The organism is Mesorhizobium sp. KR2-14, assembly GCF_040049255.1.
Classification (GTDB): Bacteria; Pseudomonadota; Alphaproteobacteria; order Rhizobiales; family Rhizobiaceae; genus Pseudaminobacter.
This window is the reverse complement of the sequence record NZ_JBDZDR010000002.1, coordinates 1-912,413: the sequence shown is the minus strand read 5'-3', so window position 1 is coordinate 912,413 and position 912,413 is coordinate 1. Positions and strand designations below refer to the sequence as shown.

The window sequence follows — 912,413 nt, the reverse complement described above, 5'->3', positions numbered from 1 at the left end:
CCCGCGCCGCCACCGCCGATGACCAGCGTGCGCTTGGCTGCAGGCTCGAAGCCGTTTCGTCGCGCGGCCTCGACGAAGCCGAGCCCGTCGACCATATCGCCCGTCAGCCTGCCATCGGCCTCGCGCCGGACAACATTGGCGGCGCCGAGCAGGGCTACCCGCGGCGTGATCTCGTCAATGCCGGCCGCGACTGCCTGCTTGTGCGGTATCGTCACCACGAACCCGTCCAGGTTCTTCCATTGCCGTGCCAGCGACAGGAAGTCCGCAACGCCTTCCGGCGCCATGTCCATCGCGATCATCGCCACATCGCTGCCGGACTGTTCGAACGCCGCATTGAAATTTTCCGGCGACTTAACCTGCGCCACCGGCGAACCGATAATCGCGACGATGCGCGTGCTGCCCTTGATCATGCCTGCATCCCACGCGGCCGAAGGCATCACATGGCCTTGCCGCGGTTCAGAACATGACGGCCTTCCCTCTCGCGGGCCAATAGATTATGAGATGCGACCTATAATGCGAAGTTATAGAGTTTCGCGCATTTCGGGACTGAAGTAATGGCCAGGCCGCTATTGAAGCAGAGGCAGATCGAGGTTTTCCGCGTCGTGATGGCGACGGGCTCGCTCACCTCGGCCTCGCAGCAGCTCGGCGTCTCGCAACCCAGTCTCAGCATGACGGTCCGCCGCTTCGAGGACGAGATCGGCGCCAGGCTGTTCGAGCGCATCGGCGGCCGATTGGTTCCCACCGAGGAAGCGAAGCTCATTCTGGTGGAGGTGGAGCGGGTCTACGGCCAGTTCGACCGGCTTTCGGAAGCCATCCACTCGATCGCAACGGGCGACTCCTCCGTCTTCCGCTTCGGCACCACGCCCAGCATCGGCATGCGGCTGGTGCCGAAGGCCCTGAAGATTCTCAGGGAGCGCTACAGCTCGCGCACCTTCCATTGCGATTTCCTTTCACAGAAGGATATCCGCGACTACCTGCTCTTCGGCCAGGGATCCTGCGTGACCACGATCGCCGAAGCGAACGATCCGACGCTCGAGACGGCAGTGATTGGGAGAGGCAAGCTCGTCTGCCTGATGCCGCGCACCCATCCGCTGGCTCACCACAGCGCGATTTCGCCGCGCATGCTCGGCGACGAGGTGCTGATCTCCTTCGGCTCTGACACGCCCCATGGCCGCTATATCGACGCCACCTATGCGCGGGCAGGCGTCAGCCGCAAGACCGACGTGTTCGTCCATTTCGTCGAGGCGGCGATCTCCTTCGTCTACGAGAATATCGGCGTTTCGATCATAGACGAGTTTTCCGCCATGGATTGCGAGCGGATGGAACTGGTGGCCGTTCCGGTCGAGAATAGCGTGGAGATTCCCGCCTATGTGCATTGGTGTCGGTTTCGTCCTCGCCCCAAGGCGACCGACGAACTGGTCCAGGCGCTGACAGGCGTCGCACGCTCGCGCGGGATAGGCACCGCCTGACCCGCTTGCCTCTATGGTCCTGGATGGCCCTGTTTCAGATGCCGCCCATGCAGAGGTATTTCATTTCAAGGTAGTCCTCGAGGCCGTGGCGGGAGCCCTCCCGCCCGATGCCGGACTGCTAGGCGGGATACGACGTAAGGTCCGTTGACCTGGAGGACCTGTCGCAGGTCAGGAAACAGGCCGGCGTGCCCTCCGCAATGGAAGGCTGCCATGTCGCCGCGGTCGACGGGTATTTCCTGGGAGGCCACGTGCCGCTTGAGGCTGTTGACAAGCTTCTTAGCGAACGGCCGGACGTCGCGGGCATCGCGGTCCCGGGCATGCCGGAAGGATCGCTTGGAATGGGCGATGATCCCAAGGCCACGTACAACGTCTACGCCGTACCGCGCGACAAGACAGTTCGCCCGTCTCTCTTCTACCGCGCGGGCGGATAGGACTGGGTGCGAGGGCGACAGCAAAGAATACGCCGCAGAGAAGAAGACCGCACTTGATCACACGTGCTCAGTAACTTCTTGCAAAACGGCCGCAGTCACAGGAGGCGTCGGTATCGTCCTTGCTCCTTCGAGTCTGGACAACCCTATTCCTTCACCGCGCCGGTCATGGACGAGACATAGTAGTCGACGAAGAAGGAATAGAGGATGACGACCGGCAGCGAGCCGAAGAGCGCGCCCGCCATGAGCGATCCCCATTCGAAGACGTCGCCGCGCACGAGTTCCGTCAGCACGCCCACGGGCACCGTCTTGTTCTCCGACGACTGGATGAAGGTGAGCGCGTAGATGAACTCGTTCCACGACAGCGTGAAGGCGAAGATGCCCGCGGAAATAAGGCCGGGAACTGCAAGCGGGAGGATGATCTTGACGAGGATCTGCCAGCGCGAGGCGCCGTCCACCAAGGCGCTTTCCTCCAGTTCGAACGGGATCGAGCGGAAGTAGCCCATCAGCAGCCAGGTGCAGAAGGGGATGAGGAAGGTCGGATAGGTGAAGATCAGCGCCAGCCGCGAATCGTACATGCCGAGCTTGAAGACGATGAAGGCGAGCGGGATGAAGAGGATCGACGGCGGTACGAGATAGGCAAGGAAGACGAGCAGGCCGACGGAGCGCGACCCGGTGAAGCGCACACGCTCGATTGCATAGGCGCCGAAGACCGAGGCCGCGAGCGACAGGACGGTCGAGCAGACGGCGACCAGCATGGTGTTCCACAGCCAGCCTGGATAAGAGGTTTCGAAGAGCAGGTACCTGATGTGATCCAGCGTCGCCCCGACGACCCAGAACGGGCTGTAGTTGTTGTAGTCGGTGAGCTGCGCATTCGGTTTCACCGCCGTGATGGCCATCCAGTAGAACGGAAAGAGCAGCACCACGACGAAGACGGCGATCGGCAGGTAGAGAACGACCATGCGGCGCGGCAGGCGGTTCAGGTAGCTCATCCCCTCCTTGTCGTCAGTGAGGACATCATCCGCCGAGATCCTGGTTGTGGTGCTCATGGTCTTCCTCCCGATCTCAATCCTGGCCGCCCTGCTGCCATTTGCGGCGTTGCAGGCCGAAGAAACTGAACATGATGGCGCCGAGCAGGAAGGGCACCATCGCCACCGCGATCGCCGCGCCCTCGCCGAGCTGCCCGCCCGGAATGCCCCGCTGGAAGGAAAGCGTCGCCATGAGGTGTGTCGCGTTCACCGGCCCGCCCTTCGTCAGCACGTAGATGAGCTGGAAGTCGGTGAAGGTGAAGAGGACGGAGAAGGTCATGACCACGGCGATGATCGGCGTCAGCATGGGCAGCGTCACATAGCGAAAGCGCTGCCAACTCGTGGCGCCATCGAGCGACGCCGCCTCCTGCAGCGAGGCGGGAATGGTCTGGAGACCGGCGAGCAGCGAGATCGCGACAAAGGGAATGCCGCGCCAGACATTCGCTGCGATGACCGAGGCACGAGCATTCTTCGGGTCGCCGAGGAAGTTGATCGGGCCGTCTATGAGGCCGAGCTTCATCAGCGACCAGGAGAGGATCGAAAACTGGCTGTCGTAGATCCACCAGAAGGCGAGCGCCGACAGCACCGTCGGCACCACCCAGGGGAGAAGAACGATGGCACGGAAGAAGGACTTGAACGGCAGATTTTCGTTGAGAAGCAGCGCCAGCCACAGGCCGAGCGCAAATTTCAGCACGGAGGCCACTGAGGTGTAGAGCAGCGTATTGAAGACCGAAAGCCAGAAAACCTTGTCGTTTGCCAGGAACTCGTAGTTCTCCAGTCCGATGAAGATGCCGTCCCGGCCGATTCGCGTATCGGTGAAGCCAAGCCACACGCCAAGGCCAAGCGGATAGGTGAGGAAGCAAACGAGGAACACCGCCGCCGGCAACATGAAGAGGAAGCCGAGCACATTGTTGTTCTGCATCAGCGCCACAAGGGCGGATGGCGGCTTACCGGACGGCACGATGGACATCGACTTCTCCTGCTGGCCTGATCTGGAAGTCCCGGCGGCGCAACGCCGCCGGGCTCTGAAGCGACGCGCCCAGTCAGACGCGATAGTAGCGATTGGCGCGGCGCTCGGCTTCCGCCGCCGCCTCCTCGGGCGTCATCTGGCCAGTCACGGCTGCCGCGAACATGTCGACGAGCACGTAGTCGGCCATAACGCCCGCGGAGGCATAGCCCAGCGGACCGGCATGGCCGTTCGGGCGCAGCGTCTCCGAAGCACGCGCATAGGGCGCGTGGATCGGGTCGGCCGTCCATACCGGGTTGCCGGCGAAGGCCTTGAGCGGTTGGCAGCAATAGGCGCTGGCCCCCGTGATCCAGGCGTTCATCTGGTCGGCTTCCATCATGAACTTGATGTAGGCCTTGGCCGCTTCCGGATACTTTGTGTGGCTGAAGAGCAGGAGCGAACTCGTCTGATGCAGTTCGACGCTCTCGCCGACCGGGCCGATCGGGAAGTTGGTCGTACGCATGTCCGCCGCGATCTCGGCGAGCGCAGGATCCTTCTTCGCCGCGTAATAGACCGAAACGCCGTTGGCGATCAGCGACACCTGGCCGGCCAGGAAGGCGCGGTTGTTGTTGATGTCCTGCCAGCTCTCGGTGCCGGGAATGAACGTCTCGTAGAGCGCCTTGGCATAATTGATCGCCTTGATCGTCTCCGGGCTGTTGATGGTAACGGCACCGCCCTCGTCGACCATCTTGCCGCCATGGCTCCACAGCAGCCAATGGGCGTAGTTGTTGCCGTCGCCGACGGCCTTGCCGTGCGGGAAGCCGGCGGGAGTGCCCTTGGCCTTCAGCGCCTTGCAGAGTTCAAGGAAGCCGTCCGTATCCTTCGGGAATTCCTTGAATCCCGCAGCCTCCATGTGGCTCTGGCGGTAGACGACAGCATTGCCGATGGCCGTCAGCGGCATGGCGATGAACTTGTCGCCGCGTGCGGCATAACCCTTCATGCCATCGTACCAGCCGCCGTACTTGCCGCCGAGATAGTTGGCGAGTTCCGTCAGGTCGACGAGCTTGTCAGGATACTGGTGGGCATCATCGAACCAGCACATGACCATGTCCGGGCCGGAACCGACATTGGCGGCGACTGCGGCCTTGGGTCGGATATCTTCCCAGCTTTCCTTGTCGACCCGGACCTCGACCCCGGTCGCCTCGGTGAACTTCTTGGTGTTGGCGAGCCAGGCATCCTCGTCGCCCTGTACGAACGGTGTCCAGCGCAGGAGACGAAGACTGGCGCCCTCCTCCGGCTTGTAGGTCGGCTCGGCCGCCTGGGCGAAGCTCGGACGGATGCCAAGGCCGGCAAGACCGGCCACGGCGGCGGATGCTGCAAGAAAATCGCGTCTTTTGAACGTCATCTGCACTCCTCCTTGGATGCGGGCTTTGCTCGTTCAAACATTTGCCGTCCCGCTTCGGCGAATGTCTTGCACCGGTGCCCGGCCTGACCGGGACCCATTCACCGCCGGCGCCTTCGGACCCTTCCTCCCGACGGCGCAGGCGATGTTCAGTCGACGAGCCTCTCGCCCGTCTCCGCATCGAACAGATGCACGTGGTTCGCATTGATGGCGATGCGGATCGTCTCGCCGACGCGGACATTCACCCGCTCGCGGAAGACGCAGGTGACCTCCGCGCCGCCAAGCCTGACGACCAGCTGCGTCTCGTAGCCGGTGGGTTCGATCACCACGACCTCGGCCGGCAGGCCGGCCGCGTCGAGGGCGATGTATTCGGGCCTGAGGCCATAGACGAGGCCCCGGCCTCTGGCGGCGTCGGCCGGACGGGCGACCGGCAGGCGCGTGCCGTCCGCGGTGACGAACGCTTGGGCATCGTCGGGGTCGAGCCGGCCGTTGATCATGTTCATCGCAGGTGAACCGATGAAGCCCGCGACGAAGAGATTCGCCGGATTGTCATAGAGGTCGAGCGGCGCGCCGATCTGCTCCACGATGCCGTCATGCATGACGACGATCTTGTCGGCCATTGTCATGGCCTCGATCTGGTCGTGAGTGACGTAGACCGTTGTCGTCTTGAGGCGCTGGTGGAGTCCCTTGATCTCAGAGCGCATGGCAACACGCAGCTTCGCGTCGAGGTTGGAGAGCGGCTCATCAAACAGGAAAACCTGCGGATCGCGCACGATGGCGCGTCCCATCGCCACGCGCTGGCGCTGGCCACCCGAAAGCTGGCGTGGATAGCGCCCCAGAAGCTTGGAAAGGCCGAGGATATCGGCTGCCTTCGCGACACGACTGTCGATTTCGGATTTCGGGCTGTTGGCGAGCATCAGCGAAAAGGCCATGTTGGCGGCGACGGTCATGTGCGGATAGAGCGCGTAGTTCTGGAACACCATCGCGATGTCGCGCTCTTTCGGCGGCAGCGAATTGACGACCCGATCGCCGATGCGGATCTCGCCGGCGGTGATGTTCTCCAGCCCGGCCAGCATGCGCAGCAGCGTGGACTTGCCGCAGCCGGACGGGCCGACCAGGATCACGAACTCACCGTCCTCGATCTCGATATCGACGCCCTTGATAACCGGAACGGCTCCGAAGGATTTCCTCACATCGACGAAGTCAACGCCTGCCATATACGTTCCTCCCAGAACCGGTTTGTCGGGCTGGACCACGGCGAGCCCTCCTCAAGGCCCTTGCACCATGGTCGACAGCCACGAACTACCCCCGCCCGACGAGCGGCATTTTCGTCGCCATCACCGTCATGGTCAGCACCCGCCCGTCAGCCATGTCCGATGCGCCCCTGCAGTTCGTCCTCGATATGGATGCGGATGATCTCGTCGAATGTGCTCTCGGCCTTGAACCCGAGTTCGCTCGCGCGCTGCGCGTCGAAGTCGGTCGCCCAACCCGCAACGATGCGGCGGATCACCGGATCCGGCTCACGCCGGATCAACGCAACCGTCTTCGGCCCGGCGATACGGGCGAGCGCTTCGATTTCCTCGCCCACGAGGGCTGAAAGGCCGGGCATCGTGAGATTGCGGCGCGGGCCGATGCGCACGGTATCCAAGCGCGCGGCATGGACGAAAAAGCCAACCGCCGAGCGAGGACTTGCGAACCAGTGACGCACGCTCTCGTCCACCGGAAGCACGGCCTCCTTTCCCGCAAGCGGTTCGCGCAGGATATTGGAGAAGAAGCCGGAAGCCGCCTTGTTCGGCTTTCCCGGACGAATGCATATGGTCGGCAACCGGATGCCGACGCCGTCGAAAAATCCCCTGCGCGTATAGTCGGAAAGAAGCAGTTCGCAGATCGCCTTCTGCGTGCCGTAGCTCGTAAGCGGGGTCGTAAGGAATGTATCGCCGATCTTTTCCGGGAAGGGCTCGCCGAACACTGCAATCGACGAAGCGAAGATGACCCTCGGCTTGTAGTGCGCCTGCATGCCCTCCTGCCGGATCGCCTCGAAGAGGAAACGCGTGCCGTCGAGGTTCACCCTGTAGCCAAGGTCGAAATCGGCCTCGGCCTCGCCCGACACGATGGCCGCGAGATGGAAGATGACATCGGGCCGCTTTGCAACAAGGGTCGCGGCAACACCGGGCTCCGAAAGATCGAGCGCCAACGCGGAGGCGACAGTCGAAAGCTCGGCTGGAACCGGCGGCTCGACGACATCCACCAGCGTCATTGCCTCGACCTCATAGCCGAGCGCGCCGGGGGCGGCTGCGATCTTCTCTACCAGCTTGCGGCCGATCATGCCGGCCGCTCCGATCACCATTACATGCATATGCGGCGGACCTCCTCCGTCGTGCCTGTCCGGTAGACCGGACCTTCAGTCCTGCTCTCCTCTCGAAACCTTCATGCGGCTGCTGGCGTGCGCGACCAGTTCCTTGGTGGTCGCGTAGATGCGCAGCAGATGTCTGTGGAACGCTTGCGTGACCGCCTCACGGTCACGCCGGCGCAAACCCTCCAGTATCTCCAGATGGTCGTGATAACTGGCGGCGATCGCGCCCGGCTGTGACATGGCCGAGCGGCGGAAATCCATCATGTAAGTGTAGAGATCGGTGACGAAATCGGCGAGCAGCGGGTTGCCACACGACCGGTAGATCGCGATATGAAACTCCCGATCGCAGATGAGGAAACGCATGGCGTCGTCGCCGCCGACGCGGTGAGCCTCCAGAAGGCCCTCGAGCTTGGCGATGGTTTGATCGTCGATCGCCTCGGCCGCGTCGCCCACCACCTTCAATTCGACGTGCAGGCGCGCCGCATGCACGGATTCCAGATCGTAGCTGTCGATGGCGTTCGACGAAACGATCGTCACCGGCAGGTGGCTGAGGTCAATGTTGCTGACGCGCGTGCGGCTGCCCTGGGCCACCTCGAGGATATTGCGGGCGGCAAGCTGCTGGATGGCGCCGCGCACGGTTTCCCGGCTCACATGCATGACATTGGCAAGCTCGCGCTCGCCCGGCAGATCATCCCCCGGCCGCAGCAGGTTGGTCGCGATCAGGACCATGATCTTCTCGGCGATGAGGTCGCGGGCGGTGCGTCGGTCGAGCGACTTTCCCACCTTCGGCATTTCGACCAGCACGGGGCGTTCGCCCATCGCCATTCCGGTCCCCTCCCGCTGATCTACTGGTTGGTCCAGTAGATCAGTTGCTAGCAAAGCCGGAAACGCAAAGTCCGTCAAGGCAGGTTCTTGTATGGTTACTGTGGCGTGAGGTGAACCATGCGCCGGTAGGATCAAACTTCTATGTCCCTGATACGAGCGGCGGCCGCTCGAAGATGCTTTACCAGCGCTTCGCGATTGTCCTGCATGCGGTAGATCGGGCCTGCGACGGCAAGCCCGTAGCGACGCCCGCCCGCCACGACGGGGACGCCCAACCCCATCACGTCCGGTGTGGTTTCCGCCGAATCCTCGCACCAGCCACGAATCATCGATGCTTCGAGATCGGCCGCCAGTTCCCGGGCATCTCTCTTTGTGGCGTTCTGGTAGGGGAAATACCGCAGCGCCTGCAGGATGCCTGCCCGTTCCGCCGGGTCATAGGTGGTGAGAATGGCCTTGCCGCTCGACGTCGTGTAGATGGGGCGCCGCTCGCCGATCTTGGCAAAGTAGCGGATGGGAGCGGTGGATTCCACGACATCGACATAGACGACGTCGTCCTGTTCGCGGGCAGCTAGCACCGCTGTTTCGCCCGTTGCTGCAGCGAGCGCTTCCAGTTGGCCATGGATACGCGCCGTCAACGGATCTCCGTCCATCATTGAACGCGCCAGTTCGAGCAACCTCTGGGTTGGATAATAGCCGCCTCGCGGCTTCGTCTCGTACAGGAAGCCACGGGTCACCAGCGTCTCGATGACGTTGAATGTGCTCGACTTGGGTATGCCCAACGCCTCGGATAACGCCGTCAGCGTCAGCGGTGATCGCTCCCGCGCATAGATTTCGAACAAGTCGAGGACGTTGTCGATCTGCCTGACGCGCATTGAGCCTCCACTGGCGCTCGGTGATACTGTCGAAACACTAGCGCAATATTTCATGACTGTGAACTTCTTTGCTCAGTATTGAATTGACACCGGAAGAAAGGCCAAATAGCGTCAGTCCAAATGGGCGCAAGACCCAGCGGGAACATACCGGGAGGACTGATGGCCGATGACATAATCCTGTCTGCCAATGGCCTGACGAAGGAGTTCAAGGGCTTCGTCGCTGTCGATGGCGTGGACCTTAAGGTGCGTCGCGGCACCATCCATGCGCTTATCGGCCCGAATGGCGCAGGAAAGACCACCTGCTTCAATCTGCTGACCAAGTTCCTGAGCCCGACACGCGGGTCGATCGTCTACAAAGGGCAGGACATCACCAACCGCAAGCCGGCCGATATCGCCCGCCTTGGCCTGATACGCTCCTTCCAGATTTCAGCCGTCTTTCCGCACATGAGCGTGCTGGAGAACGTCCGCATCGCCCTGCAGCGGCAAAGGCGGGATTCGTTCAATTTCTGGAAATCGGAACGTGCGCTCGACGAGCTCAACGGCCGCGCCCGGGAGCTTGTCGAAGCCGTCGGGCTTTCGGAGTTTGTGGATTCGGTCGCCGGCGAGCTGTCCTACGGCCGCAAACGCGCGCTCGAAATCGCCACCACGCTCGCGCTGGACCCGGAAATGATGCTGATGGATGAGCCGATGGCAGGCATGGCCGCCGACGATGTGGACCGCATCACCCAACTGATCCGCCGCGTCTCGAGAGACCGGACGGTGCTGATGGTCGAGCACAATCTGTCGGTCGTCTCGACCCTGTCCGACTTCATCACGGTGCTTGCTCGCGGCAAGGTCCTGGCCGAGGGCGACTATGGGACGGTCTCGAAGGACCCGCGCGTTCTTGACGCCTATATCGGTGCCGGCCATGCATGACGCTGCTGCAAGCCAATCTGCTTCACCCTCCGCAGCGACGGAACCGCTGCTTGCCGTGCGCGACCTCAACGCCTGGTATGGCGAGTCACATGTGCTTCACGGGATGGCATTCGATGTCTATCCGGGCGAAGTGGTCACGTTGCTCGGCCGCAACGGTGCGGGCAAGACCACAACGCTCAAGTCGATCATGGGCGTGATCGAGAAGCGCCGGGGTTCCATCCGTTTCCACGGCAGCGAACTGGTTGGCCTCGCCTCCCGCCAGATTGCCAGGAAGGGCATCGCCTGGTGCCCGGAGGAGCGGGGGATCTTCTCGAGCCTCGATGTGAAGGAGAATCTCCTGCTGCCGCCGGTCGTTGCGCCAGGCGGCTTTACCCTGGAGCAGGTCTTCGAGCTCTTTCCCAATCTCAAGGAGCGTCTGCACAGCCAGGGCACCAAGCTTTCCGGCGGCGAACAGCAGATGCTGGCAATCGGCCGCATCCTGCGCACGGGCGCGCGCCTGCTGCTCCTCGACGAGCCGACCGAGGGGCTTGCGCCTGTGATTGTCCAGCAGATCGGCCACATGATCCGAAAGCTGAAGGCGATGGGTTTCACCATCGTTCTGGTCGAGCAGAATTTCCACGCCGCCGCGACCGTTGCCGACCGTCACTACATCGTCGAGCAGGGGCGCATCGTGGACGAGATTGCCGATGACCGGCTGGAGGCCAGCATGGGCAAGCTTCATCGCTATCTTGGCATCTGAGGGTTAACACAAGGGAGAGAGGAAAATGAAGGTCGCGAAACTAATCCTGGCCGCCGCCACGGCGGCTCTGATGACGGGCAGCGCGCTGGCCCAGGAAAAGATCGATGTGAAGCTTGGCGTGCTGAACGATCGGTCCGGCACCTATGCCGACCTCTCGGGCGAAGGCTCGGTCGTCGCCGCGAGGATGGCGGCAGAGGATTTCAAGGCGGCAGACAAAGGCATCAATGTCGAAGTGATCTCTGCCGATCACCAGAACAAGCCGGACATCGGCTCGAGCATCGCCCGCCAGTGGTATGATCAGGACGGCGTCGATGTCATCCTTGACGTGCCGACCTCTTCGGTGGCGCTCGCGGTCAGCGAGATCACCAAGGAAAAGAACAAGATCTTCATCAATTCCGGCGCCGGCGCGTCCGACCTCACCGGCAAGGCATGCTCCCCCAACACCGTCCACTGGACCTACGACACCTGGGCGCTGGCCAACGGCACCGGCAGCGCCATGGTGAAGGCGGGCGGCGACAGCTGGTTCTTCCTGACGGCCGACTATGCATTCGGCCATGCGCTTGAGCGCGACACCGCCGCCGTGGTCGAGAAAGCCGGGGGCAAGGTGCTCGGCAGCGTGCGCCATCCCTTCCCGGGCCAGGACTTCTCGTCCTTCCTGCTGCAGGCCCAGAGCTCGGGCGCCAAGGTCATCGGCCTGGCAAATGCCGGCGCCGACACCACAAATGCCATCAAGCAGGCCGCCGAGTTCGGCATCGTTCAGGGCGGCCAGAAGCTCGCTGGCCTGCTGACCTTCGTCACCGACGTCAAGGCACTCGGCCTCAGCACCGCCCAGGGCCTCGTGCTGACGGAAGCCTTTTACTGGGACCAGAACGATGGCACGCGGGAGTTTTCCAAGCGCTTTGCCGAGAAACACGGCGGCGCCATGCCGACAATGGTTCAGGCCGGCGTCTACGCCTCCGTGCTGCACTACCTGAAGGCGGTCGAGGCGACCAAGAGCAAGGATGCCGCCACCGTGATGGCCAAGATGAAGGAAATCCCTTCCGACGACCCGCTGTTCGGCAAGGGTGAGGTTCGCGCTGACGGCCGCCACATCCACGACATGTATCTGTTCGAGGTCAAGAAGCCGGAAGAATCCAACGGCGATTGGGACCTCTACAAGACAGTCGCCACCATCCCGGCCGCTGAAGCCTTCCGCCCGTTGGCAGATGGCGGCTGCAGTCTGGCCCAGTAACATCGTAACGGCTTGCCCGGGAGCGCGTCAGCTCCCGGGTCACACCCTTACCGGAACAAGGTCCGATGGCTGAAATTCTTGGCATTCCCGCCGCCGCACTCTACGGTCAGCTGCTGCTCGGCTTCATCAATGGCGCTTTCTACGCAACGCTGAGTCTCGGCCTTGCGGTGATCTTCGGGCTTCTCAACATCATCAACTTCACCCACGGCGCCCAATACATGATGGGAGCGTTCGTCGGCTGGATGCTGCTCACCTATCTGGGCATCGGTTATTGGCCCGCACTTGTCCTGGCGCCGCTGATCGTGGGGGTTGTCGGCATGGTCATCGAACGAACGATGATTTCGCGGCTCTACAAGCTCGACCATCTCTACGGCCTGCTTCTGACCTTCGGCCTCGCGCTGATCATCGAGGGCCTGTTCCGCAATGCCTATGGCGTGTCAGGCCTCGCCTATGCCATCCCACCCCAGTTGTCAGGCGGCATCAATCTCGGTTTCATGTTCCTGCCGCTCTATCGGGGCTGGGTGGTGGTGGCTTCGCTTATCGTCTGTCTCGCCACCTGGTTCGTGATCGAAAAGACCAGGCTGGGGGCCTATCTTCGTGCTGCCACGGAAAATCCGACACTGGTGCAGGCATTCGGCATCAACGTGCCCCTGCTCGTCACGCTCACCTACGGATTTGGCGTTGCCCTTGCCGGCTTCGCGGGCGTGCTGGCCGCGCCGATCTATGCCGTCAATCCGATGATGGGCTCGAACCTCATCATCGTGGTTTTCGCGGTCGTCGTCATCGGCGGCATGGGCTCCATCCTTGGCGCCATCGTCACCGGTTTCGCGCTCGGCCTTGTCGAGGGCCTGACCAAGGTCTTCTATCCGGAAGCCGCCGCAACCGTCATTTTCATCATCATGGCGATCGTGCTCCTGGTGAAGCCGGCCGGCCTGTTCGGAAGGGAGGCCTGACATGAGCGTTGAAGCAGAACCGGTAGCCGGCGCCGCTCTTGCCGAGCGGGCTGGCCGCGGCAAACGCCTGCACGTGATGATTTTCCTCGGCCTCGCCGCCTTTCTTCTGGTCGCGCCGGGCCTGCTTTATCCGTTCTTCCTGATGAAGCTCCTGTGCTTCGCTTTGTTTGCCTCTGCCTTCAACCTCCTGCTGGGGTATGGCGGGCTGCTGTCGTTCGGCCACGCCGCCTATTTCGGCATGGCAAGCTATGTCTCGGCGCATGCCGCCAAGGTCTGGGGATTTTCGCCCGAGCTCGCCATACTCGCCGGCGTGCTCACCGCGGCCGTCCTCGGCCTCGTCTTCGGCGCCCTCGCCATCCGTCGCCAGGGCATCTACTTTGCGATGGTCACCCTCGCCTTTGCCCAGATGATCTATTTCTTCGCATTGCAGGCGCCCTTTACCGGAGGCGAGGATGGCATTCAGGCGGTTCCGCGAGGCTATCTGTTCGGCCTGCTCGACCTCTCCAACACCATGACGCTCTACTACGTCGTGGCGGCCATCTTCCTGCTCGGGGTGCTCCTCATTCATCGCATCGTCCACTCCCCCTTCGGACAGGTGTTGAAGGCGATCCGAGACAATGAAGCGAGGGCTGTGTCGCTAGGCTACCGCACCGACCACTACAAGCTGGCGGTGTTCGTGCTGTCGGCCACTTTGTCGGGCCTTGCCGGCGCCACCAAGGCGATCGTGGTCCAGCTGGCGTCGCTCACCGATGTCTACTGGGGGATGTCCGGCGAGGTCGTACTGATGACGTTGCTCGGTGGCATGGGAACGATATTCGGCCCAATGGTCGGTGCTGCCATCATCATCACAATGCAGAATTATCTGGCCAGCCTCGGCGCCTGGGTCACCGTGGTGCAGGGCGTCGTTTTCGTCATCGCCGTACTGATGTTCCGCGAAGGCATCATCGGCGTGCTCTCAAAGTGGCTCAAGCGGCCGCTGTGACAGCGATCGCCGGCGCCCTGAAGGCGCGCACGCAGGGGTCCTTGTGCTGCCACACTGCCTCCGAGGGTGGGCAAATTGATCTCGGCTACATTCGATCCGGTGATCCCCGGAAAGCCTTGGAGGACGCATGGCAAAGCACCGCATCTATTCTGTCAGCGTGGCCAGCGTTTACCCCCATTATGTCGCGAAAGCGCAGAAAAAGGGTCGCACGAAAGCAGAGGTCGATGAAATCATCCGTTGGCTGACGGGATATAGCCAAGAGACGCTAAAGGACCAGTTGGCGAAGAACACAAGCTTCGAGGACTTCTTTGCGCAAGCGCCTCAGTTGAATCCCTCGCGTTCGCTGATTTTGGGAGTGATCTGCGGGGTTCGTGTAGAAGACATCCAGGAACCCCTGATGCGGGAAATTCGCTACCTGGACAAACTGATCGACGAACTCGCCAAGGGAAGGACGATGGAGAAAATCCTGCGGAAATAGCCTGGTAAATGGCTATTTCCGCCGGGGCTTCAACGCTCGGTTCCGCAAGCGGCGCTCTACGACGACAACGCCTCTCGAATGGCCCTGACCGCCGCGAGCGCGGTGCGGGTGCGCGTGGTGCTGACGAATTCCGGCCAACTGGAGAGGATGACGGCGGCGAAGTCCGCCTCCGGGTCGAGGTAGATCAGCTGCCCGAAGACGCCACGCGCCATATAGGCGCGGCGCTTGCTGTCCTCGATCCAGAACTGGTTGTGATAGGCCCCTTCCGGCAGCACTTCGTGATAGACGCCGCCGAAAAGTTCCGGCCGGGCGCCCGAGCGCGTTTCCTCGATCCAGGCAGCCGGAACGATGCGCCGGCCGTTGATCTCGCCGCCGCCCAGATGCAGCAGGGCAAAGCGCGCATAGTCGCGCAGGGTCGCGTTGAAGCCGCCGTCGCCGAGCGCGTAGCCAGCCGGGTCGACGGTGAAATAGGCGTCTTCCTCCGCCCCCATCGGCCCCCACAATTCGCGGCTCACCAGTTCGGCGAGCGGCATTCCGGCGGCGCGCTGCAGGACAAAGGACAGGACGTCCGTCTCGATCGAGCGATAGCGGAAGGAGGCGCCGTGCACGCACTCGGCTTCCTTCAGCGACAGGATCAGATCCCAGACATTCGACGGCCAGTTCGGGTCCCGGCGCTCCTTCCAGCCGCAGGCGGCGTCCATCTGCGCCATATGCGAGTCGAGCGCGGTGTAGGTCTCGTCGAAGACGACCCCGCTGGTCATGTCCAGCACATGCTGCACCGTCGCGCCGCGATAGGCGGTTGCCTCGAGCTCCGGCAGGTACTGGGTGACGGGCGCAGCCGGGTCGACCAGACCGCGGCCGATCAGAATGCCGGCGACCGTGCCGACCACCGATTTCGCCACCGACTGCGACAGATGCGGCGTGTGCGGCGTCATGCCGTTCAGGTAGCGCTCCGCGATCACCTTGCCGCGATGCAGCACCAGCATGCCGTCGTTATAGCTGGACTGCAGGAAGCCGCCGATCGTGTCGCTTCGCCCGTCCAGCTCGAAGCCGACCGCGTCGATGTCCTGCAGGTTCTCGGGCAGCGGGCTCGCTGGCCCCTGGCCGCGCCAGACCTGGGTCGTCGGCACCAGGTCGCGCACATGCTGAAACGTCCAGCGGTTCCACGGCGCACGGTCCCAGTCCTGCCGCGGGATGAGCGCTGCTCCCGGCTTTGTCGGGTCGCGGAACGGAGGAATGCTGGTCATCGCTTGATTTCTTTCGCTTCGTTTCATTCTGAGGCCGCCGGCGGCTCAATCCTTCCGGCGCAGATAGCTGCCGCCCACGAACTCGCCCAACAGGTTGCCCATGTCGCTCATCATTTCGAAGTTGCGCTTGGCCTTCGGTCCGAGCTTGGTCGCCACCGCATCGATCATCAGGTTGAGGACGGTGCTCAGGCTGGCCGTCGAATCCCAGAACGTCTTCACATGCGTGTGCGCCTCGAACACGAGACGCGTATAGGCGAAGGCCCAGTGGCTGAACTTGTCGGTGACGATGATGAGCGGCATTTCCATCGACTTCAGCTTTTCGGCGAGCTTGATGCCGCGAGCTGCGTAAGCGGCGGTGTCCACCATCACCACCAGGCTCTGCTTTGGATCGGCGGTTATGATCTCGCCGAAGGTGCCCGTCGCATTGTCGACGAAAATGACGTTCGGTCGGGCCCAGAGCAGGCGGCTGGCAAAATCCATCGCAAGGCCCTTGGACGCCTGGAAGCCGACGACGTAGACGGTGCGCGCCTCGGCGAGTGCGCTCGCGGCTTCGTCCCAGATGTCGGTCGTGGTCAGTGCATAGGCCTTGACGATGGCATCCAGCTCGAGGCGCAGGCTTTCCTGCAGCGCCTGCTGCTGGCCTTCGTGCATCTGGAACCGCGCCATGTAATCGTCGATGTCACTGTCCTTCTCGACAACCGAGACGCGCAGCCGGTTCTTGAGGTCACGCAGGTTCTCGAAGCCGAGGCCGCGAACGAACCGCGACACGGTCATCTCGCTGACACGAACCGCCTGCGCGATGCTCGAGCCGGTCTCGAAGGGCAGCGTCTGGATATTGTCGAGCATGTAGGCGGCAAGGTTCTGCTCGGACGGGGAAAAGTCGGGCATGCGCGCGCGAAGGATCGCCTCGAGGTCGATCTTTTCCTCGCTGCCGTTCGGCACCCCGGCACCCTTCCTGTTCCGCGCTTTTGCCACGATATCCCGCTCCTAGAAGTTGCCGACCTGTACCGCAGGCAGGCCCTGCCCCCAAATGCCCGCGCCGCACTCCATCTTTAGCAACTGGGCAAGGCCGGTGCCGTCATGGGTGACATATTCATCGAGACGCATTGTTCCAAACCGGTATTGAGACGGAAGCTGAGTTCACGGGCGCCAGTTGGGCCAGCGATCCGACGAGTTCCTGCGTGTAGGGATCTTGCGGGGCGGAAAGCACCTGTCGGGCCGGGCCGTTTTCGACGATCCGCCCGCCCTTGAACACATAGACGCGCTGGCAGATGCCGCTGACAACGGAGAGATCGTGGGAAATATAGAGCAGCGTCAGGGCGCGCTCCCGTTGCAGCCGAAGCAGCAGTTCGAGAATCTGTGCCTGGGTCGTAACGTCAAGTGCGGAGGTGATCTCGTCGGCGATCAGCAATTGCGGCTTGAGCGCCAGCGCCCGCGCAAGCCCGACGCGCTGGCACTGCCCGCCGGAAAGCTGGCGCGGTTTGCGGTCGCGAAGGGCACGCGGCAGCTCGACCATCTCCAGCAGTTCGTCGGCCTGCATCTGCGCCGTCCTGCGGTCGGCAAGGCCATGCCGCCAGATCGGCTCGGCCACGGCCTCGGCAATCGTCATGCGCGGGTTGAGCGAGTCGTAGGGATTCTGGAACACCATCTGCACGCGCCGGCGAAAAGCCGTGAGCGCATCGCCGCCGAGGTCATGGACGTCCTGTCCGTCGAGGCGGATCGCCCCGCTGCTAGGCTTGTTCTGGCGAATGATCGCGCGTGCCAGCGTGCTCTTGCCCGAGCCGCTTTCGCCGACGATGCCGACCGTCTCGCCGGCAGCGATCTGCAGGTCGATGCCATCGAGGGCAAGGAATGAGCTGCCCTTGCCCGCAAGGCCGCCGATCAGGTCGCGGCGGACGGGGAAGGATACCGACAGCTTTTCGACGCTGAGCAGCGGTGCGGCTTTTTCCGGATCCGCCGTCGCGCCGGGATAGGTCTTGCGGCTCGGCTGGGAATCGACCAGCAGCCTCGTATAGGGGTGCTGCGGGCGGCTGATGACATCGTCGATCGGTCCCTGTTCCACCACCTCGCCACTGCGCATCACCACCACGCGCGAACAGATGTCGGCGACGACGCCGAGATCGTGCGAGATGAGGATGATCGCCAGCCCGCGCTCGCGGTTCAGATCCTTGAGTAGCTTGAGGATGCGGGCCTGCACGGTGACGTCGAGCGCCGTGGTCGGCTCGTCGGCGATCAGCAGCTTCGGCCCGCAGCCGATGGCGGCGGCGATCATGGCGCGCTGCTTCATGCCGCCGGAAAATTCGTGCGGATAGGAGCGGGCGCGCTTTTCCGGTTCGCGGATACCGACATCGTCGAGCAACCGGATCGCCCGGCGCATTCCCTCGCGCTGGCCGATGCCGAGATGCCGGACCATGGGAGCTGCGATCTGCTTGCCGATGCGGCGCAGCGGATCGAGATGTGAGGCAGGGTTCTGGAAGATCATGCCGATATCGCGGCCGCGAATGGCGCACCAGTCGGCCTCGCCGAGGGTCAACAGGCCGCGGCCTTCCAGCCTCACCCGGCCGCTGGCCCGCGCCGCGCCGGGCAGCAGCCCCATGGCGGCGCGGCAGGTGACGGATTTGCCCGAGCCGCTCTCGCCGACGATGCCAAGGATCTCTCCCGGATGCAGGTGGAACGACACGCCTTTGACGGCGTCGAACTCGCCGAAGCCGACGGTGAGGTTCTCGACCTCGAGCAATGGCCGCATCATGTCTTCTGTCCTGCTCATGCCGTGGCCTGCCTGCGCTGCATCTGTCCAAGCCCGTCGCCCAGGAAGGCGAAGCCAAGGCCGAGCGAAATCGCCGCCAGACCCGGAAACAGGCAGATCCACCAGGCCTGCTGCACGAAGGCCTGCCCGTCGGCGATCATGACGCCCCATTCGGCGAGCGGCGGCTGCGCGCCCATGCCGAGGAAGCCGAAGCTCGCGCCGGCCAGCATCACCAGCACGGCATCGCTCACCGCATAGGCGATGATGGGGCCGATGGCATTGGGCAGCACGTGGCGGGTAAGGATCGCGACGGGCGAATAGCCGAGGCACTTGGCCGCCTGGATATATTCGCTTTCGCGGATCGTCAGCACTTCCGCCCGCACCAGCCGCGCATAGCTGACCCAGCCGACGAGGGTAAGCGCGATGACGAAATTGACCAGCCCGGGGCCCAGCACGCCCACGATTGCCAGCACCAGCACGAAGAAGGGAAAGGCGACGGTCAGGTCGTAGACGCGCATGAACAGGCTGTCGACCACGCCGCCGAAATAGCCGCTGAGCAGGCCGATCGTGGTTCCGATCAGAAGCGGCGGCAAGACGCCGATCACGCACAGGAACAGGTCGACCCGGCTGGCGAACAGAACGCGCGAGAAGATGTCGCGGCCGACCTGGTCGGTGCCGAACCAGTGCTCGGCGCTCGGCGGCGAAAGCATGTTCATGATGTCGATGGCGTCCGGATCGTAGGGCGCGATCATCGGACCCGCCAGCGCAAGGAACAGCCATCCGCCGAGGATGGCGATCGCCACCGTCATAGAGAGCGTCATCCGTCTGGCGCGCGGCGCGGTATCGGGCAGTGTCGAGGCATCGGCCATTTGCGGTCTCCTCAAAGCCGGACGCGCGGGTCGATGAAGGCGGTGAGCAGGTCGACGGCGAGCGTGACCAGAACGGTCGACATCGCAAAGACCAGCGTGAGGCCCTGCACGACATAGTAGTCGCGCCCCAGCAGCGCGCCGATCATCAGCGTGCCCAGGCCGGGAACGGCATAGACGGTCTCGACGATGATGGCGCCACCGATCATGAAGGCAACCATGACGCCGAGCAGGTTGAGCGTCGGCAGCACGGCGTTGGGCAGAACCGTGCGCCAGAAAATCTCCCGCTCGCTCGCCCCTTGAGCGCGGGCAGCCGTGACGAAGTCGGCCGTGGCCTTTTCGATCAGCGCCGCGCGCAGGCTCTGCGTCAGCACCGGCACCACCCAGATGGCCGTGGAAAGCGCCGGCAGGAAGAGGTGATGGAGATGCTCGGAAAACCCGACACCATAGCCCGACACCGGGAACCAGCCCAGGCTGACGCCGAAGAAGCGCGACATCATGATGCCCAGCCAGAAGACCGGGATGGTCAGGCCGGCGGTGCCGATGAGACGGGTGACCTGGTCGGCGGTCCCGCCGGGCTTGCGCGCGCTAAGGATCGCGAGCGCGACCGTCGGCGGCACGGCGAGGCACACCACATAGACGGTCAGGAACAGGGTCGGCCACATGAATTGATGGATGAGCTGGCTGACCGGCCGCTGGAAGCGCAGCGACTGGCCGATGTCGCCGCCAAGCAGGTTCATGAGATAGGTGAGGAACTGGCGCCAGAGCGGCAGGTCCAGCCCGTATTGGGAGCGGATGACCGCGATGGTCTCGGCACTTGCCCGATCGCCGGCGAGAAGCCTTGCCGGGTCGCCGGGCGCCATGTGCAGCAGCAGGAACGTCACGACGCTGATCCCGAGCAGCACGCCGGCGAGTTGTATCAGGCGCCGCGCGATGAGTTGCAGAAGGGCCAATCCGGTTCTCCGATTACAGCAGAGGCGACGCACTCTCGGGTGAAAGCGCGTCGCCTGTCTTGGCTCACTTCACGATGGAAGTGTCTTCCAGCGTCCACTGGAGGGTCGGGGTGAGCTTGATGCCCTCGATGCGCTTCGAATAGGCCACCGCATTCGGCGCGTAGTAGAGCGGAATCTGCGCGACTTCCTCGGTGGTGATCTTCTGGATCTCCTTGTAGATCTCCGCGCGCTTGGCCGTGTCGGTCTCGGTCGTACCCTTTTCGACCAGCTCGTCCACCTTCGGGTTCTCATAGAAGGTGTTGTAGGAGTTCGAGCCGCAGGAGCCGCACACCGCCCAGCGAACGGCGAGGTCGGGATCGGGAGTCTCGTTGTACCACCAGTTGGCCGCTGCGTCGTAGTCGCCCTTGCCAGTGGAATCCCACCAGGCGCCGCCGTCGACATTGACGATGACCGGCTTCAGCCCGATCGCCTGCCACTGCGCCTGGAGCAGCAATGCCATCTGCTGCTCGGTCGCCCCGGCGGTCGCGAGGATCTTCACCTCATGGCCGGCCATGCCGGACTCGGCCAGCAGTTCCTTCGCCTTGGCGGGGTCGTAGGGAATGCCCGGATATACGTCGTCGTGGAAATCGATGCTGCCCGGCAAGGTCGTGTTGGCGGGTTCGGCGTAGCCGCGCGTGATGGCCTTGGCCAGCGCCTTGTTGTCGATGGCGTAGGCGGCGGCCTGGCGCGCCTTCATGTTGGAGAAGGGCTCGCGCTTGTGGTTGAGCAGCGTCATGTAGATGGTGGTGGAGGGCTCGAGCCGCATGTCGATGTTATCGACGGTCTTCAGATCGTCGATCTGCGCCCACGGCACCGCACGCATCACGTCGACCTCGCCGGCCTTGAGCATGGCGACGCGGGTTTCGGGCGAAGCGATCTCGATCAACTCGACGCTGGCGTCCGACTTCGGATAGCCCTGGCGCCAGTAATGCGGATTGGGCTCCAGAACGAGCTTTTCGTTCGGCTTCCATTCCTTGACCGCATAGGGGCCAGAGGTCACGGGCGCCGTGGAGAACGCCTTTTCCTCGCCCTGCTTTTCGACATCGGCCTTGGACACGATGCCCATGTTCCAGATCTCGAGATTGCCGAGGAAGGGCGCGAAAGCCGATTTCAGCTTGACCACGACGGTCTTCGGATCGGCCGCGGTCACCGACTTCACTGCGCCCAGCGGTGCCGGATAGGCCGACTTCTTGTCGCTGCGGATGCGGTCGAGGCTGAAGGCCACGTCATCGGCGGTAATGGCCGAGCCGTCGGAGAACTGCGCGTCGCGCAGGTGGAAGGTGTAGGTGAGGCCATCGGCCGAAATGTCCCAGCTTTCGGCAAGTGCGGGCTCCAGCGCGCCGGTCTCGGGATCACGCCGCAGGAGGCGCGAGTAGAGCTGGCCATAGGTCTCGATGTTGCCGGCGGCTGCCGAGCGCATCGGGTCGAGCGTGGTGGTCTGGTAGGGCGAAACGATGCGGATGGTATCGGCGGCGAGCGCCGGAACCGCCGAGCCCAGCCCTATCGCCAGGAGGGCTGCGCCGCGCAACAACGCGCCCGACGCCTGCGCGCGGGAACTGCTCCAAAAACTCATCTTGTCCTCCTCCGGAACTGTTCATTGGGGTCCGCCAGGACCTTGGCGAAAGGTATGTGATATTAATCACATTGGTCAAGTGGCGTGTGAAGTTTTTAACATGACTGCATGAGCTAGCATGCGTTTGCGAGATCGGCCTTAGGGAACTGCCGACCGCCTCCAATCGACGAAGGGAACTGCTCCAGCACTCGCTGTCCCCCACCCGCTTGCATAGCAATTTTTTAGGAAACGGAAGGCTCGCTTAGCAAGCTTTTAGGAAGAGATGTCCGCGCCGGGGCCATAGAAGCTGCCGGCATAACTAGCAATCACGGAGCTTTTCATGAACCACGCACATCATCCCACCGAGGCCGTCGATCTCAATGGCCGCTACGACCTTTACGGCCCCATTCACAAAGGTCTTCGCAAGGCGCAGTGCGATCTTCTCGTCCGGCTGGGCAACACCGATTTTGCTGAATCCGGCGCGACGGCGCAGCTGCTGTCGGATCTGCGCGGCCTTCTGACCCTCGCAGCTGCTCATCTCGAGCATGAGGACGCCCATATACACAGCGCGCTGCGCGCCCGCGGGGTCGTCTCCACCGACCGCCTCGACCATCAGCATGATGACCATCGCGGCACTTTCGCCGAACTCGAGGCGCTCGTGGCGGCTATCGAGGCTGCAAAGCCGCACGAGCGCTCCGTCCTGGGCCGCCGGCTCTATTTGGCCTTTGCCACCTATATCGCGCACGACATCGAGCACATGCACGAGGAGGAGACCGTCGCAGCGCCGCAGCTGTGGTCGCTGTTTTCCGATGCGGAGCTGATGGCGATAGAAAACCGCATTGTCGGCTCGCTCTCTCCGGAAAAGGCAATGGCCTTCATGCGGCTGATGATCCCGGCCATCCAGCCGGCAGAGCGGGCCGCCATGCTCGGCGGCATGAAGCAGCAGGCGCCGCGCGAGGCCTTCGATGCAGTGATCGAATTCGCCGCCAGGCCGAACCTGTCGGCCGAGGAATTTGCCGATCTTGCGCGCCGTCTCGACCTTGTGGCCTGACCCCGCCCGGCATATCGATCCGCAACGGAACCCGCGATGCCGACGCTGGCTGCCGCCCGGCATCGTGGGGCCTGTGCGCGCGGCCAGAAGCGCGCGCCACCACCTGACGAGAACGGGAATTCTGCTATCGTTCGATTGCCGGTGAATGGCTCGTCGTCGAGGCCCGGCCATGGAGGGACGCTTGCAGAGTGAAATCGTCGTCTATCACATTCCCGTCTGCCCTTTTTCACAGCGGCTGGAGATTTTGCTTGAACTGAAGGGAAAGCGCGACGCGGTTCGCTTCTCGGTGGTCGATATCACGCGGCCGCGCGATCCGGCGCTTCTGGAGCTGTCGCGCAGGTCCACGGCGCTGCCGATCATGCAGACGCCGCACGGTGTGCTCAAGGAAAGCCTCGTCATTCTGCGCTTTCTCGACGAACTCTTCCCGGAAAAGCCGGTGGCGCGCTCCGATCCCTATGAGCGGGCGGTCGAATCGATGCTGATCGCCATGGAGGGCGATTTCACCACGGCTGGATACCGCTTCGTCATGAACCAGGATCGTGACCGACGCGCGGCCTGCCGAGATGCGATGGTCGCGCAATATCGCAGGCTGAACGATTTCCTGGAATGGCAGAACCCCGCCGGCACCTATCTGTTCGACCGCTTCGGTCTGGCGGAAGCGGTCTTCGCACCGCTTTTCATGCGCTTCTGGTTCTTGGATTACTACGAGAATTTCGACGTCGCCGATCTCGGCCTGGAACGGGTACGCCGCTGGCGCGAGGCCTGCCTCAGCCTTCCCGCCGCGCAGCAGGTCTGCAAGGAAGAGATCGTCAAGCTTTATTATGATTATGCGATGGGCGCACGCAACGGAGCGCTGCTTCCGGACCGCAGGGTTTCCAGCTTCGCCTTCGAGCCGCACTGGCAGGATCGGCCCTGGCCGCCGCGCGCGAAGTACGGCCGGCCTGCCACGGATTCCGAGCTCGGCCTCGCTTAGCACCAGTCCGCATCCGAGCGATTACCGGCGCATGTCGACAGCGCGAAACATGCACGGCCGATGTGAAATCCCCGGCCGGCCACTTGCCTGCCTTGCCGACATCCAGCTAACAGACATGCGCCGGCCGTGACTCGGCAGAAAGTCGGACGATCGCATGCTCCTTCCATCAAAATGTCCACCGCGGGGGCCTGAAGCATGACCAGGCGCTATTCGGCGTTCTCGCTGTTTAAGGAGGGCCTGGCCGGCCAGACCGGCTGGGAAAAGGCGTGGCGCTCGCCCGAGCCCAAGAGCTCCTACGACGTCATCATCATCGGCGGCGGCGGCCACGGCCTCGCCACCGCCTACTACCTGGCGAAGAACCACGGCATCACCAATGTCGCGGTTCTGGAGAAGGGGTGGATCGGCGGCGGCAACACCGGCCGCAACACCACGGTGGTGCGCTCCAACTATTACTACCCCGAAAGTGCGGCGATCTACGGGCTGGCGCACAGCCTCTACAAGACCCTTTCGACCGAGCTGAACTACAACATCATGTTCTCCGCCCGCGGCATCCTGACGCTCGCCCACAGCGAGGCGGCCATGGAAACCGCGGCGCGCACGGTAAATGCCATCCAGGTCAACGGCATCGACGCGGAACTGCTCTCGGCCGAGGAAGTGCGGCGCCTGGTTCCGATCTACAATTTCGCGCCGGACGCCCGTTATCCCGTCCATGGCGGCAGCTGGCAGGGCAGCGCCGGCACGGCGCGCCACGATGCCGTGGCCTGGGGCTATGCCCGGGCCGCGAGCGGCCTAGGCGTGGACATCATCCAGAACTGCGAGATCACCGACTTCATCATCGAGGGCGGGCGCTGCCGCGGCGTGGTGACCTCGCAAGGCACGATCCGCGCCGAGCGCACCGGCATGGCCGTGGCCGGCCATTCCTCCGTGCTGGCGGCCAAGGCCGGCTTCGAACTGCCGATCAATTCCTATGCCTTGCAGGCATGCGTTTCCGAGCCGGTGAAGCCCATCCTCGACACCGTGGTGATCTCGCCCGACAGCGGCGTTTATGTCAGCCAGTCGGACAAGGGCGAGATGGTGATCGGCGGCGCGCTCGACCGCATTCCCTCCTATGGCCAGCGCGGCAACCTGCCGGTGCTGGAAGGGGTGATTGCGGGCATGCTCGAGATGTTTCCCATCTTCGGCCAGTTGAAGCTGATGCGGCAATGGGCCGGCATCGTCGATGTCGTGCCGGACTCTTCGCCGATCATCGGCGAGTCGCCGTTGCCGGGCCTGTTCCTCAATTGCGGCTGGGGCACCGGCGGCTTCAAGGCGATTCCCGCCGGCGGCACGCTGCTGGCGCACCTGCTCGCAACCGGCAAGCATCACGATATCAGCCGCCCCTTCGATCTCGATCGCTTCGCACGCGGCCGGCTGATCGACGAGGCCGCCGGCTCCGGCATCGCGCACTAGAGGAACACCATGCAGCTTTTCCCCTGCCCTTTCTGCGGCCCGCGCGACGAAAGCGAATTCCACTATGGCGGCGAGGCCGGCAACACGCGTCCCGACGGCAAGGATGTGACGGCCGACAAATGGGCCGGCTACCTTTACATGCGAGCCAACCCGAAGGGGCCGACGCGCGAAATCTGGGTGCATCTGACATGCGGCGAATTCTTCGCCATGGACCGTGACAGCGTGACCCACACGGTGGGCGGATCGCAGGCTCTCGATGCGACGGAGCACGCAGCATGAGCGCCTCGCGTCTTGACCGGGGCGGCAGCGAGATCGACCGCAGCCGACCACTGAGCTTCAACTTCGACGGCCGCCGCATCGAGGGCTTTGCCGGCGACACCATCGCCTCGGCGCTGTTGGCCAGTGGCCAGCGCATCGTGGGCCGCAGCTTCAAATACCATCGCCCTCGCGGCATCTGGGGCGCCGGCGTGGAGGAACCCAACGCGCTGGTGGACATCGAGGGCGCCAACGGCCGCATCCCCAACGCGCGCGCCACGACCGAGCCGGCGCTGGATGGCCTGACGGTAAGAAGCGTCAACGCCAATCCGAACGCCCAGGCGGATCGCAACGCGTTTCTGGACCGCTTCGCGCGCTTCATTCCGGCGGCCTTCTACTACAAGACGTTCATGTGGCCCGACTGGCTGCTGTTCGAGCCGCGTATTCGCGCAATGGCGGGCCTCGGCGTCGTCGATCCGGAGTGGAAGCCGCTTCCTGCAGCCGATCAGATCAACCACCATTGCGACGTGCTCGTGGTGGGTGCCGGCCCGGCCGGACTGGCAGCCGCGGCAGCAGCCGCTGATGCCGGTCATTCGGTCGTGCTCGTCGACGACCAGGTGCATCCGGGCGGATCGCTGCGCCACCGCGCTGGCGAGATCGATGGCCAGCCCGCCCTGCAATGGGCGCAGAACGTCGTTTCCAGGCTGGAGCGCGACGGCCACAAGGTGCTGCCGCTGACCACCGCCTTCGGCATCTACGACCACAATCTGGTGGCCCTGAACCAGCGCCATGCCGGCGGACGACCGGACACGCTTTGGCGCGTCAGGCCGCGCCGCATCGTGCTGGCAACAGGCGCGATCGAACGCCCGGTCCCGTTCGGCAACAACGACCTGCCCGGCATTCTCTCGGCTGACGCTGCACTTGCCTATCTGCGCCGCCAGGGCGTGCTGGTCGGGCGTCAGGTCGTGGTCGCCACGAACAATGACAGCGCCTACGAGGTCGCCGAGGCCATGGCCGCAAGCGGCGCATCGGTGACAGTGATCGACTGCCGCAGCAATGCGGGCAAGAGCGTTGCCGGCGTGAAGGTCATGGCCGGACGCACGATTTCCGCCGCGCGCGGACGAGGCGCGGTCGAGGCCGTCGTGCTGGACGACGGCACAGTTCTGCCGGCCGACTGCGTGCTGGTGTCAGGCGGCTGGACGCCGACGGTGCATCTCTTTTCGCAGGCGAAGGGCAAGCTGGCCTGGAATGAGAACCTGGCGGCCTTCGTGCCGGGCGGCCAGATTGCGGGCATCGGCGTTGCCGGCGCGGCGGCCGGAACCGCATCGCTTTCGGAAGCGCTGGCAAGCGGCGGGGCCGCACTCGGCGAATTCGGCAATCCCGACTCGGAGGCGCCCCGCAGCACCGGCCCGGAAATGACGCTGGGCGTGGTCGGCCTGTGGCCGAAGCCGAAGACAAAGGGCCGCGTCTGGATCGACTACCAGAACGACGTGACGGCCAAGGATGTGGAGCTTGCGGCACGCGAAAACTTCGTCTCGGTCGAGCACCTGAAGCGCTACACGACGCTGGGCATGGCGACCGACCAGGGCAAGACATCGAACCTGAACGGGCTGGCCCTGCTGGCGGACATTACCGGCCGCGCAATCCCCGAGGTCGGCACCACCACCTATCGCCCGCCCTTCACACCCGTTCCCTTCGCAAGCCTTGCCGGAAGCCGCCGCGGCAGCATGATGGCGCCGGTTCGGCGCCTGCCGCTGGAGAACGCGCATCGCGCCGACGGCGCCGTCTTCCAGGAATATGGCGGCTGGCTGCGCCCGGCCTGCTACGGCGCCGGCGACACTTCGGCCGTCATTCAAGAGGAGGCGCGGCGCGCCCGCCAGTCGGTGGCGCTGTTCGATGGCTCCACGCTCGGCAAGATCGAGGTGGTAGGGCCTCAGGCGGCCGAGTTCATGGACTTCATCTACTACAACACCATGTCGACGCTGAAGCCCGGCCGCTGCCGCTACGGCTTCATGCTCTCGGAGAACGGCGTCGTGTTCGACGATGGCATCCTGATGCGGCTGGACGAGCACCGCTTCGTGGTTTCCTGCTCCAGCTCGCATGTCGCGGCCGTGCATGCGCGGCTGGAGGAATGGCGGCAGGACCGTTTCGGACGCAAGGCGGTCTATATCCACAACGCCACGTCGAACCTCGCCACCCTCACCGTCTCCGGCCCGAACGCCCGCGGGCTTCTCGAGGCGCTCGAGCTGGACGTCGCGCTGGACGACGAAAGCCTGCCGCACATGGCGGTGGCGCACGGCATCTTCGCCGACGAAGCCGTGCGGATTGCGCGCGTGAGCTTTACCGGCGACCGCAGCTACGAAGTCTCGATCCGGGCCGATCGCGCCGAGCTGCTCTGGAGCCGGATGAAAGAGGCCGGCGCCGCCCTCGATGCCGTGACCATCGGCGTTGAGGCGCTGATGATCCTGCGCGCGGAGAAGGGCTATATCGTCATCGGCAAGGATACCGACGGCACGACGCTGCCGCACGATCTCGGCGTCTCCGGCCCGCGTGTGAAGCGCGACACGGAGTTTGTCGGTCGCCGCTCGCTGTTCACAGAGGAGGCAAGCCGGCCGGACCGAAACCAGCTTGTCGGGCTCGTCGTCGCCGAGGGCGAGAAGCCCCTGCCCATCGGCGCGCATGGCATAGAGCGCCACGGTGACGGAAAGCGGAGCATCGGCTTCGTGACCTCGTCCTATTTCAGCCCCACGCTTGGCCGACCCATCGCGTTGGCGCTGATCGAGCGGGGAGCCTCGCGGCACGGCGAGACGATCGAGCTTCAGCACCTTGGCATGATGCGGCGCGCCACCATCGCGCCGGCTTGCGCCTTCGATCCAGCGGGAGAGCGTCTCAATGCGTGACCTTGCCGAGAAATGGCCGATCGTTCCGGATTGGAGCACGGCAGGCATCGACACCGGCGGCCTCTCGGTCCGCACGATCATGGGCCTGAACCAGATTCTGGTGAGCGGCGACCTAGAGACGTGGGGCCGCGTATCCGGCATGCTGGACGGAAGCGTCGGTGCATTGTCGGTCGCACAGGGCAGCCGCTATGCAGTGCGCATTGCGCGCGACCGCATACTTGCCGTTTCTGAAACGCCGCTGGGCTTTGCGCCGGGCTGGCACGGCAGGGGATTCGCCGTCAGCGTGATCGACGCCGGAATGCAGGTGATCGAACTGAGCGGCGCTGACGTGCCAGAAGTGTTCGCCCGCGGCACGACGCTGTATCCCCAAGGCTCGACGCCTACTGCGTCTCTGCTGTTCGCCGGCGCCAACGCTCTGGTCTATCGCTACGGCAGCGCCGACCGGATGCGCATCCATCTAGACCGCGGACTGGCGCCCTATCTGTGGCAGTGGCTCGAACAGACGGTTTCGCACCTTTAGCGCCGCAATGGATCGGCTGATGGCCGATCCGTTTTTGGAGCACCCTCAACTTTGCTCTGATTGAACGACCTGGCGAGATTGCACCTCGCCCGGTCAGTTCAGTTGCTTGAGCATGGCCTCCGCCGTCCTCAGGCTGAGCGCGGCGATGGTCAGCGTCGGATTTGCCGTGGCCGCGGTCGGGAACACGGCCGAGCCGACGATGAACAGGTTCCTGTGGTCATGGCTGCGCAGCTCGGCATCGACGACCGAGGTCTTCGCATCCGTGCCCATGCGGGCGGTGCCGATGATGTGGCCGGCGCCGGCCGCTTCCGGCAGATGCTGCATGCCGGTGGTGCCGAGAGCGGCGAAAATCTCCTCATGCGCCTTTGACGCAGCGACAAGCCCGGCCTTGACGTACTCGTCCAGCCTGTAGGTGATCTTCGGCAGCGGGACGCCGTAGCGGTCGCGCTCGGTCGGGTGCAAGGCAATGCGGTTTTCGGGGTCAGGCAGTTGCTCGACAAGCGAAGCGAGACGGATATGGCGGGACGTCACGTCGCGCAGGGCAGCATTGAGGGCGGCACCGCGCAGCCCCTGCTTCACAAGCTCGGCAGCCGAGGTTACCGGCGCGCCGGTTGGCCAGGAATGGCCGTCATTGCCGATCTCGATCCGGAACGCGCCGCGCTCCTTGCGGAAGGGCCCATCGCTGAGGTTCTCGATGCCGGAAGTGGAAAGCGGGCCGCGATAGGGCCAGACCGGCTGGTTCGAGAAAGCCCAGCTCAATTGCGTCGGGTGGTCCATCAGATTGCGGCCGACCTGGTCCGAGCCATTGGCGACGCCCCGTGGCGTCCGCTCGGACGTCGAGTTCAGGAGCAGACGCGGGGTTTCCATCGCATGCGCGGCAACGACGAACAGCCTGCCGACCGCCCTGCCCGTGCTGCCGTCACGGCGGATGAAGCGGACCGCCTCGATCGCGCCGTCCGGGCCGGTTTCGATGAAGGTCGCGACCGTGGCGGCATGAAGCTGCGCGCCATGGGATTTTGCACGCTCGACATGCACCGTCGCGTCGTATTTGGCCTGCACCGGGCAGACAGGTATGCAGCTTGCGCTGCCGCAGCAGCCTGGCCTGTCGTCGCGCTCGACCGAGTTGCGCGCCTGCGGCGTGGAGCTCACGCGGTATTGCGTGCCTTCCAGCGCCTTCGCGAACGTCTTGTCGAGATAGGTCTGCGGGATCGGCGGCATGGGATAGGCGGCCGAGCGATGGGCGGTCGGCGGCGATCCCGGCTCGCCGGAGACGCCAAGCTCGTTCTCGGCCTTCACATAGAAGGGCTCGAGCTCGTCATAGCCGACTGGCCAATCGACGCCGCGGCCGTGGTCGCGGGCAAGGGTGAAGTCGCCCGGCGACATGCGGATCGCGGTGCCCAGCCAATGCCAGGTGGTGCCGCCGACTACCTTGACATAGGTGCTGCGGAACTTGTCGGGACCGTCCTGACGATACCAGTAGTCCGGATCGTAGGCGACGGGATGGTCCACGTCGGGCCCGAGGGGATAAGCGGATTCCGGCGTCTTGATGAGCGCACCGTGGAACCTGTCGACGGCATCGGCGCGATCGACCTCCTCGCCCGCCTCGAGGATTGCCACTTTCAGCCCCTCCCGCGCGAGCCTGTCGGCGATCAGCGCGCCGGCGACGCCCGACCCGACGATGACGACGTCGGCTTCGATCTCTGCCATTTCTCTATCCTCACGCGCTCGGGGGTTCGGACCAGTAGCCGGTATCGCCGCCGCACCAGCCCTGCGGCTTGGTGTAGTCGAGCGCATCCCAGATGCGGGCGTCCGTATAGGTTGCGACCTCCTCGCCCTCGGCCGTGCGGTGCACGCCCGAATACCAGTTGGTGATGATTTCCTCCTCCAGCGCCTTGTCGCCCGCGCCGCCGGCGAGCAGCGAGAGCGCCTGCACCCTGCCGGTCTGTTCGAAACCGGCGAGGAATCTTGCGGCGATGTCGGCATCGAGGGAGGACGCATCGGCCTGAAGCAGCCGCGCCGAAAGCTTGACGAAATCGCCTTCGGAGACGCCTTCCGCCGCCATCGAAGGCAGCCCCGTCATCAATGAAAGCGCGCTTGCGCCGCTGAGCGCCAGCAACCGGCGCCGCGTCAGGCCAGGCGCGGCGGGATGCCTCATCCTGTCGGTCATGTGGTTCCTCCGTTGCATGTCCGACCGGGGCGACGGCCGGCAATTGGGCACACAAATCGCAGAGAAAATGTTTATCCCGACTTAACGGCAGCCCCTCGGCTGACCGGGTCACTTGCCTGCGCGCATGATTTCGGCTGGAATGGGCCGCTAGAACAATAAACAGCTTCCATGCGACCGGCGAACTGGGGCGTCGCGCATGGCAGCAAGGCACCCGGAGCCAGCAGCCGCGACAATGGCGGGAGCCCCGGGAATTTGGAAGCCGCACCGAAAATGCGCGGCTCCGCTGGGGAGGTGATAGGGGGATGGTGGATATCCTGATTGCCGAGGACGAGCCGGCTATTCTGGAATCTCTCAATTTCATCCTGGGGCGATGCGGATGGTCGGTCGATTCCGTTCACGACGGAGATGCCGCGATCGAAGCCGTGCGGCGCCTGCGGCCTGGCATGCTGCTGCTGGACATCATGCTGCCCAAGAGGAGCGGCCTGGACGTTCTCAAGGCGATAAGGTCCGACGCATTCCTCAAGCACGTACCGGTGCTGATCCTGACCGCGCGCGGGCAGCAATATGACCGCCAGATAGCCGCGGAACTGAAGGCGGACGGCTTTGTCACCAAGCCCTATGCCAACAATGACGTGATCCAGGAAGTGCGACGGCTGCTGGGCAGCCCGGCGCAGGGCTGACATGGCGAGCCAGCGCCCGCCGAGGGCGGATGACGACCGCAAGCGCGAGGACACGGCCCTCGCCATACCGCTCTTCGGCGCGGTGCTGCTGCTTCCTCCGTTCCTCAATCTCTTCGCCACGCGAACGCTGCTGTTCGGCGTGCCGATGGAGGTGCTTTACCTCTTTCTCGTCTGGATACTTCTGATCGTCGGCGCAGTGATGACCTCGCGCCTTCTCCCCGCGCGCACCGGCAAGACTCATCCGGGCGACGCCGGAGACGAGATCAGGCCGGCGATGCCGCCGGAGGACGAGTGATGCTGTCTCCGGATTTCGTCATCCTGACAGCCGTGGCCTATGTCGGCCTGCTGTTCGTGCTCGCCTATGTTTCGGACGCACGGGCAAAGCGGGGCAACGCCGGCTTCCTGCGCTCGCCGTTCGTCTACACGCTTTCCATATCCGTCTACTGCACCAGCTGGACGTTCTATGGCGCGGTGGGCACCGCGGCCCGCAGCGGTCTGGAATTCCTGGCCATCTATATGGGGCCGACCCTCGTTTTCGTCGGCTGGTGGTTCATCCTGCGCAAGCTCATCCGCATCAGCCATTTGCAACGCATCACCTCGGTGGCTGACCTTCTGTCCTCCCGCTTCGGCAAGTCGAGCCGCCTTGCGGTGCTGGTGACGCTGATCGCGGTGGTCAGCATCACGCCCTATATCGCGCTGCAGCTCAAGGCGATCACCACCTCGATCCAGGCGGTGTCCGTGGCCAAGGGCGGCGGAGACCATCTGGCCGGGCTGGACGATGTCACCCTCGCTCTCGGCGTGGCGGTCGGCATGGCGCTGTTCACCATCCTGTTCGGCACACGAAACGTCGATGCGCGCGAGCAGCACCACGGCGTGGTCGCCGCCATCGCCTTCGAGGCGGCCGTGAAACTGGTTGCCCTGATCGCAGTCGGCGTCTTCGTGGTGTTCGGCCTGGGCGGCGGCCTGACCGAAGTCTACGCGCGAGCGGTCGAAGCGGGCCTGGACATTCACGAGCGCAGCGAGTTCGGCAGCCGCTGGGTTGTGGTGCTCCTGCTTTCGGCAAGTGCCGCGATCTGCCTGCCGCGCCAGTTCCAGATCACCGTGGTGGAGAATTCAAACGAGGAGCATCTGCGCACGGCGGGGTGGGCGTTTCCGGCCTATCTGTTCCTGATGAGCCTGTTCACCATGCCGATCGCGCTCTATGGCCTGGCCACCATGCCCATCGGCTCCAATCCGGACATGTTCGTGCTCACGCTGCCCATGTCCACGGGGCACGATGGCCTGGCGCTCTTCGCCTTCATCGGGGGCTTTTCGAGCGCCACCTCCATGATCATCGTGGCCTCCATCGCGCTGTCGATCATGGTTTCCAACCATGTGGTGCTGCCGATCGCCCTGCGCCGCTCCGGCAATCTGGCCGATTCGGGTGAGCGCGGCATTGCGCGCCTGCTGCTGCGCAGCCGCCGCATTTCCATCGGGGTGATGCTCTTCCTGGGCTTCCTCTATTTCTGGCTGACTGGCGATTCCGACGCGCTCGCGCCGATCGGGCTCATTTCCTTCGCCGGCGTCGCGCAGTTCCTGCCGGCAATGATTGCCGCGCTCTACTGGCGCTCGGCTACCGTGCAAGGCGCACTGGCCGCAACGCTGATCGGCTTCGCCATCTGGGCGTGGACCGTGTTCCTGCCCAGCTTCGAATCTACCAGCGACACGGTCGCGATGCTTATGGCGGAAGGCCCGTGGGCAATAGGCTTCCTGCGGCCGGAGGCGATGTTCGGCATGAGCGGCCTCGACCCGCTCGTCCACTCGGTGTTCTGGAGCCTGTTCCTCAACGTTGCCACGCTGGTCTGCGTGTCGCTGGCAACGAACCAGACCGCGCTGGAACGCATCCAGGCGGCACTGTTCGTGGACGTGTTCAAGCGCAGCCCCGGCGCCCAGCCGCACATCATCAGGGGCTCGGTGACCACTACCGAGCTGTTCTTCGTCGCCGAGCGCGTGCTGGGGTGGAAGCGGGCCAGAGAGCTGTTCGACACTTCCGACGTTCCGCGCGGCGAGGCAGCGGCGCGGCTAGACGTTTCATCCGAATTCATCGCCAAGCTGGAACGGGAGCTGGCCAGTTCCATCGGCTCGGCCTCGGCGCATATCCTGCTCAGCAAAGTGGTCGCCGGCGACATGATCACGCTGGAAGAGGTGATGCAGATCGCCGACGAAACCCAGCAGGTCATCGAATATTCCCACAAGCTGGAACAGACCTCGCAGGAACTGCGCTCGACCGCGCAGCAATTGCAGGAGGCCAACGCGCTTCTGCACGAGCTTCACCGGCAGAAGGACGACTTCCTTTCGCAGGTGAGCCACGAGGTTCGCACGCCGATGACTTCCATCCGGTCGTTCTCGGAAATTCTGCTCACCGATACCGACCTCACTCAGGGGCAGAGGACACGCTTCGTGACCACGATCCACAACGAAAGCGTGCGCCTGACCAAGCTGCTGGACGAGATTCTCGATCTCAGCGCGCTGGAACATGGCGAGCGCGACTGGGAAGACGTGCCCATCGACGCCGAGCAGGTGCTGGATCGGGCTGTGGCGGTGTGCGAGGCGCTTGCCCGCCAGCGGGCATTGTCGGTGGAATATGGACGAAGGGCGGAGCGCGGGCCGGTTTCCACTGATGCCGATCGGCTGAGCCAGGTGTTCATCAACATCATCGCCAATGCGATTTCGCACAACGACTCGCCCGCACCGCGGGTGCGAATCGAGAGCCGGATCAAGGCTGGCCGCTATGTGGTCGATATCTCCGACAACGGCTCCGGAATACCCGAAGAGTTTCGCAGGAGCATCTTCGACAAGTTCGTGCGTGCCGGACGGGTGGAGCCCTCCTCCGTCGCCACACGCGGGCTGGGGCTGGGACTGAACATCAGCCACAAGATCGTGGAAAAGATGAATGGCTCGCTGGAACTTGTCCAAGGGCCGCTTCCCGGTGCGTGCTTCCGCATCACGCTTCCGCTGCGCCGCGAGGCTGTCGCGGTCGCCGAATAGGTCCTCAGGTCGCGGCCATCGCGGCCGTTTCCTGACGATGCGCGCAATCCTGCCGGGTGCAAAGGCGACAGGAAGGCCCCACCAGCTTCGGCTCGTATGACAGGTCGAGCCCATGGCCGTAGACGGTGCGATCGGCATGCAGGATGTCGCACGCCAGCATCACGGAGAAGACCAGCGGCTGTTCCTGATAGGCCGAAACGCGCTTGGTTACCGCCTTGGCCAGAAGCAGGTAGCGCCCGCCATTGGTGAATTCGCAGACCTCCCTGACCACGCCCGAGGCGCCGAAAGCGTCGTAGATCGGCCAAAGCAGGCAGCCATGCCCTGACCCCGGCAGCGTCAGCCCCGGCAGTGGGAAGCGCTTTGTGAGGCGCCCTGCCCGATCCGCGCGCAGAAAGCCGAAGGGAACGCCCTCGGCACCCTTGCGCCGAAGCGTCACCAACCGGTGCGCCGCCTGCTCGAAACTCGCCGTGTAGAGATGACCTAGCAGTTCGATGTCGTAATGCCTCTCCTCAGCATCACGCAGGAATTCCGCATAGGGCATGACAATGGCGCCGGCCATGTAGGAGGAAAGCGCGCTGCGCATGAGCTGCCGCGCTTCGTCGGAGGTTGGCTCCATCGCGACGGATTGGCGCTCCAGCACATCGCCCGCGGCATGCAGCGCGTAGATGCGGCTCATCTGGAACTGGCGGGTGGCGGCGGTCGTCGAAGCGCGGAACCACAGCACCGCCGCCTCCGGATCGAACCTGTAGGGCTCGGACATCCGCTCCCGCTCCGGCCATTTGCGGCACGAAATGCCGAAGCGGCGCTGCAAGGCTTCGGCAAGGGCCGCCTCGCCGAAGGCACCATGCGCTTCCACTTCCCGCCGCAGGTTTTCGGCGGCATCTTCCAGCGCAGGAAAGTGATTGTTGGCCGTGATGATCGCCTCTTCGACCTCCCGCAGGGGCGATCCGGCTTTTTGTCCAGAGGCGGACTGATCGAAATAGGAGGCGAGATTGCGCACGATTTCGGTCAGGTCGTGCGCCTCGTGACTGATCATGCCGGTAAAACGGATACGGTCTGCCTCGGCAAGGTCCGGCACGCCATCAAGTATCTCCGCACTGGAGCGCATGGCGGCGATGCGGTTGAGAACCTGATGCAGCATCTGCGATAGCAGCGGGTCGGACCGGAGGCGGTTGGCGTAGGCCTCAATGCCGGCGCTGGTTTCCGAATAGGCGCGGTAGAGCCGGGTAAGAGCGGTTCCCGCCTCGGGAAAGCGCGCCACCAGCTCGCGGACTTCGCTCCGCTCAATTTCGATGTCGCGCATGACCGGGTCGGCCAGCAGCTCTTCCAGCCCCTGGATCATGCGTTGCTCGCTGAGGCCGGACAGCTCGTCCATTTCCAGGCTCAGCCGTTCGGCAATCCGCATCAGCAGCTTGCCCCCGATCACACGCTTGTTGTTCTCGATCAGGTTGAGATAGCTCGGCGATATTCCGGCAGCGCGCGCGAGGGTCGCCTGCGACAGGCCGAGTTGCAATCGTTTGCGCCGTATTCTGATGCCAATGGGTGCCCGCATGCGCCCTCCCCCTGAACGCTGTGTAAGACATTTACAAAACTGACTTTACACAAACATCATTGTTTACAAAAAAATCCATAAATATCAATTTGCTATTGCTCTATTTTCCACTTCGTTGACTCTTCCGGCCGAGGAGAACGGCGGCGCACGCCGCATTCAAGGAGGAGTGAAGCATGACGTCGCGTTTCAACAGGAGAAGCGTGCTCAAGGGCGCAGGCGCAGGCCTTGTGACCGCTCTGGGCGCACCTTATGTGTTCAGCAAGGGCGCCTGGGCGCAGGACTTCTGCAACAACCCGGCCAGCGGCAGCGCCATTTTCGGCTTCAACGTGCCGCAGACCGGATCCTATGCCGAGGAAGGCCTGGAGCAGCTCAAGGGCTATGAACTGGCCGTCAAGCACATCAATGGCGAGGGCGACGGCGGCATGCTCAAGACGCTCAAGCCTATCGCGCTGAAAGGCAACGGCGTGCTCGGCCGCAAGGTCGAATATGTGACCGGCGACACCCAGACCAACACCGACGCCGCCCGCGACGGTGCACGCCGCATGATCGAGCGCGACAAGGCCATCATGGTCACCGGCTCCGTCACCTCCGGCGAGGCGATCGCACAGCAGAGTCTGTGTCAGGAAATGGGCGTGATCTACATGTCCGGCCTGACGCATTCCAACGACACCACCGGCAAGGACAAGCGTCGCTTCGGCTTCCGGCACTTCTTCAACGCCTTCCAGTCGGGCGTCGCCATCGCGCCGTTCCTGGCCAAGGAATACGGCACCGACCGCCGCGCCTATCACCTGACGGCCGACTACACCTGGGGCTGGACGCAGGAAGAATCGATCAAGAACGCCACCGAAGCGCTCGGCTGGGAGACGGTCGCCACTGTGCGCACGCCGCTCGGGCTCGGCGATTATTCGCAATACCTGACGCCGGTGATGAACTCCGGCGCTGACGTGCTGATCCTCAACCACTATGGCCACGACATGGTCAACTCGCTGCCGCAGGCAGTGCAGTTCGGCCTGCGTGACCGCCAGGCCAACGGCAAGAACTTCGAGATCGTCGTGCCGATGTTCTCCGAACTGATGGCCGTCGGCGCGGGCGAGGCGGTGAAGGGCATCATCGGCACTTCCAACTGGCAGTGGTCGCTGGACGACGAAGGCACCAAGGCCTTTACCAAGTCCTATGGCGAGGCCTATGGCGCTCCGCCGTCGCAGTCGGCCCATACCGGCTACGTGCAGGCGATCCTCTATGCCGACGCGGTCGAGCGGGCAGGAACCTTCTATCCGCCGGAAGTCATCAAGGCGCTGGAAGGCTTCGAGTTCGACGGCATGGGCAACGGCCCGACCCTCTACCGCGACACCGACCACCAGTGCTTCAAGGAAGTGCTGGTCGTGCGCGGCAACGAGAACCCGTCGAGCCGCTTCGACGTGCTGAACGTGATCGGCAAGGCCACACGCGAGGACGTCACCTACGATCCGTCGATCTTCGGCGGCGAGCTGGGCCCCTACGAACCCAACCAGTGCTGACATCCTTGCCGGCCCGGCGCTGCCAATGGCGCCGGGCCGGCTGCTTTTCCAGTCATAACGATCGGGGGTCAAACCCCGTGCGGGGAAAAATATGAACGCGTTCTTCGCGCAACTGCTCAATGGTCTGGACAAGGGTGGCGCCTATGCGCTGATCGCCCTGGGGCTCACCCTCGTTTTCGGCACGCTTGGCGTCGTCAATTTCGCGCATGGCGCGCTTTTCATGCTCGGCTGCTTCTGCGCCGTCACGTTCCGCTTCCTGATCACGATGGAAACCGTGACGCTCGACCCCGAGAAGCTCTCGCCCTGGGGGACGCCGGTGGAAGTGCGCACGCCGCTGGTGCAGAACTGGTTCGGCGACTTCGGGGCGCTGCTGGTCGACTATTCGGTGCCGATCTCGATCCTGCTGGCCGTCCCCGTGATGCTGGTGATCGGCATCGCCATGGAGCGCGGGCTTATCCAGCACTTCTACAAGCGCACCCATGCCGAGCAGATCCTCGTCACCTTCGGCCTGGCCATCGTGCTTCAGGAAATCGTGAAGAGCTTTTTCGGCGCCAACCCCATTCCCCAGCCAATTCCCTCGGATCTGCGCGGCGCGGCCGACATCGGCGCATGGTTCGGCGCCGATGCGCATGTGCTGACCTATCCGTGGTGGCGGCTCATCTATCTCTTCTTCTCGCTGGGGGTAATCGGCAGCGTCTTCGCCTTCCTGCAGTTCACCACTTTCGGCATGGTGGTGCGCGCCGGAATGGCTGACCGCGAAACGGTGGGCCTGATGGGCATCGACATCGACCGGCGCTTCACCATCGTGTTCGGCCTCGCCGCCGTGGTCGCGGGCGTCGCCGGCGTGATGTACACGCCGCTGCTGCCGCCCAACTATCATCTCGGCATGGACTTCCTGGTGCTCAGCTTCGTGGTCGTGGTTGTGGGCGGCATGGGCTCCCTGCCCGGCGCGGTCGCAGCCGGCTTCCTGCTCGGCATCCTGCAATCCTTTGCATCCATGACCGAGGTCAAGTCGCTCATTCCGGGCATTGACCAGGTGATCATCTATCTCGTGGCCGTAGTCATCCTGCTGGTCCGCCCGCGTGGCCTCATTGGCCGGCGCGGTATCATGGAGACCTGACCCCCATGTTCTCGCTTTCCCGCAAGGACTCTGCCTCTCTGGCCATATTCAGCCTCATCGTCCTCACGATGCCGTTGTGGCTTTCGCCGCTCGGCGCCGCCTATCCGGGACTGATGCAGAAATTCGCGATCTACGCGATCTTCGCCATCGGCTTCAACATACTGTTCGGGCTGACCGGCTATCTCAGCTTCGGGCATGCCGCATTCCTGGGCGTCGGCTCCTACACCACCGTCTGGTCGTTCAAGCTCCTGACCATGGACATGCTGCCGGCAATGGTTCTGGCGGTGACGGTGGCGGGCCTGTTCGCCCTGCTGATCGGCTATTTCAGCCTGCGCCGCTCGGGCATCTACTTCTCGATCCTGACCCTGGCTTTTGCGCAGATGTGCTACAGCCTGGCCTATTCGGTCCTCACGCCGATCACCAATGGCGAGACCGGCCTGCTGCTAGCGCGCGACGACCCACGCTTCCTCGATGCCCTGTTCGGCGCGCAGGCCGCGGCTTCCGGCTTGCCGACGCCGACCCTGCTCGGAACCACGATCTCCGGCTATCTCGGCTTCTATATCTGCGCGGTGCTGCTGATCGTCTCCTTCTACGTCTCGCAGAAGATCTTCGCCTCGCCCTTCGGCATGGCGCTGCGGGCGATCAAGTCCAACCAGACCCGCATGAACTACACCGGCTTCAACACCAAGCCCTACACGCTTGCCGCCTTCGTCATCTCCGGCATGTTCGCCGGGCTTGCCGGCGCGCTGCTTTCGGTGACCGACCCGCTGGCCGGCGCGGAACGCATGAAGTGGACCGAATCGGGCAACGTGGTGCTGATGACCATATTGGGCGGCGTGGGAACGCTCTACGGGCCCGTCGTGGGCGCCTGGCTGATCAAATATTTCGAGAACATCTTCTCGGCCATCAACGTCAACATGCTGAAGAACGCGTTCTCCTTCCTGCCGGACGGGCTTTCGGACGCGGTCGTGACCATCCTGTCCAAATTCGTGGGCGAAGGCTGGCACCTGACGCTGGGCCTGATGTTCGTGCTGATCGTGGTGTTCCTGCCCGGCGGCCTCGTGGAGGGAAGCCAGCGCCTTCGGCGACGGTTTCAGCGCGGCAAGACAGCACCCGACGACGCGCTTCGCACCCAGCCAGCGGAATAGGACGGCGCAGCCATGACCCAGACACCTGCAAACATCGTCCTGCATGCGGCGGACGTCCACAAGCACTTCGGCGGCCTCAAGGCGCTTTCGGATATCGACCTCCAGATCGAGGAGGGCAAGACCCACGCCATCATCGGCCCCAATGGCGCCGGGAAATCGACGCTGCTCAACGTCATCATCGGGCGCATCCCGCCATCCAGCGGCGCCGTTGTCTTCGACGGGACCGTTCTGACCGGGAAGGCCCCGCATGAGATCAACCAGCTCGGCATTTCACGCGTCTTTCAGACGCCGGAAATCTTTGCCGACCTGTCGGTGCTGCACAATGTGATGGCCCCGGCCTTTGCCCGCCGCGACGGCGCCTTCAAGATCAACATGTTCCGCTCGGTGGAAAGCGAGGCTGAAATCCGCGAGCAGGCTGGGGCGCTGCTGCACGACCTCGGCCTCTACGAACGGCGCGACGGACATGCCGGGGCCCTGTCGCGCGGCGACAAGCGGCGGCTGGAACTGGCAATGTGCCTGATCCAGAAGCCGCGCCTGCTGCTGCTCGACGAGCCGACGGCCGGCATGAGCCGCCACGACACCAACACGACGATCGAGCTTCTGCGCAAGATCAAGATGAGCGGCATGACCAAGGTCATCATCGAGCACGACATGCATGTCGTCTTCTCACTGGCCGACAAGATTTCGGTGCTTGCGCAAGGGCGCATCATCGCCTCCGGCCTGCCCGGTGAAATCAAGGACGATCCGCGCGTCCAGGAAGCCTATCTGGGAGGAGCCCTCGAATGAACGTCCTGGCGACAAAGCGGGAAGCCATTTCGGCCGCGACGGAGTCCGACCCGAAGAATGCCTTCTTCGCGATCCGCGACATCCACGCCTATTACGGCGAAAGCTACATCGTCCAAGGCGTCACGCTGGACGTGCACAAGGGCGAGATCCTGGCCCTTCTCGGCAGAAACGGCGCCGGAAAGACCTCGACGCTGCGCGCCATCGCCCGGCTCGATCAGCCCGAATTGCGCAGCGGTGAGATCTGGCTGGAAGGCCAGCCGATCCATTCGATGAAGTCCTACCAGGCATCCCGGGCCGGCATCCAGCTGGTTCCCGAAGACAGGCGCATCATTCCGGGCATGAGCGTGGAGGAAAACCTGAAGCTGGCGCAGATCGCGCCCGGCCACGGCATGTCCCTCGACGAGATCTACGCGCATTTCCCCCGTCTGGCGGAGCGGCGCACGCAGGAGGGCATCACCCTTTCCGGCGGCGAGCAGCAGATGCTGGCGGTGGCGCGCGCGCTGGCCCGCGACGTGAAGCTGCTGCTTCTGGACGAGCCTTATGAGGGGCTGGCCCCCGTGATCGTCAAGGAAATCGAGAACATCGTCTACGACATCAAGAAGCGCGGCATCACCACGATCATCGTGGAGCAGAACGCGGTCGCCGCCTTGCGGCTCGCGGACCGCGCGGTCATCCTCGACACCGGCGAGCTTGTGTTCTCAGGAAGTGCGAAGGAGTTGCTCGACAGCCCCGAACTGCGCAACGAGTATCTCGCCATCTAAGCGCTCGCCTACCCGCCCCCTTCAGGGGATACGCAGGGGACGTCTGAGGGCGCCAATCCCTGCCACGACCGAAAGATCGCCCGCAACGAACTCTCTCCGGGCGCGCTTCACCTGAAAGCGCGCTCTCCCCGGGCCATCGCGGATCTGCCGAAGCACTCGGCTTGTCCGCGACTGAATTTTACGCATCCACTTTCGACAGATCGGACCAGGGTCAAGGCCCTGCGCTGTCGCTCCCCTGCGCGGGCCCTGCTTGGCGCCGATGCCTCACAACGCAGCACCGGTCGCACTGCCCGAACGACCGATATGCCTCATCCAAATGAACTAGGCGATTAAAATAATAACGCCCGACTTTACGCGAAATATACTACGATCCACGGATGCTCTAAGTCCGAATTTCAGCGGGCAGCCAGGAACCAATCACCGCTTTGTGAATTATATTATCCACAACCGCGTATATACTTGGACGCGCAATCCGCGCGCGATGGTAACGCATATTATTACAAACATCTAATATGAACGCGGATGTATGTCCCACTGATCTGGAAGTATTCACTGATTTTTAAATCCATTCGCTTTCAATGGAATGTCAGGGGCGAGAATTCCATGAAACCGACCTCACTTCAGATCGATGCGCTGTCGAAGAAAATCGCAGCGTTCATGCCGCTGAAGCCGGAAGACTCAGTAATACTCGAAAGGCTGCAAGGGCAGCGCATCCTGATAGGTGCCGGCCGCGATATTGTCTATGAAGGGCAGCACCATCACGCCGCCTATGTCGTTCGCGAAGGATGGGCCTGTTCCTACAAGCGCCTTCACGACGGCGGGCGGCAGATCATCGACATTCAGATTCCGGGCGATTTCCTCGGCCTGCGCAGCTTGTTGCTGAGGACCTCGGACCAGAGCTACGTGGCGCTGACCGATATCGAGATCAGGAAGGTGAACACCGATCGCATTTGGGAGGCCTTCCGCGAGTCGCCGCGTCTGGCGGTCGCCCTGCTGTGGGCGGCATCGCGCGACAACGCCATGGTGGTGGAGCACCTTGTCAATGTCGGCAGGCGGGACGCGCTATCCCGCACCGCCCATTTCCTGCTCGAACTGGCAATGCGGATGAGACTTATCGGCCACGGAAACTCCGACAGCTTCCCTTGCCCGCTCTCGCAGACCGTACTTGCCGATTCACTCGGCCTGACCGCAATCCACCTCAACCGCGTTCTGCGGCAATTGCGCGAAGCGAACCTGCTCGTGTTCCGCGATGGCGTGGTGACCTTCCTCAACCGGGAGTCACTGGCCGAACTGACCGGATTCGACCTGACCTATCTGGACCAGGACATCACTCCGACCAGATAGCCATGCGGCCGGCTGGTGAACGCACGTGAGGGCAGCGCGCTCGCGCGTTCCACCCTCAACGCCCTTGCGAAATCGCGCCCGGCGCAGCTTCTATTGCTGCGCCTGCTTCAGCACGAAACGCTGGATCTTGCCTGTAGCCGTCTTCGGCAGAGCCTCGATGAACTTGATCGAACGCGGATATTTGTAGGGCGCGATCACCTGCTTGACGTGATCCTGCAGCGTCTTGATCGTCATGGCGTCCGCAGTCACGCCGGCCGCCAGCACCACATGTGCCTGCACGATCTGGCCACGCTCTTCGTCGGCTGCACCGATCACAGCGCATTCGGAGACGAAAGCGTGGCTGAGCAACGCCGCTTCCACTTCCGGCCCGGCGATGTTGTAGCCGGCGGAGATGATCATGTCGTCGGAGCGGGCGGCAAAATGGAAATAGCCGTCCTCGTCCTGGTAGAAGGCATCGCCGGTGAGGTTCCAGCCGCCGCGCACATAGGTTCGTTGCCGCTTGTCGGCCAGATAGCGGCAGCCCGTGGGTCCTCGCACCGCGAGCCGTCCCACCTCGCCGCGCGGCTTTTCGTTCATATCCTCGTCGACAATCTTCGCCTCATAGCCGCCGACCGGCTTGCCGGTGGAGCCAGGAGCGGAATCGCCCAGGCGGTTGGTGATGAAGATGTGCAGCATCTCGGTGGAGCCGATGCCGTCCAGCATCGGCTTGCCGGTCTTCTCCATCCAGGCATTGTAGATCGGCGCGGGCAGCGTCTCGCCGGCGGAGACTGCGACGCGCAGCGAGCTGAGATCCGCGCCCTTGTCCATCGCCGCCAGCATGACGCGGTAGGCCGTAGGCGCGGTGAAGCTGATGGTCGCCTTGTAGTTCTCGATGATCTCGATCATCTTCGGCGGCGTTGCCTGCTCCAGAAGCGTCGCGGCCGCGCCAAAGCGCAGCGGGAAGATGGCAAGGCCGCCGAGGCCGAAGGTGAAAGCGAGCGGCGGCGAGCCCACAAAAATATCGTCCGGCCGCACGCCCAGCACTTCCTTGCCATAGGCATCGGCGATGATGAGGAGGTCGCGATGGAAATGCATCGTCGCCTTGGGCTCGCCCGTGGTGCCGGAGGTGAAGCCCAGAAGCGCGACATCTTCGCGGCTGGTCGGCACGGCGTCGAACTTCACCGGCTTGTCGAGCGCGATGCGGTCGAGCTCGGCATCGTGGTTGGCGGTGCCGTCGAAGCCGATCACCTTCTTGAGGAAATTCGAGGTCTTGGCGCAGGCGACGAGCTCATCGAGGATGCGCGAGTCGCAAAGCGCGAATTCGATCTCCGCCTTGTCCACGATCTTCGCGAGCTCGCCCGCGCGCAGCATCGGCATGGTGTTGACCACCACGGCACCGGCCTTGGTGGCTGCGAGCCAGCAGGCGACCATGGCGGGGTTGTTGGCCGAGCGGATCAGCACCCGGTTGCCCGGCTTGACGCCATAGTTGTCGACCAGCGCATGCGCGATGCGGTTCGACCAGTCGGTCAGTTCCTTGTAGGTCCGGCGGCGGCCATTGCCGATCAGCGCGATGTTGTCGCCAAAACCCTTGGCGACCATGGCGTCGGTGAACTCGACTGCGGCGTTGAGCGTCTCGGGATAGTCGAAGCCGTCGAGCAGCAGGTCGGGCCACTCCTCCACCGGCGGCAGGTTGTCACGAGCAAATGTGTCGATGTGCGCCGATGGCCCCAGCATTCATTATCCTCCCGCCAGCGTCTGCCTGGCTATTATGACTTTCTGTACGTCGGACGCGCCCTCGTAGATGCGCAGCGCCCGGATCTCCCGATAGAGGCTTTCGACGACGCTGCCCTTGCGCACGCCGTCGCCGCCATGGATCTGGACCGCCTTATCGATCACGCTCTGGGCGCGATCTGTGGCGTAAAGCTTGGCCATCGCCGCTTCACGGCTGACGCGCGGCGCGCCCGAATCCTTCAGCCAGGCGGCGCGATAGACGAGGAGCGCCGCGGCATCGATGTCGAGCGCCATGTCGGCGATGTGGCCCTGCACCATCTGCAGGTCCGACATGGGCGCGCCGAACAGTTCTCGCGACGTCGAACGCGCAACAGCCTCGTCCAGCGCGCGGCGGGCAAAGCCGAGCGCGGCGGCGGCAACCGTCGAGCGGAACACGTCGAGCACTGACATGGCGATCTTGAAGCCCTCGCCCGGCTTTCCGAGCATGGCCGATTTCGGCACACGGCAGTTCTCGAAAGACAGCCGCGCCAGCGGGTGCGGCGCGATCACCTCCAGCCGCTCGGCGATCGACAGGCCCGGCGTGTCGGCCGGCACGATGAAGGCCGAGATGCCCTTGGCGCCCGGCGCTTCGCCGGTGCGTGCAAAGACCGTGTACATGTCGGCGATGCCGCCGTTTGAAATCCAGGTCTTCTCGCCTTCAAGAACGTAGAAGTCGCCGTCCTCGCGCGCGGCAAGGTCGAGATTGGCGACGTCGGAGCCGGATTTCGGCTCGCTCAGCGCGAAAGCGGAAAGCGCGGTGCCCGCCCGCGTACGGCTCAGCCATTCGCGTTTCTGGTCGACCGTGCCGAACAGCGAGATCGCGCCGGTGCCCAGGCCCTGCATGGCAAAGGAGAAGTCGGCAAGGCCGTCATGGCGCGCCAGTGTCTCGCGGATTATGCAAAGGCTGCGCACGTCGAGCGTGCTGACCGCCACATCGGGATCGACGGCCGAATATTCCAGCCAGCCGCCCTCGCCCAGCTTGGCCACCAGCTCGCGGCAGGCGGCGTCGACGTCGCTGTGGTCGATGTTCGCCAGATTGGCGGCGGCCCAGCGGTCGAGCGCGTCGGCGAGGATGCGGTGGCGCTCTTCGAAGAAGGGCCAGGTGAGAAAGCTGCGGTCCGCCATGTCAGTCGCCCTTGAAGACAGGTTTTTCGCGCGCGACGAAGGCGTCGTAGGCGCGCTTGAAATCCTGCGTCTGCATGCAGATGGCCTGCGCCTGCGCTTCGGCCTCGATGGCCTGCTCGATGGACATCGACCATTCCTGGTTCAGCATGGTCTTGGTCATCATATGGCCGAAGTTCGGGCCGTCGGCGAGGCGGCGGGCCACGGCGATCGCCTCGGCGTCGAGCGAGGCGGCATCGACGATGCGGTTGTAGAAACCCCAGCGCTCGCCCTCGTCGGCGCTCATGGTGCGGCCGGTGTAGAGCAGCTCGGAGGCCCTGCCCTGGCCGATGATGCGCGGCAGGATCGCGCAGGCGCCCATGTCGCAACCGGCAAGGCCGACGCGGGTGAACAGGAATGCGGTCTTGGCTTCCGGGGTTGCGAGACGGATGTCGGAGGCCATGGCGACGATGGCGCCGGCACCGACGCACACGCCGTCGACGGCCGCAATCACCGGCTTGCCGCAGTTGATCATGGCCTTGACCAGATCGCCGGTCATCCGAGTGAAGCGCAGCAGGCCCTTCATGTCGAGGTCGAGCAGCGGGCCGATGATGTCGTGCACATCGCCACCGGAGCAGAAATTGCCGCCGTTGGAGCCGAACACCACCGCCTTGATGTCGTCGGCATAGACCAGCGCGCGGAACACGTCGCGCAGTTCGGCATAGCTGTCGAAGGTCAGCGGGTTCTTGCGCTCGGGCCGGTCGAGCGTGACGACGGCGATGCCGTCCTCCACGCGCCAGAGGAAATGCTTTGCGACGTAACCCGCCATATCAGTCATTATCATCAACCTTCGCTGTCTGTTTCGGCGCCCTGCCGATGGTGTCCAGGATACCGATAACCTGCTCGCACGCCGCCGGCGGCAGGTCCTCGAGCACGGCGTTGACCCAGCGCGCATGCGCCGCCGCCATCTTGGCGAACTCCTCCTGCCCCTTCTGGGTCAGGCGCACCAGGGTGGCGCGCTTGTCGCCCGCTACCGGCACGCGCAGCACCAGACCGTCGATGACGAGGCGTTCGATGATGCCCGTGACATTGCCGTTGGAGACGCGAAGCGCTGCCGACAGCTCGCTCATCTTGAGGCCATCGTCGAAACGGTCCAACGCGGCGAGCACGTCGAAGCGCGGCAAGGTGGTGTCGAATTCGGCGCGAAGGTTTTCGCGAACGACCTGCTCGACATTCTTGGTGACCTTCAACAGCTTCAGCCAGACACGCACCCGCGGCCTGACCGGACTGGAAGCACTCAACTCGTCGGGCAGCTGCACGCTCATATCTCGCCTCCCGATACCGACAGGGCCTGGCCGGTCATGGAGCCGGAATTCGGCCCACAGAGGTAGAGCACGCTCTGCGCCACCTCCTCAGGCAGCACGAAGCGGCGCTGCGGATTGCCCTCCGTCAGCGCGGCGGCGGCTTCCTCCCGGCTCTTGCCGGTCTTCTGCATGATGTTTTCGATCGATCGTTCGAGCATGGGCGTCAACGTGAATCCGGGACAGACGGCGTTCACCGTAATACCGGTCTCGGCGAGTTCAAGCGCCAGTGAGCGCGTCAGCCCGATAACCCCATGCTTGGCGGCCGCATAGGCGGACACATAAGGATAGCCCTTGAGCCCGGCGGTCGAGGCGACGGCGACCAGCCTGCCCTCGCCGCGCTTGGCCATGCCGCTGGCCAGCGCCTGCTGGAAGGTCATGAAGACGCTGGTGAGGTTGACGTCCATCATCCGGCGCCAGAGGTCGAGGCCGGTGCGCCGGAACGGCGCGCTTTCGGCAGCGCCCGCATTGGCAACGACGATGTCGAGATCGCCGACTTCGCTGGCGATCTGGTCGAACAGAGCCTTGAGCGACGCCTCGTCGGTGACGTCGGCCGTCATGGCGACGATGTCTTTCGAACTAGCCGCCACCTCCAGCAGCGCATCCATTCGCCGGCCAGATACGACGACGGTCGCGCCGGCATCGGCCAGCGCGCGGGCAATTGCCGCGCCCATGCCCGAGCCGCCGCCGGTGACCAGTGCGCACTTGCCGGTCAGATCTCTCATACCGCGCGATCCTGTGCCGCCATCTCGGCGGCGCGCTCGGCGAGGCGCCGAAGCTGGTCGCGGCCCGGCAGATATGGGTCGGGCCATGCCTCGGCGGTGTCGCCCAAGGTCGCCGCTGCCCGGAGCGTCCAGTAGGGGTCGGTCAGGTGCGGACGGGCGAGACAGACAAGGTCGGCGCGGCCAGCGAGCAGGATCGAGTTGACGTGGTCCGGCTCGTAGATGTTGCCCACGGCCATGGTCGCCATGCCGGTCTCATTGCGGATGCGGTCGGAGAACGGCGTCTGGAACATGCGGCCATAGACCGGGCGCGCGGCCCTGGTGGTCTGACCGGCAGAAACGTCGCAGATGTCGACGCCGGCTTCGCGGAAGATACGCGCGATCTCCACCGCTTCCTGGGGCGTCACGCCCTCGGGGCCGACCCAGTCGTTGGCCGAGATACGCACCGAAATCGGCTTTTCCTCAGGCCAGACCGCGCGGATCGCATGGAAGATCTCCAGCGGATAGCGCATGCGGTTTTCCAGCGAGCCGCCATATTCGTCGGTGCGGTTGTTGGTGACCGGCGTGATGAAGGACGACAGCAGATAGCCGTGCGCGGCGTGGATTTCGAGCATGTCGAAGCCGCAGCGATCCGCCATCTGTGCCGCCGATACGAACTGGTCGCGCACCAGGTCCATGTCGGCGCGGGTCATCGCTTTCGGCGTCTGGTTCTCTTCCGACCACGGCAGATCGGAGACCGACAACACCGGCCAGTTGCCTTCCTTCAGCGGCTTGTCGGTGCCTTCCCAGCCGACGCGGGTCGAAGCCTTGCGGCCGGCATGGCCGATCTGCGCGCAGATCTTGGCTTCCGTTTCGGCGTGGACGAAATCCACGATGCGCTTCCAGGCCACTTCATGTTCAGGCGCATAGAAGCCGGGGCAACCGGGCGTGATGCGGCCTTCGGCGCTGACGCAGGTCATCTCGATATAGAGCAGCCCTGCACCGCCCTTGGCGCGCTCGCCATAGTGGACGAGGTGCCAATCTGTCGGCGTGCCGTCGACGGCCTTGTACTGCGCCATGGGCGAAACCACGACGCGGTTCTTCAACTCCATGCCCCGTAGCTTGAACGGCGCGAACATCGGCGCGCGGTGCGTGCCCTGCGGCGCGCCGGCAGCCTCCTGGAACCAGCCTTCGGCGCTCTCCAGCCAGTCCTTGTCGCGCAGGCGCAGGTTTTCGTGGCTGATGCGCTGCGAGCGGGTCAGCAGCGAATAGTTGAACTGCACCGGGTCGAGATGGAAATAGCGTTCCACCTCCTCGAACCATTCCAGCGAGTTGCGCGCCGCCGACTGCAGGCGCAACACCTGCACGCGGCGCTCGTCTTCGTAACGGGCGAAGGCGGTTTCGAGCGACTTTTCGGTGTGGACATATTCGGCGAGCGCGACAGCGCTCTCCAGCGCCAGCTTGGTTCCCGATCCGATGGAGAAATGCGCGGTAGCCGCCGCGTCGCCCAGCAGCGCGATGTTCTTGTAGGACCAGCGCTTGCACAGCACGCGCGGAAAATTCAGCCAGGCCGAGCCACGGATGTGGTTGGCATTGGTCATCAGCGCATGGCCGCCGAGATGCTTTGCAAAGATGCGCTCGCAGACCGCGATGCTCTCCTGCTGGCTCATCTCGCCGAAGCCGAACTTTTCCCAGGTCTCGGTACTGCACTCGACGATGAAGGTCGCGGTGTCGTTGTCGAACTGGTAGGCGTGCGCCCAGACCCAGCCGTGCTCGGTCTCCTCGAAGATGAAGGTGAAGGCGTCGTCGAACTTCTGGTGCGTGCCGAGCCAGACAAACTTGCAAACACGGACGTCGATATCGGGCTCGAACTGGGCGGCGAATTCGGTACGGGTCCGCGAGTTCAGGCCGTCGGAGGCGACGACAAGATCATACTGTTCGGCATAGTCGGCAACGCTCTCGACATTGGTCTCGAAGCGAATTTCGATGCCAAGCTCTTTCGCCCGCGCCTGCAGCAGGAGGAGAAGCTGCTTGCGGCCGATGCCGCAGAAGCCATGGCCGCTCGACACCGTCTTGGTGTCCTTGAAGTGGACGGCGATGTCGTCCCAGTAGGCGAAATGCGCGCGGATGGCTTCGGCGCTCACGGGATCGTTGGCGGCAAGTTTGGTCAGCGTCTCGTCGGAGAGCACAACGCCCCAGCCGAACGTGTCGTCCGGCTTGTTGCGCTCGATCACGGCGATCTCCGCCGACGGGTCGCGCAGCTTCATGCTGATGGCGAAGTACAGGCCGGCCGGCCCACCTCCGAGACAGGCGATCTTCATCGGCAACTCCTTCTGATGGGAAAAGGATGGCACCGCCCCACGATAATTTCAAGCATGAAGTTTCAAGCTTGAAATTTTTTAGACAGTCGTGAAATCTGCCCCGACTTGCGCATGCACGAGCGCCAGCCAGGCACTTGCGCAACGGCCGCACGGTGATCGATAAAGCGCGGACCGGCCAGCGACGGCGACCAAAGGGAGGCATGAATTGTCGGGAAACAAGATCACGGACTGGGACGACGCCTATTCGAATTCGGCGCATATTCCGGGCGGGGACGCCTACCCGGCCAAGTGGCACGCCGCGGCAACAGCGTTCCGTGACGAGATGCGTGGTGCCGGGCGCCTGCGCGAAGACATCGCCTATGGCCCCCACACGCGCAACTGCTACGACCTGTTCCTGCCGCAGGCGGATGCCAGGGGGCTCGTGGTCTTCGTGCATGGCGGCTATTGGATGGCCTTCAACAAGTCGGCATGGTCGCATCTGGCGGCGGGCCCGCTCGCACACGGCTATGCGGTGGCGATGCCTTCCTACGTGCTGGCGCCTGAGGCGCGCATCTCCGACATCACAAGGCAGATCGGCGCAGCGATCAATGCGGCCGCGCGCGAGATCGAGGGGCCGCTGCGCATCACAGGCCATTCGGCCGGCGGCCATCTGGTCAGCCGCATGAACACCGTAACCTCGCCGCTCGACCGCGACGTGGCCGCAAGGCTGCGCAAGACCGTCTCGGTCTCGGGCCTGCACGACCTTCGGCCCCTGCTCAACACAAGCATGAACGAGACGCTGCGGCTCGACCTCGCCGAGGCGCGTGCGGAAAGTGCTGCGCTGCTCGAGCCGCTCGACGGCATGGACATCACCTGCTGGGTGGGCGCCAACGAACGGCCCGAATTCGTGCGCCAGAACGGCCTGCTGGAAAATCTGTGGAGCAGCTTCAACGTTGAGGTCTCGAGCGTCGAGGAAGCCGACCGGCACCATTTCGACGTGATCGAAGGTCTTGCCGACCCTGATCACAGGCTGGTGCGGACCCTGCTCGGCGTGTAAGACACGAGCTGGACCGGCCGCTTCCGAGCCCCGCGCAAGAACGGGCTTTGCAGCGAATGCCGGATTGTCGAATCAACGCATGATGTTGGACCGGACGGCTAATGCGCCGGTCGAATCCTGTGCAGGAGAGCAGAATGAAAACCGTATTCGTCCAACTGCAATGCGTGCCGGGCCAGACCTATGCGGTCGCCGACCAGCTCTATGAGCGGGAGGTTGCCTCCGAGCTCTATTCGACCAGCGGCGACTACGACCTGTTGATGAAGATCTACATCGACGACGATGTCGACATCGGCAAGTTCATCAACGAGAACGTGGCCAATGTGCCGGGCATCGTGCGCTCGCTGACGACGCTGACCTTCAAGGCGTTCTGAGAGACAGCGAAACATTGCGGCCTTGATTCAAGGCCGCAATCCAATGCCTTGTTTTCAGTCGGCTTTCCGGTCGGCGCGGCGCGCTGCGATATAGCGCATGGCCATCACGCGGCGGCGCAGGATCTCGGTGCGCATCGCCATCAGATGCAAGGTGAAGAACAAGACTGTGAAGCCGGCGGCCATCACCATCAGCGGCCACAGCATGCTGGAATCGATCGTCGGGCCGCCCATCCGGAACACTGATGCCGGTTGGTGAAGCGTGTTCCACCACTCGACCGAGAACTTGATGATCGGGATGTTGATGAAGCCGACCAGCGTGATAACGGCGGCCGCACGTGCAGAGCGCGCGGGATCGTCCAGCGCCCGCGTCAGCGCGATGATGCCCAGATACATCAGGAAAAGCACGAAGACCGAGGTCAACCGTGCGTCCCACACCCACCAGGTACCCCACATCGGCTTGCCCCAGATGGAGCCGGTTACCAGCGCGAGCGCGGTGAAAGTGGCACCGATCGGTGCCGCGGCCTTGAGCGAGACGTCGGCCAGCGGGTGACGCCAGACCAGCGTGCCGAGCGACGACGCCGCCATCAGCGAATAGCACATCATGGCGATCCACGCGAAAGGCACATGGATATACATGATGCGGACCGTGATGCCCTGCTGGTAATCCTCGGGCGCGGCGAAGCCCAAATAGAGCCCGGTGGCCAGCAAAGCCACCGAGAGGCCGCCAAGCCACGGCACCACCCTGTCGGCCAGCGCCAGGAAGCGTGTGGGATTGGCTAGATCGATCCAGCGGCCGGGCCGCGCGCTTGTTTCAGTCATGCCGGCCTATCTACCGCGAGCAGCCGGCCCCTGCAATGCGGGAGGTCGCCGCAGGCGCCTCCCCTTTTGGTGGGTCACGCCGCCTCCGGCTGCACCGAGACGTGGCTGAGCGCGCGCACGTCCTCGTCGGTCAGCAGGCCACCGGCACGCAGGAGTGCTGCGAAGCGTCCATTGGTTGCCGAAAGCTCGGCAAAACCGCCCATTTCCACGATGCGGCCGTGGTCCATGAAGACGACCAGATCGGCATCGCGAACGGTGGTCAGGCGATGGGCGATGATGAAGGTCGTTCGGCCCTGTCGCACGCGGTCGATCGCATCCTTGACCCGGCTTTCGGTTTCCACGTCGAGCGCGCTGGTGGCTTCGTCCAGAACCAGGATGGGCGCGTCCTTGAGGATGGCGCGGGCAATGGCGACGCGTTGGCGCTCGCCGCCCGAAAGCTGGCCGCCGCGTTCGCCGACATTGGTGTCATAGCCCTCGCTCTTGGCCAGAATGAAGTCCTGCGCGGCTGCCGCCTGGGCCGCAGCGTGCACATCGGCGTAGCTGGCGTTTTCGCGGCCGATGCGAATGTTGTCTTCGATCGAGCGATTGAAGAGGCCGGCATCCTGGAACACGGTGGCCATGGCTTGGCGCAGCGACTTGCGGGTCACCGAGCGCGTATCCACGCCGTCGACCAGGATGCGCCCGCTCTGCGGCGTGTGCACGCCCTGGAGGAGGTTGATGAGGGTAGTCTTGCCAGCCCCCGTCGGGCCGACGATAGCCACGGTCTGCCCGGCGCGGATCTCGAAGGAGATGTCCTGCACGCCATGGCCGGAATTCGGAAACTCGAAGCTGACATTCTCGAAGCAGACATCGCCCTTGACGTTTTCCAGCTCGCCCAGGCCGGCCGGCTCCTCGCGCTCCGCCACCGAATCTTCAAGCTGGTAGAAGGCCTCGAGCTTGGCACGGGCGTCGAAGATCTGATTGACGAAGTTCGAAACCTGATCGAGCCGGCTGATGAGCAGCGACGCAAAGCCGGTGAAGGCCACGATGTCGCCCACGCGTAATTCGCCGCGCGATACCAGCAGGGCGCCGATCATCAGCACGATCATCATCGAGATCGTCGAAGACAGGCGGTGCAGCGCGCTGGCAAGCGCCCACCAGTCCAGAACCGGATACTGGGCCTGGAGCAGGTCGCGGATATGACCGCGCAGCTTCTGGGTTTCCACTCCGATGCGGTTGTAGCTCTGCAGCACCGCGACGTTGTTGACCGAATCCGTCACGTGCGAAAAAACTTCGTGATAGTGCGTCTCCACCTTGGCCTGGCCGTCCTTGGTCTTGTGCATCACCACCCGGCCGATGGCCACGTAGAAGACGCCAAGCCCCAGCAGCACCAGCGACATGCGCACATCGAGCGAAAGCGCCGTCGGCACCAGCAGCACCAGGGCCACGGCGGTGGTCAGGTGCTGGCGCATGAACTCCAGCCAGAGGCTGAACAGGCTTTCCACGGCGCGCAGCAGGGTGTGCAGCGCCTGTGACGTTCCGCGCTCATGATGCCACGACAGGGGCATGGCGACGACCTGCTCGAACGATTCGCACAGCAGCGCGGCGCGCCGGGCGTGGGCCATGCGGTCGGCGCCCCGGGCTACGAGCACATAGGCAAGGATGTTGAAGGCGCCCAGGCTGGCCCAGATCGCCAATGTCGGGACGACTTCCAGCTTCTGCGAGATGGCATCGATAACCCTGCCGAACAGTATCGGCTCAGCAATGGTTACCAGAGCAAGCACAATATTTGCTGAACAAATGAAAAAAACGCGCCGCTTTTCGGCAGCCAGATAACGAAGCGCTCGAAAATAGACTTCCAGCAATGACACGAAACTCACCTCGTGAAAGCTAAAGCCGTGCCGCACACCATCGCTGCACCCAGCATTGCCTGCCGCACCGCAAGACAATGCTCACATACAGACTTGGTTCCGCCTTTTCGAAACAACATCGAGCAACGTGCCGTAACTTGGCGTGATCGCATAACAGCTTGAGATTAAAGAAAAAATGTCAGCCATACGGCAAAATGATGGCGACCGGCCCCGGCAAGGGCCGGCCGCGAAAATATTCTTCGCGGCTAAAAAGGAACCCGCACCAACACCTGGCTTTCACCCCCGGGTTTCAGCTCGATGGAGTTCCCGTCAACCCGCTTTCCGTCATGCTCCATCGCAGCTTTGCGGATGCCTTTCTGGCGCTCCACGCGGATGTCATACACCGCGCCGCCCAGCTTCAACCTGGCCGAATAACCCTGCCAGTGCGTCGGCAGAACCGGGTCGATGACAAGGCTTTCGCCCTGCCAACGGATGCCCAGGATGCTCTCTGCTGCCGCACGGTAAAGCCAGCCTGCCGACCCCGTGTACCAGGTCCAGCCTCCGCGCCCTCCCTGATCGCCCACCGAGTAGATATCGGCGGCGACCACATAGGGTTCGACCCGGTACCTGTTGGCGGCGGCTTCGTCCAGCGAATGGTTCACCGGATTGAGCAAGCTGAAGCAGCGGTAAGCATCGTCGGCACGCCCCATTTCGGCCAAAGCTATGACAAGCCAGGTGGCGGCGTGGGTGTATTGGCCGCCGTTTTCACGCACACCGGGCGGATAACTTTTGATGTAGCCGGGGTCTTTTTCCGTGTTCACGAACGGAGGCGTGAACAGTTTGACGATCTGGTTCTCGTCATCGACCAGCATCTTCATGGCCGAATCGATAGCGATCTTCGAACGCTCGGGGTCGCCCTGGCGGGACAAGACGCTCCAGGACTGCGCGATCGAATCGATTTTGCATTCCTGCGATTTGGAAGAGCCGAGCGGCGTTCCGTCGTCATAGGAGCCCCTGCGGTACCACTCGCCGTCCCAGGCCGATTTCTCCAGAGCCTGCTTCAAGCGCCGCGCATGCTTCTCCCACCGGTCGGCACGCCTCGAATCGCCCTGCTCGCGCGCGATGGGCGCAAAGTCGCCGAGCGTCTTGAGCAGGAACCAGCCCAGCCACACACTCTCCCCCTTGCCCTCCTCGCCGACGCGGTTCATGCCGTCGTTCCAGTCGCCGCCGAGGATGAGGGGGAGACCATTGGGGCCTGACCGGCGAATGGCGAGTTCAAGCGCCCGTGCGCAGTGCTCGAAAAGCGGCGCGGTCTTCTTGGAAACCTCAGGAGTGAAGAAGCGGTCGTGCTCGCCTTCCTCGAGCTTCTCTCCCATCAGGAAGGGTATGTCCTCCCGCAGGATCGACACGTCGCCTGTCACGTTCACGTAATGCGCGGTGCCATAGGCCAGCCAGACCACATCGTCCGAGATGATGGTGCGTACGCCGGCGCCTGTCCGCGGCAGCCACCAATGCTGAACGTCGCCCTCCTCGAACTGCCGGTGGGCGGCATTGATGATCTGGTTGCGGGCAAGCTGCGGGTCGTGCATCAGCAGCGAAAGCGTGTCCTGCAACTGGTCGCGGAAGCCGAATGCGCCGCTGGCCTGGTAGAAGGCAGAGCGGGCGCGGATGCGGCATGCCAGGCTTTGATAGGGCAGCCAGTGATTGACCAGCGCATTGAAGGGCTTGTCCGGTGTCTCCACCTGCAGCGTCTCGAGGAAGCCGCGCCAGTTGCGATCGTTCTCGGCGAGGCGATCGTCAAAATCCCGCTGCCGATGACGCGTGACGAGTTCGCTCGCCTCTTCCGGCGAAGCGGCATCGCCAAGAAGGAAGAGCATGGACACCTCGCCGCCTGCCGGCACTTCGACGTCGCGTGCCAGAGCCGCACACGGGTCCAGCCCAGCCTCGACACGGCCGGACAGCTCCAGCCCCCGCACCACCACATGCGGCCTTTCAGCGGTTCCAAGATGGCCGATGAACTCGCTGCGATCAGCGGTGACGGTATGCGGAGCACCATCGCCGGCCAGGAATGCTACCCTGTCGCCGAATTCGAGGCTGAAGGCGTTGTTCGCCAGCAGCGCCCCGGTCCGGCGGTCCTGCGTCGGCACGATGGTAGGAGCCGACTTGGCGCGATTGTTGCCCAATACCCATTCGGCATAGGCATAGACGCGCAGGCGCACCGATGCGCCGCCCGAGTTGCGGATACGCAGGCGCGAGACCTTCACCGGGTCCGTGGGATCGACGAGCTGGGTCACCTCGGCGGTCAGAGGGCCCCTGAAAGCGGTGAAAGTGCTGACACCCTGTCCGTGGCGCGCCTCGTAGACGATGGATTCGTCCCGGACCACTGCCGCGAACGGCGAAAACGCCTGCCCGTCGGCATGGTCATAGATGTAGATCGCCTCGCCGGGACGGTTGCTGACCGGATCGTTCGACCACGGGGTCAGCTGGAAATCGCGGCTGTTGCGGCTCCAGGTAAAGGAAGCGCCTTCGGCTGAGGTGTGGAAGCCGAACGACGCGTTGGAGATGACGTTGATCCACGGCTGGGGCGTGGTGCGCCTCCGGTCGAGGCGCACGACATAGTCGCGGCCATCCCGGTCGAACCCGCCAAAGCCGTTCCAGCCTTCCAGGCCCGAACCATCCGCGACCGCGGCGGATCTAGCCGGAAGGCTCGGTTCGAGTTCCGTCGCCAATGTACCTGCCATGGCTGCCTCATCGGCAGCCGCGAGATCGCGAGCCTTCAAGGCTGTCGCTTCCGCGCGCTCGATCTGATCGAATATGGTGCCGTTGCGCGTGTGCAGGATGACACGCGCGACCGCCAGCAGCGTCTTGTAGGAGGTATCGTCCATGAGGTCGCGGCGCACAGCGAAGATGTGCTGGCGCGGGCCGAGCTCCTTGCCGCGCAGACGGCTGTTTTCGGCCAGCGTCTCGATGGCCTGCTGCAGGTCCTGCACGTAGGATGATGCCTGCTCATTTATGATGACCAGGTCTGCGAACAAGCCGCGAGCACGCATATACTCCTGGAAGCGCAGCGCCTGAGCGACGATCTCGAGATCGGCAACGTCGCCGATGCGGAGCGCGAAGATCGGGAAATCGCCCGAAATTCCCATCGGCCACAGGGCCGACTGTGGCCCAAGGCCGGCCACCACGGTTTCCGCCGGGGCCCGCAAGTAGGGATCGGGATAGATCAGATAGCGAGCCAGCTTCTGAACATTGGCCGCATCCGAGAGGCTGAGGCCCAAGTGGCGCGTCTGGACCTGCGAGCGTGTCCAGGCAAGCATGGCCTGGCGCGGAAAGCTCTCGGGATGGTCGAGCCGTGTCACGGCGGATTCGACTTCCTCGCGGTCGCTTCCGACAACTGTCCAGAAGGTCAGCGACACCTTCTTGTTGGCAGGCACCCTGACCCGGCAGCGCAGCGACATGATCGGGTCCAGCACGAAGCCGGAACTGCCGCTGAGCCGGGCGCCTTCGTCGAAGGCCGCCGCATCAGCGATGGTCCGCCCGCGCCCAAGGAAGGCACGGCGGTCCGTCTCGGCCTCGGTATCGCGGGTTACGCCGGATGCGTCGGTCACGAAATGCGCCAGGAAGATATCGGGGTCGCTGTCCGAACGCTTGCGACGCGTGGCGAAGATCGCGCTGCTGTTGCCGGCTATTTCCGTTTCCACGAACATCTTGGAGAAGGCAGGGTGAGCGCTGTCCGCGGCTTCCGGCGCCAGCACAAGCTCGGCATAGGAAGTCACCTCGATATGCCGGTCGGCAATGCCGTCATTGGCGATGGTGATGCGCCGGCCCTCGCCATTGCCTTCAGAAACCACGATGCACTCGACCTCGGAGCGCAGCGTGCCCACTGTCTTGATGAAGCTTGCCTTGTCGTCGCAGAACAGCGTCTGCGAGTGCTCGGAGGCGGCGCGCTTCGGCTCCTTGGTGGACGACCACCAATCGCCGGTTTCGATATCGCGCAGGAACAGATAGCTGCCGAGCCGGTCTTCGACCGGGTCCGGCTGCCACCTGGTGACGGACAGCTCATTCCAGCGGCTGTAGCCCGAGCCTGTCGCGGTGACCATCACGGAATAGCGTCCGTTCGACATCAGGTTGGTGGAGCGCAACGCCCGCTCCGGCTCCACGACCAGGCGCGTGTCGGCGCTCTGTTCGAGCGTCTCGACCTTGCCGCGTTCGTCTGCCTCGGTGCGCACCGCCGAAACGGTAACATCGCGCGGGGCCTTTTCCTGCAGCAGCAGTTCGGCCGCCTCGATGACGGGGTCGCTGTGGAACCGATCACGCAGCCGGCCCTCGAAGATGGCGTTGGCCACGGCGGCAATCGACATGCCCTGGTGATGGGCCATGTAGTTGTAGACCACCGCGTGGTTCGAGCCATCGGGCACGCGCTGCGGCGTGAAGTCGACCGCGTCGTAGTATCCGTAGCGACCGAGCGCGCCGATGCGTCTCAGGCGCTCGAGATTCTGAACCGCTTCGTGCGGCATAAACTGGGCGGCAAGCACGGTGGCGTAAGGCGCAATGACCGTGTTGCGGCCGAGGCCGCGCTTCAGCCCCAGCCCCGGCACGCCGAAATTCGTGTACTGGTAGGTCATCTCGCGGTCGCGCGCATTGTAGGCCGACTCCGAAATGCCCCACGGCACGTGCTTGGAGCGGCCGTATTGCATCTGGCGGTAGATCACCAGCTTGTTGGTCTGGTTGAGCAGCCCGCCTGCCGGCTCCTTCATGACCAGTGGCGGCATGAGGTACTCGAACATCGAGCCCGACCACGACATCAGCGCGCCCCTGAAGCCGATCTCCACGATCGGCCGGCCAAGCCTGAACCAGTGCTCGGTGGGGATGTCGCCCTTGGCGATGGCGAACAGGCTGGTCAGCCGCGCTTCCGACGCCAGCAGGTCGTAGCAGCTTTCGTCCAGCTGATGCTCCTCGACGCGATAGCCGATCGACAGCAGCTTGCGCTCGCGCCGCAGAAGGAAGGAGAAATCCATTTCAAACGCGAAGCGCCGCGCGCGCTCCTGCAGGTTCTTCAACTTGGCGCGGAGCTGCTCAATGGACTTCTCGTCACTGTGCGCGTCGTGGACATGCGCCTCGCATGCCGCTTCCAGCTTGGCCGCCCAGTCGATCAGCACTTCCGAGCGGGCCGAAGCGACTTCGGTGTGGATGGCGCTGGCCAGCTTGCGGATCTCGCCCGACAACACCGCCAGGTTGATGGTGCGAATCGACGCCATTTCAGGCTGCAGCTTGATGGTTGCCACGGCCCGGCTCATGCCGTCGATGCGATCACGCAAGCGCTGGCGCAGCGGCCGAAGCTGGCGGCGGTCGTCCGGGAGGGCGTCGAGGTTCTCGGCGAGGATCGCAACCGCGTCGAGGAGGCCGTCGAAATCGCCCTGCAGGTGCACCGAAGGCGCTTCCGCCCATTCGGCGCAGGCCGCCGCGACCGTGACCAGGTGACCGGCGAGATTGCCGCTGTCGACGCTCGATACATACAGCGGCTGCAGCGGACGCAAGGTGATCGTGTCGTACCAGTTGTACAGATGGCCGCGGTAACGGGTCATCCGCTCGATGGTGCTGAGCGTGTGATCGATCCGGTTTGCGGCATCGGCCAGGCTGATCCAGCCGAAGTCTCGCGCCGAGATGACCGAAAGCAGATAGACGCCGATATTGGTGGGCGAGGTGCGGTGGGCGACGACCGGCTGCGGCGTCTCCTGGAAATTGTCCGGCGGCAGGTAGTTGTTGTCGGGCGTCACATGGGTTTCGAAATAGGCCCAGGTGCGCCTCGCCACGATGCGCAGCCGCTGGACATCGCGCTCCGAGATGCGCAGCCTGTCCTCGGTTTCGGCCGAACGGCTGATAAGCCAGGCGAAGGCGGGCGAACCGGCCCAGAAGATTGCGAAGAAGAACGCGACGAAGCTGCCGGTCGAGTCGGCCGCAACGGGAATGGCGAGGCCGGCGATCGCGATGATCACCGCGCCGCGCATCAACCGATAATAGGAGACAAGATCGTTGCCGTCGCTCTTGTAGGCCTGGGAAGCGGTGCGCCACTCCAGCAGGTTCTGGCGGCTCACGAACAGGCGGTACAGCGTGCGGATGATGGAATCGCCCATCATCCAGGCATTGTGCGCCATGAGCACGACGCGCAAAGCCACCATCGCAGTGCCGAATGCCACATCGCGAAACAGCGCGCTGAAATGGCCGCGCGCCGTGGCGTCCCGCGTCTTGGGCAGCAGCGAATCGACGATGTCGAAAGTGGGCGCCATGAATAGGCTGAGGATAAGCAGCGCCTGCCACTGCGCAGCCTGCGTGAAGGGCAGCAGCGTCCAGCCCGCAACCGCCGCCGCCACCCAGAATATGGGCGTGAGGGTGCGGCGCAGATTGTCGAGCATCTTCCACCGCGACAGCGCCGGCACCCCCGACTTCGGGTCCAGCATGAAGCCGAGCAACTGCCAGTCGCCCCGCGCCCAGCGGTGATGGCGCGACGCGTCGACCGAATAGCGCGTGGGATAGTCTTCCACCACTTCGACATCGGTGACCAGTGCCGAGCGGGCCAGCGCGCCTTCCAGAAGGTCGTGGCTGAGAATGGTGTTCTCGGAGATGCGGCCTTTCAGGGCCGCCTCCATCGCGTCGATGTGATAGAGCCCCTTGCCGGTGAAGGAGCCATCACCGAACACGTCCTGGTAGAGATCGGACACGGCAAACACATAGGGGTCGAGCCCCCTGTTGGCCGAAAACACGCGCTGGAAGAACGAAGCCTCGTCGCCGGTCGTCAGCGAATGGGTAACGCGCGGCTGAAGAATGGCGTAGCCGGCCGTAACGCACCTATGCGTGGCATCGAATTCGGGGCGGTTGAGCGGGTGGCGCATCTTGCCCACCAGCCTCTTCACAGCGTCGCGCGTCATCCTGGTGTCGGCATCGAGCGTCATCACATGGACGATGTTCTCAGGCAGCGGCGCATCGGGCGGCAGGAAGGTGGTGTCGGCATCGCCGCGAAGAAGCAGGTTCAGCTCATGCAGCTTGCCGCGCTTGCGCTCCCAACCCATCCAGCACTTCTGCGAGGGATTGTAGAGGCGGCGGCGGTGCAGCAGGTGGAACAGCGGCGCGCCCTCGCCCGGATAGCGCGCGTTCAGCCTGGCGATCTCCTCGCGCGCGTGGTTGAGGATCTCCAAGTCCTCGGCGGTCTGCTCGGACGCGCTGTCGGGCCAGTCGGAAAGCAGCGCGTAGTAGATCTCGCCATGCATGTTGGCCAGGTGATGGACCTCGAGCTGGCGAACGTTCTCCTCCACATCGTCGCGTGAGCCGATCAGCGACGGCACCACGACCAGGGTGCGCGCCTCGGCCGGGACGCCGTCCTTGTACTCGTAGCCGACCAGTCTTGTCGGCCGCAGGAACAGCAGCACGATCGTGTTGAAGAACGCCATCGCGCCTTCGCTGGCCGGCACGGAGAAAAGGATCAGCATCAGCGCAATGGACGGCGACGACAGGCCGATGCGCGAGAGCGCCAGCCCCGTCAGCGTGAGCAACAGCGCCGTCAGGGCGAATACGGGAACGACGATACCCAGCCAGCCGGTGCGCCGGAACACCCTCGCGAACCGGAGCCGGAGTCCGGGCCGATAGCCGATGGCCCGTTCGAACTCGGCGCGCTTGGGGCCGACCAGAAAGAAGCCGATGTCATTGCACTTCGCCGCAGCCGGAACAGGCTGGCCCTCGCCCTGCATAGGCTGGCCTTCGTCGGGCGCGGGCAGGACTTCATCGGCGGCCTGGGCTTCATCGGCCGCGAGCTGGATTTCATCGGCCGCGACCGCGATACGCCCGCCCTCTTCCACCATTTCGGTCGCGCGCTCGGCGACGTCATATTCGGTGAGCTTCGAGCGCCGCGCCAGATCTTCGATGGCGGTGCGGTACTGGTCGCGCGACTGGAAATCGAGCTCGCCGAAATTGCTGCGTTCGCGCAGAAGCGCATCGACGGGGCTGACGGATTCGAACCACAGCGTCCAGTCGACGTCGTTCAGAAGGCGCAGGCCGCGGATGATATTGCCAGTGGTCACGTTGCCGCTGGAAAGCATCTGGTGCTCGCTCAGGATGGTCTCTTCGGCATCCGAACCCGCGGTTTCGAGCTGCTCCTCCAGCCACACCAGCGCTTTTCCGGCATTCTTGGAGCCATCCCGCAGGCGGTAGAGCATCTGGGTGGCGAAGGTGGTGTCACGCGCATGGGCGGTGTAGCGCGACAGGATTGTGCGCCAGGCCTCGCCGTCGCTCGCAGCCATGATCTGGTCGGCCACGTTGTTGGCGATCTGGCGCATCTCGTGGGTCCTGTAGACCCGCACCGCCAACCGGCGCAGATTCTCGATCAGCACGAAGCGCAACAGTGAGGGAAGCGCCCACAACTCACCGATGCGCATCGGCTCGACACGCTGGTAGCCATCGACCAGCGCCTTGAACATCTCCGCCGAGACGGTGCTGTCGGAATGCGCCACATAGACCCACGCAAGTGCAAGCGCGCGCGGCGCCACCACGCCGTTGGTCAGCTCGATGGTGGGAAGTTCGCGATAGAACCGGCGCGGCAGGTCGCGCTTGATCTGAAAGATGGTCTCTTCGACCAGATAGTTGTTGTCGAGCAGCCACTGCGCGGCCGGCGTTATGGTCTCGCCGCGGGCCTGCGCCGCATTGGTGGCGCGATAGACCTCGAGGATCTTTTCCGCGTTTTCCTTGTTACGGGCGTGGAAATCGAAGGTCTCGAGGCCGTAATATTCCGTGACCTCACGGCGCGCCAGGCTCTCACCCAAAATCCTCAGCCGGTCCTCCGGCAGGAAGTTCGATCGGATAGGCTGCTCTGCGCTTGCGAGTAGGTCAGAAACTGCCTTTTCCAGCAGGGCGGGGGTGGTCTGGAGATTCATCAATGGCGATTCCGCTCAACAGCAAACTGGCCGCGCCTTCGACGCAGCCATTTTAGGGCCAGAACAGTTCTGGTGGCGATTGGTTGCATCCAAGCAACGGCCAAACGGTCTTTTCTCAAAAATTATGAGTCAGCTGGAAATGCGTCGGACATTTCCCAATCAAAATCTCATTGGAATCAATGGGAAGACAAAGGATGTGAATTCGGGCATTTTCGTGTTTGAAAGCCCGTTTTCCACCGCCGGCGTGCGGCTCGCCTGGAAAACACATCGGCAGACGATCGAAAACGCACGACCCGATCGCGCCGGCAGAGCATAGGCGGAGCTATGCCGCCGCACGGGGCGGCGACATAGTTCAAAATCGAATTTTCGAAGGACGAGCCTTAGACGGCGGCCGTGATGATGATCTCGACCTTGTAATCCGGGGTGGCCAGCTTGGCTTCGCCGGTGGCGCGCGCCGGGGTGTGACCCTGCGGCACCCAGGCATCCCAGACGGCGTTCATTTCGCCAAAGGTGTTCATGTCGGCCAGCCAGATGATCGCCTGGAGGATCTTGGTCTTGTCCGACCCGGCCTTGGCCAGCAGCTCATCAATGGAGGCCAGGATGGCCTTGGTCTGCTCGGTGACGCTGGCGCCCGGCGCACCAACCTGGCCGGCCAGATAGATCGTGTTGTTGTGGATGACGATGTCGCTCATGCGGGGACCGACATCGATGCGGCGGATGGTCATGGCTGGCTTCCTTCTTGTTGCTCCGTGCCCGGTTCTCTTTAGATTTCAGTGCTCTGCCGGGCAAGGCCGCCCCGATGGGAAACCCCTGTTTCTCCCCATCCATATCAGGACTTTGCCCCGGCCCTTGCCATTCCGGCACGTTGACTAATGTAATAACATCACATATCCAGACAGCAACTCTCCTCCCTGGGTCGCGGACCGACGATGACTGACGCCTGCCTCACCTTTCGCGACCTGACGCTCGGCTACAGCAGCCACCCGGCCGTTCACCATCTCAACGGCTCCTTCAGGGTCGGATCCCTGACCGCTGTCGTCGGCGCCAATGGTTCCGGCAAATCCACGCTCATGAAGGGCATTGTGGGCGTGTTGAAGCCGATGTCCGGCCTGTGTGTGAACGCGCGCAATGCCCGCATCGCCTACCTGCCGCAGCAATCCGAGCTTGACCGTTCCTTTCCGGCTCGCGTCGTGGATCTTGTCTCGATGGGACTATGGCCGCGGCGCGGCCTTCTGGGGCGTTTCACTCGGGATGACCGCGCAGAGGTTTCCAAGGCGCTGAAGGCGGTCGGCCTCGAGGGCTTCGAGAAGCGGCCGATCGACACGCTGTCAGGCGGCCAATTGCAGCGCGCACTGTTTGCCCGCGTGCTGGTGCAGGATGCGGAACTGATCCTGCTCGACGAGCCCTTCAACGCCGTCGACGCCAAGACGGTCAACGACCTCATTGGGCTGATCAAGCGCTGGCATGGAGAGAAGCGGACCGTGATCGTGGTGGTGCACGACCTCGACCTCGTCCGCGAGCACTTCCCGGAGACGCTGCTGCTGGCGCGCCGCCCCGTGGCCTGGGGCGCCACCAGGGAGACGCTGCGGCCGGAAAACCTGCTGCGCGCCCGGCGCTTCGACGAGGCCTGGCACGAGGACGCGCCCTGGTGCGAACCCGATCACGGGCACGAGCATGCCGATGGACACGCGCACTCTCACGACGGCCATCACCATCAAGAGCATGGCGAAGTGCACGACCGCCCCGACCACGAAACCGGCCCAAGGGCAGCCTGAGCAGCGCCATGTATGATTTCCTGATCGCCCCCTTCGTCGAATTCGGCTTCATGCAGCGCGCGTTGGCCGGCTCGCTGATGCTGTCGCTGGGCGCCTGCCCGGTCGGCGTGTTCCTGATGCTGCGCCGCATGAGCCTGACGGGCGACGCCATGGCACATGCCATCCTGCCCGGCGCGGCCGCCGGCTTCCTTCTCTTCGGCCTGCAGATCGTGCCGATGACCATTGGCGGGCTGGTCGCCGGCGTCATCGTCGCCCTAGGCGCGGGCGCTGTATCGCGCTTCACCGTGCAGAAGGAAGACGCCTCCATGGCGGCCTTCTACCTGATCTCGCTGGCGCTTGGCGTGCTGATGGTTTCGCTGCGGGGATCGAGCGTGGACCTGATGCATGTGCTGTTCGGCACCGTGCTCGCCCTCAATGACGACGCGCTGACGCTGATCGCGGCGATTTCGGCCGTCACGCTGGTGACGCTCGCCATCTTCTGGCGCGCCATCGTCGCCGAATGCCTCGATCCGCTGTTCCTGCGCTCGGTGAGCCGGCTCGGAACACCGGTGCATTTCATCTTTCTCGGGCTGGTCGTGCTCAATCTAGTCGGCGGTTTCCAGGCGCTCGGCACCCTGCTTTCGGTTGGCCTGATGATGCTGCCGGCGGCAGCGGCCCGCTTCTGGACGGCGCGCGTGGAGCCGATGTGCGCGCTCGCCATCGTCATCGGCTTCGGCTCCTGCATCGCCGGGCTGCTCTTGTCCTACCACGCCGCCCTGCCCTCAGGCCCGGCCATCATTCTTTCGGCGGGGGTCGTCTATCTCGTCTCGACCGTCTTCGGCACGCGTGGCGTCTTCAATACGCGCCTGCGCCGCCACCGCCACAGAACCGCCTGACCGCCCACACGGAGACCTTTTCGCAATGCTCAAGTCCCTTCGGCTCGCCACCCTTGTGAGCGTTATAACATTAACCCCATTCGGTCTGGCTTCAGCACACACTGAGCCGCTGAAGGTGGTGGCCAGCTTCTCGATCATCGGCGATTTCGCCAAGAACGTAGGCGGCGACCGCATTGACCTTACCACGCTGGTCGGGCCGAACGGCGACGCCCATGTGTATGAGCCCAAGCCCGCCGATGCCATGGCCATGAGCAAGGCGGACGTGGTGCTGGTCAACGGCCTGCATTTCGAGGGCTTCTTGCAGCGCCTGGTCGAAGCCAGCGCCACAAATGCATCGATCGCGGAACTGACCAAAGGCGTCGAGCCGATCAACATGAGCGACGAGCACCACGATGAAGGCGAGGAAGACGAAAGCCACGCCCACTCCCAAGGCGACCTCGACCCGCATGCCTTCCAGTCCATCGCCAACGCGAAGATCTATGTGAAGAACATCGCCGATGCATTCTGCGCGGCCGACGCCGAGGGCTGCGAGAGCTACAAGGCCAATGCCGAAGCCTACACACAGAAGCTGGCGGAAACCGATGATTATGTGAAGGCGACCGTCGCTTCGATCCCGGAAGACAAACGCACCATAATCACCTCGCACGACGCCTTCGGCTATTTCGAGCACGCCTATGGCCTGACCTTCCTGGCACCGGAAGGCATCTCGACGGAAGCAGAAGCTTCGGCCGCGGACGTGGCGGCGCTGATCAGGCAGATCAGGGAAGACAAGGCCTCGGCGATATTCGTGGAAAACATCACCAACGCCCGGTTGATCGAGCAGATCGCCGCCGAGACCGGCGTGAAGCTCGGTGGCACGCTCTATTCGGACGCGTTGTCGAGCGCCGACGGCCCCGCCGCCACCTATATCGACATGATGCGCAGCAACATCGCCACGATCAAAGGCGCAATCACGGGAAGCTGAGCGGACAAAGCGATTCAGCTCGTCCCGCCAACCCGCTGATGGAGCGACGCTTTTCGCGATTGCGCTTCGGCCCTCATTTGAGTGATGCGCAAATCAGTTGCGCTCGCCTGGGCAGTTGACCCGACCTCCCCTCTTCACATACTCAGGCGCATGTCCTGAAGGGAGGTCGGGCACTTTCACGCCGTCCTCTCTCCGACCAGCCAGCTATCGGCGCCAGATGCGCCGCAAGGGGAGTTTTTCGCATGACCGAGGCAGTGACCATCGCACGCGACGGCGAGATCGCCATCGTGACCATCGACAATCCGCCGGTGAACGCGATGAGCTTTCACGTACGCGAGCCGTTGCTGGCCGCGCTTACCGCCCTGCGCGACGATGCCTCCGTTGCCGGCATCGTGCTGGCCTGCGCGGGCCGCACCTTCGTGGCCGGTGCCGACATCACAGAGTTCGGCAAGCCGATGCAGGCGCCGGAACTGCGCGACCTGATCGCCGCGCTCGAAACGCTCGGCAAGCCGGCGGTGGCCGCGATCCACGGCACTGCACTCGGCGGCGGCCTGGAACTCGCGCTTGGCTGCCATTTCCGCGTGGCCGAGGCTAGCGCGAAGGTCGGCCTGCCCGAAGTGAAGCTCGGCATCCTGCCCGGCGCCGGCGGCACCGTGCGCCTGCCGCGCCTCGTCGGCGCGCTCAAAGCGCTGGACATGATCGTCTCCGGCACGCCGATCAGCGCCAAGGAAGCCCATGCGAACGGTCTCGTCGATGGGGTCGTCGAGGGCGATCTCGTCGCCAGCGCCGTCGCTTTCGCACGCGAGCAGGCCAAGTCCGGCAAGCCGGCCGTCGCCGTGCGCGACCGCAACGAACTGATCGAAAATGCCGATCTCGGCGCCTTCGACGCGCGCGCGGCCGAACATGCCAAGAAGGCGCGCGGGCTGGAAGCGCCGGTCGCCTGCGCCGAATCCGTGCGCAATGCGCTCACCCTCCCCTTCGACGAGGCGCTGGCCAAGGAGCGCGAAATCTTCGCCAAGCTGGTCGCAGGCGACCAGTCGAGGGCGCAGCGCCACCTGTTCTTTGCCGAACGCGAGGCCGCAAAGGTGCCGGGCGTGGGCAAGGACGTGAAGCCGCGCGAGATTGCCCGCGTCGGCATCATCGGCGCCGGCACCATGGGCGGCGGCATCGCCATGGCCTTCGTCAATGGCGGCATCCCAGTCACGCTGCTGGAAATGAACCCCGAAGCCCTCGAACGCGGCCTCGGCACGATCGAGAAGAACTACGCGATCTCCGTCACGCGAGGCTCGCTGACCGAAGAGGCCAAGGCCAAGCGCATGGCCGCCTTCACCCCCTCAACCGATTATGCCGATCTCGCCGATTGCGACCTCATCATCGAGGCCGTGTTCGAGGAAATGTCGGTAAAGAAGGAAGTGTTCGGCAAGATCGAGGCGGTCGCAAAGCCGGGCGCGATCCTCGCCACCAACACCTCCTATCTCGACGTCAACGAGATCGCCGCGTCGACCAGCCGGCCGCAGGATTTCCTCGGCCTGCACTTCTTCTCGCCGGCCAATGTCATGAAGCTGCTGGAAATCGTGCGCGGCGCGAAAACCGCGCCTGACGTGCTGGCAACGGCGCTGGCCGTGGGCAAGAAGATCGGCAAGGTGCCGGTTGTGGTGGGCGTCTGCCACGGCTTCGTCGGCAACCGCATGCTGGGCGCGCGCGGCGCGGAAACCGAGCCGCTGCTGCTCGAAGGCGCGACGCCCCAGCAGGTCGACAAGGTGTTCACGGATTTCGGCTGGCCGATGGGCCCGTTCCAGATGTGGGATCTTGCCGGCCTCGACATCGGCTGGCGCAACCGCAAGGCGCAGGGCAAGACGGCGATCATCGCCGACACGCTCTGCGAACAGGGCCATTTCGGCCAGAAGACCGGACGCGGCATGTATCTCTACGAAAGCGGTTCGCGCACGCCGACACCTGATCCGGAGGTCGCTGCCCTGATCGAGGAGAAGGCCAAAGAACTCGGCATCCAGCGGCGCGAGATTTCGACGGAGGAAATCATCGAGCGCACCTTCTATCCGTTGATCAACGAAGGCACGAAGATCCTCGAGGAAGGCATCGCCGCCCGCGCTTCCGACATCGATATCGTCTGGGTCAACGGCTATGGCTTCCCCATCGGCAAGGGCGGCCCGATGTTCTGGGCCGGCCTCGAAGGCTTTGGCAAGATCGTCGAGCGGCTCGACTACTGGCACGCCCGCACCGGCAAGGAGATCTTCAAGCCGGCCGAAATGCTGCGCAAGGCCGCCGAAACCGGCAAGCTGGACGCGGCCTGAACGGAAAATCCTTTTCGCGAGGCAGGACATGCCTCGCGAAACCTTGCGGCCCGCACTATGTTCGCCAGATTCGACAAAGCGCCTGTGAGGAGCACCATGGAATACCGCCAGATTTCCGACGACTATTCGGTGTCGGGGCAGATCACCGCCGACGACGTCGCCACCATCAAGGCGGCTGGCTTCAAGGGCGTCATCTGCAATCGTCCTGACGGCGAGCAGCCCGGCCAGCCTTCCGCCGACGAAATCCGGGAGGCGGTCGAGGCCGCCGGCCTCGGCTTCCGGCATGTACCGATGATCAGCGGCCAGCCGGTGACGATGGAAGATGCCGAAGCCATGGCCAAGGCGCTGAATGAACTCGACGGCCCGGTCCTCGCCTATTGCCGGTCCGGCGCGCGCTCGACCAATCTTTTCCTGGCCGCGCAGCAGGTCAGGGGCTGAGCCCTCTTCGCCCTGGCGCCTATAGCGGCAGGGCCGACGTTTCCTTCAGCGTCTGCAGCACAATCGCCGTCTTCACATGCTGCACGGATTCGTGCGGCAGGAGCACGCCGTTGACAAAGTCGGCCAGCGACCTCAAGTCCGGCGTCACCACTTTCAAGATGTAGTCCATCTCGCCGGTCAGGGCGTGCGCCTCCTGTACTTCGGGCAGGCGCGCAAGCAGATCGGCGAAGCGCTGCGCATTGTCCCGGTTGTGTGTGGCCAGCGTCACCGAGATGACGTTGACCAGCGGAAACCCTAGCCGCTCGCGGTCGAGCACCGCGCGATAGCCTCGGATATATCCGTCATCTTCCAGCCTCTGGCGCCGCCGCGAACATTGCGACGGCGACAGGTTCACGCGCTCCGACAGGTCGTTGTTGGTGAGCCGGCCATCAGCCTGCAGCAATGACAGTATCTTGCGATCAAATTGATCAAGGCGCGCATCATTCATACCAAAACGCCCTTTCCTACACGGTCCATGCGCATTTCGAGCACTTGCGGCATTCGAATGCAAGCACCGTGCGCTTCCGCAGGCGTATCATGCGGCAAGGTGAAAATTCGCGGCTTTCGAGCCGCAGGAGGAGACTATGGGACCCTTCCCTCACGACGCGCCGCCCGCAACCATCAGCGCGGCCAACCCTGCCGGCACCGACGGCTTCGAGTTCGTCGAGTTCGCCCATCCCGGGCCGGAAAAGCTCTCCGAGCTCTTCACCCGCATGGGTTATGTGCCGGTTGCCAAGCACCGGACCAAAAACGTCACCATTTGGCGCCAGGGCGACATCAACTATGTGCTGAACGCAGAGCCCGGCTCGCACGGCATGAAGTTCGTGGAAAAGCATGGACCCTGCGCGCCTTCGATGGCCTGGCGCGTGGTCGATGCCAAGCACGCCTTCGACCATGCCGTCTCCAAGGGCGCCACGCCCTATGACGGCGACGACAAGACGCTGGACGTGCCGGCCATCGTGGGCATCGGCGGCTCGCTGATCTATTTCGTCGACAAGTACGACTCGAAGGGCTCGGCCTATGACGCCGAGTTCGAATGGCTGGGCGAGCGCGACCCGAAGCCGGAGGGCGTCGGCTTCTATTATCTCGACCACCTCACCCACAATGTCTATCGCGGCAACATGGACAAGTGGTGGGACTTTTACCGCGACCTGTTCGGCTTCACGCAGATCCACTATTTCGATATCGACGGCCGCATCACCGGGCTGGTCAGCCGCGCCATCACCTCGCCCTGCGGCAAGATCCGCATCCCGCTGAACGAGTCCAAGGACGACACCAGCCAGATCGCCGAATATCTGCGCAAGTACAACGGCGAAGGCATCCAGCACATCGCCGTCGGCACGGACGCGATCTACGACGCCACCGACAGGCTGGCCGGCAACGGGCTGAAGTTCATGCCCGGCCCGCCGGACACCTATTACGAGATGTCGCACAAGCGCGTGCACGGCCATGACGAGCCGATCGAGCGCATGAAGAAGCACGGCATCCTGATCGACGGCGAAGGCGTGGTGAACGGCGGGACGACAAAAATCCTGCTGCAGATCTTCTCCAAGACCGTGATCGGCCCGATCTTCTTCGAGTTCATCCAGCGCAAGGGCGACGAAGGGTTTGGCGAAGGCAACTTCCGCGCGCTCTTCGAATCCATCGAGGAAGACCAGATCCGCCGCGGCGTGATCAAGTTCCAGGCGGCGGAGTAGTAGCGACAATCGAGGCCAGTTGCGCTATGAGTTATGAGAAAGTCATAGAGGCTGGCCATGGATATTTCCGCAGCGGAAGCCAAGGAAAAGTTCTCGGAACTCCTCGCCCGCGCTGAAGCCGGCGAGGAGATCGTTGTTACGCGACATGGCAAAGCGGTGGCGGTCATTGCGCCACCTCCTGCAGTTGCCAGCAAGGGAAAGAGCCTTGTCGGCGCGATGAAGGGGAAAATCTGGATTGCAGATGACTTTGATGAACTCGGCCCTGAATGGGATGAGTACATCAAGTGACGCCTCCGCGATTTTACTCGATACACACATTCTGCTTTGGGCCCTCGTCGACGATCCTCGACTGCCGCAACAGCACCGCCAATTTCTCATCGCAGGCGAAGGCTTGATCGTAAGCGTGGTGTCGATCTGGGAAATCGCAATCAAGCGACCTTTGGGCAAGCTGAAGGTCGACGGCGACATCATCAAGGCGGTCAGATCAAGAGGAATTCCGTTCCTGGGCGTAAATGAGCATCATGCTGCCCGAGTCGAGCATCTGGGCCAGCACCATAGCGATCCCTTTGACCGGATGCTGATAGCTCAGGCACAAGTTGAAAACCTGGCGGTGCTGACTGCCGACTCCCACTTCGCCCGCTATGACGTGACGCTTGCCTGACTGGCCTGTCCCTGGACCTACCAATTGCCGATCGTTGTGCGTGAGCAGTCCATCGTCGCCGCTCAGCGCTCGTATTTCTGCACGGTCTGCTCAATCGCGCCAAAGATTGAGTGATGACCGGTCTGGTCCTTCATCTCGATGCGCACCGTGTCGCCGAAACGCAGGAACGGCGTCTTCGGCGCGCCGGTTTCGATGGCCTCGATGGTGCGCAGTTCTGCAATGCAGGAGTAGCCGACGCCACCCTCGTCCACCGGCTTGCCGGGGCCGCCGTCGAGCTTGTTGGAAACCGTGCCGGAACCGATGATGGTGCCGGCCACCAGCGGGCGCGTCCTGGCGGCGTGAGCGATCAGCTGCGGGAAATCGAAGGTCATGTCCACGCCGGCATTGGCGCGGCCGAAGGCCTTGCCGTTCAGGTCGACATTGAGCGGCAGGGTAACCTTGCCACCATCCCAGGCGTCGCCCAGTTCATCCGGAGTCACCGCCACCGGAGAAAAGGCCGACGAGGGCTTGGACTGGAAGAAGCCGAACCCTTTTGCGAGCTCGCCGGGGATCAGGCTGCGCAGCGACACGTCATTGACCAGCATGACCAGCCGGATCGCGTCGCGTGCCACGTCCACACTCGCGCCCATCGGCACGTCGCCAACGATGACCGCGACTTCGGCCTCCATGTCGGCGCCATGAGCTTCATCGGCAAGCGGGATCGGATCGCGGGGCCCGAGAAAGGAATCCGAGCCGCCCTGATACATCAGCGGATCGGTCCAGAAACTCTCCGGCATGGCCGCGCCGCGTGCCTTGCGCACCAATTCGACGTGGTTCACGTAGGCCGAGCCGTCCGCCCACTGATAGGCGCGCGGCAGCGGCGAGTGGGCGTGGTGCTCGTGAAAGCGTTCGGACGGAACTGCTCCGGTTTCAAGCGATTCTGCCATCGCCGACAGATGCGGGGAGATGCGCCGCCAGTCATCGAGCGCCGCCTGCAGCGTCGGCACCAGGAAGGATGCATCGGTGTAGCGGGTCAGGTCGCGCGAAACCACCACCAGTTTTCCGTCGCGCGTTCCGTTCTTGAGCGTGGCCAGTTTCATGGGCGGTCCGTCCCTCCAGTTGATTTTGCGACGCGTTTGGCGCCGCAATCGCTGTCCAGCTTAGACTGCGCCGGCCTTAACTCCAATCGCCTTCGAGCGTGCCGTTGAAGCGCTTTTTCAGGTCCTTCCAGCAGTCGATATAGTTGTCCTGGCGCGTCTCGAGTTCGGCGCTGTAGCGCGTCAACATCTGGGGGAAGCGCGTCTCGAACATGAAGGCCAAGGTGTTGTCGAGCTTCATCGGCTTGAGCTCGGCGCGCGTGGCCTTCTCGAAGCCCGAGGCATCCGGTCCATGCGCCAGCATCATGTTGTGCAGGCTGATCCCGCCGGGCACAAAGCCCACGGCCTTGGCGTCGTACTGTCCGTGGATCAGCCCCATGAATTCGCTCATGACGTTGCGGTGGTACCAGGGTGGACGGAAAGTGTTTTCCGCCACCAGCCAGCGCGGCGGGAAGATGACGAAATCGACATTGGCCGTGCCCTCCTCGCCCGACGGCGCTGTCAGCACCGTGAAGATCGAAGGGTCGGGATGGTCGAACAGGATCGCACCGACCGGAGAAAAGGTCGCCAGATCATATTTGTAGGGCGCATAGTTGCCATGCCAGGCGACCACATCCAACGGCGAATGGTCGAGTTCGGTGATGTAGAACTTCCCGCACCACTTCACGGTCAGGCAGCACGGTGTTTCCTTTTCCTCGAACCAGGCCACGGGCGTCTTGAAGTCGCGCGGATTGGCCAGGCAGTTCGCGCCAATCGGCCCGCGGTGCGGCAAGGTGAATTTTGCGCCGTAGTTCTCGCAGACATAGCCGCGCACCGGTCCGTCGATCAACTCGACCTTGAACACAAGGCCGCGGGGCAGGATGCATATCTCGCCCGGCCAAATTTCAATCACGCCCATTTCGGTGACGAAGCGAACGCCACCGACCTGCGGCACGACGATGAGTTCGCCGTCCGCGTTGAAGAAGTGGTTATCCTTCATGTCGGCATTGGCGACATAGACATGTGCCGCCATGCCAGACTGGGCGAGCGCATCGCCAGCGGTCGTGATGGTGCGGATGCCGGCCAGAAAGTCGGTGGGCTGCTCAGGCAGCGGCACAGGGTTCCAGCGATATTGACCGATCGGCAACTCATGGTCGCCGAGATTGGGGGCGCTCTTCCAGAGCGGATATTCTGTCGCCGCAAATCGCCCCGTGTGCTTGACGCTTGGCCGGATGCGGTAGAGCCAAGAGCGCTCATTAGCCCCGCGCGGCGCGGTGAAAGGGGAACCGGACAGTTGCTCGGCATAAAGGCCGTAGGCGGGTCTTTGCGGCGAATTGCGCCCCTGAGGCAGGGCGCCGGGCAGGCTTTCGGTCTCAAAATCGTTGCCGAAGCCGGGCATGTAGGAAAAGGGCATGGCATCCTCCCGTGACCAAGTTCGAGGCTGCGTTGGTCCCGGAAATTACCACAACGCGGCCTGAAATCCTCCGCCCATAACAGGTGGGGTGGTTCTCACCAGTCCATCACCACCTTGCCGGAGCTTCCAGTCCGCATGGCATCGAAGCCTCGCTGGAAATCGTCGATGCCGATGCGGTGGGTGATCAGGCCCGACACATCGAGCGGGCCCTGCACCAGCGCGATCATCTTGTACCAGGTCTCGAACATCTCGCGGCCGTAGATGCCTTTCAGGTGCAGCATCTTGAAGATGACCTTGTTCCAGTCGATCTCGAAGCCGGCAGGAGCGATGCCGAGAATGGCGATCTTGCCGCCATTGTTCATGGTGTCGATCATGTCGCGGAAGGCGACCGCCGAGCCCGACATTTCGAGACCGATATCAAAACCTTCGGTCATGCGTTCCTCGCGCATCACGTCGCGCAGGCTTTCCTTCGATGCATCCACCACGTGATGCACGCCGAGCTTGCGCGCCAGTTCCAGGCGCGCCGGATTGATGTCGGTGATGACGACCTTGCGCGCGCCAACGCATTGCGCCACCAGCGCGCCCATGATGCCGATCGGCCCCGCGCCCGTCACCAGCACGTCCTCGCCGACCAGATCGAAGGAGAGCGCAGTGTGCACGGCATTGCCGAGCGGGTCGAAAATGGCCGCTATCTCGTCGGGCACATCATCGGGAATGGGCACGACGTTTTGCTGCGGCAACACGAGGTATTCCGCGAAGGCGCCCGGCCGGTTGACACCGACGCCCAACGTATTGCGGCACAGGTGCCCTCGCCCTGCGCGGCAATTGCGGCAATGGCCGCACACGATGTGCCCCTCGCCCGACACACGCTGGCCAACACTGTAGTCGGTCACCGCCGCGCCGAAATCCGCGACCTCGCCGCCGAATTCATGACCGGTCACCATCGGCACCGGAACCGTGTTCTGCGCCCACTGGTCCCAGTTGTAGATGTGCACGTCAGTGCCGCAGATCGCGGTCTTGCGAACCTTGATCAGCACGTCGTTGGGGCCAATCTCGGGCACCGGCACCTGTTCCATCCAGATGCCGGGCTCGGGCCGGGACTTCACCAGGGCGCGCATCATGTTGGACATGATCTTGTTCCTCGAAACCGTTGATCAGGAATCCTTCTTTCGGCAAGCCTCATGTAGTGTCGGACCGCCGCTCAGGAAATGACGCCAAGTTCGCGCCCGACCGTGCCAAAAGCGTCAATCGCCCGGTCGATATCCTCGGCCGAATGCGCTGCCGACATCTGCGTGCGGATGCGAGCCTGGCCTTTCGGCACCACCGGGAACGAAAAGCCGATCACATAGATGCCATGGTCGAGCAGTTTCTGCGCCATCTCTTGCGCCAACGCGGCATCTCCGATCATGACCGGGATGATCGGGTGGTCGGCACCGGCGAGCGTGAATCCCAGCTTCGACATTCCAGCTCGGAAACGCGCGGCATTGGCATATAGCGTTTCGCGCAGGCCATCGCCGCCCGCAATCAGCTCCAGAACCTTGAGCGAGGCGCCGGCGATCACTGGCGCCAGCGTATTGGAAAAGAGATAGGGACGCGAGCGCTGCCGCAGCCATTCCACCACCTGGCGTTTGCCGGAGGTGTAGCCGCCCGATGCGCCGCCCAGCGCCTTGCCGAGCGTGCCGGTGAGAATGTCCACTCGGCCCTCGACCCCGGAATATTCGGGTGTTCCGCGCCCATGCTTGCCGACGAAGCCCACGGCGTGGCTGTCGTCGACCATCACCATGGCATCGTACTTCTCCGCCAGGTCGCAGATGCCCGAAAGGTTGGCGATGATGCCGTCCATGGAAAAGACCCCGTCGGTGGCGATGAGCCGGAAGCGGCAATCCTGCGCCTCCTTCAGCCGCGCCTCCAGATCGGCCATGTCGTTGTTGGCGTAGCGGAATCGCCTTGCCTTCGACAGTCGCACGCCGTCGATGATCGAGGCATGGTTGAGGGCATCGGAGATCACCGCGTCCTCCTCCGAAAGCAGCGTTTCGAAGAGGCCGGCATTGGCATCGAAGCATGAGGAATAGAGGATCGTGTCTTCCATGCCGAGGAAGGAGGAGAGCTGCGCCTCCAGTTCCTTGTGCTCCTGCTGGGTGCCGCAAATGAAGCGCACCGAGGCCATGCCGTAGCCGTAGAGGTCCAGCGCGGTCTTGGCAGCCTCGCAGAGCTTCGGGCTGTCGGCCAGGCCGAGATAGTTGTTGGCGCAGAAATTCAGGAGCTTCCTGCCGCCGACCTCGATTTCGGCCGACTGCGGCGAGGTGATGATGCGCTCCGACTTGTAGAGCCCCGCCGACTTGAGACCGGAAACCTCCGCTTCGAGGTGGGAAAGGAACGCTTCGCTCATTGCCTTTTCGCCCTGTTGGAGCCTTGCCTGACTGTGGCGGCAAGCGCGACGAAAAGCTATCGGAAATTGATCCCCGCGCTCACGATCATCCAACGGTTTCCGCCGCCGGCGTCTGGATCGCGCATTGCCGCGTGGATAGGATCGCCGCGCATTTTCAATGGAGTGGAGTTTGCAAATGGCCGACGGGCAGTTTCCGGTTTTCGACCTCGGGCAATTCGAAGGGGCCGACGCGGCCGAACGCCAAAGGCTTGGGGCCGAGGTGGACGCGATCTGCCGCTCGACCGGCTTTCTGGCCATCGCCAATCATGGCGTGCCGCAGGCGGTGATCGACGCGGTTTGGAGCAAGGCGCGCGAGTTCTTCGATCTGGCACCGGAGGAAAAGCAGAAGGCACGCGCGCCCTACAAGGGCTATCCTTATGGCTATCTCGGGCCGGAACTGGAGGCGCTGGCCAAATCCCGCGATGTGGACAGCCCGCCGGATCTCAAGGAAAGCTTCAACGGCGGCCCCCTGCACACGCCGTTGGGCATGACCGACAAGGACGCGCTTGCCTTCTGCTATGCGCCGACGATCTGGCCGCAGGCGCCGGACGGCTTTGTCAACGCGTGGAAGAGCTACTACGCGGCGATGGAAGACCTGGCGGCGCGCATCATGCGGCTGTTCGCGGTCGCGCTGAACCTGCCGGAAGACTATTTCGAGCGCTTCATCGACGCCCCGATCAGCGCGTTGCGCGCGCTCAACTATCCGGAGCAGACGGTTCCCCCCAAGCCCGGCCAGCTACGCGCCGGTGCGCACACCGACTATGGCAGCCTGACCATCTTGCTGCCCCAGGAAGGTTCGAGGGGGCTGGAACTGATCACGCCCGACGGCAACTGGACGCCGGTTCCGCCGGTGCCGGGCGCCTTCATCATCAATATCGGCGACCTGATGGCGCTGTGGACGAACGACCGCTGGGTCTCGACCATGCACCGGGTGGTCAATCCCTCGCCGGAAGACGGCGGCATGGACCGGCGCCAGTCGCTGGCCTTCTTCCACCAACCCAACTGGGATGCGGAGATCGTCTGCCTGGAGCAGTGCCTGGCGCCCGGCGAGGAGCCGAAGTACCAGCCGGTGCGCTCGGGCCCCTATCTGATGAGCAAGTTCCAGTCGACGACGAAGTAGCTCACTCAAAATTCGGGCCGCGCTAGGCGGCCCGAATTCCTGTCCTACAAGGCTCCTCAGAAGAACGCCTGGATTCCGGTCTGGGCGCGGCCCAGGATCAGGGCATGCACGTCGTGCGTGCCTTCATAGGTGTTGACCGTCTCCAGGTTCTGCGCGTGGCGCATGATGTGGTAGCCGATCTGGATGCCATTGCCGCCATGCATGTCGCGGGCCTGGCGGGCGATGTCGAGCGCCTTGCCGCAGTTGTTGCGCTTCACAAGGCTGATCATTTCCGGCGCGAACTTGTGCTCGTCCATCAGGCGGCCGACGCGCAGGGAACCCTGCAGGCCGAGCGCGATCTCGGTCTGCATGTCGGCGAGCTTCTTCTGGAACAGCTGCGTGGCCGCCAGCGGCTTGCCGAACTGCTTGCGATCCAGGCCATACTGGCGGGCGCGATGCCAGCAGTCTTCGGCCGCGCCCATGACGCCCCATGAAATGCCGTAGCGCGCGCGGTTGAGGCAGCCGAACGGGCCCTTCAGGCCCGAAACATTCGGCAGCAGCGCGTCTTCGCCCACTTCCACGCCATCCATGACGATCTCGCCGGTGATGGATGCACGCAGGCTGAGCTTGCCGTCGATCTTCGGCGCCGAAAGGCCCTTCATGCCCTTTTCCAGCACGAAGCCGCGGATGGCGTCCTTGCCGTCCTCGCCCTTTACCTTGGCCCAGACGACGAAAACGTCCGCGATCGGCGCGTTCGAGATCCACATCTTGGAGCCGGAGATCTTGTAGCCGCTCGCCGTCTTTTCGGCGCGCGTCTTCATGCCGGCCGGGTCAGAGCCGGCATCCGGCTCGGTCAGGCCGAAGCAGCCGATCCACTCGCCCGAGGCCAGCTTGGGCAGGTACTTCTTGCGCTGCTCTTCCGAGCCGTAGGCGTAGATCGGGTACATGACCAGCGACGACTGCACGCTCATCATCGAGCGGTAGCCCGAATCGACCCGCTCCACCTCGCGCGCGATCAGGCCATAGGTGACGTAGTTGGCGCCAAGGCCGCCATATTCCTCCGGAACGGTAACGCCAAGCAGGCCCGCCTCGCCCATCTCGCGGAAAATCGCCGGATCGGTCTTCTCGTCCAGATAGGCCTCTTCGATGCGCGGCGCGAGCTTGTCGGCGGCGAAGGCAGCGGCCGCATCGCGGATCATGCGTTCGTCCTCGGTCAGCTGGCCCTCGAGCAGGAAGGGATCATCCCAGACGAAGCTGGCGACGGCGCTCGCCTTGTTTTCCATGTTCATGACGTTTTCCAGATTTACTTGAAGCTTGAAATATTACTCTAGCGCGGTTCACCCGTCAGGGCAAAAGGCTTTTAGCACTGGCGGGCGAGGAAAGGAACAAACTGGTCCGCCCTGTAACAGGCGGGAAACCATCCCTTCAGAAGGCGGGAACGCCCCGCTTGCCCCTTCCCGCCGTTGTGCCGGAATGAGCTCGTTTAGCGCGACGGTAGCATTCCGTGAAGACCCAAGGCGTGTCGCGGGCATTGAGGCGCTGGCACGCGTGGCGCCATCGGGAGCGCGGCCCGGGCGCCTGCGCTCAGGCGGCAAAACGCCTGGCGCCCGCCACGCACATCACCACAGCTGCTGTGACCGCGACCATCGACCAGCCCACCGCTTCCTGCAGCAGCGTTGCCGCAAGCAGGAGCCCGAAGAAGGGTTGCAGCAGTTGCAACTGCCCGACCGCAGCGATGCCGCCCTGCGCCAGGCCCCGATACCAGAAGACGAAGCCTATCAGCATGCTGAACAGCGAGACATAGCCAAGACCGATCCAGGCCGGGCTGCCGATGCCCGCCCACGACACCGGCATGGTGTAGAGCATCAGCGCCCCCATCACCGGCAGCGACATCACCAAGGCCCAAGAGATGACCTGCCAACCGCCAAGCCTGCGCGACAATTTTGCGCCTTCCGCATAGCCGAGCCCGCAAACGACGATTGCCGCCAGCATCAGCAGGTCGCCTTTCGGCGATGCTGAAAAGCCTTGCGTCAGAGCAAAGCCGGCCACCAGCACGCTGCCGACGCATGAAAACAGCCAGAAGGCCGGGCGCGGCCGCTCGCCGCCGCGCAATACGCCAAAAATGGCGGTCGCCAGCGGCAACAGCCCGATGAAGACGATCGAGTGGGCGGAAGTCACCTGCTGCAGTGCCAGCGCCGTCAGCAGCGGGAAGCCGACGACGACGCCCAAGGCCACCACGGCAAGGGAAAAGAGATCGCCGCGCGCCGGCAGCTTCTCACGGAATGCCAGCAGCAATACCGAGGCCGCGAGGGCGGCGATACTGGCGCGAGCGACGGTGAGGAAAACCGGATCGAAATCCGCCACCGCCACGCGCGTCGCCGGCAGTGATCCGCTGAAGATCAGCACCCCAAGAAACCCGTTGATCCAGCCGCTCGCCGACTTGTCCATGGCACGCTCCCGTTTGAGAGGCGGTATCGATCTTCACGGCTGGTGCAGCCAGAGACAGTAAGGTACAGTTTTCCCGAACTGTATTGCTTACGGGAGCAGCACAGATGACCTTGCAGCAACGCTTCGGCGATGAACCCGGCACGCTGGTGGAGCAGGTGATGCAGGCGGTTCGCAAGCGCATCGCCGCGCGCACGCTGGCGCCGGGAGCAAAGCTGCCTTCCATCCGCGGCTTCGCCGAGGCGATGCAGGTTTCCAAATCGACCGTGGTGGAAGCCTATGACCGCCTCGCGGCCGAAGGCGTTATCCGCTCTCGACGTGGCGCCGGCTTCTATGTCGCCGGCCATTTGGTGCCGCTTTCGCTTGCCGAGATCGGGCCGCGTCTCGACCGCGAAGTCGATCCGCTCTGGGTCTCGCGGCAATCGCTGGAGGCGGGCGATGCTATGCTCAAGCCCGGTTGCGGCTGGCTGCCAAGGGAATGGATGCCAGAGGAAGCCATCCGGCGGGCGCTGCGAAACCTGGCGCGGGGGGACCAGATCAACCTCAGCGACTACGGGCCATCCTTGGGATTGGGGTCACTGCGCCAGCTTCTGTCGCGCCGCCTTGCCGAACGCGGCATCGAAGCCGAGCCCCGCCAGATCATGCTGACGGAATCCAGCACACAAGCCATCGACCTGCTCTGCCGCTTCCTGCTGGAGTCTGGCGACACGGTGCTGGTCGACGACCCCTGATTTCAACTTTCACGCCATGCTGCGGGCGCATCGCGCCAAGGTGCTCGGTGTGCCCTACACGCCAACAGGGCCGGACCTCGATGTCTTTGCGCAGACGCTGACCGAGCACCGGCCGCGGCTCTACATCACCAACTCCGGCCTCCACAATCCTACCGGAGCGACGCTGTCGCCGGTCACTGCCCACCGCCTGCTGAAGCTGGCCGAGCAGCACAACCTCACCATCATCGAGGACGACATCTTCGCCGATTTCGAGCCGGAGCCGGCACCGCGCCTCGCCGCCTTCGACGGGCTCGACCGCGTCATCCACATCGGCAGCTTCTCCAAGACGCTGTCGGCGGCGGTGCGCTGCGGCTTCATTGCCGCTCGCCCGGAATGGATCGAGGGGCTGATCGACCTGAAGCTGGCGACCTCCTTCGGTGGCGGAGCTTTTTCGGCCGAGCTTGTGCATGCCCTGCTGAAGGACGGCAGCTACCGCAAGCATGTCGACGGGCTTCGCGAGCGGCTGGCACGCGCCATGGGCGAGACCGGCCCCCGACTGAAGAAGCTGGGGCTGAAGCCCTGGATCGAGCCGCGCGCCGGCATGTTCCTGTGGTGCCGCTTGCCGGAGGGGCTGGACGCGGCAGACATCGCGCGCCGCGCGCTGGCCGAAAATGTCGTGCTGGCGCCAGGCAACGCCTTCAGCCTGTCGCAATCGGCCAACGGCTTCCTTCGCTTCAACGTCGCGCAGTCGCTCGACCCGCGCGTGCTTTCGGTGCTGGAGCGGGCGATGGGGGTTCAGTCCATTTGACACCGCGCACGATCTGTATCATGGTGTGATACATAATGCGGAAACCCTATGATCGTTTCGTTCTACGACAAGATGACCGAAGGGATCGCCACCGGCGGCAAGCCGCCAAAGGGATTTCCGGCCGACCTGGTTCGTTCCGCGCAGCGAAAGCTCGCCATGCTGGATGCCGCCCACGAACTCAACGATTTGCGCTCGCCGCCTGGCAACCGGCTTGAGGCCCTGAAGAATGACCGCGCTGGACAGCATTCGATCCGCATCAATGATCAGTGGCGCATATGCTTCATTTGGACCGACGCCGGGCCGGACCGGGTGGAGATCACCGATTACCATTGAAGGGCGGCTTTGCACGAAGACGCCAAGCCTGATGGATAAGGAACCATTCAAATGACGACGGAGCTTCAGCCGGTACACCCCGGTGAAATCCTGAGGGAAGAATATTTGCGTGAACTGCACATGAGCGCGGGTGCACTCGCCAAGAAGCTCGGCGTCCCGCGCACTCGCATTGAAAGGCTGGTCAAGGAGACGACGCCTGTTACCGTCGACACGGCCTTGCGCCTTGCAAAATTCTTCCACACCACGCCGCAGTTCTGGATCAATCTCCAGACCTCCTACGACATCAAAACCGAAGTCAGATCCTTGGAAAAGGAACTGGAGAAGATCGAACCGCTCGCCGATTTCGAATACGCAGCCTGATGTCGACACCATCAGAGGCATCTCTGCCGTGAGACCCAATCTTCTGACTTGATCCTAACTGAATAGCTTTTCCGCAGCCCTCGAATCCGGGTATTATGCGCGCATGCAGATCCGACACCTCCCTGAAACGATGATCAACCAGATCGCGGCCGGCGAGGTCATCGAGCGCCCGGCAAGCGTGGTCAAGGAACTGGTCGAGAATGCGCTCGACGCAGGCGCGACGCGCGTCGAGGTGGCGACAGCCGGCGGCGGGCTCAACCTGATCCGCGTTGGCGACGACGGCTCCGGCATCCCGCCGGACGAACTGGAAATGGCCGTCTCGCGCCACTGCACTTCCAAGCTGTCGAACGACATCCACGACATCCGCTCGCTCGGTTTCCGCGGCGAGGCGCTGCCGTCGATCGGGTCCGTCTCGCGGCTCACCATCCGTTCGCGCACCGAAAAGGCCGACGCGGCGGCGGAAATTTCCATCGAAGGCGGCAATGTCTCTTCGGTGCGACCCGCAGCGGCCAATCGCGGCACCTCGGTGGAGGTGCGCGACCTATTCTTCGCCACGCCGGCGCGGCTGAAGTTCATGAAGGGCGAACGCGCCGAGGCAACCGCCATCGGCGACGTCGTCAAGCGCATCGCCATCGCCTTCCCCGCCGTGCGCTTCACGCTCTCGGGTCCAGACCGCACCACGCTGGAGCTTCCCGCAAGCGACGACACGCCGGATGGCCGCCTTGCCCGCATCGCGCAGGTGATGGGCAAGGAATTTCCGCAGAACTCCATCGCCATCGACGCCATGCGCGAAGGCGTACAGCTGACCGGCCATGTCTCGATCCCGTCCTATTCGCGGGCCAACGCGCTGCAGCAATATGCCTATGTCAACGGCCGGCCAGTGCGCGACAAGCTGATCGCCTCGGCCATTCGCGGCGCCTATGCCGACGTGCTGCCGCGTGACCGCCACGCTGTGACCGTGCTGTTCCTGGCGCTGGATCCCGCCACGGTGGACGTGAACGTGCATCCGGCCAAGGCCGATGTGCGCTTCCGCGACCCCGGGCTGGTGCGCGGCCTGATCGTCGGCGCCATCCGCGAGGCGCTCGCCAATGCCGGCCTGCGCTCGGCGACCTCCGGCGCATCGGCGATGATGAGCGCCTTCCGGCCCGGCGCTGCCACCTACGGCCACCCGGGTCCCGCCAACGGGCATCGCAGCTTCAACCCTGGCTTCCGGGCTGCCGCAACGGCGGGCTTCGATGCTGTCCGCTCACCGTATCGTCCGCTGGAAACGGGCGGATTCGCCGAGATGGCGCAGGCAAGCTTTGACGCGGGCTCCTCCGGGGCGAGCGTGGATGCCCGCGCCGGCCAGGCGGAGATCCCCCAGGCTCTGCTGCAAAAGCAGCTTGGCGCGGCACGCGCGCAGGTGCACGAGAACTATATCGTCGCACAGACGGAAGATTCGCTCATCATCGTCGACCAGCACGCGGCGCATGAGCGGCTGGTCTACGAGGCGCTGAAGAACGCGATCCATTCGCGCGCCCTGCCCTCGCAGATGCTGCTCCTGCCCGAAATCGTCGACCTGCCCGAAGATGACGCGACGCGACTTGCCGCTCATGCCGAGACGCTGCGCCAGTTCGGGCTCGGCATAGAGCGCTTCGGCCCCGGCGCGATAGCGGTGCGCGAGACGCCGGCAATGCTCGGCGAGACGGAGGTGGCACAGTTGGTGCGCGACCTTGCCGACGAAATCGCCGACAACGACACCACTGAGACGCTGAAGGCCCGGCTCGACGCCATCGCCGCCACCATGGCCTGCCACGGCTCGGTGCGTTCCGGGCGGCGGCTGCTGCCGGAAGAGATGAACGCCCTGCTGCGGCAGATGGAGGCCACGCCCGGTTCCGGCACCTGCAACCACGGCCGTCCGACCTATATCGAGTTGAAGCTCGCCGACATCGAGCGGCTGTTCGGTCGGCGCTGACCTCCGAAGCGGAGGAAACAACTTCGCCCGTACCGCGTCCGGGGCTGTCATGCAGCTGTCATGGGCGCGTGATGAAAGCCGGTTCATGCAGAGCGGCACGGTCGATCAATTGGCCAGTCTTCCCCAACATTGCCCTGCGCCTTCCGAGGCGCGCGGAGAGCGCTTTCTGATCGTGACCGACGCGTGGCACCCGCAAATCAACGGCGTGGTGCGCACGCTGGAACGGCTGGCCGAAGAGCTGGAGGCGAAAGGCTGCGTCCTCGAGTTTCTGACACCGCAAGACTTCGGGAACCTTCCCCTCCCCTTCTATGCCGAAATCCGGCTGGCGCTGGCAACGCCGGCACGCGTCGCGAAGCATATTCGCCGGGCGCGACCCGATCATGTGCACATCGCCACCGAAGGCCCGCTCGGCATGCTGGCTCGCCGCTTCTGCCTTCGGCACGGCCTCGCCTTCACCACCAGCTACCACACGCGGTTCCCGGAATATCTCAGCGCGCGTGCACCGGTCCCCGAACGCTGGAGCTATGCCTGGCTGAGCCGCTTCCACAATGCAGGCAACGGCACGCTGGTCGCCACGCCATCGCTTGCGGCCGAGCTCACGGCGCGCGGTTTCCGCAATGTCAGGCCATGGACGCGAGGCGTCGATACCGGCCTCTATCGCCCGGACCGGCCGCAGGTGCTGGGAGACCTGCCTCGGCCGATTTTCCTCTCCGTCGGCCGCGTCGCGGTGGAAAAGAACCTGCCTGCGTTTCTGGATCTCGATCTGCCTGGCAGCAAGGTCGTCGTCGGTGATGGTCCCGACCTGAAACGCCTGCGCACGGCCTATCCCGACGCCGTCTTCCTCGGCGCGAAAACCGGCGAAGAGCTGGCCGACATCTATGCCAGCGCCGACGTGTTCGTCTTTCCCAGCCGCACCGATACGTTCGGCATCGTGCTGCTGGAAGCGCTGGCGAGCGGGTTGCCGGTTGCGGCCTTTCCCGTGACCGGCCCGATCGACGTGCTGGGCGACGGGCTTGGCGGCGCACTGTCGCCGGACTTGCGGCAGGCAGCCCTGGAGGCTCTGGCCATCTCCCGCAACGAGGCGCGCGCCAAGGCGCTCACCTACAGTTGGGCAAGCTGCGCAGACATTTTCCTGGAACATGCTGGCGCCGCGCACATTGACGCGCCGGATACGGCCCGGAAGCCTTCCGCTTGACCTCGCGGCCGATTTGTGGCGGAACATTCCGGTAACATAGGCTTGAGCACGACCATGATGAACCGTTTCGAGGGTCCCGGCGCCCGGGAAGCCCGCATTCGCTATCTCGACGGAGATTTCCAGGTAACCAGCCCCGGCTCCTTCGTGCGCTGCGTCGTGACCGGCGAATCGATCCCGCTCGACGAACTCAAATACTGGAGCGTGGAGCGCCAGGAGCCCTATCTTAACCCCAGTGTCTCGCTGCAGCGGGAGCTCGAGGCGCATCCGGAACTGCGGGTCCGGCGCGGCTGACGCGTTTCCCAGAAGGTGCAAGGGTAGGCCTGCAACGATAGCAGCCACCCTACCAACCGGATCTAGCCTCTACCGCGCCGCTGCCGCCAGGCTTCCAGCGTGTCGCCGATGATGCGCGCAGGAGCGTGCTTCAGATCGAAGGCAGCGTCGATTTCCAGCACGTTTAGGCGGTCCACGAAGTCTTTCGGCGCGTTGTGGCGCAGGCGCGCCGCGTCCTTCGCCGTCGTCACAAGTTCCAGCCCTTGCGCGTCGGCCACGGCCATCAGGTCCTCGAGTTCGTCCTTGCCATAGACGTGATGGTCGCCGAAGGAGCGCTTGAGTGCGACCGTGCCGCCGGCGCGGGCCACGGTGTCGTAAAACTTCTCGGGGTGCCCGATACCGGCAAAGGCGAGGAAACGCCGCCCTGCAAAACTCTGCGCGTCGCGCGGGCGCGCCACGGCCTCGAACACAGCCGCACCGGCGCGCGAGGCCTTGCGCACGATGTGATCGGCGGCAGTACCCTCGCCCATCTTCAGCACCGCGTCGGCAAAGCGCAGCTGATGCACCAGCGGAGCACGCAACGGCCCACCGGGAATGACGTGGCCGTTGCCGATGCCATAGCGGGCATCGACCACCAGCAGCGCGTAGTCGATGTGGATGTGCGCGCTCTGGAAGCCGTCGTCCATGATCAGGAAATCGCAGCCCTGCTCCAACAGCAGCTTGGCGCCAGCTGCGCGACTGGCCGTTACCGCCACGGGCGCATGCTCGGCCAGCAGCAGCGGCTCGTCGCCCACATGCCTGGCGCTGTCGTGGGCGGCGTTGACGATATGGGGCTGGCTGAAATTGCCGCCATGGCCACGCGACAGGAAGCCGGGCCGGAGCCCCATGCGCCGCGCTTCCCCGGCGAGCGTGATCGCCACCGGCGTCTTGCCTGAACCTCCGACTGTGAAATTGCCGACGCAAAGCACCGGCAGGTCGAACCGCTCGCGCTTGGCGGTCAGCATGCGCCGGCTCGCCACCAATCCGTAGAGCGTCGAAGCTGGCCACAGCGCATAGGCGCGCCAGTCTGGCCGCTCCCACCAGAACGGAGGCGCCTCGCTCGCCACCTCTATTGCGTCCCTTTCAGCCGCGACTTCACGATCAGCGGCTGGATGAACGGATCGAGCGCCTTCAGCGTCTTGGCCAGGGCGCCGCGCATCTCGTCGACGGCGGTCATGCCGGCGGCGATCATGTTGCGCCGCACCTTTTCATTGAGCAGGAGGAAATTCACCGCGCCGGCAAGCATGTCGGGGTCGCGCACCAGCTTGGCGCCGCCGCGCTCGATGAGGCGTTGATAGCTCTCGCGGAAATTCTGGACATTGCGGCCGGCGAGAACTGCCGTCCTGAGCATGGCCGGCTCGAGCGGATTCTGCCCGCCTTCGGAGGTGAGCGAGCGGCCGACGAAGGCGATCTCCGTCAGGCGCAGGAAAAGCCCCATCTCACCGATCGTGTCGCCAAACAGGATGTCGGTGTCGGAGTCGATACTGTCGCCCGTGCTGCGCCGCGCCACCTTCAGCCCCTTGGCGGCGAACTCTTCCACGAGCGAGGCAGCGCGATCCGGATGCCGTGGCACGATGATGGTGAGCAGGCCCGGATGGCGCGAGCGCAGCCGCATGTGCACATCCGCCGCCACCATCTCCTCGCCGTCATGCGTGGAGACCGCGGCCCAGGTCGGCCGCCGTCCGATCTGCCGCTGGAGTAGAAAAAGTTCCCGCTCGTCGGCAGGCGGCGGCGCTGTGTCCACCTTCAGGTTTCCCGAAACGGTGACGGGCCGCGCGCCAAGTGCGGCGAAGCGCTGGCCGTCGAGATCGGACTGCGCCACGACATGGGCAAGGTTTTCGAACAGCGCCTCGGCCAGATAGGCCCGCTTGTGCCAGGACGCGAAGGACCGGTCCGACAAGCGGCCGTTGACGAGCACCTGCGGCACGCGACGCTTGCCAAGCTCCAGGATGGTCATGGGCCAGATCTCGGATTCGGCGATGATCGCCAGATCCGGCTGCCAATGGTCAAGGAAGCGGCTGACCGCCGGCTTCAGGTCTAGCGGCACATATTGATGGATGATGCGGTCGCCGAGCCGCTCTTCAGCCACCCGTGCCGAAGTGACGGTGCCGGTCGTCAGCACCACGTTGATGCCGTAGCTGAGGATGGTTTCGATCAGCGGCACGACGGCCAGCGTCTCGCCTACGCTGGCAGCATGCATCCAGATCAGCGGGCCTTCCGGCCTTGGCCTTCCAGGGCGGCCGTAGCGTTCGCGCCGCCGTGCATGATCTTCCTTGCCCTTGGTGGAACGCCAGGTGACATAGGTGCCGATCACCGGATAGGCGAGCGATCCGGCCAGCCGATAGGTCGACAAAAGGGCGCGGGCCCAGCGCTCGCTCATGTCCGGCCACCGTCGACGATGCTGTAGGCCTCTTCCGTGGCGCGGGTGAGCGAGGCGGTCAGTTCCTGGCGCTTGCGCTCCATCTCGGCCGCGTCGGCATCGGCCGGAACATGCAACGGCTCGCCCACGATCGCCGCCGAACGACCGAACGGCAGATTGATCGTGGTCTTGTCCCAGGTCCTTTCCAGAACCTTGCGCCGGCTGGTGGCGACCGCCAGCGGAACGACCGGCCTGCCGGACAGGCGGGCAAGCGTAACGATGCCCAGTCCCGCCTCGCGCGGGGTGCCATGTGGAATGTCTGCAATCATGGCCACGTTGGTGCCGGCATCAAGCGCCTTTTTCAGGGCAATCAGCGCCCTGGCGCCACCTTTGTCGAGGTGACGGACATCCTCACGGCCGCCGGACCCGCGCACCGCCTCGAAGCCCAGCTTTTCCAGCGCCAGCGCATTCAGTTCCGCGTCGGCGCTGCGCGAAACCATTGCCAGCATCTTCTGGCCCCTCGGCAGCAGGCATGGAGCCAGCAGGTGCTGGCCGTGCCACAGCGCGATGATTGCCGGGCTGAGCTCGGCCTGCGCCTCTCTGAGGTTGGACGACCCCTTCGCGAGCGGATTGGTCAGGCGCACAAAGCGCAATGCATAGGCAAGGAAGCTCCCGATCGCGCCCTTGACGAAGCGCGACTGCGCAAGAGGCTTGCGGACCTTACGCCAAAAGCTCTGCACAACGCCCGCCTTGCGTTTCTTGCCGGCCGCCACCCTGGCCACCGGCGCTACTGCTTGGTCCTCCATCAGCGCTGACCGGAGGCCCCATTTTCGTCCGGATTCAACAGGCGATGCAGATGGACCACGAAATAACGCATATGCGCATTGTCGACGCTGGCTTGCGCCTTCGACTTCCAGGCGCTTTCGGCCGACTTGTAGTCGGGGAAAATGCCGACGATGTCCAGCTTGTCCAAATCGCGGAACTCGGTGGAGTCGAGCGTCTTCAGCTCGCCACCGAAAACCAGGTGCAAAAGCTGTTTTTTTCCGTCTGCATCGGCCATGGCTATTCCTGAATCGTAAATGCAAATTTGCCACTACCTAAAGCAAATCCGCGCATTTTGAAACCGCCTCGCCCGTCAGCGTTGGGCGATCACCTCCGCAATGACGGCAAGCAGGTCGCCGCTGCCGGCAACGAGCGCGTCATGCGACGTAATTGAACCGCCATAGGAGGGCGCGTTCCCCAACGTATTCAGAAGGCAACCACCCGCCTCGCGCAGGATCAGATCGGCTGCGGCGATGTCCCAGTCGTGGGCGTTTGGCTTGACGAAGGTGGCGTCGAGAGCGCCTTCCGCGATCATGGCCAGTCGGTAGGCCAGCGAGGGGACGTGGGACATGCGGCGCACCCGCTCGCGCCACGTCTCGGGCAAGGCCTCGAAGAATGGCTTCGGGCCGCCGATTACGGCTTCCGGCCCTGGATCACGCACCCGAATGGGCGCGCCGTTCTTCCAGGCGCCCGCGCCCGGCGTTGCAAAATAGACCTCTTCACGCGCCGGGCAATCGAGCACGCCGACGACTGGCTGCCCCGCCTCCACGACTGCAACGCTGATGCACCAGCTGCTTGCCCCGTCGATGAAGCCGCGCGTGCCGTCGATCGGATCGACCACGAAGGTGCGGCGCATCGACAGCCGCTCGGCGCTGTCGGCGGTTTCCTCCGACAGCCAGCCGTAGCCGGGGCGGGCCGCAGTCAATGTCTCGCGCAAGAAGGCGTCGACCGCGAAATCGGCCTCGGTGACGGGCGATTGGCCCGTCTTCATCCACACTTCCGGATTGCGCTTGAAATATCGCATCGCGATATCGCCGGCCTCGCGTGCCGCATCTATCAGCAGCGAGAGGTCGTCCTTGCGACTCGTCATTGCGATGGCTTCAGTTGCCCGCAAGCGTCATCCCTTCAATGAGCAATGTCGGCGCGGCGGTCCCGAAATTGCGGTCAAGATCGTCGGCGGGAATCATGTTGAGGAACATGTCCTTGAGGTTGGAGGCGATGGTAACTTCCGCCACCGGATAGGCAAGCTCGCCATTCTCGATCCAGAATCCGGAAGCGCCGCGGCTGTACTCGCCGGTGACCATGTTGACGCCCTGGCCAAAGACCTCCGTGACATAGAAGCCGCTCTTGAGCGAGCGGATCAGGTCCTCGGGCGAGCGCTCGCCCGGCTCGATGGAAAAGTTGGTCGAACCCGGCGACACGGAGGAGCCACCGCGCACGCCGCGACCATTGGTCTTCAACCCCAGTTCCTTGGCCGCCGAGACCGACAGGAACCAGTGGTTCAGCACGCCCTTGTCGACCATCACCAGCTTCTCGCCTTCCACGCCCTCGCCGTCGAACGGGCGGGAGGATGGACCGCGCATGCGCAGCGGCTCATCGATGACGGTGATGGAGGCCGACGCCACCTGCTTGCCCATCATGTCGCGCAGAAAGCTGGTCTTGCGCGCGACCGAGGCGCCGTTGATGGCTCCCCCAAGATGGCCGGCAATTCCGCGCGCCACGCGCGGATCGAACACCACGTCGACCGGGCCGGTCTTGGCCTGGCGCGGGTTGAGCCGCCGCACCGCCCGCTCGCCGGCCGTGCGGCCGATCTTCTCGGGCGTTTCCAGGTCGGCGAAGTGAAGGCGCGAGGAGAAGTCGTAGTCACGCTCCATGCCGGTGCCCTCGCCCGCGATCACGCTCGTGGAGCGCGAGAAACGGGTGGCGGCATACTGGCCGAGGAAGCCGTGCGACGTGGCAAGCACCAGCCCGCCCATGCCGGCACTGGCGCCGCTGCCGCCGGAATTGGTGACGCCTGGGATGGCAAGTGCCGCTTCCTCGGCTGCCAGCGCATCGGCCTTGAGCTGCTCGGCGGAAACGACGGTACCGTCGATGAGGTCAAGGTCGCGGATGGTCTTTGCCAGGAGCTCCGCATCCGCCAAACCCTGGAACGGGTCTTCAGGTGAAACCCTCGCCATGGCGACCGCCCGCTCCGCGAGGGCTGCGGGATCGGAAGCGGCCGTGGCCGAGACGCTGGCGACACGCTGGCCAACGAATACTCGCAGCGACACATCCTCGCTTTCCGAGGCCTCCGTGCCCTCGACCTTGCCCAGGCGCACGGAAACACTGGTCGAGCGGCCGCGAACAGCGACAGCGTCGGCTGCGTCGGCGCCGGCCTTCTTGGCCGCCTCCACAAGCGCGGCGACCCGATCGGTCAGCCGTGCGGCATCCTGTGCAGTGTCGGAAATGTCGTTCATGCGAATCTTCCCAAACTTGCGCTCTTGGGTTCGCGCGCCAAGCGCGGCCGCCTGCTGCACCATCTATTGTTCCGCACCCTGTTGTGCAATGGGTTAGGCTGAAGACTCTAGGTGCAATCGCCCGACGACGTAGCCCCTTCGCCAATCACAATGCGCGAAGCCAACAAGGAAAGCCGAAAGCATGACGCCTTTTCACCTCGCCTTCCCCGTCCGCGACCTGGGTGAAACCCGCGCGTTCTATCGCGACGTTCTTGGCTGCGCGATCGGGCGCTCGTCCGAGACCTGGGTGGATTTCGACCTCTATGGCCATCAGATGTCGGCGCATCTGCGCCCCGCAACGGCGGCCGCGGCCAGTGACGGGCAGGTCGACGGCAAGCTGGTGCCTATTCCGCATTTCGGCGTCGTTCTGCTTATGGACGACTGGCAGGCCCTGGCCGACCGGCTGCTGGCGCGCAACGATATCGACTGGCTGGAAAAGCCGATGCTGCGCTTTGCTGGAGAGCCAGGCGAACAGGCAACGCTGTTCATTCGCGACCCGTCGGGCAATGCGCTCGAGTTCAAGGGCTTTCGATCCCTCGAACAGGTTTTCGCGGGTTAAGACCTTGAGCAGCGTGAACACAGGCCGAGTGAAAATGAGGGGCTAAGCGCGCCGGCGGTTTTCGCGTCTGTCCAGAACGACCTCGACCGCTCGCTTGAGTTCGTCCTTGATGGCGACTGTCTCGCCCATCACCGCGTCGATCTTGAGGAAGTCCAGCACGCGGAAGCGCGACACCGGCGGACGCAGAAGAATGTCGGGCTGAGTATGTTCGAGCTTGCCGGCGATGATCGACTGCATCATCAGTTGCGTGGCGCCGAACATCAGGTCGATGGAGTTCGGCTTCCTGTATCCGTTGTCGGTGGGCGCGCCGATGACATCGATGGCGATCACGATGTCTGCATCCTTCTCAACCAGGTCGAACGGCACCGGGTTGTAGATGCCGCCATCTATCAGAAGGCGGCCGCCGCGCTTGACCGGGCCGAACACCGCCGGGATGGCGGCGGAGGCCGCAAGCGCTGAATTGAGATCGCCCGAACTGAAAACCCTGAGCTGGTGCCCGAAATAGTCGGTCGCCGTCACTCTCAGGGGGATTTTCAGCTCTTCGAATGTGGCCGGAATTTCCGGCGGCAGGAACGACCTGAGGATGCGTTCGATGTTGAACTGGCTGACGCGCAGGCCGCCTTCCATCATTTCCGCGAAAGTCATGGGCCGGGCCCGCCACATGCGGCTTGCCACTTCTGCCCGGCGCCCGAGGATGGAACGGGCATAATCGTGTACTTGCCGGCCCGTCATGCCGGCAGCCATGCCGGCCCCCATGATCGCGCCGATCGAGGAGCCGGCAATTGCAACGGGGCGGATGCCCAATTCGTCCAGCGCCTCGATGACGTGGATGTGGGCGAGGCCGCGAGCTCCGCCGCCACCGAAGGCGACGGCGAAGGTTGGGCTCATCCATTGCCTCCCGCGGCTGCGGCAGTGGCAGCATCGGACGGGCCGACGATCAGCTCGGCCGGGGCGACGTCCAAAAGCTTGCGCGCCACCGCCTTCGTATCCTCAAGCGTCACCGCATTGATGAGGTCCGCGCGACGCTGCATGTAGTCGATGCCGAGGCCCTCGACCTGAAGCTCCACCAGCGTGCTGGCAACAGCGCTCGAGGAGTCGAGATTGTTGATGGGGTAGGCGCCGATCAGGTACTTCTTGGCCGCGTTCAACTCGGCCTCAGTCGGTCCTTCATTGACCATCTTGCTCACCACGTCGCGGATGACGCTCAGCGTCTCGTTCGCCTTATCAGCGCGAGTTGAGGTGCCGATTATCAGCGCCGAAGAGTGGTCGCTGTTCACCAGCGACGAACTCACGCCATAGGTCAGCCCGCGCTTTTCCCGCACCTCGTCGAAAAGCCGCGAGGAGAAGGTGCCGCCGCCCAGGATGTGGTTCATCAGAACGGCCGCGAAGAACTCGGGCTTGTCGCGCTCCATACCGGGATAGGTAAGCTGGATGCTGGTCTGCGGCAATGGGTATTCGACGCGAACCTGCTGCCCCAGCTTGGGCGCGATGTCGGGCACCGGGGTGAGCGAGGGCTTCTCCGGCAGGCTGCCGAACAGCTTGTCCAGCTCTACCTTCAGGGCATCCGCATCGATGGCGCCGACGACCGCGACCTTCAGCTTCTGGCGGGCGAAGATGGCCTTGTGCAGATCGCGCAGGTCGTCCTGGGTGATCGTGGTCAGGGTCTTCTCGGTGCCCTCCGCACGCCTCGCATACGGATGATCGCCATAGAGCGCCGTCGCCCACTTGAACTGGGCCTCCGTGTTGGGATCGCGAGCGCCGGCAAGGATGCCGGAAACCATCTGCGCGCGAATGCGATCCAGCGGTTCCTTGTCGAAGCGCGGTGCATTGATGGCCATGCGCAGCAGGTCGAAGGAGCTGTCCTTCTGCTCGGCCAGCATGCGCATGGAGCCATAGATCGCGTCGCGATTGGCGCTGAAACCCATGTCGGCACCCAGGTCGTCGAGGCGCGCCTGGAAGGCCTCCCTGTCGAGATCGCCCGCACCTTCGTCGAACATCCCGGTCATGAGGGTGGTCAGGCCCTCCTTGCCCTTGGGGTCTTGCGTGGTGCCGCCCTCGAAAGCGAAACGGATCGAGACGATCGGCACCGAGTAATCCTCGACCAGCCAGGCGCTGACGCCGCTATCGGACTTCACTTCCTGGATGTTCATGTCGGCGCGCGCCGGCGTCAGGCCGTGCAGCAGCAACATCAGCGAGGTCGCAACGGTGGCCACGAAGCCAACCGCCGGCGAACGCAGGTCCATCTTCAGTGTCATTCAACTATTCCAGTTCAATTTGCGGGGGCGGCGGTGTTTACCGTCGGAGCATCGGCCGGAGTTCTGCCTTCTGGCTGTGCGCCGACCGGTTCAGGCCCGGCAGCAGGCGCGTCCGCGCCGACAGGAGGCGCATCCGCCGTGGCGGGCTCGGCCTCTTCGCCGGAAGGCAGAAGATAGCTCGTCACCCCGATTTCGGGCCTCAGATACCTGGCCGCGACGGCCTGCACCTGCTCGGCCGTGACTGCACGGACCCTCTCGGGCCACTCCTGCACGTCCTTGACCGTCTTTCCCGTGGCAAGTGCTGCGCCGTAGATATTGGCCATGTTGGACTGCTTGTCGCGCGCAAAGATCATGCCACGCACATAGCGGTCCTTGGCCTTCTGCAGCTCCTGCTCGCTCACACCTTCCTTGATGATGCGGGCAAGCTCGGCGTCGACCGCGCCTTCCACGGCCTGCAGGCCGCTCTCGTCGCGCGGCGAGCCGTAGAGCGTGAAGGACGTGTCGTCGAGCGAAGAGCCGTCGTAGAATGCGCCAGCGTCAGAAGCGATGCCGCTCTTGACGATCAGCTGCTGGTAGAGACGGCTGCGCTGGCCGCCGCCCAGAATCTCTGACAGCAGGTCGAGCGCTTCTGCTTCACCGGGCTGGGCACGGGTATAGGACGGAACCACCCAGGCCCTGGAAAAGCTCGGGACGGCGACACGCGGGTCGCTCAGCGTCACGGTGCGCTTGGTGTGCGGGGTCGGCTCGGTCGGTCGGATGCGCGGCGGCAGGTCCGGCCCACGCGCCACCTTGCCGTAGGTCTTCTCGGCAAGCTCGCGCACCTTCTGCGGCTCGACGTCGCCAGCCACCACCAGCACCGCATTGTTCGGCGCGTAGTAGCGGTTGTAGAACTCGATCGCCTCGGGGCGGTTCAGCTGTTCCATCTCGTGCATCCAGCCGATGACCGGGATGCGGTAGGGATGGTTCTGGAACAGCGTAGCCTGAACCTCCTCGCCGAGCAGAGCCTCGGGGCTGCCCTCGATGCGCGAGCGGCGCTCCTCGAGGATGACGTCGCGCTCGGGCCCGATCACATCGTCGGTGAGGATCAGGTTGCGCATGCGGTCGGCCTCGAAACTCATCATGGTTTCGAGCGCGTCCGGCGACACGGTCTGGTGATAGGCCGTGTAGTCGTACGAGGTGAAGGCGTTTTCGCTGCCGCCGATCTCCGCGATCTTGGCACCGAATTCGCCCGCCTTGTGGTTGGTCGTGCCCTTGAACATCAGGTGTTCGAAGAAATGTGCGATCCCGGACTTGCCGGCCGGTTCGTCGGCGCTACCTATTTTGTACCAGACCATGTGAGTCACCACGGGTGCGCGGTGGTCTGGAATGACGACGACCTCCATGCCGTTGTCGAGCGTAAAGTTGGCGACGTCGGCGGAGGGTTCGGCGACGGCCGGAAGTGCAACTGCGGTGGCGACCAGCAGCGCAAGCGACGCGGCCCATGCCCGGCTGCGCGGCATCAGCCGCCCGGTTTCAAAAAACATCAACTGGGGCTCCTTGGCTTCTCGTTATTTTCGGCTTCTCGTTATTTTCACGAGCTTGCCGAGATATAGGTGCAAACACCCTATCCCGAAAAGTTAACAGATTGTCATCTGTCGTGAGAAAGAGGCCGATTCTAGACCAGAATCGGAAAAAACAGAGGCTGGTGAAAAAAGTTGAGCTTTTTGAGCCAGAAATTTCACATTTCTGTCCCTGAACAGGTTTCAGGCCCGCTCAATCAGGCGAATGATCGTTTCGCCGTAGCTGCGTTCGTCGACGATCGAGAAGCCGGGGCCGGGATCGAAGGCGGCCGCTGCGCTTTCCTCCACGACGCATAGTGCATTCGCCGCAAGCCAGTCGCCCGCAAGGGCGGAATGCAGCGCAGCCTCGCCGAGGCCCTTGCCATAAGGCGGATCGGCGAAGACCAGGTCGAATGGCTGGACGGTGCCTGCCGCTCCCAGCTTGGCGGCATCTCGCCGGAAGATCTTGGTGCGGCCGGTGAGGCCGAACGCCTCCACATTGGCGCGGATCAGCCCGCGCCCTTCCGCCGACTCCTCCACGAACATGCAGAATGAGGCCCCGCGCGACAAAGCCTCCAGCCCGAGCGCGCCGGTGCCGGCGAACAGGTCGAGCACGCGCGCGCCCTGCAGCCGGTCGGCGTAGCGATGCGCCAGCACGTTGAACAGCGCCTCGCGGGTGCGGTCCGTGGTCGGCCGAATTGAGTTGGTTCGCGGCGTGGCCAAAGGCCGGCCGCGAAACTCACCGCCGACGACCCGCATCGCCCTTGCCCCCGCGCGGCCCCGATGGACGATCGTCGCCGCCGCGTGGTCCCCTGCCCTCGTCGCCTTCGCGGCGGGGCTTGCCGAAGCCCGACTTGCCGCCGCCGGCCTTGTCGAAGAAGGGCTTGCCGTGGTGCGGCTTGCCCGGTTTGCGGGCCGGCCCTTCCGACGTTTCGGCCGTCGACTTGCCCTTGCCGATGGGGCGCGCGCCCGGCGCCATCCACACATTGGCCTTGCGCTGGCCCGGTGCCTCGAACGGCCGGCTTGCACGCTCGCCACCCGGCTTTTCGCCGTGCTTGGACTTGAAACGCGGCTTGTCGCCATGGTCTGGCTTGAATCCGCGTTCCGGCTTCGTTTGCAGCCGATCGCGCATGTCTTCGCGGTGACGCAGTTCGTCGCGTCTGCGGTTGCGCTTGATCAGGCCGCCTTCGCCCACCTCAAGCGACCGCGGCTCACGCGGCGCCCGGGCCGGCGCGCCTGCATCGGCATCCCTGCCGAAATCACGGCTCACCGGCTTGTTGGAGAAGGGCTTGAGGATATCGGCGTCGAAATTCGCGCCTGCTTCCTCGATCAGCCTTTCGCCGAGCTGCTCGCGCAGCAGGCGCCCCTTTAGCTCCTGGATATGGCCCTCCGGCAGCTCTCCGAGCTGGAACGGCCCGAAGGAGATGCGGATCAGCCGCGTGACCTCAAGGCCGAGCGCGCCGAGGATGTTCTTGACCTCGCGGTTCTTGCCCTCGCGCAGTCCGACGGTGAGCCAGGCATTGGTGCCCTGCGTGCGCTCGAGCGAAGCCTCGACCGCGCCGTAGAAGACGCCGTCCACGGCAATGCCTTCCTTCAGCGCCTCAAGCTGCTTTTCGTCGACCTTGCCGTGCACGCGCACGCGGTAGCGCCGGAGCCAGCCTGTGGTCGGCAGTTCCAGCACGCGCGCCAGGCCGCCATCATTGGTCAGCAGCAGCAGGCCCTCGGTGTTGATGTCGAGGCGGCCGACCGTCATCAGGCGCGGCAGGTCGGCGGGCAGAATGTCGAAAACCGTCTTGCGGCCCTCAGGGTCGCGGTTGGTGGTCACCACCCCGGCGGGCTTGTGAAACAGGAACAGCCGCGTCCGCTCGGCCGGCGGGATGACCTCGCCGTCCAACTCGATCCGGTCCTGCGGCATGACGTTGAAGGCAGGCGAGGTCAGCACCTGGCCGTTTACCCGCACGCGCCCTGCCGCGATCAGTTCCTCGGCATCGCGGCGCGAGGCGATGCCCACGCGCGCCAGTCGCTTGGCGATGCGCTCGCCCGGCGCTTCTTCCGCCGCGCCGCGGGCGCGATCGAACGGCCTGTGGCCGGCACCTGCCGGCTTGGGCCTCGGTTTTCCGCCTTCGGGTCTCGGACGTCCCTCGAAGCCGCCTTCGCGCGGGGCGCGCGGACGGTCGAACTGCCGCGCCGGCCGTTCGCCACGCTCAGCCTCATTGCGATTCTCACGCGAAAAACCTTCGCCCCTCTCAGTCGCCCGCTCGAAGCGACCGGGCCGCGGGCCCTCGCGCTTCTCGAAGGGCCGCCCTTCGGGACGCGGCCGCTTCTGAAAGCCGGAACCACCTTCCTCGCGCGGCCTGTCGTCACGCCGAAACTCACGCCTCGGCCGCTCTGCATCGCCTTCGCGCGGCCGGTCGTCACGGCGAAAATCGCGCTTGGGCCGCTCGCCACCGGCAAAGGCATCGTCACGCCGCTTGGCGAAGGGCCGGTCGCCGCCATCGCGCTCACGCTTTACGAAAGGCTTGGCCCCTTCCTCGCGCGGCCTGTCGTCGCGCCGGAACTCGCGCCTCGGCCGCTCGGCATCGCCTTCGCGCGGCCTGTCGTCGCGGCGAAAATCGCGCTTGGGGCGATCGCCACCGGCAAAGGCATCGTCACGCCGCTTGGCAAAGGGACGGTCCGCGCCATCGCGCTCGCGCTTTACGAAAGGCTTCGAACCTTCCGCGCGCGGCTTGCCGCCGAAGCCCTGCTTGCCAGCGAATCCGGGTTTTCCGTCCTTGCGCGGCGCGCCATCGCGGCCTCGCGGACCACCCGGCTTGGGCCCGCCCTTGCGCGGGAATTTCTTTCGATCGTCGTCCATGTGGAATATGCCTTTCAGGGGCGGTAGATAACAGGAACACTTCACAGTTGCGAGGGGAATAAGGTTTGAAACGCCCTGATTTCATGGCGCTGGCACTTGCCGAGGCAAGGGCAGCAGCAGCACGCGGCGAAGTACCGGTGGGTGCGGTTCTGGCCGACGGCAACACAGTCGTCGCCAGCGCCGGCAACCGCACCCGCGAGTTCAACGACCCGACTGCGCATGCCGAGATGCTGGCGATCCGCGAAGCCTCGCAAAAATTATCAGCGGAGCGCCTCACCGAACTTGATCTCTATGTGACTCTCGAGCCCTGCACCATGTGCGCCGGCGCCATATCCTTCGCGCGCATCCGGCGCCTTTATTTCGGCGCGGCGGACGAAAAGGGCGGCGCCGTGGTCAGTGGCGTACGCTTTTTTTCCTCTCCGACGTGTCACCATGTGCCGGAAGTCTATTCCGGCATCGCCGAATGCGACGCCGCATCGCTGCTCAAGAATTTCTTCCAGTCGCGCCGCGAGATTTGAACGCTAAACGCGCTCGGACTTACCAGGGCAGAATATTGCGCCAGCTACCCTTGTTCGCCGCGGCCTTCAGGCGCCGCTCTTTCTTGTACTCGTCCTCGCCGACGTCGTCGGTCGGCGCGGTTTCGGCCGGCTTCCGGTAGTCCAGCGGCGGCTCGCTGAGATATTTGCGCGACGTGGGGCTGCCTTGACGGTTTTCGGCCAAGCGCTTGTTGAACGCCTCGCGCTTGCTCTTTTCATCTTCGGCTTTGCCGATGCCCGACTCGAAGCTGCGCTGCGAGGCGCCGAGCGGCAAGGAGGGCGCCGAAGAAGGCGCGTTGACGTCCCCCTGGATCTCTGGACGCCAGCCGGGATTGTCACGGTTCTGCGTCGCTTCCGCGCGCAGCCGGGCCCGCTGCTGTTCCGGCGACTCCGGCCAGACGCTGTTTTCGGCCGTCACGATGCTGTTCTGCGGCGCCGGCAGGCTCAGCTTTTCGCCCGCCTTCGGTCGCACCAGTTCCGGGCGCGGCTTATAATCTATGACAGCGCGCTTCTTCGGCGCCACCGAGAGAATGCCAGTGACATCGCCGACAAGCTGCTCGCCGGCCGTCTTGTCCGTGCCGTAGGTGGGAGAGCCGACGCAGCCGGAAACTGCCAGTCCGGAAACCAGCAACGCCAAAACAGACAGGCGCGCGTGCGTCTTTTCAGTCATGCCGGAGAATTTCACTGCAGTCCGCCTCTCGCTCTCGCCGGTTTCCGGGCGGGCGCCCGGACGTTCCCCATCGACCCTCTTCCGACGGGAATCCGGCGACAATTTGTCGACCGGTGTCCCGCGCTTTTAGCGCAAGCGGAAAGGAAGGGCAACGACCGTGCCGCCGCCCTTCCCGCACCTTCAAATGCGTCCGAGCGCTTCCAGTTCGCGCAGCGCCGCCGCATCCCGCGCGGAAACATCGGGAAAGCGCGAGTCGGCGCCGATGTCTGCGGTGTAGCGCCACGAGCGCGCGCATTTGCGCAGGCCCCTGCCCTCCGCCTTCTCCACCACCACGGCCACGCCCGGCACCTCACGCAGCGTGAAGGCGTCCGCCGGCGCTTCACCGCGCGTGACGACGAGGTCGCTGGTGATGCTGATCTCGGCCATGTCGACGTCGGCGAGAGCCGCCTCCAGAGCGGCATCGGCGAAGTAGACGACCGGGACCGCCTCCAGCGAGGAGCCGATGGTCTTCCTTGCCCTTTCCAGCTCGAGAGCGCCGGTGACGACACTGCGCACATGGCGGATCTTGCGCCATTTTTCAGCCAGCGCATCGTTCTTCCATTCGGAAGGAACGGCTCGGAACTGCTCCAGATGCACCGACTCGGACGAGGGATAGCGATCGTTCCAGGCTTCCTCGGTGGTGAAGGGCAGCATCGGCGCCAGCCACGTCACCAGATGGTCGAACAGGTGGCGCACGACCTGCACGGCCGCCTTGCGCTTCACGCTGGAAGGCGCCTCGCAGTAGAGCGCATCCTTGCGGATGTCGAAATAGAAGGCCGACAGCTCCACGACCATGAAGTCGAGCAGCGCACGGGTGATGCGCTTGAACTCGAACGCATCGTAGCCGGCGCGCACCACCTCGTCCAGTTCGGCAAGGCGGTGCAGCATCAGCCGCTCCAGTTCCGGCATTTCGGCCAGCGGCACCACTTCGCCGTCGTCGTGGGCGAGCGTGCCCAGCATCCAGCGGATGGTGTTCCTGAGCTTGCGGTAGGCGTCGATATTGGTCTGCAACACGTTCTTGCCGAGGCGCTGGTCTTCCCAATAGTCGGTCGTCACCACCCACAGGCGCAGGATGTCGGCGCCCGACTGCTTGATGACATCCTGCGGCACCACCGTGTTGCCGAGCGACTTCGACATCTTGCGGCCTTCCTCATCCATGGTGAAGCCATGGGTGACGACGGCGTTATAGGGCGCGCGGCCGCGCGTACCGCAGCTTTCCAGCAGCGAGGAATGGAACCAGCCGCGATGCTGGTCGGAGCCTTCCAGATAGACGTCCGCCGGCCATTTCAGGTCCGGGCGATCCTCCAGCGTGAAGCTGTGCGTGGAACCGGAATCGAACCAGACGTCCAGGATGTCCATCACCTGCGTCCACGGCTCGTTGGCGCGGCTGCCCAGGAAGCGCTCGCGTGCGCCCTCGGCGAACCAGGCATCGGCCCCTTCCTTTTCGAAGGCTTCGAGGATGCGGGCGTTGACTTCGTCGTCCAGCAGCACATTGCCGTCGGCATCGACGAACACGGTGATCGGCACGCCCCAGGCGCGCTGGCGCGAAAGCACCCAGTCCGGGCGCTCCTCGATCATCGAGCGCAGGCGCGTCTGGCCGGCCGGCGGCACGAAGCGCGTGTCGTCGATGGCCTTCAGTGCGCGCGAGCGCAGCGTGGTGCCGTCGCCCAGTTCCTTGTCCATGTGGACGAACCACTGCGGCGTGTTGCGGAAGATAACCGGCTTCTTGGAACGCCAGCTATGCGGGTAGCTGTGCTTCAGCCGGCCCCGCGCGAACAGCATGTTGCGCTTGATCAGCTCGTCGATGACGGCCTTGTTGGCGTCGCCCTTCTTGCCGTTATCGTCGATGACGCGCGCCGGCCCGCCCTCGCGATCCGGGCCGAAGCCCGGCGCATCCTTGGTGAAGAAGCCTGCGTCATCGACGGTGAACGGCAGGCGCGTGTCGATGCCGCGCTTTTCGAGCGCAGCCGCCGCGTCCATCCAGGCATCGAAGTCCTCGCGGCCATGGCCAGGCGCGGTGTGCACGAAGCCGGTGCCGGCGTCGTCGGTGACATGGTCGCCGGCAAGCATGGGAACCGGAAACTCGTAGCCGCCGCCAAGCCCTTCCAGAGGATGGGAAAGAGTAAGGCCTTCAAGTTCTTCGGCTGAAATGTTGCGAAGCCGATTCATGGTGATCTTGGCCTTGGCCGAAGCCTCTTCCGCCAGCGCGTCGGCAAAGATCAGCTTTTCGCCAGGCTGCGGACCGAAATCGTTCTCGGCAGCCGTCACCTCGTAGAGGCCATAGCTGATGCGCGACGAATAGTTGACGGCACGGTTGCCGGGGATGGTCCAGGGCGTGGTCGTCCAGATGACGACATGCGTGCCCTCCAGCGCGGGGACGCCCTTCTCGACCGGGAACTTCACCCAGATCGTGTCGCTCTCATAGTCCTGGTACTCGACCTCGGCCTCGGCCAGCGCCGTGCGCTCGACCACCGACCACATTACCGGCTTGGAGCCGCGATAGAGCTGACCGGACCTGGCGAATTTCAGCAGTTCGCCGGCGATCCGGGCCTCGGCGTGGAAGGCCATGGTGGTGTAGGGGTTCTTGAAGTCGCCGACCACGCCGAGCCGCAGGAACTCCTCCGTCTGCACGCCGATCCAGTGCGCGGCGAAATCGCGGCATTCCTGGCGGAATTCGTTGACCGGTACCTCGTCCTTGTTCTTGCCGGCGGCGCGGTACTTTTCCTCGATCTTCCACTCGATCGGCAGACCGTGACAGTCCCAGCCCGGCACATAGTTGCTATCGAAGCCGCGCATCTGGAACGAGCGGGTGATGACGTCCTTCAGCACCTTGTTCAGCGCGTGCCCGATATGGATGTTGCCGTTGGCATAGGGCGGGCCGTCGTGCAGCACGAATTTTTCGCGGCCGGCAGCACTTTCACGCAGGCGCTTGTAGAGGTCCATCTTCTGCCAGCGCGCCACGGTGTGCGGCTCCTTCTCCGGCAGCCCCGCGCGCATCGGAAAATCGGTCTGCGGCAGATAGAGGGTCTTGGAGTAATCGAGCTTTTCGGACGTATCGGTCATTGTCTTGCCATCGGATTGCCCGGCGAAAGCTGCCTCGGGCGTTCAATTGTCAAAGTATCGGGGAACGGCCAGTCAGGCGCGTAGACAAAACTCCCGGACTTTCGGGCGGCATCAAGCCGTCCGGAAGGCCGGGCCCATAATTCGTATAGCAATCGCCAAGACGGGCACGAGGCATCTCATGGCCGCGCTTTTAAAGGACGCAAGCCGTGGAATAAAGCCCATAATGGAAAAGTGACCGCCTACATGCTGAAATCGAAGCGGTAGGTTGCCGAAATGCCGATCTGGAGCTGGTTGGGCGAGCCACGCTCCCGCACAAGGCTGGAGTCGCGCGCCGAGCCCATGAGCCGCGCGTATTCGCTAAAAAGGCTCGTGGTGATCTTGTCGGTCGTCCTCCAGGTCACGGCACCGCCGAAGCCCAGCGCACGCATGCCACTTTCCGACTTGAACGGGCTCAGGCCCGATGCAGCGGCCTCCCTCGGGCTGACACCGTAATAGGCATCGAGAAACCTGGCGGAGGCAACCGACACCCTCGGACCACCGGAAACACGCACGGTCGGCGTCACATCCTCGAATGCGTCGACATGAACGTCGGCAACCACGCCGGTATGCGACCGCAGTCCGTGCCGCACCTCGCCGCGCACGCGCAGCCAGTCGGTCGGGTACACCTCGGCAAACACGCCGGCCTCGGCACCCCAACGAACCGGATCGAGGCCCTTAAGTTCATCGGCGTCGTCGCCATCGCGACCCCAGACGATCTTGCCCACCGGGCCGGCGCGCACCGCACCGGCATCGAAAAGCGCAATCGATATGTTGTCGTTGCGGGAGGTGAAGCGCGCCTGAGTGCCTGCCCTGCCGAACGAAACCAGCGGCGAGGCGCCCATGAGCATGTATTTGGCACCTTCGTAGTTGGGGGCCACGAAGCCGCTGGCTCCCACCGTCAGATACCAGTCGCCGCTGAACCATCCCTCGGCCGCCGCGTCGGCCGTGCCGGCCAGCAAGATTGCAGCCGCGCAGGCCACAGAAACCCGATCAAAAGACACTGTCATTTCCGCGTACTCTTTACACAAAGGCTTATGACAGCCGCTTTCGCCGGTGGTCGGTAAAATTTGAATTAACTGCGCCTGACCGGAGCGCTCTTTCGCATACCGAACAAGCTGTTACTTCACTGGACGGGCCGCCCCAGCGCACTAGCTTCCTGCATGTAAGATCGGGCAGCGCCAACAGCCAATGGAGGCGGCGATGACTTTGCACTCTGAAATGCCTGATGCACTGAGGGAAGCGGTCAGCGAGACCAGGACCAAATGGGGCTGGTTCGTCGCCCTTGGTATACTTCTGCTGATCTTCGGCGGAATTGCGCTTGGAAACCTGTTTATCGCCACCGTCGCCTCAGTGTATTTGGTCGGCACGCTGATGCTCGTCGGCGGCATCGTCGAGATCATCCATTCCTTCGGGGTAAAGACCTGGGGCGGCTTCTTCTGGTGGCTGCTGAGCGGCCTGCTCTACGCCATCGCCGGGTTCCTGGCCTTCTACAACCCGCTGCTGGCTTCGGCGGTCCTGACCTTCCTGCTGGCGGTGAGCCTGATCGCCTCGGGCCTGTTGCGGCTGTGGATCGGCATCAGGAACCGCAGGGAGCGCGGCTGGGGCTGGATCGTTGCCGGCGGCGTTGTGTCGATCATCGCTGGCCTGATCATTGCCAGCGGCTGGCCGGTCAACAGTCTTTGGGTGTTGGGCCTGTTCCTGTCCATCGACCTGATCTTCCAGGGCTGGACCTTCATCGCTTTCGGCCTTGCACTTCGCAGCGCCATGCCCAGCCACATGCCCCCGGCAAGGGCCTGACGCGCGGGCAGCATCGCCTTTGCGGCGAGGTGAGAAGGCGAGCGTAGCTGCTTCTACGCCGGCTCGTTCGCGAAGGTCAGCCGCCGGTCGAGTTCGGAAAGCGGCCTGACCCCGGCAAGCAATGCACGGGCCTCCTGTTCGTCGCGCTTCATCTGCGCGACGAGCGCCTCAAGCCCGTCGAACTTCTCCTCGCCGCGCAGATAGCCGAACAGCGAGACCCGGCAGGTCTGGCCGTAGAGATCGCCGGAGAAGTCGAAGAGGAAAGTTTCCAGCAGGGGCGCTCCATTGTCGTCCACCGTCGGACGACGGCCGAAGCTGGCAACACCGTCATGCAGCGTGCCGTCGCTTCGGCGGAAGCGCACGGCGTAGATGCCGTGCTTCAGCGCGGTGCTTTCCGGCAGCGCCATGTTGGCAGTGGGAAACCCGAGTGTGCGGCCAAGCTGCTTGCCGCCCGTCACCTCGGCCTCGACGGTGAAGCGATAGCCCAGCAGGCCGGCCGCTTCCGCCACTTCGCCCTCACATAGGAGTTCGCGTATGCGGCTTGAGGACACGATCTCCGCCCCCTCGTCGCGAAATGCGTCAACCAATGTGACGCCAAAGCCGAGGCGCTCGCCGGCATCCATCAGGTAGGCCGGGCCGCCCTGGCGGTTATTGCCGAAGTGGAAGTCGAAGCCGGTCACCGCGTGGCAGATGCCGAGCTTCTCGTGAAGTATCTCGGATACGAAGCGCTCGGCATCGAGGCTCGCGAATTCGCGTGTGAAGGGCTGCTCGACCACGGCGGCGAAGCCGAGTTCGGCCAGAATCTGAGCCTTCAACGGCGGCGGGGTCAAAAGAAACAGCGGCGTCTCGGGGCGGAACACCATGCGCGGATGCGGATCGAAAGTCAGCACCAGTGCCGGCACTCCGCGCCGCTGCGCCTCCTCCAGCGCCCGGTCCAGAACGGCCTGATGGCCGCGATGCACACCGTCGAAATTGCCAATGGCCACCACGCCGCCGCGCAGCGGCTCTGGCAATCTCTGGGTATCGCGAATGCGCTGGAAGGACTGGCTCATATGCTCTTCTACCGAAGCCTGGGAATGACCGCCAGCGGACGATGGCCGTGCTTTTCGAGGAAATCCGAAAGCCGCTCCAGATCGGGGTTGAGCGCATCGCCGTAGTCACCGGCGTGGATGCCGCCCGAGACGTAGAGCACGTCCAGGCCATTGTCGGCCGCGCCCTTCACGTCAGTCATCATGCCGTCGCCGATGCCGAGCGCCTCTTCGGGGGCAACCTGGCGCCCCAGAACTTCACCGGCTGCGTCAAGCGCGGCGGCATAGATCGGGCGGTGCGGCTTGCCCGAAACAAGAGTTCGCCCGCCAAGCAGCGTATAATCGCGCGCCAAGGCGCCGGCGCACCAGATCAGCCTGTCGCCGCGCTCGACCACGATGTCGGGATTGGCGCAGATGAACGGCAGGTTGCGCGAACGCAGCCGCTGCAGCATCTCGGTATAGTCCTCGGGCGTCTCGACTTCGTCGTCGAACAAGCCGGTGCAAACCACGGCATCCGCCTCGAACTCCTCGACCAGCTCGCAATCGATACCGTCGTAGATGGACTGATCACGCTCGGGGCCGAGATGGAAGATCTTGCGCGGCGCCGTGCGGATCAGGTCACGGGTGACATCGCCGGAGGTGACGATGCGATCCCATGCGTCCTCCGGCACGCCGATCGACGCCAGTTGCTCCACCACCCCGTCGCGCGGGCGCGGTGAATTGGTGATCAGCACAACGGCCAGCCCGTTCTCCCGAGCACGGCGCAAGGCCTCTCCAGCTTCGGGGAAAGGATCGATCCCGTTGTGCAGCACGCCCCAGACATCGCACAGCAGGGCGGCGTAGCGGTCGGTCAGGGCGTCCAGCGTTCCGATCGTTTCGGGCGACCCCGTCATGGCATTTCCTTCACTGTCGTCTTTCGTGGGATTGCTTGGGGCGAATGGCCCGGCGGCCCGGGATTAGCCCAAGCGCCGCAGCGTGTCACCACCTTTCGGTCGGGCCAGGCCCGGCCTGAGCCCCCCGGCGAAAGGGAACACGGAACCGGCCGCCGCTGTTCAGGCGGCCGGTCGCGGCATCAATCCATATGGGCAGCGGGCGCGGCTGCCCCGACCGGCGCCACCCTCGGCTTGCGCAGAAGCAGGGCCAGAGGAATGGCGCAGAGCGAGACGATCATCATCAACTTGAAGTCGTTGACGTAGGAAATCATCATCGCCTGCTGCGTGACCAGCCGGTCGATCTGGGCCAGAGCAGCCAGGTTTCCAGACGCCGCGTCCGGCGACAGCGCCTGCAGGCTTTGGTTGTAGGGCGTGATGTTGGCGATCAGCTCGGAATGGTTGATCTGCGTGTTCTGGGTCAGCATCACCGTCACCACCGAGATGCCGATGGAAGACCCGATATTGCGCACAAGGCTGAACAGGCTGGTGGCATCGGTGCGGTAGCGCGGGTCGAGCGTTGCGAAGGCAACCGTCGACAGCGGCACGAAAACCAGGCCCAGCCCCAGCCCCTGCACGATGCCGGTAACGATGATCAGATGGGAGTCCATCTGCGGCGAGAATCCGGACATCGTGTAGAGCGACTGCGCCGTCAGCAACAGGCCGGTGACGACCAGAAGCCGAGCGTCGATGATGCGCACCAGCCGCCCGACCATGAGCATCGAGATCATCGTGCCGACACCGCGCGGCGCCATGATGAGGCCGGTGGTGATGGTCGGATAGTTGAACAGCGTCGACAGCATCGGCGGCAGCAGCGCCAGGCTCGCCAGCAGGATCACGCCGATGACGAAGATGAACACCAGGCCGGTCGCAAAATTGCGATCCTTGAAGATCTTTGGGTCGATGAAGGTGTTCTGCCCCGTCAGCAGATGCACGATGAAGACCCAGAAGCCGATGATCGCGAGGCCCAGTTCGATCCAGATCTCGACCGAGGAGAACCAGTCCACCTCGGCGCCGCGGTCGAGCATGAGCTGCAGCGCGCCAACGCCAAGGCTGAGCATGGCGAAGCCGAAGAAGTCGAATCCGCGCAGACGCTTGGCCACGGCCGGCAGATAGGCGGCGCATCCGAGGAAGGCGATGATGCCGACCGGCAGGTTGATGAAGAAAACCCAGCGCCAGTTGAAGCTTTCAGTCAACCAGCCGCCCAGCGTCGGGCCGATGATGGGGCCGACCATGATGCCGGCGCCCCACAGCGCCATCGCCTGGCCGTGACGTTCCTTCGGGTTGATGTCGAGCAGGAAGGTCTGCGACAGCGGCACGATCGCGGCGCCGAACACACCCTGGAGCAGGCGGAAGGTCACCATGCTCTCCAGGCTCCACGCAACGCCACAAGCCATGGACGTGATGGTGAAGCCCACGACAGAGGTGAGGAAAAGTTCCTTGCGCCCGAAACGGTCGGACAGCCAACCGGTCACCGGCGTCATGATGGCCGCGGCAACGATGTAGGAGGTCAGCACCCAGTTGATGGTGTCGGCCGACGCACCGAGGTCGCCCACCATCGAAGGCAGCGCGACGTTCGCGATCGTGGTGTCGAGCACCTGCATGACCGTCGCAAGCATGATCGACACCGTTATCAGTCCCCGATGCGGGACCTCGGCGTGGGTTGTCGGGCTCATGGATTAGGACCTGAAATGCCGACGCCATCTTGGAAGGCGCCCGCTGGATTTTCCTGTTACTTCACGTTGTCGGCTGCGACCGCACTGGACAGCAGCCCGGGCAAGCCGCGGGCCACGCCCGTATCCACCGTCACGGTGGCGCTCATGCCGGTGCGCAGGGCGACATCCAGATGATCGGTGTCGACCTTCAGCCGCACCGGGATGCGCTGGGTAACCTTCACCCAGTTGCCGGTCGCGTTCTGCGCCGGAAGCAGCGAAAACTCCGCGCCCGTGCCTGCGCCAATCGCCTCGACCGTGGCCTTCAGCGGATGGTTGGGATAGGTGTCGAGCGTGACTTCAGCCTTCTGCCCCGGCTTCACATTGGTGAGCTGGGTCTCCTTGAAATTGGCATCCACCCACAGTTCGTCGGTCTCGACCAGGCTGAACAGCGGCGTGCCCACGCCGACGAACTGGCCCACCTTGAACGAAGAAGCCTGGGCAATCATGCCGTCGGCCGGGGCTCGCACGGTCGTCTGCTCCAGCGCGTAGGCCGCGTTGTCACGCGTCGCCTGCGCGGCGAGCACGGTCGGGTGCTTGTCGGTTTCTATGTCGGGATTGCCACCGAGGGCGGCACGCGCGCTGGCGATACCCTGAACCGCGGCGGCATGCTGCTCTTGCGCCTTGGCCAGGTCGCGGCGCGCCTGATCCAGGTTCGATTTCGAGCTGAAGCCGCGGCTTTCGAGCTCCATGCTGCGATTGAACTGCGACTGGAGATAGGTCACGTCACCGGCGGTCACGCGCTCCTGCGCCACCGCCTGGCTGTAGGCGGCCCGCAGTTGCTCGACATTCAGCTTTGCTGCTGCCAACGCGGCGTCCGCCTGCGCCAGAGCGATGCGATACGGCTCCGGGTCGACGACGAAGAGAACGTCCCCCGCCTTGACCATCTGGTTGTCGGCCACATTCACGCCGATCACGCGGCCAGCCTCCTGCGAGGCAATCGAAACCTTGGCCTGGCGCAGGTTGGCGTTGTCCGTCTCCTGGTAGCGTCCGCCGGTCACCCAGACATAGCCGCCGCCAACGATCAGCGCCAAGGGCAGCGCGAGCATGAGGAACATGCGGCCTGCGCGGCGCTTTCGCACCGGCTTTGCAGCCTGTTGATCAGGTTGGGCAACGGTCACCTTCGGCGAGAGCTTTTCCGCTTCGACCTCGGTGACATGGTCGTTGAGTTTCGAAACGGCATTCATCCTGTTGCACCCTTTGACAATGTCTGCTTGTGGTCCGGCGCTTCGGCGTCGGAAAGATTTTCAATGATCTTCGCAAGCCCACGGAGAACCCCCTGGCGCTCGCTGGGCGAAAGGCCGGTCAGTGCCTGCTCGAACACGTCCCCGGCCACTGCCCTGATCGCTCCAAATGCTTCGCGGCTTTTTTCGCTCGGAAAGATCATCCGCACGCGCCGATCGGCAGCATCCTGCCGCCGCTCAATCCAGCCGCCTTCCTCCATTCGGTCGAGCAGCCGCGACACACTGATCGGCTCGACTTCGAGCAATTCAGCCAGGCGAGCCTGCGCGACCCCTTCATCCTTCACCACGCGCACCAGCAGCCGCCATTGCGCCGAGGAAAGTCCATATTCGCGACCCAGCTTCTCAAAGCGCCTGCGCATCAAACGCCCCGCGTCATGAATGAGAAAGCCGAGCCTTTCCGTACCTTCGAATTCCATGAGCGCGATATATTATAAGCATGCTTAGCATTCAACAGCCGTCTTGCGCGGATCGCAAAGATTTGACTCGCCGGCTCAAAGGGCAACGCCTCGATCCGCCGCCCTCCTTCCAGAGGCCGAACAGCAGCGCACATCAGCAGGCAACAGTTGCTCCGGCAGCACACGAGGCGCTGGCCCGGCGCTCCTTTCGAATCCTTGGTTTGCAAGTGTGGAACAGGTCCCGCCCTGGCAACTCAGCCTTCAGCCGGACGGAGCAGACTGATGCGCTCCCTCAAAGCACGCGACCGGACGGCACGCACCGGCAACTTGAAACGACGCGCTATTTCGGACGGCCGCAGTTGCTCGGCCGCCAGCCGCCGCAGCTTGTTGATGTCCCTTTTGGTCCAGTACTTGTACTTGCCCCACCGCTTCATCTTGTTGGTGGGCACGCCGGCGCGCTCAGGGCAACGTCGCGACGACCCACTTTCCACAGCGAGAGAGATCGCAGCCTGCGCGGCAGGCAATTCGGTTTCGGTGTCCAGCGACATCGTTTAATCCAGCCCGAGGAGGCGCGCGCGAGGACCGCACGACGCGAACTCAGGCCGGATGAACTGCCAACCGACCGATGCGGTCATAAAGGCCCACGTACATCTGAGTGGGAATATTTATGCTGCAATTCACAGGTGTTAGCAATCGCCGCGTTTGGCCTTCGCCCGACCTGCGGCTTCTTGACTCCGAAACGGCCCCGGCTTATTTGATCCTCGCGTTAGCACTCCATCCCAACGAGTGCTAACGCTGGTCCGGGAAGCCCGGACGGAGGAATCGTTCAACATCCGCACCAAGGATAACCAAAATGGCAAAGTCGAATTTCCGCCCGCTTCATGACCGCGTGGTCGTTCGCCGGGTCGAGTCTGAAGAGAAGACTGCTGGCGGCATCATCATTCCGGACACCGCGAAGGAAAAGCCGCAGGAAGGCGAAATCGTTGCCGTCGGCTCGGGTGCTCGCGACGACTCCGGCAAGGTGGTTCCGCTGGAAGTCAAGGCCGGCGACCGCGTTCTGTTCGGCAAGTGGTCGGGCACCGAAGTCAAGCTCAATGGCGAAGACCTTCTGATCATGAAGGAATCCGACATCATGGGCATCATCGGCTGAATTCAGCAACCGCACCCATAGAATTTTGAATTTCGGGTCCGGACACGGCCCGCTCCAGGAGCTTAGAAATGGCTGCTAAAGAAGTAAAGTTTTCCCGCGATGCCCGTGAGCGCATGCTGCGCGGCGTCAACATCCTTGCCGACGCGGTGAAGGTGACGCTTGGCCCGAAGGGCCGTAACGTCGTCATCGACAAGTCGTTCGGTGCCCCGCGCATCACCAAGGACGGCGTGTCGGTCGCCAAGGAAATCGAGCTTGAGGACAAGTTCGAGAACATGGGCGCCCAGATGGTGCGCGAAGTCGCTTCGAAGACCAACGACATCGCCGGCGACGGCACCACGACCGCGACCGTTCTGGCCCAGTCCATCGTCCAGGAAGGCCACAAGGCGGTTGCCGCCGGCATGAACCCGATGGATCTGAAGCGCGGTATCGATCTGGCCGTTTCGGAAGTCGTGGCTCACCTCGTCAAGAGCTCGACGAAGATCAAGACCTCGGAAGAAGTCGCCCAGGTCGGCACCATCTCGGCCAACGGCGAGAAGGAAATCGGCGAGATGATCGCCGAGGCCATGCAGAAGGTCGGCAACGAGGGCGTCATCACGGTTGAGGAAGCCAAGACCGCCGAGACCGAGCTCGAGGTCGTCGAAGGCATGCAGTTCGACCGCGGCTACCTGTCGCCTTACTTCGTGACCAATCCGGAAAAGATGGTCGCCGATCTGGAAGACGCCTACATCCTGCTGCACGAGAAGAAGCTCTCCAACCTGCAGGCTATGCTGCCGGTTCTGGAAGCTGTCGTGCAGACCTCCAAGCCGCTGCTCATCATCTCGGAAGACGTCGAAGGCGAGGCTCTGGCCACGCTGGTCGTCAACAAGCTGCGTGGCGGCCTGAAGATCGCCGCCGTCAAGGCTCCGGGCTTCGGCGACCGCCGCAAGGCCATGCTGGAAGACATCGCCATCCTCACCGGTGGCCAGGTCATCTCCGAAGACCTCGGCATCAAGCTCGAGAACGTCACGCTCAACATGCTGGGCCGTGCAAAGAAGGTGTCGATCTCCAAGGAGAACACCACCATCGTCGACGGCGCCGGCCAGAAGGCCGAGATCCAGGGCCGCGTCGCCCAGATCAAGCAGCAGATCGAAGAGACCACTTCGGACTACGACAAGGAGAAGCTGCAGGAACGCCTCGCCAAGCTGGCCGGCGGCGTTGCCGTGATCCGCGTTGGCGGTGCGACCGAGGTCGAGGTCAAGGAGCGTAAGGACCGCGTCGACGACGCCCTCAACGCGACCCGCGCGGCCGTCGAGGAAGGCATCGTTCCGGGTGGTGGCGTTGCGCTGCTGCGCTCCTCGCTCGCCATCAAGGCGGAAGGCGAGAATGCCGACCAGGCCGCTGGCATCAACATCGTGCGTCGCGCTCTGCAGGCTCCGGCCCGCCAGATCGCCTCGAACGCTGGTGACGAAGCCTCGATCGTGGCTGGCAAGATCCTCGAGAACAAGTCGGCTACCTTCGGCTACAACGCCCAGACCGGCGAATATGGCGACATGATCGCGTTCGGCATCGTCGATCCGGTCAAGGTTGTCCGCACCGCTCTGCAGGACGCCGCTTCGGTCGCTGGCCTGCTGGTCACCACCGAGGCCATGATCGCCGAAGCCCCGAAGAAGGACTCCGGCGCTGGCATGCCCGGCATGCCCGGCGGCGGCATGGGCGGCATGGGCGGCATGGATTTCTAAGGAAATCCATAAAGCATCAGGCTTACGGAAAGGGCGCCCTTGCGGCGCCCTTTTTGTTTGCGCAGCGCCGATTCACCCCTGCCCCACGCGAAGCAATCTCGCAACTTTTTGCGTTGAAGGCCGTTAGCCGACGCCAACGAAAAAACTCGGGAGATACGGACATGGTGAACAAGGACCAGATCAAAGGCGTCGCAAAGCAAGCCAAGGGCGCTGTCGAGGAAGCCGCCGGGAAGCTCACCGGCAACAAGCGCACCGAGGCTGAGGGCAAGGTCGACAAGGTGGCCGGCAAGATCCAGAAGGGCTATGGCGACGCCAAGGAAAAGGTCAAGCGCACGCATTGAGCGTCTTGTTCTGGTAGCGGCGGGAGAAAGGCGGGCTTCAAGGCGCGCCTTTCTTCCTTTCGTGGCCTAGTCCTCACACGCTATGGTCGGGCCAGGCTGGCGAGGCGCACTTCGGTGCTGATGCCGGCGGGGCAAGCTCCTGACAACACCGGATTGACAGAACCGGGCAACGGTTCCGTTATGAAACAGGAAAGCTGCCGAGAGGGTCATGACCGAGAAACTTGTGATACGGAGACCCCCGGAGCGATCCAGGTCGTTCTCGCCCGTGGTCGAGCTAAGGCGATACACGCTCCACAACGGGCGCCGCGAGGACCTTATCCGCATCTTCGACGGCTATTTCATCGAAAGCCAGGAAGAGGCCGGGATGGATGTGATCGGCCAGTTCCGCGACCTCGACTGGCCGGACTGCTTCGTCTGGCTGCGCGGGTTCGATGACATGGTCTCGCGCAAGGCGGCGCTGGAGGCTTTCTACGGCGGTCCGGTTTGGGCGGCGCACAAGGATGCCGCCAACGCTACCATGATCGACTACAGCGACGTGCTGCTGCTGAAGCCGGCATGGGCGGGCTCCGCATTCGATCTTGCCGGAAGCGTGCGCGACGAATTGGGCAAACTTGCTTCCTTCGCGGTCTTGTCGGCCGTGATCTTCCACATCGCGCAGGAAACCGAGGCAGAGTTCGTGGCACTCATGGCGGAAGAGGCCGCACCGCTTCTTGCCCAGCATGGCGGCCCGCCGATAGCTGCCTTCGTGACCGAACACGCTGAAAACACCTTCCCTCGCCTGCCGGTGCGGGACGAAGAGAACGTATTCGTCTTCTTTCAGCGCTTTGCCGACGCCCTGGCCCATGCCCGCCACGAAGCCGCCCTCGAAGCCGACCCCGTCTGGACACAAGACCTCCTTCCGCGGCTGAAAAGGCATTTCACCCGGCCTTCGGAACGGCTTCGGCTGGCGCCCACGGCGCGTTCCCTGCTTTGAACCGATTAGGTTCGGCGTGCTTCCCACTCTGCACTTGAAGCCTATTGTGCAAAGCGGTAGGCCGTTGCCAGCGTTATAAAAATTTCCTGGAGGCGGCCTCATGAGCGCTCAAACAACCAGAACTGAAACCGATACTTTCGGGCCCATCGAAGTCGCGACCGACCGCTATTGGGGCGCGCAGGCGCAGCGTTCGCTTGGCAACTTCAAGATCGGCTGGGAGAAGCAGCCGCTGTCGATCGTGCGGGCGCTGGGCATCGTCAAGCGGGCAGCCGCCGAAGCCAACATGGCGCTCGGCAAGCTTGACCCCGCCATCGGCGACGCCGTCGTCAAGGCTGCGCAGGAAGTCATCGACGGCAAGCTCAACGATCACTTCCCGCTGGTTGTCTGGCAGACCGGCTCCGGCACCCAGTCCAACATGAATACCAACGAGGTGATCTCGAACCGCGCCATCGAGATGCTGGGCGGTGTCATGGGCTCGAAGAAGCCGGTCCACCCCAACGACCACGTCAATATGAGCCAGTCGTCGAACGACACCTACCCGACGGCCATGCACATCGCCTGCGCCGAGCGGATCATCCATGACCTGCTGCCGGCGCTGAAGCACCTGCACGCGTCGCTGGACGCCAAGGCCAAAGCCTTCGACCACATCGTCAAGATCGGCCGCACCCATACGCAGGACGCCACCCCGCTGACGCTTGGCCAGGAATTCTCCGGCTATGCCGCGCAGGTCGCGTCTTCCATCAAGCGCATCGAGATGACGCTGCCCGGCCTGTGCGAACTGGCGCAGGGCGGCACCGCAGTGGGCACCGGCCTCAACGCGCCGGTCGGCTTCGCCGAGAAGGTCGCCGAGCGCATCGCCGACATCACCGGCATCGACTTTGTGACGGCGCCGAACAAGTTCGAGGCGCTGGCGGCCCATGATTCCATGGTGTTCAGCCACGGCGCCATCAACGCCGCCGCCGCGGCGCTGTTCAAGATCGCCAACGACATCCGCTTCCTCGGCTCGGGCCCGCGCTCGGGGCTGGGCGAACTGTCGCTGCCGGAAAACGAGCCCGGCTCTTCGATCATGCCCGGCAAGGTCAACCCGACCCAGTGCGAGGCGCTGACGCAGGTCTGCGTGCAGGTGTTCGGCAACCATGCCTCGATCACCTTCGCCGGCAGCCAGGGCCATTTCGAGCTCAACGTCTACAACCCGTTGATGGCCTACAATTTCCTGCAGTCGGTCCAGCTGCTGGCCGATGCGGCGATTTCCTTCACCGACAACTGCGTGGTCGGCATCGAGGCGCGCGAGGACAACATCAAGGCCGCGCTCGAGCGTTCGCTGATGCTGGTCACGGCTCTTGCGCCGACGATCGGCTACGACAACGCGGCCAAGATCGCCAAGACCGCGCACAAGAACGGTACGACGCTGCGCGAGGAAGCGGTGGGTGGCGGCTATATCAGCGAAGCGGACTTCGACCGCCTGGTGCGCCCGGAGGACATGACCCGTCCGGGCTGACCGCTCGCCTGATCCCTCGGGACGACCCAATCCGCGCTCCGTCGGGCAGCTGTGCACGCCGGGGTGCGGATTGGGTGTGAATCGGTGTACAATGCGTTCGGAAGTTTCGATCTCGTCTTGAAACCAGTTCCGCGTTACTCCGCGTCATCGAACATCGTCTCAGGGGAAGAAACATGCCCAACAGTGCCATCGTACTCCTCGGCCGCATTCTGCTGTCGATCATCTTTATCCTCGCCGGCTTCGGCAAGCTGACCGGCATCGCCGGAACCGCACAGTATTTCGCCAGCTACGGCCTGCCCGTGCCGACCGCCACGGCCGTGATCGTCGGCCTGATCGAACTCCTCGGCGGCCTTGCCGTTCTCATTGGCCTTCAGACCCGCATCGCTGCCTATGTGCTGGCGCTGTTCTGCATTGCCTCGGCCTTGGTCGCGCACATGAACTGGGCCGACGCGGGCCAGCTCATCAATTTCCAGAAGAACCTGGCCATGGCCGGCGGTCTCCTGGTCCTTGCCGCCTTCGGCGCTGGTGCCTATTCGGTCGACGGCCGGCGCGGCTAACCGAAAGCAGACACACGCTTCAGCAAAAAAAGGCCCGGTTCGACCGGGCCTTTTTCGTTGGACGACCTGTCGCTACTTGCCGGCCACGAAGGCCGGTTCGCCCTCCACGGCCATGACGAGCTTGCGCCCGATCAGCTTGCCGAGCTGTCCAAGCCGGCCTGCCGGGCGCTCTCCGAGCAAGTCGCCGAATTCCGACGGGATCACCAGTGCCAGAACCCCATCGTCGCGTTCTTCCCAACGCAGTTTGGGGATAACCCCCGGCATCGAGGCCGAAAGGAGATAGACGACCCGGAACAGCGCGCCCAACAACCGGGCCCGCTCCAGATAACGAGGCGTGGCCAGCGACCTGAGCTCGGCAGCGCCGGCATCGTTGGAAATGCCTTCATGGCGGTAGAGGCTGGCCAGCGCCAGATAGGCGCGGCCGGGATGGTCGACGCCGATGAACGAGGCATGCGCGATGATGTTGAGCGACTGCGTGCCCCGATATTCCGGGTGCGCGCGCCAGCCGATGTCTGCCAGCAGACATGCCGCCTGGCGATAGCGGGCCTCGTCCTCGGTCTCGTCGACGCCGAAAGCCGCGAAGGACTGGCCGGTCCAGCGCGCCAGCTCATGCGCATGGGTGACCGAACGGGCGCGCAGCACCGCCAGTTCCTCCGACGCGGAAATGAGGGGGTCGAGCTTCTGTTCGCGCGGCGACAGCAGCGAGTAGAGGAAGCCCTCGCGCACGCCATGGGCCGAAACCACGACCTTGGACGGCTTCATCTTGGCGATGATCTCGAGCAGAACGGCCGCGCCATATGGCAGGAGCGCGCGACGGTTCTTGGACACGCCTTCGATGCCCTTCATCTTGTCGACATCGCCCTTGGCGACCTGGCGCAGGAAGGGCAGGCAGCTGTCGATGCTCATCTCATAATGATGCATGACGCTGAGCGGATAGTTCGTCATGTTCATATGCAGCCGGGCAAGGTTTCGCCACGTGCCCCCCACCGCATAAAACACCCTGCCCTGCCCCCGCCTCAAGAGCCTGGCCCGGGCCATCTCCTCGCGGGCAATGCGTGCCGCCGCGGCAAGCGAGTTCCTGGCCATGTCCTGCAGGCGGAGGCCGCCCAGTGGCAGCGTTATGCCGTCGCCGATATTCTCGCCTTCGACCTCGACCAATTCGAGACTGCCACCGCCAAGGTCGCCCACGATGCCGTCGGCCGGGTGGAAGCTCGACAATACGCCGAGGGCCGAATAGTGGGCTTCCTCGCGGCCGCTCAGAACGCGGACTTCGGTGCGCAGGATCTTCTCGGCGCGGTGGATGAAATCAAGGCCGTTTTCCGCCTCGCGCGCCGCGGCAGTGGCGATCACGTAAAGGTCGCCGGCGCCAGCCTGGTCCGAGAGTGCGCGAAATCGCCCGAATTCCTCTATGGCGCGGGTAACCGCCTCGGGGTCGAGCTTTCCTGTCGCAACAATGCCGCGCCCCAGCCCGGCAAGCATCTTCTCGTTGAACAGGATGGTGGGCGAGCGGGCGATGCCTTCATAGACCACCAGGCGAATCGAGTTCGACCCGATATCTATGACGGAAATCGGTCGGCGATCCTGCAATCGCCCCTGGGATCGTGCGATCATCAGGAGGGTTAGCCCTGGATAGCTAGGGTTTTCTTGCGGCGCTTGAACTGCGCGATGCGCTTGGGCGCATGCGACTTCAAGGCGTCGCCCCGTCCTGACAGGCTAGGATTGGTCATGAAGTATTCCTGCGCGTTGAACGGTTCTTCGCCCTCGTCCGGCACGATGCGCCGCGAGGTACCGTCTGCCAATACTTCGAAACTTTGCTGGTTGTCCATGATATTTCCCAGCATGATCTGGCCCAGCACCTGCTCATGCACGGTCGGATTCAGGATGGGAACGATCGTTTCGACGCGGCGGTCGAGGTTGCGCGGCATCAGGTCGGCCGAGCCGATGTAGACGATGGCATCGTCCGATGGCAGGCCATGGCCATTGCCGAAGCAATAGATGCGGCTGTGCTCGAGGAAGCGGCCGACGATCGATTTCACCCGGATGTTCTCCGACAGGCCGGGCACCTGCGGTCTCAGGCAGCAGATGCCGCGCACCACGAGGTCGATTTCCACGCCGGCAAGGCTGGCGTCGTAGAGCGCGTCGATGATGATGGGGTCGACCAGCGAGTTCATCTTCATCCAGATCTGCGCCGGCCGGCCAGCCTTGGCATGCGCGACCTCGTCGGTAATGTGCTTGAGAATGCGGCTCCTGAGCGTCAGCGGCGACATCGCCAGCAGCATCTCTTCGGTCGGCTGCGCGTAGCCGGTGATGAAGTTGAACAGCTGCGCCACATCCCGCGCAATATGCGGGTCGGTGGTGAAGAAGGAAAGGTCGGTGTAGATGCGCGCCGTGACCGGGTGGTAATTGCCGGTACCCAGATGCACGTAGTTGCGCAGCCGCCCCTCTTCCCGGCGCACCACCAGCGACATTTTCGCATGCGTCTTCAGTTCGATGAAGCCGAACACCACCTGCACGCCGGCGCGCTCCAGGTCGCGCGACCAGCGGATGTTCGCCTCCTCGTCGAAACGCGCCTTCAGTTCCACCAGCGCCGTGACCGACTTGCCCGCTTCGGCGGCGTCGATCAGCGCGCGAACGATGGGGCTGTCGTTTGAGGTCCTGTACAGCGTCTGCTTGATTGCCACCACGTCGGGATCGGCTGCTGCCTGCCGCAGGAACTGCACCACCACATCGAACGATTCGTAGGGATGGTGGACAATGAAGTCCTTCTCGCGGATCGCCGCGAAGCAGTCGCCGCCATGGTCGCGCACGCGCTCGGGGAAACGCGGGTTGAAGGGCGGGAACTTCAAGTCGTCGCGCGGAAGCGCCACGATTTCGGAAATCTGGCTGAGTGCCAGCGGCCCGGTCAGCACGCTGATGCGAGAAGGCGACACACCAAGCTCGGTGGCCACGAACTCGCGCAGTTCGTCAGGCATCTGGTTGTCGAATTCGATGCGGATCACCTGGCCGCGCCGCCGCCGCTTCAGGGCCGTCTCGAAGAGCTGGACCAGGTCCTCCGCTTCCTCCTCCACCTCGATATCGCTATCGCGAATGATGCGGAACGTGCCCGCGCCCTTGACCTCATAGCCGGGGAACAGCTTTCCGATGAACAGGTTGACGGTGGCTTCCAGAGGAATGAAGCGCACGCAGCTCTTGCGTGACGGCAGCCGGATATAGCGCTTCAGCGCCGGAGGAAGCCGCAGCAATGCCGTCATTTCCTCGCCGCTGTCGCGCTGGCGCAGTTGCAAGGCGATGGAGAAGCCAAGGTTGGGGATAAAGGGGAACGGATGCGCCGGATCGATCGACAGGGGCGTCAGAACCGGGAAAATCTGCTCCAGGAAGTGTTCTTCCAGCCAGGCCTTCTCGTCCTTGTTCAACGCGTTGCCCGCGACGCTTTCGATACCCTCCTTTTTCAGGAGCTCCGCCAGGCTGGACAAGCTCTTCTGCTGGTCCTCCTGCAGGCGCTCCACCTCCACCAATATCTGTTCGAGCTGCTGCTCGGGCGTGCGGCCGTCCGGGCTGCGGACAGCTATCCCCTGCCGGACCTGACCGGCGAGGCCCGCCACACGCACCATGAAGAACTCGTCGAGATTGGCGGCGGAAATCGAGAGGAAGCGTACTCGCTCCAGCAGCGGATGCCGCTGGTTCTGCGATTCTTCCAGCACTCGGCGATTGAACTGAAGCCAGGAGAACTCACGATTGACAAATCGGTCCGGGTTGCCGGAGGAAACGTCGCCGTCGGCAGTGCTTACGGTGGTGAATTCGGTCTGGACCGGCCTGAGTTCGTTCATTTCCCTCTTTGTCCTTTTACGGCGCTTTGCCGCTCGTTGCGCCTAGCTTACCTCCTGACAGGGATTTGCGACAGTTTGATTTCGCACGGCTTGCAAAGCGATTGGCGAAGCACCAAACCCCTGCTATGAGCAGGCTGCAAGTGACAGGAGAAAGCCATGGCCGGCGGTTCCATTCCCCATTTCCAGAATGACGCGGGTCACGCCGTGATCGAGATCGGCGTGAAGGAATTCATGTGCGTGGGTGCCACCCCGCCCTTCGACCATCCGCACGTGTTCCTCGACATGGGTGCCGATTCGGAGAAGGTCTGCCCCTATTGCTCGACGCTCTATCGTTTTAACGCCAGCCTGAAGGCCAACGAGACGCGCCCGGAAAACTGCCTCTATAAGATCCAGGCCGCCTGACAGGCGTTTTCGCGCGGCGGCCGGTCCAATGGACATCTCGCGCTCCCGTCAGATTATCGTCGCAGGAGCCGGCATAGCCGGCCTCGCAGCGGCCCTCGCATTTGCCCGGCGCGGCTTTTCGGTCGAGATCTTCGAGCGCTCCGAAAGCCTCGTAGAGGTCGGCGCGGGCCTGCAGCTATCCCCTAACGCCACCCGTATTCTGGATCGATTGGGCGTTCTGGAGTTGCTCCTGCCGAAAGCGGTGCACCCTCAGAGCGTGATTCTGCGCGACGCAAGGACGCTTACCGAACTCGCCCGCGTGCCTTTGGGCGCCAGCGCCGAACAGCGTTGGCGTGCGCCCTATCTGGTCGTCCACCGGGCGGATCTGCAGGCCGCGCTGCTGGAGGCCGTATCGCGTCTGCCTGCGATCAGGCTGACCAAGGGCGCTGAGCTGCGCGAGTTTAGCGGCGATGGCTCTGGTGTCGCAGCCAGCTTCCAAGCGCCCGGCGGCACTACCGCAGACACTATCGGCCTGCTTCTTGTCGGCGCGGACGGCGTCTGGTCCTCGGTGCGAGGCCTGGTCGGTGGAGGCGGCAGCCAGTTTCACGGCGAACTGGCCTGGCGGACGGTGATCCAAAGCGACAGCGAGGCGGGGCGCGCATTCGCCTCGTTCGCTTCTGACAATGCGGTCAATGCCTTCCTGCATTCGGGCTCCCACCTCATTGCCTATCCGGTGCGCGGCGGCGCAGCGTTCAATCTCGTCGCCTTCACGCCCGGCAAGGCGCTTGCCGAAGGCTGGGCGGACAAAGCCGACATCGCCATGCTGAAGCGGGCGATGCGCCACACCGCCCCTGCCCTGGCGCGACTGGCCGAAGATGCGGGACCGTGGACCGCATGGCCGATCCATACCGTGCCGGCGAAATCCCGCTGGGTTGCCTCGGGCGTCGCGCTCATCGGCGACGCCGCGCATGCAATGACGCCCTTTGCGGCACAAGGCGCGGCCATGGCCATCGAGGACGCCGACACGCTAGCCGCCTTTGTGGCCGACAGGTCGGGTGAGCTCAATGCCGCCCTCGCCGCATGGGAAGCTTCGCGGCGGCCGCGCGTGGCGGCTGTCGCCCGGCGCGGCGCCTTCAATCACTTTGCCTGGCAGGCCTGGGGGCCGGTCGCGCTGGCCCGCAACCTCGTGCTCAGGACCCGTCCGCCGGAAAAGCTCGCCGCCGACCTCGACTGGCTCTACGGCTGGGAACCCACATTGGGCTGAACCTTCCGGGTTTCCACCAGCCCGCACTGCTTCCATGCCTCGTTGGAGGTCAGTCGCCCTGACAAAAAAGCCCGGCTGGATTCCAGCCGGGCTCTATTCGTACGCTATTGCAGCAGCGCCGGTCAGGTGCCGGCGCTGGCTGATCAATGCAGAATCTGCGACAGGAACAGTTTCGTCCGCTCATGCTGCGGATGGTCGAAGAACTCGCTCGGCGTGTTCTGCTCCACGATCTGGCCCTGGTCCATGAAGATCACCCGGTTGGCGACCTTGCGCGCAAAGCCCATCTCGTGGGTCACGCACAGCATGGTCATGCCTTCTTCGGCCAGACCGACCATGGTTTCCAGCACTTCCTTGATCATTTCCGGGTCGAGCGCCGAGGTCGGCTCGTCGAACAGCATGATGCGCGGGTTCATGCATAGCGAACGCGCAATCGCCACGCGCTGCTGCTGGCCGCCCGAAAGCTGGCCGGGATATTTGTGAGCCTGTTCGGGAATCTTCACCCGCTTGAGGAAATGCATGGCGACTTCCTCGGCCTGCTTCTTCGGCATCTTGCGCACCCAGATCGGCGCGAGCGTGCAGTTCTCCAGGATCGTCAGGTGCGGGAACAGGTTGAAGTGCTGGAACACCATGCCGACTTCGCGGCGCACCTCGTCGATCTTCTTGAGATCGTTGGTCAGTTCCTTGCCGTCGACGATGATCTTGCCCTTCTGGTGCTCCTCCAGCCGGTTGATGCAGCGGATCATGGTCGACTTGCCCGAGCCAGACGGGCCGCAGACAACGATACGCTCGCCGCGCATCACGCGCAGGTTGATGTCCTTCAGCACATGGAATTCGCCATACCACTTGTGCATGCCCACGATGTCGATGGCCACATCCGTTTCCGAGATGTGCATCTTGGCGGCGTCGACCCGGATCTCTTCGGCTCTGACTGCGTTTTCTGTGGCCATAGGCCGAACCCCTTTATCGTTTGTGACCGGTAGCAAGCCGGTGTTCCATATAGATCGAATAGCGTGACATGCCAAAACAGAACAGCCAGAAAATGAACCCCGCGAAAACCAACCCACTGATCGGCGTTTGAGGCGAGGCCCAGTTGGCGTCCGAGAAGTTCTGGCGCACGATGCCAAGCAGATCGAACATGCCGATGATAGTCACCAGGCTCGTATCCTTGAAGAGCCCGATGAAGGTGTTGACGATACCGGGGATTACCAGCCGCAGCGACTGCGGCAGTATCACCAGGTTCATCGTCTGCCAGTAACTGAGGCCTATCGACGCCGCTCCCTCATACTGCCCCCTGGGGATCGCCTGCAGACCACCCCTGACCACTTCGGCCATATAGGCGGAGGCAAACAGCACCACGCCGATCAAGGCGCGCAGGAACTTGTCGAAGGTCATGCCGGCCGGCAGGAAAAGCGGGAACATGACGCTGGCCATGAACAGCACCGTCACCAGCGGCACGCCGCGGATCGTCTCGATGAAGATCACACTCGCAAGCTTGATGACCGGCAGCTTGGAGCGCCGCCCCAGCGCCAGCAGGATGCCGACGGGCAGCGATACCGCTATGCCTACGATCGAAAGTACCAGCGTGATCGTCAGGCCACCCCAGCGCGCGGTTTCGACGAAAGGCAGGCCGAACACACCGCCCACGAGCAGGAAGAAGGCAATGAAGGGAAAGGCTGCGAAAAGAAGGATGGCGTTGAGCCGCTTGTAGGGCGCGCCCGGCACCAGCAAGGGCCCCAGCAGCCCGACGAAGATCGCGCCGGTGAGCAGCACGCGCCAGCGCTGGTCGATCGGATATTGCCCGAACATGAATTGCAGGAACTTCGCGCGCACGAAAGCCCAGCACGCACCGGACCAGCCATCGGGCTGGATGCCGCCCTGCGAGACCGTGGCGCAGAAGGTGCGGTCCGTTCCGAACCATTGCGCCTCCAGAAACGCCCACCGGAACAAGGGCGGCAGTATGAGCGCCAGAAGGGCGAGGCCCAGGATGGTGAGAATCGTATCGGGCACCGAAGCGAAGAGATTTTTGCGCAGCCAGGCCACGGCGCCCTGCTCGTTGACCGGCGGGCGCTCGTCTGCGTCCAATTGCTGGCGCACATAGACGAGATCGGATTTGTACATGGCTATCTCTCCACCAGCGCCACCCTGGCGTTGAACCAGTTCATGAAACCGGACATCAGCAGGCTGAGGCCAAGATAGACGACCATCCAGATCGCGACGATTTCGATGGAATGGCCGCTCTGGTTGAGGATCGTGCCGCCGATATGCACCAGGTCGGGGTAGCCGATGGCGATTGCCAGCGACGAGTTCTTGGTCAGGTTCAGATACTGGCTGGTGAGCGGCGGAATGATGATGCGCAGCGCCTGCGGCACCACCACAAGGCGCAAGGTCTGCCCCCGGCGCAGCCCGAGCGCATACGCCGCCTCGGTCTGCCCCCTGTTGACGCCCAATATGCCGGCCCGCACGATCTCGGCGATGAAGGCCGCGGTATAGAACGACAGCGCGAGATAGAGCGACAGGAATTCCGGCCTGATCTGCGAGCCGCCCAGCAGATTGAAGGTGGATTTCTGCGGAAACTCGAAGCTTACCGGAAAGCCCGCGGCAACGAATGCCAGAGCCGGCAGCCCGACAAGCAGGACGGCCGAGGTCCAGAACACCGGAAACCGCTCTCCCGTTTCGGCCTGCCGCTGCCGCGCACGGCGGGCCACGAACCAGCAAAGCCCCACCGCCACCAGCAAGGCGACCGGAATGAGCCAGGCCCCTTCGCCCCAGATGGCCCCCGGAAAGAAAAAGCCGCGATTGTTGAGATAGGCGCCGAAGGGCAGCGCGATGCTCTCGCGCGGCTGCGGCAGCGCCGAAAGCACGCCCAGATACCAGAAGAAGATGACCAGCAAGGGCGGGATGTTGCGGAAGATCTCGACGTAAACCGTGGAGATCTTTCGGATCAGCCAGTTGTCGGAAAGGCGCCCGACACCGATCAGGAAGCCGATAGCCGAGGCGGTGATGACGCCCATGACCGCCACCACGCCCGTATTGACCAGCCCCACGAGCAAGGCCCGCCAGTAGGTGTCGTTGGACGAATAGCGGATCAGCGTTTCGCTGATGTCGAAGCCGGCGCGGCCATTGAGGAAGTCGAAGCCCGAGGAGATATTGGCGCGCCTCAGGTTTTCGATTGTATTGCCGACGATCCAATAGGCGAAGCCTACCAGAGCCACAAACAGTAAGAGCTGGTAAATCAGCCCACGGATTTTCGGGTCGTTCAGGTAGGAAGCGCCCGAATTTCCGCTTTCGCGAATCGTGCCCTGCAAAGCCATGTAGTCTCCCTTTGCACGGAGACGGGAGGCGCCCGGCGCCCCCCGGAACCGAAGATCACTCAGCGGATGGGCATAGAGTACTGCAATCCACCCTTGGTCCACAGCGCGTTAAGACCGCGCGCGATCTTCAGCGGGCTCCCGGCACCGATGTTACGGTCGAAAATCTCGCCGTAGTTGCCGACACCCTTGATGATGTTCACGACCCAGTCGTTCTCGAGGCCGAGATCGGCGCCCAGCTTGCTGCCCTCTTCGGTGCCCAGCACGCGCTGGATGTCCGGATTGGTCGAGTTCTTCATCTCGTCGACATTGGCCTGGGTGATCCCGAGCTCTTCCGAAAGCACCAATGCGTTCAGCGTCCACTTGACGACATCGAACCACTTGTCGTCGCCCTGGCGCACGGCCGGGGCCAGCGGCTCCTTGGAGATGATCTCCGGCAGCACGATGTGATCGTCCGGCGACGCCAGCGTCAGGCGGATGGCATAGAGGCCGGACTGATCGGTCGTATAGGCGTCACAACGCCCCGAATCATAGGCCGCATTGGTCTCTTCCAGCTTTTCGAACACAACCGGATTGTATTCGAGGTTGTTGGCCTTGAAGAAGTCGGCAAGGTTGAGCTCGGTGGTGGTGCCGCTTTGCACGCAGACGGAAGCGCCGGAAAGCTGAAGCGCCGAATTGACGCCCGGAAGCTTCTTGGCGTTGATCATGAAGCCCTGGCCGTCATAGTAGTTCACGCCCACGAAGTTGAGGCCGAGCGCGGTGTCGCGGCTGAGCGTCCAGGTGGTGTTGCGGGCCAGAAGGTCGATTTCGCCCGACTGCAGGGCGGTAAAGCGCTCCTTGGCGTTGGTGGGGGTAAACTTCACCTTGGTGGGATCGCCGAAAACAGCTGCGGCCACGGCGCGACAGAAATCGACGTCGAAACCTTTCCATTCGCCCTTATCGTCAGGCGCGGAGAAACCGGCGAGAGCGGTGTTGACGCCGCACTGCACGAAGCCCTTGGCCTTCACGTCACTCAGCGTGTCTGCGGATGCGGCTGAAGCTGCGAGAGCGGCAACCCCGAATGCGGCAGCGCTCAGAATGAATTTCACGGTGTTTTTCATTACCCACTGACCCCTTGTCTGTTGTTGTTCGGGAATAACCCCCGTTGTCCCGCAAAAGCGGCAGCACCGTTCCGGCCCGTTTCCGGAACGCAGATCGCAGCGATGGTTGCGTTGCTGTCCTCCCATTAGCGAAAATCATCGAAAGCGATTATCACCATCACGTCAAGGCGAAATGGTCTCCCTGCACGCAAATCGGGGGATATGCGCAGTTCGGCAAATGTTCCGCGCCGACACACAGCAGCTTTCGGGAATTCACAGCAAGCCGCGCTGTCGCCGCAGCCTCGCTGGAGCACAAGAAGCCCGGGCCTGTGCAGTTGCGCCGGCAGAAATGCCGTCTTATGCCAAGGCGTCTGATCAGAGCAGGATGCCATGGCAAAGCGAGATTTCACCAATACGGGTATCCATACCCAACTGGCTCATACCGGAAACGACCCGCGCGACTTCTACGGCTTCGTCAATCCGCCGGTGGTGCATGCCTCCACCGTGCTGTTCCCCGACGCCGCGACGATGGCCACGCGCGCCCAGAAATACACCTACGGCACGCGCGGCACGCCGACGACGGACGCGCTGGCAGCCGCGATCGACAGCCTGGAAGGGTCGGCCGGCACTATCATCGTGCCCTCGGGACTGGCGGCGGTGACCGTTCCGCTCCTCGCCTTCCTTTCCGCCGGCGACCATGCGCTGATCGTCGATTCCGTCTACATGCCCACGCGCCACTTCGCCAACACCATGCTGACGCGGCTGGGCGTCGAGATCGAATACTACGACCCGCATGTGGGTGCCGGCATCGCCGCCTTGATGAAGCCGAACACGAAGGTCGTGTTCACGGAATCCCCCGCCTCCAACACTTTCGAAATCCAGGACATCCCGGCCATCGTCAAGGCCGCCCATGCCGGAGGCGCGGTGGTGATGATGGATAACACCTGGGCGACCCCGCTTTACTTCAAGCCGCTGGACCATGGCGTGGACGTGTCGATCCACGCGGCGACCAAATATCCGGCCGGCCACTCAGACATCTTGCTCGGCACCGTTTCCGCCAGCGAAGCGTGCTGGGAGCGGCTGCATGAAGGCTTCCTGGCGCTTGGCTGCTGCCCGGCGCCCGACGACGTCTACCAGGTGCTGCGCGGCCTGCGCACCATGGGCGTGCGGCTCGAGCGGCACGAACAGAGCGCGCTGGAAATCGCGCGCTGGCTGGAGACGCAGCCCGGAGTGGCGCGGGTTCTGCATCCCGGCCTGGAGAGCCACCCCGGCCACGAGATCTGGAAACGCGACTTCTCGGGCTCGAGCGGCATTTTCTCCGTCGTGCTGGCCGGCGGCGGCCAGAAGCAGGCGCACGCCTTCCTCGACGCGCTGGAGATCTTCGGCCTCGGCTATTCGTGGGGCGGCTATGAAAGCCTTGCCGTACACGTCTTCCTTGGCGACCGCACCATCGCTAAGGGGCCTTACGAGGGCCCGCTCCTTCGGCTGCAGATCGGGCTGGAAAATGTCGAGGACCTCAAGGCCGACATCCAGCGCGGGCTGGCGGCCGCAAACGCGGCCTAGCCGGCGCGCATACCTTCCCGCCGCGGGCCCTGCTCCAAGCAGCCCGCGGCGGTGCCGCGGCATGGTGTTTTCCGGTCAAGACAATCGTAAGATTTGTCTGCAACGGTCGCCTCACACGGATAATTATCGGCGACTTCGGCATGTGGACTCTGGCACCTCGCTCTCGATCGATGGCCGGCTTGGTCATTTTTTTGGCTTTGGCCATGCTCCTCTTCACGGGAGGGACGCGCGCCGAGGAAAACCAGGTTCAGCCTCGGACCGTAACTGTCGGGGTCTATCTCAGCCCGCCATTCGTGTTCCGCCAAGGCGAAAGCTATTCCGGCATGGCGATAGAGCTTTGGGAAAGGGTCGCCGGCAAGCTCAAGGTCGCCTCCGTATATCGACCGTTTCAGAACTACGGCGAGTTGGTTGAGGCCGTTTCGAGCGGTGCCGTCGATGTCGCGGTCACCAATCTGAGCATCACGGAAAACCGCGCCAATCTTGTCGATTTCAGCCACCCCTGGTTCGATGCCGGGCTTCGCCTGATGGTGCCATCCAACGATGGGACAAGCTTTGGGGAGGTGCTGGGCAAGCTGGGAGACGCAGGCCATCTCCGGACCTATGCCTGGATCGTGATCTGCATTGTGCTGGCCACGCTGCTCATGACCCTGTTCGACAGGCGATTCGACGCGAATTTTCCAAGGCGGTGGCGCGAAGGCCTGGCCGAGAGCTTCTACCATGTGATGTCGATCGCCACATCGGGAAAGACCACGCGCAAGAACCTGTTCGGCTGGATTGGCCGGACATGGCAGGCCGTATGGATGGTGTGTGGCATAGCGGTCATCGCCTATTTCACGTCATCTGTCGCCAGCGTGATGACGGCCGTTCAACTCACCAACGAGATCAACGGACTGACGGATCTGCGCGGCAAGATCGTCGGGGTTCGGGCCGGCAGCGTATCCGAGGCCTACATGAAGTCGTTGTTCATCGCCACGGCGGCGTACGATCACATTGAGGACGCAGCGACGGCCCTGGTCAACGCCGAGGTGGACGCAGTCGTCGCCGACAGCCCGGTGCTGGAATATTTCACCTTCACAAACCCCGAGATGAACCTCAAGGTGATCGGCAACATCTTCCAGCCAGACAAGTACGGCTTTGCATTCACCGCGGGAAGCCCGCTGAGGCGGCCTGCGTCGATCGCCGTGCTTGCCGCACAGGAAAGCGGCGATCTGGAAGCGCTTCGGGCGCGTTACTTCGGCTTCGCGCCCTGATTGCGGATGTTTTTGCCGCGCGTGGCGACGTTGCACCGCTTTTTCCCACAATGGGGGCTTGCTTCGTAAGGCCTTGAACTCTATAGCCCCCAAGGGTCCGGAGTGTAGCGCAGCCTGGTAGCGCACCTGATTTGGGATCAGGGGGTCGCAGGTTCGAATCCTGCCACTCCGACCATCGCAAGCATGGATGAGGAAAGAATGTCCGCGCGCATTTTCAGCCCCGCCAAGACGGCGATGCAGTCGGGTAAGGCCAAGACCGGTCATTGGGTGCTCGAATTCGACCCCGCACTGCCGCGCAGGATCGATCCGCTCATGGGCTACACCAGTTCGCGCGACATGAAGAGCCAGATTCGCCTGACCTTCGGCACCAAGGAAGAGGCGATCGCCTACGCCGAGAAGCACGGAATCGACTACCGCGTGCAGGAACCCAAGGAAACCGCGCGCCGCCAGATTTCCTATGCGGACAATTTCCGCTATGACCGCAGGACGCCCTGGACGCACTGAGCCAAACCTCAGGCGCCCTGGCCGCCAGAGTGTGGTCCCGTAGCTCAGCTGGATAGAGCACCGGCCTTCTAAGCCGATGGTCGCAGGTTCGAATCCTGCCGGGATCGCCAACTCGATTTGGCAGACTGATTCATTACCGATACTAAGGCCGGTTTGCCCCCCACGCCCCCCATGTGCGGAAGAGCGGACATCAGGGATCGTTTGGTAGGCCCCGCCTGCGTCGGGTGCCGCGTACGCGGCCCGGATTCGCTTCGGGGCTTTGCGTGTATATTCCTCAGCCGGGATTGCGGTACCCGGAGGAAAGCCTGCAATTGTCCTTCGAGAGCTTGCGGCGTGAAGCGCGTTCTCAATTCTCAGAGGTCCGCACTCAGTCAACCAGATCGGCCGTCCAGACTGGATCGTTTACAAGGATCGCTTCGCCGTTGCGCAGGATCTCGAAATCGACAGAGGGCTCGCCTGCGGCATGGGGCACGGATATCATCATGCGCTGGCCGGGGCCGAGCGTTGAGACGAACCGGATCGGCTGCTCCTCGTCCCCGGAAGCCAGTGTCGCGACGACCCGATAGCCGTCTTGCTCGACCGTGTAATGGACAGCACCCTTGAAACGGCCGACATGAATGCTGTGCCCGCTTTCCGGCATCAGTTCCGACGCGGCAGTGGTGCCTGTTGCTGCGAGCAGGGTGATTGCAATTGCAGGAAAACGTCCGGTCATCGCCATTTCTCCTTAGGATCAGAGCGTGCGACTATAATTACGGTACAACGTCTCGCAGCCATGGGTACGACCACCCATTTTTTGGCAGCCAGCTTCCTAGTTTTGGCTGTTGGCTTTCCTGGAGCGGCTCGACAGCAGCCACGGCTCGCCACGCAGGCGCAGCAGGACTTCCATCCGGTTGGCGGCGTTGAATTTGCCGAGCACAGCTGAAACCTGGTGTTCGATCGTGCGCGGCGAGCGCGACAGGCGCCGCGCGACCTCCTTGTTGCTCTTGCCCTCGGCGATAAGGGCGAGCACCTGTTGTTCTTGCTGGGTCAAGCCGAGCGGGTGGTGGCGGGCAGCCTTGTATGGACCCCGGCGCGCCTTCGGCAACTGATTTGCGACGCCCAGGCGCTGCGCCAGCTTTCGCGCCAGCACCGCGGCAGGACGCGCCTCGATCGTCTCGAGCGTTGTCACGGCGCGAGCCAATGCTGGCCCGGCGTCACCTCCTCGAACCTGCATCAGTGCGAGTGCCGCTTCATAAGGAAGACCGAGGCTTGTCCATTCCGCCGCGGCTGCAGACGGATCGCCGCGAAGCTCGGCGGATCGCGGCGAGGGAACTCCCGTTCCGGGCGCGGGAAGCGGCTCCGCCATACCGCATCGCCGCCACCAGGTCGCCAGTTCGCCGATATCCGGGGGACGGAAGTTGCCGAGGTCCATGGCGGCGAGGGCCGCCAATTGCTCATGGCTGGCGCTGAGGTCTTCGGCAAGCCAGGCCGCTTCGGCCAGGGCCAAGCGGACCGGTATGATGCGCTGTGGCTCGCCGGTCGGCAACGCCTCCTGGAGCGCCTGCTGCAGGAGAGTTGAACCGCTTGGTTCGCCCAGCCGCGCACGTACTCTGCCAAGCACGGTCAGCGCCGGCAGGTGCATTACAACGGGCAAGCGCTCCAGGCTCATGACGCCCTGAGCGATCGTCTCGGCCTCACGAAAACGGCCTTGCTCCATACGAAGCTCGGCTTGTCGGCCGAGCAGATATTGCGCCGCCGAATCGAGGTCGTACCTGGCACAGAAGGCGATGCCTTCGGCCAGCAGGCGTTCGGCGAGGGCGAAGTCCTTCAACACCACAGCGTGCTCGGCGAAGTTGGTGTAGGCTCGCGATGCGTGGTCATGAAACCCGTGCTCGAGCGACAGCGAGAGGCTTTCTTCCAGCAGTTCGCGACCGCCCTCGCGGTTGGCGAACAGGAGCGCAGTGCCGACATTGTTCAGGGCGTGGACACGCGTTTCGACTTCGCCCAGTTGGTCGGCCAACGCGATAGCGCGCAAACCCCAGTCGATCGCTTCGTCGAATCGATAGTGCAGCATGTTGAGCTGCGAGCGCGTGCTGTAGGCCATCGCCAATTCCGGCCCGGGGGGCAGGCTTTCCACTTCGCGCACGGCTTCGTCAGCAAAATGTTCCGCTTGTTCGCCCTCGCCGCGACGCCAGTGCAGCCTAGAAAGCCAGCGCAGATTGCGCCCGACCTTGTCAATGCATCCGAGTTCCCGCCAGATCGCTATGGCGCGATGCCGTGCCTCGATGATCGAGTCGTAGACGAGCAGCGCCAGTCCGGCCTCGTAGGCCCAGTCTTCATAGAGCTGCGCGGCAAGTGCCGGCGGAGCGTGGGCAACATATCCGAGCGCCGTCTCCAGATGTGAGGCGGCTTCGCGATGCGCTCCCAGACGCGAAGCTCGTGCCGCGGCTTGCGGTGCAAGTTTGAGAACACGCGCTCCGTCACCGGCGCCAGCGGCGTGGTGAACCCTGCTTGAAAGCTGCGCGTTCGCCTGCGCCGCCGGAAGCTCGGATATCGCCGCCTCCACCTTTGCGTGAAGCGAACGCTGAAGGCTCGGCGACAGCCTATCAAGTGTCGCCTGTCTGGCAAGTTCATGGCGGAACGTCAGGGCGCCCTGGCTGTCTCGCCGCAGCAATCGGCGGGCCACGCACTGGTCCACCAGGATTTCGGCCTCGCTACCCAGAAGGGCGCGGATCAGCCACGGCTCGACACTTCCGGGCGCAATGCTCATCATTTCCAGAACCTCGCGCTCGCCGGCGGTCAGGCGTGATAGCCGCGACCAGACAGCGTCGCGGATGGAATCCGGAATTTGCCCCGGCTCAACCTCGCTGCTTGCCAGAAGCTCGGAGACAAAAAAGGGATTGCCCTCTGTGACGCGGTAGAGATCGGCGCTTGCGCGGCCCGCCTGCTGCGCCAGCACGGCAACTGCTTCAGGAGAAAGCGGTTCGAGCCTTATGCGGGTTAATGATGCCGATGGCAGATCACCGAGCACGTGCGTCAGGGGATGATCGGGGCCGATTTCGTCGCTTCGCGCGGTGAGTACCAGCATTGTGCGAAGTACAGAAACACGACGACCGAGGTATTTTACGAGGTCGTGCGTCGCGTTGTCGGCCCAATGCACATCCTCGAAGACGAGCACCGTCGTACGTTCAGCACGCTGAAGCGCGTTTAACAGCGCAGGAAAAAGCCGCTCAGGCGCGGCCGTCTGATCTAGCAGTGCCACTATTTGCACGTCGAGTGATCGCGCCATGTCCTGCAGGGGACCGAGCGGTCGGGGTGTGTGAAGCGCCTCGCACCAGCCCCATAACACCTGGCAGCCTTCACCGGCACGTTCCGCGAATTCTTGCAAGAGCGAGGTCTTGCCTATGCCAGCTTCCCCTTCGAGCAGCACAGTGCCGCCGCGGCCCGCCGCAGAACTCCGCGCGGATGCCAGCAAAGCTTCAAGTGGATCCTCTCGCTCCAGCAGCATTGTCAGCATACTCCCCGAGCTCATCGAGAGTATCACAACAAATCCACCCTTGCAGTTCGCCTTTCAGGGAGTTGAGGAACATTTGGCATTATTGGCCCGGTCTTGATGTTTTCCGCCAAATGGCGCCGCGCGTCTTTTTGCTGCTCCCGCTTCAGGCTTCGAACCGCCGGCACCCGCCCCCTCGGCCGGCTTTCCGGTGCGGCCGAGCCGACGTGCTTCGCGCCTCGAAACCTGCAACGAACGTCGGATGACAGCCTCTCGAGCCACGGCGGGCGTTTTCCGACCGGCGCGGGGCTACCACGCCGGCGCGAGCCTTCACACAGTGTTGACTCCGGTGGCAGCGCGCGGCCGTTGTAATTCGGGCTCGGCGAGCGTTCTCTCTGAGGGGTACCCCATGCTCGTGGTGGTCAACGCCGCGCGCCGCCGGAAAGCATTCCGATGCAAACTGCCTACATAAATCGCGTCGCCACGGCAGTGCCACCCTACGACATTCACGAACCCTTCCGCCGCTTCGCGCAGTCAATGCTTCATGATGACCGGCGCAACTCGCTGCTGTTCCAGCGCATGGCCGACAAGTGTGGGATCGAGCATAGATACTCCCACCTTGCGCCGAGCAATCTGCCGGAGGGCGACTGCGTCGATGCCGAAGGCTTCTATCTGCGTGGTGATTTTCCCGACACCACAGCGCGAATGCTGAAGTTCGAGAAAGACGCGCCGGTCCTGGCCCAAAAGGCCGTCGACACCTTGCAGCTCGGACCGGAACGAGACCGCATCACGCATCTCGTGGTGACATGTTGTACCGGTTTTTCTGCGCCCGGCCTCGATTTCGAACTCATCGAGCGCTGCGGACTTCCAAGCACGGTCGAACGCACCATGGTCGGATTTATGGGCTGCCATGCGGCCATAAACGCGCTCAAGCTGGCCCGTCACATCGTTCGCTCGGAAGCCTCCGCCCGAGTGCTTGTCGTCAACCTTGAGCTGTGCACCCTGCATCTGAAGGACACGACCGACCTTGAGCAGATGCTCCTGTTTCTTCTGTTCGGCGACGGCTGCGCAGCATGTGTCGTGAGCTCGGAACCGGCGGGCGTGGCACTCGACAGCTTCCACGCGCTGCTGGTGCCCGGCACCCGCGAGCTGATTACCTGGAGCATCCGGGATTCCGGTTTCGACATGACACTGTCGGGACGTGTTCCAGGCGCGATCCATGATGGCTTGCAGGAGCACGGGCGCGAGGTACTTGCTGGAGCGGCCGCCACATCGATCGATCTGTGGGCCGTGCACCCCGGAGGCCGCACCGTGCTCGACGCGGTCGAGCGCGCTTTCGAACTTGGGCCAGCGGCGCTGGCGGCGTCGCGCGAGATTTTGAGACGCTACGGCAACATGTCGTCCGCGACCGTCATGTTTGTAATCGAGAGGCTGTTGGGCTCGGGGATGCGCGGTCGTACCGGTTGCGCGATGTCGTTCGGACCGGGACTGATCGCGGAAACCCTGCTGTTCCACACTGCGCCATGATCGCACCCGCAACCACGCAAGCGGCTGGGCGCGATCTGTCTCAGCGCAGCGCCGAAACCGAATGGCTCGATCGCGCCGATACGAGCCCCGAGGAGCTGGCGCTGGTGATACGCGATATCGCCAGCTTCAACAGGGCGATGCTCGGACATTGGCCGGTGATCGCCTGGTTGCGTCGCGCTACCAAAAACGCGACGACGGAAACCCCGCTGAACCTCCTGGATGTCGGCTGCGGCGACGGCGATCTGCTGCGAACCATCCGGCGCTGGACGCGCAAGCGCGGTTTGACGATCAGGCTGATCGGGATCGATCGCAGCCGCGAAATCGTCCGCATTGCACGAGCCGCAACCGATGAGGCCGACGAGATCGATTATCGCGTGACGGACATTTTTGACTACGTACCGACCGCACCCATCGACTTCGTCGTCAGCAGCCTGCTCACCCATCATATGTCGGACGACCTGATCGTTAGATTTCTGCGATGGATGGAGGCGACGGCACGCAAAGGCTGGCTGACCTATGATCTCCAACGTCACCCCGTGCCGTTCCACTTCATCGGCCTCATGGGCAAGCTGACGCGGCTGCATCCGATAGCGATTGATGACGGCCTCATTTCGGTGACGCGTTCGCTGACGCGAGCCGAATGGCTGGCGCGATTGGACGAAGCCAACATTGCGCGCGATGCGGTGCAGTTGCGGTGGTTCATGTTCCGTTTTGTCATCGGACGGCTGCGATGACCTGAGACTGCCGTCATCTGCGGCGGGCCGGCCGATAGCGCAATGGCTTGCGGATGGCATCACGACGTGTCCCGAGAATTCCTCAACGTCTTCACGCCGATAGGAACGGTCGGCGTTCCCGAAAGGGAGCAGAAGGCCATCGCGATGATGCGTACCGAATCGTCTCTCACAGACGCCAGGACATGGATCGGCTTCTGCCTGATGTGCCTTGGCATGTTCATGGCAATTCTCGACATCCAGGTCGTGGCGACGTCCTTGCCAGCGATTCAGAAGGCTCTCGCAATTGATCCCGAGTTGATGAGCTGGATCCAGACCGCATATCTGATCGCCGAGATCATCGCCATTCCACTGACCGGCTGGCTTACGCGCACGCTGACGATGCGCTGGCTATTCACCGCCGCCATTGCGCTTTTCACACTTGCGTCCATCGGCTGCGCTGCAAGCAACAGTTTCTGGACGCTTGTTTCGTTTCGCATAGTGCAGGGGTTCGCCGGCGGAACGCTGATCCCGGCGGTGTTCGCCGCGGTATTCATCCTGTTCCCATCGCGAGATCAAGGGGTTGCGACGACGTTGGCCGGCATCATGGCCGTGCTCGCACCGACGGTCGGGCCCGTCGTTGGCGGCTGGATCACGCAAACCTACTCCTGGCACTGGCTGTTTCTCATCAACGTCGTTCCGGGGCTGATTGCCAGTTCGGCCACGCCCTCTCTGTTGCCTCGACACAAGACGAAGTTCGGCGAGAGCAAGGCATTGGATGGCTTGTCGTTGGTTTTGATGGCGGTTGCGCTCGCAAGCCTCATGATCGGACTGAAACAATCGCCACACGAAGGGTGGCTTTCTCCGATCTGCATTGGCCTGTTTTCCCTTTGCGTTCTCAGCGGCGGCCTCTTTGTCTGGAGAACCTTGCGGGCCAGCCATCCGATTGTGCAGCTATCGTTTTTCAGGGACCGCTCGTTTGCAATCGGGTGCATGTTGAGTTTTTTCCTGGGTGTCGGCCTGTTCGGCTCCGTGTATCTCATGCCGGTCTTCCTTGCTTTCGTCCGCGGGCACGATGCCCTGCAAATCGGCTTGACCATGTTGGTGACCGGTGCTGCGCAACTCGCCACGGCACCCCTCGCCGTCGCGCTGGAGCGACGTCTCGATCCACGATTGCTGACCGCTTTTGGCTTCGGACTGTTTGCACTTGGACTGGGGCTAAGCATGTTCGAGACGCGCAACACAGACTTCAGTGAAATGTTCTGGCCGCAGATCCTGCGCGGCGTCGCAATCATGTTTTGCCTGCTGCCGCCGACCCGCCTGGCGTTGGGGCGGCTGCCCGAGCCGGACGTGCCGGATGCAAGCGGTCTCTTCAATCTGATGCGAAACCTGGGCGGCGCGATTGGCATCGCCTTGACCGACACGGTTCTCTACGGACGAACCAGCGGTCACGCGGACGCCCTTCTGTCCCGGCTCCTGGCTGGGGATAGCAGCGCCGCCGAGGCAATCGGACTAGACCCCGCATTGTTGGCCGCAGCACTATCCGGTCCGATAACGCCCGACGCCGAAGCCTTCGTGCGGCCATTGATCGAAAAGGCGGCGTTCGTCTGGAGCGTCAACGATGCATGGACGATGCTGGCAGCGTTCGCATCGCTGGGCGTCTTGCTGGTGCCATTCGCCTGGAGCCAGCAATCAGCAGCGACGATGAAGCCTAACTGATGGGGCGACGCAATCTCGGGGACAACTCGTGGACCACCCTCGCCGCCGCCTCGTCATGCGTGCTCGGCGATCACCGCGAGGAAGGCGGGGCCGTAGCGGTCGAGCTTGGCTTCGCCGACACCGGGCACGTTCGCCATCTCGGCGCGCGACGCGGGGCGCGCCGCCGCCAGCTCGATCAGGGTCTTGTCATGGAAAATCACATAAGGTGGCACGTTCTGCGTGCGCGCCATTTCCGTGCGCTTGCGCCGCAGCGCCTGGAACAGGTCATGGTCTGCGTCGGGAACGGCAGACTGCGCCGTGCTGCGCGCGACCTTGCCGCGTTTGGCGCGCGTTGGCGCCGGCACGCGCAGCATCAGCGTCGGCTTGTCGCGCAGGAAGTCGCGGCCGGCGGGCGCGATCGACAGGCCGCCATGGCCGGCGAGGTCGACGTCGATGAGCCGTAGGGCGATCAGCTGCCGCAGGATCGCCCGCCATGTGCGATTGTCGTGCTCGGTGCCGATGCCGAAGGTGGAGATGCGGTCATGGCCGAACTGGGCGATGCGCTCGTTTTCCACGCCCAGCAGCACGTCGACAATATAGGCTTGCCCGAAACGCTCGCCGGTGCGGTAGATGCACGACAGTGCCTTTTGCGCCGCGATGGTGCCGTCGAACAGTCTTGGCGGCTCCGCGCAGGTGTCGCAATTGCCGCACGGTTCGCAATGGTCGCCGAAATAGGACAGCAGAACCTGTCGGCGGCAGCCAGCCGTCTCGGCCAGTCCCAGCAGCGCGTCGAGTTTGTGCCGCTCCATGCGCTTGCGCTGGTCGGGCGCCTCCGACTCCTCGATGAAGCGGCTGCGTAGCGCGATGTCCTCGTAGCCGTAGAGCATCAGCGTATCGGACGGCAGGCCGTCGCGCCCAGCGCGACCGGTCTCCTGATAATAGGCCTCGATGCTGCCCGGCAGGTCGATATGGGCGACGAAGCGCACGTCCGGCTTGTCGATGCCCATGCCGAAGGCGACGGTAGCGACCATGATGACCGCCTCGCCATGCTGGAAGCGCATCTGGTTGGCCTCGCGCGCCGCCTTGTCCATGCCGGCGTGATAGGCGAGCGCATCGTAGCCGAGGCTCTGAAGCCAGGCGGCGGTTTCCTCGGTCCGGCGTTTCGACAGGCAATAGACGATACCGCTCTCGCCCTCGTAGCGCTTGAGAAACTCCTTGAGCTGCGCGCGCGGATTGTCCTTTTCCTCGATGGCGTAGCGAATGTTGGGCCGGTCGAACCCGGCGATGAAGGCGTCTGTCTCGGCAATAGTGAGATGCGACAGGATTTCCGCGCGCGTCGGCTCGTCCGCCGTGGCCGTGAGCGCCATGCGCGGGGTGCCCGCAAAGCGCGCCACGACCGCGTCGAGCTGACGATAGGATGGACGGAAATCGTGCCCCCACTGCGACAGGCAGTGCGCCTCGTCGATGGCGATCAGCGACAGTTTTACTCCATCGAGCAGTTCCAGCACGTCTGGCCGCAACAAGGTTTCGGGGGCGACATAAAGCAGGGCAAGCGCACCGGCGCGGATGTCGCGCCACAGATCGCGGCGGTCGTCGAACGACAGATCTGAGTTGAGCGCCGCAGCCCGCACCCCTGCCTGCCGCAGAGCCGTCACCTGATCGGCCATCAGCGCCAGCAGCGGCGAAACGACGAGACCCATGCCGGGACGGACGATCGCGGGAACCTGGTAGCAAAGCGACTTGCCGCCGCCCGTCGGCATCAGCACGAAGGCGTTATTGCCGGCAATCACATGCTCGACAATGCGCGCCTGCGGTCCCCTGAACGCATCATAGCCAAAGACTGTCTTGAGGATTTCGAGGGCGGTGGGGGTCATCGGCAGCAGCACGGAGAATCATGGAAAGCCCTTCATAGCAGCCCACTCGCTGTCACCGGAGATTTATCTCCCCATGGGCATCGCGGACCGCGATCGGAGCGCTGCCGCCGCTCCTTGGGTGCGGCTGCGCGTCGAACAGAATCGTTCTTCCCAACATGCCTGTCCACGCGGCGTACTGCCCTCTTGCGCTTGGTGCTTCCGGAGCTTAGCGGAGGCGACGGATATGCAGGAGTGCATCATGACTCCCAATTGTGGGATTGGACTGACCTTTTGGAAAACGACCGATCTTGCCGCCCGGTCCGAGGCGCGCGAACTGTTGTCGCTCGTCATCGACGCGCACGCAGAGGATCTGGTGGATCTCTTCTACAGCGCCTTCCTGGAAGATAGCGAGGCGTCCGCTTTCCTCAGCCATTCCGTGGTTCAGGAGCGCCTGAGCAATTCGTTGAGGAACTGGCTGCTGGATCTGCTGAACGTCGATCCCGAAGACGGGCTGGAAGCGTTCGACGAGCGCCAGAAGCAGATCGGCGAGATTCACGCCAGGATCAAGATCCCCATCCATCTGGTCATGGCCGGGGCGAGCATGCTCAAGAGCGGCGTCAGCGAACGTCTGCTGAAGCTGAACGCGGAGCAGAGGACCGTGACCACGGCGCTGATGCTGCTCAGCGAAATCGTGGACTATGCCATCCGCCGCATGAGCCAGGCCTATGTGAGCGGCACCACCAGGCGCGCCCAGGTGGATGAGGCGTATCGACTGGCGTCGCTGGGCCAGGATGTGAGCATCGAGCGCGAAAGCCAGCGCGCCGCACTCATGGAGTGGAGCCAATCAGTTCTTTTCAGCCTGTTCGGCGCTGCCAAGGGAGCACCGTTGGAGCGGATCTCGCAGTCTGCTTTCGGGCTGTGGCTCCGGCACCGGGCTGGCATGATGTTCCAGGGCTCGCCTTCGCTGGAGAGCATAGAGGACGCTGTCCAGCAGATCGACAGCGTGCTCCTGCCCAAGATCGATGAGGCAAGGTCCAGCAACGACGAACGGCTGCAGCAGGCGGTCGGCCGGCTGCAGAAGACCATAGACGAGATCAAATATCTTCTGGGCGACATGTTCCAGAGCGTCGCGGGCATGGAGAACGCGCGCGATCCGCTGACCAAGGCGCTTAACCGGCGCTTCATGCCTTCGATCCTCAGCCGCGAAATCTCGCTCGCCAATTCATCGGCCACGCCATTGACGCTGCTGATGATCGATGTCGATCACTTCAAGCAGATCAACGACAAATGGGGGCATCCCGCCGGAGACGTCGTCCTGCGCCAGATCGCGGAAGTGATCATGGACAATGTGAGGCTCAGCGACTTCGTGTTCCGCTATGGCGGCGAGGAGTTTCTGGTGGCGCTTGTCGAGACGCCCGAGAGCAGAGGCGTGGAGATTGCCGAACGTATCCGCACCCAGTTCCTGGCACATCAGCTTCAGCTGCCCGACGGAAACGTGCTGACCTCGACCGTATCCATTGGCGTGGCGACGCATCGCGGGCACCCGGACTACGCCTATCTGGTCGACATCGCCGACAAGGCGCTTTATCGGGCCAAGGCCGGCGGTCGCAACCGTGTCGAGGTCGGAGGCGAATAGCCGGTCGAAAGCCGTTCCGCCTCCTGCGCGTCAGCTGGGCAGCGTGAAGCTGACGGATTCGAATTCGATGCGTGTCGGCCCCGCATAGGGGTGGGCATGCACCGCAAGTATCCAAAGGCTCACCACCGCCGCAATGGCAAAGATGCTCAACGCATTGCGGCCCGCCCTGGGGCGATCGGCGTGAACCGACGCTATCGTGACCATGGACAGAAAGGTCAGGAACAGCACCAGGTACCATTTGTAGTCGCTGACCGAACTGCTGCCGATGGCCAGGCGCTTGTTTCGGGCATCCTGCAGTTCGTCGAAATCCTGTGTCATCTTGGCAATCAGCGAGCCCGGCGCGCCGTTTTTGGCAATTTGTATGATGGCAACTCGAATTTTCTGCAGCGCATCGTCCACCTCGGGCGAAGGCGAGCGGTTGGAAGACATCCGCCACTCATATTGCTCCACCGCAGACTTGTAGGCCTTCAGCGCCTGCATCATCGCCGGCGCGTCGAGAGCGTCGGCGCTTGCCATGCCCCCCAGCCGCCTGACGCAGGAGCGCTCCTCGCTCGCGGCCTGCTCGGCCTGTGCCTTGAACGACCAGATGTCGGCCGCTGCAAAGCCAAGCGCCAGCGCCCAGGCCGTGGCAACGGTGCTGACAAAAGTCGCGACGGGGATGGTTTCGGGGACCTTTGCCGCCCGCCTTCGGAAATATTCCAGCAGTCCGAGCGAAATGATGAAGCACAACAACCCGAAGGCGGAAAACGCACCCAGCAAAGCCGCGGCGGACCAGGAAAAAAAGTCGTGCAATAAAGTCCCTCCCGAAGATCTACGGTCCTGTTTCCTGCCCGATTCAGGGTGTGTCGTCCAGCCTGAGTTCCTTGGTGCAATCGACCGGTCGGCGGCCGCCTTGACCGGTCACATCGCCCTAGACTTCGAGTTCGGCCTGCCCTTCGTCGGCGGCGTTGATCACTTCGGCCGCCAGAGCCCTGGTTATGCGGGTCTTCTGTTCGAGCGCGGCGCGGTCGAGGCGATCGACGACCTGGATTGCGGTCGAAAGCGAGCGCTCGATGCGGCGGACGAGATATTGCACCACGGCCGGATCGACCTCGATCTGGCGGTCGGCGAAAAGCTTGGTGATGACGCCGGCCAGCAGCAGGTCATCAGGTTCATAAATCTCGACGGTCGCGGCCGCCTTCAGCCGGGAGGCGAGGTCGGGCAAGGTCACGCCCCATCCGCCGGCAAAACGCCGTGCCGTCAGAAGAAGGGTGGTGCCCGTGGCGCGTATCTGGTTGATGAGATGGAACAGGCCCGTCTCATCGAGCGGCCCCTGGTCGGCATCGTCGATCAGCACAGGCCGCGAGCCATCCACTGCAGCCACATGGGGCTCGATGTCAGTCGCATCAAGTGAAATCGCGCCCGACATTTCGCGCCACACGGTGGCCAGGTGCGACTTGCCCGAGCCCGCCGGCCCTGCCAGCACCACCACAGGTGACGGCCAGTCGGGCCATCGGTCGACAAGCGCCACCGCCTGCGCATTGGCCTGCGACACGACGAGGTCGTCGCGCGAATAGCCCGTGGCATGGCCGAGGTCGAGGGGAAGCTGGCGCGGTTTTTCCGGTTCGCTCATGGTCTTGGCAATTTATCGATCGGTCGTGCTGTCGCCGTCCTGGGCGGGGTCGGTCGCCTTGGCTTGCGTCACCTCGGCGTGGCCCCTGTAGAGCGGCGACTCCAGATAGCGGCTAATCCCGAAGCGTACCAGTACCGCGATCGCCGCAGCCGCTGGCACGGCGATCAACAGCCCGACAAAACCGAACAGCGCGCCGAAGGCGAACAGCGCAAACATAAGCCAGACCGGGTGCAGGCCCACGCTCTTGCCGACAAGACGCGGCTGCAGAATGTTGCCCTCGATGAACTGGCCGACGAAAAACACACACGCCACTGCCACCACCATGAGCCAGTCCGGCCAGAACTGAACGAAGGCAAGCCCCACCGACAGGACGAGCCCGACCAGCGATCCCACATAGGGAATGAAGCTGATGAGCCCGGCAAACAGACCGATCAGCACGCCAAACTTCAGCCCGGTCAACGTCAGCCCGACCGCATACATGATGCCAAGCACCAGACAGAGCGTGCCCTGCCCACGCACGAAGCCGGCTGTGGCGGTGTTGATGTCGCTGGCGAGTTGCCGCACCGTGTCGACGTGATCGCGCGGGATCCAGCTGTCCACGGTTGCGATCATCCTGTCCCAGTCGAGCAGCATGTAGAACGCCACCACCGGGGTAACCACGAACAGGCTGGCGATGGAGAACAGCGCCACGCCGGAGCTCCAGATCGACTGGAAAACCGTGGTGATAAACCCGAATCCCGTGGTGAGCAGCGAATTGAGCCCCTCGCGCAGACTGTTGGGATTTACGCCGAATCGCTGCTCTATCCATTGCGGGTCGAAACTGGTGATCAGCCCTTGCAGTTGGGAAAGATACTCCGGCAGCTTGGCGATGAAGTCGGCGAGCTGAGTGGCGAGGATCGGAATGAGAATGACCAGGGCCAGCGTCAGAACGATGACGAAGGCGACGAGAATAAGGATGGTCGCCATGACCCGCGAGAGGCCGAGCCGCTGGAGCCTGTCGGCCACCGGATCGAGAAAATAGGCCAGCACCATGCCCGCCACGAAGGGCAGCAGGATGCCGCTGAACAGGTAGATGAACAGCGCCAGCACGACGGCGGCGACGATCCAGAAGCGGACCTGCCGACGGAACACTGCGGCCGCCGCTTCCTCCTGCGTCACTTCAACCGTTTGGAGTCTCGCTTTTGCCATAGCCGTTCATGTGCCTGAGCCAGCCCACGAGATAGGCTGCCGCCGAAGTGACGGTCAAGAGCCCAGAGAGCAATATGAGCACGAGCCGGATGGGGCCGTATTGGGTCTGGAACGCCAGCTCGGCAAGCGCCACTGCGGCCAGCACGATCTGCACGGCGGTGTTGGCCTTCGAGACCAGGAGCGGCTTCATCGCCACCGGGTTGCCCATTACCGTCGACAGCACGACCGCGCACACGATGAGCCCATCGCGCGAGACCACCGCAATGACCAGCCAGAGCGGCAGTTCCCCCATGAGACCCAGCATGACGAAAACGCTGACCAGCAGGAGCTTGTCGGCCATCGGGTCGAGATAGGAGCCCAGGGCCGAGCGCTGGTTGAAGTGTCGGGCCACGAAACCGTCGATAGCGTCCGATGCGCCAGCGACGATAAAGCCGGCGAATGCCCAATCCGTACGGCGCAAGAGCAGGGCATAGATCACGCCCGGCACCAGCAAGAGCCGCAGAATCGTGATCACGTTCGGAACCGTCACGACGCCATAGTCTCCCTCACTTCGATCCCGATACATGGTCGAGAGCATCGCCGGCTGCAAGATGCCACACGCGGACAGGATTCCCGCCACGTTTTTCCGCCGCAAATGTGTGGCTGTGTGGCCGCTGTCCTTGCGAGGCCGGATCGTTCATGCGAAGAGCCCGGCCATGTCATGTTATGCTAGTCGCGGCACGCGGCCCTATCAGCATTGTCCAGAGGAACGGCCATGAGCGAGCAGAAGAACGGGCTCACATATGCACAGGCGGGCGTCGACATCGATGCCGGAAACCTGATGGTCGAGAAGATAAAGCCGTTGGTGCGTTCCACCCGCAGGCCGGGCGCCGACGGCGAGATCGGCGGCTTCGGCGGACTCTTCGACCTGAAGGCAGCCGGCTTCACCGATCCCGTGCTGGTCGCCGCCAATGACGGCGTCGGCACCAAGCTGAAGATCGCAATCGAGGCCGGCAAGCACGACACGATCGGCATCGACCTGGTGGCGATGTGCGTGAACGACCTCGTCGTTCAAGGCGCCGAACCCCTGTTCTTCCTGGACTATTTCGCCACCGGCAAGCTCGACCCCGAGCAGGGCACGGCAATCGTCAGCGGCATTGCCGAGGGCTGCCGCCAGGCCGGCTGCGCGCTGATCGGTGGCGAAACGGCCGAAATGCCCGGCATGTACCAGGACAAGGACTATGACCTTGCCGGATTTGCCGTGGGTGCGGCCGAGCGCGGCCAGCTTCTGCCCACCGACGACATCGTGGAAGGCGATGTGCTGCTCGGCCTTTCCTCGTCCGGCGTCCACTCCAACGGCTTCTCGCTGGTGCGCCGCATCGTAGCGGCAAGCGGGCTGGCCTGGACCGACCCCTCGCCCTTCTCCGAAGAAGGCGAGACACTCGCCGAGGCGCTGCTGGAGCCGACGCGCATCTATGTGAAGTCGGTGCTGCGCGCCATCCGCAACACCCACGGGATCAAGGCGCTGGCGCACATCACCGGCGGCGGCTTCCCCGACAACATTCCGCGCGTGCTGCCGGCCGATTTCTCTGCCGAACTCGACCTCGACGCCATCGACGTGCCGCCGGTGTTCTCCTGGCTTGCCAGGACGGGCGGCGTTGCGCCGGACGAGATGATGCGCACCTTCAACTGCGGCATCGGCATGATCATGGTCGTGGCCTCCGGGCAGGCCGCCCAGGTGGCGGCGGTGCTGCAGGAAGCCGGCGAGAAGGTCGAGCCCGTCGGTCGCATCGTGCCGCGCCGCGACACCGGCGTCATCTACCGCGGGAACATTTCCCTATGACCCAGCACCGGAAGCGCACCGTCATCCTGATCTCCGGGCGCGGCTCCAACATGGCCGCGCTGATAGAGGCAGCCGAAGACAGTGCCTTTCCGGCGGAAATCGTCGGCGTGATCTCGGACAAGGCCGATGCCGGCGGTCTGCAGCTAGCGGCCGCCAAGGGCATCGCCACGCGCATCGTCTCTCGCGGCGACTTTGCGAGCCGGCAGGCGCATGACGACGCCATAGACGCGGAACTGGCAGGTTTCGGCGCCGAAATCGTCTGCCTTGCCGGCTATATGCGGATTTTGACGCCCGCCTTTGTCGAAAGGTGGCAGGGAAGGATGATCAACATCCACCCTGCGCTGCTGCCCTCTTTCAAGGGTCTCGACACCCATGCACGCGCGCTTGCCGCCGGCCAGCGCATCCATGGCTGCACGGTGCATTTCGTGACGCCCGAGATGGACGACGGCCCGATCATAGCCCAATCTGCGGTGCCGGTGCTGATCGGCGACGACGAGCAAGCGCTCTCGGCCCGTGTACTGAAGGCCGAACACGAGCTGTATCCCATGGCCCTTCGGCTGGTGGCCGAGGAGAAGGCGCGCATGGAAGGGGGCAGAACCGTATTCTCCAACTTCGAGGCACCGGACCAGGGCGGAACGCTGACCTCCCCCGGCCCGGCAGACAAGCCGATCGACCTTGAGGCGCTGGCCCGCATCACACCATAGGACAGCCGGCGCCCACCGACGCGGAGCCATCGCATGACGAAGGAACTGCTTCTTCTGCGCCACACCAAGTCCAGTTGGGACGAACCCGGCCTTTCCGACTTCGATCGCCCCCTTGCGCCGCGAGGCCGCAAGGATGCGCCGCGCATCGGCCGCGCCCTTGCAGAACTCAAATGGCGTCCGCAGATGGCGCTGGTTTCGCCCTCGGCCCGCACGCGAGAAACCTGGAAGCTCGTGAAGGCCGAGACCAAGCATCTTCCCAAGCCGACATTTTCCGAAGCGCTCTATGAAACGCCTGCAGAGCAACTTTTGGCCAAGCTGCGCCACGTGCCGGAAAAGGTCGATTCCCTCATGCTGCTCGGACACAACCCGGGACTGCAGGATCTGGCGCTGCGCCTCGCAGGCCAGGGGTCCGACGAGGCAATCCTGCAGAAGCTGCGCAAGAAGCTCCCGACAGGCGGGCTGGCCAGGCTGGAATTCGATGGTTCGTGGAACGATCTCGGACAGGGCGAGGCGCGCCTCACCCATCTGCTGCGGCCAAAGGATTTCGCCAACGGCCATTGATGAATGGGCCGATTCGCTATCAGCCGTGCCGCTGCGTCTGCACTCGCGCAGTGCTCGGGGACACGCTTGCTCCCAAAATGGGAACAACCTATACTCGACCAGATGCAGATCATCGCCCGGCGAACACTGAAACAGTTTTGGGCTCGTCATCCGAAGGCAGAGATGCCGCTGCGTAGTTGGTACAGCCTCGCCGAAAGTGCGACTTGGTCGTCTCCCGCCGACGTGAAGGCAATGTTCGGAACCTCCGTGGATTTCGTGCACGACAACCGATTGATATTCGACATCGGCGGCAACAACTATCGTCTGGTCGTGCATGTCGCCTATCCATATCGGCGCGTTCTGATCAAATTCGTCGGCACCCACGCGGAGTACGACCGCATAGATCCGGAGACCGTTTGATGAATATCCGCCCGATCCGCACAGAAGAGGATTACGACTGGGCACTTGCCGAGATCGAGCAATATTTCTCCGATGTGCCCGAACAAGGCACGCCGGAGGCCGACCGCTTCGATGTTTTGGCAGAACTGATCGAAGCATATGAGAACAGGTATTGGGTGATTGAGCCCGCAGATCCTGTAGAAACCATCCGCTACCGGATGGAGACTCTGGGGCTCGAGCAGAGTGATCTCGCGCAGCTTATCGGATCACGGTCGCGGGCGTCTGAAATCCTCAACAGGAAGCGGCCGCTGACGCTTGCGATGATCCAGCGACTGCATAACCAGTGGGGCATTCCGGCCGATGCCCTGATCGTTCCGTATCATCTGGACACTGCAAGCTGATCCCGACGGCAGCATCAGGCCATCGCCCGCACCCAGACCTTGTTGTCGTGCACCGCTGCGCCACCATAGGGCGCCGGGGCATCCGAGCCGGTCAGCACGTTGATGCCCTCGCCGCGCTCGTGCGCGTGGTTCGGCCACACGCCCTCGGCGATCACCACGCCGCGCTTGATGCCGTCGAACAGCCGCGCGTGCAGCACCACCTCGCCGCGATGGTTGCCCACCTCGACGCGATCTCCGGTCGCAACGCCAAGCGCCGCAGCGTCTTCGGGGTGGATCAGCAATTCCGGTCGCCCTTCCTTCTCGCGTGACACCGGCGTTTCGGCGAAGGTCGAGTTGAGGAAGTTGCGCGCCGGTGAAGTGGCCAGCCGGAACGGGTGCTCGGCATCAGCCACCTCGATCAGGTCGACGTGATCCGGGAACTCCGGCAACTGGTTCACCGGGCCGAATATCCCCATGCTCTTGGGCGGCTTGTTGGGCGCAATGCCGCCATTCCATTGCGGCTTGAAGCGGAATTTGCCGTCGGAGTGCCCGAAGCCATTCAGGAAATGCGCATCCTCGAACTCGGGTTGCATGTCCACCCAGCGGCTTTCCCTCAGGCTGTCGAAATCGCCCAGCCCGCGCTTGGAGAGCATATGGTCGATATGCTGGCGCTCGGTAAGGCCGAAGCCCGGCAGATGCGCCACGCCCAGCCGCTTCGCCAGTTCCTCGATGACATAGTGGTTGGTGCGCGGCCCCACCGGCGGGTCAATGAGCTTGGGGCCGAGCGTGATGTGCTGGTTGCCGCCGCCCTTGTAGATGTCGTCATGCTCGAGGAACATGGTGGCCGGCAGCACGACATCGGCGAGCCTGGCCGTATCGGTCATGAACTGCTCGTGCACGCAGGTGAAAAGGTCGTCGCGCATAAACCCCTGCAAGACCAAGCGCTGCTCGGGCGCGACGTTCGCCGGGTTGGTGTTCTGGATCAGCAGCGCCGTGACCGGCGGCCCGCCATAGAGCGCATCCTCGGCTCCGGTCAGCACAGGCCCGATGCGGGAATGGTCGAGATAGCGAACGCCCGGGTCCCGCAGCTTCGTGCCCTCCAGAAGCTCGGCATTGAGCTTGTAGATGCCCGAATTGGAGTGAAACGCGCCCCCGCCCTCATGCTGCCAGGCGCCGGTGACCGCCGGGATCGACAGCGCCGCGTGCATGTTGACCGAGCCGTTGCGCTGGCGTGAAAAGCCGTAGCCGAGACGGAAGAAGGTTTTCTTCGTCGTGCCGACCAGTCGTGCGAAGGCCTCGATTTCCCCCACCGACAGCCCGGTGATCGCCGCTGCCCACTCTGGCGTGCGCGTCTGAAGATGCGTCTCGAGCCCCTTCGGGTCGTCGGTGTATTTTTCGAGATAGTCGCGGTCCGCAAGCCCGTCGCGGAACAGCACATGCATCACCGCGCAGGCCAGCGCGCCATCGGTGCCTGGCTTCAGCACCAGGCCCATGTCGGCCTGCTTCATGGTGGCGTTTTCGTAGATGTCTATGACGACGATCTTGGCGCCGCGCTCCTTGCGGGCCTTCACCGCGTGGCTCATGACATTGACCTGGGTGACGACCGCATTGGTGCCCCAGATCACCACGCAGTCCGACTTGGCGATCTCGCGCGGGTCCGAGCCGCGCAGCGCGCCGGTGCCCATGACCCAGCCGGTCCAGGCCAGATTGGTGCAGATTGAACCGAAGAAGCCGGAATACTTTTTCGCATGACGCAGACGCTCGATGCCGTCGCGCTGCACCAGCCCCATCGTGCCGGCGTAGAAATAGGGCCAGACCGTCTCGCTACCGAGCCTTTCTTCCGCCTGAATGAATTTCTCGGCGACGAGGTCGAGCGCCGCTTCCCAGCTTGCTTCCTTCCAGTTGCCCTCGCCCTTGGCGCCGGCGCGAACCAGCGGTTTCAACAGCCTGTCGGGATGATGGATGCGGTCTGCATAGCGCGCCACCTTGGCGCAGATCACGCCGGCGGTATAGCTGTTGTCCTTGGCGCCGTGGATGCGCCCGATGCGATCCGGCGCCAGAAGCTCGACGTTCAGCGCGCAGGTGGACGGGCAGTCATGCGGGCAGGCCGAGTGGCCAATTCGGATCGGGGCGTGCTGGTTCATGGCGCCTGTTTATGCCTATTTGCCGGCGCGGAATAGAGCCACCAATCTGGTTCGGCTGCAACCAATTAGTGTTGACTAATCAATAAGCGTACACTAATTTATTTCACATGATCGAGACCGCACCCATCACGACCGTCATGCGCGCACTGGCCGACCCCACGCGCCGGGCCGTGTTCGAACGCATCGTGTCCACCGACGAGATCACCGTTGCCGAGCTCACCCGCGGCAGCGGCGTTACCCAGGGCGCGATCTCGCAGCATCTGAAGTCGCTCAAACAGGCCGGGCTGGTGGCCGAACGCCCCGAAGGCCGCAATGTCTACTATCGCGCCGAACCCGAAGGATTGGCGCCGCTGTTCGACTGGATGAGCCATTACGGCATGTTCTGGCGCGATCGCTTCGCCAACCTGAGAACCCTGCTCAAGGAAATCGACCCATGACCGATACCATGCACAAATCCGACACGCGGGACATCGTGGTGCAGGAGGTGTTTCCGCACGCGCCGGAGACGATCTGGAACGCCTTGACCAGCGGCGCGCTTATCGCCCGTTGGTTGATGGAGCCGGTCGGCTTCGAGCCCGTGGTGGGCAGCCGCTTCACCTTCCACACCACGCCGGCCGGCCAATGGGACGGCACCATCCATTGCGAGGTGCTGGAGGCAGCACCGAACCGGCGTTTCGCCTATTCCTGGAAGGGCGGGCACGACAGCAATGATGGCTACGGATCGTTGCTCGACACAGTCGTGACCTGGGCTCTCGAACCCACAGAAGCCGGAACGCGCGTAACGCTCACCCATGCTGGCTTCGAGATGCCGCGCAACGAGACCGCCTTCCGCAACATGAGTGGCGGCTGGAACAAGGTGGTGCCGCGGCTGCGCGCCATCACCGACGATCTGAACTGATCAACAACGCGGGCGGAGTATTTGTCCAGCGACCGGGCGGGAACCGCTCGGCGAGGGATGTCTTACGCCCCGCCCTGACCGGAGGAGAACAGACATGACGAAATCATATACCGGCGGCTGCGCCTGCGGCGCGATCCGCTACGAGGTGGCGGCCGAGCCCATCATGACCAATGACTGCCACTGCCGGCAGTGCCAGAGGGACAGCGGCACTGGGCACGGCTCCTACCTTGCCTTCCCACGTAAAGCCGCCACACTGCATGGCGAAGCTCGGAGCTTCGACTTTACCGGGGACCAAGGCGTGGTGAAGAGCCGCGCCTTCTGCCAGACCTGTGGCACGCCGGTCTATATGCTGTTTCCCGGCATGCCGGACATCTTCGTGGTCAGGGCCGGCACGCTGGACGAGCCGAAGCGCTACAGGCCGCAGATGGTGTTCTGGACGGAGACGGCACAGGACTGGGACCGGATCGACCCGGCGCTACCGGCTTTCGCCCGCATGCCTCCGGCGGCGGGGTAAGCCTCCTACTCCGCCATTCCTTCCTCATAATCAGCCGACAGCTCCAGCCACTTGTCCTCGTGCATCGACAGTGACGAGGTGAGTTGCGCGCGCTCCTTGGCGAGCTGGGTGGCCGCGGTCGGGTCCTTTTCGTAGAGGGTCGGGTTGGCCAGTTGATCTTCGATAGCGTCGATGCGCTTGCGGATGCGATCCATCAGCGCCTCGGTGGCTCGGATTTCCTTGGCCACCGGCTCCATTGCCGCGCGGCGGGCAGCCGCCTCGCGGCGGCGATCGGCCTTGGAGGTCTCTTTCGCCTCGCGCTTTTCCCGGCGGTCCACGGACACTCCAGTAACCATCGTGCGATAGTCCTCGAGGTCGCCGTCATACGGCTTCACCGTGCCGTCCTTGACCAGCCACAGCCGGTCGGCGGTCGCCTCCAGCAGGTGCCGGTCGTGGCTGATGATGATCACCGCGCCGGGAAAATCATTCAGCGCCATGATCAGCGCCTCGCGGCTGTCGATGTCGAGGTGGTTGGTCGGCTCGTCTAGGATGAACAGGTTCGGCCCGTCGAAGGCTGCAAGCCCCATCAGCAGGCGCGCCTTCTCGCCGCCGGATAGGTCCTTGGCCGGCGTGTTCATCTTTTCGGTCGAAAGGCCGAACTGGGCGACACGCGCCCTCACCTTTGCCTCCGGCGCGTCCGGCATCAGCCGGCGCACATGCTCGTAGGCGTTTTCCTCCGGCCGCAGGTCGTCGAGCTGGTGCTGCGCGAAGATCGCAACCTTGAGGCCGGGCGCAATCGTCACCGTGCCCGTCTCGGCCTTCAGGCGGCCGGCCAGCAGCTTGGCGAAGGTCGACTTGCCGTTGCCGTTGGCGCCCAGCAGGGCGATGCGGTCGTCACTGTCGATGCGTAGCGTCATCTTGCGCAGGATCGGGCTGCCCGGCTGGTAGCCGACATCGATGCCGTCCAGCGCCACGATGGGCGAGGCCACGGTCTTCACCGGCTCGGGGAAGCTGAACGGCCGCACGTGATCCTCAACCAGAGCCGCGATCGGCTTCATGCGCTCCAGCGCCTTGATGCGCGACTGTGCCTGCCGGGCCTTGGAGGCCTTGGCGCGGAAGCGGTCGACGAAGGACTGCAGATGCTTGCGCGCCGCCTCCTGCTTGGCGCGGCCCTTTTCCTGCAGCTCGCGCTGCTCGGCCAGCTGCCGCTCGAACTGGTCGTAGCCGCCGCGCCAGAAGGTCATCTTCTTCTGGTCGAGGTGGACGATGGAATTGACAGCGCGGTTGAGCAGGTCGCGGTCGTGGCTGATCAGGAGAACCGTGTGCGGATATTTCGACACGTAGTTCTCGAGCCACAGCGTGCCTTCGAGGTCGAGATAGTTGGTCGGTTCGTCGAGCAGCAGCAGGTCGGGCTGCGAGAACAGCACCGCCGCCAGCGCCACCCGCATGCGCCAGCCGCCGGAGAAGGACGACGCCGGGCGCTTCTGCGCCTCGTCATCGAAGCCGAGACCGGCGAGAATGGTGGCCGCACGCGCTTCGGCCGAATGTGCATCGATATCGGCGAGCCGCACATGGATCTCGGCGATGCGGTGCGGGTCGGTCGCGGTCTTTTCCTCTTCCAGAAGCGCTGCGCGCTCCAGATCGGCCTTCATCACGATGTCGATCAGCGGCTCCTCGGTGCCCGGCGCCTCCTGCGCCACCTGGCCGATGCGCAGGTTCTTCGGCAGGCTGATCGAGCCCGTCTCGGTCGGCTGGTCGCCGGTGATCGCCCGGAACAGAGTCGTCTTGCCCGTTCCGTTGCGGCCAACGAGCCCCGCCTTCGTTCCCGCCGGCAGCGTGAGCGAAGCGTGGTCGAGAAGCAGGCGTCCGGCGATACGGATGGAAAGATCGTTGATGATAAGCATTGCGGGCTTTTGCACCGGAGTTTTGCGGATCGCAAGGCCCAGCGCACTGACGAGGCCGCGCCAGACTTAAAACTGCCCAAACTCAGGCGAAGGCGCGGCCTTCTTCGGTCCGCTGGAAGGCGATCAGATCCAGTTGCACGGAGGGTTCGCCGAGCGCTGTCAGCGCCATGTGAACCTGGCCGCGGTGATGCGTCTGATGATTGAAGAAATGCGCGAGCGCCGGCGCGAGGCGCTGCGAGATCGTGCGCATGTCCGTTACGGTCATGTAGCTGAAACGGCCGGCCAGCGCCTGGTCGCTCAGGCTGCTGATCCAGGCCACGATCCGTGCGTCCTCGGCCTGGCGGGCGGCGCGAAGCTTGTCAAAATCGTCGAAGAGGATGGCGTCGAGCTGCGAGGGGGCATCGCCCTCGCCGGTAAAGCGTTTGAGCCAGATCCGGTCGGCGACCAGCAGATGGTTCAGCGTGCCCAGCACCGACTTGAAAAAGGCGCCCACATCGCGGCGCAGCTCATCCTCGGTCAGGTTGCCGGCCGCTTCATAGATGCGCTGGTTGGCCCAGGAGTTGTAGGCCGCAAACATCATGAAATGCTGCTTCATGGATTTTCCTTCAGCGTGCAGACGACGAAATAGCAACCATACCTAACCCTAGAGACGTGAAGCTCCGATTACCATTATTCACACCCGGAAGTGAGGCGTCGGGGAAACGCATCGCCGGAAAAGCACGCATTGGGGCTTGCTTGCGGTCGCAAAGGGCCTCCTGACCCTTGGCAATATGGCAGACGCCCTGTATAGGGTCCGCCACCATCTCCACCCCATCTTCAGAAGGAAATACCATGGCGATCGAACGCACGTTTTCGATGATCAAGCCGGATGCCACCCGCCGCAACCTCACCGGCGCCATCACCAAGATGCTCGAAGATGCCGGCCTGCGCGTCGTCGCTTCCCGCCGCGTCTGGATGAGCCGCCGCGAGGCCGAAGGCTTTTACGCCGTGCACAAGGAACGCCCCTTCTTCGGCGAACTGGTCGAGTCCATGTCCTCGGGCCCGACGGTCGTGCAGGTCCTCGAAGGCGAGAACGCCATCGCCAAGAACCGCGAAGTAATGGGCGCCACCAACCCGGCCAACGCCGAGGAAGGCACCATCCGCAAGGTCCACGCGCTGTCGATCGGCGAAAACTCGGTGCACGGCTCGGACGCCCCCGAGACCGCTGCCCAGGAGATCAAGTACTGGTTCTCCGACACCGAGATCGTCGGCTAAGATCCTGAATCCGAATTCGGGTGCAAGCACCTGATTTCATTGAAAAGCCGGAGCGAACGCTCCGGCTTTTTTTCTTGAGCGCGCGTTATTCGGGGCAGCACGCTCAAGGGCCTTTCGAACTATCCCCGGCACCTGGCTTTTTCAGCATCTCGAGCACCAGGGTCTGTGGCCCGGCGGTGAGCGGGTCGACCTCGTATCGGCTGTCGTTCTCGAACCATAGCGTGTGATCGACGCTGATGGTTGCCTCCAGCAGGTAGGTGGCCGTCGGCCGAACGGCCAGCGGGTTGAAATGCACCTCGAACTTGATCGGCACCTGCCCCGGCTTCGGGATCACCTGCTGGCCGATGATTGCTGAAGGTTCGCCGGCGGGGGACGTTTCAATCAGCTGCACGGTGAGAACAGCGTCTGGCGGCAGCGCATTCCGCTCGCGGTAGAGCACCTCGCCGGTAATGGTCTTGTCCTCGGCCAGGGATTGCGCGGGCAAGATGAGCGCGCCCGCCACCAGCGGAGCGAGGCCGAAGATCAGGATTTTCGCAAGCCTGCTCAACATGACATCGCCTCCGTATCAAAGGAATGCTGTTGACCCGTGTCGCGCGGCGATTTGACTTTGGCTTCCTGCGGCCAGGATCAGCGGCGCCAGCGCGCCGCCGCCTCGTCATCTGCTTCCTTGGCGTCGACCCAGCCGCCTTCCGAACCGTCGGCGTGGTGCTCCTTCTTCCAGAACGGCGCGCGCGACTTCAGATAGTCCATCAGGAAATTCGCCGCCTCGAACGCCGCCTGCCGGTGCGCCGAAGCCGCCACCACCAGAACGATATTCTCGCCTGGCGCGATCTTGCCATAGCGGTGGATGGCGGTGAGCCCCTGTAGCGGCCAGCGTGAAACCGCCTCGGCGGCGATGCGCAAGATCTCCGCTTCGGCCATGCCTGGGTAGTGCTCGAGTTCCAGAGCAGCCAACCGCCCTGCCTCGTCACGGCAGAGCCCGGTGAAGGTCACTACGGCACCAATATCTGCACGCCCGCCAGTCAGCCGCGAAATCTCGGACTGGATGTCGAAATCCTCGCGCTGGATGCGCACATCGGGCGTCACGACGGCCGGCATGGGTTCAGCCCCCGGTCATGGGCGGGAACAGTGCGATCTCGCGCGCGCCCGCGATCTTTTCCCCGTGGTCGACATGCTCCTGGTCGATGGCGACGCGGATCACGTCCGGATACTGTAGCGCGTTTTCATATTCCTCGCCGCGGCCCTTCAGCCAATGAAGCAGGTCGCTCACCGTCTCAACCTCGGAAGGCAAGGCGACCTCCTCTTCCGGCAGGCCGATGCGCTCGCGGACCCAGGCGAAATAGACAAGTTTTGTCGGGTTCTGTGTCATTCTTCGATGATATGCTTCACGCCAGCGCGAAAATAGTCATAGCCCGTATAGAGCGTGACGATCGCGGAAATCCAGAGCAGCGTTATGCCTACTTGCGTCCAGTAGGGCACGATCTTGTCGCCCGCCGGCCCCAGCAAAAGGAAGGCGATGGCGATCATCTGGATCGTCGTCTTCCATTTGGCAAGCTGCGTCACCGGCACGCTGACCTTCAGCGCGGCGAGATATTCGCGCAGGCCAGAAACCAGAATCTCGCGGCAAAGGATGATGATGGCCGCCCAGAGCGTCCAGCCAGCGATGGTGCGGTCGGTGTCGGCCGCCAGAAGCAGCAGGCAGGTCGAGACAAGGAGCTTGTCGGCGATGGGGTCCAGCATGCGGCCGATATTGGAAGTCTGCTGCCAGGCGCGCGCCAGATAGCCGTCGAAATAGTCAGTGATGCTCGCCGCCAGAAACAGCGCCAATGCGGAATAACGAGCAAAGTCGCTTGAGCGCAGTCGGCCTTCCAAAAAGAAGCACAGCACGATCAGCGGCACCGCCAGGATGCGGCCATATGTCAGAATGTTGGGAAGGTTGAACGCATGCTTCCCCCTCTTATTCCCGCTTCTTTCAACCTTCGTAGTCACATCAGATACCTGCATAGGGGGTCAACCAAGTAGACGCGCCGGCCAAGCGCCGCTTCTAATAGCGCATTAATAGCGCAAACGTTCAACTGTCGTGGAAGTGATTGTAAACAATCCGCGCGATCGACTCCGAAATGCCGTCCACCGCCACCAGATCCTCAACCGCCGCCCGGCTGACCGCCTTGGCGGTGCCGAAGTGCAAAAGCAGCGCACGCTTGCGCGTCGGCCCGATGCCGCTGATTTCGTCCAGCGGGTTGCGCGTCATCTCCTTCTTGCGGCGCGCGCGGTGCGAGCCGATGGCGAAGCGGTGCGCCTCGTCGCGCAGGCGCTGCACGAAGTAGAGCACGGGATCGCGCACCGGAAGCGTGAAGGATTCGCGCCCCTTGGCGAAAAACCGCTCGCGGCCGGCATCACGATCGACGCCCTTTGCCACGCCGATTGCCACCACGCGGTCCTCGATGCCGAGGTCGGAGAGGATCTGCCGCACCGCAGTCATCTGGCCCTGCCCACCGTCGATCAGGATCACGTCCGGCCACGCCGGGAAAGCGCCGTTCGAGATCTCATCCGCATCGGCTTCGCTCGCCCCGTCCACGGCGTCGCCGTGTTCCTTGAGCAGGCGTGAGAAGCGCCGGGTCATGACCTCGCGCATCATGCCGAAGTCGTCGCCGGGGGTGATATCGGTGGAGCGGATATTGAACTTGCGGTACTGGTTCTTCACGAACCCTTCCGGCCCGGCCACGATCATGGCTCCCACGGCATTGGTGCCCATGATGTGCGAGTTGTCGTAGACCTCGATGCGCACCGGCGCCTTCTCCAACCCGAAGGTCTCGGCCATGCCGGCCATCAGCCGGGCCTGAGTTGAGGTCTCGGCCAGCCGGCGCCCCAGCGCCTCGCGCGCGTTCTGGGCTGCGTGGTCCACAAGGTCCTTCTTCTCGCCGCGCTGCGGCACGGCAATCGTCACCTTATGGCCGGCGCGGGTTGCCAGTGCCTGCGTCAGCAGCTCCTGCTCTTCGACAACGTGCGAAAGCAGCACCAGGCGCGGGCACGGCTTGTCGTCGTAGAACTGGGCCAGGAACGAGCCCAGCACCTCCTGTGCCTCCATCGCAGGGTCGGCCTTCGGGAAATAGGCGCGGTTGCCCCAGTTCTGGCCGGTGCGGAAGAAAAACACCTGGATGCAGACCTGCCCGCCTTCCTGGTGGATTGCGAAGACGTCGGCCTCTTCGGTCGATTGCGGATTGATGCCCTGGTGGCTCTGCACGTGGCTCAGCGCGGCCAGACGGTCGCGGTAGATCGCGGCGCGCTCGAAGTCGAGCTCCTCGGCTGCTTCCTGCATCGCATCCGAGATTTCGGTCTTCACCTTCTGGCTGCGGCCGGAAAGAAAATCCTTCGCCTCCGACACCAGTTCGGCATAGTCCTCGGCCGAAATCTCGCCCGTGCAGGGGCCTGAGCACCGCTTGATCTGGTAAAGCAGGCACGGCCGGGTGCGGCTCTCGAACACGGAGTCGGTGCAGGTGCGCAGCAGGAAGGCGCGCTGCAGCGAATTGATGGTGCGGTCGACCGCGCCGGCAGACGCGAAGGGCCCGAAATAATCGCCCTTGCGCGAGCGCGCGCCGCGATGCTTGAAGATGCCGGGCGACGGATGATCGCCGGTCAGCATGATATAGGGGAACGACTTGTCGTCGCGCAGCAGCACGTTGAAGCGCGGCCGCAAGCGCTTGATAAGGTTCGCCTCGAGTAGCAGCGCCTCGATCTCGGTGCGGGTGACGACGAACTCCATCGTCGCGGTCTCGCGCACCATACGGCCGATGCGCTGGGTGTGGAAGCGGCCCTGCGCGTACTGGGTCACGCGCTTCTTCAGGTTACGTGCCTTGCCGACATAGAGCACGTCACCGGCCGCATTCATCATGCGATAGACGCCCGGCGCATTCGGCAGTCGCTTCACCAGTTCCTGGATGACCTCGGCCCCCACCTTGCCCTCGGTGTCGCCGGCGTTGGAGGTCCAGTCGAGCGCGGTGAAGGAAGACTCGGGCGCCGCCGATGTGGCATCGGCTTCCGAGACGTCCTCCTCCTCGATCTCATGGCCGGGCATATAGCCGGCGACGTCGTCGCTGGCCCTGCCCGCCCGGGGACGGTGAAGCGATTTCAGGTTGGGATTCGCGGGATTCATTCCACCATGCCTGTCACATCGGGCGTCTGCCATGCAAGATGCTGGCCGCCGTCCAGCGCGATCAACTGTCCGGTGACGGAGCGCGCTTCCCATAGATAGCGGATCGTTGCGCCGAATTCCAAAAGCGACGGCCCGCGCTTCAGAATCAGCCCCTCGACCTGCGCGGCGAAATCCTCTTGCTGCTGGCGGCTGCTGGGCAGCGTCGGCCCCGGCCCGATGGCATTGACGCGAATGCGCGGGGCGAGCGCCTGCGCCATGGTGCGGGTCGCATCCCAGAGCGCCGATTTCGACAGCGCATAGGAAAAATAGCGGGGGGTTGGCTTGCGCACGCGCTGGTCGACGATGTTGACGACCAGCCCTTCCCCGTCCGGCGGCAGCGCCTCGGCAAAGCGCCGCGCAAGAAGCACCGGCGCTTTCACATGGACGGCAAAGTGCCGGTCCCACACCGCCCAATCAAAATCCGTAACCTCGTCGGCCTCGAATATGGAGGCGTTGTTGACCAGCAGCGAAACCGGGCCCAACGCCGCGGACGCCTGGCGGATCAGCCCATCGACGGCGCGCATATCGGTCAGGTCGGCCACCACCACCGCAGCTTCGCCGCCACTTGCAGCAACTGACGCGGCCAGTTCGTCGGCCTCGACACGCGAGCGATTGCAGTGGATGGCCACGGCGAAACCATGCGCGGCGAGATCCTCGACAATCGCCCTGCCGACGCGCTTGCCCCCGCCCGTGATCAGAGCCGTCCTGGCGATTTTTGTCATTTGTCCACCCCCTGATTGCATGCGCCGAGTTCGCTTGCCGGGCAATTTGGGCGCCTGAGAAGTAAAATGCTGTTGGGTCGTTTGACGGCAATGTGGCGACAGGCCCGTCAAATCGCCTCCAACGGCGGAGGAAACTCATTCATCGATTCAATATAGGCAGCGCAAGCGTTTGATAAAAGGTCATTTTTCCGGAAGTACCTTGAGCGACGATGCAGTGGTGTTGCCCGACCGCAACGTCACGTTTCCGCCTCATTGGCGCCAGCCAAAGACCCCATTTGAGGTACGCTGCGGCCGCAATTGACCCCGACATTCTGCCCTGTCAGACGCCACCCGGGTTCTCCCAAACCTGCGTAAGCGTCCCCCACAGAAGCAATTTTCGTGCTGTGGCTAAGGAGAGTAGAAAAATGGAAGCCAAGTTGAAATTCGCGCGGCCCCTGGCGGCTGCTATCGGGCTCATCGCCCTTGCTGGCGTGATCCCCGCCAACGCGGCCGACGTGGTCATGGAAGTGCCACCGGCACCGGCTGCGCCGATGGTGGAGCCTCCGCTCAACACCTGGTCCGGCCCCTATGCCGGTGTCACGCTCGGCTACGGGTTCTCCGGCCGCGTCAAGGACAACGAAGCCAACAACACCATCAACACGGAAGGTTTCATGGGCGGCGGTTTCGCCGGCTATAACTTCCAGATGGACAACTTCGTGGCAGGCGTTGAAGGTGACGTCGGCTATGGTGGCCTGAAGGGCGACAACACCGACACCGAAGTGAAGGGTGGCGTGAACGGCTCGCTCCGCGCTCGCCTCGGCTATGCGATCACCCCGGATGTCCTGCCCTACATCACCGCCGGTGGCGCAGCGCAGAGCGTGAAGCTGACCGATGACATCGGCTCCGACAAGAGGACCATGGTTGGCTGGACGGCCGGCGTGGGCACCGACGTCAAGCTCACCGATCAGGTTTTCGGCCGCCTCGAATACCGCTACACCGACTACGGCAGCAAGGCCTTTGATACCGGCGCTGGCGCACGCGACATCAGCGCTCGCGATCACCGCGTCCAGTTCGGCATCGGTATGAAGTTCTAATACATCTAGCCTTAACGGGCGGGACGGGAGGCCGGGCGCTGATCAGCGCCCGGCTTTTTTGTTGCCCGAAACAGCACTCCTGCCATCGATGCAGCGACGGGACGCAGAGTTGCGGCTCAGCCGCCGCGCACCGGTGGCATCACCGCCTTGGGCAGGCGGCAGGCCGCACGACGGTCGGCCTCGTCACAGCTTCTGAAACTCAGGTCCTTGTTCATGCAGATGCGCACCTCCCGCAGGTAGCGCCGGTCGCAGGTCACCGCGATGCCGTCGCCCGGCAGCCCCTGGTTGGCGCGCAGGAAGGCGCGCTCGACATCCGTCGGATCGAGCATGAGATAGTTCTGAAGCCGCGTGAACTCTGCGGGAATGTTCACCCTCTCGCGCGCGGCCCGCAGCACTTCGAAATATTCCTCCTGGCCAAGGCCGCTGCAGCTTCCATGCTTGCGCCACTGGTAGCCGATGAGGCCTACGGCGGGCATGATGTCCAGCAGCCCGCGCGCCATATTCCCGGGCACCCGCGGTCGGTCCGTCGGGCAATCTTCGGGATATCCGCGCTCGAACTGCGGCCACAAGCCGTGCACCACAAAGGAATAGGGTCTTGCGGCCGAGCATTGCCGGTTGTTGGGCCTGTCGCCCTCGGCCGCGCAATAGCTCGGTGACCACGACAGCGACAGGACGTAAAAGTCGAACCCGCTGCCGATTGGAACGGCCGCCGGTGCGGCCGCGTGCGGAGCCTGCCCATGGACTTGATCGCCGGCTGCCGGCGCAGCAAATGCGGCCAGCGCAAGCAGCGCCAGCCCCAGTCTCGCGCCAGCGGCCGGAATTCGGAGCAACTTCATCGTCTTCGCCGGCAAACTCAGCGCAAGACGCGGCACTTGCCATCATAGACGAACCAGCGATCGAAGCCGGAAACGCAGAACTCCACATTTTCGCCGATGCTGGCCAAGCCCATGCGACCCTCGATCAGGTACCAGATGTCGCTTTGGCTGCCGTCCGAAAGGATGACCTTGGCGCCGCAATAAAGCCGCATGATCGGATGGCGGTATCCCACCGGCACGTAGCGGGTTTCGCGGATGTTGTAAAAGTTGGTGATCGCCACGTTGGGCAGATACGGCACGTGGGTAACCTGATAGCGGAAGCGGTTGGTGATTTTTCTGAGATAGCTCGGGTGGGCGCACAAGCTTATGGCCCCAGGCTCCCGACTCACCAGGAAGTCCGCGGCTCGCGTCTCAGGCACTGCAAGGAATGACCCGGCCGCGAGAACGGCAGCCATGGCGAATCGGGCGATACGTGACATTGCTGACCTCGTGAATCATCACTGAATGCGATGTCTGTTCGAGGATAGTGCGCAACGGCCGCAAAACGGTCAAGCGGCGGCAGTTTCTCCCGCAAGCCACTCGAGCGACCAGGCAGCGCCCTTTTCTTCGGCCAGCAGCGAATGCAGTACGGGAAGCAATATCCGCAGTTCCTGCTCGAGCGTATAGGGCGGATTGACCACGATCATGCCGGTGCCATCCAGCCGCGGCTCGCGCGAAGGCCGCCGGATCTCGAAGCCGATGTCCATGATCTTCGGTATGCCCGCCTCCGCAAGCGCGGCGCGGAAGTCGGCCACCGCAGCCCTGTCCTTGATCGGATACCACAATGCATAGATGCCGCCCGGCCAGCGCCGGTGCGCGCGATACAGGCCATCGACCAGGCGCTGGAACTCGCCTTCCTTCTCGAAGGGCGGATCGACCAGCACCAGGCCACGCTTTTCCTTCGGCGGCAGATGCGCGCCAAGCGCCAGCCAGCCATCCAGTTCCGTCACCCGGACCTGGAAGTCTTCGGCAAACAGCGCCTTGAGTTGCTGCACGTCCTGCGGGTGAAGTTCGATGGCGGAGAGCCGGTCCTGCTTGCGCAGCAGGCGGCGCACGATCAGCGGAGAGCCGGGATATGCTTCAACCCCGCCCTCCAGATCGCTCGCCTGCACCGTTTCGAGATAAGGCCGAAGCAGTTGCGCGGCCTCGGGCGGCAGCTTCGCGCCGAGCAGGCGTCCGATGCCCCCGTGCCACTCGCCTGTCTTGCGGGCCTCCTCAGACGAAAGGTCATAGAGGCCGATGCCGGCGTGGGTGTCGATGACACGGAAGGCCTTGTCCTTCTGCTTCAGATATTCAACGAGACGCACCAGCACCACATGCTTGATGACGTCGGCGAAATTTCCGGCGTGATAGATGTGGCGATAATTCATGCTGGGTTCTCGTCGTCCTGCCCCTGGCGCACGGTCCGGGGGCCTGCCTCTCCGGCCAGGCGCCGCCGGTGGATGGCGGCCACAAGCCCGACCTGTCCAACCGCCATCATAAGCAGGCCGAGCACGCGCAAGCCCTGGCTGACCTGCCAGATATCGGCGCGCAGTACCAAATCAATCGACCTTATGTAAATGCTCTCATCGTCGCGCGGCTGAAGGGTGAAGATGTATTTCCCGTCTGCCACCTCCGAAATCACGCCGGCATTGTCACGATAGATCCGTTCGTTGATGGCCGCGGACCTCGCAGTCAGCCTTGCGTCGTTGAGCCTCAGCGGCCTTGAAAATGCCGTGCGTTCCCCGGAAGCCGCGGTAAGGATCAGGCCGCCGTGCGGGCCATAGCCGGTCAATTGGCCCACCACCCGCAAGTCGAGCAGCACGCGTAGCGGTGCCTCTTCGGCAGCGAGCCGGACTTCCACCGTGCGATAGCCGGCGGCATGGTCGAATATCCTCCATGCGCCGACATGATGACCGGAGAAAGTTTCCGCCCACCAGGGATAGACAACGCCAAGCCCCACTCCCGCAATCAGCGTCAGTAAAAACAAGAGACGCATGGCAAGCCTGCCGCCGTTTTGTCGGCCACGCGGTCGTTGGTCGTCTCGACCCGGCGTTGCGCATCGGTCGGCTTGCGAACGTGCCGGCGGGAAGGCATCGAACCTGCTGCCGTATCAACGGCTTAAACGCGGGCGGTCGCTGCCGGTTCCGACCGCCGAGGAGACCTCAGGCTTTTCGTTCCCAGCGCCTCTCGGGCGTCTGCTGCCAGTAAGTCACGGAGTGACCATGCGTTTTCATCAACTTCCAGTGCCCGCGCGCGGCCTCGAGTTGCATGGCGTCATGACCGTCGAATATGAACACAGCGCGCGCATAGACGCTTAGATCCGGCGGCTCGGCCCCATCGACCAGAAATCGGATCTGCGCCCCGTTCATATTGTCGTGGCTGGTGGTCAGCAGCACCGCCTGCTCATCAGGAAAGGGCTCGCGGTCGGTCGCATGCGCGATGAAGGCATCGTCCCGGAAGGTCCACAAATGGACGTCCAGTGCGTCACGGCGCTCTTCCGTTCCGGTCTGCACCACCGCCCGCCAGCCGCGCTCCACGCTCTTTTCGAGAAGGCCCGGCAAGGCCTCCTCAAGGGTGGATTCGGTGAGATGGTAAAAAAGAACCTCGGCCATGGCCTACGCTTATGCGATATGGCGAGCGTTGGAAACAAGCCGCCGCGCCGCACCTTCTGCCGGCGCGGCAGCCTGATCATCCTTCGTAATTGTCGCGCACCAGCTGGTCGAGCAGCCGCACGCCGAAGCCCGAGCCCCAGGACTGGTTGATCTCGTTGGTGGGCGAACCCATGGCGGTGCCGGCGATATCCAGATGCGCCCAGGGCGTATCCTTGACGAAACGCTGCAGGAACTGGGCGGCCGTGATCGACCCGCCATGACGGCCGCCAATATTCTTCATGTCGGCGTTCTTGGAATCGATGAGCTTGTCGTAATCCTTGCCCAGGGGCAGCCGCCACAGCTTCTCCTGGGTCGTCGCACCGGCCGCTGCCAGCCTCTCGGCCAATTCGTCATTGTTGGAGAACAGGCCGGCGTGGCCGTGCCCTAGTGCAACGATGACGGCGCCCGTCAGCGTGGCCAGGTCGACCATGAATTTCGGCTGGAAGCGGTCGTTGCAGTACCAGAGCGCGTCGGCAAGCACGAGGCGCCCCTCGGCGTCGGTGTTCAAAACCTCGATGGTCTGGCCGGACATGGAGGTGACGATGTCGCCCGGCCGCTGGGCGTTGCCGTCGACCATGTTTTCCACGCAGCCGATGATGCCCACCGCATTGACCTTGGCCTTGCGCGCCGCCAGCGCATGCATGAGGCCGGTAACCGCGGCCGCACCGCCCATGTCGCCCTTCATGTCCTCCATGCCGGAGGCCGGCTTGATCGACACGCCGCCGGAATCGAACACCACCCCCTTGCCCACGAAGGCCACGGGCTTGTCCTTGGACTTGCCGCCGTTCCACTGCATGACGACCAGCCGCGGCGGGCGCGCGGAGCCCTGAGCCACGCCCAGGAGCGCGCCCATGCCCAGCTTTTTCATTTCCTTTTCGGTGAGCACCTCGACCTTGACGCCGAGCTTCTCCAGTTCCTTGGCGTGGCCAGCGAATTCGACTGGCCCCAGCACATTGGCCGGTTCGTTGACCAGATCGCGCGCCAGCACCACGCCTTCAGCCACCGCCTGAGCGTCGGCGAAAGCCTTCTTGGCAGCGGCGGGGTCAGCGCACTGAATGGTGACCTTGACCGGCTTGGCGGGCGTTTCCTTGCCGTTGCCGTCATCCTTCCGGGTCTTGTATTTCTCGAAGCTGTAGCTGCGCAGCAGCATGCCGGCAGCCAGGCTTGCCGCCTGGGCAGCGCTCACCTCGGAACCCGGCAGATCGGCCACGACCGTCACTTCCGATGCCTTGCGAAACTGCGCAGCAATCGTGCCGCCCAGCTTCAGCCAGGCATAGTCATCGAGTTCCGCGACCTTGCCGGCGCCGACCGCAACCAGACGCTCGAGCGAAGAGCCTTCGGGCGCCAGAACTTCCACCGTGGAGCCCGACTTTCCAGAAAACTCGGCTACGGGAAAGGCGCGAACGAAGGCCTTGCCCGGGTCGCAGGCTGCCGCGGCCTCGCCCAGTGACGCACCTTCGCCGGCGAAAACGATCGCCGTACCCTTCTTCGGCGAGGCGAATTTGGCAAAGCTGATGTTGGGCATCGACGTCATGGCAGCGCTTTCATCGAGAAGTGTTTATGGACGGGTTTGGACCGACATTTCGCGGTTTTGCGTCATTTGGCAAGGCAAGAGCGGGCTTCGCCAGCTTTTTGCTGCATTGTGGCTGTTGATCTAGCCCATCGTACATCGCGGCCATAGCTGCTAAAGCAGCCGCGAATCGACATCAACACTTGATTAACCAGCTTTTTTGCCGGTTTCTTAGCCAATCCTGACGAGACTCCCTGTATGCGCCGAAGTGCAGACCAGAAACTGAGGCCGAGCCGCGACCGCTCCCGAGTGTCAGCGCGAACGCCCGGTCCGACCAGCCAGTGGGACAGGTCAGTAGTCACAGCGACCACAACAACGGAACTTCGCGGCATATGAAGGTCGTTGAACGCTACATATTCCGCCGAACTTTCATGATGTTCATGGGTGCGCTGCTCTGGACGATGGCAATCGTCTGGACAACACAGGTCCTTGCCCGCATCAATCTGGTCACCGACAGCGGCCAATCAGCCCTCACGTTCTTCGAGCTCGCCACGCTGATCCTGCCGTCGATCATCCCCATCGTCGTGCCTTTCGCGCTGATCATCGCGGTAGCGCAGACGCTTAGCGTCATGAACAGCGATTCCGAGCTGGTGGTCGTCAGCGCAGCCGGCGGCTCGCGCCATATCATTGCGCGTCCGGTCGTCATCCTGGCGCTTCTGGCCAGCGTGTTTTCCTTTGCCGTCGACAACGGCATCGATCCCTATGCGCGGGAACGGGGTCGCCAGCTCGTCGCCACCGCCCATGCCGACCTTTTGTCGCTGGTGATCCAGGAAGGAACCTTTCGCAAGGTGGACGACGGGCTGTTCGTGCAAGTCGCCGAACGGCGGCCCGACGGCAGGCTCGGCGGAATCTTCGTTGCCGACTCGCGCCAGGAAGGCATGGACCTCGTCTATTACGCCAAGAACGGCGCCGTCGTGCAGGATGATGATAAGAGCATGCTCGTCATGACGGACGGCGTGGTGCACAGGAAGTCTCCGGACGGGAACCTGTCGGTGATCCGCTTCAGTTCCTATGCCTTCGACCTTTCGGCGTTTTCGGCTGCTGCGGGCGCCATCACGATGTACCCGAAAGACCGCACCCTCGCCTACCTGTACAACCCCGATCCGAACGACAAGCTGTTCCAGAACAAGCCCCAAACCTACCGCGCCGAATTGCATCGGCGCCTGACGGAGTGGATCTATCCCCTGGTGTTCGCCCTGATTGCGCTGGCCGTGGCCGGCGATGCGCGATCGCACCGCGAAGGACGCATCAACCCGCTGATCACCGCCATAGCGATAGCGCTGTTCGTCCGGTGGCTGGGCTTTTTCGTGAGCAACCAGGCGCAGACGAGCCCTTTGTTCAGTCCGCTCGTCTACTTCGTGCCTTTCGCCGCCTCCATGGTGGCGATCGCCTTCATCCGAAGCAACAGGACCATGGAATTGCCGGTCGCCTGGGCCGACGCGCTCTCGGAGATCGCCGGGCAAACAGCTGAACGGGTTTCGGCCCTGTGGCTCCGGCTGAAGCGCGGTGCGGGAATGAAGGGAGGGCAGGCATAATGGGCTGGACCCTCGGGCTCTATTTCTTCCGCCGCTACGCCGCCATCACGGCGTGGTTCTTCGTCGGCATCTACGCGCTGATCTTCCTGATCGATTTCACGGAGTTTTCCAGCCGGACTTCCGGGCTGCCCAACTTCACCTTTCAAACGGCACTTGCCGTGTCGATGCTGCGCGTTCCGATGATCGTGCAGCAGACCGTGCCGTTCATTGCGCTGTTCGCCGCGATGGCAACCCTGGTCTCGCTCAATCGCAAATATGAGCTGGTTATCGCGCGCGCCGCGGGCATATCCGCCTGGCAATTCCTGCTGCCGTCCTGCGCAGGCGCGCTGCTGTTCGGCATCCTGACGGTCGGAGCTCTCAACCCGCTGGCCGCGCATGGGCTTGCCCGCGCCGAGTACCTGGAGACGACAATCCGCTCCGGCGCCTCCAATGAAGTTTCCGCTTTCAAAGCGCCCTGGATTCACCAGAAGTCGGGCGACATCGACACGATCATCGGCGCGCGCGCCATCCTCAACCAGGGCCTGGAATTGTCGGACGCGGTCTTCTTCGAAATCGACCGCGACGGCGATATCGTCGAGCGCAAGGACGCCAAGCGGGCTTATCTTCGCGACGGCTATTGGGAACTCAAGGACGTCAAGCGCTTTCGCGACGGCGCGAGAGGAGAATCGATCCCGACCGACCGCGTGGCAACGAACCTGAAGCCCGAGTTCGTGCAGGAGCGCCTCGCGCAGCCCGAAACCATTCCGATTTACCAGCTCCCGAGCAAGATCGAGGCTGCGCGTTCGTTCGGCCTGCGGGCAAATGCGTTCGCCATGCATCTCCATTCCCTCATCGCGCTTCCGCTACTTCTTGTCGCCATGACGCTCATTGCTGCAACAGTCTCCATGCGATTTGCGAGGATGGGGCAGTCCACCACGATGATTCTGGGTGGCGTCGTCGCAGGGTTTCTGCTTTATGTGGTTTCGGTATTGGTCAAGGCGTTCGGAAACGCGGGATTCGTTCCGCCATTCGTGGCAGCTTGGTTTCCGGTCGTTGTCGCGACCTTTTTTGGGGTGACTTTCCTGTTGTACAGGGAGGATGGTTAAGTTTGTGGGGGGCGCGGTGACACCAGCGCGAAAGACAACACGCTTGGCACGCCTTTACGGCGCGACGGCGCTTGCCTGCCTTTTTGCCTGCGCGTTGCCCCTCGCCCCGGTTCACGCCCAGGAGATCGGCGCCCTTGCGCCCAAGGTCCCGGCCGGCTCGCAGATGCTGCTGGAGGCGGACACGCTGGTCTACGACCACGACGCAAACACCGTCACCGCGGTCGGCGGAGTGCGAATCGACTACGGCGGCAACCGCCTCGTCGCGCAGCGCGTGGCCTATGACCGCAAGACCTCGCGCCTGATCGCCAGCGGAAACGTCGAGATTGTCGACAGCAACGGCACCAAGATCTTTTCCGACGAAATCGACGTCACCGACGATTTTGCCAACGGCTTCGTGAACGCCCTGCGCGTCGAGACCGCAGACAAGACTTATTTTGCGGCGGAAAGCGCCGACCGCAGGGGCGGCGTTCTGACGACGTTCAACAACGGTGTCTACACCGCCTGCGCGCCTTGCGAGGAACAGCCGGACAAGGCGCCCATCTGGCGCATCAAGGCGCAGAAGATCATCTGGAACGGCAAGGCCAAGACGGTCCGCTTCGAGCAGTCGCGCTTCGAGTTCTTCGGCTTCCCCATCGCCTATCTGCCAAGCTTCGAGATCGCCGACCCGACGGTCAAGCGCAAGAGCGGGTTTCTTCTGCCCAGCCTGAAGACCAAGTCCGAGCTCGGCTTCGGCGTTGCGGTGCCCTACTACTTCGCCCTGTCGCCTACCTATGACCTGACGGTTACCGGCACTGGTCTCACCAAGCAGGGCTTTCTCGGCGAGGCCGAATGGCGCCAGCGCTTCAACTCGGGCGAATACAGCCTCAAGATCGCGGGCATCCGCCAGAACGACCCGGGAGCATTTATTCAGCCGAACGACCGTCACGGCATCAATTCCGGCCCCAAAGACGACCCCAACCACTTCCGCGGCATGGTCGGCAGCAAGGGCAGGTTCGACCTCAATCCGCGCTGGGTGCTCGGCTGGGACATCCTGGCGCAGACCGACCAGAACTTCGCCTACACCTACCAGATCGACGGCTACAGCAACTACATCTACCAGTCGCAGATTTATCTGACCGGCCTGCACGACCGGAATTTCTTCGACCTGCGCGCGATGCGCTTCCAGGTTCAGGATGACAATCTGAGCGACGAACGCCGCGACAAGGAACCCTGGGTTCTTCCGCTGCTGGACTACGCCTTCATTCCCGACGAGCCCGTTTTCGGGGGCGAACTGGATCTCGGCGTGAACCTGCGCTCGGTAAGCCGTTCGCATCTCGACTACAGGCCGGAAGTGCCGGCTGTCCGCGGCATCGACGGCATCTCGACCCGGCTGACTACGGAAGCGGAGTGGAAGCGCTCCTTCATCACCGAAGGCGGCCTGATGGTCACGCCGCTGCTGGCGTTCCAGGCCGACACGACCTCCGTCAGCCAGACGCGCGCCTCGATCGAGGCGATCAACGAAATGGCGGCGCATTTGCCGACCCCGGTCGCGACCGATGTGCGCTCGGCCTACTATCGCGCGATGGCAACCGCCGGGCTGGAACTGCGCTGGCCCGTTCTGTTCTCCTTCACCAGCGGCTCGCATGTTCTCGAGCCGATGGCGCAAGTGTTTGCCCGCCCGAACGAACCCTATGCCGCGCGGCTGGGCATTCCCAACGAAGATGCGCAAAGCTTCGTCTTCGATGCCACCACGCTGTTCGACCGCGACAAGTTCTCCGGCTACGACCGCATCGAGGGCGGCACGCGCGCCAATGTCGGCCTGCGCTATTCCGGTTCCTTCGAGAACGGGTGGACGTCGAACGCGCTGTTCGGACAGTCTTACCACCTGGCGGGAAGAAATTCCTTCGCCTCGCCCGATCTGGTCAATGCCGGCGCATTTTCCGGCCTGGAAACCGATACATCGGATTTTGTCGGCCTCGTCGGCTTTGGTACCCCGCTGGGCTTCTCGGCTTCCGCCAGCGCGCGGCTGGATGAGCACACGCTGGAGGTCAGGCGCGCTGAGCTGAAGGCCGGCTTCAACTCCAGTCCGCTCTCGGTCACGGCGCAATATTCCTTCATCCAGGCCCAGCCGCTCTACGGCTTCCGATTTGATCGCAAGGAGATAACGCTGGGCGCGTCTTCCCGCTTCCACGAGAACTGGCGCGCCTTCGGTTCGGGCACCTATGATTTCCAGTCCGGCGTGGTTACGCGGGATTCTGTAGGCTTCGCCTATGACGATGAGTGCTTCTCCTACACCGTGACGATGACGACCAAGCGCGACACGCTCAAGGAGGAGCGGAACGAGAGGACCTTCGGATTCAACGTCTCGTTCCGCACGCTCGGGGATTTCGGCACGAACTCGACCCAGCTCTTCTCACAGTGACGGGCGCCGTGGCAGAATTCGGTCATCCTTTCGCCGTATAGGGTCTGCAACCAAAACCATGTCTGTTCAGCAGGAAAATCGACGTCAGGAATCGAACGGTATGGCTTTGATCAGAAAATACCTCCTTTCGACGAGTTTTGCGGTGCTGGTGGCCGTGGCGTCGGCATCCGTGATGACGACCGGGCAGCCAGCCGCAGCCAGCGAGATCAAATATCTCGTCAACAACGCGCCGATCACCAGCTACGACATTCAGCGCCGCGCCGCCTTCCTCAGGCTGCAGAATCGCAACGGCAACCTGAACAAGCTCGCAGCCGACGAGATGATCGAACAGTCGCTGCGCATGGCCGAAACCCGGCGACTGGGCATCAAAATTTCGGACCAGCAGATCGAAGACGCCTTCAAGCGTTTCGCCGGTTCCAACAAGATGACGCCGAAGCAGCTCGGCGAGATCATGCAGCAGTCCGGTGTCACGCCTGAGCATTTCAAGCAGTTCATCGGCGCGCAGATGGCCTGGAACCAGGCGCTCCAGGCTCGCTACCGCGCGCAGGGCGGCAGCATGAGCGAACAGGACGTTGTTCGGCGCATGCTCGAGCAGGGCGGCAGCAAGCCGACAGCCACCGAATACATGCTGCAGCAGGTGATCTTTGTCGTTCCCCAGAAGGAACGCGGCAAGATGGGTGCCCGCAAGCGCGAAGCCGAGTCGATGCGCGCGCGCTTCAACGGCTGCAACACCACCCGTGAATTCGCCAAGGGCCTGCTCGACGTCACCGTGCGCGACCTCGGCCGCCTGCTGGCGCCCGAACTGCCGCCGGAATGGGCCGACCAGATCAAGAAGACCAAGGCCGGCGGCGCCACCACGGTTCGCGAGACCGAGCGAGGCGTCGAGTTCATCGGTGTGTGCAGTTCCCGCGAAGTGTCGGACGACCAGGTCGCCAAGATGGTTTTCCAGGCGGAAGGAACCAAGGACGACCAGGCCGAACAGCTCAACAAGAAGTACATCGCCGAATTGCGGGAGAGAGCCCGCATCGTCGAACGCTGAGCTGTTGTGCGCCCTCATGTCCACTCCGCGCTGGCGCTGACGGGAGGCGATCCTTCCGGCATCGGCCCCGAGATCGCCATCGCCGCCTGGCTCGCACGTTCGACGGCAAACGTGCCGCCATTCTATCTGCTGACCGACCCGTCGCTGCTGGCTGCCAGAGCGCGCCAGCTCGGCATCGATGTCCCGATCAGCGAGACCACGCCCGACAAAGCGACTGAGGTTTTCCACCATAGACTGCCTGTGGTGCCGCTCGCGGCACGCTTTGTGGACAGCATCGGAAAGCCGGACCCGGCCAATGCGGCCGGCACCGTGGAAGCGATTGACCGCGCGGTGGCGGATGTCTTTTCGGGCGCCGCAGCTGCTGTCGTCACCTGCCCCATTGCCAAGAAGCCGCTCTACGACGCCGGCTTCCGCTTCCCTGGCCACACGGAATATCTCGCCCATCTGGCGAGCTTGAAGACAGGCCGCGAAGTAACGCCCGTGATGATGCTTGCCGGGCCCGACCTGCGCGCGGTGCCAGTGACCATCCACATTCCGCTTTCCGACGTTCCGGAAGCGCTCACCGTCGGCGGCATCGTCAACGTCGCGACCATAACCGCGCGCGAGTTGCACACGCGCTTCGGCATCCAGAAGCCGCGCCTGTGTATTGCAGGACTCAACCCGCATGCAGGCGAAGGCGGCGCCATGGGCAGCGAGGATGAGGCAATCGTGAGGCCTGCGGTCGAGGTGTTGCGCCATGCGGGCATCGAGGCAGTGGGCCCCCACCCCGCCGACACCATGTTCCATCCGCGCGCCCGCGCCACCTACGACGCCGCCATCTGCATGTATCACGACCAGGCGCTCATCCCGGCCAAGGCGCTCGCCTTCGACGAGACGGTAAACGTCACGCTAGGGCTTCCCTTCATCCGCACCTCGCCCGACCACGGCACCGCCTTCAACATCGCCGGCAAGGGCATCGCGCGGCCCGACAGCCTGATCGCAGCGCTCAAGCTGGCGCGCCACCTCGCCGACACGGAAAGCCACGCCAAATGAGCCTCGACGGCCTTCCGCCACTACGCGAAGTTATCGAGCGCCACGGACTTCAGGCGAAGAAGTCGCTGGGCCAGAATTTCCTGCTCGACCTCAATCTCACTGGCAAGATTGCCCGCGCCGCCGGCGACCTCAGCGCATGCACAGTCATCGAGGTGGGCCCCGGCCCCGGCGGGCTTACCCGCGCGCTGCTGATGAATGGTGCCACCCGCGTGGTTGCCATCGAGCGCGACGAGCGCTGCCTGGAAGCGCTGGCGGAGGTTTCCGCTCACTATCCCGGTCGACTCGAGGTCATTCCGGGTGACGCCCTCAAAACCGACTTCGCCGCACTGGTGCCTTCCGGACCGGTCAAGATCGTGGCCAATCTGCCTTACAACATCGGCACGGAATTGCTCGTCCGGTGGCTGACGGTGGCAGAATGGCCGCCTTTCTACGAATCGATGACGCTGATGTTCCAGCGCGAAGTGGCGCAGCGCATCGTCGCCAAGCCCGGCACCGAGGCCTATGGCCGACTCGGCGTGCTAGCGGGCTGGCGCACGCTGGCGAAGATCGTCTTCGACGTGCCGCCCCAGGCCTTTACGCCGCCGCCCAAGGTTACATCTTCGGTGGTTCAGCTGATCCCGCGTGAAAACCCGCTGCCGGCGGATGTGCGCAAGCTGGGGCGCATCACCGAGGCCGCCTTCGGCCAGCGCCGCAAGATGCTGCGCCAGAGCCTGAAGGGCATCGAAGGCGCACGCCTGCTGGAAGCCACCGGAATAGACGGAACCCGGCGCGCCGAGACGCTGGATATTGCTGAATTCGTGGCGCTCGCGAACGCACTATAGGTTCTCCCTCCTGGTGGAGGGAGAGGTCCCCTACTCGGCTTTTTCCTCAAGCAGGCCCGACACGAAGTCGAACAGACCGGGCCGCCGGTTGCGGCGCAGCCGTTCTGCAGTGACGATCGCCTTCACGGCGCTGAAGGCGCGGTCGAGGTCGTCGTTGACGACCACGTAGTCATAGTCCCGCCAGTGCTCGATCTCAACACGGGCGTTTTCCAGCCGCTTCTCGATCACTTCGTCGCTGTCTTCGGCGCGGCGCTTCAACCGCGTCTTCAACTCCTTCATCGACGGCGGCAGGATGAAGATCGACACGATGTCGGCCGGCATCTTCTCTTTGAGCTGCTCGGCGCCCTGCCAGTCGATGTCGAAAAGCATGTCGCGGCCGGCGGCCATGGCAGCTTCCGCCGGCTCGCGCGGCGTGGCGTAGTAGTTGCCGTGCACTTCCGCCCATTCCAGCAGCGCGTCGGTGTCACGCAGGCGCTCAAAGTCGCGATGCGAGACGAAATGGTAGTGAACGCGGTCGATCTCGCTGCCGCGCCGCGCACGCGTGGTGACGCTGACCGAGAGTTCGAGGCTCGGATCGCTTTCGAGCAGCGAGCGCGCAATGGTCGATTTGCCCGCCCCGGACGGCGAGGACAACACGAGCATGAGGCCGCGGCGGCGGATGGAGCTCGAAGGTAGGTCCGCGCTCATATGTTACTCCAGATTCTGTACCTGTTCGCGAAACTGGTCGACGACGGCCTTCAGCTGCAGCCCGATGGCAGTGACCGTGGCGGCGTTCGACTTCGAGCACAACGTATTTGATTCGCGGTTAAATTCTTGCGCCAGGAAATCGAGCTTGCGCCCGACGGCGCCACTTGCGGCAAGCAGGCTGCGCGCGGAAGCGACATGCGTCTTCAGACGATCGATCTCCTCGCGAATGTCTGCCTTGGTCGCCAGGAAAGCGGCCTCTTGATGCAGGCGTGCCTCGTCGAGCGGGGCGCCGGTATCCATCAGAAGAGCAACCTGCTCGGCCAGGCGCGCGCGGATGGCCGCTGGCTGGCGTGAAGGATCTGCCTCTGCCTCTAACGTCAATGCCTCGACGGCGTCGATCTGCGCACCAAGCACGGCCGCGAGCGCGGCGCCCTCGCTCTGGCGCGCCTGCTCCAGGCCGGAGAGCGCCGCCTCAAGAACGGAAATGGCGGCAGCGTCGAAGCTTGCCCGTTGCTCCTCCGTCTCCACCGCTTCGGGCATTTCCAGCACGCCGCGCAGCGCAAGCAGCCCGTCGGCAGTGGGCGGCGCGATGCCGAACTGATCCTGCAGCCGCTTGGCCAGACCGGCCAGGTCCTTCAAAAAGGCCTCGTTGACCACCGGCTGGACCAGCGTCGCGGTCCCTCGCGTCACGTTCAGCGAGGCCTGGATGTTGCCGCGGCTGAAACGCTTTTGAACTGCCAGACGCGCCAGCGGCTCGAGCCGCTCGCAACCGGGCGGCAGCCGGAAGCGCACCTCGCAGCTCTTGCCGTTCACCGACTTCAGCTCCCAGGCGATCGTGGCGCCGCCATGCTCGCCCGCGGCCCGCGAAAAGCCGGTCATACTCTGCAAGCTCATCTCGCGGTCCTCTTACTCACCGGTTACCGGGTACAACGATTGCGGCCGGCTGTCCTAAACGTATATTCCTGCGCCGTCCTGCCGCGCATCTTTCCTGCCCTGCCCTACTGGACAGGGCTCGCCGGCTGCTCACCGTTTTGCTGTTCGGCAGCTGCCTTGGCGGCTTCCTCGGCTTGCTTCTTCTGCACCGCGCGCCAGCGCGCCACATTCGTATTGTGCTCGTCCAGCGTCTTGGCAAAGACGTGGCCGCCGGTGCCGTCGGCGACGAAATAGAGGTCGTCTGTCTGCGAGGGGTTGGCCACCGCTTCCAGCGCTGCGCGGCCCGGATTGGCAATTGGCGTGGGAGGAAGGCCGTTGATCTGGTAGGTATTGTAGGGCGTCGGCTTGTCGATATCCGACTGGTAGATCGGCCTGTCGGCCGGCCGCCCCTTGCCGCCGAACAGACCGTAAAGGATGGTCGGATCGGACTGGAGACGCATCTTCTTCTTCAGCCGGTTGATAAACACGGAAGCCACGCGCGGACGCTCGTCCGCACGGCCGGTTTCCTTCTCGACAATTGAAGCCAGGGTCACGAATTCGTTGATGTCGGCCACCGGCAGGCCCGGCACGCGCCTTTCCCAGACCTCTTCCACCAGTCGCTTCTGGTGGGCAAGCATCTTGTCGATGATCTGCTGGCGGGTGGCGCCGCGGGTGAAGCGCTGCGTATCGGCCGCAAGGCTGCCCTCCGGAGGCAGTTCCGTCGGCATGTCGCCGACCAGCACATCGTGCTCGGCAATGCGCTGAAACGCCTGCTCTACCGTCAGCCCCTCGGGGATGGTCAGCGAATACATCACCGACTTGCCGCTCTTCAGCAGTTCCATCACGTCGCGCATCGAAGCGCCGGCCTTGATTTCATATTCGCCGGCCTTCAGTGCGGCATCGTTGCCATAGGCGCGCACGCCCAGGCGGAAGATGCGCGCGTCGCGGATGAGGCCGCGCCGTTCAAGCTGGTCGGCGATCTCCTGCACGCCCGTGTTCGGCTTCACCAGAATAGTCTGGGCGACGGTCGTAGGGCCGGGTCCGTCAAACTCGAGCTTGCCGAAATACACCGCCGCGCTGGCGGCAAGAACCACCAGCACCACGCTGGAGACCACGAAATTCAGGAATACGATGAACTGGTTGCGCGATGCGCGGGAGCGCCTGCGCGGCGGTGGCGGCGTGCCGGCTTCGGGCCGCAGCGCCTCGCTGGCGCTCTTGGGGATGATTGGTTTCGACGGCTCGGAGGGGCGGCCAAATTCGGCATCGGGAGGTGTCGTACTCATGGCGCCTCTATATCTGCTCTTTGCGTAAAAATCCCCACGAAAACACCGGGGTCAGGGGAAACCTGACCCTAAGGGCGAATATGGCAAAATTCGCTGCGAAGCGAGCCTTTCGGCGTCGCTCAGCCGTTATAACGCTGGAAAACCAACGAGGCGTTGGTGCCGCCAAAGCCGAAGGAATTCGACAGGGCGACGTCGATCTGGCGCTCGCGAGGCTTGTTGGGCACGAGGTCGATCGCCGTTTCCCGCTCGGGGTTGTCCAGGTTGATCGTCGCCGGCGCAATGTTGTCGCGAATGGCCAGAATCGAGAAGATAGCCTCGGCCGCTCCGGCAGCACCCAGCAGGTGGCCGATGGACGACTTGGTCGATGACATCGACACCTTGGAGGCCGCGTTGCCCACAAGCCGTTCGACCGCGCCAAGCTCGATCGTGTCGGCCATGGTCGAGGTGCCATGCGCGTTGATGTAGTCGATGTCGGCGGGCTGCAGGTTGGCGCGCTTCAACGCGGCCGTCATGCAGCGGAAGGCGCCCTCGCCGTCCTCGGACGGCGCGGTGATGTGATAGGCATCGCCGGTGAGGCCATAGCCGACGACTTCGGCATAGATCCTGGCGCCGCGCGCCTTGGCGTGCTCCAGCTCTTCCAGAACCACAACGCCAGCGCCCTCGCCCATGACGAAGCCGTCACGGTCGCGATCATACGGGCGGGAAGCCGTTTCCGGTGCGTCGTTGCGGTCGGTGGAAAGCGCCTTGCAGGCGGCAAAGCCGGCCAGCGAAAGACGTGTGACCGGAGCTTCCGCACCGCCGGCGAGCATCACGTCGGCATCGCCGAACATGATCAACCGGGCAGCGTCGCCGATGGCGTGCGCGCCGGTCGAACAGGCGGTGACCACGGCATGGTTCGGACCCTTGAGCCCGTGCCGTATCGAAACCTGCCCCGAAACCAGATTGATGATGTTGCCCGGGATGAAGAACGGGCTGATGCGGCGCGGGCCACGGTCGTGCAGGGTGAGCGCGTTTTCCGCGATCCCCTCGATACCGCCAATGCCCGAGCCGATCATCACGCCGGTGGCATACTGCTCTTCCGGCGTCTTGGGCTGCCAGCCCGAATCCTTCAGCGCCTCGTCGGCGGCCGCGATCCCGTACAGGATGAAGTCGCCGATCTTGCGCAGTTCCTTCGGCTCGAGAACGGCCTCGGGATTGAAGGTATTGCCGCTGCCATCGCCCCGCGGGATCACGTTCGCGATCTTGCAGGCAAGATCCTCGACTTCAAAATGGGTGATCCGGCGGGCGGCACTCCGACCGCTCAGAAGCTCTCTCCAGCCATGCTCCACGCCAACGCCAAATGGCGAAAGCAGACCCATGCCGGTGACGACAACACGCCTCATAGCGGTATTCTCGGAATGCTGGGCTATTATGGCTTCAGGCCGAGGCCTTGTCGATGTACTTGACGGCGTCGCCGACGGTCAGGATCGTCTCGGCCGCGTCGTCCGGAATCTCAACGCCGAACTCTTCTTCGAAAGCCATGACGAGTTCGACCGTGTCCAGGCTGTCGGCGCCCAGATCATCGATGAAGCTGGCGCCTTCGGTTACCTTGTCGGCTTCGACGCCGAGATGTTCGACAACGATCTTCTTGACGCGCTCTGCGGTGTCACTCATTTGGGCATCCTCGTCTTAAATTTGTCTGTCTTCGTTAACGGCACGCATGCCGGTAATCAAGTTGAAAGATATTCCCCCTAGGGAACGTGGCTACGGCGGCAGGGCGCGAGCCCTTGCCGCCGTACGTTCCTGGCGGCATTACACGAAAACTGGGCAACGTCCAATGCGAAAACGCCCTTTTCGTGCGGTTCGCGGGGCCTGTGTACAGAAATTGCGCCTTGCGTTGCTTTTTCCAAGACCCCGTCGCCACTCCCTTAGATCATCGCCATACCGCCATTGACGTGAATGGTCTGGCCGGTCACGTAGGCCGCCTCATCGGAAGCCAGATAGACGACAGCCGAAGCAACTTCCGCGCCGGTGCCCATGCGTTTGGCGGGGATGGCACCCATGATGGCCTCCCTCTGCTTGTCGTTCAGCTTGTCGGTCATTGCTGATTCGATGAAGCCGGGGGCGACGCAGTTGACGGTGACGTTGCGGGTGGCGATCTCCTGGGCCAGCGACTTGGAAAAGCCGATCAGGCCGGCCTTGGAGGCGCAGTAGTTGGCCTGACCGGGGTTTCCGGTGACGCCCACAACCGAGCTGATGTTGATGATGCGGCCATTGCGGCGGCGCATCATCGGGTGGGTCAGCTCGCGCGTCAGGCGGAATACGGCCGTCAGGTTGACCTCCAGGACAGCATCCCAATCGGCGTCGGACATGCGCACGAACAGGCCGTCCTTGGTGATGCCCGCATTGTTGACCAGGATGTCGACGCCTTCGAGTTCGGCTTCGACCTTCTGGCCCAGCGCCTTCACCTCGTCGCGGTCAGACAGATTGGCCGGAAACACCTTCACGCGCTCGCCAAGCTCGGCGGCCAGCGCCTCCAGCTTCTCGGCGCGGGTGCCGTGCAGGCCCACGGTGGCGCCCTGCGCGTGCAGCGCGCGGGCAATCGCCTCGCCAATGCCGCCGGTGGCTCCGGTAACGAGTGCCTTGCGGCCGGTCAGATCGAACATTTTTGACTCCATCTCAAGAGCGCACCCTTCACACGGGTGGGGTCATTGGTTCTCGATTGTTCAGGCCAGCGCCGCAACCGCCGCTTCGACGTCGGCTGGCGTATTGATCGCGCTGGTGGCGATTTCCTTGTCGATGCGCCGGGCAAGACCCGAGAGCACCTTGCCCGAGCCCACTTCATATAGCGTCTTCACGCCATTGGCGCCGAACCATTCAACCGTCTCGCGCCAGCGCACGCGGCCGGTGACCTGCTCGACCAGGCGGGCGACGATCTCGTCCGGGTCGCTCAGCGGCTGGGCGACGACATTGGCCACCACCGGCACCACCGGCGCCGGCTTGGCTACGCCCGCCAGCGCCTCGCGCATGGCATCGGCCGCCGGGCCCATCAGGGCGGAGTGGAAGGGTGCCGACACCGACAGCATCAGCGCGCGCTTGGCGCCCTTTTCGGTGCAGAGCTTTGCGGCGAGCTCGACGGCCGCCTTGGCACCGGAAATCACCAACTGACCACCGCCATTGTCATTTGCGATCTGGCAGACCGAGCCCTTGGCCGCCTCGGCGCAGGCAGCTTCCACATCGGCCTGCTCCAGCCCGATGATGGCAGCCATGGCGCCCTCGCCCACCGGAACCGCAGCCTGCATGGCATTGCCGCGAATGCGCAGCAGCCGCGCCGTATCTGCGATGGAGAACATGCCGGCTGCCGCGAGCGCCGAATATTCGCCCAGCGAATGGCCGGCGACATAGGCGACCTTGTCCTTCAGCGAGAAACCGCGCGCTTCCATGGCGCGCAGCGCCGCAAGCGACACCGCCATCAGCGCCGGCTGGGCGTTGGCGGTCAAGGTCAGGGTTTCCTCGGGGCCTTCCCACATGATCTGCGAGAGCTTCTGGCCCAGCGCCTCGTCGACTTCCTCGAACACCGCGCGGGCCTCGGGGAAGGCATCCGCAAGGTCTTTGCCCATGCCCACGGCCTGGCTGCCCTGCCCCGGAAAGGTGAATGCGACGGCCATGACAGGCTCCCGGAATTAGTTTCACTCGATGGCCGTGTGGCGCAAGGAAGGCCGGAAAGTCAAGGCCGCGCGCAGTATCTGCCCGAGCAAAAGCGCCTCGCGAGAGGACGAAAACCGCTGCACGTCGCGGCCATCGCCTACCCGGCACGAGCAGAGCGGACGCCTCGCACACGCTTGGGTCACTACGCTGTAATGGAGATTTGAACTCGCCAGATCCCAACGGCTGTCTAGCTTTTGTGACAATTAGATGACAGTGAGATGACACATTCTTGCATCGGGTGAGGTTTTGGAGTTGGCAAACCAGTTTGCAGCGGCACGGTCTGCCTCGGAATATGACGAGAAGCGCATGCTGCGCGGGCACAAGGCCGGCGCGATTCGCTTTGCCGGCACGCTGCTGCTGACGCTTGTGATCTCGGCCTTGCTGGTGTTCTGTGTCGAGCTGATAGTGCGGGGTTCGTTCTCGCAGACGCTCGACTTCTTCCGCCAGCCGTTCCGACCTAGCTGGACGACGGTCGGCCTCTTTGCGCTGCTGCTTATCTTGCTCGACGCCCTGCTCGGCCGCGCGCATCACGCCTTGCTGCTCGTTGCGCCGCTGGCCCTGCTCCTCGCCTTCCTCGCGCACCAAAAGTCCTTCTATCTCGGCGACCCGCTTTATCCGACCGACTTTCTCTATGCCCGTCAGATCATGGAACTGATGCCTTTGCTGGCGCGGGACCGGCCGCTGATGGCGGTTGGCTTGGCGGCTGGCGGCCTCGCGGCCTTCTTGCTGCTGGTGGCCTGCTGGAAGTACTGGCACCGCCGGGCGCCGGTGCTTTCATTCCATGGCCGCGCCGCGCGACTGGGGGTGGCACTGCCGGCGCTGGTCTTCTTCGGCTCGATAATGGACTACGCGACCTTTTCCTGGGCGCGTGACCGGCTGCAGATCATCCCCATGATGTGGGACCAGAAGGAGAACTACAACAGCAACGGCTTTGCGATCGCCTTCGCCCTCAACTTGCCGATGGCAAAGGTTTCGGCACCGGCGGGCTATTCGGCGCAGGCCGTCGAGGCAATCGCCAGCCCGGCAGCCGCGGCGACTGTCCTGCCGAACGAACCGGCGGACATCATCATCGTCATGAACGAGTCGTTCTGGGATCCGACGCGGCTGCCCGGCATCGTCATCAGCCCCGACCCGATTGCCACCACGCGGGCCCTGCAATCCGGCCATGTCTTCTCGCCCGAATTCGGCGGCATGACCGCCAATGTCGAATTCGAGGCGCTGACCGGCTTTTCGAACGCCTTCCTGCCCTATGGCAGCATCCCCTACCAGCAATATGTGCGCCGTCCCATTCCCTCGCTGGCCAGCTTCCTGCGCTCCGAGGGCTACGACACCCGTGCCTTCCATCCTTTCGCCGGCTGGTTCTGGAACCGCACCCCGGTCTACCAGGCCTTCGGCTTCGAGCATTTCATGTCGCAGGAAAACCTGCCGACGCTCGAGAGCCGCGGACCTCTCGCTTCCGACGCGGCGCTGATCGAGGAAATGATCCGCCAGGCGGATGCCGCCGAAAAGCCGTTCTTCTTCTTCTCCGTGACGTTGCAGAACCACGGCCCCTATGCGGCCGGTCGCTACTCGGACCCAAGCCATACGGTCTCTGGCGACGTGAGCAAGAAAAGCCTGGACAGCATTCTGAGCTTTAGCGAAGGCGCCGCCGACGGCGATCGGGCTCTGGCCCGGCTGCTCGAATGGGCAGGGAAGCGCGACCGCCACACCATCATTGCCATGTTCGGCGACCATCTGCCGCCGCTCGGGCCGGTCTATGTCGAGACCGGCTTCATGCAAGGCAATGTCGCCAAGCGCCTGGCGCCTTTGGAAGAAATGAGCGTCCAGCACGAGACGCCGCTGGTGGTGTGGTCGAACCGCACCGGCCCAGCGAAAGACCTCGGCTCGATCAGCCCGGCCTTCCTGCCGCTGCACGTGCTGGAGACAGCCGGTATCGGCCACCCCTTCTACACCGGCTTTCTGGGCGAGATACGAAAGCAGTTCGGCGTGATCGACCGCAACATGCTGGTAAGCGTCGATGGCGATGCGACGCCCGAATGGTTGCGCGCCAAGTCCATCGCGCCGGAAATCCGGGATTTCCAGCTGCTGCAGTACGACATCATCTTCGGCAGCCGCTACGCCGCCAAGAACCTGTTCCCGGAAGTGGCCTCGGAGGCACCGGGCTCAACCTAACTATCGGCTCCCCCTCCGGCGTCTCGATGAGCCTTGAAACGCGCGACCCGAAAGGGCGCGCGTTTCAACGCAGTGGTAAGGTCAGTTCGTCACGTAAAGCTGCGAAATCGCAAACGCAATGTTGCGGAACGCAGCCTTCAGCTGCGCCTGGTCCTTGGTCGGATAATAGTCCGTGGGTGCCGAGGCACAATTGCTGTAGAGTTCGCGGTTGGCGGCGGTGTCGGCACCGAGAACGACGGTAAACACCCTGACGCCTTTCGCCTTCAACGTCGTGCACACTGTCTGCGTCATTGTGTTGACGTTCTTCAGCGCCTGGTTTCGGTCGGTCGACCCCATGCGGCCCTGGTCGAGATAGTTGTAGGAGCCGTAGTCGGACTTGTTGATCAGTGCAGTTTTCTGGCCGAACACGTTGTTTTCGCCGTCGGTAAAAACAACGACCGCCTTCGAGGTACCATCGGAGTTGAAGTCATCGCCCTGCGCGTAGGGCTCGCCGGGAGAAAGAACACGATATCCCCAGACCAGCCCCTCCGACACATTGGTGCCGGAGCCGTTCCAATAAGTCATCTTGCTGACCTCGGCCTTCAGCTTGTCCAGGTCAGATGTCAGCGGCATGATAGGAGTCGGGCACGCATAGTTCGGACCACTGGTGAGCGGAGCGACCTCGTTGATGATGGCGGTGCTCTTGTTGGTCAGCGTGTATTTCGACAGATTCATTTGGATGGACCTGTGCTTTTCAGCGTCCGTCTTGCCCGTGCCTGAAGCAAGATCCTTCAAATATGAGTTGTTATAATTGGAAAGGTCCTCATTTCGCGCCTTGTAAGGATCGCCGTGCTCGTCGGGCGCGAAATATGGGACAAACAGTGTTTCCGGCCTCAGTTGGTCCGGAGCGGTGTCGTCCAAACCCGGCGACGCCGAGAGATCGATCGTGTTGTTGGATTTGAACTTGACTGCTCTCGCCTCGACACAACCCTTCCACTTCACACCAAGATCATCGAACAGTTTGGCGTGACCGACGCGGACGTTGTTGCTCGTGATGACGTCGAAATTTCGGCCATTGAGGCCCGGATCGCTAGTGGGAAATGTCTTCCTTAAGTCGACCCAGGAAGTCTTGAAGCCTTCACCGTTAATGTTCACCGCCGTCACGAAAGGCACCAGCGCGGCCCGGATTTCGCGTGCAGGTTGCTCCTTCTTGGCATCCTGAAGCGTGGTGATGAGACTTGTCGCTCCCTCGCGCAGGGCCTTCATGTTGCTGTCGCCCATCGAGCCGGTGTTGTCGAGCACAAGCGCGACCTCCAGCTTCGCCGTCGACTGATATGCGCTCGAAGCGACCGCAACCTGGGCGCTTTGGCCGAAGACGAAACCCAGGTTCAGCGCGACGGTGGCATGCGCGGTGGCTGAGGTCTTTATGTAGTTTGTTCCCTGCTCGACAGTGAGATACGCGACGGGGCTAAGTAGGTCTCGACCGTTGGCAATATTGGCCTTGAAAAAACCCTGAAATGCGTCGTCTCGCGAAATCGATGCATCGGCCAGCCGCGACGCCGCCAGAACCGCCGAGTCGAGCGCATTCTGGAGCTTCGACCTGGCCGTCATGAGACTCGAAATGTCCAGCGCCAGTCCGACACCGGCCAGCACGGCAGGCAAAGCTATCGCGAACATCATCGCGAAGTTGCCACTCCTCGATTTCCAGAAGCGACTGACGAGCATCGTTACCCCCTGAATGCGTAGCAGACGGGCCTTTCCTGCGCGGACAAGGTGAAGACGAGGTTGATCCGACGTGATTCGGCCGACCAGATCGCAAGCGTGGTTAAAAATGCATTCGCGGCACCTGATGGCTGCGGCAACCTTGCTTTCTCGCAGGGATGCTGTATAGACGCGCGCAATCTGCCGGTCCCAGCTGGGGGCTGAACGGAGGGCCGGAGGCTCTTTTCGAGGAGCTTTCCGTGTGAAGCAAGAAGTGCTTCCGCCTCCCGTGTCTCCTCTCTCGACCGTCTCGTCATGCTCCTTTCTTCTCCTGAAGCGGCTGCGCCGTGGAGGGATCAAGAGAAGTTGCAGAGGCTTAGCCGCCGGAACCGGGCAGGGAAACGAAGAAAGGCAAAGAACAATGGCTCTGTACGAACATGTGTTTCTTGCCCGCCAGGACCTTTCGCAGCAGCAGGTCGACGCGCTCGTGGAGCACTACAAGGGCGTCATCACCTCGCACGGCGGATCGGTCGGTCGGGTCGAGAACTGGGGACTGAAGTCCCTCACCTACCGCGTCAAGAAGAACCGCAAGGCCTACTACACCCTGATGGACCTCACCTGCCCGCCGGCGGCTCTGGCCGAGATGGAGCGCCAGATGGGTCTGTCCGAGGACATCCTGCGCTTCATGACCGTCAAGGTCGAGGCGCACGAGGAAGGCGTTTCGGCAATGATGCAGAAGCGCGAAGAGCGTTCGGAGCGTGGCGACCGTGGCTTCGGCGACCGTCCGGGCCGCTCGGGCGACCGTGACCGTGACCGTGGCCCGCGCCGTCCGCGCGAAGCTGCTGAAGGAGGTGCAGAATAATGGTCGACATCAACCAGATCCCGACCCGGCGTCCGTTCCATCGCCGCCGCAAGACCTGCCCGTTCTCCGGCGCCAACGCCCCGAAGATCGACTACAAGGACGTGCGCCTGCTGCAGCGCTACATTTCCGAGCGCGGCAAGATCGTGCCGTCGCGCATCACCGCCGTCAGCCAGAAGAAGCAGCGCGAGCTCGCCAAGGCGATCAAGCGCGCCCGCTTCCTCGGCCTGCTGCCCTACGTGGTGAAGTAAGACCGGGCGTGGCCCCGAAAAGTTGCAGACTTTTCGGATAAGGACCACGCCGAAAGAACACCGGAAAGGGCGGCCCGCCGCCCTTTCCCTCTTTCCGCGACGGGCGCGGCGAGAGACAATGAGATCCCGAGTTGAGGCCGGACTTCGCGAAGGCTTCTAACTGCCGGACAGGCAGGACAGCGACCCCAGGCGCCAATCGCCGGCCTGCTTCCTGACCTGTCTCGAACAAATCACGCCGCTCGCGGCACAGACAAAGGACAGGAACGATGGAAGTCATCCTTCTCGAACGTATTTCCCGCCTCGGCCAGATGGGCGACACCGTCAAGGTCAAGGACGGCTTTGCCCGCAACTTCCTGCTGCCGCAGGGCAAGGCGCTGCGCGCCAATGAAGCCAACAAGAAGAAGTTCGAAGGCCAGCGCGCCCAGCTCGAGGCCCGCAACCTGGAGCGCAAGTCGGAAGCCCAGCAGATCGCCGACAAGCTCGACGGCATGAGCTTCGTGGTCGTGCGCTCGGCCGGCGAAACCGGCCAGCTCTACGGCTCGGTCTCGACCCGCGACATCGCCGACATCGTGTCCGCCGAGGGCTTCTCGGTCAGCCGCACGCAGATCGAGCTCAACCACCCGATCAAGACCATCGGCCTCACCAATGTGGCGATCGCGCTGCATCCGGAAGTCGAAGTCACCATCACGCTGAACATCGCTCGCACGGCCGATGAGGCCGAGCGCCAGGCTGCCGGCGAGAAGCTGGATTCGGCCGAAGCCATCTATGGCGAGGACATCAACGAGAACGCGCGTCCGGACAACTTCTTCGACCCGAATGAGGAAGAAGAAGAGCAGGAATAATCTCGACGGTTCAGAACTAATCTGGACCAAAGCCCGGGCCGCAGGCCCGGGCTTTTTTTGTACAAACTGGAACTATTGCACCTGCGGCGCTTTGAAGCACAATAGGCGCCGACCTTTTTCGTGAATGCGGGTGCTGTGCCATGAATATTTTGCTGCAGCGCATCATCGAACGCTTGGTGCGCATCGGGAATCTGACTGTCACAGGGGCGAACGGCGCGTCCCGAAGATTTGGCGACGGCAGCGGGCAACATGTCCACATCGTGCTGCGCACGCGCAAGGCAGAACTCGCGATCGGTCTCGACCCGATGCTGGCCCTGCCCGAGGCCTTCATGGACGGCGATCTCGACGTCATCGAAGGCGACATTCTAGGCTTTTTGCACATTGCCTATCAGAACATGGGACCGAGCGGCGTCGAGGCGGCCTGGACCAGGGCCGTGGAAGGGCTTCGCCATGCCTTCCGGCGCATGCAGCAACTGAACACCACCGGCCGGTCGCGGCGCAACGTGCAGCGCCACTACGATCTCTCCGGCGAGATGTACAAGCTCTTCCTCGATACGGACATGCAGTACTCCTGCGCCTATTTCGAGCGGCCAGACATGACGCTCGAGGAAGCGCAGCTTGCCAAGAAGCGGCACCTGGCCGCCAAGCTGTGCATGAAGCCGGGCCTCAGCGTGCTCGACATCGGCTGTGGCTGGGGCGGCCTCGGGCTTTATATGGCCCGCAACTTCGAGGCCGACGTGCTGGGCGTGACGCTGTCCACCGAACAGCACGCCGTCGCCACAGAGCGTGCGCACGCCGAGGGGCTGCAGAATCACGTCCATTTCGAGCTGCGCGACTATCGCCACCTCACCGAGCGCTTCGACCGCATCGTCTCGGTGGGCATGTTCGAGCATGTCGGCGTCAACCATTACCGCACCTTCTTCGAGAAGTGCGCCACGCTGCTGAAGCCCGACGGGGTGATGGTGCTGCATTCGATCGGCCGCAGCGGCCCGCCCTGCGCCACAAATGCCTTCATCCGCAAATACATCTTCCCCGGCGGCTACATTCCGGCACTTTCGGAAATTCTGCCGATCATCGAGAAGTCGGGCCTGATGGTCTCCGACGTCGAAATCCTGCGGCTGCACTATGCCGAGACGCTGAAGAATTGGCGCGAGCGCTTCATGGCAAATCGCGAGCGCGCCAAGGAAATCTATGACGAGCGCTTCTGCCGGATGTGGGAGTTTTATCTTGCAGGCTCCGAGGCCTCGTTCCGCTGGCAGGACATGATGGTATTCCAGATCCAGCTCACGCGCCGCAACGACATCGTGCCGCTGACGCGCGACTATATCGGCAAGTGCGAGAAGGCTTTGGCCATGCGAGACGGCCCGGCCGCGCCCCAGCCCGAAAAGGCTGGCAAGCGGCCGAAGCGACGCATTTCCGAGGCGGGCGAATAGCTCCCTCCTTGCCATCCGGCAATTTCACCTCGAAGAATGCAGCAACAGCCGGAGGGCAATAATTGAGCATTCCCATCTTCGTCGCGGCCGCCCTTTGCGAGATTGGCGGCTGCTTTTCCTTCTGGGCGTGGTTGCGCCTGGGGAAGTCTGCCCTGTGGCTCCTGCCGGGCGTTGCGCTGCTGGTGGCGTTTGCCTGGCTGCTGACTCTGGTTGATTCTTCTGCCGCGGGCCGCGCCTACGCCACCTATGGCGGCATCTACATCGCCGCCTCGCTCGGCTGGCTTTGGGTTGCGGAAGGTGTGCGGCCGGACCGCTGGGACCTGCTGGGCGCCGCGGTCTGCGTTGCCGGGGCATGCATCATCCTTCTGGCCCCGCGAGCGGCCTAGGCCCTCACCCCTTCAGCGGAATCCAGATTTCGAGCCCGCCATTGCCGGTCCGGCCATCGAATTCCGGGCCGTAGCGCTCGAAATTCGGTGCATCGGCTGCCTCATGTTTCGAGTTCGGCAGCCAGTCACGCCAAATGGCATGAACCGTGCTGCGGATGGTGGATATATGCTCGCGGTGGACAAAGACCGCATATTTCTGCGGCGACAGCCGGACGCAGCTGAACTCCTTCGGCATTTCCGAAAAATCCGCGACCTCGACACCGCTGACATATTCGAAACTGGTGTCGTCGAAGTTGCGGCAGATCCCATACCAGGCATGGGGCACTGCGCCCGGAATGCTGCCCTGATAGGCATCGAAGCGCTGCCACAGCGCAGGAATCGTGTTGTTGGGGGAATCATAAGCGTAGCGTTCGCCCAGTCCGGCGATGAGCATTGCCTTGCCGTCGACGAAGCGCGGCGTTTCCAGTTTTACGGTCGGTGTGTCGTCCATGACGATCGGCTCCACGAGTACGAGATTGTCGAGATGGCGCTGCGCGCGCACCGCTTCGGGCGTCAGCCCGAACTGCTCGCGAAACGCCCGCGTGAAAGCCTCATGAGAGCCGTATCCGGCATCCAGCGCCACTGCCAGGATGTCGGGGGCGCCGTTTGCGAGGCAGCGCGCCGCCACGCTGAGCCGGCGTTCGCGCACATAACGCGTTATCGATCGGCCGGTGGCAGCCGCAAACGCCCTCGACATATGGAAACGGGAAACGCCACCGATCCTGGCGATATCGTCCAGGCTGATCTCGTCGGCGAAATAGCTTTCGACGAACCACAGGGCTTTAGATACCGGATCCATGTTGCTCCCAATCAGGCAATGACCTGATATGCCAGCCTTTCGGGTCGCCGGTTTGATCGTGTTTGCTGTGCTGTGCAACATTGTGGAAGAACATGGGAAAGCGCCAGGGCACTATTCAGGTTTCCTGTTTTGTTCTCACAACATCGGTTAATCTCTGCAAACGATTCGCGTCAACCAGGATTCGCTTAGCCGGCCAAGCTGCCTGTGGATGGCTCGGGGTGGCTGTGAATAATGGGCACCAAGAGGCGATTGTTCACAAGTGGGCGCCTGTGTCTGGTACCGCAGGATACAGGGCAAGGTCGGGGACAAGATGGCAGAAGCGGCACGCAAATTCGAGGTGGCGGAAACACCGCTCTATCGCGAGGCACCCAACAATATCGAGGCGGAGCAGGCGCTTCTGGGCGCCATCCTCGTCAACAACGACGCCTTCTACCGCGTCTCGGACTTCCTCAAACCCGCTCATTTCTACGAGCCGCTGCACCGCAAGATCTTCGAGGTCGCAAGCGAACTCATCCGCATGGGCAAGATGGCCAATCCGGTCACGCTCAAGACCTTCCTGCCTTCGGACGAGAAGGTCGGCGACATGACCGTCGCCCACTACCTTGCCCGCCTCGCGGCAGAGGCCGTCACGGTCATCAACGCCGCCGACTACGGCCGCGCCATCTACGACCTTGCCACGCGCCGCGCGCTCATCACCGTGGGCGAGGACATGGTCAACATCGCCTTCGACGCGCCGGTGGACGTGTCGCCGCAACAGCAGATCGAGGATGCCGAGCGCCGCCTGTTCGAGCTGGCCGAAACCGGACGCTATGACGGCGGCTTCGAAAGCTTCAACGATGCGGTCAAGACCGCGGTGGACATGGCCAATGCCGCCTATATGCGCGACGGCCACCTCTCCGGCATTTCCACCGGCTTGCGCGACGTCGACCGCAAGCTCGGCGGCCTGCAGCCCTCCGACCTGATCATCCTTGCCGGCCGCCCGGCCATGGGCAAGACCTCGCTGGTCACCAACATCGCGTTCAACATCGCCCACGCCTATGAGCCGGCGCAGCAGGCCGACGGGTCCTTCAAGGCCGCCAATGGCGGCGTGGTCGGCTTCTTCTCGCTCGAAATGTCGGCCGAGCAACTGGCCACTCGTATCATCTCCGAGCAGACCGAGATCTCGTCATCGAAGATCCGCCGCGGCGAAATCACCGAGACCGATTTCGAAAAGCTGGTAGCGTGCTCACAGACCCTGCAGAAGATCCCGCTCTTCATCGATGCGACCGGCGGCATCTCGATCGCCCAGCTCGCTGCACGCGCGCGCCGCCTGAAGCGTCAGCGCGGGCTTGAAGTCATCGTCATCGACTACGTGCAGCTGATGCAGGGCTCCGCCAAGAATTCGCAGAACCGCGTGCAGGAAATCACCGAGATCACCACCGGCCTCAAGGCGCTGGCCAAGGAACTCAACGTTCCGATCATCGCGCTGTCACAGCTCTCCCGTCAGGTCGAAAACCGCGACGACAAGCGGCCGCAGCTTTCCGACCTGCGCGAATCGGGCTCGATCGAGCAGGACGCGGACGTGGTCCTCTTCGTCTATCGCGACGAATACTACCTGCAGAACAAGCAGCCCGAGGAAGGCACGGCGGAATACGAGGAGTGGCGGCTGAAGTTCGAGAAGGTGAAGGGCAAGGCCGAACTCATCATCGCCAAGCAGCGTCACGGCCCCACCGGCACGGTCGACCTCGCATTCGAGGGCCAGTTCACGCGATTCTCGGATCTTGCCGAAGAGCATCAGCTGCCGGAACGGTACGAGTAGAATTGACGACAAGGGGTGCCTCCCAGGGCACCCTTTGAAAAATCCATATTTTATGCAATATATGTAAAATCCGCATTGTATGGATGGTCGACTACGATGATCAAGGTTAGTGCCGCCGAGTTCCAGCGCAACATAGGACGGTATCAGGATTTGGCGCTCACCCAGCCGGTTGCAGTCACACGGAACGGGCGCGAGCGCACGGTCATGATCTCGACTGAAGAATATAAGCGCCTGAAGCGTCGCGACCGCGAGGTGCTCAGTCTTGAAGATTTTACGGAGGCTGACCTTGCGGCGATCGAAGCTTCGGAGCCGCCCGCAGAGGCAGAGTCCTACAATCACGAAACTGATCGCTGAGCGTGGCGAGCCTGCCGAAGCCCGTTCCAGGTCTGGTGATCAGATATAGCTATTTATGGGTGGCCGAGCATCGCGCCGGACAGGAAGAAGGGCGCAAGGATCGACCTTGCGCGATTGTATTGACCGCAACCGATGAGGCTGAAGGCACCACTGTGACTGTCCTTCCCATCACACATAGTCCGCCTTCCAGCGCCTCCTTGGCGATCGAAATCCCTGCCCCAACCAAGAACCGCCTGGGCTTGGATGGCGCACGGTCGTGGATCCTGCTTACGGAAGCCAACAGGTTCATTTGGCCGGGTCCGGATTTGCGCCCGTCAAGAGCTGGCGATGCAACAAGCGTCGCTTATGGGCTGCTGCCAGCCGCATTTTTTCGCGACGTTCGAAGTGCTTTCGCCCGGGCGGCAAGAGATCGGCGCGCCTTGTTGGTTTCGAGAACACAGTAATGGCTAAGACCCGCGTTCAGTTCATCTGCCAGAACTGCGGCACCGCGCATACGCGCTGGGCTGGCAAATGCGATGCCTGCGGCGAGTGGAACACGCTGGTCGAGGAAGGCACCAACAGCGGCATCGGCGGCGGCCCGGCTTCCACGCGCAGCGCGCGAAAAGGCCGGCCGGTCACCCTCACCTCGCTCTCGGGCGACATCGAGGATGCGCCGCGCATCGCCTCCGGCATCAGCGAACTCGACCGCGCCACGGGCGGCGGCTTCGTGCGCGGCTCGGCACTTCTCGTGGGCGGCGACCCCGGCATCGGCAAGTCCACCCTGCTCACCCAAGCGGCCGCGGCGCTTGCCAGTCGCGGCCACCGCATCGTCTATGTCTCGGGCGAAGAGGCCGTCGCGCAGATTCGCCTGCGCGCCCAGCGTCTTGGCGTTGCCGGCTCTGCGGTCGAACTCGCCGCCGAAACCAATGTCGAGGACATTCTGGCCACCATCGGGGAAGGCAAGCGCCCCGACCTCGTCATCATCGATTCGATCCAGACGCTGTGGACCGATCTCGCCGACTCCGCACCCGGCACCGTCACCCAGGTGCGCTCTTCGGCGCAGGCGATGATCCGCTACGCCAAGTCCACCGGAGCGGCTGTGGTGCTGGTCGGCCACGTCACCAAGGAGGGCCAGATCGCCGGCCCGCGCGTGGTCGAGCACATGGTGGACGCGGTGCTCTATTTCGAGGGTGAAGGCGGCCACCACTACCGCATCCTGCGCACGGTGAAGAACCGTTTTGGTCCCACGGACGAGATCGGCGTATTCGAGATGTCGGACAAGGGGTTGCGCGAGGTCGCCAACCCCTCCGAACTGTTTCTGGGCGAGCGCCACGCCAAGTCGCCAGGCGCGGCCGTCTTTGCTGGCATGGAAGGCACGCGCCCGGTTCTGGTCGAAATCCAGGCGTTGGTCGCGCCCTCCACCCTCGGCACGCCACGCCGCGCGGTGGTTGGCTGGGACAGCCCGCGCCTTGCGATGGTGCTGGCGGTGCTCGAGGCGCATTGCGGCGTACGTTTCGGCCAGCACGACGTCTACCTCAACGTCGCCGGCGGCTACCGGATTTCCGAGCCGGCGGCGGACCTTGCGGTGGCGGCGGCGCTGGTTTCGTCCCTCACCGGACTTGCCCTGCCCGCCGATTGCGTCTATTTCGGCGAAATCAGTCTTTCGGGCGCGATAAGGCCGGTTGCGCATGCGCAGCAGCGCCTCAAAGAAGCCGAAAAGCTGGGTTTTGGACAGGCCGTCCTGCCGAAGGGCAGCGAGGAAATGTCCGGGGGGATCGGGTCCGGTACTTTCCAACCCGCCACGCTCACGGACCTCGTTGTGCGGATCGCGGGATCCCTGCGCCGAAACACGGATGACTGACCGGGCCAGGCGGCGCGGTACGGCACAAGCTGTCATGATGGAGTGAGAACGACATGCCGATTACGCTGCTGGACGGGATTCTCGTCGGTTTCACTCTTGTCTCGGCCATGCTGGCAATGGTCCGCGGCTTCTCCCGGGAAATCCTGTCGATTGCTTCCTGGATCGCGGCGGCGGCAGCGGCATATTTCTTCTATCCGATGATGCTGCCTTATTTGCAGTCGCACATCGACAACGAGAAGCTGGCCATGGGTGCCGCGGCCGGCGTGGTCTTCGTCATCGCACTGATCGTGGTGACGGTGATCACCATGAAGATTGCCGATTTCATTATCGACTCCCGCGTCGGCGCGCTCGACCGAACGCTGGGCTTTCTCTACGGCGCCGCACGCGGCATCCTCGTCATGGCCGTTGCGCTGATGTTCTTCAACTGGCTGGTCGGGACCAACCCGCCAGCCTGGATCGCCGACGCCAAGTCCAAGCCGCTGCTGGAAAGCATCGGCACCAAGATCGAGGGTCTGATGCCCGAGGATCCGGAAAAGTCCATCCTCAAGCGCCTGAAGCCCGGCGCCGCGCCCGACGCGGAACCCGGCACTCCGCCCTCGGACAACTCGGCCGAAACGCCGCAGGACGAAACCCCGCCGGCCGATAATTGATGGTGGCGCGTAAGGCGCCGGCGCCCTATATGAGGCCTTTCTGACGAGAGACTGCCCTATGGCACATGACACCTTGCTCGGCGAGGCCGATGACCATTTCCACGACGAATGCGGAGTGTTCGGCATTTTCGGCCGGCAGGATGCTGCCGCGATCGTCACCCTGGGCCTGCACGCCTTGCAACATCGCGGCCAGGAGGCGGCCGGCATTGTCTCCTATGACGGCTCGCAGTTCCATGTCGAACGCCACGTCGGCCTGATCGGCGACACCTTCACCAGACCGCAGGTTATCGATAGCCTCAAGGGTAACCGCGCAATTGGCCACACCCGCTACGCCACCACCGGCGGTTCCGGGCTGCGCAACGTGCAGCCGCTATTCGCCGAACTCGCGGACGGCGGGTTCGCCATCGCCCACAATGGCAACATCACCAACGCCATGACCGTGCAGCGCGCGCTGCAGAAGCAAGGCGCGATCTTCTCCTCCACCTCCGATACCGAGACGCTTCTGCACCTGGTGGCGACCAGCCGCGAGAAGGACTTCAACTCCCGCTTCATCGAGGCCGTGCGCGCGCTGGAAGGCGCGTTTTCGCTGGTTGCGCTGACGTCGAAGAAGATGATCGGCTGCCGCGACCCCTTGGGAATCCGCCCGCTGGTGCTGGGCGATCTCGACGGGGCCTATATTCTCGCTTCCGAAACCTGCGCGCTGGACATCATCGGCGCCCGCTTCGTTCGCGACGTGAAGCCGGGCGAGATGATCATCGTCACGCCCAAGGGCATCGAAAGCGTGTTCCCCTTCGAGCCGGTCAAGCCGCGCTTCTGCATTTTCGAATATGTCTATTTCGCCCGCCCGGATTCGACGGTTGAGGGCCGCAACGTTTATGAAGTGCGCAAGCGCATCGGTATGGAACTGGCCATCGAGAGCCCGGTGGATGCTGATCTGGTCGTGCCGGTGCCGGATTCGGGCACGCCCGCGGCCATCGGCTTTGCGCAGCAGGCGGGGCTGCCGTTCGAGCTCGGCATCATCCGCAACCACTATGTCGGCCGCACCTTCATCCAGCCAACCGATTCCATCCGCCACATGGGCGTGAAGCTGAAGCACAACGCCAACCGCCGCATGATCGAGGGCAAGCGCGTGGTGCTGGTGGACGATTCCATCGTCCGTGGCACCACCAGCCAGAAGATCGTTCAGATGGTGCGTGATGCCGGCGCCCGCGAGGTGCATATGCGTATCGCCTCGCCGCCCACCCGCTCCTCCTGCTTCTATGGCGTCGACACGCCGGAGACGGCCAAGCTGCTCGCCTCGCGCATGTCGATCGAAGAGATGGCCGAGTTCATCCGCGTCGATTCGCTGGGTTTCCTGTCGATCGACGGGCTATACCGCGCCGTCGGCGAGGCGCGCCGCGACAACGACCAGCCGCAGTTCTGCGACGCTTGCTTCAGCGCCGAGTATCCCACGCGCCTCCTCGACTTCGAGGACGTGGAGAATGTGCGCAGCCTCTCGCTGCTGGCCAGCAACGGCCAGTAGTATCGCCCAACCCTTTTGATCTTTAAGCTCGCTGCCCTGCATGGTTCATGCCGCGCAGGGCAACGCCTGGAGGACTGGCATGACCGAAACCCCGAACCTTTCCGGCCGTATCGCCCTCGTCACCGGCGCTTCGCGCGGCATCGGCTACCAGATTGCCAAGCAGATGGCGGCCGCCGGCGCGCATGTCATTGCGGTTGCGCGCACGGTGGGCGGGCTGGAAGACCTCGACGACGAAATCAAGGCCGCGGGCGGCCAGGCAACGCTGGTGCCGCTGGACCTCACCGACATGGGCGGCATAGACCGGCTCGGCGGCGCCATCAATGAGCGCTGGGGCAAGCTCGACATCCTGGTGGCCAATGCGGGCGTTCTGGGCGTGATTGCTCCGATTGGCCATGTCGAAGCGAAGGTGTTCGAGAAGGTCATGGCGGTCAACGTGACCAGCACCTGGCGCATGATCCGCTCGGTCGACCCGCTCTTGCGCAAGTCGGATGCCGGCCGCGCCATTCTGCTTTCCTCCGGCGTGGCGCATTCGGCCCGCGCCTTCTGGGCGCCCTATGCGGCGTCCAAGGCGGCCGTCGAGGTGCTGGGACGTTCCTGGGCCGACGAAACCCGCAACATGCCGCTGCGCGTCAACTGTGTTAATCCGGGCGCGACCCGCACCGCCATGCGCGCTCAGGCCATGCCGGGCGAGAACCCCGACACGCTGCCCACCCCGGCCGAAATCGCCGCCAAGATCCTGCCGCTTGCCAGCCCCACGCTGCGCGAAACCGGTATGCTCTTCGAGGCCCGCGAGGAGCGCTTCGTCACCTACCGCGACCCGGAATAAGCGCGCGTCTTCAACCTGCCGCCGCGGGGCGGCGTGTCGCCGTGGCCGACAGTTCCGGGCGCGCGTTGAGCGTCTGGAACACCACGCAATAGCGTTCCGTCAGCTTCAGCAGCGTGTCGATGCGCTCCTGCGGCTCGTCGGTATCGAGGTCGAATTTCAGCCTGATGGCGCCGAATCCCACCGGCGCATCCTTTGCCACGCCCAGCGTACCGCGAAAGTCGAGGTCGCCCTCGGCCTCCACCGATGCGTCAGCGAGGCGAAACTCCAGCGCCGTCGCCACCGCTCTCAGCGTCACGCCGGCGCAAGCCACCAGCGCTTCCAACAGCATGTCGCCGGAACAAAGCTGAAGTCCGCTGCCGCCGGTGGCGGGGTGCAGGCCGGCAACCGCCAGCGCCCTGCCCGTCTCCACTTTGCAGGCGATCGACTGCTCGTCCACCGTGCCCTTCGCGCGTAGCGTTACCAGAGCGCGTGAAGGGTCCTCGCGGTAGCTCTCCTTCAAGGGCGTCTGCAATGTCTTCAGTTCGGCCGCGTCCATCGCAACTCCTCGCCGTCGGCGCTGTTCGATGCCGCACCCTATCACGTCGAGCCTCGCGTCCCAATCGGCAGGCCAATGGCGAACTGCCTGCCCCAACGCTCGCGTCTGCCTGGCTTAGCCCGTCCCGCGTCTGCAATCGTATAGCTCTGCTGGGTGCCGTGGCCTTGCTGCTTCGGCGCCCTTGCCTTGAGGAGCCATCACATGACCGATGCCGCGATTGCCGACAGCCGCGAACGTATCTACGCCGGCATGCTGATCACGGCATTGTCCTACCTGCTTTTTTCGATGCAGGACGCTTCGATCAAGCTTCTGGTGACCGGACTCAGCGTCTGGCAGATCCTGTTCTTCCGCAGCGCGGCCATTCTTGCCGGCTGCGCGGCTATAGGCGGCCGGTCAGTATTCGCAGAGGCATACCGCTCCAAGGCCTTCTATCCGATGCTGCTGCGCAGCTTCATCATCCTGGGCGCGTGGCTTTGCTTCTACAACGCCGCCAAGCATCTGCAGCTTGCCGAACTGACGACGATCTACTTTGCCGCGCCGGTCATCGTCACCATCCTCTCCATTTTCGTGCTTGGCGAACAGGTGCCGCTCGTGCGCTGGGTAGCGGTTCTGACCGGCTTTGTTGGCGTTTTCGTTGCCTGCGATCCCACTTCGCTCGGCCTCAGCATGCCTGTTATCATGGTGCTCGCCGCCGCCTGCTTGTGGGCGTTCGCCATCGTGCTCATCCGCAAGATCGCGCTGTATGAGCGCACCATGGTGCAGATGGTGCTCAACAACGCCCTCTTCCTGGTCGTCGCCGGGCTGCCGCTCTTCTATTTGTGGAAGACGCCAAGCTGGGACGAATGGCTGCTGTTGACGGTTCTCGCCATTGTCGGCGGTCTCGGCCAATACGCGCTGTTCGAGGGCATGAAGCGCGCCCCTGCCTCGGTCGTCGCGCCCTTCGAATACACCGCGCTGGTCTGGGCCTTCGTGTTCGGTTTTGCGATCTGGGGCGACATTCCGCGCCGCGAGGTCTTCATCGGCGCGGCGCTTATCTTCCTTGCCGGCCTGGTGATCATCGCCGGCGAGCACTTTCGGCGGCGCGCCTGATGCCGTATCCATGCTCCTGACGGAACGCCGTCAGCACGCCTGCCGTAAAGCGCGCGCGGCGCCTACGCCCCGAACGAGGAAATCCAGCTTCATGACACCTGCAGATCACACCGGCGAACGCCTGCTGGGCATACTGCTCGTCACTGGCGCGGCCGCCATCTTCGGGCTTGCCGGCGTGCTCACCAGGTCGGTCGATGCCGAGCCGCTTGTCATTTCCTGCTGGCGCGGCCTTGTCGGCGCGCTGCTGATCACGGCCTACGTGTTCTGGCAGCGAGGCCGGGCCGGCTCGCCAAAGAGCATGCGGCTGGGTTGGCGAGGATGGTTGATGGCGCTGATCGGGGCGGCCAACAGCCTCGCCTTCATCGCCGCCTTCAAATACACCTATGTCGCCAATGTCGCGATCATCTTTGCCACGGCTCCCTTCCTGGCGGCGCTGTTCGCATGGCTCTTGATGCGAGAAGGCGTGCGCAGCCAGACCATGCTCGCGGCTGCGCTATCGCTCACCGGCGTCGGGCTGATGGTGTTTTCGGGTGTCGGCAACGGCAACCTCCTGGGGGACGGCCTGGCGCTTCTGATGACCGCCGGCAGCGCGCTCTACACCGTCCTGATCCGCGCCTTCCGCGACACACCCGCAGTCTGGGCGGGTGCGGTGTCGGCCTTCCTCGTTTTCGCGCTTGCCTGGCTCTTCACCGATCCGCTCGCCATATCGGTGCACGACGCTCTCATTCTGGTGGGCTTCGGCGTTTCCTTTGCGATGGCCTCGGTCATGTGGACGGAGGGCGCGCGGCTGATTCCCTCCGCCGAAGCCGGTCTGCTCGGCTCGGCCGAAGTGCCCTTCGCGGTAGTGTTCGGCTGGATCTTCCTTACGGAAATTCCGCCGGTCGCAAGCATGGTCGGCGGCTCCCTCGTGCTCCTTGCCGTATTTGCCCATGCAGGGCGCGACTGGCTGCAAGCACGCGCCCGCACGGTCTGAGAGCCTGCGCAAAATTCAGCCATACGGGGAACCATACCAGCTCGTCAGGCGTTGCAGGGGTTGGACGGGCTCGTCCCCATGCCCAACCCCTCGCCCGTCCTCTTCTCAAGCCGGCCATCAGGCCGGCTTTTCTTTGAGCTCGGCCAAGCCGTTTGCGCGCCACACACTCGTGCATTGACGTGGATACAGCATAGTCTACCCTTCTGGCCGAAGCGGCCAGCAAGAGCCACGGCAAGGACACGCGCTGGGAGAGCGGCATGATCCTGAGCGGCACAATCGCCCTTTGCATCGTCGCGGCCTATCTGGCTGGCGCGCTGTGGCAGAAATTTCGCCTCGGAATCACTCTGCAGCAGGCGTTGCTCTATCTGCCGCTCAAGCTTCTCTACCGGATCCGCGACAGCAAGATTCGCCCAGCGCGCGAAGCGAAGGCGCCGGTGGTCTATGTCGTCGCCCACCAGTCGCGACTTGAACCGGCGCTGATGCTTGCGCTGTTGCCGGAGGATACGCTTCACATTTTGGACGAAGCCTCCGCCCGCTCGGCATGGCTCGAGCCTTGGCGGGCGCTTGCCCGCACCATCGTCTTCAATGCCGAACACGTGTTTGTCAGCCGGCGGCTGGTGCGCGTGCTGAAGGGCAAGGGGCGGCTGGCCGTCTATTTGCCCGACAATGTCGAGCCGGACGTAAAGACCTATCGGCTGTTCCGGGCCGTGGCGCGGATCGCACTGCGGGCCGACGCCCAGGTAGTGCCGATCTTCGTCGGCGGGGCGCGTCACCTGCCCTTCTCGCTCACCCCGGCCGAAAGGGCGCCGCGGCGATGGTTTCCGCGGCTCGTCATCAGCGCCCTTCAGCCGGTGAAGATCGCCGACCTCATGGCCAGCAGCGTCAAGCAGCCGGCACGCGCCTCGAACGCCCTCTTCGATCGCGTCGCGGAAACGCGGCTGGCCGCCACCGATCCCGACCTGTCACTGTTCCTGGCGGTTCGCGACGCTGCCCTGCGCTTCGGACCCGGCCGTCCCATCGTGGAGGACAGCAGCGGAACTCTCAGCTACCGGCGATTGTTGGCGGGCGCGCGGATGCTCGGCCAGAAACTGGCCGCCACGAGCGCCCCCGACGAAGCAGTCGGCATAATGCTGCCCAACAGCAACGCCATGGTGCTGTCGCTTCTGGCGCTGGCATCCGGCAGGCGCGTGGCCACCATGATCAACTTCACGGCTGGTCCGGCAAATGTGACAATGGCCGTTCGCACGACGCTCACCCGCGTCGTCATCTCGTCGCGAGCCTTTGTCGAAAAAGCCAGGCTCCATGAAGTCGTCGAGGCCGTGGAAGCCGGCGGCGCGAAAGTCGTCTGGTTGGAAGACCTTCGCAAGACCTTCTCGATGGCCGATCGGCTCGCGGCCGCTTGCCTGTGGCGCAGGCCGATTCATGCCCAGGACGCCGCGAAGCCCGCCGTCATCCTGTTCACGTCGGGTTCCGAAGGCAGCCCGAAGGCGGTGGTTCTGTCCAGCCGCAATCTCGTCGCCAACGCCATGCAGGCGGAGGCCCGCATCTCGATCGGTGCCGACGACAAACTGCTCAACGTGCTGCCCGCCTTCCATGCGTTCGGTCTGACCGGGGGCACTATCCTGCCGCTTGTTGCCGGGGTGCGCCTGGTGCTCTATCCGTCGCCGCTGCACTTCAAGGCCATTCCCGAGCTGGCGGCCAAGGTTCGCCCGACGGTCATGTTCGGAACGGACAGTTTTCTCGCCGCATACGCCCGTGCGGCCGGCGACAACGACTTTTCCGGCCTGCGCTTCGTCGTGGCCGGCGCGGAGCCGCTTCGCCCCGCCACCCGGGCCCAATGGCGCGAGCGCTTCGGCACGCCAATCATCGAGGGTTTCGGCCTTACCGAGGCCTCCCCGGTCGTTTCTGTGAACACGGCAACCCATGGCCGCGATGGCACGGTGGGCCGCCTGCTGCCCGCCATCCGCATGCGGCTGGAGCCGGTGGAAGGCCTCTCCGACGGCGGCCGGCTGCAGCTCAAGGGCCCGAACATGATGCTCGGCTACATGATGGCTGAGGCGCCGGGCGTTCTGCAGCTGCGGGCAGATGACTGGCTGGACACGGGCGACATCGTATCCGTCGACCGCGAAGGCTTCCTGACCATACGCGGCCGTGCCCGGCGCTTTGCCAAGATCTCGGGCGAGATGGTTTCGCTGGTGGCGGTCGAAAGGCTGGCCTACGAACTATGGCCGGACGCCAGCCACGCTGCGGTGGCGGTTCCCGACGCCCAGAAGGGCGAGCGCATCGTCGTGCTCACCACCGCGTCGGAGGCCGATCTGGCCCTGCTGCGTCAGTTCGGGCAGCAATCGGGCGTCGGCAACGTCATGCTGCCGGACGCCGTAGTCAAGGTATCGGAACTTCCGCTTCTGGCTTCCGGCAAGACCGACTACGTGGCCGCAAAGCGCCAGGCGCTCGAAATGCTTGGGCGGGAGGCGGCGGCCTGAGCCGCCTACCCATCGGCTGGCTTCAGTCGGCCACCGGCTGGTCGGTGCCCGCGGCTTTCGCGGCCTCAAGCTTCGCGCGGCGGGCATAGGCGCGTGCGCTGAGTGGCAGGAAAACGAGATAGGCAATCACGGAAACCGACAGCGTCTGCCAGGGATAGGTGATCAGAAGCAGCACGAAGAGTGCCACCCCGAGTATCACCGGCAGGACCTTGTCGCCCGGAACCTTGACCGTCTTGCCGGAATAGACGGGCAGCCGGCTGACGAGCAGGAATGCGACCAGCACGGTGAAGCCGCAGCATATAAAGCCGACCACACGGTCGGGCACCACAGCGCCCAGGAAAACCAGATAGATCGGCAGCATCACCACCACCGCCCCGGCAGGCGCGGGCACGCCGACGAAATACTCCGCCTGCCAGGCCGCGCGCTCCTGGTCCTCGTCCAGCACGTTGAAGCGCGCCAGCCTCAGGCCGCAGGCGATCGCGAACAGCAGGGCGGCGATCCATCCCGGCGAGCCAGCACGGTCGAGCAGGAAGGCGTAGAGCACGAGCGCGGGCGCGACGCCGAAATTCACGATATCGGCGAGCGAATCCATCTGGGCGCCGAACTTCGACGTCGCCTTCAGGATACGGGCGACGCGGCCGTCGATGCCGTCGAGGAAAGCCGCGATCAGCACCATCACCACAGCCGTCTCGAACCGCATCTCGAAGGCCAGGCGCACGCCCGAAAGGCCGGCGCAGATTGCCAGGACCGTAATGAGGTTGGGCAGGATCATGCGCAGCGGGATTTCGCGGATGCGAGGGCCGCCGCGGCCGTGCGGTTCGAAGGGTTGGAAGGGCGTAGGCACGGGTTAGGAGATCCGCACCAGAGGGGTGGCGGCAGTGCCGCCGAACTCGGCCAGCACAGTCTCGCCGGCAACCGCAGTCTGCCCCACAGCCACGCGCGGAGTGCTGTTTAGCGGCAGGAACACATCGACGCGCGATCCGAAGCGAATCAGGCCAAAGCGCTCGCCCACGCCGATATTGGACTCGGTGTCCGCCCAGCAGACGATGCGCCGCGCCACCAGCCCGGCGATCTGCACGACCGCAATCGTGCCGTTAGGGCTGTCGACAACGAGCCCATTGCGCTCGTTCTCGTTGCTGGCCTTGTCGAGCTCGGCGTTGAGGAATTTTCCGGGACGGTGCTCGATACGGGTTATCCGCCCGCGCACCGGAGAGCGGTTCACGTGGCAGGAAAACACGTTCATGAACACCGAGATGCGGGTCATTTCGGCCGCGCCCAGCCCCAGCTCGCGAGGCGGAACCGCGGGGCCGACTGCCGACACCACGCCATCTGCCGGGCTGATGACCAGCCGGTCGTCGACCGGGGTAACCCGCTGGGGATCGCGGAAGAAATAGGCGCACCACGCTGTCAGGATCAGACCGATCCAGAACAGGTTGATCGAGAAGAAGCCCAGGATCAGCGTCGCCGCCGCGAACGCACCGATGAAGGGGTAGCCTTCCCGATGCACGGGCACAAATACGTTCTTGACGGTGTCGACGAGACTCATAGGAAGGTGGAGTATCCCATTGGAAATGCCGGCCTGCTTACCGGAAAGCTCCGCCGGCCGCAACGCAACATTGCGAAAACCGGCAATGGGGCTCAGACTTCCTCGGGTTTGCGCCTGACGACAACCCCCAGTTCGTCGGTTTCGCGAGCAATCCGCAGCCGCTCCTCCGCCTCCGTCGCTTCGCGCTGGCGTGCCCACATGGAAGCATAGAGCCCATCCTTGCGCAACAGGGTGGCATGGGTGCCGCGCTCGGCTATCTGCCCATCCTTCAGCACGATGATCTCGTCGGCCGAAATCACGGTGGAAAGCCGGTGCGCGATGACGATGGTCGTGCGGCCGCGGCTCACCAGATCGAGGGCGGCCTGAATCTCCTGCTCGGTATGGGTGTCGAGCGCCGAGGTGGCCTCGTCGAGCATGAGAATGGGCGGCGCCTTGAGTATGGTGCGCGCGATCGCCACCCGCTGCTTTTCGCCGCCCGAAAGCTTGAGCCCGCGCTCTCCCACCATCGCCTTGTAGCCGCCAGGCAGATGCTCGATGAAGCCGCCGATCTGGGCCAGGTCGGCCGCGCGCTTCACCTCTTCGTCGGAGGCGCCGGGGCGACCGTAGCGGATGTTGTAGGCGATGGTGTCGTTGAACAGCACCGTGTCCTGCGGAACCATGCCGATCACGGCTCGCAGGCTTTCCTGGCTTACGTCGCGAATGTCCTGCCCGTCGATCAGGATCGAGCCGCTCTGAATGTCGTAGAAGCGGAACAGCAGGCGCGAGATGGTCGACTTGCCGGCGCCCGAGGGGCCGACGATGGCGACGGTGCGGCCGGCCGGCACCTCGAAGCTGACGCCCTTGAGGATCGGCCGGTTGGGATCATAGGCGAAGTGCACGTCGCGGAATTCGACCTTGCCATCGCGGACGGCCAGGGGCCGCGCGTTGGGCCGGTCCACCACTTCCTGCTCGACGTCGAGAAGATCGAACATGTGCTCGATGTCGGTCAGCCCCTGGCGTATCTCGCGATAGATGAAGCCGATGAAGTTGAGCGGCACCGAAAGCTGCATCAGCATGGCATTGATGAAGACGAAATCACCGATATTTTGTGTGCCGGCCATAACTTCGCGCGCCGACATCCACATGGCGACCGCCATTCCGGCGCCGAAGATCACGCCCTGGCCGAAGTTCAGCCAGCCCAGCGAGGTCCAGATGCGCGTGGCCGCGGTCTCGTAGCGCGCCATCGAGCGGTCGAAGCGCTCCGCCTCCATCCGCTCGTTGTTGAAGTACTTCACCGTTTCGAAGTTCAGGAGCGAGTCGATCGCCTTCGTGTTGGCGTCGGTGTCGGACGCGTTCATTTCGCGCCGGATGCCGATGCGCCAGTCGCTGGCCCACACGGTGAACCAAGTGTAGATCGCGACCGTTACGGCCACGACCACCACATAGAGCCATCCATAGGCGATCGCAAAGATCGCCGCCGTCAACGCGAATTCAATCAGCGTCGGCACGCTGTTGAGAATGGTGAAGCGAACGATGGTCTCGATGCCCTTGGTTCCGCGCTCGATGATGCGCGACAAACCGCCAGTGCGCCGCTCCAGATGAAAGCGGAGGGACAGGTCGTGCAGATGCACGAATGTCTTGTAGGCAAGCTGGCGCACCGCATATTGGCCAACGCGCGCGAACAGCGCATCGCGCAACTGGTTGAAGCCAAGCTGGACCACCCGCACGAGGTTGTAGGCCAGCACAAGCATGACCGGCGCCAACAAGAAATCGGGCAGCGGCGGCAACGGAGCATGGTCGCCGGCCAGCACATTCGTCGCCCACTTGAAGAAATAGGGCACGGCAACGAGTACGAGCTTCGCCACCACCAGGAAGACCGTTGCCCAGACCACCCTCGCCTTCAGGTCGGCCCGGTCGGCCGGCCACATATAAGGCCAGAGATTGAGCAGTGTCTTCAGCGTTGAACCGGAATCGGCGGAGACTGTCTTGTCGGCCACTAAGCTATGCCTTTGAATCTTGTTTTTCTTTGCCCGAGCAACAGGCTTGTATGAGGTCTGCGACCTGATTGGAAAATGCGGTCAGCGCCTCGCGATCAATCTCGTAGAGCGATCGCTGCCTTTCCGACGAAAAGCGCACCAGCCCGGCCTCGACCAAAACCTTCAGGTGCTGCGAGACCGTGGATTGCGCCAGATCGAGTTGCTCTACGACATCCTTGCAGCAGCAGGACTGGCTGCCGGCAAGATAGCGCAATATCTCGATGCGCGCCGGGTGCGACAGGGCAGCAAACCGCATAGCCGCCCGTTTCGTGGCAGCGTTGGCGCAATTGCCGAAATCAACCTGAACCATCATCGTATATCGGCGATATACGATGATGCCCCATTTCTCAACTGCTTAAATCGAGGACGCGGCAAAAACAGGACGTTTCGCCCTCTTTTTCGCCTGCCGGCGTTTCTTCCCGTATTATTGTGGCAGCGTGGTGGCCTGCTCGCCAACTGCCTTCATATCGGCTGCCTCGCCCTGGTGCGTCTTCTCAGGCACCCTGAAAACCTGGCCCGGCCAGATGCGGTCGGGATCGCGAATCTGATCCTGATTGGCGAGATAGATGGTGGAATAGCGCACGCCCAAACCGTAGACCCGGCGCGAAATGCGCCACAGGCTGTCGCCGCGCCGGATGATGACCGCGCCGTCAACATTCTGAAGCTTCGGCGCCAGTTCCTGCGGGTTTGCCGCAGCGACTTCAGCCGCACCGGACTCGGCGGCTGCCGTCGGAGCTTGCGCAGGCTTTGCGTCGGCGTCGGGCGCAACCGCCGAGACGGCGTCGCCCGGCTCGCGCTCGAACGGCACAGCGGCGCGAGCCGCGACCTTGACGCCATCTGCCTCGAGCGCGTCGACGCGAATGATGTAGTCGCCCACCGGCAGGTCCCGCTCGGTCTCGATCAGGAAACGCCCCCCGGCGGAAGCGGCAACCTCGCCCAGCAGGATATCGTTGGCGTAAGCGCGAAGCTTTCTGCCCGCATCGGCGACGCCGGCAACGAACACCTTCCGCCCTTCGATCTCGACCGCCTCCACCTTCACTTTCGGCTGGCCTGAGGCCACGGGTTCCTGGGCGACCGACGCCGGCGCCGGCTGTGCAGTTGCGACCTTCTGAGCAGATTGCTGCCCGGCGGATGCCGCAAGCTCACCCGCGGACGGCGTCGTCTCAGATGAAGCACCCGCAGCGGGCTCTGCACCGGACGCCTGCTGCTCGGGCACCTTGGGCGCCGGCTCGGGTTCTGGAACCGAGATCAGCTTGCTGGGCGCGCCGGGCTGCTCGACAAGCGCCAGCACCTGACCGTCCTTCGTCTCCGGGATGGAAACGATCGCCGTTTCGGGCGAGGTCGACACCACATTGTCGGGGTTGGTCGAACGCAGCACGATCTGATGATCGCCCGGCTTCAATGGCTCCTCGATAACGACCGCGAAGTCGCCTTCGGCCCCTGCCGTAGTGTTGCCGATCACCTTCGCGCCGAGAACGATCTCGACCTTGGCCGAAGGAGCAGCCTTGCCGGCGATGACAAGCGAGCCATTTGCTTCGGCGCGCACAATATCAAAGGACGGGGCGAGAACCTCGGCCGCTACGTCCGCCGTCTTTGCAGGCGCAGCAGGCGCTTCTGAAGCTGCGGGGCTTTCGGCGGCGGTCTGGCCGGCGGTGGCCGGCGTCGCCTGCGGCGGTGCCGGAAGCCTGCCCTCCTTCGTCTCGGCAGTTGGCGCGGCTGCCTCGGGCGCTGTCACAACAGCTTCGGGCTTTCGGCCAAGATAGGGATCGAGCGCGCCGGACACATAGGCCGTCACCGCCGCGGCGGCCACGCCTCCGGCTAGAAACAACAACGCCCTGTTGATCGTGCTCGCCATAACCCCAGCCCCTTAGCCATCTAAAGCCCGTCTACCCTGTTTTCGCGATACCGACAAGAAAAAGCCCCGCAATTTGTCTTGACCGGGATCGGCTTGGTATTCACCAATCAAATTCATGAACCCGATTCGATCCATCTGCGTTTATTGCGGCTCCTCGCCCGGTCGTGGCGACGTCTACCTGAAGGCTGGCCACACATTGGGCCGATCGCTGGCGGAAGCCGGATTGCGGCTGGTGTACGGCGGAGGCACCAAGGGCATCATGGGTGCCGTTTCCGACAGCGCCATGCGTGCCGGCGGCAAGGTCACGGGCATCATCCCGCGTTTCCTGATTAGCAAGGAAGCAACCGAAACCGCGCTGGGCCGTCTGGACGAACTGGTCGTCACCGAGAACATGCATGAGCGCAAGCACTTGATGTTCGAGAAGTCGGACGCGTTCATTGCGCTGCCCGGCGGCATCGGGACGGTCGAAGAGATCGTCGAGATCATGACCTGGGCCCAGCTTGGACACCACCGCAAGCCGATCGTGTTCGCCAATGTCGACGGCTTCTGGGACCCCATGCTGGCGCTTCTTGAGCATATGAAGGCCGAAGGCTTCGTCCACACGAGCCACCTGGTCAACCCGATAGTGGTCGACCGGGTCGAGTCGGTGGTCGCCGCCGTGCTTGCCGAAGGCGCTGCCGTGGACACGCCCGCCACCGGCGTTCAGACTCTCATCGACAAGCTCTGACAATCACCGCCGCGGACGTGCCGAGTGTCCGCGCCTATTGGGCAGGCGGCTCAACGCGTTGGAAGAACATCGACCAGGTGTAGATCGCCAGCGCCGTCCAGATTATGGCAAAGGCAACGAGGCGCATCTGGCTGAACGGCTCGTCGAAGATGAATATCGCGATCAGGAAGATGATCGACGGCGCGATGTACTGCATGATGCCGATGGTCGAATAACGCAGCAGCTTTGCGCCGAATGCATAGAGCATCAGCGGCACTGCCGTGACCGGCCCGCAGACGACAAGCAGGGCGATATCATAGGGATCGGAGGCCACGAAGTGCCCTTCGCCGCGCATCTGCAGCCACACGATATAGGCCAGCGCCGGCACGCACAGGATCATCACTTCGAGGAAGAAGCCCTGGCTCGGACCGATCGGCAGCGTCTTGCGCAGGAAGCCGTAGACGGCAAAGGTCATCGCCAGGGCGAGCGACACCCACGGCACGCCGCCGGCATCGAAGGCGAGCACGAGCACGGCCACCGCCGCCAGGCCAATCGCCGCGACCTGGAAGCGGTTGAGCTTTTCGCCGAGAAGCACCGCGCCCATGACCACGCTGACCAGCGGATTGATGTAGTAGCCGAGCGCTGTTTCCACCGCCCGGTCGGACGCGATCGCCCAGACATAGATCCCCCAATTGCAGGAGATGAAAGCAGCGGTGACCGCCGCCATCAGCATTGTGCGCGGCGAGCGCAATGCCGCCTTCACGTCGGCCGTGCGGCCGAGGAACAGCAGCGCGGCGCCGGCGATCGGTACGGACCAGACCACCCGATGAGCGACCACTTCGGCAGCCGGTATATGCGCCACCGCCTTCATGACCAGCGGCAGCAAGCCCCACAGCAGGTAGGCTGAAAGCGCAAACAGAAAGCCGCGCGAGGCGGCGTTGTCGGAGGCCCGAGTATCGATTGTCATGCCACACCTATGCGCCCGCCAGGTGGCGAGCACCATTTCAAACTTCTGATGGATGCTTGCGTTCAGCTGATAGTTGAACCGGCTGCGCTATTCGGCTGCGACCAGCCCGGCCATTTCGCGGTTTTTCATCAGTTTGTAAATGATCGAATCCATCAGCGCCTGGAACGAGGCGTCGATGATGTTGTCGGACACGCCCACGGTGGACCAACGCGCGCCGGTGGAATCGAGCGACTCGATCAGCACGCGCGTGACGGCCTCGGTACCGCCGTTGAGGATGCGCACCTTATAGTCGGCCAGCTCCAGATCGCTGATTTCGCTCTGGAATTTGCCGAGGTCCTTGCGCAGGGCGATATCGAGCGCGTTGACCGGGCCATGGCCTTCGGCCACCGACATCTTCTCTTCGCCGTCGATGCTCACCTTCACGATTGCCTCGGAAACGGTCTTCAGCGCGCCGTTGGCATCGTAGCGGCGCTCGACCATGCAGCGGAAGCTGGTGACCCGGAAGAAATCCGGCACGGTGTGAAGGAAACGGCGGGCAAGCAGCTCGAAGCTGGCATCGGCGCCCTCATAGGCGTAGCCCTGCGCCTCGCGTTCCTTGACCGCCGAGATCAGCGCATCGAGGCGGTGGTCGTCCTTCGGCACATCGATGCCGCGCCGCTTCAGTTCGGCGATGAAATTGGCCTTGCCGCCCTGATCCGACACCATGACCCTGCGGCGATTGCCGACCGTTTCCGGCGGCACGTGCTCATAGGTCTGCGGCTCCTTGATGAGCGCCGAGGCGTGGATGCCCGCCTTGGTAGCAAAAGCGGATGCACCGACATAGGGCGCCTGCGGCTGCGGCGCACGGTTCAGCAATTCGTCGAAGCTGCGCGACAGCCGGGAGATGTCCTCCAACTTCTCCGGCGAAATGCCCGTTTCAAAGCGTTCGGCGAAGGCCGGCTTGAGCACCAGCGTCGGGATGAGCGTGACGAGATTGGCGTTGCCGCAGCGTTCGCCGATGCCGTTCAGCGTGCCCTGGATCTGGCGCACGCCCGCCTCCACGGCAGCGAGCGAATTGGCGACGGCCTGCCCGGTGTCGTCATGCGCATGGATGCCCAGGTTCGCGCCGGGGATGCCGGCCGCGATGACCTTGCCGACGATTTCCCGCACCTCCGACGGCTGCGTGCCGCCGTTGGTGTCGCACAGAACCACCCAGCGCGCGCCGGCCCCGAGCGCGGAGCGCGCACAAGCCAGCGCATATTCCGGATTGGCCTTGAAGCCATCGAAAAAGTGCTCGCAATCGACCATCGCCTCACGGCCGGCAGCGCGCGCGGCCTCTACGGATGCGGTGATCGAGGCGAGGTTTTCCTCGTTGGTGCAGCCCAGCGCCACGCGCACATGATAGTCCCAGCTCTTGGCGACGAAGCAGACCGTATCCGCCTTGGCCTGCAGCAATGCCGCCAGGCCCGGATCGTTGGAGGCCGAGACGCCAGCGCGCTTGGTCATGCCGAAGGCGGAGAATTTTGAACGCGAAGTGCGCTTTTCGGTGAAGAAGGCGGTGTCCGTGGGGTTTGCGCCCGGATAGCCCCCTTCGACATAATCGAGACCAAAGGCATCGAGCATGGAGGCAATCGCAATCTTGTCCTCGACGTTGAAGTCGATGCCCGGCGTCTGCTGGCCGTCACGCAGGGTCGTGTCGTAGAGGTAGATGCGTTCTTTGGTCATGAATTCCATGCTTTCGTCGTTCCGCCTGAGTGCCTGGCGGTCATGATTCAGGGTCAGCGCTTTCCCGCGTAGGTATCGGTGGCCCGGATCAGCCGGTCGAGGATGCCCGGTTCGGAATAGGCGTGGCCGGCGCCCTCGATGAGGTAATACTCAGCTTCCGGCCACGCCTTGTGCAGCTCCCATGCGGTGGCCGGCGGGCAGGCCATGTCGTAGCGGCCCTGCACGATGACGCCCGGAATTCCCTTCAGCTTGCCGGCGTCGCGCAGGAGCTGCCCGTCGTCCATCCAGCCGCCGTGGACGAAATAGTGATTTTCGATGCGGGCGAAGGCGAGCGCGAATTCGTCCTCGCCGAACTTGTCGCTGGTCTCGGGCTCCGGAAGCAGGGTGATGGTCTCGCCCTCCCACACGCTCCATGCCTTGGCGGCGGCGATGCGGGTTGCCTTGTCGTCGCTGGTCAGGCGGGCGCGATAGGCTTGCACGAAATTGTCCCGCTCCTGCTCGGGAATCTGGGCAATGAAGCGTTCCCATTTTTCCGGGAACATCAGCGAGGCGCCATGCTGGTAATACCATTCGACCTCGCTGCTTCGCAGCGTGAAGATGCCGCGCAGGACCAGCTCGCTGACCCGCTCGGGATGGGTCTCGGCATAGGCCAGCGCCAGCGTCGAGCCCCAGGAGCCGCCGAAAACCAGCCACTTGTCGAAGCCGGCCATCTCGCGCAGGCGCTCGATATCGGCCACCAGGTGCCAGGTGGTGTTGGCTTCCAGCTCTGCGTGCGGCGTGGAGCGGCCGCAGCCGCGCTGGTCGAACAGGATGACGTCATACAGCTTCGGATCGAACAGGCGCCGGTGTTTTGGCGAAATGCCGCCCCCGGGGCCGCCATGGAGGAACACGGCCGGCTTGGCGCCCCTGGTTCCCGAGCGCTCCCAGTAGATCTTGTGGCCGTCGCCCACATCGAGCATGCCGCTGTCGAACGGCTCGAGTTCGGGATAGAGCGTGCGCAGGTTCTCGGTCATTCCGTTTGCCCTCTTTCCGGTGGCCAAATCTCGGTGTCGTAGTCGGGATGCTGGTAGGAAACCAGCGTCGAAAGAAATTCGGCGGCCGCTTCGTCGGCCATGGTCTCAACGCCAGGCAGATGCGGCACCTGGTCGACATAGGGCAGCTTGGCCTCGATGCCCCACTGAATGACCGGTGCAATATCCTCCGGGTCGTCGAAGGCGCCAATCATCAGGGCGACGCCGTCGGGCGCCTCATAGGTGAGCGGCGTGCCGCATTTGCTGCAAAAGCCGCGCGATACATAGTTCGACGACTGAAAATGGCTCGGCTCGCCGCGCGTCCATTCGAGGTTTGCACCACGCGCCGAAACGAGTGGCGCGTAGAAGCCTCCGCTTGCCTTCTGGCACATGCGGCAATGGCAGACGGAAGCTTCACCCAACGCCCCCTCGACCCTGAACCGCACCGCGCCACACTGGCAGCCGCCGGTAAAGATGGGTTTGTTGTCGAGGCTCATCGCGTTCCTCCAGAACCCTACTCGGGCGTATGGCAGACGGCTTCGACATTGTTGCCGTCAGGATCGAAGACGAAGGCGCCGTAGTAATCCGGATGGTAGTGCGGACGCAGGCCCGGAGCGCCATTGTCCTTGCCCCCGGCGGCAATCGCGGCCTTGTAGAAGGCGTCCACCTCAGCGCGCGAACGCGCCGAGAAGGCGATATGCTGGTGGTGGCCAGGCTTTTCGCCCTCGTGCAGCCAGAAGGTTGGGCGGTCGCGGCCATAGCCGCCAACCTTGACCCCTCCGGTATATTCGGTCGGCACCAGCATCAGCAGCGACGCGCCGAGCGGTGCCATTGCCTTGTCGTAAAATGCCTTCGAGGCATCGAAATTGCTTACGGTTATGCCAAGGTGGTCGATCATCGTCTTACCTCCCATGTGGTCACACGTTCGCCGGTCGCGGGGTCCTTGCCGTCCTTGAGTTGCACTCCCTGCTCGAGAAGCTCGGCTCGGATGCGGTCGGCCGAAGCCCAGTCCTTTGCGGAAATGAACGCAAGGCGCTCTGCAATTGCCTTTGCGATCGCCTCCTCGTCGACCTCTGCCGCCTGAAGCTCGAAGCCGAGGAACAGCATAGCCGATTTGAGCGCTGCCGCAGCTTCTTCATTCTCGTCGCCGGCTGCCTGGCTGGCCAGATGCGACATGAGCTGGAAGGCCGAACTGGTCGCAAGATCGTCGCACAGGGCGTCGACGATGCCCGCCGGAACAGGTGTTGCCCCATCCGGGGCCATGTCGGCCGCGCGCTTCCACTTGCGCAGGGTGTTTTCGGCTTCCTCGAGCTTGCGCACGGAAAAATCGATGGGCTCGCGGTAGTGCGTCATCAGCATGGCAAGACGTAGCACATCGCCCGGCCAGTTGCGGCCGCCGAACTTTTCCGTCTCCAGCAATTCGTTGATGGTGACGAAATTGCCCTCGCTCTTCGACATCTTCCGGCCTTCGACCTGTAGGAAGCCGTTGTGCAGCCAGTAATTCGCCATCACATCGGTGCCGTGGGCGCAGCGCGACTGGGCGATTTCGTTTTCGTGGTGTGGGAAGATGAGGTCGAGCCCGCCGCCATGTATGTCGAACACCTCGCCGAGATAGGCGGCGCTCATGGCCGAGCACTCGATGTGCCAGCCGGGGCGGCCCCTGCCCCACGGGCTGTCCCAGCCCGGCTCTTCGGGCGAGGAAAGCTTCCACAGCACGAAATCGCCAGGATTCTTCTTGTGCGCATCTACCGCGATACGGACGCCGGCCTGCTGCTCGTCCAGATTGCGCTTGGAGAGCTGGCCGTAGTCGGGCATCGAGCCGGTGTCGAACAGGACTTCGCCCGCCGCTTCATAGGCATGACCGCGTTCGATCAGGCTCTGAATGAGAGTGATCATGTCGGCCTTGCCGTCGGCGCGCGGTTGCACGAATTCGGTGGCGCGGGGCTCGAAGGTCGGCGGCAGGGTGCCGAGGGCCGCGACGTCCTTGTGGAACTGGTCGGCGGTCTTCCTGGTCACGTTGGCGATCGCCTCGTTCAGCGGCAATTCGGGGAAATCGCGCAGGGCGCGCGCGTTGATCTTGTCGTCCACGTCGGTGATGTTGCGGACATAGGTGACGTGATCGGCGCCATAGAGTTGGCGCAGCAGCCGGTAGAGCACGTCGAAGACGATGACGGGCCGCGCATTGCCGATGTGCGCGAAGTCGTAGACCGTCGGCCCGCAGACATACATCCGCACATTTCGGGGATCGATCGGCACGAAATCTTCCTTCGTGCGCGTCAGCGTGTTGTGGAGCCGCAAGCCCTTAAATCCGTTCGACATTCAAAATCCCAGTCCGTTCGGCAATCCGCCGCAAGCCGGCAGACGCGATGAAGCTCCAGCCTGCTGGCCGGGGCGTTTGTCCTGTCGAGAGAAAAGGCGAAAACGTCCGGACCAGCGCGTGCGCTAGCCAATAATGCAAATGCCGCAAATGGCGAAAGGCGTTTTCATGGGCAGCTTTATCGCCTTCCGCGATATTGCCGTCAAGTCGCAACTTCGCAGCAGACATGTCGCCTTCCGGCCGCCCAATGGATCCGTAATGGTTTATTAAACATACAGTTACTGGAGTTGCCAAGCCAACCGGAAGCCCGGCGGACGTCACGATTTCGTCCCAAAGAAAGCGCATGCAGTAGCAGGTGAATGGCACTAGACCTTGGGGAACAGGAAGATGTCAGCCATGAAGAGCGAAGCAGAACGTATCCGCGCTCAATATGCGGCGCTGACAAGCCACTATCGCGCCATCGGTCCGGCCGCGATCCTGGCGGCTGTGCTTGCCGCCAAGCGCAAGGGAGCCTCAGCCGGCAACAAGCCGCGTTGACAGGCTGATACCTATCGCGGCCATGACCAGGCCGATCAGCACGTCGAGCACGCGCCAAGCCGATTGCCGAGCGAAAACGGGCTGAAGCAGGCGCGCGCCATAGCCGAGCCCGAAGAACCACACAAAAGACGCCAGCGCCGCGCCGAGCCCGTAGGCCACGCGGTCGTGGCCTTCATATCGCGCTGATAGCGAGCCCAAAAGCACCACCGTGTCGAGATAGACGTGCGGGTTGAGGAAGGTGAAGGCCAGACAGGCCGCCACCGCAGCCTTCAGGCTGCCTTCGCCCGTCTTGGCCGCCTGCAGCACATCCGGCTTCGCGGCGCGCCGGAAGGCGACGACCGCATACCAGAACAGGAAAACCGCCCCGCCGATGGTGACGATGTTGATCAGCGTCGGCGATTGCGAGATCAGCGTACCAAGGCCGGCAACGCCGGCGGCAATCAGCACCGCATCCGACAGCGCGCAGATCATGCACAGCACGAAGACGTGCTGGCGGAGCAGGCCCTGGCGCAGGATGAAGGCATTCTGCGCGCCGATCGCGATGATGAGCGAGGCGCCGAGAAGGAAGCCGGAAAGTGCTGCCGGAACAAGGGCTGAGATCATGAACGGGATTGCCTGATAAAGGAACTAGAAAAGGGTCATTTGGCTGGACGGGTCGGCAATTGGCTTCTTTCGCGCTGGCCTGGGCGGCTCGGACGGCTCAACGCGCGCCTGGATCTGGGGGCCGGTGTTGGCGACCTTGTTCACAAGGTCCGAGACCGGGATGGGCTCGAAGAAGCCGGGCTCGGTGGGCCGCAGCAGGTCGGCCAGGTGGCGCGGCTCCTGGAAACGGCAGTCGAGCCAGCGCGAGAAATCCTGCTGGTGGATCACCACCGGCATGCGGTCGTGGATATGGGCGATGTCGCTGCTGGCGCTGGTGGTCAGGATCGCGCCGGTATCCATCTCGGAACCGCCCGGCTCGGCATAGGTCTCCAGCAGGGCGGCGAAGGCAATCACCCCGCCATGCTTCGGGCGAACCCAATAGGCCTGCACCCGCTTGCCGCCGATCTGCCGCCATTCGTAGAAACCCGAGGCCGGGACCAGCGCCCGGCGGTGGCGCATGGCCGTGCGGAATGAATTCTTCTCAGCGGCGGTTTCGGAGCGCGCGTTGAACAGCAGCGGAAAGTCTCGCGTGTCCTTCACCCAGGCGGGAATCAGACCCCAGCGCACGAGAAGCGAGCGACGGTCCGGAAAGTTGGAGCCCGGCTCGCGCAACTCGCCGGCCGACACCATGAGTATCGGCTGCGTCGGCGCGATGTTGTAGCGCGGCGGAAATGGCTCGAGATCGGCCAGCGAAAATGCCTCGCCAACCTCCACGGGGCTGGCAGTCAGCGCAAAACGTCCGCACATTCCTTGATGATACCGTTTGATTTCGCGGCCAATGTGGCGATGGAAATCCCGAACGGCAACCTGTATCGGTTGGGCCACCCGGCCCATCCCCAGCCAATCGGGCCGAAGCGAAAGAGGAGACCCATGTCCGCACGGCAGACCATCCCCGCGGTTTCGGTGGCCCTGATGCGGGGCGACCGCATACTGCTGGTCAAGCGCGGGCAGCAGCCGTCGCGCGGGCACTATGCTTTTCCCGGCGGGCGGGTCGAGCCCGGCGAAACAGATGAAGAGGCCGCACTGCGCGAGCTTTTCGAGGAAACCGGGCTGGTTGCAGCCGACATCAAGCCGCTGGGAACCTATTTCATCGATGCGGAGCGGGACGGACTGGAAATCACCTATCGGCTTCAGGTTTTCGCGGGCCAGGACTGCGGCGGCGAGCCGCGCGCCGACAGCGACGCCGAGGAGGCCGCCTTCTTCACGCTTGCGGAATTGGACGCGCTGCCGGTTACCGACTCCGTTGCCGAAGTGTGCCGAGAGCTTTTGCGGCACGGCTCGTTCAATGCTGCCGTTGGCCACAAGGAAGTCTTCTGAAGCAGCTTCCTCTTCAAGAAGTGAAGTGAAGCCGCGATGTGACGGCCAGCCAAGAAGAACAATTCGGGGGGATAGTGGCCTTACCGCCTTGCGGCTGACAAATTGTTTCGCCACAAGGCGTCATGGGCCGGACCATGCCGTTCTTCATCGCATTGCTTGTCGCCATCTCGACGGCCGCAAGCCCCGTGCGCGCGGAGGAAGCCCCCTTCGAGGGAAACCTGATGCGGCTGGCGGAAATTCTCGGCTCCCTGCATTTCCTGCGAAACCTTTGCGGCGAGCACGGCGACCAGTGGCGCCAGCAAATGGAAAAGCTTCTTGATGCCGAGAAGCCGGATGCAGCGCGTCGCGCAAAGTTCATCGCCAGCTTCAATCGCGGCTACCGCTCGTTCGAGGGAACTTACGCCAAGTGCACCAGTTCGGCGGCCGAAGCCATCGCGCGCTACATGAAAGAAGGCGAGACGCTGACGCGCGAGGTGACGGGGCGCTATGGAAATTAAGCACGTCTCCACATTTCGTTTTCGCGCCGCGCCGCGAATCGGACGGCTGTGCTAGGTTGTTAACGATGGGTGTACGGGGAAGCTCAAGTTGATCCGAATCGGGGGATCAAGGCTTGAAAGGTGAAAGATGACGATCGAACACGGTGTCAGCGACCTCGATGCGCTGGTCAGAGAAGAAAAGCGGCTGACCGCCGTGGAATGCCACAACGAGGCATGGGCCGAGGGTTTCTCCGTCGGCATCGAGGCCGATATCCTTGCCGAAGCCGCGCTTGCCACCGCCTTTGGCGAGATCCTGCGCACGAATGGCGAAGACGCCGCACTGGCACTGCTTGATCGCATGCGCGAAAAAGTGATCGCCGGAGAGTTCGAGCCGCTCCGGCTGCGACATTGAATCATCCCTAAGACCGATTTTTCGCTATAAGTAGTCGATGGGCGCCGAATTGATCGTGGCCCTGGAGAGGATGGGACATGCAGACACCGACGCGCAGCGGAGTTCGGAATCGCAAGAGTAGCGGCTTTGCTGCCGCGCTTTGGCTGGCTGCGGCCGGAACAGCCTTGCTGCCAGCGATTGCGACCACGACGCCTGCCTTCGCGCTGAGCGAGATCAAGCGGGAGGAACTGCCCACGCCTCCGGCTCAAACGCTCGACAACGAGGCAACTGGCGAGACCACAGCGCCGCAAGGCGAGGAAGCGCCCGGCGCGACCGCGCCCAGCAGCGCGGCCCACGCCAACGAAGACCCGAACACTCCCCTGCCCGAGATCATCTACGACATCTCGAAATTGCCGGAGCCGGTGCAGCGCATGCGCCAGTTGATCCTGGACGTTGCGATTGGCGGCGACATCGAGAAGCTGCGCACGCTCGTCGGCACGGGCGACGATGCCACCCAGCTCTCGGTCACGGGTCTCGAGGGCGACCCGATAGAGTTTCTGAAGGAACTGTCCGGCGACAAGGACGGCGAGGAAATACTCGCCATCATCGAAAACGTCCTGAATGCCGGCTATGTCCACCTCGATCCCGGAACGCCTGAAGAACTATATGCCTGGCCATATTTCTTCGCGATGCCGCTGGAGCGCCTCACGCCGCGCCAGCGCGTGGAGCTGTTCAAGATCGTGACCGCCGGCGATTACGAGGACATGAAGAGCGACGGCGCCTACAATTTTTATCGCCTCGGGATCACTCCCGAAGGCAAATGGGCATTCTTCGTCGCCGGCGACTAGGCCGGCGACACATTACTCCACGGGAAGCGCTTCCGAGAACGCCACTGGCCGGCCCTGTCCGCCCGTGACGATTTCACCTTCCCACATCACGCGGTTGCCGCGAATGATCGTGCCCACTGGCCAGCCCTTGACCTCCTTGCCATCGTAAGGCGTCCAACCGGCTCTCGATCCTGCCTGGGCATTGGTGATGACTTCGGTGCGCTTCATGTCCACCACGGTCAAGTCGGCCTCGTAGCCAGCCGCGATGCGCCCCTTGCGCGCCATGCCGAACAGGCGTTGCGGGCCGTGGCTTGTCAGGTCCACAAACCTCTCCAGTGTAAGCCGCCCGGCGTTCACATGGTCGAGCATTATCGGAACCAGCGTCTGCACGCCTGGCATGCCCGATGGCGAGGCAGGATAGGGCTTGGCCTTCTCGGCCAGGGTGTGAGGCGCGTGGTCGGACCCGAGGACGTCCACGATGCCCTGGCTTATGCCGCGCCAGACCCCGTCGCGATGGCGCGCAGAGCGCACGGGCGGGTTCATCTGGATCAGGGTTCCCAGCGTGGCGTAGTCGTCGGCCGTAAGCGTCAGATGGTGCGGTGTGGCCTCGGCGCTCGCCACATCCTTGTGGTGTTCAAGGAACTCGATCTCTTCCGCCGTGGAAACATGCAGTACGTGGATGCGCGCTCTTGCCGCCCGGGCTATCCGCACCAGCCGCTCCGTGCAGCGCAGGGCAGCAATCTCGTCGCGCCAGACCGGATGCGAGGACGGATCCCCCTCGATGCGTTCGCCGAGGCGCTCGCGCAGGCGGAACTCGTCTTCCGAGTGGAAGGCTGCGCGGCGGCGCGTATTCTTCAGGATGGAGAGCACCCCTTCGTCGTCCTCGACCAGCAGATCGCCGGTGGACGAGCCCATGAAGACCTTGATGCCGGCGGCACCCGGAAGGCGCTCCAGCTCACCGACATCTCTTGCATTGTCGCGCGTGCCGCCCACCCAGAAGGCAAAGTCGCAATGCATGCGATCGGTGGCGCGCGAAACCTTGTCGGCCAGAGCCTCCGCGCTGGTGGTCAACGGATTGGTGTTGGGCATTTCGAAGACGGCCGTAACGCCGCCAAGCACGGCGGCAAGAGAGCCGGTTTCCAGGTCTTCCTTGTGCTCAAGCCCGGGCTCGCGAAAATGCACCTGGCTGTCGACCACGCCAGGCAGGACATGCAGGCCCCTGCACTCGATGATCTCTCCGGCCGAGGCCTGACGCAAATCGCCGATCGCCGCGATGCGGCCGGCACGCACGCCAACATCCCGCACGCCACTGCCATCGTGGTTGACGACCGTGCCGCCCTTGAGAATGAGGTCGAACGTCGCTGTCATTTGCCACCTTCCCGGCTCTTGCTCCTGCGATGCGGGGGGCTTACGTAATGGCCAACCGATTTGCAAGTCAGGTTCCGCCCATGGTTTTAGCACTGCTTTCCGACCGTTGCCTCATTTCTGTGACCGGCGCGGAGGCGGAACATTTCCTGCAGAACATACTTACCACAGACCTCGACGCTTTGGCTCCAGGCGAGGCAAAGCCCGGTGCGCTGCTTTCGCCGCAAGGCAAGATCCTCTTTGATTTCCTGATCTCGCGCGATGAAACAGGCGGCTTCCTTCTCGATTGCCGCGCCGACGTGGCTGACGACTTCATCCGCCGGCTGACGCTCTACAAGCTGCGCGCGAAGGTGGAGATTTCCAAGCAATCTCAAAAGGTTGTCGGCGTTAAGTGGGACACCGATTCATCTGCTTCAGAAGCAGAATCCAACACCGTGCGCAGTGGCGCTACGGCGCTGCGCGACGCCCGCTTCAAGGCACCTTTTCCGGTGTTCAGGCTCTACGGCCAGTCCTTGCAGCCAGCGGCCGACGCGAACGAATGGCACGCGCTGCGCATAGCTCATGGCGTCGCCGAAAGCGGCAAGGACTTCGAACTGGGGGACGCCTTTCCGCATGACGTTCTGCTCGACGAGACGGGCGGCGTCGGCTTCGGCAAGGGCTGCTATGTCGGCCAGGAAGTGGTTTCGCGCATGCATCATCGCGGCACGGCGCGGCGGCGCGTGCTGCTCGTTTCGGCCGAAGCCCCGCTGCCGGAGCCTGGCACTGCAATTATGGCCGACGGCCGCACGATCGGCACGCTCGGCTCCGCTGCCGGACAACGCGGCCTCGCCGTTGCGCGCATCGACCGCGTGAAGGACGCACAGGACAATGGCGTCGCGATTACAGCCGCGGACGTCCCCCTCACGCTCTCAATCCCCGCATGGGCGAAATTCACCTTTCCGCAAGACGCCACCAATGCGGGGGAAGCATGACAGCCGACAAGGTCGGCGCCCCCCCGCGCGCCTGGCAACGCATGCTTTCGGGTCGTCGCCTCGACCTGCTTGATCCCTCGCCGCTGGACATCGAGATCTCCGACATAGCGCATGGGCTGGCGCGCGTAGCGCGCTGGAACGGCCAGACCGGCGGCGATCATGCCTTCTCTGTCGCGCAGCACTCACTGCTGGTGGAAGAGATCTTTTCCAGGCAGGCAAAGACGCCGACGCCCGTCGAACAACTCACGGCCCTGCTGCACGACGCGCCTGAATATGTGATCGGAGACATGATCTCGCCCTTCAAGTCTGTGGTTGGCGGCGGCTACAAGCTGGTCGAGCAGCGTCTGCAGCACGCCATCCACGTTCGCTTTTCGCTTGCCCCGGAGATAAGCGAGAGGCTCAGGAAGCAGATCAAGCGGGCCGACCAGATTGCCGCCTATTTCGAAGCGACGGCGCTTGCCGGCTTTTCGGTTCAGGAAGCGACGAAATTCTTCGGCCGCCCGCGCAGCATTTCAGCGGACGGCTTTGACCTTGCCTGCCACCCGGCAAAGTCGGTGGAGCGCGCCTTCCTGAAGCGTTTCGCCGAAATCGAGCGCATGCGCGGAGCGGCATAGTTCAACGGCGCGTCAGGCCGCGCTGCCGCCGGAAACGCTGGACGTCATGGCACTGTGCTTGCGCAACGCGTTGAGGAGGCCCGCCCGCGCCTCGGGAGATGAAAGTCCGCGGGGCTCGTAGACATGGCGGGCGAAGAAGAACTCAGTCAGCCGGAACGCCTGCTCGATCGTGGCCATGTCCGTGCATCGTCCTACCCCGCCGATCAGGAAGGCTGGCAGCGGCAGCATCTTGTCGTGCCAGGGCAAGCCGGCCTCGCGGGAAACCGCGCGGCCTGATTTCGGCGAGACGTAGACCAGCTCTTCGCGCCCGCCCGTGGCGGCGCACTCGGTCAGGTCGAGGCCAAATCCAAGTTCTTCCAGCATCATCAGTTCGAAGCGCACGACAAGCTCGCCGGCGGCGGAGGCATCGTCCAGATGCGAGATCAGCAACTCCAGCATCTCGTAGAGGCCCAAATGCAGTTCGCGTTCCGGCAGAAGGCGCAGATGCGCGGCCAGCGTCTGCAGGCCATAGACTGCACAGGCGCTTTCGAACAGGCGGGCTGCGTTGAGTTCCAGCGGCTCGACCTGGAAAAAGCCCATATGCTCGTCCAGGCGCGCTCGCCAGATCAGATCGACCCGGTTCCCGACCTGCAGCACCGGCTGCGCCTTGCGCGAGCGCCCGCCACGGACCATGCCAAGGTGGCGCCCATGCGCGCGCGTCATCACCTCAAGTATGACGCTGGTTTCGCCATGCTTGCGGCTGCCAAGGATTATGCCCTCGTCGCGCCATTCCATAACGGGAGTGTTGGCCGCTCAGTGCGGGAATTCAAGGCCCATTTCGCGATAGCGCTCGGGGTCGTCGCCCCAATTCTCGCGCACCTTCACGAACAGGAACAGATGCACCTTCTGCTCCAGGATTTCACCGATCTCCTTGCGCGCCGCCTGGCCGATGGCGCGGATCGTCTCGCCCTTGTGGCCCAGCACGATCTTCTTTTGGCTGTCGCGCTCGACATAGATCACCTGCTCGATGCGCACGGAACCGTCGGCTTTCTCCTCCCAGCTTTCGGTTTCCACGTGGGACGAATAGGGCAGTTCCTGATGCAGCCGCAGATAAAGCTTCTCGCGGGTGATCTCGGCGGCGAGCTGCCGCATCGGCAGGTCTGAAATCTGGTCTTCCGGATAGTACCAGGGGCCGACAGGCAAAGCCTTGGCGAGATGGTCGAGAATGGCCTTGCAGCCCGCGCCGGTCAGCGCCGAGACCATGAAGGTGCTGTCGAAGGGAACGCGCTTGTTGGCCTCTTCCGCCAGCACCAGCAAGGTTTCCGGCTTGACCCGGTCGATCTTGTTGAGCACCAGCACCTTGGGCTGGCGCACTTCGGCCAGATTGGCGAGGATCGTGTCGGCGTCACCCCTGATGCCGCGCTCGGCGTCGATCAGCACCATGATCACGTCGGCGTCCTTGGCCCCACCCCAGGCGGTGGTGACCATTGCCTGGTCGAGCCGGCGGCGCGGCTTGAAGATGCCGGGCGTATCGACGAACACGATCTGTGCGTCGTTGTGCGTGGCGATGCCGCGAACGATGGCACGCGTGGTCTGCACCTTGTGGGTGACGATCGACACCTTGGCGCCGACAAGCTGGTTGACCAGCGTCGACTTGCCGGCGTTCGGCGCGCCGATCAGGGCGACGAAGCCGGAATGGGTGACGGGTTCAGTTTCGCTCACGCTTCATTTCCTTCCTGGCCCCAGACGCCCTCGCGCTGGAGCATGCTTGCCGCGGCGGCCTGCTCGGCCTCGCGCTTCGATCGGCCGGTTCCATAGGCCGGCGTGAATTGTCCCACCCGAACGCTGACCTTGAAGACCGGATCATGGTCGGGCCCTTCGCGGCTTTCGATCTGATAGCTGGGCGTGGCGGCGGCCGCCTGATGCGCCCATTCCTGCAGTTCCGTCTTCGGGTCGCGGCGGGCTGCACCTGTAACCGTGGAACGCGGTTCCCAATAGCGCAGAACGAACCGGCGGGCGACATCCAGCCCCCCATCGAGATAGAGCGCGGCGATCAGCGATTCCAGCGCATCGGCGCGAATGTTGACGCGCTTGCGCCCGGCGAGCGTCTTTACCTCGCTGCCGGCCCGGATCAGCTCGGTCAGTCCGATCTCGTCCGCGATCTCGGCCAGCGTCTCGGCATTGACCAGCGCATTCAGGCGAACCGAAAGCTCGCCCTCGGCCGCAGCCGGAAACGCGTTGAACAGCATGTCGGCCACCACCAGCCCCAGCACGCGATCGCCAAGGAACTCAAAGCGCTCATAGTCGCCGCCGACCTTGACGCCGCGGGCGCTGGCATGGGTGAGCGCACGCTGTAAGCGCTGGATATCAGTGAAGGCATGTCCGGTACGCTCGCGCAATGCATCGGCGAGCGCCTGTCCGGTCGGTCGTTTGTTGGCCATGTCCTAGTGGACGAACGTAAAGAGGCGCGAGGCGCGCAGTTGCGTCGGCCACTTCCAGATTTCCAGCGGGCTCGCACCCTCGGCGATGGAGAAGAAAATGATATTGGCGCGGCCAACAAGATTCTCCGAGGGAACGTAGCCAACCGAGAAGCGGCTGTCGGTGGAATTGTCCCGGTTGTCGCCCATCATGAAATAGTGGCCTTCCGGAACCACGAACTCACGCGTGTTGTCGCCAATCGAATTTGGCGTCAGGTCGAGCGTGTCGTAGGAAACGCCGTTGGGCAGCGTCTCGCGATAGACGTCGACCGGGCGGCTGACTTCGGTGATATCCGGATTGTCGATCTGGCCGATTTTCACACGCGGGACGCCCTCCCCGTTGATGAACAACTGGCCATCCTTCATCTGGATGCGATCGCCCGGCAGGCCGACCACCCGCTTGATGTAATCAAGAGCCGGGTTCGGCGGGAACTTGAAGACCGCGACATCGCCACGCTCCGGCTCGCTCCCCCAGATGCGGCCAGAGAACAGATCAGGCGAGAACGGCAGCGAATACCGCGAGTATCCATAGGCCCACTTGGTCACGAAGAGATAATCGCCCTCCAGCAACGTGGGGCGCATGGAACCCGAAGGAATGGAAAACGGCTGGAACAAGAATGTGCGGATAACCAGCGCAAGCAGCAACGCCTGGATGATGACGCTGACCGTTTCACCAAGCCCGCCGGATTTCTTCTGAGGTTTGTCGGCCACGCTCATCTCTTCCTCGTTTCTGCGTCTCGGTATAAGGGCTCGGCGCGTTCGGAGCAATGTCTAGCGCTTGCCACGAGCGCCATGAAAGCGGCGGTTATTCGGCGGGCAGCGCTTCAATGATCACAAAGGCTTGGGCCAGCGGGAAATCATCCGTGATCGTGAGATGAATGACCGCGCGGCGACCCGCCGGCAGCATGTGCTGCAGCCTTTCGGCCGCACCGCCCGTCAACTGCATGGTCGGCTTGCCGCCGGGAAGGTTCACAACGCCCATGTCCCGCCAGAACACCCCGTGCGCCATGCCGGTTCCGAGCGCCTTGGCGCAGGCCTCCTTGGCGGCGAAGCGCTTGGCGTAGGAGGCCGCACGCTCTTTGCGGCGCTCCGACTTGGCCTGCTCGATCTCAGTGAAGATGCGGGCCTTGAAGCGCTCGCCATAGCGCTCGAGCGACTTCTCGATTCGCCTGATGTCGATGAGATCGCTGCCGATGCCGATGATCATACAGCCTGGGCCCTCAGATGTTCCGGCTTCCCGGCTTGACTGCCGGAATGGCCGCGAGTTCCGGCGGAAGCTGGTCCGCCGGATAGGCCGGCACCTCATATTCGGCAAGCGCGATCAGCGGCACGCCGACATCGCTCTTGCCGGCAGAACGGTCGATGATGCAGGCGGCCGCGACGACTTCCGCTCCAAGATCGCGCAGGCATTCGATGGTTTCGCGGATAGACAGCCCGGTCGTGACGATGTCCTCGACGATGACGACACGCGCGCCTTTTTCGATCTCGAATCGACGCAGACGAAACACGCCGCCCTCACGCTCGACCCAGACCGCCGGCACGCCGAGGTGGCGCGAGGTCTCGTAGGCGGGGATCAGACCGCCGATGGCCGGACCGACGACGTAATCGATAACACCCGGCACTTCCGCGCGGATCTTCTCGGCCAGCGCCCGGCACAGCCGCTCGGTCTTGTCGGCATGCATGAACACCCGGGCCTTCTGCAAAAACACAGGGCTGCGCAGGCCCGAGGTCAGGATGAAATGACCTTCGAGAACTGCACCCGCCTCGCGAAAAATGTCCAGCACCTGGTCGGTATTCATGCTGCTCCCGTCATAGAAATGGTCAGCCGTTGACGCGCTTGGCATCGCTGACGCTTGAATTTTCCTTAAGCTGCGAAAGCAGCCGGTTCAGATGCTTCAGGTCCCAGACCTCGAGGTCGACCAGCATTTCCGTGAAGTCAGGCGCCGTGCGCACCATCGACAGTGTGTGGATATTGGCGTCGTTCTCCGCAATCACCTGGGCGATTTCTGCAAGCGAGCCCGGGGCGTTGATGGCCACCACGGAAATGCGGGCGGGAAAGCGCTCCTTGGTTTCCTCGTCGATGTCCCAACGCACGTCGATCCAGCGCTCCGGCTGGTCGTCGAAGGCGGTCAGCGACGGCGACTGGATGGGATAAATGGTTATGCCGGAACCGGGTTGCATGATGCCGACGATGCGGTCGCCGGGAACTGCGCCCTCCGGCGCGAAGCGCACGGGCAGGTCGCTGCGCACGCCGCGTATGGGGACTGCTCCTCCCGCCTTGCTCGGGCGGCCATCCTTGCGGGTCCCTGCTCGCCCGGGGATCTGGAACAGCATGCCGGCGGCATTGCGGATCTTCGACCAGCCTTCTTCGCGCGGCTTTGGCGCCTGCGTCACCCGCTCGTCCTTGTAATCAGGGAACACCGCCTTCATCACGTCGGTCGAAGACAGCTCACCCCGGCCCACGGAAGCGACGACATCCTCGACGTCCTTGCGCGCAAGCCGATGCAGCACCGGCTTCAGGCTGTCCTTCGTGAAGGTTTTTCCCGCCCGCTCGAAGGCTCGTTCCAGAATGCGCACGCCAAGGCCGGAATACTGCTTCCGGATCGCGTTCTTGGTGGCGCGACGAATGGCGGAGCGGGCCTTGCCCGTCACCACCACCGATTCCCAGGCCGCGGGTGGCACCTGCGCCTTGGAACGGATGATCTCGACCTCGTCGCCATTCTTCAGCTCGGTCATCAGCGGCATGATACGGCCGTTGATCTTGGCGCCGACGCAGGTGTCGCCGACATCGGTGTGGACGGCATAGGCAAAGTCGATGGGCGTGGCCTTGCGCGGCAGAGCGATCAGCATGCCCTTTGGCGTGAAGCAGAACACCTGGTCCTGGAACAGCTCCAGCTTGGTGTTTTCCAGGAACTCCTCGGGATTGTCGCCCTCGGCAAGCTGCTCGATGGTGCGACGCAGCCAGGCATAGGCGTTGGTTTCCTTGGAGATCGTGTTGCTGGCGTTGGTCTTGCCGCCAGTGTCCTTGTAGAGCGCATGAGCTGCGACGCCGTATTCGGCAACCTCGTTCATTTCACGGGTGCGAATCTGCAGTTCGATGCGCTGGCGCGAAGGGCCCACGATGGTGGTGTGAATGGAGCGGTAGTCGTTCTGCTTCGGCGTGGAGATGTAGTCCTTGAACCGGCCCGGCACCATCGACCAGGTGGTATGAATGGCGCCGAGCGCGCGATAGCAATCCTCGACGCTGTCGACGATGACCCGGAACCCGAAGATGTCGGAAAGCTGCTCGAAAGAAAGCGCCTTGGCTTCCATCTTCCGAAAAACGGACCAGGGCTTCTTCTGCCGGCTCGTAACCGTCGCCGTGATCGCATACTTCTCGAACAGAGCCGACAACGACCTTTCGATCTCGGCGATAACGCCCTTGTTGCGGCTCGAAACATCGTCCACCCGCGCCGTCACCGTGCGGTAGGCTTCCGGATTGATGTAGCGAAAGGCCAGGTCTTCCAGCTCCTCGCGCATGCCTTGCATGCCCATGCGCCCGGCCAGCGGCGCATAGATGTCCATCGTCTCCTCGGCGATGCGGAGCCGCTTGTTCTCCGGCATGTGGTCGAGCGTGCGCATGTTGTGGAGGCGATCGGCGAGCTTGACGAGCAGGACACGCACGTCTTCCGAAATCGCCAGCAACAGCTTGCGCAGGTTTTCCGCCTGTTCGGCCTTCTTCGAGACGAGGTCGAGCTTCTTGAGCTTGGTCAGGCCCTCCACCAGCTTGCCCAGGTCAGCTCCGAAGAATTCGTCGATCTCCTGCCGGGTAGCGCTGGTGTCCTCGATCGTGTCATGCAGCAGCGCCACCGCGATGGTGGCCTCGTCCATGCGCATGTCCGTAAGGATAGCCGCAACTTCGAGCGGGTGTGAGAAATACGGGTCGCCGGAGGCGCGCTTCTGATGGCCATGTTTCTGCATCGCATAAACATAGGCCTTGTTCAGCAGTGCCTCGTTCACGTCAGGCTTGTAGCGCTGGACGCGCTCGACAAGCTCATACTGACGCATCATGGGCACGATCTCACATACGGATAAGAATCATGCGCCAGATCGTCCGACCTGGCGCATGCCATAAATAACCACGAAACTGCCGGCAGGAAAGTACCGGCACACCTTCGAAAGGTTAGAAATCGTCGCTCTTCTCGGGCGCCACCAGGCCTTCGATGCCGGCCAGCAGGTCTTCCTCGCTCATGCGATCGAAGGCGATGTTCTCTTCCTCGCGCTCCTCTTCGGTCGAAACGGCGGCCATCTCGCTCTGGTCCACCAGCGCGTGACCCTCGGCTTCCGGCTCGTCGACCTCGACATGCTTCTGCAGCGAGTGGATCAGATCTTCCTTCAGGTCGCCCGGCGACAGAGTCTCATCGGCAATCTCGCGCAACGCCACGACCGGATTCTTGTCGTTGTCGCGCGGGACGGTGATCGCAGCGCCCTGGGAAATCAGCCGGGCGCGGTGACCAGCCAGAAGAACCAGTTCGAAGCGGTTCTCGACCTTGTCGATACAATCTTCAACGGTTACACGGGCCATGGATTGCCCCTTTCATACGCGAATTCAATGGAAAACAGGCGCGGTCCATAACCCGAACAGCCGCAAAAAACAAGCTTAAAGCTTGATTTCCACGGCAGACGGTCTCCGGGCTACTTGCCCCGCCTACAGCGGAAAAGGAAGTTCACTTTTTCTTGCATATCGTCACAAACCCCTTGGAATGCGCCGAGGCGAGCGATATTTTCGGACATGATGAAATTATAAAAATTTTTTTACAAGGCAACTCGCCGACGGAGTGTGCGTTTTAACGAAATTTCCTATTGCTCCAAAGGATACTTCACATGTTTGACCCGCGCGAAAAAATTGCTCTTTTTATAGACGGCGCCAATCTCTACGCGACGTCGCGCGCGCTTGGTTTTGACATAGATTATCGCAAGCTACTGTCGAGCTTTCAAAAGCGCGGATATCTTCTGCGCGCCTACTATTACACCGCTCTTGTTGAAGACCAGGAATACTCCTCAATACGTCCACTTATCGACTGGCTCGATTATAATGGCTTCAAAGTCGTAACCAAGCCTGCCAAAGAATTCACGGACTCCAGCGGGCGCCGAAAGATCAAAGGCAACATGGATATTGAGCTTACCGTCGACGCGCTTGAGCTCTCCGATGTGCTGGATCATTACGTGATCTTCTCGGGAGACGGCGACTTCCGCACGCTGGTGGAGGCGTTGCAGCGGCGCGGCAAGAAGGTTAGCGTGGTTTCCACCATGGCCTCCCAGCCCCCGATGATCTCCGACGACCTGCGCCGCCAGGCCGACCATTTTATTGACCTCATGACCCTGAAGGGCGAGGTTGGCCGCGACCCGTCCGAGCGGCCGGCGCGCAAGGCCGAATCTGCGGATGCCGATGCGGACAGCGAAGACTATTGATGCCAGAAAACGTTGAGCCTTCGCGCGACTGCGCGCTCTGCCCTCGCCTGCACGATTTTCTCACCCTCTGGCGCCAGCGCGAACCCGAATGGTTCAACGCGCCTGTACCGACATTCCTGCCGCTAGAAGGCGAAGACGGGGTGCGCTTGCTGATTGTCGGCCTGGCGCCGGGACTGCGCGGCGCCAACAGGACCGGCCGCCCCTTCACCGGCGACTATGCGGGCGACCTGCTCTACGACACGCTGATCCGCTTCGGCCTGGCCCGAGGCAGGTTCGAAGCGCGGCCCGACGACAGCCTGGAATTGATTTCGACGGCCATTACGAACGCCGTGAAATGCGTGCCGCCGGAAAACAAGCCGATCGGCGTCGAGATCAATACTTGCCGGAAATTCCTGAGCCTGAATCTTGGTCGCTTCCGAAACCTGGAAGCCATTCTGACGCTGGGAACCATTGCCCACCAGTCCACCGTTCGGGCTTTGGGCGGACGCGTGGCGGAACACCCGTTCAGCCATGGCGGGCGCCAGCAGATCGGCGACGTGACCGTCTTTTCCAGCTATCACTGCTCGCGCTACAACACCAATACCGGCCGACTGACCGAAGAGATGTTCGTCAGCGTTTTCCGTGAGATAGCAGCCTTTCTGGACAAATAGAAGCCAGCCGGCTGCAGATCGGCAGGTCCAATCCGACGCCCCGAAGACAAGGGACGGGCCTACCCCCGCTCCTTGAGAAGACGCCCCTTCTCGCGGTTCCAGTCGCGCTGCTTTTCGGTCTCGCGCTTGTCGTGAAGCTTCTTTCCGCGGGCTATGGCCAGAAGCAGCTTCGCACGTCCCTTGTCGTTGAAGTAGATCTTCAACGGCACCATGGTCATGCCTTCACGCTCGACAGCCTGGGACAGACGCGCCATCTCGCGCTTGCTGACCAGAAGCTTGCGGCGGCGCCGCGGCTCATGGTTGAAGCGGTTGCCCTGCAGATATTCGGGCACGTAGGAATTGATCAGCCAGATCTCGCCATCCTCGGCCGAAGCATAGGACTCCTGGATGTTCGCCTGGCCTTGCCGCAGCGACTTCACTTCCGTTCCCGTCAGCACGAGGCCGGTCTCGATCGTGTCGACGACCTCGTAGGAAAACCGGGCCTTGCGATTTTCGGCGACAACCTTGCTGTTTGGATCGGCTCTCTTAGCGTTCATGGCTTCGCAGTGCGGGAACCCGCATCAATTGATCAGGCCGGCGTGCTTCATCGCCGCGTCGATGCGCTCGGCCGTGGAGCCCTCGATGGTCATGAGCGGCGAGCGGAGAACATTTGCAACCTTGCCGAGGCGCGAAAGCGCATATTTGGCGCCGGAAACGCCGGGCTCGAGGAAGATAGCCTTGTGCAGCGGCATCAAACGGTCCTGAAGCTCCAGCGCGCGCTCCTTGTCGCCGTTGAGGGTCGCTTCCTGGAATTCGGCGCACAGCCGGGGAGCGACGTTCGAGGTGACCGAGATGCAGCCGACACCGCCATGCGCGTTGAATCCGAGCGCCGAGGCGTCTTCGCCCGAGAGCTGGATGAAGTCCTTGCCGCAGGCAAGCCGCTGCTCGGAAACGCGCTCGACCTTGCCGGTGGCATCCTTCACGCCGACAATGTTGGGGAAGTCGTGCGCCAGGCGGCCCATCGTCTCCGGGGTCATGTCGATCACCGAGCGCGGCGGAATGTTATAGATGATGATCGGCAGCTTCGTGGACCGGGCGACCGTGGCAAAGTGCTCGTAAAGGCCGCGCTGCGTCGGCTTGTTGTAGTACGGCGTCACGACCAGAACCGCATCGGCCCCGACCTTTTCGGCGTGCTCGACCAGACCGACCGCCTCGGCAGTGTTGTTGGATCCGGCCCCGGCGATGACGGGAACGCGCCCGTTGGCGACCTCGACGCAGGTCCGGACGACGTCCCGATGCTCTTCATGCGACAGCGTCGGCGATTCTCCGGTCGTGCCGACCGGAACGAGGCCCTTGGTGCCCTCTTCTATCTGCCACTCGACAAAAGCTCGGAAGGCTTTTTCGTCGAAACCGCCATTCGCTTGGAATGGTGTCACGAGCGCGGTCATCGAGCCTCTGAGCATGTGGTCAACTCTCTCTGCAACCTTGCGGTTGGGCAGTCCCTTCTTGATGTCGCGGCTTTCTATCCGAAAACTAAGCCGCGCACCATAGTCTTGACACGGTGACGCGGCAAAGAACCAACTGGTCCAGATAGGGCAGTGCCCGGCGTCAGACTTTTTCGGAGAGGGGAAAACAGGCTTTTGGAAAGCCACGCTGCACAGGATTTTTTGGCAAGAGATGCTTGGCATAGGGCATTTTCGGTTCGCACTACTCGGAGCACTAGTCGCGTTCGCGCCCCCCACCGCGATGGGCGAGAGCGTGGACGCGCAGACGACATCCGCCATCGTGAACAGGCCGGGCGAGATGCTCCTCCCCCGGCCGGCAAAGCTGGACGACATCTCCCCGCTGAAGACGGGCCTCGATGCTCTTTCGGCACGGGATATTGCGCGTGCGCGCTCGCTGCGGGACGCCCTTCCGCAAGACTCGCTCGATCGCCACATCTTGTCCTGGGCGATAGCGCTGCGCGGCGGCGCCCTTGTGCCCAGCGCGGAAATCTCGGCCACGGCCAGGGCCTTGAGCGACTGGCCGGCAACCGACGCCTTGCGGCGCAACGCCGAACGGGCGCTGCTGCGTGAGAATCCGGCCCCCGCCGAGGTCGTCGCCACCTTCCACGGGAAGGCTCCGCAAACGATGGAAGGCATCATCATCCTGGCGCGCGCGCAGGTTGCTCTGGGAAACCCCGAGACCGCGCGAGCGGTGCTGCTGCCGTTCTGGCGGACCGCGAAATTGTCTCCGCAGGAGGAGGCCGCGATCCTGAAAGAGTTCGGGGCGCTGATCCCCGCCACGGATCATCGCTTTCGCATGGAACGCATGCTTTACGCCGACCGAGTGGCTTCCGCCCTCAGCGTTGCGAAGCTCGCAGGCGCCGAAGCCCTGGCTGCCGCCTGGAGTGCGGTGATCAAGAACGACGGCAATGCCGGCAAATTGCTCGACGCCGTGCCGGCGGAGCAGCGCTCCGCCGGCTATTTCTTTGCGCGCGCGAAATACCTGCGCAAAGGCAACAAGATCGAAGAGGCAGCAGCCGTGATGCTGCAGGCACCGACCAACCGCGGGGCGTTGGCCGATGCGGATGCGTGGTGGATCGAGCGGCGCGCACTCTCGCGCGAACTGATGAACAGAGGCGATGTGCAGACGGCGTACAGGATTGTGGCCGCGTATTCCGCGGAAACTCCTTCCAACGCCGTCGACGCGGAATTCCACGCCGGCTGGTATGCGCTGCGGGGACTTGAAGACGCCGGGAAGGCGGCAGAGCACTTCTCGCGCATCGCCATTCTTGCCGAAGGCGCGATTTCGCGGGCACGCGCTTACTACTGGCTCGGGCGTGCGGCCGAGGCAGGAGGCCCTGGCGATGCAAGGGCCTATTTCGAGCGCGCGGCGAAATTCGGCACAACCTTCTATGGACAGCTCGCCGCCGAGCGGATCGGGCGCAGCACCGTCGAAGTCGGCACTCCGATGCCGACGGAAGCGGACCGACGCGACTTCGATCAGCGCGAGGCCGTGCAGGCCATCAAGCGCCTGGAAGAAGCCGGATATGGAAGCCTGGCCGACACACTCTCCCAGGACCTCGCCGCGCAACTGACAAGCCCGGGCGAACTCGCACTGCTTGCGCTCACGGCGGAGCAACGCAACAACCACTTCCTGGCGCTGAAGGTCGGCAAGATCGCCGCATCTCGCGGCATCGAGATCGGCGCGCTTTCGCACCCCATCGGCGCAATTCCGGCCACCGCCAATGTTTCCGGCGCAGGCGAGGCGCTGGCCTATGCCATCGCAAGGCAGGAAAGCGAATTCAAGGTTTCGGCCGTATCCGGCGTCGGCGCGCGCGGCTTACTGCAACTGTTGCCGGCAACCGCCAAGGAAGCGGCGAAAAAGGCAGGGCTTCCGTTCTCGGCGGCTCGGCTGACAACAGACGCGGGGTACAATGCCTCGCTTGGCGCGACCTTCCTGGGCGAGCAACTGAGCCGCTTCGACGGCTCATACGTGCTGACTATCGCTGGCTACAACGCCGGGCCGCGCCGCGCCCAGGAGTGGATCAACCGCTTTGGCGACCCACGCGGCAAGGACGTGGACACGGTGGTGGACTGGATCGAGCGGATTCCGTTTTCGGAAACGCGCAGCTATGTCCAGCGCGTGATGGAGAATTTCCAGGTCTACAAGATGCGCTTTTCGGGGCAGTTCGACATCGTCGGCGATCTGACGGCCGGTCGCTAGTCTAGCCGCCAAGGCAAATGGTCTATCAAGGCCGCTGCCTCCTCCCCAGCATCGGCGCTGCGCTCACCGTTGGCCAGGCCACCGGCCCTTGTACGGCCGCACGCTCTGAGAATCGGCTTCGCTTTCCTCCCGTCGATGATCTAGGGTTCTTGCAAGTGCAGGGCGTAGCCGCCCGCCGCAATGTCAAATAACAAGCGTTCTTGCCACCTGACCACAGGAGCCTGAATGGCCGACAATGCAGAGTTTTCGGATTTCTTCTATTCTGCTCCGGATGGTCTTCGCCTTCACGCCCGCGTCTATGGCGCAGCGAATACTGGCAAAACGCCGGTCATCTGCCTGCCCGGCCTCACCCGCAACGCAAGGGATTTTCACGAACTTTCGCTTCATCTATCCCGCGCCAACGCGCGCAAGGTAGCGGCATTCGACTACCGCGGTCGCGGCCGATCCGCCTATGACAAGAACTGGCGGAACTACAATCTGAACGTCGAGGCCGACGACATTCTCGCGGGCCTCACTGCGCTCGAAGTTGAGCACGGTGCATTCATCGGCACCTCGCGCGGCGGGCTGATCATTCATCTTCTGGCGGCAATGCGACCGGCCGTGCTGCGGGCCGTGGTGTTGAACGACATCGGGCCGGTCGTGGAAGCGGCCGGGTTTGCGCGCATCCGCGCCTATCTGGAAACCGCACCCAAGCCGAGAAGCTTCGACGAAGCGCTCGCCATGCAACGGTCTCTTCATGGCAAGGCGTTTCCGGCCCTGAGCGGCAGGGATTGGAGACGATTCGTGGCTGCGCTTTACCGCGACCGGGGCGGCGTTCCGGTGCCCGACTTCGACCCGGCACTTCTGAAAACGCTGTCCCAACTGGACCTCAGCGTCCCCTTGCCTACCATGTGGCCGCAGTTTCAGGGGCTTTATCCGGTACCCGTACTGGCCATTCGCGGCGAACACTCGACGTTGCTTTCGGCGCAAACCTTGCAGGAGATGGAGCAGCGCCATCCGAGGCTCGAAGCGCTAACCGTTTCCGGCCAGGGCCACGCCCCGCTGCTGGAAACCGGCGAGTTGCCCAACCGGATCGCGGAGTTTCTGGATCGCGCAGACGGCACGGCGGGCTGACTCGCGCCGGATGCTTCTCGCCGCACAAGCGGCAAATAAAAAAGACCCGGCGGTTGCCCGCCGGGTCTCTCAAATCAGCTGATAAGCCGATTAGAACGAACGCTGGAAGCGCAGGAAGCCGCCCCACTGGGATTCGCGATCGCCGTTGACTGCGCGCTCCTGGGTCCAGGCCACTTCCGGGGTGATGACGAAGCCCGGAACGAGCTCGTAGGCGACGTTGGCGACCACAGCGGCCTGGCGCGGCGATTCAAACTTGCCCTTGCCCTGAGCCCACGAACCCTGCAGGTTGACCGAGGCCTTCTCGTTGAACCTGTAGGTGCCGCCGCCCCAGACGGCCCACTTGCCGCTCCACTGCTTGTAGAAGCTGACGGGAGCGTTCTTCTCGCTGCCGTAGCCGGCCATCGCGAAGAGCGAGAGCTGCTCGGTGGCGTTGACGTCGAGGCGGAGCTTGCCAGCCCACTCGTTCCAGACCGAGTCGTAACCGACAACGCCCGAGACGCCGCCCCAGCCCTGGGTCCAGCCAGCGCCAGCCACCACGTGCGGAGCGTAGGAGTCGATGGTGAAGTCGACGCCGTTGCCCTCTTCAACACCAACCGTGGCCGAGAAGCCGTTGCCGCCGGTGTAGGTATAGGCGATCTGGTGCGTGCCGAACGGGCCGTACGAAACCAGGTCGTCCTGGATCACACCGCCGGCGTAGCCGGTGATGGTCGAGAACAGCGAGTCGGTCTTGCCGACGCGGAAGCCGCCGAGCTCGATGAAGGCGTGATTGATGGCGAAGCGGTCGGCCGTGTCGGTCAGGCGGCCAACCACTCGGTCGTTGGCTTCGTCCACGGCATTAACAACAACCGTGTCGTAGTTGTAGTTGATGTGCATGTAGCCGCGCAGGGTGCCGAGTTCGGTTTCCGAACGGGCGTCGAGCTGCATGGCAGCGCGGGCGCGCTTGTAGTAGGTGTTGTTGGTCTTGAGCCCGCGCAGCGCCGGCAACGGGTTCGCATCGGCAAAGTCTGCACGGTTGGCAGCGGTGTCTTCGAGGCCGCCGTCTTCGAGATAGTCCGCGTAGGCGGCATCGTAATCGGCCCGGCGCTCAGCCAGAGCTTCAGCGAGATCGCGCTTGTCGAGGACGTTGGTCAGGCCCGAAACCTTGCCAACGCCGATGTCGTAGCGGACGTAGCCGCCGACGCGCAGGCAGGTCTCGGTGCCCGGGATGTAGTAGAAGCCGGCGCCGTAGACGTCGCAAATGCGGACGTATTCCATCGGCTCGGGCTCAGCGACGACGACAGCGTCGGCCGCGCGAGCACCGGAAACTGCGACGAGGGCCGCAGCGGAGCCGAGAAGAAGGCTCTTGATGTTCATTTTCTGACCTCCAGTCAAAAGTTAATAAACGGGTATGGGTATTTTTTGCTGAAGGACAGCGTTTCCCTGCCCCATCCCCAATATTGAAAAAGACACGATCGCTCGCCCCTTCCTCGATCCTGAGATTACTCACGGCGCGGCGCCGTTCAACCAGGATCGTACGTTCGGTGTGGCTGTCGGCGCGCTATCCAATAGTCATGTGGCACAAATGACACGCTTTGCCGAAGCACCATAATAAGTCGTTAACCTTTGCACTACCGCCGCGCCCGCCACCCTCTTGTCGAGCCCAGGAATCGCGGCGCGGCGGGGGAAACGATTCGACTTTTCTCCGTCCGGCGGTGCTTGCCGGGGTGCGCCCGCGCCTTTCTAAAGGCACGAGGGCAAGTTTTTCGGGATTTCGTGCGCTTTTTTCGCCATTCGGCTTTTATGCTTATTGCTTGTGGGCGCCCTTTTCATTATCCAGCGAAGCGCCGGAGAGGTGGCCGAGTGGTCGAAGGCGCTCCCCTGCTAAGGGAGTAGAGGTCAAAAGCTTCTCGTGGGTTCGAATCCCATCCTCTCCGCCAGCGCTCATTACCAGCGATCGCGGTTCCCCGGCTTTCCTTCCGACCCACTGAGCGACTCGCCCGAAGTCGCGCTTTGCGTGCGCCATGCCTGCCCAAGCCAGCAGGAAGATTGCTGCACCCTCGCCGAATCGGACTGATGTCGCCTCAGCCGCTGCATTTCCTTTCCTGGCTCCGCGGCACGTCATCGACCAAGAATCACGGACGACAAGGCCATGCGCCCTGGAACTGCGTGCGCCTCGGCGCAGGTAGATCGCATTTGAGTCAAATGCCCCTGTGCATATTGAGACTTGGATAAAGGAATCGCTGCCCAATGGCGGCATGGACACGACAGACCGCTACGACCTTATTCTCGATCCCTCGGACACCTGGACCGTATGGGACCTCATCAACGACGAACCGGCGATGTTCGGCGATCATCTCCTGGCGGGGATGACCGAGACCGAGGCAAAAGCCGCGCGCGATGTGATGAACGACGCCTGGCGACGGCTTAACGAGAACGCCAAGCTGCAGAAGCGGACAAGCGCGGCATAGCCAGGCGCGCCGGATAGCCCGGGCGAAGCGACTCGCGACTCAAGCTGCCCGGCCCATCCGTCGCCCTGCCTAAGGCCGGGCCATCAGGCCGTCGCTTCCACCATAGCGGCGAGCGAGCTGAGAACCGATTCCCGTTCTTCCGGCGTAAGGACGTCCACCTCGAAAAGCCGCAGGCTCCGCATGCCTTCGAGCGCGAGATAGACGATAAGCGCCTTGGCTTCGTTGCTGGAGTTCGCTTCGAGGCGGTCGAGAAGCTTTCGGTTGAAGCGCCTGACGGGGGCCAGGAACTCGGGGCTCTCCGCCATCGCCGCCAAAACACCCGAAGCGGGCGGCTGGGACTGCTCGAGTTCGGTGACAAACATTTTTAGGTAGGACGAGATCAGGCTGTTGGGACAACCCTGTTGCTGCTCCTCCTTCCTGTTCAGGGCCGCGTCGAACTCGCTCAGATGCTGCTCCACCAGTGCCTCCAGCAGCTTGGCCTTGCTGGGGAAGTGATAGAGAAGACCGCCTTTCGAGACCGCGGCACGCTGCGCGACGGCATCAAGAGAGAGGTGGGCCGGCCCGACGTCCCGCGCCACTTGTGCGGCCGCCGCTAGGATTCTCTGCCGGGATGTCACCTTCTCAGCCGCCATTGGAATCTCCGAAACACATTGACATTACCGTCCAGACGGTACAGTAAATGCCACCAAGTTTTCAACCACTGCTTTTTCCGGAAGGCAGCGTGGGGATGAAGACGTGTGCCTGAGCCAGCTCAACCCAGTTTTTCGATGTCGGTGACGCTATGATAAAGCGCTTCCTTATTGCCTTTGTTCTCCTTGTGCTCGTTTGCGGCGGGATCGTCGGTTTCAACCTGTTCCGCGACAACGCCATCAAGCAGTTTTTCGCCAACATGCCGGTGGCGACGCTCACCGTGTCGTCGCAAGAGGTCGAACCGGTTACCTGGACGCCCGGTATCGAGGCCATCGGCACGGTCAGCGCATCAAGGGGTGTCGACCTGACCGTCGAGACCGCCGGGCTGGTCAAGGAAATCCGTTTCACCGCCAACGAGCAGGTGAAGGCCGGCGCCGTGCTTATCCAGCTCGATGACGCCGTTCAGCAGGCGGATCTTGCCGCGGCCAAGACGCAGGCCGCGCTCGACAAGACGACCCTGGAACGCGCCGCTGTGCTGCAGAAGCGCGGCGTGGGTTCGGATGTGACGGTCGATTCCGCTCGCGCGGCCGCCGATGCCTCTGCCTCGCAGGTGGCGAAGCTTCAGGCCCTGGTGGACCAGAAACAGCTTCGGGCCCCCTTCAACGGCACCGTCGGCATTCCCAGGGTCGATCTGGGCCAGTATCTCGCCCCCGGCACCATCGTGGCCACCCTTCAGGACCTGGAGACGATGTATGTCGATTTCTCGATTCCCGAACAGCAGATTGGATTGCTGAAGATCGGCGGCCATGTCCGCTTCGGCGTCTCGTCCGAGGATATGCCGTTCGAAGGAACCATCATCGGCGTCGAGCCGAAGGTGGACCCGGTTTCGCGCCTCGTGGCGGTTCGGGCCGAAGTGGCCAATTCCGGCGGAAAGCTCAGCCCGGGCCAGTTCGTCCAGGCGCGCGTGATCCTGCCTGAGGAGAAGAACGTGGTCGCGCTGGCGCAGACCTCCGTGGTGACAAGCCTTTACGGAGACTATGTCTTCGTGATCCGCCCGGAAGAGCCGCAGGCAGCGGCGAATTCTGGCGGCGCGGGCGTCGTGGACGAGGCCAAGGCCTCCGAGCAGCCCGAGCCGAAGCTCGTCGCACGACAGGTTTTCGTGAAGACGGGACGCCGCTCCGACGGGCTTGTTGAAATCCTGCAAGGAGTTGCCGCCGGCGATCAGGTGGTGACGGCAGGCCAGAACCGGCTTTCCAACGGCGCGCCGGTGGCCATCGACAACACCGTCAACCCTGCCCTTCCGACCCAGCCGGAGCAGGCAAAGAAATGAGCTTTTCCGACATCTTCATCCGTCGGCCGGTCCTGTCGACGGTCGTTGCCCTGCTGATCCTGCTTCTCGGCTTCCAGGGCATCTTCAATCTTTCGGTGCGGCAGTATCCGAAGGTCGATGAAACGGTGATCACCATCACCACGGCCTATCCGGGCGCGAGCCCGGACCTGATCCAGGGCTTCATCACCGCGCCGATTTCCTCTGCGGTCTCCACGACCGAGAACATCGACTATGTCACGTCGCAGAGCCGGCCTTCGGCCAGCATCGTGACTGTGCAGATGAAGCTCGGCTCCGATCCCGACGTGGCGCTGACCGAGGTCATGTCCAAGGTGCAGCAGGTCAAGGGCAAGCTGCCGAGCGACGCCAAGGACCCGACCATCGTCAAGGGCACTGGCCAGCAGTTCGCAATCATGTATCTGGCGATGCAGAATCCGAACATGACGTCGGAGGAGCTGACCGAGTATATCGAGCGCGTCATCCGCCCGCGCGTTTCCACCATCCAGGGCGTGGCCGAAGTGCAGGTGCTGGGCGCAGCGAACTATTCGATGCGCGTCTGGATCGACCCGATCCGGCTCGCCGCCCGGGGCCTGACCGCGGCGGAAGTGCTGAACGCGATCAATTCGTCCAACTTCCTTGCCGCCCCCGGCAAGACCAAGAACGAATATGTCGCCCATTCCATCACGCTGCGCTCCACGCTGCAGAACCCCGAGGCGTTCGGCGCGCTGCCGCTGCGGTCCGACAAGGGGAATGTCGTGCGGCTGCGCGATGTCGCCAAGGTCGAACTCGCCGCCCAAAGCACCGACACGGTGGTGAATTTCAACGGCAATCCGGGCACCTTCATCGGCGTGTTCCCCACCCCGTCGGCCAATCCGCTCGACACTGCCTCGGCCGTCATCAAGGAACTGCCTGCCATCCAGAGCAGCCTGCCGGACGGCATGACGATCAATCTCGTCTACGATTCCACCGAGACGATCAGCGCTTCGATCTCCGAAGTCTTCAAGACCATTGCCGAGGCGGTAGCCATCGTGATCGTGGTCATCCTGCTGTTCCTCGGCTCGTTCCGCTCGGTGGTGATGCCGGTGGTCACCATTCCGCTGTCGCTGATCGGTGTCTGCTTCATCCTTCTGACGATGGGCTATTCGATCAACCTGCTTTCGCTGCTGGCGATGGTTCTAGCCATCGGCCTGGTGGTCGATGACGCTATTGTGGTGGTGGAGAACATCCACCGGCATATGGAAGAAGGCATGTCGCCGATGCAGGCGGCGTTCAAGGGCATGCGCGAAATCTTCGCGCCGGTGGTGGCCATGACGATCACGCTTGCCGCCGTGTTCGCACCGCTCGCCTTTACCGGCGGCCTGACCGGTTCGCTGTTCAGGGAATTCGCCGTTACGCTGGCAGGCGCGGTCATCATTTCGGGCTTCGTCGCCGTCACCATTACCCCCATGATGTCTGCCCGGCTGCTGAAGCCCGGCCATGGCCGTTTCCAGAGCCTGGTGGACCGGACCTTCGACAGCATTGCCAATCGCTATGAGCGGCTGGTCTCCGGTTCGCTGAAATACCGCCCGGTGACGATGCTGGTCGTCGTGGCGCTGGTGGCGGTGACCGGCTTCATGTTCGTCAAGACCTCGAGCGAGCTGGCGCCCGAGGAGGATTCCGGCGCTCTGTTCTCGCTCATCCAGGCGCCGCGCTACGCCACGACCAAATACACCAGCCTCTATGCCGACCAGATTCGCGACCTGACGGCGGATCTGCCCGAACTGCGCGCCAACTTCTCCATCGTCGGCCTCGGCGGCGAGACGAACAGCGGCTTCTCGGTCTGGGCATTCAATGACTGGGCCGATCGCACGCGCTCGCAGAAGGAAATCCAGCAGGACATCCAGAACCGGCTGAAGAAGGTGGCCGGTGCCCAGGCGCTGGTTTTCGCGCCGCCATCTCTGCCCGGCGCGGGCGGCGGCCTGCCGATCTCGCTGGTCATCCAGTCGACCGGCGACCCGAGCCAGGTGTTCGAAGTGGCCGAGGCGATCAAGCAGAAGGCGACGGCTTCAGGGCGATTCATCATCGTGCAGAACTCGCTCTCCTTCGACGCCCCGCAGGTGACGATTACCATCGACCGCGATCGCGCGGCGGCGCTCAATATTCCCATCCGGGATATCGGAACGACGCTCGGTCTGCTGGTCGGCGGCGGCGCCATCGCGCAATTCGATCGCGACGCCAACAGCTACGACATCATCACCCAGGTGCCGGATACCTTCCGCGGCAATCCGGAAAAGCTCGGTCAGTTCTTCGTCCGCAGCATGACAGGCGAAATGGTGCCGCTGTCGGCAGTGGTGAACATCAGCACCAATGCCTCGCCGGCCTCGATCGAGCAGTTCAACCAGCTGAACTCGGCCACGATCTCGGCCCTGCCCCTGCCGGGCGTGACCACCGGCGACGGCCTGGCTACGATCGAAGAAATAGCCAAGCCGCTGCTGCCTTCAGGCTTCTTCGTCGACTATTCCGGCCAGTCGCGGCTGGAGAAGGAACAGGGCAATACGATCCTGATCGCCTTCGCCCTCGCCATCGTGGTGATCTATCTGGTGCTTGCGGCGCAGTTCGAGAGCTTCCGCGATCCGCTGATCATCATGATGTCGGTGCCGCTTTCGATCTTCGGCGCCCTCGTGCCCCTCAACCTTGGGCTCGGTACGCTGAACATCTACACGCAGGTGGGCCTGATCACGCTGATCGGCCTCATCACCAAGCATGGCATCCTGCTGGTCGAATTCGCCAACCAGCAGCGCGAGGAGCATGGCCTTTCTCGTATGGAGGCGATCGTGGCGTCGGCCAAGGTCCGCCTGCGGCCGATCCTGATGACCACCGCCGCCATGGCGCTTGGCGTGGTGCCGCTGATCAAGGCGGCAGGCGCTGGCGCCGCTGCGCGCCATTCGATGGGTCTGGTGATCTTTTCGGGCGTACTGGTGGGAACGCTGTTCACCCTGTTCGTGGTGCCGATGTTCTACACGCTGATTTCCCGCAAGGATTTCGCGCGCAAGGACGCCGGCGAAGCCGGGCCCGCGGCGGAAGTTGCTGCGCAGTGACGCTTACCCGGCGCGCCCGGCCGATCTGTTCGGGCGCGCCGCTTTCTGCCGGTGGAATTGACGGCTTCCAAACCGCCTGGCACGCAAGAATCCTGAGGCCTGCCCGGCCGAACTCTGCTATCTGCCGGCAGACGCGATGGCCCATGAGGTTGTCGCCCCCTGAAATTTGAGAGCCATGAACCCATGAAGCAGCGCCCGCCCCTGACCCCGATCATCGCCGCCCTTCCGGCAATGGTGCCTTTCGTCGGCCCGGAGGCGCAGGTGAGAATGAGCGGGCGGCCGTTCCGCGCCCGCATTGGTGCGAATGAGAGCAGCTTCGGCCCCTCCCCGCGCGTGATCGCAGCGATGCAGGACGTCGCCAAGGATATGTGGATGTACTGCGATCCCGACAATCATGATTTGCGCACCGCGCTCGCAGCTTACCTTGGGCTCGGCTCCGACAATGTGGTCGTCGGCGAAGGCATCGACGGTGTGCTGAGCCTCGCGGTTCGCATGCTGGTTTCGCCGGGCGACGCAGTGGTCACTTCGCTTGGCGCCTATCCGACGTTCAACTTCCATGTCGCCGGCGTCGGCGGCAGGCTGGTGACGGTGCCTTATGAGAACGACCGTGAAAGCCTGGACGGGCTGCTCGCCGCGGTAAAGCGGGAAAATGCGCCGCTGGTCTATCTCTCCAATCCCGACAACCCGATGGGCACCTGGTGGGAGACGGACGAGCTGATCCGTTTCATGGACGCATTGCCCGAAACCACCATGCTGATCCTGGACGAGGCCTATGGCGAGACGGCGCCGGCCTCCGCGCTGCCGCCGATCGAGGTCGATCGCCTCAACGTGCTGCGCATGCGCACCTTCTCCAAGGCCTATGGTCTCGCCGGCATCCGCTGCGGCTACGCCTTCGGTGACGCCCAGCTGATCTCCGAGTTCGAAAAGATCCGCAATCACTATGGCGTCAGTCGCATGGCCCAGATCGCTGGCGAAGTTGCACTTGCCGACCAGGACTACCTGGCCACGGTAGTGGCCAAGGTTGCTGCCGGGCGCGACCGCATCTCGGCGATTGCTCGCGAGAACGGCCTCGCTCCCATCCCGTCCGCCACCAATTTCGTGACCATCGATTGCGGCGGCGACGCCGATTTCGCCATGAAGGTGATGCAGCACATGCTGGCTCGCGGCGTCTTCATCCGCAAGCCGATGGCGCCGGTGCTGAACCGCTGCATTCGCGTCAGCGTGGGCCTCGACCACGAACTGGAGATTTTCGGCGAGGAACTGCCCGGTGCACTGGCAGCAGCCCGCGGCTGATTTCCCCACGGCGCGGCGGGCGAACTGCATCTCCGCGCCTCTCGATCTCGCCACCCAAATACCGGTCTCCGACCTCTGATCTGAGCGGAGACCGGCTGCTCCTCGCCTCCGGAATTTTGCACGCAACAGGGCTGCCGCCCCTGCGAAGCCTGACGCCAAGTCCGGGCTACATAGGCCGTTCCAGAAGGCGATCCTTCTCCCACTTGAGGCGGAAGCCCAGCTCTCCATTTGCCCTCTGCTGCCCCCGGTAAGACGCCATCTCATGCTGCCAGTCGCACCTTGAATTAATTGAACGTTCGTTTTATTATTTTCCAGCAAGGGAGCAGTGGATGGCGCGAACGACAGGCTCCGACGGTGGAAGGACGGAAGCCGCCATTCGGGACGCGGCGATCAACCTGATGGCGCGGTTCGGCTATGAGGCCGTCTCCATGCGCCAGCTTGCCGCCGAGGTCGGCGTTCAGGCCGCCGCCCTCTATCGCTACTTCCCCACCAAGGAAGAGCTGCTGTTCACGCTGATGCGCGAGCACATGGAAGGCCTGCTTGCGGCCTGGGAAGCGGTGCGCCCGGCCACCGACGATCCGCGCGCGGAGCTTGCCGCCTATGTGCGCAACCACATCCGCTTCCATGTCGAACGCCGGCATTCGACCCATGTGTCCAACATGGAGCTTCGCAGCCTTTCGCGCGATAATTTGACCGCGATCCTTCGGCTGCGCACTGCCTATGAAAAGGAACTGCGCCAGATACTGCGTGACGGGACGGAAGCCGGCGTTTTCGACGTCGACGACATAGGGCTGACGGCAATTGCCATCATTCAGATGATCACCGGCGTGATTGTCTGGTTTCGCCCCGACGAGCGGCTCTCGGTGGAAGAAGTGGTCGAGACCTATCTTGCCATGACCATGCGCCTGACCGGCGCCGAAAAGCCTGGGGAGCGCGCCCATGTACACGCAAATGCTTGATTTCGGTTTGGGCGAGGAAATCGATGCTCTTCGCGACATGGTGCGGCGCTTCGCCCAGGACAGGATCGCGCCGCTGGCGGCGGAGATAGACCGCTCCAACCAGTTTCCGTCGCATCTGTGGGCCGAGATGGGCGCGCTCGGCCTGCTTGGCATCACCGCTTCGGCCGATATTGGCGGAAGCGGCATGGGCTATCTCGCCCATGTCGTGGCAATGGAGGAGATTTCGCGCGCTTCCGCCTCGGTCGGCCTGTCCTATGGCGCGCATTCAAACCTCTGCGTCAATCAGATCAACCGTTGGGCCACGCCCGCGCAGAAGGAGAATTTCCTGCCGCCGCTGTGCTCCGGCGAAAAGGTCGGCGCGCTCGCCATGTCGGAAGCAGGCTCGGGATCGGATGTGGTTTCGCTGAGGCTGCGCGCCGAAAAGCGCAATGACCGCTATGTGCTCAACGGCACCAAGATGTGGATCACCAACGGCCCAGACGCCGACACGCTGGTGGTCTATGCCAAGACCGACCCGGAGCAGGGGTCGCGCGGCATAACCGCCTTAGTTGTCGAAAAGACCATGCCCGGAGTTTCCGTGGCGCAGAAGCTGGACAAGCTCGGCATGCGTGGCTCCAATACCGGCGAACTCGTGTTCGAGGATGTCGAGGTGCCGTTCGAAAACGTGCTGCACGAGGAAGGCGCGGGCGTGGAGGTTCTGATGTCGGGCCTCGACTATGAGCGCACCGTGCTGGCCGGCGGGCCGCTGGGCATCATGGCCGCCTGCCTGGACGTGGCGGTTCCCTATGTGCGAGAGCGCAAGCAATTCGGTCAGCCGATCGGCGAGTTCCAGCTCGTGCAGGGCAAGCTTGCCGACATGTACACGACGATGAACGCCGCGCGCGCCTATGTCTATGGCGTGGCCGGCGCCTGCGACCGTGGCCACTCCACCCGCAAGGACGCGGCCGGCTGCATCCTCTTCGCCGCCGAGAAAGCAACGCAGATGGCACTGGATGCGATCCAGCTTCTGGGCGGCAACGGATATATCAACGACTATCCCACCGGCCGCCTGCTGCGAGACGCCAAGCTTTACGAGATCGGCGCCGGCACCAGCGAAATAAGGCGCTGGCTGATCGGCCGCGAGATGATGGCGGAGAGCCTCTGACATGCCTGTCATCCAGTCCCAGCTTTCCCCCTCCTCCGACACCTTCAAGGCCAATGCCGAGCACATGCGCACGCTGGTGGCCGATATTGCCGAGAAGGCTGCCATCGTCGAGGGCGGCGGTTCGGAGGAAGCGCGCAAGCGCCACACCGCGCGCGGCAAGCTCCTGCCGCGCCAGCGGCTTGCACAGCTGCTGGATGCCGGTTCGCCCTTTCTCGAAATCGGCCAGTTCTCGGCCTGGAACATGTATGGCGGCGATATTTCGTCGGCCGGCATGATCGCCGGGGTCGGCCGGGTCGAGGGGCGCGAGGTGATGGTCGTCGCCAACGACGCCACCGTGAAGGGCGGCACCTACTATCCGGTCACGGTGAAGAAGCATCTGCGGGCGCAGGAAATCGCCATGCAGAACAACCTGCCCTGCGTCTATCTGGTCGATTCCGGCGGGGCGAACCTGCCCAACCAGGACGAGGTATTTCCGGACCGCGAGCATTTCGGCCGCATTTTCTACAATCAGGCCAACATGTCGGCGGCGGGCATTCCGCAGATCGCCTGCGTCATGGGCTCCTGCACGGCTGGCGGGGCCTACGTGCCGGCTATGTCCGACGAAACTATCATGGTGCGCAACCAGGCCACCATCTTCCTGGGCGGCCCGCCGCTGGTGAAGGCAGCAACCGGCGAGGAGGTGACGGCCGAGGAACTGGGTGGCGCGGACGTCCATACCCGGCTTTCCGGGGTGGCCGACCACTACGCGATGGACGACGCGCATGCGCTGGCGATCACAAGGCAGATCGTCAGAAACCTCAATCGGAAAAAGACGATTGGGCTCGATCTAAAGAAGCCGATCCCGCCGCTCTACGCGCCGGAAGACATTTATGGCGTCGTGCCGACCGACACCCGCCACCCATACGACGTCCGCGAGATTATCGCCCGCATCGTCGACGGCTCCGAGTTCGACGAGTTCAAGCAGAACTACGGCACCACGCTGGTGACCGGCTTTGCCCATATCCACGGAATGCCGGTGGGCATTCTCGGCAACAATGGCGTGCTGTTTTCCGAAAGCGCGCTGAAGGGCGCGCATTTCATCGAACTGTGTTGCCAACGCAAGATCCCGCTGATTTTCCTGCAGAACATCACCGGCTTCATGGTGGGGGCGAAATACGAGGCCGGCGGCATTGCCAAGGACGGCGCCAAGCTGGTGACCGCAGTGGCCACCGCACAGGTGCCGAAACTCACCGTCATCGTGGGCGGTTCCTTCGGGGCCGGCAACTACGGCATGTGCGGTCGCGCATTTTCGCCTCGCTTCCTGTGGATGTGGCCCAACGCGCGCATCTCGGTCATGGGCGGCGAGCAGGCCGCAACCGTGCTTGCGATGGTCAAGCGCGAGGGCATCGAGCGCAGGGGCGGCACGTGGACCGAGGAGGAAGAAGCTGCATTCCGCGCGCCGATCCTCGAAAAATATGAACACGAGGGCCACCCGCTTTATTCCTCGGCGCGGCTCTGGGACGATGGCATAATCGACCCGGCAAGAACCCGCGACGTGCTGGCGCTAAGCCTTTCGGCCACGCTCAATGCACCGGTGCCGGACACGAAATTCGGCCTATTTAGGATGTAGCGTCACTCCGGCGCGGGCTCGAAAGAGCAACCTGACGACGAAGGAGCCTGACATGACTGCCAATCCGAGCAAATTTGTCTGGTATGAGCTGATTACCAGCGACGTCGATGCTGCAGAGAACTTCTACAAGACCGTGGTGGGCTGGGAGTCCGAGCCCTGGGAAAGCGGCGGCGAGATGCGCTACGTCATCATGAAGGCGGGCGATACCGGGGTGGCCGGCGTCATGGCCACTCCCGCGGAAGCGGCCGGCATGAAGCCAGCCTGGATCGGCTATCTCTACTCCGCCGACGTGGACGCGGCCACCGAAAGCGTGCGCAAGGCCGGCGGCAAGGTCATACGCGAACCTGAGGATATTCCAGAAATCGGCCGTTTTTCCGTGGTGACCGACCCGCAAGGGGCGTTGTTCATGATGATCACGCCCAAGGGCGAAGGCGGTACGCCGGCCCCGCAGATGACTCCCGGCCATGTCGGCTGGCACGAGCTTCTCGCGGCGGACTGGAAAAGCGCTTTCGACTTTTATGCCAGCCAGTTTCACTGGACCAAGGGCGACGCGGTCGACATGGGAGAGATGGGCACCTACCAGTTGTTTGCAGCCGGTGGCGACGCGATCGGCGGCATGATGACGAAGCCGCCGCAAATCCCCTCACCTCCCTACTGGCTGTATTACTTCAACGTTGGTGACATCGACGCGGCCGCAAAGCGGGTCGCCGAAAACAATGGCAAGGTTCTGATGGGGCCGATACAGGTGCCGGGCGGTGCCTGGATCGTACAATGCACCGATCCGCAGGGCGCACTCTTCGCGCTTGTCGGCAGTCGGGCCTGACCGGCGAGGCCGGACGTTTCGGGAGGGTTGATGTTCAGCAAGATTCTGATCGCCAATCGCGGCGAGATCGCGGTTCGCGTCGTCCGTACCGCACGGCGCATGGGCATTCGCACCGTCGCGGTCTATTCCGACGCGGATGCCGGCTCTCTGCATGTGGCCATGGCCGACGAGGCGGTGCATATCGGCGCCTCGCCTGTCGGCGAGAGCTATCTGCGCGGCGACAGGATCATAGCGGCAGCCAAGGCCACCGGCGCCGAAGCAATCCATCCTGGCTACGGCTTCCTTTCCGAAAATCCGGACTTTGTTGAAATGGTGGAGGCGGCCGGACTGGTGTTCATCGGCCCCTCGGCTGCCTCCATCCGCGCCATGGGCCTGAAAGATGCTGCCAAGCGCCTGATGGAAGAGGCAGGTGTGCCCGTTGTGCCTGGCTACCATGGCGAAGCGCAGGACATCGTTCTGCTGTCCTCCAAGGCTCGCGAGATCGGTTATCCGGTTCTGATCAAGGCGCGTGCCGGCGGCGGCGGAAAGGGCATGCGCCGGGTCGACCATCCCGACGATTTCGCCGATGCGCTATCGGGTGCGCGGCGTGAAGCGCAGGCTGCGTTTGGCGACGACCGCGTGCTGATCGAGAAATACGTCGAAAAGCCTCGCCACATCGAGGTTCAGGTCTTCGGCGACAATTTCGGCAACGCCGTCCATCTGTTCGAGCGCGACTGCTCCGCGCAGCGCCGGCACCAGAAGGTGATCGAGGAAGCCCCCGCCCCCGGGATGACCGCCGAGATGCGCCAGGCCATGACAGAAGCGGCCGTGACCGCGGCCAAGACGATTTCCTATTCAGGCGCAGGCACCATCGAATTCATCGTCGACGCTTCCGGGGGGCTTAAGCCCGACCGCTTCTGGTTCATGGAAATGAACACCCGCCTGCAGGTCGAGCACCCGGTAACGGAGATGATTACCGGCATCGATCTGGTGGAATGGCAGCTTCGCGTCGCGGCTGGTGAGAAGCTGCCGAAATGCCAGGAAGAGATCGCGTTCTCCGGCCACGCCTTCGAAGCGCGCATCTATGCCGAAGATCCCGAGCGTGATTTCCTGCCAGCCATCGGCACGCTGCACCATCTGGAGTTCCCGCAGAAGGCTCCGGCAGGCTCACCCGTTCGCATCGAGACGGGAGTGCACCAGGGCGATACCATCTCGCCCTATTACGACCCGATGATCGCAAAGCTCGTCGTCCACGCTGATGACAGGCGTTCCGCCCTTGACGCATTGGCGGATGCGCTGAAGGAGACCCGAATTGCGGGCTCTGTTACCAATGTCGGCTTCCTGGCCGCGCTTGCGCAGGACGCGGATTTCACCGCGGGCGACGTCGACACCGGCCTGATCGGACGCAAACAGGCGGCGCTGACTGCCAAGCGCAGGCCCGATGCCGGCAGCATCGCCCGTGCCGCTCTGGCGGCCTCCGGCATAACGCCAACGGAGACATCGCCTGACGATCCATGGGCGGCACTTGCGGGTTACAGCCATTTCCATCCGATCGAACGGCAAGTGTCCCTGCATTTCGACGCGCAGGAACACGCGGTCGCCCTTGTCACCCTCGCGGACAATCGCTTCGCGGTTCGTGTCGACACCGCCGCCCCCATCACCCTGTCGCGGGACGACCTCGCCGCAACCGCGCTGTGGCCGGGCCATGTGACGGTTTTCGGAAACGGCGCTTCCTTTACGTTCACGGTGCCCGATCCCTTCGCGAATGCAGCCGATGCAGAAGCGGGCGTCGGCAGCATGCGCGCGCCGATGCCCGGTCTCGTCAAGCTCGTGCGGGCTGACAAGGGCGACACCGTGAAGAAAGGCCAGCCGCTGCTGATTTTGGAAGCGATGAAGATGGAGCACACCATCGCGGCCCTGCATGACGGGACCATTGCGGAAATCGCGGCTGAAGGCGCGCAGGTGACGGACGGAACCGTGCTGGTACGTTTCGTCGAGCAGGCAGGCGCCTGAGGCACAACAAGTCCGAACTGTCGAAACGAAAATGGCCGGGACTAGCCCGGCCATCTCGTCAAATCGCCAACATGGCGCCCGGCATTACTGCTCGATCGGAGCGTACTTGCCGTCGTGCCACTGGTTGATGTCGTAGGCGGCGTTCTTGAGGTCGCCCTTCTCGTCGAACACGACCGGGCCGACGACGGTATCGATCGCCTCGCCGTTCTTCAGCGCCTCGGCGACCTTCATCGGATCGTCGGTGCCGGCGCGCTCGATGCCCTGCGCGAAGGCCTGGATCACGGCATAGGAGAACAGCGTGAAGCCCTCCGGCACGAAGCCGCCAGCCTTGATCTTCTCCGCCGCTTCCTTGGCTTCGGGCTTGGCCTGCGGGTCAGACGGGAACACGAACATCGTGCCTTCGCCAGCCGGGCCGGCGATCTGCCAGAATTCCGGCGAGGCGATGGAGTCCGGCATGATCAGCTGGAACTTGAAGTCCTGCTCCGACGACTGGCGCAGAATGAGACCGGCTTCGGGGTGGTAGCCGCCGTAGTAGACGACGTCGGCCTTCATGCCCTTCAGCTTGGTGACGAGCGCGGAATAGTCCTTCTCGCCGGCGTTCAGGCCCTCGTAGAGGATTTCGGTCAGGCCGCCTTCGTTCATCGTCTTGCGAACGGCGTCGGCCACGCCCTGACCGTAGGCGCTCTTGTCGTGCAGGATAACGACGTTCTTGCCGGCATACTTCTTGGCGATCCACGGGCCGATGAAGGCGCCCTGGGCGTCGTCGCGCGTGTAGAGACGCATGATGGTCGACCAGCCCTTGGCGGCCGCATCGTCCGTCATGATCGGGTTCGACGAAGCCGGGCTCATCATCAGCACGCCGCTCTCGGCATAGACGGCCGAAGCCGGGATGCTCGAGCCCGAGCATGCGTGACCGTCGATGAACTTGATGCCGTTGGCGACGATGCGGTTGGCCACCGACACCGCCTGCTTCGGATCGCAGACGTCGTCTTCGATCGCGATCTTGACCTGGCGGCCCATCACGCCGCCCTTTTCGTTGATGGCCTTTGCCGCGGCTTCAGCACCCTGCTTGAATTGGTCGCCGATGTTGGCGAGCTGGCCGGTCATCGGTCCCACCACAGCAAATGTAATGTCGTCGGCGCGCGCAGCCTGCGCCGCCAACACGAAGCCGACCAGGGCGGCTCCGAGCAATGATTTCTTTATCACCTTAATGTCCTCCGATATCGGCATGGCGCCGAAAGCCACCTTGTTTATCCCAGGCTACGCGGAAATATCATTTGCGGCGGTGGCGATGCAACACGCCCACACCGACAATCAAACGCAGAAAGCCGCGCGGCATATTCTTGCTGCGCGGCTTTCTGGTTGCGCGCATCGAACGCGTGTCCCCCGCCAGATGCGATCAGTTGCTCATTCGGTGCACGGCTCGCCCGCCTCCAAGCTGCCGCGTTCTCTGGTGGGGCGTTGCCGTCTTCGCGGCTTTGGCCCATGTCATGTTCACTTGCCGAGCCGCCGGCTCAGTGCATCGTCATCCATTCGCGCGCTTCACGCAGCGCCCGGGCAATCTCGGGCTTCGACATCGAACCCGAAAGCTCGGCGCGAAGTTCGGCTGCACGGGCCGAGCCCTTGATCGCAGCGATGTTGAACCACTTGTGGGCGGCGACGACATCGATCTCGCAGTCGCGGCCGGTGGCATACATGATGCCAAGCTCAAGAAGAACATCGGCCTGTGCAGCGGTTCCGATCGCGCCGACGCCGGCCTCCATCATTTCAAAGCGTGCCATTTTGAAGGTCCCTGTCCGTTGCTGGAGAGCGGCCTCTTTTTGTGGTCGCGGGCTGCTCTTCCGATGCTTCGAAGGATGAACCCGAGGCTTGAATTCGCCGTTAAATCGCGTGCTTAATTTGGCGCAAACAAAGTTCAAACAACTGGTAAATGACTGAATTCATTAAGGATGCAAACCCGCGAAACCGCTGGGGTTTCCGGAAAATTAGATGAAAATTCACGCCTCAAGCGGAAACTCTTTCCTAACCACGAATGCGGTGAACTTGCGCTGGATACTCCAACATTCCTCCCGAAAAAACGTCCGGAGCCCCCTGCAAAAACCCTTCTCTCCTGCCGTTGCGGCAGCGCTTTCGTTTTCCGAGGCGTTGGATTAGCTTACGTTTGCGTAAGCGGCCGATGCCGGCGAGCTCGGCCCGCCACGCCTAAGGGAGGACATGGATGTTTCGCAAACTGAGCATGGCTATTGCCGCTTTGACGCTGATGGCAGGCGCCGCATATGCCGACCCGATCGAGGGCAACTGGAAGACGCAGAGCGGCGAGACCGCAGCGATAGGAAACTGCGGAGGTGCTTTCTGCATCACGCTGAAGACCGGCAAGCACGCCGGAAAGCAGATCGGCAAGATGAGCGCCAGCGGCGAAGGCAGCTATGCCGGCTCCATCACCGACCCGGCCGACGACAAGACCTACAAGGGCAAGGCCAAGCTCAACGGAGGTTCGATGAAGATGAGCGGCTGCGTGTTTGGCGGCCTGATCTGCAAGAGCCAGAACTGGACCAAGCTCTGACGAGAGCCCGGATACCGATCAGGAGCCGGCCCGCGAGCAGCCGCTGCGCGGGCCGGGTCATTTAAAGGTCCATCAGGCGCGGGCGCGCTGGCCGAACAGGATCTTTTGCGCTTCCTTGTCGGTCGCAAGGTTCTGGCGCTCGCGTTCTTCCTTGCCGACATCGATGCCGCGCCGCACCGCAGGCCGTGCCTTCATCGCCTCGAACCAGCGCTTGAGGTTCGGGAACTCGTTTAGGTCCTGACCCTGGCGCTCGTAGCCCATCACCCAGCCGATGCTGGCAATGTCGGCAATCGAATAGTCGCCGGCGAGGAATTCCCGATCGGCCAGGCGCTTGTTCATGACGCCGTAGAGGCGGTTGACCTCGTTTGTGTAGCGCTCGATCGCGTAGGGAACCTTTTCGGGCGCGTAGACGCGGAAATGGTTTGCCTGGCCGGCCATGGGGCCCAGCCCGCCCATCTGCCAGAAAAGCCACTGGTCGACCTCGACGCGCTGGCGTTCATCGGCGGGATAGAGCTTGCCGAACTTGCGGCCGAGATACTGAAGAATGGCTCCGGATTCGAACACCGAGATCGGTGCGCCGCCCGGCCCCTCGGGATCGATGATGGCCGGCATGCGGTTGTTGGGCGAGATCTTCAGGAAGGACGGCTCGAACTGCTCGCCGCGGCCGATGTTCACATATTTCACCGTGTAGGGAACGCCCAGTTCCTCGAGCATGATGGAGATTTTCCAGCCGTTCGGCGTCGGCCAGTAGTAGAGCTCGATCGGCTTGGTCTGCGTCGTCATGAAGTGGCCTCCAATGTCTCACTCGGGGTCTCCTGCACATAAGCAGGCCCCGCGCAAACACAAGAAGCCGTTTCGTAAACGGCGATTAATAAAATTGAACCCAAGATGAATGGACCTATCAGAGGCCATTCAGCCGCGCTCAGGCATTGTCATCCGCATTGAAGGAGGCGCGGACAATGCTTGCTCGTCGGTTCACGATCGTCTGTCTGCTGATGGCGCTGTTCGGCATGTTCTTTTCGATGCTCGTAGCGCAAAGCCACTCGCCTCATTCATGGGAGCACGGCGCGGTTCGCCCCTGCTTCTTCGAAACCGGGCTCGTTTGCGCCGTTGGCCGCCATTGAGATGCCGCATTCCTCTGCGTAAAGAAGCCCGCTCATGAAAAAAGCCTTCGAACTTTTCCCGACATTCTTCACGCTGCTTCCTCGCGCAGCCCTGCTCGTCGGCCTGGTTGCAGGCCCGGCGCTGGCCGTTCCGGCCGCGCGCTCCGGCGCCGGCGCAACCATCGAAGCACCTGCGGCCAAGAAAACCGGTGCCGGTCTTTTCCTGCTGATGAGCCTGCAGCGCTCCAGCTGACAAAATACTGCAGGGTTTCGCGCGTACCCTCTCCCAAGAGCAACGGCGAAACTCTATATTGGGTCATGGAAAAGAGAATCTATCCGGAACCCATTGAAACGATTTCCTGTCCAGAGCCTTTTGGACAGCAGTTTTTCTCGGACGCTGCCGAAGCGGTGAGCGCTCTGAAGATGCTCTACAAGCGCAACACCACGTTCTTGCGCAGTTCTTTCGCTTCGCTGGCAGAGACTGGCGACACCAACAAGCGTTATCGCGCGTTCTACCCTGAAATCAGGGTGACGACTTCTTCCTACACGCAGATCGACTCCAGGCAGGCCTATGGCCACATGCCCCTGCCCGGGCGCTATTCGACGACGATCACGCGCCCCGACCTCTTCGAAAGCTACCTGATCGAGCAGCTTCGGCTGATCATGCGCAATCACGGTGTGCAGGTCACCATTGCCGAGAGCTCGACGCCGATCCCGCTGCATTTCGCGTTCTTCCAGGACGCGAACGTCGACGGCTCGATTGCCGAGCGCCTGAAGCGTCCGATCCGCGATCTGTTTGACGTGCCGGACCTCGACGGCACCGACGACCACATCGCCAACGGCACATTGGAGACCTTGCCGGGAGAACCGCGCCCGCTGGCGCCATTCACCGCCCAGCGTATCGACTATTCGCTGCACCGGCTGGCGCACTACACGGCGACGGTGCCCGAGCATTTCCAGAATTTCGTGCTGTTCACGAACTACCAGTTCTACATCGACGAATTCTGCGCCTATGCCCGCGGGCTGATGGCCAATGGCGGCGGAGGCTACGAATGCTTCGTCGAGCCGGGCAACATCGTTACCATGGCCGGGCAGGCCGCGCCGGCTGAAGGCGCTACGCTGGCGCGCATCCCGCAGATGCCCGCCTACCATCTCAAGAAGCCCGGCCACGGTGGCATTACCATGATCAACATCGGCGTGGGGCCCTCCAACGCCAAGACGATCACCGACCATGTCGCCGTGCTGCGCCCCCATGCCTGGCTCATGCTCGGCCACTGCGCGGGCCTGCGCAACACCCAGGCTTTGGGCGATTACGTGCTGGCGCATGCCTATGTGCGGGAAGACCATGTGCTCGACGACGACCTGCCGGTGTGGATTCCCATTCCTGCGTTGGCCGAAATCCAGGTCGCGCTGCAGGAGGCGGTGGCCGAGGTTACCGGCCTTTCCGGCTACGAACTGAAGCGCATCATGCGAACCGGCACGGTCGCCACGATCGACAACCGGAACTGGGAACTGCGCGACCAGCGCGGCCCGGTGCAGCGTCTCTCGCAGTCCCGGGCGATTGCACTGGACATGGAATCCGCCACCATCGCAGCCAATGGCTTCCGCTTCCGGGTGCCTTATGGAACCCTGCTCTGTGTTTCGGACAAACCGCTGCATGGTGAACTGAAGCTGCCGGGAATGGCGACGGAATTTTACAAGCGGCAGGTTGCCCAGCACCTGAACATCGGCATCAGGGCCGTGGAAAAGCTTGCGGAAATGCCTATGGAACGGTTGCATTCGCGCAAGCTGCGCAGCTTTTCGGAGACGGCGTTCCAGTAACGCCGCCTCAGCCCGGCGCGCGTATTCGTGCTGGCGGCAGCAATCTAACGACGCGGCGCGTGCGCCGCCGAGTTACGCCCAACGGGCATCTTGAACGACGCGTATTCTTGCCGATAAGGACGGGCATGGACACGACGCTCTTTCGCACCAGGATCGGCCTGGCAGCACTTGCCGCCGCTCTCGCGCTCTCCGTTCCGCTGGTCGCGGGCTTCTTTAACGCGCTGCATCCGGCCTTTGATTCATTCGCGCACTTCCGCGTCCATCTGGCCGTGATGATGGCGCTCGCCGCCTTGCCTCTGCTTGCCGGGCGCTTCTGGAAAGTGGGCGTCATGACGCTCGCCTTCGCCCTGGCCGCCACGGCAACGGTCTCGAGTTCGATGCGTCTTGCGGGGCTTGGATTCGTGCATGCCGGGCCTGCAGCGAAGGATGGCGAGCATCCCGTCTACAGGCTGCTCCAGATCAATCTGCGCTATGACAACCCAGAGCCGAACAAGGTCCTGTCGCTAATAGGCCGTCTCCGCCCGGACGTCGTTACATTCGACGAAGTGTCGGACATGTGGAAGGAAAAGCTGGCGCTTTTGTCGTCCGCTTATCCGCACCAGATCTTTTGCCCTTATCCCAACTCCGTTTTCGGCGTTGCGATCCTGTCGGCCAGACCGTTCGCCGAAGGGGCGGAGGCAGAGTGCTATGAGCGTGGCTCTCTCGCCATAGCCCCACTCGACTTCGGCGGGCGCGCGGTCGATGTTGCAGCCATTCACCTCGGCTGGCCATGGCCGTTCGAACAGCCGCGGCAGATACCGGCGCTGTCGGGCCCGCTGTCCATGCTCGGCCAGACGGCCTTGCTGGCCGGGGACTTCAACGCAACCCCGTGGAGCAGAACCGTGCAGCGGGTAAGCGCAATGGGTAAGCTGACGCTGGTGCCGTCCGTCGGCCCGACCTGGCAATGGTACCGGCTGCCGGATTTTCTGCGTTTCGCCGGCTTGCCGATAGACCAGGTGCTCTACAAGGGAGACGTGACGAATCTCTCGATCCGGACCTTGCAGGAGGTCGGATCGGATCATCTGCCGGTATTGGTGGAATTTTCGCTCAAGACCGCCCCTCCGCTCGGGGAAGGTGCGGAGACAGCAACGGCTGCTGCCGAGGCAGCACGCCTGCTGTAGCTCGCACTGCGTGCGAGGTGTCGCAAATACCGGAAATCGCCCCCGCTTTCCGGTCGCCGCCTCAATCCCCCAAGACCTGAAGCAGCGGAAAGCCGGCAGGGCTTGATGTAGCCCTGCCGGCTTCGGCGGTATATTAGTTCTGTGCCATCAGGCCGGAGACCAGCTTCTCGACGTTGCCGCCGAAGTGATGCTCGCGGGCGTCGAACTGCCGCTGGCGGCCTTCATAATTGGCATAAACCTGCTGAACGCGCTGACGCACCTGAGCCTGGGTTCTTGCGCAACCCGGATCGTTGGCGTTCGCAGCGCTTGCAACTGCTGCCTGTGCCGCGTTGACCATGTCCTTGGCGATGCGGCCATGCTGCTCCTCATGGACGCGAACGCCCGCGAAGAACTTCTTCCAGCGCTGCTGGAGATCAGGCGACACCTTCCCGGCGAGGCGCGGAAAACGATAGGTGATGTAAAGGGTCGCGTCGGCGCTCTTCAGCCGGCAGCTGCCGCCCGACTTCGACCAGTCCATGTTCCACTTCACGTCGTAACGCGTCGCGGCCATGGCCCGGGCCTGCAAGCCCTGCCGTGGACCGTTCTGATTCATGGACTTCATGATTTCCGCACCGTTTCTACCGGTGACGGCATAAGTTTCAGTCTTGACGACTACCTTGGTTCCGGCATGGGCGAAATTCGCCCAGCCGCAGGCAAGGGCAAGCACTGACATTCCAATGATACGCATGGCTACACACACTCCAACTAGGGGGGTGGCCAAAAAAGCACATCGGAACGTTTATTTCAACAGTTTGTTAACCATAAAAATCTACATATTGGGGTAGACAGGCCCTTCTCCGCCCTGCGGGGGCTGCCAGTTGATGTTCTGGTTCGGGTCCTTGATGTCGCAAGTCTTGCAGTGGACACAGTTTTGGGCGTTGATGACGAACTTCGCATCGCCGCCTTCCTCGACCCATTCATAGACGCCAGCCGGGCAATAGCGGCTCGAAGGCCCCGCAAAAACGTCGTGCTCGGAGCGCTTCTGCAAGGCCATGTCCTGGACCTGCAGATGGATCGGCTGGTTCTCCTCGTGGTTGGTGTTCGACAAAAACACCGAGGACAGCCTGTCGAAGGTCAGCACGCCATCCGGCTTGGGATACTCGATCTTGTGGTGCTTTGCGGCCGGCTCGAGCGAGGCAGCGTCGGTCTTGCCGTGCTTGAGCGTTCCAAAGGGCGAGATGCCGAACAGCGTGTTCAGCCACATGTCCAGCCCGCCCAGACCGACGCCCACCAGCGTGCCGAAGCGCGACCAAAGCGGCTTGACGTTGCGGACCTTCTTCAGGTCCTTGCCGATCTCGCTTCCGCGCCACTCGTTCTCGTAGCCCGCGATCTCGTCATGGCTGCGGCCATCGGCGATCGCCTTGGCCACATGCTCGGCAGCCTGCATGCCCGACAGCACCGCGTTGTGCGAACCCTTGATGCGCGGCACGTTTACGAAGCCTGCCGAGCAGCCCATCAGCGCGCCGCCCGGGAAGGTCAGCTTCGGCACCGACTGCCAGCCACCCTCGGTGATGGCGCGTGCGCCATAGGAGATGCGCTTGCCGCCCTCGAAAGTGCCGCGGATCGCCGGATGCGTCTTGAAGCGCTGGAACTCCTCGAACGGCGCAAGATAGGGGTTCTTGTAATTGAGGTGGACCACAAAGCCCACGGCAACCAGATTGTCCTCAAGGTGGTAGAGGAACGAGCCGCCGCCTGTCTTCATGTCGAGCGGCCAGCCGAAGGAGTGCTGCACCAGGCCCGGCTTGTGCTTTTCCGGCGCGACCTGCCAGAGTTCCTTCAAGCCGATGCCGAACTTGCCGGGCTCGCGGCCTTCGTCCAGCTTGTATTTGGCGATCAGCTTCTTGGAGAGCGAGCCGCGCGCGCCCTCTCCGATCAGCACATACTTGCCGAGCAGCGCCATGCCGGGCGCGTAGTTCGGCCCATGCGAGCCGTCGCGCTCCACGCCCATGTCGCCGGTAACCACACCGATGACTGCGCCTTCATCGTTGTAGAGCACGTCGGCAGCGGCGAAACCCGGATAGATCTCGACGCCCAGCGCTTCCGCATGGCCGGCCAGCCAGCGGCAGACATTGCCCAGCGACACGATGTAGTTGCCGTGATTGTTCATCAGCGGCGGCATCAGCATGTTCGGCAGACGCACCGATCCGGCAGGGCCAAGCACGAGGAAATGGTCGTCGGTCACCGGCGTCTTGAACGGATGATCGGCCTCCTCGCGCCAGTCGGGCAGAAGCTTGTCGATGCCGACCGGATCAACCACTGCACCGGAAAGGATGTGAGCGCCCACTTCGGCGCCCTTTTCGAGCACGACAACGGAAAGCTCGGGATTGACCTGCTTCAGCCGTATGGCGGCTGAAAGGCCCGCCGGCCCCGCGCCGACGATGACCACGTCGAATTCCATGCTTTCGCGTTCAATCTCACTCATCAAGTCCTCCGCACCACTGCTTGGCCCTCAATCAGGCATCCTGCTGGCTTTCGGGCTCCCATAGCGCATCCGAAAGCGACGCGAAACCGCGCAACTGACATATTGCGGAGTTTGCACCAGCATATATTTTTCCGTCGGGGAACCTAGTCACCATTGACGTTTACGTCAAACACTTGCGCACTGGCCGCCCCCTAATTCACGAGTTTGTGCAGGGGCCCGTTCTCCGTCATACTCCGTCCATGCGTCACATCGAGCCTGCCCGGTCCGTATCGATGCGTTTTGGCGCGGCGCGACACGCCGCAGCGCCCTGGTTGCTCTTCATTCTGCTTTTTGCCGCAACTCTTCTCTTTTCCCGCCCCGCCCAACCGGAGGATGCGCCTGCAAGCAGCCCTTGGGTTGCCGGCGGCTATTCCTTTTCCGACGAACTGGGCGGCTTCCGGATCCTGTCGGCGAAAGGCAGCGGCACGAAATCGGACCCGTTCGTCATCTTTGAGGAATTTTACTCCGCCAGCCCGGTGACCATGACGATCCGCGCAATAAAGCCGACCCGCGCTTTCGATTTCTCTGGGGACTATGCCAATGGCTTTCTCAACCTGAAGCTGGAAGTCTTGAACGGCAGCGGGCAGCCTTGGGTCGAGTTTGAATTCGAGCTCCAGGAAATCCTTGACCAACCAAGCACGTATGGCGACGGCCTCTCCTTCGACCAGCGAGGCAGCGATGCCGATGCGATCACGTCGGAGAACTTCTCCGCCTCCAGCCGCCATTTCGAGCCTTACGATCGACTGCTGTTCCGCGATGGCAAGATCGACCCGCGACAGACCGGCTCATTTGGCTTCCTGATCACCGATTACACGCCGACGAGCGTATTTTATCTGGTGCAGGACCCTCGCATCCCTTCGACCTGACTTGCATTCGCGGCCCGCGCGGAAGATTGTAGGACATGACTTCCAGCCCCATACATGAGCAGCCCGGCCTGCGCGAGTTGCTCGCCTTCTATTCGGAAGCCGGCGTCTATGAGGCGCTGGTGGAAGAGCCGGTCGACCGCTTTTCGGAAATTGCTCAAGCCGCCCCAGGCCAGGAGCCGCGCATGTCGGCTGCGCCGGAGAATCGAAGGCCGGCCGCAGCCGATCGTCCGCGCGCGGCTGCCCAGCGCCCGGCCCCTCCGCCCGCGCCAGCCGCCAGCGCTGCGGTGCCCGATGAGGCTCAGGTAGCGCTTGCACGCGAACTTGCGGCCCGCGCCAGCACGCTGGACGAACTGCGCGAGCAGATGGCGGCTTTCGACGGCTGCAATCTCAAGTTTACCGCCAAGAACCTGGTTTTCGCCGACGGCAACCCCAACAGCGCGGTGATGCTGGTGGGCGAAGCGCCGGGCCGCGACGAGGACATTGAGGGCCTGCCCTTCGTCGGCCGCTCGGGGCGTTTGCTGGATCGCATGCTGGCGGCCATCGGCCTCGACCGGAACTCGGCCTACATTGCCAACGTCATCCCGTGGCGCCCGCCCGGCAACCGGACGCCGACGCCGCACGAAACCGAAATCTGCCGCCCCTTCATCGAGCGGCAGATCGAGCTGGTGAATCCGAAGGTGCTGGTGACGCTTGGCGGGCCGTCGGCCAAGCTGCTGCTGAACACGACCGAAGGCATCTTGCGCCTGCGCGGCAATTGGCGAACGCACCAGACAAGATCGGGCACATCCATCCCGACGATGCCGACGCTGCACCCGGCCTATCTGCTGCGAAACCCCGCCCACAAAAAGCTTGCCTGGCGGGATTTCCTCGAGGTCAAAGCCAAGCTCAAGGAGCTGAGCTAGCCGGCAGCGCAGTGTGTTTTGCGGTGCGGAGAAGGCCCCCTATTTGCAGCGCCGCAAACACGGACACCGCTGCCGCCTGTGCGCCGACGAAGGCTACGCCCAACGCCGTCGGCGCCAAATGCCCTGAGACCAGCAGACCGATGCTGGCGGCAACCCAGAGCACATTGATGCCGATGATATCGATCAACGTCATCCGCGCTACAGCCGGGCGTTTCGAAACCACTACGAGAAGGGCTACAAACGGCACAAGCAAAACGCCTGCCCAAAACAGGAGTTGCTGCGGAAGCCCCAGGAGAGGCGCAAGGAACGATGCGCCTGCGATGACCAGCAGCGCGATCGCCCCGGTGGCGACGGCATCCAGCAGCAAGGCGTTGCGGATGAAAGGTGAGACGGTAACGGTCATGGCTCTGCTCCAGTTGAGGATCGCATCGGGCGGCTGTGCCCGCGCGGCCCTCAACCTGACAGGAGGATGAAACGTCGGCGATTACGCGGCAGGTAATAGAATTGGCCACGGCGTTCGAGTAGGTTCCAGGCATGGGTACGCACCAGCTTTCCGTCGGAGATCTCATTCGCGAATGGCGCATGCGCCGCCGCCTGAGCCAGCTCGACCTTGCGGCCGACGCAGAAATCTCTCAGCGCCATCTGAGCTTCGTGGAGAGCGGCCGCGCCATGCCCTCGCGCGAGATGGTTCTGCATCTGGCCGAGCAACTCGAAGTCCCACTGCGCCAACGAAACCAGCTTCTGCTGGCCGCCGGCTATGCGCCGACCTTCAGCGAAAGCACGCTCGACGACCCCTTGCTGGCACCTGCGATGGCGGCGGTGGAAATGGTGCTGAAGGGGCATGAGCCCTTTCCAGCCATTGCGGTCGACCGTCACTGGAATCTGGTTGCCGCCAATGCTGCCCTCGCCCCACTTTTGGAAGACATTGCCGACGCCTCGTTGCTGGCTCCGCCAGCCAATGTGTTGCGTCTCAGCCTTCACCCGGCGGGTCTGGCGCCGCGCATCACCAATCTGCACGACTGGCGCAGGCATCTGCTTGCAAGGCTCAGGCGGCAGATCGATGCTTCCGGCGATCCGACGCTGACGGAACTCGAACGCGAATTGCTCTCCTATCCGGGCGCTGCCCCCACCAGCCGGCCGACGCATCCGGCCACAGCCGCGATCGCGCATCCCCTGCGGCTTATGATGGGAAGACAAGTTCTGTCGTTCATCAGCACCATCACCGTCTTCGGCACTCCGATCGACGTGACGCTGTCAGAGCTTGCGATCGAATCCTTCTTTCCGGCCGATCCCGACACGGCCGGCCTTCTGCAGAAGCTGGCGGCGGAACGCGATGCAGCGGCGAAGCTTCTCACGAACTGAATCGGCCTGACGGGGCTCAAGGCTGCGATGGAGCTGCCTTGCGGGCAGCCTTGCGTTCCAGTCCCAGGCGCTGCTCGCGCCAGATGATGAAGATGCCCGCGCCGACCACGATAAGGCCGCCGACCAGCACATGGATCGTCGGCACGTCGCCGAAGACGAAGAAGCCCACGGCAATGCCAAGGATCATCGACGTATATTCGAACGGCGCCACGGTGGAAGCTTCGGCGTAACGATAAGCTTCGGTCATCAGGATCTGGCCGAGACCTCCGCAGCACCCCGCCATGATGAGCAGGGCGGCTTGCGTCATGGTCAGGGAAGCCCAGCCGAACGGATAGGTGAACAGCGACAGGACGGTCGCCGTCAGCGAGAACCACAGCACGATCGTCGCCGTGCGCTCAGTGTGCACGAGGCTGCGCACCACGATCATGGCGCAGGCCGACACCGCCGCCCCTATGAGTGCGGCGGCGACGCCCAGCATTTCCTCGTTGGCCATCCCGCCCCCGCTCTCAAACAAGGTGAGCTTGGGCCAGGAAATGATGCAGACGCCGATCAGACCGACGACGACGGCGCTCCAGCGGAAGACGCGGATAGTCTCGCCCAGGAAGATCGAGCTGAAGACCACCACCAGCAGAGGCTGGGCATAGTTGAGCGTGATTGCCTCGGGCAAAGGCAACCTGGTGAGCGCGAAGAAGCTGAGCCCCATCGCCGTCACGCCAACGGTGCCGCGCAGGATGTGATTGAGCGGACGCCTGGTGTGAAAGGCGGTGAATAACTCTTTGTTGAACCCCAGGAAAACCAGGATCAGCGGCATCGCGAACAAGGAACGGAAGAACACGATCTGCCCCGAGGGCAACGGCCCCGCCGCCTTGATCAGCGACGACATGGCCACGAAGACGGCTACGGACACGACCTTGAAGGCGATGCCGGTGAGCGGCTTGTTGACCCGCGAACTCTCGGAATTCTTCACTTTGTTGCCACAGCGTCCCGGATCGTTTCCCATATGCGCGACGGTGTCGCCGGCATGTCGATATGACGAATACCATAGGCGCGGTAAAGAGCGTCGATGACGGCGTTCATCACGGCCGGCGCCGCGCCAATCGTGCCGGCCTCGCCCGCCCCCTTGATGCCGAGGGCATTTGTGGTGGATGGCACGTTGTGCGTTTCGAAGTGAAACGAAGGCAGGCTGTCGGCACGCGGCACGGCATAGTCCATGAAGCTCGCGGTCAGCATCTGGCCGTCCTCGCCATAGACGGTGGTTTCGCTCAGCGCCTGGCCTATGCCCTGGGCCACACCGCCATGAATCTGCCCGGCAAGCAGCATCGGGTTCACGGTAATCCCGAAATCGTCGACGATGGTGTAGCCGATGATCTCGACATGGCCGGTATCGGGGTCGATCTCGAGTTCGCAAATATGCGTGCCGTTCGGATAGGTAGCCTCATGCTGGACGAAGTCGCCGGCCGCCTTCAGGTCTTCCGGCTTCTTGGCTGCCTTGGCGATCTCCGCGAAACCGATCGACCGGTCGGTGCCGACGATGCGCGCAGTGCCGTCGACCAGCTCTATATCGCCCGGCGCCGCCTCCAACTCGTCCGCCGCGATCCGGCGCAGCTTCTCGGCCAGCGCCTCGCCAGCGCGGGCGGCGGAAGCCCCGCCCAGCGGGATGGAGCGGGAACCTCCCGTGCCGCCACCCGTCTCCAGACGGTCGGTATCGCCCTGCAGCACCTTCACGCGCGCGACGTCGACATTGAGCTTTTCGGCCACGAATTGCGCGTAAGCCGTGGCATGGCCCTGGCCGTTGGACTGGGTGCCGATCGCCAATGTCAGCGTACCATCCGTTTGGAGTTCCAGATAGGCGGGCTCGGAACCGGGAAATGCGCTTGCTTCGACATAGGTCGCCATGCCGATGCCGCGGATCTTTCCGACTGCCTTCGACTGCGCGAGGCGGGTTTCGAAGCCATGCCAGCCGGCACGCTCCATCGCCAGCCGCAAATGTCCCTCGAAGTCGCCGACGTCGTAATTCCGCCCGGACTGGGTGCGATATGGAAACTGCTTGATGAAATTGCGGCGGCGGATTTCGTCGGGCTCGATGCCCAGGTCTCGAGCGCAGGTATCGACCAGCCTTTCGATCATGAAGGCCGCTTCGGGACGCCCGGCGCCGCGATAGGCATCCACCGGCGTGGTGTTGGTATAGACACCATCGATGGTCACCGCCAACGCGCCGATGTCATACACGCCCGTCGACATGGACGCGCCAATATAGGGAATGAACGGACCGTATTGCGAGCAATAGGCGCCGAGATTGGCAAGCGTGCGCACACGCAGCCCCAGGAACCTGCCGTTATCGTCCATGGCCATCTCGGCGGCGACGACATTGTCGCGCCCTTGCGCATCGGCGAGAAAATGTTCGGTGCGGTCGGCAACCCACTTCACGGGTCGTCCAAGGCGGCGCGCTGCCTCGAGCACCAGGGCATGCTCGCGATAGACGAATGCCTTGGTGCCGAACCCGCCGCCGACGTCCGGTGTCACCACGCGCAGCTTCTCGGGCGCGATGTTGAACACTTGCTCGGCCAGAATGGAGCGCATGGAATGCGCGCCCTGCGAACCGGTGGTGAGCTGGTAGCGGTCCTCTCCGGCATGCCACTCGCCGATCGCCGCGCGCGGCTCCAAGAAATTGCTGACGAGGCGGTTGTTGACGAACTCGACGCGCGAAACCTTCGCCGCGGTGGCGAATGCCTTGTCGGTCCTAGCGATATCGCCAATCTCGTAGAGGAAGGCGCGGTTGGAACCCAGCTCCGGCCACACCAGCGGCGTGCCCGGATCGAGTGCCGTGGCGGTGCTGCTGGCGGCTGGCGCGGCATCGTATTCGACCTCGATCAGTTCGGCCGCGTCCTGCGCCTGCGCACGGCTATTAGCGACCACGAAGGCGATGGCGTCGCCCACATGATGCACCCGGTCGCGACACAGGATCGGCACATCGCGGGTGGGCGCCCGCGAACCGTCCGGTTGCTTCTGCATGACACCGGACTTGAGATCGCCGAGGCCGACAAGATCGGCCCCGGTGAGGACAAGGTGAACACCGGGGGCCGTTCGCGCCGCTTCAACAGACACCACCTTCAGGGCCGCATTGGCCACCGGCGAGCGCAGCACGTAGCCATGCAGCATGGCAGGCAGCGAAATGTCGTCGGTGTAGCGACCCTGCCCGGTAATAAAAGCTGCATCTTCGACGCGGAGGACGGATGCGCCCACTCCGAATCTGGGCGTGACGTCGGTCATGGCAGCCCCGCAAGCTTCGGTGGAGAGTGTGGGCCTGAAATAGGTCCGAGGTCAGTTTTGTCGAGGGTGGGATTGGTGTAAATGGCAGTGCAGCCAACTTCTTGTGGGCCAGTCGCGAGCGGCCCGGCGAGAAGACTCGCTCCGCCCTGCGGGGCCACAAGGAGAAAGTCGTGACGATGCGTACAGATACCGGTCAGGTGTTCCGGCTCGAAGACTACCGGCCCAGTGATTACCTGATCCCCTCGACCGAGCTGACTTTCAAACTCTCGCAGGAAAAGACCGTCGTCGTCGCTGAACTCACGATCGAGCGGCGCGAAGGCGTCGCCGGCAATCCGCCGCTGGTGCTGGATGGTGATGGGCTGACGCTGCGGCGCATCGCGATCGACGGCAACCCCCTCGATGCCTCGGCATATAGCGTGACGCCGGATGAGCTTGCGATCGCCGCCCCGCCGGCAGCCGGTCGTTTTCAGCTGACCGTCGAAACCGAAATCGACCCGTCGCGCAACCAGGCCCTGATGGGCCTCTACCGTTCCAACGGCGTCTATTGCACCCAGTGCGAGGCGGAAGGCTTTCGCCGCATCACCTATTTCCTCGACCGGCCGGACATCCTTTCCGTCTACACAGTGCGCATCGAGGCGCGTCGGGACGAGGCCCCGCTGCTGCTCTCAAATGGCAATCTGGGCGAGCGCGGCGACCTCGCGGACGGCTGGCACTATGCGGTCTGGCACGACCCGTTCCCCAAGCCGTCCTACCTGTTTGCGTTGGTGGCAGGCGATCTCGGCCGCGTCGGCGACAGCTTCGTCACGGAATCCGGCCGCACGGTGGAGCTCGGCATCTATGTCGAGCACGGCAAGGAGCCCCTCGCCGCCTATGCCATGGACGCACTCAAGCGCTCCATGCGCTGGGACGAGGAAGCGTTCGGCTGCGAATACGATCTGGACGTGTTCAACATCGTCGCCGTGTCCGACTTCAACATGGGCGCGATGGAGAACAAGGGCCTCAATATCTTTAACGACAAATATGTCCTGGCCGACGAGGAAACCGCGACCGATACCGACTTCGCCAATATCGAGGCGATCATCGCGCATGAATATTTCCACAATTGGACTGGAAACAGAATCACTTGCCGCGACTGGTTCCAGCTCTGCCTCAAGGAGGGCCTGACCGTCTTCCGCGACCATGAATTCTCCGCCGACCAGCGCTCGCGCGCGGTCAAGCGTATCGCGGAAGTGCGCACTCTGCGGGCGCATCAGTTCCCCGAGGACCAGGGTCCCCTCGCCCATCCGGTGCGGCCGCGGCGCTATCGGGAGATCAACAACTTCTACACGGCCACCGTCTACGAAAAGGGCTCGGAGGTGGTGCGAATGATCCGCACTATCGTGGGCGCCGATGCCTTCCAACGCGGCATGGACCTGTATTTCGAGCGCCATGACGGCGAGGCCGCGACCGTCGAGGATTTTCTGAAGGTGTTCGAGGATGTTTCCGGCCGTGACCTGTCGCAGTTCGCGCTCTGGTACCATCAGGCCGGCACGCCCAATGTGACGGTTGCCTGCTCCCATGACGCCCGCGCCGGCGAATTCACGCTGGAGTTCGAGCAGTCTGTTCCGCCCACGCCTTCGGAAAGCCGCAAGCAGCCGATGCACATTCCGCTTGCTTTCGGACTGGTGGGACCGGATGGCCAGGACATCGCCTGGTCGCAAGTAGAGGGAGCGAGCGTCGAGGACGGCGTCATCCATCTGCGCAAGCGCCGGCACGTCGTGCGGTTTTCAGGTGTCACGGAGCGACCCGCCGTTTCCCTCAACAGGGGCTTTTCCGCGCCGATAACACTCGCCATCGAGCAGAGCGCGGAGGACCGGGCCTTCCTGGCGCGGCACGACAGCGACACCTTCTCGCGCTGGCAAGCATTCAACACCCTGCTCACCGAAACGCTGGTCGCTGCTTTCCGCAGCCTGCTCGGCGGCAAGAAGCCGGCATTCGCGCCGGACCTTCTGCAGCTTGCCGGCGCCATCGCTGCCGACGAAACGCTGGAGCCGGCCTACCGCGCACTGGCGCTGTCGCTGCCAGGCGAAGCCGACATCGCACGCGAGATCGGATCGAATATCGACCCGGACGCCGTGCACGCAGGCCGCGAGGCGCTGATAGCGGCAATCGCCGAGGAAAACCGCCAACTCTTCAAGGAGTTGTACGATGGCCTTCACCACGCCGGCCCCTTCAGCCCTGATGCCGCGAGCGCCGGCAGGCGCGCATTGCGCAACGTGCTGCTCGACTATCTCTCCGCCCTGCCGGGCGGCGCCGCGGTGGCGGCCAGCCATTACTCGGCCGCGACCAACATGACGGACCGCATCGCAGCGCTCGCCGGGTTGGCGCATCGTCACAGGAACTCGCCGGAAGCGGTTGAGGCGCTGGCGGCATTTGAAGCCCGGCATCGCAGCGACGCACTGGTCATGGACAAGTGGTTCCAGATACAGGCCTCCACCCCGGGGCCGGAGGCAGTCGAAGTCGTACGCGCGCTGATGGAGCACCCTTCTTTCTCGATCTCCAACCCGAACCGCGTTCGTTCGCTGGTTGGCACCTTCGCAAGCGCCAACCAGACCGGGTTTCACCGCGCCGACGGCGCAGGCTACCGGCTGTTCGTCGAGGCAGTGCTGGAGGTCGAGAAGCGCAATCCGCAGGTTGCCGCACGCCTGGCCACTGCGTTGCGCTCGTGGCGCTCGCTCGAGCCGGTCAGGCAGGCAAAGGCCCGCGAGGCCCTGCTGGAGATCCGCGCAGCCGAAAGCCTCTCCCCGGACCTTCGTGACATCGTGGAGCGGACACTCGCCTGACGCAGGGGCATTAGCAAGTTTTTAAAGGTTTTTTCCACGCGCCTATGGACAACGCGAATCACCTTTGATTCCTTATGGATGATTCGGATGTGCGGTGTTGCCGGATCGTTTTTTAAGAAAAAGGTTTCGGGGGCCTGGATATGGCGAAGGCGGACGCGTTGGGCGCGCCCGGTGAGAGTGCTTTTGTCGAGCGCAGAAGCAGCACTCTAGCAGGAAATGCACGGATCATCGCCGCGCCGGCCTACCGCCGGCTGCTGGCGGCCGAGCCTATCCTGCGCCGCTCCATTCCCGCCCTGATCGTCCTGTTCCTGCTGGTCATCGCCGCAGCGCGCATCCTGTCGCTCTCGGCATGGAACGACGAGGTGGAGCGCAATGCCAAGGCGGTCCTCGGCTTGGCCGCCGCCGAGCTTGCGAATTCGGTCACCATCGCTGCAACCACCGGCACCGCCCTTGCGGAGACCAGCCACGAGTTGCTGGAGCGCACCCTGCAGCAGGGCGCCATGGGCAGCCGGCATGTGCTTGCAATCACCGACGGCGCCTTCAAGGTGCTTGCCGTGTCGCCTGAATCGACCCAGTGGGCGGGCAAGCCGCTCGATGGGATTTTGGCCGGCGCACAGCCACTGTTCCTGTTCGGCGAGCGCGCCGGCGTGATGGAAGTCCGGGTCGACGGCCAGGACTGGTATGCCGCGCTGAGCATTGCCAAGGATCGCAAGGCTGCCGCCGCCGCCCTGATTTCGCGGGATGCCGTCTTTGCGGAGTGGCGCAAGACCGTGTCGCTCAACGTCACCCTGTTTGTGGTGACGGCCGGCGTGCTCATCATCGTGCTCTACGCCTATTTCAGCCAGGCGGCGCGCGCAAAGGCGGCGGACCGCCTCTACCTCGAAGCGCATCAGCGCATCGACATGGCGCTGGTTCGCGGCCGTTGCGGCCTGTGGGACTGGGACATGGTGCGTGGCAAGATGTACTGGTCGCGCTCCATGTACGAGATGCTGGGCTACGAGCCCTGCGACGCGATGCTCTCCTTCGGCGAGGTGGACGACATAATCCACGAGGAAGACGGCGACCTGTTCCAGCTCGCCAACCGCATCGTCTCGCGCGAGATTGACCATATCGACCAGGTCTTTCGCATGCGCCACGCCGACGGCCACTGGGTGTGGATGCGCGCACGCGCGCAGGTGATCGATCCCGATGCCTCGGAAATCCAGATGATCGGCATCGCCGTCGACGTCACCGAACAGCGGCACCTGCTGCTGCGCTCCGAGGCCGCCGACATGCGCCTGCGCACGGCGATCGAGAACATCACCGAATCCTTCGTGCTGTGGGATGCCCAGCAGCGCCTGGTGATGTGCAACACGAAATACCAGCAGGACAACGGCCTCTCGGATCGCGACGTGGTGCCCGGCACGCCGCGCCCGCTGATCGAGCAACGCATGACCGCCTTCGCCGCCGAGCGACGCCTGCCGAGCGCAAACGCGCATCGGGGCGGCGCGACCTACGAGCGCCAGCTCGCGGATGGTCGCTGGCTGCAGGTCAACGAATTGAAGACCCGCGACGGCGGCACGGTTTCGGTCGGCTCGGACATTACCCAGATCAAGCAGCACCAGGAAAAGCTGGTGGACAGCGAGCGGCGCCTGATGGCCACGATCCACGACCTCAGCCTGGCGCGCCGCGCCGAGCAGGAACGCTCGCGCGAACTGGTGGAGCTGAACAAGAAATACATGAAGGAAACCGAGCGCGCCGAGGCCGCCAACCGCGCCAAGTCGGAGTTCCTGGCGAACATGTCGCACGAGCTGCGCACGCCGCTCAACGCCATCATCGGCTTCTCGGAAGTGATGGAGACCGGCCTGTTCGGTCCGCTTGGCTGCACGCGCTACGAGGAATATGCCGGCGACATTCTCAGCAGCGGCAAATATCTGCTGGGCGTGATCAACGACATTCTCGACATGTCGAAGATCGAGGCCGGCCAGTTCTCCATGGAAAGGGAGGAGATCGATCTCGGTCCGCTGATCAGCGAGACGGTGCGGGTGATCTCGCTGCAGGCCGCCCAGAAATCGATCGAGCTGGAGACCAATATCGCAGACTCGATCAGGTTCTACGCCGACCGCCGCGCGGTGAAGCAGATCGTCATCAACCTGCTGTCCAATGCGGTAAAATTCACCGGCCAGGGCGGACGCATCTCGCTGCGCGCGCGCAATGCCGCCGGGGCGCTGATGATCTCCATCGAGGATACCGGCTGCGGCATTCCGAAGGCAGCCTTGAGCAAGCTCGGGCGCCCCTTCGAGCAGGTGCAGAACCAGTTCTCCAAGAACCACACCGGCTCGGGGCTGGGACTGGCAATCTCCCGGTCACTGGCCGAACTGCACGGCGGGGCGCTCAAGATCCGCTCCACCGAAGGCGTGGGAACCATCGTCTCGGTGCGTATCCCCGTGCGCAAGGCGCCCGAAGCAATCAAGCAGGCGGCATAGGCGGGGCCAGGATCAACGGCCTATTGTGAGCTTCGCTTGCCGCGCAGCAACCGGTCGAAAATTCCCCTCATCTTTCGCTCGGTGTCCTTGAGGTACGCTTCCAGCACCCCGAAATCGGGAAGATCCGTCGTATCGAGCAGGAGGTTGGCAAGGCCGGGGGGCATGTCATCGCGCTCGAAAGGCCCGGTCAGGCAGAGCCGCGTCATCTGGGTCAGCCCCAGGTAGAGCCCATAGGCATCGACCAGTTCTTGCCTGACTTGCGCATCGGCGAACTCGGAAGTGAGGTGGGAAAGGATCCCTGCCGTGCCGGTGATGCGTCGATCGGCTTCGACCCGGTGCGTAAGGACCGCCACCTGGGCAATGAATTCCAGATCGATCAAACCGCCGGGAATGAGCTTGAGGTCCCACATATCCCGGGCGGGCTTCTCAGCCTCGATCATCTTGCGCATGCTTGCCGCTTCCTTCGCCACCTTGGCGAAGTTGCGCTCCATGGCGATGACTGTCGCAACCTCGGCCTCGACGGCCTGGCACAACACGGGATCGCCGGCGACAGCCCGCGCACGCGTGAGCGCCATGTGTTCCCAGGTCCAGGCGTCCTCGCGCTGGTATTTGCGGAAGGCGTCGATGTGGGTGGCAACCGGCCCCTTGTTGCCCGACGGCCGCAGCCGCAGGTCTAGCTCGTAAAGAACGCCTTCGGCCGTGGGCGCCGATACGGCTGCGATCAGTCTTTGCGTGAGCCGGGCGTAATAATGGGACGGCGCGAGCGGCTTTTCCCCGTCGCTCTCGTCGACGTCGGCGTCATGGTCGTAGAGCAGGATGAGATCGACATCCGAGCCCGCGGTGAGTTCGCGGCTGCCCAGCTTGCCCATGCCGAGTATGGCTGCCCTGCCGCCCTTCACGCGGCCGTGCCGCACCGCAAACTCTTCGATGACGGCGTCCAGCGCGGAGCCGATGGTCAGATCTGCCAGGTCGGAAAACGCTTTCCCGGCCCTGGCGGCGTCTATGGAGCCGGTCAGCAGGCGCACGCCTATCAGGAATTTCTGCTCGGCAGCGAAGATGCGCAGGCGGTCGAGTATGTCCTCATAGGTCTTGGCGGCCTCCAGGAAGACCTTCAACCGCGTGGCCAGATATTCCCTGTCCGGCAGTTCCGAAAGCAGTCCCGGATCGAGCAGCCCGTCGAAGACGTGCGGCCGGCGGGTGACGATGGCCGCAAGCCTCGGCGCCGCGCCCATGATGGTTGCCAGAAGCCGCAGCAGCGCGGGGTTCGACTGCAGCAAGGAGAAGAGTTGGATACCGGCAGGCAGCCCGGCCAGAAGCTCGTCGAAGCGCATCAGCGCCTCGTCAGCCCGGTGCGTCTTGCCGAAAGCTTCCAGAAGCGCAGGCGTCAACTCGGTCAATCTCTCCCGCGCCTCAGCCGACTGGGTGGCGCGATAGCGTCCGAAATGCCAGCTGCGCATGACCCGGCATATGTCGCTCGGCCGCTGGAAGCCGAGCGTGTGCAGCGTCTGCAACGTGTCGGGGTCGTCCACGTCGCCGGTGAAGACCAGGTTGCCCACGCCCGAAGAAAGCTCCGGCGCGGTTTCGAACAGCGCCGCGTAGTGGCGCTCCACCTGCTGCAGGGATGCGCGAAACTCGGTTGAGAACGCCTCGCGATCGGCGAAACCGAGCATATGCGCGATGCGCTCCAGCCCCTCGTCGTCCTCGGGAAGCGTATGGAGCTGCTCGTCGGCAACCATCTGGATTGCGTGTTCAACCCGGCGCAGGAACCAGTATTGCTGCGTCAGCGCGTCCCTCGCATCGGCCGTTATCCAGCCGCGTGCCGCAAGCTGCGCCAGCATGGGCACGGTTTCGCTGCCTCGCAGTTCCGGAAAGCGCCCGCCGGCAATGAGTTGCTGGGTTTGCACGAAGAACTCGATTTCACGGATCCCGCCGCGACCCAGCTTGACGTTGTGCCCCTTGACCGCGATCTGGCCGTGGCCCTTGTGGGCATGTATCTGACGCTTGATGGAATGAACGTCGGCAATTGCCGCAAAGTCCATGTATTTGCGCCAGACATAGGGCTGGAGTTCCTTCAGGAAGGCCGCGCCCGCCTTCAGGTCGCCGGCCAAGGGCCGCGCCTTGATCATCGCGGCTCGCTCCCAGTTCTGGCCCCGTGCCTCATAGTAGATCAGCGCCGCCTGGACGGGGATGGCCAAGGGAGTGGAGCCAGGATCGGGCCTGAGGCGAAGATCGGTGCGGAAGACATAGCCGTGTTCCGTCCTGTCCTGAAGGATGCGCACCAGCCGTCTTGTCAGCCGAGCGAACAAATCCGCCGCTTCGTAAGGTTCCGGAACCGCTGGCGCTTCGGGATCGAAGAACACCACAAGATCGATGTCGGAGGAGAAATTCAGCTCGTGCGCGCCCAGCTTACCCATGCCGAGCAAGATCCAGCCGGAGCCTTCGGAAGGTTTTTCGGGCTGAGGCAGCTTGAGCTTGCCTTGCCCATGTGCCTCGCGCAGCAGGAAATCCACTGCTGCGCATGTGCATGCATCGGCAAGGTCGCTCAGCCGCCGCACGGTCGTGGCGGTATCGGCATCCGCGGCAAGCTCCGCCAGCGCGATCAGAAAATGCGCTTCGCGCTTCAGCCTGCGAAGTTCGGTCATCAGGCTCTTCTCCGACACGTCTTCCGCAAAGGCGGTCGACCGAATTGCAGCCTGGATGGATATCAGCCGGTCATCGACCGTGTCGTCGAACAGCGCATCGAGCATTTCGGGCCGCTGCCGGGCGCAATCGCGCATGAATATGGAGAGGTCGAAGACCGCTTGCAGGAACACGGCCAGCCGGCTTTCGCCATCCAACAGAGTGGCCAGCCGCTCGAGCCCGTCGTTGCGGGCTGCATCGGCGATCTCCGCCATTTCTCGGCAGGCCCTGTCCCGGTCAAGTGGCATCAGTTCGGGAATGGGCCCTGCGAACCAGTTCTGGTTGCTTGCCGTCGCCGCCGTGCCAGCCGTCATTTTCCGGGCTCCCTTTGTGGGAATATCATGGTGACAGATAGGCCGGGATCGGCCGGGGCGAGTTCGAGCCGGCCATGGTGAAACTTCATAACCGCCTTGGTCAGGCTGAGCCCCAGCCCGGAACCAGGTTGCGAGCGGCTCTTTTCCAGCCGCACGAACCGTTCGGTGGCCCTTTCCCGGTCGGCCTGATCGGGAATGCCCGGACCGTTGTCAACGACCCTCAGGCGCACCTCCTTGTCAGCCTTCTCGAGGCTCACGCGCACCTCTGGCTTGTCGGTGGAACCGAGCGAATATTTGATCGCGTTGTCGACAATGTTCGACAGTGCCTGCCCGATCAGCTCGCGGTTGCCATGGACCACGAAGCCCTCGCCGACGGATGCCACCAGGCTGGCCCCGTCTTCCTCCGCCAGCGGCTCATAGAGCTCGACCACATCGCGCACGATTGCGGCGAGATCGACCTTGCCGACGGCTTCGGCGGAATAGCCGGCCTCCAGCCGCGAAATCATCAGGATGGCGTTGAAGGTTCTGATCAGCTGGTCGGATTCGGCGATCGTGCTTTCCAGTGCGGCGCGATGCTCGGCCGGGCTGGACTGGCTGGCCAGGGCGGCCTCGGCACGATTCCTCAGGCGGGTCAGGGGCGTCTTCAGATCATGGGCGATGTTGTCCGAGACCTGTTTCAGACCCTCATTCAGTTCCGCGATGCGCTCGAGCATGGAATTGAGATTTTCCGAGAGCCGGTCGAACTCATCTCCCGTTCCGATGACAGGCAGCCGGCCCGACAGATCGCCTCCCATGATGCGCCGGCTGGCCTCCGAAACGCTGTCGATATGCTTGAGGGCCCGGCGGCCGACGAAATACCAGATGAGCAGCGCGCCCAGACCCATCATGCCCAGCGCCACCATCAGGGCGCGGCGAACGACGACGCGAAATCTCTCCGGTTCGCTCAGGTCCCGGCCCACCAGGATAATCATTTGGTTGGGCAGCCGAAGAACCACGGCGATCGCCTTGTGCCGCAGCTCTACATGCTCCTGCACGGATTCGGACCCGGAAGAATCCGTGCTTCGTCGCTCGGAACTGCTTTCGCCATAGCGCTGATAGGCGAAGGGGCGCTCGGTCCAGCCATCCACGGACAGAACGCCCGGCTCAAGGCTCTCGACGTTTCCGGAAAGAATGCGCCCGTTGGAATCGGCGATCAGGTAGAGATTTGCGCCAGGCTGACGCGCCCTCCGCTCGATGGTGCGCACCAGGAACGGCAAGCCGCCCCTCTGATAGGACTGGCCGAGCCCCTGCACCTCTTCGTTGATCGTATCCATCGTCTGCGCAGTAAGCATGCGCGACGAGAGCGACGTCATGTAGAAGACCAGCACCACGGCGCACAGCGTGAAGAGAATGAGGTAGAGCGCCGACAGCCGCGCTGCCGTCGTCCGCATGATCGCAGGAAGGCGCAAGGCCATCGGCTAGCCGGCCTTGAGCATATAGCCAGCGCCGCGCACCGTGTGCAGGATCGGGCTATCGAAGCCTTTCTCGATCTTGCTGCGCAACCGGGAGACATGCACGTCAATGACATTGGTCTGCGGATCGAAATGATAGTCCCAGACATTTTCCAGGAGCATCGTGCGCGTCACCACCTGTCCCGCGTGACGCATCAAATATTCCAGCAAGCGGAACTCGCGCGGCTGAAGCGTAATGTCACGCGAAGCGCGGCGCACGGAGTGCGAGAGGCGATCAAGCTCCAGGTCGCCGACCCGATAAACGGTTTCGGCATCGCGCGCGCCTACGCGGCGATTCAGCACCTCGATGCGCGCCAGCAGTTCGGAGAAGGCATAGGGCTTGGTCAGATAATCGTCTCCCCCGGCGCGCAGGCCGGTCACGCGGTCGTCCACCTCTCCCAGTGCCGAAAGGATCAGAACCGGCGTGGTGTTCCCGCGCGAACGAAGGCCGGCAATGACCGAAAGTCCATCGCGGCGCGGCAGCATTCGGTCGACGATCATCACGTCGTATTCGCCGGAATCCGCAAGCGCAAATCCGGTTTCGCCATCGCCCGCCACATGCACGGTGTGTCCTGCCTCGGACAACGCCTTCTGCAAGTAGTCTGCCGCTTCGCGATCATCTTCGATAACGAGAATCTTCATCGCTGTACTATACGCGATTTCAGTCGGCTCAAGGATACTTACCTGCATCGCCGTGTTCCCAAAGAACGCGGCAGCAGGCCGCTCTCGCAACCTGCTGCCGCCTGGCTTTCTGCGAAGCCGCGAAACCTGGGCAGCGATCGGCGCACTGCCGACCGCGACCGTTGCCTAGCCTTGGCTAAGCGGCAAGGTGACGAAGCGGCTCGAGTTTTCGCGCGTCACCTGCACCAGCACGGCCTTTCGGCCTGCCTTGGCCGCTTCGGCCATGGCGCTGGTCATGTCGCTCACGCGGTTGATCTCGATGGAGTTGACGGAGGTAATCACATCACCGGCCTGGATGCCCCGGTCTGCTGCATCGCTGTCGGGATCGACATCGGTAACCACGAGCCCCTTGCCGTCGTCCGCGCCAGTAACGGTCAGGCCGAGGCTTGCCAGGGCGCTCTCCTGCTCAGCCGGCGACGAAGGCCGCGACGATGACGCCTGCTTTTCCGAGGTCGGCAGCTTGCCCAGGTCGATCTTCACCGTCTCCGACTTGCCGTTGCGCCAGAGAGTGACGTCGACGGATTTGCCGGGCGGGTTGGCACCGATGATCCGCGCAAGTTCGCGCGAAGAGGAGACCTGCTTGCCCTCCACCTGGGTGATCACATCGCCGGCGACGATACCAGCCTTCTTGGCGGGACCGTCGTCCTGAGCGCTGGCAACCAGAGCGCCCTTGGCATCCTTGAGGCCCAGCGACTCGGCAATGTCGGGCGTCACAGGCTGCACCTGCACGCCGATCCAGCCACGTTGCACGGTGCCGTCGCTCATCAGGTCCTGCACCACCTGCTTGGCGGTCGAAGCGGGGATCGCAAAGGCAATGCCGACGCTGCCGCCGGATGGCGAAAAAATGGCCGTGTTGACGCCGACGACCTGCCCGCTGAGGTTGAAGGTCGGACCACCGGAATTGCCCCGGTTCACTGCAGCGTCGATCTGGATAAAGTCGTCATAGGGACCCGCACCGATGTCACGGCCACGCGCCGAGACGATGCCGGCGGTGACGGTGCCTCCCAGCCCGAACGGATTGCCGACCGCGACAACCCAGTCGCCAACGCGTACCTTGCCGTCGTCGGCGAATTCGACATAGGTGAACTTGTTGTTTCCGTCGACCTTCAGCACGGCAAGGTCGGTGCGCGGATCGGCGCCGATCAACTTGGCATCCAGTTCCTTGCCGTCATTGGTCACGATCGTGAAGGATGTGCCGCCATCGACGACATGGTTGTTGGTGACGAGATATCCGTCTTCGGAAATAAAGAAGCCCGACCCTTGCGCGACGGGGCGCGGCTGGCGGTCACGATAGCGGTATCCGCGCGGACCGTCCTGGTCGCCGAAGCCGCGGAATTGGCGGAAGAACCGCTTCATCGGATGATCGTCGGGGAGATTTTCAAAGCCGCGCTGTCCCGAGAAGAACCCTTCCTCGTTGCTGGCCGTCTGGTTGGCCTTGGCCTTGACGCGGACACTGACGACGGCGGGCGAAACGCGTTCGACCACGTCGGCAAATCCCGGCACCTGCGGCGCCTCGACACGTACCGCATCGGCAAGAACCGGGATGGTTCCCGAGGTAACCGCGCCGAGGCCGATGGCGCCCGCAACGGCGATGGAGGCGGCAGCGGCGAGAAGCCGGCCGCGGCTCTTCGAAACGGAGTTGGGAGAACTGGTCATGGGCTATCCTCTCGAACAGGGATGCTTGCGAAGCGCACCCTCTGCCAAAAGAGATATTCGCGCCGACCTTACGGCGTTCTTTCCGGCGAATGAAAGTTTCGTAATGTTCGAGGCGGCGGCGAGTTCGCCGTCTATTTGTCCCGGCGCAAAATCGCCTCGAGCACCTGCTTTTCCTGCTCGCTGAGCGCCGAAACATCGTTGGTGCGCCTGGTCCGGGCTGCATAGTACATGGCCGCCCCGCCGCACAGCAGCAGCACCAGCGGCGTGCCCCACAAGAGCGCGTTGCGCAGGCTGAATCTGGGTTTCAGCAGAACGAATTCGCCATAGCGCGAGACGACGTAGTCGAGCACCTGTTCGTCGGTGTCGCCGGCCTTCAGGCGCTCGCGCACGAGAATGCGCAAATCCCGCGCCAGGTCGGCGTCCGACTGGTCGATCGACTGGTTCTGGCAAACCATGCAGCGCAGTTCTTCCGACAACGCGCGCGCCCGGCCCTCGAGGGCCGGGTTTTGCAGCACCTCGTCCGGCTGAACGGCAAGGGCCGCACCGCCTGTCATCAATGCGCAGGCGATCGCTGCCATGGTTATGCGAAGGGACCGCTTCATGGCGCGACCGGCTTCAGTTTCTGAATTGCTCTTGCGCGCGTCGGCGCGCCCACGCGCAGCCGCCGGTCGGTGAGCGATACGGTTCCGCCGATCATCATCACCAGGCCGCCGAGCCAGATCAAGGTCACCATCGGCTTCCACCACATGCGCACAACCACGCTTCCATCGGCGGACTCATCGCCGAGCGCGACATAGAGCTGGCTGAAACCCATCGTTCTGATGCCGGCTTCCGTGGTCGGCATGCGGCGCGCAGGATAGAAGCGCTTGGAGGAAACCACTTCGGCGCGGTCCTTGCCATCGGCTCCCAGCAGCACGAACCTGCCGCGGTCTTCGGTGAAATTCGGCCCTTGTGCAGGGTGAATGCCATCAAAGCGCACGGTGCGGCCAGCGATCTCCACGGTCTGGCCCGGGTGCATCGTCAATATCTGCTCGGTTTCGAACGAAACGACGCTGACGATGCCAAGCATCGTCACGCCCAGCCCAAGATGCGCCAGCGCCGTGCCGAACACCGAACGCGGCAAGCCGATGAAACGGCGGAAGGCGACATTCATCGAGACGTTACCCAGCCCGGACTTCAACGCCAGATCCGTCAAGGCGCCGAGAACGAGCCAGACTGCAATGCCGATGCCAAGCGCGGCGAACACAGTGGCGCCATCGATGAAAAGCATGGCCACCAGCACCGCAAGCAGCGAGCCGCCGAATGCCGTCATCAGGCGCTGGGCCGCCCCGAACATGTCGCCCCGCTTCCAGGCCAGCAGCGGTCCGAAGGGCACGAGCAGCAACACGGGGATCATGAGCGACCCGAAGGTGAGATTGAAGAACGGCGCGCCGACGGAGATCTTGTCGCCTGTCACGGCCTCCAGAAGCAGGGGGTAGAGCGTCCCGATGAGGACCGTCGCGGTCGCGGTCGTCAGGAACAGATTGTTGAGCACCAGCGAGCCTTCGCGGGAGATCGGCTGGAACATGCCGCCCGCCGTCAGGGTTCCCGCACGCAGCGCAAACAGCGCCAGCGATCCGCCGATGAACACGGTGAGAATGCACAGAATGAAGACGCCGCGGCTTGGGTCGGTCGCGAAAGCGTGCACCGAGGTCAAAACGCCAGAGCGCACCAGGAATGTGCCGAGGAGTGACAGCGAGAATGTGAGGATCGCCAGAAGCAGCGTCCAGATCTTCAGCGCCGAACGCTTTTCCATCACGATCGCCGAGTGCAGCAGCGCCGTTCCTGCAAGCCACGGCATGAAGGAGGCATTCTCCACCGGATCCCAGAACCAGAAGCCGCCCCACCCAAGCTCATAGTAAGCCCAATAGGAGCCCATCGCGATGCCTCCGGTCAGGAACACCCAGGCGGCAAGCGTCCACGGCCGCACCCAGCGCGCCCAAGCGGCATCTATCCGGCCTTCGATAAGGGCGGCGACGGCAAAGGAGAAGCAGACCGAAAACCCGACATAGCCGAGATAGAGAAGCGGCGGATGAACGGCGAGGCCGATGTCCTGCAGGATCGGGTTCAGATCGCGCCCTTCGATAGGAGCTGGGATCAAGCGAGCGAAGGGGTTCGAAGTCGTCAGGATGAACAGGAGGAAAGCCGCGCCGATCCAACCCTGCACAGCCAGGACATTGGCCCGCAAGGTAGCGGGCAGGTTGGCGCCGAAGGCCGCCACCAGCGCTCCGAAAAAGCTCAGGATCAAGACCCACAGCAACATGGAGCCTTCGTGGTTCCCCCAGGTGCCGGTGAGCTTGTAGATAAGCGGCTGGAGCGAGTGGGAATTCTCCCAGACATTGGCCACCGAAAAATCAGACTGCAAATAGGCGACCGCAAGCGCGACAAACGACAGCGCCGTCAGTGCAAATCCGCTCACTGTAACCGGGCCGCCCACTGCCATCAGCCGATCATTGCCGGTGCGCGCGCCAACCATCGGCACCACCGATTGGACCAGCGCCAGCGCGAACGCCAGAACCAGCGCGAAATGTCCGATTTCAACCATGGCGGCGCGGATCCTTCACTCAGTTCTCCTGCCACACACCCTTGGCCTTCAGGCCATCGGCGACTTCCTTGGGCATATAGTTCTCGTCATGCTTGGCCAGCACGCTGTCGGCCACGAAGACGCCATCGGAACCGAAACTGCCTTCGGTGATCACGCCCTGCTCTTCCCGGAAAAGGTCCGGCAAGATTCCGGAATAAGTGACCTTGACCGACTTTTCGTGGTCGGTCACGCCGAAGCTGACCTGCGTTCCCTGCCCGCGCACGATCGTGCCCTTTTCGACCAGTCCTCCGAGGCGGATGCGCTGGCCGGGCTCCAGCGTCGCCGCCTGCAGGTCGGCAGGCATGTAGAAATAAGAAGCCTTCTGCCCAAGCGCGTAGAATGTCAGTGCGGTCGCCGCCACCAGGAAGGCCGCACCGCCTGCAATGATCGACAATCTCTTCTGCTTGCGCGTCATGCGTTCACTCCGTCGCCGACAAGCCTAGCGTGGCCGCGAATTCGGCGAATTTCCGACCGTCTTCGGTGCTGGCTCCCAGCGCTGCAAGCCCTCTGGCAAGCGCGTCCTGGGCCTGGTCCTTCTTGCCTAGCACCATGTAGGAACGCAGAAGCCGCTGCCAGCCTTCCGAGTCATGCGGGTTCTGCCGCAGCTTCTCATCCAGCCCGGCGACCATCGTTTCGATCATCGCCTTGCGATCCTGCTGCGACATGGCCGCGGCCGCATCCATGTCCTGCTGCGTCAGGCCGGCGTCCGGCTTGGCGGGCCCCTCGGCCACCCTGCGCGTGGTTTCCGCCAAGGCCTGTTCGGTAGGAGAACGCCATGGCGAGTCCGCCGGCAGGCTGGCAAGCATGGCTTCCCACGCCTTGACTGCCTCGGCCATCTTCCCGTCCTGCACCAGCGCCATGGCAAGATAGAAGCGCGCCTTCGGCTGGTCCATCTCCAGTTTCAGCGCACGCTCGAACGCCTGCTGCGCCTCGGCTGAAACCAGCCCGTCGCCCGCATTGGTGAGCGCCTCGCCGAGGCCGGATTCGCGAGCGGCAGTGGAACCTTGCAGTCGTATGGCGTTGCGGTAGGCGGCCGCCGCATCGTCAAAACGCCCCAAGCGGGCATATACCGGCGCCAGCACATCCCAGCCGCGACCGTCCTGCGGATTGGCGGCAAGATGGCCTTCCGCACGTGCAATCAACTCGTCCACGGAACTTTCCGCGGGATTTTGCGCGAGGCGTTCGCGAAGCGGCTGTGCCGGTATGTCCGGGGACCCGAGAACGCCGTAAAGACCCCAACTCACCAGCGGCACCGCGAGAACGGCGGCGGCGCCCACGATCCTGCCGGCATAAGTGAAACGCGACGATAGCCGCTCGGCGGCTCCATCACCGCCCAGCCGAATGATCCGCCGTGCGATTTCCGCCCGCGCCTGTTCGGCGTCCGCGGGCTGGATCAACCCGCGCGCGACGTCGCGCTCGAGTTCGCCGAGTTGATCGCGATAAACCTCAAGGTCATGGGCGCTGCCCGCGGCGACGCCTCGAGCGCGCCCGGCCAGTGGCAGCAATACCGACAAGCTGGCCCCAAGCGTAAGCAGGGCGGCGATCAACCAGAAAACCATGCCCTCTTAATATCCTTCGACGGATGCAGTGCCAACCTGCATCGCCTGCGGCGGATTGACGGTGGGCGGCTATTCCAAGGCGTTTAAAGCCTGGTTCAGGTCAGCGGCGTCCAACTCCCATCCGCATTGCGGCAGGCCGTTCCACGTGCAGTGCGCGACTGCCCGGAAATATAGACCGTTTGCGAATATTGGCGACAATCCTGGGAGCCGACTCGATAGGGCTGCGCGGCAACCACCTGACCCGACCGTCCGGACCGACTGCCCTGCCAGCTTACCGGCTGGCCGCTCTGCGTATATTCCAGCGCCCGGTATTCTGCCTCCAGCGCGTTGCGGCGCTCACGTTCGTCCAAGCCTGTGCCTATCGACCCGCCGATGAGGCCGCCTGCCATCGCGCTGATGATCGTCGCAGCAACCCTGCCCTTGCCGGCGCCTGCCTCGCCTGATGCAAAACCGCCGGCTGCCGCGCCGGCGGCTGATCCCCTGGTGCCGTTCAGGCCGACTGTGCTGCAGCCCGAAATTGCAAGCAATCCGCCCGCGAGTGCGATGCCAATTCTCACGCCTGCCACCAATTCGAAATTCCCCTAACCGATCAAAGGCTTGCAAGGTCTGCGATAGGACCGATATTTGGCCGAAATTTGGCCAACCGGGAACTTCCGCCACAATACTTCTCTATTGTACTCGGCGTAGCTGGACAATCGCTTTCAGGCCCCCGAGCGACGAGCGCTCCAACATCAGTCGGCCGCCATATTCGTTGACAAGTTCGGCCACGATCGCCAGGCCCAGCCCTGTTCCGGGTTTCGTCTCGTCAAGCCGCTTGCCGCGTCTAAGAGCTTCGCGGGCCTTTTCCTCGGGAATACCCGGCCCATCATCCTCGATCACCAGCGAGAATTCGGCAGAAGCCGAGGCTTGCTGGCCGATCTGCGCCACAGAAACGCGGACGTTCCCGTCAGCCCACTTCATTGCGTTTTCGAGCAGGTTGCCGACGATCTCCTCGAGATCCTCACGTTCGCCACCGAAAACGATTTCGGCTGGCGGCGCTACGAGGGAAAGGTTGATACCTGGGTTCAGCTTCGCCATCACCCTCACCATCCGCTGAAGCACGGGAGTGACGGGCGTCCTGAACACGACGCTGTCCCGCTGCGCGGCCACTCTGGCGCGGCGCAGGTAGTGCTCCACCTGGCTTTGCATCGCAGCAGCCTGATCGGCGATCAGTTTTCCCTTTTCTCCGCCGATTGCGCGTCCTTCGTTCAGGAGCACGGCAAGCGGCGTCTTCAGTGAGTGAGCCAGGTTCCCGACCTGGGTGCGCGAGCGCTCGATGATGCGCCGGTTGTTGTCGATCAATGCGTTGGTTTCATTGGCCAGCGGTTCGATTTCGACCGGGAATTTGCCATCGAGCCTCTGGGCGCGTCCCTCGCGCACCATGGCCAAGGCCTCGCGCACGCGCCCGAGCGGCCGCAGACCGAGCAGAATCGCAATCGCGTTGATCGCGATCATGCCAACGCCAAACATCGACAGATAGGTGAACAGGCGCTTGTCGAACGCCCCGATTTCCTTCTCCAGTTCGCTGCGGTTGCCCATCACGCGAAAGCGGGCAATCCTGTTCTTGGCATCGAGAACGAATTCGTTCTCCAGCACCTCTATCTCCTCGCCGGAGATGCCCTGCATTCTGTAGTTGCGTTGAAACGATGCATTGAACGGCACTTCCGAGACCTGGGGAGACGGTATGGTCTCGGTCGTCGACAGCGAGCGCAGCGTCCCGCTCAGTCCGGGCGACACCGGCTCCACCGCCCAGTACCAGCCGGATTCGGGTTCCGAAAACCGCAGATCACCCAGATCGGGTCCGCCGGTCAGGACCCCCGGTTCCGACACGCCCACAGAACCGATCAGGTTGAATAGATGCGCCGAAAGCAGGCTCTCGAAGCCTCTCTCGCTCGCCTGCCGGTAGAGTGTCGCAATCACCGTATAGATGACGATGAGCGCCACCACCGCCCACACCGTGGAAAAGGCGATGACGCGGAAGGCCACCGATCGTGGGCCGAAATTCATCTCGCAATCCTGCGGTCTAGGTGGCCGGCGAGCATCTGCCGCACCTTCACTGAGCAGGCTCGCGTATGCGGTATCCCATGCCTCGGACCGTCTCGATCATGTCCACGCCCATCTTCTTGCGAAGCCGGCCTACAAACACCTCGATCGTGTTGGAATCCCTGTCGAAATCCTGGTCGTAGAGATGCTCGACCAATTCGGAACGCGACACCACATCGCCCATGTGATGCATCAGATAGGCAAGCAGGCGAAACTCATGTGAGGTGAGCTTCAGCGGCACGCCGTCCACATCGGCCTTGGAGGCCCTGGTGTCCAGCCGCAGCGGACCGCACGAAAGTTCCGACGAAGCATGGCCGGCAGCACGGCGAATGAGAGCGCGAACACGCGCCAACACTTCTTCGATATGGTACGGCTTGGTCACGTAGTCGTCAGCGCCGGCATCGATACCGGCCACCTTGTCGCTCCACCGGTCGCGTGCAGTCAGGATCAGAACCGGCATCTTCCGGCCGTCGCGCCGCCAGCGCTCGACCACGCTTATCCCATCCATCTGCGGCAAACCGATGTCGAGCACCACAGCGTCGTAGGGCTCCGTGTCGCCAAGGAAATGCCCTTCTTCGCCGTCGAAAGCTCGATCCACCACATAACCGGCATCGCTCAAAGCCTCGGAAAGCTGCCGGTTCAGTTCCTTGTCATCTTCAACGACCAGTATCCGCATTCAATTATTTTTCCGTCACCCCAAAAACAGGCAAAGCATCCGATCAATTCTTGTCTCATGCGAATCGCCGCATGCCTGTGTCAATTCTGTGGCACCACGAATTCAGACCGGCGGGGGCGTTGCCCATCCTTTCCGGGCACGAGCACGACAATCACGCACACCGACTGTCCTCCTTGCGTGGCGGCGCTCGCCTTGGCAAGCGTACCGCCATTCTGGGCAGCGACCTGCTGGCCGATGGCATAGCAATCGGCTGCAGCGATAACGAAGCTTTCATCGCCCTGTCCCGCAGCCGGCGCCGCAACAGATTGCGACGCGACGAGGCCTGACAGGCAAAACGCCAGGGCGGCAGACCGGAATCGGGAGCGGGTCATAATCATGGTCGTCGTTTTAGGAGATGGCTGCTGAACGCGAAATGAACATAGATCAGCAGCTAATCCGCTAGCCTGCAAGCCCCATCGGCTCCCTCGGGGAAAGCGAAGGGGAGCAGGGACATTTGCGCAACCATATCGCGTTCTAGATCAGTGACATCCGGTGGATCAGAGGAAGCCCCCAGCCAGCCGCGACACTCAACTGCCTGACCTTGATACTGACCTCGGCCGCGCCGCCTCCCAGGTCAGCCTGCATCATTGCCGCCGGATAGACCCATCGGGGCTCAGATACCGAGAGAGTGCGGACCGTCCCGCCATCTGCATCCGCAATATCGATTCGATATTCCTCACGCTCCTCACCCAGGGGAATTTCGCTGGCATCCCAGTCATCCGCACGGCTCCTTCCCCGTCGAATCCATGAAATTGCGAGGTCACCGTTTCTCTTCCGCTGCGCTCTCAAATGCACCGGCGCCAGAGGCAGGCGTGCACGCATACCTCCCGCTGCCTGGACGGTGGCAAATCTGGCGTCCGAAAATTCGGCACCGGCCGGCCCCACGCGCCAGTTCAGCAAAAGGCCGATCTCCGAGGCCCGCAGCCCCGCGGGCCGTACCGCCTCGTCGAGGAGAACAAAGCTCGAGCCCGCTGGGGCACCTGCCTCCATCGCGTCGCCGGTTCCAAGCTGGCCGCGCAGCAGCGTTTGCAAGCGCCAGATGTCCGGCCCGATTTCCTCCGCCTCCCGGAACTGGATCACCTCCCAGGCGCCATTCGCCGATTTGATAGCGGCGGCATTCGCCCCGTTGAGAAGTTGCAGGCGGCTCACGCTCGAGAGTTCGGCGTCGAACATTTCCACGATGATGGGATGGCGTCGGTCGAGCCGGCCCTCGCGCCCCTGCGGCAGTGCTTCCATCAGGCGGCCCATGCTTGCAGGCTGGGCTATCGCGCCGCGTTGGGCAAAGCCGGTGTCCTCCGGCGAAGCAAAAAGCAGCTGGCTTTTCCAGGTCTTCTGCCAAACGGCAGCCCTGAACTGATCTTGCGGCTCGCCCTCGCCCGGCCCTGAGGGAAGGTCCAGAAACTCCACATGCGGCTGACCGACGATGCTGGGAGCAGCGGGCTTCGGCTCGATTTGCGCAGGGTGCCAGCCGCTCGGTGACGAACGCACGATCTGCCTGGCGGCTACCTTGCGAACGAGCCCGTCCTCGATTTCCGTCACCATGAATTCGTAGTTCGCGCCAGTTCCGGCCAGACGGATCACCTTGCCCGGCACAATTTCCGCGTTGGGCGAGGTAACAGCGAAGCTGACGCTTTCGCGCTCGGCCCATATTCGCCGCATCCAGTCGTCCAGAAGCGCTTTTGCCTCCGCGCTTTCCAGCACGCCCGGAAAGGAAATGACCTGCTGCCGACTTCCAGGGACGCCTTGGCGAACGGAGCGGACAGTTCCCGCCTGATATTCCATGAGCGGATCGCGGAATGCGAGAATGCCTTCAACCGGCAGATGGTGGTCCGGCATCCGAACCGTCTCGACCACCGTGTTGCGGCCGTCATAGACGAACTCGGTGATTTCGAGCGGCCCGCCGTTGCGCCTTGCACGGCTTCGAAAGACCAGTCGGTCAGCCTCCTCATGCACTGCGATGTCAAACAACTCGATGAGCGGCTCCAGTGCCGCCCGCGCCGAAGTCGGGTCCGCTATCACATAACCCTGCACGGTTCCGTCGACTTCGAGTGTATCGGCTGGCGGCAGGCCGTGGTCCGCGAGGATACCTTCGATCAGCGCCGCCACCGAAGGGTTGCCCAGCCTGCCATTCAGCCAGTGGCCACGGCTCCAATTGTCGCCGTCGGACCAGACATCCTTGCGCAAGGGAAAGGCCGGATAGGGCCTTGCGTCCCAAGCCCAAAGGTAGATTCGCTCCGGGTCCACCATCCTGCCGCCGTAAAGCGGCGAGAGGGGATTGTTTTCTTCCTGGAAACCCGCGCCCTCCGGACACCAATGACGCGCATGCGCGTCCAGGAACCGCTGCTGTGCAAGGTCGCAGCGACCGCCATTCGAAAAATACGGGATCGCATTTTCTACCGACTTCGGGTCCGGAAAGACGTTGGGCTGGTTCGGCCCCTTGTCCACCGCGGGGCAGCCAAGTTCGGTGAACCAGATCGGCTTTGAGCAAGGCACCCATGCCGTCGGATTATAAACCTCCTGTCCGCCGACACGGTTGTAGTGCCTGTTGCTCCACCAGCCGACCAGGTCCTTGTAGCGATAGATCCAGGGCTTGCCATGGCTGCCATCGGTTATCGGCGCGCGTTCGCGGTGCAGGCGCGCATCCGGCGAAGGATAGTACCAGTCAAAGCCCTCGCCGCTCGCGATGGCATGGGCGAGGCCCGCCGCATCATAGGTTCCATGGAAACCGTCCGGGTTCGCGCCGGAATAGTCCTCATCGCGCCAGTCCGACAGCGGCATGTAGTTGTCCATGCCAACGGCGTCGATCGCTGGATGGGCCCACAGTTCATCGAGATGGAAATAGACGTCCCCGCTGCCGTCTGCGGGCTGATGGCCGAAATACTCGCTCCAGTCCGCGGCGTAGGTGATCGCCATCCCGGTCCCGGATATCGCCCGCACATCGGCTGCCAGCGCACACAGGGCCTCGACGAAAGGAAAGGCATCGTTCTGGTCGCGCAGCGTCGTCAGCCCACGCAGTTCGGTTCCGATGACGAACGCGTCCACGCCGCCAGCGGCTGCCGCGAGATGCGCGAAATGCATAAGGAAGCGCCGGTACCCCCAGTCGCCCGCCGGGCCCGTGAACCTCACGCCGTCGGAGGTTGGCGCAAATTGGGTGCGCAGCGCACCGCCACAGATGGCCGCCACCTGCGCGCGCGCGGCCGTCGTCCGGTCGGTGCTGCCAGGGCGCATCGGTGCGGGGAAGCAGGTGATCCGCCCCCGCCAGGGATAGGCCGCCTGCGCCGCCTCGCCATAGGGGTCTGGCAGCGTGTTGTCTGCCGCAATATCCATCATGACGAAGGGGTAGAGCGTCACCTTCAGCCCGCGCGCCTTGATCTCGCGGATTGCCGCGATGATGCTCCGGTCCGATGGCGTACCGCCATAGGCCGGCCCGTCGCCAGACCAGGACACGACCTCGGCCGCGCCCCTGCCGATGCCTGAAGAGCTCCAGGCATCCGAGAAACCGGAGGCCGTTCGACTCGTTACCATCGGGCGTATCCGGCACTCTCCCGCCCGCAGATCGTCGCCGAACCAGGTGGCGACGACGGCCACATGCTCGAGGTTGGGGCAAAGCATCTGCAACTCGTCGAGCGATGCCGATAGATTGCTGCCGGCGTGCAGAACATGGCGGTTTGCGGCGCTGCTGTCGCCGGGCCGCTTCTGCTGGGTAACGAGGCGCGGCGACAGGCCATACTCAGTCGCTCCGGGGATGAGACAAACCGCCCGCACCTGCCGGGCTGTTTCGCCTACCGGCCTCAGCACCTCGAACTGGAACTGCGGAATGCGATTACCAAAGTCGCCAAGCGCGAAGCGCTCGAACACCACATAGGCCAAGCCGCGATAGGCCGGCGCGTTGCCGGTCCCCTGCTTCGCCTCGATCAGCGGGTCGACCGGCTGATCCTCGCTTCCACGATAGATCCTCACCTCGAAGTCGTTGCGGTCGATCTCCCTGCCATCAGCCCAGATGCGGCGAACCCCGGCGATCTCCCCTTCGCACAAGGCGAAACCGACATTGGCGAAATAGGAATATTCGGTCACGCGTGGGCCACCGCCCTTGGAGCCCTGCCGCCTGGTGGTGCTCGCCTCCTCGAAGCGGGTGGCCCAGATCAGCGTGCCGCCTATGCGCGCACTGCCATAGACGCGCGGAATCGAGGCGCCCTCCTCGGCCGTGAAGGGCCTCGCGCCAGTCAGGCGCGGTCCCTCGACATGTCGAGTGCTGTCGATCAAGGCGCGGTCTATGGCGTAGCCGGCCATCGCTCCGACCGCCGAGCCGATCGCGCTTCCCACGGGGCCGAGCACGCCGCCAAGCGCGGCACCGGCAGCCTGCAGCAAAATGGTAGCCATCGGAGCCTCCGGATTTCAGCGGGATTGCGGTCTTTCGGGAAAGGCGAAGACGCCAGCAATGCGGCTTCGCCATTGCGGCACCAGCGCCGAAGCGACCACCGCATGCCCCTGATAGGCATGGATGAATCGCTCCGGCGCGATCATTATCGCAGCGTGCTTGGCAGGCAGATGCGGCCGCCAGCGAAACAGAACCAGATCGCCGGCGGACGGTTGCTTGGACGGCTTTTCGGTGCAGTGCCTCCGCGCAGCTTCAAGCATCAGGTCCTGCCCGCCTGCCTCGGCCCAGTCGGGCGCATAATGCCCCGGCTGCTCGGGCTCGCGTCCATAGACCGCACGCCAGACTCCCAGCACGAGGCCAAGGCAGTCGCAGCCGACGCCCTTGCGCCTGCCCTGATGCCGGTAGGGTGTGCCGAGCCACGACATGGCTTCCGCCACGATCAGCGACGCCACGGAGGTAGTTTCTGGCTGCTGCTCGCTCATGGCACGATCGGTTTCCCGTCGAACTGGCCACCCTCGACGATATAGCCGTAGGCGGCGTCATTGCCCGGCAGATGCGGGAAGCCCTGAAAATTCAAGGCATTCGAGAACTTTGCCTTGCAAGTCGCAAAGCTCTTGTCACAGCCCGCCGTGATCGAATACGTGTTGCCAGCACGTATTTCCGGCCCCACCGCCGGCCTCAGAGTCAGAGCTACGCCTCGCATATCCCTGCGATGAGCGACGATGCGCTCACTGCGTCCGGCGCGCGCACCGCTCGTCCAGACCATGACCCCGTGGGAAAACCAGCCCGGCGCGAACGCCTCGAGGCCGGTAACGATGATGGTGCCATCCTCCTCGTGGGAAGACACCTCGCCTGTTGCCGAATAACCCTCGCGGTCCAGCGCGAAACGGCACCGCCGGTCGCCCAGCTCCGCGTCGCAGGCACGGCCGATATAGCGTCCGTTGGGTTGTTCCAGCGCCCGGGTCAAGCTTTCCAACTCCGCAACGAACCGCTGGTCGCTGCGCGTGATCTTGCCGATGGTTGCCGTGCGCAGCAGCACGAACTGCTCCGGCCGGCGCCAATTGACCAGGAATGTCTCGAGCTTGGCGTTGTCATACAGGCCGGCGGCGATGTCCTCGTCACTTATGTTCGCCGACGACAGCGCTCCCTCAACATCCGCCGTGTCGACCGCCAGCCCCAGCGTCTCGCGCGCCTCGCTGGCGCTGAAGCCGGTCTCGGGCTCGAAGGTCAGACCGTCCACTGTCAACGCACGGTCGTGGTCGGTGTAGCCGCTGGCCGCACCGTCAGTCCTGGTCAGGCGCCAGCAATGGCAGACGGTGGTGACGTCGCGCGAGAGGTGCTCGGCTAAAGCCTGCGGATAAGCGCTCAAAGCAGCACCTCCACCAGCGGGATCGACGGGATCTGCCCCGCCTTGAATGCAGTCAGGCTCATCGACATGCGTTCGCTGTCGAAGCGCACCGGCACATCGAATTCATAGCCGGCGGTAACCTCCGCATTCTGGGCAGGAACGGCATCTGGCGCGAACACGATCTCGCCACTGGCATCGAGCGAGAAATCGGCCGAGGCCACCTCGACCCCGTCGACGGCGACCTTCAGCGTCGAGGCCACCGGCTTCGAGATCAGCCGCTCATAGGCGTCCTCGCCGGTCCCATAGCGTTTCACCAGTTTGAACCGGCTTGTGGTCCCGTCGCCCCGCCCCAGGACTTGGTCTTGCGGCGAAGGCGTCTCCTCGGGCCGGCACGACTTCATGTCAAAAGGGTCGCGAAAGCGGAACGCGTGGAGCGAGCCGCGCCGCGCCTCGAAGAAGACCAGCACGTCATGCAGGTCTTCCAGGGTCCTCACACCGGTGCCGGCGTCGTAATGGCGGCGCGATTGCGAAAACCGCGCATTGCGTTTCTCCCGGCCCGACGTCAGGGAAACTATCTCGTTGCGCCGCTCCGGCCCGCCGGTAGCACCAAAGGAAACCGCGAGCGGAAACCGCACCTCGTGAAAACTGGCAAGTTCGGACATGCGCCCCCTCAAAAGGTTCTGGTGCCGCGCGAAACCGCCCGCGCCAGCATGCCGGTGATCTGCGCTTCGGATTTGCGGAACGAAGCCGCGTCAGGCGTCGAGACGTTGAACACGACGTTGACCGGCGCACCGCCGCCGGATGCGGCGACCCCCAGCCGTCCGTCGGAAGACCGCTGCAAGGGCAGGATCGCTTCCGGTCCAGCCTCGCCCATCAGGCCGAGGCTGCGTCCCATCGGAAAGTAGCTCGGTGCGGAAACCACCCCACCGCTGGCAAACGGAACGACATGTCCGGGGACCCCGCCCTTGGCGAAAGGCAATATGCCGGTAAGCCCGCCGAGCAGGCCCGAAAACAGAGAGCCGCTCAGCGACTGCAGCGGCTTCAAACCCTCCTGCAGCGCCATGCCGGCCAGATTGAGCCCGATACGCCGCAGCACGTCGTCGAGTTCCCTGCCGCTCACCGCGGCGCCCTTCAGCGCGCCCGTCAGCTGCGCGCCGAAGCGGTCAGACAGCTTTTCCAGATTGTCCAGCGCCGCCTGAAATGGCGCAATATCCGCATTGATCGAGACCGTCACGTCCTCAACCATGCTCCCTCCTCTCTATTGTTCGTCCGGAAAGGCCTGCATCAAGGCAAGCAGATCGTCGCGGCGCGGCGCACCGTCCGCCGCCCTGGCCAGCATGCTCGCCGCCCGTTCGAATTCGCGCGGCGTCATCGCCCAGAACGCCTGGGGTGAAAGCCGCAGCAGGCCGAAGCCCATGGCCATCACCTGGTCCCACGGGAATTCGCGCGACGTGCCTGCCGCGGCTTTCAAGGGTTTGGCGCGTTCCCCTGCGCAGAGGCGCCGAAGGTAGCGGTGAGCAGGTCGGAAACGATCGCGGCGAAACCTGTCGCGCCGTCGGTCGCCTGCATGCAGCGCACGTCCTCGTCGGGAATATCCTGGCCGGCGCCGCGCAGCCCTGCCCCGATGATGCGGACCATGTCGAGCGCCGAGAGGCGCCCGCGCGAGAAGCGCTCCACCAGCGCCCCGAGGTCGTCGGCGGCATAGGCCGCCTCCAGTTCCGCCAGCGCGCCGAGCGTCAGGCAGAGCCGATGGGGCTTCCCGTCAAGTTCGGCGGCGATTTCTCCACGTCGTCTGTTTGCCGTCACGGCGTCACCGTGAAGCTGACGGCGCCGGCGGATTCGAGCGCCATGTCGAAAGTCACCTCGCCATCGTGGGTGCCGGTATATTCGAGCGAGGTGATCTGGAACGGCCCCTGCACCAGCCCGAAACTCGGGATCGAAAGCTGCCAGTCGGCAATCTCGCCGGCAAAGAACCGCGAGCGGATCGCCGCGTCCGACTGGGCATCCTTGAAAATCCCCGATCCGCTGATCGAGGCGCGCTGGACGCCGCTGCCGGCAAGCAATTCTCGCCAGCGCCCGGCGGAGTCGGAATTGGTAACGTCGACGGTTTCGCTGTTGAAGGCGATACGCTTCGACCGCAAACCGGCAACCGTGATGAAGCCTCCCGCTCCCGTGGAGTCGAGCTTGAGTAGAAGGTCCTTGCCCTTCTGTGCGACCATGTCTGGCCTCCTGGAATGTGTTGGATGAAGAGCCGGGCCGCAGCCCGGACGATCACGCCGCTTCTTCGATCACCGCCCGGTAGCGGAGCAGGCCGTGATGGACCGAAAGGTCGTCGTCATACCTGGCCTCGGCAAACTCCAGCCGCATGTTCACCAGGTGGTGCGCGTCGAGCGCGAGAGAGCTGTTGTCGAGGCACGCCTTGGCCGCCTCCATGATGTCCAGGGTTTCCTTTTTGCCCTTGGCCTTGGACCAGATGTGAAGGGTAAAAAGGTGCTCGCTGCCCTTCTCGGCTCCCGTGCTCCAGTCGTAGACGCTGGTGCGACCGAAAGTGAGATATGGAAAGGGCAGGTTCGCCGGTGCGCCGTCGTAGATCTTGGCGCCTCCAAGCAAGCCGGTCAGAACGGGGTCGGCCCCAAGCGCTGCGAAAATCGCTTGCTGCAATTCAGCTGCTGGCGCCGTCATCGCTTCCCCCCATCCGTCGGGTTGCCATGCCACGCTGGTCCTGCGCAACGCGCCGGACCCGCATTTCCGCACGGTAACCTCGTTCTGCTTCTTCCGCCAGATCATGCGCCTGCCAGCGCAGCGCCCGTACAAGATCGTCGATCGTCAGCTTCATGGCCAGTTTCATGGGCGAACCTCCTTCGCCCGGCAGACAAGATACCGGCCGCTTTCATCAGGATCGTGCACGGTGAGAATGTCGAAACTCCGGCTAGGCTTCGTCAGCCGCATTCCGCTCGCCACGCCCTCGCGCCACCTGATGGTAATGCGGTGGGTCACGGTTTCCAGCATCTGTCCCGCACCGAATACCACCTGCGCCGAGACCGGCTCGATCATTGCAAAAACGGATGCGACCTCGGACCAGACCTGCTCGTGCCCGCCCAGCCCGTCGGGTGTCGGCGTGCACGCCTCGAGCGCCAGCTCCGTGCTCAGCCGCCCGGGGTCGATGAACTGGGTCCGCATCACAGCCTCCGCTCACGATAGCTCGAAAGCATCCGGTCATATCCGGCTGGATAGGAGACCGGCTGGTCGCCCGGGCCGAAGGCGGTCCGGAACTCGTACCAATGCGCAGCCAGCAGCGTGACGGCCCGCTTCAGCAGGTCCGGAACGTCCGTCCCTGCCTCGCCGAAGCCGGCGGAAAAGTCGATTTCGATGCCGTTAGCGATGCGCAGCGGTTCGGGACACTGCGCGAAATGCAGCCGCGCCGGCCGCGACAGTGTATCGGCCAGATAGATGTCCGGATCGAGCACCGCGGCTTCACCCTCGCTGCCATAGACCGTCACCGACAGGATTTCCCGCACCGGATGCCGCGCCAGAAGCACGCAGCCGCTGTTCGGCCAGCGGTCGAGCACCAGCCGCCAAGCCTGGTCGATCATGGCCACGCCTGTCGTGCGCTCGACATCCTCGCGCGCCGCCCGGATCAGGCCGGAAAGCAGTTCGTCTTCGCTGTCGTGTGAGAGGCGCAGATGGCGCTTCATCTCGACCAGCGTCACCGGCTCGACTGCAGGGTCGACCGTTCGCAAGAGCGTCATGCGGTTACCTTCGTTTCAGTGGGAATTGAAAGCGGCGGCTCCGGGGAGGACGCCGGAGCCGCCGTCAACGACGCGGCAAACCGGAAGGGGTGCCCGGCTGTCTTTGCGTCGTCGAAGCGAAAGCCGCCCGGTCAGGCGGTCGCGAACTTCAGCAGCTTGGGCGGCACGCCGAAGGCCAGCGCGATGTCCCGGCTTGCCGAATGCTTGGCCTCGATGAAATCCATGTCCTTGGGCGTCAGGCCCATCGCCTTCCAGTCGAGACCCCCTTCCAGCAACAGCGGCCGTCCGGCGCGCGTGGCACCCGAATAGCCTGCCTCGAGTTCCGCCTTCAGGCGTTCGAATTGCTCGTCTGTCAGGTTACCGCCTTCCTTGGGCGCATAGACCAGCGCGCCGGAAGGTCGCGCCGAATTGTCCAGCAGCGCCTTGTTCCAGCGGCCGGCGGCGTTGTGGGTGTCGAGCGCCATCAGCGCCGCCTCGAGCGGCGGAAAGCCGTAATGGTCGTCGAGCGGGTGAAACAGAGTCAGATGCAGCGCTCCGCCGCCGGGAGACGCGCCTATCGGCGTCTTGCGCTTCGCCGCACCCTCCCGGTACTCGAGCGCCGACGGCCAGCCGCTGGCGTCCGTCAGCACCGCCACCCGGTCCGGCCGTAGCAGGTGCAATTCGCGTGCATCCTCCCCAGCCTCGATCATCTCGACATAGGCGTTGCCGGCGAGCAGTAGGTGCCCGTACAGCGCCTCCAGAAACGTCGCGCCGGCCTGCCGCTGGTTCGGCCGTTCGAGCAACCGCAGCAGCGGATGGTCGTCCAGTTCCGCCGCGCCCTCGTAGAGAAGCCAGGGGATCGCGGATGCCGTCTCGGCAATCAGCCGCACCGCGCGGTGCACCACGGGGTTGCGCATGAACCCCTCTCTGGCAAGCGCAGCGTAGTCGCGATGCGTCCAGCGTGCCTCGCCTTGAGCGTGTAGCGCGACGAAGCCTGCCGGCCCGACGCCCTTGCGCTCGGGCCGCGCACCGTCGCTCCCCGCCATGCGAGGCCAAGGCCATTTCCAAGCCATGTGTCTATCCTGATTAGAGAAAATCGCGGATGCGCGGACGCCCCGAGCCGTCCGGCAGCAATTCGTTCACCGCCCAGACCATTGCATCGAGGCGGTCCGGCGAGCGGTTGTTCGACAGGCCGTTCGGCCCGAAGTCGCACATTTCGTCTTCCAGCTCGGGAAACCGGCCCGCATGGCGCACCCTGCCCTGCTGGTAGAGCATCGCCACGGGCTCGGCCCGCAGCCATTTTCCGCGCCGCGCACGCACAGCCTTCACCGGGATCACCGGATCGACCGTGCGGATCACGGCCGTCACCATGTCACCGCCCTGGTTGACTTCGGCCACCAGGCAGTCCGCCTGCAGATGGTGGAACAGAGCGACCGCGGCTCCGGCCCAGTCCTGCGGGCGCGCTGCCTTCACCGTCGCGTCGGCCAGGACGATCACTGTTCCTGCCGCGTCCAGTCCCGCTGCAACGATGCCGCAGGCGTCGGAGGTTTTGTGCGAACTCGCCGGCGGATCGACCGCGACCACGACGCGGCGAAGCTCCGGCAGTTGGTCCAACCGGGCACGCTCCACCGCCTCGCGCGACCACAGCGCATCCTCGCGATCTTCGATCAGTTCGCCTTCCAGTTCCTGGCGCCCGAGCCGCGTCCCGCCATAGAGCCTCTCGACGCTATGCAAAAAACCCTCCGCGAGATTGCCGGCATTGTCGGCCGTGCGCATCCGCGTCACCAGCACCGTGGGGTCGGCAAGCAGCCGCTTCAGCAGCCTGGTCGGCCGGGGGGTGGTGGTGATGAGCTGTTTTGGCTGCTCGCCCAGCCGCAAGCCGAACTGCAGCATGTCGAAACAGGCGTCGGCATTCTTCCACTTGCCAAGCTCGTCGCACCAGGCCGCCTCGAATTGCGGCCCGCGCAGGCTTTCGGGATCTTCAGATGAAAATATCTGCGCAACCGCGCCGTTGCTCCACACCAGCCGCCGCCGGCTTGCCTCAAAGCGCGGCTTGTCATGCCGCGAGATCGTGACGATGCCGGAAGGCCCGTCGATCATCACCTCGCGAACATCTCCGAGAGTCTCGCCGATCAGGGCGATATGCCGGTGCCCGTTCCTGGCGAAAGGCGAAAACCCGCGAACCAGGCTGTTCACCCACTCCGCACCGAGGCGGGTCTTTCCCGCCCCGCGCCCGCCCACCACCAGCCAGGTCGCCGGCCATGAGTTCAGGGGATACTGTTCTATGCGGGCCTTCTGCACCCATTCCTGGGCAATTAGGCCCAGCCCTTCATCCCTTAGGTTTTCGGCAGACCAGTTGCCTTGCGTATCCCTCAGCCAGTTCGATAATTCGCTCGTCGATGCGCTTGAGAAGTCCGGCCATGTCTGCATCGCGTTTTACGTCGTTCTCCTTCGCCCCCTCGTCGCTGCGCACGATTTCCCAGATCTTCTCGAGCGTGCGCGTTAGGGTCGAGATCGCGTCAATGCGGGCCTTGTCCAGCCCGGCCGCGCCCTGCCCCTTCCCGATCCCCAGCTCTTCAATCTCGTGGATCAGCCCGTCCACCAGTTGCGCCAGCCTCCCGTTCTGCGTCGCGCGATCGGTCAGGCTCCCATCCCGCCAGCCCTCGCGGGCGGCGCGTGTCGCGATCGTCGCCTGCAGCCAGCCGGTGGCAGAGCCAAGCTGTTCGAAACTGGGCGTCGCACCTTCATAGAGGGCGCGCGTCGCCGCCCAGCGGTCCCTGGCCGGTGTCGTCATGCTGAACTCTCTGATTGAATGAAAATGCCCGCGCGGGCGTCGAGCCTGCCCCCTTCTCGGGAGCCGCTACCCACACTTTTCGGACGATAGCGAAACACTACCAAAGCACCGTCACGGTGTCAAGAATAAATTCCTAACGCACTTCAATTTTCTTCGCACCCGTCGTGAAGCTTGGATTTCCCGTGTGGCATCCGGTAAGAATGGAACGTCGAAGCCGTCGTCGGCATTTACCGACTATAAATTGCGACATGGTTCTTCATTAATACCGAGTGCAACAGCCGGGGCGGCGGAAAAAGATGGACGATCCCTCCGCAAAGCGAAAGCCGAAAGCCCCGCGAGCCGGCATTTTCCTGGCCATTGATGCATGGATCGATTCCTCGCTTTACGAGGCTGGCTTCCGGGCGCGCGAGTTCTGGGAATCGATGACCATTTTTTCCCGGCGCTTCCGCGTCAGCGGTTGGCGTCGTGCCGTCATCGAGGTCTTGAGCGAAGGCTTCACCATGGGCGCGGCGGGCTCTGTCATCCTGTTGGCGCTCGCGCTACCCGCCTTCGAGGAAACCGCAGGCAACTGGCGGCAGCGGGACGACTTCGCCGTCACCTTCCTCGATCGCTACGGCAATGAGATCGGGCAGCGCGGCATCATCCAGCGCGATTCCATCCCGGTCGACGAGATGCCCGACTATCTGATCAAGTCTGTGCTCGCGACCGAAGACCGCCGCTTCTTCGACCATTACGGCATCGACTTCATGGGCCTTTTCCGCGCCATGTCGGAGAATGTGCGCGCAAATTCCGTTGTCCAGGGCGGCTCCAGCATAACCCAGCAGCTTGCCAAGAACCTGTTCCTCAACAACGAGCGCACCTTCGAGCGCAAGATCAAGGAAGCCTTCCTGGCAATCTGGCTCGAACAGAACCTGTCGAAGAAGGAAATCCTGCAGCTTTACCTCGACCGCGCCTATATGGGCGGCGGCACCTTCGGCATCGCCGCCGCGGCCGATTTCTATTTCGGCAAGTCGGTGAAGGACCTCACACTTCCCGAATCCGCAATGCTCGCGGGCCTGTTCAAGGCGCCCGCGAAATACGCGCCCCACGTCAACCTGCCGGCCGCGCGCGCCCGCGCCAACATCGTCCTGTCCAATCTGGTGCAGGGCGGCTTCATGACGCCGGGCCAGGTTCTCTCCGCCCGTCTTCACCCGGCAAGCGTCGTCGACCGGGGTGATCGCAAGAGCCCCGACTATTTCCTCGACTGGGCGTTCGAAGAGGTCAAGCGCATCGCCGAAAAGTCGGGCGTTCACTCCGTCGTGGCGCGGACCACGGTCGACATGAACATCCAGAAGGCCGCGGAAGAAGCGGTCGAGTTCAATCTGCGCCAATATGGCAAGGAATATCGCGTCACCGAAGGCGCAGTGGTCGTCATCGAGAACAATGGCGCGGTCCGCGCCATTGTCGGCGGCCGCGACTACGGCGCCAGCCAGTTCAACCGCGCTACCAAGGCCCTGCGCCAGGCCGGCTCCTCCTTCAAGCCCTACGTCTACGCCACGGCAATGGAACATGGCTTCACGCCGAACTCGGTCATTTCCGACGGCCCCATCAGTTGGGGCAACTGGTCGCCGAAAAACTATGGGCGCAGCTTTTCCGGCCGCGTCACACTCGCAACGGCGTTGATCAGGTCCATCAACACCGTTCCGGTTCGCCTGGCCAAGGAGCACCTTACCACTGCGCCGATCAAAGCCTTGGCCGAGGCCATGGGCGTGGAATCGCCGCTCAGCTCGCACAAGACGATGGTGTTGGGCACGTCCGGCATGACCGTGATGGACCAGGCCACCGGCTACAGCGTCTTCGCCACCGGCGGTTTCGCCGGCATGCGCCATGGCGTAACGCAACTCCTCACCCATTCCGGACAGGTCATCTACGACTACGATCGCGACGGGCCCAAACCGAAGCGCGTGCTTTCCGAGAAGGCGCTGTCGGCCATGAACTCCATCCTCGTGCAGATTCCCGAAGTCGGCACAGCACGCAGGGCAGCACTTCCGTCCATCCGCTCCGCGGGCAAGACGGGAACCACGCAATCCTATCGGGACGCCTGGTATGTCGGATTTACAGGCAACTACACGGCGGCGGTGTGGCTCGGCAATGACGACTATTCGCCCACCCGAAACATGACAGGCGGTTCGCTGCCCGCCATGGTTTGGCAGCGTCTCATGACCTACGCGCACCAGAACATCGACATAAAGCCCATCCCGGGTATCGACCATCCATATGTCGACCCGAAGGTCGCGGAAAAGGCTGCCGAAATGGAGCAGAAAAACGCCGACGCGGTTGACGCCGACCTGGGTCGCCCCCCCATCCTTTCCAGCGTCACCACCCGGACGCTGCGCGAAATGGGCAAGGCATTCCAAGACGCGCCCCCTCTCGAGGCTCCGACCGGACCGGAAGAGCTTTCCAAACTATGATGTTCACCGCCGGCAGCCGACCTCTGGAGGCCTTCCCGACGCGCCTGTCCGCCCTGCCTTGACCGTCCCATGCACCTTATGCCCAAGTGGCGTTTTTACGTTTCGGCGTGCCATGTTCAAAACCACCCTTCTTACGGCGCTAGCCCTCGCCATCGCCATCTGCGGCGGTGCGTCGAGCGTTTGGTACGCCCTCAATCTGCAGGACGGTGTCGGCGCCGTGTCTGTCGGTTCCTGGAACGCGTTCCCGGACATCGGAACGCCGGCAGCCGACCCCTACACTAAGGCCCGCGTGGCGCGAGACGGCGTGCTGGTACTTGGTAGAGCCGAAGGGGTCACATTCATCGCCGAACATGACGCCGACGGCGAGCCTCTGCGCAGGGAGTGCAACTACTCCGTCGAGGGCACCGTGCCGCCATCGAGATTCTGGACCCTCTACGCTGCCGACGAAACGATGACCGTCATCGAGGGCCGGGAGAATCGTGCCCCGGCGCTCCACTCTCTTGAAATGCTGCGCCAGCCGGACAATTCGGTCGCGATTGCCATCGCGCGGCACCCCGCCCCGGGCAATTGGCTGGCCGTCGCGGGCAGCGGCAAGATGTTCTTCGTGCTGACGCTCTACGACACGACGAGCGCCAGCAGCACCGGCATCGCTGACGTCGAGCTGCCGCGCATTCAAAAGGCCGACTGCAATGCTTAGGCTTCTTTACGCCGTGATCCTCGGGCTCATCGGTGCCGGCATCGTTCATGTCGCCGTGCTGCTGCTCATTCCGGATATCTCCGACCGTGACGTCTGGTCGAAGTTGCAGTCGGCATCCGAACTCTACAAGACCACTCGACTGGATTCAGCACCGGGGTCGCCGCCCATCGTCAAGTCCATCGACCCGCTGTTCAGCGCTGCCGCCTGCCGCTTCGATCTCAACGATGGTGTGCTGCGGGTCACAGGCCAGGGCCACACGCCCTTCTGGTCGGTGTCGGTCTATAATCGGGCGGGCGAAAACATCTACAGCTTCAACGACCACACGCTTGCCCGCGGCGGGGTGGATTTCTCGGTCGCAACCCCCACCCAGATGATCGAGGTGCGCAAGGAGTTTCCAGACGGGACTGGAAATTCGATCTACGTCGAGACTGCCTCTGAAGAGGGGATCGTGGTGGTGCGAAGCTTCGTTCCGGACCCAAGCTGGAAAAAGTCGGTATCGGATTTTCTCGACGGCATCTCCTGCATGCCGGAATAATTCTCAGGTCCAGCCGTCAGTGGCGGGGCACCGGTTTGTCCGGCGTCGCGCGTTCATCTCCCCCGCTGGCCTCGTCCAGGTCGGTGTGTCGCTCGTAACGAACGCCTGGGAAAATGATTATTGTCGCCAGCAGTTCTGACGGCTTTCCGGCAGGTCTGTTTGCCGCCCTCCGCGGCACAAAAGACAAGATGCTGCCCATGACACGCGCTTCCCTCTCGGATAACCAGAGTAACAACGCAACGCCTCCGTTTCCGATGAGGCCATTCCGAGGTTAACGATTGGTTACCGCGGGCGTTCCACAGTCCAGAGAATTAAAAAATTTCCGCTGCGAGATCATTCGGCAGCTGCAGGCAGATCAACTGCTGCCGGAACCCGTTGCATCTCGCGGTCCACTGCCCCCGGGAGAGCGGCCCTATAAAGAGATCGTAGGTTAGCAAGCTGTGAACCGAGAACCGACAGTTAACGCAACGCTAACGGATCGCAGCTAATTTTATCCTTATCTCGGAGCACCGCCCCAAGCTGTCCAAACAGCCCGGGCATCCGGGGCATGGCGTTTCGTGTCGGCGTGGTTTTTGTGTCATCTTCAGACTTCAGGCAGCTAGCCTTGAAAGGCGAAGCGGGAAAGAGCGAGCGGCTGTTTCGGGCGGCCATCTCCGCTTTTTGTTCGCTCCCCCGCCCCACCCGCCGGGAGATCGTCCAGCTTGAAGATCTTGCCCTGCCGCTCTTCGGCAAGGTGTCGGTCGAGGGAAAGCGCTTTGCCGCCGCTGCCCTTTCGGAATGCGAGAATGCGCCGCGCGCGCTCCTGCAGCGCCTCTGCAACGAAACGGTCGACATCGCAGCTCCGCTGCTCATCCGTTCCCGGCTGCTGAAGGACATCGATCTGATCGCCTTGATCGGTCGCCACGGGCTGCCCCACGCCCGCGCCATTGCCCGTCGGCCAAACCTCAACCCCGTCATTCGCGATCTCGTCGCAGCGCTCGAAAACGCCAGGCTTGCGCAGGCTCCGGCTGCGGAGGGTGCGGCAGCTCAAAAACAGCCTTCGGCTTCCGGCAGTCTCACGGCCGATCACACCCGCGAGCGCCTGCGGGCGATGATGCTGCCTTCCGCGAGCGGCTCCACGCCCGGGCTCCGCGAAGAGGACATGCGTTCGCCATACGAGCGGCTGCGCGATACCGCGCTGATCGGCAACTCGGCTCCGTTCCACATCGCACTGGGCGATGCCACTGCAATCGGGTTTTCAGCAGCCAGGTCAATCGTAAATGCGGCCGACCATTCCAGGTTGCTTGCTGCCCTCCACTCACTCGGCCTCAGTGAGGAACGCGCCTTTCTTATCTTCAGCGCCTTGTTTCCCGGCAATTTTGCAGACCGGGACAGCATTCGGAGCTTTCTCGCGCGCTATCGCAAGCTGAGGCAGTCCGATACGGCGAACGAGCGCGGCAGACAGGAAGCGTCGGCCGCGTCGCCAGAGCCGGCGAACGCGCTCGAAAGCGTGCGACTCAAGGCTTCGTAACCGATATCAGCTCCTCGACGGGCATCGCCCCGGCTTCGATTTCCACCACCCATATGTCGGGGTCGAAGCGCTTCTCCTTCTCCAGCCGTCTATCCAGCGCTTCGGCATCCTCGCCCGCGTGGATTGAAGTGAAATGCCGCTCGTCCGGTCGCCGCGTGTCATAGCTCGTTTGCGGCGCGGGCGCGTAGAGCTCGACCTGGCCAAGGCGATCGCGCGCAAGCACGAAAACCGCGCCGGCCTCGGTCGCGCCGCGCTTCACGATCGCCGCAAAGCCACCAGCCGCAAAAACCCTGCGCAGCAGGGCGGAAACCCACATATCGGTTGTAAGGCGCATGATGGCGGTGCTCTGTTGAGGACGGCCGGTTCATACCAGCAGCGGCCGTCAGCCGCCAGTGCATCGCCGTGTTCCACTGGCCGCAGGGCGAGCCGGTAGCGGCAACTCAGCTTGTCAGACCGACTTCCTTCATCTTCAGGTAGACGGCCTCTTCCGGCTCGCCGGTTTCCGGCAATCCGAACAGCGACTGGAACTCCCGGATCGCAGCCTTCGTGCGCGCGCCGGCTATTCCATCCACATCGATGTCTTCGTTGCCGAACGCCCTCAAGCCGCGCTGAATATTCTCCGTGAGGCGGGTCAGCGCGGAAGGATCGGCGGCCGGTGCTTCCTGGACGGGCTTGGCCTGCGGTGTAGGCTGCGTCTCCCGCGCGGCAGCGGCGGGAGGAATGGCAATTTCGCTTGGCAGCGCTCCCAGTTGGCCGAGCAGCTCTTCATCGACCTGACCGGTAACGGCCAGCCCCATCTTGCGCTGATAGCTCTCAACAGCCCGGGTCGTCGCCGGTCCGCTCAGACCGTCCACCGTCCCCTCATAGAAGTTCAGGCTTTTGAGAATGCGCTGTACCTGCTCGATGACCGGATCGCCCGCAGGCCGCGCGGGCATCTCATATGCGCGCTCTATATGTATGGTCGTTTCAGGCTGTTCGCTCGAACTGGCGTCCGTGCTTGCCGGCCCGCTCAGTTCTCGCGTGGCAAAGAAGGCGCCCTTGTGCGCGTGCGGCTGATACCAGAGGGCATTGGCCGACACATAGAACAGTGAAACGAGAAAGGCCGTCGAGCCGCCAACCAGCACCGGGTTGCGCGTGATCATGCCTCCGACCAGCGCCAAGCCGCCCTGCACGGGGCTGGCCTCCGGCGCCGTCCGTTTAACCCGCTTTGCGGAGCGAGCCATACTCATCCTCCGACTGACTGCCGCCGGTCCGCAGCTTCACCAGCGCGCCCTTCGCGGTCTCCGCCGTCTGTGAAGAAGGGCCGGCCACAGGCAGGCTTATGTTCACGGTAGTGCCTTCGCCCACCGCGCTCTCGATCGACATGGTCCCCTCATGAAGGGTCACAAGCCCCTTCACCAGCGAAAGCCCGAGGCCGGTTCCCTCGAATTGCCGCGTATAGTCGTTCTGGACCTGCGTGAAGGGCCTGCCGAGGCGGCACAGGTCGTTCTCGGCGATGCCTATGCCGTCATCGCGCACCCAGAAGTGCAGCCGCGAACCGAGCCTGCGCGCGCCCATCGTCACGTTGCCGCCGCTTGGCGTGAACTTGATCGCGTTGGAAACCAGATTGATCAGGATCTGCTGGACGGCGCGCCGGTCGGCGTGAATTTCGCCCGCTTCCGGCGCCACCTGCGCCGTCAGCGAGATTGTCTTGGATTCGGCCTGCAGGGTCATCATAGATTGGCACATCTCCACCGCATCCGCGAAACGGAAGGTTTCCGGATTGGTGGCGTAGGTACCGGCCTCGATGCGCGAAACGTCGAGAATGGAATTCACGACCGCCAGCAGGTGATGCCCGGAATCGCGAACCAGGCTGACATATTCCTTCTGCCGCTGGTTCTGGAATCCGCCGAAGGTTTCGTGCAGCAGCATATCCGAAAAGCCGATGATGGCATTCAGCGGCGTGCGCAGTTCGTGGCTGACCGCAGCCAGGAAGCGACCCTTGGCGATTTCAAGCGCTTCGGCGGCTTCATTGGCCGTGTCGAGTTCCGCACGAAGGCGGGCCATCTCTTCATTTACACGGACGAGCGCCGTGAAGGCCCTCCTGCCATCGCCGCCGCCGATCAACTCGACGGAAAACGGCTGGTAATTGTCGTTCGATCCGTTCGCATCGACCCGCGGCAGCCGGATTCGCACGTCAACTGTCCGGTGCGCTGCGCCGCCGCGCAGGTCGGCCAGCGCGCACAGATATGCCACACGGTCTGAAACATGGATGCGTTCGAACAGCCCCGTCCCCAGCAGCAATTCCGGCTGAACGCGGAAGATGTCCCGAGCCTGTTCGGAAACGTCGACGATATCGCCGTTGGGCGACATGCGGATGACGACCGCCTGGACGATCTCTTCCAGCCGCGGCTGTTCCGCGTCAGGCGCCTCGCTCGCCGTCGGCTGGAAAACGCCCGGCAGCCTTACTGCCACGGTGACGACATAGGCAAGCGGCACCAGCCAGTGCCAGCCGGCCACGGCCGTCGTTTCGACTAGGAGGTTAGATCCGACCAGCGCCTGCAAGGGCACCACGGCCAGGGCCGCTCCCACGGCCCACAGCAGGGAGCGGGGGCTGCGGCTCTGCCACCATGCTTCCAATGGCAGCGCCAGAATCAATGCGGACATCGGCGATGCCAGGCCCCCGGCCGCCGCGACGCAGCCTGACAACACCACGGTGCCGAGCGCCAGAGCTGCGCCGGCGGCAAATCGGCTGCTGCCGGTGGCCGCGACCAGCAACAGGATGAACCAGGCCGCTCCGAAAGTCGCGCAGACGAGCGCCAGCGTGGTCGCCGTACCAGACAAGGCCGGCAGGAAAAGCCCTATGGAGGCGGCCGCCAGGAAAGGTGCCGTGAGCATGATGCCGATCAAGCGCCGCTGGGCCGCGCGGGCGGCCCCATCGCGCACCGACGGGTGCACCAGACGGTCGCAGCCCGCGTCAACGGCGCCGAACACCTCGCTGGCTCTGGTGGTAAAAAAACTCACGCAACGTACTCGCAACTACTCCGCTTCGCGGATGACTTTTGATCGTCTGTGAACCTCGCACCCAGCCTTTAAAGAATGGATAAGGCGGCCACGATCCGTGCGCTGCCGGGGACGAATATCGGAAGGCGTGGGTCCAAAACGCCAGCCGGTTTCTTTCATGGTAAATGGAAGGTTAGCCGGCGCCGGCCAATGGAGGTTGTGCAGCCGCCGCTGCGGGCGGCGACCCGTCAGCGGGGATCGAATGCGAAATCAAGAGCTTGCATGGTTAGCAGAACCTTACGGACTTGGCTGAAATAACGGCAGCCACGATTCCGGTCCCGTTTCGTTAAAATTTGAATCGAATTCGTCGATAATGCCACCGTCTTGCGCAAGCGCTCCTTTGCGTAGCGAATGCAATTGTGCTCAACAGACGATGCGGCGCCGTTCGACATGCGCGGCCCGCATGCAACGAGGCAAGGACATGGGCTTTCTCCTCCGAACCGCTTTCTGGCTGTCGCTGGTGCTTCTGCTGCTGCCGATCGGCTTCAGCGACAAGAATGGCGATGAGCCCAGTGTCGGCGCTTTCCAGGCTTTCCTGGCTGCGCGCGAAGCCATCAGCGACCTTGGCGGCATTTGCGAACGCAAGCCGGAAGTATGCGAAACCGGAAAGTCCGCCCTGCACACGGTCGGCATCAGGGCGCGCGAGGCTGCCCGCATCGCTTTCGAAATGCTCGACAGCCAGTTCGGCGAGCCCGACAAGGCCACCAAGACAGGAAGCATTCCCGAAGAAAACTGATTCCCGGCGGAACGCCGCAGGCCTCAGGACGATCTGCCCTCTCTCAGGACCTTCGGTGTCTGCTTTTTCCGTGACGCGGCGCATCCACGCCACTATATCGAGCCTATGACGACTACGATCCAAACTATCCGCGACGACTTTGCTTTCCTCGATGATTGGGAGGATCGCTATCGCTATGTCATCGAACTCGGTGAAGCGCTTCCGCCTTTTCCGGACCACGCGCGCGACGACGCGCACAAGGTGCAGGGCTGTGTAAGCCAGGTCTGGCTGCTTACGGAGCGCGGCGAAGGCGCAGATCCCATCGTCCGGTTTCAGGGCGATTCGGATGCCCACATCGTTCGTGGCCTGGTGGCCATCTTGCTTGCCCTCTATTCCGGCCAGCGCGCCAGCGAGATCCTTGCCGTCGATGCGGAGGCGGTTCTTCGCTCGCTCGGCCTCGATGAGCATCTGACACCCCAGCGTGCCAACGGCCTGCGCTCGATGGTCAAACGCATCAAGCGCGAGGCCGAAGACACGCTGCGGCAGGACGCCTGACCGCCGCACAGGCAATCATCCGATGTTCGGGCGGTAGTCTTCACTTCCCCAGTGGACTATCGAGCCTCCCGTCCTGCGTCTGGGCGCCTGTGGCTCATAATGACGGCTCAGCACCCCGAGCGCGGTCTTGAGCACGATCTTGGCTGACCGCACAGGCCAGCCCCGCTCGGCCTCCACCAGTTCCAGCCCCTTCAGAAAGCAACAGATGTCGATGAGGACCCCCGACAGTTCGGGGCCCACGGCATTGACGGCGCGCTCCACGCGCTGGCGGGCCGCCAGCGCGGCCTCGGTCAGTTCCGCCACTCCGTTTGCATCGGTTCTTCGCCGCGAGGCCACGCTTGCCTCCCAGTTTGCGCCGAGCCGGGGCATGATCTGCCCGCGCGTGAAGTCTGCGCGCAGTCGCTCACCCGCCGTGAATTCCGCCTGCGAGAGAAACGGCCTGCCGCTTTTCGTCTTTCGTCGCATGAGCTGACCAAGCGGCGATTCCGAAAGGTTCACCAGCGCGTAGTCCGGCATTCCATCCGCACCGGCGACCCTCACCACATCGAGGTCGATGGCCTCGCCTCCACGCCGCATGGCCACCTTCGGTGTTGCGCCATGCACTTCCGGCGCCAGCACGACCGTGCGGTCGTGGCGGACGACGATGCCTGCGCGCTGCAGCCTGTCCAGGGCTTCCTCCGACACGCAGATCGTACCGCGTGTCTTCTCCTCAAGCAGGACCGTGCCCTTGACGGCCGCGTCCCTCACTACGGCCTTGCCGCCCGACAGAAAACGGACGATCCGCCGCTCGGCGTGTTCACTGTGCGACTTCTGCATGGTTCTTAGCGCTCCAGCCTGTCCCGAAACGCTGCGATAATCACGCGCTCCATCATTGCCACGACCCTGTCGAACTCCTCCACGTCGCGCATATCCTCGATCAGATGGCAGGCGTACACGACCGTCGTGCGGTCTCTGCCGAAACTCCGCCCCACATCGCTCATGTTCAGGCCCAGGATCACATGGGCGACGTACATGGAAATCTGCCTGACTCGAGAAACTCCCAGCGACGTGCGCCCCGGGCGCCGAAGTTCCTTGCCCGAAACGTTGAACAGCGCGGCAGCAATGTCCATCAGGCATTCACATGCCTCCAAGGCCTCCTCTTCGCCCCACTGAAACCCACGCCCTACCGTTCGATGCGCCTTCGCCCCCACTCTTGCTTTGGTCTGGGCCTTTTCTGTCGTGGCAGCAGTGAACACAAACCTATCCCTCCGTTAATAGGAATTGTTTCCTAATTATATACGTGACGTACCAATGATCGATTCACACCCAGAAAGTTCAGGTTGGTCAGTTCGTTCGGAGGAAGAGCGCCGAGCACTTCTCGATGAAGCGCTTGCCGGTGTCCGCAATCTCAAGAAGCGTATCCACGACCGGCTTACCTTCGAGGGGCTGTCCCTCTGCGAAGACTATGTCAAAGGTCGGCTGGAACTCACCGTCCAGCTGGAACTCATCCGTCATGTCGGCGGGGCAATCGACAGTGGCGACGAAGTTGGACCTGTCTTTGTTAGGCTTAAAATCTGTCATCCCGAGAGAATATCTTACCTGGCCAAGCGAAGCGTCGAGCTTGGCGACCCGGAGCCGTACAATGGCTGGGATAATCAGTTTGTGTTTGTCCAGGACGTCGAGATCGTGCAGGGACCGCAAGGAGTATTGCCCGCCATCGTAGGGTTCCAACTCCTCGACCAAGCGGAGCGCGTGGGAACTGGCCCCCTCCATCTTACCGCGCACCCGCTTTCCCTTGGCCGTGGTAAAACCATCGCGGGCCCGTATGAATTCCTGCCTATCTATTCCAGTCGGGAAATAAGCATCAGCCGCCTTCCCCCGGCCCAAGGGGGGTGCGGTGAGCGCGACCGCTACGTAGTCGAAAGCCGATCGGATGTTGTGAACCGCATCGCCGATGACGCCGGCGAATTCGAGGGGCATCCGGCTATCGGTGGTATATATGATCTCGATCTGCCCGTCCTCTGGCTTGGGGCGAATCGCGAAATTGTAGTTGCGTCTGAGGGGCAGGTGGCGGGCGGCATCTGCAAGCTCGTGCAAATGTCTCTCGGCCCGTTTCAGCTTTAGAGCGGCACCAGCAAACGGGCTGGAATTGTGATAGGTAAGATTCCCGTAGAAATCTGATCTCGGAACGGTCATGCCTCCCCTCCCTGACGAAGACACAGATCATGAGAAAGGCGACGAGGTATTGCGCCGCCTTCTGAAGACCCCGCCTGATCCGGGGCACAAGTCTCGCGCAAGCGAGCCAGATCAGAAACGGAAACCGGGCGGCAATCCTGCGAAGAACGACCGCCCGGAAGAGCCTGAGCCTTAACGGCGGCGGCGCTTTTTTACAGTCTCGACAACATGGGTCTTCGGGTGGCGCACGGCGGTCGAAACCGATGTGTACTTCCCGGAGATCGCGCTGCGGCCGATCTTGTAGGTCTTTGCCATTTCCATCACCTCCGTTCTCGGGCTGCTGCCCGTGCCGGAAGGCCGCGCCAGAGAGGTGTGGTGAATCGAATCGCCCAAGACCAATACAAATAATGATGAAGCGCCTACTCTGAGTCGAGTCTGCGTTTCTTGCGCAACTTAATAAGTTTTCGTGCTTTTTGCTTAGGCGAAACTGGCTTCACCAATCCGCCGATAGGTCAAACGCTTGTCGCGAGCCATACGAAGCAGGTCTTCGGCGCGCTCTGCATCGCTAACCTTGAGCGCGGCGCGACGATTGTAACGAAAATCGAACTCGGCAAGGTAGCGATGCAAGTGCGCTTCGCCGCAATGCTGATAGACGCCGATCATGCCGCGCTTGAACACTGAGAACACGTTCTCAATCGTGTTGGTGTGGACGTCGCCGCGAGCATATTCCTTGCGGGAGTGATTGACCGTCTCATGGTTGGCGTATTCGGCGCCGGTCGTGGTGTAGAGGCGGCTTTCGTCGGTGTAGAGCGTCGAGGAGCGGTCGGCGTTGCGAACCAGAATGTCGCGCACGATGTCCTTGGTGGCATGCTGGACATGGAAGGAACGGACCTTGCCGCCGCGCTCGACCAGCGAGACAATGGTGCGCTTCTGAGCGCCGCCGCCTTTGCCCCTCTTGGTGAAGGGGCGGCCATTGCGTTGCGGTGAGACATAGGGAACGTCGCGCTTGCCGATGTAGGTTTCGTCGGCTTCCACGGTCTTGCCTGCGCCACCAAGCGGACCAGATGACTTCACGTCCTCCTTCATGGCTTCACGGATGCGGTGCGCCATGAACCAAGCGGTCTTGTAGGTAACGCCGAGCATACGGTGGAGCTGGTGCGCACTCATGCCCTTCTTGGAAGCGGCCATGAGGTGAGACGCCAGCACCCACTTATTGAGCGGGATTTTGGAGCGTTCGAACACGGTGCCAACGGTGACGGTAAACGGGTCGCGACACTCGTTGCACTTGTAGACGCCAGGACGGGTGGACTTGCCCTCAAGCTTGGTAATGCGGTCGGGGTTTGCATTGCCGCAATGCGGGCAGATCGGGCCATGCGGCCAGTGAATGGCCTCAAGATGTTCGCGGGCCTTTTCAGCGTCTGTGTAGATCACGTTGGTGAGGTCGAACATCGGTGCGTCTCCTTGGATTTACTGTCGCAAATCCGGCTTGGTACGTCAAGTATATAATTAGGAATTGTTTCTTATATACACCAGCCGCCCGCGACGTGAACAAAGAGGAAACAAATACTTCGTGGTAAAAACTCAAGTAGCTGAAAACATGGCCTTTATTCCACTTCCGGTGTCCGCCAGCCGAGATATTCATCCCCGGTCTCCGAACCTCGCGGATAGTTGCTGCATGACGCAACAGGAGTTTCCCCGATGGACGATATCCGCTCTGAGTTCTCGAGGTTCCAGGCCCGAAAATCATCGGAAACCGCATTTGCCGGACAGCTTGCCGCGTTGCAGCTTGTCTGCGGCATAGATCTCTCGTCAGCGCTCGCCGCGGGCCCCGAAGAGAAGGCCAGGCTGCAACATCGTCTCAGGCGCGCGATTGAACGGGAGCGGCTGCGCGGAATGCGGCGCCACTGGAGCTACGACCTGAACCGTCACATCGCTCTCAAGCAGGCGCTCGACCGCCTATCCGAGGCGGAATCGGTTTCTCCCTCCGCCCCTGAACCCAGCCGGTCACCTTCTGCATTCGGAAAGGCAAGGGCGTCGCCCAGAAGTTGCGGCGGCAAAGCCGGTATGGTCCACGCCAGCCACAATCTCGAAGACCTCCGACGAGTATAGAAAGGTAATCGAAATAAAAACGGCGCCCGGAGGCGCCGTATTCTTTGCAAGAAATATTTTGGTCTTCTTTACGCGCCTTTGCGCTTGCGCCCCAGACCCATCTTCTTTGCGAGCTGCGAACGGGCCGCAGCATAGCTCGGCGCAACCATCGGATAGTTCGGATCCAGGCCCCACTTTTCGCGGTACTGATCCGGCGTCATCCCGTAGTGCGTCATCAGGTGGCGCTTCAGCGACTTGAACTTCTTTCCGTCTTCCAGGCAGATAATGTAGTCGTCCTGGACAGAACGCTTCGGATTCACTGCCGGCTTTTGCTTGTCGGCAGGCGGTTGCTCAACCGCCCCCCCAACGCGGCCCAGAGCGGCGTGCACATCGGCGATCAGGTTGGGCAGTTCACCGACCGGCACGGGGTTGTTGCTGACATAGGCGGCCACAACATCGGCCGTCAATTCAATCAGCATCTCGTAGTTTCTGCTCGGCGTTTCGACAGTATCCATACTCTTCAGGCCCCAAGGTAAGTTTGAAAGGTGCCCCTTTGTTAATTGGCGGGGCTTGGCGCGATTTAACGAAGGCGAACTCCACCACGATTCGCGTCGCAACACCTTAATGAACTTCACAAGCAATCAAGTCAATTAAATATTTCGTCATCAACGGAAATGATTAGCGTTCAGGGCCAATATTTAGATGGCTAGACTTGGCCAAATCCAAGTTCCTGCCCGCCTTTTCAGAATTTGTGGCAATGATCAGGCCGTAAAATGGCGGCAATACATCTTCCAATGCCGGCATTTCAACTTTGAGTAGTCTTCACGACAGATTGAACGCCGCGCTCTATGTCGTCTCTCAGCGATTTGCTCCACAGGCGGCACCCCGCAGCGTGCGCCGCTTTCGCCAGGAGATGCGAGGAGATCGGCACCGTCATCAGGAAGAACACGACCCCGGCCAGGGCACGCATGGCGATGGCAAGGTCTTGCGATTGGACCGCCAGCGCAATCAGCATCACGCAAGACCCGAGGGTTCCCGCCTTCGAGGCTGCATGCATGCGCGTGTAGAGGTCCGGCAGCCGCAGCAGCCCAATCGAGGCAACGAGCGCAAACAGTGCACCGATGACGATCAGGATACCGGAGACATATTCGAGCAGGGCAGTCATCATCGCTTCGAACCCCGTCTCGCCCTGGCTTTCTTGGAAGTGGTCTTCGTCTTTTCCTGCGGACGGCTCGCGACAAAACGTGCGAATGCAACCGTGGCCAGGAAGCCAACCAGGCCGAGCGCAATGGCAATATCCACGTGGATGGAATAGCCGGTCTTGATGCCGAGCACGGCAATGAAGCCAATGGCAATCGCCACGAGCATGTCCAGTGCCAGTATACGGTCGGGAAGAGACGGTCCGCGCAGGACGCGCAGCACCGTCAGCAGCAGCGACAGGCACAGTAGTCCCAGCGCCAACATCACGCAGAAGGCCAGAAAGCTGTCGGCAGCAATCACCGGAACGCCTCCATGATCTTGCGCTCGAAACCGTCGGCGATATCACGCCGCGCCGCGTCCGGGTCCGAACAGTCGATTGCATGCACGTAGAGCGTGCGCCGGTCGGCCGATACGTCGACGGACAGCGTTCCGGGCGTCAGGGTGATCAGGTTCGCCAGCAAGGTTATTTCAAAGTCACGGTCTACGGTGAGCGGATAGGCGAATATGCCGGGCTTGAGATCCATGCGCGGCGATACCACCAGCTTCGCCACCCGCCACGCCGAAAGGATCAATTCCTTCACGAACAGCACGACGAGCGACGCCACCTTCCCCACTCGCAGGAAGCTGCGCAACGAGCCGATATGCTCGCGCACCAAGTAAAGGGTGACGCATCCCAGAACCACACCGAACAGGATATTCGGCAGCGAAAGCGAACCTGTTATCGCCGCCCAGGCAAACGCCAGCAGTATTATGCTGAGATAGATCGTCATCAGCCGCCTCCAGCCGGAAACACCGCGCCGATATAGCCGGAACTATTCAGCAGCCCGGCGGCGGCCAGGTTCGCCACCCGGATCACCGGCTCGGGAAACAGCCCCAGCAGGACAATGGGCAGGCTCAAGGCGATTAATGCGCCATGTCCAAGAAACAATCCAGCAGGTTCGGCCCGCGCCGCTGGGCTGCGCCCCCCGGCCGGTTCACGCCAATATGCCAGCAGGAACATGCGGCCCACCGCGATCATCGTCAGGAACCCGGAAAGCAGGATGGCGCCGGTCAGCCACCAGGCATCGGCGTCCAGCGCCGCCTTCACCAGCATCACCTTGGGCCACAGGCCGGATGCCGGCGGCAACCCTGCCACCGCCGCGGCCAGAACCAGCGCGATGCCCGACAGTAGCGGCGAGGCGCGGTAGAGGCCCGAAAGCTCGTGCAGCGAGAAGCTGCCCCCCAGTTCCCTCATCATGCCGGCGAGAAGGTAGAGCGCGGTCATGATGAGCATCGAGTGCAAGGCGTAGAAGATCGCCCCCGCCACGCCCGTCTCTGAGCCCAGGGCAAGACCAGCCAGCATCACGCCCACCCCGGAAATCACCAGAAAGCCGAACATGCGCCTCGTATCCGACTGGGCGAGCGCCCCGAGCGCGCCGAGGAGCATGGTGGCGATGGCCACGAGACCGATCAGTTCCGACATTGCGGCGCGTTCGACCGGAAACAGCATCACCAGGGTCCGCAGCAGCGAATAGATGCCGATCTTGGTCAGCAGGCCGCCAAACAGCGCCCCCACGACGATGCGCGGCGTGTGATACGAGGCCGGCAGCCAGAAGTTGACCGGGAAAGCCGCCGCCTTCATGCCGAAGGCCAGCAGGTAGAGCGCCGCAAGCGTCATCAGCGGTGCGGTCTCCCGCAGGCCACTCGCCTTGCGGGCAATATCGGCCATATTGAGCGTGCCGAAGATGCCGTAGAGATAGGCGGTCGCGACCAGGAACAGCGTGGTCGCCACAAGATTGAGGATGGCATATTTGGTTGCGCCGTCGAGCTGCGCCTTTTCCGACCCGAGGATCAGCAGGCCGAAGGACGAGATCACGAACACTTCGAACCAGACGTAAAGGTTGAAGATGTCTCCCGTCAGGAACGCGCCGCTCACGCCCGTCATCATCAGCATCAGGAACGGGTAGAAGCCGTAGCGTCGCCCCGACGCGCCGATGTCGCGCAAGGCGAAAATCGCGCAGATGAAGGCAACGCCACCCGAACCAAGGGCAAAGAGCGCGCCCAAAGCATCCACCGTGAAGGATATGCCGAAGGGAGGCAGCCAGCTTCCCATGGTCATTGCCAGCGGCCCGTTCTCCAGAACCCGCGCCAGCAATGCCGCCTCGGCGCCCACCAGCGCGCCCAGCCCGACCAGCGCGACGACGCCTTGCCAGCGCGTCTCATGGCGGAACATCAGCAGCACCGCGCCGAAGATCAGCGGGATGATGATGGGTGCTACCACCAGCCAGTCCGCCGCCGTCACCGGCGTGGTCATCATCCCGGCAGCCATTTCGACTGCCCTTTCGGTCTCGCCAGTCATCGTCAGTATCCCAGCGGCGGAAGCGGCTCGCCTTCCGGTTCGGCCACGCGCATGCCGTCAGTATCGTCGGTTCCGATCTCCTGGTAGGCGCGGTAGGCCAGAACCATCAGAAAGGCGAAGAACGAGAACGAAATAACGATTGCGGTCAGGATCAGCGCCTGCGGCAGCGGGTTGGCCACCTGCCCCACCGTCGTTTCGAGCCCTTCCGGAATGATAGGCGGCCCGCCGCGCTGGATCCGTCCCGCGGTGAAGATCAGCAGGTTCACGGCATTGCCGAAGATCGCAACGCCCAGAAGAATGCGGATCACGTGCTTGGACAGCATCAGATAGATGCCGACTGCAAAGAACAGGCCGACGAGGATTGAAAGCGCCGCCTCCATCAGCCGTCCTCCCTTTCCTCGAGGGCGAGCGCGGTGGAAGTGATCGAGCCAACCACGACAAGATAAACGCCGATGTCGAAGAACATCACCGTCGACAGATCGACGGTGACGCCGAGGAAGCTGATGCTCGTCCAAAGCCCGGTCAGGAACGGCACGCGGAACACATAGGACAGCAGGCCGGCAAGTCCCGCGAGCAGCAGCCCGAAGCCGGAGACGGCCATCGGATGGAAGTACATCGCTCGGCGCACCGCCGGCACGCCATGCGCAATGCCGAGGATCGCGAAGGCCGATGCGGCGATAAGCCCGCCAATGAAGCCGCCGCCGGGCTCGTTATGGCCGCGCAGCAGCACGAAGACCGAGAACAGCAGCATCAGGCTGGTCAGGTAGGGGGCGGCGGTGCGAAAGATCAGCGTCTGCATTTCAGGCGTTCTCCCTCTTTCGCACGTGGCGCCTTTCGTTCTTCGCCCGGATGCGTATCAGCGCCAGGATCGACAGGCCGGCGATCATAACCACCGAAATCTCGCCCAGCGTATCCAGCCCGCGGAAGTCGACGATGATGACGTTTACGACGTTGCGGCCATGGGCAACCACCAGCGAGTGGTTCTTGAAGAATTCCGTCAGCGTCTCATCGAACGGCAACTGCGTCACCTTGAGCAGGAACAGCCCCAGGGCGCCGCCGCACGCCGCCGCAACCGTCGTGTCCAGCAGCTTTCGCCCAAGGGGCCGATGCTCGGACACGGCCAGCCGCAGTCGCGTCATCACGAGCGCGAGGATCACCACCGACAGCGTCTCCACCATGAACTGGGTGAAAGAGAGATCCGGCGCGCCCATCAGCATGAACAGCAGCGCGATCGCAAAGCCCTGAACGCCCAGCGACACGATCGCGGTCAGCCGGTCCTTGGCGTAAACCACCGCACCAAGTCCGATGACGGCAATGATCATGATCGTAACTTCGTAGAACCATGGCCTGGGCAGTTCCGGCATCGCCGGCAGTTCGTCGAACATCACCATCGGCACAAGAAGCGCCAGCGCGACGGCCATGAAGGTGACAACCATGTAGAAGTCCATCCGGCCGTTCTGGACAGTGCCGGTCACGGCCGAAGAGAAGCGGACAAGCCCGCGCATGGCCTGGTCGAAGCCGCGATCAGGCCCCCAGCCGATCGCCTTCAGCAGTAAGACCATCGCGGCGCGCAGCCTGGCCTGTTGCAGATAGGCGGCGACACCCAGCGCGACCGTAAGAGCCGAAAGCAGCAGGGGCATGCCAATATGCGACACCGTCGAGATGTCCACCTGAAGCGGCTGCCCGGCGACGGCGCTTGCCATCGGCGAGGAAAACAGACGGTGAGCCAAGGTCGAAAGCAACCCAGCGGCAAGGCCGCAAACGGCCAGCACGAGCGGGCCGAGCCACAGCAGCACCGGCCCTTCATGCGCCTGCTTGGGTGCATTTCCCGTCGGCCCGACAAACGGCCTTAACCCCACCGCGAAAGCCACTGCAAACATCAGCGCGTTGCCGACAATGGCCGCCAGCGCCGCCAGGCTTGTCCACCCGCCAACAGTCAGCGCCGCATAGATCTCCTCCTTGGCGAGGAAGCCGAAGAACAGCGGCAATCCGCCCATGGAAAGCGCTGCCAGCAGCCCGGCCGCAAACGTGATCGGCATGGCGCGGCGCAGCCCGCTCAATGAGCCTATGTCGCGAGTGCCGGTCTCATGGTCGATCAGGCCGGCAACCATGAACAGTGCACCCTTGAACAGGGAATGCGCGATCAGATAGAGCGCCGCCGCCTCGATCGCCTTGTCGGAGCCGAAGCCCGTCAGCATCACCAGCATGCCCAGCGATGCAACGGTGGTATAGGCCAGCATCAGCTTGAGGTCGGTTTGGCGGATCGCCAGCAAGCTTCCGACCAGCAGCGTAGTGCCGCCGAACAACACCAGGGTGGTCTCCCAGACCAGCGTATCGCCCATCACCGGGTTGAGGCGCATCAAAAGGTAGACGCCCGCCTTCACCATGGTTGCGGAATGGAGATAGGCCGACACGGGCGTCGGCGCCTCCATCGCGTTGGGCAGCCAGAAATGAAACGGGAACTGCGCCGACTTGGTGAAGGCGCCTCCCAGAACGAGCACCAACGCGGCCAGATATAGCGGGCTGCCGCGCAGCGCGCCGCCCGCCGCCAGCAGGGAGGACAGCTCGGTCTGGCCGGTAGCGCCCCAGATCACGACCAGCCCGGCCAGCAGCGAGAGGCCGCCCAGCCCCGTCACCACCAGCGCCTGCAGTGCGGCACGCCGCGATGCCTCGCGGCGATGGTCGAAACCGATCAGCAGGAACGAGGTCAGCGAGGTCAGTTCCCAGAACACGAACAGCATCAGGAAGGAGTCGGAGACGACCAGCCCCTGCATCGCGCCCATGAACATCAGGATAAACGAGAAGAACCGCCCTTGATGTTCATGCCCCTTCAGGTAGCCGCCGGCATAGAGCACCACCAGCGCGCCGATCCCGGCGATCAGCAGCGCGAAGGTCAGCGACAGTCCGTCCAGGTACCAGGAAAAGCGAACGCCGAGGCTGGGGATCCACTCATAACCACCGCGCACCGCCTCGCCGCCGGCGACGACATTCACCATGCCGGCGAAGTGGAAGACGATCCACAATGGCGCCAAGGCCAGCACCCAGGCCGCATTATGCTTCAGGACTCGGGCGAGTGAAGGCGCCAGCAATGCGGCCACGAACGGCAGTATCAGCGCGAAAAAAGTCAGAAGCTATTCCCCCGTTGCCTTTTTCCGCAGCCGCGTGCGGGCCTTCGTGCGGCGAGTTGCAAAACTTGTTGCGGTTGAAATAAACGGGGGGCTTACGCTGGGCAAGTCCTTCTGGCGCTATCCTCAACTTTCACAGTGTCGCACCTGGCTTGCCGGCAACGCCTACATCCGACTACGCGTGAGAAGCGCATCGGATCTTGTCTGGCGCCACCACTCTCGTCCGCTAAATATACCTGACAAGGGAGCGGCACTTGAACACGCCAGCGCGAGCGTGTTCACTCTTCTTTCGGAATTCAACGATGCGAGACACGATGACTCTTTCAGGTAGCTTCCCTCAGATAATGGCCCCGACAACGGCAGAGCGGCCGGTTCAGGACACAAACCACGGCATCTCTCGCGTCGACGAATTCTCCTGGCTGCGGGCGGAAAACTGGCAGGAGGTTTTCCGTGATCCCACGAAGCTCGACCCGGCCATCCGCGACCACCTGAACGCGGAAAACGTCTACCAGACTGCCCTGATGGCCGACACGGAGGAGCTGCAGAAGCAACTGTTTGCCGAGATGAAGGGGCGCATCAAGGAGGACGATGCCTCCGTGCCGATGAAGGACGGGCCCTTTGCCTATGGCTCTTCTTTCAAGAAGGGCGGCCAGCAGCCGCGCTTTTTCCGCATCCCGCGGGATGGCGGCGAGGAAAAGATCATTCTGGACGGCGATGCCGAGGCCGAGGGCAAGGCCTATTTCCACATCGGCGGTATCGAGCATTCCTCGGACCACGACCGCCTTCTCTGGTCGTTCGACGACATGGGCTCGGAATTCTTCAAGCTTCATGTCCGCGATCTGTCGACCGGTACCGACCTGGCGGACCAGATCGCCGATACCGGCGGCTCGGGCGTCTGGAACGCCGGCAACGACGGCTTCTTTTACACGCGGCTCGACGAAAACCATCGCCCGTCCAAGATCTTCTACCATGCGCTCGGCACCGATCCCGCTGAAGATCGCCTGATCCATGAGGAAACCGACCCCGGCTTCTTCATGGATGTTGGCGGCTCGCGGCGGAAGGACTGGATATTCATCAGCATCAATGACCACGAGACGTCGGAACAGTGGCTCATCCGCATGGACGACCCGAACGCCGAGCCGAAGCTCGTGGCCGCGCGCGAGACCGGGATGCAGTATGAACTGGAGGAAGGAGGCTATGTCTTCTTCATCCTGACCAACGCCGACGGCGCCAAGGACTTCAAGATCATGACCGCGCCAGTCTCCGACCCTGGCCGTGAAAACTGGAAGGAACTGGTGCCGCACGAGCCCGGCCGCCTTATCCTGTCCGTACTGGGCTTCAAGGACTTCATGGTTCGGCTGGAGCGCAAGGAAGGCCTGCCGCGCATCGTCATTCACGATCGAAACACCGGCGAGGAGCATCTCATCTCCTTCGAGGAAGAAGCGTTTTCGCTCGGCCTTGGCGGTTCCTACGAATACGACACCGACGTCATCCGCTTTTCCTATTCGTCGATGACGACGCCCAGCCAGCTCTTCGACTACAACATGCGAACGCGCGAGCGCGTCTTGCTGAAGACGCAGGAAGTGCCTTCGGGCCACGATCCGGAGAATTATGTCACGCGCCGCCTGATGGCCGCCTCGCATGATGGCGAACTGGTGCCGATCTCGCTGATCTACCATCGCGACACGCCGCTCGACGGCTCGGCGCCGTGCCTGCTCTACGGCTACGGCTCCTACGGCATTACCATTCCCGCCTCCTTCAACACCAACTGCCTGTCATTGGTCGATCGTGGCCTCGTCTACGCCGTCGCGCATGTTCGCGGCGGCAAGGACAAGGGCTATGCCTGGTACGAGGACGGCAAGCGCGCCAAGAAGACCAACACCTTCCTCGACTTCATCGCCGCGGCGCGTCATCTGGTTGCGCAAGGCTACACCTCGCACGACCGCATCGTCGCCGAGGGCGGTTCGGCCGGCGGCATGCTCATGGGTGCCATCGCCAACATGGCGCCCGAAGTGTTCGGCGGCGGCATCATCGCCGAAGTGCCCTTCGTCGACGTGCTCACGACCATGCTGGACGACACGCTGCCCCTCACCCCGCCGGAGTGGCCCGAATGGGGCAACCCGATCGCCTCGGAGGCAGATTACAAGACCATCGCGGCCTACTCGCCCTACGACAATGTCGAGGCGAAGGACTATCCGCCGATCCTGGCGGTCGCCGGCCTCACCGATCCCCGCGTCACCTACTGGGAGCCGGCAAAATGGGTGGCCCGGTTGCGCAAGGTGAAGACGGACCAGAACCCGGTCCTGTTCAAGATCAACATGGATGCAGGCCATGCCGGCGCGTCCGGCCGCTTCTCGCGGCTGGAAGAGATTGCCTACACCTACGCCTTCGCGTTGAAGGTCACGGGCAAGGCCACGGTCGAACCGGCCTGATTGGCGGAATAGTGCGGCGCGTTTCCGGCCCGGCGCGCGCCGCTTTCGCTATTCAGCCGCCGTCTTTCGCGGCGGATAGCCGTTCGGGTGCGGCGACACCGCCTTCAGATAGGCCGCGATTGCTGCGCGGTCTTCCGGCGTCAGTTTCGCCATGTTCCTCTGGACCTCGACCATCGAGCCGCCGACCGAATCGTAATCTGGCGTGAAGCCTGTCTCCAGATAGTTGACGATGTCGTCCTCGGACCAATCGCCGATCCCGCCCTCGCCCGAAGTGATGTTGGGCACGATGCCGTCACCCTCGGCGGCCGTAGCGCCGGCCAGCCACTGGCTCGTCCTAGCAGCGCCAGTCATTTCGCGCGGCGTGTGGCATTCGCCGCAATGTCCCGGCCCCTCCACCAGATAGCGGCCGAGCACTGCCGGCTCGGAAGCCGTTCCGTCCAGCGCCACCACGGGCTCGGTCGTCAGATAAAGCCGCTTCCACAGGCCGATCCCGCGCCGGATGTTGAACGGGAATGCGAGCGAATGGTCCGGCGCCTTGCCCGAAACCGCCGGCAGCGTTTTCATGAATGCATAGAGGTCGGCCACATCTTCCGGCTTCATGCGCGCGTAGGAAGTGTAGGGGAAGGCCGGGTAAAGATGCTCTCCCGAGGGCGAGACACCGCGCATCACCGCATTGGCGAAGTCTTCTTCGGACCAGGCGCCGATGCCGTCCCTCTCGTCCTGGGAAATGTTCGGCCCCACAAACGTGCCGAACGGGGTCTTGAACTCCATGCCTCCGGCGAGTTCCAGCTTCGCGTCGCCCTCTGCCTTGGGCCGGGCATGGCAGGAGGCACAGCCTCCCGCCCAGAAGATGCGCTCGCCCCTAGTGGCATCGCCTGTCCGCAACGCGGCGATCTCGCTCGTGTCGAGTCGAACCGGCGCCGTCAGGAACCAGAATGCGCCGCCGCCGATCGCGCAGAGCGCAATCGCTCCGGCGGCCAGTCTTGCAATGCCCCTCATCGGCCGCTGCTAGCCCTTCTTGATGCGGAAGGTCTCGTGGCAGGAGCCGCAATTCTGCGCAACCTTGCCGAACTCTGCCTTGAAGGCGTCAAGGTCTGCCGGCGCGGCCGCCACGGCAGCTTCTGTGTCGGCCTTGAACTTGTCCACCGCCTTCTGGAAGCCCGCCATGTCTTCCCAGATCTTAGGCGAGGCCGTCGTATCGCCGCCCGTTTCGCTGCCCTGCGGGAAAAGTGCCGCGACATCGAACTTCTGCGCGTCCTCGTTCAGCGTCTTCAGCGCGGCCAGCACGAGCTCGGCGTCGAAGGGCTGCTCGCCCTTGGCGATTGCGGCGATGCTCTTCAGCGCCTTGCCGTTCGCCTTCATGATCTCCTGCCGTTGGGCAATCGGATCGGCCATGGCCGCCGTGCCGGCAAATGCGAGCATGGAAACGGCGAGCACGAGTTTTCTCATAGATGACCTCCAGGTGATTTGGCTGTTCGGGAATCTCAGCGGCAAACTGGACGAAAACGTGCTGACATGCTCTTCACGCTTTCGTTATCAGGCTGTTACAACCCTTTGCCGGAAAAGAAAAACCCCGGCCGAGCCGGGGTTTTCCGAAGCGAAACGGCTCAGGCCTTTTCGTAAAGTTCGAGCACGTAGTCCCAGTTGATCAGGCTGTCTACGAACGCCTCGAGGTACTTCGGGCGCAGGTTGCGGTAATCGATGTAGTAGGAGTGCTCCCATACGTCGACGCCGAGGATCGGGGTCGCGCCGTGCACCAGCGGGTTCTCGCCGTTCGGGGTCTTGGAGATTTCGAGCTTGCCGTCCTTGACGGAAACCCAGGCCCAGCCCGAACCGAACTGCGTCACGCCGGCGTTGATGAAGTCGGCCTTGAACTTGTCATAGCCGCCCAGGTCGCTGTCGAATGCCTTCTGCAGCGCCGCCGGCAGCTTGTTGCCGCCGCCGCCCTTCTTCATCCACTTCCAGAAATGGACGTGGTTGTAGTGCTGGGCTGCGTTGTTGAAGAGGCCTGCGTTCTTGCCGAAAGACTGCTTGACCACTTCCTCCAGCGACAGGTTTTCCATGCCGGCTTCAGCGGCAAGCTTGTTGCCGTTGTCGACATAGGCCTTGTGGTGCTTGTCGTGGTGATACTCAAGCGTCTCCTTGGACATGAAGGGCTGCAGGGCCTCGTAGTCGTAGGGCAAAGCGGGCAGTTCAAAAGCCATTGGTCATACTCCCTCGTTGGCAATTATGAGCGATGTCTATCGGCGTCCGGTTACGCACAGACATATGGTGAAGACGAATCCGAACAACCCCGTGTTCGATAATACGGCTCCTTCTAGATCATCATTGTGAAAAGTGGCAGCTTGTTTCCTGCAAAAAGCCGCGCCTGTCGAAAACAGCCGTTCTCAACCGACGGGTGTCGAGTGCGCCCAGTCCCAATAAAGCTCACGCGCCTTCTTGGCCACCGGTCCCGGCTGCATGGTCCGGTCCTCGATCTTCGTCACCGGCACGACCTTGGAGTGATTACCGGTGGAGAATATCTCGTCGGCCTGCATGAAATCGCGCACGGTCAAGGTCTTCTCGGTTGTCTGGAAGCCGTAGTCGGCAAGCAGCGACATGGTGCGCGAACGGGTGATGCCGGCAAGGAAGGTCCCGTTTGCCGCCGGCGTGAAGATATGGCCGTCCTTGACCATGAAGATGTTGGAGGATCCCGTCTCGGCCACGTTGCCGAGCATGTCCAGGACCAGCGCGTTGTCGAAGCCGCGCATCTTGGCATCGAGGATGGCGCGACCGTTGTTGGGATAGAGGCAGCCGGCCTTGGCGTTCGTGGGCATGGTTTCGATGGTCGGCCGGCGGAACGGCGAAACCGTCAGCGAAAAGCCGGTGGGCGGCAGCATGGGTGATTCGTAAAGGCAGAGGCAGAAGCGCGTCGAAGCCGGGTCGGCCGGCACGCCCATATAGCCGCCATGCTCGGCCCAATACATCGGACGGACATAGACCGCCGTGTTGCTGTCGAACTTCTTCAGACCATCCCAGGTCAGGCCAATGATCTCATCGGCGGTCATCGTGGGCTTCAGACCCAGTGAAATCGCCGATGCGTTGACACGCCGGGAATGCAGGTCGATGTCGGGTGCGACGCCCTCGAACCAGCGCCCGCCGTCAAACACGCTGGTTCCCAGCCACATGGCATGGCTGCGCGGGCCAAGGATGGCGACGTTACCTTCGTACCAGTCGCCGTCCACATAGGTCCAGGTCCTGGTCTGAGCTGGCGTTGAAAGTGACATGAGCTGACGTCTCCCTTCAGGTTCCGACATGGAAGACGCTTTGGCCGCCTCCGTCAACCGCGACACCACGGAAACGTTTGATGCCAGCGGCCGGGCGCAATAGGGTGAGTGTCGATTGCCTGCATGGCTGAAGGGGAGGACCGATGCGCCATCCAGCCTATGTCTTCGACGCCTATGGCACGCTGTTCGACGTGCATGCGGCAGTACGCCGCCATGCCGGCGCCATCGGCCCCGACGGCCAGTTGCTGTCCGAGATCTGGCGGGCAAAACAGCTCGAATATTCCTGGGTGCGGACCTTGATGGGGTCCTATCTCGATTTCTGGCAATTGACCGAGCAGGCGCTGGACTTCGCTTTCCGCAAGGTTCCCTCCGCCGACCCCGCCTTGCGGCAGGAATTGCTCGATGCCTATTGGCAGCTCGATTGCTATCCGGAAGTTCCGGCGGTGCTCAAGGCGCTCAAGGCCGAAGGCGCGCGCATTGCCATATTGTCGAACGGTTCCCCAGCCATGCTCGAAGCGGCGGTCAGGTCGGCTGCCCTCGACCAGGTGCTCGACGACGTTTTCTCGGTTGATGAAGTGCGCCGGTTCAAGACCGACCCGGCCGTCTACGACATGGTCAGCACCGGCTGGCGCCTCTATCCGGATGCCATTTCATTCCAGTCGTCCAACCGCTGGGACGTGGCCGGCGCCACCCGCTTCGGCTTTCGCACCGTCTGGATCAACCGGACGGGCCAACCCGACGAATACCAGGACCTGAAACCCGGCCTCATTCTGCCTTCGCTGGAAGGCCTGCTGTCCGACAATCGCCCGTGACGCACCTGTGGCCCTAAAGCCACAGCAACCCCGCCGTCACATCGTCGCCTTTCTTTCTTCACCCTGAAGCCAGATTCAAAGTCACCTATCCACCCATCCAATGAGGGGAGAAAACCGCGCTGCTGGTGCAGCGTTCACCCATTCTTGCGATGTCGTTGGATATCCCTTTCGACATCTGGAATTTGAAGGGCATCCATGACTGATTCGCTTACCTCCACCCGCCTGAGCCGTCGCGGCTTTCTTGGCGCCGCGGCCGTCAGCGCCGCCTCTTTCGCAGTGTCGGCCTGCAGCACCGTCTCACGCTCAAGCTATACCGAAGGCCCCCCTCCGATAGCTCCGCAGGTAAGCGTCGACCCCGTATTTGGCGATTACACCACCATCTACGGCCCCGTGACTGACGAGGGCTACGAGATCCCCGCGATCCCGCTGAAGAAGATGGACAAGCGCTTCCTGCGCCAGATCGTTCAGGATCCGACTGGCGAACGGCCGGGCACAATCGTCATCGACACGTCCAATCACTATCTCTATCTCGTCCGCGAAGGCGGCGAAGCGGTGCGCTATGGCGTCGGCCTCGGCCGCGCCGGCTTCGAATGGTCGGGCCGTGCCGTCGTCCAGTGGAAGCGCAAGTGGCCGACCTGGACGCCGCCGGATGAAATGATCGGCCGCCAACCGGAGCTGGCCAAATACAGCGCCCGCAACGGCGGCATGCAGCCGGGCCTGAACAATCCGCTCGGCGCCCGCGCGCTTTACATCTTCAAGGACGGCGTGGACACGCTCTACCGCCTGCACGGCTCGCCGGAATGGTTCTCCATCGGCAAGTCGGTTTCGTCTGGCTGCGTGCGCCTGATGAACCAGGACATCATCGACCTTTACGATCGCGTCCCCAACAAGACGCCGATCCTGGTAACGGGCAGCGTCGGCGTGGCCTGAGCCCGCCTTCTCTGTTTCTCATCGGTCTGCCGGGTCGCGTTTCGATTGCGACTCGGCAATTAATTCCGAGCGCCCCTGTTTTCTCAGCACGCCGAGAATGCCGCGCACCAGTTCGCGGCCAAGGGTTGAGCCGACAGAGCGCACCACCGACTTTATCGCCGCTTCCGTCACGGTCTGACGGTTGGATGGTCGCGGCTGGCTTTGGCGCCCGCCTGTCGGCGCAGGGCCGTTTCCAAAGTCGGGCAGCGTCCAGCCGCCGTTCTTCTGCGTATCACCCTGCACGCCGCCCTGCCCGGCCCGCTTCTGCAGCATCTCGAACGCCGATTCGCGATCGATCATCTGGTCGTACTGGCCCGCCACAGGGCTTGCGTTCATTACGCGCTGCCGCTCCTCTGGCGTCAGCGGCCCGATCCGCGAGGAAGGCGGCCGGATCAGCGTCCGCTGCACCATCGACGGGATGCCCTTTTCCTCCAGCGTGGAAACCAGCGCCTCGCCGGTGCCCAGGCTGGTGATCGCCTGGAAGGTGTTGAAATCGGGATTTGGCCGGAACGTATCGGCGGCGGTCTTCACCGCATTGGTCTCGCGCGGCGTATAGGCACGCAGTGCGTGCTGGATGCGATTGCCCAGTTGCGCCAGTACCGTCTCGGGCACGTCGAGTGGGTTCTGCGTCACAAAGTATACGCCCACACCCTTCGAGCGGATCAGCCGGACCACCTGCTCGACACGTTCGAGCAGCGCCTTCGGCGCCTCGTTGAACAAGAGATGCGCCTCGTCGAAGAAAAACACGAGCCGCGGCTTCTCCGGGTCGCCGACCTCGGGCAACTCCTCGAACAGTTCCGACAACAGCCACAGCAGCAAGGTCGAATAGAGCCGCGGATTGGTCATCAGCCTGTCGGCGGCCAGCACATTCACTGCACCGCGGCCATCGCGCGAGGTGCGCATGAGATCGGCGATTCGCAGCGCCGGCTCGCCGAAGAAACTGGCGCCGCCCTGCTGCTCCAGCACCAGCAGCGAGCGCTGGATCGCCCCGACGGACGCCTTATTGACATTCCCGTAGCGCGCCGAAAGCTCCACCGAGCGGGTGGCCATGTGGGCCAGCATCGACTGCAGGTCCTTCAGGTCAAGAAGCAGCAGTCCCTCCTCGTCGGCAATGCGGAATGCGATGTTAAGGACGCCTTCCTGCGCGTCCGTGAGGTTCATCAGGCGCGACAGCAGCAGCGGCCCCATCTCGCTGATCGTCGCCCGAATGGGATGGCCCTGTTCGCCGAACAGGTCCCAGAAGATCGTCGGCGTTTCATGGAACTCATAGGGTTCCAGTTTCACTGCCTCGGCGCGCTTGAGCAGAAAATCCTTCGCTTCCCCGGGCGCGGCTATGCCCGAGAGGTCGCCCTTGATGTCGGCACAGAACACCGGCACGCCTGCATTCGAAAAGCCCTCGGCCAGAACCTGCAGCGTTACCGTCTTGCCGGTTCCCGTCGCGCCCGTGATCAGGCCGTGACGGTTTCCGTATTTAAGCAGCAGTTTCTCCGCCCGCTGGTAGCTGTCGTCCGGCTTGCGGCTGGCGCCGATGAAAATGCTGTCTTCCTGGGCCATGTTTTCCTCTCGTCTGCGGCAATGCGCCGATCGGCTCGCCGGGGCAGCAGGGCCTGAGGGCTGCTCAAAGGTATAATTGCAGGGGTGCAGCGCCACAACGACAATCGAAACGCTGGCCGTCGCGCCTCCGCAACTCCGCGCCAACATGCGAGAAGACCGATCGTCGGTTGCGCACTGTTGTTCGGCTGCATAACCTGTGCTGCATTGCAGCGCCGACGCTATGGCCGTAGATTCAACCAGCCCGGACAGCCGGGTTGAGAGGGACGAGCATGGACACGCGAACCGTCTTCAGCGATGTCGAGTTTGCCGTGGGCGACCGCGACCAGTGGATTGCCCTTGCGCAAAAGGCACTGGCGGGCGCCTCCTTCGAGGAAACGCTGGTATCGCACACCGATGACGGCATTCGCATCGAGCCGCTCTACGAGCGCGCGGCAACGCCCGAATTCCTCGCCCGGCAAAACCTCGATTCGCCATGGATCATGGCCCAGCGCATCGACGACACCGATCCGCTGCGCGCCAGGATGCAGATCAAGGAGGAGATCGACCAGGGCGCAACCGGCCTTGCCCTGGTCTTCGAAGGCGCACCCAACGCCTTCGGCTACGGGCTGCCGGCCAGCGCCGAAGTGCTTGAAACGATTCTGGAGGACGTCGCGCTCAACCGCACCTATCTGCGCATCGACGTGCACCCGTCCAGCCGCGCCATGGCCGACTGGCTGGTGGCGATCCTCACCAAGCGCCGCGTCGACCCTTCCAAGCTCAACCTTTCCTTCGGCATCGACCCGGCCGCAATCTTCGCCGGCACCGGGCGGCTGCGCATGTCCATCGAGGCCCTGCAGGCATCGATGCCGCAGTCGCTGGCGCATTTCTTCGCGCTCGGCGTTCCGGGCATGCTCCTGGAGGCCGATGGCCGAGTGCTCCACAATGCAGGCGCCACTGAGGCGCAGGAACTCGGCGTGATGCTCGCATCCGCCGTCGCGCATCTGCGGCTGTTCGAGGAAGCCCGGCAGGCGCTCGTCTATGCAGCCCCGCATATCGGCTTCTCGCTCAGCGTCGACCAGGACCAGTTTCTGTCCATGGCCAAGATCAGGGCGTTGCGTAAGCTCTGGGCCCGGGTCCAGCAGAGCTGTTCCATAGCCCCCTCACCTGCCACGATCCACGCCGAGACCTCCTATCGGATGATGACGCTGAAGGACCCCGAGACGAACATCCTGCGCACCACGCTTGCGGGCTTCGCCGCCGCCACCGGCGGTGCGGATTCGATCTCCATCCTGCCGCACACCATCGCCCACGGCCTGCCCGATGCCTTCGCGCGGCGCGTCGCCCGCAACACCCAGCTCATCATGGCCAGGGAAAGCCACCTCGGCTTCGTCGCCGATCCGGCTTCCGGCTCGGGTGCCGTCGAGGCGCTGACGGCCGAGCTTTGCGAGGCCGCATGGCGCGAATTCCAGAAAATCGAGACGGAAGGCGGCGTGCTGCGCAGCCTTGCCGAAGGCCACATCCAGCGGCGCGTGCAAGAGGCGCGCGACCGTCGCGCGGCGGAATACAAGGCCGGCAAGCACACGTTGATCGGCACCACCATCTACCCGCTGGCTGTCGAGCCCGAGGTGGCAACCCTCGCTGCCGATCGCCACCCGGCGCCGACGGACGGCACCGTTTTCTGCGAGCCCCTGCCGCCATCCCGGCTCGACGAGCTGATCGGAGCTGACGCATGATTCCCGACTTTTCACGGCTCGACTGGTCCGATCCCTGTTCCGAACAGGCGAGCGCCAAGGCCGAGATCTGGCACACGCCGGAAGGCATTGCCGTAAAGCACCGCTACGGCGCGCACGATCTCGCCGACCTGCCCTATCTCGACACCTATCCGGGCATCGCGCCCTATATCCGCGGCCCCTACCCGACCATGTACGTCCAGCAGCCCTGGACGATCCGGCAATATGCCGGCTTCTCGACGGCCGAGGAGTCCAACGCTTTCTACCGGCGCAATCTCGCTGCCGGCCAGAAGGGGCTTTCGGTTGCCTTCGACCTTCCCACTCACCGCGGCTATGATAGCGACCATCCGCGTGTGGCGGGGGACGTCGGCATGGCCGGCGTGGCGATCGATTCCATACTCGACATGCGCCAGCTTTTCGACGGCATCCCGCTCGACAAGATGACCGTGTCGATGACCATGAACGGCGCGGTGCTGCCGATCATGGCGCTCTACATCGTGGCAGCGGAAGAACAGGGCGTTGCGCAGAAGGATCTCGCAGGAACCATTCAGAACGACATTCTGAAAGAGTTCATGGTACGCAACACCTACATCTACCCGCCCAAACCGTCGATGCGGATCATTTCCGACATCTTCTCCTACACTTCGCACCATATGCCGAAGTTCAACTCGATCTCGATCTCCGGCTATCACATGCAGGAAGCCGGAGCGACGGCGGACCTGGAGCTCGCCTACACCATCGCCGACGGCATCGAATATGCCCGCGCTGGCGTGGCCGCCGGCCTCGACATCGACAAGTTCGCGCCGCGCCTTTCCTTCTTCTGGGCCATCGGCATGAACTTCTTCATGGAAGTCGCCAAGCTGCGCGCCGCCCGGCTGCTCTGGGCAAGCCTGATGCAGAAGAATTTTGTGCCTAAGGACCCGCGCTCGCTGTCGCTGCGCACCCACAGCCAGACCTCCGGCTGGTCGCTTACCGCGCAGGATCCCTACAACAACATCATGCGCACGATGATCGAGGCGATGGCGGCGACGCAGGGTCACACCCAGTCGCTGCACACCAATTCCTTCGACGAGGCGCTGGCGCTGCCCACCGACCATTCGGCCCGCATCGCCCGCAACACGCAGCTGGTGCTCCAGGAAGAGTCAGGAACGACCCGCATCATCGACCCGTGGGGCGGCTCCACCTATGTCGAGCGGCTGACGCACGACCTTGCAGCGCGCGCCCTCTCCCATATCGAGGAAGTCGAGAATCTGGGCGGTATGGCGGCCGCGACCGAAAGGGGCATACCCAAGCTGCGCATCGAGGAAGCCGCCGCCCGCACGCAAGCGCGGATCGATTCCGGCGAGCAGGCGGTGGTCGGCGTCAACGTCTTCCGGCCCGAAAAAGACATCGAGGTCGACGTCCTGAAGGTCGACAATGCCGAGGTGCGCGCCCGCCAGCTCGCCAAGCTCCAGCAGCTCAAGGGCACGCGCGACGTTGCCGCTGTCGAAAGCGCGCTCGACGCGCTGACCAAGGCTGCGCAGAGCAATGAAAACCTGCTCGAATTTGCGATCCGCGCCGCGCGCGCCAAGGCTACTGTCGGCGAAATCTCGTTTGCGCTGGAAAAAACCTTCGGCCGCCACGTTGCGACCGTCCAGACGATCTCCGGCGTCTACCGCGCCGAGATGAGCGAAAACGCCACCGCCGACCGCGTCCAGCAACTGGTTGAAGCCTTCGAGAAGGAACACGGCTCCAAGCCGCGCATCCTCGTCGCCAAGATGGGTCAGGACGGCCACGATCGCGGCCAGAAGGTGATCGCCAGCGCCTTCGCCGATCTCGGCTTCGACGTAACCGTCGGCGCCATGTTCCAGACGCCGGAGGAGATCGCCAAGCTCGCGGCCGAAAATGATGTCCACATTGTCGGCGCCTCTTCGCTGGCAGCCGGGCATCTGACACTCATTCCCGAGTTGCGAGACGCGCTCAAGCGGCTCGGCCGCGAGGACATTGTGATCGTGGCCGGCGGCGTGATCCCGCCGCAGGATTACGATGCCGTTCTCAAGGCAGGCGCATCGGAAATCTTCCCGCCCGGCACAGTCATTCCCGAGGCGGCGGAACGGCTTCTGGAAAGGCTGCTCCAGCCGAGCTAGGCCGATTGCTTGTAGGATTGCCCCGCGCGTGTTATATCTTCCGTTATAACAATAACGGAGGCGACGATGAACGTCGTTGTGCGCAAGATCGGAAACTCCGAAGGCGTCATCCTGCCCAAGGAGGTGCTTGACCGGCACAATCTTCGTGCCGGCGACACGCTCGTGCTGATCGAAGAGGGAAATGACCTCAAGCTTCGTCCTGCTTCGGACGCCCCCGAGGAGTTCGAGCGCAAGATGAAGATCGCACGGGAGCGAATGAAGAAATACGAGGTTGCCTACCGGGCACTCGCCAAATGACCGAATTCCACTCGCGGGAATTCGTCGAGGCAATGCACGCGGAGCAACTTCGTCTTCACGGCGGCGCTGCGGGAATCCGCGATGATGGGATGCTGGAATCGGCGCTCGCGAGGCCCTTGCAAAAGGAGGCCTATGGCGAGCCCGATCTTTGCGATCTAGCGGCCGCCTATCTGTTCGGGATCGTCAAGAACCATCCGTTTGTGGATGGCAACAAGCGGACCGGCTTTGCCGCGGCCGACCTTTTTCTATATTTCAATGGCCTCAGCATCGAGGCCGAGCAGGAAGACGTCATCCAATTTGTGCTTATGGTGGCCGCCAGCGAAATTGACGAAGCCGGTGCGGCCGCGTTCTTCCGCGACCATACCGAGCCGGTATCAGGCTGATCGATACCCCTTCAGCCCACCTTCAGCTCGACAATTTCCCATTCCTTGCCATTGACCGTGGCGGTGGCGCCTGTCCCCTTGCCGAAAAGCGCCATCGCCATCGGCGACACGTGCGAAATCATGCCGTGCGTAGGGTCTGCCTCGTCTTCCCCGACTATCTTCCAGCTCTTCCTCTGGCCGTCGTCGTTCTCGATCGTCACGGTCATGCCGAAGCGCACCACATCGCTGTCAGCCTCGGGGATGGAGAGTTCCGCCGTCTCGCGCCGCGATGCCCAATAACGCAGGTCGCGTGAAACGAGCGCGATGCGCTCCCGGTTGCCCTCACGCTCGGCCGCTGCCAGATTTTCGCGCAGCGCCACCAGGTTGGCTTCGATCAGGGCGAGACCCTTTTCGGTCACAAGATTGCGGTGCTCGCTGACCGGCCGTTCGCCTATGTCGGCAATCGCATTTTCGCTATCTTCTTCGCGCGTAAAGGCTCTGCTCATGCAGGAAGCTTAAGCGTTGGCCGAATTTACCACAAGCCTCCTCCACATGCTCCTTTGGTTGGCCGCAATGCATTTGAGGGTTAGGCCAACACGTCTGTTGGTCGCAGACCGCCCACTGTGATGCCGTTCCAATTCGTCAGCACCGGCCGGGCAAACTCGCGCAGCTTTCGTGCCAGCGTATCGTCATGCGCGACCAGCTTAGCCATCACCGCCGCGACCATGACTTCTGCCGCGCGACCCGCGCCGTCGTCACATTTCAAGGCGATGCCAAGTCCGAGTTCCGGCACTGCAGCACAGAACACGCCTTCCGCGCCGATCTTGACGAACAGCCGGCCCGGCGCGCTTCGCATCAGCCTGGTGTCGAACCTGTCGGTGCCGGCCACATAGAATGGCTCGGCCATGCAGGCGGCAAACAGCCGCTTGGCAGCCTTCGCGCGCCTGTCCGCAAGACCAATGCCGGTCGCCATGCGGGCAAAGCCGTGCGCCAGATTTCCGAGAGGCACGGCATAGGTGGGGATGGAACAGCCGTCCGTGCCGCGGTTGTCGGCGTTGTGGGCAGCCCCCGTCACGTTCTCTAGCGCCTCGCGCAGCATTTCCTGATAGGCGTGGCCCGCCTTCACATAGCCGCGATGCTCGATGCCTGCATGGCAGCATGCGCACAGGAAACCGGCGTGCTTGCCGGAGCAATTGTTGTGCAGGCCGTTCGGCACGCCGCCGCTGCGGGCAAGTTCCGTGGTGGCCCTCTGATAGGACGGCCAATGCGCGCCGCATTCCAGCGCGTGTTCGTCCAGCCCTGCCTTCGCCAGCATGGCGCGGGCAAGCTCGACATGCTCGACTTCGCCATTATGCGAGGCGCAGGCCAGCGCCAGTTCCTTGTTGCCGAAGCCGTAGGCGTCCGCCGCGCCCGTTTCCACCAGCGGCAGCGCCTGGATCGCCTTCACCGCCGAGCGCGGAAAGATCGCGCGCTGCGTGTCGCCGATTTCCAGCACCGACTTGCCGTCGGCATCGAAGACCGCCACCGCGCCCGGATGCGCACTTTCAACGATGTCCCCGCGCAGGACCTCGACCAGAACCGGATTCGACATGAACTGATGACCTCGTTGCAAGCAGGAATGCAGACGAGTTGATAGCCGCCCGTCAGGCCGATGCAAGGGAAATCCAGTGCTGGAACAACGGCCGTGCCCGGAACCCGCTGCTAGGGCTCGTCCGTGACACCCGCGGCCAGAAAACCGCCATCAACGGCAAGGGTGTGGCCGTTGACGAAGCTTGCTTCAGGTGAAAGCAGAAAAGCCACCGCCGCCGCGATCTCCTCCGGCTCTCCATAGCGCGCCTGCGGCACGCGGCCGACCCAAAGCCGTCGCGCCGCCGCCGAATATCCATCCGGCTCCGCAGCCCCCTCTGTCGGGCCCGGAGCGACGCAATTGACCCGCACGCCTCGATTACCCAGTTCCAGCGCCAGCACCTCCGACATCAGCTTCACGCCCGCCTTGGACGCGCCATAGGCGAGATGGCCGCGATTGGCGCGCAACCCCGAGACCGAGCCGATGTTGACGATGGACAGCCCTTCTCCCATGCGCTCCAACGCCGCCTTGGCGGCGATGAAGGTGCCGACAAGATTGACGTCCAGCAGTTCGCGCAACAGTTCTGCGCTGGTGTCCTCGGCCGCAGCTTCGCGCGAAATTCCCGCCGCGTTGACAAGGCCGCCGATCAGCCCGAGCCGATCCACCACCTCGTCCAAAGCGGCGTCGACCTCGTGCTCGTCGGTCACATCGGCCTGCAGGAATATGGCGTTGTCGTCAGCGAACTCGTCCTCGGCCCCCGCAAGCGCCAGTTCGTCCACATCGATGATCGCCACCGGCCAGCCGTCGTCCAGAAGCCGGCGTGCAATCGCCATGCCGATACCCGATGCGCCTCCGGTAACGACGGCCGAGTGCTTCATCTGATGCGATCCAGGATCGAGACGTAGTTGGCGACGGCAGCACCACCCATGTTGAAGATGCCGCCCAGCTTGGCGCCCGGCACCTGTATGCCCCCAGCCTCACCCGTCAGTTGCATGGAGGTCAGCACGTGCATGGAAACGCCGGTCGCGCCGATCGGATGGCCCTTGGCTTTCAGCCCGCCGGAAGGATTGACCGGCAGCTTGCCATCCTTGGCTGTATAGCCCTCCAGAGCGAGCTCTGCGCCCTCGCCCGGCTTCGCCAGACCCATCGCCTCGTATTCGATGAGTTCCGCGATGGTGAAGCAATCATGCGTCTCGACGAAGGACAAGTCGTCCAGCGCCACCCCCGCTTTCTTCAGAGCGCGCGTCCAGGCCTGCTCGCAGCCCTCGAAGGCGAGGATGTCGCGCTTGGACATCGGCAGAAAGTCCTGCACATGCTCGTTGGCGCGGAAGGCCACCGCACGCCGCATCGACAGCGCATCCGTGCTGTCCATCAGCACCAGTGCTGCCGCGCCGTCCGAAACCAGCGAGCAGTCGGTCCGCTTCAGCGGGCCGGCGACAAAGGGGTTCTTCTCGCTCTCGGTGCGGCAGAATTCGAAGCCGAGGTCCTTGCGCATCTGCGCATAGGGATTTTCTACGCCGTTCTTGTGGTTTTTGGCGGCGATCATCGCCAACGCGTCCGACTGGTCGCCATAGCGCTGGAAATAGGCCTGCGCGATCTTGCCGAAGACGCCGGCAAAGCCCGCCGGCGTATCGCCATCTTCCGGGAGATATGAGGCCTTCAGGAGATTGGTGCCGATTTCGGCCGCGGGCGTCGTCGTCATCTGCTCGGCGCCCACCACCAGCACGACCCGCGCGGCCCTCGCGTCGATGGCGCGGATGCCAGCCCGCACGGCCGCCGAGCCGGTCGCGCAGGCGTTCTCCACGCGCGTTGCCGGCTTGAAGCGCAGCCGGTCGTCCGTCTGCAACACAAGGCTTGCAGTAAAATCCTGGGGCGAGAAGCCGGCGTTGAAATGGCCGAGCACAATCTCATCCACGTCGTCCGGTCCGATACCAGCGTGTTCAAGCGCCTCCCCCGCGACTTTCGTGATCAGGCTTTCCAGCGTTTCGCCTTCCAGCTTGCCGAAGCGCGAATGCGCCCATCCGACGATGCAAGCAGTCATGAGACTCTCCCAAATTGGCTTGTCACTTCTAGCACACTATGCGCGCAGGCGTAACTGTTCAACTATGAACATACAGGCCAAGACTTCTGCCGGGCGCGACGCGGCGTGCTCGATGTCGGTTGACGCCTGTCGCAAGCGCCAAACCCGATGGCGGGATTTTTGTTGATTGATCCGTCAATAAACAATAACCTTGTGTCTGGAGGAATTGAAGTGCCCAAGGTCGGAATGGAACCGCTGCGCCGCAAGGCGCTGATCGACGCGACGATCTCGGCGATTGGCGAACGCGGCTCTCTCGACGTCACCATGTCGGAAATCGCCGGGCGCGCCGGCGTCTCGTCAGCGCTCGCGCACCATTATTTCGGCGCCAAGGACGAGCTTCTGCAGGCGACGATGCGGCATCTCTTGTCCGAACTCGGCGCGGATTCGCGCGTCTCGCTTCGCGAAGCCACGAACCCACGTGAACGCGTGCTCGCCGTCATCGCGGCCAACTTCTCCGACAAGCAGTTCCAGGCAGGCACCATTGCCGCCTGGCTCGCCTTCTATGTCGAGGCACAGAAGTCGCCCGCCATGCGGCGCCTGCTGCGCGTCTATGCGCGCCGGCTGCATTCGAACCTGATGAGCGGGCTCTGCGCGCTGATGCCCCGCAGCGAGGCCGATCGGGTCGCTGAAGGCATCGCCGCCCTGATCGACGGCTTCTACATCCGCCGCGCCCTCAAGGACGGCACGCCCAACGCCGCAAGCGCGATTGCGGTGATCGAAGACTATCTCGAGACCAAGCTTCACCAGCAGAAGGCGGACAAATGAGCCGGCGCCCGAACATCTTGATCATCATGGTCGACCAGTTGAGCGGGACGCTGTTCCCCGACGGCCCGGCTGATTTCCTGCATGCGCCCAACCTCAAGGCGCTCGCCGCCCGTTCCGCGCGCTTTCGCAACAACTACACCGCCTCGCCGCTCTGCGCCCCGGGCCGCGCCTCCTTCATGAGCGGGCAGCTGCCCTCGCGCACCGAAGTCTACGACAACGCCGCCGAGTTCGTTTCCTCGATCCCGACCTTCGCGCATCACCTGCGCGCCGCCGGCTATCACACTGCCCTTTCAGGCAAGATGCATTTCGTAGGCCCGGACCAGCTGCACGGCTTCGAAGAACGCCTGACCACCGACATCTATCCGGCCGACTTCGGCTGGACGCCGGACTACCGCAAGCCTGGTGAGCGCATCGACTGGTGGTATCACAACCTCGGCTCCGTCACCGGCGCCGGCGTGGCCGAAATCAGCAACCAGATGGAATATGACGACGAGGTCGCCTTCCTTGCCGGGCAGAAGCTCTACGAGCACGCCCGCGCCTCGGAAGACCCGCAGCGCCGCCCCTGGTGCCTGACCGTCTCGTTCACCCATCCGCACGACCCCTATGTCGCGCGCCGCCAATACTGGGACCTCTACGAAGACTGCCCCGCGCTGGAGCCTGAAGTCGGCTTCATCCCCAAGGAGAAACAGGACCCGCATTCACAGCGGCTCTACCTCGCCAGCGACTACGACAGCTTCGACATCACGCCCGAGCAGGTGCGCCGTTCGCGCCGCGGCTATTTCGCCAACATCTCTTATCTGGATGACAAGGTGGGCGAGTTGATCTCGGTGCTCGAGCGCACCCGCATGCTCGACGACACCATCATCCTGTTCTGCTCCGACCACGGCGACATGCTTGGCGAGCGCGGCCTATGGTTCAAGATGAACTTCTTCGAGGGCTCGGCGCGCGTGCCGCTGATGGTCGCCGGCAAGGGCATCGCCCCCGGCCTGATCGAGGCGCCGACCTCAAACCTCGACATCTGCCCCACGCTCTGCGACCTCGCCGGCATCGACATCGCCGCCATCATGCCCTGGACGGATGGCCAATCGCTCCTGCCATTGATGCAAGGCCAGCCGCGCAGCGAGCCGGTGCTCATGGAATATGCCGCCGAGGGCTCCTATGCGCCGCTCGTGGCGATCCGGGAGGGCCGATACAAGTTCGTCCACTGCGAGATGGATCCGCCGCAACTCTTTGATCTGGAATCGGATCCGCTGGAGCGCGTCAACCTCGCCGCCGACCCGGCCAATGCCGCGCTGGTCGACGAGTTCATGCAGAAGGTCCGAGCGCGCTGGGACCTGGCCGCCTTCGACGCCGCCGTGCGACAGAGCCAGGCCCGACGCTGGGTTGTCTACCCAGCGCTGCGCAACGGCTCCTACTACCCGTGGGATTTCCAGCCGCTTCGGCAGGCTTCCGAGCGCTACATGCGCAACCACATGGACCTGAATGTTCTGGAGGAACAGAAACGCTTTCCGCGAGGTGAATGATGACTACGCCGATCGTTCCCACCCTCGACCATCTGAAGCGCGCCTATGCGGTCACCTCGCAGGTAACCCAGCTGACGCCGCTTCTGGAATCCCGCCCGCTGGCGGCCATGACAGGTGCTGCCCGCGTCTTCATAAAACCCGAGTCGCTGCAGTGGGCCGGCTCCTTCAAGGTGCGTGGTGCATACTGGCGGCTGAAGCAACTTTCGCCGGAAGAGGCCAAGCGCGGCGTGGTCGCCTATTCCTCTGGCAATTTCGCGCAAGGGTTGGCGGCTGCCGGCCAGGCGCTCGGCGTGCCCGTTACCATCGTGATGCCGATCGATGCGCCCGCCGCCAAGCGTGACGCGACCGCCGGTTACGGCGCGCGCGTGGTGGTGACCGATCATGGAACGCGTGCGCGCGAGGAGGTCGCCTCCGAGCGCGCCCGCGAAATCGCCAAGGATGAAGGGCTGGCGCTTCTGCATCCATTCGACGATCCGGAGATCGTCGCGGGCCAGGCTGGCACCGGACTTGAAGCAATCGACCAGCTGGCCGCCAAGGGCGCCAGGGCCGATATCGTGCTCTGCGCGGTGGGCGGCGGCGGGCTGATCGGCGGCGTGGCGCTCGCCTTCCACTACCTTTCGCCCGAGACGCAGGTCATCGCCGTCGAGCCCGAAGGTTTTGACGGCATGGGCGCTTCGCTCGCCAAGGGCGCAATCGAAACTGTGCCGCTCGGCCCGCCCTCCATCTGCGACGGGCTGATGGCGCGCAAGCCCGGCGAAGCGCCCTTCGCGGCCGTCAATGCCGCCGGCGTGCGCGGGCTGGCCGTCAGCGACGCTTCCGTGCGCCGCGCCATGAAGGCCGCCTTCGAGCGGCTGAAGCTCGTGCTCGAACCTTCGGGCGCATCCACTCTCGCCGCCCTCCTCGAGGGCGGCCTCGACCTCGCCGGCAAGACCGTTCTGGTCATCGCTACCGGCGGAAACGTTTCACTGAATGATTACATGAGGCACATTGCCGATGCTTGAAGCAGATTTCGTCATCGTTGGTTCAGGCTCGGCCGGCGCGGCCATGGCCTACCGCCTGTCGGAAGACGGCAAGCACTCGGTCATCGTCATCGAATACGGCGGGACCGACGTCGGCCCGCTGATCCAGATGCCGTCGGCGCTTTCCATCCCGCTCAACATGCCGCTCTACGACTGGGGCTTTTCTACCGAGCCCGAGCCGCATCTGGGCGGGCGCGTTCTGGCCACTCCGCGCGGCAAGGTCCTGGGCGGCTCCTCCTCCATCAACGGCATGGTCTATGTGCGCGGCCATGCGCGCGATTTCGACCACTGGTCCGAACAGGGCGCCACCGGCTGGGCCTATGCCGACGTCCTTCCCTACTTCAAGCGCATGGAAGACAGCCAGGGCGGCGAGAATGGCTGGCGCGGCAGAGGCGGCCCGCTGCACGTTCAGCGCGGCAAACGCAAGAACCCGCTCTATGCCGCCTTCATCGAGGCCGGCAAGCAGGCCGGCTTCGAACTGACCGACGATTATAACGGCTCAAAGCAGGAAGGTTTTGGGCCGATGGAGCAGACCATTCGCGGCGGGCGCCGCTGGTCAACCGCCAACGCCTATCTTCGGCCTGCCCTGAAGCGGCCAAACGTCCGCGTTGTCAAAGGCTTCGCCCGAAAGGTCGTCATCGAGAATCAACGCGCCGTCGGCGTCGAGATCGAAGCTCGCAAGAAGATTCAGGTCGTCAAGGCGCGGCGCGAGGTGATCCTGGCCGCATCCTCGATCAACTCGCCAAAAATCCTGATGCTGTCGGGCATCGGCCCAGCGCAGCACCTGAAGGACCACGGCATCGCCGTCGTCGCCGACCGCCCCGGCGTCGGCGCCAACCTGCAGGACCACCTCGAACTCTACATCCAGCAGGAATCGACCCAGCCGATCACGCTGAACTCCGTTCTCAATCCCTTCTCGAAGGCGTTGATCGGCGCGCAATGGATGCTCTTCAAGAGCGGCCTCGGCGCCACCAACCATTTCGAGGCGGCCGCCTTCCTGCGTTCGGCCGCCGGCATCGACTATCCCGACATCCAGTACCATTTCATCCCGGCCGCCGTGCGCTATGACGGCAAGTCGGCGTCGAAATCCCACGGCTTCCAGGCCCATGTCGGGCCGATGCGCTCGAAGTCGCGCGGAGCGGTGACGCTGCGCTCGCCCGACCCGGCGGACCGGCCGCGGATCCTGTTCAACTACATGTCTCATCCCGACGACTGGGCGGACTTCCGCCGCTGCATCCGCCTCACCCGCGAGATCTTCGGCCAGCAGGCCTTCTCTCCCTATCGCGGCAAGGAGATTTCGCCAGGCGGCCATGTGCAGAGCGACGCCGAACTCGACGAATTCATCCGCGACCATGCCGAAAGCGCACTGCACCCCTGCGGCACCTGCCGCATGGGCCGCGCCGACGACCCGATGGCTGTCGTGGACCCGCACTGCCGGGTCATCGGCGTGGAGGGACTGCGCGTGGCGGATTCCTCGATCTTCCCGCGCATCACCAACGGCAATCTCAATGCGCCGTCCATCATGACCGGCGAGAAGGCCGCCGACCACATTCTCGGCCGCGCACCGCTTGCCCCCTCCAACCAGGAACCCTGGATCAATCCGCGCTGGCAGGTCTCCGACCGCTAGGCTAGTGCAGGCATCACCTTGAAAGAAATTCCGGAGTCGACAATGCGCGCTCAACCCAAAGCCTCGCACTACATCAACGGCCGCTTCGTGGAAGACGACAGCGGCGCGCCTCTCCCGGTCGTCTATCCCGCCACCGGCGAAACCATCGCCAAGCTGCATTCGGCGACGTCCAGCATCGTCGAGCAGGCGATCGAGGCCGCACGCGAGGCCCAGCCCGCCTGGGCGCGGCTGAAGCCGGTCGAGCGCGGCCGCATCCTGCGCCGTGCCGCCGACATTTTGCGCGCCCGCAATGAGGAGATCGCCCGCATCGAGACGCTGGACACCGGCAAGGCGATCCAGGAAACGCTGGTGGCCGACCCGGCCTCGGCCGCCGATGCGCTCGAATTCTTTGGCGGCGCGGTCGGCAGCTACAATGGCGAATATGTCGACCTCGGCGGCGCCTTCGCCTACACGCGGCGCGAGGCTCTCGGCATCTGCGTTGGCATCGGTGCCTGGAACTATCCGATCCAGGGTGCTGGCTGGAAGTCCGCGCCTGCGCTCGCCATGGGCAACGCCATGGTGTTCAAGCCATCCGAAAACACCCCGCTTTCCGCACTCGCGTTGGCCGAGGTCTACACCGAGGCCGGCCTGCCCGACGGCCTGTTCAACGTCGTGCAGGGCTATGGCGACGTCGGCGGCGCCCTCGCCTCGCACGAGGCCGTGGCCAAGGTATCGCTCACCGGCTCGGTGCCCACCGGCAAGAAGGTTCTTTCGCTCGCCGGCTCGCTGATGAAGCACGCCACGATGGAGCTCGGCGGCAAGTCGCCGCTGATCATCTTCGACGACGCCGACGTCGAGAACGCCGTCGGCGGCGCAATGCTCGGCAATTTCTATTCCACCGGCCAGGTCTGCTCCAACGGCACCCGCGTCTTCGTGCAGAAGGGTATCTACGAGCGCTTCCTCGACCGCCTCACCCAGCGCACCAAGGCCATCCGCATCGGCGATCCGCTCGATCCCGAAACCCAGATGGGCCCGCTCATCAACAAGGCCCAGCACGAAAAGGTCACCGGCTATGTCGGCATCGGCAAGGCCGAAGGCGCGACCCTGCATCAGGGCGGCGGCGTACCTTCGCTGCAGGGTTTTGAAGGCGGCTTCTTTGTCGAGCCCACGATCTTCACCGGCGTGAAGGATGACATGCGCATCGCCCGCGAAGAGATCTTCGGCCCGGTGATGAGCGTGCTGACCTTCGAGGAGGAAGACGAGATCGTGGCCCGCGCCAATGCCACCGAGTTCGGCCTCTCGGCCGGCGTCTTCACACGCGACCTGCCGCGCGCCCACCGCGTCATTTCCGAACTGCAGGCCGGCAGCTGCTGGATCAACACCTACAATCTGGCGCCGGTGGAAATTCCCTTCGGCGGCTACAAGCAGTCCGGCATCGGCCGCGAGAACGCACTGGCCGCACTCGGCCATTATTCGCAGGTCAAGTCGGTCTATGTGGAGACCGGCGACGTCGCCAGCCCCTATTGAGGGCTGGCACAGGCCTTCGCTGCGCCGCTAGAACGTCTGGTTGTAGGCACCTACTTCCGGGCTGCGGCGCAGCACCGCGTCCAGCGCATCGAACATTTCCCGCCGGCGCTCGGCTGAAACCGGGCTTTCCACGACAACGACTATTTCGGGCTTGTTGGAAGAGGCGCGCACGAGGCCCCAGGTGCCGTCCTTGGCCACCACGCGCACACCGTTCACGGTGATCAGGTCGGCGATCTTCTGCCCCGCAAAAATTGCGCCACCTTCCTTCATGGCCTGGAAATCCGCCACGACGCGGTCGACCACGCCGTACTTCACCTCATCGGGACAGTGCGGCGACATCGTTGGCGTGCCATAGGTCAGGGGCAGGTCACGATAGAGGTCGGCCATGCTTCGTCCCGGATTGCGGTCCAGCATCTCGCAGACGGCGATCGCCGTGACGATGCCATCGTCATAGCCGCGCCCGATGGGCGCATTGAAGAAGAAGTGACCGGATTTCTCGAATCCGGCGATGGCGCCCAGTTCGGTCACGCGCCGCTTCATGTAGGAATGGCCGGTCTTCCAGTAGTCCGCGCGGGCCCCGTTCGCGCGCAGCACCGGATCGGTGGTGAACAGCCCGGTCGACTTCACGTCGGTCACGAATACAGAATTGGGGTGAATAGCCGAGATGTCGCGCGCCAGCATCACGCCCACCTTGTCGGCGAAGATCTCGTTGCCCTCGTTGTCCACCACGCCGCAACGGTCGCCGTCGCCGTCGAAGCCGAGCCCGACATCGGCGCCCGTCTCCAGCACCTTGTCGCGGATGGCATGCAGCATCGCCATGTCTTCGGGGTTGGGATTGTAGCGCGGGAAGCTGTGGTCGAGTTCCACGTCGAGCGGAATCACCTCGCAGCCGATTCGCTCCAGCGCCTCGGGCGCGAATGCCCCGGCCGTCCCGTTGCCGCAGGCCGCGACCACCTTCAGCTTGCGCGAAATCCTGTGCCCGGCCGTGAGGTCGTCCAGGTAGACCCCACGAAAACCCTCCACGAACTCGAAGGCCCCTCCCCCGACCAGGTCGAAGTCGCCCTCCAGCACGATCTTCTTCAGCGCGCTCATCTCGTCCGGGCCGAAGGTCAGCGGCCGCGCCGCGCCCATCTTCACGCCTGTCCAGCCATTCTCGTTGTGCGAGGCGGTCACCATGGCGACAGAGGGCATATCCAGCGCGAACTGCGCGAAATAGGCCATGGGCGACAGCGCCAGCCCTATGTCTTTCACCCGCGCGCCGGCTGCCATCAATCCCGCGGTCAGCGCCTGCTTGATCGAAAGCGAATAGCCGCGGAAGTCGTGTCCCACCACGATGTCAGGGCCGACGCCCAGCCGGCGGATCAGCGTACCAAGCCCCATGCCCAGCGCCTGCACGCCAACGAGGTTCAGTTCCGGCGTCTTTTCCGAACCGGGGTGGCCGAACCACCAGCGCGCATCATATTCGCGAAAGCCGGTCGGCTTCACCAGCGCGCTGGTTTCGAACGCAAATGTGTTGGGCTTGGCCAGGCTGACGATCTTGAAGGTCACGCAGTTCCGCTCCGGTCGCGATTGGTCGAATTGCACTGTAGCGGCAACGGTTTACTGCCGCATTATGCCTCCTTACCCGCCTTTCGGCTGGCTCAAAACCGAAAGCTGTGGGTTGGTACAAAGAAAAGCGAAGTTTCTGCACGCCATGGCCCGTTTGCCGCTTGCGGAGTTTTTTTTCGACGGCTATAAGCCCGCCGTCTGGTCGCGGAGTGTAGCGCAGCCTGGTAGCGCACCTGCTTCGGGAGCAGGGGGTCGCAGGTTCGAATCCTGCCACTCCGACCAGAACAACCCGGTTCCCGGCCGGAATTTCATCCGCAAACAAAATGTCAGCTTGTCGGCGTCGCTTGGCCGTGGTGCAGCGCGCTCCAGAAGGCTATGTAACGGCCATGAGCAACAAATCTCGCCTTCTTTCCCTTGTCGCGTTTGCACTGGCGGCCGCCGCTTCGTCCGCCGCATTCGCTGAAGAGGCCCAGCCGCTGCCGGGCGTCAAGCAGCCGCAACCCATCGTCCAGGCGCCACAGCCCGAGCCGATCGCGGAGCCCGATTCGCAGCAATCCTTCAAGGTCGGCGATTTCGATGTGAAGGTGTCGGGCAGCGTCACCGTCGACATAGGCGTCGGCAAGATCAAGCCGCCGAGATAGAATCAGCGGCTCTTCGCTCCGTTGCCGGTGCGAGCCTATGCCACGCTGGCCTCAGGCTGCGCCCGGAATCTCTTTGCGTCTATCGCCGCGCTCATCAGCGCCTGCGTGTAGGCCTCGCGCGGATGGTCGAAGATCTCGTCCGTCGGCCCCTCCTCCACGATCTGTCCCTGCTTCATCACGATGATGTAATCGGCCATGGCGCGCACCACGGCAAGATCGTGGCTGATGAACAGATAGGAAAGATCATTCTCGGCCTGCAGATCGCGCAGCAGTTCCACGATCTGCTTCTGCACCGAACGGTCGAGCGCCGATGTCGGCTCGTCCAGCACCACCACCTTCGGCTTGAGGATCATCGCGCGCGCAATCGCGATGCGCTGCCTCTGCCCGCCCGAAAATTCATGCGCATACCGGTTGCGCATGTTCGGATCGAGCCCCACCTCGCGCAGTGCCTCCACGGCGCGCATGTCGCGTGCCCTGGAAGACAGCGACGGCTCATGCACCAGCAGCCCCTCGGTAATTACCTGGCCGATCGTCATGCGCGGCGAAAGCGAACCGAACGGGTCCTGGAAGACGAGCTGCAGTTCGCGTCGCAGCGGGCGCATCTTGTCGGGCCCGACCGCGGAGATGTCGCGGTGATCGAACCGGATCGCGCCCTCGCTCGGCAGCAGGCGCAGCAGCGCGCGGCCCAGCGTGGACTTTCCCGAGCCCGATTCACCCACGATGCCGATGGTCTGGCCCCGCTTCAGCGACAGCGAGATGCGATCCACGGCCCGCAGTATCAAGGGTGGGCCGGCGAGGAAGCCACCGCCGATCCTGAACGTCACCTCGACATTTCGCCCTTCGAGCAGCACCGGCGCGCCGCTGGGCGGCGGCGCCTTGCGGCCGCTCGGCTCGGCCGCCAGCAGCATCTTGGTGTAGTCGTGCCTGGGCGCTGCAAACAGCGCGTCAGTCTGCCCCTCCTCCACGATCTCGCCGGAGCGCATCACATAGACACGGTCGGCGAAGCGCCGCACGATGCCGAGATCGTGGGTGATGAACACGATCGCCATGCCGAGCCGGCGCTGCAGGTCGGCCAGCAGCGTCAGGATCTGGGCCTGCACGGTCACGTCGAGCGCCGTGGTCGGCTCGTCGGCGATCAAGATGTCCGGGTCGTTGGCCAGCGCCATGGCGATCATGACACGCTGGCGCTGGCCGCCGGACATCTCATAGGGGTAGGACTTCATCCGCCGCTCGGGGTCGGGGATCTTCACCAGTTCCAGGAGGCGCAACGCTTCCTTGCGCGCCTCGGCCGCGCTCAGCTTGCGGTGTCGCCTGATCGGCTCCATGAGCTGGTTGCCGATCGTGTAGAGCGGGTCCAGAGAGGTCATCGGCTCCTGGAAGATCATGGTGATCTTGCGGCCGCGCACATCGTTCAGTTCGGACCTGCCAAGCTCCAGCAGGTTCTTGCCGCGATAGTCGACCGTGCCGCTCGCCTCGCCATTGGAGGCTAAAAGGCGCATCGCCGCCATCATGGTCTGGCTCTTGCCCGAGCCGGATTCGCCCACGATGGCGACCGTTTCGCCGGCGTTTACATGCAGGTTGATACCCTTGACGGCATCGACCTGCCCGTCGAGCGTGCGGAAGCGGACGCGCAGGTCCTTCACGGCGAGGATGGGTTGGTTGTTGGTCATGGCTTCAACGGTCCTTCGGATCGAGCGCGTCGCGCAGGCCATCGCCGACGAAATTCAACGCAAACAGCGTGGAAACCAGGAACACGGCAGGGAACAGAAGCAGCCAGTTGGCGGTGCCGATGTTCTTGGCGCCCGTCGAGATCAGCACGCCCCAACTCGTCATCGGCTCCTGCACGCCGAGGCCAAGGAACGACAGGAAGCTTTCCAGGATGATAACCTGCGGCACCAGGAGCGTCATGTAGATGACCACGACGCCAAGCAGGTTGGGCACGATGTGCCGCTGCAGGATGCCTCGCCGCGTTACCCCCAGCGCCTCGGCGGCCTGCACATATTCCTGCCGGCGAATGGACAGCGCCTGCCCGCGCACGATGCGGGCCATGTCCAGCCACAGCACCGCCCCCACCGCCAGGAACATCAGCACGAAGTTGCGCCCGAAGAACACCACCAGCATGATGACGAAAAAGATGAAGGGCAGCGAATAGAGCACGTCGACGATGCGCATCATCACCTCGTCGGTCTTGCCGCCGGTGAAACCTGCAACCGAGCCATAGACCACGCCGATCGCCACCGCCACGATGCCGGCGAGCAGCCCGATCGCCAGCGACACGCGCCCGGCCATCAGGGTACGCGCCAGGAGATCCCGCCCGGTATTGTCCGTGCCGAACAGGAAATACTGCCGCTTGACCGACGCGCTCATCGTCATCTTCAGCCCGTCGTCGGACTTGCTTTCGATGCGGGTGTTGTCGAACGTGTCGGAGCGGTCGAGATAGCGCGTGCTGCGCTCGTCCACCGGCTTCGACGAACTCACCGTAACGAAGACCCGGTCGCCGTCCTGGTGCCATTCATCGACATCGACACGCATGCGCTTGACCGCGTCGCGCAGCGCGCTCTCGATCATGTCGGCCTTCGGATAGGCCGACAGGCTGGGCGGCGTGCGGACATAATCGGCATAGATCGTGGTGTATTCGTGCGGCACCAGGGAGGGGCCGGCGACACAGACGATCGCCATGAAAGCCAGATAGAACAGGCTGACCATGGCCGCCTTGTTGGATTTCAGGCGCGCCCAGGCATCGCCCCAGAACGAACGCCCGGCAACGGGCGCAGCGATCGCCATATCAGTCATAACGCACCCTCGGGTCGACGACCGCGTAGAGGAGGTCCACGATCAGGTTGAACAGGATGGTGAAGATCGCGATCACGATGACGGTGCCCATCACCAGCGTGTAGTCGCGGTTGAGCGCCGCATCGACGAAGTAGCGGCCGACGCCGGGAATGGCGAAGATCGTCTCGACGATGATCGAGCCGGTCAGCAGCGCCGCCGCAGCAGGCCCTGCATAGGAGATGATCGGCAGCAATGCGCCGCGCAGCGCATGCTTGACCACCACCGACCAGTCCGAAAGGCCGAGCGCCCGGGCGGTGCGGATGTGGTGCGAGCGAAGGGATTCGATCATCGAGCCACGCATCAGGCGCGCAACGATGGCGATCTGGGGCAGCGCCAGGGTCAGCACCGGACCGATCTTGTTGATCAGCGCCCCGTCGCCCCAGCCGCCGATGGGCAGCAGCTTCCAACTCAGGCCAAACACAAGCTGGATGATCGGCGCGATGACGAAGGTGGGGATGGTGCTGCCGGCAGTGGCAAGCGCGATGACGCCGTAGTCGGCCGTCTTGTTCTGGTTGAGAGCGGCGATCACGCCCAGGATGCTTCCCACCAGCAGCGCCAGGGTCAGCGCGGAAGCGCCGAGCTGGATCGAGATCGGCAGGCCCTTGGCGAACAGTTCGCCCACTGTGAAGTCGGGCAGGTTGTAGCTCGGCCCGAAATTGCCGTGCAGCAGGTTGTTCAGATAGTTGAGATATTGCTGCCAGAGGGGGTCGTTGAGGCCGAACTGGGCTTCGAGATTGGCCTTGATCTCAGGGCTTAGCCCGCGCTCCTGGTTGAAGGGGCCGCCGGGAGCTACGCGGATCAGGAAGAACGCCAGCGTCACGATGACGAAAAGCGTCGGTATGGCGGTCAGCAACCGCCGAAAGACATAGAGCAGCATGGATTTTCCCCGCTGTCGCTGAAGGGCCGAGGCCGCCGCCTCCCTCGCGGGAAGCGGCGGACATTGGCTCGGGAACTATTCCTTGCTGATGAAGCGCGACGGATGGATATCCATCACATTGTCCTCGAAGCCGTGAAGCTTCGACGAAACGATGTTGTGATAGCTGTAGTAGAGCACCGGAATGTTGCCGACCTCATCGATCATGATGCGTTCAGCCTCCGCAAGCTCCTTCATCCGCTCTTCCGGCTTGCCGCCGGCAGCGGCCGCCTTGTCCATCGCTTCCTCGAACTTCGGGCTGTTGTAGCTCGAGTAGTTGTTGCCGCTCGCCTTGCGCGAGATGCCCAGGAAGGTTTCGGGGTCCTTGTAGTCCGCGATCCAGCCGGCACGCGCCAGGTCGTAGTCGCCCTTTTGCTCAAGGAAACCGTAGTGCGTCTTGGTGTCGGTATTGAGCAGGCTCACCTCGATGCCGAGCGGCTTGAGCTGCTCCTGGATAGCGACGGCCGTATTCTTGTGGTTCTCCGACGTGTTGTAGCGGATTTCCATCTTCAGCGGCTTGTCAGGCCCGTAGCCGAGCTTGGTCAGGATCTCCTTGGCCTTGTCCTCGCGGTCGATCTGCGTCTCATTCGCGAAGGAGGCTTCTGCCGACGTGTAGCCCTCGATTCCCGGGGGCACCATGGAATAGCCGGGCAGCATGGAATTCTGCCAGACCTTCTCGGCAATGAAATCGCGATCGATCGCCATGGAGATCGCGTTACGCAGTTCCGGGTTGGTCCAGGGCTCCTTATCGGTCTTGATTGCGAAGTAATAGGTGCCGAGATACGGCCCGACGTGGATCTGGTCGCCGAACTTGGCCCTGAGATCGGACAATTGCTCAGTCGGCAGATCGTCGTAGCTGTCCATTTCGCCAGCCTCGAAACGCTTCATCGCCGAAGAGCGATCCTCGGTGGTGATATAGTTGACGACGTCGAGCTTGACGGTGTCTGCATCCCAGAATTTGGGATTCTTGACCAGCTTGATGTGATCGTTGGGAACCCACTCGGCCAGCGTGTAGGCGCCGTTCGACACCAGCTTGCCCGGCTTCACCCAGTCCGCGCCAAGCTTGTCCATAGAAGCCTTGTTGACGGGATAGGCAGCCTGGTGCGTCAGCATTTCCAGGAAGTAGGGCGTCGGCGCCTTCAGCGTGACCTCGAACGTCCTTGCGTCGATTGCCTTGACGCCCATCTCCTCTGGCTTCGCCTTGCCGGTGTTGACCTCCTCGGCATTGACCACCGGGTAAAGCATCGAGGCGTATTCGGCGGCGGTTGCCGGATCTTCGAGGCGGTGGAAGGCATAGACGAAGTCTTCGGCAGTCACCGGCGAGCCATCGGACCAGAGGCCATTCTCGCGAAGCTTGAAGGTGTAGACGGTGCCGTCATCCGAGACGGTCCAGCTTTCCGCGGCGCCCGGAATGAGGTTCGACTTCTCGTCCTGCATGACCAGCCCCTGGAACAGGTCGCGCAACACGTGGGCTTCGTACACGGTCGAAGTCTTGTGGGGATCCAGCGATTCAGGTTCCGCAGCGCTGCCGCGGTTGTAGATCACGTCGGCGAGGGATGGCGTCAGCAGCATACCGCTCGCCATCGATACACCCACCGTAAAGACCGTCGCCTTCAGGATGTTCTTGAGCATCATGTCTCTCTCTCCCAGCTTGTCGTCACCCCTCAGTGAACGACCAGGCCACTTGGCGCCCCTAGGCCGAAGTCTCCTCCCTCGGCTTCGTTGAGCGAGCCGGCGGCCAGCCGGCCACCGTTCTGTGCGAACACTAGCGAGCGGAAAATTCGAATTCAACCGCCTCTGAATCCCCCGAGCGAAACTTCTTCTCGCGTCGACATACACTTTTTACGTGCATATAAACGCATTTTACACAATCAAGGGTTACTATTGCTGTGGGGCTCGAGGCTTCTGCGTTTGCTTCGAGAAAAACGGTCGGGGTTCCTGGAATGAACGTTGCACGGCATCAGTCGGCATTTTCCGCGCTGGATTTCCTGCTGCTCACGACATTGTTCATGCTGTTTACCGTGGGGATGATCGCCTGCGGCACCTACTTCGGCGCCAGCATTTCGGTTCAGCAGATCGCATCGGAGGCAGCTCGCTCGGCAATCGACGGGAACAACCACGCCAGCTTGATGCGGACATACGGCCTCACCCACCCGTTCATAGACCCCGCGCGGCTTTCCATCGAGACGCGCGAGGTCCCGGGAGAAGGCTCCCGGATCATGGTCAAGGTGCGCTATGACACTGGCGCGTTGCCGGTCTGGAAGCTGCTCGGCAGCTTGAATTTGCCGAGCGTGGTAATCACTCGGGAAGCCATCGTCCGGACAGGCGGCATCTGAGAGCGGCCGTACTATCGAACCGAGGCGACGCGGTGCCTCGCGTCGCCTTGGCCTTTCCGTGTCGGTCAGGTGATGACGCTCGGTCTATCGCGGCCGGTGTGCGCACGAATTCCGGCGATGTCATCGGCGGCAGCGATCAGGTCGGCCAGCGCGGCCTGCGTCTCCAGGTCATGGCGCCCCGTGGCGACCTCATAGCGCTCGACATAGAGCCGCACGGTTGCACCGGAAGTCCCGGTGCCGGAAAGGCGAAGCACCAGCCGTGCGCCGCCCTCGAAGAATATGCGGATGCCCTGATGCTCGCTCACCGAGCCATCGACGGGATCGTGATAGGAGAAATCGTCTGCCCTCTCGATCTTCATCCCGCGCACCGTCGTGCCGGCAAGGCTCGGCAGCTTGGCGCGCAGTTCCTCGATCATGCGGTTGGCGCGTGTGGCGTCGACTTCCTCATAGTCGTGGCGGGTATAGTAGTTCCGGCCATAGATCTCCCAGTGCTTTCTGGCGATTTCCTTCACGCTCTCGCCACGCACCGCGAGAATGTTGAGCCAAAGCAGCACTGCCCACAGCCCGTCCTTCTCGCGCACATGGTTTGAGCCGGTGCCAGCGCTTTCCTCGCCGCAGATCGTCACCATGCCGGCGTCCAGCAGATTGCCGAAGAACTTCCAGCCGGTTGGCGTCTCGTACATTCCGATGCCCAACTTCTCTGCAACGCGGTCGGCCGCGCCGCTGGTGGGCATGGAGCGGGCAATGCCCTTCAGCCCGTCGCTGTAGCCCGGTGCCAGATGGGCGTTGGCCGCCAGCATCGCCAGCGAGTCGGAAGGGGTGATGAAGATGCCTCGCCCGATGATCAGGTTGCGGTCGCCGTCGCCATCGGAAGCGGCGCCGAAATCGGGCGCATCCGGCCCCATCATCTCGTCATAGAGAGGCTTTGCATTGACCAGGTTCGGGTCGGGATGATGCCCGCCGAAGTCCGGCAGCGGATGGTAGTTGCGCGCGGTGTGGTCCGGCGCGCCGAGCCGGTGCTCGAAGATTTCCTTGGCGTAGGGTCCGGTCACGGCATGCATGGCGTCGAAGCGCATGCGGAAGCCCGACTTGAACAGCTTCCTGATCGCGTCGAAGTCGAACAGGCCTTCCATCATCTGCGCATAGTCGGCGACAGGGTCGATGACATCGACAGTCATGCCGGCCACGTCAAGCGTCGCTACCGTGTCTATGTCGACCGCCGCGATATCGGCAATCTTGTAGCGGGTGATCGCCTTGGAGCGCTGGTAGATCGCATCGGTGACCTTCTCCGGTGCAGGTCCGCCATTGCCGACGTTGTACTTGATGCCGAAATCGCCCTGAGGGCCACCGGGATTGTGGCTGGCCGAGAGGATGATGCCGCCGAAGGCCTTGTATTTGCGAATGATGTGCGACGCGGCGGGCGTCGACAGGATACCCTCCTGCCCCACGATCAACCGGCCGAAGCCATTGGCTGCCGCCATGGCAATGACCTTCTGGATCACCTCGCGATTGTAATAACGGCCGTCGCCGCCAAGCACCAGCGTCTCGCCCTCGAAGCCCTCGAGCGCGTCGAAGATCGACTGGACGAAGTTCTCGACATAGTGCGGCTGCTGGAACACCGGCACCTTCTTGCGCAGGCCCGACGTACCAGGCTTCTGGTCGTCGAAAGGTTGCGTCGCGATCGTCTTAGTCATCTGTCAGTCAGCCTTCTTCGCAAATTCATGAACAACGGCGTTGAACGCCGTGGCGTGCTTATCGATCCATGCGAAAGTGCGTTTGATCCCTTTCGCAACGGACGGTGCCGCCGAACACAATGGTCTCCCAAATCAGCGGCTCCTGCATGCTGATCATCAAGGAGAAAACAAGGCAACCGCATTGTGTCTCGCGCAATGCCGTTTCGGCCTTGCAGGCTGGCTGGCCGGGCCTTAAGCGGTATTGGCGATGCTGACCGACGGAGAGCCAGAAGCATGATCCTGTGTTGCGGCGAAGCCCTGATCGACATGCTGCCGCGCCAGAGCGCGACGGGCGAACCGGCCTTCGCCCCCTATGCCGGAGGCGCCGTGTTCAACTCCGCCATCGCGCTCGGCCGACTCGGCGTGCCGGTGGAATTCTTCTCCGGCCTGTCCTCCGATCTCTTCGGCCAGCAGATCCGCGAGGTGCTGGCCTCCAGCAACGTCGGCTCCCGCTACGCCAGCGTCTCGGCGCGACCGACCACGCTCGCCTTCGTGCGCCTCAACGACGGCCACGCCACCTACACCTTCTATGACGAGAACACCGCCGGCCGCATGCTGAGCGAGGCCGACCTGCCAGCGATCGACGAGGACATCGGCGCCATGCTGTTCGGCGCCATCAGCCTTATCCCGGAGCCCTCGGGCTCGGCCTACGAGGCGCTGATGCGGCGCGAACACGTACGCCGCGTGACCATGCTCGACCCCAACATCCGGCCCGGCTTCATTTCCGACCATGAAAAGCACCGCGCCCGCATCCTGCGCATGGTGGCCATGGCCGATATCGTCAAGCTGTCGGACGAGGATCTTTCCTGGTTCGGCCACGAGGGCGACCAGGAAGATTTCCTGCAAGGCTGGCTGGCAAACGGACCCCAGCTGATCGTCGTGACGAAGGGCGCGGCGGGCGCGACGGCCTACACCAGAAGCCACACAGTGCACGTCTCCTCGCAGCCGGTAACTGTGGTCGACACGGTGGGTGCGGGCGACACATTCAACGCCGGCCTGCTCGCTTCGCTGCACGAACAGGGCGCGCTGGCCAAGACCCGGCTCGAGGCGCTTTCGGCTGCCGAAATCCATGCGGCGCTGACGCTGGGGGCAAAGGCTGCGGCGGTCACCGTCTCTCGCGCGGGCGCAAATCCGCCCTGGCGGCACGAGATCGCCTGACGCGGCTCGAAAGGGCATCCGTCGCCAGCTCCCGATCACTTTATATTTCGGTGCGCAACGGCTTGCGTGCGCGGCCCACTTGATTCCGCTTGAATCGCGCTTTTCAGGCTGCTTCGCGGGAAAATCTCCCGGGCAGCGGTAACGCGACACCTGGCCGCGCCTGCCCGCAAACCTTCCGGGCGCGGTTCAACTCTGCTATCAGCCCTGCTGATATCCGCGAAAACACTGGCTTTGGAGCAGAGATGCAGTTCATCGATCTGGGCGCGCAGCGCGAAAGAATTCGTGACAAGCTGACCGCGGCGATCGACCGCGTGGTCAACGAAGGCAAGTACATCCTCGGGCCCGAGGTAGCCGAATTCGAAAAGCAATTGGCCGGCTATGTCGGCGTCAAGCATGTCGTCGCGTGTGCCAACGGCACCGATGCGCTGCTGCTGCCGCTTCTGGCTTCCGGCATCGGGCCGGGCGACGCCGTCTTCGTGCCGAGCTTCACCTTCGCCGCGACGGCCGAAGTGGTCGCCCTGGCCAAGGCCGAGCCGGTCTTCGTCGACATCGATCCCGAGACCTACAACATTGATATCGACAGCCTCGAAGCGGCGATCGCCATGATCAAGGCCGAGGGCCGGCTGAAGCCCCGGGCCATCATCCCGGTCGACCTGTTCGGCCTCGCCGCCGACTACGATGCCATTGCCGAGATTGCCGCCCGCGAAAACCTGATGGTCATCGAGGATGCCGCCCAGTCGATCGGCGGCAAGGCCGATGGCAAGTTGTGCGGCGCCTTCGGCACAGTGGGTTCCACCAGCTTCTACCCGGCCAAGCCGCTCGGCTGCTACGGCGACGGCGGCGCCATGTTCACCAATGACGACGAACTGGCCGCACGCCTGCGCTCATTCGCCTTCCACGGCAAGGGCGAGACCCAGTACGACAACGTCCATGTCGGCCTGAACTCGCGCCTCGACACACTGCAGGCGGCGATCCTGATCGAGAAGCTGGCGATCCTCGAAGACGAGATGGTTGCCCGCCAGAAGGTGGCGCAGCGCTACCGCGATGGCCTGCACAACGTCGTCAAGGTTGCGCATGTGCCGGAAGGCCGCCGCTCGGCCTGGGCCCAGTACGCCATCGAGACGCCCCATCGCGACGTGCTCAAGGCTCACCTGCAGTCGCTCGGCATCCCGTCGGTCATCTACTACGTGAAGCCGCTGCACCAGCAGGTCGCCTACAACCACTACCCGCGCACGCCGAAGGGCCTTCCGGTTTCGGAAACCCTGCCCGAGCGCATCCTGTGCCTGCCGATGCACCCCTATCTGAGCAATCAGGACCAGGACCGCATCATCGACGCGATCAGCGACTTTATAGCTGCCCGGACGGCTCAGGCCGCCGAGTGAGTCGGCGCCGGCTTAGGCCCTGCTCTTACGAACCGCGCGCCGGACAACGACGCGCGGTTTTTTGTTCTGGTTTGATGCGCTTCATCCGCACCGAACTGCCGGATGAGAGGTCGAGGCATGGGTCCCCGGAACCCCTCGTCGCTCGCTGCGCTCGCCCTCGGGGCCCGAGGACGACGAGATGTAAGTGTCCGCCAAAACAAACGGCAACGATGGAGGGCTCGCTAGCCCTTTCTCCGTCGTCCTCGGGCCGGAGCACGAGCGAAGCGACGTGTGGAGGTTCCGGGGACCCAGGCCTCGGACTCTCAGCCGGCAGTCCGGTGCAGGCTAGCGTCTGCCCTAGCGTCTAAAACTCCGGCGCGCCGGAAACATTCCCCATCGCCACGAAGGACGGGTTGGCAAAATCCGCCTCACCCGCCCGGTTGCGCTTGCCATAGACCAGCGGCTTGCCGCCCGCCGTCGTCGTGCTGCCGCCTGCCGCTCTCAGGATCGCGTCGCCCGCCGCCGTGTCCCATTCCATCGTGCGGCCGAAGCGCGGATAAACATCCGCCTCGCCTGCGGCGATCAGGCAGAATTTCAGCGACGATCCAATGGAGACGATCTCGGCCCCTTCGATGCGCCGGATATAATTGTCGGTTTCCGGCGTGCGGTGCGACCGGCTGGCAACTACGGTCAAGGGCGGTCGCCCTTCCCTCACCGAGATCGGATATCGGCCGGATATGGTCTGATCCGGCCGGAGGGTCAGCGCTTCCGCCTTGCCCGGATGGCCAGCGAAGAACCGGCCGCTGCCCGGCGCATAGACCACGCCGATTTCCGGCGCGCCATCGCGTATCAGCGCGATATTGACGGTAAATTCGGCGCGGCCGCTGACGAATTCGCGAGTACCGTCGAGCGGATCGACCAGGAAGAAGCAGCGCCCAAGCTCCGGCGTTCCTACCCCGGCCGAAATCTCTTCCTCGGCCACGCAGGGAATGTTCGGAAAGGCCGCGCGCAGCCCCGCCAGAATGAGCTTTTCGCTCGCCCGGTCGGCCTCCGTCACCGGCGAAGAGTCCGCCTTCTGCTCTACGGACACCTTCGAATGGAAGATGTCCATGATGACCTGCCCGGCCTCGAGCGCCAGCCTCTCGAAAACCGAGAGTATCGCCTCGTCGTCAGATGCCGCCGCCGTCGTCGTAGTGTTGATCTGCAATGTCGCGCTCACGTAACCAGCCTTCGAGAACATCTACCATCTCTTCGGGCGTCCTGCCGAGCGTCTGAAGGTGGATTTCCGGATTTTCCGGCGTCTCATAGGGCGAGTCGAGGCCGGTGAAATTCTTAATCTCTCCCGACAACGCCCGCCCATAGAGCCCCTTGGGGTCGCGGCTGGCGCATTCCTCGAATGGCGTGTCGACGAACACCTCGATGAACTCGCCTTCGCCCATAAGCTTGCGGGCCATGCGCCGCTCGGCGCGGAAGGGCGAGATGAACGACACCAGCACGATCAGGCCGGCATCGGCCATCAGCCGCGCCACTTGCGCCACGCGGCGGATGTTCTCCACCCGGTCGGCCTCGGAGAAGCCGAGGTCGCGGTTCAATCCGTGGCGCACATTGTCGCCATCGAGGACATAGGTGTGGCGCCCGCTCGCATGCAGCTTCTTTTCGAGCAGATTGGCGATGGTCGACTTGCCCGACCCGGAAAGGCCGGTGAACCACAGCACCGCCGGCTTCTGCTGCTTGGCGGCAGCGCGTGCGTCCTTGGTCACATCCAGCGACTGCCAATGGATATTGTCGGCGCGGCGCAGCGCGTGCTTGATCATTCCAGCGCCGACCGTGGCATTGGTCAGGCGGTCGATCAGGATGAAGGCGCCGGTGGCGCGGTTCTCGGCAAAGGCGTCGAAGGCCACCGGCTGCTGCGTGGAGATGGTGCAAACGCCGACCTCGTTCATCTCCAGCGACTTCGCCGCCACGTGGCCGAAATCATTGACGTCTAGGCGGTATTTCAGCTCGGTTACGGTCGCGCTGGCCTGGTCCGTCTCGGTGCGCAGGATGTAGGAGCGACCCGGCAGCAGGGCCTGCTCGTCGAACCAGACGATATTGGCCGCGAACTGGTCGGCGACATGCGGCCGCGCCGTGGTCGCAACGAGCAGGTTGCCGCGCGACACCTCGACCTCGTCCTCCAGCACCAGCGTTACCGCCTGCCCCTCGACAGCCTGCGCCAGGTCACCGCCCGAGACGACAATGCGCTTGACGCGCGAAACCTTGCCGGACTTGGCGACCACGATCTCGTCGCCCTGCGCGATCGAGCCCGAGGCGATCGTCCCGGCAAAGCCGCGAAAATCGAGATTGGGCCGGTTTACATACTGGACCGGGAAGCGAAACGGCTTTTGACACGCATCCTGCTCGACGTCGATCGTCTCCAGATGCTCGATCAGCGTCGGGCCGGCATACCAGCCGGTCTCCCCGGAGCGGCGGCTGACATTGTCGCCGAACCGTGCCGACATCGGGATCGCGACGACCGAGGCAAAGCCGAGGTCTTTCGAAAAGGCCATGTATTCGGCAACGATCTGCTCGAACACCGCGCGGTCGAAGCCGACGAGGTCTATCTTGTTGACCGCCAGCACTATGTGGCGAATGCCCAGCAGCGAGGCGATGATGGAGTGGCGGCGCGTCTGCCGCAGCACGCCCTGGCGCGCATCGACGAGCACGATCGCAAGGTCGGCGGTGGAGGCGCCCGTCGCCATGTTGCGCGTGTACTGTTCGTGGCCCGGCGTGTCGGCCACGATGAACTTGCGCTTCGGCGTGGAGAAGAAGCGATAGGCGACGTCGATGGTGATGCCCTGTTCGCGCTCCGCCTCGAGCCCGTCGACCAGCAGCGCGAAGTCGATGTCGTCACCCGTCGTGCCGTGCCGGCGCGAATCCCGCTCCAGCGTCGCCAGTTGGTCCTCGAATATCTGCTTGGTGTCCGACAGCAGGCGTCCGATCAGCGTCGACTTGCCGTCGTCGACCGAGCCGCAGGTGAGGAAACGCAAGAGCGACTTCTGCTCCTGCGCGGCTAGGTAGTCGTCCACCGCCTCGGCGGCAACGAGGTTTTCCGCAAGCATGTGACGCATGATCAGAAATATCCCTCGCGCTTCTTCTTTTCCATGGAGCCCGCCTCGTCGCGATCGATCAGGCGGCCCTGGCGTTCGGAGGTGCGTGCGATCAGCATCTCGCTGACGATGCCCTGCAGGTCGACGGCATCGGATTCGATGGCGCCCGTCAGCGGGTAGCAGCCCAGCGTGCGGAACCTGACAAGCCGGTTCTCGACCACCTCGCCGGGCCTGAGCTTCATGCGGTCGTCATCGCGCAGGATGAGCATGCCATCACGCTCGATGACGGGGCGCTCCTTGGCGAAGTAGAGCGGGACGATGCGGATGTCTTCGCGCAGGATGTATTGCCAGATGTCGAGCTCGGTCCAGTTCGACAGCGGAAAGACGCGGATCGATTCCCCCGGCGCCACGCGCGTGTTGAAGATCTTCCACATCTCCGGCCGCTGGTTCTTCGGGTCCCAGGCATGGCTGGCGTTGCGGAACGAGAAGATGCGCTCCTTGGCGCGCGATTTTTCCTCGTCGCGCCGCGCGCCGCCGAAGGCAGCGTCGAAGCCGTGTTTGTCGAGCGCCTGGCGCAGGCCCACCGTCTTCATCACATGGGTGTGCGTGTTGGAGCCATGGTCGAACGGGTTGATGCCGTCGCGCACGCCATCCTCGTTGACATGCACGTGCAGGTCGAAGCCCAGGCGCTCAGCCATCGCATCACGAAACTCGATCATCTCGCGAAACTTCCAGGTCGTGTCGACGTGCAGGAAGGGAAAGGGCGGCTTCGCGGGATAAAAGGCCTTCATGGCCAGATGAAGCAGCACCGACGAATCCTTGCCCACCGAATAGAGCATCACCGGCTTGGCGAATGTCGCCGCCACCTCGCGAAAAATATGAATGGCTTCGGCTTCGAGCCGGTCGAGATGGGACAGCCTGGCAAGCATGGGGTGCCTATGGAAAACGGGTGCTTGGACGCCGCGACTGCAACGCCCTGAAAGTTCCCGGATTTTCCCCGCAATGGCGCGCCCTCTCAAGGAGAACGCTACCAAATTCGCGACGCTCACCGATCGGAACATGCGCGGCACGGCGCTTCGATGGAATCCTGTTCCCCACCTTGTTGGACGCTAGGCCGACGAAATCGATTGCTCCGGTGACGAGCCCATGGCACTTGGTTCCAAGTCCGTGCGCTGGGGGCGGCTGCAGGTAGCTTCTCCAACCATATTCGTATTCCGGTATCGGAGCAGTTCTTCCGTGAAAGACCTTCGCAGCTATCCGTCGCTCAACAGGGCCTTCGCCTTCTTCTGTTTTTCGGCGGTGCCGGCGCTGGGCTCGGCCGTCAGCGTGGTCTGGCACGGCGGCGCGCTTGTCTGCCTGTACGAGATATTGTCGGGGCGCAGGAAGCTGAGCCGCGATCACGCCATGCTGGTGATGACGCTGCTCTTGTTCGTCTACTGCCTGGCCAATGTGGTCTCCACGCTGTGGAACAGCCCCACCTATGGCGGTATCGACAAGATGCTGCGCCTGTTCACGCTGCTCCTGTTCCCGTTTTCTTATTCCATCGCTTCTATTTCCGACCGGACGACGATCGCCCGTTCCGTCGTGCTGGCCAGCATGGTGGCGTGCTACACCGCGCTTGCGGTGTCCTTCGTGCAGTTCCACTTCCTTGGCCTGCGCGCCGCAGGCGGCGCGGGCAACGCGATTGTTTTTGCCTTTGCAATCAGCCTGGCCTGCTCGACTTCCCTGGCCGGGCTGCTTTCGCAGCAGGACAGCAAGCTCACTTTGCCCCTCGCCGGCGCGGTGCTGGCAGGATGGCTTGCCCTGTTCTATTCGGGCACGCGCTTTCTCTGGCTCACCACGCTTCCGGTGAACCTGCTCGTCCTGTTCATCTTCCGCCACCAGCTTCGCCGGTTCCTCACTCCGCGAATATTGCTCTTGGTATTGGTCGGGATGATCATTGCCGTCGCAGCCGCCTCCCAGATGATCGGCGGGCGGTTGCACCAACTCGCCGTGGATTGGAACAAGCTTGCGCAGAACCAGAACTACGGCACGTCGCTCGGCGCGCGCCTCTTCATGCTGGAAATGGCCGTAGAGCTCATTCGCCAGAACCCGATCCTCGGCTACGGTCTTGGCGCGACCAATCAGCTGATCGAAGCTGGCTTCAGGGAAAAGCACGGGCTCGACATCAGCTATTCGCACTTCCACAATGGTTATCTCACCACCATGGTCGAGGCTGGAATTGTCGGGCTTCTTTCGCTTCTGGGCATCTTCTTTGCCGCGACACTCAATGCCGTGCGTACGCTTCGCAGCACTGCCGATCCGGTCAACCGGCTAGGTGCGGCGATGCTGATAGTGCTCGTCGCCACCTACGGCATCGGGTCTCTGGCCAACAAGGTGCTCGGCCACGACATTCAGGACACGCTGTTCATCATGTTCCTCATCATGGGAACCTATCTGGCCTCCGGCACCTCGATGCCTTCAACTGCCGCCGGAGCCGCACAGCAACCGGTCTGAGAGGAGAAAGGCCCATTCGGGATCGAGAGCGACCGAACCGGGTACTGATGGTCACGACCGATCATTTGATGATCGATCGCAGGATCCTGCAGGAGGCGCTTTCGCTAAGGGAAGCTGGCTATCAGGTCGAGCTGCTCGCCGGATTCGAGTGCCCGCAGGAAGAAGCGTTCAACTGGCAAGGCATCGGCATAAGCCGGCATGCCTATGACTGGAGCGATACCCGCGCGCGGCGCGTGCTGGGGCCGATCTCGCGAATCCGGGGTCAGCTACCCGGATTCATGAGCAGGGCGGTGGGCAAGGCCATTGGCCTCGCCACAGGCATTTCCAGCTTCGAGCACTTCGTGCTGGAAAAGATCCTGTCGAAGTCCTTCGACGTGCTCCATGTGCACGATTTTCCGCTGCTTGCGGTGGCCGTCGAGGTCAAGCGGCGCCTGGGCTGCCCGCTGGTCTACGATGCCCACGAGCTCTATCACGCCCAGTCGCAGCTGCCGCCGGCCGTGCAAACCAGCTACAAGCGGCGGGAAGCAGCACTGATCCACAAGGTCGATGCGGCAATCACCGTCAATGAGTTCATCGCCGGCATCATGGCGCGGGACTATGGCTGCGCCGCACCTCACGTCATTCCCAATGCAGCGCCCCGGCTCGAAGCGGCGCCCGAAGACATCCGCCCCCTCGCCGGGCTCGCCCCCGGCACGCGGATCGTGCTCTATCAGGGCTGGCTCTCGCCCGAGCGCGGCGTGGACGTGCTCGTTCGAGCTGCAACCCACTTCCCGCGGGGGACATCGCTTGTCGTGGTCGGCTATGGCGCACACGAGGCCGATCTTCGCCGCATCAGCGCCGGCCAAGGCACCGACGACGGACGCGTCGTTTTTCTCGGCCGTATCGAGCCGCAGCAACTGCAAAGTCTGACCGGCTCCGCCGATCTCGGCGTCATCCCCTATTGGGGGATCGATCTCAACAACACCTATTGCAGCCCGAACAAGCTCTTCGAATTCGCCGCCGCCGGTCTGCCCTTCATTTCCAACGACCTGCCTTTCCTGCGCTCGATCACGGAGAGACACGCTTTCGGCGTTCTGGTCGATCTGCTGTCCCCGCAGACGGCGGCAAGCGCCATCCTCGCCATCCTTGACGATCCGCAGCGCCTGGCAGCCTTGCGCGAGACGGCGAAAGAAGCATCGAACCACCTGCTCTGGTCGAACGAGGCCGAAAAGCTGCTTTCGATCTATGCCACGCTTCGGTGAAGCCCCGGCGGCGATCCGGAAATTTGCCCCCTCCGCAAAGTCCGCGACGCGTTGGCTGACATATAGGTCAAGCCTTTGCGACCAAACGTCGCCTTCGTTCCGCAACCACGCGCTCGACAATCGCCACGAACTTCGCGCCCTCGACGTCCCAGTTCACCTCGGCGCTCGCGGCTGCCGCATTGCCCCGCCACCGCGCAAGGCGCGCAGTATCGGAAAACACCGCTTCCATTGCCTCGGCTGCCAGCTCCTCCCGGCTGAGGTCCGCTAGAAGACCGATCTGCCGCCCATCGACGATGCGCCGGATTTCCGGCAGGTCGCTCGACAGGACGGCGACCCCGGCCGCGATGAACTCGAACAGCTTGTTGGGCGTGCAGTAATAGTTGTTCAGGCAAGTCGCCTGATAGGGGATCACCCCGGCATCTGCTGCGGCTGTGGGCAAGCAGCTCTTCCTGCCTGCCCCCTTCGTGCAGATGCACCCGCTCGGCCGAGCGGCTGCGCGCCGCCATGGCGTCAAGCCGGCCACGCAAGGGTCCCTCTCCCATGATGACCAGATGTATGTCGGGATTTCCGACGAGTTCCATGGCACCGACGAGCGTTTCGATATTGCGGCCGTTCGCAAGACCGCCCTGCATCAGCAGCACTCGCGCGCTTTCCGGCAAGCCGTACTTCTCGTGAAAATACCGGCTTCGCCCGGAAGCAAGCCGCCTTCTCTCGGCATTGTAGATGACCTCGATGCGCTCCAGCGCGTGGCGTCTGGCCAGTTCCGACGCGATCGAGGGATTGACCGTCACGACTGCATCGCAATCCCCTATGTACCGCCGCTCGATAGCGCTCCAGCTGCGCTTTTCGAATTCCGAAAGCTCCTGCTCCACATAGAGTTCGTGGCTGTCGTAGATCAGCCTGGCCCCCGCCTCACGAGCTGCCTTGTGCGCAGCGGGCAGTGTCGGCAGATCGTGCGCAATGAACACGTCTGGCCTGAGACCATCGAGCGAGCGCGCAAATAGATCGCGGTAAAACTTCTCCTGATCGAACAGGAAGCGCCAGCCAATCTCCCGCAGCTTTCTCATGCCACGCTCGCCGATCGGCAGCGTGTCGCGCAACAGGCGATAGACGCTGCGGACAAGCCGCTGCGGCGCGGGGGGCACACCACGCACCTTGAAAGGGTGCTGTCTTTCCGGATATCCGAATCGCTCAAGCCGCGCATAGGGGGCAACAATCGTCACCTCCCAGCCCGCACTGGCGAGGCTTTCCGCCTCCAGAAGAATGCGACGATCTATCTGGCGGTCGATCGTCAACATCGCCGCATGTGAGCGCCGGCCTGACTGGTTTACCGTACTGACATGCGTCACCTCTTCCCCTCGCACGAAAGAGCCGGCAGCGAACGGGGGATCATCCCTTGCCGGCGGAACGCAAGTCAAGGCGGCCACTGAAGGCCCTCCGCGAGGAAAGAAGACTCGCGACAGGGCAAAGAAAAAGCCGCGGTCTCCACCGCGGCTTCCTCAGGGAGAGACGGTCGCCGAGAGGGCGACGCCCCTCGGTTCTCGGCCGATTACTCGTAGATCGGGAAGCGCTTGCAGAGATCGCGCACTTCCGCCAGCACCGCCTGCTCCACGGCCGCATCGCCTTCCGGCCCGGCCTTCGCCAAGGCGTCGATCACCTTCAGGATCAGCTCGCCGATGCGGCGGAACTCGGCCTCGCCGAAGCCGCGCGTCGTGCCCGCCGAGGTACCCAGCCGCACGCCCGACGTGACCGCCGGCTTCTCGGGATCGAAGGGGATGGAGTTCTTGTTGCAGGTCAGGCCGGCCCGCTCCAGCGCATGCTCGGCGTCGCGGCCCTTCACGCCCTTCGGCCGCAGGTCCACCAGCACCATGTGGCAGTCGGTGCCGCCGGAGACGATGTCGAGCCCGCCCTTCACCAGCGTGTCGCACAGCACCTTGGCGTTGCCCACGACCGAAGCCGCATAGTCACGGAACTCGGGGCGCAGCGCCTCGCCGAAGGCCACGGCCTTGGCCGCGATCACATGCATCAGCGGGCCGCCCTGGTTGCCCGGGAACACCGCCGAGTTCAGCTTCTTGGCCAGCGCCTCGTCATTGGTCAGGATCATGCCGCCGCGCGGGCCACGCAGGGTCTTGTGCGTGGTGGTGGTCACGACATGGGCATGCGGCAGCGGATCGGGATAGAGCCCGGCCGCGACCAGGCCCGCATAGTGGGCCATGTCGACCATCAGATACGCCCCCACCTCGTCGGCGATGCGGCGGAAGGCGGCGAAGTCGATCGCGCGCGGATAGGCCGATGCGCCGGCGACGATCAGCTTGGGCCGGGTCTCGAGGGCCTTGGCGCGCAGTTCGTCATAGTCGATCTGCTGGTCGGACTGCCGCACCTCGTAGCTGACGATGTCGAACCACTTGCCCGACATGGTGACGGGCGAGCCGTGGGTCAGGTGGCCGCCATGCGCCAGCGACATGCCCATGACGCGGTCGCCGGGATTGAGCAGCGCCAGGAACACCGCCTGGTTGGCCTGCGCGCCCGAATGCGGCTGGACGTTGACGAAACCCGCGCCGAACAGCTGCTTGGCCCGCTCGATCGCCAGGGTCTCGATCTGGTCGACGAATTCGCAGCCGCCATAGTAGCGGCGGCCGGGATATCCCTCGGCGTATTTGTTGGTCAGCACCGAGCCCTGCGCCACCAGGACATCGTTCGAGACGATGTTTTCGGAAGCGATCAGCTCGATTTGATTCTGCTGGCGGTCCAGCTCGCGGGCGATTGCCCCGGCAACTTCGGCGTCTCCGAGCGAAGCGCTCATCTTGAAATTAAGCATGGTCGGTTCTCCTCCGATCCGTATCCTAAAGGCCGAGTTCGACTTCGTGGCTGGCGGCTTCCAGCAGGCCCCACACATGCGACGCAAAGGAGCGCCACACCTCTATCCGGAAGCTCTCCGCGCTTCTCCTGATCAGGACGACCTGCGCCTTGTCGAGGATCGTGCGCGTGCCGGTTCCATCGGCCATCTCGGTCAAGTCCAGCGCGCAAGCCGAGCTCAGCGCCGTGATAGCCGCCACCCCTTGGACCTCGATGCCGGTCTCGCGATGGCCGATATCGACCAGGCTGTGGGGCGTTGCATCATACAGCGCCGCGAAGCGCGCGACGATGCCCTCGCCTTCCCCAGCCGGCGCCAGCAGCAGCCACTCGTCCGGGGAAAGGCACAGCGCCAGCTTGGCGCCCGACACCGCCATGTCTCCGATCTTCGACGGCAGCTCGCAGCCGAAGGCCTTCGCCGCCGCGCTGGCGTGCTCCGGCGAGATGCGCAGGCTGAAGCGTGCGCAGTCCTCGGCCCGGCGGACGCTAAGGCGCGCCCCGCCCCCGACCGTGATCGGCGTTCCAGAAAATCCGTGATGTTCCATCAGCATGATCGCGATCCTATGCGTTGAGGCGCTTGCCTTCGGGGTCGAAGAAGACCGTGCCCACGACCTCGGCGGTGTGCGTGGTGCCCGGCATCGGCACATGGATGACCTTGCCGGTCCTGGCGCGGCCGCCCTCGACGAGCGCGAGCGCCACGGAACGGCCGAGGGCCTCGCTCCAGTAAGACGAGGTGACGTGACCGATCATCTTCATCGGCAAGGGCTGGTTCGGATCGTCGACGATCTGCGCCCCCTCCTCCAGCACGACCTTGGGGTCACTGGTCAGCAGCCCCACGAGTTGCTTGCGGTCGGCCTTCAGCATGTCCGAGCGCGACAGCGAACGCTTGCCGACGAAGTCGGGCTTGGCCTTACCGATGGCCCAGCCGATGCCGGCGTCCTCCGGCGTGACCGTGCCGTCGGTGTCCTGGCCGACAATGATGTAGCCCTTCTCGGCGCGAAGCACGTGCATCGTCTCGGTACCGTAAGGCGTGATGTCATACTTCTGGCCGGCCTCGTAGAGCGCCTTCCAGACCGCAAGACCGTGGCGGGCGGGCACGTTGACCTCATAGCCGAGCTCGCCGGTGAAGCTGACCCGGAACAGCCGCGTGGGCACGCCGCAGATCTTGCCTTCGGCCACCGACATGTGCGGGAAGGCTTCGTCCGACAGGTCGATGCCCTCGACCAGCGGCTCGATCAGCTTGCGGGCGTTGGGCCCGTTGAGCGCGATGACCGCCCACTGCTCGGTGGTGGAGGTGAGCCACACCTTGAGTTCCGGCCACTCGGTCTGGAGATAGTCCTCCATCATGTTGAGAACACGCGCCGCGCCGCCGGTGGTGGTGGTGACGTGGAAGCGGTCCGTGGTCAGCCGGCCGATCACGCCGTCGTCGCGGATGAAGCCGTCCTCGCCCAGCAGCAGGCCGTAGCGGCAGCGGCCGGGCGCAAGCTTGGTCCAGGCGTTGGTATACATGCGGTTCATGAACTCCGCCGCATCCGGCCCGACGATCTCGATCTTCCCCAGTGTGGAAGCGTCGAACATGCCGAGCGACTGGCGCACGGCCCTGCATTCACGCGCCACTGCCTGGTGCATGCTCTCGCCGGCCCGCGGGAAGTACCAGGCGCGCCGCCACAGCGACACCGGCTCGAACACGGCGCCGTTGGCCTCGGCCCAGCTGTCGATCGGCGTCTTGCGCGTGACCTCGAACAGCTCGCCGCGATTGTAGCCGGCAAACGCGCCGAAGGTGGTCGGCGTGTAGGGCGGCCGGAAGGTGGTGAGGCCCACCGAAGGCGGCGCCTTGCCCACGGCATTGGAGGCGATAGCCAGGCCGTTCATGTTGGACGTCTTGCCCTGGTCAGTCGCCATGCCGTTGGTGGTGTAGCGCTTGATGTGCTCGATCGACAGGAAGCCTTCGCGAACGGCAAGGCGGATGTCCTTGGCGGTCACGTCGTTCTGGAAGTCGACGAAGGCCTTTGCGCGGCCGGCATCGCGGTCGCTGGGCAGCTCGCGATTGCTGACACCCGTGCAGGGGAAGTCGCCGTCGACCGTATAGCTGGACTCACGTGCGGCAAAGCCCGCATCGCGCGCCGCGGCGGCGCCTGCTCCCGCTCCTTCCCTCAGAGCCTCGGCGAGTCCGAAGCGGCCGTTGCCTGCGCCCGCGCAGCGGCTTTCCTCGGTCCGCTCGCCGGGCAGGAACATCTGCTGTTCCTCATTCCAGTCGAGCTTGCCCTTGGTGTGCGAGAAGAGGTGGACAGTGGGCGTCCAGCCGCCGCTCATCAGCACCGCCTCGCAGTTGATGGTGCGGGCCGGGCCAACCTGGCCGCCTCGGCTGACCGGATTGACGCGCACGGAGGACACACGATGGCGCCCAGCAGTGCCCGAAACGGTCCAGCCGGCAAGCACCTCGATGTTGAGGGAGCGGGCACGCCTGACGAGCTCGTCGGACACCGTATGGCGAATGTCCACGATGGCAGGCACGCGAACGCCCGCCTGGGCCAGGTCGAATGCGGCAAGCCAGGCGGAGTCGTGCGAGGTGACGACAACCGCGCTGTTCCCGACCTTCACGCCATAGCGGTTGAGATAGGTCCGGGCAGCGCCTGCCAGCATCACGCCCGGCCGGTCGTTGCCGTCAAAGACGAGCGGCTTTTCGATGGAGCCCTGCGCAAGCACGACCTGCTTGGCGCGCAGCCGCCACATGCGCTCGCGCGGCGCGTTCGCCGGCGGATTGGCCAGATGGTCGGTAAGGCGCTGGCACAGGCCGAGGAAGTTCTGGTGGTAGTAGCCGATGGCCGTCGTGCGCGGCAGCAGCGTGACGTTGGCCATTCCTCCCAGTTCGGCCCGCGTGCGAGCCACCCAGTCGGAGGCGCAGAGGCCGTCGATGGTGGCCTCGCCTTCCGAAAGCAGCGAGCCGCCAAGTTCCGCCTGCTCGTCGGCGAGGATGACCTTGGCGCCGCTCCTGCCGGCTTCCAGCGCAGCCGCAAGGCCGGCGGGGCCGGAGCCAACCACCAGCACGTCGCAATGGGCGTGGCGGCTGGCGTAGGTGTCCGGATCGGGCACCGATGGCGACTTGCCGAGACCGGCCGCGCCGCGGATAAAGGGCTCGTAGACCTTGTTCCAGAAGGACTTCGGCCACATGAATGTCTTGTAGTAGAAGCCGGCCGAGAACAGCATGTACATGGCGTCGTTGATCGCGCCCACGTCGCGCTTCAGCGAAGGCCAGTGGTTCTGGCTGGTGGTGTTGAGCCCCTCGAAGACCTCCAACACCGTGGCGCGCGTGTTCGGCTCGAAGCGGCCGTTGCCGCGGTCGGTGCCGACGAGCGCGTTCGGCTCCTCGGACCCGGCCGAGAGGATGCCGCGCGGGCGGTGGTATTTGAACGAGCGCCCCACCAGGTGGACGCCGTTGGCCAGCAGCGCGGAGGCGAGCGTGTCGCCCTCGTAGCCGGTATAGGTCGCGCCGTTGAAGCTGAAGCGCACGGGCTTGCGCTGGTCGACCCTGCCCTTCCCCTTGATGCGATAGGCGGTCATTTGCGCATTCCCTCGAGCTCGGCTTCGGTCGGGCGCGGCAGGCCCGCCTTGTATGTGGTCACGAACTTGTCGCTCACGGTGTCGCGGACGGCGTTGAAGAACCGGCCGCAACCGTGCACATGGCGCCAGCGCTCGAAATGCGTGCCGCGCGGATTGGTACGGATGAACAGATGGTCCTTCCACTGCTCATCGGTCAGCGTGGACGGGTCGGCGGGCCTCGCGATATGGGCCTCGCCGCCATAGGCGAACTCGACCTCGGGCCGCTCGGCCTCGCAGTAGGGGCAACGGATCAGAAGCATTGCGGAACCTCCCTCAGTGCGCCACGGCCGCAGCCGCGGCCTCGTCGATCAGCCGACCGGTCGTGAAGCGCTCGAGCGTGAACGGCGCATTGATCCAGTGCGGCTCGTCGCGCGCGATGGTGTGGGCGAACACGTGGGCCGAGCCCGGCGTAGCCTTGAAGCCGCCGGTTCCCCAGCCGCAATTGACGTACAGGCCCGGCACCGGCGTCTTGCCGAGGATCGGCGAGCGGTCGGGCGTGACGTCGACGATGCCGCCCCATTTGCGCAGCATGCGCATGCGGGTGAAGATCGGGAACACCTCGCAGATTGCCGAAACCGTGTGCTCGATCAGCGGCAGGCCGCCACGCTGGCTGTAGGACACATACTGGTCGGTGCCCGAGCCGATCACCAGCTCGCCCTTGTCCGACTGGCTGATATAGGCGTGCACCGTGTTGGACATGACCACGCAAGGGAATACCGGCTTGACCGGCTCCGAGACCAGCGCCTGCAGCGGAAAACTCTCCAGCGGCAGCCGGACGCCTGCCGTATCCATCACCACCGAGGTGCTGCCGGCGGCCGACACGGCCACCTTCTTAGCGCGGATGAAGCCCTTTGCGGTCTCGACGCCGGTGACCTTGCCCGAGGCATCGCGGCGGATCGCGGTCACCGGGCAGTTCTGGATGATGTCGACGCCGCGCGCCGCCGCGCCGCGGGCATAGCCCCAGGCGACCGCGTCATGGCGGGCCACGCCGCCGCGCCGCTGCAGTGCAGCGCCCATGACGGGGTAGCGCGCATTGGGAGAGAGGTTGAGCGGCGGGCAATATTCCTTCGCCTGCTCCGGCGTCAGCCACTCATTGTCGATGCCGTTCAGCCGGTTGGAATGGATGTGGCGCTTGAAACTCTGGATGTCGTGCACGTTGTGCGCCAGCATCATCACGCCGCGCTGCGAGAACATGACGTTGTAGTTCAGTTCCTGGCTCAGCCCTTCCCACAGCTTCATCGCATGCTCGTAGAGCATGGCGCTTTCGTCATAGAGGTAGTTCGAGCGGATGATGGTAGTGTTGCGGCCGGTGTTGCCGCCGCCGAGCCAGCCTTTTTCGATCACCGCGACATTGGTGATGCCATGCTCTTTGGCCAGATAGTAGGCCGCGCCGAGGCCATGACCGCCGGCGCCGACGATGATGACGTCATACTCCGGCTTGGGCTCGGCATTCGGCCATTGCGGCTGCCAATTCTTGTTGCCGGTCAAGGCGTTACGCAAAAGCGACGCCCAGGAAAACTGGGTCACAGGAACCTCCTCCCGATGGAAAGTGCTCCAAGTATCGACGCGACCGTTGATCTTGCACAGGATGTATGCGTCAATTGAAAGAGAGATTTGCGACAGCCCTTCAAGGCGGGAAAGAATGGTCGACAGGTTGCAGAAATCACCGGACGCGAAGGAGCCGAAGGCGCGGCTGTCGGTGGGGTTCATCCTGGCGCGCCGCTTCACGCTGTGCGCCTTCGCCAACTTCGTCGACGTGCTGCGGCTCGCCGCCGACGAGGGCGACCGAAGCCGGCCGATCCTGTGCAAGTGGACGGTGCTGTCGGACGACGGCCACCCGGTCCAATCGAGCTGTGGCGTTTCAGTGCAACCGCAGGAGCGCTTCGGCGACCCGAAGAAGTTCGACTACATAGTCGTGGTCGGCGGGCTGATGGACGAGATTCCCAGCGCCAATGCGCAGCACAACAGCTTCCTGCGCAAGGCCGCGGCTGCGAATGTGCCGCTGGTCGGCGTGTGCACCGGCGCCTTCATCCTGCACCAGGCCGGGCTGATGAACGGCTACCGCTGTTGTGTCAGCTGGTTCCATCATGCCGACTTCCTCGAGCAGTTCGACGGTTTGAAACCTGTCTCGGACCAGATCTTCGTGGTCGATCGCGACCGGCTGACCTGTTCCGGCGGCGCCAGTTCGGCGCATCTGGCCGCCTTCCTGGTGGAGCGGCACGTCGGCAAGGCGCAGGCGACCAAGAGCCTGCACATCATGATGTTCGACGAGGCCGAGATCGCGGAAACGCCGCAGCCAGGCATTCCGCTCGACCTCCACACCAACGACCCGATGGTGAAGAAGGCGCTGCTCCTGATGCAGCAGAACATGGATACGCCCTACACGGTCGCGGAACTCGCCCAGCGCATGGGCATCAACAAGCGCCAGCTGGAGCGCCGGTTCCAGGCCGCACTGCAGACCTCGCCGATGGCGGCCTGCACCATGATCCGGCTGGAGCACGCCCGCTTCCTTGTGCAGCAGTCGGACCGCTCGATTGCCTCAATCGCGGCGGAGTCGGGCTTCTGCGATGCCTCGCATCTCAGCCGTGCGTTTCGCAAGCGCTTCGGCGAGACGCCACTTGCGCTCAGGCTGAAAGACCTCGCCGAGGGCCAAGGGAAAGCCTCCCTCGCAGGCAAAATGGCGTCAGGTTCCTTGCACTCCGAAAGAGCGTGACGGCGCTCCGCTCTGCTGGCCCAACTCACCCGATGCGAGAGCGCCTGAAGCTCAAGGGGCTCTCGCCCATGTTGTCGGCAAAGAGCCTGCTGAAATTCGACGGCTCTTCGAAGCCGAGCGAATAGGCGATCTCGGCAATCGTGTTGTGCGAATAGAGAAGCTGCCTTTGTGCTTCGAGGACAATGCGCTGGTGGATCAGCTTCAGCGGCGATTCGCCCGCAACGCTGGTACAGGCGCGATGCAACGTGCGCTCGGTGACGTTCAGCGCGCTCGCATAGTCGGCAACGCACTTGGCGTTGCGAAAGCTGATTTCCAGCAGGTCGCGAAAGCGATCGTAGAGCCGGTGCTGCGGAATGTTGGCGACTGTAGTCGGCACCCGGCCCGCCTGCTCGCCCAGAATGCTGACCACGGCCAGCAGGTTGGCGGTCAGCACCGCGGTTCGGGCGCGGCTGTTCTTCTGGTCCTGGTAGGCGCGCAGATTCTGGAAAGAAGACTGGATGCTGCGCCATGCCTCCGCGTCGCCGGCCAGTTCGAGAACGTGGGGCCCGCGCACGATTTCAAACAGGCCGCGTGCGGCGTGGCCGGCCACCGCCTCGTCGAGATAGCTTTCGGCCGCTGTCAGCATGAAGACGCGCGCATCCGGCGCCAGGCGGAAGCTGTGCACCATGCGCGGCGGCACCACGACGACTGAACGGGCGGCGAACGCGCGCTTTTCGAGGTCGAGTTGCACCTCCCCCTCGCCTGCCTCCACCAGCGCGATCTGCAGGAGGTCGGCGTGGCGATGGGGGAAAAGCTCCCAGTTGTATTTGCGGATGCGCGTGGAGACGCGTTCGACCTGCAAATACTGGAACGAACTCCGGGAATGCTGCTCCCCGAAGCGAACGATAGGCGGCTCGGGCGGCTTCGAGATCATGCCGCCCGCCGCCCGGCCACGCACCGTTTCCGGGCGTGATCAAGTTTGCAGAAACTGGGTGCTAAGGTCGCCTCCATCCCCGACCTGAACATCCGACCGGCAGACTAGAAAGTCCGCCAGTCGCCATCCGCTTCAAAGGCGGCGGCGGCACCGTAGATCATGGCCTCATTCCAGTGCTTGCCGGTCAGCATCACGCCGATCGGCCTGCCGTCCTCCATTCCGCAGGGCAGGGTCATGGCCGGATGCCCGGTCACGTTGAAGGCGCAGGTATTGCCGATCATCTCCCAGGAGCGCGCCGTCACCTCCTCCGGGCCTGCTCCCTGCGGCGGCAGCGGGGTAGCCTTCACAGGCAGCGTCGGCATCAAGAGCAGGTCGAAACGCGAGAGCGCCTCGTCATAGGCGGCCTGCAGGCGTGCCCGCATGCGCTGGGCCTTGGCGTAGTAGGAGCCGTGATAGCGGCCGATGGAATAGCGGCCGAACAGCGCCATGATCTTGATCGTGTCGGCCATGTCGTCGCCGGCCTCGCGCCAGCGCGCGCCAAAATATGGCTGGCTGCCTGCGCTCGGTCCCAGGCCGCCAATGCCGAGGCCGTGGGTTTCCAGCATCGTCCAGAGCCCGCCGTCATGCGCTATCGGGGCCCAGATCGCAAAGCCCAGGCTGTGCATGGGTATGCTGATCTCCTCCACCACCGCGCCCATGCGGGCAAAGCGCGCGGCCGCTTCGCGCACCTTGGCGTCGACCCCGGCTTCCGAGTTCGCGCGCCCGAACCCTTCCCGCACCACACCGATGCGCAGGCCCTGAACGCCACGGTCGAGCTCGGCCGCATAGTCGTTCACCTGCACGTCGCGCTGGCGCGGGTCGATGCCGTCGGCACCGGCGATTGCCTGCAGCAGGCGCGCATTGTCGCGCACATTGGCAGAAATCGGCCCGGCATGATCCATCGACGGCTCCAGCGGCGTGATCCCCGTGTAAGGCACGAGGCCATAGGTCGGCTTCATACCATAGACGCCGCAATAGCTGGATGGAATGCGCACCGAGCCGGCCTGATCGGTTCCGATCGAAAGCGGAACGTCCCCTGCCGCCACCACTGCCGCACTGCCGGACGAAGAACCTCCGGCCGAATAGCCCGGCCGCACCGGATTGTGCACCGGACCCGACGAGCTTGTGTGGCTGCCGCCCGAAACGCAGTAATTCTCGCAAACCGCCTTTCCGGCGATCTCTCCACCCGCGTCGAGAATGCGGGTAACGATCGTGGCGTCGATGTCCGGCACGAAGCCTTCGAACAGGCTCGAGCCGTTCATCATCGGCACGCCGGCAACACACACATTGTCCTTCAGCCCCACGCGCGCGCCGGCAAGCGGACCGTCCTCCCGGCCGCGGATGTCGGTCTTGACGTACCACGCGCCGAAGGGGTTCTCAGCGGGTGCGGGAAAGCGCCCCGGCGTGCGCGCATAGGAAATTTCCGGGCGCTCGTCGTTCATGAGGTCAAGCTCCGCATAGGCGTCGCTCAGCGGCTGCACGATGCGCTCTACCGCGGCAAGGTAGCTGTCGTGCGGCTCCATTCCCAGCGCATCAGCGGCGCGGCGCAGGTCGCGAACATTCGGGTTCCTGAACATGGATTGCCTCTACACCTTTTCTTCCAGACCGATGAATTCGTCGATGATTTTGGGATCGCGCAGCATCTGCGGTTCAAGCTCGCGAATGATCATGCCCTTCTGCACCAGCAAGACGCGGTCGGCGGTGCTGCTGATGAAATCGAGGTCCTGCTCCACCACCACCACGCACAAGGAACGTTGTGTGGCCAGTTTTAGAAGGTGGGCCTCGATCTCCTCCACGATTGCCGGGGCCACGCCCTCGGTCGGTTCATCGAGAAGCAGCAGCTTGGGCTGCCCGCTCAGGGCGCGCGCCAGCGCAAGTATCTGCTGTTCTCCGCCGCTCAGCGCGCCGCCCTTCCGGTTCAGCAACGGGGCCAGCACCGGAAAATCCTCGACCGCCCTGTCGATGGCCTCGTTGGTCTTCAGCCGCGCCGCCGCCGCGCCGAAGGCCAGGTTCTCGCGCACCGTCAGGCCGGAGAAGATGTCGCGCCCTTGCGGCACATAGCCGAACCCGCGCCGCGCCCGCAGGTGCGGCGGCTCGCGGGTCACGTCCACGCCCTCGAAGCTGATCTCTCCGCCCCATGTCGGCAGAATGCCGGCCAGCAGCTTCATCAAGGTCGTCTTGCCCATGCCATTGTGGCCCAGCAGACCGACGATCTCGCCGACACGAGCCTCGAAAGACATGCCGTTCAGCACCGGCACGCGGCCGTAGCCGGTGCTAACATCGCGCACTTCCAGCAAGCGGGGCTCAGACATTCAGGCCTCCCGCCTTCTGCCCCAGATAGGCGCCCCGCACTTCGGCATTGCGCAACACTTCCTCCATCGTGTTCTCCACGATGATGCGCCCTCGATGAAACACTGTGACCTTCTCGGCTATTGCCCGGATGAAATGCATGTCGTGCTCGACGATCACCAGCGCACGGTCGCCGCGCAGCTTGCTGATGAGCTGAATCGTGTGCTCGACCTCGCCCCGGGTCATACCGGCGGCGGGCTCGTCCAGCAGCACGAGCTTGGGGTCGCAGACCAGCACCATGCCCAGTTCCACCCACTGGCGCTGGCCGTGCGAAAGGCGGCCAACCTCTTCCGCGGCGATGCTTTCGAGCAAAACTTCGGCAAGCATGGCCTCGGCGGCACGTTCGGCCTCGCGGCTGCCAAGACGGCGCATCGCCGCGATCCTCAGGTTCTCGCGGACGGACAAGCCGTTGAACAGGTTCGGAACCTGCGTCTTGATACCGACACCCAGCCGCGCGATCTCGAAGGGCGAGTAGCGCGACGTGTCTTTCCCCATGATCCGGATGGTGCCGGCGCTGGGCTTCAACTGGCCCGACAGCAGCTTGAAGAAGGTGCTCTTGCCCGCCCCGTTGGCGCCGATCAGGCAGCGCAACTCACCGGGCTGGAGGGAGAAATTGACGCCCGCCACGGCGGCCACGCCGCCGAAAGTGCGCCACAGGTTTTGAACTTCGACGATCACGACCGAGCGTCCTTGCCAGTCTTGAGGAGGCGCGCGCCATATTTGCGCGCGGCCGGCACGATGCCCATGGGCAGCACCAGAACGGAAATCACGAACACCAGGCCAAGCACGATATTGGGCTCCAGCATCCGCACCGAGCCGAGCCAGGTGGTCAGGCCGGTGATGAGCATGGCCCCGACCACCGGCCCGATCAGCGTGCCGAGCCCGCCGAACAGCACCCAGATGATCGTCTGGGCAGCGAAGCCTACAGCGAAATTGTCGGGCCCGATGAATGCGCCCCAGGCTGCGAAGAGTGCCCCGGCAATGCCGGAAAGAGCGGCGCCGAGGATGAAGAGCAGCAGCTTGTGGCGGCGCACGTCATAGCCGAGCAGTTCGGCCCTCAGTTCGTTCTCGCGTATGGAGATCACCACCCTGCCGAATGGCGTTTTCACGAACAGCCTTGTCCCGAGATAGACAAGCAGCATGGCACCGCCGGCGAGATAGTACATGCCGGCGAAGTCCAGCGGCTCCGATGCGCCAGGCAAGCTGATCGGCGGCACCGAGGGAATGCCGTTATAGCCGCCGATCTGGACCGAACCGATGCGGTAGAAGTCGCCGGACGTGCTGTTCACCAGGTTGTACATGATCAGCGACAGAGTCAGCGAAACCACGCCGAAATAGACGTCGCTGATCCTGCCGTAGAAGGTGAAGTAGCCCATAAGCAGCGCAAAAACGGCCGGCACGGCAATCGCGGCCACGAGCCCCCAGGAACTGCTGTCCAGGTTCATGGCCGTGATGGCATAGGCATAGCCGCCCAGGCCGAAAAACACCGCCTGCCCCAGGCTCAATATGCCGCCGATGCCCCAGACGAGATTCAGGCTCATGGCCATGAGCGCCATGACGGCGAAGACCGTCAGGTTGAACAACGTGTATTCTTCCGACAGGAGCGGGATGCCGAGCAGGACGACCAGCCCGATCGCCGATGCCGCCAGAAAAGCTGGGCTGACGATTTCCCGTATCACATTCCACCTTTGAAGAAACGACCGGTGATGCCGGCGGGAAGAAGCCGCAGCAGCAGGACAGCCGCTGCCAGAAGCGCAACCTCGCCCAGAACCGGGTTTGACAGGATAGTCACTACCGAGTTCACACCGCCGAGCAGGCCCGAAGAAGTTGCAGTGCCGGTCAGCGGAAGCGCGCCGCCCACGATCACCGTGATGAACGCCTTGCCGATATAGGTCAGGCCTGAGATGGGCATGACGCCCGCGATCGGCGCGAAGGCCGCCCCGGCCAGCCCCGAAATGGCAGCTCCCAGCCCGAAGGTCACAGAATAGACGTTGCCGACATGGGTGCCGAGAGCGGCCGCCATGTTGGCGTTCTGCATCGTGCCGCGCGCGATCAGGCCGAACGGTGTCCAGCGCAGCACGACATACATTCCCGCCAGCACGGCCACGGCCAGGCCGATGATGAAGAAGGTATAGCCGCCTTCGCGATACTGGCCGATCTCGACGCTGCCGAAAGGCGCGCTGACGCCCTGCTGCTGGTAGCCCAGCGTAACCGAGGCTATGCCGATGAACAGCAGGCTGATGCCCCAGGTTGCCAGGATCGTCTCGACCGTCCGGCCATAGAGGTGGCGCACCACGAGCCGTTCGACGGCCATGCCGATGGCCATCACCACGAGGGGTGCGACCACGAACATCGCGATCCAGAAGTTCACGCCTGCGCGCACCGCCAGCACGAAGGCGAATCCCCCTATCATGAGGAATTCGCCATGGGCGAAGTTGATCACGCCCATCATGCCGAAGATGATCGCCAGCCCGGCCGCGATCAGGAACAGGCTGGCGACAGCGTACAGGATATGGATGCCGGTTATGGCGACCAGTTCCATGACGATTGTCCGGTTTTCTAATTGACTGCTGACTTAGAGTTCGACGGGGAACTGCTGGTTGGTGTCCGGATTGGCGATCAGGTCGCAACGCGCGTCATCGCTTACCGGAACCTGGTTTTCCCACCGTTCCTTGATCTCGAACTTGGAGCCCCGCACTTCTGCGAGATACATGTTCAGGACCGCATGGTGCGTCTTCGGATCGACCGTCACCGTGCCGCTCGGCCCCTCGATGGAGATGCCGCTCTCCAGCACTTCGATGACCTTGTCGCGGTCGAGCGTGTCTGCCTTGCGCACGGCCTCGGCCCACAGCATCATGCCCTGATAGTCGCTCGGTCCGAGCGTCCCGACCACTTTCTCGCCGGGGAACTTCGCCTTGTACTTGGCGAGGAACTCGGCATTCTGAGGCGTGTCGATCTCGTCGAGGTAGTTCTTCACCACCGTCACGCCTTCGATGACGTCGCCCGGCATGCGCAGGGTTTCGCCCGAATCCCCGAACGCGTGGCCGGCCATCCCGATGGTCTTGTTCAGGCCGGCAGCGGCCCACTGGCCATAGAAGGCTTCCTGCGGCGGGCTGACGAAGACGTTGAACACGCTGTTTGCGCCGGCCTGCTGGATGCGGCTGATGGTGGCCGAGAAGTTGTTGGCGTCGAGCGGGAAGAACTCCTCGCCCACGATCTCGCCGCCATTGTCCTTGGCGATCTTGGCGGCCCACTTCGCGGAATCATGACCGAAATTGTAGTCCGCCGCGATCGTGTAGATCTTCGGGCCATAGGTCTTGATCATGTGCGGAATGAGGTTGCGCAGCAGCTGCTGCGGCGTCGGGCCGGTCACGAAGGTGTTGCGGTCGCACAAGCCGCCTTCGTAGATCATGTTGTAGAAATAGAGCGTCTTGGCACGGTCGAGGATGGGGCGGGCCACCTCGCGCGCGGCGCTGGTGATTGCCCCGTGCACCACGGCGACGCGGTCCTTGAGGGCCAGCTGCTGCGCATATTGAGCATAGAGACGGTTGTCGGACTGGGTGTCGTAGATGACGGGCTCCACCTGGCGGTCCAGCAACCCGCCGGCGGCATTGAGATCGTCAACGGCAAGCTGCAGACAGTTCAGCTTCGGCTTTCCCAGCACCTCGAAAGGTCCGGAAAGATCGAGCAGAACGCCAACCTTGATGGGATCTGCACCGAGTGCTGCGGTGCGCATCACCAATGGCGCGGCCAGGGTCGCGATGCCTGCGCCGATTCCCCCCTTCAAGACACTCCTGCGATTCAGATGCATTTTCTCCCCCTTGTCTTGCTTTTCGCGAGCGTAGGGAAGCATTTTGCACCGCCGGGCGACATGGCAGTTACGGGCAGTCACTTATCAATATCGGACAATTGCCGCGCCATGGAGGAGGCTTCGGTTTACGGCTATAAGACCGCATGGGCGGCGGAGGCTTGGGCCGGGGTGGCCTTCAGGCCGCGCCCGCGAAAGACGCGACATGAAGGTGTTGGTCATTTCGAACATGTACCCCACCGAGGAAAATCCGGTGGGAGGCATTTTTGTCCACGAACAGGTCAAGGCGCTGAGGCGCTTTGGCATCGACGTGCGCGTGGCCACGGGCAAGCCTCTGTGGCTGTCGCGCCACCCTCACCGGGCGGCAATGCGCGTTCTGCGCGATCTCGCGGACCGGCGCCGTAGCTTCCAATGGACCGGATATGACGGCGTGCCGGTCGCAACCTTCAGCTATTTCGCAGGCGGGTTCGCGCGCCCCTTCCTCCGGCCGTGGTTCTACGCAAACTCGCTTCGCCGCTGGCTGCCGTCGATCGCCGCCGGCTTCGACTACGATCTCGTCCATGCGCACACCGCGTTCCTTGACGGGCGCGCAGCGGCAGGCGCGGCGCGGCTGCGCAATGTTCCGCTGGCGCTGACGGAACACACCGGGCCGTTTTCGCTCGTCACCGACGATCCGCGGATGCGCAGGCATACTGTGTTTGTGATGAACGCGGCGGACCAGATCATCGCCGTCAGCAGTGCTCTCCGCGGAGAGATCGAAGGGCGCCTTCCCGAAATCGATCCGCGCAAGATCATCGTCTTGCCCAACGGGGTGGATTGCGAATTCTTCGACCCGTGCCTCTGTCCAAACCGGGCCGGCCTGGCAACCGCTGGCACCAACTCAAAGTCCTCCGAAGCGATACCGACAGCCCACGACACGGAGACCATCACCGCACTCTGGGTCGGCCACCTGGTCGAGGTCAAGCGCGTCGATCGCTTGCTGGACGCCTTTGCGATGGTCGCGCCGCACGTGCCGCGCCTGCGTTTGCGCCTGGTCGGAAGCGGCGTCTTGGAGGCAGCCCTGAAACGAATGGCCGGCGAACTGCAGGTTGCCGATGAAGTGACATTTGTCCCGACCCGCGACCGCGCCGGCGTTCGCGCCGAAATGGCCAGCGCGGACTTTCTGGTGATCTCGAGCGAGGTCGAGACCTTCGGCGTTGTCGGCATCGAGGCGATGGCAATGGGCTTGCCGGTGGTTGCAACGAACTGCGGCGGCCCGCGGGATTACGTCACCGGGTCTGACATCGGGGAACTCGTGGACAGCTCCACAGAAGGCCTTGCTGCCGGGCTTCGCAACATGGCCGCGCGCCTTCCTGGTATTGACCGCGCAAAAATCCGGCGCCAAGCTGTTACCAATTTCGATTTCGGCCTTCTCGCGCGGCGTCTTGGCGAACTCTATTCCGATCTGGTCGGGCGCCACGCGACCGGCCACCGATGACAAGTCTTCCAACCACGGTCATGTGATTTCCTGCAAAGCCCCTTCCTCAGTGAGGCGATAGCGTCGGCTCTCGTCTGGGCAGATCAGATCCTCGCCCAGCCGCCGCCCGGCATGGCTGACCCAGCCGATGCGCACCGCCGGCACGCCAGCAACCAGGGCATGGGCCGGAACGTCCCTGGTCACCACGGCACCGGCCGCGACCATGGCATACTCGCCGATACGGTTGCCGCAGATGATGGTCGCATTCGCCCCAATCGTCGCTCCACGTCCCACCGGCGTCTCGCGGAACTCGTGCTTGCGTTCATACTCCGCGCGAGGCGTGAGCACATTGGTGAAGACGCAAGAAGGGCCGCAAAACACTCCATCGGCAAGCGTCACGCCCTTGTAGAGGGAAACATTGTTCTGGATCTTGCAACGGTCGCCCACCGTCACATCGGGCCCGATCACGCAATTCTGGCCGACGACGCAGTTTTCGCCGAGGGTGCTTCCCTGAAGCACGTGGCTGAAATGCCAGATCTTCGTTCCCTTGCCGATCGAAGCTCCATCGTCGACGACAGCGGTAGGGTGCACGCCCGGATGCGCCGCCTGCCGCTTCGGTGCGCTTGCCTTTTCCAGCACCGCCAGCACGCCCAGGCCTTCCGCGCCATCGGTTCGCGGCTGCCGTCTGCTACGGATGCACTCGACGAAATGCCGGCATTCGTCCTTCAGCGGCTCGTTCGGCTCCAGAACGGCATATTCCGGCACCACTGTCTTTGCCACTGGCACGCCATTCTTCCACGACACGCCGCCGCGAAACACCGCAAGCTTGCGGTCCCATGGCAGGCAATCGTCAAACACCGCCATCGCATCGGTGCCCACGACGACAAGCCGTTGCTCCTTGACCGGGTTGAGCCAGGAGACATGAATATGCGCCTTCAGCCCGGTTTCGAATTCCAGGTGCACGATCGAGGTGTCGCTGATCTGCGGGTGGAGAACGGGTAGCGCGTGGCAGTCGACCCGGGACGGCGCCTCCCCTGCGAGGGCAAGGATCATCGAAAGATCGTGCGGCGCAAGGCTCCAGAGTGCGTCTTCCTCGCGGCGAACCTTGCCCATGTTGAGACGGCGGGAATAGATGTTCAGCAGACGTCCGAATTCGCCTGCGGCGGCAAGCTCGCGCAGCCTGATGAAGGCGTTGTGATACTGCAGCAGGTGCCCCGCCATCAGGAGCCGGCCTTGGGCCTCGGCCAGTTCCTCCAGCCTGCGCCCGTCGGCGGTGTTCAGCGCCAGCGGCTTCTCGACATAGACATCCTTGCCGGCTTCCAACGCCTCGCTGGCAATCTCAAAATGCAGATGGGCCGGCGCGGCAACGATCACGCCCGGAATTGAAGGATCACTCAGCACGTCCTCCAGCGAGGCGGCCCGGCAGCCATATTGGGCAGCCAGCTCCGAGGCTCGGACCATATCGGGATCGACTACCGCCGCTAGCAGGCCGAGCTCGGCAACGCTGCGCACAACATTGCCGCCCCACCCGCCGGCACCGACAACCGCGATGCCAAAGCCCTCACCTGCCATGGTTTGATCCGCCCGCGCATGATGAAACAAATATAAAAACTAATATTGAACAGAATGAAAGTTATACGAATTTGCAATTCGCCAGATCAATAAATACTCATGTTTAAATATGCATCGCAACGCCGCAGCTGCACCCACCAAGAGGCGAACATTTCATGCGGTCAACCATCATTTCCATCGTCGGCGCGCGACCTCAATTCATCAAGGCCGCCGCTGTCACCCGCGCCATGAACCGGTCGACCGATCTTACGGAAAAAATCCTCCACACCGGGCAGCACTTCGATGACAACATGTCGGAAGCTTTCTTCCGCGATCTCGACATTCCCGAGCCCGCCTTCCGCCTGCATGTTTCCGGAGGCAGCCGCCAAACAAGTCAAGGTGGTGCTCGGCGGCCAGGGCGGCGACGAGATTTTTGGCGGCTATGCCCGCTATCTCATCGCCTATCTGGAACAGGCATTGAAGGCGGCCATAGACGGCTCGCACCGCAACGGAAATTTCGTCGTTACGCCGGAATCCATCATCTCCAATCTGGTCGTCCTGCAGGAATACAAGCCTCTGCTCAGGCACTTCTTCGCCGAGGATCTCTTCGGCGCGATGGACGAGCGCTATTTCCGGCTCATCGACAGGGCCGGCGACATGACTGAAGAGATCGACTGGCCCGTCCTCGACCTCTCTGGCGTGATGGAGCGCTACCGCAACATCTTCAATTCCACGCGCAATGTGCGCAAGGAGGCCTACTTCGATTCCATGACGCATTTCGACTTCAAGTGCCTGCTGCCGGCATTGCTCCAGGTTGAAGATCGCATGTCGATGGCGCATGGGCTCGAGGCGCGTGCGCCTTTGCTGGACAGGCCGGTCGTTGAACTGCTGGCCACGATCCCGGCAAATATCAAGTTTCCCGATGGCCGCATGAAGCATTTGCTGAAAGAGTTCGCGCGCCCCCACCTGCCGGAGATGGTCGTTGATCGCCGCGACAAGATGGGCTTTCCGGTGCCGCTCAAGGAGTGGCTTTCAGGCCCGCTGCACGACTTTGTCCATGACATCTTCTCCAGCCAGGCAGCCAAGAGCCGGCCCTATTTCAACAATGCCGCCATCCTCAAGAATTTCGCCCGCGGCGGGCAGTTCTCGCGCAAGATCTGGGGCCTCCTGTCCCTGGAAATCTGGCACCAGCTTTTTCACGATCGCGCCTCGAATTATCGCGCCATGATCTCGTCGAACGAAATCTCCGCACCTGCAGCGTAGGAAAGGACGACCGAACATGAAGGTACTTGTGACAGGTGGCTTTGGTCAGATCGGGTCAACGGTGTCCGACATACTTCTGGCGCGCGGCGACACTGTTCTTTCCATAGACAACTTCGCCACCGGCAGGCGCGACAACCTCGCAGCCCATCCGAACCTGATTTGTGTGGAAGGCTCCATCACCGACAGCCACCTCGTTGCCCGGCAATTCGAGGCATTCAGGCCGGAGGTCGTCATCCACACCGCCGCCTCCTACAAGGATCCCGACGACTGGCATATAGGGGTCGAAATAGTCCACCGTCGCCCCGTAGCGCTCCAGCAGTTCGATCAGCTTCAGCCCGGGGCTCTCGCGCATGTCGTCCACGTTCTTCTTGTAGGCCAGTCCGACCAGCAGCACCCTGGCGCCGTTCAGCCCTTTGGAAAAGCGCATGTTCAACGTTTCCGCGCACACCGCAACGACATGCTGAGGCATGCTTGTGTTGATCTGGCCGGCAAGTTCGATGAAGCGCGTAGGCATGTCATACTCGCGCGCCTTCCAACTCAGATAGAACGGATCTATGGGAATGCAGTGGCCGCCGAGGCCGGGCCCCGGATAGAATGGCATGTAGCCGAAGGGCTTCGTCTTGGCCGCCTCCACCACCTCCCAGATGTCGATACCCATGGCGCCGAAGATGAGCTTCAGCTCATTGACCAGCGCGATGTTGACGGAGCGGAAGATGTTCTCCGTGATCTTGACCGCTTCGGCCGTTGCTGCCGAAGAGACCGAAACCACTTCCGACACCACCCTGCCGTAAAAAGCCACGGCAAGCTCTCTGGCCATGTCATCCATTCCTCCGACCACCTTCGGAATGGAATAGGTGTCGAATTCCGGATTTCCGGGGTCCTCCCGTTCGGGACTGAAGGCGACGAAAAAGTCCGATCCGCACTTCAGTCCGCTCTTCTCAAGCGCCGGCACAAGCATCTCCGCGGTCGTGCCCGGATAGGTCGTCGACTCCAGAATGACCAGTTGACCCCGCCTCATATGCGGGACGATCGACGCTGCCGTCTTCGCCACAAAGGAGAGGTCCGGCTCGCGGTATTTCGTCAGCGGCGTCGGCACGCAGATGACAATGGCGTGCGCCTGTGACAGAGCTGCGAAGTTCACAGTACAAAAGAAGGACTTCGATCGGATTTTCTTGACGAAATAGCGCCCGTCGATGTGCCTGATGTAAGTCTGTCCCGCCCGCAGCGCTCGAATTTTCTCGCGATCGACATCCACGCCGATCACCTTGAAGCCTGCCTCCATGATGGCTCGCGCCAAGGGCAGGCCGACATAGCCGAGGCCGACAACGCCAATGGTCCCGCGCTTGTTTTCAAATGTGGCGAAAAGTTCTTCGCCGCAATTAACAATTGCGTCCACAGAAACATCCCCCAACTCGGTGGCATCCCCGAATTTAACGCCCAGACACCCACAATAAACAGGAGTTATATACTTAAAATATTATTCCTGTACATGGAAAACGAGATGTACAACTGTATTGATGGGGCATCTCTCGCGCGGCGCCGCTCTCGGGCAAGGCGAACGGGCGGGCCGTGATTGAATTTGCCCTCGTCGTCCCCATTTCTGTCGAGGTTGGCCGATCTGGCCGGCCGGGTTTGCCTACATCGGCCGGCGTGCTAAGCGGCAAACGGATTTGGCGGTTTGCATGCGGAAGGCGAGGCAGGTTTCGACGATGTCCCTGGAATTCGACACCAAGTTCGAGCCGGCCTATGGCGAGGCCGTGCCGATCGCCAAGGGCGTGGCGCGCCTGACCGTGAACAATCCCAGCGCATTCACCTTCCACGGCACCAACAGCTACATCGTCGGGCACGACACGCTGGCCGTCATCGATCCCGGCCCGGAAGACGACGCCCATTTCGATGCGTTACTGCGGGCCATCGCAGGACGCCCAGTCAGCCATATCTTCGTCAGCCATACGCATCGGGACCATTCCCCGCTTGCCGCGCGGCTCGCACGGCACACCGGCGCGGTCGTCGCGGCCGAGGGGCCGCATCGCCCGGCGCGCCCGCTGCGGATCGGCGAGATCAATCCGCTCGACGCCAGCGCCGACGCGGATTTCGTACCCGAACTGACGCTCAAGGACGGCGATGTCATCGAGGGCGACGGCTGGCGCATCGGCACGGTGCTTACGCCGGGCCACGCCGCCAACCATGCGGCGTTCTCGCTGGAAGGCACCGGCATCCTGTTCTCCGCCGACCATGTCATGGCCTGGGCCACCTCCATCGTGGCACCTCCGGACGGCGCAATGGCCGACTACATGGCCTCGCTCGACCGGCTGCTGGAGCGCGACGACCGGGTGTTCTTCCCCGGCCATGGCGGCCCGGTCACCAAGCCGCGGTCATTCCTGCGCGGCCTCAAGGCACACCGGAAGATGCGCGAGCGGGCCATTGTGGAGAGGCTGAGGTCGGGTGACCGTACCGTTGGCGAGATGGTCGCCGCGATCTACCGCGACACCGACCCGCGCCTGCATGGCGCCGCCGCGCTCTCGGTTCTGGCGCATCTGGAAGATCTGGTCGGGCGCGGTGCAGCCATCACCGATGGCACCGTGTCCATCGACGCGCATTTTTCGCCGGCCTGATCCCTACTAATTGCTGTCGGGCGGGGCTTCGCCGCTCTGCGTCGCCACCTCCGCATCCAGGTCCTGCAGGAATTGGTTGATACGCGCCGCATTGTTTCCGAAATCGTGCCGCCCGTATCGCGAGGCCGAGCGCATGTCGACATAGGTCGTCTCGCCCTCGTCCACCAACCGGATGGAGACGTCGACCGGGAAAGCCAGCACCCAGGTATATGCCAGCGCCTCTATCGTTATCTCGCTCTCGTCGTCCGGGGCGGCGGTGGGTCCGAACAGTTTCCAGTTGGTGCGCGACAGCACCGACTCCACGGCGTCCAGCGTGCGATCGAGCGGCAGGTCGTAGCGCCGGCCCGTCACTTGCGGGTATTTTTCCGATTGCAGCTTGCGCTGCTCGGCCGTGGGCGGCGTTACCGGGTTCATGCCGGGCGAACGGGTCTTGGCCGCAAGCGTCAGCGCAGGCGGGTCCTCCGGGTCCGTCGAGATGTCGTTGAGCTCCGGGTAGGCAAAGGCGCAATAGCCGTAGAACAGGAAGGGCGCCAGCACGGCAAGCCCTACTACCGCGCCGAAGGTCAGATCCCCTCCGCCGCGGTCGCCATCGTTCCACACATGCGGAAAGGCGAAGAACGCCAGCAGCAGCGCGAAAGTGGCCAGCACCGCCACAAGGGCGAGCACGCACAGGAAGGCCACCGTTTCCAGCAGGGCATAGCGGTGGACAAGCCCGGCGATAATCAACAGCACCGCAGAGAACACTGCCAGGCGCCGCGACCATCCGGCCATCCGCGATATCTTCTCTTCCAGATAGGCCACCATGTCGCCGCGCCGCAGGAGCTCCGTTTTCACTGCGGAATCCTTAGAAGCTTTTGGCCTCCGGCAGAAGCCCGCTCAATCGGAGGGCAACCGGTATTCGCCGAATTGCCTGCGCAGGACAGTCTTCTGGATCTTGCCTGTCGCCGTATGCGGGATTTCCTCCACGAAGGCTATGTCGTCCGGCAACCACCACTTGGCGACCTTGCCTTCCATGAAGCCGAGAATGTCGGCCTTGGCCGGCTCCTTGCCCGGCTTGCGTACCACCACCAGCAACGGCCGCTCGTCCCATTTCTCATGTCGGACGCCGATCACCGCCGCCTCCGCCACATCGGGGTGGCCGACGGCCAGGTTCTCCAGTTCGATGGTCGAGATCCATTCGCCGCCCGACTTGATCACGTCCTTGGCCCGGTCGGTGATCTGCATGTAGCCGTTGGCATCTATGTGGGCGACATCGCCGGTATCGAACCAGCCCTCCTCGTCGAACTGCTCGGCACCCGCGCCGCCGTAATAGGCCCGCGCCACCGCCGGCCCACGCACCTTGAGGCGGCCGAAGGTCTTGCCGTCCCAGGGCAGGTCCCGGTTGTTGTCGTCGGTCACCTTCATCTCCACGCCAAAGGGCGCATGCCCCTGCTTGGCCTTCAGGTCCAGCAGTTCCTCGCCCTCCAGCCCTGCGCATTCCGGCTTCAGCGTGGCCAGGCTGCCCAGCGGCGACATTTCGGTCATGCCCCAGGCATGGATGACTTCCACGCCAAAGGTCTGCTCGAACTTCCGCGTCATGGCGCGCGGGCAGGCCGCACCGCCTATCACCACCTTCTTCAGATAAGGCAGCTTCTTTCCGGTCTCCTCCAGGTGCTGGAGCAGCATCAGCCACACCGTGGGCACGGCGGCGGTAAAGGTCACCTTCTCTGTGTCGAGCAGTTCGTAGATCGAGGCGCCGTCCATGCGCGGGCCCGGCATCACCAGCTTCGCGCCGATCATCGGCCCGGTCTGGGCAAGGCCCCAGGCATTGGCGTGGAACATCGGCACCACCGGCAGGATCACATCGCGCGAGGAAATGCCCATCGCATCGGGCATGGCGGCCATCATCGCGTGAATGACGTTCGAGCGGTGGCTGTAGAGCACCCCCTTCGGTTCGCCGGTCGTGCCCGAGGTATAGCACATGCCGGCGGCCGTGTTCTCGTCGAACTCCCGCCAGCGGAAGTCCCCATCCGCCTCGGCCAGCCATTCCTCGTAAGCCACCGCGTTTGGCAGCGAGGTCGGCGGCATGTGGGCGGCATCGGTCAGCACGATGACCCGCCGCAGGCTCGGCACCGATGCGGCGATCTTCTCCACCAGCGGCAGGAAGGTGAGGTCGACGAACAGCGCCTTGTCCTCGGCGTGGTTCATGATCCAGGCGATCTGCTCGGGAAAAAGGCGCGGGTTGAGCGTGTGATAGACCGCGCCCATGCCCATGATGCCGTACCACGCCTCGATGTGGCGCGCCGTGTTCCAGGCAAGGGTAGCGATGCGGTCGCCCGGCCTAAAGCCGTCGCGCTCGAGGCGCTGGGCCAGCTTCAGCGCGCGCAGGCGGACCTCCGCATAGGTGGTGCGGACAATCGGTCCTTCGACCGAACGCGAGACGACTTCACGATGCGGATGCTGGATTCCGGCATGATCGAGAATCTTGTGGCAGAGCAGCGGCCACTCCTGCATCAGTCCAAGCATTGCTATCCTCCTCCCGATGTCGTTTTCCCGGCATTGTGGAACGAAAAGCAGTATTGTCCAATACCTCCTTCCGTTACGGCAATTGATCTTGCGCCAGTGCTTCTGATCCGTCAGTCTTGGTACTTGTCGGGTCGGTGGCCGGAAACAGTCAATCGTCACAATCCGGCCATTCTCGTTCCCGATTTTCCCGCTAGCGGAAGTGCCATCTTTGAAGGAACAGGGGCTCCGCATGAAAGAGCAATCTGGCGCTGAGAGCGGGTCGGAAATTGATTCCGACGCTTCCGGGAACGCGATCGAACTTGCCACCAAGGCCGGCGACGTTTCCGATCAGGATTTCGAGACTGTCGTTCGCGGCGCGCTCGACGCGGTCGGCGGCGTACTCATGTTCAAGCTGCGCATCGAAGAACCGGACGCGCCGCATTATGCGGCAGCCGCTTACGTCGGCGAAGGCGAGAGCCGCCAGTTCCTGATCCTCATCCTTCCAGTGGCGGGCGGCCATCTTCGTGTCGAGACGGTGGCCAGGAGCAAGAGCCCTATCGCCGGTACGTGGCTGCCTATGCCGGGCTGGCGGAAGCACTCACCCACGCCGCCTGAACGGCACCTGAGAGAGCCTGTGGGCATTGGCGTGGCGCGGAACGGAAATTCGGCATGCGCGTTTGTTTGTCCGGACCGCAGGAGGCTCGCCATGGTAACAGTCGCTCCACCCGCACCCGGATTTCGGCGCAACCCGAACTACCACATCACCGTGAGGCGCTTCTCGGGAACCGTCGTCGTCAGCTTTGCCGGCGCGGTCATCGCTTCCACTACGGCCGCGAAGGTGCTGCGTGAGGAAAGGCATCAGCCGGTCTATTACATCCCCTTCCGCGACATCTATTTCGAGTTTCTGACCCGCAGCGACATGCGCACCCATAACGCCTACAAGGGCGAGGCCGTGCACTGGAACGTCGCTGCATCGGGCGAAGCGGAAGACGACGTGATGTGGTCCTACGATGCGCCCTACGACGAATTGAAGGCGATAATGAACCACGGCGCCTTCGACCCGAACAAGGTCCGGGTAGACGTCCTGGCAGCCGCGAAAGGCTGGCATCCGCAAGCGTGAGGTGACGGCTGGCCGCCAAGGCCGTCAATCGGTGGTGTCGTTCGTGCCCACGCCGTCCGCGTCATCCAGGCGCACAAAGGTCACGCCCCTCGCCTTGAGTTCCAGAAGTCCTTTCACCAGCCCCTCGCCGGCAGCGTGGGTGGGCTGATTGATGTGGGCGATGATGACGTCGCCATCCTTGGCGGCCGCCACGCGCCGCGCCGTTTCCCTTGCGCTCAGCAGCGATCCGCCGTCGCCGTTGATGGAATAGCCGGCTATCTTGAAGCCGGCCTTGCGTATCAGCGCGATCGCGGACGGGCTGTATTGGGCGGTGGCGCCGCGAAACCATTTCGCCGCCGGGCCGCCGGCCTCCGCAAGTGCTGCCGCACCTCCCTCCACCTCCGCCAGCACGGCTTCGGCGCTCCCCGCGCTGCTGATGCCATAGATCTTGCGCGGCGTATCCACCGCCGGAATGTGGTGTCCGCCGTGGTTTTCCAGCTCAAACAGCTCGGGGTGCGAACGCATTATCTCCAGCGCGGCGGCATTGCGCCTGAGCCAGGTGCCGGTGACGAAGATGGTCGCCGGAATCCGGTTCTCGACCAGCGCCGAGAGTATTCGTCCGTCAGTCCTGCCGCCGCAGGCGTCAAGCGTCAGCGCCACTCGCGGGGCGTCGGCATCCTCATGCGGTTTGAGGTGCAGCGTCGGCTCCAGAAGAGGTACGGCGTGGCCGACGGAAGCCGCCGAGACGAGGAGCCCGGCGGCGAAGAAGGATTTCAGCAACAGACGCATGGCAGTCAATTTCAGGCTTTCGACGGCCTATCCCCAACGCCCGCATCTGGGCGAAAATCGGGACGGCCGCCGCAGCATGCTTGCCTCACGCGCCCTTTCGCGAGTTTTTGACTGCCGCCTGCGCCGCCGCCAGCCGTGCGATCGGCACACGGAACGGCGAGCAGGAAACATAGTCGAGGCCCACTTCCTCGCAGAAATGGATCGAGCGCGGGTCGCCGCCGTGCTCGCCGCAGATACCGAGCTTGATCTGCGGCCGTGCCGACCTGCCGCGTTCGGCGCCGATGCGCACCAGTTCGCCCACGCCCTCGATGTCGAGTGAAACGAACGGGTCCTGCTCGATGATGCCCTTCTGGCGATAGGTCTCGAGGAAGGACGCCGCATCGTCGCGCGAGATGCCGAAGGTGGTCTGCGTCAGGTCGTTGGTGCCGAAGGAGAAGAACTCGGCGGTCTCGGCGATCAGATGGGCGCGGATCGCCGCACGCGGCAGCTCGATCATCGTGCCGGTCAGATATTCCACCTCCACGCCGGTCTCTTCCATGACGCTCTTGGCCACCGCGTCGATGCGGGCCTTCACGAAGTCGAACTCCTTGGCCAGGCCCACCAGCGGCACCATGATTTCAGGCACCACCGGATTGCCTGTCGCCTTGCCGGCCTCGACCGCCGCCTCGAAGATGGCGCGCGCCTGCATTTCGGCGATTTCCGGATAGGAAACCGCCAGGCGGCAGCCGCGATGGCCGAGCATCGGGTTGAACTCGTGCAGAAGTTCGGTGCGGTGGCGCAGCTTTTCGGGCGAGACATCCATCGCGGCCGCGACCTCGGCGATCTCCTCGTCCGTCTTGGGCAGGAACTCGTGCAGCGGCGGGTCGAGCAGGCGGATGGTGACCGGCAGGCCGGCCATGATCTCGAACAGCTCGGTAAAGTCCGAACGCTGCATCGGCAGAAGCTTGCCAAGCGCAGTGCGGCGGCCCTTCTCCGTGTCGGAGAGGATCATCTCGCGCATGGCGAGGATGCGCTCACCCTCGAAGAACATGTGCTCGGTGCGGCACAGGCCGATGCCTTCGGCGCCGAATGAGCGCGCCATGCGGGCGTCTGCCGGGGTTTCGGCATTGGTGCGCACCTTCATGCGCCTGATGCTGTCGGCCCACTCCATGATCGCGGCGAAGTCGCCGGAGAGCTCGGGCTGCAGCATCGGCACCGCGCCCTTCAGCACCTGGCCGGTGCCGCCGTCGATGGTGACGATGTCGCCCTTGTGGAAGGTGGTGCCCATCGCCGTCATGGTGCCGGCTTTGTAGTCCACGCGCAGCGAGCCCGCACCCGAAACGCAGGGCTTGCCCATGCCGCGCGCCACCACGGCGGCGTGGCTGGTCATGCCGCCGCGCGTCGTCAGGATGCCTTCGGCCGCATGCATGCCATGAATGTCTTCCGGGCTGGTCTCGATGCGCACCAGAATGACCTTCTTGCCGATCGCCCGCATTTCCTCCGCCTCGTTGGAGGAGAAAACGATCTCGCCGGTCGCCGCCCCCGGCGAGGCCGGCAGGCCGATGGCGATGACGTTGCGCTCGGCCTTGGGGTCGATGGTCGGGTGCAGAAGCTGGTCGAGCGAGGCAGGGTCGATACGCGTCACCGCCTCGTCCTTGCTGATCAGCCCTTCCGCCGCCATGTCCACCGCGATCTTCAGCGCCGCCTTTGCGGTGCGCTTGCCCGAGCGGGTCTGCAGCATCCACAGCTTGCCGCGCTCGATGGTGAATTCCAGGTCCTGCATGTCGCGGTAGTGCTTTTCCAGCCGCTCCGAGATCTCCATGAAGGACGCGAAGGCTGCAGGCATCAGCTTCTGCAGCGACGGCTTGTCGGAGCCCGCCCCGATGCGCGCGGCCTCGGTGATGTTCTGCGGCGTGCGGATGCCGGCCACGACGTCCTCGCCCTGCGCATTCACCAGGAATTCGCCATAGAGCACGTTCTCGCCGGTGGACGGATTGCGCGTGAAGGCAACGCCCGTGGCCGAGCTGTCGCCCATATTGCCGAACACCATGGCCTGCACATTGACTGCGGTGCCCCAGCTTTCGGGAATGTCATGCAGGCGGCGATAGGTGATGGCGCGGTGGTTCATCCAGCTGGAGAACACGGCGCCAATGGCGCCCCACAGCTGTTCCTTCGGGTCCTGAGGGAACGGCGTGCCCAGCTCTTCCTCGACCTTGGCCTTGTAGAGCACGATCACGTCCTGCCATTCCTCGGCCGACAGCTCCGTGTCGAGTTCGTGGCCCAGGCGCGCCTTCTCTTCCTGCAGGATTTCCTCGAACACCTCGTGGTCAAGGCCCATGACTACGTCCGAATACATCTGGATGAAGCGCCGGTAGCTGTCATAGGCAAAGCGCGCATCGCCCGAATCGGCGGCCAGCGCCTCGACCGTCCCGTCGTTCAGGCCGAGGTTGAGCACGGTATCCATCATGCCCGGCATCGAGGCGCGCGCGCCCGAGCGGACGGAGACCAGCAACAGCTTTTCGGGGTCGCCAAAGTTGCGTCCGGTGATCCGGCCGATATGGTCGAGCGCGGCGCCCACCTGCGCTTCCAGCCCCGCCGGATAGGTGCGGCCATTGGCGTAGAAGGCGTTGCAGACTTCCGTGGTGATGGTGAATCCGGGCGGCACCGGCAGGCCAAGGCTGCACATCTCCGCCAGGTTGGCGCCCTTGCCGCCCAGCAGATTCTTGTCGCCGGCTCGCCCTTCGGCAGCGCCATCTCCAAAGGTGTACACCCACTTGGTCATGCTCGTTCCTCGCCATTCGACCGCGGCGGCCTGCGTATGTCCGCGGCTCCTATGTTCGCGAAGCGTTAAATTGCTGCGCTGCGAAAGGCAACATGTGCTTCGCCCCGATCAACTCCTACAATCGATTAAGGAAAGCTCTTGTCCAAAGGCTTGTGCGCCCCGCACAAATTGCCTAGAACATAACGAGAACACGAGGACACCATGAAACACACCGGAAAGTTGGACTATCTGGAACTGCCGGCCTCCGGAGGCACGCTGGACAGCGTCAAGGCGTTTTACGCCGCCGCCTTCTCCTGGACCTTCACCGATTACGGCCCGACCTATTCGGCCTTCGACGAGGGTCTCGAAGGCGGCTTCGATGCCGACGCGGCAGGCGCCGTCGCGAAACCGCTGCCGGTTCTATATTCGGAAAATCTGGAGGAAACGCTTGCCGCGGTGCAGGACGCCGGCGGCAACATCGTGCGGCCGATCTTTTCCTTCCCCGGCGGCCGCCGCTTCCACTTCACCGACCCGGCCGGCAACGAACTGGCGGTGTGGGGGCCATGAACCGATGGCCTCAGTTCCGGCAGGCTCACCACGCCTGCTGCGCCAAAATTTGCGGCCGCGAGATTGTGCTTTTCGATCGCACTGAATATAAGCCGCACTGACTCGACTCGAACGCGTCGACTATTGGGGCGTAGCCAAGCGGTAAGGCAGCGGTTTTTGGTACCGCCATTCCCTGGTTCGAATCCAGGCGCCCCAGCCACCTTCCTTCAAGTAAAAATCCGGGTTCCAGGCGCTGTATTCTGTGCGTCGGAGGCTTCATCCCCGCCCGCGATAGGCCGGGACGCCCTGCTCGGGGATCCAGACGTCGGCCGGCGCCGTGCCGGTCTGATAGAAGACGTCGATGGGGATCCCGCCGCGCGGATACCAGTAGCCGCCGATCCTCAGCCATTCGGGCTCCAGGCATTCGACGAGCCGCCTGCCGATCGACACGGTGCAATCCTCATGGAAGGCTCCATGGTTGCGGAAGGAAGTGAGAAACAGTTTCAGGGACTTGCTTTCAACCAGCCACTCGCGGGGAACGTAATCGATCACCAGATGCGCGAAATCGGGCTGGCCCGTCATCGGGCAGAGCGAGGTGAATTCGGGCGCGGTGAAGCGGACGCAGTAACGGGTGCCTGCCTGCGGATTGCGCACCCGCTCCAGCACGGCTTCTTCAGGGCTGGCGGGGATCGGCGTGTCTTTGCCGAGCTGCGTGAGTTCTGAGTAGACGTTGGATTGCGACAAGGGTGAGCGCCTTTCCGATAAGGCCCCCAACGCAGTCACACCGCAAGGGTTGCGATGTGCGATCTCGGTGTCCTTGTTTTGACCGGGTAGGCTGCGACCGGGGGCAGTTATGCCAAGGGCTGTCAGTTACCAGTTGGCTGCGCCGAGGTAAAGAATTTGGGACACCGAACCTCGCGCAAGGCGCGGCGCTCAGCTCGCCTCTCGCATGCGCTCGGCAGCCTGCAGGTCCACCGAAACCAGCTGGCTCACGCCCTGCTCGGCCATGGTCACGCCAAACAGGCGGTTCATGCGCGCCATGGTGATGGGGTTGTGGGTGATGATGACGAAGCGCGTCTCGGTGGTGCGCGCCATCTCGTCCATCAGGTTGCAGAAGCGCTCGACATTGTGGTCGTCGAGCGGCGCGTCCACCTCGTCCAGCACGCAGATCGGCGCCGGGTTGGTAAGAAACACCGCAAAGATCAGCGCCATGGCCGTCAATGCCTGCTCGCCGCCCGAGAGCAGCGTCATGGTCTGCGGCTTCTTGCCGGGCGGGCGGGCGAGGATTTCCAGCCCGGCCTCCAGCGGATCGTCCGATTCGATCAGTTGCAACTCCGCGGTGCCGCCGCCGAAAAGGTGGGTGAACAGCCGCTGGAACTGCACGTTCACTTTGTCAAACGCGGCCAGCAGCCGCTCGCGGCCCTCGCGGTTAAGGCTCTGGATCGCCTGGCGCAGCTTGCGGATCGCCTCGATCACGTCGTCGCGCTCCGAAACGATGGCTTCATGCCGCTCGGAAAGCTCGCGCTGCTCCTCCTCCGCGCGCAGATTGACTGCGCCCAGGCGCTCGCGTTCGATCTTGAGCCGCTCCAACCGGCGCTCCACCTCGCCCGTATCCGGCAGCGGGTCGTCGGGCTCCAGGCCGGTATGGCGAATGACCAGATGCGGCGCGGTGTTCAGCGCCTCGTGGATGCGCGCCTCGATTTCCTTGCGGCGGTCGTCGGCGGCAGTCAGCCGCTCCTCGGCGCGGCCGCGCGCCTCGCGCGCCTCCGAAAGGCCCTGGATGGCTTCGGTCGCGGCCCTGTCCAGAACCGATTGCCGGTTTTCAGCCTCCTGCAGCCGGTCGGCTGCTTCCTTGCGCTCGGCCTCGGCCTTCGAAAGCTGGGACATCAGGCTGCGCCGGCGCTCGTCGATCTCGTCGGGCGCGTCGATCAGCCTCTCGCGCTCCTCCGCCGCCTCGGCCTGCCGTTCGTGCAGCGAAGCGATGTGCACGGCCGCGTTCTCGGCGCGCAGCGTCCAGTTGCGCCGCTCGAGCGCAATCGATTCCAGCCGACGCGTGCGTGCCTCCGCCTCGCGCCTCAGTCCGTCATGCACTGCGCGGGCATCGGCGACCGCCGCGCGGTCGCGCGCAACCTGGGCCGCGGCCTGGTCGAGCCGCGACTGCAGATCGCCGAGGTCCGGCGCATCGGCCAGCATTTCCTCCGCCTCGACATAGGCGGCGGCAGCTTCCTCGTGATCAGCCTCGATGCGGGCGCGCGCATCTTCCAGCGCGGCGCGGCGGCTGGAAAGCTCGCCGGAGGCCTTCTCAGCCTTGGCCAGCGCATCGCGTGCCTGGTCGACCGCGTGCTGGGCATCGCGCCAGGCCTGGCGCGACTGGCGCTCCTCGTCGATGCGCTGGCGCACGGCGGCTTCTGCCTCGGCGAGCACCTTTTCGGCCACGCGCACTTTATCCGCAGATTCCACCGCATCGTCCTCAAGCTCTGCCAGCCGGTTTTTCTGGGCGAGCCGCAGCGCGGCGGCGGTCGGCGCATCGGCGCTTGCGGTAAAGCCGTCCCAGCGCCACAGCGCGCCGTCGCGGCTCACCAGCCGCTGTCCGGGCGCCAGCAGCGCCTGCAGGCGCGGTCCCTCGCCCGGCTCCACGATGCCGATCTGCGCCAGGCGCCGCGCAAGCTGTTTTGGCGCACGGACAACGGAGGCAAGGCTCTGCACGCCTTGCGGCAGGGCCGGGTCGCCTGCGGCCGGCTCGCTGTCGCCCCAATGCACCGGCGCTGTCGGATCGAGCGGCACGTCGAGGTCTTCGCCAAGGGCTGCACCCAGAGCGGTTTCGTAGCCGCGCTCGACGCTGATCTGCTCCAGCACGGCCGGAAAACCGTCGCTGCTTGTCGCGCTGAGGATCTTGGCGAGCGTCCGCGCCTCGGTCTCGACCTGCGCCAGTGCCGCCCGGGCCTCCTGCAGCGGCGGGCGTGCAGCGGCCTCGGAAGCGCGCGCCTCGCCGACCATGCGCTCGGCCTCGCCCGCACCCAGCTCCGCCTCTTCAAGGGCGGCCTGGGCCTCGTCGGCCAAAAGCTTCTTCTCGGCCGGGTCGGCAAGCCCGGCGATGCGCGCGGCGATCTCCGAAACCTCGCGGTCCACCTCGGCCAGCTGCCGCGCGAAGCGGTCGCGGCGTTCGGCCGTCTCGCGCAGCGCGCGCTCGAACTGGGTGCGCGAGGCGGCCGCCTCGGCGCGCTCGGCGGTCAGCTTGGAAAGCGCTGCTTCGCTCTGCTGAAGCGTCGCGGTCGCCTCCTCGAGTGCGGCGCTTGTCGCGGCCTCGCGCTCGTCGGCGCCATCGTTCTCGTCCCTCAGCGTCTCTTCTTCCTCGGCCAGCCGGCCAAGAATATCGGCATTGTCGCGGACGAGTTGCTCCTCGCGCGCAATGTCGGCGTCGAGCTGCTGCAGGCGGCGTTCGAGCTCGGCCTGGCGCGCCTTCACGCGGCCGGCCTCTTCCTCGATCTGCGTGCGTGCGATGGTCAGCCGCTGGAAGATTGCCCCGGCCGCAGCTTCCGCCTCGCGCAGTTCCGGCAGGCGATGGGCACCGATGGCCTGTTCCTTGGCCGCCGCCATCTGGGCGGCAGCGCGCTCGCCCACCAGCGAAGTGGCTGTGGCGAGTGCGGAGCGCGCCTCGCCTTCCTGCGCCTTGGCCTGCGTCCAGCGCAGGTGCAGCAGCGTTGCTTCAGCCTTTCGGATGTCGGCCGACAGGTTCTTGAAGCGCGAGGCCTGCCGCGCCTGCCGCTTCAGGCTCTCGATCTGGCTTTCGAGTTCGCCAACCACGTCGTCGAGGCGTTCGAGGTTCTGTTCCGCCGCGCGCAGGCGCAGCTCCGCCTCGTGCCGACGCGTATGCAGGCCCGAAATGCCGGCTGCCTCTTCGAGAAGCGCACGGCGCGCCTGCGGCTTGGCCTGGATCAGTTCGCCGATGCGCCCCTGCCCCACCATCGAGGGCGAGCGCGCGCCGGTCGACTGGTCGGCGAACAGGAGCTGCACGTCCTTGGCGCGGGCTTCCTTGCCGTTGATGCGGTAGATCGAACCCGCCTCGCGCTCGATGCGGCGCGACACCTGCAATTCGTCGGCGTCGTTGAAGGCGGGCGGCGCGGTGCGGTCGCTATTGTCGAGGAAAAGCGTGACTTCGGCGGTGTTGCGCGCGGGTCGGTTGCCGGAGCCGGAAAAGATCACGTCGTCCATGCCCGAGGCGCGCATGTTCTTGTATGAGCTTTCGCCCATCACCCAGCGCAGCGCCTCGACCAGATTGGATTTGCCGCAGCCGTTCGGCCCCACGATGCCGGTGAGGCCGCGTTCGATCACGAACTCACCTGGCTCGACGAATGACTTGAAACCGAGAAGCCGCAGGCGGGAAAACTTCATGGGCGCGGACCCGCGACCGCAGGCGTGCCGGAGCGCACGCGCCCCGGCATAGCCGAGCCGTCAGAGCATGCCGTCGATAATCGCCGACATTTCCTCAATAGACATCGCCCCTTTGTACATCTTGCCGTTGATGAAGAAGGACGGGGTGGAGTCGACCCCAAATTCTTCCGCCCCGCGTCGCTGTACTGCCCTGACATCGTCCAGAAGCTTCTGGTCCGTCAAGCAGGCCTCGAACGACTCCTGTGAAAAACCGGCCAGTTTGGCGATTTGAAGGAGCGCGGACTTGGCGTCCTGCACGCCGGCCCAGTTCTCCTGCTGCTTGAACAGCACCTCGACCATCGGGAAATAATTGTCCTTCGAGCAGCGGGCAAGCATGAAAGCCGCTTCCGCGCGCGGGTCGAAGGGGAATTCGCGGAAGACGAACCGCACCTTGCCGGTGTCGATATACTTCGCCTTCAGCTCCGGGAAGGTCGTGTTGGCGAAGTGCGCGCAGTGGCCACAGGTCATCGAGGCATATTCCACGATGGTCACCGGCGCGTCGGCCTTGCCTAGCACCTCGTCGGGCAGCGCGCCGGGCTGAAGCAGCTTGGCCATGTCGGCTGAGCCCTGCGGCTTCGGTGCCTCCACTGCCGGTGTGGCCGGCGCAGCGGGCGTTGCAGCTTCCTGCACGCCGGCGGCTTCGCTCGATTCGTCGCTGCAGCCGGCAAGCACCAGCACGGCTGGAACGGCAGCCAACGAGGAAATAACAGTTCTGCGCGAAATGGAACGGGTCATGCGAATCACCTGCCTGCCGTTTGAGTGTGCGATGCCGAAGCAACAAAAAGCGAGAGTTGGCACGAATTAAGGCATCCAAATCCCCAATCCAATTACCAAATTTTTTGGATTCAATCACGAATCCGAGAGAAGAATGTCAGGATTTTCTTTGTCTCGAGCCAATGATGGAGGCGCCCAGCCGTTCCAACGAGGCGCGCAGACCTTCATCCTCGATCAGGCCCACCGTTCCGGAGAGCTTTTTGCGCTCGGAATCGGTCAGTTGACGCGGGCGCGGCCTCGGCGCCGCAGAGGCGCTGGCGACAGGCTTTTGCACGATGCGCAGGCGCCCGATGGCATTGAAGCCGAGGAAGGCGTTCACGCGGCCGATGACCTCGCCCGTCTCGTGCTGCAGGTGCAGCGCGGCCAGCCCTTCGCAGGCCACAACCAGCGTCGCCGGCTCGAAAGGGTCGTCCTCGTGCATGCGGCGCGGCCACTGTATCTTTTCAGGCCGCGACTTCAGGGCGAGCCGCGGGCCCACGATCTCTTCCCAGGACTGGACCAGCCCGACTGAAATGCCGGCGCGCTTGCGCAGCACCGGATCGAGAATCTCGCTGGCGAGATCGCTGACCGGAACGGGATTGCCGAACGGCTTTTTCCCTGCCATGTGCGTTCTCCAGATAAGTTTCGCCCGGCAAGGGCAAGTAGCAATCCGGCGATCAATGGCATCACCAGTCACGTCCCGCAAGAGCATCGAGGCGGCCCGACCCACGGTCGCCTCGCGTCTCCTCGCCTGGTACGACGATAATCATCGCGAGCTGCCGTGGCGGATATCTCCGCGCGAATTCGCCGCCGGTGTGCGTCCCGATCCCTATCGCGTCTGGCTGTCGGAAATCATGCTGCAGCAGACCACCGTCGAGGCGGTAAAGCCCTATTTCCGCGCATTCCTGGAAAAATGGCCGGATGTGCACGCACTCGCCGCCGCTGAAAGCGACGAGGTGATGAAGGCCTGGGCCGGACTGGGCTACTATTCCCGTGCCCGCAACCTCAAGGCCTGCGCCGAGGCCGTCGCCCGCGACGGCGGCGCGTTTCCGGAGACCGAAGCTGGCCTGCGCGCCTTGCCCGGCATCGGCCCCTATACGGCGGCAGCGGTCGCTTCCATCGCCTTCGACCGGCCGGCGGCGGTCATGGACGGCAATGTCGAGCGCGTCATGTCGCGCCTTTACGAGATCGACACGCCCCTGCCCGACGCCAAGCCGGAGATCCGCAGCCTTCTGGAAACTCTGGTGCCGAAGGACAGGCCCGGCGATTTCGCCCAGGCGATGATGGACCTCGGCGCCACCATCTGCACCCCGCGCCGGCCGCGCTGCATGCTCTGCCCGCTGCGGGAACAATGCCGGGTTCTGGGCAATGCCGATCCTGAGCTTTATCCCGTTCGCGCGCCCAAGGCCGAAAAGCCGTCGCGGCAAGGCGCGGCCTTCGTCGCGGTACGTCCCGACGGGGCGGTCCTGCTGCGCAAGCGCCCCGAAAAAGGGCTGCTCGGCGGCATGACCGAGGTGCCGACTACGGGCTGGACCGCCCGTGTCGACGGCGAAACGTCGGCCAACGCCGCGCCCTTCCCCGCCGATTGGCGGCGGGCCGGCAGCATCAGCCACGTCTTCACCCATTTCGCGCTGGAACTTTACGTCTACCGGGCCGAGGTTTCCGGCGCGGCCGCGCCGCACGGCCATTTCTGGGCGGCGGCAGAAGGGCTGCATGGCGAGGCTCTTCCCACTGTCATGAAAAAGGCAATCGAGGCTGCCATACCCGGCGCGACCAGAAAGCCTGATTCCCACGCAACAAAGAGGCCCAAATGAGCGAGATCCGCCACATCGTCTTCGACATCGGCAAGGTGCTGCTCCACTACGATCCTGCCCTGCCGTTCAGCCGGCTGATCCCGGACGAGGCGGAGCGCCAGTGGTTCTTCGAGACGGTCTGCACCCAAGACTGGAATATCGAGCAGGATCGCGGCCGGACCTGGGAAGAAGCCGAGGCGCTGCTGATCGCACAGCACCCCGACCATGAGGAAAACATCCGCAACTTCCGTCGCCATTGGCACGAGATGGTGCCGCACGCCTATGACGACAGCGTCGCCATTATGGAAGACCTCATCAATGGCGGCCACGATGTGACCATGCTGACGAACTTCGCTGCGGACACATTCCACGAGGCCAGGCAGCGGTTCCCGTTCCTCAACCGGCCACGCGGCGTCACTGTCTCTGGCGAGATCGGCATGATCAAGCCCGACCGCAGCATCTATGACCACCACGCCGCGACATTCGGGTTGCAGCCCTCGGCCACCATCTTCATCGACGACAGCCTGCCGAATGTGGAAGGCGCAAAGGCCGCCGGCTGGCACGCGGTGCTGTTCCGGAATGCCAAAACGCTCGAGGAAGACCTCGAGCGTTTCGGGATCAGCCGGTGACTGGAGCCCGGCTCATCGGTAACTGGTGATGCGCCGGGGCGCGGCCGGTCATGCGCCGGCCCGCTCCATGCCCAGGCGCGCGATGCGCCGCAGCTCGTCGATCTGGGTCAGGCCGCCATTGCGCTCATAGTGCCAGAACGTCCAGCCGTTGCAGGCGTCCAGTCCCTGCACGGCCGCGCCGAGGCGGTGGATGGAGCCAGCCTGGTCGCCCACCGCCAGCGTGCCGTCGGCGCGCACGGTCGCGGCCCAGCGCTTTTTCGAGTCGTAAAGCACGGTTCCCGGCTTCATCATGCCGGAATCGATGAGCGACACGAAAGCCACGCGCGGCTCGGCGCGCTTGCCCGAGAGTACCGTCAGCGTGGCGCTCTCCAGCGGCTTCACCGCATCGATGCGCGCCTTCGCGGCGTCGATATATTCCTGCTCCCGCTCGATGCCGACGAAATGGCGGCCTAGGCGCTTGGCCACGGCCCCCGTAGTACCTGAGCCGAAGAAAGGATCGAGCACCACGTCGCCCGGCTTGGTCGAGGCCATCATGATGCGCGCCAGCAGCGCCTCCGGCTTCTGCGTCGGGTGCAGCTTGTCGCCATCGTCGTTCTTCAGCCGCTCCGAGCCGGTACAAATCGGGAACAGCCAGTCAGAGCGCATCTGGACGTCGTCATTGGCGGCCTTCAGCGAGTCGTAGTTGAAGGTATAGTTCTTGGAATTGGCGTCGCGCGAGGCCCAGATCAGCGTCTCATGCGCATTCTGGAAGCGGCGGCCGCGGAAGTTCGGCATCGGATTGGTCTTGCGCCACACGATGTCGTTGAGGATCCAGTAGCCCAGGTCCTGCATCGAGGCGCCGACGCGGAAAATGTTGTGATAGGAGCCGATGACCCAGATGGTGCCATTCGGCTTCAGCACGCGCCGCGCCGCCAGGAGCCAGGCGCGGGTGAAGGCGTCGTAGGCCGCGAAGCTGTCGAACTGGTCCCAGGCGTCGTCGACCGCATCCACTTTCGACTGATCCGGACGCAGCAGCTCTCCGTTCAGCTGAAGATTGTAGGGCGGATCGGCAAAAATGACGTCGACCGACTTCTCGGGCAGCTTGTTAAGCGCAGCGACGCAATCTCCCTTCAGGATCGTATCCAGCCAATCGGCTTTTTGCGGCGTGGAGGAAAGGTCGGCGGAAAGACGCACGGCGGACATTCAGACACCCGGATTACGCGTTACTGTTTACAGGTTGTTATGGTTACCGATTAGCGTAAACAATTGGTGAAGCAGGCCGCCGATTTGTCGATCGGGTGCGGCGCGAATTTGCGGATCGGGTGCTGATGGTGTATGCAGCGGCCTGAACCCGCACATGCCGTTTTGCGGCCTGCCCTCCCCGTTTTCCCCGGATAGCCATGACCCAGCCCGATCTCGTCATTTTCGATTGCGACGGCGTGCTCGTCGATTCAGAAATCATCGCCGCCCGTGTCGAGGCCGAACTTCTGACCGAGGCCGGCTTCCCGATCTCGCCTGAGGAACTGGCGGAAGTCTACGCCGGTCTTACCTTCAAGGACATCATGCTGCGCATCGAGGAGCAGTCGCAGATTCCACTGAAGGCCTCGTTGATCGACCAAGCGGAACAACTTGTCGATCGCCGCCTCGAGGCGGAAGTCCGCGCGCTGGAGGGCGCCCACCAGGCCGTCGCGGCAGTTGGCGTCCCCTATTGCATCTGCTCAAACTCGGCGATGGTGCGTCTGGAGATCACGCTGTCGAGGACCAGGCTGCTGCCGCTGTTCTCCGGTCGCATCTTCTCGGCGCTGGAAACCCCATCGAAAAAGCCGAAGCCCGCGCCGGACGTTTTCCTCCACGCAGCCAAGACGCTGAATGCCAACCCGGAGCGCACCTTCGTGATCGAGGATTCGGTCCACGGCATCGCCGGCGCGCGCGCCGCGGGCATGCGTGCCATCGGCTTCACGGGCGCCTCGCACAGCTATCCCGGCCACGCCGATGCGCTGACGGAAGCCGGTGCCGAGACCGTCATCCGCCGCTGGCAGGATTTCCACGGCGTCATCGCCGCCTTGTCGGAGTGGTCGGAAAACGCGTGACCCGGCCATTACTTCTTCTTGGCCGGCGGGCCTTCGTCGTAGCCCACAAAGACCTGCACACTCGCTTCCGTGGGGATCGGGAAGGTTACGTTAGGATCGTTGAAGACGAACTGCGCGGCCGAGCTATCCGGCATCGCAACCTGGACCGTGTGCAGCTTGGAATAGAGCAACTCATCGCCGCGCACCACGGCGACGCGGATCGGCATGTTGACGCTGCCCGGCACCCCGGCCGGTCCGGGGACCACCCTGCCGGCTGCGGCGACGTTGAGGGTGAGCATGCCGTCGGCGCGGCTGCAGCTGCGCGTCACATCGGAAATGGAAGCCTGGTAGACCAGCTTGGCCGGATCGTCCTGGCCGCCCTTGGCATAAGTGTTGAAATAGGCTGTGCCTTCACGCAGCGTCACTCGCGGGCAATAGGCCTGAAGCTCGCTGGCGAGAACCTTCGGCTGCGCCGCCGTGCTGCCGCCTTGACCGGACTGGCACCCCGCGACCGCAATCATCAGGCCCGAAACCGCAAGCCCGGCCAGAGAACGACCCTTAACCAATCGAAACTTCAGAAACGTCATATGCCGTACTTCCCTCTCGCAAAGTTGCGCGTGGTATAGCAATCGATCGGCAAAAATGCGACTGACGGCACACAGTTTTTCACCACCCAGCTTGAGTTCGGCGGCTGGACCGGAATAGACGGATGACGATGCAGTATGTCAGCACTCGCGGGGAAGCCCCTGCTCTTGGATTTTCGGACGCGGTCCTGACCGGGCTGGCGCGCGATGGCGGTCTGTACATCCCCAGCGAATGGCCCCAGTTCAGCGTGGCCGATATCCGCGCAATGCGTGGCCTTTCCTACCCCGACCTCGCCATCCGCCTGCTGACGCCCTTCCTCGGCGGCGAGATTTCGGCCCCGGCGTTCGAGCGCATCGTGCGCGAAGCCTATGCAACCTTCCGCCACGAGGCCGTCTGCCCGCTGGTGCAGACCGGCGCCAACACCTTCGTGCTGGAGCTTTTCCACGGGCCTACGCTGGCCTTCAAGGACGTGGCCATGCAGATGCTGGCCCGGCTGATGGACCATGTTCTGGCCGAGCGCGGCCAGCGTGCAACCATCACCGCCGCCACCTCGGGCGATACCGGTGGTGCTGCCATCGACGCCTTTGCCGGGCGCGACCGCACCGACATGTTCGTGCTGTTCCCGCATGGCCGCGTCTCGCCGGTGCAGCAGCGCCAGATGACGACCCACACCGCGGGCAACGTCCACGCCTTGGCCATCGAAGGCAATTTCGACGATTGCCAGGGCCTGGTGAAGGACATGTTCAACGACCACGCCTTCCGCGACCGCGTCGCGCTGTCGGGCGTGAACTCCATCAACTGGGCCCGCATCATGGCCCAGATCGTCTACTACTTCTCCTCGGCGATTTCGCTCGGGGCGCCGGACAGGCCGGTCTCCTTCACCGTGCCGACGGGCAATTTCGGCGACATCTTCGCCGGCTATGCCGCCAAGCGCATGGGCCTGCCGATCGAGCGGCTCGTCATCGCCACCAATGACAACGACATCCTCGCCCGCACGCTTGCGACGGGCGAATACCGCACCGCCGGCGTGACCGTGACCACCTCGCCCTCCATGGACATTCAGGTCTCGTCGAATTTCGAGCGTCTGCTGTTCGAGGCTTCCGGCCGTGACGCCGGGGAGGTGCGGCGCTACATGGCGGGCCTGAAGCAGTCCGGCGCATTCTCGATCGATGCGCCGACGCTTGCAGCCATCCGCGGAGAGTTCGATGCCGGCCGCTCGGACATGGCCGAAACCGCCGCCACCATTCGCGAGACGCTGGACACGAGTTCCTATCTGCTCGACCCTCACACCGCCACCGCCATGCATGTCGCCCGCCGGCATGCCGGCGACACGCCGATGGTCGTGCTCGCCACCGCCCATCCGGCCAAGTTCCCCGACGCCGTGCGGGAAGCCAGCGGCATCACGCCGGCGCTACCCGCCTGGCTTGGGGGGTTGATGGAAAAGGAGGAAAAGTACACGATACTATCCTCCGACCTGAAAATGGTGGAAGATTACATTGGTCGCCACGCGCGGGCGGCGCTCTAGGGAGTATCTTTATGGGTGTTGAGGTAAGCCGTCTGTCGAACGGCCTGACGGTAGCCACCGAGACCCTTCCAAGTATCGAATCCGTCGCAATGGGTGTTTGGGTCAAGTCCGGAGCCCGAAACGAGCGCGACGACGAGCATGGGATGGCCCACCTTCTTGAACACATGGCGTTCAAGGGGACCAACAAGCGAAGCGCCTTCCAGATCGCTTCGGAGATCGAGAATGTCGGCGGCGAAATCAATGCCGCCACCAGCGTTGAAACGACGTCCTTCTACGCCCGCGTGCTCGCCGACGACGTGCCGCTCGGCCTCGATCTCCTTGCCGACATCCTGACGGAATCGAAGTTCGATCCCGACGAACTGGAGCGCGAGCAGCACGTCATCCTGCAGGAGATCGGCGCCGCCCACGACACGCCGGACGATGTCGTGTTCGATCATTTCACCGAGACGGCCTTCCGCCACCAGACCATCGGCCGCTCCATCCTCGGGACGCCCGAGACGGTAAAGTCCTTCACCTCGAAGCAGCTTCACGCCTTCATGGAGCGCCAATACGGCGCCGAGCAGATGGTGGTCGTTGCCGCCGGCGACGTGAAGCACGACGTCTTCGTGCGCGATGTCGAAAGGCGGCTCGGCAGCTTCCGTTCCAAGGCCGATGGCATCGTGCCGCAATTCGCCAATTACGTCGGCGGCGATTACCGCGAACATCGCGACCTGATGGACGCCCAGATCGTGCTCGGCTTCGAAGGCCGCGCCTATCATGTTCGCGACTTCTACGCCTCGCAGGTACTATCCATGATCCTCGGCGGAGGCATGTCGTCCCGCCTGTTCCAGGAAGTTCGCGAAAAGCGCGGCCTTTGCTATTCGGTCTATGCCTTCCACTGGGGCTTTTCGGACACCGGCATCTTCGGCGTCCATGCCGCCACCGGGCAGACAGACATCGCCCGCCTGGTTCCGGTCATCATCCAGGAACTCGAACGCGCCAGCGAAAGCATTTCCCAGGAAGAGCTCGACAGGGCGCGCGCGCAATATCGCGCCGGCCTCATCATGTCGGCCGAAAGCGCTTCCAGCCGGGCTTCGCAGATCGCGCGGCAGATTTTGCTGTTCGGCCGCCCCATCGCCAAGGAAGAGCTGATGGAACGACTGGGCGCGCTCACCGTCGACCGGTTGACCGACCTGTCGGGGCGTCTCTTCTCGACCAAGCCAACGGTTACCGCCGTCGGCCCCATCGGCACGCTTCCGCACTACGAGGCGATTAGCGACGCACTTCCCAAATCCGCCGGCAGCATTCAGAAGCTGGCCGGGTAACGCCGGAAGCCATGTTCGCGCTCCCCTTTCTCCGCCGAGACATGCCGGCGCTGAAGGGCGAGCGCGTGCACCTTCGCATGCCGCAGCCCGGCGATTACCGCGAATGGGCGGCTCTGCGGGCGGAAAGCCGCGCCTTCCTGGAGCCTTGGGAGCCGCTATGGTCGCCTGACGAGCTCGGGCGCTCGGCCTGGCGCCAGCGGCTCAGCCGCTACCGCGAGGACTATGCCAACGGCAGCGCCAGCGCCTTTTTCATCTTCGACAATGCCTCGGGCAAGCTGATCGGCGGCATCACGCTTGGAAACGTCCGTCGCGGCGTCTCGCAAAGCGGCCAGATTGGCTACTGGATCGGCGAACGCTTCGCCGGCAGGGGGCTCATGCTGGACGCGTTGCTGCTGGTCGTCGACTTCGGCTTCGAAACGCTGAGGTTGCACAGGATCGAAGCCGCCTGTATTCCCGGCAACAAGCGCTCGATCCGCGTGCTTGAAAAAGCCGGATTTCAGCGTGAAGGACTGTTGCGCTCCTTTCTCAGAATCAACGGAAAGTGGCAGGATCACTACCTCTACGCCTTGATCGCGGGCGATCGGCGTGGTGTCACGACAAAGGGCTGATTTTGACAAACTCTCTGCGGATCGGACGCCTGTTGGCCATATTTCTCGCGGCATTCGCGGTCTTCTGGACGGCATCCTCCGCCTTCGCCATAGAGCCGATCAAGATCGCCCGTGACGACATTGCGCTGGACCTTTCGGGCGCTGTGGAAATCTATCGGAATCAGGGCGAGAATTTTCAGGTCTCCACCGCGCCGGGCCCCGACGGCATCGTCCGCCGCATCGAGGTGGAAGCCAACGACACCCGCTCCGGCGGCGACTGGGCGGTCTTTGCTCTCGCCAACACCACCGAACAGCAGCTCGACAGGCTGATCGTGGCGCCGCACTTTCGCCTTGTGAACTCCGGCCTGTTCTGGCCCGATCTCGGCTCCAGCCGCATCGTGGCCATCACCCCCAGTGAAGGCTTCTCGCTGGATCGCCAGCCAAGCCCAGACGCCGATGTGTTCCTGGTCACCCTGAACCCCGGCGCGGTCGTCACCTTCATCGCCGAGCTGTCCTCGCCCAAGCTGCCGCAGGTCTACCTGTGGGACCCGGTATCCTACAAGGACTCGGTCAACTCCTACACGCTGTTTCGCGGCATCATCATCGGCATCGCCGGGCTGCTGGCGCTGTTCCTCACCATTCTCTTCGTGGTCAAGGGCACGTCGATGTTCCCGGCCACTGCCGCACTGTCATGGGCGGTTCTTGCCTATATCTGCGTCGACTTCGGCTTCCTCAACAAGATCATGTCCATATCTCCCGGCAGCGAGCAGATATGGCGCGCCGGTACCGAAGTCAGCCTGGCCGCGACGCTGGTTGTGTTCCTCTTCGCCTATCTCAACCTCAACCGCTGGCACGGGCATTTCAGCTACGGCGCCCTGGCGTGGATCCTCGGGCTCGTGCTGATCGCCGGCGTGGCCGTCGTGGACCCGGCCGTGGCATCGGGCGTCGCGCGCCTGTCTTTTGCCGCCACCGCGATAAGCGGCATCGGCCTCATCGTGCTTCTGGGCATTCGCGGCTACGACCGCGCCATCATGCTGATCCCCAGCTGGGTCATGGTGCTGATCTGGCTTTGCGGCTCATGGATGGCGGTCACCGGGCTTCTGGACAACGACGTGGTGCAACCGGCGCTGGGCGGTGGCCTGATCCTCATCATCCTGCTCATAGGCTTCACCGTCATGCAGCACGCTTTTGCCGGCGGCGCGCTGCACCAGGGCCTGTTCAGCGACCTGGAGCGCCAGGCACTGGCCGTGGCGGGCTCCGGCGATATCGTGTGGGATTGGGACGTGCTGCGCGACCGCGTGGTGACGCGGCCCGACGTCAGCCTGCAGCTCGGCCTGCCCTCCAACACGCTCGGCGGCCCGGCCCGCAACTGGCTGCCTGTGCTCCACAGCGACGACCGCGACACCTTCCGCACCACGCTCGACGTAGTGCTGGAGCATCGGCGCGGGCGCGTGGCTCAGAATTTCCGCCTGCGCGGCGCCGACGGCCATTATCACTGGTTTGCGCTGCGGGCCCGGCCCGTGGTCGGCTCGGATGGCGAGGTCATTCGCTGCGTCGGTACCCTGCTCGACATCACCGAGCAGAAGAAGGCCGAGGAAAGGCTGCTGCACGACGCCGTGCACGACAATCTCACCGGCCTGCCCAATCGCGAGCTGTTCATGAACCGGCTCGAAGCGGTTCTGTCGATCGCCAAGACCGAGGACAACATCCGCCCGACGGTCTTCGTCATCGACATCGACCGCTTCAAGCACGTCAACGACGGTCTCGGCATCTCCGCCGGCGACACCATCCTGCTCACGATTGCACGGCGGCTGCACCGTCTGCTCAAGCCCAAGGATTCGCTGTCGCGCTTCGCCGGCGATCAGTTCGCGCTGATGCTGTTGTCGGAACAGGACCCGGCGCGGATCGCCGCCGTGGCCGATGCCATCAAGCAGGCGATCGGCTCGCCGATCACCTTCGCCAAGCGCGAGATCGTCCTCACCGCTTCCGTCGGCCTGATCACCTGGACGCCGGCGCAGGCATCCGCCGACGACATGGTCAAGGACGCCGAGCTTGCCATGCTCCAGGCCAAGCGTTTCGGCGGCGACCGCATCGAACCCTTCCGCCCCGCCTTCCGCTCGGTCGGCACCGACAGGCTGCAGCTCGAATCGGACCTGCGCCGCGCTGTCGAGCGCAAGGAATTCACCCTCGCCTATCAGCCGATCGTCCGGCTGGAAGACCGCAGCGTCGCCGGGTTCGAGGCATTGCTGCGCTGGGAGCATCCGCGCCGCGGCATGATCCCGCCTGCCGATTTCATTCCGGTGGCCGAAAGTTGCGGGCTCATCGTCCAGCTCGGTCTGTTCGCCATGGAGCGTGCCGCCGAGGACCTCGCCTACTGGCAGAAGCAGATAGGCGACGCGCCGCTGTCGGTCTCGGTCAACCTGTCCAGCCGCCAGCTCATCCGCCGCGATCTTGTCAGCGACGTGCGCTCCGTCATCGCCCGCGCCAATCTGAAAGCGCGCTGCTTCCGGCTGGAATTGACCGAATCACTGGTCATGGACAATCCGGAGCAGAGCGCGCATGTGCTCAACAAATTGAAGCAGCTCGGCATCGGCCTGTCGCTCGATGATTTCGGCACCGGCTACTCGTCGCTGTCCTATCTGACGCGCTTCCCCTTCGACACCATCAAGATCGACAAGAGCTTCCTCGACGATTCGTCGCCCAAGCGCGACGTGCTCCTGAGATCGATGGTCAACATGGCCCACGAGCTGGGCATGTCGGTGGTGGCCGAGGGCATATCGGACGAAAGCGACGCCCTGCAGCTCAGGCAGATGGGCTGCGAATATGTGCAGAGCTTCATGTTCGGCACGCCGATCAACGGCGACGCCGTGCTCAAGCTTCTGAAGGAGCAATACCCGCTGGCTCAGACCTGACCGGGCGCGTAGCGCCGGCCTGGTTCATTCGTGCGGCCGGCGGTCACACAGCCTTGCCCGGGGTTGGCTTCAGGCGTGGCCGGCGTCGCTGCTCAGATGGGCGAGGTCCACCCCGAGCGAAGCCAGCAGCCGGTCGTATTTGCGGTCGATGTCGGCGTCGAACAGGAACTCCGGCTTGGCCGGGCAGGTCAGCCAGCCGTTCTGTGCGATCTCGTTTTCCAGTTGCCCGGCCCCCCAGCCGGCATAGCCCAGGGCCATCAGCGCCTGGCGCGGTCCGCGCCCGATCGAGATCGCACGCAAAATGTCCACGGTCGCCGTGAGGCAGACGCTGTCCGAGATCGGCAGCGAGGATTCGACCCGGTAGTCGTCGCTGTGAAGCACGAAGCCGCGGCTGCGGTCGACGGGGCCGCCATTGCGCACCACAATATCACGCGCCGGCGAAGGCAGGCGGATCGCCTCCTGCTCGTCCAATATGCCAAGCTGCACGAGCAGGTCGGGGAACAGCAGCTCCTGGCTTTGGTTGATAATGAGCCCCATGGCCCCCTCTTCCGAGTGGGCGCAGATATAGATCACGGAGCGCGCAAACCGCTCGTCCTTCATGCCCGGCATGGCAATCAGGAACTGGTCGTCGAGAAAGCCTCGGCTGGTCTTTTTCTGGTTCGGAATGTCCATTGGAAAAACCTAGTCCGTTTTCGCCACACTTGAAAGATACGAGTTGCGCGAACCGAGGCACGGGGATTCGCATGGCTTCACGCAAAAATGATATCGGCTACACCAGCCCTTGTGTTGCGAAACCCTCCCGGCCGGGGCAAACCGTAACCATGAAGCACGTCACAGCCGCAGCACTCGCTCTCGTTGCCGCCGCAGCGTGGAGCGGCCCCGCTTACTCGTCGTCCACCGAGTGGTTCGAGGCGCAGGGGGGCCGCATAAGGCTGGTCACCACCGGCATGCCGGATGCGCAAGGTCGCCTCAAGGGGGTACTCGACATCCATTTGAATCCCGGTTGGAAGACCTATTGGCGCGATCCCGGCGATGCCGGCGTGCCGCCATCGCTGAACATCAGCGGCAGCACCAATGTTTCCGGCGCTGAGGTCAGCTTTCCGGCGCCGCAGCGCCATGACGACGGCTATTCGCTCTGGGCCGGCTACGATCGCTCCATAGCCCTGCCGATCACGTTCCACATCGCCTCGCCGGACAAACCGGCAGTGATTTCCGCCGATGTGTTCCTCGGCATATGCGAGGCGATCTGCATCCCCGTTCACGCCAACTTCACGCTCGACCCGTCCAGCGCGCCCGACGATCTGGCCGACGCCACCAGCGTGGCAAGGGCCATCCAGGCCCTGCCGATGGCTGCGCGGTCCGACTTCGGAGCAACCATCGTCGGGCAAGACGACAAGACCCTGCTCGTGGCCGCTGACCTGCCTTTCGGAGCCTCCTCTGCCGAGCTCTTCCTGGCGGGCGACGACGGCTACGTCTTTGCAGCCCCCAAGCGCAACGAGAAGAACGGCAAGACCGTCTTCTCCGTGGAAGTGCTCGACCGTCCCGCCCTCAACCCCGCCGCCGGCGGCCTGCACTACACGCTGGTCACCGACCGGGGCGCGGTCAGCGGCATTCTCCCCTATCCTTGAGAGTTACCCACACGGCTCTGCCGATGCTGCCGGCTCCGTGATTGTCTCTCGAGCAATATGCCGTTACCCACAGATGGCGATCAATCACGATCAGGGAGTGCAAGCATGATCACCGTTGGCGACAAACTACCGGAAGCCACCTTCAAGACCGTCACCGCCGACGGCGCCAAGAGCCTCACCACCGCCGACATTTTCGGCGGCAAGAAGGTCGTGCTGTTCGGCGTGCCGGGCGCCTTTACCCCCACCTGCAGCAACAACCACCTGCCCGGCTATCTGGAAAACCACGACGCAATCATCGCGCGCGGCGTCGATACCATCGCTGTCGTGGCGGTGAACGATCACTTCGTTATGGACGCCTGGGCACGCGCCACCGAAAGCAATGGCAAGATCCTTTTCCTGGCCGATGGCAACGCCGATTTTGTGCGGGCGGCCGGCCTGGACCTGGATCTCAGCGCAGGCGGCCTCGGCACCCGCTCGAAGCGCTTTTCCATGATCGTGGAGGACGGCAAAGTGACCGCGCTCAATGTCGAGGATGCGCCGGGTCAAGCCGTCGAGTCGGGCGCTGCCAAGCTGCTCGAGCAGCTCTGACGGTTTCGGGCGCGCGTCGGTCCTTGCCGGTGCGCGCCTAGCCACCGTGCACCGCGGGGCACGTGGCTACTTCTTGAACGGCGCCATGCCCATGCGTGCCAGTTCGTCGGCGCGTTCGTTTTCCGGGTGGCCGGCATGGCCCTTCACCCAGTTCCAGGTCACCTTGTGGCGCCTGTTGGCCTCGTCCAGCGCCTGCCACAGCTCGCCATTCTTCACCGGCTTCTTGTCCGCCGTCTTCCAGCCGTTCTTCTTCCAGCCATGGATCCACTTGGAGATCCCGTCCATGACGTATTTGCTGTCTGTGTGAAGCTCCACCGTGCAGGGCTCCTTCAGCGCGTTCAGCGCCGAGATCGCCGCCAGCAATTCCATGCGATTGTTGGTGGTCTGGGCTTCGCCGCCGGAAAGCTCCTTGGTCACGCCGTTGAAGCGCAGGATCGCACCCCAGCCGCCGGGCCCCGGATTGCCCGAACAGGCGCCGTCCGTGAATATCTCGACCGTCTTCATTTCAGGCCGTACTCCGAAGCCGAGGTGATCTGCCGATGGAAGCGCACGCGGCGGATGAACTCCATAGGGTCGCGCTTCTGCACCAGTGCCCCGTCGGGTATCGTCAGCCAGTCGTAGAGCCTGGTCAGCATGAAGCGCAACGCAGAGCCGCGCGCCAGGATCGGCATCGCCGACTTTTCGGCTTCGCTCAGCGGCCGCGCGGACTGGTAGCCGGCCAGCAACGCCGTGCTCTTGGTCAGGTTGTAGGAATTGTCTTTCTCGAAGCACCAGGCGTTCAGGCAGGTCGCCAAGTCATAGGCATAGATATCGTTGCAGGCGAAATAGAAGTCGATCAGGCCCGACAGCCGGTCGCCCAGGAAAAACACATTGTCCGGGAACAGGTCGGCATGGATGATGCCCGATGGCAGGTCCTTCGGCCAGTTGCGTTCGAATTCGGCGAAGTCGCCATCGACCTCTTCCGCCAGGCCCGGCTCCACCTCGTCGGCGCGGTCGTGCGAGCCCGCCCACAGCTTGCGCCAGCCGGCAATGTCGAGCGCGTTGGGGCGCGACATGGGAAAGTCCATGCCGGCAACATGCAGGCTCGCCAGCGCCTTGCCCACCTCGCGGCAATGCGCCACCGTGGGCCGGCGCATCCACATCCCTTCCAGGAAAGTGATCACAGCGGCCGTGCGCCCGGCCAGCATGCCAGTCACGCTGCCGTCGCGGCGATGAACCGGCAGCGGGCAGGATATGCCCTTGCGCGCCAGGTGCTCCATCAGGCCAAGGAAGAACGGCAGGTCGGATTCGTCGACACGCTTCTCGTAAAGGGTCAGGATGTAGGACCCGCTGGTGGTGTGAAGCAGGAAGTTGGAATTCTCCGAGCCTTCCGCGATTCCCTTGTAGGAAAGCAGATCGCCTATCGAATAGTTTTGGAGAAAGGCCCCGAGTTCGCTCTCGGAAACGTCAGTATAGACCGCCATCACGCGTTCCCGTTCAGGAACGCCATGTCCGACGGCGCCAGTTCGACATCGCGCAATGCGCTCATGACCGGGAAATGCTCCGTTTCCGTTGCCGTCACCGCCAGCTCGACCGACACGTCGAACCGTTCGCGGAAGGCATTTATGATCTCGTCGACGACAATCTCCGGCGCGGAGGCCCCCGCCGACAGGCCCAGCGTCGAAATATGGGGAATGTCATCCCATGGAATCTCGGACGCACGCTGGACCAGAAGCGACATCTTGGCGCCGGCACGTTCGGCCACTTCCACGAGGCGCTTGGAATTGGACGAGTTGGGGGCTCCTACCACCAGGAACAGGTCGGCATCCGGTGCCGCCTGCTTCACCGCCTCCTGGCGGTTGGTGGTGGCGTAGCAGATCGATTCGGCTGCCGGCGCCTTGATGGACGGGAACTTCGTCTCCAGCGCGCGGATCAGGCCGGCAGTGTCTTCCACCGAAAGTGTCGTCTGGGTCACGAAGCCCAGCGCCTCTGGATCGGATGGCTCGAAGGCTGCCACATCGGCTTCAGTCTCGATCAGCGTCACCGAGCCTTCCGGCAACTGGCCCATCGTGCCGATGACCTCCGGATGTCCGGAATGGCCGATCAGCAGCACATGGCGGCCGAGGCGCTGGTGGCGCATGGCCTGCTTGTGCACCTTCGAAACCAGCGGGCAGGTGGCGTCGAGATAGAAAAGCTGACGCGCCTGCGCGTCCGCAGGCACCGACTTCGGCACGCCGTGCGCGGAAAACACCACCGGCGCGTCGCGATGCTCCGCCGGAATCTCATGCAGTTCCTCGATGAAGACCGCGCCGAGATTCTGCAGCCCCTCCACGACGAAGCGGTTGTGCACGATCTCATGGCGCACATAGACCGGCGCGCCATATTTCTTAAGAGCAAGCACCACGATGTGGATGGCGCGCTCAACGCCGGCACAGAAGCCCCGCGGCTGGCAAAGCAGGAGCGTCAGGGGCGGCTTGCTGGAGGAAATGTCAGGCATGATGTCCGGTCTGGTTCAACGATGTCGAAATGAGGTCTGCACCCTGCTTCTGTCAAGGGTGGCTGGCCGTCACGCCTGCCCGTCCCGGCGCGAGCGCCACAGCCACGCGCCCAGCACCCCGGCCAGCGCCGCCGCCAGGCCATACCAGGTCACGGCATATTGCAGGTGGTTGTTGGGCAGGTCGATGATCGTCACGCCGCCGATCGGCATTCCGCCCGGGTTGGGCGCCTTGTCGGCGTCGATGAAGAAGGGAAGCACCTTCGCCTGCGGCGGCAGCGCCGCCGTCGCCGTCATGGCGCCGAGGTCCTTCCAGTAGAAGATGTTCTTGGCGGTGTCGTTGTCCGGGATCAGCGCTGAAGGCTTCTCCGCCAGCGGGTTGCGGGCCAGGCCGTTCACTGTCACGGTGCCTGTCACCTGGCCCTCCGGCCTCGTAGCCGCATCCTTCATCTCATAGGGGACAAAACCCCGGTTGACGAACACGTAGCGCCCGTCTGCCAGCAGAAGGGGCGTGTAGACGAAGAAGCCCGAGCGGCCATCATGAGTGGCGAAGAAGTGCCTTTCGCCGTGATGCTGGAACTCGCCGCTCACCGTCACCGGCCAGTAGTCGATGTCGCCGGTCGACGCGAACTTCGCCTCGGCTTCGGCAAGCGGCAGCGGCGGCAAATGCACCCGCTCGGCGATGGTGGCGATCAAGCCTTCCTTCCACTGCAGCCGCTGAACCTGCCAGGTTCCGAGCCCGAGCAGCACCACGAGGCCGATAGCCCCCAGCACCAAAGCGGGCCAGCGTGCCGGCGCCTTGCGCCCGGATGAAAGATCGGCTTGCTTGCTCATCGCGGATGCTCCAGGCGCCCTTCGGCTGCCTTGTTGCGGTATTGCAGCGTGATCAGAATTCCCTTGATCAGCCGCAGCGCAGTCAGGCCGAGCGCCAGCGTCAGCGGTACCCATAGCAGGAAATGCACCCACAGCGGCGGATTGAGCGCAACCTCCATCCACAGCGCCAGCGCCACCACAATGAAGCCGATGATGAGGATGACGAACACGGCTGGACCGTCGCCGGCGTCAGCAAAGGAATAGTCCAACCGGCAACTGCCGCAGCGCGGCGCGACTGTCAGGAAGCCGGAGAAGAGCCTGCCTTCGCCGCAGCGCGGGCAGCACCCACGCAGGCCGGCGGAGAACGGCTCCACCGGCGGCCAGAGCGCCTGATCGTCGTGCTGGGGCTGCGTCATGTAGGATCTCCGTTTCGGCCACCGCGACGCGGGGGCCCGTCAAATGGAAAAGGCGGCCGTGTGGCCACGACCGCCTTTTCTTTTATCAAATCATTGCGCCTTAGTGGGCAATCGTCGCGCCAACCGACGCCCAGACGTAGATGCTGGCGAACAGGAACAGCCACACCACGTCAACGAAGTGCCAGTACCAGGCGGCAGCCTCAAGGCCGAAATGCTGCTTCGGCGTGAAGTCGCCGCGCATCGCACGCAGCAGGCACACCAGCAGGAAGATCGTGCCGATGATCACGTGGAAGCCATGGAAGCCCGTGGCCATGAAGAAGGTCGCGCCGTAGATCGAGTCGTGGAAGTTGAACGGCGCGTGCATGTATTCGTATGCCTGCACGAAGGTGAAGAGCACGCCAAGTCCAACCGTGATTGCCAGGCCGTTCACCAAACCCTTGCGGTCGTTGTGCAGCAGGGCGTGATGAGCCCAGGTAACGGCCGTGCCCGACAGCAGCAGGATGATGGTGTTGTAGAGCGGCAGGTGGAAAGGATCGAGAACCTCGATGCCCTTCGGCGGCCAGATGCCGCCGGTGTAGGCGGCGCGAGCGTATTGCTCGGTCTCGGCCGGGAACAGGCTGGCGTCGAAGAACGCCCAGAACCAGGCAACGAAGAACATCACCTCAGAGGCGATGAACATGATCATGCCATAGCGCAGGTGCAGCGAGACCACGCGGGTGTGGTGTCCCTCATGCGCTTCCTTCACCGTGTCCGACCACCACGCATACATGGTGTAGAGAACGATGAGCACGCCCACCGCAAAGACCCAGTACCTGGCATGTGCCAGGTCGAGGCCCAGGAACGGGAAGCTGCCCTGCTTCATGGCCTGCATCCAGGCGACGCCGCCAATGGCCATGACAAGAGCGCCGATGGAACCCAGCAGGGGCCACGGGCTAGGATCTATGATGTGATAGTCGTGTTGTGGTTTGGAATGCGCGTCAGCCATCTCAGCCCCCGAGGTTTCCGTCGGTGTTTTCGTTTGTCTTGAGGTATCCGGCCTGCGGCGCGTTGGCCATCGGCTTTGCCCCCTCAATCGGGAAGAAAGTGTAAGAAAGGGTGATCGTCTTCACGTCCTTCAGTTCCGGCACGTTGACGATGTCGGGATCGACGTAGAAGACCACCGGCATGTCCAGCGATTCGCCGGGCTTCAAGGTTGTGTCGGTGAAGCAGAAGCACTCCACCTTGTTGAAATATGCGCCTGCCAGTTCGGGCGTGACGTTGAAGGTCGCGCGGCCGGCGGTGGGCACATCGAAGCTGTTGGTTGCCGTGTAGTGCGCCTGCGCGGTCTCGCCGATCTTGATCGAGATCTCGCGCGCCACCGGCTTGAACGACCACGGCAGCCCGCCCGCCGTGTTGGCGTCGAAGCGGATGGTCACCTTCTGGTCCAGCACCCGGTCGGAATACTGTTCAACGCGCTGCGTCGTGCCGCCATAACCGGTCACGCGGCAGAACATCGAGTAAAGCGGCACGGCCGCATAGGACATGCCCACCATGCCGGCGATGAATGCCAGGCAGATGCCAGCGACCCGCTTGTTGGAGCTTTGCGTCTTCTGATCGGTTGTCGTCACGTTGTCACGGTTCATGGCGACCCTCAAAACGTACGGTCCAGAATCGCCGGACCAAACTTGATGATCGTTGCGACGTAGAAGATGACCACCAGAAGGGCAAGCCCGAGCCCGATCGCGATCGAACGGCTGCGGCGCGCCTTGCGCTGGCTTTCGGTGAGGGTGACCATTTCAGGTTCTGTCATGGCTATACTCCTGGCATCGCGAGCAAGCGCTCGACGATACTGTCCGCGAGATAGGCGGCGAAGATGCCGAACAAGTAGAGCAGCGAATAGCCGAACATCGCCTTGGCGGGCTTCATGGTCCGGTCGCTGTCAGGCATGAGCAGCACTTTCCAGGCATACCAGATGAAGCCGAGGCCGAGTGCTATCGACACCACACCGTAGGCCACGGACGTATAGCCGAGCAGCCAGGGCAGGACGCCCACGGGCGCGGTCAGAAGCGTATAGGCGAAGATCTGCCGGCGCGTGGAGGCAGCACCTGCCACGTTCGGCATCATCGGCACGCCGGCGCGGCTGTAGTCTTCCGACTTGAACAACGCCAGCGCCCAGAAGTGCGGCGGGGTCCACAGGAAGATGATCAGGAAAAGAATAACGCTTTCGAGGCTGATCGAGCCGGTTGCGGCCGCCCAGCCGACAATCGGCGGGAAGGCGCCGGCGGCGCCGCCGATGACGATGTTTTGCGGTGTCCAGCGCTTCAGCCAGATCGTGTAGACCACCGCATAGAAGAAGATGGTGAAGGCGAGCAGCGCGGCCGAAACCCAGTTGACCAGCACGCCCAGCGTCAACACCGACAAAACCGAGAGAATGACACCGAAGCCCAGCGCTTCGCCGGGGAGCACGCGGCCAGACGGCACCGGCCGCTTGGCAGTGCGCGTCATGACTGCGTCGATATCGGCGTCGTACCACATGTTCAGCGCGCCCGAGGCCCCTGCCCCGATCGCGATGGCCAGAATGGCGACGACGGCGATGAACGGATTTATGGACACCGGGGCGGCCATCAGGCCGACAAAGGCGGTGAACACGACGAGCGACATCACGCGCGGCTTCAGCAGCGCGATGAAATCGCCGGCCGTGGCTTCCGACATGCGGAAACCACCATCGTGCAACGTGCTCTTTTCAACCAGGGCCATACCAACCGGGTCCATTTCTGTTTGTCGAAACCGCCGGCGACCGGCGGCTTCGCGTTTGTCATGCGCTTCTTACTTGATGCGCGGCAGTTCTTCCCACTGGTGGAACGGCGGCGGCGAAGAAAGCTGCCATTCCAGCGTGGTCGCACCTTCGCCCCACGGATTGGCCCCGGCGACGCGCTTCTTGGCGAAAGCCTCGAAGACGCCGAACAGGAAGACCAGGAAGGCGAAGGCCGAGATATAGGAGCCGTAGGACGACACCTGGTTCCAGCCCGCGAACGCATCCGGATAGTCGATGTAGCGGCGCGGCATGCCGGCCAGACCGAGGAAGTGCTGCGGGAAGAAGATCAGGTTCACGCCGATGAACGTGATCCAGAAGTGGGTGTTGGCGATCACCGGCGAGTACATGTAGCCGGTCATCTTCGGGAACCAGTAGTACCAGGCCGCGAAGATGGCGAACACGGCACCCAGCGACAGCACGTAGTGGAAGTGCGCCACGACGTAGTAGGTGTCATGCAGCGAGCGGTCGAGGCCGGCATTGGCCAACTGCACGCCGGTCATGCCGCCGACGGTGAACATGAAGATGAAGCCGATCGACCACAGCATGGGCGCCTTGAAGGAGATCGAGCCGCCCCACATCGTGGCGATCCACGAGAAGATCTTCACGCCGGTCGGCACCGCAATCACCATCGTGGCGAACACGAAGTAGCGCTGCGTGTCGAGCGACAGGCCGGTGGTGTACATGTGGTGAGCCCACACGATGAAGCCGACCGCGCCGATCGCGACCATGGCGTAGGCCATGCCCAGGTAGCCGAAGATCGGCTTGCGCGAGAAGGTCGCGATGATGTGGCTGACGATGCCGAAGCCCGGCAGGATCAGAATGTAGACTTCCGGGTGACCGAAGAACCAGAACAGATGCTGGTACAGGATCGGGTCGCCGCCGCCTTCCGGAGAGAAGAACGCGGTGCCGAAGTTGCGGTCGGTCAGCAGCATGGTGATGCCACCAGCCAGAACCGGCAGCGACAGCAGCAGCAGGAACGCGGTGATCAGCACGGCCCAGGCAAACAGCGGCATCTTGTGCAGCGTCATGCCGGGAGCGCGCATGTTGAAGATGGTGGTGATGAAGTTGATCGCACCAAGGATCGACGAAGCGCCGGCGATGTGAACCGAAAGGATCGCCAGGTCCATCGCGGGGCCGGGCTGGCCGGAGGTCGCGAAGGGCGGATACATCGTCCAGCCGCCGCCGACGCCCCATCCGCCGGCCGGGCCGGGGACGAAGAACGACATCAAGAGCAGGATGAAGGCAGGAACCAGCAGCCAGAACGAGATGTTGTTCATGCGCGGGAACGCCATGTCCGGCGCACCGATCATGATCGGAACCATCCAGTTGGCGAAGCCACCGATCAGCGCGGGCATCACCATGAAGAAGATCATGATGAGGCCGTGCATGGTGGTGAACACATTGAACATGTGCTTGCCGGAGTCGATCGCGGCATCTCCCTCGACGCCATAGACCATCGACGCGAGGCCGTGGAAAATCTGGATACCCGGCTCGGCCAGCTCCCAGCGGATCATCACCGACATGAAGCCGCCGATGATGCCGGCGAAGATCGCGAAGATCAGGTAGAGGGTGCCGATGTCTTTATGGTTGGTCGAATACAACCAGCGAACCAAGCCACGCGGCTTGTGATCGTGGATGTCGTGAACTGCAGCGCCTGCCATGTTCCGCTCCATTCCTAATTTCTATTCGGACGCAGCATCAATTGCCGGCGGCCGCCACCTTTGCAGTGGATTCAATCTCAGCCATCAGCGCCTTGTTGGCACCGCTCAAATCGGTCTTGGCCTGCGCAGCCCAGGCCTCGTATTGCTTGTCCGAAACGACGCGCACGGCGATCGGCATAAAGGCGTGGTCCTTGCCGCAAAGCTCGGAGCACTGGCCGTAATACAGGCCTTCCTTCTTCGCCTTGAACCAGATCTCGTTGATACGACCCGGCACGGCGTCCGTCTTCACGCCGAAGGCCGGCATGGCGAAGGCATGGATGACGTCGCTGGCGGTCACGAGAACGCGAACCATCGTGTCGACAGGCACGACGATCTCGTTGTCGACCGCGAGAAGACGCGGATAGACGGCCAGATCCTCCTTGCCTTCCGCTGCGCGGTCGGCGTCTGCCAGCATTGCGGAGTTGAAGGAGAAGGGTTCTTCAGTCTGATACTCGTAGTCCCAGTTCCACTGGTTGCCGGTCGCCTTGACCGTGACCTTGGCTTCCTCAGCCGGCGAATACTGCGCGGTCAGAAGCTGGAACGAGGGAACAGCGATGAACAGCAGAGCGACAACCGGCCCGACGGTCCAGATGACCTCGATCAGCGTATTGTGGCTCGTGCGCGACGGAACCGGGTTCGCCGCGGCACGGAAACGCAGGATGCAGTACAACAGCAGCACCAGCACCAAGAGCGTGATCGGCACAATGAACCACAGGGTGTACTGCTCAAACCACGCGATCTGCTCCATGATACCCGTGGCGGCAGGCTGGAACCCGGTCTGCCAAGGCGTCGGCTGCGCCGCGTAAGCCGCGGCGGTGGCGAAAAAAGCTGCCGCGGCGCCAGCACTTGCAAGAATTTTTTTCATCGCCCTCTTTGTCTCCCAATTTCGTGCTTACGTCCGCACGAATGATAAAGCGCATCGGGACGGGGAATCCCGATGGTCCTAAAGTGGGTTCAAACCATACTCTCTTTCCGATCGCAAGAAAGGAGCACAAGAACCCGTGCGGCATTTTTGCGCGCAAGGGCGTGGAAGTCCCCGCTTCCAAGACTTGTTCACAGCCTTTATGCTGGCCCTTCGGAAAGTACCGCCCTTTCCCCCTCCCTCAGCCAACTGGCTGCAAAGACGCCCGAAACGGCGCAATTGGTTGGTTCGGCCATCCTGTTGCCGTATAGTTTTAGTTGTCACGCTCGGTGTCGTGCGATTCGCAATGGAGCCATCATGATCCCTCGCCTTTCGGGAAACTTGGCGAAGTTCTTTCTGTTTGCCACGCTCGCTGGCTTCGCCTTGCCTGCAAGTGCCCAGGAACAGCCGGCCGAGCAGCCTCAGGCAAAGCCTTCCCAGCCGCAGGGCGGTTCGGTGCGTTCCACCCATGGCGCATGGTCGATCATCTGCGACACGCCGGCCGGCGCCACCGCCGAGCAATGCGTGATGATGCAGAACGTCATCGCCGAGGACCGGCCGGAAATCGGCCTTTCCGTGGTGGTGCTGCGCACGGCCGACAACAAGGCCGAAATCCTGCGCGTCCTGGCGCCGCTCGGTGTCCTGCTGCCCAACGGCCTCGGCCTCAATATCGATGGCAAGGACATTGGCCGCGCCTATTTCGTGCGCTGCTTCGGCGACGGCTGCTATGCCGAGGTCATCCTTGAAAAGCCGCTCCTCGACACGCTGAAGACCGGCACCTCGGCCACCTTCATCGTCTTCCAGACGCCTGAAGAAGGCGTCGGCATCCCGGTCGACCTCAAGGGCTTTGGCGAAGGATTTGCCGCGCTGCCGTGATTGCGGCGACAGGTCCGGCAGCATGAGGGGCGCAAATCGCGCCCCTTTTTCATTGAACCGGCAATTCGCATTGCCGAAAGCCATCGGCGCGCCTACATCGTGGGTCGACTGCCATCTCGCAAGCGAGGCGAACGCGCCATGAACAGCCTTCTCGGCCACTTCGACATCTCCGAAGATCAGATCCGCCGCATTGTTGGCGAAACCATTGGCGGCACGGACGACGGCGAGCTGTTTCTCGAATACCGCGAGAGCGAGTCGCTGATGTTCGACAATGGCCGCCTGAAGACCGCCAATTTCAACACCGACCAGGGTTTCGGCCTTCGCGCGGTTGCCGGCGAGGCCACCGGCTACGCCCATTCCAGCGAATTGTCCGAAGCATCGCTGCGCCGCGCGGCCGACGCCGTTTCGGCGGTCAAGGGTGGCTATTCCGGCACGCTTGCCGCGGCGCCCGCCCGCACCAACCGGCATCTCTATGGTGAGGAGAACCCGATCCCCTCGCCCAGCTTCGAGGCCAAGGCCAAGCTTCTGCAGGAGATCGACGCCTGGCTGCGCGCCAAGGACCCGCGTGTGCGTCAGGTCACCGCCGCCCTCACCTCTTCCTGGCAGCATGTCGAGATCATGCGCGCCGACGGCCAGATGGTGCGCGATGTGCGCCCGCTGGTGCGCATGAACGTCTCCGTCGTGGTTGGCGAAGGCGACCGCCAGGAAACCGGCTCCTACGGCATGGGCGGCCGCAAGGGCTTTGGCGAATTCCTGGCCGAGGACAGCTGGCAGTTCGCCGCCGACGAGGCGCTGCGCCAGGCGCTGGTCAACCTTCGCGCCGTCCCTGCCCCCGCCGGCACGTTCGACATCGTGCTGTCCAGCGGCTGGCCGGGCGTGATGCTGCATGAAGCAGTCGGCCACGGGCTGGAAGGCGACTTCAACCGCAAGAAGACCTCCGCCTTCGCCGGCCTGATGGGCCAGCAGGTGGCGGCCAAGGGCGTCACCGTGGTCGATGACGGCACCATCGCCGAGCGCCGCGGCTCCATCACCGTCGACGACGAAGGCACGCCCAGCGCCCGCAACGTCCTGATCGAGGACGGCAAGCTGGTCGGCTACATGCAGGACCGCCAGAACGCGCGCCTGATGGGAGTAGCCGCCACCGGCAACGGCCGGCGCGAATCCTACGCCCACCAGCCCATGCCGCGCATGACCAACACCTACATGACCGGCGGCGACATGCCCCCCGAAGAGATCATCGCCTCGGTGAAGAACGGCATCTACGCCGTGTCCTTCGGCGGCGGCCAGGTCGACATCACCTCTGGAAAATTCGTGTTCGGCTGCACCGAGGCCTACATGATCGAGGACGGCAAGGTCACCCAGCCGATCAAGGGCGCCATGCTTATCGGCAACGGTCCGGACGCCATGCACCGCATCGCCATGGTCGGCAACGACATGAAGCTCGACCCCGGCATCGGCATGTGCGGCAAGAACGGCCAGGGCGTTCCGGTCGGCGTCGGCCAGCCGCATTTGCGCATGAACCAGATGACCGTCGGCGGAACGCGGGCCTGATCTTGTCGTTCGAGCGGATCGTCATCCTCACCGGAGCCGGCGTCTCCGCCGAATCCGGTATTGACACCTTCCGCGACAGCGGCGGCATCTGGTCCAAGGTCGATTATCGCGACGTGGCGACGCCCGAAGGATTTGCCCGCAACCCGGCCAAGGTCCACGACTTCTACAACCAGCGCCGGCGTGGCCTGCTGCGCGTTCAGCCGAACGCAGCGCACAGGGCGCTGGCGCGCCTCGAAGCCGTTTTCGGCGGCTCGTTCCTCCTGGTCACGCAGAACATCGACGACCTGCACGAGAGCGCCGGCTCGCGCAAGCTTGCGCATATGCATGGCGAGATCAACACCGCGCTGTGCGAGGCCTGCGGCGCCCGCAGCCGCTGGTCCGGCGACATGACGATCAATTCGCAATGTCCGCACTGCAGCACCGTCGGCCGCATGCGCGTCGACGTCGTCTGGTTCGGCGAGATGCCCTACCACATGGACAGGATCGAAGCCGCGCTCGCCAGATGCGACCTGTTCGTCTCCATCGGCACCAGCGGCAATGTCTACCCGGCAGCCGGCTTCGTCGAGCAGGCGAACGCAGCCGGCGCACATACGGTCGAGCTCAATCTCGAACCTTCAGAGGGCCATTCGAGCTTCAGCGACGCGATCTATGGCCGAGCGACCGAAATCGTGCCCGAATTCGTTCGCCGATTGCTCGCGGCCGAAGTGGACGCCGCCTTCGAACGGATCGTCCCGCTGCCTTAGCTCACCGCCGCTTGCGCGGCTTCTCCAGCAATGCCACCGCCTCGACATGCGGCGACCACAGGAACTGGTCCACCGGCGTCACGCTCGTCAGCTTATAGCCGCCGTCGACCAGGATGCGCAGGTCGCGCCCCAGCGTCGCGGGGTTGCAGGACACGGCCGCCACCAGCGGAACGTCCGATTTCGCGATCTGCTTGCACTGGTCCTCCGCGCCGGCGCGCGGCGGGTCGAATGCCAGGCCATCATAGGCGCCAAGCTCCTTGAAGGTCAGCGGGCGGCGAAACAGGTCGCGCTTTTCAATCACTACCCGCTTCAGCCCGCTGCCGAAGCGGAACCCGCGATCGAGCGCGGCAAGTGCTGCCGCATCGCCCTCCACCGCATGCACCTCCGATTTTGCAGCCAGCCGCAAGGCGAAGGCCCCTGCCCCGGCAAACAGGTCGACCACCTTCTTCGCCTTCTTCAGGTGCCCGCACACCAGCTCCGCCATCACCGCCTCTGCCGAGGCCACTGCCTGCAGGAAGCCGCCGGGCGGCGGCGCTACCGAAACATCACCAAACGACACCGCCGGCTTCTTCGGCTCCACTATGATTTCGCCATCAACCGAAACCCGGGCCAGCCCCTCGCGAATGGCAAAGGCGGAGATTGCCCTGCGGGCCTTGTCCTCCAGCTTGCCGGCATCCTGCGCCGCCACGTCGAGGCCGGAGTCGGTATGCGTGACGGTCAGGTGGAAGGCCTGCTGCGTGTGGCAGATCAGGGTAGCCAGCTGCCGAAGCATCTGAAGCGCCGCTTCTATCTGCGGCTCGACGATCGGGCATTCTTCGATGTCGATGATGTGATGCGAATAGGCACGGTTGTAGCCCAGGAGCATGCCGGCCTCGGTGCGGCGCACCGAAAAGGTGGCGCGCCGTCGCGAATGCGGCGCGCAGGGCACGGTCGCCGCCACCTCGACGTCCAGGCCGCGGCTCTTCAGCGCCTGCACGATCTTGCCGCGCTTCCAGTCCAGATAGGCCTGTTGCTCCAGATGCTGCAACGCGCAGCCGCCGCATTCGGTGAAGTGACGGCAAGGCGGTTCGACGCGCAGCGGAGACTCCTCCAGCACAGCCATCAGCGTGCCGCGGTCCTTCTCGCGGGCGGCCGTCACCGTCTCGCCGGGCAGCGCGAAGGGAATGAAGAGCGGGCCCTCAGGCGTGTCGGCGACGCCGTCGCCCTGCGCGCCGAGGCGTGCGATCTGGAATCGTGTGCTCATGCCTTCACTCCGGCCAGCAGGAATTCGCGGTTGCCGTCACCGCCTTCGATCGGCGATGGGCACAGGCCCAGCGCCTTCCATCCGGCTTGGCTGCCCAGCCAATCGGCAAGCGCCTCGGCCACGACCGGCCCATCCGCCGGATTCTTCAAGATACCGCCCTTGCCGATCGCCTCGCGGCCGGCCTCGAACTGCGGCTTCACCAGGAAAATACCATGTGCGCCGGGCCGCGCCAGCGCCAGCGCCGGCGGCAAGGCAAGCTTCAGCGAAATGAAGCTGACATCGGAAACGATCAGGTCGAGCGGGCGGCCTTCCATCGCGTCGGCGGTGAGGTCGCGCGCGTTCAGCCCCTCCACGCAGCTTACGCGCGGATCGGCCTTCAGGCTCTCATGCATCTGGCCGTGGCCGACATCGATTGCGGTCACATGCGCCGCCCCCCGCTCCAGCAGCACCTGCGTGAAACCGCCGGTCGAGGCGCCGATGTCGAGCGCGTTGCAGCCGCGCGGATCGATGCCGAAATGCTCGAGGCCGGCAATCAGCTTCAGCGCCGCGCGCGAGACATAGGCCTGCGCCGGGTCCGCCACCGTGATGGCGGCCGCGTCGGAGACGGCCTGCCCTGCCTTGGTCGCGACCACCCCGTCCACGCTCACCGTGCCGCGCTCCACCGCATCGCGCGCCCGCGAGCGGCTGGCGAAGAACCCGCGGCTCACCAGCGCCTCGTCGAGGCGCCGGCGTGTGTCCTGTTGTTGTCCGGCTTTCATCGGCTTTCATTGGCGAAAGCCGTGGCGGAAGGCAAGCGCGGTGAACTGTCGATCCTCAGAAGGCGATGATGACGCGCGAGACCTTGCGCTCGGTTATCGGCAGCCTGCCATCGGCAAAGCGGCGCCTGAGTTCGGCTCGCGTGGTTTCCAGAAAACTGTGGTTGCCGGCGGAATCATCCGGAAGCACGACGAATTCCGGCTTGCGGCGGAAGGCAAACTGCCCCGGAGGTCGCCCATCCTGCCGGCGACGATCTCCATCACCGCCCGTTCCAGCATCACGTCGTAGCGCGTTTCGGCGGCCGCCGGTGTCATCAATGCGGCAAGCAGCGCCGCGCCCGCCAGAAGAATTTTCATGAAGCTCCCCCTGCCTGGCGGGACAATCGCATATGGCACGACTTACCCCCACTCCGCCTCGCTTCGCTCGGCACCTCTCCCCCTCAAAAGGGGAGAGGAAGGGTGCCAGTTCGCGGACGGCGTTTCCTCTCCCCCGTCGAGCGGGGGAGAGGTGGTTTGCGAAGCAAACCGGAGTGGGGGTCGAATGCTATGGGCGATAGCCCTGCCCTCCTTGGGGAGAGCTCTAGCGACAGGCCGCTAAGAATCGGCCAAGAGAAAGGTAAGCAAATGGCCAAACACCAGCGTAAACAGCTGGTTAGGCCGATACAGAGCGCACCGAGCGGCCAAGTGCTGCAAAGACCGTGCGCACGATGCCGGCTGTATCAAGCCCGGCGTCGGCATACATCTTCTCGGGCTTGGCGTGGTCGGTGAATTCGTCCGGCAGAACCAGCGGGCGCACCTTCAGGCCGGCATCGAGCAGGCCTTCCTTGGCGAGGAAATGCAGCACATGGCTGGCGAAGCCGCCGATCGAGCCTTCCTCCACCGTTAGCAGCACCTCGTGCGAGGTGGCGAGCCGGCGAACAAGATCCTCGTCCAGCGGCTTGGCGAAGCGGGCGTCGGCCACGGTGGTCGAAAGCCCTGCCGCGGTCAGTTCCTCGGCCGCCAGCAGGCAGTCCTGCAGGCGCGTGCCGAAGGACAGCAGCGCCACCTTGGTGCCCTCGCGAAGAATACGGCCCTTGCCGATTTCCAGCACCTGGCCGCGCTCCGGCATCTCCACGCCCACGCCGTTGCCACGCGGATAGCGGAACGCGATCGGGCCTTCGTCATAAGCGGCGGCAGTGCGCACCATGTGGCGCAGTTCCGCCTCGTCGGCGGCGGCCATCACCACGAAGTCCGGCAGCGAGGCAAGATAGGCGGTGTCGAAGGCGCCGCAATGGGTCGGTCCATCGGCTCCGACGAAGCCCGCACGGTCGATGGGGAAGCGCACCGGCAGCTTCTGGATCGCCACGTCGTGCACCACCTGGTCATAGGCGCGCTGCAGGAAGGTCGAATAGATCGCCGCGAATGGCTTCAGCCCCTCGGTGGCGAGGCCGGCCGCGAAGGTCACGGCGTGCTGTTCGGCAATGCCGACATCGAAGGTGCGGGCCGGGAAAACTTCGCCGAACAGGTCGAGGCCGGTGCCGGAAGGCATGGCAGCGGTGATGGCGACGATCTTCTCGTCCTCGCGTGCTTCCTGAATCAGGCTCTGCGCAAAAACCTTGGTGTAGCTCGGCGCATTGGCCGGCGCCTTGGCCTGCGCGCCGGTGATGACGTCGAACTTGTTGACGCCGTGATACTTGTCGGCGGCGGCCTCGGCCGGACCGTAGCCCTTGCCCTTCTGCGTCACGACATGGATGAGCACCGGCCCGTCGCCATTGTCGCGCACGTTTTTCAGCACCGGGATCAGGTGCTCCAGATTGTGCCCGTCGATGGGGCCGATGTGGAAGAAGCCCAGTTCCTCGAACAGGGTGCCGCCGGTCACATAGCCGCGTGCGTGCTCCACTGCGCGGGTGATGGCGCGGTCGACGCGGGCGCCGAGATAGGAGGTCAGCTTCTTGCCAAGATCGCGGATGCCCTGATAGGCGCGCCCCGAGCCGAGACGCGCCAGATAGGCACTCATTGCGCCGGTCGGCGGCGCAATCGACATGTCGTTGTCGTTTAGGATGACGATCATGCGCGAGTTCAGCGCGCCGGCATTGTTCATCGCCTCATAGGCCATGCCCGCCGACATGGCGCCGTCGCCGATCACGGCAATCACGTTGTTCTTGCGCCCCTCCAGGTCGCGTGCCACGGCCATGCCGAGGCCGGCCGAGATCGAGGTCGACGAGTGGCCCGTGCCGAAGGTGTCGTATTCGCTCTCGGCGCGCTTGGTGAAGCCCGACAGCCCGTCCTCCTGGCGCAGCGTGCGGATGCGGTCGCGGCGCCCGGTCAGGATCTTGTGCGGATAGGCCTGGTGGCCAACGTCCCAGATGATGCGGTCGTCCGGCGTATCGAACACATAGTGCAGCGCCACCGTGAGCTCGACCACGCCAAGGCCGGCGCCGAGATGCCCGCCGGTGTGCGACACGGCGTCGATCAGCTCGGCGCGCAGTTCGGAAGCCAGTTGCGGCAGATCGCTTTCGGGCAACCGCTTGAGGTCCGCAGGAATGCGCACCGTATCCAGCAGCGGCGTTTTGGGCGGCAAGGTCACGGGATTCAGCCTGTCTAATCGATCAATATCGGCTTCGGAGATAGAGTGTCGGTGCCGGAATGTAAATGAGCGCGGGCAAGATGTGGCCTTATGCCCGCAAAACTCAGCGCTCGGGCAAGGGTATGAACTCGTTCTCGTCGCCCGGCACGATGTCGAAGCGGCCGGTCTTCCATTCTTCCTTGGCCTGCTCGATGCGCTCCTTTGACGAGGAAACGAAGTTCCACCAGATGTAGCGCTGCGACCCCAGCGAGGCGCCGCCGAACAGCATGAAATGCGCGCCCTCCTCGGCCGAAACCACGATCTCGTCGCCGGGCCGGAACACCAGCAGCCGATCGGGCGGGAAACGGTCGCGCAGGATCGTGACATTGCCCTCCAGCACGTAGATCGCGCGCTCTTCCGCATCGGCCGGAATGCGGATCTTCGCGCCCGGCTCCAGGCGCACATCCACATAGAGCGTGTCGTGGTAGACGGTCACAGGCGAGCGATGGCCCTCGAAGTCGCCCATCACCACGCGCACTTTTGCGCCATCCGCATCGAACTCGGGCAGCGCGGTATTCGCCGTGTTCTCGAAGCCCGGGGCCATTTCCTCCTTGTTGTCGGGCAGCGCAATCCAGGTCTGCAGGCCCGAGATCGAGGTCGGCGCGCTGCGGATCTCCTCCGGCGTGCGCTCGGAATGGACGATGCCGCGCCCGGCCGTCATCAGGTTCACGTCGCCGGGCGAGATCACCATCTCGGTGCCGAGCGAATCGCGGTGCCGGATCTTCCCGTCGAACAGATAGGTCACGGTCGAGAGACCGATATGCGGGTGCGGGCGCACGTCCAACGCCTGCCCGGCCCGCAGAATCGCCGGGCCCATGCGATCGAAGAAGATGAAAGGGCCGACCAGTCGCCGCCGCGCGGTGGGCAGCGCGCGGCGCACCTCGAAGCCGCCAATGTCCTTGGCGTTGGCGACCACCATCAGTTCGAGAGCGTCGCAGGAATACGCGTTGCCCAGTTCGGGATCGGGTGCGGGAAAGAAGCTCATGGTAACCTCCAATCGGCGGCAGTCGCAAAAAACTTGCCCGCAGAGGCTACGCCGCGACGACCACGGGAGAAATACCGCGCCGCCGAGACGGATTGTTCAACGATGCCCTACTCTCCGTCGAGCGGCTCGGCTCCCACCGGCTTGCCGTCGCGCGACAGGCGGATCTTCTCCACCTTGTCCTCGGCCGCCTTTAGCAGCCGGTCGCAATGCGCCTTCAGCGCCTCGCCGCGCTCGTAGATGCGGATCGACTGGTCGAGCGGCACGTCGCCGCGCTCCAGATGGTCGACGATGCTCTCCAGCGCTTCCAGCGCCTGTTCGAAGCTCATCGCCTTGATGTCGTCATTCGGTTCGGCGTCCATCATTCATCCTTTCATCAGGCGCTTTACATGCGCCGCGACCGAAAAAGACAGGCCCTGCAGGTCGTAGCCGCCCTCGAGCAGACTCACGATGCGGTTGTTCGCATGGCGCGCCGCGCGGTCCATGAGCTGGCCTGTCGCCCAGTCGAAGTCTTCTTCCGTCAAGTTGATCTGCGCCAGCGGGTCGCGATGGTGCGCGTCGAAGCCGGCGGAGATGATGATCAGGTCCGGCGCGAAATTGTCGAGCGCCGGCAGCACGCGCGCCCGGAACGCTTCGCGGAACAGGTCGCTGCCGCTCTCCGGCGACAGCGGCGCGTTGACGATGTTGCCCGCGCCGGTCTCGTCCTTGGCGCCGGTGCCCGGATAGAGCGGCATCTGGTGGGTGGAGCAGAACAGCACGCTCGGGTCGTCCCAGAAGATGTCCTGCGTGCCGTTGCCGTGGTGCACGTCCCAGTCGACGATGGCCACGCGCTCGGCGCCATATTTGCGCTGCGCGTAGCGGGCCGCGATCGCTGCGTTGTTGAACAGGCAGAACCCCATCGCGGTCGTCTTCTCGGCATGGTGACCCGGCGGGCGCGCCGCCACGAACACGTTGTCAGCCTTGCCGGTGAACACGTCGTCCACCGCCGCATTGGCCGCGCCGATCGCCGTCAGCGCCGCCTGCCAGCTCTTGGGGCTCACGGTGGTGTCGGCATCGATGCCCACGAGCCCCTCCTCGGGGATCGCCGCGCGAATCCGGTCCACGAAGCTCTCGGGATGGGCGAACAGGATCGTCGCCTCGTCTCCCTCCGGCGCCTCGACGCGCACGAGGTCCGCAAACGCATCATCCTCCAGCACGCGCGCAATCGCGCGCAGCCGGTCCGGGCGCTCCGGGTGCCCCGGCGGCGTCAGGTGCTCAAGATAGATCGGGTGCGAATAAAGGCGCGTTGTCATGCCAGGCAGTTTATCAGCAAAGGCGCCCGTCGCCACGCACTACCTGCCGAAGCCTGGGGAAAATCGTCTTTTCTCGCAAACCCCGTGTCGCCGATTGAGGATGCATCGCGCCCCGTTCCGCGATAGTGTCGCGCTGCTGCAAGGTGCCCGCCTTAGAGCATGATCCCGAAAAGTTGCAGACTTTTCGGACAAGGTCATGCTCCAGAAACCTGGAGAAAGATGGCGTCTCAAGGAGAAGCCATCGCGCTCTAGGGCGGGAGAATCGGGAACGCGGTGCAAATCCGCGGCGTGCCCAACGCTGTAAGGGGGATCGCATTGGCAAGTGCCACTGTTCTGCGGAACGGGAAGGCGCCGATGGCGGGACGAACCCGAGCCAGAAGACCGGCCAGGCAGAAATAGTCGTCCGCTTGGTCAGGCGGAACGATGCCGAGCCTGTTCGCAAGGGGAAACGCGATGCCGGCAAGCAGCCATCCTATGCCCGAAAACGCCTTCGGAGACGCGGCGCGCGAGGCAGTCTACCGCGCAATCTTCACGCGCCGCGACGTGCGCAGTCATTTTGCGCCCGAGCCGCTCGATGACGCCGTTCTGGCGCGCCTCTTGCTGGCCGCCCATCACGCGCCGTCGGTCGGCTTCATGCAGCCGTGGAATTTTATCGTCATCCGCGACATGGAGCGACGCGAGCGCGTGCGCGACCTGTTCCTGGCCGCCCGCGCGCAGGAACTGCCTGCCATCGCCGCCGAGCGGCAAGCGCTCTACCGCAAGCTGAAGCTCGAAGGCATCTGCGAAAGCGCGCTGAACCTCTGCATCACCTGCGACCGGCGGCGTTCGGAAACCTCGCCCCTCGGCCGCTGGCACAACCCGCAGATGGACCTCTACAGCACCGTCTGTGCTGTCCAAAATCTCTGGCTCGCCGCGCGGGCGGAAGGGGTGGGCATCGGCTGGGTCAGCATCCTCAACGAGCACGCATTGAAGGGCCTGCTCGACATTCCCGACCACGTCGCGCCGGTCGCCTATCTGTGCGTAGGTCGCGTCTCGCAGTTCGCGCCGAAACCAGACCTTGAGGCAAATGGCTGGGGCAGCCGCCTGCCCCTGCACGAGTTGATCATGAGCGAGGCCTTCGGCGGCGCCGGAGAAACCGCGCTCAAGGAGACGGTGACCCGAGAAGCCCGGTCCTGTCGTGCCTAACCCGGCTGTCCGGCCGGCTGCCACGCCGACCCGCCGGGCGCGCCCAGCGCCTTGTCCTTCAGCTCGCGGAACTTGCCCGATGCCTCGGCCAGCCGGCGATCCCAGTCGGCGTTGGGCGTCTGCCCCTCAATGGCCTTGAAATAGACCTGCATCAGCGAAGCGATGGCGAAGGGCTCGATCAGCGCGCCCTTCACCGCCCAGGCAAACACGATCGCCAGAACGAAGGCCCAGCCCGCCAGTTGCCCGGGCATCACGTAGAGGATGGCGGCCGCGGGCGTCAGCATCATCAGGAAGATGACGAAGGTCAGGCCCCACATGATGATCGCCAGCCACACCGCGTTCTTGACCAGTGTCCTGGCGTTCTGTGCGTAGAGGACAACGCCCTGGCGGGCGGTCTCGTAAGGGCTGTGGCTGTCGATGCGGATATTGTAGGCGAGAATGATCTCATCGACATAGGTCAGCGACAGGCGAATGACCGTGTTGATGAACTTCACCAGCCCGTCGAGCCCCGGGATGGGAAGGAAGGACGCTATGCCGCCGATCAGGCCGGTGATGGCGGCGATGGCGCCCTTCACCAGTTGGTCGAGAACAAAGAGAATGTTCGCCTCGGCAAATCGCGCCGTCACCACTTCCCGCGCATAAGAGATCTGGCCCTGGCCGCCCGGCACGTCGTGGCCGTCAAGCAGCCGGACCATGACCGCGATGTGGCCGGCCTTGACGATGTAGAGGATGTATTCGCGGATCCAGTAGACGATCAGCGACACCGCGCCGAAACCCAGGATCCCGCCCCACAGCGAAAGGGTGACCGGCCCGTCCTCGCCGCCGAAGATGTGGCCTGCGCCATAGCCGACGCCCGCTCCGGCGCCGGTCGCAAGCACATACGCTGCGGTGATTGCAAAAAACACGATCATGCGAAAGACGATGAAGGGCCATGTCTTCACCATCATCGACAGCGTCTTGCCGATATCGAAGTCCCACATGTAACATCCCCCCAGAACAGGCGAATTGAGCATGTCCTGAGGGGAGATATTGTCAAGCGTCTGCCGCACAACAGCGGCGATTCTCGCTAAAGAATTTCTGTCTTGGCGATCTTGATGCCGAAACCTTCGAGGCCGACATAGTGGCGCTCGCGCGAGGCGATCAGGTTGATCGAGGAAATGCCGAGGTCGCGCAGGATCTGCGCACCCAGGCCGATCTCGCGCCACTCGCTCTCGCGCTTGCGGGCTTCGGCATGCGCCTCCGCCTCGTTGTGCACCGGGCGGTTGCGGTCCTGGTGGGCGACGCCCACCGATCCCTCGCGCAAATAGACGATGACGCCGCGCTTGCATTCGCCCATCGACTTCATGATCGACTGCAGGTCATGTCCGGTGCCGAACACGTCGTCCACCACGTTTTCCGAATGAAGCCTGACCGGCACTTCCTCGCCGTCGCGAATGTCGCCGAACACGATCGCCAGGTGGTGCATCACGTCCCAGGGCAGCGTGTAGGTATAGGCCTTGGCCTTGCCGCCGGGCGTTTCGATATCCGAGCACTCGACACGCTCCACCAGCTTTTCTTGGCGCTGGCGATAGGCGATGAGGTCGGCCACCGACACCTGCTTCAAGCCGTTGGCCTCGGCGAAGGCCGCCACCTGCGGCCCGCGCATCACCGTGCCATCGTCGTTGACCAGTTCCGAGATGACTCCCACCGGCGGCAGGCCGGCCAGCTTGCACAGGTCCACGGCCGCCTCGGTATGGCCCGAGCGCATCAGCACACCGCCCTCGCGCGCCACCAGCGGGAAGATGTGGCCAGGACGCACGAAATCGGCGGGACCGGCATTGTCGTTGGCCAGGTTGCGCACTGTCAGCGTGCGGTCGTCGGCCGAGATGCCGGTGGTGGTGCCATGCTTGAAGTCGACGCTGACGGTGAAGGCGGTGGTGTGGGCCGAATCGTTTTCGGCCACCATCGGCGCAAGGTTCAGCCGGCGGGCGTCCTCGCGCGTCATCGGCGTGCAGACGATGCCGGAGGTGTGGCGCACGATGAAAGCCATCTTCTCGGCGGTACAATGCACGGCTGCGACGATCAGGTCGCCCTCGTTCTCGCGTCCGTCGTCATCCATCACGACGACGATTTCGCCACGTTCGAAGGCCCGAAGCGCCTCGACGACTTTTTTCTGATCGTAGGACATGGTGCTCACTTTGTTCGCAAGGGAGTAAGGGAGTAGGGCAGTATGTTATTCCCCTACTCCCTTACTCCCCTAAATTCTTCCCGTCTGGCCGCGATGCCGCAGGTAGTGATCGGCGATGGCGCAGGCAACCATGGCCTCGCCGATCGGTACGGCGCGTATGCCCACGCAAGGGTCGTGGCGGCCCTTGGTCATCACGTCGACGTCCTTGCCGTCGACATCGATGGACTTGCGCGGCGTCAGGATCGACGACGTCGGCTTGACGGCAAAGCGCGCCACGATTTCCTGCCCCGTCGAGATACCGCCAAGTATACCCCCGGCGTGGTTTGACAGGAACACCGGCTTGCCATCGTTGCCTATGCGGATCTCGTCGGCATTCTCTTCGCCGGTGATGCGCGCGGCCTCGAAGCCATTGCCGATCTCCACCCCCTTCACCGCATTAATGGACATGAGATTCGAGGCGATGTCCTGGTCAAGCTTGGCATAGACCGGCGCGCCGAGACCGGCGGGCACGCCCTCGGCCACGATCTCGATGACGGCGCCCACCGAGGAGCCGGCCTTGCGGATGCCGTCGAGATATTCGGCGAATACCGGCACCGAATCCGGATCCGGCGTGAAGAACGGGTTTTCCGCATCCTCAACGAAATTCCAGTTCCAGCGGCTGCGGTCGATGTCCTTCACGCCGATAGAGACCAGCGCACCGCGCACAACCATGCCCGGCACCACCTTGCGTGCCAGCGCGCCGGCAGCCACGCGCGCAGCGGTTTCGCGAGCGGAAGAACGCCCGCCGCCGCGATGGTCGCGCAGGCCGTATTTGACGTGATAGGTGTAGTCGGCATGGCCGGGCCGGTACTGCCGCGCAATCTCGCCATAGTCCTTCGAGCGCTGGTCGACGTTTTCAATCATCATCGACACCGGCGTGCCGGTGGTGATCATCGTCTCGCCGTCCTCGTCCAGCACAAAGCCCGACAGCACCTGCACCTCGTCGGGCTCGCGGCGCTGGGTCACGAACCGCGATTTGCCTGGGCGGCGCCGGTCGAGTTCGGCCTGGATTTCGGCGCGCGTGAAGCGAATGCCAGGCGGGCAGCCATCGACCACGCAGCCCAAGGCCGCGCCGTGGCTTTCGCCCCAGGTGGTGACACGGAACAGATGTCCGAAAGTGTTGTGCGACATGATACTCAGCCCTGCCCGGTCTCGCCGGCTCTGGGCTGCGTTCTATTGGCGTTTTCGGCAGGGGTCAAACCATGATCCGACCTGTTGCCCAGTTGTCTCGCGCGAGCCGAACGGCGGCAGGTGCCCGGTTTTCCTGTGATTTCGGCAACATCTTGAAAACATAAAGTGAAACTGCCGCGTTCTAGTTTTGACACATTCCCCGTGTTACTGGTTTCTACCCGCGCGCAATCGCGAGCCGTCGCCCGTCGACGCCAAGGATAAACAAAAACGAGGATGGACCATGCGTAGCCTGATCGGCGCTCTTGCCGCTGTCATGATGATTTCCAGCGCCGCCTTCGCTGCCGAGGCGGAAGGCAAGATCAAGGTGATCGACCGCGAAAAGCTGACCATCACGCTCGACAACGGCAAGTCCTACAAGCTGCCCGGCGAATTCGACGTCGATGCGCTTCAGGAGGGCATGGACGTCCTGCTCGCCTACGATCAGGTCAACGGCGTCAACATGATCACCGACATGGAGCTGCCGGAATAGCTTTCCGGCGCAGTGACGGCCGCCACGAGTTTCGCGGCCTGCGTACAAGCGCCCAGACCTCAGAGCCAGTCCAGCCTGCCGTTTTCAAACCGCAGCACACGGTCCTGCGGAATTTCCAGCGCCGCCGCCAGGTTGGCGGGTATCGACTGCGCCAGCCGGAAGATGACGCGCAGCACGCCGCCATGGGTCACGCAGACCGTGGGGTGCTTCAGCTCCTCGAACCAGGGCCTTATGCGGCCGAGCAGCATCTCATAGCTCTCGGCGTCCTCGCCCGGCGGCACGAAGCTCCATTTGTCGCGCGAACGCTCCTCCTTGCAGCCGGGGTAGCGTTCTTCGAGCTCCGGGAAGGTAAAGCCCTGCCAGTCGCCAAAATTCACCTCCACCAGCCGCGGATCGGTGCGATAGCCGTGTGAGGCAAGCCCCATGGCCGTGCGTGCACGCTCCATGGTTTCGCGCGTGCGCCGCATCGGGCTGGCGACGAAGTCGAATTGGTGCGGCTCGGCAATCAGTTCGGCCAGGCGCTGGCCATTGCGGTCGGCCTGGGCGCGGCCGACCTCGGTGATGTCGGTGTCGGCCTGCCCCTGCAAGCGCTCTTCGGCATTCCAGGCTGTCTGGCCGTGGCGCACGAAATAGACAAGCGGAAACATGACGCCCCGCACGCCTCCCGAAAGCTGCGGACGTCAGTCCTTGATGGTGGAAATGTCCGGGGCGTCCACGGCCTTCATGCCGACGACGTGGTAGCCCGAATCGACGTGGTGCACCTCGCCGGTCACGCCGCGCGACAGGTCGGACAGGAAGTAGAGGCCGGAATCGCCCACTTCCTCCGGGGTCACGGTGCGCTTCAGCGGCGCGTTGTACTCGTTCCACTTCAGGATGTAGCGGAAGTCGCCGATGCCGGAAGCCGCCAGCGTCTTGATCGGGCCGGCCGAAATCGCGTTGACCCGGATGCCCTTGCCGCCGAGGTCGACGGCCAGATAGCGCACGCTGGCCTCGAGTGCGGCCTTGGCCACGCCCATGACGTTGTAGTGCGGCATCACCTTCTCGGCGCCGTAATAGGTCAGCGTCAGCAGCGAACCGCCATCGGTCATCAGCGCCTCGGCGCGCTTGGCAATGGTGGTGAAGGAATAGACCGAGATATCCATCGTGCGCAGGAAGTTGTCGCGCGAGGTCTCGACATAGCGCCCGTCCAGTTCCTCCTTGTCGGAGAAGGCGATGGCATGAACTACGAAGTCCAGCTTGCCCCACTTCTTGGCAACGCCCTCGAAGACGGCGTCCAGGCTCTCCGGATCGGTCACGTCGCAGTGGCCAGCCAAATGGGCGCGCTCGCCCAGTTCGGCAACCAGCGGCTCGACGCGCTTCCGGAAGGCCTCGCCCTGATAGGTCAGCGCCAGTTCGGCGCCCTGATCGGCGCAGGCCTTGGCAATCCCCCAGGCAATCGACCGGTTGTTGGCCACGCCAAGGATAAGGCCGCGCTTTCCGGCCATCAGGCCCTGTCCAACCGCCATGTGATCCACTCTCCGCATTCTCTACAACCAGGAACAGCCCCTATCGCACAGCCACAAGGCGCCTTCAAGCGCCCTGCGCATGTAAGTCATCGACCTAACGGAGCGAAAACCGCAAGCTAAAGCGCTTTAAATGCTCTGGCGCTTCTTCATAAGGGCTTCCAGTTCGGCATCGCCGCCTTCCGGCAGCATGACGCGGACATGGACATAGAGATCGGCGTGGCCGCCGGTCTTCTGGGTAAGGCCGCGCCCCCTGAGGCGCAGCATCTTGTCGGAACTGGACCATGCCGGCACGGTCACCGCCAGCCGTCCGGTCGGCGTCTCGACCGCAAGCTTGGCGCCCAGCACCGCGTCGCGCAGCGGCACGGGAAGGTCGACATGCAGGTCGCGCCCCTCCACGCGGTAGCGCGGGTGCTTCTTGAAGCGTATCTTCACCAGCGCATCGCCCGGGCCGCCGATGCCAGGCTCGCCCTGGCCCTTCAGGCGGATGGTCTGGCCGTCCTCGACATAATGCGGCAGCTTGACCGCAAGCTTGCGGCCGTCGGGAAACAGCGCCGCGACCTTCTCAGCCCCCGCCACCTCCTCGATGCTGACGTCGAGCGTGGCATTGAGATCGGCGCCGGGAGGGGCCCGGTGCGCGGTGCCGCCCGCCCCGCGCTGCGAGAATGCCTGGCCGAACAGTTCGCTGAAAATGTCGCTGTCGCTGTCGAACGGGCTGCCGCCATGGCCGCCGCTGCGAAACTCGAAACGCGAGCCGCCCGGCCCCTGGCTCTGGCGCCGAAAGCCCGCAAAGGGGTCGCCGCCCGGTTGGCCCTCAAAACCGTGGAATTTCGGCTTGCCCTCGGCATCGATCTCGCCGCGGTCGTAGGCCCCGCGGCTCTTTTCGTCGCCGAGAATTTCATATGCCTGGTTGGCGGCGGCAAAACGGTCCTTCGCCTTGGGATCATTCGGATTCTGGTCCGGATGATGCTTCTTGGCGAGTTTCCGGTACGCCGACTTTATCTCCTTGGCTGACGCGTTCTTGGAAACGCCCAGCACTTCATAGGGATCACGCATGCCTTCTGCCTGCCGGAATAAAAATGAATTAGAACTTGCTCACTATATGCTCCTCGCTAGGAACAAATTCCAGAGGTGGTGAAGCGCAGTCTTCGCTCTGCGAGCGCTTGCGCGCTCAGGAAGCCGGCTGGAAGTTCATCATGCGCCAGGTGCCTGAGCCGGCCATGCAGGCCTCGCCATGATAGAGCCCGACGCCGTCATAGCTCTCGCGCGATGTGGTGAATTTCCGGCATAGTGCGCCATTGTCGCGGCTTTCCACCAGGCGGGTGATGGCCCCGCGTGAGCCCGTGTCGGCATTGGCCCAGGCCAGGGCGCCGCTCAGCCCTTCCATGTCGGCCGCGGAAACGGCGTTGCGGATGGTGGTTTCGTCCGAAATCTGTTCGGCATCGGCCGCCTGCGCGGCCGGAGAGACCGTGCCGGTCACCAGCGTGCGGTCCACCTCCGCCTTCTCCAGGCTGAAGCCGCCAGCCGCACAGGCGCAAAGCGGGAGAACGGCCGCCAGCGTCATCGCTTTCAGGCAACCAGACCAGGCACGTACCGACACACCACCTCTCAATTCTTGCACACCGCGCGACAGTGGCTCTTCGCGACCGTCGCATCGATCGGAAAATATGCCGGGACCGCATTAACAAGCGGTTTACCTGATTTGCAACGAAAGCAACACTTTGGAAAAACGGGCGTTTACCAGCCAGCGGCCGCCGACAAGAGGCCAATGAGAAGGCCCGCCCCGAAGGCCGGGGCGGGCTCTGGCGCAGCGATTGCCTGGGGTCGCTGTGCCAGCAGGAAGGAATGGCTCAAAAAGCCTCAGTCGTCATTGCCCCCTTGACCGTGACCATGCCCATGCTTGTGCTTGCGGTGATGGTCCTTGTCGCCATGGTGGTGTTTGCCGTGGTCCTTATCCCCGTGATGGTGGTTGCCCGACGACCCATTGTGATTGCCGTTGTTGTTCCTGTTGTTCGAACCGGTGTTGTGGTTGCCGTTGTTGTTGCCATTGTTCGAACCGGCATTGTGATTGCCGTTGTTGTTGCCATTGCCCGAACCGGTGTTGTTGTTCCCGTTCCCGTTGCCGTTGTTCGACCCCTTATTGTTGTTACCGTTATTATTGCCGTTATTAGAGCCGGTATTGTTGTTGCCGTTGTTATTGCCGTTGTTCGAGCCGGTGTTGTCGTTACCGTTGTTGTTACCGTTGTTCGAGCCAGCGTTGTTATTGCCATTGTTGTTGCCATTGTCCGACCCGCCTGTGGAGGGGCCGGCCGCCGCAAAAGCCGTCATGGCGAGCACTGCCGTTGCGGCGATAAGCAGCTTTTTCATTTTGAATTCCTTTCGTGGACATGACCATTGGCACGGATGCCTCAAACGTCAGGCAATCAACTCGGCTTCACGAGGGCTTGACGCGGCGTAGCATCTTGAAAGCAGCCGCGTTGCAGGACAAATCAGGTTAAATACTCATCCGCGACAGGAAGATTTCATTGCTCGGCTACGGTGTTAACGCCGTCAATTCGGGACAATTTTAATAAAACCGTTCCGATTACTCGTGCTAAGCTTCGTCCTTTGCTGACGTGGCGCCGGGCAAATCAGCACGAGAGCAGGGTCATTTTCCCCGCCCCCCGGCGGGAAAATCCTGACACACATAGGGCGCAGCCGCTCCCGGTGGCGGGTATCGTCAGCCGCACTTGCGGTAGAGGCCCCGGAAAAGGTAACCAAGACATAGCGACGCGGCTGAAGCCCTCGGCTTTCGGCCCCGGTCTTGGAAACGCAATGGAACCCCAACCCGGTGAATTGATCGAAAAATGATGGAAGCAAGCGGCGACTTTACCGAGAGTTCAGAACCGTTCCGGCTGTTTGCGACGTGGCTTGACGATGCAACGAACAGCGAGCCGAACGACCCCAACGGCGTTGCGCTGGCAACCGTCGACCCCGAAGGCATGCCGGACGTGCGGATGGTGCTGCTTAAGGGCTTCGACGAGAAAGGCTTCGTCTTCTACACCAATTTCGAAAGCGCCAAGGGCCGCGAGCTCCTTTCCACCATGAAGGCGGCCATGTGCTTCCACTGGAAGTCGCTGCGCCGTCAGGTTCGGGTGCGCGGGCCGGTGGAAATCGTCAGCAACGAGGAAGCCGACGCCTATTTCGCCTCGCGCCCGCGCGGCAGCCGCATCGGCGCCTGGGCCTCAAAACAGTCGCGTCAGCTGGAGAGCCGCTTCGCGCTCGAAAAGGCGGTGGCGGAATACACCGCCCGCTATGCCATTGGCGAGATACCGCGCCCGGCCCACTGGTCCGGCTTCCGCCTCGTGCCGCAGACGATCGAGTTCTGGCACGACCGGCCATTCCGCCTGCACGACCGCATCGTCTTCACGCGCACTGCGGACGGCTGGGAAAAGACCCGCCTTTATCCCTGATTCGTTCATTACCAAGATTTAATGATTTCATTCAGTTACGGTTCATAGTCGAGCGGCCAAACTTACGGGCGGGGTTTGGAAAGACTGAATGAGGAACCGATGAAGAAGATTTTATCGACCGTTTGCGCGGCAGCCATGGGGCTGACCGCGATCGTTTCCACCATGACGCCCGCAAGTGCTGCGCCGGTGCTGTTTCCCAAGCTCGAAGCCGGCACTTCCGACGTCCAGCAGGTGCGTGACGGCCCCGGCCGCTTCTATCGCCGCGGGAACAACTATTACTACAACGGCCATCGCGGCTACCGGCACCATCGGCCCGGCTGGCGTCAGTACGACGGCTGGTGGTTCCCGCCTGCAGCCTTCGTAGCCGGCGCGATCATCGGCGGCGCCATCGCCAGCCAGCCGGCACCCGTCTATCGCGAGCCGGTGCCTGTCTATCGTCAGCCGCGCTATGGCGATGCACATGTCGAGTGGTGCTTTGATCGCTATCGCTCGTATCGGGCCTATGACAACACGTTCCAGCCCAACAACGGGCCGCGTAAGCAGTGCGTGTCGCCCTACTATCGCTGACGCGATCCTGACTTCTCAGGCTACCCTAATGGCCCCGCTTCGGCGGGGTCATTTCTTTCGGCTCATGAAAGCCACGAAGGCCTGCCTGGCCTCGTCCGATTTCAACCGCTCGCGAAAGTGCTCGCCCTCTTCGCGAATACGGGCGATCACCGCCTCGCGCGGCGCGCGCATCAGGTCGCGCGCGATCTTCAGCGCCTGCGGCGGCTTGGCCGCAACCGCCTCGGCAGCCGTCAGCACGGCCGCCTCCAACGCATCCTCCGGCACAACGTCGTAGATCAACCCTGCCGCCTTGGCGCGCTCGGCCGAAAGCCCCTCGCCGAGCCCCAGCATGGCGAAGGCCTGCTGGCGTCCGAGGATTGCCGGCACTAGAAGGCTCGAACCCGCCTCCGGCACCAGCCCCAGATCCACGAAGGGGGTCTTGAACACGGTGCGGGGCGTGGCAAAGGTCAGGTCGCAGTGCAGGTTCAGCGTCGTGCCGATGCCCACGGCGATGCCGTCCACGCCCGAAAGCAGCGGCTTTTCCGACTGCGCCAGCGCCAGCAGGAATTCCCACACTTCTCCGCCACCTTCGCCGCCCGTGGCAATCGCCATGAAGTCGGCCAGGTCGTTGCCGGCCGAAAAGGCACCCGGCACGCCGAAGAACACATGTGCGCGGATTTCCGGATCGGCATCGCCTGACCGCAGCGCGTCCGCCATCGCCGCATACATGGCGCGCGTGATTGCGTTCTTCTTGTCCGGACGGTTCATGCGGATCGTCTGCACCGCGCCGCGCCGCTCGATGATGATGTGGCCATCAGCCAGGCTCGCCATGGCTATCCTCCCCTTGCTTCACTCAAGCCGAGATCAGGCTCTTGCCTGCAGCGGCAAGGCTTTCCGCACCCTCCAGCACACGCTGCTTCAGCGCGCGCGTCTCGCCGACAAGGTTTTCTGCAAAGAAGCGGCAAAGCGACTGGCGCTCTCGGTCTTCGCCCGCAAGAGCCGCCTGCGCCAGATAGGCGCCGCCGGCCGCAAGCCCGAACAACCTGAGATAGGGCGTGGCGCCGGCCAGCGCCTCTTCCATGCGCCCCTCGCCCAGCGCCTTCTGCAGGTGTTGCGTCGCCTCGGAAAGGTTTTCCAGCGCGGCGTCCAGTTCCTCGGCGGCGCGGCCGAAGCCCGGCAGGTTGGATGAACGCACTCGGCCGACAACCTCGCCTAGTTCGGCGATATAGCCGTGCACATGCTCGCCGCCGCTTTGCGGCAGCTTGCGCGTCACCAGGTCGATCGCCTGGATGCCGTTGGTGCCCTCATAGATCGGGGCGATGCGCGCATCGCGCAGCAGTGCGGCCGCTCCCGTCTCCTCGATGAAGCCCATGCCGCCATGCACCTGCACGCCCAGCGAGGCGACATCGACGCCGACATCGGTTGAAAAGGCCTTGGCAATCGGCGTGAGCAGGTTGGCCCGCTCCTGCCAGTGCTGGGCGCCCTCGCCGCCGGCGCGGGCGCGGTCGGTTGCATGCGCGCAGGAATAGCAGATGGCGCGGGCGGCCTGCGTCAGCGCCTTCATGGTCAAGAGATTGCGCTGCACGTCGGGGTGGTGGACGATGGGCGCCATGCCCTCGCCTTCATAGTCGGCCGCCTTGCCCTGCCGACGCTCATTGGCATAAGCCAGCGCCTTCTGGAACGCGGCTTCCGCCACCGCCACGCCCTGGATACCAACGGCGAGGCGGGCATTGTTCATCATGGTGAACATGCAAGCCAGCCCCCGGTTCTCCTCGCCGATCAGCCAGCCGACAGCGCCCGGTTCGCGGTCCTTGGCAAAGCCGTCGCCGAAGATCATGGTGCAGGTGGGCGAGGCGTGGATGCCCAGCTTGTGCTCGAGCCCGGAGCAGAACACGTCGTTGCGCGCCCCCAGCGAGCCATCCTCGCTGACCAGGAATTTGGGCACCAGGAACAGCGAAATGCCGCGCGTGCCGGCCGGCGCATCGGGCAGCCGCCCCAGCACCAAGTGTACTATGTTGTCAGTGAAATCGTGCTCGCCATAGGTGATGAAAATCTTCTGGCCGAAGATGCGGTAGGTGCCGTCGCCGGCCCTTTCCGCGCGTGTGCGCAGAGCGGCGAGGTCCGAGCCCGCTTGCGGCTCGGTCAGGTTCATCGTGCCCATCCACTCGCCCGAGACGAGCTTTTCCAGATAGGTGCGCTTGAGTTCCTCGGAGGCGTGCTTGTCCAGCGCTTCCACCGCGCCCATGGTCAGCGTCGGGCCGATGCCAAAGGCCATGGAGGCGGAGTTCCACATCTCCTGAGTGGCCACGCCCAGCATCGCCGGCAGCCCTTGCCCGCCGAACTCCTCCGGCGCCTGCAGCGCGTTCCAGCCGCCCTCGGTCCAGCGCTTGTAAAGCTCCTTCCAGCCGGGCGGCGTGGTGACGGCTGCATCCTTCAGCACCGCACCGTGCCGGTCGCCGGTCTCGCGCAGCGGCGCCACCTCCTCGGATGCGAAGCGCCCGGCCTCTTGCAGGATCGCATCGGCCAGGTCCTCGCTCAGATCGCCCAGAACCCCCGCCTCGATCGCCTCCTTCAGTCCGGCCACGTTCTTCAGCGTGAAAGAGATTTCCTCGACAGGTGCGCGATACATTTGGCCGATCCTTCTGATCAGATATGTCCAGCCCGCAGATTATGCGGAAACCCGCCAGCAGCGCTACTACTTTTGACGTAAACGTCAACTTTTGATGCGCAAGTTGCGCCCAATCGCGGGCTCCCGTAATTTAGCCCTAAAGGGATAGTTGGAAATGCTCGCCAGACCCGAAACCCGTCATTGCGTGGAATGCGGCCTGCGGGCGCATCGTTAGCCGGCCTGGATTGCAGTATTCGTTAACCATGAGCGTCGCACAGGATTGGCGCTTCACCCGGGAACTCCTGCCTTGAACTCGACCGCCCTACGCCATCTTCGCTGCGCGCTTCTGGCGGTGCTCGTCGCGCTCCCCTGTGCGCCGGCGGCCGCCTCCGATTTTTCCGAACCTTGGAAGAAGCCCGATCGCGCGCTGGTGGTCGATGCTTATGAATACAACGCCATCGACTGGGAAGAACTCGTCACCGACAAGCGCGTGGTCGGCTTCATCGGCAAGGCGTCCGATGGGCTGTCGCCGCCCTATTCCTGCACCGGCAACGAAACCGAGGTGAGACTGTGCAAGGCGCTGTGGAAGCGCCACGCGGTCGCGCGCGAACTCTACCAGACCCGCCGCTCGATCGCCCGCGCGCTCGGGCTGAAATGGGGCGCCTATCACCTCGCCCGTCCCGGAAATCCGATCGACCAGGCCAATAATTTCATCGATTTCGCCGAGCCCGGCCCGGACGACCTGCTGGCGATCGACATCGAGGACAACGACCCGGAGAAGTGGATGTCGCTGGAAGATGCCGAGGAATTCGCGCGCCATGTCCAGCGCCGCGTCGGCCGCTTCCCGGTGCTTTACACCAATGGCAGCACCGCCCGGCATATCGCCGAGAATCGCGACAAATATCCGCTGCTGTCGCGGCTTCCGCTCTGGTACGCGCGCTACAAGCCGGAAATCGGCATCCATTTCCCGAAAGGCAACTGGCAGACCTACACGCTCTGGCAGTTCGCCGCGCAGGCCAATTGCAACGCGAAAAGCTGCCCCTATCGCGTGCCCGGAACGCCGATCGACATCGACGTCAACGTCGCCTCAATGAGCACCGACGAGTTGCGCAAGGCCTGGCCATTCGGCGCCCTTGTCGACGTGCCGGTGGAACTGATCGCCAGCGTGCCGGTTCCGATCAGCCGCGAGAGCGCGCTCGCCGGCGAAGTCACGCTTGCCTATGCCTCCGTCGAACTGGCGGCGCCGCTCGCGGCGCTGGAAAACGCGCTCCACGCTAAAGGCCAGCCTGAGCCCGAACAGCCGGAAGAACCGCCCGCCCAAGTCGCGGCAGCTGAACCGGTCACGGCCGAGCTGATCACGATCTCCGAGAAAAGCTTTTTCCGCCGCATCGGCGCCTATTTTGCTGCGCTGAGGCAGACGGTGGTCGCCTGGGCTTTGGGCCAGCAAGAGCTTCCGGCTGTTATCGACCCGACGATGACGGGAGCCATCCCTTCGAAGGTGGACCGGCCCTAGCCCGCGCTCGCGGCCTCAGTCCCTGCGCACCACTTCGCCGTCTTCTTTTGTGAAGGTGCCTATGTCCGGATTGGGCAGCACATCCAGCACCCTTTCCGAAGGCCGCGCCAGAACCGCGCCCTTTTCCGATACGACAATGGGCCGCTCGATCAGGATCGGATGCGCGAGCATGAAGTCGATCAGCTCGTCGTCGCTCCATTTCGGGTCGTCGAGCCCGAGCTCCTCATAGGGCGTGCCCTTGCGGCGCAGCAGGTCGCGCGGCTTCCTCTTCATCAGGCCGAGCAGTTCCACCAGCCGCTCCCGCGAAGGCGGGGTGTTCAGATATTCGATGATCTCCGGCTCCTCGCCGGAAGCGCGGATCATCGCCAGCGTGTTGCGCGAGGTGCCGCATTTCGGATTGTGGTAGATCGTGACCGTCATTTCCCCTGCTCCCGTTCAACGGCGCGCCAGCCGATGTCGCGCCGGCAGAAACCTTCCGGCCAGTCGATGACATCCACTGCCTCATAGGCCTTGCGCTGCGCCTCGGTCACGGTTCCGCCCGTTGCCGTGATGCTCAACACGCGTCCGCCCGCGGCGACGATCTCGCCATCTTCTTCGGCCGTGCCGGCATGGAAGATTTCCACGCCTTCAGGGGCCTTTTCGAGGCCGCGAATGATGGTTCCCTTCATCGGCGTGCCGGGATAACCCTTGGCCGCCATCACCACCGTCAGCGCCGCCTCGTCGTACCAGCGCGCAGACATGTGCGAGAGCTGCCCGTCGGCCACAGCGCTGAGCAAGACCAGCAGGTCGTCCTTCAGGCGCATCATCAGCACCTGGCATTCGGGATCGCCGAAGCGGACATTGTATTCGATGAGCTGGGGGCCCTTGTCGTTGATCATCAGGCCAGCAAACAGCACGCCCGAGAAAGGCATGCCCATCTCGGCCATGCCGCGCATGGTCGGCTCGATGATCTCGCGCATGGTGCGCTCGATCAGTTCCGGGGTCATTACGGGCGCCGGCGAATAGGCGCCCATGCCGCCGGTGTTGGGGCCGGTGTCGCCCTCGCCCACGCGCTTGTGGTCCTGCGCGGTGCCGAAGGGCAGCGCCGTCTTGCCGTCGCACAGGCAGAAGAAGCTCGCCTCCTCGCCGGTCAGAAACTCCTCGACCACCACTTCCGCGCCGGCGCTTCCGAAACCGCCGTCGAAGCAGGCGTCGATGGCCTCGAAAGCCTCGTCGTTTGTCATCGCCACCGTCACGCCCTTGCCGGCGGCAAGCCCGTCGGCCTTGACCACGATCGGCGCGCCCATCTTCTCGACATAGGCCTTGGCGTCGGCGGCGTTGCCGAAGCGCTCATAGGCGGCTGTGGGGATGTTGTATTTGCGGCAGAGGTCCTTGGTGAAACCCTTCGAACCTTCCAGCTGCGCCGCCTTGGCCGAAGGGCCGAACACGCGGATGCCGGCAGCCCTCAGGTCGTCGCCGAGGCCAGCAACGAGCGGCGCTTCCGGCCCGACCACCACGAGGTCTATGGCCTTCTCCTTGCAGAAGGCGGCCACGGCCGCATGGTCGTTCACGTCCAGCGCCACGATCTCGGCTTCGTTGGCGACGCCCGGGTTGCCCGGCGCTGCATACAGCTTCGTCAGCATGGGCGAGGCCGCGATCTTCCAGGCCAGCGCGTGCTCGCGGCCGCCCGAACCAATCAGAAGGACATTCATGCCGTCGTGCTCCGTGCCTGTTTTCGTCCGTTGCGGTTTCCGGTATGGCGCGCGGGCGGCGTGGTCAACCGTCAACGCCCTTTATCAAGGATAAATCATCTTCTTGACGCCCGCTCCCGCGCCTGCCACGTGAAGCGCATGGAAAATATTCAGTCGAGAGGGGCGCAAGGCCGCGTTGCCGATGCGCCGAGCGGTCATTGGGTCTACCGGGTTTTGCCGCGCTGGGCATGGCCCTATGCGCAGCTTGCGCGCTGGGACCGGCCCATCGGCTGGATCCTGCTTCTGTGGCCGTGCTGGTGGTCCACGGCCATGGCGGCAGTTGCCTATGGGCGGCCGGAAGACCCGCTGCTGACGCTCCTGCCCAGCCCCTGGTATCTGGTGCTGTTTCTGGTCGGGGCAATTGCCATGCGCGGCGCCGGCTGCACCTACAACGACCTCGTCGACGAGAAGATCGACGCCGAGGTCGAGCGCACGCGCTCGCGGCCGCTTCCCTCTGGCCAGGTCAGCCGCGGCAAAGCCTGGCGCTTCCTGCTCCTGCAGGCACTGGTCGGCCTCCTGGTTCTGCTGCAGTTCAACGGCTTCGCGATCCTGCTCGGCTTTTGCTCGCTCGGCGTCGTGGCGATCTATCCGTTCATGAAGAGAATCACCGACTGGCCGCAATTCGTCCTCGGCCTCGCTTTTTCCTGGGGCGCGCTGATGGGCTGGGCGGCCGAGTTCTCCGACCTCGATGGCCCGGCGGTTCTTCTCTACATCGGCTCCATCATGTGGGTGATCGGCTACGACACCATCTACGCCCACCAGGACAAGGAAGACGACGCTCTTGTGGGCGTGCGCTCCACCGCGCGCCTGTTCGGCGAGAACACCAAGCTGTGGCTGACCGGCCTCTACGGCGGCGCGCTGATCTGCTTTGCGCTGGCGTTTGCGGCGGCGGAAGCGCCGATGCCGGCGCTGGCCGGCCTGCTGGCTGCCGGCGCGCACATGGCGCGCCAGATCCGCGTGCTCGACATCGACGACCCCGACCAGTGCCTGAAGCTGTTCAAGTCGAACACGATGGTCGGCTGGCTGATCTTCCTCGGCCTGATCGGCGGCGGCCTGTGGATTTCGCTGAAGCCGCTGGTCTGATCTCGGAATCGCGGATCAACTCGCCCCGCCGACGCAAAATCGCGCCAGATGGCGGCAGGGTGGAGCTGGCTACTGCCGGGCGATGATTTCCTCGCCATTGACCACCAGCCGCAGGCCGAGATTGCCGGTCTTGCGGCGGGCCTGGAAGCGCGAGCGGCGCGCCATGGTCGGGCGGCCCTTGCGACGCTCTTGCGGCGGCATGGTCTTGATCGCCGCGCCCAGCGACTCTTCCAGCGTGCGGGCCACCCCGTCGGCCTCGATCAGCAGCATCGGCAGCCGGTAGGCTTCCGCCCAGGCGCGCCAGTCAGCGGCCACGTCTTCGAGATTGTCGGCCACCAGGAGCGGCACCGACAGTTGCGGGTCGTTGTGAAGCAGTTCGAGCGTCACCGTGACATTGAGCAGGTCGTCCTCGATCGCCCTCGCCGCCACGCCGCGGAAGGCCCTGGCCGGCAGCACCACGGTGGCCGGCAGGCCGCTCCGCCGCAGGATGCGCCGCACCGTCGCGCCACGCTGGTCGATGGTGAAGCTCACGTCGCCGAATTCGTCGGACGTGGCGAAGCTGGTCATCTGGGGCAAGCGGAAAGGGTCGAGACGCATGGTGCGTCCCGCCCAGACTGGCTTCAGTCCGGTGCTCATTATTTGTGCCTTCTTCCTGTTACTCCTGAGAGCCGGTGTTCCGGTCTCTCCGAACCGGTTTTCCCGGTCTCGTTATGGGAAGGACACTAGCGCGGGGTTGTTACCGCCCCGCTTAAGAAAGTCGGTTAAATTTTGCTGATCTACCAGATGGTTATCGGAATCCGACCGGCTACAAGATGTTGTAAACCTGTCTGAAGAAGGGGTGAATTTGCCCCCCTCACCCGGTCTCCGGTTCGCTCATCCCTTCTTGAACCCTTTGCCTGGCTGAGATGTGGAGGCATGGATTCCCGACACTCTCCGCTCGTTGCACTCGCTCACGAGGTCGGGAATGACGGTTCGGCCTCTCAGTCCGTCGTCCTCGGGCCGCAGCACGAGCGTAGCGAAGTGCGAAGGTTCCGGGGATCCATGCCTCAACGTCTCAACCGCCGCACCGCGGCCGATGAGATAGAGCTCGTAACCCCTCAGATCACCTTGCCCGGATTCATGATCCCCGCCGGATCGAACGCCTTCTTCACGCGGCGCATGAGGTCGATGGCGATCGGCTGGGTGGTGGCGATCAGCTCCTCGCGTTTCATCTGGCCGATGCCGTGCTCGGCCGAGATCGAGCCGTTCATCCCGCGCACGATGTCGTGCACCGCCTTGTTCATGACCGGGTAGAGATCGAGAAATGCTTGGGTATCACCCCCCGCAGGCTGCGAGATGTTGTAGTGCAGATTGCCGTCGCCCATGTGGCCGAAGCAGGCGATGCGCGCCTCGGCGCAGATCGCCGCCACTGCCTTGCCCGCCTGCTCGATGAAGGCCGGGACGGACGCCACCGGCACCGAAATGTCGTGCTTTATCGAGCCGCCTTCCGGGCGCTGCGCTTCAGAAAGGCCCTCACGCAGCCGCCAGAAGGCGGCCGCCTGTGCAAGGCTGGCGGCGATCACAGCATCGCCCACCACGCCCGCCTCGAAGCCGGCGGTCAGCACCTCTTCAATCGTCTCGCGGGCATCCTCGGCCGACCGACCCGACGAGATCTCCATCAGCACGTGCCACGGCCACTCGCTTACCAGCGGCCGCTGCGCGTCGGGAATGTGGCGCAGGCCGAAGCCCAGCACCATGTCGGAGATCAGCTCGAATGCGGTCAGGCCGCTGCCTGCCTGCTCGCTGGCGCGGCCGAACAGCTCCAGCGCCGCCTCCGGCGACGACAGCCCCACCCAGGCCACCTCCCTGCCCTTCGGCTTGGGAAACAGTTTCAGCACCGCCGCCGTGATGACGCCGAGCGTGCCCTCGGCCCCGACGAACAGGTTCTTCAGGTCGTAGCCGGTGTTGTCCTTCTTCAGCTTGCGCAGGTCGTCGAACACCTCGCCGGTGGGCAGCACCACCTCGAGGCCCAGGCAAAGCTCGCGCGTATTGCCATAGGCCAGCACGCCGGTGCCGCCGGCATTGGACGAAAGGTTGCCGCCGATCTCGCACGAGCCCTGCGAGCCGAGCGAAAGCGGAAACAGTCGGCCCGCCGCATCGGCAGCCTCCTGCAGCTTTTCCAGGATCACGCCGGCCTCGGCGATAACCGTGTTGGATTGGGTGTCGATCTCGCGGATCCTGTTCAGCCGCGACAGCGAAAGCACCACCTGCGTGCCCGAGCGATCCGGCATCTGCGCGCCCACCAGCCCGGTATTGCCGCCCTGCGGCACGATTGGCGTGCGCGTTTCGGTGGCAAGCTGCATGATGCGGCTCACTTCCTCCACGCTGCCCGGCCGCAGCACCAGCGGCGAGACGCCCCCGAAGCGGCCGCGCGGCTCAGTTATGTAAGGCGCGATGTCGTCGGCCTCGCGCAGCGCGTGGCGCTCGCCGACAATCGCCGCGAAGCGGTCGAGCGAGGCGGGATCGAGACGCGACGGATTGTTTGTCATGGCAGCTACTTGGGTTCGAAATCTAGACTGTCGCGCGGGGCGGCGGCGCGCGAAAGCCGGTCGTTGATCGCCTCGCCCAGCCCCTCATGCGGCACCGGCTCCACCGCGATGATCTTGGCGCCCGAACGGTCCAGCGCCTGCATGTATGTAAACAGATTGGCGGCCGCCTCGCGCAGGCTGCCAGCCTCGGAAAGGTTCAAAAAAGCCACCGCCCCCTCCGCTCCGTCCGCGCGCTTGGGCCCGAAACCCAGCAGCGCCTCGCCCGGCTCGACGGCGGAAGCATTCAGCCGCATCGCCGCCCCCGGCGCATAGTGCGACAGCATCATGCCCGGCGCCTCGATGCCCGCATCGTTGTTGCGCAGCAGTTTTGTCCCTGCCACCGCCTCGATCTCCTCGGCCGGGACGCCACCGGGCCGCAGCAGGCGCAAGGCCCCATTCTCGACCTTGACGATGGTCGATTCCACCCCCACCTGGGTCGGCCCGCCATCCACCACCAGCTTGATGCGCCTGCCCAGATCGGCGTCGACCGCCTCGGCCGTGGTGCCGCTGATCTTGCCGGAGGAATTGGCGCTGGGTGCGGCCAGCGGCCGGCCGAACGCCGCGATGAGCTCGGAGCCAAAACCCTTCGGCATGCGCAGCGCAATCGTGCCCAGCCCGGCCGTCACCAGCGGATGCAGGCCGCTGCCGGCGCGGTGCGGCAGCACCAGCGTCAGCGGCCCCGGCCAGAAGGCTTCGGCCAGCCGGCGCGACATCGGGTCGAATTCGGCGATCGTCTCGGCCATGGCCATGGAGGCGACATGCGCGATCAGCGGGTTGAAGCGCGGCCGGCCCTTGGCCTCGAAGATGCGCGCCACGGCTTCGCCATTGGTGGCGTCGCCGGCCAGCCCGTAGACGGTCTCGGTGGGTATGGCCACGAGTTCGCCGGCCGCCAGAAGCGCCAGCGCCCGCTCCATTGCCTTGCTGCCCTCGAGGATTTCGGCCACGTGCGACGATCTCTATGTTGAACTCCGCCTGCCTATAGCGGGCGGCCGGCCGCGACAAGTGCCGCGGTGCGTTTTCGACTGAGACGTGCCCGTTTCGCACGAGCGCTGCTGTGACGGTTAAGGGCCACCCGCCCCAACCCGTCGTCCTCGGGCCGGAGCATGAGCGAAGCGAAGTGCGGAGGTTCCGGGGACCCAGGCCTCGGACTCGCCACCGGCAGTCCGAGGCAGGATTGGGCTCGAGCACGATAGCGGCTGTCAGCCGGCGATCTTCGAAAAATCCGCAACCTCGTCGGTGGCGGCGCGGATGCGTTAACTTTGGACAGGCTTGCCCATGGGACCGTCGAGGCATGGATCCCCGCAACCCCTCGCTCCGCTATCGCTCGCGCTCGGGGTGCGAGGATGACGGTGGGAGGGAGGCCCGCGCAAACTCACCGACGTTGAAGGAAACTCCATCCCGTCTTCCTCGGACTGCGGAACGAGCGCAGCGAAATGCGAAGCTCCGGGGCGTCGGACTCGCCACCGGCAGTCCGAGGCAGGTCCGGCTTCAGGCCGCCGCACCCGGAAACGCGTCAGCCCGCGATCTTCGAAAAATCCGCAACCTCGCCGGTGGCGGCGCGGATGCGCGACAAGAGGGCGAGGCGGTTGGCGCGCACGTCGAGGTTCTCGTCGTTGACCAGCACGTCGTCGAAGAAGGAATCGACCGGCGCACGCAGCGCGCTCAGCGCCCGCATGGCGGCCGAAAAATCCTCGTTCTGGATCGCCTGCGCCGCGTCCTTCTCGGCCTGATTGATCGCCGCGAACAGAGCCTGCTCCTCGTCCTCGCGGAACAGCGAAGCATCGACGGCTTCCGCGATGCGCGTGCCCTTCTTCTCTTCCGCCGCAAGAATGTTGGCCGCGCGCTTGGTTCCCGCCAGCAGGTTCTTGCCGTCCTCGGTGTCGAGGAAGGTGCCGAGCGCCTCGACGCGGCGCACGACCATCAAGAGGTCGTCGTTGGAAGCCGTTCCCTCACCCGCCGCCAGCACGGCGTCGATGAGATCGTAGCGGGCGCCCTGATCGCGCAGATAGACTTTCAGGCGGTCGTGGAAGAACGAGAGGAGATCTACGTCCCGAGCAGGCCGCATGTCCGTCAAGGAAACAGGTACAGCGCTATCCGAGTTTTCGGGACTAAGCGTCGAATGCCAGAACTCCATGATGTCCGAGAGTTCCATCCGCACCCCATTCTCCAGCACCAACCGGATCACACCCAGCGCCGCTCTGCGCAGCGCATAGGGGTCCTTGGAGCCCGTGGGTTTTTCGTCGATGGCCCAAAAACCCACCAGCGTGTCGAGCTTGTCGGCCAATGCCACGGCCACCGAAACCGGGTCGGCGGGCACGCGGTCTGACGGACCCTGCGGCTTGTAGTGCTCCTCGACGGCTGCGGCCACCGAAGCATGCTCGCCCTGCAGTAGCGCATATTTGTGGCCCATGGCGCCCTGCAGTTCGGGGAACTCGCCCACCACCTCGGTCTGCAGGTCGGCCTTGGCCAGAACCGCCGCGCGCTCGGCCAGGTCGGGGTCGGCGCCGACGATCGGGGCGATCTCCCGCGCCAGCTTGCGGATCCGGTCCACGCGCTCGCCTTGCGTGCCCAGCTTGGCATGGAAGGTCACGTTGAGGTGGTCGAGCCGCGCCATGCGCTGGTCGAGCGGCTTCTTCATGTCGAGGCCGAACTTCTCGGCCGAAGTGTTGAGCTCGCCAAGGTCCGGCAGGTCGTGCTGGTCGGTCTTCCAGAAATAGAACGCATCCGAAAGGCGCGCGCGCACCACCTTGCCGTTGCCGTGGGCGATCTCCTTGCCGCCGTCCGTCGCCTCGATATTGGAAATGAGGACGAAGCGGTTGGAGAGGCCTTCGGCCTCGCCATGCGGGCGCGTGACGAAGCACTTCTGGTTTGCGCGGATGGTCAGCCGGATGACCTCGGCCGGGATTGCCAAAAAGTCCTGCTCGAACTCGCCCATCAGCACAACCGGCCATTCAACGAGGCCCGAAACCTCTTCCAGCAGGGCCTCGTCCTCGACCAGGTCGAGGCCGCTGGCGAAGGCCAGGTTCTTGGCGTCCGAAAGGATGATCTGCTTGCGGCGGTCGGCGTCGAGCACCACCTTGGCGCCCTCGAGCTTTGCCACATAGTCGTCGAAGCGGCGCACCGTGATGGCGCCCGGCGCATGGAAGCGATGGCCGTAGGTGACATTGCCGGCGCGAATGCCGTCAATCTCGAAATCCACCACCTTGGGCTCCTCGGTCTCAGGCCCGAAGGTGCACACGATGGATTGCAGCGGGCGCACCCAGCGCAGCGTGTCGCCGCCGCGGCCTTCCGTGCCGTTATACCTCCGCCCCTTCGGCCCGGAGGCCGCGCCCCAGCGCATCGACTTCGGCCAGGGGAAGGCACGGATCACGGCCGGCATCAGCTCGGCGATGATCTCTTCCGCCGCGCGGCCGGGCTTCGAGATATGCGCGACGTAGAAATCGCCCTTCTTGGGGTCGGTATGCACATGCGCCTGGGAAATATCGGTCAGGCCCGCCGAGCGCAGGAAGCCGTCTATGGCCTGCTGCGGCGCCTTGGTGCTGGGGCCCTTCTTTTCCTCGTGCACGTCCTTCGAGCGCGGCGTCAGGCCGCGAATGTCGAGCGTCAGCCGGCGCGGCGTCCAATATTCGCGCGCCGCCTCATAGGTCAGGCCCGCTTCCACGAGGCCGTCGGTGACCATCTTCCTCAGGTCGCCGGCAGCCTTGCGCTGCATGCGGGCGGGGATTTCCTCGGAGCGCAGTTCAAGCAGAAGATCGGGCATTTATGCAGCCTCGCCGGTCATCGCGAAGCCGCCGGCCTCGGTTTGAAGGAACGCTTCCCCGCACTGGCGCGAAAGGTTGCGCACGCGCAGGATGTAGCTCTGCCGCTCGGTGACCGAGATCACGCCGCGCGCGTCGAGCAGGTTGAAGACATGGCTGGCCTTGATGCACTGGTCATAGGCCGGGAACACCAGCTTGTGCAGCTGGACATTCGCATCAGGAGCCGGCGCACCGGCTTTCAGCAGTGCCTCGCATTCGGCCTCGGCTTCCTCGAAGTGCCTCAGCAGAACCGCCGTGTTGGCGTGCTCGAAATTGTAGCGGGAATATTCCTGCTCGGCCTGCAGGAAGACCTCGCCATAAGTGACCTTTTCGTCGCCCTCGCGGCCGTTGAAGTTGAGGTCGTAGACATTGTCCACGCCCTGCACATACATGGCCAGCCGCTCCAGCCCGTAGGTCAGCTCGCCGGCCACAGGCGAGCATTCGATGCCGCACACCTGCTGGAAATAGGTGAACTGCGACACTTCCATGCCGTCGCACCAGCATTCCCAGCCCAGGCCCCAGGCGCCCAGCGTCGGGCTTTCCCAGTCGTCCTCGACGAAACGGATGTCGTGCACCAGCGGGTCGATGCCGATCGCCCTCAGCGAGCCGAGATAGAGCTCCTGCAGGTCGGGCGGGCTCGGCTTCAGGATAACCTGGTACTGGTAGTAGTGCTGCAGCCGGTTCGGGTTCTCGCCATAGCGGCCGTCCTTGGGGCGGCGCGAAGGCTGCACATAGGCTGCGTTCCAGGCCTTGGGGCCCAGCGCGCGCAGTGTGGTGGCCGGGTGGAACGTACCGGCGCCGACCTCCATGTCGTAGGGCTGCAGGATGACGCAACCGTATTTCGCCCAGTAGTCGTGCAGGGTCAGGATCAGCCCCTGGAACGAGCGGCTGGGGTGCATATGGGCAGGTAAGTTGGCGGTCACGGGAAAGCCTCAAAAAGACGGGCCGAAAGACGGCCCGTCCTATTCCGGCCTGCCGGAAGCGTCAAGTTTTCAACGCAGGATCAGTCGCCCGAACCGGGCATGATCAGTTGCTGGCCCGGCATGATGCGGCCGGGGTTGCCGCGCAGCTGCGGGTTCAGGTTGAGGATTTCCTGGTAGCGGTGGCCGTCGCCGAGCACGTCGGTGGCGATGGACCACAGCGACTGCCCGGCCTGCACCCTGTAGGCGGCAGGCGTGGCCGAAATCTTCTCCACCGGCGCACCCAGCGGCTGCTCGCCCTTCTTGTCGTGCTGCGGCGCGACCGGCTCGGGTTCCGCCTCGGGCGCGGCGGGCGTGGGCGCAGGCGCCTGCGCGGCCGCCTTGCCCTCGAGCGGCGGCAGGCCCTCGGCGAGCTTCTTCTGCACCGAGGCCAGCAGGTCCGGCTCCGGCTTCATGTCGCGCGAATGGCTCCACTGGAAGCTGGCTTCCAGCTTGCGGCCCACGCGCCAGTAGGCATCGCCGAGATGGTCGTTCAGCACCGGGTCCTCGGGCTTGAGCGAGACGGCGCGCTCGAGTTCGACCACCGCTTCGTCGAAGCGGCCGAGGCGATAATAGGCCCAGCCCAGCGAATCGATGATGTAGCCGTCGCTCGGGCGCAGGTCGGCCGCCTTGCGGATCATCGCCAGGCCTTCGTCCAGGTTCGTGTTCATGTCGACCCAGGAGTAGCCGAGATAGTTCAGCACCTGCGGCTGGTCGGGCATCAGCTTCAGCGCCTCGCGGAAATTCGGCTCGGCCTTCGGCCATTCCTTCAGTCGCTCATAGGCGATGCCGCGCTGGTAGAAGATGTTCCAGTCGCTCTTTTCGGGCTTCTTCAGCCGCTCGACAGCCCTGTCATAGACATCGGCTGCGGCACGGAAATTCTCGGTAGAGGCATAGACACTGCCCAGCGCCAGATAGGCGCGCGTGTCGTCGGGCGCCTGTTCCAGCAGCGCTTTGAGATGGGAAATGGCCTCGTCGTGCTCCTTGAGGTCGGCCAGGTTCAGTCCAAGCTGCAATTCGGCCGCGCGCTTCAGCGGCGAAGTGGCAGGCACGCGCTTATAGAGCTCGATCGCCTCCTGCGGGTTTTCCTGCTGCTCGGCAACCGAGGCCAGCTGCAGCAGGGCCGCGTCGCTGTCGTGCCTCAGCGCCAGCGCATATTGCAGATAGAGCCGCACGAAAGGCTCTCCGCCGCCGCGGTTGAGCGCCGAGGCCAGGTCGAGCAGGATTTCGCTGGCGCCGTCGGCCGGGGTCGAGATCAACGGCTCAACCTGTTCGCCCTTCTCGATCTTCTCGCGCAGCACCATCAGCGGCACGCGGCCACTGGCGAAAGCATCGGCCTTGTCCAGCACGGCCAGAGCCCTCTTCTTCTCGCCGCGATGGGCAAGCGAGCTGGCATGGGCCTCGGCCGCCCGCAGCCAGGTTTCGGGCGCCGCGCCGCCCGCTGCCACGTTATCCAGCGTGGTGGCGAAGAGCTTGTCGGCTTCCTGCGACTTGCCGGCCACATCGGCAATCAGCGCCCGGTGGTAGGCGGTGAACAGCGTGTACCACTCCGGTCCCTTGAGCTTGTCGAGATAGGCCAGCGCGTCCTTCGTGTCGCCGGCACCCGCCTTCGACCAGGCGGTGATGATGCTCGTGATCAGCCGGTCGAGATCGGATTCGACCACGAGTTTCAAAAAGTTCTCGGATGCGCGGTAGTCCTGCTTGCGAATGGCGTCGATCGCCAGCGCCAGCCGCGAGAAGCGCTCCACATCCGGCACCGTCTTCAGCTTCTCGGCATAGGGCAGCGATTCGTCGAAGCGCCCCTGTGCGATCAGGGCCAGCATCAGGTTCTGCTGCAGTTCCTGGTTCTCGGTATCGAAGGCCAGGGCGCGCTTGTAATAGGCGATGGCGCTGTCGAGGTCGTTGTCCACCTCTGCCACCCGCGCAGCGAGATAGGCGCCGGAAAGCGAGCTGATCCTGACCGTTTCCTCGGTCTGCTTGGCCAGAACCGGCTGCCCTATCACCATCAGGCCCGCCAGCGCCGAAACACTCGCCAGCCAGCCCATGCTCATTCGCCGCATATTTGTCCTTCCCGCCCTGCCGCGCCACGGCGGCGTGACTCATTCGCGCGATACTTCGCAAAAGCATGGCCTTTTTGCGATTGCGGTTCAATCGGCCGCGCTTCACAATCCGGTCAGTTGCATTGCAGCAACAGGCTTATACCACGCGGCTGATGCAGAAATCGATGACATCGATCAATGCCGCCTTCTGCGGCGTGGCATCGAGCGGCGCCAGCGCGTCGCGGGCGATCTCGCCGAAATGCCGCGCGCGGCCAATGGTGTCGGCAATGGCGCCGTGGCGGGTCATCAGGCCGATCGCCTTTTCCAGCGCGGCATCGTCGGTCGCGTTGGCCTCGATGGCGCCCTTCCAGAATTCGCGCTCGGCCGCCGTGCCGCGCCGATAGGCGAGAATGACAGGAAGTGTCACCTTGCCCTCGCGAAAATCGTCGCCGACATTCTTGCCCAGGTTGCTGCTGTCGCCGCTGTAGTCCAGCGCATCGTCGATGAGCTGGAAGGCAAGGCCGAGATTCATGCCGTAGGAGCGCAACGCCGCCCGCGCCGGCTTTGCGGCGCCGGCAATCACCGGCCCGACTTCGGCCGCGGCCGAGAACAGCGCCGCCGTCTTTGCCTTGATGACTGCGAAATGCTCGTCTTCGGTGGTTTCAAGGTTCTTGGCGGCCGCAAGCTGCATCACCTCGCCTTCGGCGATGACGGTGGCGGCGGTGGACAGGATTTCCAGGGCTTCGAGCGAGCCGACATCCACCATCATGCGGAACGCCTGGCCGAGCAGGAAATCGCCCACCAGCACGCTGGCCTGGTTGCCCCAGATGGTGCGCGCCGTCTGCTTGCCGCGGCGCATGCCGCTCTCGTCGACCACGTCGTCGTGCAGCAGCGTGGCGGTGTGCATGAACTCCACGCTGGTGGCGAGCTGGATATGGCCTTCGCCCGAATAGCCGAACATCTGGGCGGCGGCCAAGGTCAGCATCGGCCGCAGCCGCTTGCCGCCGGAAGAGATGAGGTGGTTGGCAACCTCGGGGATCATCTCGACATCCGAGCCCGCCTTGGAAAGGATCAGCTTGTTGACGCGCGCCATGTCGGCCGCAGTCAGGTCGAGCAGCTCCTTGATGGACGCCGCCTCGCGCTTCCCCTCGCCGATGTTGAGAACGACACCCACCATAAACTCTCCAAGCAACGGGCAGAGCCCTTCGAACTGTGTCATGATTTAGGTCGGCAAGCCCCAAATGGGCAAGAGGCGAATTGGCGCGGCGCAAAACATCTGCCGCCCGATGGCCAGAGCCGACGCCGGGGCGATTGCCTGCCGGCAGCCCGTTTACATCGGCCGTGCAACCTGCGAATCTCCCGCGCATGATCGAGCTTGTCCGCACCAACGACGCCGTCGTCATTTCCTTCATCGAATCGCTGTTGCGCGATGCGGGAATCCACTGTCTGGTCGCCGACCAGAACATGAGCGTGCTGGATGGATCGATCGGCGTGCTGCCGCGCCGCATCATGGTGGCGGAAGACGATGCGGCCGAGGCACGGCGGCTGCTGATCGACGCCGGCTTCGCCAAGGAAATCCGCCAGGACCGCCCATGACGACAACCGCGCCGGAGCGCGCCGCCGTTACAGCCGACGCATTCCACCGCGGCAATTTCTGGCTGGTGCAGCCGCGCGATGCCGGCCACCGTGCCGGCATGGACGCGCTGATGCTGGCTGCCGCCGTGCCCTCCGACTTCCGCGGCCATCTGGCCGATTTCGGCGCCGGTGCCGGCGCGGCCGGACTGGCAGTTGCCTCGCGCTGCCCGCATGCGACGGTGACGCTTGTCGAGCAATCGCCGGAAATGGCCGATTTCGCCCGCTTGACCCTCGCACATGAAGGCAACGCACATCTCAAGGCCCGCGTCTCGCTGCTGGAAGCCGACGTGATGCTTGCCGGCAAGGCGCGCGCCGCTGCCGGGCTGAGCGATAATTCCTGCGACTTCGTCATCATGAACCCGCCCTTCAACCTGTCGCGCGACCGTGCCACGCCCGACGAATTGCGCCGCCAGGCGCATGTGATGGAGGACGGTCTGTTCGAGCGGTGGCTGCGTAGCGCGGCCGCCGTGGTGCGCCCGCGCGGCGGTCTGGCGCTGATTGCCCGGCCGCAGTCGCTGCCGCAGATCCTGGCAGCACTTTGCGGCCGCTTCGGCTCGGCCGAGATCATGCCCATCCATCCGCGCGCTGATGACGCCGCCATCCGCATCGTGCTACGCGCCCGCCGCGCCGCGCGCGGGGCGCTTGCGCTTTGCCCGCCGCTGGTCCTTCATGAGCACGGCCACAAGCTCTCGCCCCGCGCCGACGCGGTCAGCAACGGGCGCGCATCGCTTTTCGGCGACTGACTTTTTCCGGCGCCTTGCGGTCCGGAGCGAAATGCCTACATGCGAAGCAACCGCGACCGGAGACCCATTCTGTGAGACGACTGCTCAACCGCCTTCTGCCAAAATCAATGCGCTCGGAGACGGTGACGATCCCTGTCGTCAGGCTCCATGGCGCGATCATGTCGGGCAGCGGCCAGTTCCGCCAAACCCTGTCGCTGGCCAGCACCGCAAGCGTGATCGAGAAGGCCTTCGCCTTCGACGACGCGCCTGCCATCGCAATTTCGATCAACTCTCCCGGCGGCTCGCCGGTGCAGTCGCGCCTGATCTACAAGCGCATTCGCGACCTCGCCGCAGAGAAGAAGAAGCAGGTGCTGGTGTTTGTCGAGGATGTGGCGGCCTCCGGCGGCTACATGATCGCGGTGGCTGGCGACGAAATCATCGCCGACCCCTCCTCCATCGTCGGCTCGATCGGCGTCGTCTCGGCCTCCTTCGGTTTCCCCGAGCTGATGAAGAAGATCGGCGTCGAGCGCCGCGTCTACACCGCCGGCGAGAACAAGGCCGTGCTCGACCCGTTCAAGCCGGAGAAGCAGGAAGACATCGAGCGGCTGAAGGCGCTGCAGCTCGAGGTCCACGGCACCTTCATCGACCTGGTCAGGGAGCGGCGCGGCGCGAAGCTGAACGACGACCCCGACCTGTTCAGCGGCCTGTTCTGGAGCGGCAAGCGCGGCCTCGAACTTGGCCTGGTAGACGGCCTCGGCGACATGCGCTCGGTGCTGAAGCAGCGCTTCGGCGAAAAGGCGCGGCTCTACCTGGTCACGCCGCCGCGCGGACTGTTCGGGCGCCGGCTCGGAATCTTCGGCTCGCGACTGGGCTTTTCCGCCGGCGACATTGCCGCGGCAGCCGCCGGAGGCCTGCTCGAGGCTGCCGAGGAACGCTCGCTCTGGGCGCGCTTTGGACTTTGAAAAGCGCCGGCAAGTTGCCTATGATGTGGGGGCAACCCGCCCTTGAGGCGGCAGCCCCAACATGGGGAGAACAGGAACAATGCCACAGCTGATCTTCTTTGCGCTCGTCGGCCTGGTCGCCTATTGGGGCTACCGCCACTTCGTCCGGGAAGCCGAACGCGTGACGGCGAAGATCCGCCGCGCCGAGCGGCAGGCCGCCAACGGCACCATGGGCACGCTGGTCAAGGATCCCAAGACCGGCGAATACCGGCTCGCCAAGGACTGATCGAAACGCCGTGCATGCTCCCGCTCCCGCCGAACATGCGCCGGCGAAGATCAATCTCGCGCTACATGTCACCGGCCAGCGGGCCGACGGCTATCATCTGCTCGAAAGCCTTGCCGTCTTCACCGAATTCGGCGACCACCTGACCGTGAGCCCGGCCACGGAGGACGCCTTCTCCGTCACCGGCCCCTTCGCCGCGCAAGTCCCGCTGGACGCCGGCAACCTCGTCATCCGCGCCCGCGATGCACTGCGCGCGCTGGCCCCGGCCTCGGCCGCGCCGGTGGCGATTTCCCTCGAAAAGAACCTTCCCGTCGCCTCCGGCATCGGCGGCGGCTCCAGCGATGCTGCGGCCGCCCTGCGCGCGCTGGCGCGCCACTGGGGTATCGCAGCCGACCTTGCCGCGCTCGGCTTGAAGCTCGGCGCCGACGTGCCCATGTGCCTTGCCGCCCGGCCGCTGGTGGCGCACGGCATAGGCGAGCATCTGCAACCGGTGGCTGGCCTTCCGCCTCTGCCGCTGGTGCTGGTCAATCCCGGCGTCGGCGTCTCCACGCCCGATGTCTTCCGTGCGCTGGCGAGCCGCGAAAACCCGCCGCTGCCGCCCCTGCCCGGCCGCCTCGACACCGGCTCGGTGCTGGAATGGCTGCGCGCCACGCGCAACGATCTGGAAAACCCCGCCAAGACCCTTGCGCCGGCAATCGCCGACGCGCTTGATGCGCTTAAGGGCACGGGCGCGCCCTTTGCCCGCATGTCTGGCTCGGGCGCGACCTGCTTCGGCCTGTTCGAGACTGACCCCGCCGCCGCCGACGCGGCAGAGGCGATCCGCGCCCGCCGTCCCGGCTGGTTCGTCGCGGCGACCAAGAGCATGAGGTGACAAAGAATGGCCGACGAGACGCGCTCCTTCATCCCGGTCCGCATCGCCGTACTCACGGTTTCCGACAGCCGCACGCCGGCCGACGACAAGTCGGGGCAGGCGTTGGCCGACCGCATCACCGAGGCCGGCCACGTGCTGGCCGCGCGCGACATCGTCCATGACGACAAGGAAGAGATCCGCGAGCGGGTCCTAAACTGGTCGCGGGACAAGAACGTCGACGTGGTCATCACCACCGGCGGCACAGGCTTCACCGGCCGCGACGTGACGCCGGAGGCGCTGGAGCCGATCTTCGAAAAGCGCATGGACGGCTTTTCGGAAGTGTTCCACCGCATCTCCTACGACAAGATCGGCACCTCCACCGTGCAGTCGCGCGCCACCGGCGGCGTGGTCAACGCCACCTTCGTCTTCGTGCTGCCGGGTTCGCCCGGCGCCTGCAAGGACGCCTGGGACGGCATCCTCAGGCCGCAGCTCGACTACCGCCACATGCCCTGCAATTTCGTGGAGATCATGCCGCGCCTGGACGAGCACCTGAAGCGCGGCGGCAAGTCGGCCTGAGCCGGCCGTCCTTCAAACCGGCATCGCCACGCGGATCTCTGCCCGAAGGCGCTTCGTGGCCAGGCCGCGCGCCAGCGCCTCGGATGTCGTGGCCCGGCGTGAGAGCGGATGCGCCTGCGCCTTGCGGATCAGCAGTCCCTCCGTCAGCGCTCGCTCGCGCGCAAACAGTTTTCTGAACAGGGGCAACCTGTCGGCAGGCGAACGCGCGAACCGTGCCGGCATCGCCATCATTTCCATGTGATGCTCGACCGCCTCGGTCCAGCCGTCCACCAGCCGCGCGCCGGGCTCCAGCAGCAGCAGCCAATCGCTTTTTGCCTGCACGATGCCAGCGGCGATGCCGCCTTCGGCAAGAAAATGGCAGCCGGTCTGCTCCGCCACCTGCCGCGTCTGGTCGGTTGACCCGAGGTCGCAGACAATCACCTCGCGCACCATGCCCACCACGGCCGCGCCGACCAGCGACGACAGCGTGCGCGCAAGCGCTTCCTCATTGTTCCTGGTTTCGATCAGGACGCTCAGCATCGCCCTCGCCTATCCCAAACCGCGCCCAATTGCCATTGCCTTATACCGTCGCCCTCGACGCTAGCGATTGGCGCCGCCCGCCCCACCTCGTCATCCTCGGGCCGAAGCACGAACGATAGCGAAGTGCGCAGGTCCCGGGGACCCATGCCGGTCGGCCAAAGCTGCCGCTGCGGCGCAGGAAGCTATCGCTCAAAAAGTTCTTGCTTTGTTCTCTTTCCGGTAATAGGAATAGTTTCATGAACGGCAAGAGTCGCCGGCCACCTCTGGAGACGAGCGGAATGGAACCGATCGCGCGCGCTGATGCTGCGGCTTTCAGGGACGGAGGTTCCGCGATGGCCAATGCGGTGATCGAGGATAGCGGCATCCGCATCAACGCCGAGCGTCGACGCGGCCGCGCCGCCGGCATCAATCCAACCGGCCGCTTCGAACCGGTGACCCGCCACGTCTTCGACGACGGCTGGGACACCATCGAAGAATTGCCCCCGTTCAAGACCGAGGTGCAGACCGAACGGCCGCGCACCATCATCACCCGCAACAGCTCGCCCGACATTTCCTTCGACCGCTCGATAAATCCCTATCGCGGCTGCGAGCATGGCTGCGTCTACTGTTTCGCGCGGCCCACCCACAGCTATATGGGCATGTCGCCGGGGCTTGATTTCGAGTCGAAGCTGTTCGCCAAGCCCGATGCGGCGAAGCTTCTCGACAAGGAACTGTCGAAGCCTGGCTATCAGCCGCGCACCATCGCCATCGGCACCAATACCGATCCCTACCAGCCGATCGAGAAGCAATGGCGCATCATGCGCGAGATCCTCGAGGTTCTCGAGGCGCGCAAGCATCCGGTCGGCATCGTTACCAAGTCGGCGCTGGTCGTGCGCGACATTGATATCCTGTCGCGCATGGCCGAGCAGGGTCTCGCCAAGGTGGCGCTTTCGGTGACGACGCTCGACCGCGTGATCGCCCGTACCATGGAGCCGCGCGCAGCCACCCCTACCCGCAGGCTGGAAGCGATCCGCCAGCTCAGCGATGCCGGCATTCCGGTCGGCGTCATGGTGGCGCCGATCGTTCCGGGCCTCACCGACCCGGAGATCGAACGCATTCTGGATTCGGCGTATGCGGCCGGGGCGCGCGAGGCGGGCTATGTCATCCTGCGCCTTCCGCTGGAAGTCAGCCCGATCTTCAAGGACTGGCTGCTGCGCCACTATCCCGACCGCTACCGCCACGTCATGTCGCTGATCCGCTCGATGCGCGACGGCAAGGATTACGACGCCGAATGGGGCAAGCGCATGAAGGGCACTGGCCCCTATGCCTGGCAGATCGGGCGGCGCTTCGAGATAACCGCGCGCAGGCTCGGCCTGAACCTTCGGAAGACCCAGCTTCGGACAGACCTCTTCGTGGCCGGTGAAAAGCAGTACGAGCAGCTCATGCTGTTCTGACCAGGCCGGCGGGCCGCTGCAGCGGCCCTTCCGGCAGTGCATCCCGTTCGGCCTGACCCAACTGCCGACGGTGTCCTTCCCGGCTTCCGCCCCGAACCCGGAAGGACTTGCGGAGAATCGGGCCGGATGCGAGCATCGCCGCACCATGGCTCGCCAGCGTCCCGATTCTCCGCCCCTCTTCGAAATCGTCGATCGTCCCGATTTCTCCGTCGAAAGTCGCGCCATCGCGCGCGGCCAATGGCCTGTGGCGGGTTTGGACGAGGCAGGACGCGGACCGCTTGCCGGTCCGGTCGTGGCAGCCGCCGTGGTGCTCGATCCGGCGCGCATTCCAGACGGCCTCGACGATTCCAAGCGCCTTACCCTCGCCCAGCGCGAGGAGCTGTTTTCGACAATTCTTGCCACGTCGCTCGGGGTTTCCATGGCCTCGGTCTGTGCTGAAAGCATCGACAGCAGCAACATTCTCAAGGCGAGCCTGGAGGCGATGCGCCGCGCCCTATGCGGCCTGCCGCTGGCGCCAAAGCTCGCGCTAGCCGACGGTCGCGACGTGCCGCCCGGCCTCCCCTGCCCCGGCGAAGCACTGGTCAAGGGCGATCGCCGCTCCCAGTCCATCGCCGCCGCCTCAATAGTCGCCAAGGTGATGCGCGACCGCATGATGACCGGCTGCGGCTTGATGGATGCTCGCTATGGCTTCGAGGTCCACATGGGCTACGCCACGGTGCGCCACCGCACCGCGATCACCGCCCATGGCGCGGTCGCCCGCTGGCATCGCATCTCCTTCGCGCCGTTCCGCGTGCAAGGCGATGAAGCGATGGTCGCCGACCTCGAAGACGCCTCGGTTTTCTGACACTCGCGACATTTTTCAAGGTGCGGCGTGGCTTCACGCCGCGCGAAATCGGCTCCAATAAAAAAGCCGCCGGTGGTGCCGGCGGCTTCAGAAAGCTTGTTCAAGCCTGACTCAGTTGAGCTTCGACTTGACCTCGTTCAAGGAAGCCTTGAACAGATCGGCTCCGGCCTTGGCATCGACCTTGCCGGCGAGAACCACACGCGCCGCCTCGACGGCCAGGTCCACGGCGCTCGCCCGAACCTCGTTGACCGCATCGCGCTCGGCCTGGCCGATCTTCTGCTCAGCCATTGCGGCCCGGCGCGAAACATATTCCTCGGTCTTCTTGCGAGCCTCGGAGACCAGCAATTCGGCTTCGTGCTTGGCCGCTTCGACGATGTCGGCAGCGTCCTTCTCGGCTTCCTTGCGCTTGCGCTGGAATTCGGCGAGCAGCTGCTGAGCTTCCTCGCGCAGCCGGCGCGCGTCCTCCAGCTCGTTGCGAATGCGGTCCGCACGCGCGTCGAGCGACTTGGAGATCATCGCCGGAACCTTCACGTAGAGGATAACGGCCAAAAATATGAACAGGGCGACGGTGGCCCAGAATGTAGCATCCATGGCCTATTACTCCTGCGCCGCCTTGACGGCCGCCGCCACGTCGGCCTTGTCGACCTTGGCGCCAACCAGTTCCTGAACGATCGCGGCGGTGGTCTCTTCCGCGATGCCGCCCACTTCCTTCATCGCTGCGGACTTGATGCCGGCGATGCGGGCTTCGGCTTCGCCCAGCTTGCGCTCGAGATCGGCTTCGATCTTCTTGCGTTCGCTTTCGGCATCGGCCTTGGCGTTGTCGCGCGCTTCCTGGCCAATCGCGTTGGCCTTGGCCTTGGCTTCGGCAAGCTCCTGCTCGTAAGCAGCGACGGCTGCATCCGCCTCGCTTTTCATGAGGGCGGCCTGGTCAAGGTCCTGCGCAATACGATCGCGCCGAACTTCCAGGATGCCACCGACGCGCGGCAGCACCACCTTCTGCAGAAAGAGGTAGAAGAGGCCGAACGTAATCGCGAGCCACAGGATCTGCGACGGAAAATGCGTGGGATCAAACGGCGGGAAATTTCCGCCGGTCTCCGCATGCTCCAACAATGTTTCATTCGCCGCCGGAGCGGTTTCCTGCGCGAATGCCGGTGTCACGAACATCTGCTACCCCTGTTCACCCAACCGGCCACGAAAGCGTGGCCGGCGATATCGCTCTTGCTCGACGCTCTTAGGCGAAGAGCAGAAGAAGGGCGATGAGAAGCGAGAAGATGCCCAGAGCTTCCGTAACGGCGAAGCCGAACACCAGGCGGCCGAACTGGCCATCGGCAGCCGACGGGTTGCGCAGGGCGCCCGACAGGTAGTTGCCGAAGATGTTGCCGAGACCGAGGGCGGTTCCGGCCATACCGAAACAAGCCAGACCGGCGCCGATGTACTTTGCTGCTTCTGCTTCCATTTTCAAACTCCTTGGTGGAACTGTGGTGATCTTGTTTTCCGCGACGCCGTTTCTGGCGCCTGGTTGACTGTCAGTGGCCCGGATGTACCGCGTCGTTGAGGTACATGCAGGTCAGCACGGCGAAGACGTAGGCCTGGAGGAACGCCACCAGGAATTCCAGCGCGGTGATCGCGACCGTCATCATCAGCGGCAGGATGGAACCGGCGATCCCGACGGCGCCCAGCGCGCTGAGAGAGGTCACGAAGCCGGCGAAGACCTTCAGCGTGATGTGGCCTGCAAGCATGTTGGCGAAGAGACGGACCGAGAGGCTGACCGGACGGGAAAGGAACGAAATGATCTCGATCACCACCACGAGCGGTACGAGAATCGCGGGAATGCCGCTCGGGACGAAAAGCTTCAGGAACCCGAAACCATGCTTGGCAAAGCCGTAGACAACGACCGTGCCTATCACGAGTAGCGCCAGCGCGAAGGTGACGATGATGTGGCTGGTGACGGTGAAGAAGTAGGGGAACAGCCCCAGCAGGTTCGCAACCAGAACGAACATGAACAGCGAAAAGACAAGGGGGAAAAACCTCATCCCTTGCGACCCGGCCGCATCCCTCAGCATCGAGGCCACGAACTCGTAGGAAAGTTCCGAAATCGACTGCATCCGGCTCGGGATCAGGCCACGGCTGGTGGTCGTCAGAAACAGGAACGCGCCAGCGGCGACGACAGTCGCCACCATGAATGCGGAGGAGTTGGTGAAGGAGAAGTCATATCCGCCGACCTCGATCGGAATCAACTTCGAGATATGAAACTGATGGATCGGATCGTTGGACACGCGGCCCCCTTACGAAAGAATGCGCCCGTGGGCACAGTTGATCAGTCTTCCAGATCCTTGGTGCCCTTACCGGACCCCTTGAGACCTGCTTCGGCAATGACCCCCGAAGAGCGCAACACGTTCAGGACACCGGCGCCGAAACCGAGGAGCAAGAAGACAATCAAGCCCCACGGCGAAACTCCCGCCAGACGGTCGACCAGCCACCCGATGATCGCCCCGACCGCCACACCTGCGACAAACTCGCTGGACAGCTTCAGAGCTTCACCGTAGCCGGCATTACCGCCCGACTTTGCCGCCTGTTCCCTTTCGCTTTCGCCTTTCCGTCTTGCCGCAAGCGTTTCGGCAAGCTGGCGCCGGCGGCGCTCAAGGTCATCGTCACGGATCTGCGGCTTACCCTCATCACCAGGCCCGGTTCTTCCGGTTTCGTCTGGCCCGCTATTGTTGGCCATCGCAACCTCCTAGCCCGGATGAAGCTTCGCTGCTCATCCGCTTCAAAGTCGCCGGCAACATAGTTAGGCAGCCCATCTGCGTCAAGCCAGGGAGTGGAGGCACCTCCCATGTATTTTGGGCCGTAAAATCAAAGAGTTGGCCAACTGCGACAACCTGCCCGCGGGCAGCGCCCCGCCGTTACACCCGAATCCTTGTCAAATTCGGTCCAATAGCCCGCGGTTGGAAAAGCACGGCAGGGCTATGGCGGGGTTCAGATCCAGCCGCCGCCATAGGTGCGGTAGAAGATGTGAAGACCGATTCTCTTCATCTTCTGCATGGTGCGCGCCCAGCCGGGGCTCACATAGGCGGCGTAGTAGTGGGTGGAGGACGCTACCTCAGGAATGAAGATCTTCCCGGCGGTGACCGCCATCGCGATCTCCTCGGCAGTCTTGTAGTGCCTGGGGCTTGTCACGACCTTCTTGCGACCGTCGCACGCAAAGGAAAATTGGCAGCGGTTGAGCCAATTGTCGTTCTGGTAGACGACACCGCAGATCGTACTCGGATAGGCGGGGTTGCGCACCCGGTTGAGGATGACCTGCGCCACCGCAGCCTGGCCTTTCGCGCTCTCGCCCTGGGCCTCGAAATAGATGGCGGTTGCAAGGCACTTCTGCTCGGCCTTGCTGAACACGCTCGCCGGCAGCGGATTGCGCATCCAGTCGTGATCGCCTTCGGCGAGCGGCGGAATGAAGCGCCCGGCCTTCGGGTCTGGATCCTTGAGAAGGCTCGCGAATGGCGAGGTCTTGGCGTAGTCCGGTTCCGCCGGCGCATAGGCGGTGGCCAGAATGTCGGGCGTATCGTTGTTGACCAGGCTGGCGAGCATGGTCGGCACGCCGACCGGCTTCTTCTTTTCTTCCTTGGCGTGGAATGCCATGGCAATCGCCACTTCCTTGCCTTTGATCGGCGGCCTGACGAACGCCATTTTCGGACCGCCTTCGAGCACCGGCCGCGTGATGGCGCTGGTGCGGCGAAGCACCGAGCCCGCATTGAAGGCCTTGGGCGGCGCTGCGGGCGTCACGTCAACGATACGACCCTTCTTGTCGCGGCGGTTGATGCGCTCTTCGTCGGGAACCTCGTTTGCCGCCGCAGCCTTGCCGCGGAACGCAACCTTACCCAGGCCGGGCGCCGTCATGCCCGCGCCGGAGATGGCACCAGTCACGATATCGCCATCGGCAAAGGGCATCTCGACCGAGTGCGTCGAGCCGGCCACCGAATTCTGGATAAAGGAGTTCCAGCGCGCCCCCGGCGCCTCGGTTCCCGAGACCAGGCTGGCCATGTCCTGATAGGCCGTCGTGGTCGGAAAGCCGATCCAGATGCCCAGTCCGATCATCAGCGTGGGAAGAAACGAACGCTCTCTCCGGCCGGCGATGGCCGGTTGCAGCGTCGATAGACGTCGATGCACAGAAACTCTCCAGAACGCAACAGGTACCCTCTGGAGAGAAAAAATGATGCATTAACCTTGATGGATTGTTAACGCGGGAGCCACGGCGCGCGCCGGCCAGGATTGCCCAACCCAGCCGCGCGCGATGCCGCGACAAGTCGCAACAGTAAAATATCTGAAAATGGGGAACGGGCCGGATGCCGGCCCGCTGTAAGTCGGCCTAGCTGCGCTTGCTGGCGCGGCCGGCGAACGGATTTTCGGGGGCGCGCAGGACCATGCGGATCGGCACGCCCGGCATGTCGAAGGAATCGCGCAGATTGTTGACCAGGTACCGCACATAGGATTGCGGCATCGCCTCGGGCCGGGTGCATGACAGCACGAAGCCCGGCGGCCGGGCCTTGACCTGGGTAATGTACTTGATCTTGAGGCGGCGTCCCGCAACGGCCGGAGGCGGATGGTGGGCAAGAATGCCTTCTAGCCACCGGTTGAGCCGCCCGGTCGAAACGCGGCGGTTCCAGACCTGGTGCGTCTTCAGCACCGCGTCCATCAGCTTGTCGAGGCCGCGCCCCGTTTCCGCGGAAACAGGAACGGCCAGAAGCCCGCGGACCTGGGGAAGCAGTCGCGCGGTCTTCTCGCGCAGCTCGGCCAGGGTCTCCTGCGGGTTCTCGATGAGGTCCCACTTGTTGAAGGCCAGCACCAGCCCCCTGCCCTCGCGGATGATGAGATCCGCGATCTGCAGATCCTGCTTCTCGAAGGGGATCGTCGCGTCGAAGACGACGACCACGATCTCGGCGAAGCGAATCGCGCGCAGGCCGTCGGCAACCGACAGCTTCTCGAGCTTTTCCTGCACCTTGGCCTTGCGCCGCATGCCGGCGGTGTCGAAAAGCCGGATCTGGCGACCGCGCCACTCCCAGTCCACCGAGATCGAATCGCGCGTGATGCCGGCCTCGGGCCCGGTGAGCAGGCGCTCCTCGTCGATCAGCGCGTTGATCATCGTCGACTTGCCGGCATTGGGTCGTCCGACAACGGCGATACGCATCGGCTTGGTATCGTCATAGGCCGGTTCGGCATCGGGATCGGCGATGTCCTCACCGACCAGCACTTCGGCCAAGGGAAGCTCGCCGTCTTCTTCCTCGTCCTCGCCGAAGGCGCGGGCCTCGCCCAGCGCCTCGATGACGGCGTCGCGAAGGTCCGGCAGGCCCTGGCCATGCTCGGCCGAAATCGGGATGGGTTCGCCAAGACCCACTTCCCACGCCTCCAGCATGCCACCCTGGGCACCGCGCGCCTCGGCCTTGTTGGCCACGAGCACCACGGGCTTGCCAGAGCGGCGCACGATGTCGGCGAAGGCCTTGTCGTCGGGCATCAGGCCCGACTTCGCATCGACCACGAAGAAGACGAGATCGGCCTCTTCGATCGCGATTTCGGTCTGCGCCCGCATGCGGCCCTGCAGCGTGGCTGCCGGGGCGGTCTCGAAGCCGGCCGTGTCGATGACCTCGAAATTGAGGTCGTAGAGCTTGGCAGCGTGGGTGCGGCGGTCACGGGTCACGCCCGGCGTGTCGTCGACCAGCGCCAGCTTCTTTCCGACCAGGCGATTGAAAAGCGTGGACTTGCCGACGTTAGGCCGGCCGATGATGGCAACTTTGTAGCTCATCGGCCGCCATCAAGAAGCAGTGCCCGAACCGCGGATCAGTTCGGACATGATGGTGGCGCGCTCGCGCGCATTGCGAGGAGCGCCGTCGTCGGAGGCGATCTGCTCGAACAGCTTCAAGGCGTCGTCCGCCTTGCCTTCCTTCCAGGCGGCCAGACCGAGCACTTCGCGAGCGGAGCTGCGCAGCGGGTTGGTGTCGGCGGTCAGGTCCTCGGCGCGCTTGGCAACGTCAGCATAGGAGCCGTGGTCGACCAGCACATAGGCCGCGCGCAGACGCGCAATGTCGCGCAGCACGGCGGGGATGGCAGTATCTGCAGCCACCGCATCGAATTCCTTCACCGCGCTGTCGAAGTCGCCCTTGTCGACCAGAACGGTCGCGGCGCGCATGTGGGCCAGCACCGGATAAGCCCCGTAGCTGTCGGCTTCCATCGCCTTCAGCGCCGCCAGCGCCTCGTCGTTCTGGCCCGAATTCGCCAGCGTCAGCGCCTGGAGGAACTCGTCGCCGGACCGGCTGGCCTGGCGCTCGGTCCAGTATTCGTAGACAACGAAGGCGGCGGTCCCCAAAACAACCAGAATCGCTGCCACGATCAGCACGGGGCCGAAGCGTTTCCACAGCGCCCGCGCCCGGTCCTGGCGCATTTCCTCGTTGACTTCGCGGATGAAACTGTCGTCCGACATTCTATCAAACCATGTTTGCCCAGCGGGCGTTTCGAGCCAGCGTTGTAGCGATATTTCGCCGGCATGGAAGGGGGCGAGGCGGAAAATCCCGGATCGGCGCTCCGGACGCTGGCCCCGTTATCCATTTTGATACCACGTTCGCCCCCAACCGCGCCACATTTGGCGCATAGCCGGGGCGGCCCTGATTTCAGTTCCAGATTGTGTTCATGTCCGTAGCTGCCCGTGTTTTTGCGCTTACCTGCGCGTCCCTTTCTTCCGTATTGCCCGCCTATGCCAGCGAAGCCGCGCCGCAGCGCGCGCAATATGTGATCATTTCCTTCGACGGCGCACATGAATTGGCGCAGTGGCAGCGCAGCCGCACTCTCGCCGCGCGCACCGGCGCACGCTTCACCTATTTCCTGTCCTGCGTATTCGTGCTCAGTCGCGAAACCCGCAGCCAGTACCAGGCGCCCGGCAAATCGCCCGGCAGTTCCAATGTGGGCTTCGCGCAGTCCAGGGACGAGGTGCGGCAGCGGCTCGAGCAAATCCAGCTTGCGCGCGCCGAAGGCCACGAGATAGCCAGCCATGCTTGCGGCCATTTCGACGGCAAGGACTGGAGCAAGGCCGATTGGCTGCGCGAGTTCGGCTCCTTCACGCGGATCCTGCGCGACGCTTACAAGATCAACGGCATCGAGGGAGAGCCCGAGGGCTGGCGGCAGTTTGCCGAAACCGGCATATCGGGTTTTCGCGTGCCCTATCTTTCGCACAGCAAGGCGCTCTACTCGGCGCTTGCCGAAGCCAAGTTCGCCTATGATGCCAGCGGCGTTTCGCGCGGGCCGGCAGAACCCGAAACTGTGGACGGCATTACGCGCTTCGCATTGCCGCAGATACCGGAAGGGCCGAAGGGACGTCCCGTCATCGCGATGGACTACAATCTGTTCGTGCGCCATTCCGGCGGCATCGAGCGCAAGGATGCGGACGGCTCATTCGAAAACCGCGCCTACGAGGCGTTCCGCACCGCCTTCGACCGTGAATACAAAGGCGATCGCGTGCCGCTCGAAATGGGTTTCCACTTCACGCTGATGAATGGCGGCGCCTATTGGCGGGCGCTGGAGCGCTTTGCCGGCGAGGTCTGCGTGAAGGCCGACGTCAAATGCGTGAGCTATGCCGACTACCTGGCCGACCATCGCAAGACGGACGGAACAGGCACGGGAAGTGTCGGCGGCTGAGCCGCCGACACAGGTGCTTTCTCAATAGTGGTCCGTGGCGGCAACGCGGCCTTCCACATAGCGCTGGTCGATGCCCGGCAGCGGCTCGCCTTCCAGCGCCGCCTCGAAGGCTCTCAGACGCTTGTAGATGGAAAGCAGCTCGATGATCGTCGGCCAGGAGTTGACCAGGTACTGGAACGACGACGTCACCTGCGAAAACGCATTGCTGATCTGGTTCAACAGGCCCAGCGTGATCGTGCGGGCAACAAGCGACGGCACTATCAGGATAAGCGAGAACACGTTGTTGACCTGCAGGTACAGGTAGCGGAAGACGTTGAAATACACGTAGTGGAAGTACATGCGGAAATAGTTTCTCCGCACGTTGTCGAACAGCTCGGCCAGGGCGATCGGCTGCGCGCGTTCTATGTGGTCTTCGCCATAGACCAGTTCCTTGCGGTAGGCGGCTTCGACGCGCTGGTTGCGGAATTGAAGCCCCGGAAGCTTGACGCCGACTGCGGCGAGCAGAACCGTTCCGAAGATCGCCCAGGCGATGGCCGCCAGAACCAGCGGATGCGGCACGGCCCCGACGATCGGCAGCTCAGTGATGTGCGTCGAGAGACGGATCAGGAGCGGCGTGAAGGCGATGAGGGTCATGACCGAGTCGATCAGATTGCCGCCGAGGCTCTCCATGATCGTCGAAAACCGCATCGAATCTTCCTGAACACGCTGCGCGGCGCCTTCGATGTGGCGCAGCTTCTGCCAGTTCGCGACATAGAAATTGTTCATCGCCGTCCGCCAGCGGAAGACGTAGTGACTGACGAGGAACACCGTGAGCGCGCTGACGATGACAGCCACGCCCGCAATCCCCATGAAGGTCGCGACCTCCCAGTAGACCTCACTGGCCTGGGCCTCCACCTTACCGGAGATGATATTCTGGATCAGGTCCCAGAACGGCCCGTACCAATTGTTGATCGCGACGCTGACCTGCACCTGGAAGTAGGTGATGAACAGGATCAGCGCCGTGCCGAGGATCGACCAGCGCTGCCAGGGATGTGGCGAGAACCAGCTCCAGAAACCATAGAACAGCGCCACCGTGACGGCGAAGTAGACATAGAACCACAGGAACGGAGCCGACCAGAACGCGGAGACACCGATGATTGGCGGCGCATCCGGCGCCGCAGGAGGCAGGCCGAAAATGCCGCCCATGTTTTCTCCGCCAAAATACCACAGCAGCATGGCGAATGCTGCCCAGACGACTGCCGAAATGAAGAACAGCTTCGGCTTCGGAAAGAAGGATACGAACACGCGGGGGATTTCCTTGTGGCGCACATGGCGCGGTTGCGTTTGAGCGGCATGAAGTCACAGTTCTTCCAGAAAGAAAATGCCCTTCTGCCGATCATCGCCGCCGTCGAAAAGGATAAATGTGGCATTTTTGACGTTAGGGCAGGTGCGGCGACAAGCGCGTTTACCTTTCCGGCCGGCATGCCTACACATCCTAGCAGATAGTCGGAGCCAGATCGATGAATCAGACCGCAGTCGCAGTCGTGGGCCTCTATGCCGTGCTCAACGTGGCCATCCTGTTCTGGCTGGTGCTGGCAACGAGCCAGCTGCGGCGGCGCTACAAGGTCTGGATCGGCCATGGCGGCGTGGCCCATCTGGAGCGCGTGATGCGCGGCCACGCCAATGCCATCGAAAACATGCCGATGACGATGCTGCTGCTTCTCATCGCCGCGCTTCTGGGGACGGCCCCGCTCGCCCTGCATCTGCTGGGCGCCGGCTTCACCATCGGCCGCCTGCTGCATGCCTGGCACTTCATCGAGGAGAAGGGTGCGCGCTGGCAGCGCGAGATCGGCTTCGGCCTGAGCGGGCTTGCGACGATAGTGGCCATGGCCGCCTTGCTGGGCCACGCCTTCCGGCTCCTCCTCTGACGCTGGCCTAGCAGCAGGTCTCCCGCACGGCATTGCGCTCATCAAGGCACGCCTGACAGCCGCGATCGAAAGGCAGATCGCCGAGTTCGCGCTGCGACATTCCGCCCAGCGCCGGATGTGCCAGCGGATCGCGCGTCCACGCGACGATCTCGTGTGGCGGCGGCACGCGTGCATTCGCACCCGAATGCAGCTGAACGAATGAGAGAAACTTCATCTGTACTTCTCCATCGATCTGCAGTCGGCCCCTATTTTTATGCGTTTCCCTGCTTTGACAATCGACATTTCGACGAAGCGCATTTAGAAAATCTGTATGGCAAACCTCAACAGCGTCCATCTCAACGGGCTGCGCGCGGTGGAAGCCGTGGCGCGGTGCGGCTCGCTTCTCAAGGCGGCGGAAGAGCTCGGCGTTTCGCCCAGCGCTGTCAGCCAGCAGATCAACCGCACCGAACGGCAGGTCGGCCGCGCGCTGTTCGAACGTCGGTCCAGCGGCCTGGTGCCAACCGAGTTCGGCGCCCTGTTCACCGCGCGCCTCACGGCGGGGTTTCGCGAACTCGCCCAGGCGGTGGCGCTGGCCGACGATCGCAGCTCCAATACGCTGATCGTCTCGGTCGCACCTACCTTTGCCTCGCGCTGGCTGGTGCCGCGCCTCAGCCGCTTCTTCGCGCTTCATCCCGAAGTCCTGATCCGCATCGACGCCTCGACGCAGCTTGTCGACCTCGCGCATTCCGATGTGGATGTCGCCATCCGGCTCGGCACCGGAAAATGGCCGGGCGCCCGCGCGGAACTGCTGCTGCCGATGGAGATCTTTCCCGTCTGCTCGCCGCACACTGCCCGAAGGCTGAAATCCATCGACGACCTGGCAAAGGCGTGGATGATTTCCGACGAAAACACCATGATCTCTTGGGAGAGCTGGTTCGACGCCGCGGGTGTCGCGCCCGCCCTGCCCAAGCAGGGCGCCAGCTACTCAGATCCGCTGCTGTGCCTGGAATCGGTGATTGCCGGCCATGGCGTCATGCTGGCCTGGCAGTTCCTTGCCGCCGACGCACTGGCCGACGGCCGGCTCGTGGCCCCCTTCGGCATTTCGGCGCCAACCGGGCTCGGGCACTACCTTGTTACCGCCGATGGTCAGCGCGGCAGCCGCAAGGTCGATTGCTTCCGCAATTGGCTGAGCGCAGAAGTGAAGAGCTCGGTGGCAAATATGCGGCTGGCAAGCGCCAGGGACTTACCCGACGATAGTGTCAATCCGGCCCGTTCAGGAGTATGAGTCGCGGCCAGATGATCAAAGGAGCAGTTTCGCCATGACTTCCCACACGAGCGCAATCGCTGCAATCGATCCCGTCAAGCTCGACCGTCTGGCCGAGGTGGCGGTGAAGGTCGGCCTGGACCTGCAGCCGGGCCAGGATCTTGTGCTGACCGCGCCGATTTCGGCGCTGTCGCTGGTGCGCCGCATCGCCGAGCACGCCTACAAGGCAGGCGCTGGCATCGTGACCCCGATCTTTTCCGACGACGAGCTGACGCTGGCCCGCTACCGCCACGCGCAGGACGCCAGCTTCGACCGTGCCGAGGGCTGGCTCTACGAGGGCATGGCCAAGGCCTTTGCCGGCAATGCGGCACGGCTGGCCGTGCGCGGCGACAACCCGATGCTGCTGGCGGAAGAAGACCCGGCGAAGGTGTCGCGCTCCAACAAGGCGACCTCCACCGCCTACCGCCCAGCGCTGGAGAAGATCACCGGTTTCGACATCAACTGGAACATTGTTGCTTTCCCCACGCCTGCCTGGGCCAAGCTGGTGTTTCCGGGCGAGGCTGAGGATGTAGCCGTGGCCAAGCTGGCGGAGGCGATCTTCGCCGCCTCGCGCGTGGACAGGGAAGACCCCGTCGCCGCCTGGCAGGAGCACAACGCAGCACTTGCCCGCCGCACCTCCTGGCTCAACGACAAGGCCTTCCACGCCCTGCGCTTCCGCGGCCCCGGCACCGACCTGACGGTGGGCCTGGCGGACGGCCATAAATGGAACGGCGGCGCGGAGACGGCCAAGAACGGCATCACTTGCAACCCCAACATCCCGACCGAGGAAGTCTTCACCACGCCGCACGCCCATCGCGTCGAGGGCCATGTGACGAGCACCAAGCCGCTTTCCTATCAGGGCACGCTGATCGACCAGATCTCGGTGCGCTTCGAAGGCGGCCGCATCGTCGAGGCGAGTGCCGCACGTGGCGCTGATGTGCTGAACAAGGTTCTCGACACCGACGAAGGCGCACGGCGCCTGGGCGAAGTGGCGCTGGTGCCGCACTCCTCGCCGATCGCGCAGAGCGGGCTCCTGTTCTACAACACGCTGTTCGACGAGAACGCCGCCAGCCACATCGCGCTCGGCCAGTGCTATTCCACCTGCTTCACCGACAGCAATCTGACGCCGGCGGAAGTCGCGGCGCGCGGCGGCAACTCCAGCCTGATCCACATCGACTGGATGATCGGCTCCGGCGAGATCGACATCGACGGCCTCGACAAGGACGGCAATGCCGAACCGGTGATGCGCAAGGGCGAATGGGCCTGAGCCCGGCCTGTCCAACCAATAACTAAGGGCGGCGCGAGCCGCCCTTTTCATTGATCGACGGAACCCGTCGCCTCAACTGGCCAGCGCCTGCGCGTAAAGCTCCGGCTTGAAGCCCACGAGCAGCCGGCCGCCAAGGTCGAGCACCGGCCGCTTGACCATTGAGGGCTGGGCCAGCATCAGCGCCATTGCCTTCTCGGCGTCGAGATCCTGCCTGTCTGCCTCCGGCAGCTTGCGGAAAGTGGTTCCGGCACGGTTCAGCAGAACTTCCCAGCCCAGTTCATCGCACCAGCGCGCCAGGCGCTCGCGGTCGAGGCCTTCGGTCTTGTAGTCGTGAAACTCATGGTCGACACCATGGCTTTCCAGCCAGACGCGCGCCTTCTTCATCGTGTCGCAGTTCTTGATGCCATAGATCACGGGCTTCAATTCGGGGCACCTCGCTTCTTCAACAAGATCGACCGAAAGAAAGCCTGCGGCCTCCAGGAGGCAGCGCCACGGCTTGCTTCCGGCAAATCGATTCCAAGTTTGGCAAAGCTTTAGCAAGGCCGGCGAGGTGCGGCCAGCTGGCGGCCTTTCGGCCACCGCCAGGATCGGCTGCCGGCCTTGTGCCGGCAGCCCTCTGTTCGGAGCGATCCTTCGCTCAATCGATGTCGAAGGAAACGCCCTGCGCCAGCGGCAGCGCCTTCGAGTAGTTCACGGTGTTGGTGGCGCGGCGCATATAGGCCTTCCAGGCATCCGACCCGCTCTCGCGGCCCCCGCCGGTTTCCTTCTCGCCGCCGAACGCGCCGCCGATCTCGGCCCCCGAAGTGCCGATATTGACGTTGGCGATGCCGCAGTCGGAGCCGTCCGCTCCCAGGAAGCGCTCCGATTCCTGCAGGTCGCGCGTGAAGATCGACGACGACAGCCCCGCGCCCACCGCATTGTGCAACTCGAGCACTTCGTCGAAGTCGGAATATTTCATCACATAGAGGATGGGCGCGAAGGTTTCCTCCGTTACGGGCGAAACCTGCCTGGGCATTTCGACAAGCGCCGGGCGCACGTAATAGGCGTCCGCGTGCCCGTTTTCGACGCGCGCGCCGCCGGTCACCTTGCCGCCGTGGCCGACTGCTTCCTCGAGTGCCTTCTGCATGGCGTCGAACGCCGCCTTGTCGATCAGCGGACCGACCAGCGCACTGGTTTCGAGCGGATTGCCGACCGAAACGCTCTCATAGGCCTTCTTCAGGCGCGGCACGATCTGGTCGTAGACGCTCTCATGCACGAACAGGCGGCGCAGCGTGGTGCAGCGCTGGCCGGCGGTGCCCATGGCGCCGAAGGCGATGGCGCGCAGCGCCATGTCGAGGTCGGCGCTCGGGCACACGATGCCGGCATTATTGCCGCCCAGTTCGAGCACCGCACGCGCAAAGCGCTTGGCCAGGCGCGGCCCGACCTCTCGGCCCATGCGGGTGGAGCCGGTGGCGGAAACCAGCGGCACCTTCGGATGATCGACCAGCACCTCGCCGATTGCACGGTCGCCGATCAGCACCTGCAGCAGGCCCTCCGGCGCATCGCCGAAGCGCTTCAGCGCACGCTGGAAGATCGCCGCGCTGGCAAGCGCCGTCAGCGGCGTCTTCTCGGAAGGTTTCCAGACCACCGCATCGCCGCAGACCAGGGCCAGCGCCGCGTTCCACGACCAGACGGCGACCGGGAAGTTGAAGGCCGAGATGACGCCGACCACGCCCAGCGGATGCCAGGTTTCCATCATGCGATGGCCGGGACGCTCGGTTGCGATGGTCAGGCCGTAAAGCTGGCGCGAAAGACCGACTGCGAAGTCGCAGATGTCGATCATCTCCTGCACTTCGCCCAGTCCCTCCGAGCGGATCTTGCCGACCTCGATGGAAACCAGCCGGCCCAAATCTTCCTTGGCCGCGCGCAGTTCCTCGCCCAGCAGCCGCACCAGTTCGCCACGCCGCGGCGCCGGCACCAGCCGCCAGGCCTTGAACGCCTCATGCGCGGCTTCGATGGCCTTGGCCGTATCGGCAGGCGACATCTGCTTCAGCGCCGCGATCTTCTCGCCCGTCACCGGCGTGCGAACCTCAAGGTCGCCACCCGAGAGAACTTCCTGCGCCACGCCGAGTTTCGCCAGAAGCTCGGCCGTTTCCTTCCTGATATCCATGTCGAAATCCCTTATCTGTCCCATCTGGGCTCGCGCCCGGTCCGCCGTTTCAGATCATGCCGGCTTTCCCTGCCAGCATATCGTCATTCGCGGGCATTTTGTCATCGCTGCCGCAGTGCCAAAACCGTCGCCCAGTTTCTTACCGCTTTTGATGGCCTCGCGCTCTCAGCGCGCAGGCCCGTTCTTGCCGACCCTCGCACCTCTTTGCGGTATATCGCCGGGATCGCCGGCGCAAAAGGCCCGGCCCCGCAGTTCGCGCAGGTTGATGCGCAGCGCACACTATAATGGCTTAACGCCTGCTCCATTCATGCTATTGGCGCGTTGGTTGATGCGAGAATGGAATGATGTTTGCAAGATCACTGATCCCCGATTTGGGCAAGCTGCAGGCCTTTGAAAGCGCTGCGCGCCATGGCAGCTTCACGCTGGCCGCCAAGGAACTGAGCCTGACGCAAAGCGCCGTCAGCCGGCAGATCAAGGAACTGGAAACCCAACTCGGCGTCACACTTTTCGAGCGCATCAGGCAAAGGGTCGTTCTTTCCAGCACGGGGCAGAGTTTTCTGCCCGACGTGCGCAAATTGCTCGGCCAGACCGAGGAAGCGATGTTGCGCGCGATGACCGCGCCCAAGTCCTCCGCGCTCAACCTGGCCACCCTGCCAACCTTCGGCAGTCGCTGGCTGGTGCCGAGACTGCCGGACTTCCTGAGCCGCAATCCGGACGTCACCCTGAACGTTGTTTCGCGTTCCGAACCGTTCGACCTGGAAGACAACGCCTTCGATGCCGCGATCCACTACGGCCAGCCCGTATGGGCGAACGCGACTTGCCGCTACATCTGCCGCGAGGTGATCGTGCCGGTGGCAAGCCCGGCCTTTTTGGACGCCAGCATAAGCCGAGAAGGACCGGAGGCACTGGCAGCGGGGCCGCTGTTGCATCTCGCCACCCGCCCGAAGGCCTGGGCAAGCTGGTTCCAGACCGCGGGTGTGGAGACAGGCTCGGCCTTTGTGGGCCACCGGTTCGACCAGTTCACAATGTTGATCGAGGCAACGATTGCCGGCCTCGGGCTCGCCCTCCTTCCACGCTACCTGATAGAGCAGGAGCTAAAGGATGGAAGACTGCAGGTTGCGTTTGATCGCCCCTTGCCGACGGAAAACAATTATTACTTCGTCGTGCCACTCAAAAACCGGGCCAATTCGTTGGCTAACCTCCTGTTCGAGTGGATTTCCGGTCAGGTCGGAACCGCAATCCAGCGCTGATTTATTTGTTCGCCATAGAGATATGCATCTTCTGGAAGCGGAGACCGGAACGCGTTCGGTAGATTTACAACAAGTAAACACCCGCACTTACATCAATGCTTTGGTTTCCGCCCGCCGATCATTTTCCCATCGCTTTCAACATCCTGGCGGCCAATAAACCGAATTTGAACGATTGGCACATATTCGCTTGGGCAATCGAAAACCGGGCAGCGCCCCCACTCCCGGAAACGCTGATTTTTGAAGATCAGCAGCCTGAGAACAAGGAACTGCCATGTCCGACACCTCCGTTGCCACTGACGCCTCAATCGCCAGACGCCTCGCATTCGTCCGTTTCGACGCCGAGGCGCGCGAGGCTCTGAATGACGTGAGGCCCGCCCTCGAGGCAGCGCTTCCGTCTGCGATGGACAACTTCTACAGCCACATCTCCAAGTTCGAGGAGGCGCGGCAGTTCTTTGGTGCCGCCAGTCAGGACGGAAGCCAGAAAATGCAGGCCGCCGCGGGACGGCAGGTGAAGCACTGGAGCGCCATCGCCGCCGCGGATTTCGGCGACGCCTATGTCCAGTCTGCAAAGCGCATCGGGCGCATCCACGCCGACATCGGGCTCGAGCCCCGCTGGTATGTGGGCGGCTACACCGTCATCATCGACCAGCTCGTATCCGTGGTTCTCGAGCAACTCTGGCCCAAGGCCCTTGGCCTGCGTGCCCCGGGGTGCGAGCGGGCAAGTGATGCGCTGAGCGCGCTGCTCAAGGCATCGCTCTTCGACATGGAACTGGTGATTTCCACCTATCTTGAAGAATCCGAAAAGCGGCGCCTTGCTGCCGAGGTGGCTCGCGAACAGGCGGAGATGGAGCAACGCACCGCGCTTGCCGCCCTTGCGGAAGCGATCGACCAGCTCGCGAAGGGGCGTCTGGACTACCGGCTCGGCACGTTGGACGCCCCGAACTACGCTTCGATCCAGAGCGATTTCAATCGCGCCATGGAACATCTCGAGGAAGCCGTCGGCCGTATTCACGGAAACGCGGACGTGATCCGGGACGGCTCCACCAAGATCGTCCAGGCGGCCGATGATCTGGCGCGGCGAACGGAGCATCAGGCGGCAAGCCTGGAGGAAACGGCGGCGGCACTTGAAGAGATCTCGCAAGCCACCTCCCAGACTGCCAGCGGCGCGCTGAAGGCGGACGGCGTTGCGCAGGAGGCGAAGACCAGCGCACAATCCAGCAGCCAGGCCATGCGGGACATGGTCGTTGCCATGGCGGAAATCGACAGTTCGGCCAAGCAGATCAGCCAGATCGTCTCCTTGATCGATGACATCGCCTTCCAGACCAACCTGCTTGCGCTGAACGCCGGTGTGGAGGCCGCTCGCGCCGGCGATGCTGGCAGGGGCTTTGCGGTCGTCGCTTCCGAGGTGCGCAGCCTGGCGCAGCGTTCGGCGGATGCCGCACGCGAGATCAAGACGCTCATCGCATCGTCGGGCGAGCGCGTGTCAGCGGGCGTGAACCTGGTCGGCCAGACCGGCGAAGCCCTGGAAGTGCTGATCGGCAAGGTTTCGGAAATCAGCGTGCTGGTTGCCGAAATGGCGAATTCGGCCAAGGAGCAGTCGATCGGGCTGACGGGGATCAACGCTGCGGTTAACCAGCTTGACCAGGTCACGCAACAGAACGCCGCCATGGTCGAGGAATCCACCACGGCCTCCCATGCGCTTGCTCTGGAAGCCGAGAACCTTGCAACCAGCGTGTCCCATTTCCAGATCGCAGGGCGGATGGCCGATGCGGCCATGCCGGTCGTGTCTCACCAGCGGCGCGCCGCTCCCGCGCTCAAGGTGGTCCGCGCCGAAAAGGCGAAGGCCGTTGCCGTCGACGATGGGTGGAGCGAGTTCTGAGCGACCCCAAATCCAGCGCCCTTCCTGCGCCATTCGAGGCGGGAGGGACGCCCCCTAGGATAGCGACAGCTTCGTCGCTACATCCTTCAACAAGGCCAATGTCTGGGTGATGTCGGCCTGGGCGTTGTCCAGCCGCTGGATATAGGGGCAGGTCAGCACTGCGATCGCGTAGCCCTCCGGCGACAAGATCGGCACGGAAATATCGTCGACACCGCGAATCTGCTGGCTTTCGCCGATCCGGTGGCCGGCACTTCGATAGCCTACCAGCGCAGGCACCAGTCCGGCGAAGGCTTCGGCCATTCTGGTTCCCTGCCAGCGCGCTACGATTTCCGCCTCTGAATGCTCGTCCTGGAAGGCCAGCAGCGTCTGGCCGGACCCGGTCGTCAGCAGGTCGATATGGGCGCCAATGCGGATGCCGAACTCCCAGTTGCCGGGACAGCTGGCGTGAGCCACCACGATTGCCGCGTCGCGGTCGGCCACCACCAGATGGCATGACTGGCCGGCATCGCGAGCAAAGCCATCCATCAGCGGCAGGGCGCGCGCCACCAGCCGCCGCACCGGCGGGTGGCGGTGCGCCAGCACGAACAGCTTCATGGTCAGCGCATAGCGGTCGCCCTCGGGCGAGCGGCTGACATAGTCGCGCGCCACTAGCCTTTCGAGCATGCGGTAGACCTCACTCGGCCCCCGCCCCATGGCCTTCACGATCTCGGCGCGCGTGAGCCCGCTTGGCTGCTCGGAAAGTAGCTCAAGAATGTCCAGCCCCTTGTCGAGCGCCGGCGCGCGGTAGCGTTCGTCCTTGGCCGTCTCGTCTGACGTTTTGGCCGGCCGCTTCGGCATTGCTCCAAACCCTCCCGGTCAACCGGGCCTTGCGATTGCCCATTGCAGGGGCGATTTATTTATGAATAGTATGTTTGTATATAGACAGGATCGCAAGCAGTTTGCTGGGAGGAGGCAACGGTTATGCGACTGAGGGGCAAACGCATCTTCATTTCCGCAGCTGCCCAGGGCATTGGCCGTGCCAGCGCGCTTGCCTGTGCTGCCGAAGGGGCGCACGTCATCGCCACCGACATCAATGCCGAGGGGCTTGGCTCGCTTTCAGAGCAGAACAGCCTCATCGAGACCCATCACCTCGACGTGCGCGACAGCGCTGCCGTGGCGGAGTTCGCGCGCGGACCGGCTGCTTCTCTCGACGGGCTCTTCAATTGCGCCGGCTTCGTCCATCACGGCACGATCATGGAATGCGGCGAGGACGACTGGGATTTCAGCTTCGACCTCAACGTCAAGAGCATGTACCGCACCACCCGGGCTTTCCTGCCCGGCATGCTCGAGCGCGCCGAAATGAACGGCTCCGTCGCCATCCTCAACATGGCTTCCATGGCCTCTTCGATCAAAGGTTTCCCGAACCGCCTGGTCTACGGCGCCACAAAGGCTGCCGTCATCGGCTTCACCAAGGCCATGGCCGCCGACTATGTGCGCCGCGGCGTGCGCTGCAACGCGCTTTGCCCCGGCACGGTGGACACCCCATCGCTGCGCGGCCGCATCGCTGCGGCAGCCGACCCGGTGCAGGCCGAAAAGGACTTCATCGCCCGCCAGCCTATAGGCCGTCTCGCGACCGTCGACGATATAACGCCCTTGGTCGTCTACCTGCTTTCGGATGAATCCCGCTTCGTCACCGGCCAGGCCGTCCTGGTGGACGGCGGCGTCACCATATAGGCCAAGAGGGGCGGGCCATGATCGCAAGGATCGACGGCCACTGCCACTACTGGGCGCTCGAACGCGGCGACTACGGCTGGCTGACGCCGGACGCTCTCCATCTCGCGCCGATCCATCGCGACTTCGGCGCGGCCGAGATGCGCCCCCTGGCCAGCGCGGCAGGCGTCGGCCGCCGCATACTGGTTCAGGCCGCCCCCACCGAGGCCGAGACGCACTACCTGCTCGAACAGGGGCGGAAGGAAGATGCCGTTGCCGGCGTCGTGGGCTGGGTCGATCTTTCCGATCCGCGCAGCGTGGCCTCGCTCGAACGCTTTGCCCGCGACCCGCTATTCAAGGGCGTGCGCCCCATGCTGCAGGATCTCGACGATCCGCAATGGATCGCTACGCGCCCGCACCCAGAAACGGTGGCGGCCCTGAAGCGGCTCGGCCTGCGCTTCGACGCGCTGGTCATGCCGCAGCACCTTTCGGCCCTCATCCGTTTCGTCAATGCAAATCCGGATCTTCCGGTCATCATCGACCATGCGGCCAAGCCAGCCTTCACCGCCCCAGCCGGCGACCCGCGCCACGTCATGTGGGAACACGGCATGGCGCAACTCGCAACTCGGCGCCACGTCGTCTGCAAGCTCTCGGGCCTGCTCACCGAAATGCCCGCTGGCTGTCGCGCAACGCCCGAAGCAGCGGCTGCCTTTCTCCGGCCCACGGTCGACAAGCTGCTTGCCTGGTTCGGGCCCGAACGCATCGTCTGGGGGTCGGACTGGCCGGTCCTGACGCTCGCAGCCGGCTACGACTTCTGGAACGAGGTCACCGTGCAACTGCTCGACGGCCTCAGCGAGGCAGAGCGGGCCAGCATCCATGCCCACGCCGCGGAACGCTTCTACGGTCTTGACGGGGGCCGCGCATGAGCGCCCTCGTCCTCATGAAGGATATCCAGAAATCGTTCCCCGGCGTGCGCGCCCTGCACAATGCGCAGATCGAGCTGCGCGCGGGCGAGGTGCACGCGCTGATGGGGGAGAACGGTGCCGGCAAGTCCACGCTGATGAAGATCCTTGCGGGCATCTACCGGCGCGACAGCGGCGAAATCCTGCTCGACGGCAAGCCCGTGGAAATCGGCTCGCCGCGCCAGGCGCAAGACCTTGGCATCGGCATCATCCATCAGGAACTCAACCTGATGCCGCATCTGACCGCGGCGCAAAACATCTTCATCGGCCGCGAGCCGCGCAAGGCGGCGGGCCTACTGCTCGATGAGGCAAAGCTGAATGCGCAGGCCGCGCAGATCTTCGCCAGCATGCATCTGAAGCTCGATCCGCGCACCACGGTGGGCGGGCTCACCATCGCGCGCCAACAGATGGTCGAGATCGCCAAGGCGCTGTCGCACCGCTCGCGGGTGCTGATCATGGACGAGCCGACCGCGGCGCTGAACGACGCCGAGATCAAGGAGCTTTTCGCCATCATCGCCCGGCTGAAGGCCGAGGGCGTCGGCATCGTATACATCTCGCACAAGATGGACGAACTGAAGCGCGTTGCCGACCGCGTGACGGTCATGCGCGACGGCGAATATATCGGCACCCTGCCCGCGCGCGAGACCCCGGTCGAGAGGATCATCTCCATGATGGTCGGGCGCGCCTTGTCCGACGAGCGCCCGAGGCCCCCCGATCACTCCGCCACAACCGTGGTCCTCGAAGTTCGCGGCCTCAGCCGTGGCAAGGAAATTCGCAACGTCTCGTTCTCCGTCCGCAAGGGCGAAATCCTCGGCTTTGCCGGCCTGATGGGCGCCGGCCGGACCGAGGTCGCGCGCGCAATCTTCGGTGCCGACCGGCGCGACGGTGGCGAGATCTTTGTGCATGGGAAGAAGGTCGACATACGCAAGCCTCAGGACGCGGTGCGCGCCGGCATAGGCTACCTCTCCGAGGACAGAAAGCACTTCGGCCTCGCCACCGGCATGGACGTGCGCAACAACGTCGTGATGGCAAGCCTGGGCCGTTTCACTGGTCCGGGCGGGCTGCTCAAGGAAGCGGCCATGCACGACGCTGCCATGCGCTACATCGACCAGTTGGCCATCAAGACGCCGTCAGACCGGCAGGAGGCGCGCCTGCTCTCCGGCGGCAACCAGCAGAAGATCGTCATCGCCAAATGGCTGCTGCGCGACTGCGATGTGCTGATCTTCGACGAACCCACGCGCGGCATAGACGTCGGCGCCAAGAACGAGATCTATAAGCTGCTCAACGCGCTGGCAGATCAGGGCCGCGCCATCATCGTCATTTCCTCCGAGCTGCCCGAGATCCTGAGGCTGAGCCACCGCATCGCAGTGATGTGCGAAGGCAGGCTCACCGGTTTTCTGCCGCCGGGCTCGTCTCAGGAGGAGATCATGAACCTCGCCACCATGCGCGGCGAGGCCATTGAGCTCAGCGCATGAAGGAAGCGAAGCCGGCGAAGGGAGAGGCCAGATGAGTGCGACGACGTCCACCGCGAATATCCCGTCCGGCACAAGGTTTTCCGGCGCCCAGCACCGGCTGCTCGCCTTCGCCAGCCTGATCGCGCTGATCGTCGTCTTCAGCCTCGCCTCGCCCAATTTCATGCAGACCAGCAACATCATCGCCATCCTGCAGGCAACATCGGTCAATGGCGTGCTGGCCATCGCCGCCACGCTGGTCATCATCACCGGCGGCATCGACCTGTCCGTCGGCACGCTGATGACCTTTTGCGCCGTGAGCGCCGGCGTGGTGCTGACTTTCTGGGGCATGCCGCTGGGCCTCGGCGTGATAGCCGCCGTGATCGCCGGCGCGGTGAGCGGCATCATGTCCGGCACATTCGTGGCCAAGCTGAAAATCCCGCCCTTCATCGCCACGCTCGGCATGATGCTGATTCTCAAGGGCCTGTCGCTGGTCATCTCCGGCACGCGGCCGATCTACTTCAACGGCACGCCCGGCTTCACCCAGATCTCGCAAGGCTCGCTCATAGGTTCGCTTGTCCCTGCCCTGCCCATCCCCAACGGCGTGTTGATCCTGTTTCTGGTGGCCATCGCCGCAAGCTTCATACTTGAGCGCACGATCCTCGGCCGTTTCACCTTCGCGCTCGGTTCCAACGAGGAAGCGGTGCGCCTCTCCGGCGTCAACACCGATCGCTGGAAGATCGCCGTCTATGCGCTCGCGGGCAGCATCTGCGGCATCGCCGGGCTGCTGATCGCCTCGCGCCTCAACTCGGCGCAGCCGGCTCTCGGCCAGGGTTATGAGCTCGACGCCATCGCCGCGGTGGTCATCGGCGGCACGTCGCTCTCAGGTGGGCGCGGCACGATCATCGGCACCCTCATCGGCGCGCTGATCATCAGCGTTCTGGCGAACGGCCTGCGCATCCTTTCCGTCGCCCAGGAGTGGCAGACGGTGGTCACGGGCAGCATCATCATTCTCGCCGTCTACACCGACATTCTGCGGCGCAGCAGGCTTTGAGGAGGCGTGCCTCGCGCAGCCTTCCGGCCGCGCCAACAACCAGAAGAGAGCGAAAGCGCTCCGGGTAAGTTTCGATCAAAACGAACCAACGGAGGAAACCATGTTTAACAGACGCACCGTTCTCGGCGCCCTCAGCGCCATCGCCCTGCTGGGCAGCGGCTCGACCATGGCAATGGCCGAGGACATGTACATCCCGCTCATCTCCAAGGGCTTCCAGCACCAGTTCTGGCAGGCCGTGAAGGCAGGCGCAGACAAGGCCGCGGCCGATCTCGGCGTGACCGTCACGTTCGAGGGCCCGGATTCGGAATCGCAGGTCGACCGTCAGATCGACATGCTGGCCGCAGCCCTCGCCAAGAAGCCGGCGGCAATCGGCTTCGCCGCGCTCGACAGCCAGGCGGCCATCCCGCTGCTGCAGCAGGCGAAGGATGCAAACATCCCCGTCGTCGCCTTCGACTCCGGCGTCGACAGCGACATCCCCGTTGCCACCGCCTCGACCGACAATCTCGCCGCGGCGGCCCTTGCCGCCGACAAGATGTCCGAGCTGATCGGGGGCGAAGGCAAGGTGGCCCTGGTGGTGCATGACCAGACCAGCCGCACCGGCATCGACCGCCGCGACGGCTTCGTCAACCGCATCAAGGAAGCTCATCCGAAGATCGAGATCGTGGCCATCGAATATGGCGAGGGCGACCATCTGAAGTCGACCGAGATCACCAAGGCGATCCTGCAGGCCAACCCGGACCTGAAGGGCATGTTCGGCGCCAATGAAGGCTCGGCCATCGGCGTCGTCAACGGCGCCAAGGAACTGGGCCGCAAGGTGGTGATCATCGGCTACGATTCCGGCACCCAGCAGAAGCAGGCCATCCGCGACGGCGAAATGGCCGGCGCCATCACCCAGAACCCGGTCGGCATCGGCTACAGGACCGTCGAAGCTGCGGTCAAGGCGGCCAAGGGGGAAGCCGTCGAAAAGCACATCGACACCGGCTTCTACTATTACGACAAGTCGAGCATGGACCAGCCGGAGATCGCGGCGGTTCTCTACGACTGATCCAGTCCCTGCAAGCCGGAGGCGGCGTCCGCCTCCGGCTTGCATAATGCGACTGCCAAACGCTCCGCGTGACTTTTCAGGAATCCCGACCATGACCAGCATCATCGAAATGCGGGTGCTCGACCTGCGCTTCCCCACCTCGCAGCATCTCGACGGCTCCGACGCGATGAACCCGGACCCCGACTATTCGGCGGCCTATGTCATCCTCGAGACCGACACGCCCGGCATCGAAGGCCATGGGCTGACCTTCACCATCGGCCGCGGTAACGAGATCTGCTGCGCGGCGATCGAGGCCATGCGCCACCTCGTCGTGGGGCTCGACATGGACAAGGTCACGGCCGACATGGGCGCCTTCTGGCGCCATGTCACTTCGGACAGCCAGCTGCGCTGGATCGGGCCTGACAAGGGCGCGATCCACCTCGCCACCGGCGCGATCGTCAACGCGGTGTGGGACATCTGGGCCAAGATGGCAGGCAAGCCGGTCTGGCGGCTGGTTGCAGACATGTCGCCCGAGGAACTCGTGCGCTGCATCGACTTCCGCTACATCACCGACTGCATCACGCCCGGCGAAGCGCTCGCCATGCTGCGCGACAAGGCGGCCGGCAAAGCCGAGCGCATCGCCATTCTCGAGCGCGAGGGTTATCCCTGCTACACGACCTCCGCCGGCTGGCTGGGCTATGAGGACGAAAAGCTGCGCCGCCTCTGCCGCGAGGCAGCCGAGGCGGGCTTCAACCACGTCAAGCTCAAGGTCGGCCGCGACAAGGCCGACGACATCAGGCGCCTGCGCATCGCCCGCGAGGTGCTGGGCCCCGAACGCCAGTTGATGATCGACGCCAACCAGGTGTGGGAAGTCGACCAGGCCATCGAGTGGGTGCGCGACCTCGCTTTCGCCCGGCCCTGGTTCATCGAGGAGCCGACCAGCCCGGACGACGTCGAGGGCCACCGCAAGATCCGCGACGGTGTGGCGCCTGTGCAGGTGGCGACCGGCGAGATGTGCCAGAACCGCATCATGTTCAAGCAGTTCATCATGCGGGGCGCCATCGACGTGGTGCAGATCGACGCCTGCCGGCTCGGCGGCGTCAACGAGATCCTGGCCGTGCTGCTGATGGCCGCGAAATACGACCTGCTTGTCTGCCCGCACGCCGGCGGTGTCGGCCTGTGCGAATACGTCCAGCACCTGTCGATGATCGACTATGTCTGCATTGCCGGCACGCGCGAGGGCCGCGTGGTCGAATATGTCGACCACCTGCACGAGCACTTCAAGGAGCCGTGCATCGTGCGCAACGCCGCCTACATGCCTCCCACTGCGCCCGGCTTCTCGGTGGAGATGAAGCCCGACACGTTGGAAAACTATCAATTCCGGGACTGACGGGGACGGTTATGGATCTGGGCTTGAAGGACAAGGTCGTCATCGTCACCGGCGGCGCCGCCGGCATCGGAGGCGCGGTCACACTCGGCCTTGCTGCCGAGGGCGCAATCCCGGTCGTGTTCGGCCGCAGCCCGATGGCCGAGGATTTCGACACGCGGCTGCGAGAGTTGGCGCCACGGGCAAAATTCATTCAGGTCGAGTTGATGAACGATGCAGAGATCGAGGCAGCGGTGAAGGCAACCTCGGCCGCCTATGGCCGCATCGACGGGCTGGTCAACAACGCCGGCGTCAATGACGGCATCGGCCTGGATGCCGGGCCCGAGGCGTTTCGTCAGTCTCTCGAGCGCAACCTTATCCACTACTACACCACCGCCCATCACTGCCTGCCGTGGCTGAAGGCTTCGCGTGGCGCCATCGTCAACGTCTCGTCCAAGACCGCACTGACCGGTCAGGGCAATACCAGCGGCTACACCGCCGCAAAGGGCGGGCAACTGTCCTTGACGCGCGAATGGGCGGCGGCCCTGCGCGACCACGGCATTCGCGTCAACGCAGTCATCCCGGCCGAGGTGATGACGCCGCTTTATGAGAAGTGGCTGAGAACCTTCGACGATCCGAACGCGCGGCTTGAGGAAATCACCCGCCGTATACCGCTCGGCCAGCGCATGACGACGGCCGAGGAGATCGCCGACACTGTGATCTTCCTGCTCTCCGAGCGCGCCAGCCACACCACGGGTCAGTGGCTGTTCGTCGACGGCGGCTATACGCATCTCGATCGCGCGCTGGACTGACCAGCCGCCGGAGGCCGCGCTACCCCTTCCGCTCCTGCAAGATATTTCCGCCGTCCACCACCAGCACCGAGCCGTTGACGTAGCTCGCCGCGTCGGAAGCCAGGAATACCACCGCCGCGGCAACTTCGTCCGGCGTTCCCGCCCGGCCCGGCGGCGTGCGGCGCGCGGCTTCCAGTTCTTCCGGCGTCGAGGCGCCGGTTTCGATCCAGCCCGGCGCGACGGCATTGACGGTGACACCCTGTCGCGCGACCTCCAGGGCAAGCGCATGGGTCAAGCCCACCATTCCGGCCTTCGCGGCGGAGTAGGCCGATTCTCCCTCGTTGGAGACGTAGGGGCCCGTGACAGATGCGATGTTGACCACGCGGCCGTGTCCCTTCTCGACCATCCGCGGCAGGAACGCCTGGGTGACGAGAAACGCCGTCTTTAGGCTGACGTCGATCCCACGATCCCAGTCGTTCTCCGTCAGTTCCAGGAAGCGCTTCTGCACTGCCGGCTGCGCGGCGGTTCCCATCCCGGCATTGTTGACCAGTATGTCGACGTCACCGATTTCGGCATGAAGACGCGCAACCTGCACTGCGTCCGTCAGATCGGCCGCCGCCGCCTTGACCGCGATACCTTCGGCCTCAAGCTCCGCGGCACGCTCGAAAATGCGGTCGGAAGACGAGGTGATGGCAACTGACAGCCCTGATCTTGCCAATGCACGCGCAATGGCCATGCCGATCCCGTCGGGCGCGCCTGCCCCCGTCACCAGCGCGGTCGTGGATTTCGATGACACGGTAAGTCCCCTCTTTGTTTTCAGCCGCTGCAACGCGGTTCAGTAGCCTGCGGTCACGCCGAAATCGATCGGAAGCGCGGTGCCGGTGATGGGTGCAGCACCCGGCTGGCACAGGAAATGGATGAGCGAGGCGACTTCCTCGGCCTTGATGAAACGGGCGCTGTCGCCCTGCGGGTAATGGGAAAGCAGCCTGCGCTTATAGCCTTCCGGATCGCCGTCGCCATAGGCCGTTGCCTGAAACTCGATCATCGGCGTTGCGACATCCGCCGGGCAGACCGCATTGACCCGGACCCCGTGCGGCGCGAGTTCAAGAGACAGCGCCTTCGACAGCAGGACCAGCCCGCCCTTGGAGGCGCAGTAAACCGCCGCGCCGTTGTTGCCGACCAGGCCCGCATCGGATGCGATGTTCACTATCGCCCCGCGTGACGCGATGAGATGAGGGGTCGCCGCGGAACTCAGGAAAAAAGCGCCTTTGAGATTGATGTCGAGCACACGGTCCCAGTCCGGTTCGCTGACCTGCGTGGAAGGCCCCTCTAGCCAGACGCCGGCCGCGTTCACCAGCACGTCGATGCCGCCGCCCCACTCCACGGCGGTTTCAACTGCTTCCCGGCACGCGGCGACGGAACGGATGTCAAAAGCTATTGTCAGGGCCTCGCCGCCCGCGGCCTCAATCCGCTCCTTGGCGTCGGCAAGGCGCGGCCCTTCAAGGTCGGCGACGACGATGCGGTCGCCATCGGCTGCAAAGCGCAGCGCGGCCGCAATGCCCATGCCGCCCGCTCCGCCGGCGATCATGACAGTTCTGCGCGACATCAGGCACCTCCCCTTCAAATGCAGAGTTGGGGCGCGCCATGCGCATCCCCCGCACCGGATAGCGTAACCTCGCCGAAGCAGCAACGGCGGAACCCTTCACCGACTTTTGAGTTTGCGTACGGGTGGGATGATCTGAAATTCACAAGGAGGACGTCATGCGACACATTTTTAGGATCGCTTTAGCGGCGGCAGCTCTGATCGGTGGTGCAGGACTGGCGGCGGCGCAAGACGTGGTTATCCAACCGCAGCAGCAAACCGTGATCAGGGAATACGTACACAAAAATCCCCTGGCCTCGATCAGTCTGCTGGGACTGGAACTGAATGTGGGATCGACGGTTCCCGACGAAGTGGAACTGCACCGGATCGACGTTCCGGATGTCCGCTACCAATATGTGGTCATCAATGACCATACCGTCCTGGTGGACCCGGATACGCGTCGGATCATCGAGGTTGTGCGCTAGCATCGTCGACATGCTTTTCCGGCCCGCCGCATCGTTTCGGCGGGCTGCCCACGACGAGCGGCGCAGCCTCGAGGCCCTTCACGGTTCCCGTAGAGAAGGTGAACGCTACCTGCAGGTTCTTGACATTGCTCCGGTCGATCTCTGTGAGTTCGCTGTATCGCGTCGAGGCATAGTTCTTTGCCGGCATAAGCCACTGGCCGTCGTCGGGCGGAGCCGCGGCACTCGGCGGCTTGATCGCGCCCTCGGCTGATGCGCTGGTTGGCGCGGCGAAACCTGCAGCGACAACGAGCAACATGCACGCTGCAGTGAGAATAGAATGCCCGGGGGTGGCTTCACCTGCCGCCCAGCGGTAGCGCTGCGCTCGTCCCTGGCGACCAGTCGCAGTGCGACCACTCTCCCGGGAGGTTCCATTCATCGCAGCACCTCTGCCAAACCGCCCCAACGTTGCACGGATGACATTGTTCCGCGCGTGAAGCCACGGCTTGGCCCATCGGCATCCGCGATGGCGAAGCGGGAACAATTGAACGTTTGGCCGATTTGCCACGCATGGCAGGCAAAGCTGTAAGAACCGCGATAACAGAAGTTGGCACCCTGCTCGCCAGGCCCTGGGCCTTCATAGTGTTCGGCCTGTACACTGTTGCGTGGCTGGCACTCGATCGTTCGTCGCTGGGCTGGCACGGCGTGGCGACACTGGCGACGTGGGCGATGACGCTATTCATTCAGCGCGCCGAGCACCGCGACACGCAGGCCATCCACGCCAAGCTCGACGAGCTGCTGCGGACTGCCGGCCGAGAAAAGCTGACCACTCTCGATGAAGAAGAACCAGAGGAAATCGAAGACCGACGCGAGCGGGACCGGGGAGATGACGCTCAAGCGAGTTGAGGTGCGGCCCGGGCGGGCGATTGACGCCCGCGGGCCTTTCTTGGTCAAGACGGATATTCGGCGCCGTAGTAACCGTGGATACGCCGGCTGTTTTCGTCAGACCAGTCGTAGCCTCGGTTGGGGTCGTATTTCGGCCCGTTCTGGATCTGCTCCTTGGTGAGCCGGATCCGGAAGCCGTCCAGACCCTCGTCATAGGTCAAGCTGGACCATGGGATGGGGTAATATTCGCTGCCAAGCCCCCAAAGGCCGCCGAAGCTGAGGACCGCGCAGGCCACCCGGCCATCCCGCTTTGTCAGGACCAGCCGTTCCACCTTGCCTACATTCTCGTCGCCGGCATCGTACACGGTTGTGCCGATGACGTCGTCACTGTCGACCAGATTGAAGCGGGTGTCGGTTTGCATGATTGCCTCCTAATGATTTCGCCAGGGGACCCCGCGCAGATCAATGCGGGGTGGGAAAAGTTGCGGTGCGAACCGCTAGCGGTCGTTTTTATGGCTCTGTTGCCCGGCCTTCACATGCTGCTCATGTGAGCCGCCGCGCTCGCCCTGGCCGTCTCGACGGTCGCTTTCCCGTTCACCGGCGTGGCGCGTCCTGTCGTCGTTCTTGTGGCTCTGCTGGCCAGCTTTCACGTGCTGCTCGTGAGTACCGCCACGGTTGGGCATTTTGCTCCTCCTTTATTGTCCGAGGCCGGTGTGTGGCCTCACCGAACCAATCCGAGGCGGAGGACATGGTTCCAAAATATTTTGGGAGCTTGTCCGCAATGCAGGGGAATGCTTCGCCGCCTCAGCCACCCACCGAATGGCGGGAACATTTACGTTCCAGTGGGGTTAGGAGTCGTATTCGCCAACGCGATAGGACCACGGCGATGAGCGAGATTCAGGATATCAAAGACCAGGCCTTGCGAAACGCAGAGCAACAGAAAGATGCCGGTGCGGATCGCATTGGCGGCGTCGCCAAGGTGGCGCACGGTGTGGCTCGCGAACTCGAAGACGAGTTTCCATTAGGTGCCGCCTACGTCCACGAGGCCGCAGCGCAGCTCGAAGCTGGCGCAACGAAACTCCGGGAAAGCAGGATCGAAGATCTGGTCAAGGGCGTCGGAAGAATGGCGCGAACGCAACCTGCCGTCTTTTTCGGCGGGGCGATGCTGGCTGGCGTGCTTCTGTCCCGCTTCCTGAAGAGCTCGTCTCACAGGCGCGGCGCTCGACACTGAGTGAAAAGAGGAACGAAATGGCACACTATAGCCGCACGATTCCAGACATTTTCACAGACGTAGTATCTCTGGCTGCGACACTGGTTCGCAAGGAAAGCCAGCTCGCCCGTACCGAGATTTCGGAAAACATCGGCCGCGTCGGGGCCGGCATTGGCCTGCTGACCGGCGGGGCGGTCCTGATGATCCCGGCTCTGGTTATCCTGCTGCAGGCTGCGGTGGAATGGGTGAGCAGAACTTATGCCATCACGCCCGCGTTGTCGGCCTTGATCCTGGGCGGCATTGTCTTTGTGATCGGGCTCATCCTGCTGCTGGTCGGCGTCAATCGGCTCAAGGTCAGGACCATGGTGCCCGATCGCACCATCCGCCAGATCCAGCAGGATGCAAACGTGGCACAAGAGCAGATGAGGCCGCAAGATGCCGTCCACTGATCAACTTGAGCACGAAGTAGAGCGTGTTCGCTCCCAACTCGTCGACGCGCTGGATGAATTCCGCGCCAACCTTTCCCCGGGGCAGGTCCTGGACCAGCTCACAGAATATGCCGGTGAAGGAGATGCCGGGGAGTTCTACCGCCGGCTGCGCCACCAGATGGGGCAAAATCCGGTGCCGATGGTTTTGGTCGGGACCGGCGTTGCCTGGATGATGCTTTCCAGCGTCCTGGGCAGTTCCACCCGCATGGAGACCTCGAGGCGCCAAGGGGCGATGGGCGACGAGCTGGCCGAAAAGGCAGGCTCGGCCGCCGACACCGTCAGGGAAGCCGGGCAGGCTACAGTCGATATAGCCGGCCGGATGGGCGACGCGGCTAGCGCAAGCGCAAGATCCGCCGGTAACGCCATTCGGGAAGGTGCAGCAAGCGCAAGCGACCGCCTGGGAGCGGCGGCGGGAGCGGCGGGCGACGCTGTGAGCAAAGCCGGCTCTTCCGCCTACGATGTCGTGGCGGGCACCACCAGCCGAACCGCCTCGGCTGTCGGAGAGTCGGCGCGGCATCTCGGCAGCAGCGCCACTTCGGGCGCGAGGAGTTTTATCGATTTCTGCCGTAGTGAACCGCTCGTATTGGCAAGCATGGGCGTCGCCATCGGGGCAGTCCTCGGGGCGCTTATGCCGCCCACCCAAACCGAAGACTATCTGATGGGCGACCAAAGCGATCGCCTGAAGGAAAATCTCGGCGAAATGGCAGAAACCGGGGAGCGCGGGAAGGCCGACAAGCCGGCAGGGGCTGAGTCCGGTGGTGCGGAGGCGGCTCGTGGCTCGAAAAGGGAAACGAAACGGGCCGCCGCAATGGAGGCTGGCAGCCACCGAGCTTCGGGCACGCGGAAGAAACGCAGCCAAGCAAATACATGAGTGGCGGCTCGATCCACCGGCCTTCGGCCGCCCGGCCTGCGAGCGTTCCGCTCTTGCTTTCCGGACTGGCGCTAGCCCTTCTGTTTCTTGGATTTCACAGGCCCCGCCATCAGGCCCCCGCCAAAGAGGATGGTGCCTCGCACAACCCTGACCAGCACAGCAAGGAACCGGTCCGCACCAGCGCGCTACGGCGATGGACGGAAGTATTGCGGCAGACCCTGCGCAATGTGTCGCGCCATCGGGTCCTCGCCAATGCCGCCGGCGTCGCCTTCTACGCGATCCTCGCGGTCTTTCCCGCCCTGGCTGCGTTGGTGGCGATCTATGGGCTCTTTGCCGATCCACAAGCGATAGGAAATCACCTGGCGCTGGTCGCGGGCGTGTTCCCGGAGGGTGCCATCGACGTGATGAAGGATCAATTGGCGCGCGTGGCGTCGCAGGGCAGCAGAACCCTCGGCTTTGCGTTCGCCTTGGGCCTGCTGGTTTCGCTGTGGAGCGCGAACGCCGGCATCAAGGCGCTCTTCGATGCGTTAAATGTGGTCTATGGCCAGCAAGAGAAACGAAGCTTCGTCTGGCTCAACGTCGTCTCCCTGATCTTCACCCTCGGCGCCATAGGGCTCGTCCTGCTGGCGTTGTGCGCAGTGGCGGTCGTACCGCTTGTTCTTGCGTTCGTAGGATTGAGTGAAGTTGCAGACGTGCTGCTGCGGATTGCCAGGTGGCCCGCCCTTCTGATCGTAACGGCATTCGGGCTGGCCCTGCTCTACCGCTATGGGCCGAGCCGTGGCGAGGCTCACATACGCCCTTTGACCTGGGGTAGCGGCTTTGCGGCTCTGGGCTGGCTGGCGGTGTCGATCCTGTTCTCCTGGTATGCCGCGAATTTCGGCCACTACAATCAGACCTACGGCTCCCTGGGCGCGATCATCGGCTTCATGGTGTGGATCTGGATTTCCGCGATCGTCATCCTGGTGGGTGGCGAAATCGACGTAGCGCTCGAACGCCATCCCACATGAGGCCGGGTCATCGCGCGGCTGCGGAGCGGGCGGTGCGGAGCCCCTTCGGGAACCCGCTGCGATCGCCATAATCTCGCCAGCCGTTCTCTCGCCGATGCCGGGCGGTGACGCTTCTGGCAGCGAGAATATCGAGGGCAGCGATGCCAATCACCATCGCCAGCGCAAGATTGGCGTTTTCTCGCCTCGGATTAGTTGAGCGCAGGCCACCCGAGAGTGCCGCGATGTCGATCACGTCGCCGATCACCCTGCTCCAGAGCCCGATCTCCTTGTTGATTGACAGCGAGAGGACGCCGCTTGCGATCTCTCGTGCGCCGCAGGCGCGAACCATCCCCTCCCGCCCTCTCATCCCGAGCGAACGGGACAGCTGGCTGGACGCGAGGAGTTCGACAATGCCCAGCCCGATGCTGAGCCAGCCGAGCGCGCGGGCCAAGCGGTCTGATGGCCCCATTGAGCTCGGGCCAGAGTGCAGGATCTTCGGGTCGCCTTCCGGGCGGCTGAAATTGGCAAGGAAACTCATTGCTCGCCTCGACTTTATGGTTTGATGACAACCTTGATGCAGCTGTCCTGCTTGTCGCGGAACACCTTGTACATGTCGGGGCCATCCTCGAGCCCGACCGTGTGGGTAATGACGAAGGAAGGATCGATCTGGCCTTCCTCTATCCTGCGCAGCAGGTCGTCGGTCCAACGGTTCACATGGGTCTGCCCCATGCGGAACGTCAGACCCTTGTTCATGGCAATCCCCATCGGGAACTTGTCCACCAGCCCGACATAGACGCCGGGAACTGAGATGATCCCTCCGGGCCGGCACACATAGATCATTTCCCGCAACACATGCGGCCGGTCGTTTTCCAGGAGCAGCATTTGCTTGGCGCGGTCGTAAAGCGTGTCGGGCTGCCCGAGCGAGACATGGCTTTCAGTGCCGGTGGCATCGATGCATTTTTCAGGCCCGCGTCCCGATGTAAGCTCCTCGAGCCTTTCCAACACGCTTTCCTCCTCGAAATTGATCGTGGTGGCACCGCCTGCTTCCGCCATCGAAAGGCGCTCGGGCAGGTAATCGATCGCGATCACCTGATCGGCGCCAAGCAGGATGGCGCTGCGGATCGCCATCTGGCCAACGGGGCCGCAGCCCCAGACGGCAATCGTATCGGTTGGCTCGATGTCGCACTGGACGGCCGCCTGCCAGCCTGTCGGGAATATGTCGCCCAGGAACAGCACCTGCTCGTCGCTCAGCCCGTCGGGCACCTTGATGTGAGTGGTGTCGGCAAAGGGAACCCGCAAGAACTCGGCCTGTCCGCCGGGATAGCCGCCAGTCAGATGCGAGTAGCCGAACAGCCCTGCGGTTGCGTGGCCGAATGCCTTCTCGGCAAGGTCCCTGTTTCTGTTCGAGCGCTCGCACAGTGAATAGTTCTGCCGCTTGCACTGGTCGCATTCGCCGCAGATGATGGTGAAAGGCACCACGATGCGTTCGCCCTTCTTCAGCCTGCCGTCCATTCCGGACCCGACCTCCACGACCTCGCCCATCGCCTCATGGCCCATGATGTCGCCCGGCAGCATTGCCGGAATGAGATTGTGGAACAGATGCAGGTCCGAACCGCAGATGGCGCAGCTGGTGACCTTGATTATGGCGTCGCGCGGTTCTCTGATTTCAGGATCCGAGACGGTGTCGCAGCGGATATCCTCCTTGCCGTGCCAAACAAGCGCTCGCATGCGCGCCTCCATTCGGCGGCTGAGCCGGCGTCTCTGAAGCGTCACGGGTCGCCAGAAGCCGCTTTGTTCGTGCTGCTGTCCGAACAACGGCGGGGCCAACCTGTTCCACAGATCCGCGCGAAAGTTGACCCCGGCCACTCTCGAGTTCCCGGCTGCAGTCACTCGGGCGTATCCGGCGGAACCATGGCGTCCGCTGGCTGTTGATTTCGGTTTGGTAGCGACATGGTCCGGTTGCACATGCGTGGCCATGGCCGCTGTCGCCTGCGAGTTGGAAATGACAACACCGGCCCAACCCAGTCCGCACGTTCAGCCCAAAGCCCGTCTGCTGGCTGTGCTCGGGCCAGGTCTGATCACCGGCGCCTCGGACGACGACCCAAGCGGAATAGCGACCTATTCACAGACGGGCGCCCAGTTCGGATATCTCCCCACCTGGTCTCTTCTATTCTCGTATCCACTGATGGTAGCGGTCCAGATAATCAGCGCGCGCCTTGGCCGCACGACAGGTCTTGGCATCGCCGGCAACCTCAGGAAGTTCTACCCGAACTCCGTGGTCTATGCGTGCGTGGCGCTGCTGCTGGTGGCGAATGTCATCAATGTCGGAGCGGATATCGGTGCCATGGCCGATGCGGTGCGCGTTCTGGTCGGCGGCCCGCAGATCGCATATGTGCTGGCGTTCGGCATCATCTGTGTCGCGATGCAGGTCTATCTGTCCTACAAGCCATATGTCAGCGTTTTGAAATGGCTGACGCTCGCTCTGTTTGCCTACATCGCGACGCTCTTCTTCGTCCAGGTCGGCTGGTCCTCGTTGGCCCGAAGCTTCTTTATCCCGCATCTCTCGCTCAGCAAGGACTACCTCACGGCGATCGTTGCCATTCTTGGCACAACGATCAGCCCATACCTCTTCTTCTGGCAATCTTCGCAAGAGGTGGAGGATATCCAGGCTGTTCCAGAGAGGAAGGCGCTGGCGTCCGCGCCGGAACAGGCCGAGGAAGCCGAAGCCAGGATAAGCCTGGATACCTTCGTCGGCATGGGCTTTTCGAATATCGTTGCCCTGGCGATCATGGTCACGGCTGCAGCGACGCTCCATGCCAGCGGCATCACCCAGATCGAAACCTCCGCCCAGGCAGCAGAAGCGCTGAAGCCCCTTGCCGGCGTCATGGCTGGAACGATATTTGCGCTTGGCATCGTTGGCACCGGACTGTTGGCGGTTCCCGTCCTTGCAGGGTCAGCTGCCTATGCCGTCGGCGAGACACTGCGATGGCCGACAGGTCTGGACCGGAAACCGGGGCAAGCGAAAGCCTTCTACGCCACGATTGTGATCGCAACCTTGATAGGGGTCGGTTTGAATTTCAGCCCGATCAATCCAATCAGGGCCCTGTATTGGAGCGCGGTTATCAACGGCGTCGTGGCCGTCCCGATCATGGCCATGATGATGCTCATGGCAGCACAGTCTCGCGTCATGGGTCAGCGCGCGATTGGCGGCCGCCTCCTCGCATTCGGATGGCTTTCGACGGCAGTAATGGCAGTCACGGCCGGCGCCATGATCGTGACGCTGGTGTTCTAGCCGCAACCGACGCGCGGCCTCCGCCACGGATTTGTTTTTTGCCTTGCGGCCTCTGGAGTTTTGCCCAAGCCGCACCATTTCTCACTCGCGACGTTTAGTGGTTTCGGGGCATTTGCCACCAAGCGTTCCGGCCAGACTGGAGGCGTCGATGCGGAGGCACCTTTCCCTCCACCCCGAGTGCTCGTATGATTTTTCCCCCGAGGTTCTGGACACCCTCGATGCTCTGGTCCAGCGCGCAGTAGAAGCGCTGCACAGCGATGATCCGGCCGATCGCAACGAAGTGGCGGCAAGAATCCTGTCGCTATATACGATCGGCGGCCGAAGCCTCGAGGAGATATTGGACCTGACGATCCGCCTGCACCGGGAGGGTTATACGCCGGGCGGCCGGCGCTCGGACAGCCCGGCGCCGAAGCGGATCCGAACCGAGCGGCAGCGCCGTCACCTGAAGGAAGAAGACGAATAGAGCCTCTCAGGCTCGGCCGAGGCAGCGCCAGTTCGCCTGCACCGCCACGCTCTTGAGCGCAGAGGCCAGTTCGGCCTCGTCCCTCATGCCTTCCTGAAGTTTGCGAGTAAGGAAGCGCGCCGCCTCCGCGGCATTCGGCGAGAAGTTGAAGCCGGCTTCGGCGAGTACGCGTCTGAGCATGGCCATGTCGTTGCCGGTGAGAGACAAGTGGCTGAGTGGCATATGTGAGGTCCTGGATTGATCACGAACCGTTCAAAACCGCTCTCGGCGATCAAGGTTCCGTGACAGACCAGAGAAAATTTGGCACGCCGGCGTGTGGGCGTGCGCCACAAAGACCGCGCTGAACCGCCTGGTGCCGGTTCAGCGCGGCAGTCGGGAGACGCGACGTTGGGAAAAAGCGGCTAATCACTTAGCAGCGGGAAGACGGTGCCAGAAGTTTTCCACTGGCACCAGTCGGGCAAAACCCGTGGGATGCTCCGACCCGCTCAGTCGATGCCGCCTGCCGGTGCGTCCTTGTCGCCGGCGTCTTCGGGCGTCACGTCCAGAACTGCCGCATGCATGGTGATCTCGGCCTGGCCGGGCTTGCAATCGGTCATGCAGGGCTCGGACTTGTCGGCATAATGAGGTTCCTCCAGCCGATCGTCGTCGATGAAGTTTTCCTCGTTGGGCAGCTTGATCGACGTGAAATTTTCCTTCGACAGCTCGAACTCCTCGTCGTCGACGAGATCGTTGAGGTAGAGCAGATAGGCCGTCAGCGCGTAGACGTCGTCGTCCGACAGCGAACGTGCATTGCCGAAGGGCATGGCCCGGCGCACATAGTCGTAGACGGTCGACAGATAGGGCCAATAGGAGCCGATGGTCTTTTCCGGCCGCTCGGCTTCCAGCGTGCCCTGCCCGCCTGCCAGTACCGGCCAGCGGTCGATGGCCTCGCCGAAGTCGCCGTGGCAGGAAGCGCAGTTCTCGTCGTAGATGGCCATGCCTTCCGAGACGGTGCCGCGGCCTTCCGGCAGGCCCTGCCCGTCGGGGCGCACGTCGATGTCCCAGGCTGCAACCTCTTCCGGCGTGGCGACGCGGCCGATGCCGAGCTTGCCGCCAGCGGCAGCATCGGAAGCCTGCGCCGTTGCTCCGAGACAGGCCGTGCCGAGCAGCAGCCCTGCGGCGAAACCGAGTTTAAGAAATCTCGACATTCTCGATCACTCCGTCGGTGCCGACATGCCAGGTCTGGATGCCATTGTTGTGGTAGATGGAATTGGGGCCGCGCACCGCGCGCAGCTCCTGCTTGGTCGGCTGCACGAAGCCCTTGTCGTCGATGGCACGCGACTGCAGAAAGAGTTCAGAGCCGTCCCAGTCGAACTCGTAATAGAAGCGGTGCAGTGCCATGGGCAGGCTCGGCCCGTCGATGCGCGCCGGGTGCCAATTGCGACCGCCATCGGTGGAGACGTCGACCCGGCTGATGGTGCCGTTGCCCGACCAGGCGAGGCCCGAAAGCACCAGCGGGCCCTTTCCGTGGGTAATCGGCGCCTGCGGGCTCGGATTGGTGATGACCGACTTCACGTCCATCACCCAGGTGAAGCGCCGCGCCTTGCCGTTCGCAAGCAGGTCCGTGTACTTCGAGGTTTCCTCGCGATGCTGCCAGGGCTGGTCGCCGACTTCGAGGCGGCGCAGCCACTTGACCCACATGTTGCCTTCCCAGCCTGGCACCACGAGGCGAACCGGATAGCCTTGCTCGGGGCGCAGTGCCTCGCCGTTCATGGCAAAGGCGACCATGCAGTCGTCCAGCGCCTTTTCCATCGGGATCGAGCGCGTCATGGCGGAAGCGTCAGCGCCTTCGGCCAGAAGCCATTTGCCCTCCGGTTTCACCCCGGCTTCCTCGAGCAGATATTTCAGCCGCACGCCGGTATATACGACGCAATGGATCATGCCGTGAGTGAACTGGCAGCCATTGAGCTGCGCACCGCGCCATTCCATGCCGGTATTGGCTGCGCATTCCAGGAAATAGACCCGGTTCTCGCGCGGAAAGCGCTTCAGGTCGGCCATGGTGAAAACCAGCGACCGCTCGACCAGACCATTGATCATCAGCCGGTGCGAGCCCGGTTCGATCTCGGCGATGCCGGCATGGTGGCGCTCGAAGCACAGGCCGTTCGGCGTGATGATGCCGTCCAGTTCATGCAACGGCGTGAAGTTGATCGACGAGATTGAATCCGAGGTCAGCCACGGCACGTTCTTGCGCACCACATGGGCCTCGAACTGGGACGGCTGGCCATAGGGACGCGCGTCGACGCCGTCACCCGGATAGCGGTTCCAGTCCTGAATCTCGGTGATGACCTCCTCGCTCTCGGTGGCACGGGCCACTCCGGCGCCGGCCAGCGCGGCCGCGCCCATCAGCCCCCCGGTAAGGAAACTGCGCCGGGAGGGAGACAGCTTGCTCTGCCGCTCAGCCATGATGACCTCCATAAATCTTCATGATTAATTCTAACATATGAATTTTTCTATGTATACGGCAACAGGACAGCCGGCGCAAAGCCGGCTCTCCTGTCCACATGCAGATCAGACGACCACCTTGACCGTCCGCTCATCCGGCACGGAGACCGTGCCCTGGCGGGTGATGTAGCTCTCCATCAGGTCGTAGATGGCGGGCCCTTCGGTGCCTTCGCTGACGGAAGCCCAGCCGCCGACGACATAGCTGCGCGACGGGTCGATAGGCTCGCCGGTCGCAGCCAGTTTCATGTCGGAGATGCGGCTACCGATCTTCTCGTTGACCGTGCAGGTATAGGTCATTCCGCCGACGCGGACCATGTCGCCGCCCTGCTGCAGGAAGGGATCGGGGTTGAACAGGTTGTCGCAGACATCCTCCAGCACTTCCTTGAGCTGGGCTCCTGTCATCTCGTTGCGGTAGACGGCCGGATAGCTCATCGAGGTCTCGGTGTAGAGATCGTCGATGGTGATGTCCTGGCTCGGCAACAGCGTCGTGCCCCAGCGGAAGCCGGGCGAGAGGGCGATCTGGGTGTCGCGCTCCTCCATGATGCCGCGACAGATGAGGTCATCCCAGGTGCCATTGAAGTTGCCGCGGCGATAGAGCAGCGTGTCGGTCTTGCCGATGACCCGCGCCAGTTCGTCCTTGTAGGGCGCGCGCATTTCCTCGATCTTCGCCGCCATTTCGGCGTCGGGCGCAATCACGTCGGAAAAGACCGGGATCAGCTTCGAGCTGTAGCCCGTCACCTTGCCATTGGACACTTCAAGATCGACGCGGCCCAGATATTTGCCGTGCGATCCGGACGACATGATCAGCGTGTCCTCGACCTGCAAGGCCACAGGCACGGCGTCATGGGTGTGGCCGGTGAGGATAACGTCGATGCCCTTGACCACGCTGCACAGCTTGCGGTCGACGTCGAAGCCGTTGTGCGAGATCAGCACCACGATCTCGGCGCCTGCCTCGCGCGCTGCGTCCACATTGGCCTGCAAGACGTCGGGGCGAATGCCGAACGACCATTTCGGGAACATCCAGCGCGGATTGGCGATTGGCGTGTAGGGCATGGCCTGGCCGATCACCGCCACCTGCACGCCGCCCTTCTCGAACATGGCGGTGTTGTCGAAGGCCGGCTCGTCCCACTCGGCATCGAATATGTTCGAAGCCAGGAACGGATAACCCATGCTCTCGATGATCTCGAGGAAGCGTTCCTCGCCGAAGGTGAATTCCCAGTGCCCGGTCATGGCATCGGGTTTCAGCAGCTTCATGCACTCGACCATGTCCTGGCCATTGGTCTTGAGCGAAGTGTAGGAACCCTGCCAGGTATCGCCGCCGTCGAGGAACAGCACCTTGTCGTCGCCGCGCTCGGCACGGATCGCCTTGACGAGCGTGGCCGTGCGGTCGAGGCCGCCGAGGCGGCCATAGCTGCGGGCTAGGTCGACATAGTCGACGAAGGTGTGGGCATAAGCGAGCGGGCTGCCCCGGTCGATGCCGAATTCCTTCAGGAAGGATTCGCCGACCAGATGCGGCGGAATGCCGGCATAGGCGCCGACGCCGATATTGGTGTCCGGCGGCCGGAAATAGACAGGCATGAGCTGGGCATGCACGTCGGTGAAGTGCAGCAGGGTCACCTGCCCCTTGGCATCGAAGCTCAGCAGATCGTCCTGGGTAAGCTTCTGCTGGGCCAGCGCGCGGGTGGGATTGGCCAGATATCCAGCCGCGCCAAGCGCAATGCCGGCATTGGCCGCAAACTGCAGGAAATCCCTACGGGTATAACTCATGCTCGCCTCTTCGGAGCGCTCTCGCCTTCATCAGAAGTGCAAGCGACGCTCAATCTTCCTGTTTGTCCGCCGTTTCGAACGGAAAACCGGCCCTCCTCTCCCGGATTCGCTCTCGGAACGCCGAAACGTCAATTACCCGCCGGGCGGAGAACCGCCCGGCTACATTTCAAATTGCCGCGCCTGCTATTGCCTCACGGCCGGGGTCTCTACCGAAAGCCCGGTGCCCCGCCAGGTCACATAGACCTCCAGCGCCATCAGCTCGTCGGAAAAGGCCTTGGGCATTTCCGCTCGCGTGTCGCGGATGCAGCCGCGGAAGCGGTTGTGCAGCGAAACCATGCCAGCCGTGTTGAAGCGGTATGTCGGGAAGCCGTTGGCCTGCCCCTGGCTGAGGTGATCGGCGCGGATATACTTGCCCATCGCGCCCTCGTGGCAGGAGGCGCAAGCGAGATTGAGCTGGCCGGTGCGGGTGTAGTAGGACTGCTTGCCCTTCTCCCACCAGCTCTGCATCTCGCCCTCGCCCAGATCCAGCTTGACCGGAATGCCCAGCGACTGGTGCTTGATGAAGGATGTCAGGGCCACCTGGTCGGCATCGTCGAACTTGTAGGGCTCCGCCCCCATGTTCTCGACGCGGCACTTGTCAATCTGCAACTCGACATTGATCGGCTTGCCGGACGCCGCATCCCATTTGGGGTAGCGAGCGCCCACGCCCTTCATCGATTCGGCAGCGTCGTCGTGGCAGGAGGCACAGGACTTGCCCATGGTTCCGTCCACAGCCTCCCAGATGTCGGCGCCGCGTTCGACGGCCAGCATGCCGGGATTGGCGAAGGAGTCGGCCTCCGTGGCGCGGGTCTCCGCCTCGCGGAACAGCCAGCCCGACAGAACCTCGTCGAAAGGATGCCCCTCGGGCGCCGGCGCTCGGGTGATGATCTCCACGCCGTCGATCTCGAGCGCCTCGTCGACCGGATCGGCGATCGAAACGTTTGCGGTCAGAGCCACAACACCTGCACACAACGCGGACAATGCCGCGGTCGATAGTCTGCTCACCTTGTCCTCCCCCGATGGCGCGGCATCAGGCCGCGCTGGTTCAGGCTACTTCGATCTGATGTTCGTCGATGTAGACGGACCCGTCGTCGTCAGTCCACGTCAGCTTGAAGGTCCCGCTTTCATTGACCTTGGCGCTGAACTCGAAATAGGGATTGGCCGAGATCGCCGGATCGATGTCGCATGAGAACACCGGCTGCCCGTTGAATTCGCAAGCGAACTTGTTGATGATCTTGCGCGGGATCGTGTTGCCATCCTTGTCCTTGCGCTGACCCGATTCCATCTCATGGCTGATCAGGGTCTTGAGCACGACGATCTCGCCGGCCTTGGCCTTCTTCGGGATCTTCACGCGAGGCTTGGGAGCTGCAGACATTTCACTTCCTTCAAATTGGAACGAACAAAATAGAACCGGGCGAGACAGCGGGGCGGATCAGCCGCCGCAGCCGCCGATGGTCACCTTGACTTCCTTCTTGTCCATGTAGACCGAACCATCGGCCATCTTGGCGACGGCGATGACGTTCTGGGTCTTGGCCAGCCGCATACGGGTGGTGGCAGCAGCCGAACCGCTCAGCGCGGTGAAGCTGAACTTCGCCACATCCGGGCTCGGGTTGCCGTCGGCAAGGATCAGCACCTGGTCGACCATGTCGTCGCCTTCCATGGCGCTCTCCACCTCGACCGAGATCGGAACCGTGTTGCCGTTCTCGGCGATTTCCGGCGCGGTAAGCGTGATCTTGCCGCTTTGCGGCTCCTTTCCGCCGGTGAAGTCCGCGATCAGCTTGCTGACTTCCTCAGGCGCCGCCACCGCCCGACCGGGCAGGATATGCAACGCGGGAACGACGGCCGCACCTGCGACCAGCGCGAGTACATGACGCCTGTTGAGTGCCATGCTTGTCTCCTTTTTACCTATTCCTTGAGTGTTGCCAGATAGGCGACCACGTCCTCGACCTGCTGTGCGGTCAATATCGTCTTGCCGACGAGGTCCTTGCGGACATCGATGCCGACATTGAGGCTGTAGAAGCCCGGCATCATGGTCTCGTCGCTGAATACCTGCTTGGCGTCCACGACTATGGCGCGCAGCTCCGCCTCGCTCCAGCGATCAGCCACGCCGTCAAGCGAGGGAGCGACATCACCATGGAACTGCTCGCTGGCCAGCGCCGTCACCACATGGCAGGCAAGGCAATTGCCCAGACCGCGATTGGCAAGCGTCTTGGCGCCCTCTTCCGGATTGCCCGGAACGCCGGTCAAAGATGCCGTGACAGCCATGTCCTCGAACCGGACATCAGCCGGCGCCACCTCGGCCGCCTGAGCGAGCCCGGCGCTGGCAAATACTGCTAATGCAACGATTGCGGTGAGTGTCCGCCCCATTCGGCCCTCCTCCAACCTGCGGTTTGCACGAGTGAACCGCCTCTCAAGCCAACGATAGTCCGCACCATGCGTGCAATCAATCAAAAAATATGAATTTGTGCATATATCACTCATCATCCCCAAGTTTACCGGCTGCTCTCAGTTCGTTGATGATGCGGGCGTGGTATTGCTGGAAGTGCTCGTCGCGCTCGTAGCCCTTTTCCTTCACCCAGCGGAACATGTTGAGGAAGGTCCACTTTCCGAAGGCGCCGGGCATGGTGGCGACGGCGGCCTCGGCCACCGTCTTGCCCTCGGGCGCCGCCTCCGGCAGGAACACGATCGTGGGGGTGAACACATAGCCCCATTTGCGGGCGGCGGTCTTCTCGGTCAGCGTCTCGCCATTGAGATCGGTGACCTCCTCGTCGCCAAACATGTTGTACTGCACGACCATGAAGTTCTGGCTGATGTAATCGCGCACCTCCGGATCCGAGAGGATCTTCTCGTGCATCTGGGCGCAGTAGATGCAGCCTCGCTGCTCGAAGACGATGGCAAGGCGCTTGCCCTCGCTTCTGGCCTGCGCGATGTCGTCGCTGACGTCGCGGAAGGTCATGGCAAACCAGCTTTCCTTGTGCAGCCCATCCTCTCCCACTTCCGCAGCAGCGAGCGTCTGGGCAAATGCGAGCGCCATCAACAGGGTGAATGCGCGTGCCAGCAGCTTGTGCATGGATACTCCTCCTAACCGATGGCCTGGAACGCCGGGAAGGTTTCCAGAAGCCAATATGAGATGGCCGACATCTGGCCGGTGATGAACAGCATCCCGGTGACCACCAGCAAGCCGCCCATGGCCATTTCGATCTTGCGCATGTGCTTCTTGAAGCGGGCCGCCCAGCCGAGGAAACGGCTGGCAAAAGCGGCGGCGAGGATGAAGGGAATGCCGATGCCAAGTGAATAGGCGCCAAGCAACGCGGCCCCGCGCAGCGCAGTGCCCTCGCTGCCCGCGATGAACAGGATCGCGGCCAGCACAGGCCCGACGCAGGGCGTCCAGCCGAAGGCGAAGGCGAGGCCCATGACATAGGCGCCAAGCGGACCGGCGGGCTTGCGGTCCACCTGCACGCGCGCCTCGCGGTAGAGCATGCCGATGCGGAAGACGCCGAGGAAGTGCAGCCCCATGGCGATGATGAGGATGCCGGCTATGATCGCCAGCGCATCGAAATATTGCGCAATGGTCTTGCCGACGACGCTTGCCGTGGCGCCGAGCGCGATGAACACGGTTGCGAAGCCGAGAACGAAGGCGATCGCAGCGACAATCACCCGGCGGCGCTGCTCAGCACCGGGCGTCTCGCTTTTCAGCTCGTCGAAGCTGATGCCGGCCAACCAGGCCAGATAGGGCGGCACGATGGGCAGGACGCAGGGAGACACGAATGACAGCAACCCCGCGACAAGCGCCCCACCCAGGCTTACATCCAGCATTTCCCCTTCCCCACTTTTCGATTCAGCCCAAAGGCGGACATTGAATTCATACAATTCTATATTTCTATGTTATACAAGAGCGGAAAGGTTGCGGGAGTGTTGATGATGACCGGTTTCAAGACGGGGCTGCTTGCGCTTCTGGCCCTGCTCGCGGCGCCTTCAGCCTTATCCGCTGCCGAACTGCTGATGCTGGAACAGCCGGGATGCGCCTGGTGCGCCCGCTTCAACGCCGAGATCGCCCCCGCCTGGCCCAAGACCGACGAAGGCCGCCGCGCACCGCTCAGACGCGTCGATATCACCGAGGCATGGCCGGACGACCTGAAAGACGTGGCCCGGGAGCGCTTCACCCCCACCTTCGTGCTGATGGAGGACGGCCAGGAGATCGGCCGTATCCGAGGCTATGTCGGCGACGAATTTTTCTGGTATCGTATCGGAGAATTGATCGCGCAGTTGCCGAACAAGCAGCCTATGCAGTAACAGGCGCCTTCAAATGGATTTTGCGCCAACTTCTATTCCGGGATCATCATCGCGACATGAGCTTACCGAAGATCCAAGACGTCCAGACGCCGGAAGACTTCAACCAGTTGCTCGAACAGGCCCGCGTGGCCAGCGAGTTATTGAAAGCGCTTGCCCATGAAGGCCGGTTGCTGATCCTCTGCCTTCTGGCGGAAGGCGAGAAGTCGGTTTCGGAGCTGGAAGAAGCCATGCATCTACCGCAGGCTGCCGTATCGCAGCAGCTTGCCCGGCTTCGCTTCGACCGGCTGGTCACCACCCGCCGCGAGGGCCGGGTGATCTATTATTCCATCGCCAGCGAGGAAGTATCCTCGGTCATCGAAACACTCTACAAGCTGTTTTGCGCGCCCGTGCGGCGCCCCAAGAGCGAGTAGCGGGCGAACCGTCGCGAGGGAGCAACGCACAGCCGGCGCTGCGAGAGGGGCCGGTCCGCCTTCCGGTGAAGCGGCTTCAGACCAGACGGAGGAAGCATGAACATCGCCACCCATCCGTGGTTCCTTGCCCTTGTCGGCCTCGGCGCCGGTGTCGTGCTCGGCTTCGTGGCCCGCGCCAATCATTTCTGCACAATGTCGGCGCTCGAGCGGATGTGGTATGCCGACGACAGCCGCGGCGTGCGCACCTGGATGCTGGCGGCCGCGACCGCCCTGCTCGCCACCCAATCACTTCAGGCGGCCGGCATGGTCGACACGGCGTCGAGCTTCTACATTCATTCCAGCTTCGCATGGATCGGCGCCATTGCCGGCGGCATCGCCTTCGGTCTGGGCATGGCGCTGGTGGGCACATGCAGCTTCGGCGCGCTGGTAAGGCTTGGCGGCGGCAGCCTGCGCTCGCTTGTCGTCCTGGTCGTTCTCGGCCTGGCCGCCATGTCGGCGCAGAAAGGCCTGGTCGCCCAGGCACGCGTGGCGCTTTCGGACAATTTTGCCATCGACCTTTCGGACAAGGGCGGCCAGTCCCTCGGCGCGCTGGTGTCTTACTGGACTGGTCGTGATCTGTCATTCGCCGTCGCACTTGCCGCAGGGCTTGGCCTCCTAGCCTGGGTTTTCCGCAACCGTCCCTATCGCGTGCAAACGGGCTCCATCCTGACGGGGATAGTCATCGGCCTGATCATCACCTTCGGGTGGTGGGCGACGAGCTACGCGACCCAGCATTCCTTCGAGGTGATACAGATCGAGGCGGGCTCCTTCGTCGTGCCGGTGGCCGACACCATCCTGCACGCCATCACCTTCACCGGCGTGGTGCCCGACTACGGGGTCGGGCTGGTGCTGGGCGTTATCGTCGGAGCGGCGCTCTGCGCGGCCTGGAAACGTGATGTGCGCTGGGAGGCGTGTGACGACGCCCGCGAGCTTGGCCGGCATCTGGCCGGCAGCACGCTCATGGGATTTGGCGGTGTCTTCGCCATGGGGTGCACCATCGGCCAGGGGGTCACCGGCATTTCAGCACTCGCCATATCGGCGCCCCTGGTGCTGGCTTCGATTTTCCTGGGTGCGCGGCTGGGGCTTGCCTATCTCATCGAAGGCTCGCCCCTCGGCGCATTTCGTCCCTCGGCGCGACAGCCGGCGGAATAGCTCAGGCGGGCACGTAGACGAAACCGTCGCCGCGCCGCTCCACCATGCCCGCCGCCGGATGCGGAAAATGAAAGCCGATTGCCCCCACTCGGTCCGTCGCCAGGCGATCAAGCAAGGCAAGCCGCGTCTTGACGCCCTGCTGCGGATCCTGGTCGCTCGCCGTCGGCCAGTCCGGCCGCGCGAAGGACACAGTCGCATTGGAAATGGCATCGCCGACGATCATCACCGGCTCCGTCCCGTGCACCAGGAAGGACATGTGGCCGGGCGTGTGGCCCGGGCTATCCACCGCCTCGACGCCCGGCAGCACTTCATCGCTGTCCTTAATGAAGTTCACCCTGCCGTCCAGCGCCGCGAAACGGCTCTGGGCGCCGACCACGAAGGTCTGGCGGTCCTCCGGCATTTGCGACATGGCATCCGGTGACGACCAGAAATCCCATTCCTTCTGGCCGATGTGATACTGCGCATCGGCGAACACCAGCTCGTCGAAATCGTCGGTGAGGCCCCACAAGTGGTCGGGATGGGCATGAGTGATGACCACGTCGGTCACGTCGCCGGGAGCGACGCCGGCGACCTCAAGCGATTCCAGCAGCTTGCCGGTGCTCGACATGAAGTTCGGACCGGCGCCCACGTCGAAAATGGCGAGCCGATCGCCCGTACGTACCAGGGTCACGTTGCAGTCGGGCCGCATCGCGTCAGTGGGCTGGCCACTGCCTTCCAACAACTTCACAAGCTCGTCCTGCGGCGCATCCGGAAAGACGAAACCCAGCGGCAGCGTCATCATGCCGTCGCTGACCACGGTAAGCTCGGCGCTACCGGTGGACAGCGTTTGCGACCATGCCGTGCTGATCGGCGCGAACAAGGCTCCGCCAAACGCAGCAGCCGTCCCGCCAAGGAATGTCCTGCGGCTCACTCCCCCGCTTCTGTTCAACTTGCCTGACATTGCAGCCCTCTCTTCTATGCAAACATTTTGTTTTTTGCATATCTCGACAATGCAGGCTAGCCTTTGCAAGCGAAATGACGTTTCGTGCAACGCTCACCGGATGCCATGTCAAGGAGAACGCCATGCTCAAGCTGAAACCCGTCTCCGCCGCGCTGGCCGCAATCGGCCTGAGTTGCGCCCTCTTGAGCCTGCCTGCGAGAGCGCAGGATGGCGTTCATACCGTCACGTCCGACAGTCCGTTCGAGCAAGTCATGACCGATCTGGAGGACGCGATCGTCAATCGCGGTCTTGTCGTGGACCATCGCGGCCGTGTCGGCGACATGCTGGAGCGCACAGCCGCCGATGTTGGCGGCGCCAGGCTCTACCGCAAGGCGGAGTTCCTGCAGTTCTGCTCTGCCGTCATGTCTCGCAAGGCCATGGAAGCCGACATCCGCAATATCGCCTATTGTCCCTATGTCATCTTCGCCTATGAGGCGGAGGCCAAGCCGGGCGAGGTCACCCTTGGCTTCCGAGAGTTGCCGGCGGGGCCGGGCCGTGACGGGGTCAATGCGCTGCTTGCCGAAATCGTCGAACAAGCCGCGGATGGGCTTTGAAGACAGCGCTGGCTTGACCACACATCGAATAATTGAAATGTATGCATGTGGAAGCGCGACTCCCATGCGCCCCACATCGTTGTTTTTCCTGGAGGAAAATCCTTGAAGATATTCTATGCCGCTGCGGTGGCCATCGGTCTTGCGCTGCCTGTGTCCGCGTTTGCCGCAGATCATGAAGTGAAGATGCTCAACAAGGGAGCGGACGGCACCGCGATGGTGTTTGAGCCGATGGTGGTCAAGGCTGCTCCCGGCGACACCATCACCTTCGTGCCGACCGACAAGAGCCACAATTCGGCCAGCATGAAGGACGGCCTTCCGGAAGGCGCTGAGGCCTGGAAGGGCAAGACCAACGAGCAGATCACGATTACCGTGTCCGACGAGGGCGTCTACATGTACCAGTGCACTCCGCATCTGGGCATGGGCATGATCGGCGCCATCGTCGTCGGCGAGCCGACCAACCTGGAAGCGGTCAAGGGCCTGAAATATCCGGGCAAGGCGAAGAACACGGCTGAAAAGATCTTCGCGGAGATCGAATCCGGCTCCTGACGGCAGCGTTACGTCAAACCCGGCCGAATAGAGCCGGGTAGTCAGTCCGCACCGGATTTCATGCAGCGGCAGCGACGGCTTTCCCCTCAGCCGTCGCAGTCAGACCGCAGATGAAAGCAGCTTCACCCGGCTGAATGGAGGCGGCAGGCCCCGATCGCGGATGGCTGCATCGACAGCCACCAGAATTGCATCTCGGCAATCGATGTCGTCGACGAAGCTCGGCACCCAATAGCGAACAGCATATCTCACACCCTCGGTGTCGTAGGAGAGAGCGCGCGCATCTGGCTTCGGCGACGTCATGATGATCGGCGTCGACGCGGCCGCGGCAGCGAGAAGTTCCTTGCCCTGGTCAACCCGTATGTCATGCCCGAGCACGATCTCCAGCGTCGCGCGATAGTGCTTCCGCGGCGCACTGTAGTTGATCAGTTTCTGGCGTGAGATCTGGCTGTTTGGCAGGATCATGTAAGTGTCGTTGCGCGTCTGAAGACGTGTGGTGCGCCACCCGATTTCGATTACCCGACCACGGATCGCACCGTCTATCTCGATCCAGTCTCCTATCCTGAACGGGGCCTCCAGACCCAGGGCGACCCCGGACAGCACGTCGGCAAGCACATTGCGAATGGCAAAGCCGAGAATGGCAATGATCAGGCCCGAACTGGCGAGAGCGCCACCCGCCGATTGCCCCAGCAGCATCGCCACGGTTGCAATCGTCGCCGCCAGAAACAGGGCGGCCGTGATGAGGTCTCGAAGAAGCTTCGGCATTTTTCGGCGGCCGTTTCCGGCTCTTATCAGACCTGCTCCGATGATACGCGCCAAAAGCCACGCGCCGGAATAGTACGCAGCGGCCGTGCTCAGTTGCCGAACCGCGTTCGGGTCGGCGTCCGGTGCCAGCTTCTGGAAAGCCAGACCGTGAAAGACGTAGGCTGCAACCGACAAGGTGACGAAGAGGGCCGGCCAGAAGAACCGAAGGAAATGCGAGCGCTGTGCCAAATTTACTTGTCCAAATTCTCCACTGCTCCGCCTGCGGCAGAGGAGGATATCAAAATTTCCCGTGTATGGCGGGATCGACCGGCGCTGAAGCGTCTAGTGCTCGGGAGCAGCCGTCAGCAGGGCGGTCTCTCTGGAGTGCACAAGTGCGAGATATCGTCCGAACTGTGCCAGAACGTCGTCGATGATCTGCTCTTGCGACATTCCCATGATGTCATAGCCCCGGCTGCCGTCCGAGAAAAATGTGCGCGCCTCATAACGCAACCCCATCTTGACGGCCTCGAATGCGGTGAATGCCGGCAATTTATGTTCGCGTATCTGCACGCCGTAGACAAAGTCGCGAAAGCCTTCCGCCGGGACCGTCAGTGAAATGGCCCCGGTCTCGTCGTCGCGGCCAACAAAGGCAGTGCGCGAACGCAGTGCCAACTCGTCCGCTACCGCAATGAGAGCGGGCAGAGCAGCCTTCTCCAGGAAACGGTCGATATCCTTCCTGTCGGGCGCACTGAGCACCAAGGCCAGCCGCCTTTGCCATGTCAATCCAGATGCGGGATGGGCTTGAGGAACGCCGCTCAGCAGCGTCCTGCTTTGGGCAATGTCAGCGTTCATACCCTGGAACAGTGACCAAACAAGGGCCAGCATCACCAGCGAGAAGGGCAACGCTGTCGATATGGTGGCGGATTGCAACGCAGATAGCCCTCCTGCAGCAAGCAGAACGGCTGCAACGGCCCCGCCGAGCGCACACCAGAAAATGCGCTGCAGGGAATTGGTTTCGGTTTCGCCGCCCGCGGCTATCGTATCGATGACCAGCGAGCCCGAGTCCGACGAGGTCACAAAGAAGATGGCGACGAGTGCCACGGTAAGCGTCGAGGTGACGACAGGGAACGGCAAATACTGGAAGAACTGAAACAAGGCGACCGATAGATCGGCTTCGACGGCTCGGGCAAGCGCTCCGTTCGCCTTCGTGGTGTCGAGATACATGGCGGTGTTGCCGAAGACGGTCATCCAGAAGAATGTGAACCCGGCCGGTATGAAGAGAACTGCGGCCACGAATTCCCGAACCGTGCGGCCGCGCGATATGCGGGCGATGAACATGCCGACGAAGGGCGACCAGGAAATCCACCAGGCCCAATAGAACAGCGTCCAGCGATCGATCCACGGTCGCGGTTCATAGGCGTAGATATTGAAGGTGCGCAAAAGGAGAGTGTCGAGATAGAGGCCGATATTCTGTACGAAATCGCGCATCAGAAGCCTGGTCGGTCCGACCACCAGCACAAACAGCATCAACAGCAGCGCCAGCGCGAGATTTACCTCGCTTAGGATGCGCACGCCCCTTTCGACGCCGCTCACGGCAGACATGGTTGCCATGGCGGTCACGACGACGACGAGAAGAAGCTGGACATAGATCGATACCGGGACGCCCAGCAGGTAGTTCAAGCCCGCATTGATCTGAAGAACGCCGAAGCCAAGCGAAGTCGCCAGCCCGAACAGCGTTCCGCAGATCGCGAAGATATCCACCGCATGGCCGATCGGCCCGTTGATACGGTTCTTCAGCAGCGGGTAGAGACCGGATCGGATGGTCAACGGCAGGTTGTAGCGATGGCCAAAATAGGCCAGGGACAATCCTACCACGGCGTAGATCGCCCAGGCGTGGATCCCCCAGTGGAAAAAGGTGACGCTCATCGCCTGGCGCTGCGCCGCAATCGACAGCGGGACAGCTTCCGGGGGCGCCGCAAAGTGCGTCATCGGTTCCCCTACCGCGAAATACATCAGGCCGATGCCCATACCAGCGGCAAACAACATTGCCACCCATGAGAGAAAGGGGAAATCCGGCTCTGAATCGTCGGGCCCCAGCTTCAGGTCGCCATAACGGCCGAACGCCAGAAGTATCATCGAGAACAGAAAAACGCCGACGGCGAGAAGGTATAGCCATCCGAAACTGGACAGTATGGCCGTCTGCATTTCGCGGAAAAGCACTTCCGCGTGCCCCGGAACGATCGTGCCAATTCCCACGAATAAAGCGATGATAGCCACTGATCCGAAAAACACCGGCGGATTGATGACGAATTTGGGCACGATCCGCCCTCCTCGCTTGCCTGGTCGCGACTATGCGCCAAGCGCGCCCGGAATTCCGGCTGCAGCACTTATGATGCCCGATAGCGGCATTGCTCCATCCGCTATTCCGCCGGTGTGGAGAAAGGTTCGCGGCCGCGCGGCCCCTCGGACTTGCCCTGATGCAGTTCCTTTTCGAGCCAGAGGCTGTGATGCTCCTTCGCCCAATTTACGTCGACCGTGCCGCTGCCCATCGCCTCGAATGCGCCCTCCATGCCGATCGTGCCGATGTAGATGTGAGCGAGCATGATCGCGAAGAACAGCACCGCGACGACCGCATGGACAACGTGCGCCGTGTGCATTTCGCCGATGCCGGTGCCGTAGAAGGGGAAGATCAGCACATAGCCGCTGATCGCCACCGCCGCGCCGCCCAGCACGACGATCCAGTAGATGGCCTTCTGCCCGGCATTGAACCGATCGGCTGGCGGGTGGTCATGGCCGATGATGCCGCCGCCGCGTTTCAACCACTCGATGTCAGTCCGATTTGGAATGTTTCCGCCCAGCCACATCAGGAAAATCAGCACCACGCCGATGGTGAAGGGAAAGCTGAGATAGTTGTGCGTGTATTTGGCCCACTCCGAGAATGTCGAGAAGGCATCCGGGCCCATCAGCGGCATCAGCAATTTCTTGCCGAAGGTGATGTTGAGGCCGGAAAGCCCGAGTATGATGAAGCAGGTCGCCGTCATCCAGTGCACGAAACGCTCGAAGCCGTTGAAGCGCACGATGGTCCGCCCCGAGCGGCCGCTTTCCAGCCGCACCATGCCGCGCGTCAGATAGAACGCGACCAGGACCACCAGCATGCCGATTATCGCGATGGCTGCGATCCAGCGCAGCGCTATTTCGTGGAAGGCGCGCCACTCCTTGCCGCCCGGCTGGATAAGCACCGCAGCCCTGCTGTCGGGTATGCTGATGCGTCCGGTGATGCGCGGCTCCTGCTGCAGAAGCTGTTGCTGGGTCACGCCTTCCGCAGTTGGATTGACGATCGTGGCCGCGGGCTGCTGGGTCTGCTCCTGTGCACTGGCGGGAGTGGAAACGGCCGTCAGCACCGCGAGAACGCAAGCGCCTGCGACACTGCGAATTCCGGCGGAAAGACTGCTCATGTCTCATCCTCCCTTGCTCATGGCCGGCGGCCTTGACGTGCTGACGTCCTCGCCATAGGCCGTCTTCCAGCCCCATGCACCTGAACTGTAGCCACGCTGCTCCACCCGCTCGCGGAAAATCTCCTCGATGACGTCGCCGTCGCCGGCCAGCAGCGACTTGGTCGCGCACATCTCGGCGCAGAGCGGCAGCTTGCCTTCCGCGAGACGATTGGCACCGTATTTCTCGTATTCCTCCTTGCTGCCGTCCGCCTCCGGCCCGCCGGCGCAGAAGGTGCATTTGTCCATCTTGCCGCGTGAGCCGAAATTGCCGAGCCGCGGATATTGCGGCGCGCCAAAGGGACAAGCATAGAAGCAATAGCCGCAGCCGATGCACTGGTCCTTGGAGTGCAGCACCACGCCGTCATCGGTGGTGTAGATGCAGTTGACGGGGCAGACCGCCATGCAAGGCGCGTCCGTGCAATGCATGCAGGCCATGGTCACCGAGCGTTCACCCGGCAGCCCGTCATTGATGGTCACCACCCGGCGTCTGTTGATGCCCCACGGCACCTCATGCTCGTTCTTGCAGGCGGTGACGCAGGCATTGCATTCGATGCAGCGCTCGGCATCGCAGAGAAACTTCATCCGTGCCATTGTCGCCTCCTTACGCCGCCGTGATCTGGCAGAGCGTGACCTTGGGTTCCTGCATGCCGGTGGCCGGGTCGTAGCCATAGCTGGTTATGGTATTGGCGCTTTCGCCAAGCACGATCGGGTCGGCGCCCTCGGGATAGTTTGCGCGCAAATCCTCGCCGCCGAACCAGCCGCCGAAATGGAAGGGCATCCAGGCCACGCCCTTGCCCACGCGTTCCGTCACCAGTGCGCGCATCCTGGCCTTCGAGCCGTTCTCGGTGCCGGTAACCCAGACCCAGGCGCCGTCGACGATGCCGCGCTCGCCTGCGTCGCCGGGATTGATCTCGATGAACATGTCCTGCTGCAGTTCGGCGAGCCACGGATTGGAGCGTGTTTCCTCGCCGCCGCCCTCGAACTCGACCAGCCGGCCGGTGGAGAGGATGAGCGGGAACTGCTTGGCCACTCCCCTGTCTACCGCCGATTTCTGCACCGAAAAGCCGATATTGGGCAGGCGGAACTGAACCTCGTCCTCCCGCGTGGGATATTTGGCCACCAGATCGACCCGCGGCGTGTAGATCGGCTCGCGGTGGACCGGTATCGGGTCCGGCACGCCGAAGGCATTCATGCGTGCCCGCGCATTGCCATAGGGCAGGCAGCCATGCTTCATCGCAACGCGCTGGATGCCGCCGGAAAGGTCGGTCGACCACGAAACCGCATCGGCCTTGTCGGCGCCGATCTTCTCGATGGTGGCGACCTCGTCGGGCGTCAGGTCATGATCCCAGCCGAGCTTCTTCAACACGCCATAGGTGAATTCCGGATAGCCGTCCTGGATTTCAGAACCCTGCGAATAAGAGCCGGAGGCCAACAGGTTGACGCCATCGCGCTCGACGCCGAAGCGCGCCCGGAACGTGCCGCCGCCGTCCATCACATGCAGGCCGGTGTTGTAGAGCAGCGCCGTACCGGGATGCTTCAGTTCGGGCTTGCCCCAGCACGGCCATGGCAGGCCGTAATAATCGCCTTTCGCCGGGCCATCCTTGGCCCGCAGCGTCACCAGGTCGAAGTCCTTCTGGTTGGCCATGTGCAGCTTCAGCCGCTCGGGCGATTGCCCGCAATAGCCGGTGCTCCAGCTGCCGCGGTTCATCTCGCGCAATATGTCCTCGGCCTCGGGAAGGTTGTTCTCGACCTTGATGTTCTTGAACATCTTGTCGGCAAAACCGAGCTTCTGGGCGATCAGATACATGATCTCCAGATCGTCCTTGGCCTCGAAGCTGGGCTTCACGATCTGCTCGCCCCATTGCAGGGAACGGTTGGAGGCGACGCGCGAGCCCTTGGCCTCGAACTGCGTGCAGGCCGGCAGCAGCCAGGTGTCGCCCTTGCGCCCGGCCTTGAGCGCCAGCGAAGCCCAGGTGGTGGGATGCGGATCAGCCACCACCAGGAGGTCGAGCTTGGCCAGAGCCTTCAGCGATTCAGGAATGCGGGTGATGCTGTTGGAGGCGTGCCCCTGCACGATCATCGCCCGCACATTGTCCTTCTGGTGCACCTGATCCTTTGGCAGGAGCACGGCATCGAACCAGCGGGTCAGCGGGATGCCCGGCGCTTCCATGATCTCCTTGTTGTCGAAGCGCGACACGAACCACTCGTAATCGACCTCCCACACACGCGACCAGTGCTTCCAGGCGGTGTCCTTCAGCCCGTAATAGAAAGGCAGCGTCACGATATCGAGGCCGACATCGGTGGCGCCCTGCACATTGTCATGCCCGCGCAGGATGTTGGCGCCGGTGCCGGGCTTGCCGACATTGCCGGTGAGCAGAAGCAGGATGCAGCTGGTGCGCACATTGGCGGTGCCGACAGTGTGCTGGGTCTGGCCCATGCACCAGATCAGGGTCGCGGGCTTTTCGGTGGCAAACAGCCTGGCGATATGCTCCACCTGCGCGCCCGGCACGCCGGTGACGCGCTCGACCTCATCTGGCGGCCATTTTTCGATTTCCTTGCGGACGTCGTCATAGCCGTAGACGCGGCTCTGGATGAACTCCTTGTCCTCCCAGCCGTTCTTCACGATGTGCCACATCAGCCCGTAGAGGAAGGGAATGTCGGTTCCCGGCCGCAGCCGCACATAGTCGGTGGCATGGGCGGCGGTGCGCGTCATGCGCGGATCGACCACGATCATGTTGGCGTTGTTGAGCTCCTTGCCCTCCAGCATGTGCTGCATGGCCACGGGATGCGCCTCGGCCGCATTGCTGCCGACATAAAGCAACGTCTTGGCGTTGCGCATGTCGTTGATGCTGTTGGTCATGGCGCCGTAGCCCCAGGTATTGGCGACGCCGGTGACGGTGGTGGAGTGGCAGATGCGGGCCTGGTGGTCGGTATTGTTGGTGCCCCAGAAAGCGCCGAGCTTGCGGAACAGATAGGCGCCTTCATTGGTGAACTTGGCCGAGCCCAGCCAGTAGACGGAATCCGCCCCCGACGTACCGCGAATTTGCGTGATCCTGTCGCAGATGGCGTTGACAGCCTCGTCCCAGCTCGCCCGCTTCCACTCGCCATCGACGAGCTTCAGCGGATATTTCAGCCGCCGCTCGCTGTGCACCAGTTCGCGCACGGACGCGCCCTTGGCGCAGTGCGAGCCGCGATTGATCGGGCTGTTGAAGCTGGGCTCCTGGCCGATCCAGACGCCGTTGGAAACCTCGGCAGTGACCGTGCAGCCGACCGCGCAATGGGTGCACACGCTCTTGCGGATCTCGACGGCGGCGCCGGGTTCCGGCGGCGGGCCCGCCTTGGCCTTGCGCATGTTGGCAAGTGGCAAGGCGCCGACGGCGGCAAGGCCGGCGGCGGCGAGCCCGGAACGGCGCAGGAAGCTGCGGCGGTCGAGCCGGCCCAGCCCCTGCCCTTCGGTAAAGGAGGCCAGATGGGTCTGGCGGGCGGGACGATCCGAACGCTTGATGAGCATGTCACCCTCCCTTGCCCGGATAGCGATTGACCCGATAGTAGGTCTTCACGTGCTCGGTTTCCCGGTAGCGGGACTTTACCCGCTCGTCGCGGCTTTCGCTGTCGGCGCGGGCCTCGGCGCCGAGCGTGGGAACCGCCGCCAGAGGAGACAGGCCAAGCGCCCGCAGGAAATCGCGCCGCTTCACACCATGCTCGTTCCCGGATGCCATATCGCTTCCTCCGCTCTGTCTTCCCTGCGTCACGCCGGCAAGGCGAATGCCTCCGTCTCTATTTCGATGAACAGGCCGCCCACGCTGCCGAGTTGACGGTAGAACTCGCAATCGGCCGCACGCTCCAGATCCGCAAAGAAGCGGCCGAACCACGGCTTCAGATGCGTGTCGAAAAACGCCGCCTGCTGCGCCGGATCGATCGCGCCGTAGGCTTCCGTGGCGAAGCCGGCCATGACCTCGCACAGCAAACCGGCATGATCTTCCGGCTGGCCAAGTCCTGAAGCCGGCTCGATGCCCAGCCGGCGCAGGTCGCCGCGCAGCCGCGCCAGCGGCCGCTCGTTGAGGAACCCGGTGAAGTAGTAGGAGGCGTAGGGCAGAAGCTCGCTGCGGCCGACGCCGAGGAACAGGCGGAAATGCTCCCGCTCGAGCGCGTCCGGATCAGCCTCGCGTGCGGCAGCGGCGAGTGCTGCGTGCGCACGGCCGAGCCGGGTACCGTCGCCTTCTATAGCGGCAAGACGCGACAGCAACTCGCTGTCCGGCGGGGCGAGAAGCAAAACGGCCAGCAGCGCATATTCCCGGGCGCGCGCGCGGTCCACCTCGTCGACTTCAACGGACGCCGTCCACGACGACTCGTCCTCTCCTCTTTGGATCGGCAAGTGCCGCAATACGGTCGGGGCGGCTCGCGCTGCTACAGGCGCGCTCATTGCGTGGCCCTGGGGCGCGGCGCAAACGTCAGGTCTTGCGACGCAAGTTCGACCGCTGGCACGGCTTCGGATTCAACAAAGTGGAAATTCTGCACGCGCATTTCTCCACCACGTCACAGTGGCGGGGCGCCTTCGGTAACATGCGGCACACCCGCATCTGCCTGAAAGGGGAGCGTCTACTGAAAAGCTTGAAACGTCAACCACCTGGGGTAAGACTTTCGATCGGGTGTCTGGCACGCAAGGAGCGGTAGGTTGAGCAACCCGATGCCGCATCTCAGCATCCCGGCAGGGATCGTGGTAGAACGGCGCAGCGCGGCTTCTCCGTGGATCGATTTCACGTGGCGGCCCGTCTCGTTGCTGGCCGGCGCGCCGGAGGCCGAGCCCTGGACCTGCCTTGGCGACGATGGAACGACCGCCACCTTCTATGCAGGTGCGGTCACCCTGCACCTCTACAAGACGGAAGCCGGTCACTACCGCGACAACCTGACCTCGCCCCAGCCCTCCGCGTGGGTGGCAATCGTCGAGACCGGCGGCACGCCGCCTTGCGCCATCGTGGGCGCCACCGTCGATCCCGCCGAGGGCGAGGCCATGACCGAACCCGGCACGATGGTGGAAGCAGTGCCGCTGCCGCAGGCCATTGTCCGCGAAATCGCGGAGTTCGTGGCGCGCCACCCGATCCAGGACAGCTTCGTCAAACGCAAGCGCGACCGTGCCGACCCGGAATCGCTGGCACGTCGATCTCCTATCCACGAGGCGAGCGATGACCGATCATGAAGGCATTTTCGCACGCTGGTCGCGTCTGAAGCGGCAGGCTGCGGAGGAGACGCCCCAAACCGGCGAACCCGAAAGCACCAAAGCCGAGGACGAGGCCATGCAGGCCGCTGATGTTGCGGCAACCGAGGAGGCAAGCGTCGACCTTTCGCAACTGCCATCACTCGATGCCATCGATGCAACGACCGATCTTCGCGCGTTTCTTGCAGCGGGCGTTCCCTCCGAACTGCGCAACGCGGCCTTGCGCAAGGCGTGGTCGGCCGATCCTGCGATCCGCGATTTCATCGGCCCGAACGAGAATTTCTGGGATCACACCACAGGTCGTGTTGCCGGCTTCGGTATGCTGAAACCGGCAACGGCCCGACGGCTCATGGCTCAGGTTCTGGGAGACGATGAGCCAGCGGAGGCGCGGATGGAAACCACGGCCACCCCAGCGCAGCAGCCGGTCGCCCCCCAGCCCGATCGCACGGCACCGCCTGTGGAAGCGGAGTCCGTCGAAGTCCCGCCACCAGACGACAACTCCGAGGCTTCAGCGAAAGCGGAGAAAAACGAGCCCGGCGTTCGCCGCCATGGCGGAGCCTTTCCACGCTTCAAGGGAGATTGAAAGCACTGCCATTCCGACGACTTGGCGTGATGGCCCGGGGTTAGCCCCCGAAAGTCAGCTTCCGTGGTGGCCATCCTTGTCGGCCTCCCGCGCCCGCAGGAAATCGTCGGTAGTAAGAATTGGCCGCCGCTGCGGCGCGTTCGGATCGAAGCCTTCGTGCACCATTGCCGTGGCGCGGCAATTCTCGCACATTCGCACCAGATCGACGTGGCCGGCATTGGCGCCCCGGTACATCCAGTGCTTTTCCTCCAGCTTCGCCACAATGCGCTCGATGGTGCTTTTGGTCCCGAAGGGCGCGCCGCAGGAAATGCACAGGAACGGCTCTTCTTCCTTGAGTGTGCGGCTGGACGCCCCCCAGGCAGCGAAGTCGAGGCGCGGATCGAGCGTGATGGCGTCTTCCGGACAGGTCGCCTCGCACAGCCCGCATTGCACGCAGGCAATCTCGGCAAAACGCAGCATCGGGCGCTCCGGCTCGGCCGAAAGTGCCCCGGTCGGGCACGCCGTGACGCAGGCATGACAGAGGGTGCAGCGATCGACGTCGAGATTGACGCTGCCGAACGGCGCCCCACGCGGCAGGGCGATGCGCTCGACCGGCGCGGGCGCGACACGATGCAGTTCGCTCAACGCCGTTTCCATCAGGCTGCGGCGGCCGCCAAGCGGCATGAACGAGGATGGGGTGGCGGCTTCCACACCAGCGGAAGCCGCGTCAAGCTCGGTGCGCAGGCGAAATGGATCGTCTGTCTGGATGATGCGCACGGCGTCTTCTCCGAAGCCCAGCGCGGCGGCCGCAGCTCCGGTCCACGCCGCCACCTGCCACAAGCCGGCAATGTCATGGCGCGGTCGTTCGCGCGTCAGGAAGACGACACCAGCACCGCCATAGGCGAAGACCGCTGCGATGCTCTCGGGGCCGACTTGGGTCACCTCGTTGACGAGGAATGGAATTACGTTGGCCGGCAGGCCGTCGCCATGGCGGGCGAGCGCGTCGATCAGCGGCTCGCCATGGTCGCCGTCGTGGAACAGTATCCTCGCCTGCCTGCCGCCTGCGGCGCGGTAGGCTGAAAGCATGGTGCGCAGGCGGCCCATCTGCTGTTCCGGCCCCGGCGTGGCGTAGGTGGCGGCGCCCGTGGGGCAAGCCGTCGCGCAAAATCCGCAGCCGCCGCAGATCGCCGGATCGATGGCGACCGCGTCGCTGTTCGGCGTGATGGCGCCGGTCGGACACAAATCGAGGCAACGACGGCAGCCGGTGATGCCGGAGCGGGAATGAGCACAAAGCGATTCATCGAAGCGGATGAAGATCGGCTTGTCGAAAGTGCCGACCAGACCGCCAGCCTCGAAAATCGCTTTTTCCACCGCGACAGGGTCGCGAGGGTCGGCGCGCAGATAGCCCGGCCTGAGCTCAGGCGCGGAGAAAAGCGGCGCATTGCCGGTGAGGTCGAGAATGAGATCGCAGTTCGACACCGCGCCGTCGCGCGGCACGCCGAATTGGAGCACATCGCGAGACGAAGCGACCGGCAGGGCAAGGCCGTCTATCGTCAGTTCGAAGGCACCGAGATGCCCGCGCGCGGTGCGGATGTCGCCCTTGAGCACAGGAAACTCATCCACACGGCTTGGCACCACATTTTCCGGCCGGGTGAGCAGCACGGTGATGTCGAGCCGATCGGCAAGCCTGCGGCCGGCCTCTATCGCCACCTCATCGCGACCGTAGACGAGGATGACGCCGTCGCTTTCGAAAGTGACCGGTACGATCGGATGTTCCGGTTCGGCAGCGGCGAGCAAGGCGGCCGCCTTCGGCCCTGCGGCTTCCGCATCCTTCGACCAGCCGCCGTTCTCGCGGATATTGGCGAAGATCAGATCGACGAAAGAGGCTTCGGCGGCCACCTCGGCAAACAGCGGCGCCTTCTGCGTGCAGGCCACCGTGACGGGTTCGCCCCGCGCGATCGCCTCGCGGAACAGCGGCAACTGGGCGCCGCACAGATGATCCGCCTGGGTAATGCCGCAGGAGCCGCAGCCCCGCGCGATCGCCTCCCGATCGAGCGGCATCGATTTTTCGCAGGTGCAGATCATGAGATGCGGTTTCACATCGCGCATTCCGCTCTCCCCGCTTTCGCGCCGGCCTGTGGTCACCTTACATCCAATTGGGAACCAAACCAGACGGGAAAACGTCGAAGACGTCCGGCTGCGCAGTCATCGTCTTGCGCAAACAGCACCAGGTCCGCTCCGGATCAGCGGTGGCCTATGAGGTTGTGGCCCGGATCGCCGACGCGGGTGCCGGACGTTGCAAACGCCTTGTAGACCGGTTCCTGGATTGCAGCGAGCGCGAAAGAAGCCGCAACGGCAAGGATGATCAACGCGATCACGGCTGAGACGAAGGCTTTCATGACGTGTTCCCTTCATGTGCCCGTCGCCAACTATGGCTCAGGCGCGCGGCAAATCAAGAACACGTTTTTTTCTGACACCCGTCGTTGAGCGCACCAGGCCTTTGCTCAAACATCGCTTGAGCGAGATCAAGGCGCAGCCGGCCCGTCGGTGCCACAAGTTTGGGCTCCCCCTTGTCCGGAGCCATGCATGAAAGCCAAGGACATCATGACGACGCGGATCGTGACCGTTTGTCCGGGCCACAGCATCAGGCACGCCGCGCAGACCATGCTCGACAAGGGGGTGAGCGGGCTGCCGGTGATCGACGACGACGCACGTCTCGTCGGCATCATCAGCGAGGGGGATCTCATGCGCAGGGCCGAGTTCGGCATCCGGCCCGCCTCGGCTGCCACGATCCCCTCCTCGGAACAACGCGCCCGCGCCTATGTGAAAAGCCACGGCATGAGTGTCGGCGACGTCATGAGCAGCAATGTCGTGACGGTCGACGAAGAGGCTCCTGTCAGCCGCATCGCCGCCCTGATGGAAGAACATCGCATCAAGCGCGTGCCCGTGACGTGGGCGGGAATGCTTGTCGGCATCGTCAGCCGCAGGGACCTCATGCGCGCAATCGTCACCGCCAGTCTCGATGAAATCGCACCGGGCGATGCCGCCCTGCGCCGCAGCGTCATGGCCAGGATCGGGGAAGATGCGGGCCTGGAGACCGCGAGGCTGAACGTCACCGTAGCCAACGGGATTGTCCACTTCTGGGGAAATATCGATTCCGAGAGCCAGCGGGACGCGGCGCGCGTGGTGGCGGAAGGCATGCGCGGGGTGGCGGGTGTGGTCGACCATATGCATCTGCGCCGGCACGAGAGCGCGCATGACGAAACTGGCGGGACAACATCGGCGGCCGAGCCATGGCGGCGATCCTGACACTGACGCTCAACCCGGCGATCGACATTTCCAGCGAGACCCAGGTGGTGCGCCCCACCCGCAAGATCCGGACCTCACGGACCCGATACGATCCCGGCGGCGGCGGCATCAACGTCGCACGCGTCATCACAGCACTCGGCGGAGATGCCGAAACCCTGTTTCTCGCTGGCGGAGAGTTGGGGGCGCTCTTCGACAGCCTGCTGGAAAAGGAGGGCATCCGGCGCCACATGGTGCCCATCGCCAATCGAACGCGGATCAGCTTCATGGTGCGGGAACTCGGAACCGGCCTGGAATACCGCTTCGTGCCTGAAGGGCCGGTAGTCCATGCCAGGGAACTCGAGCACTGCCTGGACCTGATTGCGTCCGACAGGAGCGATTATGTCGTGGCCAGCGGCAGCCTGCCTGCCGGGGCACCGCCCGACATCTATGCGCGAATGGCAAGATCAGTGGCGGCGCGTGGCGGCAGGTTCGTGCTTGATACCTCCGGCCCTGCGCTCGGCACCACGCTCGAGCAGTCGCGCGTCTATCTTGTGAAACCAAGCTCCGGCGAATTCGAGCATCTCATCGGCAGGAAGCTGGATGAAAACGAGGTGATGCAGGCCGCAAGCGAGATCGTCGCCCGGGGTTCTGCCGAACTGGTGGCGGTGACGATGGGGGCGGACGGCGCGATCCTGGCAAGCAAGGAGGGGGTGCTGCGCCTGCCGGCCATACACGTTCGCGTCCGCTCTGCCGTCGGCGCAGGCGACAGCTTCCTGAGCGCAATGATCTGGGCGCTTTCGCAGGGCCGGCCGCCTATCGAGGCTTTCCGGCTCGGCATCGCGGCCGGGGCCGCCGCCGTGATGCGCCCCGGCACCGAGCTTTGCCGGCGTGAGGATGTGTTCAGGCTCTATCAGGCGGGAAGCGCGATGGCCCCGGAGTCGCAGCAGCTTCACGGCGGTATCCTTGCCTGATCACTGCCGGTCGAGTTCGTCAGGAGCCGGGTGGTACGCGCATGGACAAGGCCACCGCCGTGCCGCGCAGGCCAGCATCGATCGACCTGACGACATAGATCGGGATCGGGGCGAGATAGGATGCCAGGCGCCCCTTGTCCTGGAACGCCTGGTTGAATGCTGCTGCTCGAGACGCGTTTCCCGCCTGGTCGGCGAAGATGTTCGGCGCCATGCTGCCGGCGAGATAGACCCCTCCCCGTGCGCCATAGACCAGCGCCATATCTCCTGCAAAGCGGCCGAGCCACATGGCGAGATAGCCGACGGCATCTTCGGCGAGGCGGTCTTCACCAGCCAGCGCACGCTCAATGATCTCGCCGGCCGAAAGCTTGGCATCCACGCCCCTCGTCTCACCCAGCACGCGGAAGATGGCTTCAAGCCCGGGAGCAGAAATCAGGCGCTCGGCGGATACGTGGCCCTTGCCCTTCCGGATACCTTCGACGAGCAGCAGTTCCTCGGCATCCTTCACCGCAAACGACACATGCCCGCCTTCTCCCGGCAGCGAAATCCATCCGCCTGGAGATGGTGCCAGCGCGGCGACGCCCAGGCCGGCTCCCGGCCCCAGAACCACCTTGGTCGCGCGGTCGACCGGCTCGCCGCCGCCAATCCTGTGAAGGTCGTGCGCGCCCAGATACGGCAAGGAAAGCGCCAGCGCCTCGAAGTCGTTGAGGAGATGGACATGCGTCGCGCCGGTCTCGGCCCGCAACTCCTCGCGCGTGAAAGACCAGGGAAGATTGGTGAGATTGACCACGCCGTCGGTAACCGGACCGGCCACCGCGAAACCCGCCATCGTCGGGCGGTAGGGAATGGAGGCCAAATAGGCCTCTATCGCGGCCTGCAGCGACGGGAACATGTCGCAACGCAGCGCGACGAAAAGCGTGATCGTCAACTCCTCGACATCGGTAATGGCGAACCGAACCTCGGTGCCATCGATCTCGCCAACAAGCGCCATGCGCGGATTGACCGTCATGGATATGACTCTCTCTCCAATGCCCCTGCAATGCTTCCTCGACCTGACCGACGCTGTCCTTGATTTGAATCAGATCGCAGGATGGCTGCTGGATTTTGACCGGGATCAATGAGGTCCCGGCACGGAAGCGGCAGGTTGCCGCTTTGGATTACTGGAGGATCGCATGGGCAACCGGCCCGAAAGCGGCTTGCCACACTCTCGTGACAAACCCGCCATGCCGGACGCCGCCGGAAACAGCGCACCCGCCGGCCATCCCCTTCTGGCAACGCTGTGGTTTGATGAGATCCGGCGCGGCGACGTGGCGCGCGTGGGCGGCAAGAACGCCTCTCTCGGCGAGATGACGCAGGCACTGGCGGCCGACGGCATCCGCGTACCTCCGGGCTATGCCACCAGTGCGGAAGCCTATCGGGACTTCATCGCCTTCAATGGGCTGGAGGAGCGGATCGCCTCCTGCCTCGATGACCTCGCGGCCGGCAAGGCCAGCCTCGCGGAGACCGGCTCTGCGATCCGGCGCCTAGTCCTGCACGGGCAATGGCCGGAAGCTACGGCCACGGCAATCATCACCGCCTATCGTGAACTTTGCAGGCGCACCGGAAAGGCCGACCTGGACACCGCCGTGCGCTCGAGCGCCACGGCCGAAGACCTGCCCGACGCCAGCTTCGCCGGCCAGCAGGAAACTTTCCTCAACGTGCGCGGCGAACAGGCCGTCCTGAATGCATGCCGGCGCTGCTATGCCTCGCTGTTCACCGACCGCGCGATAAGCTACCGCCAGGCCAAGGGTTTCGACCAGACGAGCATCGCCCTGTCGGTGGGGGTACAGCAGATGGTCCGCTCCGATCTGGGCGGTGCCGGGGTGATGTTCTCGATCGATACCGAAACCGGCTTCAAGGACCTGGTCGTGATCAACGCCGCCTGGGGGCTGGGCGAGAACGTGGTTCAGGGCACCGTCGACCCTGACGAATATCAGGTCTTCAAGCCGCTCCTTTCGGACAGCTCGCTGGTGCCGATCACCGCCAAGTCACGCGGCGAGAAAGCCTGGAAGCTGATCTATGCCGATGCCGACGGCCCGACGCGCAATGTGCCGACTTCGAAGGCCGAGCGGCGGGCATTCGTGCTCTCGGATACCGAAATCCTGGACCTCGCCAGATGGGCGGTGCTGATCGAGGACCATTATGGCTGCCCGATGGACATGGAATGGGCAAAGGACGGCGAGACGGGCGAGATGTTCATTGTCCAGGCCCGGCCGGAGACGGTCCAGTCGCGGCGGGAGGCGAGTTCGTTCAAGTCGTACCGGATCGTCGACAGGGGGCGCCAACTGGCCAAGGGGCTCGCCATCGGAGACGCCATCGTTGCCGGGCGCGTTTGCCTGATCGAGGAACTGAGCGACATCGATCGTTTCGTCGACGGCTCGATCCTCGTCACCCCGAACACCGACCCTGACTGGGTGCCGATCATGAAGCGCGCGACGGCAATCGTCACCGATCACGGCGGACGCACCTCGCATGCGGCCATCGTAAGCCGCGAGCTCGGTCTGCCGGCAATCGTGGGCACGGCCAACGCCACCGAGGTGCTGCACAACGAGCAGGAAGTGACCGTGTCCTGTGCGGAAGGCGACCAAGGCTTCGTCTACGCCGGCAAGGTAAAGTTCGAAACCGAAACGGTGGACGTGGCCGACCTGCCGCAGACCCGCACCGGGGTGATGCTCAACCTCGCCAATCCCGCCGCCGCGCTGCGCTGGTGGCGGCTGCCGGCCGACGGCGTCGGCCTCGCCCGCATCGAATTCGTCGTCGCCAACCACATCCGCATCCATCCAATGGCGTTGGTGCACCACGCCACGCTGAAGGACGAGGCCGCGCAACGGAAGATCGCCGAGCTGACGGCGGGCTATGCCGACAAGACCGAATATTTCGTGGACCGGCTCTCGCGCGGCCTCGCGCGCATCGCCGCGGCCGCCTATCCCAAGCCGGTCATCGTGCGCATGAGCGACTTCAAGACCAACGAATATGCGAGCCTCGTCGGCGGCGCCGAGTTCGAGCCGCGCGAGAGCAATCCGATGATCGGATTTCGGGGCGCCTCGCGCTACTACTCGCCGCGCTACCGTGACGGCTTTGCCCTTGAATGCCGTTCAATCAGGCGCCTGCGCGAGGAGATGGGTTTCAGGAACGTGGTCGTCATGATCCCGTTCTGCCGGTCGGTGTCGGAGGCCGACCGCGTGCTTGAAGTCATGGCCGAGAACGGGCTGAAGCGCGGTGTGGACGGTCTTCAGGTCTTCATCATGTGCGAGATCCCGTCGAACGTGATCCTCGCCAGGGAGTTCGCGCAGCGCTTCGACGGTTTCTCGATCGGCTCCAACGACCTGACGCAGCTGACCCTTGGCGTCGACCGCGATTCACATGAGCTTGCAGACCTGTTCGACGAGCGGGACGCCGCCGTCAAATGGATGATCGCCAGGGTCATCGCCGAGGCCCGCGAAGCGGGCGCGAAGATCGGGTTGTGTGGGCAGGCACCGAGTGACGATCCCGAGTTCGCGGAGTTCCTGGTCGCATGCGGGATCGACACGATTTCCGTGAGTCCCGACAGCTTCATCGCCGTGAAGCGAAAGGTTGCCGCCGCCGAAGCCCGTACCGGGCCTTGACTGCACAGCCACAGCCCCCTTGGATCGCTGCCGCTAGCCACGCCGCGCGGTCTGAGGCCACAAGCTTCTGAGGGCGACGGGCATCTGGTCGATGATCTTCGCCACCTCCCCCGGGTCGACTTCCTCGAAGATAACCTCGAAAATTCCGTGCGCGGCGGTGTGGGCATCGATCGGGAATTTCGGCGGCAAATCCCTCGCGACATGCTCGCAGAACTCATCGAGGGTATGATCCAGCTTCGGCTTCTCAGCCATGTGCCATCCTTCGAAGTACAGTCCACGGATCACCATTGGCAATTGCGCGCCGAAGTGGACCGCCATTTCCGGCGTCAGCCTGTCACGCAAGGCATGCAGCGTTGCGCGAAGCGCGCTGTAGGCGTGGCGCCGGTCGTCGAAGTGAAGCTTTTCCGCTGCAGTCTTGAGCCAGATATTACCTTCCTGCACGGTGTGATCAAAGGTGGGGTGCCCGCTACTCATCGGCCAGCTCCATGAAAAAGCATCGTTCGCTGCCTGTCAGGCTCGCGTCTTTGACATGTTAAGCGCCAGATGCGTGATTTCTCATTGACGCGCGTCAATGAAGCCGCAGGCAATGCAGCCGGGTTGACGCTCATCAATGCCCAGCCGCAGCCATGGGGCAAAATGCGGCGAGCATCTTTCATGGGTGATCGGCCATGCCGGTCCACAATGCCGACATCGCCAGGCTTTTCGATCATCTGGCCGACCTTCTGGAGATCGAGGGGGCGAACCCGTTTCGGATACGTGCCTATCGCCGGGCGGCACAGACGATCGAGGACTTGCCCGAGAGCATCGCGAAAATGGCAACCGAGGGCCGCGATCTCTCGGAGCTTCCCGGTATAGGCGAGGACCTGGCGGGCAAGATTGCCGAGATCGTCACCACAGGCCATCTGAAGGTTCTTGAGGAGATCGAGACCCGCACCCCCGACGAGCTTGCGATGCTTGCGACCCTTCCCGGGCTGGGGCCGAAGCGAGTGAAAGCGCTGCATGCAGTGCTCGGCATCAAGTCCATGGACGACCTGGCCAGGGCTGCGGCTGCCGGCCGCATCCGCGACCTGCGAGGGTTCAGCGAGGCGGCAGAATTGAAGCTGCTCGAGGCCATCGGCAAACAACGGGTTGCGGTGCAGCGTTTCAAGATATCGGTGGCGGAAGATTTCGCGCGCGGGCTTGCTGAATATCTCCGGTCCGCACCGGGCGTGCAGCAGATCGTGGTGGCTGGCAGCTTTCGGCGTCGCCGCGAGACCGTCGGCGATCTCGACATACTGGTGACAGCCGAAGACGGGCCGGCGGTAATCGAGCATTTCGTCAGATATGACGAGGTGGACAAGATACTGGCAAAAGGCCCCACCCGCTCAACCGTCGTGCTCAAGGCCGGGGTGCAGGTGGATGTGCGCGTGGTTCCCGAAGAAAGCTATGGCGCGGCGCTGCACTATTTTACCGGCTCCAAGGCCCACAACATCGCAATCCGCAAACTGGCTCAGGACAAGGGCCTCAAGCTCAACGAGTATGGTATCTTTCGCGGCGAAAGCCGGGTGGGAGGAAGCACCGAAGAGCAGGTGTTCGCTGCAGTGGGGCTTCCCTACATCGTGCCGGAACTGCGGGAGAACCGCGGCGAAATCGAAGCCGCGCGCGCAGGCCGATTGCCTCGACTGATCGAAGTCGGCGACATCCGTGGCGAACTTCACGCGCACACGAAGGCATCGGACGGCAAGAACAGCCTGGTCGAGATGGTCGAGGCCGCCCGGGTGCTGGGCTATGAATACATCGCCATCACCGACCACTCGCGCCATGTCACGGTTGCCCATGGGCTGGACGAGCAGCGCCTGGCAGCGCAGCTCGACGAGATCGACCGGCTGAACGATCTCATCGATGGCATCCGCATTCTGAAGTCTTCGGAGGTGGACATTCTCGCCACCGGCGAGCTGGATTTTCCCGACCGGATCCTGAAGCGGCTCGATCTCACGGTTTGCGCGGTCCACTACAAGTTCGAGCTCGACATCAAGGCGCAGACGGAACGCATCATTCGCGCCATGGACAACCGCCATTTCAATATCCTGGCGCACCCGACCGGCCGGCTGCTGGGTGAGCGGCCGGGCTATGCGCTGGACCTCGAGCGCGTGATGGTCGCCGCCAAGGAACGCGGCTGCTTCCTCGAGGTCAATGCCCACCCCGCGCGTCTCGACCTCGACGACGTGCACTGCCGCGCGGCCAAGGAGCTTGGACTGAAGATCGCGATCTCGACGGATGCGCATTCGACTATCGGGCTCGGAGCCATGCGCTTCGGCGTCGATCAGGCCCGCCGCGGCTGGCTGGAGCCGGCCGACGTGCTGAACACTCGGCCATGGGCTGAACTCAAACAGCTTCTGGCTCGCTGATCGGCCACTCCCATGCCTCGTCATCATTGGGCGAGATATCTGGCCACGCCATCGAGGGTGAAGAGCTTGGGATAGTCGGCCTCTGGAATGTCTATGCCGGTGCGCTGGTGCAGGGCGACGACGAAGTTGAGAAAATCCATTGAATCGATGTCGAGCCCTTCGCGGATATCCTGTCCGCCGGCAAGCGAGGCGGGCTCGGTGTCGGGCGCGATGTCGGCCAATATGCCGATGGCGATCTGTCGGATTTCTGCTTCGGTCATAATCTGTCGGGGTCCAGCAGCAGGCGCTCGATGGCGGCGATGAACAGTCCTCCGATGTGACCGTCGCTGGCCCTGTGGTCGGCTCCCAGCGAGGCGACCAGCAGGGGCCGCACAGTCACCTGGCCGTCGACCACCCACGGGCGCTCCGCAATGCGGCCGAAACCCGCTATCGCCACCTGCGGCGGGTAGATGACCGGCGTGACGGAATCGACGCCACGGTCGCCCAGGCTGGTGACGGTGAAGGAGGGATCGGTCATCTCGGAGCTGCGCAGGCCGCCAGCCCGAGCCCGGCCGACAAGGTCGCGCAGGGCTTCCATCAGTTCGGGCAGTTTCATCCTGTCGACATCGTGGATTGCGGGTGCGATGAGCCCGCCGCCCCGCAAGGCGATCGCCCAGCCGATGTGAACCCCGCCGCTCGGCCTGAAATGGCCATCGATCCAAAAGCCGTTGAGCCGCGGCACCTCGCCCAGCGCCAGAGCCGTTGCCTTGAGGAGCAGCACCGCCGGCAGCAGGCGCCGCTCGGGCGGCAACTGACCGTTGAACTTTTCGAGCCAGGCCAGCGCGGGGCCCATGTCGATGGTGGTGCTGAGGTAGTAGTGCGGGATTTCGCGTTTCGAGAGCGACATGGCCGCTGCAATGCCCTCACGCATCTGCTCGGGGTCGAACCCGCGACGCGGCTTGGCTGGCGGCGGGGAGACGGCAGGCTTGACTGGCGGCGGCGCCGCCTCGACATCGGCAAGCGTCACCGAACCGTCGATGCCGGTGCCCTCAAGCTGCTCCGGATCGATCCCGAGCTCGGCCGCGCGGCGTCGTGCGGCGGGGGTTACCTTGGGACGCTGGCCCACGGCAGGTGCAGGTGGCGCCGGAGGCTGCGGCGCCATCCTCGCAACCTCGGGCACGGGAGGCATGGCGAATGCCGGCTCAGGAGCCTTTGCGGCGACGGGCGCGGGTGCACGAGCCGGCTGGGATGACGGGGCAACAGCAGGCGCTTCGTTCGGCCGCGTGAAGCGGGCAAGAAGCCCGCCGACCGGAACGACGTCGCCGGCCGCGGCACAGAGCTCCGAGATTTCCCCGTCTTCGAAGATGTCGATCTCGAAGGCCCCCTTGTGGGTCTCCACGACCGCGATGACGTCACCCTTCCTGACCCGGCTACCGGCCTTGACGACCCATTCGACGAGCTTGCCGCTCTGCATGTCGGCGCCGAGCGATGGCATGACGAATTCGCTCATCGCGGCCTCACCAGGCTGCGTACGGTCTCGACGATTGCGGGTATCTGCGGCAGCGCCGCTTCTTCCAGGTGGCGGGCATAGGGGATCGGCACTTCGCGGCTGCAGATCCGCCGGATCGGCGCGTCCAGCTCGAAGAAGAGGTCTTCGCAGAGGCGCGCCGCGATCTCGGCCGAGATCGAACCGCTTTTCCAGCCCTCGTCGACGATGACGCAGCGCCGGGTGCGGGCGACCGAGCCGAAGATCGTGTCGTTGTCGAGCGGGCGCAGGACGCGCAGGTCCACCACTTCCGCCTCTATGCCCTCGCTGGCAAGCGTCTCGGCCGCGGCCAGTGACTTGGGCAGGCCGTTGCCATAGGTAAGCACGCTGACGTCGCGACCGGGGCGGCGGACCTTGGCCGTGCCGATGTCCACCGACTGGATCGACGGATCGAGATCGCCCTCGGCATTGTAGAGCACGACATGCTCGAAGATCAGCACCGGGTTGGGGTCGGCCAGCGCCGCCTTGAGCATGTAGCGCGCGTCCTCCACGGTTGCGGGCGCCAGCACCCTGAGGCCCGGAATATGCGCGTACCAGCCCTCCAGGCTGTGCGAATGCTGGGCTGCAAGCTGCAGCCCGGCGCCCGTCGCCATGCGGATGACCAGCGGCACCGCGAATTGCCCGCCCGACATATGCGCGAACGTGGCGGCATTGTTGAGGATCTGGTCGAGCGCAAGCAGGCTGAAATTGCAGGTCATGATCTCCACGATCGGCCGCATGCCCGCAATTGCCGCCCCGATACCTGCGCCGACAAAGGCGCTCTCGGCCAGGGGCGTGTCGCGGATGCGGTTTGGCCCGAATTCGGCGAGCAGCCCCTTGCTGACGGCGTAGCAGCCACCATAGAGGCCCACGTCCTCGCCCATCAGGAAGGTGCGCGGATCGCTGGTCAGCGCCTCCCGGATCGCCTGCCGGTGCGCCTCGCGGTAGGTCATGCGGACAGGCTGAGCGCCGGCATCGTTCATTGCGGCACCTCGTCCATCACCACGAAGCGTTCCAGCTCTCCGACGTCCTCCGGCCGCCCGGCCTCGGCGAAGGCGACGGACGCCTCCACCTCCGCGTCCACCTCGTGCTCGATGCGTTCGAACTCGGCCTCCGACATCATGTGGGTCTCTTCCAGCCAGAGCCGCATGCGCGGGATGGGGTCCTTCTCCTTCCACCGCGCGATCTCTTCCCTGGTGCGGTAGAGCTGCGCGTCGAACATGGAATGAGCGCGGAAGCGATAGGTGTGGCATTCGAGGAAGGCAGGGCCGTTGCCGGCACGGATCTTCTCGATAGCCCGCCGGGCCGCCGCCTCGACGGCGATCGGGTTCATGCCGTCCGCGCTTTCGCTGGGCATGCGATAGGCCTGCGCCTTGCGGAAGATGTCCGTCTCGGCCTCCGCCAGTTCCAGCGGCATGCCCATGGCGTAGAGATTGTTCTCGCACACGAACAAGACGGGCAATTGCCAGAGTTCGGCAAGGTTCATGCTTTCGTGGAACTCGCCTTCGCCGGCAGCACCCTCGCCGAAGAAGCAGGCGGTGACGGCACCGGGGCGAAGCTCCTTGTCGGCCAGCGCAAGGCCCACGGCCAGCGGCAGGCCGCCGCCGACAATGGCGTTGCCGCCATAGAAGCGCTTCGTCCGGTCGAAGAAGTGCATAGAGCCGCCCCTGCCCCGGCAGCAGCCTTCTTCATTCCCGTACATTTCGGCCATCAAAGGCCCCATGGATATCCCCCGGGCAATCGCGTGGCCGTGCTCGCGGTAGGTGGCGACGATCGCATCGCGTTCTTCCAGCACCTGCATGACGCCGACCGCCACAGCCTCCTCGCCGTCGTAGAGGTGCAGGAAACCGCGGATCTTCTGTGCCTGGTAAAGCTCGGCGCATTTGGCCTCGAACACGCGTATGCGCAGCATCTCGCGGAAGAGGTGCTGGCCATGCTGGCGGTCGAGATGCAGCCTTTCGTTCATTTCTCGTCGCTTTCGAGCGTCGACAGGTCTCCCTCGGGCAGGCCGAGTTCGCGCGCCTTCAACAGCCTGCGCATGATCTTGCCCGAGCGGGTCTTGGGCAGGTTGGATCGGAAGTCGATTTCCTTGGGCGCTACGGCGGCGCCGAGACGCTTGCGGCCGTGGCCGAGCAATTGCTTGCGCAACTCCTCGCTCGGCTCGAAGCCGGGCTTTAGCGCGATGAAGGCTTTGACCACTTCGCCCACCGTGGGATCGGGGATGCCGATGACCGCAGCTTCGGCCACCGCAGGGTGCTCCATCAGGGTGCTCTCCACCTCGAAGGGGCCGATGCGATGGCCCGCCGACTTGATGACGTCGTCCGAGCGGCCGACGAACCAGAAATAGCCGTCGGAATCGCGCCGGGCGAGGTCGCCGGTAAGGTACCAGTCGCCAGCAAAGCACTTGCGATAGCGTTCCTCTTCGTGGAGATAGCCGCGCATCATCGAGGGCCAGCCCTTGCGGAGCGCCAGTTCGCCCTCCTGCATTGGCGCCTCGATCACTTCGACGCCGCCGCCTTCAACTCGCCGGACGATGGCGGCCTCGATGCCCGGAAGCGGCACGCCCATCGAACCGGGCTTGATGTCGAGCGCAAGCAGGTTGGCGATCATGATGCCGCCGGTCTCGGTCTGCCACCAATTGTCGTGGAAGGGCATGCCGAAGGCTTCCTGTCCCCAGATCACGGCCTCGGGGTTCAGCGGCTCGCCGACGCTTGCCATGAAGCGCAGCGCCGACAGGTCGTAGTCTTTCACCGCCTCTGCACATAGACGCATCATCATGCGGATCGCGGTCGGCGCCGTATACCAGACGCTGACGCATTCGTTCTGCAGCACCGAATACCAGCTCTGAGCGTCGAATTCGGCCTCGACGACGACATTGGTCACGCCGTTGGTCAGCGGCGCGAGGATGCCGTAGCTGGTGCCGGTCACCCAGCCAGGATCGGCGGTGCACCAGAAGATGTCGTCCTCGTGCAGGTCGAGCGCATATATGCCAGTGACGTGGTGGGCGACCACCGCCGCATGCACATGGACTGCGCCCTTCGGCCTGCCGGTGGTTCCGCTGGTGAAATGAAGAAGCGCCATCTCCTCCGGGTCGGTCGGGGCGATGGTGAAGTCGGCCGAAGCGGTCTCGACCAGCGACAGCCACGAATGCAGTCCGGCGCCTTCGACGACCTCCTCGCCCACGAGGATGGCATGCGAAAGGCCGGGAAGGCTTGCGCGCACGCTCTCCACCTTGCGGCGATAGAGGGCGGGGGTGGTGACGAGCACCCTGCCCTCGCCCATCTCGACACGGGTGGCGATGGGCTCCGGGCCGAAGGCGGAAAAGAGCGGCGAGACGACACAGCGCGCCTTAAGCGCCCCCAGCACCGCGACGTATAGCTCGGGCAGGCGTCCCATCAGGACGAAGACGCGCTCGCCGGGACGCACGCCAAGGGAATGCAGCGCATTGGCGAAGCGGTTGGTTGCCTCGGCCAGGTCGCGATAGGTGAGTTCCCGGCGCTCGCCTGCCTTGCCCAGCCAGCGTATCGCGACCTTGCCCGCTCTGGGCCCCGCCGCATGCCTGTCGACCGCCTCGTGGGCGATGTTGTAGCCCTTGCCGCCCTGCAGCCCGTCGAGCAGCTTCCAGGCCTGCGCCCAGTCGAAGCGTGCGTATTCACGCTGATAGTCGATCAGGTTGGGCGTTTTCGGGAACAGGGCGGGCCGTTTCACGATCCGGCTGCCTGACGGTTCGGTCAGATGCGCGGACTTCGTCATCATCAAACTGACGCCTGGGCCAAATGCCATATTTGACATCGCAGTTAGCGCGACATGGGTCGAGGTCAACTCGCCAGACCGGGACGCCTTCCATCACCGAAAAAATTTAGGTGTCTCTGAGCCGGCCAGACGAGCCGCGCACATCGCCGCGAACTGGACGGGGCGGCTGCCAAGGCGCAAAGTTCGCTCTAGATCAACTAAAGCAGGGTCGCGGGTGCCGGTTCGGAACCCCCGGCCACTGGCTCGACGAGGCAGCGTTGGCCTCGCCGCGACACTCCTGAAATCAAGGCGGCGTTTTGCGGGATCGAGATGCATCAAGAGGACAAGGCAACCGGCCAGAACAAGCCGGCGGCGCCTGAAACCGAGGAATTCAAGACGTCGGAGACACACGAGCCGACGCCTTCCGCGCTTCCGGCACCGCCCGCCTCCCGTCCCCCGGCAACGATCCAGAAAGCGAGACCACGGCGGCGTTGGCGCAGGATCCTGCTGATCCTGGCAATTTTAGCCGGCGGCGCCGGGGGTGGCTTTTACTGGTGGCAGCACTCCCAATCCCAGTTGCCCGCCGGGATAGCCTGGGGCAACGGCCGGATCGAAGCCGACGAGATCGACATCGACACCAAATTTGCCGGCCGTATCGCCGAAATGCTCGCCGACGAGGGAGACATGGTCAAGGCCGGGCAGGTTGTCGCCCGCATGGACACGCAAGACCTGAAGGCCTCGCTGAAGCGCTCCCAGGCGCTCGTTCAGCAGGCCCAGCGGGCCATTGACGAGGCCAACGCCAACGTCGTTCAGCAGACCACCCAGGTGCGACTGGCCGAGCAGGAACTCGATCGTACGGCGCCGCTGGTGAGGAAAGGTTTTGCCACCAACGAATTGCTCGATCAGCGCCGCCAGCAGCTCGACGGCGCGAAGGCTGCCCTGACTGCCGCACAGTCGAGGGTCATCCAGGCCCAGAGAGCCCTCGATGCGGCCACGCACGAAGTGGAGCTTTACACCGTCAACATTGCCGACAACACGCTCGTTGCACCGCGCGACGGTCGCATACAATACCGCGTCGCCAATATCGGCGAGGTGCTTCCTGCCGGCGGCAAGGTTTTCACCATGCTGGACATTTCCTATGTCTACATGGACATCTACCTGCCGACCGCCGAGGCTGGCAGGGCGAAAGTGGGCGACGATTCCCGTATCGTGCTCGACGCTTATCCGACCATCGCCATACCGGCCAAGGTATCCTTCGTCGCGACCCAGGCCCAATTCACGCCCAAGACGGTGGAGACGCGGAGCGAGCGCGACAAGCTCATGTTTCGGGTCCGGGTCAAGATCGATCCCGATTTGCTGCGCGCACACGCCGAGCAGGTGCGCAGCGGGCTGCCGGGTCTCGCCTATGTCAAGCTTGATCCGCAACTTGCATGGCCGCCCCAGCTGCAGGGAAATGTTCCGAAATGATCCGGCTCGAACAGCCAGTGGCACGTCTGGAAGCGCTGACGCAGCAATACGGCCGAGTCGTCGCGCTCGACAACGTCACGGTCGATCTTCCAGCCGGATGCATGGCGGGGTTCATCGGCCCGGACGGTGTGGGTAAGTCGACCCTGCTCAGCATCGTGGCAGGCGCCCGCAAGGTGCAGTCCGGAAATGTCTTCGTGCTCGACGGCGACATGACCGACGCCAGGCATCGCGCCGCCGTCTGCCCGCGCATCGCCTACATGCCGCAAGGCCTCGGCAAGAATCTCTACCCAGACCTCAGCGTTCGCGAGAACATCGAGTTCTTCGGACGGCTCTTCGGCCAATCGCGTTCCGAGCGGGACTGGCGGATAGCCGAGTTGCTGGAAAGTACCGGGCTCGCTCCCTTTTCGGAGCGCGCTGCAAAGAAGCTGTCTGGGGGCATGCGGCAGAAGCTGGGGCTCTGCTGCTCGCTGATCCACGATCCGGACCTTCTGATCCTCGACGAACCGACCACCGGCGTCGACCCGCTGTCGCGGCGCCAGTTCTGGGAACTGATCGACCGCATGCGCTCGCGCCGCCAGGGCATGAGCGTGCTGGTGGCCACGGCCTACATGGAGGAGGCCGAGCGCTTCGACTGGCTGGCGGCCATGAACGATGGAAGAGTGCTGGCCACCGGCTCTCCCGCCGAACTCAAGGCCGTTACCGGGGTGACTTCCGTCGAGGAGGCCTTCATTGCGCTCCTGCCCGAAGAGCAGCGCGCCGGTCACCACGCGCTGCACATCCCGCCCCGCCGGAAGTTCGACGCCGAGCCGGTGATCACCGCGCGCGGCCTCACATGCCGCTTCGGCGATTTCACCGCGGTCGACCATGTCAGCTTCACCATCGAGCGCGGCGAAATCTTCGGATTCGTGGGCTCGAACGGCTGCGGCAAGACCACGACCATGAAGATGCTGACGGGTCTGCTGCCCCCAAGCGAAGGCGAGGCGCTGCTGTTCGGCAAACCGCTCGACGCCAGAGATATGAGTTCACGCTACCGCGTCGGCTATATGTCGCAGTCGTTTTCGCTCTATGCCGAACTGACGGTTGCCCAGAACCTCACCCTGCACGCGCGGCTCTTCCATCTTCCGGTCCGCCGGGCCAGGGAGCGAATAGCCGATCTGGTCGCGCGTTTCGGCCTCTATGAATATCAGGATCAGCTCGCAGCCTCGCTTCCGCTCGGGATACGGCAGCGCCTGTCGCTCGCCGTCGCGATCGTCCATGAGCCTGAGATGCTTATCCTCGACGAGCCGACCTCCGGCGTCGATCCGCTGGCGCGCGACCGCTTCTGGGAACTGCTCGTGGAGCTTTCACGAAACGAGGGCGTGACCATCTTCGTGTCCACCCACTTCATGAACGAGGCGGAGCGATGCGACCGGATTTCGCTCATGGATTCAGGTCGTGTGCTGGCGACGGACACCCCGGCAGGCCTTGTCCGGTCCCGCCACGCGGCAAATCTCGAAGACGCTTTCATCGGCTTCCTTGAGGAAGCGACCGGCACCGTCGCGCCGGCCGGTCGGGAAATCAGCGCCGCGGCCGCGCCGCAGGGCTCCGCGCCTTCGCCACCTGCCGAGCAAACGGGTTTCAGCCTGCGGCGCCTGCTGGCCTACACGATCCGCGAGACGCTGGAACTGCTGCGCGATCCCATCCGGCTCGGCTTCAGCCTCTTCGGCACCGCGCTGCTGATGCTGGTGTTCGGCTTCGGAATTTCGACCGACGTCAACAATCTCACCTTTGCCGTGCTCGACCGGGACCAGAGCCATGAGAGCCGCGCCTATCTCGAGGAACTGAGGGGGTCGACCTATTTCGTCGAAAAGCTGCCCCTGGCCAACTACGCCGAGCTCGACAGGCGTCTCAAGAGCGGGGACATCAAGGCCGCCATCGAAATTCCTCCTGATTTCGGCAAGGACATCAAGCGCGGACGCCCAACCTGGGTCGGTGCTTGGGTGGACGGCGCAATGCCTTATCGCGCGGAAACGATCCGCGGCTACCTGCAAGGCATGCACCAGCTGTATCTGACCGACCCGATAATCAAGACGACCGCTCCGTCCACCGGACCGCCGCCCGACATAGAGATCAGGTTCAAGTACAATCAGGACTTCAACAGCATCTACGCGATGGTGCCCTCCAGCATATCCATGCTCCTGGCCCTTTTCCCCGCGATCCTGATGGCGCTGGCGATCGTTCGCGAAAAGGAGCTGGGGTCCATCACCAACCTTTACGTCACCCCGGTGACGCGCATCGAGTTCCTCGTCGGCAAGCAGCTTCCCTACATCGCCGTCGCCATGGCCAACTTCTGCCTGATGTTCCTGATGGCGCTGTTCGTATTCCAGGTCCCCCTCAAGGGCAGCTTTCCGACACTCCTATTGGGCGTCTTGATCTATGTCAGCGCCACGACCGCCTATGGAATGCTGATTTCCGCCTTCACGCGCACGCAGATCGCCGCGCTGTTCGGCACGGCCATCCTGACCGTCCTGCCGGCCACCCAGTTCGCGGGCATGATGACGCCGGTCTCGTCGCTGTCGGGCCTCGGATATTTCATGGGGCGCATATTCCCCATGACCTATTTCCTGCCGATCAGCGTCGGCACCTTCACCAAGGGGCTCAACTTTTCCGACTTGAAGATGAACATTCTGGTGCTCGCCATCTTCGTGCCGGTCCTCATCTCGCTCAGCCTGCTGCTGCTGCGCAAGCAGGAGCGCTAGGAGGCCGGGATGCGCAAGGTGTCGAACATCTTCTGGCTGGGGCTCAAGGAGTTGCGCAGCTTCTTCCATGACTTCGTGCTCCTGGGGCTCGTCATCTACGCGTTCTCCATAGCCGTCATGAGCCAGGCCCAGAGCTATTCGCAGGAACTGCACAATGCCTCCATCGGTGTCGTGGACGAGGACCAGTCCCAGTTGTCGCGACGCATCGTCCATGCGTTCCTGCCGCCCTATTTCCAACCGCCCCAGCCGATCGCCGAGCGCGACGTCGTTCCGCTGATGAACAGCGGCCGATACACTTTCGTGATCGACATTCCGCCTAATTTCGAGCGGGACGTGCTGGCCCGGCGAAACCCTTCGCTACAGGTCAATGTCGACGCAACGGCCATGGTGCAGGCGGGGCTTGGATCCGGCTATGCGCAGCAGATCATCATGAAGGAGATCCAGGATTTCCTCTCGCATTCGGAAGGGGCGCCGCCGTCGCCGGTCAATCTCGATGTGCGGATCGCGTTCAATCCCAATATCAACACCGCATGGTTCACCAGCGTCATGGCGATCATCAACAACGTCACCATGCTGGCCATCGTGCTTTCCGGCGCGGCGATCATCCGCGAGCGCGAGCACGGCACCATGGACCATCTGCTGGTGATGCCACTGACGCCGTTCGAGATCGCCATGTCGAAAGTCTGGGCAAACGGGCTGGTGATCACCATCGCGGCGGGGCTGTCGCTCACGCTGGTCGTGCGCACGCTGCTCAGGATACCCATCGCCGGCTCCGTGCCGCTATTCATGTCCGGCGTGGCGATCTACCTGTTCTTCGCGACCGCCATCGGCATTTTCCTGGGCACGGTTGCGCGCTCCATGCCGCAACTCGGCCTGCTCTACATGCTGGTCTATATGCCAATGATGATGCTGTCGGGCAGCAATACCCCGCTTGAGAGCATGCCCTATTGGCTGGCGACAATTATGCAGATCTCGCCTTCGACCCATTTCGTTTCGTTCGCGCAGTCGATCCTCTATCGCGGCGCTGGGATCGACGTGGTCTGGCGGGAGTTCCTGGCGGTCGCGTTGATCGGCGGTGTATTCTTCGGCCTCGCCATCATGCGCTTCCGCTCGATCGCGTCACAGGCGAGCTAAGGACGATCTGCCGATCGTCCTCGAGGTCTATTTCCGCCCATCACTCCGTATCCGAGCGCATCTTCGGATACGCTCGGATGAGCTTGCATCACTCCCACTCGATCGTGCCGGGCGGCTTGGAGGTTACGTCGTAGACGACGCGGTTGATGCCGCGCACCTCGTTGATGATGCGAGTCGCCGCGCGGCCGAGGAATTCCATGTCGTAGTGGTAGAAATCGGCGGTCATGCCGTCGATGGAGGTCACGGCGCGCAGCGCGCAGACGAATTCGTAGGTGCGGCCGTCGCCCATCACGCCGACCGTCTGCACCGGCAAAAGCACCGCGAAAGCCTGCCATATGGCGTCGTAGAGACCGGCCTTGCGGATCTCATCGAGATAGATCGCGTCGGCTTCGCGCAGAATTTCCAACTTCTCGCGCGTGATGCCGCCGGGGCAGCGGATGGCGAGGCCCGGTCCCGGGAACGGATGGCGGCCGATGAAGTGCTCGGGCAGACCAAGTTCCTTGCCCAGCACCCGCACCTCGTCCTTGAACAGTTCGCGCAGCGGCTCGACCAGCTTCATGTGCATGCGCTCGGGCAGGCCGCCGACATTGTGGTGCGACTTGATCGTCACCGACGGGCCGCCGGTGAAGGAGACGCTTTCGATGACGTCGGGATAGAGCGTGCCCTGCGCAAGGAAGTCGGCGCCGCCGAGCTTCTTGGCCTCTTCCTCGAAGACCTCGATGAACAGGCGGCCGATGGTCTTGCGCTTCTTCTCCGGGTCGGTCTCGCCTTCAAGGGCCGAGATGAAGCGGTCGGAGGCATCGACCAGGATCAGCGGCAGGTTGTAGTGCTCGCGGAACATGGCAACCACGTCGGCCGCCTCATTCTTGCGCATCAGGCCGTGGTCAACGAGGATGCAGGTGAGCTGCTCGCCGACGGCCTCATGGATGAGAAGGGCCGCGACCGAGGAATCGACGCCGCCGGAAAGCGCGCAGATGACCTTGCCGTCGCCGACCTGCTCCCGGATCGCCTGCACTGCGTGCTCGCGATAGGCGCGCATGGTCCAGTCGCCCGTGATGCCGGCGATCTTGTGGACGAAGTTGGCCAGCAGCTTGGCGCCGTCGGGCGTGTGCACCACCTCGGGGTGGAACTGCACGGCATAGAATTTTCGCGACTCGTCGGCAATTGCCGCAAACGGCGCGCCGGCCGAGGTGCCGACCACGCGGAAGCCCGCCGGGATTTCGGTGACCCGGTCGCCGTGGCTCATCCACACCTGGTGGCGGGTGCCCTTGGCCCAGACACCATCGAACAGGGCGCACTCGTCCTCGATCTCGAGGAAGGCGCGGCCGAATTCGCGATGATGCCCGGCCTCGACCTTGCCGCCGAGTTGGGCGCACATGGTCTGTTCGCCATAGCAGATGCCCAGGACGGGGATGCCGGCGGTGAAGATCGCCTCAGGCGCGCGCGGGCTGCCGATGTCGATGGTGGAATGCGGGCTGCCGGAAAGGATCACCGCGCGGGGCTTGATTGCGTCGAACGCCGCCGCGGCAGACTGGAACGGAACGACTTCCGAGTAAACGCCAGCTTCTCGGACGCGGCGCGCAATGAGCTGCGTGACCTGGCTGCCGAAGTCGATGATAAGGACGGTGTCGGGGTGGTGGCTGGTTGTCATGGCGAGCATTTAGAGAAAACCGCGAGTCGAAGCAATGGGGCGGCGCCCGTCATCGACAGCCGTGTGGGAAAATCCCGGCTGTTTTGAAGCCCGTTCTTATCGAAGGCGCGTTCAAAACCGCAAGACGCCTTCCGAAAGGGCGTCGGAAAGCCTGTTCACCGCCCGCGCCAGGCGCTCATCGATGACGTGAAGATATTCGGTCCAGTCGCCGACATGCCGAAGCTCGGCGGCGCCGTCTGAAATGCCCCGAAGCCCGATCAGCGGCAGGCCGAACAACTGGCAGGCGCGCAGCACCGCAAAGGTCTCCATGTCGACCATGTCGGCCTCGACCGCATCGTAGGCGGCGCCCGAAACGATAGCCGCGCCGGTCGAAAGCGTGGCCTGCGGAATGCCGGGTATGCGCAGCGGCAGCGGCACCGTCACGGGCAGCTCCAGAAACGGCGTCGCGCCCTTGGCGAACCCAAGCGCGGTGGCATCCATGTCGCGATAGGATACCGAAACCGCCTGGTAGATTTCCGCCTGTTCCAGTGTGCGGCTGCCGGCCGAGCCCAGCGACACGACCAGGTCGGGCAGCGCGCCCTCGACCTTCAGCCGGCCCAGTTCCGCGCCCAGCATAACGCCGGCCTCGACCGGTCCCACGCCCGTCATGAGGGGCACAAAGAGTTTTTGCAGGTGCGGGCCGTATTCGGCCTCCGCCGCCATCACGAACAGCACGAGTTTTCCGCCGATGCTGGTGAGTGCCATCGCTCAGCCCTCGATACCGTCGCGGCCCAGCACCGCCATCATGGTGCCGGTCATGGTGGCGACGAGCCTGGCCTCACCGTCCGCCGCGAATGCATAGGCCTGGCCATCGGCCACCACGATGGTGCGGCCAGGCTTGGTGACCGAACCGCGGAACAGGAAGCGCTCCCCCTTGCCCGGCGCCAGCAGATTGACCTTGAACTCGATCGTCAGCACCGACGCCTCTTCCGGCATAACGGAATAGGCGGCATAGCCGCAGGCCGAATCCAGCGCCGCTGAAATGATGCCTGCGTGCAAGAACCCATGCTGCTGGGTCAGCGCGTCGGAATAGGGCATCTCGATTTCTACCGTGCCCGGGCGCACCAGGGTCAGTGCCGCGCCTATCGTGGCCATGGCTTGCTGGCGGGCGAAGGATGCCCTCACCCGCTCCTCGAAATTCGGTGAGGGTTCAATGCGTTCGACCATCATCCGCGCCTTGCTGCTTGTGCGCAATTTATCGCAAACGCCCGCGCCCTCGGCAATCGGTAATGCTGCGGCGCAACAAAGCCAGGCCCGCAATCAATTGAGCCACCAAAGCGCCCCGTTGAGCAAGGCCGCGAAGGCAACCCACAGCGCATATGGAACGAACAGCCAGGCCGCCACCCGGTCGCGCGGCCAGCTCAGCTTGATGAAGGCGAGAATGGAGGCCAGCAGTGCGGCGATGACGACGAACGCGGCTCCAATCATGTGGCCGCCGAAGAATATAGGCGACCAAAGAAAATTGAGCGCAAGCTGTACGGCCCAAGCCTGCATGGGCGGCCCAGATGGGGCTCTCATCCAGCTGCGCCAGCCGGCAACGGCGATAAGGACGTAAAGCGTCGACCAGACCGGGGCGAAAACCCAGTTCGGCGGATTGAATGAAGGCTTGGCCAAGCCTGCGTACCACTCGCCCGGCAGCGTGGCGAGGCCGATCGCCGTTCCACCACCCAGGACGACGACAAGAAACAGTGCCAGAGCCAGGTAGGCACGCATCCTTCAGCCCTCCGTTTCGTCGCGCAATTGTTCCGGCGAAGCGCGCGGGAATCAAGAGCTCGAAAGCGCCGCCTAGCCTGCCCGGCGAAGCGCGGCGAAGAAGAAGCCGTCCGTATTGCTGCGCGCAGGCGACATCAGGATGCCGCGAGCGCGATCAATGCGAGCGCATTCGGTTTTGCCGGCGAAATGGTGGTCCCACAGTTCGGAATGGTCGACGGGTGCGAACCCCTCCTCCCGCTGCAGAAATGCATCGATCTGGTCGCGGTTCTCGCTCTCGAAAACGGAACAGGTGACATAGACGAGCAAGCCGCCCGGCTTCACCGCGTCCTTTACCGTGTCGAGGATTGTGGCCTGTTCGGCGCGGCGCACGTCGAGCTGCTTTTGCGTCAGCCGCCATTTGGCGTCGGGCCGCCGGCGCCAGGTACCGCTGCCGGTGCAGGGCGCATCGATCAGCACGATGTCCATCTTGTCCCGCAAGGCGTCGATTTCGGCCGCCTTGGTGACCACCTGCACATTGCGGCAATCCGACCGGCGTAGGCGCTCGTAGATAGGCGCCAGACGCCCCTTTTCGGCATCGTGTGCAAAGATCTGGCCGCGGTTTTCCATGGCCGCCGAGAGGGCAAGCGTCTTGCCCCCGGCGCCGGCACAATAGTCCAGGACCTGCATGCCCGGCGCCGCACCGGCCAATTCGGCGGCGATCTGGGAGCCTTCGTCCTGGACCTCGAACCAGCCCTGGTGAAAGGCGGGCTCCGACTGCACGTTGGGATGACGGCCGTTTTCGTTGGGGGCGATGCGTATGCCATCGGCAGCCAGCGCAGATGGAGCGGCGTCCATTTCGGCCAGTTCCTTGAGCACCTGGTCGCGCCGGGCCTTGAGCGTGTTGACGCGAAGGTCGAGCGGCGGCCGACGTGCAAGTGCTGCGCCTTCCGCAATCCATTCCTCGCCAAAAGCGCCCTGCAGCAGAGGCGCGCACCAGTCCGGGCAGTCGGCACGAACCACATCGGGCGCCTGGGCCAGATCGCGCGTGGCTATTGCAGCCAGTTCGCCCGCATCCAGAAGCGGCGGCGCGAACTTGTCGCCGTCCAGGGTGGCGTTGAGTGCCTCCGGGGTCTGGTGAGTTTCCAGAAGGACGGCGCCGAAGGCCACGGCGCGCGCCGTATCGTCCCCGAGCAGCCAGCCGGCCGAGCGTTTGCGGCGAAGACCGTCGTAGACGATGTTGCCGATCGCGGCACGATCCCCTGCTCCGGCGAAGCGGTGGGCCAGCCCCCAATCCTTCAGCGCATCCGCAGCCGGCCGCTGCCTCCGCTCAATCTCGTCGAGCACTTCGATGGCCGCGGCCAACCTTCCGCCAAGTCGCATGTCTGGTGATCCCTATTTCGGCTTACCCGAGGAAGGGCCTGACTAGCGCCCGTGAGCGGCGTGCACAAGCGCCGCATCAAAATAATCAGGCGTCCGCTGTGGGCTCAAACCTAAACATTCCGTGAACTCGGAACGGCCCGCCACGCCCGCGAATTGTATCGCTTGTTTAGCCGATCGAGGCGCAAAATGAAAAACCTTGTCCTTGCCTCCATTATTGCCGTAACAGCTGCCCTCCCGTTTGGTACCTCGGCCCAGGCGACGGGCGCAACGATCAGCAACGTGCAATATGTCTATCCCGGATGGCGCCACCGTTACTACGGGCGTTACTATGGGCCCAATCGCTGGCACCGGTATTGCCATTTCGAGACGATACGCCACCACCGTTACGGCAGGTGGTGGGTCGAAAGAGTGCGCGTCTGCCCGTAAACCAAGTTCGAACTGTCTCGACCGGTGCCTGCCGGCCGGGGCGCTCCCAACAACGAAAATCTGAGCCGATACTCGGGCACCGCTGGTTCAGCGGTCCGACGGCGAGGCATGCAGCCCTGAATGAGGCTTCCGTTGAAAGTATCAGCCCAACCAACAGCTAGGCCACGAACATGAAGAACCTGCTCGTCGCTGCCATCCTCATCGCTACATCAGCGATGTCGTTTGGGGCTCCCGCTCAAGCCGCAGCAACCGTAACCACCTATGGCCGCCACTATCACGCTGGACCGCGCTGCTACACCAAATCGGTCAAGCATTATCGCAACGGCCGGGTCTGGTATGAGAAAACACGGGTTTGCCGTTGAGGCCGGCGCACACCTCGGCTCCCCCGCTGAGACGTAGACTTCTTCAACTGCAACAGGACCGGCTGCTGCCTGCGCCGGTTCTTACGCTTCGCCACTGAGCGAAGTGCCGATCACACAGGAACACGCACATGAAGACCCTCCTGCTTGCCTCGATCATCACCGCAGCGGCTGCGCTTTCCTACGGCCTGCCCGCCCACGCCGCCACCGCCACGGAAACCACGACGAGCCGCCCCTTGCCGCCCGCCCATCGCATGCACAGCCCGCACCGTATGGACCGCCCGTGCTCCTATCGCACGGTGAGGCGCCATCGGCACGGTCAGGTGGTGATGGAAAGAGTAAAAACCTGCCACTGACTGCTCGGCTCGCAGTGCGCGGCTGAACAGCCAGTTCCGCAGCCGCGCCGAAGCATCCCGTGCCTTGCGCCCAAGCCTCAAAACGAGTGCTTGAAGCCGACCGCCAGGTTGATCTTGTCCCCGGAAAGCTCGTCGTAGGGCGGGGTGTTCGTGGCTAGCTTTTTCCAGGCATAGCCGACATTCATGAACAGCGATTTGGAGCTGTTCACCTCGTAGGTGAGGCCGGTGGACACCTTGGGGGTCACCCAGGTTGCATCGAAACCGTTGCGATAGCGAAGATTGAAGGCGTTCCAGGTCAGCTTGGGCGTCATTTTCAGGTCGCCGGCGAGATAGATGACGTAGTAGCCGATGTCGGCGTTGGTGTCCGCGCCCTGGATGATGCCGGTTTGCTGCCAGGTGTAGCCGGCGCCGCCGCTGGGCGTCAGCGAAAAGTCATCGGTCAGCTTCCATCTGTAGCCGACCGTCGCCTCCGCGTAATACTGCGAGCCGCCGCTGGCCTTGATCGAATGTTGAAACGAGACACCGCCGAGGAAGCCTTCCTCGAACCGATATGACAGGCCCGCCTTGTAGTAGATATTGTTCAGGCTCCCCGCGTGATTGCTGCCATTGTTGATCGCGTAGATTTCAGGGCTGAGCTCCAAGCTGAACGTCCACGGCTTGGGGGCGGCCGCGGGGGCCTTCTCTTGCGCATGCTGCGACGAAAGCTCGTCAGCGAGTGCGGGGCCGCTGGCAAAGCAGACTACGACTGCCGCCAACAATGCCGTGCGGTTGCAAGCCGCCCTTGCGAACACGTAGCACCTATCAGCAACGTACATGAAAGCCCCGCCGATCTGCTGGTTTGAACCGAATTCCCCCTGGTATTCGCACTATCACTTGGCAAGCTCTTCGCCCTGAGGACCTGGAACGAAGCTTTGCGCACAACCGACAATTCAAATTTCAATCGCAATTGATAGCGGCACTCGCCGTCGGCGGCAAATTACATTTTCGGATGAAAAGAAGACAGGCCGGAACGCTCCGCGCCTGTCCTTTTCCGAAACCGGATTCAGCCTGCCCTATTCGGCGGCTTCCTGCGGGGTCTTTTCCGTCACCGAGATCGCCGGCCGCTCCTTGCCGTCGGCGGCCGACAGCGCGCGGCGCACGCCGTTGCCATAGTCCGGATGGACCTTGTCGAAATGCGCGAGCTGGCGCTCGACGATGAACTCCGGCACGCCCTTCATCGCCGCGGCGATGTTGGAGAACAGCCGGTTCTTCTGGCCCTCGTCGAACAGGTTGAAGAGAGCGCGCGGCTGGCTGTAGTCGTCGTTGCCGATGCGGTGGTTGTAGCGGTCGGCATCGCCGGAGATCTTCAGCGGCGGCTCCTTGGCGGAGGGCTGCTCGACCGGACCGCCGAAGGAATTCGGCTCGTAATAGGCATCCGGATTGCCGGTCTTGATGCCGCCGAACGTGTTCATCTGTCCATCGCGATGGTAGTGGTGGACCTCCTTCTTCGGCCGGTTGACCGGGATCGTCTCGTAATGGGTGCCGAGACGGTGACGATGAGCGTCGGCATAGGAGAAGATGCGCGCCTGCAGCATCTTGTCGGGCGAGAAGCTGATGCCCGGCACGATGTTCGACGGCGAGAAGGCCGCGTTCTCGATCTCGGCGAAATAGTTCTCCGGATTGCGGTTCAGTTCCATGATGCCGATGTCGATCGGCGGATAGTCGGCATGCGGCCAGACCTTGGTCAGGTCGAACGGATTATACGGGGTCTTTTCCGCATCCAGTTCGGGCATGATCTGGACCTGGACCTTCCACCTGGGGAATTCGCCACGCTCGAGCGCATTGTACAGGTCTTCCTGCGTCGACTCGCGCGTCTTGCCGATGACCTTCTCGGCTTCCTCGTTGGTCCAGTGCTTGTGGCCCTGCATGGTCTTGAAGTGGAACTTCACCCAGTAGCGCTCGCCGGCATCGTTCCACAGCGAATAGGTGTGGGAGCCGTAGCCATTGATGTGGCGCACGTCGGTCGGCAGTCCGCGATCCGACATCAGGATTGTCACCTGATGCAGGCTTTCGGGGCTCAGCGACCAGAAGTCCCACATGGCCGTGGGCGAACGCAGATTGGTCTTGGGGTGGCGCTTCTGCGTGTGGATGAAGTCCGGGAACTTGACCGGATCGCGCACGAAGAAGACCGGCGTGTTGTTGCCGACCAGGTCCCAGTTGCCGTCCTCGGTGTAGAATTTCAGCGCAAAGCCGCGCACGTCGCGCTCGGCATCGGCTGCCCCCTGCTCGCCGGCGACGGTGGAGAAACGCGCGATCATCGGCGTCTCGGCGCCGGGCTGAAGCACCTTGGCCTTGGTGTATTTCGAGATGTCGCCGGTGATCTTGAGGACGCCATGCGCGCCCCAGCCCTTGGCATGAACCGGGCGCTCCGGAATGCGCTCGCGGTTCTGGTGCGCCAGCTTCTCGATGAGCTGGTAGTCCTGCAGCAGCACCGGGCCGCGTTCGCCGGCGGTGATCGAGTTCTGGTTGTCCGGAATGGGCGCCCCGGCGGAAGTGGTCATTGTGGGCTTGGTCATCGCGTCAGCCTCCTTATCAAGCAAGGTTTGATCGATTTCTGTCCTTGGGCGGCTCGCCGCGCGAACCACAGTCTGGAACACTTCCAGACTAGGCCGCGCGATCCATAAAAACAAATTGCCTTTTCTACTCAGATCGATAACATTTCCCTATGATAACACTTACCGTACGCCAGATGCAGTATTTCGACGCCCTAGCGCAGACGCTGCATTTCGGCCGCGCCGCCGAACTGGCCGGCGTAACGCAGCCTGCGCTTTCGGCCCAGATCGCGGAAATGGAAGAGAAGCTCGGCTGCCAACTGTTCGAGCGCGGCGGCAAGATGGTGCGCATGACCGAGGAAGCGCACATGCTGCGGCCGCGCATCGAGGCGATCCTGATCGGCATACGCGATGTGGAGAGCATCGCCCGCCGAGGCCGCTCGGCAATGGAGGGCCGGTTCCGACTCGGCATCATTCCGACGATCGCGCCCTACCTGCTGCCCCATGTGTTGCCCGTCCTGAAGGAACGCTTTCCGGCACTCGTGCTGGAATTGCGCGAGGCGGTGACGGCAACGTTGGCCGAGGAAACGGCAGCGGGACGCCTGGACGGCTTCATCGCCGCTTTGCCGCTTGATTATCCGGGGCTGGTCGCCGACGAATTGTTCCGCGACCGCTTCTTTCTCGCCGTCTCGCAGGACGATCCCGGCTTTGCCGCGCCGCCGGTTGCGCCCGACAGCCCGGCGCTGGAGCGGCTGATGCTGCTGGAGGAAGGCCACTGCATGCGCGAGCAGGCGCTGGCGGTGTGCCACTCCGTCAAGCCTGTGGCCATGGCCAGCTACGGCGCAACCAGCCTGACGACGCTATTGCAGATGGTGGCGCACGGGCTGGGCGTCACGCTCATTCCCGAAATGGCGATGAGTGCCGCGCGGGGCATTCGCGACCTGAAGGTCGTGCCCTTCATGGAGCCCGTGCCCTCGCGCAGCGTGTGTCTGGCCTGGCGGCGCAACAGCCTGCGTCACGACGAGTGCCTGGAACTGGCCAAGATCGTGCGCGGCCTGAGCGACGTGATCCTGCCCCAGCGCGATTGAACGGGTCAGCGCGTAGCTGCCGCTACCGCCTCCGCGATCGATACCAGCGCGCCTTCGTCATTGACGCTGCGCGACTTGCGCGAGGCGACGAGGCACGCCTGCGAGCGCAGGATGACGCCGTCGTTCAGGATCTTCAGGTGGTTGGCGCGCAGCGTGGAGCCGGTGGTGGTGATGTCCACGATCACGTCGGCCGAGCCGGCGGCCGGCGCACCCTCGGTCGCGCCGAGGCTTTCCACGATGCGATAGACCTGGATGCCGTGCTTCTGAGAGAAGAACTGCTGCGTCAGCCGCCAGTACTTTGTCGCGATCCGAAGGCGGCGCCCATGGCGCTGGCGGAAATCCGCCGCGACGTCGTCGAGATCGGTCATGGTGTCAACGTCGAGCCAGACCTCGGGCACCGCCACCACCACATCGGCGTGGCCGAAACCAAGCCGCGCCACGATCTCGGCACGGCTTTCCCAATCGGCCAGGTTTTCGCGCAGAAGATCCTCGCCGGTTATGCCAAGATCCACCGATCCCTGCCCGATCTCGCCGGCTATTTCCGACGCCGACAGGAAGGCGACCTCGATGTCGTCGCGCCCCTCGATTCGGGCGCGGTATTTGCGGTCGTCCTCCGGCAGGCTGACGGCAAGCCCGGACCGGGCAAGCACTTCCAGCGCTTGCTCCTTCAGTCGTCCCTTCGACGGGATGGCCAGCGTGATGGTCATTGCGAGCCCTTCCGCAACTGTTCGATGCGATCGAGCCACACGGAGAAGCCTACGCCGGGGATCGCTTCCTTGGCGCCGAGCAGCGTCAGCAGTCGGTCGTAACGACCGCCGCCGACCAGCGGCCGCCCGTCGTCGCGCACCGCAATCTCGAAGGCCATACCGGTGTAGTAGTCCAGCGGGCGCCCGAAGGCCGCGTCGTAGCGAACCACATCGGCCGGCAGGCCGTGGCTTTCGAGCGCCTCGGCGCGGGCCGTGAACTTATCCAGCGCCGCCCCGAGCGTCAGCGAGGCGTCGGCTGCGAATTGGCGCAGGGCATCGGTCGCTTCCGCAATCGGCACATTGATCGCGAGGAACGTCTTCAGCGCGTCGAAAGCCTCGTTGGAGAGGCGCACGCTGCGCAGTTCCGCCTTTTCGATCAGCCGGCGGGCAATGTCGCCAGGCGTGCGCCCGGCCGAAGGCGAAAGGCCTGCCTCCTCCATGCCGCGTGCGATATGGGTCGAAAGCCCCTCGAAATCGCCATCCGCCACCAGTGACACGACCGGCTCGGCCAGCGCCCCGTTGCGCGGCGGGGTGGCTAGGTCAGAAAGCGCCGCTGCCAGCATCTCGGCCGAACCGAAGGCGCGGGCGAGGCGCAGGCGCCATCCGCGCGGCAGGCCGAGCGCCGCCAGCACCGCCTCGAATACCGAATGATCGCCCATGACCACCGAAAGTGGGGTCTCCGGCAGCGCCAACTCCAGCAGCGCATAGGCATCGGCGATCGACCGTGCATCGGCGCGGGCGGTGTCCATGTCGCCCAAATCCTCGATGCCGGCCTGGAAGAATTCGCTGCTGCCGTCGCGGCGCTGGCGGAACACTTCGCCGAGATAGCAATAGCGGCGCGGCGTGCCGGACTGGCTGCGGATGTGGTCGATACAGACCGGAATGGTGAACTCCGGCCGCAGGCACAGCGACTCGCCGGTTTCGCTTTCGGTGAGGAAGATGCGTCGGCGCAGGTCCTCGCCCGCCATGTCGAGAAAGGGGTCCGCCGGCTGCAGAACCGCCACTTCGACGCGATCGGCCTCCTTGGCCGCAAACAGCTTCAGTATATCGGGCGCGCTGGTCGGATAGCGGGAGTTCACGTTGGCATCACCCCTTCGCGCGATCCTCGGCCTGCGCCGCCAGAACCTTCTTCACCTCCGCCACGAGGTCGGCTTCGGCAACGGTAACCTGAGCCGGCCGCGCGGCGCGCCATTCGGCGTTGTCGGAAATCTCTGCCGACATCCGCGCTCCCTCGATGAGATCCTTGATCTGCACCTCGCCCCTGGCGCGCTCGTCGCCACCCTGGATGATGGCGACAGGGCTGCCGCGGCGGTCGGCGTATTTGAGCTGCGCCTTCATGCCGGCACCGCCGAGATAGAGCTCGGCGCGGATGCCGGCCTGGCGAAGCGACGAAACCATCTTCTGGTAGCGGCCGAGGCTCTCGGTGTCCTTGTCCATGACCAGCACCACCACCGGCGCGATCACGTCCGACGTGTCGAGCTTGCCGAGGTTCTTCAGTGCCGTCATCAGGCGAGATACGCCGATAGAAAAGCCGGTCGCCGGCACCGGCTCGCCACGGAAGCGCGACACGAGGCCGTCATAGCGCCCGCCGCCGCCAACCGAGCCAAAGCGCACGATCTGCCCCTCGTCGTTGGGGATTTCGGCAAGCAGTTCGGCCTCGTAGACGGGGCCGGTGTAATATTCGAGGCCGCGCACCACGGAAGGGTCGATCTTCACGCGGCCGTCGTCATAGCCGGCGGCGGCAATGAGCGCCGCGATCTGCGCCAATTCCTCCACGCCTTCGCTGCCGCGCTCATTTCCGGTAACGATTGCGCGCAGGTTGGTAATGGTTTCGGACGCATCGGCGGAGCCCGCCTCGGTGAAGGCGATCACCTTGGCGATGGCTTCTTCGCCCAGCCCGGCGCCCTTGGTGAAGTCGCCGCTCTCGTCCTTGCGGCCCGCGCCCAGAAGCTGGCGAACGCCCTCGACGCCGAACTTGTCCAGCTTATCGATGGCCCGCAGCACCACCAGCCGGCGGCCGGCATTCTCGTCGCCACCAAGGCCGATCACCTCGAGCACGCCGTCGAGCACCTTGCGGTTGTTGACGCGCACGAGATAGTCGCCGCGCTTGATGCCCAGCGCTTCCATCACGTCGGCCATCATCATGGTGATTTCGGCATCAGCCGCCACACCCGGCGTTCCGACCGTATCGGCGTCGAACTGCATGAACTGGCGGAAGCGGCCCGGTCCCGGCTTCTCGTTGCGGAACACCCAGCCCGAGCGATAGCTGCGATAGGGTTTCGGCAGCTTCTCGAAATTCTCGGCCACGTAGCGCGCCATCGGCGCGGTCAGGTCGTAGCGCAGCGACAGCCACTGGTCGTCATCGTCCTGGAACGAGAACACGCCCTCGTTGGGGCGGTCCTGATCGGGCAGGAATTTGCCCAGCGCGTCGGTGTATTCGATCATCGGCTGGTCGACCGGCTCGAAACCGTAAAGCTCGTAAACCTCGCGGATCGTCGCCATCATCTTCTCGACGGCGCGGATGTCCTCCGGCGTGCGATCGACAAAGCCACGCGGCAAGCGTGCTTTCATCTTTTCCGATTTTTCAGCCATGTCGTGTCGCTCTTGTCGTTCGTGAAGCGCGGAGCCTGCCGAATGGAGCGGACGCATTGCGCTACCATTTGCAGGAGTCGCGGGTGTCCTAACTTATGTGAAACGGAGCGGCAAGGGTTGCGACGGCGCGATACTGCGTCACCCCGGCCGCCTGAAGGCAGCCCGCTCCTGCTCCACCGTGGCGCGGCAGGCGCAGCCTTCGATATGGTCGTTGACCAGGCCCATGGCCTGCATGAAGGCATAGACCGTGGTCGGGCCCACGAATGTCCAGCCGCGCTTCTTCAGGTCCTTCGAGATCCGCGTCGAGACCGCCGTTGTCGGATTGGCGCGCAGGTGCGCCAGGTCGACTACCTCCGGCCGGTCGCTCTGTCCCGGCTCGAACGACCAGAAATAGGCGGCGAGCGATCCCTTTTCGGCAACCAGCTCGCGGGCGCGCCTGGCATTGTTGATGGTGGAGACGATCTTGCCGCGATGGCGCACGATGCCGGCATTGCCAAGCATCCGCTCCACATCGGCATCGGTGAATTCGGCGACGCGCTCGAAGTGGAAATCCGCAAACGCCTCGCGAAAAGCCTCGCGCTTGCGCAGGATAGTCAGCCACGACAAGCCGGACTGGAACCCTTCCAGGCAGATCTTCTCGAATAGGCGTCTGTCGTCCGCGACCGGCCGCCCCCACTCATGGTCGTGATAGTGCAGATAGTCTGGCAGGTTGCCATGCCAAGAACAGCGAACGACGCCGTCTGGCCCCTCGATCAGGCCGGTTTTCTCGACTTCCACAGCGAATCCCAATTTTTAACGGCGACACCAACGGGCTTTACCCGGCTTTTACCAGATTCCTGAACCGGCCGGTAACCACACCGGAATGTTTAAGTGAAGATTCGCATCTTACGCATTCCGATTCATGACTTGGTTTCTTCTGCGCGTCCAGCATGCCGCGCGATGCGGGGATTTGGCCCCGCGGCGGTCGAGTTGAGAGTACGTCCGATGAAAAAGTTAGTTCTCGCGGGAGCGGTAGCGCTCGCCGCAGGCATGGTTTCGCAGGCCGCGGCGAATGATCGTTACATGGCGCGCCCGCCGGTGGTGATCAGTCCCGATCTTGCCGCGCCCTGGGTCATTCAGCTTGGCTATGCTCCCGGAAAGGTGCTGGGCCGGGAAATCGGCCGCCCGGCAGCGCCGGCCAGCGTTCAGGTTCAGCCCTACTCCTCCGAGCCGCGCTTCGACTATCGCTATGGCGAGCCGGCGCGCACGCTGCGACAGCCCACACCTGACCTCCAGCGCACCGCGGCTATCGTGCCTGCGCCCGCGAAGAAGGCGAAGCGCGAGATCGACCCGATGTATCTGCCGCAGCAGGTTTCCTACGAAGGCTCGCACAAGCCGGGCACCATCGTCATCGATACGAAGCAGAACTTCCTCTATCTCGTCGAGGCGGGAGGCCAGGCGCGCCGGTATGGCGTCGGCACCGGCAAGCCCGGCTTCGAATGGGCTGGCACCCACAAGGTCACCCAGAAGCGGGAGTGGCCGGACTGGCGCCCGCCGTCGCAGATGATCGCCCGCGAGCGCGCCAAGGGACGCAGCTTGCCCTCCTACATGGAGGGCGGCCCGGACAATCCGCTCGGCGCTCGCGCCATGTATCTCGGCTCCACGCTCTATCGCATCCATGGCACCAACCAGCCCTGGACCATTGGCGGGGCGGTTTCCTCCGGCTGCATCCGCATGCGCAACGAAGACGTCATCGACCTCTACGAGCGCGTGAAGGTCGGCGCGACGGTGATCGTCAGCTAGTCCGGCTGGGCGGCCCCACATCGGCAAGGAGCGGCGCGGGGAACGCCTCGCCGCTCTTTCCTTTCTTGAAACTATTATTCTTTACGGTAATTTGGGTGCGTCGCTTTTTCCAATGTCGTCCCGGCGCAAAAGCAAGGACGATATCGGAAATTGTGCTAAGGAGCGCGCGCGCTCGTCGGGTCTGCCGGCGAGCTGCCGCCTTCCGGCGTTTCTTGACCACCTGCCACGCCCCTGGCGAAGGAGAACGCAATGCCCGTCAATGACACCCGCTATCTGAAAGGTGCGCCGGTCGCCGCCCGCATCATGGCCGAAGTGCGCGCCGCAGCCGAAAAGGCAAAGGAGGAAGGCTTTCCCCCGAAGCTGGTGTCGATCACCGTGGGCGACGTTGCGGCCGTGGACGTCTACGTTCGCAACCAGCGCGCCAAGGCCCAGCAGGCCGGCATCGATTTCGAGGAGCGCCGCCTGCCTGCCGAAACGACGGCGGGCGAGCTCGAGGCCGCGATCCACGGCATGAACGCCGATCCGCGCGTCACCGGCATCATCATCCAGCGTCCCGTTCCGGCGCACATCCCGATTAAGGCGATCCAGGCGGCCATCCACCCCCTCAAGGACGTGGAAGGCATGCACCCGTCCTCGATCGGCAATATCGTCTACAACCAGCTCGACCTCGCCCCCTGCACGGCCGCGGCTTCGGTGGAACTGCTGAAGGAGACCGGGCTGGACCTGAAGGGGCTGGAAGTCGTCGTCGTCGGCCACTCCGAGATCGTCGGCAAGCCGATCGCCTTCCTGCTGATGAGCGAAGGGGCGACGGTGACGGTCTGCCACCACATGACGCGCTCGGTCGCCGCCCATGCGCGCCGCGCCGACGCCCTGTTCGTGGCGGTCGGCAAGCCGCGCCTGATCAAGGCCGACATGGTCAAGCCCGGCGCGGCCGTGATCGACATCGGCATCAATTCCGAAACGCTGCCGGATGGCTCGACGCGCATCGTCGGCGATGTCGACACGGACAGCGTCAAGGAAGTCGCCTCCTGGATCACGCCGGTTCCCGGCGGCGTCGGCCCGGTGACGGTTTCGATCCTGCTGCGCAACACCATGGTGGCGCTGAACCGCCAGCGCGCGCTCTATGAGGCGACTTACGGCGCTGCGGACAGGATCGCGGCGGAGTAGAACACGCGTGTCGTACTGAATGTGAGGCTGGCACGCCCTTCCCGGACGTGCCGGCAGGCGTTCAAGCCGGGTCGGCATGCGTTCCCGGTGAGACGTCATGAGGAACCGACCAGCCGAAATAGACCTCGACCTCGACGATCTGGCCGTCCCGGCAGGTCATGACTTCGGTGTTTCTGACGCTCTTCCCGGACCGGAAGCGGGCCACATATGTGACGGCCACCTTGTCCTCCGCGGCCAGAAAATGCTCTATATCGTAGCCTTCGATGATCTTGCTGCTGGGCCAGCAAATGCTGAAGTAGCTTGCACGGTCCAGCCGGTTATCCAACGGGCTCGTAAAATGGAAGTCTGCTGCGATCAGCCGCTCCGCCGCGTCTCGATCCGAAGCCGCATAGGCATCCAGCAGGGACCTGACCAAGTCCGTCGTGCGGGTTTCGCTCATCGGCGTCCTCCCAGAACCTAGATCAGGTAAATGGTAGGCGAAGCCTGCCAGGCTGCAAGGCTGAGCCTCCCGTTCATCCCAAGTCGAAGTGCGCTTACTCCGCCGCCGCCAGCACCTTGCGCGCCGGCACGCCGGCCGGCTTCGGGCCGCCATAGGCCCAGTCGAGCAGCTTGACCGTGTGTACCACCGGCATACTGGCCGTGGACGCAATCTGGGTGATGCAGCCGATATTGCCCGTGGCGACGATTGCCGCACCGGTCGCCTCGATGTTCTTCACCTTGCGGTCGCGCAGTTTAGCCGAAATCTCCGGCTGCATGATGTTGTAGGTCCCGGCCGAACCGCAGCACAGATGCCCTTCGCGCGGTTCCTTCACCACGAAGCCGGCGCGCGCCAGCAGTTCCTTCGGCTCGCGCGTGATCTTCTGGCCGTGCTGCATGGAACAGGCCGAATGGTAGGCGACCGCCAGCCCTGGCGCTATGACCGGCTCCGGCAGTTCGAGCGTGACCAGATATTCGGTGACGTCCCGGGCCAGCGCCGAAACCCGCGCCGCCTTTTCGGCATAGGCGGGGTCGAGGCGCAGCATGAAGCCATAGTCCTTGATCGTCGTGCCGCAGCCCGAGGCGGTGACGATGATGGCATCGAGGCCGCCCTGATCGGCGAGCTTCGTCCAGGCATCGACATTCTTGCGCGCCGAGGCAAGCGCCTGCTCCTCGCGCCCCATATGGTGCACCAGCGCGCCGCAGCAGCCCTCGCCCTGCGGCACCACGACCTCGACGCCGAGGCGGGTCAGAAGCGAGATGGTGGCTTCGTTGATGCCGGGGTCGAGCACCGGCTGCGCGCAGCCGGTTAGGATGGCGACCCGGCCGCGCCTTGCGCCTGCCGGCGCATGGCGGCCGGGCGACGCCATGGGCGAGACCGGCGGAACCGAGGATGGCGCGAGCTTGAGCATGGTCGCCAATGGGCGCAAGGCCGGCGTGGCCTCGAACAGGCCGGAAAACGGCCGGCCAAACTTCGCCAGCTTCAGCGCCGCGCGGAACCGCGACGGATAAGGCAGCACGAAGGCAAGCAACGCACGGATCGCCCGGTCGGCGAACGGACGCCTGTAGGTCTGCTCGATATGAGCCCGGGCATGGTCGACCAGATGCATGTAGTTAACGCCCGACGGGCACGTGGTCATGCACGCCAGGCACGACAGGCAGCGGTCGATATGGGTGACGGTTTCGCGGTCGGCGGGGCGGCCGTTCTCAAGCATGTCCTTGATCAGGTAGATCCTGCCGCGCGGCGAATCCAGCTCGTTGCCGAGCGTCACATAGGTCGGGCAGGTCGCCGTGCAGAATCCGCAATGCACGCATTTGCGCAGGATCTTCTCCGATTCCGCGACATGCGGGTCGGCAAGCTGGGCGGGCGTGAAATTGGTCTGCATGGCGAGACTGTTCCTGTAAGTCCTAGATGAACCAGCCGTTCGGGTTCTTGATCGGCTCGCCACGCCCCGCTGCCTGCAGGCCGATGATGCAGCGCGCGATGAACCAGACGACCACGGCAAACAGCAGGAACACGCCGATCACCATGAAGATGAGCACGCAGGAGATCAGCCCATAGAGCAGCCCGATCCAGAAGGTGCGTATTGCCCAGGTGTAATGTGTCGCCACCCACGGCTCCGCCTTGCCGCGGTTGATATAGGCCAGCACCAGGCCGATCAGGCCGGTGATGCCGACAACCAGTCCGGCGAGATAGAGAATGTAGACGACCTGCGCGTTGGTCGGGCCGGGCTCCAGCCAGCGATCGGTCTGGCGCGGTGCGGTCGGTCCATTGTCGATATCGCTCATCAATCCCCTCCGGGTGCTTGTTTCAGAAAGCTTCAGCCTGCCACACCAAGGTTAGCAGAGCGTTCGACTGGCGCCATACGGCCGGGATTGAGAATGCACTTGGGGTCGAATTCCCTCTTCAGCCGCGCCGAAAGCGCGGCGAGCGCCGGCGGTTGCGGCTCGAACACCGGCAGCGCGGCGCGCTGCGCATGGCCCGCGCGCACCAGCGTGGCATGGCCGCCGCCATGTTTGCGCACCAGATGCCGCACCAATGGCGCTTCCGGGTCGGCTTCCAGCCGCAGCCAGACGAGGCCACCCTGCCAATCGTAGAACGCATCGGCAGCCGCCTCCATGCGCAGGCCCAGCACCATGCGGTGTGCCTCGGACGGCGCCATGGAAATGCGCCAGACCGGCCTTTCGGTGCCGTCGGCAAAGGGCTCGCAGTCGCGAATGCCGCGCCATATCGCCCCGGATGCGTCGCCCGCGATCTCGTCGATGCGGCCAGCCTTGCCGAGAAGCCGTTTCACGTGCTCCACCCGGTACGCGACTGACGGGCCGAACCCTTCGACCCGCAGCAGCGTAGCCGCCTCGCCCGCCAGCTGGCCGCCGGCCACGGTGCGAGAAAGGTTTTCCGGCAGGTGCGCGGCACTCGACACCTCGGCGCTTGAGCCCAGCGCCAGGGCCATGGCCGCCGTCGCGTCCTCGTCCAGCAGGCCGCGCAGGGCCAGCGTCACCTCGCCCTCAGCGGCGGGCAAAACCTTGAACGTCACGTCGGTCAGAACAGCCAGCGTGCCCCACGACCCGGCCATGCCTTTCGACAGGTCGTAGCCGGTGACGTTCTTCACCACGCGGCCGCCGGATTTGAACGCCTCGGCGCGGCCGGAAACGGCGCTGATGCCGAGGATGTGGTCGCGCGCGGCACCCGCCTTCAGCCGGCGCGGGCCGGAAAGATTGGCCGCCAGCACCCCTCCGATGGTGCCGCGCCCGGCAGGCTGGCCCAGCAGCGGGCCGTAATCCATCGGCTCGAAGGCAAGTTGCTGCCCATGCTCGGCAAGCAGCGCCTCGATCTCGGCAAGCGGCGTACCTGCCCTGGCCGATAGCACCAGTTCTTCCGGCTCATAAAGCGTGACGCCGGAGAGCCCGGAAAGATCGAGCCTGTGCGCCGCCTGCACCGGCCTGCCGATGGAACGCTTGGAGCCATGGCCGACGATTTCGAGCGGCGATTCATGCGACAGCGCCCATTCGACGGCGGAACGGACTTCGTCTGCGGTGGTGGGGGCGAAGCTGTTGGCCAGACCGGACATTTCAGAACCTCGGAATGTCGGGGAACGGCAGCTTGCCGCCATGAATATGCATGCGCCCAAGCTCCGCACAGCGCCGCAATTGCGGAAACACCTTGCCCGGATTGAGCAGATGATTGGGGTCGAAGGCGCATTTGACGCGCATCTGCTGGTCGAGGTCGATCTGGTTGAACATCTCCGGCATCAGGTCGCGCTTTTCCACGCCCACGCCATGCTCGCCCGTCAGCACCCCGCCGACCCGCACGCACAGCCGCAATATGTCGGCGCCGAACTCTTCGGCCTTTTGCAATTCACCCGGAACATTCGCGTCGTAGAGGATCAGTGGGTGCAAATTGCCGTCGCCCGCATGGAAGACATTGGCAACGCCCAGGCCGTACTTTTCCGACAATTCGCGCATGCCGGCCAGCACCTTGGGCAGTTCCTTGCGCGGAATGGTGCCATCCATGCAGTAATAGTCGGGCGAAATCCGGCCCACGGCCGGAAACGCCGCCTTGCGGCCGGCCCAGAAGGTCAACCGCTCCTGTTCGGACTGCGAGATGCGGCAGGTGGTCGAACCGTTCTGCAGCGCAATGGCTTCCACGCGGTCGATCAGATGGTCGACCTCCACGCCCGGCCCATCCAGTTCCACGATCAGCAGCGCCTCGCATTCGAGTGGATAGCCGGCATGGACGAAATCCTCGGCAGCGTGGATCGCCGGCCGGTCCATCATTTCCATGCCGCCGGGAATGATGCCGGCGCCGATGATATCGGCCACGCACTGGCCGGCCTGCTCGCTGGTCGGAAAGCCGATCAGCAGCGCGCGCGCAGTCTCGGGCTTCTTGAGGATGCGCACCGTGACCTCGGTGACCACGCCGAGCAGCCCTTCCGAGCCGGTCATGACGCCGAGCAGGTCGTAGCCCTCGGCGTCCAGATGCTTGCCGCCGAGACGAACCACCTCGCCGTCCATCAGCACCATTTCGATGCCCAGAACGTTGTTGGCGGTGAGCCCGTATTTCAGGCAGTGCACGCCGCCCGAGTTCTCGGCGACATTGCCGCCGATCGAGCAGGCGATCTGCGAGGAAGGGTCGGGCGCATAGTAAAAGCCTTCCGCTTCGACCGCGTTGGTAATGCCGAGATTGGTAACGCCCGGCTGCGCCACCACGGCGCGGTTGGGGTAGTCGATCTCGAGAATGCGGTTGAACCGGCTCATCACCAGCAGCACCGCATCTTCCAGCGGCAACGCGCCACCGGAAAGCGAGGTACCGGCGCCACGCGGCACGACGCGGATGTTGCGCTCGTTGCAATATTTCAGCACCCGCGACACTTGCGCGACGGTCTCCGGCAGGACGACGACCAGCGGAAGCTGCCGATAGGCGGTCAACCCATCGCTTTCGAACACCCGCATTTCGTTGACGGTGTCCACCACGCCTTCGCCCGGCACGATTATGCGCATGTCGGCGACGATCTCCGCCCGCCGGCGGATCGTTTCAGCATCTGGCTCAGGCATCACCGGGCCCGACATCCCGCTCCTCCTCATTCCAACTGGTCAAAAGCTTTTACCAGTTTATTCGACAGCGTGTAAACCGGGCGCGATTCAAAACGTTTCGTCAGGATTCATGTGCCTTTCTCCGGGAAACTGGATAAACAAATTGACCAGTTTGCCCCCAAATCGGTATTGTCACCGGCACCAAAGGCGCAACGGAACGGTCGCTTGAGCGAGCTATTCTCAAAAATCGAGCATTCGCGCACCGCCGACGAAGTGGTGCAGCAGATCGAGGGCTTGATACTCGAGGGCATCCTGCGCGTATCCGACCGGCTGCCGGGCGAGCGCGAACTGGCGCGCCAGTTCAATGTGTCGCGCCCCATTCTACGCGAAGCCCTGAAAGCGCTCGAGGCCCGCGGGCTGATCGTCACCCGGCACGGGGGCGGCACCTATGTCGCCGATGTCATCGGCCAGGTCTTCACCAGGCCGATGCTGGAGCTTATCGGCTCGCACCACAAGGCCGTTACCGACTATCTCGAATATCGCCGCGAGATTGAAGGCGTGGCCGCCGAATATGCCGCGCGCCGCGCCACCGCCGACGACCGCGCGCTGCTCGACCAGATCATGGCTCGCATGGAAGCCGCACATGAGCGAGGCAATTTCGAGGAAGAAGGCGAGATCGACGTCGAGTTTCACCACGCGATCGGCGAGTGTGCGCACAACATCATCCTTTTGCACACGCTTCGCTCCTGCTATCGGCTGCTGTCGGAAGGCGTCTTCCAGAATCGCATGCTGGTGTTCACTCTGCCGGGCGCGCGCGAAGACCTTCTGGCCCAGCACCGCGCCATCCATGCCGCGGTGATGAGCGGCAGTCCTGCGGCGGCACGCAGGGCCGCCATGGACCACATCACCTATGTCGAGCGCTCCATGGCCGAGGCGGAACGCAGCGGCGACTGGCAAAGGGTATCGAGGCTCCGGCTGCGCCTGCGCTCCGACGCAAACGACGAATAGAGACGAGAAGCAACTTGCCCGGCCAAAGACAACCAGCAGCGCCCCGGGTCGGCCTGTTCGTGACCTGCCTGGTCGATCTTTTTCGGCCAACGATCGGCTTTGCCGCACATAAGCTGCTGGAGGGAGCCGGCTGTGTTGTTGAGGTGCCGGTGGCGCAGACCTGCTGCGGCCGGTCTGCCTACTCATCCGGCGACCGGGAGGAAGCGCGCGCGATGGCCCAAAACACCATCGAGGCATTCGAGGGCTTCGACCATGTCGTCACCCCTTCCGGCGCCTGCGCGGGCATGCTTGCCATCCACTACCCGGCCTTGTTCGAGGGCGACGCGGAATGGCAGGCGCGAGCCACGACACTCGCGTCCAAGGTGCACGAGCTGACCAGCTTCCTCGTAGACGTCCAGGGCATGCGCGCGGTTCAGGCGCGCCTCGCGGCAAGCGTCACCTACCACGACGCCTGCGCCGGCCTGAACGATCTCGGCGTGAGAGCGCAGCCACGCGCGCTGCTCGAATCGGTCGAGGGTGTCAGGCTGACCGAAATGCGGGACCCGACCTCGTGCTGCGGTTTCGGCGGCTGCGCCGGCGCGCATCCTGCCCTTGCCGCGAGCAGGGCAACCCGCAAGACGGCCGATATAGAAGCCGCCGGCGCGGACATGCTGCTGGCCGGCGATCTCGGCTGCCTGATGGACATGGCCGGGAGGCTGAGACGCCAAGGTTCGCAGGTCGAAGTGCGCCACATCGCCGAAGTATTGGCCGGCATGGTCGATGGCCCACCCATCGGCGCCCGGCACGCCAATAGACAGCAACAACACTCCTAAACTAGGCTGGCGCCGCAATCGTCGTCGCAGGCCCGAAATCGAGAGACAGAAGTATGGCCGAGATAGTCGAAATCAACGACCTGAAGAACCTTGCCCGCCGGCGTGTGCCGAAGATGTTCTTCGATTATGCGGATTCCGGCGCCTGGACCGAAAGCACCTATCGCGCCAACGAGGCGGACTTTTCCAAGATCAAGTTCCGCCAGCGCGTGCTGGTGGACATGACCAACCGCTCGCTGGAAAGCACCATGATCGGCGAGAAGGTTTCCATGCCCGTGGCGCTGTCGCCCACCGGCCTTACCGGCATGCAGCACGCCGACGGCGAAATCCTGGCCGCACAGGCGGCCGAGGAGTTCGGCGTTCCATTCACCCTCTCGACCATGAGCATCTGCTCGATCGAGGATATCGCCGCGCACACGAAGAAGCCGTTCTGGTTCCAGCTCTACGTGATGGACGACCGGGATTTCGTGCTGGCGCTCATCGACCGGGCCAAGGCGGCGGGCTGCTCGGCGCTGGTGCTGACGCTCGACCTGCAGATCCTCGGCCAGCGCCACAAGGACATTCGCAACCAGCTCTCGGCTCCGCCGAAGTTCACCGCCAAGCACATCTACCAGATGGCGACCCGCCCGCGCTGGTGCCTCGGCATGCTGGGAACCAAGCGCCGCACCTTCGGCAACATCGTCGGCCATGCCAAGGGTGTGGACGACCTCGCCTCGCTTTCGTCCTGGACGACGGAGCAGTTCGACCCGCGCCTGTCATGGAGCGATGTCGAATGGATCAAGGAGCGCTGGGGCGGCAAGCTGATCCTGAAAGGCATCCTCGACAAGGAAGATGCGATCATGGCGGCCAAGACTGGCGCCGACGCCATCATCGTCTCCAACCATGGTGGCCGCCAGCTTGACGGCGCGCCGTCCTCAATCTCGGTCCTGCCGGAGATCGTGGATGCGGTGGGCGACAGAATAGAAGTCCACATCGACGGCGGCATCCGCTCGGGCCAGGACGTGCTGAAGGCGCTCTGCCTCGGCGCCAAGGGCACCTATATCGGCAGGCCGTTCCTCTACGGACTGGGCGCGCTCGGCAAGCCGGGGGTGACGAAGGCGCTGGAAATCATCCGCAAGGAGATGGACATTACCCTGGCGCTTTGCGGCAGGCGCACCTTGAGCGAAGTGGGACCGGATATGCTCTATCGGCCGACGGCGACCGGAGCATAGGCGAGCAAAGGCGAGGCGATGGTCGGGCAAGGCGTTCATTTTCTGGAAGCGGCTGGCCCGGCTGGCATGCGCATCTACGCCATCGGCGACGTCCATGGCCGGCTCGACCTGCTCGAAGAGATGCATGCGCGCATTGAAGCCGAGCTTGCGAATGAGCCGCCCCGCGACTGGCGGGTCATTCATCTCGGCGACTATGTCGATCGCGGACCGGATTCGAAAGGCGTGCTCGACAGGCTGATCGAGGCGACCAGCCGCGACCAGCGAATGATCGCGCTGGCAGGAAACCACGAAGCCGGCTTTCTCGATTTCCTGGCCTATCCCACTCCGGACGGGCTGTTCGCCAACAACGGCGGCGAGAATACCGCCCTCTCCTACGGCGTGTCGCTCGGCTTTTATGATCCGGGCGAACTTGCGCGCGGCCACGCCCTGCTGAAACGTGCGGTGCCGGAGAGCCATATCTCGTTCCTGCGGAACCTCGGCACGTCCGTCGCCTTCGGCGACTTCTTCTTCTGCCATGCAGGCGTCCGCCCCGGCGTAACGCTCGAACGCCAGGACCCGCGCGACCTGCTATGGATACGCGGCGAATTTCTCAATCATCCGGGGCTTTATTCGAAGGTAATCGTGCACGGCCACACGCCGCATGCCGAACCGGAAGTGCTGGCCAACCGGGTCAATGTCGACACATTCGCGTGCAGGTCAGGCATACTCACCGCGCTCGTCATAGAGGGCGCGGACAAGCGGCTCCTGTCGGTCAGCGATAAGGATCAGTGGCTGTCGGCCACAACGCCGTAGCCGTCGACCACGGCGTGGTCGCTCGCGGCGTCCGCGGCGTAGATGCCAAGACCACAGATCACGATTGCTGAGAGCATGGAGAACGACAGAAGCGCGGCTTTCAAGGCGGTCATCTCGGTTTCGGCTTCCCGTTAATCTGCGGAAAAATTGTTACGAATGCGTTGCTTTCCGCAGGGGGTGCCTGCGAATGTTCACACTGCATTCGATGAAATTTGCGCCCTTCTATGCGCTTTGCGCCCCATGCGCCAGTTGCCCAATCGCCGCTTCGCACGGAAGTTTCGCGGCGTGCCATTTATGCCACTTTGACACATAGCGCCCGCGCGCCGGACGTCCAGCCTTGTCGCTGGGCAGGCGAATATTGTGAACGAGCGGGATTCGGACGAGAAGCGAGACGCGCTTCAGATCGTGGCGACCCAGCCGCGCGCCAGCGCCAGCCCCACCTCGTCGGCCTGGCTGCCGTGCGTTGCCGCCTCGTCCTCGAAGCGCTCGAGCCAGCCTGGCTGGCGCTTACACAGCAGTTCGGTAAAAGCCGCATTCCAATCGCGCACCAGACGCTGATCGGCCTCGAAATGGAACTGGAAACCATAGGCCGCGCGACCGATGCGAAAGGCCTGGTTGCGCGTCACCCCGTTGGTGGCCAGATGCACCGCGCCTTCCGGCAGCGTGAAGGTGTCGTCATGCCATTGGAAGGTCGAGAAAGTCTTCGGCAGCGCTGCAAACACCGGGTCCGCGGCCGCTTCGTCCGTGACCGCCACCTGCCGCCAGCCGAACTCGGTCGCGGTGCCGATCAGGTTTTCTCCGCCGAAGGCGCGCGCCATGAGCTGGCTGCCCAGGCAAATGCCGAGCATCGAGCGATCCCTCGCCTCGAAATCGCGCATGAGATCGAGAAGTGCGGGAATGTAAGGATACTCGTCGTCGGCCAGCGCATTCTGCCCGCCGCCCAGCACGACGATGGCATGGTGTGCATCGGCGTCCTCGGGCAAGGCGTCGCCCAGATGCGCGTTGCGGATGTCGACCTCGGCGCCGGCCTCGGCCAGCGCGGCGCCGACCTGCCCAAGCCCGGTATTGTCATAGTTCTGGACGACCAGCACCCGCATGAAAAAGCCCTTTGCAGCATGACAGAACCGCTGCGAGGGTTATCATGTGGGGCATCGGCCTCAAAGAAAGATCGGATATGCCACTGCAGAACCGCGTCGACCCCTTCGGCGACATCCATGCGGTGGCAGCGCGAGGCCTGTTCACCGGCAACCGCGGCGTGATCCACGACCCAGACACCAAGACCCTGCTCAAGCGGCGCTGGACGACCAGGGCATGGCTGATCTGCGACTGCGAATTTGGCGGGCGCCGGCGCGACGTGATGGGCCGCAACGGGCCGAGCGGCCACGCCGGCTGGACCGAGCTGTTCTTCCTCGACGAAGTGACCGCGCTGGCCGCCGGCCATCGTCCCTGCTTCTTCTGCCGTAGGGAGCGGGCGAAAGATTTTGCCACCCGCTTCGGCGAGGCGTTCGGCATCGACGAGCCGAAGGTTCGCGATATCGATGCACGCCTGCACGCAGAGCGGCTGGCATCTGCCGGAAAGTGCATTGGCCTCGACCGGTCCGGACTGGCCGCACTGCCGGACGGCGCCATGGTGGCGCGAGGCGGCAACGCATTTGCGATCAAGGGCGGCAGGATGTTGCGATGGAAGTTCGGGGGATACGAGCCGGGCAGCGACGTGGCGACCTGGCCAGCGGGCGATCTTGCACTTCTCACCCCGCCGACCACGATTGCCGCGCTGCGTGCCGGTTATATTTCGGCATGGCATCCGAGCGCCGGACGGTAAGCGTGGCTGCCCAAATACCCCCACCCCTAACCCCTCCCCACAAGGGGGAGGGGGACGTTTTCGGCGCCACCGTCGCCAATACAATGAAGGCTAGCCGCAGCAGGTAGTACGGCAGAGTTCCCCTCCCCCTTGTGGGGAGGGGTTAGGGGTGGGGGTATTTGAAATGCCCAGCTTTCTTCAATTTCCACCAGAGGCTTGACCTCCTCCGCCCTCTCCCGCATTCATCCGCCCATGCGCGCCAATTACAAAATGCAGCGGCTATATGTGCCGCAGGACCTCGCCCCCGATGCCGCCTTCGAGGCGAGCCCGGAGCAGAGCCATTATCTCACCCACGTGCTGCGCCTCAGCGAGGGCGCGGAAATCCTGATCTTCAACGGCCGCGATGGCGAATGGCTGGCGCGAATCGAGGCCAGGACGAAGAAGTCCGTGCGGCTGCGCGCGGTCGAGCAAACGCGGCCGCAGCCGGCTCACCCCGACCTCGTCTACTCCTTCGCGCCCTTGAAGCAGGGCCGGCTCGACTATCTGGTGCAGAAGGCCGTCGAGATGGGAGCCGGCGTGCTGCAGCCGGTGGTCACCCAGCATACGCAGATCGCCAAGCCCGGCATCGAGCGCCTGCGCGCAAATGTCGTGGAAGCGGCGGAACAATGCGGTATCCTTGCCTTGCCCGAGGTGCGCGAGGCACAGAAGTTTTCGGCCCTGCTGGCCGGCTGGGACAAGGAACGGCGGTTGATCTTCTGCGACGAGAGCGCGCAGACCAACAACCCGCTCGCCATGCTACAGGCCATTCCCGAGCGCAAGCTTGCCCTGATCATCGGCCCCGAAGGCGGCTTCTCGGAAGACGAGCGCAGGCAACTCTACGCCCTGCCCTTCGTGACCGCCATTCCGCTCGGCCCCCGCATCTTGCGTGCCGACACGGCGGCCGTGGCAGCGTTGGCGCTGGTGCAGGCCACCATCGGCGATTGGTAGGACGGCGACCGTCCGGCAGGTGCAATTTGTATGATGATGGTGTCAGGATTTTTTGCTTGATCGCGACATCCAATTGCGTCCATCAAGCGCCCACGTTTTTTGGGCCGGCGAGAGGGTAGACTATGGCGCGCGACACCACCGATTTTCGGCCGATCGAAGGCATGGACGAACTCGTCGCCTATCTGGCCGAGGGCAACAAGCCGCGCGAGAAGTGGCGCGTCGGCACCGAGCACGAGAAGTTCCCGTTCTATGTCGACGGCAACGCGCCTGTTCCTTACGGCGGCGACCGCGGCATCCGCGCGCTGCTCGAAGGCATGCAACGCACGCTGGGCTGGGAGCCTATCCTCGACGAGGGCCGCATCATCGGGCTGGTGGAGCCGACCGGCCAGGGCGCGATCTCGCTGGAGCCGGGCGGCCAGTTCGAGCTTTCCGGCGCGCCGGTCGAAACCATCCACCAGACCTGCCGCGAGGGCAATGCGCATCTGGCGCAGCTGCGCGAGATCGCCGAACCGCTCGGCATCCGCTTCCTCGGCCTCGGCGGCAGCCCGAAATGGACGCTTGCCGAAACGCCGCGCATGCCCAAGTCGCGCTACGAGATCATGACCGCCTACATGCCGAAGGTCGGCAGCAAGGGCCTGGACATGATGTACCGCACCTGCACCATCCAGGTTAACCTCGACTTCTCGTCCGAGACCGACATGCGGCGCAAGATGCAGGTTTCGCTGAAGCTGCAGCCGCTTTCCACGGCCCTGTTCGCCAACTCGCCCTTCACCGACGGCAAGCCGAATGGCCTGCAAAGCTGGCGCGGCGACATCTGGACCGATACCGACAACCAGCGCTCCGGCCTGCTGCCCTTCTGCTTCTCGCCCGAATTCGGCTTTGCCGACTACGTCGAATGGGCGCTCGACGTGCCTATGTATTTCGTCATCCGCGACGATCGCTACCACGACATGACGCACATGACCTTCCGCCAGTTCATGAACGGCGCGGCGCGCAATGAAGTGACCGACGGCATGCCCACCATCGGCGACTGGGCCAACCATCTTTCGACGCTTTTCCCCGACGTGCGACTGAAGCGGTTTTTGGAAATGCGCGGCGCCGACGGCGGCCCGTGGCGGCGCATCTGCGCCCTGCCCGCCTTCTGGGTCGGCCTGCTCTACGACGAGGAAGCGCTCGACGCGGCCGAGGCGTTGACCGCAAACTGGACCTATGAGGAAGTGCTGGCGATGCGCAATGCGGTGCCGGCCGAGGGCATCGCGGCCAATTTCCGCAACGCCACGCTGCGTGATGTGGCGCGCGAGGTGCTCGCCATTTCCCGCAAGGGCCTGAAGAACCGCAACCGCCTCAACCGCGACGGCTTCGACGAAACCAATTTCCTGTCCACGCTCGACGAGGTCGTGGCGCGCGGCACCACCAGCGCGCAGGAAATGGTCAACGCCTATCACACCCGCTGGGGCGATTCGATCGAGCCGGTGTTTCTGGAATACGCCTACTGAGACCACCGCGGGCCTGGCCGGCTCCAAACAACCCCATATGCGGACCGGGCGGTTTGGTCTACGCTCTCCTCGAAAACGGCTTTCGAGGAGGAACGGCAATGCTTCCCTTGTTCGACATGCTGGCCAATGCCCAGAGCGGCAAAGGCATGGAGGCGCTGGCGCGGCAGTTCAACCTGTCGATGCAGCAGACGCAAGCCGCGGTCGAGGCGCTGCTGCCGGCCTTTTCGCAAGCGCTGAAGCAGAACACCTCGGACCCCTATGGCGTGGGCGCCTTCCTCAACGCCATGGCAAGCGGCCAGCACGCCAAATATTTCGACGACCCGTCCAATGCCTTTTCGCCGGCCGGAATGGCCGAGGGCAACGGCATATTGGGGCACCTGTTCGGCTCCAAGGAGCTTTCCCGGGCCGTCGCCGACCATGCAGCGGCTGTCTCCGGCGTCAGCCAGGAAGTGCTGAAGCAGATGCTGCCCGTGCTCGCGTCAATGATCATGGGCGGGATGTTCAGGCAGACCACCGCCCAAGGCCAGCCCGGCAGCACGGCCGGCGCCAATCCGCTTGGGCAAATCATGGAACAGATGACGCGGCAGGGCGGCTTCATGCCGGGAGCGCCAGCGCAGCAGCCACAATCGACCGGGCTTGCCGACAATCCATTCGCGCAAATGCTCCAGGCCATGTTTGGCGGAGCACAGCAACCCGGGCAGGCGGCAAGCGCGCCGATGGACAATCCGTGGGGCAAATTCCTCGAGCAGATGTTCGCCGGCGCGCAGTCGACCCAACCGCAGCCCGCGCCGGAACCCGAACCGCCAGCCAATCCCAGCGGCCGCCCGCGCAATTCCTATGACGAGTTGTTCGGCCAGATGTTCGAAACCGGCGCCCGGCAGCGCGACGAATACCAGAAGAGCATCGAAACGATCTTCGAGCAATTCAGCAAGGGAATGGACCGGTATCGGCCTCGGTAATGAGCAAGCGCCTTGAGCACATGCGTCATAATCCGCAGGGTAATTGGTCGATCCAGGATGTCGCAGCCGTTTGCCGTGAGGGGGGAGTGGAATGCCAACCTCCGCGAGCCGGCGGCTCGCACTATAAAGTGTACCACCCAGCGGTTTCGCGTATTTTGACCATCCCTTTCAGGCGCCCGATCAAAGCCGTATATATTCGGATGTTGGTCGCGTTCATCGATGAGGTACAGGGACATGGCGGCTAGCCTCGAATATCCGATCATCGTTGCGCCCTTGTCTGTCGAAGACGGTGGAGGTTTTTCGGCCGTAGTGCCTGATTTGCCCGGTTGCATGAGCGATGGCGACACGCCCGAGCAGGCGGTTGCAAATGTGCAGGATGCCATAGCGGCGTGGATCGAGGCAGCGCGTGATCTAGGCAGACCCATCCCGGAACCTTCCCGCGATCTAAGGTTGGCCTGAACAAAAAAAGCCCGGCCGCGAGGGCCGGGCAATTTGCAGGCGGCCGGGGGGACACCGGCGGGAGTGGAGGGCCTGCGAAAACTCAGCCGCGGCGGCGGCACGGCTCTCTGAGCGATGCCTCGGCGCGAGCCACTGCGATGGAGCGAAGGCGCCTCGTGGGGTCGGCGCCGAGGGAGAGGTCGGCCACGACGTGGAGATCAGCGCGGATCAGCCCTATGTCGGCAAGCTCGGCATCCGTCATCTCGCCAAGGCGATAGAATTCGCGTCTGTTCTTCCACACTCGATACGCCTTGGAGATGGTATTCATCGCGCGCATGGTGAATGCCGGCAGCACGGCGACGAGCATCGTCTTGCGGGCGTGTTCGAACGTAGCCATGGCACTTCTCCGCGAAAATTTCCGAGCATGGAAAGCGCCTGACGCGGCGACACGTTTTCGCGCATCGCCGCGTCTCGCCGGCGTTTTCTTTGCTTGACTTGAAACGTTGCTACTTTGCCTCGGCTGTATTGATTAATCCAACGAATGTTTTAAATCTTTGCCATCAAAGTCTATGATGGATGATTGTCATGTCCGCGCCGCTCGACCTCGACCAACTGCAAACCTTCATCATGATTGCCGACACGGGCAGCTTCACCCGCGCGGCGGAAGAGGTGCACCGGACCCAGTCGGCAGTGTCGATGCAGATGCGGCGGCTGGAGGAACGTATCGGCAAGCCGCTGTTCGAGAAGGACGGGCGCAGCAACAGGCTGACGGAGGAAGGCGAGCGACTGCTTACCTATGCGCGGCGGCTGATCCACCTGAACCGCGAAACGCTGGCGGCCTTTGACGATCGGCGGCTGGAAGGCACCATCCGCATCGGCACGCCCGACGATTATGCCGACCGCTTCCTGCCCGAGATCATGGCCCGCTTCGCCCGCTCGAACCCGCGCGTCGAGCTGACGGTTATCTGCGAGCCCACTTTCAACCTAGTCGAGCACATCAAGCGCGGCCATCTCGACCTTGCTTTGGTGACGCATGACGATAGCAAGGGCCAGTCGGAGGTGGTGCGGCGCGAGCCGCTGCTGTGGGTGAGCTCGGCCAACCATGCCACGCACGAGCAGGAAATCCTGCCGCTGGCTTTCGGCCGCCCGACCTGCATCTGGCGGCGCGCGGCCACGGATGTGCTGGACCGGATGCAGCGCGACTACCGCGTGCTGTTCACCAGTTGGTCGGCGACCGTCATCACGGCCGCAGTGCTTTCAGGGCTGGCGATTTCGGTGCTGCCGGAATGCGCCTTGCGGCCCGGCATGCGGGTTTTGGGCGAGGCCGACGGGTTTGGCGCGCTGCCGGATTGCAAGATCGGCATCATGCGCGCCGCCACCGCTCGCGCCGACATCGTGGAGGCGCTGGCGCGCCACATAGCCGAGAGCCTCGACAACATCTCGGTGCCGGCAGCGGAGGAAGCCGGGACCTACGATTTCGCGGCTATTGCATCGCTGCGGGGCAAGCGACTTCGGCCCAACGCTGTCCTTCCCGGCTGGTAAGCGGCGGAGGCTGCCTCAGAACCTGTCGATGACGCTGATGCCTATACCATCGAAGCGGTCCATCTGCATCAGCGCAACCGGCGCCTCCTCAAGGCTGATGCGCCTGCCGATGAGCTTTTGCGGCGCCAGCTTGCCGGTCTCCAGCATGTCCATCAGCGCCTTGTAGCGGAAGGCCTGCATGCCGTGACTGCCGATGATCTGCAGTTCGTGCGCGATCACCTTGTCCATCGGAATCTGGGGCGTGGCATGCTCGCCGAGCATCAGGCCCACCTGCACGTGACGGCCGCGGCGGCGCAGGTTCGCGATGGAGTTGAAGCAGGTGGAAGGATGCCCCAGCGCATCCAGCGAGACATGCGCGCCGCCCTTGGTGATCTCGCGCACCTCCGCCACCACGTCCTGCTTCGCGCCGTTGACGGTGGCGACTGCGCCCAGTTCGCGGGCGAAAGCCAGCTTCTCCTCGGTCAGGTCGATGGCGATGACATTGGCGCCCATCGCGGTCGCGATCATGATCGCCGAGAGCCCTACCCCGCCGCAGCCATGCACCGCCACCCATTCGCCCGGCAGCACCCGGGCCTGGTCGACGACGGCGCGGAAAGACGTGACGAATCGGCAGCCCAGACTGGCGGCAGTGGCGAAATCGAGCGCATCGGGCAGGCGCACCAGATTGGTGTCGGCATAGTCGACGGCCACATATTCGGCGAAAGAGCCCCAGGCGGTGAAGCCGGGCTGGAACTGCTGTTCGCAGACCTGATGATTGCCTGAATTGCATTCGTGGCAATGGCCGCAGCCGCCGACGAAGGGCACGGTCACCCGGTCGCCCACGCGCCACTGCGTGACCTGCCGGCCGATCGCCTGCACGGTTCCGGCCAGTTCGTGGCCGGGCACATGCGGCAGCACTATATCGGCGTCGTGTCCCATCCAGCCGTGCCAGTCGCTGCGGCAGAGCCCGGTCGCCTCGACCTTGATCACCACCCCATCTGTCGACGGCGTCGCGTCTGGCACGTTACGTATGCTTGGCGGCTCGCGGAAATGTTCGAACAGAACGGCCTTCATCGATGATCCTCCCCCGAGATCTCAAATGACATTGGCCGCCAGCTAGCGCTTTCCGCCGCGAATGACCAGAACATTCCCCATGGCGACCAGCACGAGGCCGATGATCGCATAGATAGTCCAGACATAGCCTTCGAGCACGGTGGAAACCAGCAGCGCGAAGATCGGGAACATGACGGTGGCGTAGCCTGCGCGCGCCGGCCCGATCCGGCCGAGCAGGGTCAGGTAGGCGGCGAAGGCCAACACCGTCGAAATCACCGCCAGGAAGATCAGCGAGCCGATATACGGCACGGTCGGCGCGATGATGAAGGGCTTGCCCATCAAGAACGCCAGGAATGCCGCCCACAGCGTGCCATAGAGCATGCCCCAGGCGCTGGTTGGGATCAGCGGCAGGCCGCGGCGCTGGTTGGCCGCCGAGACGAGATTGCCCAGGCAGAAGCTCAGCGTGCCGCACACGCACAGCAACAGGCCCGTAAGCGTGCCGCCCGAAAGGCCATGCGCGGCGATCTCCGGCGAGAACATCAACGCTATGCCGCCGAAGCCCAGCAGGCCGCCGGCAAGGATTTTCGGCGCCGGGCGCGCGCGCATGACGATAGCGCCGAGCAGCATGTTGATGACCGAGGCCAGCGAGAACACCACCGACAGCAGGCCGCTGACCAGATACAGCGCGCCATAATAGAAGAACAGGAAGTTGGACGAGAAGATCAGCACGCCGAGAAGCGCGAAGCGCAGGTGATCGGCCAGCGGGAAACGAAACTGTTTGCGGCCGACGACCACCCAGACGAACATCAGCACTGTCGCAATGGCGAAGCGCCAGACGAGGTTCACTTCCGGCGACACCGCCGTGCCCACCTGCAGCGAGATGGCGAACCACGACACGCTCCAGGAGAGAACGGTAAGCGCATAAAGGCCGTAGTCGAGCGGCTGGAACGGCCGGTCAGCGGAAAGCGGTTTCGGGGAAGATGCGAAGGTCTGTGTCTGTGCGCTCATGCGCCTGCCGTATGCCCGCCGCATGGCCGGCGTCCATCCAATTCTTCTGATCAACCCATGAGCGCTTGTGATGAAGGCGCCAACGGGCTTGACCCGCGGTGCCGAAAGCGCGCCAATCGCGCGATGAGCGACTTCTTCTCCGAATCGAAAAGCAACGTCATCGAATATACGGTGAGCGAGATTTCCGGCGCGCTGAAGCGTGCGGTCGAAGACCAGTTCGGCCATGTGCGCGTGCGCGGCGAAATTTCCGGCTATCGCGGCCCCCATTCCTCCGGCCACGCCTATTTCACCCTCAAGGACGATCGCGCCCGGCTGGAGGCCGTGGTGTGGAAGGGCACGATGAGTCGCCTGAAGTTCCGCCCCGAGGAAGGCATGGAGGTGATCGCCACCGGCAAGCTCACCACCTATCCCGGCTCGTCGAAATACCAGATCGTCATCGACAATCTGGAGCCGGCGGGCGCCGGGGCGCTGATGGCCCTGCTGGAAGAGCGCAAGCGCCGGCTGGCCGCCGAGGGCCTGTTCGACAGCGAGCGCAAGCGCCCCCTGCCCTTCATGCCGCGGGTGCTGGGCGTCATCACCTCGCCCACCGGCGCGGTGATCCGCGACATCATCCACCGAATCACCGACCGCTTTCCGCTGCATGTCGTGGTCTGGCCGGTGCGCGTGCAGGGCGAGACTTCCGGCGCGGAGGTTGCCGCGGCCGTGCAGGGCTTCAACGCCCTGCCTCCCGGCGGCCCGGTGGCACGACCGGATATCCTCATCGTGGCGCGCGGCGGCGGCAGCCTGGAGGACCTTTGGGGCTTCAACGACGAGGCGCTGGCACGCGCGGTGGCTGCGTCGGAGATACCGGTGATCTCGGCCGTGGGCCACGAGACGGACTGGACGCTGGTGGACTATGCGGCCGACGTGCGCGCGCCGACCCCGACAGGCGCCGCCGAATTCGCGGTTCCGGTGAAGGCCGATCTGGAGGCCAGGCTCGCCACCCTGTCGGCGCGGCTCAAGGGCTGCATGTCGCGCCATTTCGATCGCAAGCGGCAGACGCTGCGGGCGGCCTCGCGCGCGCTGCCTGCGCCAGACCAGCTGCTCGCGCTGCCGCGACGCCATTTCGACGAGCTGACCAGCCGTCTCACACGCGCGCTGTCCGTCAGCACCGAGCGCAAGCGGGCGCGATTCGCTGCCGTTCGCCTCACGCCTGCCACGCTGGACCGTCGCCTCGCCGAAACGCGTCGCATCACCGACCGCGACCTTGCCCGCGCCTTTGCCGCGCTGCGCGCCATGGTGCGTGAGCGGCGCGTGCAACTCGACCGCACCGCGCAGCGCATCGGGCCGGCGCCATTGCTGCGCCGCCAGGCGCAGAGCCGCGACACGCTGGCCGCCCTGCAGCGGCGGCTCGATCATGCGATCGCCCTCCGCCTTGAACGGCAGCGGGGCCGAATCACCCAGGCCGACCGCCTGCTTTCGACGCTGTCGCATCAATCGATTCTCGAACGCGGATTCGCGCTGGTCACGGACGCGGAAGGAAAGCTGGTGAAGCGCGCGGCAGAGGTGGTGCCAAATGCGGCCCTGTCCCTGCGCTTTGCCGACGGCGCCGTCGGCGTTGTCGCCGGCGAAGGCGGCGCCCGCCCCAAGCAACAAGCCAAACCCGCATCCAAGCCGAAGGATCCCGGCGCGCAGGGTTCGCTGTTCTGATTGTATCTGTGAGGAGTGGTACCGTTGGCTGGGCTCGAACCAGCGACCTCCGGATCCACAATCCGGCGCTCTAACCAACTGAGCTACAACGGCACGCCATTTGGTGAAGCGTCCAATAAGGACAAATGACGGACATTTCAAGCCACATGTCGGTGCTTCTCCCGGTCATTTTGGCCGCAGGGGGCCAATGGGCCGGAAAACCGGGAAAAACCCGACAAAAAAGAAAAGACCGGCCGAGGAGCCGGTCTTTTTCAGTCAGGCCAGTGGTGGGCTGGCCGCGGTTTCCGAAGGCTGAGGAGGAGAGAGGAGGTTGCCTTCGGCGAATCTCGGTATTGTCAGGCGACCTTCAGTTCCTTGAACGTGCGCTCGAAGACGTCCTTGAGCGGCTTGGCGACATCTTCCGCCGCCTTGGTGGACAAGGTCTGGAAATCCTTTGCCTGCTGGGCGGCCGCTTCGGCTCCGTGGCGCAGGAAGGCGGTCTGCAGCTCGAACAGTTCGGCGAGCGACTTGGCGGCAACCACCGCCTCGAGATGGGCAAACCCGGCCTCGGTGTTCGTGCGCAGCGTGGAGATCGCCTTCAGCGACAGGTCTCCGCCAGCGGCGCGGGCGGCTTCGAAGCTAGTCTCAAGCGCCTTCTGGGTGTCTTCCGCGCCGCTCTTCAGCTTGGCGAAGGTTTCCTTCGACTGCTCCATGCCCTTTTCGGCAAGGGCGCGGAACTGGTCCGTGGCCTTCGAAGCGTCGAAAGCAGCGAACTCGGCATTCTCTGTAAACTCTGCGGTCTTGGCAGCAGTTTTGGACATGATTGCATCCTTTACAGTGGACAGGCTTTACTAGGGGGCTGTCACATTCATGCGTGAATGCTATATAGCATCGCACATGCTGCAGCGCAACATAATTGTGCAGCGCAACATGCGAGCTTAGCCCGCGTTAACCAAACCGCGAGTTTCCGCTCGCTATCTGCGCGGATTTCTGGACGTTGGAACCGCCGACTTGTTATTAATAAACGGTTAACTGCAGAGGGATACGCCTTCGCAGCAAGGCCCAGTGAGCACATGCCGTCCGCTTCGTATTCGTTCATCGATGTCGCGATCCTCGACGAGGTAAGGCAGCGTTTCGCCGATGGCGACGCGCTGGCGATTCTGACGACGGATCTGGATCAGGTGATCTGGGCCAACGGCCCGGGCGCGGCCTTGCTCGGCTATCCCGACATCGAGGCGGCCATCGGCGAGGAGCCCGGCCTTTCGCTCGCCGCAAAGCGCCAGATCATGGCCACGAGCGGCTATCCGGCTATCGGCCGCGACCGCAACCTTCTGGTGCGCATTGCCTCCGGCACCACCAGCCGCGCCGTCAATTTCATCGCGAGCGCGCTGCCGCTGCCCGATGGCGAAGAGGCAGTCCTGCTTGCCGTTCCCGCTGAGCGGGGCGGCGCGCGGAGCGCCCGGGAGCTTGCCCAGCGCGCTATCGGCGGGCTGGAGGGCCATGGCCAGTTCGCGGCGCTGGTCGGCGCCGAGGGCGAGATCGAGGCGGGCTCCAGCGGCTTCGCGGCGCTGGGCATCGCACCGCAGACACTTTCCGAGCTTGTCGCCGAGGTCGGCATGGCGCGCGACCGGCTGGTCAAGCGCATGATCCGCAGCGCAAAGGGCCTGCTGCCTGCCGGCATCGCCCGTCTGGCCGATGAGCCTGCGCGGCACCTGCTGCTGGTCGTCGACGAGGAGCAACTGGACGAGACAGCGGAAATCGAAGCCGCGGCCGAAGTACCGGCCCAGCCTGCCGTAGACGAACTCCCGGGCCCCGACGCCCTGCCGGCGGAACCGGAAGCCGCACCGCCTGCCGCTGAAAGTCAGGACGCCGCCGCGGTTGAGACGAGGGCGCACGCCGCTGAAACCGAGACGACGCTGACCGAAGTGCCGGCCGTCGAGCCGGTGCACGAGACGCCCCCGTCGGAAGAACCGGTCGCCGCCTCCCCAGCCGAGGAAGAGCCGGCCCCTCGAGCGCCTGCTGCGGAGGAAGCCGAGGAAGCTGACATCCCTGCGCCTGCGGCAGCGGCGCCGGCGCCCTTGGCGGAAGCATCGGTGCCGAGAACGGATCGCGATGCCGCGCCCACCCGCTTCGTCTGGCGAACCGATGCCGAAGGCAGGTTCACCGCCATTTCCAAGGAGTTCTCGGACGCGGTCGGCGCGGCCGCCGCCGATGTCATCGGCCGGCGTTTCCGCGATGTCGCCAACGCGTTCAACCTCGACCCGTCCGGCGAGATCGCCGGACTGCTCGAACGCCGCGACACATGGTCGGGTCGTTCGGTGTTCTGGCCGGTCGCGGGCACCGGGCTGAAAATCCCGGTCGATCTCGCCGCCCTGCCCGTCTACAGCCGTGACCGCATCTTCGAAGGTTTTCGCGGCTTCGGCGTGGCGCGCAGCGGCGAAGCCCTGCCCGACCCCGAAGGCCTCGGCCTGGTGCTGGTGCCCGGCAAGCCGTTGCAGACCGAAACCAATGCGCCCGAAGATGGGGAGCAGGCAGAATTCGACCCGTTCCACGGCGAAGTTCCGGCGCTTCTGGTCGAGCCAAAGCCCGACCGACGCGTCAGCGACAAGGTGATCAGGCTTGCGGAGCACCGGCCGGGCGCCGCGTCCGACAAGGGTCTTTCGCCTGTCGAGCGCAGTGCCTTCCGCGAAATCGGCGAACGCCTGAAGAAGCAGGGCGACGGGGAAAAGGCGGCCGGAGAAACCGGACAGCCGGCTTCGAAACAAGAAGACGCGCCCGCCGCCCGGATCGACGAGACCGCACTCCAGCCGGAACAGATCGTTGAGGCGCCGCAGCCCGACGAGGTCGAAGCCACCCCGGCAGCTTCGGACGGCGCGGCGGCTGCCGAAGCGGGGGCCCCCGAGCCGGCGGGCGAGGAGCAGCCCGCTGAGGTTATCGCCGAAGCCGCACCGGCCACCGAGATCGAGACCGAGCCAGCGGGCACCGCGGCTGCCGATGAAGCTCCAGCCGAGGAAACTGCCGCCGCGGCGGCGGATGCCGGCGGCGTCCCTATCGAAGCCGCGCCGAATGAGCCCGCCCGGCAGGCCCCGCCGCTCAGGCATGAAGGTTTCCTTCCTTCAGCCTTTGCTCCCGGCGCGGCGTCCCGCTTGCCGGCCGACACGGCAATCCTCGAGAAATTGCCGGTGCCGGTGCTGATCCATTCCGGCGATGTGCTGCACTATGCCAATGAGGAGTTCCTCACGCTCACGGGCTACCAGTCGCTCGAACAGTTGGCCGTTGCAGGCGGCCTCGACGCCCTGTTTGCCGAAAGCTACGCCGATGCCGCCGCCGAGGCTCCGCACCATGATCTGCGGCTGCGCACCGGCGACGGGCTGGAGTTCCCCATCGAAGCGCTTCTGCGTTCCGTGCCGTGGCAAGGCGGCAAGGCGCTTATGCTGGTGGTGCGCCGCACCGGCGAGGAAGAGCAACCCGCGCCGCAATTACCCAGCGAAGCCGAGCTTCACGCACGCATCGCCGAAATGCGCACCATCATCGATACGGCCACCGACGGCGTCGTGCTTATCGACAAGGATGGCACCGTCCGCTCCATCAGCCGGCCCGCCGAGGCACTGTTCGGCCTGGACACCGACGAGGTTGCAGGCAAGCCCTTCGCCTCGCTTTTCGCCATGGAAAGCCAACGTGCAGTGCGCGACTATCTCAACGGGTTGGCCGAGCATGGCGTGGCAAGCGTGCTCAATGACGGCCGGGAGGTGATCGGGCGCGAGGCGGAGGGCCGCTTCATCCCGATGTTCATGACCATCGGCCGCCTGCCCAACGACAGCGGCTATTGCGCCGTGGTGCGCGACATCACCCAGTGGAAGCGCGCCGAGGAGGAGCTTACCCAGGCACGCGCCTTGGCCGAGCGAGCCTCGTCGCAGAAGACCGACTTCCTCGCCCGCGTCAGCCACGAGATCCGCACTCCGCTCAATGCCATCATCGGCTTCTCCGAGTTGATGATCGACGAGAAGTTCGGCCCTGTCGCCAACGACCGCTACCGCGACTATCTGCGCGACATCAACCGTTCCGGCAACCACGTGCTCGACCTGGTCAACGACCTGCTCGACATCTCCAAGATCGAGGCCGGTCAGCAGGAAATGTCCAATGAGGCGGTGTCGCTCAACGACACGCTGGCCGAGACCGTGGCGATGATGCAGCCGCAGGCCAATCGCGAGCGGGTCATCATTCGCTCCAGCTTCGCCTCCAGGCTGCCCGACGTGGTGGCCGACCTGCGCAGCGTGCGCCAGATCGCGCTCAACATTCTTTCCAACGCCGTGCGCTACACCCAGGCCGGCGGGCAGGTCATCGTCTCGACGGCCTACGAGACGAACGGGGACATCGTCATGCGCGTGCGCGACACCGGCATAGGCATGACCCCAGCGGAAATCGAGCAGGCGCTGAAACCGTTCAAGCAGATCAATTCGCTGAAACGCCCGCGCGGCGACGGGACGGGCCTCGGCCTGCCGCTGACCAAGGCGATGGTGGAGGCCAACCGCGCCCGTTTCACCATCAATTCCACGCCTGGCGAGGGCACGCTGGTGGAAATCACCTTCCCCTCGACCCGCGTTCTGGCCGACTGACTCCAGAAACGAACGGGAATGCGCCCCACGCAGCGCATTCCAGCTAAAACGGGCGAAAGCACCACGTTTCCACCGCAGCTCCGCCGTCGGGATGGGCTTCGACCCGCCAGGCCGCCGACGTTTTCCACACCCATATGGACAAAATGTCGCGCCTGTCACCGCCCCTCTCGCAGGTTGTTCCTCAACCCCTTGAAAACCTGCCTGCTTTTGTCCAGTTTAGAATTATTCTAAACTATTGAATTTATTGGCGTTTGCTTGATCCCACCCTATAAATGCTCCAAAAGAGCATCGGCTGCATGCCGCCACCAAACACGTCCCTGGGGCCTTTAACCCCACTGGTCAGGAGAGTGACATGAAATCTGGAAACGCCCGGTCGAAGATTGCCGGAACCGCCGCTTTCGCCTTTGCCGCCTTGTTCGCCGGCACGGCGCTCGCGGAAGGCACTGTGAACATCTACACCTATCGCCAGCCGGAGCTGATCCAGCCGGTGCTCGACGCCTTCACGGCCGAGACCGGCATCAAGACCGAAGTCCTCTTCCTCGACAAGGGCCTTGAGGAGCGCATCCTGGCCGAGGGCCAGAACTCGCCGGCCGACGTCATCATGACCGTCGACGTCGCGCGCCTCACCACCGCGAAGGACAAGGGCATCACCCAGCCGCTGGACGACGCCACCATCAATGCCAACATCCGGCCCGAATACCGCGATCCGGAGGGCAACTGGTTCGGCCTCACCAAGCGCGCCCGCGTCATCTACGCTTCGAAGGACCGCGTGAAGGATACCGCCATCAGCTATGCCGAGCTTGCCGATCCCAAGTGGAAGGGCAAGATCTGCATCCGCTCGGGCCAGCACGACTACAACCTCGCTTTGTTCGGTGCCGCCATTGCGCATTGGGGGCCTGAGAAGACCGAAGAGTGGATGAAGGGCCTGAGGGCCAATCTGGCGCGCAAGCCCGAAGGCGGCGACCGCCCGCAGGCCAAGGCCATCGCGTCCGGCGAATGCGACATCGCCATCGGCAACACCTATTACGTTGGCCTGATGCGGACCAACGAAAAGGAGCCGCAGGAGAAGGAGTGGGGCAATGCCATCAACGTCATCTTCCCGACCTGGGAAAACGGCCTGACGCATGTGAACATCTCGGGTGCCGCGCTCACGAAATATGCGCCGCATCGCGAAAATGCCATCAAGCTCATCCAGTTCCTGTCCAGCCACGAGGCGCAGAAGATCTACGCCGAAAAGAATTTCGAATATCCGGTCGAGCCCGGCCTTGAGCCCTCGCCGGTGGTCAAGGAGTTCGGCCAACTGAACGCCGACACCCTGCCGCTGGTCGAGATTGCCAAGAACCGCAAGGCCGCCTCCGAGATGGTCGACCGCGTCGGACTCGACGACGGCCCGGCAAACTGAAGCTTTGTGGAGCATGATCTTTTCCGAATACCGGTTCCCACTTTTCGGGATCATGCTCTGAATTAACCGTCGGGAAAGCCGGGCCGGACGAGTGTCCGGCTTTTCCGTTTTTCACGAAGGTCCCAATTGACCGCAATCGAACGCAACGACCAGGCAATATCGGAGCTGGCATCCCGGCCGGTGCGGCTGCGCGTGAAGCGCACCCGGCATGTCGGCATCCACCTGCTGACGCTTGCGGTGTCGGCCTGCGTGCTGCTGCCGATCCTGTCGCTGGCCTATGTCGCCTTCAGCGGAACCGGCGAAGACTGGCCGCATCTAGTGGCCAATGTGTTGCCCGGCTCCAGCCTGACGACGCTTTACCTGATGGCGCTCGTCGCGACGGCAACCTCCATCGTAGGTGTCGCCAGCGCCTGGCTGATCGTTGGTTTCGACTTTCCGCTGCGCAGGACCCTCTCCTGGGCGCTCGTGCTGCCGCTTGCCGTGCCCACCTATCTCGCCGCCTACGCCTTCGGCGAATTCTTCCACTACACGGGTCCGGTGCAGGGGCTGGTGCGGGCGCTTTTCGGCTTCCAGACCATCCGCGACTACTGGTTCCCCGACATTCGCTCCACGCCAGGTGCTGCCTTCGTGCTGTCCTCGGTGCTCTACCCTTACGTCTATCTCACCGCGCGCATCGTCTTCCTGATGCAGGGCCGCAACATCGCCGATGTGGCGCGCACGCTTGGTGCGCGGCCGGGCAAGGTTTTCTGGCGCGTTCTGCTTCCCGTCGCCCGGCCGGCGATCGTCGCCGGTGTCGCGCTGGTGCTGATGGAGACCGTCAACGACATCGGGGCTGCCGAATATCTTGGCGTGCGCACGCTGACTTTCTCCGTCTATGCGACGTGGCTAAACCGCGGCAGCCTTGAAGGCGGCGCGCAGATCGCGCTGGTCATGCTCATGCTGGTGTTCATGCTGCTGGGCACCGAGCAGTGGGCGCGCAGACGCCAGCGTTTCCACACCGGCCGTGCCACCCATATGCGCGCTCGCCCTCCCCGCCGCCGACTGAAGGGCTGGCGCGCGCTGGCCGCCCTGGCGGCAACCGCCCTGCCCGTGCTTGCCGGGTTCGGCATACCGATCTTCGTGTTCGGCCAGTATGCGGCGCGGCGGCTGGAACAGTTTTACGCACCGGCGCTCACCCGCGCCTTCCTGAACAGCCTGGCTACGGCCACCGCCACGGCGCTGATTACGGTGGTTCTGGCGCTGTTCCTCATCAATGCGGTTCGGCTCTGCCGCTCGCACGGCATCTCCGTATTGGTGCGGCTGGCCTCGATCGGCTACGCGCTGCCCGGCGGCATTTTGGGGCTGGGCCTGCTTTTCGCACTGGCCCGCTTCGACAATGCGCTCGATGGCTTTGCCCGCGCCGAGTTGGGCTTCAGGACCGGCCTGCTGCTGACCGGTTCGGCCGCCGCGGTGGTGGTAGCATGCGCCATCCGCTTCCTGGCGCTGGCGGAAAGCGCCATCCGGTCGGGCATGGAGAAGCTGCCGCCCAATCTTGACGAAGCCGCCCGCAGCCTCGGCCACACGCCGACCCGCAGCGCCACGCACGTGCTGCTGCCGCTGCTCAAGCCCGCGATCCTCACGGCCGCCGTGCTGGTGTTCGTGGACACCATCAAGGAGCTGTCGGCGACGATCCTGCTGCGCCCGTTCGGCTTCAACACGCTGGCGACCTTCGTCTACGAGAACGCCTCGCGCGGTGTTCCGGAGGAAGGCGCGGTGGCGGCGATCCTCATCATCCTTACCGCGTTGGTGCCGGTGATGCTTCTGTCGGGTGCCTTGGCGCGCGACCGCGAAGCCACCATGTGAACCTCTACGGCGCACCCAAAAAGAAAGGCGCTCCGAAGGGAGCGCCTGAATGAAATGCTGTCACAACGGGACTTGACCGAAATGGCTTCCTCGCCTGGGCGAGGACTGGGATCTCTCCCTCAAGTTGGCCCGACTATCGTGCCACACCCCTTAACAAATCCTTACCGGAACCCGACGAAATTTACGAAACTGTATCAGTTGTGAAAACGCCGTAAATTTCACGTTCGGATTCTGTAAAGCATGATGGTCGCCGGCCCCCGGCTATTCAGCTCTGCAGCGCCGGAATGTCCCGGAAAAGGTTGAGCGCCTCCGGGTTGGCCAGCGCCTCCTTGTTCTTGACCGGGCGGCCGTGGACGATGTCGCGCACCGCAAGTTCGGTGATCTTGCCCGACTTGGTGCGCGGAATGTCGGTGACCGCCACGATCCTGGCCGGCACATGGCGCGGGCTGGCGCCGGTGCGGATCTTGGCGCGGATCTCCTTCTCCAGCGCCTCGTCGAGGCTGACGCCGGCGGCCAGCCGCACGAACAGCACTACGCGCACATCGCCGTCCCAGTCTTGTCCGATGCACAAGGCTTCGGCGATCTGCGGCATCTGCTCGACCTGGTTGTAGATCTCGGCCGTGCCGATGCGCACGCCGCCCGGGTTCAGCGTGGCATCCGAACGGCCATGGATGACGATGCCGCCATGCTCGGTCCACTCGGCGAAATCGCCATGGCACCAGACATTGTCGAAGCGCTCGAAATAGGCGGCGCGGTATTTGGCGCCATCGGCATCGTTCCAGAAGCCGATCGGCATGACGGTGAAAGGCTTGGTGCAGACCAGCTCGCCCTTCTCGCCACGGATCGGCTTGCCGGCGTCGTCCCAGACATCGACAGCCATGCCGAGCCCGGCCGCCTGGATTTCGCCGATCCACACCGGCTCCGTCGGCACGCCAAGCACGAAGCAAGAGACGATGTCGGTGCCGCCCGAGATCGAAGCGAGGTGGACGTCCTTCTTGATGCCGTCGTAGACAAAGGCGAACCCTTCCGGCGACAGCGGCGAGCCGGTGGACGACAGCGTGCGCACGCTCGACAGGTCATGCGTCTCGATGGGGCGCAGACCCGCCTTGCGCACGGAGTCGATGAACTTCGCCGAGGTGCCAAAATAGGTCATCTTCTCGGCGTCGGCGAAATCGAACAGCACGTTGCCGTCCGGATGGAAGGGCGAGCCGTCATAGAGCAGCAGCGTCGCGCCTGAGGCCAGGCCCGAGACCAGCCAGTTCCACATCATCCAGCCACAGGTGGTGAAATAAAAGAAACGGTCGCCCTCCTCTATCCCGGCATGCAGCCGCTGTTCCTTGACGTGCTGGAGCAGCGTGCCCCCGGCCGAATGGACGATGCACTTGGGGATGCCGGTCGTGCCGGAGGAAAACAGGATGTAGAGCGGGTGCGAGAATGGCAGCCGCTCGAAGTTCACCTTGGCCGGGGTGAACGGCGCCAGCGCCTCGTCCAGCGCCTGCGCGCCTTCGACGCCTGCTGCCACCTCACGCGCCTTGCCGAGATAGTCGACGACCAGCACCTTGCGCACCGTCGGCAGTTCCTTCGCCACCGCGGCGATCTTGGCGGCAACGTCGATCTGCTTGCCGTTGTAGTAATAGCCATCGGGCGCGATGAACACGACCGGCTCGATCTGGCCGAAGCGGTCGAGCACGCCCTGTTCGCCGAAATCGGGCGAGCAGGACGACCACACCGCGCCGATGGAGGCGGCGGCAAGCATCGCCGCTACCGTCTCGGGCATGTTGGGCATCATGGCGGCCACCCGGTCGCCCTGCTTGACGCCGAGCGAACGGAACAGCTGCTGCAGCCGCGACACCAGCGCATGCAGTTCGTCCCATGACAGGCGACGCGTCACCTTGTCCTCGCCCTTGAAGACGATGGCGTCGCTCGGGCCCGTCTTCTTCAGCAGGTTCTCCGCAAAATTCAGGCTGGCGTCGGGAAAGAACTGCGCGCCCGGCATCCTGTCGCCGTCGATCAGCACGCGCTCGCCCTTGTCGCCGACTACCCCGCAAAAATCCCAGACCAGGTTCCAGAAGGCTTCGCGGTCCGCCACCGACCAGGCATGCAGTTCGGCGTAGTGGGAAAACTTGCGTCCAGCCTTCTGCGACGCTTCGGCCATGAAGGCGGTCAGCGGGGCGGCTGCGATCCGTTCTTTAGACGGCGTCCACAGCGGCGCGGAATTCGACATTGCACTCTCCTCCAAAAGCCTTGCCGTTATGCATTTTGCGATGCGGCCAAGCAAGATAATGTACCGGGAGCGGCATGGCGGTGCGCAAATCTCCAAGCGCTTGTGCGCAAACGTCATGTCACGGCCACAAATGCTTGAAATGCCACGCATGTCCGCTACACCGGTCTGCGACGCAACCGGCTGAACGCAGGCGGTCGACAGTTCGATCAGCATGAATGAGGCACAATGCCGTCACCTTTGGTCAGACGCAGCTTTTGGGCAATCGCGATAGCAGCGCTGGCTGTGGCGCTGGCCGTCGCCATCTTGCCCTTCCTTGCCTCGACACGCATCGTCCGCGATCGCATCGCCTACGAGCTGGGCTCGTGGAGCGGCTATCGCGTCTCCATCGGCGCGGCCCCCGAGATCGAGGTCTGGCCGAGCCTCCGCGCAAGCGTGAACAATGTGACCATGACGCCGTGGGGCCAGGCCGATCATCCGCCGGTGATCGAGGCCGAACGGATCGACATCAAGCTTTCCGCGCTCGCCGCTCTGCGCGGCGATATCGTTTTTTCCTCGGCGGAACTGGTCCGACCCACACTGCGGCTGGAGAAGGATGCCGACGGCGGCTACCGGCCCTTGCCGCCGGACGGAGGCCGCATTGCCAACGCGATCCGCGAGACGGCGCAAGCCCTGGCGGACAGCTCCGCCGAGACGGAACGCGGTCTTCCGCCGCGCGACCTTGGCGTGATCTCCATACGCGACGGCCGCGTCACGACCTATGTCGATGGCAAGGATTCTGAAATACTGACTGGCGCTACCGGCCGGCTGGATTGGCCCGCCCTGAACAAGTCGGCCAACGCTGCCCTGAGCGTGATCTGGCGCGGCGAAACCATCAATCTTGAAATCTCATCGGCCAAGCCCCTGCTGCTGCTGGCGGGCGGCGAAGCGCCGCTGTCGCTGAACCTGGCCTCTGCGCCCGCTACTGCTTCCTTCGATGGCACGATAAAGACCTCGCAGAACGCCTATCTCGACGGAAAGCTGAAATTCGCGACCCCTTCGCTGAAGCGCCTGAACGACTGGTCCGGCGCCGAGATGTCCACCACTGCCAGCGCCATACGCTCGCTGGCAATCGGCGGCCGGCTGGTTGGCAATACGCAGCGTATGAAGCTGGAAAACGCCGAGATCGCGCTGGACAAGAACCCGGGGCGCGGAGCGCTCGACCTGATCCTTGGCGAGCGGGTGCCGGTGATCTCCGGCACCCTGGCTTTCGATGCGCTCGACCTGCGCACATTGCTCGCCGCGTTCACGCCGGCGACTTCCGGCGGTTCGCCGGAAATCGATCCCGATTTCTCGAACCGCATAGGGCTCGACCTGCGCCTGTCCGCCGGCCACGCCAGCGTCGGTTCGGTGGCACTCGCGAACGTGGCGGCCACCGCGCAGATCAAGAACGGGCTGGTGGCCTTCGACATCTCCGATGCCTCCGCTTTTGGCGGCAACCTGCAGGCCAGCGCCCGCTTCGACCGCCGGCCGGAGGGGACCCAGGCCGAGATACGCTTTCTGGCCTCCGACATCGAGGGCGGCGCCTTTGGGGCAGCGGCCGGCATGACCCGGCTGGTGCCGATCGGCCGGGGCACCATCTCCGTCATCTTGAAGGGTCCGGGCCGCGCCTGGGACTCGATCGTGGAAAATGGCGAGGGATCGATCTCGGCGAGTTTCGGACCCGGCGCGCTTTCCGAATTCGATCTGGCAAGCTTTCAGAAGCGCTCCAAGGAAGGCGGCTTCTTTGCCCTGGACGAAGTGTCGAAAGGAACGCTCCCCATCGAAGGCGCCGAGCTCAAGGCCAGCATTTTTCGCGGGGTTATCAGGATAGAGAAGGCTGAGGCCCGGGCTCCGCAAGGCCGGCTGTGGCTTACGGGCATCGTGCCCTTCACCAGCCGCGGACTGGCCCTGTCGGGCGGCATGGTACCGCCTGACCAGCCGGCGGAAGGCGATGTCGAACCCTCGCCCACCTTCTTCGTCGGCGGCTCGTGGAACGCCCCGTTCATATCGCCGGTGAAGTCGTCACCCGCCGGCACGTCGCCGAACCAAGGCGCAGACTAGACGCAGCCTGGCTCTATTGCTCTCAGGGCAGATATCTCTCTGGGAAAAATCTACGCCCGCTGCGCGGCCTGCTCGTCGCGCAGACGCTGCACCTCGCGCCGCTTGTTGACCACGGATGCCCCGATGACACCGACGGCCACAACGGCAATCAGGATCGTACAGGCCGCGTTGATTTCCGGCGTCACGCCCAGCCGCACCTGGCTGTAGATCTTCATCGGCAGCGTGGTGGCGCCAGGGCCCGAGGTGAATGAGGCGATCACCAGATCGTCGAGCGACAGCGTGAAGGCGAGCATCCAGCCGGAGATGATCGCCGGCATGATAACCGGCAGGGTGATCTGGAAGAACGTCTTCACCGGCGGCGCGCCGAGGTCCATCGCGGCCTCTTCCAGCGACCGGTCGAAGGTCAGCAGGCGCGACTGCACCACCACCGCCACGAAGCACATGGTGAAGGTCACGTGCGCCAGGGTCACGGTCACGAAACCGCGGTCCAGCCCGACGGCGACGAACAATAGAAGCAGCGACAGACCGGTAATCACCTCCGGCATCACCAGCGGCGCAAACACCATGCCCGAAAACAGCACCCGGCCGCGAAAGCGCGTATATCGGGTGAGCGCCAGGGCTGCGAGCGTGCCCAGAACCGTGGAGATGGTGGCCGAGATCAGCCCCACCCGTGCAGTCACCCAGGCGGCATCCATGAGGCCCTTGTTCTGGAACAGGGACACATACCATTTGGTCGAAAAGCCACCCCACACAGTGACGAGCTTCGACGCGTTGAAGGAAAATACGATCAGCAGCACGATCGGCAGGTAGAGGAAGGCAAAGCCCAGCACGATCGATGTGATGTTGAAGCGGCTCCAGGTCGTATTCATGCTGCCCTCACCGATCCTGTTCCTGAGCGCGGGCCTGCACGTGCTGGAAGATCATGATCGGGATGACCAGCAGCAAGAGCAGGATGATGGCCACGGCCGAGGCGACCGGCCAGTCGCGGTTGCTGAAGAATTCGTTCCAGAGCGTGCGGCCTATCATCAGCGTCTGCGACCCGCCCAGCAGGTCGGGGATGACGAACTCGCCCACCGCTGGGATGAACACCAGCAGGCAGCCGGCGACCACGCCGGGAATGGAAAGCGGGAAAGTGATCTTCCAGAACGCCGTGACGGGCGGGCAGCCTAGGTCCTGCGCGGCCTCGATCAGGGAATAGTCCATCTTCTCCAGCGCCGAATAGAGCGGCAGGATCATGAACGGCAGATAGGAATAGACGATGCCGATGAAGATCGCCGTATGCGTGTTAAGGATAATCAGCGGATCGTTGATCAGCCCGATGCCCTGAAGAAACTGGTTCAGAAGGCCCTCGGGCTTGAGGATGCCGATCCAGGCGTAGACGCGGATAAGGAAGCTGGTCCAGAACGGCAGGATCACCAGCATCAGCAGGGTCGGCCGCATTGTTGCGGGCGCGCGCGCCATCCCGTAGGCGATCGGATAGCCAACGATCAGGGTCAGCACGGTCGATATCGCCGCGATGGCAAGGCTCGAAACATAGGCCTTGAAGTAAAGCGCGTCCTCGGTCAGCCACAGATAGTTGTCGAAGCTCAGCTGGCTGAACAGCTTCATGAGGCCGTCGAGCCCTTCGCCGAGCTCGAACACCGGCGCATACGGCGGCATCGAGATCGCCGACTGCGACAGCGAGATCTTGAAGACGATGGCGAAAGGAACGAGGAAGAAGAAGAGGAGCCAGAGATAGGGAACGGCGATGACCAGGCGGCTCTTCACCGCATTGGCGGCACGGCCGAGCGCCGAGCCACCATCGGCGGCGGAGGCCCTGGAAGCAGCGATTGCTGTCTCGGACATGAGGCCCCCTACTTCGTCAGCACCACGCCCGCGTCGGGGCGGAAGGATATCCAGGCGCGGTCGTTCCAGCTCAGCGGGTCTTCCGACACGCGTGCCGCGTTGAGCGAACTGGCTTTCACCACCTGCCCGTCGTCCAGCTTGACGTGGTAGACGGTCATGTCGCCGAGATAGGCGATGTCGTAGATTTCGCCCTGTGCGGCGTTGGCGTCTGCTTCAGCCGGCTTCCTGGACGTAACCTTGATCTTTTCGGGCCGGATCGCGAAGGAAACCGAGGTGCCGGCCGTGGCCGCGCCCGCGTTCTCGGTCCTGATCGTCAGGTTGCGCCCCTCGATCTGCGCGCCGCCGGCGTCGCGGCTGGCAACCGTTCCTTCGAACATGTTCACATTGCCGACGAAGTTGGCCACGAAGCGCGAATTTGGCGCCTCGTAGACCTCGGCCGGGGTGGCCACCTGCATCACCTCGCCCTTGTCGAGAATGGCGATGCGGTCGGCCATGGTCATGGCCTCTTCCTGGTCGTGGGTCACCACGATGAAGGTAAGGCCCAGATTCTGCTGCAGGTCCATCAGCTCGAACTGCGTCTCTTCGCGCAGCTTCTTGTCCAGCGCGCCGAGCGGTTCGTCCAGCAGCAGCACCTTTGGCCGCTTGGCAACGGAGCGCGCAAGCGCCACACGCTGGCGCTGGCCGCCGGAAAGCTGATGCGGCTTGCGCTTGGCAAACTGCTCGAGCTTCACCAGCCGCAGCATCTCGGCCACCCGCGTCTCGATTTCGGCCTTGGGCATGCCTTCCTGCTTTAGGCCGAAGGCGATGTTGGCCTCCACCGACATATGCGGGAACAGTGCGTAGGATTGGAACATCATGTTCACCGGCCGCCGGTAGGGCGGGATGCCCCGCAGGTCCTGCCCGTCGAGCAGGATGCGGCCGGAAGTCGGCTCGTCGAAGCCGGCAAGCATGCGCAGCAGGGTCGACTTGCCGCAGCCCGAGGCGCCGAGCAGCGCGAAGAACTCGCGCTCGAACACGGTCAGCGACAGGTTGTTGACTGCGGTAAAATCGCCGAAACGCTTGGTGACGTTCTCGAACGCAATATAAGGCCTCGCTGTCGGATCACTCCATGGTGCGAAGCTCTTGCGGATGCTCCCGAGCGATTTCATTTCCTTCTCCACCTAATTCGGTCCCCATCGACGGAGCCTGGCCCTAGCCAGGGCACATACCGTCTCGTTGTGACAGGCAACACGGCCTTTCCGGGATTATTTTCCCCGGTTCAGGACCTGTGCCTGGCGGAAACCCGTCTGTGGACTCGTGCCACTTGAGTTCACAAAGAGGCTTCCGAAAAAGGCCCCGCGAACGAACTCGCGGGGCCCTTCCTCGTGGGTTCTTATTGTCCGGTTACGACCTTCGTCCACAGGCGCGTGATGTTGCGCTGCGCCTTGGCTTCATAGGGCGAGGCCGTGAACAACTTGGCGAGCATCTCGTCGTCCGGGTAGACCGCCGGGTCTTCGAGGATCTCCTTGTTCACGAAGGCCTGCGCGGCCTTGTTGCCGCTGGGGAAGTAGACGTAGTTGGTCGCCTTCGCCGCCACCTCTGGCTTCATGATGTAGTTGAGGAACTCGTGCGCTTCCTCGACATGCTGGGCGTCGGCAGGGATCGCCATCTGGTCGAACCACATTTCGGCCCCTTCCGAGGGGATCGTGTAGTTGACCTCGACGCCCTGGTTGGCCTCCTCGGCGCGGTCTCGCGCCTGGAACACGTCGCCCGACCAGCCGACGGCAAAGCAAATATCGCCATTGGCCAGCGCGTTGATGTATTCGGACGAGTGGAACTTGCGCACATAGGGGCGGATCTTGAGCAAGGCCTCCTCGACCTTGGCCAGATCCTCGGGCGAGGACGATTCCGGATCGAGACCGAGATATTTCAGCGTCGTCGGAATCATGTCGCTCGGCGAATCGAGCACATGAATGCCGCAATCGGCGAGCTTCGACAGCTTTTCCGGGTTGTAGAGGAAGTCCCAGCTGTCGAGTTCCTCGACGCCGAGCGCTTCCTTCACCTTCTTGACGTTATAGCCGAGACCGACCGTGCCCCACATGTAGTTGATCGAGTATTCGTTGCCGGGGTCGTATTTCGCCGTGCGCTCGCTCACCACATCCCACATGTTGGACAGGTTCGGCAGCTTCGACTTGTCGAGCTTCTGGAAAACACCGGCGGAAATCTGACGGGTGAGGAAGTTCGCGCTCGGCACGACCACGTCATAACCGCTGCCGCCGGCGAGCAATTTTGTTTCCAGGATTTCGTTGGAATCGAAGACGTCGTAGACGACCTTGATGCCCGTCTCCTTGGTGAAATCGGAAATGATCGACTCGTCGATGTAGTCCGACCAGTTGAAGACGTTGACGACACGCTCCTGCGCGAAGGCAGTCACGGTCATGAACGTCGCAACCGCTGATGTGGCCGTGAGCCAGAGCGCCTTGCGAATCATCTAAAATCCTCCGTTCGAGTTCCGTTTTCCCGGGCGCAACAAGCCCTTCGCGGCCGGGTTTGAGATTTAGCCTATTGGCCTTGAGACAGGGCGACAAGCACGAAATGTGCCTGTCCCACCTGAGCGGGAGCTGCCCCGATATTCTGGGGCAGTCCCTGACTTCCGATTGGATCGCGTCTTGCTAGCCGAGCCGCGATCAGAGATAGGTCGTGCGTTCGAGTTGCGTGATCTCCGCCCAGAAGGCGAGAATCTCCGCGCGCTTCAGGTCCTGGTAGACCTTGGCCATCAAGGGGCCAAGCGCGCGCTCGATAAAGGTGCTCTTGGCCATCAGCTGCAGGGCCTCGTCCATGTCGTCGGGCAGGAAGAGCCCGCCCTCGTCATAGGCGTTGCCCACCACCGGCGGCGGCGGAACTTCCTCGTTCTCGATGCCCTCGATCATGCCCTGGAGCAGGGCCGACATCACCAGATAGGGATTGGCGTCCGCGCCGGCGATGCGGTGCTCGAGACGCTTGTTCTCCTCCGACGCCACGGGAATGCGCAGGGCCACCGAGCGGTTGTTCTCACCCCAGACCGCGCGCGTCGGCGCATAGGAGCCGGGCGTGATGCGGCGGAAGCCGTTCCAGGTATTGATGAACAGCAGGAGCGATTCCGGCATGGTCTTCAACAGCCCGGCGACGGCGGATTCCAGCCGCTTGCGCCCGTCCTCGCCGCCGAAAATGTTGCGGCCCTGTTCGTCGAGGATCGAGGCGTGCACATGCATGCCGTTGCCGGCATATTCCAGGAACGGCTTGGCCATGAAGGTTGCCGTCAGCCCATGGGCGCGGGCGCAGCCGATGACCAGACGCTGCAGCATGATGACGTCGTCAGCTGCGCGCAGAGGGTCGGCACGATGCTTGAGGTTGACCTCGAACTGGCCGGGCGCAGCCTCCTTGATGATCGTATCGATCGGCAGGCCCTGCGCGTCGGCGGCATCGCGGATCATGTCGAACAGTTCGGCATGCTCGGCCAGGTCGTCGAGCCCATACATGCGCAGACGGTCGGGGCCTGCGGTGGCGCCCACCGGGGCCGGCATGCCGTCGTCCCATTCCACTTCCGGGTCGAGCAGGTAGAATTCGAGCTCGAAGGCGACGACCGGGAAATAGCCCTTGGCATTGACCTCCGCTACCTTGCGCTTCAGCACCAGGCGAGAGTCGGCCATGAACGGCTCGCCTTCCGGCGAGAACGTCTGCAGCAGCACCTGCGCCGTCTTGCGCTTGGCCCATGGCACGATCGACAGCGAGCCGCGAGTGGCACGGCAGTAGCCGTCCTGGTCGCCGGTTTCGATGTGCAGGCCGGTCTCGCTGACCTCGCGCCCCCACACGTCGAGCCCGTGCAACGACATGGGGAAGTTCACGCCTTCCTGGAACGCCTTCTTCAGCGCATCGCCCGGCGCCCACTTGCCGCGCATCACGCCATTGGGATCGACCAGCAGGAACTCGACCGCTTCGAGGTCGGGATGCTTTTCGACGAAGGCGCGGTATTCGGCCTCGTGCTCGGGGGAGATGAAGCTGGATTTCTGCGCGACGGCCGTAGCCGGAGGATACTCGGGAGGGCGATCTTTTCCGGCAGGAAGGCCGGCAGTGTAGGAAGTTTCGCGAATGGAATTATCGATTCCGGTTTGTGCCCTTCCGGCTATTTCACGCAAGATATACCTGTCTCATTGTTGCAGATGATTTAACCTGCCCACGCCGCGACAGTTCTGTCAATGGGGAGACGGTATGCCAGCCATGGCCGGCCTGGCCGCGCGAGCCTGGCGCCTGAATTCAAGCCCGATATGGACGAGCAGCGCCGAAAACACCACCGCGCCACCCACGATGGTGCGCGCCGACGGCACCTCGCCGTGAATGAGCCAGACCCAGACGGGCCCCAGAATGGGCTCGAACGTGCCGAGCAGAGCCGCCACGGCCGCGGGCACGAGTCTGGCCCCGGTGGCGAAAAGGGCAAGCCCCAGGCCGAGATTGATGACACCGAAAGCGAACAGGAAGCCCATGTCGCGCGGCGACACTGCAAAATCCGCAACCTGGGTAGCGGCGAACGACGCCGCAAGGATGGCGCCAAGGCAAGTCGCCGGCGTCATGCGCACATGGGCGAAGCGACGGGTGATGACGGTGGCGATGGCGAACATCACCGAGATCAGCAGCGCCAGACTGTCGCCGATCGGCGAAACCTGGCCGTTGAAGGACTCCGACACCATGATGCCGACGCCGCAGATCACGGCGGCGATCGCCGCCCAGGTCGCAAGCGAAACGCGCTCCCGGAACACCGCCCAGGCAATCAGCGCCGCCACCAGCGGCACTCCGGCCTGCATCAGCAGGATGTTGGCAACAGTGGTGTAGGCAAGCGCAACCACGAAGGAACTCGATGCCGTGGCAAAACAGACAGCCACGGCAAGGCCCGGCAGGCCCATGCTGCCGAACAGTCGCAGCATGCCGCGCCAGCCATCGCGCCAGACCATGAAGCCGATGAGGAAAGCGGCCGCCCAGCATGAGCGCCAGAACACCACACTCCAGCTGTCGCCGGTTTCGATGAAACGGGCAATCGCCCCGCCGAAGCTCCACATCAGGGCGGACAGGAACACCAGCAGGATGCCGATGCGCTCGTCGCGTCCGGAACTTTGGTGACCTGCGTGCGAAACGGCGGCTTCTGTCATGCCCCGACCATCGTCGTTTCCCCCCGGCTGCGCATGCCTGTGGGCGACAGGCGCAGTCCAAGCTGCGTAGACCAAACTTCCCCGAGGTTCGTGGTCCAGCGGCCACGAGCGGTTGTGGCACCCTTTTTGGGGCTCGCGAAGAGGTTTCGTGACGGCTAGCAGAGATGCTATATGTTGATCAGGCAGGAGTTGTCGGATGAACCAGACGCTGAAAGACGCCATCCGCGCGGCGGAAGCGCTTCCGGAAGCCGATCAGGAAGAACTCGGACAGGCGCTGATGGAAATGGCGCTGCGCAAGAAGATCGACGCGCATCTTGCATTGGCCGAGGCTCGCGGCGGCGCGACGCCGCACGAAGAGGTGGTGGCTGCCCTTCGAGCCAGACATGGGAAATAGACTCGTCTGGCTCCAGCAGGCATACGATGACTTATCCGCGCTTCACGAATACATTTCCGCTGACAACGGACGCGCGGCCGACGCCTATGTAGAGGATATCTTTGCCGCCTGTGAGCGTCTGCGAGAATTTCCTCGATCAGGGCGCCCTTACAACTCTGTCTATCGCGCCCTTGTCGTTCGGAATCATCTCGTCTTCTATCGCTTCGACGAAATTGAGGAGCAGATAGTTATTGTCGCGGTTCTTCATGGCCACAGGAACATCGCCGCTCTGTTTCCGGACGAATAATTCCGGCACTCACTGAAAATCAAACGCGCTCAGGCCCGTCACCATCTCGTCCAGCCCCAGCGGGCGGGTCACCGGCGGCTCGGCACGCGACAGGCAGCCAGTGCGCTCGCACAGCCGACAGGCCGGGCCCACCAGAGTGGCCGTCCCCTGCCCCGACCGGCCCGGCGCGCCCGGCAAGGCAGCGCCATAGACGATCTCGTCCTTGAAGCCGACGTCACAGCCCAGCAGCAGCGCAGTGCGGCGCGGCCGCTCGGTGAAGGCGCCTTGCGGGCCGTCCAGCGTGCGCGCCACGCACAGGAATTCCGCCCCGTCCGGCATTTCTACCGCCTCGACCAGTATCTGGCCGGGCTGCGCGAAGGCGGCATGCACAGGCAGCTTCGGACACCCTCCGCCGAAGCGGCTTTGCGGAAAGCCTTGCGCGCCGGCCTTGCGGAAGCGGTTTCCCGCATTGTCCACCTCAAGCATGAAGAAGGGAACGCCGGCCGCGCCCGGCCGCTGCAGCGTGGTCAGCCGGTTGGCGGCCTGCTCGAAGGAAACGCCGAACCGCGATTTCAGTACGTCGACATCGTAGCGCGCCCGCAGCGCGGCCGACTGGAAGGCTTGGTAGGGCATCATCAGCGCATGCGCCGCATAGCGGCCAAGCTCGAAGCGGGCCAGCCGGCGCGCCTCATCGGACGACAGCTTCAGCGCCTGGATTTCGGCCGCGACCGCCACGGACATGCGGATCAGGCAGGCCTCCATCGCCACCTCGCGAAGTTGGTCGAAGGGCGAAAGCCGCTCGGAAATGAACAGCCGCTGCGAATGCCGGTCGTAGCGGCGGCGCCAGTTGGGCATGGTTGCGGCCGGCAGCACCTTCACCACGATGCCGTGCTCGCGCCTCAGCCAGGCCTTGAGTGCCGCAAATAGATCGTCGCCCGCGTCGAGAACGGAGGTAAACGCCTCGGCCTCCTCTTCCAGAGCGGCAAAATGGTTTGGCCCGCGCTCGAAAACCTCGCGCACCTCGTCCACCGGCAGCCTGGCGCCGGATAGGGCCGTTGCTCGCCCTTCGCGCGCCAAGAGCTCGGAAAGATCCGACAGGCGCTCGGCCTGCTCGCGATAGGCGCGAAAGAGCTTTATCACTGCTGCGGCCGCATTCGGCGCCCCTTCGGAAAGTTCGATCAGTTCCTGGTCGCCCGGCAACTCGCCGGCCAGAAGCGGGTCGGAAAAGACTTCCCTCAGCGCCGCTATCGACCCGCGCGCCTCGCCCTGCAGTTCCTCCGGATCCACCTTGTAGACCGAGGCGAGCTTGAGGATGAGCTGCACGGTCAGCGGACGCTGGTTGCGCTCGATGAGATTGAGATAGGACGGCGATATGCCAAGTCCCTCGGCCATTGCCGTCTGGGTCAGGCCCTTGGCGTTTCGGATGCGGCGGATCCGAGGTCCGGCGAAGATCTTTTGCTCGGCCATGGCGATCTTTACATTGGTTTACAGGCTGCTCGCGATTTTTCACCGTCAGCCCGAATTTACATCTTTTACAAATTTACACGCCGCCTCAGTCAAACACAATACAGGTTTTCCCGATTTCCGGGCTCGTTTTCGGCTTTCTCCTCGCCTTCTCCGCCACCGAATGTAAATTCCGTCATACATCGATGGGCACCGACCCCAGAAACGACGCTGTTCACGATGCCTGTTTCCTTGACCCCGGAGAACGTTATGACCGATTTTTACAACCTCGTTCCGTCTGCCCCCGAAGGCCGTTTCGACGGCATCGAGCGACCCTATGACGCCGAGACGGTAAAGCGGCTGCGCGGCTCCGTTCAGATCAAGTACAGCCTCGCCGAAATGGGCGCGAACCGGTTGTGGAAGCTCATTCACGAGGAAGATTTCGTCAATGCGCTCGGCGCGCTGTCCGGTAACCAGGCCATGCAGATGGTGCGGGCCGGCCTCAAGGCGATCTATCTCTCCGGCTGGCAGGTGGCGGCAGATGCCAACACCGCGTCCGCCATGTACCCGGACCAGTCGCTCTATCCGGCCAATGCCGCGCCCGAGCTTGCCAAGCGCATCAACCGCACGCTGCAGCGCGCCGACCAGATCGAGGTTTCGGAGGGCAAGGGCCTGTCGGTCGACACCTGGTTCGCTCCGATCGTGGCCGATGCGGAAGCCGGTTTCGGCGGCCCGCTCAACGCCTTTGAGATCATGAAGGCCTTTATCGAGGCCGGCGCTGCGGGCGTCCACTTCGAGGACCAGCTTGCATCCGAAAAGAAGTGCGGCCATCTCGGCGGTAAGGTGCTGATCCCGACTGCGGCCCACATTCGCAACCTCAACGCCGCGCGCCTCGCCGCCGACGTCATGGGCGTGCCGACGCTGATCGTCGCCCGCACCGACGCCGAAGCTGCCAAGCTCCTGACCTCCGACATAGACGAGCGCGACCGCCCCTTCGTCGATCATGACGCGGGCCGCACCACCGAGGGCTTCTACCAGGTCAAGAACGGCATCGAGCCCTGCATCGCCCGCGCGATTGCCTACGCCCCGCATGCCGACCTGATCTGGATGGAGACCTCCAAGCCCGACCTCGCGCAGGCCCGGAAGTTTGCCGAAGCCGTGCACAAGGCGCATCCGGGCAAGATGCTCGCCTATAACTGCTCGCCGTCCTTCAACTGGAAGAAAAACCTCGACGACGCCACCATCGCCAAGTTCCAGCGCGAACTGGGTGCCATGGGCTACAAGTTCCAGTTCATCACGCTGGCCGGCTTCCACCAGCTCAACTTCGGCATGTTCGAACTGGCGCGCGGCTACAAGGACCGCCAGATGGCGGCCTATTCCGAGCTGCAGGAAGCCGAGTTCGCGGCCGAAGCCAATGGCTACACCGCCACCAAGCACCAGCGCGAAGTGGGCACGGGCTATTTCGACGCCGTGTCGCTGGCCATCACCGGCGGCCTGTCGTCCACCACGGCCATGAAGGAATCCACCGAACACGACCAGTTCCGCCCGGCGGCGGAATAGTCGAAATCCATAATCGTCCTGCGCGGATCCAACCGCGCGGACAAGGCAGGGAAAGCACCACAATGACAACCAGAACTCGCGTCAAGGAACGGGCCGAGGAGCAGTCTTCGGCCATGAGCCCCGAACAGCAGGCCGCGATCCGCATCGTCGCCAATGATCTCCACCGCCTCAACCAGGCGGTCATGAAGGCGGTGGAAGCCGGCGTGTCGGTGGAACTGGTGCGCTCGGCCCGGCATCACGATGCCAACGGCAACTGGGGCGATCTGCTCATTCCGGTGATCGTCACCCAGTCTTCGCGCTAGCTTCCGGCGCAACCGCGCCGCGCACACACTCGCCGAAATGCTCGCATCACCCGCACGATTTTTTTCGTGCGGGTGATGCCATTTTCACCGCACTCATTTGCGTCGACTTCCCCCTTCAAATAGTCGTTCAGTATTTTTTATGTTTTCATCAAGCTCGACATTGCGATGAGCTAGGCTTGACGTGTATGAACGCCGGAGACTATTTGCACCGCGTACTCAACTAAAAATTGAAAAGCGAGGGGAGCCGGTTCATTGTCACCTAGCAGATCAGCCCGCGGTGCCGTGTCGACCGACACGGCTGCGCCGCTCGCCGGGCACGAAATTGGCGTCATCGATACTGCCAAGGCGCTCGTCGTCGGAAACTCTCCGGTGAACCGTGTGGTCATATCGCGGATCGTCGAAAAGTCAGGTCTGCGGCCCGTTTCGGAAGACCCGGAAGCCGCTTTGAAGACGCTGGATGCGCAGCTTCCGGGCATCGTCCTTCTGGACGGCGGCGCCGATAATCGCGATTGCGACCTGCTCATGCCATCGCTGGTGGCGTTGCGCCAGCGGTTCGGCGCGCGTGCTCCGAGGGTGATTCTGCTCTCGGTCCGAATTGTGAGCGGGGAAGGCATTTCCGAACTGCCGGTGGTCGATGCGGTGGTTGCTAAGCCCATCACGCCCGAAGTGCTGCAACCTGTGTTGAACCGGCTTTTGGACGGCCTGCGCGGCTGAACCTACGCGCGGCGCAGCGGGTTTGCAAAAGTCTTCATGCCCCTTTTCTTCCGTCGCGACGCGTGGCTATACTCGCGCATCCGAAACAAATCTTGGTGATTGATGCCTGCCCCTAAAAAGGAAGTTCGCCCCTCGAAGGCCGGGGGACGCACTCGTGTGCCCGCATTTGTGAAAAACCTGCGGGGCGTAAAGGACTGGAAGGAAGCTGGCGAATGGCTTGAATGGCGCGGTATCGAAGATATCGAATGTATCACCCCCGACCAGGCGGGTGTCGCGCGCGGCAAGATGATGCCAACCAGCAAATTCACCTCCAACACCTCACTGGCGCTGCCTTCGGCCGTGTTCATGATGACCATCTCCGGTGGCTATCCGGAAGATGGCAACGGTTTTGCCTATCCGGAAGACGACGGCGACCTGAAGCTGGTGCCTGACCTTTCCACCCTCAGTGCCGTTCCCTGGGAAGAGGACCCGACCGCGCAGGTCATCTGCGACCTCGTCCACCAGGACGGCCGCTCGGTCGAGTTCACCCCGCGCAACCTGCTGAAGCGCGTTGTCGCCGCCTATGAGGCGAAGGGTTTGAAGCCGGTCGTGGCGCCGGAAATCGAATTCTACCTCGTCCGCAAGAATCCCGACCCGGACTATCCGCTGACACCGCCCGTCGGGCGCTCCGGCCGGCCGATTGGCGGCGGCGCGGGCTATTCCATCGCCGGCGTCAACGAGTTCGACGAACTGATCGATGACATCTATCATTTCTCCGAGAGCCAGGGCCTGGAGATCGACACGCTGATCCATGAGGAAGGCGCCGGCCAGCTCGAGATCAACCTGCGCCATGGCGACCCGGTCGAGCTTGCCGACCAGGTGTTCCTGTTCAAGCGCACCATCCGCGAGGCGGCGCTCAAGCACGACACCTACGCCACCTTCATGGCCAAGCCGATCCAGGGCCAGCCGGGCTCGGCCATGCACATCCACCAGTCCGTCATCGACCGCAAGACGGGCCAGAACGTGTTCTCGGCTCCCGAGGGCTCGGAGACGGAAACCTTCTTCAACTTCCTCGGCGGCATGCAGCGCCATGTGCCGAATGCGCTGGTGATGTTCGCGCCCTATGTGAACTCCTATCGCCGGCTCACCCAGGCGGCTTCGGCGCCCGTGAACAACAAGTGGGGTTACGACAACCGCACCGTGGCGTTCCGGGTGCCTCGCTCCGATCCGGCTGCGCGGCGCGTGGAAAACCGCATCCCGTCCTCCGACGCCAACCCCTATCTGGCGCTGGCGGCTTCACTTGCCTGCGGGCTCATCGGCATGAACAAGGCCCTGAAGCCGGACGCGCCGATACTGACCACGGCCAACGAGGACCAGATCGATCTGCCGCGCGGACTGTTGGAGGCGGTTGACCTGTTCGAGCAGGACGAGGACCTGCGCGCCATCCTTGGCGAGCCCTTCGTCACCACTTACGCGGCAATCAAGCGCGCCGAGTTCGAGACTTTCATGGAAGTGATCAGCCCGTGGGAGCGGGAATACCTGCTTCTCAATGTTTGAAGGCCGATCCCATGAACCACAGCAGTCCGATCTCGCCGGGATATTCCTGGTATGAGGCAACGGCCGGCGAACGGCCGGCCTATCCTGCTCTCGACGGCGACCGCAGCGCCGATGTCGTCGTCATCGGCGGCGGCTTCACCGGCCTGTCGGCGGCGGCTCATCTGGCCAAGGCCGGCGTCAATGTCGTCCTGATAGAGGCGCATCGCTTCGGCGACGGCGCCTCGGGCCGCAATGGCGGCCAGCTCGGCACCGGCCAGCGCGCCTGGGCCGAGGACCTGGAGGCCGAACTCGGCTTCACCCGCGCCAAGGCGCTGTTCGACCTCGCCGAGGAGGCGAAGGCCCATCTGCTCGATTTTGCCCGCGTGCATGAAATCGACATCGACTTCATGCCAGGCCAGTTGTCGGTCGCGCACAAGCCGCGTTTCGTCGATGCCTACAAGGCGCATGCCGAGATCCTGGCGACGCGCTTCGGCTACAAGCATGTCAGCTTCATGGATGCGAAGGAAACGGCCGAGCGCCTGGGTTCGACCGCCTATTTCGGCGGCACACGCGACACCGGCACCGGCCATATCCACCCGCTGAAGCTAGCCATCGGCACCGCGCGCGTTGCGGCCGCCGCCGGTGCGCAGTTGTTTGAGAAGACGCCGGCAACCGGCATCACCTCTTCCGGCGGCAAGGTGCGCGTCACCACTCCCTTCGGCACGATCACCGCCGACAAGGGGCTGATCGCGGTCAACGCCTATGGCGGCAAGCTGGAACCGGTGAGTTCGGCCCACGTGATGCCCATCGGCTCCTTCATCGGCGCCACGGTGCCGCTAGGCGCCGACAGCCCGGCGATCCCCGGCGGCGAGTCGGTCGACGATTCACGCTTCGTCGTGCGCTATTTCCGCAAGTCCAAGGACGGGCGGCTGTTGTTCGGCGGGCGCGAGGTCTACGCGGTGGATGACCCGAAGGACATCCACATCCACATCCGCAAGCAGATCGCCGAACTCTATCCCGACCTGAAGGACGTGGAGATCACCCATGGCTGGGGCGGCTATGTCGGCATAACCATGCCCAGAAAGCCGTTCGTGCGCGAGGTGATGCCGAACGTGATTTTCGCCGGCGGCTATTCCGGCCATGGCGTGATGCTGTCCAACTTTGTCGGCAGGCTCTATGCCGAGACCGTGGCAGGCAACCGCGACCGGCTGAAACTGTTTGAGGAACTGAAGATCCCGCCCTTCCCCGGCGGAAGCCGCCTGCGGGCGCCCTTGCTGTTCCTGGCGCTGAACTGGTTTGCCCTGCGCGACCGGATCTAGGGCCAATACCTTCGATCCGATCGGAAGCCGCCCGGTCGGGTCGAAGAGAAGAGGGCTTGCAGCCTGCCTCGAAAAAAGGCCCATCATGCCGTTCGCGTTGCAGGGGTTCAATGGTGCGAATGCCATGTGCCGTTTTTCGCGGACACGGCCTCGAGCGCGACCTCCTCGGCATAGGAAAGAACGCTTTGCCGCAACATTTCGATGAAGGCTATCTGCCCCTGCAAGGCAGCGATGCGCGCCAGGCAACGGGCCATTGTGCTGGTCGGATCTGCTATCACGGCTATTCCTTCCGGACATTGCGCCAGGAGCGCTGCGCTGTCGGAGACGCGCACATATCGGGCCTGCAGGCCCTCCGTTTCGTGCTCCACCTGGGACGATAGCTCGGTCAGGGCTTCCAGAAGCCGCTGAAAGCGCACTTGATCGGCCTGGCGGTCCCTCTCGGGTGAACGCGCCCACAGTTCGAACGGCATCATTACTCCCCCCAAAATTCTCGTTTTTTGTGTAGCTCGAGGCGCCAAACGACGCCGCGCCAAGACATCGTCGCCCACGAAACGCCGTTTCGTGCCTACGCGATGCCTTTCACCTGGTTTCGTGTTTAAGGAAGTTTGCAGCCGCGGCAGCGACCGTCATGTTGAAATGCCCGCAGCAGGGCGTGCGATCCACCCTCCCGGCGGCGCCTGCCCGGATACTGAATTCGTGTCGACGAGTGGATGGTCTCATTGAAGGCTCCGACTGCACTCACTGCCAGCCACCCGCCCAGCGGCCGTGAGCGAAAAATAGCCATGCAACGCCGCCGCCAACAATACAAAACTTACTTGCCAGAACTATTGTTTCATTGGTCGAGCAAAAAGGATTAGCACAGACGGACTGAGCTACTACTTGCGGATTAGGCCTGCTTGCGCGCCGAACAGTTTCGAGCCCGTGCCCGCGCGGCCGCATTATCTTCTCGCGCGAATGAGTCACCACCACGCGGAGGCCGGCAAGCCAGCCGCGCAGACCCTCGTCCTGGATTTGATGACGTGCGGGAAGATGGCACCGCTCAAGCGCGATCGCTTAGGGTGGCCCCGGAAATCTGCTGGCGCGCGGCCACTTGGCGCTTAGAAAAGCGCCGGTTGCGGCGGCCTCGCGGCCACCGCAACATCAGCTCGGAAGGCGCGGCGCGGGGTTATCCCTGCCGTTGCCAGCTTGCAGACTTGTTGAACGCCGGCGGCGGGAAATCTGCGGGAAAGAGGTCATTGATCTTGTAGGCCACCTCGGTGCGGTTGGTGGCCTTCAGCTTCTTCATGATGTTGCGGATGTGGACCTTGACGGTGCTCTCGCGCAGGTTCAGCTCATAGGCGATGATCTTGTTGGCCTTGCCTCGCCGCAGCGCCTCGACAACCTCCGCCTGGCGCACGGTGAACATGCCGCCCATCGGGGGCGTGGTCTCGCCACCGGAAGCCAGGCTTTGCCGCACGGCCAGAACGCTGCTGGCGGGAACGAAGATACCGCCTGCCAAGGCAAGGCTGATCGCCCCGGCACAGACATCGATGCCAACCGAGGACGGAATATACCCTCGCGCCCCGCATTCCAGCGCCTTCAGGATCTGCGAAAGCTCTTCGGTGTCGGCCAGAACAATCACCGGGATCGAGCCGAACTCCGTCTTCAACCGGACGATCTCTCCCGAAACATCCGGGTCGCTGATCTTCCGGCCGCCCACATTCAGCAAAATCGCCGCCAGCGGCGGATGTTTGTGCTGTTTGGAATTCCAGTCCTGGATCGAACCGAAAGCCAGAACCTCCATTCCGTCCTTGTGAGCCGCAAGGCTTTGCGCAAAGCACTCGCGGTCGAGAGCACGATTGTCAATGATCACCAATGAGCGACGCGGTCGCTCCGCGGTCTCGGAGACCCCGAGCTTCTCGCCGGCTGCGCCAGCGGGCGCAACCACCTCCTCCGAGGACGTTGAGGCCAGGCTTATCGCCTGGCGGCTCCCATTCAACACGGCATGACTGCCAGCTGCAGCTGTCGAATTCATCATGTTTCTACCCCACTGGTGCACCCGCAGCAGCGCCACTGCATTTTCATGGCAAACGGCTGGAGATGCACTTTCCAACTCTTGACTAACTCTTGTGGATTTCCCCCTTGGATATGCAGACGCCCATCGCAACCAGAAGTATATTTATAATTATTCGTACAACCATATCGCGAGTGATGCGACAACCTCAAATATACACACCGACCAACATGGGACATTGATCCATGTTAATAGGTCGTTTACTTTATTTAAACGAAAGAAATATTGCTACGTACCTGCATTTTTTTCCATTCGAATTCTCTAAACATGCAAATGCAGATATTATCTTTCAATATCTCCATTATGAACTGATAGATAAAATCAAGTCCCGTTGGAAAACACCGCCAGTAAAAACAATATTCTTGGTGGCGAACCTGAAATAAATCGGCTGCTCATTGCGCGGGCACAGCGCGTGACATTTCACAGTTGCGCCGTCTAGGCGCCGGCAAAAAAACAGCCCGGCAATGCTGCCGGGCGTCTTTGTCGATCCTCAAGTTCAGAATTTCAGCTGCGACAGCGGCAGGTAGGAAATGCCTAGTCGACCTTCACCAGCGGCCGTCCTTCCGCGGCAATCACGGCGCCGATCGCGTCCAACGCCTCTTTGTCCGCCGCATAGGACAGTTCTCTCTGGGCGGTCGCAGGGGAGGAAATCTCGGCGCTCGCGCTCTGCTGCGTCACGGTGGTGTCGCGCGGAATTGCCGTCGCGACGGGCTGCGGCTGCGCCGCGCTGGCCACGCCAGTCGCCGCCGGCAGTTCAGGCCTGCGGTGGCGGCTGCGCTTTTCGTAGAAGGCGTTGCCGCCGGCCACCAGCACATAGTGCATGTTCTTGTATGGAAAGCGCAGACCGGCCGTATGGAAGAACATGGCGTTCTTCACGCCCGGGTGGCGCTCCCCTTTCAGGACGGAATCGGCCGCCGCGATCACGTCGGGAAGAGCCTTCGATTCCATCTTTCGCGACAGCACGCCGGGCGCGAACTGCCCCTTCTGGCCGACGACCTCGCAAACGCTGTCGCCATAGGCGCCGGATTGCAGCCGGTTCATCACCACCGTGCCGACGGCGACAAGGCCGTCGCGGCTCGACCGGTTGGATTCGAAAAACATTGCGCGGGCGAGACATTCCTTGTCCTTGGCCGTGTAGCCATACGACGTTTTTGCGGATGATGTCCTGCCGATGGACGAAGTCTTGATGTCGTCCGTCATGCGGCCAGTTCCTTGCGTATTGCAACCGGCAAGAAAACAGGCTGACACGACGGTGCCGAGCGTCAGACACGCCCTCACCCTCTCCAGATATTTCACGCGGGCCCCTTACTCCATGTACGCCCCGGCCCGCGCACAAGAAGCAGCAATTTCCCGGCTGAAAAGTGACTAAAACCGCAACATTTTGCGGCACGGCGCTAACATTGTGACACAGCACGCAAGAAAGCGAGAGTGCAGATGGACGTCTCCCTCAAGGTGTCCGCACCTCGGTCCCATGCATGGAGACCGCCGCAAGGCCCTGAATCCACAGGTGAACTTTCACGCCTCGAAAGCCTTGTGTCAGACGCAGCGGCCGCCGTCGACCTCCAGCGCCACGCCTGTAATAAAGGCAGCCTCGTCGGAAGCGAGCCACAGTGCGGCATTGGCTATGTCCAGCGGCGTAGACAATCGTCCGAGCGGTATCGAGGCGCGGAACCTGTCGCGCATTTCCGGCGTATCCTCGCCCATGAACTGGGCCAGCATGCCGGTTTCGCCAGCCACGGGGCACAGGCAATTGACGCGGATGTTCTTGGGCGCCAGTTCCACCGCCATGGACTTGGTGGCGGTGATCGCCCAGCCCTTCGAGGCGTTGTACCAGGTCAGGCCCGGGCGGGGGCGCAGGCCGGCTGTCGACGCGGTGGTGATGATCGAGCCACCGCCCTGCGCCTCCATGATCGGCACCACGGTGCGCGCGGCATGGTAGATCGCCTTCATGTTGACGGCAGTGATCAGGTCGAACACCTCCTCCTCCACGCCGAGCATGTCGCCGTTGCGGTGGGTGTAGCCAGCATTGTTGACCATCACGTCGATGCGGCCGAAGCGCTCCATTGCCGCGCCAATCAGTTCGTCGAACTCGGAACGCTGCGATACGTCGGTCTGCACCGCAATCGCGGCCTCGCCTATCTCGCCCGCAACACGCTCGGCGCCTCTCGCATTGAGGTCCGCCACCACCACGCTGGCGCCCTCCTCGGCAAAGCGTTTTGCCATGCCCTCGCCAAACCCCGATGCCGCCCCGGTGATGATTGCGACCTTGCCCTTCAGACGTGCCATGAGATTTCCTGTTCCTGAACCGCGCAATGGCTGCGTTTAGCCATGGTTGAAGACGATCGTCTTGGTGGCCGACATGTCGTAGAGCGCCTCAAAGCCCTTTTCCCGGCCATGGCCCGATTTCTTGAAGCCGCCGAAGGGCAGCTCGATGCCGCCGCCCGCGCCATAGCCGTTCACGAACACCTGGCCGGCGCGCACGCGCTTGGCGACGCGGTGCTGGCGTGCGCCGTCCTTCGTCCAGACGCCAGCCACGAGACCGAAGTCGGTGCCGTTGGCAAGCCGGACCGCTTCCTCCTCGCCCTCGAACGGAAACAGCGTCAGCACCGGCCCGAAGATTTCTTCGTGCGCAATTGCGGCTGCCGGGTCGACCGGTCCGAACAGCACCGGCTCCTGATAATAGCCACCGGCCGGCGCATCGGGATGGACCGAACCGCGCGCCAGCACCGGAATGCCAGCCTCTTCCGCGGCGGCGACCATCCCGGCGACCTTCTCCTTCTGCCGTGGGTTGATCAGCGCCCCCAGGTCGAGATCCGCATCATGCGGGCCGGCGACCAGTGTCGAGAACCGCTCGGCCAGCGCCGCCGCGACGCGATCATAGATCGGCCTTTCGATCAGCACGCGACTGCCGGCCGAGCAGGTCTGGCCGCCATTCTGGATGATCGCACTGACCAGCACCGGCAGCGCCGCTTCGATGTCGGCATCGGCGAAGACAATCTGCGGAGACTTGCCGCCAAGTTCCATCGTAACGCCGCGATTGTTGATCGCCGCGGCCTGCTGGATAGCCGTGCCAGTGAGCGTCGAGCCGGTGAAGGTGACGTAGTCGACCAGCGGGTGGGCTGAAAGCGACGCGCCGGCATCTCGGCCATAGCCGGTCACCACGTTGAACACACCGGCCGGAATGCCGGCCTCCAGTGCCAGTTCCGCAATGCGGATCGTGGTCAGCGACGCGTCCTCGGCCGGCTTGACCACCAGCGTGTTGCCCATCGCAAGAGCGGCGCCCACAACGCGGGCGAGGATCTGCAGGGGATAGTTCCACGGAATGATGCCCGCCACCACGCCATGCGGTTCGCGCAGGGTCAGCGCCGTATAGCCCTCGAGAAACGGGATCGTGTCGCCATGGATCTTGTCGCAGGCTCCGCCATAAAACTCATAGTAGCGCATCGCGCCAATGACGTCAGCCTTGCCCTGGCGGATCGGCTTGCCGGTGTCGCGCGATTCAAGTGCGGCTAGTTCGTCACCGTGCTTTTCCACCAGTTGGAACAGCCGCGTCAGGCAGCGCCCGCGCTCCACCGCCGGCATGCGGCTCCACGGGCCCTCATCGAAAGCCCAGCGCGCGGCCCGCACGGCGATATCCACATCGGCCTCGCCGGCCGCGGGAATCGAGGCGAAAACCTTGCCGTCGGATGGGCACAGCACATCTATGCGCTTGCCGGACAGGGCATCCACCTGGCGGCCATCGATGAGTTGCATGAAGGCGCGGCCATCCGCCACCGTTCTAGAAAGATGCGTAGCCATGGCCACCTCCTCTGGATTCCAGCCCCGCTTGTCCTATGCTGTGCAGGTCAGCAGCTCGGGCAACTATCGCCCGAGCACAGGGGTCGAGATTGGACCAGTGTGAAGGCAGGAGCTGTGACAGCCAGGCTCTGGCAATTTTAAATCGATTAGAATACAAGAGGTCGAACTGTCAGCTACCGCGATTCCGGAATGTAGAATGACCAGCCAGATCATCCCAGTCGAACCTTTCGACCTCATCGTCTTCGGAGGCACCGGCGATCTTGCCGAGCGCAAGCTGTTGCCCGCACTCTACCAGCGCCAGCGCGCCGGCCAGTTTTCCGAACCCACCCGGATCATCGGAGCGTCGCGCGCCAGACTGTCGGACGACGACTACCGCGCCTTCGCCCGCAAGTCGATTTCCACGCATGTGAAGCCAAGCGAGATCGACCAGGGGCAGCTTGAGTCCTTCCTGAAGCGCCTCAGCTATGTCGGGATCGATGCAGTGTCGGGCGATGGCTTCGAACAGCTGAAGAAGGTGGTTGGCGACAGCAGAAGCATCCGCGCCTTCTATCTCGCGGTCGCCCCCGCATTGTTCGGCCACATTTCCAGGCACCTGCAGGAAGTGGGCCTGGTCACGCCGACTTCTCGCATCGTGATGGAGAAGCCCATCGGCCGCGACCTCACCTCCGCCTGCGAGCTGAACGACCAGATAGCCGAGGTCTTTTCCGAGCAGCAGATCTTCCGCATCGACCACTATCTCGGCAAGGAGACGGTGCAGAACCTGATGGCGCTGCGTTTCGCCAACGCGCTCTACGAGCCGCTGTGGAACTCGGCCCATATCGACCATGTCCAGATCACGGTCGCCGAAACGGTGGGGCTGGAAGACCGCATCACCTATTACGACAAGGCCGGCGCGCTACGCGACATGATGCAGAACCACATGCTGCAGCTTCTGTGCCTTGTGGCCATGGAAGCGCCGTCCTCGATGGAGGCGGATGCGCTGCGCGACGAGAAGCTGAAGGTGCTGCGCTCGCTCAAGCGCATCAACGGCAACGAAGCGCCCAAGACCACCGTGCGCGGGCAGTATCGCGCCGGCGCATCGGCCAACGGGCCCGTCAAGGGCTATCTCGAAGAACTCGGCAACAGCGAAAGCAACACCGAGACCTTCGTGGCGATCAAGGCCGAGATCGCCAACTGGCGCTGGGCGGGTGTCCCCTTCTACCTGCGCACCGGCAAGCGGCTGGCCACCCGTGTTTCGGAAATCGTCATCGAGTTCAAGCCGATCCCGCATTCCATTTTCGAGGACAGCGCCGGCAACATCGCCGCCAACCAGCTGGTCATCCGGCTGCAGCCCGATGAGGGCGTCAAGCAGTGGATCATGATCAAGGACCCGGGGCCGGGCGGCATGCGCCTGCGCCACGTTCCGCTCGACATGAGCTTTGCCGAGAGCTTCCAGGAGCGCAATCCGGACGCCTACGAGCGGCTGATCATGGACATGATCCGCGGCAACCAGTCGCTGTTCATGCGCCGCGACGAGGTCGAGGCTGCATGGAGCTGGATCGACCCCATCCTCGGTGCCTGGGAAGACAGCCGCCAGGAAGCGCAAGGCTACACCGCCGGCACCTGGGGCCCCTCGGCCTCCATCGCGCTGATCGAGCGCGACGGCCGCACCTGGCACGAGAGCTGAGCGGGATGGACAAGGCCGCCCTCAACTGGCACGAATTCGCCTCGTCGCAGGCGCTGGCCTCGGCCTTCGCCGAAAAGGTAGCCGGCGTGCTGGCCGCAGCAATCGCAGTGCGCGGCAAGGCCACGCTCGCCGTCTCGGGCGGCACCACGCCCGGCCTGTTCTTCCGCACGCTGTCGCGCGAAAAGATCGACTGGGCCAAGGTGATCGTAACGCTGGTGGACGAGCGCTTCGTGCCGCCGGATTCGCCGCGCTCCAATGCCGGGCTGGTCGCCGCCAACCTGCTGCGGAACGAAGCGGCCGCCGCCGAATTCATCGGCCTCTACTCAGCGGCAGACGACGTCGCCACAGCGGCCCGACGCGCCGACGAAGCAGTCGCGCGCAACGCCCTGCCGCTCGATGCCGCGATCCTCGGCATGGGCGCGGACGGCCACACGGCCTCGTTCTTCCCTGACGCCGACAATCTGGCCGCACTTCTCGACTCCGACGCCCGGGCCAATGTGCTGCCGGTGCACGCGCCGAGCGGCATCGAGCCGCGCCTGACACTGACCCTGCCGCGCATCGCTGGCGCAAGTTTCATCGCCCTCCACATCGAAGGCGCGGAAAAGCGCCGCGTGCTGGAAGCCGCCCTCGACGGCGAACCGCATCTGCCGGTGCGCGCCGTCTTCGACCACGCAAAGGTGCCCGTGCAAATCTTCTGGGCACCCTGAACCATCGCGGGTTCCGCGAACCGGCCCTCCCACCGTTTCCGGGACCTGCCCCGCAAAGGACCGACCGTCATGAACGCCAGAAGCGACATCGAAGCCATTACAGAGCGGATCCGCGAGCGTTCGCGGGCCTCGCGCGAGCTCTATCTCGAGCGTCTCGCGCAGGCAGCCGGCCGCAGCGCCAACCGCGCCGTTCTGTCTTGCGGCAACCTTGCCCATGGCTTTGCCGCCTGCGCACCGGGCGAGAAGGCGGTCCTCAGCGGCGACACGGTGCCCAATCTCGGCATCATCACCTCCTACAACGACATGCTGTCGGCGCATCAGCCCTTCGAGACCTATCCGCAGCTCATCAAGCAGGCCGCGCATGAAGCCGGCGGCATCGCACAGGTGGCGGGTGGCGTGCCGGCCATGTGCGACGGCGTCACCCAGGGCCAGCCGGGCATGGAGCTTTCGCTGTTCTCGCGCGACGTGATTGCGATGGCGGCGGCGGTGGGGCTCAGCCACAACATGTTCGACGCCGCCGTCTTCCTCGGCGTTTGCGACAAGATAGTGCCCGGGTTGGTGATCGCAGCACTCACCTTCGGCCATCTGCCGGCCGTGTTCATTCCGGCCGGGCCGATGACCTCCGGCCTGCCCAATGACGAGAAAGCAAAAATCCGCCAGCTCTATGCCGAGGGCAAGGTCGGCCGCGCCGAACTGCTGGAAGCGGAGTCAAAGTCCTATCACGGCCCCGGCACCTGCACCTTCTACGGCACGGCCAACTCCAACCAGATGCTGATGGAGATCATGGGCCTGCACACGCCGGGCGCCTCCTTCGTCAATCCCGGCACGCCGTTGCGTGACGCGCTGACGAAGGAAGCGGCCAAGCGGGCGCTGGCCATCACCGCACTGGGCAACGCCTACACCCCTGTCGGCCGCATGATCGACGAGCGTTCAATAGTCAACGGCGTGGTGGGCCTGCACGCCACCGGCGGCTCGACCAACCACACCATCCATCTCATCGCCATGGCCGCGGCGGCCGGCATCCGGCTGACCTGGCAGGATATTTCCGACCTTTCCGACGCCACGCCTCTCCTGGCGCGCGTCTATCCGAACGGCCTTGCCGACGTGAACCACTTCCACGCCGCCGGCGGCATGGGCTTCCTGATCCGGGAGCTGCTCGATGCCGGCCTGCTGCACGAGGACGTGCAGACCGTGTGGGGCGAAGGCCTGCGCCCCTATGCTGTGGAAGCCAGGCTCGGCGCAGACGGCTCGGTGCAGCGCGAAGCGGCGCCCAAGCAGAGCGGCGACGAGAAGGTGCTGGCGCCATTCGCCAAGGCGTTCCAGCCGAGCGGCGGCCTGAAGATGCTTTCCGGCAATGTCGGCCATGCGGTCATCAAGACCTCGGCCGTGAAGCCGGAGCGGCGCTTCATCGAGGCACCCGCCGTGGTGCTGGATAGTCAGCAGGCGCTGCACGACGCCTTCAAGGCCGGCCAACTCGACCGCGACTTCGTCGCCGTCATCCGCTTCCAGGGCCCGCGCGCCAACGGCATGCCGGAGTTGCACAAGCTCACCACCATTCTCGGCATCCTGCAGGATCGCGGGCACAAGGTCGCGCTTGTCACCGACGGCCGCATGTCGGGCGCATCGGGCAAGGTGCCGGCCGCGATCCATGTCACGCCCGAGGCGCTGGAAGGCGGCGTCATCGGCAAGATCCTCGACGGCGACCTTGTCCGCCTCGACGCCGAGAACGGCACGCTTGACGTGTTCATCCCCGAGACCGAACTGAAGGCTCGAAAAGTGCCGCTGATCGACCTCACAGAGAACGAACACGGCTTCGGCCGCGAATTGTTCGCCGGCTTCCGCCAGATGGCCGGCCGCGCCGACGAAGGCGCCCGTGCGTTCGGACTGGGATAGCCTGCCGCTCTCCTCCACTGGCCGAAAGCGACCGCACGCGGACAGCGTGCCCCATCAAAATTCACGCCCCATAGTTGCATCAGTCGCCAATCTTTGATTGAGTGGCGGCTGGGGATACAATCTGGGGGAAAGACGTGCGGGCGCTTTTGAAGCGGCTGTATGAAGCCTTGCGCGGTCGTCATGCCGATTGGCGACCGGACAGTTCAAATGCTGCGATGCGTCGCTGGAACGGCAAGGCTTGGGAACACCGCGAAATGACAGAGACCGAGAAGGAAGAGGCAAGCTGGTGGTGGGCAACTCGCTGACCAGTGCTGCTCCCGGCCGTCCTATCCCCGTCATCCTCGGGCCGAAGCAGGAGCGATAGCGAAGTGCGAAGGTTCCGGGGACCCATGCCGGTCGACCAAAGCTGCCGCAGCGGTGCAGAATGAGCCTGTCGCATCGTATCGCGTGGATGAATTCAAACTACGGTAGTGCCGGGCATGAACCTACCCTTCCCGGCCGTTCGGGCCGCCCCCTCAAGGGGGAGGGAACGCGCCGCCCCCTCAATACGTCGTGCGTCGCTCTTCCGAGGGCGGCCGGCCGAACTGCAGGCGATAGCTCTGGGCGAAGTAGGAATGCGAGGTGAAGCCGGTGGCGACCGCCACGTCGAGGATCGGCATATTGGTCTGGCGCAGCAGCTCGCGCGCCCGCTCAAGCCTCAGCCGCATATAGTAACGCCCGGGCGTGACGTTGAGGTGGCGCAGGAACAGGCGCTCTACCTGGCGCACTGAAAGCCCGGCCATCTTGGCAAGCTCGAGCGCCGAAAACGGCTCATCGAGATTGTCCGCCATGAGCTCGACGATCTTGCGCAGCTTCTCCGACTTGCCGGTCAGGTCGCGCTCCGGCCCTATGCGCTGGCGGTCGGTGGCCGAGCGGATGCGTTCGTGCTGGAACTGGTTGGCGACGCCGTTGGCGATGTGGGGTCCCAGGTCGCCGCGCACGATCTCCAGCATGAGGTCGATCGATGTGGTGCCGCCGGCGCAGGTGTAGCGCTTGCGGTCGATCTCGAAGACATTGCCGGTGCACTGGATCTCGGGAAAGCGCTCGCTGAAGCCGGCGCGGTTTTCCCAATGGATGGTGCAGCGATAGCCGTCGAGCTGGCCGGCTTCGCCAAGCAGGTATGAGCCGGCCGAAAGCGCGCCGAGCGCCCCGCCGCGCCGGCCCCAGCCGCGCAGAGCGGCCAGCACCTTGCTCTTGCCCGGAAACTCGGTGGTGAGCCCGACGCAGACGAACAGGATGTCCACCTGCGGAATGTCGGCCACGCTGTAGCCGACCTTCAGCGCCAGGCCGTTGGAGGCGGTCACCGCCTCGCCATCGGCAGAGACGGTGGTCCAGCCATAAAAGTTGTGGCCGAGAAGCCGGTTGGCCGAGCGCACCGTGTCGATGGCCGCGGCCAGCGAAAACATCGGGAACTTGTCGACCAGCAGGAAGGCGAATTGCCGGCCGCCTTGCACGCCGTTGGGCAAGAGCTGCATCTCCACCGGAACGGGCTGCGGCGAGGCCGGCATAGCTGGTGCGGCCAGTGGTCAGAAGGCCGGCGGTTCGACGCCGGCGGCGCGGCTTGCCGAGACCAGCGTGTTGGCCATCAGCATGGCGATGGTCATCGGGCCCACACCGCCGGGAACCGGGGTGATGGCGCCGGCCGCCTTGTGCGCGCTGTCGAACTCGACGTCGCCCACCAGCCGCGACTTGCCCTCGCCCTTTTCCGGCGCGGGGATGCGGTTGATGCCGACGTCGATAACGGTAGCGCCGGGCTTTACCCAGTCGCCCTTGATCATTTCCGGACGGCCGACGGCAGCGACGAGGATGTCGGCGGTGCGGGCGAGCGCGGGCAGATCCTTGGTGCGGCTGTGCGCGATGGTGACGGTGCAGTTGGCGGCCAGAAGCAGGTTGGCCATGGGCTTGCCGACGATGTTGGAACGGCCGACGACGACCGCGTTGAGGCCCGAAAGGTCCTTGCCGCGCACGCGCTCGATGAGCAGCATGGAGCCGGCCGGCGTGCAGGGCACGAAGGCGCTGTCGATCTCGCCGGTGCCGAGCTTGCCGACATTGACGAAGCTGAAGCCGTCGACGTCCTTTTGCGGCGCGATGGCCTGGATCACCTTGCCGGAATCGATATGGTCGGGCAGCGGCAGCTGCACCAGGATGCCGTGGATGGTCGGGTCGGCGTTCAGGTCGCCGATGAGCTTGAGAAGGTCGGCTTCGCTGGTCTCGGCCGGCAGCGTGTGCTGCACCGAGAGGAAGCCGCATTCCTTGGCCTTCTTGCCCTTGGAGGAGACATAGACCTGGCTTGCCGGATCCTCGCCGACGATGACCACGGCCAGTCCGGGCTGGACGCCGTGTTTTTCCGCAAGCTCGGCCGTGAAACGCTTCACCGTTTCCACGACATCTTCGGCTACGATCTTCCCGTCAATAATTTCAGTCATGTCTCTTCCCTGGCGCAAGCACTGTGTGAAAAGGCATAGTCACGAAAAATCCGCGACGCAATCCCGTCGTTGCGCCGTTGAATGGCGCGAAGCCGCAATTGGCGTTGCAGAACCCTCAGAAATATCGGCGTCGGGTGCGGGCTTCTGCGAGCCCCTCCACCCGATGGCGGAAATCGCGCAGGCTGGCGCGGATTTCGTCGATCGACGGTTCGGGCGCAGCCGGGGCGGCCAGTCGGGGAACATCGCCATGCGTCGCCGGCGCGCTTGGCCCCGTGGATGCGATCTCTTGCTCGCTTTCGGGTGCATGGTCCGGCGCAAAGGCGTGCGCCGAGGACTCGACAGGCTGCGGCACGGCCCGCAGCAGCGGCTGGGCACGGTGGGCGCTGCCTGGCTCCGGCCGGCGCGGATGCCCGCCCCCGGGTTCGGTGGGATCGTCTTCAGGCCCGGTCATCGCGGTGGGCGCTGTCACAGGCCGGACGGCCGGGCTGCGGCGGCGATTTGCGGTTTCGCGCAGGCTTTCATAGGCGCCGCGCATGCCGCCAAGACCCACGCCGCCGAAAAAGCCGAGTACGGTGCCCAGTACCGCGATGGTGGAGCGCGACGGGCCGCTCGCCCTCAGCGGCGGATAGGCGACCGAAATCACGCTCATATTGGCGGTGTTGATGTCGCGCTGCTCGCCGGTTTCGCGGGCGCGTAGCAGGAAGGCCTCGTAGACAGCCCGCTTGGCGGCGGCCTCGCGCTCCAGCTCACGCAAGGCCACCATGTCGCGATTTACGCCGCCCTGACGGACCTTGAGCTGCGCCAGCCGCGACGACAGCTCCTGCTCGAGTTGCTGCGAGCGGGTGAGTTCGGTCTGGGCGGCGGCGGCTATGCGGCGCAGCTCGGCACTGATCTGCTCGCGTGCGCCGGCAAGCTGGGCGTCGATCGCCTGACGCTGCGGATGGAGCGGACCGAGCTTGACGGCCAGGCGGTCGGCCTCGCTCTTCGTCGCCGCGTATTGCGCGCGCAGCTCAGTCATTATCGGAGAGGCCAGCGCCTCCGGCAACTCGCCGCCGACGACAGCCCCGACATTCGCCGACCCGGCCGAGGCGGCCTTGGCCTTCAGCTCCAGCGTGCGGGCGCGCGCAATGGAAAGCTGGTCGTTGAGCCTCACAAGCTCATCGTCGGTGATGAGCCTGCCCTGCGGGTTGATAATGTCGTGCTCGGCCTTGAAGGCTTCGACACTGCGCTCCGCGGCCTCGACGCCGTCGCGCAGTTCGGAAAGACGTGCGGTAAGCTCTTCCGTGGCACGGGTGGCGGTGTCCGACTGGAGCTCGCCATAAGTCTTGAGGAACACGTCGGCCATGGTGTTGGCGATGAGAGCCGACTTCTCACCGTCCAGCGTCTTCACGGCGATCACCACCACGAAGGTCTTGCCGCCGCGCTCGACCGAAAGGCTTTCGGCCAGATTGTCGATCGCGAGTGCGCGACGCGTACCCGCATCGTCCGCGCCCTTGGCACCCGACAGCGCCGAGCGAAGGCCGGAAAGAAGCCCACGGCTGCCACCCTGCCCATTGAATTCGGGGTCTTCATCGAGATGCAGCGTGTCCACGACCCGGTTCAGCACCGTGCCCGAGGTGATGACGCGGACCTGGTTCTCCACAATGGCGAGCGTGGCCTCATTGGAGAAGCCGGCCTGGGTAAGATCGCGGTCGACCAGCTTGAGGTCGCGCGGGTCGATCAGCAATTCGGTGACCGCGACATATTTCTTGGGCGTCGAAACGGCGACCGCAACGCCCAGAAGCGCGCCCAGCACTGTGCAGAGCACGACCAGCTTCCACGAACGGCCGATGCCGCCGATCACCTTCATCGGATCGATCAGCGGCTTCCAATGGCGGTCGTCGTCGGCTTCTAGCGTTTCGGAGAAATCTTCCGAGCCCATGTGGGAAACGGCATGCGCCGTCCATGCGGATGCCGGCCGGTGATGGACGTGTTCGTTTGCGGCGGGTTCCAGCCCCGCCCTGCCGCGCCTGAATCGCGACAGCCAGCCGGAAAGGCTGCCGCTCGGGTGGGCCGGGGTGCTTGCCACCGGCGATGCCGGCCGTGCTCCGGCGTCCCTGGCCACAGCGTCCATTGCGGCGGCATCCATCGCCGCCAGAGCCTCGCGTCGAATCCGTTCTTCGCGGCGCGACCGGGCGGCGCGATGGCGCTCCAGCGCGCCTTCAACATCGTCATTGTCACGGGCCAGAGCCAGAAGCGAGCCGGTGCCAAGCGGAGCGTGGTCGCCCTCATCGCGCGCATAGGCGAGAAGCGACCGCTTCAGGTCGGCGCGATTTTCGGTTTCTGACATCCTGGCGCGGCTTTTCGAACGGGGAAACTGCGGACAATGCGCAATGCCACGCTAAGCACTCATGGAAAACAAACCGTTAATGGCCTTCGGCGCCGTGCATTCTTGATGCCGCGCGCCCGCGGCGACCGCACGCGCGGAACCGCGCATTAAGCTTTCGCTGCTAGCGTCGGCACTGACACCATGACCCAGGCCACCAACACCCAAACCGGGCTCCTCGGCGCCCGCCTTTCCGCCTTCCTTTCGGAACGGCGCGGCCTGATACGCGACTATTTCTCGGCCGTAAGCGGCGCGGGCGGGCGGCTGGTGTTCTCGCTCGTCTATTTCGTGGCGCTGGCCAACGCGCTCTCGCTGGCCGATTTCGGCCGCTTCGCCACCGCTTCCGCCGCCGGGGTGATGCTTTCGCGGCTGCTGGCCTTCGGCTTCATTTCGGCGCTCTACCGGACCGCGACGGTGCGGCCGAACCTCATCGGCACCTTCACGGCCGGCTTCCTGCTGCTGGCCTTGCTGTCACTGCCGGTTCTGGCCGCCGCCGGTTTCGGCGTCTACCTGCTGTTCTTCGCCGGCGAGATGGCGCTGTCGGTCTTTGCCGCCGTGATCCTGGCGGAAGCCCTGCTGTGGCGGCCGGTGGAAGTGGTGCTGATCGTCAACAATGGCTTGGGCCGCTTCGGGCGCGCCTCGGTGATGGCGATTGCCGGTACGCTGATGCGCGCGCTGTTTGCGGCGGCGTTCTTCTTCTGGCCGAGCCGGACGCTGGCTGACTGGTCGTTGTTTTATACCGCAGCCAATGCGGTTTCGGCCGTCATCGCCTTCGCCTTTTTCTACCCGCGCCAGCGCCTGCGGCTGCGGCTGCCGCTATATCTGCGCCGCATGGCGGACTCGGTCTATGTGGCCGGGGCCGAGGTGCTGTTCTACCTGCAGATGGAGTTCGACAAGCTGCTGGTGCTTTCAATTGGCGGGCCGCAGCTTGCCGGTGTCTATGCCATCATCATGCGGCTGGTGGACCTGACCGCCATCCCCATCCGCACCTTCTCGATGATGCTAGTGCAACGCATGATGCGCGCGCCCGAAATGCTGGCGCGGCTGCGCACACGCGTCGGCATCGAGCTTGGCGTCTTCACCGTCTCGACCCTGGCGCTGCTCGCGCTGGCGGTGATCCTGCACTTCTTCCCGAATATACTGGGCAAGAATGTTTCCACCGCCGCTCCCCTGGTCGGGCTTGGCCTTTGCGTGCCGGGCCTGCGCAACCTTGTCGAGTACCAGTCGGAGCTTCTGTTCGCGCGCGGGCAGACGCTGTTGCGGGCATTCAACCTCGCCATGCTGGCCGGGCTGAAGGCATTGCTTCTGGTCTTCATGCTCAAGCACGGTCCGGACGCGGCGGAACTCATATGGTCGTTGAACGCGCTGTTTGCCGCGCTTTGGGTGGCCTCGGCCGCCCTCACCTATTCCGCGCTCAAGCGGCCGGCCAAGGCGGCATGACGCTCGCTGGCAGGCGCGACCTACAGGCTGCGTGAGCGAAAAGGAGTCAGGCTTCGACCAGGCGGCGGATGCGGCCAAGATCTGTCCCGATGAAGGACTGCATGCCGATGGCCACCTGCTCGGGAGACATGGAGGCGACGAACTCGCCAAAACCTTGATCCGACAGCGGCTCGCCGACCCAGTGCACGCGGCAGAACTCCTCCGCACCGTGGAAGTGGTGCTGGCCGTGAAGAACCTCATCCACGAACCGGCCATAAAGCAGGCACTCGGAAAATTGGCGTGCCCTTCCGAGCACTTCGACCCAATCTCGGCCCGTTGTGGCCTCCACGCGCGCGCACATGTCGATAACGCTTTGACGACGCCAGGCGATCAGGGTGGAGATATAGTCGTGCGGCGACATTTCCGGATGGACGATGCCAAGCGCCCTTCCAGCGTTCTTCGACCAGATGTGATGACCATATCGCGTAAGCCCGCTCGCGACATTGTCGCGACGAAACAGCCGCACCTTGCCATCGCGCTCGAACGCTCCGCAATCGAAGGCTTTCAGGAACGCCACGTCGGAATCGACATAGACCAGCACTTCCGGCTCGACATGGGCGGCGATGGCGATGCGGCGCAGCTGCTGCACGTGCCAGCCGCGCAGTGGCATCGTCCTGAAACTCCACCACACGCGCCGGCGAAAGAGGCTGAGCGGATCATCCATGACATGGAGCCAGCCGGGCAGCAGGTCGCGCTCGTCCACCACCGTGCGGCCAGGCCGCTCCAATTGGCGGAAAAGCGGGACATCGCGCCCCTCGACCAGGATGTAGTGATGCTGGGAGCCGGTAACGTAGCGATCCAGCGTCTCGCAAAGCAGGCGGCAGCGCTCGAAATCGGGCGCGTAGCTGGCGGTGACGATGGCAGCGCGCAGCGCAGTCTGCCGCGGCGCCGTGATTTCGAAGGAGGCTGCGGCGTGCTGCATCATGCCCGCCCGAAGAATTTCTGCCGCAGCACGCGCGCCAGGAACAGCGGGTTGCCCACGACATAGCGGCGCCAAAGGCGGCGGGGCTCTATCAGCAGCCGGAACAGCCATTCCAGGCGCAGTCGGCGCATCCACAACGGTGCGCGCGGCACCGCGCCGCTGAGAAAATCCAGAAGCGCGCCGACCGCGATGGGCAGCGTGCAATGCCTGTCTGTGATCTTGCGGCTGATCCACAGTTCCTGGCGGGGCACGCCCATGGCCACCAGGAGGATATCCGGGCGCAGCCCGGCGATGCGTTCCAGGATTTCAGATTCTTCCTGCTCGGTGAAAAAACCGTCGTGAAGCACGGCGAAGCGGTGCTGCCGCGTCAGTGCAGAAAGCCTTTCCGCCGCGGCCTCGGCGTTGGCCCGCGTGGTGCCGATGAGACCGACGGTAAGCGATTGCTTCGAGGCCTTCAGGAAGCCGGGAATGAAGTCGGTTCCGTTGAGATTGGCCGGAAATGCCTCGCCGTAGAGAAGCTTGGCAGCAATGTCGACGCCGACGCCGTCCGGCAGGATCAGGAAATCCTTGAGCGCGGAAGCGAACTCGGCATCGGTGCAGGCGATGTTGGCATTGTGCGCATTGAGGAAGCTGACCTTGGTGAAGCGGCGCTCGGACAGCATCCGCTCCAGCATGCCGATCGCCTCGTCGCGGGCGACGCTGGCCACCGATATGCCGAGAATGTCCCTTCGGGAATCGAGCCCGAATGAGGCGCCGTTGGAATGCAAATTCACGCCGTCACCTCAAGGCTTATATGCCCCAGCGCCTGGAGGCCGCGCCGGAGGCCTGCGTCCAGCGCATGGCGCTGACGCCAGTAGAAATCGCAGCCATCGACGTCGCGGCATGCGCCGGAAGCCGCAAGTTGCAATGCGGCCGCAAAGGACGCTGGATCGTCGGCGACGATGCAATTTTCCGGCCGGTGGTCGATGCCGCGCAACGAACTGGCCGTGGCGACGGAGGGCAGGCCAAGCTCGAAGGTTTCGATGGTCTTTAGCTGCACGCCGGTTCCGGCCCGGCTGACCAGCGGGATGACGGCGGCACCGCGCACGAAGCTCTCGGCGTCGGGCACCCGGCCCACGAACTTCACGCCGGGATGGCTGGAGGTGACGTCGCCCGGCAGGTGGCCGGCGATCCTGACCGTGAAATCGTGCGGCAGATGCGGCACAACCTGGTGCAGAAACCATTCGAGCCCGATGCGGTTGGGCTGCCAGGTCCAGGTTCCGATCAGCGCGGCGTCGTATTCGACCGTGCGGCCTTCAGGCGGCGGCGGGTCGCTGGCGCGGGTGACCAGCGGCAGCGCGACCGACCGTGCGGGCGAAGCGACGCCGAGGGCTTCGCGGTCTTCTTCGGCCAGGGTGAAGACGAAACGCGCCTTGCGGCAAAGCCGCTCTTCGAGCTTCTCCAGCAACCGCGCCTCGCGACGATACAGGAAGCGCTGGAAGGCGCTGTGGGTGGTGCGGGCGTTTTCCCGGGCCGAGCGGTGCTCGACATTGTGCGCGATGAAAAGAGTCGGCCGATCACGGAAAACACCTTCGAAAGCGCCGGCGAACTGCACCGAGTTCAGAACATAGGCATCGAAAGGGCCGGCAGCCTCGACGGCGCGGCGCACCGTTGCAGGCCCGACCGTGCGCAGCTTGACCGAAGAGAAGGTCAGGCCCGACAGCATGGCGTCGCGCAGCCAGGCGAGTTTGCGGCGCAGCGGCGCGCCGTTGGTGCGCACGTCGACCTCGCCCAGAACGATGGTGTTTTCGGGATCGGAAGGCGAGCGTCCGGGCCAGACGAAGCCCAGCACCGTGACGCGCACGCCGGCACGGCGCAGGCCGTCTATGATTGCCGCGTTGGCAATCTCATAGCCCGATCCCAGCGCGCCGTCGGGCACGATCGATGTTGCAAACAGAAGATGCATTTCGTCCCTATTCGAGACGGCATCTATCACAACCCTATAAATCGATGATTAAAGGAAGGCAGGGCCAGAGCGTGGTGCGGAGCGCACGCAAACTCTTTTCTGACGGTCTATCTGAAATCGTCTCACCTTAATGGCGGCTACTTCGATGTAGATCGAAGTTGTCCTTTTGAGACTCGCAGATTTCTTATAGGGACAAAATACTAACCGGAACCTTTTTCACCCCTCCCTGTTTACGGAACGTCTCGGGCGCTGAACCGCAAACCCCAGGAGGAAACGGCATGGCCTTCAAGTTACTTCCGATCGCCGCGCTGGCACTGACGCTGGCAAGCGGCACCGCCCTTGCGCAAACGACCACGGAGTCCGACACCACGGATTCGAGCGGGGCCGACAGGCAGAGATCCGTCTCCAACCCCGAAATCGTGGGGCCGCTCTATCTGGACAGCGAAATGACCAAGATGCGCACGCCCGAGGAAATAAAGATGGAATGGCACAAGATGCCGGCGGAAAAGCGCAAGCAGGTTCAGGAAGATTGTCGCGCACCCCAGAGCCCTCGCGAGCAGGACCTGTGCGGGATCGTGACCGGGCTGGACTAGTCCAAAAGACGGGTGACGAGATAGCAGGCGGCGCAGCCGGCAGGTGCCGGCGCGCCCATCTGAATGGCCGGAATGCAGCCATGGGCGCCTGCAACTTCCTTCTAAATGACTGTTAAGCAAAGATTTTCTCTTCGGGCGGCTTAACCAATCCTTATCGGCACCAATGCTATGGCAGGCGACGTTAGAACAGGCGGACCCTGCGCATGAACCCTTCGCCATTCCAGGCTTCCGTTTCGATCGCCGGCCGGTCTCCGGCGCTCGAGGGCGATTGCGCGGAGGTCGTGGTCACGGTGCCGACGTTCAGGCGACCGCAGCAACTGCTTGCAACGCTGGATTCGCTCGCCGCCCAGCAGACCACCCGGCGCTTCGCCGTCATCGTCATGGAAAACGATGCCGAGGCGCGCGAAGGAGCGGCTGCGGCCCTGCCGCTGTTCGAGGCCGCCCGCCTTCCCGGCCTAGTCATCATCGCGCATGAGCGCGGCAATTGCTGCGCCTACAATGCTGGCTGGGAGACCGCGCTGCGGCATTTTTCGCGCTTCCGCCACCTGCTGGTCATCGATGACGACGAGATCGCCGATCCGCAATGGCTGAAGCGCATGTGCCGCACCGCCGAAACACTCGAAGCCGACATCGTCGGCGGGCCGCAGGTGCCGGTTTTTGCCAGGCCCGAGCACAACCGCTGGGCCACTCATCCGGTCTTCGCGCCGGCCTACACCGAGAGCGGGCGCGTGAAGGCGCTGTACTCTTCCGGCAACCTCTTGATCGGCCGCCACGTGTTGATGGCGATGGGCGCGCCGTTCCTCGATCTGAGATTCAACTTCATGGGCGGCGGCGATTCCGACTTCCTGAGCCGGGCCGCGCAACGCGGCTTCAAGCTTGCATGGTGCGCCGAGGCGCCCGTCTACGAAGCCGTACCGGCGCGCCGCGTGGAGCCCGACTGGATCCGCGCACGCGCCTTGCGCAACGGCGTCATCTCAACGCTGGTGGAGAAGAAGAAGCGCGCCGGCACACCGCTGGCGAACACGAAGGTATTCTTGAAAAGCCTGGCGCTGCTTGCCGCATCGCCGCTGCGGGGCGCGCTTCGGCTGGCCCGCACCGGCTCGCTTTCCATCGGGCTCTACCCTGTCTATGTGGCGCTGGGCCGGGTCATGGCCGACTTCGGATATGCCAATGAGCAGTACCGCCAGCCTGAGAAAAACTGAGCCGGCCGGCTCTTCGGCATCTCTTGCCGATGCCTTTTCGCGGACAGGCGTCGCCACCGCGATCGCTTCGCTGCTGCTGACCATCGTCATGGTCTCGTTCCGGCCCTTCCACGGCGATGCGGAACTGGCGAGCACCGGCGGTGACATCGTCAACCAGTTGGGCTTCGGCGCGCTGGGCGCGATCTCGGTCTTCGCCTTGCTGACCATGACCGACCGGCGGGTGCTGACGGCGCTTTTCGCGCCGTCCCTCTTGCTGGTGCTTGCGTTCCTGCTGCTTTCGGTCGCGCATGCCAACGACCCTTCTGCCGCTCTGCGCGCGGCGTCCTTCACGCTCATCGGCATACTGGTGATGGCGACGATCCTGGCCATTCCGCGCGATGCGGACTCATTTTCGATGGTTGTCGTCTTTTCAGGGTTCACCGTGGTGATGCTGAGCTATGCCGGACTGGTGCTGTTTCCCAACGCGGCCATGCACACATACGCCTCGCCCGAACCGCAACACGCGGGGCTGTGGCGCGGGGTTTTCACGCACAAGAACATCGCCGGGCCAATCATGGCCTGTCTGAGCTTCGGCGGGCTTTACCTCGTCCGTCGCGGCTGGCGCGGCAGTGGCCTGTTCCTGCTCATGGCGGCCATGGTCTTCATGATCAACACGGGCTCCAAGACGACGGCCGGACTTGTGCCGCTGTCAATCCTTCTGGTGGTCCTGCCCGGCATTGTCGGCATGCGCCTGCTGACACCGATCCTGTTCGGGGTGGCGATAGCAGGCACCGCGGTGGGCACGCTTGGTATCGTCTTCATCGATCCGCTGCGCGATTTTGTGCACCACGCCATGCCGGACCTGACCTACACCGGTCGCACCACGCTGTGGGAGTTTGCAGGCGAGATGATCGCGAAGCGCCCCTGGACCGGTTACGGCTTTGAGAGCTTCTGGGGCACGCCTCTGGTGCAGGACTCGGACCAGCCATTCGACCGGGCGTGGGACATCCGCGAGATCGTGCACGGCCATAATGGCTATCTCGACATCGCCCTCGCCATGGGCCTGCCCGCACTGTGTGCAGCAGCCTATGCATTTTTCGTCGCGCCCATGCGCGACTACATTCGCATCCCGCTCCTCAAGGAGAACGTCTATCTGGGCGACTTCCTCATGATGATCCTGCTGTTCACCGCGCTGAACGCATTCCTGGAAAGCTTCTTCTTCCGGCGCGCGGACCCTGTGTGGCTGTTCTTCGTGTTCAGCGTCATCGGGCTGCGGCTTGTGGCGCGCTTTCCGGTGACGACCAGGGTGAAGCGCTGAACTTGCCAACTTAGGCCGCGCGCCGCATCCTGACGCAGACCGAGCCCGAGGACCCGACGATGAACGCCGGCAAGCCGCCTTCTCTCACACGGCGAGACCTGATTGGCGGCGCCTTGGGAATGGCCGCCCTGCCGCTGCTGGGGCCGCACCACCGGGCCGAAGCTCAGGCGGCCCGCCCACCGATCGACGCGACCTTCATCTTCATCAGCGATGTGCATGCCTGCCGCATGGCAGTGGGCCTTAGCCCAGATTGCGAACAGGAAGGCAAGACCGACGCCAACCTCTTGCGTCATATCGCGGCAATCAACCGGATTGCGGAACGGACATGGCCGCTCGAGATCGGCGGCAAGGCCAGCGGGCTTGCCAGCGCCGGCAAAGAAATCGACACGCCCCTCGGCATAATCGTGGGCGGCGACATGACCGACGACGGCGGCGGCCAGGTGACGGCGCCCAGCGAAGGCACGCAGCTGCTGCAGTTCAGCCAACGCTATCAGCAGGGCACCGGGCCGGATCGCGTGCACTTCCCCGTCTATGCCGGGCTCGGCAATCACGACCTTGACCAGGACGGGCCGCCGCCGCATGTCGACTGGTATCGGCGCGAGATGCGCGACTATATCGAGCTCAATCACCGGCCGAGCGTCGTCTTCAAGCCGCCGGTGCCGGCAATCAACTATGATCTCCATTCCGACAATTATTCCTGGGACTGGGGCGGCCTGCACCTGGTGCAGACCCACCGTTTCGCGGGCGATACAGCGAAGGGCGCCGTGAGCAGCCTGCCATGGCTGAAGGAAGACCTTGCCACCTTTGCCAGAGATGGGCGGCCAGTGATCATCTTCCAGCATTATGGCTGGGACCCTTTCTCGCTCGAACGCTGGAACCCTGCGGCACGGCACTTCGATGACGAAGGCGCCGGCGCGCCGCACTGGTGGAGCGATGAGGAGAGACGCGCCCTGCTCTCTGTGCTTTCCGGATACGACGTCGTCGGCGTGTTCCACGGGCATCAGCACGACACGGCCATGATCTACCGCCGCGATGGGCTCGACATATTCAAGCCGAAAGCCGCCTTCCTCGGTGGCTTCGCCGTGGTGCATGTGACCGATGACTACATGGACGTGGTGATGGCCGAGGCCGTGGGCAGCGAGGGCGAAGTGAGTTTCACGAACGCGTTCAGCAAGCGGCTGTGAAACCGGCGCAGCCGATGAACGCCCGCAACCGCTTCCGCCAGCGCGAAACTCCGTCTATTGGATAGGGACTTTTCAGGAGGAACGAATGACCGTGAAAGTGGTGCTCGCCGGTTGCGGCAATATGGGCTACGCGATGCTGGCTGGCTGGCTGAAGTCGGGGCAGCTGGAACCTTCCGAGACTTTCGTGGTCGAGCCCAATGACGAGCTGCGCGCCCGCGCCACGAAGCTGGGTGCCGCCGCGAGTGCGACAGCCGCCGACATTCCCTTCGGCGCGGCGCCCAGGCTGGTGGTGCTGGCGGTGAAGCCGCAGGTGATCCGCGAAGTGACGGCGGACTATGCGCGCTTCGGCAACGGCGCGACTAGCTTCGTGAGCGTGGCGGCCGGAACCCCGATTGCCACCTTCGAGCAGATTCTCGGCGACCAGACGCCCGTCATCCGCGTCATGCCGAACACGCCGGCGGCCATCGGCAAGGGCATGATGGTGGTCTGCGCCAATGGTCGCGTGACCGCCGAGACCAAGCAGTTTGTCGACGACCTGCTGGCGGCGAGCGGCGCGGTGGCGACCATCGACGACGAAAAGCTGATGGACGCGGTGACGGCGGTGTCCGGCTCCGGCCCGGCCTACATCTTCCACTTCATCGAATGCCTGACGGCGGCGGCCGAACATGCCGGCCTGCCGACCGACACCGCCAAGCTGCTGGCCATGCAGACCGTGTTCGGCGCCGCCAGCCTTGCCGCCGAGAGCGGAGAGGAGCCGGGCGTTCTGCGCCAGCAGGTGACCAGCCCCAACGGCACGACCGCCGCGGCCCTTGGCGTTCTGATGGGCAGCGACCGGCTGAAGACGCTGGTCACGGAGGCCGTGGAAGCCGCGCGGCTGAGATCGATCGAGCTGGGGAAGTAGCGCTATAGCGCCACGAAGGGGTTGCGGATCGCCAGTCGTCCTTCGACGATCAGGCCGTATATCCCGCCGGTGGCCCAGACAAGTAGAGCTGGGGATCAGGCCATCACGCCGCCATAGAGCATCTCGTCCTGCTTGCGGCGCAGTTCGAACAGGCGCGTGGTCGGGTCGGGTGCGGCGTTTTCAGTGGTGAGCAGTTCGCCCTTCTTCACCGGCTTCAGCACCTTGCCGCCCTCAAGCAGGCCGACCGGAACGGCGCGGCTGGCGCGCGCATCCTCAACCGTCATGGTCCAGGAGCGGTAGCAGGTCTCGCCGATGGCGTCGAAGGTCTCGCCGGCGGCGAGATCGCGCTTGGCGACCGCACAGACTTCGGCCACCGGGCGCGGCAGCGGCACCATGTCGGGCCGGCCATAAAGCATGATGCGGGCGGCCGTGAGCGGCACTTCAAGCGAAGTCAGATGATATGGCCGGAAGAAGCTGTAATAAGGCCCCCTGCCGACATTCAAATCGTCCATGCGCTCGATGATGCGCGGATGGGTGGCTTCCACGATGACGAAGACGCCCGGCGCCACGCCCTTGCCGATGGTGTAATCGACTACGCCCTTGCGGCTCAGCACACCGCCATCCTCGCGCGGGATAAGCACCTTGGCCAGATCGTCCCGGTCGACCTTGGGGCCGTGCATGCCCGGCTTGTCGGGCACAAGGCCGGTGGCGTTGGCAATCGCCGCCATCTCCACCATGGTCTTGGAGCCGTCGATGAACTCCACCAGCATGCGCGGGTTCATGTTGCGGCGCTCCGCCTCCTCGCGGTAGTCGTCGGGCACGGCATCATGGTTGAGCGGGTTGTTCTTGCCCTTGCCCGCCGAGACGATGGTGTAGCCGAGCGCGGTGGCGAACTCGATGAGTTCCATGCAGCTCGACGGCTCGTCGCCGGCGCCGACAGAATAGACCACGCCGAGCCGGTCGGCCTGCTTCTTGAGATAGGCGCCGATGGTGACATCGGCCTCGACATTCATCATGACGAGGTGCTTGCCGTGCTCCATGGCCATGAGGTCGAAGTCGGCGGCAACGCCTGGTTTGCCGGTGGCGTCGATGACCACGTCGATCAGCGGATTGGTGACCAGCATCTCGTTGGAGGTGATGGCGATCTTGCCGGCCTCGATGGCCGCAGAAACCTTGGACGGGGTGTCGGCCTCCCGCGCTTTCGCATCGTCCCCATAGGCGATCTCGATTGCCGCATGTGCCGTATGCGGACGGCGCGTGGAGATGGCGCAGACCTCGACCCCCTTCATCAGCATGGTCTGGGTGACAAGGTCGGTGCCCATCTCGCCCGAGCCGATGACGCCGATGCGCACCGGGCGGCCTTCATCGGCGCGTTTGGCAAGATCGCGGGCAAGCCCGGTGAGGGCGACATTGGTCATTGGCGGGTCCGATGCAAGTCTGAAGAGGGCTTGGAAACGTGCCCGTCTTGCCAAGGAAACGGCCGCGCGTCCAGTCACACTCTAGCACATTGGCCCGGCCAGGTCGTCGCGGGGCTTCGAGTGGCGCTGCCTGCGGCTCAATGCGCCTCGATTTCGGCCTGCAGCGCCGCCATCTGCGGCGCGGCGGCGGCGAGCGCTGCCCGCTCGATGGCGCGGAAGCGGGTGACAACCGTCATGCCCACCGCGGTTAGCTGGGCGCCGCCGCCATGCTTGCCGCCCGTCTGTGCCGCCACCAGCGGCTTGCCGAACAGCTTGTTCATCTCCTCCACAAGATCCCATGCACGCTTGTAGGACATGTTCATGGCGCGCGCGCCGGCCGAGATGGAGCCGAAAGCCGCTATCTTTTCAAGCAGTTCGATCTTGCCGGGGCCGATCCTGCCCTCGGGGTCGAGATTTATCCGCAGCGTAAGAGACGGCATGCCTTCGAATTCCTTTCGGATTCTAGATATCATGCAACAAACCGGTACGGGACAAGTTTTCCTGGTCGAAGGCAACCGTCTTGATGACGGCAAAGACGGGACGCCCCACCACAAGCCCCAGCGCCTGCAGTGACTGACGGGTTATGCGCGACAGCACGCTTTCGCCATTGCAGTCGAGCCTGATTTCGACTGTGGCGGCATCGACATCGCCGATCTCGGCAACCCTGCCGGCAAGCACGTTGAGCGCGCTCAGGCCCCGCGGAGGTTCCGTGGCAATCATGACGTCGCGGGCGCGGATGCGAACGCGCACCATGCTGCCGGGTCCAGCCGCGATGCGAGGCACGCGGATCTCTCCGGCGGCGGAAGCGAGCACAGTCATGTCGAACTCGGCGTCGTGAGCGGCAACCCTCATGTCTAGGACCGCACCGCCCTCGGCCTGCTCCGTCACGGGCAAAAGATCGAGCCGCTGCATGATCGCGCCGGTTGGCCCGAAGGCAGCGACCTTGCCGCGCGACAGCACGACCACATCGCTGGCCAGCCGCGCAACCTCGGCAACGGAATGACTGACATAGACGATCGGTATCTTCGTTTCGTCGCGCAAGCGCTCGAGATAGGGCATGATCTCGGCCTTGCGCGCTTCATCCAGCGAGGCCAGCGGCTCGTCCATCAGCAGCAGCCGCGGACTGGTGAGCAGCGCCCGGCCGATTGCCACGCGCTGCTTCTCGCCACCGGAAAGCCGGCTCGGGCGCCGCTCCAGCAGATTGCCGATGCCGAGCATGTCGACAACCCGGTCCAGATCCTCATAGCGCTCGCCTGCCGGCGCGAACCAGCGCCCGTAAAGAAGGTTGGCGCGCACGCTCATGTGCGGAAACAGCCGCGGCTCCTGGAAGACATAGCCGATGCGGCGCTTGTGCTTGGGCACGAACAGTCTTTCGGACGTATCGACGAAGACGCGGCCTTGCGCGGCTATGCGCCCGCGATCGGGGCGCGCAAGCCCGCCGATCAGATTGACCAGAGAGGTCTTGCCCGAGCCGGACGGCCCGAATAGCGCAGTAAGCCGCCCCGCGCTTTCGAAGCGGGCCTCCAGCGTGAAGCCGCCAAGCTGGTGGGTGATGTCGACCGCGACCGTCATTCGATCTCGAGCCTCCTGCCGAGCCGGCGCGACACCGCCTCGGAGGCGACCAGCGCCGTCATGGAGATGGCGATAGAGACCAGGGTCAGCCGCAGCGCCCCGAGGTCGCCACCCGGCACTTGGGTGAATGTGTAGATGGCCGAGGGAAGCGTCTGCGTCTCACCTGGAATGTTGGAGACGAAGGTGATGGTGGCGCCGAACTCACCCATCGCCTTGGCAAACGAGAGGATCATGCCGGCGATGACGCCCGGCAAGATGAGCGGCAGCGTCACGGTAAAGAACACCCAGGCCGGACTGGCCCCAAGCGTGCCGGCGGCAGCTTCCAGCTTTCGGTCGACCGCCTCGATGGAAAGGCGGATAGCTCGGACCATGAGCGGAAAGCCCATGATGCCGCAGGCAAGCGCCGCACCCGTCCACCGAAAGGAGAAGACGATGCCGAAATTCTCGGCCAGGAAGGCGCCCACTGGCCCGCGCCGGCCGAAAGTGATGAGCAGCAGATAGCCGGTGACCACCGGCGGCAGGATGAGCGGCAGATGCACGATGCCGTTGAGCAGCGACTTGCCCCAGAACCTGCCACGCGCCAGCAGCAGCGAGACGCCGACGCCGAACGGCAGGCTGACCAGCATCGCCCAGGTCGAAACCTTGAGCGAAAGGTGGACAGCCATCCACTCTTCGGGGCTAAGCTGGAACCAGCTCATGCCCGCAACCCCTCGCGTTGTTCCGCCCCGAGAACCATGGCGCGCTTATAGCCCAAAAGCCCGGTCCGGGGTTGAGGAAAACAGCATCACCCTGCATCGGCCTCAGTTTGCAGAAGCCGGCACCAATACGGTGAAGCCCTGCTCCTCAAACAGCGACCTGGCCTTGGCCGACTTCAGATAGTCAAGGAACTTCGCCGCGTCCTCACTGTTGGACGAAGCAGCCAGCGCGGCCGGATAAATGATCGGCGCATGCGTGTCTTCCGGGAAGGTGGCGATGATCTTGACCTCGGGGTCGGCAACGGCGTCGGTCTTGTAGACGATGCCGAGCGGCGCCTCGCCGGTAGCGACGAGCTTTAGCGCGGCACGGACGTTCTCGGCCTGCGCTACCTTGCCTTCAACCGAGGACCAGACGCCGAGCTTTTCAAGCGCGGCCTTGCCATATTTGCCGGCCGGGACGGCCTTGACGTCGGCCATGGCGAGCCTGCCGTCGTCCAGCAGGCCGGCCAGCGGGAAATTGGGCGCGATGGTGGTCTCGGCAGTCAAATCCTTGGCCGCGATCAGCACGATGCGGTTGCCGAGCAACTGCACCTCGGTGTCGGGCCTGGTGAGGTTCCTTTCCGAAAGGTATTTCATCCAGTCGAGGTCGGCCGAGATGAAGACATCGGCCGGCGCACCGCCCTCGATCTGCTTGGCCAAGGCCGAACTGGCGGCATAGGAGATGGTGGCCGGCTGGTGTCCCTCCTCCTGCCAAGAGGCGTTGATGGCGTCGAGTGCATTCTTCAGGCTGGCGGCAGCGAAAACCACGACGGTGGCGGCGGCCTGCGATGCCGGCACCGCCGTTAGCAGCATGGCCACCATGCAGCCGATGGCCGCGGCGAAACGAATTCCGAAGCTTCTGCGTGTGCGCATGGCGCAGTTCCCGTCCTTTGGCGAATCTGGTTCGGGAATCAAGCTATGTGAGTTCTCTCGATATATCCATACGGATACAACCATATTTCTCGAACATATCAGTTTGCCTGCGCACCTGCGAGATTTTGCCAATTACGTCCATCTCGTTCTGGCCGCCGAAAGCCACCGGGGTCGTTCTTTGGCTACTACCGAGGCTTCCACATCAGCCCAAAAATCGTCGCGGCCGCATGACCCCACGGCCTGCCGAGTGTATCCGGGCTCGGGCTGCCGAACGCGGAGCACACGCCCCACTGCAACCTTTTTGAGCGGGAGCGCGTTATGGCCCGGGCGCCAATCTAGCGGGTTCGTTCGCGCGTGGGAGACTGACCGGCATGATGGGGCACTTTCAGGCAAACGCAGAAATCAAACCAGAAACAATTCAGCCGCCCTCGCACTCGACGGGGGCGCCCCGGTCGTCCGGGCGAGGCAGGCAAGTTTGTCCACTCAAGACAGGGATGGCGAAATGAGAAAAGTAAGAAAAGCAGTCATACCGGTTGCAGGCCTCGGAACGAGGTTCCTGCCGGCAACAAAGGCAATGCCGAAGGAAATGTTGACGGTGGTGGACCGCCCCGTGGTGCAATATGCCGTCGACGAAGCGCTTGACGCCGGCATCGAGCACATCGTTTTCGTGACGGGCCGCAACAAGCATGTCATCGAGGACTATTTCGACATTCAACCGGAACTGCTGGACACGTTGAAGCGCACGGGCAAGCTGGAGCAGCTTGCAAGCCTGAGCAAGATGCAGCCGGCAGCTGGTGCAATCAGCTTCACCCGCCAGCAGGTCCCGCACGGGCTCGGCCACGCCGTCTGGTGCGCACGCGACATCGTCGGCGACGAGCCCTTCGCGCTGCTGCTGCCCGACATGGTTTCGTTCGGCGAACGAGGCTGCCTGGCCGGCGCCATGGAGCTCTACCAGCAGACGGGCGGCAACGTCATCGCCGTCGAGCAATGCGACCCGACGGAGACCCACAAATACGGCATCGTCGGCAAGGGCGAGGCTGTGCGCGGCGGCTTCGCGGTAACCGAGATGGTGGAAAAGCCGGCACCGGCGGCAGCACCCTCGAACTATTACATCAATGGCCGCTATATCCTGCAGCCCGAAGTGTTCGAGCTTCTCGACACCCAGGAGCGCGGCGCCGGCGGCGAGATCCAGTTGACCGACGCCATGAGGCGGCTCTGCGAAAGCCAGCCCTTCCATGCTCATCCCTATCGCGGCCGCACCTTCGATTGCGGCTCGAAGGAGGGCTTCATCCAGGCCAATGTCGCCTTTGCTCTGGCGCGCGCCGACATGCGCGACCTGGTGCTGCAGCCGATCGCGCAGATGATCGCCTCGCAGCAACGTCGCAACGAGGCAGCCTGACAAGATATGAATGGCGCAATTGGCGGCCGGGGCAAATGCTCCGGCCGTATTCTTTTGGACATAGCTGGCGAGCAGGCCGGACAATTTATCAGGGGAACTGGCACAAGGACGCGGAGCGTTTGGCGTCCCCACGCTACGCAGAGCCCGGCCAGCCCCGCGACTCGAAGATCAACGAATTGCGTCAGTCGTCGTAATCATAGTCCAGGTATAGCCCACCAAAGTCGCCGCCAAGGGGCGAGCACCCATCGCTGTTGTTGCCGTTGCCATTGCCCTGGTTGGAGCCACCATTGTTGCCATAGCCGTTGCCATTGCCCGAGCAGTTGTTGTTGTTGCCGTTATTGTTGCCGCTGCCCCAGCCCCAATTGTTGTTGCCATTGCCATTGCCGTTGAACGAGCCGGCATTGCCATTTCCGTTCCCATTCCCGCTGCCGGCGGCAGCAACGGCCGTCATGGCGAAAAGCGCGGTGGCGGCGAGGAAGAGCTTCATCATGCCAGCATCCTTCATTGGCACAGCCCGAGGGATACGAACCGCCGGGCGGACTTCGCATCGAGCGACCCTAGGCTCCTGCCCGCCTGAACAGAAGTCAGGGAAAACCGAACAGCCCGCCGCAGATAACCTGACTTGCGAGCCGGGGATGACTGCAGCAGTCCATCTCTGTTCTGGCTGGTACCGCCGAGCACGAATCGAAGCTGCGGCGCCGAACCCGATTTCTCGCGAGACACGATTCGCCGCTTGCGATTCGCAAAAATCCACGCACCGGGCAATCAGGACCCGACGCACGCGATTCAGATCGGAAAGCCTTGGTTTGCAGGACTGCGCCGGCATCCCGGCTGCACAGTTTGCAGGCGGGGACAAGCCCATCCGGGAAAGGTAAAAAAAGCTTAGCTGGAGAAGGAATGGTGCTGCCAGAGAGGATTGAACTCTCGACCTCTCCCTTACCAAGGGAGTGCTCTACCACTGAGCTACGGCAGCATCCGATTGCGCGGGCCTTCTGCCACATGATTCCCCGGAGCGCAAGCTATGTGTGAAGGGTAATCACGATGTTTTTCGTCGGACACGACGCGGCCACAATGGTATGTATTGCGTTCGTTCCTCATCCTGGAACAGGGGGACTCGTTCGGGCCGGCCGCCATGACCGCAAAAGACACCAAGATGCCTGCCACTAGCCAAGACCAGAAGAAGGCGCGCCTGGCCGAGGAATTGCGTGCAAATCTGCTGAAGCGCAAGGCGCAGGCCCGCGCACGCCGCACCGGCGAGGCAGATAGCAGGCCGGAAGGCATCGCGGCGGCGCGCAAGCCGGACGACGCCAAGGCAAAATAGTGCAAACGGTCCGGCCAGCCGGTCGAATCAGCCGTTCTTGAACGGCATTTCAGCATGGTCTAGACGGGCCGAACGTTAATTCAGACAAGCCGGGTTTTCCCCGGAGAAATGATTCGCATGGATCGCATTAGAATCATCGGCGGCAATCATTTGAATGGCCGCATTCCCATCTCCGGTGCCAAGAACGCGGCTCTGCCGCTGATGATCGCATCGCTGCTGACCGACGATACGCTGACGCTGGAGAACGTCCCACACCTGGCCGACGTGGAGCAGCTGATCCGCATCCTCGGCAACCACGGCGTCGACTATTCGGTCAACGGCCGGCGCGAGCGCCAGCACGAAGGCTATTCGCGCACCATCAATTTCACCGCCCGCCAGATCGTCGACACCACCGCCCCCTACGAGCTGGTGTCCAAGATGCGGGCGAGCTTCTGGGTCATCGGGCCGCTGCTGGCGCGCATGGGCGAGGCCCGCGTTTCGCTGCCGGGCGGCTGCGCCATCGGCACGCGCCCGGTCGACCTGTTCATCGACGGCCTGCAGGCGCTGGGCGCCGAGATCGACGTCGAGAACGGCTATGTTCTCGCCAGGGCGAAGAACCGGCTCAAGGGCAATCGCTACGTGTTCCCCAAGGTTTCGGTGGGCGCCACCCACGTGCTGATGATGGCCGCCACGCTGGCCCGCGGCGAGACGGTGCTGGAAAACGCCGCGCGCGAGCCCGAGGTGGTGAACCTGGCCGAATGCCTGATCGCCATGGGCGCCAAGATCGACGGCGCCGGCACCTCCACCATCACCATCCAGGGCGTGGAGGCGCTGTCGGGCGCGCGCCATCAGGTCATTCCCGACCGTATCGAGACCGGCACCTATGCCATGGCCGTGGCGATGGCCGGCGGCGACGTGGTGCTGGAAGGCGGCCGCATCGACCTGCTCCAGAACGCGCTGGACGTGCTCAGGCAGACGGGCACCGAGGTCACGGCGGTGGAAAACGGCATTCGCGTGCGCCGCAACGGCGTCGCCATCGAGCCCGTCGATGTGATCACCGAGCCGTTCCCCGGCTTCCCCACCGACCTGCAGGCGCAGTTCATGGGGCTGATGACCATGGCCAATGGCCGGGCGAAGATCACCGAGACGATCTTCGAGAACCGCTTCATGCATGTGCAGGAACTGGCCCGTCTGGGCGCGCGCATCACGCTGGCGGGGCAGACCGCGATCGTGGAGGGCGTGGCCCGGCTGAAGGGCGCGCCGGTGATGGCGACCGACCTGCGCGCCTCCGTGTCGCTGGTGATCGCGGGGCTTGCCGCCGAGGGCGAGACCGTGGTGAACCGGGTCTACCATCTGGACCGTGGCTTCGAGCGGCTGGAAGAGAAGCTCTCCGGCTGCGGCGCGATCATCGAGCGGCTCTCGTCCTAGCTCTGCGGTTGGCCGGAGGCCGCTCCGGTCATTTCTGGCGCTTGCACGGCGACAAGCGGGTGTTTTGGTTGCGTGTCCTGCCAAGACCGCATAACACATGGCCAATGCACCTCGCATGGATGCTGACGCGGAAATGGGCCAGTTAAAACTCCTCGCGCTTGACGAACAGGATTTGAAGATAGTTTCGGCGCATGTCCAGGACGCCGTGATGAAGGTGGGTGAGCTGAAATATGAAGCCGCCGCCCGCCGCTTCGTTGTGCCCATGAACCGCTTTGCCTGGGAAGCCCGCACCGGCTTCTTCCGCCGCCAGTTCCAGCGCCGCAAGAGCGTGCTCGACTTCGGCCGGGTGCTCTCCGTCAAATCCGCCGGCATCGACCGCGAAAAGCCCGAAACCGTGCTTTCGCTGCTGGCCATACGCTTTCTCCGCAAGGAAGAGCCCGCCGGCACCATCGAACTCGCCTTTTCCGGCGGCGGCACCATCGCGCTGGAGGTCGAGTGCATCGAGGCGCGGCTTGCCGATCTCGTCGGCGCGTGGCAGGCCAGTTCCCGCCCCATCCACCAAATCTGAAAGTTCTTCGAAATCCAAATGGCCATCACGCTTCGCACCTCCGACCCCGACTTCGAGACGCGCTTCGCGGCATTCCTGACCACCAAGCGCGAAGCCTCGCCCGACGTGGAGGCCGTGGTGCGCGAGATCATCGCAACCGTGCGCGAGCAGGGCGACAAGGCGCTGGTCGACTACACCCGCAAATTCGACAAGGCCGACCTCGACGCGCTGGGCATCGCGGTGTCGCGGCAGGAGATCGAGCAGGCGTATCGTGATGCCGATCCGGCCACGGTTGAGGCGCTGACCTTTGCGCGCGACCGCATCCGCGCCTATCACGAGCGGCAGCGCCCCGCCGACGACCGCTATGTCGACGAACTCGGCGTGGAGCTCGGCTCGCGCTGGACCGCCATCGAGGCGGTCGGACTCTACGTTCCCGGCGGCACTGCCAGCTACCCGAGCTCGGTGCTGATGAACGCCATGCCGGCGCGGGTGGCGGGCGTGGAGCGCATCGCAATGGTGGTGCCGGCTTCGCATGGTGTCATCAATCCGCTGGTGCTGGTGGCAGCCGACCTTGCCGGCATTGACGAGATCTATCGCGTCGGCGGCGCGCAGGCCGTGGCGGCGCTGGCATATGGCACCGAGACGGTCCGGCCGGTGGCCAAGATCGTCGGCCCCGGCAATGCCTATGTCGCAGCCGCCAAGCGGCAGGTGTTCGGCACCGTCGGCATCGACATGATCGCCGGCCCCTCGGAGGTGCTGGTGATAGCCGACGGCGACAACGATCCCGACTGGATTGCCGCCGACCTTCTGGCGCAGGCCGAGCACGACGCCGCCGCTCAGTCGATCCTCGTGACCGACGACGCAGCCTTTGCCGCCGCGGTGGAAAACGCAGTGCACCGACAGCTTGAGTCGCTGTCGCGGGCCGAAACCGCCGCTGCGAGCTGGCGCGACTTCGGCGCAATGATCCTGGTAAACGACCTCGAAGAGGCCGTGCCGCTGGCAAACCGGATCGCCGCCGAGCACCTCGAGCTGGCGATTGCCGATCCGGAGGCGATGCTGCCCAGGATCCGCAACGCCGGCTCCTTCTTCCTCGGGCGCCACACCCCCGAAGTCATCGGCGATTACGTGGGCGGGCCCAACCACGTTCTGCCTACCGCGCGCTCGGCGCGTTTCTCGTCTGGCCTCAACGTGCTTGACTTCATGAAGCGCAGCTCGATCTTGAAGCTGGGGCCCGAACAGCTCAGGGCTTTGGCGCCGGCGGCGATTGCACTGGCGAAGGCCGAAGGGCTCGACGCGCATGGCCGCTCGGTCGCGATCCGGCTGAACCTGTAGAGTGGAGGAATGCGCGACACCGCCCGCCAGCGCTCAAGACTGATCGACGTCGAGCTCGACGAATCGATTGGCCGCTCGACGCCTGACATCGAGCACGAGAGGGCGGTGGCGATCTTCGACCTGATCGAGGAAAACTCCTTCCAGCCGGTGCATGACGAGGGCAAGGGCCCCTATCGGCTGAAGCTTTCATTGATCGATTCGAAGCTGGTCTTCGCGGTGACGCGCGAAGATGGCGAGCCGGTGGTGACCCACATCTTGTCGCTCACGCCGTTCCGGCGGATCGTGAAGGACTATTTCATGGTCTGCGAAAGCTACTACGAAGCAATCCGGACCGCGTCCCCCAGCCAGATCGAGGCGATCGATATGGGCCGCCGGGGATTGCACAACGAAGGCTCGCAGACACTGAAGGATCGCCTGGCCGGCAAGATCGACATCGATTTCGATACGGCGCGGCGGGTCTTCACGCTTGTCTGCGTCTTGCACTGGCGGGGTTAGTCCTGAGCGGTTCCCAGCCACGTTCGATCCTGTTCGTGTGCGGCATGAATGTCGTGCGCTCTCCCATGGCCGAGGTTCTGGCGCGCAAGATGCTGCCTTCCTCCACCTTCATCGCCTCGGCCGGGGTGCGGGTGGGCGAGCGCGACCCCTTCGTGGACGCCGTGCTTGCAGAAGAGGGCCTGTCGCTTGCCGACCGCGAGCCGCGCAGGATCGAGGACCTGGAAGACGACTATTTCGACCTCATCGTGACGCTCGCGCCCGAGGCGCACCACGCAGCGCTGGAACTGACCCGCTCGATGGCGGTGGAGGTGGAGTACTGGCCGACGGCCGACCCCACGACCGTGACGGGCAGCCGCGACCACATACTGGACGCCTACCGAGACGTGCGCGAACGGCTGAAGGCGCGCATCGCCACACGCTTCGCGACATCGCCCCAAAAGGACGTATATTAAGCGTGTTCACAAAGTGGCGATAATCATATAGGTTCCGCCAAAATTCCGGCCCGATGCCGGAAATCCAATCCTAAGCAAAGGAAGAGAATGCCGAAGGAAGAAGTCCTCGAGTTTCCGGGCACCGTGACGGAACTGCTGCCGAATGCGATGTTTCGCGTGAAGCTCGAAAATGAGCACGAGATCATCGCACATACGGCCGGCCGCATGCGCAAGAACCGTATCCGCGTGCTGACGGGCGACAAGGTTCTTGTCGAAATGACGCCCTACGACTTGACCAAGGGCCGCATCACCTATCGTTTCAAATAGGTTTTGGCACTTTTGCTCCTGCCGATGGGATTGCGATGACCGCACTTCAGAAGCTTGTGCTAGCCTCGGCTTCGCCGCGCCGGATCGAGCTTCTGCAGCAGGCAGGCATCGAGCCGGACCGGCTGCTGCCAGCCGATGTGGACGAGACGCCGCAGCGTGCGGAACACCCGCGCTCGATGGCCAAGCGCCTGGCCAAGGCGAAAGCCAACAAGGCCTTCGCATCGCTGAAGAGCGAGCCGGATTTTGCCGAGGGCTTCGTGCTCGCCGCCGATACCGTGGTGGCGGTGGGCCGCCGCATCCTGCCCAAGGCGGAGCATGTCGACGAGGCTTCCAACTGCCTGAAGCTACTTTCCGGCCGCACGCATCGGGTTTATTCTGGCGTCTGCCTGATTACGCCCGATGGCAAGCAGCGCGAGCGGCTGGTGGAGACGCGCGTGCGTTTCAAGCGGCTGGGCCGCGAAGAACTTGAAAGCTATCTTGCCTCCGGCGAATGGCGCGGCAAGGCTGGCGGCTATGCCGTGCAGGGGCTTGCCGGAAGCTTCGTGGTGAAGCTTGTGGGCTCCTACACCAACGTGGTCGGCCTGCCGCTTTACGAGACCGTGGGCCTTTTGACGGCCGAAGGCTTTCCGGTGCATTTCAACTGGCTGTCCGGCGGGCGCGTATGACCCAGGACAAGGATGGCAAGGTGACGCCGCTTCGCCCGAAGCGGCCCTGCCCCGAATGCGGCAAGCCCTCGTCGCGCGAGTCCTACCCGTTCTGTTCGGAACGCTGCAAGAGCGTCGATCTGAACCGCTGGTTTTCGGGCAGCTACGCCATTCCCGTGCGCGACGACGAGGAAGATTCCGAAGACGGCCGGCAGGACTGACCGCCGTCGCGCCTACTGCGCGTATGCGGCTCCTCCGCGGCAGCAAGTCGCACGGATCCGGCCCATCGTATTGCCCGACTCGCTCGGAAAATCGATTTCGATTGCCGCGATGATGCTGTAGTGCTCGGCGGGCACCGGGGTTGCGCGCCTCCATGCCGTTCGGCCGAAAGATCTGAAGCATGACCTTCCTACAAGCCATTCGCCTGCCCAGGAGCAATCTCGTCCTTGCGGGCATTCTTCTGATCCTGCTTGGCAACTTCATGTTCGCCCTCAACGACGCGATGGGCAAATGGTTGGTCGCCAGTTTTTCCGTCGGTCAGGTGCTGTTCATCCGTTCCATCGGCTCGCTCATTGTGCTTGGCCCGATGCTCGTGCGGCAAGGCATCGCCCCGCTGGCGCGGCCGGAAAAGCCCTGGCTCCAGGCATTGCGCGTGCTGACGGCAACCGCCGACACGGCCTTTTTCTATGCAGCGGTGATCTATCTGCCGCTGGCCGACGTCATGACATTCTACATGGCGGGGCCGATCTACATCGCGGCGCTGTCGCACATTTTCCTGGGCGAGAAGGTGGGCTGGCGGCGCTGGCTTGCAATCGTCATCGGCTTCTGCGGCGTGGTGATTGCGCTGAGGCCCTCTGCCTCGTCCTTATCGCTGTCGTCGCTGTTTGCCCTCGTGGGCAGCGTTTCCTTCGCCATTTCGATGATCCTCAGCCGGCGTCTCCGCGCCACCAGCGACACCACGCTCGTGACCTGGCAGACTGTGGGCGCGCTGGTGATGGGTCTGCTGCTGGCAATAGGCGACTGGCGCCCGGCAAACGCGCTCGACTGGTCGGCCATGTTGCTCCTGGGCGTGGTGGCCGGCACTGCGCACCTGTTGATCACGCGCTCGCTGAAGCTTGCCCCGGCCTCGACGCTGGCGCCGCTCCACTACACGCTGCTGCTCTGGGCCGTGGTGTTCGGCATCGCCTTCTTCGGCGACGTGCCCGACAAGCAGATGCTCATAGGCTCGGCCATTATCGTGTTTGCCGGCCTGTTCATCTTCCACCGCCAGAAGGTGGTCGACGTCGTCGAAGCCGACAACGTGCCGCGAAGCGTGCATTGAAGCTTCAGCGGGTATTCGCCAGATAGGCCTGTACCGACGCCGGCTCGAGCGGCCTGCTGATGAGGTAGCCCTGCGCATGGTCGCAGCCATGCGCCTTGAGAAACCTGAACTGCTGCTCGGTTTCGACCCCTTCCGCGACCACGCTCATTTTAAGGTTGTGGGCGAGGCTGATGATGGCGCGCGCGATCACCGCATCGCACACATCGGACTGGATTTCGCGGACGAAGGACTGGTCGATCTTCAACCGGCTGACCGGATATCGCTTGAGATGCGCCAAGGACGCGTAGCCGGTGCCGAAGTCGTCCAGCGTGATGATGACGCCGGCATGGTCCAGTTCGCGCAGGGCCTCCGAGATCCGGTCGCTCGAACGATCCAGCAGCACGTTCTCGGTCAGCTCGATCTCGAGCGCGGCCGCTTCCAAGCGGAATTTTCGCAGCAAACCCAGCACGCTCTTGGCAAAATCGCTCTGCTTGAGCTGGGCTGCCGCCGCGTTGACCGCGATCGGGCCCGGCTCGTAGCCCCGATCCCGCAACTCGCGCGCCATCTCCATTGATTTCTCCAGCACCTGGAGACCCAGCGGCACGATCAGGCCGCTGTCTTCAGCCACGGGAATGAATTCGGCAGGAGCGATCTGCCGTCCGTTCAACGTCCAGCGCGCGAGGGCCTCGAACCCGACATGGCTGCGGTTTTCCAGACTGACCTGCGGCTGCAGCGCGATGTCGATCTCATTGGCAGCCAGTGCCACCCTGAGCGCGTCTCCGGTAGTCTGGCGCTGCTCGACGCTGTCGCGAAGCGCGGGATCGAAGAAGCAGGATACGCCGCGCCCGCGCGCCTTGGCCTGATAAAGCGCGATATCGGCGTGCTTGAGCAGTTCCCTGGCCGTGCCGCCATCATCCGGGAACATGGCGACGCCGATGCTGCAGCCGGCAATCAGGCTGCGGTGCTCGATATCGATGGGCTGGCGCGCGCAGGCGAGGATCTTCTCGGCAATCTTCACCGCGTCGTCCGCACCTGACAGGTTGGGAACGATAATGGCGAACTCGTCGCCACCAAGCCTTGCGATGGTGTCGGACTTGCGCAGCGTTTCGCGAAATCGCTCTGCGACGGTCAGCAGTAGCATGTCGCCCGCGTCATGCCCGAGAGTATCGTTGACGCCCTTGAAGTCGTCGAGATCGACCAGCATCAGGGCACCCTGCCGGCCGGTACGCTCGTTTGCGGCGACAGCATCGGCCAACCGTTCAAGCAGCACCGCGCGGTTGAACAAGCCTGTCAGCGGGTCCTGCTCGGCCTGCCGCTTGATCACCAATTCTGCCTGCTTCAGGTCCGTGATGTCGCTGCGAACCCCGACCACATATCCGCTGCGCGACTGCCGTTCGCGCATCTGAAGCCAGCGGCCGTCGCTCAACTGCTGCAGAACCTTCTTGCCGGGATTGTGGTGTTCGCGCATTCGCGCAGCGATCCAGGCTTCCCGGGCCTCGGGCGTGTTCTTGGAGAGATTGAACTGGCCGTTCTCGACGCCGAAGCGCAGAATACTCTCGAATGAAATGCCAAGTTCGATTATCGGTGCCGATTTGTCGTAGTAGCGCCTGAAGGCCTCGTTGTACAAAGCCAGGCGGTCATCGGCGTCGAAGGCCGCAACCGCGTCGGGAATTGTCTCTAGAATATCGCGCAGCAGCGCTTCTGCCTCGCGGCGCTTCTCGTTCTCTGCGCAAAGGGCTGCCTCGGCTGCCTTGCGCCTTGTTATATCGTATCGAATCGAGACATAGCCGCGACCGTTTCCGGATGGGTCCCGCAGCGGCACAATTGTGGTGTCGACCCAGTAGAGGTCGCCCTCCTTGGTGCGATTGCAGATTTCGCCATGCCACAACCCCCCGCGCGAGATCGTGCGCCACATATCGGTGAAGAACTGTCTGGGATGCAGGCCCGAGTTGACGATATTGTGCTTTCGTCCGATCAACTCGCCGCGGGAATATCCGCTTACCTGGCAAAACAAGTCGTTGACATAGAGGATCGCTCCGCTGCGATCCGTCATGGCGACGATGGCATGCTGGTCGATGGCGGCTTTATAGGCGCCGAACTCGGCCTGTATCTGCTTGACCTTGCTGCCCGCCCTGTCAAAATCCTTCCCCGCCGCGGCAGTCGCGGCGCACAGCCCCGCCCGCCCTCCGCCTTCGAAAGACGCAGGTTCCTGATCCAATGACATGCTTTTCCCCCTCTCGGCCGCAGTGTCCCCCTAGCGCGGCCTTTCCCGTTCATTACAGTGCATGTGTGCGCCGAGCTTTGCTCCCCCACTCTCTGCGCAAGTAGACCAGCCCAGCCTAAGCCTGCGGAACACGTATATTGTTCTGCATTTCTGTCCGATCGGACCGTCAACAGCTTCATATGTACGGTAACGAATGAACCCTACCGTACATATCGAAAGGTTAACTGGAGTTTAAGCGCACGTGTTCACGCAAAAAACCTTTCCCGCCACGCCAGAGAATGCCAGCCATCTGGCCAGTCAGCCCGAATTCAGCGGCGACATCCGTAACAAGGTCCTGCTTTCGCTGCGGCCGCAGGCGCAGCTTTTCCTGCAGGAACGCCTTGTCACCAGGCCTATTTCGGTGGGCGAAGTGATATTCGCCGATGGCGCCCCCGTTACTCACGCCGTCTTCCCGAACGAGGGCGTGGTATCCTTCATGGCCGAGATGGAAGACGGCCGCAGCGTCGAAAAGGCCTCGATAGGGCTGGAGGGGTTCCTTGGCTTCGCGCTGGTGATGGGCGGCGGAAATGCGGTGGGCCGAAGCGTGGTCCAGGTGGCGGGAAATGCCTCCTGGCTCTCGATCGACGATCTCAATGCCGCGCACGAACGCTTCATATGCGTGCGCGAGGCCATGCTGCGCTACTCCAAGTCCTTGATCGTCCAGTTGATGGAATCGGTGGCCTGCAACAGCCTGCACACCGCCGAGCAGCGCGTGACGCGCTGGCTGCTGCAGGCGCTCGACCGGATGGCCGGCGACACCTTCACCCTGACCCAGGAGGCAATGTCACGCGTGCTCGGACTTCGCCGCGCAACCGTGAGCGGCATCTGCTCGGAACTGCTTGAAGCCGGCATAATCGACTATCATCGCGGCACCGTCACCATCACCGATCGAACCGCGCTGGAGCGGCGCACTTGCGAATGCTACGGGCGAGTCCTAGACGCTTCGCTGTTGCGCTGACCGCTGGCCGGGCGACCCGTCCCTCCGGAACCAGGCCGCCCGTCACGGTGCCAGTCCCTCGGACTCCATTTCGGCTTCCTCGCTGGCACGCTTGCTGTGGTCGGTTGCGATCAGCATATAGACCGCCGGCACCACGAACAGCGTGAACAGGGTTCCGATCGACAGGCCGCTGGCGATGACCAGCCCCATATTGAACCGGGACACCGCGCCGGCGCCGGTTGCGGTGATGAGTGGAATGACACCCAGCACCATCGCCGCCGTCGTCATGAGGATTGGCCGCAGTCGTATGCCGCATGCCTCCTCGATCGCCTCGCGCTTGGACTTTCCCTCCAGCTGCAGGTTGTTGGCAAACTCGACGATCAGAATGCCGTGCTTGCTGATGAGGCCCATCAGCGTCACCAGCCCCACCTCGGTGTAGATGTTGAGGCTGGCGCCACCAAGGCCGACACTGATGAAGACAAGTGCGCCGGCGATGGACATCGGCACCGACACCAGGATGATGATGGGGTCGCGGAAGCTTTCGAACAGGGCGGCCAGTGCCAGATAGATGATGATGAGGGCGAAGCCGAAGGTGACGATGAAGCCCGCCGCCTCCTGGATATACTGCCGCGACAGCCCGCCGTAATCGACCGAATAGCCTTGGGGAAGAGTTTTGGCAGCAAGGTTTTGCAGGAAGCCGAGAGCATCCGCCTGGGCCACCCCGGGTGCCGCCACGCCCTGGATGGTGGCGCTGTTGAGCTGCTGGAAGTGGTTGATCGATTCCGGCACGGTCTTGGTTTCAATCGTGGCCACTGTCGAGAGTGGAATGGGCACTCCGTTGACCGCGCCCACATAGTAGCCCAGCAGCTGCTGGACATTGAGCCGGCTGCGCTGCTGCACCTGCGGAATGACCATGTAGGAGCGGTTGTCGAGGCTGAAATAGTTGACGTAGCCGCCGCCCAGCATGCCGCTGAGCGCTGCTCCGATGTCGCTCATCCTGAAGCCCAGCTGGGCGGTCTTGTTTCGGTCGATCCGGACAACCGATTGCGGGTTGTCGATCTTGAGATCGCTGTCGAGGAAAATGAACATCCCGCTCTTCACCGCCTCCTGGAGGAAGTTCTGCGCCACCAGGTCCAGCCGCTCGAAGGGTTCGGTGGTTTCAAGGACGAATTGCACCGGCAGGCCCTGGCTGCCCGGCAGGGAAGGCAGCTGGAATGCCGCCGCCCGCACGCCGGCAACGTCGTCGAGTTGCTTCTGGATAACCGGTTGCAGCTCGTTGGTGGTGCGGCTGCGCTGATCCCATGGGGTAAAGACCATGCCGGCGATCGACCTGCCCGGCGCGTCGATCTGGAAGACATGCGCTGTTTCCGGATAGGCGGCGAAGATCCGGTAGATCTGCCGTGCATAGAGCAGCTTTTGCTCCAGAGTGGCGTTGGGCGCCGGCGTGGACGACGAAATGATGACGCCCTGGTCCTCCTGCGGCGCCAGTTCGCTCTTGGCGCCCGCATAGAGGAAGAAGATGCTGCCCAGCACGATAACTGCGAAGGTGGCTGTTACTGGGATATAGTTCAGGCTGCCGTGCAGCCACCGCTCATATGTGCGGCGAACGCGCTCGAAGGTGCGATCGACGGCATCGGCGAACCACTCGCCCCAACCATATCTGGTCGTATCGCGAGGCTTGAGAAGCCGCGAGCACATCATCGGCGACAGCGTCAGCGCGATGATTGCCGAGACCGTTACCGCCGCGACCAGGGTGAAGGCGAACTCCGTGAACAGTGCGCCGGTGAGCCCGCCTTGGAAGCCGATCGGCACATAGACCGCCACCAGCACCGCTGTCATGGCGATGATGGGGCCGCCAAGCTCCCTCGCCGCGATGATCGCCGCGGGAATTGGCTGCATGCCGTCATCCAGGTGCCGATTGACGTTTTCCACCACGATGATGGCATCGTCGACGACCAGGCCGATGGCCAGAACCAGTGCCAGAAGGGTGAGCAGGTTTATGGAAAAGCCGAGCGCGAGCATGAACGTGAAGGCGCCGATCAGTGAAAGCGGTATGGCAAGCGTGGGGATCAGCACCGAGCGCGGCGAAGCAAGGAAGGCGAAAATGACCAGCGTGACGATGACCAGCGCCTCGACCAGGGTGAAGACCACTTCGCGAATCGAACTGTTCACGAAATCGGTGGAATCGTAGACGATGGCTCCGCGCAGCCCCTGCGGCAACTGCGACTGGATGCCCGGAAACTCCTTGCGCACGCCGGCGATGACATCGAGCAGATTGGCGCCGGGCGCCACCTGAATGCCGATATAGACGGCCTGCTTTCCGTCAAATGCGACCTGTGACTCGTAGTCGTCCGCCCCAAGCGAGACCTGGGCCACGTCCTTCAGGCGCACCAGCGCGCCATTGGAATGTTTGACGATGAGGTTGCCGAATTCCTCCACGCTGTGCAGGCTCGTGGAGGCGGTAAGGCTCACCTGAACCATCTGGCCCTTGGTGGTGCCCAGCCCGGCAATGTAGTCGTTTTGCTGGAGTGCCGTTGAGATGTCGGCGGCCGTCAGGCCGTAGGCAGCGAGCTTGTCAGGATCGAGCCAGGCCCTGAGCGCAAAATTCTGACCGCCCAGTATTTCCGCCGTCTGCACCCCCGGCACCGCCTGCAGCCTCGGCTGCACCACCCGCACCAGATAGTCGGTGATCTTGTTTCGCGGCAGCACGTCGCTGTCGAAGCCCATATACATGGCATCGATGGTCTGGCCGACCTTGACGCTCAGCACCGGCTGTTGGGTTCCCGAAGGCAATTGGTTGATGACCGAGGCAACCTTGGTGTTGATCTCGGTCAGCGCCTTGTCGGCCTCATAGTTGAGGCGCAGGTAGATCGTGATGACGCTGACGCCCGTCTGGCTGGTCGAGGTCATGTAGTCGATGCCGTTGGCCTGGGCGATGGCGGTTTCCAACGGCGTGGTGATGAACCCGGCGATCACGTCGGGGTCGGCACCGTAATAGGTCGTGGTCACGGTGACGACCGTGTTTTCCGTGCGCGGATATTGCAGGATCGGAAGCGAGGCAAGCGCGCGTAACCCAAGCACGAGGATGGTGAGGCTGACGACGATTGCCAGCACCGGTCGGCGGATAAAGATATCGGTGAAGTTCATGGCGACCCACCGCATTCCTTTCCAGAAGCCCGCGCGCCTCGCATTGGCGCTACGGGTCTTGCAAACGGCGCGTCGCTAACGAAAGGACCGAGCGTTTCCGTGCGGCGGCGCTGAACAGGTGTCTATCCCGGGGCGCTCCCTGCTATTTGTCGGCCGGCTTGGGGTTGGGTTGATCGGTCGGCTGGACGGTATTGTTGATGCGGACCGGCACACCGTTGCGCAGCTTCAACTGCCCTGCCGTGACCACGACCTCACCGGGCTTTATGCCTTCGGTGACCGCGACCTGGTCGCCCCTCGTAGGGCCCGTGGTAACGAACGCCTGCCGCGCGACGAGTTGCGGCTGGCCATTGGCATCGTTGCCCTCATTGTCCACCAGATAGGCGATGTTGCCATAGGAGTTGTAGGCAATCGCGGTCTGCGGAAGCGTGACGTATTGCTGCGGCGCCGAGATATCGATGTCGACGGTGGCGAACATGCCCGGAAGCAGCAGCTTGTCCTTGTTCTGCACCGTGGCGCGCATCTGGACGTTTCGCGACGTGGTGTCGACCTGGGCATTGATGGCTGAGATCTTGCCGTTGAACTTGCGATCCGGGAAGGTGTCGACCTTGGCCGTCACTGCCTGGCCGACCTTGATCTGCGCCAACGCCTGCTGCGGCACGTAGAAGTCGATGAAGATTGGATCGAGCTGCTGCAGGTTTACCACGGGGGTGCCGGCGGGCAGGTACTGCCCGATGTCGACCTGGCGGATGCCGAGCCGCCCCGCAAACGGTGCCTTGATGGACTTGTAGTCGACCAAAGCCTCCTGCTGCGCCACCATCGCCTGCGCGTTCAGCATGTTGGCCTTGTCGGTGTCGACCGTCTGCCTGCTGATGGCGCTTGTCTTGACCAGTGTGCTGTCCCGCTCATAGACGAGCTTGTTCAGCGCGGCCGTCGCCTTCAGCGCATCGAGCCGGGCGATGTCGTCATCCGCCATCAGCTGGACCAGCAGGTCCCCTTCCTTGACGTCCGCGCCGGATTCGAAATGGATCGCCGACACCATCCCGGGCACCTGGCCGCTGATATTGGCGCCGTTGACCGCGCGCACGCTGCCGACAGCCTCGAACTGGCTTCGCCACTCCTCGGAGCGGGCGACTGTGGTCGAGACGGTCTGTGGCGGATTGGCCAGCGAGGCCATTACCTTGCGGATCATCGACGACCTGAATGCCTCGAAGCCGAAGATGCCGGCCAGGAACACACCGGTCAGGAGCAGCATGATGATCATGCGCTTCACCATCGCGCATATCCTTCCAACCAGAATAGCTGCCGCAGAGCCGGTTCCGCTGGCCCCGGAGCCTCAAGGCTTCAACGGCGGCACAACGGGATCGAGCGCGCGGCTTGCCTGCCATTTGCTCGTCTTCGCCAATACCTAGGAAGGCGGGTGCGCCTGTGCCAGCCCTTTTTCAGACGCGTGGCCGCCCTGGCTGCAAATTCGCTGCCAGGGAATTGGGACTTCGGATAGGAGAAGTTCGCGCCTGCTGGCCGCCAGTTTTCAGTTCGATCCGGCATACCAGGGCGCAACCAGCTCGCCGGCTTTGAATTGCCTTGACGCGGTCTGGTAGTAGGCGATGGCCTCGTCGCGCAGCTGCGGATCCACGCCCGCCGGCGTCATCTCGAAAGTGTCCGGATCGACGGCAAAGCTCTCGACCACCTTGCCCGGCTTCAGCACGGTCAGCAGGTCGTTCTTGTAGTAGCCGAGGGACTGATAGTTGCTGACGAACACGCCCCGCGGCGCCCCTTGCAGCTCGCGCACCGAACGGCCGAAGAAGAAGCCCTCTCCGGGCTGGCCGAGCAGGTCGAGCAATGTCGGGGGCACGTCGATCTGGCTGATATTGCCGGATATGCGGCCGGGCTTCACGATTTCCGGGCCATAGAAGACCATCGGAACGTGATAGCCGGCGACGGGGAGCTCCACCTTGCCGGCGACCGAAGCGCAATGGTCGGCGATGATAACGAACAGCGTGTCCTTGAACCACTCTCTCTGAGCGGCCTCATCGAGGAAGCGGCCGATCGCGTAGTCGGTATACTTCACGCCGCCCTCGCGGCCGCCGGGTGACGGGACGTCGATGCGCCCGTCGGGATAGGTGTAGGGACGGTGGTTGGAGGTGGTCATGACCTGCACGAAGTGCGGCTTCTCGGTCGCCCCCGGCTTCGAGAGCAATGCGTCGACATTCGCGAACAGCCCTTCGTCGGCCACGCCCCAGATATTCTCTGCCGGGATCGTGTGAGCCGGAAAATCGGTGCGATCGAGAACGGCATAGTCGTTGCCTGAATAGTAGGCGGCCATGTTGTCGAAATAGCTGTAGCCTCCATAGACAAAGACCGAGGCGAAGCCCTGGTGGGCCAGTATTCCGCCAATGGTGGTGAGTTGCCCATTGTTCGGCCGGCGCACGATGGCCTGGCCCGGAATGGGCGGGGTACCGAGCGTTGTGGCCTCAAGGCCGCGCACGGTGCGTGTTCCGGTGGCAAACAGGCGTTCGAAGAGCAGGCCCCGGGCGGCGATACGGTCGATGTTGGGCGTCCAGCCAGGCTTGCCGCCGAGCGCGCCGACAAATTCGCCTGACAGGCTCTCGACCGTGATCATGACGACGTGCCTTGGCCGGCGCAGAAGAAAATCCGGCAGCGGACGGGCAGCCCGATCCTCGGCCAGCACGTCCATTGCGCCCCCAACGCGCTTGACGCCCAGTTGCTGCAGTATCGCCTTGGCCCGATCGTCGGGAATGGTCGCGTAGAAGCGATCATAGTCGAGCTCGTTGCGCCGGAACGCGGCCGCCAGGCTGTATAGCCCGTTGCCCGAGAGCTCGTCCGCATAGTTGTTCCCCGAACCGTACATCTGGTCGAGATTGGTAAGGCCAAAGGCGGCAAGCGGCCACAGAACCAAAAGCACGGCGAGATAAAGTCTCGTGCGGGCGCTATACGGGCCTGTCTCGATGCTGCGCAGCCATCCTCGCAACGCCCAGACGGCAATTGCTGCCACAGAGCCGATGGCGACCAGCAGAGTATTTACGGGATAGGATTCCCGGATGTTGCCGATCACCTCCTGTGTGTAGATGAGGTAATCGAGCGCGATGAAATTGTAGCGGGTGGAGAACTCCAGCCAGAAGAAGAACTCGCCAATCGCGCCGAAAAGCAGCGCTGCGATCAGCAGCCACGCCACGAAGCGTCCAAGATAGACATGGAAGCGGGTTTGCCGCCATCTCTCGGGCGTGATCACCGCGAAGATCAGAAACGGCATCAGCAAGACGCCTATCGTCGCCAGGTCGAACCAGAGCCCGCGCAAAAAAATACCGGGCCAAGTGCTGGCGGGAGCGTTGTCGACCCTGGTGAATAGCGTGAGGACGATGCGCGTGACGAGAAAGATCACAAAGGCTGAAGTGCCGTAAAGCGCAGGCAGCGTGTTCCACAGATCACGCAACCTATTGCCGGATCGAAGGACACTCAGTGAAACAGCCAAGTTGTATCTCTTGCTGAATTTCCAAATCGTGATCGATTGTTGCGCTTGGAAAATGCTTTCGACAATGCAGCCCTATAGATATGCAGCCTTTTTTTGAGAACGGCGGCATGTTTCGAGCCAAAGCCGTCACTTGCCCCTGCTGGAACGCACTCGTCGATTGACGCGGGAGGCGCCTCGCAGCATGTTGCCGGGCCGTGGGTGAGCAGGAGCCAAAGCGTGACGCAGTTTCAATTTTCCAGTCTGCTGGTCGGCACACTTGCTTGATATGATGGCTCGTTTCGCGCGCCCGGCCGCATGGCTTCTGCTGGCCGCCATATGCTTCGTTACGCTTGCGCCCATCGAGCTGCGCCCCACCACGAGCGAGCCCGCCGACCTCGAGCGCATTTTCGCCTTCGCCGTTCTGGGCCTGATTTTCGCGCTTGGCTATCCCAGGCACTGGGTTCTGGTCGTATGCCTGGTGGCCGGAGCCGCCTTCGCGTTCGAGTTTGCACAGATCTTCGCCTCCACGCGGCATGCCCGCCTGGAAGACGCCACCGTGAAGGCTCTCGGCGGCGGCGGCGGCGTGCTTGCCGGCATGGTCGTGAACCGGATGGCCAGGCGATAGCCGGGGGCAGAGGGCCCAGATTGCCGAGGGCGCAACTGGAAAGTTATGACGCGCAACCTTTCTTCCGCACGATCGTTTTTAGTCGCGGGTAAGAAGGTCCAGGCCCACGCGTGCTGCACTTTACGGGGCCGAACGGAGACGCCAGCAATCACGCCCCGGAAGGCGCAGCTGATCGCGACCCGCACGGAGGCAGGCCATGAACCACCATTTGTTGTTTGGCAACCCGGTGCGGCTCTTCGTGGAGAACCAGTTCAAGGAAATCCATGACGTCGATGAAGCTTTGCGCTTTCTTGACCATTGGCCCGTAGCTCGCCGGGGGCCGGTCTACCACTGCGCGATCAACTGCTGCCATGCAGCAATTGTGTCCGGGCTATCGGTGGACGATGTGGAAAAATCGTTTGAGAGCTTTGCCCGCATCACCGGCATATTGGCCGATACCACAGCGCCCCGCACGACAATGGGCAAGGTCGAGCCGAAACCGCTGACGAAGTAGAAAGAGTCGAGCCGCAATAGCCGGAAAGCCCGCCCTTGGGTCTGCTTTCCGGCCGGTTGTTTTGGCTAGAGCCTGAGATCGGCCAGATATGAATTGGCGGCCGCCGATTCTGCATAGGCGGCGGGATCGATTTCGGTGACGAGGAGTGCCTCGTCGCTCCGCCCGCCCTCGGCAAGCAAGGTTCCATCGGGTGCTGCGACAACGGAGAGGCCGGCATAGGAAACCAGCGCATCACTTCCGCAGAGGTTCACATAGGCGACGTGGATCTGGTTCTCGAAGGCCCGCACAGGGATCATCTTTCGCGCGATCAGTTCGTCATGGTCGCTGACCGGCAACGCTGTGGGCGCCACCACCAATTCCACCCCGGCCTGCGCCAGGCGGCGGACATTCTCGGGAAACTCGACATCGTAGCAGATCAGCAGGCCGATGCGGGTGCCGCGATGGTCGATGACATGGGCTGCGGGCTGCTCGGGCACGAACAGGCTACGCTCGTAGGGGCCGTAGAGATGCGACTTGCGGTAGACGCTGCGCGTGCCGAGCCCGTCGACATAAAGAGCGCTGTTGTAGATCACCTCGCCGTCGCGCTCGGCAAAGCCGGTTACGATCGCCACGCCCGTCTCGGCCGAGATTGCAGCCAGCCGCCCGGCAAGCTCGCCGTCGGCGGGCTCAGCCAGGGTGCGGATCGCCTCGCCGGCGCCGTAGCCGGTGACGGCCAGTTCGGGCGCCGCCAGCAGGCTTGCACCGGCTGCGGCCGCCTCGCGTGCGGCACGTTCGATACGTGCGAGATTGGCCGCGGTGTCCCCCGCGACAGCCTGCATCTGAAGTACGGCGAACTTCATCACTTACCCTCCGAGCCCAGTGCGCCGAGCAGTTTTCTGATGTCCCCGAACCTGGCGATCAGCCCGAAGACGAGAGCCGCGATCGCCACGAAGAACACCGACACCGAAGCCATGGTTGGCGTGTAGCCGTAGCGCAGCGCGTTGAAGATCTTGATCGGCAGCGTCTCCATCGTGAAGCCGATGGTCATGTAGGCCACGATGTATTCGTTGAGCGACAGCACGAAGGCGAAGGCGTAGCCCGACACCAGATAAGGCAGGATGAGCGGCAGCACCACGGTGCGCGCCACCGTGCGGTCGTCGGCGCCCATGGTGGATGCCGCCTCGACCAGCGAGGTATCGATGGAGGCGAAGCCCAGCGACAGCGTGACCAGCGGCAGGGTCACGAAGAAGATCGCGTGGCTGATCGCCGCCGTCCAGGGCTGGCCGTAGAAGCCGGTGGTGGCCCAGAACGTCAGGAAGCCCAGCGCGGTGATGACCGGCGGCAGGATGAAGGGTGCCACGCCGAGCAACTGGAAGATGCGCGCCCAGGGGGCATTGCGCCGCCACAGAAACCAGCTCAACGGCAGGGCAATGGACACTGCCACCGCGGCGGACGACAGCGCCAGCAGCACAGAGGCTATGAGCGCACTGCGCCATTCCGCGTCGGTGAAGATCTGCGTGTACCAGGCCAGCGAGAAGCCCTTTGGCGGGAAGGCTAGGTCCTGCTTGGCGTTCACCGAAACACCGAGCACGACGATGAGCGGCGCGGCGAGAAACAGCGCCACGACGACGAAATAGAGCCTGCGAAGCCAGTTCTGGGTCATGCCGCATGCTCCTTCCGGCCGACAAGCAGGGTGAGGCCCACCAGCGCCAGCGAGATCAGCACCAGGAACACCGCCATGGCCGCCGCGAAAGGCATGTTGGACTGGTAGATGGCCTGGTCGGTGATGAGCACGGACAGCGTCCAGTGGCTCGGTCGGCCGAGAATCTGCGGCAGCAGGTAGGAGCCGAGGGCGAAGACGAAGACCATGATCAGCGTGGCCACCAGCGTGTTGCGTAAGGCAGGCGTCACCACGTTGAAGAAGGCGCGTATCGGCGAGGCGCCGAGCGTGCGGGCAGCCTCGAGCAGCGTCGGATCAAGCCGCACCAGGGCCGGGTAAAGCACCAGGATCGTATAGGGCATTGCCTGGTAGACCATGCCGGTCAGCACCGCGCCGAAGCCCGGCAACAGCGCCTGTGGCTGGGACATCAGGCCGACCGCGACCAGGAGATTGGTGATGCCGGCCGTGCGCGAGAAAAGCGTCGACCAGCTGAAACCGATGATGACTTCCGACAGCGACAGCACCGAAAGCAGGCACACCAGCCACACCGTCTGCACCTTGCGCGAGCACTTGGTGAGCAGGAAGGTGAAGGGGAAAGCGATGGCCACGCAGCAGATGGCCACCATGACGGCGAGCATCAGCGAAAAGCCGAGCACCGAGCCGAAGAACGTCGACAGGAAGCGGGCGTAATTGTCGGACACGAAATCCGGCGTGTAGAAGCCGGCCGGATTGCGCTTGAAGAAGCTGACCGCGATCATGGTGGAGAACGGCACCACGAAGAACACGACCAGCATCACCGCCGGATAGAGCAGCGGCCCGTAATCGGCCAAAGATCTGGGCGCTTCGCGTCTCATTTTTCGAGCACCACGCAGCTTTCGGCCGGCAGCACGACGCCGACCGGCGAACCGGCTGCCACATTGGGCCGCTCGCGCGGCGTGGCGACCGCGATGATCATCTTGCCGCCCGCTTCCACGAAGGTCTCGATGGTGCCGCCGAGGTCGCGCACGAAGGTGACGGTGCCGGCAATGGCGCCATTGCCGGGCTCGGTCAGGCGCACATCTTCCGGACGGACGGAAATCTGGGCTTCCTTCACGCCGTTGGAGAGGGAAAGACCGGGGATGGCGCTGCCGAGCACCACCGCGCGGCCAGCGCTATCCGCCTCGACCGGCAGGAGATTGGTCATGCCGATGAAGTCGGCGACGAAGGCGTCGGCCGGCCGACGGTAGATCTCGATCGGCGCGGCGGCTTGCCTGATCCGGCCCTCGCCCATCACCACCACCAGGTCGGCCATGGTCATGGCCTCGCGCTGGTCGTGGGTGACGACGATGGTGGTGATGCCGAGCTTCTGCTGGAGCTGGCGCAGCTCGACCTGCATGGCCTCGCGCAGCTTGGCGTCCAGCGCCGAAAGCGGCTCGTCGAGCAAGAACAGGCGCGGCGACAAGGCCAGCGCCCGGGCGATGGCCACGCGCTGGCGCTGGCCGCCGGAGAGCTTTGCCACCGGACGGTTGGCGAAACCGGGCAGATGGATGAGCTTGAGCAGTTCATCGACGCGCTTGGCCTGCTCGTCCTTCGGCCGGCCGCGAATGCGCAGCGGATAGGCGATGTTCTCGCCCACCGAAAGATGCGGAAACAGCGCCAGCGACTGGAACACCATGCCCAGGTTGCGCTTGTGCGTGGGCACGCGGGTGATGTCTTCGTCGTCGATGGCGATGGAGCCGCTCGACGGCTCCTCCAGCCCCGCGATCATGCGCAGGAGCGTGGTCTTGCCGCAGCCGGAAGGGCCGAGCAGGCAGACGAAGCTGCCATGCGGCACGTTCAGCGCGACATTATCGACGGCTTTGAAATCGCCGAATTGCTTGGTGACGTCATTCAATGACAGGCCGGACATTGGGACTAACCTAACCCATTACGCGAAAATGATCTGATTTACCCCGTCATCCGGCCGCAGCGCGGCCACCTTCTCCCCGCCGGGGAGAAGAGGGAAGCAATACGCCGGCACCGACCATCCCGATGGAGAGAGGCAGGCAGAGCGTAGCCGAGGCCGCCCGAGCGGAAAAGCCCGTTCAGCGTGTTTGAGTGGCGCTGGCAGCCCTCCCCGCACCGGGGAGGGCAAGCCGGCAGGACCTAGCCGACGATCAGCTCGGTCCACTTCTGGTTAATCCAGTCGGCCTTGTCGATGTAGAGGTCGTAGCGCGGGATGATCGGGTCGATCTCGGAGGAGACCGCGCCGAACTCTTCCGGCGACAGGTCCAGCACATCCTTCTTCAGCGTCGGCGCCGTGCCGACCTTGCGCGACATCAGGCCCTGGATGGAGGGCTGGCTCATATAGTCGATGAAGATGTGGGCTTCGTCGACCTTCTTGGAGGCGCGCGAGATGGCCCAGTTGCCGGAATCCTGAATGCCGCCTTCCTTCGGGAAGGTCGAGCGCACCGGCTGGCCGTCAGCGGCGGCGAGGCCGGTGACGTCGTGATAGTACTGGCCCATCGGGATTTCGCCCGACTTCAGCGCCTGCTCGAACTGCGCCTCGTCGCGATACCACAGCCGCACGTTCGGCTTGACCTCGGCGAGCTTGTCGAACGCCTTGAGCAGACCTTCTTCCGTGTCGAGCGCGTTGGTACCGCCCATGAAAGTCTTGGCCGTAACTTCCAGCAGGAAGGAGTTGGAGGCCAGGGCCAGCAGGCCGAGCTTGTCTGCATTGGCCGGGTCCCACAGGGCGTCCCAGGAAGTCGGCGCCTCCTTGTAGACGTCGGTGTTGGTCACGAGCGTGATGAACCACGCAACCGCGCCGATGCCGGCGATGCGGCCGTCCGGATATTTGTTGACGAAGTGGTCGAGCAGGTCGCCGCCGTGCTTGATCCTGGACATGTCGATGGGCGTCCACAGCTCGGTGGCCTGTCCCTTCAGCGTGGTGGTCTGCGACATCATCGAGACGTCGGCAGGCGCCTGGCCGGCCTTTGCGGCCTGCTCCAGCTGCACCAGCCAGGCTTCCCCGGTCGGCTCGGCGACGGATTCGACAGCAATGCCGGTGGCCTTGGTGAATTCCGGGAAGACGTGCTCGTCAAAGGACTTCTTGAAGTAGCCGCCGTAGACGCCGACCTTCAGCGACTTGTCCTGCGCCCGCAGCACGGCGGGCATGGCCAGCATGCCCGCCGTAGCGACGCCCGCCTTGAGCATGGTGCGGCGGCTAATGCCGCCCTTGAGAAATTCGGTCATGTAGTTCTCCTCCTAGCCGGCTGCCCGGCGTGACCTTGTTCTTTCAATTCGCTTCTATGCCATTCCGGGCGGCCTGTCCTGCCCCCGGCGGCCTTGCCCCGCCGCAAACGGGACAAGGCAATTCGCGGCCTTATGCCTTAACTGCCGGGCTGAACACCAGAAGGCTGAGGATTTCGAACAGCATCTGCGCGCCGGCGTGAGCGGTATTGGTGGTGCCGTCATACTGCGGCGCCACTTCGACCACGTCGCCGCCGACGAGGTTGAGGCCCTTGAGCCCGCGCAGCAGCTCCAGCGCCTCGCGGGTGGTAAAGCCGCCCACTTCCGGCGTGCCGGTGCCCGGCGCGAAGGCGGGGTCCAGGCTGTCGATGTCGAAGGACAGGTAGGTCGGGCCATCACCCACGATCTGCCGCGCCTTCTCAATGATCGCCGGGATGCCCATGGCGGACATTTCCTCGGCGTGGATGACGGTCATGCCGGACTCGTATGAGAACTCCCACAGATATTCCGACGAGCCGCGAATGCCGATCTGGATCGTACGGGACGGGTCGAGCACGCCATCGAGCACGGCATTGCGCATCGGGCCGCCGTGATGGAACTTGGTCTGGTCGAACAGGCCGCCAGTGTCGCAATGCGCGTCGATGTGGATCAGGCCGACCGGGCGGTCCTTGCCGATCGCCTTCAGGATCGGATGGGTGATCGAATGGTCGCCGCCGACCGACAGCGGAATGACGCCGGCACCGACGATCTTGGCGATCGTGGCCTCGATGTCGTCATGGCTCTGCTCCAGACGGTAGCGGCTGGCGAAGGGCACGTCGCCGACGTCGGCCACGCGCAGGTCGAAGGTGGGGGCGCAGTCCAGAACGTGGTTGTAGGGCCCGATGCGCTCGATGGCGCGCAGGGCGCGCGGGCCGAAGCGCGAGCCCGGACGGTTGGTGACGCCGAGGTCCATCGGCATGCCGATCAGCGCCACCTGCAGGTCGCCGAAGTCGGGATCGGCAAAATCGACGGGCAGGTAGGGCGCGCTCACAAGCGTGGGCAGGCCCGCATAAGGCGCGCGGCGCGTGCCGCCCTTGGAAAAGATCTTCTCGGCCACGCGCTTGAAGCGCGGATCGAACATCTCACCGCCATGGCTTTCGCCATATTTGCGACGCAGCGCGTCGAGCTTGCCGCGGTCAAAACCCATCCCGAAACCTCCTTTGCGCCCCGGCGGCGCCGGCGGGAAGCCAGCTTCCATGGCCGTTCGCCGCGTGCTCCTTCCCGAAGCCGCCGGATGCGTATTTCACTCCGCGTGGATTGTTGGGTCGGCCCTTTGAAAAATCAATTGATATTGTTATAGGGACGGATGTGAGAATTTCTCACACCCTTTCCTCTGATATCGTTACGAATATGAGCAAGCGCCTGCCACCGCTGAACCCGCTGCGTGCCTTCGAGGCGACGGCCCGACTTGGCTCGCTCACCAAGGCGGCAAGCGAGCTTAACGTGACCCACGGCGCCATCAGCCACCAGATCCGCGCCCTCGAGCATTCGCTCAAGGTCCGGCTGTTCGAGCGGGTCGGACAGAGGCTGAACCTCACGCCGCAGGGTGCCGAACTGCTGCCGGCGGTTTCGAACGCATTCGACGGCATTGCAGCGGCCACGGCCCGCATGACGAGGCCGACCAGCTCCGGTTCGCTTTCGATCAGTTGCGTGCCGGCACTCCTGTCGCTTTGGCTGATACCCAGGCTCAGGAACTTCACGGCGCGCTTCCCCGACATCAAGCTTCGGCTCGTTGCCTCCAACGATCCGCAGGACGTTCGTCTGCCCAATGTGGATATCTGCGTGCACTATGGCGACGCAAACTGGTCGGACTGCTGGTTCAAGAAGTGGTCCGACCTGGAACTCTTTCCCGTCGTAAGCCCGACCCTGATCAACAACCGGCCGATCCGCACGGTCCGGGACCTCGCCGACCACGTCGTGCTGCATGGCGACGACGGGCGCGAATGGAACACATGGCTGGCGGCGGCCGATGCGCTGGACCTGCAGCGCGGCCAGCAGCACATGTTCAGCGATGCGCGGCTTTCCACGGAGGCGGCGGTGCATGGCCATGGCGTGGCGCTGGGCGATTCGGTGACCGCCAGCGGGCTGCTCGCCAAGGGCCAGCTCGTCACGCCTTTCAGCCTGTCGGTGCCCGCGGTGCATTCCTTCTATGTGGCCTGCCGCAACGAGGTGCGCTCCGCCCCCGTGGCTCAGGTCTTCATCGACTGGCTATTTGCCGAGCGCGACGAAGCGGCAGGACGGACCGAAGCAGCCGTTGCCGGCCAGATCAGCATTCGCCGGAAACGCACCCCGAAGGCCGCCAATGCGACGGAAGAGCAGAAGGAGAAGGTTGCCCGATCGGCGAAATGAAAACGCCCGCCGCTCCGAAGAGCATGGCGGGCGTTCCATGGAAGCCGCAGGCCTCCGGCGATCGAGCAGCCGGATTAGCTGCAGCGCGCCTCGTAGACGCGCGGATTGCCGTAGCGGTCGTAAAGCGGGCGGCCGCGCTTGTCATATTGTTGGTAGCGGCACATGCCCGGGGTCGTCGCCGCGCCGATCAGAGCGCCTGCGGCACCGCCGATAAGCGCGCCGGCCACCGTGCTGCCAGTATTTCCTCCGATGGCCTGCCCGGCCAGCGCGCCCACGCCGGCGCCGATAGCGCCGCCGCCCAGCGCGCGTTCCTGCGGCGTGTTGCAACCCGCCAGCGTAAGCGCCAACAGCGCCACAACCCCAGCCATCGACAAGCGATTCGTCATAAAAGTCCCTCTCCAGTTGGCAAAATAAGCGCGGTGTTACCATATCGCGAAACACCCGTCACGACCCGCAACTGGGGCCCGGCGCAATTGCGATGCAGCCGCTGATCACGCACTCTCGCAGGGAAATGATTGTAAGAAGGATCGATTTTCGGGTCTCCTAGACTGGCAAGGACCCGATCCCTACGAAGCCAACGATGACCCAGATAATCTCCCCCGCCACGCTACACCACCTGCTGGACAGCTATGGCCTGTGGGTGCTCTTTTTCGTCGTCATGGCAGAGAGCATGGGCGTGCCCATGCCCGGCGAGACGGTTCTTGTGTCGGCCTCGCTTTACGCTGGCGCTACCCATGAGCTGGAGTTGACGCATGTCATTGCCGTGGCTGCCGCGGGCGCCATAATCGGCGACAATATCGGTTACTTCATCGGCCATACGATCGGGCTGAAGCTGCTTGGCAAGTACGGCAGCTATATCGGGCTGGACGAGGCACGGCTGAAGGTCGGCCAGTACCTGTTCATGCGGCATGGCGGGAAGATCGTGTTCTTTGGGCGGTTCGTGGCCTTCCTTCGCGCCTTCGCGGCGGTGCTGGCGGGTGCCAACCGCATGAACTGGTCTCATTTCCTCCTGATGAACGCGGCCGGCGGCATCTGCTGGGCCACGCTTTTCGGCTCCGGCGCCTATTTCTTCGGCGAGCGCATCGAGGCCGTGGCCGGCCCACTCAGCTTCACGCTGCTGGCGGTCGCGGTTGCCGGGATTGTTGCCGGGCTGCTCTTCTTCCGCCGCCACGAAAAAGAACTGGAACTGCGCGCCCGGGCGGCCCTGCCGGATCGCCCGTGATCCGTTAGGCTATCTCCGGCACATTCGAGTTCCTGCGCTTCGGCCGTCGCGCGCTGGAGCCTATCAGCCGGCCGATGCCGCCCGAGATCAGCGCGTTCACGTCGAGCAGCACCTGCGGAATGTTGAGCCCGCCCGGACAGGCCAGATATTGCGGCGTCCACACCGGAGAGAACTTATCCTTGAAGGCGCGCAGCCCCTCGAAGTGATAGAAATCGTCGCCGTGGCGGAAGACGAAAGTGGCCATGCGGTTCCAGCGCGAGGCGAGCGCATGGTCGGAAAGGCCCGACAAGGGCGCGGCACCGAGATTGAACCACCGATAGCCCTGTTCCTTGGCGTAGAGAAGCAGCCTGACGAACAGGGCATCCATCAGCACCTTGGACACGCCCGGCAAATAGCGCATCAGGTCGACCGACATCTCGTTCATGCCACCGCTGCGCCAGATATTGGCGAAAGCGACGATGCGGTTGTCGTTGTCTCGCATCACCGCGCAATCGAAATGCGAAAGATAGGCCGGATCGAAGCGACCGAGCGAAAAACCCTTCTCGCTGCCGCCCTTTTCCTGCAGCCAGGCGTCGGAGACATGCTGCAATTCATTCATAATGGCGGGCACGTCGCTGCGCGGAACGACCTCGAAGACCAGCTTTTCCTTGGCGGCGCGGCGGGCGGCGTAGCGGATCTCCTGGTTCTTGGGGCCTTCCAGGGTGAAGTTCGAAAGGTCGACGCGCGCCACTTCGCCGAGCTTCAGCAGCGCATAGCCCATGTCGAGATAGAGCGGCAGATTGTCGGGACGCACCGCATAGAACACGGCGCGGGCAGCCTCACGGTCCGCCATGTCGCGAAACTGCCAGACCAGATCCTCGACCTGCTCGGGATCGCCCACCGGGTCGCCCATGGAAACCAGCGAGCCTCCTGCCCGGCCATACATCAGAAAGGCGGTGCCATCCGGCGACCAGAGAAATTCCTTGTCGCCGAGGAAAGCGACGTTTGCCTGCGTGTCTGGCGAAGTGGCGACGACGGCCGCGATCGCCCCGGGCTCGGTCTCGGAGCGGCGCTTCGTCTTCGCCGGCGGGCGATTGATCGCTACCGCCACGCCCAGCGCCAGCGTGGCAGCGACGAGGCCGACAGTGGCGCGCAGGAACCGCGGCGCCTCGCCGCTCCAGGCGAACTGCCAGAACAGCTCATTGGAATATTCGACGTGGCTGTAGGAGAAGAAACCGAGCCAGATGGTAGCCACCAGCGTCAGCGCCACCAGCCCGAGCCATTCCCACGACAGCCGGCTGATGCGCTGCGGCGCGCGGCGGTAGAAGGCCTCGCGCGACAGCAACAGGAACACGGCGGCGAAGCTAAGCGTCAGCGCCTCTTCCCAGTCCAGGCCCTTGACGATCGACAGGAACGCGCCGGCAAACAGCATCGCAACCGCGAGCGCCCAGGCCGAGAACAGCCGGCGATGCAGGCCATGCGCCACCACCAGAAGAGCCAGGCCGACGAGGCTGCCGAGGAAGTGGGAAGACTCCACGACGGAAAGCGGCAGCCAGCCCTTCAGCGTCTGGAGACGGTCGGGCACGCCGGGCGTGGCGCCTGAAAGGAGCAGCACGAAGCCCGAAATGAACACCACCGTTGCGGCCACCAATGGCACCAGGGCCTTGATCGCCCGGGAAGGCCCGACAAAGCGGGCCGCAAGCTTGCCGCGGACGATGCCGGCTTCGGCGGCGGCAAGCGCCACCACCGCGATCAGGAACGGCAGGAAATAGTAGATGAGCCGATAGGCCAGCAGCGACGCCAATATGTCCGCCCTGCCCTGCATGCCGAGCCCTGCGATCAGCGTAGCCTCGAAAACGCCGATGCCGCCGGGGACATGGCTGATCGAGCCCAGTATGACCGCGCTCATATACACGGTGAGGAACAGTACGGTTCCCGGCTGCGCGTCGGCCGGCAGCAGCACGTAAAGCACCGATGCCGAAGCCAGCAGGTCGAGCACTCCGACCAGGAGTTGCAGCAGCAACATGCTCCGCCGCGGCAGCGGTATGCGCCAGGAAAAGACCCGAGCCTCGCGGCCTTCCGGCCCGGCGAACACGAACAGGCCCACCAGGGCGGCGACCACCGCCAGCCCCACTATGCGATCCGCCGACGCGTGCAGAAGTCGCAGGAGCGGAACGCCCTCCGGGTCGACGACCAGCGCCAGGCCCACAAGCGTCGTGAACGCCAGCCACAGGCCCATCCAGCTCAGCAGCACCACCTGGCCGATCTCGGCGGCGTCGAGCCCGCTGCGCGAATATGTGCGAAACCGCACCGCACCGCCGGTGAACAGGTGAAAGCCGAGGAAGTTCGAGAAAGCGTAGCCGCTCATGCCGGAAAGCGCGGCATCGCGCCAGGGAACCTTTCCAGGGGCGACGATGTGGCAGGCGAGGATGTCGTAGGTGGCAAGCGCGCAATAGCTGGCGGCCGTGGCGACAAGGGCGAGCAGGATGCCAGACCACTGCATCGCCCCGATGGCCGTCTTTATGTCCTGCAGGCGCAGGCCCGCCGTCATCTGGTGAAAGAGCCACAGCGACGCCACCGTGACCAGGACGGCTGCAATCGGCCCGACATATCCGTAGAGGCGCCCGCGCAACCCCATTTCCTCGGCGGTTTGCTCACTCATGAACGAACCTCGCCTCCAAGCGAAGACATTGACAACGTCTCGTATCGGCCCCGGATCCGTCTAGGTCCGATTTCGCCGCAGACGCGAGCGTTAGTCAATTTCCTCACGGCTTTTTGGCGGCAATGCGCCCGAGGCGTTGCAAAAAATGTCGCCCGGAAGTGCTTCCGGGCGACATTGACGCGACAGGTCCGTGATCAAGCGTGGGCGAAGGGCACCGCAACGAAGGTTTGGGCTTCGCCGCGCTGGATCAGCAGCAACACCGACTTCTTGCCCGATTTGGCCGCGTCGGCCACTGCGCGGCTCGCCTCCTTGGCGTTCTTGACCGGCACCTGATTGACCGAGACGATCACGTCGCCCTCGCGGATGCCCTGTTCGGCGCCCGACTTGTTGGGATCGACATTGGCAACCACCGCGCCCTTCTCGTTTGCCGACAGGTTAAGCGCCTGGCGCACATCGGAGGTGACGTCGCCTAGTCCGAGCCCGAGGCTGGGCACGTTGAAGCCGCCGTCGAACGACTGGTTGGGTGTCTCTTCCGCCAGGACGGGCTTCTGGTCGGTGTCGTTGTTGCCCACGGTGATGGGCAGGTTCTCGCTCTTGCCGTTGCGCCACACGGTGAGATCTTCCTTGGTGCCCGGCGTTACATCGGCGACCATCCGCGACAGTTCGCGCGGGTTCTTGATCTCGTGGCCGGCAAAGCCGGTAATGATGTCGCCGGTCTTGAGCCCGGCCTCCGCCGCCGGCGAACCTTCGCCCACATGGGCAACGATCGCGCCCGCCGCCTTGGCCAGACCGATCGCGTTCGCGACGTCCGGGGTCACCGGCTGGATCTGCACGCCGATAAAGCCATGCTCGATCGAACCGCTCTTGATGAGCTTGGCCACCACCGGCGCGGCCTGGTCGGAGGGAATTGCGAAGCCGACGCCGACATTGCCGCCGTTGGGCGAATAGATGGCCGAGTTGATGCCTACGACGGTTCCGTCGATGCCCAGCAGCGGACCGCCGGAGTTGCCGTGGTTGATGGCGGCATCGACCTGGATGAAGTCGTCATAGGGCCCGCTGTGCAGATCGCGGCCGCGTGCCGAGACGATACCGGCCGTGACTGTCGTGCCGATGCCGAAAGGATTGCCTATCGCCAGCACCTGATCGCCGGGCATGATCTTGTCGGAATCGCCCCATTTCAACGTGGGCAGCGGCTTGTCTGATTTGATCTTGATGACCGCCAGGTCGCTCTTGGCATCGCGGCCGAGCAGCTTGGCGGTAGTCTCGGTGCCGTCGTCCAGTATCACCTTGATCTCGGAAGCGCCGTCGATGACGTGGTTGTTGGTGACGGCAATGCCGCTCGAGTCGATGATGAAGCCGGAGCCGATAGCCTCAGCCCGCTCGCTTTTGGGCCCGCGCTGCGGCATCCGCGGCATACCCTGCTCCCCGAAGAACTGACGAAAATACTCATCAAAGGGCGACCCCTGGCCGAGCGGCGGCATGTTGCCCTCATCGGACGACTGCACTTTCATCTTGGTCATGATGGTCACCACCGCCGGCTTGGCGGCGCTGACAATCGGCGCGAAGGAACCGCCCTGCACTGCAAGCGCAGCAACCGGACTGACGGGGAGCGGGGCGTGAGCATCGGCCCGGAACATCGGCCAGAGCAGCGGAGTGGCGATCAGCGCGGCGCTGAGCAAGGCAGCGACGCGGTGTCTGCGGAGAATGGAGGACATTTGCATGGTCCTTGCGAAGGTTGATCCAAGCACCGTGGCGTGTTCCGTCGATGGAACCGTCTGCTAGACGCCGCCCGGACCCGCATTCGGTCTGCGCATCCGCCACGGATCTTTCCCATGCAATGCTAGTTAGGGCGTCGAACGGCCTCGAATTAGGGTTTTCCAGCACATTACGAAGATTTAATTCCCAGCCGCCGTCTCCGAGACGGGAAGCAGGGCGGGCGCGGCCGGTACCTTCTTGTCCAGCCGGCGGGTCAGGCCGGAGATGATCTTGTCGGCCAGGGCGGCATAGTCGCCGTTGAAATGGTGGCCGCCCGAGGTCTTGACGACCTCGACTTTCCGGCCGGCGAGATCGGGACAGGCCGTGTCGTCTTCTTCCTCGCCATAAATGCATTGGACGAGCGCGGGGTCGATCCTCTCCAGTTCCGGCATCGTGGGCACGGCATCCGGTCCGGATGTGCCCAGCCAGCCCGCCACCGAAATTTCAAAGGAGGCGCTGTGCGAGAAGCCCAGCAGGGAAAGCTGGCTGACCCGCTCCCGGTCGGCCGCGTCCAGCGCATTGAACGCCGCAGGCAATATGTCGGCGCCGAAGGAATAGCCAATCAGCAGAACGTGCCGGACCTTCCACCGCTGGCGAAAGCCGGAAATGAGTTCGTGCAGGTCCTGCGCCATCTCCTGGGGCGTGCGCGCGGTCCAGAAATAGCGCAGCGAATCCACCCCGACGGTCGGCACGCCCCTTTGCTGCAGGATGCCGGCGATGGCCTTGTCGAGGTCGCGCCAGCCGCCGTCGCCGGAGAAGACGATGGCCATGGTGTCATGGGCCGGCTTTGCAGGCAGGGTGACGATCGGCATTTTGCCGGCAGCGGTGGGCAGAGAGCCGACGAGTGAGGTGACCGCCGCCTCCAGCGCCGCATGCGGCGACACCGGGGCGTCGCGGACGGTGATGCCGAAGCCCTGTCCGCGCAGGTCTTCGATGTGCCTGCGCCCCTCGGCAAAAGCCTCGGCGGTGAAGCTGACATCGATCGGATTGGGCAGGTCGCCTTCGGCGAGGCCGTAGACGATGCCCTGCGGCGTGGCACTGCGTGGTGCGCCGCTGCACAGCGTCTTGGTTAGCGGCACGCTGGCGGATGGGTCGACCGCGACCGTGTGGCCCACCGTGTCGGCGGGCGTCTGCGCTGCGATTGCCATGACCAGCCCGCCGCCCTGCCCGGTCCCAGCAAGGATGGGCGGGCTGTAGCTGGGCGCGTTGACGGCGCGCTGGATGCGGTGGCTGAGGCTCTCTATGTCCGAGACGAGATAAGCGCAGTCGTCCCGCATGTCGTCTATCGCACGGAGATATTGCGGCAGGTCGACGCCCACGACGATCGCGCCGGACTTGGTGAGGCGCTGCGCGAAATCGTCATCCGCGGCCGACCAACCGCCTGCATCGGAGAAGACGAAGACGGTGCTGCCCGGCGTCTTTTTAGGGAGAAGGATGCGGGGCTCGGCCAGAAGGCCCTCGCCGAAGTGCGCATTGGGAACCGAGCCCTCGATCAAGAGAAGGCAAAGCGAGATGAGCACGAACCCCAGAAAACGCTTCACTTGCAAGATCCCCCCGACGGGTGGGTGGCAATGCGTTCCGGTTTGCCGCAGGCCGGCGAACGGCCGGTCGGCTTCTCAGGGCGAGGCCCATGCCGGAGCGTGCGGCACCTTGAGCCTGCAAAATGGCCGGCAATATGACGCCTGGGCCGCCGGCCGCAAACGATCCACGGATTTGCCCGTTGGGGTCTTCCGCCCGGCAAGCCGATTGCCGGGCGTGGTTCACGGCGTTGCGGGCGCTCAGACGCCGATCGGCATGTGCTCGGCCGAGCGGGTCACCGCGCGCGGTGCCGTGATCTCCTTCCATTTCGAAAGCGCCTGGTTGACCGCAGCAAAGGGCCGGCGCTTGACGAACTTGCCGCGGCCGGGCTGCGGCTGGTCGTTCTGCCCGTGCGTCCACACCACGTCGCCGCGCGACAGCGTGTAGCGCGGCAGGCCTTTGACCTTGACGCCCTCGAACACGTTGTAGTCGATGATCGACTTCTGGTTGGCGGCCGAGATCGTCTTGGACAGCTTCGGGTCCCAGACCACCAGGTCGGCGTCGGAGCCGGGCAGGATCGCACCCTTCTGCGGATAGATGTTGAGGATCTGGGCGATGTTAGTGGAAGTGGCAGCCACGAACTCGTTCATCGTCAGCCGGCCTGTCTCCACGCCCCGCGTCCACAGCACGGGCATGCGGTCCTCGAGCCCGCCTGTGCCGTTCGGGATCTTGCGGAAGTCGTCGAGGCCGAGCGTCTTCTGCTCGCTGGTGAAGGCGGCGTGGTCGGTGGCCACAACCTGCAACGAGCCGGCGGCAAGACCGGCCCACAGACTGTCCTGATGGAGCTTGTTGCGGAACGGCGGCGACATCACCCGGCGGGCGGCATGCATCCAGTCGCGGTTCTGGTATTCGCTCTCGTCCAGAGTCAGGTGCTGGATCAGCGGCTCGCCAAAGACGCGCATGCCCTTCTGGCGCGCGCGCCGGATCGCCTCGTGGCTCTGCTCGCACGAAACGTGCACGATATAGACCGGCACGCCGGCGGCGTCGGCGATCATGATGGCGCGGTTGGTGGCCTCGCCCTCGACCTCGGGCGGGCGTGAATAGGCGTGCGCCTCCGGCCCCGGCACGCCGGAATCTATGTATTTCTGCTGCAGGGCGGCGACGATGTCGCCGTTCTCGGCATGCACCAGCGGCAGCGCGCCAAGGGCTGCGCAGCGCTGGAAGGAAGCGAACATCTCGTCGTCGTTCACCATCAGCGCGCCCTTGTAGGCCATGAAGTGCTTGAAGGTGTTGATGCCGCGGTCCACCACCTTGGCCATGTCGGAGAAGACCTGCTCCGACCAGCCGGTGACGCACATGTGGTAGGAATAGTCCGACGATGCCTGGCGCGTGGCGCGCGCCTCCCACTCCTCCAGCGCCGCCAGCATGCCGTCCGCACCGGGAATGACGAAGTCCACCACCATGGTGGTGCCGCCCGAAAGCGCCGCAAAGGTGCCGCTTTCCCAGGTTTCGGCGGCAGTGGTGCCCATGAACGGCATTTCCAGATGGGTGTGCGGATCGATGCCGCCCGGCATGATATACGCGCCCTCGGCGTCGATCACGGTATCGCCGGAAAGCCCCTTTCCGATTGCCGAGATGCGCTCGCCCTCGATCAGGATGTCGGCCTCATAGGTCCTGTCGGCGGCGACAATCGTGCCGCCCTTGATCACTTTCGACATTGCGGTCTCCTTCCTTTTCCTGTGCCGGCAGTCGCTGCGTGTTCCCCGTGCAGGCTGCCGTTGTCTTCAAGGTGGCGTGTTTCGGCGCGGCTGTAATAGCCGCCGGCACGCTATTTATTGGGCCACCTTAGCGACTTTCCGGCCGCCGCAAAGAGCCTTTTATTGGCGCGGCCAGCCGCCCGCGGAAGCGGAAGGCTCGCGCGGGCAAGTGGAGGAAGAACAGGAGAGTGTGGGTTTTCTCGGCAGTCCTAGCCGGCGTTGGACGAGTTCTTGCCGGCAAGGATCCTTTCCCAGCCAAGGGCATCCGCCACGATTGCGTCGAGATCGTCATGCTTCGGCCGCCAGCCGAGTTCGCGGCGGGCCAGGTCGGAATTGGCGACGACGGCATCGGCATCGCCCGGCCGCCGGCCGCCCATCGTGACTTCGAACGCGGCGCCATGAACCCGGCGCACAGCCTCGATCACCTCCAGTACCGAATAGCCATGGCCGTAGCCGCAATTGGCGACCAGGTTGCCCTCTCCGGCGCGAAGCCGCTGCAAGGCAAGGTAATGCGCATGCGCCAGGTCGCTGACATGGATGTAGTCGCGCACGCAGGTGCCGTCCGGCGTCGCGTAGTCGGTACCGAAAACCTGCATGGAAGCGCGCTTGCCCTGCGCGGTCTGGCACGCAACCTTGATCAGATGGGTGGCGCCGGGCGTGGACTGGCCGGTTCGGCCGCGGGGGTCGGCACCTGCGACATTGAAGTAGCGCAGCGCGGTGTAGCGCAGGTCGTGGGCCGCGGCCGCATCGCGCAGCATCCATTCGCTCATCAGCTTGGACAGGCCATAGGGCGATTCGGGCGCCAGCCGCGCATCCTCGCGCACGGGTTCCAGCCCCGCAGCGCCATAGACAGCCGCCGTGGAGGAGAAGATGAAGTGCTTCACCCCTTCTCTCACCGCGGTTTCCACCAGGGTGCGGGTCTTGGAAGTGTTGTTCTCGTAATAGGCCAGCGGGTCGGCGACCGATTCCGGCACCACGATCGAACCGGCAAAATGGATGATGGCATCCACGCCATGATCGCGGATCACCCCGCGGACGAGGTCGGCATCACCGATGTCCCCGACAATCAGCGTAGCTTCCGGCGCCACCGCCCAGTCAAACCCCGTCGAAAGGCGGTCGACGACGACCACCTTCTCGCCAGCGTCCAGCAGTTCCCACACCATGTGGCTGCCGATATAGCCGGCGCCGCCAGTCACCAATACGGTCATCGTCCAGTCCCTCATCGTCGACCAAGTCCGACCACGGCATATTGGAAATCACGTCTAAACGCCATCGTCCAGATGCGTCCGAGGCGGGGAAGAGCCTCCCTTGATCTGAATCAAGGAAGCAGCGGCTTGCGCCCCTATATCGACCAAAGACGGCGTGGCATTTTGACCGTCTTCGTGGAATGGACTGAAAAACGCGTCGCGATTATGATCCGACGAAAATCCCGGGAAGCCATTATGAACTATCAGCGATTTTTCGAAGAGGCGATCGACCAGCTTCACGCCGAGCGGCGCTATCGCGTGTTCGCCAACCTGGAGAGGATCGCGGGGTCGTTTCCGCGCGCGATCTGGCGCGCCAACGGGCAGACCCAGGAAATCACTGTGTGGTGCTCCAACGACTATCTCGGCATGGGCCAGCACCCCAGCGTGATCGGCGCCTTCCAGCAGACAGCCGGGCAGATGGGCTCCGGCGCCGGCGGCACGCGCAACATCTCCGGCACCAACCATCCGCTGGTCGAGCTCGAGCTCGAGCTTGCAGACCTGCACCAGAAGGAATCGGCGCTGGTGTTCACCTCCGGTTTCGTTTCCAACGAAGCGTCGATCTCGACCATCGGCCGGCTGCTGCCCAACTGCCTCATTCTCTCGGACGAACTGAACCACGCCTCCATGATCGAGGGCGTGCGCCGCTCGGGCGCGGAGAAGAAGATATTCCGCCACAACGACGTGGCGCATCTGGAGAGCCTGTTGCAGGCGGCGGGCCGCGAGCGCGCCAAGCTGATCGTGTTCGAGTCGGTCTATTCGATGGATGGCGACATCGCACCCATCGCCGGTATCGCTGACCTCGCCGAGAAGTACAACGCCATGACCTATATCGATGAGGTCCATGCCGTTGGCATGTACGGCGCACGCGGCGGCGGCATCACCGAGCGTGAAGGGCTGGCGCACCGCATAGACATCATCGAGGGCACGCTGGCCAAGGCCTTCGGCACGCTGGGCGGCTACATCACCGGCCCCAGCGCCGTGATCGACGCCGTGCGCTCCTATGCGCCGGGCTTCATCTTCACCACCGCGCTGCCGCCGGCCATCGCCGCCGCATCCGCAACTTCGATCCGCCACCTCAAGACATCGCAGGCGGAGCGCGACGCGCAGCAGCAGCAGGCAGCCCAGACCAAGCGGGTGCTTGCCGAGGCCGGCCTGCCGGTAATGCCGTCTGAAACCCACATCGTGCCAATCCTGGTCGGCGACCCGGAGCTGTGCAAGATGGCGTCCGACCGGCTGCTCGGCGTGCACGGCATCTACATCCAGCCGATCAACTACCCGACCGTGCCGCGCGGCACCGAGCGGCTGCGCATCACGCCCACGCCCCTCCACACCGACGCGCTGATCGATACGCTGAAGGACGCGCTGACCGAGACCTGGGATGCGCTCGGCATTCCCTACCGCGGCTCGGACCAGCCTTCGGTGGCCAAGACCGAGCGGATCATCCCGCTGCTGGTGCCCAAGTCGGGCGGCTGAGCCGCCCCCCTCCTCGCTTGCCTCAGCGCTTGCGGATCCAATCCGCGAGCCGCGTCGCCGCCTCCTCGAGCTGGTCGAGGCGGCGGTGGAAGCAGAGCCTGAAGAACGCCTCTCTCCCCTCCCCGAACGCTGTGCCGGGCGCGAGCCCGACATTGGCGTGGTCGATGATGTCGAAGGCCGCGCTGCGCGAATCCTCGATGCCGTCGATGGTAAAGAACAGATAGAACGCGCCTTGCGGGGCGATCACTCGCGCGCGCCCGGTTTCCCCAAGGATGCCGCAGACGAGATCGCGCGCTTGCCGCGCCCGCTCGATCTGCGAGGCGAGGAACCCGTCGCCGTGCTCCAGCGCGGCGATACCACCGCGCTGCATGAACTGGGCCACCCCCGAGGTTGAATACTGGATCAGGTTCTCGAAGGTCTGCTGCAGCGACGGATGCACGCGCAGCCAGCCCATGCGCCAGCCGGTCATGGCCCAGTTCTTGGAGAAGGTGTTGACGAAGACGATGCGGTCCTCGTCTTCCATGAAGTCCATGAAGGAGGGCGCACGCACGCCGCCGTAGTAGAACAGCGCATAGATTTCGTCGGCGATGATCCAGAGGCCATGCCGGCGGGCCAGATCGAGCACGGCCTTCAACTCCTCCATGCTCGCCGTCCAGCCGGTGGGATTGGACGGGCTGTTGAGGAAGATCGCCCTGGTGCGCGGCGTGATCGCGGCCTCGATCTTGCCAACGTCGCAGGACCAGCCATTTTCGGAAAGGTCCAGCCGTACCGCGACCGGCCGGGCGCCGGCAACGCCCGCAGCACCGGGAAAATTCGGCCAGGCGGGGGTGAGATAAATGACCTCGTCGCCGGCTCCGGCAGTAGCCTGGAGTGCCAGTTGGATCGCCTGCATGCCGCCGCCAGTCACCAGAAACTCCTCGGCCGCGAACTGGCGCCCGAAATGTCGCTGATGGTAGCGGGCGAGCGCCTCGCGCAGTTCCGGAATACCGCGCTGCCAGGTGTAGAAGGTTTCGCCGTCGCGCAGGCCTTGCGTGGCCGCATCGGAAATGAAGGCCGGAGTGGGCATGTCGCCCTCGCCCGTCCAGAGCGGGATCAGGCCCTCGCGCCCGCGGCCATAGACGGCAACGGCGGAGATGCCGCTTTCCGGTGCAAGTCGGGCTTCGCGTCGCAGACTTTCAAGCAGGGTCATGTCGCATCCTGACGTTAATAGGAACCAATCAGCCGGGTGGCTTGCCAGCCATCAAACAGAAAACCCCGACCAGAATGGCCGGGGTTTTCCGAATTTCATTGCGCCAGCAACCGCTATTTCTTCGACAACAGGTCGCGGATCTCGGTCAGCAGCACGATTTCGGGCGCCGGCGGGGTCGGCTGGGCCGCCTTCTCTGCAACGAGTCTGCGGCGCAACGTGTTCACGCCCTTGACCATCAGGAAGATTATGAAGGCAAGAATCAGGAAGTTGATCAGCACCGTGATGAAGTTGCCATAGGCGAACACCGCGCCCTGCTTCTTGGCCTCGGCCAGCGTGGTCGCGGTAACCTTGGAGGACAGCGGCAGGAAGTAGTTGGAAAAGTCGAAGCCACCGAAAATCGTGCCGACGACCGGCATCACGATATCGCCGACCAGCGAATTGACGATCAGGGTGAAGGCGCCGCCGATGATGATACCGACCGCCAGGTCGATCACATTCCCCTTCGAAATGAATTCCTGAAATTCCTTGAGCACTGAACCCTCCCAACGGTGCGGCCGCGCGCCGTGATGTCCGCCTCTCGGGCGCGGCTGATGCGCGGCATCATAACAAAAACCCTGAATTGCAAAATGCGAATTGTGATTCAACACAGGAGCGCCAAGGTCGGACGAACATTCGCGTCTGTCGGCAGGCACTTGGCCGATGCCTCACGCCAGGCCACTTGCCTTACGGTTGAGCGCCCTTTCGGCCGACGTTCCGGGCAAGAACGAACGCGGGGTCATGCCAGGTTCAAGTCTTGTTCGGCGTGGGCTGCGGGTTTTCTTCAGGCTCCTCCGAAGGGTTGTCCTCCCTTTCGATGTCCTTGACGACGCCCATGAGGCGGCGGAGGAAGCGCTCCATGTAGCCCATGCCCTTCTCGAACTCTTCCTCGGTGGGAAGCGCCGGCGCCGCGGCCTCCCTGTTCTCGAGCGCGGCAACGCGATTTTCGAGCGCCTTCAGCGAATTTTCCAGATGTTCGATTTGGTCCTGATAGGCGTCGCGCTCGTCGGCGGCCAGCTTGCAGACGAGTTGGCCACCATAGTCCTCGCAGATCGACATCGCGCCGGTCTTCGTGTCCATCCGCACGTAGCCCTTCTCCGTCTTCTCGAGCCGGTAGCGCTCTTGCTCGGCATGGGCACCGGCTGCCTGCGTGACGAGAATTGCCGTAAGGGCGATGGCAGTGGCACGCATGGGTTCCTCCATTCGCAAGTTGCGCCGGAATTTGCGAGGGGCGGCGCTTTCCCCGCTCCTGCTTTCGGACTATAGGGCGCGCATGCGACAGATCATCTACAAAATTTGCCCCGAAGCGCTTTGGCGCGAGGCCGAGGCATCCGGCACCTTCACCGGCGCGCCGGTGGACCTTGCCGACGGCTTCATCCACTTCTCCACTGCAGAACAGGTGCGGGAAACCGCGGCCAAGCATTTCGCCGGACAGGACGGCCTGCTGCTGGTCGCCATCGACGAGGCCAGGCTTGGCCCTGCGCTGAAATATGAGGTTTCTCGCGGCGGGGCACTGTTTCCGCATCTTTTTGCGCCGCTGGACCTTGAGGCGGTCGTCTGGGTCAAGCCGCTGCCGCTGGACGCGGGCGGCTCGCATGTATTTCCGGCCCTGGAGGCGTGATGAGCCTTTTCGACACGCTCGGCCGCAACCTGCTGTTCACTTTCGATCCCGAGACGGCGCACGGGCTTTCGATCCGCGCGCTGCGCTGCGGAGTTCCGCTGCCCGGCAGGGCGGTGTCCAGCCCGCGGCTGCGCGTTTCCCTGTGCGGGCTCGATTTTCCCAATCCGCTTGGCATGGCGGCAGGCTACGACAAGAACGGTGAGGTGCCTGATGCGCTGCTGCGGCTGGGCTTCGGCTTTGCCGAGATCGGCACGGTGACGCCGCTTGCCCAGTCCGGCAACCCCAAGCCGCGCATCTTCCGCCTGACCGAGGATGAGGCCGTCATCAACCGCCTGGGCTTCAACAATGAAGGCCACGAGCGCTGCGAGCAGCGGCTTGCCGCCCGCGCCGGGCGCCCCGGCATCGTCGGCGTCAATATCGGCGCCAACAAGGACAGCGCCGACCGCATCGGCGACTACGAACTTGGCGTGAAGCGCTTTGCGCGCCACGCCAGCTACCTCACGGTCAACATCTCCTCGCCCAACACGCCGGGCCTGCGCAACATGCAGGCACGCGAAAGCCTGGCCGAGCTGCTTTCCCGCGTGATGGCCGCGCGCGACGCAGAGGCGGCGCGGCTTGGCCGCAAGACGCCGATCTTCCTCAAGATCGCGCCTGACCTGCATGAGGCCGACCTAGAGGATATTGCCGCCGAGGTTGTGGAGAAAGGCGTCGAGGGCATCATCGTCTCCAACACGACCATCTCCCGCCCTCACCTCGCCAGCTCGCAACGCAATGAGACCGGCGGTCTCTCGGGCAAGCCGCTGTTCGCGCGCTCTACCATCGTGCTGGCCAAGATGCGCCGGCTGCTCGGCCCTGACGTCGCGATCATCGGTGTGGGCGGCGTGAACTCGAGCGACACCGCGCTGGAGAAGATCCGCGCCGGCGCCGACCTGGTGCAGCTTTATACCGGGATGATCTATGCCGGGCCGACCATGCCGGCGCGCATCGTTGAAGGCATGGCCCGCTTCGCCGAGGCGGAAGGCATTTCCAGCCTGAGCGAGATACGGGGTGCGCGCCTGGCCCACTGGGCCGACCGCACGCTCGACTGACCGCTTTTCCGGCTGATGTGCTCAGCCGGCAAAGGTGGCGCGCACGTTCCTTGGCACGATCGACAACAGGCTCAAGCCGCGCGCGATGAGAAACACGTGCAGTGCCGCCCAGAGCCCATGATTGCCGAAAAAGTGGCCGAACACCGCAAGCGACGCCACGAAGGCCGCGAATGACAAAAGCATCATGTTGCGCATGTCGCGTGACCAGGTCGCGCCGATGAAGACCCCATCCATCTGAAAGGCCATGACGCCGCTTAGCGCGGTGAAGGCAGCCCACGGCAAGTAGATCGCGGCCTCCGCCTGCACTGCCTCGGCGGTGGTGACCAGGCCGATCAGCCTTTCGCCGAACAGCAGCACCACCATGCTTGCCACCCCTGCGAGCGCAAATCCCCACAGCGACGTCAGCCTGATGGCCCGGTTGAACGCCGGCAGATAGCGCGCGCCGACCGCCCTGCCGGCCAACTGCTCGGCGGCGGTGGCGAAGCCGTCGAGGAAATAGCTCGACACCATGAAGAAATGCATCAGCACCGCATTGGCGGCGAGCGTCACCGTACCAATCTGCGCAGCCTGGCGCGTCAACAGCGTGAACGCCCCCATCAGCACGAAAGAGCGGATCATGATGTCGCCGTTCAGCGCCAGCATGCGGCGCATCGCAGTTGCTTCGAAAATCTCGCGCCAGGCAATCTTGGGCATCGCCGCGAAGCGGCGCGCGATGATTGCCAGGGCAAGCAGCATTGCGACCGCTTCGCCACAGACAGTGCCCCAGGCGACCCCTTCGATGCCCCAGCCGAAGTGAAGCCCGAACAGGACCGACAGCGCGATGTTTACGCCGTTGAGCACGAGTTGCAGGAACAGGCCCATCCCAGCCTCCCCGCGCCCGAGGAAGTAGCCGAGCATGGCGTAGTTCAGGAGCGATGCAGGCGCCGAAAGCAGCCGGATGCGGATATAGGTGTCCATGGCCGCGGTGACGCGCGGCTCGGCCGCCATGAACCACTCGCCCAGCGCGGCAACAAGCGGTGCCAGCAGGATGAGCGCAAGGCCGCAGGCCAGCGCGATGGCTCCGGCTCTCAGCAGCACTGCCCGCTCTTGCCCCGTATCTCCCCGGCCAAAGGCCTGGGCGACGAGACCGGTGGTGCCGGAGCGCAAGAAATTGAAGCTGGTGAACACCACGTCGAAGACGATCGCGCCGGCGGCCAGACCGCCCAGCAAGGCAGCGTCCCCGAATTGCCCCACAACGGCCGTGTCCACCACGCCGAGCATGGGAGTGGTGATGTAGGCAAGCGTCATCGGGATGGCGATGGCGAGCACGCGCCGGTTGCTTACCTCGAATGCGGTGGGGCCGTTCTGCGTCAACCGGTTCTGATCCACGTCGGTTCTTTCAGTGCGAGACGACCCGATGTGCAGTATCCGCGCAGGTTAGCGCAAGGGCCGGATGTCAGGAGAGGTTGCATCCTGTCACCCGCGCGTGGCCGACGCTCAGCGCCGATAGCTCAAAAGCCGCAGGACGACGAAGACCGGCACCACCACCGCGGCACCCAGCAGGAAATAGCCCACGAAGCGGTCTATCGCCTTGAAACCCATGTTCCAGAGCTGCAGCACGAAATCGCGGATCTGGTAGAAGACATCATAGGGCGACCAGCCGAAATAGCTCATCACGATGCCCACCAGAAACGATACCACGAGCAGCTTGAGGAAGATCCGAAGCGGGGTATCACCGAGAAAGCGCGTAAATTCGGACACGGGTCGTCCTCCTGCGATTCGCGTTACGATTGCCTTCGTGCGCACATAGGCGAGTTTGGGCGGCACGTTCAAGCGCCGCTACCCACGGAATGCTGCCTCGGCGAGATTTGCGATTGCCGACCGGCGCGGGTCCATGATATTCGGGGCGGTACGCGGGTATGATGTAATGGTAGCTTGTCAGCTTCCCAAGCTGAACGCGCGGGTTCGATTCCCGCTACCCGCTCCAGCTTCATTGACGGTCTCCTTATTTCGAATTCGCGACCGCGCGCGGCACACGCGATACCCACAATTTCCGGCGGCATGCGCTTTGACATCGGCTCGATCCAAAGCCAAATGGCGGCGATCTTTCTCGCGCGGGGCTATGGCATTGAACCGATCTGGCAAAACTCTCTGCAGGCGTCGGCCGTGCTGAAGCGGAGCTTCGACCTTCTAGCCGCGATCCTTGGCATCTGCGCGCTCGCGCCGGTCATCGGCCTCGGAGTCCTGGCGGTCCGCCTGACCTCACCGGGAGGGGGCATCTTCTCGCAACGCCGGGTTGGACGGAACGGCAAGATTTTCAACTGCCACAAGCTCCGGACGATGCACGTGGAAACGCCCGAGGTGCCCTCGCATGAAGGCTCAGTCAGCTTCGTCACGCCGCTGGGGCATTTCCTGCGCCGAACCAAGCTGGACGAACTGCCCCAACTCTACAACGTGCTGCGAGGCGAAATGAGCTTCGTCGGGCCCCGGCCCTGCCTGCCAACGCAGACCGAGCTTGTTCGGGAACGCCAGAAATACGGCCTTCTCGCCCTGCGGCCGGGCATAACCGGGCTGGCGCAGATACGCGGCATCGACATGTCGGACCCGAAGCGCCTGGCCGCGATCGACGCCGAATATGCCAAGAGCGCCTCGCTCGCCGTGGACTTGCGAATTTTGTGGGCCACGGTTTTCCGCGGGGCCGGCCGAGGCGACAGGCTGCGCGGCTAGACGCTCCGTTCCAGAAGATAACGCTCAGCAGAGGCACATATGGCTTCCCGGGCCGTGAGCGGAGGCGCCCATCGGAAGGCCGCGCGGAAGCGGCTGGAATCCACCTCCAGGTCGCCCAGAAGACTGCGCGCGACACGGCCCTGCCCGGCCGCGCCCAACAGCGCCCGCAAGCCGCTCTCGGGAAAAGCCCATAACCCGGGTGAGCGCTTCATGCCCTGCCGGAGCCAGCCGATCAGCTCAGCCAGGCTGACGGACTCGGAATCCGCTACCGCGTAGACACCGCCTCTCTCCTGATCGATGAGCGGAGCGTTCACCACCGTCGCAATGGCATCGGCGAGGTTGTCGACGGCGATCAGGCTTCTGCGGTTGCGAACCGCCGCAAAGGGCAGTGGCAGCCCGGAAGCCGCCAGCCGCTGCAGCAGGGCCCAGTTGCCCTTGGCGTTCCAGCCGTAGACCAGCGGCGCCCGGATCGAGATGCCGCCGCGACCTTGCCGCGAAAAGCTTGCGACGTGGGATTCGGCAGCCAGCTTGGACAGGCCATAAGGGTTGCCCGGCCCGCGCAACAGGGTATCGCCGGATACCGGCGCGCCGCTTGAATTGTCGGCCACCGCGAGCACGCTGGACAAGTGGACGAACAGCTTCACGCCGGCTTCGAAAGCCTGTTCGGTGAGACGGGCGGTGCCGAGATTGTTGACCTTGTCGAAATCGCCCGGCGTGACGCCACGGCCCGGCACCTGCGCCGCCAGGTGGATAACCGCATCGCAGCCGTCCAACGCCCTGCTCCAATCGGTGTGCGGACCGAGGCCGCCTACGACGATTGTCTCAGCCCGGCCGAAGGTATTCGCGAGCGGCGATCGTGTCGCAATGGCGATATCGTGCCCATCCTCGGCCAGCCTGCTCAGCAGGTGACCGCCGACGAAGCCGCTCGAACCTGTGACCAGAATCCTGGTCAAGACAGTTCCGCCTCAGCCGGCCCGGCATGCGCTGGTATGGCGCTTGCCAGGTTGGGGCAAGAATGCCTGCCATTGAATACCCGGTGAATTAACGAAGGCATTTCTGTGGCCCTATCGCCAATTTGGGCGCCTTTGTGTTATTGGGAGGTCCGAGGCTTTATATTCAAGGCCTTAATGAGGCGTCAAACGCTTCGGGGACACAAATTGGAATGATTTCGCTTTTCGGCGCGCGCAGAATCAATCTCTGGCGGCTCGGAAGTATCGCGCTTGACCTGGCAATCGCCGCAGGCGCGTTCTTCTCCGCCTATCTGTGCGCGTATGGGCACATCCGTCTGCCCCATGTGCCCGGCATGTGGGAAAAGACGGCCTCGTTCACTGCCGTCTGCGCTGCCTGCTTTTTCATTTTCAATGTGCAGAAAGGCTCCTGGCGCTACGTGTCGCTTTCGGAACTGGGCGCCTTGACGAAGGCGACGGTGGTCGCAGTCGGCGTCTACACGATGGGAGCTTTCCTGCTCTCGCGCGGCGTAAATATGCCGCGCAGCGTTCCCGTGCTGTCAGCCCTCTTCCTGATCGCTGGCATGTCTGCCACGCGAGTCGTGTACCGGCTGGCGATGGAGGGCAACTGGAAGGCGGGTTTCTTCGGATCGAACTGGGCGAACAGGAGCCGCAAGGTCGTGCTTCTCGGGCTTTCGAACAGCGCCGAGAGTTTCATCCGCAGCACCAGGCGCAGCAGCGCCAGCAATCTGTCGGTGGTCGCGATCTTCGATGACGATCCGCGCAACCGCTCGCGCATGGTGCATGGCGTCAAGGTCGTGGGCACGCTGGCCGACATGGAAAGCCATGTAAGACGCCTCGAACGCGGCGGCTTGAAGATTTCGGAACTGGTCGTCACGGAGCAGCAGCCGAGCCGGCAGCGACTGAACGAGATCCTCGAAGTGGCCACAGGCTCAGGCCTGAAGGTGACCAGAATTCCCGACATGACGGCGACCTTGTCTGTCACCAGCAGCCTTCTTGCCGAACCCAAGCCTATCGAACTGGAAGACCTGCTTGGACGCCCCGAGGTGGCGCCCGACACGGAAAGCATAGCCCACCTGATCAACGGGCGCGTGGTGTTGGTTACCGGTGCTGGCGGCTCGATCGGCTCGGAACTGTGCCGGCAGATCGCCACCTCCAATCCGGGGCTGCTGATCGTCACCGACAGTTCGGAGTTTCATCTCTACACGATCGACAATCAGCTGCGCAAAACCTATCCGAAGCTGCCGATCGTCACCCGGTTCGTAAATGTGCGCGACGCAACCCGCGTCAACGACATTTTCCGCCTCTACCGGCCGGATGTCGTATTTCATGCGGCCGCGCTCAAGCATGTTCCGCTGGTCGAGGACAACCCGATCGAAGGCGTCAAGACGAACATTCTCGGCACCCGCAACGTGGCCGACGCGGCGCTGGCCAACGATGCCAAAGCCTTCATCATGATCTCCACCGACAAGGCGGTGAACCCGACGAGCGTGATGGGGGCGACGAAACGCGCCGCGGAAGCCTATTGCCAGGCCCTGGACGCGAGTTTGGCGTCCACACGTTTCAAGACCGTGCGGTTTGGCAATGTGCTGGGCTCGAACGGCTCCGTCGTGCCCCGCTTCCAGGAACAGATCGCCGCCGGTGGCCCGGTGACGGTCACGCATCCGAACATCGTGCGCTTCTTCATGACCATTCCCGAGGCAGTGCGCCTGGTCCTGCATGCGTCTGCGCACGCACTGCGGCATCGGGGCGAGCGCGGCAGGATCATGGTGCTGGACATGGGCAAGCCCGTCCGCATCGTGGAGCTGGCGGAACGCATGATCCGGCTTGCGGGCTTCAGGCCGCATGCCGACATCGAAATCTCTTTCGTCGGGCTTCGTCCTGGAGAAAAGCTCTACGAGGAACTGTTCGATCCCTCGGAAGTGCGGGACGCCAAGACCGACGAGGGCTATGTGATCGCCTCGCCGCGCGTGATCGACAAGACGCTGCTGCACCGCACTTTTGCCAGCCTGGAGGCTGCGGCGGCGCGCGAAGATGCCGACAGGGTAATCGAGCTCCTGTCGCACCTGGTGCCCGAATACCGGGCAGCCAGGCCCTCCTCGATCGAGGTCCTCGAGGCGGACACCTCGGAACTTAATTGACCCGCCTTCAGCTTCAACGGGCAGCGCGACCGCCCGTTTCAGGCGGTGCGAAAATGCTTGGAAAGCTTCAGGCCCTGCGCCTGATAGTTAGATCCGAGATCCGTTCCGTAGAGCGCGTTCGGCCGCGACAGCATGTGCTCATAGACGAGACGGCCGACGATCTGGCCGTGCTCGAGAATGAAGGGCACCTCGTGGCTGCGCACTTCCAGCACGGCGCGGCTGCCGGTGCCGCCCGCGGCGGAATGGCCAAAGCCGGGATCGAAGAAGCCGGCATAGTGGACGCGGAATTCGCCGACCAGCGGATCGAAAGGCGTCATCTCGGCCGCATGCCCGGGCGGCACATGCACGGCCTCGCGGCTGACGAGGATGTAGAACTCGTCGGGATCGAGCACCAACTCGCCCGCGCCGCGCCGGTAGAGCGGCTCCCAGAAATCGTGCAGGTCCTGCGCCGCGCGCTTGTCGACGTCGATCAGCCCGGTGTGATGCTTGGCGCGGTAGCCGATCAGGCCGTCCTTGTCGCCCTGCAGGTCGATGGAGAGCGCGATCCCGCCGCCGGAAATGTTCGGCGTCTCGGAGGCGACGAGCGTTTCCGCCTGATGCAGGTCGTGAAGCTCGGCCTCGGTCAGCAGCGCGTTGCCGATACGGAAGCGTATCTGCGACAGGCGCGAGCCGGTGCGCGCGATGATGGGGAAGGTGCGCGGGCTGACTTCCAGGTAGAGCGGCCCCGCGTAACCGGCCGCGATCTTGTCGAACTCCTGGCCGTGGTCGGTCATGAGGCGGGTGAAGATGTCGAGGCGGCCGGTCGAGCTCTTCGGATTGGCCGAGGCCGAGATCGCCTGCGGCAGCGCGAGGCTTTCAAGCAACGGCACGATGTAGACGCAACCGGTTTCCAGCACGGCGCCCTGCGTCAGGTCGATCTCGTGCAACTTGATCCGATCAAGCTTCTCGGCAACCTTGTGGCCGGGGCCCGGCAGGAAGCTCGCGCGCACGCGGTAGGCCTTTTCGCCCAGGCGCAGGTCGAGGCTGGCCGGCTGGATCTGGTCTGGGTCGAGCGGGCGAGCGGAAACCAGTGCTCCCGACTGGAAGATTGCCGAGATCTCCTGATCCGGAAGAATGCCTGCCTTCGCCAATGCCTGCTCCGCTGAAATGATCGAAGGACGTTTAATGATGTAGATCATTGACGCAAGCCGGCACGAGGTCTAAATGGGCTTTATCCCCGTGGTGATTTGCCGGTCGGCTTGCAGCCACGTTAAACAAGTCGCTAAAGGGCCGCTCGTGCACCGGCATGCGACTCTTCGCGGCCGGTTTTTTTGTGTTTGGATCAAGGCAATGACAAAAAACAAGCACGACTGGAAGCCTGCAACCCAACTCGTCCATTCTGGAGTGCTGCGCTCCGAATTCGGCGAAACCGCCGAGGCGATGTTCCTGACCCAGGGCTATGTCTACGACACCGCCGAGGCGGCGGAGGCGCGCTTCAAGGGCGAGGCGCCGGGCTTCATCTACTCGCGCTACGCCAACCCGACCGTCGACATGTTCGAAAAGCGCATGTGCGCGCTGGAGGGCGCCGAAGACGCCCGCGCGCTGGCCTCGGGCATGGCCGCGGTGACAGCGGCTATCCTGTGCAGCCTCAAGGCCGGCGACCATATCGTGGCGGCGCGCGCGCTGTTCGGCTCTTGCCGCTGGGTGGTGGAGACGCTGGCGCCCCGCTACGGCATCGAGGCGACGCTGGTGGACGGGCGCGAGATCGCCAACTGGGAAAAGGCGGTGCGTCCCAACACAAAGGTGTTCTTCCTCGAAAGCCCGACCAACCCGACGCTGGAGGTGGTGGACATCGCCGCCGTGGCTGCACTCGCCAATTCGGTCGGCGCGCGGCTCATCGTCGACAATGTCTTCGCCACGCCGCTGATGCAGAAGCCGCTGGAGCTCGGCGCACATATCGTGGTCTATTCGGCCACCAAGCATATCGACGGCCAGGGCCGCTGCCTGGGCGGCGTGATCCTCTCCGACAAGCAGTGGATCGACGAGAACCTGCAGGACTATTTCCGCCATACCGGCCCGAGCCTTTCGCCGTTCAACGCCTGGACGCTGCTGAAGGGGCTGGAGACGCTGCCGCTACGCGTGAGCCAGCAGACGGAAAGCGCGGCCAAGATCGCCGATTTCCTGGCCGGGCGGCCGGAGGTGGCGCGAGTGATCTATCCCGGCCGCGCCGACCATCCGCAGGCCGATATCATCAAGAAGCAAATGACTGGCGGCTCGACGCTGATCTGCTTTGATCTCAAGGGCGGCAAGAAGTCGGCCTTCGCCTTCGAGAACGCGCTCGACATTGTGTTGATCTCCAACAATCTCGGCGACTCCAAGAGCCTCATCACCCATCCGGCCACCACCACCCACAAGAACCTGACCGACGAGGCGCGCGCCGAACTCGGCATCGGCGACGGCACGCTGCGCCTTTCGCTGGGGCTGGAGGATATCGACGACCTTCTGAAGGACATCGACGGCGCGCTGAAGGCGGCGGCGTAAAGCCCCAAGCGGCGGGGCGCCCTCCCTCCCCCTTGAGGGCAGAGCACATTGAGTTCGACCCCCACTCCGGTTTGCTGCGCAAACCACCTCTCCCCCGCTCGACGGGGAAGAGGAAACGCCGTCCGCGACGCTGGCTCCCTTCCTCTCCCCTCTTGAGGGGGAGAGGTGCCGAGCGAAGCGAGGCGGAGTGGGGGTAAGCCGAGACATACGCGATCGCCTTGCGCGTCATCCCACCTCGTGGATCGAGGCTCGCACCTATTCATCGCCACGCCCGCTTTCGCGTCTGGCCGTTGTCCCTCGTGCTCCGGCCCGAGGATAACGAGTTGGGGCGACCGGCGCCGCTCGCCGGATTCGGCATTGGAGACCGCGCCTGCGACCTACCCGCCATTCACCAATGCAAGGATAAGCTGGTGGACATTGCCGCCGTCGCTGAGCTCGACCCGGTCGAAGTCGCGGCTGCGCTGGCGCTGCGCCAGCGAGATCTCTGCCAGACGCTTCGTCAACTCTTCGCGGACCTTGCTGCAACCGGCATCGTCGGGAACGGAAAAGCCGATGCTCAGCTGCTCGATTTCCTTCACCATGTCCTTGATGTGGTCGCCGTGCACCCGCTCATGCGCCTCGACCCCTGAATAGAACGCTTCCCAGCTCGTCCTGATGGCGGGCGGCAGTTTTCCGCTCGGCCGGGGCAGCAGGTAGGTGATGGTGAGGTTGGGCCGCGCCGAAACCAGCGTGCAGGCGCCATCCTTCTGTGGCTCGTATTTGCGCGACCAGGTGAGCTTGAAATTGGTCTGCGCGATTGTGCGGATGCCAAGGCTTCCCACCTTCGGGCCCTGTGCGCCGATCGAGGCGTAGAGCTCGGGACCGGTCTTGCCCGATATGGCGTAGGTCTCGACCTTCTCGACCGCCTGCCACTCGGCGTGGGCGACGACGGGCAGCGACGAGGCGAAGGCCGCCAGCAGGCAAATTCGGACTGCCTTGTTCACGCGAATCCCCCGGGAATTTCGATGCGCGCGGAAGCTAGGCGCGGCCGGTGCGGCTTGCAATGCGGCATGAGGCCTTCATCGAAATGTGCGCGCCGCCAGCACGATGCGCGATAGCGCCGTGTAGAAGCTGAGCGCGGCAAACGCATAGGCGATGGCCGGAAACCAGCCCGGGAACAGGCAGAAGGCAGTGAAGGCGGCCAGCGTCTCGGTGGCTTCGGCGAGGCCCGCCGTGAAGAACAGCGACTTCTCGCCCCGCGGCTTGCCCGGCAGCTTGCGCCGTTCGGCCATGACTGCATAGGCGAGGAAGGTCGAGCCATTGACGTAGAAGGAAAGCAGCAGCACGGCGCCGGCAACCGCATTGGCCGCAGGATCGGCCAGCACGAAACCGAGCGGAATGGCGCCATAGAAGGCGAAGTCGAGCACGATATCGAGATAGCCGCCGCGATCGGTGCGGCCGTTTACCCGCGCCACGGCGCCATCCAGCCCGTCGCCCAAGCGGCTGGCAAGCAGCAGCGCAAGCCCGGTGAGGAACCAGCCCTTAGCAATCGCCGCAGCAGCCAGGAGCCCGACGCCGAAGGCGACGAACGTCACCGCATCGGCCGATACCCCGGCCCTCGCCAGAAGGACCCCGCCTGCATCCAGCACCGGGTCGATGCGCTTGCGCGCCCAACCGTCCAGCATCCGCCTACCCCCTGCTGCGTCATTGCGCCCAATAGACGACAATTGCCGCCATGGGGAAATCACAATCACGAGGAAGATGAACCAAAGCCGTTGACCGTCTGCCGCTCAGGGCGGATTCTTTCGGGAACTTAGGAGTGCGACTGCCATGTACCGCGCCGTAACGCGCAACATCGAGGTGAGTGTGGAGCCGTTCTATCTCGAGGAACGCTCGAACCCCACGGAAAGCCGCTATGTCTGGGGCTATCGGGTGACCATTGCCAACCAGTCGGACGAATTCGTGCAGTTGCTGTCGCGCTACTGGCAGATCACCGACGAGAGCGGCCGGGTGGAGGAAGTACGCGGCTCGGGCGTCGTCGGCGAACAGCCGGAGCTGAACCCCGGCGACAGCTACCAATACATGTCCGGCTGCCCGCTCACCACGCCCTCGGGCATCATGGTGGGGCGCTACACCATGCGCAACGAACGCGACGAGTTGTTCGACGTAGAGATTCCGGCCTTTTCGCTGGATCTGCCCGGAACGGCCCACACGGTGAACTGACGCGGCGGTAATGCGTCGGTAAGCGTCTTCCTGAGAGGAACGGCGCGCTGCTGCGAGGTTCCGGCATGGATCCTCGGGTCAAGCCCGAGGATGACGAACCGAAAAATGTCACTGCCAACTTTCGCCGATAGGTGCCTTGCAGAAACGCCTCTGCCTTCGTCATCCTCGGGCTTGACCCGAGGATCCATGCCGTAACGCATCAACCAAGCCATGCAGGCAGAATGCAGGATTGCGTCCTTGGACCGATCCGCTACCGTCCAACCATGACGGGCTATGTGTACATGACAGCCAGCCAGAAACGCGGCACGATCTATATTGGCGTGACCAACGACCTTGGCCGTCGCATCCCGGAGCACAAGGAGGGCAAGGGATCGCGCTTCACGGCGCGGTACGGCGTGCATCGGCTGGTGTGGTACGAGGAACATTTCGACATCCGCGACGCGATCCAGCGCGAGAAGTCACTCAAGCGCTGGCTGCGTCAGTGGAAGATCGAATTGATAGAAGCTTCCAACCCCGACTGGAACGAACTCCTGCGGGGTTCCGGCTGGTGAGGCCGGAGGACAGATCAAACCGCCTCGGTGAACTCGTCCGGCTCGAACTCGTATTTCTTCGAGCAGAATTCGCAGTTCACGCGGATGAGGCCGTCTTCCACGCTGTCGGCGATCTCTTCGGCTGAAAAGCCGCCGAGAATGCCGCGCACCTTATCGCGCGAACAGGAGCACTGGTCGAGCACCTCGACGCTATCGAACACGCGCACGCCGTGCTCGTTGAACAGGCGGTAGAGCAGCCTTTCGGAGCCGACGGTGGGGTCGAGCAGTTCGGTCGGCTCGACGGTGGCCGACAGCGCCAGCAATTCCTGCCAGGAATTGTCGGCGACCTCGCGCGGCGACAGGTCGGTGTCGCCATCGCCGCCATGGATGTCGGGCGCGCGCATGCGTTCGGGCGCCTTGGGCAGGAACTGCGCCAAGAGGCCGCCGGCGCGCCAGTATTCGCGGCCGCCAGCCCCCGGCACGACCTGCTTGCCCACGGCAAGCCGGACGTCGGTGGGTATCTGCTCGGACTGGCGGAAATAGGTCTTGGCCGCTTCCTCCAGCGTGATGCCGTCGAGCTGGACGATGCCCTGGTAGCGCTGGGTGTGCGGGCCCTGGTCGACCGTGAGCGCCAGCACGCCGTTGCCCAGCAGCGCTTCGGGCGAGCTTTCGCCAGCCGCAATCAGCCTCTCCAGCCGCTCATTGTCGAAGCGGGCATAGGCGCGCACCGAATGCGGCGTGGCGAAATCCGCCACCAGCATGTCGATGGGCCCGTCGGTGCGGGTCTGGAGGATGAATTTGCCCTCGAACTTCAGCGAAGTGCCGAGCAGCACGGTCACCACCACCGCCTCTGCCAGAAGGCGCGCGACGGGCTCGGGGTACTCGTGACGGGCGAGAATCTGGTCAAGCAGGGGCCCGAGCTGCACGATGCGGCCGCGCACGTCGAGCGGGCCGACCTCGAAGGGCACGACATTATCGTCGCCGGCCACGCCGAATTCGCCGAGCTTGAGTTCTTTATCAGCCAATGGATCCAATTCCTTGTGGCGGCCTGCCGGCGGGACGAAGCGCCGGAGCCGCTGGTTCAGACATCAAAGCGGGTATGATCCGGGGCAAATAGGCATCGCCACGCGCCGGATCAAGCTTCTGAGCTGCAAAACCGCCCGCGCGGACGGAACGGATCAGGCGCCCAGGCACCAGGCCAGCACCGCCTTCTGGGCGTGCAGGCGGTTTTCGGCCTCGTCGAAGACCACCGAATTCGGCCCGTCGATGACCTCGTCGGTGACTTCCTCGCCGCGATGGGCGGGCAGGCAGTGCATGAACAGCGCGTCGGACTTGGCGCGCTTCATCAGCGCCTCGTTGACCTGATAGGGCAGGAAGACATTGTGCCCGCGGGCGCGATGCTCCTGGCCCATCGAGACCCAGCAGTCGGTGACGACGCAATCCACGCCCTCGACCGCCTCCTCGGCGCTGCGCGTAAACTTCAGAGTGGCGCCGTTCTCGCGCGACCACTCGATGAAGTCCTGCATCGGCTCGCTGCCTTCCGGCACGGCGATGTTGAGATTGAAGCTGAAGCGGGCCGAGGCCTGCATCAGCGAGTGCAGCACGTTGTTGCCGTCGCCCACCCAGGCGAAGGTCTTGCCGGCGACCGGGCCGCGATGCTCCTCGAAGGTCATCACGTCGGCCATGATCTGGCAGGGGTGGGTGTCGTCGGTGAGACCGTTGATGACCGGAACGGTGGCGTTCTCGGTGAGCTCGACCAGCCGCTCATGCGAGGTGGTGCGGATCATGATGGCGTCGACATAGCGCGACAGCACCTTGGCGGTGTCGGCGATGGTCTCGGAGCGGCCGAGCTGCATCTCGGTGCCGGTGAGCATGATGGTCTCGCCGCCCAGCTGGCGCATGCCGACGTCGAACGACACGCGGGTGCGCGTCGACGGCTTGTCGAAGATCATCGCCAGAACCTTGCCGTCGAGAGGTCGCGAACGCTCGCCGGCTTTCAGGCGCCCCTTGCGCGCGACCGCATCGTCTAGGATGCCGCGCAGCGTGTCTGCGGAGACGGTGGAAAGGTCGGTGAAGTGGCGGATACCACCTGTCATGTCGAACCTCTGAAGGCTGTTTCGTCTATGCCCTATGCGGCGGCTGCGGACAGGCCCTTGGCGGCCGCGTGAATGCGGTCCAGGGCCGCGCGGATCTCGTCGTCGGAGACGGTGAGAGGCGGCAGCAGGCGCACGACATTGTCGCCGGCGGGAACCGCCAGCAGCTTTTCGTCGCGCAGGGCGGCGTTGACCTTGGTGTTGGGCAGCTTGCACTTCAGGCCCAGCATGAGGCCGGAGCCGCGCACGCCTTCGATGACGTCCGGGAACTCGTCGGCTATTGCCGCCAGGCCCTGCTTCATCAACAACGCCTTGCGGCTGACTTCGTCGAGGAAGCCGTCTTCCAGCACCACGTCGAGCACGGCGTTGCCCACGGCCATGGCCAGCGGGTTGCCGCCGAAGGTGGTGCCGTGCACGCCGGCGGTCATGCCCGAAGCGGCAGCTTCGGTGGCCAGGCAGGCGCCTACGGGGAAGCCGCCGCCGATGCCCTTGGCAATGGCCATGATGTCGGGCGCGACGCCCGACCATTCATAGGCGAACAGCTTGCCGGTGCGCCCAATGCCACTCTGAACCTCGTCGAAGATCAGGAGCAGGCCGTGCTGGTCGCACAGTTCGCGCAGGCGCTTCAGAAGTGCGGCCGGCACCTCGCGGATGCCGCCCTCGCCCTGCACCGGCTCGATCATGATCGCGGCCGTCTCCAGCGTGATCGCCTTTTCAAGCGCTTCCATGTCGCCGAAAGGCACCTGGTCGAAGCCGTCGACCTTGGGGCCAAAACCTTCCAGATACTTCTGCTGGCCGCCGGCGGCGATGGTCGCCAGGGTGCGGCCGTGGAAGGCGCCCTCGAAGGTGATTGTGCGGAACTTCTCCGGGTGGCCGTTCACATACTGGTAGCGGCGCGCGGTCTTGATGGCGCATTCCAGCGCCTCGGCGCCCGAATTGGTGAAGAACACCTTGTCGGCGAAGGTGGCAGCCGCCAGCCGCTCGCCCAGCCGGGTCTGGCCGGGGATCTCGTAGAGGTTGGAAGTGTGCCAGAGCTTGCCGGCCTGCTCGGTGAGCGCCGCCACCAGCTTCGGGTGGCCATGGCCCAGCGAATTGACGGCGATGCCGCCGGCAAAATCGAGATATCGCTCGCCGTCCTGCGTGATAAGCCAGGAGCCTTCGCCCCTTTCGAATGCCAGGGGTGCGCGTGCGAAAGTCTCGTAAAGCGCCGAACCGCTCATTATTTGCGTCTCCGGGTGCCGAAAAACCAAAAAGCCGCCCAATTGGCGGCCTTTAGGAGGCATATTTCTTTTTGGACCATGAAGTCAATGAAAACTGCGCACCTCCACGCAAGACCGCCGAAAATACACTGGGCCAGACCAGGCCCGAGGCCGATGTCGGTGGCAGGCAAGTTGGGGAAAACCCAAAAAACCGATTCTTGTGGCAGAACAGACTCTTGTCACCGAGTCTACCGATAAGGTAATTTGCGAGCCAGCAATAACTAGATTTGGTGCGGCAACCCAATCACCCGAGCATATGTGGTGTCGTCCTGGCCATGGTCGGGACGCTGATGGATTCCGAGTCGCGCACTGCTGTAGGAGCACGTTCTCATGAACTGGACTGACGAACGGGTCGAAACCCTCCGCAAATTATGGGCTGAAGGTCTCAGTGCAAGCCAGATCGCCGCGCAACTCGGCGGCGTCAGCCGCAACGCGGTTATCGGCAAGGTGCACAGGTTGAAGCTTTCCAGCCGCGGCCGCGCCACCGCCGCCCCTGCGCGGCAGAAGAAGGCTGTCCAGCCTGCGACCACCGTGAAGGCCCCGGCCCGCCCGGCGGCTGCCCCAGCGCCCGCGCAGCCCCGCATCCTGACGCCTTCGATCGGCGCGACCGCGCTGCAGGCCCAGTTCGACGCCGAGCCGATGGCGCGCCAGTATCTGCGCCCGACCGAGGACGTGGTGGTGCCGATCTCGCGCCGGCTGCAGCTGATCCAGCTTACCGAGCGCACCTGCAAATGGCCGAACGGCGACCCGCTGACGGAAGAATTTCACTTCTGCGGCAACGAGTCCGGCGAAACCGGCCCCTATTGCAAGTACCACGCCAAGATCGCGTTCCAGCCCGCCGCCGAGCGCCGCCGCGCGCGCTAAGGCGCAGATTTCCCAGGCTGCATGCTACGCCGGGCTCAAAGCCCGGCGTTTTTGTTTGGGGCCGGGCCGCTGGAACAAGACACAGCGACACAGATCTGCTGCTCCGCGCGAGGCGTGGACAATTACCACCTGACTGCCGGTTGCAAGTCCGAGGCCTGGGTCCCCGGAACCTCCGCACTTCGCTTCGCTCGTGCTCCGGCCCGAGGACGACGGTGGGAAAGGCCTGCGCCTGCGAGCGCCGACGCACGCTTGAGCGGGCAAAAAGCTTTGCGATTACGGCAGCGGCGGAAAAGGCGTGCGGCCGAACGCTACCTGTGCTCCACGGGCAGCGTTATGCGGTGGCTCTTGTCCTGCTTGGGGCGGTCGGCCGGCATCTGGTCGCCGGTGACCACGTAATAGATGGTTTCGGCGATATTGGTGGCATGGTCGCCGATGCGCTCGATGTTCTTGGCGCAGAACAGCAGATGCGTGCAGGGCGTGATGTTGCGCGGATCTTCCATCATGTAGGTGAGCAACTCGCGGAACAGCGAGGTGTACATGGCGTCGATCTGGTTGTCGCGGTCGCGGACGAATTCGATGCGCTCGACCGAGCGCGAGGCGTAGACGTCGAGCACCTGCTTGAGCTGGGTCAGCGCAAGCTCGGCCAGCGCCTGCAGGCCCCGGAACAGGCTGACAGGCTGGCGCCCTTCAGCCACCGCCACCACGCGCTTGGCCAGGTTCTTGCCGAGGTCCCCCACCCTCTCCAGGTCGGCGGCAATGCGGATGGCGCCGATGATCTCGCGCAGGTCCGCCGCCACCGGCTGGCGCCTGGCGATGATGAGGATCGACTTGTCGTCGATCTCGCGCTGCGCGTCGTCGAGGATGGCGTCGTCGGCGATGACCCTGCGGGCCAGCGCGACGTCGGCATTTACCAGCGCTGCGACCGCCTGGTCGACAAGGCGCTCGGCATGGCCGCCCATCGCCGCGATCTTGCGTGTGAGAAATTTCAGCTCGTCGTCATAGGCGCGGACGGTGTGATGCGACTGCATGAAGGAGTCTCTCTTCAAAAGCCTGCCAGGAAAACGCGATCCTGAATCAAACAATCATAGGCTAGTCGCATGACGGATAAAAGAAAGCTCCGGCAGCTCCAATGGTGAGACGGCGCAATATTCGGGCTGCCGCTCAGGGTCGCTTCATCAACCGCGGCAATTCCTCCAGGAACTGTGCCCGGAGCAAGGGTCCCTTGGGAGAGTTGGCCTTGCCCATGCCGACCTGCATGCGGGCGAACACGACGCGGCGGCCCTGCCCTTCGGCCCAGCCGACAAACCAGCCCAGCGGGCGGTTCCTGTCTCCCTTGCCGTCCTTGCCGCGAAGCCAGCCGGTTCCCGTCTTGCCGTGCACGACCCATCCGTCTGCGGCTTCGAACCGAGGGATGATGGCGTCGATCATTGCGTAGGCCTTGTCCGACACGGCAAGCTCGTGGGAAAGCATGCGCCGGACGAACTCGGCCTGCTCGTCTGGCGAGATCTTCAGCGAGGATAGCAGCCAGGAATCGGTGAGGCCGTTGTTCTTGCCCGGATCGCCGGAAACATCAGCGTTTCCGTATTGGAGCTTAGAGACGTAACCGGCGAAACGCTTCTCGCCGAGACGGCGGGTGATCTCGCGTGAGAACCACAGGACGGAATCCCTTTCCCAGATGACGGGGTCCACAGTCTTGTGATCGCGCTTCACCGCGTTGATTTCGGGCCGATAGTCCCAGGCCGGCGTGTGCTCGTCCTCGAGGATGCCGGCATCGTAGCCGATGAGCGCCAGCGGAAGCTTGAAGGTCGAGAACGGATTGAAGCGCTCGCCGCAGGTGCCCTCGCGATGCAGCGTCTTGCCGGACGCGGCATCCAATATGACGGTGCACTCAGGGACCTTTCCCTTCTGTGCGGCGGCAGCCGGTAGCGAGATGCTGAGCAGGCCCGCGACAGCGAGCAGCCCGAGCACCAGTCTTGGTCTGGGCAGGATCATTGAGTTTTCCTCGTTCGCGCCCCCCGGCGTCGAAGCGCTATCACGCGGACGGGAAATGAACGGTAAACGCGGCCCCCTCCCCGGGGCTGGAGCGGATCGTCAGCCGGGCCTCGTGGCGGGTGAGGATGTGCTTGACGATGGCAAGCCCGAGCCCGGTGCCCTTCTGCGCGTTGCCGGCGCCGCTGTCGATGCGGTAGAAACGCTCGGTGACCCGGGGAATGTGCTCCTCGGGGATGCCGGGGCCGAAATCGCGCACGGTGACGGTTATCTCCCCTTCGTCGCTGGCCTCCGGCCCGGCCATGGAGACAACGACGCGACCGCCCGACTGCCCGTATTTGCAGGCGTTTTCCAGCAGGTTCTCGAAAACCTGGAACAGTTCGTCGCGCGCGCCCAGCACTTCAATGTGTTCTTCCGGAAAGGCACGCTCGATGACCAGGCCGGCATCCTGCGCCACGGGGCTGAGGGAGACGATGACGTTTTCGAGCACGGCGCGCAGGTCTATCCGTTCGCCGGGCTCGAGATGGGGCTTCATTTCGAGGCGCGACAGCGACAGCAGGTCGTCGATGAGGCGCGACATGCGCGCGGTCTGCTTCTGCATGATCTGCAGGAACTGGTCGCGCGCGGCCGCGTCGTCGCGGGCGGGGCCGCGCAGGGTCTCGACGAAGCCGGCGATGGAAGCCAGCGGCGTGCGCAACTCGTGGCTGGCATTGGCGATGAAGTCGGCGCGCATGCGGTCGATGCGGCGCGCCTCGCTCTGGTCCCTGAAGACCAGGACGTAGAGCCCGGTGCCGCGGCCCACCGCCGATGCTGTGACGCGGAAGGCGCGTTCGATGGGCAGGCGCTCGCTGTAGTCGATGACGCGGGAGGCAGCCTGACCAAACAGCACGGCTTGTATCATCTCCTGCATTTCGGGCGCGCGGAACTTCAGCAGCAGGAGGATGCCCGGCGGCAGCGCGCCGAACGCGACGGTTGCGGCGGCATTGGCGTGGACGACAGCGCCTGCTCCGTCGAAGACGATCAGCGGATCGGCGACGGCGGCGGCGAGATTTTCGCCCGACAGGCCGATCGAGCCGCTGCGGTTGGCCACCTCGGCCGCCTCGACCCGGCGCTGGTCGGCCGTGCGGCTGGGCGCAAGGCCGGCGATGACGAACAGCGCGACGACGGCAGCCATCGCCACGACGCCCCCGCCAACGGCATTAATGGCAAGCACGGCCACCACGCCAGCGGCGAGCATCCAGCGGTTCTGGCGAAACCGATGCGCGAAAAGCCGGACCGCGCGGCGGCGCCAATTGTCTTTGACAGCATCGCTCATGCGATTTTCCGCAACAGGGCTCCTGATTGGTTCTGGACCACTCCTACGGCACCCAATAGCATGAGTTGCGGGGCTGAAAAGGTTTGTCGCGATGAAAAATGCCAAGGAAGCCGACCCCGGCACGCCGGCCGAAGCAGGGCTCGACCGCGGCCCGATGACGATAAGGGTCGGTGGCGTGGAGCGCAGCTTCGACATCGACGACCCCAAGCTGCCGGACTGGGTCGCCAAGAAGGCCCTCGGCTCGGACGACTATCCCTACGATCACAAGTTGCCGCTGGTGGAATATACGGACACGCTGCAGCGGCTGCAGATCGAACTGGTGAAGCTGCAGGCCTGGATGCAGGCAAGCGGCGAGCGCGTGCTGGCGCTGTTCGAGGGCCGTGACGCCGCCGGCAAGGGCGGCACGATCAAGGTACTGCACGAATTCATGAACCCGCGCACGGCCCGCAACGTGGCGCTGACCAAGCCGACCGAGACCGAGCGCGGCCAGTGGTACTATCAGCGCTACGTGGCTCACTTCCCCACCGCCGGCGAGTTCGTGACCTTCGACCGCTCCTGGTACAACCGCGCCGGCGTGGAGCCGGTGATGGGATTCTGCACGCCGCAGCAGCACCGGCATTTCCTGGAAGAGACGCCGCGCTTCGAAAAGCAGATCGTTCGCGAAGGCATCCATCTGTTCAAGTTCTGGCTGAACATCGGCCAGGAGATGCAGCTCAAGCGCTTCCACGACAGGCGCCACAGCCCGCTGACCAACTGGAAGTTCTCGGCCATGGACGTGGCCGGCATGACCAAGTGGGACGATTACACCCAGATGCGCGACATGATGCTGGAATTCACCCACACCAAGCACGCGCCGTGGACGATCGTGCGCGCGAACGACAAGCGCCGTGCGCGCCTGGCCGTGATACGACATATCCTGGCCAGCCTGCCCTATGAAGGCCGCGACATGGAGGCCATCGGCAAGACCGAGGACATGATCATCGGCAACGGCCCGAAGTTCCTGAAGAAATCACACTGAGCGTCACGCGTCGGCGCCCGTGGGCGAAACCGCCCTTCGGTGCGCCGTCTTTTCCCAGTGATGGGGTCGCAGCCACAATTGCCACAGCGACCGCCATGCGGCGAGCGAGATCATCATCCAGTAGACGGGCGTGAAGAGCACGACCTTCCACAGGCCCTTGCGCTCGTGCTTGCGCAGCGTGCGACGGCCCAGGAGCAGGAAGGACAGATAGGCGCCGGCGATATTGACCACGTCGATCGGCAACAGAACCGACTGCAAGATGCTGAGCGGATTGCCCACCGCCAGGTCCCAAAGCGTCTCTGCCGCCGAGGTAAGCAGGAATGGATGGGCGGTGGCCGAGACGATCATTCCGGCAAAGAGTGTCTGGGCCACCAGGAAGGAACCGAAGCCGAGATCGCGGCCAAGGCGCGCCGGATTGCGCATGTGCACCAGCCAGGTCTGCATCCAGCCCTTGAACCATCGGGTGCGCTGCGGCAGCCAGACGCGAAACTCCTCGGGCGCATCCTCAAGCGTGGGGCACCAGATCGTTTCGGCCCGGTAGCCGAAGCGCGCCAGCCGCAGGCCGAGATCGGCATCCTCGGTGACGTTGTGCGGGTCCCAGCCGCCGAGAAGCTGCAGCGCTTGCCGACGGAAATGATTGGAGGTGCCGCCGAGCGGCAGGACGAGATGGCGCCGGGCCAGCCATGGCAGCAGGCCACGGAAGAGCGCGGCGTATTCGAAGAAGAACATGCGCGACAGGAAGGAATTGTCACGGTTCGAAATCTCGAGCGGCGCCTGCAGGCACACGACCTCCTCGCCCGCGGTGCGGAAGCGCTGCCAGGCCTGCAGAAGCTGATAGGGATGGGGGTGATCCTCGGCGTCGAAGAGCACGACGAAATCGCCGCTGGTGACGGGCAGCGCATAGGCGAGCGCCTTGGGCTTGGTGCGAGGCCCGCCCTGCGGCGTTTCGATGACTTCCATATAGGGCGGCAGCGCGCAGGCGCGGATGACCGACAGCGTGGCGTGATCGTCGGCCTCGCAGACCAGCTTTATCTCCAGCTTGCTTTTCGGCCAGACTATGCGCTCCAGCGCCGCGATGAGACCCGGAACCATCCCCGCCTCGTCGTAGAGAGCGACGAGCACGGTGTAGACCGGCAGTTCGCTGGCCACGGCCGGCTCCAGGCTTTCCGGTTGCGGGGGCGCCGCCGTTGGCAAGGCCGCAAACCGGATGCAGATGCAGGCGAAGAAGAACAGCGACAGGATGCCATGAAGCAGGCCGGGAACCAGGTCCGGCACCAGGGTAGCGGCCGCCAGCAGACCGGCGATCGCCGCGCCCCAGGCCGCACCTTGCCACGCATTGGCAACGATGCGGGCGGAAAATTCGGGATACGCCTCGAACAGGCCGAGCGCAGCCCTGCGGACGAGCCGGGGTCGCGCGCGCGCAAGCGCCGCCCGGCGCAACGCGCCCCTGCTCGTCATCTTGAGCCGCGCCCGCGCGCCGGGGTAGCGCGCCAGCAACTCGCGAAACTGGCCGATGCGGATGCGTTCCGGTGCGATGAGGAACGAGATGCCGTTGGCGTCCTCATACTTGACCGGGTTTTGCTTACCCCGACTGCGCAGCAAGGCAATGCAATCCTTCGCACGCATGATCAGCCGCTCGGGATCTACGTAGTCTACGAAGGCCAGGCCGACTTCCTGCGCCATGGCGCGGGAAAAAGCGGTCGCGTCGACCACGCCCGAGGCCAGCAGTTCGGACTGGAAGTCGGTTCCGTTAACCCTGGCGTGAACGGCGATGCGAAGCGCCGTTTCGGCCGACACGCCGATGCGGGTGAGCAGGGGCTGCCATTCGGCATGTTCGGAAAAGGATAGCGCCAGGAGCGTCGAATCCGGGGAACCGCGCCGGCTGCCCTGCCCCCGAACCGCCTGCTGCCCGCTTGAACGATGACTGCTTCCTTCGGCGTCAAGGAAAGCCATGGCAAGCCGCCCGTCGAGAAACCACGAGAACTGCGGAAGCGAGAGGCGACAAAGGGACGGCTTGCGACATCTGCAAGCCGGCAGGAATAGCTACCGACCGAAGCCGGACTGGCATGTGATTACGCTCGCCCACGGCAACACCCCATGTTGCTGGCCATGCTGACAATGCCCCGGCGCAGCTATGCACGGCACGGTTGGATAAGCCACCTACCCTTGATGGCATTCACGAATATGGACAACCCAGGATTTAGAATGCCGCGATCGCCATTTCAGGCACCGGGGTGGGAATCGCCGCGTATTGGCGCTAATGAATAGCGGACCGTAGCCGCCTTCAGTTCCGTTCAGCCGAGAGTTTTTGGTGAAGTTTCGCGCCTTCCTCATCGTCGTGCTTTGCGGCCTGGCTGCGGCGGTCGCGCGGGCGCGTGCCGAAGAACCGCAGGTCCCGCTGCTGTGGGATACCAAGGAACGACTGCCCAAGCCGGATCTTTCCGCGCTGGGCCGCCTGCGCTTCCTGACGACGACCGACTTTCCGCCGTTCAACTTCATCGATTCCGGCGGCAGGCTGTCGGGCCTGCACGTAGACCTTGCGCGCGCCATATGCGCCGAGTTGGACATGGCCGCAAAATGCCAGATCCAGGCGCTGCCCTGGGGCGAGCTGGACGGCGCGCTGCAGAAGGGCGATGGCGAGGCGATCATCGCCGGCATTGCGGTGACGCAGGAAACGCGCGCCAAATATGCATTCTCGCGGCCCTACCTGCAGTTCCCCGCGCGTTTCGTGATGCCCAAGGCGGGCGTGCTCGGCGAACCGCTCTACAGCAAGTTGAAGGGCAAGCAGATCGGCGTTGTGGCCGGGTCGGCACACGAGCGGATGCTGCGCGACTATTTTCCCGACGTGAAGGTTGAGACCTATCCGAAGCAGGAAGCGCTGTATGCCGACCTGAAGCAAGGCAAGATCGCCGGCGCCTTCGGAGACGGCATGCGCCTGGGCTTCTGGCTGGCGGGCTCCGACGCGGCGGACTGCTGCCGTTTCGCCGGCGGACCCTACCTGGCGCCGGAATATCTCGGCACCGGCCTTGCCATCGCCGTGAAGGCTGACAAGCCGGAACTTGCCGACGCGCTGAACTACGCCCTGCATGCGATTTCGGTGAAGGGCACCTTCGCCGAGCTCTACCTGCGGTATTTTCCGGTGAGTTTTTACTGAGGCTTGCGGATCTGGCTGCCCACCCATCGCCGCCGGACCGGCCGAAATGGCAGCAGCAGCGACCAGCCGAGCCGGGCGGACTCGCCGCCGCGCCATTCTTCGAGCCCGACGACCATGCCATCATGCCCGAGCTTCGGGACGGAGATGTAGGTGCCGAACAGGCGGTCCCAGAACGGGAAGTTGAAGCCGTAGTTGGAATCCGTCTCCCGGCGTTCGGCCGAGTGGTGCACGCGATGCATGTCTGGCGTGACGATCACCCGCCGCAGCCAGCGGTCGACGCGGGGGGCGATGCGCACATTGGAGTGGTTGAACATCGAGCTGCCGTTCAGCACGATCTCGAACACCAGCACCGCCAGAACGGGCGGCCCCAGCGCCACCACCACCCCCGCCTTCCAGAACATCGACAGAAGGATTTCCAATGGGTGAAAGCGCAGCCCGGTGGTTACGTCGATGCCGGTGTCGGCATGGTGCATGCGATGAATGCGCCACAGGACCGGGACCTTGTGGCTAGCGACGTGCTCCAGCCAGACTGCGAAGTCGAGCACGACGAAGGCGATGACGCCGCCGAGCCACGGATTGATACCGGCAAGGCGCAGCAGGCCCCAGCCCTGGGCCTGCGCCCAGGCGGCAGTCCCCACGGCGGCGGCCGGAAACACCACCCGCAGCACCAGCGAGGAGATGAGCACCATCGACAGGTTGGTGAACCAGCGGCGGGACTTGAGCGCTCCCTTCATTTCCGCGCGCTCCAGCCGCGGCGACCAGAGCTCGAACAGGGCCATGCCGAGGAAGATCGCCAGGAAGGCTATCGAGCGGGCGGCAAGCTCTGAAGGGATGAGATCGTTCATGGCGCCACCCTGCTGATCCTCGCCTCAAGTAAGCATGCGGTGGCGTGCCTTGGCCGCGCGCTCGACCGCGGTGACGGTAGGTGTGTCGATTGCAAGGTGGCGACGCAAGAGTTGCAGCACGCGCACCTCCTCCAGTCGCATCTCCAGGTCGACCGTGGCGACCTCGAGCGCGGCGGCATAAGCCGTGTCGTGAAGCCGGGGCGGAATTGCCTTGGCCGCGAGCGCCAGCACGCCTTCGAGCCCGTCAGGCTGCTGCAGCAGCTTCTGGCAATCCTGCGCGGTGCTGATCAGCCTGTTCTCGTCGAAGTCGGCGAAGACCGGCCAACCGCGCACCACATCGCCGATGCGGGCAAGCTCCAGGTCGGTCATGTCTCGGTCGGAGGCCGAGGTGATGACCATCAGGTAGATCAGGGCTTCCTGGGCGGTGGGCTTCGACATTTCGGGGCGGTCCTCGGATTGTGATGGGCGGAAGGTAGGAATCCCGGGCTTGCGCCGCAAGGAAAAATGCCGGTTATCGTTGACGCCCTCGACCGTCCCGCTTAGACACCGTGTGCAAACTTCGCTCTCGGACGCCTGATATATAGCCATCCGCCCCGGCGAGCGAGTTGACCAAGCCTCCACACACATGCTGCGCCGGCGAGCAAGCGCCGGCACACCGATGCAGGAACAGCGACATGACGGGATCAGCCACTATAGATCTCAACCCCGAAATCCTCGCGGCGGCCGCCGAAAGCAAAGCCTGGCCGTTCGAGGAGGCGCGCAAGATCATTGCGCGCTACAAAGGTCGCGACTTCCCTAAAACGGTGCTGTTCGAGACCGGCTACGGCCCGTCCGGCCTGCCGCATATTGGCACCTTCGGCGAGGTGGCGCGCACGACCATGGTGCGCCACGCCTTCCATGTGCTGACCGAGGGTAAGGTCGCCACCAAGCTGCTGTGCTTCTCCGACGACATGGACGGCATGCGCAAGATCCCCGACAGCGTGCCGGATCGCGCAGCACTCGAGCCCTATCTGCACGTGCCGCTGTCGTCGGTGCCGAACCCGTTCGGCGGCGACTATGCGAGCTTCGCGGACCACAACAACGCGATGCTGTGCCGCTTCCTCGACACCTTCGGCTTCGACTACGAATTTGCCAGCGCGACCGAATACTACAAGTCGGGCCGCTTCGACGACATGCTGCTGCGCGCGGCCGAACGCTATGACGAGATCATGGCGGTGATGCTGCCGACGCTGGGCGAGGAGCGCCAGGCGACCTACAGCCCCTTCCTGCCGATTTCGCCCAAGAGCGGCCGCGTGCTCTACGTGCCCATGAAGCATGTGGACGCCAAGGCCGGCACCATCACCTTCGAGGACGAAGACGGCACTGAGACCACGCTTTCGGTCAAGGGCGGCAATGTGAAGCTGCAGTGGAAGCCGGACTTCGGCATGCGCTGGGCCGCACTCGGCGTCGACTTCGAGATGTTCGGCAAGGACCACCAGACCAATGCGTCGATCTACGACCGCATCTGCAACATTCTGGGCGGGCGCGCGCCGGAGCACTTCGTCTACGAGCTGTTCCTGGACGAGAACGGCCAGAAGATCTCCAAGTCGAAGGGCAACGGCCTGACCATCGACGAGTGGCTGACCTATGCGACAACCGAAAGCCTCGGCCTCTACATGTTCCAGCGGCCGCGGCAGGCCAAGAAGCTCTATTTCGATGTCATCCCCAAGGCCGTGGACGAATACTACAGCTTCCTCTCGGCCTACCCGAAGCAGGACTGGAAGAACCGGCTTGGCAACCCCGTCTGGCACATGCATGGCGGCAACCCGCCGGCCATCGACCTGCCGGTGCCGTTCTCGATGCTGCTCAACCTCGTCAGTGCTTCCAACGCGCAGAACAAGGACGTGCTGTGGGGCTTCATCTCGCGCCATGTGCCGGGCGTCACGCCGGCCACGCATCCCGAACTCGACAAGCTGGCGGACTATGCGGTCCGCTACTTCGACGACTTCGTGAAGCCGACGAAATCCCACCGCGCGCCCGACGAAGAGGAGCGCGAGGCGCTGGCGAAGCTTTCGGAGGCCATGGCGGCATTGCCGGCCGACGCCGACGGCGAGGCGATCCAGAACGCCGCGCTCAACGTCGCGCGCAAGATCGAGCGCTACCAGGATCACACCAAGCAGAGCCCGGAAGGCGGCCCCGGCGTGTCCGTCGCGTTCTTCCAGATGATCTACCAGGTGCTGATCGGGCAGGAGCGCGGCCCGCGCTTCGGCTCGTTTGCCGCACTCTACGGCATTCCGGAGACGCGCGAGCTGATTGCCAAGGCGCTGGAGGGCCAGCTCGCGGCATAGAGCAGGAAACCCTGCCGGACGGGCTGCCGTCCGGCCTTCAGGCATTTCGGCTTTTCAATCCAGTACCGGCGGCGCGCCGTAAATGCCGAGCTTGTCGGTACGCGCCTTTTCGCCTGCCTTGACGTAGGGCCCCGTCGGAATGGCGCGGGCCCAGCCATATTTCACCAGCCAGTCGCCGGCGTCCTGGTTGCCGATGCGGCACGACGTCAAAACGGCGCGCGCCGCAGGCGCGGGCGGCACCCTGCAGGTGAGGGCACGGTCGCGCATCCAGGCACGAAACTCGGTGCGCGCGCGCTGCCCGCAGGGCCAGGACTTGCCGTTGAATTTGCATTTTTCCTCGAGCCGAATGGCCTCGATGCCATCTATGACGATCAGGTAGCCCATGGCCTTGATGGTGCCGGCCCCGGTGGCCAGTGGCCCATAGAGTACCTTGTCGGCGTCGCCGTCGCGCATGTACATGCTGCCTCCGGTGTCGTCTTCCGGCGCCTTGGCGACACCCCGGCCGGGCGACGTAGGCGATGCAGCCTGTGCATGCTCCCTGCCGGGCTCATCTGCGGCGATTTCAAACGCGCCGTCCAGCGCCTCGGGCTCATAGATGTCGTAGCCGGCGGCTTCCTCGCCGAAATCGGCTGCCACGGCATCTTCGGCGGAAGGGGCGAACGCCTCGCTCGAATTGAGCGCCTTACCGGCCGAAACTATAGCCAGGCAGAGAGCCCCCAACGCTGCGACAGAGGAAAGAAGGACAGCCGTACGCATGGCTTGCTCCTTTCAGTGTGGCCCATACGTTCATTGGCTGGCCCAGACGATGCGCGCCAGCCACTCGACTTCCCCCAAAGAGAAATTGCGGTTCGGATGTTCCGGATTGATCGAAAGCAGTTCGATCTCGCCCGACGTACGTCGCGCCAGCACCTTGGCCATGACCTCGCCCGAGCGTGTCTTGACCACGACGCGGTCGCCCTTGCGCACCGTAGCGCCCGGCTCCACGATCAATACGTCGCCATTGCGGTAGAGCGGCAGCATGGAATCTCCCTGCACCTGCAGGGCGAAGGAGTTCTCGGTGGTGCGGGTAGGCAGTTCAATCAGATCCCACCCCTGCCCGGCCGGAAAGCCGGCATCGTCGAAGAAGCCGCCGGCACCGGCCTGGGCAAAGCCGATCAGCGGCACGGCGGATGTGTGCTCCGGCGCGGATCGACCCTTCTCCGCGCGCTGGCCTTCGACGAGGCCCAGAAATTCATCAAGCGTGGAATTGGTCGCCTCGATGATCTTGGCCAGGGACTCGGTGGACGGCCAGCGCGGCCGCCCATCGGCCGAGGCGCGCTTGGATTTGTTGAAGGCGGTGGAGTCGAGGCCCGCGCGCTTGGCCAGCCCGGAGGCCGACAGCGAATGTCGTGCGGCCAGCGCGTCGATAGCGGCCCAGACACGTTCATGCGAGAGCATCGTCGTGGCCCTGAAGCTTAAAACAGGAAAATATACCTTGTTCGGTTGATTTAGAGCGACGGCGGCCCTTTGTCCAGAAAGCTGCGTGATTTCTGGGGTCACCCGGAGAAAAATGTAGGGGTGTCTATGTCGCGCGCTGAATGAAGAATACGGGCGATCTGCAGCCTGTCCCCTTTCAGCCGATAAAAGATGATGTAAGGAGGCAACGACATTTTGCGCAATTCCGCATCACCCAGACCTGATGCCAGCGGCCCTATGTAAGGACGCTCCGCCAGGAGCAGAACGGTTTTTTCCATTCTCCGCGCCATTCTCTGTGCGGCCGCTGCGTCATCGACGGCAATAAAGGATAGGAGGTCTTGAAGATCGCGCTGCGCTTGTCGCGCAAAGACGATCTCAAGCGCCATATCGCGACTTCATGTCAGCGAATACTGTTGCGCCGTCGACAGCGTCGCCCGAATTCAGTTGCTCAAGACCGATGGCCAGATCTTCGCGCAAGGCCAGGAGCTTGTGAATGCGGTGCAGGAGATCGTCGCCAAGCTGCTCGCGCACTTCAGCCGGGAGTTGTTGGGCTTCCTGAACGGCGCGTTCGAGCTTGGTCATCGCGTTCCCTTTCGCAGACAACATAGCGCCCCCCCATCACTTGCGAAAGGGGTCCGCGTGCCGCGCTGCCGACGCAGCAGAGACCGAGACTTGCCAGCCGAGCGCCTCAGGCTCCCTGCATGATCGCCTCGAGGCCGGCCCGCATGTCGTCGGCGTTCATCACCGGGGTCATGTCGATGGTTGCACCGAAGCCCGAAAAGAACGGCTCGGCTATGCTCGGCATCATCGCCACATCCGTCATGTCGAAGACGATGAAGGCGGTGCGCTTGCCGTTGTCGAGCGTGAAGTAGGCGGCCTCCGGCTTCAGCTGGGCGAGCGCCTTTTCCATGATCTTGGGGAGAGTGCCATCCTTGATGGCCCCGGTGCCTTCGGTGACCGGGATGGAGACTTTCAGCATCATACGCATGGTCAATCCTTTCAGGCCTGACACACGTAAATGGATGATGCCGAGATCCTACCACCGCCACACAGGCCGAGAAAGCAGGCTTTCGGTCAGCGCGTGAGGGGCATTTCCGCTATCCGCCTTTCTTGGCCAGCGTGCGCAGGCCAGCGTGGGAAGCCATGAAGATGCGCTCGGCCTCGGTGGGCGGGCGCGCGGTGGCCTCACGACCGAGGGCGGCGATGACCTCATCGAAGGGAAGGAAGCGGCGGGCGCGGCGGTCATAGATGCCCGCGGTGGTCAGGACCATTGCAGCGGTCTCGCCGCTGTCGAGCACGAATTCGTGCCGCCCGATGACCTGCGAGCCTTCCCAGGTTTCGACGGTGGAGACCACGTCGAACTTGCGCCATAGCCGGATTTCCCGGACGAAGACCGTCTGCAGGCCGCCGAGCATCGGCGCCCAGCCCCTTTCGCGCGCAAGCGCGATCAGGCCGGTGCGGTAGAAGATGTCGATGCGACCGACATCGGCCAGCATCAGGTAGCGGGCATTGTTGAGATGCAGGTTGGTGTCGATATCGGTCGGCAGGCAGCGGAAGCTCAGCCGGCTCTCGTCGCCCATGCGATAATCGCCACGGCCGCGCGCGGTAAGCGCCATCCTGGCCAGACGTGCCCAGACATACATTTCAATTCACCTGTTCGATTTGCCGGCAGGGTGAGGATGGTCTCGCGCACTGCAGGACAATCCCATAGGGCACGGTCTACCCCCGCTCCGGTTTGCTTCGCAAACCACCTCTCCCCCTCAAAAGGGGAGAGGAAGGGTGCCCGCCTTGCGGACGCATTTCCTCTCCTCCCCGTCGAGCGGGGTCCGAAGGACGGGCGAGACCCGTGGCTCGCCCCGGAATGGTGGTTTGCGAAGCAAACCGGAGTGGGGGGTCTAACTCTAGATGCGATCGCCCCGCCTCAAGCTGCCTTCCTAGCCTCTTCCTTAGGATAGGGGTTGAAGCGCTGGTAGAAGGTCTCGCCCTTCTCGGCCATGTCGATGAGCAGCTTGGGCGCCTTGAACTCGGCGCCGTATTTCTTCTGCAGCGCCTTGGCGCGCTTGAGGAATTTTTGAGCACCCATGCCATCGATGTAGGACAGCGTGCCGCCCGTGTAGGGTGCAAAGCCGAAGGCCAGGATGGAGCCGACGTCGGCCTCGCGCGGATCGGTGACGATGCCCTCCTCCATCACGCGCGCAGCCTCGAGCGCGATCACGACAAGGAAGCGCTGCTTCAACTCCTCGAAGTCGATCTTGTCGGGATTCTGCTGCTTGTAGAGGTCCTTCAAGCCCGCCCAGAGGTGCTTCTTGGCCGGCTTTTCGGGGTAGTCGTAAAAACCCTTGCCGTTCTTGCGGCCGAAGCGGCCATGCTTGTCGACCATCGTGTCGATGAGCTTCATCTGCTCGGGGTCGACCGCCTTCTCGCCGAGATCGCGGATGGTCTGCTTCATGATCTTTTGGGCAAGGTCGATGGCCGTCTCGTCGGTGAGTGCCAGCGGGCCGACCGGCATACCGGCCGCGCGCGCGGCATTCTCGATCATCGGCGCCGGCACGCCCTCGATCAGCATCTTGAAGGCCTCCGACATGTAGCGCAGCACGCAGCGATTGACGTAGAAGCCACGCGTGTCGTTGACCACGATCGGCGTCTTCTTGATGGCGCGGACATAGTCGATCGCTACGGCAAGCGCCTTGTCGCCGGTCTTCTTGCCGAGGATGATTTCCACCAGCATCATCTTGTCGACCGGCGAGAAGAAGTGAATGCCGACGAAATTCTTCGGCCGCACCGAGTTCTTGGCCAGCGAGGTGATGGGGATGGTCGAAGTGTTGGAAGCGAAGACCGCCGAAGACTTCAGCGCGGCCTCGGCCTTTTCGGTGGCCGCCTTCTTGACCTCGGAATCCTCGAACACCGCCTCGATGACAAGGTCGCAGCCTTCGAGCGCGGCGTAGTTGTCCGACGGCGTGATGAGGGAGAGCAGCTTTTCCTTGTCCTCCGGCTTGGCGCGGCCCTTCTTGACCTGCTCGGAGATGAGCGCATCGGAATGCGCCTTGCCCTTTTCGGCCGAGGGCATGTCGCGGTCGATGAGCACGACCGGAATGCCGGCCTTGGCGGTGACATAGGCAATGCCCGCGCCCATGAAGCCGGCGCCGATGACGCCGATCTTCTTGAACTTGGTGGCCGGAACGCCCTCGGGGCGGCGCGCGCCCTTGTTGAGTTCCTGCAGCGACACGAACAGCGAGCGGATCATGGCCGCTGCTTCCTTCGACTGCATGATCTGCGTGAAATAGCGCTGTTCGATCTTCAACGCCGTGTCGAACGGCACCAGAAGGCCCTCATAGACGCATTTCAGGATCGCGGCGGCGGCGGGATAGTTGCCATGGGTCTCGCGGCGCAGGATGGCGATTGCCGGCGGCCAAAGGTTTGCGCCAGCAGCCGAATAGACCGGACCGCCGGGCAGCTTGAAACCCTTTTCGTCCCAGGGCTGCACCGGCTTGAGGCCGGCGGCGATCATCGCCTTGGCGGCCTCGACGAGCTTGGCGGGTTCGACCACGGCGTGGATGAGCCCCATGACCTTGGCGCGCTGCGGGGTCAGGTTCTGGCCCGAAGTGAGCATCTGCAGGGCATCCTGCGTGTTGGCCAGGCGCGGCACGCGCTGGGTGCCGCCAGCGCCCGGGAAGATGCCGACCTTCACTTCCGGCAGTGCCATCTTGACGCCATCGCCCTCGGCAGCGACGCGGCCGTGGCAGGCCAGCGACATTTCGAAGGCGCCGCCCATGCAGGTGCCGTTGATGGCCGACACCCAGGGTTTTCCGCTGGTCTCGAGCTTGCGGAAGAGCTGGCTCATGCGCCCGGCATTGTCGAACAGCAGCTTGATCGCCTTGTCGGGGTCCCTGGCCTTCTCCTTCTGGAACAGGCCGAGCATCTTCTGCAGCATGGTAAGGTCGGCGCCGCCGGAGAAAGAATCCTTGCCCGAGGTGATCACAGCGCCCCTGATTGCCGCGTCGCCGGCGACCTGGTCGATGATGGCGCCGAGCTCGTCCATCACCTCCTCGGTGAAGACGTTCATCGACCGGTCGGGCATGTCCCAGGTGACGAGAGCGATGCCGTCAGCGTCGGTTTCGACGGTGAAATTCCTGTAGGTCATCGAATCCTCCTTACGCCGCAATGGTTTCGGCGACAGCCGCCACAATGGCGTCGGTTGTTACGATCGAGGCGAACTCGCCGTTGAGATTGGTCAAGGTCATGTCGTGGATCGCTTCAGCGCTGCGCACCTTCCCGTCGAGGCCGACGCGATCGAAGGTGTAGCAGGCATCGGCCACGAGGCGCGCGTCGAAGCCCAGATTGCCGGCCATGCGCGTCGTCGTCTCCACGCAATGGTTGGTGGTGATGCCGGCAATCACCAGCGTGCGGTGGCCGCCTTCGCGCAGGCGCTTTTCAAGGTCGGTTCCTATGAAGGAGGAATTGACGTTCTTGACGAGGACGGCTTCGCCGTCCCGCTCGCGCGCCTGGTCGATTGGCTGATAGCCGCTTCGTTCCGGTCGAAGCGCGGAATCCGGCTCGGTCGAGGCATGCCGGATGTGGATCACCGTCATGCCGCCATCGCGGAACGCGCCCAGCAGGCGGGCAATGTTGCCCACCGCCTGCGGATTGTTACGCCTGAGGCCCGCGCGCTCCCATTCGAGGAATGCCATCTGCACGTCGATGAGGATCAGGGCCGCGTCTTTCGGCAAGGCGCTCATCAACTACACCCGCTCGATGATGGTGGCGGTACCCATGCCCGCGCCGATGCAGAGCGTGACCAGCGCGGTGTTGAGGTTGCGCCGCTCCAGTTCGTCGAGCACGGTGCCAAAAATCATCGCGCCGGTGGCGCCGAGCGGATGGCCCATGGCAATCGCGCCGCCATTGACGTTGATCCTGTCGTGCGGAATGTCGAAAGCCTGCATGTAGCGCAGCACCACCGAGGCGAAGGCCTCGTTGAGCTCGAACAGGTCGATGTCCGACAGCTTCATCTTCGCGCGCTTGAGCAGCTTTTCGGTGACGTCGACCGGGCCGGTCAGCATCAGCACCGGCTCGGAGCCGATATTGGCAAAGGCGCGGATGCGGGCGCGCGGCTTGAGGCCCATCGCCTTGCCGGCCTTCTTGGAGCCGAGCAGCACGGCCGCCGCGCCATCGACGATGCCGGACGAATTGCCGGCGTGGTGGACATGGTTGACCGCCTCGATCTCCGGGTGCTTCTGCACGGCGACGGCGTCGAAGCCGCCCATCTCGCCCGGCATGACGAAGGACGGGTTGAGCGACGCCAGCGCCTGCATGTCGGTCGTGGGGCGCATGTGCTCGTCATGGTCGAGGATGGTGATGCCGTTCTGGTCCTTCACCGGGATGACGGAGTTCTTGAAGTAGCCCTTCTCCCACGAATGCGCGGCGCGCTTCTGGCTCTCGACGGCATAGGCGTCGACGTCGTCGCGCGAAAAGCCATATTTGGTGGCAATGAGGTCGGCCGAGATGCCCTGCGGCACGAACCAGCCCGGCAGGCCAACCGAAGGGTCCATGAACCAGGCACCGCCGGACATGCCCATGCCGACGCGGCTCATGCTCTCGACGCCGCCGGCGATCACGATCTCATCGGCGCCCTGGGCGATCTTGGCCGCGCCGAGATTGATGGAGTCCAGCCCAGAGGCGCAGAAGCGCGAGATCTGCATGCCCGGCGCCTTGGTGTCGTAGCCGGCTTCGAAGGCGGCTGCGCGCGGAATGACCGAGCCCGCCTCGCCGACCGGATCGACGCAGCCGAAGATGATGTCGTCGACCTGCGCGGTGTCGAGCCCATTGCGGTCGCGGATGGCCTCCAGCGTGCGCGCGGCCAGCCGTACTGCCGGCACCTCGTGCAGCGAGCCGTCCTTCTTGCCGCGCCCGCGCGGGGTGCGCACGGCATCATAGACAAAAGCGTCAGCCATATTTTTTCTCCTCGTTCCGGGCGGCGCTCGGGCAGCCGTCAAAGGTTTCATTCAATTCAGAGGCTCCGCGCGATCAGGAGCTTCATGATCTCGTTGGTGCCGCCATAGATGCGCTGCACGCGGGCGTCGCGATACATGCGCGCAATGGGGTACTCATTCATGTAGCCATAGCCGCCGTGCAATTGCAGGCATTCGTCCACGACCTTGCCCTGCAACTCGCTCAGCCAGTACTTTGCCATGGACGCCGTTACCGGATCGAGGCCGCCATTCAGATGACGCTGGACGCAGTCGTTGTAGAAGACGCGGCCGATGGTGGCCTCGGTCTTCAACTCGGCCAGCTTGAACTGGGTGTTCTGGAATTCGAGGATCGGCTTGCCGAAGGCCTTGCGCTCCTTGACGTAATCGATTGTCACGGCAAGGGCGCGCTCGGCCATGGCGATTGCCGTGGCGCCGATCTGCAGGCGCTCCTGCGGCAGCTGCTGCATCAGCTGGACAAAACCCTGCCCTTCCTCGGCCCCGAGCAGATTGGCGGTGGGCACGCGCACGTCGTTGAAGAACAACTCGGACGTGTCGTTGGATTTCAGGCCGATCTTGTCGAGGTTGCGGCCGCGCTCGAAACCCTCGACCTCGTCGGCCTCGACCACGATCAGCGAAGTGCCCTTGGCGCCCTTGGACGGATCGGTCTTGGTGACGAGCACGATGAGATTGGCGAGTTGGCCGTTGGTGATGAAGGTCTTGGAGCCGTTGATGCGGTACTGGTTGCCGTCCCGGACGGCCGAGGTCTTGACGCCCTGAAGATCGGAGCCGGCGCCGGGCTCGGTCATGGCGATGGCGCCGATCAGCTCGCCGGTCGCCATCCTGGGCAGCCACTTTTTCTTCTGCTCCTCCGAACCATAGTGGAGGATGTAGGGAGCCACGATGGAGTTGTGCAGCGCGATGCCGAAGCCGTCGACGCCGACATGGCTGACGGCTTCCATGATGGCGCTTTCATGCGCAAAGGTGCCGCCCGAACCGCCATATTCCTCCGGCATGGAAGCGCACAGCAGCCCCGCCTCGCCGGCCTTCCTCCAGCTTTCGCGGTCGAAGATCTCGGCCTTCTCGAATTCCTCGTAACGCGGCGCGATCTCGGCCTCGAGGAATTTTGTCGCCATGTCGTAGAGCATGGCGACGTCTTCGGTAACCCAGGCGGGTTTGGGGAGAGAAAGGACTTCGGCCGGATTGGTCGTCATGCGTTTGCTCCCTCGATAGCGCCCGCGCTCGCCACCCTAGAACGCCTCGGCCGGCAGCGCCATCATGGTATCGGCGCCGGTGGACAGGCGGGCGAGATGTGCAGCCGTCTCCGGCATTGCGCGTTCCATGAAGTAGCGGCCGGTGACCAGCTTGTGCTCGTAGAAGGCCGCATTGTCGCCGGCGCCGTTGGCGAGCTTGCCATGGGCGGCCTTGGCCATGCGGCCCCACATGTAGCCGAGCGCGACGAGGCCGAAGAGGTGCAGGTAGTCGGTGGAGGCCGCACCCGCATTGTCGGGCTTGGCCATGCCGTTCTGCATCAACCACATCGTGGCGGCCTGCAGGTCGTTGAGGCCCTTCTTCAGCGCCTTGGTGTAGGGCGCCATCTTCTCTTCGGAGCGGTTTTCCTCGCAGAAGTCGCCGACTTCCTTGAAGAAGGCCTGCAGCGCACGGCCGCCATTCTGCGCCAGCTTGCGGCCGACGAGATCGAGCGCCTGGATGCCGTTGGCTCCCTCGTAGATCATGGGGATGCGGGCATCGCGCACGAACTGGCTCATGCCGTGCTCTTCGATATAGCCGTGGCCGCCGAACACCTGTTGCGCCATCACCGCATGTTCAAAGCCCTTGTCGGTGAGCACGCCCTTCACCACCGGCGTCATCAGGCCCATGTGGTCGTCGGCAGCCTGGCGCTCGGCCTCGTCTTCGCCGCGTCGGGCGATGTCGGCATTTAGCGCAGTCCACAAAGCCAGCGCGCGGCCGGCCTCGTTGAAGGCCTTCATGGTCATCAGGTTGCGGCGGATATCGGGGTGGACGATGATCGGGTCGGCCTTTTTGTCCGGCGCCTTGGGGCCGGACAGCGAGCGGCCCTGCAGGCGCTCTTTGGCGTATTCCACCGCACCCTGATAGGCGGCTTCGGACACGGCCAGCCCCTGGAGGCCGACGCCTAGGCGCGCCTCGTTCATCATGGTGAACATGGCCTTCAGGCCGCCATTCTCGGCCCCGAGCAGATAGCCGGTGGCCTCGTCATAGTTCATGACGCAGGTGGCGTTGCCGTGGATGCCCATCTTTTCCTCGATGGAACCGCAGGAAACGGCGTTGCGCGTGGCCGGCGCGCCATCGCCGTCGAGCAGGAACTTTGGCACGATGAACAGCGAGATGCCCTTCACGCCTTCCGGCGCGCCCTCGATGCGGGCCAGCACCAGATGGACGATGTTGTCGGCCATGTCGTGCTCGCCGGCGGAGATGAAGATCTTCTGGCCGGAAATCTTGTAGCTGCCGTCGCCGTTGGGCACGGCCCTGGTGCGGAGCAGGCCGAGATCGGTGCCGCAATGCGGCTCGGTGAGGTTCATGGTGCCGGTCCAGCTGCCCTCGACCATCTTCGGCAGCCAGGTGTTCTTCTGCTCGTCGGTGCCATGGGTAAGCAGCGCGGCGATGGCGCCCTGGGTCAGACCCGGATACATCATCAGCGCCATATTGGCCGAGACCATGTATTCCGCGACCGCTGAATGGACCGTGTAAGGCAGCCCCTGCCCGCCATACTCGACCGGAGCCGCCAGCCCCAGCCAGCCGCCCTCGCGATACTGGTCGAAGGCTTCCCTGAACCCCTTGGGCGTGGTGACGGAGCCATCGGCGTGCCGCACGCAGCCTTCCATGTCGCCGAGGCGGTTGGTGGGCTGGAGCACGTTTTCGGCGAGCTTTGCACCTTCGGCGAGGATGGCCTCCAGCACATCGGGCGTGGCGTCGGAAAATCCGGGAAGATTGCTGTAGCGCTCGTAGCCGAGCACTTCGTTCAGCACGAAAAGCGTATCCGCGACCGGCGCCCTGTATGACGGCATGGTTCGTCCTCCATCACAAACATGCGGCCTCGGCGCCCGCCTGTGAAGCCCCGCAGCCGCTTTCCCAGAATGCCATAGCAATAATTGACGTTTGCGTAAACGTCAATTTCTGGTCCGCTGTGATTTTTCACCGTGTCGCGGAGGCGGGAGACGCGGCGGCGCCCGTACTTGCCCGCGCGCGAAAACAATACGCCGAAGCTCGCAAACAAAAAGGCCACGCGGCGCCTCTTTCAGGCATCGCGCGGCCTTTGCCTGGCCCGTCCTCGGGAGAGAGATCAGCCGTTGGCTGCGATGGGCATCGGGCGCTGTTCGGCCAGCTTGCCGCGCACGACCTCCATTGTGTCGGTGAGTTCGCGGATGGCCTCGTCGATGGCCTGGCGCTGCTTGTTGAGGCGCGCAAGCTGCTTTTCCGACTTGTCGAGCGTCAGCCGCAGCTGCTTCACGTTCGAACCGGCCGGCTCGTAGAGGTCCAGCATCTGCTTGACGTCGCGCAGCGAGAAGCCGACCTTGCGGCCAAGCAGGATGAGCTTGAGGCGCGCTTCCTCGCGGTGGGTGTAGAGGCGCGTGCTGCCCTCGCGCTTGGGGGCCAGCAGGCCCTTGTCTTCATAGAAGCGCAGCGTGCGCAGCGTAACGCCGTATTTCTTGGCGATCTCGCCGATGCGGGCCATCTCGTCGTCGTGCCCGCTCATGTCATCATTGGCCGCGCTTTCGTCGGCTTTAAGAAGTTTCATCGTCATTTGCATTCCCGTTGAGGTGCCTGGCGAGGCCGGCACCGGCTTGGAAGCGATGGGGGGCGACCCCGGCCCTGCCAGGGGCCCGAGACCGGCTTCCAGTCATGGTTTCCACAAAACACGTAGCAAGCGGTGCGCGCGGCGCACTGCTTACGTTTACGTAAATGCTATACTCACACGTTCTTCACGTTGCAAGCGCGGGCGACGTGAAACAGTTTTACGGCTTTTTAAAGTAATCCTCGCCCAGGCCCCGCAATTAACGGCTTGTTTACCACGTTGGGCGAAACGTTGGCGTGTCGGTCTGCCGTGAATGTTCCGTACCGATTTGTTCACGGCCCTGGAGAGCGGAGAGGCAAAGACGGAATTCCAACTGCCGACCTCGCATCCGCCCGACACGGACTTTCAATCTGGCCAGACCAGCAACCGGCGAACGGACGTTTCGATGAACAGCAAGCGGTCCTATCTTGAGTCACTCAACGCCGGCAGGCCGCGCAGGCCTTACGCCACCCTGGAAGACCTGAACCGCTCGCTGGACAATCTTCAGCAGCGGTTGAGCCGGCACGCGGAACCCGCCAGCGGCTTTGGCAACGAACGCCAGCCCCGGCCTTTCGAGGCGCCGCAAGGCGCATTGCATCGCGACGAAGCGCCCACCGAGCTGCGCAGGCCGGAGCCCCTTGCGAACGCCTATGAGCGCCAGCCCTACCAGGCCATAGCGCGCGACCTGGACCACATCCGCGCGCAGGAAGACGGCATGGCCGCCTTCGGCAAGATTGCTTCCGAGCTGAATGCGCTGCGCGAAGACCTGCGCCAGCAGGTTTCTTCAGGGATGCGCCGCGAGTTCGAAACGATGCGCCGCGACATGGAACGCATCGGCCAACCGGCCGCCAGCCGCGATGAACAGGAGCTTGCGCTTGAGTTCGAGCGGCTTTCGGGCGCGATACAGGCGCTGTCGGAACGCAGCGACGACAAGAGCCTGAACCTGCTGCGGCTGGAACTGGAGCAGGTGAAGGGCGCGCTGGACGCGCTTGCCCGCGAGGAGACCGTGCGCTCCATCGATCGGCGCTGGGACGAGTTCGACCGCCGCTGGACCGACTTCGAGCACCGCGTATCGGCCGCCCCGGGCGAGAACCCGGCGATTGCCGCGCTTGCCGCAAGGCTGGAGCAGATCAGCAACGCCGTCGACAATCTGCCGGAATCGCTGTCGCTGCGCTCGCTTGAAGAAAAGGTGCGCATGCTGGCTTCGGCGGTCGACCATTTCGTGCGCCAGCACGAGCCGCAGGGGAGCGAAACCTTCGCCCAGATCGAGGAACGCCTGGACGAGATCTCGCGCGCGATAGTTGCCTCGGCAGCGGCGGCGCGGATGCCCAATTTCGACCCCGAGCCCTTCGAGCGCATCGAGGCGCGTATTTCGGCGCTGGCGCGGCAGATCGAGGAAGTGGCCGAGGACAGACCAGGGCGCGAGGTGATCGAGCGGCTGAACCTGCTGTCGCAGCGCGTGGACGAGATTACCGAGCAGGTGCACCTGCCGCAGGCCGCGGTGGAGCGGCTGGGTCACCAGATCGCCATGATCGCCGAGAAGATCGAACACGCGCCCGCCCCCGACGCCGACCATATCTTCCAAGGCATCGAGCAGAGGTTCGATCTGCTTTCCAGCATGATCGAACGCCGCCAGGGCGACGTTCTGGAACAGGGTAACCTGCTATTCCGCGACCTGGAACGGCGGCTCGACGAAGTGGCCGACCGGCTCGACCTGCGCGCTCATGAACCGGCCTTCGACAGCGCCGGGATCATGGATGCGATCGACGCGCGCTTCGCCTCGCTTGCCGAACGCATCGAGGCCGAAGGCTTCGGCGCCGACGACCACACCATCCGCAGCCTGGAAGCGCGGCTGGACGACATTTCGAGCCGGCTGGACACCTCGTCCCGCCAATTCACCGGCATCGACCCCGAGCTGATCCGCAACCTGGAGGCGCAGGTGGCCGGGCTTTCCGAACACCTGGCCCGCCCGACCGGTCCGCTGCCGGAATTCGAGGACATCGCGCCGCGCCTCGACGACATCGAACGCTCGATCGCCAGCAGCCACGAGAACCTGATGGAAGCCGCGCGCCAGGCGGCGGAAAGCGCGGTGCGGTCCATGGCGGGCAGCGTCAGCCAGGGCGAGGCCGTGGCCGGCCTGGCCGACGACCTGCGCACGCTGGAAGCGCTGACGCGCCGCTCCGACGAGCGCAACACCAAGACCTTCGAGGCGATCCACGACACGCTTCTGAAGATCGTCGACCGGCTGGGCTCGCTGGAGGGCGGCCACGCCGCCATGCCCGCGGCAGAGCCGGCGGGCGCGCCGAAGATGACGGTGGAGGATGCGCCCTCGCTCGACCTGGACACGCCGCTGCCGCTGATGGAGGCGCTGGAGGCACCGGCGCCGGTCACCCTGGCAGAGCGCGGCGCACGCAGCCCGGCCCAGGCCGCAGCCGACGCCGCCGTTGCGGCGTTGGGCTCCGACGTGACTGGCGACGGACAAGGCAGCGAACCGCGCTCGAGGTTCGGCGGGCTTGGCCGCATGTTCGCGGGCAAGAAGCACGTGAAGGCCGAGCAGCCAGCCGAAGCTGCACCGACGGCCCTCGACAGTGCGCCGGCAGTGGACCTCGACGAGCCGCTGGACCCGAAATTCGCCAACCGGCCGCTGGAGCCCGGCTCCGGCGCGCCCGACCTGAACGCGATCATGCGCCGTGTGCGGGACGAGCGCGGCCAGGGCATGAAGCCCGCCGAGGCCGATGCCGCCAAGGCCGACTTCATCGCCGCCGCCCGCCGCGCCGCGCAGGCTGCCGCCGCCGAGGCGGAAGCTCTCAAGCGCGGCTCGGAAGACAAGAGCCCGGTGCGGGCCGGCCGGATCGCGGACCTCTTGAAGGCGCGTCGCAAGCCGATCCTGATGGCCGCGGTGGCGATCATGATGGCGCTGGCAGGCCTGCAGCTCGGCAAGGCACTAACGGCGGACGACACCCGCCTGGCCGATAGCGCGGCGGCCCCTGCCGCCGAGCAGGCGACGGAAACCGCCGTTGCCGACGAAGCGCGGCCGGCGGACGAGACGGTCGAGGCCGCTTCGGAGGTGCCAGCCGCCCGCAATGTAGACGCGGCAAGGTCCACCACGCCCGTGGACGAAGCGGAGATCGACGCCGCGGAAGCCTCCGAAACTGCGGGCGCTTCCTCGATGGAAACCTCGCTTGTGCAGGAGGTGGAGACCGCTGCCGAGATCGTGGTGCCGGTGGAAGCCGGCCCGGTGGCGCTGCGCGAAGCCGCCGCTTCCGGCGACGCCATGGCGCTGTTCGAAATCGGCTCGCGCTATGCGGAAGGTCGCGGCGTTGCCGTCGACATGGCCGCGGCAGCAAAGTGGTATGAGGAATCCGCCAAGCTGGGCTTCGCCCCGGCCCAGTACCGCATCGGCAATTTCTACGAGAAGGGTCTGGCCGGAGAGCCCGACGTGGCCAAGGCCAGGAACTGGTACGAGCTCTCGGCCGCCCAGGGCAATGCCAGCGCCATGCACAACCTGGCGGTTCTGTTTGCCATGGGCGCCGACGGGGCGCCGGACAATGAGACGGCGGTGCGCTGGTTCACGCAGGCCGCCGAACTGGGCGTGAAGGACAGCCAGTTCAATCTCGGCATTCTCGCCGCCAAGGGCGTGGGCATGCCGCAGAGCTTGGAGGAATCCTACAGGTGGTTCGCCCTGGTGGCCAAGACCGGCGACAAGGACGCCGCCGCCAAGCGTGACGAGATCGCCAAGGCGCTGCGTCCCGAGCAACTCGAGCGCGCCCGCGCGGCCACCGAGCTGTGGAAGGCCAGGCCGCTCGACGCTGCGGCAAACTCGGTTGACGTTCCCGAAGCCTGGCAGGAAAGCCAGGCCCAGACCGCAAGCGTGGACGTGAAGAAGGCGATCAGCAACATCCAGACCATCCTGGCCAGGAACGGCTACGACGCCGGCGGCACGGACGGAGTGATGGGCGAGAAGACCAAGTCCGCCCTTGCCGCCTTCCAGAAAGACAACGGGATGGCGCCTACCGGCGAGGTGGACGAAAAGGTGGTTCGGGCGCTGCTGGCGCTGAGATAGAGCCCGATGCATCGGAAGTCAGAAGGGTCCCGGACCGGAAGGCTGGGCCCCTTTTTGGTTTGTCGGTGGAAATGACAGCCCGGCGATGCAAGAATGCCATCGACCAAAGCACGACCGGGCAAGCGCACGATGCAGGGCGAGTTCAAGGTGTTTCGCTGTCACAGCGCCGGCGTCCAGGCGGTGGCTGCTTCCTCTCGGCATGTCTTTCCGCGCCATTGGCACGAGCAGTTCGGCGTCGGCGTCATCCGGCGCGGCGCGCAACGGTCGCTCAGCGGGCGCGGCCTGGTGGAGGCCGCCGCGGGGGACATCATCACGGTCAATCCAGGCGAGGTGCATGACGGCGCGCCGATCGGCGATGCCGGCCGCTCGTGGCACATGCTCTATTTCGATCCTTCAATGATCCTGGCAGTCGCTGCGGACATGGACCTGCCGACCGAGCCGGAGTTCCAGCGGCCAGCCACGACGGACCCGGTTGCCGCCCGCCTGTTCGATCGGCTCTATCTGGCCATGACCTCCGCGCGGCATTGCGAAATGGAGCGGGAGGAAATGCTGCTGGGTCTGATGGCGCGCATCGTCGGCAAGGGCGCTGATCCAGCGGCCGTTTCCGCCGCCATCCGCCGCGCGCGGGAACTGATCGACGATGCACCGGCTGAACCACTGACCCTTGCCGATCTCGCCGAAGCGAGCGGGCTCGGGCGCTTCCAGCTTCTGCGCGGCTTCGCGAAGGCCACAGGCTTCACGCCGCACGCCTATATGGTGCAGCGCCGCATCGACCTTGCGCGCCGGCTGATCGCCTGCGGCGCAAGCCTGGCCGATGCAGCCATGGAAAGCGGCTTTGCCGATCAGGCCCACATGACCCGGACCTTCACCCGCAGATACGGCCTCTCCCCCGGCGCCTATGCAGCCGCAACGACCTGATCGCGCCCGCTGCAATCGCGTTCAAGACATGCCCCTGCGCCCGATGTCCAATGCAGGACCGTCAGCTCCCTCCCGCAGGAGAATCCCATGGGCATCGAATTCCTCATCACTTCGCTCATCATCGTCGCGTCGCCCGGCACCGGCGTGCTCTACACACTTGCAACCGGCCTCTCGCGCGGAGCGAGCGCAAGCGTGGCGGCGGCGTTCGGCTGCACCCTCGGCATCGTGCCGCACATGGCAGCCGCCATCTTCGGACTTGCGGCCATCCTGCACACGAGCGCGCTCGCCTTCGAACTCTTCAAATATGCCGGCGTGGCCTATCTGCTCTACATGGCATGGAACGCGCTCCGCGAGAAAGGGGCGCTCCACGTTACTGAACACGTGCAACCCGGCTCCGCGCTGCGGGTGTCGGTCACCGCCGTGCTCATCAACATCCTCAACCCGAAACTGTCGATCTTCTTCCTGACCTTCCTGCCGCAGTTCATCAGCCTGGAGGATCCGCATCCCGTCCGGCGAATGCTCATGCTCAGCACCGTCTTCATGGCCATGACCTTCGTCGTGTTCGTCGGCTATGGGCTGTTTGCCGCATCCATTCGAGACAGGATCGTTTCGCGCCCGCAGGTGATGAACTGGATGCGCCGCAGCTTCGCCGGCGCCTTCGTGCTGCTGGGCGTGCGGCTTGCGCTGGCAGACCGCTGAGCGCGCATTAGCGATGAATGCCCTGAAAGCGACCCTTCACGGCGGGCATTGTTAACCTGTTGACATGCTTTTCGTTTTAGACTGCCACGAAGTTTGACTTCGCCGCAATGTCGGCGCAAGAGCATGCAATCAGCGAAGATGAAAACGGTCTTCGCCGGCCGGGCACGTAGTGTAGAGTTGACGGGTGGGAATTTATCTCCCGATCGCGGAATTATCAGCCAACATCCTGGTGCTGCTCGCCATGGGCGCCGCGGTGGGGTTCCTGTCGGGCATGTTCGGCGTTGGCGGTGGCTTCCTCATCACCCCGCTGCTGATTTTCTATAACATTCCGCCCGCGATAGCGGTCGCCACCGGCGCCAACCAGGTCATCGCCGCTTCGTTCTCCGGCGCGCTGGCCCATTTCAAGCGCGGCACGCTGGACTTCAAGCTCGGAACGATGCTGCTGGTGGGCGGCGTGGTCGGCTCCACCGGCGGCATCTATGTGTTCTCGCTGCTGCGCGCGATCGGCCAGCTCGACCTGTTCATTTCGCTGCTCTACGTGGTGCTGCTGGGCTCGGTAGGCGGGATGATGCTGGTGGAAAGCGTGAATTCGCTGCGCCAGGCAAAGGTCGGCGCGGCGCCGACGCTGAAGAAATCCGGCCAGCACAACTGGATCCACCGCCTGCCGCTCAAGATGCGCTTCCGCGCCTCGAAACTGTTCGTCAGCATCATCCCGGTGCTGGGGCTGGGCGCGGGCATCGGCTTCCTGTCGTCCATCATGGGCGTGGGCGGCGGCTTCATCATGGTGCCGGCGCTGATCTATCTGCTCAAGGTGCCGACCAACGTGGTTATCGGCACCTCGCTGTTCCAGATCATCTTCGTCTCGGCCTACACCACCATCGTGCACGCCACCACCAACCAGACGGTCGACATCGTGCTGGCCTTCGTGCTGATGCTGGGCGGCGTGGCCGGCGCGCAATATGGCGCCAAGGCCGGGCAGAAGCTGCGGGGCGAGCAGTTGCGCGCGCTTCTGGCGCTCCTGGTGCTGGCGGTGGCGCTGAGGCTGGCGTTCGACCTCTTCGTGCGGCCGGCCAACATCTATTCCCTGTCGGGCCTGGGCGGAGGCCACCTATGAGGCTGGCGGCGGCGCTGGCCGCCCTCGCCTTCGCATGGCTGCAAATGACCCCGGCGCTGGCCCAGGAACAGCCGCAGGAAACGATCCAGATCGGCCTTTCGACCGACCGCATCGCCATCACGTCGGATTTCGCCGGCGCGGACCTGACCATCTTCGGCGCGATCGAGAATTCCGACCCGCTGCTGGCCCGCCAGGGGCGCTACGACATCATCGTGGTGCTGGAGGGCCCCGCGCGGCCGGTGGTGGTGCGCCGCAAGGACCGCGTGCTGGGCATGTGGATCAACGTGCAGTCCGAAGCCTTCCAGAATGTGCCAGCCTCCTATTCGGTAGCCACTACGCGCCCATGGCAGGATATCGCCGACCCGGCCAAGTACCGGCAGCTTTCGCTGGGCGCGAACAACCTGCACATGGCGCCGCTGGACGGCACCGACAACCCGGCGACGCTGGAACAGTTCACGGCAGCCCTGCGCGAGCTGAAAACGAAGACCGGGCTTTACAGCGAACGCATCGGCGGCGTGCAGTTCCTGTCCTCCAACCTGTTCCGCGCCCGGCTTTCGCTGGCCCCCAACGTGCCGGTGGGCACGCACCGGGCGCGCGCCTTCCTGTTCCGCAACGGCGTGTTCATCAAGGAAACCTCGGCGCAGCTTGCGATCTACAAGTCCGGCTTCGAGCAGACTGTCTACCGCTTCGCCAACAACCACAGCCTGTGGTTCGGCATCTTCGCGGTGCTGCTGGCCATGCTGACCGGATGGCTGGGCCGGATCATCTTCAGGAAAGACTGAGGGGCGCGAATTCAGCCCGGATGCAGCATCGCGCCGGCAATGGTGAAGATGCGCTGGGAGCCGAGCATGTAGGCGCGGAACCTCTCCCAATCGAACAGGCCCTGATAGGCGCGGTCGAGCACGTTGAGCGAGCCGGTATAGGCGCCGAAGGCCGGCATGACGATGCGGCTGCCGTCGCTGGCGAAGCAGCGCCGGCGCACCGAGCGGCCGCGCTGGACGATGCGCGCGCAAGGGTGCAGGTGGCCGGCGATCTCGCCCTCCACAGGCGTGGCAGAAGGCTCGTGCCGGAAGCTCAGCCCCCCGACATGGATTTCGCCCACCGTATCGCCCGGCAGGCCGGCGGGCGCCTGCGGATCATGGTTGCCGGCGACCCAGAACCAGTCGCGCCCGGCCATCAGCGCCTCCAGCGCTTGCCGGAAGATTTCGGGCATGCGGGCGGCGCCCTCGCCGTCGTGAAAACTGTCGCCCAGGCTGATCACCCGCCGTGGCTGGTAATGGTGGATGACAGCGGCAAGGTGGGCAAGCGTCGTGGCCGTGTCGTAGGGCGGCAGCAGCGCGCCGCGCCGGGCATAGGACGAACCCTTTTCCAGATGCAGGTCCGACACGACAAGAAGGTCGAGCTCGGGCGCGAACAGCACGCCACGCCGGTCGCAGACCACGCGCTCGCCGGCGATCAGGATCGCCTCGTCGCGTGGTTGCCGGGCCCTGTGTGCCAGACTGCTCATTGCGGCCCCATGGCCTCCTCGATGATGCCCTCGGCTTCCAGGAGAAGCGTGTCGTCGGCACCGCCGCGCACCGATTCCTGGCCCACTTCCAGCATGATGGGCACCGCCAGCGGCGAGATGTGCTCGAGAGATTTATGCACGATTCGACCGCGAATGCGCGAGAGCATCTCGGCGAGCCTCCTGACATCGAGCAAGCCCATTGCGGCGTCCGCGCGCGTAGCCTGCAGAAGAATGTGGTCGGGCTCATGGCTGCGAAGCACGTCATAAATGAGGTCGGCCGAGACATTCACCTGCCGGCCGCTCTTTTCCTGGCCGGGATGGCGCTTTTCGATCAGCCCCGAAATCAGCGCACAATTGCGGAAGGTGCGCTTCAGCATCCAGCTGTCGGCCAGCCAGGCATCGAGATCGTCGCCCAGCATGTCCTCGTCGAAGAGCTGCCCGAGCGACCACCCGCCACCGCGCCTGAACATCTGCCCCATGTCGCCGAGCGACCAGATCGCCAGCGCGTAATCGGTGGCTACGAAGCCGAGCGGCCGCGCGCCCGCGCGCTCCAGCCGGCGGGTGAGCAGCATGCCGAGCGTCTGGTGCGCGGGGCGCCCCTCGAACGGGTAGGCCACCATGTAGTGGCGCCCGCCGCGCGGAAAGGTTTCGATCAGCAGGTCCGTGCGCTTGGGCAGGATGGATTTTTCCGATTGCAGCCGCAGCCAGTCGGCGACCTGGTCGGGCAGTTGCTTCCAGCGATCGGGATCGGCCAGCATGCCGCGCACCACCTCGGCCAGATAGGTGGAAAGCGGGAACTTGCCGCCGCCGTAATAGGGCACCTTGGCGTCCTTGCCCGGTGCGTTGGAGACAAAACATTCGTTTTCGCGGATGCCTTCGAAGCGCAGCACCTTGCCGGAAAACAGGAAGGTATCGCCCGGGACCAGCGTTTCCAGAAACGCCTCCTCGATCTTGCCGAGCGCCGGCCCGCCGCGCGCGACGAGCCCCCTGCCCTCACGCACATAGCGCACGGTGAGCGCCGGCACCTCGATGATGGTGCCGACATTGAGCCTGTATTGCTGGGCGACGCGCGGATGGCTGATGCGCCAGGTACCGTCCTTGGTCAGCTTGATGCGGGCATAGCGCTCGTAGCTTTTCAGCGCATAGCCGCCGGTGGCGACGAAATCGACGACGCGGTCGAAGGTGTGGCGGTCGAGCGTGGCATAGGGTGCGGCAGTCCGCACTTCATCGAAGAGATCATCGGCGCGGAAGGGCGCGCCGCAGGCAACGCCCAGCACATGCTGGCACAGCACGTCGAGCGCGCCTTCGACCAGCGGCGGCGTATCCTGCGCGCCGAGATAATTCGCCTCGAGTGCGGCCCGGCATTCCAGCACCTCGAAGCGGTTGGCGGGAATGAGGATCGCCTGGCTGGGCTCGTCCATGCGGTGGTTGGAGCGGCCGATGCGCTGGGCGAGACGGCTCGCCCCCTTGGGCGCGCCGACATGGACGACGAGGTCGACATCGCCCCAGTCGATGCCGAGATCGAGCGTGGAGGTGGCGACGATGGCGCGCAGGCTGTTGGTCTCCATCGCCTTTTCGACGCGGCGGCGCTGGCTGACGTCGAGTGAGCCGTGATGCAGCGCGATCGGCAGCGTGTCCTCGTTGGCGCGCCACAGCTCCTGGAACAGGAATTCGGCCTGGCTGCGTGTGTTGACGAACAAAAGCGTGGTCTTGTGCCGCCGGATGGCGTCGTAGATTTCGGGAATGGCGTAGCGCGCCGAATGACCGGCCCATGGCACATGCTCTTCGGAGTCCAGGATGCTGATTTCCGGCTTGGCACCGCCGGCGACCTCGATCAGGTCGGCCATGGGAAGCTCACCGTCGTGAGGAGGGTCGCCTCGACCCCCACTCCGTCGCGCTTCGCGCGCCACCTCTCCCCCGCTCGACGGGGGAGAGGAAACGCCGTCCGCCAGCTTGGCGCCCTTCCTCTCCCCTTTTGAAGGGGAGAGGTGCTGAGCGAAGCGAGGCGGAGTGGGGGTAAGCCGCGCCGTGTCCGATTGCTCCTCACGTAAGGGGGAGGGTGAACCCTGGGGCACTAGCCAGCGGCGCAGCTCGTCGGGATCGGAGACCGTGGCCGAAAGGCCGATTGCCTGCAGGTGGGGCACGATGGTGCGCAGGCGAGCCAAGCCCAGCGACAGCAGGTGTCCGCGCTTGGAGGTGACCAGCGAATGCAACTCGTCGAGCACGATGTAGCGCAAATCCTCGAAGAAGCGCGGCGCGTCCGGTGAGGCGATCAGCAGGGCGAGCTGCTCGGGCGTGGTCATCAAGATGTCGGGCGGCACCAGCTTCTGGCGCTGGCGCTTGTGGGCCGGGGTGTCGCCGGTGCGCGTCTCGAGCGTGATCGGCAGGCCGATCTCGGCCACCGGCATGGCGAGGTTGCGCTGGATGTCCACGGCGAGCGCCTTGAGCGGCGAGATGTAGAGCGTGTGGACGCCGCGCCGCGCCTGGCCGGGGCGTCGTTTGGGTCGGTTCGCCAGATCGACCAGCGTGGGCAGGAAACCGGCAAGCGTCTTGCCCGCCCCCGTCGGCGCGATCAGCAGCACCGACTTTCCGGCCTGCGCACGGGCGAGCAGATCGAGCTGATGCGCGCGCGGCGACCAGCCGCGGCTCGCGAACCATTTCAGGAACGGTTCGGGCAGGATGGCTGAAGGTTCGCTCGGCTCTGGTCGGCTCTGATCGTTCACGCGCCAGAACTAGCGCGGCGCGAAGCGGCCGCCAAGCGATTTCGCGAACAAAACGGGATCGGTCAGCATCGCTGACTGACAGGTGATGCAGGATCGACTACTGCTTGCTTCCACTTTGCAGAGAGGTATGCGGTGAAAGCAGACCAGGACAGTTCGGGAGATGACCGGATCGCCACGCTCGAGGCGCGCGTCGCCACGCTGGAGAAGCTGGCTGCCAAGCTTCAGGAAACGATTTCGCAATTGCAGGCCGGCGCGGCGGCAAAGCCGGCAGAGAAGCAGTTGCGCTCGCGCGGGATGATGGACCGTCCGCGAACGAGCCGGTAGCAGATAGAAAAATCAATCAGCGCGCCGAAGGGTCGTTGCACGCAACGACCAGCAGGCCATCAATGGGTTGGCCGCGGTCCTGCCTGATGATGTGATGTTCTAGAGTAAGAAGGGTGAGTGCATTCTTGGTCAGGACGCTACGCACATGGGTTTCCGAATGTGCGTAGCGCCGGGAGGGCTGGAGGACGACATCCCCCTGCCCCCGCCAATGTTCCACCGAGAAGGCGAGCACCCCTCCTTCCCGCAGCATCGAGGCCGCCGTGGCGATGACCCTTTCGAGCGCGCCGACATAGATGAACACATCCGCTGCCGTGACCAGATCGACCGGCTCGCCCTCGCGCACAAGCGTCTGCAGGTCGGCCTTGACCAGCCGGTCGTACACGGCCTTTTCGCGCGCGATGCGCAGCATGCCGCCGGAGATGTCGTAGCCTTCGAGATGGTCGCAAAGCGGGCGCAGCCTCTCGCCCATCAGGCCGGTGCCGCAGCCGAGATCGACGGCGCTTGCGAAGCGCCCGGGGTGCGCGGCGCGGATGGCCGCCTCGAGCGCCGCCGGCACGCTATAGGCCAGCCGGTTGACGAGCGAGTCGTCGAATTTCGGCGCATACTGGTCGAACAGCGCCTCGACGAAGGCGCTGGGCGGCGCGCCGCCCGAACCCGCCTCGCCGGCGAGTTCCAGCTTCAGCCCGGCGCCGAACGGGTCCACCGGCTCAAGCTCCAGCACGCGGCGCCACGCCCTTGCGGCGGCCGCCATGTCGCCGGCTGCCTCGTGCATCTCGCCAAGCCGGAACCAGCCCAGCGCCCACTGTGGCGCAAGCTCCAGCGCACCGAGCATCAGCTCGGCGGCTGCGGAGGGATCGCCCGAACCGGCCAGCATTTCTGCGTAGTCGGCGCGGCGATCCGCCAGAATGTCACCTGACGAGGTTTGCAGCGGCTTCAAGCAGCGTAGGACCTATAAGATGGGAGCCCGGGCGGGCGCCCGAAGCGGCGCGATTTTTATCAGGCTTTTCGGAGCCGCACAAATACCTATCTTGAGAGCATGCGCGCCAGCGACCTCCTCTGCTCCCGCCCGGAAGGACTCTATTGCCCACCCGGCGATTTCCACATCGACCCCGTGCGGCCGGTGGCGCGCGCGCTGATCACCCACGGCCATTCCGACCACGCGCGTGCTGGCCATGGCGCCGTGCTGGCGACGTGCGAGACGCTGGACATCATGGAACTGCGCTGCGGGCCGGGCTTTGCCGGCACGACGCAGGCAGCCAGACCGGGCGAAACGATTTCACTGAACGGCGTCAAGGTGACGTTCCAGCCGGCCGGTCATGTGCTGGGCTCGGCCCAGATCTGCGTGGAGCATGGCGGCATGCGCATCGTGGCCTCCGGCGACTACAAGCGCCAGCCGGACCCAACCTGCGCACCCTTCACTCCGATCCGCTGCGACGTGTTCATCACCGAGGCGACCTTCGGCCTGCCGGTGTTCCGCCATCCTCCCGATGCCGATGAGATCGCGCGGCTGATAAGATCGGTCGAGCAGTTTCCGGAGCGCACGCACATGGTCGGCGCCTATGCGCTGGGCAAGGCGCAGCGCGTGATCAAGCTGCTGCGCCAGGCAGGCTATGAGCGCACCATCTACATCCACGGCGCGCTGGCCAAGCTGTGCGACTATTACGAAAGCCGGGGCGTGGAGCTGGGCGACCTGCAGCCGGCGACGGTGGAGGGCGGCGAAAGACAAGACTTCGCCGGCGAGATCGTGGTCGGCCCGCCCGCCGCCTTTTCGGATCGCTGGTCGCGGCGCTTTCCCGACCCCGTATCGTGTTTCGCGTCGGGCTGGATGCGCATTCGCCAGCGCGCCAAACAGCGCGGCGTGGAGCTGCCGCTGATCATCTCCGACCATTCCGACTGGGACGAGCTGACCGCGACCATTACCGAAACCGGCGCCGGCGAGGTGTGGGTGACGCATGGCCGTGAGGAAGCGCTGGTGCGCTGGTGCGAACTTGGCGGCATCAAGGCAAAGCCGCTGCATCTGGTGGGCTACGAGGACGAGGGGGATTGATGCACCGCTTCGCCGAACTGCTCGACCGCCTGGTGCTGACGCCCTCGCGCAACGGCAAGCTTACCCTGCTGACCGACTATTTCCGCGCGATCGAAGACCCCGACCGTGGGCTGGCGCTGGCGGCCATCACCGGCGACCTGTCGATCGCGGCCGTGAAGCCGGCGATGCTGCGCACGCTGGTGACCGAGCGCTTGGACCCGGTGCTGTTCGGCTATTCATACGACTATGTCGGCGACCTCGCCGAGACCGTGTCGCTGGTGTGGCCGGAGCCGCCGGCGCACCACGCCGCCAACGCTCGCCCCACGCTGGCGGACGTGGTGGGCGCGCTGCAGGCGGCGAGCCGTTCCGACGGGCCGCGCGTGCTGGCACGCCTGCTCGACCGCGCCGACATTTCGGCGCGCTACGCCATCATCAAGCTGGTGACCGGCGGCTTGCGCATCGGCGTTTCGGCGAGGCTAGCCAAACAGGCGCTGGCCGACCTGGGCGGCGTCGACGTGACCGAGATCGAGGAGCTGTGGCACGGGCTGAGGCCGCCCTACACCGATCTGTTCGCTTGGCTGGAGGGCAAAGGCCCGAAGCCGGAAAAAGCTGCCAAGGCGCTGTTCCGCCCGGTCATGCTGGCCAATCCGATCGGCGACGGCGATCTGGAGCGGCTCGATCCGGCCGACTATGCCGCCGAATGGAAATGGGACGGCATCCGCGTGCAGGCGGTTTCGGAAGGCAGCATCCGCCGGCTCTATTCGCGCACCGGCGACGACATCTCGCCGGCCTTCCCCGATCTTGTCGAGGCGATGCGCTTCGAGGGCGTGTTGGATGGCGAGCTCTTGGTGGGCGACCCGCAGCGCGAAACCGGAACCTTCTCCGACCTGCAGCAGCGGCTGAACCGCAAGACGGTGTCGGCGAAGATGCGCGAGCGCTATCCGGTGTTCGTGCGTTGCTACGACCTGTTGCAGGAAGGCGCGGAAGACGTGCGCGCCCTGCCCTTTCTGGAGCGTCGCGGCCGGCTGGAAAACTTCGTGCGCCGGCTCGACCCCGATCGCTTCGACCTTTCGCCGCTGGCGCTGTTTTACAGCTGGGATGAGCTGGAGGAAATGCGCAGCAACCCGCCGCATCCGGTGATCGAGGGCGTGATGCTGAAGCGCCGCGACTCGGCCTATCTCGCCGGCCGGCCGAAAGGCCCTTGGTTCAAGTGGAAGCGCGACCCCTTCACCGTGGATGCGGTGCTGATGTATGCGCAGCGCGGCCACGGCAAGCGCTCCAGCTTTTATTCCGACTACACATTCGGCGTGTGGGCCGGTCCGGACGGCGCGGAAGAGCTGGTGCCGGTGGGCAAGGCCTATTTCGGCTTCACCGACGAGGAGCTGCGCCAGATCGACAAGTTCGTGCGCGACAACACGGTCGAGCGATTCGGGCCGGTGCGTTCGGTGCGCGCCGACCGCGACCACGGGCTGGTGCTGGAGATAGCCTTCGAGGGGCTGAACCGCTCGACGCGGCACAAGTCGGGGGTGGCCATGCGCTTCCCGCGCATTTCGCGCCTGCGCTGGGACAAGCCGGCCGCCGAGGCCGACCGCATCGAAACGCTGCAGGCGCTGCTGGACTGAGCCGGCTACACCCGAGGCTATTGCGACACCGAAACCCTGATCTCGTAGATGTCCACCGACTTGCCCTGGCCGCCAACATCCGTGTTGACGGCGATGGTGCCGCCGGAGCCTGGATCGATGGAGCGGAAGTCAAGCTCGAACAGGTAGTCGCCACGGTCCTGGCTGACCGCATAGCGCTTGCGGCCGCAGTCGCCCAGTTCGCCGAAGTTGCAGTCCACCGACATCTGCGTCTGCTTGCCATCGGCGCCGCGGGCGACGATGTCGAAGATGGCCTGCTTGCCGGCGAGCCGCTCCAGAACGCCCTGCCCCACGTCGAACAGGATGGCGGCATCCGAACCGCCGGAGCGCATGCGCAGGAAGCTGCCCGAGCCATCCTGCATCACCTCGGCCGAGGTGCCTGCCGGCGCCGTCACGCCGGTGGGGTCGGCGGGCGAGAACACTTCAATCCAGGCGCGGTTGGGGTCGGCCTGGCCCGACAGAGCCGGCGCGCCCTCGTTTGTCGGCGCGAGGCTCTTGCCGATCTGCGCGATGTCGTCCCTCGTCGGCATCTTCCATATCCCCGACCGAAGCGCGCCCCAGCCTGCAAGGCCGATGGCGGCCAGCAGCGCCATGCTTACCAGCAGGCGAAGAAGCGGGGAGCGGGAACGCCGCGCACGGCGCCCGCCGCGCTCGGCTTTCGCAGCCGCTGCGTCTGCGCGCCTGGTCTTGCCGCGGCCTGCATTCTGGCGGCGCTCGCCGGCGATGTCGGGAGCGGTGAAGGCAGCATCGCCACCGCCGGGCCGCACGTCGTCGAGGCTCGGGGCGACTTCCGAAGATGCCGGATCGATTGCAGCGCCGCCCGCCACGAATTCCGATTCGATCTCGGCGATCTTGGCCTGCAGGGCCTTGCGGCGCTTGATGGCAACCTCGACCGTGAGGCCAGGATTCGCCTTCAGCGCGCGGTCGAGCGCGGCGAACGCCGAGCGATAGACCTTCTCGCGAAAGGCCTGGTCACTGGCGTTTCCCTTTTCGAAGGCGTTGCGTATCGCCTTTTCGATCGGCTCCAAACCGTTTCCCCATGTTGCGGCTCAAACTTTTGACGATGGTTAGACGCAGCCGGGCCGTCAGGCAACGCCCGGCGTGACCAATTACGGCCGAGGGCCTCGCCGGAGGCGACATTATCCGGGGGAAAATGGCGGGATTGTGCGGGTGCCCCGCACTGGTCTCGTTGCACCGCCCTCGCTGCGGCGGCTGCTTGGCCGCGCCTTGCCCCGCCCCCATGCGACGATTCCCCCCCGCGGCGGCTTGCGCCTGCCCGGCAGATTTGACGGCGCCCATAGCCGCGACGCCCGGCATCGCAGCGGCGAGCGAATCGTATCTGCTGCAACGCCCATGACACCTTGGCTGCCCGCCTGACCGGCCGCGTCGGGCACGGTCACCGGCTGTAAACATTGCGCCAAGGCACGCAGATGACGATCCGAATAAATCCGTGCGATGGCCGCTTGAATTTGCCGCGCAATGCGGCTATCACCCGCTCACCGTTTCGCGCCGCGGTGCGAAAGCCGGAGCCGCTTTAGCTCAGTTGGTAGAGCACATCATTCGTAATGATGGGGTCGCGTGTTCGAGTCACGCAAGCGGCACCAGCAACTTCAAGCCGTTAGGCTGAATTTTCCTTCCGATATTGATTGCCGCGCGGTCGCACCGTCGTCTATCGCCTCGTCCACCGACCCTTGCGTCGAAGCAGTAGGCGTGGGGGCGATGAGTTCCTAGTCCTGATTGCGGCAGGAGCAGTCGCAGGCCTGCCAGCGTTGCATCCCTGAACTAGGTAGATCGGCCTATCTGTTCTGGAGGCCGACCGTGACCGACAAGATCCCAGCGCGGCAGCGACTGCTGAATACCGCGGCCGAACTGTTCTACCGCGATGGCGTCGGGGCGACCGGGATCGATGCGATTACGGCTCACGCAGGCGTTGCGAAGATGAGCCTCTACAACAATTTCGCATCCAAGGCCGACCTGGTGCATGCCTATCTGGAAGGCCGGCGCAGGGAGTGGCACGAACTTCTCGAGGCGCGGCTGAAAACGGCGTCGACGCCTAAAGAGCGCGTCCTTGCCGTGTTCGATTCCTACGTGGACCATGCTGCCTGTGCCTATGAGTGGGGGTTTCGCGGATGCGGGCTGCTCAATGCGGCCGCCGAGCTTCCGATTGGCGACCCGGGCCGGGCAACCGTCGCGGCCCAGAAGGACGAGGCAGAGGAGCTGTTCAAGGAACACCTCCGAGACATGCAGCCCGCCAATGCCGCGATCGATGAGATTGCCGAGCACCTCTCGTTTCTTCTCGAAGGTGCCATGTCTCGCGCAGGGCTCGATGGACACGACGGGCGGCTGAAGTCCGCGCGCAAAATCGCGATTTCCATGCTGGACCAGTTCGAAAGCCAGGCCCAATGACCGACGCCGTAGCTGTCCCGTACCGGCCCAAGAGCGGGGTTGCCGGGCTTGTCGTCCTGGTTCTGCTGGAAGCGGCTTTGGTGGCCTGCTGGAGCGCCGGCTTTATCGGCATACGCTTTGCGAGCGACCACGCGCCGATCTTCCTGATCCTACTCTGGCGCAGCCTGGTTTCCGGGCTAGTGCTGTTGCCATTTGCGCTGGCATTCGGCCCCAGCCTGCGATGGAAGGACGTTGCCCCGCAGGTCCTGTTCGGCGCTCTGGCAATGTCCGCCTATCTGGGCGCATTCGCGCTTGCGATCTCCCATGGCGTGCCGACGGGCCTTGTTGCCCTTATCACCGACATGCTGCCCCTGATGGTTGCGGTGCTGTCCTGGCCGGTTCTCGGGCAGGCGCTCACCGGGCGCCAGTGGATCGGCTCGTTCATAGGTTTGGCAGGTGTCCTGATCGCCTCCGGCTGGTCGTTGAAAATGGGCGACGTGCCGCTGTGGGCTTACGGCTTGCCAGTTCTCGGTACGCTGTCCCTGGCAATGGCAACCTTGCTGCAGAAACGCAGCCCGACGAATTTCATGCCCGTGCATCAAAGCCTGTGCATCCAGTGCCTGTCGGCCGCCGCGATCTTTTCCGTGTTCGCCTGGCATGAGGGCGGAGTTCTGCCGATCCTGGAGCCCGGTTTCGTCGGCGGCATACTGTGGCTCGTCTTCGTCGCCACGCTCGGCGCATGGAGCCTCTATTATCTGGCGCTTCGCAAGTCGTCTCCGGCACGCGTGACGGCTGTGCTCTATCTCAGCCCGCCGGTTGTGATGATCTGGGCCTGGCTGATGTTCGACGAACCGCTGTCATGGGCGATGGCGTGCGGCCTGGCCGTGTCGCTCGTCGGCATCGTCATCGTCGCGAGGTCGCAGAAGCGGGAAGATCTCGTCTAGGAGAGCAGCATTCTGGCGGACGTGATGGCCAGGAAGAAGGCGAAAGCCAGCTTCAGATAGCGCGCATTCAGCGCATGCGCGACCTTGGCGCCCCAGGGCGCGATCAGGTAGCTGATCGGCGCGATGAGCAGCACCGCCGGCAGGCTGACGAAGCCGAGGCTGAGCGGCGGCCGGCCCGCGACGCCAAGCCCGGCCCAGATGAAGCCGGCCACGCCCGGAACGGCGATGAGCAGGCCGAGCGCGGCGGACGTGCCGACCGCGCGGTGGACCGGGAAGGACAGGCTGGTCAGCGTCGGCACCGACAGCGTGCCGCCGCCGATGCCCATCAGCGAGGAGATGAAGCCGATGACGGTGGCGATGGCGCGGTTGACCCAGGCGCTCTTGGGCAGGTGATCGGAAATCACCAGGTGCCGGGGGATCGCCATGTTGACGGCGACCAGCAGGCCCACGACGCCGAACACCAGGCGCAAGCCGCCGCCGGGGATGAACTTCGCCATGACGCCGCCGATCAGCGCGCCAACGAACGCTGCCGGCGCCCACAGGCTGTAGAGCGCGCGGTCGACATTGCCGCGCTTGGCATGCGCCCGCATCGAGGAAATCGAGGTCGGGATGATGATCGCCAGCGAGGTGGCGACCGCCAGATGGCTGGTGATCGACGGCGGGAACTGGAACAGCGTCAGCACCCAGAACAGCACCGGCACGATGACGATACCGCCGCCGACGCCGAGCAGGCCGGCGATGATGCCGGAAATGACGCCGGTGGCCGCGAAGCCCGCGATCAGCGCAATGATTGCCGGGCCGCCCAGCATCGACGGATCAAGTGCTGGTTCCAAGATGATGCTCCTTCAAGCCCGCAACCTCTTCTCGAGCAACCTCCGGGCCGCTCGAGAAGAGCGTTTGGCGATTGCCATTCGGGAAACCGCCAGGCTCGTTCAATCTCACCCTGCTCTCGCCATCAAGCCGGCTTTTCCGCCGTGATAAGCGGCCGCGGCGCCGAGGGGCCTGTTGCCCATGCGGAATTGAGCCAGGAGATTGTTCAATGCGCTCACTTCGCTTGCCAGCGCGTGGCTCGCCGCCGTCTGCTCCTCAACCATTGCAGCATTGCGCTGGGTGCCCTGGTCGATGGAATTGATGGCGGAGCTGATCTCGTTCAGCGAACTGGACTGCTCGCGGGCGGCGGCCACAATGGCTGCGACGTTCTGATCGATTTCCTGCACCCGCTCGACGATCTCCTGCAGCGCCGCACCGGTCTGGCTGACCAGCCCGACGCCTGTGTGGACCTGTTCGCCGGACTTGGTGATCAGCATCTTTATTTCTCGCGCGGCCGTAGCCGAGTGCTGGGCGAGTTGCCGGACCTCCTGGGCGACGACCGCAAAGCCTCTGCCGGCATCGCCGGCCCGCGCCGCTTCCACGCCGGCGTTCAGCGCAAGCAGGTTCGTCTGGAATGCGATCTCGTCGATCACGCCGATGATATTCGAGATTTCCTTGGATGAACTCTCGATGCCGCTCATGGCCGTGACGGCGCGCTTTACCACCTCGCCGGACTTCTCGGCGCTTACGCGTGTGCGTTCAACCAGGCCCCCGACCTGTTCGGCACGCTTCGTGGTGTCTCTCAGCGACGAGCTGATTTCCTCGACAGCCGCGGCGGTTTCTTCGACGGCTGCCGCCTGCTGCTCTGTCCGCGTGGAGAGATCGTCGGAAGCCGACCGTATCTCACTGGAACCTGCCTGGATGGCCTGTGCGTTCTCCCCAACCGAAAGCAAAGCGGTCTGCAGCTTTTCGACCGAAGAGTTGAAATCACGGCGGACCTGATCGAGCGAACCTGCAAAATGGTCATCGATGCGATGGGTGGTGTCGCCGTCGGCAAGCTTTTGCAGGGCTTCGGCCAGGGAGTCGACCGCGAACCGGGTCTGGCGCTCCCGTTCGGCTGCCTCTGCCGCGCGGCGTCGCTCCTCCTCCGCATTGCGGTTTCGGGCTTCTTCCGCCTCCATTTCCAGCCGGTTCTTTTCAAGAGTCGCGTCACGCAGGATGGCCAGCGAGCGAGCCATCTCGCCGATCTCGTCCTGCTTCGCTGCCTCCGAAAGATCCACGTCGGTGTTGCCGGCAGCGATCCCACCCGTGGCGGTCATGACCTTGTCGAGGCGCTTGCGGAAACGCGTGGCGAGCAGCAAGCCGAGCACGGTCATCAATCCTGCCGCGACCGCGATAATGGCGATGGACGTGATGACGAGCGACGACAGGCTCGCAAAAAGCACCGATTTTGGCACCGAAACCACGGTGTACCATGTGGTGTCGGGCAGCAGGCGCACCGGAACCGCGATGGCAATGCTGGCCTCGCCCGTCGTTTCGGCAAGATCTGCCGGCGTGCCCGGATTTGCAATCAGACCGCCCCAGGCAGCCGCATCAAGGCCCGAGTCCTTCAGCGCCTTTCCGCGGATGGACGCTTCGGGGTAGCTGACGACACCGCCGTTGCCGGTGACGAGCGCTACATACCCTTGCCCCAGCGGCTTGATCTTGGAAAGGTCATCGGCGAGGCTGTCGAGGGCAATGTCCACTCCCACCGTGCCCTTGAAGGAACCGTTGAAAAGCAGGGGCACCATGAACGACGTCATCACGACGTTCTTGCCGCCGATGGTGTAGGAGTAGGGCTCCATGAGCACTTCCTTCCCCGTCTTTTTGGGGACGAGGTACCAATCGCCGACACCCGGCTTGTCATAGTCGACCAGGGCCTCCAGCCCGACCTTGCCGTTGTCCCTTACGAAATAGGGAATGTAGCGGCCGCTGTCGTCGTGCCCGGGCGCATTGCGATACAGCACGTCTTTCCCGTCGAAGGCGTTGGGCTCCCAGCAGGTGCTGAGCCCGAGAGCGAAGGTGTTGTCCTGCATCCAGCGCTGGAAAAGGCGGTTCGTGGCCGCCCGGTCCGGAACCGCGCCGTCCTTCGCGGCATAGAGGCTGGACCTGGCATTATGCGTCAGTTCTTCAACGCGGCTGAAATAGGTCTCGACGCGCCTTGCGCTTTCCTCGGCGATGTTCGTCATTTCGGAAAAGGTGCGCTCTTCAAGCGCACCATGCGCAAGCCAGACCAGAACCCCGGCCGTGGCCACGGTAGTAAGGACCCCCGTCGCCACGATGGCAAACATGTTGCGGCCAGTTGCCGTCTTTGGAAACATCGAATTCTACCCCTGCCACTTCACCTGGCGGAGTCTCCGCCGGGTTCTCTCCGAGAACGAAAAACATCCCGGAAAGGCAATGCCAGGGGCGGATTCATTCGTAAGATAGCGATAGCGTCCGTCTCGTTTCAAAAAAGCTAACGGCGGTGGCCGTCGTGACGCTGGAAGGCGGGCAAAAGGACGGCGCAGGCGCAGGTCAACATTTCCGTAAATCCGCTGGTCCAGGCAAATTGGTTCCTTGCGATCGCGGTTGCATCGGACATAACTGCGCCTCTGCAACGCCGAACCGATACGCATGCGAAACTTACTGCCCACTCTCAAACGGCTGCTGCCAGCCCTGCCGCCCGTCGGCCATGTCGAGCGCCTGCGCATCTGCTGCGGTGCGCTGATCGGAATTTTCCTCACCGGCCTCATCACCAAGGCGGCGCTTGGGACAAGCACGGCCTCGCCCCTACTCATCGCGCCGATGGGCGCGTCGGCCGTGCTGCTTTTTGCCGTGCCGTCGAGCCCGCTGGCGCAGCCCTGGTCGATCATCGGCGGAAACACGATTGCCGCCCTGATCGGCATCAGTTGTGCGCTGTGGATCGACGATTTGCTGATTGCATCGGCGCTCGCCGTCTCCCTCTCGATCGGCGCAATGCTGGCGGCGCGCTGCGTGCATCCGCCAAGCGGGGCCGTGGCGCTGACCGCGGTTCTGGGCGGCCCCACGGTTCATGCGGCTGGTTTCAGCTTCGCCGTGTGGCCGGTGGGCGTCAACTCGCTCTTGCTGCTCTCCGCGGCGCTCGCATTCAACAATCTCACCGGCCGGCGCTACCCGCATCTTGCGCCCGTGCCTGCCGCAAATCCGCACAAGACCACCGACCCATTGCCGACCGAGCGCGTGGGCTTCACCACCGCCGACCTCGAAGCCGCGCTCGAGCGCCGGGATGAGATACTGGACGTCAGCACCGGCGATCTCGACTCGCTGCTGCACGAGGTGGAGATGCAGGCCTACCACCGCCGTTTCGGCGAAATCCGCTGTGCCGACATCATGTCGCAGGACGTGGCAACGGTGTCGCCGCAGGCCTCGCTGCACGAGGCCTGGACGCTGCTTTGCGAGCATCACATCAAGGCCTTGCCGGTCGTGGGAGAAGATCGCGGCATTGTCGGCATCGTCACCCAGACCGACTTCATGGAAAGCGCCGCCTGGGGGCCGCATGGCGAGTTGCATTTCGGGCTCGGCCGGCGCCTGCGTCACGCCGTGAAGCCCAGACGCAGCCTGAAACGGACGGTGGGCGAGATCATGAGCAGCCCGGTTCGGACAGCGGCTCCCGAAACGCCGGTTGCAACGCTCGTCCCGGCCATGGCCGACGCAGGCCTGCACCATCTTCCGGTGGTCGATGCCGATCGTAAGCTGGTTGGCATCGTCACCCAATCCGACCTGATTGCCGCGCTCTATCGCGGCGGGCTGTCGGGGCGGCCCACTGTCATTGCGCCGGCGGCTTTTGCCGAGCGGCGCCGCGCCGCCGGCAGCTGACCACGCCTCACGCCACCATCAGCGGTTCGCGCGCGCGGCGACGACTTCGACCTCGACCTTGAATTCCTCGCGCGTGAAGCCCGACACGATCATCAGCGTCGAGGCCGGCGCCGGCTGCGGGAAGAGCCGGTCGCGGACGTTCATGTAGGGCCGCATATGGGCGCGATCTGTGACGAACGCATTGATGCGCACGACGTCGGCAAGGCTCATGCCGCAGGCGGTGAGGATCGAGCGCACATTCTCGAAGCAGAGCTCGGCCTGGGCGGCGGCATCCTCGGGCACATGCGCATCGGGCCCGATGCCGAGTTGGCCGGAACAGAAGACCATGTCCGATCCGGTCCGAACCACCACGCCATGGCTGTAGGCGGCGAAGGGCGCCGGCATGGTTTCCGGCACGAGATGGTCGAGGTTCGAAACGCGATCGGTCATGGCAGGCCTCCGGAGATAAGGATTGAATTCAGCGCCAGGCGGCGAGCCAGCCCAGCCCTTCGTCGGTCGAGCGGCGCGGCTTGTATTCGGCGCCGAAGTGCCCGGCATAGCCGCGCGCGGCCAGCTCGGGCAGCACGGTAGCAAAATCCACCTCGCCCGCATCGGGCTCGCCGCGATCCGGCACGGCAGCGAACTGCACGTGGCCGACAAGCTCACGATGCGCCTCGAACTCCTCCAGGATGGATTTGCCGGAGCGGCCGACATGGTAGCAATCGAACATGATGCGGATATTGTCGTGGCCGGCCTCTTCGATGATCGATGCCGCCGTGGCGTTGTCGTGCAGGAAATAACCCGGCACGTCGTGGAGATTGAGCGGCTCCAGCAAAATGGTGATGCCGACCGGCGCGGCCCGGTCGGCCGCGTAGCGCAGGTTGGCGACGAAGGTGTCGCGCGCTTCGGGCGCATTGGTCTTGCCGGCCATGACATGAATGGCGGTGGCGCCGATCGCGGTCGCATAGGCGAGCGCCTGGTCGATCGCCGCGCGTGCGTCCTCCTCGCGTCCCGGCAGGGCAGAAAGCCCGAACTCGCCGGCGTCGACATTGCCCTTCGAAGTGTTCAGCCCGAGAACCGGCAGGCCGCTCTCGTCCAACGCCTGCTTCAGCAACGATGGCTCGACGGCATAGGGCCAGTGCAACTCGACCGCATCGAAGCCGGCCTTGGCCGCCGCGCGCACCGCGTCGGGAAGCGCAAGCTCGGTCCAGAGGAAGCCGAGATTGGCTGAATACGGAAGGGCCATGATGTTCAATCCCACTCGATGTTGAAATGGTCCACGACATCGCGAACCTGTTCGGGCGTCAGCATTTTCGGCTTCATGCCGCGCGTGAGCAGTGCCAGCCGCGCCGTCTCCTCCAGCTCTTCCATGGCATAGACCGCCGCTTCAAGATCCTTGGCGGCGACCACCGGCCCGTGATTGGCCAGCAGAACGGCGCTGCGTTTTCCGGCAAGGCCGCGGATCGCGTCGCCGATCGCAGCATCGCCCGGCCGGAAATACGGCAGCAGCTTCACCTTGCCGAGCCGCATGATCGAATAGGGCGTCAGCGGCGGCAGCACATTGTCCGGATCGGTTTCCGGCAGCATGGACAGCGCAACCGAATGGCAGGAGTGGAGATGGACGATGGCGCCGGCCTTGACGCCGCGCGTGTCGTAGAAGGCGGAGTGCAGCGGCATCTCCTTGGTCGGGGCATCGCCGCCGACCAGCCTGCCGGCCTCGTCGATCAGCGACAGGCGCGCGGGGTCGAGACCGCCGAAGGAGGAGCCGGTGGGCGTCACCAGCAGCCGCCCGTCGGAGAGGCGGGCGGAAATGTTGCCGGACGCCCCGCCCGTCAGCCCCCGATCGAAGATCGAACGCGCCATCCGGCAGATCGTCTCGCGCAGCTTCGCTTCCTCGCTCACCCTGCCGCTCCCTTGAGCATCCTCAGCGCCTTGGTGAAAAAGTCCTCGGCGCCGAAATTACCCGACTTCAGCGCCAGGCCGAAATCCTGCCCGCCAACGCGCAGCATGGGAACCCCCGGATCGATCTCGGGGCCGACCTGCAGCGCCTCGCAGGCAAGCCCCTGCACGACCGCGCCGGAGGTCTCGCCGCCGGCCGACACCAGGCGCCTGACGCCATGACGCCGGGCTTCGGCGGCAAGTTCGGCAAAGAAGGTTTCGATCCGGTGGGCCAGCTCGCCAAGCCCGTATTTCTGCTGCGCCTTGCCGACCACTTCCGGCTCGGCGGAGGAAAACACCAGCGGCTCGGCGGCGCGGTTTTCGGCCAGCCAGGCGGATGCCTTCGCCACCGTCATGTCGCCGCCCATCAAAGCGTCGGCCTCGATTTCGAGGGCCGGATGATTGGCGCGGTAGTGCGCAACCTGACCGCGCGTGGCACGCGAGCAGGAGCCGGAAAGCACCGCGCCCGGTCCGTCGATGCCCTGCCACGCCACCTGGCGATTGCCGATCAGCCCCTTGCGGCGGAAGTTTTCCGGTAGACCGAGCGCCACGCCCGAGCCGCCCGTGATCAGCGGCAGGTCGGCGGCCGCCTCGCCGATTGCGAACAGATCTTCGTTCTGCAGCGCATCGACCACCAGAAGCTTGTGGCCTGCCTGATCCTGCCGCCGCATCGCCTCGGCGATGGCCTCCGCACCTCGGCGGACATCGGAAAACGCCACCAGCCCCACGGAAAGCGCGGTCTGATATTGCAGCCAGCGGCGAATGTCGGGGTCGGTCATCGGGGTCAGCGGATGGGCTTCCATGCCCGAATCGTTCAGCAGCCGGTCGCCGACGAAGAGATGGCCCTGATAGATGGTGCGGCCCGCACCCGGAAAGGCCGGGCAGACGATGACCTGGCTTGCTCCAAGCGCCTTGCTGAGCGCCTCGGCCACGGGGCCGATATTGCCGACCTTGGTGGAATCGAAGGTCGAGCAGTATTTGAAGAAGAACTGGCGGCAGCCCTGCGCCTTCAGCCACTCCAGCGCCTGCAGCGATTGAGCGACGGCCTCTTCCACCGGCACGCTGCGCGTCTTCAGGGCAACGACGCCCGCTTCCACATCCGCATCGGCCTTGCCCTGCGGAATGCCGCAATATTGCGTCGTCGCCATGCCGCCCTTGACCAGCGTGTTGGCAAGATCCGACGAGCCGGTGAAATCGTCACCAATACAGCCGAGCAGCATGATCAGCTCTCCTTGTAGCGTTTCGCGGGAAGGCTGATGCCGCTTGTCTCCGCATAGAGCTTGATCACCGCCACGTCGCCCTCGCGACCGAGACCGGCTTCCGACGCGGCCCGGAAGCGGGCAAGCGCTGCCTGCGCGACCGGCAGGTCGAGCGAGGAGTCCTTCGCCGCGCCGGTGACGATGCCCAGGTCCTTGACGAAGATGTCGACGGCCGAATGCGGCCGGTAGTCGCCATCGGCAATGTAGGGCCCACGGTTTTCGAACATCCAGGACGAGCCGGCGCAATGCGGGATCACCTGCATGATCTGGTCAGCGTCCACCCCTTGCCCGAGGCCGAAGGCGAAGGCCTCAGCGGCGGCGGCGATGTGAATGCCGGCGAGCAGTTGGTTCACGCTCTTCATCGCCGAGCCCGGCCCGGCGCGGTCGCCCAGGCGGAACACGGTCTGGGCCATGGCATCGAGCGCAAGCTGTGAGCGCGCGAAGGCATCGGGCGTGCCGGAGGCCATGATGCTGAGCTGGCCCTTGGCGGCGCGTGCCGAGCCGCCGGAAATCGGCGCGTCCAGATAGAGTATGCCCTTCTCGGCAAGGCGGGTTTCGAACTCGGCCGCCTTCTGCGCGTCGATGGTGGCGCAGCTGAGCACGACCGCGCCCGGCTTCAGCCTCTCGGCCAGTCCGCGCGCGCCGAACAGCGCATCTTCCGTCTGAGCCGCGTTGACGACGACCAGGATGGCCCCATCGGCTTCCGCGCTGGCCTGGTCGAGGTCGCGGTCAAGGCCGGCCTCGGCCCGGAAGCGCTTCTGGGCGTCGGCATTGAGGTCAAAGCCGTCGACGGCCAGACCACGACGGAGCAGCGACTGGCCCATGCCGTAGCCCATGGCTCCGAGGCCGATGAGCAGGAAATGCCGACCGGGCAAAGCGGAGGCTTCGGCGCTCATACCTGCTTCTCCGCCTTGGGCGCGTAGTCCTCGAGATAGGCCTGGATGATCGCCCCGAAGGACTGATCGGCCTTGAAGCCGAGCTTTTCGGCCTGGCTTGCCTCAAAGGCCTTCGGCCAGGTCGAGATGATCGCGACGATCGCGGGGTCGATTTCGTGACGGATGAGCTTGACCGCGTCGTCGCCCGCGATGGCGCGCAACGCCTCGATCTCGTCGGCCACGGTCGCCGAAACGCCGGGCATGGTCATGTTGCGGCGCTCCTTGAGCAGTGCGCCATCCACCGCCGCGGCGTGCGCGATGAAGCCAATGGCCGCGCGCGGGCTGGCGAACCAGTGCCGCACGGACGGCTCCACCGGCAGCGTGGCAGGCAGGCCCGCCAGCGGCTCGCGCAGGATGTTGGAAAAGAAGCCCGAGGCCGCCGCATTGGGCTTGCCGGGGCGGATGCAGATGGTGGGCAGGCGAATGCCGATGCCGTCGAAGAAGCCGCGCCGGCTGTAGTCGGCTAGCAGAAGCTCGCCGATCGCCTTCTGGGTGCCGTAGCTCGAGCGCGGCGTGATGATGTAGTCGTCGTCGATCACATCCGGCAGCGGCGAGCCGAAGACGGCCAGCGACGAGGTGAAGACGACGCGCGGATAATAGCCGTCCGTCTCATGCGCCTTGCGCACCGCGTCGAACAGATGCCGGGTGCCGTCGAGATTGATGCGGTAGCCCTTGTCGAAATCGCGCTCCGCCTCGCCCGACACGATGGCCGCGAGGTGAAAGATAACATCGGGCCTCGATGCCACGAGGCGCTCGGCCGTCTCGGGGGACGAGATGTCGCCGGTTTCGAACTCGACCGCGACCTTGCCGCCATCGGGCAGCGTGCTCGGGGCCACGATATCGAAAAGCGTCAGCCGCGACATGGCCTTGCCGGCAATCGCGCCGTCGTCGATGAGGCGCTTGGCGAGCCCCGCGCCGAGCATGCCGGCCGCGCCGATGATGAGACAGTGAACCATCTTGTCCTGATCCCCGAACTGAATTTCCGAATGGGCGAGAGGCGAATTTCCGTTGCCAACCTGCCTCGGCCCGAATTTATGTTTGATGAAAACCGGGCGGCCTCAGGCCGCCATCCCCTTCCCGCTTGCCAGCTGCTTCATATGCTGCGGCCCGGCGGCAATGTCCGCCTCGCTCGGGCTCAGCCCCGCCGCCAGCAGCCGCCGCGCGATCATATGGTCGGCCGGACGGTTGATGGAATCGACGGCCACCAGGCGCGCGCCTTGAAAATGATAGACCGAGAAGGCGTTTTCCTCCGGATTGCCGGAGACCACGCAATGGTTGGCGTCGAGCGAGAGACCTGCCGTCTGCAGCTTCATGTCGCCCTGATCGGACCAGAACCACGCGACTTCGGCATAAGGCTCCGATCGTCCAAGGATGGAGCGCGCGACATGTTTGGCCTGGTCGGTGGCGTTCTGGACCGACTCCAGCCGCACGCGCCGGCCCAACTGATGATGGTCGTAGCTGACGCAATCGCCGATGGCGCAGACCTGCGGCACCGATGTGCGCATGTGGCCATCAACGACGATGCCGTTGTCGACCAGAAGGCCGGCCTCCGCGGCGAGCTCGACATTGGGAACCGCACCGATGCCCAGAACCACCATGTCGGCCCTGAACCTGCGGCCATCGGCCGTGCGCACTGCCGCGACGCGCCCGCCCTGGCCTTCTATGCCGGCAAGCTGCACGCCGGTGAAGATGTCGATGCCCGCAGCCCGGCTCCTTTTCTCGACATGAGCGGAAACGACCGGCGCCACCGAGCGCGCCAGCACACGGGGCGCCGCCTCGATCAGCGTCGTCGCCTTTCCAAGCGCCAGGCAGCTATGAGCCATCTCCATGCCGATGAAGCCGCCGCCGACGATGAGGACACTCTGAACTTCCGGCATCATTTCGCGGATGCGGCGCGCGTCTTCCATGCTGCGCAGCGTGACGACGCCATCGAGATCGACGCCCGGCAGAACAGGAATCCGTGCCCGCGCGCCCGTTGCCAAAATGAGATGCGTCCAGTCGAGCTCCCGCCCGTCGGCAAGCACGAGCCTGCGGTTGTCGAGGCTAATCTTCTCGACGCGGGCGCCGAGCATCAGCTCGATGCAGTTGTCGCGATAGACAGCTTCAGGGCGCAGGACGAGGCCGCCCGAATCGAGGGATTTGAGATAGGATTTGGAGAGCGGCGGCTTGTGATAGGGAAGGTCCGTCTCGTCGTTGATCAGGACGATCTCGCCCGCATAGCCTTCCTGACGAAGGCTGACCGCGGCCTGCGAGCCGGCGTGCCCCGCGCCGACAATGATGCACCTCTCGCCCATGCCCTCTCCACAAACATGCTCGACCGACCGGCAACGGCTCCCTTGCAGAATCGAACGTGGCATGAAAATGCCCGCTTGCGCGCCAAGCTGCCCGACTCGAACGGTCCGGTAATTTTGTTGCATATCTCCCATGGAATTTAAACAATTAGTTTGACCGATCGGTCAGATCGTTTAGTAGTATTACCCATATCGCCGTTCGGGACGGGCGAAATCGGGGGATAAGCGATGGCACGAGCAGAAAACCGCGTCACGGCACGCTGGCCGAGTTCGCCCTTTGCCGGGTAATTCCCGCCTTCCAGAAAATTCGCCGCCCTCGCCTGAGGGTGAACCAGCAACGCTTTCGGATGGTTTGCGCAGTTCCCTCCGGAAGCAGCCTTTGCGGACCTGGCGTCGCGGCGCGCCTCCGTTCGAGAGGAAGGAATTGGTAACTTGAAGAGATATTGGTCCGACTATACGAGCGAGGAGTTTTCCCGGCTCGACCGCGAGCAGATCGTGGCGGTTCTGCCGGTTGGCGCGACCGAGCAACACGGCCCTCACCTGCCGCTTTCGGTCGATGCGGCAATCGCCAGCGGCATCGTCGCGGCAACCATCGAGCGCCTGCCGGAGACGAGCAAGGCGCTGTTTCTGCCCACGCTGCCGATCGGCAAGAGCAACGAGCACGGCCGCTTCCCCGGCACGCTGACCTTCTCGGCCCAGACGCTGATTGCCATGTGGTGCGAGATCGGCGACTGCGTGGCCGCCAGCGGGGTGAAAAAGCTCGTTCTTCTCAACAGCCATGGCGGCCAGATCAGCACCATGGACATCGTGGCGCGCGAGCTGCGCATCAAGCACGGCATGATGGTGTTCTCGGTCAATTGGTTCGGCCAGGGCATGCCGGAAGGCGTCTACAGCGAGCATGAACTGCGCCACGGCATTCACGCCGGCGACATGGAAACCTCGGTGATGCTCGAATTGTACCCCGATCTGGTCGACATGAGCAAGGCGCAGAATTTCGCCACCGTCACCGAAACCTTCGCCCGGGACTTCAAGCACATCTCGCTTGCCGGCGGCGCCAAGCCCGGCTGGCAGGTGCAGGACATGAACCCGCACGGCGCGGCCGGCAACGCCCTGGCGGCCACCGCCGAGAAGGGGCGCAAGACCATCGACTACGCCGCCGACCGGCTTGTCGAACTTCTGGGCGAGGTCGAGCGGGCGCCGCTTTCCTGGCTCGACAACAGCCCCGCCTGGTGAGGTGAAGCAATGAACATGGTCGCCAGCACCTCCGTGTCGTCGCAGCCGCTGATCGAGATCGAAAACGTCTACAAGCAATATGCCACCGGCGTTGTCGCGGTCAGCGACATGTCGCTGACCATCGAGCAGGGCCAGTTCGTCAGCTTCCTGGGCCCTTCGGGCTGCGGCAAGAGCACGGCGCTGCGCATGATTGCCGGTCTGTCCGAGACCTCCGCAGGCAAGATCCGCGTCAATGGACATGCGCCCGGCAAGGGCAGCGGCCCGCACGACATCGGCTTCGTCTTCCAGGAGCCGACGCTGATGCCATGGGCGAACGTGTTCGAAAACGTCTACCTGCCGCTGCGCCTGAGCGGCATGTCACGAAAGGACGCTGCGCCGCGCGTGGAGGAGGTGCTGGCACAGGTGGGCCTGAGCAAGTTTGCCAAGGCCTTCCCGCGCGAGCTGTCGGGCGGCATGAAGATGCGCGTCTCCATCGCCCGCGCGCTGGTAACGCGCCCGCGCCTGCTGCTGATGGACGAGCCGTTTGCCGCGCTCGACGAAATGACGCGCTTCAAGCTCAACAACGACGTTCTGCGGCTGTGGCAGGACCATGGGCTGACGGTCATCTTCGTCACTCACAGCGTCTATGAGTCCGTCTATCTATCGAACCGTGTGGTGGTGATGGCCGCCCGGCCGGGCCGGGTCGTCTCCGACATCGCCATTCCCGGCGCCTATCCGCGGGCGGAAAACTTCCGCGCCACCAGGGAATACACCGACAGCTGCCAGATCGTGTCCGACGCGCTGAACGAGACGCTCGGCAACGACGACATCGACCATTGAAGGCCTGGCCATGAGCACCGAGACCCCTGTCCTCAATTCCGAGCAGAACCGCCGCGCCCGCATCGAGCGGCGCAAGAGCGTCATCATGCCGACCCTGGCGATCGTCATCGCACTTCTCGTCTGGGAGGGGCTGGTGCGCTACTACAAGATTCCGCACTACCTGATCCCCGCGCCTTCGCTGGTGGCCGAAACGCTGGTCAAGGACGGCCCGTCGCTGCTGAGCTCCATGCTCTTCACGGTCAAGCTGACGATGCTGTCGCTGATGTGCGCCATTGCCGGCGGCGTGCTCTTGGGGATGATCTTTGCGCTGTCGCGCACGGTGGAGATGAGCTTCTTCCCCTTCGCGGTGATCCTGCAAGTGACGCCGGTGGTGGCAATCGCGCCGCTGATCCTCATCTATGTGCGCGACACATTCACCGCGCTGCTGATCTGCGCCTGGATCGTGGCCTTCTTCCCCATCCTGTCGAACACGGTGATCGGCCTGCGCAGCGCCGATCACAATCTGCGCGACCTGTTCAAGCTCTACCAGGCCACACCCTTGCAACGCCTGCGCTATCTGCTGGCGCCGAGTGCACTGCCCTATTTCATGGCAGCGCTGAAGATCGCCGGCGGCCTGGCGCTGATCGGCGCGGTGGTTGCCGAGTTCGTCGCCGGCACTGCCGGCCAGAGCACCGGGCTTGCCTCGCGCATCCTGGAATCGAGTTTCCGCAACGAAATCCCGCGCATGTTCGCCGCGCTGCTGCTCGTTTCGGTGCTGGGCATCGCCATTTTCCTGGCGACGAGCTGGCTCTCGCGCGCCGTTCTCGGCCGCTGGCACGAGAGCGAAATCCGTCGGGAGTCCTGATCGTGACGGGCGGGAACGAGACGGTTCGCGAACAAGAGGCCACATCGGAACAGCCCTTGCGGCTCCCCGGTGTGAGCATGCCCGGCCAGCCCGGGCGCTTCGATCTTGTCGTCGCGGATGGCCGCATTGCCGATCTCGTTTCCTCCGCCGCCACCGGAGGCGGCGTGGTCACGCCGCTCTTTGCCGACGTGCATGTGCACCTCGACAAAACCCACACCATCTCCCGCATCGGCGCGGAGGCGAATGCCCGGGTCGAGTGCCTGTTCGATGCGATTGCGCTGATGGAGCAGGACCGGCCCAACTGGACGGCAGCCGATATCCGCGCGAGGGCAAGCCTCGCGCTGGAAGCCGCCTATCGGCAGGGCGTCGGCGCCATGCGCACGCATGTGGACTGGGTAACGCCGCAAGTGCCCAAAGCCTGGCCCGTGCTTGTCGAACTGCGCGAGGCATGGAAAGGCCGTATCGATCTCCAGCTGGCGGCGCTCGTCAATGGCGATATCGTGCCTGAAGCCGGCGCAGCCATTGCCGCGCGCGTGGAGCAGGACAAGGCCGTCTTCGGCGCCTTCTTCTTCCGCAATGCGGATCTCGAAGCCAAGGTCGAGGCGATGTTCGCGCTGGCCGGCGCGCACGATCTCGACCTCGATTTCCATGTCGATGAAGGGCTCGACCCCGAAGCCGACGGCCTGTCCGCGATCATCGACGCGGCCAGCCGCCACGGCATGGCGGGCCGCGTGCTGTGCGGCCACGCCTGTTCGCTGGCGCTGCGCTCCACCGGCGAACTGGAGCGGACCCTTGCGGCCGGTGCGCAGGCTGGCGTGGCGCTCGTGGCGCTTCCCACGACCAACCTCTACCTGCAGGACCGCGCCATTGGCGTCTCGCCGCGCATGCGCGGGGTGGCGCCGTTGAAAGAAGCTCGCAAGGCGGGCATGACGGTCATGCTCGGCTCCGACAATGTGCGCGACGCCTTCTACCCCTATGGCGACTACGACCCGCTTTCCGTGTTGCGGCTGGCGGCCCCAGCCTGCCATCTCGAGCCCGAAGACTGGCTAGACAGCATCACCACCCTGCCGGCGCGCCAATGCGCAAGCGGCATCGTGACGCCCGTGGAGAAAGGCAGGCCGGCCAACTTCATCTGGCACGCGGCGAACGACCTCGACGATCTGATCAGCCGCCCGCAGGCGACACGCGTCGTCTACCGGAGCGGGCAGCCGCTGCCGGCAAGCAAACAAGACTGGAGAAACGCATGAACGTGGCGACCAATCCCGAGCGCGCCTATGACTGGGTGGCCTTTCGCGCCGAGATAGACGGCATCCGCGTCTATGACGACCCCAAGCATGTGGAACTGCGCTCGCGCGACTATTTCTGGTACAGCCCCATCCTCAGCGAAGACATCGGCCACTTCCTGGGCGACCTGGTGGTAATCCCGAAGGATCAGGACGAGGTGCGCCGCGTCGCGGCGGCGGCCGCGCGGCTGCGCATCCCCATCACCGCGCGCGGCGGCGGAACCGGTAATTACGGCCAGTGCGTGCCGCTGGAAGGCGGCATCATCCTGGACATGACCAAGATCGACCGGGTGCTTTCCATCGAGCCCGGCCGGGTGCGCGTGGAGGCCGGCGCCCGCATCGCGCGCCTGGACGACGCCGTGCGCGAGACCGGGCAGGAACTGCTCATGTATCCCTCGACACGCCGCATCGCCACGATCGGCGGCTTCTTCACCGGCGGCTCCGGCGGCATCGGCTCGCTGCGCCACGGCATGCTGCGCGACGACGGCAACGTCTATTCGGTCAAGGTGATGACCGTCGAACTCGAGCCGCAGATCATCGAACTGCACGGCCGCGACATCCACAAGGTCCAGCATGCCTACGGCACCAACGGCATCGTGCTGGAGCTAGAGATCGGGCTTACCAAGGCGACCGACTGGATCCACACCGCAGCGCTGTTCGACAGCTACGACGCCACGCTGCGCTTCTGCCTGAAGGCGCTAGAAGACAATCTCGATTGCTATTTGCTGACGACCGTCGACCGCCGCTTCGCGCGCTTCTACACCAAGTTCGGCGACCTGTTCCCGGCTGACCGCGACGCCGTCTTCGCGATGATCGCGCCGAACGACATGGGCAAGTTCGAGGCCCTCGTCGCCGAATTCGGCGGCCGCGTTTCCTTCGCCATGACCAAGGAAGAGCTGCACGACAAGGGTCTGCAGCCGGCTTACGAATGCGGCTGGAACCACACGACGCTGCAGGCGCTGAAGGCCGAGCCCGGCTGGACCTACCTCCAGGTGGCTTATCCGCGCCCCTTCGACCCGGAAGTCGTCCAGCGCCAGATGGAGCGCTATGGCGACGAGCAGTATATGCACCACGAGATGGCGCGGCTGGAGGGCGAGGTGCAGATCTTCGGCCTGCCGCTGGTGCGCTACCACAGCCGCGAAGACACCTACCGCGTCATCCGGGAACTGGAGCAGCTGGACGGCTGCGACATCTACGATCCGCACGCCTACACCATCGAGGACGGCGGCATGAAGCAGATCGACACCGTTCAGATCGACTTCAAGAAAAGAGCGGATCCTTACGGCCTTCTCAACCCCGGGAAGACGCGAGGCTGGACGGCCGAGATGGCCGACAGGGACTGAACCTGAAAATCAATGGGAGAATGCTTCAGATGAAGAACTTGCTCAGGGCGGCGGTTGCCGCTCTTACGCTGGCCATGTCGGCGCAGCTTGCATATGCACTTGACAAGGTGGTGGTGGGAACCAACTGGCTCGCCCAGGCCGGCCACGGCGGCTTCTACCAGGCACTGGCCGACGGAACCTACGAGAAGTACGGCCTCGACGTGACCATCGAGATGGGCGGCCCGCAGGTCAACAACCGGCCGATGCTGGCGGCGGGGCGGCTCGACTTCCTGCTGACGGGCAACCTGCTGCTTTCCTTCCACAACGTCGCCAACGACATTCCGACCACCGTTGTTGCAGCCTTCTACCAGAAGGACCCGCAGGTGCTTATGGCGCATGAAGGCGCCTACAAGGATTTCAACGACCTGGCCAATGCCCCGACGGTCCTCCTGGCCAAGGACAGCCAGTACAGCTTCTGGCTGTGGCTGGTGAAGGAGTTCGGCTTCAAGGACGAGCAGGTCCGCCCCTACGGCTACAGCCTCGCCCAGTTCCTCAGCGACGAGAAGGCGGTTCAGCAGGCCTACGCCACCGCCGAGCCTCTCTATGCGGAAAAGGAAGGCGCGAAGGTAACGACCTATCTGCTCGCCGACCATGGCTACAGCACCTACGCCAATACGATCGAGACCCGCCAGGAACTGGTCGACAACAACCCGGATCTGGTCCAGCGCTTTGTCGACGCGACGATCGTGGGCTGGAACAACTTCCTTTATGGCGATCACAGCAAGGGCTATGAGCTGATCCTCAAGGACAACCCGGACATGAGCGCAGAGACGCTCGACGGCGAACTGGCGATGCTCAAGAAGCTGGAGCTGATCGACAGCGGCGACACGCTGGAAAAGGGCATCGGCGCCATCTCGATGGATCGCGTCAAGGAATTCTACGAGCTCGCGGTCAAGGCCGGCATCGTGACCGGCGACAAGATCGAGATCTCGAAGGTCGCCACCGACGCTTTCGTCAACAAGGGCGTGGGCCTGGACCTCAAGAAGCAGTTGAACCCCTAATCGAACGGCAGGGAGCGAGGGGCTTTAGGCCCCTCGCCGGGAAACGATCTGACGATGAGCCACGACAACGCCGATACTCCGGAAAACGGCGAACCGAGCGGCCGCGAAAAGGTTCTCGAACGGCGCCGCCGCATCCTTGCCGCGATCAGGGATGCGGCGATCGACGAGTTTGCGAGCAAGGGGCTGGCCGGTGCCTCGACGCAGTCGATCGCCCAGCGCGCGGGCCTCACCAAGCCCCAGCTGCACTATTACATCTCCAGCAAGGAAGAGCTCTACGAGGATATTCTCGTCTATATTCTCGACGAGTGGAAAGAGCTGTTCATCAGCGCCTCGACGGGCGACGATCCGGCCGAGATCATCCGCGCCTACATCCACAAGAAACTGGAATACGGCCAGAAAAACCCCCAGGCATCGCGGCTGTTCACCACCGAGATCGCCAACGGCGCACCTTTCCTCAGCCGGCACTGGGCGCAATACCAGGAATCGACGCAGCAGGCCGTTAAGCTGATCCAGTCCTGGGTCGAGCAGGGTCTGATCCGGCCCGTCGATCCGCTGCTGTTCCAGATGCACATCTGGGCGGTGACGCAGCACTATGCGGACTTCGAGGTCCAGATCCGAAACTTCATGCAACTGAAAGACGACGAGGAGCTCGACATGGTTCATGTCGAGGAGGAAGTGACCGCTCTCTTCCTGCGGGCCTGCGGCCTTCAGCAATAGGCTGCGCCCCGACGCTCGAAAAACGCCCCACACATGCGGCCCTTCCGTGCCGCGCAATCATGAAATTGAATTCGAAAGGCCCATCAATGCCGCGCATCATCTACATCACCCATGACGAACAGCGCTTCGAGGTAGAAGCCGCCAATGGCGCAACCGTCATGGAAACGGCGGTAAAGGCCAACGTGCCCGGCATCGAAGCCGAATGCGGCGGCGCCTGCGCCTGCGCGACCTGCCATGTCTATGTCGATCCGGAATTTGCGGAAATGGTAGGCGAGGCCGGGCCGATGGAAGCCGACATGCTGGACTTCGCATGGGAGCCGGCTGCGAATTCGCGTCTGTCGTGCCAGCTTCGGGTGGGCGACGCGCTGGACGGTCTCATCGTGCGCATTCCCGCAAGGCAGGGCTGACCAACCGGCGCCGCGTCGATCGGCAAACGCGAGTTGGCGGTGGAGGCCCAGCACAGGCCACAGCGCAACCAGAGCCAGCACCGAGCCTCCTGACTGCCTCGCAGGACAGCACCGCCATTGTTGGCTCATCGACGCACTGTGCCAAGTCAGGAAAAGCGGCGGGGCCGGCCCGGGCCAACGCCGCCTCGCCCCACTTCAGGGAGGGGGAACCCCCGCGAGGCATTCTACTAGCGCGCCTCGGCGTGAAAGCGCGCTCGCCAGAAAACCAGAAAGCTAAGGCAGTTGCGGCGGCCTTGCGAAGGTCTGCCGCCTTGCAGAGCCTGCCGCGGAAGAAAACCTTTGGAGCGGCGGCGGCCCTTCAGACCGCCGGCGCGCCGGCGGCGCCGGCGTTGGGCACGTGAATGTCGATCTCCAGCGTCGACATCGTCTCGCCGCGCTCCATGGTGATGCGCACATCGTCCTGGCTGATCTGGACGTGCTTGCCGATCACGGCCAGTATCTCCTCGCGCAGCACGGCGACGAGATCGGGCTGGTTGCGGTTGTTGCGCTCATAGGCCAGCAGCACCTGCAGCCGCTCGCGGGCCACAGGCGCACTGGCGCGACGTTTGAAGATGTCGAACAGGCTCATGCCACTCTCCTACCCAGGAGACGGTTAAGGAGGCCTTTCTTCTCGACAGGAAGGGTCATCGGCACTTCCTCGCCCTGCAGCCTTCTGGCGGCATCGGCATAGGCGCGCGCAGCGACGTTGCCGGGCTCGCTGAGCGTCACCGGCGAGCCCACATTGGAGGCGCGCAGCACCCCCTGGCTCTCGGGGATGATGCCCAGGAGCGGCGTGGACAGGATCTCCAGAATGTCGTCGATGCTGAGCATCTCACCGCGGGCGGCGCGGGCCGTATCATAGCGGGTGACGAGGATGTGCTTGGCGACGCGGCCGCCCTGCTCGGCCAGCAGGGTCTTGGAGTCGAGCAAGCCGATGATGCGATCGGAATCGCGCACGGAGCTCACCTCCGGATTGGTGACGATGACCGCCTCGTCGGCATAGCGCATGGCAAGCTGGGCGCCGCGCTCGATGCCGGCCGGGCTGTCACAAATGACGTAGTCGAATTTCTCGCGCAGCCTGCCCACCACGCTGGCCACGCCCTCCTCAGTGAGGGCGTCCTTGTCGCGCGTCTGGGAGGCGGGCAGCAGGAAAAGCGTTTCCAGGCGCTTGTCGCGGATCAGCGCCTGCGAAAGCTTGGCCACGCCCTGGGTCACGTTGACCAGGTCGAACACCACGCGCCGCTCGGCGCCCATGACCAGATCGAGATTGCGCAGGCCGACGTCGAAGTCGATCAGCACGACCTTCTTGCCGCCTTGGGCCAGAACGGCTCCCAGGGCTGCGGTCGAGGTTGTCTTCCCAACGCCGCCCTTGCCAGATGTGACGACCACTACCTTGCCCATGCATGTCTCTCCAATGTTGTCAGTTGAGGGCCGTGACCAGAATTGCGCCTTCGTCCAGATAGGCCTGTATCGCCGCGCCGCGGGTGGACGGCTCCATGTCCTCCGCGATGCGATACCACCCATCGACCGCCAGAAGCTCGGCTTCGTTCCTCCGGCAGAAGATGCGCGCGTGGCGATTTCCCGAGGCGCCGGCGATGGCGCGTCCGCGCAGTGTGCCATAGACGTGGATGGAACCGCCGGCGATGATTTCGGAGCCGAAGCCGGCCGAGCCCAGAACGATCACATCCCCCTGGGGGTGGTAGACCGACTGGCCGGAGCGGATTGGGTCCTCGATGATCAGCGAAGTCGATGCCGCCGGCTCTTCCGCCTTGGCGGGCTCGGCCGACGCGGCGGGTTCCTCGACCACGGCCTCCCTGGCCCCGATCAGGAGCGGCGGCAGATCCGACCCCAGTTCCGCGATGTCCTTGCTCTCGATTGCGTAGATTCGAATGCCGCGCTCGGCAAGCTGGGCGACCAGTGCGCCAATTTGACTCACCTCCGGCTTGAGCGCGTTGAGGTCGAGCACGACCGGGCGGCCGGTGAAGAAGCCGGGCGAGTTCTCGATCCAGCGATCCACGCCTTTCAGCCATTCGTCCACGGGTGCTTCCGGCACGAGCGCGAAGGCAACGAACGAACGGGCGCGAAAGCGTAAGGGGGTGTTCTGCATTGGGGAGCGACTCGGTTCAGGGGTGGGTCGGTACCAACCGCTTCGCGGGTGTAGGCCATGGTGAACGAAACGTAAATCGCTATTCACCACCCCAGGCCGGTAGCGCCCTTCGGCAATGCGGCCGCGTTGCCGCCCGGCCACTATCTGCCGGGCAATGTGGACGCGACCGGCACGGCCATCGTTGCTAAGACGCGACAACCATGAGGAAAACCGGCATCATCGCCCGGCTGCCGTCGCTCTACTGCGTCGTCGCACCCCTAGGCCTCCATCCTTGCTCAAGGCACAATGACCATGAAGAAATCCGGAACCCCGACGTCGAAACCGCGCGCCCGCGACCTCGGCCTGCCCTTCCGCGGTGAAACCGGCCCGCTCAACGCCATCACCGATGTCGAAGGCATTGCCGTGGGCTCCCACACCATTTGGGAAGACGCTCCGCGTGCCGGGCGCAAGCGGCCGGTGCGCACCGGCGTCACGGCAATCGTCCCGCATGCGCAGTCCGAGACGCCCGTCCCCGTCTATGCCGGTGTGCATCGGTTCAACGGCAATGGCGAGATGACCGGCACACACTGGATCGAGGATGGCGGCTATTTCCTCGGGCCGGTTCTCATCACCAACACCCATGGCATCGGAATGGCGCATCACGGCGCCATCAAATGGATGCTCGAGCGCTATAGCACCACCTATGACACGGATGATTTCCTCTGGATCATGCCGGTGGTGGCCGAGACCTATGACGGCGTGCTGAGCGACATCAACGGGCTGCACATCGGCGAGGCCGACGTTCGGGCAGCCCTCGACGCAGCCGCGCCCGGCCCAGTCGAGGAGGGCAATTGCGGCGGCGGCACCGGCATGATCACCTATGGCTTCAAGGGCGGAACGGGAACATCCTCGCGCATCGTCGAACTCGACGGAAAACGCTACACGATCGGAACACTGGTGCAGGCCAACCACGGCCAGCGCGACTGGCTGACAATCTGCGGCGTGCCGGTGGGCCAGCATATGCGCGACGGCACGCCCCAAAGCCAGCTCAGGGAGCGCGGGTCCATCATCGTCGTTATCGCCACGGACCTGCCGCTTGCGCCGCATCAGTTGAAGCGCGTGGCCCGCCGCGCCTCGATCGGCATTGGCCGCAACGGAACGCCCGGCGGCAACAATTCCGGCGACATCTTCCTCGCCTTCTCCACCGCCAACCCCCGCCCGATGCTGCATCGCGCGCCGCCGCGCATGCAGATCGAGATAATCAACGACGAACTGCTCGACCCCGTCTACACCGCCGTGGTGGAGAGCGTGGAGGAAGCCGTGGTCAACGCCATGCTTGCGGCCGAAGACATGGGCGGCACCGCTTTCGATCGGCTGAAGGTCGAGGCGATCCGGCACGAGCCGCTGCTTGCGCTGATGCGCCAATATGGACGGGCCGGCGCCTAGCGCAGGAAGGGCGCCGATAGAGGCCGGCACCCTGCCCGGTCAGGGCGCCGTGTCGGCTTTTGCCTCAACATGGCCGCCGAGGAAGAGCTGGCCGACACGCGGGTCGGCAAGCAGCTTGGCGGCCTTGTCGTGCATGCGCGTCTGCCCCAGTTCCAGCACGAGACCGTAGTCCGACATGGCCAGCGCCGCCTTGGCGTTCTGCTCCACCATCAGGATCGTCACCCCCTGGTCGCGCAGCCTGATCAGCGTCCTGAACACTTCCTGGACCAGATTCGGCGACAGGCCGATCGAGGGCTCGTCGATCAGGATCAGCTTGGGATCGAGAAGCAGCGCGCGCGCCACTTCCAGCTGCTTCTGCTGGCCGCCGGACAGTTCGATCGCCTTGCGGTTGCGGAATTCGCGCAGCATGGGGAACTGGTCCATCACCTGCTCGATGCGCTGGCGCACCTTGCCCTGATCGGGCGCCGTGATGCCCCCGAGTTCCAGATTGTGGTAGACGGAAAGCTGCGGCACGACGTTGCGCCCCTGCGGCACGTAGGTCACGCCATGGGCGATCATCTGGCGCGGCGTCTGCCTGGTGACGTCCTTGCCGTCGAGCAGGACCTGGCCGGAATGGATGTTCAGCAGGCCGAAGATGGCCTTGAAGACGGTGGACTTGCCGGCTCCGTTGGGCCCGATGACCGTGGTGATGGAAGCCTTGGGGATGCTGAACGACACCCCGTTGAGAATGGTGATCTTGCCGTAGCCGCCGTAGACGTTGCTGAGTTCAAGCATGCTCAGCCTCCGAGATAGGCGTCGATGACGGTCTGGTTCGACCTGATCTCGTCGGGCGTGCCTTCCGCGATGACGCCGCCTTCCGCCAGCACGATGATGCGGGTGCACAGGCTCATCACGAACTCCATATTGTGCTCGATCACGACGAAGGTGGTGCCGTGCTCGGCATTGTAGGCGACCAAGCGCTCCTTGAGGTGGGCAAGCATGGTCAGGTTGACGCCGCCGGCGGGTTCGTCCAGCAGCACGAGACTGGGACCGGCCATGAAAGCCATTGCCGCGTCCACCAGCTTCTGCTGCCCGTAGGACAGGGAGCCGGCCAGATCATCGCGCAGATGCGTGAGACGGAAGAAGGAGATCAGCTTCTCGGCTTCCGCCGTCAGCCCTGCATCCGGCGCGCTGAAGAGGCGCGACAGCATCGTCCCGCGATGCTCCTGTCCGGCCAGGATGATGTTGTCGATGACCGACATCTTCGGGAACACCGACAGCTGCTGGAAAGTGCGGCCCACTCCCAGCCGGTTGAGGTCGGAGGCGCGCATGCCCGAGACGTTGCGGCCGCTGACTTTCACCTCGCCGGCATCCGGCGGAAGCTGGCCCAGGATGCAATTGAACAGCGTCGACTTGCCGGAGCCGTTCGGGCCGATGAGGCCAAGAATCTCGCCCTTGTGCACGTCGAAAGACACGCCGTTGACAGCGCGGACGCCGCCAAAACTCTTTTCGATATTGCGGACGGAAAGAACCGGTGCGCTCATTTCAGCCGCGCTCCTTCTGTCATGTCGGCACGCACCTGGTGACGAGGCCAGAATTTGGCGCGGAGCTTTGCCCCCACGCCGAGCAGGCCGGACGGGACGAACACAAGCATCACGATGACGAGCGCGGAATAGATGATGAGATAGTAGCCTTCGGTGAAGCGCAGGAATTCGGGCAGCAGGATAACCACGCCTGCCCCGACGAACGGACCGAAGAAATAGCCTGAGCCGCCGACCACCACCATGAGCAGGATGCGCAGCGAGTGGCCGACTCCGAACGATCCGGGCTCGATGAACTGGACGAGCGGCGTAACCAGCGCGCCTGCCAATCCGCCATAGGTGGAGCCGATCGCAAAAGCGAGCAGCGTGATGCGGCGCGTGTCGACCCCGAGGCTTTCCGCACGGATCGGATTTTCGCGCAACGCCTTGAAGGCGCGGCCCCATGGCGACCGCACGATGCCCCACATGACAAGCGCGGCGAGGATCGTGATGCCCAGCGTGAAGTAGTAGAAGTGCAGTTGCTTCATGGTCGTGAAGAGGCCGAAGTCCGGCCGCGGCATGCCGACGAGGCCGTAGTTGCCGCCGGTCAGCCAGTCTTCGTTGCGCAGCACCAGGAAGACCAGCGTGTTGAAGGCCAGCGTCACGAAGGCGAGGAAGTGCCCCTTCACCCGAAGAGCCGGATAGCCGAGCAGAAGGCCGACGATGAAGCAGGCGACGAGCCCGAGCGGCATGGCCAGGACCCAGTGCCAGCCGGCAAGCGTGAGCAGCGCCGTGACATAGGCCCCGATAGCCATGAACGACGCCTGCGCCAGCGAGATCTGGCCCGCATAGCCGAGCGTGAGGTTCAGCCCCATGGCGGCGATGGAGAAGATGAGCCAGGAGGTGAGGACGTAGACGAGGTAGTTGCCCTGCCCGATCGGCGCTAGCATGGCGAGCGCGATGAGCAGAAGCACAAACAGGTTGCGGGTGCGCCCGTGCATCAGACCGCCCTCCCCTCGGACGTTCCCATGAGGCCCTGCGGGCGCACCAGAATGATGACGATGAGCAGGAGCAGCGGCAGCGCGGCTCGATACTCCGCCGTGACATAGGTGGCCGTCAGATTGTCCAGAACGCCGATCAAGAGCCCGCCCACCAGCGCGCCGCGGATCTGGTTGAAGCCGCCGACGATCGCCGCGATGAAGGCGATCAGACCGAGGGTCTCGCCGTTGGAGAATTTCGCCAGGTACACCGGCGTGATGAGGAAGGAGGCGAGCGCCGCAAGTGCCGCGTTGATCAGGAAGGCGTAGAGCACCATTCGCTTGACATTGACGCCGAGGATTTCGGCCACCGCCGGGTTCTGCGCCGTTGCCTGCATGCAGCGGCCGGTGCGGGTGCGGTTGAGGAACAGCGTCAGCAGCACGACGATGCCGAGTGAAATCGCGAGATTGAGGATGTCCTGCAGCGACACCACGGCACCGAAAACATCGATCGGGTCGCTCGGGAACATCGCCGGAAACGGCTGCGCCTCGGCGGAATAAAACTCCTTGACGCTTTCCTTGAGCAGGATGCCAAGCGCCATGGTGGCAATGATGAGCGTGATGCCTCCATGTGGAAGGATCGGCTCCACGATCAGCTTCTTGAAGGCCAGGCCGAGGATGACGACCGCCATCGCAAGGCCGAAAAGCAGCGCGATCCAGACCGGCATGCCAAAGTAGCTCACGCCCACCAGCACGAAAAACGCCGGGAGCATGACGAACTCGCCCTGGGCGAAGTTCACCGTGTGGGCTGCCTGCCACACAAGCGTAAAGCCGATAGCGACCAGCGCATAAATGGAGCCGGTAGCAAGACCGGACAGCAAGACTTGCAGGAACTGGGACATCGCGCGTCTTTTCGGGTTGAAGGCCGCGGCGACGGGCGCCGCGGCCATGAAGGATCAGTTGGCCGGAACGGTGCCGATCACGACCGGCGCGCCGTTCTGGACCTGGACCATGAAGCTCGGACGGGACATCTCGCCGCGCTCGTCCCAGCAGGTGTCGAGCAGGATCTTGGGATGGTCCGCCACCTTGAGGCACAGGCCGTGCATCTTGTCGGCGAACGCTTCGCCATTGAAGTCGCCGACCATCTCGGTGACGTATTTGGTCGTCCAGGCGCCGACATAGCCCTTGATCGCGTCATGGGTCGGCTTGCGCTTGAAGGTCTCTTCGAACTTCTGCGCGAATGCGCCGATGCCCGGCACATCGGTCGCCGTCGCGGTCACGCCGACATGGGCGATCGCGCCCTCGGCCGCGCCGCCGGCAAGCTCGATGACCTTGGCCTCGGTGAGCGTGACTTCGCCGACGAGCGGCATGGCCAAGCCCTGCTTCTTGGCCTCGATGAGGAAGCGGGCGGATTCTTCCTGGTTCATGTAGACGAACACCGCGTCGGGGTTCGCCTCCTTGAGCTTGGCGACGTCGGCGGCGTAGTCCGTCTGGGCCTGCTCGGAAGGCACGTCGGAGATGACCTCGATGCCGGCCTTCTTCATCTCTTCCACGAAGACGTCATGGCCGCCCTTGCCGAACTCGTTATTGACCCAGGCCACGCCGACCTTCTTCGCCTTCAGCGTGTCGGTAAAATAGGCGGTCAGCGCGGGAACGCCCTTCTGCGCGCCCGACGAGGTGCGGAACACGAAGGGGTTGCCCTTCTCGACCACCGAGGGAGCCTCCGAGCCGACGAATTGCGGCGTGCTGTTCTGCTGGGCGACGAGCATGTTGACCATGGTCGAGCCGGAATAGATCGTGCCGAGGATGGCATAGGCGCCCTCATCGATCGCCTTCTGCACCAGCGCGCGCGAGACCTGCGGGTCGGTCTGGGTGTCGTATTCGGTGACTTCGACCGTCTTGCCCAGGATGCCGCCCTCGGCGTTGATCTCCTCGATGGCGACCTTGATGCCATCGCGCCAGTTGGTGCCCGCCGGAGCGCCGGCACCGGAAAGCTCGGCAACCATGCCGATCTTCACCGTTTCCTGCGCCTGGGCGGCGCCAAAGGTGGCCAGCACGGCGGCTGACATTGCAAGCAGGGATTTACGGTACATCTGAATTCCTCCGATAATCAGCAATGGTGTATGTCGATACCGTCTCCACAAGGACCACTGGACAAGGTCAATGATCGGGAGGCGAAACCCACATCTTTTTATTGAAATCGGCCCTCTCCAGTGTCGCATAGGTAGAAAATTCGGGAGGTTTTTCGGCTCACAGCCATGCGGCCCCGAAGAATCATCGAGCGGGGCTGAAAGCCGCGCCTAGGTGCAGCCAATCGGACACGCTGCTCCAGCTTAGACGATCAGGACGATGCCGGTGGCGACCAGCGCGGCGGCCCAGATGAGGTCAAAGTTGATCCAGCCGCGCCGCAGGATGGAAAGGCCGAGCCATTCATAGACTAACAAGGCCATTGCGAGCGTCACGGCGAGCATGGCTGCCGTATGAACGCCCACCGCGGCCAGTGCTATCGGCAGCGACCCCGTCGCCGTCAGTTCCCGGGCCGGACTTGCCGCCAGGCACAGAGGAATGAGCACCGGCACCAGCATGAGGCCGGCGCCATGGGCCGTCGCCATCAAGAACGACCAAACCCCAAGCCCGACCATGCCCGTGGTCATGCCGATGCGGACGCGATGGCGATGGCCGTAGGCGAGGTAATAGATCGCCCAGCCGACAAGCAGCACGCCGGCCGTGATCTGCAGCAGGCGCTCATCGACGACGAAGCCGAGGGCGACCACCGCGGCGGCGACCACGGCAATTGAAATCGCATGTCCGATTGCGATGGGAATGAGTGATAAAAGCACCACCTTGCGGCTGCCCCTGTGCAAGCCGAGGGCAACCGCAAAAAGCCAACCCATTGCGGGGTTGAGACCATGAAAGGCGCCGAGGCCGGCAAGCACCAGCCAAGGCGTTAGTGGTGCCATCCTACGAAACCATCCTGTTTTGCATCATCAAGGATAGCAGTAGGAATCGGACGAGCAATCGCCTCCCTCCAGTCGCACCTGATGCGGCCGGCGGCCCTCCGGCCATTCGATGAAGAAGTCCTCGTCGAACTTGAGGCCGCCATTCTCCCCGACATCAAGCTTCACCATCCAGCCGTCCAGCCCCTCGGGATAGAACTGCGGGTCGATGGCGCCGTAGAGCGAATTGGTGAAATAGACACGCCTTCCGTCGCGGCTGATTTCCACCATCTGCGGGCCGCCTTGCAGGGCACCGTTGTTTGCCTTGGCGTGCGACGCCCGGGACACGATGCCGCCGATGCGGACCCTGCCGGTCTCCTTCGGCTCGAACGGGTCGGACACATCGTATTGGATCATGTCTCCGGTGCCCCAGCAGGAAACATAGAGGAAGCGGTCATCCATCGACAGATCGATGTCGGTCACCAGCGGCGCGACCGCCTTGAAGCCTTTCAGCACCGGCGGCAGCAGGTCGGGATCGGCCGGTTCGGCCGGGATCTCGATGACCTTCTTCACCGCCCATTTGTCCCCGTCGCGATACCAAGTCCAGATCGAGGCCGAGAGATCCTTGAGGCTGATGACGCAGCCGACGAAGCCGTAGGCCTTGGTCGGGTCGTGCGCCGGGCGCAGTTCGAACACCAGCTGGTATTCCGGTCCCAGGTCGATCTCCTGCAGATGCTTGCGCTTGTGCAGGTCCCAGAAGTGCAGCTTGCGCCCGTATTTGCTGCCCAGCAGGACTTCCGGCACGAGCCCGTTCTCGAACGTGTCAGGCGTTCCCCATTCGCTCGTCACCATCGTGTCGTAGCCGAGATGCCACCAGAAATCATAGGCAAGCTGCTGCGGCCCCCGCTCCACTTCCCAGCGGCCGAGAACGTCGAAACTGTCCGGGTCGAGCAGGAAGATGCCGCCGGGCGCCTTGCCCTCGGCATCGCCGAGCGCGTTCACATAGATGCCTTCCGGCCCGCAGTGGATCGTGTGCAAGCGCGAATATCCCGCCTTCTCGGCAATCTCTTCCGGTTCGATGACCTTGACGATCTTCGGGTTTCTCGGGTCCGGCTTGGTGTCGATGATGTGCAGCCGCGACGAACGCAGGCCGGGCACGACAAGATAGCGCCGCTCCATATGCGGGTGCGGCGCGTTTGGGCAAAGGCACGAAGAACACGCGTTCCAGCCGAAATGGTGCAACTCGTCGCCCACATTGGGCATTTCGACCTGCCCGACGATGCGGGAATATGTCGGCGAGTCCGGGTTTACGTCGACCACGGCCAGCGCGTCTGGCTTTTTGCGATCCGGGTCGAAGGCGGCCACATAGGCCAGCATCTCCTTCGGTGCCTTGGCGGCCATTCTCGGGGACGGATAGAAGGAAGGATCGGGTTGCCAAATTGCCATGATGAAGCACTCCTCCTGACGGACGATCGTGTCTCTCGCTCAGCGCCCCCGATCTACAGTGGGAATTGGCCCGCCGCGATCTTCTCACTCGAGCGCTAACGTGTCCAATCAAGTCGCTAACGGCCGGTGCCTTGGTGCATATGGGACTTGCCTGAGGGCTCAAGCGGTGTTCTGATACCGGAACTGGCACCGGATTGATCGCGCGATGAGCCTGCAGCAATTCCTGTCGCAATACACGTCCGCGGGTGCCGGGCCCGGCCGGCCCTTCGTGAAGATGCACGGCCTGCGCAACCACTTCGTGATTTTCGACCGGCGGGTCGACAGGCGCGGTTTCCGGCCTGAAGACATCGTGCGCATCTGCGACACGCATGTGGGCGTGGGCGGCGACCAGCTCCTGACCATCGAGCCGCCCTCCGCATCCGGCCAGGCTGCCGGCGCCTATGCCGCGATGCGGATATTCAACATCGACGGCCGCGAAGTTTCGGCCTGCGGTAACGCCACGCGCTGCGTGGCGCATTTGCTGCTGGAGGAAACGGGCAGCACGGAGCTGCTGCTGGAAACCGGCGGCGGCCTTTTGAAATGCCGGCGAGCTGGCCCCATGCGCATCAGCGCAGAGTTGGGGCCGATCAGCACGGACTGGCGGGATTTTCCTCTGGCGCGCGAGGTGGATATGCTGCACCTGCCAGTCGAAAGCGGCCCCTTGGCCGACGGCATCGGCCTGTGGATCGGCAACCCGCATGCAGTGTTCTTCGTCGATGATGTCGGCGCAATCGACCTGCCGCAGGCTGCCGCGCCGATACAAAACCATCCGCTCTTTCCGGAAGGCGTGAATGTCGGCGTGGCCGAACTCGTCGACAGCGAGACGATCAGGCTGGCGGTCTGGGAACGCCCGGGCATTGCCACCCAGGCCTGCGGAACGGGAGCCTGCGTGGCCGCATTCGCCGCGCGCCTGAGAGGCCTGACGCAGAGCAACCGGCTTACCGTGCATCTTCCGGCAGGGCCGCTGACGATCGAGATTTTTGGCAATATGGCGGTGATGACCGGGCCGGTAGCCTTTTGCTGCCGAGGTTTTGTCGATTGCGACGACGTGCCGGCGGAAGAGCGCGGCCCGGCTGCACACCGGCTGGCCGACGCGCCACCGCAGGGTGAGCGCGCCCGGAAGAACGACCGGTTCGGCTAGATGATCCGCCGTCCTTTCTCGTCGAGAAGAACACATCCTTGCGGTTCGAAGCCGACTTCCACCGCCGCGCCTTCGCGCATGATCCTGCCGTCGATCAGCGTATTGGCGCGGATGATGGTGTTGTCGCCAATGTCGATCTCGTAGATGGCGCTGCCGCCGAGATAGGAGGCTGAGGCCACCCGCCCGGCAAGCCTGTTGACGCCGGCCGCCGCTCCCAGGAGCAGCTTCTGCGGCCGCACGACAACGGTGACGCCCGCCCCCGGCGCCAGCGCCCTTGGCGAAGCCACCCTGACGACCTGCCCGGCCGAGAGCGCGATTGTGGCCGTGTGGCCGTCCATCCGCGAAACCACTCCGGCCAGCATATTGGCCTTGCCCAGGAAATCGGCCACGAATGCGGTGGCCGGCTCCTGATAGACCTGCTCGGGCGTTCCGATCTGCTCCACCGTGCCGGCGTTCATGACCACGATCTGGTCGGACATGGACAGGGCCTCTTCCTGATCGTGGGTCACGAAGATGGCCGTAATGCCGGTCTCTTTCTGGATCTTCTTGATCTCGACGCGCATCTCCTCGCGCATATTGGCGTCGAGCGCCGACAGCGGCTCGTCCAGCAGCAGCACTTCCGGCTCGAAGACGATGGCGCGCGCCAGTGCGATGCGCTGCTGCTGGCCGCCGGAAAGCTGCGAAGGCAGCTTCTTGCCGCTGCCGGGAAGCCGCACCATCTCGAGTGCCTTCTCCACCCGGCGGACGATCTCGGGCCTGGGCACGTTCCTGTATTTCAGGCCGAAGGCGACATTGTCGAACACGCTCTTGTGCGGGAACAGCGCGTAGCTCTGGAACACCAGGCCGATGTTGCGCTTGTAGATCGGAACGTCGTCGACCCGCCTGCCGCCGATCGAAATCTGCCCCCGGGAAATGTCGACCAGCCCGGCGATGGAGCGAAGGATCGTCGTCTTGCCGCAGCCGGACGGCCCAAGAAGGGTGACAAAACTGCCCTTGGCGATGGCGAGCGAGAAATCGCGAACCGCGACGAACTTGCCATAGGAAATGTCGATATTGCTGAATTCCACCGCCGGCTGTTGCAGCGAGTGCTCGCCACGAAGGAGCGGCGCATCCTCGCCAGCCAGGAATGCCCCGGCCGCGACCGGCCGGGGCATCTGCGATGTGGTGTCGAGGCTGTCACGCACCTTTGGCGATCCTATCCCACTGCTTGGTCCAGGCGTCTTCGTTTTCCGCCCAGTAGATCGGGTCGGCGAAGGTCAGCGCCTTCATCGATCCCGTCGGGTCGTAGGCAGGCAGCGACTCGATCTTCTCGGTCATCTTCACCTTGGTCGGATCCAGCGAAGGGGGATAGTTTTGCCCTTCGGCAACCGCGATTGCCGTGGCGGGCTCGAGCATGAAGTTGATCAGTTCCTCACATTCGGCCATCGGCGAGCCCTTGACGACCAGCATGTCCTCCATCCAGGCATAGGAGCCGGCGGGATCGAGATAGCCGATCGGGTGACCCTGCTGCTGCAGCGCTGCGATGCGGCCGGACCACGCGTCCGTGACCACGATCTCGCCCTTCGACAGAAGGTCCATCAGCTCGGCGCCCGAACTCCAGAACTTCTTGGCCAGGTCGCGGTTCTCGCGCACCTTCGCCCAGACGGCGTCCATGTCGGTGATGTTGTTGGGGTCTTGGCCCGAATGGAGCGCGGCATACCAGACGCGCGTGGTCATGTCGGCGTAGCCGCCAACCTTGCCGGCATATTTCTTGTCGAACAGCAGGCCGACGCCCTTTTCCTTGGCCTCGTCGTCCGAGATGACGTTCTTGTTGTAGGCGAGGCCGGTGGTGCCGTAGTCGTAGGGCACGGCCGAGATCTTGGGCGTGATCTTGCGGAAGGGCTCGATCATCGGCACCAGGACATTCGCCATGTTGGGAATGTTGGCCTCGTTGATCTCGGAATTGAAGCCCGCATTCACATATTTTATGTAGTAGTTGACGCCCGAGGAGTGGATGACCTGGAAGTCTCCCGGCTTCGAGGTCTTGATCTTGGTGATGACCTCGTCCTCGTCGCCGAAGGTGCCCTGCACCACCTTGATGCTGGTCTTCTGGGTGTAGGGCCGGAAGGCGTATTTATCGATCGCCTCCTGCACCACGCCGCCCCAGCCGTCGAAGCGAACTTCCGTGGCGGCTGCCAGCGCCCTGCCCATCCAGGGCATGGAAAGCCCCGTCGCGGCAGCGGCCGCCGCCGTCAGGGTCAGAAAATTGCGGCGGCTGATATCGCCGTTTGCATAACGCTCGCTCAGGCGCTCCAGTCGCGTCGTAGTCGACATTTTCATCTTGCGTTCCCCTTTTTCGTTATGTGTTCCCTTTTCCACCAACGCGCTTCATCAAGCGGGTGAAACCTTGCAGCATGAGGCCGCCGACCAGCGGCACGCCGACGGTGACCAGGATCATCACCGTGCCGAGCGCGTTGACCTCCGGGCTGACCGATATCTTCAGCATGGAAAGTATCTGCGTCGGCATCGTCTCGACGCCGGCGGGACGCCAGAACAGGCTGGCGGAAGTGTTGTCGAAGGAAATGGTGAAGGCCAGCAGCACGCCGGCGACGGCCGCGGGAACAAGCAGCGGCAGGGTGATTTCGCGGAACGACGCCAGCCGCGGTGCCCCGAGCGACAGGGCGGCCTCCTCATAGGTGCGGCTGATGCCGATCATCCGCGCCTGAACGACGAGCACCACGTAAGGCAGCGCCAGAAGGATGTGGCCGAGCAAAAGCAGCCAGATGGTTCGCGGCTGATCGACCGCCTTGATCAGCACCAGCAGCCCCACACCCAAAATCGTTTCGGGCACCAGCGCCGGCAAGATGACCAGAGTGCCGAAGGACTGCTTTCCCGGAAACTGGAAGCGCACCAGCGCAAAGGCGACCATGATGCCCAGCGCCGTGGTGACCGCAGCTGTGACCAGCGCGATCCACAACGAGGTCCTGAACGCGGTGAGAACCTGCTCGTTGGACAGCAGCTTTTCGTACCAGTGCAGGCTGAACCCTGTGAGCGGGAAGCCGCCGAACATGGACGAATTGAAGGAAAGGATGACGGTGGCCGCAATGGGCGCGAACATGAAGATATAGACAAGAAGCGTGATCGCGCCGGTCAGCCGCCAGGCCCATCTGCCTTCGCGGTCGTGTTGGCGTGCACTCATCCGCCAAGGCCCTTCATGATCTGGGACATGCCCATGTAGCGCGTATAGGCAGCGGCCGCGCAGCCCAGCAGCACGAACAGGACGATGGACAGCGTGGCGCCCAGCGGCCAGTTCAGCTGCCCCATGATGGTGTCGTAGATGAGATTGCCGAACAGCGCGTCGCGGCCCGAACCCAGCAGCTGCGGCGTCACATAGCTTCCGGCGGCAAGCACGAAGCACAACAGCAGCCCCGCGCCCAGGCCCGGCAGGGACAAGGGCAGGGTGACCTCCCGGAACGCCTGCGCACTGGTGCAGCCCATGGAACGGGCTGCGGAAATCAACGTGCGGTCGATGCTTTCAAGGCTCACATAGACATTGAGGATCATGTAGGGCAGCAGGAAATGCAGCAGCCCCATGATGACCGCGCCCTCGGTATAGAGCATCGGCAGCGGCTCTGAGATGATGCCAAGCTTGAGCAGAGTGACATTGATGAGCCCCTGCTCGCCAAGGATATGTATCCACGAAAAGGTGCGGATCGTGAAGCTGATCCAGAACGGCACGATGAGCAAAAGCAGCAGCAGCCATTTGTGCCGGAACGTCGTGGCCCAGATGAAATAGGCCGGAAAGTATCCGAGAACCGCGCAAATCACGGCCGTCATCGCGCCGACCCGCACCGTCTTGAGAAGAAAGCCGTGATAGTAGCTGTCTAACAGGAACTCCTTCCAGTTGTCGAAGGTCAGCGCGCTTGTCTCGACGCCGGCCGTGACAAAGGTGAAGAAGGTGTAGGCTGCCATTACTGCGATTGGTAACAGCAAGAAAAACAGCAGCAGCAGAAAGGTGGGAGCAACGAGAGCCCATGCCAATCGCCGGTCGTACAGCGTCCACCCTTTTGTCATGCTCATCCGGCTCAGGTCGCCCCGTCTAGGCAGCAATGCTTTTTCTGGGCACAGATTGGGCGATTGGCGGCGGGATGTCTACTGTTCGGAAACCGTTTTTTTGCTTCAATGCCGCCCGGATTCTCACCCTCGACCGATGAAGTGCGTCAACGCGGCTGGCCGGTTTTCGGATCGATCTTGATCTCTACCTTGGCCTTGTCGGCGGTGTGGTAGATCACGTCGTAATAGCCGTCCTGGTTCCACTCGATTTCGCTGACGTAGCGGAACTGGTCCCGCTTTTCGACCTTGGCGACGATTTCGGAAAGCTTGATCGCCCCATCGGGAGGGAAAAGCTGAGTTGCATTCTGCGCCTGAGCATGGCCGACGGCCAGAAGGGCCACGACAATAGATCCGAGAACCAGACGAGGGCCCATGGCTTTCCTCTCCTCAAAGCGCAATGGACAAGAACGGCGGATGCGCGGTTTGGTTCCAGTGGGCGCGGGCCATGCCGCCTTGATTTGGGCCCGCGAATATGATGCACCTGCCCGTCATGAGAAAGCTCTGTCTCACTGCGTCGGCACTGCTGGTGCTCGCTTCGCCGGCCGTGGCGCTCGATGCGCGACTGAAGGCCGGCCTCCTGAAACTCGACCCCGACACCCGGCTTGAACAGCGCTGCGACGCGGAGGCGCTGGAACGCATCGCGCGCGACGCGAACCCCTATAAGCCGGACCGCGTCGTGGCCTATGCGATCAAGACGCCGACACTGCAAGGCGACGCGATCGAGAGCCCCGGCGCCGCCTTCCGCGCCAAGGGCCGGTGGTATCGCCTCTCCTACACCTGCCGCACCGCCCACGACCGCATGAAGGTTCTGTCGTTCAGCTACAAGATCGGCGAGAGGATTTCCGAGGACGACTGGCCGAAATACAATCTCTGGCGCTGAGCGTCGTCGGTTCGGAAAGCGGCCGCACCGGCCGCTTTCCTTTCCAGCGCCCTACCCGCCCATGCCGCTGCGCGGCAGCAGGATGTTCTCAAAGCGCGCGCGCAGCTTGTCGTCGATGGAGCGCGGCACATGGCGCGGGAAGCGCTCGGCCAGGATGCGCTTCTTCTCGGCGATGGCCCGCTGCAATATGTCGGGCTTGCCCTTCTCGTTCCATTCCTTCGGGCTGAAACGGTCGCCTATGGCCGGGTAGAAATATTCGGTCTGCATCAGCTTCAGCGTCTGGTCGTTGCCGAGATAGTGGCCGGGACCGTTGAGGCAGACCTCGGTGATCGTATCGATCGACATCGCCTCGTCGGTGACCTCGATACCGCGCACGCAGCGCTGGCAGTGGCCGAGCATGTCGTTGTCGATGATCAGGCTTTCCAGGCAGAAGCCGAGCAGCGACGCATGCATGCCGGCCGATTCATAGACGAGGTTGAGCCCCGACAGGCCGGCCATCACATTGGTGATGCCCTTTTCGTAGCCGGACTGGATGTCGGGCAGCTTGGAGTCGGCCATGCCGGCGGCCGATCCGCCGGGCAGATCGTAGAACTGGGCCATCTGCGCGCAGGCCGCCGTCAGCAGCGCCTGCTCGGCCGAGCCGCCCGACATGGCGCCGGTGCGCAGGTCCGACACGAACGGCCAGGTGCCGAAGATGGCCGGGTGCCCGGGCTTCAGCGCGTTGACATAGACGAGGCCCGCCAGCACCTCGGCCACCGCCTGCACCACCGCGCCAGCAATCGCCGCGGGTGCGGTGGCGCCGGCCTGCCCGGCCGAAAGCAGCAGGATCGGGATGCCGCCCTCCACGCACGCTTCGAGCACGCCGCAGGCATCCTCGGCGAACTTCATCGGCGGCACCACGAAGCAGTTGGAATTGGAAACGAACGGCCGGGCACGGAAATTCTCCTCGCCGCCGGCGATTGCGTAGAGCATCTCCAGTGCTGGCGCCACGTTCTCGCGGACGGTGAACGAGGTGCCGACATGCTTCGACGTGCCCATCACGCAGGCATAGAGCGTGTTGAAGTCCATATCGAGCGGGTCGGGAACGTCGCGGGGCACCATCGGCCGCTGGAAGAAGTGGATGTTATCGAGCCCATCGACGATGCGGGCGGCGTCGTAGATGTCCTGCAGCAGCGACTCGCGGTATTCGCGCTTTTCGACGTCGACGAGGTGGACCGCCGCGCCTGCCGTGCCATAGTGCACGCGCGTGCCCTGGATCATCATGTCGTGCTTGGGGTCCTGGCCATAGAGCGTGAAGTTGCGCGCGGCGTTCTTGATCGTCGACAGCACCAGCTCGCGCGGGAAGCGGATGCGGCCGTCCTCGCCATAGATAGCGCCCACCCGCGTCAGCGCCTCGATGCAGCTGGGGATCGCATTGGCGAAACCGACGGTTTCGAGCAGCGTCAGCACCGATTCATGGATGCGTTCCAGATCGTTCTGGCCCAACGGCTTATACCTGCCGCCCTCCAGTCCGGGACGGATAGGCCGGACATCCTCGGCCAGGGGGGCGGCGCGAAGCGCACGACGCGCCTCCCGGCCGCCGGACCTGCGAGACTTCTGGTCTGCTGCCACGACGTCATGCTGTTCGAGCGCGCTCGACATGCGAAAACCTCCACCATATTCGCTGGCCCTCTCGCGCCGAATGTGCCTCCGGTCGCGCGGCCTGGTTCCCCTATGGCGGAGACTATGCAGCGCCTAATAGGCCAGGCGTATGGGCCACCTGTTGCCGCCAGATGTGCCAGGAGTTTTCGCCTGGAAGGCGGCCGGAAACGCCGGCCGCGTGCGGTGCTTCAGGCAGCCGCGGGCCGGCGGCCGGCGGCCGTCGCCAGCTCGCGAATGCCGGGCTCGATGTGCTGGAGAGCGATGGAGGAGAAGCCGAGCCGCATGAAGCGCGACGGCTTGTCGGCGCGGTCGAAGAAGCGGTCGCCGGGCTCGATGATGACGCTGCGCGAGGCGGCCGCCTCGGCGAGGCTGCGGGCATCGGTGCCGCGCGGCCCCTCCAACCACAGCGAAGTGCCGCCGGACGTGACGGTCGGCCGCCAATCGGGCAGGAAGGCGTCGATGGCCTGGACCAGACGCTTGCGGCGCTCGTCGAAGGCCGACGACAGTCGGCGCACCAGCGCCTCGTGATGGCCGAGCGACAGGAAAAGCGCCACCGCGCGCTGGTTGTTTGCCGGCGGATGGCGCAGCACGAAGCGGCGCAGCGCCCGCAGTTCGGCGATAAGGTCGGCGGAGGCGACGATGTAGCCCAGCCGCAGGCCGGGCGCGAGCGTCTTGGACATGGAGCCGACATAGACCACGCGGCCGGACCGGTCGATGCTCTTCAGCGCCTGCTGCGGCGCCTCGTCGAGAAGCTGGCTGTCATAGCCGTCCTCGATGATGATCTGGTTGTTGCGGCTGGCGCGCGCCAGCAGGTCCTGCCGCCGCTCGGCGCTCATCGACACCATGGTCGGGCAATGATGGCTGGGGGTGACGAAGACGAAGCCGGCGTCCGAGGGAATGGCCGAGGTGACGATGCCGTCCTCATCGACCGGGGTGGGCTGGATCTCGGCGCCGGCCAGCCGGAAGATGCTGCGCGCATCCGGATAGCCGGGGTCCTCCATCGCCACCTTGCTGCCCTTGGTCATCAGCAGCGTGGCCAGCATGTAGAGCGCGTTCTGCGCGCCCAGCGTGACGATGATCTCGTCGGGATTGGCGAAGATGCCGCGCCGGGGCAGGAGGCGGGCCTGGATCTGCTCGATCAGCAGCGGGTCGTCGCGGTCCACCATATCGGCCGCCCAGTTGCGGATTTCGAGCACCGCGAGCGCCATGCGGTTGCATTCACGCCATTCCGCGGTGGGAAACAGCGCTGGGTCGAACTGGCCATAGACAAAGGGGTAGGAAGACTTGATCCAGTTGTCGAGCTTGGCCGCGCGCGGCATGTCGCTGGCCGGGATCTGGCGGCGCGCCTTCCAGTCGATCTCGCTGGCCTGTTCGCCGGTCTTGTGCTGCGGCTTGGCGGGGGTGGCCAGCACCTCCGGATTGACGAAGTGGCCGCGCCGCTCGCGCGCCACCAGGAAGCCCTGGTCGACAAGTTGCTGGAAGGCCAGCACCACCGTGCCGCGCGCAACGCCGAGCTTCTCGGCCAGGATGCGGCAGGAAGGCAGCGGCATGGAAGCGGCGATCTGGCGGTCGAGAATGGCTGCGACGATGGCCTGACGGATCTGTGCCTGAAGCGTCTGGCCGGATTCCGCGGATATCCGGAACAGTCCCGACCAAATGGCCGAATCGTTTCTCTGTGGCATCAGTAATTCCCCGGTCAGGCGTTATGCTTTATCTTTTGTGGACCAGTGGACCGTATCCGTGGTCCAACGGGTTGCGCCAATGAATTTTTCTAATCGCTAGGATTTATGCCAGTGATCCTTCCTGGCATGACACACCGCCGAAAGGGCGATGCGGCAAAATCAGTCGATTGAGACTTTTCCCCGCAAAACTATTTCCGTGGCTCCGCATCGCCGACGGGCTCTGGTAAGCTTGCAGGAAGCAGATGGACCATTGGAGACTGGCTGTGACCGACGCCCCCCTTCATGCAGCCCTGACCGCGCTTCGCGAGGAACAGGAAGAAACGCCGATGAATATGCGCGAGGCGTTCAAGTCCGATCCACAGCGCTTCGCGAGATTCTCGCTGACGGATGGGGGCCTGCTGTTCGACTGGTCTAAATGCGCCGTCACGTCCGAAACCATGGCTCTTCTGGAACGGCTGGCGCTGGCGGCCAACCTGCCCGAGCGGCGCGAGGCGATGTTCTCGGGCGAGAAGATCAACAGCACTGAAGGCCGCGCCGTGCTGCACACCGCACTTCGGGCCGGGCCTGACGCGAAGGTGATGGTGGACGGCAAGGACGTGATGCCCGATGTGCGCGCGGTGCTGGCTGCCATGGGCGCCTTCGCCCATGCGGTGCGTTCGGGTGCTGCCACCGGCGCGACCGGCAAGCGCATCACCGAAATCGTCAACATCGGCATCGGCGGCTCCGACCTGGGCCCCGCGATGGCCACCCTGGCGCTCGCCCCCTACCATGACGGGCCGCGCGCGCACTTCGTGTCGAACGTCGATGGCGCGCATATTCACGACACGCTGAAGCACCTCGACCCTCAGACGACGCTGTTCATCGTGGCATCCAAGACCTTCACCACGGTCGAGACCATGACCAATGCCGAGACCGCCCGCGACTGGGTGGAGAAGGCGCTGGGCAAGGATGCAGTGGGCCAGCATTTCGCGGCCGTGTCGACCGCGCTCGACAAGGTCGCCGCCTTCGGTATTGCGCCGGACCGTGTCTTCGGCTTCTGGGACTGGGTGGGCGGCCGCTATTCGCTGTGGTCGGCCATCGGCCTGCCGATCATGATCGCCATCGGGCCGGAACGGTTCGGCGAATTCCTGGCCGGCGCGCGCGACATGGACCGGCACTTCGAAACGGCCCCGCTTCTGAAGAACATTCCGGTGGTGATGGGGCTGATCGGCTATTTCCACCGCGTGGTTTGCGACTACCCGGCCCGCGCCGTCATACCCTACGACCAGCGGCTGGCGCGGCTGCCGGCCTATCTGCAGCAGCTCGACATGGAATCCAATGGCAAGCACGTGCTGCTCGGCGGGCAGAAGGCGGTGACCGCGACCGGACCGCTGGTTTGGGGCGAGCCCGGCACCAACGGCCAGCACGCCTTCTTCCAGCTTCTGCACCAAGGCACCGACATCATCCCGGTCGAGTTCCTCGCGGCGGCAGAAGGTCATGAGGCGGAGTTGCGCCACCAGCATGACCTCTTGCTCGCCAACTGCCTGGCGCAATCGGAGGCGCTGATGAAGGGCCGCACGCTGGAAGAGGCGCGCCGGCAGATGCTGACCCGCGGCATGCCGCTGGAAGAGGTCGACCGCATCGCGCCGCACCGCGTGTTCTCAGGCAACCGGCCTTCGGTCACCCTGCTCTATCGCAAGCTCGACCCCTTCACGCTCGGACGGCTGATTGCGCTTTACGAACACCGCGTGTTCGTGGAAGGAACGCTTTTCGGCATCAATTCCTTCGACCAATGGGGCGTGGAACTGGGCAAGGAACTGGCAACCGGGCTGCTGCCTGTCGTGGAGGGAACGGAAGATGCCGCGCAAAGCGACGCTTCCACCGCCGGTTTGGTGCGCCATATCCATCGTCTCAGGGCAACGGAGTAGACGGCATTGCAGGGCATCAAGGGCATCCTGTTCGACAAGGACGGGACACTGGTCGATTTCCAGAAGACATGGTTCGCCATCGGCGACCTGATGGCGCTGCAGGCAGCCGAAGGCGACCGCACAAGGGCGGACGCACTGCTGACGCTGGCCGGCTACGACTTCGACGGTCAACGCTTCAAGGCCGACTCCGTGTTTGCCGCCGGGACCAACGCAGAGATCGTGGCGCTGTGGTATCCCGACGCCAGCGAACAGGAGCGCCAAACCATCACCGCCGGGTTCAACACGATGACCGCCGAGGCGGGCGCGGCGGCGTCGGTGCCACTGCCGGGCAGCAAGGATGCCATCGCAGTGCTGCACGGCTCTGGCTTCCGGCTCGGCGTGGCGACCAACGATTCCACCAGTGGCGCCGAGCAGACGCTGCTGGCGCTCGGCATCGCCCAGATGTTCGACGCGGCCTACGGCTACGACGCGGTGGCCAACCCGAAGCCGGCGCCGGATGCAATCCACGCCTTTGCCGACCTCACCGGCCTCAAGCCCTCGGAGATCGCCATGGTGGGCGACAACCGGCACGACCTGGAGATGGCGCGGGCCGGCGGCGCTGGGCTGGCCGTGGCCGTGCTGAGCGGCACCGGAACCCGCGAAACGCTGGCGCCCATGGCCGACGTGATCCTCAATTCGGTGGCCGACCTGCCGGGCTTTCTGGGAACGATCTGACTTGTTCTCGGGGTGCGGCCGGCACAGGTCCACTCCGCTCCCCGATGGTTCGCATCGCAGGCTCGCGGCATGCCGCGAAGCCTGCGACGCAGATCTTCAGCCCCGCAGCTCCCGCCGCAGGATCTTACCCACGTTGGTCTTGGGCAGTTCGGTGCGGAACTCGATCAGCTTCGGGCGCTTGTAGCCGGTCAGGTTCTGCCGGCAATATTCCAGCAGGTCCTCGGCGGTCAGGTTGGGGTCCTTCTTGACCACGAACAGCTTCGGCACCTCGCCCGAATGCTCGTCCGGCACGCCCACAGCCGCGACCTCCAGCACGCCCGGGTGCTGCACCGCGACCTCTTCCAGCTCGTTGGGATAGACGTTGAATCCCGAAACGATGATCATGTCCTTCTTGCGGTCGACGATCTTGGTATAGCCGTGGCTGTCCATGAAGCCCATGTCGCCGGTGCGGAAGAAGCCATCCGCGGTCATCGCCTTGGCGGTTTCGTCGGGCCGGTTCCAGTAACCGGCCATGACCTGGGGGCCGCGAATGCAAATTTCACCGACTTCGCCCAGTGCCAACTCGTGGCCTTCCTCGTCGCGGATCGCGACCTCGGTCGAAGGCATCGGCAGGCCGATGGTGCCGGAAAACTCCTCAGCGTCGAAGCGATTGGCAGTCGCCACCGGCGAGGTCTCCGACAGGCCGTAGCCCTCGGAAACGGTGACGCCGGTCAGTTTCTTCCAGCGTTCGGCCACGGCACGCTGCACCGCCATGCCGCCCCCGAAGGTGAGAAACAGCGGCTTGAAGTCGAGCTTGCGGAACTCCTCGTTGTTCAGCAGCGCGTTGAATAGCGTGTTGAGGCCAGGGAAGACGTTAAAGGGATACTTCTTCAGTTCCTTGACGAAGCCGGGAATGTCGCGCGGGTTGGGGATCATGATGTTGTGCGCGCCCTGCTGGATGCCCATCAGCGCGTTCACCGTCAGCGCATAGATGTGGTAGAGCGGCAGCGCGCACACGAAGGTCAGCGTTGGTGGGCGCTGCCTCTTCGTGAAGGCCGTCTCCATCCAGATCATGTTCTGCACCACATTGGCCAGAATGTTGCGGTGGAGCAGGATGGCGCCCTTGGAAACGCCCGTTGTTCCGCCCGTATATTGCAGGAAGGCGACGTCGTCGCCGAACACCCTGGCGGGCTTGAAGTTGCGCGCGGCACCTTCCTTGAGCGCTGCCGGGAACTTGACATGCCCCGGCAGCGACCATGCGGGCACCATCTTCTTCACCCGCCGCACCACCAGGTTGACGATGTGGCCCTTGAGCCCGAGCATGTCGCCCATGGCCGCCACGACCACGTGCTTGACCGGCGTGCGGGCGATCACCCCCTGCAAGGTGGTGGCGAAGTTTTCGAGGATGATGATGGCTTCGGCACCGGAGTCCTTGAGCTGGTGCTCAAGCTCGCGCGGGGTGTAGAGCGGATTGACGTTGACCACCGTGTAGCCCGCGCGCAGAACTCCCAGCAGCGCAATCGGATATTGCAGCACGTTAGGCATCATCAGCGCCACACGGGCACCTGGCGCCAGCCCCTTCGACTGCAGATAAGCCCCGAAGGCCGCCGACAGTCGCTCAAGTTCGGCAAAAGTGATGGTCTTGCCCATGCAGGTGAAGCAGGGCCGGGTTGCATATTTCTTGGCGGCATCGACCACCAGGTCGCCGATGGAATTGAATTCGAGCGGCGGGATCTCCGCGGGGATGTTGGCCGGATAGCTGCTCAGCCATGGCTTGACCTCGTGCGGCGCAACAGCGCCGTCCGGAGCGGCAGGAGCCTTGGCGGGCGCTGCCGCTTTCGGCTTCGCCTGCTTCTTCGCCGTGCTGGAGGCGGACGCCTTTGGCTTGGCTGCACCGTCGGCCTTGGCGGCCTTTGCCGGCCTTTCCGCGGCGCGCGCCGCCGCTGCGGCCTTCGCCTTGCTTGGGGCAGGTTTTTCGTTCTTTGCGACCTTGCTGGCGACCGGCTTGGCAGTCGCAGGTTTCTTCACGGCCTTCTTGGCCGCAGTCTTTGCGGCTTTCGCGGCCGATGGCGCCGAGCTCGCGGTGCCGGCAGCCGCCTCGGCAACAGCGGGGCGAGAGGCCGAGCCGCCCGCGGTCTCAGCTTTCCTTGTCCGGCTTGCCCCCTTGGCCTCAGGCGCCTGCGCCGTCTTGGCGGCCGATGGTTTCCTTGCCTGCACCGGCTTCACCTTCTCGTCCACTTGCGCTTTCCCAGCCTTGTTGCTCGTGTTGGCCACCCCGTCCTCCCTCGCAGTTCTTCTCGTTTGCTTGGACGCCTACCCCTCGCGGACCCGCCCTCTCGAATTGTTGCGCCCCCGGATTTCCAAGTAGAATGCGTCTATATCCAATTTATGGCCACAACCAGCGCGCATGCAAGCCTTGCTCCCCTGCAACGGCAAGCAGTGGGGAACGGGCGCCTGAAAGCCCGGCGGACGTGGGTTTCCCGGCCCTCGAGGGCGCAAATTCGACATCCGTTGTCGTAACGTAAGCTGTCGAGGCACCACCCCAAAAGGAAAGACCATTTCGCAAGATGCGTCTTCATCGAAACAATGTAACCGCATGATGACAACATGTTGAAACATTGTTCCACCTTTCGCGCACGTTAAAACAAGGTGTTCCATAGGCTCGAAAACGATGCTTATATGCGGCCTCAAAGCCAGTTTGAGGGGCTTGGATCCATGACAGGGAGTGATCAATGATAAGGAAGCTGACTTTTGCAGCCGCACTCGCGGCTGCAACCGTCTTGGGCGGCGCGGCGAATGCCAAAACTCTGGTGTACTGCTCTGAGGCGTCGCCGGCAGGCTTTGACCCGTCTCCGTGGAGCGGCGGCAACGACTTCGACGCCTCTTCGCGCACCATCTATTCGCGTCTTGTCGAGTTCGAACACGGCAAGACCAGCCTCATGCCCGGCCTCGCCGAAAGCTGGACCGTCTCGGACGACGGCCTGGAATACACCTTCAAGCTTCGCCCCGGCGTGAAGTTCCAGACCACCGACTACTTCACCCCGACCCGCGACCTGAACGCCGACGACGTCGTCTTCTCGTTCGAGCGCCAGTGGAAGAAGGACAGCCCCTGGTACGAATACCTGCCCGGCACCGGCTGGGAGTATTTCACCGGCATGGGCTTCCCGGACCTGCTGAAGGAAGTCGTCAAGGTCGACGATCTGACGGTCAAGTTCGTTCTGAACAAGCCGGAAGTCGCCTTCCTGCCCGACCTCGGCATGGACTTCGCCTCGATCGTGTCGAAGGAATATGCCGACCAGCTGGAAAAAGAAGGCAATCTGCAGCAGTTCACCCAGAAGCCGGTCGGCACGGGTCCCTTCCAGTTCGTCGACTATCAGGTTGACGCCGTCATCCGCTACGCTGCCTGGGATGGTTACTTCGGCGGCCGCCAGAAGATCGACGACCTGATCTTCGCCATCACCCCCGATCCGGCGGTGCGCGCGCAGAAGCTCAAGGCCGGCGAATGCCACATCATGTCCTACCCGGCCCCGGCCGATATCGCTGGCCTGCAGGCTGACGAGAACCTCAAGGTCGACGAGCAGGAAGGCCTGAACATCGGCTACATGGCCTACAACACGACCGTGGCGCCCTTCGACAAGGCCGAGGTCCGCAAGGCCCTCAACATGGCCGTCAACAAGCAGGCCATCATCGACGCGGTCTACCAGGGCGCCGGCCAAGCGGCCGTGAACCCGATCCCGCCGACGATGTGGGGCTACAACACCGAGATCAAGGACGATCCGTACGATCCGGAAGCGGCCAAGAAGATGCTCGAGGAAGCCGGCGTCAAGGATCTTTCGATGAAGATCTGGGCCATGCCGGTCAGCCGCCCCTACAACCCGAACGCCCAGCGCGTGGCTGAGCTGATCCAGGCCGACTACGCCAAGATCGGCGTCAAGGCCGAGATCGTCAGCTACGAATGGACCGAGTATCGCGAACGCGGCAAGCAGAAGGATCGTGACGGCGCCTTCCAGCTCGGCTGGACCGGCGACAACGGCGATCCGGACAACTTCCTGTTCCTGCTCGGCTGCGATGCCATCGGCCAGTCCAACTACGCCATCTGGTGCAACAAGGAGTTCGAAGCCCTGCTGCAGAAGGGCAAGGCGACGACCGACCAGGCCGAGCGCACCAAGATCTACGAGGAAGCCCAGGTCGTCTTCAAGCGCGAAGCGCCGTGGCTGACCATCGCCCACTCGAAGGTCTTCATGCCCATGTCCAAGAAGGTCGAGGGCTTCGTGATGGATCCGCTCGGCATCCATCGTTTCGACGGCGTCGACATCGCCGAATAAGAAAAGCGAATAGGGGACGGCGCCCCTCAGGGGCGCCGTCTAGCCATCGCAATCACCATGTTCCGCTACATCCTCCACAAACTCGCCCTGATCGTTCCGACGATCTTCGGCATCTCGCTGGCCGCCTTCGCATTCGTGCGCCTGCTGCCCGGCGACCCGATCCTGGCCATGGCCGGGGAACGCGGCGTCAGCCCCGAACGCTACGCCGAACTGCTCGAACGCTTCGGCTACAACCGCCCGATCTGGGTTCAGTATTTCGACTACATCAGCAACGTCCTGCACGGCAATTTCGGCATTTCGCTTGCCACGAAGCGGCCTGTGATCGGCGAATTCCTGGCGCTGTTTCCGGCCACGCTTGAACTGGCGACGGTCGCCATGCTGCTTGCGGTCATCATCGGCATTCCCGCCGGCATCTTTGCGGCCGTCAAGCGCGGCTCCTGGTTCGATCAGATCACCATGGGCGCTGCCCTGACCGGCTATTCCATGCCGATCTTCTGGTGGGGCCTGCTGCTGATCATCTTCTTCTCCGGCACGCTGGGCTGGACGCCGGTTTCCGGCCGCATCGGCCTGCAATACTTCTTCCCGCCGGTCACCGGCTTCATGCTGATCGACAGCCTGCTGTCGGGCAAGAGCGGCGCCTTCTCGTCGGCCGTCAGCCATCTCATCCTGCCGTCGATCGTGCTGGCCACGATCCCGCTTGCCGTGATTGCGCGCCAGACGCGCTCGGCCATGCTGGAAGTGCTGGGCGAGGACTATGTGCGCACTGCCCGCGCCAAGGGCCTCGCGCCGCGCCAGGTCATCGGGCTGCATGCGTTCCGCAACGCGCTGATCCCGGTCGTGACCACGATCGGCCTGCAGGTCGGCACGCTGATGGCGGGCGCGATCCTCACCGAAACCATCTTCTCCTGGCCGGGCATCGGCAAGTGGATGATCGATTCCATCGGCAAGCGCGACTATGTCGTGGTGCAGAGCGGCCTGCTCTTGATCGCACTGATCGTCATGGCCGTGAACCTTGTCGTCGATCTCCTCTACGCCGTCATCAACCCCCGCATCCGCGTGCAGTGAGGCAAGGATGAGCAACGAAACCACTGTCATGCCGGCGGCCAAGCCAGCTGCCCGTCCAGGCGCTCTGGCCGAGTTCTGGCACTATTTCTCCATGAACCATGGGGCCGTCGTCGGTCTCGTCGTCTTCGCCCTGCTGGTGCTGGTCGCCGTCTTTGCGCCGCTGATTGCGCCGCACATGCCCAACGAGCAGTATCGCGACGCACTGCTGACGCCGCCGATGTGGTGGGCGAACGGCACCTCGAACTTCGTGCTCGGCACCGATGCGGTGGGCCGCGACATCCTCTCGCGGCTGATCTACGGCGCCCGCTACTCGCTGTTCATCGGTCTCGTGGTCGTGACCTTCGCCCTGATCAGCGGCATCATCCTCGGCCTGCTTGCCGGCTATTTCCGCGGTTGGGTCGACACGCTGATTATGCGCCTGATGGACATCATCCTGTCCTTCCCGTCGCTGCTTCTGGCGCTGGTGCTGGTGGCGATCCTGGGGCCTGGCCTGTTCAACGCCATGCTGGCCATCGCAGTCGTGCTGCAGCCGCACTTCGCCCGCCTGACGCGCGCTGCGGTGATGGCCGAGAAGAACCGCGAATATGTCGTCTCGGCCAAGGTGGCGGGCGCCGGGCACCTGCGCCTGATGCTGGTGACCATCCTGCCCAACTGCCTGGCACCGCTGATCGTGCAGGCGACGCTGTCCTTCTCCAACGCCATCCTCGAGGCGGCGGCACTTGGCTTCCTGGGCATGGGCGCACAGCCGCCGACGCCGGAATGGGGCACGATGCTGGCCGCGGCCCGCGAGTTCATCCTGCGCGCGCCCTGGGTGGTGACCTTCCCGGGTCTCGCCATCCTCATCACCGTGCTTGCCATCAACCTCATCGGCGACGGCCTGCGCGACGCCTTCGACCCCAAGCTGAAGAGGTCGTAAGATGCCGCTTCTTGAAATCAGGAACCTCAAAGTCTCCTTCGACACCAGCGCCGGCGAGTTCATCGCCGTGAAGGGCATCGATCTGTCGATCGAGCCGCGCGAGGTGCTGGCCATTGTGGGCGAGTCCGGCTCGGGCAAGTCCGTCTCGATGCTGGCGGTCATGGGCCTCCTGCCCAAAACGGCCAAGGTGGCCGCCGACAGCATGACCTTCAACGGTCAGGACCTGCTGGCCATGACGCCCGAGCAGCGCCGCAAGATCATCGGCCGCGACATCGCCATGATCTTCCAGGAGCCAATGGCGAGCCTCAACCCGTGCTTCACCGTCGGTTTTCAGATCGAGGAGGTGCTGCGCGTCCACATGAACATGGATCGCGCCCAGCGCCGCGCCCGCGCCATCGAGCTGTTCCAGCAGGTCGGCATTCCGGACCCGGCGGAACGGCTCAGCTCCTACCCGCACCGGATGTCGGGCGGGCAGTGCCAGCGCGTGATGATCGCCATGGCCATTGCCTGCAACCCCAAGCTCCTGATCGCCGACGAGCCGACCACCGCGCTCGACGTGACGATCCAGAAGCAGATCCTCGATCTTCTGATGGGCCTGCAGGCCGAGCACGGCATGGGGCTGATCATGATCACCCACAATATGGGCGTGGTCGCCGAAACGGCCGACCGCGTCGTCGTCCAGTACAAGGGACGCAAGATGGAAGAAGCCGACGTGCTCTCCCTGTTTGAATCGCCCAAGAGCAGCTACACCAAGGCGCTGCTGTCGGCCCTGCCCGACAACGCCACCGGCGACCGCCTGCCCACCATCTCCGACTTCGTGCTCGACGAGCCGGAAGGAGCGCTGGCATGAGCAACACCGTCCTCGAAGCCCGGCACCTGAAGCGCGACTACCACGTCGCTGGCGGGCTGTTCTCCAAGGCGCGCACCGTGCATGCGGTGAAGGGCGTGAGCTTCTCTGTCGAGAAGGGCAAGACTCTGGCCATCGTCGGCGAGAGCGGCTGCGGCAAGTCCACGCTGGCACGCATCATCACGCTGATCGATGCGGCGACCTCGGGCGAGCTGTTCATCGACGGCCAGAAGGTGGACATCGCGCGCGACGGGCTGACGCCCGAGCTGCGCCGCAAGGTGCAGATCGTGTTCCAGAACCCCTACGGCTCGCTCAACCCGCGCCAGAAGATCGGCGACGTGCTGGCCGAGCCGCTGAAGATCAACACCGACATGCCGGCTTCCGAGCGGCGCGACCGCGCCATGGCGATGCTGAAGAAGGTCGGGTTGGGCGAAGAACACTTCAACCGCTACCCGCACATGTTCTCCGGCGGCCAGCGCCAGCGTATCGCCATTGCGCGCGCGCTGATGCTGAACCCGAGCCTGCTTGTGCTGGACGAGCCGGTGTCGGCGCTGGACCTTTCGGTTCAGGCGCAGGTGCTGAACCTGCTTGCCGACCTGCAGGACGAGTTCAAGCTGACCTACGTCTTCATCAGCCACGACCTTTCGGTGGTGCGCTACATCGCCGACGAGGTGATGGTGATGTATTTCGGCGAGGCGGTGGAATATGGCACCCGCGACGAGGTGTTTTCCAACCCGCAGCACAGCTACACCAAGACACTGTTTGCGGCCACGCCCCGCGCGGATGTGGCAAGCATCAGGGCAAGGCTCGCGCGCAAGCAGGCGGCTTGAGAGCCAACGTCCCCCTCCCCTTGAGGGGAGGGTCGATCCGCGCAGCGGATCGGGAAGGGGTCATAGCGGCAGTGCGCCGGCCCTCCCTTTCAGAGTACAGAGGTGGGGTCGTTGCGACCGCGCTCGGCATGGACCAACCCCTCCCGGCCGGCCCTCCGCTATGGCTCCGGGCGTTCGTCGTTCGAAAAGCCAAATCGTTGGCTTTTCGTGGCCTTCGGCCACCACTCCTCACCCCCTCAAGCGAGAGGTGGGCGTTGGCGCTCAATGATTGTCCCGCGGAATACCCCTGGTCTGTGCCACGCGCTGATATTTCACTGCCGGCTTCAGCACCATGCCTTCCGAAAGCTGGTCGACCATGCCGCGCTGGATTTCCTGCCACGGCGTCTGGTGGGCCGGATAGGAGTAGCCGCCGTCGCCCTGTAGGGCGGCGCGGCGGCTTTGCAGTTCCTCGTCGCTGATCAGAATATCGGCCGTGCCCTCCCTGAGGTCGATCCGCACGCGGTCACCCGATTTCAGCAGCGCCAGGCCGCCGCCGACCGCGGCTTCCGGCGAGGCGTTGAGGATGGAGGGCGAGCCGGACGTGCCCGATTGCCGTCCGTCGCCGATGCAGGGCAGCGAGTGCACGCCCCTTTTGATGAGGTAATCTGGCGGCTGCATGTTCACCACCTCGGCACCGCCGGGGTAGCCGACGGGCCCTGCCCCGCGCATGAACAGCACCGTGTGCTCGTCGATGCCGAGCGCCGGATCGTCGATGCGGGCGTGATAGTCCTCCGGTCCGTCGAACACCATGGCCTTGCCCTCGAAGGCATCCGGGTCGGCCGGGTTCGACAGATAGCGCCCGCGGAACTCGGCTGAGATCACGCTGGTCTTCATGATCGCGCTGTCGAACAGATTGCCCTTGAGATTGATGAAGCCGGCATTTTCCTTCAGCGGGTCGGACACCGGGCGAATGACGTCAGGATTGAGGTTTTCGACCGCGGCGCAATTCTCGCCGATGGGGCTGCCGTTGGCGGTGACGGCGCCGGGATGCGGCAGCAGGCCGGCCTTCAGCAATTCCATCACCACCGCCGGCACGCCGCCGGCATGACAAAAATCCTCGCCCAGAAATTCGCCGGCCGGCTGCAGGTTCACCAAAAGCGGGATCTTGTGGCCGATGGCCTGCCAGTCGTCATTGTCGAGTTTTATGCCGAGATGGCGCGCAATTGCATTGAGATGAATCGGCGCGTTGGTGGAACCGCCGATCGCCGAATTGACGACGATGGCGTTCTCGAAAGCCTCGCGCGTCATGATGTCTGACGGCTTCAGGTCCTCGTGCACCATGGCCACGATGCGCTTGCCTGTCTCGTAGGCGATCTGGCCGCGCTCGCGATAGGGCGCGGGAATGGCGGCCGCTCCCGGCAGTTGCATGCCCAGTGCCTCGGCCAGGCTGTTCATGGTGGTGGCGGTGCCCATGGTGTTGCAATAGCCGACCGAGGGCGCAGAAGACGCAACGATCTCCATGAACTCATTATAGTCGATTTCGCCGGCCGACAGGCGCTGGCGCGATTCCCACACGATGGTACCCGAGCCCGTGCGCTTGCCCTTGTGCCAGCCGTTGAGCATCGGCCCGACCGACAGCGCAATCGCCGGAATGTTGACCGTGGCCGCCGCCATCAGCATGGCCGGCGTGGTCTTGTCGCAGCCAATGGTCAGCACCACCCCGTCGAGCGGATAGCCATAAAGCACCTCGACCAGCGACAGATAGGCAAGGTTGCGGTCGAGCGCTGCGGTGGGGCGTTTTCCGGTTTCCTGGATCGGATGGCAGGGAAACTCGAAGGGGATGCCGCCGGCGGCCACGATGCCCGCGCGCACGCGCTTGGCAAGCTCGATGTGATGGCGGTTGCAGGGCGAGAGGTCCGAGCCGGTCTGGGCGATGCCGATGAGCGGCTTGCCCGACTGCAGCTCCTCGCGGGTGAGGCCGTAGTTCAGGTAGCGCTCGAGATAGAGCGCGGTCATGCCCGGGTTGTCGGGATTATCGAACCATTCCTGCGAGCGGAATTTCCTGCGCGTGTTCGAACCGGCCATCAGCTTCTCCCGGAGGGCGACTATGAAATGGTTATGGCAAGGATTGCGGGGCCGCAAGAGGCGGCACCAAAGCGCCGCCGCCGGTTTTCGGACAGGGGAAGACGAAGACGGCGGGAAGATGGTATCAGCGCAGGTGAGTGGAAGAGGAATGCTTGTATGACCCTGATCGACGACCGCCTCTATATCGACCCCGAGCTGGTTCAGTTCTACGACCTCGAGAATGAAGGCGGCGCGGATCAAGACTATTGCATCGCCTTTGCCGAGGGCGCGAGTAGCGTGCTCGACCTCGGCTGCGGCACCGGGCAGGTAGCGGTGGCGCTCGCGCCCGGCCGCGATGTCACCGGCGTCGACCCGGCGGCGGCCATGCTGGACGTGGCACGCGGCCGGCCAGGCGGCGAGAGCGTGGAGTGGGTGGAGGCCGATGCGCGCCATCTGCGGCTCGGCAAAAAGTTCGACCTGGTGCTGCTGACCGGCCATGCCTTCCAGGTGTTCCTGTCCGCGGAAGACCAGCGGGCGGTGCTGGAAACCATCGCAGCCCATCTCGCGCCGGAAGGGCGCTTCATCTTCGACAGCCGCAACCCGGCGGCGCGGGAATGGCTGGAATGGGTGCCGGAAGAATCGCAGCGTTTTGTCGAGCATCCGCGCCTCGGCACGGTGCAGGCCTGGAACGACGCCGCGTGGGACGAAGCGGCCGGGATAGTGACCTACGACACCTTTTACGAGGCGGCTGGCGGCCGGCGTTTCCACGCGCAGTCGAAAATCGCCTTTCCGGGCAAGGACGCGTTGGCGAAGATGCTGGGCGAGGCCGGCCTTGCCGCCGACCGCTGGCTGGGCGACTGGCACGGCGCGCCATGGACGCCGGCCTCGCGCGAAATCATCCCGATCGGGCGGCTGCGCTGAGCCCGGCGGCGCTCGCAGCACTTTGGTGCGATAGACAAGAAACTCCGCCTCCGTTACCCCTTCGGCGAGGAATCCATTCGGGAGGAAACAATGGCCCTCGTCATCGAAGGTGAAGAACGCATCGCCGCGCCCGTGCAGAAGGTGTGGGAATCGCTGAACGACCCCGAAGTGCTGAAGGAATGCATTCCCGGCTGCCAGGACCTGGAGATGAAATCGCCCACCGAAATGGCCGCCACCGTGGTACTCAAGATCGGCCCGATCAAGGCGACCTTCGCCGGCGAGGTGACGCTGACGAACCTGAAGCCGCCGCACTCCTACACCATCTCCGGCGAGGGCAAGGGCGGTATTGCAGGCTTTGCCAAGGGCGGCGCCGACGTGACCTTGTGCGAGGATGGCCCCGACACCACCATCCTCAAATACGAGGCCAAGGCCGATGTCGGCGGCAAGATCGCCCAGCTCGGCAGCCGGCTGATCATGTCGACTTCGAAGAAGCTCGCCGGCCAGTTCTTTTCCAGTTTTGGAGAAAAGGTGGGCGCGGGGTAACCACAGCAGGTTGCTGATCGCATAGCGTCTTCCCCCACTCCGTCGCGCTTCGCGCGCCACCTCTCCCCCCTCCGGAGGGAGAGGAAGGGCGCCCAGCTTCGTCGGTTCGCGCCTTTCCTCTCCCCCGTCGAACGGGGGAGAGGTGGTCCGCGAAGCGGATCGGAGTGGGGGTCGATCAGCGCCTCACTCAAACACGATGTTCGGCACTGCAGCCTCGGCCACGCCGCGCTCTTCCTGAACCCGCGTCCAGACCTTGCCGGCGATGTCGCGATAAATCCTGGCCTCAAGCCCGTCGGGCTTGGAGACGACCACAGGCGCGCCGGCGTCCGAGCTTTCGCGGATGCCCATTTCCAGCGGCACCTCGCCGAGGAAGGTGACGCCCAGGCGCTCGGCTTCCTTCTTCGCGCCGCCATGGCCAAAAATGTCGTAGCGCTTGCCGGTATCGGGCGCCACGAAGTAGCTCATGTTCTCGACGATGCCGAGCAGCGGCACGTCGACCTTCTTGAACATGTTGAGCCCCTTGCGCGCGTCGATGAGCGCCAAGTCCTGCGGCGTCGAGACGATGACGGCGCCGGCCAGCGGCACCTGCTGGGCCATGGTGAGCTGGGCGTCGCCGGTGCCGGGAGGCATGTCGACCACCAGCACGTCGAGCGGCCCCCAATCGACCTCGCGCAGCATCTGCGTGAGTGCCGACATCACCATCGGCCCGCGCCAGATCATCGGCGTCTCCTCGTCGACGAGGAAGCCCATGGACATGACCTTGAGCCCGTATTTCTCCATCGGCTTCAGCACCCGACCGTCCACCGTCTGGGGCCGGCCGTGCAGGTTGAGCAGCTTGGGCATGGAGGGGCCGTAGATGTCGGCATCGAGCACGCCGACCCTCAAGCCATTGGCCGCAAGGCCGAGCGCGATGTTGATGGCGGTGGTCGACTTGCCGACGCCGCCCTTCCCGGAAGCCACCGCGATGATCGCCTCGATGCCGGGCACGCCGCGCTTGCCCGGTTGATGGCCGGCGGGCGCGTGGGGTGCGGGTCGGGGCGGCGTGGCAGGCGCTGCCGGGCGGGGCGGAACGGGCCGTGGCGGCGCGCTTTCCATGCCGCCGCCCTTCTTCTCGGCCGTCAGCGCCACCATGGCGCTGACGACGCCGGGGATGGACTTCACGGCGCGCTCGGCAGCGGCGCGCAACGGTTCCAGTTCCTGCGCGCGGGCGGCCGGAACGGTGATGGAGAAAAAGACCTTGCTGTCGGCGACGAAGATTTCCGAGACCAGCCCAAGGCTGACGATGTCGCCTTCAAGATCGGGGCCCTTGATCGTGCTGAGCTTTTCGAGAACGGCTTCTCTGGTCACTGACATGATGCTTCTTCTCTTCCGGTGTTTAGCTTGAGATAATGCATATCGTCGCCGGAACCAAGCGCCCGGCTCTCGAGGCGGCCAGAGGTCGCGCTCCCCCATCATTGCATATGGATGCAATCGGCCTTGTACCCCCACCCCTAACCCCTCCCCACAAGGGGGAGGGGAATTCTGCTGCATGACCGTCCGGCACCAACCATCACCGTTCTTGGCGTGCACGGTGACAAAGCGGTCCCCCTCCCCCTTGTGGGGAGGGGTTAGGGGTGGGGGTACTTCAAATGCCCTGCCCTGAAATGGAGGCGGAAATGCCGAGCGAAGCGAGGAGTGGGCGATCGAAGTCGATCACAGCCTGGCAGCGTCCGTTCCTTCTGGCGCTCCGGCTGCCAACCGGCTAGTTTCACCGCATGATCGACAAGCTCGAATTCTTCCTGGCGCTGGCCAAGGAGCAGCACTTTGGTCGCGCGGCCGAGGAATGCGGCGTGACACAGCCCACCCTTTCGGCCGGCATCAAGCAGCTGGAAGACCAGCTCGGCGTGATGCTGGTGCAGCGCGGCTCGCGTTTCCAGGGCCTGACACCTGAAGGCAGCCGCGTGCTGGAATGGGCACGCCGCATCGTCGGCGACACCCGCACCATGCGCGAGGAGATGCGCGCGGCGCGCCACGGCCTCTCCGGCCATGTGCGCATCGCCGCCATTCCCACAGCACTTGCCATGACGCCGCGGCTGACGACGCCCTTCCACGAAAAGCACCCGGCGGTGACCTTTTCCATCATCTCGCGCACTTCCATCGAGGTGCTGACGCTTCTGGAAAACCTCGAGGCCGACATCGGCATCACCTATCTCGACAACGAGCCGCTTGGCCGAGTCGCCTCGGTGCCGCTCTATTCGGAGCGCTACCAGCTCATCACTGCGGCGGGCACGCCGTTTTCGGACCGAAAATCTGTGACCTGGGCCGAGGTGAGCACGCTGCCGCTGTGCCTGCTGACGCCGGACATGCAGAATCGCCGCATCATCAACCGGCATCTGGAGGAAGCCGGCGTTAAGGCGCAAACCACGCTCGAATCGAATTCGATGATCGTGCTGTTCTCGCATATCCGCACCGGCAAATGGGCGTCGATCATGCCGCTCAATCTGGCCGAAACCTTCGGCTTTGCGGAACCCATCCGCGCCATTCCCATCGTCGAGCCGGATGCAAGCCATCTGGTGGGCCTGGTGGCCGCGCACCGGGAGCCGAACACGCCGATCGTTTCGGCGCTGATGCATGAGGCGCGTCTGCTTGCGGCAAGCCTTGTCGCCCTTCAATAGAATTTTTCTATCGATCAACGAAACTGCTATATTGATTACGCTTTCCCGTTCTGAATAGCTTTGCCCGTTTCAGAAAGGGAGGGCGCTGCATGGCTATGCAGTCGGCAGGTACCGACATCGCCGCCAGGGCAAGATCGGTCATCGACGAGTTCAAGGATCTGGAAGGCCCTCTGCTTCCGATTCTCCACGGCATCCAGGAAGAATTCGGCCACGTGCCGTCTGAGACCGTTCCGGTCATCGCCGAGGCGCTGAACCTGTCGCGCGCGGAAGTGCACGGCGTGGTCACCTTCTATCACGACTATCGCAGCCAGCCTGCCGGTCGGCACGTGCTGAAGCTTTGCCGCGCCGAGGCCTGCCAGTCGATGGGCGCCGACGCCATCGCCGCGCAGATCAGCCAGGCGCTGGGCATCGGCTTCCATGAGACGGCCAAGGACGATTCGGTGACGCTGGAGCCGGTGTTCTGCTTGGGCCTCTGCGCCTGCGCCCCGGCGGCCATGCTGGACGGCGAGGTCATCGGGCGGCTCGACGCCGACAAGATCGAAGAAATCGTCGCGGAGGTGCGCTCGTGACCGTCACCATCTACGTTCCGGGTGATTCCGGCGCGCTGGCGCTCGGCGCTGAAAAGGTAGCCAAGGCAATCGAGGCCGAGGCTCTTTCGCGCGGCATCGATGCGCGGATTGTGCGCAACGGCTCGCGCGGCCTCTACTGGCTGGAGCCGATGGTGGAAGTGGCCACCGACGCCGGCCGCGTGGCCTATGGCCCGGTCTCGGCCAAGGACGTGCCAACGCTGTTCGACGCCGGCCTGGTGTCCGGCGGCCAGCACAAGCTTTCGCTGGGCGACCCTGAAAAGATTCCCTTCCTCGCCAAACAGACGCGCCTGACCTTCGCGCGTTGCGGCATCACCGATCCGGTGTCGCTGGAAGACTATGAAGTGCATGGCGGCCTCACCGGCCTGCGCAATGCGGTGAAGATGATCCCGGCCGACATCGTCAAGCAGGTGACCGATTCGGGCCTGCGCGGACGCGGCGGCGCTGGCTTCCCCACCGGCATCAAGTGGAAGACGGTTCTCGATACGGCGGCCGAGCAGAAATACATCGTCTGCAACGCCGACGAAGGCGACTCGGCCACCTTCGCCGACCGCATGATCATGGAAGGCGACCCCTTCGTGCTCATCGAGGGCATGGCGATTGCCGGCCTCGCCACCGGCGCGACCAAGGGTTTTGTCTATATCCGCTCCGAATATCCGCACGCGATTGCGGTGATGAACAAGGCCGTGCAGGTGGCGCGCAGCGCCGGCATTCTCGGCAAGAGCGTCCTCGGGTCCTCCCAAGGCTTCGACCTCGAGATCCGTTCCGGCGCCGGCGCTTATGTCTGCGGCGAGGAAACCTCGCTGCTTAACAGCCTGGAAGGCAAGCGCGGCGTGGTGCGCGCCAAGCCGCCGCTGCCGGCGATCCAGGGCCTGTTCGGCAAGCCCACCGTCATCAACAACGTGATCTCGTTGGCCTCGGTGCCGATCATCATGGACAAGGGCGCGGAATATTACCGCGACTTCGGCATGGGCCGCTCGCGCGGCACCATCCCGATCCAGATCGCCGGCAATGTCAAGCATGGCGGCCTTTTCGAGGTGGCCTTCGGCCTGACGCTGGGCGAGATCGTCGACGAGATCGGCGGCGGCACCGCCACCGGCCGGCCGGTGAAGGCGGTGCAGGTGGGCGGCCCGCTGGGCGCTTACTTCCCGCGCACGCTGTTCGACACGCCGTTCGACTACGAGGAATTTGCCAAGCGCGACGGCCTGATCGGCCACGCCGGCATCACCGTGTTCGACGACAGCGCCGACATGCTGAGAATGGCGCGCTTTGCCATGGAGTTCTGCGCCATCGAAAGCTGCGGCAAGTGCACGCCCTGCCGCATCGGATCGACGCGCGGCGTGGAGACGCTGGACAAGGTGGCGGGCGGCATCGAGCCCGAGAAGAACCTCGCGCTGGTCACCGACCTCTGCAACACGATGAAGTTCGGCTCGCTTTGCGCGCTCGGCGGCTTCACCCCCTACCCGGTCATGAGCGCACTCACCCACTTCCCCGAAGATTTCCGGCCGGTCCCGGTCGCCCAGGCAGCGGAATAGGAGTCAGAACCATGGGTCTCGTCCACGAAATCGACTACGGCACCCCTGCCTCCCGTTCGGAAAAGCAGGTCACGCTGACCGTCGACGGCTTTTCGGTGACCGTGCCTGAGGGCACTTCGATCATGCGCGCCTCGATGGAGGCCGGCATCCAGGTCCCGAAGCTTTGCGCCACCGATATGGTCGACGCCTTCGGCTCGTGCCGGCTTTGCCTGGTCGAGATCGAGGGCCGCGCCGGCACGCCGGCCTCGTGCACCACGCCCGTCATGCCTGGCATGGTGGTCCATACCCAGACCAGCCGCCTGAAGGACATCCGCAAGGGCGTGATGGAGCTCTACATCTCCGACCATCCGCTGGACTGCCTGACCTGCGCGGCCAATGGCGACTGCGAGTTGCAGGACATGGCGGGTGCAGTGGGCCTGCGCGACGTGCGCTACGGCCATGAAGGCGAGAACCACGTCCGCGCCAAGAACGACGGCGTCCAGAACTTCAAGTGGATGCCCAAGGACGAATCGAATCCCTATTTCACATACGACCCGTCCAAGTGCATCGTCTGCTCGCGCTGTGTGCGGGCCTGCGAAGAGGTGCAGGGCACCTTTGCGCTGACCATCGAAGGCCGCGGCTTCGACAGCCGCGTTTCGCCGGGCGCGCACCAGCTGTTCCTCGACTCCGAATGCGTGTCCTGCGGCGCCTGCGTGCAGGCCTGCCCGACGGCGACGCTGACGGAAAAGTCGGTCATCCAGATCGGCCAGCCTGAGCATTCGGTCGTTACAACTTGCGCCTACTGCGGCGTCGGCTGCTCGTTCAAGGCCGAGATGCGCGGCGAAGAGTTGGTGCGCATGGTGCCCTACAAGGACGGCAAGGCCAATCGCGGCCATAGCTGCGTCAAGGGCCGCTTCGCTTATGGCTATGCCACGCACAAGGAGCGCATCCTCAACCCGATGATCCGCGAAAAGATCACCGACCCGTGGCGCGAAGTGTCATGGGAAGAGGCGCTGACCCACACCGCCAACGAGTTCCGCCGCATCCAGTACCAGTACGGTCGCGGCGCCGTGGGCGGCATCACCTCCTCGCGCTGCACCAACGAGGAGACCTATCTCGTCCAGAAGCTGATCCGCCAGGGTTTCGGCAACAACAACGTCGACACCTGCGCCCGCGTTTGCCACTCGCCGACCGGCTACGGCCTCGGCCAGGCCTTCGGCACCTCGGCAGGCACGCAGGACTTCGACTCGGTCGAGCACACCGATGTCGTGATCGTCATCGGCGCCAACCCGGCATCGGCCCATCCGGTGTTCGCATCGCGGCTGAAGAAGCGGCTGCGCGCCGGCGCCAAGCTGATCGTCATCGATCCGCGCCGCACCGAGATGGTGAAGTCGCCGCATATCGAGGCGGCGTACCACCTGGCGCTGAAGCCGGGCACCAACGTGGCAGTGATGACCGCGCTGGCGCATGTCATCGTCACCGAAGGGCTCTATGACGAGGCCTTCATTCGCGAACGCTGCGACTGGTCGGAATTCGAAGACTGGGCGTCCTTCGTCGCCGAGCCGCAGAACTCGCCGGAAGAGGTCGAGAAGCTGTCGGGCGTTCCGGCCGAGACGATCCGCGGCGCGGCCCGCCTCTATGCCCGCGGCGGCAACGGCTCGATCTATTACGGCCTGGGCGTGACTGAGCACAGCCAGGGCTCGACCACCGTCATGTCTATCGCCAACCTTGCCATGGCCACCGGCAATATCGGCCGGCCGGGCGTGGGCGTGAACCCGCTGCGCGGCCAGAACAACGTGCAGGGCTCGTGCGACATGGGCTCCTTCCCGCACGAACTGCCGGGCTATCGCCACGTTTCGGGCGACGCGGTGCGCGACATCTATGAGAGCCTGTGGGGCGTGAAGCTCGACAACGAACCGGGCCTGCGCATTCCCAACATGCTGGACGCGGCGGTCGAAGGTACGTTCAAGGGCATCTACATCCAGGGCGAGGACATCCTTCAGTCCGACCCGGACACCAAGCACGTCGCGGCTGGCCTCGCCGCCATGGAATGCGTGGTGGTGCAGGACCTGTTCCTCAACGAGACGGCCAACTACGCCCACGTCTTCCTGCCGGGCTCGACCTTCCTCGAGAAGGACGGCACCTTCACCAACGCCGAACGCCGTATCAACCGCGTTCGCCGCGTGATGAGCCCGAAGAACGGCTATGCCGACTGGGAAGTGACGCAGAAGCTCGCCCAGGCCATGGGCGTGAACTGGAACTACCAGCACCCGTCCGAGATCATGGACGAGATTGCCAAGACCACGCCGACCTTCGCCGGCGTCTCCTACGACTATCTGGAGAAGATGGGCTCGGTTCAGTGGCCGTGCAACGAGAAGGCGCCGGAAGGCACGCCGGTCATGCATCTCGACGGCTTCGTGCGCGGCAAGGGCAAGTTCATCCGCACCGAATATGTCGCGACCGACGAGAAGACCGGGCCGCGCTTCCCGCTGCTGCTCACCACCGGCCGCATCCTGAGCCAGTACAATGTCGGCGCGCAGACCCGCCGCACCGACAACGTGGTGTGGCACGACGAAGACCGGCTGGAGATCCACCCGCATGACGCCGAAAACCGCGGCATCCGCGAGGGCGACTGGGTGCGGCTGGCCAGCCGCTCGGGCGAGACGACGCTGCGCGCGCTGATCACAGACCGCGTGGCGCCGGGCGTGGTCTACACCACCTTCCACCACCCGACCACGCAGGCCAACGTCATCACCACCGACTTCTCCGACTGGGCTACCAACTGTCCGGAGTACAAGGTCACTGCCGTTCAGGTCACGCCGTCCAACGGCCCGTCCGAGTGGCAGGTGGAATATGAGGAGCAGGCCCGCCAGAGCCGGCGCATCGCGCTGGAAGCAGCGGAGTAAGGCGGCTCGCCATGAGCCCTCGCCCCGCCATTACGCAGATCACCCGCATCGCGCGCCGCGCGAGCGGAACGGCTGCGGCGCATCGCATGGTGCCGGAGGAAACGCCGATCGCGCTTTCCTATGCCGGCACCACGCATGCAGTGATGATGGCGAGCCCCGCCGACTTCGAGGATTTCGCGCTCGGCTTCTCGCTGACCGAAGGCATCGTCAGTACCGCCGAGGAGATCGAGGCGTTCGAGATCGAGGACCACGGCGCTGGCATCGACATCCAGATCCGGCTGAAGGACCAGGCCAACACCCGCTTCCAGGCGCGGCGGCGAAGGCTCGCCGGTCCGGTCGGCTGCGGGCTGTGCGGCATCGAGTCCATCGAGGAGGCGATGCGCCCGGTCTGCCAGGTCGGCGCGGCCGCGCTGATGCTTTCGCAGGACGACATCGTCCAGTCGGTCAAGCTGCTTTCCAAGGCGCAGCCCATGCATGCCGAGACCGGCGCGGTGCACGCCGCCGGCTTCTATGTGCCCGGCCAGGGCATCGTGCTGGCGCGCGAGGACGTCGGCCGCCACAACGCACTCGACAAGCTTGCCGGCGCGCTGGCCAAGGCCGGCATCGCAGGCTCCAGCGGCGCGGTTGTGGTCACCTCCCGCGTTTCCGTCGAGATGGTGCAGAAGGCGGCCGCCATCGGTTCGCGCTTCATCATCGCCGTCTCGGCGCCGACCGCGCTCGCCATCCGCACGGCGGAAGAAGCCGGCATGACGCTGGTGGCGCTGGTGCGCGGCGACGACTTCGACATCTTCACCTATCCAGACCGCGTAATTTCCGGAGCAGAACGCCATGTCGCTTGATGAACACAGGGCCAGCACGCGCGACAAGATCATCCGCATGGCCAACCAGATCGCCACCTTCTTTCATTCCAAGCCGCGCGAGGAAGGCATCGCCGGCACCGCCGAGCACATCAACAAATTCTGGGAGCCGCGCATGCGCCGGCACCTGTTCGAGATCATCGATGCCGGCGGCGGCGGGCTGGACGAGCTGGTGATCGCGGCTTCCGCGACCATCAGGCGGCCGGCCGACGCGGCGGCATAGTGCCGATCTACCGCCGCCCTGCCCGCTTCCAGCCGTCGCGGATGTGGACAAAACCCTCGCGATAGACTGCCTCCGGGCTCTCGGCAAAATCGCGCCAGACTTTTGTCGCCGCCGCGAGGTCCTTCAGGCCGCGGCCGAAGGCTTCTATGGTGAGCCAGCCGTCATAGCCGCTCTCGCGGATCGCCGAAAAAGTCTTCTTCCACGGTATGTTGCCGCGCCCCGGCACGCCGCGGTCGTTCTCCGAAATGTGGACATGAACGATGTTGCCGACGTGGTTGGTGTAGGCGCCGATCGGGTCGGCCTCCTCGATATTGGCGTGAAACGTGTCGTACATCGCCTTGATGTGCGGATGCGCGATCTCGTCCACATGCGCGGACAAATCGGCCATGGTGTTGAGCAGATAGCACTCGAAGCGATTGAGCGCTTCGAGCCCGATGGTGACGCCTTTGGCGCCGGCATGGTCGCCGATGGCGCGCTGGGAGGCGACCGAGCGTTTTTTCTCCGCCGCGGTGGGGCCGACGCCCGTGAAGCGGCCGAGCGTGGAATGCAACGGGCCGCTGAGCGTTGCCGCCCCAAGCGCGGAGGCGCAGTCGACCGCCCATTTCATGTAGGAAATGCCGGCCTTGCGCGTGGCCGCATCAGGCGCGATCAGGTTCATGGCCGGATCGCCCATGGCCGAGACCGCGGTGCGCTCCAGCCCGATGCGGTCGAGCATCTCACCCAGCCTTTTGTAGTCGTCCGGCGTGCCTTCGAAGATCGGAATCTCGACGCCGTCATAGCCGGTCGCCTTGATATCCTTCAGCAGCGCCTCATGCTTTCCCGTGACGTTGGTGGTCCAGAGAAACATGCAGAAGCCGACTTTCATGTGTCCCCTCCTCGCAGCGCCACTATCGGCGCCGCGAGGAGGTTAGCGCGGAAAATCTGGTCCTACCAGACGGGATCATAGAAACCGCACGTCAGGGCGCCGCTCTCCGCAGCGCCCCGACTGCCGGCTGCTCACCCATGCGCGACCATGACGTGGCGGACCACCGTGTAGTCCTCCAGCGCATAGAGCGACATGTCCTTGCCATAGCCCGACTGCTTGATGCCGCCATGCGGCATCTCATTGGTGAGCATGAAGTGGGTGTTGATCCAGGTGCAGCCATATTGCAGCCGCGCGGCGGTCGCCATGGCGCGCGAAATGTCCTTGGTCCACACCGACGAGGCAAGGCCATAGTCGGAATCGTTGGCCCAGTTCACGGCTTCGTCCACATCGGAGAAGCGGGTGACGGAGACAACGGGTCCGAACACCTCGCGCTGCACGATCTCATCTTCCTGCAGCGCGCCGGCCACCACGGTGGGCTGGTAGTAGAAGCCGCCGCCCTCGCCCGGCCTGCCGCCGGTTGTGATCTCGATGTGCTTGCGCTCGGTGGCGCGCTCGACGAAGCTCGCCACGCGGTCCCGCTGGCGGCTGGAGATGAGCGGCCCGATCTCGTTCTCGGTATCGTCGGGCAGGTTGTACTTGATCGTGGACACGGCCGAGGTGAGCTCGGCCACCAGCTTGTCGTAGATCTTCCTGCCGGCATAAATGCGGCAGGCAGCGGTGCAGTCCTGGCCGGCATTGTAGTAGCCGAAGGCGCGGACGCCGTTGACGACTGCTTCCAGGTCCGCGTCGTCGAAAACGATGACCGGGGCCTTGCCGCCGAGTTCCAGATGCGTGCGCTTGACCGAGCGGGCGGCCGCCTGCAGCACCTTCTTGCCGGTGGCGATGTCGCCGGTGATCGAGATCATGTTGACCTTGGGATGGTTGATCAGCGCATTGCCGACGCTTTCGCCGCGGCCGAGCACGATGTTGACCACGCCCTCGGGCAGCACTTCGGACAGGATGCGGCCGAGCTTCAGCGCCGTCAGCGGCGTCTGCTCGGACGGCTTGAAGACCACCGTGTTGCCGCCCGCAATCGCAGGCGCCAGCTTCCAGGCCATCATCATCAGCGGATAGTTCCACGGCGCGATGGAGGCGACGATGCCGACCGGGTCGCGGCGGATCATCGAGGTGTGGCCGGCAATGTATTCGCCGGCGACGACGCCCGGCATGGTGCGCACCGCGCCTGCAAAGAAGCGATAGCAATCCACCAGCGCCGGGATCTCGTCGTTAAGCACGGCGTTGACGGGCTTGCCGCAGTTCAGCGCCTCTAGCTTGGCGAAGCTCTCGGCCTCCGCCTCGATGCGCTCGGCGATCTTGAGCAGATAGCCGGAGCGCTCGGCAGGCGTGGTGCGCGACCAGGAAGCAAAGGCCTTCTCGGCGGAGGCGACTGCGGCGTCGATCTGCGCCTGGCTGGCCTCGGGCAGTTTGAGGATGGTTTCGCCGGTCCTGGGGTTGAGGATGGGCTCCTCGGTTTCCGTGCCGCTTTCGAAACGTGAACCGATCAGCATCTCGGTGTACATGATGTCTCTCTCCCTTTGAATTCTACTTGCCGCCGCCGGCGACCTGGTCGCCTTCGCGGGTCAGGTAATAGGCGGCGAGGATGGGCAGGAACGTCACCAGCACCACCACCATCGCCACCACATTGGTGACCGGGCGCTGGCGCGGCCGAACCAGTTCCTCCAGCATCCAGATCGGCAGCGTCTGCTGCTGGCCGGCGGTGAAGGTGGTGACGATGACCTCGTCGAAGGAAAGTGCAAAGGCCAGCATGCCGCCGGCAAGAAGCGCGGTGCCGATGTTGGGCAGCACCACGTAGCGGAAGGTCTGGAAACCGTCGGCGCCCAGGTCCATCGAGGCCTCGATCATCGAACCGGAGGTGCGGCGGAAGCGCGCCACAGCATTGTTGTAGACCACCACCACGCAGAAGGTGGCGTGGCCGAGGATGATCGTCCAGAACGAGAACGGGATGTCGGCCAGGTTGAAGGCCGAGCGCAAAGCGATGCCGGTGATGATGCCGGGCAGCGCAATTGGCAAGATCACCAGCAGCGACACCACCTCGCGACCGAAGAATTTTGTTTGGCTCACGGCAGCCGCACACAGCGTGCCGAGCACCAGCGCAATCCCCGTGGCGATCGACGCCACCTTGACCGACAGGCCAAGTGCGGCCCACACGTCTGGCCGGTTCCAGGCGACCGACAGCCAGTTCAGCGTGAAGCCGGGCGGCGGCCACTGATAGGTCTTTTCTTCCGTCGTGAAGGCGTAGACGAAGATCAGCAGGATCGGCAGGTGCAGGAACAGGAGCCCCGCCGCGGCCGCGAGCTTGACGCCCAAAGGCGCGGACTGGTTGCGATCAGAGCGCATGGATGCCTCCCACTGCTATGAGAGGAGCCTTACCCCCACCCCTGACCCCTCCCCACAAGGGGGAGGGGGATTTCTGACACACTCGCTTGCGCGAAACTTTTCCCGTCCGCGGCTTGTAGATGTGGAGGACGCGACGGAAAGGTTCCCCTCCCCCTTGTGGGGAGGGGTTAGGGGTGGGGGTCAGTTCACATGGACTACAGCGCATCGAAGGCTCCCATGCGCTTGGCGCCCCACAGATAAAAACCCATGATGACGACGGGGACGACAGTGAAGGCGGCGGCCAGCGGAATGTTGCCGGCGGTGCCCTGCTGGGCGTAGACCGCCTGGCCGATGAACAGGCGCGACGTGCCGACGATCTGCGGGATGATGTAGTCGCCCAGCGTCAGCGAGAAGGTGAAGATGGAGCCCGCCACGATACCCGGCAGCGCCAGCGGAAACAGCACGTTGCGGAAGGTCTGGCCCGGCGAGGCGCCGAGGTCGGACGAGGCCTCGACCAGATTGCCCGGCACGCGCTCGAGTGCTGCCTGGATCGGCAGGATCATGAAGGGCAGCCAGACATAGACGAAGACGATGAAGGTGCCGGTGAACGAAACCGACAGCGAGTTGCCCCCGACATAGGGCAGCGACAGCCAGGCATCGAGCAGCCAGGAGAGATGCAGCTTGTCGAACAGCCAGGTGAGGATGCCTTCCTTGGCGAGGATCAGCTTCCAGGCATAGACCTTGACCAGATAGCTCGACCACAAGGGCAGCATGATGCCGAGATAGAACAGCGCCTTCCATTTGCCGCGCGCATAGCGGGCCGCGTAGTAGGCGATGGGGAAGGCCACGACCGCCGAGGCGAGCGTGACGCAGGCCGCCATGGTGACGGTGCGCAGGATGATGTCGATATTGGCAGCCTGGAGAAGGTCGCCATAGGTCTTCAGCGTGAACTGCCGGTCGATGAGGCCGGAGAACTCGTCGATCGAGAAGAAGCTCTGCAACAGCAGCGCAAACAGTGCCCCGAGATAGACTATGCCGAGCCAGAGCAGCGGCGGCAGCAGCATCAGGAACAGCAGCAGCTTCGGCCGGCGCCAGAAAGTGTCGGAGAGGGTACCCGCTATACCGCCCCGGCTGGGCAGGATGGCGGGCGCGGCGCGCGCGGAGATCACCGCCGACGCACTCATGACGCTTCGTCCATCAGGTGCAGGTCGGCAGGCGACCATGAGAGGCGGATTGCGGCGCCGTCTTCCGGCAGCGACAGGCCGGCGGGCGCCACCACATGCAGGCGCACGCCTTCGGCATCGACGGCGATGCGGTTGGTGGCGCCGAGGAAGCTGCGCGATTTCACCGTACCGGACACGCCGCCTCCGGTGCCGTCGCCAAGGCGGATCTTTTCCGGCCGCAGGCTCGCCCAGCGCTTGGCACCGCCGTGCCGGGCGACGAAGTCGGGCGGCAGCACGTTGGAGGAGCCGACGAAATCGGCGACGAAGCGCGATTGCGGCCGCTCATAGATGTCCTGCGGGGCGCCGACCTGCATGATGCGGCCGTCGTTGAACACGGCGACACGGTCGGCCATGGACAGCGCCTCGCCCTGGTCGTGGGTGACGAAGACGAAGGTGATGCCGAGCGCACGCTGCAGCAGCTTCAGTTCTTCCTGCATGTTCTCGCGCAGCTTGAGGTCCAGCGCGCCGAGCGGTTCGTCGAGCAGCAGCACGCGCGGCTTGTTGATCAGCGCGCGGGCAAGCGCGACGCGCTGGCGCTGGCCGCCGGAAAGCTGGCCGGGCTTGCGGCCGCCATAGCCTGGAAGCTGCACCAGCTTCAGCGCTTCTTCTGCCTGCCGGCCGCGCTCGGCGCGGGAAACGCCCTTGACCATCAGCCCATAGGCGACGTTGTCGAGCACGTTGAGATGCGGAAACAGCGCGTAGTCCTGGAACACGGTGTTGACGTTGCGGCGATAGGGCGGGACGCCCTCGGCGCGCTCGCCGAATATCCTGATGCTGCCGCCGGTCGGCTGCTCGAAGCCGGCTATGAGGCGCAGGCACGTGGTCTTGCCCGAGCCCGAGGGGCCGAGCATGGCGAAGAACTCGCCCGGCCTGATGTCGAGATCGACCGCATCGACCGCGCGCACGGCGCCGAAGTGGCGGGAGACATTTTCGAAGGAAACGGCTGAGGTCATGCGCATAATTCCGTATGCTTGATAAGCACCCCTCATCATTCGCTTCGCGAACCACCTCTCCCCCTGCTGGGAAAGAGGAAGAGGGAAGTTAGGGACGCGACGCCCACCTCTCCCTTGAGGGCAGGGCAATTGCATATGGCACGACTTACCCCCACTCCGCCTCGCTTCGCTCGGCACCTCTCCCCCTCAAAAGGGGAGAGGAAGGGCGCCAAGCTCGGGGACGGCGTTTCCTCTCCCCCGTCGATCGGGGGAGAGGTGGTTTGCGAAGCAAACCGGAGTGGGGGTCGAATTCCGTACGCGATCGCCTCCCTACAAGGGGGAGGGTTAGGCTCTTACCGCCCGCCGATCACGGCGATGTAGTCGGAGACCCAGCGGTAATAGGGCACGCACTCACCCTGGCTCGCGCACTTGGCCACCGGCGTACGCCAGAACCTGATCTTGGCGAAGTCCTCGAAGCCGTTGGTCTTGCAGCCCTCGTCGCCCAGCAGCTCATTGCCCTTACAGGCGGCCGGCACGGCCGGGTTGGAGCCGAACCAGGCGGCAAGATCGCCCTGCACCTTGGGCGACAGCGAATGCTCCATCCACATATAGGCGCAGTTGGGGTTGGCGGCGTCGGCATGCAGCATGGTGGTGTCGGCCCAGCCGGTGGCGCCCTCTTCCGGAATGGTCGAGGCGATGGGCTGGTCTTCCGACTTCAGCAGGTTGACCTGGAACGGCCACGAACCGGAGGCGACGACGCCCTCGTTCTTGAAGTCGTCGACCTGGATCATGGCGTCGTGCCAGTAGCGGCCGGCCAGCGTGCGCTGTACGCGCAGCAGGTCGAGGGCGGCCTTGTACTGGTCTTCGTTCAGCTCGTAGGGGTCCTTGATGCCGAGCTCGGGCTTGTGCGCCATGAGATAGTTGGAAGCGTCAGCGATGTGGATCGGCCCGTCATAGGCCTGGATGCGGCCCTTGTTGGACTTGCCGTCCGGGAAATCCATCGGCTCGAACACGACATTCCAGCTCTTGGGCGCTTCCTTGAAGACATGGGTGTTGTACATCAGCACGTTGGGGCCCCACTGATAGGGCACGCCGTAATGCACCTTGTCGACCGTGAACCAGGGCGCGTCCTGCAGGCGCTCGTCGACCGTCTTCCAGCTCGGGATGAGATCGACATTAACCGGCTGCACGCGCTTGCCGGCCACCAGCCGCAGCGAGGCGTCGCCCGAGGCGGTGACCAGGTCGAAGCCGCCCTCGTTCATCAGCGCGACCATTTCATCGGAGGTGGCGGCGGTCTTCACGTTGACCTTGCAGCCCGTCTGCTTCTCGAAATCCGAGACCCAGTCATAGGCCTTGTCGGTTTCGCCGCGCTCGATATAGCCCGGCCAGGCGACGATATTGACCTGACCTTCGCCCTTGCCAAGTTCCTTGAGCATTTCCTGCGCCATGGCCTGGCTGGAAAAGCTCATCGCAAGTGCGATGGCAGTACACGTCTTCAGAATCGACTTCATGTCTTCTTCTCTCCCATTGTGTGGCCGCTCTGGTCGGCGGCACTGATCCCTGGATGAGAAGTTGATCCGAAAGCGGAGCATTCGCAAACGGATTTATCAGAAAGACGATATCGGTTTTTCCGATAGGTCAGGCCCGCTGACGGCTTTGTCGCTGCAACTGCGCCACGCCGATGAAATCGCGCGCTGCCTGCGGCAAGGTGGAGCCGCGCCGCCAGACCATGCCGACCTGCACCGCCGGCAGCGAGCCGGAAATGTCGCGCGACTCGATGCGGTCGCCTTCGAGCGACCACGGCCGGTAGACGAGGTCGGGCAGCAGCGTGACGCCCGCGCCGGTAGCGACAAGGCTGCGCACCGCCTCCACTGACCTCGTGCGAAATGCGACATGCGGGCGCGCGCCGAAGGCCGAAAGCAGCTTGCCGGTGTTCTCCTCGATCTCGTCCACCGTCAGCATGATCAGCGGCTCGGCGGCGATGTCGTTGATGCCGATGATATCGGCGTCGACCAGCGCATGGCCGAGCGGCAGCCACAGCCGATAGGGCGAGACCTCGAGGATCTCGGCCTGCAGCGCCATGCGGTCGCGCAGGTTGGAGATGATCATGACGGCGACGTCGAGCTCGCCGCCGATCAGCAGGTGTTCGAGGTAGTCGCCATTGTCCTCGATCGCCGAAACCTCGATCGATGGAAAGGCGCGGCGGTAGCGGGCGAGCAGGTCGGACAGCACATAGCCGGCCACCAGCGAGGTGACGCCGAGCTGAAGGCGGCCGCCGACCCGTTCCGGCGTTTCGGTGAATGTGCGCCGCGCATCCGAGACATTGGCAAGGATCTTTGTGGCGTGGCGCAGGAACTGGTGGCCCTTGTGGGTGATGGTAAGCCCGCGCGGATGGCGTTCGAACAACTCGACGCCGAGGTCCCGCTCCAGATCCTTGATCGCCTCGGTAACCGCCGACTGGGAGATCGAAAGGTTCTGCGCCGCGCCAGAGACCGTGCCCTGCTCGGCCACCGCGACGAAAAACTGCAACTGCCTGATCGTGAACGCCATGGCGCGACTAAACACGGGCGCATAGCGCTTGGGAAGAGGCAGCGCGGAGGCGACGAAGCTCGAAACCGCCGGCTCAGGCCTCCAGCGCCGCAGCTTCCTCGGGTGCATTGGGTTCCGAAGCAGGCGGCGCGACGGGCGGTTTGGCGATGTCTCCCCATCTCAGCTTCTTGTAGTCGAAGCCATATTCCAGCGTCGGCTTCACCACCTGAAAATAGGGAGAGAGGTCGAAATCGCGCGGCGTATAGAGTGAGTGGTGGCGGATGTGCAGGATCTCCTGCCGCATGTAGCGCGACTGCGCCGCGGCGCGGCCGGGGGCTGGCGTGATGCGCGGCAGGATCGGGTAGCGAATGCGCCCGAAGGCTTCGGCGATCAGCGAGGAGCAGATTGCGCGCGTGGGGTCGCCCGAACCGAAGGCGATCATGCGGCGGCGCCAGCGCACCGGCACCGGCGGCGTCGGCAGGAAATAGCGCAGCATGTCGAAGATGTTCTTCATGTCGTATCTCAGGCCCAGACGCGAGATCATGAACTCGACCACCTCGCGCCGGTCTTCCGGTGTCAGGCCGCGCGCCCGGCAGATGCGGGTGTTGTAGGTGCGGTATTTCGAAAGCGGCACCGCCACGCAGCCCTGCCCGAGATTGACCTCGACCAGACGCGGCCGTTCCGAGCCGTCTTCCGGCGTCGGCAGGGCGTCGCCCACATAGAGGCAGGAGTGCGACCAGGTGGACTGGGTAAGATATTTGATAGCCGCCGAGACCTTCTGGTTGCCTTCGACCAGCAGGACGTCTCCCGGCTGCAAGACGCGGTGCAGGGTCTCCGGGTCGGAGGGCGTGTAGGGCTCGTAGCCGGAGGATTCCTGCTGCAGCCGCGCGGCCAGCCAGCGCCCGAACCGGTCCAGCAGCGTGTCGGTTGCGGCAGTCATTGCCGGGCTCCGCAGAGGTCGGCCCGGAAAGGCGGATCGATGCGACTGCTCATGAAGGCTCCGCCGGCCGGCCCGAAAGCGCCAGCGATGCGTTGTAGTAGGCCGCCTGGCCGGTGACCTCGCGCCCGAGCCAGGCGGGAAGCGCGGCATCAGGCACCTCGCCGGGCGTCTCCAATTCGGCCAGCACCAGCCCCTCGAGGTCGCCGCCAAAGACATCGACCTCGTAGAGGTAACCGCCATGACGGACATGATAGCGGGTCTTCTCGATGACATTGCCCACTGCGAAGGCCTGCATCTCCTCCGCCTCGGCCAGCGGGATGGGATATTCGAACTCGTCGCGTGCCTTCGCCTGCGCCCCGAACTTCAGCGTCAGCAGCGCCTGCCCGTCGCGGATGCGTATGCGCACCGTGCGGTCGGGCGCGGCGACGACATAGAACTGACGGATGGACGAAGACGACGAGGCGGAGCCGCGCCAGCCTTCATCCGCCAACAGGAACTTGCGTTCGATTTCCTTCGCCATGCGCGAGAATAAAGCCCAACCGGCGCAGCGGAGCAAGACACACTTGCAATTAATCAATCGATTGATTAAAAGTGCAGCATGGACCGAAAGCCGAAAACCGCGCGCGCACGCAACGCCACCTCCGCCGCTAGCGACCAGACCCGCACTGCCCTGGTGCATGCGGCGCTGCAACTGTTCGGCGTCAAGGGTTTTGATGGCACCTCCACCCGCGAGATCGCGGCACTCGCCAAGGCGAATATCGGCTCCATCGCCTACCATTTCGGCGGCAAGGAAGGCCTGCGGCTGGGGGCGGCCGACTACATCGTGGAGACCATCCAGCGCGTCGCCACCCAGGCGCTGGATGGCGTTCCGCCGATCGGGGAGGCGCCGGCTTCGGCGGAAGTCGCACGTGAGCAGTTGCGGGGGGCGATCGAGCGCATGGTTCAATTCATCGTCGCTCGTCCGGAGGCCGGCGAGATCGTGCAGTTCCTGCTGCGCGAGCTTTCGCACCCCACTGCAGCGCTGGACCGCATCTATGCCGGTGTCTTCGAGCCGCTGCACCGTCGGCTCTGCGCGATCTGGGCAGCGGCGACCGGCGAAGCGGCCGAAAGCGATGCCACCAAGCTCACCGTCTTCACCCTTATTGGCCAGGTCATCTACTTCCGCATCGGCCAGGAGGCGGTGAAGCGGCGCATGGGCTGGGCCGCCATCGGGTCTGCGGAGGCCGCCGCCGTGGCCGCGGTGGCCAAGGACAATCTCGCCGCGATGCTGGCGTTCCACGAAATAACGCCACCGAAAGACAAGACACCATGAGCCTGCTTTGCGCCATTCCAGTCATTGTCTCGCTGCTGCAGGCCTGCGGCACCACTCCGCTTGCAGTCGGCTATGTGGAAGGCGACTTTGTGCTGCTGGCGCCGATCGAAGTGGCACAGGTGCACTCTCTTGCGGTTGCGCGCGGTGACCGGGTCGAGAAAGACCAGACGATAGCGCTTGCCGAGGATACCGACGCCAAGATCGCGGTAACCCAGGCGGAAGACGCGCTTGCCCAGGCGCAGGCCCAGCTGGCCGACCTGCTGGTCGGCCGCCGGCCGGAAGAAATCGCAGTGCTGGAAGCGTCAGTGCGCACGGCCAAGGCGCAAGCGGCGGCGGCAAAGCGCACTCTGGTCCGCACGCAGGACCTGAACAAGCATGGCTTCGCCACGCAGGCGCAACTGGACGACGCCACCACCCAGGTCGAGGTGACCGAGGCGGCGATCGGCCAAAGCGAGGCCAACCTGGCGGTGGGCCGCCTGCCCGCGCGGCCGGAGACGATCAAGGCCGCGGACAATGCCGTGAAGGTGGCCCAGTCGCAACTCGACCAGGCGCGCTGGCGCCTTTCAAAGCGCACCATCACCGCGCCCGCGCCGGGTCGCGTCACCGACGTCATCCGCAATCCGGGCGATCTCGCCGGCCCTTCCGCGCCGGTGATCTCGATGCTGCCGGACGACGCGGTCAAGCTGAAGGTCTACGTGCCGGAGGAGAAATTCTCGGCTGTGAAGTTCGGGGACGTGCTTTCGGTACGTTGCGACGGGTGCCCCTCCGGGCTCCAGGCGCGGGTGAGCTACGTTTCGCCGGACCCGGAGTTCACGCCGCCGGTCATCTACTCGCTGGAGACGCGACAGAAGCTCGTCTATCTCATCGAGGCGCGGCCGATCGGCACCCACACTCCGCTGCAGCCGGGCCAGATCGTCGACGTGGACCTGGCGAGCCAGTAGCAAAGCCATGAAACGGGCGCGCAAAAAGCCATGAACGCCATCGAAGTCACCGGGCTGGTCAAGCGCTTCGGCACCCATACCGTGGTCGACCATGTGTCGATGAGCGTGGCCGAGGGCGAGATCGTCGGCTTCCTCGGGCCCAACGGCTCGGGCAAGACCACCACCATCCGCATGATGTGCGGACTGCTGACCCCCGACGAGGGCGGCGGCCAGGTGCTGGGCTATGACCTGCGCACCGAGGCGCTGAAGATCAAGCGCGAGGTGGGCTACATGACCCAGCGCTTCTCATTCTACGAAGACCTGACGATCGCCGAGAACCTGGAATTCGTCGCGCGGCTCTACCGGCTGAAGCCGGTGAAGCAACATGTCGCCCGCACGCTTGAGGAGCTCGGGCTGGTCTCGCGCAGCAATCAATTGGCCGGCACCCTGTCGGGCGGCTGGAAGCAGCGCCTTGCGCTTGCCGCCTGCATCATGCACAGGCCCAAGCTGCTTCTGCTCGACGAGCCCACGGCTGGCGTCGACCCCAAGGCGCGGCGCGAGTTCTGGGACGAGATCCACCGCCTCGCCAACGAAGGGCTGACCGTGCTGGTCTCGACACACTACATGGACGAGGCCGAGCGCTGCCACCGCATCAGCTACATTTCCTTCGGCAAGATGCTGGCCACCGGCACGGTGGACGAGGTGATCGCCTCCGCCGGGCTGACGACCTTCGTGGTCACCGGACCGCGGCTAGGCAAGGTGGCGGCCGAGCTGGAAGGCATGCCCGGCGTCGATCAGGTGGCGCCTTTCGGCACGACACTGCACGTGGTCGGTTCCGACAGGACAAAGCTGGAAGCCGCGCTGGAGAACGTCAAGCGCCGCGACGGCATCACCGTCGAGGCCGGCCAGACCAGCCTGGAGGATGTGTTCATCCAGTTCATGGGCAAGGCGAAGGGCAACGGCAGATGAACACCGTGTTTTCCTTCGCCCGCCTCGGCGCCCTGCTGATGAAGGAATTCATCCAGATGCGACGCGACAGGCTGACCTTCGCCATGATGCTCGGCGTGCCGCTGATGCAGCTTCTGCTGTTCGGCTACGCTATCAACAACGACCCCAAGAGCCTGCCGACCGCTTTGGTGACGACCAGCAACGACCACTACACGCGCGCGATGGTCTCGGCGCTGGAGATGACCGGCTACTATCGCATCGACCATGTCGTGCGCAGTGCCGCGGAAGCCGAGGCGCTGATTGCCAACGGCACCGTCTCCTTCGTCGTCACCATTCCGTCGGACCTCGCCCGGCGCGTGGACAACGGCGACAGCCCGCAGATCCTGATCGAGGCCGACGCCACCGACCCCGCGGCGGCGAGCGGCGCGATATCGACGCTCGGCACGGTGGCCAGCCAGGCACTGCTGCGCGAGCAGGGCATGCAGCAGGCGGCCGACGAGACCAACAAGAGCCAGCTGCAGGTGATCGTGCACCGGCGCTACAACCCCGAAATCATCTCCCAATACAATATCGTGCCCGGGCTTCTCGGCGTCATCCTGCAGATGACCATGGTGATGATGACGGCCATGGCGCTGACGCGCGAGACCGAACGCGGCACCATGGAAAACCTTCTGGCGATGCCCGCCAGCCCGGCCGAGATAATGCTTGGCAAGGTCTTGCCCTATCTGGTCGTCGGAGCCGTGCAGATGGTGGTGGTGCTGGTGGCGGCCAAGCTCCTGTTCGGCGTGCCCTTCATCGGCTCGCTGACCCTGCTCCTGTCGAGCGTCCTGATTTTCGTGCTGGCGCTGGTGCTGCTCGGCTACACGATCTCGACCGTATCGCGCACGCAGATGCAGGCCATGCAGTTGACCTTTTTCTTCTTCCTGCCGTCGATCCTGCTGTCGGGCTTCATGTTTCCCTATCGCGGCATGCCCGACTGGGCGCAGGTATTCGGCGAGATCTTCCCGCTGACCCACTTCCTGCGCGTTGTCCGCGGCGTGATGCTGAAGGGTGCCGACCTCCAGGCGATCTCCAGCGAGGTGGCGGCGCTGCTCGCCTTCGTGGTGCTGTTTGCAACGATGGCGCTGCTGCGCTTCCGCCGCACGCTGGATTGAGGCAAACTCCGCGGCGCCGGAACAGCTTCAGCTCTCGGGCAAGCCGGCCAGGGGAAGAACCGCTATGCTTCGCAGTTCAGGATTTTGCTGCCTTGTTGCCCTGCTAGCGGCTGTGCTGCCCGCTTTCCACGCGGTAGCCGACGAACTTTACCAGGCGAAAGCTGTCGTCAGCGGACAGGGAGAGGAACGCCGGGCGCTCGGGTTTGCCCTGTGCCTCAAGGATGTGGTGGCCAAGGTTTCGGGCGACCCGCGCCTGACGGACGATCCGAAGGTGGCTGCGCTGGCAGGCAAGGCGGCTTCGTTCGTGACCGGCTTCAGCTATCGCGACCGTCTCGGCGGCATACCGCTCCACGACGAACAGGGAAGCTATGACAGGCCGCATGATCTGACCTGCGATTTCGACCGGCAGAAGATTGACGCCCTGCTCGCCAGCCTCGGCCGCCGGCCATGGCCTGCGCCGCGCCCGCGTATTGTTCTTCTGGTCGGCATCAGGGACATGAAAGGCAAGACCTTCACACTGGCCGAAGACAGCGCCGACGCCCGCGACCAGGACATGCGCGGCGCACTGGCCGCTGCGGCGGATCGCTCCGCCCTGCCCTTCGTTCTGCCTCCGCAAGCCGTTCTTGCTGAGGCTTCGGACGGCCAGACCGGCAATCTCGATCGGATCGCGAAGACGGCAGGCTCAGATTTGGTCGTAGCCGGCACCCTTTCCTGGAGCGACGAGGCGCTGGGCTGGGTTGCGCAGTGGCAGCTTTCAGCTCGGGGAAAGAACTATCGCTGGCAGGCGCGTGGCGTCGGTTTCGACGACGCATTTCGCAACGTCGTGAGCGGCGCGGCGCAGATCCTGTCGGGAAACGGCCAGCCTGCCGATCTCGTGAAGTAAGCGGCTAGGTGGCGCCTCAAGCCTCAGCCAAGCCGCACGCGCTGGCGCTGCTGGCCGCCTGCCTTGCGCCAGGCCTTCAGACGATGGGTTGCGGCGGCAAAGGAAATCTTCATCGCCCGCGCCACGGAGTAGCGGCTATGGCCCGCGTCGAACAGGCGATAGCAGCACTCCACGCCGTCAGCCGTCAGCTTGCCGTCGCAGGTCTTGTTGCGCGGGTCGGCGGGGTCGAATTCCTGCGCCGGCGGCTGCAGCATTCCTCTCAGCCGGTCGAGATCGGCCTGGATGCTGGTGATGAGTTCGAGGACGAGCGTGGTGTCGATAGCAGTATTTATGGCCGGCATCGGACCATCCTTCCATCGGTGCATCCGGTCCATATAGGCGAAGGTATAGCTATAAAAAGACCGATCCCGATTTCTTGATCTGGTCTCATATCGGCCGTTGACCGGGCCGTAAGCATCAAATAGTTTAGAACCATTCTAAACTAATGGATTCCACTCATGCTTTCCCGCGTACTCGGCATTGGCCGCCGTCCCTTCGAATCCCTCTCTGAACAGGAAATCCTGGCGCTGGCGATCTCATCGGAGGAGGACGACGCGCGCATCTATCGCGCCTATGCCGACGGGCTGGCCGAACAATATCCGGACTCGGCCAAGGTGTTCGAGGAAATGGCGGAGGAAGAGGACGGCCACCGGGCCGCGCTGATCGAGCTGCATCGCAAGCGCTTCGGCGACCGTATTCCGCTGATCCGGCGCGAGCATGTGCGCGGCTATTACGACCGCAAGCCGGACTGGCTGGTGCGGCCGCTCGGGCTGGACAAGGTGCGCGCCATGGCCGAGCAGATGGAAGAGCAGGCCTACCGCTTCTACATGGAGGCCATCAAGCGCACGACCGACGCCTCCACCCGCAAGCTGCTGGGCGACCTTGCGGCGGCTGAAAAGGCGCATGAATCGCTGGCAGTGCGTCTCGGCCGCAAGCACCTCACCGACGAGGTCCTCGCCGAGGAAGGCGCGACCGAGCGGCGGCAGTTCATCCTGACCTATATCCAGCCGGGCCTGGCCGGGCTGATGGACGGTTCCGTCTCCACGCTGGCGCCGATCTTCGCCGCCGCCTTCGCCACGCAGGATACCTGGCAGACCTTCCTTGTCGGCCTCTCTGCCTCTGTCGGCGCCGGCATTTCCATGGGCTTCACCGAAGCCGCCCATGACGATGGCAAGATCTCCGGTCGTGGCTCGCCGCTGATCCGGGGCCTGGCCTCCGGCATCATGACGGCGATCGGCGGGCTGGGACACGCCCTGCCCTATCTGATCACCGATTTCTGGACCGCGACGACCATCGCGGTGATCGTCGTGTTCTTCGAATTGTGGGCAATCGTCTTCATCCAGAACCGCTTCATGGAAACGCCCTGGCTACGCGCCACGTTCCAGGTGGTGCTGGGCGGGGCGCTGGTGCTGGCTGCAGGCGTGCTGATCGGCAACGCCTAGCGCGCCTAAGCCCCTTAGCCATGCACGCCTCGGCTGTCGGCCGGGGCTTCGCCGCGCTCGGCCATGCCATAGTCGCGCAGCACATGCGCGATGCGCAGCCGGTAGTCCTCGAATATGCCTGCGCGCCCCGCCTTCTGCGCCTGTCGATGCTCCTCGGTGTTGCGCCACGCGTTCACCGCCTCCTCGTCGCGCCAGAACGAAAGCGAGAGCACGCGGCGGGGATCGGACAGGCTCTGGAACCGTTCGATCGACACAAAACCGTCGACACCGGCGAGCAGCGGCCTGAGTTCGGCGGCGATGCCGAGATAGGCATCATAGCGGTCGGCCGCTGGCGTGGCCTCGAAGATGACCGCGATCATGGCCGCACCGGCGCGGCATGCGGGGCCGAGACCAGCTTCAGGAAGATGCGGTCTTCTCGCCGGATGAATTTTTTCTCCTGCGCGAAGGCATAATTTTCGCGGCCGAGCGGGTCGGCGGCAAGCCTCGACCGATAGGCTTCGTAATCCGCGAGGCTGTCGAGCGTGTAGGCCGCGTAAGCTGTCGTGGCCGAGCCCTCGTGCGGCGCGAAATAGCCGATCAGGTCGGCGCCGCAGCGCGGGATGGCCTGGCCCCAGTTGCGCGCATAGCGCTCGAAATCCGCCTTGCCCGTCGGCTCGATTTCGTAGCGGATGAAGCAGGTGATGCTCATATCGTCTCCTTTCCACAAATGATGCTTCGAGTGCCGGCCACGCTTCGATACGGAACGAAGCGTCGGCGGCGAATTCGTGTCAGGCTGGTCAGCGGCGCCAGAACGGCTTGGCGCGCTCGCGTTCGACCATGCCCGGAGGAATGCCGATGTCGCGCAGGATATGGTCGTCCAGTTCGGTGAGGTGCCGGCGCCGCCGCCAACGCTCGTACCAGACAGAGAGCCGCCGCAATGCCGGGCGCCTTGATCGGTTCTCCACCGGCGATGCGCCCTCGGCGCTCGCGTCATCAATGTCCGTCTTCATGTCCATGTCGGCGACCATAGCCGCTTGCCCGACATGAATGCTTCGACTAGCATCGAACCATGCGAAACAGCCCCGACATCGCCCGCATCGCCAGCCTGGTGGGAGACCCCGCCCGCGCCAACATGCTGACGGCGCTGATGGGGGGCGGTGCGCTGACCGCAAGCGAGCTGGCGCTGGAAGCCGGCGTGACCGTGCAGACGGCAAGCTCGCATCTTTCAAAGCTGCTGGAGGGCGGATTGCTGTCGCTCGCCGCGCAAGGCCGCCATCGCTATTACGGCCTTGCCAATGCGCAAGTCGCGGCAATGCTGGAATCGATCATGGGCGTGGCGGCCGCTGCCGGGCCAAAGCGGGTGCGCCCCGGCCCGCGCGAGGCCAAGATGCGCGAAGCGCGCATCTGCTACGACCACCTCGCCGGCGACCATGCGGTGGCCATGCTCGACGGTTTCCTCGCCCGTAACATCCTGAGCCGTGAAGGCGAGCGTATCGGCATGGGCGAAGCCGGCCCGTCCTTCTTCCGCGCCGTCGGCATCGAGCCGGACCAGCTTGGAAAGTCGCGCCGCCCGGTCTGCCGGGCCTGCCTGGACTGGAGCGTGCGTCGCTCGCATCTGGCGGGCTCGCTGGGGGCGGCGATCTTCGACAGGATCATTGCCGAGAAATGGGCGCGCCGCGAGGCCGGCAGCCGCGCAATCATCTTTTCTCCGCCCGGCAGACGCGCCTTTGAGAAGTCGTTTCTGCCCTGATTTTCTCCTGCGGCCCCGGGCCGAATTCGGTCCGCCTTCCGTTGCGTAAAAGGCACACTCGGCCGCCACCCGCCGACCGCCGGCGAAAGAGCGCGAAACCACCTCTTTTCGGCCATGATTGGAGGCTTTTTCGGGCAAAGATTAACAACGCGTTCACGGACTATTCACGACCGCACGCTATCATTGGTCTGCATTCGGAAGGGGGCTTCCGACGGACTGGGATTTTTAGACATGGCTCTCTGGAATCGCATCATCAGCTACGCAATCGCGCTGCGCGAATTCATCGCTCCGACCTACCGTCCGGAACGCCATTACATGCGCGGTCCCGGCCCGGCCTGCGAGCGCCGCCGCAACGCCAAGCCCAATGTACGGCCTTCTTTCAGTGAACGGCTTCGCCCTGAATTCTGATCGCCACGGGAGCATCTTCGCCCGTGCCCGCTGCGGCGCTTAACCGCCATTTTCGCGCGCGGCCAAGCCCCGCGCAATCCACAGCAGTGCTGCAGCCTGCCGAAACGCCCCCATCCCAGCTAAACAATCTTTCGGCGACGACGAACGCCACCAGACATGGCCGTTCGGCAGCGGCCGTGGCCGCTGCCCCGCTTCATCTCACCACATGGCGTGATCGGCGTTGAGCGCGCCGAGAACGGGGTGCTGCCGCAGCCCGGCGCACAGCCGCTCGATATTGGGCAGCGCGGCGCGCGCCTTCTCGGGCTGCGGGTGCCAGGAATAGAGCATCAGCAGATAGACATCCGCCAGCGAGAGGCTGTCGCCCGCCAGCCAGCCGCGGCCCTCGAGCGACCGGTCGATGATGGCAAGGCCGCGATCGATCTCCGCCTGGGCTGCTGCCTCTACGGCGGCCTTGCCGTCGGGATCGGCCGTATAGCGCGGCGCGTAATAGAGCCGCAGGATCGCGGGGTAGAGCGCGGAGGACATGAAGGCCATCCAGCGCAGGAAATCGGCGCGCGCCTCCTCGCCTAGGCCGGGCGCGAGGCCCGCTTCCGGATGACGCTCGCCCAGCAGGATGCAGATGGCTGCGGTTTCGGTCATCGTGCCGCCTTCGGGCAGCGCCAGCGCCGGCACCTGGCCGAGCGGGCTGACTTTCAGGAACTGCGGATCGCCAGCCTCCGACTTGGCCACGTTGATCCGTTCGTAGGGCACATTGGCCAGCGCGAATGCAGCCTCGGCCACGAAGCCGCCGCTGCCGGGGCGCGTATAGAGTCTGTACATGAAGTTCCTCCCCACCGGCCGATCGCCGGTCGGGGAGATTTGATCGCTATCGAGCCGCCGCTCAACCGGGCGGCCACCGCGCCACACCGGTTTTTTCAGCGGTCCAGCGGTGCGGTGACCCGGGCTCCTAGCCGCCCAGCCCTTCGAACAGGGCCGTGGACAGATAGCGCTCGGCGAAGGAGGGGATGACCACGACGAGGTTCTTGCCGGCATTTTCCGGCCGCGCGCCGATGATGGCCGCCGCATGCAGCGCCGCGCCCGATGAGATGCCGACCGGCACGCCCTCCAGCCGGGCCACCAACCGTGCATCGGCCAGGGCGTCTTCGTTGGTCACGCGCACGATCTCGTCATAGATCGACGTGTCGAGAACCTTCGGCGCGAAGCCGGCGCCGATGCCCTGGATCTTGTGCGGGCCCGGCTGGCCGCCGGAAAGCACCGGCGAGGCATCCGGCTCCACCGCCACCACCTTCACGTCGGGCTTGCGCTGCTTCAGCACCTGGCCGACACCGGTGATGGTGCCGCCGGTGCCGATGCCGGAAACCAGTATGTCGACCTCGCCCTGGGTGTCGTTCCAGATTTCCTCGGCCGTCGTCTGGCGATGGATTTCCGGGTTGGCCGGGTTTTCGAACTGCTGCGGGATGATGGCGCCGGGAATGGTGGCGGCCAGCTCGTCGGCCTTGGCAATCGCACCCTTCATGCCCTTGGCGCCCTCGGTGAGCACCAGTTCGGCGCCCAGCAGCGCCAGCATCTTGCGGCGCTCGAGCGACATGGTTTCCGGCATGGTCAGGATCAGGCGATAGCCCTTGGCCGCGGCCGTGAAGGCCAGCGCGATGCCGGTGTTGCCCGAGGTCGGCTCGATCAGCGTGGTCTTGCCGGGGGTGATCTTGCCTGCCGCTTCCAGCGCCTCGATCATGGCCACGCCGATGCGGTCCTTGACGCTGGCGATCGGATTGAAGAACTCCAGCTTGGCGAGGAGATTGGCCACCACGCCCTTCTCCTTGGCGAACTTGTCGAGGCGCACCAGCGGCGTGTCGCCGATCGTCTCGGTAATCGAGCCGTAGATGCGGCCGCGCCCGGGCGCGCGCGTGTTGAGGGCGGGCTTGTTCATGGGTACTGCTCCACTATGGATTGCCTGAAAATTCTCTTTGCCAAAGGATAGGGCGGCAGCCGGCAAAAACCGAGTGGCGGGCATGCAGAAAAGCCCTGCCGCATAGAATGAAATTCCAAACGACTGAGAGAAAAGAGAACGCAGTTCCGGAAAGACTGCTCTCAGCGGGCCGCGATGGCTGCAGCCGCGCCGGCCATAAAGGCCGCGGCGGTGCGATTCAGCGCCTTGAGCGCACGCGGCGTTCGGAGCAGCCAGCGCGCCTTGGCCGCCAGCGCCAGATAGGGCACCAGAACGACCAGAAGCACGAGAATTGTGATCACTGCCAACACGCCATAGTCGAAGGGCGTGATGGTGCGCAGGTCGACCAGCGTCGGCGTCAGCGCGAGATAGAAGATCATCGTCTTGGGATTGCCCAGCGTGACGGTGAGCCCGGAAAGGAAGGCGCTGAACATGCCGCCCCTGCCCTTGCGCGCCTCGACGTTCTCGGGCGTGATGCCGCTGCGCCAGAAAGTCCAGGCAAGATAGGCAAGATAGGCCACGCCCAGCCACTTGATGACCAGGAACACGGTGCCGAAGGTCTGCGCCACCAGCGCCAGCCCAAGTACCACCGCAGTGAGATAGGTAAGGTCGCCGCAGATCAGCCCCAGCGACATGGCGAGCGACGAGCGGAAACCGGAACCGAGTGCGCGCGCCACCAGCGCAGTAACGCCGGGCCCGGGAATGGCGGCGGCAACGGCGAGCGCGCCGCTATAGGCAAGGAATCCGGCAAGAGTCATGGGACAGCGTATCGCACACGGCCGCACCCTTGGAAATGGGCCAGCGCGGCAACGCCATTTGCCGGCGGCAGCGCGTATCCCGCCGCCGGATCCTCTCAGCCGTTGGCAGTGCCGAAATTGGCGTCGAGCTGCTTCTCCAGTTCGACCAGGTCGGCCGGCAGCGGCATGCCCATGGCGCGCAGTTCGTTGAGCTTCTCGCGGATGCGCTCGTAGATTTCGTGTGCGTCTTCGGGCCGGTCGACCATCTGGCCAACGAGATAGCCGATCTGCGCCTTGAGTTCTTCCAGTGCCATCGGCGTCTCCAAAGGCTTCAGCTCACGGACGAATAGCTCTCTGAGGATACCACCGTGCGGGAGCGCGGACTGATCACCTTGCGGTAGAGATGCCAGGTGGCATGGCCGAGGATCGGCATCACCACCGCAAGGCCCGCAAACAACGGCAGCGAGCCGATGATCAGGCAGACGGCCACGATCAGCCCCCAGAACAGGATCTGGAGCGGATTGACCAGGATCGTGCGCACGCATGTCTCCACCGCCGAAACCACGCCGACGTCGCGATCGAGCAGCAGCGGGAAGGCAATCACGGTCGTGGCGAGCGCCACCACGGCGAAGCAGAAGCCGATGAGATTTCCCCACAGGATCAGCTGATGGCCGGCATAAGTCCGGAAGACCTCGTTGAAGAAAACGCGCATCGAGGCCGGCGCTTCGGGCCCGAACAGCGAAACATAGAGCGCCTTGGCGCTGAGCAGCCATACGATGAAGAGCACGAAAAGCCAGATGCCGAGCGCGACGATGGATGGCAGCGCCGGTGAATGCCTAACATCGAACGCATGGCCCCAGGATGCATCAAGGCCCAGTTCGCGCCGACGGCTGATCTCGTAGAGGCCGATCGCGGCGAGCGGCCCTAGCAGGGCAAATCCCGATGCCAGCGGAAACAACAGCGGCAGCGCGTTGCGACCGGAGGTCCATGACGCCAGGAAAACGCCAACAAGCGGGTAGATCACGCAAAGAAAGACATAGTGGGAAGGCTTTTCCCAAAAATCCCGCGCGCCCTGCCGAAGCGCGTCGAGCACATCCGCAAAACCGATCTTGCGCACCGTGATGCGTTCATAGCCTTCGGTGGCGCCTGCCATGACGTGGAAACCTGCCATTGCCGTTCCTCCACTGTTGGAGCGGCCACTGGTACATCCCGGCGCGCGAACTCTCGCCACGACGAACCGTGACCCGCACGGCAGTGATAATAATCCTTCAGGCGCTTCTTGTCGCCTCACGAACGTTTCAGGGATGCGACAAACGCCGCTGTGGAGCGGATGGCCTTCCCTGAACCGCCTTAGCGCAGCAGGCGGGAGATGAGCTGGGCGGTGTAGTCCACCATCGGCACGATACGGGCGTAGTTCAACCGGGTGGGCCCGATGACGCCGAGCGCGCCGACCACCCGAGCATCCTTGTCGCGATAGGGCGCGACCACCAGCGAGGAGCCGGAAAGCGAAAACAGCTTGTTTTCCGAACCGATGAAGATGCGCACGCCCGACCCAGCCTCTGCGAGATCGAGAAGCTGCTCCATGCTTTGCTGCGTCTCGAGGTCTTCGAACAGATGCTTCAGCAGCTCGATGTCGGCCTGGGCGGTGAGGTTTTCCAGGAGATTGGCGCGGCCACGCACGATGAGGCGCGCCGGCAAGCCGGTTTCGGCGCCTGCCCATATCGCCAGCCCCTTTTCGACCAGGTCCTGGGACAGCGCGTCCAGCGCGGCGCGCGTCTCCTCCTTGAGCCGGCCGATCTCGCTTCTGGCCTCTGCCAGCGTGCGGCCGCGCACATGCGCGTTGAGGTAGTTCGAGGCCTCGATGAGCTGGGAGGCAGTGACGCCGGCGGGCAACTCGACGACGCGGTTTTCCACATCGCCGTTCTGCGAAACCATGATGGCGAGCGCCCGGCGCGGATCGAGCTGGATGAATTCGATGTGCTTCAGCGGCACTTCGTTCTTGCTCGCCAGCACCAGACCGGCGCCGCGCGACAGGCCGGAGAGCATCTGGCTGGCGTCGATGAGCATCTGTTCCAGCGTGGCGCCGCTGCCGGCTGCCTTGAGCTGGGTCTCGATCGAGCGGCGCTCCTCTTCGCTGAGGTCGCCTATCTCCATGAAGGCGTCGACGAAGAAGCGCAGGCCCTGCTGCGTGGGCAGGCGGCCGGCGGAAATATGCGGCGCATAGATCAGCCCAAGCTGCTCCAGGTCGCTCATGACGTTGCGCACGGTGGCGGGCGACAGGCTGGAAGGCAGCATGCGCGCCAGATTGCGCGAGCCGACCGGCTCGCCGTCTTTCAGGTAGGATTCCACGATGCGACGGAAGATCTCGCGCGAACGCATGTCGAGCGACGGCAACATTGGATCCAGAACAGGCTTCGTCATGGTCTCATCAAACCTCCGGAATCAAGATATAGATTCACCCAGCCGGAACACAACCGTGCCGCGGTGCCGCTGCTTTTCCTTTGCGCTAGGGCCGGCATGAGGCTACAAGCCGGCCAGAAAACAGCTCTCAAGAAGAAAGAACCGCATGCGCCCTTCCAAACGCCAACCCGACGAAATGCGCCCCATCTCGTTCGAGCGCAACGTTTCCAAGCACGCGGAAGGCTCCTGCCTCGTCAAATTCGGCGACACGCATGTGCTGTGCACCGCCAGCCTGGAGGAAAAGGTGCCGGGCTGGATGCGCAACACCGGCAAGGGCTGGGTGACGGCCGAATACGGCATGCTGCCGCGCTCCACCGGCGAACGCATGCGCCGCGAGGCCGCCGCCGGCAAGCAGGGCGGCCGCACGCTGGAAATCCAGCGCCTGATCGGCCGCTCCTTGCGCGCCGTGGTGGACCTGCAGGCGCTGGGCGAGATGCAGATCACGGTCGACTGCGACGTCATCCAGGCCGACGGCGGCACGCGCACGGCCGCCATCACCGGCGGCTGGGTGGCGCTGCACGACTGCCTGCGCTGGATGGAAGCGCGCCAGATGATCTCGGTTGCCAAGGTGCTAAAGGACCATGTCGCCGCGATCTCCTGCGGCATCCATGAGGGCCAGCCGGTGCTCGACCTCGACTACCTGGAAGACTCCTCGGCCGGCACCGACGCCAATTTCGTCATGACGGGCAAGGGCGGCATCGTCGAGATCCAGGGCACTGCCGAAGGCGCGCCCTTCTCGGAAGAAGAGTTCACCAATCTCATGGCGCTGGCCAAGAAGGGTATTTCGCGGCTGGTGAGCCTGCAGCAGATGGCGGTGGCCTGAGGCAAAAATGCGCCCCTCCGGCATCCTCGAAAGCGCCCTCTACGTCTCCGACCTCGACGCGGCGGAGACGTTTTACGGTGAGGTGATGGGGCTGGAGCGCATTGCCAAGGTGCCGGGCCGGCATGTCTTCTTCCGCTGCGGGCAAGGCGTGCTCCTGCTGTTCAACGCCGAGGCGACGCAGCATCCGCCCGCCTCGGACGCGAAACTTCCGGTGCCGCCGCATGGCACGGTGGGTGAGGGCCACCTCTGCTTTTCGGGCACCGCCGATGAAATTGCGCGATGGAAGGCCCATCTGCAGGCCAGCAACGTCGCCATCGAAGCCGATTTCGAATGGCCAAACGGGGGCCGTTCCATCTATTTCCGCGACCCTTCAGGCAATTCGCTGGAGATCGCCGAACCACGTATCTGGGGTATCTGAATGCGCATTCTGACCGACCGGGAAATCGTCGTCGCCAGCCACAATGACGGCAAGCTGCGCGAATTCGCCGACCTGATGGCGCCGTTCGGCTTCAAGGCGAAGTCGGCCAAGGAGTTCGGTCTGCCCGAGCCCGACGAGACCGGCACCACATTTGAGGAGAACGCCGCGATCAAGGCGCTGGCCGCCGCGACCGCCACCGGCCTGCCGGCGCTGTCGGACGATTCCGGCCTGTGCGTGGATGCGCTCGACGGGCAGCCGGGCGTCTACACCGCCAACTGGGCCGAGAAGCCCGACGGCAGCCGCGACTTCGCCATGGCCATGCAGCGCACGGAAGATGCGATGAACGAGGCCGGCGCGGTTTCGTCCGACCAGCGCAGCGGCCGCTTCGTCGCCGTCATCTGCGTGGCCTGGCCGGACGGTCACACCGAATATTTCCGTGGCGAGGCCGAAGGCCAACTGGTCTGGCCGCCGCGCGGCGAGAAGGGTTTCGGCTACGATCCCGTCTTCTTGCCGGAAGGCCATGACAAGACCTTCGGCGAGATGACGGCCGAGGAAAAGCACGGCTGGAAGCCGGGCCAGGACAAGGCGCTTTCGCACCGCGCCCGCGCCTTCCAGAAATTTGCCCGCGCCATGCTCGGCTCGGCCTGAAGGACGCGATATTGACCAGCAGCGAACCGGGCTTCGGCGTCTACATCCACTGGCCGTTCTGCGCGGCCAAGTGCCCCTATTGCGACTTCAACAGCCATGTCCGCCACCAGCCGGTGGACCAGGAGCGTTTTGTCCGCGCCTTCGAGGCCGAACTGGCGACGATGCGCCAGCGCACCGGTCCGCGCGAGGTGACCAGCATATTCCTCGGCGGCGGCACGCCCTCGCTGATGAAGCCGCAGACGGTGGCGGCCGTACTCGACGCGGTCGCCGCCAACTGGACCGTGCCGCAGGGCGTGGAAATAACGCTGGAGGCCAACCCCTCCTCCGTCGAGGCCGAGCGCTTCCGCGGCTATCGCGCCGCCGGGGTCAATCGCGTTTCGCTGGGCGTTCAGGCACTGAACGACGCCGACCTGCGCTTCCTTGGCCGGCTGCACAGTGTCGAGGAAGCGTTGCAGGCCATCGCGCTGGCGCGCGAAACATTCCCGCGCCTGTCCTTCGACCTGATCTATGCCCGGCCCGGCCAGACGCCGCAGGCCTGGGCGGCCGAGCTGAAGCAGGCGATTGGCCATGCCGTCGACCACCTCTCGCTCTACCAGCTCACCATCGAGGAAGGCACGCGCTTCCATGCGCTCCATGAGGCGCACAAGTTCGAACTGCCGGACGCCGACCAGGCGGCCGAGCTCTATGCGATCACGCAGGAGGTTACGGCCGCGCACGGGCTGCCTGCCCACGAAATCTCCAACCACGCCCGGCCCGGCGCGGAAAGCCGGCACAACCTGATCTACTGGCGCTACGGCGAATATGTCGGCGTCGGCCCCGGCGCGCACGGCCGCTTCGTGGAGGATGGGCGGCGCGTGGTGACCATTGCCGAAAAGATGCCCGAGACCTGGCTCGAGCTGGTCGAGACCAAGGGCCACGGCGTCACCGGCGGCGAGATACTGACCCGTTCGGAGGAAGCCGACGAATTCCTGCTGATGGGCCTGCGGCTCGTCGAAGGCATCGACCTCGTGCGCTACGAGGCGCTTTCGGGGCGGGAATTGTCTCCGGCGCGCGTGTCGATATTGCGGGACGAAGGGCTCATAGAGCCCGTCGGCAATTCGCGCCTTCGCGCCACCCCTTCGGGCATGATCGTGCTGGATGCGGTGGTGGCCGACCTGGCGCGGTGAGAGGCCGGCTGCGCCAATGCTCTAGGCGCAAAAAATCTTCTGATCTGTAGCGGCGGCGAGTATGTCGAGGCATGGATTCCCGACACTCTCCGCTCGTTTCACTCGCTCACGAGGTCGGGAATGACGGCGTTGAGAGCTTCCGCGCACCAATGCTCTCGCTCGGCGTGAAACCCGGCTCTTGCCGAGCTTCGAACTGATTGCGTTTCACGCATGGACGTCGGTGGCCGCCTCCGGCTCGGCGTCGCCTCGCCGGTAGCCCGCTACGTCCCTGCCGGGAGTGTCCTCCGTCCGGCCGAGAGGCGGCACGATACTCCAGCCGTCATTCCCGACCTCGTGAGCGAACGGAGTGAGCGGAGAGTGTCGGGAATCCATGCCTCTCCAGCAACAACGAGCCAGCGGTGCAAGCGATATACCCGCCAGCCGTAAACGTCCGTCAACCCATCCGTTTTCCACCTCTCCCCCAAAATGCTACAGCCTTTGCACCAACGTCCCGGCGGAGAAATCAGCCCATGACCATCTACTCATCCTGGCAGTTCTGGGCGGTGCTGTCGGCCGCCTTCGCAGCACTCACCGCCATCTTCGCCAAGGTCGGCGTTGAAAACGTCAACTCCGACTTCGCCACGCTGATCCGCACCATCGTCATCCTGCTGGTGACGGCCGGCATCGTGGTCGCCACGGGACAGGCGCAGGCGCTCGGGTCGATCTCCACGAAGACATATACCTTCCTGATCCTGTCCGGGTGCGCGACGGGCGCTTCGTGGCTCTGCTACTTCCGCGCGCTGAAGCTTGGGCAGGCCGCGCAGGTGGCTCCCATCGATAAGCTCAGCGTGGTTCTTGTCGCGGTGTTCGGCGTGGTCTTTCTGGGCGAGCGGCTGACCAGCGCCAACTGGCTCGGCATCGCGCTGATTGCCGCCGGTGCGGTGCTGGTCGCCTACCGTGTCTGACTGCCCCGATTTTCAGGAACGGCGCGAAACGTCTTTTGCAACGCACGGCCGCCCATGCGAAAGAGGGCGACCAAGGAGAAGGCAGCGTGACGACGGACAGCGGCAGGAAGAGTTTTATGATCGGGCAGACGGAAGTCGCCGCCCGGCCGCTGGAGGTAGCGCTCTATCTCGTCGCCACGCCCATCGGCAATCTCGGCGACATAACTTTGCGCGCGCTGGAAACCCTGGCCGGGGCCGACGTGCTTGCCTGCGAGGACACGCGCGTCACCCGCGTGCTGCTCGACCGTTACGGCGTCCGCCAGCGCCCGACGCCCTATCACGAGCACAATGCGGCCGAGGCCGGTCCACGACTGATCGAGGCGCTGGAGGCGGGCAGAAGCGTGGCGCTTGTCTCGGATGCCGGCACGCCGCTCGTCTCCGACCCGGGCTACCGGCTGGTGGAACAGGCGCTGGAACGCGGCATCCGAGTGGTGCCGATCCCCGGCCCGTCCGCCGTGCTGGCGGCACTGACCGCCTCGGGCCTGCCTTCGGACGCCTTCATGTTTGCCGGCTTCCTGCCGGTGAAGGACGGCCAGAAGCGCACCCGGCTGTCCGAACTTTCCGCCGTGCCGGCAACGCTGATCTTCTTCGAATCGCCGCGCCGGCTAGCCGACACGCTGGTCGACATGGCCGATGTCTATGGCGACCGGCCGGCCGCGATCGGCCGCGAACTCACCAAGACCTTCGAGGAGATGCGAACCGGCACGCTGGCAGCACTTGCCGCACATTATGCCGAGGCGCCGACGCCCAAGGGCGAGATCGTCATCTGCGTCGGGCCGCCGATTGCTAAGGCCACCGAGGCCGAGGACGTCGACCGCCTGCTGCTTTCGCTTGCGGCCGAGATGCCGGCCTCCAAGGCGGCGGCCGAGGCCGCGCGCATGACCGGCGGTCAAAAGCCCGCGCTCTATCGCCGCCTGCTCGAACTCAAGGAAGGTGGCGGTGGCTGATACGCTGGCGCGACGCAAGGCCTATAGGCGCGGACACCGCGGCGAATGGCTTGCGGCACTCGCGCTGATGCTGAAAGGCTACCGCATCGTGGCGCGGCGCTACCGGACAAAACTCGGCGAGATCGACCTCATCGCCCGGCGCGGCGACCTCGTGCTGATCGTAGAGGTGAAGGTGCGCCCCACCCTTGCCGAAGCCATGGAGGCAGTGGCCTACGGCTCGGAACGCCGCATCGAGGGCGCGGCCGATCTCTGGCTGTCGCGCCAGCCGGATTACGGCCGGCTTTCCGTGCGCTTCGACCTGGTGGCGGTGCTTCCGCGTCGCTGGCCGGTGCATGTGGAGAATGCATTCCAGGGGCGGAATTGAGCGTGGGGCTTTACGCTGACGGCCGATGCCCTTAACAGGCCTCGCAAAGCTTGCGACGCGGGCAATCGCGTCCGCATCGCGCCAAGGATTACTGGAGAAAGCAATGACCCTTCCCGACCGGCTGAGCATCGACCCGCGCAGCCCCTTCTTCAACGACGAAGTGCTGGAACGCGGCGTCGGCATCCTGTTCAACGGACGCGAGCGCGAGGATGTCAGCGAATATTGCGTCAGCGAGGGCTGGATCCGCGTGCCTGCCGGCAAGTCCAAGGACCGCTTCGGCCAACCGATCACCATCAAGCTCAAGGGTACGGTTGAGCCTTTCCTGCGCGCCTGAGCGTCGGCAACTGCAGAGAGGCCGTGTTCCTTCGCACCCCCTCTGTCCTGCCGGACATCTCCCCCACAAGGGGGGAGATCAGCCGGCCGCAATGCAGCCGCCCTTTATGCAACGCTGGAGATTGGCTTCCCTACCCTCGCCGCGTCACCCGCATCGGCAGGCCGCCCTGCGGCTGGGTGGTCAGCTTCTGCACCGGCCATGGCTTCGTCTCCGCCACCGTGTCGAAGCGGAAGCGCGATAGCAGGATGGCAAGCGCGATGATCGCCTCCTGCATGGCAAAGCTGGCGCCGATGCAGACACGCGGACCGGCGCCGAACGGCAGATACTGATAGCGGTCGATCTTCTCGCGGTTGCCGGGATGGAATCGCGACGGCATGAAGGCATCCGGCTGGTCCCACAGCTTGCGGTGGCGGTGCACCGTCCAGGGCATCACCAGCACCGCCGCCTTGGGCGGAATATAGAGGTCGCGGTAATATTCGGGCTCGATCGGCTCGCGGTTGATCGAGGGTGCCGGCGGATAAAGCCGCAACGCCTCCTCGAAGGCCGCACGCGCCAGCGGCATGGCATCGAGCCACTTGGTCGGGTCGGGCTGGCGCGCCAGCACCGCATCGATTTCTTGTTCGATCGGCGCGCGTTCCCACGGCGCCTCCGCCAGGCAATAGAGTGTCCAGCCGAGCGCGCGTGCGGTGGTTTCGTGCCCGGCGCCGATGAAGGTGATGATGTTGTCCTCGATCTCGGCGCGCGTCAGCCCGTCCGGCCCCTCGGCGCGCAACAGCAGCGTCAGGAAATCCTGCGGCGCGGTGTCGGGCTCGCGCGCCAGCCTCTCCTTGCGCATGGTCATCGTGTCGGACACGATTTTCCGGAAATAGGCCATGGTCTTGCAGCCGCGAATGCGGGTTATGCGCGGCAGCCAGTCGGGCGCGCGCAAGAGGTCGAGCGGATCGACCCGGCCCATGGTCTCGAACAGATGGTCGACCTGGCGCCCGAAACTCCCCGGCTCGCCGGCGATCTCGCCGGAAAACAGCGTTTCGGCGAGGATTTCGTAGGTCAGCGTGGTCATGTCGCGGGCGATGTCGACCGTGCCGGTCTCGCCCTCGTAGCGCTCGACGAATTCCAGCGTGCGCTTCAGCATGGGCTGCGCGAAGCCGAAGATGTGGCGCGGCGTGAACACCGGCGCCATGGCCTTGCGCGAGCGCCTCCACACCTCGCCCTCGGCGGTCAGAAGCCCGTCGCGCAGGATCGGCCGCAGGATCTTCTGGCGCACCGCCGCCATCTTGTAGTTCTTCGCATTGTCCACCAGCACGTGGCGGATCAGCCCGGGATCGTTGGCGATCACCAGCGGCCCGCCGATGCCGGACACCGAAATCCACGGCTCGTTGTAGGAAGGCTCGCCCCACAGTTCGAGCGGGTTGCGGTAGACGATGCGGATCATCTGCAGCGTCGAGGGCGGCGTGCTGCGGGGTTTTGGCGCGGGCGGAATGAAGGGAGCGGGCGCGGTATCCATCGTGTCCTCCGTCCGGCTTATGTAGGCGGGGCGCGGCCGCGCGTCCACAGAAACGAAGACTGTCCCGCAAAGGATGAACGCAGCGTCACCGGCAAATTCCCGCCGAGGGCCGATGGTGCTCGCTTGCCTTCCGGGCGGGATAGGCCCATTTCCTCCCTAAGTCACCTTTGGTGACTGGATTGCATAGGGAATACGACTTTGACACATAAGCTCCACATCATCATCGGCAGCACCCGGCCAGGCCGCGTCGGCCCGGTCTTCGCAAAATGGTTTGCCGGTTTCGCGCGCGAGCACGGCAAGTTCGAGCCGGTGCTGGTGGACATCGCCGAGTTCGAGCTACCGCTGTTCGACGAGCCGAAGCACCCGCGCCTCGGCCAGTACGAGAACGAGCACACCAAGCGCTGGGCGCAGACGATCGCCGAGGGCGACGCCTTCGTGTTCGTGACGCCGGAATACAACTACTTCATCCCGGCGCCGCTGGTGAATGCCATCACCTATCTGTCGGCCGAGTGGCGCTACAAGCCGGCCGGCTTCCTGAGCTACGGCGGCGTTTCGGGCGGTCTTCGCGCGGTCGAATCGGCCAAGCCGCTGCTGATGGTCCAGAAGGTGGTGCCAATTCCCGAAGGCGTGCCGGTGCCGAACTATCCGCAACTGCTGGTCGATGGCGAGTTCAAGCCGAACGACCTCATTCTCGCCAGCGCCACGACCATGCTGGACGAGCTGGACCGCTGGACCGGCGCGCTGAAGGCGCTGCGCCCGGCCAAGCAGGCGGCGGCCGCCGCCTGACCCGCAGGCGTGACCAGCAAGAATTCGCCCTGTCTGCACCCAGGCAGGGCGAATGGCGGGAAACCGGCTCATGCCCGCATTTCCCTACCCGGACTGCTGGGCCGCAGCAAAATCCGGCCTTTGCGGCCCTGCCCGCGGCGGCCACTGCGCCCGCGCCCGACCCGGCGCGCTGCGAGGCGTTGCCCTCATTCCCGGCCCCGCTCCGGGTCTGATTCGCTCCTCCGCGTCGCCAGTGAGATGCTGGCAAAAGTGATCGCCGCGAAGGCGGACTTGCTGCGCAGCGAACGCGACGTTCGACGGCTGCGTGAAGCCCGGTGAAACGATCCCGTAAAGCGCCCAATTTCCCCCGCAAAATCCTTGTAAAACTTGGAAAAATGGCTGGGAACCCCTATATCTTGATTATAATCGGGTGCGCGATTCGAGGGGCTTCGCGCGTACCTGTCCCGCGACAGAGAGACGAAAGCACTTCATGAGCGATACGACCGAGAACCAGGCCGGTGCGCAGCCTGAATATGGTGCCGATTCCATCAAGGTCCTCAAGGGCCTGGACGCGGTGCGCAAGCGGCCCGGCATGTATATTGGCGACACCGACGACGGCTCGGGCCTGCACCACATGGTGTATGAAGTGGTCGACAACGCCATCGACGAGGCGCTGGCGGGCCACGCCACGCTCGTCACCGTCACGCTCAATCCCGACGGGTCCTGCACGGTGACCGACAACGGCCGCGGCATTCCGACCGACCTGCACCCTTCCGAAGGCGTCTCGGCGGCGGAAGTCATCATGACGCAGCTGCACGCCGGCGGTAAGTTCGACCAGAACTCCTACAAGGTCTCGGGCGGCCTGCACGGCGTCGGCGTGTCGGTGGTCAACGCGCTGTCGATCTGGCTGAAGCTGAAGATCCGCCGCGGTGGCAAGATCCACGAGATGAAGTTCACTCATGGCGTGGCCGATGCGCCGCTGGCCGTTACCGGCGATGCGGGCACTGAAACCGGAACGGAAGTGTCGTTCCTGCCCTCGCCCGAAACCTTCACCATGGTCCAGTTCGACTTTTCGACGCTGGAACACCGGCTGCGCGAGCTCGCCTTCCTGAACTCCGGCGTCCGCATCATGCTGACCGACAAGCGACACGCCGATGTGAAGAGCCAGGAACTGCTCTACCAGGGCGGGCTCGAAGCCTTCGTGAAGTATCTCGACCGCGCCAAGAAGCCGCTGATCCCCTCGCCCATCGCCATCCGCGCCGAGCGCGACGGCATCACGGTGGAAGTGGCCATGTGGTGGAACGACAGCTATCACGAGAACGTGCTGTGCTTCACCAACAACATCCCGCAGCGCGACGGCGGCACCCATCTGGCCGGCTTCCGCGGCGCGCTGACCCGCCAGGTGACCAGCTATGCCGAGACCTCCGGCATCTCCAAGAAGGAAAAGGTCTCGATCACGGGCGATGACAGCCGTGAGGGCCTGACGGCGGTGCTTTCGGTCAAGGTGCCGGACCCGAAATTCTCCTCGCAGACCAAGGACAAGCTGGTTTCCTCCGAGGTGCGGCCGGTGGTCGAAAGCCTGGTCAACGAGGCGCTCGGCACCTGGTTCGAGGAGCATCCTTCGGAAGCGAAGATCCTCATCGCCAAGGTGGTTGAAGCTGCCGCCGCGCGCGAGGCCGCCCGCAAGGCGCGCGAGCTGACGCGTCGCAAGGGCGTGCTCGACATCACCTCGCTGCCCGGCAAGCTCGCCGACTGCCAGGAGCGCGACCCGGCCAAGTCCGAACTCTTCATCGTCGAAGGTGACTCGGCAGGCGGCTCGGCCAAGGGCGGGCGCTCGCGCCAGAACCAGGCGATCCTGCCGCTGCGCGGCAAGATCCTCAATGTGGAGCGCGCCCGCTTCGACCGCATGCTGTCGTCCGACATGATCGGCACGCTGATCACGGCGCTGGGCACCTCCATCGGCAAGGACGAGTTCAACGCCGACAAGCTGCGCTACCACAAGATCATCATCATGACCGACGCCGACGTCGACGGCGCCCACATCCGCACGCTGCTGCTCACCTTCTTCTTCAGGCAGATGCCGGAGCTGATCGAGCGCGGCCACCTCTATATCGCGCAGCCGCCGCTCTATAAGGTCTCGCGTGGCAAGAGCTCGCAATATCTCAAGAACGAGACCGCCTTGGAGGAATTCCTCATCGGCACCGGGCTTGAGGAGGCTTCGCTGACGCTCGGCTCCGGCGAAGTGCGCGCCGGCCAGGACCTGCGCGCCGTGGTGGACGATGCGCTTGCCGTGCGCGGGCTGCTCAATGGCTTGCACACGCGCTATTCGCGCAGCATCGTGGAACAGGCGGCGATCGCCGGCGCGCTCGATCCGGCCATCCTCGACGATCTCGGCCGGGCAAACGAAATGGCCGAGACCATCGCCACTCTTCTGGACGCCATCGCGGAAGACACCGAGCGCGGCTGGCATGGCCGCACCGCGACCTCTAACGAGGGCCCCGGCGGCTACATCCTCGAGCGTACCGTGCGCGGCGTGAAGGAATCCGCCTTTCTCGACATGGGGCTGCTGCATTCGGCCGACGCGCGCGCGCTCGACCGCTTTGCCGGCCGCCTCGGAGAGGTCTACGGCACCGTGCCGGTGCTGCGCCGCAAGGAGACTTCCGAGGCGATCTCGGGGCCGATGGCGCTGCTCGACACCATCTTCGCCACCGGCCGCAAGGGCCTGACCATGCAGCGCTACAAGGGCCTTGGCGAGATGAACGCCGAGCAGCTTTGGGAGACCACGCTGGACCCGAACGTGCGCTCGCTGCTGCAGGTCAAGATCTCCGACGCGACCGACGCCGACGCCCTGTTCGCACGGCTGATGGGCGACGAGGTGGAGCCACGCCGCGAGTTCATCCAGGACAACGCGCTGTCGGTGGCAAACCTGGACGTGTAACCCACCTGCCCGTGCACATTCTCACAATAAACGGGAAACACACCGCAAAAAGGCGAAAATATTGTCGCCGTGGTCAGTCTCACTGGCGACGCAATTCAAAATCACCAGATAGCAGAGGGGCATTGACGCCCCTCTGTCGGACAAGGCTCCTCCTCCATTCGCCCACCAGGACTTCTGCAGCAGGCGTATCTTTTGGATGATGAAAGAACGGTACAGCCGGGGACGGCGATGATGGTGCAAACGAGGACGGGTCGCCGCTTGGTGTAGAGCCGCCCCCACAAGTCACCTCGGGCTCCCGACGAACGCTGCGGCCTCTGGCGCGCCCTGTGCAACGGCGAGACCACACGTCCCGCTCATTCCAGCATGAGCCAGCGCGTTTCTCGTGCAGTTGCAGTATTTTTGCAAAGTGGCCGATAGAACGTACAGCCAACGTTTCGATTTACGTCATTTCCTGGCAGCGGGCTGCTGAACCCCAGGCCTTTCTGGAATTCTAAACCCTGGGCCAAGACCCTGTTCAGGGGGCAAGAACGTTATCCCAGCATCCTCTAATGCCCCTTGGACTTTCTCAATTGAGCGGGTCCCGACGTTCTCCGCGGTAAGTTCAATTTTTGTCAGAGTGGGTCTGCTCACGCGTGAACGAGCGGCCAGTTCCTCGTGGCTCATTTTCAGCGCAATCCGAGCGGCGCGCAGCAATTCTCTCGTGTAGATGGCCGACATTTTTTCAGGAAACCGGCGGTCCTTGGGCAAAGTCAAGGATTTGCTATCCCGTCGATATTTTTTAGCATTACGCTAAAATTATTGGACATAATGCTAAGAATCGTAGAATTGGGGTCCTGCACTGGCCCCCCCGGCAATCCCTGGTCACGGCTGCAAAGGATTCGAAAGTGATTCGATACGGAATTTTTGACCCTGATAATCAGGCTTCGGAAATCGCGGAGTTGGCTGCACGACTTATCGCGGCTCCTTCGCTCTGCGCCACGATTTGGAAAGCCGAGGCGACCGATTCCCTCATGGCCTCCGCTGCTCAACTAATCCGACAGGTCTGAAATGATGCTCCGATTTGGCCCGAATATCGAAATCGCCTCCGACGATAACCTTCGGAAATTGCTGCGCTTCCAATATTTGGTGGACGATCTCGAAAAGCTGGCCCGAGGAAAATGGCCGAATATTCACGAAAACCCGGGAGCGCCAATTCTCGAAGAATGGCGTCTGGGTGTGCGGACGGTGCCTTGTCTCGAAGGGCTGGTGACAGGCCACCCCAAGATACCTGGTGCTCGACGTGAAATTACCACGTCCGAAATAATCGCATTTTCACCGCAGCTTGGCTGGGCGCGGACGCTTTCTCGTTGGTATCGGCTCGCACCGCGTGACCAAGAAATACGCAGTGTTTCTGATGACCAGCGCCGATAATGGCCATGCCGTGTATAAACGGCTTTATTCGCATTCTCTCAAACGGCTGTGGCACGCGAAAACCGGGGAAGCAGTTATCGCAGCACTCGATCGCGAAATGCTGGTTTCGAGCACGTTTTCGCATGATGGTTTGTCAGGTGCCGTGTTTCAGCCCGGTCCGGCGGCCGCAGGAAAGACAGAACCTGAAATTCGGCGCGTTCTTGGGAACCCAGCCAAAAATAGCGCTAACCGGACCGGCAATTTTGTCGTCGAGGATGGCGAATACCTCATTCAGGAGGACAGATATCCGCTGACGAAATTCTCCGGTGGCAAGTCTGCAATCAGCAAAAAACAAACAAGCGAAAAGCCACAAACCCACCTCGGTATTGTCCCGCAATTGATGTCGCGGGCGGATCTGTTGCGGCTGGTCCGGCAGTGCGCCGCCCCACCAGACGCAGCTGAGCTGGTCACCCTGCTGCTGGTTGCCAAGGCGGTCGCACGCGAAAACGCGGCTTTGGCCGATGTGCTCGCCATTCTCAGGCGACCGCGCCCGATCATCTCGATCACGTGTCCGGTCAAGGGCTTTGAGGAGCAGTTCGTCGCATTGCTCGACCGCGGCTTCATTCTGACTGGCGCGGTGGTGCGCTCGAACGGCTACGAATCCTTTGATCGCGGCGAATTGAAAGCAAACCTCAACGGCAAGAACCAGCGGCGCATCACCTGCTTCCAGGGAAACGACTGTGCGCCTGCCCATCTCGACTCCTGGACGATGAAGGCGGCGGTTCGCAACCGCCCAATCCTGTGTGTCGGCGAGTCCGCCGGTGTGTTGCCGCCCAAATTCGTCATCGCCGCCGACTTGCGCCTGAACTGCGGTCCGCTCACGCCCGAGCTGCTGCGCGACACGATCACGGCTATCCTCGGCGATCTGCCCGATGACGCGCTGGCCGCGGTCGACTGCTCAGGCCTCGACCTGGTTGACGTGGCCGTGGCCATGCGACCGGGAAACACCCCGCGCCGGGCGGCAACGCTGCTGAAGGAGCTCGCCGCGGACAAGCAGAACGATCACGCGCAATCCGGGTCCGCCGATCGGCGGACCGCGTCCGGGAAGAAAGACAAGCGCGGCGAAGCTGTTGGCTCTGGCAGCGAAAAGTTCATGCCAGAACCGATGACCGAGCCGACTCAGCACAGCCGCGTCCCGAGCATAGAGACCCTATCAGGATACGGAGACGCCGCCGTCTGGGCGACGAACCTGAAAAGCGATCTGGAAGACTGGCGGGCCGAAGACCTGAGTTGGAACGAGCTGCCCTCAAAGATCCTGCTGTCGGGGCCGCCGGGAACGGGGAAGACCTTCTTTGCCCGCGCGCTGTGCAACTCGCTGCAACTGCCGTTGTTTTGCACGTCGGTGAGCACGTGGCTGCGGCCGGGTCATCTCGGCGATGTCATCAGCCGCATGAACAAGGCCTTCGAGGAAGCCCAATCATCCGGTCCCGCCATCCTGTTCATTGACGAAATCGACGGCATCGGAGCCCGGCTAGACCCCAGCCGGGACCATGCAGATTATTGGAATGCGCTCGTCAACACACTCCTGGAGATCCTTGATGGCGTCACAAGCCTGAACGGCGTCATTGTGGTCGGGGCGACCAACCGACCCGCGCACATCGATCCAGCGCTCCTGCGAGCCGGACGGTTGATGCCTCACATCGAGGTCGGTCTGCCCGACACCGCCGCGCTGACGGGCATCCTTCGCCATCATCTCGGTGACGATCTCGACGCCGTGGTGACCAGCGCGCCAGGGCTGCCGAGTGAGAGCCCTTGACCAAAGGCGCGGCCGAGCGGCGCAGCAAGACAGACCAGCGAGACGCGAAGAGAGACAATAATCATGGCAATCGACCCGACTGACAGGACATCAAGCATCACAGACCAGGTCCTGCGCAAACTCGCGCGCCAGACGACGGGCATGAGCGGGGCCGAGATCGCCTCGCTCGTCAACGAGGCGCGCCGAACAGCGCGTCGCGAGAAGCGGAACATCACCATGGCCGACATCGATGAGGCGTTGCTGCAGCGAAAGCCACCAAAGTCGGATGACCTAAAGTTTCTTCTTGCCCATCACGAGGCAGGGCACGCGGTCGCGCAGATCCATTTGGACGTGGGATCGATCAATCTGCTCACCATCAATGGCGCGAACGGAGCTGCATACGTAGCCGGGTCCCTCGAAGACTTCCAAGATGTCCTAACTGAGGAAGCGCTTACCTGTTTGCTCATCATCAAGCTCGCCGGGCGCGCGGCCGAGGAAGAGTTATGCGGGGTTACATCCACGGCCGCGGGAGGAGCCTACGACAGTGACCTCGCGCAAGCCACCCGCCTGGCCTGCGACCTGGAGATGACACTCGGTTTCGGGGCCGAGCACCCCCTGCTGTATCGCAAGGTTGACGACCCGCATGCAGTGCTGGCCCTCAACCCGACGCTCGCAGAGCCAGTCCATCGGCGTGTCAAACGTGCTTCCGAGCACGCACGCATCCTCGTCCTCTGGCAGCGAAGGGCAATCGAGTATCTGGCGGACCGCCTTCTGGAGGAGGAGACGTTGGAGGGCGAGACGCTGGAAGCAGCCATCCAGGAGGTCAGAAACTGCATCGCAGACAATCCTGTGCCAGCGCGTGGTCAGCGTTAGCGACCCACGCCACTTAAGAATCCCGACGCGGTTGGAAATGAAAACAATCCTGAATTTACCCTCGGATTTGATAACATTTGCGACTTAAGGCTCCCTCGGGGATCCTTATGCGAGTCAGGTGTGGCAGCGTTCATCGGTTCCGGGTGACGTTGCCCCCAGAATTTATCCAGTTTTGAGTTCGTTCCGGCGTTGGTTTTATCCTGCTGGGCGTGGGAAGCGGCGGGAGTTGGCGCAGAGCGCCCTGGCCATTGTCTGAAAGCCGACATTGGGTCTGTGATCGTTAAGTTGGCCAATCTGCGTGGGATGGAGACGGTCGGTCTCCAGCCGAGTGAGGGCAAAAGCGTGGTCTATCGTGGGTAAGGGGGGCGGATAGGCGATGAAGTGCTCGGGCCATTCTGTGTGCCGCCACCCACCTGATCGAGGATATCGCCTCATAGCTATTGTAATTCTCGCGTTAATGCTAATTGTTTTGCGGGGGAAAGATCATTGGCTGGCAAAATCTGCATCAGACGTCTTCTGATAATGCGGTTTCGTGGACTCGAAGACCTGAAATGGAATCCCGACCCTGGAATGAATGTCATTCTGGGCGGTGGCGACTGCGGCAAGACAACCATACTTGAAGCGATTGGACTGCTGTTCAGCCCCTCAAACTCGAATGCACTGGTCGAGTCCGACTTTCATGACAGGGACTACGACAGGGGCTTTGAGATCGAAGCCGTCGTCAGTGTTTCCGATGGTGCCGTCTTTTCAGCAGGCGGCAAAATTTACTGGCCATGGAAGTGGGATGGTGAAGACGCTGTCCAGCCAGACGCGGACGATCAGTCGGACCCCGTGACAGAGCATTTTTTCAGGGTGTCTGTTACTGCGACACCCGACTTTGACCTTGCATGGGAAATCATTCAGCCGGACGGCACCAGAGAGTCGTTCCCTGTTTCACTGCGAAGACAGATCGGTCTGGTCCGTCTTGGGGCAGAAGACAAAAGTGACCGTGACCTGCGGCTGGTCTTTGGATCTGCGCTCGACCGGCTGATATCGGACGACAGTCTGCGGGCAAGGATATCCAGTGAAATCGCCAAAATTTCCCTGCATGACCAGGTGGGGGCTGAAGGTAAAGCTGCCCTCAAGACGCTTGACCAGAATCTTGACGAGGCCGCACTTCCTTCGGACCTCTCCATCGGTCTGACCGGCAGTCAGGGTGTCACCATTGGTTCCCTTGTGGGACTCTTTGCAAAACGCAGGGCGGTTTCCCTGCCCCTTACCAGCTGGGGCACGGGCACACGCCGCATGGTGGCAATGCACGTTGCTGCCGCCCAGAAGGACGAGGCCAGCCTCATAACGATTGATGAAATCGAACGCGGACTTGAGCCTTACCGCCTCAGGCAGTTCATCTCGTCGCTGGAAAAATCACCGATGCAGGCCTTCGTAACCACCCATAGCCCGGTGGCTATCGCCGCTGCCCTGAAAGCGCAGCTCTGGTTCCTGGACCTCGAAGGCCATATTGGCAGGCTAGACAGGGACAAAATCAAAAGCCAGCAGGAACGTGATCCGGAAACGTTTCTTGCCAGACTTCCGGTGCTCACCGAAGGCGAGACCGAGCAGGGACTTGTGCAGGAACTTCTGCGCATCGCGTTCGCAGGAAATCCACTGGATGCAGGAACGCGCGTCTGTCTGGCACAGGGCAATCAGCAGCTCCGCAATCTTCTCAAGCAACTGGTGGGCGCAGGGCTGAAAGTGGCTGCCTTCGCGGATGATGAAGGTGATAGCGGCCAGACCTGGACTGATCTGAAAACGAAAATGAATGATTGCCTGTTTCGCTGGGCTTCAGGCTGCACCGAAGAATATATCCTCGCACTAATGCCGGATGACTACCTTGAAAACCTGTTCAGGGATGCTGACGGCGACCCGGAGCCTTACCGTCTGAAAAGCGTTCAGGATCGACTTGGGGCCACGGATAAATCCTTCGCGACTTTAACTGCGACTGCGACCGCCAAGGGTGTAGGTCTGAAGCAGATCATTATCGAGGCTGCGACTGGAAACTGTGACGGGACCGATGACAAAGCCATTGCGAAGGAATGGAAAAAACATGCCCGCACCTGGTTCAAAAAGGCTGATGGAAGTGGTGGCAGGGAGCTCCTACAACATCTGAAAGCGACCAACACCTGGTCTGCTGTCGAGCCGACCCTTCGCCCCTTCGTCAATGCGGTCCTGCGAGCCTCCGGCAAGCCTGAGCTTTCCGTCATTGATCTGCCATGACCGATGAAGAAGTTGCCGCACTCCTTCGATCAGATGCAGCCCTTGTCGTCATCGAGGCCCCAGCCGGATGCGGCAAGACCTACCAGGCGGCGCAGTATGCCGCTTATGCAGGGCGTCATCTGAAGCAGGGTAAGGTCCTTATCCTCACCCATACCCATGCGGCCTGTTCGGTAGTGGCCAAGGCCACACGGGACTGTCGTCGCAGCGTCAACATCCGGACGCTGGATTCCCTGATCCATCAGGTCGCGACCGCCTACCACCTTGCGCTGTCGCTTCCTTCGGATGTTTCTCAATGGATACGGGAGAATTCGCACGAAAAACTCGCCGAAAAGGTAGCAGATTTCCTTGATGCAAATCCGTCCATCTGTCTCTGGATTGCCATGAACTACCCGGTAGTCATCTGTGACGAACATCAGGACGCCAGCATCCATCAGGACAGGATCGTTCACTGCCTTGGAAACAGCGGGGCTGCTCTGCGGATATTCGGCGATCCGATGCAGTGTATCCCTGGCGGGCGAACGCAGGATGCCGTGGAAGCAGAAGTCCGTAAACGCTGGGACGACCTGAAAACACTTGCAGGCGCAAATTTCGGCGAACTTGAAACGCCGCACCGCTGGGCAAAAACAAATCCCGCACTGGGGGACTGGATTCTTCAGGCAAGAGACGACCTGAAAAATGGGCGGCCCGTAACTCTGCCAGATCCGCTGCCAAGGGGCTTGCGGATCATCCGCGCGGAAAATGATGCTGTGCGTGGTCAGCCATATCAGCTTGCTCCACAGAATTGGACCCAGATTGATGGCTTAGTCGACGCGCCGCAGCCTGCTTTCTTCCTGGCGAAGGCAGCCGACATCGTGGATGCCCTTCGTCGATCTTTCAGGCGGCGGATTGCTATCTGGGAAGGTCTGGGGCGCGACGAGCTTGACAGGCTCGTCGTAAGCGCGACGTCTGATTCTGCTACAGCTGTCACCGTTACGCAGGCGTTAGTTGACTTTGTTCAGACCGTGATTTCACGATTTTCCAACAGCGCGTACGCCAATAGGCTTGCTGCGGAAGTTCAAAACCCTACAGCTAGCCCACGAGGCGATATTCCGCCCCATCTCAAATCCATGGCGCTGCTGTTACGCAACTCACCAGACTGTAAAGGATGCTCCGCTGCGGCAGCGTATCTGCGGGATCTGATCCGCAATCGCTCAAAAGGCTTCACCGATCTGCAAATAGACTATCCCTCACAACTGGCAGACCTTATCCGTCTTGGCGAATTCGATGATCCTGCGGCAGGCCTTCTGGAACTCTCTCAGCGTCGTGCAAGAGCCTACCCATCGCCACCAGCAAAATCCCTGAGCACGATACACAAGGCGAAGGGCCTTGAAGCGCACAGAGTGAGCCTGTTCGCGCTTGATGGCGTTGAGTTTACGGAACGGCAAACAAGGCGAAATCTGCTTTATGTCGCCCTAAGCCGGGCAACATCGGAAGTGGTCCTTGTGGTGTCCGATCGGAATCCAACGCCCCTGATCGTAATCCCGTAACAGACCTCTGCTCAGATGGCACTATGCCGGTGGCGGAAGGACAGTTAGCCACGCGGATCAGTCTGACCATCTTCTGATCCTTCCACAGCCTGAAAGTGAATAACTACGGCGGGAGCATCAAGCAGGCCAACCAGTCTCACGCCGTTGGACGGTCGCACGGTAGCGCAGTTTGCCGGATGCGATATCAGTCGGACTTCATCTTTCTGTCCGGTTTCAAGCCCTGAAACGAGCGCGAGGATGTAATCACTGCCACGTTCCCTCGCTCGTTCATATTCATTGGCGCTTCCTCCGGACCCACCGGAGCCAGGTGCTGAGGAATGAAGCTTCTTCTTTGGCCTAGAAACGGGACCGGGATCGGGTTTCTGCGACCCTGAATGGACCGTTGCGCCAAGTACAGACCCGACAGCCTGCTTCAGCGTGCGCGGCTCTACGGGGGCTGTTCGGCTCTTAGGCGCGGAAACCGATATCTTTCCAAGCGGGCTCGCGTTTATGGAGTCCGCAGCTTCCTGCATGGCCTCGCTTATTGTAAACCCTTGTGCCTTTCGGCTCACTTATCCTCAATCGAATCGGCCGAATGCAGCAAGTACTTGGAAAACGCCGAATACGCTTCCGTCAAAACCTGAAAGGCTCTAGGTCGGCGGCCATTCGGCTCCGTTCGTCGGCAGGTGGATGGACCGTTTCGGCGCGGCGATGGTCATGACCGTCGGCTCCGCCATCTCCGCCCTGACCCTGTTGCTCTGAGGGCGACGACGGAACGGCCGCTTCTCAACAACATGATCCCTTCTCGGCCCCGTTGGGGTCATTGTAGAACTCGCGACCGGAAGTCGGCATCGAACCGCGATTGGCCGCCCCACTTCTGGCGACATCAGAGAGCGTAAATTGCTTTCGCCAGACACCTGTCATCCTCGCCGCATCACGCAGCGGGTCATTAGAGGCCGACATTACCAGGATTTTGATGCGTTTTCTTCAGTGCCGACCGACGCGGATGACGCGCTTGCCGAAGTTTTCGCCTTTGAGAAGACCGATGAAAGCTTCCGGTGCGTTTTCCAGACCATCGATGATCTCTTCGCGATATTTGATCTTGCCGCTTGCGACCCAGCCGCCCATTTCTTCGGCGAACTCAGGGTAAAGATGGCCGAATGTGTCAAAGATGATGAAGCCCTGGATCCTGATTTTCTTGCGCAGGATTTGGCCCATCAGCCAGTTCATCCGGTCCGGTCCCGCGGGTAGTTCGGTTGCGTTGTATTGCGAAACCAGCCCGCACACAGGCACGCGCGCATATGAATTCAGAAGCGGAAGCACCGCGTCCAGCACCTTGCCGCCGACATTCTCGAAATAGATGTCGATGCCGTTGGGGCTGGCCTCGGCGAGTTGCTCTGCAAAATCGGGGGCCTTGTGGTCGATGCAGGCATCAAACCCCAACTCGTTCACGGCATAGGCACATTTGTCGGGCCCGCCCGCAATGCCGATTACACGACAATCCAAGAGCTTGCCGATCTGCCCAACTGTCGCGCCGACCGGGCCGGTTGCCGCGGCCACGGCAATTGTCTCACCAGGCTTGGGCGCACCGATCTGCTTCAGGCCTGCCCAGGCCGTGAAGCCAGGCATGCCCAGGATGCCAAGCGCCCAGGAGGGGTGTTCAGGCGACTGGCCCAGGTTGGTCACCCCCTTGCCATCCGAAAGAGCATAGTCTTGCCAGCCATTGAAGCTGAGTACCCAATCGCCTGGCGCAAAGCGCTCGACATGCGAGGTAACAACGCGGGCGACCGTACCACCAACCATCACACCGCCGATTTCGACGGGGGCGGCGTAAGACGGCGCATCGCTCATCCGACCCCGCATGTAGGGATCAAGCGAGAGGTATTCGGTGCGCAACAGCATCTGTCCTGCAGAAGGCACGGGAATGGGGCTCTCGACCAACCTCAGCGTATTTGCGTCAGGCTCGCCCTTCGGACGTTGGGCCAATATCAGCTGGCGATTGGTTTTGTCGGTTTGTGGCATGGGTCTCTGCTTTCAAAGGGCGGTTTGACGAACGCAGCAGGTATCGGTTGAAGAACAGGCAGGCTTTTATTCGCCATCATCGCTTTCGGAATATGACCGATAGATTGTTCGCAGGCATCTCGTGGATATCTGGAGCACCGAAGCCATGCAAAATAGCGCAGCGGGCGACATCCTCCACATTGCGCAAGCCCCATTCCGGGTTGCACGAACGCAACTGCCTGTCGAACGCTTCGTTGCTCGGTGACGTCGCCACACCGCTCTGCCGATATGGGCCGTAAAGAAAAAGGACGCCACCTTGGCCAAGAATGGTTTCCGCCCCCAAAATAAGCCCCTCAGCGGCAGACCACGGCGCGATGTGAATCATGTTGAGGCAAACTACGGCCTGCGCGGCCCCTGCCTGCCATGGCAGCTCCGTCACGTCGAGGCGTAGCGGAGATCGAATATTCGGCAGCGTCTCCACCGCCATCCACTGCCTAATCCATTGGAGGGACGACTCGTCGCGTTCACTGGGCTGCCATATGAGGCCCGGCATCTCACGGGCAAAATGAACGACATGCTGCCCTGTTCCGCTGCCGACCTCGAGCACGGTGCCATGATCGGGCAGCACGCGTTTCAGGATGTCGGCGATAGAGCCCTTGTTGCGTTCAGCCGACGGGCTGACAGGGCGTGTATCAGGAGAAACGTGGAGTTCTTCGTTTCGCAAATCGCTTCCCTGCCTCTGCTATGCCCCGAAGAGTATCTGCGCCAAGAAACCGAGCCGTCCGTGACGACGAAATCCGCGAGGATCAGGACGGCGGCAGTGCCTTGGACCGTGATCGCCCGGATGGTGTCGGCTTCACCCGGATGCGCATTGCCCCCCCTTCGGGATGGTCGATTTCGAACTCGTTCGTCTTTCGCACGAGGTCACTCAATTTGCGTGAGCCGAAGGTGCGCGGATCGAAATCAGAGACGAGGTTGGCAAGCTGATTGCCTACCGCGCCGAGCGGTACCCATCCGTCTTCGCTCTCCATCTGAGCAATGACTCGTTTGATGATAGCTGCCGCTGCGCTCGGTGGCTGGAGAGGTGGGCTGGGCTGAGCCGCATCATTCGCGTTTGCGGAAGCGGTGGGCAGCAGGTTCTCCGTATAAACGAAGCGACGGCATGCCTGCCGGAAACTCTCCGGGGTCTTTTGCTCGCCGAAGCCATACACATCAACGCCCTGTTCGCGAATACGGGCTGCGAGCCGGGTGAAGTCGCTGTCGGACGAGACGAGGCAAAACCCGTCGAACCGACCGCTATGCAGCAGGTCCATTGCATCGATTACCAAGGTAATGTCGGCGGCGTTCTTGCCCGTCGTGTAGGCGAACTGCTGTTGCGGAATGATGGCGTGTTTCGACAAAATATCCGCCCAGCTCTTCGAGCGGGCGCTGGAGAAATCTCCATAGATGCGCCTTACGCTGGCTTCGCCGATCTTGGCGATCTCCTCGAACAGCCCATCGGCGATCTTTGCCGAGGCATTGTCGGCATCGATGAGGACGGCCAGGCGTCGGGATCGTTGTTCATTTGGCATGGACGGCTTTCTTTCATGTGGTCCGCAAGGATTGCCACCACATCATGATCGTCGCGTCGTTGGCGGACAGGAACGTTGTCCGGGGTGCAAGCGCGCGCCAGGCATCGCGGTGCTTTGCCGACACGGTGGTGAGAACGGGTTTGCCTGCGGCAAAGGCGGCCTGGAACGCTGGAGCCAATCCTTCTCCCGTGGCTTCCAGCTTGCCGAATTTGCTGAGCACGACGACATCACTCGAAGCCACCTGGTCGAGGAGCGACGCGCAAGCATTTTCGACACCCACCGCATCGAGATGGCACGATGTTCCCTCCGGCGACGTCTCCAGAAAAATGGGGTAGAGGTCGCCGGAAACGATGTCACGCAGAACACCCGCGATCAGGCAGACCATGAGCCTCACTGATGACGCCGACGGCCTTGATGCCTGCGACACGCCATTTGGCGACGACGGATCCGAACAATTGCTGGATGGCCGCGCCATCGTCTCCCACGACGGTGGCGATTTTCGCCGATGATATCGTCGCCGTTTTCTGCTGCATCTGATGGCCTCGCATAAGGCTGGAGACGATCTCCGTCGGCATGATGTCTTCGCCGCCGCTAACGGTTGCGGCGGCACCTTCTCGATCATCGTCAGTCCATTCGCCGCTTACGCCGTTTGGCCAAATGACATGGCGTGCGCCGCAGCAACAATGGACCATATCCGCTGATGATGAGACCGTCGAGGATCAGCCCGGACGTTCTGATTAATGGAAGCTTCGGTGCCCCCGATCTGGCGACAAGTCCGATGTGCGCGAACGGCATGAAGTTGTTGATCTACGCCCGTGACAACACGCGGAAATACCCAAAGCTAACCGCCTGCACCGCCAGAGCCAGCTCCTCTTCAAGCGCCGCGTTGGCCACACGGAGCGCCCTCACCGCTTGCCTCTGATTTCGATCGGCGGCCTTGAGAAATTCGACCGCGCCCTAGCTTCTCGTCGCTGACTCGACTCGTCCTCCCGCCTTTGCTTTGATGGGCTGGGGTTTGGGAGGGGAACCATGAAATTTCAACTATCAGCCGTCTTATCGGTGGCTGCTTTGCTTTGCGGTTGCGCGAAAGCACCTGACAGTATCTCGGCATCCTACATTAGTGACGTTGGCTATCGATCCTGGTCGTGCGAGAACCTTAAGGCAGAGGCAACGCGCTTGTCGGCCGCCTACACTGTTGCGGCCAAGCAGCAGGAAAACGCACGAACCAACGATGTTGTCGGCGTCATTCTCATAGGACTCCCAGTTTCTTCGCTTTCCGGTGACAACATTGCTCCCGAGATTGCTAGACTAAAGGGGGAGCAGGAGGCCGTCCGGAAGGCTACAATGGCTAAGAACTGTGGTTGAGCAAAATATTGGATCCGCGGGTGGTCTGGCGCTACAAGCCCGCCGTCTAGGTCCGGGGCCGATCGTATAGCCTCTGGCCGCTGCTTGTCGGTCAGCGCCACTTCTGGTTACCTGCCAACGTTTTCAGCTCTGGGGGATCAATGAAAGCTATTCTAGTTCTGCTTGCCAGCGTGGCGTTCACATCTTCCGCTTTCGCCCATGGCGGCGGCTGCCGAAAGGACTCGCCTCCGGGTCAGTGCTGTCACATGGACAAGAAGACTGGTACGGTTCACTGCCACTAAATGGCTACGCTCCGGGAGCGCTCTAATCGTGATCGCGAGCGTCCGGCTCGCGGGCAGCGTCGTTTGTGCCGAGCCCATACTCGGCCGCGCTTCCGTCATCGACGGGGACACCATCGAAATCCACGACCAGCGCGTCCGTTTCAACGGCATCGCAAGCCTTACCGCATGTCAGACCGCAGTACTGAGTCCAGCAAGCACTTGGGAGGGGGATGTTGAAATATTTCAAAACCATTGCCTGGACGACGGTCACCCTGGCTTTTTTACTCGGGGCGTGGGACTGGACTGTATCGAACGGCAAAAGTGCTATAGCGGATATCGCTCGGAAAAAGGGCTACTGCGAGGATGATGCCTGCGATAGAGGCATCGCCGACGTGGAACGCACTATCAGTGAGCGGACCCAAACGAACCCGATGCTCATCCAATGGTGCTTCGGCGTCGACGAGTGGGCAGCGGCCAATGTCCGTCGCGGTGCGTTGATCAGATCGATCCTCGTCGATCTCATGTACTGGCCGTGTGGAACTCTGCGAGGCGAACGCTGACGCCCACAGAATTTGCAAGGCGACACTAAGCTATGAGATCGAGGGGAAGCTTGGACACCGTATCGCTGCCCTGCTGGCGGCGGAACGCCCTTGAATAGCCTGTCTCTATGAACCAAGTTGCAGGGCCGGACCTTCTTCATACCGAATCCTGATCAGGTCGTTGTCACTCTGCTACCTTCAAACCATTAGCACGGGCACCTCTGCGAGCCTCGTTGTGTATCGGGGCGACCGCATCTCGGCCTTCGTTTCGAACGCCCGCTGGAAACCCTCAGAGCCGACGACAAGCTTCTTCTTGCCGAAGCGATCATTGACCGCATCGAGTGCAGCCATGAGCTTGGCATCCCTTGGCTGCTGGAATTCGAACAGCGGCTGCGGGGCTTCGTCTTCCTTGATCAGGTCGTCCAGAATGACGCCCGCCTTGGTGTAAGCGTAGCCATTTCCGCATCGATCACCCTTCCAACCTCGCTGGATACAGAGGCCGGCGGCCTGGACGAGGTCGAAAGTGTTGTTCGTCATCGGCTTCAGGTGCATCGTTCTCGATGCCGAATGCTGCGGAGCGGATCTCGAAAATGGGCTCGTGTGGAAGAAGCCGGTGATCTGGCCCGCGACCAGCCCGTGCTGTCTCAGCTTCTGCGCCGCCCGCGACGCATGTGCCGTCATAGCCTGCATCACGGTGTCGAAATCTCGCATCGGCTCCCCTGCAGAACGGGTGACGGCCATCCCCTTTCGCTGGGGCGCGACGTCTTCCATCTCGAGACAACGAACGCCCTGCAGCTCGGCGACAATGCGCTCGAGCACCACCGTGCCCAACTTTCTGGCAAGGGGAATCGGCATGTCACGAAGCTGGGCGACAGTCCTGATACCGATGTTCAGCAGTTTGGCCTCGGTTGCACCACCGACGCCCCAAACTTCGCCGACCGCTATCCTCTCCATGCACCAGGTGGCCGATCGTTGATCGGTAAAATCGCAGACCCCGCCGAACACCGGGTTCTTTTTCGCAGCGAAATTGGCCAGCTTGGCCAGCGTTTTTGTCGGCGCAATGCCCACGCAGGTCGGGATGCCTGTCAGTTCACGGACCGTCGTCCGCATTTCTGAAGCCTGCTTCAGAGAGCGATCTCCAAATCCACCGAGGTCCACGAACGTCTCATCGATGGAATAGACTTCGTATGATGGCGAAAACTGGCCAACCGCGTCGACGACCCGACGGCTCATATCGCCATACAGCGTATAGTTTGACGACAGCAGCCGAATCCCGTGGTCTCGGACTTTGTCGCGGAATTGAAACAATGGCTGAGCCATCTTGACGCCAAGGACCTTGGCTTCTTCAGAGCGAGCGACCGCGCAGCCGTCATTGTTCGACAGCACGACCACGGGTATGCCCACGAGCTTCGGATCGAACACCCGTTCGCAGCTGACGTAGAAATTGTTGCAGTCGATGAGCGCGATTGGACCGGGCATCGGGTTGTCGCCCTTGCGTCAATCGACGGGGTATCGCCGAACGACACCAGCAACGACACCCCAGATTTCAGTGTTCTCCGTCACCAATATTGGCGTGAATTCCCTCCCTTGTGATTTTGGATCAAGCCAATAGCGTCCTTCCCTTTTTGCCAGCTTCTTAACCGTCACTGCGCCGTCGACAATAGCCAGGACAATGCGGCCGACACGTTTCTTGCCCGCACGATCGACTGCGATCAGGTCACCGTCGTGGATGCCCTCGTCTACCAGACTGTCGCCAGCAACTCGCCACCAGAACGTCGCCGACGGGTGCCGTACCAGCCAGCCAATGGGATCGATTTCCTCCTCAAGGTCGTCGCCCGCAGGAGATGGAAATCCTGCCGGCACGAGGGTGACCGACAATGGCATTGTCGCGCCTCTTGAGGAAACGGAAACAGGAACGAAGGGTTTGGTGACTGCTGCTGACATGGCGTGAGAACATACCGCGAACACGGGTCAGCCTCAATCGGGAGAAAGGAATATTTTCTTGTGAGTGCGATGATACATCGGACAAGCTGGCTGGTTCGAGAACTCCCACTGCTTCGGAGGTCGCGGGCGGCGGTTTTGACTTTAGCCCGATACCAGACGTTCCCACCGGCGCATCAGCGATTGGTCCGAAAATCTGCCGGCCGCTTTCGAAACAGAACAGATCTGGCTGAAGCGGACATTCGTCAAACGTCACCTTCGGACGTTGGCATCGTCACCAACATCGCTTCAAAGCGGACGTTCGTTTTGTGAAACAAAATACAGGAATTCTGCTTCATACCCGATCACGGACTTGTGATCAAAAAAAAGAGCAAATAAGCCGCCTTCGAAGGGTTCAGAGCTGCCCCGAAGATAAATACTTCAGGCAAGGGCGGCCTGAAAGAACCCAGAAAGACCATAATAATCAAATGATATCAATAATTTATATTACTATAGCTATTTGTTATACGGCGTTGGCGATCCATTATTTCATGACCTAATCGCTCGATCCCTTCCGGAAAAAATTTCGGAAGGGATCACCATGTACCAGCCGGAAAGCTGTCCAACGGTCGGGGAGTAGCTCACCGTTTTAGTCAGCGCGTAAGATCAGAAGCCGGCGCCGGAAATTAAGGGTGCCGCGTCGCTGTGCCTGCGCCATTCCCATGGCAGGGCGAACGATCCGGCCCACATGCCACGCTTGCCGCCCCTGGCCGCCTCCTGCGCGGAAGCGTAAGCGCCATTGCTGTATTCGGGCCAGTCAAGCGCATGTCCCTGCTTGACCATCCATTCTGCGATGTCGACGCCACCTGCAGTGCAGACGGCAACAACGCGGCGATAACGATCGCGATCGACTTCGATGCACGTCGTCGGCTGACGGCCCTCAAGGAAGCCAGCTAGCGCGAATGATGCCTTCTGTCCGCAGCGGTACTTCTTGCCCTGGGCGTCGAGGCAAAGCTGCTTGCTCTCGGGAGCGTCGATGCCGTTGAAACGGATACGCTGGCCGTGGATTTCGATGGTGTCCCCGTCGATGACGGAAGCGCGGCCGAGTATGGGCTCGGCACAAGCGACGCTGGCACCCAGCCCGACGCCCGCAATCACGACTAGAGTGCTACAACGTTGGAGGAGCGCAGCCATTTAGTGGCAGTGAACCGTGCCAGCCTTCTTATCCATGTGACAGCACTGACCCGGAGGCGAGTCCTTTCGGCAGCCGCCGCCATGGGCGAAAGCGGAAGACGTGAACGCCACGCCGGCAAGCAGAATTATAATAGCTTTCATTGATCCCCCCAGAGCTGAAAACGTTGGCAGGTAACCATAAATGGCGCTCACCGACAAGCAGCGGCCCCATTCCAGGCGGCCTCAATCCCGTCAGTCTACCAAAGCTCTTCTGTGACAAACGCTGGTGTGGCCCGAATGGAATCCAGCAACAGGCGCTACTGCGGCCTCCATCTCATGGTCGGCAGCCGTCGCCATCCGCACGCGGCGGTGGTGAATCACAAGACATCGCAAACCGCGAGAACACGGCAGGGCCGACCACGACACGCTGATCCAGCGCGAGGGAGGCTATAGGTCGGCTTGGACCTAGACAGCCGATCGGTAGCACCAGACCACCGGTGGAACCATTAGCTACAGCTCACCCACAGTTCTTAGCCATTGTAGCCTTCCGGACGGCTTCCTGCTCCCCCTTTAGTCTTGCAATCTCGGGCGCAATGTTGTCACCGGAAGCGAAGAAACTGGGAGCCCTACGAGGATGACGCCGACAACATCGTTGGTTCGTGCGTTTTCCTGCTGCTTGGCCGCAACAGTGTAGGCGGCCGACGTTGCCTCTACCGTAAGGTTTTTGCACGACGTCTGGGGTCAGGTTCATTTGTCTGTCCTTCAGATTGCGAAATGAGCGAAGTTAATCGATTCCTAACGCTGGCCTCTATGCTGTTCTAGCGACACAGGTGGCGATCAACGTACCTCTTGCTGCCGCTTGCTGTGAAATAGTAGCAGCCGCCGCGAGGTCCGATGATGTAGCGGATGGATTGTGATCTACGAACGGGCTTCCTCGCTTGCGGGCCGCCAGGAGGCGTCACGAGCGCTGCTGAGCTTGAGATTGCCGCGTTTCGCTCCGGTCTTTGTTTGGCAAGGTAGTCGCCGCGTATCCAGCCGCTGTGGTTATCGTAGACAACCAGATGCCATTGTCCTTCGGCGCGCGATGATCTGACTTCAGATCCTTTCGGGACAGTTAAAATTGCCGCTGAATTCGTCGATGGTCCTGATCGAAGCCGAACGGCAGTAGTTGTAAAGAGTGTCACGGCTGCAGGTGCCATTGCTTTCGGTGCTATCGACACGATTGGAAAAGGAGCTAAAGGCTGGTTGGGTGGCTTGTCCGTCGATACGAAATCTACACCCTCTGACCGGTGCGGTGCGGATTGTCCGCTGCACCATGCGACGCCGAATATGATCGCGGCTACGGTGAGGACAATTGAAAGGCCCGATACTGGCCATTTCTCTTCTACACCGGGCGAGAGAGCATCAATGTCTGGAGTTGGACGGACATCCGCGCTCTTCCGTACCGGAGCAAGCGTCTCACTATAGTATAGCCCGGTCCCGGGTATCCCGGCGCTTACACGCTTCTTGCCAGTCGAGCTAATCGTGTAACCAAGACCGCGAGGACCGATGCGGACGCTCGTGCTCTTGGTGCTGAAATTAACACGAATGCCCGGCGCAATCCTTATTGATCGCCGGAAGCGTAACCCCATGCCAAAGCCCTCCCATCGGCAGCATGGGCGAATGGCTCAGAGGAGTCGAGTCTGCGGTGTGACCCCCAGTTCGCAGATATCCCTCTCAGTCAACTTGTAGAAAGATTTTAACCTCACAGGGCAGCCCCACACGTGATAGTGAACCTGTATCCGGGCAAATCTAACGCGCAGGAGCATTATCTATCGGATGTCAGCGTCCGCGATGTCACAAGCACCTGAGTTACGGCGACGAAGCGGCAGCACGTATCGGCCGGACAACCGGAACAATTTGGACCACGCTCCTTGAGGAACCCGGTACCGGGAGGTCTAAAATCTTGCCATCGGCGTGATAATCCCGAAGCTGGGGCTCGGCACTCGACGGTTTACCGAAGCCGAGAACCGTGTGCGTCGTCCGCGACGCCATCGAGTTCGGCTGCCGCCATATCGATACCACTCGGGCTTATGTAATGAGCACGGCGTTGGTGAAGGCCTGCGCGACAGCGGCGCTTTTTGGCATCATCATCGCAAGGTTTTGGAAAGCGACTGGGATTCCAAGAAGAACGTCCGTGTTCTTTCCTACTCACGACGCGGATCATGGGAAGCGGAACTCGCGGGGCGACGGTGACGCCGCTACTGCGTTGTCCCGACCACTTGTTCAGAACGCCTGCGGATACGTATCTCGATGCGTCGGCGCTCCCGCACGTCGCCCGACTGCGCGCCGTCACTGAGGTGGTCGCCGGGCACGATCAGCTGCGCTCCTGAAAGCGGCAGGATGGTTGCCGCCGCGAGGCGCGGGTCGTCTTTTAGCAGTTGTGTCACAGCTATCGCGCGGGCGAGTCCGAGCCCTGCGTTGTCCGCGGGGCGCAAGCCGGTTGCCCCCATGCGTCCGGCGACTACGCCGGCGATTTCCCGGTCAAGGTTCGAGGTACGGCCCTCCGCAAGATTCTGCTCGTCGGTGTGGCCAATGACTTCCACTATATCGACTTTATATTCCGCGAGGTAGCGGGCGATGCGAACGACGATGTCCTCGCTCAGCTGGCGACGGAAGTCGCTGGTAAGCTCCGCGCTACCCACCGCGAAAAAATAGCCGCCTGCCTCACTCAAATTGATAATTGGAGGCCATTCATGTGGGCGACCTTCTTGTTCGCCTTTCGACAACGACGCCGATAGCAGGGCTTCCGGTGCAGTATGGTCGACGTACCCATGAGCCTTGAGGACCTTCAGCGTTGAAGCCAGTTTCATCGCTTCCGAGTGGGTCAGCCCGGCAGATTCCACCGCCGCTGCAAGGTCTTTTGCGAGAGTGAGCTCCTGCCAATCGTCATCAACGCCGCTCGACGCCACAATTTCCGGGGGTAGCGCTGCAATGGTCTGCTCAAGTCGCGCATTCGTCTCGACCAGTTGAACCAGCTGTAGCTCAAGCCGCAAGCGTTCATTGCGCGCCACCTCTATGTCCCGGCGTGCCGCGTCGAGCTCGTCTTGGATTGATGAAAGCGACGCCCTAGCCTCGTCTGTCGCTTTTCGTTCCGCTGCAAGCGCAGCGGCAGCAACCAGCAGCAGGCAGAACACAAGGAGCAGGAACGTCTCCGCCATACACTTGGACCAACCCCGAAACGAACCTGAAGACAATGATACCGGGCGGCTGGGTGAGCGAGACAATGCCGGGGCCGGACGGCGGCACTCTCTATGCATTCACGAATCTCCAGACTGGTGTGGTCGCGATCTTTGCCGTTGAAACCTCGACGCAGCACACACTGGTTTCCTATGCGGATGCGCTGGAAGTCTCGCTCTCGAAAACCATGAATTTTGAGGAGTGGTCACGATACGATTTGCCCGAGGTCTGGCAGCGAAATGCCACGATGAAGGAAGGAAACCATCCAGCGGCCCTTCTTCTTCGGAAGATTGATCAAAGCTTCTGGCGGGTCGTTTATGTCGACCAACTCGGAAAGGGGCGCAAGGTCGAAAACCCCGCTTTGACGCGGGCGCTGTTTGCCACTGTGGGGGTGAAGTGATGGCTGACGGGTCCCTAAGCATTAAATCCGTCCCCCGTCGAGACTAGCCGTCTGTTTCGCGAAGAAAGGGGAGGAAATGGCTTGGATTGCAGCGGCGATCTTCGGGGTCGCAGTCGAAAAGGGATGCTGTTCGCTGTGGGCAACCAAGCGAAGCGGCGTCACATATGGCAGTTGCTGGGCGTGCTGCGCGTCGACCCGCCAACGGATGCCGAGTTGGCGCAGGCCCGGTTTTTCTAGAGGCCGGGCACGGAGCGCGTGCGCTTAGCCGGTCGATCGGCTCCATGAGGTTGTAGGAGCGAAGCGATGTGATGGCGAAACCGGTCAGGCCGGAAACAGGGACAACCCGTCGAATGTCGGAGGCTTCATAGCCTGCAAAGCAGATTGGGACCTTGTTCGCCGACCCCATCAGGGCCAGCAGTCTCCAATGGCTGCATCAACAGGCCGGACAGAAGACTGCACCCGACCAACGCGCCAGAACACCGAAATACCTCTTGCAATGCGGGGGCCATCCACAGAAGACATTCAACGATCGCGGCGTTGACCTTGAAACTAGGAGGCGACCTATCCTTTGATGCCATACCAGGGTCGATGCCGCGCTTCCGGAACACACGTCATTGCGAGACGCCTCGTCCGGACGTTTTCGATCAAGGAGGGGCGCGCAGACCCACCTTGAGATCGAAGTTGGGCCTCAGTTCGAACTGCCAGAGCGGAAGCGCCTTTCCCCGGTAGCCTTCGGGGATTTCGAGACTGAACATGTCGGGATCGTGCTTCACGTCTAAGCCGGGTTCCCGCCGCAGAGCATTGAACGCCAACACCAAGAAGGGGCGTAAGGCCGATCTCACTCAGCGCCTTACACGTAGGTGACTCTGTTTCTCCGACCTCAGGGATTTTCCGGCACGCCACTCGATGTCCTGCTCTTGCGGTCGAGCGAAGCCAATTCGCTGAATGGGGCCCCTCACCTCATTAGGCTTTTGGGGCTCGCCCACGACTGCCGGAGCGTGCGGCGGGACCTTTTCGTGCTCCAGCGCGCGCTTGGCCTGGAAACCGATTCGGAAAGTCAACTAGAGCACTCGGCACGGTGGCGGGATCCCAGTACCGGATTGATCCCGTACTGCGGAATGGCTCTTCCCTCAACTGTACTTGGCCGTCCTCTTGGCCGCGTCTGTCCATCCTGTCTCGCTGAGGGCGAGGACTTTCGTTGGGCTTGGGACATCAAGACAGTGGTTGCCTGCGAACTTCACGGATGCTTCTTGCGAGACCGTTGCCCTTCGTGCGGACTGTCCCTGAATTGGGATCGTCCGCGACTCGACGAATGTCGCTGCGGGTCCAGTTACCGAAAGGACACGGATCCTGCACCTCGATCTGCCGTCGAACTATCGGCGGCGTTGGTGGGGTACGGGAGTGGCCGGAACCATGCACTGAGACTTTCCGATGCGGCGCAGCTCCTTTGGTTTGCCGCGGTACGACACCAGGGAAGCTTGCGCCCGGGGGCCACAATCGAGCGCCCTGACGTGCCGACGACGTGGACACTCATTGCGCCAGTCGCAAGTCTCCTCGACGACTGGCCACAGGGATTTGCGGAGTGGATTCGGTCGAGCCATAAGGCCGATGCCCTATCCAGCAGCCTGTACCGCCACCTACCCCTCCTCGCAGATCTCAAACACAGCTTCAGAACGCGGTGTCCCGAGATTCTGCAAGCGGCTAGCGAGACGATCAATGCAGATGCTGCGCTACCCGCGGTCCGTTCCAACTCGTCGTTTCACCGACCAGATGCAGTGTCTCTCGGAGCCGTCGCTGCCGCGAGACTCCTCGGGATCTCGCCCCAGACAGTTTGCAACAGAATTGCGGCCGGTGAGATGCCGGGAAGGATCATTACAGTCGGGCGTCGAAGAATGGTGGCCATCCAACGGAACGATGCCATTTCATGCGCCAACGCCACGCAATCGAACTCAATGTCTGCAGTGGCAGCCCAGTTGGGTGTTTCCCGAAAACATGTCAAGCGCCTGTGTGATGCTGGACAGCTTAGGCGCGGTGCCAAACTGGCTGAAAGTGCGCTGGCACTTTTGCGTAGGCTTGACAACATCGCTTCGCAGGGAGTGGCGCGGCCCGGAGATACGGTCTCACTGGCTGGCGTTCCGTCCCTGCGCGGTCCCACTCAACCAGCGGCGATAGCCCTCGTCCTTACCGGAGTCCTTGCCGCCTGGTACGGCAGGAATTCTGAAACACCGCCGTTTCACCGGATACTCGTTTCGAGGTCAGAACTCTCCCGTCTTGCTGCGGGCGGGCTTAGCGTCAGAGAAGCCGCGAAGTTGCTCGGGGTAGCGGTTCGCCAGATCCCCGTCCTTGTGGAGAGGGGCTGCTTGCCGATCTGCGATCAAAGGAAACGACGCAGAATTGCACTCGATGCAACCCAACATTTCATGGAAAGGTACATCACCGCAGGGCGCATTGCTTCGCGCACACTCACCAATACGCGGACAACGCTGGCACGCCTTCGTGACGCTGGCGTGATACCAGTGGTCAATTCTGACGTACGCAAAGGAATATCGTCAGTGTGGCGCTTGAGCGATATCGAATACGCGTCTCTGGACTTTCAGACTATGTAAACACGAAATGAGCGGAGACTGTTCTAGGCTATCTGTTCAGATGAGCAGAACATCCATGTCAGATTACAACGAAATACGCCCATTCATACGCCTCACTCTTTCCGCTCGTGAGAATTTTCTAGGATATCTGCTACGACTTCGCACCGAAAATGAGCTCCGTGGAAGATCCCTATCTACAATATTCTGGGAATGCGAGCGAAAATCCCGGACGGATGCTATCCGGATGCTCTGCAACTGGACCGCTAGCACGCCGGATAACATCAAGCCGCTATTCGTCCGACATGAACGCAGAGCACAGCGACTCAGAGTATGGGCACCCGTGCCCGGGTACGACCTGTGCCGCTCAATGATTCATCCTGGTGCGAGGGTCTGCCCTGCATGCCTTGCACGCGACGGGATTTCTGACTCGGCGTGGAGCCTCCGCCTCTACATAGGCTGCAGCGAACATCGTACGAAGCTTGCTAAAAGCTGCCCCTCATGCGGAAAGGCTTTGCTTTGGAACCGTCCGGGTATCCGGACGTGTGTCTGTGGATATGACCTGACACAAATTCGCACCGAACGGTTACCGGATGATCAAGTCGAACTGATGTCGATGATCAGATCGGCGTGTTCCCGATCCCATGCTCAGGCCGCGACACCCCACACCCCAGCAGAACTCGCCCTTCCAGATCTTCTCAAATTGATCATGCTAGTTAGTCTTGACGACTCGCCGTATTGGGAAGTTGGACTATGGCACTGCACCGATAGCAACACCGATGACCTTGTTCGAAAGGCAGCACAGGCCCTGACGAACTGGCCCCATGGTATGAGAACACTCCTTCGCAGAGTTCTGCTTGGCGGAGCCGACAAGACGATTTGGAATGCTCCAGCAGATGGAAAGAGATTAATCCGAGCGATCAACTCTCGGAAACAAGTCGGATCGAAATGGTCGGGTCGTCTGATGGTCATCGAACAAGCTTACACTGTCGTGGAGGGACAATCTTTCGTTCGGCTAAAACCCAGAGCTCGACTTACCTTACTTAACCACTGCGCGAGCGGCTAGAAATGCTGGGCCTCGCGGTCGCGACGCTGATACGCGTCGCACCGACAAATAAGATGGATAGGACTATACATTTCTATCCCAAGGCAATGTTTCTGTATAATTACAAAGAAATAGAGGCGCGCGACCAGTTCGGCATCTATGAGAGGCAGACCGCCGCAGCGGCCCTGGGCTGGCCAGCATCTCTTGTGCGATAGGTATCCTGAGGACTGGCCTGCTGAAAAGTCGTTCCCCCTGAGGTAGGCTATTGAGCCTTTTGGGGGGGGGTGCGGGACGTCGGAATGTTCCAAGATGTGGTCTGCCCCTAGTGCCTCCTCCCTTCGTAGGGTTAACCGACGACGAAATTGCCGCAAGTCTACGACTTATTCGCGCCTCGCCCATGAGTATGCGCAGCCGTCGAAGGCACATTCCGCGCGCACTCAAACATTCTAGCCGTTATAGTGTTAGGACACCTAGTTTTTTATGTCGCCAGAGCGAGCGTGGTAGGCCTTATATTAGGCGATAGACCCCAATATACCTACATACATCCCACTCCTCTGCTTATATGTTTGTGTTGTTTCTGTTTGTCAAACGAGATGTATGATGGGTCATTCAATGGAATCTTTCTCTACGTATGACGAAGTTGCCTCTTCGGATCTGCCCAGTACAGTGCTGACCAAGGTGATTTCAAGGGCTGGAAAATCAAAGAATTACACCGATCTCATTCCACTGGATGGAGGCACTGTTGGAATAGCACATTTTGCAACCGGGGGACTTTCGGAACTCTACAAACAAATGGACACACAGGAATATTTCGGCAGATCTCAGGAAGATATGATTTCGCATTATTCGGCCAAATGTCGACCCAGCGGCAAAAAGGGGAACGATACCGGCTGGGGATGCTATTCGCAGGCCTGGTGGCATGAGGGAATGGCCCGCTTCCTAGCCAGCCCTGAGTCCGAGAAAGCGCAATACCGCGCATGGTTGAACCTAATGCAACCTGCTATCAAAGCAGCCTTGGCCCACAACTGGACTGACCGTAGGAGCCTTGCCATCGCTATGGGGATAGCCAATTCGCTGGGTAGTGCAGGGCTCAATTCGCTTGCTACCAAGCACAACTGGCACGCTGAGCAGGTCCTGACTGCCTACGTTGGCACCGATGCGCACCGCGCCAGGAGGCGCGACGCGCTGAATGCCGCCTTTGGGCCGAAGTAGGGTAGAGCTTTGGCGTTTAACGCCGGCTCAGCCTCTTATTCGTCACCATCCAGCGCGGTCGCCTCTTGGCCGCCGGAGCCTCGGCCTGCTTCCGCCGGCGTGCCTTCCGGTCCCGTAATCCTCCCCCGTCAGCCCGGACGCTCTCCATTGTGCGTACACATAGCGTCCGCGTGGGTGAAACCAATTGCCAGCATGCTTCTCCTCAACGAAGTTGGGACTTTTACCAGCAAATGACGATAGAAATTACCTTGAGGCCAATATTATTAAAAGACGTTGACGCGCATAAACGTAAAGATATCCTGTCTTTTCATGAAGGGAGGGTGAACAATGATCTTTACGCTTTCTCGAGGCGGCGAAAACGTCATTGCTGAGGTTCAGCGATGGCAATACTTTCTCTTGCGGATAGGGGTTACTCAAGTTGGGGGCATCGATGGCGATTTCGGTCCAAAGACTGAGACCGGAACCAAGATCTTTCAGGTCCAGGCGGGCCTGACGGCAACCGGGAAGGTCAACGAGGAAACTCTGCTGAAGGCGCGCGAGCTGGGTTACAAGATACTACCCGATGATTACTATCATAAACGCTCCACAATCGAGTTCCCCAAAAAGCCGATTGATTTGGAGAGCCCGTCCAATTCGTCACGCAACCATACCTTCACCTGCTTCAACTTTATGCAGCTTCCTCGAGCGAGCAGACCAGATGCCGAAGCGATTGTCATCAGGGGCAGCTGCGACGGTTCTCTTCCGGACTGGACGACGGGCAAGATCACCCAGATAGATGTGCCGCAGCTGAAATTCGCGAAAGGCCACACCGGCAAGGTTGTCTGTCATAAGCTCGCTGCTCCGCTGATCAAAAGGCTCTTTGAAGCCTGGGAGGCTGCCGATCTCTTGCACCTAATCATGAGCTATGAGGGATGCTTTGTGCCTCGATATAAGCGCAACCAAGCCACCCCTGATGCACATGGGCACTCCGAGAAGAAGAGTTCTGACGTCTCAGCCCTGAGCAATCACTCTTTCGGCTCGGCCTTCGACATCAATTTCATCGACAACCAACTCGGCCATGTGCCGGCTCTCTGCGGACACCGTGGTTCAACGCGAGAGCTTGTCGAGTTGGCCAATCACGACGGTTTCTTTTGGGGAGGGCACTTTAGCAAGAAAGATGGGATGCATTTCGAAATAAACCGAATTTAGAGCAAGCCATGATGAGGCACTTGATCTCGTTTGCTTTGTGGACTGCAGCGCCGGTGTGCATTGCGTTATCGCCAGCCTTTGCGAACGAATGTCCGTTCCATAGTTGGCAGTCCTACAGAGGAACGGAACTGTTCCGAACTGCGGACAAGGCAGCCTACTTGTGGGTAACAAACCGAACCGCAATCGATGCAGACGGATCACCACGGGCCTACCACCCGGATGATGTTGGTAAACCATGCGGGGCAACCGGCACCGGGCTCGATTGCCCCGCGAATGCGGGCTACCCTAGCACGTCGTGGTGGCCGACCGTTTTGGCTACAGATCCAGACAACCCAAGCAAAGCATTTGTTCAGCCGTCAGGTGCGACAGCAGGGTTCTTTGTCTCGAAGACTGCCCTAGTCGACAAGGGTAACACCAACTCACGCGATCCCCAGCGCTACACGGATGCGTCTACCGTACCCTACATCGTTTTCCCCCGGCCATTTTATAGAATGTCGGGGACCGGTAAATTAGGCGATATCGGCGTGGCCGTACACTTGAGCACCAAACGCCGAGCTCCATTCGTCGTCGGTGACATCGGACCGAGTGAGCCACTGGGCGAGGCATCCATCGCCCTGTTCAGCGCACTGGGAGGCAATGATCCTAATCCGCGGACAGGTGGCGGGGTGGCTGCAGGTTCAACGCTCTACCTTGTGTTCCCAAGATCGGTCGATGAAAGGCCAGTCGCATGGCCAATTTCAGCACAGCAGATGCAAGATAGCTTGGACGCGAGCATCGGCAAAATTGGTGGCCAATCGGTGCTCGAAGCGTGTGTAAAAAAATTCCATTAGACTGGGTTCGGTTCTTCGATGACTTCACCCGCGAATGCCCTGTACTAGCGGCGGACACGTTCCCTTAGGCATCCCAGTGGCAAGGTAGCTGGCTCGATAGACCTTTCTAGTACTTTGGCAGCGCGTCAGTCAGCCATTGGCTCTCATCCAATCTACCCACCGAATAGGATCGAAGGGAGCGGCGGATATTTTTTCAATCGGTCGGCCGACCGAGAGGACCGCTACTTTCATGTCGGAAGCTGCAATCACCTTGGGAGCGGAAATGCGCTCAGTTTGGATGGCTCTGCAAGCATTCGGATTGCTGGCGGGGTCAACGTTGCATGGCCTCGCTGCTTCATTCACAGTGGAGCAATGGCGAGGAAAACACTGTTCTTCGTCTGTTAGGCCCCATTCATAAGGAGACGACGGAAGAGTCGCGCGGGCCTATGCGCAAGGTAAATTGTGATCATGCGTCGAAGCGTGTGCCCGCCAAGGCAAGTGAACTCGGTAAGCCCTTATACTTTGTTGGTCCGATCACGCTGCGCCTCAAGCGCAGTGATTAGCCCGATCAACCAACCTCCAAACCCTTCTGTCCATATACCGTTATGCCCATCGATCACATCTTTGGTTGTAGAAGCAACAATAAATGGATTGTGCGGCTGCACGGTTGATCTGCCGGCGCTTCGGGCCAAACGTGCAAGGCACAATCCTTCTGAAACAAACTCCTCGGAAAGGGGTGCATCGTTAAATTGCTCCGTAGACGCAGTAGCCCGCGATAACGTATGTGTGACAAAAGGTAGATAGTTGCCAAGCGTGGTGAGTTCGCGCGCGGACCTCGCGCGTCCCAACCACTGTCCAAGTGGGAACGCTCTGCGAGTTGCCCAGTCATTATCAGTCGCAACACTTATCAGGAGAGGCGGCTGGTCAAACTGGAACCGTTCGTCCCGTCTCATCACATCGTCGATCGCCGAGTATCTTGAAGCTTCGAACGCCGGATTAAGAAGAATTATGGCATCAGCTGGCCCTTCCACAACGCCATAGGCCCCATTGGGATGGCCCGGGTGAGCACGCTCCGCTTGATAGATGAGCGACTGGGCCACCGCGGAAAACAGCAATCTCGCGCCAAAACTGTGACCAATAGCAATAAACTGGTCCGTTCGACCTCGGACACCCCGCGATTCCGCGCCAATTGAACTTACGATCTTAGTGACGACGCCGCTCTGCGCAATCCGATCCGCGTTTGTCTTCTTGATCCAAAACGAAGCGTTTTCAAGAAGCCCTGGCAGCCCTGCAGATGCGTCCCAGCCCACGTAGACCCCAACAATATGCTTGGCTCCCCTGTGCCTATGTCGCAATTGGGCGATCAATTCGGAGAAATTGGTGAGGTCTGTATCGTCACTTGCATAGCCGTGTTTCCATCCGTGGATATATAGCACCGTCAGTTTGGGCAAACTCGGCGCATCTGGCTGCACCGCAACACCAAATGAGTCCTCCGGCCTCTCTCGATCCCAATTTAGTTCATATAGTGCATCGGTAAGCTCGCATCGGTCGACGAATTCGCCTGCATTAGTCAGGCGGATGATTTTGACAGATCCGCTTGGGCGGGGAATACGTCTTGGATCGTTACCAGGATCAGTAATATGCTTTCGGCACTTGCTTTGGCTCTTGTCGGGAGGCAAATCACGACGGTTCATCCACATGGGCGCGAAATGCCAGCAGCCCAACATGCAAAAGACGCCCAGCCCTAAGGCGAAAAACTGCATATGGCATAGCCTCTAACTGACACTGATACCGCTGTTTTGCCGGCAAGTACGTCTCTGCAGCATCGCGCGCCTCTGAACCAATTGCGAGTAATCGATCTTCCTGAGTTTTTTTGCATTACCCCCCATCGATACGAACTCGTCGGCGAGCTCGTCAAAGCATACATCAGGGATGTAAGCAGCCTTTAGCGATTCGGAAAAAGGGAGGCCGCACATGACTGGAATCCGCGTAGCGATCTCGCTCTGTCGAAGCAACATTCCATCGTTATCCTCAAATTGTTTTGCGAAGAACGGATGCACACGCTCCAACATTTCTCGATACGGAGCCGATATTGCTTCTTCTAGCGTTTCCGGATCCGAGAGGAGACCGGAGACAAGACGCCACTCCCGTTGGCGGTAGTAAGCAAGATCGTAAGCATCCAATGTTTTGTGAGGCCTCGCAGAATCCGCATGGTAGAAAAAGTTCGACGCAAATTGCAGAGAGTCGAGCATGTCCTCAAAGCTACCTTTCTCTCCCAGTAAAAAATCCAGTATTATATCAATCTCTCTCAATTTGATCGGACCGGATCGCCGTCTTGTCTGGACGCTAAGTGTCTCGTCGAGTTCCCCTTTATTGATTATAACAATATCATTTAAGTGAATCAGCTCTTGTAATAAGACTATTACGTCGCGCAACTGATGGATAAAGTTGCTTCCTACGGTGCTGGCGGACGAAACACCTCCCGGAACTGTTAGCGGAGACGGGACGTAAATTACGGGAAATCCGCCGCACCTTCGAATTACCTCTGTATCAAAGGCGAACGAAAACGCACCGAAAACAGCGGAATGATCATAGACCTCGTGCTCTTCAATTGCGGTTAGGCAAAACCTGCGCTGATCGATTGTCGTCGCAGCAAATGTTTGAACGCCATGCCGATCGTAAAGCGGGAAACAAATCTTCTCATATGTCAACAGCGGTCCCAACAATAGGAACGATCTGAAGATTTGCTGGCCCAGAGATATCTCTTGGTGCGTGGTTCGTTGTTTTGATGAAATTCGCGGGAATGAATGGAAAAGGTCCACAACGTTAGTTCTTCCACTGTACGGGCATCTCATCTCTGGGTATTTCTATAGTATCAAGTTTTTCCTGCTGTGATTGAAATAACGATGTAAACTCCTGCCACTGCTGAGCGCAGGTAGCGGACATGTAGCGGAAAAGCGCTATGTGTCTCGCGAGGCGCTCTACGCTAGAATAAATTACAGGATTGTACGACGAAAAAAACTCCACTGCTGACCCATCATAAGTTTCTATTATTCGACCTATATTATATTCATCGTAAACTTCTTCTACACTAGCCCAATATGGCCTTCCGGTTATTTGAAGCTTATCTTGCGATAAGCCGAATCTGAACGAAACATTCCTGTCCCAGAAAATTATATGACGATGGCGCAGTAATTCGCGATCTTCTTTCCATGCGGCGACCTTATCTTCAGTGGGAGCAACTTGTGGAAACCCAGGAATGCTATCCTCGTCGAAAATCAGGTGAGAGGATGGGAAGTCCTCATTGACGCCAGCATTGTCTAGAAGAAAGAGCTCTACACCCACAAGATTATTGATGAATGCGCGGTGGTATTCGGCTTCATCCCTCATGTAGCTAAACAGTCCCTCACCGCCGGCCACGACGAAGTCGATTGCCGGCGCGAGCTCCCAATCATAGATGGTGGAGTGTGCGGTCGGAACGTTCGGAAATTGGAACGTCAGTCGTTGCCCATTAGGGGATGAAAGGGATAATCCGATAACGGGGCATTGCTTGGCGATGTCATCATCCGGAACCGCGGTTGCCAAAAAGAGAACTCCGCCTATTGCACGGAGTGTGGTTCGGTGAATGTACCGGTTTTCGAGTGAGACAACCTTTTTGCTAGAATACCTGAGGGTTTTCGGGCCCTTGCCGGGGTTGGTGTACATTCCCATTGACGAGTTCGGGCGGAAATGCACCTCCTTTTTCTCTGCAACCGCCATACTCACTGAAATCATGGCTATGCAAGTCAAGATAGCGGCATGAAAAATGGCGTTTCGCATGTCCCCTCCCAAAGATATTTTCGCTTCAGAATAATGTTCTGACAGTTGTTTGCCAAGCGGCCCGGCCGGAATAGATCGCCTGCCTGCCCACCGGAACGCGTTTTCCGTTTTCTTCGACATCAAATGGCCGATTTCTGTTTTTCTGCGATAAAGCATTCATGTTTTCGTCAGCAGTGATTCTTCTAACACACTGTTTATTATTCGGATCGTTTTCAGCTTATTGAGAGAATGAGCAGCCCGGCCGGATGGTCAGCGTCAGAAATTATGAGAATCTTGTTCACGGTAGTGAGAAACTACGGAACAAGATTCTCGTTCTTGAGAAAGTTCACCCCGAGAGACCACCCGAATGAAGCATTCGTCTCTGAGACCGAACGACTGGCGCCGAAATGGAGCTCATGCGGCGCGGTGAACTGCCCCAGGCATTGACAGGCGGAGAGCACACGCCGATCTCGACCGCTGGATCCTTAGCGCATCAGCGGGGATCCTGGCGTCGCTTCCGTCCTTGATAGCCAAGAGCAATTGCTCGATCCCGATCGGCGCTGCGACCCCGAACCTGCCGATTTCGCACCACTGGTCGGCCAGCGGCGCATAGGGGGCTTGCGGGTCGCGGGGCGCCGCAAGGCGCTTGCGGCGGGCCCAGGCGATATCGAGGCCGGCTAGGTCGAAGACAGCAGAGCGTCTAAGATCGCCGATAAACATCCGCGCGAAGATGCAAGGGACCTTGGTCATCACCTCACGGCATGAACAGGAGTACCGCATAGACGACGAAGAGCGCCAGATGCATCATCCCCTGCATTGGTGAAGTTCGCGGTCCGAGAAGGGTCAGTGTCGTCAGGACGATGGTGAGAACGAGAAGGACCGTGTCAGCGGCGTTCAGCCCCAGCACCACGGTCTTGTTCATGATCAGGCCGATCGCCAGCACTGCGGGTACGGTTAGCCCCACCGTTGAGACGAAAGCGCCGAGGCACAGATTGATGGCGCGCTGCATCTGGTTGGCCACCGCCGCCTTGACCGCCGTGATGGATTCCGGCGTAAACACGATGATTGCGATCAGGACGCCGCCCACGGCGGCCGGTGCGCCCGCCTGTTCAATGCCAAGATCGATCAGGATGGCCAAATCATGGGCAAGCAGCACGATAGGCAGGATAAGCGCCACGAGGATCACAGAGCGAATCAGAATAGCACGCTTGTGCAGCGGCATCCGCGCGTCTGGACCTTCCGGCGGAGCCGATTCAGGTTGGATGAAGAAGCGTCGATAGCTTCTTGTCTGCATCGCGAGGAAGGTCGCGTAGAGGATTACCGTCAGGACGGCGAGCGCGAAGGCCTGCCCCGGCGCGAAGGTCCCGTTCCCGGAACTGACGACATTCGGCAAGACCAGTGCGGAGCCTGTCAGCAGCACAATCATCGACAGATATGCCACGGCGCCCTGGGAGTTGTATTCCTGCTCGCCGTTTGCAAGCCGCCGAAAAGCAGGCAGATGCCGGTTACCAGATTCATGATGATCATCATGACCGCGAAGATTGAATCGCGTCCGATTGTGTCGGACTGTCGAGGACCGACCATGACCGCCGTTATCAGGATGACCTCGATCGTCACGATGATGAGGGTGAGGATCGAGGTGCCGTAAGGCTCGCCAAGCTGCGATCGGCGGCGATGGTCAGCATCGTCTCCGATGCGGCCTTGAACAGCAGCTCGTCAACCAGCACCTTGTTGTGGAAGGCGATGTCGGTGACCTCGACGGGCAGCGTAAACACGACATGGAAGTAGCCGATCGGCAGCAGGTCGGCTTCCCGCTCGGCCGGGCCCTGTCACTTCGGGCAGTGCCGGTTGCGGCAGGAGTTGTAGGCGATGCGCCACTGGCCGCAGTCCGTGCAGGCTTCGACATCACCGCCGAGGGCGGCGGTGCGGCAGTGCAGTGCTCGATCGCCGACATGACCTTGAGCTGCTGCAGGCTCAGGTGTCCGGATGGGCGGCCCGGTAGGCGGGCCCGGCGCCGCGGAACACGTCGGCGACCTCCAGGTCTGCGCGCACCGGTTCAACCGGGAGGCGTCTTGTCCTCCATCAGCGCCACCCAGCCGGTCGAGCGGCCCCGCAACCGCGTGGATCGTCCGGGTCGAGACCTTGGTGTAGAGCGCGGTCGTGTCGAGCTTGCTGTGCCCGAGTAGCACCTGGATGACGCGAATGTCGACATCCTGTTCGAGCAGGTGGGTGGCGAAGCTGTGCCGCAGCGCGTGCGGGCTGACGCGCTTGCGGAGGCCGGCGACTTCGGCCGCGTCCTGGACCGCGCGATGCAGTTGTCGCGACGAGATCGGATGCCGCGCCCCGGAACAGCCAGCCATGCGGGAGCATTACCCCGCGCCGACTGCCTTCGCGCCACCACAGATGCAGCAGTTCCAGCAGTTGCGGCGACAGCATGGCGTTGCGGTCCTTGCGTCCCTTGCCCTGTTCGACGCGGATCAGCATGCGCATGCTATCGATATCGTCGACCTTGAGGTGCGCGACTTCGGACACGCGCAGGCCTGCGCCATAGGCGACGCCGCGCGTTGGTGCCGCTTCGAGCAGCCGCGCCGCTTCCTCCACGCTCAGCACCTCGGGCAGCTTGCGCGGATACCGGGTGATCACCTGCTTGCACGCGCCAGATCCCGCCGGTTCAGCGTCACCATGAACAGGAACCGCAACGCCGAGACTGCGCCGTTGATGGTCGCCGAGCCGACACCGTTATCATGCTGATGCAGTTGGAAGCGGCGGATGTCCTCGGCTATCGCGGTATCGGGCGAGCGGCCAAGGAACGCGGCGAAGCGCCGGACGTGACGAACTTAATCCTGCTGGGTATGCGAGCCCAGACACCGCATCAGCATGTCGTGCTGCATGCGCTGCCGAAGCGGCGAGATCGGTGCATCGGTCGACAGGGTAGCCATGGCGAGTTCCTCTCGTTGAAGGGAACGCCATGGTCAGATCGTTGCCTCTACCCCCTCAAGGCCGATGAACGTCGCGCCATCTCAGAACGAGGCGCCCCTCCCGCGCGGCGGGTTCGTGCATGGTGCGCAAAGCCGACATGCACAGCATGCCTGTAAGGGTCTGCTTCGGGCGGCATACTAGACACCACTGCGGTCAAGCGAGTTCATCTTGCATGGCAGATCGCGCTTCGATCCGCGGGATTGCGATGAGGCCACCTATTTCAAGCCGGCCTGCGAAACCCCGGAGGAGGCCGCCGCGGAATTCTGCAGGCGCTCGTAGCCATTGCTTGCCAACACCTGTAGTCTGATCCAGCGATTTCGCGAGAGGCGTGCCCACATAGCGTCTCCCGGTCGGCGACCGGGTTGCTTGGCTTAGCTTCCATGGGCCGTTGCAGCCGAGGTTACAATGGACATCAACCAGTTCCTTTACCTTCCGCTTGCGCCTGCATTGTTCGTCATTCTCGTTGTGGTTGGTTTCCTTGTATTGGTCCTCGGCCTGATAAGGCGCGCTTATCGGCAACTGGGCCTCAGTCCAGCCCAAGCCATGCTTTTGCTGATCGGTTCCCTGATCGGAAGCTGCATCAACATTCCCCTCACGGTGATTTCGACGGATTCCGTCATGGCGGATCAAATGGTCGAATTCTTCGGCATGCGCTATCCAATCCCGCCACCAACGGACTGGGGTGGCACCGTGCTCGCGATAAATGTGGGTGGAGCGATCATTCCGGTGGTCATGTCCGTATTCCTACTCATTCGATGGCGGCTTTGGTTTGCCGGGCTGTTGGCGACGGCCGTGGTGTCCGCGATCTGCTACTGGTTCTCGTCTGCCGTCCCGGGGATGGGGATAGCCGTACCGGTGTTCATCCCGGCGATAGCAGCGACGGTTTTGGCGCTGCTGCTGTCACGCCAGAGCGCCGCACCGCTTGCTTACATCGCCGGGTCGCTGGGCACATTGATCGGGGGCGATTTGCTCAATTATGGGCAACTTGCCGAACTCGGTGCTCCCATTTTGTCGATCGGTGGCGCGGGAACCTTCGATGCTGTTTTCCTGACAGGTGTCATTGCGGTACTGATCACCGGCATTTCACCGCGGAGGGAGGACACAAAGCCAACAGCCTCCTGAAAGCAATCCGGCCGCTCATCGCAGCTAGCGGCGCGAAGCCGTCAGGCACAGCTTCCACTGAAGAATCTGCTTCAGGCCGACTGCGGCCACGGCTCAATGGAAATTTCGCCCCTTGAAACTGATGGGGCTGCTCGACTGAACGGGGCAAATTTGTGCGCCGACGCTCCCAGCTACAGCGTCGCAATTGAACGCCAATTATATGAAGTCTCCCGAATAGGTTAAATGCCCGTTTATCCGGCTTCGCGAAGCATTCCCGGAAATACGCAGAGGACTTTCTTGCCTCCACGCGCATGTTTGGTGTGCGGCAGTGCCTCATCCACTTTTGGGGGCTCTCCTTTTTGGAGAGTCACCCTTCCGGTCAGGGCGAGATATAAATTTGTTTATCTTGGTGACTCCTCGCTGGGTATGCCAGGACAGCAGTCGGCGCAGATTGCGAGCGAAAAGCTAGTCCGAACTTTAGCACATGCCGACGAATTGTCGCGTAGGGGACGTCTTCCAAGAATTCTTTGACGTAGCGATAGATGCTTTTGCGTCAAAAGAGACGTCTAAGCTGGCGATCGACAACAGCATTCAACAACATCGCAATCGTGGAGAACCAGAGGATGTGGCGAGGCAATCAAAGCTCTATATCCGCTGAGAGCCAGCTCCAGATCCCACACGGTGCAGAACGGTCGCACATCAACAAGTCTTCGCGCTGGATAACTGCAAAGCCTCATCTCAAGTCACTCTTTACATTACTGCTGACTGGCCGCCTGCGGCTCATCCCACAAGTCGAGACTTATCCGCGTGTTGTTGCATTCGCCCAGACCTATGCAGGGCGTGTGGCCCTGTTATGCATATTCGGACTTTTGCTCTTCCCCACAAAATACCCGTGGCAATTCATGGTCGTGGGGACTGCTGCTTGCGCCTATGCTGGACAGTACCGTCGCTGGGCTTTGACCGCCATTACCCTCCTGTTTCTAGGCTTTCAATCATATAAGTTAGGGAATTTCACCGTCTTAGCTTCCGTTTTGGCATTTTCCGCAGGTCTGACTTTCCTAACCTGCCGCTTCCGCCAGTTCCTGGTCTTCCGCTGGCCGGTCTTATCCCTGCATGTCTTGGTCATGGCCCTGGTGATGGTTGCCGCGACAGGGGTTCTCAACGGCACTGCTCAAGGCTTGCTGTGGCCGTTCTTGTTCGCACTGTGCGGGTCCTTCTTTTTCCTTGCGTATGCCCTGCGTGACCAGGGCAACAAGGATCGATGGCCTGTTCTCGCTCAACTCGGAACTATCCACCCTTTTTGGGGAGGGACATCCACTCCCTTTGGAAAGGGGGCGGCGTACTTGCGAAAAGTGGAGGCCGCCTATGCAGACGATCTGGCAATCACTCAGATAAAGGCAGTGAAGCTGCTCGCGTGGGTCTACGTCTTGAAGGCTATATCCGTTGCGTTCGGTTATGTGTCTCACGATGCTATGCACATACCGTTCTACCAGGATGCATTCGAACGCCATGCAGCGGGTATGCCTTATCCATGGTATCTGTCTTCGCTGGCCCTGATCACGTACTTTTTTGAAGCCCTGATGGGTCTGGCGATCGCCGGTCATATGATCGTTGCGTGCGCCCGAATGGCTGGCTTCCGCCTGTTGAGAAATACTTACCGGCCCTTGGCGTCCCGCACCATCGCCGAGTTCTGGAACAGGTATTATTTCTATTTCAAAGAACTGCTTGTGGAGTTCTATTATTATCCGACGTTCTTCCAATGCTTCAAGCGGCACAAGCGGATCCGGCTTCTCTTCGCGACCTTCATGGCGGCAGGCGTCGGAAATGCTTTCTATCATTTCATCCGCGACATTGAATACGTGCAGAGCATGGGCTTGTTGAATGCCGTCGCGGGATACCAGACATACCTATTCTATTGCGTGGTGCTCTCAGCGGGGATCGGTCTTTCCCAACTGCGGCCACGCAAGGATCCGGCGACCATGAATGCGTTCCGCAGACATGTGCTCGCCCCGTTAGGGGTCGCAACGTTCTTCTGCATACTTCTCATCTTCAGCGATGAAGATCGTCAGTACTCCCTGGCCCAACATTTCTCCTTCCTGTTCCATCTCTTTGGGGGTTAGTCATGGATGCAAGCGTGCGTGAGAAGCTTCGAGCTTTCGTCAGAGAACGGCTGCCGGAAAGTAGAAGTCGGCACCCTTTCGATGACTCCGATTCATTGTTCTTATCCGGGCAACTAAGTTCATACGACGCGGTCGAACTCATCCTGTTTATGGAGGCTGAGTTCGGGATCGACTTGGCTGGCGCCGACTTCGACCAGATGCTGCTTGATACGATCAACTCGATCACGCAACTCGTCGGCACCTACGGCAATAAAGGCCTCCTCGCCGCCGGAAGCGGTACCGGGATAGGCCTGCCATAGACGCTGCCCGGACAAAGAATCCACGTACGGAACCAATGCGATGAGCTATCTCGTCCATCACCTCGTTCAAAGCGCAGCACACCGTCATGCTAGACGTCCTGCAGTGAGCTACCAGGGGCGGTCTGTTGACTATGATGATCTTTGGCACCAGGTCGAAAGCATTGCGCGAGGTTTTTTCGAATTAGGGCTGAGGCGGGGAGAGCGCATCGGCATCTACTTGGAGAAGCGCATCGAGACAGTGATCTCTATTTTCGCCACGGCCGCTGCAGGATGCGTCTTCGTTCCAATCAATCCGATCCTGAGATCGCGGCAGGTCGCCTATATTCTGAGCGACTGCAATATACGCCTCTTGGTGACGTCACAAGCACGGGCTGCCGAGCTGGCGGAAGACTTGGCGACATGCCCTGATCTCGTGTTTGTCTTGACGGTTGACGGTGTGGGGCCTGCACAGAATGGCATCAGACCCACTATGGTGACATGGGACGAGGCCTCCGCAATCCGAAAGGACGGCCCGCTTGGCCAGATGATTGACAGCGATATGGCAGCGATCCTGTACACGTCCGGGAGTACAGGGAAACCCAAGGGCGTCGTGCTGTCCCACCGCAATATCGTGGCAGGCGCAAGAAGTGTGAGTTCCTATCTAGAGAACTGTGCTGATGACCGGATTTTGTCTGTCCTTCCCCTCAGCTTCGATGCCGGTTTGAGCCAGCTCACAACCGCATTCGCGGTGGGTGCTTGCGTGGTCCTTCACAATTACATGTTGCCCGGATCAGTGGTGCGGGCATGTGCAGAGGAAGAGATTACCGGCATCGTCGGCGTGCCCCCGCTCTGGATCCAGCTTGCGGAGCTTGATTGGCCGCAAGCTGCCACCCAGAACATCCGCTATTTCGCCAATACAGGCGGCCGCATGCCACGCGCCGTGCTCGACCGTTTGAGGGCTGTGCTGCCGAAGGCAAGACCCTACCTGATGTATGGCCTGACCGAGGCGTTCCGATCAACCTATCTCGATCCGGCAGAGATCGACCGTCGCCCGGATTCGATCGGCAAGGCCATTCCTAACGCAGAGATCCTCGTCGTCCGTCCTGATGGCACTCTGTGTGAGCCCGACGAGGAAGGCGAACTGGTACATCGCGGCGCACTCGTATCAATGGGCTACTGGAACGACCCCGAGCGCACCGCAGAGCGCTTCAGACCGGCGCCGGGACAGACATCTCGGTTGTGCCTGTCGGAAATAGCAGTCTGGTCGGGCGACCGCGTTCGCCGCGACACCGAAGGTTTCCTGTATTTTGTCGGCCGTCAGGACGAAATGATCAAGACCTCCGGGTATCGTGTCAGCCCGACAGAAGTCGAAGAGTTCCTTTATTCCACCGGGGACGTCGGCGCTGCGGCCGCACTCGGTGTTCCTCATCCCCGACTGGGCCAAGCCATCGTGGTGGTTGCAACACCGCCCAGCGATGGACAGTTGGATAAAGACACGCTCCTGCGCAAATGCCGCCGCGGCATGCCTCAGTACATGGTGCCACTTACAGTTGTCGAGCGGGAGGAGCTGCCCCGAAATTCAAACGGGAAGATCGATCGAAAGCTTTTGGCAACCGAGTTCATCAACGCGTTTGAGTGAGGTATTGGATGAATGAAACAAGGCCTGAGATGCACCCGACCATCAGCACCTTTGCAAGGCATGATGGCTGCCTCCATGTTGGGGGAGTTCCCCTCACCCGGCTCGCTGATCGGGTCGGACAAACACCCTTCTTCGTCTATGATCGCTCGCTACTCAATCGACGAATCCAAGCTCTACGCACGCACCTTCCTGATGAAGTTGCGCTTCACTACGCCATAAAGGCCAATCCAATGCCTGCAGTTGTTCAGCACCTGGCTGGCTTGGTTGATGGCTTCGACGTGGCATCTGGCCTGGAACTTAAGACGGCGCTGGATACACCGATGCCTGCCGAGCACATCGGATTTGCCGGACCTGGTAAGTCGGTGGAGGAACTTGCACAGGCCGTCGCAGCCGATGTGGTCATTGAGGTGGAGTCCCTGGGCGAGATTGGCAGGATCGCTGAATTGGCCAGACGTCAACGCTTGCGCCCGCGCATCGCCATACGCGTCAACCCCGATTTCGAGTTGAAAGGCGCAGGCATGCGCATGGGCGGTGGGCCGCGCCAGTTCGGTATCGACGCTGAGCAGGTCCCGCAGGCGATGATCGTGGTCGCCCACTCGGATCTCGAGTTCATTGGCTTTCACATCTTCGCCGGCTCGCAGAACTTGCGCTCAGATATTCTGCAGCAGGTGCAAGAGCAAACTATCGATCTGGCGATTGCCTTGTCCCAGCATGCCTCCGCGCCAGTCCGCTACCTTAATATCGGCGGTGGGTTTGGCATTCCTTATTTCACCTCCGACACGCCCCTCGACGTACATTCAGTCGGCAAGAATCTCGGACGGCTGATCCGCGAGCGCCTGAGGCCGGCGTTGCCTGAGGCTCGGGTGATCATGGAACTTGGTCGCTATGTTGTAGGCGAGGCTGGATTGTATGTGACCCGCATCATTGATCGCAAGGTGTCGCGGGGTCAGATTTTTCTGGTCACCGACGGTGGCCTCCATCATCAACTGGCCGCATCAGGCAACTTTGGCCAATTGATTCGGCGCAACTATCCCGTCGCCATAGGCAACCGTATGGACCAGCCAGAAAAAGAGAAAGTGAGCATCGTCGGCTGCTTGTGCACCCCGCTTGATTTACTTGCAGATCGAGAGTACCTGCCAACTGCGGAGGTTGGCGATCTCATAGTTGTCTTCCAGTCTGGCGCCTATGGTCTGACAGCCAGTCCTGTCAACTTCTTAAGTCACCCCCTTCCCCCTGAAATTCTGGTTTAAGAACTGCATAGACCCCGGCCATCCGAGCTCTAACCAATGTCTCCATGCGGTTGGGACCTGTCGCGTCCGGCGCAGCGGCACTCGAAGCCCTGTCTCTCACGGAGGGAACCAAGCGACAGCACCGGAAGACTTTCGGCGTTGAAATGGAGACTTACGGTATTCTCATGGCGGCCGATTAATGCCCGACTCCGCAACCCAAGTCGTTCTCCTTGAAAGCAGTGAGCGAATTTCGCCGTATGATTATTGCCTCGGGGACTGCCACATCACTTACTTTCGCTCGGCTGCATCGTTCCGCTCGTCGTATGCCCGTTCAGCAGGCGACAAGATCAGTGTGACCGAACCCCTTGGAGTAGTCGAGGACAGAGATGACTGTTGGCGTCACTCGGAAAATGCGGACCTGTTCAGCAGTCGGCATGGGCCCCGGCAGGGAGACTTGCTCCGGGTATTTCAATGGCAGCATCTGCAAGACCCTGTCTGCTTCAGCCCGATCCACCACTGCCTGAGCGCGGGCCGCCATGGAAAGTCCAGTGATTTCCATTATTTGCGCCGTATCGTGGTCGATGGCCAGGGACACGCGATCGTCTCTAGCCAGATTGGTCGCCTTCTGGCTATCCAGTCCACAGAGGAAGTAAAGAGTGAGGCCTTCGCTTACATAACCGACGGTCGTGGCTTGCGGCCAACCGTCAGGCCTGAGTGTGGCAATCGTCATGATCCGGTGCTGAGACAACAACGCCAAGATCTTCTTTCTGAGCTGTTCGTCCATCGGATATCTCCACGATCATCGCAGTTTGATCATAACTGCCGCAGGTCGCTTGGCATTGATGCACCTCAAGCGAACGACGTCGCGCAACCAAGCATCAGACCCAACCTGAGCGCCTCTCCGAAAATCGGACAGTGACGGAAGCTAAGATGTGAAGTCCGCAGGTCTCCAAGGACGAGCAGCCAGTCCCTTCAGCACTGCGTCGGCGCTGGAGCGCAATCGCCCGCATCGGGGTCGACTGGATGACAGATCGACATGAAGGTGATGACCTGCCTGGCTGCTTGTAACAACGAGGCCATTTACTGACATCTCCCTATGCTCATTACCAATGACATAGATCCGATATATCCAATTTTTACAAATTTATACTAAGCCCAACAAATCGCCCTTTCTATTCTGTCGCTCACCGCCGCTCACTGCTTGGCCGAAGCCCAAAGAACAAGGCCAGTCCAGAGGAATCCCAGAACATGCGTGACCTTCAACAGCCCGGCCGTTCCGCCGTCCGGGCCATGGACGGCCTGGTGGCAACGTCCCACCCGCTTTCCTCGCTGGCTGCGATCGATATGCTCCGCTCCGGCGGCAACGCCATGGATGCCGCCGTCTGCGCGGCCGCAGTGCAAGCTGTCGTGGAACCGCAGTCGACCGGCATCGGCGGCGACTGTTTCGTGCTCTTTGCGCCGAGCGGTAACGACAAGGTCATCGGCTTCAACGGTTCCGGCAGGTCGCCGGCCAGCGCGACGCTCGACTGGTACCTCGACAACGGTTTTGCGGAAATCCCCGACCTTGGCGCCCATGCGGTGACGGTTCCGGGCGCCATCGATGCCTGGTGCCGGCTGCTGGAGGATCACGGGCGCAAAGGCATCGACGCGGCGTTGGCGCCGGCCATCCGCTATGCGGAGGAAGGCTATGTCATTCTGGATCGCGTCGCATTCGACTGGGACGACGCCGTGCCGAGGCTGAGATCCGATCCGACGGCCGCCCGCATCTTTCTGAAGAGCGGCGAGCCGCTACGGCCGGGTGACGTCCACCGTCAGCCTGAACTCGCCGCAACCATGCGCACCATCGCCGCCAAGGGCCGCGCCGGCTTCTACGAAGGCGAAGTTGCCGACGATCTCGTGCGTCGCCTGAAAGAGCTTGGCGGCCACCACACGCTGGGCGATTTCGGCGCCACGACGGGCGACTATGTCGAGCCAGTGAAGACGCATTACCGCGGCCTCGATATCCATCAGATGCCCCCCAACAATCAGGGCCTGACCGCGCTTCTGATGCTCAACATATTGTCGGGCTTCGAGCTTTCCAAGCTCGACCCCAATGGTGCCGACCGGCTGCACCTGGAGATCGAGGCGGGGCGCCTCGCTTATCACGACCGGGACGCGTTCGTCGGCGATCCTGCGCTGGTGCACGTGCCCGTCGCCGAATTGCTTGCCCCTGCCTATGCCGCACGACTCGCGACCTCTATCCAGGCGGACCGCGCGATGACGCACCTGCCCCGGGTCCGCCTGCCCGGAAGCGACACCGTCTATATCTCGGTTGTCGACCGCGACCGCAACGCCGTGAGCTTCATCAATTCCACATACGAATCCTTCGGCAGCGGCGTCGTCGGCCCGAAGTCGGGCGTCGTGCTTCAGAATCGCGGCCGCAGCTTTCGTCTCGTGCGCGACCATCCCAATGCGATCGCACCCGGCAAGCGCCCGATGCATACGATCATGCCTGGCATGGCGACAGCCAACGGGCGCGCGATCATGCCATTCGGCGTCATGGGCGGCTCCTACCAGCCTGTCGGCCATGTCCATGTGCTGAGCAACCTGCTCGATTTCGGCATGGACCCGCAGGAGGCCATCGACGCGCCGCGGGTATACCACAACGACGGAAAGGTGGCCGTTGAACGCAGTGTGCCGTCGGCAACCGTCGAAGGTCTGCGCCGCTTGGGCCATGACGTGATGCCGGCTGTCGAACCTCTCGGAGGCGGACAGTTGGTCTGGATCGATTGGGAGAACGGCACGCTCACCGGAGCATCGGATCCCCGCAAGGACGGTTGCGCGATCGGATATTGATCGCGACGTCTCTGAAGGGGCCGGAAGCTGCCTGTCCCGTTCCGGGCGGCATAGATTGATTAACTGACGTCGCCACGTTTTCCAGGGGATTGCCTGACGCGGACTCTTCTAGGCGTAGAACTCCGCGTCCGTCGCCTCGATGCCTTCCAACGCCAGCTCAAGCTGCTCGATCGAGGTTTCGATCTTCTCCGATGAGGCACCGAAGCGGGCCCGCCTCAGAACGGCAAGCTGAGCCTTCAGCTTCTCGATCAACGTGTCGCGCGAGCGTAACCTCTGGCTTGACGCGCCAGTTTCTCGGCTTGCGCGGCAATGATCGCGCGTAGGCTCTCGACGTCTTCCGGCAGCTCGGAAAGGCTCTGCTACATGGCCGGAATGTATAGCTGATTTGACCGCTGCTCACCAGCTATCACAGTGGAAAGGTTGAGCTTTTTTCCTCATGCGGTGCGCTTCGGCGCAGCGGTCCAGGACGGCCGCCGCCAGTCGATTCCATCCCATAGCATCGCCAGTTGCGCCGCCGTCAGCCGGGCCGCTCCATCGGCAGCCGAAGGCCACGGAAAGCGGCCTTGCTCCAGGACCTTGTAGTGGAGGCAAAATCCCTGGCCGTCTCAGAATAGAAACTTGATGCTGTTGCCGCGACAGCCGCGAAAGACGAATACCGATCCGGACGCTGGCGTTTGCCGCAGCACCGTCTGCACCAGTGCCGTCAATCCGTCCATCCCCTTGCGCATGTCAGTCACCCCACAGGCGAGATAGACGCGCGCATTCGCCCCTGGACCTACCATGCTTCTTCCACCGACCGGATTAGCGCCTTCAGTGTTCCTGGCGCAATCGAGGCATCGATCTTCAGGATGCGGCCGCCCTTGCAGCCGATCTCAATGCGCGACGGCTTTGTCGGACGTTTCGCTGTGACCTTCTCCACTGCTGCAGTTCGATACGCTTGCCGGGCGACGAATTCCTCGACCTGTGTGAGTCGGCCCTGACGTTTATGCGTGACGGGATCGTCGCCATCATCCACTAGGATTACAAGGCTCGCGGCGGCGGAGATCATGAGCTGCCCGGTGGAAGACCATTTGCAAGCCATTGTCACCCTCTTCTCGCTGGTCAATCCCGTGGTCTGCGCGACGATATTCACCTGGCCTGACTGCCGGACGGACGGGGGCGCAGCGCGCTTCAAATGCTACAAGGGTGATCCTGACCATCGCCATGGTCCTGATCATCGCGGCGCTTGAATACTCGACATCTCTCACCGCTCGCGAAACGATGTATTCAGATTGGATACTAACGGTCCGAGAAGATAATTGAGTGCCGAACGCCCTTCCGTCGTAATCATGACGCTTGCAGGCATACCGGGGTACAGCTGGATGTTTGGGCTTGCTGACAGTTCATTCGCATCTACATCAACGGTCACCGCATAATAGGGAATCTGGCTCCGTTCATCAGTGAGACGGTCGGCGGAAATGCTTGTTACTTGTCCATGGATGATAGGAAGTATCTTCTGCTTGTACGACGTAAAGTGAACCTCCGCTTCCATTCCAGGCTTCACGTCAGTGACGTCTTCGACCCTGATCCGCGCCTCGACAGTCAGAGGTGACTTGTCTGGGACAATCTCAAGCAGCGTCTCGCCAGGGCGAACCACCTGGCCATCGTTGAAGAATTTCAGGTCCACAATGATTCCGTCGGCAGGGGAGCGGACCTCCGTGTTTTCTAATGTGACTCTTGCAGCTTCGAGGCGCGGCGTTATCTCGGCCAGGCGAGTTCGGACTTCCCGAAGCTCGCGAGCGATGTCTCTTTTTCGCTCGCTCGACAGATTTTCAATCTGGGCCTGGACCTCTGCAATGGATTGGCGCGTTACATCGGCGGATGTAAATTGCGCCTCCAGTTCGCCACGTACCTGGCTCTCCGCGCGCAACAATTCGTTGAGGCGTGTCCTAGTCGAAAGACCTTTTTTTACCAAGCGCTCCTGAAGTTCGCGCTCAGCCGCAAAGCTTTGCAGTCGTTCATTGAGGGCATGCTTCTGCGCCTCATTTCCCTCCAGTTGCATCTGGAACTGAAGCACTTTCTTACGCAGCACCTCGCGCTCGCCCGCCAGGGCTGAGCGACGGATGTTGAATTCATCAACCTGTTCCTGAAGGATATCAGAAGCGGCGGAATCCTCTGGCCCGACAATGCTTTCGGGTAAGGACCAGGTCTCCGCTTCCGTTGCTTCAGCCACGAGGCGCGCTTCCAGGGCGAGAAGCTGCATTTGCTGCTTTTCGAGAATTGCGACCTGCGCTTTCGCCTGTGTGTCGTCCAGGACAACGAGCAGGTCGCCTTGCCGAACATGGCTACCTTCCCACACGCCCAGTCGCCGGATCGTGCCGCCGTCGAGATGCTGAATACTTTTGCGATTGCCCTGGACCTTGACCAATCCTTCACCGATAACGGCCGCATTCAGTGGTGCAAAAGCGGCCCAGGTGCCAAGGCATCCGAAAAAGCCCAAAATGATGAGCCAGCCAGTCCGGGCTACAGGATGAAAATCGTCGTCCGGGCGGAGCGTTGTGGGTTGCGCCTCCTGCCGCAACGCTGAATGGGTGAGGACGGCGCCGCTCATTCGGCCTCTCTAAGGGAAGGTGGCGCGGAATTGTTGACGTGGATGACCTTGATGCTCGGCTTGGCATTTACCTGCGGTGGGGCCAAGAAGCGGCGCATCAGATCGTCCCGCTCGCCGAACGCCTCCACCAGGCCATCCTTTACCACCAGCAATTTGTCCACGGCGGCAATCGTCGCAACCCTATGCGAGATGATGACTACGGTGCACCCCTGTTCCTTTAGACGCCGAATGCATTCGGCCAGCGCCAGATCGCCGACCGTATCGAGGTTCGAGCTGGGTTCATCGAGAACTACGAGATTCGGGAGGCCATAGATGGCGCGCGCCAAGCCTATGCGCTGGCGCGTACCGCCCGACAGCATGGCACTACCCGGACCAATTCGCGTGTCGTAGCCTTGCGGAAGTTGCAGGATCAGTTCGTGCACGCCTGCCATCTTAGCCGCCTCGACGATCAGATGATCCTCCCCCGCCTCGAAGCGGCAGATGTTGGCAGCGATCGTATCGGGAAACAGCTCGATGTCTTGCGGCATATAGCCAAGATAGCGGCCAAGCTGGGATTTTGGCCACCGGGCGATGTTGGCTCCGTCAAGCCGGACAACACCAACAGATGGCCGAGCGACTCCCATCAGCAGGCGGGCCAGCGTCGATTTACCAGCGCCGGATGGTCCGATCACGCCGAGGGCCTCGCCCGCTTCAAGTCGAAAGGACACTCCTTTGAGAATGGGCTTCTGTGAGCCAGCGGCGGCGAACGCCACATTTTCCACGCTGAGCGCTCCCCTGGGCCTTGGCAGAAGGAGGCTCGATCTTTCTGGCGGAACGGTCGCCAGCAACTGGTCGATGCGCGCATAGGCATCCCGGGCGGAAACGAAGCTGCGCCAATGCGCCACCACCTGCTCGACCGGCTGGAGCGCACGCCCCAGCAGCATGGACCCGGCAAACATGATGCCGGCGGTGGCCATGCGCTCGATGACAAGAAAGGCGCCCAGCCCCAAGACGATCGATTGCATCGACATTCTGATGAACTTGATTACCCCGCCGACAAAGCCGCCGCGGTCCCCTGCGAGCAATTGGCGGTGAAGCATGAGGTTGCGGTCATCGGACCAGCGGACGATCAGGCTGCGCGCCATCCCCATCGCATTGACGGCTTCGGCGTTGCGCAGGCTGACATCGGTGAATGCATAATTGCGGTTCGAGGCGTCGCCCGCCTCGCTGAGGGCCTTGCGAAGGATCAGTTCGTTGATGAAGGCAAGTGTTCCGATCACCATCGCCCCGCCCAGGGCGAATACGCCAAGCAGGGGATGAAGGAGAAACAGGACGATCAGGTAAATTGGCACCCACGGCAGGTCGAACACCGCCTGAATGCCGCCACCGGTGGCGAATTGCCGGATCGTATCCAGATCGCGCAATGGTTGGCTGCGGCTCTCCGGCCGCTCCAGCGAGGCCAGCAGGATCCGTTGCGACAGAAGCGTATCCATTCGGATGCCCGCTCGGCTGAGAATGCGCCCGCGCACCATGTCCAGCCCGACCAGGCAGATATAGGCGAGCAGCAGTATTAGGCTCAGCATGACCAGCGTGGTCACGCTGCCGCTGGACATGACGCGGTCGTAGACCTGAAGCATGTAGATCGGCCCAGCCAAGTACAGCAGATTAACCGCAAAACTGAACAGGCCCGCGACAAAATAATAATGCCGCAATTGATAGGCGACGCCCCTTAACTCCGGATTCCTGATCATCACCGCCCGCTACGTCCCAGCCAATTCCTATGTGAGACTTGCGGGGAATTGGCCATACACAAACAGCGGCACCGGCCGCCGATCAACGGAGAAGGCCGCTGCCGCCCTTCTCGACCAAAAAGGAGGGCGCTCGTGCGCCCTCCGATCGCTTTTCGGACGCTATCTCAGGCCCAGTGCCAGTAGTCGTAGGTGTAATCCACGCGGACCGTTACACTGTCGGTCGGGTCGGCCTGGCCGTTGAAGCCAACGTTGTAGTCTATCTTATTATCGTTTAGGGCGGAGGCCGACAGGGCGCTGGTGTCTGTAGGGCTGTCTTCCGTTAGATTGATGGTCTTCGTGAAATCGACACCTGCGCCAGCTTTGGAGTCTACCCAATCTACCACGTTGACCTTTTGATTACCCGTCAAGCCGCTTTGAGTCGCCGTTAGCGTGCCGCCAGTAGCTGTGAAATCAAAACCGCCATCCGCAGCCTCAGAGAATTTCAGCTCCAAGACATTGTGGTTGATGTTTCCGCCCCCGGTCGTCGAATCTGACCGAAGGTGCGTCTGCTCGACATGAAAGCTACCATGTTCCTGGTAGATGTCTTTGGTCCCCTCGATATGGATATAGGCCGTATTCGATATCGTATGCCCTTGGCCGTCGTCGATGTTGTAGGTGAGCGACAGTTCCCGGTGCTCGCCAACCCTCAGATCGTCCAGATCAATGTGGTTCTGGTCAATGATCAGTTTTCCGCCGACGATCGTAATGTAGTCGGGCATGTCGATTGGCTTGTTGTCCTTGTCGAAGAACTGATAGCCGCCTGTGGAAAGAACGTCGCCGTCCGGATCCTTTGCCTGTGCGTCCTCAATCAGGTCCACAACCTTGAGATCTTCCACGTGCCTGTTGTCGACGTGGTGATTGGCGTCGTAGGTCGACTGAGTCTCCGTGGCATTGACATAAATCTTATCAGCGGTCGGCGCCCCATTCGGCTTGGGCGGGTTCGACCAGTCAGAACTGTACCCGTCCGGCTCATGCGAGGACGTGTAGAACTCGCGCGTATGGAACTGGCCGTTCTTCCCGGAGTCCTTCCAGGTTTCGGTATCGAGGCCGCCAAGCATGTCTTTGATCGAAATCGTCACCCCGTTCACCACAACCACGGGGTTGGGGGCTTTCATCGCGCTGCCGTCGACGGGGCCAATCTTGCTCTGTGCGGAGCTCTGCAGATCATCAAGCTTGAATTTGCCCTCCGAGATCGCTTTAACAACGGCCTTGGCGTCCTCGACACTGGCACCCGATTTCCAGTAAATATAGCCAACATAGTCTGCGAGCCCCTTTAGTTCCGTCGAAAGCCAGGCCTCGTAGCTTTTTGAGAGCTGTCCCTGAATAGACGCATTACTCTTATCATCATACCAATCTGTGAACGAAAACCCCATAATCCCCACCCTTAAAGACCAATCCGCACCGCGATTGTTGAGACAAGCGGCCTTAACACTTTTTTAGCTATACTATTCGTGAAATGTGCGTCAACACCATTACGGGTTATTGCTTAATTTCTGGCGCCTCGCTGAATATCGGGTGGAACGGAATTTCGAGGAGGTGTAATCAGCTTCCTCGCGGTCCTGTTGCAAATTGGCAAGATGAGACGAGGCAGCTTTCCGCTGATCGGCGATGGCCTTGAGCTGCTCCTTCGGGATTGAAGGCGGAACGACCTCAGCGCTTTCGCACCATAGGCACCTTCTTGATGCCAGCCGACGCGAATGATTTGAGCCGACCATGGGTGCCAGAACGGTGCGGGTCGGCGGCTAGAGCGCCAGGATGTCGGGTGGTCCCGGAATCACCTGCATCGACGTCGGATCAGCCGATCCGACCTTCCTTGCAATCTGCCAGATCGCTTTCTATCTTCAGAAACCCGCGAGCGGATGACTACTGTCTGCGAACCTGACCACCGGTAATCATTTTGGACGAGATGGGTGTCAGCGCTACGGTGTCATAGGCGTAAGTGGACGCGCATGGCGTCGATGCCGGCTTTTCTTGCGTCCAGCAAGTCGTCAAGCCATGTGGGCAGACACATGGGCTGCGGTCGGCGGCACATGTCCTGCGGTTACATCTTTTCCCCGATGCACCACCCACACATTGCGGAAGCGAAATTCGTTTCGCGGGCTGTACACTGGCGGCGACTACAAGGGCTGCCAGATGCAACAATTTCGGCGTTTCGAGAACTCGGCTCGTCTGAAGCAGCGATCGCACACGTTGATTCCCGGCGGCTGCCATACCTACGCAAAGGGCGATGACCAGTATCCCGTACTTGCTCCGGGCTTCATAGAACGCGGTTCCGGCTGCCGCGTCTGGGACGTCGACGGCAACCAGTACATCGAGTACGGCATGGGCAACCGCGCGGTCGGTCTCGGCCATGCCTATCCTCCCGTGCTGAGGGCGGTGGAAAAAGCTCTTCATGACGGCTGCAACTTCACGCGTCCGACGAGGATCGAGGTCGAGTGCGCGGAAACGTTTCTGGACCTCGTTCCGGGCGCCGAAATGGTGAAGTTCTGCAAGGATGGCTCCCATGCGACATCGGGCGCGGTCCGCCTTGCGCGAGCCTATACGGGCCGGGACCTTGTTGCGTGTTGTGCCGACCACCCCTTCTTCTCCACCGACGACTGGTTCATCGGCACCACAGCGATGAACTCAGGGATTCCGGGCACTGTGAGGGGGCTGACAGTCACCTTCCGCTATAACGACCTCTCCAGTGTGAAGGAGCTGTTCGCAAGACACGCGGGCAAGATAGCGGCCCTGATACTCGAGCCCTCGCGCGTCGACGAGCCTCGAGACGGCTTCCTGCACGAGACGCAACGGCTATGCCGCGAGAACGGCGCGCTGCTTATCCTTGACGAAATGATCACCGGCTTCCGTTGGCACCTGGGCGGCGCGCAGGGTTCGTATGGGATCGAACCCGACCTTTCGACCTTCGGAAAGGCACTCGCGAACGGATTTTCCGTGTCGGCGCTGGCAGGCAGACGCGAATACATGCGGCTCGGCGGCTTGGAACACACTGATCGTCCAAGGGTTTTCCTTCTTTCCACGACACACGGAGCCGAAACCCATTCCCTCGCCGCTGCGATCGCCACAATGCGGACCTACCAGGCAGAACCGGTTATCGAGCACCTTTACAGGCAGGGGGAGAAACTGAGGGAAGGCATTGAAACATCGGCCCGGCGCCACGGGCTGGGCAACCATTTCAAGATCGTCGGACGCCCCTGCTGTCTGGCGTACGCGACGCTTGACGAAAACGGCCAGTCGTCGCAGGCATTCCGCACCCTTTTCCTGCAGGAAACGATCAGGCACGGCGTGTTGATGCCGTCGCTTGTCGTCAGCTACTCTCACGACGATGCGGCTGTCGCGCAAACTATTGACGCTGTTGACAAGGCGCTTGAGGTCTACGCGCGCGCGCTTGACGGCGGTGTCGAGCGTTTCCTGGTCGGACGTCCGTCCCAGCTAGTCTATCGCCGTTTCAATCAGATGGTGGATTCGCAGTAATCATCCCCACGAGCAAGTGAGCGGCAGGCAGCCAGGCAAGCTGTGTTGATTTCCACCAGCCGGGCTTGTGGTCCTCCACGTGATCGCCGATTTCGGAATGCAGTGCGACGACCAGTACGCCTGCCCGATCGGCTTATGTTTTGAGAGAAACGGTATCGGGCCAATTCTTCGGAACAGCTTCTAAAGTAGTAGCGCACAGCGATGCGAGCCAAAAAAGGACAGCTTTCAATACTCGAATCCATCGTGCAAAAAAATCAGTCTTTGACATCGAAATTTCTCTACAACGCAGTGGTGCGATTGGGGGTCAAGGTGCGTATAGCCTTCGTACATGAGTGGCTTGTAACCTATGCTGGCTCCGAGAAGGTGCTGTCGGAGATGCTCAAGGATTTTCCGGAGGCGGACTTGTTCTGCCTGGTGGACTTCAGTGACGGACGGTACAAGTCGCACTTCCTTGGAAAGACCTTTCGGACAAGCTTTCTTCAAAGATTCAAAGCCCTTTCAGGCATCTACAGATACTTCTTTCCATTGATGTCCATAGCCGTCGAACAGTTCGATCTGTCCGGTTATGACATCGTTGTCTCCAACAGCCATTCTGTTGCCAAGGGGGTGATCACGGGTCCGGATCAACTGCATATATGCTACTGCTATACGCCGATGCGGTATGCCTGGGATCTGCAGCATCAATACCTCAGGGAACAACGTTTCGATGGCAGGCCTCGAGGTGTTGTAGCCAGGGCAGTACTGCACAGGGCCCGCATCTGGGATACCCGGACAGCAAATGGTGTCGACCATTTCATCGCCTGCTCGGAATATATCGGGCGTCGTATCTGGAAGGCCTACCGGCGGAGCTCGGACGTTATCTATCCCGGCGTGGATACGAACTATTTCCGGATTGGCGGAACCAAGGGTGATTACTATTTCACCTCCTCGCGCATGGTGCCTTACAAGAAGATCCCGCTGATCGTCGAAGCCTTCAGGCAGATGCCGGACAAGAAACTGGTCGTGATCGGCGACGGGCCGCAATACAAGGACGCCTTGAGAAGGGCCGGCCCCAATGTGTCCGTCCTCGGCTATCAGCCCGACGACGTTCTCCTGAAGCACATGCAGGAGGCCAAGGCATTCATTTTCATGGCCGAGGAAGATTTCGGCATTACCCCGCTGGAAGCGCAGGCCTGCGGCACGCCCGTGCTTGCCTTCGGGCGCGGTGGCGCTTCGGAGACCGTCGTCGACGGCGTGACCGGCTTTCATTTCTGGGAGCAAAGCGCTCAGGCCGTCTGCGATGTGGTCGCGAAGTTCGAAAATTCAACCGTCACATTCGATCCGGCGACGATCCGTCAGCATGCCGAGCGATTTTCCATTGCTCGCTTCCGGACCGAATTCAAGAATCTGGTCCTTGCCAAGTGGCAGGCACATAGCCGCGCCAATGCAGGCGTGAAGGAAAGGGTGAAGAATGAAGCGGGCCTTCGTGACAGGGCTAACGGGACAGGACGGAGCCTACCTCACCAGGCACCTGCTTGATAAGGGCTACCGGGTCTTTGGCGGACACCGCAGAACGAGCACGCAGAGCTTCTGGCGCCTTTCTGAGCTCAAGGTAGCCGATCACGAAAACTTCTCGCTCGTTGAACATGATCTGACGGATCCCGGCTCGAACATTCGAGCGCTCACGGCCGCCGAACCCGACGAGGTCTACAATCTGGCAGGTCAGAGCCACGTTGGCGTGTCCTTCAAGGAACCGACGCTTACAGCGCAGATATCCGCCGTTGGGGCCCTGCAACTCCTGGAAGCGGTGCGCACCGTCAATCCGAAGATCCGGGTTTACCAGGCCTCGTCCGCCGAAATGTTCGGCAAGGTCCAGGCGATTCCTCAAACGGAGGAGACCCCCTTCTATCCGAGGAGTCCCTATGCCGTGGCCAAGCTGTTCGGGCACTGGTCAGCGGTGAACTACCGCGAGTCTTACGGGATTTTTGCAAGCTCCGGCATACTGTTCAACCACGAGTCGCCCCTGCGTGGGCAAGAATTCGTGACGCGCAAGATCAGCATTGGTGCCGCCCGTATCAGCCTTGGCCTGCAATCCAGCCTGACGCTTGGCAATCTCGACGCCAAGCGCGACTGGGGGTTTGCGGGAGAGTTCGTCGACGGCATGTGGCGCATGCTCCAGGCAGAGGAGCCAAACACCTTCGTTCTTGCAACGGGGGTCTCCACTACCGTCCGGGATTTTGCCACGCAATCCTTCGCGGCGGCAGGAATAGAGCTTGAGTGGATCGGGACCGGGGACAACGAGGTAGGCCGCTGTTGCGACACCAAGCGCCATCTCGTCCTTGTCGATCCGGCGCTGCGCCGGCCTTCCGAGGTCGATCTCCTGCTCGGCAGCCCTGCCAAGGCAGGGCGGATTTTGGACTGGAAGCCCGCTACCACAGTAGCGCAACTCTCTCAGATGATGGTTGCAGCCGACCTCGCGCGTGAAAGGGCGCGGGCTCAGTCCGCCCATTGATGAGTGGAACCGCTTTGCTTGTGAAGGGTGGCCGCACGGACCGCCATCGATGTTGCGGGCCCGACCGGCACGGGGGCAGGAACCCATAGTGCCGAAATGACAACGGCCCGGAACCGATCATCGATTTCCGGGCCGTCTTCTTTGCGGTCGCTTTCATGAAGCCCCCGCGTTGGAGAGGGTTAACGCCTCAGGCCAGGCCTTCGTCGCGCAGTGCCTTCTGCACCGCCGGGCGGGCGGCCACGGTGCCGAGGAAGCGCTGGAGATTGGCGAAGGGCGCGAGATCGAAGCCGACGTGCTTCGCCCAGCCAAGAACGGTCCACAGATAGGCATCGGCCGCGCTGAAGGCATCGCCCATCAGATAGGAGCGGCCCTCGAGCTTCTGGTCGACATAGGCGAGGCGCTTCGTCAGATGCGCACGGTTTGCCTCGTTGGTCGCCTCGGGCGTGTCGGGCCGGAAGAACGGACCGAATGCCTTGTGCAGTTCGGTCGAAATGAAAGCCAGCCACTGCTGGACGCGGTAGCGCGCCATTTCGCCTGCCTTCGGCATCAGGCCGCTTTCGGGCTTCTGGTCGGCGAGGTACTGCACCAGCACGGATGCCTCGGTCATCAGCTCGCCATCGGCCAACACCAGTGCCGGCACATAGCCGTTGGGGTTGGTGGCGAGGAAATCCTGGTCGGCCTCGGTCTTCTTGCTCTTGCCGTCGACCTTGATGAGCTCGACGTCGAGACCGGCTTCGTTGGCAACGATATGCGGAGCCAGCGAGCAGGCGCCGGGCATGTAGAAAAGTTTCATTTCGAAAGATACTCCGAATGGATTGGCCAGCCCCTCTCGCACGCACGCGCGAAGCGGCCAAGTCCGCGTGCGATAAACAATGTGTGTTCAGGCGAGAGACAGCGGCGGCTCGGAGGCGCGGACTAGAACCTCGGTGGTCTTCAGCCGTTCGGCGATAACCTCGGCCAGCCGTTCGGCGACCTCGGCCTTGGTCATGTCGGGCCATTCCTCGATGCCGGCCTTGGAGACGATCTTTACCCGGTTACGGTCGCCGCCCATGGCGCCGCCGGCTTCCGAAACATCGTTGGCGACGATGAAATCGGCACCCTTCTTCTTCAGCTTCGCCTCGGCATTCGCGACGATGTTCTGGGTTTCGGCGGCAAAACCGACCACCAGATAGGGGCGGCTCTTGTGATGGCCGATGGTTGCGAGGATGTCCGGATTCTCGACCATCTGCAGCGCCGGCGGCCCCTCGCCCGCCACCTTCTTGATCTTCTCGTCGGCGGAATTGGCGGTGCGCCAGTCGGCAACGGCAGCGACGAAGACAGCAGCATCTGCCGGCAGCAGGCTTTCCACGGCATCGCGCATTTGCTGCGCCGTCTCGACATGGGTCGTGTGAACGCCTGCCGGATCCGGAATGGTGACCGGGCCGGACACCAGCCGCACATCCGCACCTAGCTTGGCGAGCGCGGCCGCGATCGCATGCCCCTGCTTGCCCGACGAGCGGTTGGCGATGTAGCGCACCGGGTCGATCGGCTCATGCGTGGGGCCGGAAGTGACGATGATCCTGCGGCCCGTGAGCGGCTTCGGCCGCGTGTCCAACTGCGCCTCGATGGCCGCCACGATCTCCAGCGGCTCGGCCATGCGCCCCTCGCCGGCCTCGCCGCTCTCGGCCATCTCGCCCCTGTTCGGCCCGACGAAGACGACGCCATCCTCATGCAGCGTCGCATGGTTGCGCCGGGTGGCCGGATGCGCCCACATTCTCGGGTTCATCGCCGGCGCCATCAGCACTTTCTTGTCAGCGGCGAGCAGCACGGCAGAGGCAAGGTCGTTGGCGAGCCCGTTGGCAAGCTTGGCCATCAGGTCTGCGGTGGCGGGCGCCACTACGATCAGGTCGGCCTCGCGCGACAGGCGGATGTGGCCGACATCCTGCTCGTCCTGGCGGTCGAACAAATCGGTGAAGACATGGTCGGCGCTGAGCGCGCCGACAGCGAGCGGAGTGACGAACTGCTGCGCAGCCTCGGTCATGATGCAGCGCACCGCCGCACCCCTCTCGCGCAGCCGGCGGATGAGGTCCAGCGACTTGTAGGCTGCGATGCCACCGCCGATGATGAGCAGAATGCGCTTGCCCGAAAGTGTCATGCCTTGCCTGCCCTCACGCCGGCTTCAGCGCCGGTTTGATATCCGTATGGATGAAATCGTCGCCTTTGAAAAGCAAAGGCAGGTTGCGGGTCTTGGCGAGGGCGTAGGAAAAGCAGTCGCCCATATTGAGGCCCGCCATGTGGCCAGAGCCCATAGAGCAAGTACGCTGCTCGCGCGGCCTGCAACTGTTCCGCGTCGAAGGCGACGACAGAAAGCTCAAGTCGATCGATTAGGTTTTGAAGTGCGCCAACAGCAGCACCACCGATCCATCGACACGCTACGCTATGTGCTTCAAGAAGCGTGGCAGTGCTAACGAATGACTCTGCAGCACCTATGATATCTAGGAATGCCCCCGCTTCCGGCTCGGCATTGAGAATGGCTATCAACGCTGACGTATCGACCGCTACCGTCACAAAAGCCCCTCGTCCCACATCTGGTCGCAAACTGCCTTGAGGTCGAACGGCCGTTCCGGCTTCCGCCCGAGAGCCAAAATCTCCTCCCGGGAGGCCTTGAGCCTCCAAACCTTCTGCGAAGACGATTGCTCACCCAAGATGGCCGATCTTAAAACCTCGCCTGCTTCCTGCTCAACGGAAACACCATGCTCGGCGGCGCGCTCGCGTAGAGCCTGCTGTGTACGCTCATCAAGATTGCGAATGGTAAGGGCACTCATAGAACTCTCACTTTGAAAGTGACTTTCACTTCGAAGTTAGTCCAAGAGCATCAAGCCTTCAATGACAGCAATCCTGTCACCCAGCCACTACACCAGCTTCCACCCGATCCAGACCATCGCCAGCGCGATCACCCACAGCGCCGCCCGGCCCCAGCGCGTGTGGCGCGCTTCGGCTTTGCCGATGGCCTCCGCGGTTGCCGCGTCGAAGCGCAGGCCGTGCTCAGCCATGGCGTCGATCTCGCGCGACAGGCGCTCGGTGCGGGCGGCGAAGTCCGGCGCCTGGCGGGCGAGTGAAAGCAGCGCGTTCACGCCGTCGCGCGCGTCGCTCAGCATGCCGCGCGGGCCCAGGTTGGCGGCGATCCAGCTGCCCACCACCGGCTCGGACGTCTTCCACATGTTGAAGTGCGGGTCGAGCGTGCGGGCCACGCCTTCCACCACCACCATGGTCTTTTGCAGCAGGATCAGCTCTGGGCGCGTCTGCATGTCGAACAGCTCGGTCACCTCGAACAGCAAGGTGAGCAGCTTGGCCATGGAGATGGTCTCGGCCGGCTGGCCGTGGATCGGCTCACCTATGGCGCGGATGGCCTGGGCGAAAGCCGCCACATTGTGCTTGCGCGGCACATAGCCCGCCTCGAAATGCACCTCGGCCACGCGCACATAGTTGCGGGTGATGAAGCCGTAGAGGATTTCGGCCAGGAAGTGGCGCTCCTTCTTGCCGAGCCGCCCGGCAATGCCAAGATCGACCGCCACGATGGTGCCGTCGGCCTCCACGAACAAATTGCCCGGATGCATGTCGGCATGGAAGAAGCCGTCGCGCAGCGTATGGCGCAGGAAGGACTGGATCAGGTTGGAAGCAATCCGGGGCAGGTCGTGGCCAGCATCGCGCAGCCCTTCGACATCGCTCATCTTGATGCCGTCGACCCATTCCATGGTCAGCACATCTCGGCCGGTACGCTCCCAGTCGACCTGCGGCACGCGGAAGCCGGGGTCGTCGCGGGTATTCTCGCCAATCTCGGAAAGAGCCGCCGCTTCCAGGCGCAGATCCATCTCGATACGGGTGGTCTGCGCCAGGGTTTCGGTCACCTCGACCGGCCTCAGCCGGCGGCTGGTGGGGATGTACCGCTCCTGCAGGCGCGCGGCCAGGAAGAAGCTTTCCAGGTCGTGCTGGAAGGCCTTGCGCACGCCCGGCCGGATGACCTTGACGGCCACCTTCGACACGTCACCCCCGTTGCGCACCTCGGCGGTGTGCACCTGCGCGATTGACGCGGCCGCCACCGGCGCCCCCAGTTCGACGAACAGGTCACCGATCGGCCGCCCCAGCGAGCCTTCTATGGCATGCACCGCCTGCTCCCTGGGGAAGGTTTGCATGCGGTCCTGCAGCAGGGCGAGGTCGAGCGCAATGTCATTCCCCACCACGTCGGGGCGTGTCGCCAGGAACTGTCCCAGCTTGACGTAGGAAGGTCCCAGCCGCGCCACCGCGCCGGCCAGCCGCTCGGAGCGCTGGCGGCGGCGGGCGCCGCCGCGCGTCAAAAGCTTCGCCACCCGCCAGCCGAATTTCGGCAGGCCCGTCATGTCTTCGCCGGGCAAGGCAGCAACCACGCCCTCGCGCGTGAGAATCCATCCCGCCCTGACCAGCCGGAAAGCGGCCCCTATCGAAGTCATCCGCAGGCGCCCGTCAAAGCTTCCAGCCGGAATGCAGCGCGGCAATGCCGCCCGAATAGTTCCGGTATGTCACACGGTCGAAGCCGGCGCGCGAGATCATTGCGGCGAAGTTGGGCTGGTTGGGGAACTTGCGGATCGATTCGACCAGATAGCTGTAGGGCTCTCCATCGCCGGTCACGATCTGGCCGATGCGCGGAATGGCGTTGAAGGACCACTGCTCGTAGACCTTGTCGAGCACCGGCATGTCGACTTCCGAAAACTCCAGGCACAGGAAGCGCCCGCCAGGCTTCAGCACGCGGTAGGCTTCCGACAGCGCCACGTCGATGCGCGGCACATTGCGGATGCCAAATGCGATCGTATAGGCGTCGAAGGTCTCGTCGGCGAAGGGCAGTTCCTCGGCATTGGCCTCCACGAAGTCGGTGTTGGCGGCCAGCCCGCGCTTTTCGGCGCGCTCCTTGCCCACCGCCAGCATGGAACCGTTGATGTCGAGCACGGTGGCGTGAGCCTGCCGCTGCGAGGCCTCGACTATGCGGAAGGAGATGTCGCCGGTGCCCCCGGCCACGTCCAGAACCTTCCAGCCCGCGCGCTTCGGCGGGTTGAGCCAGGCCACCATGGCGTCCTTCCACAGCCGGTGCAGGCCGCCAGACATCAGGTCGTTCATCAGGTCGTAGCGGCTGGCGACGCGGTGGAAAACTTCGTTGACCAAGACCTGCTTCTCGGCCTGGTCTACGCTCTTGAAACCATAGGAGGTTTCCATGCCTCCGGCCGCCGTGGTCCGTTGCTCTGACATTTTTTCCGATCCGCCATAAATCCGGCGGGACCATAGCCGATCACGATTGGCGACGCCATTGTTTAAGGCGCGGTGAAGAGCCGCGTTTTTAGGATACGCGGCTGCGAGAGGGAAACGACATGCCTGTGAAAGCGGAATTGCACTGCCACATAGAGGGGGCGGCGGCGCCTGAGCTCGTGCTGAAGCAGGCCGAGAAATACGGCAAGGACGTTTCCTCCGTCATTCGCGACGGCTCCTTTGTCTGGCACGATTTCACCAGCTTCCTCGCGGCCTACGACGTCGCTTCCGACCTCTTCCGCACCGAGGAGGACTACGCGAAGCTTTCCGAGCACTACCTGACCAGCCTGGCGCGCGATGGCGCCATCTATTCGGAGGTCTTCACCTCGCCCGATCATGCCATCAAGGCCGGGCTTTCGCCCAAGGCCTACACCGACGCGTTGGGCGAAGGCATTTTGCGCGCGCGCGACAAGACCGGCATCGAGGGCCGCATGATCGTGACCGGCGTGCGCCATTTCGGCGTCGAATCGATCGAGGCAGCGGCCCGCTTCGCGGCCAAATGCGACCACCCGCTGGTGACCGGCTTCGGCGTCGCCGGCGACGAGCGCCACGGCGACATGGAAGATTATGTGCGCGCCTTCGAGATTGCGCGCGAAGCGGGGCTGGGCATCACGGTGCATGCCGGCGAGTTCGGCGGCTGGGAAAGCGTCAAGGCAGCCCTCGACCACATCCGCCCGTCACGCATCGGCCACGGCGTGCGCGCCATCGAAAATCCGGACCTGGTCAAGCGCATCGCCGACGAGGGCGTGGTGCTGGAATGCTGCCCCGGCTCCAACATCGCACTGAAAGTGTTCGAGGATTTCGCCAGCCATCCCTTCCTGAAGCTGCAGGAAGCTGGGTGCAAGGTGACGCTCAACTCCGACGACCCGCCCTATTTCTGGACGACGCTGAAGCGCGAATACGAGATTGCCGCCACCCATTTCGGCATGAACGACAAGGCACTTGCAGCGGTGACCCGCACGGCAATCGAGGCCGCTTTCGTCGGCCGCAAGACCAGGACCCAGCTTCTCGCCCGGCTCGACGCGCCCAAGCGCTGAGAAAGCGCGACAAAACTGTGGCTGGTGCGCAGCAGGCGGTTTCGCCCGCCCGCCGCAACCGATAATATTGGCCGGCAGCAGAACCTTCAGGAGCGAATTTCAATGGGCGTCACCGTCGTCGACCACCCGCTTGTCCAGCACAAGCTCACCATCATGCGCGACAAGGAAACGTCGACCGCCAGCTTCCGGCGGCTGCTGCGCGAGATCTCGCTGCTGCTCGGCTATGAGGTGACGCGCGACCTGGAGCTCACCACCAAGACCATCGAGACCCCCATCGAAACGATGGAAGCGCCAATCCTGGAGGGCAAGAAGCTGGTCTTCGCCTCGGTGCTGCGCGCCGGCAACGGGCTTCTGGAAGGCCTGCTCGATCTGGTGCCGGCCGCGCGTGTCGCACATATCGGCCTCTACCGCGACCACGAGACGCTCGAGGCGGTGGAGTATTTCTTCAAGGCGCCGAGCGACCTCGCCAACCGCCTGATCATCGTCGTCGACCCGATGCTGGCAACCGCCAATTCCGCAATCGCGGCCATCGACAAGCTGAAGGAGCGCGGCGCCACCAACATGCGCTATCTGTGCCTGCTGGCCGCGCCCGAAGGCATCGAGCGCTTCACCACGGCCCACCCGGACGTGCCGGTCTACACCGCGGCCATCGACCGCCAGCTCAACGAGAAGGGCTACATACTTCCCGGCCTGGGCGACGCCGGCGACCGCCTCTACGGCACAAAGTAGGCCCTATCCGCTTTACCAACGGTTAAGCACGCGCCGCGAAACCGGTGCAAAAGTCGACGCGGATGCGCGGTCGTTAAGACCGCCCATACTGCGAAGCCCCTAGGATCGCCCAAAAAGACTAGGGCGGCCATGCTTCGCAAGTTGATCATCTTTTCCGTCTGCGCGGGAATCTCCGCATCCTTCCCGATGCTGTACGAGTCCAACCGGGAGGCGTTCGATCGCCTGCTGGGGCCCCTCTTCGGCGCCGAGACAGCGCAGGCCCAGGCCGCGACCGCGCAGCCGGTTTCGCTGCGCCCGGAAGGAACCGTCGGCCGCAAGGTGCGGCTCGCCGCCGATTCGCGCGGCCACTTCACCGCCGAGTTTCGGCTGAACGGGCGCGCCGTGGACGCCATGATCGACACCGGGGCCACGGTGGTGGCCATCAATCGCTCCACCGCCCGGCGCATCGGCATATCGCCGTCGCAACTGGACTACAGCCAGAAAGTGGACACCGCAAACGGCATCGCGCGCGCGGCTTTCGTGATCATCGATCGGCTCCAGATCGGGCAGATTTCCGTCGACAACGTACAGGCGGTCGTGATGGACGACCGGGCGCTTTCGGGCACGCTGATCGGCATGAATTTCCTCAACCGGCTCGGCAAATACCAGGTGCAGAACGGCACACTGCTGATGGTGCAGTAGCCGTCCTTCGCCTGTCCGGGCACCGGTTCTTGAGCTTCGCGGTTGTTCGCCCTCGGCCTCGGCGCGCGCCCACTTCTCAATTCTTTGTTTTCACGCCGCTTTCTGAAAACTTTCTGCCGAGGCACGCCCTGCCGCCGCGCAAGAATGGCAAATTCCGATTTCTTTCAACAAACGGCATTGGGGTGCTGGACAGGCGAAAATCTCGTGCTATAACCCACCCGCTTTCAGGGGTTGCCAACCACCTGACGGCGTCAAGCGAAGCGCGGCAGCGCATTGCACAGGCCCAGATAGCTCAGTTGGTAGAGCAGCGGATTGAAAATCCGCGTGTCCGTGGTTCGAATCCGCGTCTGGGCACCATCACTCCTTCGTAACAGTGTAGCGTCACGCCGCCGCTCAGTCCCTGATCCGGGTTCCAGCTTATTGAGCCGCTCCGATGCAGCGGGTCGCAAGCTCGCTTTCCTTTACAACCCTCACTTTCGAATAGTGAGCGACGAACTTCCCCGCCGGTCCGCCGCGCTGCGGCGATGCTCGATTATGTGATGGAACGGCGGTATCTGACCGGCGTTGGCTACGATCAGTCTATGGAGGACCACCATGAGACAGATCCTCATCAAAAGCGTACTCGCCCTGACTATTGGCACAGTTCCGGGCTTCGCCATTGCGCAAAACGAAATGCTCAAGAAGAGGCCGTCGGAGCAATCCGAAGGCCAGGGCGGCCAGTATGGCACTGAAAAGGGCCAGGGAGAGGAAGGCGGCCGCAATATGGAAGAAAACGGCGGCCAAGGCGGCGAAAAGGCGCCCATGAAGCATGAGGGCCAGGAAACAAAGCGGCCGAAGGGACAGTCCGAGGAGCTCAAGGAAGAGCAAGGCGGTGAAAAGGGCGAAAAGGGGCAAATGAAGCACGAAGGCCAGGAAACAAAGCGGCCGAAGGGACAGGAGGAGCAGGGCGGTGAAGAGGGAGGCCCGGCAAAGAACAAGACCGAAGAACACGGGACCAAGGAACGCCACGGGGAAAGGCGCCACGTAAACGAGGAGCAGCGATCGGAACTCAAGCGCGTGTTCCACGAACATCGTGTCGAGGCGGTTCCCAACGTCAACTTCTCGGTGGATGTCGGCGCGCGGGTGCCGCGGGAGGTTCACCTGCATCGGCTTCCGCCTCGCATCCTGGAAATCGTTCCCGACTATGAAGGTTACATGTACTTCATGCTGCCCGACGGACGAGTGGCGATCGTCGACCCCGACTCGCTGGAAATCGTTCTCATCATTGCCTAGCGGCCGACAGGTGCTCGCCCGGCCGGCGGGCACCGAAGATGTTTCTGCATGATTGCGGGCGGGCTTTACAGCCCGCCGCCAGAGTCCTGAGGTGGCGGGGGATTTCGTGCCCTCGCCGGCCCATCAGGGCCGGCCAGCCGGGAGAGCATCCATGGCATCACCGATCATCGGCATATTGATCACTTTTCTGGTCGTCATCCTGGTCTTGTATCTCGTCCAGCGGCTTCCAATTGATGCTCGGCTGAGACAGATAGTGCAGATCATAGTGATCATCATCGGCATCGTGTCACTGCTGAAATACCTGGCGGTGTTCTGAGCGTCCGCTTCCACAGGCCTCAGGAACCGATCGGTCGTCCCCGCGTTGCAGGCCAGGCGCTTTGCCGTGTCGGCATGGCTGAGATCATCCGGATGAGCCCGACCCCCGAAATCAGGCCAAATGAACCGCGCACGAGGGCTTTCGCCCGCGTTATCGGCCCGTTTCTGTTCCTCACGACGGCTGCCGCCCTCTATCGCATGCCCCAGATGGACCAGATCTTTGCCGACTTCTTCGCGAACAGCAGCCTGGCCTGGGTGACCGGCGCGTTTCTGCTTCTCGCCGGAATGATCGTGATCGCCCTCCACCAGCATTGGCGAAGCCCCGCAGCGATCCTCATTTCCTTGCTGGGTTGGCTGGTGGCATTGCGCGGCGCCGTACTGATGCTGGTTCCCGATTTCCTCCTGGGCGTTGGCGAAGCCGCCATGAGGCAGACACTCGCCGTGCAGATCTCATTTGCCGTCTTTGCGCTGATCGGCCTCTATCTCTCCTATGTCGGCTGGATCGCCAGACCGCGCGGCAGCCGAGATGCCGACAGAGGCTGAAAGGCTTCACTTCAGCCCGTGCCCCTTCCCTCCTCCGCCGCACTCCCTCCGCGCTAGGCAGCGAGCGTCTTTGTGGGCATGATGTGCCGTAACGGCATGTCCGCAGAGCAGGATCTCGAGCTTCCGGGGGAATTTTCGATGCAGGTGACAGACGATGAATTCATCGGGAGCATGCAGAAGTTTGGCCGCAGGCTCGACTGGAACCTGCTCAAGACGTTCCATGACATCGTCCAGGCAAACGGCATCACGGCGGCGGCGAATGTCGGCTGGCGGAAGCAATCCACGATCAGCCTGGCTCTCAAGCGCCTGGAATCCATCCTCGACAGCAGGCTTTGCCAGAGGGGCCGCGCAGGGTTCGAACTGACCGACGAGGGAAGGATACTCTATGAATACGTGAGGAACGTCTACGTTAACATAGATGAAATTCCGACCGCGCTCGAAAACCTGAATGAGCTTATTTCCGGCCAGCTGAAGGTTGCCATCATCAGCAACCTCTACGGAAGCGAGATAGACCGGCTGTTCACGAATTGCGCGGACCTCTATCGGGACGTCGTGCTTGACGTGGACGTGCAGCCCTGGGCGAGCATATCCAACAGCATCGTCAACAACGACTACGACATCGGGATCACCCCGATACTCTACAGGCACAACGACCTTCGCTACGATTTTCTGATGAAGGAGTTCCACGGCATCTACTGTGGGGCGCAGCATCCGCTGTTCGGCGAGTCGCCGGGGATAGCGGCGCTGTCGGATGAAGCGTTCGTGCTGACGGGCTCCGACGAGCCCGACTCGCTGACCAGCTTCCGCCTGCGCCATCGGCTCGGCCACAAGGTCACGGCCAGGACCCCCAACCTGGAAGAAGCCAGGCGCCTTGCAGTAGCGGGCGTCGGCATCTGCATCCTGCCCGAACAGCTCGTGGCGTCCGACGTGGCCAGCGGTTCCCTCTGGCCATTGATGGAGCGCTCCGAGGAGATGTGCTGCGACATCTACGCCGTCACCAACATCCACGCCCCGAAGCGCCTCGCCAGGGAAGCCTTCGTGGCGCTTGTTGCGGAAATCAACAGCCCCGAAAACTAGCGCCGCACCGCAATTGCCCGGTCGCCCGCGGCGCTGGACGCGCGATTTCTCATGCGTTGCAACGTGTTAGGCGCCCGCGCCGAAGGGCGCATTGATAAAATCAATGTAGAAAATAGCCAGCCGGTAGGTTTCTCGAGGCCATCGGTGTGTTCTCCAGGAGAATTAAGAAAAAGGTCCGAAAACGGCCAAACGAGAAGGAGGAGGACATGCAAGGCGGAATGCAGTCGGTCTTGGACGTCGGCGACAGCGCGGCGACATTCACAGGCACCCAGGAAACACCGTCATACTCGCTTCACCGCACGCTTAACTGGACACACGCATTTTGGTTCGCATCAGGAACGCCGGTCCTGGTGCTGTTTTCGATCGGCGCGGTCGCCTCGGCGGTCGGAAACATCTCCCCGCTGGTGTGGATCGTCTCGATGTTCATCGGCTTCATCCAGTGTTTCGCCTATGCCGAGATCTCGGGCCTGTTTCCGAACAAATCCGGCGGCGCCTCGGTCTACGGGGCCATTGCATGGGTGCGCTATGGAAAGGTGCTGGGGCCCATCTCCGTCTGGACCAACTGGTTTTCTTGGTCTCCCGTTCTTGCCGTCGGCTCGGGCCTGGCGGCGGGTTATGTGCTGCAGATGCTGTTTCCGGCCGACGCCGCGATCCGTACCTGGTCGATCACGCTCTTTGACCTGAGCTTCATCAAGTCCGGCCTGCATATGCGCATCAACACCACCTTCCTGCTCGGCCTTTTCCTGATGCTGACGGTGTTCGCGATCCAGCACCGCGGCATACTCAAGGCCGCAAAGGTGCAGATGATAGTCGCCATCGCGGTTCTGATGCCGCTGTTCCTGATCGGCGTCGTGCCGTTCTTCACCGGCGACCTGCACACTGACAGCTTCATGCCCTTCGTTCCGCTCGAGCACGACGCGTCGGGCCAGCCAGTGCCGGGCAGCTGGAACATGGTGGGCTACACCACCTTCGCAGCCGGGCTGCTGCTGGCGGCCTGGTCCACCTACCCCTTCGAAACCGCGGTCTGCTATGTCCGCGAGTTCAAGAATCCCGGCTACGATACCGTGCGCGCCCTAGTCTATTCGGGGCTGCTGTGCATCCTGTTCTACACCATCGTTCCGATCTCGTTCCAAGGCTACCTTGGCCTTGACGGCCTGCTGGACCCCGGCATCTACGACGGCACCGGCGTCGGCCGCTTCATGGCGCAGATGGTCGGCGCCGGGCCGATACTGGCCAACATCATCATGACCATGCTGATCCTGTCGGTGTGCCTGGTGATCATGACGGCAATGGCCGGTTCGTCGCGCACGCTCTACCAGGGCGCGCATGACGGCTGGCTGCCGAAATACCTGTCGCGGCTCAACAGCCATGGCGCGCCGGTCGCCGCGATGTGGACCGACCTGATCTTCAATGCATTTTTGCTGACCTTGTCGGACTACGTGTTCCTGATCGTTCTGGCCAACACCACCTACATGATCTTCGTGTTCCTGAACCTCCAGGCCGGCTGGCTGCACAGGATGGATCGGCCCAATGCGCCGCGGCCATACCGTAGCCCGAACTGGCTGCTGTGGGTCGGCGGCATCTGCGGCTACTTCAACCTGCTGATCATGGGTTGGGGCGCGGACTTCTGGGGAGAGCGCGCCCTGCTGACCAGCCTGCTGATCACGGCCGGCATCATCCCGATCTTTCTGTTCCGCCACTACATCACCGACGGTGGGCGCTTCCCTTCCTGGATGCAGGCGGACCTCATGGAGAGCGGCAGGCTGATCCGGAAACGCGCCGGCATATTGCCCTATGTCGTTCTGATCACAGGCGGCCTGACGATCTATGTCGGGCATCTCCTGGCCACATACCAGATGTGAACCATGGGCGCGACCGCCGAGGCGGTCGCCTCATCTGACCGCAAAGCGGCTCGAGCAGGCCCCGTCGGAAACCTTCCGGCGGGGCTTTTCCGTTTTTGCCGGCTCCTTCGGACCCGGCGGCCGCAGCCCCGAACGGGATTGATAGGATCAATGTTCGATATTGGAATTCAGGTCGTTGATGCCAAAATATTCAGCCGATACTGTGCTGATATATTTGGTTTTTAGAAACATTGACCGAATTTATGTAGGCAGTTCAGAAGCATCAATTTTCATCGACAAATACTTTCAAAATATACTTGTCAGTTTGGAACCTTTGGAACGGCGCAGGGGTGGCGATTGACGATCGACCGCTCCGAAATCGAGGACAGAAGCGATGGGAAATGGACATCACGATCATCACCATGCCGACGGGCACAGCCACTCCCATGCGGAGGAGATAAGGTCCTCCACGGACGGAAGGCAGGCCCTGGAGCGGCTCTCGCGCATTTCGCAGAAGAAACAGGCCGAAGAGACCGCCCGCTCGCTCGAACTGGGCCTCGAGGCCGCCCCCTCCGTCGTCGACCGCAGCATCTCGCTCTTCAGCCGCGGCCACCAGCCGGCCTTCGCCGGCATCAACACCTTCATGAAGGTTCCCTATTGCGAGGACATCCGCAAGATCGGCCAGTACGAAGCCGCCTTCGTCGGCGCACCCTTCGATTCCGCGACGACCTATCGCCCTGGAACCCGGTTCGGCCCGCAGGCCGTGCGGCGCATTTCCGCGCTCTATGACGGCTACTGGTTCGACGGCGGCGTCGACATCTATGAAGAGCTGGACATGTGCGACGCCGGCGACATTTTCGTCATTCCCGGCAATATCGAAAAGACCTTCGACCAGGTCACCAAGGCGGTGTCGCACATCTACACCTCGGGCGTGTTTCCGATCATCTGCGGCGGCGATCACAGCCTCGGCTTCCCCAACGTCCGCGGCATAGCCCCGCATATCGACGGCAATGTCGGCATCATCCACATCGACCGGCACATCGATATCCAGGAAAAGGACATGGATGAGCGGATGCACACCACGCCCTGGTTCTGGACCACGCATGAGGGGCGCGAAACCTCGCATCGCGACCACAGCCACATGCACGATGTCGGCCTCCCGAACTGCCATCCCAAGAACCTGGTGCAGCTCGGCATCGGCGGCTGGTACGGCAACCGCCCCGGCAGCGCCGTCGCGCATCAGCGCGGCACCAGTGTCATGACCATGTTCGACCTCGAAAAGCACGGCCCCAAGAAGGTCGCCGAGATGGCGCTCGAGATGGCCTGGGAAGGCTGCAAGGCGGTCTACCTGTCCTTCGACATCGACTCTATCGATCCGGGCTTCGCTCCCGGCACAGGCTCGCCGGAGCCCGGCGGGCTGATGCCGCGCGAGGCCTTCGAGATCATTCGCACCATCGCGGCCGAAGGGCTGTGCGGCATGGAGGTGGTGGAGGTTTCACCGCCCTATGACGTCAACGACAACACGGCGCAACTTGCCTGCCGTGTGGTTCTCGACACGCTGGGCACGCTGATTGCGAATGGCAAGCTCGGCCATCGCGACAAGGCAAAGGTGGAGAACGCCGGCTAGGCAAATTCCCCGCCCTCACCTTCAAGCCACACTTTCAATCGAAACTCGGAACAACTCTGGAGGCAACTCATGTCCAGATCCAGCATTCGCGCTGTCCTGACCGCGGCAACCGTTTTCCTGCCCACCATGGCGATGGCCCACCCGGCGCATGACCAGGCTTTCGGCTTCGCGCACGGCTTTGCCCATCCGATGGGCGGCCTCGACCACATATTGGCGATGGTGATGGTCGGCCTGTTGGCGGCCCAGATCGGCGGCAGGGCCATGTGGCTGGTCCCGGCCAGCTTCGTTGCGATCATGGCGCTCGGCGGCGGCGCCGGCGTCGCCGGCATCGGCATGCCCTTCGTGGAAATCGGCATTGCGCTGTCGGTGGTCGTGCTGGGCGGCATCGTGGCGTTCCGTCTCGCCACGCCGGTGGCCGTGGCTATGGGGCTGGTCGGCTTCTTCGCAGTCTTCCACGGCTACGCCCATGGCGCCGAGATGCCGGGAACGGCCGGCGGTCTTGCCTATGGCGCCGGCTTCGTCACAGCCACCATGTTGCTCCATGCGCTGGGCATCGCCGGCGGTTTGCTGCTTGGCCGCGCCGGCGCAAAGGCGCATGGCGCCACTGTGGTCCAGAGCCTGGGCGCGGCCGCATCGCTTGCCGGCGTTGGCATTCTCGCCGGCATCATCTGACCTGACACGGAGAGGCGCCCGGCCCGGCGCCTCTCCCTCCGTCGTGAAAGGCCTGCCCCGACGCGTCTATTGCAGCTTGTGGAGGAGATTCCGGGATGACTGAATCTTGCGGCACAGCGGCACGCTCGCACGATGAAAGCGACCCGCCATCATCCGGTATGTCTCCGGAGCGGTGGCGAGCCTTCGACAGCTCCAGGGACCGCAAGGGCGCTGCTCTCCAGGCCGCGGTCGGCCGCGAAATTCGCTCCCTGCGGCTCGGCTTCGGCATGAACCTCCAGGAACTTGCCGCAGAGGCCGGCATCTCGGCCAGCACGCTCTGCAGGGTCGAGAAGGGTTCCATCTCCCCGTCGCTGGACACGCTGCAGGCGCTGTCGTCTGCCTTCCAGGTGCCGCTGGCCAGGCTGTTTCGCGGCTTCGAAAAAGGGAACCGCGTCAGGCTGATGAAGGCCGGGGACGGAATCGAAATCGGCCACGGCGACACCGGCTTCCAGCGCAGGCTGTTCCGCCATGTCGGCAGCGACGGCATGGCCGTCGAGCTTGGCCTACTCACCGCGTCGACACTCCCGGAAAGATTGCCCACATTCCGCCGGGAAGGCCTGGAGCTGCTCTATTTGCTGGAAGGCGAAATCACCTATCGGCACGGCAACGCTCTCTACCGGATGGCGCCGGGCGACTGCCTTTTCCTGGACACCGGCGAGCCGCACGGTCCCCATGAGCTTGCCAAGCTGCCCATGCGCCTGCTCTCAATGGTCTGCTACCGTGCCGCCTAGCAGCCGCGGCGATCACTTCAGGCAGGCAATGAAGTCTTCGCGAAGCCGGCTGCGCCGCGCCGGCTGAGGGAAGCTCGGATTGTCGATGATGTAGACGGCGATGGAAGGAACGATCTCGCGTGGAAGCAAGGGCCACAACCGTCCATCCGCCTCGTCTGCCGAGGCATAGCTCTCCGGCAGGAAGCTCAGCCCCATGCCAAGCAGCGCAAACCGCTTTGCCTCTTCCAGGTGCTCCGTGACCGCCGCGACCTTCTCCCCAAGCCCGAACTGCAGCCGGAATGCCCTCAGCTCATCCGGCTCGTCACTCCCCGTGAGGATGAAGCGCTCCTCCTTCAACTGCCGAGGATCATCGAATTGCCTGCCAAACAGCTGGTGGTGAACGCCGCAATAAGGCCGGTGGATCTCGTCCGAAAGAAACCGGTATCTCAGTTCCGGGCGCAGCACCCTCGACGGGGCCACGCCGACGTCGATTTCATTGCGCATGACCGAGCCCGTCACATGCGCGGACGGCATGGTGGCGACGATGAGTTCCACATTGGGAAACCTGCCGTGAAACAGGCTGATTGCCGCATCCAATGCGCCGCACGTGAAATTGCTGATCAGCCCTATCGTCAGGTTTCCATGAATTTCGCCGGGGGCCTCGTTGGCCAGGCTGGGAATCTCGCGCACCGACCGCATGATCGGCGCGCAGAGTTCCGCCAGCAGCATTCCTTCGGGCGTAAGCTCGAACCCGGCCGAGCCGCGTTTGCACAGAACCACGCCTATTCGCTTTTCCAGGCGCTGCAACGCAAGGCTTATTGCGGATTGCTTGAGGAGAGTCTTTTCGGATGCCCTGGATATCCCGCCAGCCTGCACGATCTCGTGGAATATCTTCAATAGGTTCCAGTCCAGATCGCGGGCGAAGTCGTCGATGGACGTCATGAAGTCACTGCCTTGTCAGACGCAAATGATCGAACGGCAGGTCGTGGCGGTCGCAATTCCAAAGCATCAAGACAATCCCGGCGCAGCCGGCCGCATGGCAAGGCACATCGTCCAGGATGTCAAGCGCCGGACGGGCCATTGATTTTGAACCAGACCATAGGGATGTTACGAATGACAGCGAGCGCTCCGCACCGTTGCCTGCAGTGGCTTCGGAGAGTTCTATACAAACTGCTTGCGGTAAGGGCTGCCCGTCATTTTGGCCCGGAAACTGCCAGGAAATTGGGTGTAGAGAGCAAAAAACGCCAGGACGGCTAAACGGATTCGGTTCCTCGATGCTGCGCGACGCGATCGTCTTCCTGCTTGCGGCAATAGTCGTCGTGCCCCTCTTTCGACGCTTCGGTGTCAACGCCGTCATCGGATACCTTGTGGCGGGCGTGGTCATCGGCCCTCACGGGCTGGCGCTCGTGCGCGAAGTCGAAGGCACGCATGAACTGGCCGAACTCGGCGTCGTCTTCATGCTGTTTGCGATCGGCCTCGAGCTGTCGCTGGAAAGACTTCGGGTGATGGCGCGCTATGTCTTCGGGCTCGGCGTGGCCCAGGTGGCGCTAACCGGCGCGGTCCTTGCCGGAGGCGCGCTGCTCCTCGGCGCCGACTGGGGCCAGGCCGCGGTGCTGGGCGGAGCCTTGGCGCTCTCTTCCACGGCATTCGTTCTTCAGCTTCTTCTGGAAAGAGGCGAGCTTTCCACCCACTTCGGTCGCATTTCGCTGTCCGTACTTCTGCTCCAGGACCTGGCGGTGGTGCCCGGCCTTGCAATCGTGACGGCACTCGGGACCGAGCCGGATGCACTGGCTCAAGCCCTCCTGGTCGCCGCCGTCAAGGCGCTGGCCGCCCTCGCCCTGATCCTGGTGGCGGGCCGGCTGCTGCTGCGCCCGCTCTATCGCATGATCGCCGGCACGCGCAGCCCCGAACTGTTCGCGGCCGCGACCCTGCTGGTTGTTCTGGGAACGGCCTGGGCCACCATGCAGGGAGGACTGTCCATGGCGCTCGGCGCCTTTCTGGCCGGGTTGATGCTTGCCGGCACAGAATACCGCCACCAGATCGATGCCGATATCCGCCCCGCCCGCGGGCTCCTGCTCGGGCTGTTCTTCGTCTCCATTGGAATGCTGATCGATTTTCGGACCATCATTCCTCGGCTGCCGGAAATCCTGCTTGTCACGGCGCTGCTGATCATTGCCAAGGCCGCAATCATGACGGCCCTGTGCCGGCTGTTCCGGCTGCCCTTGCCCCTTTCCGTGAATATCGGGTTGCACCTTGCGCAGGGCGGCGAGTTCGCATTCGTGCTGTTCTCGCTTGCAATGGGAACCGCGGTTCTTCCGGTCGAAGCAGGCCAGTTTCTGCTGGCGGTCGTGGCGATCACCATGGCGATGACCCCGCTTTTGGGCCTGCTCGGCCAGCGAGCACAGGCCTGGCTGGAGGAAAAAGGCCTTGGCGGCGCGGCCGCCCTGGCGGCCGAGGCGCAGCTCTACGAAAACCATGTCGTCATTGCAGGCTTCGGCCGCGTGGGCCGTACCATCGCCGAGATGCTCGACGCACGACATATTCCCTGGATCGCCGTCGATCTAGATCCGGCCAACGTCGCCGCAGCGCGAGCCCGCGGACTGCACGTGTTCTTCGGAAACGCTTCACAGGAAGCGATCATGCACGCGGCCAAGGTGCGTCGGGCACGAGCAGCCGTGATCACCCTCGACGATCCTGCGGCGGCGGTCGCCGCGCTGAGGGTGATCCGAAGGGATTTGCCCGATCTGCCGGTTATCTTGCGGGCGCGAGATGCGAAAAACATGGACGAGCTACTGCGCCGCGGCGCCAACAGCGTCATGCCCGAAACCATCGAGTCGAGCCTGCTGCTCGGCGGCATGGTTCTTCGCACGCTTGGAGAAACCGATGCCCAGATCGACGAGGTCATCGGGCACCTCAGGCTCAGCACCTACCGGGGGCGCGGATCGGGCGCTCACTAGCGCGGCGACACGCTCGGGAGGCCGCTTGCCGCCGGTCAGGAGCCGAGCCTGATGCCGCACAAGTGAGTCGCGGGAACGTATTCACCCCGGAAAATTCTGGTATTTTATTCCAAGAGACAGTTGCTCATGCGTCGGCTGCGACATGGGCTTGGAGGCGTCTGAGGCATCGGCCATCGAAGATGCGGTCTCTTCCCAAGCGCCGTCGAAGCCAATCGGGTTGGATCCCTACCGTACGCTTGACTTTGATCGGGGGAACTGGCGCTCGGCACAATCAGACACGTTTAAGGCGCGGGCAATTCGTCCTCACCCGGCGGCGATGCAAGCCATCGGCTTGTTCGGCCGCATACCATGGAGGAATAGATGAAACCCGCAATCGTGACATGCGCTGCGACGATGCTCCCTGTCAAAGTGGCACTCATCTCGGTGCTGATGCTGTCCTTGTCTCCTGGTGCTGTGCTGGGAGCCTCGATCGAAAAGAAAGGGACCACACCCTACGTTACGCATTTCATCTTTCGGCCGTTGACGAACATCGACATACCCGGGCTCGGAACGGCCACCGCGCTGGAGGCGGTCGGGACCACTCAGAACATGAAGGGCGAAGCGATGCTCGACAAGATGTCGGCGCACTGCACGGCGGTAAGCGTTGCTTCGGGTGAGAAGAAATACATCGATGGAGCCTGCGTGCTGGCCGACAAGGACGGAGACAAGATCTTCTCGACCTTCGACACACGGGACCTCGACAAGTCGCAGCCGGATATGAATTGCGGCACCCACATCATCACTGGCGGAACGGGCAAATACCAGGGCATCACCGGCAGCGAGCCCTTTGCCTGCATAAACATGCCCGCACTGGCCGGCCCCGGCGGCTACACCGCCATGGACATTCCGCACAACACGACCTGGGAGATCAAATGACGGCTTGCCGCCTTGCGTGCAGCGGCACCTGAAAATCAAACAGGATCAAGTCCAAGTTTGGCCCCGGCAGCGGGGCCATCTTTCTGCCGCTGGGTGGTGATTGGTTGCGGCACGCGCGGCCGCATCGTGCTGGAACCGTCGCTGGCCTTGTAGTAAGGGCGCAATCTCGCCGCAACTTGCCGGCATAGGGCGCCATGCGATTCACATTGCACAAAATTCTGATCATTACCGTCGCCGCGAGCCTTGCCGGCTGCGCCACGCCGCCCAGCGCGATCGAGGCCAAGACAGTGAACGACGGCCGCTTCGCAAATCTCGACTGCCCGATGCTCATAAGCGAGCGCGACCGCAAGGTTCAGATCCGTGACCTGCTGATCGACGCCCAGAACGAGCGCTTTCGCGCCGACGTTATCAGCGGCGCACTCACCGGAATGACTCAGTCGATGATCAAGTCGCCGCAGGAGCGGGAGGCGAAGATCGCCGAGGTGAAGGGCGAAATCATCGCGCTGAACCAGGAAATTGCCGCGAAGGACTGCGTGGTGCGGCTGACGCAGTGAAGCTGCGCGGCCAGGCTTCAATCCGACCTGACGGGCTCCACAGGGAATTGCGATGGCAGTGAAGGCCGAGTGACGGTAAACCGGCACCCGAACGCGGAGCCGCGCCGACCTGGTTCGGCCGCTCGGACCAAAAAGAAGTGTTACCGATGGTGAAGCATGAAGCCTGACGTTGTGATTGTAACCGGAGCCGGCCGTGGGATCGGCGCCGCCATAGCCCAGCGCCTTGCCTGCGACGGGTGGAAGGTTGCCGGCCTCGACCGGGTGTTCGGCGAAGAGGACTGCCCGCATCTCGCCTTCCGCCACACGGTGGACGTCGCTGACTACGAAGCCGTGGAGGCTGCCGTCGGCGAGGTGGAAAAGGCGGTCGGGCCGGTGGGCGGGCTGGTGAACAACGCCGGCATCACCCGCGACGCCATCTGCCACCGCATGGACCCGGCCGACTTCCGCGCCGTTCTGGACGTCAATCTGGTCGGGCCATTCAATCTGTGCCGCGCCCTGCTCGGCGGCATGCGCGAGCGTTCCTTCGGGCGCATCGTCAACATCTCGTCCATCAATGCGCTGCGCGGCCAAGCGGGCCAGGCGAACTATGCGGCCGCCAAGGCCGGTCTCATCGCGCTCACCAAGAGCATCGCGCTCGAGAACGCCTCGAAGGGGATTACCGCCAACTGCATCGCGCCCGGCTTCGTCCGCACCGACATGACCGACGCGATGCGCGCCGACATCAGGGATGCCGAGGTCGCACGCATTCCGGTCGGCCGGATCGGCGCGCCGGAGGACATCGCTTCCGCCGCCTCGTTCCTGATGTCCGACGAGACGGGCTTCATCACCGGCGAGGTGCTTTCGGTGAACGGCGGGCAGTTCATGCGCTGATGGCGCAGGAAGCGCCGTCGAGCCACGAAAGATGCGCCGCGCCGCCCTGCCCTTCCGTTGGCTTCAGCGCGGCGCGATGCGCCTGACCACTGCCTTGCGCGGCGCGGGCTTCGCGTCGCCCAGCGTGTAGGCGGCCAGCACCGAAGCGGCCGCGCGCTCGGCATCCGGCTTGCTGCGCGCATGCACGAGCGCCAGCGCCTCACCAGCCTTGACCTCCGCGCCCACCGGCAGCAGCCGGGTGATGCCTACCGTGTGGTCAACGCTGTCTTCCGGCTTGGTGCGGCCACCGCCGAGCGCCACCACCGCCATGCCGACGTCGCGCGTCTCGATGTTGGTCACGAAGCCGCCGCGCGGCGCCTTCACCGCCAATTCCGTCTTGGCGCTGGGCAGATAGGACGCGCAGTTCTCGACGAAGTCCGACGGTCCGCCGAGTGCGGCCACCATGCGCGAAAACACTTCGGCCGCCGCACCACTGTCCAGCGCCTGCCGCGCTCGGCGCTCGCCTTCCTGGTTGGAGGCGGCGATGCCCGCCTGCTGCAGCATCTCGGCGGCCAGCGCCAGCGTGACCTGCTCCAGCCGGCGGTCGCGATAGCGGCCGGTGAGGAAATCGACCGCGTTCTGCACCTCCACCGCATTGCCGGCGGCCGAAGCCAGCGGTTCGTTCATGTCGGTTATCAGCGCCGAAGTGGGCAGGCCGGCACCGTTCGCCACTTCGACCAGGCTGGTCGCCAGCGCTGTGGCATCGCGGCTCTTGGCCATGAAGGCGCCGTTGCCGACCTTGACGTCGAGCACCAGCGACTGCAGCCCGGCGGCCAGCTTCTTCGACAGGATCGAGGCGGTGATGAGCGGAATGGATTCGACGGTCGCCGTCACGTCGCGGATCGAATAGACCCGCTTGTCGGCCGGCGCGAGGTTCGCCGTCTGGCCGATGATGGCGCAGCCCGTCTTCAGCACCGCATCGCGGAACAGCTTGTTGTCGGGCTGGCTGACATAGCCGGGGATGGAATCCATCTTGTCGAGCGTGCCGCCGGTATGGCCGAGGCCGCGGCCCGAGATCATCGGCACATAGGCACCGCATGCCGCCACGATGGGCGCCAGCATCAGCGAGACATTGTCGCCCACGCCGCCGGTGGAGTGCTTGTCGGTGACCGGGCCGGGCAGATCCGACCAGTCGAGCACGTCGCCGGAATCGCGCATGGCGAGCGTCAGCGCCACGGCCTCGTCGCGGCTCATGCCGTTGAAGAAGATCGCCATGGCAAGCGCTGCCACCTGGCCCTCGGACACCGCGCCCGAGGTCAGCCCCTGGACAAACCCGGCGATCTCCTCGGCGGAGAGCGGCTTGCCGTCCCGCTTGCGGCGAATGATTTCCTGCGGGAGCAGGTTGCCTCCCCTCGCCTCACCGCTACTCATCCAGAAACCCCTCGCGGAACATGGTCTTCAGCACGGTGGCCAGGCGGGCGCCGCCGATGGGCGCCATGTCCTTGGTCTCTTCGTGCGACAGCTCGGCCCCGGTCATGCCGGCCGCCAGATTGGTGACGACCGAGCAGGCCGCGACCTTGAGGCCGAAGAAGCGCGCCAGGATCACTTCCGGCACGGTCGACATGCCCACCGCATTGGCGCCCAGCACCCGCGCCATGCGGATTTCGGCCGGCGTCTCGAAGCTCGGGCCGGAGAACCACATGTAGACGCCGCGGTGCAGCGTGATTTCCGCTGTCTCCGCCGCCCGCACAATCGCGGCGCGCAGGCCCGCGTCATAGGCTTCCGTCATACCGACGAAGCGGCGGTCGCTCGGCTCGCCGAACAGCGGATTGGTGCCGGAGAAGTTGATGTGGTCGTCGATAAGCATGACCGAACCCGGCAGCATGTCGGGGTCCACCGAGCCGGCAGCGTTGGTGAGCAGCAGGTGCGTGATGCCGATGCCGGCGAGCACCTCGATCACGGGTCGCATGGCGGCGGCGCTGCCGTGCTCGTAATAGTGCGCGCGGCCGGCCAGCATCAGCACCGGCAAGCCGGCGAAATGGCCGGCCACGACCTCGCCGGCATGGCCGGTGACGCCACTGACCGGAAAACCCGGCAGGTCGGCATAGGAGATGCGGATCGCATCCTCCACCTCATTGACGAGGCCGCCCAGGCCGGAGCCCAGCACCAGAGCCACGCGTGGCGCCAGGCCGCCCAGCTTCTCGACGAGATGATCCACCGCGCCCTTCATTTGAGGATGCTGCCCTTGAAGCCGTAGGGCAGCATTTCGCCCATCGTCACCGTCTCGACCACGCCGGTGTCATCGCAGAGAAAGAGCTTGGTGTCCGCGTCCGCGAATTCGGCCAGACGCTGGCGACAGCCGCCGCAGGGCGTGATGCGATGCATGCGCTCGGCAACCACCGCGATCCCCGTGATCCTGCCGCCGCCGCCCATGATGTACTGGCCTAGCGCCGTGGTTTCCGCGCACCAGCCCTCGGGATAGGACGCCACCTCGATGTTGCAGCCAGAGAAGATGCGTCCGTCCTCGGTGCGCAGGGCCGCCCCCACGGGGAACTTCGAATAGGGCGCGTGGGCGTGTTTCATCGCGGCAACGGCCGCCTCGAACAGATCGTGCGACATTGCTTATCTTTCCTTCACATAGGGCACGCCGCCGGCGCGCGGCGGGATCGCCTTGCCGATGAAGCCGGCCAGAAGGATGACGGTGAGCATGTAGGGCAGCGCCTGCATCAATTGCACCGGCACCTTGCCGATCATCGGCCAGGCCATGCCCTGGAAGCGGATGGAAGCGGCCTCCAGGAAGCCGAACAGCAGGCAGGCGAACATGGCCGGCACGGGCTTCCACTTGGCGAAGATGAGCGCGGCGAGCGCGATGAACCCCTTGCCGGCGGTCATGTCCTTCACGAAGCCGGCATTCTGCGCCACCGAAAGATAGGCGCCGGCAAGGCCGGTGAGCACGCCGGTGCACAGCAGCGCGCGATAGCGCAGCCAGGTCACCGAAATGCCTGCGGTGTCGACCGCCGCCGGGTTCTCGCCCACGGCGCGAAGGCGCAGGCCGAAGCGGGTGCGAAACAGCACCCACCAGGTGAACGGCACCATCAGGAAGGCGACATAGACCAGCAGCGAGTGGCCGGACAGGATGTCCGAATAGATTGTGCCGACCACCGGCACCTCCCGCAGCGCATCCGCGCCGGGCAGCGTGATCGCCTGGAAGCGGGCGTCGCCGCTCAGCGAGGGCGTGCGGCCGCCTTGGCTGAACCAGGCCTGGCCCAGGATGATGGTGGAGCCGGCGGCGATGAAGTTGATCGCCACGCCCGACACGATCTGGTTGCCGCGATGGGTGATGGAGGCGAAGCCGTGCACCAGCGCCAGCGCAATCGACGTCAGCACGGCCGCACTGAGCCCCACCCAGGCCGAGCCGGTGACGGCGGCGGCAGAAGCACCGGCAAAGGCGCCGGCCAGCATCTTGCCTTCCAGGCCAATGTCGAAGATGCCCGAGCGCTCGGAATAGAGGCCGGCGAGGCAGGCCAGCAGCAGCGGCACCGAGACGCGGATCGTCGCGCCGACGAGTTGGACCAGGGCGTCCAGAAGTTCCATGTCAGGCCCCCTCTTCCTTGGCCACTGTAACGCCGACCGAGCGCGGGCTGACGCTGGCGAAAAGGGTCTGGATAGCCGGGCGGAACATGTGCTCCAGCGCGCCGGCAAACAGGATAACGAGACCCTGGATGATCACGATCATGTCTCGGCTGATGTTGGGCATCTCGAATGCCAGTTCCGCGCCGCCCTGGTAGAGCACGCCGAACAGGATAGCCGCCGGCACGATGCCCGCCGGATGCGAGCGGCCCATCAGCGCCACCGCGATGCCGACGAAGCCGGCGCCGGTGACGAAGTCGAGTTGCACGCGGTGCTGGTCGCCCATGATCGGGTTCAGTGCCATCATGCCGGCCAGCGCGCCCGAGATCATCATGGTGATTATGATGATGCGCGCCTCGGAAATGCCCGCATAGCGCGCCGCCTTGGGGCTGAAGCCGTAGGTGCGCATCTCGTAGCCGAGCCTGGTGCGCCAGATCAGCACCCAGACCAGGAAGGCCATGACCAGCGCCAGCAGGAAGGAGATGTTGAGCGGGGCCGAGCGCACCGACATTCCGAACATTTCCAGCAGCCAGCCGAGCTTCGGCAGCTGCGCGCCGGGCAGGAAGTCGCGCGTCTGCGGCGCCATCGAGCCGGCCGGCTTCAGCACATCGACCAGCAGGTAGACCATGGCGCTGGCGGCGATGAAGTTGAACATGATGGTGGTGATGACGATGTGCGACCCGCGCTTGGCCAAGAGATAGGCCGGGATCAGCGCCCACAGCGCGCCCACCGCAGCCGAGGCCAGGATCGCGAGGGGGAACGTCGTCCACCATGGCAACACGCTGTCGAGCCCCAGGCACACGACCGCCACACCAAGGCCTGCGATATAGGCCTGTCCCTCGCCGCCGATGTTGAACAGGCCGCAATGGAAGGCCACCGCGACCGCAAGGCCGGTGAAGATGAAATTGGTGGCGTAGAACAGCGTGTAGGCGATGTTCTGGCCGCTGCCGAAGGCACCCTTCACCAGGATGCCCGCCGCCTGCAGCGGGTTCTCGCCCACCAGCATGACGACCAGGCCGGCCACGATGAAGGCCACCGCCAGGTTGACGATGGGTATAAGGCCATAGTCCGCCCAGCCGGGCAGTTTTGCGTAGGGGGTGCTCACTCTGCGGCCTCCTTGCCTTCGACGCCGGCCATCAGCAGGCCCAGTTCGCCCTCGCTTGCGTCGGGGCCGCGCTCGCCGACGACACGGCCGGCGAACATGACCAGGATGCGGTCGGAGAGCGAGCGGATTTCGTCGAGCTCGACCGAGACCAGAAGCACGGCCTTTCCCTGGTCGCGCATGGCGATGAGGCGCTTGTGGATGAATTCGATGGCGCCGACATCGACGCCGCGCGTCGGCTGGCCGACGATAAGGACGCCCGGGTCTTGCTCGATCTCGCGCGCCAGCACGATCTTCTGCTGGTTGCCGCCGGAAAAGTTCGCGGTCTTCAGGCGGCAGTCACCCGGCCGGATGTCGTATTTCTCGATCTTCTCCCTGGCGTCGTTGCGGATGGCATCAATGTTCAGGAAGGGGCCGTTCAGATACTTCGGTTGGTCGTGATAGCCGAGGATGGAGTTCTCGTTTTCCTCGAAGGCCAGCACGAGGCCGACATGGTGGCGGTCCTCCGGCACGTGCGCCAGGCCACGGTCGCGCAGCTCGCCGGGGTCGGCGTTGCCGGTGACGTCGATGGGCTTGCCGTCGAGGGTCACCGAGCCCGAAACGGCGCGGCGCGTGCCGGCAATCGCCTCGATCAGCTCCGACTGGCCGTTGCCGGCGACGCCGGCGATGCCGACGATCTCGCCGGCGCGCACGGCGAAGGAGACGTTGTCGACCATGGTGACGCCGCGCGAATCCTTCACCGTCAGGTTCTTCACCGACAGCTTGACCTCGCTTGGCTTGGGCTCGCCCTTTTCGACGCGCAGCAGCACGCGGCGGCCGACCATCAGCTCGGCCAGCTCCTCGACCGTGGTGTCGGCGGTCTTGCGGGTGGCGACCATGGTGCCCTGGCGCATGACCGAGACGGTGTCGGTGATGGCCATGATCTCGCGCAGCTTGTGCGTGATCAGCACAACCGTCTTGCCCTGGTCCTTGAGCTGCTGGAGGATGCGGAACAGGTGATCGGCCTCAGCCGGGGTCAGCACGCCGGTCGGCTCATCTAGGATGAGGATTTCGGCGCCGCGATAGAGCGCCTTGAGGATTTCCACGCGCTGCTGCAGGCCCACCGGCAGTTCCTCGATCACCGCATCGGGATCGACCTCGAGGCCGTATTCGCGCTCCAGCCGGCGCAGCTCGGAGCGCGCCTTGGAAATGGAGTTGTTGAGCAGGGCCTCGCCCTCGGCACCGAGGATGACGTTTTCAAGCACGGTAAAATTTTCCACCAGCATGAAGTGCTGGTGCACCATGCCGATGCCCACCGCGATGGCGTCGTTGGGCGTACGGATGGCGGTCGGCCTGCCGTCGACGCGGATCTCGCCGCTGTCGGCCTGGTAGAAGCCGTACAGGATCGACATCAGCGTCGACTTGCCTGCTCCGTTTTCGCCGATGATGCCGTGGATGGTGCCGGGAGCGATTTCCAGGTTGATATCGCGGTTGGCGCGAACGGCACCAAAACTCTTGTTGATGCCGATCAGCTCGATTGCAGCTTCCGCCATTCGACGGTGTACCCCTGTTTTATTTTTATCGTTTGGTCAAAAACTAGCATGCCGCCATTTCCCTGCCAATTGGCCAGGGGACCCGGATTTCACTCTCGACAAATCGCCTGCCAATTGTCAATTTCCCAGGGCGCGCCGGGCGCGATATTGACAGATTGTCGAGATTTTGTGGCATTTCGCCCGCCCGGCTCTAAATTTTGCAACAGGATTTCCGACATGACCGCCCCCGACGACCGGCTGACGACGCTCGAAATACGAGCGGCCGAACAGGAGAAGACCATCGAGGAACTGTCCGGCCAGATCGCCGAACAGTGGAAGGTGATCGATCGGCTTCAGCGGAAGCTGGATGCGCTGACGGATCGCTTCCTGGCGCTGGAAGAGCAGGCCGCCCCCGGCCACGAGGCCACCAAGCCGCCGCATTGGTAATGGCATGCCTCGGTCACGCATCATTCCGCTGCGGACAGGTTTTTCGACATCAGCGCCATAGGCTGGCCGCCGTCCCGAAAACGCTCGACGACGCTCCATCCCAGGGCCGCATAAAACCCTTCGGCGTTCGAGGTATATAGGTGGATGACCGGGCAGGCGACGGATCGGGCATGCGCCTCGATCGCCTCCACCAGCTTCGACCCCAGCCCTCGCCCCCTGAATTCGGGCGCCACCACCAGTCCGGCGAGCCAGGGCGACACGTCGTGCTGCGCATCGATCTCGTTGCGCACGAAGAGGCATGTGCCGGCGAGCCTGCCATCGCTTTCTGCCACGAGGGCGACTTCGTAGCCCTGATTGCGGACGAAGGTCTCGATCTCGCTGCGGTCTTGCAATAGCGAGCGGTCGCTGCCCTTGAAGAAAGCGTCGTAGCGCAGCTTCGCCATCGCCGCGAGTTCGTCCGCCGTCGGCTTCGCCAAGCGTATGCTAACCGGCATGTACCGCCTCCGGTCCGCGCGGTTGCGAGCGCGCCAGCGGCAGCAGGCAAAGCCCGCCGATGGCGGCGGTCAGCGCCAGGAACACGCCAAAACCCGCCCAGCCATGGGCCTCGATGACATAGCCCGCCAGCGGCGGCCCGATGACGGTGCCGATGCCGCCCGCCTGGCAGACGAGGCCGATAGCGATCGAGGCGGATTTTCCCTGCGGCACGATTGCCGGAATGCTGGCGAACAACGCCGAGGCGATGATGCCGCCCGCAATGGCGATGACCACCGCAGCGGCGGTCGCCAGCGCCGGCGCAGAGCCGCCGAAGGTCGGCACCGCCGCAACCAGGCTCGCCGCGAAGCCTACGCCCGCCAGCATGAGCACGAAGCGGCCGTCGCGTCCCTTGACCAGAACGCCGGTCAGCACATTGCCGATCGGCACGATCAACGCGATCAGCCCGGCCGACAGTGCGATATTCGCCTGCGGAAGCGCAACGAATGCCGGCGTGAACGCGAAGAAGCTGACTGAGAGCACGACGTAGAAACCAAAGGACAGCGCCACCAGAGCGACCGGAAAGGTCAGCTGCGCGGCAAGGCCGCCGGTTGTCGGGGCTGCCGCCTGCGTTTCCGAGCCGGCATCAGCATCGCCGACCATTGCCAGCAGCACGGCTCCGATCAGCGCGAACAGCGCAAACGCCACGATGGCTGCCAGCAGGAAAAGCTGCGGCTCGGCCGTCGGCAGAATCCCACGTGCCATGAAATCGGCGACAGCGAACCCGACGGGGACGAAACCGCCCCAGATCGCCAGTGCCGGCGCCCGCCAGGCGGGTGGCGCAATGGTGTTAAGCAGCGCCGGAATGACAATGACCAGCACCAGGTAGCCGATGCCTTCGACCAGGCGCGCCACGAGAATGGCCGCTGGATCGTCGAGAAATGCCAGCGCCAGGCCGCCGGCAGTCATCACCACAGCAGACGCGATGAAGGAGCGGCGCATGCCGGCGCGCTCGATGGCCCAGCCGGTCGGCAGCGCCACCAGCGCCACGAAGATGCTGATCATCGAGGTCAGCCAGCCGATCAGCACCAGCGAGAAGCCGGCCTCGCTTCTGTACCAGTCCACCAGCGGCGCGATCTTGCCGAGTTGCGTGCCCGCCAGCACGCCCGCCAGCAGCAGGGCGGCGATGGTCGCCAGGCGTATCCGGCTGTCGTTCATGCATTTCCCCCCGATCACGCGTCGGCCGGCTCCGGCGTCAGCCCCAAGTGCGGCTCAGGCTGCAGCGTGCCCTGCGCGAAAAGGACCACGCACCATTTCTACAGAGTTCAAACAAAAGCCGCCGGCTTGCGCCGGCGGCTTTATTCTGGCGCCCTTACCGATCAATAGGGGCAGGCGTTGTCCGACATGTAGTCGTGAACCTCGATCTTGCCCGCAGCGATGTCGGCCTTGGCCTGTTCCACGGCCGCCTTCATCTCTTCGGTCACCAGGTCCTTGTTGTTCTCGTCCATGGCGTAGTCGACGCCGCCTTCCTTCAGGCCGAGATTGTTGAAGCCCGGCGTGAACTTGTCGTCCTTGGTGTCCATGAAGGCATTGTAGACGGCCACGTCGACGCGCTTGAGCATCGACGTCAGCACCTTGCCCGGCTGCAGGCCGTTCTGGTTGGAATCGACGCCGATGCCGAGCTTGCCCGCGTCGGCGGCTGCTTGCAGCACGCCCACGCCGGTGCCGCCGGCCGCGGCATAGACCACGTCCGCGCCCTGCGAGATCTGCGACTTGGCGATTTCGCCGCCCTTCGTCGGGTCGTTCCAGGCCGCCGGGGTGTCGCCCGTCATGTTGTAGAACACCTCGGTCGCGCCGGCTGCCTTGGCGCCGCCAACATAGCCGCAACCGAACTTGCGGATCAGCGGAATGTCCATGCCGCCGATGAAGCCGACCTTCTTGGTCTGGGAGGCCATGGCCGCCAGCATGCCGACGATGTAGGAGCCCTCATTGTCCTTGAACACCACCGAACGCACGTTCGGCTTGTCCACCACCATGTCGATGATGGTGAACTTGATGTCCGGGAATTCCGGCGCAACCTTTTCCAGCGCCGCGGCCCAGGAGAAGCCGGCCATGACGATGGGGTTGTTGCCGTCCTCGGCGAACTTGCGCAGCGCCTGCTCGCGCTGGGCGTCGTTCTGGATTTCAAAGTCGCGATAGGCGATGCCGGTCTCTTCCTTGAACTTCTCGGCGCCATGATAGGCAGCCTCGTTGAAGGACTTGTCGAACTTGCCGCCGAGATCGTAGATGATCGCGGGCTTGATGTCCGCGGCGAAAGCCGGGAAGGCCAGTGCTGTTGCGGCCAGAAGGCCAAGAACGATACGCTTCATGTGAACACCCTGTTTTGCGTTGGTGCGCCGCGTACGTTCCCCGCCCTGCGGGCGCTTCACGGCGCTTCGCAGGAGGTGCCCCTCCCACATGCGCGACACTGTCGCACGGCAAGAAATAAAATTCACCTGGAATCTTGGGCGGGAAAAATGCCGTTGCGGAAGCCCTTAACAGCGGCTCGGCCCGGGGATTTGAAGGCTTGCGGGCGGGCGCAAAATTCGCATTTCCGCCCGCCGGGCTGGCGCTCAGGCGCCGGCCGAAGCGCCCTGCGGGATAGGGCAGGAAACCCCGGTGCCCTGCAGCCCGCAATAGCCGTTCGGGTTCTTGGCCAGGTACTGCTGGTGGTCTTCCTCGGCGAAGTAGAATTCGGGCGCAGGCGCAATCTCGGTGGTGATCCTGTCTCGCCCCGCCCCGCGCAGCGAAGCCTCATAGGCATCGCGCGAGGCCACCGCGGCGCGATACTGCTCGTCGCCGAAGGTGTAGATCGCCGAGCGGTAGGTGGTGCCGATATCGTTGCCCTGCCGCATGCCCTGCGTGGGATCGTGGCTTTCCCAGAACGTCTTCAGCAGCTGCGTATAGGAGACCACCTTGGGATCGAACACCACCAGCACCACCTCGGCATGGCCGGTAAGCCCGGTGCAGGTCTCCTGGTAGGTCGGGTTGGACGTGACGCCGCCGGCATAACCAACTGCGGTCACCCAAACGCCCTCCATTTGCCAGAACAGACGCTCAGCGCCCCAGAAGCAGCCCATGCCGAACATGGCCTTCTCCAGCCCTTCCGGATAGGGCCCCTTCAGCGGGTGCCCGGAGACGAAATGCCTGGCCGCGGTGGGGATCGGCTCGTCCCGGCCCCGCAACGCTTCTTCCGGCTTCGGCAGCTTGAGCTTCTTGTTCAGCATGTCGCTCAGGAAAAACATGGCATTATCCCTTTCTCGGGTTGCGGCCCCTGCCCTCTCCAGGCATCAACGCCCCTGCACGTAGCCCACATCGCGCCGGCGCGGGCGATGGCCGATCGCATAGAGCAGGAAGGCCAGCACCAGGAACACGGCGAAGTCGGGCAGGTTCAGCACGGTTACCGTAACCGGATCCCAGGCCAGCGGATGAAGCTTGGTGTGCATGAAATGCTGAAAGCTCTCCAGCGTGTGCGGCGAAACTGCGGCCCAGCTGGTGCGCAGCGGCGTCAGAACCAGATGCGCGGCGGCCACGGTGCGCGTGGCGTCCAGCACCGCCATGATGACGGCAACCGCCAGCGCGATCGTTGCAGCGAACCTGAACAGGAAGCGCAAGTTGAATCCTCGGAGCCTCGTTTCGCCAAGAGACATATGGTGCGTTGTCCGGCTGCGCAATCGTCCTATATGAAATTCGGCCGATCCGCCGGGCGAGTCCGAGCGCAAAATTTCTGCGCCGGCCAAAAAACAGGCGCAAGGCAGGCTTGGCATTCGCTTCAGGATCGACTAGATGAACCCCGCGCTTGCTTCGTTCGACGAAGCATGTGCCGCGGAGAGGTGGCCGAGTGGTTGAAGGCGCACGCCTGGAAAGTGTGTATACGGGGAACCGTATCGCGGGTTCGAATCCCGCTCTCTCCGCCAGTCCTACTCGCCCCAATATTCTCCATCGCCAATAATGGCGCCCGGAATGGCGCAGAACTGCGGGTTTTCGAGCCAAAGCTGTTGACTGCGCCGCTCGGCCAAAACACGGATTTCGTTCTCTCTTGGCCGATATTCTCCAAACCTCCTGACTGCGCAGATTTGGTACGGAGTTGTTAGTTGTTGAAACTATTCAATAATTTATCGATGAACTTACATACAGTTCGAACCCTGTCACGCCCTACCAACCCCAACCTGCTAAACAGTCTCCGCTCCCGACAAGCGGCCTCAGAAACCCAGGATTTCCGGGATTTTCAACCAGAACCTTGTGCTGGCAATCACCGTTTCAGGTGCAGTTTGGCTCCCTCCGGGCAGATTTTCTCCAAACCTTGTGGATACGCAAATCCGACGCAAGGTATTCGACGATAGTTTTTGTTGATCTTCTTGGATCGACACCTCGTGTCAGTTGGCTCGGAACTCCCCCATGCGCCTGCACCCGAGATCGAACCAGTGCATGCCATGCTCGGTGCGGGAAATCAGCGACTTGTTTGGGGCCGTGTATGGACGGCTCTCCGTTGGCAAGGGGTTCTTTTGAGCATTCTGCGTTGCTGGTTGGTGCGGCCATGTATCCGACCTGTAGTGCGGCCTTTCATGCGCCGCTGGCCATAATGC

Annotated in this window: 844 protein-coding genes, 11 tRNA genes, 13 pseudogenes and 2 riboswitches (1 of these 870 running past the window's edge); of the genes and pseudogenes, 377 read left to right on the top strand and 491 right to left on the bottom strand. The window is 63.6% G+C overall.

All coding sequences use genetic code 11. The annotated features are described in order from the left end of the window. Positions 1-410: the 5' portion of a shikimate dehydrogenase gene (locus ABLE86_RS08860; protein WP_348778548.1), read on the bottom strand. Its footprint begins 388 nt before the window's first position; the window shows 410 of its 798 coding nt (coding positions 1-410); its start codon is at positions 408-410; its stop codon lies beyond the left edge, outside the window. A 144-nt stretch (positions 411-554) separates the two neighbouring features. Between ABLE86_RS08860 and ABLE86_RS08855 the strand changes: the two genes are divergently transcribed. Continuing rightward, a complete protein-coding gene (locus ABLE86_RS08855) occupies positions 555-1,469 on the top strand; it encodes a LysR family transcriptional regulator (RefSeq protein WP_348778547.1) in 915 nt (304 codons plus the stop codon). 185 nt (positions 1,470-1,654) lie between these two features. Further along, positions 1,655-1,900, top strand: coding sequence for a DUF411 domain-containing protein (locus ABLE86_RS08850; protein ID WP_348778546.1), 246 nt, complete (start codon positions 1,655-1,657; stop codon positions 1,898-1,900). 143 nt (positions 1,901-2,043) lie between these two features. Here ABLE86_RS08850 and ABLE86_RS08845 read toward each other — a convergent pair whose 3' ends face one another. The 7 genes from ABLE86_RS08845 to ABLE86_RS08815 form a co-directional block, all read right to left on the bottom strand. Next, positions 2,044-2,946 (bottom strand): carbohydrate ABC transporter permease, encoded by a 903-nt coding sequence (locus tag ABLE86_RS08845; protein ID WP_348778545.1) that lies wholly within the window; start codon positions 2,944-2,946, stop codon positions 2,044-2,046. Between the two features lie 16 nt (positions 2,947-2,962). Next, complete coding sequence (locus ABLE86_RS08840; protein WP_348778544.1) at positions 2,963-3,895, bottom strand: sugar ABC transporter permease; 933 nt, start codon at positions 3,893-3,895, stop codon at positions 2,963-2,965. Positions 3,896-3,968: 73 nt separating this feature from the next. Next, a complete protein-coding gene (locus ABLE86_RS08835) occupies positions 3,969-5,276 on the bottom strand; it encodes an ABC transporter substrate-binding protein (RefSeq protein WP_348778543.1) in 1,308 nt (435 codons plus the stop codon). Positions 5,277-5,422: 146 nt separating this feature from the next. Further along, entirely contained in the window at positions 5,423-6,490 is a 1,068-nt protein-coding gene (gene ugpC / locus ABLE86_RS08830) for a sn-glycerol-3-phosphate ABC transporter ATP-binding protein UgpC (protein ID WP_348778542.1), read from the bottom strand. A 146-nt stretch (positions 6,491-6,636) separates the two neighbouring features. Further along, positions 6,637-7,629, bottom strand: coding sequence for a D-erythronate dehydrogenase (denD, locus tag ABLE86_RS08825; RefSeq protein ID WP_348778541.1), 993 nt, complete (start codon positions 7,627-7,629; stop codon positions 6,637-6,639). A gap of 45 nt (positions 7,630-7,674) precedes the next feature. Beyond that, on the bottom strand, positions 7,675-8,445 hold the full coding sequence (locus ABLE86_RS08820) for a FadR/GntR family transcriptional regulator (protein WP_348778607.1): 771 nt from the start codon (positions 8,443-8,445) through the stop codon (positions 7,675-7,677). Positions 8,446-8,582: 137 nt separating this feature from the next. Next, positions 8,583-9,320: an IclR family transcriptional regulator gene (locus tag ABLE86_RS08815; RefSeq protein WP_348778540.1), complete on the bottom strand. Its 738-nt coding sequence runs from the start codon at positions 9,318-9,320 to the stop codon at positions 8,583-8,585. A gap of 159 nt (positions 9,321-9,479) precedes the next feature. On the opposite strand from ABLE86_RS08815, the gene ABLE86_RS08810 reads away from it, so the two are divergent. From ABLE86_RS08810 to ABLE86_RS08785, 6 genes are all read left to right on the top strand, one after another. After that, positions 9,480-10,235, top strand: coding sequence for an ABC transporter ATP-binding protein (locus tag ABLE86_RS08810; protein WP_348778539.1), 756 nt, complete (start codon positions 9,480-9,482; stop codon positions 10,233-10,235). Then, complete coding sequence (locus ABLE86_RS08805; protein ID WP_348778538.1) at positions 10,228-10,974, top strand: ABC transporter ATP-binding protein; 747 nt, start codon at positions 10,228-10,230, stop codon at positions 10,972-10,974. Before ABLE86_RS08810 ends, ABLE86_RS08805 begins: the two co-directional genes overlap by 8 nt. Positions 10,975-10,999: 25 nt before the next feature. Then, complete coding sequence (locus ABLE86_RS08800; RefSeq protein WP_348778537.1) at positions 11,000-12,205, top strand: ABC transporter substrate-binding protein; 1,206 nt, start codon at positions 11,000-11,002, stop codon at positions 12,203-12,205. Between the two features lie 65 nt (positions 12,206-12,270). Further along, complete coding sequence (locus ABLE86_RS08795) at positions 12,271-13,158, top strand: branched-chain amino acid ABC transporter permease (protein WP_348778536.1); 888 nt, start codon at positions 12,271-12,273, stop codon at positions 13,156-13,158. A gap of 1 nt (position 13,159) precedes the next feature. Then, entirely contained in the window at positions 13,160-14,140 is a 981-nt protein-coding gene (locus tag ABLE86_RS08790; protein ID WP_348778535.1) for a branched-chain amino acid ABC transporter permease, read from the top strand. A 127-nt stretch (positions 14,141-14,267) separates the two neighbouring features. Next, complete coding sequence (locus ABLE86_RS08785; protein WP_348778534.1) at positions 14,268-14,618, top strand: DUF2200 domain-containing protein; 351 nt, start codon at positions 14,268-14,270, stop codon at positions 14,616-14,618. A gap of 56 nt (positions 14,619-14,674) precedes the next feature. On the opposite strand, the gene ABLE86_RS08780 is transcribed toward ABLE86_RS08785, so the two are convergent. From ABLE86_RS08780 to ABLE86_RS08755, 6 genes are all read right to left on the bottom strand, one after another. Next, a complete protein-coding gene (locus ABLE86_RS08780; protein WP_348778533.1) occupies positions 14,675-15,865 on the bottom strand; it encodes a serine hydrolase in 1,191 nt (396 codons plus the stop codon). 45 nt (positions 15,866-15,910) lie between these two features. After that, positions 15,911-16,840, bottom strand: coding sequence for a MurR/RpiR family transcriptional regulator (locus tag ABLE86_RS08775; RefSeq protein ID WP_348778532.1), 930 nt, complete (start codon positions 16,838-16,840; stop codon positions 15,911-15,913). Between the two features lie 118 nt (positions 16,841-16,958). After that, a complete protein-coding gene (locus ABLE86_RS08770) occupies positions 16,959-18,632 on the bottom strand; it encodes an ABC transporter ATP-binding protein (RefSeq protein WP_348778531.1) in 1,674 nt (557 codons plus the stop codon). Next, a complete protein-coding gene (locus tag ABLE86_RS08765; RefSeq protein WP_348778530.1) occupies positions 18,629-19,480 on the bottom strand; it encodes an ABC transporter permease in 852 nt (283 codons plus the stop codon). The genes ABLE86_RS08770 and ABLE86_RS08765 overlap by 4 nt, the downstream gene beginning before the upstream one ends. 11 nt (positions 19,481-19,491) lie before the next feature. Then, on the bottom strand, positions 19,492-20,430 hold the full coding sequence (locus tag ABLE86_RS08760) for an ABC transporter permease (RefSeq protein WP_348778529.1): 939 nt from the start codon (positions 20,428-20,430) through the stop codon (positions 19,492-19,494). 64 nt (positions 20,431-20,494) lie between these two features. Beyond that, complete coding sequence (locus tag ABLE86_RS08755) at positions 20,495-22,042, bottom strand: ABC transporter substrate-binding protein (protein ID WP_348778528.1); 1,548 nt, start codon at positions 22,040-22,042, stop codon at positions 20,495-20,497. 319 nt (positions 22,043-22,361) lie between these two features. On the opposite strand from ABLE86_RS08755, the gene ABLE86_RS08750 reads away from it, so the two are divergent. The 6 genes from ABLE86_RS08750 to ABLE86_RS08725 all read left to right on the top strand — a co-directional run bounded on the left by ABLE86_RS08750 (position 22,362) and on the right by ABLE86_RS08725 (position 29,169). Beyond that, on the top strand, positions 22,362-23,072 hold the full coding sequence (locus tag ABLE86_RS08750) for a hemerythrin domain-containing protein (protein ID WP_348778527.1): 711 nt from the start codon (positions 22,362-22,364) through the stop codon (positions 23,070-23,072). Between the two features lie 181 nt (positions 23,073-23,253). Further along, complete coding sequence (locus ABLE86_RS08745; RefSeq protein ID WP_348778526.1) at positions 23,254-24,045, top strand: glutathione S-transferase family protein; 792 nt, start codon at positions 23,254-23,256, stop codon at positions 24,043-24,045. A gap of 195 nt (positions 24,046-24,240) precedes the next feature. Continuing rightward, a complete protein-coding gene (locus tag ABLE86_RS08740) occupies positions 24,241-25,494 on the top strand; it encodes a sarcosine oxidase subunit beta family protein (protein WP_348778525.1) in 1,254 nt (417 codons plus the stop codon). A gap of 9 nt (positions 25,495-25,503) precedes the next feature. Further along, positions 25,504-25,773 carry a sarcosine oxidase subunit delta gene (locus ABLE86_RS08735; RefSeq protein WP_348778524.1) on the top strand — a complete coding sequence of 90 codons (270 nt, stop codon included), beginning with the start codon at positions 25,504-25,506 and terminating at the stop codon, positions 25,771-25,773. Next, a complete protein-coding gene (locus ABLE86_RS08730; RefSeq protein ID WP_348778523.1) occupies positions 25,770-28,649 on the top strand; it encodes a sarcosine oxidase subunit alpha family protein in 2,880 nt (959 codons plus the stop codon). The genes ABLE86_RS08735 and ABLE86_RS08730 overlap by 4 nt, the downstream gene beginning before the upstream one ends. Then, the gene (locus ABLE86_RS08725) at positions 28,642-29,169 is read left to right on the top strand and encodes a hypothetical protein (RefSeq protein ID WP_348778522.1); all 528 of its coding nucleotides are present in this window, start codon (positions 28,642-28,644) and stop codon (positions 29,167-29,169) included. The genes ABLE86_RS08730 and ABLE86_RS08725 overlap by 8 nt, the downstream gene beginning before the upstream one ends. A gap of 93 nt (positions 29,170-29,262) precedes the next feature. On the opposite strand, the gene ABLE86_RS08720 is transcribed toward ABLE86_RS08725, so the two are convergent. Together ABLE86_RS08720 and ABLE86_RS08715 are read right to left on the bottom strand one after the other, a co-directional pair. After that, positions 29,263-30,876, bottom strand: a complete 1,614-nt coding sequence (locus tag ABLE86_RS08720) for a GMC family oxidoreductase (RefSeq protein WP_348778521.1) — start codon at positions 30,874-30,876, stop codon at positions 29,263-29,265. A gap of 10 nt (positions 30,877-30,886) precedes the next feature. Beyond that, positions 30,887-31,336, bottom strand: coding sequence for a sugar dehydrogenase complex small subunit (locus tag ABLE86_RS08715; protein ID WP_348778520.1), 450 nt, complete (start codon positions 31,334-31,336; stop codon positions 30,887-30,889). A 302-nt stretch (positions 31,337-31,638) separates the two neighbouring features. On the opposite strand from ABLE86_RS08715, the gene ABLE86_RS08710 reads away from it, so the two are divergent. From ABLE86_RS08710 to ABLE86_RS08700, 3 genes are read left to right on the top strand one after another with little or no spacing between them, the layout of a single operon-like run. Then, on the top strand, positions 31,639-32,016 hold the full coding sequence (locus ABLE86_RS08710; protein ID WP_348778519.1) for a response regulator: 378 nt from the start codon (positions 31,639-31,641) through the stop codon (positions 32,014-32,016). 1 nt (position 32,017) lies between these two features. Continuing rightward, positions 32,018-32,311, top strand: a complete 294-nt coding sequence (locus ABLE86_RS08705) for a hypothetical protein (RefSeq protein WP_348778518.1) — start codon at positions 32,018-32,020, stop codon at positions 32,309-32,311. Next, positions 32,311-35,043 carry a sensor histidine kinase gene (locus ABLE86_RS08700; protein WP_348778517.1) on the top strand — a complete coding sequence of 911 codons (2,733 nt, stop codon included), beginning with the start codon at positions 32,311-32,313 and terminating at the stop codon, positions 35,041-35,043. Before ABLE86_RS08705 ends, ABLE86_RS08700 begins: the two co-directional genes overlap by 1 nt. A gap of 4 nt (positions 35,044-35,047) precedes the next feature. On the opposite strand, the gene ABLE86_RS08695 is transcribed toward ABLE86_RS08700, so the two are convergent. Next, complete coding sequence (locus tag ABLE86_RS08695) at positions 35,048-36,595, bottom strand: short-chain fatty acyl-CoA regulator family protein (protein ID WP_348778516.1); 1,548 nt, start codon at positions 36,593-36,595, stop codon at positions 35,048-35,050. Between the two features lie 173 nt (positions 36,596-36,768). Between ABLE86_RS08695 and ABLE86_RS08690 the strand changes: the two genes are divergently transcribed. From ABLE86_RS08690 to ABLE86_RS08665, 6 genes are all read left to right on the top strand, one after another. Then, the gene (locus ABLE86_RS08690; protein WP_348778515.1) at positions 36,769-38,112 is read left to right on the top strand and encodes a substrate-binding protein; all 1,344 of its coding nucleotides are present in this window, start codon (positions 36,769-36,771) and stop codon (positions 38,110-38,112) included. 91 nt (positions 38,113-38,203) lie between these two features. Next, positions 38,204-39,232 (top strand): branched-chain amino acid ABC transporter permease, encoded by a 1,029-nt coding sequence (locus tag ABLE86_RS08685; protein ID WP_348778514.1) that lies wholly within the window; start codon positions 38,204-38,206, stop codon positions 39,230-39,232. Between the two features lie 5 nt (positions 39,233-39,237). Next, on the top strand, positions 39,238-40,380 hold the full coding sequence (locus ABLE86_RS08680) for a branched-chain amino acid ABC transporter permease (RefSeq protein ID WP_348778513.1): 1,143 nt from the start codon (positions 39,238-39,240) through the stop codon (positions 40,378-40,380). Positions 40,381-40,392: 12 nt separating this feature from the next. After that, a complete protein-coding gene (locus tag ABLE86_RS08675; protein ID WP_348778512.1) occupies positions 40,393-41,166 on the top strand; it encodes an ABC transporter ATP-binding protein in 774 nt (257 codons plus the stop codon). After that, positions 41,163-41,927, top strand: coding sequence for an ABC transporter ATP-binding protein (locus tag ABLE86_RS08670; RefSeq protein WP_348778511.1), 765 nt, complete (start codon positions 41,163-41,165; stop codon positions 41,925-41,927). The genes ABLE86_RS08675 and ABLE86_RS08670 overlap by 4 nt, the downstream gene beginning before the upstream one ends. A gap of 603 nt (positions 41,928-42,530) precedes the next feature. Further along, the gene (locus tag ABLE86_RS08665) at positions 42,531-43,271 is read left to right on the top strand and encodes a Crp/Fnr family transcriptional regulator (protein ID WP_348778510.1); all 741 of its coding nucleotides are present in this window, start codon (positions 42,531-42,533) and stop codon (positions 43,269-43,271) included. A 90-nt stretch (positions 43,272-43,361) separates the two neighbouring features. Here ABLE86_RS08665 and ABLE86_RS08660 read toward each other — a convergent pair whose 3' ends face one another. Genes ABLE86_RS08660 through ABLE86_RS08635 form a run of 6 tightly spaced genes read right to left on the bottom strand, consistent with a single transcriptional unit; the run spans position 43,362 to position 50,504 of the window. Next, positions 43,362-44,984, bottom strand: a complete 1,623-nt coding sequence (locus tag ABLE86_RS08660; protein WP_348778509.1) for a benzoate-CoA ligase family protein — start codon at positions 44,982-44,984, stop codon at positions 43,362-43,364. A 3-nt stretch (positions 44,985-44,987) separates the two neighbouring features. Then, positions 44,988-46,145 (bottom strand): acyl-CoA dehydrogenase family protein, encoded by a 1,158-nt coding sequence (locus ABLE86_RS08655; RefSeq protein ID WP_348778508.1) that lies wholly within the window; start codon positions 46,143-46,145, stop codon positions 44,988-44,990. A 1-nt stretch (position 46,146) separates the two neighbouring features. After that, positions 46,147-46,959, bottom strand: a complete 813-nt coding sequence (locus ABLE86_RS08650) for an enoyl-CoA hydratase family protein (RefSeq protein ID WP_348778507.1) — start codon at positions 46,957-46,959, stop codon at positions 46,147-46,149. Beyond that, positions 46,952-47,446 carry a MarR family transcriptional regulator gene (locus ABLE86_RS08645; RefSeq protein WP_348778506.1) on the bottom strand — a complete coding sequence of 165 codons (495 nt, stop codon included), beginning with the start codon at positions 47,444-47,446 and terminating at the stop codon, positions 46,952-46,954. The genes ABLE86_RS08650 and ABLE86_RS08645 overlap by 8 nt, the downstream gene beginning before the upstream one ends. Next, positions 47,443-48,207, bottom strand: a complete 765-nt coding sequence (locus ABLE86_RS08640; RefSeq protein ID WP_348778505.1) for an SDR family oxidoreductase — start codon at positions 48,205-48,207, stop codon at positions 47,443-47,445. Before ABLE86_RS08640 ends, ABLE86_RS08645 begins: the two co-directional genes overlap by 4 nt. Next, positions 48,204-50,504: a bifunctional salicylyl-CoA 5-hydroxylase/oxidoreductase gene (locus ABLE86_RS08635; RefSeq protein WP_348778504.1), complete on the bottom strand. Its 2,301-nt coding sequence runs from the start codon at positions 50,502-50,504 to the stop codon at positions 48,204-48,206. The genes ABLE86_RS08640 and ABLE86_RS08635 overlap by 4 nt, the downstream gene beginning before the upstream one ends. Before the next feature lie 205 nt (positions 50,505-50,709). On the opposite strand from ABLE86_RS08635, the gene ABLE86_RS08630 reads away from it, so the two are divergent. Both ABLE86_RS08630 and ABLE86_RS08625 read left to right on the top strand, forming a co-directional pair. Continuing rightward, complete coding sequence (locus ABLE86_RS08630) at positions 50,710-51,540, top strand: alpha/beta hydrolase (protein ID WP_348778503.1); 831 nt, start codon at positions 50,710-50,712, stop codon at positions 51,538-51,540. 134 nt (positions 51,541-51,674) lie between these two features. Continuing rightward, positions 51,675-51,911: an Lrp/AsnC ligand binding domain-containing protein gene (locus tag ABLE86_RS08625; RefSeq protein WP_106725628.1), complete on the top strand. Its 237-nt coding sequence runs from the start codon at positions 51,675-51,677 to the stop codon at positions 51,909-51,911. A gap of 54 nt (positions 51,912-51,965) precedes the next feature. Here ABLE86_RS08625 and ABLE86_RS08620 read toward each other — a convergent pair whose 3' ends face one another. From ABLE86_RS08620 to ABLE86_RS08610, 3 genes are all read right to left on the bottom strand, one after another. Next, positions 51,966-52,730, bottom strand: coding sequence for a heme ABC transporter permease (locus ABLE86_RS08620; RefSeq protein ID WP_348778502.1), 765 nt, complete (start codon positions 52,728-52,730; stop codon positions 51,966-51,968). A 74-nt stretch (positions 52,731-52,804) separates the two neighbouring features. Next, a complete protein-coding gene (locus ABLE86_RS08615; RefSeq protein ID WP_348778501.1) occupies positions 52,805-54,580 on the bottom strand; it encodes a glucan ABC transporter ATP-binding protein/ permease in 1,776 nt (591 codons plus the stop codon). Between the two features lie 245 nt (positions 54,581-54,825). Beyond that, positions 54,826-63,480, bottom strand: a complete 8,655-nt coding sequence (locus tag ABLE86_RS08610; protein ID WP_348778500.1) for a glucoamylase family protein — start codon at positions 63,478-63,480, stop codon at positions 54,826-54,828. Between ABLE86_RS08610 and ABLE86_RS08605 the strand changes: the two genes are divergently transcribed. Beyond that, on the top strand, positions 63,464-63,796 hold the full coding sequence (locus ABLE86_RS08605) for a hypothetical protein (protein ID WP_348778499.1): 333 nt from the start codon (positions 63,464-63,466) through the stop codon (positions 63,794-63,796). The genes ABLE86_RS08610 and ABLE86_RS08605 overlap by 17 nt on opposite strands. 64 nt (positions 63,797-63,860) lie before the next feature. Here ABLE86_RS08605 and ABLE86_RS08600 read toward each other — a convergent pair whose 3' ends face one another. Then, complete coding sequence (locus tag ABLE86_RS08600; RefSeq protein WP_348778498.1) at positions 63,861-64,205, bottom strand: RidA family protein; 345 nt, start codon at positions 64,203-64,205, stop codon at positions 63,861-63,863. Between the two features lie 204 nt (positions 64,206-64,409). Between ABLE86_RS08600 and aztA the strand changes: the two genes are divergently transcribed. From aztA to ABLE86_RS08575, 5 genes are all read left to right on the top strand, one after another. Next, the gene (gene aztA, locus ABLE86_RS08595) at positions 64,410-65,255 is read left to right on the top strand and encodes a zinc ABC transporter ATP-binding protein AztA (protein ID WP_348778497.1); all 846 of its coding nucleotides are present in this window, start codon (positions 64,410-64,412) and stop codon (positions 65,253-65,255) included. Positions 65,256-65,263: 8 nt separating this feature from the next. Beyond that, positions 65,264-66,130 carry a zinc ABC transporter permease AztB gene (gene aztB, locus ABLE86_RS08590; protein ID WP_348778496.1) on the top strand — a complete coding sequence of 289 codons (867 nt, stop codon included), beginning with the start codon at positions 65,264-65,266 and terminating at the stop codon, positions 66,128-66,130. Between the two features lie 25 nt (positions 66,131-66,155). Continuing rightward, positions 66,156-67,094: a zinc ABC transporter substrate-binding protein AztC gene (gene aztC / locus ABLE86_RS08585; protein ID WP_348778495.1), complete on the top strand. Its 939-nt coding sequence runs from the start codon at positions 66,156-66,158 to the stop codon at positions 67,092-67,094. A 242-nt stretch (positions 67,095-67,336) separates the two neighbouring features. Next, complete coding sequence (locus ABLE86_RS08580; RefSeq protein ID WP_348778494.1) at positions 67,337-69,406, top strand: 3-hydroxyacyl-CoA dehydrogenase NAD-binding domain-containing protein; 2,070 nt, start codon at positions 67,337-67,339, stop codon at positions 69,404-69,406. A 96-nt stretch (positions 69,407-69,502) separates the two neighbouring features. After that, positions 69,503-69,844 (top strand): TIGR01244 family sulfur transferase, encoded by a 342-nt coding sequence (locus tag ABLE86_RS08575; RefSeq protein ID WP_348778493.1) that lies wholly within the window; start codon positions 69,503-69,505, stop codon positions 69,842-69,844. A gap of 19 nt (positions 69,845-69,863) precedes the next feature. Here ABLE86_RS08575 and ABLE86_RS08570 read toward each other — a convergent pair whose 3' ends face one another. Further along, positions 69,864-70,331, bottom strand: coding sequence for an Lrp/AsnC family transcriptional regulator (locus ABLE86_RS08570; RefSeq protein WP_348778492.1), 468 nt, complete (start codon positions 70,329-70,331; stop codon positions 69,864-69,866). 136 nt (positions 70,332-70,467) lie between these two features. Between ABLE86_RS08570 and hppD the strand changes: the two genes are divergently transcribed. The 3 genes from hppD to ABLE86_RS08555 are packed head-to-tail and all read left to right on the top strand — an operon-like array spanning position 70,468 to position 72,241. Beyond that, on the top strand, positions 70,468-71,580 hold the full coding sequence (hppD, locus tag ABLE86_RS08565) for a 4-hydroxyphenylpyruvate dioxygenase (RefSeq protein WP_348778491.1): 1,113 nt from the start codon (positions 70,468-70,470) through the stop codon (positions 71,578-71,580). A 57-nt stretch (positions 71,581-71,637) separates the two neighbouring features. Continuing rightward, entirely contained in the window at positions 71,638-71,868 is a 231-nt protein-coding gene (locus ABLE86_RS08560; RefSeq protein ID WP_348778490.1) for a type II toxin-antitoxin system prevent-host-death family antitoxin, read from the top strand. Next, a complete protein-coding gene (locus tag ABLE86_RS08555) occupies positions 71,822-72,241 on the top strand; it encodes a type II toxin-antitoxin system VapC family toxin (protein ID WP_348778489.1) in 420 nt (139 codons plus the stop codon). The genes ABLE86_RS08560 and ABLE86_RS08555 overlap by 47 nt, the downstream gene beginning before the upstream one ends. 62 nt (positions 72,242-72,303) lie before the next feature. Here ABLE86_RS08555 and ABLE86_RS08550 read toward each other — a convergent pair whose 3' ends face one another. The 4 genes from ABLE86_RS08550 to ABLE86_RS08535 all read right to left on the bottom strand — a co-directional run bounded on the left by ABLE86_RS08550 (position 72,304) and on the right by ABLE86_RS08535 (position 77,099). Continuing rightward, a complete protein-coding gene (locus tag ABLE86_RS08550; protein WP_348778488.1) occupies positions 72,304-73,320 on the bottom strand; it encodes a fumarylacetoacetate hydrolase family protein in 1,017 nt (338 codons plus the stop codon). Positions 73,321-73,396: 76 nt separating this feature from the next. Then, positions 73,397-74,710, bottom strand: coding sequence for a homogentisate 1,2-dioxygenase (hmgA, locus tag ABLE86_RS08545; RefSeq protein ID WP_348778487.1), 1,314 nt, complete (start codon positions 74,708-74,710; stop codon positions 73,397-73,399). A 95-nt stretch (positions 74,711-74,805) separates the two neighbouring features. Beyond that, on the bottom strand, positions 74,806-75,840 hold the full coding sequence (tdh, locus tag ABLE86_RS08540; RefSeq protein WP_348778486.1) for an L-threonine 3-dehydrogenase: 1,035 nt from the start codon (positions 75,838-75,840) through the stop codon (positions 74,806-74,808). Between the two features lie 71 nt (positions 75,841-75,911). Beyond that, complete coding sequence (locus tag ABLE86_RS08535) at positions 75,912-77,099, bottom strand: glycine C-acetyltransferase (RefSeq protein ID WP_348778485.1); 1,188 nt, start codon at positions 77,097-77,099, stop codon at positions 75,912-75,914. A 175-nt stretch (positions 77,100-77,274) separates the two neighbouring features. Here ABLE86_RS08535 and ABLE86_RS08530 point away from each other — a divergent pair, with 175 nt between their 5' ends. After that, the gene (locus ABLE86_RS08530; protein WP_348778484.1) at positions 77,275-78,258 is read left to right on the top strand and encodes a 2-oxoglutarate and iron-dependent oxygenase domain-containing protein; all 984 of its coding nucleotides are present in this window, start codon (positions 77,275-77,277) and stop codon (positions 78,256-78,258) included. Positions 78,259-78,314: 56 nt separating this feature from the next. Here the strand turns inward: ABLE86_RS08530 and ABLE86_RS08525 are convergent, their stop codons facing one another. Together ABLE86_RS08525 and ABLE86_RS08520 are read right to left on the bottom strand one after the other, a co-directional pair. Then, entirely contained in the window at positions 78,315-79,520 is a 1,206-nt protein-coding gene (locus tag ABLE86_RS08525) for an acyl-CoA dehydrogenase (RefSeq protein ID WP_348778606.1), read from the bottom strand. A 301-nt stretch (positions 79,521-79,821) separates the two neighbouring features. After that, entirely contained in the window at positions 79,822-80,685 is an 864-nt protein-coding gene (locus tag ABLE86_RS08520; RefSeq protein WP_348778483.1) for a DMT family transporter, read from the bottom strand. Between the two features lie 104 nt (positions 80,686-80,789). Between ABLE86_RS08520 and ABLE86_RS08515 the strand changes: the two are divergent. The 6 genes and pseudogenes from ABLE86_RS08515 to ABLE86_RS08490 all read left to right on the top strand — a co-directional run bounded on the left by ABLE86_RS08515 (position 80,790) and on the right by ABLE86_RS08490 (position 86,333). After that, positions 80,790-82,200: pseudogene (locus ABLE86_RS08515) on the top strand (PLP-dependent aminotransferase family protein). 48 nt (positions 82,201-82,248) lie between these two features. After that, a complete protein-coding gene (locus tag ABLE86_RS08510; protein ID WP_348778482.1) occupies positions 82,249-82,533 on the top strand; it encodes a type II toxin-antitoxin system RelE/ParE family toxin in 285 nt (94 codons plus the stop codon). 51 nt (positions 82,534-82,584) lie between these two features. Then, positions 82,585-82,893, top strand: a complete 309-nt coding sequence (locus ABLE86_RS08505) for a HigA family addiction module antitoxin (RefSeq protein WP_348778481.1) — start codon at positions 82,585-82,587, stop codon at positions 82,891-82,893. Between the two features lie 103 nt (positions 82,894-82,996). After that, positions 82,997-84,847 (top strand): DNA mismatch repair endonuclease MutL, encoded by a 1,851-nt coding sequence (mutL, locus tag ABLE86_RS08500; RefSeq protein ID WP_348778480.1) that lies wholly within the window; start codon positions 82,997-82,999, stop codon positions 84,845-84,847. A 49-nt stretch (positions 84,848-84,896) separates the two neighbouring features. Beyond that, positions 84,897-86,042, top strand: a complete 1,146-nt coding sequence (locus tag ABLE86_RS08495) for a glycosyltransferase family 1 protein (protein ID WP_348778479.1) — start codon at positions 84,897-84,899, stop codon at positions 86,040-86,042. Positions 86,043-86,096: 54 nt separating this feature from the next. Next, positions 86,097-86,333: a DUF2093 domain-containing protein gene (locus ABLE86_RS08490; protein ID WP_348778605.1), complete on the top strand. Its 237-nt coding sequence runs from the start codon at positions 86,097-86,099 to the stop codon at positions 86,331-86,333. 62 nt (positions 86,334-86,395) lie between these two features. Here the strand turns inward: ABLE86_RS08490 and lpxK are convergent, their stop codons facing one another. The 6 genes from lpxK to ABLE86_RS08460 all read right to left on the bottom strand — a co-directional run bounded on the left by lpxK (position 86,396) and on the right by ABLE86_RS08460 (position 91,988). Then, positions 86,396-87,418, bottom strand: a complete 1,023-nt coding sequence (lpxK, locus tag ABLE86_RS08485) for a tetraacyldisaccharide 4'-kinase (RefSeq protein WP_348778478.1) — start codon at positions 87,416-87,418, stop codon at positions 86,396-86,398. 2 nt (positions 87,419-87,420) lie between these two features. Then, entirely contained in the window at positions 87,421-88,731 is a 1,311-nt protein-coding gene (waaA, locus tag ABLE86_RS08480; RefSeq protein ID WP_348778477.1) for a lipid IV(A) 3-deoxy-D-manno-octulosonic acid transferase, read from the bottom strand. Continuing rightward, a complete protein-coding gene (locus tag ABLE86_RS08475) occupies positions 88,728-89,516 on the bottom strand; it encodes a lysophospholipid acyltransferase family protein (protein WP_348778476.1) in 789 nt (262 codons plus the stop codon). The genes waaA and ABLE86_RS08475 overlap by 4 nt, the downstream gene beginning before the upstream one ends. After that, positions 89,516-89,770 (bottom strand): DUF4170 domain-containing protein, encoded by a 255-nt coding sequence (locus tag ABLE86_RS08470; RefSeq protein ID WP_348778475.1) that lies wholly within the window; start codon positions 89,768-89,770, stop codon positions 89,516-89,518. The genes ABLE86_RS08475 and ABLE86_RS08470 overlap by 1 nt, the downstream gene beginning before the upstream one ends. Before the next feature lie 75 nt (positions 89,771-89,845). Next, complete coding sequence (locus tag ABLE86_RS08465; RefSeq protein ID WP_348778474.1) at positions 89,846-90,622, bottom strand: 3'(2'),5'-bisphosphate nucleotidase CysQ; 777 nt, start codon at positions 90,620-90,622, stop codon at positions 89,846-89,848. A 10-nt stretch (positions 90,623-90,632) separates the two neighbouring features. Then, a complete protein-coding gene (locus ABLE86_RS08460) occupies positions 90,633-91,988 on the bottom strand; it encodes a TldD/PmbA family protein (protein WP_348778473.1) in 1,356 nt (451 codons plus the stop codon). 181 nt (positions 91,989-92,169) lie between these two features. Between ABLE86_RS08460 and ABLE86_RS08455 the strand changes: the two genes are divergently transcribed. Continuing rightward, positions 92,170-92,586, top strand: coding sequence for a VOC family protein (locus tag ABLE86_RS08455; RefSeq protein ID WP_348778472.1), 417 nt, complete (start codon positions 92,170-92,172; stop codon positions 92,584-92,586). 42 nt (positions 92,587-92,628) lie between these two features. Here the strand turns inward: ABLE86_RS08455 and ABLE86_RS08450 are convergent, their stop codons facing one another. The 5 genes from ABLE86_RS08450 to ABLE86_RS08430 form a co-directional block, all read right to left on the bottom strand. After that, the gene (locus tag ABLE86_RS08450; protein ID WP_348778471.1) at positions 92,629-93,474 is read right to left on the bottom strand and encodes a patatin-like phospholipase family protein; all 846 of its coding nucleotides are present in this window, start codon (positions 93,472-93,474) and stop codon (positions 92,629-92,631) included. After that, the gene (locus ABLE86_RS08445; RefSeq protein ID WP_348778470.1) at positions 93,471-94,841 is read right to left on the bottom strand and encodes a pitrilysin family protein; all 1,371 of its coding nucleotides are present in this window, start codon (positions 94,839-94,841) and stop codon (positions 93,471-93,473) included. The genes ABLE86_RS08450 and ABLE86_RS08445 overlap by 4 nt, the downstream gene beginning before the upstream one ends. 14 nt (positions 94,842-94,855) lie before the next feature. Beyond that, positions 94,856-96,364, bottom strand: coding sequence for an insulinase family protein (locus ABLE86_RS08440; RefSeq protein ID WP_348778469.1), 1,509 nt, complete (start codon positions 96,362-96,364; stop codon positions 94,856-94,858). 219 nt (positions 96,365-96,583) lie between these two features. Then, entirely contained in the window at positions 96,584-97,138 is a 555-nt protein-coding gene (gene rsmD, locus ABLE86_RS08435) for a 16S rRNA (guanine(966)-N(2))-methyltransferase RsmD (protein ID WP_348778468.1), read from the bottom strand. Next, the gene (locus tag ABLE86_RS08430) at positions 97,119-99,233 is read right to left on the bottom strand and encodes a pseudouridine synthase (RefSeq protein WP_348778467.1); all 2,115 of its coding nucleotides are present in this window, start codon (positions 99,231-99,233) and stop codon (positions 97,119-97,121) included. Before ABLE86_RS08430 ends, rsmD begins: the two co-directional genes overlap by 20 nt. Positions 99,234-99,298: 65 nt before the next feature. Between ABLE86_RS08430 and ABLE86_RS08425 the strand changes: the two genes are divergently transcribed. After that, positions 99,299-99,751 (top strand): nucleoside deaminase, encoded by a 453-nt coding sequence (locus ABLE86_RS08425; RefSeq protein WP_348778466.1) that lies wholly within the window; start codon positions 99,299-99,301, stop codon positions 99,749-99,751. Between the two features lie 19 nt (positions 99,752-99,770). Here ABLE86_RS08425 and ABLE86_RS08420 read toward each other — a convergent pair whose 3' ends face one another. The 3 genes from ABLE86_RS08420 to ABLE86_RS08410 all read right to left on the bottom strand — a co-directional run bounded on the left by ABLE86_RS08420 (position 99,771) and on the right by ABLE86_RS08410 (position 104,587). Continuing rightward, positions 99,771-100,439, bottom strand: a complete 669-nt coding sequence (locus ABLE86_RS08420) for a hypothetical protein (protein WP_348778465.1) — start codon at positions 100,437-100,439, stop codon at positions 99,771-99,773. A gap of 180 nt (positions 100,440-100,619) precedes the next feature. After that, entirely contained in the window at positions 100,620-103,541 is a 2,922-nt protein-coding gene (gene ileS, locus ABLE86_RS08415; protein ID WP_348778464.1) for an isoleucine--tRNA ligase, read from the bottom strand. A 239-nt stretch (positions 103,542-103,780) separates the two neighbouring features. Then, on the bottom strand, positions 103,781-104,587 hold the full coding sequence (locus ABLE86_RS08410; protein WP_348778463.1) for a MipA/OmpV family protein: 807 nt from the start codon (positions 104,585-104,587) through the stop codon (positions 103,781-103,783). A gap of 193 nt (positions 104,588-104,780) precedes the next feature. Between ABLE86_RS08410 and ABLE86_RS08405 the strand changes: the two genes are divergently transcribed. Further along, positions 104,781-105,377 carry an HdeD family acid-resistance protein gene (locus ABLE86_RS08405; RefSeq protein ID WP_348778462.1) on the top strand — a complete coding sequence of 199 codons (597 nt, stop codon included), beginning with the start codon at positions 104,781-104,783 and terminating at the stop codon, positions 105,375-105,377. A 53-nt stretch (positions 105,378-105,430) separates the two neighbouring features. Here ABLE86_RS08405 and ABLE86_RS08400 read toward each other — a convergent pair whose 3' ends face one another. The 6 genes from ABLE86_RS08400 to ABLE86_RS08375 form a co-directional block, all read right to left on the bottom strand. Beyond that, on the bottom strand, positions 105,431-106,429 hold the full coding sequence (locus tag ABLE86_RS08400) for a bifunctional riboflavin kinase/FAD synthetase (RefSeq protein WP_348778461.1): 999 nt from the start codon (positions 106,427-106,429) through the stop codon (positions 105,431-105,433). A gap of 8 nt (positions 106,430-106,437) precedes the next feature. Next, positions 106,438-107,298, bottom strand: coding sequence for a TIGR01459 family HAD-type hydrolase (locus tag ABLE86_RS08395; RefSeq protein WP_348778460.1), 861 nt, complete (start codon positions 107,296-107,298; stop codon positions 106,438-106,440). A gap of 179 nt (positions 107,299-107,477) precedes the next feature. Continuing rightward, complete coding sequence (locus tag ABLE86_RS08390) at positions 107,478-109,010, bottom strand: DHA2 family efflux MFS transporter permease subunit (protein ID WP_348778459.1); 1,533 nt, start codon at positions 109,008-109,010, stop codon at positions 107,478-107,480. A gap of 56 nt (positions 109,011-109,066) precedes the next feature. Next, positions 109,067-110,233, bottom strand: coding sequence for an HlyD family secretion protein (locus ABLE86_RS08385; protein ID WP_348778458.1), 1,167 nt, complete (start codon positions 110,231-110,233; stop codon positions 109,067-109,069). Next, positions 110,230-110,706, bottom strand: a complete 477-nt coding sequence (locus ABLE86_RS08380; protein WP_348778457.1) for a MarR family winged helix-turn-helix transcriptional regulator — start codon at positions 110,704-110,706, stop codon at positions 110,230-110,232. Before ABLE86_RS08380 ends, ABLE86_RS08385 begins: the two co-directional genes overlap by 4 nt. A gap of 233 nt (positions 110,707-110,939) precedes the next feature. Continuing rightward, a complete protein-coding gene (locus ABLE86_RS08375) occupies positions 110,940-111,233 on the bottom strand; it encodes a hypothetical protein (RefSeq protein WP_348778456.1) in 294 nt (97 codons plus the stop codon). A gap of 305 nt (positions 111,234-111,538) precedes the next feature. Here ABLE86_RS08375 and groES point away from each other — a divergent pair, with 305 nt between their 5' ends. The 6 genes from groES (at position 111,539) to ABLE86_RS08345 (ending at position 116,922) form a co-directional block, all read left to right on the top strand. After that, positions 111,539-111,835 carry a co-chaperone GroES gene (groES, locus tag ABLE86_RS08370; protein WP_348778455.1) on the top strand — a complete coding sequence of 99 codons (297 nt, stop codon included), beginning with the start codon at positions 111,539-111,541 and terminating at the stop codon, positions 111,833-111,835. A 68-nt stretch (positions 111,836-111,903) separates the two neighbouring features. Further along, positions 111,904-113,553, top strand: a complete 1,650-nt coding sequence (gene groL, locus ABLE86_RS08365; RefSeq protein ID WP_348778454.1) for a chaperonin GroEL — start codon at positions 111,904-111,906, stop codon at positions 113,551-113,553. Between the two features lie 161 nt (positions 113,554-113,714). After that, positions 113,715-113,894 carry a CsbD family protein gene (locus ABLE86_RS08360; protein WP_348778453.1) on the top strand — a complete coding sequence of 60 codons (180 nt, stop codon included), beginning with the start codon at positions 113,715-113,717 and terminating at the stop codon, positions 113,892-113,894. A 208-nt stretch (positions 113,895-114,102) separates the two neighbouring features. Further along, entirely contained in the window at positions 114,103-114,867 is a 765-nt protein-coding gene (locus ABLE86_RS08355) for an NIPSNAP family protein (RefSeq protein ID WP_348778452.1), read from the top strand. 100 nt (positions 114,868-114,967) lie between these two features. Further along, positions 114,968-116,365 carry a class II fumarate hydratase gene (fumC, locus tag ABLE86_RS08350; RefSeq protein WP_348778451.1) on the top strand — a complete coding sequence of 466 codons (1,398 nt, stop codon included), beginning with the start codon at positions 114,968-114,970 and terminating at the stop codon, positions 116,363-116,365. A 173-nt stretch (positions 116,366-116,538) separates the two neighbouring features. After that, on the top strand, positions 116,539-116,922 hold the full coding sequence (locus ABLE86_RS08345) for a DoxX family protein (protein WP_348778450.1): 384 nt from the start codon (positions 116,539-116,541) through the stop codon (positions 116,920-116,922). 72 nt (positions 116,923-116,994) lie between these two features. On the opposite strand, the gene ppx is transcribed toward ABLE86_RS08345, so the two are convergent. Next, positions 116,995-118,533 (bottom strand): exopolyphosphatase, encoded by a 1,539-nt coding sequence (ppx, locus tag ABLE86_RS08340; RefSeq protein ID WP_348778449.1) that lies wholly within the window; start codon positions 118,531-118,533, stop codon positions 116,995-116,997. A gap of 8 nt (positions 118,534-118,541) precedes the next feature. Then, entirely contained in the window at positions 118,542-120,749 is a 2,208-nt protein-coding gene (locus ABLE86_RS08335; RefSeq protein WP_348778448.1) for an RNA degradosome polyphosphate kinase, read from the bottom strand. Between the two features lie 156 nt (positions 120,750-120,905). On the opposite strand from ABLE86_RS08335, the gene ABLE86_RS08330 reads away from it, so the two are divergent. Next, entirely contained in the window at positions 120,906-121,151 is a 246-nt protein-coding gene (locus ABLE86_RS08330; RefSeq protein WP_348778447.1) for a zinc-finger domain-containing protein, read from the top strand. A gap of 28 nt (positions 121,152-121,179) precedes the next feature. Beyond that, positions 121,180-122,394, top strand: coding sequence for an FAD-dependent monooxygenase (locus ABLE86_RS08325; RefSeq protein ID WP_348778446.1), 1,215 nt, complete (start codon positions 121,180-121,182; stop codon positions 122,392-122,394). Between the two features lie 143 nt (positions 122,395-122,537). Here ABLE86_RS08325 and ABLE86_RS08320 read toward each other — a convergent pair whose 3' ends face one another. Genes ABLE86_RS08320 through ABLE86_RS08305 form a run of 4 tightly spaced genes read right to left on the bottom strand, consistent with a single transcriptional unit; the run spans position 122,538 to position 126,802 of the window. Continuing rightward, the gene (locus ABLE86_RS08320; protein WP_348778445.1) at positions 122,538-123,341 is read right to left on the bottom strand and encodes an amino acid ABC transporter ATP-binding protein; all 804 of its coding nucleotides are present in this window, start codon (positions 123,339-123,341) and stop codon (positions 122,538-122,540) included. A gap of 13 nt (positions 123,342-123,354) precedes the next feature. Further along, on the bottom strand, positions 123,355-124,512 hold the full coding sequence (locus tag ABLE86_RS08315; protein WP_348778444.1) for an amino acid ABC transporter permease: 1,158 nt from the start codon (positions 124,510-124,512) through the stop codon (positions 123,355-123,357). Between the two features lie 2 nt (positions 124,513-124,514). Then, positions 124,515-125,705 (bottom strand): amino acid ABC transporter permease, encoded by a 1,191-nt coding sequence (locus ABLE86_RS08310; RefSeq protein ID WP_348778443.1) that lies wholly within the window; start codon positions 125,703-125,705, stop codon positions 124,515-124,517. Between the two features lie 59 nt (positions 125,706-125,764). Beyond that, a complete protein-coding gene (locus ABLE86_RS08305; RefSeq protein ID WP_348778442.1) occupies positions 125,765-126,802 on the bottom strand; it encodes an amino acid ABC transporter substrate-binding protein in 1,038 nt (345 codons plus the stop codon). Positions 126,803-127,171: 369 nt separating this feature from the next. On the opposite strand from ABLE86_RS08305, the gene ABLE86_RS08300 reads away from it, so the two are divergent. The 5 genes from ABLE86_RS08300 to ABLE86_RS08280 all read left to right on the top strand — a co-directional run bounded on the left by ABLE86_RS08300 (position 127,172) and on the right by ABLE86_RS08280 (position 130,208). Beyond that, positions 127,172-128,344, top strand: a complete 1,173-nt coding sequence (locus tag ABLE86_RS08300; RefSeq protein WP_348778441.1) for a cystathionine beta-lyase — start codon at positions 127,172-127,174, stop codon at positions 128,342-128,344. A 203-nt stretch (positions 128,345-128,547) separates the two neighbouring features. Beyond that, a complete protein-coding gene (locus ABLE86_RS08295; RefSeq protein WP_348778440.1) occupies positions 128,548-129,594 on the top strand; it encodes a transporter substrate-binding domain-containing protein in 1,047 nt (348 codons plus the stop codon). Positions 129,595-129,692: 98 nt separating this feature from the next. After that, positions 129,693-129,769: transfer RNA gene (locus tag ABLE86_RS08290), tRNA-Pro, on the top strand. 23 nt (positions 129,770-129,792) lie between these two features. Further along, the gene (locus tag ABLE86_RS08285) at positions 129,793-130,098 is read left to right on the top strand and encodes an ETC complex I subunit (protein ID WP_348778439.1); all 306 of its coding nucleotides are present in this window, start codon (positions 129,793-129,795) and stop codon (positions 130,096-130,098) included. Between the two features lie 33 nt (positions 130,099-130,131). Next, a tRNA-Arg gene (locus ABLE86_RS08280) sits at positions 130,132-130,208 on the top strand. 257 nt (positions 130,209-130,465) lie between these two features. Here the strand turns inward: ABLE86_RS08280 and ABLE86_RS08275 are convergent. Continuing rightward, a complete protein-coding gene (locus ABLE86_RS08275) occupies positions 130,466-130,816 on the bottom strand; it encodes a hypothetical protein (protein ID WP_348778438.1) in 351 nt (116 codons plus the stop codon). Positions 130,817-130,906: 90 nt separating this feature from the next. Further along, the gene (locus tag ABLE86_RS08270; RefSeq protein ID WP_348778437.1) at positions 130,907-133,594 is read right to left on the bottom strand and encodes an AAA family ATPase; all 2,688 of its coding nucleotides are present in this window, start codon (positions 133,592-133,594) and stop codon (positions 130,907-130,909) included. Positions 133,595-134,023: 429 nt separating this feature from the next. Between ABLE86_RS08270 and ABLE86_RS08265 the strand changes: the two genes are divergently transcribed. The 3 genes from ABLE86_RS08265 (at position 134,024) to ABLE86_RS08255 (ending at position 137,526) form a co-directional block, all read left to right on the top strand. Further along, positions 134,024-135,097, top strand: a complete 1,074-nt coding sequence (locus tag ABLE86_RS08265) for a type III polyketide synthase (RefSeq protein ID WP_348778436.1) — start codon at positions 134,024-134,026, stop codon at positions 135,095-135,097. After that, complete coding sequence (locus tag ABLE86_RS08260) at positions 135,034-135,831, top strand: methyltransferase domain-containing protein (RefSeq protein WP_348778435.1); 798 nt, start codon at positions 135,034-135,036, stop codon at positions 135,829-135,831. The genes ABLE86_RS08265 and ABLE86_RS08260 overlap by 64 nt, the downstream gene beginning before the upstream one ends. Before the next feature lie 147 nt (positions 135,832-135,978). After that, complete coding sequence (locus ABLE86_RS08255) at positions 135,979-137,526, top strand: DHA2 family efflux MFS transporter permease subunit (RefSeq protein ID WP_348778604.1); 1,548 nt, start codon at positions 135,979-135,981, stop codon at positions 137,524-137,526. 53 nt (positions 137,527-137,579) lie between these two features. On the opposite strand, the gene recQ is transcribed toward ABLE86_RS08255, so the two are convergent. After that, a complete protein-coding gene (gene recQ, locus ABLE86_RS08250; protein ID WP_348778434.1) occupies positions 137,580-139,379 on the bottom strand; it encodes a DNA helicase RecQ in 1,800 nt (599 codons plus the stop codon). 238 nt (positions 139,380-139,617) lie between these two features. Here recQ and ABLE86_RS08245 point away from each other — a divergent pair, with 238 nt between their 5' ends. Continuing rightward, on the top strand, positions 139,618-140,994 hold the full coding sequence (locus ABLE86_RS08245; protein ID WP_348778433.1) for a GGDEF domain-containing protein: 1,377 nt from the start codon (positions 139,618-139,620) through the stop codon (positions 140,992-140,994). Positions 140,995-141,024: 30 nt separating this feature from the next. Here ABLE86_RS08245 and ABLE86_RS08240 read toward each other — a convergent pair whose 3' ends face one another. From ABLE86_RS08240 to ABLE86_RS08225, 4 genes are all read right to left on the bottom strand, one after another. After that, positions 141,025-141,786 (bottom strand): hypothetical protein, encoded by a 762-nt coding sequence (locus tag ABLE86_RS08240; RefSeq protein ID WP_348778432.1) that lies wholly within the window; start codon positions 141,784-141,786, stop codon positions 141,025-141,027. A 118-nt stretch (positions 141,787-141,904) separates the two neighbouring features. Then, positions 141,905-142,606 (bottom strand): DnaA regulatory inactivator HdaA, encoded by a 702-nt coding sequence (gene hdaA / locus ABLE86_RS08235; RefSeq protein WP_348778431.1) that lies wholly within the window; start codon positions 142,604-142,606, stop codon positions 141,905-141,907. Positions 142,607-142,618: 12 nt separating this feature from the next. Further along, positions 142,619-143,794, bottom strand: coding sequence for an AI-2E family transporter (locus tag ABLE86_RS08230; RefSeq protein ID WP_348778430.1), 1,176 nt, complete (start codon positions 143,792-143,794; stop codon positions 142,619-142,621). Continuing rightward, positions 143,766-144,323, bottom strand: a complete 558-nt coding sequence (locus ABLE86_RS08225) for a CDP-alcohol phosphatidyltransferase family protein (protein ID WP_348778429.1) — start codon at positions 144,321-144,323, stop codon at positions 143,766-143,768. Before ABLE86_RS08225 ends, ABLE86_RS08230 begins: the two co-directional genes overlap by 29 nt. A 225-nt stretch (positions 144,324-144,548) precedes the next feature. Here ABLE86_RS08225 and purM point away from each other — a divergent pair, with 225 nt between their 5' ends. The 5 genes from purM to ABLE86_RS08200 all read left to right on the top strand — a co-directional run bounded on the left by purM (position 144,549) and on the right by ABLE86_RS08200 (position 147,660). After that, positions 144,549-145,616, top strand: a complete 1,068-nt coding sequence (gene purM, locus ABLE86_RS08220) for a phosphoribosylformylglycinamidine cyclo-ligase (protein WP_348778428.1) — start codon at positions 144,549-144,551, stop codon at positions 145,614-145,616. Continuing rightward, on the top strand, positions 145,613-146,320 hold the full coding sequence (gene purN, locus ABLE86_RS08215; protein WP_348778427.1) for a phosphoribosylglycinamide formyltransferase: 708 nt from the start codon (positions 145,613-145,615) through the stop codon (positions 146,318-146,320). The genes purM and purN overlap by 4 nt, the downstream gene beginning before the upstream one ends. A 33-nt stretch (positions 146,321-146,353) precedes the next feature. Further along, positions 146,354-146,881 (top strand): histidine phosphatase family protein, encoded by a 528-nt coding sequence (locus tag ABLE86_RS08210; protein ID WP_348778426.1) that lies wholly within the window; start codon positions 146,354-146,356, stop codon positions 146,879-146,881. Between the two features lie 102 nt (positions 146,882-146,983). After that, positions 146,984-147,280 carry a type II toxin-antitoxin system HigB family toxin gene (locus ABLE86_RS08205; protein WP_348778425.1) on the top strand — a complete coding sequence of 99 codons (297 nt, stop codon included), beginning with the start codon at positions 146,984-146,986 and terminating at the stop codon, positions 147,278-147,280. Then, a complete protein-coding gene (locus tag ABLE86_RS08200) occupies positions 147,277-147,660 on the top strand; it encodes a helix-turn-helix domain-containing protein (RefSeq protein WP_348778424.1) in 384 nt (127 codons plus the stop codon). The genes ABLE86_RS08205 and ABLE86_RS08200 overlap by 4 nt, the downstream gene beginning before the upstream one ends. A gap of 14 nt (positions 147,661-147,674) precedes the next feature. Here the strand turns inward: ABLE86_RS08200 and ABLE86_RS08195 are convergent, their stop codons facing one another. Further along, on the bottom strand, positions 147,675-149,783 hold the full coding sequence (locus tag ABLE86_RS08195; protein ID WP_348778423.1) for a molybdopterin oxidoreductase family protein: 2,109 nt from the start codon (positions 149,781-149,783) through the stop codon (positions 147,675-147,677). A 107-nt stretch (positions 149,784-149,890) separates the two neighbouring features. Between ABLE86_RS08195 and ABLE86_RS08190 the strand changes: the two genes are divergently transcribed. The 3 genes from ABLE86_RS08190 (at position 149,891) to ABLE86_RS08180 (ending at position 151,195) form a co-directional block, all read left to right on the top strand. Further along, positions 149,891-150,220, top strand: a complete 330-nt coding sequence (locus ABLE86_RS08190; RefSeq protein ID WP_348778422.1) for a metalloregulator ArsR/SmtB family transcription factor — start codon at positions 149,891-149,893, stop codon at positions 150,218-150,220. Next, a complete protein-coding gene (locus tag ABLE86_RS08185; RefSeq protein WP_348778421.1) occupies positions 150,217-150,681 on the top strand; it encodes an SRPBCC domain-containing protein in 465 nt (154 codons plus the stop codon). The genes ABLE86_RS08190 and ABLE86_RS08185 overlap by 4 nt, the downstream gene beginning before the upstream one ends. Positions 150,682-150,775: 94 nt before the next feature. Next, positions 150,776-151,195 carry a GFA family protein gene (locus tag ABLE86_RS08180; protein ID WP_348778420.1) on the top strand — a complete coding sequence of 140 codons (420 nt, stop codon included), beginning with the start codon at positions 150,776-150,778 and terminating at the stop codon, positions 151,193-151,195. Between the two features lie 5 nt (positions 151,196-151,200). On the opposite strand, the gene ABLE86_RS08175 is transcribed toward ABLE86_RS08180, so the two are convergent. Together ABLE86_RS08175 and ABLE86_RS08170 are read right to left on the bottom strand one after the other, a co-directional pair. After that, positions 151,201-153,078 (bottom strand): ABC-F family ATP-binding cassette domain-containing protein, encoded by a 1,878-nt coding sequence (locus tag ABLE86_RS08175; RefSeq protein ID WP_348778419.1) that lies wholly within the window; start codon positions 153,076-153,078, stop codon positions 151,201-151,203. Positions 153,079-153,160: 82 nt separating this feature from the next. Continuing rightward, positions 153,161-153,673 (bottom strand): DinB family protein, encoded by a 513-nt coding sequence (locus ABLE86_RS08170; protein WP_348778418.1) that lies wholly within the window; start codon positions 153,671-153,673, stop codon positions 153,161-153,163. 236 nt (positions 153,674-153,909) lie between these two features. On the opposite strand from ABLE86_RS08170, the gene ndk reads away from it, so the two are divergent. Further along, complete coding sequence (ndk, locus tag ABLE86_RS08165) at positions 153,910-154,332, top strand: nucleoside-diphosphate kinase (protein WP_348778417.1); 423 nt, start codon at positions 153,910-153,912, stop codon at positions 154,330-154,332. 103 nt (positions 154,333-154,435) lie between these two features. Here ndk and ABLE86_RS08160 read toward each other — a convergent pair whose 3' ends face one another. The 6 genes from ABLE86_RS08160 to ABLE86_RS08135 form a co-directional block, all read right to left on the bottom strand. After that, entirely contained in the window at positions 154,436-154,882 is a 447-nt protein-coding gene (locus tag ABLE86_RS08160; RefSeq protein ID WP_348778416.1) for a YbaY family lipoprotein, read from the bottom strand. A 77-nt stretch (positions 154,883-154,959) separates the two neighbouring features. Then, positions 154,960-155,430: a molybdenum cofactor biosynthesis protein MoaE gene (locus tag ABLE86_RS08155; protein ID WP_348778415.1), complete on the bottom strand. Its 471-nt coding sequence runs from the start codon at positions 155,428-155,430 to the stop codon at positions 154,960-154,962. Positions 155,431-155,434: 4 nt separating this feature from the next. Beyond that, on the bottom strand, positions 155,435-155,701 hold the full coding sequence (moaD, locus tag ABLE86_RS08150; RefSeq protein ID WP_348778414.1) for a molybdopterin converting factor subunit 1: 267 nt from the start codon (positions 155,699-155,701) through the stop codon (positions 155,435-155,437). Next, positions 155,698-156,321 (bottom strand): CDP-diacylglycerol--glycerol-3-phosphate 3-phosphatidyltransferase, encoded by a 624-nt coding sequence (gene pgsA, locus ABLE86_RS08145; RefSeq protein ID WP_348778413.1) that lies wholly within the window; start codon positions 156,319-156,321, stop codon positions 155,698-155,700. The genes moaD and pgsA overlap by 4 nt, the downstream gene beginning before the upstream one ends. An 82-nt stretch (positions 156,322-156,403) precedes the next feature. Next, positions 156,404-158,485 (bottom strand): excinuclease ABC subunit UvrC, encoded by a 2,082-nt coding sequence (uvrC, locus tag ABLE86_RS08140; RefSeq protein ID WP_348778412.1) that lies wholly within the window; start codon positions 158,483-158,485, stop codon positions 156,404-156,406. Beyond that, entirely contained in the window at positions 158,482-159,246 is a 765-nt protein-coding gene (locus ABLE86_RS08135; protein WP_348778603.1) for an SDR family oxidoreductase, read from the bottom strand. The genes uvrC and ABLE86_RS08135 overlap by 4 nt, the downstream gene beginning before the upstream one ends. Positions 159,247-159,650: 404 nt before the next feature. On the opposite strand from ABLE86_RS08135, the gene ABLE86_RS08130 reads away from it, so the two are divergent. Further along, the gene (locus ABLE86_RS08130; protein WP_348778411.1) at positions 159,651-160,319 is read left to right on the top strand and encodes an outer membrane protein; all 669 of its coding nucleotides are present in this window, start codon (positions 159,651-159,653) and stop codon (positions 160,317-160,319) included. 116 nt (positions 160,320-160,435) lie between these two features. On the opposite strand, the gene ABLE86_RS08125 is transcribed toward ABLE86_RS08130, so the two are convergent. The 6 genes from ABLE86_RS08125 to ABLE86_RS08100 all read right to left on the bottom strand — a co-directional run bounded on the left by ABLE86_RS08125 (position 160,436) and on the right by ABLE86_RS08100 (position 165,340). Continuing rightward, positions 160,436-161,155 (bottom strand): ribonuclease T2, encoded by a 720-nt coding sequence (locus ABLE86_RS08125; protein ID WP_348778410.1) that lies wholly within the window; start codon positions 161,153-161,155, stop codon positions 160,436-160,438. Between the two features lie 17 nt (positions 161,156-161,172). Further along, entirely contained in the window at positions 161,173-161,613 is a 441-nt protein-coding gene (locus tag ABLE86_RS08120; protein ID WP_348778409.1) for a hypothetical protein, read from the bottom strand. A gap of 69 nt (positions 161,614-161,682) precedes the next feature. Next, positions 161,683-162,543 (bottom strand): 23S rRNA (adenine(2030)-N(6))-methyltransferase RlmJ, encoded by an 861-nt coding sequence (locus ABLE86_RS08115; protein WP_348778408.1) that lies wholly within the window; start codon positions 162,541-162,543, stop codon positions 161,683-161,685. Beyond that, positions 162,540-163,151, bottom strand: coding sequence for a hypothetical protein (locus tag ABLE86_RS08110; protein WP_348778407.1), 612 nt, complete (start codon positions 163,149-163,151; stop codon positions 162,540-162,542). The genes ABLE86_RS08115 and ABLE86_RS08110 overlap by 4 nt, the downstream gene beginning before the upstream one ends. 166 nt (positions 163,152-163,317) lie before the next feature. Further along, positions 163,318-163,767: a DNA polymerase III subunit chi gene (locus ABLE86_RS08105; protein ID WP_348778406.1), complete on the bottom strand. Its 450-nt coding sequence runs from the start codon at positions 163,765-163,767 to the stop codon at positions 163,318-163,320. Between the two features lie 76 nt (positions 163,768-163,843). Continuing rightward, positions 163,844-165,340: a leucyl aminopeptidase gene (locus ABLE86_RS08100; RefSeq protein WP_348778405.1), complete on the bottom strand. Its 1,497-nt coding sequence runs from the start codon at positions 165,338-165,340 to the stop codon at positions 163,844-163,846. Positions 165,341-165,708: 368 nt separating this feature from the next. Here ABLE86_RS08100 and lptF point away from each other — a divergent pair, with 368 nt between their 5' ends. The 6 genes from lptF to rsmA all read left to right on the top strand — a co-directional run bounded on the left by lptF (position 165,709) and on the right by rsmA (position 173,289). Next, on the top strand, positions 165,709-166,911 hold the full coding sequence (gene lptF / locus ABLE86_RS08095; RefSeq protein ID WP_348778404.1) for an LPS export ABC transporter permease LptF: 1,203 nt from the start codon (positions 165,709-165,711) through the stop codon (positions 166,909-166,911). Then, positions 166,908-167,996 carry an LPS export ABC transporter permease LptG gene (gene lptG, locus ABLE86_RS08090; protein WP_348778602.1) on the top strand — a complete coding sequence of 363 codons (1,089 nt, stop codon included), beginning with the start codon at positions 166,908-166,910 and terminating at the stop codon, positions 167,994-167,996. Before lptF ends, lptG begins: the two co-directional genes overlap by 4 nt. Further along, positions 167,989-170,397, top strand: coding sequence for an LPS-assembly protein LptD (locus ABLE86_RS08085; protein ID WP_348778403.1), 2,409 nt, complete (start codon positions 167,989-167,991; stop codon positions 170,395-170,397). Before lptG ends, ABLE86_RS08085 begins: the two co-directional genes overlap by 8 nt. Positions 170,398-170,497: 100 nt before the next feature. Continuing rightward, positions 170,498-171,436, top strand: coding sequence for a peptidylprolyl isomerase (locus ABLE86_RS08080; RefSeq protein WP_348778402.1), 939 nt, complete (start codon positions 170,498-170,500; stop codon positions 171,434-171,436). A gap of 6 nt (positions 171,437-171,442) precedes the next feature. Then, positions 171,443-172,468: a 4-hydroxythreonine-4-phosphate dehydrogenase PdxA gene (gene pdxA, locus ABLE86_RS08075; RefSeq protein WP_348778401.1), complete on the top strand. Its 1,026-nt coding sequence runs from the start codon at positions 171,443-171,445 to the stop codon at positions 172,466-172,468. After that, a complete protein-coding gene (rsmA, locus tag ABLE86_RS08070) occupies positions 172,465-173,289 on the top strand; it encodes a 16S rRNA (adenine(1518)-N(6)/adenine(1519)-N(6))-dimethyltransferase RsmA (protein ID WP_348778400.1) in 825 nt (274 codons plus the stop codon). The genes pdxA and rsmA overlap by 4 nt, the downstream gene beginning before the upstream one ends. Positions 173,290-173,319: 30 nt before the next feature. Here the strand turns inward: rsmA and gmk are convergent, their stop codons facing one another. The 7 genes from gmk to fabD all read right to left on the bottom strand — a co-directional run bounded on the left by gmk (position 173,320) and on the right by fabD (position 179,818). Then, entirely contained in the window at positions 173,320-173,976 is a 657-nt protein-coding gene (gene gmk / locus ABLE86_RS08065) for a guanylate kinase (protein ID WP_348778399.1), read from the bottom strand. 3 nt (positions 173,977-173,979) lie between these two features. After that, the gene (locus tag ABLE86_RS08060) at positions 173,980-174,870 is read right to left on the bottom strand and encodes a YicC/YloC family endoribonuclease (protein WP_348778398.1); all 891 of its coding nucleotides are present in this window, start codon (positions 174,868-174,870) and stop codon (positions 173,980-173,982) included. Between the two features lie 104 nt (positions 174,871-174,974). After that, positions 174,975-176,171, bottom strand: coding sequence for an endolytic transglycosylase MltG (gene mltG, locus ABLE86_RS08055; RefSeq protein WP_348778397.1), 1,197 nt, complete (start codon positions 176,169-176,171; stop codon positions 174,975-174,977). Positions 176,172-176,290: 119 nt separating this feature from the next. Continuing rightward, the gene (gene fabF / locus ABLE86_RS08050) at positions 176,291-177,553 is read right to left on the bottom strand and encodes a beta-ketoacyl-ACP synthase II (RefSeq protein WP_348778396.1); all 1,263 of its coding nucleotides are present in this window, start codon (positions 177,551-177,553) and stop codon (positions 176,291-176,293) included. A 34-nt stretch (positions 177,554-177,587) separates the two neighbouring features. Next, positions 177,588-177,824, bottom strand: a complete 237-nt coding sequence (locus ABLE86_RS08045; protein ID WP_106572369.1) for an acyl carrier protein — start codon at positions 177,822-177,824, stop codon at positions 177,588-177,590. Between the two features lie 254 nt (positions 177,825-178,078). After that, the gene (fabG, locus tag ABLE86_RS08040; protein WP_348778395.1) at positions 178,079-178,816 is read right to left on the bottom strand and encodes a 3-oxoacyl-[acyl-carrier-protein] reductase; all 738 of its coding nucleotides are present in this window, start codon (positions 178,814-178,816) and stop codon (positions 178,079-178,081) included. A gap of 60 nt (positions 178,817-178,876) precedes the next feature. After that, entirely contained in the window at positions 178,877-179,818 is a 942-nt protein-coding gene (gene fabD, locus ABLE86_RS08035; RefSeq protein ID WP_348778394.1) for an ACP S-malonyltransferase, read from the bottom strand. 346 nt (positions 179,819-180,164) lie between these two features. On the opposite strand from fabD, the gene ABLE86_RS08030 reads away from it, so the two are divergent. Next, positions 180,165-182,030, top strand: coding sequence for an LTA synthase family protein (locus ABLE86_RS08030; RefSeq protein WP_348778601.1), 1,866 nt, complete (start codon positions 180,165-180,167; stop codon positions 182,028-182,030). Positions 182,031-182,111: 81 nt separating this feature from the next. Here the strand turns inward: ABLE86_RS08030 and ABLE86_RS08025 are convergent, their stop codons facing one another. Next, entirely contained in the window at positions 182,112-183,734 is a 1,623-nt protein-coding gene (locus ABLE86_RS08025) for a pilus assembly protein (protein WP_348778393.1), read from the bottom strand. 397 nt (positions 183,735-184,131) lie between these two features. Here ABLE86_RS08025 and rpsF point away from each other — a divergent pair, with 397 nt between their 5' ends. The 5 genes from rpsF to ABLE86_RS08000 all read left to right on the top strand — a co-directional run bounded on the left by rpsF (position 184,132) and on the right by ABLE86_RS08000 (position 187,481). After that, positions 184,132-184,572 carry a 30S ribosomal protein S6 gene (gene rpsF / locus ABLE86_RS08020; protein WP_348778392.1) on the top strand — a complete coding sequence of 147 codons (441 nt, stop codon included), beginning with the start codon at positions 184,132-184,134 and terminating at the stop codon, positions 184,570-184,572. Continuing rightward, positions 184,572-184,820, top strand: a complete 249-nt coding sequence (gene rpsR, locus ABLE86_RS08015) for a 30S ribosomal protein S18 (RefSeq protein WP_019170551.1) — start codon at positions 184,572-184,574, stop codon at positions 184,818-184,820. The genes rpsF and rpsR overlap by 1 nt, the downstream gene beginning before the upstream one ends. A 266-nt stretch (positions 184,821-185,086) precedes the next feature. Beyond that, entirely contained in the window at positions 185,087-185,662 is a 576-nt protein-coding gene (rplI, locus tag ABLE86_RS08010) for a 50S ribosomal protein L9 (protein WP_348778391.1), read from the top strand. 140 nt (positions 185,663-185,802) lie between these two features. After that, positions 185,803-187,095 (top strand): cyclopropane-fatty-acyl-phospholipid synthase family protein, encoded by a 1,293-nt coding sequence (locus ABLE86_RS08005; RefSeq protein ID WP_348778390.1) that lies wholly within the window; start codon positions 185,803-185,805, stop codon positions 187,093-187,095. Positions 187,096-187,157: 62 nt separating this feature from the next. Next, positions 187,158-187,481, top strand: a complete 324-nt coding sequence (locus tag ABLE86_RS08000; RefSeq protein WP_348778389.1) for a YnfA family protein — start codon at positions 187,158-187,160, stop codon at positions 187,479-187,481. Positions 187,482-187,485: 4 nt separating this feature from the next. Here the strand turns inward: ABLE86_RS08000 and ABLE86_RS07995 are convergent, their stop codons facing one another. Then, complete coding sequence (locus ABLE86_RS07995) at positions 187,486-188,319, bottom strand: AraC family transcriptional regulator (RefSeq protein WP_348778388.1); 834 nt, start codon at positions 188,317-188,319, stop codon at positions 187,486-187,488. Positions 188,320-188,629: 310 nt separating this feature from the next. Here ABLE86_RS07995 and ABLE86_RS07990 point away from each other — a divergent pair, with 310 nt between their 5' ends. The 7 genes from ABLE86_RS07990 (at position 188,630) to ABLE86_RS07960 (ending at position 195,309) form a co-directional block, all read left to right on the top strand. Continuing rightward, positions 188,630-190,117 (top strand): replicative DNA helicase, encoded by a 1,488-nt coding sequence (locus tag ABLE86_RS07990; RefSeq protein WP_348778387.1) that lies wholly within the window; start codon positions 188,630-188,632, stop codon positions 190,115-190,117. A gap of 96 nt (positions 190,118-190,213) precedes the next feature. Then, on the top strand, positions 190,214-190,471 hold the full coding sequence (locus tag ABLE86_RS07985) for a type II toxin-antitoxin system Phd/YefM family antitoxin (protein WP_348778386.1): 258 nt from the start codon (positions 190,214-190,216) through the stop codon (positions 190,469-190,471). Positions 190,472-190,473: 2 nt separating this feature from the next. Then, on the top strand, positions 190,474-190,914 hold the full coding sequence (locus tag ABLE86_RS07980; protein WP_348778385.1) for a type II toxin-antitoxin system PemK/MazF family toxin: 441 nt from the start codon (positions 190,474-190,476) through the stop codon (positions 190,912-190,914). Further along, positions 190,914-192,311, top strand: coding sequence for a DNA repair protein RadA (gene radA / locus ABLE86_RS07975; RefSeq protein WP_348778384.1), 1,398 nt, complete (start codon positions 190,914-190,916; stop codon positions 192,309-192,311). Before ABLE86_RS07980 ends, radA begins: the two co-directional genes overlap by 1 nt. A 53-nt stretch (positions 192,312-192,364) precedes the next feature. Beyond that, positions 192,365-192,961 (top strand): CvpA family protein, encoded by a 597-nt coding sequence (locus ABLE86_RS07970; protein WP_348778383.1) that lies wholly within the window; start codon positions 192,365-192,367, stop codon positions 192,959-192,961. Between the two features lie 58 nt (positions 192,962-193,019). Continuing rightward, positions 193,020-194,483 carry an amidophosphoribosyltransferase gene (purF, locus tag ABLE86_RS07965; protein ID WP_348778382.1) on the top strand — a complete coding sequence of 488 codons (1,464 nt, stop codon included), beginning with the start codon at positions 193,020-193,022 and terminating at the stop codon, positions 194,481-194,483. A 79-nt stretch (positions 194,484-194,562) separates the two neighbouring features. Further along, a complete protein-coding gene (locus tag ABLE86_RS07960) occupies positions 194,563-195,309 on the top strand; it encodes an SDR family NAD(P)-dependent oxidoreductase (protein ID WP_348778381.1) in 747 nt (248 codons plus the stop codon). Between the two features lie 10 nt (positions 195,310-195,319). On the opposite strand, the gene ABLE86_RS07955 is transcribed toward ABLE86_RS07960, so the two are convergent. Then, positions 195,320-195,844, bottom strand: a complete 525-nt coding sequence (locus tag ABLE86_RS07955) for an OsmC family protein (RefSeq protein WP_348778380.1) — start codon at positions 195,842-195,844, stop codon at positions 195,320-195,322. Positions 195,845-196,045: 201 nt separating this feature from the next. Between ABLE86_RS07955 and ABLE86_RS07950 the strand changes: the two genes are divergently transcribed. The 3 genes from ABLE86_RS07950 to ABLE86_RS07940 all read left to right on the top strand — a co-directional run bounded on the left by ABLE86_RS07950 (position 196,046) and on the right by ABLE86_RS07940 (position 200,389). After that, positions 196,046-196,933, top strand: coding sequence for a DMT family transporter (locus ABLE86_RS07950; RefSeq protein ID WP_348778379.1), 888 nt, complete (start codon positions 196,046-196,048; stop codon positions 196,931-196,933). 91 nt (positions 196,934-197,024) lie between these two features. Continuing rightward, complete coding sequence (locus ABLE86_RS07945; RefSeq protein WP_348778378.1) at positions 197,025-197,906, top strand: DMT family transporter; 882 nt, start codon at positions 197,025-197,027, stop codon at positions 197,904-197,906. 257 nt (positions 197,907-198,163) lie between these two features. After that, complete coding sequence (locus ABLE86_RS07940) at positions 198,164-200,389, top strand: AMP-binding protein (protein ID WP_348778377.1); 2,226 nt, start codon at positions 198,164-198,166, stop codon at positions 200,387-200,389. Between the two features lie 22 nt (positions 200,390-200,411). On the opposite strand, the gene ABLE86_RS07935 is transcribed toward ABLE86_RS07940, so the two are convergent. From ABLE86_RS07935 to ABLE86_RS07915, 5 genes are all read right to left on the bottom strand, one after another. Then, positions 200,412-201,233 (bottom strand): phosphatidylcholine/phosphatidylserine synthase, encoded by an 822-nt coding sequence (locus ABLE86_RS07935; RefSeq protein WP_348778376.1) that lies wholly within the window; start codon positions 201,231-201,233, stop codon positions 200,412-200,414. Between the two features lie 3 nt (positions 201,234-201,236). Further along, the gene (locus ABLE86_RS07930) at positions 201,237-201,935 is read right to left on the bottom strand and encodes a phosphatidylserine decarboxylase (protein WP_348778375.1); all 699 of its coding nucleotides are present in this window, start codon (positions 201,933-201,935) and stop codon (positions 201,237-201,239) included. Positions 201,936-202,027: 92 nt separating this feature from the next. Then, positions 202,028-203,911: an ABC transporter ATP-binding protein/permease gene (locus ABLE86_RS07925; protein ID WP_348778374.1), complete on the bottom strand. Its 1,884-nt coding sequence runs from the start codon at positions 203,909-203,911 to the stop codon at positions 202,028-202,030. A 4-nt stretch (positions 203,912-203,915) separates the two neighbouring features. Continuing rightward, positions 203,916-204,206: a metalloregulator ArsR/SmtB family transcription factor gene (locus ABLE86_RS07920; protein WP_348778600.1), complete on the bottom strand. Its 291-nt coding sequence runs from the start codon at positions 204,204-204,206 to the stop codon at positions 203,916-203,918. Positions 204,207-204,374: 168 nt separating this feature from the next. After that, positions 204,375-205,805, bottom strand: coding sequence for a LysM peptidoglycan-binding domain-containing protein (locus ABLE86_RS07915; RefSeq protein ID WP_348778373.1), 1,431 nt, complete (start codon positions 205,803-205,805; stop codon positions 204,375-204,377). Positions 205,806-205,920: 115 nt separating this feature from the next. On the opposite strand from ABLE86_RS07915, the gene ABLE86_RS07910 reads away from it, so the two are divergent. Next, complete coding sequence (locus ABLE86_RS07910; protein WP_348778372.1) at positions 205,921-206,532, top strand: TIGR00730 family Rossman fold protein; 612 nt, start codon at positions 205,921-205,923, stop codon at positions 206,530-206,532. Positions 206,533-206,566: 34 nt separating this feature from the next. Here the strand turns inward: ABLE86_RS07910 and rarD are convergent, their stop codons facing one another. From rarD to ABLE86_RS07875, 7 genes are all read right to left on the bottom strand, one after another. Continuing rightward, positions 206,567-207,478, bottom strand: coding sequence for an EamA family transporter RarD (rarD, locus tag ABLE86_RS07905; RefSeq protein ID WP_348778371.1), 912 nt, complete (start codon positions 207,476-207,478; stop codon positions 206,567-206,569). Positions 207,479-207,565: 87 nt separating this feature from the next. Then, entirely contained in the window at positions 207,566-209,182 is a 1,617-nt protein-coding gene (gene cimA / locus ABLE86_RS07900) for a citramalate synthase (protein WP_348778370.1), read from the bottom strand. Positions 209,183-209,235: 53 nt separating this feature from the next. Beyond that, positions 209,236-210,195, bottom strand: a complete 960-nt coding sequence (gene pip / locus ABLE86_RS07895) for a prolyl aminopeptidase (protein ID WP_348778369.1) — start codon at positions 210,193-210,195, stop codon at positions 209,236-209,238. Further along, positions 210,192-210,689: a GFA family protein gene (locus ABLE86_RS07890; protein ID WP_348778368.1), complete on the bottom strand. Its 498-nt coding sequence runs from the start codon at positions 210,687-210,689 to the stop codon at positions 210,192-210,194. The genes pip and ABLE86_RS07890 overlap by 4 nt, the downstream gene beginning before the upstream one ends. Positions 210,690-210,706: 17 nt before the next feature. After that, positions 210,707-211,090 carry a VOC family protein gene (locus ABLE86_RS07885; protein ID WP_348778367.1) on the bottom strand — a complete coding sequence of 128 codons (384 nt, stop codon included), beginning with the start codon at positions 211,088-211,090 and terminating at the stop codon, positions 210,707-210,709. Then, a complete protein-coding gene (gene cysS, locus ABLE86_RS07880; RefSeq protein ID WP_348778366.1) occupies positions 211,087-212,511 on the bottom strand; it encodes a cysteine--tRNA ligase in 1,425 nt (474 codons plus the stop codon). The genes ABLE86_RS07885 and cysS overlap by 4 nt, the downstream gene beginning before the upstream one ends. Next, positions 212,495-212,737 (bottom strand): hypothetical protein, encoded by a 243-nt coding sequence (locus ABLE86_RS07875; RefSeq protein WP_348778365.1) that lies wholly within the window; start codon positions 212,735-212,737, stop codon positions 212,495-212,497. The genes cysS and ABLE86_RS07875 overlap by 17 nt, the downstream gene beginning before the upstream one ends. Positions 212,738-212,905: 168 nt before the next feature. Here ABLE86_RS07875 and ABLE86_RS07870 point away from each other — a divergent pair, with 168 nt between their 5' ends. Then, the gene (locus ABLE86_RS07870) at positions 212,906-213,046 is read left to right on the top strand and encodes a transcriptional regulator (RefSeq protein WP_348778364.1); all 141 of its coding nucleotides are present in this window, start codon (positions 212,906-212,908) and stop codon (positions 213,044-213,046) included. On the opposite strand, the gene ABLE86_RS07865 is transcribed toward ABLE86_RS07870, so the two are convergent. Together ABLE86_RS07865 and ABLE86_RS07860 are read right to left on the bottom strand one after the other, a co-directional pair. Then, positions 213,023-213,649, bottom strand: a complete 627-nt coding sequence (locus ABLE86_RS07865; RefSeq protein ID WP_348778363.1) for a LysE/ArgO family amino acid transporter — start codon at positions 213,647-213,649, stop codon at positions 213,023-213,025. The two genes, ABLE86_RS07870 and ABLE86_RS07865, sit on opposite strands and share 24 nt — an antisense overlap. Positions 213,650-213,673: 24 nt before the next feature. Continuing rightward, positions 213,674-214,435 carry an SOS response-associated peptidase gene (locus tag ABLE86_RS07860; RefSeq protein WP_348778362.1) on the bottom strand — a complete coding sequence of 254 codons (762 nt, stop codon included), beginning with the start codon at positions 214,433-214,435 and terminating at the stop codon, positions 213,674-213,676. Positions 214,436-214,558: 123 nt separating this feature from the next. Between ABLE86_RS07860 and ABLE86_RS07855 the strand changes: the two genes are divergently transcribed. From ABLE86_RS07855 to ABLE86_RS07840, 4 genes are all read left to right on the top strand, one after another. Then, on the top strand, positions 214,559-215,005 hold the full coding sequence (locus ABLE86_RS07855) for an NUDIX hydrolase (protein WP_348778361.1): 447 nt from the start codon (positions 214,559-214,561) through the stop codon (positions 215,003-215,005). Between the two features lie 134 nt (positions 215,006-215,139). After that, on the top strand, positions 215,140-215,502 hold the full coding sequence (locus ABLE86_RS07850; RefSeq protein WP_348778360.1) for a TIGR02301 family protein: 363 nt from the start codon (positions 215,140-215,142) through the stop codon (positions 215,500-215,502). 133 nt (positions 215,503-215,635) lie between these two features. Next, the gene (locus ABLE86_RS07845; protein ID WP_348778599.1) at positions 215,636-215,893 is read left to right on the top strand and encodes a hypothetical protein; all 258 of its coding nucleotides are present in this window, start codon (positions 215,636-215,638) and stop codon (positions 215,891-215,893) included. Positions 215,894-216,057: 164 nt separating this feature from the next. Further along, positions 216,058-216,720: a hypothetical protein gene (locus tag ABLE86_RS07840; RefSeq protein WP_348778359.1), complete on the top strand. Its 663-nt coding sequence runs from the start codon at positions 216,058-216,060 to the stop codon at positions 216,718-216,720. A 12-nt stretch (positions 216,721-216,732) separates the two neighbouring features. Here ABLE86_RS07840 and ABLE86_RS07835 read toward each other — a convergent pair whose 3' ends face one another. Beyond that, positions 216,733-218,067: a dihydroorotase gene (locus tag ABLE86_RS07835; protein WP_348778358.1), complete on the bottom strand. Its 1,335-nt coding sequence runs from the start codon at positions 218,065-218,067 to the stop codon at positions 216,733-216,735. A gap of 80 nt (positions 218,068-218,147) precedes the next feature. On the opposite strand from ABLE86_RS07835, the gene ABLE86_RS07830 reads away from it, so the two are divergent. Continuing rightward, on the top strand, positions 218,148-219,035 hold the full coding sequence (locus tag ABLE86_RS07830) for a folate-binding protein YgfZ (protein WP_348778357.1): 888 nt from the start codon (positions 218,148-218,150) through the stop codon (positions 219,033-219,035). Next, positions 219,032-219,649, top strand: a complete 618-nt coding sequence (locus tag ABLE86_RS07825; protein WP_348778356.1) for an HD family hydrolase — start codon at positions 219,032-219,034, stop codon at positions 219,647-219,649. The genes ABLE86_RS07830 and ABLE86_RS07825 overlap by 4 nt, the downstream gene beginning before the upstream one ends. 12 nt (positions 219,650-219,661) lie before the next feature. Here the strand turns inward: ABLE86_RS07825 and recO are convergent, their stop codons facing one another. The 8 genes from recO to rpoZ form a co-directional block, all read right to left on the bottom strand. Beyond that, positions 219,662-220,423, bottom strand: a complete 762-nt coding sequence (gene recO / locus ABLE86_RS07820) for a DNA repair protein RecO (protein WP_348778355.1) — start codon at positions 220,421-220,423, stop codon at positions 219,662-219,664. An 18-nt stretch (positions 220,424-220,441) separates the two neighbouring features. Further along, positions 220,442-221,350 (bottom strand): GTPase Era, encoded by a 909-nt coding sequence (gene era, locus ABLE86_RS07815; protein ID WP_348778354.1) that lies wholly within the window; start codon positions 221,348-221,350, stop codon positions 220,442-220,444. Then, positions 221,347-222,069: a ribonuclease III gene (rnc, locus tag ABLE86_RS07810; protein WP_348778353.1), complete on the bottom strand. Its 723-nt coding sequence runs from the start codon at positions 222,067-222,069 to the stop codon at positions 221,347-221,349. The genes era and rnc overlap by 4 nt, the downstream gene beginning before the upstream one ends. A gap of 3 nt (positions 222,070-222,072) precedes the next feature. Continuing rightward, positions 222,073-222,822: a signal peptidase I gene (lepB, locus tag ABLE86_RS07805; RefSeq protein WP_348778352.1), complete on the bottom strand. Its 750-nt coding sequence runs from the start codon at positions 222,820-222,822 to the stop codon at positions 222,073-222,075. Between the two features lie 88 nt (positions 222,823-222,910). Next, entirely contained in the window at positions 222,911-223,312 is a 402-nt protein-coding gene (gene acpS / locus ABLE86_RS07800; protein ID WP_348778351.1) for a holo-ACP synthase, read from the bottom strand. A gap of 13 nt (positions 223,313-223,325) precedes the next feature. After that, positions 223,326-223,904: an orotate phosphoribosyltransferase gene (gene pyrE / locus ABLE86_RS07795; RefSeq protein WP_348778350.1), complete on the bottom strand. Its 579-nt coding sequence runs from the start codon at positions 223,902-223,904 to the stop codon at positions 223,326-223,328. Between the two features lie 22 nt (positions 223,905-223,926). Next, the gene (locus tag ABLE86_RS07790) at positions 223,927-226,155 is read right to left on the bottom strand and encodes a bifunctional (p)ppGpp synthetase/guanosine-3',5'-bis(diphosphate) 3'-pyrophosphohydrolase (protein WP_348778349.1); all 2,229 of its coding nucleotides are present in this window, start codon (positions 226,153-226,155) and stop codon (positions 223,927-223,929) included. A gap of 112 nt (positions 226,156-226,267) precedes the next feature. After that, a complete protein-coding gene (gene rpoZ / locus ABLE86_RS07785; RefSeq protein WP_348778348.1) occupies positions 226,268-226,669 on the bottom strand; it encodes a DNA-directed RNA polymerase subunit omega in 402 nt (133 codons plus the stop codon). A gap of 299 nt (positions 226,670-226,968) precedes the next feature. Between rpoZ and ABLE86_RS07780 the strand changes: the two genes are divergently transcribed. Together ABLE86_RS07780 and ABLE86_RS07775 are read left to right on the top strand one after the other, a co-directional pair. Further along, positions 226,969-227,556 (top strand): NYN domain-containing protein, encoded by a 588-nt coding sequence (locus ABLE86_RS07780; protein WP_348778347.1) that lies wholly within the window; start codon positions 226,969-226,971, stop codon positions 227,554-227,556. Beyond that, entirely contained in the window at positions 227,556-228,206 is a 651-nt protein-coding gene (locus tag ABLE86_RS07775) for a uracil-DNA glycosylase (protein ID WP_348778346.1), read from the top strand. The genes ABLE86_RS07780 and ABLE86_RS07775 overlap by 1 nt, the downstream gene beginning before the upstream one ends. Before the next feature lie 59 nt (positions 228,207-228,265). Here ABLE86_RS07775 and smpB read toward each other — a convergent pair whose 3' ends face one another. Both smpB and dapA read right to left on the bottom strand, forming a co-directional pair. Beyond that, entirely contained in the window at positions 228,266-228,742 is a 477-nt protein-coding gene (smpB, locus tag ABLE86_RS07770) for an SsrA-binding protein SmpB (RefSeq protein WP_348778345.1), read from the bottom strand. A 24-nt stretch (positions 228,743-228,766) separates the two neighbouring features. Continuing rightward, on the bottom strand, positions 228,767-229,648 hold the full coding sequence (gene dapA / locus ABLE86_RS07765; protein WP_348778344.1) for a 4-hydroxy-tetrahydrodipicolinate synthase: 882 nt from the start codon (positions 229,646-229,648) through the stop codon (positions 228,767-228,769). A gap of 283 nt (positions 229,649-229,931) precedes the next feature. On the opposite strand from dapA, the gene ABLE86_RS07760 reads away from it, so the two are divergent. Together ABLE86_RS07760 and ABLE86_RS07755 are read left to right on the top strand one after the other, a co-directional pair. Then, entirely contained in the window at positions 229,932-231,893 is a 1,962-nt protein-coding gene (locus tag ABLE86_RS07760; protein ID WP_348778343.1) for a lytic transglycosylase domain-containing protein, read from the top strand. Between the two features lie 225 nt (positions 231,894-232,118). Next, positions 232,119-233,006, top strand: coding sequence for an alpha/beta hydrolase (locus ABLE86_RS07755; protein ID WP_348778342.1), 888 nt, complete (start codon positions 232,119-232,121; stop codon positions 233,004-233,006). Between the two features lie 90 nt (positions 233,007-233,096). Here ABLE86_RS07755 and ABLE86_RS07750 read toward each other — a convergent pair whose 3' ends face one another. Continuing rightward, positions 233,097-234,359: a porin gene (locus ABLE86_RS07750; protein ID WP_348778341.1), complete on the bottom strand. Its 1,263-nt coding sequence runs from the start codon at positions 234,357-234,359 to the stop codon at positions 233,097-233,099. Positions 234,360-234,831: 472 nt separating this feature from the next. Between ABLE86_RS07750 and ABLE86_RS07745 the strand changes: the two genes are divergently transcribed. Then, positions 234,832-234,922 (top strand) — tRNA-Ser (locus tag ABLE86_RS07745). 318 nt (positions 234,923-235,240) lie between these two features. Next, positions 235,241-235,453, top strand: coding sequence for a hypothetical protein (locus tag ABLE86_RS07740; protein WP_348778340.1), 213 nt, complete (start codon positions 235,241-235,243; stop codon positions 235,451-235,453). An 83-nt stretch (positions 235,454-235,536) separates the two neighbouring features. Here ABLE86_RS07740 and ABLE86_RS07735 read toward each other — a convergent pair whose 3' ends face one another. Further along, complete coding sequence (locus ABLE86_RS07735) at positions 235,537-236,085, bottom strand: TetR/AcrR family transcriptional regulator (protein WP_348778339.1); 549 nt, start codon at positions 236,083-236,085, stop codon at positions 235,537-235,539. 149 nt (positions 236,086-236,234) lie between these two features. Between ABLE86_RS07735 and ABLE86_RS07730 the strand changes: the two genes are divergently transcribed. The 8 genes from ABLE86_RS07730 (at position 236,235) to ABLE86_RS07695 (ending at position 248,307) form a co-directional block, all read left to right on the top strand. Next, on the top strand, positions 236,235-237,413 hold the full coding sequence (locus tag ABLE86_RS07730; protein ID WP_348778338.1) for an efflux RND transporter periplasmic adaptor subunit: 1,179 nt from the start codon (positions 236,235-236,237) through the stop codon (positions 237,411-237,413). Continuing rightward, complete coding sequence (locus tag ABLE86_RS07725; protein WP_348778337.1) at positions 237,410-240,487, top strand: efflux RND transporter permease subunit; 3,078 nt, start codon at positions 237,410-237,412, stop codon at positions 240,485-240,487. Before ABLE86_RS07730 ends, ABLE86_RS07725 begins: the two co-directional genes overlap by 4 nt. A 183-nt stretch (positions 240,488-240,670) precedes the next feature. Continuing rightward, positions 240,671-241,780 carry a pyridoxal phosphate-dependent aminotransferase gene (locus ABLE86_RS07720; protein WP_348778336.1) on the top strand — a complete coding sequence of 370 codons (1,110 nt, stop codon included), beginning with the start codon at positions 240,671-240,673 and terminating at the stop codon, positions 241,778-241,780. Between the two features lie 329 nt (positions 241,781-242,109). Then, positions 242,110-242,739 (top strand): TetR/AcrR family transcriptional regulator, encoded by a 630-nt coding sequence (locus ABLE86_RS07715; protein ID WP_348778335.1) that lies wholly within the window; start codon positions 242,110-242,112, stop codon positions 242,737-242,739. Further along, positions 242,720-243,883, top strand: coding sequence for an isovaleryl-CoA dehydrogenase (locus ABLE86_RS07710; protein ID WP_348778334.1), 1,164 nt, complete (start codon positions 242,720-242,722; stop codon positions 243,881-243,883). The genes ABLE86_RS07715 and ABLE86_RS07710 overlap by 20 nt, the downstream gene beginning before the upstream one ends. A 1-nt stretch (position 243,884) precedes the next feature. Then, complete coding sequence (locus ABLE86_RS07705; protein ID WP_348778333.1) at positions 243,885-245,492, top strand: carboxyl transferase domain-containing protein; 1,608 nt, start codon at positions 243,885-243,887, stop codon at positions 245,490-245,492. Positions 245,493-245,544: 52 nt separating this feature from the next. Next, positions 245,545-246,315: a VOC family protein gene (locus ABLE86_RS07700; RefSeq protein ID WP_348778332.1), complete on the top strand. Its 771-nt coding sequence runs from the start codon at positions 245,545-245,547 to the stop codon at positions 246,313-246,315. 30 nt (positions 246,316-246,345) lie between these two features. After that, positions 246,346-248,307: an acetyl/propionyl/methylcrotonyl-CoA carboxylase subunit alpha gene (locus tag ABLE86_RS07695; RefSeq protein ID WP_348778331.1), complete on the top strand. Its 1,962-nt coding sequence runs from the start codon at positions 246,346-246,348 to the stop codon at positions 248,305-248,307. A gap of 84 nt (positions 248,308-248,391) precedes the next feature. Here ABLE86_RS07695 and ABLE86_RS07690 read toward each other — a convergent pair whose 3' ends face one another. Further along, positions 248,392-249,513 carry an ABC transporter substrate-binding protein gene (locus ABLE86_RS07690; RefSeq protein ID WP_348778330.1) on the bottom strand — a complete coding sequence of 374 codons (1,122 nt, stop codon included), beginning with the start codon at positions 249,511-249,513 and terminating at the stop codon, positions 248,392-248,394. Between the two features lie 308 nt (positions 249,514-249,821). Then, complete coding sequence (locus ABLE86_RS07685) at positions 249,822-250,088, bottom strand: sel1 repeat family protein (RefSeq protein ID WP_348778329.1); 267 nt, start codon at positions 250,086-250,088, stop codon at positions 249,822-249,824. A 437-nt stretch (positions 250,089-250,525) separates the two neighbouring features. Here ABLE86_RS07685 and ABLE86_RS07680 point away from each other — a divergent pair, with 437 nt between their 5' ends. Continuing rightward, complete coding sequence (locus ABLE86_RS07680; RefSeq protein WP_348778328.1) at positions 250,526-250,870, top strand: DUF2147 domain-containing protein; 345 nt, start codon at positions 250,526-250,528, stop codon at positions 250,868-250,870. Positions 250,871-250,942: 72 nt separating this feature from the next. Here the strand turns inward: ABLE86_RS07680 and ABLE86_RS07675 are convergent, their stop codons facing one another. Continuing rightward, a complete protein-coding gene (locus ABLE86_RS07675; RefSeq protein WP_348778327.1) occupies positions 250,943-251,653 on the bottom strand; it encodes a glutathione S-transferase N-terminal domain-containing protein in 711 nt (236 codons plus the stop codon). 176 nt (positions 251,654-251,829) lie between these two features. Between ABLE86_RS07675 and ABLE86_RS07670 the strand changes: the two genes are divergently transcribed. From ABLE86_RS07670 to ABLE86_RS07655, 4 genes are all read left to right on the top strand, one after another. Next, positions 251,830-251,994 (top strand): hypothetical protein, encoded by a 165-nt coding sequence (locus tag ABLE86_RS07670; RefSeq protein WP_348778326.1) that lies wholly within the window; start codon positions 251,830-251,832, stop codon positions 251,992-251,994. A 34-nt stretch (positions 251,995-252,028) separates the two neighbouring features. After that, the gene (locus ABLE86_RS07665) at positions 252,029-252,226 is read left to right on the top strand and encodes a hypothetical protein (RefSeq protein WP_348778325.1); all 198 of its coding nucleotides are present in this window, start codon (positions 252,029-252,031) and stop codon (positions 252,224-252,226) included. Between the two features lie 65 nt (positions 252,227-252,291). Further along, positions 252,292-253,794 (top strand): AMP nucleosidase, encoded by a 1,503-nt coding sequence (locus ABLE86_RS07660; RefSeq protein ID WP_348778324.1) that lies wholly within the window; start codon positions 252,292-252,294, stop codon positions 253,792-253,794. 125 nt (positions 253,795-253,919) lie between these two features. After that, the gene (locus tag ABLE86_RS07655) at positions 253,920-254,954 is read left to right on the top strand and encodes an endonuclease/exonuclease/phosphatase family protein (RefSeq protein ID WP_348778323.1); all 1,035 of its coding nucleotides are present in this window, start codon (positions 253,920-253,922) and stop codon (positions 254,952-254,954) included. Between the two features lie 133 nt (positions 254,955-255,087). Here the strand turns inward: ABLE86_RS07655 and ABLE86_RS07650 are convergent, their stop codons facing one another. Next, on the bottom strand, positions 255,088-255,681 hold the full coding sequence (locus ABLE86_RS07650; protein ID WP_348778322.1) for a DUF922 domain-containing protein: 594 nt from the start codon (positions 255,679-255,681) through the stop codon (positions 255,088-255,090). An 81-nt stretch (positions 255,682-255,762) separates the two neighbouring features. Further along, positions 255,763-257,415 (bottom strand): electron transfer flavoprotein-ubiquinone oxidoreductase, encoded by a 1,653-nt coding sequence (locus tag ABLE86_RS07645; RefSeq protein WP_348778321.1) that lies wholly within the window; start codon positions 257,413-257,415, stop codon positions 255,763-255,765. Positions 257,416-257,654: 239 nt separating this feature from the next. On the opposite strand from ABLE86_RS07645, the gene ABLE86_RS07640 reads away from it, so the two are divergent. Together ABLE86_RS07640 and ABLE86_RS07635 are read left to right on the top strand one after the other, a co-directional pair. After that, positions 257,655-258,320 carry a hypothetical protein gene (locus tag ABLE86_RS07640; protein WP_348778320.1) on the top strand — a complete coding sequence of 222 codons (666 nt, stop codon included), beginning with the start codon at positions 257,655-257,657 and terminating at the stop codon, positions 258,318-258,320. A gap of 35 nt (positions 258,321-258,355) precedes the next feature. Next, complete coding sequence (locus tag ABLE86_RS07635; protein ID WP_348778319.1) at positions 258,356-259,222, top strand: uracil-DNA glycosylase; 867 nt, start codon at positions 258,356-258,358, stop codon at positions 259,220-259,222. On the opposite strand, the gene ABLE86_RS07630 is transcribed toward ABLE86_RS07635, so the two are convergent. Beyond that, positions 259,206-259,625, bottom strand: a complete 420-nt coding sequence (locus tag ABLE86_RS07630) for a hypothetical protein (protein WP_348778318.1) — start codon at positions 259,623-259,625, stop codon at positions 259,206-259,208. The two genes, ABLE86_RS07635 and ABLE86_RS07630, sit on opposite strands and share 17 nt — an antisense overlap. A 131-nt stretch (positions 259,626-259,756) precedes the next feature. Here ABLE86_RS07630 and ABLE86_RS07625 point away from each other — a divergent pair, with 131 nt between their 5' ends. Then, on the top strand, positions 259,757-260,584 hold the full coding sequence (locus ABLE86_RS07625) for a helix-turn-helix domain-containing protein (protein WP_348778317.1): 828 nt from the start codon (positions 259,757-259,759) through the stop codon (positions 260,582-260,584). Between the two features lie 16 nt (positions 260,585-260,600). On the opposite strand, the gene ABLE86_RS07620 is transcribed toward ABLE86_RS07625, so the two are convergent. Next, the gene (locus ABLE86_RS07620) at positions 260,601-261,584 is read right to left on the bottom strand and encodes a DMT family transporter (RefSeq protein ID WP_348778316.1); all 984 of its coding nucleotides are present in this window, start codon (positions 261,582-261,584) and stop codon (positions 260,601-260,603) included. Continuing rightward, positions 261,548-263,854, bottom strand: coding sequence for a xanthine dehydrogenase family protein molybdopterin-binding subunit (locus ABLE86_RS07615; protein ID WP_348778315.1), 2,307 nt, complete (start codon positions 263,852-263,854; stop codon positions 261,548-261,550). The genes ABLE86_RS07620 and ABLE86_RS07615 overlap by 37 nt, the downstream gene beginning before the upstream one ends. 176 nt (positions 263,855-264,030) lie before the next feature. Between ABLE86_RS07615 and pepN the strand changes: the two genes are divergently transcribed. Together pepN and ABLE86_RS07605 are read left to right on the top strand one after the other, a co-directional pair. Beyond that, entirely contained in the window at positions 264,031-266,676 is a 2,646-nt protein-coding gene (gene pepN / locus ABLE86_RS07610) for an aminopeptidase N (RefSeq protein WP_348778598.1), read from the top strand. 140 nt (positions 266,677-266,816) lie between these two features. After that, complete coding sequence (locus tag ABLE86_RS07605) at positions 266,817-269,141, top strand: ATP-binding protein (RefSeq protein ID WP_348778314.1); 2,325 nt, start codon at positions 266,817-266,819, stop codon at positions 269,139-269,141. 20 nt (positions 269,142-269,161) lie between these two features. Here ABLE86_RS07605 and ABLE86_RS07600 read toward each other — a convergent pair whose 3' ends face one another. The 27 genes and pseudogenes from ABLE86_RS07600 to ABLE86_RS07470 form a co-directional block, all read right to left on the bottom strand. Beyond that, complete coding sequence (locus ABLE86_RS07600) at positions 269,162-272,134, bottom strand: bifunctional [glutamine synthetase] adenylyltransferase/[glutamine synthetase]-adenylyl-L-tyrosine phosphorylase (protein WP_348778313.1); 2,973 nt, start codon at positions 272,132-272,134, stop codon at positions 269,162-269,164. Then, positions 272,131-273,588 carry an ATP-binding protein gene (locus ABLE86_RS07595; protein WP_348778312.1) on the bottom strand — a complete coding sequence of 486 codons (1,458 nt, stop codon included), beginning with the start codon at positions 273,586-273,588 and terminating at the stop codon, positions 272,131-272,133. The genes ABLE86_RS07600 and ABLE86_RS07595 overlap by 4 nt, the downstream gene beginning before the upstream one ends. Positions 273,589-273,591: 3 nt before the next feature. After that, a complete protein-coding gene (locus ABLE86_RS07590; protein WP_348778311.1) occupies positions 273,592-274,266 on the bottom strand; it encodes a response regulator transcription factor in 675 nt (224 codons plus the stop codon). Positions 274,267-274,431: 165 nt separating this feature from the next. Beyond that, positions 274,432-275,961, bottom strand: a complete 1,530-nt coding sequence (locus ABLE86_RS07585) for a Do family serine endopeptidase (protein ID WP_348778310.1) — start codon at positions 275,959-275,961, stop codon at positions 274,432-274,434. 131 nt (positions 275,962-276,092) lie between these two features. Next, positions 276,093-276,539, bottom strand: a complete 447-nt coding sequence (locus ABLE86_RS07580) for a cytochrome c-type biogenesis protein (protein WP_348778597.1) — start codon at positions 276,537-276,539, stop codon at positions 276,093-276,095. Between the two features lie 20 nt (positions 276,540-276,559). After that, positions 276,560-278,545, bottom strand: a complete 1,986-nt coding sequence (locus ABLE86_RS07575) for a heme lyase CcmF/NrfE family subunit (RefSeq protein ID WP_348778309.1) — start codon at positions 278,543-278,545, stop codon at positions 276,560-276,562. 19 nt (positions 278,546-278,564) lie between these two features. Then, positions 278,565-278,999: a cytochrome c maturation protein CcmE gene (gene ccmE, locus ABLE86_RS07570; protein ID WP_348778308.1), complete on the bottom strand. Its 435-nt coding sequence runs from the start codon at positions 278,997-278,999 to the stop codon at positions 278,565-278,567. Positions 279,000-279,003: 4 nt separating this feature from the next. Next, positions 279,004-280,143, bottom strand: a complete 1,140-nt coding sequence (gene ccmI, locus ABLE86_RS07565) for a c-type cytochrome biogenesis protein CcmI (RefSeq protein WP_348778307.1) — start codon at positions 280,141-280,143, stop codon at positions 279,004-279,006. 95 nt (positions 280,144-280,238) lie between these two features. Continuing rightward, positions 280,239-280,700: a hypothetical protein gene (locus tag ABLE86_RS07560; RefSeq protein WP_348778306.1), complete on the bottom strand. Its 462-nt coding sequence runs from the start codon at positions 280,698-280,700 to the stop codon at positions 280,239-280,241. Positions 280,701-280,812: 112 nt separating this feature from the next. After that, the gene (locus ABLE86_RS07555; RefSeq protein WP_348778305.1) at positions 280,813-282,189 is read right to left on the bottom strand and encodes an ATP-binding protein; all 1,377 of its coding nucleotides are present in this window, start codon (positions 282,187-282,189) and stop codon (positions 280,813-280,815) included. A gap of 46 nt (positions 282,190-282,235) precedes the next feature. Then, complete coding sequence (locus ABLE86_RS07550) at positions 282,236-282,901, bottom strand: response regulator transcription factor (protein ID WP_348778304.1); 666 nt, start codon at positions 282,899-282,901, stop codon at positions 282,236-282,238. 80 nt (positions 282,902-282,981) lie between these two features. After that, positions 282,982-283,278 carry a hypothetical protein gene (locus ABLE86_RS07545; protein WP_348778303.1) on the bottom strand — a complete coding sequence of 99 codons (297 nt, stop codon included), beginning with the start codon at positions 283,276-283,278 and terminating at the stop codon, positions 282,982-282,984. Positions 283,279-283,414: 136 nt separating this feature from the next. Next, complete coding sequence (locus tag ABLE86_RS07540) at positions 283,415-287,320, bottom strand: glycoside hydrolase TIM-barrel-like domain-containing protein (protein WP_348778302.1); 3,906 nt, start codon at positions 287,318-287,320, stop codon at positions 283,415-283,417. A gap of 15 nt (positions 287,321-287,335) precedes the next feature. Then, positions 287,336-287,800, bottom strand: coding sequence for an NlpC/P60 family protein (locus ABLE86_RS07535; RefSeq protein WP_348778301.1), 465 nt, complete (start codon positions 287,798-287,800; stop codon positions 287,336-287,338). Next, positions 287,797-288,687, bottom strand: a complete 891-nt coding sequence (locus tag ABLE86_RS07530) for a DUF2163 domain-containing protein (protein ID WP_348778300.1) — start codon at positions 288,685-288,687, stop codon at positions 287,797-287,799. Before ABLE86_RS07530 ends, ABLE86_RS07535 begins: the two co-directional genes overlap by 4 nt. Continuing rightward, on the bottom strand, positions 288,684-289,328 hold the full coding sequence (locus ABLE86_RS07525) for a DUF2460 domain-containing protein (protein ID WP_348778299.1): 645 nt from the start codon (positions 289,326-289,328) through the stop codon (positions 288,684-288,686). Before ABLE86_RS07525 ends, ABLE86_RS07530 begins: the two co-directional genes overlap by 4 nt. Before the next feature lie 8 nt (positions 289,329-289,336). Next, on the bottom strand, positions 289,337-289,912 hold the full coding sequence (locus ABLE86_RS07520; protein ID WP_348778298.1) for a phage tail tape measure protein: 576 nt from the start codon (positions 289,910-289,912) through the stop codon (positions 289,337-289,339). A gap of 12 nt (positions 289,913-289,924) precedes the next feature. Beyond that, entirely contained in the window at positions 289,925-290,137 is a 213-nt protein-coding gene (locus tag ABLE86_RS07515) for a rcc01693 family protein (RefSeq protein ID WP_348778297.1), read from the bottom strand. After that, positions 290,134-290,472: a gene transfer agent family protein gene (locus ABLE86_RS07510; protein WP_348778296.1), complete on the bottom strand. Its 339-nt coding sequence runs from the start codon at positions 290,470-290,472 to the stop codon at positions 290,134-290,136. The genes ABLE86_RS07515 and ABLE86_RS07510 overlap by 4 nt, the downstream gene beginning before the upstream one ends. Next, the gene (locus ABLE86_RS07505; protein WP_348778295.1) at positions 290,469-290,885 is read right to left on the bottom strand and encodes a phage major tail protein, TP901-1 family; all 417 of its coding nucleotides are present in this window, start codon (positions 290,883-290,885) and stop codon (positions 290,469-290,471) included. Before ABLE86_RS07505 ends, ABLE86_RS07510 begins: the two co-directional genes overlap by 4 nt. A gap of 52 nt (positions 290,886-290,937) precedes the next feature. Next, entirely contained in the window at positions 290,938-291,348 is a 411-nt protein-coding gene (locus ABLE86_RS07500; RefSeq protein WP_348778294.1) for a DUF3168 domain-containing protein, read from the bottom strand. Further along, positions 291,329-291,514 (bottom strand): hypothetical protein, encoded by a 186-nt coding sequence (locus ABLE86_RS07495; RefSeq protein ID WP_348778293.1) that lies wholly within the window; start codon positions 291,512-291,514, stop codon positions 291,329-291,331. The genes ABLE86_RS07500 and ABLE86_RS07495 overlap by 20 nt, the downstream gene beginning before the upstream one ends. Next, entirely contained in the window at positions 291,511-291,846 is a 336-nt protein-coding gene (locus tag ABLE86_RS07490; RefSeq protein WP_348778292.1) for a phage head closure protein, read from the bottom strand. Before ABLE86_RS07490 ends, ABLE86_RS07495 begins: the two co-directional genes overlap by 4 nt. Continuing rightward, positions 291,846-292,415 (bottom strand): head-tail connector protein, encoded by a 570-nt coding sequence (locus tag ABLE86_RS07485; protein WP_348778291.1) that lies wholly within the window; start codon positions 292,413-292,415, stop codon positions 291,846-291,848. Before ABLE86_RS07485 ends, ABLE86_RS07490 begins: the two co-directional genes overlap by 1 nt. A 149-nt stretch (positions 292,416-292,564) precedes the next feature. Beyond that, positions 292,565-293,467 (bottom strand): annotated as a pseudogene (locus tag ABLE86_RS07480) (phage portal protein); the annotation flags it as partial. A gap of 13 nt (positions 293,468-293,480) precedes the next feature. After that, positions 293,481-294,695, bottom strand: a complete 1,215-nt coding sequence (locus ABLE86_RS07475; protein ID WP_348778290.1) for a terminase family protein — start codon at positions 294,693-294,695, stop codon at positions 293,481-293,483. Between the two features lie 28 nt (positions 294,696-294,723). Next, positions 294,724-295,188, bottom strand: a complete 465-nt coding sequence (locus tag ABLE86_RS07470) for a hypothetical protein (RefSeq protein WP_348778289.1) — start codon at positions 295,186-295,188, stop codon at positions 294,724-294,726. A 296-nt stretch (positions 295,189-295,484) separates the two neighbouring features. On the opposite strand from ABLE86_RS07470, the gene ABLE86_RS07465 reads away from it, so the two are divergent. The 4 genes from ABLE86_RS07465 to ABLE86_RS07450 all read left to right on the top strand — a co-directional run bounded on the left by ABLE86_RS07465 (position 295,485) and on the right by ABLE86_RS07450 (position 300,380). Continuing rightward, entirely contained in the window at positions 295,485-297,638 is a 2,154-nt protein-coding gene (locus ABLE86_RS07465; RefSeq protein ID WP_348778288.1) for a penicillin-binding protein 1A, read from the top strand. A 112-nt stretch (positions 297,639-297,750) separates the two neighbouring features. After that, complete coding sequence (locus tag ABLE86_RS07460) at positions 297,751-298,335, top strand: DUF1214 domain-containing protein (protein WP_348778287.1); 585 nt, start codon at positions 297,751-297,753, stop codon at positions 298,333-298,335. Continuing rightward, positions 298,328-298,870 carry a DUF1254 domain-containing protein gene (locus tag ABLE86_RS07455; RefSeq protein ID WP_348778286.1) on the top strand — a complete coding sequence of 181 codons (543 nt, stop codon included), beginning with the start codon at positions 298,328-298,330 and terminating at the stop codon, positions 298,868-298,870. The genes ABLE86_RS07460 and ABLE86_RS07455 overlap by 8 nt, the downstream gene beginning before the upstream one ends. Before the next feature lie 604 nt (positions 298,871-299,474). Continuing rightward, on the top strand, positions 299,475-300,380 hold the full coding sequence (locus ABLE86_RS07450) for a hypothetical protein (protein WP_348778285.1): 906 nt from the start codon (positions 299,475-299,477) through the stop codon (positions 300,378-300,380). Here the strand turns inward: ABLE86_RS07450 and ABLE86_RS07445 are convergent. The 3 genes from ABLE86_RS07445 to ABLE86_RS07435 all read right to left on the bottom strand — a co-directional run bounded on the left by ABLE86_RS07445 (position 300,367) and on the right by ABLE86_RS07435 (position 303,320). Then, positions 300,367-300,714, bottom strand: a complete 348-nt coding sequence (locus ABLE86_RS07445) for a DUF1491 family protein (RefSeq protein WP_348778284.1) — start codon at positions 300,712-300,714, stop codon at positions 300,367-300,369. The genes ABLE86_RS07450 and ABLE86_RS07445 overlap by 14 nt on opposite strands. 106 nt (positions 300,715-300,820) lie before the next feature. After that, positions 300,821-301,603: a peptidoglycan-binding protein gene (locus ABLE86_RS07440; RefSeq protein WP_348778283.1), complete on the bottom strand. Its 783-nt coding sequence runs from the start codon at positions 301,601-301,603 to the stop codon at positions 300,821-300,823. Further along, the gene (locus ABLE86_RS07435; protein WP_348778596.1) at positions 301,578-303,320 is read right to left on the bottom strand and encodes a PAS domain-containing sensor histidine kinase; all 1,743 of its coding nucleotides are present in this window, start codon (positions 303,318-303,320) and stop codon (positions 301,578-301,580) included. Before ABLE86_RS07435 ends, ABLE86_RS07440 begins: the two co-directional genes overlap by 26 nt. A 523-nt stretch (positions 303,321-303,843) precedes the next feature. Between ABLE86_RS07435 and ABLE86_RS07430 the strand changes: the two genes are divergently transcribed. Both ABLE86_RS07430 and ABLE86_RS07425 read left to right on the top strand, forming a co-directional pair. Further along, positions 303,844-304,158, top strand: a complete 315-nt coding sequence (locus ABLE86_RS07430) for a DUF5330 domain-containing protein (RefSeq protein ID WP_348778282.1) — start codon at positions 303,844-303,846, stop codon at positions 304,156-304,158. 105 nt (positions 304,159-304,263) lie between these two features. Then, positions 304,264-304,692 (top strand): SufE family protein, encoded by a 429-nt coding sequence (locus ABLE86_RS07425; RefSeq protein ID WP_348778281.1) that lies wholly within the window; start codon positions 304,264-304,266, stop codon positions 304,690-304,692. 15 nt (positions 304,693-304,707) lie between these two features. Here the strand turns inward: ABLE86_RS07425 and ABLE86_RS07420 are convergent, their stop codons facing one another. The 5 genes from ABLE86_RS07420 to ABLE86_RS07400 all read right to left on the bottom strand — a co-directional run bounded on the left by ABLE86_RS07420 (position 304,708) and on the right by ABLE86_RS07400 (position 308,295). Next, positions 304,708-305,508, bottom strand: coding sequence for a DUF6456 domain-containing protein (locus tag ABLE86_RS07420; protein WP_348778280.1), 801 nt, complete (start codon positions 305,506-305,508; stop codon positions 304,708-304,710). A gap of 5 nt (positions 305,509-305,513) precedes the next feature. Then, positions 305,514-305,801 (bottom strand): helix-turn-helix domain-containing protein, encoded by a 288-nt coding sequence (locus tag ABLE86_RS07415; RefSeq protein ID WP_348778279.1) that lies wholly within the window; start codon positions 305,799-305,801, stop codon positions 305,514-305,516. Positions 305,802-306,015: 214 nt separating this feature from the next. Then, positions 306,016-306,867 carry a hypothetical protein gene (locus ABLE86_RS07410; RefSeq protein WP_348778278.1) on the bottom strand — a complete coding sequence of 284 codons (852 nt, stop codon included), beginning with the start codon at positions 306,865-306,867 and terminating at the stop codon, positions 306,016-306,018. Between the two features lie 171 nt (positions 306,868-307,038). Further along, on the bottom strand, positions 307,039-307,161 hold the full coding sequence (locus ABLE86_RS07405) for a hypothetical protein (RefSeq protein WP_348778277.1): 123 nt from the start codon (positions 307,159-307,161) through the stop codon (positions 307,039-307,041). Between the two features lie 162 nt (positions 307,162-307,323). After that, the gene (locus ABLE86_RS07400; protein ID WP_348778276.1) at positions 307,324-308,295 is read right to left on the bottom strand and encodes an IS1595 family transposase; all 972 of its coding nucleotides are present in this window, start codon (positions 308,293-308,295) and stop codon (positions 307,324-307,326) included. Positions 308,296-308,544: 249 nt separating this feature from the next. Between ABLE86_RS07400 and ABLE86_RS07395 the strand changes: the two are divergent. Beyond that, positions 308,545-308,805: pseudogene (locus tag ABLE86_RS07395) on the top strand (cytoplasmic protein); the annotation flags it as partial. Between the two features lie 218 nt (positions 308,806-309,023). Here ABLE86_RS07395 and ABLE86_RS07390 read toward each other — a convergent pair. The 8 genes from ABLE86_RS07390 to ABLE86_RS07355 form a co-directional block, all read right to left on the bottom strand. Beyond that, positions 309,024-309,449, bottom strand: a complete 426-nt coding sequence (locus ABLE86_RS07390; RefSeq protein WP_348778275.1) for a MucR family transcriptional regulator — start codon at positions 309,447-309,449, stop codon at positions 309,024-309,026. Between the two features lie 290 nt (positions 309,450-309,739). Continuing rightward, positions 309,740-310,102: a monovalent cation/H(+) antiporter subunit G gene (gene mnhG, locus ABLE86_RS07385; protein ID WP_348778274.1), complete on the bottom strand. Its 363-nt coding sequence runs from the start codon at positions 310,100-310,102 to the stop codon at positions 309,740-309,742. After that, positions 310,099-310,434 (bottom strand): cation:proton antiporter, encoded by a 336-nt coding sequence (locus ABLE86_RS07380; RefSeq protein ID WP_348778273.1) that lies wholly within the window; start codon positions 310,432-310,434, stop codon positions 310,099-310,101. Before ABLE86_RS07380 ends, mnhG begins: the two co-directional genes overlap by 4 nt. Continuing rightward, positions 310,431-310,904, bottom strand: coding sequence for a Na+/H+ antiporter subunit E (locus tag ABLE86_RS07375; RefSeq protein WP_348778272.1), 474 nt, complete (start codon positions 310,902-310,904; stop codon positions 310,431-310,433). Before ABLE86_RS07375 ends, ABLE86_RS07380 begins: the two co-directional genes overlap by 4 nt. After that, a complete protein-coding gene (locus ABLE86_RS07370) occupies positions 310,904-312,472 on the bottom strand; it encodes a Na+/H+ antiporter subunit D (protein WP_348778271.1) in 1,569 nt (522 codons plus the stop codon). Before ABLE86_RS07370 ends, ABLE86_RS07375 begins: the two co-directional genes overlap by 1 nt. 2 nt (positions 312,473-312,474) lie before the next feature. Next, positions 312,475-312,852: a Na+/H+ antiporter subunit C gene (locus ABLE86_RS07365; RefSeq protein ID WP_348778270.1), complete on the bottom strand. Its 378-nt coding sequence runs from the start codon at positions 312,850-312,852 to the stop codon at positions 312,475-312,477. Further along, entirely contained in the window at positions 312,852-313,271 is a 420-nt protein-coding gene (locus tag ABLE86_RS07360; protein ID WP_348778269.1) for a Na(+)/H(+) antiporter subunit B, read from the bottom strand. Before ABLE86_RS07360 ends, ABLE86_RS07365 begins: the two co-directional genes overlap by 1 nt. Before the next feature lies 1 nt (position 313,272). Next, complete coding sequence (locus ABLE86_RS07355; RefSeq protein WP_348778595.1) at positions 313,273-315,600, bottom strand: putative monovalent cation/H+ antiporter subunit A; 2,328 nt, start codon at positions 315,598-315,600, stop codon at positions 313,273-313,275. A 311-nt stretch (positions 315,601-315,911) separates the two neighbouring features. Here ABLE86_RS07355 and ABLE86_RS07350 point away from each other — a divergent pair, with 311 nt between their 5' ends. Next, the gene (locus tag ABLE86_RS07350; RefSeq protein WP_348778594.1) at positions 315,912-318,029 is read left to right on the top strand and encodes a S9 family peptidase; all 2,118 of its coding nucleotides are present in this window, start codon (positions 315,912-315,914) and stop codon (positions 318,027-318,029) included. Between the two features lie 48 nt (positions 318,030-318,077). Here ABLE86_RS07350 and ABLE86_RS07345 read toward each other — a convergent pair whose 3' ends face one another. The 4 genes from ABLE86_RS07345 to ABLE86_RS07330 form a co-directional block, all read right to left on the bottom strand. Next, positions 318,078-319,028, bottom strand: a complete 951-nt coding sequence (locus ABLE86_RS07345; protein ID WP_348778268.1) for a cytochrome c — start codon at positions 319,026-319,028, stop codon at positions 318,078-318,080. 9 nt (positions 319,029-319,037) lie between these two features. Beyond that, positions 319,038-319,478 (bottom strand): cytochrome c, encoded by a 441-nt coding sequence (locus tag ABLE86_RS07340; protein ID WP_348778267.1) that lies wholly within the window; start codon positions 319,476-319,478, stop codon positions 319,038-319,040. 158 nt (positions 319,479-319,636) lie between these two features. Further along, positions 319,637-320,233 carry a superoxide dismutase gene (locus tag ABLE86_RS07335; RefSeq protein ID WP_348778266.1) on the bottom strand — a complete coding sequence of 199 codons (597 nt, stop codon included), beginning with the start codon at positions 320,231-320,233 and terminating at the stop codon, positions 319,637-319,639. Positions 320,234-320,416: 183 nt separating this feature from the next. After that, positions 320,417-321,295, bottom strand: coding sequence for a branched-chain amino acid aminotransferase (locus ABLE86_RS07330; protein ID WP_348778265.1), 879 nt, complete (start codon positions 321,293-321,295; stop codon positions 320,417-320,419). A 143-nt stretch (positions 321,296-321,438) separates the two neighbouring features. On the opposite strand from ABLE86_RS07330, the gene ABLE86_RS07325 reads away from it, so the two are divergent. Both ABLE86_RS07325 and ABLE86_RS07320 read left to right on the top strand, forming a co-directional pair. Next, positions 321,439-322,107, top strand: coding sequence for a haloacid dehalogenase type II (locus ABLE86_RS07325; protein WP_348778264.1), 669 nt, complete (start codon positions 321,439-321,441; stop codon positions 322,105-322,107). A gap of 195 nt (positions 322,108-322,302) precedes the next feature. After that, positions 322,303-323,037, top strand: a complete 735-nt coding sequence (locus ABLE86_RS07320; protein WP_348778263.1) for a L,D-transpeptidase — start codon at positions 322,303-322,305, stop codon at positions 323,035-323,037. Positions 323,038-323,055: 18 nt separating this feature from the next. Here the strand turns inward: ABLE86_RS07320 and ABLE86_RS07315 are convergent, their stop codons facing one another. Further along, on the bottom strand, positions 323,056-324,630 hold the full coding sequence (locus ABLE86_RS07315) for a helicase HerA-like C-terminal domain-containing protein (protein WP_348778262.1): 1,575 nt from the start codon (positions 324,628-324,630) through the stop codon (positions 323,056-323,058). A 269-nt stretch (positions 324,631-324,899) separates the two neighbouring features. Between ABLE86_RS07315 and ABLE86_RS07310 the strand changes: the two genes are divergently transcribed. The 4 genes from ABLE86_RS07310 (at position 324,900) to ABLE86_RS07295 (ending at position 329,145) form a co-directional block, all read left to right on the top strand. Next, positions 324,900-326,342 carry a methylmalonyl-CoA mutase family protein gene (locus ABLE86_RS07310; protein WP_348778261.1) on the top strand — a complete coding sequence of 481 codons (1,443 nt, stop codon included), beginning with the start codon at positions 324,900-324,902 and terminating at the stop codon, positions 326,340-326,342. Continuing rightward, complete coding sequence (scpA, locus tag ABLE86_RS07305) at positions 326,339-328,465, top strand: methylmalonyl-CoA mutase (RefSeq protein WP_348778260.1); 2,127 nt, start codon at positions 326,339-326,341, stop codon at positions 328,463-328,465. The genes ABLE86_RS07310 and scpA overlap by 4 nt, the downstream gene beginning before the upstream one ends. A 66-nt stretch (positions 328,466-328,531) precedes the next feature. Beyond that, positions 328,532-328,762, top strand: a complete 231-nt coding sequence (locus tag ABLE86_RS07300; protein ID WP_280819688.1) for an AbrB/MazE/SpoVT family DNA-binding domain-containing protein — start codon at positions 328,532-328,534, stop codon at positions 328,760-328,762. Further along, the gene (locus ABLE86_RS07295; RefSeq protein ID WP_348778259.1) at positions 328,759-329,145 is read left to right on the top strand and encodes a type II toxin-antitoxin system death-on-curing family toxin; all 387 of its coding nucleotides are present in this window, start codon (positions 328,759-328,761) and stop codon (positions 329,143-329,145) included. Before ABLE86_RS07300 ends, ABLE86_RS07295 begins: the two co-directional genes overlap by 4 nt. Before the next feature lie 11 nt (positions 329,146-329,156). Here the strand turns inward: ABLE86_RS07295 and greA are convergent, their stop codons facing one another. The 4 genes from greA to ABLE86_RS07275 form a co-directional block, all read right to left on the bottom strand. Continuing rightward, positions 329,157-329,630 carry a transcription elongation factor GreA gene (gene greA, locus ABLE86_RS07290; RefSeq protein WP_348778258.1) on the bottom strand — a complete coding sequence of 158 codons (474 nt, stop codon included), beginning with the start codon at positions 329,628-329,630 and terminating at the stop codon, positions 329,157-329,159. Between the two features lie 80 nt (positions 329,631-329,710). Next, positions 329,711-330,715, bottom strand: a complete 1,005-nt coding sequence (locus ABLE86_RS07285) for an asparaginase (protein WP_348778257.1) — start codon at positions 330,713-330,715, stop codon at positions 329,711-329,713. A gap of 110 nt (positions 330,716-330,825) precedes the next feature. Then, complete coding sequence (locus ABLE86_RS07280) at positions 330,826-331,569, bottom strand: SDR family oxidoreductase (RefSeq protein ID WP_348778256.1); 744 nt, start codon at positions 331,567-331,569, stop codon at positions 330,826-330,828. After that, positions 331,566-332,732 (bottom strand): acetyl-CoA acetyltransferase, encoded by a 1,167-nt coding sequence (locus tag ABLE86_RS07275; RefSeq protein WP_348778255.1) that lies wholly within the window; start codon positions 332,730-332,732, stop codon positions 331,566-331,568. The genes ABLE86_RS07280 and ABLE86_RS07275 overlap by 4 nt, the downstream gene beginning before the upstream one ends. A gap of 210 nt (positions 332,733-332,942) precedes the next feature. On the opposite strand from ABLE86_RS07275, the gene betI reads away from it, so the two are divergent. Genes betI through betB form a run of 5 tightly spaced genes read left to right on the top strand, consistent with a single transcriptional unit; the run spans position 332,943 to position 339,211 of the window. After that, a complete protein-coding gene (gene betI, locus ABLE86_RS07270; protein WP_348778254.1) occupies positions 332,943-333,536 on the top strand; it encodes a transcriptional regulator BetI in 594 nt (197 codons plus the stop codon). After that, positions 333,533-335,059: a choline-sulfatase gene (betC, locus tag ABLE86_RS07265; RefSeq protein WP_348778253.1), complete on the top strand. Its 1,527-nt coding sequence runs from the start codon at positions 333,533-333,535 to the stop codon at positions 335,057-335,059. The genes betI and betC overlap by 4 nt, the downstream gene beginning before the upstream one ends. Further along, entirely contained in the window at positions 335,059-336,060 is a 1,002-nt protein-coding gene (locus tag ABLE86_RS07260) for a threonine/serine dehydratase (protein WP_348778593.1), read from the top strand. Before betC ends, ABLE86_RS07260 begins: the two co-directional genes overlap by 1 nt. Next, positions 336,053-337,705: a choline dehydrogenase gene (gene betA, locus ABLE86_RS07255; protein WP_348778252.1), complete on the top strand. Its 1,653-nt coding sequence runs from the start codon at positions 336,053-336,055 to the stop codon at positions 337,703-337,705. The genes ABLE86_RS07260 and betA overlap by 8 nt, the downstream gene beginning before the upstream one ends. 42 nt (positions 337,706-337,747) lie before the next feature. Next, positions 337,748-339,211 carry a betaine-aldehyde dehydrogenase gene (gene betB / locus ABLE86_RS07250; RefSeq protein ID WP_348778251.1) on the top strand — a complete coding sequence of 488 codons (1,464 nt, stop codon included), beginning with the start codon at positions 337,748-337,750 and terminating at the stop codon, positions 339,209-339,211. Between the two features lie 27 nt (positions 339,212-339,238). Here the strand turns inward: betB and ABLE86_RS07245 are convergent, their stop codons facing one another. Then, complete coding sequence (locus ABLE86_RS07245) at positions 339,239-340,759, bottom strand: phosphomannomutase/phosphoglucomutase (protein ID WP_348778250.1); 1,521 nt, start codon at positions 340,757-340,759, stop codon at positions 339,239-339,241. 205 nt (positions 340,760-340,964) lie between these two features. On the opposite strand from ABLE86_RS07245, the gene ABLE86_RS07240 reads away from it, so the two are divergent. After that, a tRNA-Pro gene (locus tag ABLE86_RS07240) sits at positions 340,965-341,041 on the top strand. Between the two features lie 62 nt (positions 341,042-341,103). Next, a complete protein-coding gene (locus tag ABLE86_RS07235; RefSeq protein ID WP_348778249.1) occupies positions 341,104-341,400 on the top strand; it encodes a hypothetical protein in 297 nt (98 codons plus the stop codon). A 35-nt stretch (positions 341,401-341,435) separates the two neighbouring features. On the opposite strand, the gene ABLE86_RS07230 is transcribed toward ABLE86_RS07235, so the two are convergent. From ABLE86_RS07230 to ABLE86_RS07215, 4 genes are all read right to left on the bottom strand, one after another. After that, a complete protein-coding gene (locus tag ABLE86_RS07230) occupies positions 341,436-343,070 on the bottom strand; it encodes an ABC transporter ATP-binding protein (RefSeq protein WP_348778248.1) in 1,635 nt (544 codons plus the stop codon). Positions 343,071-343,074: 4 nt separating this feature from the next. Continuing rightward, positions 343,075-344,193: an ABC transporter permease subunit gene (locus tag ABLE86_RS07225; protein WP_348778247.1), complete on the bottom strand. Its 1,119-nt coding sequence runs from the start codon at positions 344,191-344,193 to the stop codon at positions 343,075-343,077. Next, positions 344,186-345,109 (bottom strand): ABC transporter permease subunit, encoded by a 924-nt coding sequence (locus ABLE86_RS07220; RefSeq protein WP_348778246.1) that lies wholly within the window; start codon positions 345,107-345,109, stop codon positions 344,186-344,188. The genes ABLE86_RS07225 and ABLE86_RS07220 overlap by 8 nt, the downstream gene beginning before the upstream one ends. Before the next feature lie 75 nt (positions 345,110-345,184). After that, a complete protein-coding gene (locus tag ABLE86_RS07215) occupies positions 345,185-346,777 on the bottom strand; it encodes a peptide ABC transporter substrate-binding protein (RefSeq protein WP_348778592.1) in 1,593 nt (530 codons plus the stop codon). 311 nt (positions 346,778-347,088) lie between these two features. On the opposite strand from ABLE86_RS07215, the gene ABLE86_RS07210 reads away from it, so the two are divergent. Beyond that, the gene (locus tag ABLE86_RS07210) at positions 347,089-347,481 is read left to right on the top strand and encodes a TadE/TadG family type IV pilus assembly protein (RefSeq protein ID WP_348778245.1); all 393 of its coding nucleotides are present in this window, start codon (positions 347,089-347,091) and stop codon (positions 347,479-347,481) included. A gap of 65 nt (positions 347,482-347,546) precedes the next feature. On the opposite strand, the gene ABLE86_RS07205 is transcribed toward ABLE86_RS07210, so the two are convergent. After that, a complete protein-coding gene (locus tag ABLE86_RS07205) occupies positions 347,547-349,175 on the bottom strand; it encodes an alpha-D-glucose phosphate-specific phosphoglucomutase (RefSeq protein ID WP_348778244.1) in 1,629 nt (542 codons plus the stop codon). A gap of 273 nt (positions 349,176-349,448) precedes the next feature. Between ABLE86_RS07205 and ABLE86_RS07200 the strand changes: the two genes are divergently transcribed. Further along, positions 349,449-350,372, top strand: coding sequence for a carbohydrate kinase (locus ABLE86_RS07200; protein ID WP_348778243.1), 924 nt, complete (start codon positions 349,449-349,451; stop codon positions 350,370-350,372). Between the two features lie 242 nt (positions 350,373-350,614). Beyond that, positions 350,615-351,754: a DegT/DnrJ/EryC1/StrS aminotransferase family protein gene (locus ABLE86_RS07195; RefSeq protein ID WP_348778242.1), complete on the top strand. Its 1,140-nt coding sequence runs from the start codon at positions 350,615-350,617 to the stop codon at positions 351,752-351,754. Positions 351,755-352,097: 343 nt separating this feature from the next. Here ABLE86_RS07195 and cysQ read toward each other — a convergent pair whose 3' ends face one another. Genes cysQ through cysD form a run of 3 tightly spaced genes read right to left on the bottom strand, consistent with a single transcriptional unit; the run spans position 352,098 to position 355,748 of the window. Next, positions 352,098-352,892, bottom strand: coding sequence for a 3'(2'),5'-bisphosphate nucleotidase CysQ (cysQ, locus tag ABLE86_RS07190; RefSeq protein WP_348778591.1), 795 nt, complete (start codon positions 352,890-352,892; stop codon positions 352,098-352,100). A gap of 10 nt (positions 352,893-352,902) precedes the next feature. Beyond that, a complete protein-coding gene (cysN, locus tag ABLE86_RS07185; protein WP_348778241.1) occupies positions 352,903-354,840 on the bottom strand; it encodes a sulfate adenylyltransferase subunit CysN in 1,938 nt (645 codons plus the stop codon). Between the two features lie 2 nt (positions 354,841-354,842). Then, entirely contained in the window at positions 354,843-355,748 is a 906-nt protein-coding gene (gene cysD / locus ABLE86_RS07180; protein WP_348778240.1) for a sulfate adenylyltransferase subunit CysD, read from the bottom strand. Between the two features lie 307 nt (positions 355,749-356,055). On the opposite strand from cysD, the gene ABLE86_RS07175 reads away from it, so the two are divergent. Continuing rightward, complete coding sequence (locus tag ABLE86_RS07175) at positions 356,056-357,315, top strand: O-antigen ligase family protein (protein ID WP_348778239.1); 1,260 nt, start codon at positions 356,056-356,058, stop codon at positions 357,313-357,315. Between the two features lie 68 nt (positions 357,316-357,383). Then, positions 357,384-358,556: a glycosyltransferase family 4 protein gene (locus tag ABLE86_RS07170; protein WP_348778238.1), complete on the top strand. Its 1,173-nt coding sequence runs from the start codon at positions 357,384-357,386 to the stop codon at positions 358,554-358,556. On the opposite strand, the gene ABLE86_RS07165 is transcribed toward ABLE86_RS07170, so the two are convergent. The 6 genes from ABLE86_RS07165 to ABLE86_RS07140 all read right to left on the bottom strand — a co-directional run bounded on the left by ABLE86_RS07165 (position 358,538) and on the right by ABLE86_RS07140 (position 366,536). Beyond that, entirely contained in the window at positions 358,538-359,854 is a 1,317-nt protein-coding gene (locus tag ABLE86_RS07165) for a glycosyltransferase (protein ID WP_348778237.1), read from the bottom strand. The two genes, ABLE86_RS07170 and ABLE86_RS07165, sit on opposite strands and share 19 nt — an antisense overlap. Before the next feature lie 251 nt (positions 359,855-360,105). Beyond that, the gene (gene glyA / locus ABLE86_RS07160; RefSeq protein WP_348778236.1) at positions 360,106-361,374 is read right to left on the bottom strand and encodes a serine hydroxymethyltransferase; all 1,269 of its coding nucleotides are present in this window, start codon (positions 361,372-361,374) and stop codon (positions 360,106-360,108) included. Between the two features lie 25 nt (positions 361,375-361,399). Beyond that, complete coding sequence (locus ABLE86_RS07155; protein WP_348778235.1) at positions 361,400-361,960, bottom strand: sarcosine oxidase subunit gamma family protein; 561 nt, start codon at positions 361,958-361,960, stop codon at positions 361,400-361,402. 10 nt (positions 361,961-361,970) lie between these two features. Continuing rightward, the gene (locus ABLE86_RS07150) at positions 361,971-364,970 is read right to left on the bottom strand and encodes a sarcosine oxidase subunit alpha (protein ID WP_348778234.1); all 3,000 of its coding nucleotides are present in this window, start codon (positions 364,968-364,970) and stop codon (positions 361,971-361,973) included. After that, entirely contained in the window at positions 364,967-365,269 is a 303-nt protein-coding gene (locus ABLE86_RS07145; protein WP_348778233.1) for a sarcosine oxidase subunit delta, read from the bottom strand. The genes ABLE86_RS07150 and ABLE86_RS07145 overlap by 4 nt, the downstream gene beginning before the upstream one ends. A 13-nt stretch (positions 365,270-365,282) precedes the next feature. Further along, complete coding sequence (locus ABLE86_RS07140) at positions 365,283-366,536, bottom strand: sarcosine oxidase subunit beta family protein (RefSeq protein WP_348778232.1); 1,254 nt, start codon at positions 366,534-366,536, stop codon at positions 365,283-365,285. A gap of 115 nt (positions 366,537-366,651) precedes the next feature. On the opposite strand from ABLE86_RS07140, the gene ABLE86_RS07135 reads away from it, so the two are divergent. Further along, entirely contained in the window at positions 366,652-367,722 is a 1,071-nt protein-coding gene (locus tag ABLE86_RS07135; protein ID WP_348778231.1) for a GlxA family transcriptional regulator, read from the top strand. Positions 367,723-367,747: 25 nt separating this feature from the next. Here the strand turns inward: ABLE86_RS07135 and ABLE86_RS07130 are convergent, their stop codons facing one another. The 7 genes from ABLE86_RS07130 to ABLE86_RS07100 form a co-directional block, all read right to left on the bottom strand. After that, entirely contained in the window at positions 367,748-368,635 is an 888-nt protein-coding gene (locus ABLE86_RS07130) for a helix-turn-helix transcriptional regulator (RefSeq protein WP_348778230.1), read from the bottom strand. Between the two features lie 104 nt (positions 368,636-368,739). Then, complete coding sequence (locus ABLE86_RS07125) at positions 368,740-370,251, bottom strand: amidase (protein WP_348778229.1); 1,512 nt, start codon at positions 370,249-370,251, stop codon at positions 368,740-368,742. Between the two features lie 9 nt (positions 370,252-370,260). Then, a complete protein-coding gene (locus tag ABLE86_RS07120; protein WP_348778228.1) occupies positions 370,261-370,986 on the bottom strand; it encodes an ABC transporter ATP-binding protein in 726 nt (241 codons plus the stop codon). Further along, positions 370,979-371,701, bottom strand: coding sequence for an ABC transporter ATP-binding protein (locus tag ABLE86_RS07115; RefSeq protein ID WP_348778227.1), 723 nt, complete (start codon positions 371,699-371,701; stop codon positions 370,979-370,981). The genes ABLE86_RS07120 and ABLE86_RS07115 overlap by 8 nt, the downstream gene beginning before the upstream one ends. Continuing rightward, entirely contained in the window at positions 371,698-372,702 is a 1,005-nt protein-coding gene (locus tag ABLE86_RS07110) for a branched-chain amino acid ABC transporter permease (protein ID WP_348778226.1), read from the bottom strand. Before ABLE86_RS07110 ends, ABLE86_RS07115 begins: the two co-directional genes overlap by 4 nt. Continuing rightward, positions 372,699-373,565 (bottom strand): branched-chain amino acid ABC transporter permease, encoded by an 867-nt coding sequence (locus ABLE86_RS07105; RefSeq protein WP_348778225.1) that lies wholly within the window; start codon positions 373,563-373,565, stop codon positions 372,699-372,701. The genes ABLE86_RS07110 and ABLE86_RS07105 overlap by 4 nt, the downstream gene beginning before the upstream one ends. A gap of 33 nt (positions 373,566-373,598) precedes the next feature. Beyond that, on the bottom strand, positions 373,599-374,810 hold the full coding sequence (locus tag ABLE86_RS07100; RefSeq protein ID WP_348778224.1) for an ABC transporter substrate-binding protein: 1,212 nt from the start codon (positions 374,808-374,810) through the stop codon (positions 373,599-373,601). Between the two features lie 226 nt (positions 374,811-375,036). On the opposite strand from ABLE86_RS07100, the gene ABLE86_RS07095 reads away from it, so the two are divergent. Next, positions 375,037-376,308, top strand: coding sequence for a glycosyltransferase (locus ABLE86_RS07095; protein ID WP_348778590.1), 1,272 nt, complete (start codon positions 375,037-375,039; stop codon positions 376,306-376,308). An 18-nt stretch (positions 376,309-376,326) separates the two neighbouring features. Here ABLE86_RS07095 and ABLE86_RS07090 read toward each other — a convergent pair whose 3' ends face one another. Next, on the bottom strand, positions 376,327-377,859 hold the full coding sequence (locus tag ABLE86_RS07090; protein WP_348778223.1) for a Gfo/Idh/MocA family oxidoreductase: 1,533 nt from the start codon (positions 377,857-377,859) through the stop codon (positions 376,327-376,329). A 155-nt stretch (positions 377,860-378,014) separates the two neighbouring features. On the opposite strand from ABLE86_RS07090, the pseudogene ABLE86_RS07085 reads away from it, so the two are divergent. Together ABLE86_RS07085 and ABLE86_RS07080 are read left to right on the top strand one after the other, a co-directional pair. Continuing rightward, a pseudogene (locus ABLE86_RS07085) lies at positions 378,015-378,173 on the top strand (UDP-N-acetylglucosamine 2-epimerase (non-hydrolyzing)); the annotation flags it as partial. Positions 378,174-378,204: 31 nt separating this feature from the next. Continuing rightward, on the top strand, positions 378,205-379,101 hold the full coding sequence (locus ABLE86_RS07080; protein WP_348778222.1) for an asparagine synthase C-terminal domain-containing protein: 897 nt from the start codon (positions 378,205-378,207) through the stop codon (positions 379,099-379,101). 55 nt (positions 379,102-379,156) lie between these two features. Here the strand turns inward: ABLE86_RS07080 and ABLE86_RS07075 are convergent, their stop codons facing one another. Further along, on the bottom strand, positions 379,157-380,488 hold the full coding sequence (locus tag ABLE86_RS07075; RefSeq protein ID WP_348778589.1) for a nucleotide sugar dehydrogenase: 1,332 nt from the start codon (positions 380,486-380,488) through the stop codon (positions 379,157-379,159). Positions 380,489-380,810: 322 nt separating this feature from the next. Here ABLE86_RS07075 and ABLE86_RS07070 point away from each other — a divergent pair, with 322 nt between their 5' ends. After that, on the top strand, positions 380,811-381,716 hold the full coding sequence (locus ABLE86_RS07070) for an MBL fold metallo-hydrolase (RefSeq protein WP_348778221.1): 906 nt from the start codon (positions 380,811-380,813) through the stop codon (positions 381,714-381,716). A gap of 6 nt (positions 381,717-381,722) precedes the next feature. On the opposite strand, the gene ABLE86_RS07065 is transcribed toward ABLE86_RS07070, so the two are convergent. Together ABLE86_RS07065 and ABLE86_RS07060 are read right to left on the bottom strand one after the other, a co-directional pair. Continuing rightward, the gene (locus tag ABLE86_RS07065) at positions 381,723-382,550 is read right to left on the bottom strand and encodes a DUF1499 domain-containing protein (RefSeq protein ID WP_348778220.1); all 828 of its coding nucleotides are present in this window, start codon (positions 382,548-382,550) and stop codon (positions 381,723-381,725) included. 42 nt (positions 382,551-382,592) lie between these two features. Next, positions 382,593-384,221 carry a long-chain-fatty-acid--CoA ligase gene (locus ABLE86_RS07060; protein ID WP_348778219.1) on the bottom strand — a complete coding sequence of 543 codons (1,629 nt, stop codon included), beginning with the start codon at positions 384,219-384,221 and terminating at the stop codon, positions 382,593-382,595. A gap of 229 nt (positions 384,222-384,450) precedes the next feature. Between ABLE86_RS07060 and ABLE86_RS07055 the strand changes: the two genes are divergently transcribed. Next, positions 384,451-385,320, top strand: a complete 870-nt coding sequence (locus tag ABLE86_RS07055; protein WP_348778218.1) for a DUF427 domain-containing protein — start codon at positions 384,451-384,453, stop codon at positions 385,318-385,320. A 24-nt stretch (positions 385,321-385,344) separates the two neighbouring features. Here ABLE86_RS07055 and ABLE86_RS07050 read toward each other — a convergent pair whose 3' ends face one another. Both ABLE86_RS07050 and ppdK read right to left on the bottom strand, forming a co-directional pair. Then, positions 385,345-386,088, bottom strand: a complete 744-nt coding sequence (locus ABLE86_RS07050) for a polysaccharide deacetylase family protein (protein ID WP_348778217.1) — start codon at positions 386,086-386,088, stop codon at positions 385,345-385,347. 85 nt (positions 386,089-386,173) lie between these two features. Beyond that, positions 386,174-388,849, bottom strand: coding sequence for a pyruvate, phosphate dikinase (ppdK, locus tag ABLE86_RS07045; protein ID WP_348778216.1), 2,676 nt, complete (start codon positions 388,847-388,849; stop codon positions 386,174-386,176). A gap of 201 nt (positions 388,850-389,050) precedes the next feature. Between ppdK and ABLE86_RS07040 the strand changes: the two genes are divergently transcribed. Continuing rightward, positions 389,051-389,395, top strand: coding sequence for a VOC family protein (locus tag ABLE86_RS07040; RefSeq protein ID WP_348778215.1), 345 nt, complete (start codon positions 389,051-389,053; stop codon positions 389,393-389,395). Positions 389,396-389,519: 124 nt separating this feature from the next. Further along, a tRNA-Gln gene (locus ABLE86_RS07035) sits at positions 389,520-389,594 on the top strand. A gap of 56 nt (positions 389,595-389,650) precedes the next feature. On the opposite strand, the gene queF is transcribed toward ABLE86_RS07035, so the two are convergent. The 4 genes from queF to ABLE86_RS07015 all read right to left on the bottom strand — a co-directional run bounded on the left by queF (position 389,651) and on the right by ABLE86_RS07015 (position 395,183). After that, positions 389,651-390,118 carry a preQ(1) synthase gene (queF, locus tag ABLE86_RS07030; protein WP_348778214.1) on the bottom strand — a complete coding sequence of 156 codons (468 nt, stop codon included), beginning with the start codon at positions 390,116-390,118 and terminating at the stop codon, positions 389,651-389,653. Between the two features lie 189 nt (positions 390,119-390,307). Then, a complete protein-coding gene (gene smc, locus ABLE86_RS07025) occupies positions 390,308-393,766 on the bottom strand; it encodes a chromosome segregation protein SMC (protein WP_348778213.1) in 3,459 nt (1,152 codons plus the stop codon). Positions 393,767-393,826: 60 nt separating this feature from the next. Next, the gene (locus ABLE86_RS07020; protein WP_348778212.1) at positions 393,827-394,540 is read right to left on the bottom strand and encodes a DsbA family protein; all 714 of its coding nucleotides are present in this window, start codon (positions 394,538-394,540) and stop codon (positions 393,827-393,829) included. Positions 394,541-394,676: 136 nt separating this feature from the next. Next, positions 394,677-395,183, bottom strand: a complete 507-nt coding sequence (locus ABLE86_RS07015) for a DUF721 domain-containing protein (protein WP_348778211.1) — start codon at positions 395,181-395,183, stop codon at positions 394,677-394,679. Between the two features lie 55 nt (positions 395,184-395,238). On the opposite strand from ABLE86_RS07015, the gene mutY reads away from it, so the two are divergent. Together mutY and ABLE86_RS07005 are read left to right on the top strand one after the other, a co-directional pair. Continuing rightward, positions 395,239-396,372 (top strand): A/G-specific adenine glycosylase, encoded by a 1,134-nt coding sequence (gene mutY, locus ABLE86_RS07010; RefSeq protein WP_348778210.1) that lies wholly within the window; start codon positions 395,239-395,241, stop codon positions 396,370-396,372. Further along, complete coding sequence (locus tag ABLE86_RS07005; protein ID WP_348778209.1) at positions 396,369-396,980, top strand: HAD family phosphatase; 612 nt, start codon at positions 396,369-396,371, stop codon at positions 396,978-396,980. Before mutY ends, ABLE86_RS07005 begins: the two co-directional genes overlap by 4 nt. A gap of 48 nt (positions 396,981-397,028) precedes the next feature. On the opposite strand, the gene ABLE86_RS07000 is transcribed toward ABLE86_RS07005, so the two are convergent. Next, positions 397,029-398,162, bottom strand: coding sequence for a site-specific DNA-methyltransferase (locus tag ABLE86_RS07000; protein ID WP_348778208.1), 1,134 nt, complete (start codon positions 398,160-398,162; stop codon positions 397,029-397,031). Positions 398,163-398,359: 197 nt separating this feature from the next. On the opposite strand from ABLE86_RS07000, the gene ABLE86_RS06995 reads away from it, so the two are divergent. After that, positions 398,360-399,049: an HAD-IA family hydrolase gene (locus tag ABLE86_RS06995; protein WP_348778207.1), complete on the top strand. Its 690-nt coding sequence runs from the start codon at positions 398,360-398,362 to the stop codon at positions 399,047-399,049. Positions 399,050-399,057: 8 nt separating this feature from the next. Here ABLE86_RS06995 and ABLE86_RS06990 read toward each other — a convergent pair whose 3' ends face one another. Continuing rightward, positions 399,058-399,615: a hypothetical protein gene (locus ABLE86_RS06990; RefSeq protein WP_348778206.1), complete on the bottom strand. Its 558-nt coding sequence runs from the start codon at positions 399,613-399,615 to the stop codon at positions 399,058-399,060. Between the two features lie 128 nt (positions 399,616-399,743). Between ABLE86_RS06990 and thrC the strand changes: the two genes are divergently transcribed. Genes thrC through ABLE86_RS06970 form a run of 4 tightly spaced genes read left to right on the top strand, consistent with a single transcriptional unit; the run spans position 399,744 to position 405,941 of the window. Continuing rightward, positions 399,744-401,138, top strand: coding sequence for a threonine synthase (gene thrC / locus ABLE86_RS06985; RefSeq protein WP_348778588.1), 1,395 nt, complete (start codon positions 399,744-399,746; stop codon positions 401,136-401,138). Between the two features lie 11 nt (positions 401,139-401,149). After that, on the top strand, positions 401,150-402,442 hold the full coding sequence (locus ABLE86_RS06980; RefSeq protein WP_348778205.1) for a pitrilysin family protein: 1,293 nt from the start codon (positions 401,150-401,152) through the stop codon (positions 402,440-402,442). An 11-nt stretch (positions 402,443-402,453) separates the two neighbouring features. Then, positions 402,454-403,050, top strand: coding sequence for a GNAT family protein (locus ABLE86_RS06975; RefSeq protein ID WP_348778204.1), 597 nt, complete (start codon positions 402,454-402,456; stop codon positions 403,048-403,050). A gap of 2 nt (positions 403,051-403,052) precedes the next feature. Continuing rightward, on the top strand, positions 403,053-405,941 hold the full coding sequence (locus ABLE86_RS06970) for an EAL domain-containing protein (RefSeq protein ID WP_348778203.1): 2,889 nt from the start codon (positions 403,053-403,055) through the stop codon (positions 405,939-405,941). Positions 405,942-406,010: 69 nt separating this feature from the next. On the opposite strand, the gene ABLE86_RS06965 is transcribed toward ABLE86_RS06970, so the two are convergent. After that, positions 406,011-406,613 (bottom strand): YqgE/AlgH family protein, encoded by a 603-nt coding sequence (locus ABLE86_RS06965; RefSeq protein WP_348778202.1) that lies wholly within the window; start codon positions 406,611-406,613, stop codon positions 406,011-406,013. Positions 406,614-406,762: 149 nt separating this feature from the next. Between ABLE86_RS06965 and ABLE86_RS06960 the strand changes: the two genes are divergently transcribed. Together ABLE86_RS06960 and ABLE86_RS06955 are read left to right on the top strand one after the other, a co-directional pair. Further along, positions 406,763-407,569: a protein-disulfide reductase DsbD domain-containing protein gene (locus tag ABLE86_RS06960; RefSeq protein WP_348778201.1), complete on the top strand. Its 807-nt coding sequence runs from the start codon at positions 406,763-406,765 to the stop codon at positions 407,567-407,569. Positions 407,570-407,674: 105 nt separating this feature from the next. Continuing rightward, positions 407,675-408,157: a peroxiredoxin gene (locus ABLE86_RS06955; protein WP_348778200.1), complete on the top strand. Its 483-nt coding sequence runs from the start codon at positions 407,675-407,677 to the stop codon at positions 408,155-408,157. Positions 408,158-408,223: 66 nt separating this feature from the next. Here the strand turns inward: ABLE86_RS06955 and rnhA are convergent, their stop codons facing one another. From rnhA to coxB, 11 genes are all read right to left on the bottom strand, one after another. Further along, entirely contained in the window at positions 408,224-408,661 is a 438-nt protein-coding gene (rnhA, locus tag ABLE86_RS06950) for a ribonuclease HI (RefSeq protein WP_348778199.1), read from the bottom strand. Next, a complete protein-coding gene (locus tag ABLE86_RS06945; protein WP_348778198.1) occupies positions 408,658-409,620 on the bottom strand; it encodes a homoserine kinase in 963 nt (320 codons plus the stop codon). The genes rnhA and ABLE86_RS06945 overlap by 4 nt, the downstream gene beginning before the upstream one ends. Further along, a complete protein-coding gene (gene ispH / locus ABLE86_RS06940; protein ID WP_348778197.1) occupies positions 409,620-410,633 on the bottom strand; it encodes a 4-hydroxy-3-methylbut-2-enyl diphosphate reductase in 1,014 nt (337 codons plus the stop codon). Before ispH ends, ABLE86_RS06945 begins: the two co-directional genes overlap by 1 nt. Before the next feature lie 69 nt (positions 410,634-410,702). Beyond that, the gene (locus ABLE86_RS06935) at positions 410,703-411,464 is read right to left on the bottom strand and encodes an SURF1 family protein (protein WP_348778196.1); all 762 of its coding nucleotides are present in this window, start codon (positions 411,462-411,464) and stop codon (positions 410,703-410,705) included. Then, positions 411,461-411,859 carry a DUF983 domain-containing protein gene (locus ABLE86_RS06930; RefSeq protein ID WP_348778195.1) on the bottom strand — a complete coding sequence of 133 codons (399 nt, stop codon included), beginning with the start codon at positions 411,857-411,859 and terminating at the stop codon, positions 411,461-411,463. Before ABLE86_RS06930 ends, ABLE86_RS06935 begins: the two co-directional genes overlap by 4 nt. A 100-nt stretch (positions 411,860-411,959) precedes the next feature. Then, a complete protein-coding gene (locus ABLE86_RS06925; protein ID WP_348778194.1) occupies positions 411,960-412,844 on the bottom strand; it encodes a cytochrome c oxidase subunit 3 in 885 nt (294 codons plus the stop codon). Position 412,845: 1 nt separating this feature from the next. Next, positions 412,846-413,481 carry a cytochrome c oxidase assembly protein gene (locus ABLE86_RS06920; protein ID WP_348778193.1) on the bottom strand — a complete coding sequence of 212 codons (636 nt, stop codon included), beginning with the start codon at positions 413,479-413,481 and terminating at the stop codon, positions 412,846-412,848. Positions 413,482-413,489: 8 nt separating this feature from the next. Further along, complete coding sequence (locus tag ABLE86_RS06915; protein ID WP_348778192.1) at positions 413,490-413,648, bottom strand: hypothetical protein; 159 nt, start codon at positions 413,646-413,648, stop codon at positions 413,490-413,492. A gap of 2 nt (positions 413,649-413,650) precedes the next feature. Continuing rightward, positions 413,651-414,595, bottom strand: a complete 945-nt coding sequence (locus ABLE86_RS06910) for a heme o synthase (protein ID WP_348778191.1) — start codon at positions 414,593-414,595, stop codon at positions 413,651-413,653. Positions 414,596-414,664: 69 nt separating this feature from the next. Then, entirely contained in the window at positions 414,665-416,314 is a 1,650-nt protein-coding gene (gene ctaD / locus ABLE86_RS06905; RefSeq protein WP_348778190.1) for a cytochrome c oxidase subunit I, read from the bottom strand. A 37-nt stretch (positions 416,315-416,351) separates the two neighbouring features. Continuing rightward, positions 416,352-417,218, bottom strand: a complete 867-nt coding sequence (gene coxB, locus ABLE86_RS06900; RefSeq protein ID WP_348778189.1) for a cytochrome c oxidase subunit II — start codon at positions 417,216-417,218, stop codon at positions 416,352-416,354. A 354-nt stretch (positions 417,219-417,572) separates the two neighbouring features. Here coxB and ABLE86_RS06895 point away from each other — a divergent pair, with 354 nt between their 5' ends. From ABLE86_RS06895 to ABLE86_RS06885, 3 genes are all read left to right on the top strand, one after another. After that, positions 417,573-418,130, top strand: a complete 558-nt coding sequence (locus tag ABLE86_RS06895) for an invasion associated locus B family protein (RefSeq protein ID WP_348778188.1) — start codon at positions 417,573-417,575, stop codon at positions 418,128-418,130. A 138-nt stretch (positions 418,131-418,268) separates the two neighbouring features. Beyond that, positions 418,269-419,681 carry a metalloprotease TldD gene (gene tldD / locus ABLE86_RS06890; protein ID WP_348778187.1) on the top strand — a complete coding sequence of 471 codons (1,413 nt, stop codon included), beginning with the start codon at positions 418,269-418,271 and terminating at the stop codon, positions 419,679-419,681. Positions 419,682-419,683: 2 nt separating this feature from the next. Continuing rightward, the gene (locus ABLE86_RS06885) at positions 419,684-420,424 is read left to right on the top strand and encodes an NAD-dependent deacylase (protein ID WP_348778186.1); all 741 of its coding nucleotides are present in this window, start codon (positions 419,684-419,686) and stop codon (positions 420,422-420,424) included. Position 420,425: 1 nt separating this feature from the next. Here the strand turns inward: ABLE86_RS06885 and ABLE86_RS06880 are convergent, their stop codons facing one another. From ABLE86_RS06880 to ABLE86_RS06850, 7 genes are all read right to left on the bottom strand, one after another. Beyond that, entirely contained in the window at positions 420,426-421,667 is a 1,242-nt protein-coding gene (locus tag ABLE86_RS06880; RefSeq protein WP_348778185.1) for a class I SAM-dependent RNA methyltransferase, read from the bottom strand. Beyond that, on the bottom strand, positions 421,664-422,425 hold the full coding sequence (locus ABLE86_RS06875) for a TlyA family RNA methyltransferase (protein WP_348778184.1): 762 nt from the start codon (positions 422,423-422,425) through the stop codon (positions 421,664-421,666). The genes ABLE86_RS06880 and ABLE86_RS06875 overlap by 4 nt, the downstream gene beginning before the upstream one ends. A gap of 93 nt (positions 422,426-422,518) precedes the next feature. Then, positions 422,519-422,779, bottom strand: a complete 261-nt coding sequence (locus ABLE86_RS06870; protein WP_348778183.1) for a hypothetical protein — start codon at positions 422,777-422,779, stop codon at positions 422,519-422,521. Between the two features lie 295 nt (positions 422,780-423,074). Next, on the bottom strand, positions 423,075-424,988 hold the full coding sequence (gene dxs / locus ABLE86_RS06865) for a 1-deoxy-D-xylulose-5-phosphate synthase (protein ID WP_348778182.1): 1,914 nt from the start codon (positions 424,986-424,988) through the stop codon (positions 423,075-423,077). 103 nt (positions 424,989-425,091) lie between these two features. Further along, complete coding sequence (locus tag ABLE86_RS06860; protein WP_348778181.1) at positions 425,092-426,012, bottom strand: pirin family protein; 921 nt, start codon at positions 426,010-426,012, stop codon at positions 425,092-425,094. 107 nt (positions 426,013-426,119) lie between these two features. After that, positions 426,120-426,371, bottom strand: coding sequence for an exodeoxyribonuclease VII small subunit (locus ABLE86_RS06855; protein WP_348778587.1), 252 nt, complete (start codon positions 426,369-426,371; stop codon positions 426,120-426,122). A gap of 3 nt (positions 426,372-426,374) precedes the next feature. After that, a complete protein-coding gene (locus ABLE86_RS06850) occupies positions 426,375-427,301 on the bottom strand; it encodes a histone deacetylase family protein (RefSeq protein WP_348778180.1) in 927 nt (308 codons plus the stop codon). A 224-nt stretch (positions 427,302-427,525) separates the two neighbouring features. Further along, a riboswitch (cobalamin riboswitch) is annotated at positions 427,526-427,706 on the top strand. Positions 427,707-427,754: 48 nt separating this feature from the next. On the opposite strand from ABLE86_RS06850, the gene bluB reads away from it, so the two are divergent. Then, positions 427,755-428,486: a 5,6-dimethylbenzimidazole synthase gene (gene bluB, locus ABLE86_RS06845; RefSeq protein WP_348778179.1), complete on the top strand. Its 732-nt coding sequence runs from the start codon at positions 427,755-427,757 to the stop codon at positions 428,484-428,486. Here bluB and ABLE86_RS06840 read toward each other — a convergent pair. From ABLE86_RS06840 to aroC, 3 genes are all read right to left on the bottom strand, one after another. Then, positions 428,483-429,466, bottom strand: coding sequence for a hypothetical protein (locus ABLE86_RS06840; RefSeq protein WP_348778178.1), 984 nt, complete (start codon positions 429,464-429,466; stop codon positions 428,483-428,485). The two genes, bluB and ABLE86_RS06840, sit on opposite strands and share 4 nt — an antisense overlap. An 86-nt stretch (positions 429,467-429,552) precedes the next feature. Next, positions 429,553-430,653, bottom strand: coding sequence for a 3,4-dihydroxy-2-butanone-4-phosphate synthase (gene ribB, locus ABLE86_RS06835; RefSeq protein ID WP_348778177.1), 1,101 nt, complete (start codon positions 430,651-430,653; stop codon positions 429,553-429,555). Positions 430,654-430,722: 69 nt separating this feature from the next. After that, positions 430,723-431,823 carry a chorismate synthase gene (gene aroC / locus ABLE86_RS06830; RefSeq protein WP_348778176.1) on the bottom strand — a complete coding sequence of 367 codons (1,101 nt, stop codon included), beginning with the start codon at positions 431,821-431,823 and terminating at the stop codon, positions 430,723-430,725. A 280-nt stretch (positions 431,824-432,103) separates the two neighbouring features. Here aroC and ABLE86_RS06825 point away from each other — a divergent pair, with 280 nt between their 5' ends. Then, complete coding sequence (locus ABLE86_RS06825) at positions 432,104-432,352, top strand: DUF1344 domain-containing protein (protein WP_348778175.1); 249 nt, start codon at positions 432,104-432,106, stop codon at positions 432,350-432,352. A 59-nt stretch (positions 432,353-432,411) separates the two neighbouring features. Here the strand turns inward: ABLE86_RS06825 and ABLE86_RS06820 are convergent, their stop codons facing one another. The 5 genes from ABLE86_RS06820 to ABLE86_RS06800 form a co-directional block, all read right to left on the bottom strand. Then, on the bottom strand, positions 432,412-432,999 hold the full coding sequence (locus ABLE86_RS06820) for a histidine phosphatase family protein (RefSeq protein WP_348778174.1): 588 nt from the start codon (positions 432,997-432,999) through the stop codon (positions 432,412-432,414). A 33-nt stretch (positions 433,000-433,032) separates the two neighbouring features. Next, positions 433,033-433,857 carry an enoyl-ACP reductase FabI gene (fabI, locus tag ABLE86_RS06815; RefSeq protein ID WP_348778173.1) on the bottom strand — a complete coding sequence of 275 codons (825 nt, stop codon included), beginning with the start codon at positions 433,855-433,857 and terminating at the stop codon, positions 433,033-433,035. Between the two features lie 126 nt (positions 433,858-433,983). Then, positions 433,984-434,910, bottom strand: coding sequence for a DnaJ C-terminal domain-containing protein (locus ABLE86_RS06810; RefSeq protein WP_348778172.1), 927 nt, complete (start codon positions 434,908-434,910; stop codon positions 433,984-433,986). 115 nt (positions 434,911-435,025) lie between these two features. After that, entirely contained in the window at positions 435,026-435,418 is a 393-nt protein-coding gene (locus tag ABLE86_RS06805) for an RT0821/Lpp0805 family surface protein (protein ID WP_348778171.1), read from the bottom strand. A gap of 296 nt (positions 435,419-435,714) precedes the next feature. Beyond that, entirely contained in the window at positions 435,715-436,221 is a 507-nt protein-coding gene (locus ABLE86_RS06800) for a hypothetical protein (RefSeq protein ID WP_348778170.1), read from the bottom strand. A 479-nt stretch (positions 436,222-436,700) separates the two neighbouring features. On the opposite strand from ABLE86_RS06800, the gene pdxH reads away from it, so the two are divergent. Both pdxH and ABLE86_RS06790 read left to right on the top strand, forming a co-directional pair. Further along, positions 436,701-437,306 (top strand): pyridoxamine 5'-phosphate oxidase, encoded by a 606-nt coding sequence (gene pdxH / locus ABLE86_RS06795; protein WP_348778169.1) that lies wholly within the window; start codon positions 436,701-436,703, stop codon positions 437,304-437,306. Between the two features lie 99 nt (positions 437,307-437,405). Beyond that, a complete protein-coding gene (locus tag ABLE86_RS06790) occupies positions 437,406-437,873 on the top strand; it encodes a BA14K family protein (RefSeq protein WP_348778168.1) in 468 nt (155 codons plus the stop codon). A 48-nt stretch (positions 437,874-437,921) separates the two neighbouring features. Here ABLE86_RS06790 and ABLE86_RS06785 read toward each other — a convergent pair whose 3' ends face one another. Further along, positions 437,922-438,683 carry a crotonase/enoyl-CoA hydratase family protein gene (locus ABLE86_RS06785; protein WP_348778167.1) on the bottom strand — a complete coding sequence of 254 codons (762 nt, stop codon included), beginning with the start codon at positions 438,681-438,683 and terminating at the stop codon, positions 437,922-437,924. Positions 438,684-438,705: 22 nt separating this feature from the next. After that, complete coding sequence (locus ABLE86_RS06780) at positions 438,706-440,481, bottom strand: acyl-CoA dehydrogenase family protein (protein ID WP_348778166.1); 1,776 nt, start codon at positions 440,479-440,481, stop codon at positions 438,706-438,708. Positions 440,482-440,806: 325 nt separating this feature from the next. On the opposite strand from ABLE86_RS06780, the gene ABLE86_RS06775 reads away from it, so the two are divergent. Next, complete coding sequence (locus tag ABLE86_RS06775) at positions 440,807-441,973, top strand: GH25 family lysozyme (RefSeq protein ID WP_348778586.1); 1,167 nt, start codon at positions 440,807-440,809, stop codon at positions 441,971-441,973. A gap of 15 nt (positions 441,974-441,988) precedes the next feature. On the opposite strand, the gene arsC is transcribed toward ABLE86_RS06775, so the two are convergent. Together arsC and purD are read right to left on the bottom strand one after the other, a co-directional pair. Further along, a complete protein-coding gene (gene arsC / locus ABLE86_RS06770) occupies positions 441,989-442,393 on the bottom strand; it encodes an arsenate reductase (glutaredoxin) (protein ID WP_348778165.1) in 405 nt (134 codons plus the stop codon). Then, positions 442,390-443,664, bottom strand: coding sequence for a phosphoribosylamine--glycine ligase (gene purD, locus ABLE86_RS06765; RefSeq protein WP_348778164.1), 1,275 nt, complete (start codon positions 443,662-443,664; stop codon positions 442,390-442,392). The genes arsC and purD overlap by 4 nt, the downstream gene beginning before the upstream one ends. Before the next feature lie 138 nt (positions 443,665-443,802). On the opposite strand from purD, the gene ubiA reads away from it, so the two are divergent. Then, positions 443,803-444,786 (top strand): 4-hydroxybenzoate octaprenyltransferase, encoded by a 984-nt coding sequence (gene ubiA / locus ABLE86_RS06760; protein WP_348778163.1) that lies wholly within the window; start codon positions 443,803-443,805, stop codon positions 444,784-444,786. A 69-nt stretch (positions 444,787-444,855) separates the two neighbouring features. On the opposite strand, the gene ABLE86_RS06755 is transcribed toward ubiA, so the two are convergent. The 7 genes from ABLE86_RS06755 to ABLE86_RS06725 form a co-directional block, all read right to left on the bottom strand. Further along, the gene (locus ABLE86_RS06755) at positions 444,856-445,422 is read right to left on the bottom strand and encodes a DUF6101 family protein (protein ID WP_348778162.1); all 567 of its coding nucleotides are present in this window, start codon (positions 445,420-445,422) and stop codon (positions 444,856-444,858) included. 461 nt (positions 445,423-445,883) lie between these two features. Beyond that, positions 445,884-447,314 carry an FAD-binding oxidoreductase gene (locus tag ABLE86_RS06750; protein ID WP_348778161.1) on the bottom strand — a complete coding sequence of 477 codons (1,431 nt, stop codon included), beginning with the start codon at positions 447,312-447,314 and terminating at the stop codon, positions 445,884-445,886. 5 nt (positions 447,315-447,319) lie between these two features. Next, entirely contained in the window at positions 447,320-448,297 is a 978-nt protein-coding gene (locus ABLE86_RS06745) for an L-threonylcarbamoyladenylate synthase (RefSeq protein ID WP_348778160.1), read from the bottom strand. A gap of 569 nt (positions 448,298-448,866) precedes the next feature. Further along, positions 448,867-451,113: a glycine--tRNA ligase subunit beta gene (glyS, locus tag ABLE86_RS06740; RefSeq protein WP_348778159.1), complete on the bottom strand. Its 2,247-nt coding sequence runs from the start codon at positions 451,111-451,113 to the stop codon at positions 448,867-448,869. Further along, positions 451,114-452,049 carry a glycine--tRNA ligase subunit alpha gene (locus ABLE86_RS06735; protein WP_348778585.1) on the bottom strand — a complete coding sequence of 312 codons (936 nt, stop codon included), beginning with the start codon at positions 452,047-452,049 and terminating at the stop codon, positions 451,114-451,116. Between the two features lie 104 nt (positions 452,050-452,153). Next, positions 452,154-454,169 (bottom strand): tetratricopeptide repeat protein, encoded by a 2,016-nt coding sequence (locus ABLE86_RS06730; protein ID WP_348778158.1) that lies wholly within the window; start codon positions 454,167-454,169, stop codon positions 452,154-452,156. Between the two features lie 136 nt (positions 454,170-454,305). Next, positions 454,306-455,322: a polyprenyl synthetase family protein gene (locus ABLE86_RS06725; protein ID WP_348778584.1), complete on the bottom strand. Its 1,017-nt coding sequence runs from the start codon at positions 455,320-455,322 to the stop codon at positions 454,306-454,308. Between the two features lie 191 nt (positions 455,323-455,513). Between ABLE86_RS06725 and ABLE86_RS06720 the strand changes: the two genes are divergently transcribed. From ABLE86_RS06720 to moaB, 6 genes are all read left to right on the top strand, one after another. Beyond that, the gene (locus tag ABLE86_RS06720; protein WP_348778157.1) at positions 455,514-455,744 is read left to right on the top strand and encodes a DUF2007 domain-containing protein; all 231 of its coding nucleotides are present in this window, start codon (positions 455,514-455,516) and stop codon (positions 455,742-455,744) included. Beyond that, positions 455,741-456,526, top strand: a complete 786-nt coding sequence (locus ABLE86_RS06715; RefSeq protein WP_348778156.1) for a methyltransferase — start codon at positions 455,741-455,743, stop codon at positions 456,524-456,526. The genes ABLE86_RS06720 and ABLE86_RS06715 overlap by 4 nt, the downstream gene beginning before the upstream one ends. A gap of 71 nt (positions 456,527-456,597) precedes the next feature. Then, complete coding sequence (locus tag ABLE86_RS06710) at positions 456,598-457,467, top strand: S49 family peptidase (protein WP_348778155.1); 870 nt, start codon at positions 456,598-456,600, stop codon at positions 457,465-457,467. A 79-nt stretch (positions 457,468-457,546) separates the two neighbouring features. Beyond that, positions 457,547-457,732: a hypothetical protein gene (locus ABLE86_RS06705; RefSeq protein WP_348778154.1), complete on the top strand. Its 186-nt coding sequence runs from the start codon at positions 457,547-457,549 to the stop codon at positions 457,730-457,732. A gap of 10 nt (positions 457,733-457,742) precedes the next feature. Further along, positions 457,743-458,600, top strand: coding sequence for a 4-(cytidine 5'-diphospho)-2-C-methyl-D-erythritol kinase (locus ABLE86_RS06700; protein ID WP_348778153.1), 858 nt, complete (start codon positions 457,743-457,745; stop codon positions 458,598-458,600). Positions 458,601-458,606: 6 nt separating this feature from the next. Then, positions 458,607-459,155 carry a molybdenum cofactor biosynthesis protein B gene (gene moaB / locus ABLE86_RS06695; protein WP_348778152.1) on the top strand — a complete coding sequence of 183 codons (549 nt, stop codon included), beginning with the start codon at positions 458,607-458,609 and terminating at the stop codon, positions 459,153-459,155. A gap of 12 nt (positions 459,156-459,167) precedes the next feature. Here the strand turns inward: moaB and ABLE86_RS06690 are convergent, their stop codons facing one another. Then, on the bottom strand, positions 459,168-459,674 hold the full coding sequence (locus ABLE86_RS06690) for a glycosyltransferase (protein WP_348778151.1): 507 nt from the start codon (positions 459,672-459,674) through the stop codon (positions 459,168-459,170). 278 nt (positions 459,675-459,952) lie between these two features. Between ABLE86_RS06690 and ABLE86_RS06685 the strand changes: the two genes are divergently transcribed. After that, complete coding sequence (locus tag ABLE86_RS06685) at positions 459,953-461,107, top strand: PA0069 family radical SAM protein (RefSeq protein ID WP_348778150.1); 1,155 nt, start codon at positions 459,953-459,955, stop codon at positions 461,105-461,107. A 145-nt stretch (positions 461,108-461,252) separates the two neighbouring features. Continuing rightward, on the top strand, positions 461,253-461,951 hold the full coding sequence (locus ABLE86_RS06680; RefSeq protein WP_348778149.1) for a ribonuclease HII: 699 nt from the start codon (positions 461,253-461,255) through the stop codon (positions 461,949-461,951). Between the two features lie 111 nt (positions 461,952-462,062). Here the strand turns inward: ABLE86_RS06680 and ABLE86_RS06675 are convergent, their stop codons facing one another. The 8 genes from ABLE86_RS06675 to ABLE86_RS06640 form a co-directional block, all read right to left on the bottom strand. Continuing rightward, positions 462,063-462,542, bottom strand: a complete 480-nt coding sequence (locus tag ABLE86_RS06675; RefSeq protein ID WP_348778148.1) for a F0F1 ATP synthase subunit B — start codon at positions 462,540-462,542, stop codon at positions 462,063-462,065. 6 nt (positions 462,543-462,548) lie between these two features. Further along, on the bottom strand, positions 462,549-463,115 hold the full coding sequence (locus ABLE86_RS06670) for a F0F1 ATP synthase subunit B (protein WP_348778147.1): 567 nt from the start codon (positions 463,113-463,115) through the stop codon (positions 462,549-462,551). 67 nt (positions 463,116-463,182) lie between these two features. After that, on the bottom strand, positions 463,183-463,407 hold the full coding sequence (locus ABLE86_RS06665; RefSeq protein ID WP_348778146.1) for a F0F1 ATP synthase subunit C: 225 nt from the start codon (positions 463,405-463,407) through the stop codon (positions 463,183-463,185). Between the two features lie 70 nt (positions 463,408-463,477). Continuing rightward, positions 463,478-464,227 (bottom strand): F0F1 ATP synthase subunit A, encoded by a 750-nt coding sequence (locus ABLE86_RS06660; RefSeq protein WP_348778145.1) that lies wholly within the window; start codon positions 464,225-464,227, stop codon positions 463,478-463,480. A 41-nt stretch (positions 464,228-464,268) separates the two neighbouring features. After that, positions 464,269-464,676: an AtpZ/AtpI family protein gene (locus tag ABLE86_RS06655; protein WP_348778144.1), complete on the bottom strand. Its 408-nt coding sequence runs from the start codon at positions 464,674-464,676 to the stop codon at positions 464,269-464,271. 251 nt (positions 464,677-464,927) lie between these two features. Further along, positions 464,928-466,115, bottom strand: a complete 1,188-nt coding sequence (locus tag ABLE86_RS06650; RefSeq protein ID WP_348778143.1) for a cell wall hydrolase — start codon at positions 466,113-466,115, stop codon at positions 464,928-464,930. Between the two features lie 199 nt (positions 466,116-466,314). Further along, a complete protein-coding gene (gene der, locus ABLE86_RS06645) occupies positions 466,315-467,745 on the bottom strand; it encodes a ribosome biogenesis GTPase Der (RefSeq protein WP_348778142.1) in 1,431 nt (476 codons plus the stop codon). A gap of 9 nt (positions 467,746-467,754) precedes the next feature. Next, the gene (locus ABLE86_RS06640) at positions 467,755-468,420 is read right to left on the bottom strand and encodes a tetratricopeptide repeat protein (protein ID WP_348778141.1); all 666 of its coding nucleotides are present in this window, start codon (positions 468,418-468,420) and stop codon (positions 467,755-467,757) included. 206 nt (positions 468,421-468,626) lie between these two features. On the opposite strand from ABLE86_RS06640, the gene ABLE86_RS06635 reads away from it, so the two are divergent. Next, positions 468,627-469,628, top strand: coding sequence for a polysaccharide deacetylase (locus tag ABLE86_RS06635; RefSeq protein ID WP_348778140.1), 1,002 nt, complete (start codon positions 468,627-468,629; stop codon positions 469,626-469,628). Between the two features lie 21 nt (positions 469,629-469,649). Here ABLE86_RS06635 and sbmA read toward each other — a convergent pair whose 3' ends face one another. Next, positions 469,650-470,912 (bottom strand): peptide antibiotic transporter SbmA, encoded by a 1,263-nt coding sequence (gene sbmA / locus ABLE86_RS06630; RefSeq protein WP_348778139.1) that lies wholly within the window; start codon positions 470,910-470,912, stop codon positions 469,650-469,652. Positions 470,913-471,127: 215 nt separating this feature from the next. On the opposite strand from sbmA, the gene ABLE86_RS06625 reads away from it, so the two are divergent. Beyond that, positions 471,128-471,535, top strand: coding sequence for an MAPEG family protein (locus ABLE86_RS06625; protein WP_348778138.1), 408 nt, complete (start codon positions 471,128-471,130; stop codon positions 471,533-471,535). A 7-nt stretch (positions 471,536-471,542) separates the two neighbouring features. Here ABLE86_RS06625 and ABLE86_RS06620 read toward each other — a convergent pair whose 3' ends face one another. Continuing rightward, positions 471,543-471,749: a hypothetical protein gene (locus ABLE86_RS06620; protein WP_348778137.1), complete on the bottom strand. Its 207-nt coding sequence runs from the start codon at positions 471,747-471,749 to the stop codon at positions 471,543-471,545. Between the two features lie 96 nt (positions 471,750-471,845). On the opposite strand from ABLE86_RS06620, the gene ABLE86_RS06615 reads away from it, so the two are divergent. After that, complete coding sequence (locus ABLE86_RS06615) at positions 471,846-472,799, top strand: LysR substrate-binding domain-containing protein (protein ID WP_348778136.1); 954 nt, start codon at positions 471,846-471,848, stop codon at positions 472,797-472,799. A gap of 34 nt (positions 472,800-472,833) precedes the next feature. After that, a complete protein-coding gene (locus ABLE86_RS06610) occupies positions 472,834-474,084 on the top strand; it encodes an aminopeptidase (RefSeq protein ID WP_348778135.1) in 1,251 nt (416 codons plus the stop codon). A gap of 72 nt (positions 474,085-474,156) precedes the next feature. Here the strand turns inward: ABLE86_RS06610 and ABLE86_RS06605 are convergent, their stop codons facing one another. Both ABLE86_RS06605 and ABLE86_RS06600 read right to left on the bottom strand, forming a co-directional pair. Further along, entirely contained in the window at positions 474,157-474,507 is a 351-nt protein-coding gene (locus ABLE86_RS06605) for an ArsC family reductase (RefSeq protein ID WP_348778134.1), read from the bottom strand. Positions 474,508-474,721: 214 nt separating this feature from the next. Then, positions 474,722-476,233 carry an aldehyde dehydrogenase family protein gene (locus tag ABLE86_RS06600; protein WP_348778133.1) on the bottom strand — a complete coding sequence of 504 codons (1,512 nt, stop codon included), beginning with the start codon at positions 476,231-476,233 and terminating at the stop codon, positions 474,722-474,724. A gap of 341 nt (positions 476,234-476,574) precedes the next feature. Between ABLE86_RS06600 and ABLE86_RS06595 the strand changes: the two genes are divergently transcribed. Both ABLE86_RS06595 and ABLE86_RS06590 read left to right on the top strand, forming a co-directional pair. Beyond that, positions 476,575-477,483, top strand: coding sequence for a LysR family transcriptional regulator (locus tag ABLE86_RS06595; protein WP_348778132.1), 909 nt, complete (start codon positions 476,575-476,577; stop codon positions 477,481-477,483). Between the two features lie 271 nt (positions 477,484-477,754). Further along, positions 477,755-479,362: a methyl-accepting chemotaxis protein gene (locus ABLE86_RS06590; protein ID WP_348778131.1), complete on the top strand. Its 1,608-nt coding sequence runs from the start codon at positions 477,755-477,757 to the stop codon at positions 479,360-479,362. A gap of 54 nt (positions 479,363-479,416) precedes the next feature. Here the strand turns inward: ABLE86_RS06590 and ABLE86_RS06585 are convergent, their stop codons facing one another. Continuing rightward, a complete protein-coding gene (locus ABLE86_RS06585; protein ID WP_348778130.1) occupies positions 479,417-480,199 on the bottom strand; it encodes an IclR family transcriptional regulator in 783 nt (260 codons plus the stop codon). A gap of 123 nt (positions 480,200-480,322) precedes the next feature. On the opposite strand from ABLE86_RS06585, the gene ABLE86_RS06580 reads away from it, so the two are divergent. The 7 genes and pseudogenes from ABLE86_RS06580 to ABLE86_RS06550 all read left to right on the top strand — a co-directional run bounded on the left by ABLE86_RS06580 (position 480,323) and on the right by ABLE86_RS06550 (position 487,720). After that, positions 480,323-481,075 (top strand): SDR family oxidoreductase, encoded by a 753-nt coding sequence (locus ABLE86_RS06580; RefSeq protein WP_348778129.1) that lies wholly within the window; start codon positions 480,323-480,325, stop codon positions 481,073-481,075. Positions 481,076-481,092: 17 nt separating this feature from the next. Beyond that, a complete protein-coding gene (locus ABLE86_RS06575; protein ID WP_348778128.1) occupies positions 481,093-481,977 on the top strand; it encodes an amidohydrolase family protein in 885 nt (294 codons plus the stop codon). Beyond that, positions 481,974-483,523 (top strand): annotated as a pseudogene (locus ABLE86_RS06570) (sugar ABC transporter ATP-binding protein). The gene ABLE86_RS06575 and the pseudogene ABLE86_RS06570 overlap by 4 nt, the downstream one beginning before the upstream one ends. Continuing rightward, a complete protein-coding gene (locus tag ABLE86_RS06565) occupies positions 483,520-484,518 on the top strand; it encodes an ABC transporter permease (protein ID WP_348778127.1) in 999 nt (332 codons plus the stop codon). Before ABLE86_RS06570 ends, ABLE86_RS06565 begins: the two are co-directional and overlap by 4 nt. Before the next feature lie 100 nt (positions 484,519-484,618). After that, positions 484,619-485,563 carry an ABC transporter substrate-binding protein gene (locus ABLE86_RS06560; RefSeq protein WP_348778126.1) on the top strand — a complete coding sequence of 315 codons (945 nt, stop codon included), beginning with the start codon at positions 484,619-484,621 and terminating at the stop codon, positions 485,561-485,563. 91 nt (positions 485,564-485,654) lie between these two features. Further along, complete coding sequence (locus ABLE86_RS06555; RefSeq protein WP_348778125.1) at positions 485,655-486,932, top strand: L-fuconate dehydratase; 1,278 nt, start codon at positions 485,655-485,657, stop codon at positions 486,930-486,932. Between the two features lie 11 nt (positions 486,933-486,943). Beyond that, the gene (locus ABLE86_RS06550; RefSeq protein WP_348778124.1) at positions 486,944-487,720 is read left to right on the top strand and encodes an SDR family oxidoreductase; all 777 of its coding nucleotides are present in this window, start codon (positions 486,944-486,946) and stop codon (positions 487,718-487,720) included. Between the two features lie 19 nt (positions 487,721-487,739). Here ABLE86_RS06550 and ABLE86_RS06545 read toward each other — a convergent pair whose 3' ends face one another. Both ABLE86_RS06545 and ABLE86_RS06540 read right to left on the bottom strand, forming a co-directional pair. Then, positions 487,740-488,495: an SDR family NAD(P)-dependent oxidoreductase gene (locus tag ABLE86_RS06545; RefSeq protein ID WP_348778123.1), complete on the bottom strand. Its 756-nt coding sequence runs from the start codon at positions 488,493-488,495 to the stop codon at positions 487,740-487,742. A 39-nt stretch (positions 488,496-488,534) separates the two neighbouring features. Next, positions 488,535-489,305: an SDR family NAD(P)-dependent oxidoreductase gene (locus ABLE86_RS06540; protein WP_348778122.1), complete on the bottom strand. Its 771-nt coding sequence runs from the start codon at positions 489,303-489,305 to the stop codon at positions 488,535-488,537. 155 nt (positions 489,306-489,460) lie between these two features. On the opposite strand from ABLE86_RS06540, the gene ABLE86_RS06535 reads away from it, so the two are divergent. Further along, positions 489,461-489,766, top strand: a complete 306-nt coding sequence (locus ABLE86_RS06535) for a DUF1236 domain-containing protein (protein ID WP_348778121.1) — start codon at positions 489,461-489,463, stop codon at positions 489,764-489,766. Positions 489,767-489,812: 46 nt separating this feature from the next. On the opposite strand, the pseudogene ABLE86_RS06530 reads toward ABLE86_RS06535, so the two are convergent. Then, positions 489,813-490,061, bottom strand: a pseudogene (locus tag ABLE86_RS06530) (PQQ-dependent dehydrogenase, methanol/ethanol family); the annotation flags it as partial. Between the two features lie 251 nt (positions 490,062-490,312). On the opposite strand from ABLE86_RS06530, the gene ABLE86_RS06525 reads away from it, so the two are divergent. Continuing rightward, a complete protein-coding gene (locus ABLE86_RS06525) occupies positions 490,313-490,648 on the top strand; it encodes a low affinity iron permease family protein (RefSeq protein ID WP_348778120.1) in 336 nt (111 codons plus the stop codon). Positions 490,649-490,692: 44 nt separating this feature from the next. Here ABLE86_RS06525 and ABLE86_RS06520 read toward each other — a convergent pair whose 3' ends face one another. Both ABLE86_RS06520 and ABLE86_RS06515 read right to left on the bottom strand, forming a co-directional pair. Next, entirely contained in the window at positions 490,693-491,049 is a 357-nt protein-coding gene (locus ABLE86_RS06520; RefSeq protein ID WP_348778119.1) for a PRC-barrel domain-containing protein, read from the bottom strand. A gap of 75 nt (positions 491,050-491,124) precedes the next feature. Next, complete coding sequence (locus ABLE86_RS06515) at positions 491,125-491,310, bottom strand: hypothetical protein (protein WP_348778118.1); 186 nt, start codon at positions 491,308-491,310, stop codon at positions 491,125-491,127. Between the two features lie 203 nt (positions 491,311-491,513). Here ABLE86_RS06515 and ABLE86_RS06510 point away from each other — a divergent pair, with 203 nt between their 5' ends. The 4 genes from ABLE86_RS06510 to ABLE86_RS06495 are packed head-to-tail and all read left to right on the top strand — an operon-like array spanning position 491,514 to position 494,203. Further along, a complete protein-coding gene (locus tag ABLE86_RS06510; protein WP_348778117.1) occupies positions 491,514-491,858 on the top strand; it encodes a hypothetical protein in 345 nt (114 codons plus the stop codon). Positions 491,859-491,875: 17 nt separating this feature from the next. Beyond that, the gene (locus ABLE86_RS06505; protein WP_348778116.1) at positions 491,876-492,286 is read left to right on the top strand and encodes a phage holin family protein; all 411 of its coding nucleotides are present in this window, start codon (positions 491,876-491,878) and stop codon (positions 492,284-492,286) included. Next, positions 492,273-493,196 carry a hypothetical protein gene (locus tag ABLE86_RS06500; protein WP_348778115.1) on the top strand — a complete coding sequence of 308 codons (924 nt, stop codon included), beginning with the start codon at positions 492,273-492,275 and terminating at the stop codon, positions 493,194-493,196. Before ABLE86_RS06505 ends, ABLE86_RS06500 begins: the two co-directional genes overlap by 14 nt. Then, a complete protein-coding gene (locus tag ABLE86_RS06495; protein WP_348778114.1) occupies positions 493,193-494,203 on the top strand; it encodes a YihY/virulence factor BrkB family protein in 1,011 nt (336 codons plus the stop codon). Before ABLE86_RS06500 ends, ABLE86_RS06495 begins: the two co-directional genes overlap by 4 nt. Before the next feature lie 7 nt (positions 494,204-494,210). On the opposite strand, the gene ABLE86_RS06490 is transcribed toward ABLE86_RS06495, so the two are convergent. Together ABLE86_RS06490 and ABLE86_RS06485 are read right to left on the bottom strand one after the other, a co-directional pair. After that, a complete protein-coding gene (locus ABLE86_RS06490; protein ID WP_348778113.1) occupies positions 494,211-494,720 on the bottom strand; it encodes a hypothetical protein in 510 nt (169 codons plus the stop codon). A 14-nt stretch (positions 494,721-494,734) separates the two neighbouring features. Beyond that, positions 494,735-495,910 (bottom strand): zinc-dependent alcohol dehydrogenase, encoded by a 1,176-nt coding sequence (locus tag ABLE86_RS06485; protein ID WP_348778112.1) that lies wholly within the window; start codon positions 495,908-495,910, stop codon positions 494,735-494,737. Between the two features lie 247 nt (positions 495,911-496,157). On the opposite strand from ABLE86_RS06485, the gene ABLE86_RS06480 reads away from it, so the two are divergent. Both ABLE86_RS06480 and ABLE86_RS06475 read left to right on the top strand, forming a co-directional pair. Then, the gene (locus ABLE86_RS06480; protein ID WP_348778111.1) at positions 496,158-497,474 is read left to right on the top strand and encodes a divalent metal cation transporter; all 1,317 of its coding nucleotides are present in this window, start codon (positions 496,158-496,160) and stop codon (positions 497,472-497,474) included. A gap of 148 nt (positions 497,475-497,622) precedes the next feature. After that, the gene (locus tag ABLE86_RS06475) at positions 497,623-497,937 is read left to right on the top strand and encodes a hypothetical protein (protein WP_348778110.1); all 315 of its coding nucleotides are present in this window, start codon (positions 497,623-497,625) and stop codon (positions 497,935-497,937) included. A 6-nt stretch (positions 497,938-497,943) separates the two neighbouring features. On the opposite strand, the gene ABLE86_RS06470 is transcribed toward ABLE86_RS06475, so the two are convergent. The 10 genes from ABLE86_RS06470 to ABLE86_RS06425 all read right to left on the bottom strand — a co-directional run bounded on the left by ABLE86_RS06470 (position 497,944) and on the right by ABLE86_RS06425 (position 506,040). After that, positions 497,944-498,117: a hypothetical protein gene (locus ABLE86_RS06470; protein ID WP_348778109.1), complete on the bottom strand. Its 174-nt coding sequence runs from the start codon at positions 498,115-498,117 to the stop codon at positions 497,944-497,946. A gap of 305 nt (positions 498,118-498,422) precedes the next feature. Then, entirely contained in the window at positions 498,423-499,124 is a 702-nt protein-coding gene (locus tag ABLE86_RS06465; protein ID WP_348778108.1) for a cytochrome c, read from the bottom strand. After that, positions 499,108-500,379: a sulfite dehydrogenase gene (gene soxC, locus ABLE86_RS06460; RefSeq protein ID WP_348778107.1), complete on the bottom strand. Its 1,272-nt coding sequence runs from the start codon at positions 500,377-500,379 to the stop codon at positions 499,108-499,110. The genes ABLE86_RS06465 and soxC overlap by 17 nt, the downstream gene beginning before the upstream one ends. A gap of 105 nt (positions 500,380-500,484) precedes the next feature. Then, positions 500,485-502,185, bottom strand: a complete 1,701-nt coding sequence (soxB, locus tag ABLE86_RS06455) for a thiosulfohydrolase SoxB (RefSeq protein ID WP_348778106.1) — start codon at positions 502,183-502,185, stop codon at positions 500,485-500,487. Positions 502,186-502,368: 183 nt separating this feature from the next. Next, on the bottom strand, positions 502,369-503,229 hold the full coding sequence (soxA, locus tag ABLE86_RS06450; protein WP_348778105.1) for a sulfur oxidation c-type cytochrome SoxA: 861 nt from the start codon (positions 503,227-503,229) through the stop codon (positions 502,369-502,371). A gap of 40 nt (positions 503,230-503,269) precedes the next feature. Continuing rightward, entirely contained in the window at positions 503,270-503,599 is a 330-nt protein-coding gene (gene soxZ, locus ABLE86_RS06445; RefSeq protein WP_348778104.1) for a thiosulfate oxidation carrier complex protein SoxZ, read from the bottom strand. A gap of 57 nt (positions 503,600-503,656) precedes the next feature. Further along, a complete protein-coding gene (gene soxY, locus ABLE86_RS06440; protein ID WP_209710658.1) occupies positions 503,657-504,112 on the bottom strand; it encodes a thiosulfate oxidation carrier protein SoxY in 456 nt (151 codons plus the stop codon). 17 nt (positions 504,113-504,129) lie between these two features. Further along, positions 504,130-504,591 carry a sulfur oxidation c-type cytochrome SoxX gene (gene soxX / locus ABLE86_RS06435; RefSeq protein ID WP_348778103.1) on the bottom strand — a complete coding sequence of 154 codons (462 nt, stop codon included), beginning with the start codon at positions 504,589-504,591 and terminating at the stop codon, positions 504,130-504,132. A gap of 106 nt (positions 504,592-504,697) precedes the next feature. Then, positions 504,698-505,258 carry a thioredoxin family protein gene (locus tag ABLE86_RS06430; RefSeq protein WP_348778583.1) on the bottom strand — a complete coding sequence of 187 codons (561 nt, stop codon included), beginning with the start codon at positions 505,256-505,258 and terminating at the stop codon, positions 504,698-504,700. A gap of 47 nt (positions 505,259-505,305) precedes the next feature. Next, on the bottom strand, positions 505,306-506,040 hold the full coding sequence (locus ABLE86_RS06425; RefSeq protein WP_348778102.1) for a cytochrome c biogenesis protein CcdA: 735 nt from the start codon (positions 506,038-506,040) through the stop codon (positions 505,306-505,308). Between the two features lie 102 nt (positions 506,041-506,142). Here ABLE86_RS06425 and ABLE86_RS06420 point away from each other — a divergent pair, with 102 nt between their 5' ends. The 3 genes from ABLE86_RS06420 (at position 506,143) to ABLE86_RS06410 (ending at position 508,118) form a co-directional block, all read left to right on the top strand. Then, complete coding sequence (locus ABLE86_RS06420) at positions 506,143-506,517, top strand: transcriptional regulator (RefSeq protein ID WP_348778101.1); 375 nt, start codon at positions 506,143-506,145, stop codon at positions 506,515-506,517. A gap of 56 nt (positions 506,518-506,573) precedes the next feature. Then, a complete protein-coding gene (locus ABLE86_RS06415) occupies positions 506,574-506,927 on the top strand; it encodes a metalloregulator ArsR/SmtB family transcription factor (protein ID WP_348778100.1) in 354 nt (117 codons plus the stop codon). 96 nt (positions 506,928-507,023) lie between these two features. Further along, the gene (locus tag ABLE86_RS06410; RefSeq protein ID WP_348778099.1) at positions 507,024-508,118 is read left to right on the top strand and encodes a YeeE/YedE family protein; all 1,095 of its coding nucleotides are present in this window, start codon (positions 507,024-507,026) and stop codon (positions 508,116-508,118) included. A gap of 1 nt (position 508,119) precedes the next feature. Here ABLE86_RS06410 and ABLE86_RS06405 read toward each other — a convergent pair whose 3' ends face one another. Continuing rightward, the gene (locus ABLE86_RS06405) at positions 508,120-509,028 is read right to left on the bottom strand and encodes an MBL fold metallo-hydrolase (protein ID WP_348778098.1); all 909 of its coding nucleotides are present in this window, start codon (positions 509,026-509,028) and stop codon (positions 508,120-508,122) included. A 152-nt stretch (positions 509,029-509,180) separates the two neighbouring features. Between ABLE86_RS06405 and ABLE86_RS06400 the strand changes: the two genes are divergently transcribed. Together ABLE86_RS06400 and ABLE86_RS06395 are read left to right on the top strand one after the other, a co-directional pair. Next, a complete protein-coding gene (locus ABLE86_RS06400; RefSeq protein WP_348778097.1) occupies positions 509,181-509,651 on the top strand; it encodes a DUF302 domain-containing protein in 471 nt (156 codons plus the stop codon). 102 nt (positions 509,652-509,753) lie between these two features. After that, entirely contained in the window at positions 509,754-510,197 is a 444-nt protein-coding gene (locus ABLE86_RS06395) for a pseudoazurin (protein ID WP_348778096.1), read from the top strand. Between the two features lie 99 nt (positions 510,198-510,296). On the opposite strand, the gene ABLE86_RS06390 is transcribed toward ABLE86_RS06395, so the two are convergent. From ABLE86_RS06390 to ABLE86_RS06360, 7 genes are all read right to left on the bottom strand, one after another. Continuing rightward, on the bottom strand, positions 510,297-511,187 hold the full coding sequence (locus ABLE86_RS06390) for a mechanosensitive ion channel domain-containing protein (protein WP_348778095.1): 891 nt from the start codon (positions 511,185-511,187) through the stop codon (positions 510,297-510,299). A gap of 93 nt (positions 511,188-511,280) precedes the next feature. Further along, on the bottom strand, positions 511,281-513,257 hold the full coding sequence (locus ABLE86_RS06385; RefSeq protein ID WP_348778094.1) for a BCCT family transporter: 1,977 nt from the start codon (positions 513,255-513,257) through the stop codon (positions 511,281-511,283). 101 nt (positions 513,258-513,358) lie between these two features. Next, entirely contained in the window at positions 513,359-514,393 is a 1,035-nt protein-coding gene (locus ABLE86_RS06380; protein WP_348778093.1) for a formate dehydrogenase subunit gamma, read from the bottom strand. Positions 514,394-514,396: 3 nt separating this feature from the next. Beyond that, positions 514,397-515,023, bottom strand: coding sequence for a formate dehydrogenase FDH3 subunit beta (fdh3B, locus tag ABLE86_RS06375; RefSeq protein WP_348778092.1), 627 nt, complete (start codon positions 515,021-515,023; stop codon positions 514,397-514,399). A gap of 10 nt (positions 515,024-515,033) precedes the next feature. Continuing rightward, on the bottom strand, positions 515,034-517,943 hold the full coding sequence (locus tag ABLE86_RS06370; RefSeq protein ID WP_348778091.1) for a formate dehydrogenase subunit alpha: 2,910 nt from the start codon (positions 517,941-517,943) through the stop codon (positions 515,034-515,036). Position 517,944: 1 nt separating this feature from the next. Next, positions 517,945-518,151 carry a formate dehydrogenase gene (locus ABLE86_RS06365; protein ID WP_348778090.1) on the bottom strand — a complete coding sequence of 69 codons (207 nt, stop codon included), beginning with the start codon at positions 518,149-518,151 and terminating at the stop codon, positions 517,945-517,947. Between the two features lie 29 nt (positions 518,152-518,180). Beyond that, positions 518,181-518,855, bottom strand: coding sequence for a molecular chaperone TorD family protein (locus ABLE86_RS06360; protein WP_348778089.1), 675 nt, complete (start codon positions 518,853-518,855; stop codon positions 518,181-518,183). 252 nt (positions 518,856-519,107) lie between these two features. On the opposite strand from ABLE86_RS06360, the gene ABLE86_RS06355 reads away from it, so the two are divergent. Together ABLE86_RS06355 and ABLE86_RS06350 are read left to right on the top strand one after the other, a co-directional pair. Beyond that, positions 519,108-519,629 (top strand): DUF3305 domain-containing protein, encoded by a 522-nt coding sequence (locus ABLE86_RS06355; protein ID WP_348778088.1) that lies wholly within the window; start codon positions 519,108-519,110, stop codon positions 519,627-519,629. After that, positions 519,616-520,230, top strand: a complete 615-nt coding sequence (locus tag ABLE86_RS06350; protein ID WP_348778087.1) for a DUF3306 domain-containing protein — start codon at positions 519,616-519,618, stop codon at positions 520,228-520,230. The genes ABLE86_RS06355 and ABLE86_RS06350 overlap by 14 nt, the downstream gene beginning before the upstream one ends. Before the next feature lie 54 nt (positions 520,231-520,284). Here the strand turns inward: ABLE86_RS06350 and ABLE86_RS06345 are convergent, their stop codons facing one another. After that, complete coding sequence (locus ABLE86_RS06345; RefSeq protein ID WP_348778086.1) at positions 520,285-522,318, bottom strand: 4Fe-4S binding protein; 2,034 nt, start codon at positions 522,316-522,318, stop codon at positions 520,285-520,287. A 134-nt stretch (positions 522,319-522,452) separates the two neighbouring features. Next, positions 522,453-522,608 carry a hypothetical protein gene (locus ABLE86_RS06340; protein ID WP_348778085.1) on the bottom strand — a complete coding sequence of 52 codons (156 nt, stop codon included), beginning with the start codon at positions 522,606-522,608 and terminating at the stop codon, positions 522,453-522,455. Positions 522,609-522,795: 187 nt separating this feature from the next. Between ABLE86_RS06340 and ABLE86_RS06335 the strand changes: the two genes are divergently transcribed. Together ABLE86_RS06335 and ABLE86_RS06330 are read left to right on the top strand one after the other, a co-directional pair. Next, a complete protein-coding gene (locus ABLE86_RS06335) occupies positions 522,796-523,518 on the top strand; it encodes a CBS domain-containing protein (RefSeq protein ID WP_348778084.1) in 723 nt (240 codons plus the stop codon). Beyond that, positions 523,503-524,468 carry a 1-phosphofructokinase family hexose kinase gene (locus ABLE86_RS06330; RefSeq protein WP_348778083.1) on the top strand — a complete coding sequence of 322 codons (966 nt, stop codon included), beginning with the start codon at positions 523,503-523,505 and terminating at the stop codon, positions 524,466-524,468. Before ABLE86_RS06335 ends, ABLE86_RS06330 begins: the two co-directional genes overlap by 16 nt. A 19-nt stretch (positions 524,469-524,487) precedes the next feature. On the opposite strand, the gene glk is transcribed toward ABLE86_RS06330, so the two are convergent. Then, positions 524,488-525,474, bottom strand: a complete 987-nt coding sequence (gene glk, locus ABLE86_RS06325) for a glucokinase (protein WP_348778082.1) — start codon at positions 525,472-525,474, stop codon at positions 524,488-524,490. Between the two features lie 214 nt (positions 525,475-525,688). Here glk and ppsA point away from each other — a divergent pair, with 214 nt between their 5' ends. Then, the gene (ppsA, locus tag ABLE86_RS06320; RefSeq protein ID WP_348778582.1) at positions 525,689-528,109 is read left to right on the top strand and encodes a phosphoenolpyruvate synthase; all 2,421 of its coding nucleotides are present in this window, start codon (positions 525,689-525,691) and stop codon (positions 528,107-528,109) included. A gap of 33 nt (positions 528,110-528,142) precedes the next feature. On the opposite strand, the gene ABLE86_RS06315 is transcribed toward ppsA, so the two are convergent. Further along, entirely contained in the window at positions 528,143-528,583 is a 441-nt protein-coding gene (locus tag ABLE86_RS06315; protein ID WP_348778081.1) for a DUF2267 domain-containing protein, read from the bottom strand. A gap of 194 nt (positions 528,584-528,777) precedes the next feature. On the opposite strand from ABLE86_RS06315, the gene polX reads away from it, so the two are divergent. Continuing rightward, on the top strand, positions 528,778-530,496 hold the full coding sequence (polX, locus tag ABLE86_RS06310) for a DNA polymerase/3'-5' exonuclease PolX (RefSeq protein WP_348778080.1): 1,719 nt from the start codon (positions 528,778-528,780) through the stop codon (positions 530,494-530,496). Between the two features lie 23 nt (positions 530,497-530,519). Here polX and ABLE86_RS06305 read toward each other — a convergent pair whose 3' ends face one another. Genes ABLE86_RS06305 through acsA form a run of 5 tightly spaced genes read right to left on the bottom strand, consistent with a single transcriptional unit; the run spans position 530,520 to position 535,756 of the window. Next, positions 530,520-530,756 carry an acyl carrier protein gene (locus ABLE86_RS06305; RefSeq protein WP_348778079.1) on the bottom strand — a complete coding sequence of 79 codons (237 nt, stop codon included), beginning with the start codon at positions 530,754-530,756 and terminating at the stop codon, positions 530,520-530,522. Beyond that, positions 530,753-531,985, bottom strand: a complete 1,233-nt coding sequence (locus ABLE86_RS06300) for a dihydrolipoamide acetyltransferase family protein (RefSeq protein WP_348778078.1) — start codon at positions 531,983-531,985, stop codon at positions 530,753-530,755. Before ABLE86_RS06300 ends, ABLE86_RS06305 begins: the two co-directional genes overlap by 4 nt. Beyond that, complete coding sequence (locus ABLE86_RS06295; RefSeq protein WP_348778077.1) at positions 531,982-532,983, bottom strand: alpha-ketoacid dehydrogenase subunit beta; 1,002 nt, start codon at positions 532,981-532,983, stop codon at positions 531,982-531,984. Before ABLE86_RS06295 ends, ABLE86_RS06300 begins: the two co-directional genes overlap by 4 nt. After that, entirely contained in the window at positions 532,980-533,966 is a 987-nt protein-coding gene (pdhA, locus tag ABLE86_RS06290) for a pyruvate dehydrogenase (acetyl-transferring) E1 component subunit alpha (RefSeq protein ID WP_348778076.1), read from the bottom strand. Before pdhA ends, ABLE86_RS06295 begins: the two co-directional genes overlap by 4 nt. Then, positions 533,963-535,756: an acetate--CoA ligase gene (gene acsA / locus ABLE86_RS06285; protein WP_348778075.1), complete on the bottom strand. Its 1,794-nt coding sequence runs from the start codon at positions 535,754-535,756 to the stop codon at positions 533,963-533,965. The genes pdhA and acsA overlap by 4 nt, the downstream gene beginning before the upstream one ends. 306 nt (positions 535,757-536,062) lie before the next feature. Here acsA and ABLE86_RS06280 point away from each other — a divergent pair, with 306 nt between their 5' ends. Genes ABLE86_RS06280 through ABLE86_RS06270 form a run of 3 tightly spaced genes read left to right on the top strand, consistent with a single transcriptional unit; the run spans position 536,063 to position 541,071 of the window. Next, entirely contained in the window at positions 536,063-537,199 is a 1,137-nt protein-coding gene (locus tag ABLE86_RS06280) for an HlyD family efflux transporter periplasmic adaptor subunit (RefSeq protein WP_348778074.1), read from the top strand. Then, the gene (gene rbbA / locus ABLE86_RS06275) at positions 537,196-539,937 is read left to right on the top strand and encodes a ribosome-associated ATPase/putative transporter RbbA (RefSeq protein WP_348778073.1); all 2,742 of its coding nucleotides are present in this window, start codon (positions 537,196-537,198) and stop codon (positions 539,935-539,937) included. The genes ABLE86_RS06280 and rbbA overlap by 4 nt, the downstream gene beginning before the upstream one ends. A gap of 9 nt (positions 539,938-539,946) precedes the next feature. Further along, positions 539,947-541,071 carry an ABC transporter permease gene (locus ABLE86_RS06270; RefSeq protein ID WP_348778072.1) on the top strand — a complete coding sequence of 375 codons (1,125 nt, stop codon included), beginning with the start codon at positions 539,947-539,949 and terminating at the stop codon, positions 541,069-541,071. An 88-nt stretch (positions 541,072-541,159) separates the two neighbouring features. On the opposite strand, the gene guaA is transcribed toward ABLE86_RS06270, so the two are convergent. From guaA to ABLE86_RS06245, 5 genes are all read right to left on the bottom strand, one after another. Beyond that, a complete protein-coding gene (gene guaA / locus ABLE86_RS06265; protein ID WP_348778581.1) occupies positions 541,160-542,722 on the bottom strand; it encodes a glutamine-hydrolyzing GMP synthase in 1,563 nt (520 codons plus the stop codon). 111 nt (positions 542,723-542,833) lie between these two features. Further along, complete coding sequence (locus ABLE86_RS06260; protein ID WP_348778071.1) at positions 542,834-543,466, bottom strand: 5'-methylthioadenosine/S-adenosylhomocysteine nucleosidase; 633 nt, start codon at positions 543,464-543,466, stop codon at positions 542,834-542,836. A gap of 3 nt (positions 543,467-543,469) precedes the next feature. Continuing rightward, positions 543,470-543,928, bottom strand: coding sequence for a PaaI family thioesterase (locus ABLE86_RS06255; protein WP_348778070.1), 459 nt, complete (start codon positions 543,926-543,928; stop codon positions 543,470-543,472). A gap of 93 nt (positions 543,929-544,021) precedes the next feature. After that, positions 544,022-544,474, bottom strand: a complete 453-nt coding sequence (locus tag ABLE86_RS06250; RefSeq protein ID WP_348778069.1) for a TspO/MBR family protein — start codon at positions 544,472-544,474, stop codon at positions 544,022-544,024. A gap of 72 nt (positions 544,475-544,546) precedes the next feature. Then, positions 544,547-545,833, bottom strand: a complete 1,287-nt coding sequence (locus tag ABLE86_RS06245; protein ID WP_348778068.1) for an RsmB/NOP family class I SAM-dependent RNA methyltransferase — start codon at positions 545,831-545,833, stop codon at positions 544,547-544,549. A gap of 596 nt (positions 545,834-546,429) precedes the next feature. Here ABLE86_RS06245 and ABLE86_RS06240 point away from each other — a divergent pair. Then, positions 546,430-546,621: a hypothetical protein gene (locus tag ABLE86_RS06240; RefSeq protein ID WP_348778067.1), complete on the top strand. Its 192-nt coding sequence runs from the start codon at positions 546,430-546,432 to the stop codon at positions 546,619-546,621. A 128-nt stretch (positions 546,622-546,749) separates the two neighbouring features. After that, positions 546,750-546,974, top strand: coding sequence for a hypothetical protein (locus tag ABLE86_RS06235; protein WP_348778066.1), 225 nt, complete (start codon positions 546,750-546,752; stop codon positions 546,972-546,974). 77 nt (positions 546,975-547,051) lie between these two features. On the opposite strand, the gene ABLE86_RS06230 is transcribed toward ABLE86_RS06235, so the two are convergent. Both ABLE86_RS06230 and katA read right to left on the bottom strand, forming a co-directional pair. Beyond that, positions 547,052-547,789 (bottom strand): hypothetical protein, encoded by a 738-nt coding sequence (locus tag ABLE86_RS06230; protein ID WP_348778065.1) that lies wholly within the window; start codon positions 547,787-547,789, stop codon positions 547,052-547,054. 237 nt (positions 547,790-548,026) lie between these two features. Then, a complete protein-coding gene (katA, locus tag ABLE86_RS06225; protein ID WP_348778064.1) occupies positions 548,027-549,529 on the bottom strand; it encodes a catalase KatA in 1,503 nt (500 codons plus the stop codon). A 149-nt stretch (positions 549,530-549,678) separates the two neighbouring features. On the opposite strand from katA, the gene ABLE86_RS06220 reads away from it, so the two are divergent. Further along, positions 549,679-550,593, top strand: coding sequence for a hydrogen peroxide-inducible genes activator (locus tag ABLE86_RS06220; protein WP_348778063.1), 915 nt, complete (start codon positions 549,679-549,681; stop codon positions 550,591-550,593). Positions 550,594-550,598: 5 nt separating this feature from the next. On the opposite strand, the gene hisG is transcribed toward ABLE86_RS06220, so the two are convergent. From hisG to ABLE86_RS06200, 4 genes are all read right to left on the bottom strand, one after another. Beyond that, complete coding sequence (hisG, locus tag ABLE86_RS06215; RefSeq protein ID WP_348778062.1) at positions 550,599-551,300, bottom strand: ATP phosphoribosyltransferase; 702 nt, start codon at positions 551,298-551,300, stop codon at positions 550,599-550,601. Beyond that, positions 551,297-552,418: an ATP phosphoribosyltransferase regulatory subunit gene (locus tag ABLE86_RS06210; RefSeq protein ID WP_348778061.1), complete on the bottom strand. Its 1,122-nt coding sequence runs from the start codon at positions 552,416-552,418 to the stop codon at positions 551,297-551,299. The genes hisG and ABLE86_RS06210 overlap by 4 nt, the downstream gene beginning before the upstream one ends. A 7-nt stretch (positions 552,419-552,425) precedes the next feature. Next, positions 552,426-553,931 (bottom strand): histidine--tRNA ligase, encoded by a 1,506-nt coding sequence (gene hisS, locus ABLE86_RS06205; RefSeq protein ID WP_348778060.1) that lies wholly within the window; start codon positions 553,929-553,931, stop codon positions 552,426-552,428. 138 nt (positions 553,932-554,069) lie between these two features. Beyond that, positions 554,070-554,708: a DNA-3-methyladenine glycosylase I gene (locus ABLE86_RS06200; protein WP_348778059.1), complete on the bottom strand. Its 639-nt coding sequence runs from the start codon at positions 554,706-554,708 to the stop codon at positions 554,070-554,072. 207 nt (positions 554,709-554,915) lie between these two features. On the opposite strand from ABLE86_RS06200, the gene ABLE86_RS06195 reads away from it, so the two are divergent. Both ABLE86_RS06195 and ABLE86_RS06190 read left to right on the top strand, forming a co-directional pair. Continuing rightward, positions 554,916-555,713, top strand: coding sequence for a L,D-transpeptidase (locus tag ABLE86_RS06195; protein ID WP_348778058.1), 798 nt, complete (start codon positions 554,916-554,918; stop codon positions 555,711-555,713). Between the two features lie 249 nt (positions 555,714-555,962). Continuing rightward, the gene (locus ABLE86_RS06190; protein WP_348778057.1) at positions 555,963-556,880 is read left to right on the top strand and encodes a bifunctional 5,10-methylenetetrahydrofolate dehydrogenase/5,10-methenyltetrahydrofolate cyclohydrolase; all 918 of its coding nucleotides are present in this window, start codon (positions 555,963-555,965) and stop codon (positions 556,878-556,880) included. Between the two features lie 61 nt (positions 556,881-556,941). Here the strand turns inward: ABLE86_RS06190 and ABLE86_RS06185 are convergent, their stop codons facing one another. From ABLE86_RS06185 to ABLE86_RS06165, 5 genes are all read right to left on the bottom strand, one after another. Then, positions 556,942-557,319 (bottom strand): nuclear transport factor 2 family protein, encoded by a 378-nt coding sequence (locus ABLE86_RS06185; RefSeq protein ID WP_348778056.1) that lies wholly within the window; start codon positions 557,317-557,319, stop codon positions 556,942-556,944. A 94-nt stretch (positions 557,320-557,413) separates the two neighbouring features. Continuing rightward, positions 557,414-558,742, bottom strand: a complete 1,329-nt coding sequence (glcF, locus tag ABLE86_RS06180) for a glycolate oxidase subunit GlcF (RefSeq protein ID WP_348778055.1) — start codon at positions 558,740-558,742, stop codon at positions 557,414-557,416. 22 nt (positions 558,743-558,764) lie between these two features. Then, positions 558,765-559,145 (bottom strand): DUF4870 domain-containing protein, encoded by a 381-nt coding sequence (locus ABLE86_RS06175; RefSeq protein ID WP_348778054.1) that lies wholly within the window; start codon positions 559,143-559,145, stop codon positions 558,765-558,767. Positions 559,146-559,177: 32 nt separating this feature from the next. After that, entirely contained in the window at positions 559,178-560,428 is a 1,251-nt protein-coding gene (gene glcE / locus ABLE86_RS06170) for a glycolate oxidase subunit GlcE (RefSeq protein ID WP_348778053.1), read from the bottom strand. Between the two features lies 1 nt (position 560,429). After that, entirely contained in the window at positions 560,430-561,926 is a 1,497-nt protein-coding gene (locus ABLE86_RS06165; RefSeq protein WP_348778052.1) for an FAD-linked oxidase C-terminal domain-containing protein, read from the bottom strand. Positions 561,927-562,115: 189 nt separating this feature from the next. Between ABLE86_RS06165 and ABLE86_RS06160 the strand changes: the two genes are divergently transcribed. From ABLE86_RS06160 to ABLE86_RS06145, 4 genes are read left to right on the top strand one after another with little or no spacing between them, the layout of a single operon-like run. After that, positions 562,116-562,898, top strand: coding sequence for an FCD domain-containing protein (locus ABLE86_RS06160; protein WP_348778051.1), 783 nt, complete (start codon positions 562,116-562,118; stop codon positions 562,896-562,898). 14 nt (positions 562,899-562,912) lie between these two features. Further along, positions 562,913-563,710, top strand: coding sequence for a (Fe-S)-binding protein (locus tag ABLE86_RS06155; protein ID WP_348778050.1), 798 nt, complete (start codon positions 562,913-562,915; stop codon positions 563,708-563,710). Positions 563,711-563,763: 53 nt separating this feature from the next. After that, complete coding sequence (locus tag ABLE86_RS06150) at positions 563,764-564,918, top strand: alpha-hydroxy acid oxidase (protein ID WP_348778049.1); 1,155 nt, start codon at positions 563,764-563,766, stop codon at positions 564,916-564,918. An 18-nt stretch (positions 564,919-564,936) separates the two neighbouring features. Then, positions 564,937-565,710 carry a metallophosphoesterase family protein gene (locus ABLE86_RS06145; protein ID WP_348778048.1) on the top strand — a complete coding sequence of 258 codons (774 nt, stop codon included), beginning with the start codon at positions 564,937-564,939 and terminating at the stop codon, positions 565,708-565,710. On the opposite strand, the gene ABLE86_RS06140 is transcribed toward ABLE86_RS06145, so the two are convergent. Further along, the gene (locus ABLE86_RS06140; protein WP_348778047.1) at positions 565,683-565,823 is read right to left on the bottom strand and encodes a hypothetical protein; all 141 of its coding nucleotides are present in this window, start codon (positions 565,821-565,823) and stop codon (positions 565,683-565,685) included. The genes ABLE86_RS06145 and ABLE86_RS06140 overlap by 28 nt on opposite strands. A gap of 285 nt (positions 565,824-566,108) precedes the next feature. Beyond that, entirely contained in the window at positions 566,109-566,807 is a 699-nt protein-coding gene (locus ABLE86_RS06135) for a type 1 glutamine amidotransferase (RefSeq protein ID WP_348778046.1), read from the bottom strand. A 77-nt stretch (positions 566,808-566,884) separates the two neighbouring features. Between ABLE86_RS06135 and ABLE86_RS06130 the strand changes: the two genes are divergently transcribed. The 5 genes from ABLE86_RS06130 to ABLE86_RS06110 all read left to right on the top strand — a co-directional run bounded on the left by ABLE86_RS06130 (position 566,885) and on the right by ABLE86_RS06110 (position 571,412). Next, positions 566,885-567,532 (top strand): hypothetical protein, encoded by a 648-nt coding sequence (locus tag ABLE86_RS06130; RefSeq protein WP_348778045.1) that lies wholly within the window; start codon positions 566,885-566,887, stop codon positions 567,530-567,532. Positions 567,533-567,763: 231 nt separating this feature from the next. Then, the gene (locus ABLE86_RS06125; RefSeq protein WP_348778044.1) at positions 567,764-568,498 is read left to right on the top strand and encodes a 16S rRNA (uracil(1498)-N(3))-methyltransferase; all 735 of its coding nucleotides are present in this window, start codon (positions 567,764-567,766) and stop codon (positions 568,496-568,498) included. Between the two features lie 122 nt (positions 568,499-568,620). Then, positions 568,621-569,994: a glutamate--cysteine ligase gene (locus ABLE86_RS06120; protein WP_348778043.1), complete on the top strand. Its 1,374-nt coding sequence runs from the start codon at positions 568,621-568,623 to the stop codon at positions 569,992-569,994. Between the two features lie 98 nt (positions 569,995-570,092). Beyond that, a complete protein-coding gene (locus ABLE86_RS06115) occupies positions 570,093-570,953 on the top strand; it encodes a DUF937 domain-containing protein (RefSeq protein ID WP_348778042.1) in 861 nt (286 codons plus the stop codon). 219 nt (positions 570,954-571,172) lie between these two features. Beyond that, positions 571,173-571,412 carry a type II toxin-antitoxin system HicB family antitoxin gene (locus tag ABLE86_RS06110; RefSeq protein WP_348778041.1) on the top strand — a complete coding sequence of 80 codons (240 nt, stop codon included), beginning with the start codon at positions 571,173-571,175 and terminating at the stop codon, positions 571,410-571,412. A gap of 82 nt (positions 571,413-571,494) precedes the next feature. Here the strand turns inward: ABLE86_RS06110 and ABLE86_RS06105 are convergent, their stop codons facing one another. Further along, positions 571,495-571,788, bottom strand: coding sequence for a DUF1127 domain-containing protein (locus ABLE86_RS06105; protein WP_348778040.1), 294 nt, complete (start codon positions 571,786-571,788; stop codon positions 571,495-571,497). Positions 571,789-571,976: 188 nt separating this feature from the next. Between ABLE86_RS06105 and ABLE86_RS06100 the strand changes: the two genes are divergently transcribed. Then, positions 571,977-572,933 carry a LysR substrate-binding domain-containing protein gene (locus ABLE86_RS06100; RefSeq protein ID WP_348778039.1) on the top strand — a complete coding sequence of 319 codons (957 nt, stop codon included), beginning with the start codon at positions 571,977-571,979 and terminating at the stop codon, positions 572,931-572,933. Positions 572,934-572,948: 15 nt separating this feature from the next. Here ABLE86_RS06100 and ABLE86_RS06095 read toward each other — a convergent pair whose 3' ends face one another. Both ABLE86_RS06095 and ABLE86_RS06090 read right to left on the bottom strand, forming a co-directional pair. Further along, entirely contained in the window at positions 572,949-573,986 is a 1,038-nt protein-coding gene (locus tag ABLE86_RS06095; protein ID WP_348778038.1) for a zinc-dependent alcohol dehydrogenase family protein, read from the bottom strand. Positions 573,987-574,028: 42 nt separating this feature from the next. Continuing rightward, positions 574,029-574,973 (bottom strand): DMT family transporter, encoded by a 945-nt coding sequence (locus tag ABLE86_RS06090; RefSeq protein WP_348778037.1) that lies wholly within the window; start codon positions 574,971-574,973, stop codon positions 574,029-574,031. Between the two features lie 123 nt (positions 574,974-575,096). On the opposite strand from ABLE86_RS06090, the gene xseA reads away from it, so the two are divergent. Continuing rightward, positions 575,097-576,662 (top strand): exodeoxyribonuclease VII large subunit, encoded by a 1,566-nt coding sequence (xseA, locus tag ABLE86_RS06085; protein WP_348778580.1) that lies wholly within the window; start codon positions 575,097-575,099, stop codon positions 576,660-576,662. A gap of 16 nt (positions 576,663-576,678) precedes the next feature. Here xseA and ABLE86_RS06080 read toward each other — a convergent pair. Both ABLE86_RS06080 and ABLE86_RS06075 read right to left on the bottom strand, forming a co-directional pair. Beyond that, positions 576,679-576,755: transfer RNA gene (locus tag ABLE86_RS06080), tRNA-His, on the bottom strand. Positions 576,756-576,997: 242 nt separating this feature from the next. Next, the gene (locus ABLE86_RS06075; RefSeq protein WP_348778036.1) at positions 576,998-577,462 is read right to left on the bottom strand and encodes a phasin; all 465 of its coding nucleotides are present in this window, start codon (positions 577,460-577,462) and stop codon (positions 576,998-577,000) included. Positions 577,463-577,714: 252 nt separating this feature from the next. Between ABLE86_RS06075 and ABLE86_RS06070 the strand changes: the two genes are divergently transcribed. The 3 genes from ABLE86_RS06070 (at position 577,715) to ABLE86_RS06060 (ending at position 584,501) form a co-directional block, all read left to right on the top strand. Continuing rightward, a complete protein-coding gene (locus ABLE86_RS06070; RefSeq protein ID WP_348778035.1) occupies positions 577,715-581,257 on the top strand; it encodes a PAS domain S-box protein in 3,543 nt (1,180 codons plus the stop codon). 352 nt (positions 581,258-581,609) lie between these two features. After that, complete coding sequence (locus ABLE86_RS06065; protein ID WP_348778034.1) at positions 581,610-582,659, top strand: Fe(3+) ABC transporter substrate-binding protein; 1,050 nt, start codon at positions 581,610-581,612, stop codon at positions 582,657-582,659. 363 nt (positions 582,660-583,022) lie between these two features. Further along, positions 583,023-584,501, top strand: coding sequence for an iron ABC transporter permease (locus tag ABLE86_RS06060; protein ID WP_348778579.1), 1,479 nt, complete (start codon positions 583,023-583,025; stop codon positions 584,499-584,501). A gap of 265 nt (positions 584,502-584,766) precedes the next feature. Here ABLE86_RS06060 and ABLE86_RS06055 read toward each other — a convergent pair whose 3' ends face one another. Then, positions 584,767-586,725 (bottom strand): acetoacetate--CoA ligase, encoded by a 1,959-nt coding sequence (locus tag ABLE86_RS06055; RefSeq protein WP_348778033.1) that lies wholly within the window; start codon positions 586,723-586,725, stop codon positions 584,767-584,769. A gap of 225 nt (positions 586,726-586,950) precedes the next feature. Here ABLE86_RS06055 and ABLE86_RS06050 point away from each other — a divergent pair, with 225 nt between their 5' ends. Further along, positions 586,951-588,804 (top strand): AsmA-like C-terminal region-containing protein, encoded by a 1,854-nt coding sequence (locus tag ABLE86_RS06050; RefSeq protein ID WP_348778032.1) that lies wholly within the window; start codon positions 586,951-586,953, stop codon positions 588,802-588,804. A 50-nt stretch (positions 588,805-588,854) separates the two neighbouring features. Here the strand turns inward: ABLE86_RS06050 and ABLE86_RS06045 are convergent, their stop codons facing one another. From ABLE86_RS06045 to ABLE86_RS06020, 6 genes are all read right to left on the bottom strand, one after another. Continuing rightward, the gene (locus tag ABLE86_RS06045; RefSeq protein ID WP_348778031.1) at positions 588,855-589,673 is read right to left on the bottom strand and encodes an ABC transporter permease subunit; all 819 of its coding nucleotides are present in this window, start codon (positions 589,671-589,673) and stop codon (positions 588,855-588,857) included. Positions 589,674-589,680: 7 nt separating this feature from the next. Beyond that, positions 589,681-590,649: an ABC transporter permease subunit gene (locus ABLE86_RS06040; RefSeq protein ID WP_348778030.1), complete on the bottom strand. Its 969-nt coding sequence runs from the start codon at positions 590,647-590,649 to the stop codon at positions 589,681-589,683. An 8-nt stretch (positions 590,650-590,657) separates the two neighbouring features. Continuing rightward, a complete protein-coding gene (locus ABLE86_RS06035; protein WP_348778029.1) occupies positions 590,658-591,797 on the bottom strand; it encodes an ABC transporter ATP-binding protein in 1,140 nt (379 codons plus the stop codon). Positions 591,798-592,021: 224 nt separating this feature from the next. Further along, positions 592,022-593,068 (bottom strand): polyamine ABC transporter substrate-binding protein, encoded by a 1,047-nt coding sequence (locus ABLE86_RS06030; protein ID WP_348778578.1) that lies wholly within the window; start codon positions 593,066-593,068, stop codon positions 592,022-592,024. A 247-nt stretch (positions 593,069-593,315) separates the two neighbouring features. After that, positions 593,316-594,803, bottom strand: a complete 1,488-nt coding sequence (locus tag ABLE86_RS06025; protein WP_348778028.1) for a glutamine synthetase family protein — start codon at positions 594,801-594,803, stop codon at positions 593,316-593,318. A gap of 57 nt (positions 594,804-594,860) precedes the next feature. Further along, positions 594,861-595,808, bottom strand: a complete 948-nt coding sequence (locus ABLE86_RS06020; protein WP_348778027.1) for a DMT family transporter — start codon at positions 595,806-595,808, stop codon at positions 594,861-594,863. A 196-nt stretch (positions 595,809-596,004) separates the two neighbouring features. Between ABLE86_RS06020 and ABLE86_RS06015 the strand changes: the two genes are divergently transcribed. Both ABLE86_RS06015 and ABLE86_RS06010 read left to right on the top strand, forming a co-directional pair. After that, positions 596,005-596,202 carry a hypothetical protein gene (locus ABLE86_RS06015; RefSeq protein ID WP_348778026.1) on the top strand — a complete coding sequence of 66 codons (198 nt, stop codon included), beginning with the start codon at positions 596,005-596,007 and terminating at the stop codon, positions 596,200-596,202. Further along, positions 596,192-596,488, top strand: coding sequence for a type II toxin-antitoxin system RelE/ParE family toxin (locus ABLE86_RS06010; protein ID WP_348778025.1), 297 nt, complete (start codon positions 596,192-596,194; stop codon positions 596,486-596,488). Before ABLE86_RS06015 ends, ABLE86_RS06010 begins: the two co-directional genes overlap by 11 nt. Positions 596,489-596,497: 9 nt before the next feature. Here ABLE86_RS06010 and ABLE86_RS06005 read toward each other — a convergent pair whose 3' ends face one another. Continuing rightward, on the bottom strand, positions 596,498-597,934 hold the full coding sequence (locus ABLE86_RS06005; protein WP_348778024.1) for an XRE family transcriptional regulator: 1,437 nt from the start codon (positions 597,932-597,934) through the stop codon (positions 596,498-596,500). A gap of 246 nt (positions 597,935-598,180) precedes the next feature. On the opposite strand from ABLE86_RS06005, the gene aceA reads away from it, so the two are divergent. The 5 genes from aceA (at position 598,181) to ABLE86_RS05980 (ending at position 603,320) form a co-directional block, all read left to right on the top strand. Next, positions 598,181-599,470: an isocitrate lyase gene (aceA, locus tag ABLE86_RS06000; protein WP_348778023.1), complete on the top strand. Its 1,290-nt coding sequence runs from the start codon at positions 598,181-598,183 to the stop codon at positions 599,468-599,470. A 62-nt stretch (positions 599,471-599,532) separates the two neighbouring features. Beyond that, positions 599,533-599,772 (top strand): hypothetical protein, encoded by a 240-nt coding sequence (locus ABLE86_RS05995; RefSeq protein WP_348778022.1) that lies wholly within the window; start codon positions 599,533-599,535, stop codon positions 599,770-599,772. Between the two features lie 252 nt (positions 599,773-600,024). Beyond that, entirely contained in the window at positions 600,025-600,486 is a 462-nt protein-coding gene (locus ABLE86_RS05990; protein WP_348778021.1) for a response regulator, read from the top strand. A gap of 102 nt (positions 600,487-600,588) precedes the next feature. Then, on the top strand, positions 600,589-602,022 hold the full coding sequence (locus tag ABLE86_RS05985) for a glutamine synthetase family protein (protein WP_348778020.1): 1,434 nt from the start codon (positions 600,589-600,591) through the stop codon (positions 602,020-602,022). Between the two features lie 11 nt (positions 602,023-602,033). After that, on the top strand, positions 602,034-603,320 hold the full coding sequence (locus ABLE86_RS05980) for an FAD-binding oxidoreductase (RefSeq protein WP_348778019.1): 1,287 nt from the start codon (positions 602,034-602,036) through the stop codon (positions 603,318-603,320). Positions 603,321-603,427: 107 nt separating this feature from the next. On the opposite strand, the gene ABLE86_RS05975 is transcribed toward ABLE86_RS05980, so the two are convergent. The 5 genes from ABLE86_RS05975 to ABLE86_RS05955 all read right to left on the bottom strand — a co-directional run bounded on the left by ABLE86_RS05975 (position 603,428) and on the right by ABLE86_RS05955 (position 609,171). Further along, on the bottom strand, positions 603,428-603,793 hold the full coding sequence (locus ABLE86_RS05975; RefSeq protein ID WP_348778018.1) for a hypothetical protein: 366 nt from the start codon (positions 603,791-603,793) through the stop codon (positions 603,428-603,430). Between the two features lie 692 nt (positions 603,794-604,485). After that, on the bottom strand, positions 604,486-605,337 hold the full coding sequence (locus ABLE86_RS05970) for a response regulator transcription factor (RefSeq protein WP_348778017.1): 852 nt from the start codon (positions 605,335-605,337) through the stop codon (positions 604,486-604,488). Between the two features lie 570 nt (positions 605,338-605,907). Further along, positions 605,908-606,573: a cell wall hydrolase gene (locus tag ABLE86_RS05965; protein ID WP_348778016.1), complete on the bottom strand. Its 666-nt coding sequence runs from the start codon at positions 606,571-606,573 to the stop codon at positions 605,908-605,910. Positions 606,574-606,909: 336 nt separating this feature from the next. After that, positions 606,910-607,659, bottom strand: coding sequence for an SDR family oxidoreductase (locus tag ABLE86_RS05960; RefSeq protein WP_348778015.1), 750 nt, complete (start codon positions 607,657-607,659; stop codon positions 606,910-606,912). A 36-nt stretch (positions 607,660-607,695) separates the two neighbouring features. Next, positions 607,696-609,171 (bottom strand): aldehyde dehydrogenase family protein, encoded by a 1,476-nt coding sequence (locus tag ABLE86_RS05955; protein WP_348778014.1) that lies wholly within the window; start codon positions 609,169-609,171, stop codon positions 607,696-607,698. 196 nt (positions 609,172-609,367) lie between these two features. On the opposite strand from ABLE86_RS05955, the gene zwf reads away from it, so the two are divergent. From zwf to edd, 3 genes are all read left to right on the top strand, one after another. Then, complete coding sequence (zwf, locus tag ABLE86_RS05950) at positions 609,368-610,837, top strand: glucose-6-phosphate dehydrogenase (protein WP_348778013.1); 1,470 nt, start codon at positions 609,368-609,370, stop codon at positions 610,835-610,837. A 5-nt stretch (positions 610,838-610,842) separates the two neighbouring features. Next, positions 610,843-611,544: a 6-phosphogluconolactonase gene (gene pgl, locus ABLE86_RS05945; protein ID WP_348778012.1), complete on the top strand. Its 702-nt coding sequence runs from the start codon at positions 610,843-610,845 to the stop codon at positions 611,542-611,544. Positions 611,545-611,613: 69 nt separating this feature from the next. After that, the gene (edd, locus tag ABLE86_RS05940) at positions 611,614-613,437 is read left to right on the top strand and encodes a phosphogluconate dehydratase (protein ID WP_348778011.1); all 1,824 of its coding nucleotides are present in this window, start codon (positions 611,614-611,616) and stop codon (positions 613,435-613,437) included. Between the two features lie 542 nt (positions 613,438-613,979). Here edd and ABLE86_RS05935 read toward each other — a convergent pair. From ABLE86_RS05935 to ABLE86_RS05925, 3 genes are all read right to left on the bottom strand, one after another. Further along, positions 613,980-614,984 carry a GlxA family transcriptional regulator gene (locus ABLE86_RS05935; protein WP_348778010.1) on the bottom strand — a complete coding sequence of 335 codons (1,005 nt, stop codon included), beginning with the start codon at positions 614,982-614,984 and terminating at the stop codon, positions 613,980-613,982. Between the two features lie 18 nt (positions 614,985-615,002). Then, a complete protein-coding gene (locus ABLE86_RS05930) occupies positions 615,003-615,902 on the bottom strand; it encodes a bifunctional methylenetetrahydrofolate dehydrogenase/methenyltetrahydrofolate cyclohydrolase (protein ID WP_348778009.1) in 900 nt (299 codons plus the stop codon). A gap of 115 nt (positions 615,903-616,017) precedes the next feature. After that, the gene (locus ABLE86_RS05925; RefSeq protein WP_348778008.1) at positions 616,018-618,231 is read right to left on the bottom strand and encodes a GNVR domain-containing protein; all 2,214 of its coding nucleotides are present in this window, start codon (positions 618,229-618,231) and stop codon (positions 616,018-616,020) included. Between the two features lie 180 nt (positions 618,232-618,411). On the opposite strand from ABLE86_RS05925, the gene ABLE86_RS05920 reads away from it, so the two are divergent. Then, positions 618,412-619,707: a lipopolysaccharide biosynthesis protein gene (locus ABLE86_RS05920; protein WP_348778007.1), complete on the top strand. Its 1,296-nt coding sequence runs from the start codon at positions 618,412-618,414 to the stop codon at positions 619,705-619,707. Positions 619,708-619,753: 46 nt separating this feature from the next. Here the strand turns inward: ABLE86_RS05920 and ABLE86_RS05915 are convergent, their stop codons facing one another. The 3 genes from ABLE86_RS05915 to ABLE86_RS05905 are packed head-to-tail and all read right to left on the bottom strand — an operon-like array spanning position 619,754 to position 622,613. Beyond that, positions 619,754-620,671, bottom strand: a complete 918-nt coding sequence (locus ABLE86_RS05915) for a DUF6492 family protein (RefSeq protein ID WP_348778006.1) — start codon at positions 620,669-620,671, stop codon at positions 619,754-619,756. Then, positions 620,668-621,441 (bottom strand): WecB/TagA/CpsF family glycosyltransferase, encoded by a 774-nt coding sequence (locus ABLE86_RS05910; RefSeq protein ID WP_348778005.1) that lies wholly within the window; start codon positions 621,439-621,441, stop codon positions 620,668-620,670. Before ABLE86_RS05910 ends, ABLE86_RS05915 begins: the two co-directional genes overlap by 4 nt. Continuing rightward, positions 621,438-622,613, bottom strand: coding sequence for a glycosyltransferase (locus ABLE86_RS05905; protein WP_348778004.1), 1,176 nt, complete (start codon positions 622,611-622,613; stop codon positions 621,438-621,440). The genes ABLE86_RS05910 and ABLE86_RS05905 overlap by 4 nt, the downstream gene beginning before the upstream one ends. A gap of 278 nt (positions 622,614-622,891) precedes the next feature. On the opposite strand from ABLE86_RS05905, the gene ABLE86_RS05900 reads away from it, so the two are divergent. The 5 genes from ABLE86_RS05900 to proC all read left to right on the top strand — a co-directional run bounded on the left by ABLE86_RS05900 (position 622,892) and on the right by proC (position 627,790). After that, positions 622,892-623,206, top strand: coding sequence for a hypothetical protein (locus ABLE86_RS05900; RefSeq protein ID WP_348778003.1), 315 nt, complete (start codon positions 622,892-622,894; stop codon positions 623,204-623,206). A 203-nt stretch (positions 623,207-623,409) separates the two neighbouring features. Further along, positions 623,410-624,408 carry a glycosyltransferase gene (locus tag ABLE86_RS05895; RefSeq protein WP_348778002.1) on the top strand — a complete coding sequence of 333 codons (999 nt, stop codon included), beginning with the start codon at positions 623,410-623,412 and terminating at the stop codon, positions 624,406-624,408. Further along, positions 624,377-625,705 (top strand): O-antigen ligase, encoded by a 1,329-nt coding sequence (locus ABLE86_RS05890; RefSeq protein WP_348778001.1) that lies wholly within the window; start codon positions 624,377-624,379, stop codon positions 625,703-625,705. The genes ABLE86_RS05895 and ABLE86_RS05890 overlap by 32 nt, the downstream gene beginning before the upstream one ends. Before the next feature lie 59 nt (positions 625,706-625,764). Further along, positions 625,765-626,889: a metallophosphoesterase gene (locus ABLE86_RS05885; RefSeq protein ID WP_348778000.1), complete on the top strand. Its 1,125-nt coding sequence runs from the start codon at positions 625,765-625,767 to the stop codon at positions 626,887-626,889. Positions 626,890-626,974: 85 nt separating this feature from the next. Next, the gene (gene proC / locus ABLE86_RS05880; RefSeq protein ID WP_348777999.1) at positions 626,975-627,790 is read left to right on the top strand and encodes a pyrroline-5-carboxylate reductase; all 816 of its coding nucleotides are present in this window, start codon (positions 626,975-626,977) and stop codon (positions 627,788-627,790) included. Between the two features lie 95 nt (positions 627,791-627,885). On the opposite strand, the gene ABLE86_RS05875 is transcribed toward proC, so the two are convergent. From ABLE86_RS05875 to modA, 5 genes are all read right to left on the bottom strand, one after another. Next, on the bottom strand, positions 627,886-629,208 hold the full coding sequence (locus tag ABLE86_RS05875) for an NAD(P)H-dependent oxidoreductase (protein ID WP_348777998.1): 1,323 nt from the start codon (positions 629,206-629,208) through the stop codon (positions 627,886-627,888). A 137-nt stretch (positions 629,209-629,345) separates the two neighbouring features. After that, positions 629,346-629,687 (bottom strand): winged helix-turn-helix domain-containing protein, encoded by a 342-nt coding sequence (locus ABLE86_RS05870; protein WP_348777997.1) that lies wholly within the window; start codon positions 629,685-629,687, stop codon positions 629,346-629,348. 22 nt (positions 629,688-629,709) lie between these two features. Further along, positions 629,710-630,819, bottom strand: a complete 1,110-nt coding sequence (modC, locus tag ABLE86_RS05865) for a molybdenum ABC transporter ATP-binding protein (RefSeq protein WP_348777996.1) — start codon at positions 630,817-630,819, stop codon at positions 629,710-629,712. After that, positions 630,816-631,517 (bottom strand): molybdate ABC transporter permease subunit, encoded by a 702-nt coding sequence (gene modB, locus ABLE86_RS05860; RefSeq protein WP_348777995.1) that lies wholly within the window; start codon positions 631,515-631,517, stop codon positions 630,816-630,818. The genes modC and modB overlap by 4 nt, the downstream gene beginning before the upstream one ends. Before the next feature lie 102 nt (positions 631,518-631,619). Then, positions 631,620-632,426, bottom strand: a complete 807-nt coding sequence (modA, locus tag ABLE86_RS05855) for a molybdate ABC transporter substrate-binding protein (protein ID WP_348777994.1) — start codon at positions 632,424-632,426, stop codon at positions 631,620-631,622. Positions 632,427-632,928: 502 nt separating this feature from the next. Between modA and ABLE86_RS05850 the strand changes: the two genes are divergently transcribed. Continuing rightward, a complete protein-coding gene (locus ABLE86_RS05850) occupies positions 632,929-633,825 on the top strand; it encodes a UTP--glucose-1-phosphate uridylyltransferase (protein ID WP_348777993.1) in 897 nt (298 codons plus the stop codon). A 181-nt stretch (positions 633,826-634,006) separates the two neighbouring features. Here the strand turns inward: ABLE86_RS05850 and ABLE86_RS05845 are convergent, their stop codons facing one another. Together ABLE86_RS05845 and ABLE86_RS05840 are read right to left on the bottom strand one after the other, a co-directional pair. Next, positions 634,007-634,315: a hypothetical protein gene (locus ABLE86_RS05845; RefSeq protein ID WP_348777992.1), complete on the bottom strand. Its 309-nt coding sequence runs from the start codon at positions 634,313-634,315 to the stop codon at positions 634,007-634,009. 408 nt (positions 634,316-634,723) lie between these two features. Then, a tRNA-Thr gene (locus tag ABLE86_RS05840) sits at positions 634,724-634,798 on the bottom strand. A 159-nt stretch (positions 634,799-634,957) separates the two neighbouring features. Here ABLE86_RS05840 and ABLE86_RS05835 point away from each other — a divergent pair. From ABLE86_RS05835 to ABLE86_RS05790, 10 genes are all read left to right on the top strand, one after another. Next, on the top strand, positions 634,958-635,146 hold the full coding sequence (locus ABLE86_RS05835; protein ID WP_348777991.1) for a hypothetical protein: 189 nt from the start codon (positions 634,958-634,960) through the stop codon (positions 635,144-635,146). Between the two features lie 117 nt (positions 635,147-635,263). Next, positions 635,264-636,553 (top strand): UDP-N-acetylglucosamine 1-carboxyvinyltransferase, encoded by a 1,290-nt coding sequence (gene murA, locus ABLE86_RS05830; RefSeq protein WP_348777990.1) that lies wholly within the window; start codon positions 635,264-635,266, stop codon positions 636,551-636,553. Positions 636,554-636,686: 133 nt separating this feature from the next. After that, entirely contained in the window at positions 636,687-637,121 is a 435-nt protein-coding gene (locus ABLE86_RS05825) for a DUF2948 family protein (RefSeq protein WP_348778577.1), read from the top strand. 18 nt (positions 637,122-637,139) lie between these two features. Further along, positions 637,140-638,432 (top strand): histidinol dehydrogenase, encoded by a 1,293-nt coding sequence (gene hisD, locus ABLE86_RS05820; RefSeq protein WP_348777989.1) that lies wholly within the window; start codon positions 637,140-637,142, stop codon positions 638,430-638,432. Between the two features lie 9 nt (positions 638,433-638,441). After that, complete coding sequence (locus ABLE86_RS05815) at positions 638,442-638,927, top strand: UPF0262 family protein (protein ID WP_348777988.1); 486 nt, start codon at positions 638,442-638,444, stop codon at positions 638,925-638,927. Beyond that, positions 638,915-639,379 carry a low molecular weight phosphatase family protein gene (locus tag ABLE86_RS05810; protein WP_348778576.1) on the top strand — a complete coding sequence of 155 codons (465 nt, stop codon included), beginning with the start codon at positions 638,915-638,917 and terminating at the stop codon, positions 639,377-639,379. Before ABLE86_RS05815 ends, ABLE86_RS05810 begins: the two co-directional genes overlap by 13 nt. Before the next feature lie 87 nt (positions 639,380-639,466). Then, positions 639,467-639,685: a translation initiation factor IF-1 gene (infA, locus tag ABLE86_RS05805; protein WP_019172992.1), complete on the top strand. Its 219-nt coding sequence runs from the start codon at positions 639,467-639,469 to the stop codon at positions 639,683-639,685. A gap of 35 nt (positions 639,686-639,720) precedes the next feature. Next, positions 639,721-640,350: a Maf-like protein gene (locus ABLE86_RS05800; protein WP_348777987.1), complete on the top strand. Its 630-nt coding sequence runs from the start codon at positions 639,721-639,723 to the stop codon at positions 640,348-640,350. Next, positions 640,347-640,550: a DNA gyrase inhibitor YacG gene (yacG, locus tag ABLE86_RS05795; RefSeq protein WP_348777986.1), complete on the top strand. Its 204-nt coding sequence runs from the start codon at positions 640,347-640,349 to the stop codon at positions 640,548-640,550. The genes ABLE86_RS05800 and yacG overlap by 4 nt, the downstream gene beginning before the upstream one ends. Positions 640,551-640,729: 179 nt before the next feature. Then, positions 640,730-641,650 (top strand): DMT family transporter, encoded by a 921-nt coding sequence (locus tag ABLE86_RS05790; protein WP_348777985.1) that lies wholly within the window; start codon positions 640,730-640,732, stop codon positions 641,648-641,650. A gap of 4 nt (positions 641,651-641,654) precedes the next feature. Here the strand turns inward: ABLE86_RS05790 and ABLE86_RS05785 are convergent, their stop codons facing one another. After that, positions 641,655-643,853 carry an EAL domain-containing protein gene (locus ABLE86_RS05785; RefSeq protein ID WP_348777984.1) on the bottom strand — a complete coding sequence of 733 codons (2,199 nt, stop codon included), beginning with the start codon at positions 643,851-643,853 and terminating at the stop codon, positions 641,655-641,657. Positions 643,854-644,094: 241 nt separating this feature from the next. On the opposite strand from ABLE86_RS05785, the gene ABLE86_RS05780 reads away from it, so the two are divergent. Then, positions 644,095-644,850, top strand: coding sequence for a Crp/Fnr family transcriptional regulator (locus ABLE86_RS05780; protein ID WP_348777983.1), 756 nt, complete (start codon positions 644,095-644,097; stop codon positions 644,848-644,850). 42 nt (positions 644,851-644,892) lie between these two features. Here ABLE86_RS05780 and ABLE86_RS05775 read toward each other — a convergent pair whose 3' ends face one another. The 3 genes from ABLE86_RS05775 to ABLE86_RS05765 all read right to left on the bottom strand — a co-directional run bounded on the left by ABLE86_RS05775 (position 644,893) and on the right by ABLE86_RS05765 (position 651,427). Beyond that, positions 644,893-647,976, bottom strand: coding sequence for an efflux RND transporter permease subunit (locus ABLE86_RS05775; protein WP_348777982.1), 3,084 nt, complete (start codon positions 647,974-647,976; stop codon positions 644,893-644,895). Positions 647,977-648,118: 142 nt separating this feature from the next. After that, on the bottom strand, positions 648,119-649,249 hold the full coding sequence (locus tag ABLE86_RS05770; RefSeq protein ID WP_348777981.1) for an efflux RND transporter periplasmic adaptor subunit: 1,131 nt from the start codon (positions 649,247-649,249) through the stop codon (positions 648,119-648,121). Positions 649,250-649,504: 255 nt separating this feature from the next. Beyond that, positions 649,505-651,427, bottom strand: coding sequence for an LTA synthase family protein (locus ABLE86_RS05765; protein WP_348777980.1), 1,923 nt, complete (start codon positions 651,425-651,427; stop codon positions 649,505-649,507). Between the two features lie 304 nt (positions 651,428-651,731). On the opposite strand from ABLE86_RS05765, the gene ABLE86_RS05760 reads away from it, so the two are divergent. Together ABLE86_RS05760 and ABLE86_RS05755 are read left to right on the top strand one after the other, a co-directional pair. After that, on the top strand, positions 651,732-652,070 hold the full coding sequence (locus tag ABLE86_RS05760) for a VanZ family protein (RefSeq protein WP_348777979.1): 339 nt from the start codon (positions 651,732-651,734) through the stop codon (positions 652,068-652,070). A gap of 196 nt (positions 652,071-652,266) precedes the next feature. Further along, positions 652,267-652,563: a DUF982 domain-containing protein gene (locus ABLE86_RS05755; protein WP_348777978.1), complete on the top strand. Its 297-nt coding sequence runs from the start codon at positions 652,267-652,269 to the stop codon at positions 652,561-652,563. A gap of 65 nt (positions 652,564-652,628) precedes the next feature. Here the strand turns inward: ABLE86_RS05755 and ABLE86_RS05750 are convergent, their stop codons facing one another. From ABLE86_RS05750 to speB, 6 genes are all read right to left on the bottom strand, one after another. Further along, on the bottom strand, positions 652,629-653,405 hold the full coding sequence (locus tag ABLE86_RS05750; protein ID WP_348777977.1) for a carbon-nitrogen hydrolase family protein: 777 nt from the start codon (positions 653,403-653,405) through the stop codon (positions 652,629-652,631). Then, on the bottom strand, positions 653,402-654,205 hold the full coding sequence (locus ABLE86_RS05745; RefSeq protein ID WP_348777976.1) for an ABC transporter permease: 804 nt from the start codon (positions 654,203-654,205) through the stop codon (positions 653,402-653,404). The genes ABLE86_RS05750 and ABLE86_RS05745 overlap by 4 nt, the downstream gene beginning before the upstream one ends. After that, positions 654,202-655,056 carry an ABC transporter permease gene (locus tag ABLE86_RS05740; protein WP_348777975.1) on the bottom strand — a complete coding sequence of 285 codons (855 nt, stop codon included), beginning with the start codon at positions 655,054-655,056 and terminating at the stop codon, positions 654,202-654,204. The genes ABLE86_RS05745 and ABLE86_RS05740 overlap by 4 nt, the downstream gene beginning before the upstream one ends. Further along, a complete protein-coding gene (locus ABLE86_RS05735) occupies positions 655,053-656,090 on the bottom strand; it encodes an ABC transporter ATP-binding protein (protein ID WP_348777974.1) in 1,038 nt (345 codons plus the stop codon). The genes ABLE86_RS05740 and ABLE86_RS05735 overlap by 4 nt, the downstream gene beginning before the upstream one ends. A 236-nt stretch (positions 656,091-656,326) precedes the next feature. Continuing rightward, a complete protein-coding gene (locus tag ABLE86_RS05730; RefSeq protein ID WP_348777973.1) occupies positions 656,327-657,415 on the bottom strand; it encodes an ABC transporter substrate-binding protein in 1,089 nt (362 codons plus the stop codon). 130 nt (positions 657,416-657,545) lie between these two features. Next, a complete protein-coding gene (gene speB / locus ABLE86_RS05725; RefSeq protein ID WP_348777972.1) occupies positions 657,546-658,598 on the bottom strand; it encodes an agmatinase in 1,053 nt (350 codons plus the stop codon). A gap of 203 nt (positions 658,599-658,801) precedes the next feature. Between speB and gcvA the strand changes: the two genes are divergently transcribed. Further along, the gene (gene gcvA, locus ABLE86_RS05720) at positions 658,802-659,800 is read left to right on the top strand and encodes a transcriptional regulator GcvA (protein ID WP_348777971.1); all 999 of its coding nucleotides are present in this window, start codon (positions 658,802-658,804) and stop codon (positions 659,798-659,800) included. 74 nt (positions 659,801-659,874) lie between these two features. Here gcvA and ABLE86_RS05715 read toward each other — a convergent pair whose 3' ends face one another. Beyond that, positions 659,875-660,186, bottom strand: coding sequence for a glycine zipper 2TM domain-containing protein (locus ABLE86_RS05715; protein ID WP_348777970.1), 312 nt, complete (start codon positions 660,184-660,186; stop codon positions 659,875-659,877). A 194-nt stretch (positions 660,187-660,380) separates the two neighbouring features. On the opposite strand from ABLE86_RS05715, the gene ABLE86_RS05710 reads away from it, so the two are divergent. Further along, positions 660,381-661,022, top strand: coding sequence for a DedA family protein (locus ABLE86_RS05710; protein ID WP_348777969.1), 642 nt, complete (start codon positions 660,381-660,383; stop codon positions 661,020-661,022). Between the two features lie 4 nt (positions 661,023-661,026). Here the strand turns inward: ABLE86_RS05710 and mprF are convergent, their stop codons facing one another. From mprF to galE, 5 genes are all read right to left on the bottom strand, one after another. Next, positions 661,027-663,663 carry a bifunctional lysylphosphatidylglycerol flippase/synthetase MprF gene (mprF, locus tag ABLE86_RS05705; protein ID WP_348777968.1) on the bottom strand — a complete coding sequence of 879 codons (2,637 nt, stop codon included), beginning with the start codon at positions 663,661-663,663 and terminating at the stop codon, positions 661,027-661,029. Between the two features lie 194 nt (positions 663,664-663,857). Continuing rightward, the gene (locus ABLE86_RS05700) at positions 663,858-665,378 is read right to left on the bottom strand and encodes a DegQ family serine endoprotease (RefSeq protein ID WP_348777967.1); all 1,521 of its coding nucleotides are present in this window, start codon (positions 665,376-665,378) and stop codon (positions 663,858-663,860) included. Between the two features lie 180 nt (positions 665,379-665,558). Next, on the bottom strand, positions 665,559-666,959 hold the full coding sequence (locus ABLE86_RS05695; protein WP_348777966.1) for an AcvB/VirJ family lysyl-phosphatidylglycerol hydrolase: 1,401 nt from the start codon (positions 666,957-666,959) through the stop codon (positions 665,559-665,561). 237 nt (positions 666,960-667,196) lie between these two features. Then, a complete protein-coding gene (gene hydA, locus ABLE86_RS05690; protein WP_348777965.1) occupies positions 667,197-668,654 on the bottom strand; it encodes a dihydropyrimidinase in 1,458 nt (485 codons plus the stop codon). Positions 668,655-668,902: 248 nt separating this feature from the next. Then, entirely contained in the window at positions 668,903-669,901 is a 999-nt protein-coding gene (galE, locus tag ABLE86_RS05685; protein ID WP_348777964.1) for a UDP-glucose 4-epimerase GalE, read from the bottom strand. 234 nt (positions 669,902-670,135) lie between these two features. On the opposite strand from galE, the gene hemA reads away from it, so the two are divergent. After that, positions 670,136-671,413 carry a 5-aminolevulinate synthase gene (hemA, locus tag ABLE86_RS05680; protein WP_348777963.1) on the top strand — a complete coding sequence of 426 codons (1,278 nt, stop codon included), beginning with the start codon at positions 670,136-670,138 and terminating at the stop codon, positions 671,411-671,413. Between the two features lie 22 nt (positions 671,414-671,435). Here the strand turns inward: hemA and ABLE86_RS05675 are convergent, their stop codons facing one another. From ABLE86_RS05675 to ABLE86_RS05665, 3 genes are all read right to left on the bottom strand, one after another. Beyond that, complete coding sequence (locus ABLE86_RS05675; RefSeq protein WP_348777962.1) at positions 671,436-672,602, bottom strand: pyridoxal phosphate-dependent aminotransferase; 1,167 nt, start codon at positions 672,600-672,602, stop codon at positions 671,436-671,438. Positions 672,603-672,715: 113 nt separating this feature from the next. After that, positions 672,716-673,135 carry a large conductance mechanosensitive channel protein MscL gene (mscL, locus tag ABLE86_RS05670; RefSeq protein ID WP_348777961.1) on the bottom strand — a complete coding sequence of 140 codons (420 nt, stop codon included), beginning with the start codon at positions 673,133-673,135 and terminating at the stop codon, positions 672,716-672,718. Positions 673,136-673,388: 253 nt separating this feature from the next. Continuing rightward, positions 673,389-673,829: a hypothetical protein gene (locus ABLE86_RS05665; protein ID WP_348777960.1), complete on the bottom strand. Its 441-nt coding sequence runs from the start codon at positions 673,827-673,829 to the stop codon at positions 673,389-673,391. An 82-nt stretch (positions 673,830-673,911) separates the two neighbouring features. Here ABLE86_RS05665 and ABLE86_RS05660 point away from each other — a divergent pair, with 82 nt between their 5' ends. Both ABLE86_RS05660 and ABLE86_RS05655 read left to right on the top strand, forming a co-directional pair. Next, the gene (locus ABLE86_RS05660) at positions 673,912-674,259 is read left to right on the top strand and encodes a DUF952 domain-containing protein (protein WP_348777959.1); all 348 of its coding nucleotides are present in this window, start codon (positions 673,912-673,914) and stop codon (positions 674,257-674,259) included. Next, positions 674,259-675,347, top strand: a complete 1,089-nt coding sequence (locus ABLE86_RS05655; RefSeq protein WP_348777958.1) for a quinone-dependent dihydroorotate dehydrogenase — start codon at positions 674,259-674,261, stop codon at positions 675,345-675,347. The genes ABLE86_RS05660 and ABLE86_RS05655 overlap by 1 nt, the downstream gene beginning before the upstream one ends. Before the next feature lie 21 nt (positions 675,348-675,368). On the opposite strand, the gene ABLE86_RS05650 is transcribed toward ABLE86_RS05655, so the two are convergent. After that, entirely contained in the window at positions 675,369-676,715 is a 1,347-nt protein-coding gene (locus tag ABLE86_RS05650) for an MATE family efflux transporter (protein WP_348777957.1), read from the bottom strand. A 108-nt stretch (positions 676,716-676,823) separates the two neighbouring features. Continuing rightward, positions 676,824-677,087 carry a DUF6460 domain-containing protein gene (locus ABLE86_RS05645; protein WP_348777956.1) on the bottom strand — a complete coding sequence of 88 codons (264 nt, stop codon included), beginning with the start codon at positions 677,085-677,087 and terminating at the stop codon, positions 676,824-676,826. A gap of 152 nt (positions 677,088-677,239) precedes the next feature. Between ABLE86_RS05645 and ABLE86_RS05640 the strand changes: the two genes are divergently transcribed. Together ABLE86_RS05640 and ABLE86_RS05635 are read left to right on the top strand one after the other, a co-directional pair. Further along, positions 677,240-677,313: transfer RNA gene (locus tag ABLE86_RS05640), tRNA-Gly, on the top strand. 74 nt (positions 677,314-677,387) lie between these two features. Then, positions 677,388-678,053, top strand: coding sequence for a sugar transferase (locus ABLE86_RS05635; RefSeq protein WP_348777955.1), 666 nt, complete (start codon positions 677,388-677,390; stop codon positions 678,051-678,053). Here the strand turns inward: ABLE86_RS05635 and ABLE86_RS05630 are convergent. After that, entirely contained in the window at positions 678,050-679,006 is a 957-nt protein-coding gene (locus tag ABLE86_RS05630; RefSeq protein WP_348777954.1) for an NAD-dependent epimerase/dehydratase family protein, read from the bottom strand. The two genes, ABLE86_RS05635 and ABLE86_RS05630, sit on opposite strands and share 4 nt — an antisense overlap. 209 nt (positions 679,007-679,215) lie before the next feature. On the opposite strand from ABLE86_RS05630, the gene ABLE86_RS05625 reads away from it, so the two are divergent. Then, the gene (locus ABLE86_RS05625) at positions 679,216-681,162 is read left to right on the top strand and encodes a nucleoside-diphosphate sugar epimerase/dehydratase (RefSeq protein ID WP_348777953.1); all 1,947 of its coding nucleotides are present in this window, start codon (positions 679,216-679,218) and stop codon (positions 681,160-681,162) included. A 38-nt stretch (positions 681,163-681,200) separates the two neighbouring features. On the opposite strand, the gene ABLE86_RS05620 is transcribed toward ABLE86_RS05625, so the two are convergent. Further along, on the bottom strand, positions 681,201-682,292 hold the full coding sequence (locus tag ABLE86_RS05620; protein ID WP_348778575.1) for a 2'-deoxycytidine 5'-triphosphate deaminase: 1,092 nt from the start codon (positions 682,290-682,292) through the stop codon (positions 681,201-681,203). Between the two features lie 78 nt (positions 682,293-682,370). Continuing rightward, positions 682,371-682,447: riboswitch (SAM riboswitch) on the top strand. A 44-nt stretch (positions 682,448-682,491) separates the two neighbouring features. Between ABLE86_RS05620 and ABLE86_RS05615 the strand changes: the two genes are divergently transcribed. Further along, entirely contained in the window at positions 682,492-683,682 is a 1,191-nt protein-coding gene (locus ABLE86_RS05615; protein WP_348777952.1) for an O-succinylhomoserine sulfhydrylase, read from the top strand. A 377-nt stretch (positions 683,683-684,059) separates the two neighbouring features. Here the strand turns inward: ABLE86_RS05615 and ABLE86_RS05610 are convergent, their stop codons facing one another. Together ABLE86_RS05610 and ABLE86_RS05605 are read right to left on the bottom strand one after the other, a co-directional pair. Continuing rightward, positions 684,060-684,647: a DUF922 domain-containing Zn-dependent protease gene (locus ABLE86_RS05610; RefSeq protein WP_348778574.1), complete on the bottom strand. Its 588-nt coding sequence runs from the start codon at positions 684,645-684,647 to the stop codon at positions 684,060-684,062. A gap of 93 nt (positions 684,648-684,740) precedes the next feature. Continuing rightward, on the bottom strand, positions 684,741-685,346 hold the full coding sequence (locus ABLE86_RS05605; RefSeq protein ID WP_348777951.1) for a CDP-alcohol phosphatidyltransferase family protein: 606 nt from the start codon (positions 685,344-685,346) through the stop codon (positions 684,741-684,743). Positions 685,347-685,491: 145 nt separating this feature from the next. Between ABLE86_RS05605 and apaG the strand changes: the two genes are divergently transcribed. Together apaG and ABLE86_RS05595 are read left to right on the top strand one after the other, a co-directional pair. Beyond that, positions 685,492-685,884, top strand: coding sequence for a Co2+/Mg2+ efflux protein ApaG (gene apaG, locus ABLE86_RS05600; RefSeq protein WP_348777950.1), 393 nt, complete (start codon positions 685,492-685,494; stop codon positions 685,882-685,884). A gap of 263 nt (positions 685,885-686,147) precedes the next feature. After that, entirely contained in the window at positions 686,148-686,435 is a 288-nt protein-coding gene (locus tag ABLE86_RS05595) for a GIY-YIG nuclease family protein (protein ID WP_348777949.1), read from the top strand. Positions 686,436-686,449: 14 nt separating this feature from the next. Here the strand turns inward: ABLE86_RS05595 and ABLE86_RS05590 are convergent, their stop codons facing one another. The 3 genes from ABLE86_RS05590 to ABLE86_RS05580 form a co-directional block, all read right to left on the bottom strand. Beyond that, entirely contained in the window at positions 686,450-687,439 is a 990-nt protein-coding gene (locus ABLE86_RS05590) for an Hsp33 family molecular chaperone (protein ID WP_348777948.1), read from the bottom strand. Between the two features lie 153 nt (positions 687,440-687,592). After that, positions 687,593-688,510, bottom strand: coding sequence for an ornithine carbamoyltransferase (gene argF, locus ABLE86_RS05585; protein ID WP_348777947.1), 918 nt, complete (start codon positions 688,508-688,510; stop codon positions 687,593-687,595). 32 nt (positions 688,511-688,542) lie between these two features. Next, a complete protein-coding gene (locus tag ABLE86_RS05580) occupies positions 688,543-689,727 on the bottom strand; it encodes an aspartate aminotransferase family protein (protein WP_348777946.1) in 1,185 nt (394 codons plus the stop codon). Between the two features lie 369 nt (positions 689,728-690,096). Here ABLE86_RS05580 and ABLE86_RS05575 point away from each other — a divergent pair, with 369 nt between their 5' ends. Continuing rightward, positions 690,097-690,630 (top strand): GcrA family cell cycle regulator, encoded by a 534-nt coding sequence (locus ABLE86_RS05575; protein WP_348777945.1) that lies wholly within the window; start codon positions 690,097-690,099, stop codon positions 690,628-690,630. 308 nt (positions 690,631-690,938) lie between these two features. Here ABLE86_RS05575 and phoU read toward each other — a convergent pair whose 3' ends face one another. The 3 genes from phoU to ABLE86_RS05560 all read right to left on the bottom strand — a co-directional run bounded on the left by phoU (position 690,939) and on the right by ABLE86_RS05560 (position 693,934). Continuing rightward, complete coding sequence (gene phoU / locus ABLE86_RS05570; RefSeq protein WP_348777944.1) at positions 690,939-691,658, bottom strand: phosphate signaling complex protein PhoU; 720 nt, start codon at positions 691,656-691,658, stop codon at positions 690,939-690,941. A gap of 133 nt (positions 691,659-691,791) precedes the next feature. Continuing rightward, positions 691,792-692,622 carry a class D beta-lactamase gene (gene blaOXA / locus ABLE86_RS05565; RefSeq protein WP_348777943.1) on the bottom strand — a complete coding sequence of 277 codons (831 nt, stop codon included), beginning with the start codon at positions 692,620-692,622 and terminating at the stop codon, positions 691,792-691,794. A 40-nt stretch (positions 692,623-692,662) separates the two neighbouring features. Then, a complete protein-coding gene (locus tag ABLE86_RS05560) occupies positions 692,663-693,934 on the bottom strand; it encodes an ATP-binding protein (protein ID WP_348777942.1) in 1,272 nt (423 codons plus the stop codon). A 91-nt stretch (positions 693,935-694,025) separates the two neighbouring features. Between ABLE86_RS05560 and ppk2 the strand changes: the two genes are divergently transcribed. Beyond that, positions 694,026-694,952 carry a polyphosphate kinase 2 gene (ppk2, locus tag ABLE86_RS05555; protein WP_348777941.1) on the top strand — a complete coding sequence of 309 codons (927 nt, stop codon included), beginning with the start codon at positions 694,026-694,028 and terminating at the stop codon, positions 694,950-694,952. Between the two features lie 3 nt (positions 694,953-694,955). Here the strand turns inward: ppk2 and ABLE86_RS05550 are convergent, their stop codons facing one another. Continuing rightward, positions 694,956-696,905 (bottom strand): glycosyltransferase, encoded by a 1,950-nt coding sequence (locus tag ABLE86_RS05550; RefSeq protein ID WP_348777940.1) that lies wholly within the window; start codon positions 696,903-696,905, stop codon positions 694,956-694,958. 358 nt (positions 696,906-697,263) lie between these two features. On the opposite strand from ABLE86_RS05550, the gene ABLE86_RS05545 reads away from it, so the two are divergent. After that, a complete protein-coding gene (locus ABLE86_RS05545; RefSeq protein WP_348777939.1) occupies positions 697,264-698,106 on the top strand; it encodes a transporter substrate-binding domain-containing protein in 843 nt (280 codons plus the stop codon). Here the strand turns inward: ABLE86_RS05545 and ABLE86_RS05540 are convergent. Next, on the bottom strand, positions 698,100-698,951 hold the full coding sequence (locus ABLE86_RS05540) for a sterol desaturase family protein (RefSeq protein ID WP_348777938.1): 852 nt from the start codon (positions 698,949-698,951) through the stop codon (positions 698,100-698,102). The two genes, ABLE86_RS05545 and ABLE86_RS05540, sit on opposite strands and share 7 nt — an antisense overlap. A gap of 24 nt (positions 698,952-698,975) precedes the next feature. Continuing rightward, on the bottom strand, positions 698,976-699,389 hold the full coding sequence (locus ABLE86_RS05535; RefSeq protein ID WP_348777937.1) for a tellurite resistance TerB family protein: 414 nt from the start codon (positions 699,387-699,389) through the stop codon (positions 698,976-698,978). A gap of 236 nt (positions 699,390-699,625) precedes the next feature. Between ABLE86_RS05535 and ABLE86_RS05530 the strand changes: the two genes are divergently transcribed. Beyond that, positions 699,626-701,278: a lysine--tRNA ligase gene (locus ABLE86_RS05530; RefSeq protein ID WP_348777936.1), complete on the top strand. Its 1,653-nt coding sequence runs from the start codon at positions 699,626-699,628 to the stop codon at positions 701,276-701,278. 54 nt (positions 701,279-701,332) lie between these two features. Here ABLE86_RS05530 and ABLE86_RS05525 read toward each other — a convergent pair whose 3' ends face one another. The 12 genes from ABLE86_RS05525 to ABLE86_RS05470 all read right to left on the bottom strand — a co-directional run bounded on the left by ABLE86_RS05525 (position 701,333) and on the right by ABLE86_RS05470 (position 712,480). Continuing rightward, positions 701,333-702,034 (bottom strand): thermonuclease family protein, encoded by a 702-nt coding sequence (locus ABLE86_RS05525; protein ID WP_348777935.1) that lies wholly within the window; start codon positions 702,032-702,034, stop codon positions 701,333-701,335. A 30-nt stretch (positions 702,035-702,064) separates the two neighbouring features. After that, positions 702,065-702,715: a helix-turn-helix transcriptional regulator gene (locus ABLE86_RS05520; protein ID WP_348777934.1), complete on the bottom strand. Its 651-nt coding sequence runs from the start codon at positions 702,713-702,715 to the stop codon at positions 702,065-702,067. Positions 702,716-702,813: 98 nt separating this feature from the next. After that, entirely contained in the window at positions 702,814-703,119 is a 306-nt protein-coding gene (locus tag ABLE86_RS05515; protein ID WP_348777933.1) for a type II toxin-antitoxin system RelE/ParE family toxin, read from the bottom strand. Continuing rightward, positions 703,109-703,315, bottom strand: a complete 207-nt coding sequence (locus tag ABLE86_RS05510; RefSeq protein WP_348777932.1) for a hypothetical protein — start codon at positions 703,313-703,315, stop codon at positions 703,109-703,111. The genes ABLE86_RS05515 and ABLE86_RS05510 overlap by 11 nt, the downstream gene beginning before the upstream one ends. 106 nt (positions 703,316-703,421) lie before the next feature. Beyond that, a complete protein-coding gene (locus tag ABLE86_RS05505) occupies positions 703,422-703,721 on the bottom strand; it encodes a DUF3303 family protein (RefSeq protein WP_348777931.1) in 300 nt (99 codons plus the stop codon). Positions 703,722-703,830: 109 nt separating this feature from the next. Further along, positions 703,831-704,376: a thioesterase family protein gene (locus ABLE86_RS05500; protein WP_348777930.1), complete on the bottom strand. Its 546-nt coding sequence runs from the start codon at positions 704,374-704,376 to the stop codon at positions 703,831-703,833. Positions 704,377-704,654: 278 nt separating this feature from the next. Then, positions 704,655-706,874: a 3-hydroxyacyl-CoA dehydrogenase NAD-binding domain-containing protein gene (locus ABLE86_RS05495; protein ID WP_348777929.1), complete on the bottom strand. Its 2,220-nt coding sequence runs from the start codon at positions 706,872-706,874 to the stop codon at positions 704,655-704,657. Between the two features lie 10 nt (positions 706,875-706,884). Next, entirely contained in the window at positions 706,885-707,469 is a 585-nt protein-coding gene (locus ABLE86_RS05490) for a cysteine hydrolase family protein (protein ID WP_348777928.1), read from the bottom strand. A 3-nt stretch (positions 707,470-707,472) separates the two neighbouring features. Then, on the bottom strand, positions 707,473-708,681 hold the full coding sequence (locus tag ABLE86_RS05485; RefSeq protein WP_348777927.1) for an acetyl-CoA C-acetyltransferase: 1,209 nt from the start codon (positions 708,679-708,681) through the stop codon (positions 707,473-707,475). 56 nt (positions 708,682-708,737) lie between these two features. Beyond that, positions 708,738-709,910 carry an acyl-CoA dehydrogenase family protein gene (locus ABLE86_RS05480; protein ID WP_348777926.1) on the bottom strand — a complete coding sequence of 391 codons (1,173 nt, stop codon included), beginning with the start codon at positions 709,908-709,910 and terminating at the stop codon, positions 708,738-708,740. A 36-nt stretch (positions 709,911-709,946) separates the two neighbouring features. Further along, positions 709,947-711,743 carry an acyl-CoA dehydrogenase gene (locus ABLE86_RS05475; RefSeq protein WP_348777925.1) on the bottom strand — a complete coding sequence of 599 codons (1,797 nt, stop codon included), beginning with the start codon at positions 711,741-711,743 and terminating at the stop codon, positions 709,947-709,949. A gap of 275 nt (positions 711,744-712,018) precedes the next feature. After that, positions 712,019-712,480, bottom strand: a complete 462-nt coding sequence (locus ABLE86_RS05470; protein WP_348777924.1) for a MerR family DNA-binding transcriptional regulator — start codon at positions 712,478-712,480, stop codon at positions 712,019-712,021. A gap of 436 nt (positions 712,481-712,916) precedes the next feature. Between ABLE86_RS05470 and ABLE86_RS05465 the strand changes: the two genes are divergently transcribed. From ABLE86_RS05465 to ABLE86_RS05445, 5 genes are all read left to right on the top strand, one after another. Continuing rightward, positions 712,917-716,573: a peptidoglycan-binding protein gene (locus tag ABLE86_RS05465; protein ID WP_348777923.1), complete on the top strand. Its 3,657-nt coding sequence runs from the start codon at positions 712,917-712,919 to the stop codon at positions 716,571-716,573. Between the two features lie 93 nt (positions 716,574-716,666). Then, positions 716,667-717,491, top strand: a complete 825-nt coding sequence (locus tag ABLE86_RS05460) for an AraC family transcriptional regulator (protein ID WP_348777922.1) — start codon at positions 716,667-716,669, stop codon at positions 717,489-717,491. A gap of 87 nt (positions 717,492-717,578) precedes the next feature. Beyond that, complete coding sequence (locus ABLE86_RS05455; RefSeq protein WP_348777921.1) at positions 717,579-718,190, top strand: LysE family translocator; 612 nt, start codon at positions 717,579-717,581, stop codon at positions 718,188-718,190. Positions 718,191-718,374: 184 nt separating this feature from the next. After that, positions 718,375-719,304: a sulfite exporter TauE/SafE family protein gene (locus ABLE86_RS05450; protein ID WP_348777920.1), complete on the top strand. Its 930-nt coding sequence runs from the start codon at positions 718,375-718,377 to the stop codon at positions 719,302-719,304. After that, on the top strand, positions 719,301-720,086 hold the full coding sequence (locus ABLE86_RS05445) for a TIGR02186 family protein (RefSeq protein WP_348777919.1): 786 nt from the start codon (positions 719,301-719,303) through the stop codon (positions 720,084-720,086). The genes ABLE86_RS05450 and ABLE86_RS05445 overlap by 4 nt, the downstream gene beginning before the upstream one ends. Before the next feature lie 11 nt (positions 720,087-720,097). Here ABLE86_RS05445 and pdeM read toward each other — a convergent pair whose 3' ends face one another. Next, positions 720,098-720,811, bottom strand: coding sequence for a ligase-associated DNA damage response endonuclease PdeM (gene pdeM, locus ABLE86_RS05440; protein WP_348777918.1), 714 nt, complete (start codon positions 720,809-720,811; stop codon positions 720,098-720,100). Further along, positions 720,808-723,534 carry a ligase-associated DNA damage response DEXH box helicase gene (locus tag ABLE86_RS05435; protein WP_348777917.1) on the bottom strand — a complete coding sequence of 909 codons (2,727 nt, stop codon included), beginning with the start codon at positions 723,532-723,534 and terminating at the stop codon, positions 720,808-720,810. Before ABLE86_RS05435 ends, pdeM begins: the two co-directional genes overlap by 4 nt. A gap of 132 nt (positions 723,535-723,666) precedes the next feature. Between ABLE86_RS05435 and ABLE86_RS05430 the strand changes: the two genes are divergently transcribed. Then, a complete protein-coding gene (locus tag ABLE86_RS05430; protein WP_348777916.1) occupies positions 723,667-723,858 on the top strand; it encodes a hypothetical protein in 192 nt (63 codons plus the stop codon). Between the two features lie 16 nt (positions 723,859-723,874). Here ABLE86_RS05430 and ABLE86_RS05425 read toward each other — a convergent pair whose 3' ends face one another. Next, positions 723,875-724,795 (bottom strand): methyltransferase domain-containing protein, encoded by a 921-nt coding sequence (locus tag ABLE86_RS05425; protein ID WP_348777915.1) that lies wholly within the window; start codon positions 724,793-724,795, stop codon positions 723,875-723,877. A 99-nt stretch (positions 724,796-724,894) separates the two neighbouring features. Here ABLE86_RS05425 and ABLE86_RS05420 point away from each other — a divergent pair, with 99 nt between their 5' ends. Both ABLE86_RS05420 and ABLE86_RS05415 read left to right on the top strand, forming a co-directional pair. Next, positions 724,895-725,905 (top strand): ligase-associated DNA damage response exonuclease, encoded by a 1,011-nt coding sequence (locus ABLE86_RS05420; protein WP_348777914.1) that lies wholly within the window; start codon positions 724,895-724,897, stop codon positions 725,903-725,905. Then, positions 725,905-727,506 (top strand): cisplatin damage response ATP-dependent DNA ligase, encoded by a 1,602-nt coding sequence (locus tag ABLE86_RS05415; protein ID WP_348777913.1) that lies wholly within the window; start codon positions 725,905-725,907, stop codon positions 727,504-727,506. Before ABLE86_RS05420 ends, ABLE86_RS05415 begins: the two co-directional genes overlap by 1 nt. Before the next feature lie 17 nt (positions 727,507-727,523). On the opposite strand, the gene ABLE86_RS05410 is transcribed toward ABLE86_RS05415, so the two are convergent. Further along, positions 727,524-728,552 carry a hypothetical protein gene (locus tag ABLE86_RS05410; RefSeq protein ID WP_348777912.1) on the bottom strand — a complete coding sequence of 343 codons (1,029 nt, stop codon included), beginning with the start codon at positions 728,550-728,552 and terminating at the stop codon, positions 727,524-727,526. 500 nt (positions 728,553-729,052) lie between these two features. Here ABLE86_RS05410 and ABLE86_RS05405 point away from each other — a divergent pair. The 3 genes from ABLE86_RS05405 (at position 729,053) to ABLE86_RS05395 (ending at position 730,853) form a co-directional block, all read left to right on the top strand. Further along, positions 729,053-729,128, top strand: a tRNA-Thr gene (locus ABLE86_RS05405). 214 nt (positions 729,129-729,342) lie between these two features. Then, complete coding sequence (locus tag ABLE86_RS05400; RefSeq protein ID WP_348777911.1) at positions 729,343-729,930, top strand: TetR/AcrR family transcriptional regulator; 588 nt, start codon at positions 729,343-729,345, stop codon at positions 729,928-729,930. Continuing rightward, positions 729,927-730,853: a DMT family transporter gene (locus ABLE86_RS05395; protein WP_348777910.1), complete on the top strand. Its 927-nt coding sequence runs from the start codon at positions 729,927-729,929 to the stop codon at positions 730,851-730,853. The genes ABLE86_RS05400 and ABLE86_RS05395 overlap by 4 nt, the downstream gene beginning before the upstream one ends. Here ABLE86_RS05395 and ABLE86_RS05390 read toward each other — a convergent pair. Beyond that, complete coding sequence (locus tag ABLE86_RS05390; protein ID WP_348778573.1) at positions 730,850-731,662, bottom strand: sulfite exporter TauE/SafE family protein; 813 nt, start codon at positions 731,660-731,662, stop codon at positions 730,850-730,852. The genes ABLE86_RS05395 and ABLE86_RS05390 overlap by 4 nt on opposite strands. A 129-nt stretch (positions 731,663-731,791) precedes the next feature. Further along, positions 731,792-734,023, bottom strand: coding sequence for a methyl-accepting chemotaxis protein (locus ABLE86_RS05385; protein WP_348777909.1), 2,232 nt, complete (start codon positions 734,021-734,023; stop codon positions 731,792-731,794). Between the two features lie 295 nt (positions 734,024-734,318). Here ABLE86_RS05385 and ABLE86_RS05380 point away from each other — a divergent pair, with 295 nt between their 5' ends. Then, positions 734,319-735,539, top strand: coding sequence for an HPP family protein (locus tag ABLE86_RS05380; RefSeq protein ID WP_348777908.1), 1,221 nt, complete (start codon positions 734,319-734,321; stop codon positions 735,537-735,539). An 18-nt stretch (positions 735,540-735,557) separates the two neighbouring features. Here the strand turns inward: ABLE86_RS05380 and ABLE86_RS05375 are convergent, their stop codons facing one another. The 7 genes from ABLE86_RS05375 to ABLE86_RS05345 all read right to left on the bottom strand — a co-directional run bounded on the left by ABLE86_RS05375 (position 735,558) and on the right by ABLE86_RS05345 (position 741,944). Further along, positions 735,558-735,968: a RidA family protein gene (locus ABLE86_RS05375; protein WP_348777907.1), complete on the bottom strand. Its 411-nt coding sequence runs from the start codon at positions 735,966-735,968 to the stop codon at positions 735,558-735,560. Between the two features lie 28 nt (positions 735,969-735,996). Beyond that, on the bottom strand, positions 735,997-736,764 hold the full coding sequence (locus tag ABLE86_RS05370; protein WP_348777906.1) for a TIM barrel protein: 768 nt from the start codon (positions 736,762-736,764) through the stop codon (positions 735,997-735,999). A 5-nt stretch (positions 736,765-736,769) separates the two neighbouring features. Next, positions 736,770-737,420 carry an aldolase gene (locus ABLE86_RS05365; protein WP_348777905.1) on the bottom strand — a complete coding sequence of 217 codons (651 nt, stop codon included), beginning with the start codon at positions 737,418-737,420 and terminating at the stop codon, positions 736,770-736,772. Beyond that, positions 737,417-738,676, bottom strand: coding sequence for a 3-oxo-tetronate kinase (otnK, locus tag ABLE86_RS05360; RefSeq protein ID WP_348777904.1), 1,260 nt, complete (start codon positions 738,674-738,676; stop codon positions 737,417-737,419). Before otnK ends, ABLE86_RS05365 begins: the two co-directional genes overlap by 4 nt. A gap of 2 nt (positions 738,677-738,678) precedes the next feature. Next, a complete protein-coding gene (gene ltnD, locus ABLE86_RS05355) occupies positions 738,679-739,611 on the bottom strand; it encodes an L-threonate dehydrogenase (RefSeq protein ID WP_348777903.1) in 933 nt (310 codons plus the stop codon). Then, the gene (denD, locus tag ABLE86_RS05350; protein ID WP_348777902.1) at positions 739,608-740,606 is read right to left on the bottom strand and encodes a D-erythronate dehydrogenase; all 999 of its coding nucleotides are present in this window, start codon (positions 740,604-740,606) and stop codon (positions 739,608-739,610) included. Before denD (ABLE86_RS05350) ends, ltnD begins: the two co-directional genes overlap by 4 nt. Before the next feature lie 102 nt (positions 740,607-740,708). Next, on the bottom strand, positions 740,709-741,944 hold the full coding sequence (locus ABLE86_RS05345) for an FAD-dependent oxidoreductase (RefSeq protein WP_348777901.1): 1,236 nt from the start codon (positions 741,942-741,944) through the stop codon (positions 740,709-740,711). A gap of 429 nt (positions 741,945-742,373) precedes the next feature. Here ABLE86_RS05345 and ABLE86_RS05340 point away from each other — a divergent pair, with 429 nt between their 5' ends. From ABLE86_RS05340 to ABLE86_RS05305, 8 genes are all read left to right on the top strand, one after another. Then, positions 742,374-743,174, top strand: coding sequence for a creatininase family protein (locus ABLE86_RS05340; RefSeq protein WP_348777900.1), 801 nt, complete (start codon positions 742,374-742,376; stop codon positions 743,172-743,174). 9 nt (positions 743,175-743,183) lie between these two features. Then, the gene (locus ABLE86_RS05335) at positions 743,184-743,993 is read left to right on the top strand and encodes an ABC transporter ATP-binding protein (RefSeq protein ID WP_348777899.1); all 810 of its coding nucleotides are present in this window, start codon (positions 743,184-743,186) and stop codon (positions 743,991-743,993) included. A 10-nt stretch (positions 743,994-744,003) separates the two neighbouring features. Continuing rightward, entirely contained in the window at positions 744,004-744,837 is an 834-nt protein-coding gene (locus tag ABLE86_RS05330; protein ID WP_348777898.1) for an ABC transporter permease, read from the top strand. A 2-nt stretch (positions 744,838-744,839) separates the two neighbouring features. Further along, the gene (locus ABLE86_RS05325) at positions 744,840-746,084 is read left to right on the top strand and encodes an amidohydrolase family protein (RefSeq protein WP_348777897.1); all 1,245 of its coding nucleotides are present in this window, start codon (positions 744,840-744,842) and stop codon (positions 746,082-746,084) included. Next, on the top strand, positions 746,081-747,463 hold the full coding sequence (locus ABLE86_RS05320) for an FAD-binding oxidoreductase (RefSeq protein ID WP_348777896.1): 1,383 nt from the start codon (positions 746,081-746,083) through the stop codon (positions 747,461-747,463). Before ABLE86_RS05325 ends, ABLE86_RS05320 begins: the two co-directional genes overlap by 4 nt. A gap of 29 nt (positions 747,464-747,492) precedes the next feature. After that, a complete protein-coding gene (locus ABLE86_RS05315; RefSeq protein ID WP_348777895.1) occupies positions 747,493-748,503 on the top strand; it encodes an ABC transporter substrate-binding protein in 1,011 nt (336 codons plus the stop codon). Positions 748,504-748,557: 54 nt separating this feature from the next. Beyond that, positions 748,558-749,220: a TetR family transcriptional regulator C-terminal domain-containing protein gene (locus ABLE86_RS05310; protein WP_348777894.1), complete on the top strand. Its 663-nt coding sequence runs from the start codon at positions 748,558-748,560 to the stop codon at positions 749,218-749,220. An 86-nt stretch (positions 749,221-749,306) separates the two neighbouring features. Beyond that, complete coding sequence (locus ABLE86_RS05305; RefSeq protein ID WP_348777893.1) at positions 749,307-749,627, top strand: 2Fe-2S iron-sulfur cluster-binding protein; 321 nt, start codon at positions 749,307-749,309, stop codon at positions 749,625-749,627. 358 nt (positions 749,628-749,985) lie between these two features. On the opposite strand, the gene minE is transcribed toward ABLE86_RS05305, so the two are convergent. Genes minE through minC form a run of 3 tightly spaced genes read right to left on the bottom strand, consistent with a single transcriptional unit; the run spans position 749,986 to position 751,773 of the window. Then, positions 749,986-750,255, bottom strand: coding sequence for a cell division topological specificity factor MinE (gene minE, locus ABLE86_RS05300; RefSeq protein ID WP_348777892.1), 270 nt, complete (start codon positions 750,253-750,255; stop codon positions 749,986-749,988). Next, on the bottom strand, positions 750,252-751,067 hold the full coding sequence (gene minD / locus ABLE86_RS05295) for a septum site-determining protein MinD (RefSeq protein ID WP_348777891.1): 816 nt from the start codon (positions 751,065-751,067) through the stop codon (positions 750,252-750,254). Before minD ends, minE begins: the two co-directional genes overlap by 4 nt. Before the next feature lie 19 nt (positions 751,068-751,086). Beyond that, positions 751,087-751,773 carry a septum site-determining protein MinC gene (minC, locus tag ABLE86_RS05290; RefSeq protein WP_348777890.1) on the bottom strand — a complete coding sequence of 229 codons (687 nt, stop codon included), beginning with the start codon at positions 751,771-751,773 and terminating at the stop codon, positions 751,087-751,089. A 285-nt stretch (positions 751,774-752,058) separates the two neighbouring features. Here minC and ABLE86_RS05285 point away from each other — a divergent pair, with 285 nt between their 5' ends. Continuing rightward, entirely contained in the window at positions 752,059-753,198 is a 1,140-nt protein-coding gene (locus ABLE86_RS05285; RefSeq protein WP_348777889.1) for a P1 family peptidase, read from the top strand. Between the two features lie 39 nt (positions 753,199-753,237). Here ABLE86_RS05285 and ABLE86_RS05280 read toward each other — a convergent pair whose 3' ends face one another. The 7 genes from ABLE86_RS05280 to ABLE86_RS05250 form a co-directional block, all read right to left on the bottom strand. Then, on the bottom strand, positions 753,238-753,972 hold the full coding sequence (locus ABLE86_RS05280) for an ABC transporter ATP-binding protein (RefSeq protein WP_348777888.1): 735 nt from the start codon (positions 753,970-753,972) through the stop codon (positions 753,238-753,240). A gap of 2 nt (positions 753,973-753,974) precedes the next feature. Further along, positions 753,975-754,721 carry an ABC transporter ATP-binding protein gene (locus tag ABLE86_RS05275; protein WP_348777887.1) on the bottom strand — a complete coding sequence of 249 codons (747 nt, stop codon included), beginning with the start codon at positions 754,719-754,721 and terminating at the stop codon, positions 753,975-753,977. After that, complete coding sequence (locus ABLE86_RS05270; protein ID WP_348777886.1) at positions 754,718-755,698, bottom strand: branched-chain amino acid ABC transporter permease; 981 nt, start codon at positions 755,696-755,698, stop codon at positions 754,718-754,720. The genes ABLE86_RS05275 and ABLE86_RS05270 overlap by 4 nt, the downstream gene beginning before the upstream one ends. Next, positions 755,698-756,576: a branched-chain amino acid ABC transporter permease gene (locus ABLE86_RS05265; protein WP_348778572.1), complete on the bottom strand. Its 879-nt coding sequence runs from the start codon at positions 756,574-756,576 to the stop codon at positions 755,698-755,700. Before ABLE86_RS05265 ends, ABLE86_RS05270 begins: the two co-directional genes overlap by 1 nt. A 54-nt stretch (positions 756,577-756,630) precedes the next feature. Then, positions 756,631-757,767 carry an ABC transporter substrate-binding protein gene (locus ABLE86_RS05260; protein ID WP_348777885.1) on the bottom strand — a complete coding sequence of 379 codons (1,137 nt, stop codon included), beginning with the start codon at positions 757,765-757,767 and terminating at the stop codon, positions 756,631-756,633. Positions 757,768-758,007: 240 nt separating this feature from the next. After that, positions 758,008-758,634, bottom strand: a complete 627-nt coding sequence (locus ABLE86_RS05255; protein WP_348777884.1) for a hypothetical protein — start codon at positions 758,632-758,634, stop codon at positions 758,008-758,010. 27 nt (positions 758,635-758,661) lie between these two features. Further along, positions 758,662-760,056: a selenium-binding family protein gene (locus tag ABLE86_RS05250; RefSeq protein ID WP_348777883.1), complete on the bottom strand. Its 1,395-nt coding sequence runs from the start codon at positions 760,054-760,056 to the stop codon at positions 758,662-758,664. Between the two features lie 205 nt (positions 760,057-760,261). Here ABLE86_RS05250 and dapF point away from each other — a divergent pair, with 205 nt between their 5' ends. Further along, positions 760,262-761,236 carry a diaminopimelate epimerase gene (gene dapF / locus ABLE86_RS05245; protein ID WP_348777882.1) on the top strand — a complete coding sequence of 325 codons (975 nt, stop codon included), beginning with the start codon at positions 760,262-760,264 and terminating at the stop codon, positions 761,234-761,236. On the opposite strand, the gene ABLE86_RS05240 is transcribed toward dapF, so the two are convergent. The 5 genes from ABLE86_RS05240 to ABLE86_RS05220 all read right to left on the bottom strand — a co-directional run bounded on the left by ABLE86_RS05240 (position 761,233) and on the right by ABLE86_RS05220 (position 765,702). Continuing rightward, positions 761,233-762,420, bottom strand: coding sequence for an ABC transporter ATP-binding protein (locus tag ABLE86_RS05240; protein WP_348777881.1), 1,188 nt, complete (start codon positions 762,418-762,420; stop codon positions 761,233-761,235). The genes dapF and ABLE86_RS05240 overlap by 4 nt on opposite strands. Continuing rightward, positions 762,413-763,555, bottom strand: coding sequence for an extracellular solute-binding protein (locus ABLE86_RS05235; protein ID WP_348777880.1), 1,143 nt, complete (start codon positions 763,553-763,555; stop codon positions 762,413-762,415). The genes ABLE86_RS05240 and ABLE86_RS05235 overlap by 8 nt, the downstream gene beginning before the upstream one ends. A 19-nt stretch (positions 763,556-763,574) precedes the next feature. Next, on the bottom strand, positions 763,575-764,414 hold the full coding sequence (locus ABLE86_RS05230; RefSeq protein WP_348777879.1) for an ABC transporter permease: 840 nt from the start codon (positions 764,412-764,414) through the stop codon (positions 763,575-763,577). Next, positions 764,411-765,187, bottom strand: coding sequence for an ABC transporter permease (locus ABLE86_RS05225; protein ID WP_348777878.1), 777 nt, complete (start codon positions 765,185-765,187; stop codon positions 764,411-764,413). The genes ABLE86_RS05230 and ABLE86_RS05225 overlap by 4 nt, the downstream gene beginning before the upstream one ends. A gap of 248 nt (positions 765,188-765,435) precedes the next feature. Further along, complete coding sequence (locus tag ABLE86_RS05220; RefSeq protein WP_348777877.1) at positions 765,436-765,702, bottom strand: PepSY domain-containing protein; 267 nt, start codon at positions 765,700-765,702, stop codon at positions 765,436-765,438. 98 nt (positions 765,703-765,800) lie between these two features. Here ABLE86_RS05220 and ABLE86_RS05215 point away from each other — a divergent pair, with 98 nt between their 5' ends. Continuing rightward, positions 765,801-766,208 carry a DUF930 domain-containing protein gene (locus ABLE86_RS05215; RefSeq protein WP_348777876.1) on the top strand — a complete coding sequence of 136 codons (408 nt, stop codon included), beginning with the start codon at positions 765,801-765,803 and terminating at the stop codon, positions 766,206-766,208. Positions 766,209-766,259: 51 nt separating this feature from the next. Here the strand turns inward: ABLE86_RS05215 and ABLE86_RS05210 are convergent, their stop codons facing one another. Then, complete coding sequence (locus ABLE86_RS05210; RefSeq protein ID WP_348777875.1) at positions 766,260-767,849, bottom strand: trimethylamine methyltransferase family protein; 1,590 nt, start codon at positions 767,847-767,849, stop codon at positions 766,260-766,262. A 188-nt stretch (positions 767,850-768,037) separates the two neighbouring features. Continuing rightward, positions 768,038-769,531, bottom strand: coding sequence for a PLP-dependent aminotransferase family protein (locus ABLE86_RS05205; protein WP_348777874.1), 1,494 nt, complete (start codon positions 769,529-769,531; stop codon positions 768,038-768,040). A gap of 263 nt (positions 769,532-769,794) precedes the next feature. Between ABLE86_RS05205 and pgi the strand changes: the two genes are divergently transcribed. Beyond that, positions 769,795-771,438, top strand: a complete 1,644-nt coding sequence (gene pgi, locus ABLE86_RS05200; protein ID WP_348777873.1) for a glucose-6-phosphate isomerase — start codon at positions 769,795-769,797, stop codon at positions 771,436-771,438. Between the two features lie 6 nt (positions 771,439-771,444). Beyond that, positions 771,445-772,152 carry an HAD family hydrolase gene (locus tag ABLE86_RS05195; RefSeq protein WP_348777872.1) on the top strand — a complete coding sequence of 236 codons (708 nt, stop codon included), beginning with the start codon at positions 771,445-771,447 and terminating at the stop codon, positions 772,150-772,152. A 96-nt stretch (positions 772,153-772,248) separates the two neighbouring features. On the opposite strand, the gene ABLE86_RS05190 is transcribed toward ABLE86_RS05195, so the two are convergent. Next, positions 772,249-774,369 carry a long-chain fatty acid--CoA ligase gene (locus ABLE86_RS05190; protein ID WP_348777871.1) on the bottom strand — a complete coding sequence of 707 codons (2,121 nt, stop codon included), beginning with the start codon at positions 774,367-774,369 and terminating at the stop codon, positions 772,249-772,251. 494 nt (positions 774,370-774,863) lie between these two features. Between ABLE86_RS05190 and ABLE86_RS05185 the strand changes: the two genes are divergently transcribed. The 5 genes from ABLE86_RS05185 to ABLE86_RS05165 are packed head-to-tail and all read left to right on the top strand — an operon-like array spanning position 774,864 to position 780,114. Next, a complete protein-coding gene (locus tag ABLE86_RS05185) occupies positions 774,864-776,456 on the top strand; it encodes an ABC transporter substrate-binding protein (RefSeq protein WP_348777870.1) in 1,593 nt (530 codons plus the stop codon). Between the two features lie 57 nt (positions 776,457-776,513). Beyond that, the gene (locus tag ABLE86_RS05180; RefSeq protein WP_348777869.1) at positions 776,514-777,521 is read left to right on the top strand and encodes an ABC transporter permease subunit; all 1,008 of its coding nucleotides are present in this window, start codon (positions 776,514-776,516) and stop codon (positions 777,519-777,521) included. A 7-nt stretch (positions 777,522-777,528) separates the two neighbouring features. Continuing rightward, positions 777,529-778,437 (top strand): ABC transporter permease subunit, encoded by a 909-nt coding sequence (locus tag ABLE86_RS05175; protein WP_348777868.1) that lies wholly within the window; start codon positions 777,529-777,531, stop codon positions 778,435-778,437. 1 nt (position 778,438) lies between these two features. After that, positions 778,439-779,287 carry an ABC transporter ATP-binding protein gene (locus ABLE86_RS05170; protein ID WP_348777867.1) on the top strand — a complete coding sequence of 283 codons (849 nt, stop codon included), beginning with the start codon at positions 778,439-778,441 and terminating at the stop codon, positions 779,285-779,287. Further along, positions 779,284-780,114 (top strand): dipeptide ABC transporter ATP-binding protein, encoded by an 831-nt coding sequence (locus ABLE86_RS05165; protein ID WP_348777866.1) that lies wholly within the window; start codon positions 779,284-779,286, stop codon positions 780,112-780,114. The genes ABLE86_RS05170 and ABLE86_RS05165 overlap by 4 nt, the downstream gene beginning before the upstream one ends. A 261-nt stretch (positions 780,115-780,375) precedes the next feature. On the opposite strand, the gene ABLE86_RS05160 is transcribed toward ABLE86_RS05165, so the two are convergent. Next, positions 780,376-782,178 carry an IlvD/Edd family dehydratase gene (locus ABLE86_RS05160; RefSeq protein WP_348777865.1) on the bottom strand — a complete coding sequence of 601 codons (1,803 nt, stop codon included), beginning with the start codon at positions 782,176-782,178 and terminating at the stop codon, positions 780,376-780,378. 165 nt (positions 782,179-782,343) lie between these two features. On the opposite strand from ABLE86_RS05160, the gene ABLE86_RS05155 reads away from it, so the two are divergent. Beyond that, positions 782,344-783,078, top strand: a complete 735-nt coding sequence (locus ABLE86_RS05155) for a class I SAM-dependent methyltransferase (protein ID WP_348778571.1) — start codon at positions 782,344-782,346, stop codon at positions 783,076-783,078. A gap of 90 nt (positions 783,079-783,168) precedes the next feature. After that, positions 783,169-783,621: a carbon monoxide dehydrogenase subunit G gene (locus tag ABLE86_RS05150; protein WP_348777864.1), complete on the top strand. Its 453-nt coding sequence runs from the start codon at positions 783,169-783,171 to the stop codon at positions 783,619-783,621. 183 nt (positions 783,622-783,804) lie between these two features. Here ABLE86_RS05150 and ABLE86_RS05145 read toward each other — a convergent pair whose 3' ends face one another. Then, positions 783,805-784,974: an Mrp/NBP35 family ATP-binding protein gene (locus ABLE86_RS05145; RefSeq protein WP_348777863.1), complete on the bottom strand. Its 1,170-nt coding sequence runs from the start codon at positions 784,972-784,974 to the stop codon at positions 783,805-783,807. A 401-nt stretch (positions 784,975-785,375) separates the two neighbouring features. Here ABLE86_RS05145 and ABLE86_RS05140 point away from each other — a divergent pair, with 401 nt between their 5' ends. The 6 genes and pseudogenes from ABLE86_RS05140 to ABLE86_RS05115 form a co-directional block, all read left to right on the top strand. Then, positions 785,376-786,275: a LysR family transcriptional regulator gene (locus ABLE86_RS05140; protein WP_348777862.1), complete on the top strand. Its 900-nt coding sequence runs from the start codon at positions 785,376-785,378 to the stop codon at positions 786,273-786,275. A gap of 89 nt (positions 786,276-786,364) precedes the next feature. Next, positions 786,365-786,844 (top strand): formate dehydrogenase subunit gamma, encoded by a 480-nt coding sequence (locus ABLE86_RS05135; protein WP_348777861.1) that lies wholly within the window; start codon positions 786,365-786,367, stop codon positions 786,842-786,844. After that, a complete protein-coding gene (locus ABLE86_RS05130; protein WP_348777860.1) occupies positions 786,841-788,397 on the top strand; it encodes an NADH-quinone oxidoreductase subunit NuoF in 1,557 nt (518 codons plus the stop codon). Before ABLE86_RS05135 ends, ABLE86_RS05130 begins: the two co-directional genes overlap by 4 nt. A gap of 11 nt (positions 788,398-788,408) precedes the next feature. Continuing rightward, a complete protein-coding gene (gene fdhF / locus ABLE86_RS05125) occupies positions 788,409-791,282 on the top strand; it encodes a formate dehydrogenase subunit alpha (RefSeq protein ID WP_348777859.1) in 2,874 nt (957 codons plus the stop codon). An 11-nt stretch (positions 791,283-791,293) separates the two neighbouring features. Then, positions 791,294-792,121, top strand: coding sequence for a formate dehydrogenase accessory sulfurtransferase FdhD (gene fdhD / locus ABLE86_RS05120; protein ID WP_348777858.1), 828 nt, complete (start codon positions 791,294-791,296; stop codon positions 792,119-792,121). Beyond that, positions 792,111-792,344 (top strand): annotated as a pseudogene (locus tag ABLE86_RS05115) (formate dehydrogenase subunit delta); the annotation flags it as partial. The gene fdhD and the pseudogene ABLE86_RS05115, both read left to right, overlap by 11 nt. 25 nt (positions 792,345-792,369) lie before the next feature. Here ABLE86_RS05115 and ABLE86_RS05110 read toward each other — a convergent pair. From ABLE86_RS05110 to ABLE86_RS05070, 9 genes are all read right to left on the bottom strand, one after another. Continuing rightward, positions 792,370-793,227, bottom strand: coding sequence for a sugar phosphate isomerase/epimerase (locus tag ABLE86_RS05110; protein ID WP_348777857.1), 858 nt, complete (start codon positions 793,225-793,227; stop codon positions 792,370-792,372). Between the two features lie 131 nt (positions 793,228-793,358). Continuing rightward, complete coding sequence (locus tag ABLE86_RS05105; RefSeq protein WP_348777856.1) at positions 793,359-794,786, bottom strand: gamma-aminobutyraldehyde dehydrogenase; 1,428 nt, start codon at positions 794,784-794,786, stop codon at positions 793,359-793,361. 22 nt (positions 794,787-794,808) lie between these two features. Further along, a complete protein-coding gene (locus ABLE86_RS05100) occupies positions 794,809-795,624 on the bottom strand; it encodes an ABC transporter permease (protein ID WP_348777855.1) in 816 nt (271 codons plus the stop codon). Between the two features lie 194 nt (positions 795,625-795,818). Next, complete coding sequence (locus ABLE86_RS05095) at positions 795,819-796,787, bottom strand: ABC transporter permease (protein ID WP_348777854.1); 969 nt, start codon at positions 796,785-796,787, stop codon at positions 795,819-795,821. After that, complete coding sequence (locus tag ABLE86_RS05090) at positions 796,784-797,779, bottom strand: ABC transporter ATP-binding protein (RefSeq protein ID WP_348777853.1); 996 nt, start codon at positions 797,777-797,779, stop codon at positions 796,784-796,786. The genes ABLE86_RS05095 and ABLE86_RS05090 overlap by 4 nt, the downstream gene beginning before the upstream one ends. Positions 797,780-798,111: 332 nt before the next feature. Next, positions 798,112-799,269 carry an ABC transporter substrate-binding protein gene (locus ABLE86_RS05085; protein WP_348777852.1) on the bottom strand — a complete coding sequence of 386 codons (1,158 nt, stop codon included), beginning with the start codon at positions 799,267-799,269 and terminating at the stop codon, positions 798,112-798,114. Between the two features lie 127 nt (positions 799,270-799,396). Next, positions 799,397-800,308: a LysR substrate-binding domain-containing protein gene (locus ABLE86_RS05080; RefSeq protein WP_348778570.1), complete on the bottom strand. Its 912-nt coding sequence runs from the start codon at positions 800,306-800,308 to the stop codon at positions 799,397-799,399. 73 nt (positions 800,309-800,381) lie between these two features. Next, positions 800,382-801,227, bottom strand: a complete 846-nt coding sequence (locus tag ABLE86_RS05075; protein WP_348777851.1) for a lipo-like protein — start codon at positions 801,225-801,227, stop codon at positions 800,382-800,384. A 49-nt stretch (positions 801,228-801,276) separates the two neighbouring features. Next, entirely contained in the window at positions 801,277-801,747 is a 471-nt protein-coding gene (locus ABLE86_RS05070) for a CYTH domain-containing protein (protein ID WP_348777850.1), read from the bottom strand. 78 nt (positions 801,748-801,825) lie between these two features. Here ABLE86_RS05070 and ABLE86_RS05065 point away from each other — a divergent pair, with 78 nt between their 5' ends. The 5 genes from ABLE86_RS05065 (at position 801,826) to ABLE86_RS05045 (ending at position 806,444) form a co-directional block, all read left to right on the top strand. Continuing rightward, positions 801,826-802,539 (top strand): CerR family C-terminal domain-containing protein, encoded by a 714-nt coding sequence (locus ABLE86_RS05065; protein WP_348777849.1) that lies wholly within the window; start codon positions 801,826-801,828, stop codon positions 802,537-802,539. Continuing rightward, positions 802,536-803,480, top strand: coding sequence for an HlyD family efflux transporter periplasmic adaptor subunit (locus tag ABLE86_RS05060; protein WP_348777848.1), 945 nt, complete (start codon positions 802,536-802,538; stop codon positions 803,478-803,480). The genes ABLE86_RS05065 and ABLE86_RS05060 overlap by 4 nt, the downstream gene beginning before the upstream one ends. Before the next feature lie 30 nt (positions 803,481-803,510). Then, positions 803,511-804,428: an ABC transporter ATP-binding protein gene (locus tag ABLE86_RS05055; protein ID WP_348777847.1), complete on the top strand. Its 918-nt coding sequence runs from the start codon at positions 803,511-803,513 to the stop codon at positions 804,426-804,428. Continuing rightward, entirely contained in the window at positions 804,425-805,561 is a 1,137-nt protein-coding gene (locus ABLE86_RS05050) for an ABC transporter permease (protein WP_348777846.1), read from the top strand. Before ABLE86_RS05055 ends, ABLE86_RS05050 begins: the two co-directional genes overlap by 4 nt. Positions 805,562-805,625: 64 nt before the next feature. Beyond that, a complete protein-coding gene (locus ABLE86_RS05045; protein WP_348777845.1) occupies positions 805,626-806,444 on the top strand; it encodes a DUF2066 domain-containing protein in 819 nt (272 codons plus the stop codon). Positions 806,445-806,467: 23 nt separating this feature from the next. On the opposite strand, the gene ABLE86_RS05040 is transcribed toward ABLE86_RS05045, so the two are convergent. After that, positions 806,468-806,785: a hypothetical protein gene (locus ABLE86_RS05040; RefSeq protein WP_348777844.1), complete on the bottom strand. Its 318-nt coding sequence runs from the start codon at positions 806,783-806,785 to the stop codon at positions 806,468-806,470. A 156-nt stretch (positions 806,786-806,941) separates the two neighbouring features. On the opposite strand from ABLE86_RS05040, the gene mbfA reads away from it, so the two are divergent. Then, complete coding sequence (gene mbfA, locus ABLE86_RS05035; RefSeq protein WP_348777843.1) at positions 806,942-807,925, top strand: iron exporter MbfA; 984 nt, start codon at positions 806,942-806,944, stop codon at positions 807,923-807,925. Positions 807,926-807,939: 14 nt separating this feature from the next. Here the strand turns inward: mbfA and ABLE86_RS05030 are convergent, their stop codons facing one another. The 3 genes from ABLE86_RS05030 to ABLE86_RS05020 all read right to left on the bottom strand — a co-directional run bounded on the left by ABLE86_RS05030 (position 807,940) and on the right by ABLE86_RS05020 (position 808,932). Further along, the gene (locus ABLE86_RS05030) at positions 807,940-808,284 is read right to left on the bottom strand and encodes an antibiotic biosynthesis monooxygenase (RefSeq protein ID WP_348777842.1); all 345 of its coding nucleotides are present in this window, start codon (positions 808,282-808,284) and stop codon (positions 807,940-807,942) included. Continuing rightward, positions 808,281-808,613, bottom strand: a complete 333-nt coding sequence (locus ABLE86_RS05025) for an NIPSNAP family protein (protein ID WP_348777841.1) — start codon at positions 808,611-808,613, stop codon at positions 808,281-808,283. The genes ABLE86_RS05030 and ABLE86_RS05025 overlap by 4 nt, the downstream gene beginning before the upstream one ends. A gap of 88 nt (positions 808,614-808,701) precedes the next feature. After that, on the bottom strand, positions 808,702-808,932 hold the full coding sequence (locus tag ABLE86_RS05020; RefSeq protein ID WP_348777840.1) for a DUF1127 domain-containing protein: 231 nt from the start codon (positions 808,930-808,932) through the stop codon (positions 808,702-808,704). 41 nt (positions 808,933-808,973) lie between these two features. On the opposite strand from ABLE86_RS05020, the gene ABLE86_RS05015 reads away from it, so the two are divergent. Both ABLE86_RS05015 and ABLE86_RS05010 read left to right on the top strand, forming a co-directional pair. Further along, positions 808,974-809,654, top strand: coding sequence for a winged helix-turn-helix domain-containing protein (locus ABLE86_RS05015; RefSeq protein WP_348777839.1), 681 nt, complete (start codon positions 808,974-808,976; stop codon positions 809,652-809,654). Between the two features lie 231 nt (positions 809,655-809,885). Next, positions 809,886-810,062 carry a hypothetical protein gene (locus ABLE86_RS05010; RefSeq protein WP_348777838.1) on the top strand — a complete coding sequence of 59 codons (177 nt, stop codon included), beginning with the start codon at positions 809,886-809,888 and terminating at the stop codon, positions 810,060-810,062. Positions 810,063-810,260: 198 nt separating this feature from the next. Here the strand turns inward: ABLE86_RS05010 and ABLE86_RS05005 are convergent, their stop codons facing one another. The 6 genes from ABLE86_RS05005 to hrcA all read right to left on the bottom strand — a co-directional run bounded on the left by ABLE86_RS05005 (position 810,261) and on the right by hrcA (position 815,165). Continuing rightward, positions 810,261-810,881, bottom strand: coding sequence for a glutathione S-transferase family protein (locus ABLE86_RS05005; protein WP_348777837.1), 621 nt, complete (start codon positions 810,879-810,881; stop codon positions 810,261-810,263). A 127-nt stretch (positions 810,882-811,008) separates the two neighbouring features. Continuing rightward, positions 811,009-811,989: a cysteine synthase A gene (cysK, locus tag ABLE86_RS05000; RefSeq protein WP_348777836.1), complete on the bottom strand. Its 981-nt coding sequence runs from the start codon at positions 811,987-811,989 to the stop codon at positions 811,009-811,011. Positions 811,990-812,150: 161 nt separating this feature from the next. Continuing rightward, positions 812,151-812,765 carry a LysE family translocator gene (locus ABLE86_RS04995; protein WP_348777835.1) on the bottom strand — a complete coding sequence of 205 codons (615 nt, stop codon included), beginning with the start codon at positions 812,763-812,765 and terminating at the stop codon, positions 812,151-812,153. 95 nt (positions 812,766-812,860) lie between these two features. Then, positions 812,861-813,058 (bottom strand): hypothetical protein, encoded by a 198-nt coding sequence (locus ABLE86_RS04990; protein ID WP_348777834.1) that lies wholly within the window; start codon positions 813,056-813,058, stop codon positions 812,861-812,863. 17 nt (positions 813,059-813,075) lie between these two features. After that, positions 813,076-813,915 carry a DUF2189 domain-containing protein gene (locus ABLE86_RS04985; RefSeq protein WP_348777833.1) on the bottom strand — a complete coding sequence of 280 codons (840 nt, stop codon included), beginning with the start codon at positions 813,913-813,915 and terminating at the stop codon, positions 813,076-813,078. Positions 813,916-814,094: 179 nt separating this feature from the next. After that, positions 814,095-815,165 carry a heat-inducible transcriptional repressor HrcA gene (gene hrcA, locus ABLE86_RS04980; RefSeq protein WP_348777832.1) on the bottom strand — a complete coding sequence of 357 codons (1,071 nt, stop codon included), beginning with the start codon at positions 815,163-815,165 and terminating at the stop codon, positions 814,095-814,097. Positions 815,166-815,310: 145 nt separating this feature from the next. Here hrcA and rph point away from each other — a divergent pair, with 145 nt between their 5' ends. The 8 genes from rph to ABLE86_RS04940 all read left to right on the top strand — a co-directional run bounded on the left by rph (position 815,311) and on the right by ABLE86_RS04940 (position 820,887). After that, positions 815,311-816,027, top strand: a complete 717-nt coding sequence (gene rph / locus ABLE86_RS04975) for a ribonuclease PH (RefSeq protein ID WP_348777831.1) — start codon at positions 815,311-815,313, stop codon at positions 816,025-816,027. 7 nt (positions 816,028-816,034) lie between these two features. Then, positions 816,035-816,445, top strand: coding sequence for a VOC family protein (locus ABLE86_RS04970; protein ID WP_348777830.1), 411 nt, complete (start codon positions 816,035-816,037; stop codon positions 816,443-816,445). Next, positions 816,446-817,093, top strand: coding sequence for an RdgB/HAM1 family non-canonical purine NTP pyrophosphatase (gene rdgB, locus ABLE86_RS04965; protein WP_348777829.1), 648 nt, complete (start codon positions 816,446-816,448; stop codon positions 817,091-817,093). A gap of 11 nt (positions 817,094-817,104) precedes the next feature. Beyond that, positions 817,105-818,259, top strand: a complete 1,155-nt coding sequence (gene hemW / locus ABLE86_RS04960; protein ID WP_348777828.1) for a radical SAM family heme chaperone HemW — start codon at positions 817,105-817,107, stop codon at positions 818,257-818,259. A gap of 509 nt (positions 818,260-818,768) precedes the next feature. Further along, positions 818,769-819,203: an EamA family transporter gene (locus ABLE86_RS04955; protein WP_348777827.1), complete on the top strand. Its 435-nt coding sequence runs from the start codon at positions 818,769-818,771 to the stop codon at positions 819,201-819,203. 86 nt (positions 819,204-819,289) lie between these two features. Further along, entirely contained in the window at positions 819,290-820,189 is a 900-nt protein-coding gene (rsmI, locus tag ABLE86_RS04950) for a 16S rRNA (cytidine(1402)-2'-O)-methyltransferase (RefSeq protein WP_348777826.1), read from the top strand. Next, positions 820,182-820,553, top strand: coding sequence for a YraN family protein (locus ABLE86_RS04945; RefSeq protein ID WP_348777825.1), 372 nt, complete (start codon positions 820,182-820,184; stop codon positions 820,551-820,553). The genes rsmI and ABLE86_RS04945 overlap by 8 nt, the downstream gene beginning before the upstream one ends. 103 nt (positions 820,554-820,656) lie before the next feature. Next, complete coding sequence (locus ABLE86_RS04940; RefSeq protein WP_348777824.1) at positions 820,657-820,887, top strand: DUF3297 family protein; 231 nt, start codon at positions 820,657-820,659, stop codon at positions 820,885-820,887. Between the two features lie 130 nt (positions 820,888-821,017). Here the strand turns inward: ABLE86_RS04940 and ABLE86_RS04935 are convergent, their stop codons facing one another. Next, positions 821,018-822,391: a cytochrome P450 gene (locus ABLE86_RS04935; RefSeq protein WP_348777823.1), complete on the bottom strand. Its 1,374-nt coding sequence runs from the start codon at positions 822,389-822,391 to the stop codon at positions 821,018-821,020. Positions 822,392-822,589: 198 nt separating this feature from the next. On the opposite strand from ABLE86_RS04935, the gene ABLE86_RS04930 reads away from it, so the two are divergent. From ABLE86_RS04930 to ABLE86_RS04900, 7 genes are all read left to right on the top strand, one after another. Further along, positions 822,590-823,177, top strand: a complete 588-nt coding sequence (locus tag ABLE86_RS04930; protein WP_348777822.1) for an NAD(P)H-dependent oxidoreductase — start codon at positions 822,590-822,592, stop codon at positions 823,175-823,177. Positions 823,178-823,646: 469 nt separating this feature from the next. Further along, positions 823,647-826,094, top strand: coding sequence for a DNA topoisomerase (ATP-hydrolyzing) subunit B (gyrB, locus tag ABLE86_RS04925; RefSeq protein ID WP_348777821.1), 2,448 nt, complete (start codon positions 823,647-823,649; stop codon positions 826,092-826,094). Positions 826,095-827,141: 1,047 nt separating this feature from the next. Beyond that, positions 827,142-827,504 carry a DUF6634 family protein gene (locus ABLE86_RS04920; RefSeq protein ID WP_348777820.1) on the top strand — a complete coding sequence of 121 codons (363 nt, stop codon included), beginning with the start codon at positions 827,142-827,144 and terminating at the stop codon, positions 827,502-827,504. Then, a complete protein-coding gene (locus ABLE86_RS04915; protein WP_348777819.1) occupies positions 827,461-829,299 on the top strand; it encodes an ATP-binding protein in 1,839 nt (612 codons plus the stop codon). The genes ABLE86_RS04920 and ABLE86_RS04915 overlap by 44 nt, the downstream gene beginning before the upstream one ends. 63 nt (positions 829,300-829,362) lie before the next feature. Beyond that, complete coding sequence (locus ABLE86_RS04910) at positions 829,363-830,151, top strand: ATP-dependent Zn protease (protein WP_348777818.1); 789 nt, start codon at positions 829,363-829,365, stop codon at positions 830,149-830,151. A 486-nt stretch (positions 830,152-830,637) separates the two neighbouring features. Continuing rightward, positions 830,638-832,404 carry an AAA family ATPase gene (locus ABLE86_RS04905; RefSeq protein ID WP_348777817.1) on the top strand — a complete coding sequence of 589 codons (1,767 nt, stop codon included), beginning with the start codon at positions 830,638-830,640 and terminating at the stop codon, positions 832,402-832,404. After that, complete coding sequence (locus ABLE86_RS04900; protein ID WP_348777816.1) at positions 832,401-833,930, top strand: ATP-dependent helicase; 1,530 nt, start codon at positions 832,401-832,403, stop codon at positions 833,928-833,930. The genes ABLE86_RS04905 and ABLE86_RS04900 overlap by 4 nt, the downstream gene beginning before the upstream one ends. Before the next feature lie 966 nt (positions 833,931-834,896). On the opposite strand, the gene ABLE86_RS04895 is transcribed toward ABLE86_RS04900, so the two are convergent. From ABLE86_RS04895 to ABLE86_RS04875, 5 genes are all read right to left on the bottom strand, one after another. Then, the gene (locus tag ABLE86_RS04895) at positions 834,897-835,931 is read right to left on the bottom strand and encodes an NADP-dependent oxidoreductase (protein WP_348777815.1); all 1,035 of its coding nucleotides are present in this window, start codon (positions 835,929-835,931) and stop codon (positions 834,897-834,899) included. Between the two features lie 76 nt (positions 835,932-836,007). Further along, entirely contained in the window at positions 836,008-836,634 is a 627-nt protein-coding gene (locus ABLE86_RS04890; RefSeq protein WP_348777814.1) for a DUF938 domain-containing protein, read from the bottom strand. Positions 836,635-836,716: 82 nt separating this feature from the next. After that, the gene (locus tag ABLE86_RS04885; RefSeq protein ID WP_348777813.1) at positions 836,717-837,481 is read right to left on the bottom strand and encodes an NYN domain-containing protein; all 765 of its coding nucleotides are present in this window, start codon (positions 837,479-837,481) and stop codon (positions 836,717-836,719) included. Positions 837,482-837,494: 13 nt separating this feature from the next. After that, a complete protein-coding gene (locus ABLE86_RS04880) occupies positions 837,495-837,866 on the bottom strand; it encodes a DUF2478 domain-containing protein (protein WP_348777812.1) in 372 nt (123 codons plus the stop codon). Continuing rightward, a complete protein-coding gene (locus ABLE86_RS04875; RefSeq protein WP_348777811.1) occupies positions 837,835-838,056 on the bottom strand; it encodes a hypothetical protein in 222 nt (73 codons plus the stop codon). The genes ABLE86_RS04880 and ABLE86_RS04875 overlap by 32 nt, the downstream gene beginning before the upstream one ends. 1,280 nt (positions 838,057-839,336) lie before the next feature. On the opposite strand from ABLE86_RS04875, the gene ABLE86_RS04870 reads away from it, so the two are divergent. Next, entirely contained in the window at positions 839,337-839,666 is a 330-nt protein-coding gene (locus ABLE86_RS04870) for a hypothetical protein (protein ID WP_348777810.1), read from the top strand. A 177-nt stretch (positions 839,667-839,843) separates the two neighbouring features. Here ABLE86_RS04870 and ABLE86_RS04865 read toward each other — a convergent pair whose 3' ends face one another. The 4 genes from ABLE86_RS04865 to ABLE86_RS04850 all read right to left on the bottom strand — a co-directional run bounded on the left by ABLE86_RS04865 (position 839,844) and on the right by ABLE86_RS04850 (position 845,938). Further along, the gene (locus ABLE86_RS04865; protein WP_348777809.1) at positions 839,844-841,124 is read right to left on the bottom strand and encodes a Y-family DNA polymerase; all 1,281 of its coding nucleotides are present in this window, start codon (positions 841,122-841,124) and stop codon (positions 839,844-839,846) included. A gap of 18 nt (positions 841,125-841,142) precedes the next feature. Then, complete coding sequence (locus tag ABLE86_RS04860) at positions 841,143-841,529, bottom strand: S24 family peptidase (RefSeq protein WP_348777808.1); 387 nt, start codon at positions 841,527-841,529, stop codon at positions 841,143-841,145. A gap of 702 nt (positions 841,530-842,231) precedes the next feature. Beyond that, positions 842,232-842,759: a thermonuclease family protein gene (locus ABLE86_RS04855; RefSeq protein WP_348777807.1), complete on the bottom strand. Its 528-nt coding sequence runs from the start codon at positions 842,757-842,759 to the stop codon at positions 842,232-842,234. A 2,219-nt stretch (positions 842,760-844,978) separates the two neighbouring features. After that, the gene (locus tag ABLE86_RS04850) at positions 844,979-845,938 is read right to left on the bottom strand and encodes a hypothetical protein (protein WP_348777806.1); all 960 of its coding nucleotides are present in this window, start codon (positions 845,936-845,938) and stop codon (positions 844,979-844,981) included. Between the two features lie 53 nt (positions 845,939-845,991). Here ABLE86_RS04850 and ABLE86_RS04845 point away from each other — a divergent pair, with 53 nt between their 5' ends. Beyond that, positions 845,992-846,357, top strand: coding sequence for a hypothetical protein (locus ABLE86_RS04845; protein ID WP_348777805.1), 366 nt, complete (start codon positions 845,992-845,994; stop codon positions 846,355-846,357). A gap of 644 nt (positions 846,358-847,001) precedes the next feature. On the opposite strand, the gene ABLE86_RS04840 is transcribed toward ABLE86_RS04845, so the two are convergent. Then, positions 847,002-847,130 (bottom strand): hypothetical protein, encoded by a 129-nt coding sequence (locus tag ABLE86_RS04840; RefSeq protein WP_348777804.1) that lies wholly within the window; start codon positions 847,128-847,130, stop codon positions 847,002-847,004. A 3,466-nt stretch (positions 847,131-850,596) separates the two neighbouring features. Here ABLE86_RS04840 and ABLE86_RS04835 point away from each other — a divergent pair. Together ABLE86_RS04835 and ABLE86_RS04830 are read left to right on the top strand one after the other, a co-directional pair. Continuing rightward, on the top strand, positions 850,597-851,196 hold the full coding sequence (locus ABLE86_RS04835) for a hypothetical protein (RefSeq protein ID WP_348777803.1): 600 nt from the start codon (positions 850,597-850,599) through the stop codon (positions 851,194-851,196). Positions 851,197-851,523: 327 nt separating this feature from the next. After that, entirely contained in the window at positions 851,524-852,384 is an 861-nt protein-coding gene (locus ABLE86_RS04830) for a M15 family metallopeptidase (RefSeq protein ID WP_348777802.1), read from the top strand. 1,324 nt (positions 852,385-853,708) lie between these two features. Here ABLE86_RS04830 and ABLE86_RS04825 read toward each other — a convergent pair. The 8 genes and pseudogenes from ABLE86_RS04825 to ABLE86_RS04790 form a co-directional block, all read right to left on the bottom strand. Continuing rightward, positions 853,709-854,956, bottom strand: coding sequence for a hypothetical protein (locus tag ABLE86_RS04825; RefSeq protein WP_348777801.1), 1,248 nt, complete (start codon positions 854,954-854,956; stop codon positions 853,709-853,711). Positions 854,957-854,968: 12 nt separating this feature from the next. Beyond that, the gene (locus tag ABLE86_RS04820) at positions 854,969-855,904 is read right to left on the bottom strand and encodes a hypothetical protein (RefSeq protein ID WP_348777800.1); all 936 of its coding nucleotides are present in this window, start codon (positions 855,902-855,904) and stop codon (positions 854,969-854,971) included. 115 nt (positions 855,905-856,019) lie between these two features. Further along, positions 856,020-857,168: a hypothetical protein gene (locus ABLE86_RS04815; RefSeq protein ID WP_348777799.1), complete on the bottom strand. Its 1,149-nt coding sequence runs from the start codon at positions 857,166-857,168 to the stop codon at positions 856,020-856,022. Between the two features lie 577 nt (positions 857,169-857,745). Next, positions 857,746-858,417 (bottom strand): hypothetical protein, encoded by a 672-nt coding sequence (locus ABLE86_RS04810; RefSeq protein WP_348777798.1) that lies wholly within the window; start codon positions 858,415-858,417, stop codon positions 857,746-857,748. Between the two features lie 238 nt (positions 858,418-858,655). After that, positions 858,656-859,043, bottom strand: a pseudogene (locus ABLE86_RS04805) (transposase zinc-binding domain-containing protein); the annotation flags it as partial. A gap of 143 nt (positions 859,044-859,186) precedes the next feature. Next, positions 859,187-859,351, bottom strand: a pseudogene (locus ABLE86_RS04800) (tyrosine-type recombinase/integrase); the annotation flags it as partial. Between the two features lie 46 nt (positions 859,352-859,397). Continuing rightward, a pseudogene (locus ABLE86_RS04795) lies at positions 859,398-859,523 on the bottom strand (integrase); the annotation flags it as partial. 107 nt (positions 859,524-859,630) lie between these two features. Next, positions 859,631-859,774, bottom strand: a complete 144-nt coding sequence (locus ABLE86_RS04790) for a hypothetical protein (protein ID WP_348778569.1) — start codon at positions 859,772-859,774, stop codon at positions 859,631-859,633. Positions 859,775-860,375: 601 nt separating this feature from the next. Here ABLE86_RS04790 and ABLE86_RS04785 point away from each other — a divergent pair. The 5 genes from ABLE86_RS04785 to ABLE86_RS04765 all read left to right on the top strand — a co-directional run bounded on the left by ABLE86_RS04785 (position 860,376) and on the right by ABLE86_RS04765 (position 866,358). Further along, a complete protein-coding gene (locus tag ABLE86_RS04785; protein ID WP_348777797.1) occupies positions 860,376-861,092 on the top strand; it encodes a DUF1614 domain-containing protein in 717 nt (238 codons plus the stop codon). A 602-nt stretch (positions 861,093-861,694) separates the two neighbouring features. Continuing rightward, positions 861,695-863,191: a hypothetical protein gene (locus ABLE86_RS04780; RefSeq protein ID WP_348777796.1), complete on the top strand. Its 1,497-nt coding sequence runs from the start codon at positions 861,695-861,697 to the stop codon at positions 863,189-863,191. A gap of 2 nt (positions 863,192-863,193) precedes the next feature. After that, a complete protein-coding gene (locus ABLE86_RS04775; protein ID WP_348777795.1) occupies positions 863,194-863,490 on the top strand; it encodes an acyl carrier protein in 297 nt (98 codons plus the stop codon). A gap of 40 nt (positions 863,491-863,530) precedes the next feature. Further along, on the top strand, positions 863,531-865,108 hold the full coding sequence (locus ABLE86_RS04770) for an acyl-CoA ligase (AMP-forming), exosortase A system-associated (RefSeq protein ID WP_348777794.1): 1,578 nt from the start codon (positions 863,531-863,533) through the stop codon (positions 865,106-865,108). 8 nt (positions 865,109-865,116) lie between these two features. Then, complete coding sequence (locus ABLE86_RS04765) at positions 865,117-866,358, top strand: pyridoxal-dependent decarboxylase, exosortase A system-associated (RefSeq protein WP_348777793.1); 1,242 nt, start codon at positions 865,117-865,119, stop codon at positions 866,356-866,358. Between the two features lie 310 nt (positions 866,359-866,668). Here the strand turns inward: ABLE86_RS04765 and ABLE86_RS04760 are convergent, their stop codons facing one another. Continuing rightward, complete coding sequence (locus ABLE86_RS04760) at positions 866,669-867,121, bottom strand: pyridoxamine 5'-phosphate oxidase family protein (protein WP_348777792.1); 453 nt, start codon at positions 867,119-867,121, stop codon at positions 866,669-866,671. Between the two features lie 464 nt (positions 867,122-867,585). On the opposite strand from ABLE86_RS04760, the gene ggt reads away from it, so the two are divergent. Next, positions 867,586-869,172 (top strand): gamma-glutamyltransferase, encoded by a 1,587-nt coding sequence (gene ggt, locus ABLE86_RS04755; RefSeq protein ID WP_348777791.1) that lies wholly within the window; start codon positions 867,586-867,588, stop codon positions 869,170-869,172. A gap of 132 nt (positions 869,173-869,304) precedes the next feature. On the opposite strand, the pseudogene ABLE86_RS04750 reads toward ggt, so the two are convergent. From ABLE86_RS04750 to ABLE86_RS04725, 6 genes and pseudogenes are all read right to left on the bottom strand, one after another. Beyond that, positions 869,305-869,516, bottom strand: a pseudogene (locus ABLE86_RS04750) (transposase); the annotation flags it as partial. Positions 869,517-869,606: 90 nt separating this feature from the next. Beyond that, positions 869,607-869,954 (bottom strand): annotated as a pseudogene (gene tnpB / locus ABLE86_RS04745) (IS66 family insertion sequence element accessory protein TnpB). Next, on the bottom strand, positions 869,948-870,304 hold the full coding sequence (locus ABLE86_RS04740; protein ID WP_348777790.1) for a hypothetical protein: 357 nt from the start codon (positions 870,302-870,304) through the stop codon (positions 869,948-869,950). The pseudogene tnpB and the gene ABLE86_RS04740 overlap by 7 nt, the downstream one beginning before the upstream one ends. Positions 870,305-870,415: 111 nt before the next feature. Further along, the gene (locus ABLE86_RS04735; protein WP_348777789.1) at positions 870,416-871,762 is read right to left on the bottom strand and encodes an HlyD family type I secretion periplasmic adaptor subunit; all 1,347 of its coding nucleotides are present in this window, start codon (positions 871,760-871,762) and stop codon (positions 870,416-870,418) included. Next, the gene (locus ABLE86_RS04730; protein ID WP_348777788.1) at positions 871,759-873,492 is read right to left on the bottom strand and encodes a type I secretion system permease/ATPase; all 1,734 of its coding nucleotides are present in this window, start codon (positions 873,490-873,492) and stop codon (positions 871,759-871,761) included. Before ABLE86_RS04730 ends, ABLE86_RS04735 begins: the two co-directional genes overlap by 4 nt. A gap of 164 nt (positions 873,493-873,656) precedes the next feature. Continuing rightward, complete coding sequence (locus ABLE86_RS04725; protein WP_348777787.1) at positions 873,657-874,904, bottom strand: hypothetical protein; 1,248 nt, start codon at positions 874,902-874,904, stop codon at positions 873,657-873,659. A 760-nt stretch (positions 874,905-875,664) separates the two neighbouring features. Between ABLE86_RS04725 and ABLE86_RS04720 the strand changes: the two genes are divergently transcribed. From ABLE86_RS04720 to gmd, 3 genes are all read left to right on the top strand, one after another. Next, positions 875,665-877,005 carry a glutamate-1-semialdehyde 2,1-aminomutase gene (locus tag ABLE86_RS04720; protein WP_348777786.1) on the top strand — a complete coding sequence of 447 codons (1,341 nt, stop codon included), beginning with the start codon at positions 875,665-875,667 and terminating at the stop codon, positions 877,003-877,005. A 201-nt stretch (positions 877,006-877,206) separates the two neighbouring features. Beyond that, complete coding sequence (locus tag ABLE86_RS04715) at positions 877,207-878,523, top strand: glycosyltransferase (RefSeq protein ID WP_348777785.1); 1,317 nt, start codon at positions 877,207-877,209, stop codon at positions 878,521-878,523. After that, positions 878,456-879,496, top strand: a complete 1,041-nt coding sequence (gene gmd, locus ABLE86_RS04710; protein WP_348777784.1) for a GDP-mannose 4,6-dehydratase — start codon at positions 878,456-878,458, stop codon at positions 879,494-879,496. The genes ABLE86_RS04715 and gmd overlap by 68 nt, the downstream gene beginning before the upstream one ends. 187 nt (positions 879,497-879,683) lie before the next feature. On the opposite strand, the gene gstA is transcribed toward gmd, so the two are convergent. The 7 genes and pseudogenes from gstA to ubiE all read right to left on the bottom strand — a co-directional run bounded on the left by gstA (position 879,684) and on the right by ubiE (position 884,752). Continuing rightward, positions 879,684-880,289 (bottom strand): glutathione transferase GstA, encoded by a 606-nt coding sequence (gene gstA, locus ABLE86_RS04705; RefSeq protein ID WP_348777783.1) that lies wholly within the window; start codon positions 880,287-880,289, stop codon positions 879,684-879,686. Positions 880,290-880,376: 87 nt separating this feature from the next. Next, positions 880,377-881,630, bottom strand: a complete 1,254-nt coding sequence (coaBC, locus tag ABLE86_RS04700; RefSeq protein ID WP_348777782.1) for a bifunctional phosphopantothenoylcysteine decarboxylase/phosphopantothenate--cysteine ligase CoaBC — start codon at positions 881,628-881,630, stop codon at positions 880,377-880,379. Between the two features lie 13 nt (positions 881,631-881,643). Next, positions 881,644-881,769: a type II toxin-antitoxin system VapC family toxin gene (locus ABLE86_RS04695; protein WP_348778611.1), complete on the bottom strand. Its 126-nt coding sequence runs from the start codon at positions 881,767-881,769 to the stop codon at positions 881,644-881,646. A gap of 70 nt (positions 881,770-881,839) precedes the next feature. Next, a pseudogene (locus ABLE86_RS04690) lies at positions 881,840-882,043 on the bottom strand (type II toxin-antitoxin system VapC family toxin); the annotation flags it as partial. After that, positions 882,040-882,300, bottom strand: coding sequence for a hypothetical protein (locus ABLE86_RS04685; protein ID WP_348777781.1), 261 nt, complete (start codon positions 882,298-882,300; stop codon positions 882,040-882,042). The pseudogene ABLE86_RS04690 and the gene ABLE86_RS04685, both read right to left, overlap by 4 nt. 87 nt (positions 882,301-882,387) lie before the next feature. Next, complete coding sequence (ubiB, locus tag ABLE86_RS04680; RefSeq protein ID WP_348777780.1) at positions 882,388-883,962, bottom strand: 2-polyprenylphenol 6-hydroxylase; 1,575 nt, start codon at positions 883,960-883,962, stop codon at positions 882,388-882,390. A gap of 13 nt (positions 883,963-883,975) precedes the next feature. Then, positions 883,976-884,752 carry a bifunctional demethylmenaquinone methyltransferase/2-methoxy-6-polyprenyl-1,4-benzoquinol methylase UbiE gene (gene ubiE, locus ABLE86_RS04675; RefSeq protein WP_348777779.1) on the bottom strand — a complete coding sequence of 259 codons (777 nt, stop codon included), beginning with the start codon at positions 884,750-884,752 and terminating at the stop codon, positions 883,976-883,978. Positions 884,753-884,871: 119 nt separating this feature from the next. Between ubiE and ABLE86_RS04670 the strand changes: the two genes are divergently transcribed. The 12 genes from ABLE86_RS04670 (at position 884,872) to ABLE86_RS04615 (ending at position 895,373) form a co-directional block, all read left to right on the top strand. Next, entirely contained in the window at positions 884,872-885,846 is a 975-nt protein-coding gene (locus ABLE86_RS04670; protein WP_348777778.1) for an adenosine deaminase, read from the top strand. A gap of 102 nt (positions 885,847-885,948) precedes the next feature. Then, positions 885,949-886,575 (top strand): uracil phosphoribosyltransferase, encoded by a 627-nt coding sequence (upp, locus tag ABLE86_RS04665; RefSeq protein WP_348777777.1) that lies wholly within the window; start codon positions 885,949-885,951, stop codon positions 886,573-886,575. Positions 886,576-886,704: 129 nt separating this feature from the next. Further along, complete coding sequence (locus ABLE86_RS04660) at positions 886,705-887,256, top strand: TIGR02281 family clan AA aspartic protease (protein ID WP_348777776.1); 552 nt, start codon at positions 886,705-886,707, stop codon at positions 887,254-887,256. A 281-nt stretch (positions 887,257-887,537) separates the two neighbouring features. After that, positions 887,538-887,613: transfer RNA gene (locus ABLE86_RS04655), tRNA-Phe, on the top strand. Positions 887,614-887,850: 237 nt separating this feature from the next. Further along, the gene (locus tag ABLE86_RS04650; RefSeq protein WP_348777775.1) at positions 887,851-888,528 is read left to right on the top strand and encodes a DUF1236 domain-containing protein; all 678 of its coding nucleotides are present in this window, start codon (positions 887,851-887,853) and stop codon (positions 888,526-888,528) included. Positions 888,529-888,679: 151 nt separating this feature from the next. After that, the gene (locus ABLE86_RS04645) at positions 888,680-888,844 is read left to right on the top strand and encodes a Thivi_2564 family membrane protein (protein ID WP_348777774.1); all 165 of its coding nucleotides are present in this window, start codon (positions 888,680-888,682) and stop codon (positions 888,842-888,844) included. A 74-nt stretch (positions 888,845-888,918) separates the two neighbouring features. Next, positions 888,919-889,386, top strand: a complete 468-nt coding sequence (locus tag ABLE86_RS04640; RefSeq protein ID WP_348777773.1) for a hypothetical protein — start codon at positions 888,919-888,921, stop codon at positions 889,384-889,386. Between the two features lie 138 nt (positions 889,387-889,524). After that, a complete protein-coding gene (locus ABLE86_RS04635; RefSeq protein WP_348777772.1) occupies positions 889,525-890,463 on the top strand; it encodes a LysR family transcriptional regulator in 939 nt (312 codons plus the stop codon). A gap of 206 nt (positions 890,464-890,669) precedes the next feature. After that, positions 890,670-892,325, top strand: coding sequence for an APC family permease (locus ABLE86_RS04630; RefSeq protein ID WP_348777771.1), 1,656 nt, complete (start codon positions 890,670-890,672; stop codon positions 892,323-892,325). Positions 892,326-892,698: 373 nt separating this feature from the next. After that, complete coding sequence (locus tag ABLE86_RS04625) at positions 892,699-893,931, top strand: agmatinase family protein (protein ID WP_348777770.1); 1,233 nt, start codon at positions 892,699-892,701, stop codon at positions 893,929-893,931. A gap of 69 nt (positions 893,932-894,000) precedes the next feature. Beyond that, entirely contained in the window at positions 894,001-894,603 is a 603-nt protein-coding gene (locus tag ABLE86_RS04620) for a HupE/UreJ family protein (protein ID WP_348777769.1), read from the top strand. Between the two features lie 95 nt (positions 894,604-894,698). After that, positions 894,699-895,373: a helix-turn-helix domain-containing protein gene (locus ABLE86_RS04615; RefSeq protein WP_348777768.1), complete on the top strand. Its 675-nt coding sequence runs from the start codon at positions 894,699-894,701 to the stop codon at positions 895,371-895,373. Between the two features lie 12 nt (positions 895,374-895,385). On the opposite strand, the gene ABLE86_RS04610 is transcribed toward ABLE86_RS04615, so the two are convergent. Further along, positions 895,386-896,294, bottom strand: a complete 909-nt coding sequence (locus ABLE86_RS04610) for a LysR family transcriptional regulator (protein ID WP_348777767.1) — start codon at positions 896,292-896,294, stop codon at positions 895,386-895,388. A 116-nt stretch (positions 896,295-896,410) separates the two neighbouring features. Here ABLE86_RS04610 and ABLE86_RS04605 point away from each other — a divergent pair, with 116 nt between their 5' ends. From ABLE86_RS04605 to fabG (ABLE86_RS04590), 4 genes are all read left to right on the top strand, one after another. Next, positions 896,411-898,309, top strand: coding sequence for a monovalent cation:proton antiporter-2 (CPA2) family protein (locus tag ABLE86_RS04605; protein ID WP_348777766.1), 1,899 nt, complete (start codon positions 896,411-896,413; stop codon positions 898,307-898,309). Between the two features lie 360 nt (positions 898,310-898,669). After that, positions 898,670-899,224: a hypothetical protein gene (locus tag ABLE86_RS04600; RefSeq protein ID WP_348777765.1), complete on the top strand. Its 555-nt coding sequence runs from the start codon at positions 898,670-898,672 to the stop codon at positions 899,222-899,224. Between the two features lie 206 nt (positions 899,225-899,430). Further along, positions 899,431-899,778 (top strand): hypothetical protein, encoded by a 348-nt coding sequence (locus tag ABLE86_RS04595; RefSeq protein ID WP_348777764.1) that lies wholly within the window; start codon positions 899,431-899,433, stop codon positions 899,776-899,778. Positions 899,779-899,934: 156 nt separating this feature from the next. Next, entirely contained in the window at positions 899,935-900,648 is a 714-nt protein-coding gene (gene fabG / locus ABLE86_RS04590; protein WP_348777763.1) for a 3-oxoacyl-ACP reductase FabG, read from the top strand. Positions 900,649-900,711: 63 nt separating this feature from the next. On the opposite strand, the gene deoA is transcribed toward fabG (ABLE86_RS04590), so the two are convergent. From deoA to ABLE86_RS04560, 6 genes are read right to left on the bottom strand one after another with little or no spacing between them, the layout of a single operon-like run. Further along, complete coding sequence (deoA, locus tag ABLE86_RS04585; protein WP_348778568.1) at positions 900,712-902,028, bottom strand: thymidine phosphorylase; 1,317 nt, start codon at positions 902,026-902,028, stop codon at positions 900,712-900,714. A 22-nt stretch (positions 902,029-902,050) separates the two neighbouring features. Beyond that, positions 902,051-902,857: a purine-nucleoside phosphorylase gene (locus tag ABLE86_RS04580; RefSeq protein WP_348777762.1), complete on the bottom strand. Its 807-nt coding sequence runs from the start codon at positions 902,855-902,857 to the stop codon at positions 902,051-902,053. Continuing rightward, the gene (cdd, locus tag ABLE86_RS04575) at positions 902,854-903,246 is read right to left on the bottom strand and encodes a cytidine deaminase (RefSeq protein ID WP_348777761.1); all 393 of its coding nucleotides are present in this window, start codon (positions 903,244-903,246) and stop codon (positions 902,854-902,856) included. Before cdd ends, ABLE86_RS04580 begins: the two co-directional genes overlap by 4 nt. A 3-nt stretch (positions 903,247-903,249) precedes the next feature. After that, complete coding sequence (locus ABLE86_RS04570; protein WP_348777760.1) at positions 903,250-904,221, bottom strand: ABC transporter permease; 972 nt, start codon at positions 904,219-904,221, stop codon at positions 903,250-903,252. A 1-nt stretch (position 904,222) separates the two neighbouring features. Beyond that, positions 904,223-905,362 (bottom strand): ABC transporter permease, encoded by a 1,140-nt coding sequence (locus ABLE86_RS04565; RefSeq protein ID WP_348777759.1) that lies wholly within the window; start codon positions 905,360-905,362, stop codon positions 904,223-904,225. Further along, the gene (locus ABLE86_RS04560; protein WP_348777758.1) at positions 905,359-906,891 is read right to left on the bottom strand and encodes an ABC transporter ATP-binding protein; all 1,533 of its coding nucleotides are present in this window, start codon (positions 906,889-906,891) and stop codon (positions 905,359-905,361) included. The genes ABLE86_RS04565 and ABLE86_RS04560 overlap by 4 nt, the downstream gene beginning before the upstream one ends. A 216-nt stretch (positions 906,892-907,107) precedes the next feature. Here ABLE86_RS04560 and ABLE86_RS04555 point away from each other — a divergent pair, with 216 nt between their 5' ends. After that, complete coding sequence (locus ABLE86_RS04555) at positions 907,108-907,317, top strand: SlyX family protein (protein ID WP_348777757.1); 210 nt, start codon at positions 907,108-907,110, stop codon at positions 907,315-907,317. Positions 907,318-907,337: 20 nt separating this feature from the next. On the opposite strand, the gene ABLE86_RS04550 is transcribed toward ABLE86_RS04555, so the two are convergent. The 5 genes from ABLE86_RS04550 to ABLE86_RS04530 all read right to left on the bottom strand — a co-directional run bounded on the left by ABLE86_RS04550 (position 907,338) and on the right by ABLE86_RS04530 (position 911,387). Beyond that, positions 907,338-907,793, bottom strand: coding sequence for a GNAT family N-acetyltransferase (locus ABLE86_RS04550; protein ID WP_348777756.1), 456 nt, complete (start codon positions 907,791-907,793; stop codon positions 907,338-907,340). Positions 907,794-907,800: 7 nt separating this feature from the next. Further along, on the bottom strand, positions 907,801-909,006 hold the full coding sequence (locus tag ABLE86_RS04545) for an MFS transporter (protein ID WP_348777755.1): 1,206 nt from the start codon (positions 909,004-909,006) through the stop codon (positions 907,801-907,803). A 161-nt stretch (positions 909,007-909,167) separates the two neighbouring features. Beyond that, entirely contained in the window at positions 909,168-910,157 is a 990-nt protein-coding gene (locus tag ABLE86_RS04540) for a BMP family ABC transporter substrate-binding protein (RefSeq protein ID WP_348777754.1), read from the bottom strand. A gap of 243 nt (positions 910,158-910,400) precedes the next feature. Then, the gene (msrA, locus tag ABLE86_RS04535; protein WP_348777753.1) at positions 910,401-911,072 is read right to left on the bottom strand and encodes a peptide-methionine (S)-S-oxide reductase MsrA; all 672 of its coding nucleotides are present in this window, start codon (positions 911,070-911,072) and stop codon (positions 910,401-910,403) included. A 45-nt stretch (positions 911,073-911,117) separates the two neighbouring features. Continuing rightward, complete coding sequence (locus tag ABLE86_RS04530) at positions 911,118-911,387, bottom strand: hypothetical protein (RefSeq protein ID WP_348778567.1); 270 nt, start codon at positions 911,385-911,387, stop codon at positions 911,118-911,120. A gap of 267 nt (positions 911,388-911,654) precedes the next feature. Between ABLE86_RS04530 and ABLE86_RS04525 the strand changes: the two genes are divergently transcribed. Further along, positions 911,655-911,744, top strand: a tRNA-Ser gene (locus ABLE86_RS04525). Positions 911,745-912,413 lie beyond the last annotated feature (669 nt).

Coding starts and splice junctions, on each gene's coding strand:
- ABLE86_RS08855 (WP_348778547.1), top strand. CDS start 555: ATGGCCAGGCCGCTATTGAAGCAGAGGCAGATCGAGGTTTTCCGCGTC.
- ABLE86_RS08845 (WP_348778545.1), bottom strand. CDS start 2,946: ATGAGCACCACAACCAGGATCTCGGCGGATGATGTCCTCACTGACGAC.
- ABLE86_RS08840 (WP_348778544.1), bottom strand. CDS start 3,895: ATGTCCATCGTGCCGTCCGGTAAGCCGCCATCCGCCCTTGTGGCGCTG.
- ABLE86_RS08835 (WP_348778543.1), bottom strand. CDS start 5,276: ATGACGTTCAAAAGACGCGATTTTCTTGCAGCATCCGCCGCCGTGGCC.
- ugpC (WP_348778542.1), bottom strand. CDS start 6,490: ATGGCAGGCGTTGACTTCGTCGATGTGAGGAAATCCTTCGGAGCCGTT.
- denD (WP_348778541.1), bottom strand. CDS start 7,629: ATGCATGTAATGGTGATCGGAGCGGCCGGCATGATCGGCCGCAAGCTG.
- ABLE86_RS08820 (WP_348778607.1), bottom strand. CDS start 8,445: ATGGGCGAACGCCCCGTGCTGGTCGAAATGCCGAAGGTGGGAAAGTCG.
- ABLE86_RS08815 (WP_348778540.1), bottom strand. CDS start 9,320: ATGCGCGTCAGGCAGATCGACAACGTCCTCGACTTGTTCGAAATCTAT.
- ABLE86_RS08810 (WP_348778539.1), top strand. CDS start 9,480: ATGGCCGATGACATAATCCTGTCTGCCAATGGCCTGACGAAGGAGTTC.
- ABLE86_RS08805 (WP_348778538.1), top strand. CDS start 10,228: ATGCATGACGCTGCTGCAAGCCAATCTGCTTCACCCTCCGCAGCGACG.
- ABLE86_RS08800 (WP_348778537.1), top strand. CDS start 11,000: ATGAAGGTCGCGAAACTAATCCTGGCCGCCGCCACGGCGGCTCTGATG.
- ABLE86_RS08795 (WP_348778536.1), top strand. CDS start 12,271: ATGGCTGAAATTCTTGGCATTCCCGCCGCCGCACTCTACGGTCAGCTG.
- ABLE86_RS08790 (WP_348778535.1), top strand. CDS start 13,160: ATGAGCGTTGAAGCAGAACCGGTAGCCGGCGCCGCTCTTGCCGAGCGG.
- ABLE86_RS08785 (WP_348778534.1), top strand. CDS start 14,268: ATGGCAAAGCACCGCATCTATTCTGTCAGCGTGGCCAGCGTTTACCCC.
- ABLE86_RS08780 (WP_348778533.1), bottom strand. CDS start 15,865: ATGACCAGCATTCCTCCGTTCCGCGACCCGACAAAGCCGGGAGCAGCG.
- ABLE86_RS08770 (WP_348778531.1), bottom strand. CDS start 18,632: ATGAGCAGGACAGAAGACATGATGCGGCCATTGCTCGAGGTCGAGAAC.
- ABLE86_RS08765 (WP_348778530.1), bottom strand. CDS start 19,480: ATGGCCGATGCCTCGACACTGCCCGATACCGCGCCGCGCGCCAGACGG.
- ABLE86_RS08755 (WP_348778528.1), bottom strand. CDS start 22,042: ATGAGTTTTTGGAGCAGTTCCCGCGCGCAGGCGTCGGGCGCGTTGTTG.
- ABLE86_RS08750 (WP_348778527.1), top strand. CDS start 22,362: ATGAACCACGCACATCATCCCACCGAGGCCGTCGATCTCAATGGCCGC.
- ABLE86_RS08740 (WP_348778525.1), top strand. CDS start 24,241: ATGACCAGGCGCTATTCGGCGTTCTCGCTGTTTAAGGAGGGCCTGGCC.
- ABLE86_RS08735 (WP_348778524.1), top strand. CDS start 25,504: ATGCAGCTTTTCCCCTGCCCTTTCTGCGGCCCGCGCGACGAAAGCGAA.
- ABLE86_RS08730 (WP_348778523.1), top strand. CDS start 25,770: ATGAGCGCCTCGCGTCTTGACCGGGGCGGCAGCGAGATCGACCGCAGC.
- ABLE86_RS08725 (WP_348778522.1), top strand. CDS start 28,642: ATGCGTGACCTTGCCGAGAAATGGCCGATCGTTCCGGATTGGAGCACG.
- ABLE86_RS08720 (WP_348778521.1), bottom strand. CDS start 30,876: ATGGCAGAGATCGAAGCCGACGTCGTCATCGTCGGGTCGGGCGTCGCC.
- ABLE86_RS08715 (WP_348778520.1), bottom strand. CDS start 31,336: ATGACCGACAGGATGAGGCATCCCGCCGCGCCTGGCCTGACGCGGCGC.
- ABLE86_RS08710 (WP_348778519.1), top strand. CDS start 31,639: ATGGTGGATATCCTGATTGCCGAGGACGAGCCGGCTATTCTGGAATCT.
- ABLE86_RS08705 (WP_348778518.1), top strand. CDS start 32,018: ATGGCGAGCCAGCGCCCGCCGAGGGCGGATGACGACCGCAAGCGCGAG.
- ABLE86_RS08700 (WP_348778517.1), top strand. CDS start 32,311: ATGCTGTCTCCGGATTTCGTCATCCTGACAGCCGTGGCCTATGTCGGC.
- ABLE86_RS08695 (WP_348778516.1), bottom strand. CDS start 36,595: ATGCGGGCACCCATTGGCATCAGAATACGGCGCAAACGATTGCAACTC.
- ABLE86_RS08690 (WP_348778515.1), top strand. CDS start 36,769: ATGACGTCGCGTTTCAACAGGAGAAGCGTGCTCAAGGGCGCAGGCGCA.
- ABLE86_RS08685 (WP_348778514.1), top strand. CDS start 38,204: ATGAACGCGTTCTTCGCGCAACTGCTCAATGGTCTGGACAAGGGTGGC.
- ABLE86_RS08680 (WP_348778513.1), top strand. CDS start 39,238: ATGTTCTCGCTTTCCCGCAAGGACTCTGCCTCTCTGGCCATATTCAGC.
- ABLE86_RS08675 (WP_348778512.1), top strand. CDS start 40,393: ATGACCCAGACACCTGCAAACATCGTCCTGCATGCGGCGGACGTCCAC.
- ABLE86_RS08670 (WP_348778511.1), top strand. CDS start 41,163: ATGAACGTCCTGGCGACAAAGCGGGAAGCCATTTCGGCCGCGACGGAG.
- ABLE86_RS08665 (WP_348778510.1), top strand. CDS start 42,531: ATGAAACCGACCTCACTTCAGATCGATGCGCTGTCGAAGAAAATCGCA.
- ABLE86_RS08660 (WP_348778509.1), bottom strand. CDS start 44,984: ATGCTGGGGCCATCGGCGCACATCGACACATTTGCTCGTGACAACCTG.
- ABLE86_RS08655 (WP_348778508.1), bottom strand. CDS start 46,145: ATGGCGGACCGCAGCTTTCTCACCTGGCCCTTCTTCGAAGAGCGCCAC.
- ABLE86_RS08650 (WP_348778507.1), bottom strand. CDS start 46,959: ATGACTGATATGGCGGGTTACGTCGCAAAGCATTTCCTCTGGCGCGTG.
- ABLE86_RS08645 (WP_348778506.1), bottom strand. CDS start 47,446: ATGAGCGTGCAGCTGCCCGACGAGTTGAGTGCTTCCAGTCCGGTCAGG.
- ABLE86_RS08640 (WP_348778505.1), bottom strand. CDS start 48,207: ATGAGAGATCTGACCGGCAAGTGCGCACTGGTCACCGGCGGCGGCTCG.
- ABLE86_RS08635 (WP_348778504.1), bottom strand. CDS start 50,504: ATGAAGATCGCCTGTCTCGGAGGTGGGCCGGCCGGCCTGTACTTCGCC.
- ABLE86_RS08625 (WP_106725628.1), top strand. CDS start 51,675: ATGAAAACCGTATTCGTCCAACTGCAATGCGTGCCGGGCCAGACCTAT.
- ABLE86_RS08620 (WP_348778502.1), bottom strand. CDS start 52,730: ATGACTGAAACAAGCGCGCGGCCCGGCCGCTGGATCGATCTAGCCAAT.
- ABLE86_RS08610 (WP_348778500.1), bottom strand. CDS start 63,480: ATGAATCTCCAGACCACCCCCGCCCTGCTGGAAAAGGCAGTTTCTGAC.
- ABLE86_RS08600 (WP_348778498.1), bottom strand. CDS start 64,205: ATGACCATCCGCCGCATCGATGTCGGTCCCCGCATGAGCGACATCGTC.
- aztA (WP_348778497.1), top strand. CDS start 64,410: ATGACTGACGCCTGCCTCACCTTTCGCGACCTGACGCTCGGCTACAGC.
- aztB (WP_348778496.1), top strand. CDS start 65,264: ATGTATGATTTCCTGATCGCCCCCTTCGTCGAATTCGGCTTCATGCAG.
- aztC (WP_348778495.1), top strand. CDS start 66,156: ATGCTCAAGTCCCTTCGGCTCGCCACCCTTGTGAGCGTTATAACATTA.
- ABLE86_RS08580 (WP_348778494.1), top strand. CDS start 67,337: ATGACCGAGGCAGTGACCATCGCACGCGACGGCGAGATCGCCATCGTG.
- ABLE86_RS08575 (WP_348778493.1), top strand. CDS start 69,503: ATGGAATACCGCCAGATTTCCGACGACTATTCGGTGTCGGGGCAGATC.
- ABLE86_RS08570 (WP_348778492.1), bottom strand. CDS start 70,331: ATGAATGATGCGCGCCTTGATCAATTTGATCGCAAGATACTGTCATTG.
- hppD (WP_348778491.1), top strand. CDS start 70,468: ATGGGACCCTTCCCTCACGACGCGCCGCCCGCAACCATCAGCGCGGCC.
- ABLE86_RS08560 (WP_348778490.1), top strand. CDS start 71,638: ATGGATATTTCCGCAGCGGAAGCCAAGGAAAAGTTCTCGGAACTCCTC.
- ABLE86_RS08555 (WP_348778489.1), top strand. CDS start 71,822: ATGACTTTGATGAACTCGGCCCTGAATGGGATGAGTACATCAAGTGAC.
- ABLE86_RS08550 (WP_348778488.1), bottom strand. CDS start 73,320: ATGAAACTGGCCACGCTCAAGAACGGAACGCGCGACGGAAAACTGGTG.
- hmgA (WP_348778487.1), bottom strand. CDS start 74,710: ATGCCCTTTTCCTACATGCCCGGCTTCGGCAACGATTTTGAGACCGAA.
- tdh (WP_348778486.1), bottom strand. CDS start 75,840: ATGTCCAACATGATGCGCGCCCTGGTGAAGTCCCGGCCCGAGCCCGGC.
- ABLE86_RS08535 (WP_348778485.1), bottom strand. CDS start 77,099: ATGAGCGAAGCGTTCCTTTCCCACCTCGAAGCGGAGGTTTCCGGTCTC.
- ABLE86_RS08530 (WP_348778484.1), top strand. CDS start 77,275: ATGGCCGACGGGCAGTTTCCGGTTTTCGACCTCGGGCAATTCGAAGGG.
- ABLE86_RS08525 (WP_348778606.1), bottom strand. CDS start 79,520: ATGGAAAACAAGGCGAGCGCCGTCGCCAGCTTCGTCTGGGATGATCCC.
- ABLE86_RS08520 (WP_348778483.1), bottom strand. CDS start 80,685: ATGGACAAGTCGGCGAGCGGCTGGATCAACGGGTTTCTTGGGGTGCTG.
- ABLE86_RS08510 (WP_348778482.1), top strand. CDS start 82,249: ATGATCGTTTCGTTCTACGACAAGATGACCGAAGGGATCGCCACCGGC.
- ABLE86_RS08505 (WP_348778481.1), top strand. CDS start 82,585: ATGACGACGGAGCTTCAGCCGGTACACCCCGGTGAAATCCTGAGGGAA.
- mutL (WP_348778480.1), top strand. CDS start 82,997: ATGCAGATCCGACACCTCCCTGAAACGATGATCAACCAGATCGCGGCC.
- ABLE86_RS08495 (WP_348778479.1), top strand. CDS start 84,897: ATGCAGCTGTCATGGGCGCGTGATGAAAGCCGGTTCATGCAGAGCGGC.
- ABLE86_RS08490 (WP_348778605.1), top strand. CDS start 86,097: ATGATGAACCGTTTCGAGGGTCCCGGCGCCCGGGAAGCCCGCATTCGC.
- waaA (WP_348778477.1), bottom strand. CDS start 88,731: ATGAGCGAGCGCTGGGCCCGCGCCCTTTTGTCGACCTATCGGCTGGCC.
- ABLE86_RS08475 (WP_348778476.1), bottom strand. CDS start 89,516: ATGGAGGACCAAGCAGTAGCGCCGGTGGCCAGGGTGGCGGCCGGCAAG.
- ABLE86_RS08470 (WP_348778475.1), bottom strand. CDS start 89,770: ATGGCCGATGCAGACGGAAAAAAACAGCTTTTGCACCTGGTTTTCGGT.
- ABLE86_RS08465 (WP_348778474.1), bottom strand. CDS start 90,622: ATGACGAGTCGCAAGGACGACCTCTCGCTGCTGATAGATGCGGCACGC.
- ABLE86_RS08460 (WP_348778473.1), bottom strand. CDS start 91,988: ATGAACGACATTTCCGACACTGCACAGGATGCCGCACGGCTGACCGAT.
- ABLE86_RS08455 (WP_348778472.1), top strand. CDS start 92,170: ATGACGCCTTTTCACCTCGCCTTCCCCGTCCGCGACCTGGGTGAAACC.
- ABLE86_RS08450 (WP_348778471.1), bottom strand. CDS start 93,474: ATGAGCCCAACCTTCGCCGTCGCCTTCGGTGGCGGCGGAGCTCGCGGC.
- ABLE86_RS08445 (WP_348778470.1), bottom strand. CDS start 94,841: ATGACACTGAAGATGGACCTGCGTTCGCCGGCGGTTGGCTTCGTGGCC.
- ABLE86_RS08440 (WP_348778469.1), bottom strand. CDS start 96,364: ATGTTTTTTGAAACCGGGCGGCTGATGCCGCGCAGCCGGGCATGGGCC.
- rsmD (WP_348778468.1), bottom strand. CDS start 97,138: ATGCGGGTCGTCGGCGGTGAGTTTCGCGGCCGGCCTTTGGCCACGCCG.
- ABLE86_RS08430 (WP_348778467.1), bottom strand. CDS start 99,233: ATGGACGACGATCGAAAGAAATTCCCGCGCAAGGGCGGGCCCAAGCCG.
- ABLE86_RS08420 (WP_348778465.1), bottom strand. CDS start 100,439: ATGACTGAAAAGACGCACGCGCGCCTGTCTGTTTTGGCGTTGCTGGTT.
- ileS (WP_348778464.1), bottom strand. CDS start 103,541: ATGACCGATACGTCCGAAAAGCTCGATTACTCCAAGACCCTCTATCTG.
- ABLE86_RS08410 (WP_348778463.1), bottom strand. CDS start 104,587: ATGACAGTGTCTTTTGATCGGGTTTCTGTGGCCTGCGCGGCTGCAATC.
- ABLE86_RS08405 (WP_348778462.1), top strand. CDS start 104,781: ATGACTTTGCACTCTGAAATGCCTGATGCACTGAGGGAAGCGGTCAGC.
- ABLE86_RS08400 (WP_348778461.1), bottom strand. CDS start 106,429: ATGAGCCAGTCCTTCCAGCGCATTCGCGATACCCAGAGATTGCCAGAG.
- ABLE86_RS08395 (WP_348778460.1), bottom strand. CDS start 107,298: ATGACGGGGTCGCCCGAAACGATCGGAACGCTGGACGCCCTGACCGAC.
- ABLE86_RS08390 (WP_348778459.1), bottom strand. CDS start 109,010: ATGAGCCCGACAACCCACGCCGAGGTCCCGCATCGGGGACTGATAACG.
- ABLE86_RS08385 (WP_348778458.1), bottom strand. CDS start 110,233: ATGAATGCCGTTTCGAAACTCAACGACCATGTCACCGAGGTCGAAGCG.
- ABLE86_RS08380 (WP_348778457.1), bottom strand. CDS start 110,706: ATGGAATTCGAAGGTACGGAAAGGCTCGGCTTTCTCATTCATGACGCG.
- ABLE86_RS08375 (WP_348778456.1), bottom strand. CDS start 111,233: ATGTCGCTGGACACCGAAACCGAATTGCCTGCCGCGCAGGCTGCGATC.
- groES (WP_348778455.1), top strand. CDS start 111,539: ATGGCAAAGTCGAATTTCCGCCCGCTTCATGACCGCGTGGTCGTTCGC.
- groL (WP_348778454.1), top strand. CDS start 111,904: ATGGCTGCTAAAGAAGTAAAGTTTTCCCGCGATGCCCGTGAGCGCATG.
- ABLE86_RS08360 (WP_348778453.1), top strand. CDS start 113,715: ATGGTGAACAAGGACCAGATCAAAGGCGTCGCAAAGCAAGCCAAGGGC.
- ABLE86_RS08355 (WP_348778452.1), top strand. CDS start 114,103: ATGACCGAGAAACTTGTGATACGGAGACCCCCGGAGCGATCCAGGTCG.
- fumC (WP_348778451.1), top strand. CDS start 114,968: ATGAGCGCTCAAACAACCAGAACTGAAACCGATACTTTCGGGCCCATC.
- ABLE86_RS08345 (WP_348778450.1), top strand. CDS start 116,539: ATGCCCAACAGTGCCATCGTACTCCTCGGCCGCATTCTGCTGTCGATC.
- ppx (WP_348778449.1), bottom strand. CDS start 118,533: ATGATCGCACGATCCCAGGGGCGATTGCAGGATCGCCGACCGATTTCC.
- ABLE86_RS08335 (WP_348778448.1), bottom strand. CDS start 120,749: ATGAACGAACTCAGGCCGGTCCAGACCGAATTCACCACCGTAAGCACT.
- ABLE86_RS08330 (WP_348778447.1), top strand. CDS start 120,906: ATGGCCGGCGGTTCCATTCCCCATTTCCAGAATGACGCGGGTCACGCC.
- ABLE86_RS08325 (WP_348778446.1), top strand. CDS start 121,180: ATGGACATCTCGCGCTCCCGTCAGATTATCGTCGCAGGAGCCGGCATA.
- ABLE86_RS08320 (WP_348778445.1), bottom strand. CDS start 123,341: ATGGCCACAGAAAACGCAGTCAGAGCCGAAGAGATCCGGGTCGACGCC.
- ABLE86_RS08315 (WP_348778444.1), bottom strand. CDS start 124,512: ATGTACAAATCCGATCTCGTCTATGTGCGCCAGCAATTGGACGCAGAC.
- ABLE86_RS08310 (WP_348778443.1), bottom strand. CDS start 125,705: ATGGCTTTGCAGGGCACGATTCGCGAAAGCGGAAATTCGGGCGCTTCC.
- ABLE86_RS08305 (WP_348778442.1), bottom strand. CDS start 126,802: ATGAAAAACACCGTGAAATTCATTCTGAGCGCTGCCGCATTCGGGGTT.
- ABLE86_RS08300 (WP_348778441.1), top strand. CDS start 127,172: ATGGCAAAGCGAGATTTCACCAATACGGGTATCCATACCCAACTGGCT.
- ABLE86_RS08295 (WP_348778440.1), top strand. CDS start 128,548: ATGCTCCTCTTCACGGGAGGGACGCGCGCCGAGGAAAACCAGGTTCAG.
- ABLE86_RS08285 (WP_348778439.1), top strand. CDS start 129,793: ATGTCCGCGCGCATTTTCAGCCCCGCCAAGACGGCGATGCAGTCGGGT.
- ABLE86_RS08275 (WP_348778438.1), bottom strand. CDS start 130,816: ATGGCGATGACCGGACGTTTTCCTGCAATTGCAATCACCCTGCTCGCA.
- ABLE86_RS08270 (WP_348778437.1), bottom strand. CDS start 133,594: ATGCTGACAATGCTGCTGGAGCGAGAGGATCCACTTGAAGCTTTGCTG.
- ABLE86_RS08265 (WP_348778436.1), top strand. CDS start 134,024: ATGCAAACTGCCTACATAAATCGCGTCGCCACGGCAGTGCCACCCTAC.
- ABLE86_RS08255 (WP_348778604.1), top strand. CDS start 135,979: ATGCGTACCGAATCGTCTCTCACAGACGCCAGGACATGGATCGGCTTC.
- recQ (WP_348778434.1), bottom strand. CDS start 139,379: ATGACCCCCACCGCCCTCGAAATCCTCAAGACAGTCTTTGGCTATGAT.
- ABLE86_RS08245 (WP_348778433.1), top strand. CDS start 139,618: ATGACTCCCAATTGTGGGATTGGACTGACCTTTTGGAAAACGACCGAT.
- hdaA (WP_348778431.1), bottom strand. CDS start 142,606: ATGAGCGAACCGGAAAAACCGCGCCAGCTTCCCCTCGACCTCGGCCAT.
- ABLE86_RS08230 (WP_348778430.1), bottom strand. CDS start 143,794: ATGGCAAAAGCGAGACTCCAAACGGTTGAAGTGACGCAGGAGGAAGCG.
- purM (WP_348778428.1), top strand. CDS start 144,549: ATGAGCGAGCAGAAGAACGGGCTCACATATGCACAGGCGGGCGTCGAC.
- purN (WP_348778427.1), top strand. CDS start 145,613: ATGACCCAGCACCGGAAGCGCACCGTCATCCTGATCTCCGGGCGCGGC.
- ABLE86_RS08210 (WP_348778426.1), top strand. CDS start 146,354: ATGACGAAGGAACTGCTTCTTCTGCGCCACACCAAGTCCAGTTGGGAC.
- ABLE86_RS08205 (WP_348778425.1), top strand. CDS start 146,984: ATGCAGATCATCGCCCGGCGAACACTGAAACAGTTTTGGGCTCGTCAT.
- ABLE86_RS08195 (WP_348778423.1), bottom strand. CDS start 149,783: ATGAACCAGCACGCCCCGATCCGAATTGGCCACTCGGCCTGCCCGCAT.
- ABLE86_RS08190 (WP_348778422.1), top strand. CDS start 149,891: ATGATCGAGACCGCACCCATCACGACCGTCATGCGCGCACTGGCCGAC.
- ABLE86_RS08185 (WP_348778421.1), top strand. CDS start 150,217: ATGACCGATACCATGCACAAATCCGACACGCGGGACATCGTGGTGCAG.
- ABLE86_RS08180 (WP_348778420.1), top strand. CDS start 150,776: ATGACGAAATCATATACCGGCGGCTGCGCCTGCGGCGCGATCCGCTAC.
- ABLE86_RS08175 (WP_348778419.1), bottom strand. CDS start 153,078: ATGCTTATCATCAACGATCTTTCCATCCGTATCGCCGGACGCCTGCTT.
- ABLE86_RS08170 (WP_348778418.1), bottom strand. CDS start 153,673: ATGAAGCAGCATTTCATGATGTTTGCGGCCTACAACTCCTGGGCCAAC.
- ndk (WP_348778417.1), top strand. CDS start 153,910: ATGGCGATCGAACGCACGTTTTCGATGATCAAGCCGGATGCCACCCGC.
- ABLE86_RS08160 (WP_348778416.1), bottom strand. CDS start 154,882: ATGTTGAGCAGGCTTGCGAAAATCCTGATCTTCGGCCTCGCTCCGCTG.
- ABLE86_RS08155 (WP_348778415.1), bottom strand. CDS start 155,430: ATGCCGGCCGTCGTGACGCCCGATGTGCGCATCCAGCGCGAGGATTTC.
- moaD (WP_348778414.1), bottom strand. CDS start 155,701: ATGACACAGAACCCGACAAAACTTGTCTATTTCGCCTGGGTCCGCGAG.
- uvrC (WP_348778412.1), bottom strand. CDS start 158,485: ATGAATCCCGCGAATCCCAACCTGAAATCGCTTCACCGTCCCCGGGCG.
- ABLE86_RS08135 (WP_348778603.1), bottom strand. CDS start 159,246: ATGACAAAAATCGCCAGGACGGCTCTGATCACGGGCGGGGGCAAGCGC.
- ABLE86_RS08130 (WP_348778411.1), top strand. CDS start 159,651: ATGGAAGCCAAGTTGAAATTCGCGCGGCCCCTGGCGGCTGCTATCGGG.
- ABLE86_RS08125 (WP_348778410.1), bottom strand. CDS start 161,155: ATGAAGTTGCTCCGAATTCCGGCCGCTGGCGCGAGACTGGGGCTGGCG.
- ABLE86_RS08120 (WP_348778409.1), bottom strand. CDS start 161,613: ATGTCACGTATCGCCCGATTCGCCATGGCTGCCGTTCTCGCGGCCGGG.
- ABLE86_RS08115 (WP_348778408.1), bottom strand. CDS start 162,543: ATGAATTATCGCCACATCTATCACGCCGGAAATTTCGCCGACGTCATC.
- ABLE86_RS08110 (WP_348778407.1), bottom strand. CDS start 163,151: ATGCGTCTCTTGTTTTTACTGACGCTGATTGCGGGAGTGGGGCTTGGC.
- ABLE86_RS08105 (WP_348778406.1), bottom strand. CDS start 163,767: ATGGCCGAGGTTCTTTTTTACCATCTCACCGAATCCACCCTTGAGGAG.
- ABLE86_RS08100 (WP_348778405.1), bottom strand. CDS start 165,340: ATGACGTCGATGCCCAACATCAGCTTTGCCAAATTCGCCTCGCCGAAG.
- lptF (WP_348778404.1), top strand. CDS start 165,709: ATGAAGGTCGTTGAACGCTACATATTCCGCCGAACTTTCATGATGTTC.
- ABLE86_RS08085 (WP_348778403.1), top strand. CDS start 167,989: ATGGTTAAGTTTGTGGGGGGCGCGGTGACACCAGCGCGAAAGACAACA.
- ABLE86_RS08080 (WP_348778402.1), top strand. CDS start 170,498: ATGGCTTTGATCAGAAAATACCTCCTTTCGACGAGTTTTGCGGTGCTG.
- rsmA (WP_348778400.1), top strand. CDS start 172,465: ATGAGCCTCGACGGCCTTCCGCCACTACGCGAAGTTATCGAGCGCCAC.
- gmk (WP_348778399.1), bottom strand. CDS start 173,976: ATGAGCGCGGACCTACCTTCGAGCTCCATCCGCCGCCGCGGCCTCATG.
- ABLE86_RS08060 (WP_348778398.1), bottom strand. CDS start 174,870: ATGAGCTTGCAGAGTATGACCGGCTTTTCGCGGGCCGCGGGCGAGCAT.
- mltG (WP_348778397.1), bottom strand. CDS start 176,171: ATGAGTACGACACCTCCCGATGCCGAATTTGGCCGCCCCTCCGAGCCG.
- fabF (WP_348778396.1), bottom strand. CDS start 177,553: ATGAGGCGTGTTGTCGTCACCGGCATGGGTCTGCTTTCGCCATTTGGC.
- ABLE86_RS08045 (WP_106572369.1), bottom strand. CDS start 177,824: ATGAGTGACACCGCAGAGCGCGTCAAGAAGATCGTTGTCGAACATCTC.
- fabG (WP_348778395.1), bottom strand. CDS start 178,816: ATGTTCGATCTGACCGGCCGCAAGGCACTCGTTACCGGAGCCACCGGC.
- fabD (WP_348778394.1), bottom strand. CDS start 179,818: ATGGCCGTCGCATTCACCTTTCCGGGGCAGGGCAGCCAGGCCGTGGGC.
- ABLE86_RS08030 (WP_348778601.1), top strand. CDS start 180,165: ATGCTGCGCGGGCACAAGGCCGGCGCGATTCGCTTTGCCGGCACGCTG.
- ABLE86_RS08025 (WP_348778393.1), bottom strand. CDS start 183,734: ATGCTCGTCAGTCGCTTCTGGAAATCGAGGAGTGGCAACTTCGCGATG.
- rpsF (WP_348778392.1), top strand. CDS start 184,132: ATGGCTCTGTACGAACATGTGTTTCTTGCCCGCCAGGACCTTTCGCAG.
- rpsR (WP_019170551.1), top strand. CDS start 184,572: ATGGTCGACATCAACCAGATCCCGACCCGGCGTCCGTTCCATCGCCGC.
- rplI (WP_348778391.1), top strand. CDS start 185,087: ATGGAAGTCATCCTTCTCGAACGTATTTCCCGCCTCGGCCAGATGGGC.
- ABLE86_RS08005 (WP_348778390.1), top strand. CDS start 185,803: ATGAATATTTTGCTGCAGCGCATCATCGAACGCTTGGTGCGCATCGGG.
- ABLE86_RS07995 (WP_348778388.1), bottom strand. CDS start 188,319: ATGGATCCGGTATCTAAAGCCCTGTGGTTCGTCGAAAGCTATTTCGCC.
- ABLE86_RS07990 (WP_348778387.1), top strand. CDS start 188,630: ATGGCAGAAGCGGCACGCAAATTCGAGGTGGCGGAAACACCGCTCTAT.
- ABLE86_RS07985 (WP_348778386.1), top strand. CDS start 190,214: ATGATCAAGGTTAGTGCCGCCGAGTTCCAGCGCAACATAGGACGGTAT.
- radA (WP_348778384.1), top strand. CDS start 190,914: ATGGCTAAGACCCGCGTTCAGTTCATCTGCCAGAACTGCGGCACCGCG.
- ABLE86_RS07970 (WP_348778383.1), top strand. CDS start 192,365: ATGCCGATTACGCTGCTGGACGGGATTCTCGTCGGTTTCACTCTTGTC.
- purF (WP_348778382.1), top strand. CDS start 193,020: ATGGCACATGACACCTTGCTCGGCGAGGCCGATGACCATTTCCACGAC.
- ABLE86_RS07960 (WP_348778381.1), top strand. CDS start 194,563: ATGACCGAAACCCCGAACCTTTCCGGCCGTATCGCCCTCGTCACCGGC.
- ABLE86_RS07955 (WP_348778380.1), bottom strand. CDS start 195,844: ATGGACGCGGCCGAACTGAAGACATTGCAGACGCCCTTGAAGGAGAGC.
- ABLE86_RS07950 (WP_348778379.1), top strand. CDS start 196,046: ATGACCGATGCCGCGATTGCCGACAGCCGCGAACGTATCTACGCCGGC.
- ABLE86_RS07945 (WP_348778378.1), top strand. CDS start 197,025: ATGACACCTGCAGATCACACCGGCGAACGCCTGCTGGGCATACTGCTC.
- ABLE86_RS07940 (WP_348778377.1), top strand. CDS start 198,164: ATGATCCTGAGCGGCACAATCGCCCTTTGCATCGTCGCGGCCTATCTG.
- ABLE86_RS07930 (WP_348778375.1), bottom strand. CDS start 201,935: ATGAGTCTCGTCGACACCGTCAAGAACGTATTTGTGCCCGTGCATCGG.
- ABLE86_RS07920 (WP_348778600.1), bottom strand. CDS start 204,206: ATGCGGTTTGCTGCCCTGTCGCACCCGGCGCGCATCGAGATATTGCGC.
- ABLE86_RS07915 (WP_348778373.1), bottom strand. CDS start 205,805: ATGGCGAGCACGATCAACAGGGCGTTGTTGTTTCTAGCCGGAGGCGTG.
- ABLE86_RS07910 (WP_348778372.1), top strand. CDS start 205,921: ATGAACCCGATTCGATCCATCTGCGTTTATTGCGGCTCCTCGCCCGGT.
- rarD (WP_348778371.1), bottom strand. CDS start 207,478: ATGACAATCGATACTCGGGCCTCCGACAACGCCGCCTCGCGCGGCTTT.
- cimA (WP_348778370.1), bottom strand. CDS start 209,182: ATGACCAAAGAACGCATCTACCTCTACGACACGACCCTGCGTGACGGC.
- pip (WP_348778369.1), bottom strand. CDS start 210,195: ATGACCGAGAACCTGCGCACGCTCTATCCCGAACTCGAGCCGTTCGAC.
- ABLE86_RS07890 (WP_348778368.1), bottom strand. CDS start 210,689: ATGAGCCTCGACAACAAACCCATCTTTACCGGCGGCTGCCAGTGTGGC.
- ABLE86_RS07885 (WP_348778367.1), bottom strand. CDS start 211,090: ATGATCGACCACCTTGGCATAACCGTAAGCAATTTCGATGCCTCGAAG.
- cysS (WP_348778366.1), bottom strand. CDS start 212,511: ATGTCGAACGGATTTAAGGGCTTGCGGCTCCACAACACGCTGACGCGC.
- ABLE86_RS07875 (WP_348778365.1), bottom strand. CDS start 212,737: ATGTCTGCTGCGAAGTTGCGACTTGACGGCAATATCGCGGAAGGCGAT.
- ABLE86_RS07870 (WP_348778364.1), top strand. CDS start 212,906: ATGAAGAGCGAAGCAGAACGTATCCGCGCTCAATATGCGGCGCTGACA.
- ABLE86_RS07865 (WP_348778363.1), bottom strand. CDS start 213,649: ATGATCTCAGCCCTTGTTCCGGCAGCACTTTCCGGCTTCCTTCTCGGC.
- ABLE86_RS07860 (WP_348778362.1), bottom strand. CDS start 214,435: ATGTGCGGACGTTTTGCGCTGACTGCCAGCCCCGTGGAGGTTGGCGAG.
- ABLE86_RS07855 (WP_348778361.1), top strand. CDS start 214,559: ATGTCCGCACGGCAGACCATCCCCGCGGTTTCGGTGGCCCTGATGCGG.
- ABLE86_RS07850 (WP_348778360.1), top strand. CDS start 215,140: ATGCCGTTCTTCATCGCATTGCTTGTCGCCATCTCGACGGCCGCAAGC.
- ABLE86_RS07835 (WP_348778358.1), bottom strand. CDS start 218,067: ATGACAGCGACGTTCGACCTCATTCTCAAGGGCGGCACGGTCGTCAAC.
- ABLE86_RS07830 (WP_348778357.1), top strand. CDS start 218,148: ATGGTTTTAGCACTGCTTTCCGACCGTTGCCTCATTTCTGTGACCGGC.
- ABLE86_RS07825 (WP_348778356.1), top strand. CDS start 219,032: ATGACAGCCGACAAGGTCGGCGCCCCCCCGCGCGCCTGGCAACGCATG.
- recO (WP_348778355.1), bottom strand. CDS start 220,423: ATGGAATGGCGCGACGAGGGCATAATCCTTGGCAGCCGCAAGCATGGC.
- rnc (WP_348778353.1), bottom strand. CDS start 222,069: ATGGCCAACAAACGACCGACCGGACAGGCGCTCGCCGATGCATTGCGC.
- lepB (WP_348778352.1), bottom strand. CDS start 222,822: ATGAGCGTGGCCGACAAACCTCAGAAGAAATCCGGCGGGCTTGGTGAA.
- acpS (WP_348778351.1), bottom strand. CDS start 223,312: ATGATCATCGGCATCGGCAGCGATCTCATCGACATCAGGCGAATCGAG.
- pyrE (WP_348778350.1), bottom strand. CDS start 223,904: ATGAATACCGACCAGGTGCTGGACATTTTTCGCGAGGCGGGTGCAGTT.
- ABLE86_RS07790 (WP_348778349.1), bottom strand. CDS start 226,155: ATGATGCGTCAGTATGAGCTTGTCGAGCGCGTCCAGCGCTACAAGCCT.
- rpoZ (WP_348778348.1), bottom strand. CDS start 226,669: ATGGCCCGTGTAACCGTTGAAGATTGTATCGACAAGGTCGAGAACCGC.
- ABLE86_RS07780 (WP_348778347.1), top strand. CDS start 226,969: ATGTTTGACCCGCGCGAAAAAATTGCTCTTTTTATAGACGGCGCCAAT.
- ABLE86_RS07775 (WP_348778346.1), top strand. CDS start 227,556: ATGCCAGAAAACGTTGAGCCTTCGCGCGACTGCGCGCTCTGCCCTCGC.
- smpB (WP_348778345.1), bottom strand. CDS start 228,742: ATGAACGCTAAGAGAGCCGATCCAAACAGCAAGGTTGTCGCCGAAAAT.
- dapA (WP_348778344.1), bottom strand. CDS start 229,648: ATGCTCAGAGGCTCGATGACCGCGCTCGTGACACCATTCCAAGCGAAT.
- ABLE86_RS07760 (WP_348778343.1), top strand. CDS start 229,932: ATGGGCGAGAGCGTGGACGCGCAGACGACATCCGCCATCGTGAACAGG.
- ABLE86_RS07755 (WP_348778342.1), top strand. CDS start 232,119: ATGGCCGACAATGCAGAGTTTTCGGATTTCTTCTATTCTGCTCCGGAT.
- ABLE86_RS07750 (WP_348778341.1), bottom strand. CDS start 234,359: ATGAACATCAAGAGCCTTCTTCTCGGCTCCGCTGCGGCCCTCGTCGCA.
- ABLE86_RS07740 (WP_348778340.1), top strand. CDS start 235,241: ATGGACACGACAGACCGCTACGACCTTATTCTCGATCCCTCGGACACC.
- ABLE86_RS07735 (WP_348778339.1), bottom strand. CDS start 236,085: ATGGCGGCTGAGAAGGTGACATCCCGGCAGAGAATCCTAGCGGCGGCC.
- ABLE86_RS07730 (WP_348778338.1), top strand. CDS start 236,235: ATGATAAAGCGCTTCCTTATTGCCTTTGTTCTCCTTGTGCTCGTTTGC.
- ABLE86_RS07725 (WP_348778337.1), top strand. CDS start 237,410: ATGAGCTTTTCCGACATCTTCATCCGTCGGCCGGTCCTGTCGACGGTC.
- ABLE86_RS07720 (WP_348778336.1), top strand. CDS start 240,671: ATGAAGCAGCGCCCGCCCCTGACCCCGATCATCGCCGCCCTTCCGGCA.
- ABLE86_RS07715 (WP_348778335.1), top strand. CDS start 242,110: ATGGCGCGAACGACAGGCTCCGACGGTGGAAGGACGGAAGCCGCCATT.
- ABLE86_RS07710 (WP_348778334.1), top strand. CDS start 242,720: ATGTACACGCAAATGCTTGATTTCGGTTTGGGCGAGGAAATCGATGCT.
- ABLE86_RS07705 (WP_348778333.1), top strand. CDS start 243,885: ATGCCTGTCATCCAGTCCCAGCTTTCCCCCTCCTCCGACACCTTCAAG.
- ABLE86_RS07700 (WP_348778332.1), top strand. CDS start 245,545: ATGACTGCCAATCCGAGCAAATTTGTCTGGTATGAGCTGATTACCAGC.
- ABLE86_RS07695 (WP_348778331.1), top strand. CDS start 246,346: ATGTTCAGCAAGATTCTGATCGCCAATCGCGGCGAGATCGCGGTTCGC.
- ABLE86_RS07685 (WP_348778329.1), bottom strand. CDS start 250,088: ATGGCACGCTTTGAAATGATGGAGGCCGGCGTCGGCGCGATCGGAACC.
- ABLE86_RS07680 (WP_348778328.1), top strand. CDS start 250,526: ATGTTTCGCAAACTGAGCATGGCTATTGCCGCTTTGACGCTGATGGCA.
- ABLE86_RS07675 (WP_348778327.1), bottom strand. CDS start 251,653: ATGACGACGCAGACCAAGCCGATCGAGCTCTACTACTGGCCGACGCCG.
- ABLE86_RS07670 (WP_348778326.1), top strand. CDS start 251,830: ATGCTTGCTCGTCGGTTCACGATCGTCTGTCTGCTGATGGCGCTGTTC.
- ABLE86_RS07665 (WP_348778325.1), top strand. CDS start 252,029: ATGAAAAAAGCCTTCGAACTTTTCCCGACATTCTTCACGCTGCTTCCT.
- ABLE86_RS07660 (WP_348778324.1), top strand. CDS start 252,292: ATGGAAAAGAGAATCTATCCGGAACCCATTGAAACGATTTCCTGTCCA.
- ABLE86_RS07655 (WP_348778323.1), top strand. CDS start 253,920: ATGGACACGACGCTCTTTCGCACCAGGATCGGCCTGGCAGCACTTGCC.
- ABLE86_RS07650 (WP_348778322.1), bottom strand. CDS start 255,681: ATGCGTATCATTGGAATGTCAGTGCTTGCCCTTGCCTGCGGCTGGGCG.
- ABLE86_RS07645 (WP_348778321.1), bottom strand. CDS start 257,415: ATGAGTGAGATTGAACGCGAAAGCATGGAATTCGACGTGGTCATCGTC.
- ABLE86_RS07640 (WP_348778320.1), top strand. CDS start 257,655: ATGCGTCACATCGAGCCTGCCCGGTCCGTATCGATGCGTTTTGGCGCG.
- ABLE86_RS07635 (WP_348778319.1), top strand. CDS start 258,356: ATGACTTCCAGCCCCATACATGAGCAGCCCGGCCTGCGCGAGTTGCTC.
- ABLE86_RS07630 (WP_348778318.1), bottom strand. CDS start 259,625: ATGACCGTTACCGTCTCACCTTTCATCCGCAACGCCTTGCTGCTGGAT.
- ABLE86_RS07625 (WP_348778317.1), top strand. CDS start 259,757: ATGGGTACGCACCAGCTTTCCGTCGGAGATCTCATTCGCGAATGGCGC.
- ABLE86_RS07620 (WP_348778316.1), bottom strand. CDS start 261,584: ATGGGAAACGATCCGGGACGCTGTGGCAACAAAGTGAAGAATTCCGAG.
- ABLE86_RS07615 (WP_348778315.1), bottom strand. CDS start 263,854: ATGACCGACGTCACGCCCAGATTCGGAGTGGGCGCATCCGTCCTCCGC.
- pepN (WP_348778598.1), top strand. CDS start 264,031: ATGCGTACAGATACCGGTCAGGTGTTCCGGCTCGAAGACTACCGGCCC.
- ABLE86_RS07605 (WP_348778314.1), top strand. CDS start 266,817: ATGGCGAAGGCGGACGCGTTGGGCGCGCCCGGTGAGAGTGCTTTTGTC.
- ABLE86_RS07600 (WP_348778313.1), bottom strand. CDS start 272,134: ATGACGGCTGGCACGGCGGCGACGGCAAGCAACCAGAACTGGTTCGCA.
- ABLE86_RS07595 (WP_348778312.1), bottom strand. CDS start 273,588: ATGGCCTTGCGCCTTCCTGCGATCATGCGGACGACGGCAGCGCGGCTG.
- ABLE86_RS07590 (WP_348778311.1), bottom strand. CDS start 274,266: ATGAAGATTCTCGTTATCGAAGATGATCGCGAAGCGGCAGACTACTTG.
- ABLE86_RS07585 (WP_348778310.1), bottom strand. CDS start 275,961: ATGACCAGTTCTCCCAACTCCGTTTCGAAGAGCCGCGGCCGGCTTCTC.
- ABLE86_RS07580 (WP_348778597.1), bottom strand. CDS start 276,539: ATGGCAGCGATCGCCTGCGCATTGATGACAGGCGGTGCGGCCCTTGCC.
- ABLE86_RS07575 (WP_348778309.1), bottom strand. CDS start 278,545: ATGGTTGAAATCGGACATTTCGCGCTGGTTCTGGCGTTCGCGCTGGCG.
- ccmE (WP_348778308.1), bottom strand. CDS start 278,999: ATGACGCGCAAGCAGAAGAGATTGTCGATCATTGCAGGCGGTGCGGCC.
- ccmI (WP_348778307.1), bottom strand. CDS start 280,143: ATGGTTTTCTGGTTGATCGCCGCCCTGCTTACGCTTGGGGCCAGCTTG.
- ABLE86_RS07555 (WP_348778305.1), bottom strand. CDS start 282,189: ATGAATTTCGGCCCACGATCGGTGGCCTTCCGCGTCATCGCCTTTTCC.
- ABLE86_RS07550 (WP_348778304.1), bottom strand. CDS start 282,901: ATGCGGATACTGGTCGTTGAAGATGACAAGGAACTGAACCGGCAGCTT.
- ABLE86_RS07545 (WP_348778303.1), bottom strand. CDS start 283,278: ATGATTATGACCCGCTCCCGATTCCGGTCTGCCGCCCTGGCGTTTTGC.
- ABLE86_RS07540 (WP_348778302.1), bottom strand. CDS start 287,320: ATGGCTACCATTTTGCTGCAGGCTGCCGGTGCCGCGCTTGGCGGCGTG.
- ABLE86_RS07535 (WP_348778301.1), bottom strand. CDS start 287,800: ATGAGCGAGCAGCAGCCAGAAACTACCTCCGTGGCGTCGCTGATCGTG.
- ABLE86_RS07525 (WP_348778299.1), bottom strand. CDS start 289,328: ATGTCCGAACTTGCCAGTTTTCACGAGGTGCGGTTTCCGCTCGCGGTT.
- ABLE86_RS07520 (WP_348778298.1), bottom strand. CDS start 289,912: ATGGTTGAGGACGTGACGGTCTCGATCAATGCGGATATTGCGCCATTT.
- ABLE86_RS07505 (WP_348778295.1), bottom strand. CDS start 290,885: ATGGTCGCACAGAAGGGCAAGGACCTTCTACTCAAGCTCGACTCCACG.
- ABLE86_RS07500 (WP_348778294.1), bottom strand. CDS start 291,348: ATGACGGCGCCAGCAGCTGAATTGCAGCAAGCGATTTTCGCAGCGCTT.
- ABLE86_RS07495 (WP_348778293.1), bottom strand. CDS start 291,514: ATGAAACTGGCCATGAAGCTGACGATCGACGATCTTGTACGGGCGCTG.
- ABLE86_RS07490 (WP_348778292.1), bottom strand. CDS start 291,846: ATGCGGACCCAGTTCATCGACCCCGGGCGGCTGAGCACGGAGCTGGCG.
- ABLE86_RS07485 (WP_348778291.1), bottom strand. CDS start 292,415: ATGACGCTCTTGCGAACGGTCGACCCTGCAGTCGAGCCGGTGACGCTG.
- ABLE86_RS07470 (WP_348778289.1), bottom strand. CDS start 295,188: ATGACGACACCGGCCAGGGACCGCTGGGCGGCGACGCGCGCCCTCTAT.
- ABLE86_RS07465 (WP_348778288.1), top strand. CDS start 295,485: ATGGACGATCCCTCCGCAAAGCGAAAGCCGAAAGCCCCGCGAGCCGGC.
- ABLE86_RS07460 (WP_348778287.1), top strand. CDS start 297,751: ATGTTCAAAACCACCCTTCTTACGGCGCTAGCCCTCGCCATCGCCATC.
- ABLE86_RS07455 (WP_348778286.1), top strand. CDS start 298,328: ATGCTTAGGCTTCTTTACGCCGTGATCCTCGGGCTCATCGGTGCCGGC.
- ABLE86_RS07445 (WP_348778284.1), bottom strand. CDS start 300,714: ATGCGCCTTACAACCGATATGTGGGTTTCCGCCCTGCTGCGCAGGGTT.
- ABLE86_RS07440 (WP_348778283.1), bottom strand. CDS start 301,603: ATGGCTCGCTCCGCAAAGCGGGTTAAACGGACGGCGCCGGAGGCCAGC.
- ABLE86_RS07430 (WP_348778282.1), top strand. CDS start 303,844: ATGGGCTTTCTCCTCCGAACCGCTTTCTGGCTGTCGCTGGTGCTTCTG.
- ABLE86_RS07425 (WP_348778281.1), top strand. CDS start 304,264: ATGACGACTACGATCCAAACTATCCGCGACGACTTTGCTTTCCTCGAT.
- ABLE86_RS07420 (WP_348778280.1), bottom strand. CDS start 305,508: ATGCAGAAGTCGCACAGTGAACACGCCGAGCGGCGGATCGTCCGTTTT.
- ABLE86_RS07415 (WP_348778279.1), bottom strand. CDS start 305,801: ATGGACATTGCTGCCGCGCTGTTCAACGTTTCGGGCAAGGAACTTCGG.
- ABLE86_RS07410 (WP_348778278.1), bottom strand. CDS start 306,867: ATGACCGTTCCGAGATCAGATTTCTACGGGAATCTTACCTATCACAAT.
- ABLE86_RS07405 (WP_348778277.1), bottom strand. CDS start 307,161: ATGGCAAAGACCTACAAGATCGGCCGCAGCGCGATCTCCGGGAAGTAC.
- ABLE86_RS07400 (WP_348778276.1), bottom strand. CDS start 308,295: ATGTTCGACCTCACCAACGTGATCTACACAGACGCTGAAAAGGCCCGC.
- ABLE86_RS07390 (WP_348778275.1), bottom strand. CDS start 309,449: ATGGATACTGTCGAAACGCCGAGCAGAAACTACGAGATGCTGATTGAA.
- mnhG (WP_348778274.1), bottom strand. CDS start 310,102: ATGATGACTGCCCTGCTCGAATATGTCTCCGGTATCCTGATCGTCATC.
- ABLE86_RS07375 (WP_348778272.1), bottom strand. CDS start 310,904: ATGACGATCTATCTCAGCATAATACTGCTGGCGTTTGCCTGGGCGGCG.
- ABLE86_RS07370 (WP_348778271.1), bottom strand. CDS start 312,472: ATGACTGGCGAGACCGAAAGGGCAGTCGAAATGGCTGCCGGGATGATG.
- ABLE86_RS07365 (WP_348778270.1), bottom strand. CDS start 312,852: ATGGAGGCGGCGCTTTCAATCCTCGTCGGCCTGTTCTTTGCAGTCGGC.
- ABLE86_RS07360 (WP_348778269.1), bottom strand. CDS start 313,271: ATGCAGACGCTGATCTTTCGCACCGCCGCCCCCTACCTGACCAGCCTG.
- ABLE86_RS07350 (WP_348778594.1), top strand. CDS start 315,912: ATGACTCTTTCAGGTAGCTTCCCTCAGATAATGGCCCCGACAACGGCA.
- ABLE86_RS07345 (WP_348778268.1), bottom strand. CDS start 319,028: ATGAGGGGCATTGCAAGACTGGCCGCCGGAGCGATTGCGCTCTGCGCG.
- ABLE86_RS07340 (WP_348778267.1), bottom strand. CDS start 319,478: ATGAGAAAACTCGTGCTCGCCGTTTCCATGCTCGCATTTGCCGGCACG.
- ABLE86_RS07335 (WP_348778266.1), bottom strand. CDS start 320,233: ATGGCTTTTGAACTGCCCGCTTTGCCCTACGACTACGAGGCCCTGCAG.
- ABLE86_RS07330 (WP_348778265.1), bottom strand. CDS start 321,295: ATGTCACTTTCAACGCCAGCTCAGACCAGGACCTGGACCTATGTGGAC.
- ABLE86_RS07325 (WP_348778264.1), top strand. CDS start 321,439: ATGCGCCATCCAGCCTATGTCTTCGACGCCTATGGCACGCTGTTCGAC.
- ABLE86_RS07320 (WP_348778263.1), top strand. CDS start 322,303: ATGACTGATTCGCTTACCTCCACCCGCCTGAGCCGTCGCGGCTTTCTT.
- ABLE86_RS07315 (WP_348778262.1), bottom strand. CDS start 324,630: ATGGCCCAGGAAGACAGCATTTTCATCGGCGCCAGCCGCAAGCCGGAC.
- ABLE86_RS07310 (WP_348778261.1), top strand. CDS start 324,900: ATGGACACGCGAACCGTCTTCAGCGATGTCGAGTTTGCCGTGGGCGAC.
- scpA (WP_348778260.1), top strand. CDS start 326,339: ATGATTCCCGACTTTTCACGGCTCGACTGGTCCGATCCCTGTTCCGAA.
- ABLE86_RS07300 (WP_280819688.1), top strand. CDS start 328,532: ATGAACGTCGTTGTGCGCAAGATCGGAAACTCCGAAGGCGTCATCCTG.
- ABLE86_RS07295 (WP_348778259.1), top strand. CDS start 328,759: ATGACCGAATTCCACTCGCGGGAATTCGTCGAGGCAATGCACGCGGAG.
- greA (WP_348778258.1), bottom strand. CDS start 329,630: ATGAGCAGAGCCTTTACGCGCGAAGAAGATAGCGAAAATGCGATTGCC.
- ABLE86_RS07285 (WP_348778257.1), bottom strand. CDS start 330,715: ATGTCGAATCCGGTTCTGGTCGAGGTCCTGCGCGGGGACATCGTTGAA.
- ABLE86_RS07280 (WP_348778256.1), bottom strand. CDS start 331,569: ATGAAGCACTCGGCCGTCGTTACCGGAGGCGCATCGGGTATCGGCATG.
- ABLE86_RS07275 (WP_348778255.1), bottom strand. CDS start 332,732: ATGACTGCTTGCATCGTCGGATGGGCGCATTCGCGCTTCGGCAAGCTG.
- betC (WP_348778253.1), top strand. CDS start 333,533: ATGAGCCGGCGCCCGAACATCTTGATCATCATGGTCGACCAGTTGAGC.
- ABLE86_RS07260 (WP_348778593.1), top strand. CDS start 335,059: ATGACTACGCCGATCGTTCCCACCCTCGACCATCTGAAGCGCGCCTAT.
- betA (WP_348778252.1), top strand. CDS start 336,053: ATGCTTGAAGCAGATTTCGTCATCGTTGGTTCAGGCTCGGCCGGCGCG.
- betB (WP_348778251.1), top strand. CDS start 337,748: ATGCGCGCTCAACCCAAAGCCTCGCACTACATCAACGGCCGCTTCGTG.
- ABLE86_RS07230 (WP_348778248.1), bottom strand. CDS start 343,070: ATGACCAACAACCAACCCATCCTCGCCGTGAAGGACCTGCGCGTCCGC.
- ABLE86_RS07225 (WP_348778247.1), bottom strand. CDS start 344,193: ATGACTGATATGGCGATCGCTGCGCCCGTTGCCGGGCGTTCGTTCTGG.
- ABLE86_RS07220 (WP_348778246.1), bottom strand. CDS start 345,109: ATGCTGCTCTATGTCTTTCGGCGGTTGCTGACCGCCATACCGACGCTT.
- ABLE86_RS07215 (WP_348778592.1), bottom strand. CDS start 346,777: ATGCTCAAGAACATCCTGAAGGCGACGGTCTTTACGGTGGGTGTATCG.
- ABLE86_RS07210 (WP_348778245.1), top strand. CDS start 347,089: ATGAACGTTGCACGGCATCAGTCGGCATTTTCCGCGCTGGATTTCCTG.
- ABLE86_RS07205 (WP_348778244.1), bottom strand. CDS start 349,175: ATGACTAAGACGATCGCGACGCAACCTTTCGACGACCAGAAGCCTGGT.
- ABLE86_RS07200 (WP_348778243.1), top strand. CDS start 349,449: ATGATCCTGTGTTGCGGCGAAGCCCTGATCGACATGCTGCCGCGCCAG.
- ABLE86_RS07195 (WP_348778242.1), top strand. CDS start 350,615: ATGCAGTTCATCGATCTGGGCGCGCAGCGCGAAAGAATTCGTGACAAG.
- cysN (WP_348778241.1), bottom strand. CDS start 354,840: ATGCGTCACATGCTTGCGGAAAACCTCGTTGCCGCCGAGGCGGTGGAC.
- cysD (WP_348778240.1), bottom strand. CDS start 355,748: ATGCTTGCCAGGCTGTCCCATCTCGACCGGCTCGAAGCCGAAGCCATT.
- ABLE86_RS07170 (WP_348778238.1), top strand. CDS start 357,384: ATGATCGATCGCAGGATCCTGCAGGAGGCGCTTTCGCTAAGGGAAGCT.
- ABLE86_RS07165 (WP_348778237.1), bottom strand. CDS start 359,854: ATGTTGACGATCGACCGCCAGATAGATCGTCGCATTCTTCTGGAGGCG.
- glyA (WP_348778236.1), bottom strand. CDS start 361,374: ATGCTTAATTTCAAGATGAGCGCTTCGCTCGGAGACGCCGAAGTTGCC.
- ABLE86_RS07155 (WP_348778235.1), bottom strand. CDS start 361,960: ATGCTGATGGAACATCACGGATTTTCTGGAACGCCGATCACGGTCGGG.
- ABLE86_RS07150 (WP_348778234.1), bottom strand. CDS start 364,970: ATGACCGCCTATCGCATCAAGGGGAAGGGCAGGGTCGACCAGCGCAAG.
- ABLE86_RS07145 (WP_348778233.1), bottom strand. CDS start 365,269: ATGCTTCTGATCCGTTGCCCCTACTGCGAGGCCGAGCGGCCCGAGGTC.
- ABLE86_RS07135 (WP_348778231.1), top strand. CDS start 366,652: ATGGTCGACAGGTTGCAGAAATCACCGGACGCGAAGGAGCCGAAGGCG.
- ABLE86_RS07130 (WP_348778230.1), bottom strand. CDS start 368,635: ATGATCTCGAAGCCGCCCGAGCCGCCTATCGTTCGCTTCGGGGAGCAG.
- ABLE86_RS07125 (WP_348778229.1), bottom strand. CDS start 370,251: ATGTTCAGGAACCCGAATGTTCGCGACCTGCGCCGCGCCGCTGATGCG.
- ABLE86_RS07120 (WP_348778228.1), bottom strand. CDS start 370,986: ATGTCTGAGCCCCGCTTGCTGGAAGTGCGCGATGTTAGCACCGGCTAC.
- ABLE86_RS07105 (WP_348778225.1), bottom strand. CDS start 373,565: ATGGAACTGGTCGCCATAACCGGCATCCATATCCTGTACGCTGTCGCC.
- ABLE86_RS07095 (WP_348778590.1), top strand. CDS start 375,037: ATGAAGGTGTTGGTCATTTCGAACATGTACCCCACCGAGGAAAATCCG.
- ABLE86_RS07090 (WP_348778223.1), bottom strand. CDS start 377,859: ATGGCAGGTGAGGGCTTTGGCATCGCGGTTGTCGGTGCCGGCGGGTGG.
- ABLE86_RS07080 (WP_348778222.1), top strand. CDS start 378,205: ATGTTTCCGGAGGCAGCCGCCAAACAAGTCAAGGTGGTGCTCGGCGGC.
- ABLE86_RS07070 (WP_348778221.1), top strand. CDS start 380,811: ATGTCCCTGGAATTCGACACCAAGTTCGAGCCGGCCTATGGCGAGGCC.
- ABLE86_RS07060 (WP_348778219.1), bottom strand. CDS start 384,221: ATGCTTGGACTGATGCAGGAGTGGCCGCTGCTCTGCCACAAGATTCTC.
- ABLE86_RS07055 (WP_348778218.1), top strand. CDS start 384,451: ATGAAAGAGCAATCTGGCGCTGAGAGCGGGTCGGAAATTGATTCCGAC.
- ABLE86_RS07050 (WP_348778217.1), bottom strand. CDS start 386,088: ATGCGTCTGTTGCTGAAATCCTTCTTCGCCGCCGGGCTCCTCGTCTCG.
- ppdK (WP_348778216.1), bottom strand. CDS start 388,849: ATGACCAAGTGGGTGTACACCTTTGGAGATGGCGCTGCCGAAGGGCGA.
- ABLE86_RS07040 (WP_348778215.1), top strand. CDS start 389,051: ATGAAACACACCGGAAAGTTGGACTATCTGGAACTGCCGGCCTCCGGA.
- smc (WP_348778213.1), bottom strand. CDS start 393,766: ATGAAGTTTTCCCGCCTGCGGCTTCTCGGTTTCAAGTCATTCGTCGAG.
- ABLE86_RS07020 (WP_348778212.1), bottom strand. CDS start 394,540: ATGACCCGTTCCATTTCGCGCAGAACTGTTATTTCCTCGTTGGCTGCC.
- ABLE86_RS07015 (WP_348778211.1), bottom strand. CDS start 395,183: ATGGCAGGGAAAAAGCCGTTCGGCAATCCCGTTCCGGTCAGCGATCTC.
- mutY (WP_348778210.1), top strand. CDS start 395,239: ATGGCATCACCAGTCACGTCCCGCAAGAGCATCGAGGCGGCCCGACCC.
- ABLE86_RS07005 (WP_348778209.1), top strand. CDS start 396,369: ATGAGCGAGATCCGCCACATCGTCTTCGACATCGGCAAGGTGCTGCTC.
- ABLE86_RS07000 (WP_348778208.1), bottom strand. CDS start 398,162: ATGTCCGCCGTGCGTCTTTCCGCCGACCTTTCCTCCACGCCGCAAAAA.
- ABLE86_RS06995 (WP_348778207.1), top strand. CDS start 398,360: ATGACCCAGCCCGATCTCGTCATTTTCGATTGCGACGGCGTGCTCGTC.
- ABLE86_RS06990 (WP_348778206.1), bottom strand. CDS start 399,615: ATGACGTTTCTGAAGTTTCGATTGGTTAAGGGTCGTTCTCTGGCCGGG.
- thrC (WP_348778588.1), top strand. CDS start 399,744: ATGCAGTATGTCAGCACTCGCGGGGAAGCCCCTGCTCTTGGATTTTCG.
- ABLE86_RS06980 (WP_348778205.1), top strand. CDS start 401,150: ATGGGTGTTGAGGTAAGCCGTCTGTCGAACGGCCTGACGGTAGCCACC.
- ABLE86_RS06975 (WP_348778204.1), top strand. CDS start 402,454: ATGTTCGCGCTCCCCTTTCTCCGCCGAGACATGCCGGCGCTGAAGGGC.
- ABLE86_RS06965 (WP_348778202.1), bottom strand. CDS start 406,613: ATGGACATTCCGAACCAGAAAAAGACCAGCCGAGGCTTTCTCGACGAC.
- ABLE86_RS06960 (WP_348778201.1), top strand. CDS start 406,763: ATGAAGCACGTCACAGCCGCAGCACTCGCTCTCGTTGCCGCCGCAGCG.
- ABLE86_RS06955 (WP_348778200.1), top strand. CDS start 407,675: ATGATCACCGTTGGCGACAAACTACCGGAAGCCACCTTCAAGACCGTC.
- rnhA (WP_348778199.1), bottom strand. CDS start 408,661: ATGAAGACGGTCGAGATATTCACGGACGGCGCCTGTTCGGGCAATCCG.
- ABLE86_RS06945 (WP_348778198.1), bottom strand. CDS start 409,620: ATGGCGGTCTATACTGACGTTTCCGAGAGCGAACTCGGGGCCTTTCTC.
- ispH (WP_348778197.1), bottom strand. CDS start 410,633: ATGCCTGACATTTCCTCCAGCAAGCCGCCCCTGACGCTCCTGCTTTGC.
- ABLE86_RS06935 (WP_348778196.1), bottom strand. CDS start 411,464: ATGAGCAAGCAAGCCGATCTTTCATCCGGGCGCAAGGCGCCGGCACGC.
- ABLE86_RS06930 (WP_348778195.1), bottom strand. CDS start 411,859: ATGACGCAGCCCCAGCACGACGATCAGGCGCTCTGGCCGCCGGTGGAG.
- ABLE86_RS06925 (WP_348778194.1), bottom strand. CDS start 412,844: ATGGCTGACGCGCATTCCAAACCACAACACGACTATCACATCATAGAT.
- ABLE86_RS06920 (WP_348778193.1), bottom strand. CDS start 413,481: ATGAACCGTGACAACGTGACGACAACCGATCAGAAGACGCAAAGCTCC.
- ABLE86_RS06915 (WP_348778192.1), bottom strand. CDS start 413,648: ATGACAGAACCTGAAATGGTCACCCTCACCGAAAGCCAGCGCAAGGCG.
- ABLE86_RS06910 (WP_348778191.1), bottom strand. CDS start 414,595: ATGGCCCTGGTTGAAAAGAGCACGTTGCACGATGGTGGTTTCCGCATG.
- ctaD (WP_348778190.1), bottom strand. CDS start 416,314: ATGGCAGGCGCTGCAGTTCACGACATCCACGATCACAAGCCGCGTGGC.
- coxB (WP_348778189.1), bottom strand. CDS start 417,218: ATGAAAAAAATTCTTGCAAGTGCTGGCGCCGCGGCAGCTTTTTTCGCC.
- ABLE86_RS06895 (WP_348778188.1), top strand. CDS start 417,573: ATGATCCCTCGCCTTTCGGGAAACTTGGCGAAGTTCTTTCTGTTTGCC.
- tldD (WP_348778187.1), top strand. CDS start 418,269: ATGAACAGCCTTCTCGGCCACTTCGACATCTCCGAAGATCAGATCCGC.
- ABLE86_RS06880 (WP_348778185.1), bottom strand. CDS start 421,667: ATGAGCACACGATTCCAGATCGCACGCCTCGGCGCGCAGGGCGACGGC.
- ABLE86_RS06875 (WP_348778184.1), bottom strand. CDS start 422,425: ATGAAAGCCGGACAACAACAGGACACACGCCGGCGCCTCGACGAGGCG.
- ABLE86_RS06870 (WP_348778183.1), bottom strand. CDS start 422,779: ATGAAAATTCTTCTGGCGGGCGCGGCGCTGCTTGCCGCATTGATGACA.
- ABLE86_RS06860 (WP_348778181.1), bottom strand. CDS start 426,012: ATGAGCTTCTTTCCCGCACCCGATCCCGAACTGGGCAACGCGTATTCC.
- ABLE86_RS06855 (WP_348778587.1), bottom strand. CDS start 426,371: ATGGACGCCGAACCGAATGACGACATCAAGGCGATGAGCTTCGAACAG.
- ABLE86_RS06850 (WP_348778180.1), bottom strand. CDS start 427,301: ATGACAACGCGCCTTTATTCGCACCCGATCTATCTTGAGCACCTGACG.
- bluB (WP_348778179.1), top strand. CDS start 427,755: ATGCCGGCAAGCAGCCATCCTATGCCCGAAAACGCCTTCGGAGACGCG.
- ABLE86_RS06840 (WP_348778178.1), bottom strand. CDS start 429,466: ATGTGGGACTTCGATATCGGCAAGACGCTGTCGATGATGGTGAAGACA.
- ribB (WP_348778177.1), bottom strand. CDS start 430,653: ATGTCCTACGATCAGAAAAAAGTCGTCGAGGCGCTTCGGGCCTTCGAA.
- aroC (WP_348778176.1), bottom strand. CDS start 431,823: ATGTCGCACAACACTTTCGGACATCTGTTCCGTGTCACCACCTGGGGC.
- ABLE86_RS06825 (WP_348778175.1), top strand. CDS start 432,104: ATGCGTAGCCTGATCGGCGCTCTTGCCGCTGTCATGATGATTTCCAGC.
- ABLE86_RS06820 (WP_348778174.1), bottom strand. CDS start 432,999: ATGTTTCCGCTTGTCTATTTCGTGCGCCACGGCCAGACAGCCTGGAAT.
- fabI (WP_348778173.1), bottom strand. CDS start 433,857: ATGGCGGTTGGACAGGGCCTGATGGCCGGAAAGCGCGGCCTTATCCTT.
- ABLE86_RS06810 (WP_348778172.1), bottom strand. CDS start 434,910: ATGCGTGATCCCTATGAAGTGCTGGGCGTTTCCAAGAACGCGTCAGCC.
- ABLE86_RS06805 (WP_348778171.1), bottom strand. CDS start 435,418: ATGACGCTGGCGGCCGTTCTCCCGCTTTGCGCCTGTGCGGCTGGCGGC.
- ABLE86_RS06800 (WP_348778170.1), bottom strand. CDS start 436,221: ATGAAAAAGCTGCTTATCGCCGCAACGGCAGTGCTCGCCATGACGGCT.
- pdxH (WP_348778169.1), top strand. CDS start 436,701: ATGATGGAAGCAAGCGGCGACTTTACCGAGAGTTCAGAACCGTTCCGG.
- ABLE86_RS06790 (WP_348778168.1), top strand. CDS start 437,406: ATGAAGAAGATTTTATCGACCGTTTGCGCGGCAGCCATGGGGCTGACC.
- ABLE86_RS06785 (WP_348778167.1), bottom strand. CDS start 438,683: ATGGCGAGCCTGGCTGATGGCCACATCATCATCGAGCGGCGCGGCGCG.
- ABLE86_RS06780 (WP_348778166.1), bottom strand. CDS start 440,481: ATGTATCGCGCACCTGTCGAGGAAATCTCTTTCACGCTGAAGAACGTG.
- arsC (WP_348778165.1), bottom strand. CDS start 442,393: ATGACGGTCACGATCTACCACAATCCGAAATGCGGCACCTCGCGCAAC.
- purD (WP_348778164.1), bottom strand. CDS start 443,664: ATGAATGTCCTTCTGATTGGTTCGGGCGGCCGCGAGCACGCGCTGGCC.
- ubiA (WP_348778163.1), top strand. CDS start 443,803: ATGGAAAATATTCAGTCGAGAGGGGCGCAAGGCCGCGTTGCCGATGCG.
- ABLE86_RS06755 (WP_348778162.1), bottom strand. CDS start 445,422: ATGAGCACCGGACTGAAGCCAGTCTGGGCGGGACGCACCATGCGTCTC.
- ABLE86_RS06750 (WP_348778161.1), bottom strand. CDS start 447,314: ATGACAAACAATCCGTCGCGTCTCGATCCCGCCTCGCTCGACCGCTTC.
- glyS (WP_348778159.1), bottom strand. CDS start 451,113: ATGCCCGATCTTCTGCTTGAACTGCGCTCCGAGGAAATCCCCGCCCGC.
- ABLE86_RS06735 (WP_348778585.1), bottom strand. CDS start 452,049: ATGCACCCCAGCCGCTCGTTCCAGGGGCTGATCCTGACCCTGCACGAC.
- ABLE86_RS06730 (WP_348778158.1), bottom strand. CDS start 454,169: ATGCGGCGAATGAGCATGGGCTGGCTGGCGAGTGTTTCGGCGCTGGCG.
- ABLE86_RS06720 (WP_348778157.1), top strand. CDS start 455,514: ATGATCGAGCTTGTCCGCACCAACGACGCCGTCGTCATTTCCTTCATC.
- ABLE86_RS06715 (WP_348778156.1), top strand. CDS start 455,741: ATGACGACAACCGCGCCGGAGCGCGCCGCCGTTACAGCCGACGCATTC.
- ABLE86_RS06705 (WP_348778154.1), top strand. CDS start 457,547: ATGCCACAGCTGATCTTCTTTGCGCTCGTCGGCCTGGTCGCCTATTGG.
- moaB (WP_348778152.1), top strand. CDS start 458,607: ATGGCCGACGAGACGCGCTCCTTCATCCCGGTCCGCATCGCCGTACTC.
- ABLE86_RS06690 (WP_348778151.1), bottom strand. CDS start 459,674: ATGCTGAGCGTCCTGATCGAAACCAGGAACAATGAGGAAGCGCTTGCG.
- ABLE86_RS06685 (WP_348778150.1), top strand. CDS start 459,953: ATGGAACCGATCGCGCGCGCTGATGCTGCGGCTTTCAGGGACGGAGGT.
- ABLE86_RS06680 (WP_348778149.1), top strand. CDS start 461,253: ATGGCTCGCCAGCGTCCCGATTCTCCGCCCCTCTTCGAAATCGTCGAT.
- ABLE86_RS06675 (WP_348778148.1), bottom strand. CDS start 462,542: ATGGATGCTACATTCTGGGCCACCGTCGCCCTGTTCATATTTTTGGCC.
- ABLE86_RS06670 (WP_348778147.1), bottom strand. CDS start 463,115: ATGTTCGTGACACCGGCATTCGCGCAGGAAACCGCTCCGGCGGCGAAT.
- ABLE86_RS06665 (WP_348778146.1), bottom strand. CDS start 463,407: ATGGAAGCAGAAGCAGCAAAGTACATCGGCGCCGGTCTGGCTTGTTTC.
- ABLE86_RS06655 (WP_348778144.1), bottom strand. CDS start 464,676: ATGGCCAACAATAGCGGGCCAGACGAAACCGGAAGAACCGGGCCTGGT.
- der (WP_348778142.1), bottom strand. CDS start 467,745: ATGAGCTACAAAGTTGCCATCATCGGCCGGCCTAACGTCGGCAAGTCC.
- ABLE86_RS06640 (WP_348778141.1), bottom strand. CDS start 468,420: ATGTCGGACGACAGTTTCATCCGCGAAGTCAACGAGGAAATGCGCCAG.
- ABLE86_RS06635 (WP_348778140.1), top strand. CDS start 468,627: ATGTCCGTAGCTGCCCGTGTTTTTGCGCTTACCTGCGCGTCCCTTTCT.
- ABLE86_RS06625 (WP_348778138.1), top strand. CDS start 471,128: ATGAATCAGACCGCAGTCGCAGTCGTGGGCCTCTATGCCGTGCTCAAC.
- ABLE86_RS06620 (WP_348778137.1), bottom strand. CDS start 471,749: ATGAAGTTTCTCTCATTCGTTCAGCTGCATTCGGGTGCGAATGCACGC.
- ABLE86_RS06615 (WP_348778136.1), top strand. CDS start 471,846: ATGGCAAACCTCAACAGCGTCCATCTCAACGGGCTGCGCGCGGTGGAA.
- ABLE86_RS06610 (WP_348778135.1), top strand. CDS start 472,834: ATGACTTCCCACACGAGCGCAATCGCTGCAATCGATCCCGTCAAGCTC.
- ABLE86_RS06600 (WP_348778133.1), bottom strand. CDS start 476,233: ATGGATATCAGGAAGGAAACGGCCGAGCTTCTGGCGAAACTCGGCGTG.
- ABLE86_RS06595 (WP_348778132.1), top strand. CDS start 476,575: ATGATGTTTGCAAGATCACTGATCCCCGATTTGGGCAAGCTGCAGGCC.
- ABLE86_RS06590 (WP_348778131.1), top strand. CDS start 477,755: ATGTCCGACACCTCCGTTGCCACTGACGCCTCAATCGCCAGACGCCTC.
- ABLE86_RS06585 (WP_348778130.1), bottom strand. CDS start 480,199: ATGCCGAAGCGGCCGGCCAAAACGTCAGACGAGACGGCCAAGGACGAA.
- ABLE86_RS06580 (WP_348778129.1), top strand. CDS start 480,323: ATGCGACTGAGGGGCAAACGCATCTTCATTTCCGCAGCTGCCCAGGGC.
- ABLE86_RS06575 (WP_348778128.1), top strand. CDS start 481,093: ATGATCGCAAGGATCGACGGCCACTGCCACTACTGGGCGCTCGAACGC.
- ABLE86_RS06565 (WP_348778127.1), top strand. CDS start 483,520: ATGAGTGCGACGACGTCCACCGCGAATATCCCGTCCGGCACAAGGTTT.
- ABLE86_RS06560 (WP_348778126.1), top strand. CDS start 484,619: ATGTTTAACAGACGCACCGTTCTCGGCGCCCTCAGCGCCATCGCCCTG.
- ABLE86_RS06555 (WP_348778125.1), top strand. CDS start 485,655: ATGACCAGCATCATCGAAATGCGGGTGCTCGACCTGCGCTTCCCCACC.
- ABLE86_RS06550 (WP_348778124.1), top strand. CDS start 486,944: ATGGATCTGGGCTTGAAGGACAAGGTCGTCATCGTCACCGGCGGCGCC.
- ABLE86_RS06540 (WP_348778122.1), bottom strand. CDS start 489,305: ATGTCGCGCAGAACTGTCATGATCGCCGGCGGAGCGGGCGGCATGGGC.
- ABLE86_RS06535 (WP_348778121.1), top strand. CDS start 489,461: ATGCGACACATTTTTAGGATCGCTTTAGCGGCGGCAGCTCTGATCGGT.
- ABLE86_RS06525 (WP_348778120.1), top strand. CDS start 490,313: ATGGCAGGCAAAGCTGTAAGAACCGCGATAACAGAAGTTGGCACCCTG.
- ABLE86_RS06520 (WP_348778119.1), bottom strand. CDS start 491,049: ATGCAAACCGACACCCGCTTCAATCTGGTCGACAGTGACGACGTCATC.
- ABLE86_RS06515 (WP_348778118.1), bottom strand. CDS start 491,310: ATGCCCAACCGTGGCGGTACTCACGAGCAGCACGTGAAAGCTGGCCAG.
- ABLE86_RS06510 (WP_348778117.1), top strand. CDS start 491,514: ATGAGCGAGATTCAGGATATCAAAGACCAGGCCTTGCGAAACGCAGAG.
- ABLE86_RS06505 (WP_348778116.1), top strand. CDS start 491,876: ATGGCACACTATAGCCGCACGATTCCAGACATTTTCACAGACGTAGTA.
- ABLE86_RS06500 (WP_348778115.1), top strand. CDS start 492,273: ATGCCGTCCACTGATCAACTTGAGCACGAAGTAGAGCGTGTTCGCTCC.
- ABLE86_RS06495 (WP_348778114.1), top strand. CDS start 493,193: ATGAGTGGCGGCTCGATCCACCGGCCTTCGGCCGCCCGGCCTGCGAGC.
- ABLE86_RS06490 (WP_348778113.1), bottom strand. CDS start 494,720: ATGAGTTTCCTTGCCAATTTCAGCCGCCCGGAAGGCGACCCGAAGATC.
- ABLE86_RS06485 (WP_348778112.1), bottom strand. CDS start 495,910: ATGCGAGCGCTTGTTTGGCACGGCAAGGAGGATATCCGCTGCGACACC.
- ABLE86_RS06480 (WP_348778111.1), top strand. CDS start 496,158: ATGGCCGCTGTCGCCTGCGAGTTGGAAATGACAACACCGGCCCAACCC.
- ABLE86_RS06475 (WP_348778110.1), top strand. CDS start 497,623: ATGCGGAGGCACCTTTCCCTCCACCCCGAGTGCTCGTATGATTTTTCC.
- ABLE86_RS06470 (WP_348778109.1), bottom strand. CDS start 498,117: ATGCTCAGACGCGTACTCGCCGAAGCCGGCTTCAACTTCTCGCCGAAT.
- ABLE86_RS06465 (WP_348778108.1), bottom strand. CDS start 499,124: ATGTCGAGATTTCTTAAACTCGGTTTCGCCGCAGGGCTGCTGCTCGGC.
- soxC (WP_348778107.1), bottom strand. CDS start 500,379: ATGGCTGAGCGGCAGAGCAAGCTGTCTCCCTCCCGGCGCAGTTTCCTT.
- soxB (WP_348778106.1), bottom strand. CDS start 502,185: ATGAGTTATACCCGTAGGGATTTCCTGCAGTTTGCGGCCAATGCCGGC.
- soxZ (WP_348778104.1), bottom strand. CDS start 503,599: ATGTCTGCAGCTCCCAAGCCTCGCGTGAAGATCCCGAAGAAGGCCAAG.
- soxY (WP_209710658.1), bottom strand. CDS start 504,112: ATGGCACTCAACAGGCGTCATGTACTCGCGCTGGTCGCAGGTGCGGCC.
- soxX (WP_348778103.1), bottom strand. CDS start 504,591: ATGGGGCGGACACTCACCGCAATCGTTGCATTAGCAGTATTTGCCAGC.
- ABLE86_RS06430 (WP_348778583.1), bottom strand. CDS start 505,258: ATGGCGCTCGCATTTGCCCAGACGCTCGCTGCTGCGGAAGTGGGAGAG.
- ABLE86_RS06425 (WP_348778102.1), bottom strand. CDS start 506,040: ATGCTGGATGTAAGCCTGGGTGGGGCGCTTGTCGCGGGGTTGCTGTCA.
- ABLE86_RS06420 (WP_348778101.1), top strand. CDS start 506,143: ATGATGACCGGTTTCAAGACGGGGCTGCTTGCGCTTCTGGCCCTGCTC.
- ABLE86_RS06415 (WP_348778100.1), top strand. CDS start 506,574: ATGAGCTTACCGAAGATCCAAGACGTCCAGACGCCGGAAGACTTCAAC.
- ABLE86_RS06410 (WP_348778099.1), top strand. CDS start 507,024: ATGAACATCGCCACCCATCCGTGGTTCCTTGCCCTTGTCGGCCTCGGC.
- ABLE86_RS06400 (WP_348778097.1), top strand. CDS start 509,181: ATGCTCAAGCTGAAACCCGTCTCCGCCGCGCTGGCCGCAATCGGCCTG.
- ABLE86_RS06380 (WP_348778093.1), bottom strand. CDS start 514,393: ATGAGCAGTCTTTCCGCCGGAATTCGCAGTGTCGCAGGCGCTTGCGTT.
- fdh3B (WP_348778092.1), bottom strand. CDS start 515,023: ATGGCACGGATGAAGTTTCTCTGCGATGCCGAGCGCTGCATCGAATGC.
- ABLE86_RS06370 (WP_348778091.1), bottom strand. CDS start 517,943: ATGCTCATCAAGCGTTCGGATCGTCCCGCCCGCCAGACCCATCTGGCC.
- ABLE86_RS06365 (WP_348778090.1), bottom strand. CDS start 518,151: ATGGCATCCGGGAACGAGCATGGTGTGAAGCGGCGCGATTTCCTGCGG.
- ABLE86_RS06360 (WP_348778089.1), bottom strand. CDS start 518,855: ATGAGCGCGCCTGTAGCAGCGCGAGCCGCCCCGACCGTATTGCGGCAC.
- ABLE86_RS06350 (WP_348778087.1), top strand. CDS start 519,616: ATGACCGATCATGAAGGCATTTTCGCACGCTGGTCGCGTCTGAAGCGG.
- ABLE86_RS06345 (WP_348778086.1), bottom strand. CDS start 522,318: ATGCGCGATGTGAAACCGCATCTCATGATCTGCACCTGCGAAAAATCG.
- ABLE86_RS06340 (WP_348778085.1), bottom strand. CDS start 522,608: ATGAAAGCCTTCGTCTCAGCCGTGATCGCGTTGATCATCCTTGCCGTT.
- ABLE86_RS06335 (WP_348778084.1), top strand. CDS start 522,796: ATGAAAGCCAAGGACATCATGACGACGCGGATCGTGACCGTTTGTCCG.
- ABLE86_RS06330 (WP_348778083.1), top strand. CDS start 523,503: ATGGCGGCGATCCTGACACTGACGCTCAACCCGGCGATCGACATTTCC.
- glk (WP_348778082.1), bottom strand. CDS start 525,474: ATGACGGTCAATCCGCGCATGGCGCTTGTTGGCGAGATCGATGGCACC.
- ppsA (WP_348778582.1), top strand. CDS start 525,689: ATGCCGGACGCCGCCGGAAACAGCGCACCCGCCGGCCATCCCCTTCTG.
- ABLE86_RS06315 (WP_348778081.1), bottom strand. CDS start 528,583: ATGAGTAGCGGGCACCCCACCTTTGATCACACCGTGCAGGAAGGTAAT.
- polX (WP_348778080.1), top strand. CDS start 528,778: ATGCCGGTCCACAATGCCGACATCGCCAGGCTTTTCGATCATCTGGCC.
- ABLE86_RS06305 (WP_348778079.1), bottom strand. CDS start 530,756: ATGACCGAAGCAGAAATCCGACAGATCGCCATCGGCATATTGGCCGAC.
- ABLE86_RS06300 (WP_348778078.1), bottom strand. CDS start 531,985: ATGAGCGAATTCGTCATGCCATCGCTCGGCGCCGACATGCAGAGCGGC.
- ABLE86_RS06295 (WP_348778077.1), bottom strand. CDS start 532,983: ATGAACGATGCCGGCGCTCAGCCTGTCCGCATGACCTACCGCGAGGCG.
- pdhA (WP_348778076.1), bottom strand. CDS start 533,966: ATGAACGAAAGGCTGCATCTCGACCGCCAGCATGGCCAGCACCTCTTC.
- acsA (WP_348778075.1), bottom strand. CDS start 535,756: ATGATGACGAAGTCCGCGCATCTGACCGAACCGTCAGGCAGCCGGATC.
- ABLE86_RS06280 (WP_348778074.1), top strand. CDS start 536,063: ATGCATCAAGAGGACAAGGCAACCGGCCAGAACAAGCCGGCGGCGCCT.
- rbbA (WP_348778073.1), top strand. CDS start 537,196: ATGATCCGGCTCGAACAGCCAGTGGCACGTCTGGAAGCGCTGACGCAG.
- ABLE86_RS06270 (WP_348778072.1), top strand. CDS start 539,947: ATGCGCAAGGTGTCGAACATCTTCTGGCTGGGGCTCAAGGAGTTGCGC.
- guaA (WP_348778581.1), bottom strand. CDS start 542,722: ATGACAACCAGCCACCACCCCGACACCGTCCTTATCATCGACTTCGGC.
- ABLE86_RS06260 (WP_348778071.1), bottom strand. CDS start 543,466: ATGGCACTCACCAGCATCGGCGGAAAACTCGTGCTGTTCGTGATGGCG.
- ABLE86_RS06255 (WP_348778070.1), bottom strand. CDS start 543,928: ATGGTCGAACGCATTGAACCCTCACCGAATTTCGAGGAGCGGGTGAGG.
- ABLE86_RS06250 (WP_348778069.1), bottom strand. CDS start 544,474: ATGCGTGCCTACCTGGCTCTGGCACTGTTTCTTGTCGTCGTCCTGGGT.
- ABLE86_RS06245 (WP_348778068.1), bottom strand. CDS start 545,833: ATGCGACTTGGCGGAAGGTTGGCCGCGGCCATCGAAGTGCTCGACGAG.
- ABLE86_RS06240 (WP_348778067.1), top strand. CDS start 546,430: ATGAAGAACCTGCTCGTCGCTGCCATCCTCATCGCTACATCAGCGATG.
- ABLE86_RS06235 (WP_348778066.1), top strand. CDS start 546,750: ATGAAGACCCTCCTGCTTGCCTCGATCATCACCGCAGCGGCTGCGCTT.
- ABLE86_RS06230 (WP_348778065.1), bottom strand. CDS start 547,789: ATGTACGTTGCTGATAGGTGCTACGTGTTCGCAAGGGCGGCTTGCAAC.
- katA (WP_348778064.1), bottom strand. CDS start 549,529: ATGACCAAGCCCACAATGACCACTTCCGCCGGGGCGCCCATTCCGGAC.
- ABLE86_RS06220 (WP_348778063.1), top strand. CDS start 549,679: ATGATAACACTTACCGTACGCCAGATGCAGTATTTCGACGCCCTAGCG.
- hisG (WP_348778062.1), bottom strand. CDS start 551,300: ATGACCATCACGCTGGCCATCCCGTCGAAGGGACGACTGAAGGAGCAA.
- hisS (WP_348778060.1), bottom strand. CDS start 553,931: ATGGCTGAAAAATCGGAAAAGATGAAAGCACGCTTGCCGCGTGGCTTT.
- ABLE86_RS06195 (WP_348778058.1), top strand. CDS start 554,916: ATGAAAAAGTTAGTTCTCGCGGGAGCGGTAGCGCTCGCCGCAGGCATG.
- ABLE86_RS06190 (WP_348778057.1), top strand. CDS start 555,963: ATGCCCGTCAATGACACCCGCTATCTGAAAGGTGCGCCGGTCGCCGCC.
- ABLE86_RS06185 (WP_348778056.1), bottom strand. CDS start 557,319: ATGAGCGAAACCCGCACGACGGACTTGGTCAGGTCCCTGCTGGATGCC.
- glcF (WP_348778055.1), bottom strand. CDS start 558,742: ATGCAGACCAATTTCACGCCCGCCCAGCTTGCCGACCCGCATGTCGCG.
- ABLE86_RS06175 (WP_348778054.1), bottom strand. CDS start 559,145: ATGAGCGATATCGACAATGGACCGACCGCACCGCGCCAGACCGATCGC.
- glcE (WP_348778053.1), bottom strand. CDS start 560,428: ATGTCCGGTCTGGCCAACAGCTTCGCCCCCACCACCGCAGACGAAGTC.
- ABLE86_RS06165 (WP_348778052.1), bottom strand. CDS start 561,926: ATGTCGGGCCCGGTGATGCCTGAGCCAGATGCTGAAACGATCCGCCGG.
- ABLE86_RS06150 (WP_348778049.1), top strand. CDS start 563,764: ATGGCCGAGATAGTCGAAATCAACGACCTGAAGAACCTTGCCCGCCGG.
- ABLE86_RS06145 (WP_348778048.1), top strand. CDS start 564,937: ATGGTCGGGCAAGGCGTTCATTTTCTGGAAGCGGCTGGCCCGGCTGGC.
- ABLE86_RS06140 (WP_348778047.1), bottom strand. CDS start 565,823: ATGACCGCCTTGAAAGCCGCGCTTCTGTCGTTCTCCATGCTCTCAGCA.
- ABLE86_RS06135 (WP_348778046.1), bottom strand. CDS start 566,807: ATGCGGGTGCTGGTCGTCCAGAACTATGACAATACCGGGCTTGGGCAG.
- ABLE86_RS06130 (WP_348778045.1), top strand. CDS start 566,885: ATGCCACTGCAGAACCGCGTCGACCCCTTCGGCGACATCCATGCGGTG.
- ABLE86_RS06125 (WP_348778044.1), top strand. CDS start 567,764: ATGCGCGCCAATTACAAAATGCAGCGGCTATATGTGCCGCAGGACCTC.
- ABLE86_RS06120 (WP_348778043.1), top strand. CDS start 568,621: ATGGCGCGCGACACCACCGATTTTCGGCCGATCGAAGGCATGGACGAA.
- ABLE86_RS06115 (WP_348778042.1), top strand. CDS start 570,093: ATGCTTCCCTTGTTCGACATGCTGGCCAATGCCCAGAGCGGCAAAGGC.
- ABLE86_RS06110 (WP_348778041.1), top strand. CDS start 571,173: ATGAGGTACAGGGACATGGCGGCTAGCCTCGAATATCCGATCATCGTT.
- ABLE86_RS06105 (WP_348778040.1), bottom strand. CDS start 571,788: ATGGCTACGTTCGAACACGCCCGCAAGACGATGCTCGTCGCCGTGCTG.
- ABLE86_RS06100 (WP_348778039.1), top strand. CDS start 571,977: ATGTCCGCGCCGCTCGACCTCGACCAACTGCAAACCTTCATCATGATT.
- ABLE86_RS06095 (WP_348778038.1), bottom strand. CDS start 573,986: ATGAAGGCCGTTCTGTTCGAACATTTCCGCGAGCCGCCAAGCATACGT.
- ABLE86_RS06090 (WP_348778037.1), bottom strand. CDS start 574,973: ATGAGCGCACAGACACAGACCTTCGCATCTTCCCCGAAACCGCTTTCC.
- xseA (WP_348778580.1), top strand. CDS start 575,097: ATGAGCGACTTCTTCTCCGAATCGAAAAGCAACGTCATCGAATATACG.
- ABLE86_RS06075 (WP_348778036.1), bottom strand. CDS start 577,462: ATGTCCAAAACTGCTGCCAAGACCGCAGAGTTTACAGAGAATGCCGAG.
- ABLE86_RS06070 (WP_348778035.1), top strand. CDS start 577,715: ATGCCGTCCGCTTCGTATTCGTTCATCGATGTCGCGATCCTCGACGAG.
- ABLE86_RS06065 (WP_348778034.1), top strand. CDS start 581,610: ATGAAATCTGGAAACGCCCGGTCGAAGATTGCCGGAACCGCCGCTTTC.
- ABLE86_RS06060 (WP_348778579.1), top strand. CDS start 583,023: ATGGCGCTCGTCGCGACGGCAACCTCCATCGTAGGTGTCGCCAGCGCC.
- ABLE86_RS06055 (WP_348778033.1), bottom strand. CDS start 586,725: ATGTCGAATTCCGCGCCGCTGTGGACGCCGTCTAAAGAACGGATCGCA.
- ABLE86_RS06050 (WP_348778032.1), top strand. CDS start 586,951: ATGCCGTCACCTTTGGTCAGACGCAGCTTTTGGGCAATCGCGATAGCA.
- ABLE86_RS06045 (WP_348778031.1), bottom strand. CDS start 589,673: ATGAATACGACCTGGAGCCGCTTCAACATCACATCGATCGTGCTGGGC.
- ABLE86_RS06040 (WP_348778030.1), bottom strand. CDS start 590,649: ATGTCCGAGACAGCAATCGCTGCTTCCAGGGCCTCCGCCGCCGATGGT.
- ABLE86_RS06035 (WP_348778029.1), bottom strand. CDS start 591,797: ATGAAATCGCTCGGGAGCATCCGCAAGAGCTTCGCACCATGGAGTGAT.
- ABLE86_RS06030 (WP_348778578.1), bottom strand. CDS start 593,068: ATGACCGTGACTGCCTTCGCGCAGGAGCGTGTCGTCAACGTCTTCAAC.
- ABLE86_RS06020 (WP_348778027.1), bottom strand. CDS start 595,808: ATGACAGAAGCCGCCGTTTCGCACGCAGGTCACCAAAGTTCCGGACGC.
- ABLE86_RS06015 (WP_348778026.1), top strand. CDS start 596,005: ATGAACCAGACGCTGAAAGACGCCATCCGCGCGGCGGAAGCGCTTCCG.
- ABLE86_RS06010 (WP_348778025.1), top strand. CDS start 596,192: ATGGGAAATAGACTCGTCTGGCTCCAGCAGGCATACGATGACTTATCC.
- ABLE86_RS06005 (WP_348778024.1), bottom strand. CDS start 597,934: ATGGCCGAGCAAAAGATCTTCGCCGGACCTCGGATCCGCCGCATCCGA.
- aceA (WP_348778023.1), top strand. CDS start 598,181: ATGACCGATTTTTACAACCTCGTTCCGTCTGCCCCCGAAGGCCGTTTC.
- ABLE86_RS05995 (WP_348778022.1), top strand. CDS start 599,533: ATGACAACCAGAACTCGCGTCAAGGAACGGGCCGAGGAGCAGTCTTCG.
- ABLE86_RS05985 (WP_348778020.1), top strand. CDS start 600,589: ATGCCTGCCCCTAAAAAGGAAGTTCGCCCCTCGAAGGCCGGGGGACGC.
- ABLE86_RS05980 (WP_348778019.1), top strand. CDS start 602,034: ATGAACCACAGCAGTCCGATCTCGCCGGGATATTCCTGGTATGAGGCA.
- ABLE86_RS05975 (WP_348778018.1), bottom strand. CDS start 603,793: ATGATGCCGTTCGAACTGTGGGCGCGTTCACCCGAGAGGGACCGCCAG.
- ABLE86_RS05970 (WP_348778017.1), bottom strand. CDS start 605,337: ATGATGAATTCGACAGCTGCAGCTGGCAGTCATGCCGTGTTGAATGGG.
- ABLE86_RS05965 (WP_348778016.1), bottom strand. CDS start 606,573: ATGACGGACGACATCAAGACTTCGTCCATCGGCAGGACATCATCCGCA.
- ABLE86_RS05960 (WP_348778015.1), bottom strand. CDS start 607,659: ATGGCACGTCTGAAGGGCAAGGTCGCAATCATCACCGGGGCGGCATCG.
- ABLE86_RS05955 (WP_348778014.1), bottom strand. CDS start 609,171: ATGGCTACGCATCTTTCTAGAACGGTGGCGGATGGCCGCGCCTTCATG.
- zwf (WP_348778013.1), top strand. CDS start 609,368: ATGACCAGCCAGATCATCCCAGTCGAACCTTTCGACCTCATCGTCTTC.
- pgl (WP_348778012.1), top strand. CDS start 610,843: ATGGACAAGGCCGCCCTCAACTGGCACGAATTCGCCTCGTCGCAGGCG.
- edd (WP_348778011.1), top strand. CDS start 611,614: ATGAACGCCAGAAGCGACATCGAAGCCATTACAGAGCGGATCCGCGAG.
- ABLE86_RS05935 (WP_348778010.1), bottom strand. CDS start 614,984: ATGCCGGCCTCGCCGCAGCCCGTTCCGGTGGAGATGCAGCTCTTGCCC.
- ABLE86_RS05930 (WP_348778009.1), bottom strand. CDS start 615,902: ATGACTGAAATTATTGACGGGAAGATCGTAGCCGAAGATGTCGTGGAA.
- ABLE86_RS05925 (WP_348778008.1), bottom strand. CDS start 618,231: ATGTCAGAAACCGAAAATCGCGCCGACCTGAAGCGGTCGCTTCTCGCC.
- ABLE86_RS05920 (WP_348778007.1), top strand. CDS start 618,412: ATGACCCAGGCCACCAACACCCAAACCGGGCTCCTCGGCGCCCGCCTT.
- ABLE86_RS05915 (WP_348778006.1), bottom strand. CDS start 620,671: ATGATGCAGCACGCCGCAGCCTCCTTCGAAATCACGGCGCCGCGGCAG.
- ABLE86_RS05905 (WP_348778004.1), bottom strand. CDS start 622,613: ATGCATCTTCTGTTTGCAACATCGATCGTGCCCGACGGCGCGCTGGGA.
- ABLE86_RS05900 (WP_348778003.1), top strand. CDS start 622,892: ATGGCCTTCAAGTTACTTCCGATCGCCGCGCTGGCACTGACGCTGGCA.
- ABLE86_RS05895 (WP_348778002.1), top strand. CDS start 623,410: ATGAACCCTTCGCCATTCCAGGCTTCCGTTTCGATCGCCGGCCGGTCT.
- ABLE86_RS05890 (WP_348778001.1), top strand. CDS start 624,377: ATGAGCAGTACCGCCAGCCTGAGAAAAACTGAGCCGGCCGGCTCTTCG.
- ABLE86_RS05885 (WP_348778000.1), top strand. CDS start 625,765: ATGAACGCCGGCAAGCCGCCTTCTCTCACACGGCGAGACCTGATTGGC.
- proC (WP_348777999.1), top strand. CDS start 626,975: ATGACCGTGAAAGTGGTGCTCGCCGGTTGCGGCAATATGGGCTACGCG.
- ABLE86_RS05875 (WP_348777998.1), bottom strand. CDS start 629,208: ATGACCAATGTCGCCCTCACCGGGCTTGCCCGCGATCTTGCCAAACGC.
- ABLE86_RS05870 (WP_348777997.1), bottom strand. CDS start 629,687: ATGCCGTCTCTTACGCTGCGGATAAATCTCGACCCCGAGGGCAGGATC.
- modC (WP_348777996.1), bottom strand. CDS start 630,819: ATGACGGTCGCGGTCGACATCACCCACCAGCTTGGCGGCTTCACGCTG.
- modB (WP_348777995.1), bottom strand. CDS start 631,517: ATGAGCTGGTTCCAGCTTAGCCCCGAAGAGTGGATGGCTGTCCACCTT.
- modA (WP_348777994.1), bottom strand. CDS start 632,426: ATGCGCACACGCAGAAGCTTCGGAATTCGTTTCGCCGCGGCCATCGGC.
- ABLE86_RS05850 (WP_348777993.1), top strand. CDS start 632,929: ATGAGAAAAGTAAGAAAAGCAGTCATACCGGTTGCAGGCCTCGGAACG.
- ABLE86_RS05845 (WP_348777992.1), bottom strand. CDS start 634,315: ATGATGAAGCTCTTCCTCGCCGCCACCGCGCTTTTCGCCATGACGGCC.
- ABLE86_RS05835 (WP_348777991.1), top strand. CDS start 634,958: ATGACCGCAAAAGACACCAAGATGCCTGCCACTAGCCAAGACCAGAAG.
- murA (WP_348777990.1), top strand. CDS start 635,264: ATGGATCGCATTAGAATCATCGGCGGCAATCATTTGAATGGCCGCATT.
- ABLE86_RS05825 (WP_348778577.1), top strand. CDS start 636,687: ATGGGCCAGTTAAAACTCCTCGCGCTTGACGAACAGGATTTGAAGATA.
- hisD (WP_348777989.1), top strand. CDS start 637,140: ATGGCCATCACGCTTCGCACCTCCGACCCCGACTTCGAGACGCGCTTC.
- ABLE86_RS05815 (WP_348777988.1), top strand. CDS start 638,442: ATGCGCGACACCGCCCGCCAGCGCTCAAGACTGATCGACGTCGAGCTC.
- infA (WP_019172992.1), top strand. CDS start 639,467: ATGCCGAAGGAAGAAGTCCTCGAGTTTCCGGGCACCGTGACGGAACTG.
- ABLE86_RS05800 (WP_348777987.1), top strand. CDS start 639,721: ATGACCGCACTTCAGAAGCTTGTGCTAGCCTCGGCTTCGCCGCGCCGG.
- yacG (WP_348777986.1), top strand. CDS start 640,347: ATGACCCAGGACAAGGATGGCAAGGTGACGCCGCTTCGCCCGAAGCGG.
- ABLE86_RS05790 (WP_348777985.1), top strand. CDS start 640,730: ATGACCTTCCTACAAGCCATTCGCCTGCCCAGGAGCAATCTCGTCCTT.
- ABLE86_RS05785 (WP_348777984.1), bottom strand. CDS start 643,853: ATGTCATTGGATCAGGAACCTGCGTCTTTCGAAGGCGGAGGGCGGGCG.
- ABLE86_RS05775 (WP_348777982.1), bottom strand. CDS start 647,976: ATGAACTTCACCGATATCTTTATCCGCCGACCGGTGCTGGCAATCGTC.
- ABLE86_RS05770 (WP_348777981.1), bottom strand. CDS start 649,249: ATGGTGAAGCGCATGATCATCATGCTGCTCCTGACCGGTGTGTTCCTG.
- ABLE86_RS05760 (WP_348777979.1), top strand. CDS start 651,732: ATGATGGCTCGTTTCGCGCGCCCGGCCGCATGGCTTCTGCTGGCCGCC.
- ABLE86_RS05755 (WP_348777978.1), top strand. CDS start 652,267: ATGAACCACCATTTGTTGTTTGGCAACCCGGTGCGGCTCTTCGTGGAG.
- ABLE86_RS05745 (WP_348777976.1), bottom strand. CDS start 654,205: ATGACCCAGAACTGGCTTCGCAGGCTCTATTTCGTCGTCGTGGCGCTG.
- ABLE86_RS05740 (WP_348777975.1), bottom strand. CDS start 655,056: ATGAGACGCGAAGCGCCCAGATCTTTGGCCGATTACGGGCCGCTGCTC.
- ABLE86_RS05735 (WP_348777974.1), bottom strand. CDS start 656,090: ATGTCCGGCCTGTCATTGAATGACGTCACCAAGCAATTCGGCGATTTC.
- ABLE86_RS05730 (WP_348777973.1), bottom strand. CDS start 657,415: ATGACCGAATTTCTCAAGGGCGGCATTAGCCGCCGCACCATGCTCAAG.
- speB (WP_348777972.1), bottom strand. CDS start 658,598: ATGGGTTTTGACCGCGGCAAGCTCGACGCGCTGCGTCGCAAATATGGC.
- gcvA (WP_348777971.1), top strand. CDS start 658,802: ATGAGCAAGCGCCTGCCACCGCTGAACCCGCTGCGTGCCTTCGAGGCG.
- ABLE86_RS05715 (WP_348777970.1), bottom strand. CDS start 660,186: ATGACGAATCGCTTGTCGATGGCTGGGGTTGTGGCGCTGTTGGCGCTT.
- ABLE86_RS05710 (WP_348777969.1), top strand. CDS start 660,381: ATGACCCAGATAATCTCCCCCGCCACGCTACACCACCTGCTGGACAGC.
- mprF (WP_348777968.1), bottom strand. CDS start 663,663: ATGAGTGAGCAAACCGCCGAGGAAATGGGGTTGCGCGGGCGCCTCTAC.
- ABLE86_RS05700 (WP_348777967.1), bottom strand. CDS start 665,378: ATGTCCTCCATTCTCCGCAGACACCGCGTCGCTGCCTTGCTCAGCGCC.
- hydA (WP_348777965.1), bottom strand. CDS start 668,654: ATGTCGAAAGTGATCAAGGGCGGCACGATTGTCGCCGCCGACAGGACC.
- galE (WP_348777964.1), bottom strand. CDS start 669,901: ATGACCGTATTGGTGACTGGCGGCGCCGGCTATATCGGCAGCCACATG.
- hemA (WP_348777963.1), top strand. CDS start 670,136: ATGAACTATCAGCGATTTTTCGAAGAGGCGATCGACCAGCTTCACGCC.
- ABLE86_RS05675 (WP_348777962.1), bottom strand. CDS start 672,602: ATGACCCTGCTTGAAAGTCTGCGACGCGAAGCCCGACTTGCACCGGAA.
- ABLE86_RS05665 (WP_348777960.1), bottom strand. CDS start 673,829: ATGCGTGCCACTGCCATCGCCCTTACGGCAATTCTCGTCACGCAGGCA.
- ABLE86_RS05660 (WP_348777959.1), top strand. CDS start 673,912: ATGCGACAGATCATCTACAAAATTTGCCCCGAAGCGCTTTGGCGCGAG.
- ABLE86_RS05655 (WP_348777958.1), top strand. CDS start 674,259: ATGAGCCTTTTCGACACGCTCGGCCGCAACCTGCTGTTCACTTTCGAT.
- ABLE86_RS05635 (WP_348777955.1), top strand. CDS start 677,388: ATGCGCTTTGACATCGGCTCGATCCAAAGCCAAATGGCGGCGATCTTT.
- ABLE86_RS05625 (WP_348777953.1), top strand. CDS start 679,216: ATGATTTCGCTTTTCGGCGCGCGCAGAATCAATCTCTGGCGGCTCGGA.
- ABLE86_RS05615 (WP_348777952.1), top strand. CDS start 682,492: ATGACAAAAAACAAGCACGACTGGAAGCCTGCAACCCAACTCGTCCAT.
- ABLE86_RS05605 (WP_348777951.1), bottom strand. CDS start 685,346: ATGCTGGACGGTTGGGCGCGCAAGCGCATCGACCCGGTGCTGGATGCA.
- apaG (WP_348777950.1), top strand. CDS start 685,492: ATGTACCGCGCCGTAACGCGCAACATCGAGGTGAGTGTGGAGCCGTTC.
- ABLE86_RS05595 (WP_348777949.1), top strand. CDS start 686,148: ATGACGGGCTATGTGTACATGACAGCCAGCCAGAAACGCGGCACGATC.
- argF (WP_348777947.1), bottom strand. CDS start 688,510: ATGACAGGTGGTATCCGCCACTTCACCGACCTTTCCACCGTCTCCGCA.
- ABLE86_RS05580 (WP_348777946.1), bottom strand. CDS start 689,727: ATGAGCGGTTCGGCGCTTTACGAGACTTTCGCACGCGCACCCCTGGCA.
- ABLE86_RS05575 (WP_348777945.1), top strand. CDS start 690,097: ATGAACTGGACTGACGAACGGGTCGAAACCCTCCGCAAATTATGGGCT.
- phoU (WP_348777944.1), bottom strand. CDS start 691,658: ATGCAGTCGCATCACACCGTCCGCGCCTATGACGACGAGCTGAAATTT.
- blaOXA (WP_348777943.1), bottom strand. CDS start 692,622: ATGATCCTGCCCAGACCAAGACTGGTGCTCGGGCTGCTCGCTGTCGCG.
- ABLE86_RS05560 (WP_348777942.1), bottom strand. CDS start 693,934: ATGAGCGATGCTGTCAAAGACAATTGGCGCCGCCGCGCGGTCCGGCTT.
- ppk2 (WP_348777941.1), top strand. CDS start 694,026: ATGAAAAATGCCAAGGAAGCCGACCCCGGCACGCCGGCCGAAGCAGGG.
- ABLE86_RS05550 (WP_348777940.1), bottom strand. CDS start 696,905: ATGGCTTTCCTTGACGCCGAAGGAAGCAGTCATCGTTCAAGCGGGCAG.
- ABLE86_RS05540 (WP_348777938.1), bottom strand. CDS start 698,951: ATGAACGATCTCATCCCTTCAGAGCTTGCCGCCCGCTCGATAGCCTTC.
- ABLE86_RS05535 (WP_348777937.1), bottom strand. CDS start 699,389: ATGTCGAAGCCCACCGCCCAGGAAGCCCTGATCTACCTGATGGTCATC.
- ABLE86_RS05530 (WP_348777936.1), top strand. CDS start 699,626: ATGACGGGATCAGCCACTATAGATCTCAACCCCGAAATCCTCGCGGCG.
- ABLE86_RS05525 (WP_348777935.1), bottom strand. CDS start 702,034: ATGCGTACGGCTGTCCTTCTTTCCTCTGTCGCAGCGTTGGGGGCTCTC.
- ABLE86_RS05520 (WP_348777934.1), bottom strand. CDS start 702,715: ATGCTCTCGCATGAACGTGTCTGGGCCGCTATCGACGCGCTGGCCGCA.
- ABLE86_RS05515 (WP_348777933.1), bottom strand. CDS start 703,119: ATGGCGCTTGAGATCGTCTTTGCGCGACAAGCGCAGCGCGATCTTCAA.
- ABLE86_RS05510 (WP_348777932.1), bottom strand. CDS start 703,315: ATGACCAAGCTCGAACGCGCCGTTCAGGAAGCCCAACAACTCCCGGCT.
- ABLE86_RS05505 (WP_348777931.1), bottom strand. CDS start 703,721: ATGCGTATGATGCTGAAAGTCTCCATCCCGGTCACCGAAGGCACCGGG.
- ABLE86_RS05500 (WP_348777930.1), bottom strand. CDS start 704,376: ATGTATGTCTGGGCACGTCTGGCCAGGATGGCGCTTACCGCGCGCGGC.
- ABLE86_RS05495 (WP_348777929.1), bottom strand. CDS start 706,874: ATGACCTACAGGAATTTCACCGTCGAAACCGACGCTGACGGCATCGCT.
- ABLE86_RS05490 (WP_348777928.1), bottom strand. CDS start 707,469: ATGAGCGCCTTGCCGAAAGACGCGGCCCTGATCCTCATCGACGTGCAG.
- ABLE86_RS05485 (WP_348777927.1), bottom strand. CDS start 708,681: ATGGCTGACGCTTTTGTCTATGATGCCGTGCGCACCCCGCGCGGGCGC.
- ABLE86_RS05480 (WP_348777926.1), bottom strand. CDS start 709,910: ATGACGACCAATCCGGCCGAAGTCCTTTCTCTCCCCAAACCCGCCTGG.
- ABLE86_RS05475 (WP_348777925.1), bottom strand. CDS start 711,743: ATGCCGTCATACAGGGCGCCGGTCGCGGATACGCTTTTCGTGCTGAAC.
- ABLE86_RS05470 (WP_348777924.1), bottom strand. CDS start 712,480: ATGACGATGAAACTTCTTAAAGCCGACGAAAGCGCGGCCAATGATGAC.
- ABLE86_RS05465 (WP_348777923.1), top strand. CDS start 712,917: ATGAACAGCAAGCGGTCCTATCTTGAGTCACTCAACGCCGGCAGGCCG.
- ABLE86_RS05460 (WP_348777922.1), top strand. CDS start 716,667: ATGCCATCGACCAAAGCACGACCGGGCAAGCGCACGATGCAGGGCGAG.
- ABLE86_RS05455 (WP_348777921.1), top strand. CDS start 717,579: ATGGGCATCGAATTCCTCATCACTTCGCTCATCATCGTCGCGTCGCCC.
- ABLE86_RS05445 (WP_348777919.1), top strand. CDS start 719,301: ATGAGGCTGGCGGCGGCGCTGGCCGCCCTCGCCTTCGCATGGCTGCAA.
- pdeM (WP_348777918.1), bottom strand. CDS start 720,811: ATGAGCAGTCTGGCACACAGGGCCCGGCAACCACGCGACGAGGCGATC.
- ABLE86_RS05420 (WP_348777914.1), top strand. CDS start 724,895: ATGCGCGCCAGCGACCTCCTCTGCTCCCGCCCGGAAGGACTCTATTGC.
- ABLE86_RS05415 (WP_348777913.1), top strand. CDS start 725,905: ATGCACCGCTTCGCCGAACTGCTCGACCGCCTGGTGCTGACGCCCTCG.
- ABLE86_RS05395 (WP_348777910.1), top strand. CDS start 729,927: ATGACCGACGCCGTAGCTGTCCCGTACCGGCCCAAGAGCGGGGTTGCC.
- ABLE86_RS05390 (WP_348778573.1), bottom strand. CDS start 731,662: ATGCTGGGCGGCCCGGCAATCATTGCGCTGATCGCGGGCTTCGCGGCC.
- ABLE86_RS05385 (WP_348777909.1), bottom strand. CDS start 734,023: ATGTTTCCAAAGACGGCAACTGGCCGCAACATGTTTGCCATCGTGGCG.
- ABLE86_RS05380 (WP_348777908.1), top strand. CDS start 734,319: ATGCGAAACTTACTGCCCACTCTCAAACGGCTGCTGCCAGCCCTGCCG.
- ABLE86_RS05375 (WP_348777907.1), bottom strand. CDS start 735,968: ATGACCGATCGCGTTTCGAACCTCGACCATCTCGTGCCGGAAACCATG.
- ABLE86_RS05370 (WP_348777906.1), bottom strand. CDS start 736,764: ATGGCCCTTCCGTATTCAGCCAATCTCGGCTTCCTCTGGACCGAGCTT.
- otnK (WP_348777904.1), bottom strand. CDS start 738,676: ATGCTGCTCGGCTGTATTGGTGACGATTTCACCGGCTCGTCGGATCTT.
- ltnD (WP_348777903.1), bottom strand. CDS start 739,611: ATGAGCGCCGAAGCCTCCGCTTTGCCCGGTCGGCATTTCCTGCTCATC.
- denD (WP_348777902.1), bottom strand. CDS start 740,606: ATGGTTCACTGTCTCATCATCGGCGCGGCCGGCATGCTCGGCGCGGGG.
- ABLE86_RS05345 (WP_348777901.1), bottom strand. CDS start 741,944: ATGGGCGAGAGGTGCATCATTGTCGGCGCGGGGCACGCCGGCTCGCAG.
- ABLE86_RS05335 (WP_348777899.1), top strand. CDS start 743,184: ATGAACATGGTCGCCAGCACCTCCGTGTCGTCGCAGCCGCTGATCGAG.
- ABLE86_RS05330 (WP_348777898.1), top strand. CDS start 744,004: ATGAGCACCGAGACCCCTGTCCTCAATTCCGAGCAGAACCGCCGCGCC.
- ABLE86_RS05320 (WP_348777896.1), top strand. CDS start 746,081: ATGAACGTGGCGACCAATCCCGAGCGCGCCTATGACTGGGTGGCCTTT.
- ABLE86_RS05315 (WP_348777895.1), top strand. CDS start 747,493: ATGAAGAACTTGCTCAGGGCGGCGGTTGCCGCTCTTACGCTGGCCATG.
- ABLE86_RS05310 (WP_348777894.1), top strand. CDS start 748,558: ATGAGCCACGACAACGCCGATACTCCGGAAAACGGCGAACCGAGCGGC.
- ABLE86_RS05305 (WP_348777893.1), top strand. CDS start 749,307: ATGCCGCGCATCATCTACATCACCCATGACGAACAGCGCTTCGAGGTA.
- minE (WP_348777892.1), bottom strand. CDS start 750,255: ATGAGCCTGTTCGACATCTTCAAACGTCGCGCCAGTGCGCCTGTGGCC.
- minD (WP_348777891.1), bottom strand. CDS start 751,067: ATGGGCAAGGTAGTGGTCGTCACATCTGGCAAGGGCGGCGTTGGGAAG.
- minC (WP_348777890.1), bottom strand. CDS start 751,773: ATGCAGAACACCCCCTTACGCTTTCGCGCCCGTTCGTTCGTTGCCTTC.
- ABLE86_RS05285 (WP_348777889.1), top strand. CDS start 752,059: ATGACCATGAAGAAATCCGGAACCCCGACGTCGAAACCGCGCGCCCGC.
- ABLE86_RS05280 (WP_348777888.1), bottom strand. CDS start 753,972: ATGCTTGAACTCAGCAACGTCTACGGCGGCTACGGCAAGATCACCATT.
- ABLE86_RS05275 (WP_348777887.1), bottom strand. CDS start 754,721: ATGAGCGCACCGGTTCTTTCCGTCCGCAATATCGAAAAGAGTTTTGGC.
- ABLE86_RS05270 (WP_348777886.1), bottom strand. CDS start 755,698: ATGCACGGGCGCACCCGCAACCTGTTTGTGCTTCTGCTCATCGCGCTC.
- ABLE86_RS05265 (WP_348778572.1), bottom strand. CDS start 756,576: ATGTCCCAGTTCCTGCAAGTCTTGCTGTCCGGTCTTGCTACCGGCTCC.
- ABLE86_RS05260 (WP_348777885.1), bottom strand. CDS start 757,767: ATGTACCGTAAATCCCTGCTTGCAATGTCAGCCGCCGTGCTGGCCACC.
- ABLE86_RS05255 (WP_348777884.1), bottom strand. CDS start 758,634: ATGGCACCACTAACGCCTTGGCTGGTGCTTGCCGGCCTCGGCGCCTTT.
- ABLE86_RS05250 (WP_348777883.1), bottom strand. CDS start 760,056: ATGGCAATTTGGCAACCCGATCCTTCCTTCTATCCGTCCCCGAGAATG.
- dapF (WP_348777882.1), top strand. CDS start 760,262: ATGAGCCTGCAGCAATTCCTGTCGCAATACACGTCCGCGGGTGCCGGG.
- ABLE86_RS05235 (WP_348777880.1), bottom strand. CDS start 763,555: ATGAAAATGTCGACTACGACGCGACTGGAGCGCCTGAGCGAGCGTTAT.
- ABLE86_RS05230 (WP_348777879.1), bottom strand. CDS start 764,414: ATGAGTGCACGCCAACACGACCGCGAAGGCAGATGGGCCTGGCGGCTG.
- ABLE86_RS05225 (WP_348777878.1), bottom strand. CDS start 765,187: ATGGCAGCCTACACCTTCTTCACCTTTGTCACGGCCGGCGTCGAGACA.
- ABLE86_RS05220 (WP_348777877.1), bottom strand. CDS start 765,702: ATGGGCCCTCGTCTGGTTCTCGGATCTATTGTCGTGGCCCTTCTGGCC.
- ABLE86_RS05215 (WP_348777876.1), top strand. CDS start 765,801: ATGATGCACCTGCCCGTCATGAGAAAGCTCTGTCTCACTGCGTCGGCA.
- ABLE86_RS05210 (WP_348777875.1), bottom strand. CDS start 767,849: ATGTCGAGCGCGCTCGAACAGCATGACGTCGTGGCAGCAGACCAGAAG.
- ABLE86_RS05205 (WP_348777874.1), bottom strand. CDS start 769,531: ATGCCACAGAGAAACGATTCGGCCATTTGGTCGGGACTGTTCCGGATA.
- ABLE86_RS05185 (WP_348777870.1), top strand. CDS start 774,864: ATGATAAGGAAGCTGACTTTTGCAGCCGCACTCGCGGCTGCAACCGTC.
- ABLE86_RS05180 (WP_348777869.1), top strand. CDS start 776,514: ATGTTCCGCTACATCCTCCACAAACTCGCCCTGATCGTTCCGACGATC.
- ABLE86_RS05175 (WP_348777868.1), top strand. CDS start 777,529: ATGAGCAACGAAACCACTGTCATGCCGGCGGCCAAGCCAGCTGCCCGT.
- ABLE86_RS05170 (WP_348777867.1), top strand. CDS start 778,439: ATGCCGCTTCTTGAAATCAGGAACCTCAAAGTCTCCTTCGACACCAGC.
- ABLE86_RS05165 (WP_348777866.1), top strand. CDS start 779,284: ATGAGCAACACCGTCCTCGAAGCCCGGCACCTGAAGCGCGACTACCAC.
- ABLE86_RS05160 (WP_348777865.1), bottom strand. CDS start 782,178: ATGGCCGGTTCGAACACGCGCAGGAAATTCCGCTCGCAGGAATGGTTC.
- ABLE86_RS05150 (WP_348777864.1), top strand. CDS start 783,169: ATGGCCCTCGTCATCGAAGGTGAAGAACGCATCGCCGCGCCCGTGCAG.
- ABLE86_RS05145 (WP_348777863.1), bottom strand. CDS start 784,974: ATGTCAGTGACCAGAGAAGCCGTTCTCGAAAAGCTCAGCACGATCAAG.
- ABLE86_RS05140 (WP_348777862.1), top strand. CDS start 785,376: ATGATCGACAAGCTCGAATTCTTCCTGGCGCTGGCCAAGGAGCAGCAC.
- ABLE86_RS05135 (WP_348777861.1), top strand. CDS start 786,365: ATGGCTATGCAGTCGGCAGGTACCGACATCGCCGCCAGGGCAAGATCG.
- fdhF (WP_348777859.1), top strand. CDS start 788,409: ATGGGTCTCGTCCACGAAATCGACTACGGCACCCCTGCCTCCCGTTCG.
- fdhD (WP_348777858.1), top strand. CDS start 791,294: ATGAGCCCTCGCCCCGCCATTACGCAGATCACCCGCATCGCGCGCCGC.
- ABLE86_RS05110 (WP_348777857.1), bottom strand. CDS start 793,227: ATGAAAGTCGGCTTCTGCATGTTTCTCTGGACCACCAACGTCACGGGA.
- ABLE86_RS05105 (WP_348777856.1), bottom strand. CDS start 794,786: ATGTACACCGAGATGCTGATCGGTTCACGTTTCGAAAGCGGCACGGAA.
- ABLE86_RS05100 (WP_348777855.1), bottom strand. CDS start 795,624: ATGCGCTCTGATCGCAACCAGTCCGCGCCTTTGGGCGTCAAGCTCGCG.
- ABLE86_RS05095 (WP_348777854.1), bottom strand. CDS start 796,787: ATGAGTGCGTCGGCGGTGATCTCCGCGCGCGCCGCGCCCGCCATCCTG.
- ABLE86_RS05090 (WP_348777853.1), bottom strand. CDS start 797,779: ATGACCTCAGCCGTTTCCTTCGAAAATGTCTCCCGCCACTTCGGCGCC.
- ABLE86_RS05085 (WP_348777852.1), bottom strand. CDS start 799,269: ATGAAGTCGATTCTGAAGACGTGTACTGCCATCGCACTTGCGATGAGC.
- ABLE86_RS05080 (WP_348778570.1), bottom strand. CDS start 800,308: ATGGCGTTCACGATCAGGCAGTTGCAGTTTTTCGTCGCGGTGGCCGAG.
- ABLE86_RS05075 (WP_348777851.1), bottom strand. CDS start 801,227: ATGACTGCCGCAACCGACACGCTGCTGGACCGGTTCGGGCGCTGGCTG.
- ABLE86_RS05070 (WP_348777850.1), bottom strand. CDS start 801,747: ATGGCGAAGGAAATCGAACGCAAGTTCCTGTTGGCGGATGAAGGCTGG.
- ABLE86_RS05065 (WP_348777849.1), top strand. CDS start 801,826: ATGGACCGAAAGCCGAAAACCGCGCGCGCACGCAACGCCACCTCCGCC.
- ABLE86_RS05060 (WP_348777848.1), top strand. CDS start 802,536: ATGAGCCTGCTTTGCGCCATTCCAGTCATTGTCTCGCTGCTGCAGGCC.
- ABLE86_RS05055 (WP_348777847.1), top strand. CDS start 803,511: ATGAACGCCATCGAAGTCACCGGGCTGGTCAAGCGCTTCGGCACCCAT.
- ABLE86_RS05050 (WP_348777846.1), top strand. CDS start 804,425: ATGAACACCGTGTTTTCCTTCGCCCGCCTCGGCGCCCTGCTGATGAAG.
- ABLE86_RS05045 (WP_348777845.1), top strand. CDS start 805,626: ATGCTTCGCAGTTCAGGATTTTGCTGCCTTGTTGCCCTGCTAGCGGCT.
- ABLE86_RS05040 (WP_348777844.1), bottom strand. CDS start 806,785: ATGCCGGCCATAAATACTGCTATCGACACCACGCTCGTCCTCGAACTC.
- mbfA (WP_348777843.1), top strand. CDS start 806,942: ATGCTTTCCCGCGTACTCGGCATTGGCCGCCGTCCCTTCGAATCCCTC.
- ABLE86_RS05030 (WP_348777842.1), bottom strand. CDS start 808,284: ATGATCGCGGTCATCTTCGAGGCCACGCCAGCGGCCGACCGCTATGAT.
- ABLE86_RS05025 (WP_348777841.1), bottom strand. CDS start 808,613: ATGAGCATCACCTGCTTCATCCGCTACGAAATCGAGCCGACGGGCAAG.
- ABLE86_RS05020 (WP_348777840.1), bottom strand. CDS start 808,932: ATGGTCGCCGACATGGACATGAAGACGGACATTGATGACGCGAGCGCC.
- ABLE86_RS05015 (WP_348777839.1), top strand. CDS start 808,974: ATGCGAAACAGCCCCGACATCGCCCGCATCGCCAGCCTGGTGGGAGAC.
- ABLE86_RS05010 (WP_348777838.1), top strand. CDS start 809,886: ATGGCTCTCTGGAATCGCATCATCAGCTACGCAATCGCGCTGCGCGAA.
- ABLE86_RS05005 (WP_348777837.1), bottom strand. CDS start 810,881: ATGTACAGACTCTATACGCGCCCCGGCAGCGGCGGCTTCGTGGCCGAG.
- cysK (WP_348777836.1), bottom strand. CDS start 811,989: ATGAACAAGCCCGCCCTCAACACGCGCGCGCCCGGGCGCGGCCGCATC.
- ABLE86_RS04995 (WP_348777835.1), bottom strand. CDS start 812,765: ATGACTCTTGCCGGATTCCTTGCCTATAGCGGCGCGCTCGCCGTTGCC.
- ABLE86_RS04990 (WP_348777834.1), bottom strand. CDS start 813,058: ATGGCACTGGAAGAACTCAAGGCGCAGATCGGCTATCTCGTTGGCCAG.
- ABLE86_RS04985 (WP_348777833.1), bottom strand. CDS start 813,915: ATGGCAGGTTTCCACGTCATGGCAGGCGCCACCGAAGGCTATGAACGC.
- hrcA (WP_348777832.1), bottom strand. CDS start 815,165: ATGACGAAGCCTGTTCTGGATCCAATGTTGCCGTCGCTCGACATGCGT.
- rph (WP_348777831.1), top strand. CDS start 815,311: ATGCGCCCTTCCAAACGCCAACCCGACGAAATGCGCCCCATCTCGTTC.
- ABLE86_RS04970 (WP_348777830.1), top strand. CDS start 816,035: ATGCGCCCCTCCGGCATCCTCGAAAGCGCCCTCTACGTCTCCGACCTC.
- rdgB (WP_348777829.1), top strand. CDS start 816,446: ATGCGCATTCTGACCGACCGGGAAATCGTCGTCGCCAGCCACAATGAC.
- ABLE86_RS04955 (WP_348777827.1), top strand. CDS start 818,769: ATGACCATCTACTCATCCTGGCAGTTCTGGGCGGTGCTGTCGGCCGCC.
- ABLE86_RS04940 (WP_348777824.1), top strand. CDS start 820,657: ATGACCCTTCCCGACCGGCTGAGCATCGACCCGCGCAGCCCCTTCTTC.
- ABLE86_RS04935 (WP_348777823.1), bottom strand. CDS start 822,391: ATGGATACCGCGCCCGCTCCCTTCATTCCGCCCGCGCCAAAACCCCGC.
- gyrB (WP_348777821.1), top strand. CDS start 823,647: ATGAGCGATACGACCGAGAACCAGGCCGGTGCGCAGCCTGAATATGGT.
- ABLE86_RS04920 (WP_348777820.1), top strand. CDS start 827,142: ATGATGCTCCGATTTGGCCCGAATATCGAAATCGCCTCCGACGATAAC.
- ABLE86_RS04910 (WP_348777818.1), top strand. CDS start 829,363: ATGGCAATCGACCCGACTGACAGGACATCAAGCATCACAGACCAGGTC.
- ABLE86_RS04900 (WP_348777816.1), top strand. CDS start 832,401: ATGACCGATGAAGAAGTTGCCGCACTCCTTCGATCAGATGCAGCCCTT.
- ABLE86_RS04895 (WP_348777815.1), bottom strand. CDS start 835,931: ATGCCACAAACCGACAAAACCAATCGCCAGCTGATATTGGCCCAACGT.
- ABLE86_RS04885 (WP_348777813.1), bottom strand. CDS start 837,481: ATGCCAAATGAACAACGATCCCGACGCCTGGCCGTCCTCATCGATGCC.
- ABLE86_RS04880 (WP_348777812.1), bottom strand. CDS start 837,866: ATGGTCTGCCTGATCGCGGGTGTTCTGCGTGACATCGTTTCCGGCGAC.
- ABLE86_RS04875 (WP_348777811.1), bottom strand. CDS start 838,056: ATGCCGACGGAGATCGTCTCCAGCCTTATGCGAGGCCATCAGATGCAG.
- ABLE86_RS04870 (WP_348777810.1), top strand. CDS start 839,337: ATGTTGAAATATTTCAAAACCATTGCCTGGACGACGGTCACCCTGGCT.
- ABLE86_RS04865 (WP_348777809.1), bottom strand. CDS start 841,124: ATGCCCGGTCCAATCGCGCTCATCGACTGCAACAATTTCTACGTCAGC.
- ABLE86_RS04860 (WP_348777808.1), bottom strand. CDS start 841,529: ATGCCATTGTCGGTCACCCTCGTGCCGGCAGGATTTCCATCTCCTGCG.
- ABLE86_RS04855 (WP_348777807.1), bottom strand. CDS start 842,759: ATGGCTGCGCTCCTCCAACGTTGTAGCACTCTAGTCGTGATTGCGGGC.
- ABLE86_RS04850 (WP_348777806.1), bottom strand. CDS start 845,938: ATGGCGGAGACGTTCCTGCTCCTTGTGTTCTGCCTGCTGCTGGTTGCT.
- ABLE86_RS04835 (WP_348777803.1), top strand. CDS start 850,597: ATGGAATCTTTCTCTACGTATGACGAAGTTGCCTCTTCGGATCTGCCC.
- ABLE86_RS04830 (WP_348777802.1), top strand. CDS start 851,524: ATGATCTTTACGCTTTCTCGAGGCGGCGAAAACGTCATTGCTGAGGTT.
- ABLE86_RS04825 (WP_348777801.1), bottom strand. CDS start 854,956: ATGCAGTTTTTCGCCTTAGGGCTGGGCGTCTTTTGCATGTTGGGCTGC.
- ABLE86_RS04815 (WP_348777799.1), bottom strand. CDS start 857,168: ATGCTTTATCGCAGAAAAACAGAAATCGGCCATTTGATGTCGAAGAAA.
- ABLE86_RS04810 (WP_348777798.1), bottom strand. CDS start 858,417: ATGATTGTGCTGCTGACAGGCTCCGCACTGGTCTTGCCGAATGTCGTC.
- ABLE86_RS04785 (WP_348777797.1), top strand. CDS start 860,376: ATGGACATCAACCAGTTCCTTTACCTTCCGCTTGCGCCTGCATTGTTC.
- ABLE86_RS04780 (WP_348777796.1), top strand. CDS start 861,695: ATGTGGCGAGGCAATCAAAGCTCTATATCCGCTGAGAGCCAGCTCCAG.
- ABLE86_RS04775 (WP_348777795.1), top strand. CDS start 863,194: ATGGATGCAAGCGTGCGTGAGAAGCTTCGAGCTTTCGTCAGAGAACGG.
- ABLE86_RS04770 (WP_348777794.1), top strand. CDS start 863,531: ATGAGCTATCTCGTCCATCACCTCGTTCAAAGCGCAGCACACCGTCAT.
- ABLE86_RS04765 (WP_348777793.1), top strand. CDS start 865,117: ATGAATGAAACAAGGCCTGAGATGCACCCGACCATCAGCACCTTTGCA.
- ABLE86_RS04760 (WP_348777792.1), bottom strand. CDS start 867,121: ATGGACGAACAGCTCAGAAAGAAGATCTTGGCGTTGTTGTCTCAGCAC.
- ggt (WP_348777791.1), top strand. CDS start 867,586: ATGCGTGACCTTCAACAGCCCGGCCGTTCCGCCGTCCGGGCCATGGAC.
- ABLE86_RS04735 (WP_348777789.1), bottom strand. CDS start 871,762: ATGAGCGGCGCCGTCCTCACCCATTCAGCGTTGCGGCAGGAGGCGCAA.
- ABLE86_RS04730 (WP_348777788.1), bottom strand. CDS start 873,492: ATGATCAGGAATCCGGAGTTAAGGGGCGTCGCCTATCAATTGCGGCAT.
- ABLE86_RS04725 (WP_348777787.1), bottom strand. CDS start 874,904: ATGGGGTTTTCGTTCACAGATTGGTATGATGATAAGAGTAATGCGTCT.
- ABLE86_RS04720 (WP_348777786.1), top strand. CDS start 875,665: ATGCAACAATTTCGGCGTTTCGAGAACTCGGCTCGTCTGAAGCAGCGA.
- ABLE86_RS04715 (WP_348777785.1), top strand. CDS start 877,207: ATGCGAGCCAAAAAAGGACAGCTTTCAATACTCGAATCCATCGTGCAA.
- gmd (WP_348777784.1), top strand. CDS start 878,456: ATGAAGCGGGCCTTCGTGACAGGGCTAACGGGACAGGACGGAGCCTAC.
- gstA (WP_348777783.1), bottom strand. CDS start 880,289: ATGAAACTTTTCTACATGCCCGGCGCCTGCTCGCTGGCTCCGCATATC.
- coaBC (WP_348777782.1), bottom strand. CDS start 881,630: ATGACACTTTCGGGCAAGCGCATTCTGCTCATCATCGGCGGTGGCATC.
- ABLE86_RS04695 (WP_348778611.1), bottom strand. CDS start 881,769: ATGGCGGGCCTCAATATGGGCGACTGCTTTTCCTACGCCCTCGCCAAG.
- ABLE86_RS04685 (WP_348777781.1), bottom strand. CDS start 882,300: ATGAGTGCCCTTACCATTCGCAATCTTGATGAGCGTACACAGCAGGCT.
- ubiB (WP_348777780.1), bottom strand. CDS start 883,962: ATGACTTCGATAGGGGCCGCTTTCCGGCTGGTCAGGGCGGGATGGATT.
- ubiE (WP_348777779.1), bottom strand. CDS start 884,752: ATGTCAGAGCAACGGACCACGGCGGCCGGAGGCATGGAAACCTCCTAT.
- ABLE86_RS04670 (WP_348777778.1), top strand. CDS start 884,872: ATGCCTGTGAAAGCGGAATTGCACTGCCACATAGAGGGGGCGGCGGCG.
- upp (WP_348777777.1), top strand. CDS start 885,949: ATGGGCGTCACCGTCGTCGACCACCCGCTTGTCCAGCACAAGCTCACC.
- ABLE86_RS04660 (WP_348777776.1), top strand. CDS start 886,705: ATGCTTCGCAAGTTGATCATCTTTTCCGTCTGCGCGGGAATCTCCGCA.
- ABLE86_RS04650 (WP_348777775.1), top strand. CDS start 887,851: ATGAGACAGATCCTCATCAAAAGCGTACTCGCCCTGACTATTGGCACA.
- ABLE86_RS04645 (WP_348777774.1), top strand. CDS start 888,680: ATGGCATCACCGATCATCGGCATATTGATCACTTTTCTGGTCGTCATC.
- ABLE86_RS04640 (WP_348777773.1), top strand. CDS start 888,919: ATGGCTGAGATCATCCGGATGAGCCCGACCCCCGAAATCAGGCCAAAT.
- ABLE86_RS04635 (WP_348777772.1), top strand. CDS start 889,525: ATGCAGGTGACAGACGATGAATTCATCGGGAGCATGCAGAAGTTTGGC.
- ABLE86_RS04630 (WP_348777771.1), top strand. CDS start 890,670: ATGCAAGGCGGAATGCAGTCGGTCTTGGACGTCGGCGACAGCGCGGCG.
- ABLE86_RS04625 (WP_348777770.1), top strand. CDS start 892,699: ATGGGAAATGGACATCACGATCATCACCATGCCGACGGGCACAGCCAC.
- ABLE86_RS04620 (WP_348777769.1), top strand. CDS start 894,001: ATGTCCAGATCCAGCATTCGCGCTGTCCTGACCGCGGCAACCGTTTTC.
- ABLE86_RS04615 (WP_348777768.1), top strand. CDS start 894,699: ATGACTGAATCTTGCGGCACAGCGGCACGCTCGCACGATGAAAGCGAC.
- ABLE86_RS04610 (WP_348777767.1), bottom strand. CDS start 896,294: ATGACGTCCATCGACGACTTCGCCCGCGATCTGGACTGGAACCTATTG.
- ABLE86_RS04605 (WP_348777766.1), top strand. CDS start 896,411: ATGTCAAGCGCCGGACGGGCCATTGATTTTGAACCAGACCATAGGGAT.
- ABLE86_RS04600 (WP_348777765.1), top strand. CDS start 898,670: ATGAAACCCGCAATCGTGACATGCGCTGCGACGATGCTCCCTGTCAAA.
- fabG (WP_348777763.1), top strand. CDS start 899,935: ATGAAGCCTGACGTTGTGATTGTAACCGGAGCCGGCCGTGGGATCGGC.
- ABLE86_RS04580 (WP_348777762.1), bottom strand. CDS start 902,857: ATGAAGGGCGCGGTGGATCATCTCGTCGAGAAGCTGGGCGGCCTGGCG.
- cdd (WP_348777761.1), bottom strand. CDS start 903,246: ATGTCGCACGATCTGTTCGAGGCGGCCGTTGCCGCGATGAAACACGCC.
- ABLE86_RS04570 (WP_348777760.1), bottom strand. CDS start 904,221: ATGGAACTTCTGGACGCCCTGGTCCAACTCGTCGGCGCGACGATCCGC.
- ABLE86_RS04560 (WP_348777758.1), bottom strand. CDS start 906,891: ATGGCGGAAGCTGCAATCGAGCTGATCGGCATCAACAAGAGTTTTGGT.
- ABLE86_RS04555 (WP_348777757.1), top strand. CDS start 907,108: ATGACCGCCCCCGACGACCGGCTGACGACGCTCGAAATACGAGCGGCC.
- ABLE86_RS04545 (WP_348777755.1), bottom strand. CDS start 909,006: ATGAACGACAGCCGGATACGCCTGGCGACCATCGCCGCCCTGCTGCTG.
- ABLE86_RS04540 (WP_348777754.1), bottom strand. CDS start 910,157: ATGAAGCGTATCGTTCTTGGCCTTCTGGCCGCAACAGCACTGGCCTTC.
- msrA (WP_348777753.1), bottom strand. CDS start 911,072: ATGTTTTTCCTGAGCGACATGCTGAACAAGAAGCTCAAGCTGCCGAAG.
- ABLE86_RS04530 (WP_348778567.1), bottom strand. CDS start 911,387: ATGGCGGTGCTGGACGCCACGCGCACCGTGGCCGCCGCGCATCTGGTT.